Annotated in this window: 834 protein-coding genes, 19 tRNA genes, 2 rRNA genes, 1 other RNA gene, 6 pseudogenes and 1 CRISPR repeat array (1 of these 863 only partly in view); of the genes and pseudogenes, 359 read left to right on the forward strand and 503 right to left on the reverse strand. The window is 51.7% G+C overall.

Features of this window, described 5'->3' with window-relative positions; genetic code table 11:
- The 17 genes from ACWAU0_RS00005 to cutA all read right to left on the reverse strand — a co-directional run.
- A 23S ribosomal RNA gene (locus tag ACWAU0_RS00005) occupies positions 1 to 2209 on the reverse strand; the annotation flags it as partial.
- 322 nt (positions 2210 to 2531) lie between these two features.
- Positions 2532 to 2607, reverse strand: a tRNA-Ala gene (locus tag ACWAU0_RS00010).
- Between the two features lie 117 nt (positions 2608 to 2724).
- Positions 2725 to 2801, reverse strand: a tRNA-Ile gene (locus ACWAU0_RS00015).
- A 60-nt stretch (positions 2802 to 2861) separates the two neighbouring features.
- A 16S ribosomal RNA gene (locus ACWAU0_RS00020) occupies positions 2862 to 4395 on the reverse strand.
- A gap of 457 nt (positions 4396 to 4852) precedes the next feature.
- Complete coding sequence (gene fcl, locus ACWAU0_RS00025) at positions 4853 to 5827, reverse strand: GDP-L-fucose synthase (RefSeq protein ID WP_458137968.1); 975 nt, start codon at positions 5825 to 5827, stop codon at positions 4853 to 4855.
- A gap of 4 nt (positions 5828 to 5831) precedes the next feature.
- Positions 5832 to 6953 (reverse strand): GDP-mannose 4,6-dehydratase, encoded by a 1122-nt coding sequence (gene gmd, locus ACWAU0_RS00030; protein WP_458137969.1) that lies wholly within the window; start codon positions 6951 to 6953, stop codon positions 5832 to 5834.
- Positions 6954 to 7033: 80 nt separating this feature from the next.
- Entirely contained in the window at positions 7034 to 8635 is a 1602-nt protein-coding gene (gene xrtD, locus ACWAU0_RS00035; RefSeq protein ID WP_458137970.1) for a VPLPA-CTERM-specific exosortase XrtD, read from the reverse strand.
- 185 nt (positions 8636 to 8820) lie between these two features.
- Positions 8821 to 9348: a hypothetical protein gene (locus ACWAU0_RS00040; RefSeq protein WP_458137971.1), complete on the reverse strand. Its 528-nt coding sequence runs from the start codon at positions 9346 to 9348 to the stop codon at positions 8821 to 8823.
- Positions 9349 to 9527: 179 nt separating this feature from the next.
- The gene (locus ACWAU0_RS00045; protein ID WP_458137972.1) at positions 9528 to 10724 is read right to left on the reverse strand and encodes a class I SAM-dependent rRNA methyltransferase; all 1197 of its coding nucleotides are present in this window, start codon (positions 10722 to 10724) and stop codon (positions 9528 to 9530) included.
- A gap of 6 nt (positions 10725 to 10730) precedes the next feature.
- The gene (locus ACWAU0_RS00050; protein ID WP_458137973.1) at positions 10731 to 11375 is read right to left on the reverse strand and encodes a zinc-ribbon and DUF3426 domain-containing protein; all 645 of its coding nucleotides are present in this window, start codon (positions 11373 to 11375) and stop codon (positions 10731 to 10733) included.
- A gap of 4 nt (positions 11376 to 11379) precedes the next feature.
- A complete protein-coding gene (gene prmA, locus ACWAU0_RS00055) occupies positions 11380 to 12264 on the reverse strand; it encodes a 50S ribosomal protein L11 methyltransferase (RefSeq protein ID WP_458137974.1) in 885 nt (294 codons plus the stop codon).
- Between the two features lie 65 nt (positions 12265 to 12329).
- Positions 12330 to 13673, reverse strand: coding sequence for an acetyl-CoA carboxylase biotin carboxylase subunit (gene accC / locus ACWAU0_RS00060; protein WP_458137975.1), 1344 nt, complete (start codon positions 13671 to 13673; stop codon positions 12330 to 12332).
- A gap of 20 nt (positions 13674 to 13693) precedes the next feature.
- Positions 13694 to 14134, reverse strand: coding sequence for an acetyl-CoA carboxylase biotin carboxyl carrier protein (gene accB, locus ACWAU0_RS00065; protein WP_171694616.1), 441 nt, complete (start codon positions 14132 to 14134; stop codon positions 13694 to 13696).
- Positions 14124 to 14585: a type II 3-dehydroquinate dehydratase gene (gene aroQ, locus ACWAU0_RS00070; protein WP_101051646.1), complete on the reverse strand. Its 462-nt coding sequence runs from the start codon at positions 14583 to 14585 to the stop codon at positions 14124 to 14126. The genes accB and aroQ overlap by 11 nt, the downstream gene beginning before the upstream one ends.
- A gap of 114 nt (positions 14586 to 14699) precedes the next feature.
- Positions 14700 to 15227, reverse strand: a complete 528-nt coding sequence (locus ACWAU0_RS00075; protein ID WP_458137976.1) for a TlpA family protein disulfide reductase — start codon at positions 15225 to 15227, stop codon at positions 14700 to 14702.
- On the reverse strand, positions 15224 to 17443 hold the full coding sequence (locus tag ACWAU0_RS00080) for a protein-disulfide reductase DsbD (protein WP_458137977.1): 2220 nt from the start codon (positions 17441 to 17443) through the stop codon (positions 15224 to 15226). Before ACWAU0_RS00080 ends, ACWAU0_RS00075 begins: the two co-directional genes overlap by 4 nt.
- Entirely contained in the window at positions 17425 to 17742 is a 318-nt protein-coding gene (gene cutA / locus ACWAU0_RS00085; RefSeq protein ID WP_458137978.1) for a divalent-cation tolerance protein CutA, read from the reverse strand. The genes ACWAU0_RS00080 and cutA overlap by 19 nt, the downstream gene beginning before the upstream one ends.
- A 72-nt stretch (positions 17743 to 17814) precedes the next feature.
- Between cutA and ACWAU0_RS00090 the strand changes: the two genes are divergently transcribed.
- Positions 17815 to 18255, forward strand: a complete 441-nt coding sequence (locus ACWAU0_RS00090) for an FxsA family protein (RefSeq protein WP_033158959.1) — start codon at positions 17815 to 17817, stop codon at positions 18253 to 18255.
- Positions 18256 to 18316: 61 nt separating this feature from the next.
- Here ACWAU0_RS00090 and ACWAU0_RS00095 read toward each other — a convergent pair whose 3' ends face one another.
- The gene (locus ACWAU0_RS00095) at positions 18317 to 18553 is read right to left on the reverse strand and encodes a YgaP family membrane protein (protein ID WP_101051651.1); all 237 of its coding nucleotides are present in this window, start codon (positions 18551 to 18553) and stop codon (positions 18317 to 18319) included.
- A 101-nt stretch (positions 18554 to 18654) separates the two neighbouring features.
- On the opposite strand from ACWAU0_RS00095, the gene uvrD reads away from it, so the two are divergent.
- Positions 18655 to 20820 carry a DNA helicase II gene (gene uvrD, locus ACWAU0_RS00100; RefSeq protein ID WP_458137979.1) on the forward strand — a complete coding sequence of 722 codons (2166 nt, stop codon included), beginning with the start codon at positions 18655 to 18657 and terminating at the stop codon, positions 20818 to 20820.
- 66 nt (positions 20821 to 20886) lie between these two features.
- Here the strand turns inward: uvrD and pyk are convergent, their stop codons facing one another.
- Positions 20887 to 22320 (reverse strand): pyruvate kinase, encoded by a 1434-nt coding sequence (gene pyk / locus ACWAU0_RS00105; protein ID WP_033158956.1) that lies wholly within the window; start codon positions 22318 to 22320, stop codon positions 20887 to 20889.
- 8 nt (positions 22321 to 22328) lie between these two features.
- The gene (gene gap / locus ACWAU0_RS00110; protein WP_020482577.1) at positions 22329 to 23342 is read right to left on the reverse strand and encodes a type I glyceraldehyde-3-phosphate dehydrogenase; all 1014 of its coding nucleotides are present in this window, start codon (positions 23340 to 23342) and stop codon (positions 22329 to 22331) included.
- A 275-nt stretch (positions 23343 to 23617) separates the two neighbouring features.
- On the opposite strand from gap, the gene ylqF reads away from it, so the two are divergent.
- Positions 23618 to 24565 carry a ribosome biogenesis GTPase YlqF gene (ylqF, locus tag ACWAU0_RS00115; protein WP_458137980.1) on the forward strand — a complete coding sequence of 316 codons (948 nt, stop codon included), beginning with the start codon at positions 23618 to 23620 and terminating at the stop codon, positions 24563 to 24565.
- Between the two features lie 77 nt (positions 24566 to 24642).
- Here ylqF and ACWAU0_RS00120 read toward each other — a convergent pair whose 3' ends face one another.
- Together ACWAU0_RS00120 and ACWAU0_RS00125 are read right to left on the reverse strand one after the other, a co-directional pair.
- Positions 24643 to 25350, reverse strand: coding sequence for an endonuclease/exonuclease/phosphatase family protein (locus ACWAU0_RS00120; RefSeq protein WP_192394207.1), 708 nt, complete (start codon positions 25348 to 25350; stop codon positions 24643 to 24645).
- Positions 25351 to 25465: 115 nt separating this feature from the next.
- The gene (locus ACWAU0_RS00125) at positions 25466 to 26122 is read right to left on the reverse strand and encodes a methyltransferase (protein ID WP_458137981.1); all 657 of its coding nucleotides are present in this window, start codon (positions 26120 to 26122) and stop codon (positions 25466 to 25468) included.
- 345 nt (positions 26123 to 26467) lie between these two features.
- Between ACWAU0_RS00125 and ACWAU0_RS00130 the strand changes: the two genes are divergently transcribed.
- From ACWAU0_RS00130 to ACWAU0_RS00155, 6 genes are all read left to right on the forward strand, one after another.
- The gene (locus ACWAU0_RS00130) at positions 26468 to 26908 is read left to right on the forward strand and encodes a cupin domain-containing protein (RefSeq protein ID WP_458137982.1); all 441 of its coding nucleotides are present in this window, start codon (positions 26468 to 26470) and stop codon (positions 26906 to 26908) included.
- Positions 26909 to 27378: 470 nt separating this feature from the next.
- Positions 27379 to 27663 (forward strand): hypothetical protein, encoded by a 285-nt coding sequence (locus tag ACWAU0_RS00135; protein WP_458137983.1) that lies wholly within the window; start codon positions 27379 to 27381, stop codon positions 27661 to 27663.
- Between the two features lie 36 nt (positions 27664 to 27699).
- Complete coding sequence (locus ACWAU0_RS00140; protein WP_458137984.1) at positions 27700 to 27906, forward strand: hypothetical protein; 207 nt, start codon at positions 27700 to 27702, stop codon at positions 27904 to 27906.
- Between the two features lie 4 nt (positions 27907 to 27910).
- Positions 27911 to 28744, forward strand: coding sequence for a methyltransferase domain-containing protein (locus ACWAU0_RS00145; RefSeq protein ID WP_458137985.1), 834 nt, complete (start codon positions 27911 to 27913; stop codon positions 28742 to 28744).
- A gap of 60 nt (positions 28745 to 28804) precedes the next feature.
- Positions 28805 to 30400, forward strand: a complete 1596-nt coding sequence (locus ACWAU0_RS00150; protein ID WP_458137986.1) for an RHS repeat-associated core domain-containing protein — start codon at positions 28805 to 28807, stop codon at positions 30398 to 30400.
- 6 nt (positions 30401 to 30406) lie between these two features.
- Entirely contained in the window at positions 30407 to 30853 is a 447-nt protein-coding gene (locus tag ACWAU0_RS00155; RefSeq protein ID WP_458137987.1) for a hypothetical protein, read from the forward strand.
- Between the two features lie 186 nt (positions 30854 to 31039).
- Here ACWAU0_RS00155 and ACWAU0_RS00160 read toward each other — a convergent pair whose 3' ends face one another.
- Both ACWAU0_RS00160 and ACWAU0_RS00165 read right to left on the reverse strand, forming a co-directional pair.
- Positions 31040 to 31390 carry a type II toxin-antitoxin system PemK/MazF family toxin gene (locus tag ACWAU0_RS00160; RefSeq protein ID WP_458137988.1) on the reverse strand — a complete coding sequence of 117 codons (351 nt, stop codon included), beginning with the start codon at positions 31388 to 31390 and terminating at the stop codon, positions 31040 to 31042.
- On the reverse strand, positions 31368 to 31568 hold the full coding sequence (locus ACWAU0_RS00165; protein ID WP_458137989.1) for a toxin-antitoxin system, antitoxin component, Xre family protein: 201 nt from the start codon (positions 31566 to 31568) through the stop codon (positions 31368 to 31370). The genes ACWAU0_RS00160 and ACWAU0_RS00165 overlap by 23 nt, the downstream gene beginning before the upstream one ends.
- A gap of 124 nt (positions 31569 to 31692) precedes the next feature.
- Here ACWAU0_RS00165 and ACWAU0_RS00170 point away from each other — a divergent pair, with 124 nt between their 5' ends.
- Positions 31693 to 32787 (forward strand): hypothetical protein, encoded by a 1095-nt coding sequence (locus ACWAU0_RS00170; protein ID WP_458137990.1) that lies wholly within the window; start codon positions 31693 to 31695, stop codon positions 32785 to 32787.
- A 94-nt stretch (positions 32788 to 32881) separates the two neighbouring features.
- On the opposite strand, the gene ACWAU0_RS00175 is transcribed toward ACWAU0_RS00170, so the two are convergent.
- The 3 genes from ACWAU0_RS00175 to ACWAU0_RS00185 all read right to left on the reverse strand — a co-directional run bounded on the left by ACWAU0_RS00175 (position 32882) and on the right by ACWAU0_RS00185 (position 34336).
- Entirely contained in the window at positions 32882 to 33193 is a 312-nt protein-coding gene (locus tag ACWAU0_RS00175; protein ID WP_458137991.1) for a type II toxin-antitoxin system RelE/ParE family toxin, read from the reverse strand.
- Complete coding sequence (locus ACWAU0_RS00180; RefSeq protein ID WP_458137992.1) at positions 33180 to 33365, reverse strand: hypothetical protein; 186 nt, start codon at positions 33363 to 33365, stop codon at positions 33180 to 33182. Before ACWAU0_RS00180 ends, ACWAU0_RS00175 begins: the two co-directional genes overlap by 14 nt.
- Positions 33366 to 33724: 359 nt before the next feature.
- On the reverse strand, positions 33725 to 34336 hold the full coding sequence (locus ACWAU0_RS00185) for an oligopeptide:H+ symporter (protein ID WP_458137993.1): 612 nt from the start codon (positions 34334 to 34336) through the stop codon (positions 33725 to 33727).
- Between the two features lie 104 nt (positions 34337 to 34440).
- Between ACWAU0_RS00185 and ACWAU0_RS00190 the strand changes: the two genes are divergently transcribed.
- A complete protein-coding gene (locus ACWAU0_RS00190; RefSeq protein ID WP_458137750.1) occupies positions 34441 to 35538 on the forward strand; it encodes an IS5 family transposase in 1098 nt (365 codons plus the stop codon).
- 153 nt (positions 35539 to 35691) lie between these two features.
- On the opposite strand, the gene ACWAU0_RS00195 is transcribed toward ACWAU0_RS00190, so the two are convergent.
- Positions 35692 to 36429 carry a peptide MFS transporter gene (locus tag ACWAU0_RS00195; protein WP_458137994.1) on the reverse strand — a complete coding sequence of 246 codons (738 nt, stop codon included), beginning with the start codon at positions 36427 to 36429 and terminating at the stop codon, positions 35692 to 35694.
- Positions 36430 to 36698: 269 nt separating this feature from the next.
- Between ACWAU0_RS00195 and ACWAU0_RS00200 the strand changes: the two genes are divergently transcribed.
- Together ACWAU0_RS00200 and ACWAU0_RS00205 are read left to right on the forward strand one after the other, a co-directional pair.
- Entirely contained in the window at positions 36699 to 38441 is a 1743-nt protein-coding gene (locus ACWAU0_RS00200) for an NAD-dependent malic enzyme (RefSeq protein ID WP_458137995.1), read from the forward strand.
- A gap of 43 nt (positions 38442 to 38484) precedes the next feature.
- On the forward strand, positions 38485 to 38997 hold the full coding sequence (locus ACWAU0_RS00205; protein ID WP_445366491.1) for a YgjV family protein: 513 nt from the start codon (positions 38485 to 38487) through the stop codon (positions 38995 to 38997).
- Between the two features lie 57 nt (positions 38998 to 39054).
- Here the strand turns inward: ACWAU0_RS00205 and ACWAU0_RS00210 are convergent, their stop codons facing one another.
- From ACWAU0_RS00210 to ACWAU0_RS00235, 6 genes are all read right to left on the reverse strand, one after another.
- Complete coding sequence (locus ACWAU0_RS00210; RefSeq protein WP_458137996.1) at positions 39055 to 39672, reverse strand: hypothetical protein; 618 nt, start codon at positions 39670 to 39672, stop codon at positions 39055 to 39057.
- Positions 39673 to 39728: 56 nt separating this feature from the next.
- Positions 39729 to 40064, reverse strand: a complete 336-nt coding sequence (locus tag ACWAU0_RS00215; RefSeq protein ID WP_033158946.1) for a DUF1508 domain-containing protein — start codon at positions 40062 to 40064, stop codon at positions 39729 to 39731.
- 481 nt (positions 40065 to 40545) lie between these two features.
- A complete protein-coding gene (locus ACWAU0_RS00220; RefSeq protein WP_458137997.1) occupies positions 40546 to 41163 on the reverse strand; it encodes a TIGR04282 family arsenosugar biosynthesis glycosyltransferase in 618 nt (205 codons plus the stop codon).
- A gap of 3 nt (positions 41164 to 41166) precedes the next feature.
- Positions 41167 to 43317, reverse strand: coding sequence for a dihydrolipoyl dehydrogenase family protein (locus ACWAU0_RS00225; RefSeq protein WP_458137998.1), 2151 nt, complete (start codon positions 43315 to 43317; stop codon positions 41167 to 41169).
- Positions 43318 to 43350: 33 nt separating this feature from the next.
- Complete coding sequence (gene arsS / locus ACWAU0_RS00230; protein ID WP_458137999.1) at positions 43351 to 44313, reverse strand: arsenosugar biosynthesis radical SAM (seleno)protein ArsS; 963 nt, start codon at positions 44311 to 44313, stop codon at positions 43351 to 43353.
- Positions 44314 to 44315: 2 nt separating this feature from the next.
- Positions 44316 to 45011 carry a DUF3047 domain-containing protein gene (locus ACWAU0_RS00235; protein WP_458138000.1) on the reverse strand — a complete coding sequence of 232 codons (696 nt, stop codon included), beginning with the start codon at positions 45009 to 45011 and terminating at the stop codon, positions 44316 to 44318.
- Between the two features lie 157 nt (positions 45012 to 45168).
- Here ACWAU0_RS00235 and ACWAU0_RS00240 point away from each other — a divergent pair, with 157 nt between their 5' ends.
- The 3 genes from ACWAU0_RS00240 (at position 45169) to ACWAU0_RS00250 (ending at position 47936) form a co-directional block, all read left to right on the forward strand.
- Positions 45169 to 45918: an IS5 family transposase gene (locus ACWAU0_RS00240; RefSeq protein ID WP_129871393.1), complete on the forward strand. Its 750-nt coding sequence runs from the start codon at positions 45169 to 45171 to the stop codon at positions 45916 to 45918.
- Between the two features lie 183 nt (positions 45919 to 46101).
- A complete protein-coding gene (gene queG, locus ACWAU0_RS00245; protein WP_458138001.1) occupies positions 46102 to 47202 on the forward strand; it encodes a tRNA epoxyqueuosine(34) reductase QueG in 1101 nt (366 codons plus the stop codon).
- Between the two features lie 212 nt (positions 47203 to 47414).
- Positions 47415 to 47936 carry a putative metalloprotease CJM1_0395 family protein gene (locus ACWAU0_RS00250; RefSeq protein ID WP_458138002.1) on the forward strand — a complete coding sequence of 174 codons (522 nt, stop codon included), beginning with the start codon at positions 47415 to 47417 and terminating at the stop codon, positions 47934 to 47936.
- On the opposite strand, the gene ACWAU0_RS00255 is transcribed toward ACWAU0_RS00250, so the two are convergent.
- Entirely contained in the window at positions 47937 to 48206 is a 270-nt protein-coding gene (locus tag ACWAU0_RS00255; RefSeq protein ID WP_020482610.1) for a PilZ domain-containing protein, read from the reverse strand.
- 86 nt (positions 48207 to 48292) lie between these two features.
- Positions 48293 to 49582 (reverse strand): glutaredoxin family protein, encoded by a 1290-nt coding sequence (locus ACWAU0_RS00260; RefSeq protein WP_458138003.1) that lies wholly within the window; start codon positions 49580 to 49582, stop codon positions 48293 to 48295.
- Positions 49583 to 49693: 111 nt separating this feature from the next.
- Here ACWAU0_RS00260 and mrcB point away from each other — a divergent pair, with 111 nt between their 5' ends.
- Complete coding sequence (gene mrcB / locus ACWAU0_RS00265) at positions 49694 to 52021, forward strand: penicillin-binding protein 1B (protein ID WP_458138004.1); 2328 nt, start codon at positions 49694 to 49696, stop codon at positions 52019 to 52021.
- A gap of 2 nt (positions 52022 to 52023) precedes the next feature.
- On the forward strand, positions 52024 to 52650 hold the full coding sequence (lolA, locus tag ACWAU0_RS00270; RefSeq protein ID WP_458138005.1) for an outer membrane lipoprotein periplasmic chaperone LolA: 627 nt from the start codon (positions 52024 to 52026) through the stop codon (positions 52648 to 52650).
- Positions 52651 to 52656: 6 nt separating this feature from the next.
- Here the strand turns inward: lolA and ACWAU0_RS00275 are convergent, their stop codons facing one another.
- The 4 genes from ACWAU0_RS00275 to ACWAU0_RS00290 are packed head-to-tail and all read right to left on the reverse strand — an operon-like array spanning position 52657 to position 58606.
- Positions 52657 to 54444 (reverse strand): sigma 54-interacting transcriptional regulator, encoded by a 1788-nt coding sequence (locus ACWAU0_RS00275; protein ID WP_458138006.1) that lies wholly within the window; start codon positions 54442 to 54444, stop codon positions 52657 to 52659.
- A 42-nt stretch (positions 54445 to 54486) separates the two neighbouring features.
- A complete protein-coding gene (locus tag ACWAU0_RS00280; RefSeq protein WP_458138007.1) occupies positions 54487 to 57135 on the reverse strand; it encodes a response regulator in 2649 nt (882 codons plus the stop codon).
- Positions 57132 to 57590 (reverse strand): hypothetical protein, encoded by a 459-nt coding sequence (locus ACWAU0_RS00285; protein ID WP_458138008.1) that lies wholly within the window; start codon positions 57588 to 57590, stop codon positions 57132 to 57134. The genes ACWAU0_RS00280 and ACWAU0_RS00285 overlap by 4 nt, the downstream gene beginning before the upstream one ends.
- The gene (locus tag ACWAU0_RS00290) at positions 57587 to 58606 is read right to left on the reverse strand and encodes a hypothetical protein (protein WP_458138009.1); all 1020 of its coding nucleotides are present in this window, start codon (positions 58604 to 58606) and stop codon (positions 57587 to 57589) included. Before ACWAU0_RS00290 ends, ACWAU0_RS00285 begins: the two co-directional genes overlap by 4 nt.
- Positions 58607 to 59301: 695 nt before the next feature.
- Between ACWAU0_RS00290 and ACWAU0_RS00295 the strand changes: the two genes are divergently transcribed.
- The 8 genes from ACWAU0_RS00295 to ACWAU0_RS00330 all read left to right on the forward strand — a co-directional run bounded on the left by ACWAU0_RS00295 (position 59302) and on the right by ACWAU0_RS00330 (position 67340).
- On the forward strand, positions 59302 to 59490 hold the full coding sequence (locus ACWAU0_RS00295; protein WP_171694590.1) for a hypothetical protein: 189 nt from the start codon (positions 59302 to 59304) through the stop codon (positions 59488 to 59490).
- A 991-nt stretch (positions 59491 to 60481) separates the two neighbouring features.
- Positions 60482 to 61486, forward strand: coding sequence for a tRNA dihydrouridine(20/20a) synthase DusA (gene dusA, locus ACWAU0_RS00300; RefSeq protein ID WP_171694588.1), 1005 nt, complete (start codon positions 60482 to 60484; stop codon positions 61484 to 61486).
- A 39-nt stretch (positions 61487 to 61525) separates the two neighbouring features.
- The gene (gene folE, locus ACWAU0_RS00305) at positions 61526 to 62071 is read left to right on the forward strand and encodes a GTP cyclohydrolase I FolE (protein ID WP_033158934.1); all 546 of its coding nucleotides are present in this window, start codon (positions 61526 to 61528) and stop codon (positions 62069 to 62071) included.
- A 2-nt stretch (positions 62072 to 62073) separates the two neighbouring features.
- Positions 62074 to 63057, forward strand: a complete 984-nt coding sequence (gene hemH, locus ACWAU0_RS00310) for a ferrochelatase (RefSeq protein ID WP_458138010.1) — start codon at positions 62074 to 62076, stop codon at positions 63055 to 63057.
- 33 nt (positions 63058 to 63090) lie between these two features.
- Positions 63091 to 64683: a MutS-related protein gene (locus ACWAU0_RS00315; protein WP_458138011.1), complete on the forward strand. Its 1593-nt coding sequence runs from the start codon at positions 63091 to 63093 to the stop codon at positions 64681 to 64683.
- Positions 64680 to 65876 (forward strand): formate-dependent phosphoribosylglycinamide formyltransferase, encoded by a 1197-nt coding sequence (gene purT, locus ACWAU0_RS00320; RefSeq protein ID WP_033158931.1) that lies wholly within the window; start codon positions 64680 to 64682, stop codon positions 65874 to 65876. The genes ACWAU0_RS00315 and purT overlap by 4 nt, the downstream gene beginning before the upstream one ends.
- Positions 65877 to 65900: 24 nt before the next feature.
- A complete protein-coding gene (locus tag ACWAU0_RS00325) occupies positions 65901 to 66476 on the forward strand; it encodes a lytic transglycosylase domain-containing protein (protein ID WP_033158930.1) in 576 nt (191 codons plus the stop codon).
- Entirely contained in the window at positions 66477 to 67340 is an 864-nt protein-coding gene (locus tag ACWAU0_RS00330) for an HDOD domain-containing protein (protein WP_101051674.1), read from the forward strand.
- A gap of 43 nt (positions 67341 to 67383) precedes the next feature.
- On the opposite strand, the gene ACWAU0_RS00335 is transcribed toward ACWAU0_RS00330, so the two are convergent.
- Positions 67384 to 67962: a Maf family protein gene (locus ACWAU0_RS00335; protein ID WP_033158928.1), complete on the reverse strand. Its 579-nt coding sequence runs from the start codon at positions 67960 to 67962 to the stop codon at positions 67384 to 67386.
- Between the two features lie 69 nt (positions 67963 to 68031).
- On the opposite strand from ACWAU0_RS00335, the gene ACWAU0_RS00340 reads away from it, so the two are divergent.
- From ACWAU0_RS00340 to fabG, 6 genes are all read left to right on the forward strand, one after another.
- Positions 68032 to 68550, forward strand: coding sequence for a YceD family protein (locus ACWAU0_RS00340; protein WP_033158927.1), 519 nt, complete (start codon positions 68032 to 68034; stop codon positions 68548 to 68550).
- A gap of 1 nt (position 68551) precedes the next feature.
- Positions 68552 to 68734, forward strand: a complete 183-nt coding sequence (rpmF, locus tag ACWAU0_RS00345; protein ID WP_033158926.1) for a 50S ribosomal protein L32 — start codon at positions 68552 to 68554, stop codon at positions 68732 to 68734.
- A gap of 210 nt (positions 68735 to 68944) precedes the next feature.
- The gene (plsX, locus tag ACWAU0_RS00350) at positions 68945 to 69973 is read left to right on the forward strand and encodes a phosphate acyltransferase PlsX (protein WP_319962519.1); all 1029 of its coding nucleotides are present in this window, start codon (positions 68945 to 68947) and stop codon (positions 69971 to 69973) included.
- Positions 69970 to 70938 (forward strand): beta-ketoacyl-ACP synthase III, encoded by a 969-nt coding sequence (locus ACWAU0_RS00355; protein WP_458138012.1) that lies wholly within the window; start codon positions 69970 to 69972, stop codon positions 70936 to 70938. Before plsX ends, ACWAU0_RS00355 begins: the two co-directional genes overlap by 4 nt.
- 2 nt (positions 70939 to 70940) lie before the next feature.
- Positions 70941 to 71897, forward strand: coding sequence for an ACP S-malonyltransferase (gene fabD / locus ACWAU0_RS00360; RefSeq protein ID WP_458138013.1), 957 nt, complete (start codon positions 70941 to 70943; stop codon positions 71895 to 71897).
- Positions 71890 to 72618, forward strand: coding sequence for a 3-oxoacyl-ACP reductase FabG (gene fabG, locus ACWAU0_RS00365; RefSeq protein ID WP_458138014.1), 729 nt, complete (start codon positions 71890 to 71892; stop codon positions 72616 to 72618). The genes fabD and fabG overlap by 8 nt, the downstream gene beginning before the upstream one ends.
- A gap of 69 nt (positions 72619 to 72687) precedes the next feature.
- Here fabG and ACWAU0_RS00370 read toward each other — a convergent pair whose 3' ends face one another.
- From ACWAU0_RS00370 to ACWAU0_RS00380, 3 genes are all read right to left on the reverse strand, one after another.
- A complete protein-coding gene (locus tag ACWAU0_RS00370) occupies positions 72688 to 73617 on the reverse strand; it encodes a response regulator (protein ID WP_458138015.1) in 930 nt (309 codons plus the stop codon).
- A complete protein-coding gene (locus ACWAU0_RS00375; protein WP_458138016.1) occupies positions 73614 to 76991 on the reverse strand; it encodes a hybrid sensor histidine kinase/response regulator in 3378 nt (1125 codons plus the stop codon). The genes ACWAU0_RS00370 and ACWAU0_RS00375 overlap by 4 nt, the downstream gene beginning before the upstream one ends.
- Before the next feature lie 160 nt (positions 76992 to 77151).
- The gene (locus ACWAU0_RS00380) at positions 77152 to 77913 is read right to left on the reverse strand and encodes a hypothetical protein (RefSeq protein WP_319962513.1); all 762 of its coding nucleotides are present in this window, start codon (positions 77911 to 77913) and stop codon (positions 77152 to 77154) included.
- Between the two features lie 273 nt (positions 77914 to 78186).
- On the opposite strand from ACWAU0_RS00380, the gene fmdA reads away from it, so the two are divergent.
- The 16 genes from fmdA (at position 78187) to ACWAU0_RS00460 (ending at position 96279) form a co-directional block, all read left to right on the forward strand.
- Positions 78187 to 79410, forward strand: a complete 1224-nt coding sequence (gene fmdA / locus ACWAU0_RS00385; RefSeq protein WP_319962512.1) for a formamidase — start codon at positions 78187 to 78189, stop codon at positions 79408 to 79410.
- A 26-nt stretch (positions 79411 to 79436) separates the two neighbouring features.
- Positions 79437 to 79793 (forward strand): FmdB family zinc ribbon protein, encoded by a 357-nt coding sequence (locus ACWAU0_RS00390; protein WP_319962511.1) that lies wholly within the window; start codon positions 79437 to 79439, stop codon positions 79791 to 79793.
- 103 nt (positions 79794 to 79896) lie between these two features.
- Entirely contained in the window at positions 79897 to 81147 is a 1251-nt protein-coding gene (urtA, locus tag ACWAU0_RS00395; RefSeq protein WP_458138017.1) for an urea ABC transporter substrate-binding protein, read from the forward strand.
- 105 nt (positions 81148 to 81252) lie between these two features.
- Positions 81253 to 82170 carry an urea ABC transporter permease subunit UrtB gene (urtB, locus tag ACWAU0_RS00400; protein WP_319962509.1) on the forward strand — a complete coding sequence of 306 codons (918 nt, stop codon included), beginning with the start codon at positions 81253 to 81255 and terminating at the stop codon, positions 82168 to 82170.
- A gap of 11 nt (positions 82171 to 82181) precedes the next feature.
- Positions 82182 to 83336: an urea ABC transporter permease subunit UrtC gene (gene urtC / locus ACWAU0_RS00405; protein ID WP_458138018.1), complete on the forward strand. Its 1155-nt coding sequence runs from the start codon at positions 82182 to 82184 to the stop codon at positions 83334 to 83336.
- The gene (gene urtD, locus ACWAU0_RS00410) at positions 83333 to 84076 is read left to right on the forward strand and encodes an urea ABC transporter ATP-binding protein UrtD (protein ID WP_319962507.1); all 744 of its coding nucleotides are present in this window, start codon (positions 83333 to 83335) and stop codon (positions 84074 to 84076) included. Before urtC (ACWAU0_RS00405) ends, urtD (ACWAU0_RS00410) begins: the two co-directional genes overlap by 4 nt.
- Before the next feature lie 46 nt (positions 84077 to 84122).
- Positions 84123 to 84812, forward strand: coding sequence for an urea ABC transporter ATP-binding subunit UrtE (gene urtE / locus ACWAU0_RS00415; RefSeq protein ID WP_445366519.1), 690 nt, complete (start codon positions 84123 to 84125; stop codon positions 84810 to 84812).
- A gap of 448 nt (positions 84813 to 85260) precedes the next feature.
- Positions 85261 to 86511: a putative porin gene (locus ACWAU0_RS00420; protein ID WP_458138019.1), complete on the forward strand. Its 1251-nt coding sequence runs from the start codon at positions 85261 to 85263 to the stop codon at positions 86509 to 86511.
- 26 nt (positions 86512 to 86537) lie between these two features.
- On the forward strand, positions 86538 to 87836 hold the full coding sequence (urtA, locus tag ACWAU0_RS00425; protein WP_319962504.1) for an urea ABC transporter substrate-binding protein: 1299 nt from the start codon (positions 86538 to 86540) through the stop codon (positions 87834 to 87836).
- A 67-nt stretch (positions 87837 to 87903) separates the two neighbouring features.
- A complete protein-coding gene (urtB, locus tag ACWAU0_RS00430; RefSeq protein WP_503428538.1) occupies positions 87904 to 89655 on the forward strand; it encodes an urea ABC transporter permease subunit UrtB in 1752 nt (583 codons plus the stop codon).
- Positions 89656 to 90805: 1150 nt separating this feature from the next.
- Positions 90806 to 91930 carry an urea ABC transporter permease subunit UrtC gene (gene urtC, locus ACWAU0_RS00435; RefSeq protein ID WP_458138020.1) on the forward strand — a complete coding sequence of 375 codons (1125 nt, stop codon included), beginning with the start codon at positions 90806 to 90808 and terminating at the stop codon, positions 91928 to 91930.
- Positions 91927 to 92736, forward strand: coding sequence for an urea ABC transporter ATP-binding protein UrtD (gene urtD, locus ACWAU0_RS00440; RefSeq protein ID WP_458138021.1), 810 nt, complete (start codon positions 91927 to 91929; stop codon positions 92734 to 92736). Before urtC (ACWAU0_RS00435) ends, urtD (ACWAU0_RS00440) begins: the two co-directional genes overlap by 4 nt.
- The gene (locus tag ACWAU0_RS00445; protein WP_458138022.1) at positions 92736 to 93509 is read left to right on the forward strand and encodes an ABC transporter ATP-binding protein; all 774 of its coding nucleotides are present in this window, start codon (positions 92736 to 92738) and stop codon (positions 93507 to 93509) included. The genes urtD (ACWAU0_RS00440) and ACWAU0_RS00445 overlap by 1 nt, the downstream gene beginning before the upstream one ends.
- Positions 93510 to 93604: 95 nt before the next feature.
- Entirely contained in the window at positions 93605 to 93907 is a 303-nt protein-coding gene (locus ACWAU0_RS00450; protein ID WP_458138023.1) for a hypothetical protein, read from the forward strand.
- Between the two features lie 19 nt (positions 93908 to 93926).
- Positions 93927 to 94778, forward strand: a complete 852-nt coding sequence (locus ACWAU0_RS00455) for an urease accessory protein UreD (protein ID WP_458138024.1) — start codon at positions 93927 to 93929, stop codon at positions 94776 to 94778.
- Between the two features lie 472 nt (positions 94779 to 95250).
- Positions 95251 to 96279, forward strand: a complete 1029-nt coding sequence (locus ACWAU0_RS00460; protein ID WP_458138025.1) for a hypothetical protein — start codon at positions 95251 to 95253, stop codon at positions 96277 to 96279.
- 460 nt (positions 96280 to 96739) lie between these two features.
- On the opposite strand, the gene ACWAU0_RS00465 is transcribed toward ACWAU0_RS00460, so the two are convergent.
- Together ACWAU0_RS00465 and ACWAU0_RS00470 are read right to left on the reverse strand one after the other, a co-directional pair.
- Positions 96740 to 97000: a Txe/YoeB family addiction module toxin gene (locus ACWAU0_RS00465; protein ID WP_458138026.1), complete on the reverse strand. Its 261-nt coding sequence runs from the start codon at positions 96998 to 97000 to the stop codon at positions 96740 to 96742.
- Positions 96997 to 97248, reverse strand: coding sequence for a type II toxin-antitoxin system Phd/YefM family antitoxin (locus ACWAU0_RS00470; protein ID WP_071155240.1), 252 nt, complete (start codon positions 97246 to 97248; stop codon positions 96997 to 96999). The genes ACWAU0_RS00465 and ACWAU0_RS00470 overlap by 4 nt, the downstream gene beginning before the upstream one ends.
- Before the next feature lie 129 nt (positions 97249 to 97377).
- On the opposite strand from ACWAU0_RS00470, the gene ureA reads away from it, so the two are divergent.
- The 3 genes from ureA to ureC are packed head-to-tail and all read left to right on the forward strand — an operon-like array spanning position 97378 to position 99707.
- Positions 97378 to 97680: an urease subunit gamma gene (ureA, locus tag ACWAU0_RS00475; RefSeq protein WP_033158912.1), complete on the forward strand. Its 303-nt coding sequence runs from the start codon at positions 97378 to 97380 to the stop codon at positions 97678 to 97680.
- Positions 97681 to 97689: 9 nt separating this feature from the next.
- Positions 97690 to 98007, forward strand: coding sequence for an urease subunit beta (locus ACWAU0_RS00480; RefSeq protein WP_033158911.1), 318 nt, complete (start codon positions 97690 to 97692; stop codon positions 98005 to 98007).
- Positions 98004 to 99707: an urease subunit alpha gene (gene ureC, locus ACWAU0_RS00485; RefSeq protein ID WP_033158910.1), complete on the forward strand. Its 1704-nt coding sequence runs from the start codon at positions 98004 to 98006 to the stop codon at positions 99705 to 99707. Before ACWAU0_RS00480 ends, ureC begins: the two co-directional genes overlap by 4 nt.
- A gap of 94 nt (positions 99708 to 99801) precedes the next feature.
- Here ureC and ACWAU0_RS00490 read toward each other — a convergent pair whose 3' ends face one another.
- Positions 99802 to 100371, reverse strand: a complete 570-nt coding sequence (locus ACWAU0_RS00490) for a hypothetical protein (RefSeq protein ID WP_033158909.1) — start codon at positions 100369 to 100371, stop codon at positions 99802 to 99804.
- Positions 100372 to 100456: 85 nt separating this feature from the next.
- Complete coding sequence (locus ACWAU0_RS00495) at positions 100457 to 100813, reverse strand: hypothetical protein (protein ID WP_129871365.1); 357 nt, start codon at positions 100811 to 100813, stop codon at positions 100457 to 100459.
- A gap of 575 nt (positions 100814 to 101388) precedes the next feature.
- Here ACWAU0_RS00495 and ACWAU0_RS00500 point away from each other — a divergent pair.
- The 7 genes from ACWAU0_RS00500 (at position 101389) to ACWAU0_RS00530 (ending at position 108814) form a co-directional block, all read left to right on the forward strand.
- The gene (locus ACWAU0_RS00500) at positions 101389 to 102969 is read left to right on the forward strand and encodes a hypothetical protein (protein ID WP_458138027.1); all 1581 of its coding nucleotides are present in this window, start codon (positions 101389 to 101391) and stop codon (positions 102967 to 102969) included.
- An 81-nt stretch (positions 102970 to 103050) separates the two neighbouring features.
- On the forward strand, positions 103051 to 104148 hold the full coding sequence (locus tag ACWAU0_RS00505; protein WP_458138028.1) for an IS5 family transposase: 1098 nt from the start codon (positions 103051 to 103053) through the stop codon (positions 104146 to 104148).
- A gap of 674 nt (positions 104149 to 104822) precedes the next feature.
- On the forward strand, positions 104823 to 105254 hold the full coding sequence (ureE, locus tag ACWAU0_RS00510) for an urease accessory protein UreE (RefSeq protein WP_415878882.1): 432 nt from the start codon (positions 104823 to 104825) through the stop codon (positions 105252 to 105254).
- Positions 105244 to 105918, forward strand: coding sequence for an urease accessory protein UreF (locus ACWAU0_RS00515; protein WP_415878883.1), 675 nt, complete (start codon positions 105244 to 105246; stop codon positions 105916 to 105918). The genes ureE and ACWAU0_RS00515 overlap by 11 nt, the downstream gene beginning before the upstream one ends.
- A gap of 241 nt (positions 105919 to 106159) precedes the next feature.
- Positions 106160 to 106777, forward strand: a complete 618-nt coding sequence (gene ureG, locus ACWAU0_RS00520; RefSeq protein ID WP_205453674.1) for an urease accessory protein UreG — start codon at positions 106160 to 106162, stop codon at positions 106775 to 106777.
- Positions 106778 to 106848: 71 nt separating this feature from the next.
- Positions 106849 to 107394 (forward strand): glutathione peroxidase, encoded by a 546-nt coding sequence (locus tag ACWAU0_RS00525; protein WP_458138029.1) that lies wholly within the window; start codon positions 106849 to 106851, stop codon positions 107392 to 107394.
- 61 nt (positions 107395 to 107455) lie between these two features.
- On the forward strand, positions 107456 to 108814 hold the full coding sequence (locus tag ACWAU0_RS00530; protein WP_458138030.1) for a DASH family cryptochrome: 1359 nt from the start codon (positions 107456 to 107458) through the stop codon (positions 108812 to 108814).
- 24 nt (positions 108815 to 108838) lie between these two features.
- Here ACWAU0_RS00530 and ACWAU0_RS00535 read toward each other — a convergent pair whose 3' ends face one another.
- The gene (locus ACWAU0_RS00535; RefSeq protein ID WP_458138031.1) at positions 108839 to 109255 is read right to left on the reverse strand and encodes a DUF6691 family protein; all 417 of its coding nucleotides are present in this window, start codon (positions 109253 to 109255) and stop codon (positions 108839 to 108841) included.
- A 14-nt stretch (positions 109256 to 109269) separates the two neighbouring features.
- Complete coding sequence (locus ACWAU0_RS00540; RefSeq protein ID WP_458138032.1) at positions 109270 to 109686, reverse strand: YeeE/YedE family protein; 417 nt, start codon at positions 109684 to 109686, stop codon at positions 109270 to 109272.
- Positions 109687 to 109878: 192 nt separating this feature from the next.
- Between ACWAU0_RS00540 and ACWAU0_RS00545 the strand changes: the two genes are divergently transcribed.
- Entirely contained in the window at positions 109879 to 110628 is a 750-nt protein-coding gene (locus ACWAU0_RS00545; RefSeq protein ID WP_458137371.1) for an IS5 family transposase, read from the forward strand.
- 75 nt (positions 110629 to 110703) lie between these two features.
- Here the strand turns inward: ACWAU0_RS00545 and cysK are convergent, their stop codons facing one another.
- On the reverse strand, positions 110704 to 111639 hold the full coding sequence (cysK, locus tag ACWAU0_RS00550) for a cysteine synthase A (RefSeq protein ID WP_458138033.1): 936 nt from the start codon (positions 111637 to 111639) through the stop codon (positions 110704 to 110706).
- A 556-nt stretch (positions 111640 to 112195) separates the two neighbouring features.
- Here cysK and pepA point away from each other — a divergent pair.
- Positions 112196 to 113020 carry a flocculation-associated PEP-CTERM protein PepA gene (gene pepA, locus ACWAU0_RS00555; protein WP_319962486.1) on the forward strand — a complete coding sequence of 275 codons (825 nt, stop codon included), beginning with the start codon at positions 112196 to 112198 and terminating at the stop codon, positions 113018 to 113020.
- A gap of 22 nt (positions 113021 to 113042) precedes the next feature.
- Here the strand turns inward: pepA and holA are convergent, their stop codons facing one another.
- From holA to leuS, 3 genes are read right to left on the reverse strand one after another with little or no spacing between them, the layout of a single operon-like run.
- Positions 113043 to 114101, reverse strand: coding sequence for a DNA polymerase III subunit delta (holA, locus tag ACWAU0_RS00560; RefSeq protein ID WP_458138034.1), 1059 nt, complete (start codon positions 114099 to 114101; stop codon positions 113043 to 113045).
- A gap of 2 nt (positions 114102 to 114103) precedes the next feature.
- The gene (locus tag ACWAU0_RS00565; protein ID WP_033157977.1) at positions 114104 to 114607 is read right to left on the reverse strand and encodes an LPS-assembly lipoprotein LptE; all 504 of its coding nucleotides are present in this window, start codon (positions 114605 to 114607) and stop codon (positions 114104 to 114106) included.
- Positions 114608 to 114629: 22 nt separating this feature from the next.
- Complete coding sequence (gene leuS, locus ACWAU0_RS00570) at positions 114630 to 117218, reverse strand: leucine--tRNA ligase (protein WP_458138035.1); 2589 nt, start codon at positions 117216 to 117218, stop codon at positions 114630 to 114632.
- A gap of 91 nt (positions 117219 to 117309) precedes the next feature.
- On the opposite strand from leuS, the gene ACWAU0_RS00575 reads away from it, so the two are divergent.
- Positions 117310 to 117798 carry a zinc ribbon-containing protein gene (locus tag ACWAU0_RS00575; protein WP_033157891.1) on the forward strand — a complete coding sequence of 163 codons (489 nt, stop codon included), beginning with the start codon at positions 117310 to 117312 and terminating at the stop codon, positions 117796 to 117798.
- A gap of 58 nt (positions 117799 to 117856) precedes the next feature.
- Complete coding sequence (locus ACWAU0_RS00580; protein WP_033157892.1) at positions 117857 to 118630, forward strand: ParA family protein; 774 nt, start codon at positions 117857 to 117859, stop codon at positions 118628 to 118630.
- Positions 118631 to 118725: 95 nt separating this feature from the next.
- On the opposite strand, the gene phoU is transcribed toward ACWAU0_RS00580, so the two are convergent.
- Complete coding sequence (gene phoU, locus ACWAU0_RS00585; RefSeq protein ID WP_033157893.1) at positions 118726 to 119454, reverse strand: phosphate signaling complex protein PhoU; 729 nt, start codon at positions 119452 to 119454, stop codon at positions 118726 to 118728.
- A gap of 72 nt (positions 119455 to 119526) precedes the next feature.
- On the opposite strand from phoU, the gene ACWAU0_RS00590 reads away from it, so the two are divergent.
- From ACWAU0_RS00590 to ACWAU0_RS00605, 4 genes are all read left to right on the forward strand, one after another.
- The gene (locus ACWAU0_RS00590) at positions 119527 to 119748 is read left to right on the forward strand and encodes a hypothetical protein (RefSeq protein ID WP_165385932.1); all 222 of its coding nucleotides are present in this window, start codon (positions 119527 to 119529) and stop codon (positions 119746 to 119748) included.
- Positions 119745 to 120539 carry a UDP-2,3-diacylglucosamine diphosphatase gene (locus tag ACWAU0_RS00595; protein ID WP_033157894.1) on the forward strand — a complete coding sequence of 265 codons (795 nt, stop codon included), beginning with the start codon at positions 119745 to 119747 and terminating at the stop codon, positions 120537 to 120539. The genes ACWAU0_RS00590 and ACWAU0_RS00595 overlap by 4 nt, the downstream gene beginning before the upstream one ends.
- A gap of 255 nt (positions 120540 to 120794) precedes the next feature.
- Positions 120795 to 123320 (forward strand): ExeM/NucH family extracellular endonuclease, encoded by a 2526-nt coding sequence (locus ACWAU0_RS00600; RefSeq protein WP_033157895.1) that lies wholly within the window; start codon positions 120795 to 120797, stop codon positions 123318 to 123320.
- 344 nt (positions 123321 to 123664) lie between these two features.
- Positions 123665 to 124183: a hypothetical protein gene (locus ACWAU0_RS00605; RefSeq protein WP_101051707.1), complete on the forward strand. Its 519-nt coding sequence runs from the start codon at positions 123665 to 123667 to the stop codon at positions 124181 to 124183.
- 431 nt (positions 124184 to 124614) lie between these two features.
- Here ACWAU0_RS00605 and ACWAU0_RS00610 read toward each other — a convergent pair whose 3' ends face one another.
- Positions 124615 to 126999 (reverse strand): TonB-dependent siderophore receptor, encoded by a 2385-nt coding sequence (locus ACWAU0_RS00610; protein WP_033157897.1) that lies wholly within the window; start codon positions 126997 to 126999, stop codon positions 124615 to 124617.
- A gap of 73 nt (positions 127000 to 127072) precedes the next feature.
- On the opposite strand from ACWAU0_RS00610, the gene ACWAU0_RS00615 reads away from it, so the two are divergent.
- The 3 genes from ACWAU0_RS00615 to ACWAU0_RS00625 all read left to right on the forward strand — a co-directional run bounded on the left by ACWAU0_RS00615 (position 127073) and on the right by ACWAU0_RS00625 (position 129133).
- The gene (locus ACWAU0_RS00615) at positions 127073 to 127246 is read left to right on the forward strand and encodes a hypothetical protein (protein WP_165385931.1); all 174 of its coding nucleotides are present in this window, start codon (positions 127073 to 127075) and stop codon (positions 127244 to 127246) included.
- A 326-nt stretch (positions 127247 to 127572) separates the two neighbouring features.
- Positions 127573 to 128091: an RNA polymerase sigma factor gene (locus tag ACWAU0_RS00620; protein WP_458138036.1), complete on the forward strand. Its 519-nt coding sequence runs from the start codon at positions 127573 to 127575 to the stop codon at positions 128089 to 128091.
- On the forward strand, positions 128069 to 129133 hold the full coding sequence (locus ACWAU0_RS00625) for a FecR family protein (RefSeq protein ID WP_458138037.1): 1065 nt from the start codon (positions 128069 to 128071) through the stop codon (positions 129131 to 129133). Before ACWAU0_RS00620 ends, ACWAU0_RS00625 begins: the two co-directional genes overlap by 23 nt.
- Before the next feature lie 227 nt (positions 129134 to 129360).
- Here the strand turns inward: ACWAU0_RS00625 and ACWAU0_RS00630 are convergent, their stop codons facing one another.
- Complete coding sequence (locus tag ACWAU0_RS00630; protein ID WP_458138038.1) at positions 129361 to 129675, reverse strand: hypothetical protein; 315 nt, start codon at positions 129673 to 129675, stop codon at positions 129361 to 129363.
- A 49-nt stretch (positions 129676 to 129724) separates the two neighbouring features.
- Here ACWAU0_RS00630 and ACWAU0_RS00635 point away from each other — a divergent pair, with 49 nt between their 5' ends.
- The 5 genes from ACWAU0_RS00635 to ACWAU0_RS00655 all read left to right on the forward strand — a co-directional run bounded on the left by ACWAU0_RS00635 (position 129725) and on the right by ACWAU0_RS00655 (position 135272).
- A complete protein-coding gene (locus ACWAU0_RS00635) occupies positions 129725 to 130123 on the forward strand; it encodes an energy transducer TonB (protein ID WP_523070748.1) in 399 nt (132 codons plus the stop codon).
- A 384-nt stretch (positions 130124 to 130507) separates the two neighbouring features.
- Entirely contained in the window at positions 130508 to 131059 is a 552-nt protein-coding gene (locus tag ACWAU0_RS00640) for a hypothetical protein (protein ID WP_523070749.1), read from the forward strand.
- A gap of 740 nt (positions 131060 to 131799) precedes the next feature.
- Positions 131800 to 132549, forward strand: a complete 750-nt coding sequence (locus ACWAU0_RS00645; protein WP_129871393.1) for an IS5 family transposase — start codon at positions 131800 to 131802, stop codon at positions 132547 to 132549.
- A gap of 381 nt (positions 132550 to 132930) precedes the next feature.
- A complete protein-coding gene (locus ACWAU0_RS00650) occupies positions 132931 to 133485 on the forward strand; it encodes a hypothetical protein (protein WP_458138040.1) in 555 nt (184 codons plus the stop codon).
- A gap of 11 nt (positions 133486 to 133496) precedes the next feature.
- Positions 133497 to 135272 carry a bifunctional metallophosphatase/5'-nucleotidase gene (locus tag ACWAU0_RS00655; RefSeq protein ID WP_458138041.1) on the forward strand — a complete coding sequence of 592 codons (1776 nt, stop codon included), beginning with the start codon at positions 133497 to 133499 and terminating at the stop codon, positions 135270 to 135272.
- Between the two features lie 90 nt (positions 135273 to 135362).
- Here the strand turns inward: ACWAU0_RS00655 and ACWAU0_RS00660 are convergent, their stop codons facing one another.
- From ACWAU0_RS00660 to ACWAU0_RS00670, 3 genes are all read right to left on the reverse strand, one after another.
- Positions 135363 to 136106, reverse strand: a complete 744-nt coding sequence (locus tag ACWAU0_RS00660) for a hypothetical protein (protein ID WP_458138042.1) — start codon at positions 136104 to 136106, stop codon at positions 135363 to 135365.
- Between the two features lie 258 nt (positions 136107 to 136364).
- Positions 136365 to 137978: an alkaline phosphatase gene (locus ACWAU0_RS00665; protein ID WP_458138043.1), complete on the reverse strand. Its 1614-nt coding sequence runs from the start codon at positions 137976 to 137978 to the stop codon at positions 136365 to 136367.
- A gap of 128 nt (positions 137979 to 138106) precedes the next feature.
- Positions 138107 to 139747, reverse strand: coding sequence for a choice-of-anchor I family protein (locus tag ACWAU0_RS00670; protein ID WP_458138044.1), 1641 nt, complete (start codon positions 139745 to 139747; stop codon positions 138107 to 138109).
- Positions 139748 to 139936: 189 nt separating this feature from the next.
- Here ACWAU0_RS00670 and ACWAU0_RS00675 point away from each other — a divergent pair, with 189 nt between their 5' ends.
- The 13 genes from ACWAU0_RS00675 (at position 139937) to ACWAU0_RS00735 (ending at position 150784) form a co-directional block, all read left to right on the forward strand.
- Positions 139937 to 140296: an ArsR/SmtB family transcription factor gene (locus ACWAU0_RS00675; protein ID WP_458138045.1), complete on the forward strand. Its 360-nt coding sequence runs from the start codon at positions 139937 to 139939 to the stop codon at positions 140294 to 140296.
- Positions 140293 to 140772, forward strand: coding sequence for an arsenate reductase ArsC (locus ACWAU0_RS00680; protein WP_101051724.1), 480 nt, complete (start codon positions 140293 to 140295; stop codon positions 140770 to 140772). The genes ACWAU0_RS00675 and ACWAU0_RS00680 overlap by 4 nt, the downstream gene beginning before the upstream one ends.
- Positions 140773 to 140790: 18 nt before the next feature.
- Positions 140791 to 141147, forward strand: coding sequence for an arsenite efflux transporter metallochaperone ArsD (gene arsD / locus ACWAU0_RS00685; RefSeq protein ID WP_458138046.1), 357 nt, complete (start codon positions 140791 to 140793; stop codon positions 141145 to 141147).
- A 17-nt stretch (positions 141148 to 141164) separates the two neighbouring features.
- A complete protein-coding gene (gene arsA / locus ACWAU0_RS00690; RefSeq protein WP_458138047.1) occupies positions 141165 to 142982 on the forward strand; it encodes an arsenical pump-driving ATPase in 1818 nt (605 codons plus the stop codon).
- Between the two features lie 138 nt (positions 142983 to 143120).
- A complete protein-coding gene (locus ACWAU0_RS00695) occupies positions 143121 to 143567 on the forward strand; it encodes an ArsI/CadI family heavy metal resistance metalloenzyme (RefSeq protein WP_205453653.1) in 447 nt (148 codons plus the stop codon).
- 21 nt (positions 143568 to 143588) lie between these two features.
- Positions 143589 to 144641: an ACR3 family arsenite efflux transporter gene (gene arsB / locus ACWAU0_RS00700; protein WP_458138048.1), complete on the forward strand. Its 1053-nt coding sequence runs from the start codon at positions 143589 to 143591 to the stop codon at positions 144639 to 144641.
- 64 nt (positions 144642 to 144705) lie between these two features.
- Positions 144706 to 144912 carry a hypothetical protein gene (locus ACWAU0_RS00705; protein ID WP_033157910.1) on the forward strand — a complete coding sequence of 69 codons (207 nt, stop codon included), beginning with the start codon at positions 144706 to 144708 and terminating at the stop codon, positions 144910 to 144912.
- Between the two features lie 156 nt (positions 144913 to 145068).
- Complete coding sequence (locus ACWAU0_RS00710; protein WP_458138049.1) at positions 145069 to 145332, forward strand: hypothetical protein; 264 nt, start codon at positions 145069 to 145071, stop codon at positions 145330 to 145332.
- A 330-nt stretch (positions 145333 to 145662) separates the two neighbouring features.
- Positions 145663 to 147444, forward strand: coding sequence for an NAD(P)H-dependent oxidoreductase subunit E (locus ACWAU0_RS00715; RefSeq protein ID WP_458138050.1), 1782 nt, complete (start codon positions 145663 to 145665; stop codon positions 147442 to 147444).
- Between the two features lies 1 nt (position 147445).
- Complete coding sequence (locus ACWAU0_RS00720) at positions 147446 to 148285, forward strand: 2Fe-2S iron-sulfur cluster-binding protein (protein WP_458138051.1); 840 nt, start codon at positions 147446 to 147448, stop codon at positions 148283 to 148285.
- Positions 148275 to 148814 (forward strand): NADH-quinone oxidoreductase subunit B family protein, encoded by a 540-nt coding sequence (locus ACWAU0_RS00725; protein WP_171696189.1) that lies wholly within the window; start codon positions 148275 to 148277, stop codon positions 148812 to 148814. The genes ACWAU0_RS00720 and ACWAU0_RS00725 overlap by 11 nt, the downstream gene beginning before the upstream one ends.
- Before the next feature lie 12 nt (positions 148815 to 148826).
- On the forward strand, positions 148827 to 150338 hold the full coding sequence (locus tag ACWAU0_RS00730) for a Ni/Fe hydrogenase subunit alpha (RefSeq protein ID WP_458138052.1): 1512 nt from the start codon (positions 148827 to 148829) through the stop codon (positions 150336 to 150338).
- Positions 150335 to 150784, forward strand: a complete 450-nt coding sequence (locus ACWAU0_RS00735) for a hydrogenase maturation protease (protein WP_458138053.1) — start codon at positions 150335 to 150337, stop codon at positions 150782 to 150784. The genes ACWAU0_RS00730 and ACWAU0_RS00735 overlap by 4 nt, the downstream gene beginning before the upstream one ends.
- Before the next feature lie 57 nt (positions 150785 to 150841).
- Here the strand turns inward: ACWAU0_RS00735 and ACWAU0_RS00740 are convergent, their stop codons facing one another.
- The 3 genes from ACWAU0_RS00740 to ACWAU0_RS00750 all read right to left on the reverse strand — a co-directional run bounded on the left by ACWAU0_RS00740 (position 150842) and on the right by ACWAU0_RS00750 (position 155039).
- Positions 150842 to 152008, reverse strand: a complete 1167-nt coding sequence (locus ACWAU0_RS00740) for a hypothetical protein (RefSeq protein WP_319962903.1) — start codon at positions 152006 to 152008, stop codon at positions 150842 to 150844.
- A gap of 111 nt (positions 152009 to 152119) precedes the next feature.
- Positions 152120 to 153028, reverse strand: a complete 909-nt coding sequence (locus ACWAU0_RS00745) for a hypothetical protein (protein ID WP_319962902.1) — start codon at positions 153026 to 153028, stop codon at positions 152120 to 152122.
- 223 nt (positions 153029 to 153251) lie between these two features.
- Complete coding sequence (locus tag ACWAU0_RS00750) at positions 153252 to 155039, reverse strand: alkaline phosphatase D family protein (RefSeq protein WP_458138054.1); 1788 nt, start codon at positions 155037 to 155039, stop codon at positions 153252 to 153254.
- Between the two features lie 350 nt (positions 155040 to 155389).
- Here ACWAU0_RS00750 and ACWAU0_RS00755 point away from each other — a divergent pair, with 350 nt between their 5' ends.
- Positions 155390 to 156040, forward strand: coding sequence for a hypothetical protein (locus tag ACWAU0_RS00755; protein WP_319962900.1), 651 nt, complete (start codon positions 155390 to 155392; stop codon positions 156038 to 156040).
- Positions 156041 to 156354: 314 nt separating this feature from the next.
- Here ACWAU0_RS00755 and eutC read toward each other — a convergent pair whose 3' ends face one another.
- Positions 156355 to 157131: an ethanolamine ammonia-lyase subunit EutC gene (gene eutC / locus ACWAU0_RS00760; RefSeq protein WP_319962899.1), complete on the reverse strand. Its 777-nt coding sequence runs from the start codon at positions 157129 to 157131 to the stop codon at positions 156355 to 156357.
- A gap of 2 nt (positions 157132 to 157133) precedes the next feature.
- Complete coding sequence (locus ACWAU0_RS00765) at positions 157134 to 158516, reverse strand: ethanolamine ammonia-lyase subunit EutB (protein WP_458138055.1); 1383 nt, start codon at positions 158514 to 158516, stop codon at positions 157134 to 157136.
- 196 nt (positions 158517 to 158712) lie between these two features.
- Here ACWAU0_RS00765 and ACWAU0_RS00770 point away from each other — a divergent pair, with 196 nt between their 5' ends.
- The 4 genes from ACWAU0_RS00770 to ACWAU0_RS00785 all read left to right on the forward strand — a co-directional run bounded on the left by ACWAU0_RS00770 (position 158713) and on the right by ACWAU0_RS00785 (position 162338).
- The gene (locus tag ACWAU0_RS00770; RefSeq protein WP_458138056.1) at positions 158713 to 160158 is read left to right on the forward strand and encodes a flavin monoamine oxidase family protein; all 1446 of its coding nucleotides are present in this window, start codon (positions 158713 to 158715) and stop codon (positions 160156 to 160158) included.
- Positions 160159 to 160287: 129 nt separating this feature from the next.
- Entirely contained in the window at positions 160288 to 160917 is a 630-nt protein-coding gene (locus tag ACWAU0_RS00775) for a DUF47 domain-containing protein (protein WP_458138057.1), read from the forward strand.
- A 10-nt stretch (positions 160918 to 160927) separates the two neighbouring features.
- On the forward strand, positions 160928 to 162040 hold the full coding sequence (locus ACWAU0_RS00780; RefSeq protein WP_033157921.1) for an inorganic phosphate transporter: 1113 nt from the start codon (positions 160928 to 160930) through the stop codon (positions 162038 to 162040).
- A 169-nt stretch (positions 162041 to 162209) separates the two neighbouring features.
- Positions 162210 to 162338: a hypothetical protein gene (locus ACWAU0_RS00785; protein ID WP_306790002.1), complete on the forward strand. Its 129-nt coding sequence runs from the start codon at positions 162210 to 162212 to the stop codon at positions 162336 to 162338.
- 167 nt (positions 162339 to 162505) lie between these two features.
- On the opposite strand, the gene ACWAU0_RS00790 is transcribed toward ACWAU0_RS00785, so the two are convergent.
- The 9 genes from ACWAU0_RS00790 to ACWAU0_RS00830 all read right to left on the reverse strand — a co-directional run bounded on the left by ACWAU0_RS00790 (position 162506) and on the right by ACWAU0_RS00830 (position 171078).
- On the reverse strand, positions 162506 to 163063 hold the full coding sequence (locus ACWAU0_RS00790) for a DUF2799 domain-containing protein (protein WP_165385930.1): 558 nt from the start codon (positions 163061 to 163063) through the stop codon (positions 162506 to 162508).
- Between the two features lie 647 nt (positions 163064 to 163710).
- Entirely contained in the window at positions 163711 to 163899 is a 189-nt protein-coding gene (locus tag ACWAU0_RS00795; protein ID WP_033157922.1) for a hypothetical protein, read from the reverse strand.
- Between the two features lie 182 nt (positions 163900 to 164081).
- Positions 164082 to 165671, reverse strand: a complete 1590-nt coding sequence (locus ACWAU0_RS00800) for an HsdM family class I SAM-dependent methyltransferase (protein ID WP_458138058.1) — start codon at positions 165669 to 165671, stop codon at positions 164082 to 164084.
- A 22-nt stretch (positions 165672 to 165693) separates the two neighbouring features.
- Positions 165694 to 166011 (reverse strand): type I restriction-modification system subunit M N-terminal domain-containing protein, encoded by a 318-nt coding sequence (locus ACWAU0_RS00805; protein ID WP_458138059.1) that lies wholly within the window; start codon positions 166009 to 166011, stop codon positions 165694 to 165696.
- 8 nt (positions 166012 to 166019) lie between these two features.
- Positions 166020 to 166406 (reverse strand): type II toxin-antitoxin system VapC family toxin, encoded by a 387-nt coding sequence (locus ACWAU0_RS00810; RefSeq protein ID WP_319962893.1) that lies wholly within the window; start codon positions 166404 to 166406, stop codon positions 166020 to 166022.
- Positions 166407 to 166637, reverse strand: a complete 231-nt coding sequence (locus tag ACWAU0_RS00815) for a hypothetical protein (RefSeq protein WP_033157925.1) — start codon at positions 166635 to 166637, stop codon at positions 166407 to 166409.
- 24 nt (positions 166638 to 166661) lie between these two features.
- Complete coding sequence (gene dinD / locus ACWAU0_RS00820) at positions 166662 to 167519, reverse strand: DNA damage-inducible protein D (RefSeq protein WP_319962892.1); 858 nt, start codon at positions 167517 to 167519, stop codon at positions 166662 to 166664.
- Entirely contained in the window at positions 167516 to 168661 is a 1146-nt protein-coding gene (locus ACWAU0_RS00825) for a restriction endonuclease subunit S (RefSeq protein WP_458138060.1), read from the reverse strand. The genes dinD and ACWAU0_RS00825 overlap by 4 nt, the downstream gene beginning before the upstream one ends.
- Positions 168658 to 171078, reverse strand: coding sequence for a DEAD/DEAH box helicase family protein (locus tag ACWAU0_RS00830; RefSeq protein WP_458138061.1), 2421 nt, complete (start codon positions 171076 to 171078; stop codon positions 168658 to 168660). Before ACWAU0_RS00830 ends, ACWAU0_RS00825 begins: the two co-directional genes overlap by 4 nt.
- Before the next feature lie 464 nt (positions 171079 to 171542).
- Here ACWAU0_RS00830 and ACWAU0_RS00835 point away from each other — a divergent pair, with 464 nt between their 5' ends.
- The gene (locus ACWAU0_RS00835) at positions 171543 to 172739 is read left to right on the forward strand and encodes a tyrosine-type recombinase/integrase (protein ID WP_278211093.1); all 1197 of its coding nucleotides are present in this window, start codon (positions 171543 to 171545) and stop codon (positions 172737 to 172739) included.
- 50 nt (positions 172740 to 172789) lie between these two features.
- On the opposite strand, the gene ACWAU0_RS00840 is transcribed toward ACWAU0_RS00835, so the two are convergent.
- Positions 172790 to 174196, reverse strand: coding sequence for a Fic family protein (locus ACWAU0_RS00840; RefSeq protein WP_278211092.1), 1407 nt, complete (start codon positions 174194 to 174196; stop codon positions 172790 to 172792).
- A 267-nt stretch (positions 174197 to 174463) separates the two neighbouring features.
- Here ACWAU0_RS00840 and ACWAU0_RS00845 point away from each other — a divergent pair, with 267 nt between their 5' ends.
- The 5 genes from ACWAU0_RS00845 to ACWAU0_RS00865 all read left to right on the forward strand — a co-directional run bounded on the left by ACWAU0_RS00845 (position 174464) and on the right by ACWAU0_RS00865 (position 178470).
- Positions 174464 to 175111, forward strand: a complete 648-nt coding sequence (locus tag ACWAU0_RS00845; RefSeq protein WP_278211091.1) for a transglycosylase SLT domain-containing protein — start codon at positions 174464 to 174466, stop codon at positions 175109 to 175111.
- An 11-nt stretch (positions 175112 to 175122) separates the two neighbouring features.
- Positions 175123 to 175431, forward strand: coding sequence for a flagellar transcriptional regulator FlhD (locus ACWAU0_RS00850; protein WP_278211090.1), 309 nt, complete (start codon positions 175123 to 175125; stop codon positions 175429 to 175431).
- Positions 175428 to 175982 carry a FlhC family transcriptional regulator gene (locus ACWAU0_RS00855; protein ID WP_278211089.1) on the forward strand — a complete coding sequence of 185 codons (555 nt, stop codon included), beginning with the start codon at positions 175428 to 175430 and terminating at the stop codon, positions 175980 to 175982. The genes ACWAU0_RS00850 and ACWAU0_RS00855 overlap by 4 nt, the downstream gene beginning before the upstream one ends.
- Positions 175983 to 176063: 81 nt before the next feature.
- Positions 176064 to 176636, forward strand: a complete 573-nt coding sequence (locus ACWAU0_RS00860) for an IS110 family RNA-guided transposase (RefSeq protein ID WP_458139185.1) — start codon at positions 176064 to 176066, stop codon at positions 176634 to 176636.
- A gap of 361 nt (positions 176637 to 176997) precedes the next feature.
- The gene (locus tag ACWAU0_RS00865) at positions 176998 to 178470 is read left to right on the forward strand and encodes an IS1182 family transposase (RefSeq protein WP_278211086.1); all 1473 of its coding nucleotides are present in this window, start codon (positions 176998 to 177000) and stop codon (positions 178468 to 178470) included.
- A 289-nt stretch (positions 178471 to 178759) separates the two neighbouring features.
- Here the strand turns inward: ACWAU0_RS00865 and ACWAU0_RS00870 are convergent, their stop codons facing one another.
- Genes ACWAU0_RS00870 through ACWAU0_RS00890 form a run of 5 tightly spaced genes read right to left on the reverse strand, consistent with a single transcriptional unit; the run spans position 178760 to position 186209 of the window.
- Positions 178760 to 181825, reverse strand: coding sequence for an efflux RND transporter permease subunit (locus ACWAU0_RS00870; RefSeq protein ID WP_458138062.1), 3066 nt, complete (start codon positions 181823 to 181825; stop codon positions 178760 to 178762).
- Positions 181822 to 182868: an efflux RND transporter periplasmic adaptor subunit gene (locus ACWAU0_RS00875; RefSeq protein WP_278211084.1), complete on the reverse strand. Its 1047-nt coding sequence runs from the start codon at positions 182866 to 182868 to the stop codon at positions 181822 to 181824. The genes ACWAU0_RS00870 and ACWAU0_RS00875 overlap by 4 nt, the downstream gene beginning before the upstream one ends.
- 34 nt (positions 182869 to 182902) lie before the next feature.
- Positions 182903 to 184225, reverse strand: a complete 1323-nt coding sequence (locus ACWAU0_RS00880; protein WP_278211083.1) for a TolC family protein — start codon at positions 184223 to 184225, stop codon at positions 182903 to 182905.
- Positions 184222 to 185547 (reverse strand): ATP-binding protein, encoded by a 1326-nt coding sequence (locus tag ACWAU0_RS00885; RefSeq protein ID WP_458138063.1) that lies wholly within the window; start codon positions 185545 to 185547, stop codon positions 184222 to 184224. Before ACWAU0_RS00885 ends, ACWAU0_RS00880 begins: the two co-directional genes overlap by 4 nt.
- Positions 185544 to 186209 carry a response regulator transcription factor gene (locus ACWAU0_RS00890; RefSeq protein WP_278211079.1) on the reverse strand — a complete coding sequence of 222 codons (666 nt, stop codon included), beginning with the start codon at positions 186207 to 186209 and terminating at the stop codon, positions 185544 to 185546. Before ACWAU0_RS00890 ends, ACWAU0_RS00885 begins: the two co-directional genes overlap by 4 nt.
- A gap of 581 nt (positions 186210 to 186790) precedes the next feature.
- Here ACWAU0_RS00890 and ACWAU0_RS00895 point away from each other — a divergent pair.
- Positions 186791 to 187405 carry a hypothetical protein gene (locus tag ACWAU0_RS00895; RefSeq protein WP_278211078.1) on the forward strand — a complete coding sequence of 205 codons (615 nt, stop codon included), beginning with the start codon at positions 186791 to 186793 and terminating at the stop codon, positions 187403 to 187405.
- Here the strand turns inward: ACWAU0_RS00895 and ACWAU0_RS00900 are convergent.
- The 3 genes from ACWAU0_RS00900 to traF are packed head-to-tail and all read right to left on the reverse strand — an operon-like array spanning position 187395 to position 193075.
- The gene (locus ACWAU0_RS00900) at positions 187395 to 190592 is read right to left on the reverse strand and encodes a conjugal transfer protein TraG N-terminal domain-containing protein (RefSeq protein WP_458138064.1); all 3198 of its coding nucleotides are present in this window, start codon (positions 190590 to 190592) and stop codon (positions 187395 to 187397) included. The genes ACWAU0_RS00895 and ACWAU0_RS00900 overlap by 11 nt on opposite strands.
- 54 nt (positions 190593 to 190646) lie before the next feature.
- The gene (locus tag ACWAU0_RS00905) at positions 190647 to 192086 is read right to left on the reverse strand and encodes a conjugal transfer protein TraH (RefSeq protein ID WP_278211076.1); all 1440 of its coding nucleotides are present in this window, start codon (positions 192084 to 192086) and stop codon (positions 190647 to 190649) included.
- A complete protein-coding gene (gene traF, locus ACWAU0_RS00910) occupies positions 192083 to 193075 on the reverse strand; it encodes a conjugal transfer protein TraF (RefSeq protein ID WP_278211075.1) in 993 nt (330 codons plus the stop codon). Before traF ends, ACWAU0_RS00905 begins: the two co-directional genes overlap by 4 nt.
- Before the next feature lie 491 nt (positions 193076 to 193566).
- On the opposite strand from traF, the gene mobI reads away from it, so the two are divergent.
- Positions 193567 to 194037, forward strand: coding sequence for a conjugative transfer protein MobI(A/C) (gene mobI, locus ACWAU0_RS00915; RefSeq protein WP_278211074.1), 471 nt, complete (start codon positions 193567 to 193569; stop codon positions 194035 to 194037).
- Between the two features lie 408 nt (positions 194038 to 194445).
- Here the strand turns inward: mobI and trfA are convergent, their stop codons facing one another.
- Both trfA and ACWAU0_RS00925 read right to left on the reverse strand, forming a co-directional pair.
- Entirely contained in the window at positions 194446 to 195312 is an 867-nt protein-coding gene (trfA, locus tag ACWAU0_RS00920; RefSeq protein ID WP_278211073.1) for a plasmid replication initiator TrfA, read from the reverse strand.
- An 8-nt stretch (positions 195313 to 195320) separates the two neighbouring features.
- Positions 195321 to 195779, reverse strand: coding sequence for a hypothetical protein (locus ACWAU0_RS00925; RefSeq protein WP_278211072.1), 459 nt, complete (start codon positions 195777 to 195779; stop codon positions 195321 to 195323).
- Between the two features lie 130 nt (positions 195780 to 195909).
- On the opposite strand from ACWAU0_RS00925, the gene mobH reads away from it, so the two are divergent.
- Genes mobH through ACWAU0_RS00940 form a run of 3 tightly spaced genes read left to right on the forward strand, consistent with a single transcriptional unit; the run spans position 195910 to position 200626 of the window.
- Positions 195910 to 198168: a MobH family relaxase gene (mobH, locus tag ACWAU0_RS00930; RefSeq protein ID WP_278211070.1), complete on the forward strand. Its 2259-nt coding sequence runs from the start codon at positions 195910 to 195912 to the stop codon at positions 198166 to 198168.
- Positions 198165 to 199991, forward strand: a complete 1827-nt coding sequence (traD, locus tag ACWAU0_RS00935) for a conjugative transfer system coupling protein TraD (RefSeq protein WP_278211069.1) — start codon at positions 198165 to 198167, stop codon at positions 199989 to 199991. Before mobH ends, traD begins: the two co-directional genes overlap by 4 nt.
- A 2-nt stretch (positions 199992 to 199993) precedes the next feature.
- Complete coding sequence (locus ACWAU0_RS00940; RefSeq protein WP_278211068.1) at positions 199994 to 200626, forward strand: IncC plasmid conjugative DNA transfer DtrJ family protein; 633 nt, start codon at positions 199994 to 199996, stop codon at positions 200624 to 200626.
- A gap of 103 nt (positions 200627 to 200729) precedes the next feature.
- Here the strand turns inward: ACWAU0_RS00940 and ACWAU0_RS00945 are convergent, their stop codons facing one another.
- The 4 genes from ACWAU0_RS00945 to cadR all read right to left on the reverse strand — a co-directional run bounded on the left by ACWAU0_RS00945 (position 200730) and on the right by cadR (position 203015).
- On the reverse strand, positions 200730 to 201179 hold the full coding sequence (locus tag ACWAU0_RS00945; protein WP_278211067.1) for a putative iron-sulfur cluster-binding metallochaperone: 450 nt from the start codon (positions 201177 to 201179) through the stop codon (positions 200730 to 200732).
- Positions 201180 to 201196: 17 nt separating this feature from the next.
- Positions 201197 to 201904, reverse strand: a complete 708-nt coding sequence (locus tag ACWAU0_RS00950; protein WP_331725264.1) for a MerT/CopZ fusion-like heavy metal transport selenoprotein — start codon at positions 201902 to 201904, stop codon at positions 201197 to 201199.
- A gap of 97 nt (positions 201905 to 202001) precedes the next feature.
- Positions 202002 to 202409 carry a MerR family DNA-binding protein gene (locus ACWAU0_RS00955; protein WP_523070750.1) on the reverse strand — a complete coding sequence of 136 codons (408 nt, stop codon included), beginning with the start codon at positions 202407 to 202409 and terminating at the stop codon, positions 202002 to 202004.
- A 180-nt stretch (positions 202410 to 202589) separates the two neighbouring features.
- On the reverse strand, positions 202590 to 203015 hold the full coding sequence (gene cadR, locus ACWAU0_RS00960; RefSeq protein ID WP_278211063.1) for a Cd(II)/Pb(II)-responsive transcriptional regulator: 426 nt from the start codon (positions 203013 to 203015) through the stop codon (positions 202590 to 202592).
- A 158-nt stretch (positions 203016 to 203173) separates the two neighbouring features.
- On the opposite strand from cadR, the gene ACWAU0_RS00965 reads away from it, so the two are divergent.
- Entirely contained in the window at positions 203174 to 203755 is a 582-nt protein-coding gene (locus ACWAU0_RS00965; protein WP_278211062.1) for a cation diffusion facilitator family transporter, read from the forward strand.
- Between the two features lie 215 nt (positions 203756 to 203970).
- Here ACWAU0_RS00965 and ACWAU0_RS00970 read toward each other — a convergent pair whose 3' ends face one another.
- The 6 genes from ACWAU0_RS00970 to mgtA (ACWAU0_RS00995) form a co-directional block, all read right to left on the reverse strand.
- Positions 203971 to 205185, reverse strand: a complete 1215-nt coding sequence (locus ACWAU0_RS00970) for an MFS transporter (RefSeq protein ID WP_278211061.1) — start codon at positions 205183 to 205185, stop codon at positions 203971 to 203973.
- Positions 205186 to 205208: 23 nt separating this feature from the next.
- Complete coding sequence (locus ACWAU0_RS00975) at positions 205209 to 206174, reverse strand: magnesium and cobalt transport protein CorA (protein WP_458139186.1); 966 nt, start codon at positions 206172 to 206174, stop codon at positions 205209 to 205211.
- A gap of 408 nt (positions 206175 to 206582) precedes the next feature.
- The gene (locus ACWAU0_RS00980) at positions 206583 to 209699 is read right to left on the reverse strand and encodes an efflux RND transporter permease subunit (protein WP_278211059.1); all 3117 of its coding nucleotides are present in this window, start codon (positions 209697 to 209699) and stop codon (positions 206583 to 206585) included.
- Positions 209696 to 210868: an efflux RND transporter periplasmic adaptor subunit gene (locus ACWAU0_RS00985; RefSeq protein ID WP_278211057.1), complete on the reverse strand. Its 1173-nt coding sequence runs from the start codon at positions 210866 to 210868 to the stop codon at positions 209696 to 209698. Before ACWAU0_RS00985 ends, ACWAU0_RS00980 begins: the two co-directional genes overlap by 4 nt.
- Positions 210865 to 212223, reverse strand: coding sequence for a TolC family protein (locus tag ACWAU0_RS00990; protein ID WP_458138067.1), 1359 nt, complete (start codon positions 212221 to 212223; stop codon positions 210865 to 210867). Before ACWAU0_RS00990 ends, ACWAU0_RS00985 begins: the two co-directional genes overlap by 4 nt.
- Positions 212224 to 212372: 149 nt before the next feature.
- A complete protein-coding gene (gene mgtA / locus ACWAU0_RS00995; RefSeq protein ID WP_278211055.1) occupies positions 212373 to 215141 on the reverse strand; it encodes a magnesium-translocating P-type ATPase in 2769 nt (922 codons plus the stop codon).
- 195 nt (positions 215142 to 215336) lie between these two features.
- On the opposite strand from mgtA (ACWAU0_RS00995), the gene ACWAU0_RS01000 reads away from it, so the two are divergent.
- The 5 genes from ACWAU0_RS01000 to ACWAU0_RS01020 are packed head-to-tail and all read left to right on the forward strand — an operon-like array spanning position 215337 to position 220815.
- On the forward strand, positions 215337 to 216023 hold the full coding sequence (locus tag ACWAU0_RS01000; protein ID WP_278211054.1) for a response regulator transcription factor: 687 nt from the start codon (positions 215337 to 215339) through the stop codon (positions 216021 to 216023).
- A complete protein-coding gene (locus tag ACWAU0_RS01005; protein ID WP_458138068.1) occupies positions 216016 to 217434 on the forward strand; it encodes an ATP-binding protein in 1419 nt (472 codons plus the stop codon). Before ACWAU0_RS01000 ends, ACWAU0_RS01005 begins: the two co-directional genes overlap by 8 nt.
- 6 nt (positions 217435 to 217440) lie before the next feature.
- Positions 217441 to 218526 (forward strand): sodium:calcium antiporter, encoded by a 1086-nt coding sequence (locus tag ACWAU0_RS01010; protein WP_278211052.1) that lies wholly within the window; start codon positions 217441 to 217443, stop codon positions 218524 to 218526.
- A gap of 2 nt (positions 218527 to 218528) precedes the next feature.
- Positions 218529 to 219569 carry a DMT family transporter gene (locus ACWAU0_RS01015; RefSeq protein WP_278211051.1) on the forward strand — a complete coding sequence of 347 codons (1041 nt, stop codon included), beginning with the start codon at positions 218529 to 218531 and terminating at the stop codon, positions 219567 to 219569.
- Positions 219490 to 220815, forward strand: coding sequence for a hypothetical protein (locus tag ACWAU0_RS01020; protein WP_278211050.1), 1326 nt, complete (start codon positions 219490 to 219492; stop codon positions 220813 to 220815). Before ACWAU0_RS01015 ends, ACWAU0_RS01020 begins: the two co-directional genes overlap by 80 nt.
- Positions 220816 to 220910: 95 nt before the next feature.
- Here ACWAU0_RS01020 and ACWAU0_RS01025 read toward each other — a convergent pair whose 3' ends face one another.
- Together ACWAU0_RS01025 and ACWAU0_RS01030 are read right to left on the reverse strand one after the other, a co-directional pair.
- Complete coding sequence (locus ACWAU0_RS01025) at positions 220911 to 221231, reverse strand: cation efflux transmembrane domain-containing protein (RefSeq protein WP_458138069.1); 321 nt, start codon at positions 221229 to 221231, stop codon at positions 220911 to 220913.
- Positions 221146 to 221493 carry a hypothetical protein gene (locus ACWAU0_RS01030; protein WP_278211049.1) on the reverse strand — a complete coding sequence of 116 codons (348 nt, stop codon included), beginning with the start codon at positions 221491 to 221493 and terminating at the stop codon, positions 221146 to 221148. Before ACWAU0_RS01030 ends, ACWAU0_RS01025 begins: the two co-directional genes overlap by 86 nt.
- 89 nt (positions 221494 to 221582) lie before the next feature.
- Here ACWAU0_RS01030 and traL point away from each other — a divergent pair, with 89 nt between their 5' ends.
- The 14 genes from traL to traN all read left to right on the forward strand — a co-directional run bounded on the left by traL (position 221583) and on the right by traN (position 235127).
- Positions 221583 to 221864: a type IV conjugative transfer system protein TraL gene (gene traL / locus ACWAU0_RS01035; protein WP_278211048.1), complete on the forward strand. Its 282-nt coding sequence runs from the start codon at positions 221583 to 221585 to the stop codon at positions 221862 to 221864.
- On the forward strand, positions 221861 to 222472 hold the full coding sequence (locus tag ACWAU0_RS01040) for a TraE/TraK family type IV conjugative transfer system protein (RefSeq protein WP_278211047.1): 612 nt from the start codon (positions 221861 to 221863) through the stop codon (positions 222470 to 222472). The genes traL and ACWAU0_RS01040 overlap by 4 nt, the downstream gene beginning before the upstream one ends.
- Positions 222469 to 223422, forward strand: coding sequence for a type-F conjugative transfer system secretin TraK (locus ACWAU0_RS01045; protein WP_458138070.1), 954 nt, complete (start codon positions 222469 to 222471; stop codon positions 223420 to 223422). The genes ACWAU0_RS01040 and ACWAU0_RS01045 overlap by 4 nt, the downstream gene beginning before the upstream one ends.
- A complete protein-coding gene (locus ACWAU0_RS01050) occupies positions 223422 to 224777 on the forward strand; it encodes a TraB/VirB10 family protein (RefSeq protein ID WP_278211045.1) in 1356 nt (451 codons plus the stop codon). The genes ACWAU0_RS01045 and ACWAU0_RS01050 overlap by 1 nt, the downstream gene beginning before the upstream one ends.
- A gap of 28 nt (positions 224778 to 224805) precedes the next feature.
- Positions 224806 to 225612: a DsbC family protein gene (locus ACWAU0_RS01055; RefSeq protein WP_278211044.1), complete on the forward strand. Its 807-nt coding sequence runs from the start codon at positions 224806 to 224808 to the stop codon at positions 225610 to 225612.
- Positions 225609 to 226136, forward strand: coding sequence for a TraV family lipoprotein (locus ACWAU0_RS01060; RefSeq protein WP_278211043.1), 528 nt, complete (start codon positions 225609 to 225611; stop codon positions 226134 to 226136). Before ACWAU0_RS01055 ends, ACWAU0_RS01060 begins: the two co-directional genes overlap by 4 nt.
- Positions 226137 to 226262: 126 nt before the next feature.
- The gene (gene traA, locus ACWAU0_RS01065) at positions 226263 to 226562 is read left to right on the forward strand and encodes a TraA family conjugative transfer protein (RefSeq protein WP_278211042.1); all 300 of its coding nucleotides are present in this window, start codon (positions 226263 to 226265) and stop codon (positions 226560 to 226562) included.
- 7 nt (positions 226563 to 226569) lie between these two features.
- Positions 226570 to 226833 (forward strand): RRXRR domain-containing protein, encoded by a 264-nt coding sequence (locus ACWAU0_RS01070; RefSeq protein WP_278211041.1) that lies wholly within the window; start codon positions 226570 to 226572, stop codon positions 226831 to 226833.
- Positions 226830 to 229244 (forward strand): type IV secretion system protein TraC, encoded by a 2415-nt coding sequence (gene traC / locus ACWAU0_RS01075; RefSeq protein ID WP_281021160.1) that lies wholly within the window; start codon positions 226830 to 226832, stop codon positions 229242 to 229244. The genes ACWAU0_RS01070 and traC overlap by 4 nt, the downstream gene beginning before the upstream one ends.
- Entirely contained in the window at positions 229234 to 229551 is a 318-nt protein-coding gene (locus ACWAU0_RS01080) for a hypothetical protein (protein WP_281021161.1), read from the forward strand. The genes traC and ACWAU0_RS01080 overlap by 11 nt, the downstream gene beginning before the upstream one ends.
- A 3-nt stretch (positions 229552 to 229554) precedes the next feature.
- The gene (gene lepB, locus ACWAU0_RS01085; RefSeq protein ID WP_523070751.1) at positions 229555 to 230118 is read left to right on the forward strand and encodes a signal peptidase I; all 564 of its coding nucleotides are present in this window, start codon (positions 229555 to 229557) and stop codon (positions 230116 to 230118) included.
- 52 nt (positions 230119 to 230170) lie between these two features.
- Positions 230171 to 231316 carry a TrbC family F-type conjugative pilus assembly protein gene (locus ACWAU0_RS01090; protein WP_458138071.1) on the forward strand — a complete coding sequence of 382 codons (1146 nt, stop codon included), beginning with the start codon at positions 230171 to 230173 and terminating at the stop codon, positions 231314 to 231316.
- Positions 231313 to 232344: a TraU family protein gene (locus tag ACWAU0_RS01095; RefSeq protein WP_458138072.1), complete on the forward strand. Its 1032-nt coding sequence runs from the start codon at positions 231313 to 231315 to the stop codon at positions 232342 to 232344. The genes ACWAU0_RS01090 and ACWAU0_RS01095 overlap by 4 nt, the downstream gene beginning before the upstream one ends.
- On the forward strand, positions 232344 to 235127 hold the full coding sequence (traN, locus tag ACWAU0_RS01100) for a conjugal transfer mating pair stabilization protein TraN (protein WP_458138073.1): 2784 nt from the start codon (positions 232344 to 232346) through the stop codon (positions 235125 to 235127). Before ACWAU0_RS01095 ends, traN begins: the two co-directional genes overlap by 1 nt.
- A gap of 13 nt (positions 235128 to 235140) precedes the next feature.
- Here the strand turns inward: traN and ACWAU0_RS01105 are convergent, their stop codons facing one another.
- From ACWAU0_RS01105 to ACWAU0_RS01135, 7 genes are all read right to left on the reverse strand, one after another.
- Positions 235141 to 235413 carry an HU family DNA-binding protein gene (locus tag ACWAU0_RS01105; protein ID WP_281021170.1) on the reverse strand — a complete coding sequence of 91 codons (273 nt, stop codon included), beginning with the start codon at positions 235411 to 235413 and terminating at the stop codon, positions 235141 to 235143.
- A 67-nt stretch (positions 235414 to 235480) separates the two neighbouring features.
- On the reverse strand, positions 235481 to 238507 hold the full coding sequence (locus ACWAU0_RS01110; protein WP_458138074.1) for a type I restriction endonuclease subunit R: 3027 nt from the start codon (positions 238505 to 238507) through the stop codon (positions 235481 to 235483).
- Between the two features lie 6 nt (positions 238508 to 238513).
- A complete protein-coding gene (locus ACWAU0_RS01115; RefSeq protein ID WP_281021172.1) occupies positions 238514 to 239269 on the reverse strand; it encodes a Fic family protein in 756 nt (251 codons plus the stop codon).
- Positions 239266 to 240555, reverse strand: coding sequence for a restriction endonuclease subunit S (locus ACWAU0_RS01120; RefSeq protein ID WP_281021173.1), 1290 nt, complete (start codon positions 240553 to 240555; stop codon positions 239266 to 239268). Before ACWAU0_RS01120 ends, ACWAU0_RS01115 begins: the two co-directional genes overlap by 4 nt.
- On the reverse strand, positions 240548 to 241651 hold the full coding sequence (locus tag ACWAU0_RS01125) for a PDDEXK nuclease domain-containing protein (RefSeq protein ID WP_348637040.1): 1104 nt from the start codon (positions 241649 to 241651) through the stop codon (positions 240548 to 240550). The genes ACWAU0_RS01120 and ACWAU0_RS01125 overlap by 8 nt, the downstream gene beginning before the upstream one ends.
- Positions 241652 to 241657: 6 nt before the next feature.
- Positions 241658 to 244039, reverse strand: a complete 2382-nt coding sequence (locus ACWAU0_RS01130; protein ID WP_278211030.1) for a type I restriction-modification system subunit M — start codon at positions 244037 to 244039, stop codon at positions 241658 to 241660.
- Between the two features lie 78 nt (positions 244040 to 244117).
- Positions 244118 to 245023, reverse strand: coding sequence for a WYL domain-containing transcriptional regulator (locus ACWAU0_RS01135; RefSeq protein WP_278211029.1), 906 nt, complete (start codon positions 245021 to 245023; stop codon positions 244118 to 244120).
- Between the two features lie 116 nt (positions 245024 to 245139).
- On the opposite strand from ACWAU0_RS01135, the gene ACWAU0_RS01140 reads away from it, so the two are divergent.
- The 6 genes from ACWAU0_RS01140 (at position 245140) to ACWAU0_RS01165 (ending at position 251304) form a co-directional block, all read left to right on the forward strand.
- On the forward strand, positions 245140 to 245310 hold the full coding sequence (locus ACWAU0_RS01140) for a hypothetical protein (RefSeq protein ID WP_197484904.1): 171 nt from the start codon (positions 245140 to 245142) through the stop codon (positions 245308 to 245310).
- Positions 245311 to 245381: 71 nt separating this feature from the next.
- Positions 245382 to 245678, forward strand: coding sequence for a hypothetical protein (locus ACWAU0_RS01145; RefSeq protein WP_278211028.1), 297 nt, complete (start codon positions 245382 to 245384; stop codon positions 245676 to 245678).
- 161 nt (positions 245679 to 245839) lie between these two features.
- Positions 245840 to 247000, forward strand: coding sequence for an anti-phage 6A-MBL system MBL-fold protein (gene mblB / locus ACWAU0_RS01150; protein WP_064025901.1), 1161 nt, complete (start codon positions 245840 to 245842; stop codon positions 246998 to 247000).
- The gene (gene cap2-3, locus ACWAU0_RS01155; RefSeq protein WP_278211027.1) at positions 247000 to 249252 is read left to right on the forward strand and encodes an anti-phage 6A-MBL system cap2_3 protein; all 2253 of its coding nucleotides are present in this window, start codon (positions 247000 to 247002) and stop codon (positions 249250 to 249252) included. Before mblB ends, cap2-3 begins: the two co-directional genes overlap by 1 nt.
- Positions 249252 to 250349 (forward strand): patatin-like phospholipase family protein, encoded by a 1098-nt coding sequence (locus tag ACWAU0_RS01160; protein ID WP_064025905.1) that lies wholly within the window; start codon positions 249252 to 249254, stop codon positions 250347 to 250349. The genes cap2-3 and ACWAU0_RS01160 overlap by 1 nt, the downstream gene beginning before the upstream one ends.
- Before the next feature lie 103 nt (positions 250350 to 250452).
- Entirely contained in the window at positions 250453 to 251304 is an 852-nt protein-coding gene (locus ACWAU0_RS01165) for a ComEC/Rec2 family competence protein (protein WP_523070752.1), read from the forward strand.
- A gap of 53 nt (positions 251305 to 251357) precedes the next feature.
- Here ACWAU0_RS01165 and ACWAU0_RS01170 read toward each other — a convergent pair.
- Together ACWAU0_RS01170 and ACWAU0_RS01175 are read right to left on the reverse strand one after the other, a co-directional pair.
- Positions 251358 to 251557 (reverse strand): annotated as a pseudogene (locus ACWAU0_RS01170) (DUF7706 family protein).
- Complete coding sequence (locus ACWAU0_RS01175; RefSeq protein ID WP_278211025.1) at positions 251554 to 252228, reverse strand: hypothetical protein; 675 nt, start codon at positions 252226 to 252228, stop codon at positions 251554 to 251556. Before ACWAU0_RS01175 ends, ACWAU0_RS01170 begins: the two are co-directional and overlap by 4 nt.
- 333 nt (positions 252229 to 252561) lie before the next feature.
- On the opposite strand from ACWAU0_RS01175, the gene ssb reads away from it, so the two are divergent.
- From ssb to ACWAU0_RS01220, 9 genes are all read left to right on the forward strand, one after another.
- A complete protein-coding gene (gene ssb / locus ACWAU0_RS01180) occupies positions 252562 to 253107 on the forward strand; it encodes a single-stranded DNA-binding protein (protein ID WP_458138075.1) in 546 nt (181 codons plus the stop codon).
- A 144-nt stretch (positions 253108 to 253251) separates the two neighbouring features.
- Positions 253252 to 254304: a phage recombination protein Bet gene (bet, locus tag ACWAU0_RS01185; protein WP_278211024.1), complete on the forward strand. Its 1053-nt coding sequence runs from the start codon at positions 253252 to 253254 to the stop codon at positions 254302 to 254304.
- Positions 254305 to 254423: 119 nt separating this feature from the next.
- The gene (locus tag ACWAU0_RS01190; protein WP_278211023.1) at positions 254424 to 254756 is read left to right on the forward strand and encodes a hypothetical protein; all 333 of its coding nucleotides are present in this window, start codon (positions 254424 to 254426) and stop codon (positions 254754 to 254756) included.
- Positions 254756 to 255757 carry a YqaJ viral recombinase family nuclease gene (locus tag ACWAU0_RS01195; protein WP_278211022.1) on the forward strand — a complete coding sequence of 334 codons (1002 nt, stop codon included), beginning with the start codon at positions 254756 to 254758 and terminating at the stop codon, positions 255755 to 255757. The genes ACWAU0_RS01190 and ACWAU0_RS01195 overlap by 1 nt, the downstream gene beginning before the upstream one ends.
- A gap of 154 nt (positions 255758 to 255911) precedes the next feature.
- Positions 255912 to 256853, forward strand: coding sequence for an AAA family ATPase (locus ACWAU0_RS01200; protein ID WP_278211021.1), 942 nt, complete (start codon positions 255912 to 255914; stop codon positions 256851 to 256853).
- A 2-nt stretch (positions 256854 to 256855) separates the two neighbouring features.
- The gene (locus tag ACWAU0_RS01205) at positions 256856 to 257623 is read left to right on the forward strand and encodes a hypothetical protein (RefSeq protein WP_278211020.1); all 768 of its coding nucleotides are present in this window, start codon (positions 256856 to 256858) and stop codon (positions 257621 to 257623) included.
- Between the two features lie 83 nt (positions 257624 to 257706).
- Positions 257707 to 258912, forward strand: a complete 1206-nt coding sequence (locus ACWAU0_RS01210; RefSeq protein ID WP_278211019.1) for a DUF3150 domain-containing protein — start codon at positions 257707 to 257709, stop codon at positions 258910 to 258912.
- A gap of 88 nt (positions 258913 to 259000) precedes the next feature.
- Positions 259001 to 260821: a VWA domain-containing protein gene (locus tag ACWAU0_RS01215; protein ID WP_278211018.1), complete on the forward strand. Its 1821-nt coding sequence runs from the start codon at positions 259001 to 259003 to the stop codon at positions 260819 to 260821.
- 350 nt (positions 260822 to 261171) lie between these two features.
- Complete coding sequence (locus tag ACWAU0_RS01220; protein WP_278211017.1) at positions 261172 to 261705, forward strand: hypothetical protein; 534 nt, start codon at positions 261172 to 261174, stop codon at positions 261703 to 261705.
- On the opposite strand, the gene ACWAU0_RS01225 is transcribed toward ACWAU0_RS01220, so the two are convergent.
- Positions 261683 to 262057 carry a hypothetical protein gene (locus ACWAU0_RS01225; protein ID WP_278211016.1) on the reverse strand — a complete coding sequence of 125 codons (375 nt, stop codon included), beginning with the start codon at positions 262055 to 262057 and terminating at the stop codon, positions 261683 to 261685. The genes ACWAU0_RS01220 and ACWAU0_RS01225 overlap by 23 nt on opposite strands.
- A gap of 164 nt (positions 262058 to 262221) precedes the next feature.
- Between ACWAU0_RS01225 and ACWAU0_RS01230 the strand changes: the two genes are divergently transcribed.
- The 4 genes from ACWAU0_RS01230 to ACWAU0_RS01245 all read left to right on the forward strand — a co-directional run bounded on the left by ACWAU0_RS01230 (position 262222) and on the right by ACWAU0_RS01245 (position 267204).
- On the forward strand, positions 262222 to 262884 hold the full coding sequence (locus tag ACWAU0_RS01230; RefSeq protein ID WP_278211015.1) for a hypothetical protein: 663 nt from the start codon (positions 262222 to 262224) through the stop codon (positions 262882 to 262884).
- A 148-nt stretch (positions 262885 to 263032) separates the two neighbouring features.
- Entirely contained in the window at positions 263033 to 263530 is a 498-nt protein-coding gene (locus tag ACWAU0_RS01235) for a hypothetical protein (protein ID WP_278211014.1), read from the forward strand.
- A 113-nt stretch (positions 263531 to 263643) separates the two neighbouring features.
- Positions 263644 to 265407 (forward strand): DUF4942 domain-containing protein, encoded by a 1764-nt coding sequence (locus ACWAU0_RS01240; RefSeq protein ID WP_278211013.1) that lies wholly within the window; start codon positions 263644 to 263646, stop codon positions 265405 to 265407.
- Between the two features lie 141 nt (positions 265408 to 265548).
- Positions 265549 to 267204: an ATP-binding protein gene (locus ACWAU0_RS01245; RefSeq protein WP_278211012.1), complete on the forward strand. Its 1656-nt coding sequence runs from the start codon at positions 265549 to 265551 to the stop codon at positions 267202 to 267204.
- Between the two features lie 124 nt (positions 267205 to 267328).
- Here the strand turns inward: ACWAU0_RS01245 and ACWAU0_RS01250 are convergent, their stop codons facing one another.
- A complete protein-coding gene (locus tag ACWAU0_RS01250; RefSeq protein WP_278211011.1) occupies positions 267329 to 268315 on the reverse strand; it encodes a hypothetical protein in 987 nt (328 codons plus the stop codon).
- An 86-nt stretch (positions 268316 to 268401) separates the two neighbouring features.
- Between ACWAU0_RS01250 and ACWAU0_RS01255 the strand changes: the two genes are divergently transcribed.
- Genes ACWAU0_RS01255 through ACWAU0_RS01275 form a run of 5 tightly spaced genes read left to right on the forward strand, consistent with a single transcriptional unit; the run spans position 268402 to position 270985 of the window.
- Complete coding sequence (locus ACWAU0_RS01255; RefSeq protein ID WP_278211010.1) at positions 268402 to 269046, forward strand: flagellar transcriptional regulator FlhD; 645 nt, start codon at positions 268402 to 268404, stop codon at positions 269044 to 269046.
- 25 nt (positions 269047 to 269071) lie between these two features.
- The gene (locus ACWAU0_RS01260) at positions 269072 to 269644 is read left to right on the forward strand and encodes a FlhC family transcriptional regulator (protein ID WP_278211009.1); all 573 of its coding nucleotides are present in this window, start codon (positions 269072 to 269074) and stop codon (positions 269642 to 269644) included.
- 32 nt (positions 269645 to 269676) lie between these two features.
- The gene (locus ACWAU0_RS01265; protein WP_278211008.1) at positions 269677 to 270270 is read left to right on the forward strand and encodes an STAS-like domain-containing protein; all 594 of its coding nucleotides are present in this window, start codon (positions 269677 to 269679) and stop codon (positions 270268 to 270270) included.
- An 11-nt stretch (positions 270271 to 270281) separates the two neighbouring features.
- A complete protein-coding gene (locus ACWAU0_RS01270) occupies positions 270282 to 270764 on the forward strand; it encodes a FlhC family transcriptional regulator (protein WP_278211007.1) in 483 nt (160 codons plus the stop codon).
- On the forward strand, positions 270761 to 270985 hold the full coding sequence (locus ACWAU0_RS01275; RefSeq protein ID WP_278211006.1) for a helix-turn-helix transcriptional regulator: 225 nt from the start codon (positions 270761 to 270763) through the stop codon (positions 270983 to 270985). Before ACWAU0_RS01270 ends, ACWAU0_RS01275 begins: the two co-directional genes overlap by 4 nt.
- A gap of 162 nt (positions 270986 to 271147) precedes the next feature.
- Here ACWAU0_RS01275 and ACWAU0_RS01280 read toward each other — a convergent pair.
- From ACWAU0_RS01280 to ACWAU0_RS01300, 5 genes are all read right to left on the reverse strand, one after another.
- Positions 271148 to 271223: transfer RNA gene (locus ACWAU0_RS01280), tRNA-Asn, on the reverse strand.
- Between the two features lie 23 nt (positions 271224 to 271246).
- A tRNA-Arg gene (locus ACWAU0_RS01285) sits at positions 271247 to 271323 on the reverse strand.
- Positions 271324 to 271379: 56 nt separating this feature from the next.
- A tRNA-Ser gene (locus ACWAU0_RS01290) sits at positions 271380 to 271470 on the reverse strand.
- Positions 271471 to 271480: 10 nt separating this feature from the next.
- The gene (csrA, locus tag ACWAU0_RS01295) at positions 271481 to 271672 is read right to left on the reverse strand and encodes a carbon storage regulator CsrA (RefSeq protein WP_020482891.1); all 192 of its coding nucleotides are present in this window, start codon (positions 271670 to 271672) and stop codon (positions 271481 to 271483) included.
- 161 nt (positions 271673 to 271833) lie between these two features.
- Positions 271834 to 272025, reverse strand: coding sequence for a hypothetical protein (locus ACWAU0_RS01300; RefSeq protein ID WP_033157950.1), 192 nt, complete (start codon positions 272023 to 272025; stop codon positions 271834 to 271836).
- A gap of 859 nt (positions 272026 to 272884) precedes the next feature.
- Between ACWAU0_RS01300 and ACWAU0_RS01305 the strand changes: the two genes are divergently transcribed.
- The 5 genes from ACWAU0_RS01305 (at position 272885) to ACWAU0_RS01325 (ending at position 278152) form a co-directional block, all read left to right on the forward strand.
- Positions 272885 to 273226, forward strand: coding sequence for a zinc ribbon domain-containing protein YjdM (locus tag ACWAU0_RS01305; RefSeq protein ID WP_033157951.1), 342 nt, complete (start codon positions 272885 to 272887; stop codon positions 273224 to 273226).
- A gap of 602 nt (positions 273227 to 273828) precedes the next feature.
- A complete protein-coding gene (locus ACWAU0_RS01310; RefSeq protein WP_458138077.1) occupies positions 273829 to 275304 on the forward strand; it encodes a NarK family nitrate/nitrite MFS transporter in 1476 nt (491 codons plus the stop codon).
- 78 nt (positions 275305 to 275382) lie between these two features.
- Entirely contained in the window at positions 275383 to 275682 is a 300-nt protein-coding gene (locus tag ACWAU0_RS01315; RefSeq protein ID WP_458138078.1) for a hypothetical protein, read from the forward strand.
- 28 nt (positions 275683 to 275710) lie between these two features.
- Positions 275711 to 277438 carry a bifunctional protein-serine/threonine kinase/phosphatase gene (locus ACWAU0_RS01320; RefSeq protein WP_458138079.1) on the forward strand — a complete coding sequence of 576 codons (1728 nt, stop codon included), beginning with the start codon at positions 275711 to 275713 and terminating at the stop codon, positions 277436 to 277438.
- 246 nt (positions 277439 to 277684) lie between these two features.
- Positions 277685 to 278152 (forward strand): hypothetical protein, encoded by a 468-nt coding sequence (locus ACWAU0_RS01325; protein WP_205453599.1) that lies wholly within the window; start codon positions 277685 to 277687, stop codon positions 278150 to 278152.
- Between the two features lie 469 nt (positions 278153 to 278621).
- On the opposite strand, the gene ACWAU0_RS01330 is transcribed toward ACWAU0_RS01325, so the two are convergent.
- Positions 278622 to 280499: a proton-conducting transporter transmembrane domain-containing protein gene (locus ACWAU0_RS01330; RefSeq protein ID WP_458138080.1), complete on the reverse strand. Its 1878-nt coding sequence runs from the start codon at positions 280497 to 280499 to the stop codon at positions 278622 to 278624.
- Positions 280496 to 283069 carry a YbcC family protein gene (locus ACWAU0_RS01335; RefSeq protein ID WP_458138081.1) on the reverse strand — a complete coding sequence of 858 codons (2574 nt, stop codon included), beginning with the start codon at positions 283067 to 283069 and terminating at the stop codon, positions 280496 to 280498. Before ACWAU0_RS01335 ends, ACWAU0_RS01330 begins: the two co-directional genes overlap by 4 nt.
- Before the next feature lie 326 nt (positions 283070 to 283395).
- On the opposite strand from ACWAU0_RS01335, the gene ACWAU0_RS01340 reads away from it, so the two are divergent.
- The 5 genes from ACWAU0_RS01340 to ACWAU0_RS01360 all read left to right on the forward strand — a co-directional run bounded on the left by ACWAU0_RS01340 (position 283396) and on the right by ACWAU0_RS01360 (position 289663).
- A complete protein-coding gene (locus tag ACWAU0_RS01340; protein ID WP_033157957.1) occupies positions 283396 to 285042 on the forward strand; it encodes a SulP family inorganic anion transporter in 1647 nt (548 codons plus the stop codon).
- Positions 285043 to 285192: 150 nt separating this feature from the next.
- Positions 285193 to 285906, forward strand: a complete 714-nt coding sequence (locus ACWAU0_RS01345) for a DUF2490 domain-containing protein (RefSeq protein ID WP_101052929.1) — start codon at positions 285193 to 285195, stop codon at positions 285904 to 285906.
- A 50-nt stretch (positions 285907 to 285956) separates the two neighbouring features.
- Complete coding sequence (gene mgtA, locus ACWAU0_RS01350; protein WP_458138082.1) at positions 285957 to 288491, forward strand: magnesium-translocating P-type ATPase; 2535 nt, start codon at positions 285957 to 285959, stop codon at positions 288489 to 288491.
- A gap of 26 nt (positions 288492 to 288517) precedes the next feature.
- On the forward strand, positions 288518 to 288823 hold the full coding sequence (locus tag ACWAU0_RS01355) for a hypothetical protein (protein WP_033157960.1): 306 nt from the start codon (positions 288518 to 288520) through the stop codon (positions 288821 to 288823).
- A 138-nt stretch (positions 288824 to 288961) separates the two neighbouring features.
- Positions 288962 to 289663 (forward strand): hypothetical protein, encoded by a 702-nt coding sequence (locus tag ACWAU0_RS01360; protein ID WP_225893041.1) that lies wholly within the window; start codon positions 288962 to 288964, stop codon positions 289661 to 289663.
- A 438-nt stretch (positions 289664 to 290101) separates the two neighbouring features.
- Here the strand turns inward: ACWAU0_RS01360 and msrQ are convergent, their stop codons facing one another.
- The 7 genes from msrQ to ACWAU0_RS01395 form a co-directional block, all read right to left on the reverse strand.
- The gene (gene msrQ / locus ACWAU0_RS01365) at positions 290102 to 290731 is read right to left on the reverse strand and encodes a protein-methionine-sulfoxide reductase heme-binding subunit MsrQ (RefSeq protein ID WP_458138083.1); all 630 of its coding nucleotides are present in this window, start codon (positions 290729 to 290731) and stop codon (positions 290102 to 290104) included.
- 3 nt (positions 290732 to 290734) lie between these two features.
- Complete coding sequence (gene msrP, locus ACWAU0_RS01370; protein WP_458138084.1) at positions 290735 to 291667, reverse strand: protein-methionine-sulfoxide reductase catalytic subunit MsrP; 933 nt, start codon at positions 291665 to 291667, stop codon at positions 290735 to 290737.
- A gap of 46 nt (positions 291668 to 291713) precedes the next feature.
- Positions 291714 to 292436, reverse strand: a complete 723-nt coding sequence (locus ACWAU0_RS01375; RefSeq protein WP_458138085.1) for an SDR family NAD(P)-dependent oxidoreductase — start codon at positions 292434 to 292436, stop codon at positions 291714 to 291716.
- Positions 292433 to 292954: a DoxX family protein gene (locus ACWAU0_RS01380; protein ID WP_084153367.1), complete on the reverse strand. Its 522-nt coding sequence runs from the start codon at positions 292952 to 292954 to the stop codon at positions 292433 to 292435. The genes ACWAU0_RS01375 and ACWAU0_RS01380 overlap by 4 nt, the downstream gene beginning before the upstream one ends.
- 3 nt (positions 292955 to 292957) lie before the next feature.
- Positions 292958 to 293734 (reverse strand): HvfC/BufC N-terminal domain-containing protein, encoded by a 777-nt coding sequence (locus tag ACWAU0_RS01385; protein ID WP_458138086.1) that lies wholly within the window; start codon positions 293732 to 293734, stop codon positions 292958 to 292960.
- The gene (gene bufB, locus ACWAU0_RS01390; protein ID WP_051670217.1) at positions 293718 to 294599 is read right to left on the reverse strand and encodes an MNIO family bufferin maturase; all 882 of its coding nucleotides are present in this window, start codon (positions 294597 to 294599) and stop codon (positions 293718 to 293720) included. Before bufB ends, ACWAU0_RS01385 begins: the two co-directional genes overlap by 17 nt.
- A 134-nt stretch (positions 294600 to 294733) precedes the next feature.
- Positions 294734 to 295012 (reverse strand): BufA1 family periplasmic bufferin-type metallophore, encoded by a 279-nt coding sequence (locus ACWAU0_RS01395; RefSeq protein WP_033157967.1) that lies wholly within the window; start codon positions 295010 to 295012, stop codon positions 294734 to 294736.
- A 268-nt stretch (positions 295013 to 295280) separates the two neighbouring features.
- On the opposite strand from ACWAU0_RS01395, the gene ACWAU0_RS01400 reads away from it, so the two are divergent.
- The 11 genes from ACWAU0_RS01400 (at position 295281) to ACWAU0_RS01450 (ending at position 308729) form a co-directional block, all read left to right on the forward strand.
- Positions 295281 to 297149 carry a sigma-54-dependent Fis family transcriptional regulator gene (locus ACWAU0_RS01400; protein ID WP_033158010.1) on the forward strand — a complete coding sequence of 623 codons (1869 nt, stop codon included), beginning with the start codon at positions 295281 to 295283 and terminating at the stop codon, positions 297147 to 297149.
- Between the two features lie 403 nt (positions 297150 to 297552).
- Entirely contained in the window at positions 297553 to 298902 is a 1350-nt protein-coding gene (locus tag ACWAU0_RS01405) for a TolC family protein (protein ID WP_033157968.1), read from the forward strand.
- Between the two features lie 22 nt (positions 298903 to 298924).
- The gene (locus ACWAU0_RS01410; RefSeq protein ID WP_458138087.1) at positions 298925 to 300094 is read left to right on the forward strand and encodes an efflux RND transporter periplasmic adaptor subunit; all 1170 of its coding nucleotides are present in this window, start codon (positions 298925 to 298927) and stop codon (positions 300092 to 300094) included.
- 21 nt (positions 300095 to 300115) lie between these two features.
- Entirely contained in the window at positions 300116 to 303184 is a 3069-nt protein-coding gene (locus ACWAU0_RS01415) for an efflux RND transporter permease subunit (protein WP_458138088.1), read from the forward strand.
- 9 nt (positions 303185 to 303193) lie between these two features.
- Positions 303194 to 303520, forward strand: a complete 327-nt coding sequence (locus ACWAU0_RS01420) for a P-II family nitrogen regulator (protein ID WP_458138089.1) — start codon at positions 303194 to 303196, stop codon at positions 303518 to 303520.
- Positions 303521 to 303597: 77 nt separating this feature from the next.
- On the forward strand, positions 303598 to 303753 hold the full coding sequence (locus ACWAU0_RS01425; RefSeq protein WP_458139187.1) for a carbohydrate porin: 156 nt from the start codon (positions 303598 to 303600) through the stop codon (positions 303751 to 303753).
- Positions 303754 to 303773: 20 nt separating this feature from the next.
- Positions 303774 to 304796: a PIG-L deacetylase family protein gene (locus ACWAU0_RS01430; RefSeq protein WP_033157972.1), complete on the forward strand. Its 1023-nt coding sequence runs from the start codon at positions 303774 to 303776 to the stop codon at positions 304794 to 304796.
- 58 nt (positions 304797 to 304854) lie between these two features.
- Positions 304855 to 306279: a sensor histidine kinase gene (locus ACWAU0_RS01435; protein ID WP_033157973.1), complete on the forward strand. Its 1425-nt coding sequence runs from the start codon at positions 304855 to 304857 to the stop codon at positions 306277 to 306279.
- A gap of 91 nt (positions 306280 to 306370) precedes the next feature.
- The gene (locus ACWAU0_RS01440; protein WP_033158012.1) at positions 306371 to 307765 is read left to right on the forward strand and encodes a sigma-54-dependent transcriptional regulator; all 1395 of its coding nucleotides are present in this window, start codon (positions 306371 to 306373) and stop codon (positions 307763 to 307765) included.
- 196 nt (positions 307766 to 307961) lie between these two features.
- Positions 307962 to 308228 carry a hypothetical protein gene (locus ACWAU0_RS01445; RefSeq protein WP_458138090.1) on the forward strand — a complete coding sequence of 89 codons (267 nt, stop codon included), beginning with the start codon at positions 307962 to 307964 and terminating at the stop codon, positions 308226 to 308228.
- Between the two features lie 237 nt (positions 308229 to 308465).
- Positions 308466 to 308729, forward strand: coding sequence for a hypothetical protein (locus ACWAU0_RS01450; protein WP_205453579.1), 264 nt, complete (start codon positions 308466 to 308468; stop codon positions 308727 to 308729).
- 590 nt (positions 308730 to 309319) lie between these two features.
- Here ACWAU0_RS01450 and ACWAU0_RS01455 read toward each other — a convergent pair.
- The 15 genes from ACWAU0_RS01455 to ACWAU0_RS01525 all read right to left on the reverse strand — a co-directional run bounded on the left by ACWAU0_RS01455 (position 309320) and on the right by ACWAU0_RS01525 (position 326801).
- Entirely contained in the window at positions 309320 to 310414 is a 1095-nt protein-coding gene (locus ACWAU0_RS01455; protein WP_458138091.1) for a DUF8606 domain-containing protein, read from the reverse strand.
- Between the two features lie 55 nt (positions 310415 to 310469).
- Positions 310470 to 312233: an ABC transporter ATP-binding protein gene (locus ACWAU0_RS01460; RefSeq protein WP_458138092.1), complete on the reverse strand. Its 1764-nt coding sequence runs from the start codon at positions 312231 to 312233 to the stop codon at positions 310470 to 310472.
- Positions 312230 to 313411, reverse strand: coding sequence for an ABC transporter permease (locus ACWAU0_RS01465; protein ID WP_458138093.1), 1182 nt, complete (start codon positions 313409 to 313411; stop codon positions 312230 to 312232). Before ACWAU0_RS01465 ends, ACWAU0_RS01460 begins: the two co-directional genes overlap by 4 nt.
- The gene (locus ACWAU0_RS01470; RefSeq protein ID WP_458138094.1) at positions 313404 to 314480 is read right to left on the reverse strand and encodes an ABC transporter permease; all 1077 of its coding nucleotides are present in this window, start codon (positions 314478 to 314480) and stop codon (positions 313404 to 313406) included. Before ACWAU0_RS01470 ends, ACWAU0_RS01465 begins: the two co-directional genes overlap by 8 nt.
- Positions 314481 to 314495: 15 nt before the next feature.
- Entirely contained in the window at positions 314496 to 316346 is a 1851-nt protein-coding gene (locus tag ACWAU0_RS01475) for a peptide-binding protein (RefSeq protein ID WP_458138095.1), read from the reverse strand.
- Positions 316347 to 316521: 175 nt separating this feature from the next.
- A complete protein-coding gene (gene fabV / locus ACWAU0_RS01480; RefSeq protein ID WP_458138096.1) occupies positions 316522 to 317712 on the reverse strand; it encodes an enoyl-ACP reductase FabV in 1191 nt (396 codons plus the stop codon).
- A 359-nt stretch (positions 317713 to 318071) separates the two neighbouring features.
- On the reverse strand, positions 318072 to 319940 hold the full coding sequence (locus tag ACWAU0_RS01485) for a SurA N-terminal domain-containing protein (RefSeq protein ID WP_458138097.1): 1869 nt from the start codon (positions 319938 to 319940) through the stop codon (positions 318072 to 318074).
- Between the two features lie 98 nt (positions 319941 to 320038).
- Positions 320039 to 320115 (reverse strand) — tRNA-Asp (locus ACWAU0_RS01490).
- Between the two features lie 6 nt (positions 320116 to 320121).
- A tRNA-Val gene (locus ACWAU0_RS01495) sits at positions 320122 to 320197 on the reverse strand.
- Between the two features lie 13 nt (positions 320198 to 320210).
- Positions 320211 to 320483, reverse strand: a complete 273-nt coding sequence (hbs, locus tag ACWAU0_RS01500) for a non-specific DNA-binding protein Hbs (protein WP_020482925.1) — start codon at positions 320481 to 320483, stop codon at positions 320211 to 320213.
- A gap of 207 nt (positions 320484 to 320690) precedes the next feature.
- A complete protein-coding gene (lon, locus tag ACWAU0_RS01505) occupies positions 320691 to 323108 on the reverse strand; it encodes an endopeptidase La (protein ID WP_458138098.1) in 2418 nt (805 codons plus the stop codon).
- Positions 323109 to 323280: 172 nt separating this feature from the next.
- A complete protein-coding gene (gene clpX, locus ACWAU0_RS01510; RefSeq protein ID WP_020482927.1) occupies positions 323281 to 324558 on the reverse strand; it encodes an ATP-dependent Clp protease ATP-binding subunit ClpX in 1278 nt (425 codons plus the stop codon).
- A gap of 103 nt (positions 324559 to 324661) precedes the next feature.
- Positions 324662 to 325267, reverse strand: a complete 606-nt coding sequence (gene clpP / locus ACWAU0_RS01515; protein ID WP_171697797.1) for an ATP-dependent Clp endopeptidase proteolytic subunit ClpP — start codon at positions 325265 to 325267, stop codon at positions 324662 to 324664.
- A gap of 46 nt (positions 325268 to 325313) precedes the next feature.
- Positions 325314 to 326609, reverse strand: coding sequence for a trigger factor (tig, locus tag ACWAU0_RS01520; RefSeq protein WP_415880132.1), 1296 nt, complete (start codon positions 326607 to 326609; stop codon positions 325314 to 325316).
- Positions 326610 to 326717: 108 nt separating this feature from the next.
- Positions 326718 to 326801 (reverse strand) — tRNA-Leu (locus ACWAU0_RS01525).
- A 69-nt stretch (positions 326802 to 326870) separates the two neighbouring features.
- Between ACWAU0_RS01525 and ACWAU0_RS01530 the strand changes: the two genes are divergently transcribed.
- Positions 326871 to 327329, forward strand: a complete 459-nt coding sequence (locus tag ACWAU0_RS01530; RefSeq protein WP_458138099.1) for a DUF192 domain-containing protein — start codon at positions 326871 to 326873, stop codon at positions 327327 to 327329.
- A gap of 2 nt (positions 327330 to 327331) precedes the next feature.
- Here ACWAU0_RS01530 and topA read toward each other — a convergent pair whose 3' ends face one another.
- The 4 genes from topA to ACWAU0_RS01550 all read right to left on the reverse strand — a co-directional run bounded on the left by topA (position 327332) and on the right by ACWAU0_RS01550 (position 332343).
- Entirely contained in the window at positions 327332 to 329653 is a 2322-nt protein-coding gene (gene topA / locus ACWAU0_RS01535; protein ID WP_458138100.1) for a type I DNA topoisomerase, read from the reverse strand.
- A gap of 16 nt (positions 329654 to 329669) precedes the next feature.
- On the reverse strand, positions 329670 to 330137 hold the full coding sequence (locus tag ACWAU0_RS01540) for a Smg family protein (RefSeq protein ID WP_458138101.1): 468 nt from the start codon (positions 330135 to 330137) through the stop codon (positions 329670 to 329672).
- A gap of 8 nt (positions 330138 to 330145) precedes the next feature.
- Entirely contained in the window at positions 330146 to 331243 is a 1098-nt protein-coding gene (gene dprA, locus ACWAU0_RS01545) for a DNA-processing protein DprA (RefSeq protein ID WP_458138102.1), read from the reverse strand.
- Between the two features lie 68 nt (positions 331244 to 331311).
- A complete protein-coding gene (locus ACWAU0_RS01550; RefSeq protein ID WP_458138103.1) occupies positions 331312 to 332343 on the reverse strand; it encodes a LysM peptidoglycan-binding domain-containing protein in 1032 nt (343 codons plus the stop codon).
- Between the two features lie 280 nt (positions 332344 to 332623).
- On the opposite strand from ACWAU0_RS01550, the gene def reads away from it, so the two are divergent.
- The 8 genes from def (at position 332624) to rpsI (ending at position 340302) form a co-directional block, all read left to right on the forward strand.
- Positions 332624 to 333127, forward strand: coding sequence for a peptide deformylase (gene def / locus ACWAU0_RS01555; protein WP_458138104.1), 504 nt, complete (start codon positions 332624 to 332626; stop codon positions 333125 to 333127).
- A 12-nt stretch (positions 333128 to 333139) separates the two neighbouring features.
- Positions 333140 to 334066, forward strand: a complete 927-nt coding sequence (fmt, locus tag ACWAU0_RS01560) for a methionyl-tRNA formyltransferase (RefSeq protein WP_458138105.1) — start codon at positions 333140 to 333142, stop codon at positions 334064 to 334066.
- Entirely contained in the window at positions 334063 to 335358 is a 1296-nt protein-coding gene (gene rsmB / locus ACWAU0_RS01565) for a 16S rRNA (cytosine(967)-C(5))-methyltransferase RsmB (protein ID WP_458138106.1), read from the forward strand. Before fmt ends, rsmB begins: the two co-directional genes overlap by 4 nt.
- Positions 335333 to 335899 (forward strand): DUF4390 domain-containing protein, encoded by a 567-nt coding sequence (locus ACWAU0_RS01570; RefSeq protein ID WP_458138107.1) that lies wholly within the window; start codon positions 335333 to 335335, stop codon positions 335897 to 335899. The genes rsmB and ACWAU0_RS01570 overlap by 26 nt, the downstream gene beginning before the upstream one ends.
- The gene (locus tag ACWAU0_RS01575) at positions 335881 to 338037 is read left to right on the forward strand and encodes a sensor histidine kinase (protein ID WP_458138108.1); all 2157 of its coding nucleotides are present in this window, start codon (positions 335881 to 335883) and stop codon (positions 338035 to 338037) included. The genes ACWAU0_RS01570 and ACWAU0_RS01575 overlap by 19 nt, the downstream gene beginning before the upstream one ends.
- Positions 338034 to 339395, forward strand: a complete 1362-nt coding sequence (locus ACWAU0_RS01580; protein ID WP_033158871.1) for a sigma-54-dependent transcriptional regulator — start codon at positions 338034 to 338036, stop codon at positions 339393 to 339395. The genes ACWAU0_RS01575 and ACWAU0_RS01580 overlap by 4 nt, the downstream gene beginning before the upstream one ends.
- A gap of 73 nt (positions 339396 to 339468) precedes the next feature.
- Positions 339469 to 339897 carry a 50S ribosomal protein L13 gene (gene rplM / locus ACWAU0_RS01585; protein ID WP_020482941.1) on the forward strand — a complete coding sequence of 143 codons (429 nt, stop codon included), beginning with the start codon at positions 339469 to 339471 and terminating at the stop codon, positions 339895 to 339897.
- 15 nt (positions 339898 to 339912) lie between these two features.
- Positions 339913 to 340302 (forward strand): 30S ribosomal protein S9, encoded by a 390-nt coding sequence (gene rpsI / locus ACWAU0_RS01590; protein WP_033158870.1) that lies wholly within the window; start codon positions 339913 to 339915, stop codon positions 340300 to 340302.
- Positions 340303 to 340372: 70 nt separating this feature from the next.
- Here the strand turns inward: rpsI and ACWAU0_RS01595 are convergent, their stop codons facing one another.
- Positions 340373 to 340885 (reverse strand): DUF2380 domain-containing protein, encoded by a 513-nt coding sequence (locus ACWAU0_RS01595; protein WP_458138109.1) that lies wholly within the window; start codon positions 340883 to 340885, stop codon positions 340373 to 340375.
- Positions 340882 to 341034: a hypothetical protein gene (locus ACWAU0_RS01600; RefSeq protein ID WP_171696295.1), complete on the reverse strand. Its 153-nt coding sequence runs from the start codon at positions 341032 to 341034 to the stop codon at positions 340882 to 340884. Before ACWAU0_RS01600 ends, ACWAU0_RS01595 begins: the two co-directional genes overlap by 4 nt.
- 193 nt (positions 341035 to 341227) lie before the next feature.
- Here ACWAU0_RS01600 and ACWAU0_RS01605 point away from each other — a divergent pair, with 193 nt between their 5' ends.
- The gene (locus ACWAU0_RS01605) at positions 341228 to 342580 is read left to right on the forward strand and encodes a histidine kinase (protein WP_458138110.1); all 1353 of its coding nucleotides are present in this window, start codon (positions 341228 to 341230) and stop codon (positions 342578 to 342580) included.
- Positions 342577 to 343245 carry a response regulator gene (locus tag ACWAU0_RS01610; protein WP_458138111.1) on the forward strand — a complete coding sequence of 223 codons (669 nt, stop codon included), beginning with the start codon at positions 342577 to 342579 and terminating at the stop codon, positions 343243 to 343245. Before ACWAU0_RS01605 ends, ACWAU0_RS01610 begins: the two co-directional genes overlap by 4 nt.
- A 98-nt stretch (positions 343246 to 343343) precedes the next feature.
- On the opposite strand, the gene ACWAU0_RS01615 is transcribed toward ACWAU0_RS01610, so the two are convergent.
- The 8 genes from ACWAU0_RS01615 to ACWAU0_RS01650 form a co-directional block, all read right to left on the reverse strand.
- Positions 343344 to 343760, reverse strand: coding sequence for a hypothetical protein (locus ACWAU0_RS01615; protein ID WP_253734487.1), 417 nt, complete (start codon positions 343758 to 343760; stop codon positions 343344 to 343346).
- 270 nt (positions 343761 to 344030) lie between these two features.
- On the reverse strand, positions 344031 to 344831 hold the full coding sequence (locus ACWAU0_RS01620) for a 4'-phosphopantetheinyl transferase family protein (protein ID WP_458138112.1): 801 nt from the start codon (positions 344829 to 344831) through the stop codon (positions 344031 to 344033).
- A 2-nt stretch (positions 344832 to 344833) separates the two neighbouring features.
- Entirely contained in the window at positions 344834 to 346042 is a 1209-nt protein-coding gene (locus tag ACWAU0_RS01625; RefSeq protein WP_458138113.1) for a DUF3322 domain-containing protein, read from the reverse strand.
- Positions 346039 to 349416 carry an ATP-binding protein gene (locus tag ACWAU0_RS01630; protein ID WP_458138114.1) on the reverse strand — a complete coding sequence of 1126 codons (3378 nt, stop codon included), beginning with the start codon at positions 349414 to 349416 and terminating at the stop codon, positions 346039 to 346041. The genes ACWAU0_RS01625 and ACWAU0_RS01630 overlap by 4 nt, the downstream gene beginning before the upstream one ends.
- Positions 349417 to 349591: 175 nt before the next feature.
- Positions 349592 to 350224, reverse strand: a complete 633-nt coding sequence (locus ACWAU0_RS01635; protein WP_458138115.1) for a DUF4194 domain-containing protein — start codon at positions 350222 to 350224, stop codon at positions 349592 to 349594.
- A gap of 264 nt (positions 350225 to 350488) precedes the next feature.
- On the reverse strand, positions 350489 to 351085 hold the full coding sequence (locus ACWAU0_RS01640) for an SH3 domain-containing protein (protein WP_171696299.1): 597 nt from the start codon (positions 351083 to 351085) through the stop codon (positions 350489 to 350491).
- 2 nt (positions 351086 to 351087) lie between these two features.
- Positions 351088 to 352203 (reverse strand): N-acetylmuramidase family protein, encoded by a 1116-nt coding sequence (locus ACWAU0_RS01645; protein WP_458138116.1) that lies wholly within the window; start codon positions 352201 to 352203, stop codon positions 351088 to 351090.
- 720 nt (positions 352204 to 352923) lie between these two features.
- Positions 352924 to 354351, reverse strand: coding sequence for a DUF3375 domain-containing protein (locus ACWAU0_RS01650; RefSeq protein WP_458138117.1), 1428 nt, complete (start codon positions 354349 to 354351; stop codon positions 352924 to 352926).
- Positions 354352 to 354617: 266 nt separating this feature from the next.
- Between ACWAU0_RS01650 and ACWAU0_RS01655 the strand changes: the two genes are divergently transcribed.
- The 8 genes and pseudogenes from ACWAU0_RS01655 to ACWAU0_RS01690 all read left to right on the forward strand — a co-directional run.
- Positions 354618 to 356354 carry an acetolactate synthase 3 large subunit gene (locus tag ACWAU0_RS01655; RefSeq protein WP_033158862.1) on the forward strand — a complete coding sequence of 579 codons (1737 nt, stop codon included), beginning with the start codon at positions 354618 to 354620 and terminating at the stop codon, positions 356352 to 356354.
- Positions 356355 to 356846 (forward strand): acetolactate synthase small subunit, encoded by a 492-nt coding sequence (gene ilvN, locus ACWAU0_RS01660; RefSeq protein WP_101051816.1) that lies wholly within the window; start codon positions 356355 to 356357, stop codon positions 356844 to 356846. It abuts the gene before it with no gap.
- 32 nt (positions 356847 to 356878) lie between these two features.
- Positions 356879 to 357895, forward strand: coding sequence for a ketol-acid reductoisomerase (gene ilvC / locus ACWAU0_RS01665; RefSeq protein WP_458138118.1), 1017 nt, complete (start codon positions 356879 to 356881; stop codon positions 357893 to 357895).
- A 66-nt stretch (positions 357896 to 357961) separates the two neighbouring features.
- Positions 357962 to 358741: an outer membrane protein OmpK gene (locus tag ACWAU0_RS01670; protein ID WP_458138119.1), complete on the forward strand. Its 780-nt coding sequence runs from the start codon at positions 357962 to 357964 to the stop codon at positions 358739 to 358741.
- A gap of 122 nt (positions 358742 to 358863) precedes the next feature.
- Complete coding sequence (locus ACWAU0_RS01675) at positions 358864 to 359304, forward strand: DUF6678 family protein (protein ID WP_458138120.1); 441 nt, start codon at positions 358864 to 358866, stop codon at positions 359302 to 359304.
- Positions 359305 to 359546: 242 nt separating this feature from the next.
- A complete protein-coding gene (gene pssA / locus ACWAU0_RS01680; protein WP_033158857.1) occupies positions 359547 to 360287 on the forward strand; it encodes a CDP-diacylglycerol--serine O-phosphatidyltransferase in 741 nt (246 codons plus the stop codon).
- Positions 360288 to 360290: 3 nt separating this feature from the next.
- Positions 360291 to 361115: a CHAD domain-containing protein gene (locus tag ACWAU0_RS01685; RefSeq protein ID WP_458138121.1), complete on the forward strand. Its 825-nt coding sequence runs from the start codon at positions 360291 to 360293 to the stop codon at positions 361113 to 361115.
- A 129-nt stretch (positions 361116 to 361244) separates the two neighbouring features.
- Positions 361245 to 361746: pseudogene (locus ACWAU0_RS01690) on the forward strand (IS5 family transposase); the annotation flags it as partial.
- Between the two features lie 49 nt (positions 361747 to 361795).
- Here ACWAU0_RS01690 and ACWAU0_RS01695 read toward each other — a convergent pair.
- Positions 361796 to 362611: a capsular polysaccharide synthesis protein gene (locus tag ACWAU0_RS01695; protein WP_458138122.1), complete on the reverse strand. Its 816-nt coding sequence runs from the start codon at positions 362609 to 362611 to the stop codon at positions 361796 to 361798.
- A 417-nt stretch (positions 362612 to 363028) separates the two neighbouring features.
- Here ACWAU0_RS01695 and ACWAU0_RS01700 point away from each other — a divergent pair, with 417 nt between their 5' ends.
- From ACWAU0_RS01700 to ACWAU0_RS01715, 4 genes and pseudogenes are all read left to right on the forward strand, one after another.
- Positions 363029 to 364573 carry a 2-isopropylmalate synthase gene (locus ACWAU0_RS01700; protein WP_033158855.1) on the forward strand — a complete coding sequence of 515 codons (1545 nt, stop codon included), beginning with the start codon at positions 363029 to 363031 and terminating at the stop codon, positions 364571 to 364573.
- 13 nt (positions 364574 to 364586) lie between these two features.
- Positions 364587 to 365393, forward strand: coding sequence for a uracil-DNA glycosylase (locus ACWAU0_RS01705; protein WP_458138123.1), 807 nt, complete (start codon positions 364587 to 364589; stop codon positions 365391 to 365393).
- 4 nt (positions 365394 to 365397) lie between these two features.
- The gene (gene rimI / locus ACWAU0_RS01710; RefSeq protein ID WP_458138124.1) at positions 365398 to 365952 is read left to right on the forward strand and encodes a ribosomal protein S18-alanine N-acetyltransferase; all 555 of its coding nucleotides are present in this window, start codon (positions 365398 to 365400) and stop codon (positions 365950 to 365952) included.
- 136 nt (positions 365953 to 366088) lie between these two features.
- A pseudogene (locus ACWAU0_RS01715) lies at positions 366089 to 367130 on the forward strand (IS481 family transposase).
- Between the two features lie 134 nt (positions 367131 to 367264).
- Here the strand turns inward: ACWAU0_RS01715 and ACWAU0_RS01720 are convergent.
- Complete coding sequence (locus ACWAU0_RS01720) at positions 367265 to 367432, reverse strand: hypothetical protein (RefSeq protein ID WP_171696308.1); 168 nt, start codon at positions 367430 to 367432, stop codon at positions 367265 to 367267.
- A 556-nt stretch (positions 367433 to 367988) separates the two neighbouring features.
- On the opposite strand from ACWAU0_RS01720, the gene ACWAU0_RS01725 reads away from it, so the two are divergent.
- Positions 367989 to 368117, forward strand: coding sequence for a hypothetical protein (locus ACWAU0_RS01725; RefSeq protein WP_020482963.1), 129 nt, complete (start codon positions 367989 to 367991; stop codon positions 368115 to 368117).
- A 596-nt stretch (positions 368118 to 368713) separates the two neighbouring features.
- Here the strand turns inward: ACWAU0_RS01725 and ACWAU0_RS01730 are convergent.
- Both ACWAU0_RS01730 and lnt read right to left on the reverse strand, forming a co-directional pair.
- Entirely contained in the window at positions 368714 to 370213 is a 1500-nt protein-coding gene (locus tag ACWAU0_RS01730; protein ID WP_458138125.1) for an alkaline phosphatase family protein, read from the reverse strand.
- 51 nt (positions 370214 to 370264) lie between these two features.
- Complete coding sequence (lnt, locus tag ACWAU0_RS01735) at positions 370265 to 371821, reverse strand: apolipoprotein N-acyltransferase (RefSeq protein WP_458138126.1); 1557 nt, start codon at positions 371819 to 371821, stop codon at positions 370265 to 370267.
- Positions 371822 to 371923: 102 nt separating this feature from the next.
- Here lnt and ACWAU0_RS01740 point away from each other — a divergent pair, with 102 nt between their 5' ends.
- On the forward strand, positions 371924 to 373432 hold the full coding sequence (locus ACWAU0_RS01740; RefSeq protein ID WP_458138127.1) for a cyclic-di-GMP receptor FimW-related protein: 1509 nt from the start codon (positions 371924 to 371926) through the stop codon (positions 373430 to 373432).
- On the opposite strand, the gene ACWAU0_RS01745 is transcribed toward ACWAU0_RS01740, so the two are convergent.
- From ACWAU0_RS01745 to ACWAU0_RS01760, 4 genes are all read right to left on the reverse strand, one after another.
- Positions 373410 to 374309, reverse strand: coding sequence for a 5'-nucleotidase (locus ACWAU0_RS01745; protein WP_458138128.1), 900 nt, complete (start codon positions 374307 to 374309; stop codon positions 373410 to 373412). The genes ACWAU0_RS01740 and ACWAU0_RS01745 overlap by 23 nt on opposite strands.
- Positions 374310 to 374311: 2 nt before the next feature.
- On the reverse strand, positions 374312 to 376036 hold the full coding sequence (locus ACWAU0_RS01750; protein WP_458138129.1) for an SPOR domain-containing protein: 1725 nt from the start codon (positions 376034 to 376036) through the stop codon (positions 374312 to 374314).
- 62 nt (positions 376037 to 376098) lie between these two features.
- Positions 376099 to 376830: a class I SAM-dependent methyltransferase gene (locus tag ACWAU0_RS01755; RefSeq protein ID WP_458138130.1), complete on the reverse strand. Its 732-nt coding sequence runs from the start codon at positions 376828 to 376830 to the stop codon at positions 376099 to 376101.
- Complete coding sequence (locus ACWAU0_RS01760; RefSeq protein WP_458138131.1) at positions 376827 to 377132, reverse strand: DUF1244 domain-containing protein; 306 nt, start codon at positions 377130 to 377132, stop codon at positions 376827 to 376829. The genes ACWAU0_RS01755 and ACWAU0_RS01760 overlap by 4 nt, the downstream gene beginning before the upstream one ends.
- A 112-nt stretch (positions 377133 to 377244) precedes the next feature.
- Between ACWAU0_RS01760 and ACWAU0_RS01765 the strand changes: the two genes are divergently transcribed.
- The 5 genes from ACWAU0_RS01765 to ACWAU0_RS01785 are packed head-to-tail and all read left to right on the forward strand — an operon-like array spanning position 377245 to position 379701.
- A complete protein-coding gene (locus tag ACWAU0_RS01765; protein ID WP_155931108.1) occupies positions 377245 to 377574 on the forward strand; it encodes a hypothetical protein in 330 nt (109 codons plus the stop codon).
- 27 nt (positions 377575 to 377601) lie between these two features.
- Positions 377602 to 378144, forward strand: a complete 543-nt coding sequence (locus tag ACWAU0_RS01770) for a septation protein A (RefSeq protein ID WP_026601926.1) — start codon at positions 377602 to 377604, stop codon at positions 378142 to 378144.
- Positions 378144 to 378446, forward strand: coding sequence for a YciI family protein (locus tag ACWAU0_RS01775; RefSeq protein WP_458138132.1), 303 nt, complete (start codon positions 378144 to 378146; stop codon positions 378444 to 378446). The genes ACWAU0_RS01770 and ACWAU0_RS01775 overlap by 1 nt, the downstream gene beginning before the upstream one ends.
- A complete protein-coding gene (locus ACWAU0_RS01780) occupies positions 378443 to 378706 on the forward strand; it encodes a BolA family protein (RefSeq protein WP_020482975.1) in 264 nt (87 codons plus the stop codon). Before ACWAU0_RS01775 ends, ACWAU0_RS01780 begins: the two co-directional genes overlap by 4 nt.
- Positions 378707 to 378720: 14 nt before the next feature.
- A complete protein-coding gene (locus ACWAU0_RS01785) occupies positions 378721 to 379701 on the forward strand; it encodes a peptidylprolyl isomerase (RefSeq protein WP_458138133.1) in 981 nt (326 codons plus the stop codon).
- 125 nt (positions 379702 to 379826) lie between these two features.
- On the opposite strand, the gene ACWAU0_RS01790 is transcribed toward ACWAU0_RS01785, so the two are convergent.
- Positions 379827 to 380030, reverse strand: coding sequence for a (2Fe-2S)-binding protein (locus ACWAU0_RS01790; RefSeq protein ID WP_458138134.1), 204 nt, complete (start codon positions 380028 to 380030; stop codon positions 379827 to 379829).
- A gap of 238 nt (positions 380031 to 380268) precedes the next feature.
- Here ACWAU0_RS01790 and ACWAU0_RS01795 point away from each other — a divergent pair, with 238 nt between their 5' ends.
- The 5 genes from ACWAU0_RS01795 to ACWAU0_RS01815 are packed head-to-tail and all read left to right on the forward strand — an operon-like array spanning position 380269 to position 386232.
- Positions 380269 to 380745, forward strand: coding sequence for a formate dehydrogenase subunit gamma (locus tag ACWAU0_RS01795; protein ID WP_458139188.1), 477 nt, complete (start codon positions 380269 to 380271; stop codon positions 380743 to 380745).
- Complete coding sequence (locus tag ACWAU0_RS01800; protein WP_458138135.1) at positions 380745 to 382289, forward strand: formate dehydrogenase beta subunit; 1545 nt, start codon at positions 380745 to 380747, stop codon at positions 382287 to 382289. The genes ACWAU0_RS01795 and ACWAU0_RS01800 overlap by 1 nt, the downstream gene beginning before the upstream one ends.
- A 20-nt stretch (positions 382290 to 382309) precedes the next feature.
- Positions 382310 to 385162: a formate dehydrogenase subunit alpha gene (fdhF, locus tag ACWAU0_RS01805; RefSeq protein WP_458138136.1), complete on the forward strand. Its 2853-nt coding sequence runs from the start codon at positions 382310 to 382312 to the stop codon at positions 385160 to 385162.
- Between the two features lie 14 nt (positions 385163 to 385176).
- A complete protein-coding gene (fdhD, locus tag ACWAU0_RS01810) occupies positions 385177 to 386016 on the forward strand; it encodes a formate dehydrogenase accessory sulfurtransferase FdhD (protein WP_319961213.1) in 840 nt (279 codons plus the stop codon).
- 27 nt (positions 386017 to 386043) lie between these two features.
- Positions 386044 to 386232, forward strand: coding sequence for a formate dehydrogenase subunit delta (locus ACWAU0_RS01815; RefSeq protein WP_346015188.1), 189 nt, complete (start codon positions 386044 to 386046; stop codon positions 386230 to 386232).
- 128 nt (positions 386233 to 386360) lie between these two features.
- Here ACWAU0_RS01815 and ACWAU0_RS01820 read toward each other — a convergent pair whose 3' ends face one another.
- The 17 genes from ACWAU0_RS01820 to accA form a co-directional block, all read right to left on the reverse strand.
- Complete coding sequence (locus ACWAU0_RS01820) at positions 386361 to 387689, reverse strand: TolC family outer membrane protein (protein WP_051670413.1); 1329 nt, start codon at positions 387687 to 387689, stop codon at positions 386361 to 386363.
- Positions 387686 to 388333, reverse strand: a complete 648-nt coding sequence (locus tag ACWAU0_RS01825) for a response regulator transcription factor (protein WP_458138137.1) — start codon at positions 388331 to 388333, stop codon at positions 387686 to 387688. Before ACWAU0_RS01825 ends, ACWAU0_RS01820 begins: the two co-directional genes overlap by 4 nt.
- A gap of 21 nt (positions 388334 to 388354) precedes the next feature.
- The gene (locus ACWAU0_RS01830) at positions 388355 to 389713 is read right to left on the reverse strand and encodes an HlyD family type I secretion periplasmic adaptor subunit (protein WP_458138138.1); all 1359 of its coding nucleotides are present in this window, start codon (positions 389711 to 389713) and stop codon (positions 388355 to 388357) included.
- 1 nt (position 389714) lies between these two features.
- Positions 389715 to 391865, reverse strand: coding sequence for a type I secretion system permease/ATPase (locus ACWAU0_RS01835; protein ID WP_458138139.1), 2151 nt, complete (start codon positions 391863 to 391865; stop codon positions 389715 to 389717).
- Between the two features lie 111 nt (positions 391866 to 391976).
- Positions 391977 to 393014, reverse strand: coding sequence for a tRNA pseudouridine(13) synthase TruD (gene truD, locus ACWAU0_RS01840; RefSeq protein WP_458138140.1), 1038 nt, complete (start codon positions 393012 to 393014; stop codon positions 391977 to 391979).
- 206 nt (positions 393015 to 393220) lie between these two features.
- On the reverse strand, positions 393221 to 393508 hold the full coding sequence (locus ACWAU0_RS01845; RefSeq protein ID WP_101051828.1) for a hypothetical protein: 288 nt from the start codon (positions 393506 to 393508) through the stop codon (positions 393221 to 393223).
- A gap of 141 nt (positions 393509 to 393649) precedes the next feature.
- Positions 393650 to 394123 (reverse strand): 2-C-methyl-D-erythritol 2,4-cyclodiphosphate synthase, encoded by a 474-nt coding sequence (gene ispF, locus ACWAU0_RS01850; RefSeq protein ID WP_445366795.1) that lies wholly within the window; start codon positions 394121 to 394123, stop codon positions 393650 to 393652.
- Positions 394120 to 394815, reverse strand: a complete 696-nt coding sequence (gene ispD, locus ACWAU0_RS01855; RefSeq protein WP_458138141.1) for a 2-C-methyl-D-erythritol 4-phosphate cytidylyltransferase — start codon at positions 394813 to 394815, stop codon at positions 394120 to 394122. Before ispD ends, ispF begins: the two co-directional genes overlap by 4 nt.
- Positions 394816 to 394818: 3 nt before the next feature.
- On the reverse strand, positions 394819 to 395133 hold the full coding sequence (locus ACWAU0_RS01860; RefSeq protein WP_503428539.1) for a septum formation initiator family protein: 315 nt from the start codon (positions 395131 to 395133) through the stop codon (positions 394819 to 394821).
- A gap of 57 nt (positions 395134 to 395190) precedes the next feature.
- Positions 395191 to 396474 carry a phosphopyruvate hydratase gene (gene eno, locus ACWAU0_RS01865; protein WP_458138142.1) on the reverse strand — a complete coding sequence of 428 codons (1284 nt, stop codon included), beginning with the start codon at positions 396472 to 396474 and terminating at the stop codon, positions 395191 to 395193.
- Positions 396475 to 396483: 9 nt separating this feature from the next.
- The gene (kdsA, locus tag ACWAU0_RS01870; RefSeq protein ID WP_205453532.1) at positions 396484 to 397317 is read right to left on the reverse strand and encodes a 3-deoxy-8-phosphooctulonate synthase; all 834 of its coding nucleotides are present in this window, start codon (positions 397315 to 397317) and stop codon (positions 396484 to 396486) included.
- A 12-nt stretch (positions 397318 to 397329) separates the two neighbouring features.
- Positions 397330 to 398967, reverse strand: a complete 1638-nt coding sequence (gene pyrG / locus ACWAU0_RS01875; RefSeq protein ID WP_458138143.1) for a CTP synthase — start codon at positions 398965 to 398967, stop codon at positions 397330 to 397332.
- A gap of 128 nt (positions 398968 to 399095) precedes the next feature.
- Positions 399096 to 400568: a diguanylate cyclase domain-containing protein gene (locus ACWAU0_RS01880; RefSeq protein ID WP_205453531.1), complete on the reverse strand. Its 1473-nt coding sequence runs from the start codon at positions 400566 to 400568 to the stop codon at positions 399096 to 399098.
- A 13-nt stretch (positions 400569 to 400581) separates the two neighbouring features.
- Entirely contained in the window at positions 400582 to 400779 is a 198-nt protein-coding gene (locus tag ACWAU0_RS01885; RefSeq protein ID WP_458138144.1) for a hypothetical protein, read from the reverse strand.
- A gap of 2 nt (positions 400780 to 400781) precedes the next feature.
- Positions 400782 to 400976, reverse strand: a complete 195-nt coding sequence (locus ACWAU0_RS01890) for a hypothetical protein (protein WP_033158827.1) — start codon at positions 400974 to 400976, stop codon at positions 400782 to 400784.
- Positions 400977 to 401007: 31 nt separating this feature from the next.
- Positions 401008 to 402336, reverse strand: a complete 1329-nt coding sequence (gene tilS / locus ACWAU0_RS01895; protein WP_458138145.1) for a tRNA lysidine(34) synthetase TilS — start codon at positions 402334 to 402336, stop codon at positions 401008 to 401010.
- 66 nt (positions 402337 to 402402) lie between these two features.
- The gene (accA, locus tag ACWAU0_RS01900) at positions 402403 to 403377 is read right to left on the reverse strand and encodes an acetyl-CoA carboxylase carboxyl transferase subunit alpha (protein ID WP_033158825.1); all 975 of its coding nucleotides are present in this window, start codon (positions 403375 to 403377) and stop codon (positions 402403 to 402405) included.
- A gap of 88 nt (positions 403378 to 403465) precedes the next feature.
- On the opposite strand from accA, the gene ACWAU0_RS01905 reads away from it, so the two are divergent.
- Positions 403466 to 404776 (forward strand): replication-associated recombination protein A, encoded by a 1311-nt coding sequence (locus ACWAU0_RS01905; RefSeq protein ID WP_458138146.1) that lies wholly within the window; start codon positions 403466 to 403468, stop codon positions 404774 to 404776.
- A 231-nt stretch (positions 404777 to 405007) separates the two neighbouring features.
- On the opposite strand, the gene ACWAU0_RS01910 is transcribed toward ACWAU0_RS01905, so the two are convergent.
- Positions 405008 to 405169 (reverse strand): hypothetical protein, encoded by a 162-nt coding sequence (locus ACWAU0_RS01910; RefSeq protein WP_165385922.1) that lies wholly within the window; start codon positions 405167 to 405169, stop codon positions 405008 to 405010.
- Positions 405170 to 405542: 373 nt separating this feature from the next.
- Here ACWAU0_RS01910 and ACWAU0_RS01915 point away from each other — a divergent pair, with 373 nt between their 5' ends.
- Positions 405543 to 406190, forward strand: coding sequence for a DUF2959 domain-containing protein (locus tag ACWAU0_RS01915; RefSeq protein ID WP_458138147.1), 648 nt, complete (start codon positions 405543 to 405545; stop codon positions 406188 to 406190).
- 89 nt (positions 406191 to 406279) lie between these two features.
- On the opposite strand, the gene ACWAU0_RS01920 is transcribed toward ACWAU0_RS01915, so the two are convergent.
- From ACWAU0_RS01920 to modE, 4 genes are all read right to left on the reverse strand, one after another.
- Entirely contained in the window at positions 406280 to 406987 is a 708-nt protein-coding gene (locus tag ACWAU0_RS01920; protein ID WP_033157020.1) for a dinitrogenase iron-molybdenum cofactor biosynthesis protein, read from the reverse strand.
- A gap of 10 nt (positions 406988 to 406997) precedes the next feature.
- Positions 406998 to 407306, reverse strand: a complete 309-nt coding sequence (locus ACWAU0_RS01925) for a rhodanese-like domain-containing protein (protein WP_033157021.1) — start codon at positions 407304 to 407306, stop codon at positions 406998 to 407000.
- Positions 407307 to 407341: 35 nt separating this feature from the next.
- Positions 407342 to 407917: a hypothetical protein gene (locus ACWAU0_RS01930; RefSeq protein ID WP_171696337.1), complete on the reverse strand. Its 576-nt coding sequence runs from the start codon at positions 407915 to 407917 to the stop codon at positions 407342 to 407344.
- A gap of 254 nt (positions 407918 to 408171) precedes the next feature.
- Positions 408172 to 409011 (reverse strand): molybdenum-dependent transcriptional regulator ModE, encoded by an 840-nt coding sequence (gene modE, locus ACWAU0_RS01935; protein ID WP_171696338.1) that lies wholly within the window; start codon positions 409009 to 409011, stop codon positions 408172 to 408174.
- A gap of 218 nt (positions 409012 to 409229) precedes the next feature.
- Between modE and ACWAU0_RS01940 the strand changes: the two genes are divergently transcribed.
- Genes ACWAU0_RS01940 through ACWAU0_RS01955 form a run of 4 tightly spaced genes read left to right on the forward strand, consistent with a single transcriptional unit; the run spans position 409230 to position 413245 of the window.
- Positions 409230 to 410726: an alginate export family protein gene (locus ACWAU0_RS01940; protein WP_523070753.1), complete on the forward strand. Its 1497-nt coding sequence runs from the start codon at positions 409230 to 409232 to the stop codon at positions 410724 to 410726.
- A 26-nt stretch (positions 410727 to 410752) separates the two neighbouring features.
- A complete protein-coding gene (modA, locus tag ACWAU0_RS01945; protein ID WP_458138149.1) occupies positions 410753 to 411523 on the forward strand; it encodes a molybdate ABC transporter substrate-binding protein in 771 nt (256 codons plus the stop codon).
- A 56-nt stretch (positions 411524 to 411579) separates the two neighbouring features.
- Positions 411580 to 412008: a TOBE domain-containing protein gene (locus ACWAU0_RS01950; RefSeq protein ID WP_033157025.1), complete on the forward strand. Its 429-nt coding sequence runs from the start codon at positions 411580 to 411582 to the stop codon at positions 412006 to 412008.
- A gap of 55 nt (positions 412009 to 412063) precedes the next feature.
- Positions 412064 to 413245 (forward strand): molybdenum ABC transporter ATP-binding protein, encoded by a 1182-nt coding sequence (locus tag ACWAU0_RS01955; protein ID WP_051670044.1) that lies wholly within the window; start codon positions 412064 to 412066, stop codon positions 413243 to 413245.
- A 10-nt stretch (positions 413246 to 413255) separates the two neighbouring features.
- Here ACWAU0_RS01955 and ACWAU0_RS01960 read toward each other — a convergent pair whose 3' ends face one another.
- From ACWAU0_RS01960 to ACWAU0_RS01970, 3 genes are all read right to left on the reverse strand, one after another.
- The gene (locus ACWAU0_RS01960) at positions 413256 to 414023 is read right to left on the reverse strand and encodes an HAD family hydrolase (protein WP_458138150.1); all 768 of its coding nucleotides are present in this window, start codon (positions 414021 to 414023) and stop codon (positions 413256 to 413258) included.
- 351 nt (positions 414024 to 414374) lie between these two features.
- Entirely contained in the window at positions 414375 to 416192 is a 1818-nt protein-coding gene (locus ACWAU0_RS01965) for a S8 family serine peptidase (protein ID WP_240348218.1), read from the reverse strand.
- A 284-nt stretch (positions 416193 to 416476) separates the two neighbouring features.
- Positions 416477 to 417187 carry a PEP-CTERM sorting domain-containing protein gene (locus tag ACWAU0_RS01970; protein ID WP_171696344.1) on the reverse strand — a complete coding sequence of 237 codons (711 nt, stop codon included), beginning with the start codon at positions 417185 to 417187 and terminating at the stop codon, positions 416477 to 416479.
- 757 nt (positions 417188 to 417944) lie between these two features.
- Between ACWAU0_RS01970 and ACWAU0_RS01975 the strand changes: the two genes are divergently transcribed.
- Both ACWAU0_RS01975 and ACWAU0_RS01980 read left to right on the forward strand, forming a co-directional pair.
- A complete protein-coding gene (locus tag ACWAU0_RS01975; protein ID WP_458138151.1) occupies positions 417945 to 418640 on the forward strand; it encodes a hypothetical protein in 696 nt (231 codons plus the stop codon).
- A 294-nt stretch (positions 418641 to 418934) separates the two neighbouring features.
- A complete protein-coding gene (locus ACWAU0_RS01980) occupies positions 418935 to 419441 on the forward strand; it encodes a glutathione peroxidase (RefSeq protein WP_205453523.1) in 507 nt (168 codons plus the stop codon).
- Here the strand turns inward: ACWAU0_RS01980 and ACWAU0_RS01985 are convergent.
- From ACWAU0_RS01985 to ACWAU0_RS02005, 5 genes are all read right to left on the reverse strand, one after another.
- Positions 419431 to 420612, reverse strand: a complete 1182-nt coding sequence (locus tag ACWAU0_RS01985) for a flagella assembly protein FlgT middle domain-containing protein (protein ID WP_458138152.1) — start codon at positions 420610 to 420612, stop codon at positions 419431 to 419433. The two genes, ACWAU0_RS01980 and ACWAU0_RS01985, sit on opposite strands and share 11 nt — an antisense overlap.
- Complete coding sequence (locus ACWAU0_RS01990) at positions 420602 to 421294, reverse strand: hypothetical protein (RefSeq protein WP_458138153.1); 693 nt, start codon at positions 421292 to 421294, stop codon at positions 420602 to 420604. The genes ACWAU0_RS01985 and ACWAU0_RS01990 overlap by 11 nt, the downstream gene beginning before the upstream one ends.
- Positions 421295 to 421408: 114 nt before the next feature.
- Positions 421409 to 421750 carry a ribosome silencing factor gene (gene rsfS, locus ACWAU0_RS01995; RefSeq protein WP_033157031.1) on the reverse strand — a complete coding sequence of 114 codons (342 nt, stop codon included), beginning with the start codon at positions 421748 to 421750 and terminating at the stop codon, positions 421409 to 421411.
- Entirely contained in the window at positions 421751 to 422392 is a 642-nt protein-coding gene (gene nadD / locus ACWAU0_RS02000; protein WP_458138154.1) for a nicotinate-nucleotide adenylyltransferase, read from the reverse strand.
- On the reverse strand, positions 422392 to 423630 hold the full coding sequence (locus ACWAU0_RS02005; protein ID WP_346015197.1) for a glutamate-5-semialdehyde dehydrogenase: 1239 nt from the start codon (positions 423628 to 423630) through the stop codon (positions 422392 to 422394). The genes nadD and ACWAU0_RS02005 overlap by 1 nt, the downstream gene beginning before the upstream one ends.
- 215 nt (positions 423631 to 423845) lie before the next feature.
- Between ACWAU0_RS02005 and ACWAU0_RS02010 the strand changes: the two genes are divergently transcribed.
- The 3 genes from ACWAU0_RS02010 to pqqA all read left to right on the forward strand — a co-directional run bounded on the left by ACWAU0_RS02010 (position 423846) and on the right by pqqA (position 426869).
- Complete coding sequence (locus ACWAU0_RS02010) at positions 423846 to 424958, forward strand: NADH:flavin oxidoreductase/NADH oxidase (protein ID WP_458138155.1); 1113 nt, start codon at positions 423846 to 423848, stop codon at positions 424956 to 424958.
- Positions 424959 to 425046: 88 nt separating this feature from the next.
- Complete coding sequence (locus tag ACWAU0_RS02015; protein WP_458138156.1) at positions 425047 to 426264, forward strand: MFS transporter; 1218 nt, start codon at positions 425047 to 425049, stop codon at positions 426262 to 426264.
- A gap of 530 nt (positions 426265 to 426794) precedes the next feature.
- Complete coding sequence (gene pqqA / locus ACWAU0_RS02020) at positions 426795 to 426869, forward strand: pyrroloquinoline quinone precursor peptide PqqA (RefSeq protein WP_458139189.1); 75 nt, start codon at positions 426795 to 426797, stop codon at positions 426867 to 426869.
- Positions 426870 to 427070: 201 nt separating this feature from the next.
- Here the strand turns inward: pqqA and ACWAU0_RS02025 are convergent, their stop codons facing one another.
- Entirely contained in the window at positions 427071 to 428360 is a 1290-nt protein-coding gene (locus ACWAU0_RS02025) for an MFS transporter (RefSeq protein ID WP_458138157.1), read from the reverse strand.
- 406 nt (positions 428361 to 428766) lie between these two features.
- Here ACWAU0_RS02025 and ACWAU0_RS02030 point away from each other — a divergent pair, with 406 nt between their 5' ends.
- Both ACWAU0_RS02030 and ACWAU0_RS02035 read left to right on the forward strand, forming a co-directional pair.
- On the forward strand, positions 428767 to 429276 hold the full coding sequence (locus tag ACWAU0_RS02030) for a sigma-70 family RNA polymerase sigma factor (protein WP_205453512.1): 510 nt from the start codon (positions 428767 to 428769) through the stop codon (positions 429274 to 429276).
- A gap of 6 nt (positions 429277 to 429282) precedes the next feature.
- Positions 429283 to 430248, forward strand: a complete 966-nt coding sequence (locus ACWAU0_RS02035; RefSeq protein ID WP_458138158.1) for a FecR domain-containing protein — start codon at positions 429283 to 429285, stop codon at positions 430246 to 430248.
- A 58-nt stretch (positions 430249 to 430306) separates the two neighbouring features.
- Here the strand turns inward: ACWAU0_RS02035 and ACWAU0_RS02040 are convergent, their stop codons facing one another.
- Complete coding sequence (locus ACWAU0_RS02040) at positions 430307 to 430696, reverse strand: type II toxin-antitoxin system VapC family toxin (RefSeq protein WP_458138159.1); 390 nt, start codon at positions 430694 to 430696, stop codon at positions 430307 to 430309.
- Positions 430683 to 430946, reverse strand: a complete 264-nt coding sequence (locus ACWAU0_RS02045; RefSeq protein WP_458138160.1) for an AbrB/MazE/SpoVT family DNA-binding domain-containing protein — start codon at positions 430944 to 430946, stop codon at positions 430683 to 430685. Before ACWAU0_RS02045 ends, ACWAU0_RS02040 begins: the two co-directional genes overlap by 14 nt.
- A gap of 249 nt (positions 430947 to 431195) precedes the next feature.
- On the opposite strand from ACWAU0_RS02045, the gene ACWAU0_RS02050 reads away from it, so the two are divergent.
- A complete protein-coding gene (locus tag ACWAU0_RS02050) occupies positions 431196 to 433622 on the forward strand; it encodes a TonB-dependent siderophore receptor (RefSeq protein ID WP_458138161.1) in 2427 nt (808 codons plus the stop codon).
- A 156-nt stretch (positions 433623 to 433778) separates the two neighbouring features.
- Here ACWAU0_RS02050 and ACWAU0_RS02055 read toward each other — a convergent pair whose 3' ends face one another.
- Positions 433779 to 434318 carry an REP-associated tyrosine transposase gene (locus ACWAU0_RS02055; protein ID WP_458138162.1) on the reverse strand — a complete coding sequence of 180 codons (540 nt, stop codon included), beginning with the start codon at positions 434316 to 434318 and terminating at the stop codon, positions 433779 to 433781.
- Between the two features lie 407 nt (positions 434319 to 434725).
- Here ACWAU0_RS02055 and ACWAU0_RS02060 point away from each other — a divergent pair, with 407 nt between their 5' ends.
- The 3 genes from ACWAU0_RS02060 to ACWAU0_RS02070 all read left to right on the forward strand — a co-directional run bounded on the left by ACWAU0_RS02060 (position 434726) and on the right by ACWAU0_RS02070 (position 437151).
- Entirely contained in the window at positions 434726 to 435235 is a 510-nt protein-coding gene (locus ACWAU0_RS02060) for a sigma-70 family RNA polymerase sigma factor (protein WP_458138163.1), read from the forward strand.
- 287 nt (positions 435236 to 435522) lie between these two features.
- On the forward strand, positions 435523 to 436044 hold the full coding sequence (locus ACWAU0_RS02065) for an RNA polymerase sigma factor (RefSeq protein ID WP_458138164.1): 522 nt from the start codon (positions 435523 to 435525) through the stop codon (positions 436042 to 436044).
- Between the two features lie 48 nt (positions 436045 to 436092).
- Positions 436093 to 437151 carry a FecR family protein gene (locus tag ACWAU0_RS02070; protein WP_458138165.1) on the forward strand — a complete coding sequence of 353 codons (1059 nt, stop codon included), beginning with the start codon at positions 436093 to 436095 and terminating at the stop codon, positions 437149 to 437151.
- Positions 437152 to 437202: 51 nt separating this feature from the next.
- Here ACWAU0_RS02070 and ACWAU0_RS02075 read toward each other — a convergent pair whose 3' ends face one another.
- The 4 genes from ACWAU0_RS02075 to ACWAU0_RS02090 form a co-directional block, all read right to left on the reverse strand.
- Positions 437203 to 437610 (reverse strand): type II toxin-antitoxin system VapC family toxin, encoded by a 408-nt coding sequence (locus ACWAU0_RS02075; RefSeq protein WP_458139190.1) that lies wholly within the window; start codon positions 437608 to 437610, stop codon positions 437203 to 437205.
- 5 nt (positions 437611 to 437615) lie between these two features.
- Positions 437616 to 437861, reverse strand: a complete 246-nt coding sequence (locus ACWAU0_RS02080) for a type II toxin-antitoxin system Phd/YefM family antitoxin (protein ID WP_033157050.1) — start codon at positions 437859 to 437861, stop codon at positions 437616 to 437618.
- A gap of 102 nt (positions 437862 to 437963) precedes the next feature.
- A complete protein-coding gene (locus ACWAU0_RS02085) occupies positions 437964 to 438182 on the reverse strand; it encodes a ribbon-helix-helix protein, CopG family (protein ID WP_033157051.1) in 219 nt (72 codons plus the stop codon).
- Positions 438179 to 438604 (reverse strand): putative toxin-antitoxin system toxin component, PIN family, encoded by a 426-nt coding sequence (locus ACWAU0_RS02090; RefSeq protein ID WP_129871352.1) that lies wholly within the window; start codon positions 438602 to 438604, stop codon positions 438179 to 438181. The genes ACWAU0_RS02085 and ACWAU0_RS02090 overlap by 4 nt, the downstream gene beginning before the upstream one ends.
- A 182-nt stretch (positions 438605 to 438786) precedes the next feature.
- Here ACWAU0_RS02090 and ACWAU0_RS02095 point away from each other — a divergent pair, with 182 nt between their 5' ends.
- Together ACWAU0_RS02095 and ACWAU0_RS02100 are read left to right on the forward strand one after the other, a co-directional pair.
- Positions 438787 to 441189 (forward strand): TonB-dependent siderophore receptor, encoded by a 2403-nt coding sequence (locus tag ACWAU0_RS02095; RefSeq protein WP_458138166.1) that lies wholly within the window; start codon positions 438787 to 438789, stop codon positions 441187 to 441189.
- 662 nt (positions 441190 to 441851) lie between these two features.
- Positions 441852 to 442361, forward strand: a complete 510-nt coding sequence (locus ACWAU0_RS02100; protein WP_415880049.1) for an RNA polymerase sigma factor — start codon at positions 441852 to 441854, stop codon at positions 442359 to 442361.
- Positions 442362 to 442534: 173 nt separating this feature from the next.
- Here the strand turns inward: ACWAU0_RS02100 and ACWAU0_RS02105 are convergent, their stop codons facing one another.
- Entirely contained in the window at positions 442535 to 442762 is a 228-nt protein-coding gene (locus ACWAU0_RS02105) for a DUF2835 domain-containing protein (RefSeq protein WP_033157240.1), read from the reverse strand.
- 42 nt (positions 442763 to 442804) lie between these two features.
- Positions 442805 to 443680: a protease HtpX gene (gene htpX, locus ACWAU0_RS02110; RefSeq protein ID WP_458138167.1), complete on the reverse strand. Its 876-nt coding sequence runs from the start codon at positions 443678 to 443680 to the stop codon at positions 442805 to 442807.
- Between the two features lie 112 nt (positions 443681 to 443792).
- Between htpX and ACWAU0_RS02115 the strand changes: the two genes are divergently transcribed.
- Entirely contained in the window at positions 443793 to 444902 is a 1110-nt protein-coding gene (locus tag ACWAU0_RS02115) for a PQQ-dependent sugar dehydrogenase (protein WP_458138168.1), read from the forward strand.
- On the forward strand, positions 444899 to 445522 hold the full coding sequence (locus ACWAU0_RS02120; protein ID WP_458138169.1) for an NUDIX domain-containing protein: 624 nt from the start codon (positions 444899 to 444901) through the stop codon (positions 445520 to 445522). Before ACWAU0_RS02115 ends, ACWAU0_RS02120 begins: the two co-directional genes overlap by 4 nt.
- A 105-nt stretch (positions 445523 to 445627) precedes the next feature.
- Here the strand turns inward: ACWAU0_RS02120 and ACWAU0_RS02125 are convergent, their stop codons facing one another.
- Entirely contained in the window at positions 445628 to 446890 is a 1263-nt protein-coding gene (locus ACWAU0_RS02125; RefSeq protein ID WP_458138170.1) for an alpha/beta hydrolase, read from the reverse strand.
- On the opposite strand from ACWAU0_RS02125, the gene ACWAU0_RS02130 reads away from it, so the two are divergent.
- The gene (locus ACWAU0_RS02130) at positions 446889 to 447164 is read left to right on the forward strand and encodes a hypothetical protein (protein ID WP_033157059.1); all 276 of its coding nucleotides are present in this window, start codon (positions 446889 to 446891) and stop codon (positions 447162 to 447164) included. The genes ACWAU0_RS02125 and ACWAU0_RS02130 overlap by 2 nt on opposite strands.
- Before the next feature lie 32 nt (positions 447165 to 447196).
- Here ACWAU0_RS02130 and ACWAU0_RS02135 read toward each other — a convergent pair whose 3' ends face one another.
- From ACWAU0_RS02135 to ACWAU0_RS02150, 4 genes are all read right to left on the reverse strand, one after another.
- Entirely contained in the window at positions 447197 to 451093 is a 3897-nt protein-coding gene (locus tag ACWAU0_RS02135) for a PAS domain S-box protein (protein ID WP_319961259.1), read from the reverse strand.
- Between the two features lie 326 nt (positions 451094 to 451419).
- Positions 451420 to 454082: a CRISPR direct-repeat array (repeat unit 36 nt; unit sequence GCTTCAATGAGGCCCCGGCGGGAGGCCGGGGAATGC).
- A 209-nt stretch (positions 454083 to 454291) separates the two neighbouring features.
- Positions 454292 to 454588: a CRISPR-associated endonuclease Cas2 gene (gene cas2 / locus ACWAU0_RS02140; RefSeq protein WP_319961260.1), complete on the reverse strand. Its 297-nt coding sequence runs from the start codon at positions 454586 to 454588 to the stop codon at positions 454292 to 454294.
- Positions 454588 to 456309 (reverse strand): CRISPR-associated endonuclease Cas4g/Cas1g, encoded by a 1722-nt coding sequence (cas4g/cas1g, locus tag ACWAU0_RS02145; RefSeq protein ID WP_319961261.1) that lies wholly within the window; start codon positions 456307 to 456309, stop codon positions 454588 to 454590. Before cas4g/cas1g ends, cas2 begins: the two co-directional genes overlap by 1 nt.
- Before the next feature lie 24 nt (positions 456310 to 456333).
- Positions 456334 to 456537 (reverse strand): hypothetical protein, encoded by a 204-nt coding sequence (locus tag ACWAU0_RS02150; RefSeq protein ID WP_458138171.1) that lies wholly within the window; start codon positions 456535 to 456537, stop codon positions 456334 to 456336.
- Positions 456538 to 456610: 73 nt separating this feature from the next.
- Between ACWAU0_RS02150 and ACWAU0_RS02155 the strand changes: the two genes are divergently transcribed.
- Positions 456611 to 456919, forward strand: a complete 309-nt coding sequence (locus tag ACWAU0_RS02155; RefSeq protein WP_319961263.1) for a ribbon-helix-helix protein, CopG family — start codon at positions 456611 to 456613, stop codon at positions 456917 to 456919.
- Positions 456916 to 457260 carry a type II toxin-antitoxin system PemK/MazF family toxin gene (locus ACWAU0_RS02160; RefSeq protein WP_523070754.1) on the forward strand — a complete coding sequence of 115 codons (345 nt, stop codon included), beginning with the start codon at positions 456916 to 456918 and terminating at the stop codon, positions 457258 to 457260. The genes ACWAU0_RS02155 and ACWAU0_RS02160 overlap by 4 nt, the downstream gene beginning before the upstream one ends.
- A 4-nt stretch (positions 457261 to 457264) precedes the next feature.
- On the opposite strand, the gene csb2 is transcribed toward ACWAU0_RS02160, so the two are convergent.
- From csb2 to ACWAU0_RS02185, 5 genes are all read right to left on the reverse strand, one after another.
- Positions 457265 to 458782 carry a type I-G CRISPR-associated protein Csb2 gene (gene csb2, locus ACWAU0_RS02165; protein WP_458138173.1) on the reverse strand — a complete coding sequence of 506 codons (1518 nt, stop codon included), beginning with the start codon at positions 458780 to 458782 and terminating at the stop codon, positions 457265 to 457267.
- 3 nt (positions 458783 to 458785) lie between these two features.
- Positions 458786 to 459781, reverse strand: a complete 996-nt coding sequence (gene cas7g / locus ACWAU0_RS02170; protein ID WP_319961266.1) for a type I-G CRISPR-associated RAMP protein Csb1/Cas7g — start codon at positions 459779 to 459781, stop codon at positions 458786 to 458788.
- A 163-nt stretch (positions 459782 to 459944) separates the two neighbouring features.
- Positions 459945 to 462236 carry a type I-G CRISPR-associated protein Cas8g1/Csx17 gene (cas8g1, locus tag ACWAU0_RS02175; protein ID WP_319961267.1) on the reverse strand — a complete coding sequence of 764 codons (2292 nt, stop codon included), beginning with the start codon at positions 462234 to 462236 and terminating at the stop codon, positions 459945 to 459947.
- Positions 462233 to 464587 (reverse strand): type I-G CRISPR-associated helicase/endonuclease Cas3g, encoded by a 2355-nt coding sequence (cas3g, locus tag ACWAU0_RS02180; RefSeq protein ID WP_319961268.1) that lies wholly within the window; start codon positions 464585 to 464587, stop codon positions 462233 to 462235. Before cas3g ends, cas8g1 begins: the two co-directional genes overlap by 4 nt.
- Before the next feature lie 92 nt (positions 464588 to 464679).
- Positions 464680 to 465651, reverse strand: coding sequence for a helix-turn-helix transcriptional regulator (locus tag ACWAU0_RS02185; protein ID WP_458138174.1), 972 nt, complete (start codon positions 465649 to 465651; stop codon positions 464680 to 464682).
- Positions 465652 to 466022: 371 nt separating this feature from the next.
- On the opposite strand from ACWAU0_RS02185, the gene ACWAU0_RS02190 reads away from it, so the two are divergent.
- The 4 genes from ACWAU0_RS02190 (at position 466023) to ACWAU0_RS02205 (ending at position 469667) form a co-directional block, all read left to right on the forward strand.
- On the forward strand, positions 466023 to 467387 hold the full coding sequence (locus ACWAU0_RS02190) for a cytochrome P450 (protein ID WP_458138175.1): 1365 nt from the start codon (positions 466023 to 466025) through the stop codon (positions 467385 to 467387).
- Between the two features lie 82 nt (positions 467388 to 467469).
- Positions 467470 to 467895 carry a VOC family protein gene (locus ACWAU0_RS02195; protein WP_458138176.1) on the forward strand — a complete coding sequence of 142 codons (426 nt, stop codon included), beginning with the start codon at positions 467470 to 467472 and terminating at the stop codon, positions 467893 to 467895.
- Positions 467896 to 468015: 120 nt separating this feature from the next.
- Positions 468016 to 468465, forward strand: a complete 450-nt coding sequence (locus ACWAU0_RS02200; RefSeq protein ID WP_165786281.1) for a hypothetical protein — start codon at positions 468016 to 468018, stop codon at positions 468463 to 468465.
- Positions 468466 to 468734: 269 nt separating this feature from the next.
- Positions 468735 to 469667 carry a hypothetical protein gene (locus tag ACWAU0_RS02205; RefSeq protein ID WP_240617990.1) on the forward strand — a complete coding sequence of 311 codons (933 nt, stop codon included), beginning with the start codon at positions 468735 to 468737 and terminating at the stop codon, positions 469665 to 469667.
- Between the two features lie 48 nt (positions 469668 to 469715).
- Here ACWAU0_RS02205 and ACWAU0_RS02210 read toward each other — a convergent pair whose 3' ends face one another.
- The 4 genes from ACWAU0_RS02210 to ACWAU0_RS02225 all read right to left on the reverse strand — a co-directional run bounded on the left by ACWAU0_RS02210 (position 469716) and on the right by ACWAU0_RS02225 (position 473240).
- Positions 469716 to 471020 (reverse strand): glutamate-5-semialdehyde dehydrogenase, encoded by a 1305-nt coding sequence (locus ACWAU0_RS02210; RefSeq protein WP_523070755.1) that lies wholly within the window; start codon positions 471018 to 471020, stop codon positions 469716 to 469718.
- A 121-nt stretch (positions 471021 to 471141) separates the two neighbouring features.
- Positions 471142 to 471330, reverse strand: a complete 189-nt coding sequence (locus tag ACWAU0_RS02215) for a hypothetical protein (RefSeq protein WP_458138178.1) — start codon at positions 471328 to 471330, stop codon at positions 471142 to 471144.
- Positions 471331 to 471514: 184 nt separating this feature from the next.
- Positions 471515 to 472612 carry an IS5 family transposase gene (locus ACWAU0_RS02220; protein ID WP_458138028.1) on the reverse strand — a complete coding sequence of 366 codons (1098 nt, stop codon included), beginning with the start codon at positions 472610 to 472612 and terminating at the stop codon, positions 471515 to 471517.
- 55 nt (positions 472613 to 472667) lie between these two features.
- Positions 472668 to 473240: a hypothetical protein gene (locus ACWAU0_RS02225; RefSeq protein WP_458138179.1), complete on the reverse strand. Its 573-nt coding sequence runs from the start codon at positions 473238 to 473240 to the stop codon at positions 472668 to 472670.
- Positions 473241 to 473583: 343 nt separating this feature from the next.
- Here ACWAU0_RS02225 and ACWAU0_RS02230 point away from each other — a divergent pair, with 343 nt between their 5' ends.
- From ACWAU0_RS02230 to rpiA, 3 genes are all read left to right on the forward strand, one after another.
- On the forward strand, positions 473584 to 475812 hold the full coding sequence (locus ACWAU0_RS02230) for a spermidine synthase (RefSeq protein ID WP_458138180.1): 2229 nt from the start codon (positions 473584 to 473586) through the stop codon (positions 475810 to 475812).
- 8 nt (positions 475813 to 475820) lie between these two features.
- A complete protein-coding gene (gene lpxD, locus ACWAU0_RS02235) occupies positions 475821 to 476849 on the forward strand; it encodes a UDP-3-O-(3-hydroxymyristoyl)glucosamine N-acyltransferase (protein WP_033157076.1) in 1029 nt (342 codons plus the stop codon).
- Positions 476850 to 476941: 92 nt separating this feature from the next.
- On the forward strand, positions 476942 to 477619 hold the full coding sequence (rpiA, locus tag ACWAU0_RS02240; RefSeq protein ID WP_458138181.1) for a ribose-5-phosphate isomerase RpiA: 678 nt from the start codon (positions 476942 to 476944) through the stop codon (positions 477617 to 477619).
- A gap of 76 nt (positions 477620 to 477695) precedes the next feature.
- Here rpiA and ACWAU0_RS02245 read toward each other — a convergent pair whose 3' ends face one another.
- The 6 genes from ACWAU0_RS02245 to ACWAU0_RS02270 all read right to left on the reverse strand — a co-directional run bounded on the left by ACWAU0_RS02245 (position 477696) and on the right by ACWAU0_RS02270 (position 481913).
- Positions 477696 to 478121, reverse strand: a complete 426-nt coding sequence (locus tag ACWAU0_RS02245) for a hypothetical protein (protein ID WP_458138182.1) — start codon at positions 478119 to 478121, stop codon at positions 477696 to 477698.
- Positions 478122 to 478168: 47 nt separating this feature from the next.
- Complete coding sequence (locus tag ACWAU0_RS02250; protein ID WP_458138183.1) at positions 478169 to 478525, reverse strand: hypothetical protein; 357 nt, start codon at positions 478523 to 478525, stop codon at positions 478169 to 478171.
- 116 nt (positions 478526 to 478641) lie between these two features.
- A complete protein-coding gene (locus ACWAU0_RS02255) occupies positions 478642 to 478953 on the reverse strand; it encodes a hypothetical protein (RefSeq protein ID WP_458138184.1) in 312 nt (103 codons plus the stop codon).
- 169 nt (positions 478954 to 479122) lie between these two features.
- Entirely contained in the window at positions 479123 to 479749 is a 627-nt protein-coding gene (can, locus tag ACWAU0_RS02260) for a carbonate dehydratase (protein ID WP_458138185.1), read from the reverse strand.
- A 99-nt stretch (positions 479750 to 479848) separates the two neighbouring features.
- The gene (locus ACWAU0_RS02265) at positions 479849 to 481246 is read right to left on the reverse strand and encodes a sensor histidine kinase (protein ID WP_458138186.1); all 1398 of its coding nucleotides are present in this window, start codon (positions 481244 to 481246) and stop codon (positions 479849 to 479851) included.
- A complete protein-coding gene (locus ACWAU0_RS02270) occupies positions 481239 to 481913 on the reverse strand; it encodes a response regulator (RefSeq protein WP_458138187.1) in 675 nt (224 codons plus the stop codon). Before ACWAU0_RS02270 ends, ACWAU0_RS02265 begins: the two co-directional genes overlap by 8 nt.
- 562 nt (positions 481914 to 482475) lie before the next feature.
- On the opposite strand from ACWAU0_RS02270, the gene ACWAU0_RS02275 reads away from it, so the two are divergent.
- From ACWAU0_RS02275 to ACWAU0_RS02290, 4 genes are all read left to right on the forward strand, one after another.
- Positions 482476 to 483453 (forward strand): efflux RND transporter periplasmic adaptor subunit, encoded by a 978-nt coding sequence (locus ACWAU0_RS02275; protein WP_523070756.1) that lies wholly within the window; start codon positions 482476 to 482478, stop codon positions 483451 to 483453.
- A 21-nt stretch (positions 483454 to 483474) separates the two neighbouring features.
- Positions 483475 to 486648, forward strand: a complete 3174-nt coding sequence (locus ACWAU0_RS02280; RefSeq protein WP_458138189.1) for an efflux RND transporter permease subunit — start codon at positions 483475 to 483477, stop codon at positions 486646 to 486648.
- Positions 486638 to 488068 carry a TolC family protein gene (locus ACWAU0_RS02285; RefSeq protein WP_458138190.1) on the forward strand — a complete coding sequence of 477 codons (1431 nt, stop codon included), beginning with the start codon at positions 486638 to 486640 and terminating at the stop codon, positions 488066 to 488068. The genes ACWAU0_RS02280 and ACWAU0_RS02285 overlap by 11 nt, the downstream gene beginning before the upstream one ends.
- A 232-nt stretch (positions 488069 to 488300) precedes the next feature.
- Positions 488301 to 488789 (forward strand): peroxiredoxin, encoded by a 489-nt coding sequence (locus tag ACWAU0_RS02290; RefSeq protein ID WP_458138191.1) that lies wholly within the window; start codon positions 488301 to 488303, stop codon positions 488787 to 488789.
- A 306-nt stretch (positions 488790 to 489095) separates the two neighbouring features.
- On the opposite strand, the gene ACWAU0_RS02295 is transcribed toward ACWAU0_RS02290, so the two are convergent.
- The 6 genes from ACWAU0_RS02295 to ACWAU0_RS02320 all read right to left on the reverse strand — a co-directional run bounded on the left by ACWAU0_RS02295 (position 489096) and on the right by ACWAU0_RS02320 (position 495895).
- Complete coding sequence (locus ACWAU0_RS02295; RefSeq protein WP_205453473.1) at positions 489096 to 489605, reverse strand: GNAT family N-acetyltransferase; 510 nt, start codon at positions 489603 to 489605, stop codon at positions 489096 to 489098.
- 172 nt (positions 489606 to 489777) lie between these two features.
- Complete coding sequence (locus ACWAU0_RS02300) at positions 489778 to 490464, reverse strand: DUF5677 domain-containing protein (protein WP_458138192.1); 687 nt, start codon at positions 490462 to 490464, stop codon at positions 489778 to 489780.
- Positions 490465 to 490717: 253 nt separating this feature from the next.
- Positions 490718 to 491755: an IS110 family RNA-guided transposase gene (locus tag ACWAU0_RS02305; RefSeq protein WP_458138193.1), complete on the reverse strand. Its 1038-nt coding sequence runs from the start codon at positions 491753 to 491755 to the stop codon at positions 490718 to 490720.
- Between the two features lie 352 nt (positions 491756 to 492107).
- Positions 492108 to 493925, reverse strand: coding sequence for an ABC transporter ATP-binding protein (locus tag ACWAU0_RS02310; protein WP_458138194.1), 1818 nt, complete (start codon positions 493923 to 493925; stop codon positions 492108 to 492110).
- Between the two features lie 91 nt (positions 493926 to 494016).
- Entirely contained in the window at positions 494017 to 494775 is a 759-nt protein-coding gene (locus ACWAU0_RS02315) for a YdcF family protein (RefSeq protein ID WP_458138195.1), read from the reverse strand.
- A gap of 106 nt (positions 494776 to 494881) precedes the next feature.
- Positions 494882 to 495895, reverse strand: a complete 1014-nt coding sequence (locus tag ACWAU0_RS02320; RefSeq protein WP_458138196.1) for a tryptophan--tRNA ligase — start codon at positions 495893 to 495895, stop codon at positions 494882 to 494884.
- Between the two features lie 249 nt (positions 495896 to 496144).
- On the opposite strand from ACWAU0_RS02320, the gene ACWAU0_RS02325 reads away from it, so the two are divergent.
- The 3 genes from ACWAU0_RS02325 to ACWAU0_RS02335 are packed head-to-tail and all read left to right on the forward strand — an operon-like array spanning position 496145 to position 497352.
- Entirely contained in the window at positions 496145 to 496444 is a 300-nt protein-coding gene (locus ACWAU0_RS02325) for a PilZ domain-containing protein (RefSeq protein ID WP_033157090.1), read from the forward strand.
- Positions 496445 to 496480: 36 nt separating this feature from the next.
- Entirely contained in the window at positions 496481 to 496885 is a 405-nt protein-coding gene (locus tag ACWAU0_RS02330) for a 6-pyruvoyl trahydropterin synthase family protein (protein WP_458138197.1), read from the forward strand.
- A gap of 2 nt (positions 496886 to 496887) precedes the next feature.
- Positions 496888 to 497352, forward strand: a complete 465-nt coding sequence (locus ACWAU0_RS02335; RefSeq protein ID WP_192393243.1) for a DUF1249 domain-containing protein — start codon at positions 496888 to 496890, stop codon at positions 497350 to 497352.
- Here the strand turns inward: ACWAU0_RS02335 and recQ are convergent.
- Complete coding sequence (gene recQ / locus ACWAU0_RS02340; RefSeq protein ID WP_458138198.1) at positions 497321 to 499453, reverse strand: DNA helicase RecQ; 2133 nt, start codon at positions 499451 to 499453, stop codon at positions 497321 to 497323. The two genes, ACWAU0_RS02335 and recQ, sit on opposite strands and share 32 nt — an antisense overlap.
- A 240-nt stretch (positions 499454 to 499693) precedes the next feature.
- On the opposite strand from recQ, the gene gshA reads away from it, so the two are divergent.
- The 8 genes from gshA (at position 499694) to ACWAU0_RS02380 (ending at position 506240) form a co-directional block, all read left to right on the forward strand.
- On the forward strand, positions 499694 to 501280 hold the full coding sequence (gshA, locus tag ACWAU0_RS02345) for a glutamate--cysteine ligase (RefSeq protein ID WP_458138199.1): 1587 nt from the start codon (positions 499694 to 499696) through the stop codon (positions 501278 to 501280).
- A gap of 4 nt (positions 501281 to 501284) precedes the next feature.
- Complete coding sequence (locus ACWAU0_RS02350; protein WP_205453466.1) at positions 501285 to 502010, forward strand: phosphoadenylyl-sulfate reductase; 726 nt, start codon at positions 501285 to 501287, stop codon at positions 502008 to 502010.
- Positions 502011 to 502066: 56 nt separating this feature from the next.
- Positions 502067 to 502306, forward strand: a complete 240-nt coding sequence (locus tag ACWAU0_RS02355; protein WP_205453465.1) for a hypothetical protein — start codon at positions 502067 to 502069, stop codon at positions 502304 to 502306.
- A gap of 107 nt (positions 502307 to 502413) precedes the next feature.
- The gene (locus ACWAU0_RS02360; RefSeq protein ID WP_205453464.1) at positions 502414 to 502920 is read left to right on the forward strand and encodes a hypothetical protein; all 507 of its coding nucleotides are present in this window, start codon (positions 502414 to 502416) and stop codon (positions 502918 to 502920) included.
- A 524-nt stretch (positions 502921 to 503444) separates the two neighbouring features.
- Entirely contained in the window at positions 503445 to 504131 is a 687-nt protein-coding gene (locus tag ACWAU0_RS02365; protein ID WP_205453463.1) for a DUF4336 domain-containing protein, read from the forward strand.
- A gap of 129 nt (positions 504132 to 504260) precedes the next feature.
- Positions 504261 to 504917 (forward strand): pyridoxamine 5'-phosphate oxidase family protein, encoded by a 657-nt coding sequence (locus ACWAU0_RS02370; protein WP_033157099.1) that lies wholly within the window; start codon positions 504261 to 504263, stop codon positions 504915 to 504917.
- Between the two features lie 52 nt (positions 504918 to 504969).
- Positions 504970 to 505518: a formaldehyde-activating enzyme gene (gene fae, locus ACWAU0_RS02375; protein WP_205453462.1), complete on the forward strand. Its 549-nt coding sequence runs from the start codon at positions 504970 to 504972 to the stop codon at positions 505516 to 505518.
- Between the two features lie 239 nt (positions 505519 to 505757).
- The gene (locus ACWAU0_RS02380) at positions 505758 to 506240 is read left to right on the forward strand and encodes a cytochrome P460 family protein (protein WP_174843446.1); all 483 of its coding nucleotides are present in this window, start codon (positions 505758 to 505760) and stop codon (positions 506238 to 506240) included.
- Between the two features lie 62 nt (positions 506241 to 506302).
- Here the strand turns inward: ACWAU0_RS02380 and ACWAU0_RS02385 are convergent, their stop codons facing one another.
- Entirely contained in the window at positions 506303 to 507142 is an 840-nt protein-coding gene (locus ACWAU0_RS02385; protein WP_205453461.1) for a CvfB family protein, read from the reverse strand.
- A 242-nt stretch (positions 507143 to 507384) separates the two neighbouring features.
- On the opposite strand from ACWAU0_RS02385, the gene ACWAU0_RS02390 reads away from it, so the two are divergent.
- Entirely contained in the window at positions 507385 to 507897 is a 513-nt protein-coding gene (locus tag ACWAU0_RS02390; protein ID WP_240348211.1) for a hypothetical protein, read from the forward strand.
- 44 nt (positions 507898 to 507941) lie between these two features.
- Here ACWAU0_RS02390 and parE read toward each other — a convergent pair whose 3' ends face one another.
- A complete protein-coding gene (gene parE, locus ACWAU0_RS02395; RefSeq protein ID WP_205453460.1) occupies positions 507942 to 509831 on the reverse strand; it encodes a DNA topoisomerase IV subunit B in 1890 nt (629 codons plus the stop codon).
- 234 nt (positions 509832 to 510065) lie between these two features.
- Complete coding sequence (locus ACWAU0_RS02400; protein WP_205453459.1) at positions 510066 to 510563, reverse strand: phage tail protein; 498 nt, start codon at positions 510561 to 510563, stop codon at positions 510066 to 510068.
- A gap of 680 nt (positions 510564 to 511243) precedes the next feature.
- On the opposite strand from ACWAU0_RS02400, the gene ACWAU0_RS02405 reads away from it, so the two are divergent.
- The 4 genes from ACWAU0_RS02405 to ACWAU0_RS02420 all read left to right on the forward strand — a co-directional run bounded on the left by ACWAU0_RS02405 (position 511244) and on the right by ACWAU0_RS02420 (position 514872).
- Complete coding sequence (locus ACWAU0_RS02405) at positions 511244 to 511477, forward strand: exodeoxyribonuclease VII small subunit (protein ID WP_020484945.1); 234 nt, start codon at positions 511244 to 511246, stop codon at positions 511475 to 511477.
- The gene (gene ispA, locus ACWAU0_RS02410) at positions 511470 to 512363 is read left to right on the forward strand and encodes a (2E,6E)-farnesyl diphosphate synthase (protein WP_205453458.1); all 894 of its coding nucleotides are present in this window, start codon (positions 511470 to 511472) and stop codon (positions 512361 to 512363) included. The genes ACWAU0_RS02405 and ispA overlap by 8 nt, the downstream gene beginning before the upstream one ends.
- Before the next feature lie 118 nt (positions 512364 to 512481).
- Entirely contained in the window at positions 512482 to 514341 is a 1860-nt protein-coding gene (gene dxs / locus ACWAU0_RS02415) for a 1-deoxy-D-xylulose-5-phosphate synthase (protein ID WP_205453457.1), read from the forward strand.
- A 15-nt stretch (positions 514342 to 514356) separates the two neighbouring features.
- On the forward strand, positions 514357 to 514872 hold the full coding sequence (locus ACWAU0_RS02420; protein ID WP_458138200.1) for an adenine phosphoribosyltransferase: 516 nt from the start codon (positions 514357 to 514359) through the stop codon (positions 514870 to 514872).
- A 42-nt stretch (positions 514873 to 514914) separates the two neighbouring features.
- Here the strand turns inward: ACWAU0_RS02420 and ACWAU0_RS02425 are convergent, their stop codons facing one another.
- From ACWAU0_RS02425 to hpnH, 3 genes are read right to left on the reverse strand one after another with little or no spacing between them, the layout of a single operon-like run.
- On the reverse strand, positions 514915 to 515934 hold the full coding sequence (locus tag ACWAU0_RS02425; RefSeq protein WP_205453455.1) for an MlaA family lipoprotein: 1020 nt from the start codon (positions 515932 to 515934) through the stop codon (positions 514915 to 514917).
- 21 nt (positions 515935 to 515955) lie between these two features.
- Positions 515956 to 516561 carry a hopanoid biosynthesis-associated membrane protein HpnM gene (hpnM, locus tag ACWAU0_RS02430; protein WP_101053361.1) on the reverse strand — a complete coding sequence of 202 codons (606 nt, stop codon included), beginning with the start codon at positions 516559 to 516561 and terminating at the stop codon, positions 515956 to 515958.
- A gap of 46 nt (positions 516562 to 516607) precedes the next feature.
- The gene (gene hpnH, locus ACWAU0_RS02435) at positions 516608 to 517711 is read right to left on the reverse strand and encodes an adenosyl-hopene transferase HpnH (protein ID WP_458138201.1); all 1104 of its coding nucleotides are present in this window, start codon (positions 517709 to 517711) and stop codon (positions 516608 to 516610) included.
- A 439-nt stretch (positions 517712 to 518150) separates the two neighbouring features.
- Between hpnH and ACWAU0_RS02440 the strand changes: the two genes are divergently transcribed.
- From ACWAU0_RS02440 to ACWAU0_RS02480, 9 genes are all read left to right on the forward strand, one after another.
- Positions 518151 to 519242 carry a phytoene/squalene synthase family protein gene (locus tag ACWAU0_RS02440; RefSeq protein ID WP_458138202.1) on the forward strand — a complete coding sequence of 364 codons (1092 nt, stop codon included), beginning with the start codon at positions 518151 to 518153 and terminating at the stop codon, positions 519240 to 519242.
- A gap of 9 nt (positions 519243 to 519251) precedes the next feature.
- Positions 519252 to 521210, forward strand: a complete 1959-nt coding sequence (shc, locus tag ACWAU0_RS02445) for a squalene--hopene cyclase (protein ID WP_458138203.1) — start codon at positions 519252 to 519254, stop codon at positions 521208 to 521210.
- Positions 521207 to 521911, forward strand: a complete 705-nt coding sequence (locus ACWAU0_RS02450; RefSeq protein ID WP_033159607.1) for a phosphorylase family protein — start codon at positions 521207 to 521209, stop codon at positions 521909 to 521911. The genes shc and ACWAU0_RS02450 overlap by 4 nt, the downstream gene beginning before the upstream one ends.
- An 83-nt stretch (positions 521912 to 521994) precedes the next feature.
- On the forward strand, positions 521995 to 523380 hold the full coding sequence (locus ACWAU0_RS02455; RefSeq protein WP_064036956.1) for an aspartate aminotransferase family protein: 1386 nt from the start codon (positions 521995 to 521997) through the stop codon (positions 523378 to 523380).
- A gap of 10 nt (positions 523381 to 523390) precedes the next feature.
- Positions 523391 to 523750, forward strand: a complete 360-nt coding sequence (locus ACWAU0_RS02460; RefSeq protein ID WP_033159609.1) for a copper resistance CopC family protein — start codon at positions 523391 to 523393, stop codon at positions 523748 to 523750.
- A 5-nt stretch (positions 523751 to 523755) separates the two neighbouring features.
- Complete coding sequence (locus ACWAU0_RS02465) at positions 523756 to 525387, forward strand: CopD family protein (protein WP_458138204.1); 1632 nt, start codon at positions 523756 to 523758, stop codon at positions 525385 to 525387.
- Positions 525388 to 525389: 2 nt separating this feature from the next.
- Positions 525390 to 527252 (forward strand): 1-deoxy-D-xylulose-5-phosphate synthase, encoded by a 1863-nt coding sequence (gene dxs / locus ACWAU0_RS02470; RefSeq protein ID WP_458138205.1) that lies wholly within the window; start codon positions 525390 to 525392, stop codon positions 527250 to 527252.
- Between the two features lie 130 nt (positions 527253 to 527382).
- Complete coding sequence (gloB, locus tag ACWAU0_RS02475) at positions 527383 to 528150, forward strand: hydroxyacylglutathione hydrolase (protein WP_458138206.1); 768 nt, start codon at positions 527383 to 527385, stop codon at positions 528148 to 528150.
- An 85-nt stretch (positions 528151 to 528235) separates the two neighbouring features.
- Positions 528236 to 529099 carry a glycosyltransferase family 2 protein gene (locus ACWAU0_RS02480; protein WP_171696422.1) on the forward strand — a complete coding sequence of 288 codons (864 nt, stop codon included), beginning with the start codon at positions 528236 to 528238 and terminating at the stop codon, positions 529097 to 529099.
- Between the two features lies 1 nt (position 529100).
- On the opposite strand, the gene ACWAU0_RS02485 is transcribed toward ACWAU0_RS02480, so the two are convergent.
- The 12 genes from ACWAU0_RS02485 to ACWAU0_RS02540 all read right to left on the reverse strand — a co-directional run bounded on the left by ACWAU0_RS02485 (position 529101) and on the right by ACWAU0_RS02540 (position 539720).
- Positions 529101 to 530234: a methyltransferase gene (locus tag ACWAU0_RS02485; protein ID WP_458138207.1), complete on the reverse strand. Its 1134-nt coding sequence runs from the start codon at positions 530232 to 530234 to the stop codon at positions 529101 to 529103.
- Positions 530235 to 530484: 250 nt separating this feature from the next.
- A complete protein-coding gene (locus ACWAU0_RS02490; RefSeq protein WP_033157113.1) occupies positions 530485 to 531285 on the reverse strand; it encodes a TatD family hydrolase in 801 nt (266 codons plus the stop codon).
- Positions 531286 to 531333: 48 nt separating this feature from the next.
- Positions 531334 to 531687: a PilZ domain-containing protein gene (locus tag ACWAU0_RS02495; RefSeq protein WP_033157114.1), complete on the reverse strand. Its 354-nt coding sequence runs from the start codon at positions 531685 to 531687 to the stop codon at positions 531334 to 531336.
- 4 nt (positions 531688 to 531691) lie between these two features.
- Positions 531692 to 532693, reverse strand: coding sequence for a DNA polymerase III subunit delta' (locus tag ACWAU0_RS02500; RefSeq protein WP_458138208.1), 1002 nt, complete (start codon positions 532691 to 532693; stop codon positions 531692 to 531694).
- A complete protein-coding gene (gene tmk / locus ACWAU0_RS02505; RefSeq protein WP_033157116.1) occupies positions 532693 to 533319 on the reverse strand; it encodes a dTMP kinase in 627 nt (208 codons plus the stop codon). The genes ACWAU0_RS02500 and tmk overlap by 1 nt, the downstream gene beginning before the upstream one ends.
- Positions 533316 to 534305 (reverse strand): endolytic transglycosylase MltG, encoded by a 990-nt coding sequence (gene mltG, locus ACWAU0_RS02510; RefSeq protein ID WP_308441626.1) that lies wholly within the window; start codon positions 534303 to 534305, stop codon positions 533316 to 533318. Before mltG ends, tmk begins: the two co-directional genes overlap by 4 nt.
- A 2-nt stretch (positions 534306 to 534307) precedes the next feature.
- Positions 534308 to 535129 (reverse strand): aminodeoxychorismate lyase, encoded by an 822-nt coding sequence (pabC, locus tag ACWAU0_RS02515; RefSeq protein ID WP_458138209.1) that lies wholly within the window; start codon positions 535127 to 535129, stop codon positions 534308 to 534310.
- Between the two features lie 27 nt (positions 535130 to 535156).
- Positions 535157 to 536401, reverse strand: coding sequence for a beta-ketoacyl-ACP synthase II (fabF, locus tag ACWAU0_RS02520; protein ID WP_458138210.1), 1245 nt, complete (start codon positions 536399 to 536401; stop codon positions 535157 to 535159).
- Between the two features lie 90 nt (positions 536402 to 536491).
- Complete coding sequence (gene acpP / locus ACWAU0_RS02525) at positions 536492 to 536725, reverse strand: acyl carrier protein (protein WP_013820083.1); 234 nt, start codon at positions 536723 to 536725, stop codon at positions 536492 to 536494.
- Positions 536726 to 536902: 177 nt separating this feature from the next.
- Positions 536903 to 537835: a hypothetical protein gene (locus ACWAU0_RS02530; protein WP_171696428.1), complete on the reverse strand. Its 933-nt coding sequence runs from the start codon at positions 537833 to 537835 to the stop codon at positions 536903 to 536905.
- A 206-nt stretch (positions 537836 to 538041) separates the two neighbouring features.
- Positions 538042 to 538917 carry an ADP-ribosyl-[dinitrogen reductase] hydrolase gene (draG, locus tag ACWAU0_RS02535; protein ID WP_458138211.1) on the reverse strand — a complete coding sequence of 292 codons (876 nt, stop codon included), beginning with the start codon at positions 538915 to 538917 and terminating at the stop codon, positions 538042 to 538044.
- Entirely contained in the window at positions 538914 to 539720 is an 807-nt protein-coding gene (locus ACWAU0_RS02540) for an NAD(+)--dinitrogen-reductase ADP-D-ribosyltransferase (protein ID WP_458138212.1), read from the reverse strand. The genes draG and ACWAU0_RS02540 overlap by 4 nt, the downstream gene beginning before the upstream one ends.
- A 301-nt stretch (positions 539721 to 540021) precedes the next feature.
- Here ACWAU0_RS02540 and aqpZ point away from each other — a divergent pair, with 301 nt between their 5' ends.
- The 8 genes from aqpZ (at position 540022) to ACWAU0_RS02580 (ending at position 544105) form a co-directional block, all read left to right on the forward strand.
- On the forward strand, positions 540022 to 540711 hold the full coding sequence (gene aqpZ, locus ACWAU0_RS02545) for an aquaporin Z (RefSeq protein WP_458138213.1): 690 nt from the start codon (positions 540022 to 540024) through the stop codon (positions 540709 to 540711).
- Positions 540712 to 540887: 176 nt separating this feature from the next.
- A complete protein-coding gene (locus ACWAU0_RS02550; protein WP_458138214.1) occupies positions 540888 to 541142 on the forward strand; it encodes a hypothetical protein in 255 nt (84 codons plus the stop codon).
- A 223-nt stretch (positions 541143 to 541365) separates the two neighbouring features.
- Entirely contained in the window at positions 541366 to 542136 is a 771-nt protein-coding gene (locus ACWAU0_RS02555; RefSeq protein ID WP_458138215.1) for a hypothetical protein, read from the forward strand.
- 17 nt (positions 542137 to 542153) lie between these two features.
- Positions 542154 to 542756 carry a hypothetical protein gene (locus ACWAU0_RS02560; protein WP_458138216.1) on the forward strand — a complete coding sequence of 201 codons (603 nt, stop codon included), beginning with the start codon at positions 542154 to 542156 and terminating at the stop codon, positions 542754 to 542756.
- Between the two features lie 467 nt (positions 542757 to 543223).
- Entirely contained in the window at positions 543224 to 543769 is a 546-nt protein-coding gene (locus tag ACWAU0_RS02565; protein ID WP_033157127.1) for a hypothetical protein, read from the forward strand.
- A 50-nt stretch (positions 543770 to 543819) separates the two neighbouring features.
- Positions 543820 to 543895, forward strand: a tRNA-Gly gene (locus tag ACWAU0_RS02570).
- A 48-nt stretch (positions 543896 to 543943) separates the two neighbouring features.
- Positions 543944 to 544017: transfer RNA gene (locus ACWAU0_RS02575), tRNA-Cys, on the forward strand.
- A gap of 12 nt (positions 544018 to 544029) precedes the next feature.
- A tRNA-Gly gene (locus tag ACWAU0_RS02580) sits at positions 544030 to 544105 on the forward strand.
- A 143-nt stretch (positions 544106 to 544248) separates the two neighbouring features.
- Here the strand turns inward: ACWAU0_RS02580 and ACWAU0_RS02585 are convergent.
- Positions 544249 to 548175 carry a DUF3683 domain-containing protein gene (locus ACWAU0_RS02585; RefSeq protein WP_458138217.1) on the reverse strand — a complete coding sequence of 1309 codons (3927 nt, stop codon included), beginning with the start codon at positions 548173 to 548175 and terminating at the stop codon, positions 544249 to 544251.
- Positions 548176 to 548629: 454 nt separating this feature from the next.
- Between ACWAU0_RS02585 and ACWAU0_RS02590 the strand changes: the two genes are divergently transcribed.
- Positions 548630 to 549403, forward strand: a complete 774-nt coding sequence (locus ACWAU0_RS02590; protein WP_458138219.1) for a VWA domain-containing protein — start codon at positions 548630 to 548632, stop codon at positions 549401 to 549403.
- Between the two features lie 186 nt (positions 549404 to 549589).
- On the opposite strand, the gene ACWAU0_RS02595 is transcribed toward ACWAU0_RS02590, so the two are convergent.
- Complete coding sequence (locus ACWAU0_RS02595) at positions 549590 to 551257, reverse strand: serine/threonine-protein kinase (protein ID WP_205453431.1); 1668 nt, start codon at positions 551255 to 551257, stop codon at positions 549590 to 549592.
- Between the two features lie 315 nt (positions 551258 to 551572).
- Between ACWAU0_RS02595 and ACWAU0_RS02600 the strand changes: the two genes are divergently transcribed.
- The 5 genes from ACWAU0_RS02600 to ACWAU0_RS02620 all read left to right on the forward strand — a co-directional run bounded on the left by ACWAU0_RS02600 (position 551573) and on the right by ACWAU0_RS02620 (position 558122).
- Positions 551573 to 553321 (forward strand): DVUA0089 family protein, encoded by a 1749-nt coding sequence (locus ACWAU0_RS02600; protein WP_205453430.1) that lies wholly within the window; start codon positions 551573 to 551575, stop codon positions 553319 to 553321.
- A 100-nt stretch (positions 553322 to 553421) separates the two neighbouring features.
- Positions 553422 to 554237 (forward strand): alpha/beta fold hydrolase, encoded by an 816-nt coding sequence (locus tag ACWAU0_RS02605; RefSeq protein ID WP_458138220.1) that lies wholly within the window; start codon positions 553422 to 553424, stop codon positions 554235 to 554237.
- A 67-nt stretch (positions 554238 to 554304) separates the two neighbouring features.
- The gene (locus ACWAU0_RS02610) at positions 554305 to 556566 is read left to right on the forward strand and encodes a caspase family protein (RefSeq protein ID WP_101051765.1); all 2262 of its coding nucleotides are present in this window, start codon (positions 554305 to 554307) and stop codon (positions 556564 to 556566) included.
- 271 nt (positions 556567 to 556837) lie between these two features.
- A complete protein-coding gene (locus ACWAU0_RS02615; RefSeq protein WP_458138221.1) occupies positions 556838 to 557440 on the forward strand; it encodes a restriction endonuclease in 603 nt (200 codons plus the stop codon).
- Between the two features lie 61 nt (positions 557441 to 557501).
- The gene (locus tag ACWAU0_RS02620; RefSeq protein ID WP_458138222.1) at positions 557502 to 558122 is read left to right on the forward strand and encodes an ImmA/IrrE family metallo-endopeptidase; all 621 of its coding nucleotides are present in this window, start codon (positions 557502 to 557504) and stop codon (positions 558120 to 558122) included.
- Positions 558123 to 558630: 508 nt separating this feature from the next.
- Here ACWAU0_RS02620 and ACWAU0_RS02625 read toward each other — a convergent pair.
- The 26 genes from ACWAU0_RS02625 to nifE all read right to left on the reverse strand — a co-directional run bounded on the left by ACWAU0_RS02625 (position 558631) and on the right by nifE (position 588847).
- Positions 558631 to 560004, reverse strand: coding sequence for a hypothetical protein (locus ACWAU0_RS02625; protein ID WP_458138223.1), 1374 nt, complete (start codon positions 560002 to 560004; stop codon positions 558631 to 558633).
- Positions 560005 to 560671: 667 nt separating this feature from the next.
- The gene (locus ACWAU0_RS02630; protein ID WP_458138224.1) at positions 560672 to 561421 is read right to left on the reverse strand and encodes a PEP-CTERM/exosortase system-associated acyltransferase; all 750 of its coding nucleotides are present in this window, start codon (positions 561419 to 561421) and stop codon (positions 560672 to 560674) included.
- A 375-nt stretch (positions 561422 to 561796) separates the two neighbouring features.
- Positions 561797 to 562750, reverse strand: coding sequence for a glycosyltransferase family 2 protein (locus tag ACWAU0_RS02635; RefSeq protein WP_458138225.1), 954 nt, complete (start codon positions 562748 to 562750; stop codon positions 561797 to 561799).
- Positions 562743 to 563945 (reverse strand): glycosyltransferase family 4 protein, encoded by a 1203-nt coding sequence (locus ACWAU0_RS02640; protein WP_458138226.1) that lies wholly within the window; start codon positions 563943 to 563945, stop codon positions 562743 to 562745. Before ACWAU0_RS02640 ends, ACWAU0_RS02635 begins: the two co-directional genes overlap by 8 nt.
- Positions 563946 to 563967: 22 nt before the next feature.
- On the reverse strand, positions 563968 to 564837 hold the full coding sequence (locus ACWAU0_RS02645) for a glycosyltransferase family 2 protein (RefSeq protein ID WP_458138227.1): 870 nt from the start codon (positions 564835 to 564837) through the stop codon (positions 563968 to 563970).
- Entirely contained in the window at positions 564834 to 565625 is a 792-nt protein-coding gene (locus ACWAU0_RS02650; protein WP_458138228.1) for a glycosyltransferase family 2 protein, read from the reverse strand. The genes ACWAU0_RS02645 and ACWAU0_RS02650 overlap by 4 nt, the downstream gene beginning before the upstream one ends.
- Before the next feature lie 3 nt (positions 565626 to 565628).
- Positions 565629 to 566558, reverse strand: coding sequence for a class I SAM-dependent methyltransferase (locus ACWAU0_RS02655; protein WP_523070757.1), 930 nt, complete (start codon positions 566556 to 566558; stop codon positions 565629 to 565631).
- Between the two features lie 35 nt (positions 566559 to 566593).
- Positions 566594 to 567913 (reverse strand): lipopolysaccharide biosynthesis protein, encoded by a 1320-nt coding sequence (locus ACWAU0_RS02660; RefSeq protein ID WP_458138230.1) that lies wholly within the window; start codon positions 567911 to 567913, stop codon positions 566594 to 566596.
- Positions 567914 to 567923: 10 nt separating this feature from the next.
- Positions 567924 to 569168, reverse strand: coding sequence for an O-antigen ligase family protein (locus tag ACWAU0_RS02665; protein ID WP_458138231.1), 1245 nt, complete (start codon positions 569166 to 569168; stop codon positions 567924 to 567926).
- A 9-nt stretch (positions 569169 to 569177) separates the two neighbouring features.
- Positions 569178 to 571532, reverse strand: coding sequence for a polysaccharide biosynthesis tyrosine autokinase (locus ACWAU0_RS02670; protein ID WP_458138232.1), 2355 nt, complete (start codon positions 571530 to 571532; stop codon positions 569178 to 569180).
- 3 nt (positions 571533 to 571535) lie between these two features.
- Entirely contained in the window at positions 571536 to 572636 is a 1101-nt protein-coding gene (locus tag ACWAU0_RS02675; RefSeq protein WP_101051772.1) for a polysaccharide biosynthesis/export family protein, read from the reverse strand.
- A gap of 12 nt (positions 572637 to 572648) precedes the next feature.
- The gene (locus ACWAU0_RS02680; RefSeq protein ID WP_458138233.1) at positions 572649 to 574070 is read right to left on the reverse strand and encodes an undecaprenyl-phosphate glucose phosphotransferase; all 1422 of its coding nucleotides are present in this window, start codon (positions 574068 to 574070) and stop codon (positions 572649 to 572651) included.
- A 226-nt stretch (positions 574071 to 574296) separates the two neighbouring features.
- Positions 574297 to 577749 (reverse strand): translocation/assembly module TamB domain-containing protein, encoded by a 3453-nt coding sequence (locus ACWAU0_RS02685; protein WP_458138234.1) that lies wholly within the window; start codon positions 577747 to 577749, stop codon positions 574297 to 574299.
- Positions 577746 to 579476: an autotransporter assembly complex protein TamA gene (locus ACWAU0_RS02690; RefSeq protein WP_458138235.1), complete on the reverse strand. Its 1731-nt coding sequence runs from the start codon at positions 579474 to 579476 to the stop codon at positions 577746 to 577748. Before ACWAU0_RS02690 ends, ACWAU0_RS02685 begins: the two co-directional genes overlap by 4 nt.
- Positions 579477 to 579642: 166 nt before the next feature.
- Entirely contained in the window at positions 579643 to 580917 is a 1275-nt protein-coding gene (locus ACWAU0_RS02695) for a (Fe-S)-binding protein (protein ID WP_458138236.1), read from the reverse strand.
- A gap of 1 nt (position 580918) precedes the next feature.
- The gene (locus ACWAU0_RS02700) at positions 580919 to 581371 is read right to left on the reverse strand and encodes a hypothetical protein (protein ID WP_445366921.1); all 453 of its coding nucleotides are present in this window, start codon (positions 581369 to 581371) and stop codon (positions 580919 to 580921) included.
- A gap of 3 nt (positions 581372 to 581374) precedes the next feature.
- Positions 581375 to 582337, reverse strand: coding sequence for a Rossmann-like domain-containing protein (locus ACWAU0_RS02705; RefSeq protein ID WP_458138237.1), 963 nt, complete (start codon positions 582335 to 582337; stop codon positions 581375 to 581377).
- 9 nt (positions 582338 to 582346) lie between these two features.
- Positions 582347 to 582727, reverse strand: coding sequence for a hypothetical protein (locus tag ACWAU0_RS02710; protein WP_205453408.1), 381 nt, complete (start codon positions 582725 to 582727; stop codon positions 582347 to 582349).
- Entirely contained in the window at positions 582724 to 583230 is a 507-nt protein-coding gene (locus ACWAU0_RS02715; protein WP_205453407.1) for a hypothetical protein, read from the reverse strand. The genes ACWAU0_RS02710 and ACWAU0_RS02715 overlap by 4 nt, the downstream gene beginning before the upstream one ends.
- Positions 583231 to 583233: 3 nt before the next feature.
- Complete coding sequence (locus ACWAU0_RS02720; protein ID WP_020484886.1) at positions 583234 to 583557, reverse strand: (2Fe-2S) ferredoxin domain-containing protein; 324 nt, start codon at positions 583555 to 583557, stop codon at positions 583234 to 583236.
- A gap of 612 nt (positions 583558 to 584169) precedes the next feature.
- A complete protein-coding gene (gene fdxB, locus ACWAU0_RS02725) occupies positions 584170 to 584487 on the reverse strand; it encodes a ferredoxin III, nif-specific (RefSeq protein WP_171696455.1) in 318 nt (105 codons plus the stop codon).
- Between the two features lie 9 nt (positions 584488 to 584496).
- Positions 584497 to 584712: a CCE_0567 family metalloprotein gene (locus tag ACWAU0_RS02730; RefSeq protein ID WP_020484884.1), complete on the reverse strand. Its 216-nt coding sequence runs from the start codon at positions 584710 to 584712 to the stop codon at positions 584497 to 584499.
- A gap of 8 nt (positions 584713 to 584720) precedes the next feature.
- A complete protein-coding gene (locus ACWAU0_RS02735) occupies positions 584721 to 585194 on the reverse strand; it encodes a NifX-associated nitrogen fixation protein (protein WP_205453406.1) in 474 nt (157 codons plus the stop codon).
- Between the two features lie 335 nt (positions 585195 to 585529).
- Positions 585530 to 585961 carry a nitrogen fixation protein NifX gene (gene nifX / locus ACWAU0_RS02740; protein WP_458138238.1) on the reverse strand — a complete coding sequence of 144 codons (432 nt, stop codon included), beginning with the start codon at positions 585959 to 585961 and terminating at the stop codon, positions 585530 to 585532.
- Between the two features lie 44 nt (positions 585962 to 586005).
- On the reverse strand, positions 586006 to 587403 hold the full coding sequence (gene nifN, locus ACWAU0_RS02745; protein ID WP_033157158.1) for a nitrogenase iron-molybdenum cofactor biosynthesis protein NifN: 1398 nt from the start codon (positions 587401 to 587403) through the stop codon (positions 586006 to 586008).
- A gap of 1 nt (position 587404) precedes the next feature.
- A complete protein-coding gene (nifE, locus tag ACWAU0_RS02750; protein ID WP_033157159.1) occupies positions 587405 to 588847 on the reverse strand; it encodes a nitrogenase iron-molybdenum cofactor biosynthesis protein NifE in 1443 nt (480 codons plus the stop codon).
- Positions 588848 to 589063: 216 nt separating this feature from the next.
- Here nifE and ACWAU0_RS02755 point away from each other — a divergent pair, with 216 nt between their 5' ends.
- Together ACWAU0_RS02755 and ACWAU0_RS02760 are read left to right on the forward strand one after the other, a co-directional pair.
- Positions 589064 to 589921, forward strand: coding sequence for an ion transporter (locus tag ACWAU0_RS02755; RefSeq protein WP_205453405.1), 858 nt, complete (start codon positions 589064 to 589066; stop codon positions 589919 to 589921).
- Between the two features lie 43 nt (positions 589922 to 589964).
- A complete protein-coding gene (locus ACWAU0_RS02760; protein WP_458138239.1) occupies positions 589965 to 590762 on the forward strand; it encodes a hypothetical protein in 798 nt (265 codons plus the stop codon).
- 96 nt (positions 590763 to 590858) lie between these two features.
- Here the strand turns inward: ACWAU0_RS02760 and ACWAU0_RS02765 are convergent, their stop codons facing one another.
- Together ACWAU0_RS02765 and ACWAU0_RS02770 are read right to left on the reverse strand one after the other, a co-directional pair.
- Entirely contained in the window at positions 590859 to 591059 is a 201-nt protein-coding gene (locus tag ACWAU0_RS02765) for a YgaP family membrane protein (protein WP_458138240.1), read from the reverse strand.
- 8 nt (positions 591060 to 591067) lie between these two features.
- A complete protein-coding gene (locus ACWAU0_RS02770) occupies positions 591068 to 592345 on the reverse strand; it encodes an NAD(P)/FAD-dependent oxidoreductase (RefSeq protein ID WP_458138241.1) in 1278 nt (425 codons plus the stop codon).
- A gap of 205 nt (positions 592346 to 592550) precedes the next feature.
- Between ACWAU0_RS02770 and msrB the strand changes: the two genes are divergently transcribed.
- Genes msrB through ACWAU0_RS02795 form a run of 5 tightly spaced genes read left to right on the forward strand, consistent with a single transcriptional unit; the run spans position 592551 to position 599397 of the window.
- Positions 592551 to 592943, forward strand: coding sequence for a peptide-methionine (R)-S-oxide reductase MsrB (gene msrB, locus ACWAU0_RS02775; protein ID WP_171696461.1), 393 nt, complete (start codon positions 592551 to 592553; stop codon positions 592941 to 592943).
- Positions 592940 to 594247: a M18 family aminopeptidase gene (locus ACWAU0_RS02780; protein ID WP_458138242.1), complete on the forward strand. Its 1308-nt coding sequence runs from the start codon at positions 592940 to 592942 to the stop codon at positions 594245 to 594247. The genes msrB and ACWAU0_RS02780 overlap by 4 nt, the downstream gene beginning before the upstream one ends.
- A gap of 47 nt (positions 594248 to 594294) precedes the next feature.
- The gene (locus ACWAU0_RS02785) at positions 594295 to 594876 is read left to right on the forward strand and encodes a YfiR family protein (protein WP_458138243.1); all 582 of its coding nucleotides are present in this window, start codon (positions 594295 to 594297) and stop codon (positions 594874 to 594876) included.
- Positions 594869 to 597229, forward strand: a complete 2361-nt coding sequence (locus ACWAU0_RS02790; RefSeq protein ID WP_101051785.1) for an EAL domain-containing protein — start codon at positions 594869 to 594871, stop codon at positions 597227 to 597229. Before ACWAU0_RS02785 ends, ACWAU0_RS02790 begins: the two co-directional genes overlap by 8 nt.
- A gap of 8 nt (positions 597230 to 597237) precedes the next feature.
- Positions 597238 to 599397, forward strand: coding sequence for a TonB-dependent receptor plug domain-containing protein (locus ACWAU0_RS02795; protein WP_458138244.1), 2160 nt, complete (start codon positions 597238 to 597240; stop codon positions 599395 to 599397).
- Here ACWAU0_RS02795 and ACWAU0_RS02800 read toward each other — a convergent pair.
- The 9 genes from ACWAU0_RS02800 to ffh all read right to left on the reverse strand — a co-directional run bounded on the left by ACWAU0_RS02800 (position 599394) and on the right by ffh (position 605495).
- Positions 599394 to 599816: a transcriptional regulator gene (locus ACWAU0_RS02800; protein WP_205453398.1), complete on the reverse strand. Its 423-nt coding sequence runs from the start codon at positions 599814 to 599816 to the stop codon at positions 599394 to 599396. The two genes, ACWAU0_RS02795 and ACWAU0_RS02800, sit on opposite strands and share 4 nt — an antisense overlap.
- A gap of 95 nt (positions 599817 to 599911) precedes the next feature.
- Positions 599912 to 600685, reverse strand: coding sequence for an acyl-ACP--UDP-N-acetylglucosamine O-acyltransferase (lpxA, locus tag ACWAU0_RS02805; protein WP_205453397.1), 774 nt, complete (start codon positions 600683 to 600685; stop codon positions 599912 to 599914).
- A 2-nt stretch (positions 600686 to 600687) separates the two neighbouring features.
- A complete protein-coding gene (gene xerD, locus ACWAU0_RS02810; RefSeq protein ID WP_205453396.1) occupies positions 600688 to 601572 on the reverse strand; it encodes a site-specific tyrosine recombinase XerD in 885 nt (294 codons plus the stop codon).
- On the reverse strand, positions 601569 to 602075 hold the full coding sequence (locus ACWAU0_RS02815) for a methylated-DNA--[protein]-cysteine S-methyltransferase (RefSeq protein ID WP_205453395.1): 507 nt from the start codon (positions 602073 to 602075) through the stop codon (positions 601569 to 601571). The genes xerD and ACWAU0_RS02815 overlap by 4 nt, the downstream gene beginning before the upstream one ends.
- 97 nt (positions 602076 to 602172) lie before the next feature.
- On the reverse strand, positions 602173 to 602520 hold the full coding sequence (rplS, locus tag ACWAU0_RS02820; protein ID WP_020484866.1) for a 50S ribosomal protein L19: 348 nt from the start codon (positions 602518 to 602520) through the stop codon (positions 602173 to 602175).
- A 12-nt stretch (positions 602521 to 602532) separates the two neighbouring features.
- Entirely contained in the window at positions 602533 to 603273 is a 741-nt protein-coding gene (gene trmD / locus ACWAU0_RS02825) for a tRNA (guanosine(37)-N1)-methyltransferase TrmD (protein ID WP_458138245.1), read from the reverse strand.
- An 8-nt stretch (positions 603274 to 603281) separates the two neighbouring features.
- Complete coding sequence (rimM, locus tag ACWAU0_RS02830) at positions 603282 to 603773, reverse strand: ribosome maturation factor RimM (protein WP_253734497.1); 492 nt, start codon at positions 603771 to 603773, stop codon at positions 603282 to 603284.
- Positions 603774 to 603799: 26 nt separating this feature from the next.
- The gene (rpsP, locus tag ACWAU0_RS02835) at positions 603800 to 604051 is read right to left on the reverse strand and encodes a 30S ribosomal protein S16 (protein WP_033157173.1); all 252 of its coding nucleotides are present in this window, start codon (positions 604049 to 604051) and stop codon (positions 603800 to 603802) included.
- 88 nt (positions 604052 to 604139) lie between these two features.
- On the reverse strand, positions 604140 to 605495 hold the full coding sequence (gene ffh / locus ACWAU0_RS02840) for a signal recognition particle protein (protein WP_033157174.1): 1356 nt from the start codon (positions 605493 to 605495) through the stop codon (positions 604140 to 604142).
- A gap of 126 nt (positions 605496 to 605621) precedes the next feature.
- Between ffh and ACWAU0_RS02845 the strand changes: the two genes are divergently transcribed.
- Positions 605622 to 606419 carry a cytochrome C assembly family protein gene (locus ACWAU0_RS02845; RefSeq protein ID WP_458138246.1) on the forward strand — a complete coding sequence of 266 codons (798 nt, stop codon included), beginning with the start codon at positions 605622 to 605624 and terminating at the stop codon, positions 606417 to 606419.
- 43 nt (positions 606420 to 606462) lie between these two features.
- Here the strand turns inward: ACWAU0_RS02845 and ACWAU0_RS02850 are convergent, their stop codons facing one another.
- The 49 genes from ACWAU0_RS02850 to ACWAU0_RS03090 form a co-directional block, all read right to left on the reverse strand.
- Entirely contained in the window at positions 606463 to 608958 is a 2496-nt protein-coding gene (locus ACWAU0_RS02850) for a 6-hydroxymethylpterin diphosphokinase MptE-like protein (protein WP_458138247.1), read from the reverse strand.
- Positions 608959 to 609064: 106 nt separating this feature from the next.
- Positions 609065 to 609922, reverse strand: a complete 858-nt coding sequence (locus ACWAU0_RS02855) for a flagellin N-terminal helical domain-containing protein (RefSeq protein ID WP_192394772.1) — start codon at positions 609920 to 609922, stop codon at positions 609065 to 609067.
- Between the two features lie 545 nt (positions 609923 to 610467).
- On the reverse strand, positions 610468 to 610800 hold the full coding sequence (locus tag ACWAU0_RS02860; protein WP_319960454.1) for a hypothetical protein: 333 nt from the start codon (positions 610798 to 610800) through the stop codon (positions 610468 to 610470).
- Positions 610800 to 611186 (reverse strand): flagellar export chaperone FliS, encoded by a 387-nt coding sequence (gene fliS / locus ACWAU0_RS02865; protein WP_026602079.1) that lies wholly within the window; start codon positions 611184 to 611186, stop codon positions 610800 to 610802. The genes ACWAU0_RS02860 and fliS overlap by 1 nt, the downstream gene beginning before the upstream one ends.
- A gap of 15 nt (positions 611187 to 611201) precedes the next feature.
- Positions 611202 to 612599: a flagellar filament capping protein FliD gene (gene fliD, locus ACWAU0_RS02870; RefSeq protein WP_458138248.1), complete on the reverse strand. Its 1398-nt coding sequence runs from the start codon at positions 612597 to 612599 to the stop codon at positions 611202 to 611204.
- Positions 612600 to 612625: 26 nt separating this feature from the next.
- Entirely contained in the window at positions 612626 to 613063 is a 438-nt protein-coding gene (locus tag ACWAU0_RS02875; protein WP_458138249.1) for a flagellar protein FlaG, read from the reverse strand.
- Positions 613064 to 613126: 63 nt separating this feature from the next.
- A complete protein-coding gene (locus tag ACWAU0_RS02880; protein ID WP_458138250.1) occupies positions 613127 to 613978 on the reverse strand; it encodes a flagellin domain-containing protein in 852 nt (283 codons plus the stop codon).
- Between the two features lie 127 nt (positions 613979 to 614105).
- On the reverse strand, positions 614106 to 615158 hold the full coding sequence (locus ACWAU0_RS02885; RefSeq protein WP_458138251.1) for a nucleotidyltransferase family protein: 1053 nt from the start codon (positions 615156 to 615158) through the stop codon (positions 614106 to 614108).
- Positions 615159 to 615161: 3 nt separating this feature from the next.
- The gene (locus tag ACWAU0_RS02890; protein WP_458138252.1) at positions 615162 to 615809 is read right to left on the reverse strand and encodes an acetyltransferase; all 648 of its coding nucleotides are present in this window, start codon (positions 615807 to 615809) and stop codon (positions 615162 to 615164) included.
- A complete protein-coding gene (gene neuB / locus ACWAU0_RS02895) occupies positions 615806 to 616873 on the reverse strand; it encodes an N-acetylneuraminate synthase (RefSeq protein ID WP_458138253.1) in 1068 nt (355 codons plus the stop codon). Before neuB ends, ACWAU0_RS02890 begins: the two co-directional genes overlap by 4 nt.
- Complete coding sequence (gene neuC, locus ACWAU0_RS02900; protein ID WP_458138254.1) at positions 616870 to 618051, reverse strand: UDP-N-acetylglucosamine 2-epimerase; 1182 nt, start codon at positions 618049 to 618051, stop codon at positions 616870 to 616872. Before neuC ends, neuB begins: the two co-directional genes overlap by 4 nt.
- The gene (locus tag ACWAU0_RS02905; protein WP_458138255.1) at positions 618048 to 619187 is read right to left on the reverse strand and encodes a LegC family aminotransferase; all 1140 of its coding nucleotides are present in this window, start codon (positions 619185 to 619187) and stop codon (positions 618048 to 618050) included. The genes neuC and ACWAU0_RS02905 overlap by 4 nt, the downstream gene beginning before the upstream one ends.
- A complete protein-coding gene (locus ACWAU0_RS02910; protein WP_458138256.1) occupies positions 619180 to 620160 on the reverse strand; it encodes an NAD-dependent 4,6-dehydratase LegB in 981 nt (326 codons plus the stop codon). Before ACWAU0_RS02910 ends, ACWAU0_RS02905 begins: the two co-directional genes overlap by 8 nt.
- A 66-nt stretch (positions 620161 to 620226) precedes the next feature.
- Complete coding sequence (locus ACWAU0_RS02915; RefSeq protein ID WP_458138257.1) at positions 620227 to 620961, reverse strand: acylneuraminate cytidylyltransferase family protein; 735 nt, start codon at positions 620959 to 620961, stop codon at positions 620227 to 620229.
- A 129-nt stretch (positions 620962 to 621090) separates the two neighbouring features.
- The gene (locus ACWAU0_RS02920) at positions 621091 to 622155 is read right to left on the reverse strand and encodes a DUF354 domain-containing protein (protein ID WP_458138258.1); all 1065 of its coding nucleotides are present in this window, start codon (positions 622153 to 622155) and stop codon (positions 621091 to 621093) included.
- A gap of 28 nt (positions 622156 to 622183) precedes the next feature.
- Positions 622184 to 623941 carry an asparagine synthase (glutamine-hydrolyzing) gene (asnB, locus tag ACWAU0_RS02925; RefSeq protein WP_458138259.1) on the reverse strand — a complete coding sequence of 586 codons (1758 nt, stop codon included), beginning with the start codon at positions 623939 to 623941 and terminating at the stop codon, positions 622184 to 622186.
- Between the two features lie 97 nt (positions 623942 to 624038).
- Positions 624039 to 625163 (reverse strand): glycosyltransferase, encoded by a 1125-nt coding sequence (locus ACWAU0_RS02930; protein WP_458138260.1) that lies wholly within the window; start codon positions 625161 to 625163, stop codon positions 624039 to 624041.
- Between the two features lie 11 nt (positions 625164 to 625174).
- Positions 625175 to 625912: a methyltransferase domain-containing protein gene (locus ACWAU0_RS02935; RefSeq protein WP_458138261.1), complete on the reverse strand. Its 738-nt coding sequence runs from the start codon at positions 625910 to 625912 to the stop codon at positions 625175 to 625177.
- Entirely contained in the window at positions 625909 to 627015 is a 1107-nt protein-coding gene (locus tag ACWAU0_RS02940; protein ID WP_458138262.1) for a glycosyltransferase, read from the reverse strand. Before ACWAU0_RS02940 ends, ACWAU0_RS02935 begins: the two co-directional genes overlap by 4 nt.
- A gap of 26 nt (positions 627016 to 627041) precedes the next feature.
- Positions 627042 to 628172 carry a class I SAM-dependent methyltransferase gene (locus ACWAU0_RS02945; RefSeq protein ID WP_458138263.1) on the reverse strand — a complete coding sequence of 377 codons (1131 nt, stop codon included), beginning with the start codon at positions 628170 to 628172 and terminating at the stop codon, positions 627042 to 627044.
- 356 nt (positions 628173 to 628528) lie between these two features.
- A complete protein-coding gene (locus ACWAU0_RS02950) occupies positions 628529 to 629266 on the reverse strand; it encodes a phosphocholine cytidylyltransferase family protein (protein WP_458138264.1) in 738 nt (245 codons plus the stop codon).
- Positions 629263 to 629853, reverse strand: a complete 591-nt coding sequence (locus ACWAU0_RS02955; protein ID WP_458138265.1) for a gamma-glutamyl-gamma-aminobutyrate hydrolase family protein — start codon at positions 629851 to 629853, stop codon at positions 629263 to 629265. The genes ACWAU0_RS02950 and ACWAU0_RS02955 overlap by 4 nt, the downstream gene beginning before the upstream one ends.
- On the reverse strand, positions 629850 to 632171 hold the full coding sequence (locus ACWAU0_RS02960) for a PEP-utilizing enzyme (protein ID WP_458138266.1): 2322 nt from the start codon (positions 632169 to 632171) through the stop codon (positions 629850 to 629852). Before ACWAU0_RS02960 ends, ACWAU0_RS02955 begins: the two co-directional genes overlap by 4 nt.
- Entirely contained in the window at positions 632172 to 632918 is a 747-nt protein-coding gene (locus ACWAU0_RS02965) for a class I SAM-dependent methyltransferase (RefSeq protein ID WP_458138267.1), read from the reverse strand.
- A 53-nt stretch (positions 632919 to 632971) separates the two neighbouring features.
- Entirely contained in the window at positions 632972 to 633526 is a 555-nt protein-coding gene (locus tag ACWAU0_RS02970) for an adenylyl-sulfate kinase (protein ID WP_458138268.1), read from the reverse strand.
- A 120-nt stretch (positions 633527 to 633646) separates the two neighbouring features.
- The gene (locus ACWAU0_RS02975; protein WP_458138269.1) at positions 633647 to 634609 is read right to left on the reverse strand and encodes a hypothetical protein; all 963 of its coding nucleotides are present in this window, start codon (positions 634607 to 634609) and stop codon (positions 633647 to 633649) included.
- Between the two features lie 275 nt (positions 634610 to 634884).
- Positions 634885 to 636189, reverse strand: a complete 1305-nt coding sequence (locus ACWAU0_RS02980; protein WP_494522368.1) for a glycosyltransferase — start codon at positions 636187 to 636189, stop codon at positions 634885 to 634887.
- 494 nt (positions 636190 to 636683) lie between these two features.
- Positions 636684 to 637781 carry an IS5 family transposase gene (locus ACWAU0_RS02985; RefSeq protein WP_458137750.1) on the reverse strand — a complete coding sequence of 366 codons (1098 nt, stop codon included), beginning with the start codon at positions 637779 to 637781 and terminating at the stop codon, positions 636684 to 636686.
- Positions 637782 to 637836: 55 nt separating this feature from the next.
- The gene (locus tag ACWAU0_RS02990; protein ID WP_458138271.1) at positions 637837 to 638058 is read right to left on the reverse strand and encodes a hypothetical protein; all 222 of its coding nucleotides are present in this window, start codon (positions 638056 to 638058) and stop codon (positions 637837 to 637839) included.
- On the reverse strand, positions 638055 to 638375 hold the full coding sequence (locus ACWAU0_RS02995) for a hypothetical protein (protein ID WP_458138272.1): 321 nt from the start codon (positions 638373 to 638375) through the stop codon (positions 638055 to 638057). The genes ACWAU0_RS02990 and ACWAU0_RS02995 overlap by 4 nt, the downstream gene beginning before the upstream one ends.
- A gap of 100 nt (positions 638376 to 638475) precedes the next feature.
- Positions 638476 to 640302, reverse strand: a complete 1827-nt coding sequence (gene asnB, locus ACWAU0_RS03000; protein WP_458138273.1) for an asparagine synthase (glutamine-hydrolyzing) — start codon at positions 640300 to 640302, stop codon at positions 638476 to 638478.
- A gap of 280 nt (positions 640303 to 640582) precedes the next feature.
- A complete protein-coding gene (locus tag ACWAU0_RS03005; RefSeq protein WP_458138274.1) occupies positions 640583 to 641542 on the reverse strand; it encodes a class I SAM-dependent methyltransferase in 960 nt (319 codons plus the stop codon).
- Positions 641543 to 641568: 26 nt separating this feature from the next.
- Positions 641569 to 642648: a TylF/MycF/NovP-related O-methyltransferase gene (locus ACWAU0_RS03010; RefSeq protein ID WP_458138275.1), complete on the reverse strand. Its 1080-nt coding sequence runs from the start codon at positions 642646 to 642648 to the stop codon at positions 641569 to 641571.
- 79 nt (positions 642649 to 642727) lie between these two features.
- Positions 642728 to 645469 (reverse strand): glycosyltransferase family protein, encoded by a 2742-nt coding sequence (locus tag ACWAU0_RS03015; RefSeq protein ID WP_458138276.1) that lies wholly within the window; start codon positions 645467 to 645469, stop codon positions 642728 to 642730.
- 169 nt (positions 645470 to 645638) lie between these two features.
- The gene (locus tag ACWAU0_RS03020; protein ID WP_458138277.1) at positions 645639 to 646715 is read right to left on the reverse strand and encodes a glycosyltransferase family 2 protein; all 1077 of its coding nucleotides are present in this window, start codon (positions 646713 to 646715) and stop codon (positions 645639 to 645641) included.
- Positions 646716 to 646749: 34 nt separating this feature from the next.
- A complete protein-coding gene (locus ACWAU0_RS03025; protein WP_458138278.1) occupies positions 646750 to 648411 on the reverse strand; it encodes a radical SAM protein in 1662 nt (553 codons plus the stop codon).
- Positions 648412 to 648478: 67 nt separating this feature from the next.
- The gene (locus tag ACWAU0_RS03030) at positions 648479 to 649435 is read right to left on the reverse strand and encodes an FkbM family methyltransferase (protein WP_458138279.1); all 957 of its coding nucleotides are present in this window, start codon (positions 649433 to 649435) and stop codon (positions 648479 to 648481) included.
- 2 nt (positions 649436 to 649437) lie between these two features.
- Positions 649438 to 650481 (reverse strand): NAD-dependent epimerase/dehydratase family protein, encoded by a 1044-nt coding sequence (locus ACWAU0_RS03035; protein WP_458138280.1) that lies wholly within the window; start codon positions 650479 to 650481, stop codon positions 649438 to 649440.
- On the reverse strand, positions 650478 to 651410 hold the full coding sequence (locus ACWAU0_RS03040; protein WP_458138281.1) for an NAD-dependent epimerase/dehydratase family protein: 933 nt from the start codon (positions 651408 to 651410) through the stop codon (positions 650478 to 650480). Before ACWAU0_RS03040 ends, ACWAU0_RS03035 begins: the two co-directional genes overlap by 4 nt.
- A 56-nt stretch (positions 651411 to 651466) precedes the next feature.
- Complete coding sequence (locus tag ACWAU0_RS03045) at positions 651467 to 652453, reverse strand: class I SAM-dependent methyltransferase (RefSeq protein WP_458139191.1); 987 nt, start codon at positions 652451 to 652453, stop codon at positions 651467 to 651469.
- Between the two features lie 281 nt (positions 652454 to 652734).
- A complete protein-coding gene (locus ACWAU0_RS03050; protein WP_458138282.1) occupies positions 652735 to 654009 on the reverse strand; it encodes a radical SAM protein in 1275 nt (424 codons plus the stop codon).
- Positions 654002 to 654844 carry an NAD-dependent epimerase/dehydratase family protein gene (locus ACWAU0_RS03055; RefSeq protein ID WP_458138283.1) on the reverse strand — a complete coding sequence of 281 codons (843 nt, stop codon included), beginning with the start codon at positions 654842 to 654844 and terminating at the stop codon, positions 654002 to 654004. Before ACWAU0_RS03055 ends, ACWAU0_RS03050 begins: the two co-directional genes overlap by 8 nt.
- Before the next feature lie 3 nt (positions 654845 to 654847).
- Positions 654848 to 655930 carry a radical SAM/SPASM domain-containing protein gene (locus ACWAU0_RS03060; protein WP_458138284.1) on the reverse strand — a complete coding sequence of 361 codons (1083 nt, stop codon included), beginning with the start codon at positions 655928 to 655930 and terminating at the stop codon, positions 654848 to 654850.
- A gap of 12 nt (positions 655931 to 655942) precedes the next feature.
- A complete protein-coding gene (locus ACWAU0_RS03065) occupies positions 655943 to 656731 on the reverse strand; it encodes an aldolase/citrate lyase family protein (protein ID WP_458138285.1) in 789 nt (262 codons plus the stop codon).
- The gene (locus ACWAU0_RS03070; RefSeq protein WP_458138286.1) at positions 656724 to 657371 is read right to left on the reverse strand and encodes an HAD family hydrolase; all 648 of its coding nucleotides are present in this window, start codon (positions 657369 to 657371) and stop codon (positions 656724 to 656726) included. Before ACWAU0_RS03070 ends, ACWAU0_RS03065 begins: the two co-directional genes overlap by 8 nt.
- A gap of 4 nt (positions 657372 to 657375) precedes the next feature.
- A complete protein-coding gene (locus ACWAU0_RS03075; RefSeq protein ID WP_458138287.1) occupies positions 657376 to 659238 on the reverse strand; it encodes a thiamine pyrophosphate-binding protein in 1863 nt (620 codons plus the stop codon).
- On the reverse strand, positions 659235 to 661688 hold the full coding sequence (gene rfbH, locus ACWAU0_RS03080; RefSeq protein ID WP_458138288.1) for a lipopolysaccharide biosynthesis protein RfbH: 2454 nt from the start codon (positions 661686 to 661688) through the stop codon (positions 659235 to 659237). The genes ACWAU0_RS03075 and rfbH overlap by 4 nt, the downstream gene beginning before the upstream one ends.
- Positions 661689 to 661705: 17 nt before the next feature.
- Positions 661706 to 662413, reverse strand: coding sequence for a sugar phosphate nucleotidyltransferase (locus ACWAU0_RS03085; protein ID WP_458138289.1), 708 nt, complete (start codon positions 662411 to 662413; stop codon positions 661706 to 661708).
- A gap of 277 nt (positions 662414 to 662690) precedes the next feature.
- Complete coding sequence (locus tag ACWAU0_RS03090; RefSeq protein WP_458138290.1) at positions 662691 to 665459, reverse strand: Hsp70 family protein; 2769 nt, start codon at positions 665457 to 665459, stop codon at positions 662691 to 662693.
- 362 nt (positions 665460 to 665821) lie between these two features.
- Here ACWAU0_RS03090 and ACWAU0_RS03095 point away from each other — a divergent pair, with 362 nt between their 5' ends.
- The gene (locus ACWAU0_RS03095; protein ID WP_205453368.1) at positions 665822 to 666745 is read left to right on the forward strand and encodes a matrixin family metalloprotease; all 924 of its coding nucleotides are present in this window, start codon (positions 665822 to 665824) and stop codon (positions 666743 to 666745) included.
- A 69-nt stretch (positions 666746 to 666814) separates the two neighbouring features.
- Here the strand turns inward: ACWAU0_RS03095 and ACWAU0_RS03100 are convergent, their stop codons facing one another.
- Entirely contained in the window at positions 666815 to 667477 is a 663-nt protein-coding gene (locus ACWAU0_RS03100) for a protein-L-isoaspartate(D-aspartate) O-methyltransferase (RefSeq protein WP_205453367.1), read from the reverse strand.
- The gene (gene surE / locus ACWAU0_RS03105) at positions 667474 to 668229 is read right to left on the reverse strand and encodes a 5'/3'-nucleotidase SurE (protein WP_033157202.1); all 756 of its coding nucleotides are present in this window, start codon (positions 668227 to 668229) and stop codon (positions 667474 to 667476) included. Before surE ends, ACWAU0_RS03100 begins: the two co-directional genes overlap by 4 nt.
- A gap of 64 nt (positions 668230 to 668293) precedes the next feature.
- Between surE and ACWAU0_RS03110 the strand changes: the two genes are divergently transcribed.
- The gene (locus ACWAU0_RS03110; protein ID WP_458138291.1) at positions 668294 to 668863 is read left to right on the forward strand and encodes a Smr/MutS family protein; all 570 of its coding nucleotides are present in this window, start codon (positions 668294 to 668296) and stop codon (positions 668861 to 668863) included.
- Between the two features lie 7 nt (positions 668864 to 668870).
- Here the strand turns inward: ACWAU0_RS03110 and ACWAU0_RS03115 are convergent, their stop codons facing one another.
- On the reverse strand, positions 668871 to 669122 hold the full coding sequence (locus tag ACWAU0_RS03115; RefSeq protein WP_205453365.1) for a hypothetical protein: 252 nt from the start codon (positions 669120 to 669122) through the stop codon (positions 668871 to 668873).
- Between ACWAU0_RS03115 and ACWAU0_RS03120 the strand changes: the two genes are divergently transcribed.
- From ACWAU0_RS03120 to ACWAU0_RS03130, 3 genes are all read left to right on the forward strand, one after another.
- Complete coding sequence (locus tag ACWAU0_RS03120; protein WP_205453364.1) at positions 669109 to 670143, forward strand: type I glyceraldehyde-3-phosphate dehydrogenase; 1035 nt, start codon at positions 669109 to 669111, stop codon at positions 670141 to 670143. The two genes, ACWAU0_RS03115 and ACWAU0_RS03120, sit on opposite strands and share 14 nt — an antisense overlap.
- 92 nt (positions 670144 to 670235) lie before the next feature.
- Positions 670236 to 670985 (forward strand): IS5 family transposase, encoded by a 750-nt coding sequence (locus ACWAU0_RS03125; RefSeq protein ID WP_129871393.1) that lies wholly within the window; start codon positions 670236 to 670238, stop codon positions 670983 to 670985.
- Positions 670986 to 671054: 69 nt separating this feature from the next.
- Positions 671055 to 671633 (forward strand): DNA-deoxyinosine glycosylase, encoded by a 579-nt coding sequence (locus ACWAU0_RS03130; RefSeq protein WP_458138292.1) that lies wholly within the window; start codon positions 671055 to 671057, stop codon positions 671631 to 671633.
- A gap of 99 nt (positions 671634 to 671732) precedes the next feature.
- Here ACWAU0_RS03130 and rplQ read toward each other — a convergent pair whose 3' ends face one another.
- The 52 genes from rplQ to ACWAU0_RS03390 form a co-directional block, all read right to left on the reverse strand.
- A complete protein-coding gene (gene rplQ, locus ACWAU0_RS03135; protein ID WP_033157205.1) occupies positions 671733 to 672113 on the reverse strand; it encodes a 50S ribosomal protein L17 in 381 nt (126 codons plus the stop codon).
- A gap of 18 nt (positions 672114 to 672131) precedes the next feature.
- A complete protein-coding gene (locus tag ACWAU0_RS03140) occupies positions 672132 to 673142 on the reverse strand; it encodes a DNA-directed RNA polymerase subunit alpha (protein ID WP_458138293.1) in 1011 nt (336 codons plus the stop codon).
- 23 nt (positions 673143 to 673165) lie between these two features.
- Positions 673166 to 673786: a 30S ribosomal protein S4 gene (gene rpsD / locus ACWAU0_RS03145; RefSeq protein ID WP_458138294.1), complete on the reverse strand. Its 621-nt coding sequence runs from the start codon at positions 673784 to 673786 to the stop codon at positions 673166 to 673168.
- 18 nt (positions 673787 to 673804) lie between these two features.
- A complete protein-coding gene (gene rpsK / locus ACWAU0_RS03150) occupies positions 673805 to 674191 on the reverse strand; it encodes a 30S ribosomal protein S11 (RefSeq protein ID WP_020484822.1) in 387 nt (128 codons plus the stop codon).
- Positions 674192 to 674214: 23 nt separating this feature from the next.
- On the reverse strand, positions 674215 to 674571 hold the full coding sequence (gene rpsM, locus ACWAU0_RS03155; RefSeq protein WP_020484821.1) for a 30S ribosomal protein S13: 357 nt from the start codon (positions 674569 to 674571) through the stop codon (positions 674215 to 674217).
- Positions 674572 to 674647: 76 nt separating this feature from the next.
- Entirely contained in the window at positions 674648 to 674761 is a 114-nt protein-coding gene (gene rpmJ / locus ACWAU0_RS03160) for a 50S ribosomal protein L36 (RefSeq protein WP_081607976.1), read from the reverse strand.
- A gap of 18 nt (positions 674762 to 674779) precedes the next feature.
- Positions 674780 to 676105 (reverse strand): preprotein translocase subunit SecY, encoded by a 1326-nt coding sequence (gene secY / locus ACWAU0_RS03165; protein WP_033157208.1) that lies wholly within the window; start codon positions 676103 to 676105, stop codon positions 674780 to 674782.
- Entirely contained in the window at positions 676106 to 676540 is a 435-nt protein-coding gene (rplO, locus tag ACWAU0_RS03170; protein ID WP_458138295.1) for a 50S ribosomal protein L15, read from the reverse strand.
- Complete coding sequence (rpmD, locus tag ACWAU0_RS03175; protein ID WP_020484818.1) at positions 676540 to 676725, reverse strand: 50S ribosomal protein L30; 186 nt, start codon at positions 676723 to 676725, stop codon at positions 676540 to 676542. The genes rplO and rpmD overlap by 1 nt, the downstream gene beginning before the upstream one ends.
- A gap of 6 nt (positions 676726 to 676731) precedes the next feature.
- Positions 676732 to 677238 carry a 30S ribosomal protein S5 gene (gene rpsE / locus ACWAU0_RS03180; RefSeq protein WP_020484817.1) on the reverse strand — a complete coding sequence of 169 codons (507 nt, stop codon included), beginning with the start codon at positions 677236 to 677238 and terminating at the stop codon, positions 676732 to 676734.
- Between the two features lie 9 nt (positions 677239 to 677247).
- Positions 677248 to 677601, reverse strand: a complete 354-nt coding sequence (rplR, locus tag ACWAU0_RS03185) for a 50S ribosomal protein L18 (protein WP_458138296.1) — start codon at positions 677599 to 677601, stop codon at positions 677248 to 677250.
- An 8-nt stretch (positions 677602 to 677609) separates the two neighbouring features.
- Positions 677610 to 678143, reverse strand: coding sequence for a 50S ribosomal protein L6 (gene rplF / locus ACWAU0_RS03190; RefSeq protein WP_458138297.1), 534 nt, complete (start codon positions 678141 to 678143; stop codon positions 677610 to 677612).
- Positions 678144 to 678161: 18 nt separating this feature from the next.
- The gene (gene rpsH / locus ACWAU0_RS03195) at positions 678162 to 678557 is read right to left on the reverse strand and encodes a 30S ribosomal protein S8 (protein WP_319960430.1); all 396 of its coding nucleotides are present in this window, start codon (positions 678555 to 678557) and stop codon (positions 678162 to 678164) included.
- 28 nt (positions 678558 to 678585) lie between these two features.
- Positions 678586 to 678891 carry a 30S ribosomal protein S14 gene (rpsN, locus tag ACWAU0_RS03200; RefSeq protein WP_033157213.1) on the reverse strand — a complete coding sequence of 102 codons (306 nt, stop codon included), beginning with the start codon at positions 678889 to 678891 and terminating at the stop codon, positions 678586 to 678588.
- Between the two features lie 11 nt (positions 678892 to 678902).
- A complete protein-coding gene (gene rplE / locus ACWAU0_RS03205; protein ID WP_171696506.1) occupies positions 678903 to 679442 on the reverse strand; it encodes a 50S ribosomal protein L5 in 540 nt (179 codons plus the stop codon).
- Between the two features lie 12 nt (positions 679443 to 679454).
- Positions 679455 to 679772, reverse strand: a complete 318-nt coding sequence (gene rplX, locus ACWAU0_RS03210) for a 50S ribosomal protein L24 (protein ID WP_171696507.1) — start codon at positions 679770 to 679772, stop codon at positions 679455 to 679457.
- A 10-nt stretch (positions 679773 to 679782) separates the two neighbouring features.
- Positions 679783 to 680151, reverse strand: a complete 369-nt coding sequence (gene rplN / locus ACWAU0_RS03215; protein ID WP_013820378.1) for a 50S ribosomal protein L14 — start codon at positions 680149 to 680151, stop codon at positions 679783 to 679785.
- Positions 680152 to 680178: 27 nt separating this feature from the next.
- On the reverse strand, positions 680179 to 680442 hold the full coding sequence (gene rpsQ / locus ACWAU0_RS03220; protein ID WP_171696508.1) for a 30S ribosomal protein S17: 264 nt from the start codon (positions 680440 to 680442) through the stop codon (positions 680179 to 680181).
- Between the two features lie 2 nt (positions 680443 to 680444).
- Positions 680445 to 680636 (reverse strand): 50S ribosomal protein L29, encoded by a 192-nt coding sequence (rpmC, locus tag ACWAU0_RS03225; protein WP_458138298.1) that lies wholly within the window; start codon positions 680634 to 680636, stop codon positions 680445 to 680447.
- Positions 680636 to 681049 carry a 50S ribosomal protein L16 gene (gene rplP / locus ACWAU0_RS03230; RefSeq protein WP_033157218.1) on the reverse strand — a complete coding sequence of 138 codons (414 nt, stop codon included), beginning with the start codon at positions 681047 to 681049 and terminating at the stop codon, positions 680636 to 680638. Before rplP ends, rpmC begins: the two co-directional genes overlap by 1 nt.
- Positions 681050 to 681068: 19 nt before the next feature.
- Complete coding sequence (gene rpsC / locus ACWAU0_RS03235) at positions 681069 to 681740, reverse strand: 30S ribosomal protein S3 (protein ID WP_033157219.1); 672 nt, start codon at positions 681738 to 681740, stop codon at positions 681069 to 681071.
- 9 nt (positions 681741 to 681749) lie between these two features.
- Complete coding sequence (gene rplV / locus ACWAU0_RS03240) at positions 681750 to 682082, reverse strand: 50S ribosomal protein L22 (protein WP_033157220.1); 333 nt, start codon at positions 682080 to 682082, stop codon at positions 681750 to 681752.
- Between the two features lie 9 nt (positions 682083 to 682091).
- The gene (gene rpsS / locus ACWAU0_RS03245; RefSeq protein WP_081607975.1) at positions 682092 to 682364 is read right to left on the reverse strand and encodes a 30S ribosomal protein S19; all 273 of its coding nucleotides are present in this window, start codon (positions 682362 to 682364) and stop codon (positions 682092 to 682094) included.
- Between the two features lie 12 nt (positions 682365 to 682376).
- Positions 682377 to 683204: a 50S ribosomal protein L2 gene (gene rplB / locus ACWAU0_RS03250; protein ID WP_084153317.1), complete on the reverse strand. Its 828-nt coding sequence runs from the start codon at positions 683202 to 683204 to the stop codon at positions 682377 to 682379.
- A gap of 33 nt (positions 683205 to 683237) precedes the next feature.
- Positions 683238 to 683531, reverse strand: coding sequence for a 50S ribosomal protein L23 (rplW, locus tag ACWAU0_RS03255; protein WP_458139192.1), 294 nt, complete (start codon positions 683529 to 683531; stop codon positions 683238 to 683240).
- Positions 683532 to 683533: 2 nt separating this feature from the next.
- Positions 683534 to 684154 (reverse strand): 50S ribosomal protein L4, encoded by a 621-nt coding sequence (rplD, locus tag ACWAU0_RS03260; protein WP_205453360.1) that lies wholly within the window; start codon positions 684152 to 684154, stop codon positions 683534 to 683536.
- Positions 684155 to 684157: 3 nt separating this feature from the next.
- The gene (rplC, locus tag ACWAU0_RS03265; protein ID WP_205453359.1) at positions 684158 to 684808 is read right to left on the reverse strand and encodes a 50S ribosomal protein L3; all 651 of its coding nucleotides are present in this window, start codon (positions 684806 to 684808) and stop codon (positions 684158 to 684160) included.
- A 30-nt stretch (positions 684809 to 684838) separates the two neighbouring features.
- Complete coding sequence (rpsJ, locus tag ACWAU0_RS03270; protein WP_020484801.1) at positions 684839 to 685150, reverse strand: 30S ribosomal protein S10; 312 nt, start codon at positions 685148 to 685150, stop codon at positions 684839 to 684841.
- A 5-nt stretch (positions 685151 to 685155) separates the two neighbouring features.
- Positions 685156 to 686346 carry an elongation factor Tu gene (tuf, locus tag ACWAU0_RS03275; protein ID WP_020484790.1) on the reverse strand — a complete coding sequence of 397 codons (1191 nt, stop codon included), beginning with the start codon at positions 686344 to 686346 and terminating at the stop codon, positions 685156 to 685158.
- 26 nt (positions 686347 to 686372) lie between these two features.
- The gene (gene fusA, locus ACWAU0_RS03280; RefSeq protein WP_458138299.1) at positions 686373 to 688466 is read right to left on the reverse strand and encodes an elongation factor G; all 2094 of its coding nucleotides are present in this window, start codon (positions 688464 to 688466) and stop codon (positions 686373 to 686375) included.
- Positions 688467 to 688490: 24 nt separating this feature from the next.
- On the reverse strand, positions 688491 to 688961 hold the full coding sequence (gene rpsG / locus ACWAU0_RS03285; RefSeq protein WP_020484799.1) for a 30S ribosomal protein S7: 471 nt from the start codon (positions 688959 to 688961) through the stop codon (positions 688491 to 688493).
- Between the two features lie 13 nt (positions 688962 to 688974).
- Positions 688975 to 689349: a 30S ribosomal protein S12 gene (gene rpsL, locus ACWAU0_RS03290; protein WP_013820393.1), complete on the reverse strand. Its 375-nt coding sequence runs from the start codon at positions 689347 to 689349 to the stop codon at positions 688975 to 688977.
- A gap of 150 nt (positions 689350 to 689499) precedes the next feature.
- On the reverse strand, positions 689500 to 693711 hold the full coding sequence (rpoC, locus tag ACWAU0_RS03295) for a DNA-directed RNA polymerase subunit beta' (protein ID WP_301539351.1): 4212 nt from the start codon (positions 693709 to 693711) through the stop codon (positions 689500 to 689502).
- A gap of 61 nt (positions 693712 to 693772) precedes the next feature.
- Positions 693773 to 697849: a DNA-directed RNA polymerase subunit beta gene (gene rpoB, locus ACWAU0_RS03300; protein WP_033159597.1), complete on the reverse strand. Its 4077-nt coding sequence runs from the start codon at positions 697847 to 697849 to the stop codon at positions 693773 to 693775.
- A 122-nt stretch (positions 697850 to 697971) separates the two neighbouring features.
- Positions 697972 to 698340, reverse strand: coding sequence for a 50S ribosomal protein L7/L12 (gene rplL / locus ACWAU0_RS03305; protein ID WP_020484796.1), 369 nt, complete (start codon positions 698338 to 698340; stop codon positions 697972 to 697974).
- A gap of 46 nt (positions 698341 to 698386) precedes the next feature.
- Positions 698387 to 698881, reverse strand: a complete 495-nt coding sequence (gene rplJ / locus ACWAU0_RS03310) for a 50S ribosomal protein L10 (protein WP_026147170.1) — start codon at positions 698879 to 698881, stop codon at positions 698387 to 698389.
- A gap of 191 nt (positions 698882 to 699072) precedes the next feature.
- Positions 699073 to 699768 carry a 50S ribosomal protein L1 gene (rplA, locus tag ACWAU0_RS03315; protein ID WP_033159598.1) on the reverse strand — a complete coding sequence of 232 codons (696 nt, stop codon included), beginning with the start codon at positions 699766 to 699768 and terminating at the stop codon, positions 699073 to 699075.
- Positions 699768 to 700199 carry a 50S ribosomal protein L11 gene (gene rplK / locus ACWAU0_RS03320; protein WP_020484793.1) on the reverse strand — a complete coding sequence of 144 codons (432 nt, stop codon included), beginning with the start codon at positions 700197 to 700199 and terminating at the stop codon, positions 699768 to 699770. The genes rplA and rplK overlap by 1 nt, the downstream gene beginning before the upstream one ends.
- Before the next feature lie 99 nt (positions 700200 to 700298).
- Complete coding sequence (nusG, locus tag ACWAU0_RS03325; protein ID WP_033159599.1) at positions 700299 to 700832, reverse strand: transcription termination/antitermination protein NusG; 534 nt, start codon at positions 700830 to 700832, stop codon at positions 700299 to 700301.
- The gene (gene secE / locus ACWAU0_RS03330; RefSeq protein WP_033159600.1) at positions 700832 to 701212 is read right to left on the reverse strand and encodes a preprotein translocase subunit SecE; all 381 of its coding nucleotides are present in this window, start codon (positions 701210 to 701212) and stop codon (positions 700832 to 700834) included. The genes nusG and secE overlap by 1 nt, the downstream gene beginning before the upstream one ends.
- A gap of 37 nt (positions 701213 to 701249) precedes the next feature.
- A tRNA-Trp gene (locus ACWAU0_RS03335) sits at positions 701250 to 701325 on the reverse strand.
- 34 nt (positions 701326 to 701359) lie between these two features.
- Positions 701360 to 702550 (reverse strand): elongation factor Tu, encoded by a 1191-nt coding sequence (gene tuf, locus ACWAU0_RS03340; RefSeq protein WP_020484790.1) that lies wholly within the window; start codon positions 702548 to 702550, stop codon positions 701360 to 701362.
- A 39-nt stretch (positions 702551 to 702589) separates the two neighbouring features.
- A tRNA-Thr gene (locus ACWAU0_RS03345) sits at positions 702590 to 702665 on the reverse strand.
- 18 nt (positions 702666 to 702683) lie between these two features.
- Positions 702684 to 702757, reverse strand: a tRNA-Gly gene (locus tag ACWAU0_RS03350).
- 17 nt (positions 702758 to 702774) lie between these two features.
- Positions 702775 to 702859: transfer RNA gene (locus ACWAU0_RS03355), tRNA-Tyr, on the reverse strand.
- A 75-nt stretch (positions 702860 to 702934) separates the two neighbouring features.
- The gene (gene pth / locus ACWAU0_RS03360) at positions 702935 to 703489 is read right to left on the reverse strand and encodes an aminoacyl-tRNA hydrolase (protein ID WP_458138300.1); all 555 of its coding nucleotides are present in this window, start codon (positions 703487 to 703489) and stop codon (positions 702935 to 702937) included.
- 22 nt (positions 703490 to 703511) lie between these two features.
- Positions 703512 to 704108, reverse strand: coding sequence for a 50S ribosomal protein L25/general stress protein Ctc (locus tag ACWAU0_RS03365; RefSeq protein WP_033156110.1), 597 nt, complete (start codon positions 704106 to 704108; stop codon positions 703512 to 703514).
- Between the two features lie 45 nt (positions 704109 to 704153).
- A complete protein-coding gene (locus tag ACWAU0_RS03370; protein ID WP_033156109.1) occupies positions 704154 to 705107 on the reverse strand; it encodes a ribose-phosphate diphosphokinase in 954 nt (317 codons plus the stop codon).
- A gap of 35 nt (positions 705108 to 705142) precedes the next feature.
- Positions 705143 to 705217 (reverse strand) — tRNA-Gln (locus ACWAU0_RS03375).
- Positions 705218 to 705226: 9 nt separating this feature from the next.
- Positions 705227 to 706114, reverse strand: a complete 888-nt coding sequence (ispE, locus tag ACWAU0_RS03380) for a 4-(cytidine 5'-diphospho)-2-C-methyl-D-erythritol kinase (protein WP_458138301.1) — start codon at positions 706112 to 706114, stop codon at positions 705227 to 705229.
- On the reverse strand, positions 706099 to 706668 hold the full coding sequence (gene lolB, locus ACWAU0_RS03385; protein ID WP_458138302.1) for a lipoprotein insertase outer membrane protein LolB: 570 nt from the start codon (positions 706666 to 706668) through the stop codon (positions 706099 to 706101). Before lolB ends, ispE begins: the two co-directional genes overlap by 16 nt.
- On the reverse strand, positions 706665 to 708389 hold the full coding sequence (locus tag ACWAU0_RS03390; protein ID WP_458138303.1) for a tetratricopeptide repeat protein: 1725 nt from the start codon (positions 708387 to 708389) through the stop codon (positions 706665 to 706667). The genes lolB and ACWAU0_RS03390 overlap by 4 nt, the downstream gene beginning before the upstream one ends.
- Before the next feature lie 146 nt (positions 708390 to 708535).
- Between ACWAU0_RS03390 and hemA the strand changes: the two genes are divergently transcribed.
- Genes hemA through ACWAU0_RS03410 form a run of 4 tightly spaced genes read left to right on the forward strand, consistent with a single transcriptional unit; the run spans position 708536 to position 712167 of the window.
- Complete coding sequence (gene hemA / locus ACWAU0_RS03395) at positions 708536 to 709786, forward strand: glutamyl-tRNA reductase (RefSeq protein WP_458138304.1); 1251 nt, start codon at positions 708536 to 708538, stop codon at positions 709784 to 709786.
- Positions 709787 to 709794: 8 nt separating this feature from the next.
- Entirely contained in the window at positions 709795 to 710880 is a 1086-nt protein-coding gene (gene prfA, locus ACWAU0_RS03400) for a peptide chain release factor 1 (protein WP_458138305.1), read from the forward strand.
- Positions 710873 to 711748 (forward strand): peptide chain release factor N(5)-glutamine methyltransferase, encoded by an 876-nt coding sequence (gene prmC, locus ACWAU0_RS03405; protein ID WP_458138306.1) that lies wholly within the window; start codon positions 710873 to 710875, stop codon positions 711746 to 711748. The genes prfA and prmC overlap by 8 nt, the downstream gene beginning before the upstream one ends.
- On the forward strand, positions 711745 to 712167 hold the full coding sequence (locus tag ACWAU0_RS03410; protein ID WP_458138307.1) for a M67 family metallopeptidase: 423 nt from the start codon (positions 711745 to 711747) through the stop codon (positions 712165 to 712167). The genes prmC and ACWAU0_RS03410 overlap by 4 nt, the downstream gene beginning before the upstream one ends.
- Positions 712168 to 712196: 29 nt before the next feature.
- Here ACWAU0_RS03410 and ACWAU0_RS03415 read toward each other — a convergent pair whose 3' ends face one another.
- Complete coding sequence (locus ACWAU0_RS03415; RefSeq protein WP_458138308.1) at positions 712197 to 713138, reverse strand: cation diffusion facilitator family transporter; 942 nt, start codon at positions 713136 to 713138, stop codon at positions 712197 to 712199.
- Between the two features lie 270 nt (positions 713139 to 713408).
- On the opposite strand from ACWAU0_RS03415, the gene ACWAU0_RS03420 reads away from it, so the two are divergent.
- Positions 713409 to 714713, forward strand: a complete 1305-nt coding sequence (locus ACWAU0_RS03420; protein ID WP_458138309.1) for a lipopolysaccharide biosynthesis protein — start codon at positions 713409 to 713411, stop codon at positions 714711 to 714713.
- Here the strand turns inward: ACWAU0_RS03420 and ACWAU0_RS03425 are convergent.
- The 4 genes and pseudogenes from ACWAU0_RS03425 to ACWAU0_RS03440 all read right to left on the reverse strand — a co-directional run bounded on the left by ACWAU0_RS03425 (position 714697) and on the right by ACWAU0_RS03440 (position 720315).
- Positions 714697 to 716064, reverse strand: coding sequence for a choice-of-anchor I domain-containing protein (locus ACWAU0_RS03425; protein WP_503428540.1), 1368 nt, complete (start codon positions 716062 to 716064; stop codon positions 714697 to 714699). The two genes, ACWAU0_RS03420 and ACWAU0_RS03425, sit on opposite strands and share 17 nt — an antisense overlap.
- A gap of 279 nt (positions 716065 to 716343) precedes the next feature.
- A complete protein-coding gene (locus tag ACWAU0_RS03430) occupies positions 716344 to 717819 on the reverse strand; it encodes an OprO/OprP family phosphate-selective porin (protein WP_458138310.1) in 1476 nt (491 codons plus the stop codon).
- Between the two features lie 432 nt (positions 717820 to 718251).
- Positions 718252 to 719339 (reverse strand): annotated as a pseudogene (locus ACWAU0_RS03435) (IS5 family transposase).
- A gap of 124 nt (positions 719340 to 719463) precedes the next feature.
- Positions 719464 to 720315, reverse strand: a complete 852-nt coding sequence (locus ACWAU0_RS03440; protein ID WP_458138311.1) for an HDOD domain-containing protein — start codon at positions 720313 to 720315, stop codon at positions 719464 to 719466.
- Positions 720316 to 720495: 180 nt separating this feature from the next.
- Here ACWAU0_RS03440 and ACWAU0_RS03445 point away from each other — a divergent pair, with 180 nt between their 5' ends.
- Both ACWAU0_RS03445 and ACWAU0_RS03450 read left to right on the forward strand, forming a co-directional pair.
- Positions 720496 to 722331 carry a GGDEF and EAL domain-containing protein gene (locus ACWAU0_RS03445; RefSeq protein WP_033156100.1) on the forward strand — a complete coding sequence of 612 codons (1836 nt, stop codon included), beginning with the start codon at positions 720496 to 720498 and terminating at the stop codon, positions 722329 to 722331.
- A 151-nt stretch (positions 722332 to 722482) separates the two neighbouring features.
- Positions 722483 to 722971: a hypothetical protein gene (locus ACWAU0_RS03450; RefSeq protein WP_101052092.1), complete on the forward strand. Its 489-nt coding sequence runs from the start codon at positions 722483 to 722485 to the stop codon at positions 722969 to 722971.
- Between the two features lie 59 nt (positions 722972 to 723030).
- Here the strand turns inward: ACWAU0_RS03450 and ACWAU0_RS03455 are convergent, their stop codons facing one another.
- Positions 723031 to 724371 (reverse strand): sigma-54-dependent transcriptional regulator, encoded by a 1341-nt coding sequence (locus ACWAU0_RS03455; protein ID WP_458138312.1) that lies wholly within the window; start codon positions 724369 to 724371, stop codon positions 723031 to 723033.
- The gene (locus ACWAU0_RS03460) at positions 724368 to 725993 is read right to left on the reverse strand and encodes a sensor histidine kinase (RefSeq protein ID WP_458138313.1); all 1626 of its coding nucleotides are present in this window, start codon (positions 725991 to 725993) and stop codon (positions 724368 to 724370) included. Before ACWAU0_RS03460 ends, ACWAU0_RS03455 begins: the two co-directional genes overlap by 4 nt.
- 94 nt (positions 725994 to 726087) lie before the next feature.
- Between ACWAU0_RS03460 and sucC the strand changes: the two genes are divergently transcribed.
- From sucC to ACWAU0_RS03480, 4 genes are read left to right on the forward strand one after another with little or no spacing between them, the layout of a single operon-like run.
- A complete protein-coding gene (gene sucC, locus ACWAU0_RS03465) occupies positions 726088 to 727257 on the forward strand; it encodes an ADP-forming succinate--CoA ligase subunit beta (RefSeq protein ID WP_458138314.1) in 1170 nt (389 codons plus the stop codon).
- A complete protein-coding gene (gene sucD / locus ACWAU0_RS03470; protein WP_458138315.1) occupies positions 727257 to 728132 on the forward strand; it encodes a succinate--CoA ligase subunit alpha in 876 nt (291 codons plus the stop codon). Before sucC ends, sucD begins: the two co-directional genes overlap by 1 nt.
- On the forward strand, positions 728132 to 729778 hold the full coding sequence (locus ACWAU0_RS03475; protein ID WP_458138316.1) for an NAD+ synthase: 1647 nt from the start codon (positions 728132 to 728134) through the stop codon (positions 729776 to 729778). The genes sucD and ACWAU0_RS03475 overlap by 1 nt, the downstream gene beginning before the upstream one ends.
- 3 nt (positions 729779 to 729781) lie before the next feature.
- Complete coding sequence (locus ACWAU0_RS03480) at positions 729782 to 730903, forward strand: hypothetical protein (RefSeq protein ID WP_033156093.1); 1122 nt, start codon at positions 729782 to 729784, stop codon at positions 730901 to 730903.
- A gap of 80 nt (positions 730904 to 730983) precedes the next feature.
- Here the strand turns inward: ACWAU0_RS03480 and ACWAU0_RS03485 are convergent, their stop codons facing one another.
- The 3 genes from ACWAU0_RS03485 to ACWAU0_RS03495 all read right to left on the reverse strand — a co-directional run bounded on the left by ACWAU0_RS03485 (position 730984) and on the right by ACWAU0_RS03495 (position 737053).
- Complete coding sequence (locus ACWAU0_RS03485; RefSeq protein WP_458138317.1) at positions 730984 to 734460, reverse strand: PPi-type phosphoenolpyruvate carboxykinase family protein; 3477 nt, start codon at positions 734458 to 734460, stop codon at positions 730984 to 730986.
- 180 nt (positions 734461 to 734640) lie between these two features.
- Complete coding sequence (locus ACWAU0_RS03490) at positions 734641 to 735597, reverse strand: alpha-E domain-containing protein (RefSeq protein ID WP_205453333.1); 957 nt, start codon at positions 735595 to 735597, stop codon at positions 734641 to 734643.
- Between the two features lies 1 nt (position 735598).
- The gene (locus ACWAU0_RS03495) at positions 735599 to 737053 is read right to left on the reverse strand and encodes a circularly permuted type 2 ATP-grasp protein (RefSeq protein ID WP_458138318.1); all 1455 of its coding nucleotides are present in this window, start codon (positions 737051 to 737053) and stop codon (positions 735599 to 735601) included.
- Positions 737054 to 737510: 457 nt separating this feature from the next.
- Here ACWAU0_RS03495 and ACWAU0_RS03500 point away from each other — a divergent pair, with 457 nt between their 5' ends.
- The 11 genes and pseudogenes from ACWAU0_RS03500 (at position 737511) to ACWAU0_RS03550 (ending at position 750329) form a co-directional block, all read left to right on the forward strand.
- Positions 737511 to 740042, forward strand: coding sequence for a circularly permuted type 2 ATP-grasp protein (locus ACWAU0_RS03500; RefSeq protein ID WP_458138319.1), 2532 nt, complete (start codon positions 737511 to 737513; stop codon positions 740040 to 740042).
- Positions 740043 to 740052: 10 nt separating this feature from the next.
- Positions 740053 to 740934: a transglutaminase family protein gene (locus ACWAU0_RS03505; RefSeq protein WP_033156089.1), complete on the forward strand. Its 882-nt coding sequence runs from the start codon at positions 740053 to 740055 to the stop codon at positions 740932 to 740934.
- 167 nt (positions 740935 to 741101) lie between these two features.
- Entirely contained in the window at positions 741102 to 745232 is a 4131-nt protein-coding gene (locus tag ACWAU0_RS03510) for an EAL domain-containing protein (protein ID WP_458138320.1), read from the forward strand.
- A gap of 105 nt (positions 745233 to 745337) precedes the next feature.
- The gene (locus tag ACWAU0_RS03515) at positions 745338 to 746396 is read left to right on the forward strand and encodes a transglycosylase SLT domain-containing protein (protein WP_458138321.1); all 1059 of its coding nucleotides are present in this window, start codon (positions 745338 to 745340) and stop codon (positions 746394 to 746396) included.
- A gap of 134 nt (positions 746397 to 746530) precedes the next feature.
- Positions 746531 to 747154, forward strand: coding sequence for an inorganic pyrophosphatase (locus tag ACWAU0_RS03520; RefSeq protein ID WP_033156087.1), 624 nt, complete (start codon positions 746531 to 746533; stop codon positions 747152 to 747154).
- A 118-nt stretch (positions 747155 to 747272) separates the two neighbouring features.
- Positions 747273 to 747500, forward strand: coding sequence for a hypothetical protein (locus ACWAU0_RS03525; protein ID WP_458138322.1), 228 nt, complete (start codon positions 747273 to 747275; stop codon positions 747498 to 747500).
- A pseudogene (locus ACWAU0_RS03530) lies at positions 747482 to 747895 on the forward strand (type II toxin-antitoxin system VapC family toxin). Before ACWAU0_RS03525 ends, ACWAU0_RS03530 begins: the two are co-directional and overlap by 19 nt.
- Positions 747896 to 747921: 26 nt before the next feature.
- On the forward strand, positions 747922 to 748077 hold the full coding sequence (locus ACWAU0_RS03535) for a type II toxin-antitoxin system Phd/YefM family antitoxin (RefSeq protein ID WP_458138323.1): 156 nt from the start codon (positions 747922 to 747924) through the stop codon (positions 748075 to 748077).
- A gap of 163 nt (positions 748078 to 748240) precedes the next feature.
- A complete protein-coding gene (locus tag ACWAU0_RS03540; protein WP_458138324.1) occupies positions 748241 to 748936 on the forward strand; it encodes a hypothetical protein in 696 nt (231 codons plus the stop codon).
- A gap of 126 nt (positions 748937 to 749062) precedes the next feature.
- Entirely contained in the window at positions 749063 to 749764 is a 702-nt protein-coding gene (locus ACWAU0_RS03545) for a HupE/UreJ family protein (protein WP_458138325.1), read from the forward strand.
- A complete protein-coding gene (locus tag ACWAU0_RS03550; RefSeq protein ID WP_458138326.1) occupies positions 749757 to 750329 on the forward strand; it encodes a hypothetical protein in 573 nt (190 codons plus the stop codon). The genes ACWAU0_RS03545 and ACWAU0_RS03550 overlap by 8 nt, the downstream gene beginning before the upstream one ends.
- 71 nt (positions 750330 to 750400) lie before the next feature.
- Here ACWAU0_RS03550 and ACWAU0_RS03555 read toward each other — a convergent pair whose 3' ends face one another.
- The 11 genes from ACWAU0_RS03555 to ACWAU0_RS03605 all read right to left on the reverse strand — a co-directional run bounded on the left by ACWAU0_RS03555 (position 750401) and on the right by ACWAU0_RS03605 (position 760807).
- A complete protein-coding gene (locus tag ACWAU0_RS03555; protein WP_458138327.1) occupies positions 750401 to 751006 on the reverse strand; it encodes a nitrogen fixation protein NifQ in 606 nt (201 codons plus the stop codon).
- Positions 751007 to 751044: 38 nt separating this feature from the next.
- Complete coding sequence (locus ACWAU0_RS03560) at positions 751045 to 751395, reverse strand: 2Fe-2S iron-sulfur cluster-binding protein (protein ID WP_445366995.1); 351 nt, start codon at positions 751393 to 751395, stop codon at positions 751045 to 751047.
- A gap of 21 nt (positions 751396 to 751416) precedes the next feature.
- Positions 751417 to 751704 (reverse strand): 2Fe-2S iron-sulfur cluster-binding protein, encoded by a 288-nt coding sequence (locus ACWAU0_RS03565; protein WP_020484745.1) that lies wholly within the window; start codon positions 751702 to 751704, stop codon positions 751417 to 751419.
- 189 nt (positions 751705 to 751893) lie between these two features.
- Complete coding sequence (locus ACWAU0_RS03570) at positions 751894 to 753171, reverse strand: FprA family A-type flavoprotein (protein ID WP_033156079.1); 1278 nt, start codon at positions 753169 to 753171, stop codon at positions 751894 to 751896.
- Entirely contained in the window at positions 753168 to 753593 is a 426-nt protein-coding gene (locus tag ACWAU0_RS03575) for an ArsC/Spx/MgsR family protein (protein WP_458138328.1), read from the reverse strand. The genes ACWAU0_RS03570 and ACWAU0_RS03575 overlap by 4 nt, the downstream gene beginning before the upstream one ends.
- Before the next feature lie 5 nt (positions 753594 to 753598).
- Complete coding sequence (locus tag ACWAU0_RS03580; RefSeq protein ID WP_020484742.1) at positions 753599 to 753883, reverse strand: 4Fe-4S dicluster domain-containing protein; 285 nt, start codon at positions 753881 to 753883, stop codon at positions 753599 to 753601.
- A 144-nt stretch (positions 753884 to 754027) separates the two neighbouring features.
- Complete coding sequence (gene nifB, locus ACWAU0_RS03585) at positions 754028 to 755524, reverse strand: nitrogenase cofactor biosynthesis protein NifB (RefSeq protein WP_445366997.1); 1497 nt, start codon at positions 755522 to 755524, stop codon at positions 754028 to 754030.
- 240 nt (positions 755525 to 755764) lie between these two features.
- Entirely contained in the window at positions 755765 to 756877 is a 1113-nt protein-coding gene (locus tag ACWAU0_RS03590; RefSeq protein WP_458138329.1) for an ABC transporter permease, read from the reverse strand.
- 5 nt (positions 756878 to 756882) lie between these two features.
- Positions 756883 to 758004, reverse strand: coding sequence for an ABC transporter permease (locus ACWAU0_RS03595; RefSeq protein ID WP_458138330.1), 1122 nt, complete (start codon positions 758002 to 758004; stop codon positions 756883 to 756885).
- Positions 758001 to 759782: an ATP-binding cassette domain-containing protein gene (locus ACWAU0_RS03600; protein ID WP_201799015.1), complete on the reverse strand. Its 1782-nt coding sequence runs from the start codon at positions 759780 to 759782 to the stop codon at positions 758001 to 758003. The genes ACWAU0_RS03595 and ACWAU0_RS03600 overlap by 4 nt, the downstream gene beginning before the upstream one ends.
- Positions 759779 to 760807, reverse strand: coding sequence for an HlyD family secretion protein (locus tag ACWAU0_RS03605; protein ID WP_051669824.1), 1029 nt, complete (start codon positions 760805 to 760807; stop codon positions 759779 to 759781). Before ACWAU0_RS03605 ends, ACWAU0_RS03600 begins: the two co-directional genes overlap by 4 nt.
- A 166-nt stretch (positions 760808 to 760973) precedes the next feature.
- Here ACWAU0_RS03605 and ACWAU0_RS03610 point away from each other — a divergent pair, with 166 nt between their 5' ends.
- The 3 genes from ACWAU0_RS03610 (at position 760974) to apeE (ending at position 763067) form a co-directional block, all read left to right on the forward strand.
- Positions 760974 to 761726: a proteasome-type protease gene (locus ACWAU0_RS03610; RefSeq protein ID WP_033156074.1), complete on the forward strand. Its 753-nt coding sequence runs from the start codon at positions 760974 to 760976 to the stop codon at positions 761724 to 761726.
- Between the two features lie 308 nt (positions 761727 to 762034).
- Positions 762035 to 762829, forward strand: coding sequence for a lysophospholipid acyltransferase family protein (locus tag ACWAU0_RS03615; protein ID WP_458138331.1), 795 nt, complete (start codon positions 762035 to 762037; stop codon positions 762827 to 762829).
- Positions 762810 to 763067: an ApeE family acyl carrier protein gene (gene apeE / locus ACWAU0_RS03620; RefSeq protein WP_503428541.1), complete on the forward strand. Its 258-nt coding sequence runs from the start codon at positions 762810 to 762812 to the stop codon at positions 763065 to 763067. The genes ACWAU0_RS03615 and apeE overlap by 20 nt, the downstream gene beginning before the upstream one ends.
- A 26-nt stretch (positions 763068 to 763093) precedes the next feature.
- On the opposite strand, the gene ACWAU0_RS03625 is transcribed toward apeE, so the two are convergent.
- From ACWAU0_RS03625 to ACWAU0_RS03660, 8 genes and pseudogenes are all read right to left on the reverse strand, one after another.
- Positions 763094 to 764986 carry a diguanylate cyclase gene (locus ACWAU0_RS03625; protein ID WP_458138332.1) on the reverse strand — a complete coding sequence of 631 codons (1893 nt, stop codon included), beginning with the start codon at positions 764984 to 764986 and terminating at the stop codon, positions 763094 to 763096.
- Positions 764987 to 765475: 489 nt separating this feature from the next.
- Positions 765476 to 765877: a DUF2195 family protein gene (locus tag ACWAU0_RS03630; RefSeq protein ID WP_458138334.1), complete on the reverse strand. Its 402-nt coding sequence runs from the start codon at positions 765875 to 765877 to the stop codon at positions 765476 to 765478.
- A gap of 147 nt (positions 765878 to 766024) precedes the next feature.
- Positions 766025 to 766375, reverse strand: a complete 351-nt coding sequence (locus ACWAU0_RS03635) for a hypothetical protein (protein WP_129871340.1) — start codon at positions 766373 to 766375, stop codon at positions 766025 to 766027.
- A 64-nt stretch (positions 766376 to 766439) separates the two neighbouring features.
- Positions 766440 to 767189 (reverse strand): annotated as a pseudogene (locus tag ACWAU0_RS03640) (IS5 family transposase).
- A gap of 149 nt (positions 767190 to 767338) precedes the next feature.
- On the reverse strand, positions 767339 to 768736 hold the full coding sequence (locus tag ACWAU0_RS03645) for a 3'-5' exonuclease family protein (protein WP_458138335.1): 1398 nt from the start codon (positions 768734 to 768736) through the stop codon (positions 767339 to 767341).
- A complete protein-coding gene (gcvP, locus tag ACWAU0_RS03650) occupies positions 768720 to 771641 on the reverse strand; it encodes an aminomethyl-transferring glycine dehydrogenase (protein ID WP_458138336.1) in 2922 nt (973 codons plus the stop codon). Before gcvP ends, ACWAU0_RS03645 begins: the two co-directional genes overlap by 17 nt.
- Before the next feature lie 4 nt (positions 771642 to 771645).
- A complete protein-coding gene (gene gcvT / locus ACWAU0_RS03655; RefSeq protein WP_458138337.1) occupies positions 771646 to 772734 on the reverse strand; it encodes a glycine cleavage system aminomethyltransferase GcvT in 1089 nt (362 codons plus the stop codon).
- 152 nt (positions 772735 to 772886) lie between these two features.
- Positions 772887 to 776732 carry a hypothetical protein gene (locus ACWAU0_RS03660; protein ID WP_523070758.1) on the reverse strand — a complete coding sequence of 1282 codons (3846 nt, stop codon included), beginning with the start codon at positions 776730 to 776732 and terminating at the stop codon, positions 772887 to 772889.
- A 434-nt stretch (positions 776733 to 777166) separates the two neighbouring features.
- Between ACWAU0_RS03660 and ACWAU0_RS03665 the strand changes: the two genes are divergently transcribed.
- Positions 777167 to 781600: a tetratricopeptide repeat protein gene (locus ACWAU0_RS03665; RefSeq protein ID WP_458138339.1), complete on the forward strand. Its 4434-nt coding sequence runs from the start codon at positions 777167 to 777169 to the stop codon at positions 781598 to 781600.
- A 757-nt stretch (positions 781601 to 782357) separates the two neighbouring features.
- On the opposite strand, the gene ACWAU0_RS03670 is transcribed toward ACWAU0_RS03665, so the two are convergent.
- The 8 genes from ACWAU0_RS03670 to ACWAU0_RS03705 all read right to left on the reverse strand — a co-directional run bounded on the left by ACWAU0_RS03670 (position 782358) and on the right by ACWAU0_RS03705 (position 791582).
- Positions 782358 to 782777, reverse strand: coding sequence for a hypothetical protein (locus tag ACWAU0_RS03670; RefSeq protein ID WP_458138340.1), 420 nt, complete (start codon positions 782775 to 782777; stop codon positions 782358 to 782360).
- 397 nt (positions 782778 to 783174) lie between these two features.
- Positions 783175 to 784869 (reverse strand): FHA domain-containing protein, encoded by a 1695-nt coding sequence (locus ACWAU0_RS03675; RefSeq protein ID WP_458138341.1) that lies wholly within the window; start codon positions 784867 to 784869, stop codon positions 783175 to 783177.
- A gap of 138 nt (positions 784870 to 785007) precedes the next feature.
- The gene (mltB, locus tag ACWAU0_RS03680) at positions 785008 to 785988 is read right to left on the reverse strand and encodes a lytic murein transglycosylase B (RefSeq protein WP_458138342.1); all 981 of its coding nucleotides are present in this window, start codon (positions 785986 to 785988) and stop codon (positions 785008 to 785010) included.
- Between the two features lie 13 nt (positions 785989 to 786001).
- Positions 786002 to 787132, reverse strand: coding sequence for a rod shape-determining protein RodA (gene rodA, locus ACWAU0_RS03685; protein ID WP_033156057.1), 1131 nt, complete (start codon positions 787130 to 787132; stop codon positions 786002 to 786004).
- Positions 787129 to 788979 (reverse strand): penicillin-binding protein 2, encoded by a 1851-nt coding sequence (gene mrdA, locus ACWAU0_RS03690; protein ID WP_458138343.1) that lies wholly within the window; start codon positions 788977 to 788979, stop codon positions 787129 to 787131. Before mrdA ends, rodA begins: the two co-directional genes overlap by 4 nt.
- A gap of 6 nt (positions 788980 to 788985) precedes the next feature.
- Positions 788986 to 789474 carry a rod shape-determining protein MreD gene (gene mreD / locus ACWAU0_RS03695; RefSeq protein ID WP_101052072.1) on the reverse strand — a complete coding sequence of 163 codons (489 nt, stop codon included), beginning with the start codon at positions 789472 to 789474 and terminating at the stop codon, positions 788986 to 788988.
- Positions 789461 to 790357 carry a rod shape-determining protein MreC gene (mreC, locus tag ACWAU0_RS03700; RefSeq protein WP_101052071.1) on the reverse strand — a complete coding sequence of 299 codons (897 nt, stop codon included), beginning with the start codon at positions 790355 to 790357 and terminating at the stop codon, positions 789461 to 789463. Before mreC ends, mreD begins: the two co-directional genes overlap by 14 nt.
- Before the next feature lie 181 nt (positions 790358 to 790538).
- Positions 790539 to 791582 carry a rod shape-determining protein gene (locus ACWAU0_RS03705; RefSeq protein WP_020484718.1) on the reverse strand — a complete coding sequence of 348 codons (1044 nt, stop codon included), beginning with the start codon at positions 791580 to 791582 and terminating at the stop codon, positions 790539 to 790541.
- Between the two features lie 114 nt (positions 791583 to 791696).
- On the opposite strand from ACWAU0_RS03705, the gene gatC reads away from it, so the two are divergent.
- The 4 genes from gatC to gatB are packed head-to-tail and all read left to right on the forward strand — an operon-like array spanning position 791697 to position 795518.
- A complete protein-coding gene (gene gatC, locus ACWAU0_RS03710; protein WP_033156054.1) occupies positions 791697 to 791984 on the forward strand; it encodes an Asp-tRNA(Asn)/Glu-tRNA(Gln) amidotransferase subunit GatC in 288 nt (95 codons plus the stop codon).
- A gap of 8 nt (positions 791985 to 791992) precedes the next feature.
- Positions 791993 to 793444, forward strand: coding sequence for an Asp-tRNA(Asn)/Glu-tRNA(Gln) amidotransferase subunit GatA (gene gatA / locus ACWAU0_RS03715; protein ID WP_458138344.1), 1452 nt, complete (start codon positions 791993 to 791995; stop codon positions 793442 to 793444).
- Positions 793445 to 793457: 13 nt separating this feature from the next.
- The gene (locus ACWAU0_RS03720; RefSeq protein WP_458138345.1) at positions 793458 to 794060 is read left to right on the forward strand and encodes a Uma2 family endonuclease; all 603 of its coding nucleotides are present in this window, start codon (positions 793458 to 793460) and stop codon (positions 794058 to 794060) included.
- A gap of 18 nt (positions 794061 to 794078) precedes the next feature.
- Positions 794079 to 795518 (forward strand): Asp-tRNA(Asn)/Glu-tRNA(Gln) amidotransferase subunit GatB, encoded by a 1440-nt coding sequence (gene gatB, locus ACWAU0_RS03725; RefSeq protein ID WP_458138346.1) that lies wholly within the window; start codon positions 794079 to 794081, stop codon positions 795516 to 795518.
- A gap of 135 nt (positions 795519 to 795653) precedes the next feature.
- On the opposite strand, the gene ACWAU0_RS03730 is transcribed toward gatB, so the two are convergent.
- The 12 genes from ACWAU0_RS03730 to ssrA all read right to left on the reverse strand — a co-directional run bounded on the left by ACWAU0_RS03730 (position 795654) and on the right by ssrA (position 814223).
- Positions 795654 to 800816, reverse strand: coding sequence for a RecQ family ATP-dependent DNA helicase (locus ACWAU0_RS03730; RefSeq protein ID WP_458138347.1), 5163 nt, complete (start codon positions 800814 to 800816; stop codon positions 795654 to 795656).
- A gap of 376 nt (positions 800817 to 801192) precedes the next feature.
- The gene (locus ACWAU0_RS03735; RefSeq protein ID WP_458138348.1) at positions 801193 to 802173 is read right to left on the reverse strand and encodes a nitrate- and nitrite sensing domain-containing protein; all 981 of its coding nucleotides are present in this window, start codon (positions 802171 to 802173) and stop codon (positions 801193 to 801195) included.
- 21 nt (positions 802174 to 802194) lie between these two features.
- Positions 802195 to 803367 carry a methyl-accepting chemotaxis protein gene (locus tag ACWAU0_RS03740; protein ID WP_101052065.1) on the reverse strand — a complete coding sequence of 391 codons (1173 nt, stop codon included), beginning with the start codon at positions 803365 to 803367 and terminating at the stop codon, positions 802195 to 802197.
- A 338-nt stretch (positions 803368 to 803705) separates the two neighbouring features.
- A complete protein-coding gene (locus ACWAU0_RS03745; protein ID WP_458138349.1) occupies positions 803706 to 804422 on the reverse strand; it encodes a M48 family metallopeptidase in 717 nt (238 codons plus the stop codon).
- Positions 804422 to 807544 (reverse strand): type I restriction endonuclease subunit R, encoded by a 3123-nt coding sequence (locus ACWAU0_RS03750; RefSeq protein ID WP_458138350.1) that lies wholly within the window; start codon positions 807542 to 807544, stop codon positions 804422 to 804424. The genes ACWAU0_RS03745 and ACWAU0_RS03750 overlap by 1 nt, the downstream gene beginning before the upstream one ends.
- Complete coding sequence (locus tag ACWAU0_RS03755; protein WP_033156045.1) at positions 807544 to 808524, reverse strand: Fic family protein; 981 nt, start codon at positions 808522 to 808524, stop codon at positions 807544 to 807546. Before ACWAU0_RS03755 ends, ACWAU0_RS03750 begins: the two co-directional genes overlap by 1 nt.
- A 78-nt stretch (positions 808525 to 808602) precedes the next feature.
- Positions 808603 to 808839, reverse strand: a complete 237-nt coding sequence (locus ACWAU0_RS03760) for a hypothetical protein (RefSeq protein WP_033156044.1) — start codon at positions 808837 to 808839, stop codon at positions 808603 to 808605.
- 39 nt (positions 808840 to 808878) lie between these two features.
- Entirely contained in the window at positions 808879 to 810213 is a 1335-nt protein-coding gene (locus tag ACWAU0_RS03765; protein ID WP_101052062.1) for a restriction endonuclease subunit S, read from the reverse strand.
- Positions 810210 to 810416, reverse strand: coding sequence for a hypothetical protein (locus ACWAU0_RS03770; RefSeq protein WP_033156043.1), 207 nt, complete (start codon positions 810414 to 810416; stop codon positions 810210 to 810212). The genes ACWAU0_RS03765 and ACWAU0_RS03770 overlap by 4 nt, the downstream gene beginning before the upstream one ends.
- A 70-nt stretch (positions 810417 to 810486) precedes the next feature.
- A complete protein-coding gene (locus ACWAU0_RS03775; RefSeq protein WP_033156042.1) occupies positions 810487 to 811005 on the reverse strand; it encodes an REP-associated tyrosine transposase in 519 nt (172 codons plus the stop codon).
- 61 nt (positions 811006 to 811066) lie between these two features.
- Positions 811067 to 813616 (reverse strand): type I restriction-modification system subunit M, encoded by a 2550-nt coding sequence (locus ACWAU0_RS03780; RefSeq protein ID WP_033156041.1) that lies wholly within the window; start codon positions 813614 to 813616, stop codon positions 811067 to 811069.
- A 226-nt stretch (positions 813617 to 813842) separates the two neighbouring features.
- Positions 813843 to 814223, reverse strand: a transfer-messenger RNA (tmRNA) gene (gene ssrA / locus ACWAU0_RS03785).
- A 360-nt stretch (positions 814224 to 814583) separates the two neighbouring features.
- Between ssrA and ACWAU0_RS03790 the strand changes: the two genes are divergently transcribed.
- The 4 genes from ACWAU0_RS03790 to trxC are packed head-to-tail and all read left to right on the forward strand — an operon-like array spanning position 814584 to position 817288.
- Positions 814584 to 815528, forward strand: coding sequence for a DnaJ C-terminal domain-containing protein (locus ACWAU0_RS03790; protein WP_458138351.1), 945 nt, complete (start codon positions 814584 to 814586; stop codon positions 815526 to 815528).
- A 3-nt stretch (positions 815529 to 815531) separates the two neighbouring features.
- Positions 815532 to 815840, forward strand: coding sequence for a chaperone modulator CbpM (locus tag ACWAU0_RS03795; protein WP_171696580.1), 309 nt, complete (start codon positions 815532 to 815534; stop codon positions 815838 to 815840).
- 2 nt (positions 815841 to 815842) lie between these two features.
- On the forward strand, positions 815843 to 816796 hold the full coding sequence (locus ACWAU0_RS03800; RefSeq protein WP_458138352.1) for a zinc metalloprotease HtpX: 954 nt from the start codon (positions 815843 to 815845) through the stop codon (positions 816794 to 816796).
- Between the two features lie 57 nt (positions 816797 to 816853).
- Entirely contained in the window at positions 816854 to 817288 is a 435-nt protein-coding gene (trxC, locus tag ACWAU0_RS03805) for a thioredoxin TrxC (RefSeq protein WP_458138353.1), read from the forward strand.
- Here trxC and ACWAU0_RS03810 read toward each other — a convergent pair.
- Together ACWAU0_RS03810 and ACWAU0_RS03815 are read right to left on the reverse strand one after the other, a co-directional pair.
- Positions 817283 to 818653, reverse strand: a complete 1371-nt coding sequence (locus ACWAU0_RS03810) for an O-linked N-acetylglucosamine transferase, SPINDLY family protein (protein WP_458138354.1) — start codon at positions 818651 to 818653, stop codon at positions 817283 to 817285. The genes trxC and ACWAU0_RS03810 overlap by 6 nt on opposite strands.
- A 115-nt stretch (positions 818654 to 818768) precedes the next feature.
- Entirely contained in the window at positions 818769 to 819191 is a 423-nt protein-coding gene (locus ACWAU0_RS03815) for a hypothetical protein (RefSeq protein WP_458138355.1), read from the reverse strand.
- A gap of 90 nt (positions 819192 to 819281) precedes the next feature.
- Between ACWAU0_RS03815 and cysD (ACWAU0_RS03820) the strand changes: the two genes are divergently transcribed.
- The 5 genes from cysD (ACWAU0_RS03820) to cysN (ACWAU0_RS03840) are packed head-to-tail and all read left to right on the forward strand — an operon-like array spanning position 819282 to position 822929.
- Positions 819282 to 820190 (forward strand): sulfate adenylyltransferase subunit CysD, encoded by a 909-nt coding sequence (gene cysD / locus ACWAU0_RS03820; RefSeq protein WP_033156035.1) that lies wholly within the window; start codon positions 819282 to 819284, stop codon positions 820188 to 820190.
- A gap of 36 nt (positions 820191 to 820226) precedes the next feature.
- Positions 820227 to 820646 carry a DUF4124 domain-containing protein gene (locus tag ACWAU0_RS03825; RefSeq protein ID WP_051669815.1) on the forward strand — a complete coding sequence of 140 codons (420 nt, stop codon included), beginning with the start codon at positions 820227 to 820229 and terminating at the stop codon, positions 820644 to 820646.
- A gap of 19 nt (positions 820647 to 820665) precedes the next feature.
- The gene (locus tag ACWAU0_RS03830) at positions 820666 to 820869 is read left to right on the forward strand and encodes a hypothetical protein (RefSeq protein WP_033156033.1); all 204 of its coding nucleotides are present in this window, start codon (positions 820666 to 820668) and stop codon (positions 820867 to 820869) included.
- A gap of 4 nt (positions 820870 to 820873) precedes the next feature.
- Complete coding sequence (locus ACWAU0_RS03835) at positions 820874 to 821251, forward strand: type II toxin-antitoxin system death-on-curing family toxin (RefSeq protein WP_033156032.1); 378 nt, start codon at positions 820874 to 820876, stop codon at positions 821249 to 821251.
- A gap of 52 nt (positions 821252 to 821303) precedes the next feature.
- Positions 821304 to 822929 (forward strand): sulfate adenylyltransferase subunit CysN, encoded by a 1626-nt coding sequence (gene cysN / locus ACWAU0_RS03840; RefSeq protein WP_458138356.1) that lies wholly within the window; start codon positions 821304 to 821306, stop codon positions 822927 to 822929.
- 76 nt (positions 822930 to 823005) lie between these two features.
- Here cysN (ACWAU0_RS03840) and ACWAU0_RS03845 read toward each other — a convergent pair whose 3' ends face one another.
- The 5 genes from ACWAU0_RS03845 to ACWAU0_RS03865 form a co-directional block, all read right to left on the reverse strand.
- A complete protein-coding gene (locus ACWAU0_RS03845) occupies positions 823006 to 823452 on the reverse strand; it encodes a hypothetical protein (protein WP_458138357.1) in 447 nt (148 codons plus the stop codon).
- A 72-nt stretch (positions 823453 to 823524) separates the two neighbouring features.
- Complete coding sequence (locus ACWAU0_RS03850; protein WP_458138358.1) at positions 823525 to 824943, reverse strand: phosphomannomutase; 1419 nt, start codon at positions 824941 to 824943, stop codon at positions 823525 to 823527.
- Between the two features lie 119 nt (positions 824944 to 825062).
- Positions 825063 to 825749 (reverse strand): helix-turn-helix transcriptional regulator, encoded by a 687-nt coding sequence (locus tag ACWAU0_RS03855; protein ID WP_458138359.1) that lies wholly within the window; start codon positions 825747 to 825749, stop codon positions 825063 to 825065.
- A 51-nt stretch (positions 825750 to 825800) separates the two neighbouring features.
- A complete protein-coding gene (locus ACWAU0_RS03860; RefSeq protein ID WP_458138360.1) occupies positions 825801 to 826175 on the reverse strand; it encodes a VOC family protein in 375 nt (124 codons plus the stop codon).
- 81 nt (positions 826176 to 826256) lie between these two features.
- Positions 826257 to 827762, reverse strand: coding sequence for a helicase HerA-like domain-containing protein (locus ACWAU0_RS03865; protein ID WP_458138361.1), 1506 nt, complete (start codon positions 827760 to 827762; stop codon positions 826257 to 826259).
- Positions 827763 to 828250: 488 nt separating this feature from the next.
- Between ACWAU0_RS03865 and ACWAU0_RS03870 the strand changes: the two genes are divergently transcribed.
- Positions 828251 to 828991 (forward strand): hypothetical protein, encoded by a 741-nt coding sequence (locus ACWAU0_RS03870; RefSeq protein WP_033156025.1) that lies wholly within the window; start codon positions 828251 to 828253, stop codon positions 828989 to 828991.
- A 202-nt stretch (positions 828992 to 829193) separates the two neighbouring features.
- Here ACWAU0_RS03870 and ACWAU0_RS03875 read toward each other — a convergent pair whose 3' ends face one another.
- Both ACWAU0_RS03875 and ACWAU0_RS03880 read right to left on the reverse strand, forming a co-directional pair.
- Entirely contained in the window at positions 829194 to 829850 is a 657-nt protein-coding gene (locus tag ACWAU0_RS03875; RefSeq protein WP_319960356.1) for a thioredoxin domain-containing protein, read from the reverse strand.
- A gap of 192 nt (positions 829851 to 830042) precedes the next feature.
- Entirely contained in the window at positions 830043 to 830525 is a 483-nt protein-coding gene (locus ACWAU0_RS03880) for a YajQ family cyclic di-GMP-binding protein (RefSeq protein ID WP_033156023.1), read from the reverse strand.
- 159 nt (positions 830526 to 830684) lie between these two features.
- Between ACWAU0_RS03880 and ACWAU0_RS03885 the strand changes: the two genes are divergently transcribed.
- Complete coding sequence (locus ACWAU0_RS03885) at positions 830685 to 831227, forward strand: hypothetical protein (protein ID WP_458138362.1); 543 nt, start codon at positions 830685 to 830687, stop codon at positions 831225 to 831227.
- 194 nt (positions 831228 to 831421) lie between these two features.
- Positions 831422 to 832276 (forward strand): SIR2 family protein, encoded by an 855-nt coding sequence (locus tag ACWAU0_RS03890; RefSeq protein ID WP_033156019.1) that lies wholly within the window; start codon positions 831422 to 831424, stop codon positions 832274 to 832276.
- A gap of 39 nt (positions 832277 to 832315) precedes the next feature.
- Here ACWAU0_RS03890 and ACWAU0_RS03895 read toward each other — a convergent pair whose 3' ends face one another.
- The 9 genes from ACWAU0_RS03895 to ACWAU0_RS03935 form a co-directional block, all read right to left on the reverse strand.
- Positions 832316 to 833239: a diguanylate cyclase domain-containing protein gene (locus ACWAU0_RS03895; RefSeq protein WP_319960353.1), complete on the reverse strand. Its 924-nt coding sequence runs from the start codon at positions 833237 to 833239 to the stop codon at positions 832316 to 832318.
- Positions 833240 to 833241: 2 nt separating this feature from the next.
- Positions 833242 to 836274: a hybrid sensor histidine kinase/response regulator gene (locus tag ACWAU0_RS03900; protein ID WP_458138363.1), complete on the reverse strand. Its 3033-nt coding sequence runs from the start codon at positions 836272 to 836274 to the stop codon at positions 833242 to 833244.
- A 4-nt stretch (positions 836275 to 836278) separates the two neighbouring features.
- Complete coding sequence (locus ACWAU0_RS03905) at positions 836279 to 836944, reverse strand: YfiR family protein (protein ID WP_225893008.1); 666 nt, start codon at positions 836942 to 836944, stop codon at positions 836279 to 836281.
- A gap of 153 nt (positions 836945 to 837097) precedes the next feature.
- Positions 837098 to 838186: a lipocalin-like domain-containing protein gene (locus ACWAU0_RS03910; RefSeq protein ID WP_458138364.1), complete on the reverse strand. Its 1089-nt coding sequence runs from the start codon at positions 838184 to 838186 to the stop codon at positions 837098 to 837100.
- A gap of 27 nt (positions 838187 to 838213) precedes the next feature.
- On the reverse strand, positions 838214 to 840250 hold the full coding sequence (locus tag ACWAU0_RS03915) for a TonB-dependent receptor plug domain-containing protein (protein WP_458138365.1): 2037 nt from the start codon (positions 840248 to 840250) through the stop codon (positions 838214 to 838216).
- A gap of 273 nt (positions 840251 to 840523) precedes the next feature.
- Positions 840524 to 841600: a molybdenum ABC transporter ATP-binding protein gene (gene modC / locus ACWAU0_RS03920; RefSeq protein ID WP_458139195.1), complete on the reverse strand. Its 1077-nt coding sequence runs from the start codon at positions 841598 to 841600 to the stop codon at positions 840524 to 840526.
- 11 nt (positions 841601 to 841611) lie between these two features.
- A complete protein-coding gene (gene modB / locus ACWAU0_RS03925) occupies positions 841612 to 842298 on the reverse strand; it encodes a molybdate ABC transporter permease subunit (RefSeq protein WP_458138366.1) in 687 nt (228 codons plus the stop codon).
- Between the two features lie 296 nt (positions 842299 to 842594).
- Positions 842595 to 842909, reverse strand: a complete 315-nt coding sequence (locus tag ACWAU0_RS03930; RefSeq protein ID WP_033156012.1) for a hypothetical protein — start codon at positions 842907 to 842909, stop codon at positions 842595 to 842597.
- Between the two features lie 449 nt (positions 842910 to 843358).
- Entirely contained in the window at positions 843359 to 844240 is an 882-nt protein-coding gene (locus ACWAU0_RS03935; RefSeq protein ID WP_458138367.1) for a LysR family transcriptional regulator, read from the reverse strand.
- A gap of 188 nt (positions 844241 to 844428) precedes the next feature.
- On the opposite strand from ACWAU0_RS03935, the gene ACWAU0_RS03940 reads away from it, so the two are divergent.
- The 5 genes from ACWAU0_RS03940 to ACWAU0_RS03960 are packed head-to-tail and all read left to right on the forward strand — an operon-like array spanning position 844429 to position 851527.
- Positions 844429 to 846021: an NADH-quinone oxidoreductase subunit L gene (locus ACWAU0_RS03940; RefSeq protein ID WP_458138368.1), complete on the forward strand. Its 1593-nt coding sequence runs from the start codon at positions 844429 to 844431 to the stop codon at positions 846019 to 846021.
- On the forward strand, positions 846018 to 848600 hold the full coding sequence (locus ACWAU0_RS03945; RefSeq protein ID WP_458138369.1) for a YbcC family protein: 2583 nt from the start codon (positions 846018 to 846020) through the stop codon (positions 848598 to 848600). Before ACWAU0_RS03940 ends, ACWAU0_RS03945 begins: the two co-directional genes overlap by 4 nt.
- Position 848601: 1 nt before the next feature.
- A complete protein-coding gene (cysD, locus tag ACWAU0_RS03950) occupies positions 848602 to 849537 on the forward strand; it encodes a sulfate adenylyltransferase subunit CysD (RefSeq protein ID WP_458138370.1) in 936 nt (311 codons plus the stop codon).
- Positions 849537 to 850859 (forward strand): sulfate adenylyltransferase subunit CysN, encoded by a 1323-nt coding sequence (gene cysN, locus ACWAU0_RS03955; protein ID WP_458138371.1) that lies wholly within the window; start codon positions 849537 to 849539, stop codon positions 850857 to 850859. The genes cysD (ACWAU0_RS03950) and cysN (ACWAU0_RS03955) overlap by 1 nt, the downstream gene beginning before the upstream one ends.
- 32 nt (positions 850860 to 850891) lie before the next feature.
- A complete protein-coding gene (locus ACWAU0_RS03960; RefSeq protein WP_458138372.1) occupies positions 850892 to 851527 on the forward strand; it encodes a MarC family protein in 636 nt (211 codons plus the stop codon).
- 644 nt (positions 851528 to 852171) lie between these two features.
- Here ACWAU0_RS03960 and ACWAU0_RS03965 read toward each other — a convergent pair.
- From ACWAU0_RS03965 to groES, 8 genes are all read right to left on the reverse strand, one after another.
- A complete protein-coding gene (locus ACWAU0_RS03965; RefSeq protein WP_458138373.1) occupies positions 852172 to 853398 on the reverse strand; it encodes a PepSY-associated TM helix domain-containing protein in 1227 nt (408 codons plus the stop codon).
- 326 nt (positions 853399 to 853724) lie between these two features.
- Positions 853725 to 856184, reverse strand: coding sequence for a TonB-dependent siderophore receptor (locus tag ACWAU0_RS03970; RefSeq protein ID WP_458138374.1), 2460 nt, complete (start codon positions 856182 to 856184; stop codon positions 853725 to 853727).
- Positions 856185 to 856288: 104 nt separating this feature from the next.
- Positions 856289 to 857263 (reverse strand): FecR family protein, encoded by a 975-nt coding sequence (locus ACWAU0_RS03975; RefSeq protein ID WP_458138375.1) that lies wholly within the window; start codon positions 857261 to 857263, stop codon positions 856289 to 856291.
- Between the two features lie 58 nt (positions 857264 to 857321).
- Complete coding sequence (locus ACWAU0_RS03980) at positions 857322 to 857837, reverse strand: RNA polymerase sigma factor (protein ID WP_415879846.1); 516 nt, start codon at positions 857835 to 857837, stop codon at positions 857322 to 857324.
- Positions 857838 to 858121: 284 nt separating this feature from the next.
- The gene (gene zwf / locus ACWAU0_RS03985) at positions 858122 to 859612 is read right to left on the reverse strand and encodes a glucose-6-phosphate dehydrogenase (RefSeq protein ID WP_033156158.1); all 1491 of its coding nucleotides are present in this window, start codon (positions 859610 to 859612) and stop codon (positions 858122 to 858124) included.
- Between the two features lie 127 nt (positions 859613 to 859739).
- On the reverse strand, positions 859740 to 860486 hold the full coding sequence (locus ACWAU0_RS03990; protein ID WP_033156009.1) for a response regulator: 747 nt from the start codon (positions 860484 to 860486) through the stop codon (positions 859740 to 859742).
- 176 nt (positions 860487 to 860662) lie between these two features.
- Positions 860663 to 862303: a chaperonin GroEL gene (gene groL, locus ACWAU0_RS03995; protein ID WP_033156008.1), complete on the reverse strand. Its 1641-nt coding sequence runs from the start codon at positions 862301 to 862303 to the stop codon at positions 860663 to 860665.
- 56 nt (positions 862304 to 862359) lie between these two features.
- Positions 862360 to 862647 carry a co-chaperone GroES gene (gene groES, locus ACWAU0_RS04000; RefSeq protein ID WP_020484651.1) on the reverse strand — a complete coding sequence of 96 codons (288 nt, stop codon included), beginning with the start codon at positions 862645 to 862647 and terminating at the stop codon, positions 862360 to 862362.
- A 205-nt stretch (positions 862648 to 862852) separates the two neighbouring features.
- On the opposite strand from groES, the gene ACWAU0_RS04005 reads away from it, so the two are divergent.
- Entirely contained in the window at positions 862853 to 863599 is a 747-nt protein-coding gene (locus ACWAU0_RS04005) for a HesA/MoeB/ThiF family protein (protein ID WP_458138376.1), read from the forward strand.
- A gap of 62 nt (positions 863600 to 863661) precedes the next feature.
- Here the strand turns inward: ACWAU0_RS04005 and ACWAU0_RS04010 are convergent, their stop codons facing one another.
- Positions 863662 to 863868, reverse strand: a complete 207-nt coding sequence (locus ACWAU0_RS04010) for a hypothetical protein (protein WP_033156006.1) — start codon at positions 863866 to 863868, stop codon at positions 863662 to 863664.
- A gap of 189 nt (positions 863869 to 864057) precedes the next feature.
- Here ACWAU0_RS04010 and ACWAU0_RS04015 point away from each other — a divergent pair, with 189 nt between their 5' ends.
- Positions 864058 to 866751: a cation-transporting P-type ATPase gene (locus tag ACWAU0_RS04015; RefSeq protein ID WP_458138377.1), complete on the forward strand. Its 2694-nt coding sequence runs from the start codon at positions 864058 to 864060 to the stop codon at positions 866749 to 866751.
- Here the strand turns inward: ACWAU0_RS04015 and ACWAU0_RS04020 are convergent.
- On the reverse strand, positions 866719 to 867342 hold the full coding sequence (locus tag ACWAU0_RS04020; protein WP_458138378.1) for a TetR/AcrR family transcriptional regulator: 624 nt from the start codon (positions 867340 to 867342) through the stop codon (positions 866719 to 866721). The genes ACWAU0_RS04015 and ACWAU0_RS04020 overlap by 33 nt on opposite strands.
- 96 nt (positions 867343 to 867438) lie before the next feature.
- On the opposite strand from ACWAU0_RS04020, the gene ACWAU0_RS04025 reads away from it, so the two are divergent.
- A complete protein-coding gene (locus ACWAU0_RS04025; protein WP_458138379.1) occupies positions 867439 to 867906 on the forward strand; it encodes a nuclear transport factor 2 family protein in 468 nt (155 codons plus the stop codon).
- A gap of 86 nt (positions 867907 to 867992) precedes the next feature.
- Here the strand turns inward: ACWAU0_RS04025 and ACWAU0_RS04030 are convergent, their stop codons facing one another.
- The 4 genes from ACWAU0_RS04030 to ACWAU0_RS04045 all read right to left on the reverse strand — a co-directional run bounded on the left by ACWAU0_RS04030 (position 867993) and on the right by ACWAU0_RS04045 (position 871288).
- Positions 867993 to 869222: a pyrophosphate--fructose-6-phosphate 1-phosphotransferase gene (locus tag ACWAU0_RS04030; RefSeq protein WP_445367058.1), complete on the reverse strand. Its 1230-nt coding sequence runs from the start codon at positions 869220 to 869222 to the stop codon at positions 867993 to 867995.
- 71 nt (positions 869223 to 869293) lie between these two features.
- The gene (locus ACWAU0_RS04035; RefSeq protein WP_458138380.1) at positions 869294 to 869668 is read right to left on the reverse strand and encodes a hypothetical protein; all 375 of its coding nucleotides are present in this window, start codon (positions 869666 to 869668) and stop codon (positions 869294 to 869296) included.
- Between the two features lie 112 nt (positions 869669 to 869780).
- Positions 869781 to 870554, reverse strand: a complete 774-nt coding sequence (locus ACWAU0_RS04040; RefSeq protein WP_458138381.1) for an alpha/beta fold hydrolase — start codon at positions 870552 to 870554, stop codon at positions 869781 to 869783.
- 11 nt (positions 870555 to 870565) lie between these two features.
- The gene (locus ACWAU0_RS04045; RefSeq protein ID WP_458138382.1) at positions 870566 to 871288 is read right to left on the reverse strand and encodes a DUF445 domain-containing protein; all 723 of its coding nucleotides are present in this window, start codon (positions 871286 to 871288) and stop codon (positions 870566 to 870568) included.
- A gap of 78 nt (positions 871289 to 871366) precedes the next feature.
- Here ACWAU0_RS04045 and ACWAU0_RS04050 point away from each other — a divergent pair, with 78 nt between their 5' ends.
- Positions 871367 to 871930, forward strand: a complete 564-nt coding sequence (locus tag ACWAU0_RS04050) for a methylated-DNA--[protein]-cysteine S-methyltransferase (protein ID WP_458138383.1) — start codon at positions 871367 to 871369, stop codon at positions 871928 to 871930.
- Positions 871931 to 872094: 164 nt separating this feature from the next.
- Here ACWAU0_RS04050 and ACWAU0_RS04055 read toward each other — a convergent pair.
- The 5 genes from ACWAU0_RS04055 to parC all read right to left on the reverse strand — a co-directional run bounded on the left by ACWAU0_RS04055 (position 872095) and on the right by parC (position 875637).
- A tRNA-His gene (locus ACWAU0_RS04055) sits at positions 872095 to 872170 on the reverse strand.
- 23 nt (positions 872171 to 872193) lie between these two features.
- A tRNA-Arg gene (locus tag ACWAU0_RS04060) sits at positions 872194 to 872270 on the reverse strand.
- 6 nt (positions 872271 to 872276) lie between these two features.
- Positions 872277 to 872353: transfer RNA gene (locus tag ACWAU0_RS04065), tRNA-Pro, on the reverse strand.
- 142 nt (positions 872354 to 872495) lie between these two features.
- The gene (locus ACWAU0_RS04070) at positions 872496 to 873245 is read right to left on the reverse strand and encodes an IS5 family transposase (RefSeq protein WP_129871393.1); all 750 of its coding nucleotides are present in this window, start codon (positions 873243 to 873245) and stop codon (positions 872496 to 872498) included.
- A 154-nt stretch (positions 873246 to 873399) separates the two neighbouring features.
- Positions 873400 to 875637 carry a DNA topoisomerase IV subunit A gene (parC, locus tag ACWAU0_RS04075; RefSeq protein WP_458138384.1) on the reverse strand — a complete coding sequence of 746 codons (2238 nt, stop codon included), beginning with the start codon at positions 875635 to 875637 and terminating at the stop codon, positions 873400 to 873402.
- A 119-nt stretch (positions 875638 to 875756) separates the two neighbouring features.
- Between parC and ACWAU0_RS04080 the strand changes: the two genes are divergently transcribed.
- Positions 875757 to 875888 (forward strand): hypothetical protein, encoded by a 132-nt coding sequence (locus tag ACWAU0_RS04080; protein ID WP_494522523.1) that lies wholly within the window; start codon positions 875757 to 875759, stop codon positions 875886 to 875888.
- Positions 875889 to 876084: 196 nt separating this feature from the next.
- Here ACWAU0_RS04080 and ACWAU0_RS04085 read toward each other — a convergent pair whose 3' ends face one another.
- Both ACWAU0_RS04085 and ACWAU0_RS04090 read right to left on the reverse strand, forming a co-directional pair.
- Positions 876085 to 877320, reverse strand: coding sequence for a glycerophosphodiester phosphodiesterase (locus ACWAU0_RS04085; RefSeq protein WP_458138385.1), 1236 nt, complete (start codon positions 877318 to 877320; stop codon positions 876085 to 876087).
- Positions 877321 to 877404: 84 nt separating this feature from the next.
- Entirely contained in the window at positions 877405 to 879021 is a 1617-nt protein-coding gene (locus ACWAU0_RS04090; RefSeq protein ID WP_458138386.1) for an alkaline phosphatase D family protein, read from the reverse strand.
- A gap of 198 nt (positions 879022 to 879219) precedes the next feature.
- On the opposite strand from ACWAU0_RS04090, the gene ACWAU0_RS04095 reads away from it, so the two are divergent.
- Together ACWAU0_RS04095 and radC are read left to right on the forward strand one after the other, a co-directional pair.
- Positions 879220 to 879459: a hypothetical protein gene (locus tag ACWAU0_RS04095; protein WP_458138387.1), complete on the forward strand. Its 240-nt coding sequence runs from the start codon at positions 879220 to 879222 to the stop codon at positions 879457 to 879459.
- A 125-nt stretch (positions 879460 to 879584) separates the two neighbouring features.
- Positions 879585 to 880259 carry a RadC family protein gene (gene radC / locus ACWAU0_RS04100; protein ID WP_033155889.1) on the forward strand — a complete coding sequence of 225 codons (675 nt, stop codon included), beginning with the start codon at positions 879585 to 879587 and terminating at the stop codon, positions 880257 to 880259.
- Positions 880260 to 880272: 13 nt separating this feature from the next.
- Here the strand turns inward: radC and ACWAU0_RS04105 are convergent, their stop codons facing one another.
- From ACWAU0_RS04105 to ACWAU0_RS04130, 6 genes are all read right to left on the reverse strand, one after another.
- On the reverse strand, positions 880273 to 881007 hold the full coding sequence (locus ACWAU0_RS04105; protein WP_458138388.1) for a TIGR00266 family protein: 735 nt from the start codon (positions 881005 to 881007) through the stop codon (positions 880273 to 880275).
- Between the two features lie 49 nt (positions 881008 to 881056).
- The gene (locus ACWAU0_RS04110; RefSeq protein WP_458138389.1) at positions 881057 to 883378 is read right to left on the reverse strand and encodes a sensor domain-containing diguanylate cyclase; all 2322 of its coding nucleotides are present in this window, start codon (positions 883376 to 883378) and stop codon (positions 881057 to 881059) included.
- A 341-nt stretch (positions 883379 to 883719) separates the two neighbouring features.
- A complete protein-coding gene (gene dapE / locus ACWAU0_RS04115; RefSeq protein WP_458138390.1) occupies positions 883720 to 884850 on the reverse strand; it encodes a succinyl-diaminopimelate desuccinylase in 1131 nt (376 codons plus the stop codon).
- Complete coding sequence (locus ACWAU0_RS04120) at positions 884850 to 885188, reverse strand: ArsC family reductase (RefSeq protein WP_458138391.1); 339 nt, start codon at positions 885186 to 885188, stop codon at positions 884850 to 884852. Before ACWAU0_RS04120 ends, dapE begins: the two co-directional genes overlap by 1 nt.
- A gap of 6 nt (positions 885189 to 885194) precedes the next feature.
- Positions 885195 to 885440 carry a hypothetical protein gene (locus ACWAU0_RS04125; protein WP_033155885.1) on the reverse strand — a complete coding sequence of 82 codons (246 nt, stop codon included), beginning with the start codon at positions 885438 to 885440 and terminating at the stop codon, positions 885195 to 885197.
- A gap of 358 nt (positions 885441 to 885798) precedes the next feature.
- Positions 885799 to 886236: a hypothetical protein gene (locus tag ACWAU0_RS04130; RefSeq protein WP_458138392.1), complete on the reverse strand. Its 438-nt coding sequence runs from the start codon at positions 886234 to 886236 to the stop codon at positions 885799 to 885801.
- Positions 886237 to 886521: 285 nt separating this feature from the next.
- Between ACWAU0_RS04130 and ACWAU0_RS04135 the strand changes: the two genes are divergently transcribed.
- Positions 886522 to 887226: an aldose epimerase family protein gene (locus ACWAU0_RS04135; RefSeq protein WP_458138393.1), complete on the forward strand. Its 705-nt coding sequence runs from the start codon at positions 886522 to 886524 to the stop codon at positions 887224 to 887226.
- Here ACWAU0_RS04135 and ACWAU0_RS04140 read toward each other — a convergent pair.
- The 9 genes from ACWAU0_RS04140 to ACWAU0_RS04180 form a co-directional block, all read right to left on the reverse strand.
- Positions 887223 to 887774 carry a hypothetical protein gene (locus ACWAU0_RS04140; RefSeq protein WP_458138394.1) on the reverse strand — a complete coding sequence of 184 codons (552 nt, stop codon included), beginning with the start codon at positions 887772 to 887774 and terminating at the stop codon, positions 887223 to 887225. The genes ACWAU0_RS04135 and ACWAU0_RS04140 overlap by 4 nt on opposite strands.
- A gap of 122 nt (positions 887775 to 887896) precedes the next feature.
- A complete protein-coding gene (locus tag ACWAU0_RS04145; protein ID WP_171696648.1) occupies positions 887897 to 888271 on the reverse strand; it encodes a CCDC90 family protein in 375 nt (124 codons plus the stop codon).
- A gap of 82 nt (positions 888272 to 888353) precedes the next feature.
- Positions 888354 to 889172 carry a 2,3,4,5-tetrahydropyridine-2,6-dicarboxylate N-succinyltransferase gene (gene dapD, locus ACWAU0_RS04150; protein WP_458138395.1) on the reverse strand — a complete coding sequence of 273 codons (819 nt, stop codon included), beginning with the start codon at positions 889170 to 889172 and terminating at the stop codon, positions 888354 to 888356.
- Between the two features lie 124 nt (positions 889173 to 889296).
- Positions 889297 to 890499 carry a succinyldiaminopimelate transaminase gene (dapC, locus tag ACWAU0_RS04155; protein WP_458138396.1) on the reverse strand — a complete coding sequence of 401 codons (1203 nt, stop codon included), beginning with the start codon at positions 890497 to 890499 and terminating at the stop codon, positions 889297 to 889299.
- On the reverse strand, positions 890499 to 891194 hold the full coding sequence (locus ACWAU0_RS04160; protein WP_503428542.1) for a M48 family metallopeptidase: 696 nt from the start codon (positions 891192 to 891194) through the stop codon (positions 890499 to 890501). Before ACWAU0_RS04160 ends, dapC begins: the two co-directional genes overlap by 1 nt.
- Before the next feature lie 267 nt (positions 891195 to 891461).
- Complete coding sequence (locus tag ACWAU0_RS04165; protein WP_033155880.1) at positions 891462 to 891953, reverse strand: CinA family protein; 492 nt, start codon at positions 891951 to 891953, stop codon at positions 891462 to 891464.
- An 85-nt stretch (positions 891954 to 892038) separates the two neighbouring features.
- Positions 892039 to 892617 carry a DUF502 domain-containing protein gene (locus ACWAU0_RS04170; protein WP_205453023.1) on the reverse strand — a complete coding sequence of 193 codons (579 nt, stop codon included), beginning with the start codon at positions 892615 to 892617 and terminating at the stop codon, positions 892039 to 892041.
- Positions 892618 to 892729: 112 nt separating this feature from the next.
- Positions 892730 to 893821 carry a cytochrome d ubiquinol oxidase subunit II gene (gene cydB, locus ACWAU0_RS04175; RefSeq protein ID WP_458138397.1) on the reverse strand — a complete coding sequence of 364 codons (1092 nt, stop codon included), beginning with the start codon at positions 893819 to 893821 and terminating at the stop codon, positions 892730 to 892732.
- On the reverse strand, positions 893811 to 895217 hold the full coding sequence (locus ACWAU0_RS04180; RefSeq protein ID WP_458138398.1) for a cytochrome ubiquinol oxidase subunit I: 1407 nt from the start codon (positions 895215 to 895217) through the stop codon (positions 893811 to 893813). Before ACWAU0_RS04180 ends, cydB begins: the two co-directional genes overlap by 11 nt.
- Positions 895218 to 895382: 165 nt before the next feature.
- On the opposite strand from ACWAU0_RS04180, the gene ACWAU0_RS04185 reads away from it, so the two are divergent.
- Positions 895383 to 895886, forward strand: a complete 504-nt coding sequence (locus ACWAU0_RS04185) for an MASE1 domain-containing protein (RefSeq protein ID WP_458138399.1) — start codon at positions 895383 to 895385, stop codon at positions 895884 to 895886.
- On the forward strand, positions 895832 to 897523 hold the full coding sequence (locus ACWAU0_RS04190) for a diguanylate cyclase domain-containing protein (RefSeq protein WP_458138400.1): 1692 nt from the start codon (positions 895832 to 895834) through the stop codon (positions 897521 to 897523). The genes ACWAU0_RS04185 and ACWAU0_RS04190 overlap by 55 nt, the downstream gene beginning before the upstream one ends.
- Positions 897524 to 897541: 18 nt before the next feature.
- Here ACWAU0_RS04190 and phoR read toward each other — a convergent pair whose 3' ends face one another.
- From phoR to ACWAU0_RS04240, 10 genes are all read right to left on the reverse strand, one after another.
- Complete coding sequence (phoR, locus tag ACWAU0_RS04195) at positions 897542 to 898816, reverse strand: phosphate regulon sensor histidine kinase PhoR (RefSeq protein ID WP_033155877.1); 1275 nt, start codon at positions 898814 to 898816, stop codon at positions 897542 to 897544.
- A 6-nt stretch (positions 898817 to 898822) separates the two neighbouring features.
- Positions 898823 to 899515, reverse strand: coding sequence for a phosphate regulon transcriptional regulator PhoB (gene phoB / locus ACWAU0_RS04200; RefSeq protein WP_033155876.1), 693 nt, complete (start codon positions 899513 to 899515; stop codon positions 898823 to 898825).
- A 92-nt stretch (positions 899516 to 899607) separates the two neighbouring features.
- Complete coding sequence (locus ACWAU0_RS04205) at positions 899608 to 901611, reverse strand: cytochrome c peroxidase (RefSeq protein ID WP_458138401.1); 2004 nt, start codon at positions 901609 to 901611, stop codon at positions 899608 to 899610.
- 407 nt (positions 901612 to 902018) lie between these two features.
- Positions 902019 to 902501, reverse strand: coding sequence for a cupin domain-containing protein (locus tag ACWAU0_RS04210; protein WP_033155875.1), 483 nt, complete (start codon positions 902499 to 902501; stop codon positions 902019 to 902021).
- A 475-nt stretch (positions 902502 to 902976) separates the two neighbouring features.
- A complete protein-coding gene (gene mtoX, locus ACWAU0_RS04215) occupies positions 902977 to 904290 on the reverse strand; it encodes a methanethiol oxidase (protein WP_458138402.1) in 1314 nt (437 codons plus the stop codon).
- A 143-nt stretch (positions 904291 to 904433) separates the two neighbouring features.
- The gene (locus tag ACWAU0_RS04220) at positions 904434 to 904706 is read right to left on the reverse strand and encodes a DUF4242 domain-containing protein (protein ID WP_458138403.1); all 273 of its coding nucleotides are present in this window, start codon (positions 904704 to 904706) and stop codon (positions 904434 to 904436) included.
- A gap of 173 nt (positions 904707 to 904879) precedes the next feature.
- The gene (locus ACWAU0_RS04225) at positions 904880 to 905173 is read right to left on the reverse strand and encodes a type II toxin-antitoxin system RelE/ParE family toxin (protein WP_171696662.1); all 294 of its coding nucleotides are present in this window, start codon (positions 905171 to 905173) and stop codon (positions 904880 to 904882) included.
- Positions 905170 to 905394 carry an addiction module protein gene (locus tag ACWAU0_RS04230; protein ID WP_458138404.1) on the reverse strand — a complete coding sequence of 75 codons (225 nt, stop codon included), beginning with the start codon at positions 905392 to 905394 and terminating at the stop codon, positions 905170 to 905172. Before ACWAU0_RS04230 ends, ACWAU0_RS04225 begins: the two co-directional genes overlap by 4 nt.
- A 71-nt stretch (positions 905395 to 905465) precedes the next feature.
- Positions 905466 to 906215 carry an HNH endonuclease gene (locus ACWAU0_RS04235; protein ID WP_458138405.1) on the reverse strand — a complete coding sequence of 250 codons (750 nt, stop codon included), beginning with the start codon at positions 906213 to 906215 and terminating at the stop codon, positions 905466 to 905468.
- 100 nt (positions 906216 to 906315) lie between these two features.
- A complete protein-coding gene (locus tag ACWAU0_RS04240; RefSeq protein ID WP_458138406.1) occupies positions 906316 to 906912 on the reverse strand; it encodes a TetR/AcrR family transcriptional regulator in 597 nt (198 codons plus the stop codon).
- A gap of 299 nt (positions 906913 to 907211) precedes the next feature.
- On the opposite strand from ACWAU0_RS04240, the gene dcd reads away from it, so the two are divergent.
- The 4 genes from dcd (at position 907212) to ACWAU0_RS04260 (ending at position 914568) form a co-directional block, all read left to right on the forward strand.
- The gene (gene dcd, locus ACWAU0_RS04245; protein WP_205452990.1) at positions 907212 to 907778 is read left to right on the forward strand and encodes a dCTP deaminase; all 567 of its coding nucleotides are present in this window, start codon (positions 907212 to 907214) and stop codon (positions 907776 to 907778) included.
- A gap of 42 nt (positions 907779 to 907820) precedes the next feature.
- Positions 907821 to 911036: a phosphorylase b kinase regulatory subunit alpha/beta gene (locus ACWAU0_RS04250; RefSeq protein ID WP_523070759.1), complete on the forward strand. Its 3216-nt coding sequence runs from the start codon at positions 907821 to 907823 to the stop codon at positions 911034 to 911036.
- A gap of 8 nt (positions 911037 to 911044) precedes the next feature.
- Positions 911045 to 912028, forward strand: a complete 984-nt coding sequence (gene glk / locus ACWAU0_RS04255) for a glucokinase (protein WP_458139196.1) — start codon at positions 911045 to 911047, stop codon at positions 912026 to 912028.
- A 116-nt stretch (positions 912029 to 912144) separates the two neighbouring features.
- A complete protein-coding gene (locus ACWAU0_RS04260) occupies positions 912145 to 914568 on the forward strand; it encodes a sensor domain-containing protein (RefSeq protein ID WP_458138408.1) in 2424 nt (807 codons plus the stop codon).
- Positions 914569 to 914708: 140 nt separating this feature from the next.
- Here the strand turns inward: ACWAU0_RS04260 and ACWAU0_RS04265 are convergent, their stop codons facing one another.
- Positions 914709 to 915086, reverse strand: a complete 378-nt coding sequence (locus ACWAU0_RS04265; protein WP_033155869.1) for a hypothetical protein — start codon at positions 915084 to 915086, stop codon at positions 914709 to 914711.
- A 179-nt stretch (positions 915087 to 915265) separates the two neighbouring features.
- The gene (locus tag ACWAU0_RS04270) at positions 915266 to 916264 is read right to left on the reverse strand and encodes a hypothetical protein (RefSeq protein ID WP_458138409.1); all 999 of its coding nucleotides are present in this window, start codon (positions 916262 to 916264) and stop codon (positions 915266 to 915268) included.
- A gap of 362 nt (positions 916265 to 916626) precedes the next feature.
- Here ACWAU0_RS04270 and ACWAU0_RS04275 point away from each other — a divergent pair, with 362 nt between their 5' ends.
- The 8 genes from ACWAU0_RS04275 to ACWAU0_RS04310 all read left to right on the forward strand — a co-directional run.
- Positions 916627 to 917181 carry a flavodoxin gene (locus ACWAU0_RS04275; RefSeq protein ID WP_101051996.1) on the forward strand — a complete coding sequence of 185 codons (555 nt, stop codon included), beginning with the start codon at positions 916627 to 916629 and terminating at the stop codon, positions 917179 to 917181.
- Positions 917182 to 917964 (forward strand): 4Fe4S-binding leucine-rich repeat protein, encoded by a 783-nt coding sequence (locus ACWAU0_RS04280; RefSeq protein WP_101051995.1) that lies wholly within the window; start codon positions 917182 to 917184, stop codon positions 917962 to 917964.
- Positions 917951 to 918631 (forward strand): hypothetical protein, encoded by a 681-nt coding sequence (locus ACWAU0_RS04285; protein ID WP_458138410.1) that lies wholly within the window; start codon positions 917951 to 917953, stop codon positions 918629 to 918631. Before ACWAU0_RS04280 ends, ACWAU0_RS04285 begins: the two co-directional genes overlap by 14 nt.
- 5 nt (positions 918632 to 918636) lie before the next feature.
- Positions 918637 to 919083 carry an ankyrin repeat domain-containing protein gene (locus ACWAU0_RS04290; RefSeq protein ID WP_458138411.1) on the forward strand — a complete coding sequence of 149 codons (447 nt, stop codon included), beginning with the start codon at positions 918637 to 918639 and terminating at the stop codon, positions 919081 to 919083.
- Between the two features lie 257 nt (positions 919084 to 919340).
- A complete protein-coding gene (gene fae, locus ACWAU0_RS04295) occupies positions 919341 to 919892 on the forward strand; it encodes a formaldehyde-activating enzyme (protein WP_033155863.1) in 552 nt (183 codons plus the stop codon).
- Between the two features lie 349 nt (positions 919893 to 920241).
- Entirely contained in the window at positions 920242 to 921321 is a 1080-nt protein-coding gene (hisC, locus tag ACWAU0_RS04300; protein WP_458138412.1) for a histidinol-phosphate transaminase, read from the forward strand.
- Between the two features lie 148 nt (positions 921322 to 921469).
- A complete protein-coding gene (petA, locus tag ACWAU0_RS04305) occupies positions 921470 to 922069 on the forward strand; it encodes a ubiquinol-cytochrome c reductase iron-sulfur subunit (protein WP_033155861.1) in 600 nt (199 codons plus the stop codon).
- Positions 922066 to 922746: the 5' end (the start) of a cytochrome b gene (locus ACWAU0_RS04310; RefSeq protein ID WP_458138413.1), read on the forward strand. Its footprint extends 717 nt past the window's final position; 681 of the gene's 1398 nt are visible here — the first part of the coding sequence; its start codon is at positions 922066 to 922068; its stop codon lies beyond the right edge, outside the window. The genes petA and ACWAU0_RS04310 overlap by 4 nt, the downstream gene beginning before the upstream one ends.

A 922746-nucleotide genomic window follows, 5' to 3' on the forward strand; every position in this document is an offset into this window, starting at 1 on the left:
CCCGGATAACGGGTCGAGGTTAGAACTCCAAACATACCAGGGTGGTATTTCAAGGTTGGCTCCACGAGAACTGGCGTTCCCGCTTCAAAGCCTCCCACCTATCCTACACAAGTAGGTTCAAAGTCCAGTGTCAAGCTATAGTAAAGGTGCACGGGGTCTTTCCGTCTAGCCGCGGGTACACTGCATCTTCACAGCGATTTCAATTTCACTGAGTCCCAGGTGGAGACAGTGTGGCCATCGTTACGCCATTCGTGCAGGTCGGAACTTACCCGACAAGGAATTTCGCTACCTTAGGACCGTTATAGTTACGGCCGCCGTTTACTGGGGCTTCGATCAAGAGCTTCTCCGAAGATAACCCCATCAATTAACCTTCCAGCACCGGGCAGGCGTCACACCCTATACGTCCACTTTCGTGTTTGCAGAGTGCTATGTTTTTGCTAAACAGTCGCAGCCACCGATTTTTTGCAACCCCCTTCCGCTCCAGTCGCGAGGACCTTCACGTAATGAGGGCATACCTTCTCCCGAAGTTACGGTATCATTTTGCCTAGTTCCTTCACCTGGGTTCTCTCAAGCGCCTTAGAATTTTCATCCCACCCACCTGTGTCGGTTTAGGGTACGGCCACTAGTAACCTGAAGCTTAGAGGTTTTTCCTGGAAGCAGGGCATCTATCACTTCGCTGTTCTTTCGAACCGCTCGTCATCACGTCTCGGCATAAAGCACCCCGGATTTGCCTAAGATGCATGCCTACCTGCTTAAACGGCCACTTCCAACCGACCGCTGATATAGCCTTCTCCGTCACCCCATCGCAGTTACTACTGGTACAGGAATATTAACCTGTTTTCCATCGACTACGCTTTTCAGCCTCGCCTTAGGTGCCGACTAACCCTGCGTCGATTAACGTTGCGCAGGAAACCTTGGGTTTTCGGCGAGGGGGTTTTTCACCCCCTTTATCGTTACTTATGTCAGCATTCGCACTTCCGATACCTCCAGCCGACTTCTCAATCGACCTTCGCAGGCGTACGGAACGCTCCTCTACCACTCACACTTACGTGTAAATCCGTAGCTTCGGTACTATGCTTAGCCCCGGTAAATCTTCCGCGCAGACCGACTCGACCAGTGAGCTATTACGCTTTCTTTAAAGGATGGCTGCTTCTAAGCCAACCTCCTGGCTGTCTGTGCCTTTCCACATCGTTTCCCACTGAGCATAGATTTGGGGACCTTAGCTGACGGTCTGGGCTGTTTCCCTTTTCACGACGGACCTTATCACCCGCCGTGTGTCTCCCGTGCTGGCACTTGCTGGTATTCGGAGTTTGCATCGGGTTGGTAAGTCGGGATGACCCCCTAGCCGAAACAGTGCTCTACCCCCAGCAGTGATACACGAGGCGCTACCTAAATAGCTTTCGAGGAGAACCAGCTATCTCCGAGCTTGATTAGCCTTTCACTCCGATCCACAGCTCATCCCCGTCTTTTTCAACAGACGTGGGTTCGGCCCTCCAGTTAGTATTACCCAACCTTCAGCCTGGCCATGGATAGATCGCCCGGTTTCGGGTCTACACCTTGCGACTAAACGCCCTATTAAGACTCGCTTTCGCTACGCCTCCCCTATTCGGTTAAGCTTGCCACAAAATGTAAGTCGCTGACCCATTATACAAAAGGTACGCAGTCACCCCACGAAGGGGCTCCCACTGCTTGTACGCATACGGTTTCAGGTTCTATTTCACTCCGCTCTCCGCGGTTCTTTTCGCCTTTCCCTCACGGTACTAGTTCACTATCGGTCAGTAAGGAGTATTTAGCCTTGGAGGATGGTCCCCCCATATTCAGTCAAAGTTTCACGTGCTCCGACCTACTCGATTTCACTAGAAAAAGGTTTTCGTGTACGGGGCTATCACCCTGTATCGCCGGACTTTCCAGACCGTTCCACTAACCTTATCCTAGCTTAAGGGCTAGTCCCCGTTCGCTCGCCACTACTTAGGGAATCTCGGTTGATTTCTTTTCCTCCGGGTACTTAGATGTTTCAGTTCTCCGGGTTCGCTTCAGTGAGCTATGTATTCACTCAAAGATGACGCGCTTATGCGCGCCGGGTTTCCCCATTCGGACATCTCTGGATCACAGCCGGTTTGCAGGCTCCCCAAAGCTTTTCGCATGCTACAACGTCCTTCATCGCCTCTTACTGCCTAGGCATTCACCGTATGCGCTTATTCACTTGACCATATAACCCGAATACGTCTGTACTTTGGTTATACTGTCAGCTGACATTTTCGCTGATTTTTCTGCTTGAGAACGACATGCCGTTTGTTTTCTGCCTTTCCCTTTCGAGAACGACGTCATTCAAACCGCAACTCGTTTTAGTGTTGATCATTGCTGATCATTACTATAGTTACAGATTTCCATATTGTTAAAGAGCTATCGGTACGAATACCAATGCTATAAAGTCTTTATCCGCTGCCGCTGATAAAACTGTATAGCGTTGATGTTCACCCACTATTTTTCTTACGTTTGACGAACTGGTTGACCCTCAGCGTTCAGCATGATGGTGGAGCCAGGGAGGATCGAACTCCCGACCTCCTGCGTGCAAGGCAGGCGCTCTCCCAGCTGAGCTATGGCCCCTAAAGCAGACTAAAGACCAAGACTCAAGCCGAAACGTGACTAGACACAGCGCCAGTTATTCTAACCAGGCGTGTGGTCTGATTGTGTTTCGCCTTATTGCTTTCGCCTTTTATGCGTTGGTGGGTCTGGGAGGAGTTGAACCTCCGACCTCACCCTTATCAGGGGTGCGCTCTAACCAACTGAGCTACAGACCCAGGTGCGTCTTTCAATCGAAATAATTTGTTGTGAGTACGTGTAACGGTGTGCCGTCTTTGTAAGGAGGTGATCCAGCCCCAGGTTCCCCTAGGGCTACCTTGTTACGACTTCACCCCAGTCATGAATCACAAAGTGGTAAGCGCCCTCCCGAAGGTTAAACTACCTACTTCTTTTGCAACCCACTCCCATGGTGTGACGGGCGGTGTGTACAAGGCCCGGGAACGTATTCACCGCGGCATTCTGATCCGCGATTACTAGCGATTCCGACTTCACGCAGTCGAGTTGCAGACTGCGATCCGGACTGGGACCGGCTTTTTGGGATTCGCTTACTCTCGCGAGTTCGCAGCCCTCTGTACCGGCCATTGTAGCACGTGTGTAGCCCTACCCATAAGGGCCATGATGACTTGACGTCGTCCCCACCTTCCTCCGGTTTATCACCGGCAGTCTCCCTAGAGTTCCCGGCATGACCCGCTGGCAACTAAGGATAAGGGTTGCGCTCGTTACGGGACTTAACCCAACATTTCACAACACGAGCTGACGACAGCCATGCAGCACCTGTCTCAGAGTTCCCGAAGGCACTCCGCTATCTCTAACAGATTCTCTGGATGTCAAGGGTAGGTAAGGTTCTTCGCGTTGCATCGAATTAAACCACATGCTCCACCGCTTGTGCGGGCCCCCGTCAATTCATTTGAGTTTTAGCCTTGCGGCCGTACTCCCCAGGCGGTCAACTTAATACGTTAGCTCCACTACTAAGTTCTTTAAGAACCCAACAGTTAGTTGACATCGTTTACGGCGTGGACTACCAGGGTATCTAATCCTGTTTGCTACCCACGCTTTCGTACCTCAGCGTCAGTTTTAGTCCAGGGAGCCGCCTTCGCCACTGGTGTTCCTTCAGATCTCTACGCATTTCACCGCTACACCTGAAATTCCACTCCCCTCTACTAAACTCTAGTTGCCCAGTATCAAATGCAGTTCCCAGGTTAAGCCCAGGGCTTTCACATCTGACTTAAACAACCGCCTACGCACGCTTTACGCCCAGTAATTCCGATTAACGCTTGCACCCTCCGTATTACCGCGGCTGCTGGCACGGAGTTAGCCGGTGCTTCTTGTATAGGTAATGTCAGTCTACCGGGTATTAACCGATAGGTATTCCTTCCTATTGAAAGTGCTTTACAACCCTCAGGCCTTCTTCACACACGCGGTATTGCTGGATCAGGCTTTCGCCCATTGTCCAATATTCCCCACTGCTGCCTCCCGTAGGAGTCTGGGCCGTGTCTCAGTCCCAGTGTGGCTGATCATCCTCTCAGACCAGCTACGGATCGTCGCCTTGGTAGGCCTTTACCCCACCAACTAGCTAATCCGACATAGGCTCATCTATTAGCGCCAGGCCCGAAGGTCCCCAGCTTTCCCCCGTAGGGCGTATGCGGTATTAGCGTGAGTTTCCCCACGTTGTCCCCCACTAATAGGCAGATTCCTATGCATTACTCACCCGTCCGCCACTCGTCAGCGCCCGAAGGCCTGCTACCGTTCGACTTGCATGTGTTAAGCATACCGCCAGCGTTCAATCTGAGCCATGATCAAACTCTTCAGTTTAATTTTTAACTGTTACTAAATAAGATTAGCAACCAATCTTGGCTCGACTACAGAACATCTTTTCTTGCGAATTGACGTGGTTTCTGTGTCGACTATTTTTAAACAGCACATAGTCGCTACACATACCCACACAAATTATTTCGATTTCGTTTGTTAAAGAGCCAGAGCATTTCACCCTATTGAGCCGACATATTCTACAGCGTTTTCAGTGTTTGTCAAATTTATTTTTAAGTGGCTTCAAAAACAGAAACTAAAAAAACAAACCCGTCAATCAACAACTTCAAACCCGCCGAACTAAGTCGACCGCTTCACCGCTAAAACTTAAAAGCCAGAGCAGTGAAGAGCCGCTCATTCTAATCACCCAACATCCTCGCGTCAAGAAATTATTTCTATTCGCGCAAACTTTCTTTTCCCTACTTGATAAACATGCCTCGCAGGCGCACGGATTTTGGCAACACTATTCCGCCTTAAACTGGCCTTGATGTTCTAAAAACCAACGATAGGTAAGCTCCAGACCTGCTTTCAGCGGTATCTTTGGTTGCCAACCCAAAGACTTAAGCTTTGAGACATCCATCAGTTTTCGCGGAGTACCATCAGGCTTGGTACTATCCCAGTTAATTTGCCCTTGAAAACCAACGACGTCTTGGATGATTTCAGCCAATTCACACACCGTTACATCTTCACCAGTCCCAACATTTAAATGCGACAGCATGGGTTCAGTGCAAGATTGATATTGCTCTTTGTCCAAGGCCATCACATGCAGACAAGCAGCAGCCATATCCTCGACGTGCAAAAACTCGCGCATAGCCTTACCAGTTCCCCACACACTGACAGTCGGAGAATTACTAACCTTGGCATCATGAAACTTTCTAATTAATGCCGGGATAACATGGCTATTTTGCAAGTGAAAATTATCATTTTCGCCATACAAATTGGTCGGCATCACAGACCGATAATCTACGCCGTACTGCCGATTATAGGATTCGCACAACTTAATCCCGGCAATCTTGGAAATTGCGTAGGGTTCATTGGTCGACTCCAATACCCCGGTCAACAGCGCACTTTCTCGCATAGGCTGATCAGCGAATTTCGGATAGATACAAGAACTGCCCAAGAACAGCAGTTGCTTACACCCGACAAGCCAAGCTTGATGGACCACATTGGCTTCCATCATCAGATTTTGATAGATAAACTCAGCCGGATATTCGTTGTTTGCATGAATACCGCCAACCTTGGCCGCAGCGAGAATCACCTGATTCGGACACTCTTGCTGCATAAAGTTCCGTACCGCCGTTTGATCGGTCAAATCCAATTCAGCATGCGTACGCACTACAATGTTTTGATAACCAGCCTCAGTCAATTGCCGATAAATTGCCGAGCCGACCATACCTCTGTGACCCGCCAGATAAATCTTATCTTGCTTATCTACCATGCTGTTACTCCCGACTAACAGCCACGTTGTAACCTTGTTCTTTCAGCAGAGCATGTTTTTGCGCTTGCTCAAGATCATAAGCCACCATTTCGGCCACCATTTCCTGCAAGGTAATCTGCGGCACCCAACCCAATTTGTTCTTGGCATTACTTGGGTCACCCAACAGGGTTTCCACTTCGGCCGGTCTAAAATAGCGCGGATCGATAGCGACGATGTTTTGTCCAACCTCCATACCAGGCGCTTTATCTCCGGTAATAGCATCGATATAACCCTTTTCGTCCACTCCCACGCCTTCCCAACGAATAGACACACCCAATTCTTTAGCCGACATTTCGATAAATTGCCTTACCGAATACTGCACGCCAGTGGCTATCACAAAATCCTCGGGCTGTTCTTGCTGCAACATCATCCATTGCATCCGCACATAGTCCTTAGCATGCCCCCAATCTCGAAGAGAATCCATATTGCCCATGTATAGACATTTATCCAGACCAATTGCGATATTGCTTAGGCCGCGAGTAATTTTGCGCGTCACAAAAGTTTCGCCTCGGCGCGGCGATTCGTGGTTGAACAAAATACCGTTACAGGCATACATACCGTATGCTTCACGATAATTAACGGTGATCCAATAGGCATAAAGTTTAGCTACCGCATAAGGCGAGCGGGGATAAAACGGCGTAGTTTCTTTCTGCGGAATTTCTTGGACCAAGCCATACAACTCAGAAGTTGATGCCTGGTAAAAACGCGTAGTTTTCTCCATACCGAGAAAACGAATGGCTTCCAATAGCCGTAATGTCCCCATACCGTCCACATCGGCCGTATATTCAGGAGACTCAAACGATACAGCGACATGACTCATCGCGCCCAAGTTGTAGACTTCATCCGGACGAATTTCGCTAAGGATACGGGTAAGGTTCGAACTATCCGTCAAATCGCCGTAATGAAGAAAGAATTGGGGATCCTTAATATGCGGGTCTTGATAGATATGATCAACGCGTTCGGTATTAAATAATGACGAACGCCGTTTGATGCCATGCACTTCATAGCCTTTTTCCAACAGAAATTCGGCAAGATAAGATCCGTCTTGCCCGGTTATGCCAGTGATCAATGCTTTTTTTCTACTCATTTACAGCTCCTTTTCTTTTGAGTCAAATCGACGTAAAACCGCATAAATTCGTCAGGCAATGAAGCCGACGTCTTAATTGATTAACCCGGTAAAGCCGAATAAACAGGCTCAATAATCTTACCCGGCAAATAGGCGGGTAACTCAGGCAATAAATCTTTTAAAAATAGATGCAGCCGTTTGTCAGCTATGGCAATATCTTCCACCTTATCTACAGGGGTCACTAAGCGAATCAACGCCCCGTCGGTGCGATTCATAGTGATGGCATCGTAAAATAAATACCATTTGACCATATATTCATTCGTTATCATCCGACCGCGCTGCTGAAACCAAAAATACACTAATTGTCTGCTTTCGCCTTTTTGAATAATGGCCCGATTTACCTGCAATGCCTGACCGTCCAGTTGCAAATCTGTGAACTCGCGCTGTTCGAAACTGCTGATCTGCCAACCATCCCCAGGAATACAACTGCGCGGCGAATGCACAACGGCGCCCTTGCGTTGCGATTGGTAATACGCGCTGTAAAAATTAACGCTGTTCCGGGTTTCAGGCTGAACAAAATTGACGATAACATAATCCGTCAATTTCAACTCGTTTAGATAAAATTGCGTTAAATAGTCATTACGTCCCTGCCAATTTCCCAACGTCGTCGGAAATGTTAAAAACGCTTTTCGCGCTGGAATAATGTCTTCCCGCCCCTTAAAGACCTCTGAAGCGCCTGCACCTATACAAAGTAATAGCAACACCGCGAAAACCGATTTATTCAATATCGCGACAATATCTCGACGCGCCGTGTGGCTCCATTCTTCCGGAATCTGCACCAGTTCGCCCATTGCCAGTTTCCTACCACTAATTCGGCTAAAAACCCACATCTCGATAAATAGCAGAAACATGCACAGCAAAAATACCGCCCAGCCTTCAAAATCATGCAAAAAGCCTTCAGCCATCTCAGTCCCCCAGTTATCGACCAGGACCCCGATGACACCAATCCGAAAGCTGTTCATGAAAATGGTCAGGGGCATCGACGACAGAAAAATCAGCAACTTCTGCCAGAATGGACCTTTAAACAGATAAGCGCATAGGAAAGCCAGACTGGCCAAAGGGAACAAATAACGCAATCCGCTACAGGCATCAACCACTTGCAACTTATAGCTGCCTAGATCGATAACATTCCCTTCCAGGTAAACCATGATGTCGCAAGCTCGTATAAATTCCACGCCCAACCAGGAAGAAATCAATTGCAGCTTTGACGACAGGTTATTCAGTATGAAAGATGGAAACGGCACCATGAAGACTAAAAACAACAGAGGGACAGCCCCAACCCGCAACCCGCGCAGCCCGAAAGCACTGCCAAACATCCCAGTCAACACCACCAGAAAAGCATACTGCTCCATGGTTTTTATGGTTGCCAACCCGCCCAGAATAAAAAGAATCAACCCTAAGCAGATAATGATGATACCGGGCAGCGACGCTTTAAATCCTTGAACCAAGACTAGCTCGCCGCGCCGCACCCAAAGCAGGTAAATAGTGATGATAGGTATAAAAAACCCGTGACTGTATTCCTCGACATTCGTCCATGTCGTCGCCATTTCGATAAGGCTATCTCTGAACACCACGCACAGCAGCAATAAAGCCGCACCCCATAATGACCAGACAATGGCCGGTTTCGTATTCTCTGTATTCATTCCGTGTCGAAAATAAGAATTGATGTTTAAATTTCCCCCATACCGGCACTGTTTGTTATGCGGTATGGAAATTTTGTCCTACTTACTAACCCGATCAATCGCAATAGCCCTAACCGGTAAATCTAACCATTATCCCCGAGCTTTATTAAAGCCGAGTGACACATCATGACAGACAAATAACACTTTTAGACTTTGGGATCGGCAGTAAAAATCGGGTTTGTTTTGTCGTCTTCATGCAATTTAGCTTTTTCTTCAGGATAAATATGCCAAAAAGATTGATCGATAGCACCGTCGGTATAGCTGTTTTTACGATCATGGGTAAATGGACACCACCAGTTTTCCACCACTTTCACCATGTAAGCATGCCATTCGAATAAGCCCACACTCACCGGACAATACCAGGTGCAATTCAAAATCCAGAATAATTTCGATTGCGCCATGCTGAATTTGAATGACCCGTCCATCGTAATCTGATTTTTTAAATCATACCGATGGCTCGCCCTGGCCGGCAGAAAATCACTCCATTTTTTAACATTTTCCGCACCGACCAATTTCAGGCTGAAATAAGTCAAATAAGCGCTGGTAATCACAAACGGCAAGGTCAAAATCGGCAAATAGATAAACAGCAAACCAATAGCTCTGGATATAACCGGCATCTGTTTATGATGACAACCGATATTGACGCGGTCTGCACAAGATTCGCAGGCTTTCATGTTTATTTCTCCTCTGGAGTCGTTATTATTATTTGCTCGCTATGGAGCAGTTGAAAAATGCTGCGACAACCTTCGCAACAGAATTTTTTTTCGCCCAGCAAAGTGTTGAGCTCAAATCCGGGAATCAACACCCGCTGACCGCACAGACCGCATTGGGGCTTGGAATCCACCATAATTGACTATAGCCGGCTCGATACTGCACAAAAAAAGGTTTTCAAATAATCGGTCTCAGGCAAGGCCGGATGAATCGGATGATCCGGGCCTTGAGTGCCGGCACCGAAAAACACCAAGTGCCGGTCAATGTGCCGCGCCGAAGAACGCAATATTTCATGCAAATTATCTCTACTCAAATGATGCGAGCATGATGCCGAGACCAAAATACCATTATTCGACAAAACCTGTAGCGCCAAATGATTCAAGCGCCGATAGGCTTCGTACCCTGCTTTGAAATCTTTTTTACGTTTAATCAGCGCCGGCGGATCCAGGATGATCGCGTCGTAATGTTGTTGCTGTTCACGGGCTTGTTTCAAAAACTCGAACACGTCACTGCGCACGAATTGCATTTTGCCCTGCACCTGATTCAACTCGGCACTAGCGGAAGCTAAAGCTAACGCACTCTCGGAGCTATCCACACAACACACTTCCGCAGCGCCCGCCACTGCGGCAGGTATACCCCAAGCACCGGCATAGCTGAATAAATCAAGCACCCTTAAACCATGGCAAGCTTTAGAAAACTGCGCCCTGCTGTTGCGATGATCGTAAAACCAACCGGTTTTTTGACCCTCTGCCACATTAACGATAAAACGCACGTTGTTTTCTTCAATCAGCAATTGCTCAGGCAACTCTCCGTAAACCAGCTCAGGCTCCAAAGAGAGACTTTCCAACTGCCGCTGACTATTATCATTTTTCAGCAGAATAGCCGTTGGCGCCAGCAGCTCAAGTAGGATCTTGACCAGCACATCCTTATACCGCTCCATTCCGGCAGTGGTAATTTGCACGGAAAGCACAACCCCAAAGCGATCAATTACCAAGCCGGGTAGACCATCGCTTTCGCCGAACACCAAGCGATAATAGGGCTTATCGAACAAACGCTCACGCAACCCTAAAGCTTGGGCCAAGCGCGCTTTAAAAAAACTTTCATTGATTTTGATATTGGTTTTGCGTGTCAACAAGCGCGCGCAAATGAGTGCATGAGGATTCAGATACGCTATCCCCAAAGCTTTACCGCCAGAATCGTGAACAAGGACTACGTCGCCTGCCGCAAACTGCTCCAAAGGGCTGCGCTGGGTATCGACCTCGTTACTGAACACCCACAAATGCCCTTGCCGCAGGCGTTTGTCTTCGTTTTTTTTCAGAAACAGTTCCGGGTAGCTCATATTGCCCTAAAGTAAGGTAAAGGTGTAACCGCCAATTGACGCGGCAGGCGCCACGATAGCCAAACGGATTTCGACCGTTTGCTCTGGGGCTAGTGTTGTGGGTTTTAGAAGGTAATCCGCAGAACTAAACACCCGTTCCGCAATGGCCTGTCCATTAAAATTCAACACGCTTAGCTTCAAATCCGGCGCAGCTTGCGCAAAAAGCGCCTGATTGCTAAGTGCGGCGCTAAACAAATAACTGTTATCGCTTCGAACTCGCAAATCGCTATGCGAAACGCTCAATTCCTCAAGATTTTTATATGGCGGTAACCGACAAGATAATGTCGCACAAACTTTATCTAAATGTGCTCTGAGCTGAGGCTGCATAGTTAAACGATAACCTTCGAAATACAGTATTTGTGCCACCAATAACAATGCCACTAAGCTGGTGGCAACAAACCAAACCCGCCGAGTCTGCGGCCCCTGGTCTAAAGTTTGGTGGTCTGGATACGGCAAGTCGTCGTTCAGTCGCGAATCTTTATCTTCACTAAGGAAGCGCAACGCATCGAAAGATTTACCGCAAACCGAACAATCCAACAAGCCACGCGATTGCCGCAAATGCTCGACGGTAACTTCGTGTTGCTCAGCGCAATGCGGACACCGGCTAAACATCTATTCAGTCGGGTTTATGGGCATCCAATCGACACCAGTCTTCCTGGCTGACCGGCGGCGCCACAACAAACCCCTGCTCTCGATAAGCTGCCGCTACAGACTCGGCTTGTTCGTTCAAGATGCCTGACAAAATCAATTGCCCGCCCGGCCTGACCAATGCACCAATCGTTGGGGCTAGCTCAATCAGCGGTTTAGCGAGAATATTGGCGAGTACCAAATCAGCTGCAAACCCGGAAAACTGTTCGGGCAGATAATAATCGATCCGTTGCTGAACCTGATTTTTTTCGGCGTTGTAATGACTGGCGGTCAAGGCCTGCGGATCAATATCTACCGCATGCGCTCGCTTGGCGCCAAGTAACAACGCCGCCACGGCAAGAATCCCCGATCCGCAACCGTAGTCGATTAACACTTTATCCTTAATATCGTTACCGGCCAACCACTCCAAACACAATGCAGTCGTCGGATGAGTTCCGGTACCGAATGCCAAGCCGGGATCCAAAGTCATGCAAACCGTACCCGGCTCGTGCTGTTCCTGGCCGCTGGGGCAAATCCATAAACGATTGGCAAACTTCATCGCCTGGAAATGCTCCATCCACGCCCTCTCCCAGGCTTGATCTTGCAAAACCTCGGCTACCCATTCCTGCAAAGGCTGACCGATAAACTGATTGAACAACAAGTTGCGAACAATATCCGGATCGGTATCGAGCTCGAACAAAGCCGTGACCCGAGTACGAGTCCAGATTTTGGTTTGATCAATGGCCGGTTCGTAAACCGGCTCATCATCGGCATCGCTGTAAGTCACCGAGACCGCGCCCAATTCGCTGAAAAACTCCGATATGTCCGGAGCGGTGGTTTCGTCGGTGATAACGGAAAGCTGATGCCAGGCCATAGTTATATAAAACGTTTAGCAGGGAAAGGAGACACCATTTTCGTCATCTCCTCGCCCATACCGAATTAATGGATACCCAATTTCTTTTCGAGGTAATGGATATTTTGCCCACCCAGAGCGAACGCCGCGTCAGCCATAATGCTCTGTTGCAAGGGGATATTGGTTTTGATGCCGTCTATCACCATTTCACTCAGTGCGGTCTTCATCCGGGCAATCGCGCTAGCCCTATCGTCACCGTGTGCAATCAGCTTGCCGATCATGGAATCGTAGTACGGCGGCACTTTATAGCCATTATAGATATGCGTCTCGCAACGGATACCCGGGCCACCCGGCATGTGGAATTGATCGATTACACCAGGGCTTGGCATAAAGGTTTTCGGATCTTCCGCATTCAAACGGCATTCGATGGCATGGCCGGTAAATTTCACCTGGTCTTGCGTGATCGACAAAGGCTCGCCGGCAGCAATCCGCAACTGTTCCTTCACAATATCGAAGCCGGTAATCATCTCGGTGACCGGATGCTCGACCTGCACCCGCGTATTCATTTCTATGAAGTAAAACTGGCCTTTTTCATAGAGAAACTCGAAAGTACCGGCACCTAGATAACCGATTTCCCGGCAAGCCAGCGCGCAACGCTCGCCCATCTGTTTGCGTTGCTCTTCGGTAATACCCGGCGCAGGCGCTTCTTCCACCACTTTTTGATGACGGCGCTGCATGGAACAATCGCGTTCACCCAGATGTATCGCATTACCGTGGGAATCTGCCAACACCTGAAACTCGATATGCCGCGGATCTTCCAGAAACTTTTCCATATAGACGGTGCTATTGCCGAACGCGGTGCCGGCCTCGGCCTTGGTCATCGCAATGGCATTTAGCAGTGCGCTTTCGGTATGCACGGTGCGCATACCGCGACCGCCACCGCCGCCAGCAGCCTTAATGATCACGGGATAACCAATTTCCCGCGCCATTTTCAGATTGGTTTCCTCTTCATCCCCCAAAGGATCGCCGTTACCCGGGACGCAAGGGATACCGGCAGCCTGCATGGCTTTTTTTGCGGCGATTTTGTCGCCCATCATCCGAATGGTGTCAGGCCTTGGACCGATAAATACAAAGCCGCTTTGACTCACTTTCTCAGAAAAATCGGCATTTTCGGATAAGAAACCGTAACCGGGATGGATGGCTTCGGCATCGGTGACTTCGGCGGCGCTGATAATCGCCGGGATATTCAAATAGCTGGCGGCCGACGCAGCAGGACCGATACAGACTGCTTCATCGGCCAGTCTGACGTGTTTTAAGTCACGATCCGCTTCGGAATACACAGCCACGGTTTTAATGCCCAATTCGCGACAGGCCCGCAAAATGCGCAAAGCAATCTCGCCGCGATTGGCGATAACAATTTTCTCAAACATTAGTCCAGCCCCTTTGTCCGTTATTCAATGATGAACAAAGGTTGGCCATATTCGACCGGATGGCCGTTTTCAACCAGAATTTGCTTGATTTTGCCGCTTTTATCCGCTTCGATCTGATTCAAAATCTTCATCGCTTCGATGATGCACAAGGTTTGACCATTGCTAACCGACTGACCTACCTCGACAAATGCCGCTGAACCAGGCGATGCAGAGCGATAAAATGTCCCGACCATCGGCGACTTCACAACATGACCACTGACTTTCTCTTCCACTGGCGCGACCGCGGCGGAGGCTGCAGCAACCGCTACCGGTGCCGAAGCCACCGGGGCAGCATATTGCACCGGCGCAGCCGCCGAATAACGGCTGATTTTCACTGATTCTTCGCCTTCGCGAATCTCTATTTCAGCAATATCGGATTCCTCGATAAGATCAATCAGTTTTTTTATTTTTCTAATATCCATTGTTCTGAGTTCTCTCTAGTAATATCTGATGAGCGGCTTGCAAAGCCAATTCGTAACCGTTCGCCCCCAATCCGCAGATAACGCCGACGGCGATATCCGAAAAATACGAATGCTTCCTGAAAGGCTCACGGGCATGCACGTTCGATAAATGTACTTCTATGAATGCAATCTTGGTTGCCAGCAAGGCATCGCGAATAGCCACGCTGGTATGGGTAAATGCGGCGGGATTGATAATGATAAAATCGACGCCCTGCCGATAAGCCTGATGAATTTGTTCAACAATTTCATGCTCGGCGTTGCTTTGCAGGAAATTTAATTGATGCCCCAATGTTTGGGCCAACCGCTCCATCCCCTGCTGAATGCTTTGCAATGTTTTGCTACCGTAAAGCCCAGGTTCCCGGACGCCTAACAGATTTAAATTGGGTCCATTGAGAACCGTGAGGTTTGCCATTGCCGGTGTCGAACAAAAATTAGCTAAATAAGAACGAATTCTGCCTAATTTGTAGGTTTTTGTCCAGATAAACCGTTTTTCACTTCATTAGCCTGCGTTTTAGCGATTTTTCAGTCATTTTGCCGTCAACAACGGTGCAATCACTTCCAGCACTTTGTCTCGGGTCAATTCGCCTAATTGATGATGCACAATTTGCCCTTGTTGATTAATGATCACCGTGAATGGCACGGTGTTGATGACATTGCCCAGCTGTTGAGCCAACATCGTTGCACCTTCGCCGCCAATCAACACCGGATAATTGATCTTGATACGCTTAAGGTAGTCTTCTACCGGTTGCTTGTCTTCGATGGCAATACCGACAAACTGCACTCCTTTGTCTTTATACTCGTCCTGCAGCTTGATGAACTCGGGAATTTCCTTCAAACAGGGCGGACACCAGGTTGCCCAGAAGTTGATAATTAATATTTTGCCTTGCCATTGCGTGACCGATTGCGGCGTATCCGCCAGGTCAGGCAAGCTGAAATTGATTTGCGGAGTCGGCTTACCGGCTTCGGGGGCTGCGAAATATTGTCTGACAAACAGACCAGCCGCCAGCGCAACAAAGGCAATAGCGGTGACTATCAGTATGATTTTTTTATTCATAGTTGTTGCAAGGTTCTTAAAAAAGTAGCGGCATCCTGGTAGCCGATCACGCGCCGCGCCGCCTGTTCACGGCCATCGGCACCGAAAAATATGATGCCCGGCGGCCCAACTAGCTCGAAGCGTTTTAACAAGGCTTTATCTGCCTCATTGTTATCGGTCACGTCGGCCTGGAGCAGCACAAAATCAGCCAATTGTCGCTTAACCTGCGGATCGGTGAAGGTGTAAGCCTCCATCTCTTTACAGGAAATGCACCAATCGGCATAGAAATCCAGCATCACCAGCTTGCCGCTGGCCGTTGCCTGCTGGATGCGTTGCTCCAATTCCGCCACCGATGCCACCCGCTGAAAACTAAGCCCCTGAACCGGTTCCTGCGCTTGCGCATTGAAACCCATGCCTTGCAGGGGCTTTAGGGGATTGTCGTTTCCGGCGCTCAAGCCGATCAACTGCAGAACGCCAAATACGAGCATGATAATGCCCAAACCTTTCCACAGTTTACGCCAACCGGAAGCCGCTTCCGGCAAAGAATCGATTGCCCCGAGAAATATGGCCGGAATAACCAATAACAAAGCCCACAAAAACATCGTCACCGCAGCCGGCAGAATCCGCGATAACATCCACACCGCCACGGCCAGCATCGCCACGCCGAATACGGCTTTGGTGGCATTCAGCCAATCGCCGGCCTTGGGCAGCAGTTTTCCAGCTGATGCGCCCAACAGCAATAACGGTGCACCCATACCAAGGCCCATCATGAACAACGCCAAACCGCCCAACACCACATCACCGGTTTGACCGATGTAAATCAATGCCGCTGCCAGCGGGGCCGCCACGCAGGGCCCGACGATCAGCGACGACAGCGCCCCCATGATACCGGCGCCAAGGTAAGACCCATCGCGATGCTTATCGCTGGAGTGATGCAAGGCGGATTGCAGCGATTTAGGCAGCTCCAAATGGTAAAAACCAAACATCGACAGCGATAACAGCACGAATAATCCTGAAAACACGGCGATTACCCAAGGCTCTTGAAAAGTCGCTTGCAGGTTGCTGCCGAACAAAGCGGCCAAGATACCGAACAGCGTATACATCAACGCCGAAGCCAGTACATAACTCAAGGACAGCAAAAAGGCCTTGCGCGTACCGATTTGATCACCATGGCCGACGATGATCCCGGATAAAATCGGAATCATCGGAAACACGCAGGGGGTAAAGGCCAGCAACAAGCCGAACCCGAAGAAGCTGAATAAAGTCAGTGCCAAGCTATCATGCCGCAAAGCATTGACGATTTTGTCCTGCTCCGACAACTCGGCAACCGCGGCCGGTTTGGCTTGCGGCAATACATCAGTGGGCGGCAAGTCAAGGCTCACTTTAGTTTGCATGGGCGGATAGCACACACCGCGGTCGGCGCAACCTTGAAACTTTGCCAGCAACTCAATGGTTTCGGCGGCCTTGCTATCTCGTAACAGCGGTATATCGACGCTGATCTGGTTTCGGTAGATTTGCACCTGACCAAACTCAGCGTCGTGGTAAGCAGCCCCTTCCGGAAGTTGCAACGGCGTCAGCCGCGTTTGGGTGGAGCCTTCCGCTTTAACCGACAACTTATCCTTATAGAGGTAATAACCCTCGGCAATTTGCCAGGTTGCTTGCACAGTATGCGGATCTTTCAAAGTGGCGAAAAACTGAAAAGCTTGTTCCGCCGGCAATAACTCTTCGGAAAACAAACCGGGAGACCAGCCCTTTAGACCTTTGACAAACTGGTTAAGCGCTCCACTGTTTGCAGAAGGCGGAGCTGCAGGGAGCGCCACATCCAGCAGCACTTTTTGCGGCGGATAACAAACCCCGGCATCCGCACAACCTTGGTATTTAACCAGCAGCTTTAATTGGGTTTCACGGCCTTGCTTAATCAGCGGCAACACGACATCCAAGGTATTACGATACACCACCACGTCACCCAAACTTGGGTCATGCTCGGTAACGCCTTCCGGCATACTCGCCTGGCCCAGCTGAATCGATTCGGTTTGTGACTGGAACTTGGTCTTATCGCGATACAGGTGGTAGCCTTCGACTATCTGCCAATGCAATTCAACTTTATCGGCAGTTTCGGCCGTAGCAGTTAACTTGAATGCCTGCTCCGGGGGCAAAAAATCCTGGCTGTCCAGCGCCGCCGCAGTGCGCCAAAAAACAGCGAATAAACATAATAAAATCAGTCGATGCCAAGGCATGAGTCTATCCATTTCAAATAATCCAGCGAGCCGTTTTCTATCGCGACCGCAATAATTTCCGGGAGTTGGTAAGGGTGTAGGCTTTTCAGCGTCGCTTCAATGGCCGCATAGCGGTCTTGATGACTTTTGATGAGCAGCAAATGTTCCTGAGCGGTTTCAATTTCACCTTGCCATTCATAGACCGAGCGCACTCCTGGCAGGATATTCACGCAGGCCGCTAATTTTTGGGTTATCAGAGTGCCGGCCAGTTTGTCAGCAACCTCTAGGTCCGGGCAGGTACAAAGAATCAATTGATACATCGCGATATTATCCTGGAATTTGCACCAAGATGCTCTTAGTATTAGCGGCTTTTTACCGCAACCGGACTCACCATGAAAACCATGCAAATTCTGTTTATCGCTTTTTTGATCGTGCCGTTTGTGGAAATATACGTGCTATTGCAAGTCGGTGGCTTGATCGGCGCCTTTCCCACTATTTTACTGGTGGTTTTTACTGCGGTTTTGGGCGCTTGGCTACTACGTCGGCAAGGTTTCACCACCTGGCAGCGCTTCCAGTCCGGGTTGGCACAAGGGGAAATTCCTGCTTATGAAATGATCGAGGGCCCGATATTGCTGGTAGGCGGAGCGCTGTTATTGACGCCGGGATTTTTCACCGACCTGTTGGGTTTCGCTTGTCTGATTCCAACCTTACGCAGAAAGATTGCCCAGTACATCATCGAGCATCATTTGCTGCAAACTCAGATGGGCTCTGTGTTTAAACAGGCACGAGACTCGCAAACCATTATCGAAGGCGAGTACAACAAACAAGATTAATAAGGTTTTTTTGAATCCGAATCCGCGCCAAAGGCGCAGATTCGGAGCTGGCCACTAGCAGTTATTGACCGGTAGACCCTGCATCAGCACCCAAGGTATTTTTGTCCATACCGGAATATACCGGGCACCAGCCGGAATAACTGGTCGCAACCAAGACCAAGCCAACCAACAACATCAGGATGCTGGCGGTAAACAGCGATACGCTGAGCAACACCACGCCAGAAACCATGCGAACTTTCTTATCTTTCTCGCCGATGTTGTGCTCAAATTTGATCAAACGTTTATAATCGAAGCTCATTTCCAATCCTCTCTGTGTTGTAGTTATTAGTCCCGACGCACGGCTTTCCCTTAAAGGCAAGCAAATATACACAGCTCCTCAAAATCTGCAAGCTATAAAAAATGGACGTCTCTTCTATCATCACCTCCTTAAACGACGACCAGCGTCTGGCCGTTTCCGCTCCCATGCAAGCCATGCTGGTATTGGCCGGGGCCGGTAGCGGCAAAACCCGGGTATTGGTGCATCGCATCGCCTGGCATATTCAAGTCAACCACATTTCGCCCTATAACATCTTGGCGGTGACCTTTACCAACAAGGCCGCCAACGAAATGCGCAACCGTATCGAAGAGTTGCTCGAAACCCCAGCCCGCGCCATGTGGATAGGCACTTTCCACGGCCTGGCCCACCGCTTATTGAGGCAACACGCCAAGCAAGCCAAATTGCCCGACACCTTTCAAGTGATGGATAGCGACGACCAATTGCGCATCATCAAGCGGCTGATGAAAAACCTGAATCTGGACGACAGCAAATGGCCGCCCAAGCAGGCGCAATGGTTTATCAATGCCCAAAAAGACGAAGGCATCCGCGCCAAGCATATGCACGACAACGGCGATTTTTATAACCGGCAGATGAAGGATATTTACCTGGCATATGAAGACGTGTGCCAACGCTCCGGCTTGGTGGATTTTGCCGAGCTATTACTGAGAGCTCATGAACTGTTGCGCGATAACGAGGACTTATTGGCCTTTTACCGGCAGCGTTTCCAACAAGTCCATGTCGACGAATTTCAAGATACCAACACCATCCAATACGCCTGGCTGCGCCTGCTTACCGAAGGCAACAACAATCTGTTCGTGGTCGGCGACGACGATCAATCGATCTACGGCTGGCGCGGCGCCAAAATCGAGAATATTTTCAATTTCCAAAATCACTATCCCGAGCACGGCATCGTTCGCCTGGAGCAAAACTACCGCTCCACCGGCCACATACTGAAAGCCGCCAACACCCTGATCGCCAACAACGATAACCGGATGGGTAAGGAATTATGGACTGCTGCCGGCGAAGGTCAGGCCATTTCCTTGTATTCCGCATTTAACGAGCAAGACGAAGCCTATTTCGTGGTCGAGAAAATTCGGCAATGGGTGAAAGACGGCGGCCTACGCAGCGAAACGGCGATTTTGTATCGCTCCAACGCCCAATCGCGGCAGTTTGAAGAACGCTTGATGACCACCGCCACCCCTTACAGGGTATACGGCGGCCTGCGATTTTTCGAGCGTATGGAAATCAAAAATGCCCTCGCCTATTTACGACTGTCTACCAACCCGCACGATGACCCTTCGTTTGAACGGGTAGTGAATACGCCAACACGCGGTATTGGGGCCAAAACCCTGGACGATATGCGCATTTTGGCCCGCGAACAGCAACTATCACTGTGGCAAGCCGCGTTGGCGATGTTGGAACGCAATCAACTACCTGCCCGCGCCAGCAATGCCCTGCGTGGTTTTTTAAACCTGATTATCGCGCTCGGCGAAACAACTAAAGATTTGAGTCTGCATGAAACGGTCAAACAAGTCGTCGAAACCAGCGGCTTGATCGAGCTGTATAAAAAAGAAAAACAAGATAAAGGCGAAGCCAGAGTGGAAAACCTGGAGGAGTTAGTCAACGCCGCCAGACTATTTGATTACGACAGCGAAAACGCCGAAAACCTGGGCGAGTTGGACATGTTCTTAGCGCACGCCGCATTGGAAGCCGGCGAAATGCAAGGCGAAGTCGATGAAGATTGCGTACAGTTGATGACACTGCATTCCGCCAAGGGTTTGGAATTTAAACTGGTGTTTCTGGTGGGCCTGGAAGAAGGCCTATTCCCTTCACAACAAGCGCTGGACGATCCCGGGCGATTACAGGAAGAGCGCCGGTTGTGCTATGTCGGCATAACTCGGGCAATGCAACAGCTATATCTGACGCACGCCGAGTCGCGGCGGCTTTACGGCAAGGATAGTTATCCGCGCGCCTCTAGGTTTTTGCGCGAACTGCCGCCGGATTCGATTCAGGAAATCAGGTTGCGCGCCAATGTCAGCAGACCTTCTACCAATAGCGCATCGCAGTCCAAAGGCTTGGGCAGCAAGGGTACTTACAAACTCGGACAGCCTGTCAGGCACGAAAAATTCGGCGAAGGCGTGGTACTACAAATGGAAGGCGAAGGCGAACAAGAGCGGGTGCAAATCAATTTCCGCAACGCGGGCATCAAATGGCTGATGCTGGCTTACGCCAAACTGGATGCTGCTTAGAATATATTAAAAACGCGGCGTGCGGATAAACCGAACGCCGCGAAACAGGACAAGCCGACTAAAAAATTAGTCGGTGACAGTAATGACCTTCAGGGAGTTAGTCCCGCCGCTGGCGCCGGTCAAGTCGCCTTTGGTGCGGATCAGTGCATCGCCCGCTTTTACGACACCACGGACTTTCAAAGCCTTGATCAGGCTGTCGGTCACGCTGGCCGACTCCATTTTCTCCTTAGCAAACGGAATCGGAAACACACCTTTGTAAAGAGTCACACGCCCCAAAGTGCGCTCCTGACTGCTGAAGGCAAAGATAGGAATATCCGAGCTGATCCGCGACATCCAAAGCGGAGTAGAACCCGACTCGGTCAAAGACGCTATACCGGCAATTTTGGTATGGTTGGCCATATACATCGCAGACATCGCAATCGCTTCGTCCATCCGTTCGAACTTGTCGGTCATCCTGTGCATGGACTTGGTCACGCTCGGTTGCTTTTCAGTTTCCAAACAAATGCGAACCATGGCTTGCACGGTTTTCACCGGATGCTTGCCTGAGGCGGTTTCAGCGGACAACATGATCGCATCGGTACCATCGACAATGGCGTTGGCCACATCGAATACTTCTGCACGGGTCGGGATCGGATTCTCGATCATCGACTCCATCATTTGCGTAGCCGTGATCACCGCCCGGTTCAACTCGCGCGAACGGCTGATCAGCAGTTTTTGCGCAGCCGGCAAATTGGCGTCGCCGATTTCCACACCCAAGTCGCCACGCGCGACCATAATCGCGTCGGAGGCCAAGATGATTTCGTCGATGACCTCCATCGCTTCGGCACGCTCTACCTTGGCAACCAAACCGGCGTAGGAGCCAGCCGCTTGCAACAGCTCACGAGCTTCATTCATATCGGCTGCCGTACGCGGGAAGGAAATCGCCACGTAATCGGCTTGAATCACCGCAATGGTTTTGATGTCTTCCTTGTCTTTGTCAGTCAAAGCTGCCGCGGACAAACCGCCACCCAACAAATTGATGCCTTTGTTGTTGGACAAATCGCCGCCAACTACTACCGTGGTATTGACGCGGGTGTTGTTTTCAACATTGACCACGTCCAATACAACCCGCCCGTCGTCCAGCAACAACCGTGTACCCGGTTTCACTTCACGCGCCAACGGCTCGTAGCTGATGCCGACTTGGGTGTTGTCGCCATCCAGTTTGCCTAGATTAATGTCCAAAGCAAAAGCTTGACCTTCTTCCAACCAGACTTTGTTCTCTTTAAACCGCTCGATACGGATTTTCGGACCTTGCAAATCGGCCAGAATACCGACCCTGCGGCCGGTTTTCTTGCTTAATTCGCGAACTCGGTTGGCGCGATCAATATGATCCTGCGCCGAACCGTGCGAGAAATTAAGCCTTACAACATCGATTCCAGCCTCGAACAACTCTTCAAGTACACCGGGCTTGTCCGTAGCAGGTCCCAGCGTAGCCAGGATTTTCGTTCTTCGTAGCAGCATGTAAACCCTTATTTAGCGTTGAACAAAGCAACCGTGGTATCGAGCATACGGTTTGAAAAACCCCATTCGTTGTCGTACCAGGACAGGACTTTCACGAAATTGCCGCCGGTGACTTTGGTCAGACCTGCTTCGTAGATTGAAGAATGTGGGTTGTGGTTGAAGTCCATAGACACCAATGGCTCGTCGTTGATCGCCAAAATGCCTTTCAATGGACCGGCAGCCGCTTCGCGCAAAATGCCGTCGATTTCTTCTTTAGTAGTGTTACGTGAGGCTTGGAAGCACAAATCCACCACAGAAACGTTGATGGTGGGTACGCGCATCGCAAAACCGTCCAGCTTGCCTTTCATTTCCGGCAATACCAAACCAACCGCCGCAGCTGCACCGGTTTTGGTGGGGATCATGGATTGCGTAGCGGAGCGCGCGCGGTGCAAGTCGCTGTGGTATACATCGGTCAACACTTGGTCGTTAGTATACGAGTGGATGGTCGTCATCAAACCGTGATCAACACCGATGGTGTCCATCAACGGTTTAACCAAAGGCGCCAAGCAGTTGGTGGTGCAAGAGGCATTGGAGATAACGGTGTCGGATGCTTTCAGGGTTTGGTGGTTAACACCGTAAACAATGGTTGCATCGACATCATTGCCTCCAGGAGCAGAAATGATGACTTTTTTTGCGCCGGCAGTGATGTGCGCGGACGCTTTAGCTTTGCTGGTAAAGAAACCGGTACACTCGTGCACAACATCAATACCCAATTCCGCCCAAGGCAATTTAGCGGGATCTCTTTCAGCAAATACCCGGATTTTGTCGCCGTTGATCACAATGTAATCGCCGTCGACAGACACATCAAACGGGAATTTACCATGTACGGTGTCGTATTTGGTCAAGTGTGCGTTGGTTTTGGAATCGCCCAAATCGTTGATAGCGACCACTTGGATCTCGTTGGTGCGACCTGATTCGTACAAAGCGCGCATGACATTGCGACCGATACGACCATAACCGTTAATTGCAACTTTAATTGCCATAGAGTTTTCTCCGGGATGAGTGTGAAAGACTTGCGTCGAGATGTGCCAAAAGCACCAAAAATAGACTGGATTGTAGCAACAACCGGCCCTCTACGTCTACCGCCGCGGCGCGCTACGGCGCGCAGAAATCCCGCCTTAAACATATCAGGGCGCTGCCCCTGTTAAAGGGCGCTTACCATCCTGCACCTATAAGCCCTAAAGACAAACCAGTAATCAATAGCGCCGGCCGGATAAAAGGTACAATTCTATTTTTTCCACTTACCGCAGCACAACCCATGCAAATTCAATGGTATCCCGGCCACATGCACAAGGCCAGCAAGGAGATCAAGCACGCCTTGCCCGACATCGATTTGCTGATCGAAATACTCGACGCCCGCATTCCTTACAGTAGCCAAAACCCGATGCTGGCGAGTCTGCGCGGCGACAAACCCACCATCCGCGTCCTCAGCAAAACCGATTTAGCCGATCCGGAACTGACTAAAACATGGCAAACCTATCTGGAACGGGAACAGGCCGTGAAAACTCTGGCCGTCACTACCCAACAACCGGAAAAAATCAAACAGATTATCGACTTGTGCGCGAAGATGCTGCCGGAGAAAACCGCCGCCAACAAGGTCATCCGCACCATGATCATGGGCATCCCTAACGTCGGCAAATCCACCATTATTAATGTGCTGGCCGGCCGTACCATCGCCAAGACAGGCAACGAACCTGCCGTTACCAAACAGCAGCAACGCATCAATTTGGCCAATAACATCGTACTATCCGACACCCCTGGCGTACTCTGGCCCAATGTGGAAAACCGCCACAGCGGCTACCGACTGGCAGTAAGCGGCGCGATCAAGGATACCGCTTTCCAACACGACGACATCGCACTGTATGCCTTGGAATATCTGCGTACAGCCTACCCAGAGCAGTTAAGCCAGCGCTATCGTTTGGCACCTTTGCCAGAAGAACCGCTCGCGCTATTACAAGCCATCGGCGCAAAGCGCGGCTGTTTGCGAAGCGGCGGCATCGTCGAATTGGACAAAGCCGCCAAACTATTAATGAATGAATTGCGCGCCGGCACCTTGGGTCAAATCACCCTGGAAACCCCCGAGATGATAGAAGCGGAAATGCTGGAACTGGCCGCCATCCGCGAGCAAAAGGCCGCTAAACAAGCAGCCAGACGGCGCGGGGCCCCATCATTTAGCCCCACCGACATAGAATCACCGAAAAAATAGACCGCAAGATGTTCAACGCCGAAAACAGGAACTATCCATCTCGAATCTACAAGCCACATATTTTGGATACCGGCGCCTTAGAAGATAAGCTGGTCAGCAGAGGTTATATTGAAGAGCAACGGCCGATGATCGGGCGCCTCCATATCATAAACTCTCGGATCGAGCGGAATCGGCTCAATCCGCACCAAATTGCTGGCCAAAACCCAGTCTAAGGTGTTAACCAATCCGCTATTGGCTTTATGCGTACCTTGCCCCTGCCAGACATCGTGCGAATGAGATCCCTGAATGTCCAAATTCGCGTGGTTACCGATTTCCCAATTCAAATCCCCGGTGATCGCCCAGGTTGCATCCTGCATACTTGCGGCTGATTTCAATTGATACTTTGTCAATCCGGTTTGACCGGACTTGAAGTGACCAAAATGAAGGTAACCGTTATAGTGAGCGAATGCATGCGCGTGGACCGAAAACAACCCTCGGTTCAGGCCTAGAAAATCCCCCTGAAAACCAAAGTCCAGGCCAGGTTTACGGCGAATCGCCACGACATAGCTATTGCTATGCCCACCGTGTAAGCACTGTACACAATAACTAGGCCAATCGGTCTGGTTGTATACTTTATCGAGGAAATTAACATAAGCATCTTCACGAGCCCCGTGTACCTCGCATATAAAAAGCACATCCACTATGGCAGGTTTGAGCATATTGTCGATAAAACTTGAAACCAAAGCCTGCTTCTCTATGGCCGAGCCCTGCCCGTTTTTTTCGATGTTCCAGCTAGCGACAATCATTGCTCCACCATTAGTTAAAAAGACGTTAAGAGAATTCCTAAAAGCACCTAGCAAACCGTTATCGCTAAACGCAGGACCCGTGCCATCGAAAATGACATGACAGACGCCACAATAATTACGCTTTCATGACCTTATAAATATGATGCGCGCCGGCATGGTTAACGGTGCTTTCTTCCACGGTAACCGAAAAACCGAAATCCGGACCAATGTTTTTCGGATCGTGCTCCTCGCCGACGAAATCTGAGTAGGGAATATAAATCCGCGTGTGCTCGGTAATATAGTCTTTCACTTGATGGAAAAACCGTTTCAATATATCGCGCCCACCGTCTTCGTTCAGCCCGAAGGTGCCGTCGGAAGGATAATAATTGAAATTAAAAACGATCAGGTCGAACAGCGTGTGCGGCACATCGGCAAATAAATCGCTATGCAGAAAATCGATAGGTGCCAAGTCAGGATTCAAGCGCGAGTTTTCCAGGGTGCAATCTACCGCGTCCCGATTAAAATCGACACCCATGACGCTTTCGCAGCCTATTTTTTTTAACAAAAACGCGAAATAGCCGCTGCCGCAGCCCATATCCAAAGCCATTTCGGCGGGCGGTTGTTGCAGAATGAAATTCCCAAAAAATGAGCTGGTCAACCCAAAATCGGACGGAAACACATTTTTCGCAATCTTCAAAGTGATGCCATCCAACTCCGTCATATAGGGTTGTTTTTCCAAATAGTGGGCCAATTCCTGCTTGCGAGCATCGATGCTCATATCCGGCTGTTTCATAATTTACGATAGAGTTGAATGGCGCCACGCTTTTGGACGCGATTGTTTCAGGAGCCCGCCAACGGCTGGCCGGTTCATACTTGAATCCTACAACAAACAGCGGCGGGAAACCAAACCCTGTGCAGTTATTGCCCACCGTGCCAGGCCTGCATCAGTGACCAACTGCCTGCCTTTGATGTCGGCCACGCGGTTCGACCACCACGTAAGAGCGGGCAATTTGCCCGCCCTTTTCGGGCAAATATCAGCTTACCCAGGCCACCGCCTCACCTACACTGCAACTGTCCGCGATATTCAGAGCCCAAACACAGCCTGCATACCCAGCCACTATCAAGCAGAGAACACACCATGAACACATATCTTTTCGACGACCGCCGTATCGATTGGCAAACCCTGGAGGGCTTCGAGCATTTACGCTATTTCATTCTGAACATCGACACCGACGCCAACATTGCCGACGTCTTGTTCAAATTTGCCGCCGGCCAACAAATAGTGCTGCACCGTCACAAAGCCCCAAACCACATTTTCGTCATCCAAGGCGAACATAGAATCTACCACGCCGACGGCACTTTGAAGGAGATCAGACCTGTCGGCAGCTACACCCTCAGCCCAGCCAGCGAGGTGCCGCACCGGGAAGGCGGCGGCGACATTGCCGTCATCCTGTTGTTCAGCATCCGCAGCACCGGGGTGCTTTACGACATACTGGACAACGATGCCAACGTTATTGGTAGCCTGACGATGTCCGACTTCGTGGCATTACACCAAGCACAGTCCGGGCAAACGGGATAAAAATCACGCAATCCCGGTCATTCTGAACGGGTGCAATGAAAACCTCGCTCTCCGCTCCGTTACTGTTTGCTCAGAAATTGAGCTGTACCGGCACTATCCAGTAGCGCCAGACTTTACTACTATCATCTCAGCTCGGCCGTCTATTCATGGCTTGGGCTTTAACTATTTATTAACCCGAGCCTATTTACCGTGGGTATGCCGTTGGAGCTGAGATTCTATGATTATTTGTCAAGCAGTGCCTGAAAGAATCAGTCTTTCCGTTCACAGGGGCGTCATCATCAATAACATCAAATTTAAGCTCTTCCCCTTTTAAAAAGAGGATCGATGGGGCTTATACGGCATGAACAATGCCCAAGCTGAACTTAATGGCATTGCGTTTATCATCAGAACCAAGCAGCGATTTATCTGTTGTGGAATATTGTTGTAAGGATTAAGCCAACCCTTACAACTTAGAGCGTGTCACCGATCCGATGAAGGAAATTTCCGATGCTCCCCCTATTCTATTCAGCAGCAGTACCGCCAATTTCCCGGACGAGTTGATACGTACATTACCGTTCAGAATTGCCTTCACAGCTTATGCCGGAATGCCGGTGATTCTGACGCCCCGTCACAGCTTTCCGGACACACAAACCAATTCGGTATCGACTTGGCAGCGGCTAGGCCAATACTGGAGTGATTGCATCGATTGCCTTATCCTGGCTGCGGGCCCTACCCTGCGCGGCTATCTGTGCCGCAGCCATTTAAAACGCCCTTAGCACTTATCTTCAATAATAAAAAACACGAGGCTTTCCATGACTACCAGTATCGAAATCAGCGAATCGGTCCGCCATTATTATGGTCAGGTCTTGCAATCCAGCAACGATCTGAAAACCAGCGCCTGTTGCAGCATCGACGCCATGCCAAGCTATTTAAAAGCCTTGCTGACCAACCTGCATCCCGAAGTGTTGGAACGGTTTTACGGCTGCGGCTCCCCCTTCCCCCCCCGCATTAACGGGTAAAACCGTGCTGGATTTGGGCTGCGGCACCGGCCGCGATTGCTATCTGTTGTCGAAGCTGGTCGGCGCGTCAGGACGGGTAATCGGCGTAGACATGACTCCCGAGCAACTAGAAGTGGCCGTGCGTCATCGCAACTGGCACGCCGAACGCTTTGGGTTTGCCAATGTTGAGTTTTTGCACGGTCACATCGAAAACCTGCACACCGTAGGTATCGCCGACAACAGTGTCGACGTGGTGGTCTCCAATTGCGTGATCAACCTGTCGCCGGAAAAACCCAGCGTGCTGGCGGAAATATTCCGGGTGTTGAAGCCCGGCGGCGAGCTGTATTTTTCCGATGTTTTTGCCGATCGCCGCATCCCGTTCGAACTGCGCCAGGACCCGGTGCTATTAGGCGAATGTCTGGGCGGTGCTTTGTATTGGGAAGACTTCCGGCGCATATTGCAGGACCTAGACTGCCCCGATGTCCGCAAGGTCAAGCAAAACCCCATCAGCATCGACGACCCGGACGTGTTCGCCAAAATCGGCATGGTCAAGTTCGATTCGGTGACGGTGCGCGCCTTTAAAATGCCCCTGGAAGACCGTTGCGAGGACTTCGGCCAAGTCGCGACGTATTTGGGCACTATTGAACAACACCCGCACAGTTTTGATTTGGACGATCATCATCATTTCGAAACCGGCCGGCCGTTAAGAGTCTGCGGAAACACCGCCGACATGCTGGCAGGTAGCCGCTATGGCGAACACTTTCAAATATTGGGCGACAAAACCCGGCATTTCGGCCTATTCGACTGCTCACCCGGACCCGGCAGCGAATCAGCCAAGGCTGACAGCGCCTGCTGCTGAGATGAAATTATGCCGTCAGGCATGAGGTTGCCGGCCGGGTCTTATTGGTAGGCCAGGGTTTTGCCGCCGGCGGTGGTCAGGCGGCTTTATAACGACATACGTCCGAATACGCTTCGTTATTCGAACCTACTCGCGCTGCTGGACGGCACCGTCAGCCTGGCCAGCTACGCCTACGACGACCTGTCGCAGCGCACCACCGTCACCCTGGGTAACGGCACCACCACCGTCACCGGCTACGACAGCCAGTCGGCGCTGGCCAGCCTGACCCAAAACCTGGCCGGCACCGCCCAGGACAACACCTGGAGCTACACCCGCAACCAGGTGCAAGACATCAAAGCCGCCAGCTGGACCAACAACAGCTACCAATGGACCGGCTACACCAACGGCACCCGCAGCTACACCGCCAACGGCCTGAACCAATACGCCACAGCCGCCGGCAGCACCTTAAGCTACGACGCCAACGGCAACCTGGGTGGTGACGGCGTGTGGACTTACGCCTATTTATGCCCTTTAGGGTACAACCTCGACAACCAGCTGACCAGCGCCAACAAAACCGGCTCGGCCAACAGCCTGACCTACGACGGCGCCGGCCGCTTGAGCCAAACCACCCTGGCCGGCGTCGTCACCAACCTGAGCTACGACGGCAGCGACCTGGTGGCCGAATACAACAGCACCGGCACCCTGCTGAGACGCTACGTACACGGCCCTGGCGTTGACCAACCCTTAGTCTGGTACGAAGGCGCCGTCACCACCAACAAAACCTGGCTGTACAGCGACCACCAAGGCAGCATCGTCGCCACCGCCAACAGTGCCGGCACCAGTACCGCCACCTTAAGCTACGGCCCCTATGGCGAACCGAATGCCACCACCGGCGTCCGCTTCCGCTACACCGGCCAGCAGCTGCTGGGACCGCTCAACCTGTACTACTACAAAGCCAGAATGTACTCGCCCGCCATCGGCCGGTTCTTGCAGACCGATCCGATTGGCTATCAAGACGGCTTGAACCTGTATGCCTATGTGGGGAATAATCCGTTTAATCGTCGCGATCCAAGCGGTTTATTTCTCGAAACTGCCTGGGATGTTGCGAATATCGCTTTGGGGGCCACATCGCTTGCCGCGAATGTTAGCCAAGGCAATTGGGGATGGGCGACTTTGGATGCGGTAGGCCTTGTTTACGATAGCGTGGCAACGGCCATACCGTTTTTGCCGGCAGGCGTCAGTGCAGGCTTGAAATCCTTGGAAGCTGGGAATTCAATTCGAACATCCGCTCAAATCGGATACGATGTGTCTCAAGTTGCCGACGTAGCGCATCAAGTCACGCGGATGGCGCCAACAACGTCAAATGCGGCGGTGCAAGGATCGCGCTATCACGATATGGTCGGAAATATCCTGAACGACGGCAATATCTTGAGTTCCGGAGCGACCAATGCTTTTACAGGGGCAAATAGGGCTAGAGGGGGAGCTGATATCTCTTGGTCCGGTACTAATTTGTGGGCAGACCTTACTACCGCAGGTCAATGGGCGAAGCATGAAAGACAATATGGCGCAGGTTCTGGTATCCCTTTGATTTATGAACGCGGCCAGGGTTTGACCAATGCTTGGAAATTAGACGCCGGTCTAGGATTTGGCATAGCAGCAAACAAATTGATGAAGTAGCTTTTTATGAACGATAAGGATAAGGCCAAGACAGTAAGAAAAGGGCTTTATTGGATAATCGTTGGCCGAGAAACTCGCTATGCGCCGTGGTTTCTTGGTCGAAAAAAAAGCTACAGACTTTTGCCTCCAACCAGGGAACAATTTATTGATCTAGCCAAGGTTCGCAATGATCTGGAATTACGGCCAAGCGAAACTGGTTCCAAACAGGAAAAGGATACTCTGGTCGTTGATCCCAGTGGAAAAGCCAAAGGCAAACTCTATTTGAACAGTGGCGAATGTATGATCAAAAATCCTGACTCAACAACCTTGAGTTGGATGATCGAGTTGGCTCGCGAACTTAATGGCAGGGTGGTTGATTATGCTGGTAGAGCTTATACCTCTCCTACCGAATATTATCTTCATCCAGAAGATAAAGAAGTGCTAGAAAATAGGGGTTTAACACTTCCTAAGTAACTCCTATGCGCGTTTACCGGACTTAAAAAAAGGCCGTAAGCCGCAATCGTTAGGGCGTCAATAGGCAACGCCGTATTGCGCCGTATGTTTTAGTCCATTTCGTCAGGCACCCGCCACGCAGCCTGACGGAAGCCACTACGCTAAAACCCACTCGGCTGTTGCGAGCCTTACGCGGGCGTCATCGCATTACTCACCCAAAATCGTCTGAAGTACTTTGCCCAGCACTTCACGATCAGTTATTGACAAGCGCCCCATCGCCTTGACGATCTGAGTTTGCTCCAAGGTAACGAGCAACGGCTTGAGCACCGAAGGTTTGGCCAACCCCGCTGCCTGCCAGTCTTGCAGAATGGCTTCGCCGGTGGTCAGAGGTTGCCTGATCTGGCTGGTGATGGCCATCAAAATCACATCGGGCCGGTTCTGTTGATAGCTTTGGCGGCTGACGATCACGGCGGGACGCTTCTTGGTGGCTTGCAGATTGGTGAACGGAAAGGCTACCAAAACCACATCGCCGAAGTCATAGCTGGTCGTAGATAGCATCTTCGTCGTTGTTCCAGAGCTTTGCGAACGCGGTTTCGGAGAGGTGGGCGAAGTCCCGCCGTAAACGGTTGTCCTGATCGCGTTGTTGTAAAAAGTCAATAAAATCGTCCACTTCCGCCAAACGATCCGGCGAGAGGTGTTCCAGTTTCTCCACCATATGTTGAACTTGCGGTTGCATATTTAATCCTCGTTTAGTAGCTGACGACAGGCTTGTCTGGTATTGGTCAGAGCGCAACTGGTAGTGGGCATTAGCGTGCTTTTTGAGACATTATTCTACAAGCTTGACGTCGTGACTACCATCGTTGGGAAACTGGTCTTGTACCCACCACGCCACCAACAAATACGTGCCGCAAACCGTGGTTGCCGATGCCGATGCCGATGCCGATGCCGGTACCGGTACCGGTAAGCTCAACCTGACCAGCACTTATACTTATGATGCGGTCGGTAACCTGACCCAAGTCAACGGCCCACGCACCGACGTCACCGACACCGTAGCCACCGCTTACGACAACCAACGGCGGCCGACGCAGCTGACCAACGCCCTGGGCAAACTCACCAAGCAAGCTTACGACGCCGACGGCCGCCTGATCCGCAGCGCCGCGCAGATCGGTACCCAATGGCTGGTGTCCTGCAGCAGCTACACCCCGAGCGGCAAACTGCTGAAAGCCTGGGGCCCTGGCACCACCACGGCCGACACCACCTGTCCGGCTGCGGCCGCCCCGGTCACCGTCGCCGACTACGTCTACGACAACCTGGACCGTCTGAATACCCTGACCGAAAACCTGCCGGCGGCCGACGGTGGCAACCGTGTCACTCAGACCGTCTACAACAGCGACGACAGCGTGCAGATCCTCAAAAAAGCCGTGGGTAGCAGTATCGCGCAGAACTACGCGACCTACACCTACAGCAACAACGGCCTGCCGCTCACCGTCAAGGATGCCAAAAACCAGCTGACCACCTATCAATACGACGGTCACGACCGGAAACTGAAAACCCTGTATCCGGACAAAGTCACCGCCGGTGCCTCCTCGGCCACCGACTTCGAACAAGTGGCCTACGACGCCAACAGCAACGTCACCAGCTTGCGCAAACGTAACGGCCAAAGCATCACCCTGGCCTACGACAACCTCAACCGTTTGCTGAGCCGGACCTATCCGACTGCCGCCGACAACATCAGCTTCAGTTATTTATGCCCTTTAGGGTACGACCTGGTCGGCCGTAAAACCCTGGCCCACCAATACGACCCGGCCGGCAACCGCACCACCTGGCCGGAAGCGACCGCGTTCTACATCACGGCCAGCTACGACGCCCTCAACCGGCCGACCGCGCTGCTGGAGAATGGCACCGTCAGCCTGGCCAGCTATGCCTACGACGACCTGTCTCGGCGTAGGTTTTAACCAATCGCGGCCACTAATCTTCATACCGCGATGTTCTAAATCACAAAGATCACTTTCGGCTTTTGGGGATTAGGTTCAACCGCGAATACCCTTTTTAAGCGTCGTCCCATGGCTTTTCCTCGTGTCCAGCGACATCACGGCGGCCGTGCATGATGGCAAGAATCAACACGCGATTCGATTCCAAACGGTACATGACGCGATAGCTCTGCACAATAATTTCTCGTATAGATTTATCGTCAGCTTCTGGAATCAACCTACCGCTTTCTGGAAAATCCTTCAGTCGTCGCGTGGCAAGCACGATTTTTTGGCCGAAGCGACGGGCATAAAAGGACGAATCGCGACTAATGTAACGGACTAAATCGTCAAGATCGTCTCGAGCCAGATCAGACCATTCAACTCGCATCATGTAGATAGCGTTTTTCCATATCTTCCTGTGATGTGACTTTACCTTCCGCTGCTGCGTGTAACGATTGCTCAAGCTTCTGCCGCACATAGATGGCATACATGGCATCGTCAAAGGTAGCCTGTTCGGTCAGGTGGTCGGCAATATCGTGGACAATTTGTTTAACAGTTTGCATAGTGAGTTGTCCTCATGAGTCTGATCGGATCTCGGTGTTCTGCTCGTAAGCTGGCATTTAGACATTCTACCGGATGCCTTCGGTGTTGAGAAACTGGTCTCCTTGGTTCGGCAGACCGATATTGACCTCAACAGGTTTGACCAATCAGCTCTGTTTGAGCGAACGACTAGCGATTGGCATTCATATGGTGATGTGCTCGCATTGCCGCAATAAAGCCGCGCATCGCCATACCGACAACTGCAAAACCGATTGGATAAAGAATCCTGAGAAGAATCAAAAAATTGCCAGGTAGCGGCTAAACGCAGCCAGTCACCAAACCTGTCAATCGCAAGTGGTCGGTCTACACTGATACGTGATGGTTAATCCGACCCGACCGCCCTTTTTAATAGCGGTTTGAACGCCCATGTAGCTAAGCCAGTAGCGCCGCCGATCACTGCCAATAACAGAAAGAAATCCTGTCTGGGCATTTGCTCGTAAAAACTGCCGATGTAACCAGACAAATAATTGCCAAAAAACGTCGACAGAAACCACATGCCCATTAGCATGCCTACCAAGCGCGGCGGAGAGACTTTGCTGACCAGCGACAAGCCAACCGGTGACAGATAAAGTTCGCCGAGCGTGTAAATCAAGGTACATAACGCCAGCCACAGGAAACTGATTTTTTCGGTGGATTGCACACCGCTAATCGCGAAAATCAGCACCAGGAATGATGCGCCCAACAATATCGAGCCGAATGCCATTTTGGCGACGCTGGAAGTTTGCCGGCCTTGACTGGTGCGGTACCGGGATACGCGGTCAATCAAGGGTACCAACAAGAATATAAAGGCCGGATTCAGGGATTGAAACCAGGTGGAGGGCATTTCCCAACCGAGGATATGCCAATCGGTATTGTGCTCGGCGAACAGTTGCAAAGTATTACCTTGTTGCTCATAAACTGCCCAGAACAGGATATTCAGTACCGCTAAAGCCATTAATCCACCTAGCAGGCTGGTGAAAAACTCGAAAAGCCAAGTAAGCTAAGGCATAGATGAGCGGCTAACTGTTAAAATAGGCTACCTAAATTTGGAGCCTTTCAATGCGCGGACACGATGCCATTCAAAACAGCTGGTTCAGCTATGTTGGCCTGGAAGACCGTATTCCCAAACAGCATCCGTTGCGTCGTTTACGGCTACTGGTTGATGGCGTATTGGCCTCGATGGATGCCGTCTTTGCCGAGCGTTACTCGCACACAGGCCGTCCCTCGATTGCCCCTGAAAAACTGCTGCGCGCCTTGCTGTTACAAGTCCTGTATACGGTCCGTAGCGAGCGTCAGTTGATGGAACAACTGGACTACAACCTGTTGTTTCGCTGGTTTGTCGGTCTGGGCATCGACGACGCCGTGTGGGAACGCACAGTGTTCAGTGCCAACCGCGAACGCCTGCTGTCCGAAGCCCTGAGTCGCGAATTTTTTGAGCGGGTACTGGCCATAGCCGAATGGCAAAATCTGGTGTCCGACGAACACTTCAGTGTCGACGGTAGCCTCATTGAAGCCTGGGCCTCGCACAAAAGCTTCGTCAAAAAAGATGGTAGTGGTCCCGATAAACCCGCCGGCCGCAATCCCGAGATCGACTTCAGTGGCGAAAAGCGCAGCAACGCCACCCATCAAAGTACAACCGATCCCGAAGCCCGGCTTTACAAGAAAGGCGAATACACCGAGGCCAAACTGCGTTACATCACCCATGCCTTGTCCGAGAATCGCAACGGCCTGATTGTCGATGTCGAAACCACTCAAGCCACCGGCACCGCCGAAATCGAAGCCGCGCAAAAAATGATCAAACGCCGCGTGCCCCAAGGTGGCAGCGTCGGTGCCGACAAAGGCTATGACCAACCGGCGTTCGTCAACGGACTCGAGTCCCGTGATATCAAAGCCCATGTGGCCCGCAAAAAGATTGGCAGTGCCGTCGACGGCCGCACCGCGCGCGGCAAAGGTTACGCCCAAAGTCTCAAGCGCCGCAAAATCGTCGAAGAAGCCTTTGGCTGGGTCAAAACGGTCGGCGGCCTGCGCAAAACCCGTCACATCGGCTTAGCCAAAGTCGCGGGTCAGGCCTTGTTTTGCTTTGCCGCCTACAACCTGACGCGCATGCTCAACCTATTGGTGTTCACGCCGAAACCGGCGTGGAGTGCACCCGCCTAGGGTGGAGTTCGCCTGAAAACCGTCCACAGACGGCTTCAGGCGAATAAAAAGCCCTTGAAACCGGGGCAAAACGCTTGAAACTCGATGTCATGACCGATTTCAACTCGAAAAAATCACGAACATCGTGGGTAAGGGGAAATATCGGCGGGTTTTTCACCAGCCTGCTAGGGCCTGCCACTCCTTGATAGTCAGCGGCTCAGGCTTGATCACGTCAGCCGCCGGTTTAACAAATTGATTCGCACCCAGATATTTTTGCCCAAACAAATACACCAGCAAACCCAACAACATCCCAACGCCGGCGGCGCCGAAACCGTAATGCCAGCCGTAGCGTTGCCCCAAGGTGCCGCAGATCAACGGCGAGAAAAAGGCGCCTAAGTTGATTCCCATGTAGAAAATCGTAAACGCGCCGTCGCGGCGTGGGTCGCCGGGCGCATATAAACTGCCGACCTGCGTCGAAATATTGGGCTTGAAACAGCCGTTACCTAAAATCAAAAACAGCAGTGCCAACAGGAAAAACGCTTCGACAGCCATCAAAAAATGGCCGATAGCCATCAACACGCAGCCGATTATCACGCATTTGCGCGGCCCCAACACCCGGTCCGCCAAAATGCCGCCGAACAGCGGGGTGAAGTACACCAAGCCGGTATATAAACCGTAAATCTGCGAGGCCAGGGCTTGCGTGGATAAAGGCCCGAAAAAGGCTTCCAAACCAGTCCGTAGCATCGCAAATCCGAATACCAAGGTATCGGTTTGCGCGGCTCGAATTAAATGCTGGGTCATATACAACACCAGCAAAGCGCGCATGCCGTAATAGGAAAAGCGCTCCCACATTTCAGTGAAAAACAGCACGTACAAGCCGATGGGATGACCAAACAGAGTTTTTTGATTCACGTAGGAAAAGTGTTGTTAAGTTTCTTTGCTAAGCCTGCTGAACATCATCTCACAAGCGCCAATCTGGGGCATTTTTGCGGTAAACACTCAGTAATTGCACCGCCTTGAAACACGGCAACTATAAGCGACAAAAAAAGTGCCGATTCAGCGTGTTTTCGGCTACCGCATCGCCGATTAGGCTGTTATAAAGGGAACACGCGCCATCGTTTGTGCTATTCGAGCTCCTGGTTCGCCCTGGGATTTCGATTAAATATTTTCAAGGAAACTTAATGACAACGCTAAGCGATTATTTCGACTACCGGCTAGATGCCGACGGTAATAAATATGTAGAGGTTTCGATTCGGGGCGTGACCTTACTCAGGCTACCGGCCACCAATAAAGGCACGGCGTTTAGTGTGCAGGAACGTATCGAACTGGGCTTGGATGGCATGCTGCCGCCGCAAGTCACGGATATGGCTCAGCAACTAGACCGCTTGTATGTCAATTATCAAAAACAAGCGAACGATATTTCCAAGTATCAATTTCTCCGGGCTCTGCAGGACCGTAACGAGGTGCTGTTTTACGCGCTGTTGGAGCAGCATCTGGACGAAATGGTGCCTGTCGTCTACACCCCGACCATAGGCTTGGCGGTGCAACAATTCAGTTCCAACTTCACCAGCACGCGCGGTTTGACTTTTTCGGCAGCCAACATAGACCGGGCCGAAACCATTTTACAAAACTACCCGTTACACGATATTCGTATGATTGTGGTGACCGATTCTTCGTCGATTTTGGGTATCGGCGACCAAGGTATGGGCGGTTTGGCGATTTGCATCGGCAAACTGGGGCTGTATACCGTCGGCGGCGGCATGTGCCCGTTTCAAACCTTGCCGGTCAATCTGGATGTGGGCACCAACCGCAACGAATTGCTGAACGATCCGTTCTATTTGGGCGCGCATAGCAAGCGCTTGCACGACCAGCCTTATTTCGAATTGGTCGATAAATTTGTTAACGCGGTACAAACAGTCTGGCCCAAAGCCATTATCCAATGGGAAGATTTTGCGAAAAACATCGCCTTCGATTTGTTGGCCAAATACAAAGACCTGCTGCCCTGTTTTAACGACGACATCCAGGGCACCGGAGCGATGGCCTTGGCCGGCCTGCTCTCGGCTTGCCATAAAAAAGGCGAAACCCTCGCAGAACAAACCGTAGTGGTGGTGGGCGCCGGTGCCGGCGGATTCGGCGTGGCCAGTACCATTAAAAAAGGCATGCTGCGCGAAGGTTTAACCATGGAGCAAATTTTGCAGCGGATTTTCGTGGTCGACGCGCATGGTCTGGTGGTCAAGGAAGCTACGACCGAGGCCTACAAATTACCGCTATCGCATACTCAGGAAAGTTATCACGACTGGGATATTCCGGATGATAGAGTGCCCAACCTACTGGAGGTGGTCACTCACGCCAAACCGACCGTATTGCTCGGACTCACCGGTGTGCCGGGTTTGTTCACCGAGAGTGTGATTAAAACCATGGCGGCGAACCACGCTCAGCCGATTATTTTCCCTTTATCCAACCCCACCGCCAATTGCGAAGCCACGCCGGAAGACATCTTGGCGTGGACGCAAGGCTCGGCTATGGTCGCGACCGGCAGCCCATTCGCCGACGTAGAATATCAAGGCCGGCGTTATCCGATTGGGCAGGGCAATAATGCCTTTATTTTTCCGGGCTTGGGCTTTGCCGCGGTGCTAGGCGAGTGCAGCCGGATTAGCGACGCAATGGTCTTGGAGTCTGCCTATGCTTTGGCCGACTACATCGTGGAGAAATGTTCGGCTGCAGATCTGATTTTCCCGCCGGTGGGCGATCTGAAGCAAGTCAGTTTATTTGTGGCTAATCGGGTATTGGCTAAAGCACTGGAAGACGGCTCCGCGACCCGGCAGGATTTAGTGGGCATCGATCTGGAGGCTTACGTTAAAGCCAATCTCTGGAAAGCCGAGTATCTACCGTTCAAATATGCCGGGGCAACGGCAACGCATTAATCGAATTTCCCCGCTTACAAAGCTCAGCGGCAAGGCTTAGCGCTTGCAACTGGATTTGAATCTGCTGCATCTCGCCTACCTGATTGGCGGGATTGGTATTCTGGTGGAATGGCGGGCTTATTGTTTGCCGGATGGCTTAGCGTTTCGGCGTTGGTCCGCAGCCGGGGCCGTGCTGTGGGCCGCTCAATACCTGTTGCTGGATGCCTGGACCGCTGGTTTGACCATGGCCAGTACCGCCCTGCGCACCCTGCTGTCCAGCCGTTTGCAGAAAGGTGTGCACAAACACTGGACGGCGGCGAGCTTCGTGGCTTTGTTTAGCGGGCTTACGGCATGCTCTTGGCAAGGCCCTGTCTCTTTATTGCCGGCCTTTGCCGTGATCAACACCACACTGGCTCTGTTTTACCTGAACAATCGCCACATGCGCGTTGCGCTGTTGGCTTCCAGTCTTGCATGGATAAGCAACGATTACATCTGGCAGGCCTGGCCGGCATTGGTGGCCGAGACCGTGGCGATGGGCATTAATCTGCGGACGATACGCAAGCTGTTTGCCCAATAACAACGCACCCCTTAAATATGCCGTCCCCTACCCCATAACGGCGTTTCTGAAATGGCTTTATGCCGTTTCAGTCTGCCCAACGGGTTCTTCCAGGACTATCCAGTTATTTTCAAGCAAGGCGCAATACGGGCGTAGCGCGGCCATCAGCGTTTGATAAATAGTGAATGCATCGGTTGGGTCTTTTTGCTTAAGCTCGGCGACTTCGGTCAGAAATCGATACAGCATTTTTACCAAATTCTCGATGGACATCGCCAGCCAGGCATCATTGGTTATCCATTTATCGATAAACTCATCCAGGCGCGCAAAGGTCAGTTTTAGCAGCGGATAAGCGGTTTGAGTTTCCTTAAATTCCCGGAGCAGCATGTAATCTAGGTAAGCCCGCTCCGATGCCACCCGTGGCCGGTTGGTGATACTGAGGTAAGTGGCTTTGTGGTGGGCATAGGCAGCATCGAATTTTTCGCAAAATTCGGTTTCGGTGGTCATCGCCAGCCAAGTCTGCAAACTCGCGGTACTTACGCCGTAACACTCCTTGATGGAATTTGCCATTTTGTCGAATTGCTCGATGAATGCCGGCTTGGCCAGTTCGCCTTTAATCAGATTTTCAATCGCCACCAGTTCGCTTGCAGTAACGCATACCGTGGCCAATTCTCGAACAATTTTTAGCTCGACACCCATATTGTCTTTACCTATTTTCGCTATGTAAAAATTAAAGCCGCGCTTTCAGCCCAAGTTTACAGTGTCAGATCGACGATTTCGGCAACGCAGGCATTGTCTTTAACCGTGTGCAGCGCATTGTCGAATACCATGTTTGAATTAAATAAAACGCTTTTGACAATGATGGCACCGGCCGCATCTTTAATCACAAAAAAAGTATCGCCTTCAGGAACCTTGCTGGCGGCAATCTGGTTGCTCATTAAGGAGCCGGTTCGCACTTCTTTAATGCCCTGGAGAGCTTCTTCTTTGTTGTCGTAATCGCCGCTGATCAGAATCAGCTCGCCCTTACTGTTCACAAAAGAAAAGGAATACTGATTGTCATCGTTGGTTTTAAGTTGAAAAGTGGCTGGCATATTCTGTCCCGGAAGTTAACAGTTGAATGGAAGTTCATCGCCGATCAAATTTCAATCTCCCGACTACAGAAGAGCCAAAGCGTGACCGGCAGAGGCTATAAATCCAAAAGCAAGCGTTATGCCAATAAAAAATCCTTAAAAATCAGCCAGAAACAGCTCAGCAGGTGTTCAATTGTCGGTTTTGCTACACGACATTGGGCGATCTGATAGCCAGTGAACCGTTCTCATCAAGTAGCGGCCAATTCGCTTTGCAGCCTATGCCTGAATGCCGACAAATCCTGCTCGGCAATATTGCGAATCAAGTTGGGTTCCGCTCATAATTTTTCCTGATTTCAGCTGGCGCCCAAGAGATCGTCATTCCGGCAGGGATTGCCCGAATCCAGGCTTCAGGGATGATTCGAAGCCCACCATCCATGGCACTGGATACCCGCTTCCATGCGGGTATGACGCATAGCTGAAGATCTTGCTAGTCATGCAATTTTTACATAGCGGAATAGCGCAGCCAGTCGGAGTAAGTATCTACGTCCCATTGGCTATCCAGTTCGTAAAGGTTCAAACCGATGTCTTTTGCCCGGCTGCGCGTGGTGGCCATGACCTGGTCATGGCCCCAGCTCATGTCGCTGAACAGTCTCGGTTGTGTTTCGTTTAAGCCGATCATCACATAACCGCCGTCGTCGGCTGGTGCGATAACCGCATCATGACCTTCGCGTAACAACGCCAATGCGCGAAGCAGATCGTCAGAGGTCAAACTGGGGCAATCGCAACCCATCAGCAAGGCATGGCGGTATCGGCCCAACGCATCACCAAATGCGCGGTGCATGCGTTCACCCAAGTCGGCGCCGTGTTGCACCTTCAATGTCAGCGGAAAACGCCGCGCACAATCCTGAAAAAAATCATGGTTGGCGTCCGGCGCGCAGTGCAGTTCAACCGCACACAAAGGCTGCTGGAAGGCGCGATCCAGGGTCATATAAGTCAGTTGCCGGTGTGCTGCGGCAGCCTGTTCGGCATTTAAGGCTGGTTGCAATCGGGTTTTGACTTGGCCGGGGATCGGTGCTTTGCAAAAAATTAGCAGCACGCTGTCGGGGAAAAGTGTTTGCATGGCTTAAACCCGGCGCCGCCAGGCATGATAACGGCCCAGCCATTCCAACACTCGCTTGGGAGCATGATTGCGTTTCCAGACGCCCGCCACATATTTATTGGCTTCGGCCAGGGTTGGGTAGATATGAATGGTGCCGAGGATTTTATTCAAACCAATGTTGTGTTTCATCGCCAGCACGAACTCGGCCAGCAAATCCCCAGCATGCTCACCGACGATAGTGACGCCGAGAATCTTGTCCTTACCCGGTACAGTCAGCACTTTGACGAAGCCATGGGCTTCGCCGTCGGCAATCGCCCGGTCCAGATCGGCCATGGCGTAGGTCGAAACCTCGTACGCAATACCTTGGCTTTGCGCATCCTGCTCGTTCAAACCAACGCGCGCCACTTCCGGTTCGGTAAAGGTCGACCAGGGGATCACCGAATAATCGGTACGAAATTTCTTGAATTGGCCAAACAAGGCGTTGACCGCTGCATACCAGGCCTGATGCGCGGCGGTGTGGGTAAATTGATACGGCCCTGCCACGTCGCCGACGGCGAAGATATTAGGATAATTGGTTTGCTGAAAGGCGTTGGTTCCCAGGGTAAGGCGGGGCGACAAGGCAAGGCCCAGTTCCTCGACGCCATAGCCTGTCACGTTGGCGGTGCGGCCAATGGCGATCAACACTTTGTCGAACGGGATTCTGACGATTTGCCCTTCAGTTTCCGCCAGTAGAATGTGTTCGCCGTTTTCGACGATGAATTCCCTGGCGGTGTGATTGACGTTGACCACCACGCCTTCTGCCTGAAAACGGGCATGGACGATGTCTGATACCTCCGGATCTTCGCGTAGCATCAGGCGCGGGGCCATTTCCACCTGCGTGACTTGACTACCTAGACGATTAAAGGTTTGCGCCAGTTCACAGCCAAGCGGCCCGCCGCCCAGCACCAGCAAGCGCTTGGGTAATTCGCGCAAGTTCCAGATGTTATCCGAGGTTAGGTAATCGATATTTTTTAGTCCTGGGATCGGCGGCACAAACGGTCGGGCGCCGACGGCGATGACGATAGCGCGGCCGGATATGGTTTTGACGCCGTCGGCTGACGTGACTTCCACCGCCCAGGGCGAGACGATTTTGGCACTGCCTTCGATCACTTCCACACCCAGCGCGGTATAACGCTCCACAGAATCGTGCGGCGCTATCGTTTCGATCACCCGCTGCACCCGCGCCATCGCTTCAGCGAAATCGAACTCGGCTTCGGCTTTGGCAATGCCGAATTCCTTGGCGCGCTTGATTTGCGACAACAGCTTGGCCGAGCGAATCAGCGCCTTCGACGGCACGCAACCGGTGTTCAGGCAGTCGCCGCCCATTTTGTGCTTTTCGATCAACGTGACTTTGGCTTTGACGGCTGCGGCGATATAAGCCGATACCAAGCCGCCGGCACCCGCGCCGATCACCACCAGGTTGTTGTCGAAACGGTCGGGTTTAGTCCAGCCGGCGTAGACTTTGCGTTGTTGAACGACTTCGAGCATTTTTTTTGCTCCCAATGGAAACATGCCGAGTAAGACAAACGAACCGAGCAAGGCTGGAGACAGGATGCCGGAGAGTGAATCGATTTTCGCCAACTGGGTGCCGGCATTGACATAAACCAGTGTGCCGGCCAGCATCCCAACTTGGCTGACCCAGTAAAAGGTGCGGGTCTTGATCGGCGTCAACCCCATCGCCAAATTGATCATGAAAAACGGAAACAACGGCACCAGACGCAAGGTAAATAAATAGAATGCGCCATCACGGCTCAGGCCGTCGTCGATGGTTTGCAAGCGGTTGCCGAAGCGGGATTTGACCCAGTCGCGCAACAAAAAACGCGCAGCCAGAAACGCCAGCGTCGCGCCGATACTGGAAGCAAACGAGACGATCAGTGTCCCCCATAACAAACCAAACACCGCGCCGCCGGCCAACGTCAATATCGTCGCCCCTGGCAGCGACAATGCAGTGACCGCGATATACAACGCGGCATATAGAGCAAGTGCCATTAGCGGATTGCTTTGGCGATAGTCAGCTATCACTGCTTGCTGTAGTTTTAGGTTGTCCAGGCTCAGGTAATGCTCGAGATCAAAGCCGAAAAACAGCCCGAGCAATCCCGCGATTACCAGTAGCAAGGCGATTCTTGATGGGGTCATGCGGTAGTCGCATCGAGTGGCCATATCCTTGGATTAGCCTAAAGCCCCGCCGCAACTGCTGCCCTGGCCGGCCGTGCAACCGTAACAATGGGCGGCGGTGGCGATGGGGGCGGCTTGCAGTTGGTCCAGTCGCAACTCGCTGATATGGGTTTGGGGGTTGGCTGCAGCGCCCAAGGGCAAACCCAGCATCTGGTTGAAATCGCAATCGTAGACATAGCCTTGCCAGTCGATGCTGAGGGTATTCAGGCACATCAGGTTTTCAAGGTTGTCGGCCCGAAAACTGTCTTTCAGTAATGCCAGATAGGATTCGAAACAGCCGAGACTGACCAAGGTGCTGCCGAAGCGCTGAATCGGCATATTGGCGATGGCAAACAGGCGGTTGAAGAAGATGCCGTAATGTTGCTGCAAATGCTGTTTATAAGCCCGTTCCAGATTATGTTGATCGGGCGGCAATACTGCCTCTTGCGGGTTGAACACCAGATTCAATTCCAGTCCGCTGTCCGGCTGGCCATAACCCAGCCGATTCAAACGCTGCAAGGCCGCCAGGCTGTCTTTGAACACGCCTTTGCCGCGTTGTTTGTCGACATTTTCTTCCAGATAACACGGCAGAGAGGCGACGATCTTGACCTGCTGCGCGGCCAGAAACGCGGCGAGATCGGCGTATTCAGGTTCTTCCAGAATGGTCAGATTGCAACGGTCGATCACCGCTATGCCACGATCCAGCGCGGCTCGCACCAAATAGCGAAAATCCGGATGCATTTCCGGCGCGCCGCCTGTCAGATCCAGCGTGTGAATGTTAGCGGCGTCGGCCAGCGCCAATATTTCATCGATAGTCTCCCGACTCATCATTTCGGTACGTTTGGGGCCGGCGTTGACATGGCAATGCACACAACTCAAGTTGCACCGATAGCCCAGATTGATTTGCAAAATCTCCAACGGCTTGCGAAAAATGGCCGGAAAGTCGCTGTTGGCCAATAATGGTTTGGTGTCGTGCATGCTTAATCCTTGGAAAACCAGATGTCGCCATACACAGCAAGAACTTGGCCGCCGCTGTTGTCGGTATCGGTCATGATGGCGACGGCATCGATAGCGGTGATGTCTTCACCGAATAGTTGTTTGAAGTCGGCCCGCACATTTCGTTTTTCGTGTTCCCAGACATTCAACGGTGCCTCCTGATCGCGTAAAGCCATCATCATCGCATGATCGCCGGCAAAAGCATTCGGCCAGACGCTATCCCGTTTGCTGTTGCCGGCCCAGACATAATTAACAGCCTTAGTTTGCCAAAACGCCAGCCCGCCTTTGACCACCACATAAAGCCTCGCCGCGTAATCGTCGCCAGCCTTGCTTTGCTCGTTCAAGCCGGACAAACGATTGCCGATGCGCCACGACCAGTTCAGGAATGGCGTTTGGGTTAGATCGATGCGTTGTTCTTTGAATAGGCCGGAACCGGCGGCGTGGCTATCGGCCACCAGTGCCGTCACGCCGTCGATTGCTTGCAATCGGTATTGGGTTTCGCCTTTGAAGCTTTTATGTTCCCAACCGTCCAGACGATTCTGCCTAAACTCGCCGATAGGCAGTTTGTTATCAGCAAGCACTGGGTGATGCGGCAACCACATAGCCAGACACAGCAATAGTTTATGCTTCACTATTGTCCATGTGGCACTGGTATGCGCCGGATACAGGGGACTTGTCATAATCGGTCGTCCAAGTTTTGCTTGATAAGGATGTCGCACTTTTCCTGTCGATCATAAAACGCCCCGCTTAGGGGCTGTTGCCATTTTGTCATAATCCCTTTGAAAATCGATTGGCGAGCCATATTGATTGAGTTTTCAATCAAACGATAACTAGCGAATGCCACGCCAACTGCTTACAGATACCCACTGGGAAAAGCTAAAAACGATTATGTTGAGTTTCAGCATTTACGACAAACCCGGTCTTCGGCAAACGGTCGAAGGGATTTTTTATCGCTTGCGTGTTGGCTGCCCTTGGCGAGACTTGCCCGTCGCTTTTGGCAAGTGGAATGCCGTGTACAAGCGCTTCAATGCCTGGTCACTGCAAGAAAAGCTGAGGGGTATCTTTCAAGCGCTAGTGATTGAGCCTGATTTGGAATGGCTATTTATTGATGGCAGCATTATTAAAGCCCATCAACACAGTAGCGGCGGCGCCCATGAAAATCCAACAGCCATCGGGAAATCGGTCGCAGGCAACACGACCAAAATCCATATGGCGGTTGATGCCGGTGGACTTCCCATCCAGTTCTCGATTACGGGGGGCGAAGTACATGACTGCAAAGAAGCGCCGGAATTTGTGGCCAAGCTCCCCCAGGCGGGCTACATGATTGCAGACAAAGGGTATGACAGCGAGCCGTTACGGATTCAAATTCGAGACCAAGGCACAGTCCCCATCATCCCAAGAAAACAAAATTCAATAGTCGGGAATGAGGAAATGGACTGGTGTCTCTATAAATATCGCCACCTCGTTGAAAACGTATTTGCGCGACTGAAACATTTTAGAGCTATTGCCACCCGATATGACAAACTAAAACGCAATTTTGAAGGTGCTATCGCCCTGGCTTGTGCATTTATATGGTTACCGATGTGAAACGGCAACAGCCCCTAGCTTTTCTACGTAATCCTTCGTGACTGGCAGGGATTTCTTACCAGTAACTTGAACAGCTTAACGGTTGATCTTCATGGTTGATACGGTTAGCTTATCAAGCTATCCGCGAGCCATTCCTTACCAGGCCACGACAACCTCCCCTACTATTTCCCAAGGTTCCGTAAATTGCACACGCCTTTAACCACAGCCGAAGATCTTAACGCACTTGTCCAACGTATCAAGCACTGGGGCGAGGAGTTGGGCTTTCAGCAGATAGGCATCAGCGGCACGGACTTGAATACCGCCGAAAAGTATCTGCACAACTGGCTTGATAAAGGCTTTAACGGCGAGATGCAATACATGGCCGCACACGGTTTGAAACGCAGCCGGCCGGTATTATTGCAGGAAGGCACGCGCAGTATTATCTCGGCGCGGATGGATTATTTGCCGGAACCTGCGGCAACCAGCAAACAATTATTGGAAGACCCGGCCGCCGCCTTCGTATCGCGGTATGCCTTAGGACGCGATTATCACAAGCTGCTGCGGAATAGATTGCAAAAACTGGCGGACAAAATCGCCGAGGAGATTGGCCCGTTCGGTTATCGGGCTTTTGTGGATAGCGCGCCGGTGTTGGAAAAAGCTATCGCCGAGAAAGCCGGCTTGGGCTGGATAGGCAAGCACAGCAACCTGATCAATCGCCGGGCTGGCTCCTGGTTTTTTCTCGGGGAAATTTATACCGATCTGGCATTACCTAGCGATCAGCCCGTCAGCAACCACTGCGGACAATGCCGGGCTTGTCTGGACATTTGCCCGACGCAAGCCATCGTCGGCCCGTATCAGGTTGATGCGCGCCGTTGCGTGTCGTATTTAACTATCGAATTGCACGGCAGCATTCCAGTGGAATTGCGACCCTTGCTGGGTAATCGAATTTACGGTTGCGATGATTGCCAACTGGTGTGCCCGTGGAACCGCTTCGCCAAACTCAGCGCAGAAAGCGATTTTAAACCCCGCCATCGCTTGGACCAGGCGACTTTGCTTGAATTGTTTGCCTGGGCAGAAGCCGAATTTCTGCAAAAAACCGAAGGCTCGGCGATTCGCCGCATCGGCCATCAGCGTTGGCTGCGCAATATTGCCGTGGCACTGGGTAATGGCAAAGCCACTGATGCGGCTAAGACGGCATTGGCCGGCAGATTGAGTGATGAATCGGAGATGGTGCGCGAGCATACACAATGGGCTTTGCAGAAATTGGACAGTTTGCACATTGAACCGGAACTTCCGACAATTTAGAAGCGTCTTTCCCAGTGCAAGCCGGAGCGGAGTGCCATTAACAAACGGGATTGGTAGTTGCGGGAATCGCGAGTAAAAGGGATTTAATCAGCCAGACTGCGATAATCGCCCTACCGCGAAAACTCAGGCTAAAAATGCTTTGGTTACTTGAACTCGCATGAAGTCAAGGTGTATTCTTAGAGCCAGTTAACACAATCCGTTCGAGGCCCAACATGCTGGTCACCGCCTCTTCCCATCAAACTTCGCTATATCGGCTGACCGGTCGCAATCTAGCCGCGAGCGGCGAACAGGCGCCTGTCGAACCTATCGCCCAAACTGCGAAAAGCGCAAACGCCCAATCCGGCCAATACAGTCCGGAACAGCTAAGCCAAATTGCCGAGCTTAAAGCCCGCGACCAGGAAGTTCGGGCGCACGAGCAAGCTCATTTAAGTGCCGCCGGCGGTATCGCCGCGAGTGGTGCTCGTTTTACGTTTGTGACGGGGCCGGATGGTCAACGTTACGCCACCGGCGGTGAAGTGAATATTGATGTCTCAGAGGTTGCTGGCGATCCGGAAGCGACTCTGCGCAAAGCCGAGACTATCCGCCGTGCCGCATTAGCGCCAGCCAGTCCCTCAGGCCCGGATCAAAGCATCGCCGCCAAGGCAGCGGCAATGGCTAATAAAGCCCGCGGAGAATTGTTGAATTCGCAAAAGCAACCCAGCCGTAACGGCGAGCTCCTCGACCTGACCGCCTGATCAACGCGGCGCAAACTCCAGACCAAACCCCACGTCCGGCTCTACCCGCACTACAATCGCAGTTTGTATCGGCGCATCGTCGAATTCGGTAGTTTGCACTTCCACTAGCGCGCCTATTGGCGGGATTAATTCGTTGGCACAGAGTAAAAACAATCCAGTCTCGGAAAAGTCCCGCATATCCACCACGACCGCTTCAGCCGATGCCGGCACCGTCATCCTGATTTTGGCACGGTGCTTTAGGCGCGGGTGCCTGCGCTTGTTATCAATCACGAATTCTCCTATCTCGTTTCGGTTCTATCGCACGTGTAGTGATAAAGAAAAGTGCTGTTAATCAGCGACCCACGCCAACCGGCCATCTACTCGCCTAAACCGCGCAATATTAAATACAACCCTAAACTTACCATCGCCAAGCCGCTAAGCAATTTCAGCCAACGACCTTCTTTTTCCTGCAAACGACGCTGACTCAGGGTCACGACTCCCACACCCAGCACAACGACGTCATCCAGCATATAAGCCAGATTGTACAACATTAAATAACCGTAATAGTCCCAGCCGCTTAATTCCCGCAAGGTGAGTATGCGTGTGTAAAGGGCCGGGAATCCGGAGGTACACAACAATTCGACGATCTGGACCAGCAAAGCCAGTACCACGGCCCCCAACATGGCGCCCGCCAAATTCTCGGCTTGCAGGATGCGCCGGATCCGGTTGTAGATACCAGGTTTGGCGGCGGCGGGAATCGACAGGGAAATACCCCTGCCAAACGCCCAAAAATCTTTCAGGTTGATCGCGCCGGCCAACACCGCAATGCCGGCGATAGCCAATTCCGAAGCTCGCGATAAGCCTATCAGTAAAAACAGATTCAACCAGGCGGCCATAAACACGAAGTAAGCCATCCCTTCGACAACCACAAACGCGCCTGCCACCGCCAACATCCGGGGGCGATTATTCATGGGCGCCAGCATCGAAATCATCAGAATCAGCACCCACATCGAACAGGGATTGAAGCCATCCAGCAAGCCCATAGCTAGCGTAAAGGCCGGCAAACCGACCTCGTCAAGACCGATGCGCCTACCGAACCAATTCACGGCAAACACTTCCGGTTCGGGCGCTGCTGGCTGGCTAACCGGCACATCACAGGACTCGCTGACCTGTACTTCGCAGCTACCGGCCTCCGTATCGGCCGCTTCAGTCGGCTGCGCACCGGCAAGCAAGGCATTCCTAATCAAGCCGCTACTACCGGCTTCTTCGGAATACCCGACGACATATTCGCCACGCACAAGAAATGTCGGCAATCTGATTGGACCGGCTTGCCGGGATTCGGTAATCTGTTGCAATCGCTCCAACGCGCTTGGCTCTGCTGAGATATTGCGAATGACGATCCTTAAACCGGGTTGCTCGGCTTGCAGCACCGCCAAAAATTGTTCGGCTTGTTGGCAATGCGGACAACCATTACGTACGAAGGCTTCGATATCGATTCGGTTTTCAACCGCGCCCACAGTCGGCAGTTTTGCCAGCGCAAACATCAGCAGCAAACCGAAACGCATCAGTATCGACGGTAGCTGGACCCAGCATTCCGGAAACAGTTTCAGTATCAGCACTCGCCTATCCTCCCCAATCACGCCAGCAATCTGTGCGGAAGTACGCATTTTATTAGATAATAACAAGTTAAATGAACTGCGCCGAACCAGCAGGCGCCATTTTCGCCCCATTCACACAGCCGCCGCTAACTGCCGCTGGCGAGATCAGATACCGACTTAATGCCTAGACGACCCAGAAGCAGCAAATCGACCGTTAGACGCAGAAAATCGCAACCCCAAGCATCGTGGCTGAAACGCGCGCTGGTTTCACTACTGCTGATCGGTGCATTCGTATTGGCGGCGTATGTCAGCTACCTAGATTACACGGTACGCCAGCAATTCGAGGGCAAGCGTTGGTCCATTCCGGCCCGCGTCTATGCCAGCCCTGTAGAGCTTTACGCCGGCTACGAAATCTCTAGCAAAAATCTGGAAGACTTGCTGCTGGAACTGCATTACCGCCAGGATAATCAACTGGCCGGCGAAGGTTCCTATTCCATCAAGGGCGGCCAAATCAATATCCGCACGCGCGCCTTCAATTTCGGCAATACGCCTCAGGAAAGCCGCAAAATCAGCGTGAGTTTTACGAGCGGCGGCATCGCCGGCATTACTGACGCCGGCACGGGCGAGAGTTTGGCCATCGTCCGCATGGACCCGGTGCAAATCGGCAGCTTTTATCCCACCCGCAAGGAAGACCGGATTCTAATCAAGCTGGACGAAGCGCCGCCAACCCTGGTGCAAGGCTTGCTGTCTACCGAAGACAAAGACTTTTACAACCATTTCGGCATCTCGCCCAAGGGCATCGTTCGTGCCATGTGGTCCAACGTGAAAGCCGGCGGCATGGTGCAAGGCGGCAGCACCATCACCCAGCAGTTGGTGAAAAACTTTTTCCTGAATCCCAAACGCACGTTGCGCCGCAAGCTTAAAGAAGCCCTGATGTCCTTTATTCTGGAATATCGCTACAGCAAGGACGAAATTCTGGAAGCCTATTTGAACGAAATATTCCTGGGCCAAGACGGTGCCAGCGCGGTGCATGGCTTTGGTTTGGCCAGCGAATTTTATTTTGGCCAATCGTTAAAAACTCTGAATTTACATCAAGTCGCCACACTGGTTGCTTTGGTACGCGGGCCGTCCGAATATGATCCGCGCCGCAATCCTGAACACACTTTAGAGCGCCGCAACATCGTCCTGGATGCGATGCACACAGAAGGTTTTATCGACGCCCAACAACTGAACGAAGCCAAAAAACAACCGATAGGCGTGGCGACAGTGATTCATCGCTCCGCCAACCGCTATCCGGGTTTTATCGATCTGGTGAAACGCCAACTGAAACAGGAATATAAAGAAGACGATCTGACCTCCGAAGGCTTGCGCATCGTCACGACCTTGGATACCCGCATCCAGGACACGTTGGAAAAATCCATCGCCAGCAAGCTGAAACACCTCGAGAAAAGTCCGAAAAGTAACGATTTGGAAACCGCCGCCATCGTTACCCGCCGCGACAGCGGTGAAATTGTCGCCCTCGCCGGCGGCCGCGATGCCGAAGACACCGGCTTCAATCGCGCTTTGGACGCGGTGCGGCCGATAGGTTCGCTGATTAAGCCGGTAGTCTATTTGACCGCGCTGGAGTATCCAGACCGCTACACCATCGCCACACCGATCAGCGATACTCGGCTGGAAATTCCAGCCGAAAGAGGCAAAACCTGGTCGCCGGACAACTACGACAACCAGGAACACGGCGTTGTGCCACTACATAGCGCCCTGGCCCACTCCTACAATATGGCGACGGTGCGAATCGGTATGGACATCGGTCTGGCCAAAGTCGCCAACACTTTAAAAAGCATGGGTGTCAGCCGGCCGGTGGATTTGTTCCCATCCTTCCTGCTGGGTGCGCAACCTTTGACGCCGCTGGAAGTCACCCAGCTTTACCAAACCTTGGCCGGCGACGGTTTTGCCACACCGCTGCGTTCGATCCGCGCGGTCAATGCCGCCGACGGCAAGGCCCTGCAAAGTTATCCGTTTACCGTGCGTCAAGCAGTTGATCCTGCCGCCACCTTTATCACCAACACCATTTTGCAGGAAGTCATGTACGCCGGAACAGGACATTCCGCGTATAACTATCTGCCGCAGAACATGGCATTAGTCGGCAAAACCGGCACCACCAACCAGTTGCGCGATAGTTGGTTTGCCGGCTTTAGCGGCGATTTTCTATCGGTGGTGTGGGTGGGCCGTGACGACAACAAACCAACCGGTTTGACCGGAGGAACCGGCGCCTTGCAAATCTGGTCCGAGCTGATGCGGCAAGTGTCGAAGAAGCCGGTCAGCCTGGTACCTCCCGATAATGTACAGATGACCTGGATCGACACTGCCAGCGGTTTGCTCAGCAATGAAGGCTGCCCCGGCGCTAAATTGATGCCGTTCGTGGACGGCTCCGGCCCCAGCCAATTTGCCGACTGCGGAGCGAGCCCGGAATCCGGCGAAAGCTGGCTTAATAACCTGAACCCTTTTTAACTATGTTGCTTAAACACTTTTTTGCTCTGATTTTCCTGATCGCCACCACCTCGTCAGCCTGGGCCGACGAAACACCGATTGCCCGATTGAAAAGCTTTTTAGCCAGCAGCAGTTCCTTGACGGCGGATTTCAAGCAAACCAGCTTCGATAAAAGCGGCCGCCCCGCGCAAAACAGCACCGGTAAATTTTATCTGAGCCGGCCCGGCAAATTTCGTTGGAACTACCAAAAACCCTTTGTGCAAGAGATTGTGTCCAATACCGGCAAAGTCTGGTTTTACGATGCCGACCTGGAACAGGTGACGGTCAAACAGTTGGACGATTCGCTGGGTTCCACGCCGGCATTGTTATTGACCGGCGAAGTGGATATAGAGGAAAAATTCATCCTGCAGGAACAAGGCAAAGAAGACGATGGCATGAACTGGGTGAAACTATCGCCCAAGAATGAAGAAAGCGGGTTCAAGTACATTTTGATCGGCCTGAACGGCAACCAATTGGGCGGTATGGAGCTAAGCGACAATTTCGGCCAATTAACCCGAATTTATTTTTCCAACATCAAGCTCAATCCCAAGCTGGACGACGCCTTGTTTAATTTCAAAGCGCCGAAAGGCGTGGATGTGTTTGAAAATTAGCCGCCGTCAGCCCGGTTTACTAATCCCCAGCTTTTCCATCCGCGACCGCAAAGTCGTGGATGGCACCCCCAAAATCTTCGCAGCCCCCTGATTACCGGCAATTCGCCAGGACGTCGCTTCCAGCGCTTTCAGAATATGCGCGCGCTCGGCTTCGTCCAGCGTGACAATCGGTGCAGCGTTGGGCGCGCCACCGGCCCCCATCACATTCACGCAATCCACGGCGGCCAGTTGACTGCCTTTAGTTAAAATCACCGCACGTTCGATGATATGTTGCAGCTCGCGAATATTGCCGGGCCAGAAATAACTTTGCAGATCAGCCATCATCCGTTCCGGAATAGACTGGATTTTCTTGCCGAATTTAACGGCGTACTTATCGATGAAATGCTTCACCAAAAACGGCACGTCTTCCTTGCGTTCCCGCAGCGGCGGCAAATTGATGGGGAAAACATTCAGACGGTAATACAAGTCGGCACGGAATTTACCCTGCTGCGAAAACTGCGCCAAATCCCGGTGAGTGGCGGCGATGACCCGCACATCACAAGTCAGGGTTTGGGTGCCGCCCACCCGTTCGAATTCGCCTTCCTGTAGCACCCGCAACAATTTGGCCTGCATCTCCAACGGCAATTCGCCGATTTCATCCAGAAACAAGGTACCGCCGTTAGCCAGTTCAAAACGTCCCAATTTGCGAGCAATCGCCCCGGTAAACGAGCCCTTTTCGTGACCGAACAACTCGCTTTCGGCGAGATTTTCCGGGATCGTCGCGCAATTCAATTTCACCAGAGTCTTGTCTTTGCGGGCACTGAGATTGTGAATCGCTCGGGCGATCAATTCCTTGCCGGTACCGGTCTCTCCGGTAATCAACACTGTTGCGTCGGTATTAGCTACCTGCCTGACCAGATCCATGGCTTGATGCAATGCAGGGGAGTTACCGATCAATTCCTCGCCGTCCCGGCTGGCCAAGACCTCTTCTTGTAAATATAGATTGATGCCGCGCAAGGTATTGCATTCCGCTTCCGCCTGTTGCCGAGCTTTGCGTTCGTTGATGTCGCGCAAAATCAGGATATACAGTTTCTGGCCGATGGCTTCCACGCGGGAGATGGTCGCTTCGATAGGAAAAATACTCTCATCGGCGCGCACCGCGCTCATGCCTTCCGAGACCCAAATCGCCTGCTCCGCCGGCACGCCGTTGCGAAAATTAGTCAGGGTTTTGTAAAGCTCGGGCGACAGAAATCTATCCACAGCCCGGCCAATGCTGTCGGCGGCTTTGCAGCGAAACATCTGTTCGGCCGCCGCGTTGAATAAGGTAATCCGCCCGACGTCATCCAGCGTCAGAATCGCATCCATCGCGTTCTCGAAAATCCGCGACAGGCGTTGCTCTTTTTCTTGCAACTCCAACTTTAACTTTTGCAGCGTCAGGTGGGTTTGCACACGCGCAAGCACTTCTTCGTACTGAAACGGCTTGGTGATGTAATCGACCGCCCCGACTTGAAAACCTTTTAATTTATCGGCGGTATCCGCCAACGCGGTCATGAATAACACCGGAATATCGCGCGTCGTCGGAATGGTTTTCAGGGTCTGGCAAACGGTAAAGCCGTCCATGCCCGGCATCAGCACATCCAGCAAAATCAGGTCGGGCAATTGGGCCACGGCTTGGACCAGGGCAATTTCTCCCGTTTCCGCGCGCAACACGTCAAACCCGGCTTCATCGACCAAACCCGCCAACTCTTCCAAGTTGACCGGATTGTCGTCCAGCATCAAGATTAACGGTTTATCGCGCTGGCGCTTATGAGTCATGCCTATCTCCTTCTTAACCGATCCCAAATATTGGCGGCAGCATCATTCCTGAAACTCGTGCAAATATTCCTGAATAGCCGGCTCCAGCCGAATGCTGGCTTGTTGCAGTAACTCGTAACTGGCGGCCGCATCAGTGAACGCAGCCTCGTGGCCCATCGTCTCCAGCTGCTGGGCTATCTTGCCGAACGGGAAGGCGCCGATGCTGTTAGCCGAGCTTTTCAGGGTATGTGCGGATAGCCGTAACAATTCGGCATCCTGACGCTGTATCGCATCGGCCATGTCATTCAGCAGCGGTGCAGACTGTTCCTGAAATAAAGTCATCATTTTGCACAACATCTGCTGTCTACCGCGCACCCGGCTTAAGGCTTGTTGCCAATCCAGCGCCGGCTCCGCCAACAGCGCCGACGCCATGCTGTGCTTATCCGCTTGCTCTGTTCCCGCCATATTCCAACACTCCACCATTGCCAACAAATCCTGCTCCTGCACGGGTTTGGCGATGTAATCGTCCATACCAACGGCTAAACAGCGTTCCCTATCACCTTTCAGGGCGTGCGCGGTCATCGCGATAATCCGCATATGTTTACCGGTCTCGCGCTCGCTGGCCCGAATCGCATCGGTAGCCTGAAAACCATCCATTACCGGCATCTGCACGTCCATTAAGATCAGATCGAACAAAATATCGGTAGCCAATATATCCAGTACCTCCTGGCCGTTGTTGGCCACCTTCACGGTATGGCCGCGCTCTTCCAGCAACACCACAGCCATGTATTGGTTAACCGGATTATCTTCCGCCAACAAAATTCTTAACTTACGTGGCGGCTCGGCCAATACTGTCAGCGCGGCTTCTGCGGCTTTGGCGGATTTACCCAACGCCGATTGAATGGCATTCCACAATTCCGAATGTTTGACCGGTTTACGCACATACAAATTGATGCCCAAATCGTGGCAGCGTTCGCAATCGTCCGGCCGGTCGGCAGACGACAACATCATGATGGTTACCGGCTCGAAGCGTTGATCCTCTCTGATGGCTTGCGCCACCATAAAGCCGTCCATGATCGGCATCATCGCATCGAGTAAAATCAAAGCGTAGGCTTCGCCGGTTTCCGCCATACTCTTCAATGCGGTGATGGCCGCCTCGCCGCTATCCACCGTGGTGGGCCGCATGCCCCAATGGTTCAAGATTTCCGAGAACACCCGTAAATTGATGGCATTGTCGTCCACGATCAACACCGGTAGATTTTTCACGTCTATCAGTGGCTGAAATGGCGCGTCGGCCTCGCTTTTAGTGTGCCGGTCAAACACGGCGGTAAAGAAAAAAGTGCTGCCTTTATGTTCTTCGCTTTCCAATGACAAATGCCCGCCCATCAACTCGACCAAGCGCGAAGAAATCGACAAACCCAGGCCGGTGCCGCCGAATTTGCGCGTGGAGGATGCGTCTATCTGCGCGAAGGCTTCGAAAATAAGCTGTTGTTTATCGGGGGAAATACCGATACCGGTGTCGCTGACCGCAATCTGCAAACAAACCTTGTTTTCATCGACCGATTCCGGTTTGACTTGCACCACGATTTCGCCGTGCTGGGTAAATTTGATGGCATTGCCGACCAGATTAATGATGACTTGATTCAAACGGCCAACGTCGCCCAGCAAATCGTCCGGGGTTTCCGGGTCGATGCGCAACATCAACTCTAGATCTTTTTCATGGGCATGGCCGGCCAGCAGCTTTAAGGTGTCGCCGAGGCTTTCGCGGACTTTAAACGGTGCATGATCGAGTTCGAGCTTACGCGCCTCAATCTTGGAGAAATCCAGAATGTCATTGACGATGCGCAGCAAAGCATCCGCCGAGCTGTTCGCCATCCCCAGAAACTCGCGCTGCTGCGGGGTGAGTTCGGTGCGCAAGGCCAAGCCTATCATGCCGATGATGCCGTTCATCGGCGTGCGGATTTCATGGCTCATATTAGCCAGAAACTCGCTCTTCGCGCCGGCGGCCTGCAATGCCGCGTCGCGGGCGGACAGCAAGGCTTGGCGCATTTTTTCCAGATGCTCGGCCAACGCCGCTACTTCGGTAATTTTGGTGCCGGAATTAAATTGCCCGGTGTGATTGCCGGCGGCGATTTGTTCGGCTTCGTCGCGTAAACGTTCCAGCGGCATAACCAGTTTGCGCCCGAACAATCCCACCACCAGCAGCGTCAAGCCCATGTAAACCGCGACAAAATAGGCGCTACGCTGATAGATCGTGGCAATGTCGCGTTGAATCTGCCGCTCGTCGTAACCCAGTCTTAGCATCGCCAAAGAGCCGTCTTCAGGATTCAAAATCGGTACGGCCAAAAAATAAATATCGTCGTCGTGCTCGCCGAAGAAAAAATCTTCCTGAAATTGCTGCTGCGCATTCAGTTCGATGTCGGCGCGAATATTGCCGCGCTCAGTGGCGATTTCCGCAAACGCCAAACGGCCATTTAACAGAAATTCGCCTAACAAGCCTTGCAATTCGCCGGCCTTGCTATGCTCCAGCCTCGGCGTAACCAGATTACTGAACAGCAAGGCATCGGAGCGGACGTAATTGACAAACTGCGCTTCCAGACTGGGTTTGATTACCCGATAAATGCCGAACAACAACACCGGCACCAGCAGTAAATGAATGCCGACCACAGCCAGAATCATTCGGCCGTTAAAACTATGAAAAAATCGACTCATTCCAGGGCTCCCTGCCATAACACGTTAACCGCTTTAAGGCCTTGATTGGACCGAACCTGATCTTCCCACAAATAGGTCACCGTGCCCGGATTCTGTTGCAGCGTATCGACCAAGCTCTTCAGATCGTTAAAACTCTCCGGACGTTTACCGCCGAGGCGGAAAACCACCGATATGGTTTGGCTTTCATAGGCATTCGCCGACATGAAGGCCACTTTTTGCAGAAATACTTCGAAAATTAACGGATCGCTGATATTCAATAGGGGCACGGGATGTTCACCGCCCTTTTCCAGCGGTACGCCCAGAAATAATTTTCTGGCCTCTTGCACGGTTAAAGCCGGTATCGACGAGTTGGCGCTGGTGGCCAATACCAGAGAATGGCGAGTGATAGCCCATAGGCTCTGCGCTCCAAGCAGCAACAGCAAAGCAACGATGCAGAGACCGCGCAGCAGCTTCATGGGAACACCGCGCTCCATTGAAACATCACTTGCCCGAAATGATCGTCGCGCAAATGATCGCGGGAGGCTTCTAGCTTTAGGGCATTCGTGTGGTTGAGTTTGTAGCGTATGCCGCCGAGAAACCTGTCCTCGACATATTTAGGAAACATCGCCAGGTAGGGATCGTCCTTGCCGCCAAAAGTGCCTTCGACGCGCCCGACCAAAGTCCAGGCCGGATTGAGGTCCCATTCGACTTGCCCGTAAGTGCTGAGAAAATCATCGTGGGTTTTGCCGCCCAACGGACTTTCCAAGGTATTGTTCACATAGACAATTTCGCTTAGTAGCCGCACTGCTTGGATTTGTTTATTGGCGTAGGCACTGGCGACGAATTGACTGACGTTTCTAACGGCGGGCTCATCGGAGCGAATTTGGTTATAAGCCCCGGAAATACCAAATTCGTCCACGCCGAAGCTGATAGGTTGATAGCCCAGCCGAAATGACACACCGGGTCGACGTGATCCGCCCGGCTCCACCAGATTGAACGCTTCCAAACCTTTATTAATTTGCGGGCCCGCACCAGCGCCAACCGTGTAATACAAGCCGCCCTCACCCAGATCGTGGACGCCTTCCCATAAAAACCCGGTCAAATGATTGGGAATCACGCCTCCCGCCGTTTCGAAAGCCATAATACCTGGCCTGCTGATCGTGGTTTGCAGAAACGCGCCGTGGTGGAACTGCATGTTCCAATAGCCGATCGGGTTATGAAAGCGCCCCAACCACAGCGTGGCTTCGTCGCCGACATGCATGCCTAATTGAAAGCGTTCCAGATTATGGGTTTTGGTGCTGACCAGCCATTCGCCGAGAAAGCGGAAGCGCTGATAGTCGGTGGTGTAAAACACGTTAATCTCGGGGATAACGTCACCTGTACTGAGTTTTTTCTGCGGTTCTTGATCGAAACGTTCGATGCCGGTCACAGCCGGAAACAATAACAAATCACCCGGCAGTCCGGTGGTGCCATGGCTGGGCATATGTCCCATATGACCCCCGGCAACTACAGAGGCAGGCACTATGGCTGCGAGTGCGCAGACATAGGAAACGATAGCAGCGTTTAGCGTTTTGAATATGGCCGGATAGTATCGTTGCCGCATGCGGACTCTCAAGCATTTCATCGGTAGCACACTCATACTACCTAGTTAATTGGGAATATTCTCCCGATACGTTTAAAGCGAAATGTATCACATATTTTTGAATGGTTGACGATATTTCGTCAAAACTTAAGTGCAGATCAAACACCTGAGCAGCATCATTCAAGACAGAGGTAGATTTGATTAAACCCGCATTTGCCCGCCAATTACAAATCTTCAAGCCAGCGCTGGAGATACCCCTGTAGCGACAGCCATTAACCTAAAAATTCATACCAACTTTAAACCTGCAAAAGCGTCTAACGCCCCTGCATCATCGACTGGCGCTGACACCTTGTACGACATTTCGTAAGCGATACGATATTTAGTGCTGAAATCAACAATTTCTTGTGCATTTTTTCACTGTTTTCCAGCATTGCCAGCTCATAAAATAATGCATAAACAATTACTTAGAATAATTAAGGTGCACGCGGTTTTGTAGTGGCATTGGTTTTGCGCTACATAAAGTAGCTCTGCAATGACGAAGAGCGGAATACCCAACAAACCCATAGCGCATTATTTTCAGATATTCGGATTACGAGGTGATCACCATGAAAACACTCCAGCAGATTACTCGTTGCAAAAGGTGCGGCGACTTATTGTCAGCCCATGAAAAGTCACATACCGCCCACGAAGGCCTCTGTGCATTTTGCGCCCAGATGCGTAGTGAAGCACTGGAAATTCACCAAGAAATACATACAAAAAACCGCGTGGCAAAAATTCACTTCAGATTGGTTTAAGCATGGCTTTGTTATAAGGCTGGCCGCGCCACAATGAAAGTTTGCCGATAACCATCGTAGGCTTGAGGCCACGTTCAACCGGATCGCGAAATGGCGTCGTTATTCAGCGCCTTAGCTGCCCACAGCGAAACGATTGGCGCGAATACCTGAAACATGCGCATCAGCTCGCTAAGTTTTTATAACCCCAACATAAGGAGACAAACTATGAATTCCGAAGACATCCTGAAAACTTGTATACGCGAATTAAAGCGCTGCGGCATAAGCTTCGTACTGATCATAATCGGCGTATTTCTGGCCACCCAAAACGCCCCCGCCGCAACCATGCCAAAACCCAAGCAATGCATAGGGAGCATGGAAACGATTAACGCACTTGCCTCCCGCCCTCTAAAACCCGGCACTCGTGCGTTGGTCCAGCCGGTTAGCAATTCGCTCCATCAGTTTCATAACAAACAAACTTACAGTAAATGCGTTGGAAGCCTGGCCGAAAACAAAGCTAGCAAACAATACAAATGAGTGTTTTTCGGCAATCCGTATAATTTTGAATCGTCCGCGCGGACAACCCAGATAGCCATCCCGAATCCCAAGTCACTCGTCAAGGCGACGTCAACACGGCACCAAGGCTTTTTTTGATCTATCTGCAACATTTAGATGCAAGTTGTTAACTTTTAGCTTCATCTGATAGCAGCGGGCCAATACGCATCCGACAAGCCTGAGCAGAATCAACTGTGCGATTGTCTTTGTCGTGTTTATGCTGTTTAGTGTCAGCCCCATCCCGATTACCAGCAGCATCGGTTTATACCTAGTGATTTTCAGGCCGCGTTGGTTTAAAGAACTGACCAACTACGCCGATAAAGCAGACTGATATTCTCCTATCGCCTTCCTGCTTCAGCCTTCAGCACGGGCTGATTTCCTATTGCGGTTTTTATTCAGCCCGGCAAAGTATAATAAACTCACCAATTTGAATCCTGATTCCCAACCACCAGAACCACCCATGACCGCTGACCGCGACCATCCCCCCTCCCAAGCTGACAAACACCTAACCTACAGATTCTCAGTCGCCCCCATGCTGGATTGGACTGACCGACACTGTCGGTATTTCCACCGTACTTTATCCCACCATGCCTTGCTATACACGGAAATGGTCACCACCGGCGCCATCTTGCACGGCAACCGCGACCGGCATTTACAGTTCAGCTCAGAGGAACACCCACTGGCTTTACAGCTAGGCGGCAGCAATCCAGCCGATTTAGCGGAATGCGCCAAAATTGCCGCCGACTATGGTTACGACGAGATCAATTTAAACGTCGGCTGTCCCAGTGATCGCGTGCAAAATGGCCGCTTCGGCGCCTGCTTAATGGCAGAACCCGAACTGGTCGCCGAATGCGTAGCGGCAATGCGGGAAGCAGTATTGATGCCGGTGACGGTGAAATCGCGGATTGGTATCGATGATCGCGATTCTTACGCAGAACTGACACACTTCATAAGCACTGTAGCGGCGGCCGGTTGCGAGACCTTTATCGTGCACGCCCGCAAAGCTTGGCTATCAGGGCTTTCACCCAAGCAAAATCGCGACGTACCGCCGCTACGTTATGACGTGGTGTTGCAATTGAAACACGATTTTCCGATGCTCAATATTGTTATCAACGGCGGCATCGAATCCTTGGATAGCTCGCTCCATTTATTAGAGCAACTTGACGGCGTCATGCTAGGCCGGGAGGTTTATCACAATCCCTATCTACTAGCAGAAGTAGACCGGCGCTTGTTTAACGACGAGCATTCCATCCCGTCGCGGCAAGAAACGGTATTAGCCCTGTTGCCTTATATAGAGCAGCAATTACAACAAGGCGTGAGACTGCATTGCATCACCCGACACATGCTAGGGCTGTTTCATGGGGTCGATGGCGCGCGGGCCTGGCGCCGCCATCTCAGCGAAAACGCCACCCGTTTTGGCGCCGGTAGCCAGGTGGTTTTGGACGCCTTAGAATTTACAGTTTGATGCTGTATACTCACGACATTTTTTTACTCGAGGGCGGCAATGGAAGAATATTTCTCCAAAATCATTCAAGCAATAGGCGAAGATGTGAATCGGGAAGGTTTGCGGGACACGCCTAAACGTGCCGCTAAAGCCTTCAAATTCCTGAATAACGGTTACGAAAAAACCCTGGAAGAGGTATTGAACGGCGCGATATTTGAAGCCGATACCGAAGACATGGTGATCGTAAAAGACATCGAGCTTTACTCTTTGTGCGAGCATCATTTATTGCCCTTTATTGGCAAATGCCACATCGGTTATTTGCCTAAAGGCAAAGTCTTGGGCTTGTCCAAACTGGCCCGTATCGTTGATATGTACGGTCGGCGGCTGCAAATTCAAGAACAATTGACTCGGCAAATCGCCAAGGCTGTGGAAACCGCCATCGACGCCCGCGGCGTAGCGGTAGTCATCGAAGCCAAGCACTTATGCATGATGATGCGCGGCGTGGAAAAACAAAACTCGGTGATGACCACATCGGTCATGCTGGGTATCTTCAGAGAAGAAATAAGCACCCGTTCCGAATTCCTGAACCTGATCAATCGCAAGTAACCATGACTGAAACCGGCCAAAAAAAGATCGGGGTGTTACTGGTCAACCTGGGCTCGCCCGCCTCCCCAAAAACCGGCGACGTACGCCGCTTCCTGCGCGAATTTCTCGGCGACCCGCGGGTGGTCAATCTGCCCAGACCCTTGTGGTGGCTGATCCTGAATTTGTTCGTGCTGCCGTTTCGCCCTAAAAAATCGGCGCATGCCTATCAATCGATCTGGACCGAGCAAGGCTCGCCCTTGATCGTATTCACCGAAAAGCTGACCGCCAAATTGCAAGGTTTTACCGGTATAGACGGCGCCGATTTAATCATCGATTGCGCGATGCGCTACGGTAAGCCGGCGTTGCGGGAAAAATTGCAAAATTTTCAAAAACAAGGCGTCCACGAAATCGTTATCCTGCCACTCTATCCACAGTATTCCTCCACTACTACCGCCTCGATTTTCGACGTGGTGGCCGAGGAATTTGTCAGTTGGCGGCACATGCCCGGCCTGCACTTCATCAGCGACTTTCATGAACACCCCAGTTACATCGAAGCCCTGGCGCAATCAGTCCGCCAGCATTGGCAAGCCAACGGCCAAGCGGAATTGCTGTTGCTGTCATTTCACGGCTTACCGGCCAAACTGACCGAATGGGGCGACCCGTATTTCTATCAATGCCAAACCACCGGCCGCCTGCTCGCCGAGCAATTAGGCCTCAAAGACCAACAATGGAAATTGGTATTTCAATCGCGCTTCGGCAAAGCCGAATGGCTGAAACCGTACTGCGTGGAAGTGTTGCAAGAACTACCGCAGAAAGGCGTCAAAAATGTCGACGTGATTTGTCCGGGATTCTCGGTAGACTGTCTGGAAACGCTGGAAGAGATCGCTATCGCCAACCAAGAGATATTTCTGGAAGCCGGTGGCGAGACGTATCGTTATATTCCGTGTTTAAACGACAGCGACGCTCATGTCGAGGTGATGCTTGATTTAATTAAAACCGTGCACTAAATAAAGCGCGGCCACTAAAAAACCGGGGGTAATATGCAACAAAACATCTTACAAAGCTGGAACGACGAATGGCCGACAGTGCGCTCGAGCCACCCCTTGCCCACCGGTGAAGGCGTCATCGACCAAGGCGCGTTTAACACCATAGAAGTGGACGAATTGTTCGATTACGTCAACTACGCCAGCACCACCGCCGGTAAATCGGTGCTGTATCGTTCGCTAAGCCAACCCTTGGATAATCTGGAGGCGATAGCCGCCAAACAAGCCGCAGTGCGGGAAATTCAAGACAACCCCGATGTGCGCGCCAATGTGGAAAACATTATCGCCAATGCCGCCGCTTCGGAAAACCGGCTTTACTTGTTATTGTTCGGCGAGTTTCTCGGCGGTTTCGGCACGGCTCGAGAGGATAATCAAATCGAAGGTTACGGCTACAAACAATACGTGCGTGGTGTGCGCGTGGTCTTGAATCTGGTCGGTGCGATCTACAACTCCGGCAAACCGCAAAGCCCTTACCTGCAAAGCGTGTTCGAGAAAATCGGCAATTTTTCGCATAGCAACGAATACTCGCTGATGGTCGGCCCGGTTTACAACAGCGAAAAAGGCCTGCAAAGCAAAGAAGAGCGCAAAAACTCCTTCTCACCGGCGACAATCTTCCGCCCCACCCTGTTCAAACCGATGTTGATCGCTCTACTGATCGCCGCCATCTGGGGCTTGATGCAGATTTTCCCGACCGATATGTTCCAGGTCACCCGCGACGGCTTGTCGGTAGCTTCGGTGTTTTTCCTGCCCTTAGCCTTGGCTTATATTCCGGTCATTGGCGGCTACGATAGAGACAACTGCATCATACCCCTGCGTAACATTTATAAAAATTCGCAGGCGCTCGGCGACATGCTGGACGGTCTGGGTCAGTTGGATGAGTTATTGGCTTTTATTAAATACGCTGAAGACTTCGGCAGCGAGATGGTACTACCTGAACTGAATGCCAGCGAACGTCACAATATCAAATTAGTCGCCGCGAAAAACCCGGTACTGGGCCAGAAAAATCCCGCCTATGTCGGCAACGATTTCAGCATGGACGACGAACGTCTGGTGTGCGTGACCGGTCCGAACAGCGGCGGCAAAACCGCATTTTGCAAAACCATCACGCAAATTCAATTGTTGGCGCAGATCGGTTGTTTCGTGCCGGCTCAGGCTGCCAATTTAAGCGTGGCGGACCGCATTTTCTATCAATGCCCGGAGATCAGCCATCTCGATGACGGCGAAGGCCGTTTCGGTACGGAATTGAAACGTACCCGCGATATTTTCTTGGCCAGCAGCGCAAAAAGCTTGGTGGTGCTTGACGAAATGGCGGAAGGCACTACTTTTGAAGAGAAGATGCAGTCGTCTATCGACGTGCTGGACGGTTTTTACCGCAAAGGTAACAGTACTATTTTGATTACCCACAACCATCAATTGGTGGATGAGTTCGTGAAACGAAAAATCGCCGTGCCTAAACAAGTGGAATTTGCCGACGACTTGCCGACTTTTAAATTGATCGCCGGCATTTCCAGAGTCAGCCACGCCGACCGGGTCGCGAAGAAAATTGGTTTCTCCAAACAAGACATCGATAACTATTTAGCAAAATCATGAAAATCGGCACCCCTGACAGCGGCAGCGCCACCAAAGCTTTATTGCTGGGCAGCGGCGAATTAGGCAAAGAAATCGCCATTTCGCTGCAACGCTATGGCGTGGAAGTGATTGCGGTTGACCGCTATGCCGGTGCCCCGGCTATGCAGGTGGCGCATCACAGCCACGTGATTGATATGACCGACGCGACAGCAGTAAAAACCCTGATTGCCCGCGAACAGCCGCATTACATCATCCCCGAAATCGAAGCGATTGCCACCGAGGCCTTAGCGGAGATTGAAGCTCAAGGTGAAACCACTATTGTCCCTAATGCTAGGGCGATTCAATTGACTATGAATCGTGAAGGCATCCGCGAGCTGGCAGCCGCTGAACTAGGTCTACCGACATCGAAATACGCTTTTGCCGACACCTTCGAGCAATTGAGGAGCGCAATTGATAGCGGCATAGGCTACCCCTGCTTTATCAAGCCAACGATGTCGTCGTCCGGCAAAGGCCAGTCCATGGTGAAAAGCGCCGATCAGCTAAAAGCCGCCTGGGACTACGCCAAAGCCGGCGGTCGTGCCGACACCGGCAAAGTGATTGTCGAAGCGAAAATCGACTTTGATTTTGAAATTACGCTACTCACTGTCCGGGCGTTGGATAGCAACGGCCAAGTGCAAACCTATTTCTGCGAACCCATCGGCCACCGCCAGGAGAACGGCGACTACCGGGAAAGCTGGCAACCACAGGCGATGAGCAGCAAGGCCGTTGAGTTATCTCAGCAAATCGCCGACAAAGTGACTACCGCATTAGGCGGCTTGGGTTTGTTTGGTGTGGAATTATTCATCGCCGGCGATCAAGTCTGGTTTAGCGAAGTCAGCCCCAGACCGCACGACACCGGCATGGTGACGATGGCCAGCCAGCGGCAGAGCGAATTTGATTTGCATACCCGCGCCATTCTTGGCCTGCCGGTCAACACGGCGCTAGATAAAACCGCCGCCAGCGCGGTGATTTTAGGCGGCATAGACGCCAAAACCGTGAGCTATGCAGGCTTGGCACAAGCATTGGCGGTCGCAGACACCGACATTCGCCTGTTCGGCAAACCGGAGGCTTTCGTGTCAAGGCGCATGGGTGTGGCGCTCGCCACGGCCGACAACGTCAATGATGCTCGCGCTAAAGCGTTACAGGCCGCCAGCCTAATTCGTGTGACTGAATGAGTCCAATCGGTAAAAGGTGACGCGATGAAACCCCTGTTGATTGCCACACTATCGATAGCGCTCATCACCGATGCGGGGGCCGACATTTTTAAATACACCGATCCTAGCGGTCGGGTGTATTACACCGACGAACCGAAAAAGGGCTTTGATTACCGCTTGATCATTCGCACCCGACCGCGTACTTATAAACACGACCTAAAGTTCATGTCGGGCAACAAGCTCAAGTTCAACGACTTAGTCGCCAAGGCCGCGGCCAAACATCAAATGGACCCAAAACTGCTGCATGCGGTGATTCAAGCCGAATCGGCCTATAACCCCAATGCGGTGTCCTCGGCCGGCGCGGTGGGCTTGATGCAACTGATGCCGGATACCGCGCGCCGCTATGGCGTGACCGACCGGCGCGATGCCGAACAGAATGTCGATGGCGGCACCCGCTACTTGAAAGATTTACTGGCGATGTTCAACTCCAATCTGACCTTGGCGGTAGCCGGTTATAATGCCGGCGAAGGCGCGGTGATGAAATACAATAATAGCGTGCCGCCCTATCCCGAAACCCGCAATTATGTGCAGCACGTGATGGCGCTGTATCGGAAGAGTTAATTGAAAGCTGCTGCCCTCAAGCAATTGATTGCCGGCTCGACCGAACTGTTTTCCCTGCCCGATATTTATTTTCAACTCAGCGAAATGATTCGGGATTCGCGTTATTCTCTGGCTGACATCGGCAAGGTCATTGCCAAGGACCCTGCACTCAGTGCGCGTTTGTTACGGGTAGTAAATAGTCCTTTCTACGGTTTTCAAGCCAAAATCGACACCATTTCCCGCGCCGTTACCGTAATAGGCATCGACGACTTGAGTAACCTGGTATTGGCAACCACGGTCGTTGATCGCTTCGGAAAAATCCCCGGCGAACTGATCGACATGACCTCGTTTTGGATGCGCAGCATTCATTGCGCGGTGATAGCCCGACTGCTGGCAAAAGCCAGCGCCGTGCTGCATACCGAAAGACTTTTTCTGGCCGGCCTTTTACACGACATAGGCTCACTGATACTCAGTCAAAAAATGCCCGAGCAATATCTAAGCGTATTGCTTGCCGCAGACCACAACCGCGCTTTGTTGGCCGGTTTCGAACAAGAACTGATTGGTTTCACTCATGCTGAGGTCGGCGGGGAATTACTAAAAATCTGGGGCTTACCGGAATCCCTCTACGAAACCATAGGCTGTTATCTGAATCCTGCCGATGCCCAAATACACAAACTGGACGCTCATTTACTGCATATGGCGGCGCGCTTGGTCGATAGCGGCCAACAAGCCGATGGCTTGGAAATAGCCGTAGCTGAATTTTCTAACCAATCGTTAACGCTGGTGCGTCTGACACGAGAGCAAACCATTTCGATAATGGAGCAGGTGGAAGAGGAGTTTTTGCAGATGTTTGAATTACTCGGACCGAACAAAAAATTTCACTAAACGGTACTGGCAAGCATTTTCTGCTACCGTAAGTCGCGGTAAATCAGAGAATATTGACCCCAAACTTGTCGAGTAAAGCCACCAATTTTATCAAGGGCAATCCTACTAATGCATTGGGGTCCTCGCCGACAATTTTACTAAATAGCGCGATCCCCAAACCCTCGGATTTGAAGCTGCCGGCACAGTCGAAGGGCCGATCCAAATCAATGTATTTTTCAATCTGCGACGAGGTCAGCGTTTTGAATTGCACACTACAAACATCCATATCGCTCAGGTGCCGGCCCGATACGCTATTAAAAACGCAGACTCCAGTATAAAATTGCACGGTCCGGCCGGATTGCTTGGCAAGTTGTTGAATTGCCGCGTCGCGCCCGCCGGGTTTTCCCAATATCTCTTGGTCCAGCACGGCAACCTGATCGGAACCGATGATTAAATGATTAGGGTATATTTTGCCGACTTCTTCAGCCTTCGCCAGCGATAATCTGCGCACCAAAGCATAGGGCGATTCGCCGGCTTGCGGGCTCTCATCGACGTCACTGCTGCAACTTAAAAAAGCAAGACCCAGTTTTTCCAACAACTGGCAACGGTATTTCGAACTCGAAGCAAGGACTATGGCGGTCATCGGTTAGGTAGTGATTTGAGTCGGTGTGCGTTTGACGCAACAGTTAGTTATCTGTATCATTGTACAGTTATGTCAGACAAGTTTCCCGACCTTATCGATCCCTTATTATTCGCCGAAAGACGCGGCGCGTTTTCCGGGGATATAAAAATCGCTGCGCTCGAGCGCTTGTCTGGTAGCGTGATCGATCATGGTGGCAGTGTTAGCGCCAAGGTCGAATTTGGTAAGGAAGGTAAACGCATTGTCGTTGCCGGCCATATCGAGGGTGTTGTGGAATTGGCGTGTCAGTCTTGTTTACAAGCACTGGCTTGGCCGTTGGATATCGATTTTAAATTGGCTGTTGTTGCTTCGCTACAGGAAGCAAAGCAACTGGACGATTGCGAACCGCTATTGCTGGACGGCGACACCGTATCGTTGAACACGGTGATCGAAGACGAAATCCTGCTGGCTTTGCCCGACTACCCTCGGCATGAACACAATTGTCTCGCCCACAACCGTTCGGAAGATGCCGATTACAGCGCAACAGATAGTCAGACTAAGGCTAACAACCCTTTTTCTGTTTTAGCAAAACTTAAAAAAACTGGAGATTGAAATGGCAGTACAAAAGAGCAAAGTATCGCGTTCCAGACGCGGTCAACGTCGTTCACACGATGCATTAGTCGGTAAAACCCTGTCTCAGGATCCGTTGACCGGCGAAACCCATCTGCGTCACCACATGACGCCGGACGGTTTCTTCAAAGGCCGTCAAATCATTGCCGGCAACGACGAAGATTAATCGTTTTAAACTGCCATAGGCCGACTCGTAATTTATTCGCAAATCGAGTCGAGCAGCCCTTAGTCAAAGACGGGCCGCAAGCATCGCGTTTTCCCGCGCAATCGTCAGCACGACGGGCAGTAATATTTGATTTATTGATAGTCTCTGAGTAAGCCAACACGTCGCTGGACAGCTGTTGGCTCCTTTCAACTTCTGGAGTTAGTCCTAAGCGTGAGCTCAACTCTCTCAATTGATGCCATGGGCGGGGATTTCGGTCCTCAAGTGACCGTACCTGCTTCACTGGCCTGTTTACGAAAAAGTCCGGACTTAAATCTGATCATGGTGGGCGATGAGGCGGTTCTTGGTAACCTGCTATCCCAAGCGCTGGTCGAGTTCAAAGGTCGGATCAGTATTCAACACGCCTCGCAAGTCGTCGAGATGGACGAAGCGCCGCAAAAAGCCTTGAAGAACAAAAAAGATTCTTCCATGCGCGTGGCGATAAATCTGGTACAGGAAGGCAAGGCCGACGCCTGTGTCAGCGCAGGTAACACCGGCGCATTAATGGCAACAGCCCGTTTCGTACTGAAAATGATTCCCGGCATCGAACGCCCGGCGATTATTTCCACACTACCGTCTACTTTCGGCCACACCCACATGCTCGATTTAGGCGCCAATGTCGATTCCAGCGCCGAACAACTCTACCAATTTGCCGTCATGGGCGAAGAAGTGGTCAAGGCCGTGGAAAAAATCGAACGCCCTCGTATCGGTTTGTTGAACATCGGCGAAGAAGACATGAAAGGCAACGAACAAGTCAAAGCCGCCGCTAAATTGCTGGAAAGCTCCGGACTGAATTACATCGGTTACGTGGAAGGCAATTCGATTAACGCCGGCAGCGTCAAAGTCGATTTAATCGTCTCGGACGGTTTCGTCGGCAACATCGCCCTAAAATCTATCGAAGGCGCGGCGAAAATGATAGGCAGCAAACTGAAAGACAGTTTTTCGCAAAACTGGCTGACCAAATTAGCCGGATTGATCGCGTATCCTGTTCTGAAACGCTTCAAAGACAGTATAGACCCGCGCCTCTACAATGGCGCCAGTTTCATCGGCCTACGCGGCTTGGTGATCAAAAGCCACGGCGGCGCCGACGCTCTGGCTTTCGAAACCGCCATTCATCTGGCGGAAGTCGAAGTCGCACAGGGCCTTATTCGTAAAATCAGCGAAAAACTAGAACTCGCGCTGGCCCAAAAGGTTGATGAATGACACGCTGGACTCATGTTATCGGTACGGGCGGCTATCTGCCCGAAACCATCCGCACCAATGACGATATATCCGCCACGGTGGACACATCCGACAGCTGGATCTACGAAAGAACCGGTATCAAAAGCCGCCGCATAGCCGGTCCCGACGAAACCGCTTCCAGCATGGCGGAAATCGCCGCCAGACAAGCCATTGACGCAGCCGGAATTGCAGCTGACGAGATCGACATGATCATCGTCGCCACCGGCACACCGGATCGCGTCTATCCCAGTACGGCCTGCCTGTTGCAGGAACGCCTGGGCATCAAGCAATGCGTCGGTTTCGATATTCAGGCCGCCTGCTCGGGTTCCGTTTATGGGCTCAGCATCGCCGATCAATACTTGAAAACCGGTTTTGCCAAAAATGTGTTAGTGGTCGGAACGGAAATTTGCTCGCGTATCGTCGATTGGACCGACCGCGGCACTTGTATTCTGTTCGGCGACGGTGCCGGCGCGATTTTGCTGACCTCCAGCGATAAGCCGGGCATCTTGTCCACGCATATCCACTCCGACGGCGGCTACGAAGATTTATTATATTGCCCCAATCCTCAGGTTGCGGCAGTCGCCAAACAAAACGAAGCCGCCTACATCAGCATGCGCGGCAACGAAGTATTCAAGGTGGCAGTCAACACGCTGGGTCGCATCGTCGATGAAACCTTGGAAGCCAACGGCTTGCAGCAAAGCGACATCGATTGGCTGGTGCCGCATCAGGCCAATACGCGCATCATCGCCGCCACCGCCAAAAAGCTGGGCATGTCCATGGATCAAGTGATTCTGACCCTGGAGAACCAGGGTAACACCTCCTCCGCCTCCGTGTTACTGGCGTTTAACGAAGGCGTGCGCGACGGCCGTATTCAACGCGGACAAACCGTATTAATGGAAGCTTTTGGAGCCGGTTTTACCTGGGGTTCCGCATTAATCAGGTACTAAACATGACGACGATAGAACAAAGTTACAATCTGGCATTCGTATTTCCCGGACAAGGCTCACAAGCTGTCGGCATGCTGGGCACGCTGGCCGCCGCCAACCCATTGGTCAAGCAGACTTTCGAACAAGCTTCCGACGTGCTGGGTTTCGATCTGTGGAATATGGTCGCCAACGGCCCGGACACCGACTTAAATCAAACCCATAACACCCAGCCGGCGATGCTGGCGGCCGGCGTTGCGGTGTGGCGGGCGTGGTGCGAAAAAACCGACATCAAACCCGCCTGGATGGCCGGCCATAGCTTGGGTGAATACACCGCCCTGGTCTGTTCCGGTGCGCTGGGTTATGAAGACGCCATTCGCCTGGTCGCCGAGCGCGGCCGCCTGATGCAGGAAGCGGTACCAGCCGGAAAAGGCGCGATGGCGGCTATTCTGGGCCTGGAAGATCATCAAGTCGTTAACACCTGTGCCGAAGTCTCCAATGGCGAAATCGTTGCGGCCGCCAATTTCAATGCCCCAGGCCAAGTGGTGATTGCGGGCGAAACCGCCGCAGTGGAAAGAGCGATGGAAGCCTTAAAAGCGCTGGGCGCCAAACGTGCATTAAAACTACCGGTTAGCGTGCCGTCCCACTGCGCATTGATGGAAGCGGCTTCCGACAAATTAAACGAAATATTGCAAAGCCTTAACGTCGAGATGCCCAATAGCACGCTGATCCACAACGCCGACGTCAAATCGCACGGCTCGCCGGAAGTGATTCGCTACGCGCTAAAAGAACAATTGTTCAAACCAGTGCGGTGGGTGGAAAGCGTCAAATTCATGCACGAACAAGGCGTCACCGCTTTTGTTGAATGCGGGCCCGGCAAAGTATTAGTCGGTTTAAACAAACGCATAGCGCCTGATGCAACGCATTACACCATTTACGACCCCGAAACCATTGACAACGTTGTGGAGCAACTCCGTGGATAAAAAACTCGCCATTGTTACCGGCGCCAGCCGCGGCATAGGCCGGGCCATTGCCGAAAAATTAGTCGCCGACGGCTTTTTTGTGGTCGGCACCGCCACCTCCGATAGCGGCGCTGAGGCTATTTCCGCTTATCTGGGCGACAACGGCAAAGGCTACAAATTAAACGTCGCCGACGCTGCCGACATCGACAGCTTTATCAAAACCACCGGCGACGCTTACGGCACACCGGCAGTACTGGTCAACAACGCCGGCATCACTCGCGACAACCTGTTGATGCGGATGAAAGACGAGGAATGGGACGACATCATCAGCACCAATCTGACTTCGATCTTCCGGATGAGCAAAGCCGTCTTGCGCGGCATGATGAAAGTCCGTTACGGCCGCATCATCAATATTTCCTCGGTGGTCGGCTCCACCGGCAACGCCGGCCAAGCCAACTACGCGGCAGCCAAAGCCGGCATGATCGGCTTTGCCAAATCCATGGCCAAAGAAGCGGGTTCACGCGGCATTACCGTCAATACGGTCTCGCCGGGCTTTATCGATACCGACATGACCAAGGAACTGTCGGAAGACATCAAGAATGCACTGCTGGGTTCAATTGCGCTGGGCCGCTTGGGTCAGCCGGAAGAAATTGCCCATGCCGTATCGTTCCTGGCCTCCGAACAAGCTTCCTACATCACCGGCGAAACGCTGCATGTGAATGGCGGCATGTATATGCCGTAAAGCCCGGCACATTGCTTCAAACAAAAAAAGGCTAGCAACCCAAAGTTGCCGGCCTTTTTTATTGCCTAATCACCCCCGCTGCAACACCATCGCCACCGCCGCCGCCCGCGTGGAAACGCCGAGCTTTTCAAAGATATGCTCCAGATGTTTGTTCACGGTCCTGGGACTGGTGGTGAGGATGATGCCGATTTCCTTATTAGTCTTGCCGCGGGCAATCCACATCAAAATCTCGGCCTCGCGAAAGGTCAGCTTCAGCTTGTCGCGCAGGGTTTCCGGCGTCCATTGCGCGTCTTCGCGCTGCAATAACAACAGGTATTCGTCCGGGTTTTGACAGGCGCTGACTCGAAGCGTAAAACCCGGCGCAAGGCGGTACGGCTCTGCATCGGCTTCCATATCACTCTTACCACTTTGCCGCAGCCAGCGCTGAAACCAACCTTGCAAGGATTCCGGCAGCACATCGTCGGCTGTTTGCCCAACCCCCTGTAATTCGGCAAAATCTTCCAGCCATTCGCTGGCTGCCGGCGTCAACCAAACGATACGCCCCATCCCGTCGATGGCGACTGCCGCAAAATCATGATGATCCAACAAACTCTGGGCGCGCCGCAAATTGCGGGTTTGGGTTAAATGCACTTCAATCCGCGCTAACACCTCGGCTGGCCGAATCGGCTTGACGATGTAGTCCAGCGCACCCTCGCCAAAGCCGCGCAGCAAACTTTCCAACTCGCTTAACCCGGTCATGAACAGCACCGGGATAGGCGCGGTATCCGGATCCGCCTTCAAGCGGTTACAGGTTTCAAAGCCATCAATACCGGGCATCATCACGTCCAAGAGTATGATATCGGGCTTAATGTATTGAATCTGCTCAATCGCCGAACAGCCATCGGTTGCCACCAACACCCGATAGTTGGCTTCCGACAAGGTATCCGACAACAAGGCCAGATTGCCTGGCGTGTCATCGACAATCAATACCGTACCGTTTACGACAGATGCTGCCATCATCGGGACACCTCCTGTTTGTGCATATTCAATAGTTTTCTAATTTCGCCTATCCGAAATTGACTGGCCAACGCTATCAGTTTGGCAAAAAAAGCACCGTAACGCGGCTCGGTTTCGGCAAGCTGTTCCAAGACCTTTTTCAAACCTAATAAATCGCCAATCCGCACGCATTCCACACACCCAGTTAACAACTCAGGCGGCGGCATTATCAGCGGCTCGGCTGCTTTTTCCGTGGCAGCTGGCGCAACCTCGTTCTGATATAACCAAGCCAACGACAAATACAACTTCAATTTCTTCATTAACTGCGGCACTTGAATCGGCTTGGATAAAAAGTCGTTACAACCGGCATTCAAAGCCGCCAAGCGATCGCTGGGATAAGCGTTGGCGCTGAGTACCAGGATCGGCATGGTCCATGCCTGATCACGCAACTGCATCGCGGTTTCGATACCGCTGATTCCGGTCATCGAAATATCCAACAAAATGATGTCGGGTGGATTTTCCGGCACTTTGAACAAACACTCTTCGCCGGAACACGCCTCACTCAAATAAAAACCCAAAGGCTCCAGCATGGACAGCAATAACTCGCGGTGATCGCGTTGGTCATCTACCACCAAGATTTTTCGGCGCGGACCCTGGTAGCCAATAATCGCCGCTTTGGGATCGGCATCCGCCTCCGCCCCCAGACTGGGCAGCAACAAGCGCACCGTAAAGGTGGAACCCTGGCCGATTTGGCTTTTCACCGTCAACTCCCCACCCATGACCTCGGTGAGAATCTTGCTGATCGTCAAGCCCAAACCGCTACCGGCCACCGCGTTGCCGGTGGGATTATGCAAGCGGGTGAAGGGCTGAAAAATATCCTGCAACTGCTCTTCGTCGATACCGCTACCGGTATCGCTCACCTGAAAATTGGCCACGCCACCGCTGTAACCAATCCGAAACACGATGTCCCCAGCCGAGGTAAATTTCACCGCATTGCTAAGCAAATTGATCAAGATCTGCCCCACCCGCTTTTCGTCGCCCCGGATGCGCTGTGGCAAGGTATGAGAAATCTGACAGACAAAATTCAGACCCTTGTCTTCGGCCTGCAATTTATAGGTGTGTACCAAATGATCAATAAAATCCGGAAAATGAATAGGCTGGTACTTCAATTCAAATTTTCGGGCTTCGATCCGGGCAATATCCAGTATATCCTCAATCAGCGCGCATAAATGCTCACCGCTGCGTTTCAAGGTTTCCACAGCTTGCTGGCGGTGCGCCGGAATACTGGGATCTTGATGCAGGATATGCGCGTAGCCGATGATACTGTTCAAGGGCGAACGAATTTCATGGCTCATATTGCTCAGGAATCGACTCTTCGCTTGATTGGCGGTGTCCGCCATTTTCAAAGCCCGTTGCAGTTTGCCATCCGTCTGTTTATGCTCTTCGATTTCCATCAAAAGCAACTGGGTTTGCTTGGCCGTTTCCTCATGCGCGACGCGGCGACTTTCTGCATTCAGAATCAACCACCAGGTACACAGCCCGATAAACACCAGCAACGACGCATAAATCTTTAGAAAATTATTCAGCAGTAACTGAAACGCCCCCATGTCGTGTTCGACGCTCAGCAAATCCTGATAGTAAATAATGCTGACAAAAATGCCGCTCAACACCGACAAAAACAAAAACATCAAGGTAAAGCGCAGCAACCTCAGGCGGGCGTCCAAACTCATCGCCGCCGGCATGCAACATCGAGCGAGTTTTTCCAGATAGTCTTCAAAACGAAAACCTACTTTGCAGCCATCCAGACAGCGCGCATCCAAGGTGCAACACAAGGAACAGATGCTGCCGGCATAAGCCGGGCAATAGGCTATATCCTCGTGTTCAAACTCGTTCTCGCAGATCGAACATTTGTTGTGCGATTTACGATTATTCTCCTCCCGATTCCGCGCCAGATAATGTTTACCGTCCGATAAGTAAGCAATCGCCGGCACCAATACAAACGCCAATCCCAAGGCAATAAACGCCGAGAACGCCTGCGGATAGACCCCAAATACCCCGGCGTAGGCCAAGATAGACAGCAAGGACGCGCAAAACGTGGAAATGATGCCTACCGGATTTAAATCCGACAGATACGCGCGCTTGAACTCCACCACTTTGGGACTTAAGCCAAAAGGCTTGTTGATCATCAACTCGGCGGCGATGGAACTGATCCAGGCAATCGACATATGCGAAAACAAGCCCAGCACTTTTTCCAAGGCGCCAAACACGCCAAACTCCATCAGCAACAGCGCAATCAGCACATTGAAAAACAACCACACCACACGCCCCGGGTGACTATGGGTTAATCGCGAAAAGAAATTGGACCACGCCAAGGAGCCGGCGTAGGCATTGGTAACGTTGATCTTGATTTGACTGACAATCACAAATAGAGTGGTAGCCGCCAACGCCCATTTTGGATCGTCAAACAATTCGTTATACGCTACCAGATACATTTGCGTCGGTTCGTGGGCATGCGCGGGACTGATACCATGGCGGATCGCCAAATGCGCCAGCAACGCCCCCAACAGTTGCCTTAATGCGCCAAACACAATCCAGCCAGGCCCTGCAGCCACCATGGCCAGCCACCAGCGGGTTTTGTTTGCCTGGTTTTTTTGCGGCATGAACCTTAGAAAGTCTACCTGTTCGCCAATCTGCGCCACCATGGAAAACGCCACCGTCGCCGCTGTACCGAACAATAACCAATTGAAGCCTTGCCCACTGCCGGCGATCCAGAAATAAGTACTCAAGGTTTCTAGTGCTTCTGGCTCCCGCAAGGCCACCGCGATATAGGGTGCGACGAGCAACAACAACCAAAGCGGTTGCGTCCACAGCTGCATTCGGCTAATCGTGGTAATCCCAAACGTCACCAGCGGAATCACCACCACGGCGCTGACGATATAGGCAACCTCCAGCGGTATATTGAAATACAGCTCGATGGCCAACGACATGATTGAGGCTTCCAGTGCGAACAGCGTGAACGTATAGGACGCATAGATCAACGAGGTCACCGTCGAGCCGATGTAGCCAAAACCGGCGGCGCGAGTTAAAAGATCAATGTCGATATGGTAGCGGGCCGCGTAATAGCCGATGGGCAAACTGACGATAAAGATGACGACAGCAACGATGGCGATGGCCCAAACGGCATTGGTAAAACCATAATTGATGGACAGGAATCCGCCGATCGCCTCCAATACCAAAAACGACGTAGAACCGAAAGCCGTATTGGCAACCTCAAACTCCGACCATTTCCGGAACCGGCGCGGCGCAAAACGCAAGGCATAGTCTTCCAGTGTCTCGTTGGCGACCAGACCGTTATATTCCCGGCGGATTTTGGTGATGTTTTGATGAATGGTTTTCATGGCTCAGGAGTATCTAACGCGCCGGCGAATTTTAGATGTCGGCGCGAACCAGCATTAAACGCTACCATCGCAGCGCAACACCTTTTAACATCCTGGATGACTGCTGACCACACCCAGGATTAGGCAATCGCCCCCGACGGCGTATCAACAGCCACACGAATCACTTACGCTCGTAGCCAAACTCAAGGATTACCGGCGATCCTTGATTGTGAATAATGATCTGCTTCTTGGTCTCACCGCCGACCTCCTCGACCCGCGTGGCCGCCGGATCTTCAGGTTTAGATAGAGCCGGCACCTGTTTTACTTCCACTTGCACATCCGGCATCCAGCCCGGTTTGAAGGTGTGGGTATCCATACGGTGTCCCGTCGCAGGCAGCTTGAGTTCATCCAACAAATCAAAACACACGGTGCTGACATGATCGATGACTTTGTCAGTGACTTTGCTTTGGTTGGATTCATCGATGAGTTGATGGGCGCTGACGGTCGCCTTGTTTTCGATACTGGCTTCGTCACTGCCAATTTTTTTTAGATGGCAACTGATCGGCAGCACCTTGGCTTTTTGAAACCCCAGGCCACGCGGGTCCGAATCACCGCTAGTCCAGGAAAAACCGACCGGGGTATCGCCGGTGGCCGCTTTCCCCAAACTGATCAGCAGCGTATGCGAGCTATCCACACGGCTTGACTTGACCGGATACTGCCACTCCGCCAAATTCTTGCCGACCTGCTCGGCAATCAAGCTGGGCGACAGTTTGAAACCAAACTGCCCGAGGTTCTGATCAGCCACATCAATCACGATGCCGCTAATCGACGCCCGATCGATGGCCTCCACTCCGCTGGCGGCCACTGCCTGCCCCAGAAAACACCAGGGCAATACCCATAACCCGGCGCGGATATGTCTTAAAAACAGCTTATACCTACTCACAATACTCTCCTAACGGTTCAAGTTCACTCTACGGAAGCCCTGCGTTGCCTGCCATACGTCAAATGACTAATGAGTCATCTGACGAATTGTGGGAACGGTCGGCGAATTTAACAATGAACCCCGGCAGAACTGCTAACACGCCTTACAAAAGACTGCCTTTATTTCCATCGAGATTACGCAAAACAAGGGGATTTTATATGAATGGTGTTATCGCAAGGGCTTTAACCGCAGCATTAATTTCTTGTCATTGAAATTCACCGTTGAGGAGGCCGCATGAAAACGTTAATTAAGTTAGATTTAGACAAAAAGCCCTGGGAACAGGATGGTCTGATCCACAACCGCTGGCATCCGGACCTGCCGATGGTCGCCATGGTCAAACCCGGCGACGAATTTCGCGTCGAATGCATGGACTGGACCGGCGGCCAGATTGGCAACAACGACAGTGCCAACGACGTCCGCGATGTGGATTTGACCCAGGTACACTATTTAAGTGGCCCGATAGGCGTGGAAGGCGCGGAACCCGGCGACTTGATGGTCGTGGAAATTCTGGATGTCGGCACCCTGGACGACTATCAATGGGGCTTCAACGGCCTATTCGCCAAGGAAAACGGCGGCGGCTTCCTGACAGACCATTATCCGGAAGCGCGCAAATCCATCTGGGATTTTCACGGCATCTACACCACCTCCCGCCATATTCCCAATGTTAAGTTTGCCGGCATCATGCATCCCGGTTTGATTGGTTGCTTACCGTCCCGGGAATTGCTGGAAAACTGGAACGCCAGGGAAGCGGCGTTAATCGCGACCGACCCGGACCGGGTGCCGGCCTTGGCGCTGCCCCCCAACCCGCAATCAGCCGTCATGGGCCGCTTAACCGGCGAAGCTGCCGTCGCAGCCGCGGCGGAAGGCGCCAGAACCGTGCCGCCGCGCGACCACGGCGGTAACTGCGACATTAAAAACCTCACCAAAGGCTCCAAAGTATTCTTCCCGGTTTACGTCAAGGATGGCGGTCTGTCCATGGGCGACTTGCATTTCTCGCAAGGCGACGGCGAAATCACCTTCTGCGGCGCGATCGAAATGGCCGGCTATCTGGACATCAAGGTCAGCTTGATCAAAGAGGGCGTGAAAAAATACGGCATCAAAAACCCGATCTTCCAACCCAGCCCGCTGTCACCGGCGTATCGCGACTACCTGATTTTCGAAGGCATTTCGGTCGACGAGCAAGGCAAGCAACATTATCTGGACGTGCATGTGGCTTACCGCCAAGCCTGTCTGAATGCCATCGAGTATCTGAAAAAATTCGGCTACAGCGGCGCGCAGGCCTTGTCGATTCTCGGTACCGCGCCGGTCGAAGGCCATATCAGCGGCATCGTCGACATCCCCAACGCCTGCGCGACCTTGTGGTTACCGACCGAGATCTTCGATTTTGACCTAAAACCGAATGCCGATGGGCCGAGCAAAATTATCACCGGTACTACCGATATGGCATTCACCAGTTAGTTCGGCAATTGATAGGGAGTTTGGCTATGCCTTTGTACGAGTATCACTGTCACGACTGCGGGCCGTTTACCGCAATCCGGAAAATGAGTGAATCCGCCAGTCCCGCCATTTGCGCGCAGTGCGGAGCAGTCAGCGAGCGGGTGATTTCCGCGCCGCATTTTGCATTGTTGGGCAAGGCGCAACGCCAGGCTCACGAAACCAACGAACGATCGGCGCACGAACCTAAATCGGTACGCCGCTCCAGTTGCGGATGCAGCGGTGCGCATACCTGTAAGCCGAGTAAGGACACTACAAAGGCCAGTAGCAACGGTAACAAAGACCAAGCAAACGGCTTCCAGATGCAAACCAAGAAAACCGCAAGACCTTGGATGCTCGGCCACTAGCCGTTTTGTAATTGAAGAGAGATTTAACAACGTGTGACGCGGTAAATGGATTTGTCTATTCGGCAAATCCGGAGAGTTTGATTTATCAATGTGGAGAAACTAAATGAGTAATTCCGATAGACGACAATTTATGAAAAAGACCACGGCTTTAGTCGCCGTATCGCTAGCACTGGGCTTGCCGATTGGCATCAATGTCGCCAACGCCGCCGATTTTCCGACTGCGACGGTCAACACCACTGGCCTGGCCGTCACCGATACCACGGTAAAGGTGGGCATTTTGCATTCCGCCACCGGCACCATGGCCATCAGCGAAACTGGCTCCATCCAGGCGGAAAAATTGGCGATTGCCCAAATTAACGAAATGGGCGGCGTTTTGGGCAGAAAAATCGAGGTGATCCAGGAAGACGGCGCCAGCGACTGGCCCACCTTCGCGGAAAAATCCAAGAAGCTGCTGGAAAACGACAAAGTAGCCACCGTATTCGGCTGCTGGACCTCGGCGTCACGGAAAGCGGCATTACCGGTGTTTGAAAAAGATAACGGCCTGCTGTTCTATCCAACTTTCTACGAAGGTTTGGAGCAATCGAAAAACGTGTTTTACACCGGCCAGGAAGCTACTCAGCAAATTCTCGCGGGTCTGGATTGGATCGCCAAAGAGAAACAAGCCAAAACCTTTTATCTGATTGGTTCGGATTACATTTGGCCACGTACCTCCATGAAAATTGCCCGGAAACACATCGAGCAACACCTGGGCGGCACCGTGGTGGGTGAGGAATACATCGCCTTGGGCGACACCCAGTTCGGTTCTGTTATCAACAAAATCAAACTGAAAAAACCGGATGTGATTTACGCAGCGGTGGTGGGCGGCAGTAACGTGGCGTGGTTCAAGCAATTGAACGCAGCCGGTCTGAACGCCAAAAAGCAAAACATGCTGACCATCTCCGTGACCGAGGACGAGGTACTGGGTATCGGCGGCGAGAACCTGGAAGGCTTCTATTCCGCGATGAAATACTTCCAGTCCCTGAAAAATCCTAACAACGAGAAATTCGTGGCCGACTTCAAGAAAGCTTATGGCGACGCTGCCGTCATTGGCGACGTCACCCAAGCCGCCTATTTAGGCCCCTGGCTATGGAAAGCAGCGGTCGAACGCGCCGGTAGCTTTGATGTCGACAAAGCCGTGGCGGCCTTACCCGGTTACGAGTTGACAACCGCGCCGGAAGGCTACGTCAAAGTCGATCCTAACCACCACTTGCATAGTAAGTTGCGGATCGGTCAATGGCGGAAAGACGGTCAAGCCGATGTGGTGTACGAGTCTGATTTGATCGCGCCCGACCCATTCCCTAAAGGTTACCAATAAGCGCCAAGGCGCTAAGCGAGCCAACCGTGGCAACCCGCAATTTGGCGGTTGCCACGGTGTTTTAAACGCGAGTTGTTTCATGTCAGTAAGTTAGCGGGAGGCCTTATGTTTGGATATTCGATGGAAGAAGTGGGCAACATCGTGGTGATGCAGGGCTTCTCCGGATTGAGCCTGTTTAGCGTCCTACTGTTGATGGCGTTGGGCCTGGCCATTATTTTCGGGCAGATGGGTGTGATCAATATGGCCCACGGCGAATTCATGGCCGTCGGCGCTTACACCACGGTATTTATGTCAAAAATTGCGGTGTCATACGACATCGTCAATTCCTATTTTGTATTTGCGATCGTCGCGGCCTTCATCCTCGCCTTTTTGATCGGCTATCTCATTGAATATGTGTTGATACGCCATCTTTACAAACGGCCTTTGGATACGCTGTTGGCGACTTGGGGCTTAAGTCTGGTCATGCAACAGATTTTTCGCTCCACCTTTGGCGCCAAGGAAGTCAGCGCCGAATTACCGGAATGGCTGTTGGGTTCCTTCAAGCCCACCGAGGATATCGACATTCCGATTAACGGCGTGTTCGTGATGGGATTGGCTTTGATCGTCACCGTCGGCGTCTACCTGTTCATGTACCGCTCACGTTGGGGCCTGCGCGTCCGGGCGACCATGCAGAACCGGGTGATGGCGGGTGCGGTGGGTATCAATACCAAAAAAGTGGACCGCTTGACCTTTGCTTTGGGTTGCGGGATTGCCGGCGTCGCCGGTGCAGCCTTCACCACGATTGCATCCACCGGCCCTACGACCGGCTCTTTATACATCGTCGACAGTTTCATGGTGGTGGTATTCGGCGGCGCGGCCAGCCTGATGGGCACCATCGCTTCGGCCTTCGGCATCGCCCAGGCCCAATCGATATTGCAATTTTTTATGACCAGTTCAATGGGCAAAGTGGCGACCTTGATGACCATCGTCATCATCTTGATGATGCGTCCGGAAGGCTTGTTTGCATCCAAAGTACGTAAATAGAGGGATATATCATGAAGCTACTATCAGAGAAATTATTAGGCGGCAAACAGGGGGCGATTGGGCTGGCGATATTGTCTCTGCTGCTGTTTGTCATCTTCCCGCTGTGGTTGGACCTGTTCCGGCTGGGCTTGATCGGCAAATACGTCACCTACGCCTTTGTGGCCATCAGCTTGGTGCTACTCTGGGGTAACGGCGGCATCTTGAGTTTGGGCCAAGGCATGTTTTTTGGTTTGGGCGGCTATTGCATGGCGATGTTTTTGAAGCTGGAAGCCTCCGATCCGATCAGCACCAAAATCCAAACCACCCCCGGCATCCCCGATTTCATGGACTGGAATCAGCTCACCGCCCTACCCTGGTTTTGGGAACCGTTTAAAAGCCTGACGCTGACGATTCTGTTGGTTTTGATCGTGCCCACTTTACTGGCCTTCATCATCGGCTTTGCGATGTTCAAACGCCGGGTGGGCGGGGTTTACTTTGCCATCATCACCCAAGCCATCGCCCTTATCTTGAGCATTCTGATCGTCGGCCAGCAAGGCTATACCGGCGGGGTAAACGGCATCACCGACCTGAAAACCATGCTGGGTTGGGACATCAGAACCGATAGCGCCAAATATATTCTCTATTTTACCAACGCCGGGCTGTTGATCGCCTGCATGCTGCTGGCCCGTTACATTCTCACCTCGAAGTTTGGCATGCTGCTGCTAGCGATGCGCGACAAGGAAGAGCGGGTGCGCTTTTCCGGTTACGATGTTTCCAATTTCAAAATCTTCATTTTTTGCATCGCCGCGATGATTTCGGCAATCGGTGGAGCGATGTTTACGCTGCAAGTGGGTTTCATGTCACCCAGCTTTGTCGGCATTGTGCCTTCAATTGAGATGGTGATCTTTGCCGCGGTCGGCGGCCGAATGTCCCTGATCGGCGCGGTGTACGGCACCCTGTTGGTGAACTTTGGCAAAACCATGTTTTCCGAAACCTACCCGGAGTTGTGGCTGTTTTTGATGGGCGGTTTGTTCATTGCGGTGGTGATGTTCTTCCCCGACGGTTTGGCCGGCATCTACGAAAACTATGCAAGCAAGTTCAATCTGGCCGGCAAATTTTCCAAACTCACTGCTAAATTCACTAAATCAACCGCGGTAGCAGACGAATTAGTAGGAGAAAAACCATGAGCAATCCTGATTTCGTACTGGCAATTGAAGACCTGACCGTGTCTTTCGATGGCTTCAAAGCGGTTGACGCCCTGAATATGTACATCGACAGCAATGAACTGCGGGTGGTCATCGGCCCCAACGGCGCCGGCAAAACCACGGTGCTGGATCTCATCTGCGGCAAAACCAAATCCACTTCCGGCTCGATCAAGTTTAAGAACAAAGAACTGACCAAATTACCGGAGCACGAAATCGTCCGTGCCGGCGTGGGCAGAAAGTTTCAAACCCCGTCGATTTACGAAAACCTGACGGTTTATCAAAACCTGGAAGTGTCCTATCCGGTGGGCCGATCGGTGTGGGGCAGCCTGACTTTCAAACGCACTCCAGAAGTCGTCGAGCAAGTGCATAAAATCGCCGCTGAAGTGCTGTTGACCGAGCAATTGCAAATGGAAGCCGCCCTGCTCAGCCATGGTCAAAAACAATGGTTGGAAATCGGCATGCTGTTGATGCAAGACCCGGAGTTATTGATGCTCGACGAACCGGTAGCGGGCATGAGCGCCAAGGAACGCGATCAAACCGCCGACTTATTGAATCGAATTTGCAAAAACCGCTCGGTATTGGTGATCGAGCATGACATGGAATTCGTAAAAAAGATCGCGCATAAAGTGACGGTACTGCATCAGGGCAAAATCCTGGCGGAAGGATCGATGGAGAAAGTACAGGCCGACGAAAAAGTGATTGAGGTTTATTTGGGCCACTAAGCTAACGCCATCCGCACTGCCAGCACCTAACAAGAGGAAATAGACAATGTTTGAAATTTCGGATCTGCAAGTCAGTTACGGGCAAAGCCAAGTCATACACGGCTTGAGCTTTACCGCAGAAAAAAACGAGACCCTGGCGATCATGGGCCGTAATGGCATGGGCAAAACCACCCTGTTCAAATCCTTGATGGGCATCTTGCCCAGCAAAGCCGCCAAGGCCACCGTCGACGGGGAAAACCTGAACGGCGTGGACACCTATCAACGAGTCGCCAAAGGTTTGGCCTATGTGCCACAAGGTCGGATGATTTTCTCGACCATGACCGTGCAAGAAAATATCGAAACCGGCCTGGAAAGCTCCAAATTTCGGGAAATCCCGGACGACATCTATGCCCTATTTCCCGTGCTGTACGATATGCGCAAACGCAAAGGCGGCAATCTGTCCGGCGGCCAACAGCAACAGTTGGCGATTGCCCGGGCTTTGGTCACCAACCCCAAAGTGCTGCTACTGGATGAGCCCACCGAAGGCATTCAGCCCTCGATTATTAAAGACATAGCAAAAGTGCTGAATGAAATCCGCAAAATGCGCGAAATCACCATCATCGTTTCCGAACAAGTGCTGAGCTTTACCATGGAAGTGGCCGACCGCATCATTGTGATCGACAAAGGTAAATTTATTCATGAAGACAAACGCGGCGACGTCGACGCCGCCAAGATTAAAGGCTATTTATCGGTTTAGTAGCTAAACCCGCGCCGACTTCTCTCCCCAAACGCTCCCATCTGCCCTGATGGTTTTGTGAACACCAAAACTATCAGCGGCCATCCCGGCCTATTTTCTGATTCAAGCCGCTCACGCTGAAACAGAAATCCGCTCTGCTTTGACAAATTCAGGCTCAGCAAAACCGATTTTTTAGGCCCAATCTAGCCGTATCGGCGCCGTTTTCTGACAATTCCACCCACGGTATTTCACACGTAGCCATTCCGCCAAACCTAAGATTAACCATTTTTAATCAATAGCTTAATCAGATTAAAACTCGTTGTAGGCAGCCATACGTCAAATGACTGATGAGTCATCTGACGGATTGTTGAAAATCGCCACAAATTTAACAATCGTCCTCGCTAGATTCTGCCGCATCGCTCGTCCGGGCATGCTTAATCATTTGTGCTTTTAGACTAGGGGACTTTACATGAAAGCTTATATTGAACATCCTGCAAGCTCGCTGAACACGCGACTCTTCCTCAGCTCTGCGATCGCCGCACTGGCCATAGGCTACGCTGCGGAGAGCCAGGCAGGTGCCACGTTTAAAATCGACGACACCAAATGGATCAGCGTCGGTGCGGGTTTACGTTCCAGCTTCCGGGCCCAGGAAAGTGGAGCGGGCGCTAACGGCGACAAATGGAGCAACAACTTCAATCTGGACAACATTCGTTTGTATTTGAATGGTCAAATTCATAAATATCTAAAAGTCGAGTTCAACACCGAATGTCCGATGTGCGGCAGCGGCGGCGAGATACATGTGCTGGACGCGGTGGGTAAATTCGAAATCACCCCTTACGCCAACTTATGGGTAGGCCGGATGCTGGTACCCGCCGAACGCCGGGAGTTGAACGGTCCTTTCTACAGTGCGGTTTACAACATCTTCTCTGCTGGCACCCCTTTCCAACCGTCTGATTACAACCTGACTATCCAAAACAACGGTACTTCAGCCGGCTCTATTGGCCGTGACGACGGTGCCACTTTCTGGGGTGCGGTTCTGGACGGACGACTGCAATATTCTGTCGGTTTCTTCCGTGGTCTAAGAGGCGGCGCCAACGTCGACGACAACATTCTCTATGCGCAACGCGTGGCCTATAACTTTTGGGAAGTTGAGAAAAACCCCGGCTATTACACCTCGGGTACCTACCACGGCAAAGGCGGCGACATCCTGACCGTCGGTGTAGCTAACCAGTATCAAGAAGACGGTGCCGGCACAGCAGCCAACCCCGCCAATTTCCGCGGCACCACCGTAGACTTGTTAATGGAAAAAGTATTACCTGGCGGCGGCGTCGTGACATTTAACGGCGAGTACAAAAACTATGGTCTATCGAATGGTTTTGGCCAGGCCCAACGTGATGCGGTGGCGCCGTTTTCCAATGGCGTTTTTGCGATGTTTGAAGGCAATGCGTACGACGTTAGCGGCATGTATTTATTCCCGCAAAAAGTCGGTATCGGCCAATTCCAGCCTTACCTGCGTTATGTCAACGTCGAACCCAGCACCAGCGCCAGTCGTGAAGTCTACGAAGGCGGCGTCAACTACGTCATCGACGGCCATAATGCGAAAATTTTTGCGTCCTACCAATACGGTGATTTGTTGACCAAGGGCCTCCTGGATTACAGATCAAACGTCACCGGCGAGAACGCCAGCCAAGTTATGGTCGGCTTCCAATGGCAAATCTAAAATACTAATAACAGAGGGCTATCAAGATGAAATTAATGCGTAACACATTCCGTAAACTGGCACTGGGGGCGGCGCTTTCGTCGCTGCTGATCGGCGGCCAGGCAGCCAATGCCGAAGACACCATCAAAGTCGGCGTACTGCACTCGCTATCCGGCACGATGGCCATCAGCGAAACCACGCTGAAAGACACCATGTTGATGTTGATCGACGAGCAAAACAAAAAAGGTGGCCTGCTAGGCAAGAAGCTGGAAGCGGTGGTGGTCGACCCGGCATCCAACTGGCCGCTGTTCGCGGAAAAAGCCCGCGAGCTGATCACCAAGGACAAAGTGGCATCCATCTTCGGTTGCTGGACCTCGGTTTCCCGGAAATCGGTATTGCCGGTGATCGAAGAGTTGAACAGCATCCTGTTCTACCCGGTGCAGTATGAGGGCGAAGAATCGTCTAAAAACGTGTTTTACACCGGCGCGGCGCCTAACCAGCAAGCGATTCCGGCGGTCGATTACCTGATGAACGACCTGAAAGTACAACGTTGGGTGTTGGCCGGTACCGATTACGTCTATCCGCGCACCACCAACAAAATCCTGGAAGCGTATCTGAAATCCAAAGGGGTTAAACCGGCGGACATCATGATCAACTACACCCCATTCGGCCATTCCGATTGGCAAAGTATCGTCGCCGACATCAAAAAATTCGGCTCGGCCGGCAAGAAAACTGCCGTGGTTTCCACCATCAACGGCGACGCCAACATTCCGTTCTATAAAGAACTGGGCAACCAAGGCATTTCCGCCGAAAAAATCCCGGTCATCGCCTTCTCGGTGGGCGAAGAAGAACTCTCGGGCATGGACACCAAACCCTTGGTCGGTCACTTGGCAGCGTGGAACTACTTCATGAGCGTGGATACCACCAAAAATGCGGCCTTTATCCAACAGTGGAAGGACTACATCAAGAATCCTAAGCGCGTCACCAACGACCCGATGGAAGCGCACTACATCGGTTTCAACATGTGGGTGAAAGCAGTCGAGAAAGCCGGCACCACGGATTCCGACGCGGTACAAAAAGCGCTGATTGGCGTCGAGTACCCCAATCTGACCGGCGGCATGTCGAAAATGCTGCCTAACCATCACATCAGCAAACCGGTATTGATCGGCGAAATTCAAGACGACGGCCAATTCGTCACCGTCTGGCAAACCAACAAACTGGTGGATGGCGACGCCTGGTCGGACTTCCTGCCTGACAGCAAACCGATCATCGCCGACTGGACCGCGCCGATCAGCTGCGGCAACTACAACACTAAAACCAAAAAGTGTTCAGGACAGAACTATTAACAGCGGATGTTACCCGCGAGGTTCACGGCAGGATGCCGTGGGCCTCGCCCCCAAAAGAGGACAGACGATGCACACACTCCGTTTCAGAACCCGTTTAAAAACGCCGCCCGGCTCGCGCCCGGCCAACCGTTCCCCCAAGGACAGCTTCTTGAGCATGATGACTACAGCTTCTACTCAAGCCGGAATTAGAGCCGGCGGTGTTTTTAAACGGCTTCTAAAACTTGCCGGCTATTTGCTGGCGATGATATTCCTGGCCGCGCAACCCGCCATGGCCCAAGACGCCGACAGTGCCTTGGAGCAACTGCGCACCGGCAGCATGGCCGAGCGCGAACAAGCCATCGCAACCCTGGGCAGCGACAGCAATAACCTGAAACTACTGCAAGCCCTGCAAGACGGTAAACTGTTCGACTTCAAAGCCGAAGGCAAACTGGTCCTTGCCCAGGAAAGCACTGCCGGTTATCAACTCAGTGATCCGCTAAGCGGCGCGGCATTGGCAGAAGTCGAACGCGGCGCGGTAGGCAAAATCAATTTAAACAACAAACTGCGTGGCCTGCTGCGCAAAACCATCGCCCAATTGCAATTAAACGATACCGACCCGGTGCTGCGCCTGATCGCGGTACAAGCATTGGCCAATGATATAGACGACAAAGCGGTAATTTTGCTGCGCGATCATCTGGCAACCGAAACCGACGCCGAGATCAAAACCGCCATCAACAAGATGCTGCTATTGCAGGACATCAACAGCCCGGAAAAAGACCAACGCATCGCCGCTATCGGCGCGTTAAAAGATTTGGACAGCCAGGACGTGGTCAACAAGTTGCAAGCCATTATCGATAAGGATGCCGACGGCAATTTCCTGGAAGCCGACAGCGACGTGCGCAATCTGGCCGAAGCGGCCCTAATCAAAATCCGCGAACGCATGCAAGCCTACGCCGCCGCCGAAACCGTGTTCTTTGGCTTGAGCTTGGGTGCGGTGCTGGTGTTGTCCGCGATTGGTTTGGCGATTACCTTTGGCGTGATGGGCGTCATCAACATGGCCCACGGCGAGCTGATGATGCTGGGCGCTTACACCACTTACGTGATGCAACAAATCATGCCCAACAACCTGGGCACCGCCTTGATTCTATCGATACCGATGGCTTTCTTGGTTGCCGCCTTGGTCGGTATCGCCATCGAGCGCGGCATCATCCGCTTCCTGTACGGCCGGCCGTTGGAGACTTTGTTGGCGACTTTTGGTGTGAGTTTATTCCTGCAACAAGCCGTGCGCTCGATCTTCTCGCCGCTGAACCGCAGCGTCGCCACGCCGGATTGGATGAGCGGCTCCTGGCAAATCAACGACTTCCTGTCGCTGACCTGGAATCGTTTTTACATCCTGATCTTCTGCCTGCTGGTGTTTACCGCGCTGTTGCAAATTTTGAAACGCACCAAGCTTGGCCTGGAAGTCCGTGCCGTCGCGCAAAATCGTGGCATGGCAAGAGCGATGGGCATCCCGACTTCGCGAGTCGACGCCATGACCTTCGGTTTGGGCTCCGGCATCGCCGGTGTGGCCGGCGTGGCCTTGAGCCAGATCACCAATGTTGGGCCTAACTTGGGCCAAGCCTATATTGTGGATTCGTTCATGGTGGTGGTGTTCGGCGGGGTCGGAAATTTGTTCGGCACCTTGGTCGCTGGGTTTTCGTTAGGGATTGCGAATAAGGTGTTGGAGCCTTATGCCGGGGCGGTGTTGGCGAAGATTCTGGTGTTGGTGTTCATTATTTTGTTTATTCAGAAGAAGCCGCGGGGGTTGTTTCCGCAGAAAGGAAGGGCAGCGGAATCTTGATTTTTGTGTCACTGCCGACCGGGTTTGCTGGTTCCCATGCGCTGCGTGGGAACCCAAACCTGCCGCGCTGCGGCGATTGGGGCTTGGATTTGGTTGGTGTCGCTAACGCGACGGTGGTTTTTGAAGTCGGGTCTCGGCCCGACAGCCGAGATACTTTCTTTTGCTTGGCCAAAAGAAAGTATCCAAAGAAAAGGCCACCCCGCCGCCGCTTGCTTCCTGCGCTCCTCGGGTTTGAACGGGGTTGCCTGAAGGGGCTTCCCAGCCCCTGCATGCAACGCGCCGCATCCATGCGACGCCCCTATCGGGCTATTCCGTTCAAACCCTCCGGTGCTCGGCGCGGCAGAGGGGGACAAAAACGTCCCACCGTTACCGTCTGACGGAAATGGCAGGTTTGTACACTTACTGAAAATAAAGATTGTCATTTTGTTTAACCCATAAATGTATGGATAGCTTTCAACAATTCAGTAATTGCATGAATAACTGGTGGAGCCACTATTAACAATTTAAGTATGAAGTTTTTTGACATGATCAAATTCCTACAATTTTTCAAAGAATCCGTTGGCAGTTTGCGAGGCTAGGCGTTAACAAGCAATTTATCTCAGCGACCTCTCATGCGGGATTAAAGCCGTTTAATACCGATACAAAGAATGCTTTTAATTATCACGACAGCGTATGTGAAGAGCTTCGCATTGAATTTGTAAAAATTATGAAGGCAGTGACTAATACAAAACAGGCTGGAAATGTTTCCACCCTTGACTTTTTTACGTTTTATCTTTTCGGTAGTCGTAGGGTGGGCACGATTGAGTGCCCACGCGGAACCAACCGCCAACGGTGGGCAAAGTTGCCCACCCTACGCTATTTCTGGAGGCTGATGGTTTCAACCCCGTATGCCGCGCCGAGCACCGGAGTTTTTATCGAGAATTGCCCGAAGGGGTGCGGCATGGATGCCGCACGTCGGCGGAGGGGCTGGGAAGCCCCTTCTGCCGACCCTCGATAAAAACTTCGGCGCGCAGGATATAAGCGGCATCCGGGTGTCGTTTCTTTTGGATACTTTTCTTTGGACAAGCAAAGAAAAGTATCGCGGTCGCCGGTCCGCGAACCGGCATTAAAAAAACCGTCGCGATAGCGACACACTAAAACGGAAGACGGTATGAAACTAATCAACCTAAGCCAAGACAAAACCTACACCACCGTCCTAACCGCGTTAGCATCGGTAACCCTATTAATCCCCCTCTGCAACCTAATCTTCGCCGAAGACTCGGCCCTGCACTTTTCGGCCTACTCAGTCTCGCTAATCGGCAAATACCTAACCTTCGCCCTGCTCGGCTTATCGCTCGATATGGTCTGGGGCTACGCCGGGATTCTGGTCCTCGGCCAAGGCGCCTTCTTCGCCTTGGGTGGCTATGCAATGGGCATGTATCTGATGCGGCAGATCGGCACGCGAGGCGTGTACGGCAACGCTGAATTGCCCGATTTTATGGTGTTCCTGAACTGGACCGAGCTACCCTGGTACTGGTACGGCTTCGAGAACTTCGGTTTCGCGATCTTGATGGTATTCGTCGCGCCCGGCTTGCTGGCCTTCGTGTTCGGCTGGCTGGCGTTTCGCTCGCGGGTGACCGGCGTTTATTTGTCCATCATCACCCAGGCTTTGACCTACGCCTTGTTGCTGGCCTTCTTCCGCAACGAAATGGGCTTCGGCGGCAATAACGGCCTCACTGATTTCAAAGACATCCTCGGCTTTAACATTCAATCCGAGGCGGTCCGCTCCGTCTTATTACTGATGACCGGCCTCAGCCTGATCAGCGCCCTGCTACTGTGCCGCTGGATCGTCAACAGCAAACTGGGCCGGGTAGTCACGGCGGTTCGCGATCAGGAATCACGGGTACGCTTCCTGGGTTACCGGGTGGAACTGTTCAAACTCTGGGTGTTCGTGTTCGCGGCGATGCTTGCCGGCTTGGCCGGTGCGCTTTACGTGCCGCAGGTCGGCATCATCAACCCCAGCGAATTCTCGCCGCTCAATTCGTTGGAAATCGTCATCTGGGTCGCGGTCGGCGGACGCGGCACTTTGTACGGTGCCATCATCGGCGCGGTGCTGGTCAATTACGCCAAAACCGTGTTGACCGGCCTGATGCCGGACGCCTGGCTGTTCTGCCTGGGCGGCGCCTTCATTCTGGTGACCTTGTTAATGCCCGACGGCATCGTCGGCCTGCTGCGCCGCCGCGCCAAACCTAAACCCGAATCCACCCTTAACGCTACCGGAGGACAACCGGCATGATGATCTCGGCTGCAACAACCACCGAAGGCGGCGCCAGCCTGCCCTTGGACGGCGAGGTCGACGCCCGCCACGGCCCGATTCTGTACATGGAAGACGTCAGCGTCAGCTTTGACGGCTTCCGCGCGCTGAACCATTTGTCGTTGTACATCGACGACGGCGAACTACGTTGCCTGATCGGCCCCAACGGCGCCGGCAAGACCACGCTGATGGACGTCATCACCGGCAAAACCAAGCCAGACAGCGGCTCGGTGTTTTTCGGCCAGACCATCGATTTGCTGGAATTGGACGAACCGGCCATCGCCCAGGCCGGTATTTGTCGGAAGTTTCAAAAGCCCAGCGTGTTCGACGCCTTGACCGTGTTCGAAAACCTGGAACTAGCTTTAAAAACCGACAAGCGCACCTGGCCAACCTTGTTTCATAAACTCAACGGCGAGCAGCGCGACCGCATTGAGGACGTATTGCAAACCATCGCCTTGCCCGCCCAACAGCGGCAACTGGCCGGCGCCCTGTCGCACGGCCAAAAGCAATGGTTGGAAATCGGCATGCTGCTGATGCAAGACCCGAAAGTGATGCTGGTCGACGAACCCATCGCCGGCATGACCCATCAGGAAGTGGAACGCACCGCCGAACTATTGCTGTCCCTGCAAGGCAAACATTCCATCGTTGTCGTCGAGCACGACATGGAATTCGTCCGCAGCATTGCCCGTAAAGTCACGGTGCTGCATGAAGGCTCGGTACTCACCGAAGGCACCATGGACGAAGTCCAAAACGATACTCGCGTGATTCAAGTTTACTTGGGGGGATAATGTTAACTATCAGCGCACTGCAACAATATTACGGCGCCAGCCACACCTTATGGGACCTGGACTTAAGCGTACCGGCAGGTGCTTGCGTCTGCCTGATGGGCCGCAACGGCGTCGGCAAAACCACGCTACTGAAAGCCATCATGGGCCTACTGCCGGTGGCCGACGGCAGCATCCAATTCGACGGCGTAGAACTGGCCAAAGCCAAAGCCGAATCCCGCGCCGAACTGGGCATAGGTTACGTGCCGCAGGGCCGGGAAATCTTTCCACTTTTAACCGTGGAAGAAAACCTGAAAACCGGCCTGCGCGCCGCCCACAAACACGGCATTAAAAAAGTCCCAGACAGCATTTTCGAGATTTTTCCGGTGTTAAAACAAATGCTGAAACGCCGCGGCGGCGATCTATCCGGCGGCCAGCAGCAGCAATTGGCGATTGGCCGCGCCTTGGTGCTGAATCCGCGCTTGCTGATTTTGGACGAACCGACCGAAGGCATCCAGCCCAACATCGTCAGCGAAATCGGCGACGTAATTATCCGCTTAAATAAATCGCGCGGTGTGCCCACGCCAAGCCCCAAACCGGAAACCGGCGAGATTCACCAAGCCATCGACCGTATCCATAAAGAACTGGGCGTGACGGTGTTGCTGGTCGAACAAAAACTGCCGTTTGCTCGCAAGGTGGCCAATCAGTTTTGCATCATGGACCGGGGTAGGCATGTGGCGGTGGGGGCGATGAATGAATTGGCGGATGATATGGTGAAGCGATATTTGACGGTTTAGCAAGCCCGCAACGCATCACGAGGGCAGAATCGCAAATCGACAAGACGGGCATCGCCCATCATTCAAATTCACAGCAGGATGACGGAGATATAATCATGAAATCCGAACAATATTGGCTGGCTGTCGGGGCGTTGTTATTGGTTTGGTCAATGCGTAGCGAGGCGCATACGAGTTACGAAGCCATGATGGAAGGCGGCAACCTGATGCAATTGACCCACGCCGCCCTGCATCCCTTTTTCGAAATCCCCGATTTACCCGCTTTGCTGATCGGCGGATTAATTTTGGGATTTGTATTTGGTCCAGTTATATTGCACCTCACCCGGCAACGGCACGCCCAAAAATCTGAGCAAGTGCACTTGTCGGAGAAACCGGCGATCGTGCCAAAAACCAAAAACTGATAACCCCACCGCACAATCTATGTCCACATACTTGGCCCCTTCGGCCATTCCCCAGGCCACCAGTGACTTAGCGGCATGGGAGGCCGAGTTAAGACTGGGCTTTAGCCAACGCGGCGACAAAACTGTCTTGGCTAGAAGCGAGCATCGTGGACCCTTGACCGTGCAACGCCCCTTCTACCCGGAAGGCGGCGTCTGCCATGTGTACCTGCTGCATCCACCCGGCGGCGTCGTGGCCGGCGATCAATTAAGCATTGACGCCGATGTCGAAGCCGACGCCCAAGCCCTGATCACCACCCCCGCTGCCGGCAAGTTTTATCGTAGCGGCGGCGGCGAAGCGCGGCAAACCGTCAACCTAAAAGTTGCTGAAAACGCCAGCCTGGAATGGCTGCCGCAAGAAACCATCGTTTACGAAGGTGCGCGAATAAATTCCAGCATGAATATCGATCTGGCCGAACAGGCCCACTTCATCGGCTGGGAAATATTGGCCTTGGGCCGCCCAGCCGCCGGCGAAGGCTTTGAGAATGGCTCTGCGACATTGAACTGGCGTATCAGCCGCGCCGGGCACTTGCTTTACCTGGAACGCTTGCGGCTGGATGCTGCGGCGTTTCAAGCCCGCTGGGGTTTGTTCGGGCACTCGGCCTGCGGGACGCTGTTTGTTTATCCGGCTACGCCTTTGCAATTGGCGGCGGTGCAGGAAATGATTGGCGATGAGGCTAATCGCGGGGTGACTTTGATAGAGGGTTTGTTGATTTGTCGGGGGTTAGATCTTAGGGCGGATTTGTTGAAGGGGTTTTTTGAGAGGGTTTGGGGATTGGTGCGGGGGGAGGTTGTTGGGAAAGAGGTTTGTGCGCCGAGGATTTGGGCGACATGAGGTTTTGAATTTGCTCGGGGTTTAGCTCCCTCGCCCTCCGGGAGAGGGTTGGGGTGAGGGGGATTTGGTGTCGCTAGCGCGACGGATTTTATTTGAAGTCGGGTCTCGGCCCGACAGCCGAGATACTTTCTTTTGCGTGGCCAAAAGAAAGTATCCAAAGAAAAGGCCACCCCATGCCGCTTGTATCCTGCGCGCCGAAGGGTTTGAACGGGGTTTTCGGAAGGGCTATCCATAGCCCTCCGAAAACGAGCGGCATCCTTGCCGCTCCCCTGCGGGCTGATCCGTCCAAACCCTCCGGTGCTCGGCGCGACATAGGGAATTAACCCCGTCGCGCGAAGAAAAGTTATTGGATAAATTTGTATTTTGGGTTTCAAATTCTATTGTAGGATGCTGCCGACGATAGGAGGCGCATCTGTCGCGAACGATATACTTCAATCCATGAGCATATACTTTGAGCTGTATAAATAACAATATGAAATATATCCCCGAAATCCATTCTTTTTTAAATTCAAAAAATAGCGACAGACGTACTTTAGAATATATAGAAAGCATGAATAATTCTATTGGTATAGTATCCAGCCAATCCGGAGAAAACGAGAAAAATAACCAAATAATAAGCAGAAAACTTCAGCTTTGTGAAAACTCTAACTCTGATCGAAATCAATATCTTCAGCATGCATGCGAGTTATCAGTAGCAGCCTATTTCTGTCGATTAGATGGTGTAGCCTTTTCATATGAGTACCCAGGTATAAAAAACAAAAAGGACGTAGATGTTTCAATTGTTCACAATGGCACCAGATATAATATAGAAGTGAAGTGTCCAAACCCAAAGCAAGGCAACGGTTTTGTCTCAACCGAAAAGAGCCTCTCACTAAGGACTCACGGAAGATTTTCGCAGATAGAAAAAATTAATAAGGACTTTGAAAAATTAGCAAAGATTACTGGCTTTTCTAACTTTTCACTCATTAAGAATTCAGATCAAAATATTAAAGAAGCATTGCTTGATAGCGCCAGAAAGTTTAAGGCTTTAGATTCTAAAGACGACATAAACTGTGTCGTAATTTGCGGAGATGATGGAGATAGCTTACAGCATTATTGGCATACCCTATATGGCTCCCAAGGTTTATTTACTGAAGAATCGTTTTATCCAAACACTAAGGACTATTCAAACGTTGATGCGGTTGTTCTTACAAATATAAGGCATAGACATGATAATTTTTTTACTAATAATTATATAAGTGACCCTTGGAAATTTGAACTAGCATTTAATATTGTATTGGAAAATATTTTGTCTTTTGATTCGCGCCCAAAGCAACTCAATGATTTAGCCAATTTAATTGTTCATTATACAAAAGAATTGAACGCACATGAAGTTCCAGGTGATGTAGAAGGATATATCAAAGAAGATATTAAGGTTGAATATTTCATCAATCATGAGATGAACAAAATAGATCCTTCTTGTTTTGGTAGCCTAAAATCCTGCGTAGATCCGATTTGCTAAGCGTAATCGGACGAATGGAAATTTAAATTATTTAAAATTTGAAAATCATCAGAAGAGAAATAATTTTTGGCAGGAATTTGTAAGTTGATTGAAATGCTGAACATGCGTCCGATTACGCTTCGCTAATCGGACCTACTGAGTTTTATTTTTAAACTTTTAATTCCGGGATTGTTTTTCTCCCCTGATGCCGCGCCGAGCACCGGAGGGTTTGAACGGAATAGCCCGCAGGGGCGATGCAGGGATGCATCGCGTTTTCGGAGGGCTAGGGATAGCCCTTCCGAAAACCCCGTTCAAACCCGACGGCGCGCAGGATCAAAGCGGCATGGGGTGGCCTTTTCTTTGGATACTTTCTTTTGGCCACGCAAAAGAAAGTATCTCGGTTGTCGGTCCGCGAACCGACATTAAAACCAACCGTCGCGGCAGCGACACAAAATGAACAACCTGCGACAAAACCTAAAGGTCAATACTCATAGTGAAACCGCACCTGCGCAATCAACAAACTATCGCCGGTAACCTTATAAACGATCCGATGCTCGTCGTTTATCCGCCGCGACCAATACCCGGACAAACCGTGTTTCAGAGGTTCCGGTTTGCCGATGCCCTCGAACGGCTGGCGCTGGATTTCCTTGATCAATTGGTTGATGCGTTTAAGAATGGCCTTGTCGGTGGTTTGCCAGTACAGATAGCTATCCCAGGCGTCGGCGGAAAAAGTGATTTTCACTCGATTAATTCGCGCTCCGTGCCTTGGCCGGATTCCAGCTCGGCGATGGATTCCAGCAAGCGGCGGGCGTTGGCTGGCGAGCGTAATAAATAGGCGGTTTCCTCCATGGCTTGGTAGTCTTCCAGAGACAGCATCACCACAGGGGACTCGCTTTTTCGGGTGATGATGATGGGGGCATGGTCGGCGCAAACCTTGTCCATGGTTTTTGCTAAATTGGCGCGAGCGGCGCTGTAACTGATGGCGTCCATGGATGCTCCTATTGTACGAAAAAGTGTACGATAGCTTAACGCCGACGGTTGGCGACTGCAAATTGGAAAAACGCGTGGGTACGATAAAGCTCGCCCACCCTACGAAAACGTCACATTAAAGAAACGACTATGCAATTAACCCCAAGAGAAAAAGACAAACTCCTCCTCTTCACTGCCGCCCTCCTCGCCGAGCGCCGCAAAGCCAGAGGCTTGAAACTCAACTACCCGGAAGCCGTGGCCTATATCTCCGCAGCGATCATGGAAGGCGCCCGCGACGGCCAGACCGTGGCCGAGTTGATGGCTTATGGTCGAACGTTATTAAGCATCGACGATGTGATGGACGGCATCGCCGAGATTTTGACCGAGGTGCAGGTGGAGGCGACCTTCCCGGATGGCACCAAATTAGTCACCGTACACGACCCCATCGTATAGGAGCAAAGCATGATTCCTGGAGAAATCTTCCCTGCCGACGGCGACATCGAACTCAACGCCGGCCGCGCCACCGTCAAAGTCCTTGTCGCCAACAGCGGCGATCGGCCAATACAAGTTGGATCGCACTATCATTTTTACGAAACCAACCCGGCCTTGCATTTCGACCGAGAAGCGGCGCGCGGCTTTAGGTTGGACATCCCGGCCGGCACGGCGGTGCGGTTCGAGCCGGGCCAGCAGCGCGAGGTGCAATTGGTCGAGTTTGCCGGCAAGCGCGAGGTCTACGGCTTTCGCGGCGAGGTGATGGGCGCATTGGAGACAAACGCATGAGCAAAATCAGCAGATCCGCTTACGCCGACATGTTCGGCCCCACCACCGGCGACCGCTTACGGTTGGCCGATACCGATTTGATTTTAGAGGTGGAAGCCGATTACACCATCTACGGCGACGAGGTGAAATTCGGCGGCGGCAAGGTGATCCGCGACGGCATGGGCCAAAGCCAGTTCGGCAACGACCACGCGGTGGATTTGGTGATTACCAACGCATTGATCATCGATTATTGGGGCATCGTCAAGGCCGACGTCGGCGTCAAGGACGGCCGCATCTTCAAAATCGGCAAGGCCGGCAACCCGGATGTGCAGCCCGGCGTGGACATCATCGTCGGCCCCGGCACCGAAGTCATCGCCGGCGAAGGCCAGATTCTGACTGCCGGTGGCATCGACGCCCACATCCATTTCATTTGTCCGCAGCAGATCGAGGAAGCGCTGTGTTCCGGCGTTACCACCATGATCGGCGGCGGCACCGGCCCCGCCACCGGCACCAACGCCACCACCTGCACGCCGGGGCCGTGGCATATCCAGCAAATGCTGAAAGCGCTGGACGGTTTGCCGATGAACTTTGGCTTGCTCGGCAAGGGCAACGCCAGCCTGCCTAGCGCTTTGGCAGAACAAATCAAAGCAGGGGCCATGGGCCTGAAACTGCACGAAGACTGGGGCACCACGCCGGCATCGATTGATTGCTGCCTGGGCGTGGCCGAGGATTACGACGTGCAGGTCGCGATCCATACCGACACCTTGAACGAATCGGGCTTTGTCGAAGACACTTTCGCCGCCTTCAAGGGCCGCACTATCCATACCTACCACACCGAAGGTGCCGGCGGCGGCCATGCCCCGGACATCATCAAGGCTTGCGGCTTGGGCAATGTGCTGCCGTCGTCCACCAACCCGACTCGGCCGTACACGGTCAACACCGTCGACGAACATCTGGATATGTTGATGGTCTGCCATCATCTTGATCCGAGCATCCCGGAAGACGTGGCTTTCGCCGAATCGCGCATCCGCCGCGAAACCATTGCTGCCGAAGACATCCTGCACGACCTGGGCGCGTTTTCGATGATTTCCTCGGACTCGCAAGCCATGGGTCGAGTCGGCGAAGTGGTGATCCGCACCTGGCAGACCGCGCACAAAATGAAGGCACAACGCGGCGCACTGACCGGCGACCCGGCCAGCAGCGACAACCTGCGCATCAAACGCTACATTGCCAAATACACCATCAATCCGGCCATCAGCCACGGCATCAGCCACGAAGTGGGCTCCATCGAAGCCGGCAAACTGGCTGACCTGGTGTTGTGGCAACCGGCCTTCTTCGGCGTCAAACCCAGCCTGGTGATCAAAGGCGGCCTGATCGCCGCCGCGCCGATGGGCGACGCCAACGCCTCCATCCCCACCCCTCAGCCAGTGCATTACCGGCCGATGTTCGGCAGCTTCGGCCGCACCGCCGCCAACACCTCGATGATCTTTTTGCCGCAAGCGGCGGTATCGGCGGGTGTTGCCGGGCAATTGGGCTTGCAGAAACGGGTCGGCACGGTGCGCAATACTCGCAACATCGGTAAGGCGGATATGAAATTGAACGACTACAAGCCGGTGATGGAGGTGTGCCCGCAGACTTATCAGGTCAAGGCGGATGGGGTGTTGTTGACTTGCGAACCGGCGGTGGTGTTGCCGATGGCGCAGCGGTATTTCCTGTTTTGAGAAGGGTCAGGGTTTTCGGTAGAGCCATCCGTGGCCCTGCCGAAAACAAACTGTATGCAACTGAAGCGATGGCAGTGTTTGCCATCCGTTAAAACTAGGAACCTGGGATATGGTTTTTGTGCGGTAGAACCGGTTCGTCCGTGGTGGTTGCGCCGGCTTCGAGTGGCTGAGCCATGGCATTGATGATTTCCGGCGGAGCACCGGATTGCTTTAGGCTTTCGCGTAGCTCGGCGCTCAATTCCGCGTTGGTTCGTTCGGATACCGGCTCTTCAGGCTGAACGGGCGTGGCGGACTCTTGATCTTTCAGAGTCTGCTCCAATTGAGCGACCTGCTCTTCCGGTAAGTGGTTGGCTCGCATCGACGCAATCAAGTCGGCATTGGCTTCGCTACGCGCAACCTCATCTTCGGGAGACAAGCCATTAGCGAGCGCCTGCCGTTGCTGTTCGTGAGGGGGCAACCGAATTTCCTTAGAGACCGGGACGTTTGTCCGCGACATATCCAGCTTTCTGTTAGCGCCGACCGCGATAACTGGCGCGGAAACTGAAGCGGTATTCTCCGGCAGCGCCGCTGAATGGCTGTCGCCGCGACCGGGGAATTGCTGACCGGCAAAATATCCGCTCGCAAAAACGCTAGCCACACCCAGTATTGAGACAAGTTTGTTCATGATCTTGACCTAGGTTGATGTTACTCAGAGCGGAATCTCGGTCGGATGGGCCAGACCAAAGATTCCGCATGATCGGATGCCGCGATTAGTACTCGTACAGATAGGATAAAGTACCCAAGTAGCGATAAGAGCCGGAGGTTGGGCAGGCAGCAGTGCCTGAGTCACCATACAAATAGTAAGTTTGATGGTTTTGCAGCGCCATTTTGGCCTGAATCAAAGCCTCTTTGTTATAGGTGACGAAATAGTTGGTATAGGCTGGCAGTACGTTGTGTTCCGGCACGGTGTAGATATAACCGTATGTCGTACCGTTAACGTTATATTCGTAAACACCGGTGACATTCACCCAACCGGCGGAACAAGTCGCCGCATTGGCCGCACTGGCACCAAACATGGAAGCAGTAATGACAGACAGCATTAGAAACAGATTTTTGATAGTTTTCATGACCTTCACCTTTTGTAAATTAAACACGAGAGTGGATGAGTTAACGCTGTACTTGCTTCTCGGGTAAAAAATTGGCCTACCTGAAAATTCAAGGGCAGCGTGTCCTTAGGCATTTACGCTGTGGTTTTACTGGCGGCGTAATTAGCGGGGACGGTGATAATTTAGGGAAACTGAAGGGTTTTCTCTGTTAACTTTCTGGCTGAAGAAGTGTGAGGTTTTTCACAGTTTTATGAGGATATAGCTTTGCTGGGGTTTTGTGTCGCTGTCGCGACGGATGTTTTATATGTCGGTTCGCGGACCGACAACCGCGATACTTTCTTTTGCGTGGCCAAAAGAAAGTATCCAAAGAAAAGGCCACCCGACATTCCGCCTTAATCCTGCGCGTCTTGCTTTCGGCGAGGGTTTTCGGAAGGGGCTTCCCAGCCCCTCCGAAAACGAGCGGCATCCCTGCCGCTCCCCTACGGGCTAATCTCACCAAATACCCACGGGGCACAAGAGCTGCGATGCTCGGGGCGGAATAACGGGAGTAAACCCATCGTTGTATGAATGGTTATTGAATAATTTGTAGGATTTAAATGTTTGCTAAACCACCACTTCTTACTATTCAGCAAGGCTCGAAAGGTACGTTTGTATCCTGGTTAGAAGACCTAGGTCTTAAAGATTTTCTGAAAAACCATCCATTGTCAAAGCTAGAAGAGTGGGGATGGCTTGTACCCCAACACCGAGTTGTTTTTCCAGTTGGGTATTTTTTAGCTTGGCAAAATTTCCCTTTATGTCCTGCTGAAATAGATTCTACGAAACCTGCATTTGATACTGAAGATTGCTTGTGGGCTTCGGAATGGTGCGTTGAAAAAGATCAAAGCCCGCTTTGGTTTTTGCATCCTTTTTTCCAAGCTACCGCTTCGAGTTATGATTTGCTTCGTAAAAATAATTACCGAACCACACCAATACCAGACGCATTTGTTCATCCCTATCGTTCGATCTCAATAACTCCCTATGCTGACTATTTTTTTCATTGGCAAGCCTATGCACTGATTGACGTTGTATGTAGAGCCGATTATTTTCAGCCTATTCTCAATACACCAGATATTGAAGAACGTGCCGAATCCGTTATACGGTACGCTACACAACTTAAGCAAAACGATATAAAGCCTACTGATGTACTCAGTGAGTCTAATCACTGGGGTGGATTGGCTGAGCCGATGACATGGCTCTCTCATTACCGCGCGTTTCGCGACGCTTTGTGTGGCAATGACGATCAAAATCTACAAATAAAAGGTGCGAAACAATTAGCTGAGCATTTAGGTATCAATGCAGAAATACTTGAAGAAGCTATCGAAACAAAATTACTTAGGTTGGCACAACGTTGGTTGTGGGCTAACGAAAAGCACAGTAAATGGACTCTCCAAGCTTGGCCTTATCTTCAGAAAGACATTAGGCTTGCTTTGGAATGGCTTTACATTCTGAACGATAATGACCTCGCCTTCTATTTGGATAAATGGGCCTATTCGTCTTTTGGTGAACGAGAATGGGCAGAGTTAAGTAGAGTTTTACCCTATGAGTTTTTTGAAGATAAACGATATTTTTTACGTTATTTGCCTTTTTATAAAAAACATTATGAATATGTACTTCCAACAGATCAAATACTCAAGAATTTGGTAGATAGGTTGCAATCGGCTAATTATCTTTTTGGTAGTTTTTTAAATGCATTTCGTCAGCTTCACGAAAACTTAGAACGTAACCCAAAACAAAAAAGTAATTTGGAATTTAGAACATTACGTCCACTTGATTATTACTCGTTACTGGCGATACGAGCCGAAAGTTGTCTTCGTTACGCGCTGGGTTATGACCGAGAGGAAAATATTTCGGAAGAGAATGATAAAAAAGGGTTGACTGATTACATAAGAGAACTTGCTAGACAAAGAAATATATCTGATAGCGTCGTTGATTATTTCGAGCAGAAAATAAATGATAACCGGCGAAAATATACAAAAGCCGGCCAATATACTCAACCAAAAAAATCGAACGACCCTATCGGTGAAATCATGAACATTGAATGCGCCGATGAAAGGAGCAATTGTTTGTTGAAAGCATTCTTATCCTGTCTTTTAGCAAGAAACTATTTTGCTCACCATACCTATTTAGCAGGCTGGTGAAAAACTCGAAAAGCCAAGTAAGCTAAGGCATAGATGAGCGGCTAACTGTTAAAATAGGCTACCTAAATTTGGAGCCTTTCAATGCGCGGACACGATGCCATTCAAAACAGCTGGTTCAGCTATGTTGGCCTGGAAGACCGTATTCCCAAACAGCATCCGTTGCGTCGTTTACGGCTACTGGTTGATGGCGTATTGGCCTCGATGGATGCCGTCTTTGCCGAGCGTTACTCGCACACAGGCCGTCCCTCGATTGCCCCTGAAAAACTGCTGCGCGCCTTGCTGTTACAAGTCCTGTATACGGTCCGTAGCGAGCGTCAGTTGATGGAACAACTGGACTACAACCTGTTGTTTCGCTGGTTTGTCGGTCTGGGCATCGACGACGCCGTGTGGGAACGCACAGTGTTCAGTGCCAACCGCGAACGCCTGCTGTCCGAAGCCCTGAGTCGCGAATTTTTTGAGCGGGTACTGGCCATAGCCGAATGGCAAAATCTGGTGTCCGACGAACACTTCAGTGTCGACGGTAGCCTCATTGAAGCCTGGGCCTCGCACAAAAGCTTCGTCAAAAAAGATGGTAGTGGTCCCGATAAACCCGCCGGCCGCAATCCCGAGATCGACTTCAGTGGCGAAAAGCGCAGCAACGCCACCCATCAAAGTACAACCGATCCCGAAGCCCGGCTTTACAAGAAAGGCGAATACACCGAGGCCAAACTGCGTTACATCACCCATGCCTTGTCCGAGAATCGCAACGGCCTGATTGTCGATGTCGAAACCACTCAAGCCACCGGCACCGCCGAAATCGAAGCCGCGCAAAAAATGATCAAACGCCGCGTGCCCCAAGGTGGCAGCGTCGGTGCCGACAAAGGCTATGACCAAGCGGCGTTCGTCAACGGACTCGAGTCCCGTGATATCAAAGCCCATGTGGCCCGCAAAAAGATTGGCAGTGCCGTCGACGGCCGCACCGCGCGCGGCAAAGGTTACGCCCAAAGTCTCAAGCGCCGCAAAATCGTCGAAGAAGCCTTTGGCTGGGTCAAAACGGTCGGCGGCCTGCGCAAAACCCGTCACATCGGCTTAGCCAAAGTCGCGGGTCAGGCCTTGTTTTGCTTTGCCGCCTACAACCTGACGCGCATGCTCAACCTATTGGTGTTCACGCCGAAACCGGCGTGGAGTGCACCCGCCTAGGGTGAAGTTCGCCTGAAAACCGTCCACAGACGGCTTCAGGCGAATAAAAAGCCCTTGAAACCGGGGCAAAACGCTTGAAACTCGATGTCATGACCGATTTCAACTCGAAAAAATCACGAACATCGTGGGTAAGGGGAAATATCGGCGGGTTTTTCACCAGCCTGTTAGACAAGGAATTGATACGAACTGAAAAATCAGCTTTTATGTTAACCGGTATTTTAACTACGGTTTTAGTTCTGTTGGATGACTCGGTCGATTATAGTTAAGTCGATGCGAGTTCCGGCCTCTACGTTTTTACGATCTACTTATGAATTTGGGATGGTTTTGGTCCCGTTATTCCGCCCCGAGCATCGCAGCTTTTGGCGAGATCAGCCCGCAGGGGAGCGGCAAGGATGCCGCTCGTTTTCGGAGGGCCAGGGACGGCCCTTCCGAAAACCCTCGGCAAAAGCGAGAAGCGCAGGATTTAGGCGGAATGTCGGGTGGCCTTTCTTTTGGTGACTTTTCTTTGGCCAAGCAAAGAAAAGTCACTCGGCTGTCGGGCCGAGACCCGACTTTAGAATAACCGTCGCGACAGCGACACACATTATTTAACGAAAGCTAGAGCTTTCGAGACATCGTTCCCAAGCTGGAGCTTGGGAACCAGCGTGACAAGCAAAATCTAACCAAACCAAACAATGTTAAAACTCACCGAAACCACCCAAACCGAAGAAACCCCAGACGACACCCTCACCCTCCCCTTCGAGGCCCGGCAGAAATCCCGGCAACCCGCCACCACCCAAGGTGGTATTCAAGTCGGAGTGTTCCTGCCAAGGGGCCAAACCCTGAGACACGGCGCAATCCTCACCAACGGCCAGGGCTTCAAGGTGCGAATCAACGCCGCGCCGGAACCACTGTCGGTAGTGAAATGCACCGATCCGTTGCTGTTTGCCCGCGCTTGTTATCACTTGGGCAATCGTCACGTAGCCTTGCAAATCCTGCCCGGCGAATTGCGGTTTTTGACCGACTATGTACTGGATCAAATGCTGATCGGATTGGGTTTGACCGTCGAGCACGACACTCTGCCGTTCGAACCGGAAGCCGGCGCTTACCACAGCCATGGTCACTAATTTAAGCCTGCTGCGGCTGCTGCAACTGGTCAGCCCCAGTTTGCCGATTGGGATGTACAGCTATTCCCAGGGACTGGAGACTGCTGTGCACGACGGCTGGGTAACCAATGCCGAGCAAACCGGCGATTGGCTGCGTGGTTTATTGCACAACGGTTTAGGCAAGGTCGATGCACCGTTGTTGGCGCGACTGTACGACGCTTGGCAGATTAATAACATTGAGGCTGTCACGCATTGGAGTCAAACCCTGACCGCTTACCGCGAAACTGCCGAATTGCGCGCCGAAGACAGGCAAACCGGTCAGGCCCTGGCGCGCTTGTTGGTCAAGTTAGAGATGCCGGAAGCCCAGGTTTGGCAAAAACGGCCCGATGCTACGTTGGCGACCTTGTTTGCTTTGGCGGCGACACGCTGGCAAATCGATAAAGCCGATGCGATAGCCGGTTATTTATGGGGCTGGCTGGAAAATCAGGTGTTGGGCGCGATTAAATTGGTACCGCTGGGCCAGGTGGCGGGGCAGCAGTTGTTACAAGGTCTGGCCGGCGAGTTGCCGGGCTTGGTCGAGAGCGCATCACAATTGAAAGACGATGAAATCGGCGGCAGTTGTTTTGGTTTGGCCTTGGCCAGCAGCCGGCACGAAACGCAGTATTCGCGGCTGTTTCGGTCGTGATGCTATGAGGTTTCGCGTGGGCACTTATCGTGTCCACCCTACGCTCTTTATCGCAGGTATTCCGTTCGGGCCGAGCTTGTCAAAGCCCTAGGTGGCAGGCCCTTCGACAGGCTCAGGGCGAACGGTTTTTAAAGGCTGGAATAATTCGCACCAACCGATAAACGCTGCCTCAACACAGCGCAGTGGAATCGAGATTTGGCATTTTTAAATCCCGGATAGTGTCGGGGCAACTGGAGACAACATGAACGACAAACAAATTTTAAGAGTAGGCATCGGCGGCCCGGTGGGTTCCGGTAAGACAGCGCTGGTGGATGCCTTGTGCAAGAGGATGCGCGACGATTACGAAATCGGCGTGGTCACCAACGATATTTACACCCGCGAGGATCAGCAGTTTTTGATTCGCAGTCAGGCGCTGCCGGAGGAACGCATTCTGGGCGTAGAAACCGGCGGCTGTCCGCATACCGCCATCCGCGAGGATGCCTCGATGAATCTCGCCGCGGTTGACGATTTGATCGAACGCTGGCCGGAGCTGGATTTTGTGATGGTGGAAAGCGGCGGAGATAATCTCAGCGCGACCTTCAGCCCGGAATTGGCTGACCTGACGATTTACGTGATCGATGTCTCTGCCGGCGACAAGATACCGCGTAAAGGCGGCCCCGGCATCACCCGTTCGGATTTATTGGTCATCAATAAAATCGATCTGGCGCCTTATGTCGGCGCGTCGCTGGAAGTGATGGACCGGGATGCCAAAAAGATGCGCGGCGAACGACCATTTGTGTTTACCAATATCAAAACCGGCAATGGCTTGGAAGCGGTCGCTGACTTTATTGTCAAGCAAGGCATGCTGCAAACGCATTAATGGCGATAGTCAGCCAAGGTTGACTTTTAACCAGTACTGGTATGCTCAAGGATAAATAATCAGGAGGAACCATGATGAAAACCGCGTTTTTAGTCGCCAGCCTCTGGGCGTGCTCCGTGTCGGTAGCCGGCGCCGAGCCTTGCCCGGAATTGCTGAATTACAAGATGACCAAGCTTCGTTCCAGCGAGCAAATCGATTTTTGCCAGGCGTTTCAAGGCAAGGTGATCCTGGCCGTCAATACCGCGAGTAACTGCGGCTACACCCCGCAATTCAAGGGCCTAGAAGCCTTATATCAAAAATATAAGGATCAGGGTTTGGTGGTAGTTGGCTTTCCGTCCAATGATTTTAATCAGGAGTTCAGCGAAGCGGAAAAAACTGCAAATGTCTGTTACATCAATTACGGCGTCACGTTCCCCATGCTGGAAAAAAGTCAGGTGAAAGGCGCGGCAACGAACGGTTTCTTCCAAAAACTGATTAAAGCCACCGGTCAGGCGCCGGCCTGGAATTTTCACAAATATTTGATTGATCGCAGCGGCAACAGCGTGGCGGCCTTCCCCAGCGCTGTGACGCCGGAACAGCTGGATTCTAAGATCAGCGCCTTGTTATCAGCTAAATAGGGTTGTAAACCTCAGCTCTCGCCGGCGGCATGCCGGCATTTTTTATCAGGACGAGACGGCAATGCGCAGAATTGGACTTTACTGGTTTGGTAATGATTTGCGGGTGCATGACAACGCCAACCTGCAACAAGCCAGCGCGGTCGTCGACCAGTTGCTTTGCGTGTTTTGTCTGGACCCTGCCTGGTTGGCGCCCAACCCATACGGGATGGCTAATTTGTCGGCACAGCGTTGGCGATTTTTGAAAGAAGCCTTACAGGATCTGGATAGAAATCTTCAGCAAGTCGGACAACATCTGCTGGTTTGTTACGAAACACCGCTTGCGGCCATCGGTGGGCTAGTGGCTAAGCATGGCGTATCGGTGATTTATCGCAGCCGCCATGCTGGTTTTCAGGAGCGGCAACAATGGCTGGCACTGCAAAAACATTTGCCGGGTTTGCGTTTTGTCGAATCCGACACGCAAACCCTGTTCAACCTGCACGAATTGCCTTTTACCCAATTGCCGAAGTCCTTCACGCCGTTCAAGGATAACGTCGAGCGATTGCGGGTCGATCATCCTTTGCTGCCGCCCGATGCGCTCCCCCCCAGCCCTGAACCCAAATCGGATTGGCTATTGAATTTTCCGGTGTATTTGCCGGCCGTTTCAGCACTCGATGCTGAGTTGGCGTTTCATGGCGGCGAGACCGCCGGTAAAAAACAGTTTAAAGCGTATTTTCGCAGCAGCTACCCCAGCCGTTACAAAGACCTGCGCAACGAACTGGACGGTTGGGAAAATTCAACTAAGTTTTCGCCTTGGCTGGCCCATGGCAATCTGTCGGTAAGAAAAATTTATTCCAGTTTACGCCGCTACGAAGCAGAGAATGGCGCCAATGAATCCACTTATTGGCTGTATTTTGAATTACTCTGGCGGGAGTATTTTCAATGGTACGCCCACCAATACGGCAAGCATCTGTTTGCGTTTCGAGGCATCAAACAACGCAAACCTTTAACCTGCTTTTATCCGGAACGCTTTCAAAAATGGTGTAACGGTTACACACCCTATCCATTAGTAAATGCCTGCATGAAACAACTGAACGCCACCGGCTATATGTCCAATCGCGGCCGGCAAATCGTCGCCAGTTGTTTGGTCAATGAATTGGCGGTGGATTGGCGTTTCGGTGCTGCTTATTTCGAACAGCAGTTGCTGGATTATGATGTGGCCAGCAATTGGGGAAATTGGCAATATCTGGCCGGTGTGGGTGCGGACCCGCGCGGCCAGCGGCATTTTGATCTGGAAAAACAAACCCGACTGTATGATCCGGACGGCAAGTTTATCCGCAAGTGGCAGGCTGAACTCCGCAATTTGCCATTGGATTCAGTGGATGCGGCCGATTGGCCCGTGGACCCGGCTAACGCGAAATTGGCTTCGATCCTAAGGGCTTAATCCTTAACTGATAGGAGTGGCTTTTTAGCGTTGATGTAACAAGCGAAACCACCAAAACCCGACAAACATCGCAGCAACAAACGCATAATTACCCAACACGCCCGCAGTTAATCCTAGCAAAGCCGGCCCCGGACAAAAGCCGGATAAGCCCCAACCGACACCAAATATCGCCGCTCCAACAATCAGTTTGGCATCAACCCCGGCCAGCATAATAGCCGAAGGCTCTTGCTCGCGATCCGCCGTGTCGTTATTGCGATGCATCAAGTAGCGCGCCAGCCCCAGCGTCAATAAGGCACTTGCCATGACCAAGGCCAAACTGGGGTCCCACGCCCCGGCCACATCCAAAAACGCCAATACTTTGGCTGGGTTGCTCATACCTGCCACGATCAAGCCCAGCCCAAACAACAGCCCGTAGGCAAATAAATAAACGGTATTTTTCATCGAGAATTTCCGGTTTAGAGCAGGTGCCGAACAATAAACACAGTAATCCCGGCTGTCAGCATGAAGGTTAGCGTTGCAACGATGGATCGCGCGGACAAGCGAGCGATACCGCAAACGCCGTGCCCACTGGTGCAGCCGCCACCCAGCCGGGTGCCATACCCAACCAGCAGACCGGCAATTGCCAGCAAACCAGGCGAGGCTGCCAAATCCAACGTAATGTCTGCACCGCTTAAGCGATAAAGAGGCCCACTCGCCAGCAGGCCGGCCAGAAACCAGCCGCGCCAGACACTGCTCTCGTTCCAAGGCGGTAACATGCCTGCGGCGATGCCGGAAATCCCAGCGGTATGCTTATGAGTAAACAACAGCAAAGCGGCGGCCAGCCCAATCATGGCTCCCCCGGCCAGCGCGGATAAAATCGTCAAATAGTTCATGCGACATTCTTGCCAAAAATGGGCTATTGAAGCAGAAACCGCAACACCAAACCAGATTTACTAGCTTTAACGCCCGATTTAAGTAATCCAGCCCAGCCGCTTTTAGGGGCTGTTGCCATTTTGTCATAATCCCTTTGAAAATCGATTGGCGAGCCATATTGATTGAGTTTTCAATCAAACGATAACTAGCGAATGCCACGCCAACTGCTTACAGATACCCACTGGGAAAAGCTAAAAACGATTATGTTGAGTTTCAGCATTTACGACAAACCCGGTCTTCGGCAAACGGTCGAAGGGATTTTTTATCGCTTGCGTGTTGGCTGCCCTTGGCGAGACTTGCCCGTCGCTTTTGGCAAGTGGAATGCCGCGTACAAGCGCTTCAATGCCTGGTCACTGCAAGAAAAGCTGAGGGGTATCTTTCAAGCGCTAGTGATTGAGCCTGATTTGGAATGGCTATTTATTGATGGCAGCATTATTAAAGCCCATCAACACAGTAGCGGCGGCGCCCATGAAAACCCAACAGCCATCGGGAAATCGGTCGCAGGCAACACGACCAAAATCCATATGGCGGTTGATGCCGGTGGACTTCCCATCCAGTTCTCGATTACGGGGGGCGAAGTACATGACTGCAAAGAAGCGCCGGAATTTGTGGCCAAGCTCCCCCAGGCGGGCTACATGATTGCAGACAAAGGGTATGACAGCGAGCCGTTACGGATTCAAATTCGAGACCAAGGCACAGTCCCCATCATCCCAAGAAAACAAAATTCAATAGTCGGGAATGAGGAAATGGACTGGTGTCTCTATAAATATCGCCACCTCGTTGAAAACGTATTTGCGCGACTGAAACATTTTAGAGCTATTGCCACCCGATATGACAAACTAAAACGCAATTTTGAAGGTGCTATCGCCCTGGCTTGTGCATTTATATGGTTACCGATGTGAAACGGCAACAGCCCCTAGTAATTTGCTTGTTCGCATTAACAACCGGCTCTCGTTATTCACCAAACAATGACGAGCTCAAATAGCGCTCACCGGAATCCGGCAACACGGCGACACGGCGACGATGATTTTACCTGCCTGTTCCGAACGCTTGGCCAGCCGCACAGCAACCGCAAGCGCCGCACCACTCGAAATACCGGCCATAATCCCTTCCTCCTTGGCGAGGCGTCGTGTATAGGCGATGGCTTCAGCGTCTTCTACCGGCTCGATCAAGTCAATCAATGACAAATCCAAATTCTGCGGCACAAAGCCGGCACCTATACCTTGAATACCATGCGGCGCGGCTTGCAAAGGTAGCCCGGCGCGAGTCTGGCTTAATACGGGGCTGCCAGCCGGCTCGACTGCGACACTGAGTACCGGCCTGCCGCAATGCTTTTTCAGATAACGCGACACACCGGTAATCGTGCCACCGGTGCCGACGCCGGCTACGAAAATATCGACCTGACCGCCGCTATCGCGCCAAATTTCCGGGCCGGTGGTTTGTTCGTGTATCGCCGGATTGGCCGGGTTTTTAAACTGTTCCAGCAATACATAATGCTCAAGGTCGGCTGCGGCAATCGCCTCGGCCTGCTCCACCGCCACGCGCATGCCTAGCGCGCCATCGGTCAACCGCAGGTTCGCGCCATACGCCAACAACAACGTGCGGCGCTCCTGGCTCATGTTGTCCGGCATCGTCAATGTGATAGGGATGCCACGCGCTGCGGCCACCGCAGCCAAGGCTATACCGGAATTCCCGCTGGTGGCCTCCAGTAAAGTCTTGCCCGGCGTTAATAGGCCTTGACGCTCCGCAGCCCAGACCATCGCCGCACCGACCCGACATTTCACCGAATAAGATGGATTACGGCCTTCAATTTTCACCAACAAGGTCGCGTTCAATCCTTGGCTAATATGATTGATCCGTACTAAAGGTGTCCGGCCTATCGATTGGGAATTATCTGCGTACCAAGCAGGCATTGAGGGCTTCCTGTGGGATAAGGGGTTTACTTTGCATGAAAAAAATGATCCGGGCTATTGTGACGGATTCTAAGACGATTAACGGATAGTCTTTCAAACAAAATGGCTGCAGTTGCGTTGGTGTTTGTGTTTAGTAACGCCGCCAAATTTCCTGGCTTCGTCATTTTGGGCCCATTTAACAACAATACCAACAATCGTCGCCATCGACACCTTGGGAAATCATTAATTGCCCCAGAACACCCGGCGTAAAGATTCCGACGATTCAGTGTATCGTCGATCATTTGCTTTTTAGAACAACCGGCTTTTATCAAGCTTCCCACGACTTCTAGCGGGCATTTTCCAGAAAAATCTTGTACAAGCAGGACGCTGTTTTTATTGAACATTGCACACGAATTTGTAGTGAGCCCCGGCTCAGATGATTTACGCTTTCCATTGCGACTAAACTGAAAGCCCATTCGGGGAGTTTCAGTAATAGAACTGTAATTTGTGTTGGTTCACAAAATCAGCTATAACCGCATTTTGGGGGAATACAATCTAACTTTTATGAGGTACAGCAATGAGCAGTAAAACTTTAAGCAAGCATCTCAAGCGAAATGCAATTTTAACGGCAGGACTGGTTATTGCCGCCCCTGCTGCGATGGCGAGTACACAATGGGTTGGTACTGCAGATTATAAGTTAGCACCAAACGCTGCCGGCGATGAAGGACCCGCAGTTGGACCGTTTGACAGCTACGACTTTGCCCCTGGCGCCGCCATGATAAAATTCACACCCAATAGTGCCACATCTGGAACGGTAGAGGGTTGGTATCAATCCTATGTGAGGTCACACGACCTAGGCTTCGTTGGCGTCTCAAACGGTAATCTTGGATCAACTTATGAATTGACTGCGGTTGCTCATTTTTTTGGTAACTATTCCAACAGCATCGACGGTAATACCCAGTCGGTGGACAACATGACAGGCGACGTAGCACTGTATTTTGACACTACTCCTGATCACAGCTTCATCAACGACACCGGTTTTTCTGACGTTAACTCACAACGAATTCTTTGGGGGAGTATAAACTCCGGAAACGGCAGTTTGTTCAAAGGTACTGGAGGCCAAGAACTAACCCTGAATTTTGCTGGTGCTGCATCGGGTTCCGACCAGGCTGTGTATAGTCCAAATACAATCGGCGGTGCAGACGCATTCTTTTCCATTACCACTAAAGGACTGCAAAGTGTTAACTTTAACAGCGTTCAGGGACATGCAGACGGTCAAAAATTTGTATCCGACGGTTACATGCAACTGACAGCGGTACCCGTACCAACCGCCGTATGGTTATTTGGTAGCGGTTTGCTTGGTTTACTCAGTACCGGCAAACGTAAAAAAATCACTGGTTAAGGCATTCAATTCCATCTTAAAGCTACCGCTCAAATTTCTTTTGGACAGTAGCTTTAATATTCCACTGCGGGATACCTGAGCCCTTCGAAAACAACAAACAAATCCTAAACAAGCCCTCCCATTCGTCGCCGTTAATCTGGCCTTTGATTTGGCAATCCACATTAGCGCTTGCTTGCAAAATACCCTGTAGCTCCTTGCTCTTCAACCTCTGCAAGGCCTCATGCACCAACTGCTTGCGCTTGTCCCAGATCTGATATTTTTTGTAGAGAACGTCCGGGTTACCACCGCGTTTCAATTCAGTCTTGATACTGACCAGGGTTCGGGCTTCGCGGCTGATAGCCCACAACACCACCGGCGCTGCGACGCCTTCCGCTTTGAGCCCGGCAAGAATTTTAACGGATCGATTCACCTTGCCCGACAACAAAGCATCCATCAACTTAAACACGTCAAACCTAGCGCTGTCAGCCACATCGCCCTCAACCATGGCTTTGTTGATACGGTTAGCCCCGTGCAAGATATATAGTTTTTCAAGCTCCTGAGCCGCGGCCAGCAAGTTGCCTTCGACTCGCACGGCCAGGCTTTTCAACGCCTCCGCGTCAAGATGCATGCCCTTACGTTCCGCGCGGCGCTGCAACCATTGCAACAACTCCGGCCCTTGTAATGGCCAGACCTGCACGGTGATCGCAATTTTATCCAAGGTCTGAAACCATTGCGACTTCTGCGCCGCGCTATCCAGCTTGCCGGCGGTGATCAGCAAAACGGTATCTTCGGGGGGACGCTGACAATACGCGCTTAGGGCTTTGCCGCCTTCTAACCCAGGCTTGCCGGAAGGCAAGCGTAAATCGATGAGTTTTTTGTCGGAAAAGATGGAAAGGGATTCGGCTTCGAGCGTCAATTGCGGCCACTCGTTACCGGTATCGATGGCAATCACTTCGCGGGTGAGATAACCTGCAGTACGAGCCGCACGCCGAATGTCGTCCGCCGCTTCGCCAAGTTGTAGAGGCTCGTCACCGCTCACCAGATAAACCGGTGCCAGCTCTTTCTGCAAGGCAGCGGTCAACTGGTCAAGCTTTAAACGCATACTTATTTTTTCTGCGTATCGACGGCTATCCTGGCTCTAGCCAATATCATCCGCGCCACTTGTTTATAGATTTCGTTGCGAATCAATTGTTCTTCGTTGCCTTTCGCCAGTACCGCCGTTTGGTCGTTAAAAAACTCCCGGGAAATTTCGATCACTTGCTCGTCCATCAGCGCATTTTCCTTGCTGTCGAAAAACTGAAAGCGCAGATAATATTCCAGCTCGGACTCACTGGACTTACCGGTTGAACCGATGGTCAGTACCCGGTTACGCATGTCTTCCCTAAGCACCTTGACCACCACGCCGGCATCATTGGGAGAACCCACTATTTTGCCTTTCGAGGCTTTCATGATGGCTTGCAGTTCGCCTTGTAAAGGCACGGAAGCACCAAACACATACATGTTTTTCAGCACTTCCGGCATCTCTATCGAACCGCGCAGATGATATCCGCAGCCAAGCAGCAGCGCCAAAGTTCCAAACAAAACCATTCGGCTCAAGTGATTTATCATTTGCTTCTCGAAAACCCAGCGTTTAAACAACGATATTCACCAGTTTCTGCGGCACCACAATCAGCTTTTTCACCGGTTTACCTTCCAGATAACGCTGCACATTGTCGTCGGCCAGGGCCAAGGCTTCGACTTGCTCCTTGGACGCCGTTGCCGCAACGGATAATTTACCGCGCAGCTTACCGTTCACTTGCACGACCATTTCGATGGCGTCCTGTTGCAATGCGGATTCGTCGATCAGTGGCCAAGCGGCAAGCACGATGTCATCGTTATGCCCCAACTGATTCCACAATGCTTGAGCCGCATGCGGAATAATGGGCGCCAGCATCAAGACGATGGCTTCCAGCACTTCCTGACGGATTGCCCTGCCATTGGCACTATCGTCTTCAAATTTATTCAGCGCGTTGACCAGCTCCATGTTGGCCGCAATCGCGGTATTAAAGGTATGGCGACGGGCCATATCGTCGGTGACTTTTTGCAACGCCTGATGCAACTGGCGGCGCAACACTTTTTGATCATCGCTCAAGGCCGCCTTGTCCAGCGCTTGCTGAGGCAATCCGGCTTCGACATGCAAATAGACTTGCCGCCACAAACGTTTCAGGAAGCGGAATGCACCTTCCACACCGGCGTCATTCCATTCCAACGACTGGTCGGGCGGCGAAGTGAACATGGTGTAGAGACGCACCGTGTCCGCGCCGTATTTGTCGATCAACACCTGCGGATCGACACCGTTGTTTTTCGACTTCGACATTTTTTCGACCGCGCCCACCGTGACCGGTGATCCATCTTCGAGTAACTTGGCACCGATGATCTTGCCCTTGGCGTCACGTTCGACATCGATTTGGGTCAGATTGAAATAGCGTTTGTGGCCGTGATCGTCGATTTGATAGAAGGTTTCGGCGATCACCATGCCTTGCGTCAGCAAGTTTTTGAACGGCTCGTCGCACACCACCAAACCTTCATCGCGCAACAACTTGGTGAAAAAACGCGCATACAGCAAATGCAAAATCGCATGTTCGATGCCACCGATGTAATGATCGACCGGCAACCAGTAATTGGCGCGCTGATCCAGCATCGCAGTGTCGCAATCCTGGCTGGCATAACGTGCGAAATACCAGGACGATTCCATGAAGGTATCGAATGTATCGGTTTCGCGCCGCGCCGGCTTGCCACATTTCGGACAATCGGTGTGTGGAAAGGTCGGATGCGCGGCCAACGGCGATTGGGAGCCGTCCAGCACCACATCGCGCGGCAAGGTCACCGGCAATTGCTCGTCGGGCACCGGCACTGTGCCACAGTCGTCGCAATAGATCACCGGAATCGGCGCACCCCAGTAGCGTTGCCGCGAGACACCCCAGTCGCGCAATCTGAAATTGGTCTTGCGTTCGCCCTTGCCCAAGCCGGCCAGTTTGGTGGCGATGGCGTCGAAGGCTTGTTTAAAATTCAAGCCATCGAATTCTCCGGAGTTTTTCAACACACCTTTATCGGTAAAGGCTTTTTCGGCAACGCTGTCGTCAGAGCCATCCGCGGCGGCAATCACTTCCTTGATGGCAATGCCATATCGCTTAGCGAATTCGTAATCGCGCTGATCGTGCGCCGGCACCGACATCACAGCGCCCGTACCGTAGCTCATCAACACGAAATTGGCGATCCATACCGGTACGGATTCGCCGGTCAAAGGATGAATGGCGTGGAAACCGGAAGCGATGCCACGTTTTTCCATGGTTTCCATCGCCGCTTCGGAGGTTTCCATCTGCTTGCAGGATTCGATGAAGGCGGCGATGTCGGCGTTGGTTTCGGCGGCCTTCAAGGCCAAGGGATGTTCGGCGGCCACCGCCACATAAGTCACGCCCATCACGGTGTCCGGGCGGGTGGTATAGATGCGAATCGGCGAATCGAATCCCTCAACTGCGAAATCCATCTCCACGCCTTCGGAGCGGCCTATCCAATTGGCCTGCATGGTTCTAACCTGTTCCGGCCACCCCGGTAGTTTATCCAGCGAGGTCAGCAACTCGTCGGCATAAGCGGTGATTTTTAAAAACCACTGGGAAATTTCTTTTTTCTCGACTTGGGTATCGCAACGCCAGCAGCAGCCGTCGATGACTTGTTCGTTTGCCAGCACGGTTTGGTCGTGCGGACACCAATTGACTGGCGCGGTTTTTTTATAAACCAGACCTTTTTCCAGCAAGCGGATGAAAAACCATTGCTCCCAACGGTAATAACTCGGATCGCAGGTCGCCAGTTCGCGGCTCCAGTCGTAACCAAAACCCAGACGTTTCAACTGGTCACGCATGTAATCGATATTCGAATAGGTCCAGTCGGCCGGGTGCACCTTGTTTTGCATAGCCGCATTCTCGGCCGGCAAACCAAAGGCGTCCCACCCCATCGGTTGCAACACATGCTTGCCCTGCATCCTTTGAAAACGGCTGATCACGTCGCCAATAGTGTAGTTGCGGACGTGGCCCATGTGCAGCTTGCCGCTGGGATAAGGAAACATCGACAGGCAATAGTATTTTTCTTTGCCGGTGTCTTCAGAAGCGGTAAACACTCCGGATTTTTCCCAGTCGGCCTGTACTTTTTGCTCTATTTCCGACGGCTTGTAATGCTCTTCCATCCTATTCGTCTTTTGCTGTAAAAAGGCGCTAGAATACCTTAGAGACGCTTAAAGCTAAAGCGTGAAAATTAAAACAACACAAGGAGCAGCCATGGGCGAAAACAAACTGATCAAAGCGTATGACGATCTGATGGGCCATCTTTACGAAGCCCTGGACGATACCTTACACACCGTCGCCGACGCATTGGAAATAGCCAAGGAAAAAACCAGCGCGCTGGGCGGCCACACGCAAGAAGAAATCAATAAAATCGCCGACTATGTGATGCGCGATGTAGAACACGTCGCCACCGCGCCGTCGCAACAAAACGACAGCAATTCGTTGTCCGAATGGTTGAAGTTTGACATCGATTTGATCGAAAACTTTGCCCTGGATGCCTTCATGGACATCGCCGACAAAACCAAGGTCAAGCTGGCCGCGTTGGAGATGGAAGCCAAGCTCTATCATCCTTATAAAAGCGGTGAGGTAGCCGGCCCCGGCACTTTTGTCTGCGATGCCTGCGGTAAACAAATCGCCTTCAAATCCACCAGCGTGATACCGGCCTGCCCGGAATGCAAGGGCGGCAGTTTCTCGCGCGTTTGATATTGCAGGCTTTAACCTTATAATGCGGGCTTTTATTTTTTAGCAATCGAGGGCGATTATGCGCAGGGTGATCTTCAATCAGAAAGGCGGCGTGGGTAAATCTACCATTACCTGTAACCTAGCAGCCATCAGCGCCGTAGAGGGTAAAAAAACCCTGGTGATCGATCTCGATGTGCAAGGCAATTCCACCCAGTATTTGCTGGGCAATAAAGTCGCCGATTCCGACAAGACCATCGCCCATTTTTTCAAAGACAGCCTGGGATTGGGCTTATTCGGCGGCGGGAAGGAAGGCTTGGACGGTCTGATTCATGAAACCCCCTTCCCCAACCTTTTCGTATTGCCATCTCATAGCGATTTGGAAGGTTTGCAAAGCCGGTTGGAATCGCGGCATAAAATCTACAAATTAAAAGAAGCGTTGGAAAAACTGGAAGGCTTCGAGCAAATCTATATCGACACCCCGCCGATTTTAAATTTTTATAGCCTATCAGCGTTAATCGCCGCCGAAAAATGCCTGATTCCGTTCGACTGCGACACCTTCGCTCGTGAAGCCCTGTACACATTGATGCGCGCCATCGCCGAAGTCAAAGCCGATCATAACGACAGACTGGAAGTGGAAGGCGTCATCGTCAACCAATATCAAAAGCAGGCCAACCTGCCGCGGCAGTTGGTGGAAGACCTGATCGCCGAGGGTTTGCCGGTCCTGGAGACCAAAATCTCCACCTCGGTGAAAGTCCGCGAATCGCATAGCGACGCCCAGCCTTTGATCCACTACGCGCCAACCCACAAATTGACCGAAGAATACCGGGCCTTGCATTTGGAAATCCACAAATAACGGTTTGGCATTTACCCACATTAAAAAGCCGGCAATGCCGGCTTTTTTGTTTTTAACTGACGGCAAATACCGAAGAGGCAGCCGCGCGCAAATGCTTAACCAGCAAGACTCGCCTGAGTCGCCAGCCCACCATGCCGCACATCGATACCGTCCAACATAAAAATGGCGTGCTCGGCAATGTTCCGGCAATGCTCGCCGCAACGCTCCATGGCTTTCATCATTTGCATCACATCCAAGGCTCTGCGAATCATTCGGGCGTCGTGCAATACCAAAGTCAATTGGTGCTTGATACCCTCCTGCAATTCCGACTCGCAATCCCTATCGCATTCCAACAAGGCGTATGCCTGCTTGGTATCCCGGCTTTCGAAAACCACCATCAACTTGTCCAAAATCAGCTTGATTAAACCGCCGATTTTCACGATGTCAGCCAACAGCTTTTGATTGGGGTCGCTGGTGTTCGGGTCGAACAACACCGTAATCAGTTTGGCGAACTCGACAATCTCAACACCGATTTTTTCCAGCTCTACGGCGATTTTCGACGTCGATAACACATAGCGCAGATCGTTTGCCACCGGACTATGCCGGGCAATGATGTTCAATACCTCGCCGTCAATCTTGCTTTCGAAGCGCTTGACCTTCTTATGCCGTGATACGACTTTTTGCGCCAGTTCGGCATCGCCGTAGTCCAGCGCCTGCATCGCCTGTTCCAATTGGTAAACCAAAAGGTCCGTCATATCCAGCATCAAACTGTGCATATGCCCTAAATCGGTGTCATACGCATGCAAGGTATGCACATTATTGGGAGTGTCTGTTTGCTTCGTCATCGGCAGTTCTCTTGCTTGTTTGGCCAGGGTCTCGGTAATAAGCGAACCTTAGAACAAGCAGATTACAAGAATGTGACACAACCCGATAGACACGCAAAACCCGGCGCGTTAGCCATTGTTTTTAAACAACATATTTATAGAGCCGACGATCTAAAGTCTGCACAAAACGCCAAAAATAATCCGTTGCCCGCATTACTCGGCAAAGAAGCGACAAGCCTGCTCTGTCATGCTGCTGTCATAAATGCAGACAAAAATAGCCCTCGTCCGATACCAATATTTGGCGTTTGCTTATGAATACCTCTTTCTATCGCACCATCTGGATTTCCGACCTACACATTGGCTCGACCCAATGCCAGGCCGATGCCCTGCTGGATTTTTTAAAACATAACGACAGCGAAAAACTCTATCTGGTCGGCGACATCATTGACTTTTGGGCCTTGTCCAAAAAAATGTACTGGCCGCGTGATCACAACACCATCATTCAAAAAATCCTGCGTAAAGCCAGACACGGCACGCAAATTATCTACGTCCCCGGCAACCACGACGAAAACGTCCGCGATTACGACGATTACGTGTTCGGCGACATCGTCGTCAAAAACTCGGATATTCACACCACGGTAAACGGCAAACGCTTCCTGATCGTCCACGGCGACGAATACGATACCATCGCCAAACACCACCAATGGCTGGCAAAAATCGGCAGCCTGGGTTACGACTGGCTGATCGAAATCAACCGCTTCCTGCGCTTGTTCAGACGCCTATTCGGCAGGCAATCGCATTTCTCCTTGGCGGCGTTTGTGAAATTCAAAGTCAAGAATGTGGTGCAATTTATTTCCGATTACGAAGAAAGCATTGTCCGCACCCTGAAAAACGAAGGCCTGGACGGCGTGATTTGCGGGCACATTCATCATGCCGAAATCAAGGAAATAGAAGGCTTCTTATACGTCAATACCGGCGATTTCGTGGAGAGTTGCACGGCCATTGTCGAACATCAAGACGGCAGACTGGAGTTAATCCGCTGGCTGGCCCAGGAAGCGCCGCAATTGACGCAGCAGCACGATGGAGAATTGCCGCATCCTGGCTAACTCCAAAGCTTGCCGGAACCGGCCTACTTAGCTTTGTATTACATGTCACAAAAACTTCGCCAAACCGTCACGGTTTCTTAACCCTCCTCCAAGCGTAATCCCGGAAAATGTGAGCGGGCTTGCAGAATTTTGGGAAGTCACCCAATGACGCGCTCGTCGCCTATCCCCTTAGGCCGGCGAGTGCGTCTCTCTGCGAGTCAGCTCAGGCTCATCCAAGCCTGCTTACTGATTTTTAAGCACAGAGACCATCCGACCATGATCGCAAAGCACATCCGCAGCTACCCGCTGCTGGCCGCAGTGAGCGCCCTCAGCTGCTTCGGCAACGCCCAGGCAGCCACGCCGGTATTTATCAACGAAATTCACTACGACAATGCCGGCACCGATAGCGGCGAGGCCATCGAAATCGCCGGCCCGGCCGGCACCAACCTCAGCGGCTGGTCGTTGGTGCTTTATAACGGCAACGGTGGCGCCAGCTATAACAGCAAAGCCTTAAGCGGCGTAATAGCCGATCAAACCGGCACCGGCTTCGGCACGCTGAGCTTCAGCTATCCGGCAGACGGCATACAAAACGGTGGGCCAGACGGCATTGCCTTGGTCAACGGCAGCACGGTGGTGCAGTTTTTAAGTTACGAGCCCTCACCTTTTACAGCGGTAGGCGGCCCGGCCAACGGCATGACCAGCTTGGATATTGGCGTAGCGGAAACTAACTCAACTCCCGTCGGCCAATCCTTACAACTGAAAGGCACCGGCAACAGCTACGAAAACTTTACCTGGAACGCCCCAGCCACAAATTCATTTGGCGCGGTCAACAACAGCCAAAACTTCGGCGGCGTCACCCCGCCTCCCCCGGTATCCCAATGCGGCCAAGCGGCAACCCTAATCAGCGCCATCCAAGGCAGCAGCGGCGTCAGTCCGTTGAGCGGCAGCGTGCAACATGTTGAAGCCGTGGTCAGCGCCGACTTCCAAGGCAGCGGTAATTTGAACGGCTTTTTCGTGCAGCAAATCGATGGTGCCGACGCCAATCCGGCTACGTCCGAAGGCTTGTTCGTCGCCTCCAGCTTGCCGGTCAATGTCGGCGATAAAATCCACATCGTCGGCACCGTCACCGAAACCTTCAATATGACCCGCCTGGAAAGCGTCAGCTCAGTGGACATTTGCGCCACCGGTAACGCCTTACCGACAGCGGTTGAAGTAAATTTACCCTTCGACAACGCCGACAATAACGCTGAACGCTGGGAAGGCATGTTGATCCGTCTGCCGCAAACCCTGACGGTCAGCGAAAACTTCAATCTAGGCCGCTTCGGTGAATTTTTACTCTCGTCCGGCGGCCGCTTGATGACGCCTACCCAGGTCGCCATGCCCGGCCAAGCCGCTATCGATGCTGCCGCGCAAAATAGCTTGAATCAGCTCACCGTAGACGATGGCTCAAACATCCAAAACCCAGACCCGGTAATTTATCCGCAACCGACCGGTCTCAGCGCCGCCACGCCTTTACGTAGTGGCGATGCGGTGGTGGGCGCTACCGGCGTGTTGGCTTACGATTTTGGCGTGTACCGCCTGCAACCGACTCAGCCGCTAACCTTTGTCGCCGACAATTCCCGCGGCCCGGTTCCGGCCCTGTCCGCCTTGGGCTCGTTAAAAGTCGCCAGCTTCAACGTGTTGAATTACTTCAACGGTAACGGTGTCGGCGGCGGTTTCCCAACCGCTCGCGGCGCTAATACCCTGGTCGAATTCAACCGCCAGCGCGACAAAATCATTCCGGCCATCCATGCCTTAAATGCCGATGTGGTAGGTTTGATGGAAATCGAAAACGACGGCTACGGCAGCAGCAGCGCCATCGCCGATCTGGTGAATGGTTTGAATCAACTGGCCGGCGCCGGCACGTATGCCTATATCAATCCGGGCTTGAGCAAAGTCGGCACCGATGAGATCGCGGTTGGCATCATCTACAAACCGGCTAAAATCACGCCGGTTGGCGCGGTGGCAATATTGGATTCTTCGGTAAACCCCTTATTTATCGACACCAAAAACCGCCCTGCCCTGGCCCAAACTTTCTTGGATAAGGCTTCCAACAAGTTGCTGACCGTGGCAGTCAACCATCTTAAATCCAAAGGTTCGGCTTGCGACGATGTCAATGATCCCGACACCGGCGACGGCCAAGGCAATTGCAACCAAACCCGCACCAATGCTGCGCAAGCCCTGGCCACCTGGTTGGCTGGCGATCCTACCCACAACGGCGCCAACAATGCCCTGATCATCGGTGACCTGAACAGCTATGCCCAGGAAGACCCGATCACAGCCTTGAAAAACGCCGGTTACCAGAACCTGCTGGAAACTTTCGTCGGCAATCAGGCCGCTTACAGTTACGTATTCGATGGCGCGGCCGGTTATCTGGATCATGGCCTAGCGAATGCCGCACTCGCGCCGCAAGTTAAAAGTGCCGGCGAATGGCATATCAACGCCGACGAACCACGCTCTCTGGATTACAACACCGAGTTCAAAACAGCCAATCAAATCAGCAGCTTCTACGCGGCCGATGCTTATCGCTCATCCGACCACGACCCACTGTTAATCAAATTGTTCGTGCCGGGCGACCTGGATAACGACGGCGATGTCGATGGTAGCGACGCCAATTTGATCAAGGCTCAAGTTGGTAAATGCAGCGGCAAAATAGGTTTTAACCGGGAAGCGGATTATGACGCGACCGGCTGTGTCAGCATGGCTGACTACCGGACTTGGTACGGCTATTTCAATAACTACACGGCGAACAGCAAGCCGTAACGGCCGCGAACATCGCCGATTAATTTTTATTTGTTAAAGAAGGTTTTATGAAAAATATGATATGGCGTCATTGCCTGATACTTGCGTTGGCATTTTGGTCTGGTGTCAACCAAGCGAGTACGCTCAGCACATCCGGCGATATTCAAATTAATCCGGGCGGCAATATAGAACTCCAAACGGGTCAAACCCCAGGAAATCTGCAAGCTAAACAACCACCACTTATTACAGGGGGTGACATTCAAATTGTGCCTCGAGGTAGTATTGCAAGCCCAGCGGGACCAACGCCAACCAATTCGGGATCAATTTCACCGTTAACCCTTGTCTCTCCTACTGAACCCACATTTTTGGCGCTACAGCAGACCTCAGGCTTTACCCATATTGGCGATCATTTTGATGTTGAAGTGCTGGCTTTCGCGCCTTTGGCTAACGCCAGCCCGGACGAACTGGTGTTGGGCTTTGGTTTCAACACGCTATTAGGCGGCACGGGCGCTGCGCAGTTTTTGGGTAGCAGCATTAACCCGTTGTTCACCGACATTTCAACACAGGATGGCGTGAATTTAGCCGCTGCCGGCCTGGCCTTTCCGGGCTTGAGTGCAAATGACGTGGGCTCGTTCATTTCTCTGGCGGTTTTGCATTTTCAGGCCGTCGCGTCAGGTGACTTGAATATCGCGATCACCAGCGATTTGCATGATCTCAACCAAGGTTTGATCTTTTTGAATCAAGGGCCGCTGGCGATCAATGCCAGCGTCGGCTTCAACATCACGGCTGTGCCGTTACCGCCCTCTTTGTTGCTGTTTGGGAGTGGCTTGGTGGTAGGTTTTGGGGGGATTCGGAAGCGCGCGGCATATCTGCATCGCCCCTGACGGACTATTCTCGCCAAATACCCACGGGGCACAAGAGCTGCGATGCTCGGCGCGGAATAACGGGAGAAAACCACTACCAAAATCAAGAGAAAACAAAACGCAGGGTGAGCAACGGTTCTCTGCAAACCGATTATCGGTATAGGCTTATGCCAGGTAATGACAAAAACCGTGCCCGCCCGGCATATTGGCTATTGGTGCGGGCGGTTTTGTAGGTCGTTGCCGGCAGGATCGGAACGTTCTTTTGTTTTTGAGGTTCCGTGCAGCGAGTCGGAAAGAGCCACGTCCAAAGAAAACCGCGTAGGTGCGATTAGCGAAGCGTAATCGCACGTATTTGGGCACAAGTTTCAGGATTGCATGCGTCCGATTACGCTGCGCTAATCGGACGAGCTGTAACGCACAGGAACGAGCCCAAAGATATGCGGCCTCCTGGCTTAAAACTCCACCTTTACCGATCCCAGCAGCGTTCTTGGCGTACCGATATTAACCCGCGAGTTCGGCCCCAGACCCGGAATCACGTCTTGCAGATAATTTTTGTCCAACAGATTGTTTACATTCAGCTGGAAAGTGACTTTGGATTGGCTGACTTTCAAATTGTAGGCAGTCATTAAATCAACCGTAATAAACCCCGGCACATTATAGGTATTCGGCACATTGGTAGAGGCATCGCGCATTGTGATGCCGCCGCCGACTTTAAACCCTTTCAATGACTCCTGTTGAAAGTCGTAAGTATTCCAAAACGTGCCGACGTTTCTGGGGATCGCGAACATCCGCCGACCTTCTCGGCCGTCGTTGTCTTTGGTAACGCGGGTGTCCAGATTGGCGTAGGTGGCGATCATATTCCAGCCCGGTAGGATTTCGCCTTTAATGTCCAACTCCGGTCCGCGGCTACGCACCTCTCCGACCGCGATGGAATACAAGGGATTGTTGGGGTCGGTGGTGGCTACGTTTTGTTTGGTCAAATCGAAATAGGCCAGCGTGGCGCTGAGCCGGCCGTCGAAAAACTCGCTCTTGGCGCCCAATTCCCATTGCTGCGCGCTCTCGGGCGGCAGCGGCTTGCCGCCCTGGCCCAAACCATTGGTGGCGCCAAAGTTTTCGACATAATTGCCGTAAAGGCTCAACCAATCTTGGGCTTGCCACAATACCCCGACGCGCGGTGTCACCGCGTCCGCGGAAAGCTTGGATTGCGCCACTTTATCGGCCTGATCTACGACCTGGTAACGCAAACCGCCCATCACGTGAATCCCGTGCGGCAACTGAATCTGATCCTGGGCGTACAAGCCGTAGAACTCGGTGTCGGTGTCGTAGCGGTCAAATCCGGTCGGAAAGCTATAGCCGGTGTGGATAGGATTATAGATGTCGATGCCGGTCGCGGGATCGCCGTAATAATATTGGCCTGTCGAACGGTTGTTGTAATAATCGCCGCCGACCAGCAATGTGTGCTTTAGCCCAAAGGTATTGAAGTGGCCGGTTAAGTCCAGCGTGGTGTAATAGGTGTTAATGTCGGCCGGGTTAGCAACCACGATTCGATTGAGCTGGCTACCCGTCAGTCCATCTCCCAGCATCGCTACGCTGTTCGGCGTATCCCGGCGCTCGGTGGCGAAGCGATGGCTGATGCTCCAATTGTCGTTAAATTGATGCGACCAATTGAAGCCCAACAAAATGTCGTCGTGATTCTCTGGGGTCTTTTCCATTAAATTGCGCCCGCGCGGCATATCGATAAACCGGCCGTCTACGTAAGGCCAAACCATGGTGTCGTTGACCAAATTGTCGTGTTTGTATTCCATCTCGAAGGTAATTTGCGTTCGAGCGCTGATGTTCCACTTCAGCACCGGCGCCAGAAAGATGCGTTCGCTATCGACCAACTCGCGGTAAGAGCCGCTGTTTTCGTAAGACGCATTCATCCGGTACAACAAGGTATCGTCGTTCGTCAGCGGACCGGTGGCATCCATTGTGGTGCGGTAAAGATCGAACGAACCGAACTGCTGCTGTAAGGCGTAATAAGGGGTATTTAGCGGCTGCTTGGTCACCACGTTGACCATGCCGCCCGGCTCCATCCGCCCGTAAAGAATAGAGGCCGGGCCTTTTACTACCTCAACCCGTTCGACATTGGCCATCTGCCGCTTGCCCCAAGAACTGAACTCGGAGTCGTAGCGGAAGCCGTTGCGAAATAGCGCCGAACTGCGAAAGCCGCGCAGATAGAGATCTTCGGACAGGCCCCCGGAACCCGCGCCCAGGGTTACGCCGCTGACATTTTTTAACGCGGTTTCTATTGTAATCGCTTGCTGATCGTTCAATACTGCTTTCGGCACGATTTGAATATTCACCGGCGTTTCCATCAATGGCGTATCGGTTTTGGTGGCCGTCGCGGAATCGCGCAGCGCATAGTCCTTGTTATACGGATCGTTGGCGTCATAAGCCGCCCTCCCCAGCACCGTTACTGCCGGCATCGTAGCCGCCGACTGTGGCTCGCTGTTATTGACCACCGGCTTAGCTTCGATAATCGCCGTACCGTTGCCCACCAAGCGATAACCCAACCCGCTGTCCTTCAGTAATTTGCTCAGCCCTTGTTCGACGGTGACTGTTTCATGTAAGGCCGGCGCGCTAAGACCGCGGGTCAACTCGGCGTTGAATACCAGTTTTAGATTGGCCTGGTCGGCGAAAGCCGTCAGCGCTTCGGTCAAACCGCCGGCAGTAATGGCATAAGTCCGTGCTTCCTGTTGCATGGGCTCGGCGTAGGCCGTATAGCTGGCAATGCTCAGCGCCAGGGCTGTCACGGCGAATGGCGCACTTAAGGGCGCGAATGCGGGTGTCCTCATAAAATCTCCTGATTGCGTGAATGACTGCGCCGATAGCCGGCGTTACTCTTCACAACGTTTCAGGGAAGAAATCATGAACACTACCTTAAAAATTTTTCAACATATGGCCGGTATTGCCGAAGGGCACGCCAGCCTGAGTTTCGACGAGCTCAGCCTTTATGCCCCTGAGGGTACGAACGGAATACCGGTAATAAATAGGGCCGGGGAGATTTTCGGAATAAATGCTCGCCGATCCACTTTCCTCTGATGCTTTGAAAAACAACGAGGAGCGTCTTCAGTCCATTGGGTAGAGCAATATTGGACTGCTTGCAGTGTGTCATATCACGCCTTATGCGGCATTTCACACAGCCCAGTTGGTGCAAATGCAGGCCAACATAGGCATTTGACGTATCCCGGCGGCGGTCAAATGTTGGATTTTTGAAGACGCTAAAGCCGCATTAATAGCGCCTATCACGGGCCGTTGCTGCCCGGCCGCGTGCCTAAATTGATAGGGAATAAAGGCCATTGGCGCTGATTTTGCTTTGTCAAACGTCTTGATAGATAACCCACTTGTATCGCTTTCAAAAACGACTGATGACTGCTGTTTCGGACACACTGGATCATTTCTTTCGGGAAAATCGGGACGATTTAATCGGTTTTTTTCTGCGCCGCCTGCATTGTCCCGATACCGCCAAGGATTTGGCCCAAGAAACCTTTGTGCGGCTATTGTTCTCCGAACAGCGGACGCCGACTCAAGATAGGCGGGCGTTGGCGTTTTTTATCGCCGGTAATTTGGTGGTCGATCATATCCGCAAGGAATCGGTACGCGCCCGTTATGCTCCAAGCCATGAGATGCCGGCCGAACTACTGGAGGCGGTTGCCGGCAATGATCCGGACGCCGAAAAACAGTTAATGGCCTGGCAGGATCTGGATACGGTCAATACGGCCCTGAATGAATTGCCGGAAGAGTGCCGGGCGGCGTTTTACTTAAGCGCCATCGAAGGCCTGACTTACGCGCAAATTGGCGAATGTTTGGGCGTGTCCGAACGGGCCATCGCCAAACGCATTGCCAAAACTTTGAAGCATTGCCGTGACCGTCGCGAGCAACGCTGAATTGGCCTGCGGTTTATTTTCCGGCAACATTGTTTTATCGTTCGCCCACTCCTTCCTCGTTTCAGCGGCCTTGATGAACACCGATCCCGATAATTCCAACGAAAGCGTGGCCGACCAGGCGATAGACTGGCTGGTGCTGATGCGTTCCGGTTCGGTTACAGACGCCGCGCGCCACCAATTCGAGGCCTGGTATGGTCAAGACGACGCCAACCGGCAAGCCTACGCCGAGGCCGAAGCGCTGTGGGGTTCCGTCGCGCAAGCCGTTAAAACCACGCCGCCCGCCAATTTCCAGCCAAAGCAAATTCATGCCGTTCCGCGTTTGCCGCGGCGAGCCGGTTTGGCGCTGGCCGCTTCGCTGGTGCTGGGGTTGTTGCTAGGCCGGGATAGGCTCCACGATTGGTTGTTCAGCGATTATGCAACCGCCGTTGGCGAACAAAAGCAGATTCAATTGGCCGACGGCAGCAGCGTGTTGCTGAATACCGATACCGCGTTGGACATAGACTGGTCGGCGGATAAACGGCGCGTGGTATTGCTCAGAGGCCAGGCCGAGTTCAAGGTTACCAGCGATGCCAACAGACCCTTTGAAGTGGTGGCTGGCGATACGGCGGTACGGGCCTTGGGGACGGTGTTTGACGTGGCTCACCCCGACGCAGGTAAGGTCGAAGTCAATGTTACCGAGCATGCGGTAGCCGTGCGCTTGACCGATCAAGCCGATGTCGCCGCGATACGGGTGGAGGAAGGCCAGCGATTGACGTATTCCACTGGCGGTGGGTTGGATAAGCCGGCACCAGCCAATCTCAACCAGTTAAATGCCTGGAAACGCGGCAAGTTGATTTTTCACGATCAGGCACTGGCCGACGTGGTAGCAGAGTTAAACCGCTATTCCAAAGCCAAAATCATTCTGAACGGTGAGGATGTCAAACAATTGCGGGTTAGCGGGGTATTTCCGACCGACGGTCTGGCGATGCTGGATGCCTTGCAAAAATCCCTGGCACTGCGTCAGACCGCATTGGGACCGTGGCTGGTGATTTTGCATTCTTGATGCGAAAACAGAATCGGCCGGACTGTATTACCGAACCGCCGCTGCGGCAATTGGCCGCATTCCTGGCGGCAAGGCTTTTGTCATAATTAATTTTAAATCGTCTTAACTTGGCGAATTTAGTTGTTTGGAAGAATCACGCCAGCTCAGGGACGCCGCCGCATGTTTAACCGCCAATCCTAAAAACCCGTGCCATTTATTAGAGCGAATCGAATCGGACTTGTTATTGCTCAAAATCCGGCAGCATCTTTTCTTGATGCATCCGTCGGCGTCGAAGCCGGCCGCGCGGTGTTGCTAAAACCAACCCGCAACAAAGAAAGTTCGCGCAACATCGCCGTGCTATTTTTGATGTTAGTTACCGTTATGTTGCTGCACTTGGCCGGGGTCAGCTGCTTCTTGTGCCCCGACCTGCCGGAGGCAAAAGCCAGTCCGCTTAAAATGGAAGTGTCGACAATCACAGTTCCGGCCAGTGAGCCAAGCCTTGAGCGAACCCAACCGCCGCCGCCCAGCGTTGCCCAACCAAAACCTAAAAAGCCGCAACTCAAACCCCGGTTGAAAAAAGTGACGCCGCAGGCGCCGCCGTCCGATTTTTCGATGCAGGAACAAGTTTTTGATCAACAGCCTCGGCCGGTCGACGATGCCACTCAGCCGGCGATTGCCGAGAAAGTAAGCGCCGACAATCCAAGTCCGACGTTTACCGAGGCATATCTGAATGCCGCTTACCAACACAATCCCAAGCCGGAGTACCCCGGTATCGCCCGCAGCCGAGGCTGGCAGGGCAAAGTGGTTTTGCGCGTGGAAGTCAGCGAGGATGGTCAGGTAGTGGGCGTTGCCGTCGAACAAAGCTGTGGTCACGAAGCGCTGGACGAATCCGCGGTCGAAGCCGTCAAACAATGGCGCTTCGTACCGGCCAAACGCGCTGAAATCAATGTAGCCAGCGCGGTATTGGTGCCGATCATTTTTACGCTGCAAGACCAAGCGCCGGCTTTTTAGATTTTCCGCTCTTCTTGCCGCACGCTGGAAACAGCTGGGCGGTCGCGGGTTTTCCAGTCAAATTGATTAATGTTAAAGACAGCCGATTCAAACCCGAAGGAGTGGACCGCTTAGCAGCGTTTTATCTCAAATCAGGAAATTTTGTTTTACCCACACGTTTACCATTCATTTCGAGAACACACGTGTCATTCAAAAAAATATTTATCGCGTTCACCCTGCTTTTTAATGGGGGGAGAAATCCACTCCCGAAATCTAATGAAAAATCAAAAAACGTAGGGCGGGCAACGCTTTTCTGCCCACCGTCAGCGGTGTATATTTAATACCGCGTGGGCACAAAAACCGTGCCCACCCTACCCGACTCCAGCCTTTTTTAAATCAAATCAGATGGCATATACCCTTTTCTACATGTCGCGTTCATATAAAGACCATTTGATCGCTCGCCATCGTTTTTATATTAACCAAGCAAATGTTAGGCTGCTTGCACAATTCGACAACATGGAAGAAGAAGCAAAAGATTATGGCAATAAATATTTAAGCAGAATTAGCCATAACTTCGACCCCGACCGAGATAACCCTGATAGTTTTTATGAGAATGCTTTTGAGGAAAGTATTGAGTGGTATTCAATGCTAGACGACATGTTATCCAAAACCAGATTGAGTGTAATCGCTGGTATGTATCACGAGTGGGATAAGCAACTAAGAGAATGGATAACAATAGAAATAAATCAATGGCACCGAAGTGATGCAATCAAAAATAAAATTTGGAGTAAAAAATCATGCGAGTTATTTGATTTATTAGAAGGTTTAGGGTGGAAAATTAAATCAAAGGACTGTTATAGATCACTTGAAAGATGTCGATTGGTTGTAAATACTTTCAAGCATGGGGATGGTCTTTCCTTTACTGAAATAAAAGACAAACATAAAGACTTGCTATAGTGTTTACCTGAAGCATACCCAGATTTCATACAAAATTTTACTTACGATGATCTAAAAATTACCGATGATCATATAGAAGAATTTTCCAACGCCATTATAATGTTTTGGAACGATTTACCGGAGTCTATCTATAATGACGACTCGCTAAAACTACCCAGTTGGTTTTTAAACGAAATCAGTGATAATAAAAAAATCATAATGGCCGTCGACAAGGCCCTAAGGCGCAATTCGTAGGGCATCAATAGGCGTAGCCGTATTGGGCCGCATGTTGGCCTTAAAGCATTCGGCGCATTACGCTATCGCTAATGCGCCCTACAAAACTGCGCGAATATTAGCTGGGTTTCAAACTTCACGGCGGGGTTTTCTCCCGTATGCCGCGCCGAGCACCGGAGGGTTTGGACGGATGAGCCCGAAGGGGCGCCGCAGGGATGCGGCGCGTTGCATGCAGGGGCTGGGAAGCCCCTCCAGGCAACCCCGTTCAAATCCGAGGAGCGCAGGATCAAAGCTGCATCCGGGCCGCCTTTCTTTTGGATACTTTTCTTTGGCGCAGCAAAGAAAAGTATCTCGTCTGTCGGTGCGAGAACCGACTTTAAAACAATCGTCGCGATAGCGACACCAATCCTAATAACCCAGCTTCGATCCCGAGCAACCTAGGGGCTGTTGCCATTTTGTCATAATCCCTTTGAAAATCGATTGGCGAGCCATATTGATTGAGTTTTCAATCAAACGATAACTAGCGAATGCCACGCCAACTGCTTACAGATACCCACTGGGAAAAGCTAAAAACGATTATGTTGAGTTTCAGCATTTACGACAAACCCGGTCTTCGGCAAACGGTCGAAGGGATTTTTTATCGCTTGCGTGTTGGCTGCCCTTGGCGAGACTTGCCCGTCGCTTTTGGCAAGTGGAATGCCGTGTACAAGCGCTTCAATGCCTGGTCACTGCAAGAAAAGCTGAGGGGTATCTTTCAAGCGCTAGTGATTGAGCCTGATTTGGAATGGCTATTTATTGATGGCAGCATTATTAAAGCCCATCAACACAGTAGCGGCGGCGCCCATGAAAACCCAACAGCCATCGGGAAATCGGTCGCAGGCAACACGACCAAAATCCATATGGCGGTTGATGCCGGTGGACTTCCCATCCAGTTCTCGATTACGGGGGGCGAAGTACATGACTGCAAAGAAGCGCCGGAATTTGTGGCCAAGCTCCCCCAGGCGGGCTACATGATTGCAGACAAAGGGTATGACAGCGAGCCGTTACGGATTCAAATTCGAGACCAAGGCACAGTCCCCATCATCCCAAGAAAACAAAATTCAATAGTCGGGAATGAGGAAATGGACTGGTGTCTCTATAAATATCGCCACCTCGTTGAAAACGTATTTGCGCGACTGAAACATTTTAGAGCTATTGCCACCCGATATGACAAACTAAAACGCAATTTTGAAGGTGCTATCGCCCTGGCTTGTGCATTTATATGGTTACCGATGTGAAACGGCAACAGCCCCTAGAAGTTTTCTCCAACATTCATGCTCGGAACGACACGATTGGAATAATTTTGTCCAACAGCCAAGCTCTGTACTCAAACAGTCGAAAACCAAGCCGGACTAACGACATCCCGAAATACCTCATTCCGCGAATTTCATCGATTGCCTTCTAGCCACCCAAGCCAGAGTCAGCGCCCGAATAAAACCCGCAACACCCGTGTATTACATTTCACGAAATCTTCATTTAGCAATCACAAGTTCATCACAAAATTTCCTTAGGCTGTACTTGCTTTACCCATAGCGATGGAAATTTCTCAACCCCAAATGAACGAGCAGCCAGCGGCCTATAACAAAAACGCCCGCGCTGTCTTTATCGGAGCACTCTAAATGATCAAAAAATCTGTTATTGCCGCAGCATTGCTGTCGGCAATCTGCACGCAAGCCGAGGCGATTACCCTTAATGCCGACGGCGCTTGGCATGCGTTCGACGTAGACAATTCGGTGTCTAATTCCGGTGACTTGGAATGGATAGACCTGGATAACAATACTTTAAGCTTTGAATTCACCTTAACCGGATCGGCCATTTTGCGCGTAGTGGACGCCGGCTTCGCTGGTGATAGATTCAAGATTTTTAACACGGCCAGCGTAATTGGTGAGACCTCGGCGGCCGTTAACAATTATCCCACTTCTGTTTACAGCGATTTTGACTTGGCTTACTCCAGCTCAGACTACAGCCGCGGCGAATTTCTGCTGGGTGCCGGCAGCTATCAAATCAGCGGTCTGCTGATCCAATCCGCTTTGGATGATACCTCCACCGAGCTTAACGCCACCGTTGGCGCAGTCAGCCTGACCGCCGTGCCGCTGCCTGCCGCCGCAGGCTTATACGCGGCCGGCGCCGGCCTGCTGGGCTTGGTCTCTCGTCGCCGCCAATCCACTAAATAAGGGTTAATCCAATGAAATTAAACAAACTTGCCATCGGCATCGCCTTAGGTTTGGGCACACTGGGTGCAGCTCATGCCGTGACCAGCATCCCCTCCACTACCATTAAAATCGTCGCGTTCAACGACTTTCACGGCCAATTGGAGTCGCCCGGCACCTTCCGGCAAACGCCCAGCAGCGCGCCAGCCACCAATATCCCGGTCGGCGGCGTGGATTGGATGGCCGGCTATATTAACGATCTGAAAAACCAGAACCCCAGCACTGTCGTGGTCTCGGCCGGCGACATCATCGGTGCCACACCGTTGGTTTCCGCGTTGTTTCATGACGAACCGACTATCGAAACCATGAACCGCCTAGGCCTGGAATTTAACGCGGTCGGCAATCACGAGTTCGACGAAGGCAAGGATGAATTGAAACGCATGCAAAACGGCGGCTGTCATCCGACCGATCCAAATTCCTGCCAAGGTGCATCTGTCGGCACGCCGGTACCTTTTGAAGGCGCGGATTTCAAATTCCTGGCCGCCAATGTCGTGGAAACCGCCAGCGGCAAAACCCTGTTTCCGCAATACGCGATTAAAGTGGTGGGCGGCGTGCGGGTCGGCTTTATCGGCATGACCTTGAAAGAAACCCCCACCATCGTCACCCCCACCGGTGTGGCCGGCCTGGAGTTCAAAGACGAGGCGGCCACGGTGAACGCCTTGATCCCCAAATTGCGGGCGCGCGGCGTCGAAGCAGTGGTGGTATTGATTCATCAAGGCGGCACGATACCGGTCACGCAAAGTGCTTCGACCATCAACAACTGCGACAGCGGCTTGGATGGCTCGCCGATTAAAACCATCGTCAACCAATTGGACGACGAAGTGGATTTGGTGATTTCCGGCCACACGCATCAAGCCTATAACTGCCAAATCGCCAACAAGGCCGGCCGCTTGATTTCGGTGACCAGCGCCAATTCGCAAGGCCGGGTACTGACCGACATCGACGTGGCCATCAACACCGTGAACGGCGAAGTCAGCAGCGTCAGCGCCGAAAATATCGTCGTTGATCGAAGCAACACTGCCATCACGCCCAATGCAGCAATTAAAACCATCGTCGATAATTACAAAGCCCTGTCCACGCCCATCGCTAACCGGGTGATAGGCAGTATCAGCGCGGCGATTACCCGAACCGCCACCGCGGCCGGCGAATCGGCCCTAGGCGATGTGATTGCCGATGCGCAATTACTGGCGACGCAAAACGTCGGCTTTGGCGAAGCAGTGGTTTCATTCATGAACCCCGGCGGCATCCGCGCCGATTTGACCTTCCCATCCAGCGCGGCTAACGAAGGCGACGGCAAGGTGACTTACGCGGAAGCCTTTACCGTGCAGCCGTTCGGCAACACCTTGGTTACATTGACCTTGACCGGCGCGCAAATCCACACTTTGTTGGAGCAACAATTCACCGGCTGCACCGTGGGCTATCCAGCCGGCGCACCGGCTGCGGGCCAAGCGTTCAACCGCATCATGCAAGTTTCCAACGGCTTTAGTTACGAATGGAAAGAAAAAGGCACGCCTTGCGATAACGTCGACCCCGCCAGTATCAAGATCAATGGTGTAGTCGTCGATCCTGCCGCCAACTATCGGGTGACCGTAAACAATTTCATGGCCGACGGCGGCGATCAATACTATGTATTGACGCAAGGCACTAACCGTCTGGGCGGCGCGTTGGATCTGGATGCATTGGAAAACTACTTTACCGTCAACGGCATGGTAGCCCCCGGCCTGCAAAACCGGATTTTGCCGGCACCTTAAGTTTTAGGGATTAGTTGTAAGCTCTGTAGTGATACTCGGGCCCGCTGGTACGCGATACAGCGGGCTTTTTTTTGCCTGACGGGCTAGCGCTTAATGATGATGCTCATGCCCCATTTGCGCTTGCACCTTTATGACGAACGGGTCGGATTCCTTGTCGCCCAAATCGGCGAAATCGATCACGTCATAACCGTCGATTGGCGTCGGTTGCCAGGGCGCAGCGCTTAAATAATAAGCCTGCAACAGTTCGGTGCGCTCGGAAAATTCGCCATACCGACGTTCGATCAAAGCCGGTAAGGCCATGTCCAGGCGCATCACCACATGCCATTCGGTATCCGCGACTTTACCCTTATATTCGCGGGTCGGGATGCCATCGGTCCATTCGATTTCTTCGGCAGTCAGTTTATCGAGCAGTTGACTATCCAACAGCAAGGCTAATTTTTGCCAAGACGGCGTAATGTCCAGCATCCTTAGATCGCCGGCCTGAAATTCAATTGCCCGCCGGTCTTGATGATAGAGCTTACGGTGAATCAGCTCCTGGCCGTCACGCTGCCACAGTTCGCCCACGCCCAGTTGCGGCCGCTCTATCGTAATCTGCCGGCTATCGCGCCAGAATCGCCAGCTCACCTCGGCCGGCAATACCTGGTGCTCGTCGTGTTCGGGCTCTTCGCCGGTGCGGGTGGTGACAAACTCGGCGGCAACGGCAGGTAAGTTTGCCGAAGATAAATCGGTGATGTTAGCGGCATACTTGGCCGGCGCATGGCTGCAAGCCGCCAAAACGATCAATAAATTGAGACCAAGCAGTTTGGGTAAAAATTTGAAATGGGTGTTGAACATGGATCCTGCACTTTAGCGGTATTCAAAAAAATGTAATTACTCAGTGAATTGCAAAACTCTGACAATCGCCGAGAAATTGCTCCCTCTCCTGATGGAGAGGGTTGGGGAGAGGAGAATTAAACTAGCAAAATACTTTGTTTTCATCCCCTCACCCTACCCTCTCCCGCTGGAGAGGGATTCTTGTACTTCGCAGTGAATAATTCCAAAAAATCAGGGACGGCTAGCGTCCCTGATTCGGCTTTGGGAAAGGCCCCCGGACTATTTACGCATGCCTAGGGCATCCGCCATCACATGATAAATCACGTTTTGTTCCAGCGTACCGCGTACCAGGTAAGCGCCAGGGCCGTCAGCATAGATCGCCACGTCTTCGCCGGCGTGGGTTTCCGCGCTCATCGGTACGGTGGCTTCCTGCATGTAGTTTGGATTGGTGGTATCGACTGTTGTCAAATCCGGACGCAGTTTACTACCCTCGTAGGCAGCAGCCACGGTACCTTCGTTGGCGGGATTAAATTCCTTGCGTTGCAAACCGCCGGTCCAGCCTGGGCCGTTGGCGTAGGTCAAGGTGGTGTAAGGTAAGCCCAAGGCATCCTTTGTCGCAACGCCGTCTACCGCGGTTTTACCCAGGATAGGATTGCCGCGCGACGGATAACCGGCGATGGTGAACACATGGCTGTGGTCGGCGGTGACCAGGATCAAGGTGTCTTCGTCGCGGGTTAGTTGTTTGGCTTTTTTCACTGCATCAGACAATGCCACGGTATCGGTCAGCGCCCGGTAGGCATTGCCGGCGTGGTGCGCGTGGTCGATCCGGCCGGCTTCCACCATCAGATAATAACCTTTGCGGTTTTTTTCCAAAATTTTGATGGCTTTTTCGGTCATCTCGGTCAAGGACGGTTCGCCGGCGGCGTCTTGTGCGCGGTCAGCTTCATAGCGCATATGCGAACGCTCGAACAAGCCCAGCAAATGATCGGTAGACGCTGGATTTACCGCGTCGAACTGGGCTTTGTTCCAGACGTAGTCGGAATTATTGTATTGCGAAGTCCACTCCAAAGTTAGGTCGCGGCCATCGACGCGGCGGCCTTTTTGCGTAGGGTATTCAGGGTCGGCAATCGTATTGGGCATAAAGTAGCTACGACCACCGCCCAAAGCCACTTCCAGGCCGTCGCCGTAAGGAAACTCGAGCAACTGGCGAGCAATATCCTTCACGGTGGCGCCGGCAGGCAGGTTGCTGTCCGCTTCCCAATCGCGGTCGGCAATGTGGGCGTAATTCACGGCGGGCGTGGCGTGGGTAAAGCGCGCGGTTGTGACTACGCCGGTGGACATGCCGCGTTCTTCGGCGCGTTCCAGGATGGTTTTGACGGTGTGTGCCGCAGTGACTTCCGCGCTTTTTTCGGTGCGAAGAATACCTTGCTCGACCGAAATAGCCCCATCATTGGCTTTGATACCGGCGACCATCGCCGTGGCAGTAGGTGCGGAATCCGAGGTTTGTTGATTGGCGCTGGCCGTAACCGAATGAGCCATATTGTTAAATTTTTCAAATTGCAGACGGTTGAATTCGCCGTCGCGTCCGGCCATTTGGCCTTCCAAAATCCGCGCGGCGGTGACCGTCGATACGCCCATGCCATCACCGACGAACAAGATGACGTTTTTGGCTTTGCGCAGTTGTTCCACGTCTCTTTTGTTGACCAATACCGCAGCTTCACCGGCTTTAAACCATTCAACGCCCGATGTCGGTACTTGGCTAATTTGCGCAGGTTTATGAGAATCCTGATGATCGCGGTCGGCATGGTCGTGGGCGACTGCGGCTACCGACAAGGTAAAACCGAAGGCGCCGACAGCGACTGCCGCCAGTTTTTGTGGATGTGTTTTTTTCATGTGTTGCCCCGAGAGCAGTTTATGGAGCGGCAACATTAGCGATTGAATATGACAAGCGCGTTACGGGATAAAACGGGAAAGCCAGCTTAGCCGATATAGCTCGGCCAAGCTGGCTTCAAGTGCGGATATTAGTCTTTACGGCCGCGTTGCATTCCCATCAAGCCCACCAGCGCGGAACCGAACAGCCAAACCGCGCCCGGTACCGGCACGGCCGATACTTTGTACAGCGAAGTGGTTTCGCTTACCTCGTTGGCCACCGCCAGGTAACTGCCTTGGGCATTGCTGAAGAAACTCAACCCCTCGGGACCGATGTCGCCGCCGGTGAACAACATGTCCAAAAACGTCGGACTGTTCAGGTCGGTCAAATCCCAAACCATCACCGCATTGGAACGCTCCAAACCCAGGAACAACAAGTCACGGCCGTCCACTTTACCCACCACCGCAGTTTCCGGCTCAGGACCTTTGTTGTCGCTACGGCCATCGTCCCATAAGGCTGCGAAAGCCGCGTTACCAGGGTTCGCCGCAATCAACGCTTTGATGGTTTGTTCCAGTTTGTCGCCGGAATCAAACACCATGCTGCCATTGGCATCCAGAATCGAGAACGAACGGGCGCCGAAGACTTGCAGTTGATCCAGGTCACCGTCGTTGTCCAAATCCCCGCTCCTGGAAACCGTCAGTCGATTCAGCTTGTCATTGTTCGTGGCCCAATCCGGTCCGTGCAAGGCTGTCATAGTGGCATTCAAGGCGGGATCGATAGTCGCTGCGCCCACCCGCACTTCTTCTGCACCGCCCGGCCAATCCTCGCGAGAGTCGCCTTCATTGGCGGTCACGTAATATTGATTGCCGTCTTTGCTAAAACTGGCGATGCCGTCGGGCATGTACATACCCATCACATTCCAGTTCTGGATATTGCCTTTCAAAGCCGCAGTGCCGGCACCGTCGCGATCCGAGACATCCAGACCGTTGCCGGCTAAATTGTGATCCTTCAAACCCAGGGCTTTAATGTCGGTGACTGTGGCGCTGGCGATGTCGATGACCGCAACCGAATTGGCCTCTTGCAGCGTCGCAAAAGCTTTGCTGCCGTCTTGGCTAACCGCAATGTATTCCGGTTCCAGATCTTGCGCGACGCTGGCGTTCGGCCCGGTCAGACGCACGCCGCTGGCTTTCAAAGCCGCCGCCGTACCATTGAAAGCAGAAAAGCCGGCCGTTTGGACGGCAAAGGTGTTGGTGTTGATAATACTCACCGAGCCTTCCGGATCGCCGCTTGGCCCCACCAAATAGCTGCTGGGTTCGCCTTCATTCGCCACCAGCAAGCGGCTGCCGTCGGGCGTGTATGTCACTGCGTCAGGGTTGGCACCGACGGTTACGCTGTGTTGCAATGTGTAGTCAGCCGCATTGTAAAAACGCACCAAACCCGCATCGGTTTTCGTCAGCGCAGTCAAAGCAATAGCCGCTTGGCCGTTTTTCACCGCCACGCTGTTGATTCCGCCGAGCGCGCTCGTGGAAATGCTTTGCAGCAAATTGCCGTTCATATCCAGCACATCAATGCCGCCTTGGCCGATATTGGCCTGATTGGCATCGGTTCCCGCTACCCACAAGCGGTTGTTAACCGCATCGAAAGAGACGATTTCCGAACCCATGGCACTGGAACCATTCGCTGCAGTGTGATTGAAGGTCCATTGATGCGACCATTGAAAATCCCCCGCAGCGCTGGCATTGGCAGAGGCCAGCACAGCAGCGACGGCGGCGGCGATTGAAGTGAGTTTCATAAAAATGCTCCTGAGGCCCTATTCGTTTGGTGTTTGAAGAAAGGATGTGTAAGTACCAGCTCACCGACAGCGTCGGAACGGTAGTCTTGCGAATGGTAAATAGCCTTTATGACAGTAGCGTTACGCGACAGCCGCATCGCAAACGCCCGGAAAATTGACTTGTTTCCATATTTCAATTATTGTTGAAATATGGAAAATAAAACTGCTGTTATCGCACTGGCCGCATTGGCCCAAGAATCCCGTCTGGCAATTTACCGCGCGCTGGTGCAAGCCGGCCCGGCAGGTTTGGCCGCCGGAAAAATCAGTGAAGCCACCGGCATTGCCCCGTCTTCCCTGTCGTTTCATTTGAAGGAATTGACTTACGCCAACTTGGTCAGCTCGCGCAACGAAAGCCGCTTCGTGATTTATACGGCCAATTTTTCCGCGATGAACGATCTGTTGGCTTTCCTGACTGAGAACTGTTGCGACGGCCATCCCTGTCTATCGCTCTCAGCCTGTTCCACCAATAACGAATCTTTACCCTCAACCCCGACCGACACTCCATCATGAACGTATTGTTTTTGTGTACCGGCAACTCCTGCCGTTCCGTCCTTGGCGAAGCCACTTTCAATCATTTGGCACCGGCCGGCTGGCGTGGCCTGAGCGCCGGCAGCAAACCCACCGGTAAAATTCATCCGCGTTCGCTGGCTTTGCTGGCCAGAGAAGGCATATCCACCGAGGGTTATTACAGCAAGTCCTGGAATGATCTGCCGGTGACGCCGGACATCGTGCTGAGTGTGTGCGGCAATGCCGCCAACGAAACCTGCCCCGCCTACCTGGGCCCGGTCATGCGCAGCCATTGGGGCGTTGAAGATCCGGCTCACGTCGAGGGTACCGACGAGGAAATCGACGCGGCCTTCATGGTCGCGTATCGGATTCTGCGCCATCGCATCGAGCAGTTTTTTGCTTTACCGTTGGAAGAGTTAAAAAACGATCCCGAGCGTCTGAAAGCCGAGCTGGATCGCATCGGCACCTTGTTGCCTTAGTTGTTAAGGAGTTCTCCCATGACCAGTATTCAAATATTTGATCCTGCATTGTGTTGCAGCGCCGGCGTTTGCGGTGTGGAAGTCGATCAGCAGTTAGTGGGTTTTGCCGCCGATGTCGATTGGGCCAAGCAGAACGGCGCCGCCATTGAGCGCTTTAATCTGGCACAAACCCCGTTGGCGTTTGCCGAAAACCCGGTGGTTAAAGCGTTTTTGGAACGTTCCGGCGCCGATGCCCTACCGTTGATTTTGGTGGATGGAGAAGTCGCGTTGGCGGGCCGCTATCCGAATCGAACCGAATTGGCGCATTGGGCGGCCATTAGCGTAGCGGAACAGCCAAGCCCGTCCGGCTGTTGCAGCGGCAGCAGCTGTTGTTAACTTCTGCTGATAGCGCTGTGAGCGCTGTGAACAGCGATTGCAAATTCCTCAACCAAGCGCCACGCTTTCTATTTTTTACCGGCAAGGGCGGCGTGGGCAAGACCTCTATCGCTTGCGCCTCGGCCGTAAAATTGGCGGATACCGGCAGACAGGTATTGCTGGTGAGTACCGATCCGGCCTCGAATGTCGGCCAGGTATTTGGCATCAACATCGGCAATCGGATCACCGCCATTCCGGCCGTATCCGGCCTGGCGGCATTGGAGATCGATCCGCAAGCGGCGGCCCAGGCCTATCGCGACCGTATCGTCGGCCCGGTGCGCGGCGTGCTGCCGGACAGCATCGTCAAAGGTATAGAAGAACAGCTGTCCGGCGCCTGCACCACGGAAATTGCGGCATTCGACGAGTTTACCGCGCTGTTGACCGACTCGGTCTTGACCGCCGGCTACGACCATATCGTGTTCGACACCGCCCCGACCGGCCACACCATCCGCCTGTTGCAATTGCCGGGTGCCTGGAGCGGCTTTTTGGAACAAGGCAAAGGCGATGCCTCTTGCCTGGGTCCCTTGGCCGGTCTGGAAAAACAGCGCAGCCAATATAAAGCCGCCGTCGCCGCCTTGGCCGATCCGCAGCGCAGCCGTTTGATCCTGGTCGCCCGCGCCCAAGCATCGACCTTGCGCGAGGTGGCACGTACCCATGAAGAATTAAACGCCATCGGTTTGTCGCAACAATATCTGGTTGTCAACGGCATTTTACCGGAAAGCGAAATCGCGCAAGACCAGCTGGCCAGCGCGATCTATCAGCGTGAGCAAGACGCTTTAGCGCAAATGCCGGAAGCGCTAAACCGCTTAGCCATGGATCGCATTGAATTAAAGCCCTTCAATCTGGTTGGACTGATGGCTCTTAGGCAATTGTTGAGCAAATCCGCGCCGCTCTCGACATCTGGCAATGGAGTGATGCCGGCTATACCCGCAGCCAATCTATCAACACTAGTGGACGAGATTGCCGCCGACGGTTATGGTCTGGTGATGCTGATGGGCAAAGGCGGCGTTGGCAAAACCACCCTGGCCGCCGCGTTGGCAGTGGAACTGGCGCGACGCGGTTTGCCGGTGCATCTGACCACCTCCGACCCAGCCGCCAATTTAACGGACACGCTAAACGGCGCGTTGCCTGACCTGACAGTCAGCAAAATCGATCCGCATGCGGAAACCGAACGCTACCGTCAGCATGTGCTGTCCACAAAAGGCGCCAAACTAGATGAACAAGGCCGCGCCTTGCTGGAAGAAGACTTGCGCTCGCCGTGTACCGAAGAAATTGCCGTTTTCCAAGCCTTTTCCCGCATCATCCGCGAAGCCGGCAAGAAATTCGTGGTGATGGATACCGCCCCTACCGGCCATACCTTGCTGCTCTTGGACGCCACCGGCGCTTACCACCGCGAGGTGGCGCGGCAGATGGGCGACTCCAATCAGCATTTCACCACGCCGATGATGCAATTGCAGAACCCGCGCCAAACCAAAGTGCTGATCGTCACCTTAGCGGAAACCACACCGGTGCTGGAAGCCGCTCATTTGCAAGACGATCTGCGCCGGGCCGGCATCCAACCTTGGGCCTGGGTGATTAATAACAGCGTGGCGGCGACCACAGTGCATTCGGCGCTGTTACGCCAACGCGCGGCCAATGAATTGGCGGAAATTGCCGAGGTAGCGGATCGACACGCCCAACGTTACGCGCTCGTGCCCTTGTTGCGAGAAGAACCGACAGGTGTGGAACGCTTGCTGGCATTGGCCGGCGGCCAAACGCCTTCTCCTTTAGTACCGGATCATAAAGGAGAAGGTTGAGATGAGGGGATTAAAATCAGTTATTTACATCCCTCACCCTAGCCCTCTCCCTGCGGGAGAGGGAATTTTCAGAGGTCCCCACTAAACAATGCTAGCTAATCTCCAATCTCATTCACTCTTTACCCCGGAGCAAACGCGATGAAACGCCTGCATATCCATCTCGCCGTCGATGATCTGGCAAAAAATATCGACTTTTACAGTGCACTGTTTCAAAGCGCACCGAGCGTGCGCGAAGCCGATTACGCCAAGTGGCTATTGGACGATCCGCGCGTCAATTTCGCGATTTCCAGCCGCGGCCGCCAGCCGGGGTTGGATCATTTGGGCATACAAGTCGAATCGGGTGAGGAGTTGGAAGCAGTTCAGGAAAACCTGGCCGCCGCCGAATTGCCGGTCGCCGCGCAAAAACAAGCCAACTGCTGCTACGCCCAGTCCGATAAATACTGGACCGTCGATCCGCAAGGCATCGCCTGGGAAGCCTTCCACTCCTTGCAAACTATTCCCTTATTTGGCGACGATCAAGTGTTGCAACTTGAACCCGCCAGCAGTTGCTGCAAACCACCGGCAGCCGATAACGCTGCACAGTAAATAGCTGACTTGGAGATTTAAATGAGCACCCCGCATTGCCCCAACGCCCGTTTATCCTTTCTCGACCGTTTCCTGACCCTGTGGATTTTCATCGCCATGGCGATTGGGGTCGGCATCGGTTTTCTGTTTCCCACGGAAGTAACTGGCTTTAACACGGCGGTATCGGTCGGCACCACCAATATTCCCATCGCCATCGGCTTGATCGTGATGATGTATCCACCGCTGGCCAAAGTCCGTTACGAAGAACTCGGCGACGTATTCCGCAACTGGCGAATATTGGCGGTGTCCTTGCTGCAAAACTGGCTGCTCGGACCGCTGTTGATGTTTGTATTGGCTATCGTGTTTCTGCGCGATTATCCCGAATACATGGTGGGCCTGATCCTGATCGGCCTAGCGCGCTGTATCGCGATGGTCATCGTCTGGAACGAATTGGCCAACGGCGATAATGAATACGCGGCGGGCTTGGTGGCATTTAACAGCGTATTCCAGGTCTTGTTTTACAGCGTCTATGCCTGGTTGTTCATCACCGTACTGCCGCCCTTGTTCGGCATGCAAGGTAGTCTGGTTGATATTACGATTGGCGAAATCGCCAAGAGCGTATTCATCTATCTGGGCATTCCATTTATCGCCGGCTTTAGCACGCGCTTTCTATTGGTCAAAGCCAAAGGCAAGGATTGGTATCACCAGCATTTCGTCCCGAAAATCAGCCCACTGACCTTGATCGCCCTGCTGTTTACCATCGTGGTGATGTTCTCGCTGAAAGGCGACTTAATCGTGCAATTGCCGCTGAACGTGGTGCGGATTGCGATACCGCTGTTGATTTATTTTGTGGTGATGTTTTTACTCAGCTTTTGGCTGGGTAAAGCCATCGGCGCCGGTTACGGCAAAACCACCACACTGGCGTTTACCGCCGCCAGCAATAATTTTGAGTTGGCGATTGCGGTGGCGGTGGCGGTGTTTGGTATTAACAGCGGCGCGGCGTTTGCCGCGGTGATTGGACCCTTGATCGAAGTGCCGGTGATGATCGCCTTGGTCAATGTGGCTTTCTTTTTCCGTAAACAGGGGATGATTTAAAAATAGCAAAACGTTTACCCAACGACTGCATTACCCCTCTTTAACCTTACAAAGGAATACCCTCATGGCTACTGATAAATCGAAAAACGATAGAAAGAAAATTGCGGTGGAAGAACCCACTTACGACCAACTGAAAAACTTTTCCCGCTTTAACGGCTTAAAAACCCGTACGGTGGTGGCGTGTATGGTGAATATCATGCTGCAAGATGAAGTGTTAAGCCGCCGTGTCGTCGAGCAGTGCCTGGCTGCCGACTCAGAGGAAGCCAATTAGTGTCAGCCGGATCAAAATCGCCAACAATTTTAAGCGGCGTTGATTGAAGTCAAAGCTATCAGAACAAGCCTGTTTGATAATTCAGCCGGACATGTTCAATCGCACATGCCAACGCGGTTTTTTTGGATTCATCAGCGATTAAGTCAGGTTATGACTATGGACAATGACATTTTAATCGATCAAGCCCGACAGCTTTATGCGGCATTGCATGCCAGACAGATTGGGCTGTTGACTCCCAACCTTACGGCATTGGATCGCCTAGAGCGTTTGATTTTCAGTGCCTATGGCCGTTACCAGCGCCGCTTGAACCGTTGCGCGCTTTGTTACCAAACCCGCCAGCATGACTGTGAGCGGGAGCCCGGTAAAAAGCGTATTTCTTGCCAACGCCGCAACCCCTTCGCCGCTGTTGCCCGGTTTTAACCGGCAATATTTTGCTGTCCACACCCGGCTAATTTGTTTAGTATTGCGTCATGGATGGCGGCGAATTTGCGCAGCTTCCGCGGCGGTATCGATAGACATTGCAGCCGGGTTGTGTGCATTGACGCATAGAGAGACAAGGCAGGCACTTTCGCTTGGCAAGCGGGAAGTATCGACTTCCACAACTGATCTTGTGGATTCGGTCTTGCATTTACGCAGCCAGTGAACGATTTGAAAAATCTAGCGCCAAGTTAAGATGGTGTGTGGGTGGCTCATGATTTTTCAATTGCAATGGGACACGACGATTCAACCTAACTGCCCAGTAACTCGACGATGAATAGTTTTATTCGATCCGTACTTGCAGAGGCGGACTATAAACCAGAAAGGCTCTTGCAGATGCTAAGAGCCGTGCAGGCGCAGTACCTGCATATTCCCCAGACGGCTATCGAGCAATTGGCCGCAGCGCTGCATATTCCCCGCACGCAGATTATTGCCGTCGCGGAATTCTATAGTTTCTTGCACCTGACACCACAGGGCCGTTACGACATTCATATCAGCGATTCGATTACCGACCGGATGCTAGGCAAGGAAAAACTGCTGAATTACCTGGCGGAAAAGTTGCACGTCAAAGTGGGTGAAGTCCGCGCGGACGGGCTGGTCAGTTTGAATAATACCTCCTGCACCGGCATGTGCGACCAAGGCCCGGCCGGTTTGGTTAACGGCTATGCGTTGACCCGTCTGGACCCTGCCAGAATCGATGTCATCGCCAAACTAATCGAACAGCAAGCGCCGTTAAGCGATTGGCCGGCCGAGTTCTTCGCGGTTGAAGAACCGATCCGCAAACCCGGCCTATTGCTCAACCAGCCATTCGAAAACGGCGCGGCGATAGCAGCGACCTTTGCCCGCGGCCTGACGGAAACCCTGGCGGAAGTGGACAGTTCCAATCTGCGCGGCCGCGGCGGCGCCGGCTTTAAAACTGCATTGAAATGGCGAACCTGCGCGCAACAAACTGCCACACCACACTACGTAATTTGTAACGCCGACGAGGGCGAACCGGGTACATTTAAAGACCGGATGCTGCTCGATCTGTATGCCGACCAAGTCTTTGAAGGCATGACCTTGTGCGCGGCGATTATTGGTTCGGATCAGGGCTTGCTGTATCTGCGCGCCGAGTATTTATTCCTCTACGAGCAATTGCAGCGCGTGCTAAAGCGCCGCCGCGATAGCGGTTTGCTGGGGCGCAATATTCTCGGTCACAGCGGCTTTGATTTTGACATCGAAATCCGCATGGGTGCCGGTGCCTATATTTGCGGCGAAGCCTCGGCGCAAATCGAGTCCTTGGAAGGCAAGCCCGGCATACCCCGGGTCAAGCCGCCCAACTCGGTGATCTGCGGCTATCAACGCAAACCCACCGTGGTGGACAACGTCGAGACTTTTTTTGCTGCCACCCACATCGCCATACAAGGCGGGCAATGGTTTGCGGAAGTCGGCACCGCGCAATCCACCGGCAGCAAACTGCTCAGCATCAGCGGCGACTGCGCGCGACCAGGCATTTACGAATACCCGTTCGGCACATCAATTGGAGAGATTTTGCAAGACTGCGGTGCGGATGACGTGCTGGGTGTGCAAGTCGGCGGGCCGTCCGGCACCTTTATTTCCAATAAGGAATTGCAACGGCGCATAGCCTTCGAGGACCTGTCCACCGCCGGCTCGTTTATGGTGTTCAACAACGGCCGCAATATTTTCGACATCGTGCAAAACTTTACCGACTTCTTTGCCCATGAAAGCTGCGGCTTTTGCACGCCCTGTCGGGTCGGCACCACGCTGTTGAAAAATCAGCTTCGGAAAATTGTCGAAGGTAACGGCGCTGCGGTCGACCTGGAAGAACTCAACGAGATATGCCTGGTCGTCAAAAACAACAGCCATTGCGGTTTGGGGGATTCGGCCGCCAATCCGATTCTAAGTACCCTGGCCAGCTATCCCGAGCTGTATCTTAAGCAATTAAAGCAGAGCAGTTTTACCCCGGGTTTTGACTTGGACGCCACCCTGGCCGTGGCCCGCCGTATGGCGCAGCGCGACGACGACGCGGCGCATTTATCGCAAGTGGAGAACTGACATGAGCGGCACTCTTTGCATCGACGGCATCGCCGTGCCGTTCAGCGACGGCCAAACCATTATCGAGGCGGCGCGCACTGCCGGCGTGTACATTCCTTATCTGTGCCACCGGCCAGGTTACGCCCCGTACGGCAGTTGCAAACTGTGTACGGTCAAAGTCAACGGCCGCACCAATACCGCCTGCACGCTGCCGGCCGCCGACGGCCAGACCGTCATCAGCAACAGCCCCGATCTGCAACACGACCGCCAGCGCATCACACAGATGCTGTTCGTGGAAGGCAACCATTTCTGTCCTTCTTGCGAAAAATCCGGCAACTGTCAGTTGCAAGCCGTCGCCTACCATCAAAATATGCTGGATAACCACTACCCGCATTTTTATGCCCAACGGGAACTGGATGCGTCGCACCCGGATATTTTGATCGACCACGACCGCTGTATTTTTTGCAATCTGTGCGTGCGCGCCAGCAAGGAAAAAGACGGCAAGGAGGTGTTCGGCATCGCCGGGCGCGGCATCCACAAACGCCTAATCATCAACTCGCCTAGCGGCAAGCTGAAAGACAGCGAGATTAGTGTCGACGACGAGGCCGCCCATGTCTGCCCGACCGGCGCGATTCTGGTCAAACGCAGCGCCTATCTGGCACCGATTGGTGAACGCATCTACGACGGGCATCCCATCAGCGAAGTCGCCTGCGAAAAATCGGTTATCAAAGCCGGCGAGGCCCGCGGCTACCCAAGCTGCGACCCGACCAAACTGGCGGAGTCAGCTCAGCAGAACGGTGGCCCGGACTCCCACTACGCGGCGACCATGCCGCCAGCTCCGGACATCAAACATGGCCGCTAAGATTAAAATCGCCACCACCTCGCTGGCCGGCTGCTTTGGCTGCCATATGTCGTTTCTGGATATAGACGAGCGCCTCTTGAAATTGGCTGACAGCGTCGAATTCGACCGTTCGCCGCTCACCGACATCGAGCACTGCGGCCCGTGCGACATCGGCCTGATCGAAGGCGGGGTGTGCAATTCCGAAAACGTGCATGTGCTGCGCGAGTTTCGCGCTAACTGCAAAATTCTGATCGCCGTCGGCGCTTGCGCCATCAACGGCGGCTTGCCGGCGCTGCGCAATTTTTTCAAACTGGAAGACTGCCTGCTGGAAGCCTATCAGGACGGTATCGGCGTGGACAATCCGCAGATACCCAGCGACCCGGAATTGCCTTTGCTGCTGGACAAGGTACGACCGGTCCACGAGATCGTCAAAATCGATTATTTTATGCCCGGCTGTCCGCCGTCCGCCGATGTGTTTTGGCACTACCTCAGCGCATTGATCGAAGGCCGCGACCCGACTTTACCTTACGAATTAGTCCATTACGACTAACGGAGGAGCCCCGTGTACGAATATCTTGAAACCGCCGATCCGGCCTTGGTCGAGTCAGGCAAGTTAAAACGGGTCGCCGTCGATCCGGTATCCCGCGTGGAAGGCCACGGCAAAGTCACGCTGCTGCTCGACGAAAACAATCAAGTCCAGCAAGCCCGCCTGCACATCGTCGAATTTCGCGGCTTCGAAAAATTCATCCAAGGCCGTCCTTACTGGGAACTACCGGTGATGGTGCAACGCTTGTGCGGCATCTGCCCGGTCAGCCACCATCTGGCCGCAGCCAAAGCCATCGACCAGTTGGTCGGCGTCGATCCGGCCAATTTGCCGCCGGCGGCGGATAAGTTGCGGCGCTTGCTGCATTTCGGTCAGGTCTTGCAATCGCATGCCTTGCATTTTTTCCACCTGTCCAGCCCGGATTTGCTGTTCGGATTCGAAAGCGAGATCGGTAAGCGCAGCATTGTCGCCGTGTTGTCAGATTATCCGGATATTGGTTTGCAAGGCGTGAAACTGCGCAAATACGGCCAGGAAGTGATCCGCATGGTTTGCGGCAAGCGCATTCACGGTACCGGCGCGATTCCCGGCGGCATGAACAAAGCATTGAGTAAAGACGAACGCGATTATCTAAAACAAGACATTGGCCAAATCGTGAGCTGGGCGCAAGGTGCTTTGCAACTGGTCACAAAAGTCCATACTTCTAACCTGCCCTATTACGACGACTTCGCCACCATCCGCAGTAACTACCTGAGTTTGACCAAACCTGACGGTGCGTTGGAGCTTTATCACGGCGGGATTAGGGTGAAAAACCCGCTAGGCGAAACCCTGGTGGATCATTACGATTACTGCGACTATCCGGAGTTGATCCGCGAAGAAGTCCGTTCCTGGACGTATATGAAATTCCCCTACCTGACGGCGCTGGGCAAAGCCGATGGTTGGTATCGGGTGGGGCCGTTGGCGCGGGTCAACAATTGCGATTTTATCGACACACCACTGGCGGAAGCCGCGCGCGTCGAATTCAAACAGCACGGCGGCGCGGCGATGGTACACAGCACGCTGGCCTTTCATTGGGCGCGCATGATCGAATTGCTACATTGCGCGGAAAGCATCCAAATCTTGTTGGATGATCCGGACTTGCTGAGTAACGACTTGGTCGCCAAGGGCGAAAAACGCTACGAAGGCATAGGCGTCATCGAAGCGCCGCGCGGCACGCTGTTTCATCATTACCAAATAGACGAAAACGACATTGTCACCAAAGCCAATCTGATCGTCTCCACCACCAGCAACAACACGGCGATGAACGAATCGGTAAGACAAGTGGCAGCCGAATATCTGTCAGGCCGGGAACTGACCGAACCCTTGCTGAATAATCTGGAAGTGGCGATCCGCGCCTACGATCCGTGCCTGTCCTGCGCCACGCACGCGGTCGGCAAAATGCCCTTGCAGTTGGAATTAGTCGACGCGGACGGCAAACTGGTGGACAAACTGATTCGGCATAGCAACGGCGAATTTATTCACGGCAGAGAATGACTAAACCCATTTTGGTGTTTGGCTACGGCAACCCCAGCCGTGGCGACGACGCCGTTGGCCCCTTGGTATTGGATTATCTGGCCGAGCATCTGGACCTGAGCACTATCGAACTACTCAGCGACTTTCAGTTACAAATCGAGCACGCTTTGGATATACAAGACCGCGAATGGGTAGTGTTTGTCGATGCAGCCGTAGAGTGCCCGGACAGCTTTACCTTTACACCATTAACCCCAGCCCAAGACCACAGTTACTCCAGCCATGCGCTGAGCCCGGCCGCGCTGCTGTCGGTCTATGCAGCCGTCGGCAAACAGCCGCTACCACCCTGCTATTTATTAAGCGTCCAAGCTGAAGCCTTCGAACTGGGCAGCGGGTTAAGCGAACGCTGCGCGGCTAATTTGATAGAGGCTTGTCGGTTTATAACCGAGTTTCTAAAACAAAGGCCGTAAGGCGTTTTCCAAGTCCGGCGAAACGTCTTTCAGCCTTAAAGTTTGAAAGCTAAGCGGCTAGCGCGATGCCCGGAATTTTCGGCTTCCCAATAGCCCGAGTAGACCGCTGCCAAACAACCAGAACGCTGCAGGCAGCGGAACGGGGGCCGCTAAAGGCGTCATTTTGAAAGCACTACCACTTCCGGTAAACGTCAAACCGGTAACAAAACCCAGCGGATCGCTGGGATCGATCATGGCGGAAGTTTCGATGCCGGCTATGCGGAACTTGCCAACGCCGTTTTGAAAACCCAATTCGCCGAAATTAAACCAAACGCCCGCCAACAAGCGGATACCGCTGTCGACGTATTCACCGCTGGTCTCGTTCCAAATCAGCAGTTCGAATTTGCCATCGCCGTATTGGTTGGGAATCATCACATCGCCGAATAAGGTGTCGGCATTTAACGCTTCATAGGTGTAAGCCACCGCCACATCCGGGTCGTAAAACCCGCCTGGTTTTGGATTTCCGTTGCCATCCAAAACCGGCATGGGCGGTGTACTGAATGTAAATCCATCGTTGCTTGGTGTTGGTAAAACCGGTGCGGAAGGCAATGCAACCTGAGACGTTGGCGTGCTGACATTAAAGGTATCGATCAGGCCGCTAATACGAAAATCCAATAAACCGTTGGTGACTTTGTTGATGGAATAACCAAATTTAAGTGGCTGCGACTGGAATATGCTGTTTAAGTCTTCGGTTTGAAACGAAGCAATATTGAAGCGAGATGGATCGAATAATGCTGTAATGGAAAACTCGGTTCCAGTAACAGTTTGCTCGTTATTGCCAAGGTTAATCGCCTCGAAAGAGACTACGTCGTAATTTCCCGCACTCACATAGCCGTGATAACCGTTTACATCGATCTCGGTTTGAGTGATATTTTGATTGTCTTGAAATGCAGCCCCAATACCTTTATTGCTAACAAAAGAAAACTTATTTTGAATTGCCGTGGACAGATAAGTATTGTTCCAAAAACCACTTTCCCATTCGGTATAAGGCGGAGTGGCCGGATTAAAATGGCTACCATCCGGTTGATCGGGATTGAACAAAAACTGGCCCGAGAACGAATCGCCAATATTCGCCATATTGCCGTCGCTAAAAATAATATGGCCTTTATAGGAAATTTGCTGGGTGGCGTGAGCGTTAACCGAGGCAAGACACAACGAGAGTAAACCGAAGGTTTTTATTTTCATGATAATCTCCAGACTGACGTGGATTTATGAGTGTCAAAAAGCGGGTGGTTTGACCACTTTTCCACAGCCGTCCTGACTTGGCTTGAGTAAGTACGAGGCCAAACCGTCCAATTAAGCATTGAGAACCATCTCCATGATCTTTTCCGCCTGATTGTCCGGAAAACCCAACGCGATGATGTATTGCCGAAACACGGCTTTTTTGTTTCTACCTACTTTACCTTCCACCGACATCACGGTCGCAATCCCGGTTAGTAAAATGTTTCTTTGCTGATCGTTGAGATTGCCAGCGACCGCCTTGATATAAGCAATCAATAGCTTTCTTGATAATTTCCCTGCAGGCATATCCTCGGGGTTAAGCTTAGCGAGGTCGTTAACAGCAATCCCCAGCCGCTGCATAATAGCGAGTATGGCATGTAATTTATTAGCATCAAAATTCCGATCTATACGCGCAACATCGACTAACACCTCGCGCAATAACAGCACAAAACTACCATGCAAGACTTTATCAACTTTAGCGACGACACGTCGTTGCAGCTTGCCGGACAAAAAAGCTTCCAGGGCAACAATAACTACCAATCCAGCCAAGATAGCCAGGCCCCAAAGCCACTGGCCGCCAACAGTGTCATCCCACGGCACCTGCAGCGGCGGCATGGGGTTTGGCAGCACCCCAGATTTTTGCAATGATTGAATGGTAGTTTCGTCCAAAACCCAGTATTGGCTTGAATTTTTGGCATAGACGGCATAACCGACCACGTCTGTTTTAGTCGGAACAAGCAAACAGTGATCCTGTAAATGAATACCAAATAGATACCCATCGGAAGCCCATTCGGCCGGCATACCTGTTTTTTTAACCTGTTGATCCGAGGCTTTTAATTCACCCAAATCGTAAAAATGATCCTCAATACCAAAGCAAACGTGAACTCTTCTGGCTTCAGCCGGCGAACTAATCAATAACAACAAAAGAACACAGACCTTCAACAGCACTGGCGTGTTTGAGGAGTTTCTGATCAATTTATCCATGCTAAATTTCGAGTCTAATTACAAGGCTGAGCCCCAAATATATACAGACAAAACATTAAGACCATATCGCCGAGGCATCCGCGCCAGCAGTCAATCCACCACCGCATGTGCTTCGATACACTAGTCCCCAGCAAAACAGCTGATGTTCTGCGAAAAACCTCAATCCGCAGTTGCTGTTGCAGATAATGCGGCAACTGACAGACATCCCCTGCCGCCCACTTAACTAGGCTTTTTTGCGTTTGCCAAACGCCAGACCCAATAAAGAGCTACCAAACAACCAGGCCGCGCCGGGAACCGGTACGGGTTGTACAGAGCTTGGCGTGATTCTGAACTGGCTGACGATTTGTGGCGTGCGGTTGACGATGCCGCTCAAATCGTTGGCAATATCGCCGACGTTGTAGGCGGGAATGCCATAGGTGGTGACCAGCAGTTGTTGAGTGACCTGATCGATTTCAAACTCGGTCCAGCCAAAGGTGTGCGTGGCGACGTAATCGCCTTGCAGCAATTCGGCCTGGATTTTGCCGTCGGCGCTAGCCAGATTGGCATCCAAGCCCAGCGGGTCGTAACCCAGCGGCGTCAAAGCGCCATTGGTTACCGACTTGATGAAACTGTCCTTGGCGGCAATGCTGGGCAATGTGTCGTAGAAGGCTTTTTGTTGCGGCGTCAATAAACCTACCGCGGCCGCCAATTGCGCGACTGTTGGGCCAAACGGCGCGTCATAGGCTACGGAACCGGTGGTGATTTCGAAGGCGTTGGTGGCTTTTTGCTCACCGAACGGTGTGAGTTGATAAGTCAGGTTATTCACCAAAGTACCGTGAATGTCGGCCGACAGGAACACCACGTTATCGATTTTGTTGTCGTCGATAAACTTCAGGATTTCGGTACGTTCGGCGGCATAGCCTTCAAAGCGGTCGCCAGCACCAACCACCCCCAGGTTTTGCATTGGCTCAGTGACAGCGATAAATTTCCAGGTGACGTCATTTTGCTCAGCTGACAGCAGATCGGCTTTCAGGTCGGCGATTTGCTGCTTGCCCAGCATGGTCCGGCTCGGGTCGAACGAGTTGGCCAAAAAGCCGCCAACCGAAGCTTGGCTTAAAGGATTCGCATCGGCTAGTTCTTTGTCGCGAAACGAGCGCGCATCCAACACCATCAAGGCCGCGTCATTGCCGAAGGTTTGGTTGCGGTACAACTTGACTTCGCCGGCCGTGCGAATGTCGCCGGTGGCGCCGTAAGTCTCGTTGCGCAGCGGATTGTATTCCTGAAAAGCCTGGATACCATTGTTGTACAAGGTACTGTCATTGATCCGAGTGCCGGCCGGATCGGCATTGAAACGCGCGTCGGTGGCGACATCGGCGCCGCCGGCGAAGTCGTTGGTCACTTCGTGGTCGTCTATCGTGGCAAACACGGCGGTCGATTGGCGCAGATCGGCCAAGCCGTTCATGCCGCCCTTGGCGCTATACACTTCCGCGTGCTTGTTGCGGTAGTCGGCCAGGGATTGCGCTTGTTGTTGGCCGCCGTTGACGTTGGAGGCCACGTCGCCGTAAATGGTATCGCCCATCGCCACAAAAAAATCCAGGTTTCGCTGGCTGGCGTTTTTCACGGCCGGATACGGTAGTAATTCACCGCGCCAATCGCCGGATACACCAAAGCGCAGACCAGTGGTGTTACCCAATGCCGCAGCGGTTTTAAATTGGCCGCGGGCTATCGCACCAACGCTATCGATAGCACGATAGTAATAGGTAGTATCCGCGGACAAACCCGAGACATCCCATTTGACCGGCGCCAGCGGGTCATTCACGGTCTTAAAGCTGGAACCGACATTCTGCGTAAAAGCGCTATCGGTCGCGTACTGGAAATATAAATCACCGGCGGTATTGGACCTTCCCCACAGTACGGCGGAAGTTTGGCTGACGTCGCCCGCGGCCACGCCGTTGGGCAATGCCGCTTGCGCTTTACCGCCCAGAGCGACCAGCGTCGCGACGGCGGTTAATCGAACTACTTTGAATTTCATGAGGGTCTCCAAGGCTTTAAGACAAAAAACGTGAACGAGTCGGCAACGCCGGAGTCTAAAACCGCTCGGTGACAATTTGATGAATGGTGTGACGGCTCGATAACCTGGGGTGTTATCGATAACGGTAAACGAACTCGTGAAGGACGAATCAACGGTAAATCTGCCCGAACCGCTTACCAAAACAATCGTGGATTTTTAGAGACTCCCATAAACCATTCGGGTTTCAACTATACTTACGACACAACGCCGAGAACGCAATACCCGGCGTGAGGCCCGCCCGTTTGCCTACCGGGACAGCGGAAAGCGGGGCGCTTGCAATTGCCAAGAATCAAACTCTAGAGGGTACAACCATGCTGGTGGACGAAGGCGAAAAAATCAAGGTTCTAGTCAGAGAGTTCTTTAAAAAAGGCCATAAATCCAGTAACAAGCTTTACGACGTCGATCTTGCCGGTTCTGCCGTTTTGGCGAATATGAGCGCTAAAGGCATGACCCGATGGCTGGAAGCCGACGAGTCTGCCAAACACAGGCTGAATGGCGCCACGTCACACTTGGAGTTGGCCGAGAAATTGGTGAAGATGACTATTGCGGACCGCTCGGGCAACTGCGGAGAGATGGCAGCCTTGAGCGCTTACTACACTAAGAAAATCTACAATATCAAGCGCGACTTACTCTATATCGGCATCGTTTACGGCAAAGGCGACCACGCTTTTTGTTTGGTTTCGCAGGAAGCGATCCCGGATACAGCACGTAAGTATGCGTCTACAGCCGATTTCACCAGCCGCAAGATCGCGCAATCCTGGCTAATCATCGACCCTTGGCTAAATACCGTTTGTTACGCATCCGACTATCTGACCAAAAGCGGCGAGAAGCTCGATCAATGGGCGACGGACGGCAAGCGCGTGTCCTGGCATGGTGGCTCTCAAGGCCCCGGTTGGTACGTGCCAAACGGCGAATACAAAACCGAGTTCGGCAAAGCGCCGGTGTTTTTGGACCCTTTCTAGCCGCCCGTTCCAACTGCAATAGCGGCCAATTGCATTGCGACGAAAGCACAGGTTCAGCGAGCTATGACAGCCCAATCGGCCAATCATCTCTCCGGCCATCATTGATCAAGTCTCGTCAAGTCGCAGGCTTGCGCCGAAATCAACACATCGTGGAACTGCATCACCGGTCCTAAATCGGCTTAATCCGTCGGCATGCGACATGAAAGCGGCCATGAAATCTTCCGCCGATTCGAACAGAAAATGGCACATCGTGTCGACTGTCAGGATGCGGGAGCAGTTGCCGAGCCACATTTGCCTTGGCGTAATCAACTGGTTCAGAGTTTGTTTAACAACTCCGCGCTGCCAATCTCGGTAAGCCACTGCGCCGGCATATCGTCTTTCAACGCTACCCCCGAAAAACCCAGTTGCAGCGCCTGCTTGCTCAAATAAACCAGTTTGGCAGCCGCGGCGCTGTAGCTCAGGCCGGCGGGCGGGCGAATGTTGGAGATGCAGTTGCGTTCGGCGTCGGTGTTGCCGACTTGCGGGGCGTAGGTCAGGTAAATCCCCAGGCTGTCAGCGGCGCTTAGACCGGGCCGCTCGCCGACGATGATGACAGCCAGGCGCGCGTTCAATAATCCACCGATTTCGTCGGCCAAGGCCACCCGGCCATTGGGCACCAAACACACCGGCCCCAACCGCAGCTTGGCGGCCCGGTAAGCAGCAACGATGGCGCTGAGCAAGGGCAAGCCGTGCGTATCCAGGGCGGCGGACGACAAGCCATTGCTGACAATTAAGGCGACGTCGATTGAGGGTCGGCTGCGAGCCATCAGGTGTTCCCGGCTGGCCAGTGCCAGGCAACGCCCCCAATCGGGACGTTGCAGGTACTGGGCGCGGCTGGCGACCGGCGTGGCAAGTACCAGCGGCTCCAAATCCAAGCTTTCCAAGCCTTCGGCAAATGTCACCACATCCCAAACTTGATGCACAGCATCCCGCGCGGCCGCGTGGGCCAATTGAAATTCCAATAGCGCTGCCGTCGGCAGACTACAACCGGCGCGGCCTTGGGCAATTCTGGCCTGGGTAAATTGCCGTAAGCTAATCCACGGATCGTTCATCGTTAAGCCCGCGGCAAGCCATGAAAGTTGGCCAGCAATGGTGTGGCGTTACGCGCCGCGGCCAAGCGGTTTTGACCGTCGAAAATACCCATCCGCTCCAACCAAGCCTCGAACTCCGGCGCCGGCCGCAAGCCCAATACTTGTCGTAGATACAACGCATCGTGAAACGAAGTACTTTGATACGCCAGCATTACGTCGTCGGCACCGGGTATGCCCATTATAAAGTTGCAGCCGGCCACTCCCAGCAGCGTCAGCAGGGTATCCATATCGTTCTGATCGGCCTCGGCATGGTTGGTGTAACAAATATCGCAGCCCATCGGCACACCCAGCAACTTGCCGCAAAAATGATCCTCCAGACCGGCGCGGATGATTTGCTTGCCATCGTATAAATATTCCGGACCGATGAAGCCGACCACGGTGTTGACCAGCAACGGATCGAACGCCCTGGCGACCGCATAAGCCCGCGCCTCGCAGGTTTGCGCATCGATACCGTGATGCGCGTTGGCGGATAAGGCGCTGCCCTGCCCGGTTTCGAAATACATCAACTGTTGGCCTACACTCGCACGGCCCAAGTTTTCCGCCATGGCCTTCGCTTCGCGGAGCATTGCCAGGTCGACACCGAAACTACGATTAGCCGCTTCGGTGCCGGCGATGGATTGAAACAGCAAATCCAGCGGCGCACCGCGCCGCATCAATTCCATGCTGGTGGTCACGTGGGCTAGTACGCAAGACTGGGTGGGAATTTGATACTGAGCAATGATCTCGTCCAGCAAATTTAACAAGCTGTGGACGTTGTGCAGATTGTCGGTGGCGGGATTGATGCCGATCACCGCATCCCCGCTGCCGTAAAGCAAACCATCCAGAATGCTGGCGGCGATACCGCGCGGATCGTCGGTTGGATGATTGGGTTGCAGGCGGGTAGATAAGCGGCCCGGCAAGCCGATGGTGCTGCGAAAGCGGGTAACCACCCGGCAACGGCGCGCCACGGCAATCAAATCCTGGTTGCGCATGATTTTGCTGACCGCGGCCACCATTTCCGGCGTCAGCCCGGCCGAGATTGCCGCCAAATCGTTATCCTCGGTTAACAGCCAATCGCGAAATTCGCCCACGCTTAAATTCGCAATCGGCGCAAACCGCTGCGGATCATGGCGCTCCAGAATCAAGCGGGAAACTTCGTCTCGCTCCGGGGCCAGCAATGGCTCTTCGATAAATCGCCGCAAGGGTACCTCGGCCAAAACCTGCTGCGCGACCGCACGCTCGACTTCGGAATCCGCCGCCAAACCGGCCAATTCATCCGCTGCCCGGCGCGGCGTAGCCTTAGCCAACAAGACACGCAAATCGCGAAAATGAAAGCTTTTGCCGTGTGCGGTTGCGGAATATTTCATCAGTTGGGCAGCTTACGATGGGGTAAAACGCGAGAATACGACAAGTTTGTGACTATTATGTGACATAGCCGGTGGCGGACCTTTAGTTACCATCAAGTCATTTGCCTGCAATATTTGGCTCGTACCGTAGCGAGAATTCGCTGCCAATTCCAACGGCAAACGGCTGGCAACCCATAAACACGCAGAGGCGACGCCGATGACCACCCTATCCCTCAAGCAACTCAACCGTTCCATCTATTTCATTGCGTTGGCCCTGTCGCTAAGCCTGCGCTCCGTTACCTTAGCCGCCGAACCACTTAGCGCCGATGTGTTGATCGTCGGCGCCGGCCTGTCGGGTTTAAGTGCGGCCTATCATTTAAAGAAGGCCGGCAAAACTGCCGTGATTTTGGAAATGAGTCCGCGTGTTGGCGGCCGCATCCGCACCGCGGCTTACCCAGACGGCACGTATGCCGAAGTGGGTTTGGAAGAGTTTTGGGAAAATAACCCGGCTATCGAGATTTTCCGGGATTTGCATGTGCCGATGGAAACGGCTTACAGCAGTTTTTCCAGTTTTTATTACCAGGGCAAGCTGTATCCGTTTACGCAAAATACCAATCAGGAGTTTCTGGCATCGGTGTTGGATAGCGACGAATTGCAAGCCTATCAACGCTGGGACGCCAAAATGGCCGAGCTTTACCGGCAATTGGCTTTACGGCCTTTGCCCGAGGCGATGCTCGCGCTGCAAGAAATTTCCTTCGCCGACTGGATCGAAAGCACCAGCGGCCTGTCGCCCAAGGCCCAAGAGTTGGTGCGCATCGAAACCGAACCGGAATACGCCACCTCCTGGCGAAAAATCAGCGCGCTGGATGGCATTGCCGAATGGCATTATTTTTCCGGCGACGGTCTGGCGCCACGCCATGTAGTCGGCGGCAATCAACGCGCCGTGCGGGCGCTGGCCGATTTTATCGGCCGGGACCGCATCCTGCTCAACCAGCAAGTCACTCATATCACCGCCACCGATAAAAATGTGGAAGTGCTTACGTCCGACCAAAGCAGTCTGCGGCAAAAGCTATTCCGCGCCAAATACGTGATCACTGCCATTCCATTATTCCGGCTCAACGACATTCAGTTCGCTCCGCCGTTGAGCGCCGAGCGAAAACAGGCTATCCAAACCCAATCGGCTGGCGCCTACTTTACGGCGCACGTCACGGTGGATAAGGCCGCCAGCAGCTTCTGGACCCGCGACGGCGACAGCATACTGCCGATTATGACCGACAGTCCTTTGGGGGTAATTTATGCGGGTGGATCAAAATCCGGCGCCGATGCGCTGTTGAATTTATTGGTTAGCGGTGCGGACGCAGAACGGTTTAACTCGCGGATGAGCGATCCGGACCAGATTCGCGAAGCGTTGCTGGCGGCGTTTGACAAACAGTGGCCGGGCTTCCGGGAGTCGGTCAAACGGATGAATTTTTACCGTTACCATCCGCGCGCGATAGCATCATGGCCGGTCGGCCGGTCGCGCTTCGATAGCCTGTCTGAGTCGTTAAGAAAACCGCAGGGCCGCGTCTATTTTGCCGGAGACTTTACCGAGGACAGCCACTCCAACGGCGCCAGCCTATCGGCAATACGCGCGGTTAAGGACATTTTGCAAAAACGCGATTAACCCGCGCTTGGCAGTTTAGCGCCGGATGACATCCGCTACGCATGCGGCCGGCAAATTGCCGACAGTTTCTGCACATGCCGCCACGCTGTTATACAATATGCAACAAAACCGTCACAATTAAGGTACACCATGTTCTCTCTACAAACCATCTTTGGCAAAGGCGATAAATTTTATGGATTGCTTGAAGCTAGTGCGGAATCGGCACACGCCTCGGCCAAAGCCTTGATAGAACTACTAAGCACACCCACCACCCAACAGTCATTAGAAAAATTTAAACAGGCGCGGCGCCGGGAAAAGAATTTATTCGGCCAAATCAGCGAGGAATTAGTCAATACCTTCGTGACCGTCCTGGACCGCGAGGATATCGAAGCCTTAAACGGCGCGCTGTATAAGATTCCGAAAGTCGTCGAAAAATTTGCCGAGCGTTATACGCTGGCGTCGCAGCGAATCGGCGATGTCGATTTCAACAGCCGCGCTGTCATGCTGGAACAAGCCTGCCAAGTTTTGGAACAAATGGTTGGTCAACTGCGCAAAGGCATGGATTTGGACGAAGTCAAAAGACTCAACGATCAACTGCAGACGATTGAAGCGGAAGCCGACGAACAGATACTTGAGCTGTATCGCGACGTCTACGCCAACGAAACCGATCCGATCCGTTATCTGGTAAAAACCAATTTGTTCGAAATCCTGGAAAAAGCCATTGACCGCTGTCGCGATGCCGGCAACGTGGTTTACCACATCGTATTAAAAAATTCTTAGTGGCCCCGTCATGCTGACATTGCTTTTGCTGGTCATTCTGGCGGCACTGATATTCGAGTTCGTCAACGGTTTCCACGACACGGCCAACTCGATTGCCACGGTAGTCGCTACCAAAGTATTAACCCCCACCCAGGCGGTGATCCTGGCTGCCGTGACCAATCTGGTCGGCGCCTTATCCGGTACCGCGGTAGCCAAAACCATTTCCTCAGGGCTGGTCGATACCGGCATGGTGACGATTACCTCCGAAGTGTTGATTTGCGCACTGACCGGGGCGATTATCTGGAATTTGATCACCTGGGCCTTAGGCTTGCCCTCTTCTTCCAGCCACGCCTTGATCGGCGGCTTATGCGGCGCGGCCCTGGCGGCGGGGCACAATAATCCCGATGTGTTGATTTGGTCGAAAACCGCATTGGTGTGGACCGAAAACAAAGGCCTACTCTGGAAAGTGGTGATTCCGATGATCAGCTCGCCAATTGCCGGCTTTACCTTGGGCATTTTGATCATGGGTTTGTTGATGGCGATCATCAGCGGCATGAATTCCGCCGGCGGTGTCATGGCGCAAATCTCCCGGCCGAGATGGATCAATGCGCTGTTCGGAAAAGCACAATTGCTATCGGCCGGTTATATGGGCTTTGCCCACGGCAGTAACGATGCACAAAAAACCATGGGCATCATTGCACTGGCCATTTTTGCGGCCAATAACGCCGGCACGCTCGATCAGTTGCCCAGTTGGGCGGAGTTCCTACGTCCGGACGGCGGCGAAAAGGACATCGACACCTGGATCGTCTTCAGTTGCGCCTTGATCATGGCGCTCGGCACGTCGGTGGGCGGCTGGCGCATTATCAAAACCCTTGGCCACAAAATGGTCAAGCTGCACCCAATCAACGGCTTCGCGGCGGAAACCAGCTCCGCCACCATTCTATTGGCCGCCGCACATTTCGGCATGCCGGTTTCCACTACGCATAGTATCTCCACTGCGATCATGGGTGTCGGTTTTGCCAAAAATCCCTATACCCTGAAACTTTCCGTAATCGAACGAATTGTTTGGGCTTGGGTTCTGACGATTCCCGCCGCCGGCGGCATAGCCTGGGGCATGGTGAGTTTATTGCCGCTGTTGCAGTAAGCCGCTAATTTGACCATCAGGTTAATCATTGACTATGCAAATTCCCAGGGTAATCTGTCTGACGAGGGAAACTAATGTTGTAAAAACCTTATTCTTGTAGCCCGTCCAAAAAATCATTAGTCACCCCACTGAAGTAACAAGGCTTTTTCCTAAACGAAAGGTGGCTGAAATGATGAGAGAAATACTGGAAGTCGTAATGCTGTTGGGCTTGATGGGGGGCCTGTTTTTCGTGAAACACGAGTTTGAGAAAGACAAGCAGGAAAGACTAAGCAGCGGCAAACCCGAACCGAGAGAATGAGTTAAGTTAGGGCCAACTGGCAAATACGCTGCCAGGCAAGTTAAAGGCAGAGTTAATTCAAATTATCAATGCCTGTCTTGAGTTACAAATACCGCGTTTTGCTAACGAGTTATCTGTGCTTAATTCGGATACTTGCAACGAATCCTCCCGGAATCCAAAGTAGCCACTCAGCGATAAGACTGAGACTCATGGCGAAACTCGTTGAGTTGCCGTTCGTGGTAGTAAAGATCATCCCGAGCCCGATCTCGGTTACGCCGCAGTTGACTTATATCGTTACGAATTCTGGCCCGGTCTTTGTCGTTTAATTTGTTATCCCCCAAGCTGATTTCTTTGCTGGAAAGTTCGTTATCTATCCTATCCAGTTCGGCGCGTTCTCTATGTACAGCGTAAGCCGCTGCGTGGTAGCGGCTGAATACACCATCAATCGATGGCGGGCAAACATGGCGGTAATCATGGCCTTGCAACCCCACTTCAAAAGCGTTATCGATACGACAGTATTCTCTTATACCCTGTTCGCGGCCAGCAAAATACTGCGAATCATTAACCGCCACACCGTATTCGGAGCATGCCTTTCGGTGTTCGCTCAACCGCTCACTCGCCTCTCCAGAACGGCCGTCTTGAACCCCTAAACCAAACCAATCACCCCGCTTGCAGTCTTGTTGGCTAAGCGTTGCACAGCCGGTAAAAAACACAACACATAAATACCCCGTTAAGCGCTTCACCATGATTTTGTCTTCCCAATAAAGATTCGCCGCACCGCCAGAACAGCCGCAATGGCTTGAAGCCCCAGGTATCCTGAAACTGAACTGGAATCGCTGGAAATTATAGTCAACATTGAAAATTAGACGAACAGATGCCGGCCCACGGCAAAAATCGATTCAGGCCAAAAGCCAATGACTACTACCGGGAAAGTTGGGATGGCTAAGCCAGTCAAAACCATCAACTGAAAGCCCTAAATACCACGATTCAAGAACTGCAACACGCCATGGCCTCTACGAGATGTGCAGAAGCTGTCCAGCGTGCGATAAGAGATTACTTCCAACGGCGGTTGAATGTCCGACCATAAATAGATAAGCGCAATCGATAAAGCGTGATCATTACGACGCCGGATTCATCGCGATGGCAACCGAATCCAGGGTGCGTAAGATCTTCAAAAAAGACATGGTAACGTTTAAGTTGCAGCTCTGCCGTCATCGTATTTCTGAACCTATTGTGCTGTGAAGACGCAGCCACTATAGCCTTAAAAATAAAGGATTTTTTGATCTACAACAATCATTAGCGTAATCCTATACCTACGCGACAGCCACTCCAAAACCGGGCGCTTTACTTCTGGCGTGAGCATGGCCGATGACCGTAGAGCCTTGAGATCGTTCTAATGAGAAGCCCAGTGCTGCCGAATAGTGTCCGCATGTGCCATCAAATCATTAAACGCTTGAACACAATCTCGATGGTAAGGATGTCTTTTGTTATTCACCGGGTGGCTCAAGTCTTCCATCAATTCGTTAACCACTTGTTCAATCTCCAAAAGCTCCATCGGCTTCTTGTTGAAAAATTCGCTCATTTTCCTGACTCATATTTTTATTTATTTGAAGCTTTAGCTTACAAATACCTTATGACATCAATGTGACAAAAAGCGAGTTCAACAGCATTTACAAAAATTCCTAGCACTTGAGCAAAATGCACAAGTCCTTCGTTCGATGTTACAAACCCAGGTTATTACCATGCATTCGGAACGACACAGCGTTAGATCATGGCTGCTAAATTCGCCATAGCCCGCGCGACTATCTCACCTTGATGATTGATGTTGTCGATAATCTGCTGCACGGTACGGGTATCAATAACGGCTTTGGCGTGCGGATTCACAGCTTTCAGGTCGAAAACGGCGGCGTCGATGTCGCTGGCTTTGGCCTGGGCTTCGCGGATGGCTTTTTCCTTGGTTTTAATCGCATCTTCCGCAGCGGCGATTTTGTCCTTGCCGGCTTTGTCGCGTTTCAATGCCTTCAACATTTCCCGTAACGGCAAAAGTTCTTCGGTTAGCCGGTTGGCTTCGTCGATAAAGGGCTGTAGGTCTGCCCGGGCTTTGGCGCGGCGGGCGGCGAAATCGACCGTCCAGGAAAAATCGCTGTCGGCCTCCGGCGTGCCGTGTTTCGCCAGCAAACGGGCAAATGATGGAAACAGCTTGTCTTTATTTTCTTCCACCGCCAGCCAGTCGGCCGTCAGTGTGGACGGCAATTCGGCATCGCTCAATAGGCCGCCGTGTCGATCAAAACCGAAATGCGCCAACGTCATCGGCGACTTTTTACCGACTTTGACTTGCGACAAATCGTAATACCAAATGCGCTCGGTTTTGCTGCCTTTCCGGAAAAACAGCAGATTGGTTTTAACGCCCGCGCCGGCGGTGGAAAACACCCCACCCGGCAAACTAACGATGCACCACAAATCGCATTCATCCACCAATTTACGTTTGGTTTCCACGAAGGCGCTTTCGTTGGTGCGAAACAGCAAACCCTCGTCCAGCACGATACCGCAGCGCCCGCCCGGCTTACCGTCCAGCGGCGCTTTCAATTCGTCCAGAATATGCTGCACAAACAACACTTGCGTGGAGCCGGTTTCAAAATCGTAGTTTTTCTGCGCGTCCGAGCCTTCCTTGCCGCCAAACGGCGGATTGGTCAGGATCACATCAAAGGTTGCCGGCGCTTGCTCGAATAAACCGTCGTAGGTTTGCTTGCCGGTCAGCGTGTTGCCGTGCCAGAGATTGGGCTGGTCTATGCCGTGCAGAATCAGATTGGCTAAGGCGATGGGAAACACCAGATTTTCCTTTTCCCGACCGAAAAACGTATCGTGCTTCAGCGTTTCCAACACCGTCGAGGCCGGCGACTGCCCCAATTGATGGGCGATATGCTCATAAGCCACCGCCAAAAAGCCGCCGGTGCCGCAACAGGGGTCGTACACCGTTTCGCCCGGCTGCGGATCGAGCACATTCACCATCGCCCGAATCACTTCGCGCGGCGTGAAGAACTGGCCGCCGTCCGAGTTCTTTTCGCCCATTTTCAGCAGCAAGTCTTCATAGACCTGCGACAGGGTAAAGAAATGGGTGTCGTCGATATGATCGATGTGGATTTCATGCACCTTATCGAAAATATCGCACAGATTGGTTTCGCTATCCACGCGCACCTTTTCCACTGCCGTCATGATGCGGCCAATCACGCGCTGCTTCGGGCTGGCGCTGGCATTAGGCAGTTGAGTACGCGGATCGACATCCAGCCGATGCAGATGCGGCAGCAATTGGTTATTGATGAAATCGAACAAACTGCCTTCACCGGCTTCGAACAAGGCTTGCCGCTTCCAACCAAACCTAACCTTCCGGCGTTTTCGGCGCGTCCGGCTTATCGGAATACGGCGCGGCCCAATCCTGCCAGCGATACGGCGCACGCAAGGCCGGCGAATAGTCGTTGCCCAAGGCTTCGGCTTGTTCCAGGGCTTTTTGCTCCTGGGCATCGAGAATGCGCAAAAACAAAATCCAGGTCAGTTCCGGCACATATTGCAAAGCGCTGGCGCAATTGGAGCGGCGCATTACGTCGCAAATGGCTTTGACGAAAGACGACAGCGATTGCGTGGAGGCGATGGCTTTGGGGGATTTGGCGCGGCGTGCCGATTTAACTTTTTCAAGCATGTTTTTTCTCACCACAACGTCGCGACGGGATACTGGCTAATCAGACCATCGGCAGTCAAAATAACCAAATCATGCGCCATCGCTTGGCATATCAACATGCGATCAAAAGGATCGCGGTGCAAGGTTGGCAAGCGACTTAATTGGAAAACGGCCTTTTCATCCAGTGGCAGATAATCGATCAAATGGTCGCGGCATTGTTGGCGAACAAACGCTTCGGGTGCCAGAGGTAGTGGCAACTTTCCCAACTGATGCTTGACCAACACTTCCCAAATCGACACGCTACTTAACAACACCGTGTTATCAGGATCTTGAAACACGGTCTTGGCCTTTTCGCTCAATGCCGCGTCATCGCTGGCCAACCAGAGAAAAGCACAGGTATCCAATAAAACTTTCACTTAGCGCCCTTCAAATTCATCCAGCAAATCCGCTGGTAACGGTGCAAAAAAACTATCCGGCACTTTAAAACTGGCTTTAGCCAGGCCTATGGGACGTCGTTGTCCGGTAGCGGCAGGCTGCGATGCTTCTCGCTCCAAACCCAGGCGAAAGTAATGCACCAAATCGTAAATCTCGCCCAGCTTATCGCTGGGAATTTGTTTGATTTCTTCAATCAGCTGTTGTTGCAACATAATTTCTATCCTCATAGATTCAAATTACTCATTAGTATCGTCGGACTTGATCAGTTTCTTCCGCGCCGATTCAATTTGTTTAATACTTTTTCCCGGCGTAGGTAGTGATTCCGGCATTGTCCCGCCCAAATCCTTAATGGTCTGACGGACTTTTTTACCAACTTCCAAGTGCGTTTGGTTGGCCTGCCGTTTACCTTTGACTTGGTCGCGTTTCAGTTTTTCTTCGGTTTGGGTGGCGCGAAACAAGTTTGCGGCCAATTCGGTGCTACCCATGTGATCCAGAATTTTCTGGCTTTTTTTCAAACCTTTACGAGCGTGAATATCCTTGGCCGCCAACCCACCATACAAGCCGCGGTAGCCATGATCCTGAAAAATGGCGTAATCCAGCGATGTTTCCACCCCGGCATCCTTGGCCGCGGCGGCCAGATGTTTGTTATGTAAAGCCAGCTCATTACGAATGGCCAAACGTTTTTCATCTTCGGAAAGCCGGGCGAACTGTTCGTCATCCGCCAATTCCTGCCGCCGAGTCTGCATGGCAAAATAAGTTTGGCCATTGGCAATCACCGGCTTGCTGGGGTCGCCGTTTTGCACCACCAGATAGCAGGCATAGCGTGATAAGCGTACATCCGCTACTTCCCGTTTTGCGCCAGAGCCGATTTCGACCATTGTGAGGACATCCTCAATATGGTCGGCAACGTCTTGCCCGCTATTCCTACAAGCTTCCTTGGCGCGTTCTAAAACCGGCAAGAAATGACGATATTGTGAATATTCCAACACAACAGCCAGTTGACGAGCATGCCAATACTCATTACCGTCGTCATCCAAGTGACGAATGCTCTCGAAGGTTGCGTGGTGCTGTTCGGCGATATGTTTGGTGGTCACGACGATCTCCTTTCGTGATTAAAATCGAAGGCCTTAGCCAGCAACCGTTCCGGGATTTTATTCAAGTCGTCGAGCTGTTGTTTAATGGCCGCCTTGACCGGTTGCAATTGTTTCAGCGCAGCGGATATTCGGACTTGCTCGGAATACGGTGGCAGTTGAATGAAGCCTTCTGCAAGGCGATTAAACAACATCCGTTCGCGTACTGCACCGCGCGCCAGCGAATTGATGCACTGCACACCGTAAGGCGAACGTAGCCAGTAATAAAACCAGCGGGAGTCGACTATTCCCGGCTTGCCCTGCAACGCCACGTAATCCGGGCTGGTGATACCGGGCTGATCGTCGTCATCGACAAAGGCAATCGAGCCGATCAGGATACGCATTGGATTGTAAAACACGGTGCCGGAGAAAACCGGTTTATAGCGTTGCGGTTGTTTGCCCGGCGGCTCCTTGGCCGGTGCCAAGCCGTCACGGGTTGCACCCAATACCGGGTAATCGGCCCAACGTTGACCAATGCCTTTTTTCACTTCATCCAGAACATCACCTAACGGGCATTCGCTAACCTTGGAATGCTCGATGCTTTGGTGAATATAGGCATTGGCAAGTTTGACAATTTCTTGCTGTTGGATTTCTAAAGCCTGTCGCGCGGTTTCGACTTTGGCTAGTTGGGTTTTGAGATTTTTTATGACCTGATGCTGTTTCTCTATTTCGATAATAGGTACATCGAAGTTCTTTATTTGATCTGTGGTTAAATTTCGGAATATAGCGCCTGTTGCATGTTTATCAGTTTCAACCAGCTGAAATAGAAACCAAAAGTAGAGAAACTCAGTAATAATTTTTCGTTGGTCTAAATTTCTGAACCCCACAAACCCGTCATGGATGCAAGCATCAACATCTAAAATAGAAGGCAACCCCGGAGAACCGCTTACAACCATCGTCAAGTCTCCTTTTAGCATGGGTCTACTGAGCTTAGCACCTTCGTTGGTCAAAAAATCCACCTTTGGTACAACATACATCCCGTCGCGAGTAACGTCTTCAACCATCAATCTTGGTACATTTCCTCCGTAATATCGCTTGTCACCTTGGGGCCTCGGACTGCTACCTCTCACCAACTCGCAAAGAGTATCAACTTTCTGAAAATTCATACCCCAAACAACCTTCCCTTAGCCTGCAAAATCACCTCCGCCGACTTACCCAATTTTTTCAACGCCACCAAACCACCCGCCTGCTGAATATCCGGCACGTCCCACAGCGTCGGCGTTTCCAAAGCTTCGGTGCCACCCAACGCGAATTGCTGACCCAAGCCGCGCAACACCATGGCGCTGTCGCTTGGCATGGCGTCGAACCAGGCTTGATTGCTGTCGATATACGCCTGACCGCGTTGCGGTTGCTTCAAGGCTTGGGCGCGGTAGCCGTGGTGGGCGAAGATGTCGTAATAATCAAAATCCTGCATGTCTTCCAGTTCGCGCAGTACTTCCGGCGAGTAATGGTCCCCCAGCAGATGGTCGATCAATTGCCGACGTTTTTTGGCTTCTATCCACAATTGGCGAAACTGATTGAGATCGTGTGCCTCGCTGACCACACGTTGCAGGATTTCCCGACGATATTCGTCGCTGGGGATTTGCACGTCGCGGCCGTCGCGGCGGGTCAGAATGTAACGGCCTTGCGGGGTGACGCTAACGTATTGGCCTTTGATCTCTGCAACCGAGGACTGATGGCCTTGTCCGCCATCGCCCTCATCACCGCCGTCGTCATCCTCGTCATCTTCATCGCCGCCCGGCTTTTGCTTTTTGCCCGAGCTGTTCGCGGTGATGAAATCGGTGCCGAATAAGTCGGTGACGCCGGTGTAGTCGTAAAGCCAAAATTTGTATTTTTGGGTGTCTTCGTCGATGCGGGTGCCGCGTCCGACCATTTGGTAAAACAAGATGCTGGATTCCAGGTAGCGGAAGAACACCACGGCATTGAGGCGTTCGATATCGACGCCGGTTGCCAGCAGATCGACCGTGCAGGCGATGAAAGCCCGTTCGCCGGAGCCGCGCATGGGCTGGATCAGGTCGCGGCCGCCTTTGTTGGTGCATTTAAAGGCGTACAGGTCTTTCGGGGTTTTGCCGTGCTGTTTGCACCATTGGCTGTACAGGTTGTTCATCTGTTGCACGACGCGATCAGCATGAATGTCGCGGGTGCAGAAAATAATCACTTTTTGCTCGGGGCCGCCGTGGCGGCAGAGTTGCTCGAACAAGTCTGCGCACATGGTGGGGGTGCGCAGTTCGATAAAGATTTCGTCGTCAAAGTCTTTGGCGGTGTAGAGGTCTTTTTTTAAATCCGTCTCGCAAATGGCTTTGCCGGTGTGAAGGTCGGTGGGTTTGAGGTCGAGTATTTGTTGCTTGGTATAGCTGATGTTGTCGATACTGGCCTGGCGTTTGACGATTTCGCAGGCGGCGAGGTAGCCGTCTTCTTGCGCTTGGATCAGGGTGTATTCGTAGACCGGTTCGCCGAAGTATTTGAGATTGTTGGCGGTGATGGCCGCATCGTCGGCGGTTTGCTGTTTGGATTCGCGCAACTGGCGCGGCGTGGCGGTCAAGCCGATTTGCACCGCATTAGGATTACGCAGCAAGACTTCCGACCAACGGCCCCAGGCGGAGCGATGGCATTCGTCAATGATGATGACGCTGAAGGCATCGGGCGGATAGTGATCGGTTAAAAAACTGCTGGCGCCGGATTCTTCATCATCCAAACCCAAGGTTTGATAGGTGGCGATATGCACGCGGGCGTTTTTGGCGGCGTTTTGACCGTTGGCGGTTTGGACGATGCGGGCGCTATCGCCAAAGGCCGCTTTCAGTTTGTTATAGCCTTGGGTGCGCAGTTCGTCGCGGTCGCACAAAAATAATGCGGGTTTGGTCAGGCGTTGGGCTTGTTGCAGGCGCCACAGCAAGTTGGCGGCAATCACCGTTTTACCAGCGCCGGTGGCCAGTGCCAGCAAAACACGACACGGCTTTTGTGCCCGTTCGCAATGCAGGATCTTCTCGAACACGGCGCGAATCGCGGCATCCTGGTAATAGCGGCTCTTGGGATAGGCTTTGCTGTCGGCGGTGAATAACAGCGCCGCTTCCGGTTTATGCAGGTCGATGCCGGTGTCGTTGAGGTAGCGCTGGGTTAGCGCAGTGTGCGTTGGAAAGTGTTCTTTGAACGCATGCGGCCCGGTTTGTAGGCCGGTAGTTTTATCAAACTCACCATAACGATGGCCGTTGGTGGCAAATACGTATTGCACATGAAAGCGACTGCATTCCGCGTAGGCCTTGGCTTGCTGCATGCCTTGCAGCGGGTCGGCCTCTTCCTTTTTGGCTTCCAGCACACCGACGGGTAGCGGTTTGGTGGCATCGGGCGTTTGTACGCAAAGTAGATAATCAGTGCGACCGCCGCCGGGACGTCTGCGGCCTTTGTGGCCGATGGCTTCCACCGGTGCAGGTGTTTCCAATTTTAGCTTGCCGGCGTCGTCGTAGCCTTTATCGCGCAGAACGGGATCGATCAACCAATAACGGGTTTCAGCTTCGTTGTAGCTCATTTTTGGTGACTTTCCCTATCTTAGAATTAATTGGAAACGGCGTCCGATGGGTAATAGTCTATCAAACCCATTAAAAAATCCTTGCCCTGGATTTTATCAGTAGGTCGATTTCAAGTTGAATGGGTTGCTGATCTGATTCCAAACCGAATTTGGATATTCGAATCAGATAGACAGAACTGGATGAAGCTAGACGTCCCTCGGATCAGCGGAGGTCCGGAGCGGGCAAAAAAAAGCCCCACATTTACATGTGAGGCCTTAATTATTTGGCTCCCCCGGACGGGCTCGAACCGCCGACCTAGTGATTAACAGTCGCTAAAGACCATGTTTCCATGTATTTCTGCAGGTTGCAGAATATTCCTAAATGCCAGATTATATTGAACTTTATCACATCTTCCGTTCATGGTTGTTTCATTCTGTGACCTTATGTTGCGGAATTCAAGTGACCACAAAGTGACCACGAAATTATGTTTACTGACAAATCAATCAAAGGGCTCAAGGCAAAACCGTCGGCATATAGACTCTATGAAAAGGGGCCAGATAAAGGCTTTGGCGTCAAAGTGACGCCAGCTGGAAGCGTAACCTTTTTTATTCAATATGCAGGTCCAGATGGTAAACAAAAATTCGCAAGCCTAGGACGGTATCCATCGATTAGCCTATCTGAGGCAAGGGATAAGTGTCGTGAACTGAGACGGGAGATCGATCGCGGAATTGACCCACAATCCCGCATTGAGCTGAGACTTGGCAGCGTAGCCGATTTGTTTGATTATTACATCAAGCACATGGTTGATTCAGGAAAGCGAACTTTTGAAAAAGTCGAGGCAGATCTTAATTACAACTGTAAAGACATTTTGGACTTACAAGCCAAGGACGTAACGCCAGCCCATATAAGGAAAATACTTTACACTATTATTTCGCGAGGCTCTAATGTTCAGGCTAATCGGATTCGGTCTTACTTAAGAAGAGCATTTGAATTAGGAGTTTATCATGATAATGACCCCAAAAACCTATCAAATGAATTTACCTTTCAAATACAAACTAACCCAGTCGATGCAATTCCAAAAGATACCAGTGCAGAAGTTGCTGGAGAAAGGGCATTATCATTTGCCGAAATCAAAGTCCTTTGGAACGAAACATGCCTTCATGAGCAATTTCATCTAGCTACAAAACTACTACTCCTATATGGCTGCCGTTCTTGGGAACTCTGCGGCGCAATGAAACATGAGTTTGATTTTGAAGCCATGATTTGGAGCGCCCCGCCAGAACGCGTGAAAAACGAACGATGGTTGATATTGCCTATTACTCCGTTAGCTAAAAAATTACTTAATGAATTATGGCCATATTCTGGAAACTCTGACTATCTCTTTCCAAGCAGGTATAACGAAGAAAAACCGATACATAAAACATCTTTGGCGCACGCGATTACTCGAATAAGCAGCATCGATACTTTCACACCGAGAGATTTAAGGAGAACAGTAAAAACTCGTATGGGAGAAATTGGAATAGAAAAAAGCATCAGAGATAAGATACAAAATCATGCTCTAAATGATGTAAGCTCAAAACATTATGATAGATATGATTACTTACAGGAAAAACGAAGCGCCTTATTAAAATGGGAAAACTACTTAATCGAGTTGAATGCAGATAAAAACACCTTCTGTTGATTTTTATTAGATAAATAAAATTTGGACCTTAATTATTTTTTTGATTCAGTTCAATCACTGAATTTTATTCCTTTTTCCTGCCATACCGAAAACTCCAGAGGACGCAGACCGAAACGAATTGCATTTCCCGCATGCAAGGTTTTGAGTTCGTTTTGTATCAAAATAATGAATTTCTGCTTGTCTTCCTGAGACACAGAATCCGGAATGCCAGCCAAAATCGATGCTTCATCTGTCGCCAGTCCATCCCGGACAATAGCTCGTATTACTTCGGCCAGTTCGTTTCGATATCGTAATCGAACGATGTCCGGCGGCACGAGTTGCTGCTGGACGGCAACGTATTGCTGGCATGAGCGTTCGTAAACCCAGATATAAACGTCTCTCAACAATTCAATTCGATTCAGTTCATAGACGCCGAGGACCGCATCCACATAAGCCTGTTGCGGCACGTCGATAAAGGACAGTGGACAAAGATTGTGTTGAATTAGTGGGATATTGGCCGCCAACCGCGAAACCCGTTTGTTGACATCTTCGAAGGGCTGCAAGTAAGGCAAATGCACCATCAGGAAAAACGATTGTTCAAACGGATCTTTGATTTCCGCCGCCATCGTCATGACGATTCCGAACAACTCCTCAATCCGTTGCGGCATGGCAATCGGCAAATAAACGCTGCCGCCGATATCGACCGCCCGATTACGCAGGCGACCACAACTCATCGGGTCCGCCAACAAACCATCCGATAAAAAAGCATGTAAGGCAACAACGGTTTCGGCCGTAACGTCGGCATGCTCCGTATCGCGTACCAAATATTCGATGGCCGACTTGTGATTGAGGATCATCTGGGTTTCCATAACATCCTTCCCTTCAGCAGCCTGACCGAATTCAATCAAGCGTTCGGTATCCAGCCGACTGTAGGTATTGCCTTCCAAGCGGGAAGAAGCCCACGAAAGATCGATGAGCAAGCGATTCAGAATGTCTCGAGCAAAGGTGCCTGCCGGGGTTTGTTCGGCCGGCGACCGGCCCAAGGCATGTAATTGTTCGCGTAAACTGGCTGGTAAGTAATAGGTGTTGTTTGGATAGTACTGCCCCAGGAAATCAGGCCGATAGCTGACGGGAGAACGTTGAGTTCGTGGCTGACGAATAAAGGATTTGATCTCTTCGCCTTCTGGCGAAATGGGAATATATACTTCCTCTACGTCTTGCCGGCTTGAATCATCCACACAATCAACTGAGGCGATATTCCTGCCAGATCTTGCAATTTTATACTTCAGTGCTCGCCCATCACCTTCACAAACTATTCGCCGCTCGGCTACCAATGTGGCCAAACGACGTTGTAGGGTACGCCCCTTGATTTCAAAATCTAGCTGTTCCGCAATAGCTTTCGCACCAATACCTTCGCAATATTGAGCAATCAACTTCTCGATTCGATCCAACTCTTCTGATGGGACTATTTTTGGCATGATTTTATTTTTGGTGTCGCGATTAATTTTAATGCGCCATTTAATATGTCATTAAACCAAAAATCGCGCCACAAAAACATCTTAGTGACACATTTACACCTATTCCACCTTGTTGCCCGCTCCCTCACCACCTTCCTTCCGAGCGCAAGATCAAGCAAAGCCAAATTCAGAGAACCGGCTAAAAACCGCAAAAAAAGAGGTTTTTCGAGCATATAGAATTTTTGGCAACGTCGTAAACTCGCATCAAAATCATTACGGCTACTTGCGATGTTCATTAATACTTCAAAAAATCTTGAGCTTACGCTTCCATTTCAAAACACTGTTAAGCATCTTGGGATTGGCATGATCGGAAGCCTTTGCGTCATCAGCCAACCCATGGAATCAATGGCAGCTGAATCCATGCAAACGATCAGCAACGGCCAACAGACCCTAGTGTCAAAAACCAAATTACGGAACTCGCTGTGGGGGCAAGTTGCAAATAAGCACGAGCTTGATCCCTACATTTTATATGCCGTTGCTCTAGTCGAGTCGGCCAATAGTAATGGATATGCCAGCATAACGCCTTGGCCTTGGGCTATCAATAAATCGGGTAAGTCGATCGTTTCGACTTCAAAGCAAGAAGCACAACATATCCTTAATACCGCTATTGCTGAAGGGAATCGCCATATTGACGTTGGTATGATGCAAGTCAATCTTTATTGGCATGGTCACAACGTCGCAAAACCCGAGCAATTACTCAATCCTGTCACCAATCTTGAAATTGGTGCCAAGGTATTGGCTGAGGCTATACAGTCATCTCCAAATAATCTGGAATTGGGGATAGGTCGGTATCACAGCTGGCAAAATGCACATGCTGCAATTCAGTATGGACAGCGCGTCATTGCTCTGGCCAACCAAATCAGGACATTGATCTAAGGGCTAACGGGGTGGACGATAATCTGTACAACCTGAATCTGGATTATCTTATTGCGGCCAAAGAATTGATCTCAGCCGGCAATGAACACAAAGCCCTTTTTTCTCTGGGACTGACGCCCGAAGCCATTCCGTTAATCAGGGGGATGTCAATCAAGCAGTTCAAGCTGCTTGCCCGAAGCGATTACTTGAAATTTGCACCCCGCTTTAACCCAAACCAATGGGAAGAGTTTCTACAAATCGCCAATGCTGATGATGATTCAGCAGAAAGTCGTGCTAGCGAGTTATTAATGTTTCTACCCTGTCCCAGCGGCAAATCATGAGCCAGTTGAGTGCATATCAATCAGGATTGAAAGAACACAACCTGGCATACGAACTGTTAAAGCGAAAATTGCGAACGTCTATTGTCAGGCAGATCATCCAAATCCTGCGGCCTAAAGACCTTCGCTATATCTATTATTCCATCCATAAAGAGCGGCCAATTTCTGGCGTTATTCCCAGTATTGAAGCCATCGCACAAACACGGGAGTCATTCCTATACATGGCTGTGTTTGCTTCGATTTATCGCAGTGCCAGTCGCGTAGACATCAAAACCAATATGGATATAAACGCCATCGTGTTTGCCTGGGACTATTTCTGCAATATGTTTCCAGGCCATATTCGAGAACGTCGACCTTACGGCCGGATAAGACCTGCTAATTTTGATGAAGCTTGGGTGATTGCTCACGCCATAAAAAATGGCTCAGCCGACTTGCAGTTCTGCTCGGCCTGCCGCAGGAATTTCTTCATCATTTACTGCACCAATTACCCGCCGATTTGCCAAATTTGCACATTAAAAATTCTGAGTAGCAAAGGAACTCGACCGAATACATGAATATTTTTGCTAGGAATGGCATTGAGCATTCTTCTCAAAACCCTTCTCGGTGATTAACGGCTTGGTTCGACCCAGACTGTAATAGCGCAAGGTGTTAATCAAGTCAGGAAACAGTTGCCACTAATTTTGGAAGATGCCGAAAATAGTTTGCCCCCGTTAAGCCGCGAATTGTTTGCAGAAATGTATGAATGTCTCAGTAAGCTGGATAACGACATCCATGCGCAAGATAGACGAATAAACCGCTTATGTCAGCAAAACACCCTCAGTCGCCGATTCCTTGATGTCCCTGGCATCGGTCCGATAACCGCGACGATCATGGCATCCGATATCGGCGAAGGTAAGGGCTATGCGAAAAGCCGGGATTATGCCGCAAGCCTTGGCGTGGTGCCACGACAGCATAGTAGCGGCGATAAGCAGGTTTTGCTTGGAATCAGTAAGCGCGGCAATCGCTACCTTCGCACCTTGCTGATCCACGGAGCTAGGTCTGTGATCAAATGCTGCAGTGGCAAGACAGACCCACTCAGCCGATGGCTTCAGTCTTTGGTGGAACGACGCGGTTTTAACAAAGCCGCCGTAGCGTTGGCAAACAAAAATGCCCGTGTGCTATGGGCGATGGCTACCCAAGATAAAACATACCAAACAGTTACGGCTTAACCGATCGAAAACCAGAATAACTTTCATACCAAAAAATAGAGTTAAACCAGATTGCGGAGGCAAGAAAACCCATATTGATGGTGACAACAGGTCAGACCGGTGCTTTTAAAACCCGATTGACACAGTGGTTCATAGAAACCGACAGGCTGTTTTGGGAAAATGCGCGCGGATAGATTCATCAAGGCCCAGAGGTTTAGTAAATGCCCCTACCAAGAGGCCGAATATATGTTTGCAATCTCGATCTCTGTTGAAATCATCAATTAAGGTAAGCTTGGCTTGCAATTGGGGAGGAGTCCATATATGTGTCAAAACGCCAGCTTTGGTATAATTTGGCTCAGGGTTTACTGATTGGAGTCAGCCGATGAATCGATTTGTTAAAGGTGAATGTCGCACTCAAATTACCTTGCTACCTGAAAGTCTGGATGACTATGTGGTGGCAACCAATCCGGTTCGTGTCGTTGATGTCTTTGTGGATGAGTTGGATCTTAAGCCACTCGGTTTCGAAGGTGTTCAACCCGCTATTACTGGCAGACCCGCCTATCACCCTGCGGTTTTACTGAAGATTTATATCTACGGTTACCTTAATCGCATCCAATCCAGCCGTCGTTTGGAGAAAGAAACGCAGCGTAATATCGAGTTGATGTGGTTAACCGGACGCTTGATGCCGGATTTCAAAACCATCGCCACTTTCCGCAAAGAGAACGGTAAAGCCATCCGTAATGTCTGCCGCCAATTTGTCATGCTCTGTCAGCAGCTGGGTTTATTTTCAGAAGCCCTGGTGGCCATAGACGGCAGCAAGTTCAAAGCCGTTAATAACCGCGACCGCAACTTCACCAGCGCCAAATTACAACGGCGGATGGAAGAAATCGAATCCAGTATCAATCGATATTTGACTGAACTGGATAGCGCCGATCGGCAAGAACCCACCGTGGCAGAGGCGAAAACCGAGCGTTTGCAAGATAAAATTGCTGCCCTAAAAGCGCAGATGAAAGCCCTGAAAGACGTTGAAGTTCAGCTCAACCAAATACCCGACAAACAGATTTCCCTGACTGATCCCGATGCCCGTTCCATGAAAACGCGGGGTACGGGCATCGTGGGTTATAACGCTCAGACCGCTGTTGACACTAAGCATCATCTGATTGTGGCGCACGAGGTGATCAATGAGGGTGTGGACCGCAGCCAGCTTTCAAACATGGCGAAAAAAGCTCGCAGTGCGATGGGAGTTGACGATTTAACCGTCATTGCCGATCGCGGTTATTTCAAAAGCGAAGAAATCCTCGCCTGCCACGAAGCCGGCATTACCGCGATTGTGCCCAAGACCGTGACATCAATCGCCACAGCCGATGGCCGTTTTGGCAAAGCTGATTTCATTTTTGATGCCGAGAAAAACGAATACCGCTGCCCGGCTGGGGAGGCTTTGATTTGGCGCTTTTCCACTATTGAGAAAGGCTTGAAATTACATTGCTACTGGAGTTCGGCCTGTCAAAGCTGTGCGCTTAAGGAACAATGTACGCCGAGCCCACAACGGCGCGTCAGCCGCTGGGAGCACGAGGAGATTCTTGACGCCATGCAGACTCGTTTGGACCAAGCGCCTGACAGCATGCGCATTCGCCGACAAACCGTCGAACATCCTTTCGGCACGCTCAAAGCCTGGATGGGCGCCACTCATTTTTTGATGAAAACCTTGGCGCACGTTCGCACCGAAATGAGCCTGCATGTGCTGGCCTATAATTTGAAGCGAGTGATCAATATCATAGGTCTTAAAGCGCTGATTGAAGGTATAAAAGCCAAGATGGCATTGTGTCGTCCTAGTGAATTAGCCATAGCCGGTTAGTGGCTATTTGAAATCACTGTTTTGTATAGCCCATCTGTCAACAAGGCTTTCCAGGGTTCCATTTTGGAAATGGTAAGTTCTTGTCTGTCTCGAGCGAAGCTCTCTCCTACAGCCCGCGTCAGCTTTAGAGCGCCAAAATCCCTTATCCATGCTCGAACAATCTCAATTTGTGCGTTTTTACACGGTCTGGACCAAAAACAGTCACTCACAAGTCCTTAAACTCTCTTCTGCGAAGGTCCGCACCTCACCCATGTTCTGATACTGAATATCCTGTAACTTCCTTTAATTTTTATGCTGTAGCGTTGCCATACCTGCAATACAGGGAAGGCATCAAAAACAGATTCAACAACGTCGAGGTAATCAAGCCACCGAGTATCACCACCGCCATCGGGTATTCGATTTCGTGGCCGGGCACGTTGCCTTTCAGGATCAGCGGTAACAGGGCCAGACCGGCACAGGCAGCGGTCATTAGAATCGGTGCCAGACGTTCTTCCGCACCACGCATCGCCAATCCTGCCCCAAATACCTGGCTTTCTTGTTGTTCCAGATGTCGATAGTGGCTTAAAAGCATGATGCCGTTTCGGGCAGCAATCCCCAGTACGGTGATGAAACCGACCAGCGAGCCTAGCGATAGTACCCCGCCACTTAAAAATGCTCCAACAACGCCGCCGATCAACGCAAACGGCAAAGTTAACGCCACTAAAAGCACCAAGCGCAGCGAGCGAAAATCGACATGCAGTAACACCAGGATGCCCAGCAATGAAGCCAGACTCAACCACGCCAGCCGTTCGCTGGACGCTTGTCGTGCTGCGTATTCGCCCAGAAATTCCGGATGATAGCCTTGCGCAAACGTCAGGTTTTTCACGCGGTTTTCAATTTCCCTCGCCACGCCGCCTAAATCGTTGCCACTGACATTGCAGGTAACGTCGATTCGGCGCGAGGCGTTTTCTCGTTTGATTTCGTTCGACGTAGGTGCAATGTAGATGTCCGCCACATCGCCCAATGGCACGCGTGCCCCGGATGGCGTATCGATGGTAAGTTGCCTGAGTGCAGCGAGATCATGACGGACCCGCTCAGCCCCCCAAACTGTCACGTCAATGACTTTTTGGTCACGGTAAATTTCGCCGACCTTACTGCCTTTGATTAGCGTGGCCGCGGCCCGGCGCACTTGACCGGCTGTCAAGCCGAGGTTAGCCGCCACGTCAGGCTTAAGCCGTATCTGGATCTGCGGTACCAATATTTGCGGTTCCACTTTGAGATTGGCGATGCCGGGCACATCAGTGATGGTTTTACTGACTTCGGCCGCCTTATCTCGTAGCACGTCCAAATCCGGGCCATATAACCTTACCACTACTGTCGCACTGGCGCCGGTCAGAACTTCCTTGATCCGTTCGCGCAGATAGGTCAACACATCGCGGTACAGTCCCGGATAGCCATCGACCACTGCCTGGATTTTCGCCACAGTGCTGTCGTAATCGACCGCCGTATCCAAACTAATCCACAACTCAGTGAAGTTCGGCCCCACCACTTCGTCGGCGACTTCGGCCCGGCCAATGTGCGAACCGAAATTGCGCACACCGGGAATTGCGCGCAGTTCCTGACTGGCTTGTATCGTAATCCGGCGCATGGCTTCCAGCGACGTGCCAGGCTTTTCGACCCAGTGCATCAAAAAGTCGGTTTCTTTGAAGTTGGGCAGAAACGATTCGCCGAGTCGCGGTAACGCGATGGCCGTCGATATAAACGCCATTAGCAGAAAACCCACCGCCCAACGCGGACGGCTGACGATAGCCGGCAAGAGCTGCCGATAATGCCGCTTTAAAATCTGCGTCAGCGGCGCTTCGCTTTGGCGCGGCTTGGCATTCGGTAATAGCGTCAGGCACAAAGCCGGCGTCACGGTCAGCGCCACCACCAGCGAGGCCAAAATCGCTAACAAATAGGAAAGGGCCAGTGGCCTAAAAAAGGTGCCGGCCAAGCCGTCCAGGAAAAACACCGGCACGAATACCAGCGCTACGATCAAACTGGCAAACACCACCGCGCTACGCACTTCCAGTGAGGCCTTCAAGACCACCCGGAAAGTTGACAGCGGATGAACTGCCTCTCGGTTCAACCGCAACCTGCGCATGATGTTTTCGACGTCGATAATCGCATCATCCACCACTTCGCCGACCGCAATCACCAGGCCGGCCAGTACCATGGTGTTGAGCGTGCCGCCGCGCAAATAAAGCACCACCGCAGCCGTCAGCAGCGACAGCGGAATCGCCGACAGGCTGATCACGGCAGTTCTCCACTCGAACAAAAAAGCGATCAGAATTACCGCGACTAGCATGCAACCCAGTATCAGTGCATCACTTAAATTGTTTAACGAACGTTCGATGAAGGTTGCCGGACGAAAGATAGTCGGATCGATCTCGACTTCGTGCAGACCGGGTTGCAAAGCCGCCAATGTCGCTTCGACCTTGCGCGTTACATCCAAGGTATTGCCCCAGGGTTGTTTCTCGACAATCAGCAGTAAGCCCGGCCCATCGTTGATCACCGCATCGCCAATCGGCGGCGGATGACTTTCAACGATTTCAGCCACATCGCCCAAGCGCAACGGCACACCGCCTGTGAACTGCACCACAGTGCGCGCCATATCGTCCGGTGTTTGCAGCGAAGACACGTGTGTCACTGGCAGGCGTTGATTGGGTAGATCAACAAAGCCGCCAGCCGATACGGTGGCCGCATCGCCCGCCGCACGCACCACCGCATCCAGCGTCACGCCGTTGGCGGCCAGGCGATCAGGATCGACCAGTACCTGTAACTGCCGATCACGTTGCCCCCAAATGGCTACGTTGGCCACACCAGGCACCGCCATCAACCTTGGGCGAATGGTCCACAAAGCCAATTCGGACAATTCCATCTGCGATAGTTTTTTCGATGAAACGCCAATCTTCAGCGCCCGACTGGTGGACGATAACGGCGATAACATCACAGGTGCGCGAGCCACGGCCGGCAGGCGTGGTGTGATGGTGGCGACGCGCTCCTGCACCAACTGCCTGGCTCGCATCAAATCCGTGCCCTCCTGAAAGATACAGACCACTGACGACAGACCCAACACCGACTTGGAACGTAGGGTTTTGAGCCAGGCCGTGCCGTTGACCGCGTTTTCCAAGGGCACGGTGATCAGGCTTTCCACTTCCTCGGTGGACAATCCGGGTGCTTCAGTCTGGATTTCAACCAGCGGCGGCGCGAACTCCGGGAACACATCCAGCGGCATTTGTCGGGCGGCTTGCACACCCAATATCACCAACACCACAGCCAAGGCCAGCACTAATAGACGTTGGCGTAAGGCAACAGTAATCAACCAGCGCATCATTTGCCGACTCCAAATTCGGTGCCGAACAATTCGGCCACGCCAGTGGTGACTATTTTGATACCCGCCACGATGTCGCCCGTTACGGCGGCTTGATCGTCAACCACCCGCAGTATCTGTACCCGTCGGCGCATATACCTATTGGTTTCCAACACTTGATATATCCAGCTGCCACCACTCACGTCATGCACAATCGCCGACCAGGGTACGACGAGATTTTCGTCATCACTACGCAATGGGATTGAAACACCGACCCGCTGACCAGGGCGTAATGCGGTATCCGAATTTTTCACAGCATAGAACAGATCGACCGTGGCGGCAGCCAGATTAGCGGAAGGCGGCGCCGCGACCGGCACGGCAGGACGAGAAACATTTTCAGGCGAATCTTTCAGCCCGCCAACACGGGCTTGGGCGGTGGTGTTCAATCCCGATAAATCATCGACATAGACCGGCACCCGCACCCAAAACGTGCTGCGGTTGTTAACGTCCAACAGCGCGGGACCGAGCAAGTCGCGACGTGCATGTGCGGTTTTCAAAGCGGCCTCGGCCATGCCGACCTGCGCCTTGGCATCGTCAACAGAGCGTTCGGTGCCTACCTTGTCGCGACGCATTTGTTCGGTCCGATTCAAGACTTGTTGAGCGGCTTGCACCTGCACCTTGGCTTGATCGACCTGACCGTCGGCGTCGATTTGCGATTGCGCCAAACGCACCAGTTCCGCCGGAGCCAGCGATGGCAGGATGGTATAAACCGATTGACTGTTACTGTTTGCTGAACTGTTTAGCGCCGGCAGCGTGATCTCGCCGCCGAACAAGCGCGTGCGCGTTAGCGATCGCTTTTCAATCGTTGTGGTAACTATGCCTAGCCGGTTGACGGCTTCCGCTGTCAAGACAACTTTGGTCAGATCACTTTCCTTCACGGGATGTTCGATTTTGGCAGGCGGCGGCGATGTTGATTCGGCGGCCGGTAGGTTACCAGCCAATAGTAATAAAGCAGACAGCAGGAGCCGACAAGTCGAGGGCTTGTGGTTTGGATGCGCGGGGTTCATAAATATCCGACCTTGGAGTCCAGTAATGTGTAAGTTAAGCAGGCTTCAAACGTTGGCCGACGCTGCGTTCCAGTTCTGCGCGGGCGCGGCGTAAGTCGGCGGCGGCTTGCGCGGTTTTCAATTGCGCGTCCAGCCAACGGCGTTGGGTTTCGAGTACGAAGAGGTAGGTGACATTGCCTGCCGCGTAGGCGTTTTCAGCATCCTGTATGGCGGCTCGCAGCGGCGGCAGGATAGTCTGTTGCCACTGTTTCAGACTTTCACTGGCCTGCTGCAATCGGGCATGGGCTTCGCGGACATCCAAGGCAATCCGTTGTCGGGTAGCGACATATTGCCTGGCGGCCTTATCAAAGCGTGCCTGGGCTTGGGCGACGCCACCTTGATTTTGATTAACGATAGGCAATGTCACGTCTAAGCCTGGTCCTGCCAATAAAGGCCCGTTGACTTGCTTGGCGTTGAGACTGGCGGTGAAATTAAATACCTCGGCGCGCGCCAAGCCGATACGTTCGCCAGCGGCTTCTACATTAATTTCTGCGGCACGTAGATCGGGGCGAGCCAGTAACGCCTCCGCGACCAGTTTTTCCGACTCAAATTTTTCGCCATTAGCTGAGGTTTCCGTACTGATGGCAGTTGGCCACTGTTCCAGACTCAGGCCCGCCAGATGCCGTAAACGCTCACTCGCTATCTCGCAATCGTGTTGCAGGCGGCTTTGTTGTTCCCGGGCTTGCAGAGCATCGACTTGAGCATTGGTGACTTCCAGTTCGCTGGCGTCGCCGGCGCGCAAGCGCGCTTGCGTGAGTTCGGCAATATTGTGAATCAGAGTTACCGCAGACTGAGCCAGTTGCAAGCGTTCCTTGGCTAATGTTAGCTCGGCATGCGCCAACCTGACGTCACGAATCAAGTCCAATCCGTTTTGCACCAGGCGTTGCGCGGTTTGTTCAACATCCAATTTGGCCAACTCGACCCGTTGCGGGCGCAGCCAGAAAATTTCCAAGGGATAGCGTATCGTCAGTTCCAAAGGTTTTGCGCCCCATGGCACTAACATCGAAAAAGTGGGGTTGGGCAGCATCCCGGCTTGTACGAGATCGGCGCGAGACAGTCCTAAATCCGCCAAGGTCGCGCGAAAGGCCGCATTGTTCCAAAGCGCTAAACTGACCAACTCGTCATCGGACAAGCCGTCAGCTAAAGAGACATTCGCCGGCCATGTGGTTTCGTCGGCACCGGTTTCGGCAAAATGCTGACCTGTACGTTGTTCCAGATCGTTAGCGACGTCACTCAAACCCATGCCTTGCGGGGTACAGGCAGTCAACGACAAAGCGAGAAGCGTTATTGGGAAATGGCTGGAAATAAAAGGCGTCATGCGCTCGCCTCCGGGAGCGTCACAATCACCTTGAGGCCAACGCCGCCATCCCCATCGGTCAGTTTAATATCAGCCTGATGCTGCTCGGCAATTCGCCGCGCGATAGATAATCCAAGACCACTGCCGGATTCAGCGCTATTCAATACCCGGTAGAATCGGTCGAACACGCGATTGCGCTCATCGCAAGCAATGCCTGGGCCGGTGTCGTTGACTTCCAGACGAACCGCAGTGGCTTCGGCGGTGACACTGACGTCAATCCGTGCATCTGCTGGTGAATAGCGGATGGCGTTATCGAGCAGATTGCCGAGCAGAATGCGCAGCGCCTCTTCGGCACCGGCAACCCTGACATGATCCGCGCGCGACAGGCCGAGATCGATGTGGCGATGGGCGGCTTGCGGGGCAAAATCGGCTACCACGTTCCGCGCCAAATCATCCAAAAATAGCGGGGTGAGCGGATAATCGCCAGCCTCCGGATCGAGGCGAGCCAAAATCAGCAATTGCTGAACCAGATGACTGGCACGGGCTATACCTTGCCGTAAGGTTTGTATAGCTAGAGCACGCTGAGCGGGTTCAGTGGCACGCTCGGCCAGTTGTGCTTGCAAAGATAATGCAGTGAGCGGACTGCGCAGTTCATGCGCCGCATCAGCGGTAAACTGGCGCTGCGCCGCCAGCGCCTGATCCAATTGACTCAGCAGCGCGTTTATTGCGCTGACTAAGATGCTAACTTCTTCCGGTAAGTCGTTATTCGAGATCGGATCTAATGAATGAGGATTGCGACACGCCACAGCTTCAGCCACATGAGCCAATGGCGCTAAACCACGACCAATCGCCCAGCCAACCAATAACGCCAGTCCCGGCAGTAAAATCAGCCATGGCGTCAACAAATGCAAAGTGATTTCATTGGCCGTTTCTCGGCGTTCCTGCACTGTTTGAGCGATCTGGACAAATCCACTATCAGTTTTTAAATTAAATACCCGCCAGTCTTGGTTCTGCCAGTTAAGCGTGTCGTATCCCAGTTTTCCGCTTTGGGGTAATGGCGAAAACGAATGGGATCGAAACAGAATTCGACCGTCCGGGCCACGGATCTGACTGACTAAATCAATGCCATCACTGTATGGCGCAGGGCTGGTTGTGTTGGGTTTAACATCTTGCGAGACGTTTGAATGGGACAAGGAGTAAGCCGCTTCACGCAACACCTTGTCGAATAGTTCGTCAATTTCATCGTGAACATTCAGCCAAGTCGGCACGGCAAACGTGATACCTGCAAGCAGCAAGACGGGTATTAACAGATAGGTTAGCCGTTTGCGAATAGAGGTATTCATGGCTTCACCACTTTAAAACCAACGCCACGGACATTAAAAATAATGTCAGCACCGAGTTTGCGACGCAGATTATGCAGGTGGACATCAACCGCATTACTCGCCACTTCCTGGCCCCATCCATAGAGGCGCTCTTCCAATTGCGGACGGGACAGTACAGCGCCCGGTTGTTCCATCAGAGCATGCAGCAATGCAAACTCGCGGGCGGATAAGTCTATTAAAGTGTCGCGTAACCAGGCCTCGTGAGTCAGCGGGTTAATGCGCAAGGCGCCGTATTCAATGTCTGACGTGCCGCGTCCGGCACTTCTGCGTACCAGCGCATGAATACGAGCAACGAGTTCTTCCAAGGCAAACGGTTTGATTAGATAATCGTCGGCGCCGCTATTGAGACCGGCGACTCGATCACTTAGCCCATCGCGTGCTGTTAGGATTAACACGGGGATGGCGTTGCCGGATTTACGAAGTTCGACCAGTAGCTCCTGGCCGGATAGGCGCGGAAGCCCTAAATCAAGCAACAATAAAGCGTATTCGCTCGCCGCATGAGATAGGGCTTGTTTGGCTTGTTCCCCGTCTTGCACCCAATCGACCACGAAGCCATCCAACTGCAATCCCTCCCGGATCGACTGGCCGATCATCGGATCGTCTTCCGCTAATAACAAACGCATGTTGACCTTTAAATTTATTCATCCGGTCAACAGTGTAAATGATCAAGATTTAAGTAATAGTTAAGGCACTTCGAATGTTCGGGAAGGTATCGATAACGGTCGTTCGTTATTGGAGTTGATCAAGGGCGGCTTGGGGGTCGATTGTGATAATTCATACCCTCAAAAAAATCATCATTAACTGTTGGCGTAATATTTATTGAGTAAAAACCAAGACTCCGCCATGCGCCATCATCTCTTCGCTGGCGACTCGTGCCATCCAACTCGGTAATAAAGCACGCACACCACAAGGCCTCCCGAATAACTTTGCCCGAAGGCTCTGCAATACATCCGGAGCAGCCTCGGGGCCGGCCCATAGCAATACCTCTTATGTAAGAAATGCAAATTCGTTTCTGACAAATTGCTAATGAAGCATGCCGTTCTTGGAGCATTTAAGCAAAATAAATGGGCTATCAGTCTGACTCAGACTTAGGGTGAAACTTATGAACTTAAATGTGTAAAAATCTAATAATTTCAATGTCATGACTTGGCAATTGACCATTACCGACGTACGATAATAGCACCAAGATATTCGGGAGCTATTGATGTCATCTTCTCTGTCAAACCGCTTTAAAGCCGGCACCACGATTCAGCAATCCGAATCCGTCCAATCAATGTTTACCGGACATCACGCCACTGTGCATTGCCATGAATGTAATCGGATCATGGTGCCGAGAGTCGTCAGTTACTATGGCCAGCCACTGAAATCGGTTTGCCCGTTTTGCGGCGCTACGTTCACGAAATTCCAAAGTGGCTTTGGACGTTTATTTCGACTTTTTCAAACTCGAACCTTGTCCTTTTCTGTCTTTTTCGGTTTAGCGACTGCGATCCTTGGATTTGGCTTGATCGGATTGTTAAGCTCGAAAGGTGTTCTTTCAAACAACTCAGGGCACATTGCATTATTCGGTACCGTCATCTTCGGGTTGTTGGCTTTGCCGGAACTTGCCTTTCAATGCATTGAACAACTGGCAGCTAAACTTGACCATGAAAGCAATTATTACTGGGCCATCCTGGTAGTGTTGGCGATGATCCTGATTCATCAAATCCCTGAGTGGACTGGCTATGTAGTAATAGCGTTCACAGTCATGCTAATCCGAGGCTTGCTGTCTGGAGTATTACAACTGTTCAAAACCCGCGGCAAAGGTTTGGTTAGTAATTAACCCGCCCACGGGCTCGGTTGTAATTTGCGATCTGGTCAATTAGATCGTTTCTGTTCTGACCAGCGGCTTGTTTTAGCAACTGGGCAATGTTGCTGCCGTCATATTGTCCTTCTTCATCCAGTAAGTTCTGCCTCGCGGCACCCAAATCACCAGCGTTCTCACCGAAAACCGCGATACCTGCAAACGTATCAACCATCGCAGCGCGGTAATAGGCTTGTTGGCTTGGTGTCAGTCGGTCAGCAACGGCACTCACACGTTGGTCTGCCCAATGTTTGGTGGCTTCGGTAAATCCGGACTGTGATCGAGATGCGCCGTATTTAATCGCTTCCCATTCATCAGCCCCTTTTGAATACGCTTCATCGGCATGCGCAATGAATTCATTCACCGATCCCTTGGTTCCCGCGCCGACGGCTTCAATATTTTTCGCTGAATTGTAAAGACTACCCCCCAAGTAGTTATACGACGCCTCAGCCGCCGAAGGCGTATCGTTGGCCGCGGAAGCAATGGCCGCTTTAAAATGCTCCGCTTTGATATTGGCCACCTCGGCAAACCCGGATTTGGATGTTTGGTCTAGCCCTTCAAGGTTCCGATCATGGTCTGCCTCAATGACCCGCTGACCAGAACCGACCTTGTTAACAGTACGATTAATTTGTTGCTGCGCACGATGACCAATGCCAGCGACATCAGTTCGTGGATCAGCCAGGTTGGCTTGCTCGACATTCGACTGAACGCTTCCAATGTGAGGCGCCTGATTCTGTAACGACTCGTTTCTGACCGGGCTATGACTTTGATCGGCTTTCGGCGCGTTGAAGGCGTCGCCCAGTAATTGGTAACCGGCCACTTCGGCTTGCCTTGATTGCTGAGTATCGAGGGTGCGATAACTGGGCGACGAAAACCCTGTTAACAGCGACATGCCCGCTGCGGCATAGGCCTGTTCACTATTGCTTATCCAGCCTGCAGCTTTCCATTGTGAAGCTAACCGCTGCGTATCGCCACGAAGTCCATACTGATCCAGGGCGTGATCGAGGCGCTCCATCAGCGTAGTGTCATTGGCAATTTTGTAACCGGTTTCCGCCGCACCAAAGCTGGCCTGGCTGCTAAACCGTTGTTGTGCCGAGGCGGTTTGCTGATAGGTTTCATTAGCCGAAACCACATCGGTTGCACTGCGCTGCAATGAGGATAAGGATTGGCTTTGTAAGCCCATCGAAGCCACATTGCGGGTGCCGTCCTGAGCATCCATTGCCAGGTTTTTGGCCAGACCAACCTGATAACCCTGCGCATCATTAACGGTTTGGCTAATATCGGCGGCAATGGCATCGGACTTATCCTGGCCAACCTTGAAATCGTTCTGTAAGCGTCCAGAGAGTGTGGCACTCAATTGATCGTTACCCAGTTTGGCACCGGCATTGGCACTGCCAGCGACCAATGCCGAAAAACTGTCTGCCGAAATGCCGGTATCCGCATGTTTCTTGGCAAAGGCTTCACCAAACTGCCGGTTATAGGCGTCGGTATGACTGGAACTGCTGGCGATCTGTTGCCCAAGTGAGCGACTATCAAAAGCATCATGGGTAATGCTGCTGGATTTGGCTGCAGTGGATGACACGCTGTTCATGAAACTGCTGGTCGCTAGTTCCGACGCGCTATAAGCCGATGAAACGGCCGCACTCATATCCTTGCCCGCGGAGAATGTGGGTAGCACTTTGTCACTGCCGGTTTGCGTCACAGCCGAAAGCGGACTGTATTGATGCTGCGGCTGCGCATTTAAAATCGGTGCCGGACTGATCACATCCGGCGTGGCTATGCGTTCATTGGCATAGTCGCCGCCATCCATCCGCCCCAGAAAGTGCGTAGCGGTGACCGCACCGCGATAAATGAGCATCAAGGTGATGGCCGGTGTTGATGCGGCCAACATACCGCCGATGGATAACCATTGTTGCAACTCCATATCGAGCTGGTAAATGCCCATCATCGATGGCAGGTTGTAATTGGCTGACGTTAGCGCTGCCATTTTGCCGGCCGCCGACATCTGGATAAACAAGTTGATCACCGCCAGAATCGGCATCCATAACTGGATCCACAGCAGCATCGAGAAATAGCCGATATTCATGCGAATACCGACACTGCCAAACAACACCACAAATGCCATGATCGGGGCGATGGCATAACTCAGGCCTTCAATAAACGCCATCATCGGCCGGACGATTTTCGAGAACAAGGTCTGTTCAGCCGCCCACTGAGTATTGCGCTGCTGGATGGCTTGTTCGATCATCGAGGCCTTGGTCCAGTGCAAACCGTCTTCATGCCGGCCGACCACGCCTTGCTCAAACATCGGCATGATCGCCGACATCAACATGTACTGACTGGCATCCACCACACCCGGTCCCGCCAGGGCATCAAAGGCATCCTGGATTTTCGGCAGCGTGTCTGCGGCAGCCGGGACACCTAAAATTTGTTGTAACTGGGTTTCCAGTGCCGTGCTAAAGGCGCCATTGGCAAGATTACCCAGATTGGTCCAGGCATCAGTACAGGTTTGGGTTTGCGGCTGACCACCGATATAAATCTCGGTCATGTAAATGTCCGAGTCAAAGCGAATGGCATTAAGCGGGTCGGCATCGCGCAAAATCGCATCAACCGATTTCAGATGTAAATCTACACCGGTCAAGGTACATTCCTTGACGTAATTAGCAAACGAGGCTTCCATGTCGCTGCCCGCAACCGGCGTATTGGCTGCACCCAAGTGAATCCGCGAGAGCAGATTTTTGCGCACCGCCGTCAGCGTTTGCAAGCTATCGGCAAAGCCATTGCCGGTCATGGTCGGTGTACCAAAGGCTTGTTCGAACAATCGGGTGGTCCGATAACCCATGTTCGACATCACACTACCCACCACCGCCGGCCCCATCGGTACGTTATCGACCACCACCACGCTGCCGGTATACGCATCTTCGATACTGACTCGCACGGACGGCGCATACAGCATCAGCCAGAGCACATAGGCGATGAACAGATCCTGATAGCGAATGCCACGACCATCGAACTGAATCAAGGCGCGCAGCATGATGATAATCACGCCGATGATGCCACCGATGGCCGCAGCGGTTCGGTAATCGCCGGTACCGGCGATCATGGCGACTGCATTCAGTACCGCTTGTAGATAGGCTGAATCGCCCACGGAAAAGATTTCAAACATGGGCTACCTGCTTTTATCCAACTAGAAAATAAGACATAGCGGCATGAACCGGCATTACGGACTCGGCCACGCCGTGCCGCTGGCCGATACTTGGGTGACACTGCCGTACTGACGCGGTTTGACGGTATTCATCAACTGTTGATAAAACGCCATCAGGGTTTGCGGATTGCCATAGCGGCCGGCGATGGTGACGTATTCATCCTGAATCTGCTGACGAGCTACGCTCAACGAGTCCATCAGCAATTTGGCGTAGGCATGGTCATTGATTTGCGCGGCAACTTGCACGGCGTTCAACACATCGTTGACGATCAATTGCGCCAGTTCCAAGGCAATCACTGGTGCTGCTTCTTCGGCCCATAGCTTGGCGATGCCGGCATCCTCGCGGGCCAGGTTATGGATCATGCCACCGATGGCGTCGGGTACGGTTTGCATGAAGGCTTGTTCAGCGGCGGTAATTTGGCCGCTGTTGGTAGCGAATTTGTAAATCAGGCCATTTCCGTTATTGGCCGAGCCAAGCAGCATTTCCATCACCCGCTGTTTGAGTCCCACCAGATTGACGTTGCGGACGATAGGCTTTAAACACTGATCAGCGCCGGTGCCGTCTGAGCAAACATACAAATTCACCGTTTGATAGCTGTTACCGGCATCATTGCCGTACATCAAATCTTTGATGCGTAAAATCGGTGGTGGTGCGCTGATGGCGTTGTTTTCGCCTTTGCCGTCGGCGGCGACTTGCGGCGCGTCAACGATCACCGTGCCGGAAATACTCATCGCTGCCTGCAACAAGTCATTACCGCCAAAGCGAAACCAGGCACCGGCGTTTTGATTGACCAAGGCCCGCCACACCAAGTTGCCCTGGATTTTCTGCGTCATATCATTGGGGGCGTTTTGCTTCACTTGCTGCATGGGATCGCCCAAGGTGCTGGTGTTGGTCCAGCTGGAGAAGACATCGCTGATGCCTTGGGTAAACGAGGCGTTGGATAAATTGACCTTGCTCTGTAAATCGAAGGCTTTGACGGTATCGTTAACCAGGCCTTGCGATAACCGACAGGAGTTGCTGAACATCTGGTTCATTTCCTGGATCTTCTTCTGCAGGTCGGTCATAACTGAAGCACACCAGGGACACATCGCGCCAACAGCCAGTTGAAACGCATAGCCTGCGGCATTACCGGCGACATTACGCAGTAACTGCACGAACTGGTTAAAGTTGATAAAGCTGAAACTGCCGCCGAACAAATCGATGCCACCGCAACCGGCACTGAACGAGGGTGGCACAAACGACACCAGATTGGTGTTGGTAATGCCATTGCGGGCGACCAGACTGCCGCCAGTAATCACGCCACGGCGTTGGCCTAAATGGGCGGTCGGCGCGGTAAAGTTGGTCATGGTGCCAAACATGCCGTCCATCTCCTGCTGCAAGTCGGCATAGGCCGGCACGCTGGTCTCGATCAGTAACAGCAACACGACGAATCGCCGCAAGGGTAACGAAGTCATGGAGCACTCCCAATTTGCGCACCGGTTTGCAGTGCTTGAATCAGCGATAGCGGATTTTGAGCGGTTGATGGACTAATACTGCCCGCTGCCGGTAACAACATCGGCGTTGAGCGTATGCCCTGGGTGGTTTGATATTGCGAGGATTCCAGCCAACCGGCTTCCTTGGCCGCCAACAAGATGCGGCTGGACGCTTCTTCCAACGACAACACCCCTTGGGACAACGGCATAATTTGTTTCGGTGGTTTCATCAAAAACAGCGCTGGGGTTTGCTCAACCCCCAACAATGCGGCTTGACCCTGATCGATTTTGAACGGACTGAACAAGCCATTGGGCATCGGTAAACCATCCAGTGACACCGAATAAATTTTGAAACCATAACTGCGTTCCAACATCGCCAAGATCGGTGCCTGTACATGGCAATAGCGGCAATCGGAGCGAAAGAAAAACAAAATACCGGCTTTGGCGGCGATGGTTTTCAGGGCGTGATCGGCGGCGACACTGGCTTGGTGATTGGCTTCGTTGACCGCAAAGGTTGAAATCGGACGGCGGACGGATTCATCGAGTTGTGGATCTGACATCACCACATAACGGGCGGCATTGGTAAAGCGCTCGGCTTTATCCATCATCACCCGTTGCAGGTAGTAAAACGCCGCCACATTCTCCTGACTGGGCTCGTCGATGGCCTTGTTGAGATACTTTTCCAGGTTTTGTTTGAGCCACGCTGACGACAGCGGTTCAGGCTGATCAGGAACAGGTACAACCACCGACGCTTCTACCTTGGCCGTATCGGGCTGAGGATCGGGTTTGGGTGGTTCGATTTTGGGCTCGGGCTTAATCGGCTCCGGCAACACTTCATACCAAAACCAGCCGCGTTGCTTGTCTTCGAAATACGACGCCGCAGGTAACTCGCCCGTGTTCTCTGCCTTGACAGCAAAGACCGGCCAATAAAAACTCAACAGTATCAGGGATAGACGGACGATTCGGTTCATAACCGCATTGTCTATCTAACCCCATCCTCATCATCGTGCAGCAAATGTCGAATTTGGCATTTGCTGCAAGATCGACCTGTTTTTCATTTTCGAAATCATCCTACAGCTAGTGCCGTTTTCGGCATTTGCTGCAATCAACGCGTTGCGATCTGCTGCCTACAATGTTTTGCGCCGTGGCGTGGCTCGCTTGATTGTCTGGACAGGGTGAAGAGGGTCAGTATCCCTGACTATTCAGGGAAATTGGCGTGCTCGTTTTTGAAAATCTGGTCACTAAAAACGCTGAACAGGTAAACGAACAATGAGATTGCTCAGGGATTTTCAATCGACATCACACCAAAAATTCAACTTAAAATCCCTGATAGTACAGGGATAAGGCAAACAGCATTCCTGTTCAGACATAGGCTTCACGCCATGGCACACACCCCATTTTTAGCCCCTTTCCCATCAGGGATTTACACCCAAAATCCCTGAAGATAAGTAACAGGAATTTTATGCACACTGAACCATCAGACAATCAGCCTACTTCCACATTGGAAAACGTCATACCAATTTGGCTAGAAACACAATTCGAGCAACTCCATGACCAGGCCCGCATGCTGGTCGATGATTACTGGCGACAATTGCAAAACCGGCATAAACAAGGGGCAAGAAACGAACGCGGCCGAATTGGGGTTCGTATCCGGCGCCGGGACAGCAGTTTGTCATTCAGCATCGAATGGTACCGCATGGCTTCATTGCGTCAAAACGGCGCAACCAAACCGATTTGCCAATACCTCAAAAAAGGCCTGGGCTATCGCTATCCCTTACAGAAGATTTTGAAAGGTGAGCCGGATTGGGAACAAACCTTGGTGGAAGAACTGGAAAATGAATTTGTCGATATTCGTAAGCAACTGGCGTTACTGGGCAAGATCCGCGATGGCTACCACCAATTTCAACAGGCTACGCAAGAAGGCAATCGTTGATCATTGGCTCTTAGCAACGATCACTGAGAAATGAATTTGGAGTTTTGCATTGCGAAAAGGCTTAAAAGTTATCCACAGCTAGGCCTTGCCTATATTTAGATTAAATAAAGATTATAAATAGATTAGCAGCCTGTTTTTGGGTGGTTGAAGAATCGCTGCAGGTCATATCCTGCAGCGCCTGCAGCGATTTCTCCCATTCGGCCTAGCGTCGGTCGAATGCCGTGTCAAACGTCGGCCTAATGCCGTGCTTTTCGTCGGTCGAATGCCGTACCTGTCGGTCGAATGCCGTTACCCCGTCGGTCGAATGCCGTGCCACTGTCGGTCGAATGCCGTATCCGCGTCGGCCTAATGCCGTATCGAGAACAACAATCAGGCCAAAAACAGCGTCGGTCGAATGCCGTGCTTTTTTCAATGCGATTGCCCCGCCAAATAGCGCTGCTGACTGGGTGTCGGGCACTTTTTGATCTTGACAGCATCATTGCCAAGTTCATAATTTTCCAAGGCTCCAATGTCTATCAAGGCATTGAGGGCTTTACGCAAACGGTATTTAAAATCGCGTAAGGTGTGGGCGCCACTACCGCTCAAGCGATGAATGGTAGTGATTTTCAAGGGATACGGTGCCGCGTGCGAGGCCAAAAAGCCATGTAGCCACAGTGCCAAGGGTTGCTTACGCAATTTTTGCCGTTGTTCAAATTCGATGTAGGTGTAGCCTTCTTCAAACAGCCTTAACATCGATTCTGTCAGTTCCACCACATACCGCTGAGTCACTTCATCACGGTAATAACGCAAAAAGCCTTTCTCACCGAAGGTATCGCGGCCTTGAAAAGTGATCTCGACAAAAGCCCCGCCCAGCCGGGCCATCGACTCTTTGAGCCATTCGTGCTGACTTTTGCCACTGCTGCGGCCCAAGGCCGTCAACAGCCCATAGGCGGAAAAAGTGACGCTAAAACCCGGTAATTGCTGCCTGGACAAGTGAATGATTTGCATCCAGACATCAAGATCCGATTGATTGAGCTGCACGCCCAAGTAGCGGACTTCAATACCGTCTACCGACGCTAACAATGTCCGTTTTTTGTAAGCAATGCGTTCGTTGCCTTGCACACCGGCAAACAAGGCACTGCGTAAACAGGCATTGGGGGTGCCGCGAATGGTCGATGGCCACGTTGGAAGGGATTTCAGCGGTGCAACGATTTTCAGCTTTTCGGATTTATGGTCGATCAGTTTTTGGAAACGATCGCTGAGATTGTTCAGACTGTCATGATTATTCTTGCTCATAGCCTGGCCTACTTCTTAAGGCTATACGGCGTGCAGCCATGACTCAGTATTTGGCGTGGAATTTTAGTCACCAGAATTAAGGCGCGCTCTTCCGGCGTCATATCCAGCTGATGATGACAATATTTGCGCCAAGCTCGCTCGAGGAGTTCGGGATCTTCAATGTTTGTTTGGCTACTGACTTCGCCAACGGTCTGAACCACACTTTCCGTGTTCGGTTCAGTCGGTGTTAACGCGTGATCAACCTGCCTGACGACATGCTCCAGCGATGAGGCACGATAAACGGCACCACCAAGCGCACTAGCTTGCCAGGCACTATCAAGTCGCCAAGGTTGGTCTGGTTGAGACAACGGCAAAAGAGATTCGATGATCGTTTGACTAGTTGACGGGTCTGGCTGTACCAACGATTGACATGCGGTGCTGATCAGCAACGTCAGCAGGCAATATGCGGTTAGTGGATTGCGTTTCATGGAAGCTCCATAAGGTTTTGGGGAGCTCGTTACACTAAGCACTCTTTTTTCAAGCCTTCTTGCAGCAAATGCCGAATTTGAAATTAGCTGCAAGGTGGACCCCTGCGGTTTTCTGTCAGCATGGTTTGCTATGGAAAATCTGTATACCCACCTCATTCAACGCATCGGCAAACGGCTTTTCGGCGAAACGCCGGCTGTAACGATTGAGGTGCCAAAACACACTGAAGAAGAGATACCCCGTTATCCGCCGTTCATGAAGGGGCTGCCTGCCGCACCGGTGGAACGGATTTTGGTTAGCCAAGCGGAATTGATCCAAGCCATCGAACAGGCTTTAGCGTTACCCGATGAGTTATACCAATCGGTCGTACTTCCCGTGATTGCACGCTATGCGGCATTCAGCCATTTATTGCCGGCGTCCGAATCGCATCACCATCGCGGGGCGGGTGGCTTGTTCCGTCATGGCTTGGAAGTCGCCCATTGGGCTACCTTATCCTCACAAGGCTGCTTGTTTGCCACCCACGCCACGCCACGCGAGCGTAAAACCCTTGAGTTACGTTGGCGACTGGCCGTGTGTTTTGCGGGCCTATTACATGACATTGGCAAACCAGTATCGGATATTGCGGTCATCGACAGACAAGGCCAATACACCTGGAATCCCTGCGATGAAAACCTGACTGACTGGGCCGAGCGCTATCAAATCGACCGCTATTTTTTACGTTGGCGGGAGAATCGTCACAAGCGCCACGAACAGTTTTCGGCGCTGGTGATTGAACGAGTGCTGACCAAAGCGTCCCGTTCCTACATACTGGAACCGGGTCCCGATATTATGCAGGTCATGCTGGAAACCATTCATGGTTTGAATCGCGGCGCCAAATTATCCGAGTTGGTCATCGCCGCTGACTGCCAAAGCGTTGAGCGCGATCTCAAAGCCCATTACCACAGCCATGATTCGGCACTGGGCATGCCGGTGGAAAAATACTTGTTCGATGCCATGCGCCGTCTGGTTAAAAGTGGACAATGGCAGGTCAATGAAAAAGGTGCCCGGCTTTGGCGTTTTCAGGAAGGCATCCATATCGTTTGGCGAATGGGCGCACAGGATATCGTCGCCATCCTGACCAAAGACAAAGTACCGGGTATCCCCAGGGACGAAGATACCCTGGCGGATATTTTGATCGAACGTGGCTTTGCGATTGCCAAAGTGGCGAGCGATGGTCGCCAGTATCGCTATTGGCGCATGCAGCCAGACGGTTTTGATGTTGGCTTATACATGTTGCGCCTTGCTTCTCTGGAATTGATCTTCAGTAATGAACCACCCGTTGCTATCAATGCCATTGAACTGGCTGATTCCGCCGAAGCTGATACCACCATCGCGAGCGATGAGCTCCACCAAAATCCTACTGCAATTGACCATCCAAATGCTGAAGAATGGGATGTTAATCAGACTATAATCGATGACACTTTGACCGCTCAGTCATCCGTCATGACTATGGAGGAAACAGCCATCTCACCTAGCAATGCCGATGTGCAGGTAATCGCAGAAACTGATGAAACAAGTTCACAAAAACCATCTGGAAATAGCGAGACACTGATAGCCCATCATGAAACCATAAACATCGCCACCGATGACAGCAATAGTAGCCAAACCTTGACCATCGCCTGGTTGCGCGAACAAGGACAAGCCGGTGAATGGTTGATCCAGATCGCTGATAAGCTCAATCGCGGCGAATGGCAGATGGATGTGGAAGTCGTGGCCAGACAAACACAGTTTTTACTGGCATTCCCTGGCGTACCTGAAAACCTCCAGGTCGAACCGGCCGCATTCATTCAGGTCATTGAAGCCAAAGGTTGGCTGGTCATCGACGTGTTGTCGCCCATGCTTAAAGTACAACGGGTGGGCCAAATTCGCGGCCTGCTGTTGGCTGCAGAACCCAGCAATAGGCTGCAAATTCTGCTCACACCGATAAACACAACGAGTCAAGCAACTCAGGCTGCAAAGCCCAAGAAAACGAACAAAACCACACGGTCACAGACAAAACCAGAAAGTCCTAAACAGAAGCAGTCGAGCCAAGATAATTCGGCACCCCAGCAGCAATCAACCGATTCAATCTCTCCTGTCAATCATCCACCCAGCAAAGTCGATGCAAAACTCGCTTATCCAGAAGCCATATCGGCTTGGTTGCAACATGTACGGTCAGCAAATACCACAGTAAAACCGCAGCCAGGCCAGACAGACGAAACCTGGTATTTCGTTTCGGATGATGAACTATCGGCCTATTTAGAGCAGTATCCGCAATTAAAGCGCTATGACTTTCTGCGCGACATCGGTTCACTAAAAGAATGCCAAGTCATTGGTCGTGGCAAAGGCGTAAAAGTCAGAATCGAACCATGAAATCCGATTACGACTATCAGTTTCCCTGGCGACCGATTTACGAAGTCACAGCGATTGCCGGTTGGACAGGAGGTGCGGGTCTGGCGTATCTGACCAGTCGCTGGTCGGGATTACCTCGTGAGCCATTCGACTGGTTGATGATTGCCTGCGGTGTCATGGTCTGTTGGCGACTACCCATTACGGTCAGTCTCTGGTATCGAAAACGACGGCTACGCCAATTTCGTTTCCAATATCTGGATGCTGAAAAACTCAAAGCGTATGTCACAAGCCATCCCGACGACCTTTGGTTTGGTTGGGGATTCGACTGGGTGCAAAAACACGCGCAGTTGGCTTATGAAATTCTCAAGCGCGATGTCTCGACTCTAATTCCCACCGACCATCAACGCATGGGCTCGGCCTGGATCCATGGCCTGGAAATCTCGGAAAGCGATGTTCGCCAACCGATTCAGCATACCGCTGGTCACACCTTGCTGGTGGGCACTACCGGTGCAGGGAAAACCCGTGCCTTTGATGTCCTGGTCACGCAAGCCGTATTGCGCGGTGAAGCGGTGATCATTATCGATCCCAAAGGCGATAAGGATTTAATGGCGTCAGCCAAACGCGCCTGTCAGTTAGCCGGACGTCCAGAACGCTTTGTGTATTTCCATCCCGCCTTTCCGGAAGACAGTGTGCGATTGGATCCACTGCATAACTTCAATCGGCCCTCTGAAATTGCTAGCCGCATTACCGCCATTTCACCCGGTGAAACGACTTCCGATCCCTTCAAGGCCTTTGGCCAGAAGTCGCTAGATAACGTCATTCAAGGGCTGATGGTGATTGAGGAACGACCTACCTTGGCAAAGTTGCGTCGTTATCTGGAAGGTGGGCCATCCACGCTGGTGATTCAGGCGCTGGAACGGTATTATGATAATTGCTTGGGTAATTGGCATCAGGAAGCCAGGCCGTATTTAAGAGCCGCCAAAGACATCGATTCCAAAGCCGCAGGTTTAGTTCGCTTTTACCGGGAGTACGTGCAATACCAAGCGCCCAACCTGGATTTGGAAGGGCTTTTATCTTTGTTTGAACATGACCGCACCCACTTCAGCAAGATGGTCGCCTCGTTAATACCGATCATGAACATGCTGACTTCGGGACCACTGGGGCCGTTGCTATCACCCAACCCCCATGACGCCGATGATCTGCGGCCGATCACCAATACCGGTTTGATTATAGAAAAGGCTCAGGTGGCTTATATTGGCCTGGACTCGTTATCCGATGGTCTGGTCGGCAGTGCGATTGGATCTATTTTACTTGCCGATCTGGCTGCCGTTGCCGGTGACCGTTATAACTACGGTGTCTCCGACCGACCGGTGAATGTGTTTGTCGATGAAGCGGCCGAAGTCATCAACGATCCTTTTATCCAGGTATTGAACAAAGGCCGTGGTGCCAAAATTCGCTTGTTCATTGCCACCCAGACCTTTGCCGACTTTGCAGCCCGCACCGGTTCTCAGGACAAAGCCCGTCAGGTATTAGGCAACGTCAACAACCTGATTGCCCTGCGAATCATGGACAGCGAAACGCAGCAGTACATCACCGATAATCTACCCAAAACCCGCTTGAAATACATCATGCGAACCCAAGGCGTGGCCACCAGTGCGACCAATCCCTCCGTGTTTTCCGGAAATGTCGGTGAGCGCCTGATGGAGGAAGAAGGCGATTTGTTTGCACCGCAGTTACTCGGTCAGTTGCCTGATTTACATTACATCGCCAAGCTATCCGGCGGTCGCATCGTTAAGGGTCGCTTGCCGGTACTGCAATCAGCACTTGATATCCCACTAACCTGACCATGCAACGCAATTTACTATTCAGTCTGATGATCTGGTTGTTGGAAGTCATTTTAGTCGCCAGTTTTGTGTCGGATCGTTGGACGCGGGAAATCCAGGCAACCGAAGATCGGTTGCTGATTGCTTATTTCGGAGAAAAAAAGGAAGCGGAGATTCGGCATACGGCTCAGAATTGGTTTGATCAATTGTTTGTCCAAACAGGCATGAGAGAAAGCGTATACCGTTACTTCATTCCGACGGAGCGCGAACGACAAATGTCCAAAGGCTTTGAAGATGTCGGTCGCAATGATTTGTTTCCGTTCATTCAAAGCCGACTCGATGTGCTGTGGGATACCGTGTATCAGATGATCAAGCGCTTCGTCATGGCCTGCGCCTGGTTACCCTTTTTAGCAGTGGCCATACTGCCGTTTGTGGTTGATGGTTTGATTCGTCGCAAGGTCAGCCAGACCAATTTTGATTATCCCAGTCCCATGGCACATCGGTACAGCATCTATGTCATGCTGGGTGCTTTATACCTCTTGTTGATGGGACTGACGGTGCCATTTCCGGTACCACCGCAATCCATGCCGATTGGGATTTTTATCGTAGCCTGGGCAATGAACACGTTATTGGCTAATACTCAGAAGCGGGTTTGATGATTAATTTTGAGTGTAATTTGGTTTGAATGAGCAAGTTCGGGCAATAGCGGTCTGTGAAAAATATAAAAAATCAGTTCTCCGAACGGCTGGTTTATAGCGATCATTTGACATCCGGATTGTGTTCATTTTCTAAACGCTTGAAATTTGCTAAACAGCACTGGCCTGATGGGTTTCTAACTTCACAAGCACATTCCCCTGCTTGAGTACGTTGCATGACGAAAGCTTTGATCGGTTCTGCCCGGTGATCTTTTAACGCCGACAAATACTGCCTGGCGTCAATATCAAAACAGTAACAAAGTGCATTGTTTTGAATGGCTTGATAGCTTCGTAAATGCTGTTTTGGAATGGTGTTGCCCGCACTGGAAAAATACCCAACTGAGCATGTTTTGGCAGGGCAAAAATAATAGCTGTCGGTGATGATTGACTGATTCTCGGGAAACCTGACCTGATGATAAAGGGTAGACATACCGACACTTTTACAAGTGGAGCCGCATTCAGGACAATTCTGTTTGGTTTTGGTGGATGTACTTGGGCAGCAGCAATCAGACATAGACCGTATCCTCGGCTTTATCGGGTAATAGGTGTGACCAGGGAACCCGGATAACCAGCATCCGTCGTGGCTTTGATCAAGGCTGCACTATCGGTTTTCTTGCTATCAAAGGTTACTGTGGCTGTTTTTGAATCGTAATCGACAGTCACTTCTTGTACGCCTACGACTTTCTGTAAGGCTTTTTTAATGGTGACTGTACACAGAGCGCAGGTCATGTTTTCGATGTTCAGCGTCACCGTTTGCTGCCGGTTTGGCTGTTCAACAGTAGTTTCAGCATGTGCTGCCGGTATCCACAGAATGCTTGATAACAAGCTTATAACTAACAAACTGGATTTAATTGTCATATCGAAACCCTCTCAAGCCATGAAAAAAGGCGCTAACCAGGGAAAGGCCAGCAGTATCAAAATGAATGCGGAACCCAACCAAAACATCAGGCGTTGTCGGCGTTGGATGTCGGATATGGCACAGATTTCATCTACCTCACAGCGGTCAGGCGTTAGATAGAGTTTTCGATACCCAAGTCCTATAAAAAACAGAGTTAAGATGATGAAAAATGGACGAACCGGTTCCAGTCCTGTCAACGTGCTTATCCATGCGCCGCCAATACCTAAAGATAAAAGTAAAAAAGGCCCGACACAGCATGCCGAAGCGCCTATCGCGGCCAATATGGCACCGATACCTAGCCAAGACGGGGTGTTAATAGGTATTTCAGGGTCTGTTTTCATACGAATCTCCTAAACTCAACAATTTTCAATGTTGGCAAGAAGTCTAAACCCTGTTGTTTAGCACAGAGTCAAGTGGGCAGTGGGGTCTTACTTAAAATCAGGGTTGGGTTGCTGCATCATCGCTAAACGCATCGAGAATAGCGCAACGCGCGGATGAAGTTGTCTGCTGACAGTCGTTGACCAGCGTTCCCAATACCTGACGGAGGGTCGTTAAATCCTTGATTTGTTGATCGATCTGCTGGTATTTTTGCTCGGCAAATTGTCGAACATCAGCGCAGTGCGCCCCATCAAGGGCTAGTAAGGTGGCAATTTCTTTTAAGGTAAATCCGGCCTGTTGAGCGCGTTTGATGAACCGGATTCGAGTAATCGCATCATCTGAATAACATCGGTAGCCATCCTGGGGTTTCTCGGGTTCCGTCAGTAAACCAATACGTTGATAGTGGCGGATAGTCTCAATGGTGACTTCGGTTTGCCTGGCAAGTTTGCCGATGGTTAAAGGCGACATTTCATAGGGCCAAAAGTTGACGGGTGGTTTTATATTTTGCCCCCAATTTTCCCAATCATCAGCTGTTTGCAAATAACCCTGAAGATTATCTTGAATGACGGCTGGCTCAATCTGACACCAAAAATGGTTGTTCGGGCTCACTAGCATTCTGGGTGGAGCACTAAAAGCCAAGTCGTTACATCATCGTTGTGTTTGCCCGTCTGTTTCCGAAGACAGGCCCTGCAGAATCCTACAATCCTTGGCGGCTCGGGCACTACGGCATTGACCACGCAAGTTTCTCAACTGATTTTCCAGTGATTTGAGTTGCGCGATCCGGTCGACCACATCACAGATATGCTGATCAAGTAAAGCGTCAACTTCGCTGCAGTTTTCTTCTGGCGTGTCTCGGAATCTGAGTAACATCCGAATGTCCTCAAGCGTCATCTCCATCGATCGGCAATGGCGAATGAAATGAAGCTGCTCGAGGTGCTTGCTGGTGTACAGACGGTAGTTGCCGTCAGAGCGAGTCGGTTCCGGCAGCAAACCTTCCCGCTCATAGTAACGAATCGTTACCACCTGACAGCCTGCCATTTTAGCCAGCTCACCAATCTTAAATCTATTGAGCATTTGGATAGTGTCACCTCACCTATATTTAGCACTTGACCCTATAGTAACTATAGGGTCTCAAATTAGCAAGAATCAGGGCGGGTTGCTGCCTTACATGCTTATGCGAGGACGAAAAAATGACCAGTTGTTGTGAAAATAAAAGTTGCGAGTTAACCGCTATGCGCCAAAACCACAGTCGGGTACTGTGGATCGTGCTTGTCATCAATGCGGCCATGTTTTTTGTGGAAAGTGCAGCGGGACTCCAAGCGCACTCAACTTCGTTGCTTGCCGACGCGCTGGATATGCTGGGCGACTCACTGGTATACGGCTTCAGCCTTTTCGTGCTGGCCCGTTCGGAACGGTGGCAGGCGATGGCGGCCGTGTTGAAGGGCTCCTTCATGCTGGCCTTTGGTCTTGGCGTTCTCGGGGAAGCCGGTTACAAAGCATTGAACCCCATCATGCCAAGTACCGAAATGATGGGGATCGTTGGCACTTTAGCGTTGCTTGCCAATCTGGTCTGCTTTTTCCTACTCTACCGACACCGTAGCGATAACCTCAATATGAGATCGACCTGGCTGTGTTCACGCAATGACTTAATCGCCAATGTCGGGGTCCTGTTAGCTGCTGGTACAAGCTACCAGCTCTCTTCGCGTTGGCCAGACATCGTCGTTGGAACTCTAATCGCCGGATTGTTTCTTCATTCTGCGTTCGGCGTTTTACGACAATCAGCCCGAGAGCTGCGCAGCATTGACAAGTCTTAGCACGCGATTTTCCATTTTTTGCTTTCTCTAATAATCCCCCGACAGAGACCAGTTGGGGAGGATTTTTATTGCCAGGCGGCCCAGCAACGGATTTCCCGATTTTTCTTGAGCGCTCAAGCGGTCACATCCTTAAATTTCGTGCTCTTCAGGACTTTGGATAGTCATCTTCAAATGATATGCGAAAATATCGTAAACTCTATTTCACATCAATTCAGCTAATTTTTAGCCTCGAATTTTCTGAAAGCGCGCCACAACATCAGATCGTAGGCAATCTTCAAAACCCCGCACCCCACCAATGGAAGCGCAAAAAAACCAGTTGTAAATAAAGCCCCTCCTAGCGTTGGACTGAGCGAAGACGCCAAGCTCCGAGGTACCAATGTAAAACTAGCCGCCGCCGCTCTCTCTTCAGGGGTCACCGCCAGCATCACAAATGCGCTTCGAGCCGGCACATCCATCTGGGATAATAAGGATCGCAGCAACAACAAACCGAGTGCTGTTTCGATGTCAGGCGCAAATGCGGCCCCGATTAGACTGAGATTTGCAGGGATGTGCGTGAACACCATGGTATTGATCAGTCCAATCCGTTTTGCCAAGTGTGGTGCAACCAACTGGGATAAGGACGTCAGCAAACCGGCCCAAAAGAAAAACGAACCAGCTGCGGCTAATGACAAATCGAAACGCTTGAATAGCCAAAGCGCTAACAGCGAATTGACGACTAATCCGCCAGCGAAGGAATCCAGGGAAAACAAGGTCGCCAGTTTTATCACTACTGACTTGGATGGTCCTAATGGCTGCGCTGGCTTTCGCTGTTCAGTATGTGACTGTGGTAAGCGTCTATACAGTAGCCAAATAGTAAAGCCGATAAGACTATAAAGGACAAACATGAATCGAAAGCCATCAAGTCTGTTGATGTCAATAGTTTGGACAAGATAATCTGGCAGTCCCGCCGATAAAGCACCCAAAGCCGCGAACAATGCACCGATAAGGCTATAACGGGCAAACAGTGCTGTCCGAGCTTGATCGTGGGCCGCCTCTGCCAGTCGAGCATGTTCAAGTGGCAGAAACAAGCTGACGTCACCGGAGCTGGGATTGAGCGTACCAATGAAGGCAATCATCAACAATGGCCAGAATGACGTTTGACTGGCAAAGGCGAACCCAGTCGAGATCATCAATAGCGCAGCAACTAGCAGTAATTCGCGATCATGGACTTTATGCCCCCAAGTTCCCACCGCCAGTGTAGCCATGGCCGATCCTAACAGTGTCGATGTTGCTATCGCCCCCACTTGCCACGTGTCAAAACCCAAGGCCAATAAATATGCGGGCAATAACACCGCAACAAAGCCATCGGAAAAAGCCCGCAATGCCCGTCCAACAATGATGGGCAATATGGTCTTGTCTACGCTGGCGGGTAATAGCAGATGTTTAAGCAAAATTATTCTACGTAATCAGTTGGTCATAGCCAATGAGCTCTTCTCAAACGCCAATAAAGCAATGTGCTACCCAAAAACACGATGCCAATTACTATGGGGTAACTGAATTCCCAATCCAATTCAGGCATGTGCTTAAAATTCATTCCATACCAACTAAAGACCATGGTGGGTATTGCAAGTATTGCCCCCCAACCGGCCAGCTTTTTGACGACATCGTTCTGCCTGACAGTTTCAAAGGTCAAATGAACTTGCATGGCGGCAAGCAACATTTCCCGCATGCTGTGAATGCTTTGATGGATACGTTTGATATGGTCGGCAATATCACGGAAATACACCCGCACATCTTTAGGAATCATGTCATTATGAAAACGCATTAACTCGTTGCAGATGTCGATCACCGGTGTGATAGCGCCTTCTAATAAGAGTAATTCACGTTTTAGTTCGTATAGGCCTTCCATGGTTTGCCGGCTGGGTTTGTATTGAAAAATCGCCGATTCCAAAACATCGAAACGGGTCTGCAAGCCATCGATCACAGGCATGTGGTTATCGACGATGAAGTCCATGATCGAATACAGCGCAAATCCAGGTCCTTTGGCTAATTGCTGCGGCATAGCTTCACAACGCAATCTGACTTTGTTCAGGCTGTGCGAGGCACCATGTCTGACCGTGACTAAAAATCGAGGGCCGAGAAACACATGTGTTTCACCAAATTCCACACTATCGTCGCCAAGTTGAGCGGTATTTAGCACCATAAATACCGAGTTCTGATATTCCTCGATTTTAGGCCGCTGATGAGCGGAACAGGCATCCTCAATCGCCAGATCATGCAATCCGAATTCTTCCTGAATTTTTAACAGCAACTCTTTGTTCGCTTCCCGTAAACCCAACCATACAAACGTGTGTTCGCGTTTCAACACTTCGCTGATGTCTTCTAACGTAACATCACCGATGCTGATGCCATTTTCATAGGCCACGCACTTCATCACCATGCTGTGGTCGATATTATTTGTCACAAAATCCCTCCTAATTTGGAAATAGTTTGACGACTCAAACCTTGATTGTGCAGATTATCCGCGCCCCTAAAACTCCATTTTTTCAAAGCAGGCCGGCATTACTGATACTGCTGATCACTCTCGCCATTATGGCAGTTGCCCTCAATCTGCCATTCTCGCCTATCACCGTCGCTCTGGGTTTCGTCGCGCGACCAACTGAATACAAGGCTCGGATTGACTCTGTCGAGCTATTGCTCGCTGACTCAACTAGTTAAAACTTGGTTTGTAAGACGCTATGGGTATAACTACGAAATACGAATTTCCATTAATGCAAAAGCTTTTTGGAACATCCCGGCCTAAACAATCCACAAAATTTGCATGATCACCGCTATTCAAAGGCCTGTGCTAAACACCTGTCCACTCGTTTTTACCAACATCCGATACTGGTAACCGTGGGACAAAAAGCCGATAAAGAATAGGAACCAACAATAAGGTCATCACGGTTGCGCTAAACAAACCCCAAACAATGACCGTTGCTAATGGCCGTTGAACATCGGAACCCAGGCCGGTCGCTAAGGACGCAGGTACCAAACCAAGAATAGCCACCAGCGAGGCGATCAAAATTGGACGCAAACATCGGACTGAACCCTGCCGAATCGCCTCTTCGAGGGCTATTCCCTGCAGCCTTAAATCAGTGATGGTACGCACGATGAGTACACCGTTCATGATCGATACGCCAAATACGGCAGCGAAACCCACCCCCGATGAAACATTGATATTCATGCCCCGTAGGTACAAAGCGACCGCCCCACCAACAAAGGCAAACGGGATGGCCAACAGCAATATCAAAGCGGCTCGCTGGGATGCGAACATTGCTAACAACAAAAGATAAATCACCGCGATAGTGGCCGGTACCAGTAACTTGAAGTGCTCGCCCGCACGTTTGAGGTTTTCAAACATGCCTAACCAAGTCGCTCGGTAGCCTGGCGGCACCTGGATTTCTTGATCAAATAAGCGCTGAGCCTCGGCGACGAATCCACCTTGATCGCGACCCACAATATCGCTTCGTACGGTCAGTCGGCGACGACCATCGGCTCTGGCGATCATGGTTTGTCCATCAACGATGTTAATGCGAGCGACCTGAGCTAATGGAATCGGTACACCATCGGAATTGTAGACCGGCAAGCGACCCAAGGCTTGCGGCGAGTCCAGATGTTCAGGGGCAAAACGCGTGGCAATGTCAAAACGGCGTTCGCCTTCGTAAAGCGTACCAATTGGCGCACCGCCAATAGCGGTATCGATCAGCAAAGTGACATCTTCAATACTGACGTTATAACGGGCGCATAACGCTCGGTCGGGCTCGATCACTAACTGAGGCTGCGGCCCCTCTTGTTCTATGTTGACATCCATAGCGCCGGGTACCTTTTTGAGCAGGGTTTCAGCGCGACGGGCCAGACCTAGTAGCACATCGGAGTCCATCCCAGAAAATTCGATGGCCATATTGGCCGAGGTGCCATTGGCATCTTCGGTCACGCTATCAATAATCGGTTGGGTGAAGTTAAAACGGGTGGTCGGAAACTCGCTACGAAAACGTGTACCCAATGCGGCGACCAATTCCTGCTTGCGTGTAAATTGTGTCCATTGATCGCGGGATTTGGGGCCAACCATCATCTCAATCCGGCTAGGCGGATAAGGATCGGTACCGCTATCGTTACGTCCGGTTTGCACGGCGACGAATTCAATATCCGGGAATTCCAACGCGACTTGCCGGAGACGCTGACCAAACTGCGAGGTTTGCTGTAATGACGTGCCTTCCGGGAAATTGGCTCGCACCCAAACCACGCCTTCGTCCATGTAAGGCAAAAACTCGCTGCCCATGCGTGGTACGACTACTGCGAGTACAGCGAACAATGCCACCGTAGAACTAATGACCATGGGCCAGCGGTGATGCATCGCCCATGACAAAACCCTCGCATAGTGTTCCGATAACCAGATCAATACCGGGTTTTCCCATTCGCGATAGCCATTACGAAACAGCATGGTAGCCAAAACAGGCACAACCAACAAGGCAAACAGCGCGGCACCGAGCAGCGCGAACACGATGGTCATTGCCATGGGTCGAAACAGCAAACCTTCGATATGGGTCAAGGTTAACAGCGGTAAGAACGCACCAACGACCATCAAAATCGAGAAAAATACCGGACGTTCGACTTCCAATGCCGCAGCCAACACCGTTTGGCCAACACTACGGCGTTCGTCGGAAACCGCGTGTTCTCGCTCGTCCAAACGCCGAGCGATGTTTTCCGACATGATCACCGCACCATCAACAATAATCCCAAAGTCGATAGCACCAATCGATAACAAGCCTATTGGAATACCGGCACCGTACATCAGCACCAAAGCGAACAGCAATGAAAATGGAATGGTCAATGCGACCAGCATCGCCAAAGACGGACGCCCCAAGAAGGCCAGCAATACCAGTACCACCAAGCCTATGCCAAGTGTCACACTATGGCTAACGGTATGCAAGGTGCTATTGATCAGGTTGCTACGATCATAATAGGGTTCAACCCGTACACCTTCGGGCAAGCCTTCGTTATTGAGTTCGTCGACGGCGGCTTGGACGCGGCCCAAGACTTCGGACGGATTTTCGCCCTTGCGTAGCAGCACGATACCTTCGACCGCTTCATCGGTGGTGTTTTTACTGAAAATACCCGCTGGCACTTTGGAGTCCAGGCGCACATCGGCGACATCGCGAACATAGATAGGCGTTCCGCCAATTGACTTGATAAAGATTGAACCGATTTCCTGTTCACTTTGCAGCGCTCCACGGCCACGAATCACAAAGGACATGCTGCCGCGAGACAGCACGCTGCCGCCAGCACTAGCGTTATTGGTCTGAATGGCTTCCACCACATCATTGACCGACAGGCCGTAACGTAACAGTTGCGCAGGATTCAACAACACGCCGTGCTGTTTTTCGTAGCCACCGAAATTCGATACCTCGGCCACGCCCGCCGCTCTTAGAAAACGGGGAATTACCACCCAATCGTTGAGGGTGCGCAATTCCATCAAGTCATAACGGCCATCGGAAACCAGTTCATAGCGCAGCATCTCGCCATAGGCGGTGGCCAATGGTCCAAGTTCCGCTTCAGCACCATCCGGCAAGGCTAAACTAGACAGTTTTTCCTGAACCCGTTGTCTAGCCCAATAGCTCTCGGTGCCTTCCTCAAAGATCATTTGTACCACCGACAAGCCGAAGATGGTGCGGGAACGTATGGTCTCGACCTTGGGCACATTGCGCATGGCGATTTCGACCGGAATCGTCACTTGCCGTTCCACCTCTTCCGGCGCACGCCCAGGATAGGTAGTAATCACCTGCACCATCTGCGATGAAATGTCGGGATAAGCGTCAATCTTCATCTGGCTGAACGACCACAGCCCAAGTGTGACCAATGCCATCGCGCTAATCAGCACGATCCAGCGGTAGTGCAATGCGGTACGAATCAACGCGGCAATCATGGCTGACTGGCTCCGCTGGTTGCTGGACTTTGTTGTATTTTCAACAATGCCTGTACGACTAAAGGTTTCAACAGAATGGCACCATTGCCAATCATGCGTTCGCCGCCCGTCAAACCATCCAGAATTTCAACCCGGTCTCCAGCCCGCTCACCCACCTGAACTTCGGTGACTTTCCAGATGCCCGTTTGGGCTTCGGTCAACACATAATCGCCATCCGTGATATGCAGAATGCCATCTGCGGGTGCCAATATTGCTGTCCTAGGATCAGTGCCCAGGCCAATTTCAGCGTACATACCCGGCTTCAACTTGTTATCCGGGTCGTTCAACTCAAAGTACACCCTCAATGTGCGTCGTTCGGGCGACAGTGCGGGCGATAAGCTGCGTACCGTGCCTTTGAATACTTGGTTGTTTAAACCATAAAAGCGGGCTTCACAGCCTTGCCCGACAGCAACCAAGCCAATACGGACTTCGGGTACATCGGCCATGACCAGCGAAGCGCCGGTCGGGACTTTTTGCAACAACGCTGGATCAATCCCAGCTTGTAATAAATGCCGTTCGAAATCGGCATGGCTATGCGTGGCTTGGGTCAACGCGCTTTCGGCCTCGAAGACTGCTTTTTGTCCTTCTAACTGGGTTTGCAACAGGCTGGCTTCGGCGGCGCTTAAATCACGCGCAGCCTCGGTGCCGGTTGCCACCAATTTGCGCAAGCGATCCACGACCTTGGTTTGCGAAGTAAGTTGGGCTGCGGTCAATTCCCGCGTCTTGGTCAACTGCTTGGCCGCAAATTCCATTTCTGTCCCGGCTTTTTGCCAATCCGCATAGATGGCCGATAACTCGACGCTACTGAACTGCCAACGATCTTCAACCAGCCCGACACCTGAACGAAGACGTGCCATGACCGCCCCTGTCACCGACAACAAAGGCGAGCTGATGCGCTCCTGTTTCACCGTCGTCAGTTCCAGCTTTTTCTCCAGCGGGATACCCGGTTGCACAGCAATCAAACCTGGTCCGGCCAGTGACACCGCATCGACTTTTGGACTGGGTTTATCGGGCAGGTCTTGCCCTTGCCATCGCCACACGGCTACTGCGCCGATACCGACAGCCAATAGCCAAATGGCGGGTTTTAATTTTAAAAAAGTCAGTTTTTGATTTGAAAATGGGGTTGTCATTTTAGAACCTGTTTACCCAGAGCGGCGTTGAGTGCATAAAGTGAATGCCAGTAGTTGGAACGACCGGCGATATGAAGCCGATAGGTTTCACGATAGGTACGCTGTGCATCCAGGACTTCCATTAACGTCTTGCCACCCAATTCATAGGCGGTGCGAATTTTGTCGCGGACATTACGCGCCGCTTCGAGCTGACCCGGATCGTCACTGATGAGTACCTGGTAAGCGCTTTCATAGGCTTTAATCGCTTGGTCGATTTCAGCGCGAAGGTTAACGAGTTGGGCACTCAAATTGAGTTCTGATTGAACTTTGGCCGACCTTGCCTTGGCAATGTTGCCCTGATTGCGGTCAAACAACGGCACCGTCACGTCCACCCCAATACCCCAGGAGTTGGCATCGGGATAACCGATAGCCTTTTCCTGAAATTGGCGGGTATAACCGACTTTAGGCGTAATGGCCGGATAAGCGCTGACTTCCGCCAGCTCGATGTTGGCTTCGGCTTGGGTTATCTGGTGTTTCAGCGCCTGGATGTCTGGGCGATTGTCTTCGGCAATGGCAAAGATGGCTAAAGAATCGAGCGGAGTTATAGGTGACGGCACATCCAGGCTGCCGTCAATTTTTAAAGGAACCGCCTGTGTATAGCCCAAAAAGCTACGCAATCGGCTGAATGCACCTTCCAGCGCAACTTCACGCGCACGCACTTCACGACGACTGCTGAATATGGACAAACGCACACGATCCAGTTCAACGGTGCCGACACCCCCCAATTCAACGCGATTGGCGGTTATTTTCTCTACTTCGGATAAATTGCTGAAATCTTCGCGCGCCAATGCCAGCGCGGATTGGGCTTCCAATACGTCATAAAACGCGGCAATCGTACCGGCAATCCGCTGGCGAACCAGCTCGGAAAAATCAGCCGCTGCGACATCGACGCCTTTCTCGGCGGCCATCACCGCCGCTGCGCGTTTACCAAACAAAAACCAATCCACCGGAAACGACATGCCGATGTCGAACTGTGGCGGACCGCCTTGACGGTCCACGGTGAAGGGCCTATTCAATGGCATCAACGAGCCACTGGTCGACAGACTTGGATTGGGCGGCAAATCTGCTGTGACGACATCCGCTTCGGCTTGACGCACGGCTTCAACGCCTGCGCGAATCTGTGGGTCGGCTTCCAGCGCTAATTGGATGGCAGCATTCAGCGACAGTTCGTGTGCCTCGTCGGGTGTACTTTCGACCGGACTATTTTTTGACGCACGGCTGGCGACAGACTCACTGGTCGATTGGTCAGCGTCGTTTACGAATAACGGTAATGGAACCGCTTTAGTATCCTCGGCGATACATTCGAGTCCGCTCATCGTCAGTGCTGCAAAAAGCATCGTTCGCAAGGCAAAATGCTTTTGTGCCCGTTTTGAAGGCTGTCGAGAGCAGAAGTCGTTATGCCACGCCAACGTCGTAGTGTTTTTAGTTGTTTTCATATCTACTGTAAAAACCAAATAATGATCCATTACTGCCAACCATAGCGCCTAGCAAAAATGCCTTTCATGGATTGCGTCAGGATGGCGTAGCCCAGCAAGATCGCCAGAAGCCAAGGGAAATAATCCAAGGGCAAGGCTTGCAGTTTGACGTAATGTGCCAGGGACGACATGGGTAAAAGGACGCCCAAAACCATCACCAATGCTGTCATAGTTAACAACGGCCAACCTGGAAAACTCTGGATGAAAGGGATTTTCCGGGTGCGTATCATGTGGACGATCAGCGTCTGAGAAAGCAATCCTTCGATAAACCATCCCGATTGGAACAGAGCTTGCTGATCCAGGGTGTTATAGCCAAACACGAACCACAACAGACAATAGGTGCTGATATCGAATACCGAACTGATCGGCCCAAAGAAAATCATGAAATGGCTCAGTAGTTCAGGTTTCCAGCGCTGAGGTTTCTCCAGCAGTTCCTTGTCGGCATGGTCGAACGGAATGCCCACTTGCGAGATGTCATAGAACAGATTTTGTACCAAGAGATGCAAGGGCAGCATCGGTAGAAAAGGCAGAAAGGCGCTGGCCACCAGCACCGAAAAGACGTTGCCGAAATTGGAGCTAGCGGTCATTTTGATGTATTTCAGCATGTTGACGAAGGTTCTGCGTCCCTCTATCACGCCTTCTTCCAATACCAACAAGCTCTTTTCCAGCAAAATAATATCGGCGGCTTCCTTGGCGATATCGACAGCGGAATCCACGGAAATGCCAATATCGGCAGCGCGTAACGCCGGTGCGTCGTTGATGCCATCTCCCAGAAATCCGACCACATGGCCTTGATTTCGTAATATCCGCACGATACGTTCTTTATGGGCAGGGGTCAGGCGAGCGAAAATGGTGTTCGCCTCGACGACGCTGCCCAAGGTAGCATCATCCATGTCTTCGGTTTGTGGGCCTAGCACGGGCGTATTGATTGGCAAGCCAACTACTTTGCATACCTTGGCGGTCACCAATTCGTTGTCGCCAGTGAGAATTTTGACATCGATACCGTGGTCTTTGAGCGCTTGCAAGGCGGGTGCGGCGGTTTCCTTGGGGGGATCGAGGAAGGCAATGTAGCCAACCAATGTCAGCCCCGCTTCATCGGCGATGTTATAAATTTCGCGTAGTGGCTCGAATTCGCGAATGGCGACGGCAATGACCCGCATGCCATCGTCATTCAAATCGCTGGTGATGGCTCTTATAATGGCTAAACGGTCTTCGTCCAGCGCTTCGAACTGATCGCCATGCTTAATGTGGGAGCACACGGCCAGGATTTCCTCTACGGCGCCCTTGCAGATCAGCAAATGACGGTCCTGCTGTTCACTGACGACGACAGACATGCGGCGGCGATGAAAGTCGAATGGAATTTCATCGATCTTGCAAAAGTTTTTAGTGACTTCGAGTTCCCGATGAATCTCGCCATGCTCCAGTACCGCAACGTCCAACAGGTTTTTGAGGCCGGTTTGGTAATAGCTGTTCAGATAGGCATATTCCAGCACTTCATCCGATTCTTCGCCAAACAGGTCTGAATGTTGTTCCAGAAACACTCGGTCTTGGGTCAGGGTGCCGGTTTTATCGGTGCAGAGGATATTCATGGCTCCAAAGTTATGGATGGCATCCAGACTCTTCACCACCACTTTTTTATGCGACATGATCACAGCGCCTTTAGCCAAGGTAGCCGTAACGATCATGGGTAACATTTCCGGCGTTAAGCCGACCGCGACCGACAGTGTAAACAAGGCGGCTTCCAGCCAATCGCCCTTGGTAAAGCCGTTGATCAGCAACACAATGGGCGTCATCACTAACATGAAGCGGATCAATACCCAACTTACCTGATTGACACCGGTTTGGAAGGCGGTGGGAGCCCGATCCGTGCTGACCATGCGTTGAGCCAATGTGCCAAAATAGGTGCGCACTCCGGTCTCGACCACCACCGCATGCGCCGTGCCGCTGACGACATTGGTACCCATGAACAGAATGTTGTCGAGTTCAATGGCGGTATGGGCATTGGGGTTGCTGGGCTGCACGAATTTTTCCACCGGCATCGATTCGCCGGTGATGGCCGCTTGATTGATAAACAAGTCTTTGGCGGCCAGCAGACGCAGATCGGCGGGTATCATGTCACCCGCCGACAATACCACCACATCGCCAGGCACTAATTCGCGTATTGGAACTTCGATTGTCCGTGCTGGCTTGGGGTGCAAGGTGACACCGTAGAAGCGTTCCGTATCGACGGCAATACTCTCGGCGATATCTCGCCGCAGGACGGACGCGGTATTGCTGACCATAGTCTTGAGTTGCTCGGCGGCGCGATTCGAGCGGTTTTCCTGAACAAACCGCAGTACCGTTGACAACACGATCATCAAGGAAATGACGATGGCGGCTTTCATGTCCTCGGTAAAATAGGAAATCGCTGCCAAGACTGTTAGTAGTAGGCTGAAGGGATTGCTATAGCAATGCCAAAGATGTAACCACCAGGGGCGGGGTTTTTCGTGATCGACCTCATTGAAGCCCACTCGTTCACGTATTGCGGTCGCTGTCACCGAATCCAGTCCATGGGCGTGGCTATTTAATTCAATAAGCAATGCATCAGGCGTTTTGAGTGCTGCACTGGTTAACGACTGCGACAATGCAGCCGGTACCCCGCCTTTAGCCAATGGTGCGCCGTGAAACATTTCCAGTATCGCCAGACGCCGGAAATGCCGGGTAAAGTGTTTTTTGACCAGATGGCCGCTTAACATGGCTTTGAGCATTTCGAATTTCATGGTCTTCTCGCGGCAGCGTTAAAAATTAGACGATATAAATTGTCCTAGTAGGCGATGGTTATGATAGCGATTCAGGATCGGGCCATTCCTGAATTCCTCTTCAGGAACGGCATCGGCAATGCGGTGCAAGGTAAACTGGTAATTGATTTTTGAATTAAAGGCCAGCCAGTCAATCCGACTAAAACGACAGTTATCATGAGAATTTTATTGGTAGAAGACGATAGAAAAGCGTCTAGCCTGTTATTGCGAGGCTTGGTTGAAGAGGGTTTTGCCGTCGATGCCGCTTATTCGGCTGAAGAAGCAGCGAAATGCCTGAATGCGCAGGACTATCGATTGATCATTTTGGATTGGTTTTTGCCGGGCAAGCAAGGCGTCGCCTGGTGTGGAGAGCTTCGAGAAAATGGCGTTCGCGTGCCGATTTTGATGCTTACCGCTCGAGATGCATTGCAAGATCGCGTCGAAGGGCTCAACGCCGGTGCTGATGATTACCTGACCAAACCGTTTGCGTTCGCAGAACTGTTGGCTAGAACCCGCGCATTGCTGCGACGTTCAGAACTGATCCAACATCTCTCCCTCAAGGTAGATGACCTAACCTTAGATACACAAACGCATCGGGTGACGCGGGGAAAGCTAACCATTAACTTGACCCAAAAGGAATATGCCATTTTGGAGATATTGATGCGCCGCACGGGGGAAGTGGTGACCCGCCACGAGCTTGCAGAACAGCTATGGAAAAACGACCATATTGGCCTTGATAACCTGATCGATGCCCATGTCAGTAATCTGCGCAGGAAAATTGATTATCCAGGCATTCCACAACTCATTCACACCATACGCGGTCGGGGTTTCCGATTGGCAATCAGTGATGCCTACGATGCTTAAATTTCGAACACGACTTATTTTAAGTCACCTGACCGTTATCGTTGTTATCCTAACTTGCAGCGGTTTTGCCGCGTACTGGATGCTTTCCAGAGCGGTTCATCATCAGCTCGATGCCGCCTTGCTGGCTGTCGCCGAAACGGAAGCGGCGATGTTGAAATCCAACCAACAGCAACCCATCAAACTAAACGAAACAATGGCGGGGACCGATCAGCTGTCTTTTGCTCGTATCGACCGGCTGGTGCAGGTCATTAATTCCCATGGCGAAGTGCTGGCTCGTAGTGCCAACTTAGGTTCCTCACAATTACCTGCATCGTCAGCCATTTTGGCACGGCTTGCGGCTGGAGAAACCGTCTTCGAAACGCTCTCCACGTTTGGCGATGAACCCGTGCGTATGGTTTCAATGCCTATTAATCAACTGGATGCACCCATCATCATTCAGGTTGCAGGATCACTGGATGATGTGCGCAATGTACTGAATGCTGCCAGCCTGCTTTTCGTTGTTATGACGCTAGTTTTACTTGCCTCTGTTGGTGGCGTTGGGGCCTCGTTAACCCGTAAGGTATTTCAAGCCATAGACAATATTGTTCATCAAGCACACCGCATTAATGAAGCCAATTTGAGCGAACGCTTGCCACACCCCGGCACTCGCGACGAGATTGGCAAGCTGGTCGATACCTTGAATGAAATGCTTGACCGCATCGAGCGTAGTTTTGAAGTTCAACGTCGGTTCACCGCCGATGCATCTCATGAACTGCGTTCGCCGTTATCGCGATTACGAACGGAACTTGAAATCAGCTTACGCCGTCCCCGCGATACCACGGAATATCAGGAGACATTGCAATCCTGTCTGGACGAAGTTGCGCGATTGACCACGATTGTCGAGGAACTGCTTGTCCTAGCCCGCTTGGATGCTGGCCTGGAACGCAGTTCAGTAGAGGCGGTTCCGTTGAATTCGATCATCCAAACAGTGGTGGAACGTATCCAGCCGATGGCCGATAAACGGGATATTCTAATTATCGTTGAATCCCTGAAACCAATCATCGCAAAAATTGCCCGTGGTTCTTTAGACCTGATTCTGACCAATCTATTGGATAACGCTATAAAGTTTTCTCCGCCTGGCGGTCGCGTGACGATTCGATTGGATGTAGAAGAAACCGAAGCGGCGCTTAGCGTATCCGACACAGGGCCAGGGATTAAGCTCGATGAACAACAGCAACTATTTGAACGTTTTTACCGTGGATCGATTGCCAGAACAACTGATGTTGCAGGCGTCGGTCTCGGCTTAGCGCTTTCACAGGCTATTGCGCGTAGCCATGGTGGACATATTGATGTATCCAATATTGACGGTGGCGGAGCCATTTTTATCTTCAAATTTCCTTTGGCCCCATTCAGAGAACAACACTGCATCTAGCTGTTCATGAATGTTTTTTATTTGCAACAGAAATCAGTAACGCCACCAGCAACACAACAAAATGACAGGCTCAACTCAGTGACCATTTATCTCCTTACCCTCTTCATGATGCTCATTGTTATTTTAGTAGCATCGGAGCTGTTCACGAATGCGTTGGAACACCTTGGAGAGAAACTCAAAATTTCCGAAGGAGTGACAGGATCATTATTCGCAGCTGTCGGTACAGCTTTACCTGAAACTATGGTTCCCCTTCTAGCACTGTTGGCGGGCACATCCAATGTCAACATCAACGAGGAAATTGGTGTCGGCGCTATCCTTGGTGCGCCACTCATGTTGTCAACGTTATCGACCTGTTTGATGGCGCTCTCAGTTCTACGGCGAAGAGGGCTGTCAGGCCGCATTCATCCTGAACGGACTGGTTTCATTCGTGACCTTAACTTTTTTCTGCTCGCGTTCGTGCTGGCCGCAGCAGCGATGTATGTTCCCCAAGAGGAACGCTACATTCGAGGAGCATTAGGTATTACGCTGGTCTTAACCTACTTTATTTACATCATGCTGACCCTACGTGCTTCGGCACATTTGGTGCGAGATGGCCATGCTACTGAGACAGACACTAAAATGTACATAGCCCGATTGGGATTGCAAACCAATCTGTTGACGATTCTGCTGCAATTGTCGATAGGACTTGCGCTATTGGTTTATGGTGCGGAGGGCTTCATTTCTGGCGTTGAGGGGGCGGCGCATTTGCTTGGCATTTCCGCGCTCTTGTTATCACTACTGATTATTCCTATCGCCACTGAATTACCGGAGAAGGTCAACAGTATTCTCTGGATTCGACGCGGAAAGGATACCCTGGCTTTTGGCAATATTACCGGTGCTATGGTATTTCAGGGTACGCTGCTTCCGGCCATTGGTATCATGCTAACACCCTGGCAACCGCGTATCGAAGTATTGTCAGGAGTTTTAATCACAATGCTTGCCGCCATATGGCTGCGAATCAACTCTCGCACTCATGGAAAAGGACTACCGCTTTGGGCCCTACTCATTAATGGTGTCTTGTACATCGCCTTTCTACTGATTACGACGATGTAGCAATGAACCGTAATATCGTTTATGCACTGATGGCGGCCATCCTGTTTGGAGCCAGCACCCCTTTTGCCAAATTGCTAGTCGGCGAGGTTTCGCCGATTTTATTGGGGGGATTGCTCTATCTGGGTAGCGGCATTGGTCTTAGTATCATACGGCTGATTCGTGATTGGAGCTGGAAGCCCTCTGGGCTGATGCCTTCGGAATGGCCTTGGTTAGTCGGTGGCATCCTATTTGGCGGCGTGCTTGGTCCCGTTTTGTTGCTACTGGGTTTAACGGTTACCAGTGGGTCAATCGCATCACTGCTACTTAATCTTGAAGCCGTACTAACCGCCTTAATTGCCTGGATCGTTTTTCGAGAAAATGCTGATAGGCGCGTGGTGCTTGGTATGATAGCCATTGTTGCCGGTGGAATCGTACTGTCTTGGCCATTCGGCGAAGATTCCTCATCCAATTGGCTAGGGGCGGTGGCAATTTCTGCAGCCTGTTTCTGTTGGGCAATTGATAACAACTTAACCCGTAAAGTGTCTGCTACGGATGCCTTGTTTGTTGCCTCTAGCAAGGGGATGATTGCAGGAACGGTCAACACCCTGTTTGCATTAAGCCTTGGTGCAACTGCACCAAATATCGTAATGTTGATGAAGGCGCTGTCACTTGGGCTAGCTGGCTACGGCATGAGCTTGACCCTATTCGTATTGGCACTACGCGGTTTGGGTACGGCACGAACGGGAGCCTATTTCTCAACCGCACCATTTATTGGCGCCGCAGTTGCTCTGGTGGCGTTAAATGAAGCAACCAGCCCAGCGTTTTGGCTTGCATCGGGCTTAATGGGACTTGGCGTCTTGTTGCACCTGACAGAACACCATTTACATGAACATACCCATTTAGAGATAACGCATGCCCATCGTCATGTTCATGATGTGCATCATCAGCACGCGCATGACTTTGAATGGGATAGCAACAAACCCCATGTCCATTTTCATCGACATGCAGAAATCACGCATAAGCATCCACATTATCCTGATATTCACCATAGACATGATCATTGATAGGTTTTTTAGATTCACCACAGGAGGTAATTGGGCAATTAAAGGTCGTGGCTTTTTGGTTGCCCCCGTAACAAAGGCATTACGATGCGTAACTTTCGGTAGTCTTGTGGGGCTTCAAGCCTGTGTTTCACCGGCTGCGCTGGATCATGCGGTTATTGCCTACGACCAGTCGACCTCTGAGATTCTTTCCGAACTGTTGTTACTCAATATTGCTCGCGCTCATCAGCATCAACCCTTACATTTCACCGGTGTATCAAATATCGCCGCCACGTTTAACTTTCAATTTAATGCCGGGGCTACTCCAGCAATGACGGGGCCAACGGGTTCTTTAATAACGCCGATATTTGGCGGGACCGCTTCCGAAAATCCAACGATTAGTATCATTCCCATGGAAGGAGAGGAATTTACCAAACGTTTATTAACGCCTTTCCAAGAAAGCAAACTGACAATGTTATTGCGCCAAGGTACTGACGTTGACCTCATTCTTCGTTTACTGGCGGGTGAATTGCGTATCGAAAACGATCATCAAGATAAGGTTTACAACAACAAACCTTCCGATAAAGACGGTTACAAGTTGTTCCGGCAAGTCGTGTCTCACATATCCTCTATTCAAGATCGTAACGCTTTGTTCGTAGAACCATTGTTGTTTGATTCTAGCTGGGAATTAAACTCCGATTCTCTATCGCCGGAACGGTTGGTTGGGCTACTAAAGGAATTCAAAGTTGACTATAACACCGACAAGCATCAATTGAAGCTAAGTAAACGTGTTACCGGGCGTATTATCCTGACAAATTATGATCCACAGTTGTTGAGCAACGAGGAGCGTATCAAGCTCAACGAAGAAGCTGATAGTGGTGCGAGCAATGACGTAATGGTTGATATTCGTCCTGGCTATCCGGGTGGTGAAGTACCGTTACATGGTTTTTTCCGGTTGCGCAGTTTTTACAATATCGTCAATTTCATTGGCCGCGACATCAATGACGAACCTGAATTTAACGTAGATAAAGACCCGCGTTCCCCTTTCGTTAGTGAAAATCCGATTCATACCCTAGAAGTAATAGCATCAGAAAGTGTGCCAGACGATGTGGATATGAGCGTTAAGTACGGCGGATTACACTATGCCGTTAAACCCGAAGAGGGTTACCAGTGGAACCGTGAGAGTTTTCGCCTACTACATCAGATATTCCAGATGACCGTCACCGAGTTATCTCAAAAGGGGGCGCCAGAGATAACAATCTCAAAATAACCGCAATTGGGTAAAGCCAAAGCGGGCTTAGCCCATCCCAATTTGAAGTACCGTTGACTCAGAAAGGCAGATATCTACCCGAAACGGGGCAGTCGCTAATAGACAAAAAGTGGAGTGTTTGTCGCGTAGCTAAAAGCGAAGCCCCCCCCCGTAATGGCTTCGCGCAATACGAATAACGCTGAGCGTAAAAAAAGAGCTGCGAGTGCCACACCGATCAGAATATCTGGCCAAGCTGAATTGGTGAACCAAACTCCAACAGCGGCAAACAACACCGAGACATACGCAATAATATCGTTTCGTGAACACAACCAAACTGAACTCATGTTTGTATCATCGAATCGATGCCGCCAGAGCAAAACAAAACACACGCTGTTTGCCACAAGTGCCAACAAACCTATGGGTGCCGATGGCCTCATATACTGGAATCTGCGGAAAAATCATCTTATCAATGACTTGACCAAGAACGAAAAGACCAAAAGCCGCCATGATGCCGCCTTTGAATAGCGCCGCCTTGGCTTTCATTCGCGCACCGCGGGCAACAACGTAAATACTGAAGCCATATACCAAGGCATCACCGATGCATATCCAGCTAGTCTCCACCAACGAGACAGAACCGCCGATTAGCTCGCTGAACTGATCATTACTCCATATTGCATCACAACTAAAAAATTGCCTCATCTTGCAGCAAATGCCAAATTCGGCATTAGCTGCAAGATGCCTTGCTGAATATCACTTCACAATGATGACCATCCTAAACCGAGGTCATTATGGAACCCGTTGCCATCCCCCAAACCATCGACGATCCGATCCACATTCTGTTGTGGAGTGCCGATGAGATTGTGCCGTTCATGGTCTGCATGCTGACCGGCATGTTGATTGATCACTTCATTCCTGCACTGGTCATTGGATTAATCGCGGTTAAATTCTACCGCCGTTTTCGTGATAACCGGCCCGACGGTTATACCTTACATGCCTTGTATTGGTTAGGGTTGCTGCCCAGCCAGGCAATGACCATTCCCAATCCCTATATCCGTCGATTTCTGCCATGAAGTTATCGGATTTTCTGCAGACCTGGGACGGCCACGAGACCGAGAATCGCTTTAGCCGCGTGATCATCATCGGCTTGTTGGTGGTGTGCGTGATTACCTCGCTGGCCGCCTGGCGGACCGAGCGCAGCATCATCCTGGTGCCACCGACCTTAAACAAGGAGGTCGAAGTCACCCGCACATCGGCCTCCAGTGAATTCAAGGAATCGTGGGGCTTGTTTCTGGCGGAACTGTTGGGTAATACCACGCCCGCCAATGCCGATTTCCTGAAAACCGCGATTGAGCCATTACTGGCACCGGACATCTATCGAAGTGTCCTGGATGCCATGACCGATCAAATCAAAGCCATCAAGATGGATCGAGTGGCGATCAGCTTTACCCCGCGTCATGTGGATTACGAAGCCGAGACCAACAAGGTCTTCGTCAGCGGCGAACTCAAAAGCCAAGGCCCCAGTTCTAAGCCGGACATTAAACCGCGTACCTATGAATTCATCATCGCCATCAAAAACTACCGGCCGCGTCTGGAGTTTATCGATGTCTATCCCGATGCCCCTAGAACAGTGGAACGCTTAAAAGCCCTGCCACCTCAGCCAGGAGAACTCAAACCATGAATAAAGCCTGCCGCCATTGGGCATTGTTATTGATCATCAGTAGCGCTGCGTCCGCCGAGGAATTACCGATCACCGTGTTACCGCCGGTGACCACAGTGGGTGATCGCATACCCGAATCGACTGTGCCATCGAGCGATTCACAATCGCTGGGTATCGAACTCCCCCCCGTTGACGCCAGCGTCTTAAAAGCGGCCAATCAACAGGTCACGTCCTCGGTTGCACCACAAAATATTCAAGTCAAACCCGGTATCAACGAACTGATGCCAATTGCAGTGGGTCATCTCAATCGTTTGGTTACGCCGTTCGACAATCCGGTGGTCACAACCACCAGTCAGGCAACGACCAGCACCAAAGGCAAAATCGTTTATGTCGCAACCGCCGATGAGACGCCGGTGACCTTGTACATTACGCCGGGCGATAATCAGGACATCGCCTTGTCACTGACGCTGATTCCCAAACGTATCCCGGCCCGGGAGATTCATCTGAGCCTGGATAAAGACAGTTACAAGGTGCTGACCAAGCTGCAACAGCAGTCTGCCGCATCCGGTAGCAAGGCCAGCGATCAGGAACAGGCCTACATCACTCAGCTAAAAAAGTTATTCCGCGATCTTGGTTTGCAAAAGACACCAGCAGGCTATTCTCTGCGCGAGCCCAGTAAATCCGAACACATCCATTGCCTGCAAGATAAAGTGCAGATTCGGACCGGCCAAGTGTTGGAAGGTCAGGACATGCTGATTCTGGTCGGTCTGGCCCGCAATGCCGGCAGCGATCCGTTGGAATTTGATGAGCGCGCATGTGCGACCAACAAAGACGACGTGTTGGCGGTCGCCGCCTGGCCTAAAGTCGTGTTGGGACTGAATGAGTCCACCGAATTGTATGTCGCATTGAGACGGACACCTGAAACCGCCACCACGCTCAGACCCTCATTACTCACCGGAGGCCAACGCTAATGGTCGGTGTCGATTCATGGTGGTCGAGTTTAAGCCCCACGGCCAAACGTAATTTGGCGGTGGGTGGGATTGGCGGCGTCTTGCTGGCCACCATCATTGGTTTGGCTACCGTCACCCCGGAAGTCACCAAACCGCTTAGTAAACAGGCCACCATTCAACACATCCTCACCGATAGTGATCCGCGTTCGCTTGGCATTGATGGCATTTCGGCCCAGCTACGGGATTTACTGCAAAAAAACGAAGAGCAAAGCCGTCGACTGGCTGCGATTGAAGAACAGCAAAAACGCGAGCAGCAATCGGGTGAGCAACGCTTCAAACAATGGACTGAAGCCGAACGGGAAGCCTATGATCAAAAGTTAAAAGCCGTGTCCGGTGAAGTCGAGTCGCTTAAAAACAAACCGACGGCAGTCACTCAACTGTCGGGTGATGGCCCAACTACGCCGAGCACAGGATCCCCTACCCCCAGCCATCCCAATGACCGCCGACTTCCCGCACGCGCGTCACTAGATAACAACGACCTGAACAGCGCCTTCGAACAAGCTGCTATTCCGGCATCTAGCCACGGTAGTGCCGGAGTCTCGGGAGGACGATCCGCCAACGGTCAGCCAACCACCGCCTTGCAAATCCGGGTGATCAAAGACGAAAAGTCACCAACTGCAAATACCGAGGGTAAAACCGCAAGTGACCAACCCGCCAAGCACAGCGAAGTCTTTATCCCGGCCGGCAGCATTTTGACGGGTGTTTTGCTGAACGGCCTGGATGCACCGACCGGCAAGAAAGCCAAGAAAGAACCGATGCCGGTGCTATTTCGCATCAAAAAAGAAGCCATTCTGCCCAACCGTTTCCATGCTGATGTCCGTGAATGTTTCCTGTTAGCCGCAGGCTTTGGTGATTTGAGTGCCGAACGGGCTTACTTTCGCGGCGAGACCTTTTCCTGTGTTCGTCAGGACGGTGGCGTGATTGAAGTACCGATGAATGCCTATGCCACCGGCGAAGATGGCAAAAACGGTGTGCGCGGTCGCGTGGTGTCCAAACAAGGTGCGTTATTGGCACAATCGATGATGGCCGGCTTTTTACGCGGCTTTTCCGATGCCTTTGGGCGCAATCAAATCCCGGTGTTGATGACCGGCGGTTTGGGCAGTCTGGCCGGCAGCACGCCGTTCCAAAGCGCCTTTTCTTCACAGTCGATGGAAGGCGGTGCCTTGAAAGGTGCCGGTTATGCCATGGAGCGACTGTCGCATTTTTACATGGATATGGCCGAAGAGATTTACCCGGTCATCGAAGTCGATGCCACCCGCCAGGTCAATTTCATTGTGCAAAAAGGCACGGCGCTGAAGCTGAAGTCACCGAGCTAATTCATTCAATCCCAACTCAAAGGTCGTTATGACGCTACGCCACATTCTCTTATTACTGGCCACGCTATTCTGGGTATCGATTGCCCTGGCTGCCAACCCACAAAAACCTGCGATTTCCGAGATTGCCGCAGGCTTGCTATCGATCAAAATCGACGGCATGCAGGATTTACCGATCTCAGGTATGAAGATGGTCAAGTCCGGCGAGCAGACGGTGTTTATTTCCAGCAATGGCCGCTTTGCATTCTACGGCGGCAAATTGATGGACATCTGGACTCAACAGGAGATCAAGGATCTGCCGGACATCGACAAGATTGCTAACCGCATTGATCTGTCACGCATGAAACTCAATGTCGACGATTTAGGCCCGGTAACGATAGGTCACGGCAAGACTTCGGTTTTGGTGTTCATAGATCCGCGTTGTCCTTACTGCGGCAAGGTGATGAAAGAGCTGCAAGCCTTGCAGGACCAGTACACCTTCAAACTAGTAATGGTCCCTATCCTCGGCCCCGAGTCGCAAAACATCGTCGTGCAACTGGCCTGTCAGTTGGGATCCAGCGATACCAAACTCAAAGACAGTGTTCGCGACCGACTGTTGAAGCAAGACTACGTCGGAATACCGACCGAACCACCTGGCCAATGCAATAAAGAGCCGCTGCAAAAAGCCGTGGTCACCGCCAAGCTGTTTGGCTTGCAGGGTGTGCCGTTTTTGATTGCCCCGGATGGCCGTACCCACAGTGGCGCACCTGAAGTGTTAGCCGATTGGTTAGCCAATAAACCGCATGAGGTCGTCAAAGCAACCGCGTCTGAAACCCCTAAGCCTGAGAAAAAGCCATGAGCCGTAACCACCAATTTTCATTGTATGCCTTCAGCCTGATGGGGTTAGGCCTATTATCCGGCTGTGCCACCACCGAATATGGCTGTAAAGGCATGCCCGACGAACCGCAATGTTTGTCAACCACACAGGCGTATCAGGAAACCAATCGCGCCTTAGCGGATGTGACAGTCAATCCCGATCATCCAACGGAAACCGCACCTGCTAGTGACCTTAGTCCAGCAGTCCAGCAACCGGTGCCCAAGATCGATGACCCGACCCCTATTCGCACACCTTCGCAAGTGATGCGGATCTGGATTGCCCCTTGGGAAGATGCTGAAGGGGATTTGATGGTGTCGAACTACGTCTACACCGAACTGGAACCCCGGCGCTGGATGATTGGTAAGTCGGCACCGACGTTGAGTCCTTCGCTGATTCCATTGCAAGTCGAGCAACGCGCGCCGGAAAAGCGCCCCTTAGCGGATGCGGATGAGGGTGAACCGCGAAATATGCAGCCGACGCTGAACAACCCTGTCACCAAAAACTAAACCACACACCTTCACCGCCGAGCCTTCGGGTCTGGCGAGCCTTAGCGGGCGACCGCTTTATTGAGCCGGAAATTCCTTCCGAGACCAGACGGGCAACCGTCTTTACTTAAACAAGAGGTCGTTTCAATGAAGTCGTCTACTCGAAGCCAGGTGTTCGTGGCCCTGGCATCGCTTTTTTTCCTTTTGATGGCGTCCGACGCCATGGCCGGTACCGGCGGTACCGAGTTCAACAACGTCTGGACCTTGTTGACCGGCTGGGTTGAAGGCTTACTCGGTCGGATCATTGCCATCGTATTCGTGATCGTCGGTCTGGTCGCCGGTGTGGTGCGTGGCAGCATCATGGGCTTTGTCCTGGGTGTTGCCAGTGGCGTGGGTTTGTTCGCAGCGCCGACCATTATCACCAATATCGTCACGGCAACCCTGTAAGCACGTTATGACTCATCACACCGGACCACACACCCCTTCCGAGCTGGCGGCGGGTGACCGCCGTAACCCCGAACACACGACCGACCACACGGTTCGCGTTCAGGCCGCCGATGGCACACCGCTCAATCCCTGTCATCCGGCGCGCGCACGGGAACTGCTACGCCAAAAGCGGGCGATACGGGTCAGCCGCCATCCTTACACCATACGTTTGTTGCACGCGCATCAAGCAGTCGCCATGAGCGTGCTGTACAGCGAAGAGGTATCGAAGTGAAAGCCTCCCGAACCCATACGGCGGATAGCTTATTTTCAGCCTTAGCCTATGACAACGACCATCATTTATTTTTACTGGCCGACGCCAGCATCAGTTTTGGTTTTATCTGCCGACCACTAACTGGCGCCGATCAAAGCGTCGCGGCCCGCGTCAACGTGCTGCTGAACCAGGACTGGCCGACCGAGACCTTGCTGCAAGTGAGCTTATGGACCTCGCCAGACATCGAGGAATCGCTGGCGGTGATGCAAACTCGGCGGATTAAACAGCAAAAAAACACCTATAAAACCATGACCGGTGCCAGCATTGAGTTTTTGCGCCAAGGCACGACCAAACCGCCAGAAGCGATTTCAGGGGCCAGATTACGACGCAGTCATGTGATCGTCACGGTGAAATTACCCATCGCCAACCCCAGACCCAACGAAGCCGAAATTCGACGAGCGACTGAATTGCAACTCGCCACTCAGCAGTCCTTATCAACGATTGGTTTGTATCCCTCGATTTTGGATGCCGATCAGTATGTGCGGGTGTTAAATACTATCCTCAATTGGAATCCCGATGCCGGTTGGAAAGATCGTGTGGTACCGGAATGTGATCCGACCCAGCTGATTCGTGATCAGCTCTTGGATTACGACAATGCGGTTGAGACCGATGAAAAAGGTGTCTGGCTCGGCAATAAGCGCGTGAAGACCTTATCCGCCAAACGCACACCGGATCATTTTTACTTTGGCAGTGCCAAAAGCTATCTGGGCGATATTTTGTCCGGTACCCGCGGGATTCGCCAAAATGCCTTACTCAGTCTGACCCTGCATTACCCGGATGCCGAATCGACCCGTACCCGCCAAGAAGGTGTGCGGCAATTCATTACTAACCAGGTCAACACGCCGATTGCGCGGTTTTTGCCGGCATTGGTGCAGCGCAAACACAACTTCGACGTCTTGTTCGAGGCCTATGGCGACGGCGACCGGCCGATTCGTAGTTATTTTGGCGTACTGCTGTTTTGCGATGAGCACGAAGAATCGGCCGCCGTCTCCAATGCGCGGGTGTATTTTCGGGAGCTGGGTTTTCAGCTGTTGGAAGATAAGTATTTTTGCCTGCCGTTTTTCCTCAACTGTTTGCCATTTGGTCCCGAGCGGTCGGCGATTGCCGATCTCAAGCGTTACCGTACCCTGGCCACTCGCCATGCGATTCCGTTGTTACCGCTATTCGGTGACTGGGCGGGCACTGGCACACCGACCTTGAATTTCGTCTCGCGTAACGGCGAACACATGGCGGTGTCGCTGTTTGATACCACGGGCAATTACAACCTCTGCATTGCCGCCGAATCCGGTAAAGGTAAATCCTTCCTGACCAACGAGATCATCGTCAGCTACCTGACCGAAGGCGCGCAAATCTGGGCGATCGATGTCGGCCGCTCTTATGAAAATCTCTGCGAGGTGCTGGAAGGTGACTTTGTGAAATTCACCCACGGTTCGGGGATTTGCATGAACCCGTTTGAGATCGTGCAAAACTTCGAGGAAGAAGCCGATATGTTAGCCGGCTTGCTCAGCCAGATGGCGGCACCGACCGAGAAACTGACCGATTTTCAGACCGCAGGCCTCAAGCGGATATTGAAGCAACTCTGGACTGAAAAAGCCCAGTCCATGTCGGTCGATGACATTGCCAGTCAGCTCTGCGCCGAAACCGACCAACGCTTAAAAGATGTCGGCGAGCAGTTGTTTCCCTTCACCACTAAAGGCGAATACGGCCGTTACTTCAATGGCCGCAACAACGCCAAATTCGCTAGCGACTTCACCGTGCTGGAACTCGAAGAACTCAAGGGCCGCAAACACTTGCAACAGGTGGTGTTGTTGCAACTGATCTACCAAATCCAGCAGGAGATGTATCTGGGCGAACGTAACCGGCCCAAGATCGTCATCATCGACGAGGCTTGGGATTTGCTCACCGAAGGCGATGTCGCCAAGTTTATGGAACACGGCTACCGGCGCTTTCGGAAATACGGCGGTGCCGCCGTCACTATCACCCAGTCAGTGAACGATTTATACCGCAATGCAGCGGGCCGGGCCATTGTCGAGAACTCGGCGAATATGTATCTATTGGGCCAGAAAGCCGAAGTCATCGAAGGCATGAAGCAAGATCGGCGCTTGCCACTTTCCGATGGTGGCTACGAGTTACTCAAAACCGTGCATACCTTGCCCGGCGCCTATTCGGAAATCTTCTTCATCACCGAAATGGGATCCGGCATCGGCCGCCTGGTCGTCGACCCCTTCAAGCGCATTTTGTTTTCCACCAAACCGGAAGATGTGCAGGCACTCAAGCAGTTGCGTCGGCAAGGCTTGAGCTTAGGCGATGCCATTCAACAACTACTCGACAGTCGACAAACCAAACCTCGGGAGGTGAGCCATGGACGTTAAATCACAATGGCTGAGTGGGGTGTTGATCGCCGCCAGTTTAGGCTCCGTGGGCGGCTGGTTTGCTGCGCATCAGCAACTGCAGCAGCCGATTGCTCGACTCAATCTCGTGACACCGGTATTTATCCTCGACCGAGCGAAGCTGATTCAAGCGATACCGCCGAATTCTACGCAAGAGCAAATGGCCAAGATGGTTGACGACTGGCAAGGCCAAGCCAAAAAACTCAGTGATGCCGGTTATCTGGTGATCGATTCGACCGCCGTGGTCGCTGCGCCCAGTGATTTATACATTCAAGCGCAAGTTCGGTGAGTTATGAGCGGCACTCAATCTTCATCAATCTCTGCGCAATCTAAACCCGCCCGAGTAAGGCCTTACCAAACCAAAGCGGCTTTCGGAATGTTCTTGCTCAAAGCGCTGCCCATCCTGATATTGATGTTGGCGGTGGAACGCTACGTCGGTCAACGCTTTCTGATCGGCGGCGACGATCAAATGGATCGCTGTTTGCCGGACAAGTGGATCTATCTGATCGACACCTATAACAAAGACATCTGGCGAGGTGATCTGATGGCCTTTCGTGCTGAACGCATGGCGCCGTATTTCAAGGACGGGCAAATCATCGTCAAGATTGCCGCCGGTGTCACAGGTGATCGGATTCAGGTCGACAGCCATCAAACTACGGTCAACGGTTCATTGATCATCGAAGGTTTACCGTTAGCTGAAAAACTCAAAAAGCCCGCCAGCAGTTTTAAGCGCAATGAAACGATTCCGCCGGCAGCCTACTGGATGACCGGTCAAACGCCGAAGAGTTTTGACTCGCGCTATTGGGGTTATGTCTACGACCACCAGGTGATTGGGCGGGCTTATGCGTTGTTTTGATCATCCATACAAAAAGCGGCTTCTAAGGCTGATTAGCCCAATGGCGTGCTTGATGGGTTTATTGGTCACTGACTTGGTCTTTGCTGAAGAAGCCTGGCTGCAACGTTCTCAGACCATATTGCAAGCTTTGGAAGGCCAGCCTCGCACTGAATGGCTGAACGGTCAGACTGAACCGTTGGACCTGAAACGCCAGGCGATGCAAGTTTTAGAAACCGCGCAATCGATTCAAAATTCTGCGTTATCGATAGGAACCGAAAGCAGCCTTTCGACAAACCAATCGAACAAACCGCTCAAACTGTTATTTGTGTCATTTTCGCTCGGTGATGCGGCGCTAAAAGGCATTTTTGAAGAAGCTGCAGGGCGGGATGATGTGTTACTGGTGTTTCGTGGCCCTAAGCCTGGTCAAAAACTACCGGCGTTGATGGCAGACCTCAAGCGTTTACTCAAAGGCATTGATCCTCTGCCGAACATCGTCATTGATCCCACCCGCTTTCAACGCTGGTCGGTAGCCGCAGTACCGGACATTGTCGTCGAACAAGACGGACAATCTCGTTTACACGTTAGTGGTGTCAGCAGTTTGTCCTGGCTGGACGAGCAGATCAAAGCCGGCAAACAGGGTGATTTAGGCACCTTGGGCGATGTCAGCGAGATTGCCGAAATTGATTTACTGGAAGAGATCAAACGCCGGATGGCGGCCATCGACTGGAAAAAAAAGCAGCAACAAGCCATCGCTCGGTTCTGGGACCAGCAAAAATTTGAAGTGCTGCCAGCTGCTCAGAAGGATATCGATCGGCCTGTGGATCTGACCATCACCGCACCGCGCGATCTGGCAGCGCCCAACGGCCAATTAATTATCCGAGCCGGCCAAACCGTCAATCCATTGGACAAGATGCCGTTTGGCTTATGCCTGATGGTGTTCGATGCCACGGTACCGGCTCAGGTCGAACTGATTCGACGTCAATCCTGTCAGGACAAAAAAGCCCGTGTGCTGTATTTGGCCACGTCGCTGCCGCGCCAGTCCGGGTGGGACAGTTTAAAGCGTTTGGAAACTGCGTTACAGGCACCGGTGTACTTATTGACACCGGATGTGCGCAGTCGTTTTCAATTACAGCAGGTACCAGCGATTGTCGAACAGGCCGGCAACCATTTGGTGGTTCATGAACGCAAAGTACCATCTTTACAGGGAGCGCCATCATGAAGCGATGCGTTTTCCACTGGGTTTTTGGGGTGCTGCTGACTCTCGCAAGCCTGCTTTATGCCGATACCACGACTACCACCACTGATCCGTTGTGCGCCGATGCCCAACTGTGGTCAGGCAAACTCATCACCGATATTTGCTGGAGCTGTTTGTTTCCGATTCGCGCCGCCGGTGCTTCATTGGGTGGCGGCAATGTGCCGAGCATCGCTACCGATCAGAAGTTTTGTTTCTGTACCGATCCCATGGGCATACCAGAATTGGGGATGACCATGGGTTTATGGAATCCGGCTCGGTTGATTGAGATCGTCCGCAATCCCTGGTGCTCGCCGGCGCTGGGTGGGCATAAATTCAGTGCATCGAATGTGCGTCTGATCGCCACCACCGGCAAGGCTAACTTCGACGCCAGTGAAATGTCGTTTTTCAATTACCACTATTTTGCGTTTCCATTGACCATCATGCTCGATCTGTTCTGGGATGGTCGTTGCAACAGTGACGGCTACCGGGATTTTGATTTGCTGTATGTCTCGGAACTGGATCCGACCTGGAATAGCGATTTACTGGCGTTTTTTACCAGTCCGGAAACGGCGCTGTTTGCCAATCCGGTGGCTATTTCAGCGTGTGTGGCTGATGCGGCGGCAGCGGCTACCGGTAATCCTTTGGATGCTTTGTTCTGGTGTGCCGGTGCTTGGGGGCATATGTATCCACTTTCCGGCATTTCGCCGACCAGTTACGGCACTGATCCTCGAATTACCAGCTTGCTGGCGACACGGGCAACGGCAGCATTACATCGCCGCGGCCTAGCCTGGAAAACATCAGGTAATGAGTCTCTGTGCGGTGGCTCAATTTATCCCTTCATTCCCAAATCACAATACCGGCTGTCAATGTTCTATCCGGTCGCGGAAACTGAATCCAACCATGTCATTGGCGAGACGACGTTCAAATGGGGCGCGGGACGTACCTTTCCGGGGCCTGGTGAAGATCATCTTTACCTGCTGTGGCGCTGGCAGGACTGCTGTGTGGGGTTGTGATGGGTTACAGAACGCTATTCGATCCGCAGCGATCATTTGTGCAGACGCTGTCTGCACTATTGTGTGTGACTCTGGCTTGGACGCCGTTTGGGGTGTCCTGGGCGGATGCGATTCAAGCCGCAGGCCAACAGGGACAGCAGACCGGGCAACAAATTATAGGTGGGTTTCAATTTCCCCTGGATAACGGCAGTGGCGTAATGACGTTGAATCCGGGTTCGGCGCAGGAAAGCACGATCTCGATTAGCACGTTGTTTCCAGATGCCAATACCACCAACAGCACGACCGCCAATATCACCAGTCTGTATGGCAACAACCCCGGCACGATTGCCGCGGGTTTGGATGCGCAAACCTCGTTGAATACCGAAAGCAGTGCCACCGGCAATGCCTATCGCACCCTGGTCAACAATGCCCACCAGTCGCATCCGGATTTACAAAACGATGCGGTCTGGAATGCTGGCGATCAAGTGTTTGCCCATTTTACGCCTTGGGCGCAGTCGTTCTCGGACTGCACCACGGTGACGACCCAAACGGCGACCAGCCATGCGGTACAGGTGCCGGATTATCAACTGTGTCTGCGCCAACCGACCATACCGTCCAGTTGCACGGCGACGCATCAAGTCCAAGTCGAACCGCTACTGACCTATGTGTCCGGTAACGGCGGCATCTCAAGCTGCGGTCCGGGCTGTATGGATTTGTATGTGGGTGTGGTCGGCGATAATTACTGGTCAGCCGGTTGTGGGGTGTTTACCTGGCAAGTCACTTATAACGTCATCCACCCAGAAGCGATTACCAGTGCCACGTTGGAAATGGTGGAGTTTGATGACCATGCACGGGTGTATTACGGCGGTAATCTGATTTATACGGGCTCCTCGGGCTGGGGAGGATCTTGTGAGCTCAGCAAAAGCTGGGTGGATCATCCAAATACGGATGTGACCTATGCCTTCAACAGCACCGGCAATAAGGTGTTTCGACAGGACACGATGGTCGGTGGCAATGGTGAAGGCTATTCACGGATTCGCCTGCGCTACGATGTCTCGAAACTGATCAGTCAGGATCAATGGAGCTGGAGCGGACCGAACTGCCAAAACCTGGCCAACGCGATTACCGATGGTATTTGCCAGGCGGGCAGTCAACTCAGCTGTACCCATGATCCTGCCAATAACACTGGCTGCTATGTAGATCCGACGTCGCAGATTCTGATTTGTGGGTCGGATTTGAGTCAAGCACCGGTGGCCAGTTCAATTGGGATTCGCAATACCTGCATGAGTATTTCAGCATCTGGCCAATGCGACTTGAGTGCCACGGGGCAATGCTGGACCGACACCGCTGGCACGCATTGTCTGCAACCGCCGAGTGGTACTGCACCCACCACTAGCTGTTCTGCACTGGAAACTCGCGGCTGTTCGTTTATGAAAAGCCAGTGCTTAGACGTATTGGGCTCCGGTACCTGTTGGGATAGCGTCGATACCTATGACTGTGGCCAATCGGTGGCCATTCCCGGCATTCAAAGCAGCACCCAGCAACAATGTGCGGGCCCGATTCGCTGCATGGGTGAAGACTGCGTGACGCTGAACCGTACGCAAAGTCAGGATTTCAGCAAGGCGGTAGCGTTACTCAATACTGCCCAGCAAATGGCGATGGATTTGAGTTGTGATTATGCCAATGCTGATCTGCAGCAGAAAGATCCGACCTCCTGCCAGGTGTTCAAAGGCAAGGATGCCACTTGCAAAATGGTCGGCGGTGCCTTGAATCTGGTGGATTGCTGCGAAACGCCTTCGGGCAGCATGGGGCTTGGAAAATACATCGATTTACTGCTGACCACCAGTCAAATGGACAATGCGATTATGACCATGGACAGTACATCAGCGATTCGTGGTGCCTGGGAAACCCTGAGAACACCGTTCTCAATGGCAGGCGATGCCTGGAATGGCGTACAAAGTAGTTTTGCCTCCGGCGTCAATGACCTGGTTGGTTCCGATTTGCTCAGCGTATCCGATATTGCCGAACAGGGACTGTTGGATGCACTCAAAAGCGAACTGACCAATTCCGTAGCGGAATGGATCGGTAGTACCTTTGGCGAAGCGGCGGGTAATGCCTTGTTCAGTGCCGGTGGCCAGGCGGCCTTCGATTCGGCAGGCAATTTAACGCCTGCAGCGGAATCCGGCGGCGTTGAACTCGGCGGCGGTGCAGCCGTGGCCGGTGAAATGCTCAGCACCTTGATGGGGGCCTATACCGTGGTGATGATCATCATCATGATTATCCAGATGGTGTATTCCTGCGAGCAGTCTGAATACGAACTGGCGGCGAAAAAGCAGCTGAAAGTCTGCAAGGACTTAGGCACATTCTGCAAAAGCAAGGTGGCGGGTGTGTGCTGGGAGCGCGAGGAAAGTTATTGCTGCTATAACTCGCCATTGGCACGCATTCTCAACGAACAAATCAAGCCACAACTGGGAATGGATTTTGGTACGCCGGAAAATCCCAGCTGTACCGGTATCAAAGTATCGGACCTGGATCGCGTGGACTGGGCTCAGGTCAATCTGGATGAATGGTTAGGCATTCTGGCGCAGACCGGGCATTTGCCGACAGACGCCAACGCCGCAGCAATGTTGAATATCGATCAATTAACCGGCAGTGGCAGCCGACTCAATCCGCAGAAATACGGTGCCGCCTCCAGTGGTCGGCAGGATACCTTAACCCGCACCCAAGGCCGAATGACCGATCTGGTTGTGCCTACGGTCAAACGGCAATCGGAACTGGAAGGCTGGGGCATGGGGCCGCAATAATGCGGCCTAAACCTTACTGAACCGCGTCTTTCAGACCTTTGCCGGCTTTAAACGATGGCAGTTTAGCGGCGGCAATCGTAATCGCTTCACCGGTTTGCGGATTACGTCCAGCGCGTTCGGCGCGTTCTTTCACTTCAAAAGTACCAAAACCCACCAGTGCCACGGAATCGCCAGCTTTTAAAGCAGCTTGGATGGATTGAGTGATGCCATCCAATGCACGGCCGGCGTCGGTTTTGGTCAAATTGGCGTAGCTAGCGATGACGTCGATAAGTTCAGATTTGTTCATAATTAGAGTTAATGGTTAGTGAAGTTAATAAATTTAGTTAATTAAAGTAATACATTTCTCAGTACGATCAAGCCACCATTTGCCGCAAACTCTGCTGCATAGCGGCTTTAAATGCTGGATCGTTGGCAAGCAGCTTATATAGCTCTAGTTCATTACGGCGATTCTTGAGTATCACGTCTTCAAAGATTTTTTCGAACGCCAAGATTCGGGTATGCACGTCGGGGTTGTTTTGATATTTTTCCTGGAAATCAGGATGCGCTTTGATACCGTCGGCGATGTTGATGAACTTGATGCGTTGCTCTTCCGGCGTTGCGCCCCAACCCTGAAACCAGCGTTCGTTAAAACTGCGGATGATTTCATCCAGAGGATCGTGTTCCTCACCACTGCCATGCGTTCCCCGCAGATTGGGGTTTTGCGGCTCCAGCTCGGTTTCGCTGGCATCCAGACCAATACTGTGATTGAGTTTGACCCGTTCCAAACCATAAGATGACAAATCCACTGACTCCAGCAATTCATCAATCTGATCCGCATTAGGGTCTTTCACGATCAGTTTGGGGATTAGAAACTTCAGAAACCAGAACAGTTTTTCCCAAACAACAATTTCATACGGGATGATAGACGCCATTTGCCCATAAATTTTGACAAACTGCTTAGCTTTGATCTTGAAGTCGGCTTTAGCCAGTTCATCAAGCGCCAATTCCTGATTGAATCGGTCTGCCGCCGTATCGATCAGAGGGCTTAGCTGCTGGGCATCGGCATTACTAAAATACAGTTCGACAAATTGCTCAACCTCAAACCACTCATACACCGCCACCTCGTCCAGCGCATCTTTTAACTCATGCAATACATTAACATCCGTGGCTTCCGACAAGCGCGTGGCGGTATAAAACGGATCGAAGGCGGTTTTAATGTCGTCCACCGAATTAAAGAAATCCAGGATGAACAAATCTTCGGTTTTCTTGCCCCACTTGGGTGCTGCTCGATTCAAGCGCGACAAGGCTTGCACCGCCAGCACACCTTGCAGCTTCTTATCGACATACATCGCACTGAGCTTGGGCTGATCGAATCCGGTCAAGTATTTGTTAGCGACGATCAACAAGCGGTACTCGTCTTGATCGAAATAATCGCGGGTTTCATTTTCGGCAAAACCATTAATCTGCGCTTCGCTGTACTCGATGCCATCCACTTCTTTAGTGCCGGAGAAGGCAATGGCTACCTTGAACGGATTGCCGCGGTCCTTCAATAACTGGCTAATCGCCCGGTAATAACGAATGGCCGCTTCGATGTTCTGGGTAATCACCATGCCCTTGGCTTTGCCTTTGAGTTTTTTGCTGTTGACCACCTGCGGAATGAAATGGTCGAGCATGATTTCCGCTTTCACGGCAATGGTCTGCTGGTGGCGCTCGACATAGGCGCGCAGCTTTTTCTGTGCCTTGGCACTGTCGAACAGCGGATTATCCGTGATGGATTTCTGGATCTCGTAATAGCTTTTATACGTGGTGTAATTGGCCAGCACATCCAGGATAAAGCCTTCCTCGATCGCCTGTTTCATGGAATACAAATGAAACGGCTCGAAACTGCCATCCGCTTGTTTAACGCCGAACTTTTCCAAGGTGGTGTTTTTTGGCGTCGCGGTAAAGGCTAAATACGAGGCATTGCCACGCATTTTTCGCGATTGCATGGCTTGCAGAATTTTGTCCTGCACATCCAGCTCTTCATCAGCCTGCTCGCTTTTGCCCATCGCCCGGTTCATATTGTCATGCGCGGAACCACTCTGCGAGCTATGGGCCTCGTCGATGATCACCGCAAAGCGTTTGTCACTCAGATCGGCGATGCCGTCGATGATAAAAGGGAATTTCTGGATGGTGGTAATGATGATTTTCTTGCCTTGCTCCAAGGCGCTTTTCAGCTCGGAAGACTTGAACGCCGGGGCGACGATGTTTTTGACTTCGGAAAAATCCTTGATGTTTTCGCGCAGTTGCTTATCCAGTAAGCGGCGGTCGGTGACGACAATTACCGAATCGAACAATGGCTTTTCCAAGTCAACCGCACCCGGCGTATCCAGACTGGCCGGATAGGCTTCGATCAATTGATACGCCGCCCAGGTGATGGAATTGGATTTACCCGATCCCGCCGAGTGTTGTATCAAATAGGTTTGCCCCACGCCGTTTTGACTGGCATGCGCTACCAGTTTGCGCACCACATCCAGTTGGTGATAACGCGGAAAAAACAAGGTTCGCTTATCCAGCGGCTCCTTACTGCTGCCATCCAATCGCACGAAATGCTGAATGATATTGGCAACGCTCTCCTTGCTAAACACCTCCTGCCATAAATACGCACTTTTGTGGCCGTTTGGGTTGGGCGGATTGCCGGCGCCGTAGTTGTGGCCCTTGTTGAACGGCAAAAAGAAGGTGTGCGGCCCGGCCAGTTTGGTGGTCATGTAGACTTCATCGGTATCCACTGCCATGTGTACCAGGCAACGACCAAATTGCAGCAAAGGCTGATTGATGTCGCGATCTTCGCGGTATTGTTTCTGGCCGTGGTAACGGGCAGTTTGGCCAGTCCAGGGATTTTTCAGCTCCAGCGTGGCAAACGGCAAGCCGTTGATGAACAACACCAGATCAATTTCTTCCAGGGTATTGCTCAAGGAATAACGTACCTGGCGGGTACTGCTGAAAATGTTGTCGGCGAAGTTCTGCTTCACCTTTTCGGAACTGCTGGCCAACGGCGCCGGATACATCAAGTGCAAGGTGGCATCGTCGACGCTCAAACCCTTTTTCAGCAAATGCAGCAGGCCGTATTTTTTGATCAGCTTATCGAAGCGCTCCAACACTTTAAGCTGCAAATCGCCGCCGTGCTTTTGCAATTTTTCCAGCTCTTTAGGCTGGGTGTGCTCCAAAAACGCCCAAAAGCGTTTGCTGTCGATGGCGTAACGGGCGTTGAAATCCTGTGGCAAGCCGAGTTGGTAGCCGTGGTTGGGGCTGAACGGCAGATCGCCGACTTCGGCAACACCCTTTTGGGCTTCCAAACAGGTGCCGGTCAGCTGTTTTTCGATGGCAATTTCCAGTTCTTTCTCGGTGGTTTTGCTGACCATCCGTGATCACTCCTTTTGTTGAAGTAGCGCTAATCGGCGCTGCAAGGCTTCGATGACCTTCTCGGTAATCAAACCATGAAAAGACTGTTTATCCTGCCCCAAGTTACATTGCTCCAAGGCATCGTAATACGCCAGCCGGGATTCGGTGTCACCGTGAATAATGGCTATGGGGTAGCCGTGTTGCAGCAAAACCAGATTCATCACCAAGCGCGCGGTGCGGCCATTGCCATCCACAAACGGGTGAATGGTCACTAGCCGTTCATGCAGCTCGGCAGCCAGCACAATCGGATGCAGGCTTTGCCGGTTTTGCGCATAGAACTCAAAATATCCAGCCATCTGCTCTTCCAGTAGCCAGGATTGCGGCGGCGTATGCCGGCTACCACCGATCATCACCGGAATATCTCGAAACCGACCAGCATACTGTTTGTCGATTCCGCGCAAGACCAAGGCATGCAAGGTCAACAAGTCGTGCCGATTGAACTGGGCATCGTGGCAGGCCATCTCGCGGATCAGTTCCACCGCCTCGTAATGGTTGATTGCCTCCAAATGTTCGACCAGCGTCTTGCCGCCGATTGTAAGCCCCTTGTTGATCACCAGATCGGTTTCGCGCAAGGTCAGCGTGTTGCCTTCGATGCGGTTGCTGTCGTAGGTGTATTCGATGTCGGTGGCCTTGTCCACGCTGCGGCTATCCCAATCGCGGTATTGCTGCAATTGGCTCAGCAAGGCATCGGCTTGTTCGAGCAAGGTGTCGACAGCGTTCATGTGGCAACCTCAGGAACTCGGATTTTGCCGGTGACGGCGCTGTTGATCAGCGTGGCTTTGTATTCCTTGAGTTTATCGATTTGTTGTTGCTGGATGGCAATGGCTTGGTCGATTTTGGTGGACTGGGTTTCGATGTGGATGACGATGGCGGTTTGTTCCTCAATAGGCGGAACGACAGTCATTAATTGCTTAAACTCATTCCAATACAGTCTTTTCCGAAAATCGGTAATTCCTTTTGAATTTCTGTCCATTTGTTGAATAAATTCCGGGCAACGATATTGATACTCAAAATATGAAGAGGCTATTTTTTGACTCGGTGTAGCAATAATATAGGCAGGGCTGACCATACCTTTTACTGCTACTGCGCCAATTGCACCCTGCCAAGCTCGCATCATATTGAAAACTATATCCCCGGGATGAACCAAGTTATATTTGGTTTTATCTTCAATTTTGATTCGGCCGCGGATGTTTTCTTCATCCGATATTTCTTCTGAAGAAACTGCCGTATGAATTGAAACTGATAATAACGGTAAACCTTCTTCACCTGGTTCAATGCGTTGCCTGAACAAAGCACGGTTTGCGAGTATTTCCCAATGCGCTGGAATCTCGCCGATCCACTCAGCGCCGGAATCGCGCATCGGCACATTGGCGTCAAGACCACGGATGACGGCGTTTTGAATCAGGATTTGTTTGCGCTCTTTCAGCAAGGCGATTTGTTGTTCCTTGATCGCCACGGCTTGGTCAATCTGCGTGGTTTTACGATCCAGAAAAGCGGCGATAGCGGTTTGTTCAAGTAGAGGCGGTACTCCCAAAATGACCGACTTCATCTCGTCATAATGAGTAGTCCAAAGGTCGGCAACAATTCCATGTCCCATGCGATAAAACTCTTCAATAAACGCGTTACTTTTCAAAAGAAAGTTACAGTATTGGGGATAAATTCCGTTTGGCGTCAACACAATATTAATCAGAGAAACAGAGCCATCCCTATCGGAAACTCCACTAGATCCTTTTCGATCTGAGCGACTATTGATGACAAAGTCGCCTTTTTTTACCAATTTTCTATTGTCGCCATCATTAGTTTTTGCGGCAGTATCTAATTGCGGCAATATTCCATTTTTCGTGACTGACAAGGGAGGAAAGTTTTTATCAGAAACTTTTTGCCTGCGTTCTTCAAAACGTGTACCTAAACGAGTTAATGTCCAATGCTCAGGAATCTCCCCCAACCATTCCACGCCGGAATCCTTATAAGCCTCATATCTCGACATTTCCGTCAGTTGCTCAATCATCGTCCGCCTCGTCCGTTTTATTCAGCAATTCCGCCTGTACTTTAATGCGCTCCCGTTCCAACTCGCGTTTCAGCTCGGCTTCGGTCGGTAAAAACGGCAGGTATTTGGCGGCGAACAACTGTTCGCTGTCGGTCAACACCGAATACTTCACGACCGCCTCACTTTTCTGGCTGCACAGGATCAGGCCGATGGTCGGGTTGTCGTCCGCCGAGCGTTGCTGTTGGTCGTAGATGCGCACATAGCTGTCCATCTGGCCGACATCTTGATGGCTGAGCTTGCCCAGTTTCAGGTCAATCAGTAAAAAGCACTTCAGCTTGAAATGGTAAAACACCAGATCGATGTAAAAGTCCTGGTCTTCGGTGCGGATGCGCTGTTGCCGGGCGACAAAGGCAAAGCCTTTACCCAATTCCAGCAGGAAGGCTTGCAGGTTATCCAGCAGGCCTTGTTCCAGATCGGATTCCAACAAATGCTGGCTGGGTAGGTTCAAAAAATCGAGAATATAGGGGTCACGCAATACATCATGGGGCCGCAGTTGCTGTTGCCGCTGGTTTTCATGGGCGATATGCTGCTGCGCCTCGGCTTGAACCAGTGCTTTATCCTGACTGGACAACAGGCGTTCGTAGTAGAGTTTGTCGATCTGCCGTTCCAGTGCCCGCACGCTCCAGCATTGCTGAATGGCTTCCTGCTGATACCATGCGCGAGCTTGGTCGCTTTCGATGCTGGCCAATAGCTTGTAATGCGACCAACTCAATTCGAGAGACACTGTCTCTCGAATTGGAAAGCTTAAATAAAATCGTCGCATTTTACGTAAATTCGTGATGTCTAAGCCTTTACCAAATTCCGCAGTGAGTCGTTCAGAAAGCATTTGCAATTGTTGCTTACCGTAGGCGGCGCGCACCTGTCCCTGTTGTTCATGTTCGACAATCAAACAGCCAATCTGCCAGTAGCATTGCACCATCGCACTATTCACGGCCTGCTGCACTTGCTGACGTGACTGTTGAATAACCAGAGCAATGTTGCTGAAAAGCGGCGCTAGTCCATCGGATAGCGACGGATGTTCGCTTGCTGATTTCAATGGTTCGGCATCGTGCATCATCGTCGCCTATAGCAGGTTTACGTCAATGCCCAGAATATCGGCAATCAAGCCTTCGGCCTGCTTTTCCAGGGCGATGATGTCCTGAGCCACGTCATTCATAGTACGCAGCGGTTTGTGCCGATAGAAATATTTGTTAAAGCTGATTTCGTAACCGATTTTGACCGAATCCAGGTTAATCCAAGCTTCTGCGACGTGCGGTTTCACTTCGGCTCGGAAGTAGCGGTGAATCTGGTCGTTCAATGGCACCGATTCGCTGTCGCGCAAATCGGCGTTGGCTTCGTAGCTGAGGTATTCGCCTTTTTTGCCGGCGGGGTAAACGCCAAAATCGGGTAGCTCATCTTCGCTGCAATCCAGGCGTTGCAAGATTTTTTCAAGCATATCGCCATTGAGTTTGAAGGTTTGCGCGATGACTTTCTCGGCGGTTTCGTCATACCAACTGACGGCGTTGAGGATAGCGTTTTTGTCGCTGGCGGTCAGCTTGATCGCTTGCGCCTTGAGTATGGCGTCGACGGAAACCTTGAATTGGTTAAAATCGCTCGATTGGTCGGTACCGATAGCCGCCATCAAGGCTTGCGCTGTCTGCATCAGGTTTTGTTGTTTCAGCCAGGTATCCAGGCTGAGCAATTTGCTGCGATTTTTGGCGTTGAGACCCAGTTCGTTATCTTCGCACCAGGCCAGAATGGTTTTTTCGTGTTGTTCCAGGCAGCCGGGTTGATAGACGGCATCGCCCCATTGCTGGTAAATCCATTGCATCGGCTGATTTAACGCCTTGTCGAAACGTAAGGTTTCAATCCGTTCCTGGCTAAATTGAGCCTTGCGGCGGTCCGGGCGTTCGATATTGACCTTGTAGTAGCCGAAATCGCTGTTGTCGAAGACCCGAGCGGCGATACCCGCTTCATCAGTTTGACGCTCTTGAGTGGCCAAGTTTAAATAGGTTTCGGCGATGGTCTGGATATGTTCCGGAGCGAATTCGCAGTTTTTATTGCCAAGATTTTTGCGCAGTTTGCGGTAAAGCTGGCTGGCGTCAATCAGTTGTACTTTGCCTTTACGTTCGGGCGCCTTGTGATTGGATAGCAACCAGATATAAGTGGTGATGCCGGTGTTGTAAAACAGGTTGTTGGGCAATTGAATAATGGCTTCCAGCAAATCGTTTTCGATGATGTGGCGGCGAATATTGCTTTCGCCGCTACCGGCATCGCCAGTGAATAAGCTGGAGCCGTTATGCACGGAAGCGATGCGCGAACCACCTTTATTTGAACCAGCGCTTTTATCCAGCGGCTTCATTTTGCTGACCATTTCCATCAGAAACAGCAACTGGCCGTCGCTGGAACGCGGCGTGGCATCTAGCGCTTCCGGCCTGCCCCAATAGTCGTTTAACGTCACCCGAAACCGGGCATCGATCACATCGCCACCGTCTTTGATGTATTTCTGCTCGCTGGCCCAGCTTTTGCCATAAGGCGGATTGGAGAGCATGAAATCAAAGCGGGTGCCGGCAAATTCATCCGTGGACAGCGTGGAGCCGACGCGGATGTTGGCCGGGTTGTTGCCCTTGATCATCATGTCGGATTTGCAGATGGCGTAGGTTTCGTCGTTGATCTCCTTGCCGTACAAATAGACATCGCCAGTCGCGCGAATAGCGCCCTCTTCGTCCTTGATGAAGTTTTGCGACTCAGTGAGCATGCCGCCGGAACCGCAGGCCGGATCATAGATGGTCATGACTGGAGGGAGTTGATCTTTTACCGGATCGAAGATTAGATGGGTCATCAACTCGATCACTTCGCGGGGCGTGAAGTGTTCACCGGCCTCTTCGTTATTTTCTTCGTTGAATTTTCGGATCAGCTCTTCAAAGACATAACCCATGCCCAGATTGCTAAGGACTGGCAGCCGGTTGCCATCAGGATCTTCCTTATCGTACGGTGTGAGGTTGATGTAGGGCGAGGTAAACTTTTCCAGGACGCCGAGCAAAACATCCTTGCCGGCCATGTGCCGAACTTGGGTTTTGAGATTGAATTTGTCGATGATTTCCTTGACGTTGCTGCTGTAGCCGTTCAAGTAGTCTTCGACATTCGCCAGCAGGATTTGCTGATTGTTGGTGGCGGTCTTTAATAATTGGGTGAGCGTCCATTTGCTGGTGTTGTAAAACACATAGCCGGAGGCTTCTTTCAGGCCGTTATCGTCGAGTTCGGTCAGGCCCATCTCGTTTTTCTGGAACGCCAACTCTTCCATGACTTTGTCTTTACTGGGCTCTAACAGCGCATCCAGGCGGCGCAATACTACCATCGGCAGGATGACATCGCGGTATTTGCCGCGGACGTAGACATCGCGCAGACAATCGTCGGCGATCGACCAGATAAATGAAACGAGTTTATTGTGTGCTGCGTGATTCATGCGTGGGTTTTACTTGTCCAATTCGTAAAAAACGTGTCCCTATTTGACTTGTGCCCCACGGGTATTGCGTTTGGGCTTTCAAACCTCGGGAAATTCATAGCCAGGGGCAAACTTGGCACTGGAAACACCGTAGAGCGCCAGGTGATTCCTTAACCATAACCGATATTCATTGCCTTGCTGGCTATGCCCGGATGAGCAATCGACGATCCATTGCCGCAAAACATAGCCGGCAGCGGCGGCTCTCATTTTCAAATGCAATACGCCATCGGTCATCCCATAGTCGTTTTCGATGATCTCGGGGTGCTCCTGATTGGGGTGTGGCACCAAATCCAATTCCACGATCCTGTTCCATTGAATGTCTGCACTAGGCAGTTCGTGAGGTAACACCTGTCCCTCTTCGATTAACTGGCTTCTCGGTATCCGAGTGATGACGAAATCCAGAAAATCGGGTCTTTTACGATCATAGGCGCGGACGTGCCAACGCAAGCCATCATTGACCAAAGCAAACGGCGCGATTTCGCGTGTCGAAAATCCGCTGCTATGTGAGGTGTAGTCGATGCTGACGATCTTTCGTTGGTGGATCGCTCGAGCAATTGGTGCCAGGATTTCCATCGAAGGCTGATTAAGCACTTTCGGTAATTCGCATGTCAGCAACGGCTCGCTACTGCCTCCGATGCCATCGCCGAATCCGCGTGATAGCGCGGTTAATACACGTTCCGCAGAGTGTTGGAATGCCGGAGAGAATGTTCGTGCAATTACGTAGGATTTGGACTTGTTATCAAAATCGATGTTGTTCGGGAACAGCTCGCGGTACAGGGCAAAATCTCTTGTAGCAACCGCGGGCGCTATACCGAACCGCTGCATTAAGTCTTGGCGCCCAATGTCTCCAAGAAAATACAAACGAAATTCAATAAAGATGAGCCGTTCTCGTTGAGCTTGGCTCTGTGCTTCTAAGGTTGATGTTGGTTGCGTTTCGCTATTCATAGAGATGCATTCTAAAGACTTTAACGCATAAATCAACTTTTTGAATAATTGACATGATCAATTTGATTATATATTATTTCCATATAGATCATTTTTTATAACCTATAGGAGGTGATATGGCTACAAATCCACCCGCAGGCGATGGTCATCGCAATGGCGCCGTGCGTGAACGCTCGCAAACCCAAACGCCTTCAGGCCATTGGGTCAAGCGTGACACAAATACCGGTCGATTCATGGATGTTAAGTCCGACGGCAAGCCGTTCAAGGGCGTAACGAAGGAAAAGTAATTAACCCGCGGCTTTTGACGGTTGAGATGACTCGATAAAGCCGCATTCATAACTCAATAGTTGGAGGCCCCATGGGTCGCAGAAGAAGAAAATCTACATCGGAAGGCTTGTTTGATGTTCTGTCCGATTTAACCGATATGTATTGGCCGGTCGGTGGGGTTGTCGGCGCTGTTTTGACGTTTGCGTCATTTTGGACAGCGGACTGGGCCGTTGACCAATATATAAGAGCATCAACTTCGCCATATCTAGGGCAATCCGTTCACATCTTTGGCTGGATATATTTTCTGCTGCCACTGATGATCGCTGCTCTAGCAGTGCTTTTTGGCGTGAAGTCATATCAAGCTTTCGCTAGAGATCATCGCTATTGAATTAGTCCTCCCCCTCAATCTACCGCCTTAATAACCCACTCAAAACACAATATATATGATATTGACTTAGATTTTATCACTGTATATAGTATTTAGCACTCACCACAATAGAGCGCTAACAACGCTCAGCTCCCACGACCTCTCAACAAAGGAATAAGCTAATGACTACAACCCATAAAGTTTTCTTTTATCCGGTAGGCAATGGCGATACGAGTCAGATAGTTTTATCGAGTGGTCGGCGAGTGCTATTTGATTTTTGCCATCGCCGCAACGGTGAAGACCAAGACAGTCCATTGATAGATCTCAAGTCGCAACTTAAACAAGAGTTAGCTGCAGAAAATCGTGATTATTTCGATGTGGTTGCGTTTACACATGCTGACCTGGATCACATTTGTGGCAGTACGGATTTCTTTGAACTGCAATATGCAGCTAAATATCAGGGTAATGATCGTATCAAAATTAAGAAGTTATGGGTTCCAGCGGCAATACTGCTCGAAGAAGCTACTAATGACCAGCAGAGCGACGAATTTGTCATTCTCAGGCAAGAAGCAAGATATAGATTACTTGAGGGTAAGGATATCTTGGTTTTTTCCAAACCACCTGCTTTGATGGATTGGTTAATACCAAAACTTAAGGAAAGAGGTGAACTACCCTCTGCACGAGATCACTTGTTCGTAGACGCAGGAAAGCTGGTTCCAGGATTTTCGCTATATAGCGACGGAGTTGAGTTCTTCTGCCATTCGCCATTTATTAAACACTGTGAAGATGGCTCAGATGTCATTAGAAATCGTGCAGCCTTGATTCTTAATGTCCGCTTCCTTGCCGATGGTTTGACTTATGACTTCCTGCAAGTTGGTGATGCCGAGTGGGAGGTGCTTGAAGAGATCGTGACGATAACCCGTGCTCATAACAATCATGATCGACTTAAATGGAATCTCTACAATCTTCCTCATCATTGTAGCTATCTGGCAATGAGTGATGACAAAGGGGAAAAAGAAACGACACCTAAACCTTTAGTTAAGGAGTTGTTGCTTCAAGGCAAAAAGGACGCATACTTAGTAAGCTCCAGCAAACCTATTCTTGATAACAAGGATGGGTATGAGCAAATTCAACCTCCTCATATTCAAACTCGAAAAGCCTATAACCGCTATCTTCGAGAAGTTGGCGGGCGAACACTTTTGGTAACCATGGAAGAACCAAACTCTAACAAGCCGAAACCCTTGGAATTTACTATCTCGTTTTCTGGGGTCATATTTAACCGAAGCACAGCAAGTGTTGGGGCTGCAGCTATTATCACATCCAGACCACCCCGAGCTGGCTAATGAATACCCAGTACTTTTCGCTGGAAAATGTTGTCGAACTGGAAAATAGCTCGCAGCTTAAAAGCCTGCGAGCTCAGGCAATCTATGCAGCTACTAATCAGAATAATGATTTTCACATTCAACAATTATTCAAAAGTATTAATGACGCGCTTCCTGCCATTGAATACATCGTTCTTGATGTAGAGTGTCATAGCATCCCTCCGAACAATGTTTTCGGGATCAATTTCCGTGAACGGCTGGCTATTTGCATTCCAGAGAATTCAACAAAAATTGTTGAAGTGTTGGCGCTACGTAAAGATTTTCCGCTTTTAATGCATCTGAATAGCGTCAGGGAGAACACGCCTGCCAATTTATGTTTATATTTCGAGCCTCCTATTGCAGTTTTAAGAACATGGACTGCGGAAAACTTTCTCCGCCGTGTGCAATGGTGGCTTGAGAAATCCGCTACCGGAGAACTTCATCCAGCCGATCAGCCTGTCGAACAATTATTTTTTAACTCGCCATACGAACTGATTTTGCCATGGGATTTCGATACGCTTATCGAAGACCAGAGTCAAAATTTCTTGATTGCAACAGGGCCCCAAAGAGCAAATGAAAGTGTTACGTTTTTTATCTTGCCAGCTTCTCAAGCCGAATCCAATAAATTTAGTATTAAACCCATCACGCTTCGATTACCGCCAATTGTTCATGGTCATGTTGAGCATAACCCATCAACTTTAGGGGAATTGGCAGATCTGCTAAATCAGCGAAATGTCGATTTAAACTCAGATCTCCAACGTCAAATTGAACAATTAGTCGATGAAAAAGGTGTTCCGGTCAATTCAGACGGAACCCTGACTGTAATACTGTTATTTATCCCCATCTGTAGGAGCGAAAATACGACACCCGAAAAAATAGCTGTACGTGCTTTTTTAATGCAAACAGGCGCCTTAAATTTGGGTAAGGAACTGGGAACATTGATTGTTCACAACCAGTTGTTTTACAAAGATGGCCTCGGCAAACTTTCTGTCAGCCAAAACGCTTCTTGGCGCGAAAATTTGCTTTTCCCATTGGAGATTTTGCGGACTTTGGATTCCGCAACCGCTCGCGCGCAGTCTGGATTGACGGATATAGGTGAGCAAAGTGTCCTTATTGGAGCTGGTTCCCTCGGTAGCGCAATGCTGAATTTATGGGCGCGAAGTGGATGGGGTCAATGGACCGTAGTGGATAAGGATCATTTAAAGCCACACAATCTGGCTCGTCACATTGCCTTTGGCACACAACTGGGCCTTAATAAGTCAGAAGCCGTAGCAGATTTGCATGATGCGATGACAATGGGGGCAAGCTCGATTGTTGCAATTTGCGACGATGTAACAATTCCAAGTTCAAATACTAAAGAAGCCCTGTCTACAAACAAACTGGTTGTCGACGCATCGACGACTTTAGATTACCCCCGTTTTGCTAGCTTGCAGGATAATTTTGCGAGACATATATCAGTCTTTATAACCCCCGATGGTAATGCAGCAGTGCTTCTTGCTGAAGATAAAGCACGTGCAATTCGCCTTAGAACAATTGAAGCTCAATACTACCGTGCTGTAATCAATAGCCCTTGGGGTGAAAACCATCTTAAAGCCAACCTTGGAACGTTTTGGAGCGGTGCTAGTTGTCGTGATATTTCTACGGTCTTACCTTATTCCAGAATAATTGCACACGCAGCAACACTAGCTGAACAGGTTCAACAAATCTCCATCCATCCCGAAGCAGCTATTCGTATTTGGGAGCGAGACCCCGAATTGGGCAATGTTAATTCTTATCAACAGGCCGTTTATCAAGAAAGAAAACTAGATTTCGAAAATCTTGAAATTAGTATTGATTATGGATTAGAAGAAAAGCTTCGAAGTCTTCGGAATCTTGCTTTACCCTGCGAAACTGGAGGCGTATTGATTGGTTATATCGATTTCAATATCAAGTCTATAGTAATCGTTGACGCATTGGTAGCACCTCCAGACAGCGTGTCAACGATAAATTCATTTGAAAGAGGCACAGTAGGTCTTATGGAGAGGATCGCCGAAGCTTCTAAAAGAACAGCCGGTATTGTCCAATATATCGGTGAATGGCATAGCCATCCGAAAAACTATTCCGCTACGCCGAGCCAGAATGACATATCTCAATTAACCTATCTTAGTTTAAATATGGCTGACGATGGGCTACCTGCCATCTCGCTTATTGTCGGTGAACATGACATTCGAATATTGAAGGGGATTGTAGACTAATGAACACATCGATTTCGAAAAACAAACCAATTTCCTTAGCGCTTTCGGGTGGTGGCATACGCGCTATGGTGTTCCATTTGGGAGTACTTCGCGTTCTGGCTGAAAGAGGCTTGCTAGAGGAGGTTCACCGCATTTCTACGGTTTCTGGTGGAAGTTTATTGATCGGTCTGATGTTAAAAGAAGCAGAAATGCAATGGCCAACATCCACGCAATTTCTGAATGAAATATACCCTACGCTACGAGAAAAACTTTGTAGCCGCAGTTTGCAGTGGGGTGCAGTGCGTCAACTTCTGAAACCCCAAAATTGGCAATTTCTATTTTCCCGTGCAAATCTCCTTGCTTTGGCATTAAAACAGGAGTGGGAAATTATCGAACATCTTGACAATTTGCCTCAAACACCAGAGTGGTCAATTAACGGAACGACCGCTGAAAACGGAAAGCGATTTCGGTTCAAACGCAATAGCATTGGAGATTACACCATTGGATATGCTGCTCCCGGTAAATTTCCCTTGGCAAATGCGCTAGCTGTATCCGCAGCATTTCCCGGAGGGTTCGGACCACTCCAGATTGATACTACCGAATTTCAGTGGTTCAAACGATCATCATGGAATGCGCCAACTGGTGAAGAACAGAAGATTGACTTAAGTTTTAGACAACTTCATCTATATGATGGTGGTGTGTACGACAACCTCGGGCTTGAACCCTTATTTGACGGTGGAAATGGAAAGCCAAAACACCGAGGTGAACTTATAATCGTTTCTGACGCTGGAGCCCCCCTCAAGACTGGCTTTTCATATTTTGCTCTGAATCCTTTCCGGCTGGCCAGAGTCGCTGACATCATGTCTGACCAAACCCGTGCATTACGCGTTCGATCTTTTGCCAATTTTCTAAAACAAGAACCTTTTGGTGGTGCTTATTTATATATTAATTCTCCAGTTACTGAAGGTTTGGAATGTGAGTCTTCGAGGTTTGCAGCCGGATTTCCAACTACCCTTCGAAAACTTAAACACAATGAGTTTGACTTGCTGGCAGAACATGGATATCGCGTTACTCTTCAAGTAGAAACACAATATGGATTAACAAAACCAAATGTCTAATGCACTTAGGTCGGTAGTAACTCGTTTTCGGGCTTATCAGTTGGGTCAAGCAGGATCATCGTTCTCCTATTATGCAAATGATCATTTCACATTAATCGAAAGTGTGATTACTGATTTAAACAACCCTCAGCTTAAGGATGAACTCTTAATCTGTGGAAAAACTAAGATTGACACACTACATATAACAAGCTGGGACCAGGATCATTGCAGCACCTCTGGATTAAACTGGATATTAACCAACCTGCTACCGATTAAAATTGAATATCCAGGATATGAACCGCACACAGAAAACGGCAAAGCGTGTTTATCTAAAATTAGAGCATATCAGCGTGAATCTAAATCAAACGGATATTTGGTTAAAACACAATCTATAGATCCACCGTATATCGCCTCTTTGAATACTGCATCTGAATTAGGCTACAGAGACATTTTTTATCATCCCAAGCAGCTATATTCTTCAGCGAACAATAATTCGACGATTAAATTCTTCCGCCGTGGATCATTTAACGTACTGAGCCTAGGTGATGTTGAGGATCAAAATATCGCTGCAATGCTGCGTCGATGTAAAACACTCTGTCGCGAAGTGGATATTATGATTCTCGCACATCACGGAGCTGACAATGGCTTTACTAACAAGAAATTTCTTGAACATATTAGGCCTTCGGTTGCAATTTGTAGTAGCAACTTTGACAATCAGTATGACCACCCCAGTACTGAAGTTAGAAAGCTGCTATATGAACAAGATATTCAACTTGTTACAACTAAAACCGGCGATGTAGTAATCGAGTCAACGGGTAATCATAGCTCAAGCTATCAAGTAACAAATCTTTATAGCAATTCAGAGAAAATATCGTCATCCACTAAATACAAGCCACGAAAAGCACACTGGCTATCCATGAATTCTGATAGTTTTCGGAACTTACTTAGACCAGGTTTTAAGGGAATAAAACGGTAGTAAAAACTTCTGTAATAGCAAACAATGATGTCCGATTAGCCGAAATTATTCGGCTATCGTGGGCTATAGCCAATTGCCGCCAAGCCGCTTTTGATCTTTTCCGCAGCTGCTTGCATCCGGTAAGCCTCATCACCATCTACAGCATTAGTGCGAAATTCGGCAAACCGACACGCTTTAAAAACTGCGCCAGATCCCAAGCTTCCTGATCGGATAATGACACCATCAAGGTTATTTCATCCCGGTTCGTGATCATCTTGACCCCGCCTTACCGGTGTTTTGCGATGAATCGGATTCATCCATCACGGATTCGTCTTCGGTTACGGTTTCCGGCTCATCTTGAAGACCAGATTCTTGCCGAGCCAACCGCACCTCTTCACCATGCCCTTGTGCATACGCTTCCCGATGCGCCTGCCGTTCGATGGTGACAATTCGATTAGCCAAACGCTGTAACCGTTGCTGCCAATGGTACCGGGCATCCACACAATGCTTATTGTCGATGACCTGGCATAGCCACAAGGTATCCATGACCATCATCAGTTGATCGAGCAGTCGAATCAACTCTACAAACTGGGCAATTTGCGGCGAGGCAATCCGAGCCACGAATTCGCGGGGATGGGTGTAGGTGGGTATTTCAGCAATCCCGTTATCCGCTTTCAATTTCTCCAGACGGGCTTTTTCCTGCTGAAGTTGTTCGGCACATTCGGTAATCATCATACTGACAATAGCTTCAATTTCATCGACGGCTTGTTCCTGACCAACGATGCGCAAAATCACATCAATCGCATACAGCGATCGAATCAAGCGCTCATAACTATTGCGTATGACGCGAATGGCTTGCTCGCTGTTAATCTTGAAAGTTCGTTCAAACACCGGACGGCTAATCGCAAGTCGAGCGGGTTTAATCGTTGCGGAAATTTCTGCCATTTGCGTTCCTGGTTCACGATGAGGGATAGCACCCGATAGTAAGCCAAGATTTTTTAATGCCTTTTGCAGCTAATGACGAATACGACATTTGCTGCAAGATCCCTCCAAATGTTTTCTGCTTCAATGGCCTCGACAGTTGTTTGATGGCCAAACCGACAGTGCTTTTGCTGAAACGGTTTCCTGTCAGCAACTCCACCCAACCCTTCATGTTGTCTTTCAAGACGACTGAATCCGGCATTAGCCGGCGTTCCGTTGTTAAGCGGCGGCGATGGTGTTCATCGTCGTATCAGGTGCGTCAAGCCTGATGTGATTTTGTTTTTACCCTGTCCGGGAATGTATTTTCCCAACCGGGATGATGCCTCCAGGACGATCCCCATCACCGCGCAGATGGGTTTATTTTTAACTGTCGGGCGCGGCCGATTGGAGGATTTGATCATGGCAAACCGTGGTGTGAATAAAGTTATTTTATTGGGTCGTCTTGGCGCTGATCCGGATATTCGGTATCTACCCAATAACGGCGGCAAAGTGGTTGCAGTGCGTTTGGCGACCAGCGAAGTCTGGAAAGATACAAAAAACGCCAAACAAGAACGTACGGAATGGCATCGGGTGGTTTTTTTCAAAAAACTGGCCGACACCGCTGGCGAGTATTTGAAGAAAGGTTGCCAGATTTACGTGGAAGGCACGCTTCGCACTCAGCAATGGGACAAAAATGGCGAAAAGCGCTACCGCACGGAAGTCGTGGCTCATGAACTGCAAATGCTGGATCGCGCAGGCGATTCGTCTGGCACCAATGGCCATGCCCATCCGACTTCTTCACCATCCACTGCATCTGATGCTGCAGGTATGGATGAGGATTTCGATGATATCCCGTTTTTCTGATCAACCGCTTTAGTGACTTTCGGCCAACCGGCTTGAACTACTCACAATTTGCCGAATAGCGTTGCTATGTCGGTGTTTTTTACCCCATGGGGACGTCATTCCCCGACTGGGGCATTGCGTCCTCACTTTTTAAGGAGACACGCAATGAGCAATCAATCCCGTACCCATTACCCACCCAAAACCCGCAATCTGCTGATGCCGATTGACGCCAACCAGGTCTATGGCCTTTCCGAGCAATCCTGGAAAGTGCTTACCGAAGTGACTTTCCCAACGGCTAAAACGCCCGAAGCCATCTTAATGGCGCTGGATTACTGCAAAGCTCGCAAGCTGGATATTTTCAAAAAGCCGGTGCATGTGGTGCCGATGTGGAGTGCCGCCTTGGGCCGTAATGTCGAAACCGTTTGGCCGTCCATTATGGAAATCCAGACCACAGCCTCGCGCACCGGGGTTTGGGCTGGAATGGATCGCCCCGTATGGGGACCCGATATCACCAAAACCTTTAGCGGTCGCTATAAGGACGACAACGACCAATGGCAAGAATCCAGTGTCACCGTGACGTTTCCCGAATGGGTTGCGGTAACCGTGTACCGGATTGTCAGCGGCAAGCGCTGTGCCTTCACCGAAGAAGTGTATTGGCAAGAAGCGTATAGCACCGCTGGCGGTAAAAACTCGCAAGTACCCACCGCTATGTGGATCAAACGGCCAAAAGGTCAGTTGGCCAAGTGCGGTAAAGCGGCTTCACTGCGTGCGGCCTTTCCTGAGGAATGTGGCTATGCCGCAGAGGAAATGGATGGCAAAAGCATCGACGACATCAATGATGGCAGTGTGATTAATGGCACAGCCAGTCGCGTTGACGAAGCAGTGTTTCGCGATGATGCGAATGTCGGCACTGTTGAGCCACCGCGGGTGATTGATCTATCGATGATTTCACCCAAGGTGCAAAAAGCGGTTAGTGAACTGGTCCGACGTACCGCGTTGGCTGGGGCCTGGAAAGCGGCTTACGACTATGCCAACAACAAGTTTGTCGGACTGGATTTGACCTTTGCCATTGCGGAATTGGACAAAGCCTCGACAGCGGCCATGGCAACGTCAACTGATGCCCAGCATCCGATTGACAGCACGGCCATACCGCCGATGTCCGATCCTGCTTCTGAAGCGCTCACCCAAGCACGGGAAACGCTCGGCACGCATCGCTAATCGTTTGATGTTTTAACCTTTAACTGCCAGCCACTCGCTGGTCATTTTCAACCCTACCAGGGCGCCTTGTATCGCCCTTGGGGTGATTGTCATGGCGCCTTTTTACTGAAGGAGATGTCATGAATGCTATTGATCAATCATCAAACCGCCTACCGTGTCATACCGACTGGCATCGTTACGATTCACCAACGGTATTACGCCGACATGGACGCAGTTACTTGGAGCGCAGCATAAATCCAGGCCATTCGGTGCATGAAATTCCTGTGCCTAGTCCGACTGAATTGCAAAGTTTGGTCGAAAGCTATGGCGGGCTTTATCTTGCTAATGTCGATCAGATTTTGCTGGTCTTTGCGGATTATCACTGGGCCAGGCGCTGTAATCATCAACTCGTTAGGCGCGGGTTATCGACACTGCACCTCGGTTGTCATATTCGCTTGCAGGAGCAGTCGTGATGAACATCATCAATGTCTCGCAGCGATCGGACGAATGGTGTGCTTGGCGAGCCCAAGGCGTCAGTGCCAGTGAGGCGGCGATTATTATGAATCGTTCGCCACACAAAACCCCTTGGCGCTTGTGGGCCGAAAAGGTCGGCCTCGTGCTCAAAGCTAACCTAGATAACAATCCGTTGATTCGGATCGGTATCGCGCAAGAACCTGAAGCCTTACAACGCTTCGAGGAACAGCACGATGTCATGCTACTACCACTTTGTGCAGAGTCCGAGCAGTTTCCACTGATGCGGGCGTCGTTTGATGGCTTATCGGACACAAACGAGCCGGTAGAAATCAAATGTCCGCATGAATCGACCTTTCTGGATGTCGTGCTCAACCGCGAACAATCCGAAGCCTATCAGCTTTACTGGTGCCAAGTGCAACAGCAAATACTGGTAGCAGAGGCTCAACGCGGCTTTTTGTTTTTCTACCATCAAGGTCAGGACGTGACGTTTGAGATCCAACGGGATGAGGTATTTCTCAGTCAGTTGGTCGATACCGCCATGGAATTCTGGGCAAAGGTCAAAAACCGCAAGGAACCTGACAAGCAACCGGAGCGGGATTTGTATTTACCGCAAGGTCTGTCTGAACAGCAATGGCAGCAACTGGCGGCGAACTATCGCAGCCATGCCACGAAAATCGACGACTTGAAAGCCCAGCTTAAAGCTTTGGAAGCCCATCAATCCGACATCGAGCAAAACCTGGTGTCGTTAATGGGTGAGTATCTGCTGGCTGAACATTCCGGATTACGGGTCAGTCGTTTTCAGAGCCAAGGCGCGATTGATTACAAAGCGGTGATGAAGGCGTTATTGCCGGATGTCACCGACGCTGTACTCGACCGCTACCGTAAATTGCCCACTCCAAGGGTGCGCATTACCTGTCGTGATGACAGCGGTCGGCTCGCGGAAGTGCCTTTTGATGCGGAAGTCTTAAAAGACATCGCAGGCGTGGATTACTGGTTCTGAGCTACGGGTTCAGTCTCGGCATAAACGCTGTTAATTAGTTTGTCAAACACTCTGGTTCGCCAGATATTCATTCCTACCCGACGGGGATACTGTTCCCGTCCGGGGATCGGTGTGCCCCTGCTTCGGGTAATAACCTCAAGCAAAGGAGTTCACTATGTATCAATCTTATTCGATTGCCGATACCTTCGGCATTACAGCCCCTGCTTCCATGAAAGTGGAAGGTTTCAAACCAGGCCAAAATGCTTATGTACCGGCGCAAAAGCCGTACGTGTTTCGCAAGGATCACTTGCGCGACGTGCTGGCATTTTTAGGCGCTCACAATGGCGACGGTTTATACCTGACCGGCCCTACCGGTTCCGGAAAAACCTCGTTGTTGGAGCAAGTCGCGGCGCGTCTCCATTGGGGCGTGCATCCGGTCACCGGTCACGGTCGATTGGAACTTAATGATCTGCTCGGCCAGTACATGCTGGTCGACGGCGGCGCGATGAAGTGGATCGATGGTCCGTTGACTCTGGCGGTACGCTTGGGTCATGTGCTGTTGATCAACGAAATCGATGCCATCGATCCTGCCGAGCTGATTGGCTTGAATGAAATTGTTGAAGGGAAACCTCTAACAATTCCGCAGACTGGCGATGTGATTACGCCGCACCCTAAATTCCGTTTGGTCGCCACCGGCAATAGTGCTGGTAGTGGCGATCAGTCGGGCTTGTACCAAGGTGTATTACGTCAGAACCTAGCCTTCTTAGACAGGTTTCGACTGATGGAAGTCGGCTACCCCGAACCCGAAGACGAAATGAAACTGCTGGCCGATGTGGTGCCGAGTATGCCGGAAACGGTACGCGAAAGCATGATCAAAGTCGCCAATCAGATTCGTAAAGTCTTTGTCGGCGGTGCCGATGGCGGCGGCATGTTATCGGTGACCTTATCCACGCGCGGTTTAGTGCGCTGGGCATCGTTGGTGGCCACCTTCAAAAGTGCGCCTAATGCCTTGGCCTATTCCCTGGATCGGGCCTTGACCTTTCGAGCTGAACCTGCTGAACGCGAAGCGATTCATCGCATCGCCAAGGATGTGTTTGGTGATGACTGGCAGGTCTAGTCATGGCCGCCTGGAATCTCTATCGTCATCGTAACCCTGACGGCAGTTCCAAAGACTGGGCAATCAGGGGTAATTCGGATGGATCAATAACGACGCGTTGGGGGAAAACGGCAGATCGATTGCCGGGCGTTAGCAACCGATACGGCGTTGAGCAACTCGACATCGAACGACAAAAGCAAGCCAAAGGCTATGTCTTGGTCGGCGCAGTTGAAATTGATGTGAACGGTAATGTGGTGTTTCCGGGCAAGACTCCGGCAACCCAGCCACAAAGACCTGAACCTGATGCAAATCCCGACCCCGAGCTACCTCCACCCGTCGATGCGCTGTATTGGACCATCGAATGTCGAGCGAAACAGGCCATTCGAGTGGAATTGGGTATCGAGGTCAGGCGACTGATCGGCGTTATTCAAACCTTGTCGGATCAACATGCTACGCCTGCACAAGACTGGGATGGCTGGCAACAATTGATTAATGCCACCCTCAATGCCGAAACCTTTGAACTGAACGGCCAGATTAAATCAGCGCATGGCATTCTGCCTTGGTTGTTTTTACTGGCATTGAAAGCAAAAGGCTTCAAAGGCGTGGACATCGATATTGCCACCGAAACCGCCCGAGACCTCTCGGTCGATCTGAAAGCTGAACAGGACGTGCTGACATTGTTTGGCACTGATCTGGACAGCATTCGCGACACCGCAGAAGTGTTAGGTCTGCTCAAACCCCGATTAAATCTGGCAGCGGCCATGTCCGACACGGACGACTGCTGGTTTTAACCGGTTTGGTATTTTCATTTAACCCGATAGGGGCACATCGGCCCCGGCGGGGATGGGTGTGCCTCTCATTTTAGGAGGTTCCTATGTCTAATGAAACACAAGTAATTTTAGACCGCGTGGTCTTGGTAAAAGTGGATGCCAATATTTACGGCGCCCGCAAGAAACTGAAAAAAGAAGACCTGGTGCTGGCCGATGGTAGCAAATTGCCGCCGGAGGACTTAGCCAGCCTGGGATCAAAACGTTTGCTCGATCCCGATAAGCTGACGGTATTTAACCGCCTGAAGAAAGAAGCCGAACGCATTTGTTTGCGCGTCGGCACCCGCTTTCTGGGTGGCTTTGCCGTGCCGGTTGAGTCCGCTGCCGGTATTACCGCAGAACTCGAGCGCATTGCGCTGGATTTTGCAGCAGCTAAAACCGAGTTTATTGCCGGTTACGATGCGGCGGTGACGGACTGGGTGGTTCGCCATCCGGAATTTGCCGGCATCATCGAGCAAGCCGTGGATTCGGTGGAGTTTGTCTCAACGCGATTGTCGTTTGATTTTCTGGTGGTCAGTGTCGGGTTACCCGAAAGCTTGCCACCGGCGGATGTTGCACGACTGGACAGCAAAATCGGCTCGCTCAGTGAGCAGATGTTCTACGAAATTTCCGTGGAAGCCAATCAACTCATCGAACAATCGCTGCTAGGTAAGGAGCAAGTGACGCGGAATGCGTTACGGCCGATTCGCCGCATGCGGGATAAACTCGATGGATTGGGCTTCCTGGATCATCGGGTCGCGCCGGTCGTCAGCACCATTGACGATCTACTGGCAAGAATTCCCAACAAAGGCGCCATTGAAGGCCCCATTTTGCAGGAGATTCTGGCCACAGCCATGCTGTTGTCCGATCCGGATAAAACCCGGCGGCACGGTGAAGGGCTGTTGGTTAATCAAACACCCGTTGTTGAAGAGACGGACGTTGATGAAATCGTCGAACACGCGGAGTTAGAGCCACCAACGGTACCAACAGCAACATTAGTCGCAACCGAACCAACACCTGTCATTGTTGAAACCGTTCCAGACAGCCACGATTTTACCGATCTGTTTGACGGCATCTTCGACGATGAACTCGAACCGGAATCTTCGGCCGACGACTGGGCGCTTGAGATCTTGCTGGAGAAAAGCCAGGCCAAACTGGAAACCGGTAACTTTGCAGATGAATCCAACCCGTCAGAGCATTCAGCACAACCTGAAACGGTGACTGAGGGAAGCGATGACGAGGCGAACGATTCTGACCAGGACTACTGGTTCTGAATGCACTGACACCCTTTTACACTTCACCCACTGGGGCAAATTCATGTCCCGCTGGGGTCATGGTTTGCCCTGACTTTTGGAGCACACCATGAAAAATAGAACATTACACAACGCATTCCCCATTGTTGCGGCCGCTATTGGCAATCGCTTTGGCGTCAAAGTCAGTGTCGGTGGCAATCAAGCCTATACCGATGGTCGATCGATTCAACTGCCGGCCTATGAGGGTGACGATCCCGATTATCAGGATGTCGCTTGGGGGTTGTTGGCACATGAAGCGGCGCATATTCGCTATTCGGATTTTACGCTGCGTTATGGCAGTTCGGTATTACGTCGACGCTTATGCAATGCAATTGAAGATGTCCGCATCGAGCACGAACTGGCCAAGGACTTTCCGGGTACTAAGCTAACGATACGCACCGTGATTGAAAAGATGATTGCCAAAGGCGACTTTGTTGCCAGCAATATCAATGATCATCCGGCCAATATTCTGTACAGCTTTGTCTTGAAGAGCCTGCGAGCCAGGGTGTTGGGTCAAGCGGCGTTATTGCCATTGGTCGAGCAAACCGAAGCGGTACTGAAAGCGAAGTTTCCGAAAGGTGCGGTAACGCGCCTGAAAGGCTTGTTGTCCGAAGTGCCGGATGACTTGCAATCGGAGAGTGATTGTTTGCAATTGACTGATCGCATCCTGACCATGATTGAGCAGGAATTCGAGCAACAACAGCAGCAGAACCAAGCACAGCCATCGGCGGATGAGGAAACCACGCCTGAACCGGATGATCCGAATCAGAATGCTGAATCAACCGATTCGGACGATTCGAATGGCTCTGATTCCCAGGATGAAATGGAGCCCGATGAACAGTTACCCACCGACACTGATGACGAATTGTCGTCAGAATCAGCGGGTAATGATGCGTCTGATCCAGAAAATCCTGACGATGAACCGGCAATGCTATCCGGCAGTTCGACATCCACCCCGCAAGGTGAAGATGAAGAAAACGCGGAGATTGCCGATCCGATGGGCGTATTGCAAACCCTGTTGTCCGCTGGTGACAGTGATATCGACCAAGAACTTTTCGAGTCGTTGAAATCGGCATTGTCGCTGGCGTCAGAAAATGTATCGGAATTGCTGATGCCCAGTGGCCTAGAGCCACCTATGGACGATCAGTCTGGTGCGTTTTTACTGCGCAAGGTGCAAGGCGAATCGGGAAAAATCCGCGCCGCGTTGCAAGGCCTGGTGCAATCGCAAACCTTAAACCGGTCGCAACATGCGTGTCGTGGACGGCGGATGGATGGCAAGCGTCTACACCGTTTACCACTCGGCGAAACCAAGTTGTTTCAGCGTAAGCAGACCAAAGCGGCACCCAATACGGCGATCCATTTGTTACTCGATAAATCCGAAAGCATGGGTTATCAGGTAACCGATAGCCAAGGCCAACCCATCGGATCGCGTATGCCGATTGCGTTGGAAGCCAGCTTGGCGCTTGCGTTGGCCTTTGAAGGCATTCCTGGGGTTAATCCCGGCGTCACGGCGTTTCCAGGCCATCACGATGATTCGGTTTTTCGTCTTCTCGAGCATGGCCAACGCGTGAATAGCCGAACCGGAGCCTTTCCGGTAGCAGCTACTGGCAGTACACCGATGACCGAAGCGATTTGGTTTGGTGCGGCGTCACTGCTGCGATGCCGGGAACCGCGCAAGGTGTTGATGGTGATGACCGATGGCCAACCCAACGATACCCTGAGCACGCTGGAACTGTTGCAGCGTTGCCGCGATAGTGGCATTGAAACGGTCGGCATAGGTTTAGGCTTGGATGTCAGTCATCTATTCCCGATGGCCATCACCATTAATGACCTTTCAGAGCTGAGAGCACAATTGTTCGAACTCTCGAAAGCGGTGTTGTTGGCGGCGTAATTCTTAGCCAGTCAATTATCCGTAGCCCAATCCTTAGGTATTAACCTGGCGATTGTGGCTATGGGTAGCTGATTACAACACGCAGTTTGTCGAATGCACTCACTTCCTGGAGCCCATTCGACAAACAGACATTTCATGCGTTCTTTCCAGAATGCTGAATCCGACTTCAGTCGGCGTTCCGTCTTTAGGCGGCGAGCACGTTAAACCGTGATCGTGTCGGGTGCGTTAAGCCCGATGTAAATCGCAGTGGTACTACCCTCTGCAAATCCTAAACCCGCTTCGGGCGACCATCGCCCGGCCGGGTGCTGTTCATTCGAAGTGTTTTCGTAAATTTTTAAAGGAGAACTTCAATGAACTTTATTTTCGGCATCATCTTATTGGCGATGTTCATCCTTGCCTTGCGAGTGATTTGGGCAACGGCGTTGCAACTGCTAAGCGCATTGAAACACGCCGCTCAAACGTTTCACCGTTATCGCGCGCAGCGTTTGGCGCGAAACCGGCTACCGGTGATTATGCCTCGTAGCAGAGAAGACTTGGACTGGTTGGCGATTTCGGATTCGGTGCGCCAGGAAATTCAGACGCGCAATCACGGTGTCAATCGAGAGGCGGTCCGACTGGAAGCACAATTACAGGCCAAGTTAAAAACCATCGAGATCTATGAGGCGGATATTCAAATCGCCAAACTGGAACGGGATTTGTTGAAAATCAAACCAATGATCGAAAGTCCCGAGCCTGAAGTCAAAAAAACTCGGCGCTCTAAAAAGCAGTCGGTTGCGGTTGCTGGTGTTGAGGCTCAGAAAGTTCCTCATCAGGTATCCCAACTTCGGGCAGCACTGAAAGGGAATGGTTTATCGACGCCAGTCAGTGAGTCTGTCCGCCATTGAATACCGCAAGCGTCGCGCCGTTTTGTGTCATCACGGTGCGTACCGGCCTGACCAAGTCAATCGTGGGTTCGTCTAAACGAAAGCGGTCCGGTAACAGCGATTGGAGATCCTCAAAGGTTTCCCGTCGCAATTGTCGGATATTGCTCAACAACTCCCAAGCTCGCTTCGGATCGTTGATGTTTTGCAAAACATCGGCTTCCGCGGCATCCAACTTGGTCAAAATTATTTTGCAAAGATTTAACGCATTCAGTCTGGGATCGAGTGGTATTGCCATCGATTTTCGTACTGGTTGCGTGCTCTCAGTCTGCTTAGGACTGAGGAAATCAAAAATGCGCAAAATATCGTCAAACATGGTTATTTCTCTGTTTTTTAGTGCGTTTTAGCCACCATATACCGATTTTTGTGCAAATTCAACCCCGATGTGTAAGTCGAATTTCGGCTTTATTCAGCGATTTTTACCTGCAGGAACCTCATCCTGCCGGGTGGTCGTTCCTGCGTTTTTTGGAGGACATGACCATGAAAACAATCAACCAACCCAGCGTTGGTGCAACCCCTGCCGAAATCAGCGCGGTTCGCTATCTGAATCAGTACCGCTGCCCTTACTGCCAGACCGAATGGGAGGATGAATGGGATTGCGCCTGTAACGATCGCTGCTCGGATTGCAATAAAGAGATCGAGCCTTATGAAAGCGCATTGATCGAGGGTGAGTCGGCGGAAACCGGAACACCAGTCGAAAGACCCGCTTCAGCCAATGTCACGGTGGCGGGTGTGAATCGATTCTTCGTAGTGTCCTACGAGATCGACTTTGTGCACCGCGTGTCGGTCGGTATCACCGCAGACAGTCCCAAATCGGCACAACAGATTGCCGAGCAGGCATTCAATGATGGCACGATTTGGGATGACACCGCTGCCATGCCGTTATTGTCCGATGACTATCATGAAGTGGAGGGTGAAAGCCTAGTCTGGGAATGCGTTGCCGTTGCACAGTTGCCGGAACCGGATTATTCGGTACAGCAATTGAAGAAAGAGCAAGCGGCCATGCGGGTTTGTCGGGGATTGGTTGAAGCCTATCTACAAGGCGAAGCCAGCGGCGGCAGTATCGATTGGGACGATTTGGATCAGCTGATTCCTGTGGCATTACAAGCTTTGGGAAAACCTGCTCTGGACATCCAATCCTGAAAAACGCGCGCGGTATTTATGTGCGCAATTTGTAAAAGCCTGAGTTAGCCAAGTCATTCGATTCGGCGCTCATTTTATCCACCCACACGGGAATGTCCTATTCCCGCTGGGGATGCGTGATGTTTCCGTTTTAATTGAGGACAACATCATGAAACAACTCTTTGAACATGCCTTCAGCACGGGTCATTGCATCCAGTATCAGCGTTTGCCATCCGGCACCTGTTACCACGCCGACACCCCAGAACCGGTGGTCGAATTGTTGGAACAGCTTCGCCATAGCCGACGCAAAATCCGGCTGTATTACGGCGACCCAGTTACCGGTCAATCGTGGCTTGATGAGTACGATGTCATTGGATGGATCGGCCGCTCGACCGGCACGATTAAAGTGCCTCTGTTGATCGAACCGGGTGACATCGGTGGTCCGGCATTGTTGGATCATTGCATCGTCCGTATCGACAGTCCGCGCCAGGTGCTTTACCAACACGATGATTTTCGGGTTGGCGAGGTGGAACTGGTTAGAGGTGAGCTCAAACGCTTGCCCTGGGAAATCTGGATCGACGGCAGCGTGCATGCCCGGTTCAAAGCAAAAACCGAAGCCCGGCACTACCAGGACTTCATTCAAGGTATGCGGTTCGCGTTGATCTGACGCGCCGCTATTTTTGACACTCGGTTTAGCCGAGTTTTTTCACTATACCCCTGAGGGATGATTCTATCCCGCCAGGGATAAATCGGTCGTCAGGGGTCTCATCGGAGATCACCATGATAGACAATCATCAATATTATCCAACGCCTGAAGCTTTGAGCATCAAGGCTTGGGAAACCTTCAAGAACCGGCAGTTCGTTCGGATATTGGAGCCCTCTGCAGGCGAAGGACATTTATTAAAACCTCGACCTTACAACCGCTGGCAGCAAATTCCAGTCGATTGCATTGAAATCGATATCAGTAAACACCCGATCTTGCGTTCGCTTGGGTTTTCGGTGGTGGGTATGGATTTTATGCAGTTTAAAAGCGGCAGTCTGTATTCCCATGTGTTGATGAATCCCCCGTTCGCCGACGGCGCACAGCATGTGCTGAAGGCTTGGGAGATTTTATTCGACGGTGAGATCGTAGCCATACTCAATGCTGAAACCTTGAAAAATCCGTTTTCCAAGGAACGAAAGCATTTGCTCCGATTGATTGAGCAGTTTGGCGAAGTGGAATACTTGTCGGAAATGTTTGCCGGTCAGGGTGCCGAGCGCAAAACGGATGTGGAAATCGCGCTGATCTGGCTGAAGAAAACCTCAACGTTCGAAGAAGAGCTGTTAGGCAACATCCTCGATGACTTACGTCGCGATCAAGTGAGCGCTGAGAGTTTGGCCGGCGATGGCCAGCCCATCCATGAACTGGCGTTAGCCAATGCCTTTATCGACAATGCGGTGCTGATGTTCAATGCCGCCGTCGAAGCGGCCCGGCAATCGGCATTTAGTGAAGCGCGCGCCATGCGCTATCGCAAAATGCTGGGGCAAACGCTCGGTGAATTGAATAGCGATGCGGCGATCAAATCCACGCAGTCGACGCTGGATTGGGTGAAGAATCAGCTTTATACCGATTACAGCGACCTGAAAGATCGTGCCTGGTCTGGTATTTTGCGTTCCACGCAAGTCACCTCGCGGTTATCGTCGGCGGCGCAAAAACGGCTGGAGTCGGATTTCGAGACGATTAAGTCACTGGAATTCACCGTACCGAATATCTACGGTTTTTTACAAGGCATCATCGATCAGCAAGGCGATATTCAGCTAAGCATGGTCTGCGATGTGTTCGACCTGATCACCCGCTACCACAGTGACAACACGGTGTTTTATATGGGCTGGAAGTCCAACGATAAGCATCGCTCACTGGGCATGCGCATCAAAACCACCCGTTTTGTCATTCCGGGTCATGCCACCGAATCGTATCAAAACGATTTGTCGTGGGAGTCTCAACGGATGCTGGCGGATTTTGACAAAGTGTTTGCGATGCTGGATGGCAAGTATGAAGCGGCTGTAGGGCTGGAATCGGTTTTCCGAAATCACTTCCATGCCCTGCGAACCGGGCAAAGGATTAGCAGCAGCTATTTTGATGTTCGCTACTATCCGGGCGTTGGCACGATTCATTTCTTCCCCAGCAATAAAACGCTGATTGATCGGATGAATCTTCTGGTTGGCAATCATCGCCGTTGGCTACCGCCGGCGGAAACCAAAGCAGGAACCGGTTTTTGGCAGCAGTTCGACCAAGCGGAAAAACTTGATAAAGCATTCCGTACCGAAGTCAGTAAACACGGTAAACGGGATGGCCGGCATGTTCACTTTGATCCATTTTGGGCAGTCAAATACGGCGGTGAATCGGAACGTGAGCGTGGCAATGCCATGCTGACCCAAGCGATGAGCACTGTACTGGCAAATCATGGCATCGATCCCGACAGCTTGTTGGATAGCGATCAAGGCTGTGTCCGGCAATTGGATTGGGATAGCCTGCCTGATAGCCAGTTGGCTTTAGCTTCTTAGCCAACGCACAAAACCTAAGGTAAGACTTTTACCTAACCACTGGCCTAGCCAGTATCACCCGCCTCGGGGAGATGAACGACTGTCCCCAAGGGGTTAGTCTGTTTCATGTCCTCGAGGCTTTTTTATACCCGGAGATAACACATGAACACACAAACCAGCGAAGTCGCGATGAAAGTCAACCAAGCCAATTTGGTCAAAAGCCTGCGCTTCAGCTTCACCAACAAGACCACGGTGCTCGGCGAGCTCATTCAAAATGCGCGCCGGGCCAATGCGGCCATGGTAGTGATTAGCTTTTGTCCTGAAACCAAAACCCTTCAAATTTTGGATGATGGCTGCGGCATTGAATTGATGGCAACATTACTGACAGTAGCCGAATCCGGCTGGGATGCAGACGTGGTTGCCCATGAGCATCCGTTCGGAATAGGCTTCTTGTCGGCACTGTTTGCCTGTCGGCACATCAGCGTCACTAGCAAAAGTGGTTCGATTGACGTCGAAACCGACCACATTTTGGCATTTAAGCCGGTGACGATCACGCCAGTCCAAGACTGGAACGGCATCACTAGCATTACCTTGCAGGATGTGGAGTTGGAAATGGGTCAAATTGCCACCACGCTGAAACGCTTGGTGCGCGGTTTCCCGATTCCAGTGCTGTTCAACGATCAATTGCTTAAACGTTCATGCGCGCTGGATGGTGGATTAGGGTTTATTGACACCGAGATTGGTGCGATGTATCTGCATGGCATGGACCAACCCAATGGGGCGCAGTATGAGTTCGATGTTTATCTGCAAGGTTTGCCGATTTACACCTCGCACAGCTATACCTCGTATCGCCATATCATCCATCTGGATTCCTCCCGTTTTCACGCCCGCTTACCGGATCGTGACAAGCTGGTCGATGAAGCGGATGTCATCAAACGGGTTAAAGCCGTTCTGGCACAAACCATCGAACAACGGTTTATTCAGATGAAAGCCATTCTGTCTGCCGAAGCGTTTGTGGGCTTTTATGAAATGCTGAGGCATTGGGAGCTGTTGAGGTTACTCAACGACGTGCCTGTCGTGCCACCTGAAGCCTTACGCGAAATCATTGCCTATCCGGTTTGCGATACCGAAGTTTTTGATAACTTTGAGCAGCGACCGGAAAAAGCCATGTCCCGTGCAGAAATTATGGCCCGCGGCATCGTCTCGATTGATGATGACATCAAACAGGACGGTGCCGGGCGTTATTTGTTTGCCTGGAACCGTGATTATTTGCTGTACCAAGGCACGCTGGATAAAGACCATTGGCTTCATTCACTGGTTCGGCATCTCAATGATGAAGAGCTGGTGATTGAAACGGTCAATGAAAGCCATCAGGCCCAATTTCAAGGTGATTGGTGTTGGGTCTGCGTGCGTTTTTGCGATGCTTACCGAATCCGGCTTGGGCAGGATGTTATTGAAATCAGGGATGAGGCTTGCTACCAAGGCCAGGAAAACGCCGATGACATCATTGTGCCCAAAGGCGATTGCTCGGCTCAGGTATTGCAACAAATGGCCAGCTTCAGAAGCGAATACGATGAATTTCAGGAATCGACCTTTGAAAGCGATTCGGATGCCTTCCTCGCCTTTGTGGTGGCCAATACCGCTAGTGATCCAGCCAATGCTATGCAACGCTTGTTGCCGGATTTTTGCGGTTGTCCTGCGCTGTATGGTAAAGCCTTCGTGGTGGAGTTGGATCAGCAAGGCAAACCGGCATCGGTGATAGCGTATCCGGTTCAATCCGGTCAAACGCAAACACTCGAAGCAGGCATGGCTAGTTAAGTCTCTTTCAATACAAGAGCGCGTTATCCAGTCGGATAATTGCGCTCATTTTCATTACCGAAAATGAGAACAAGCTACTGGTTCTATGTCCACCCTAAAAGGGCTGATATGCACCTTCGAAATGCTATCTATCTACCAGTAACCGCCCGCAACGCGTGATTCGATCGAAACTAAACACATGTTCTCTCGGGCTTTCATAACATCGCCCCACCAATCTGCGCAGGTAATCCGGTTCGCCTTTTTCGAGATAAATAGTGGCGCCACAAATTGGGCATGCGGCCGAATAACGGACTAACCGAACCACTCTTAAATCCCCGTCTCGTAGCAGTTCGAACTGCGCAGACTGTTCATAAAAATTTGTGAAGAGTTCATGGGCTACGACAATTCGATCATCCAACAATAACACCCAAGGCTTGATGATAGAGACCCAGGAACCATAGGGAATCGCGAAAATACTAATCAGTAATGTCAAATCTTGCGTTGTCACCGGCCTGGGCACGGATAACGATAACCATCCAGCATAGGCAATTAACAACGCGAATCCAGCTATGATTGCGAGCCAGCCCAATATAACCCAGACATGCCATTGTCTTAATTCGATTTGTCCACGCCGAAATAACCAACTCGCGATCCAACTGGGCTTGACTTCACCTAGTTCAGTCATTTGATAGCAGGCTTTCAATTCGGCTGCATGGTTGCCGTCTATCCGATCGTTCTCAATCGCTTGGTCTTCTTCCGTAATTTCCGGGATCGGTTCCGCCTTGATATAGAACGTCGTGTGTCGTCCAGGGCCTCCCTTTGTGCTTTTGCGATCTGGCTTTGGATAGCGAGGCAATCCACGCTTACGGGCAAACTCGATGATTTGGGGCTCGCGGGTTTCGCAATATTTCTTCAATGAACCCGGCCAGTCTATCCATTTTTTAGGTTCGGCACTTTCTAAGGTTTCATCAACAGCGGCGACGATTTCTTCGGCAGTGAAACGTCGCTTCGACTCTTCGAATTCAGCTTTCTTTAACGATTCCTGGGCTAACGCGCGCAATATGCGGTGGCCTTTTTCATCGCTTGGCTCGCTACCCAACCAATCGATCAAGCATTGAATTACCTCGCGCATAAACCACCCCAAACCAGGTAACCGGCAGTTGCGGTCTGGTTAGCGAATAGCCGATTCATAACAATGTCCTCCATAACAAATTCGGGATGAGCGATATAAAAATGATTTTGGAATGCACTTATTCAGGTCAAACACCAATTGAGGCGCCACTTGTTGTATGCAAAGCCTCTGATAAGCAGAACGAGATTAGAAGAATTTCAGAATCATTCAATCCATCAGGGCGAACAAATAGCCTGGCGTTATCAAAGTGGCCATCCATCACACGCCGAAAGAGGCATCACCAACTCAATAGGACAATTATTTTCAACAAAGCCAAATCATATCTATCGGGGGTTCCGGAGCTTTGTGACCCAAAACAGGTCACTTTGCGGCCGGGACATTTGCGCGTTGCCTGCCTAGCATATCGACAACAGTCGTTAATCAACTCAGAGGCGTTTATGTCAACACTGGATGAAGATCTTGCCCGGTTAAATTTCGAATATCTCATGCTAGCCAGGGAATGCGCACGCAGTAATCCGGCGGAAACAGCCTGGCGCTTTGGCATTGATCGGGGAGGCATAGACCATCTTGCCGGCATGACACAGGAGCAACTTCGTGAACACGCCGATAGCAGTCGCGCTGTGATTCGGTTATTGCCGGTGTTTACCCCGAGCAACTTGCCGATGGTTGCCTATTTGGATCTTCTCCAACCTTGCATCAGTGACACATCAAATGAACCCAATACCATTTAACAACAGGTCTCGCATAGGCACAGACTTGCTGCTGGCGGAAAGACTAATCCAACTCGGCGCCCGTCCGCCAATTGTTAGCCAGCTCTGCCGTTTAACCAGAAAACAAAGCATCGCATTTTTTAAAGAAGTACAAGGGCAATCGCCCAAACAAGGCATGCTGCCCCATGATCACCAATGGGCCATCCGCTCGGCGTTCAACAACATTCATGCCTCGCTATTTTTAAGCATGATTGAAGACATTCGGCAGCGGCTTTCTACCCCGAGCCTGAATGCAACCTTACTGGTTACGGCCTATGAGATATACAGCAATGTCGCTTCCAGAATTTTAGCCAATCGGCAATATATCCAACCACGCTACAGCCAACATTATCCGTTAGATATAAACCGCGCTTGGTATTTATTCAGCCTGCTCTCGGCGGGTGATTTGGTATTCATTCTTTGCGAGCGTTGCCGCGCCCGTTATCTGGGCATGATTCACTCTGATGCCACATTTAGTCAATGTCCTATCTGCGATGTGTGGACTGATCGCTCAGGTCGGCGACGCTGGGTTTCCGCAAAATCAAACAAACTCACATTGAACAAATCAAGCGCTCGTTAGAAACGATCCATCAGCTACTAAGGAGAAGTCGCATGCATATTGCGGTCATTACAGCCACTGATTCCCAAATACCTCAGCCTATTCATGGCAAAAAACTCGCCCGACTCGCGCGTGAGTGCTTTGCCAATCAGCAAATATTGACCATTGATTTTAAGGATATCAAAGCTATTACCCAGGGTTTCTTTCAGGAATTATTTTTCCCTCTGATTACTGAGTTTGGCGCCGATTTTTTGAAATCGAAATTCATGGTCATTAACCTGAGTGACGTCAATGAAAAGCAGATGCAGTCTGCTTTCAAAAACTTGGACGACTATTTCGACAAACTTTCAGTGATCAATCATCAAGGGTGCGACGAAGAGATTTACACCATGAATCAAACTTGGCTGATCAAGGCCAGAGAAATCGCGCGAGAAAATCCAGTATTGACGGAATTAGTGTTGGGAATTACGGATGACGCCATGCGAACAGCTCTCGGTCATTTGTCTTTGGAGGACATTCAGTTCATCGCTCGATCCAATTGGCTTTGCTTTACTCCACGGTTTTCCAGTCAGTTCCTGATGAATATCAATAAAGAGCAGCCACCGATAGTGGAAGCCATGCTCGGTTTAACCTGCTCGATTTGCTGAGAGGGCGGTCTATGCTGAAAAAATATCAACAGCAAACGTTAGCAATTGAACTACTGAAGCGCCATGCCAAGGTAAAAATCGTGCATCAAGTGACAGGCATTCCGATCAAGCCATTACGACACACTTATCGACAATTGCATGGACGTTCGCCCAGCCGAGGTTCAATCAAGTTTTCAACGCGCGGGTTAACTGGAAGTAGACGTAAATATAAAGATGTGACGATATTTGCGGTTTGCTATCGGGTGGCCGTGAGCAAATCGGCCGATGACCAAATTCAAACATTGATAACCGCCTTTGATGCCTACAAATATTCCTACCCATTTGGAAATCTCGATTTTTCAGCGGCATGGGTCGTGTCTCAAGACATCAAGGATAAAAAAGTGCAGGTTTCAACGTGCCCACATTGTCGTGCCTGGGTACTGTTGAACGCAAGAGAAGACCTTACTGAACGCTGCGGCGTATGTAACAACACTTTGCAATCAGGTATCCAGTGAACATTGAATCCGACCAAAATACTACGGCAAAAGAAAAAGAATTCCTGAAAATTAACGACATGATCAAAAAATTAGGTGTGACTCGGACCCAATTTTGGCGAATGAGGAAAGCTGGTGATGTTCCTCCACCGGTAATTCGAAATCCACAAATGTGGCTTGCAAGCCAGATCAAAGAGTTTTATGAAAGGAGGGTAAAAAAAGAAGATGTCGGAACACTTTGATGCCTTACAACTGCATTCAAACCTTATTTGTCGTTTGGTGCCGTATATTTTTCGATCAAGCACGAAATTTTTTTCGGATTTGAGTGAAAAACAAAGTGACCATAAAAGTGACCACGCAATAAAAAAGGGCTTAGACATTTCTGCCTAAGCCCTTGATTTATTTGGCTCCCCCGGACGGGCTCGAACCGCCGACCTAGTGATTAACAGTCACCCGCTCTACCGACTGAGCTACAGGGGATTAATTTCGGTAATTTACTCAAATGGCGCGCCCGGAGAGATTCGAACTCCCGACCGCACGGTTCGTAGCCGTGTACTCTATCCAGCTGAGCTACGGGCGCTTATCTGAGCCGCTTATTATCTTATTTTTGTTATTCTTTGTCAAACTTAAATTTAGTGGCGGAGAGAGAGGGATTCGAACCCTCGATGCGCTTTTGGCACATACTCCCTTAGCAGGGGAGCGCCTTCGGCCTCTCGGCCATCTCTCCTATAACTTAATCAGCCTTCCGTACTCCCTGCTTCAGACTGCTCTTTCTTAATTCTCTCGTAGATTTCTTCCCTATGAACAGATATATCTTTTGGTGCGTTTACGCCAATTCTAACTTGATTTCCTTTTACCCCGAGAACTGTAACAGTCACATCGTCACCAATCATCAAGGTCTCTCCTACTCTACGAGTCAAGATAAGCATACTATCTCCCTACACTATTAATGCGCTTTGTTACTGCAACATACTCGAACCGACGATTATATCCGTTTTTGAGAAAAAATAAAGATATATTTGCTAGCCATAAAGAAAAGCATACGAACAGCTAGGACGTCAGAATAAACAAATCCGTGCGTTTTTCTGAACTATCCCTTAGACAACCACTCATGGCGCATTGCATCCAGACTCTGCATCAACTCATCTAATGCTTTAACCGATTCCTTGTGCAAAGGATGAGCATGATTGTGAACCGGGTGCTTGGTGTCGTTCATTAGTTCATCAATGAAACGCTCTGCCTCCATAATATCTTGTGGAAGCGAATCTGATTTTTCGGCCATCTGAAATAACAAACAGGTTTATGGTAATTGGCGCATAAAAAAGCCCACGATTAAGTGGGCTTCGTCCGGTGTTATTTTTATGTTTTTTGGACGCCTGATATCTGTGATAGCAGGTTAATAGCTTGCGCTTTTATTATTGTTGTACCGTTACACGGTCGCATTCCCTCCCCCAATAGATACGAAGCTTTTCGGCTCGTATTGACCTAAGTCAAGGTGGGCGCATTCTAGTGCACTTAAATCGCTTTGTCCAGAAAAAGTGCGACGATTTGTCGCAACCTTAAAACACCGACATGTCAAGACTTTCGGCAATGGGCCAAACAGATGCATTTTTACCGTTATCATTCTCCGCGCCGTCAGCTCCTGGCTGGTCGGCCATTCGCGTTTCGATGAGTTATGGTTCCGCCAAAAAAGCAACATAGCCTGCAACCGGCTTCCCAGCACTAAATCGACGCGAGATACCAATAATCCCTAAAGCCGGGTTATGATTTGCCGTCGAATCCCGGTATTAAGCACAGTACATATTCGACTACACAAAGCCAGCGGGTTCCGATACTGGACTGAAAGTCCGGATACTCGTCGCTTTAGCTTAAATACCCAGGATTCGTCATTCCAGAAAATGGCAGCCGCTAGACCGAGCAGCGAACTCGTTACAGTCGCTTGCTTTATAAATCAACCTTTCAGCCGGGTGCCGGAAAGGTTGATAGCCAAACCTAAAATAGCTCGAAAATAGTGATCACTGCCTGTCGATGCTCTTATTCCCGGCTGGCATGATGGAGTTTATGGTTTAAAGGATGCGGCTAATCTGGATTTTTTACATTAAACCTGCTGTCTCGCAGCTAATCAAAACAACGGAACAACCATGAACGATTTACCTAACTGTCCAAAATGCGGCTCTGAATACACTTATAACGACGGCACCATGAATATTTGCCCGGACTGCGCCCACGAATGGTCAGCCGATGCCGCTGGTGACAGCGAAGAGGAGACGAAAGTAGTCAAGGACGCCAACGGCAACCTGCTGCAAGACGGCGATACCATCACGGTGATTAAAGACCTGAAAGTGAAAGGCTCTTCACTCGTTGTCAAAGTCGGCACCCGAGTTAAAAACATCCGTCTGGTGGACGGCGACCACGACATCGACTGCAAAATCGACGGCATCGGCGCGATGAAGTTGAAATCTGAATTTGTGAAAAAAGTCTGATCCCAGCTAATAATCGCAAAACGTGTGCAGCTCATTCACCCGGCCCTAAATACCGTTCGCCTCAACGCCGTTGAAGATATAGAGTTTACCAAAGGCCGCACCAACCTCGGCTTCGACGAACTCGGCCCAAACGGAATATCCGTGGTAAAAAGGGTCGGATTACCAAGCTGATTGAACCCCTGCCACCCGCGACTCACAGACACCTGCCGAAGCGGCCTGAACCCGCTTCGGCATTTTAATATCCGGAGCCCCCCTCAACAATTAGGGGCTTCGAAACTGCTTCGCCGGCTCATTCCGCATTCCAGACAACAACCGGATTGAATACTTTCACATAATGGGTGCTATCATATAGCCCGTGCAACGCTGCACCTTCTGCTCCCTTCAACAACGACGTTGAAAATAGGCTGATCAACTTCAGCCAAGCTGTTTATTCGTCTGTTGTGCCTTGCCTTCGCTCGTTTCAGGACACCCACACTTCATGAGTAAATAAGCCCTTTTCAAGGGGAGCAATAGCTTGTACACACAAGCTACTTGATACGAATTTCCGACGCTCGATCCGGCCAGCGGAATTCATTTTATCCTCCACTTTTCAAAGGTAAGTTATGTCCTCGAGCAAACTCAATCTTTTTAGCTTTACCGGCAAAATGCAGATTTTGCACATGAGCTGGCTGGCGTTTTTCATCAGCTTTGTGGTGTGGTTCAACCATGCACCGCTGATGTTGGCGATTGCCGAGAGCCTTAAACTCAGCCAAGCCGAAATTAAAACCATCCTGATATTAAACGTGGCATTGACCATCCCGTCGCGGATTGCGATTGGGATTTTGGTGGATAAATTTGGCCCCAAACGCACCTACTCAAGCTTGTTGGCGATCAGCAGCATTCCCTGCTTCATGTTTGCCGTTGCCGACGACTTTCAGCAACTGGCGCTGGCGAGATTTTTAATGGGTTTCGTCGGTGCCGGCTTTGTCATCGGAATCCGGATGGTCGGCGAGTGGTTCCCGGCCAGACAACTGGGTGTTGCCGAAGGCATCTACGGCGGCTGGGGCAACTTCGGCTCAGCGGCAGCGGCCATCGCCTTACCGTCATTGGCCTTGGCATTCGGCGGCGAAAACGGCTGGCGCTATGCGATTGCCTGCACCGGCCTCGTGGCTTTGCTCTATTCGGTGATTTATTTTTTCAGCGTCAGCGATACGCCTAAAGGTTCGACGTATTTCAAACCCAAGAAAGCCGGCGCCATGGAAGTCACCAGCATCTGGGATCTGTTTTTCTACATCCTGATGACCATTCCCTTGTATGCAGCGTTAAGTTTGCTGACCTGGAAACTGTCGCCAACCGGCATGCAGCTGTTATCCGGTGACACTACCATCGGCCTTTACATCGGGATTTGGCTATTGTTTCTCTACAACTTGTACAAAATCGTGCACGTTAATCAGGAACATCTCACCCAACCCATTGAACCGATACACCAATACAAGTTTAAGCAGGTCGCCATTCTGGATCTAGCATACCTGGTGACCTTCGGCTCCGAACTCGCCGTCGTGTCGATGCTGCCGCTGTTTTTCCACGAAACCTTCAAGCACACCGGCATTACCCCGGTGCAAGCGGGCTTATTGGCATCCAGCTTCGCGTTCATGAACCTGGTCGCGCGGCCTGGCGGTGGCTGGCTGAGCGATAAGTACGGGCGAAAATTGTCGCTGAGCGTTTGTGTAATCGGTTGCGCGCTGGGCTATGCCGCTATGTCGCAAATCAATTCGGCATGGCCCATTGCCCTGGCGTTTGCCGTGACCTTTTTATGTTCCTTTTTCGTCCAAGCCGGATGCGGCGCCGTCTACGCGATGGTGCCCTTGATCAAGCGCCGTATGACCGGGCAAATTGCCGGCATGGTCGGCGCTTACGGCAATGTGGGCGGCGTTACCTTTCTAACAGTCTTGTCTTTTGTCACACCGGAAGCCTTTTTTCTGACCATCGCCGGTACGGCTGTCGTGGTTGCACTGGCGGTGCAATTTATCGAGGAACCCGCCGGTCACATGGCAGAAGTTATGGAAGACGGCACCGTGGCCATGATCGAAGTGGTTTAGCCGGCAAAGCATTCCGGCGTCATCTGCCGAAGTATTGTTATAGCAATTTTTAATATTGAGTTATTTAGAGGAATACCCATGATCGAAGCATTATTAGCCGTCCTAGCCTTGACTTTAATCGTTTGCTGGCGCGGCGTTTGCCAGGCATCCGGCGGCGAACGCCACGCGGATCAGCAGCTCGCCCAGGCCAAAATCAACCACTTCTTGCCTGAAGATGCCGTTCTGAGGCGGCATGTCATTTCCCTGGTCCACCACGAAATCGAAGCCACCCTGCCCCCGCGCCCCAGCGACTCGGTGTTACTGCGCCATCACCAAGCTTTGCTGATGACTAAACTGGAACAGCGCCTGGCGGAATTGCGCCATTACCGCGCCTGCTAAGCCGCGCAACATCCGTTATCCGCAGACTATGGGCAAAACCTTATCAGTCAAGCTCGGTTCGCACAGCGACAAAGGTGTGAAACCCGAAAACGAAGATTGCTGGGGGGCTGTCGTCCCCGAGGAACCGCAACTCACCCTAAAAGGCATCGTGGCGGGCATTGCGGACGGCATGAGCGGCAGTGAAGCCGGCAAGGAAGCCAGCCATTGCTGCATTACCGCGTTTTTGGAAGATTATTACAGCACGCCGGATTCCTGGTCGGTAGCCAAGGCCGGCCAAAAAATCCTCTCTGCCACCAACTCCTGGCTGCACAGCCAGGGACAAATCCGCTATGCCTCGGTTAAAGGCATGGTGAGCACACTCAGTGTGCTGGTACTTAAATCCAACACCGCCCATATTCTGCACGTTGGTGATTCGCGGATTTATTTATGGCGGCAACATGGCTTGGAGCAACTCACGCGCGACCACAGGCTTTGGGTGTCCAACGACAAAAGCTATCTGAATCGGGCGATGGGTATCGAGCCGCATTTGGAGGTCGATTACAAATCGCTGACCGTCGAAAAAAACGACTTGTTCATAATGACTTCGGACGGGCTCCACGATTTTATTAGCGAACACCACCTTAAAAATCTGCTCTCGCAGGGTTCCGATCTGCAAACCCTTGCCGAAATCTTAGTAACAACCGCCTTGGCTAACGGCAGCGACGATAATGTAACCTGCCAGCTTGTTCGTATCGACGACTTGCCGCAGCTGCGCGAAGACGAAATATTGCGGCACCATGGGCATTTGCCCTTCCCGCCGCCGCTGTCACCCGGCATGCTGCTGGATGGCTACCGAATCGAAGCGGAATTGCATGCCAGCAAACGCACGCAAATTTACCAAGCCTTCGATACGCTGCATGAGCGCCGGGTGATTTTGAAAACGCCATCGGTGCTGTATAACGACGACACCCATTATATCGAGCATTTTTTGCACGAAGAATGGGCCGGCAAACGCCTTAACCATCCCAACGTCTTGACGGTACTCGAATCCGACCGCGCCAAAAGCTGTCTTTACTATGTGACCGAATTTATCGAGGGGCAAACCTTAAGAGAATGGATCAGTCAGAACCCCAAGCCGGAGATCAAACGGGTTCGCGCCCTGATCGAACAAATCGCCAAAGGGCTACGCGCCTTTCATCGCATGGAAATGCTGCATCAGGATTTGAAGCCGGAAAACATCATGATCACCAACCAAGGCAGCGTTAAGATCATCGATTTCGGTTCGGTGAAAATCGCCGGTATCGCCGAGATCACCCCGCTTGACCGGCATCAGACCGAGAATATTCTCGGCACACTGAACTACACCGCGCCGGAATATCACCTGGGGCAAACCGGCACGGTGAAATCGGATTTGTTCTCGTTGGGCGTCATCTGTTACGAAATGCTCAACGGCAGCCTGCCATTCGCCAACATGCCGGAAAAACCCAATCGCCACAATCTCGAGCGCCTGGTTTACATCCCCAGCATCCGCCGCAACGAAATGGTGCCGATCTGGATAGACGGTGCCTTGAAAAAGGCCACGACCGTTTCGCCACGATCCCGCTACGACGAATTGTCCGAATTCCTGCACGACCTTTCCACCCCCAACCCGCAATTTCTGAAAACGGAGGACAAGATTCCGCTTATAGAACGCAATCCACTGTTGTTCTGGAAAAGTACGACAGTGCTGTTCTTCCTGATCAGCGTGGTTTTACTATTCTTGCTGAGCCGGAAATAATGGCCTGCATAAAAAGAATGAACGGCTGGCAATTGGTGTGCATGTCGTGGTCTGTTCCTGCTGGCATTCGAAATGTAGATACTGTTAGCTTGCGTAATCGCACATTTCAAAGCCATCGTCCTCCATGCGCATCGCCAATCGGAGCGGGCTTGACATAAAACCCCTACCTGATAAAGTCAGTGGCACATCAATAGGCAGGCAAAATTGCCTGATAATCAATAGTTAGCGTTCATCCATAAGACATTCATGGCATTCGTTTCAGAATCACTGGCATCGACTGTCAGCAGCTTCGTATCAGAGCACGAGCACGCTCGAGCCTTGATCACCGAGAAAGGAGAGCGAAATACGAGATGGGTCGATGCTCAGTCAAATTCGGTGTTGTATCTGCTATCGAAAGAGGACGTCGCACACGGTATCGCTTCCTTTGAATGGCTCTTTTTTGTCGACTCGGTTGCGCTGAGCTTACGGACATCAGGTCACGTTGGCCCTAGCTCAGCATCTTGGCAACTTCAGCGTGTTTCATCTACTCAGGCGATCCCAGAGTACCAAAGAACAAGGCTGCTTCATCTGATAAAGGACGCATCAAGGGCCTACATGAAGTGGTATGACAGACAGTTCTGGGAAGCTGAAGTTTGGCTTGATAGCAACCTGTCAATTGACAGCAAAAGCACCAAGTGGCTGGATATGAACGGAATGGGTGACGATAATCGCTAACCCGGCTCTCAAACTCGCTCCCTCTGGTCGCCCGCGCCGGTTAGCTCTAGGTTAGCGCGCAGTGGGTCTTTCCAAGTCAGTCAGTAGCCTCGATGAAATCGAGGGTTCGAAGGCCACCACCCTTAAAATTTGCCTATGTTAGTCTGATGATGGATGGCCGACACCCTCGATTCCGCTAACGCTGCATCAAGGCTACACAAAACCTACCCCGGACTTGCAATCTCAGAGGCTATCCATTCCACTGCGATCACTAAAGCCGAAGCCCGGTAGGGTACGCACCGCGTACCTTTTGGCTGCCAAAAAAGCCATTAAATGGTACGCAGTGCATACCCTACATCTGATATGCAATTAGCATTTGATCGAGCGTTATAGGCTCCGAACCGGACAGACAGAAAGGAAGGAAGCCCAACAGCCCAGTTCTGACCACTCTCGTCGGTCCACCTTCGTAAATGTTGAGAACCAACAAACCTCAAACCGCCCCTCTTAGCTCCACCGGCCGCCCCATGCAAAGCCTTAAATACACTCTGGCGATGGCGATACCGTTGATCACAAAGGACACGGTAATCGGCGCGGCAAACCAGGGATGTTGGCTGCTGGCATGCGACAAGAGTAAATCCTCGCCTAAAAATGCCGGCGTGATGGGAAAGCCCACCAGACCTAAGAAACTCAAAAATAGCATCAGCGACCAACCGGGACGGGTTTCGGCAAAGGCGCGAAATACAAAAGGTTCGTCGGCGAAATGGTAATGTCTCAGCAAAACGCTAAGCGTCACAATACCCAAAGCCCAGGAGGGAATGATGCCGCTGAAGAACAAGGCTACGTCGTACCAAGCGGCAGGCACCATCAGCCACACGGCCACACCCGCCAAGATGCTGCTCAAGGCCACACTGTGCCAAACCTGAAACGGGCTGCGTTTGTTACTGAATGCGCTTAAAGACACGACCGCCATCGCCAGGGAGATCGGCATGGACAAATAGATTCTGGCCACGCTGCTGACGCCGGAAGCGGCGATGCCAATGATCGCCAACAGCGCGAGGCCCGCCAAAATTTTGATCCACAGACTCACCCCGTTCAATTGCCGGCCCAGGTTTTTCAGCGGTTCCCACAAAATCTTCTTCACCAACAATTCCAACTGCCCTTCCTGCAAGGCAAAGACATACAAGGTATTTTGCAATACGTCAGGCAAGGAATCGCGAATCGACGCCGGCAAAAACATCAGTTGTTCATTGTTTTTAATATAAAAATCGCTATCCACATTACCTTCCACCCGCAGCAAGTGGGCCACGATGGACGGCGACACCAGCAGTTGATAACAGCGCAAAAACGCATTACCCATAAAGTGCAGCAACACCAAGTCTTCCAGACCCAATGCCAATTCGACGAACATAATCCCTACTTGCGCGATGGAGGCGTAAGCCACTTGGCCTTTGATATTGGACTGGGTTTTCTCCGCCAAGGTGGCAACAAACACCGTCAACGCGCCAATACTGAATACGATCAAGCGCGGCAGGTAGTGATAACTCCAGATCGGCATGGTCCGCAATAACAAAAACACACCCAGATGAATCGATAGCGCCCCATAGAAAATCGCGCTGGATGGCGTCGGCCCTTCCATGGCTCGGGGCAGCCAGAAACTGAAAGGAAACTGCGCTGACTTACCGGAAGCAGCCAAAATAATCAGCCAGGATAAAATGGCCAAGGAGGCATAGCCGGCGGGCGGAATATTGTTGGCATCGAACATGGTCAACAACTGGCTAAAATGCTGGCTTTCGTGAAACAGCAGATGGCTCATCCAGGTCCCTACCAGTAGCCCGACATCGCAAAACCGATAAATCGTGTAAGCGCGTAAGGCATTGCGCACGGGCTGCGGCCGATGCCGGTAAAAGGCAATCAGCAAGAATGAGGAGATGCCGACGATCTCCCAACCCGCAAACAGCATATCGATACTGCCGGACAGCACGATCAGGTTCAACCCAAAGGCAAACCCAAAAATGGCCTGAAAGAAGCGTTTGTAGCCCGCTTCGCGGTGCAAATAAACCCGGCAATATTTGACAATGGCCGAGAACACCGCCCACACCACAAATAAATACACGGCGCCGACTCGATCCAGAAAAAACAGCAAAGGGAATTGGTAATCGTCGTGTTGATACAACACCAGCCATTGATATTCAAAGTTGGCAAAGCCATGGGCGGCCCATGCAGCCAGTAAACCTAGCACAGCCACCCCTTTGATTCGGGTCATCCACAGACTAATCGCGGCAATTCGATGTTCGTTGTCCGGGCTGAAAAAAATCAGCAAAAATCCAAGCAATGGCAATAATACACACGCCAATAATAAAGCACTCACGCCTGTCTCCTTTCTAATGCGTGGACCGGAATAGTCCGGGTTTGTCCGACAATAATTTTTTCCGAATGGCTGGCAACCGGCAACGGTCTGCCAGCCGCGGGTTCGGCCACTTTCCAGCCATCGCTGCTGTGCAAATACAGGGCGCGGCTCACCGGATCGCAAGCCACCAGGCGTATCCACTCGTTGTCCAGCCATTCCCGCCAGCCGCCCAACATAGCAATGGCCTGATCGGCAATCGCGGTCGTTTGCTCCACGACCATTAACAAGCGCGCCGGCTCGTGGACCTCGACCATTTGCGACGGCAAGCCAGTGCGTAAATCCCCCTCGACACCATTCGCCACACCCAGCAAGCCGATCACGTTATGCGGCAGTTTGGTGCCGGCACCGTAGACGGAATTGTCGATGCGCGAAAACAGGTACTCCAGATTGATACCGCCGCACACGGGAATGACCGCTGACAACACTTTCACTAAGATTGAGCCGTCGCTATCGCTGTTGGGATCGTAGGATTGCAAAAACGCCCTTCTATCCAAGAATAGATGCCGGGTCAAATCGCGCCGCCCCACCACACAATACAGATTATTGGAATGATTCAATTCCGGACGCGGCTCGAAAATCGACGAGGCCCGCGCCACCACATGACTATGCGCTTCGGCGTTGCTATGAGATTTTGGCCCCAACTCAAACCAGCGACAGCGTTCGCGCGCGTTGCGCTGCAAGGCATGCTGCATGCTGTGTTGGAAACTGTGAAACTCGTGACGCGCGGCTTTATCCAGCTGTTGCTGATCGAAGTATGTGATCTCGTCACGGCTGGTGTTGTGCAAAGCAGGGACAAAATAAGTACGGGCAGGAATGTCTATCCCCCGCTCCCGCAAAATATCGCGAACCTGTGGATGATTAGCCATCCAGGCAAAGGCCCGCGCATTGGGCGCGCCGGGCTTACCGGAGCAAGCACCGCAATCGTAAGCGGCGAAATGCGGATTGTTGACGCTGCTGGAGCCGTGGGCCACCACCACAATCAAGGGCGCGAACTGCTTAGTCAGGCCGATATTGCGCAACAAACCGCTCACCCTATCCGCCATTTCCATCAACGAAAACCCCAGCAGGTAGCCGTCCTCATTCGGTTCGTCGCTCTCCCGCAATAGATGTAAATGACCATGCGCCTCCACTTCGCTCAAGCTTTGGATGCCCGGCAACTGGCCACCGGGGCGCAACACACTCCAGCCCAGTCTTAAGGCGTAGGCCAAGCCCAAGGTTTGCGTATACAGCCAACCACGCAACATGGAATGCGCGCCAAAATGCAGGGTCGACAGCGACTCGCCCTTCTCGGCTTTGTCGGCTTTTGGCGTATCGGTGGACTCCAAAATGAGATGCTTGGGTTTAATCACCACCGGACACTGGGCCACCGGATACGCATCGTCCAAGCCTTGGTAGAGAAAATCGATACCAAAAAATCCCGGTGCGCCGAAGGTTTCGATACCCGGATCCATTTCTTCCAGATAGCGGCGCAGCGAACATTCCCTATCGTCTATGCAAAATAGCGCCTGTACTTTGGGCGCTTGCTCCGCTGACGGGTTAATGGGCGCTTGCTCGCGCAAGGCTATGAGCAATTCAGAATGCAGGGACCATTCCATTGCCTCGTGCCACACCCGCATTTTCAGCGGTACCTGCGGCTGGGTGGCATCGCGCTCCAGTAACGGAATAGCGTGTAAATTCGGTAGCTGGGCGATCTGTAAAAACCGATGTCCGTGCTTTTTATCGATAAACGCCAACTCGCACGCCAGTTCCACCGCTAACAATTCTTTCAGCGAAATAGCCCGTGGCGCCAGCAACACATTCGGCTGGGTTTCGATAATCCGCACCATCCCCGACCAACCAGGATGGGCCAGCAATACTTCCAACAGATATTGGCCGTATAAGGTTTCGTCACCGACGATTTTGCTTAAACAATTCAAAATCACCTGGTCCGGCCCGGTGTCCAGCATTTGCCGCACCACCGGCTGATGAAACGGATACAGAGGTAACAGGCTGTTTTGCACCAAACGTAACACGCAATCCCAGAAGCGCTCGTCCGGTTTCGGCATGGCCCAACGGCTGATGCCCTGATCCAGAAAGTTACTTAACAATCTGAACATCACCGGATGCACCATCCCATTCAAGTCGATTTCCAGGTGATTGAGCCAAGCAGTGCGGATACCGTGGTTAGCCAACGACTGCGGCGGATAGTGGCTATGATCATCCGGCTCAAACAAAGATGCCCGCAACGACTGCTCTTGATAGACACTGCAATTGGCCTGAGCAATCGCCCATTCCAGCGCTTGATCGCTGATCCGGCCTTCGTCATAGCGTTTCAAGTAATCGGCCAAAGGCAAATAGCTTTTCGCGCCATATATCTGCGCCGCCACCGCCACCCCTTCGTGAAACGGATAATCCTGCACGGCATGCAAGGTGTTGTGGTGAATAAAATCCTTGATCGGCCCCTGGCTGGGCAGCCAATGGGCGATGTGGTCGATAGCCGCATTGAGATCGAACGCAGCTTTGTGAATATTGTGATGGGCGGAAGCAGACATCTGTAACTTAAACCTCGCTAGTCAAACAGAAGTTGAGGCCAACAGCCTCTTATGCTTCACACAGCATAGTGCGTGCCAAATCCCTAAACCCTGGCATATCAACGTTTCCAGCTTATTATTTAAACCCCAAGCTAAGCCCCATCGGTGCAAATAAACCACCCAATTGGTTGAAGCTGACGAATCAACCAGGCCAATCCATCAAATCGACAACCATTTTCCGGGCAAGCACGTCCACAACCCTTGATATATCTGCACTGACGCAGTTCATGCAAAACTGGCATGTTTCTCGCTGCACTTTGGTTTTCCTAGGCTACTTGAGAAAGACCATGACCACATCCTCTTCGGCCACCTTGCCTAAATCCGGGCTCCCCGGTTTAATCGAAAACTGGCGTAGCGATCTGCTATCCGGGTTTTTAGTATTTTTGATTGCCCTGCCTTTGTGCCTGGGTATCGCCATGGCGTCGGGCTTTCCGCCCATGTCCGGCATCATCACCGCGATTATCGGCGGCGTGGTGGTTTCCCGAATCAATGGCTCGTATGTCACGATCAACGGTCCGGCGGCCGGTTTGATCGTGGTGATCGTTGATGCCGTACAATCCTTGGGACAAGGCGATGCGATGGCCGGTTATCGTTACACTCTCGCCGCCATCGTTATCGCCAGCGTGTTGCAAGTGCTGCTGGGCGTGTTCAAGGCCGGTAAGCTCAGTGCCTTTTTCCCCTCATCCGTGGTACACGGCATGCTGGCCGCCATCGGCATCATCATCATGGCTAAGCAGATTCATACCTTGCTGGGGGTTAAACCGGAAGCGAAAAGCCTGTTGGGGACCATCGCCGAAATCCCGCACTCGCTGATGGACATGAATCCGGAAGTCTCGCTGATCGGCTTGCTCGGCTTGTTGCTGTTGATACTTTGGTCAGTGATCAAACATCCCACTTTAAAAATGATCCCCGCCCCGCTGCTGGTGGTATTACTCGGCTTAGCCTTGGGTCAGTATTTTGATTTGGACCATATCCACCAATACCTGTTTTTGCCGGATGCCGCGATTCTGCCGCACCATGAATTCAGCGTCGGCCCGTCATTTTTGGTAGCGGTACCGGAACATTTTCTGGCCGGCTTTTATCTGCCCGACTTTTCCAAAATCGCCACCGGCGAATTCTGGCTGGCGGTATTAACCATCTGGCTGGTGGGCAGTTTGGAAAGCCTGCTAAGCGCCTCGGCCGTGGACAAACTGGACCCGTATAAGCGCAGCTCCAACCTGAATCGCGATTTAACCGCAGTCGGTATCGGCAACGTGATTGCCGGCATGTGCGGCGGTTTACCGATGATCGCCGAGATTGTCCGTAGCTCCGCCAACATCAACAACGGTGCGAAAACCGGTTGGGCCAACTTCTTTCATGGATTATTTCTGCTGATCTTCGTGGCGCTGTTTCCCAAACTGATTCACGAAATCCCATTGTCGGCTCTGGCTGCCCTGTTAGTGTTCACCGGTTTTCGCTTGGCTTCACCCAAAGAATTTGCGAAAACCCTGGCCGTAGGTGTGGATAATTTTGCCGTCTTCGTCATCACGATTCTCGGTGTGTTGGCGACCGACTTGCTGGTTGGCGTGGCAATCGGCATCGGCGTGGAACTGGCGATTCATGTCAGCCGTGGCCTCAAGCTGCGCAACGCCTTTTCGATGGCTTTTCATGTGCGTCAAACCGATGCCGATACCCATCACATTGCGGTATCCGGCGCGGCGGTGTTTTCCAACTTCATCACCTTGAAAAGCTTGCTGGCCGATTTTCCGCAACGCAAAACCGTATTTTTTGATTTGACCGAAGCCAATTTAATCGACCATACGGTCATGGAATTCATCCACCATTTTGCCGAAGATTACAACCAAGCCGGCGGCCGTTGCCAAATTGTCGGCTTGGACGATCACGAAAGCTATTCCGACCACCATCTCGCGGCGCGGCGCAAAATTGCACTCTGACCCGGCTCAGGCGCACGCGACGGCAACAGCAGTCGCGTGACGCCCCAGCCGTCCTCGGCACCACACCTTAACAACCCCGCCAAAAGCCCGTTCCTCTCCCGATAACACCGGGAGATACAGACGCTTTTGCTTAAATTTTGGAGAATCGTCATGCACACACTATCGCGAACATTATGGTATTCCTGCTGCGTATGCTCGCTACTGGCTATTTCGACCGCTGTAAACGCTACTGAATTACTTGAAGACTCCGGTGCCTGGTTACAAGCCGTGGCCGAAGGCAGCATGAGCTTTATCGATCCGAGCTTGAAAAACGGCCGGGTCTGGGTAGAGGGCCAATCGCGCTTCGATGGCGATTGGGGCCATTGGTACCAAGGCATGGCCCGCACCGCTGTGGGTTATTCCCTGAGCGACCGCGCCACAATCTGGGCCGGTTACACTTGGCTACCGACTCAAAACATCGGTAAATCTTATGTCTCGCAACAGGATATTTGGCCGGCATTTCGGTATGTATTGCCCACGGAGATCGGCACTTTTACCTTCCGGACCATGTGGGAAACCAACTTTTTAAATGGCAGCCAATTACGCGAACGTCCCCGGCAAATGATCAAATTCATGCATCCGCTTGAGTTCGAACCGCGCTTTAGCCTGATTGCTTGGGATGAAGCCTTTTACCGGGTCAATTCCACCACCTTCGGCGGCAAGTCCGGATTTGATCAAAATCGGGCGTTTGCCGGCTTCGGCTGGAGCTTCAACAAAAACGTTAGAACCGAACTGGGCTATATGAACCAATATCTCGATAACGCCAATCACAGCGCGGCGACGATGCGGCATTTGGGGATGGCGTCGGTGTTTGTTAATTTTTAAGCAGCGGGCTTTAAACACCAGCGCCGCTCCAACAATTATCGAGGTCGCAGATGCCCATCAAAGCTATCCCCAAACAAGTAAAAGCATTTTGGCATCACCCGATCCAGGCACTATTCCAGCAGTTGCAAGCCGATGAACACGGTCTGACCCGGCAGGAATCCGTATCGCGGCTAAAACAGTATGGCGATAACCGTTTACAGAATCACAAACCGCCCAGCACTATCAGCTTATTTTTCGGGCAATTCAAAAGTTCGATTATTCTGATCCTGCTGTTTGCCACCGGCCTGTCCTTTTACCTACACGACAAACTCGATGCGCTGATCATCCTGAGCATTATTCTGATGAGCGCGCTGTTGGGCTTTTGGCAGGAAAAAGGCGCCGCCGACGCGGTCAGCAACTTACTGGCGATGGTGCAAATCCGGGTCGCCGTGTTGCGTGACGGCACTTTCCAAGAATTGCCCGCCGAACAAATCGTCCCCGGCGACATCGTGCAGTTGCGGGCTGGCGACGTGATTCCGGCCGATTGTCGGCTGCTAAGTTCCGACAACTTGTTCGTCGACGAAGCCATTCTCACCGGCGAAAGCTACCCCGCGGAAAAATACGTTACCGAATTACCGATCAACACCGGTCTCAGCCAACGCCAAAACTGCCTGTGGATGGGCTCGCACGTACAAAGCGGCAGCGCCACGGCCCTGGCGGTCGCGACCGGTTCCGGCAGCGAATTTGGCAAACTCTCCGAACGCATCAAACTGAAAGCGCCGGAAACCGAATTCGAGCACGGCGTGCGCCGCTTCGGCTATCTACTGATGGAAGTCACGTTGATCCTGGTCATCATGATCTTTGCAATCAACGTCTATCTGGACAAACCGATCATGGACTCGTTTCTGTTCGCGCTGGCCCTGGCGGTCGGCTTGACGCCGCAGCTGTTACCGGCGGTGATCAGCATCAATCTGGCGCACGGCGCCAAACGCATGGCCGAGCAAAAGGTCATCGTTAAACAACTGGCCGCCATTGAAAACTTCGGCAGCATGAACGTGTTGTGTTCCGACAAGACCGGCACGCTGACCGAGGGCACGGTGCAACTGAAAGACACACTGGATATTGGCGGCCAGACCAGTGATAAAGTGGCGCGCTACGCTTATCTTAATTCCATATTCGAAACCGGCTTCAACAATCCCATCGATCAGGCCATCCGCCAATTCAAAACTTATGCTGTCGCCGAAAACGGCAAACTCGACGAAATCCCTTACGACTTCCATCGCAAGCGGCTCAGCATGCTGGTACAAGATCAAGGCGAAACCTTGATGATCTGCAAAGGTGCGTTGAACAATATCCTGGAAATTTGCGACACGGTGGAAAACGCCAACGGCGAGCTGCAGGCAATCGACGGCGTTTACGATGCCATTCAGCAACGCTACCGGGAATATAGCGGCCAGGGTTTTAGGACCCTGGGCATCGCTTACAAACCAATGCCCGGTAAGACAAAATTTGCCAAGAACGACGAAACCGGCTTGCGCTTCCTGGGTTTTTTGACCTTCTTCGACCCGCCGAAAGCCGACTGCGTGGAAACGATAAGCCTGTTACGCGAACAGGGCGTGACTTTGAAAATCATCACCGGCGATAACCGTTTGGTGGCGGAAACCGTGGCAGTTCAGTTGGGCTTAAACTCCCCGGCCATTTTGACCGGTATCGATCTGGCCGGGATGAGTGAAACAGCCCTGATTCATCGGGTTGCGCAGGTCAATTTGTTCGCCGAAATCGAACCTAATCAGAAAGAGCGCATCATCGTTGCTTTAAAGAAAGCCGGCTTCGTGGTCGGTTACATGGGCGACGGCATTAACGATGTCTCGGCGCTGCATGCTGCGGATGTGGGGATTTCGGTGGACAGCGCCGCCGACGTCGCCAAGCAAACCGCGCAAATCGTGTTGCTGGAAAAAAATCTGCGGGTATTGCTGGCGGGGATACGCGAAGGCCGCACGACCTTTGCCAACACCCTTAAGTATGTGTTCATGGCCACCAGCGCCAACTTCGGCAATATGTTCAGCATGGCCGGCGCTTCGCTGTTTTTGCCCTTTCTGCCGCTACTCCCCAAGCAAATCTTGCTAACCAATCTGCTGACCGATTTTCCGGAAATGACCATCGCTTCCGACAACGTCGATCCGGAAATGCTCGGCAAACCGCACCGCTGGGATATAGGCTTTATCCGTAAATTCATGATTATTTTCGGCATTATCAGCTCGGTGTTCGATTACCTGACCTTCGGCGTGCTGTTATGGCTGCAAGTGCCGGTGGAGCAATTTCGCACCGGCTGGTTTTGCGAATCGGTGATTTCCGCTGCGCTGATCGTGTTCGTGGTGCGCAGCCAAAACAGCTTATTCAGCAATCGCCCGGGCAAGTATTTGATGATCACCACCGCCACCATCGTCGCACTGACATCGGCATTGCCTTATACGCCTTTGGCGCCGTTCATAGGCTTTCAACCGCTGCCGGCGGCGATTATCGGCTGGCTGAGTTTGATCGTATTGCTTTACATCCTGACTGCAGAATTGGCGAAACGGATTTTCTATCGCCACGTAAACCTATAGCCGCCATAGTCCTTAAAAAATATTCAATGAAACACGCTCTCAATAACGACCTTTCCCACCACATTTTGCCCAATTCGGCCACGATGGTAGGTGTTTGCATTATGGTCATCAGCATCGTCAAAAGTCAGCCTTCAGGCATGGTCGGTTACGTGATCGACAAGGCGTTGGCAATAGACAGTTTGCTATTCACCATCAGTGCGTTGCTATCGTTCTTATCGATTCGGCTGGAGCGCTCAACCATAGGTTTGGAACGCTGGGCGGAAGTGCTTTTTATCATTGGGCTGGTGTCGATGACTGTCATTGCCCTCATTTTTTCTTTCGAAATTGTATGATTGATTTTCGCTTTCCCTGCGAATGCGGCAGACTCGCTTCGAAGCGAAATTTAACTTAACCCTAATGTGGAATTAACATTCAATTCATCGCCAAATAGTAATTTAGACCGCTCTAATTAATCTAAAGGCATTTGGAATATGAAAACGATAAAAAGCTTGTCAATACAGCTATTGGCAATTCTCTCGGTCTTATCTGCAATCCCTAGGGTTCAGGCTGCAACGACTATTCAAATCGGCCCAAGCGGAAAAACCTTTGCCTCGTCTATGGTTCAGTGTGCGGTAAATCCAGCCACCGGCCTGCAAGCGGCAACCGTTCAAACCGGCCTCTTCAACCCAAGGTCAAAAGATAAGGCCACGATTACCCTCAATGGCGGAATTGTGACCAAAGTTACCGCGTCGCAACCCGATGTCGCTGTCTGGCTTGTTGATGGTAATAACTCTGTTGTGGTCACCCTGTCTAGTAGAACAGCTGATACCTACGCCTTCACCGTACAACCGGGCTTCTGCGATCTACCCGATACGTCAGCTAACACTTTCAGCGCTGACGGCGTTCTCGAATACGCTGCCAGTAGAAAATCTTATACCACCGTCACCCCAGGCTGTGCCTTAAACCCGGCTAGCGGTAATTCCCAGTACTTCGTCAACCTGTTCGATAATGGCAGCTACCTATTAAACGTATCTGTCAATGGCACGCCGTTAACCCAATTGAACGGAACCACCCGAAAATCAGTACCCGTGTTTTTGGGGGCGGGTTTGAACGTAATCTCGGCAGCCAATGGCACGGTTTCCACCGACTACTACATTAGAGACGGCGGCAACGGCACTTGCACCTTACCGTAAATCAGAATAAGCGCCATGCCCTTTAAATGTCCCGGCAGTAACAGCATGGCGTCACTATTAACCCGGTCCTATTTATCACCGATATTCCGTTCGGGCTGAGCTGGTCGAAGCCTGATTTGGCGCACCCTTCTATAAACTCAGGATAAAAGGTATTTAAGGGCCGGGTTAATAACATTGGACGGTGGCGCTTGCTATAGCGACGAGCGTTGCTTGATTCGTCGATATACCTAACAGCAAGTCATTTAAGGGTTTCCGTGCCAAGCTGGGTTTCATTATCATTCAATCCAGCTTATGTCCACAAACGCAGATTCAGCTTGTTATTCATTAAAGGTCATTTGGACGTTTAACCAACCGCCTTCTTCTGCGGGTCAATCCCAACGCTTCAAACCTGCAAATAGTGTCACTCATTACTGGTGTAACACATGCCTTCAAGACCCGCTAAACAGCCTTTTGATGTGCAGTCCGGTTACCGGCCAAGCGGTAAGCTACGCGCATACCCAGCAGCAAAGCCAGTACAAGCGCAAACATCATAGGTCTGCTTAGATCTTTTTTCACCAGCCAGCCGAAATGCACCACGCCGGCAATCGCGCACGGATAAGTTAAGCGATGTAATGCCCGCCAGCGTTTGCCGCCCAGGCGGCGGATAATGGCGTCATTTGAAGTCAATGCCAGCGGAATCAGCACCACAAATGCGCTAAAGCCGATAGTAATGTAAGGCCGTTTCAGGATGTCTTTAGCGATTGCCTGCCAATCGAAATATTGGTCCAAAACCAAATAGGTCGCAAAGTGCAACGACGCATAAAAAAACGCAAACAAACCCAACATGCGCCGCAAGCGCATCAGCCATAAGCAGCCCGACAGACGCCGCAGCGGGGTGACCGCCAAAGTGATCAGCAAAAAACTCAAAGCCCAAAACCCGGTAACGTGGGTCATTTTTTCAATGGGATTGGCGCCCAACTCATCCGCATAAGCGGCGACGGCCAATTTGGCGAACGGCAGCAAAGCCGTCAGAAATACGGCCGCTTTCACCCAAAGCAGCACACGGTTGTCGAGATTTTTGATCGTCATGGCTTAAAAATTCCGCTGCAAGTCCATGCCGGCGTACAGTGCCGCCACTTCGTCGGCGTAGCCGTTGAACATCAGGGTTTTGCGTTTCAGAAACTCGCCGATGCGCCGCTCCTTGGCTTGGCTCCAACGCGGATGATCGACCTCGGGATTAACGTTGGCGTAAAAGCCGTATTCACCCGGCCCGGCTTTCATCCAACTGGTCAGAGGTTGCTGCTCAACCAGCCGGATTTTGACGATGGATTTGGCACTTTTAAACCCGTATTTCCATGGCATGACGATGCGGACCGGCGCGCCGTTTTGCTTGGGCAACACTTCCCCGTACAAACCAAAGGTCAACAACGTCAAAGGATGCATGGCTTCGTCCATCCGCAAACCTTCGCGGTAGGGCCAATCCAGCACTGCGGCCTTTTGTCCCGGCATTTGGGCCGGATCGTGCAGGCTGACAAATTCGACAAACTTGGCATTGCCGGTCGGCTCCACCCGCTTGAGCAATTCCGCCAGCGAATAGCCGAGCCAAGGCACCACCATCGACCAGGCTTCCACGCAGCGCAGGCGATAAACCCGCTCTTCCAGCGCCGCCATTTTCAGTAACTCGTCAATATCAAACACCTTGGATTTTTTCACTTCGCCTTCTACCGTAATAGTCCAAGGCCGGGTTTGCAGGCTGCCGGCATTGATGGCCGGCTGATCTTTGCCGGTGCCGAACTCATAAAAGTTGTTGTATTCGGTAACAGCCTGCCGAGGTGTGAGTTCATCCGTCACGCTGTATTTAGATTTTCCAAGCCCGCCTAAATTATCCATCGCCCATAGTGTCTGCGGCCACACGGCCGCCAGCGCGGCACCGCCTGCCGTTTGTATAAATTTTCGCCGTACCTGGAACAGGGCTTGCGGCGTGATTTCCGAGGAAGGGATAGCGGGTGGTTTATAGGGTTTCATGTCGATGAGCCTCTGCTCTATTAATTACGGTAATTCGCCAGCGGACTTAAGCTGCGCGTACAGCCAAGCCGACGGCGGTTTTTGCTATTTGCTCTGGATCGGGTGACACCAGCGCTATCGAGTCCGGCGCCGACTGACCGTTCCAAATTTCAGTCAAGCGTTTTGCAGTGAGTGGACCGACAGGGCTGTCCGCATTTTCTTGACCACGCGCACTAACCCAAGCCTTGCATAATCCGGCCATGTCGGCCTTACAGACTGCATAGTAGGGTTGCGCGTTATCGCCTGGGCCGCCCAGGAAAGTGGATACGCAGATGATTTTGGTCGGTGCCAATGCTATAGCCGTTTGCCCGCCGCGTCCGGCAAACTCTTTCAGCGCCTGTCTGACGCATAAAAATTGCTCGACCAGATTTTGCCGCAAAATTTCCCGCCATTGCTCCGGATCTATACCACCAGTCGGCATAGCAAGCGCCAGATCGGCATTCGTCACTAATGTATTCAAGCCGCCCCAATAGACGGCGAGTACATCGAACATACTGTTAACTTGGCTTTCCCGGCTAAGATCGGCTTGAAATATCATGGCTTGTCCCTGCTTAGCCCGAATCCGCTGGGCAATGCGGTCCGCTGCCGCGCTTTCGTGCAGATAATTGATCAACACCTTGGCACCGGCAGCGGCATACGCCTCCGCCACCACCGCGCCGATACCACAATCGCCGCGAACCACCAACGCGGTTTGCCCCGATAGCGGCGCTCCGCCGTTCGGGACGTTCACGCATTCTCCCGTTTTAATGCCGACCTGACTGCGCCAACATTCACTGGGAACAAGTAGCGGCTTATCCAGACATCGAGCGACAGTCCGCCCGGCCCTTGCAAGCAACAAACCAACAACATGACGCCCCATTGTTTATGCTGCTCAATGCCGGCACTGCCCAAATCCGGGTAGGAAATCACCGCGACGATATTGAATAGAAACAGCACTATTGCCGCGGTGCGCCCGCAAAGACCCAGTGCCAGTAAGGCAGGACCGATAAGCTCGACTGCGGTGGCCAGCACCGCCGCCAGCCCGGCAGGCAATAGCGGCACGGCGTATTCGTTTTCGAAGAGATATAAGGTGCTGTCCCAGCTTTGGAGTTTCAGCAGTCCGGAAACCCAGAACGCATAAGCAACCCAGCAGCGCAGCAGCAAACTGCTCAACGGAGTCAAACTGCCCAGTAACAGGCCGTAGCGACGGCCCCAGCTTTGCGGCCGATAAAACGGCGCTAATAATTTGGCAATGATGTGTGTATGCATGTGTTAGGCATCCGCAAAATAAAAATCGGTTAACAGGCCTTTAAGCAAGCAGCGTTGCAACAGGGTGGGCACGTTCGCATCGGGGTGATCAGTAAGCACGGTCTCGACTGTTCCGCTTAGCGTCGTGCCAATAGCCAACAACCATAGAAATTGATATTCCGCTTGATCCAGACTATCGATTTCGACTTGCCGACCCGGACGGTACAGCAACAAGCAACAAGCCCCGTTACGCAAATCGATGTATTCCCGGCCGGCGTCATCGGCCTGGTTACTGGCCCAGATCCTGGCTATCGGATAGTCCGAGGCGATGAAGCGTGCGCTGGGATGCAGCCTGAAAACCAAGCGGCCGTAGGCAGCGGGATCGATCTGCGCCAACGCTGTAGCGGACAGTATCGGCGCATCGGCAGCGTGATAGGCTTCGTGCCACAGCCACTCCAGCTTGGCGACATCGGCTAAATAAGCCAAGCTTTGCGCGGCGGCAAACCCGCTTATCAGCTCGGAAAAATGCGCGCCAAATGTCAACAGGCAAGCCGATTGCGGCGGGTAGCTTTTGATGTAAGCAGCAGCCAGCCCGGCAAAAAAGCCCTCGCCGACCAGACGGTTCACGACCGGATAGCTGTTGCGCAAGGCCGCCGTTAAACCAAGCCGGGTATTGTTTCGATAAATGGCCAGCCGTTGCTCGGCACTCAGGCCCTTCGACTTAACGCCCGCCGGCAACTGTTGGGATTCTTGCAACACGAAGCGGGAAAAATCCCGTTGTAACTCACGCAGCCTGTGCATAAGCCTGCTCCATAAACCTGTCGGCTTTTGCGGCTTCCGCCACCAACACCGGCCAGGGCGGCAGATCGGCATCCCATTCGATCAAGGTCGGACGGCAACCGAAACGCTGTATGGCTGTTTGATAGAGTTGCCAGACCGCATCGCTGACCGGCGCGTTATGGGTGTCGATCAGAATGCTCTGCTCGCCGAATTGATTAACGGTATGCCCGGCCAAATGAATTTCCCCGACCTTGTCCGCTGCTATGGCACTTAAATAATCTGCCGCCTGCCAACCGTGATTTACGCAAGACACGTAAAGGTTGTTCACGTCCAACAAAATCCCGCAGCCGCAACGCCGGGCTAGTTCGTTGAGAAATTCGCTTTCCGTATAGCTGGAAAAGCCGTATTCCAAATAACTGGAAGGATTCTCGATCAACAGCGGTCTGCCTAAATAATCTTGTGCCTGCGAGATGCGCGCAACTAAATGGGCCAACGTCTCATCGGTATAGGGTAAAGGCAGCAGATCGTTCAAGTACCTGCCGCCAAAGGCACTCCAGCTTAAATGCTCGGACACCAGCCCCGGTTCGATCCGCTGAATCAGATCGCGCAGTTGCCGTAAGTGTTGCCGATTCAACGGGTCAACAGAACCCAGCGACATACCAACCCCATGCAAGCTGATCGGATAATCGACTCGGATGGCTTCCAAGTCGCGTAACGGAATACCGCCGTTGCCGAAGTAGTTTTCGCTATGGACTTCCAACCACGCAGGCCGAATGGGTTGGTTTAGGGCATCCCGGTGATGCTGGGAGCGAAGGCCGATTCCGGCTTGCGCCGGAATCGCCGAGCTCACTGATACCTGTTTAGCGAGTGGCTTCGTGAGAGTCATGTGGTACTCGATTTAATGGTGAAAGGGTGTCGTCTAAACAGCGCAGAACCTTGTGAGTGGGATGCCGGCAATCGCTGCCGGCATGACTGCGCTCTTTAACGGTTCGCGCGGCCTAGTAACCGGCGCCTGTGCCGTTATTTCATGTCCGCGGGCGCTTCCATACTGCCGCCGACGATGCGCTCGCAAGTGCCGGCAGGCACGGCGATAAAGGCATCTTTTTGATTATCGGCGGTGGAATGTCCGGCACAGGCATTAGACAGCGTTTTGCAGTCGTTTTTGCCGGCTTTGGCTACGCCGTAACATTTCTCCATATCTTTTTTGTCGGCGGCAAAGGCTAGCGATGGCAAGCCTGACACCCCTAATAAAATCAAAGAAGCCATGGCGGTCGATACAACAGTGTTTACGTTTTTCATCAGTCTTTTCCTAGTCGTTAAATGATTTAGTGGAGTCCACCGATTTCCCGGCAGACGCTTAACTAATGGCAAGCGGCATGCCAAAACGCTTTAAAATAAAACATGCAAATAAAAACAAACACTTATAAATTACCAAGCAAATTCAAGCCGTATCCCAATCGCCGAAAATCCACCAATAGTTGTGGCTGCCGCGAATAGTTGCGGCTTGGTGTTGTGGCGGCCGCTGGTTAGAATGCTATTCAATGCAAGCAACCGGACCATTTCACTCATGCAAACTGTCGACTCGTCGGAACTGGCCATACTGCGGGCGCTGGTGGAAGGCACCGTGCAAACCACCGGCAAGGATTTTTTAAGATCGCTGGTGCGTAGTCTGTGCACGGCCATTGGAGTAGCGAACGGCTTTATCGCCGAATTCACCAGCGACAAAACCCGGATACGATCCTTGGCCTTCTGGGAGCACGGTCAATTTATAGACAATCAGGAATGGGAACTGGCCGGCACCCCCTGCGTCGATGTGCTGGCCGGCAAGTTGTGCCATTACCCGTCGGACTTGGCGAAAATCTTCCCCAAGGAAGAAGGCATAGAAAGTTATCTCGGCGTGCCCTTGCAAGACGCCGACGGCCAGATCCTCGGCCACCTGGCGATATTCGACGAACGGGCAATGCCCGAAGAACCCCGCTTGCTCTACACCTTCAAGATTTTCGCGGCCAGGGCGGCGGCGGAGCTGAACCGGATTCGGGTAGAAGAACTGCGGCAACAGAGCGAACAGCGCTATAAGGATTTGTTCGACGAAGCGCCGATTGCTTATGTGCACGAGGACACCGATACCCGCTTCCAGGCCGCCAACCAGGCCGCCATGCGCATCCTGGGCATCACGCCGGAACAAGTGCCGGGTCTAATTGGTAGTTCCTTCGTACCCGACACGCCCGAAGCGCAACAACGCTTGCAGTTGGCGCTCAAGTCCATCGAAGACGGCACGAATAACGATGGTGTCGTGCTGGAATTGCGCCGCAGGGATAACGATCAGCCGATTTGGATACAGTGGTGGTCCAAACTCGACCCCAGCCGGCAATACATGCGCACCATGTTTATCGACATTACCGAACAGGTGTTGATGGAACGGGAACAGGCCAGGCTGCAAGCGCAAAACCTGTATTTACAGGAAGAAATTAAATCGACGCATAATTTCGACGACATCATCGGCCGCAGTCCGGCGCTGCAATCCTTACTAAACCAAGTCCAGCGCGTCGCGCAGACCGACGCCTCGGTATTGATCCAAGGCGAATCGGGCACCGGTAAAGAACTGATCGCCCGCGCCATTCACGCCGCCAGTCCCCGGAAAAACCGGCCGTTGATTAAAGTCAATTGCGCGGCATTGCCGTCCAGTTTGATTGAAAGCGAATTATTCGGTCACGAAAAAGGCGCATTCACCGGCGCTATCAACAAACGCATCGGCCGCTTTGAATTGGCCGAGGGCGGCACGCTATTCCTCGATGAAGTGGGCGAAATTCCGCTGGATGTGCAGGTCAAATTGTTGCGGGTGATTCAGGAACGCGAATTCGAGCGGGTGGGCGGGCAAGTACCCATCAAGATGGATGTGCGGGTGATTACCGCGACGAACCGGGATCTGCTGACGGAAGTAGCTGAAAAGAATTTCCGCGAAGACCTGTTTTACCGTCTGAATGTGTTTCCGCTGACCACGCCGCCGCTGCGAGAACGGCTGGAAGATATTCCGCTGTTGGTGAACTTTTTGATCGCTAAATTCGCGCCGAAAATCGGTAAAAAAATAACCGGGGTCAGTGGTCAATCTATGCAGCGTTTGCAGCGCTATCGTTGGCCGGGCAATATCCGCGAGCTGGAAAATATCATCGAACGGGCCGTGATTCTGACCGATACGCCGATATTGGACATCGGCCCGGAACAGTTGCCCGCGACGGCCGACGCCGGCCTAAAACTCGTGGCAGCAGGCGGCGACACCAGCCTGGATAGCGTAACCAAAGAGCATATCCTCAGCGTCCTGGGACAAACCCGCTGGGTCATTGAAGGCCCCAATGGTGCCGCGCAACGCCTCAATTTAAAACCGAGTACCCTGCGTTACCGCATGCAAAAATTGGGGATCGCCAAAACCAATCGCTAGCGATGGCCGTTTCGAGAATACGCTATCCCTCAGGCCTTTCGGGCTGAGCGGCGGCGTCGCCCCCCAATCAGCAGGAATGCTGAATAAGACTGATAAAAAACTTGCCCCAGGGTATCTCCGACATTTCACTATCCCCTGCTTGCCGGCAATCCGCAGCTTCAACTAGCGTGCCTCAGGACCGCGCAGGCATATCAGGCTTAGAATTTTTTCGGCCACGCGCCGACATTAATTGGTTTATATAAACCATTTCTAGTCAATAGAACCGCTAACATCCTAATTCCCGCCGACAAATAAGGTTGAAATAAGCCGAATTTCCTGGACTGCCGATCTCAAATTGGCTTTGGCAGACTACTTGCTTTGAGTGCTTACCAAGCAGACCAATTGCTCAACTCCGGGATAGACCATGCAAACTAAACGTATCATCTACAGTGCGGCACTCGGCTTGCTGGGTGCTATGCTGACTTTCCAGGTCCACGCCCAAAACGTCCCCATATCCCTGGACGAGGCGCTGACGCTGTTTTATCAGCGCAACCTGGATTTGATCGCCGCGCAATACAACATCGACCAATCCCGCGCCGATGCGGTGATTGCCGCGGCGATGCCCAATCCGACCCTGGGCGTGCAGATTTCCGAAATCAGCAACCGGCCCAATATGGGCTCCAATGCCAGCGGCTGCAATCACGATGTCAACGTGTCCTGCGGCCCTGCCGAATATTTTTCCTTCAGCCAACTAATTGAAGTAGCTGGCAAACGCGGCCTGCGCATCCAAAGCAGCGGCTTCGCCACTCAGGCGGCGGAAAGCGACTTCCGCGATGCGGTGCGCATCTTTTCCAACATGGTCGAAGACGCCTATTACGACCTGCTGCTGGCGCAAAAGAACCGCTGGTTGGCGCAGGAAATAGTCGATCATTACCAAACCATTGCCAAAGCCAACCAGCTCAGAATGAACAGCGGCGATATAGCCGAATCCGATTTTCTAAGGGTAAAAATGGAAGCGATGCGCGCGCAATCCGATCTGGATACTGCGCAAACCGCCGTAGAACAGGCGCAAGCCGGTTTGGCGGTGATCTTGCGCTGGCCGAACGACAGCCTGCATTTCGAAGCCAAGGAGCAATGGCCGGACATCAAGGACATCGGCCAAAACCTGTCCAAAGACGAGTTGATGAACAAAGCCCTACAACAACGCCCGGATTTACTGGCCGACAAACAACGGGCCGCCCAGGCCGAAAGAGAACTGGAATTGGCCAGGCGCCTGAAATACCCGGATGTCACCGTCAATGCCGGCTATGCGCGCGACCCCAGCAATAACGCACTCAATTCGTTTTTTGTCGGCGTCAGTGTGCCGGTCCCGGTATTCGATCAATATCAAGGCCAATCGGACAAGGCGGCGGTCGCATTAAACCAAAACCAACTGGCGGTCGAGCAAACCGAACTGAGCATTCGCAACGATGTCGCCAATGCTCTAGCCACCTGGAACAGCGCGGACAAAATCGTGCAGCGTTTTCAAAGCGGCTTACTCGACGATGCGCTGGCGGTGCGCAACAGCGCCGAGCTAGCCTATAGCAAGGGCGCTACCGGCGTACTGGATTTTATCGAAGCGCAACGCAGCTATAAAAATGTGATGCGCGATTACAGCCAGGCCATGATCAACCGGGCCAATGCTTATTACGATCTGGCCAAAGCCTTGGGCGAAGAAATTGCTAACGACAATGCCGCCAACAACAAGGCGCAGGCACCTACTCAATTACCATAGCAGGCTTGAACGAATAACGGATATGAATACTTCCATGCCAACTTTCACCCGAATCTCGTTGTGCTGCCACTTTGTACTGGCCGCTGCGCTACTGGCGGCTTGTTCCGACTCCGCCGAAAACAAACCCAAGGCACCGAAACCTCCCACCCCGGCCGGCGAAGTGGTGCTGGCACCCGACTCGCCGAAAAAGGCCTACGTCAAAACCGCGCATTTGACTTTGGCGCAACATCCTTTGCTGGAACCATTGGCCGGCAAAATCGTGTATGACGAAAGCCTGACCTCGCGCATCAGTTCGCCGGTCGCCGGCCGGGTTGTCGCCACGCCGATTGCCCTGGGCACGCCGGTGCAGACTGGTTCGACCTTATTGGAACTCGACAGTCCGGATGTCGCGGATGCCGAAGCCGATTTCGCCAAGGCACAAGCAGCAGCCACTCTCGCCAGCCACGCTTTCAATCGGCAACAGGAACTGTACGCCGGCAAAGCCATTTCTCGCAAGGAACTGGAACAGGCTCAGAGCGATTTGAGCAGCGCCCGCAGCGACCTGCAACGCGCTACCGACCGCTTGAAAAATCTGCACTTATCCGCTCGCCAAGCCGACGGCCGCTTCGCGCTGCGGGCGACACTGCCAGGCATCGTCGTGGAACGCAACGTCAATCCGGGCATGGAAGTACGCCCGGATTTGGATACGCCTTTGTTTGTGGTTTCCGATCTCAAACATTTGACCGTGCTGCTGGAGGTGTTTGAAGTCAACATCGGCAAAATCAAACTGGGGCAGCAAGTCGCGGTGTCGGTACCAGCCTACCCCGGCGAGACCTTTACGGCGACGGTGCAGTACATCGGTCAAGTGCTGGACGAAACCACCCGCACCGTGCAAGTCAGATGCAAATTAGACAATCCGGATGGCCGCCTGCTACCGGGTATGTATGCCACCATCAACGTGGAAAGCGCTGTGGACGACAAAGCATTCGTGATTCCATTGACAGCCGTCTTTACCGAAGGCGACGCCGATTATGTATTCACGGCTTTAGACGACAACCGCTACCGGCAGCGCCGGGTCGAGATCGGCTTGCGTTTGAAAGACAAAGCGGTCATCACGCAAGGACTGGACGCCAATGAACTGTTGGTAACCGAAGGAGCGCTGATGCTGCGCGCCGAAGAAGAAGTCGAAACCGAAAGTACTCACCAGCCCTAGCGCCATAACCGGGACAATCACATGATCGAGCGCCTTATCGCGTTTTGTTTGCAACAACGGCTGATGGTGATCGGCGCCACGCTGGCGATTGCCGTCTCCGGCATCATCGCCTTCGAAAATCTGCCGGTACAAGCCTTTCCGGACGTGCAAAACGTCTTTGTGCAGGTCGTCACCCAGTTTCCCGGCCAGGCCCCAGAAGAAGTGGAAAAGCAGATCTCCCTGCCTATCGAACGGGAGATGAATGGCTTACCGCATCTGCTGAATATGCGGTCGGTATCCATCTTCGGTCTGTCGGTGGTAACGCTGACTTTCGATGACACCGCTGAAGATTATTTCTCGCGCCAGCAAGTGCTGGAACGGCTGCAATATGCCGACATTCCCGACGAAGCCAAACCGCAACTGGGTCCGCTATCCACCGGTGTCGGTGAGATTTTGCGTTACGTGATCGATGCCAGAAATCTGCCACTGATTGAGCAACGGGCCTTGCAGGATTGGATCATCGAGCCGCGCTTGCGCTCGGTGCAAGGCGTCGCCGACGTGGTCGGATTCGGCGGCGGCGTGAAGGAATATAAAGTCGCCGCCAAGCCGGACCGCTTAAAAAATTACCGCGTCGACCTCAATCAAGTATTCCAGGCAATTGCCGCGAACAATACCAATACCGGCGGCGGCTATATCGAGCACGGCGACGAAGCCTTGGTGGTGCGCGGCACCGGCTTGCTGAAATCCGCGGAGGAAATAGGCGAAATCGTCGTCACTACCAACGACGGCGTGCCGGTGCGTATCAAGGACGTGGCCGAGATCAGCGTCGGACCGCAGCCGCGTAACGGTATGGTGGGCATGAACCAGCGCGACGATGTGGTGGAAGGCATTGTGTTGTTGATCAAAGGCCGCGACGCGGTCAACGTGCTGGATGGGGTGAAACAGAAAATCCAGGAACTCAACGAATTTGGTTTACCGCCGGGGGTAAAAATCACGCCGTTCTACGACAGGACCGAACTGGTGGGACATACCATCCATACCGTCGAACACAATATGATAGAAGGCGCGGTGTTGATCCTGATTATCCTACTGGTATTTTTGCGGCGCTTCGTCGCGGCGCTGCTGGTGACGCTGATTATCCCGCTCTCCTTGCTGTTCGCGTTCATTTTGGTCGATCTCGGCGGCATCTCCGCCAATCTAATTTCCTTGGGCGCCATCGACTTCGGCATCATCGTTGACGGCGCGGTGGTATTGGTGGAAGCAGTGATGGTGCAAGTCACCCTGGATTTGCAACGCAACGCCGATATTCGCCATCTGCGGCAATCGCTACTCACCACCGCCACTGAAATGGGCCGGCCCATCCTGTTTTCCAAAGCCATTATCATCATCGCCTTCTTGCCGATTTTTACCTTCCAGCGCGTGGAAGCCAAAATTTTTTCGCCGATGGCCTACACCCTGAGCTTTGCACTGGTGGCATCCATGCTGTTCAGCCTAACCTTCATGCCGGCCATGCTCACCTATTTACTGGGCCCTAAGTTGGCAGAACAACACAATCCGCTGGTGCATGCGATGGAACATCGTTACCGTCAAGTGCTGGAGTGGGTGTTACGGCATGCCCGGGCGGTATTTATTAGCGCGATCACCGCGCTGGTGCTGAGCTTCATGTCCGTAAAACTAATCGGCACCGAGTTTATGCCCAAACTCGACGAGGGCAATATCTGGCTGACCATTACACTGCCGACCCCGGTGTCGCTCACCACCGCCAAACAACTGGAACGGCAGGTCCGCGAGACACTGGAAACGTTTTCGGAAGCCAAAACCATCATCACCCAATTGGGCCGGCCGGAAGACGGCACCGACCCCAAAGGCTTTAACAACCTGGAAGTGCTGATCGACTTAAAACCCAAGGATACCTGGCGTTACAAACGTAAAGACGATCTGGTGCAAGCCATGGACAAGGCGCTGGCGATTTTTCCGGGCATACTTACAAACTTTTCCCAGGTGATTCAGGACAACGTCGAAGAAGCCATTTCCGGCGTGAAGGGCGAAATCGCCATCAAAATTTTCGGTAGCGATTTGCAAACCTTGCAGGACAGAGCCGATCAAGTCACGCATATCCTGGCCGGCATTCAAGGCGCCACCGATGTCGCGGCCGAGCAGCAGGCCGGCCTGGCGCAAGTGATCGTGGACATCGACCGCTCTAAGGTATCGCGTTACGGCATCAATGTCGCCGATGTGGAGCGGGTGATGGAAATCGGCATGGGTGGCAAGGCGGCTTCGCAGTTTCTGGAAGGCGAACGCCGGTTCGACATCACCTTGCGTTACGAGGACAGCGCCCGCAATTCGGTGGCCAATCTGGAAAGTTTGACCGTGCAAACCCCAACCGGCCAACGCATTCCGCTCTCCGAGCTGGCCACCATCAAAATCAACCAAGGTGCGTCCCGTATCAGCCGCGAAGACAATATGCGGCGAATTGCCATCAAATGTAACCTAATCGACCGCGATCAAGGCAGCTTCGTGGCCGAGGCACAGGAAAAAGTCGCGGCGCAAGTCGATTTGCCGCCCGGCTATCACATCGTCTGGAGCGGCCAGTTTGAAAACCAACAACGGGCTATGAAGCGTTTGGCCATCATCGTACCTATCAGTTTGGGACTCATTTTCGTGTTGCTGTTCTGGGCATTCATGTCGGTTAAAAATGCCTTGCTGATCGTGATGAACGTGCCGTTTGCGATGATAGGTGGCTTACTGATTTTATTAGCAACCGGCATTAACTTGAGCGTATCGGCCGCTGTCGGCTTTATTGCCTTGTTTGGGATTGCGGTGCAGAACGGCGTGATTTTGGTCTCGCAATTGAACAAATTGCGCCGGGACGGCCAGAAATTGCATGATGCCATCGTCAACGGCTCCGTGAGCCGCTTACGGCCGGTGGTGATGACGGCCTTGATGGCGATGCTGGGTTTATTTCCGGCTGCACTGTCCACCAGCGTCGGTTCGGAAACCGCCAAACCGTTTGCTATTGTCATCATCGGCGGCTTGATCACCGCCACGATTTTGACCTTAACCTTGCTACCCGCGTTGTATCGTTATTTTGCCGAGCCTGACGAGCTTTAGGGGACTACTATGAAAGAAATTCGCGCCTACGTGCAGCCGCACAAGCTCAGCCAGATCACGATGGCATTACTGGAAATACCGGGTTTTCCGGGAATGTCGATCATGGATTGCGAAGGCTTCGGCCGCGAGCGCACTGAGCACAGCCAAGATTACAAGCCGTTTCTGTTGAAAAAGCGTCTAGAGATTTTCGCGCCGGACGACTTGGTGGAGATTATTTTCGAAACCATCCTGCGCACGGCCCATAGCGGGCATCATGGCGACGGGAAGGTGTATATTCTGGACGTGCTGGAAGGCGGCCGCGTCAGCAGCGGCGAACGGGATAAGGATTTGGGCTGAAGCCGAGGAACACGAGCTCACTGCCACAGACGGCTATTTTCCTTGATACGGTTACTGGTCGATCACGGTTTGCACGAATCGACTCCGAACAAGTAGTGGACATTTATTACAAACTGCGCCTGCTGCCGTCCGCCTGGATGACCCTGGATTACCAGCACATTGCCAATCCGGCCTATAACGCGGACCGCGGACCGGTTGATGTCTATGGCGTCAGAGCGCATTTTGAGTTCTAGGCAACACTTTAGGAGTTCCCATGCCCCCCTCTTTAAAGCATCTAAGCATTTGTCTGCTGTTACTGCTTACTCCGCACATTAGCGTCGCGGAACAATCTTTGGCAATTGGCGAGGGTGAACGCCTGCTGGTGCTGGCGCCGCATCCGGACGACGAAAGTTTGAGTGCGGCCGGCCTGATTCAACAAGTATTGCAAAACGGCGGCACAGTGCGCAGCTCGGTCGTCACCGCCGGCGATGCTTACGTCGGCGCGGTGATGCTGGACAGCGGGAAGCGCAACCCGTCGGCAGCGGATTATCTGGACTTTGGCGAAAAGCGGCTGGAAGAGTCGCGGCGCGCGGCTCAGCTACTCGGCAATGGCTTTATCCATCTGGATTTACTCGGGTTCTCGGATGGCAGTATCTACTCAGCGTTAATCTCGCATTGGCGGCGCAACCAGCCGATGCGCTCCGAATATACCGGCTTTGACCACGTCCCCTACCGGGAAGCGGAAGACCGCGGACTGGCCCAAGACGGCCAAGATCTACTCAACGAGCTGGTAGCCATTCTGCGCGACACCAAGCCGACGATCATCGCCTTCCCGGATGTGATGGAAAACGATTCCGACCATGCCGGCTTGGGTATGTTTACGCTGCTGGCCGTCCATCAGTGGCTATTGGAAACCCCGACACCGCGCCCACAACCCAAATTACTGGCCTATCTGATTCATTGGCAACACGGCTGGCCGACCGGCTCTAATTGGGGCATTGCGCAGGACTGGAGCGATCAACCGCTGGTATTGCCCGCTGACTTGCCGCTGCGCGGCCATAGCCGGGCTTGCGTCAATCTATCGCCCGCGCAAATCAACTTAAAGCGGGCTGCGCTGGCCGAATACAAAACCCAGCAACGCATCATGGGCGATTTTTTGTCGGCCTTCGTGCGCAGCAGCGAGTGCTTTACCCTACTCAAGCCCAACGACGGCAACCGTATCGAACAGGTTTTGGCGCATTGGCGGCAGGTACGCAAGACATTTGATAATCATCCCTTGAGTCGGCGTAAAATTTGAAAGGATCTGCCCGCAAACTGGCGCTGCGCTTGGCCGTCAACAACCTGAGATCTCGAATATGCTAAAACTTTTGCTACGTCCGGTCATTTTCGTCACGATCGTGATGAGCATATTGGTGATAGGCGAACTGCTGGCCATTGGCCGCCTGACCTGGCGCAATCATCAACGCATCCAGACCATAGAAACCGACATCGGCAAAGGCCACCACCTGGAAGAAACAATCTTCGAGTTGCTGGAGCTGCAATCGCAATTGGCCTTGCATCGCAGCAACCCTGATCTGTCCGCCGAACACCTGAATGACATACAAGATCGACTGCTGGATTTACTGCAAGCCCACAACAACGGCACTGATTTCACGGTCTCGGTCGATTTGAACACCCTGCAAGCCAAATTCGCCGCCGCCAGCAACGGCGATCCGCAGGCGCTGATCGATTCCGTGAATATGATCCGGCAAGTCCTGGATCGGCAAACCAACGAAGAAGAGAAAATGCTGATCGGCGTTGAGGACGACAGCCAGTTGGAACTGCAACTAGCGGTCATTTTGCCGCTGCTGCTGTTTTGGATCGGCCATTATTTTTTTCGCAACAATGTGTTAGAGCCGCTGGATGCGCTACGCGATTTATTGTCCGGCCTGGCGGAAGGCGTGAAGCAGCCGATCACGCGCGAAACGGCTGATCCGATTTTGCGGGACTTGTTCGACCGCTACAATCACTTGGTCGAGCACTTGATCGAACTGGAACAGGAGCATCTGCATTACACCAATCGTCTGGAGCAGCAAGTGCGGCAGACCAGTCACGCTTTACTCGAACAAAGCCAGCGCCTAGCCAAAGCCGAGCGCTTGGCGGCCTTGACCGAAATGGCCGCCAGCACCGCCCACGAATTGCGCAATCCGCTGGCGATTATTCAATTTGCGCTGGAAAATTTGCTGTCCGAAGCCATCGACCCCGATCTGCGCCAGCGTATCGGTCTATTGCATAGCGAAGTGCAACGCTTGACCAACCACCTTAACGACCTGCTGAGCTCGGCGCGCCATGGCAATAAAATTGCCCAGCCTACCGATGTGAATGCAGTCGTCAACGACTTGATCACGCTATTCAAATACCAGGCCACCGATAAAATCCAATTTACGGTGCAGGGCAAAGCCGACAGTTCCTTGATGCTGCCGGAAATCGAATTCCGCCAAGCCCTGTTAAATTTGCTGCAAAACGCTGTGCAGGCCATCGGCACCCGCAACGGTAGCGTAGCGGTGCATATTGCCCAAGACGCCCAGCGCCTGTCGCTGACGGTAATTGATAGCGGCGACGGCTTCGATGAGGCCTTTTTGCGGCAAGGCATTCGTCCGTTTGTCAGCTTGAAGGAAAAAGGCAGTGGCTTGGGGCTGGTGATGGTGCAGCGCTTCGCCAAAGATCTGGGCGGCCAGCTCAAACTGGACAACGATGCTGCCGGCCACGGCCGGGTCAGCCTGAGCTTACCTTTGACTTGAAACGACACACCCGCACAAATTCCAGCAATGCGCCGGCGAATACCCGTCAATCGCATACAATGCCGTAACTCGCAAACCAGCCATAACCATGATGACCAATACCCTGTTAATTATTGAAGATGAAGCCCTGTTAGCCTCCGAATTGGCGCGTTACTTTAGCAAGGGTGGCTGGGAAGTCAGTATTGCCCATTCCCTGCAACAAGCCGAACAGTTTCTCAGCGGACAAGCGCTGGACCCGCTGGTGGTGTTATCGGACATGAACCTGCCGGACGGCAACGCCCTGGATTTGCTGGAGAAACTCAAACCGGAAATCGGCAGCAGCGAATGGGTGTTTCTGACCGGCTACGGCAGCGTCGCCGATTCGGTGCGCGCGGTGCGCCTGGGCGCTTACGACTTTATCGAAAAACCCTGCTCGCTGGACCGCTTGAATCTGTTAGTGGAAGGCGCCGCCCGCAGCGCCCGCGCCCAACGCCGCCTGGAGCAGCAAACCGCGTCGCAGAACCATCAATACAGCATCGACAGCTTGATCGGCTCCAGCCCGGCCATGAACCAGCTGCGGGCCATGCTGAAACAAATCGCCAACGTCCCGTTCTCCAGCCTGATCGTCAGCGGCGAAACCGGCACCGGCAAAGGCATGATCGCCCGAATTCTGCACTATTCCGGCAGCCGCGCCGCCGCGCCCTTGGTGGAAATCAACTGCGCCGCCCTGCCGCGGGAACTGCTGGAAGCCGAATTATTCGGCTACGAAGCCGGCGCTTTTACCGGCGCCAAAAAGCGCCATCGCGGCTTGTTCGAACAGGCGCACACCGGCACGCTATTTCTGGATGAAATCGGCGAAATGGATCTGGATTTGCAAAGCAAGCTGTTAAAAGCCGTGGAAGATCTACGCATCCGCCGGGTTGGCGGCGAAGCGGAGATCAGCATCGACGTACAAATCATCGCCGCCACCAACCTGGACCTGGTGGAAAAAGTGGCCGAAGGCTTGTTCCGCCGCGATTTGTATCATCGCTTAAACGTCATCAACATCCGCATGCCGGCCCTCCGCGAACATAAGCAGGACCTGGATCAATTGGTGCCGCAATTCATCGCCGAATGCAATCGCAAATCGGCCAAGTCGGTCAGCCACATTCCGGAGCAAGCCTGGCAGATGCTGAAAAGCTACGATTGGCCCGGCAATATCCGCGAGCTGCACAATGTGCTGGAGCGCTGCGTGTTGTTGTCCAACGATCATAATTTGCCGGTGGAATGGTTGCAGCTACAAGCCCCGCAAGCGACGACGGCCACACACAACGCCAAAGTCAATCAGGAAGGCGTGTTCATTCCGCTGGACGGCAGCATCAGTCTGCACGAAATGGAAAAATTCATCATCCAGGAAGCGCTAAACCGTAATGACGCCAACGTCACCGGCGCGGCGCGCATGCTCGGCACGACTCGGGAAACTCTGCGCTACCGGGTGCAGAAGTATCATTTGAAGTGTAAATTTTGAGCAGAGCTGGTGCGGGTTGGCTAATACGGGAGAGATTTTATCTCGGGCAAAAAAATGCGCCCTGCCTGTCCGAAGAACTTCGACCAAACAGAGCGCCACGTCCACACATGAGAACAGGTAGGAGTAACAACACAATCTAAGTAGAGCAAGGTTGATGCCAAATAGCCTATTCCTTGATTTTTATGGACTTATGCGAATGGCAGCCGATAAAACGCCGGGAGATTTGCACCAGATACAACCAAAATCCGGCTGTTTTGCACCAGGATGGCTCAATTGGCGTGTCCACACCGATGGCTGCGTTCACCAAGCTCAGCATTCGACAAATTTGTGGGGCGTTCTCGCTCAGAACTCAACGATTGCACAAAATTACGCCAATCAACGAGCCCCCGGCGAGAATGCTCGAGTTATTTTGGAGAACCGTGGAGCAAAAGACTCGACGCATTTAGAAGAAACCCCAGTATAACCAAGCGGGGTTTCCCGCCGACGAATTCAAACCACCAAGCGGCCAAAGCCGGATATCTGGCGCTCGAATGTTCAACCCGCGCAGCTACAAAAATCGAGTCCGGCCTACCGAATTCTTTTAGGGCGCATCAGCGATAGCGCCATGCGCCGAATGATTTAACACCAACAGACGGCCCATGACGGATACGTCTATTAACCCCTTACGGCCTTGTTCTGAAACTTACCCCGGAGTCCACCCATGAGAAAATTAATTTTTGGTACATTACTGGCCGCCATCACCCAACTTAGCTACGCCAAGCCTCCAGAAGCCCGCTCCCTGCCGCTGGAGCAGATCAGTATCGAACACATCGATCTTCAAGGCCAAGTCCGAACCTGGAAACTCAATAAAGTGTGTATCGACCAGCAAGCTTACCTGCTGCTGATGAAAGGTTTGACCGAACCGATCAGTATCTCGCCGTCCTTCAAAGACGGGAAACCGGAGCAATGCCGAGTCGCAGACTAAAGCCGGAAACGCTTACGATTATTCCTGCCTATGGTTTTATCGGGGTGGTTTTCTTCGCGTATGCCGTGCCGAGCATCGGAGCTTTTGAACGAGCAAATCAGCAAGATAGCCGACTTGCATGCGTAGGACCCGAAGTTTTGTAGGGCGCATTAGCGATAGCGTCATGCGCCGAATGATTGAAAGCCAACATACGGCGCAATACGGCTACGCCTATTGACGCCCTACGAATTGCGCCTTTCGGCCTTACCGTGAAACCGGGACGGTATTCATCCCGTATGCCGCGCCGAGCACCGGAGCTTTTGGACGGATCAGCCCGCTAGGGGCGCCGCAGGGATGCGGCGCGTTGCCGAAGGGGCAAGGAAGCCCCTTTCGGCAACCCCCGTTCAAAAGCGAGGAGCGCAGGGAATAAGCGGCATCCGGGTGTCTTTTCTTTTGGATACTTTTCTTTGGACAAGCAAAGAAAAGTATCTCGGCTGTCGGGCCGAGACCCGACATTAAAATAGGTCGTGGCAATTCAACACGATGTAAACGATCAAGCGACCGATGCGCTTCACTTTGTTCAGCACATCCTATAGCCCTACAAAGTGTTGTTAAGAATTTTCTCCCCCGTAAATCGGAAACCTTTGCTTTAGCCGCTCTACAGTTGATCTCCACTTCGTCGCAGTTGGTTTGCAAACGGTATTTTGATTTCCAAACATACCAACTTCTTGAATGGCGTTGCCCAAATCTTTGGTTTCTAACCATTGAACGGGGACGAAGTACTCACACTTTTCTTCGTCTTCAACGAACTCTCGGTGATAGCTACCTGCGACTAGAACCTCCAGAGCGGGCCTTTCACCCTCAGGAGTGATAAGCGAAAATTGTGATGCGGGAACCGCCTCGTTTAAAACGCGACCAACACCAACAAAACCAGCACCAGGCACTTTGACCCACACGCGATCCCCTGGGGACAAAAGTTGAAGCGTTCGGCTATACCAAGCACCTCCTCCGCCACAAATAAATCCGTATTTCCTGGCCTCGTTCCAAGACCGAACCTCTCCGTGCCCATACGAGCAATAAAACTCTCCGTTCCACGGCTCGGAGTCATTTGCGCTAGGTTTCGATGCAACCGACTGGGTTTCAACAGGGTCAAGCAGCCAAGTTCGGCTGATAATCTTCTCATCTCCGTGCGCAAAAACTTGGAAGAACAAAACGTTAATAGATATTGAACGATCATTTAGGTAGGCAACAATCCGTTCCGTGCTTGAATCAAGCTCTGCGGCTACGATGATAATTTGATGACTCTGATTCAGTTCATTTTCATCGAGCTTTCGTTGGAACTTTTTCTCGAAATCTTCAGCAAGATCACTTCCTGATGAAAATCTTCGATAAATTTCGACGATCTTTTCAGGCTCAAGCTTCTCGACCCATGATGCGTAATCCAGCGCTTGGGCTACGACCTCCCGGGGCGTTTTTTCTCGCTTTAGCTCAATGAGCACTAACGAGGCATCTGGCGCAATAGCAAGAAGGTCTAGAGGTTGGTTGTTGTAAGTTCGTTCCTGTTGCCCAATAAGCAACCACTCATCAGAAAGCATCCTGGGTTCCTGGACAATCATCTCCTCCAGTAGCTTCTCGGTGTCCAAACGCGCTTCATCCAAAATTTCTGGCTTTTTCCCGACCTTCCATAAATGTGTTTTAACCGGCATGAAGTATCACCCAACAAATGAATAAATGTTGCCGTATATCATTTTACTAAATTACTCACACCACCAACCTAGGCACCGCAGCCAACAACCTCTGCGTATAAGCATGCTCCGGCGCCCCACAAACCTTCGCAGTTAAACCTTCCTCAACAATCTTCCCCTTATACATCACCACCGTCCGATCACTCAGATACTCCACCACCCCAATGTTATGCGTGATAAACAACAAAGTCAGATTCCGCCGCCGGCGAATATCCAGCAGTAATTGCAGAATTTCCGCCTGCACCGACACGTCCAGCGCGCTGGTAATCTCGTCGCACACCACAAACTCCGGATTTAAAGCCAAAGCCCGCGCCAGACCGATGCGTTGCCGTTGGCCGCCGGAAAATTCGTGCGGGTAACGCCACAGCGATTCGCGGCTGAGTTGCATGTCTTCCAACAGTTGTCCGGCCAGTTCGATACGCTGTTCCTGATTGACACCGATGCCATGCACTTTCATCGGTTCGGTCAGTGTGGTTTCCACCAGCAAACGCGGGTTTAATGACGATTGCGGGTCTTGAAAGGCAATCTGCATCTTGCGCCGCAGCGGCCTGAGTTCCCGCGCAGACAAGCCGGTGAGTTCCTGGCCGTCGATTCGAATACTGCCGGCCGTCGGTAATTCCAGTTGCAACACCGCCCGGCCCAAGGTGGTTTTGCCGCAGCCAGACTCGCCGACCAAAGCAACGATTTCGCCGCGCGGAATATCCAGCGATACCTCGTCTACCGCCTTGACGTAATCGACGGTTTGCCGGAACAAACCTTTTTTGATGGGGAACCAGACTTTCAGGTCACGGATTTGCAGCAAGGGTTGTTCATCTGCACTTGGCGGCGCGCCGAGCGTATTGGCCAGCCAAACAGACTGCTTAGACTTTCCACGTAAACCGGCGCGCGTCAGTACCGACAGCAGTTTTTTATCGCTGTCACTCAGGCTTTCGTCGTCGACTGGGTCTGGGTCTTGATCTTGCGCAGGCTCGACAACCGGCTTGGCCAGATTTTCCGGCACCGCAGCCAGCAATTGTTGGGTGTAGGGATGCTGAGGGTTCCGTAGTACGGATTTACACGTGCCGACTTCCACCAGTTTGCCTTGCTGCATCACCCCCACCCAATGCGCCATTTGCGCCACAACGCCGAAATCGTGGGTGATGAACAGCATGCTCATGCCGGTGTCGTCCTGAAGTTTGCGCATCAGGCGCAAAATCTCAGCTTGCACCGTCACATCCAGCGCCGTGGTCGGCTCGTCGGCGATCAGCAATTGTGGCTGGCAGGCCAGCGCCATAGCGATCATCACTCGCTGGCGCTGGCCACCGGATAACTGATGCGGATAGTCGCGAAAGCGGCTGGCGGCGTTGGGAATTTGCACCTGCTCCAAGGCCTTGATAGTCCGCTCGGTGGCTTCGGCGTCGTCCATATCGGGATGATGCAATTGCAGAGCCTCGGTGATTTGCTCGCCGATGCTCATCACCGGGTTCAAGGAGGTCATCGGCTCCTGGAAAATCATGGCGATTTTTAAGCCGCGCACGGCGCGAATTCCCGGATCGTCCAGGGTTAACAAGTCCTGCCCGTTCAGCAAAATCTCGCCGCTGGGGTGCGAGGCCACACCGTCCGGCAATAAGCGAATCACCGACAAGGCGCTAACCGATTTGCCGCTGCCGGATTCACCGACCAAGCAAAAGGTTTCGCCTTTGGGGATGCTGAAACTGATGTCGTCCACCGCCCGCACTTCGCCGCCGCCAGACCTTAAATAAGTACGCAGATTGCGCACTTTCAACAAGGCTTGGTTCATGATTTGACCCCGGCCTTATCCGACAAACGCGGGTCAATCGCGTCCCGAAACGCTTCGCCGATCAGGTTGTAGGCAAACACCGTCATGAAGATAGAGCCACCGGGGAATACCGCCATCCACCAGTTAAACGTGGAGGATTTGACGGCCTGATCCAGCATCGCCCCCCAGGATGGCGCATCGACCACGCCCAAGCCCAGGAAGCTTAAAGTCGCTTCCGACAGAATCGCTCCGGCCACCCCAAAGCTGACCGCTACCAATAGCGGCGCGACGCCGTTAGGCAACATATGCCGGAACAAGATCGAGCTTAAGGGCAAACCACTGGCGACCGCCGCTTGCACGTAATCTTGTTTGCGCAGTTTCAAAAACTCCTGGCGCACATAGCGGGCATAGCCGGACCAGCCGGTGACGCCGATAATCACCATCATCATGTATAAACTGCGGCCAAAGAAGGCCACGAAAGTTAGCAATAAAAACAGCGTCGGAATGTCTTCGAAGATCTCCACCAGCCGCATGCCCAACATATCGACGATACCAGAAAAATAGCCCATCAAGCCGCCGACCACGATACCGATAGCCAAAGCAATGCCGGAGGCGATTAGGCCGATACTCAAGGAAATTCTGCAGGCATGAATCATCCGGCTTAACACGTCCGCGCCGTTTTCTTCCGTGCCCATTAAATGCGTATGGCCTTCAGTAGCGAACGGTGCTTCCAGGCCCTTGCTGCCCAAATCGCGTAAATAATCGACCGGCGCATAGGGGATGGGCGGCATGATTTTCCAGTCCACTTGCGTGTAAGCTGTGCTGCGGAAATCGTCGTAGATCACCAAGGCCGGTGGTTTGACGAACATATTCACCGCTAAGGCAGCTAAGGCGCTGCCCAGTAAAAATAGCAAAATCTGCTTGCCGCCAGCAAGGCTAAGCCGATAAACCGCCAAAGCGACAAAAAAGCTGGCCAAAATCCAGGCATCTTCGACGCTGAGGTACTCCAACACCGGCGCGGAAATCACGCCATCTTTACTCATCAGCAGCGGCATGGAGTTGGCCAGAAACGGCGCAAATACCGCACAAAACACTAACAGCGCCACCCAGCCCAAGCCAAATTTGACGCCTACGCCGGCCAGGGTTTTGCGCCAGATACGCGCAGAAAAAGATTCGCGACTGATCGCGGGCTTAGTCATAACTCACCCGTGGATCGGCCAGGGTGTAACAGAAATCGGCAATCAAATAACCAATCAGGGTCAGAAAACCACTGATCCAGGTAATCGAGAGCACTAACTCGCGGTCGCGGCCTTTCACCGCTTCCACCGCCAATTGACCCATACCGTTGATGCTGAATATATTTTCTACGATCAAGGAGCCGGCCAACAAACTGGGCAGCAAACCGGCAGAGACGGTGATCAAGGGCAACAAACTATTTCGGAACACGTGTTTCCAGAGTACGTCGTTCTCAGCTAGACCTTTGGCGCGCGCGGTGCGGGCGTAATCGGCATGTAGATTTTCCAGAATCGAGGTGCGGGTCAATTTGGTCAGCGCGGCAAAACCGCCGTAAGACAAACAGATCACCGGCAAAATCAAATGCCAGATTCTATCCAACAAGAAACCTCTGACAAAGCCGCCCGCCTCCCAATGCGGCAGAAACGGCATATCCTGCGCTTCCAGACTACTGATGCCGGCGGTGGGGAACCATTGAAAATGCTGGATGTTGGCAAAAAAACCTAGCAGCAACACCCCGGCCAGCATGGTCGGAATCGACCACAATGCCAGCATCGACATACCCGCGCCGACATCGAAGGCGCTGCCGCGCTGGGTAGCGGCCTTCATGCCCACCATGATGGCGATGATATAGGTAAGCGGCAACGTGACTAGATTTAACAGTAAGGTGATCGGAATCCGTTCGGCCAAAATGTCCGACACCGGCCGACCGTATTGAAAGCTGGTGCCCAGATCCATGCCCTTGCTAAACGAAAACTCGCCGCGCTGGCCCTGGGCGTCGGTAATAAAGCCGATTGGTGAGACATTATTCAGCCAACGCAGATATTGCACCGGTGCCGGTTTATCCAGGCCATAGCGTTTGTTGTAATAATCCAGCAGAGCCTGCTTTTCCTGCGGCTTCATGTCCATGCCGCCAATCAAGGTCTGCGCGCTGATGCCGCCCGGAGACATGGCCATCACGCTAAACACCAGTATGGTAATCCCCAACAAGGTGGGGATCATCAACAGCAAGCGCCGCAGGAGATAGGTCAGCATCGGCGAATCCTTGCCCTATTGGCTGTATTTTTGCTGCGCCAGCGGCACGTAGTTTTCCAGCGGCAAGGAGCCGAAGTTCAAGCCCAGTTTGGTCATTTGCAGATTATGGACACGCTTGTCGACAAACAACAGGCTCTTGCGGCGCATCAAAAAGGTATAGGGCTGGTCTTCGTAAAGAATGCGCTCGGCCTGCTGCCAAAGCGGCATGCGTTTGCTTTCATCGACAGTGCGGCGAGCATCGTCGATTAACTTATCCAAAGCCGGATTTTTATAATTGACGTAGTTATCGCCTTTGCTGACGGCTTGCGAGCTATGGAAGATTTGGTACAAATCGGTCTCGATGCCGCTGGTCCAACCCAGGGTAATCGCGTCGAAATCTTTTTTATCCAGATTTTCCAACATCACCGGCCATTCCTGCGGGGTTGGAATCAGCTTGACGCCGGCGCGGGCGTAGAGATCTTTCAATAAAAGTACCATGCGTTTGGTGTCTTCGTTGGCTTGAAAGTAGGTCAGTTTAAATTCAAAGGGTGCACCGGCCTTATCTTCCAATACGCCGTCGCCATTTTTATCCTGATAACCGGCATCGTTCAGCAAGGCTTTGGCTTTATCCAAATCGGCTTGATATGGCTGTAAGGCCACATCATGCTGTTTGCTGGTTTTACTGAACGGACTGACCGCAGGCTCGGCGTCCAGCATCACATCCTTTATTACCCGGCTGACGTCGGTCAGATAAGTCATGGCTTGGCGCACGCGCTTGTCGGCAAAACGGGTTGGCTTGCCGCCGCGTTCCTGGTTCCAGCCGATGTAGCTATAGCCGACGACCGGCGGCATGTACTCGAAGTTTTGGCTCTTGGCCTGGATTTGCGGGTCTTTTTTCAGCTCTTGGTATTCGACGGGCCGCGCTGAGTAAGAGTCGATATCGCCATTGCGAAAGGTGGTTAAGCGGGCACTATCGTTTTGGATAATTTTCCAGAGAATGCGATGGTAAGACGGTTGCACGTCGCCCCAATAACGCTCGTTGCGGACCAGTTCGATATTGCCCTTGTCCGGCGTCCAGTTTTTCGGATCGTTTAATCGATAAGGACCACTACCCAATAACAAACCTTTGGACTCGTTGAATTTTTGCGGCTCTTTTAAATACGGTTCGTAAAAATGCTTGGGCATGATGCCGATGCCACCGGCCAAGGACAGCGCTTCGAAGTACGGCTCTTTGAAGGTAAATACCACTTCGTACTTGCCGTTGGCTGTGACGCTTTTGATCTTTTCCAGATAGGCGCGTTCGCGCGGCGCCTGGATGGCGTCGGTCATGATGAAATTGAAACTGAAAACCACGTCGTCGGCGGTCAGCGGTTGGCCGTCCGAGAAATTCACGTCCTCCCGCATCCGGAAGGTAATCACCAGTCCGTCTTCGCTGATGGTCCAATCTTTTGCCACCAGCCCCGCCCACTCCAAAGTATCGGGGTTGCGGGTGATCAGGCTCTCCAGCACATAACTTTGTAAATTGGAGGCGTAGGCATCACTGGACACCAGCGGCGTGATGGTTTTTAGGTTGGTCCCAAAGGCTTCGACGCTCCAGTCGCCCTGGGCATAATCCGGCTGGCGACTGGCGGCATAAGCGCGTTGAAACGCTTGGGCAACTTCGCCGCTTGAAGTCGAATTTGCTGGGGCGTTTGCGGCAAGCGCGCCTGAGGCGATCGCCCCACGCAGTTCGCGCATATCCTTGGCCTGCTCAGACAGCGCGGTTTGCATCTCGCTCAATTTCAGCCATTGCCGGTCGATTTGATACATGGCCAACACGATCAGCACAATGGTCAAGCTGAGCAGCGAATAGAGAATCCAGTCTCGGGTAGTGGATGGTGTTTGCATGTGTCCAGTGTTTCGCAAAAATTAAACAGAAACTTGAGCGACGCTTTTGCTTGATGTCCAGAGCCATCTGAATCGCTTCTGGAGCTTATCGATAACACAGCCTTTGCAAAAACGCCAGGTGTCCTTACTTTTTAACCCGGTGGGTCGCCGCCGCGCTAGCCACCGGGATACATCTTTATAGCAAATTGGTGATTGGTGCCTCGGGGTTGACGTCGGCATCGTAATCCACGCCGTCCACCTCGAAACCAAACAACTTGAGAAACTCGTGTTTGTAACCGGCAAAATCGCTCAACTCGTTGATATTGTCATTATTGATTTGTTCCCACAAAGCGTTGACCTTGTCTTGCACTTGCGGTTGCAGTTCTTTTAAATCAGCGCGCAGGCGACCGGTATCGTCCAGAATGGGATTGGCGCCGTAAAGACTATCGCGGAACAAGCCATTGACCTGCTCGATGCAGCCTTCGTGAGTGCCCTCTGCCTTCATGGTTTTGAACAGCAAGGCCAAATACAAAGGCATGACCGGAATCGCCGCGCTGGCTTGAGTGACTACGGCTTTGAGTACCGACACCCTGGCGTCGCCACCCAATACTGCCAATTTATTGCGAATATCGATCACACGTTTGTCCAGATCTTTTTTGGCCGCACCGATGGTGCCGTCCCAATAAATATCCCAGGTGATTTTTTCACCCAAATAAGTGTATGCGGTGGTTTTAGCACCTTCCGCCAAGACGCCGGCGTCGGCTAGCGCATCGATCCACATTTGCCAGTCTTCACCGCCCATCACGGCCACTGTGTTGTCGATTTCTTCTTGAGTCGCAGCGGGCAAGGTGAAGGACTTTATGACTTCTTTATCGGTATCGATACCGTTTTGCACCAAATCCTTGCCTATCGGTTTCAACGTAGAATTATGCGTGACCCCGGTTTTTGGATGCGTACGGCGCGGGGCGGCCAAGCTGTATATCACCAGATCGACTTTACCCAAATCCTGTTTGATCGTCTCTATGGCTTTTTGTTTGATCTCGTCGGAAAAGGCGTCGCCATTTATGCTTTTGGCATATAGGCCTTCGGCTTCGGCGAATTTATGAAACGCCGCGGAATTGTACCAACCGGGAGTACCCGGCTTATCGGCCGTACCCTCGCGCTCAAAAAACACACCCAGGGTTTTCGCACCGGCACCGAAAGCCGAGACAATCCGAGATGCCAGACCGTAACCGGTAGAAGCGCCCAAAATCAGCACATTCTTTGGACCATTAGCGATTGCGCCGAAACTTTTGACGTAGTCGATCTGCTGTTTGACATTGGCTTCGCAGCCGACCGGATGGGTGGTGACGCACATAAAACCGCGTACGCGAGGTTTGATAATCATGTTGATCCTTAAATCAAGCTATTAAAAATTAAGACGAGTGTCGCTTTCGCAGCGATGTTTGTTACAAATTTTAAAGTTTATCCCATGATATGGCTGAACAGGAAAATAATATCGATGGTATCCGAAGCGAAAAATCGCCTTATTCGGCTATCCGCGACTATGTTAATAAACGTCAGCCTAAAAGCCAATGTGGGTTAAACGCTGCTAGCTATTCACGCACCGGGCAACGGTTATAGCGGGATGACCCGAAGTCTTTGCCTAGAATCCGCAACAACATCCTCTTTGCTAAGCAGCTAACCGCTTAATCAAGCAAAAAAAAGGGAGCGCTAAGCTCCCTTTTTGCAGGTCCACCTAACGGTTTACTGTTTTTGCGTATTCATAACGATCTCGGCTTTAGTCTGCAACGCATTCAATACGGCTTCCATCTGCGCCTTACCAAAGGCGGCCGAGATGTTTTTGGCAATCAAGGCTTGTTTGCTCTTGTCGCTATCCGACATGACACCCTCGTGTACATTGTTGACGCTAACCACCAATTTACCACCCTTGGCTTCGTCGATTACTGCCACGCTAGGCTGACCGGCCTTTGGTTTGGCTGTTCTAAAAATCTCTTGAGTAACAGCCGCCGGCAATTCGCTGGCAGTGCGTGTCAAGCCATTGATTTTTTTGGTCTGCAAATGCAGCGCTTCGGCGATTTGCGCGAGCGTTTTGCCGCCCGTCAATTCCTGCTTAACTTTATCGGCAGTAGCGACGGCCTGCTGTTTTGCTTTATCTTGCTGAATCGCGGCAATGACCTCAGCCTTAACTTCCTTGAGCTCTCTGCTGGCGGCAGGTTGATGCGATAACATACGCAACACCACGACTTTGTCGCCGCCAATTTCCAGCGGCTCGCTGTTGCTGCCTTTTAACACATCTTCGGAAAACGCAGCCGCCCGAACTTTTTCATCGGCAGCGATACCTTCACCCGCGGTGCGAGTAAACGCTTCGGTCTTGCTGGTCGCTCCACCCAACAGTTGAGCAACCGCAGCCAAACTATCAGGATTTTCATAACTGACTTCGGCAACTTTCTCGGCCAAGGTATTAAATTTGGCTTCGGCCTGCGCTTTTTGATAAGCCTTGCTGACTTCGGCTTTTACCGCTTCGTAAGGCTTTACGTCGCCCGGTATCAATTCGGTGACTTTAATTAAATGATAACCAAAAGCCGATTTAACGGGCTCGGAGACTTCGCCCAGTTTTAAGCTGCTTGCGGCATCTTCAAAGGCTTTCTCCATCACGCCAACATTAAATAAACCCAGGTCGCCGCCATTTTTAGCGGTTAATTTATCGTCGGACACTTCGGCGGCTAAGGCAGCGAAATCCTTGTTTTTCAAATCTTGTTTGGCTTTCAGGGCTTTTTGCAGCGCTAAATCGTCGGCCGTTTTATCCTTGTTGAACGCGAACAGAATATGGCTGATTTTTCTGCGCTCTTTCGTAGTGAATTGGACTTTTTGTTCTTCGTAGTAAGCCTTTAACTGCTCTTCGGTAGGGCTAATATCTGCGGCCAATTTATCCAATGATAATTCAACGTATTCGATAGCCACCTGCTCGGGAGTCTGATACGCATCCTGGTGCTGCTGATAATAAGCGGTAATTTCCTCTTCGCCGGGCTGTTGACTGACAGCCGTTAACGGCACGGTCAAATATTCCACATCGCGGGTTTGGTTCTGGATTTTAAAGAAGTTGTTGATTTCCGCCGGCGTGACAAAGCTGCTATCTACCACGGCTCTTTGGAATTGCTCCATCACCAAAGCTTTTTTGATGCGATTGACGAACTCGGCGGAAGACATGCCTTGCGAACCGAGCATGGTTTGGTATTGCGTCTTATCGAACTTTCCGTCTTTTTGAAAATACTCGAGAGTTTGTATGAAGTCCCTGGCCGTCTCATCGCTAACCAACAGGTTTTGATCCTGAACGTATTGCAACAACACCTCGTCGCGAACCAGCTTTTGCAAAGCCTGTTTTTTTATCGTCTCTTCGTCGAATTTCATGCCTGCCAGATTTTGCGCATATTGCTGATAGGCCTGACTGACATCCCGCTGAAAAAACTCCTTGTCTCCCACAGACACCACCGGGGCCTCTTTACCGCCGCCAAGGTAGTTTTGGATGCCCCACAATCCGAAAAGCACACAAATCAAAATCAATATGATTGATGCAAACAGACCGTGCACCTTTTCTCTAATCTCTAAAAGCATAAACGCTGTCCTTAAACAGTATTAAACCCGAATGCTTCAGGCCGTAAAATTAACAGGCAAAAAAAAACCTCGGACCATACGGCCCGAGGTTTCTGTTTTGGCGGAGCGGACGGGGCTCGAACCCGCGACCCCCGGCGTGACAGGCCGGTATTCTAACCAACTGAACTACCGCTCCAAAGTCTGGTGGGTGCTGAGGGGTTCGAACCCCCGACCCTCGCCTTGTAAGGGCGATGCTCTCCCAGCTGAGCTAAGCACCCGACTAAAGAGCGGCTAGTTTACAGCATCTTTTAAAGATTTGCCAGCTTTAAATGAAGGAATTTTCGCGGCTTTAATGGTGATCTCTTCACCGGTCTGCGGATTGCGGCCTTTACGCTCTGCTCTTTCTTTAACATCGAATGTGCCGAAGCCAACCAAGGCAACGGAATCGCCTTGTTTCAAAGCATCTTCTACTGCTTTGATAAAACCATCTAAAGCCCGCCCTGCATCAGCTTTAGTTAACTGGGACGCACTGGCGATTGCATCGATAAGTTCCGATTTATTCATTTATTTCCCCTTAGGATGTCGTTGTATTAATTATGCTCAGCAAACAAATGTTTCGATTTGTCCACTAACCGGTTTTCCACCAACCCGATTTACAGCCTCTCCTGGTGCGAGAGGTCGACATTTATATCAATCGCCTGCAAGCGATGTCAAGCACAGAAGTCCGCGGAAGCCACGACGCTGATGGTTTCCGCCGACCCGACTCAACTTTTAATGGGCAACAACACCCGGCTTTTTTACCTCTACTTTGCTGGTAGCTGTTTCAGTTATTTCTGCCACCGGGATTGCAGCAATGGGGGTGGGCATATGCTGTAGAGCCAACTCCAACACTTCATCTATCCAACGGACACACTTAATCGCCAAATTACGTTTGATATTTTCCGGGATCTCGGCGAGGTCCTTTTCGTTTTCCGCCGGAATCACCACTGTCGCAATGCCGCCGCGATGCGCAGCCAACAATTTCTCTTTCAGTCCGCCAATCGGCAGTACTTCGCCGCGCAGGGTAATCTCTCCGGTCATCGCCACATCAGCACGCACTGGGATTTTGGTCAAAGCGGAGATAATGGCGGTACACATGCCAATACCGGCACTAGGCCCGTCTTTTGGGGTCGCACCCTCCGGAACGTGAATGTGAATATCATTTTTTTGGAACACATCGCTGTCGATTCCCAAGATATTAGCTCGACTCCTGACCACCGTGACCGCCGCTTCAATCGACTCCTTCATCACATCGCCGAGCTTACCGGTCGTTTGCTGTTTGCCCTTACCCGGCATTACCGCAGTTTCAATCGTCAACAACTCACCGCCGACCTCAGTCCATGCCAAACCGGTTACTTGACCAATTTGATCGCTGTCTTCGGCCATGCCATAGCTAAAGCGTCTGACGCCGAGATACTTGTCCAGTGTTTTCTCGGTAACCGAGGTTCGACTTTTGCGGGATTTCAACAACAGGTCTTTCACGACTTTCCGGCAAATTTTCGAAATTTCCCGTTCCAGTCCGCGCACACCCGCTTCCCGCGTGTAGTACCTGATAATATCCTTGACCGCTGATTCGGAGATAGAAATTTCCGACTCTGCCAGACCGTTGTTTTTGATCTGCTTCGGAATCAAAAAGCGCATGGCGATGTTGATTTTTTCATCTTCCGTATAGCCGGCCAAACGGATTATTTCCATTCTGTCCATCAAGGCGGGCGGGATATTCATCGTATTCGCGGTAGCCACAAACATCACGTCGGATAGATCGAAATCGACTTCCAGATAATGATCCGAGAAAGTATGGTTTTGCTCCGGATCCAACACTTCCAACAACGCGGAAGCGGGATCACCGCGAAAATCTGCCGCCATCTTGTCGATCTCGTCCAGCAAGAACATGGGGTTACGGGTTTTGATTTTCGACAGATTTTGCAGAATCTTACCCGGCATCGAACCTATATAAGTACGTCTGTGCCCGCGAATTTCCGCTTCGTCTCTTACCCCGCCTAACGCCATCCGCACGTACTTGCGATTGGTGGCCCGTGCAATCGACTGGCCGAGAGAGGTTTTACCAACCCCCGGAGGACCGACCAAACACAGAATAGGCCCTTTTAACGCTTTAACACGTTGTTGCACAGCAAGGTATTCGAGTATCCGCTCTTTTACTTTATCCAGGCCGTAATGTTCGGCTTCCAACACCTCTTCGGCGACTTTTAAATCGTGCCGAACCTTGGTTTTCTTTTTCCAAGGCACGTTGACCATCCAATCGATGTAATTGCGCACAACCGTGGCTTCCGCGGACATCGGCGACATCATTTTCAGTTTATTCAACTCGGCCGTCGCCTTGGTTTTCGCTTCGGCGGACATGCCGGCCGCGGCAATTTTTCGCTCCAGTTCTTCGATCTCATTGCTGGCTTCGTCCATCTCGCCCAGCTCTTTTTGAATAGCCTTCATTTGCTCATTCAAATAATATTCGCGCTGATTTTTTTCCATCTGCTTTTTAACGCGGCCGCGAATTTTCTTTTCCATCTCCAAAATATCGACCTCACCTTCCATCAAGGTCATCAAATTTTCCAGACGTTTGGCGACATCGACCATTTCCAGCATCAGCTGTTTTTCTTCAACTTTTAAAGCCATATGCGCCGCCATCGTATCGGCCAGGCGGCTTGGGTCGTCGATACCCGCCAGCGAATTAAGCACTTCGGGCGGAATTTTATTGTTCAATTTCACATACTGATCGAATGAATTAATCGCCGTGCGCTGCAAAACCTCCGCTTCCTGTTCGGAAATATTTAATTCGTCACTCAACTCGACGACGCTGGCCGCGCAATAATTATCAACTTCTTGGTATTTTGTTACGGAGCAGCGCTGACTGCCTTCAACCAATACTTTCACCGTACCGTCCGGCAATTTCAACAGTTGTAGGATGTTGGCCAAGGTCCCGACCCTGTATAAGTCATCAAAACCCGGTTCATCGACATCGGCCTGTTTCTGGGCAATCAGCAACACTTGTTTGTCTTGTTTTATGGCGGCATCAAGGGCATCAATCGACATACCTCTACCGACAAACAATGGAATCACCATATGCGGATAGACCACCACGTCCCGTAACGGCAAGACAGGAATTAATTCATCTTTGGTTTTTAACTCGGTCATTTCATTTGCTCCCTTGAGCAGCTCAAAACATTAGATGTCATCCTATATGAGGATGAACTCCCAGAAAACAAGTATCTTTAATTTCAGGCAAAAAAAAGGGGGCTTTATTGAAAAAGCCCCCTTTTTTGGTTATTTCTTCGCGAGAGCGCGAGAAACGTTCAAAGCCCCTTATCTAAGAAGCGTCCGAAGCCACCAGCTTTTGCTCTGCTTCGTAAACCAAAATTGGCTCCGAATTACCCAAAATGACGTTTTCGTCGATGACAACTTTCGATATTTTGTCGTTGGAAGGCAGTTCGTACATCGTATCCAACAACACATTCTCGACAATTGTTCGCAAACCTCTGGCACCGGTTTTTCGTTCCATCGATTTGCGGGCAATTGCCGCTAACGAATCATCTCTAAACTCTAGCTCCGCACCTTCCATTTCAAACAAATGCTTGTACTGCTTGATCAAAGCATTTTTAGGTTGCGTCAGAATTTGAATCAGCGCGGCCTCATCCAACTCGTCCAGCGTAGCGATAACCGGCAGACGACCAACAAACTCCGGAATCAATCCGTACTTAATCAAATCCTCGGAGCGCACATCGGCAAAAATCTCGCCGACGTTGCGCTTATCGTCCTTGGTTTTAACTTCCGCCGAAAAACCGATGCCGCCCTTCTCGGTGCGATGTTTGATGACCTTATCCAAACCTGCAAAAGCCCCACCCACGATAAACAAGATATTGGCAGTATTAACTTGCAAAAAATCCTGCTGCGGGTGCTTGCGACCGCCTTGCGGCGGCACAGAAGCGACAGTGCCTTCGATAAGCTTCAGCAAGGCCTGCTGCACACCTTCCCCGGAAACGTCGCGAGTAATCGACGGATTATCGGATTTGCGAGAGATTTTATCGATTTCGTCGATATAGACGATCCCGGTCTCCGCTTTTTCCACGTCGTAATCGCATTTTTGCAAAATCTTTAAAATGATGTTTTCAACATCCTCACCGACATAACCGGCCTCGGTCAGTGTGGTGGCGTCTGCTATGGTGAAAGGCACATCCAGCAATCTGGCCAATGTTTCCGCTAACAAGGTTTTACCGGAGCCGGTAGGCCCGATCAGCAAAATATTGCTTTTCGCCAACTCAACTTCGTTCTTTTTGCTGTTGCTGCGCAAGCGCTTGTAATGATTGTAAACAGCAACGGCCAGAATTTTTTTTGCATTTTCCTGACCGATGACATAACCATCCAATTCTTGCTTGATTTCCTTCGGCTTAGGCAGCGCACCACCGGCCACGGACATTTCATCTTCCAGCAACTCATCTCTGATGATGTCGTTGCACAATTCCACACATTCGTCGCAAACATAAACGGATGGACCTGCAATCAGTTTCCTGACTTCATTTTGACTTTTACCGCAAAAAGAACAGTAAAGAAGTTTTTCATCGTCTTTACCTTTCTTGTCTCTACTCATAGACAGACTCCACCGTGATACATTACCTCGTCATGGCGATGAAATATATCAAAAACCAACATTCAAATCACGTCGCAGTCTTGACGAAGCGACGCGACACTTATCAGGCAATACGACTAGTCAATACTTTGTCGATCAAACCGTAATCAACCGCTTGCTGAGAACTCAGAAAATTATCTCGATCCGTATCTTGCTGAATTTTTTCCAACGGTTGCCCGGTATGATGGGCCAGGATTTTGTTCAAACGCTCACGAATAGCCAAAATCTCACGGGCATGAATATCAAAATCCGAGGCTTGGCCTTGAAACCCCCCCAAAGGCTGATGAATCATCACCCTGGAATGAGGCAAACAATAGCGCTTACCCTGCGCACCACCCGCTAACAGCAGCGCCCCCATACTGGCGGCCTGACCGATACACATGGTACTGACATCCGGCTTGATAAATTGCATGGTGTCGTAAATCGACATCCCTGCTGTCACTGAGCCACCGGGAGAGTTGATATACAAATGTATATCCTTATCCGGATTCTCGGACTCCAGGAACAGCAATTGCGCTACCACCAGATTAGCCGAGTAATCCTCCACTTGACCAACTAGAAAAATTACCCGCTCTTTCAGCAAACGGGAATAAATATCGAACGATCTTTCCCCACGGGCTGTTTGTTCAACCACTATAGGCACTAGACCGCCCGCCGCTTGCGGCGCCATCATTTCGCTCATCACATTTTGGTTAAACACGTTTAGCCCTCATTCGTTACTGTTTTTCCATGACATCATCAAAACCAACTGTTACGTCGGTGATTTTAGCCTGACTGACAATCCATGCAACAGCTTGGTCCTCTAAGACCATCTGCTGCACATCATTCAGCCTGGCCTTGTCGGCATAATACCAGTTCACAACGTCTTCGGGGCGCTCATAACTCTTCGCCATATCATCAATGACCGCACGAACTTTATCGGCATCGACCTTGATGTCATTCTTTTGGATGATTTCACCCAGAATCAAACCCAAGGCCACTCGACGCTTGGCCTGAGCTTCAAATGCATCCCTAGGCAAGTTCAGGTCTTCCAATTTCAAACGCATGTTTTTCGCGCGTTCGGCATAAGGCTTCATCAACGCTTGAATTTCTTGATCGATCAATGCGTTAGGCATCGCTATCACAATGTTCTCGTATAACGCATCCATCACCGCATTTTTCAACTTGTTTTTCAGACCTTGGTTCAGCTCTCTTTCCATGTTAGCCCGAACATCGCTACGGAAACTGGCCGCATCACCGTCTTCAACACCATAAGCCTTGATAAATTCCGCATCGACGACAGGTAAAACCGGCTCTTCTACTTTAACCAATTCGATCTCAAATTCGGCCACTTTGCCAGCTAATTTTTCACTGTTGTATTGCTCTGGGAAGGTCACAGAAAAGGTTTTGCTCGCACCGGCGACCAAGCCTTTCAATTCGTCTTCAAAACCGGGAATCATTTGTTTGCCGCCGATTTCCACCTGGTAATTTTCGACTTTACCATCGGTAAAATTCTCGCCGTCGGCCACGCCGGAGAAATGAATGGTTACGCGGTCAGCATCCTGCGAAGCGCGTTCGACCGTATTCCAGGTTTTCTTTTGCTGACGCAGTTTTTCGATCATGTTATCGACATCAGCCTCTTCCACAGTTGCTGAGGGGCGATCCACTTTCAATGCGCTAACGCCGTCCAGAACGATCTCCGGATAAACTTCGAACTCGGCGATATATTCAAAACCTTCGGCTTTCTCGGTAGGATGGATATGCGGATGACCGGCGGGGTTTAAATCCTGTTGTTGCAACGCTTCAAAATAAGTCGATTGAATCAAGTCACCGGTTACTTCGTTTCTCACTCTATCGGCGTACAACTTTTTTACCATACTCGCGGGCACCTTACCCGGACGGAATCCGTCCACTTTGACTTCGCGCGCGAGTTTTTTAAAGCGAGTTTCCATTTTCTCCTGAACCACGGCATCAGGAATGCTAACAGTCATTTTTCGGCTTAACTCTGATGTCTTCTCGACAGAAACTTGCATTGCATTACCTCAAAAAATTAAAAATACGGTTTTATATTTTGGGAGACCGGCCGGCGATGTTTAGATCTGGGGAACTTAAGGTCGTATCGTTACGAATAACGCAGGATATGGTGCGAGCGGGGAGACTCGAACTCCCACGGGGTTACCACTGGAACCTAAATCCAGCGCGTCTACCAATTTCGCCACGCTCGCTAAATAATTGAACGCGGCATTATAATCAGCCGCATCTTTAAAGACAACCTTATATTACTGACATCGCGCATGCACTCTTATCTTTCCAGCACCATTTTCGGCATCGCTTTTATTATGACGCTCAACAGCGCGCGGGCTTCAGCAAACGGGTTTACCGAGTTCAACCACCCCATCAGATTTGTAGATCAACAACGTATCGTCTACGCGGCTATCGCCGCTAACGAAAGCGAACGCGAGCACGGACTGATGTTTCGGCAGACACTTGCCGAGGACCAGGGCATGCTGTTTGTCTATCCGGATCAGACCCATCGCGCGGTATGGATGAAAAATACCCTACTGGCTTTGGATGTGGTGTTTTTAGCGGGTGGCGGCCAAATTGTAGGGCTGTTAAAAGATTTACAGCCCTGCGCAAAAGACCCGTGCCGAATTTATGATTCCAAAGTCCCGGCCAGATACATACTGGAACTACCAGCCGGCTTTATAGACAAACACGCAATTCAGGTCGGGCAAACAGTAGCACTACCCTAGGCTCAAGCCGGTCCGTTTGCGTCGTCCGGATCACCCTCGTACGGTGTTGCGTATTTGCACTCTTTCTGCGGACAGACTTTTTCGGTGCCACGACGCTTGGTGGTTTTCAAGGTCAAAATCGGCCAATTACAATCTGGGCAACTTTCCTTGATCGGTGCGTCCCACAAGGCATAATCGCATTTTGGATATTCCGAGCAAGAATAAAAAATCTTCCCGCTGCGCGCCTTGCGTTTTAGGATCGCCCCATTCTTGCACTGCGGACATTCAACCCCGGTATCTGAAGGCTTTTCCAAGGGCTCGATGTGTTTGCATTTAGGATACCCACTACAACCGACAAACTTGCCATACTTGCCAGTCTTTATAACCAGCGTCGACTCGCATTTCGGACACACCCGTCCTTCCACCACTTCCGGTTCCGCAGACGTAGCGCCGGCATTGTCATCCCCCAAATTTCGTGTATACGAACACGTCGGATAATTGGTACATCCAATAAAACGGCCATTCCGCCCCAAACGAATCGACAGCGAACTGCTGCACTCCGGACATTTTTCGTCGATACTTTCCTGAGTCACATCCTTGCGCTGCACACTCTCTTCTTTCTCGGTGATCAACTGCGTGAACGGCCGCCAGAAGTCGTTCATCAACGGAATCCAATCCTTCTCGCCACGTGACACGGCATCCAGATCGTCTTCGAGATTAGCGGTAAAACTGTAATCGACGTATTTCGTGAAATGCTCGGTCAAGAACTTATTCACGATACGCCCCACGTCGGTCGGATAAAACCGCTTGTTGTCGATCGTCACATATTCGCGGTTTTGCAAGGTCGAGATTATCGTCGCATAAGTGGACGGCCGGCCGATGCCATGTTCTTCCAAGGCTTTTACCAGACTCGCCTCGCTGTAACGCGGAGGTGGCTCGGTGAAGTGCTGGGTAGCTGCAATTTCATTCAATACAACAGGCCGCCCTTCTTCCATCGGCGGCAACAGGCTATCCTGATCGTCGGCTGCCTCCTTGCTGTCGTCCACGCCTTCCAGATACACCTTCATGAAGCCGGGATTGGTTACCGTAGAGCCGGTGGCACGAAATACGTTTTTATCGCTGCCGCAATTGAGATCGACAGCCACCTGATTCAAAGTGGCATGTATCATCTGGCAAGCAACGGTACGCTTCCAGATCAGATCGTAAAGTTTGAATTGCTCGGCGCTGAGCCGGTCTTTCACCAGTTCAGGCAAGCGCTGCACGGACGTTGGCCGAATCGCCTCATGAGCTTCCTGAGCATTTTTAGATTTGGTTTTGAATCGGCGCGGCTCTTTCGGCACATCATCGGCGCCATATTTTTCCGCGATCAGCGCCCGAATATCGGCAAGTGCCTCTTCGGCCAAATTGACCGAGTCGGTACGCATATAGGAAATCAAACCGACGGTTTCACCGCCCAAATCGATACCCTCGTAAAGCTGTTGCGCCACCATCATGGTCCGCTTGGTGGTAAAACCCAGCTTGCGAGCTGCTTCCTGCTGTAAGGTCGAAGTGATAAACGGCGGCGCCGGATTTTTACTGCGTTGCTTTTTTTCCAGCTTGGCGACGATCAGCTGACCATCGGCGGCTTCCAATAAGTTTTGCCTGACTTCAGTCGCTTGCGCTTCGTTGGTAAAACTGAATTGATTCAGTTTTTCGCCGTTGAAATGCGTTAATTTGGCTTTAAACGGCAACCCTTGCGCGCTGGCTTCGGCGGTATGCGACCAGTATTCACGAGTCTTGAACGCCTCGATTTCCATTTCGCGTTCGACGATCATCCGCAACGCCGGGCTTTGCACGCGACCAGCGGATAATCCGCGACGGATTTTTTTCCACAGCAACGGCGATAAATTAAAACCGACTAAATAGTCTAAAGCTCGCCGCGCCTGTTGCGCATTGACCAGATTATTAGATAACTCGGTGGGATGGGCGATAGCCTCAGTAACAGCCTTTTTGGTGATCTCATGAAACACCACCCGCAGCACTTCCTTATCTTTTAGCAGCTTTTTTTCCTTGAGATGCTCGAACACATGCCAGGAAATCGCCTCACCTTCCCTATCAGGGTCAGTCGCCAGATACAGTGTATCGACGTTTTTGATGGCTTTACCGATCTCTTGCAGATGGCGTTGGTTGCGATCAATCACCTGGTATTTCATCGCAAAACCGTTTTCCGGATCGACCGCCCCCTCTTTGGGAATCAAATCGCGGACATGGCCGTAAGAGGCCAGCACCTGGAAGTCCTTTCCCAGATACTTTTCTATGGTTTTACATTTTGCCGGTGACTCTACAATGACTAAACTTTTGCTCATGCTGTCCGTAGAAAAATCAATGTAAAGAAGTAGGTATCAAATCGTAAACGATGTCTTCCATTCGGGAGAAAGCGGCGCTATCGCCGGGTTGACTTAATAACACCATCAATACAATCCATTTCAATTTATCCAGCGTAATATTTTCGTCTTTCAAGGCCATCGCCCGATCAATCGCTATTTCGCGGTTCATCGGTGTCAAGATGCCGCTGTGCTCGAGATACATCAAGAAATTCCGGCACTCCATGTCGAATACGGAGATTTCCTGACCGCTAAAAATGCGGAACGATGAGGAAACCGCCGGTGTGATGCTCTCAATTTCGGCCAAAGACTCCAGCCAGTCAAACGCCTTATTCACATCAGGCTGCTGAAAACCCGCATCCAGCAACTCGCTGGCAATCACGGCAGTATCCGGATAGTTATCGCTGTCGCCATCCAGATAATTCTCAAACAGATAAATGAGCACATCGAAAATATCTTCTTTCATTAGAACCTTTATTTGACTCTGAGGTAGCCACCACCGGCAAGTGCGGCAATGTAGCCTTGTAACTCCAACACCAGTAGCGTCGAGGAAACTTCTTCCGCCGACCAAGCGCTATCTTGCACCAGAGTATCGACCGTTGTGGGACTGTACGGAATCAATTTCAATAGATTTTGCTGCTCCAGGTCAAGCGAAGTCTGCGCCAATTCTGACTCGGATCGCATATACCTTTGATTATAATGACCTAATTCCTCAAAAATATCTTGCGCGGTTTCAACTAATTTGGCTCCCTGGCGAATTAACGCATTACAACCGCGCGCCAAAGGGTTGTGAATCGAACCGGGAATCGCAAAAACTTCACGATTCTGCTCAAGCGCCAAGCGCGCGGTGATCAACGAACCGCTTTGCTGGGCGGCCTCGACCACCAATAATCCGACGCACAAACCGCTGATGATGCGGTTTCGCCTGGGAAAGTGATTGGCTTTGGCACCAGTACCGGGTGGAAACTCGGAGACCAGCGCACCATGCTCAACTATTTGGGTAGCCAATTGCTTATGGCAAGCCGGATAGACCCGATCCAAACCGGTGCCGGCCACGGCTATGGTTTGCCCATTTACGTTTAAAGCACCTTGGTGACTCGCGGCATCGATGCCCAAGGCCAAGCCACTGGTTACGACAAACCCGGCTGCAGCCAATGCCTCTGCAAATTGAATTGCCGTACTGACGCCGACGGGAGAAGGGTTACGGCTACCGACTATTGCCAATTGCGGCTCAAGCAACAATGCAGGATTGCCTTTGACAAATAAAACCGGGGGAGGATTTGCAATTTCTCTCAGTTGCGCCGGATAGTCGGCATCGTCCAAGGTCAACGCATAATTTCCGGCTTGCTCCAGCCAGCCAATATCGTCTTCGACCTTTTGCCAATCCGGTTTTTGCAGCGCATTGATGAGCTTTTCGCTGAAACCCAAGCCAGTTAAAGTGGTTCGCGACGCCGAGAATATCTGTTCTGGCTCAAAATGTGCCAGCAAGCGCTGAATGGCCTGACTGCCGACGCCGGGACTACGCAGCATCGCCAGCCAGTACTTGATTTGCGGATTGAGCGCGGCTTCCAAAACAGGTTAAAGAACAAACCGGAGCGGCTTAAACCAACCCGATTGAATATCGTTAGCTCGGGCATCCATTAGGGCGTCTGCACTCTATCCAACGTGTGCATCGCAGCGGTTGCCTGCATCACTAACGCATAGCTCACCCGTTCGAACGGCCGAAATACCATTAACACACCAGCCAGCTCATCCGGCATTTTCACCGCCACAGCTTCCTGGGATTGATACCTATCCACGATGACATGCCCTTTGCGATACACATCCAAGGTATGCCCCACTTCCAAACCGTCGGCAGTACCTTTATCTATGACCACCACATCGTGTTGACCGATCTGCGACACACCGCCCTTCACCTGGATGATGTTGCCCACTACCTGATGTTTGGGCGGTCTTGGAAAATAATTTAAGGCTAACTCACCCTCGGAAGTAGGCATCAAGCGGTCGCCTCGCTGGATTTCCATATCGGATTTATTAATCAGCAAGGTGGCCGGATCACCCGGTTCCTGTAGCGTGGTATCAGCGATATATTGCGCTTCGTAACCCAAAATTTCCTTGGTGACCGGACTGACATAGGCCTTGCCTGCCCGATAAATGGTATACCCCAAGCCCGACGGGTTTTCGATGGCCCGAACGTAAACACCGTCCCCTGCCCCGGCGATCAAATGTTCACCGACAAAGCCGATGACATAAGGCGCCTGCTGCAACTCCTCCGCTGTGACGACTTTCGGCGAATTCAAGAATTGCACGATGGCATCGCTGGGAATCATTTTAATGGCTTGATCAATATCGGACTCGCGCACGCGCGGCAACAGTTTTTCGTCATTACCATCCGGTGAGAAGCTCAAGCGCGGCACACCGTTCACGTAGGAAAAATATAAGGTGTCGCCCGGGTAGATCCAATGCGGATCCTTGATTTGCGGATTGTTATGCCAAAGCTGCGGCCACTCCCAGGGGTGCTGTAAAAACTTCCCGGAAATGTCCCACAAGGTATCACCTCTAACAACCGTGTACTGATCGGGATGATTGGGGTTTATTTTCAGCTCGTCGGCCCAAGCCACTGCGGCAAAAACCAGTGGTATCAATATTCCCAGTATCGCGCGAAAAAACATAATTTATCCTGCCAGAGCTTATAAAACCGTTCAAAATCCGCCGGACGAAGCGTCCAAATGCAAAATCGGCAAGCGCCGCTGCTTTGCATGCCGCCCAGTCCAATTTGAAACAAATGCGTAAAAAATCAACCATCGATTTGCCGCACAGTTTAGATTAATTCGGGCATTATGCCAGCACGAGCCGTTCCAGACTAAACCCGGCCCTATTTAGTCTTCACATTCAAACCCAAGGCAATTTCGGATAAAATCCCACTATTACAGTTCGCAAGTGGAGTGATGGGTGAGTATTCTTAAAATTCTGGAGTTTCCCGATAAACGGTTGCGCAACGTCGCGGCCGAGGTGGACACAGTCGATGACAGCATCAAAACCTTGGTCGATAACATGATCGAAACCATGTATGCCGCCAAGGGCGTGGGCTTGGCGGCTACCCAGGTAAACGTACATAAGCGCGTGATCGTGATGGATGTCAGCGAGAACAAGGACGAACCGATCTGCTTGATCAATCCGCAAATTATTGAACGCGACGGCGTTGAGGAATCCGAGGAAGGCTGCCTATCCGTGCCAGGTTTTTTCGAAAAAGTCAGCCGTGCCGAACATATCAGAGTCAAGGCGTTAAACCGCGACGGCGAAAGCTTTGAACTGGAAGCGCGTGACTTGCTGGCGGTTTGCATTCAACATGAAATGGATCATCTGGAAGGCAAGTTATTCGTTGATTATCTCTCGGCATTCAAGCGCAACCGTATCAAAGCCAAGTTGGATAAAATTCACAAGTCGCAAGGCTAATCAGGACATTTCATGAAAATCGTGTTCGCCGGTACGCCGGATTTTGCGGTTCCTACCTTGCAGGCCTTACTGGATTCGCCGCATCAAGTCTGCGCGGTTTATACTCAGCCCGACCGCCCCGCCGGACGCGGCCGCAAGCTGACCGCCAGCCCGGTCAAAGCCCTGGCCGTAGCCGCCAACATTCCGGTGTATCAACCGGAAAACTTCAAAAGCCCCGAATCTATCGCCCAATTAGCGGCACTGGATGCCGATTTAATGGTCGTCGTGGCTTACGGTCTGATTCTGCCGCAAGCGGTATTGGATATACCTAAACAAGGCTGTATCAATGTGCACGGTTCGCTGCTGCCGCGCTGGCGCGGCGCGGCACCGATTCACCGGGCCGTCATGGCGGGCGATGCTAAAACCGGCATCACCATTATGAAAGTCGTAAAAAAACTCGATGCCGGCGACATGCTATACAAAGCCGAATGCCCGATCAGCGCCGACGCCACATCCAGCAGCCTGCACGATCAATTGGCGCAAATGGGCGCCGAAGGGCTGGTTAAAGTGGTCGACCAGATAGCCAATGGCTCGTTGCAAGCCCAACCGCAAGACGAAGCGCTGGTTACTTACGCCCACAAACTGGAAAAACAGGAATCCAACTTGGATTGGCAAAACTCTGCTGTAGAACTGGATCGTAAAGTCCGCGGCCTGAATGCCTGGCCGGTGGCGCAAACCCTGTATCAAGGCCAAGTATTGCGGGTCTGGCGCAGCCAGGTGCTTAATCGACGGGCAGAACAAGCACCCGGCACCATCAGTTGCGCGGAACATGCACTTGATGTCGCCACCGGCGACGGTGTGCTGCGCCTGCTGGAAGTGCAACTCCCCGGTGGCAAACGCATAGCCGGCAAAGACTTTATGAATGCCCACCCCTCTGACCGCGTTATGCTTGGCTCATGAATCTGCGCGGCTGCTCGGCACAGATCCTCGCCCACGTTCTCAACGACGGCCAATCGCTGACCGCCGCCCTGGAGCATGGCCTGCCCAAAATCAAGGATGTCAAAGACCGGGCTTTCGTCCAAGCCTTGTGCTACGGCGTCATCCGCCATTACTACGCACTAGATTTTATGCTGGGCCGCTTGCTCAGCAAGCCGCTCAAACAAAAAGATGGCGACATTAAAGCCCTGCTGCTAATCGGCCTGTATCAACTGCAACACATGCGGGTTAAATCGCACGCCGCCGTGTCGGAAACGGTCGCCGCCACCAGCCATAAACCTTGGGCCAAGTCTTTGGTTAACGCGATACTCCGACAATATTTACGCGAGGCCGAAACCTTGCAGCAAGCCTGCGCTGCGGACACCCAAGCCCACTACAACCATCCGAACTGGATAGTGGATGTGCTCAAGCAAGACTGGCCGGAACATTACGAAAAAATCCTACACGCCAACGACCAGGCACCGCCGATGGCTTTGCGTGTCAACCTGTTGCAAGGCAACCGAGCCGCTTATCTGGACGAACTTGCCGCGCAAGGCATCGCCGCCCAACCGGTAGACTGCTGCGAGACGGCGATAAGACTAGACCAAGCCTTGGCCGTCGAGCAATTGCCCGCCTTTAGTCAAGGCCGAGTTTCAGTACAGGACACTGCCGCCCAACTGGCCGCAGAACTGCTTGATGCGCAACCCGGCCAACAGGTGCTGGATCTATGCGCCGCGCCGGGCGGCAAGACCGCGGCGATTCTGGAGCGCCAACCCGCTTTGGGCGGTCTATTGGCGGTCGATGTCGATCAACAACGCCTGCAGCGCGTGACCGATAATTTACAGCGCTTACACTTACAAGCCGAAACCTTAGCCGCCGATGCCAGTCAATCCGGATCATGGACTGGCGACCGCCAATTTGACCGGATACTGCTGGACGCGCCCTGCTCCGGCTTCGGCGTGATCCGCCGCCATCCCGACATCAAAATACTGCGCCGCGCCGACGATATTGCCGCCCTGCAAGCGCTGCAAACCAAGATTCTTGATAACGCCTGGCAATTACTAAAACCTGGCGGCATCTTGCTGTACGCCACCTGCTCGGTATTGAAGCAAGAAAACGAGGCGCAAATCGCCGCTTTCCTTGCCCGACACAGCAATGCCAGCGAAATTCATATCGAGGCGCACTGGGGCATGTCACGTCCGCACGGCCGGCAAATCATCACCGGTGACCGGCAAATGGACGGCTTTTATTATGCCAAGCTTTACAAAGCCCCTTAGTTACGCGGCATTGATGCTCTGCCTGCACATTGCGCCAGGCGTGGCTGAAGCCGGAGAATATGCCGCGCGCATCGAATATGCCGATTTGGATCGTGTCGATGACGGTTATGACGTGCAGGCTCATATCGACTACCGGCTCAGTCCGACTGCCAAAGAAGCGCTGCACAAAGGTGTGCGCTTAACCTGGGACGTCGCGATAGAACTGCGCCAACCCGGGGTGCTGTGGGATACGATAATCCATAAACACAAACTGACTTACAGCCTGCAATTCCATGCCTTGCTGAATCAATATGTGGTGCAAACCCCGTTCGACCGCAGCGAAATGTTTTTAACCTTGAGCGCGGCCATGAATTTCATGGCGGCCGTGCATGACAGCATGCCAATTCCCGCAGAACTTGTTGTGGGCGGCACGCCTTACCTGCTGGCGGTAAAAACTCAATTCAACCGCGAGCAGTTGCCAATACCGCTGCGTCCAGTCGCCTATCTGGACAACCAGTGGTTTCTTTCTAGCGCCTGGCACACATGGCCCATTCAAAAATAAAATTACCGGCCAGCGCCTCGATTATCCTGCTGTTCGGCTTCGTATTGCTGTCGCTGCAATTGATGAGCAGCGCCACCCAAGAATCATCGGAACTCGGCGAAATGTATTCCTGGCTGTTGGTCATCAACACGCTAGGATCGGTGATTTTGCTGGGCTTGGTGGCGTTCAACACCTATTCGCTGGTGCGGGAGTTAAAGAAAAAGGAGGCCGGCTCCCGGCTGACCACGCGCATGGTGTCCTTGTTCGTCTTGCTGGCTTTGGCGCCGGCGGCCATCGTGTTTTATTTCTCAGTGCAATTTCTGCATCAAGGCATAGACAGCTGGTTTAACGTGGAAATAGACCGGGCGATGGACGATGCACTGGAGTTGAGCCAGTCCTCGCTGAATCAACGCATGAACTGGCATATCAAGCAAACCAAGCAAATGGCCGATCAACTCCGCGACAAATCGGAGGCCCTGATCGCGATGGAAGTTGGCTCGCTGTGGGCGGAATCCGGGGCATTGGAGATTGCGGTATTTTCCAACCAAGGCCGGGTATTGGCCTCCAGCAGCGTCAACCCCAGCGATATTTTGCCGCACCTTCCCGATGAACAAATCTGGCTACAGCTGCGGCAGAATAAGGAATATTTTGCTTTCGATCCCGGCGATAACGATGAAATGCTGGTGCGTATCATCGTGGCTATCGAAGCGGATCAAAGCCGATTTTTGCAAGCCTTGTTTCCGATTCCGGTGCGGGTAACCGACTTGGCCGACTCGATTGAATTTGCCTTCATCCGTTACCAGGAAATGAATTTCCTGCGCGACTCACTGAAAACCAGCTTCTCGCTAATCCTGCTGCTGGTGTTGCTGCTCAGCCTACTCGCGGCTATTTGGGTGGCTTTTATCAGTATTCGCAACATCGTCGCGCCGGTTAAAGAACTGGTAAAAGGCACGCAAGCGGTCGCCGACGGCGATTATCAACAACAGCTGCCGGTTATGAATCAGGATGATTTGGGCTTTCTGGTGGAATCATTCAACCAGATGACCCGGCGCATCGCCCGCTCTCGCGACGAAACCCGTGTTGCTGGCCTGGAAGTAGAAAACCAGCGAGCCTATCTGGAAACCATCCTGGCCAATCTCACGGCCGGGGTGATCAGTTTTGACGCCGCCTTTTACATCCGTACCGCCAACCAGGCCGCCTACCGGATTTTACATATCCCGGTCAGCCATTTCGTCGGCGAGACTTTACCGACTTTGGCGACCCTGCACAACGAACTGGCCGATGTACTGAATGCAATCCAAAGCCTGCTGGAAAAAGCCGACGATATTTGGGAGCAGCGCATCGTGTTTCTCGGCCCCAACGGCCGTCAGGAACTGTTGTGCCGAGGTACGCCGCTGTTCTCGCAGCACGGCGCCCGCACCGGTGCGGTGGTAGTGTTCGACGATGTCACCGACCTGATTCAGGCACAGAAAAACGCAGCCTGGGGCGAAGTGGCGCGGCGTCTGGCGCATGAAATCAAAAATCCGTTGACGCCGATCCAGCTGTCCGCAGAGCGTTTGCAGCACAAGCTCTCCAAGGAATTACAGGATGGCTCCGCCGAATTTCTGCAACGCGGCACTCGCACCATCGTCCAACAGGTGGAAGCGATGAAACGCATGGTGGACGATTTTTCCGAATACGCCCGCCCGTCCAAGAAACAAGTGGAAAAAATCAATCTGGTTGACCTGATTCAGGAAGTCGTGGCTTTATACCTGCCCTCCGGCATTGTGTTCAGCACCAAGTTTGCAAGCGACCGAGTGCTGGTCGAAGCGGATCCGGTCAGCCTGCGTCAAGTACTGCACAACCTGATCAAAAACGCCCAAGAGGCCACTACGGCGCCCTGCCGCATCGAGATCAAAATCGCCAAAGTCAGCAGGAACAACACCGACTATGTCGAATTGGGCATCTACGACAATGGCAACGGCTTGAACGCGGAACAGCTTGAAACCATTTTCGACCCCTACGTAACCAGCAAGGCCAAAGGTACCGGCCTGGGCCTGGCTATTGTCAAAAAGATCGTGGAAGAACATGGCGGGGTGATTTGGGTGGATACGTCTTATAATGGCGGCGCGGGGTTTTTACTCCAGCTGCCGGTTTTTGAATTTGGGAACTTTAAATGAATAAGCAAGCACCGTATATTTTGGTGGTCGATGACGAGCAGGACATTCGTCAGTTGGTGTCGGAAATTCTTGAGGATGAAGGTTACGATGTCGCCATGGCGGAAAACGCCACGGAAGCTAAAGCCCTGAAAAATCAGCGCCCGCCTAATCTGATCCTGCTGGACATCTGGATGCCGGACAGCGACGGAATCACGCTGCTGCGGGAATGGGTCAGCGAAGACGACGCACTATGCCCGGTGGTTATGATGTCCGGACATGCCTCAGTGGAGTCAGCCGTGGAAGCGACTCGGCTTGGCGCGTATGACTTTTTGGAAAAGCCATTATCGCTGGCTAAGTTGCTGCTGATCGTCGAACGCGCACTGGAGACCAGCTCTTTGCAGCGCGAAAACGCCGGTTTGAAACAACAGCTGATGATAGGCGTGGACCCGGTCGGCAAAAGCGCGGTGGTGGAACGTACCAAGGATAAGTTAAAGCGCCTGGCGCAGCACGACGCCCGAGTGTTATTCGTCGGTGAAGCCGGGGTCGGTAAGGAAATGTTCGCCCGCTATTTGCACAACAATAGTTCGCGGCGCGACGGCTCGTTTGTTGATGTGTCGGTCGGCAGTATTTCGCCGGAAAACTCGGCGGTGGAATTTTTCGGCCGCGAAGATAATGGCCGGGTTTATCGCGGCTTGTTGGAACAAGCCCATCGCGGCACGCTATTTCTGGGTGAAATCGGCGGCATGGACCCGGAAACTCAAACTCGCTTGCTGAGTGCACTGGAATCCAGCTCGTTCCTGCGGGTTGGCGGCAGTCAGGCGGTGCGCGTTGACGTACGAGTCGTCGCGTCCACCCGTATGTCATTGGAAGAAGAAGTCAACAGCGGCCGCTTCCGTCAGGATCTTTACTATTTACTGAACGTCGTGACACTGGAGATTCCGCCGCTACGCGAACACAGTGAAGACGTACCCAGTCTGTTGAATTTTTATGTCGATCATTTCGTTACCCAGGAAAAGCTGCCGTTCCGGCGTTTCTCTATGGCAGCGCAAAATTATTTGCGTAATTACAGCTGGCCGGGTAATGTGCGCGAATTGCGTAATCTGGTACAGCGCCTGATGATACTCGGTGCCGGTGACGACATCGAGCTGGACGAAGTCAAAACCGCACTGGGTTCGATTGCAGAACAACCCAAATTGGGTTTGAATGTACCGGAGTTTTTCAATTTGCCGCTAAAGGAAGCCCGCGATCATTTCGAAAAATCCTACCTGGAGTATCATTTCGAAAAAACCGGCGGCAGCGTCGCCAAACTGGCATCGGCTATCGGCATGGAACGCACGCACTTATACCGAAAATTGCACTCCCTGAAAATTAAGCTTTAATTGGACTTGAAGTTAACGCCCCTATTAAGTACAATTCACGGTTTTTATAGCCTCAACAGACTAAAAAGCAAAGATGAAAACATTTAGTGCAAAGCCCGCAGAAGTTAAGCGCGATTGGTACGTGATTGATGCAGAAGGAAAGACATTAGGTCGCCTTGCTACTGAAATTGCACGACGTCTTCGCGGAAAACACAAACCCGAATTCACACCACACGTTGACACCGGCGATTACATTATCGTCATCAACGCCGAAAAAATCGGCGTGACCGGCAACAAAGAAAAAGACAAAATGTACTACCGCCATACCGGTTATGTCGGCAACATGAAGTCAGCTTCCTTGGGCAAGTTAAGACAAACTTTCCCGGACCGGATCATCACCACCGCCGTACAAGGCATGCTGCCCAAAAATCCATTGGGCCGCGCCATGTTCAAAAAATTGAAAGTTTACGCAGGTTCTGAGCATAATCATCAATCTCAGCAACCTAAAGTTTTAGAATTCTAAGCAGGTAGATAGTTTATGGCAGCTCAATACTACGGAACAGGTCGTCGCAAAAGCGCAATCGCTCGCGTCTACGCCACAGTCGGTTCAGGAAAATTCACCATCAACAAACTCCCTGTTGAACAATATTTCGGCCGCAAAACCGACGAAATGATTGCCAGACAACCGCTGGAGTTGTTGGGTAAAACCGGTGATTTCGACATCAACATCGTCGTTACCGGCGGCGGCCCTTCAGGCCAAGCTGGCGCCATTCGCCACGGTCTGACCCGTGCATTGATGGTTTTCGACGAAGCCTTGAGACCACCATTGAGAAAAGCCGGTTACGTTACTCGCGATGCTCGTGAAGTTGAACGTAAAAAAGTCGGCTTGCACAAAGCCAGAAAACGTCCTCAATACTCAAAACGTTAAACGTTTCTTATTGGGAACAAAGAAAAGCCGCTACTCAGCGGCTTTTTTTATGCCTATTGCAACCGTAAAACTAATTGATGCTGTACTCGGTGAGCGTAGCTCTGATCTTTCCAGCCAAGGTATCGATAGCGTGCTGAGTGACTTTCTGATGACTACCCTTCAACTCGATGTCATAACGCGCTACCGCCGCCCGCTTATTAACGTCGATCAAATATACCCACAGATACGAGAACAAAAAGCTCGGTTTGCTATGTTGACCAACCAGCACCCAATCCGCACCCCGCTGCTGCCCCAAGTCTGCTGCCAAATCGTGAAAGCGAAACAAGTAGCCAAAGCCACTGTTGGCGGTTTTCTGACTTTCCGCATCGACAGCAACGATTTGATAAGCACCCGACCGGCTTAAGGCTGCCATCAACAAAGGCGCCATACAGGAAGTGCGGCTAATTTCCGTCGACGTGTTCGGCAGCGACGTTATGTCGTTCAATTCAAAATCCAAAACCGCTATCCGCGGGGCGGCGTTGACCTCTGCGGTTGACATACCCACAACCAACGACACGCATTTAATCAAGCTGACAATATTCATAATAGCTCCGCACCCAAGCTTGACGCCTCCGAACCCAGATAACGACTCACCGGAAACCATCGCCCCAGACCCCCAATACCGGCCATCGCAGACCATACCGCTTCGCGCGGTATAGCCATAATATTTCTGACAGTCACTGTTTTAAGCATGTTGGGCCTCCCAATTGAGCCGATTTAGAGGATCTCAGCTTAAGTAAGCAACTGCCGCCCGTAAGCCGACATTCACCCGGCAAACTCGGGCAAATTGCCCGCATCTCGCTATCAAGCTATTCTGCACCCACTCAACTACCTAAAATGCCTTTTCAGCAACATCCACCGACTATCAGCGCGCCACGAATCGATCATGAATCTAAAACTGTATTTATTAACCCGCATTGCGGGGGTAGCCTTACTGTGTTTACTCGCGACGCTGACCTATGTGCTGCATCGCAGCGCTCAACAATCGGCAGCGCAAGCACAAAACACTTTAGCCGCGCTGGGCAAACAACTGGAGTTGCAGTTATTCAAAGCCAGCGCGGGCGAAAACCCGGCCAACCCCTTCCCGGATTTTGACTTATGGAAACAGACCGCTAGCGAACCGGGCATTTGCGCCAGCTATCTGGCTAATGACGGCGAAACGATGCGGAACTACTGCAAAGGCATCGACTTATCCACCCATCACTATCCTGAGTATTTTGCCGAATTATATCGACGAATTTTTGGACCGCACTTCGACTGGCAGCGGCCGATAACTTACAACGGCCAGGCTTACGGCGTATTAACTGTTTCGGTTAGCGCAGAGTTGTCGATAACCCGCGCTTGGGATGACGTCCGAGATTTACTGGCGTTGTCGGCGGTAACGATCACAGCGGTTTGCTTGCTGGTTTACTTGGTCACCAGCCGGGCCTTACTTCCCGCTCAGACTATTGTGGCGGGATTAAACCGGCTCAGTACAGGTGATTTGGCGTTCCGACTACCCGTGTTCGACTTAGTGGAATGGCAGCTTACCGCCACGGCAATCAACCAACTCGCCGACAATCAGCAACAACTCTTAACGGAACGGCAAAAACTGGCTGTGATGTTGATGAACTTGCAGGAAGAGGAACGCCGCTGCCTGGCACGGGAACTTCACGACGAATTAGGCCAATGTTTGACTGCAATCCAAGCCGTCACGACGGTCATCGCTCAAACGGCGCAGCAAAATTGTCCTGAGCTAGTCACAGAGGCCGAGCAAATATCCCGCTTTACCCAAGCCATGCAACAAAGTGTGCGGAACTTATTGACTCGCTTACGCCCGGCGGAGCTGGAAGAATTAGGCCTGGACGCCAGCCTGCGCGCCCTGATAGCAAACTGGAACCGTCTGGGCAAGACGCACTTTAGCCTGCGCATCATCGGCGATTGCAGAACGTTGACGGAATCGCTGGCAATCAGTCTGTTTCGCATCACCCAAGAGGCCGTCAGCAATATCGCCAAACATGCCTCTGCCAGCCGAGCCGATATTACACTAACAATCAACAGCACCGAGACATCGATCACCATACAAGACAACGGCAACGCCATCACTTTGCCGTTTGTGCCGGGCGACGGCATAGGCTTGCTGGGCATGCGCGAACGCATCCTTGCCTTAAACGGCAAATTCAATTTAAGCATAGCAAAGCCGCATGGCCTGATAATCGAAGCCCGCTTGCCAACAGCGCAGTCGGAGAGCGCCCAATGACCAAGCAAACCACTATCAGTATTTTGCTGGTAGACGATCACGCAATAGTCCGGGAGGGCTACCGCTCACTGATCAGCAAACAAACAGACTTAAAGGTCATTGCCGAAGCCGCGAACGGCGTAGACGCCTATTGCCTATACAAGGAATGCCAACCCGACGTGGTCGTAACCGATTTAACCCTGCCCGGCTCAAGCGGCCTGGAATTGATAGGCCGCCTCAAACAACGCGACCACAAAGCCAGGATACTGGTTTTCAGTATGCATCAAAACCCCAGCTTTGCCCGCCAAGCCTGCCGTGCCGGCGCTTTGGGTTATGTCACCAAAAGCAGCACACCGGATTTGCTGTTGCAGGCGATACGGCACGTCTATCTTGGCAAACACATTCTCAGCACCGACATCGCCCAAGCGTTGGCGTTGGAAAAACTCGGCAATGATTCGATAGCACTGAATAGTTTAACCGCCAGAGAATTCGAAATTCTGCGCCTACTGGTCGAAGCCAACACGCAAGACGACATTGCCAATACGCTGAACATTAGCCGGAAAACCGTCGGCAACTGCCATTACCTGATCAAAAACAAGCTGGGAGTGAACAGCGACATCGAGTTGACGCGGTTAGCGATCAAACTAAATGTGGTTAGCTTGCTGGACTTGACCGACCCGGCGTAAGCCTACCTTAACCCAGCCCTATTTATCATGGATATTCCGCTCGGGCTTACCTCGTCGAAACACAGGCTGGCGTTTCCTTCGATAAACTCAGTTATCGATTAATTGATCGCATAGTGTTCACGCACCACCAGTGCCTCCGCCAATGCCAAATGCCCGGCTGCATCAAACAATATGCGCTGCTCGGTGAAAAATTCGGCAGCGGCATCAATGGTGTCCATTATCACCGCGACCACAAAGCGCTCCGCGTGAGTGGATGCCACCATTTTTTCCGGTACGGCGCATTCTATCCGCAAAGTCTGCGAGGTTTTATCGAACGAATGCAAACGCAAGCCCTCGAAATCAGCCCTCTCCTGGCGGCTGGGTAATAGAAATATCAAGTCCAGGATCGGCGTCCGTTTTTGTATCGGCTCCTCACGAAATCTTGCCAAATCAACGGCAATTTTCGTAATAGCTTTGGCGATGACACTCTCGTCAAGCGCGCGGTCCGGCATCATGGATGCAATGTGTATAGTCATATCAACCTCACTAAATAGTCCGTTTTTTAGTCTACTCAGCAAATCCCGTTCCAAGTTACTAATTGACAGCAACAAAGCCGGCAAACCGCTTTTAGTGAGCAATCCGGCGCCCTGTGTGGCTCAACAAAGGCAATTATTCAGAGGGGCGCGTTAATAACAGGAAGAGACATTTGTTACAAAACCCACATAGCCGGCAAATGCACCCACATAGACGGGACAAACCACAAAGGGTTTTCGATCGCTGCAAGCCGATTGAGGCTTCAGTAAGCCTCAATCGGCTTGCAGCAACAACCGCCGTAAAGCATAGCATCGGGCCGGCGTAACCAATGCCGCGCAGTTGTTGCCGACTCGGTTCTGCAATACTCCAGAGCCGTCATCACCGCCAAATCCGGACTCTAATTCAGGAGCCAAACTCAAGCCACCGCCGGAACACGAAACGCTAAGGGCCGAATTAACAGCAGCAACACTCAATTCGTGAACCCGCCACCCACTGGCCGAACCATACTCGTCGGGAATAGTTCGCAACTGCCCACCTGCCTCCACTGCAAACTCGCATTGCTCCAAGCCCAAAGCAATTCCGCGACCGACTGCTTTGACAAAGGCCTCTTTCTTGGTCCATAACCGATAAAATGCGTCCGCCTGCCACTCCACCGGCAGTTCGCACCAATCTTGATACTCCCGCACGGAAAAGCAACGCTGCGCCAAATTTTCAAAATTGCGCCGCAGCTTAACCGTCTCCACATCAATTCCAATGTCAGCAAAATTAGCGACAGCAATTAACAATAAATCAGCAGTATGCGAGATATTGAATTGTAAAGGCTCATCAAGCAAAGCCGGCTTGCCGTAGGGGCCGGACACGAATTTTAACGTCGCCGGATCGACCGCCAAATAGCCGGCCAGCGTTTCTCTCAACATGCCGCGCGTGGCAACGTAGCGATCACGTAAGGTTGGAAGCTTGAACGCTTGCGCCTTCAACATTTCGTCGTCCGATAATCGCGACGCCAATCGCGCTAATGTGTCGGCAGATACGCTCAACCTGCCTTGCCAAACATCCACGAAATACGCACTCACCGCTACGTACCCTCGCCGCCAGCCGTTAGCAAATCCAGCGCCGCCAGCCGTTCCGACAGTAGTGCAAAGCTGACATACTCCTGTTCCAGACGCAGCCCACGGCCATATTGATGATCCCGCAACACGTCGTATAGCGCCGCCTCCTCCGCAGTTAAAAATGCCAATTCGGCGTTAATCGGGCTAGCTTCTTCGACCCATTGCGAGCGATGCGCGATTAAAGTGGCCTCGTCCATCAGCAAGGATTGGGCTTGCGGAAAATGCTGGCGGAACTGGCTCAAAATCGCGAAGCCGTGGGTGTCGATGTCGCCCCAGTAGTGAATTTCCTTATCCTTCAACCATTCGACTTGCGCCAAGGCATCGAAGCCGTAGCCTCTGCCGAAAATCACCATGCCGCCCTGAACGCTCGGAAATGCCAGGCCGTTGATGTCGTTTTCGGTGACGAATACCCGCTTGACCTGCAAATTTAAAGTCGCGAATTCGCCGGCGGTCACCGTCAGATCGCTCAAGCCGGCAATGTGCAGTCGGCTATCCAGCACGCGGAAGCGAATCGTCGCCGGCTTCGCCAAAAAGCCGTAGCGTGCTTCGAAGCCGGCGACCCCGGTTTGCGCAATATCGACCACCGCAGCCGGCAACAGCAAATCCAGCCATTCGCAGAGCAACTTTTTGCGGCTTTCGATGAATTTGCTATCGATGCCGGGCAGGCTGATTTGGCGTAGATAAATGCCTGGCCGCGGATGCTCGACGACCCAGCCGGCCACACTCAACAATTTTTGCCATTCGTCGGCGTGCTCCAAGGCGCGTAACGGATATTTCAATAACCAAGGCCGCAGAGCGGCGAAATCGTCAACCAGCGATGCCGCCAATTGCCCGAAAACCGCCAATTCCTTCGCTTTTTTCAAATACGCCGCCGCATCGTCCGGCTTGTCGAAAACCACCGCCGCCGGCAAACGGTTACGCCCCGAAAGCCGATGATTAATGTCGCGCCATTCGACGGCAAAATGCTTGGCCTCGACGGCCAACCAATGTTCCACCCAAGCCTGCACGGCAGAAAAATCGGCGGCCAGTTGCGCCGGACTGGGTGGCTTTAAAGGAATACGCAGCGGAAACAATCCGCTCGGCGCCAGGCTTTCCGTCAGGATTTGCCCGCGTTGCCAGCGTTTGTCCAGTTCGCCGAGCAACTCGGCCGGCGAGGTCCAGGCCGGCTTGCTCATCCGCCGCGTGCCGCGCGTTCGGCACGATACTCTTCGATGCTCAAATTGCGCAGCTTGGACGCACGTCCTTCCTCGTTATGCACGAAGCCGACCGCCGCGACGTAGGGCTCGATGATGTGAATTTTCTGCAGCGGCGTGACGATCAGCAATTGCAGATTGAGCTTTTCGAACAGCCGTAAGCCGTATTGCGCCGATTCGTCAGAGCCGCGGCCGAAGGCCTCGTCGATCACCACGAAGCGGAACGAACGCGAACGCACCGCGCCCCATTCCAAACCAAACTGATAAGCCAGACTGGCGGCCAGTATCGTGTAGGCCAGTTTTTCCTTCTGGCCGCCGGATTTACCGCCGGAGTCGGAATAATGCTCGTGCTCGCTGTTGTCCTCGCGCCAACGCTCGCTGGCGCCGAAGCTGAACCAATTGCGCACGTCGGTAACCTTGGCTGTCCAACGCCGGTCTTGCTCGGCCTGGCCCTCGCGGCCGCGAAAACGCTCGATGATTTTTTTGACTTCCAGAAACTTGTTTTCCGAATATTGCTCGTCGTCGGAACCGGTCAGCGCGCCCTCGGTGCAGGCGCGTAACTCGCTTTGAAAGTCGCGCACGTCGGCGTCCGGCGTCGGTTGCGCTTCCAGCACGATGAAGCGGTTGGTGTTGTAGTCGATCTGAGTCAAGGACTCGTTGATCAGGGCGATGCGCTCCTTGATGGTTTCCCGCTCGCGGGCCAGTTGCGACTGGAAGTTAGCGACCTCGCGGATGGTGTTTTCGTTGAGCAATTCCTTGAAGCGAGCCTCGAAGCGCGGCAAGTCGTCGCTTTGTAAACCTTCCAGCATGGTTTGATATTCGTGGGCAGCGGCGATGCCGACGTCGACTTCCTGGGTTTCCAACGGGAAGGCCGCGCAATAGCCGCGCATCGCGTCGATGATCTTGTCGCGCAGATAATTGAGCTTTTTGGTCTCGTTTTCGATTTTGGTCTGCAACCAATCACGCATCTCGCGTTCGCGGTTGTCGCAGGACTCCACCGTAACTTGCCGCTCGGCCAGCACTTCGCCGCGCAGCGCTTCCAGAGCCGGGTAATGTGCGGCGTGTGCGTCGCCGGCTTCGTTCAGGATGTCGGAAGTCTGCGTCAGCAACGCTTCGGCGGCCTGTTTGCGTTGCTCGGTGGCGCCGATTTCCTTGATTTTGTCGTTCAGCGCGTGCTCGGTATCGGCCAAAGCATGTTGCAGCGCTTCCAGCCGCTCCGTCAGTTGCTTGAGCAGATCGGACGCCGCTTCCAGCTCGCGCTTCTCGTGTTCCAGCCGAGCAATCTCCGCAGCCAAAGGCCGCCAGTCCAGTTCGCGGAAATCGCGGTATTCGCCCAGCTTGCTTAAGGTTTCCAATTGCGCCTTGACCGTGGCTTGTGCTTTGGCGATGTCGGCCAAGCGACCGGCCAGATCGGCTAGCTGATTTTCCAATAGCTTGGCCTTGGCTTCCAGCGCGGCTATCTTGGCGGCATTGGACCAGCCCAACACATAGCGGCTGCGGTCGTCCAGGCGGTGGCGGTCGTCTTTTTCGTGGCGTTCGCCGGGTGCCTTGATCTGGCCGGCGCGGGTGATGGCTTTTTGCTCGCGGCGGAATTGCTCCTGGGTCGCGCAGCAAGCTACGTCGAAGCGGTGACCGATCTCGCGCTCCAGCCAATCGTAAAACGCCGAATCGGGTTTAATCGCCAATTTGCGCGCCAACGAATCGCGGTGCGGCTCCGGCAGCTCGGCGCGCTGGCCGGGCCTGACCCGGAAGTAGACCAGCCGGCCGCGCAAATGGGTTTGATCCACCCAATCGGCTACCGCCGAATAATGCGCATCCGGCACCAGCAGCGATAGGCCGAAATTGCGCAACATACGTTCGGCGGCGCCTTCCCAATCCCTGTCTTCATCGCGCACCTGGATCAATTCGCCGGCGAACGGCATCCGGTCCTCGGCCAGATTCAGCGCTTCACAAAGCGCCTGGCGCATTTTGATTTGCGCATCGTCGATATTGCTACGCCGGGCCTTCAGACTGGTCAATTCGGCTTGCAGGAGTTGATGTTCGTTGCGGCCTTGCGCAAACGCCACGCCGATTTCGCTAGCCTGGTTTTGCAGATCGGCTTCGCGCGCGGACGCACTGTCCCGTAACTCCAGAAAACGGACTTGCTGCGCCAGAAAGGCTTCGGCGTCTACCGGTGCCGGCAAATCCAAGCTTTGCAGCAGTTTTTCGTAGCGGGCGGATTTATCGCGGCGGCGCGTCATATCATCTTGCAGACGCTCGATTTCCAATCCCAATTGAGCGATGCGGTCGCCGCCGTTGGCGGCAATATGGCGTTGCAGTTCGCCCGCCTGCATTTGCTGTTGTCGCTTGCGCTCGCTCAGCCGCTCCAGTTGGGCGTTCTGCTTGGCCAATTCCTCGTCCAAGCCGGCCAGCCGTTTTTCCAGCAAGCCGCGCTTCAGGCCTGCAAAAAACGGCCGCAAGGCTTCGCGGCAGGCGCGCAGGGTTTCGGTTTGCTCGTTGAGTTGAGTGTCACGCTGGCAATCGGCGACCAGAGGCGTTAACAGGCTCATCTGCCGCTTGGCCTTCAAAACCGCGTCGTGGGCGCGGTTCAGGTCGTCGAAATGGTTGATCAAAGCGGTGATGCGCGGCGCGACTTCCGAGGGTTCCAGCATGTGGCTGCGCACAAAATCGGTCAGATTGCCGACCGACTTCATCGACACGGTTTGATGGAACAATTCCAGCGCCTGCTCGTTGTCGATGCCGAAACGACGGCGGAACCAGGCGCCATAAGGCGGAAAGCTGTCATGCAACTCCGCGCCCAAGCCGCGCAGCTTCTTGCGCAGTTGACCGATGTCGCTACCGAAGTCGGAAAAATCGCGAGCTATGCTCAAGTCCCGTTCGGCGCCGACGAACAGCCGCGCCGGCTGGCCCTGGCGGTCGCTGATCCAGAACACTTGGGCCAGCGTCACGGTCTGGTCGTAGCCGGCGTTGTGGAAAACGCCCAAGATCACCGAATAACTGTTGTCGCCGCGCAAGGCCACTGGCTTGGCGCTGCCGCTGACCTCATTGCGTTCGGACTTGTAATGGCCCAGCACATAGGAACGCAGGCTGCGCTCCTTGGCATCGGCGCCGGCGGCTTTGTTGTAAGCGATGCGCTGGGCCGGCACCAATAAAGTGGTCACCGCATCGACCAAAGTGGATTTGCCGGAACCGATGTCGCCGGTCAACAAAGCGTTGCGGCCGTTCAAATTCAAGACCCAAACCCGGCCGTCGAAGGTTCCCCAGTTATAGACTTCCAGGCGTTGCAAGCGAAAGCCGGACAAGGCGTCATCGTCGACGAAGTCCAGGGAGAATTGCAGGTCGTTAGTGGCGGTCATGGCGCGGCGGAATTTTGGTCAAGACGCTGTAAAACGGAATGGACGTACTCCCTCCCTGCGCGAATGCCGCTTAGGTTAAGGAGCCTCCCTCTTTGCAAAAGAGGGGGACAAACCACGATATACCTAACGGTATTGTCCCGACGAGAAAGAGCGGCGGGGATCAATCTACGAACAATCACTCTCCGCCTTCCCCGCCGCTAACTAACTGCGTTTGATACTCCGCCAGCCGGGCGTCGAATTCCGACAGCCATTGAGCATCGACGAAAGCTTTCAATATCCGCCTGACTTCGTAATTGGCCGACTGCCCGGAAGCCGCCTTGAGTTTGCGCAAGAAACCCAGTTCGACCACCTTGTTGATATGAGTTTCGATCTGATCGATCAGCCGCGCCTCGTTGCTGCGTGGCGGCAAAAACACCCGGATCAACTCGACGATATCCTCGCGCGACAAGACCAACCGAGTCTCGCCGCCACCGCGGTCGAACTCGGCCAAACGCTTGCGCAGCAAGGCCAACAGCAGGCTGACTGGAAACGACAACGGCCGCCGCGCGATCAAACGCGGCAACTTGGCGACCGCTTCGTCGTCTTCGGCATCCGCCTGCCGCGAACGCAAAAACGCATAACTCTCGGCCTCATCCAACACCAACTCCAAACCCAACACCGCCACGTAATCCCGCACCCTGGCTTGCAGATTCAGCAAGGCATTCCAAAGGCCGCCGTCGGTTTCCTGGTAGATCACGCCTTTCAATAACGGAATGACCAAGGCCGACAGGTCGTATTGCGGCGCCATCTCTAGGTCGGTTTCCGTCATGTTTATCTCGTATTGATTGAGCAGGCGTTGAATTGCGCGTATTTTAGGGCAAAACTAAAACCAACAGAGATAATCTGCTGATGCCACTATCCATGACCAACTGGACTGGAAAAACGGAATTTTACGCGCTTAACAAACAAAACCCCATGAATCTTCAGACGGGTTTTTCAACCGGCTGTAAACGGGTATGGCTGCTTTGACCATATTTAAATGTTTATGGCCGGATAGCAAAACCCGCCTCGTAGAGGGGAATCTTGCCTACGACTATTGACCTGACTTAAATACGGCTAAATCACTGTTACTGATCCAGCCGCGGATCATTTTCTTTGTCCCTGGGTACTCAACCTGCAGCCAGTCTCCCTCGGCACCCACCACGCCAACAACATCCCCTTTCACCAAATAAGACTTGAGCTTGGCATCAGCCTTAGGTTCGGAATGGAAGTAAGTCTTGGGACTCGATATGACCCTCAACTCTGTCCATTGAGTTTCCGTCACCTTATCGTAATTCAGGCCTTGTTCGATGGCCGGTGGCAACAGCATTCCGCATCCTGGATGTTCGTTACCGTGCTCCACCTTCAAATTGACTCCGGCGGCTTGGATGCGGAGTTCGCCGGGAAAGTGATCGACATTCCATGTCGTCAGCGAGGCCGAATCTCCATTTGATTGTCCACGCAGGTAAAAGCTGCAGGTTTTGCTCACGCCTTCCCCTTGCTCTTCACGATAGTAACCGGTAATTTGGCCGTCCGGCGCCACCGCCAAGCGGAGTTGCTCATAAACACCCGAGTGAAATTGGTTGGTTTCGACGGCTCCGACTTCGGTCGCCATCAATATTGCCATGATGAAACCAAAACGATTAAACATGATCAGCTTCCCCCGTGGCGCTTGTAGGCTTGTTCAAGCAAAACATCATAATTTCCATAATCCTCTCCGTTATATAAGGTCGCAATGGTCGCGAATTTCTTGTCTTTAAGGGCTTGTAAGCGAGCAGGTTTGGCCTTGCACCAGCCAACGAAAGCATCGAGTTGCCCGCGTTCGCCCGCTTTCATGGATGTGACAAAGTCCTCAACTTTGCTAAAGCCGCAATCTTTGAAGTTGAAGCCCATTACTTGAAACATACCCCACGAACAAGCCTGCAACGCGGCGTCGGAATCCAAGGCGATGGCGTCGTTGAGGGTTTTCCAGGCGGTTTCCTGATCCTTATTATTGGCTTGCCACTCCGGCCCCGCTTTCTTGACATATTTGTAAGACAGCATGGGATGCGTTTGGTCGTATTTCTTATTCGTCAATTTCCTAAACCAATGCCCTTCGAAGGCAATGACCGGTAGGCCGGCGGGGCCGAATCCGCTTTTCCCGCCCGACTCCACTTCGGCAAAGGCCTTGACCATGGCCAGGGTAATGCCGTTACCCAGAGCCGCCAACGCGGCCTGAAAATCCGCATCGGTCAACTTGGAAAATGAACCGCCACTATTGACGGCCGCTTTGAGACGGTGAAGCTTTCCGGCCGCAGCGCGCTCCCGCAAGGACAAATAGCTATCAACAACCGCGCGGTGCGCTGTACCGGGCTCTTGCGTTTGCTGGCTGGCAGGCGGCCTTTTAAATTCCAAGAATTCCAATAATCCGGCGACCTCACCACTGGGACCGCACCAAGAACCTCCGGCCAGATAGGGGCGCGACGATTTGTTCAGATCGGTACGTTTAGGCCGTAGCGTCCGCGCCTTTTCGACCAAGGCGTGGAGAGTTCTACCCGCCGGATCGACGCGCCCGTCGGCATGAGGATATCTAAGCTCGTTGCGCTGAAAGCGGCGAATTTCCATGATCAAATCAGTGGAACAACGCCCGGCTTCCGGAAACGGCCGGCGAATGACGCTGTTGCAGATATTGAATAGATATTCGACGATTAGGACGTCCTTGGGATCGTTGGCTGCGCCTTCTCCCACAGATGCCTTCAAAAGGTTTTCTTTCGTACTTCTTCGCTTCATTATTTCTCCTTGCGAGTTAATGGGTGAACTATCGATCTTGTATTTAGATTGCCCGCCTTGATGCCCCCGTTCCAGCTAAATTTAAATTTACACGCTACCACTGCCCTTAATCAGTGTTTCACCGCCAAGACCAGCAATCCAGGTGTCCATGCGCCGGCTGCTCTGCGGAAGGATTCGTCACCGCGGCTGTTACTATTCAATCCAGCCAAGCTAGCGCGTGCACAACATAGTCCTTGCCGTGAGCATAACGCCCATGCACGTCAAACCGCACGAAGCAAGCCGGAGCACCATCGACAGCATGCTCCAAGTTAAACCCCAAACTCCTGCCGGTTTCATCGCGGCAGCGGTAAGCAAGGATTCGAGTTGGCCAAAATAGAGGAAGGTGTCGGCGGAAACACTGACATCGAACCTACCGGGATGGTTTTCCAGCTAGTGACAGAGTTCCGCTTCCGCCAGATCATCGTACAGAGTTCGCCGACTCGTTTCAGCATGCCTGCGGAGAGTTCGACGCGGACTAGATGACTGCAAACCGCCTTGGAGGCTGCGGCGAAGAACTTCTCAATTTGGCCCTTTACCGCCGCTCAAGCCGGCAACCAGGACATTTGTGTCTACAACCACTCTAATTGCCAGCATGTAGCACCCACCTATCCTAGCATAGGCCTAAATTTTGGAAAGATTTCCGCCCCCCGTATTCGATAAGAACATCCTGTGCCGCTCGCGTCACCTGACAAAAATCACCCTCGGCAAGCGCGCCTGTTTGCTCACTTCCCGCCCTTCACCGTCCGTCGTTTGCCAAACGATGACGTCTTCGGCGGTTTCGTCGACGGTGGTGTTGAAGCTGTCCCCGCCCAGTTGCAGATAGGCGACCAGTTCCGCCAGACCGTGTTGCAAGGGGCGGCTACGGCAGAGTTCGGCCAGGGTGATTTGCGTTTTGTCTTGCAGGACGTGGCGGATGTGGCGGGCCAGTTGCGCCTTGTCGATGACGATTTGCGAGAATAGCGCGGCGGCGTCCAGGTCGCCGTCGCCGGTTTCCGGGACGATGCTATCGATTCGCGGTTTGACGGCCGGGATGTGCAGCGGCCGCTCCATCGGCAATTCGATGTCGGCGGCGGCTTCGGCGATAGCCATCACTTCGCCGGCCGGTTGGCTTTCGCGAAGGCTTAGCGCTTTGGCCTCGATGCCGTGCAGGATTTCCATGATGCGGCGGTTTTCCAGCCAGACTTGGTCGTCGAGGAAACGGCGCAATTGCCGGCTGAGTTCCGCGACGGTGCGCTGGGTATGTTCGCCGGCTTCCAGCCAGTCGTAATGCACCCGACGCAAGCGGGCTTCGGGGCGCAGTTCTGCCACCGGTTGCAAGGCCAGCACTTTTTCCAGCAAGGCCGATAATTCTTCCTGGCGGCGGCTGGACATCAGAAAATCCCAAAAGGCGCGGAAACTGCGGCCTTGGTCGGAATCGGCGATGGCGTCGCGTTCGCCCATGATGTCTTGCAGCAATTCGCCCTTGCCGCCTTCCCACAAGGCGATGCGCTCGCGCACCCGCCGGTCCAGCCCGCGAAAGTTGTGCTCGACCTCGCGAAAGTCGCCGAGCAGTTCGCGGGCCAGCGCGGTGAATTGCAGAAAGCGGTCTTTCAATGCGGTGTCGTCCAGCAAGGTCAGTTCGCCGGCTTCGGCTCTGGCGATTTCGGCGTCAATGTCGGCGCGGCGCTTACGCAGATCGGCGATGCGGGTCTCGGGATCGGTCTCGCTGCCTGCGCTGATTTGCTTGAGCAGTTCGAACAAGGTTAATAAGCGCGACTCGGTGCCGACGAAGCTGCGTTCGGTCAAGCTACTCAACCAGGCGATGGCTCTTTCGGTGGGCGGAGTCAGGTCGAAATAGGGTTCGTCCGAGCCTTGGCGATAGAATTTGCGCAGCCAGCCCTTGTCGTTGCCGGCCCAATCATTGAGATAGTCCAGCGCCGATTTCGGAAAGATGTCGTTACCAAACTGTTCACGCAAACCGAATAATTCGTCTTCCAAGGCCTCGGCAAGATCGGCCTGGGCAATCAAGCGCTGGTTTGGGATGACAAACACCCGGTTCAAAAAGCCGGCAACTAGTGGCGCATGCGGCGAATTAAGTAGCCGCCATGCCGGATGATTTTGTTTGAGCAAATCGAGAGTACGGTAATCCAGTTTGAATATCCTTTATGTGCTCGCCACTCGTTGGCATGGCTTAAACTTTAAAACAACGCAGCTGTCCCGCTCCGGCAATTGTAAATTTGCGCGAATTTCCAACGGAAAAACCCATCTGTAGGCAAGAAAACCCAAGTGAAATCCTTGGTTTTCCTTGACGAAAAGGGTCAAAAACAGTAGCTTATCCAACCTTTTTTGTAAAATCTGCATTTCCCCCGATCGATTAGTTTTTTGAGGACGTAAAATTGGAACTCAGTGGCGGACATATTCTTGTCCAATGTCTTAAAGATGAAGGTGTCGAATTTGTATTTGGCTATCCGGGTGGCTCTGTTTTGCACATCTATGATGCCATTTTCCATCAAGACGAAGTGAAACATATCCTGGTCCGCCACGAACAAGCGGCGGCCCACGCGGCTGACGCCTATGCGCGCGCCACCGGCAAACCGGGCGTGGTGCTGGTCACCTCGGGCCCAGGCGCGACGAATGCCGTCACCGGCATTGCCACCGCGTATATGGATTCTATCCCGATGGTGATCATCTCGGGCCAAGTGCCGTCGCCGGTAATAGGCAGCGATGCGTTCCAGGAAGTCGATACGGTGGGCATTACTCGGCCCTGCGTTAAGCACAACTTCCTGGTCAAGGATGTCAACGATTTGGCCGAAACCATGAAGAAGGCCTTTTACGTGGCAACCACCGGCCGCCCCGGCCCGGTATTGGTCGACGTGCCGAAAGACATAACCGATCCAAACATCAAGGTGCCTTATAAGTACCCGAAAAAGATCAGCATGCGTTCTTATAACCCGGTGGTAAGCGGCCACAAGGGCCAGATCAAACGCGCGGTAGATATATTGTTAACCGCGCAGCGGCCGATGATTTATTCCGGCGGCGGCGTGATTCTTGGTGAAGCCCATAAAGAACTAACCGAACTGACCCAATTGCTGGGTTACCCGATCACCAACACCTTGATGGGTTTGGGCGGCTATCCGGCCACCGACAAACAGTTCGTCGGCATGCTGGGTATGCACGGTACTTACGAAGCCAATATGGCGATGCATGAGAGTGACGTCATTCTGGCGGTCGGCGCGCGCTTCGACGACCGAGTTACCGGCAAACTGGCTGAGTTTTGCCCGTACGCCAAGATTATCCATATCGACGTTGATCCCGCCTCGATTTCCAAAACCGTTAAAGTCGACGTGCCGATTGTCGGCGAAGTCAAACCGGTGTTGGAGCAAATGATAGAACTGATCAAAGACAGCAAAACCAAGCCGTCGAAGTCAGCGCTTGAATCCTGGTGGCAATTGATAGGCAGTTGGCGGGATGTGCATTGCCTGGATTATGACCGCACCAGCAACGTCATTAAGCCGCAATATGTCGTGGAGCAGCTGTATCAAGTCACTGGCGGCGAAGCATTCGTCACCTCCGACGTGGGCCAACATCAAATGTATGCGGCGCAGTACTACCACTTCGACAAACCTCGGCGCTGGATCAACTCTGGCGGCCTGGGCACGATGGGCTTTGGCTTGCCGGCTGCAATTGGCGTGAAACTGGCGTTTCCGGAAGCCAATGTCGCCTGTATCACCGGCGAAGCCAGCATCCAGATGTGTATCCAGGAGCTATCCACTGCCCTGCAATACAACGCGCCGGTGAAAATCATCAACCTGAACAACCGCTACATGGGCATGGTGAGGCAATGGCAGGAGTTCTCTTATCAAAGCCGGTATTCGCAGTCCTACATGGATACCATCCCCGACTTCGTTAAATTGGCAGAGGCTTACGGTCACGTCGGTATGTTGATCGAGAAACCTGAAGACGTGCGTGGCGCTCTGGAAGAAGCCTTCGCATTGAAGGATAGAACCGTATTCCTGGATTTCATCACTGATCGCACCGAAAACGTTTACCCCATGATAGAAGCAGGAAAAGGCCATCACGACATGAAATTGCGCGTCGCGCCCGGCACCCCGGTAGACAGGGAGTTGTCATAAATGAGACACATCATTTCAATCCTGATTGAAAACGAATCCGGTGCTTTGTCGCGCGTCGCGGGCTTATTTTCCGCGCGTGGCTACAACATCGAATCCTTGACCGTGGCCCCCACCGAGGATTCCAGCCTGTCGCGGATGACCTTGGTCACCAGCGGTAGTGACGAGATCATCGAGCAAATCACCAAACAGCTGAATAAACTGATCGACGTGGTGAAATTGATCGACTTGGCGGAATCAGCGCATATCGAACGCGAGTTGATGCTGGTAAAAATCAAAACCAGCCACGATACGCGCGAAGAAGTGAAACGCATGGTCGACATTTTCCGCGGCAAGATTATCGACGTCACCGCCAACAGCTATGTGGTGGAAATGACCGGCCAATCCAGCAAACTGGACGCCTTTATCCACGGCTTTGAGGAAGGCAGCATCATCGAAGTGGTGCGCTCCGGTCCGACCGGCATCTCCCGCGGCGAGAAAGGCTTACACCTGTAACATTTATTATTTACCCAGCAACGAGAAAACCTATGCAAGTTTATTACGATAAAGACGCCGACCTTTCTGTTATCAGAAGCAAAAAAGTAGCGATCATCGGCTACGGCTCACAAGGCCACGCGCACGCCAACAACCTGAAAGACTCAGGCGTTGACGTCGTCGTCGGCTTGCGTGCCAGTTCAGCGTCAGTCGCCAAAGCTCAAGCCAGCGGCCTGACCGTAAAAGACGTACCGGAAGCCATCGCTGGCGCCGACGTGGTGATGATCCTGACTCCAGACGAGTTTCAATCCAAACTGTATAAAGAAGAAATCGAGCCAAACATCAAACAAGGCGCGGCCCTGGCTTTCGCTCACGGCTTTGCGATTCTGTACAACCAAGTCGTGCCGCGCGCTGATCTGGACGTGATCATGATTGCCCCGAAAGCGCCTGGCCACACCGTACGTTCCGAGTTTGTAAAAGGCGGCGGTATTCCTGATTTGATCGCGATTCATCAAGACGCATCCGGCCAAGCCAAGGCCATTTGCTTGTCTTACGCTTCCGCGATCGGCGGCGGCCGTTCCGGCATCATCGAAACCACTTTCCGCGACGAAACCGAAACCGATTTGTTCGGCGAACAAGCGGTATTGTGCGGTGGCGCCGTGGAACTGGTTAAAGCCGGTTTCGAAACCTTGACCGAAGCGGGCTACCCACCTGAAATGGCCTATTTCGAGTGCTTGCACGAACTGAAATTGATCGTGGACTTGATGTACGAAGGAGGCATCGCCAACATGAACTACTCGATCTCTAACAACGCGGAATATGGCGAATACGTCACCGGCCCAAAAGTGATCAACGAAGAAAGCCGTTGGGCGATGAAACAAGCCCTGGAAGACATTCAACAAGGCAAATACGCCAAGCAATTCATCCTGGAAGGCCAAACCGGCTACCCTGAGATGACTGCTAGACGCCGCCTGAATGCCGAACATCCAATCGAAGTCGTTGGCGCCAAATTGCGGGGCATGATGCCTTGGATCAAAGCCAACCAAATCGTCGATAAAAGCAAAAACTAAGCTTATCGGCTAGGATTAAAGCCCATCTACACGATGGGCTTTTTTTTGCCCGCTGGATTTTGCCAAATGCCCGATCATACTCGCTTCAACCCGCTTTATCTCGGCATCATCACCGCAGCCTTGGCCCAGCCCTGCCCCGCTGAATTCTTGCAATGGAGTAACAGCGAGATCCAATATCTGCATGGCGGCAACTACCAGGAACCGTTCAACCCCAACAACGTCAGCCAGTCCATCATCACCGTCACGCATGCCCACGGCTGGGCTTACGGCCGCAATTTCTTCTTCATGGATACGCTGTTTACCGAATCCGGCCAAACCGCGCAAACCAATCTTTACGGCGAGGCATACAGCACCTTCAGCCTCGGTAAAGTCATCGGCTTGGATTTGTCTTACGGCATTTTCAAAGATTTCGGCGTAACCGCCGGCGTCAACCTCGGGGAAAACATGAACAGCTCGCGCAGCGGCTTTCGCGCGTGGCTTTATGGCGTGACCGTTGATTTTGACCTGCCGGGCTTCGACTATTTCAACATCGACTTTTTACGGCAGCGCGTCACCGAAACCGCCGACATCGGCACCTCCTGGCAGATTACCCCGGCGTGGAAACTGCCGTTCGAAATTGCCGGTACAAAATGGAGCTTTGAAGGCTTTGCCGACTTCATCGACCATAACCACACCGCCGCCCGCCAAGCTCTGGCGCAACCGCAACTTAGATTAGACCTCGGCGACTTATGGGGCCATAGCAACCATTTGTATATCGGCCTCGAATACCAGTATTGGCATAATAAATACGGGATTAAGGGCTTACTTGACAGGGTGCCGCAGGCGTTGGTGGTTTGGAAGTTTTGAGGTAAATGAAAATGAACAGCAGCCGTGGCAATTAATTATTTGGTTAGCATGCATATAGCACTTTATTCCACCGGACGCGGCAAACAGCGCCGCGCCGATTAACATTACGGTAGGCTAATTCGATGCGCGAACTTCCCGACGCCACGGCAACACCGCTTGGTTCTGACCGAGACAAGATCATTTTCCAAGCTAAATGCAAGTATTTTGGCGCACTTGCCAATGACACAAAGTGGAATGAATTAATCAATTACTTTCGGCAAAAGCCGGGCTGGCGGCCTTCGTATAGAAGTAAATGGATAAATGGTCATATCTCCGAATGGGATTCCGAGTGGCATTACCATCTGCCATTTCCATTTGTTGGCGTAGAGTGGTTTGATATTGGGCTGCATCAGCATAAATTCATGGGGCATTTAACGCCGCCCAGGATTATTGATCACAGCACTGAGATTGCTTCAAAACTTTCCAGCATTGGCTTTGATTATGAGGTAAAGGGGGATGTCGCACGAATCTGGGGCTATTTTCCAAAGTCATATGAAGACTTCCCGCCCCAAAAATTGGCCTAACCTTCCGGTCAACGTGACAGTCAGCGTAGCCTGGATGAAGCGCAGCGGAAATCCAGGTTGAAAATCAAACGTTATCAATAGTGGCAATACATCACCGATGTATATCGCTACGCGGCATACGGGCTACAATCTCAATAATCACAAGCCTTCTCTCATACCCACGAAACGGGCCACATTAGTTAAGCATCTGTCATATTCAGCATGTACAATGCCGCCAACTTTTCAACCTTTGTAGACACATTATGATCAAGAAGCAACCGCTTACTCGTCATCGTGGCATTTACTTATTGCCCAATCTGTTCACCACGGGCGCCATGTTTGCCGGGTTTTATGCAATCACCTCGGCAATTAACGGCCGTTTCGAAACAGCGGCGATTGCCATGTTCATTGCGATGGTACTGGATGGCTTGGACGGCCGAGTTGCCCGCCTGACTAACACCCAAAGCGAATTCGGCGTGCAGTACGACAGCTTGTCCGATATGGTTTCGTTTGGCGTTGCTCCGGCTATTGTCATGTATTTGTGGACTCTATCCACCATGGGCCAAGCAGGCTTGTTCGCCGCATTTGTGCATATGGCCGGTGGAGCGTTACGTTTGGCGCGTTTCAACACGCAAGTGGAAGTGGCCGACAAACGCTATTTTCAAGGCCTACCCAGCCCGGCAGCGGCGGCTATTTTGGCCGGTGGATTATGGTTCTGCGTGGAAAACGGTTATGACGTGGAAAACATCAAGTATCTGGTATTACTAACCACCATCACTACCGGTTTGCTAATGGTCAGCAACTTCCGTTACTCCAGCTTCAAAGAAATCGATTTTAAAAACAAGGTGCCATTCATCGTTGCCATTATCGCGATGCTGGTTATCAGCTTCATAATGGCGCAACCACAGCGAATGCTGTTCCTGCTATCGGTCGGTTATGCCATATCCGGCCCTATAGTTACCTTGGTTTTGCGCAAACGTAAGCTGCAAAGCCGTAAAAGTTAGCGGATGAAAAATACCGGCGGCAAACCGTTGCTCGACGCCTTGGAAAGACACTGGCGCCAATATCGCAAACACTTGAAAGCCTGCCGCCAAACCGCCAGCGAAGATAACGTCCACGAATTACGCATTAGCACCCGGCGCTTGCTGGCGCTGATAGAATTGCTACATGCCTTGGAGCCACAACCCACATTACTAAGCATTCGCAAAGTTTTGAAAAAGCAACTCGACGGTTTCGACGAATTGCGAGACACGCAAGTCATGCTGTTCGAGGCGGCCGGATCCATGGCGATATTGCCGGGATTAGAACCATTCCTGGCTTTTATACATCAGCGCGAGCAACATCTATTGATAAACAGCAGGGCGCATATCGTCGCTATCTATCGAACGAAGACGCGACGCAAAATCCAAAAAGCCGCCAAACGCTTTAAAACCGAGATCGCCGGTACGGATTTGAGAGTGGCGATCCAAAGCGTAGTCGACGCCATGTATGCTGAGGTTGTTGGCCGCTATCAAGCGCTTAATCCAGCTGATCTTGCCAGCTTCCATCACCTGCGTATCGCTGCCAAAAAATTCCGCTACACGTTGCTCGCCGTACCCGCTAAATTTCTTGACCTACCGATAGACTACTTGAAAAAACTGCAAAACTCTTGCACCGACATGGGGGATATTCAAAACTCCCTGGTACTACTAGATGCCTTAGACACTTTTTTTCAGCACAAGATACCGGAAGAAATTAAGCAGCATTACCAATGCAAACAGCAAGCCCTGATAGAGGCTTATACCGCCCACTTAGCTGATATTTTGGATTTCCAACGTCGCTATGCAGTTTGACGCTGTGCCAACTTCAGGAAATATCTAAAAATTTAGAAACTCTTCCTCCGAAACGGCAGTAGTCCTTAGATAGTGCCGTCACAAGATTATGAGATAATCGGACTATCTTAATAATTCTGAAGGAAAAAGATGCTAGAAGCAGCGCATCGCCGACACGATATATCGGATCGCGTTTGGCAATTATTGGAACCCCACTTGCCTGGACGCGAAGGCGCTTGGGGTGGCAAAGCGCGTGATAACCGCTTGTTTATCAATGCGGTTTTCTGGATTTTACGCACCGGCGCGACTTGCCGCCCGACTATGGCAATTGGAAAAACACCCATCGCCGTTTTTGTCGTTGGAGAGATAACAGCATTTGGGAAACGTTGTTAGAGCAACTGGTGACTGAGCCCAATTATGAATGGCTGATGATCGATGCCAGCCACATCAAGGTTCATCCGCATGCGGCGGGAGCCAAAGGCGGCAATCAGGACATGGGGCTCACAAAAGAGGGCTCAACAGTAAGAGACATTTGGCCGTAGATGCGCATGGTATGCCGGTCAGAATACTTGTTACGGCAGGTACCACAGCAGATTGTTCACAGGATTCAACCTTGATCGATGGGCTGGATGCTCTACATCTGTTGGCAGATACACATCCGCTGTGTCGCACTTTGGACGACTATCTTATGACGACACTATCTAGAAGACCTTACCTAGCAAGGATTTTGATTTTCGCATGATGTTCCTAATATTGAGCTGTTGCTTGAAGTTGTAATCCCGAAAAAACTCAATCAAATCGGGGCTTCTACTTGGCGCTTCAACAATCCCGAACGATTTTCTAAAGATTTTTGACACCAGCATATTTGAGGTCAACAACCGCGAATCTCTTAAATATTTTTTGAACAAAATACCCGAGTCTTCATTGCACAGATGAAATACCACCGCATTATGACTGACGTTATCTGCTATTTCTTCGTGCCTGGAAATTAACTTAATATTTTTACCACCGTAAATTTCGTCCAGAACCCATTCGTCCCATCTATAATATGGATAGTCTTTTCCGTGTTTTTTCAGCAAATTATTGCCGATGTCATTCCATTCAAAATAAATATTTTTTTCGTCAATTATCCGGTCCTGTTCCTGAATTATTTTCTCCAGAACTTTACATCCGGGCCTCCCTACAAAACAACCTATGCTGGAGCCGACATCCTGGCATGCATAATCATAATTCTCCGGAAAATCAATAAGCGGCTCAATTGCATCCAATGCCACCATATCGCAATCCAGCCAAATGCCACCGTATTGATAAACCAGCCGAGTCCTGATGTAATCAGCCTTATGCGCAGCTTTTCTTAATTTAAACCATTCTGGACGAAGATCGGGCAAATACTGTTGAACAGTGTTTTGGTCAAGCAGGTGCAACGTAAGATTTCCTTTCTTTTCCTTGACACTTTGAATACATAATCTTATGTATTCCGGCTGCTGGTTTTCCCAATACATCCAGATATTATTCATTTAGTCTCCTGCTGCGAAACAGTTCTTTTGGCAAACGCCTTAAATCTAGGCCCTATTCAAAATTTAAACACACCGCATACTACTTGGCAAACTTCATATATTTTAAAAAAACTGCTCCAGATTCGGCGTCAAAAGTCCGATTATCGCTAGCCAGACCGAGCCGCTTTGCCTCTGTGACACCAATGATAATATACCGAGCTTGAGCCTCAGTCGGCAATCAAGTATAGTTTCTAACCATGAACAATCAGAAAAACGAATTTCATAGTCACTTAGTGTTCATGCCAGCCATTGGCAGACAATTGTTCGGCCTGTCTTTAAGATTGCTGCCCTGAGGGGCGCACTCTATCCTCATTTAAACAATACCACCCTTTTCTGTTCCTCGGCCTCAGCGCCGAACATTTCATGAACGGAGTTCTCATGAAAGATAAATTAATTATATTCGACACAACTTTGCGCGATGGTGAGCAAAGCCCAGGCGCCTCAATGACCCGCGATGAAAAAGTCCGTATTGCCCGCGCACTGGAACGCATGAAAGTCGACGTCATCGAAGCCGGCTTTCCAGCCGCCAGCCAAGGCGATTTCGAAGCAGTACAAGCAGTCGCCGATGCGATTAAAGACAGCACAGTTTGCGGTTTGGCGCGGGCGCTGGACAAAGACATCGACCGGGCTGGCGAAGCCTTGAAAGGCGCAAACAGCTCGCGCATCCATACCTTTATCGCGACTTCGCCGATCCATATGCAAAAGAAGTTGAATATGCAGCCGGATCAGGTCATCGAATACGCAGTTCGGGCAGTAAAGCGCGCCCGCCAGTACACCGATAACGTCGAATTCTCCCCGGAAGATGCCGGCCGTTCGGAAGAAGATTTCTTGTGCCGAATCCTGGAAGCTGTGATCGATGCCGGAGCGACGACACTTAATATCCCGGACACGGTCGGCTATAGCATGCCTCAGCAGTTCGGTGCGACTATCGCCAATTTGATCAAGCGCATCCCCAATTCCGACAAGGCTATCTTCTCAGTACATTGCCACAATGATTTGGGCTTGGCGGTTGCCAACTCCTTGTCGGCGGTGATGAACGGCGCGCGGCAGGTAGAATGCACGATCAACGGTTTGGGCGAACGCGCGGGCAATGCCTCTTTGGAGGAAGTGGTGATGGCGGTGCGCACCCGCCAGGATTTCTTCGGCTGCGATACCGGCTTGGATGCACGCGAGATTGTCACATGCTCGAAACTGGTGTCATCCATCACCGGCTTTCCGGTGCAGCCTAACAAGGCCATCGTCGGCGCCAATGCTTTTGCCCACGAATCCGGCATTCATCAAGACGGCGTATTGAAAAACCGCGAGACTTACGAAATTATGCGCGCCGAGGATGTGGGCTGGACCACCAACCGCATGGTTTTAGGCAAACATTCCGGACGCAACGCCTTCAAAACCCGAATGGCAGAGCTGGGCGTGGACTTTGCCGGCGAAGCCGATTTAAACGATGCCTTTTTCCGCTTCAAACAATTGGCCGACAAAAAGCACGATATTTTCGACGAAGACTTGCAGGCCTTAATCTCCGAGCAAGGCTTCGAAGCTGAAGACGAACACATCAAGTTAGTCGCCTTGAAAGTCTGTTCCGAAACCGGCGAAGTCCCTAACGCCACCGTCACGATACGTGTCGATGGCAAGGAAGTCACCGGCAGCGGGCAAGGCGGTGGTGCAGTGGATGCCAGCTTGAAAGCGATAGAAAGCCTAGTGAAAACCGGCGCGACTTTGGCGTTGTACTCGGTTAACAACATCACCACCGGCACGGATGCTCAGGGTGAAGTCACCGTCCGACTGGAAAATGCCGGCCGTATCGTTAACGGCTCCGGCGCTGACACCGACATCGTGATCGCCTCGGCCAAGGCTTACATTAACGCGGTTAACAAACTGCAAACGCCCGACCAACGTCAGCATCCGCAAAAAGGCGATGTCTGATTTTTGAGCCACCATGGATAACGCGACCCGCTTGCAGTACTTGGAGGCGATGGGCATTGACGTCTGGACACCTAGGCGTCTACCCATCGCAGTTCCGCAAGCGGCCGTTGATTGCGAAAGTCCAATCGAACACGTAGTACCGGCTACCCCCTTTGCAGCCCACGAAGTTGAGCCTTCCGAGCAAACGGTATCAAGCGTCATCGAAACCGTTAATATCGAATTTCCGCGACATTCCGCTTCGTCGCCATCATCCCCCGCCAACGATCAAATATGGAGAGACTTGCAGCACGAGGTTTCTTTATGCCAAGCCTGCTCGCTGTGTAAAACCCGCACCCAAACCGTATTCGGTGTCGGCAACAAACAAGCAAGCTGGATGCTGATTGGTGAGGCGCCTGGGCAGAATGAAGATTTACAAGGCGAACCGTTCGTCGGCAAAGCCGGCCAATTATTAACCGAAATGTTGCGGGCGATAGGTTTAAAGCGGGAAGAAGTCTATATAGCCAATATATTGAAATGCCGGCCGCCGAATAACCGTGATCCGCAAGCCGAAGAAGTCTCCGCCTGCAATCGCTTTCTGCAGCAGCAAATCGAATTGATACAACCGAAAATAATTTTGGCGGTAGGCCGGATTGCTGCGCAAAGCTTGCTAACCACCCAACAATCTCTGGCAAAATTACGCGGCGTTCAACACCAATTACACGATATTCCGCTGATTGTCATTCATCACCCGGCTTACCTATTGCGCTCGCTACTGGAAAAGGCTAAAGCCTGGAGCGACTTGCAGTTTGCGTTGTCGGTCTATCAAAAACTAGAAAAATAAAACCATGTGGAAACTGTTACATAAACTGAAAGATGCAGTGATTTACGACGCGGACCGCGAGTTTTACGCCAAGGTGTTTCCAGACTCGGTAGATAGCAAAGACTTAATGCGGATACGCAAAATGGATCATGCTGATTTAACCAGCGTCTTGAAGATAGAAGAGTTAAATTACGAATTTCCGTGGTCGGAAGGGATATTTAAAGATTGTTTCCGCACCATGACTTACACCAGTTGGGTTTGCGAGGCGCCAGATGACAATATCGTAGGCTACTGCATCATCAATGTGGCTGCTGGCGAAGCTCACATTATGAACATCAGCGTCAACCCCACCTTTCAACGCCAGGGAGCCGGCCGCAAAATGTTGGAACACTTAATCGAATACGCCCGGCCCCGCGCTGAGAAAATATTCCTTGAGGTGCGCCCCAGTAATCCTGGCGCCATCAATTTGTATCGAAAAACCGGTTTTCGCGAAATCGGCACCCGTAAGAATTATTATCCAGCCAAAAACGGTCGCGAGGACGCGATTATGTTTGAGTTGGATCTGGTGCCTATGCTCTAGCAGGGTTATGTAGACTCACTGTCGGCCTAAATTGTATTAGTCACGACTTGATCTGACACATCGACTTGAAAAGATGAGAGTTACCGGTTTTGATAGGGGTGTCGAATCCTTACACAAAACACAAAAGGTAACTCTCATGATCCATACAAACAATCCGATCATTAAACACAAAGCGGGGCTGTTAAATTTAGCCCAAGAACTGAATAACGTCTCCAGAGCCTGCAAGGTGATGGGTGTCTCGCGCGATACGTTTTATCGTTATCAAGAGCTTGTGGCCGAAGGTGGCATTGATGCCTTAATCGACAAAAACCGCCGGTCTCCGAATCTGAAGAATCGCGTCGATGAAAGCATTGAGCTAGCAGTGAAAGCCTATGCGGTTGAGTGGCCAGCGCATGGACAGCATCGAACCAGTCATGAACTGCGTAAACAAGGGGTATTCGTATCCGGCAGCGGCGTTCGCTCCATCTGGTTACGGGCATGACCTGGAGAACTTTAAAAAGAGGCTTAAAGCACTGGAAGCCAAGGTAGCCGCCGAAGGGTTAATGCTGAGCGATGCGCAGATTGCGGCGTTGGAGAAAAAGCAGCAGGATGATCAAGCCTGCGGCGAAATCGAAACAGCCCATCCCGGTTACCTGGGTTCGCAGGATACCTTTTACGTTGGCAACCTCAAAGGGGTTGGGCGGATTTACCAGCAGACTTACGTGGACACCTACAGCAAAGTCGCTCACTGCAAACTGTACACCACCAAAACGCCGATTACTGCCGCGGACATCCTGAATGACAAAGTATTGCCGTTCTATGAAGCCAACGCATTACCCGTTCTACGCATTCTGACGGATCGCGGCACAGAATATTGTGGCAAGGTCGAACAGCATGATTATCAGCTATACCTGGCGATCAACGACATCGACCAGACCAAAACCAAGGCCATGTCGCCGCAAACCAATGGGATTTGCGAACGCTTCCACAAGACCATCTTGCAGGAGTTCTATCAGGTCACGTTCCGCAAAAAGCTCTATAGCGACCTGGATGAACTCCAAAAAGATCTGGACGAATGGCTGGTTTATTACAACAATGATCGAACTCATCAGGGCAAAATGTGCAACGGCAGAACGCCGATGGATACCTTGCTGGATGGAAAACAGATTTGGGCTCAAAAAAATCTGAACCAAATCTAATCTGACAGACACCCCGCAAAAACGGTAACTGTCAGATCAGGTCTGAGCTAATACACCTAAATTATCCCGCCAACACTATTCCTCGTAAACGGTAACCAATCCGATTAGGGCTGTACATTGGGCATTTAACAAAGTTATACAGCCGGATATTTTTTCAATCTATCTTTCAATTGCTGAGTCTCTTGCTTCAACCAATTTGCCGTTTGGACTCTGAGGTCAATTTCGTAAAGATATATTGGATTTGCTTGAAAACCAGCATCACGGGTTTTAAGCGAGTTGGATTTACCGAATTTAGTTTTCATCGTAATTCCCTTATTTGAAGCTTGTCTAATCCCCACAAGCAATTGAATTCGTTAACTTACAAATACTGCTCAGAAAAGTAACTAGTCGTACCGAAAATGTAGGTTGCTAACATTTGGCAAGAGGTACAAAGCAAATATCACACCATTTTCTGGCAACGGAATGGCCTTCGCCTGCTCGAACGATCTGCGTAAATAAGAAAATTTTTTCAGCGCAGTATTGCCATAAGTGACAGTTACCTGACATTTTTGGTCAGTAACGCAAAAGATCGCTTATCTTTGCCCCATACGTCGACGCGCCAAAGCCAAAAGCTAATCTGTTAGGCTGATGACGAGATCGTTTGATTGCACAAACATAGCGCCACCACCAAGCTATGGCAGTTCAAATGAATAAATTTGTAAAATTTAATTGACTTTAAGAAAGCGAACCAAGGGTTTGTTTTGGATGATTTTGTCCAATTTTTCGGAAGCACGCCATCTACGAGAGTGAGCAACACGCTGTTGAGTTTTAGCAAAATGGTGGCAGAATCGGTCCAGCCGATAGCTTTTGGGAGGTCTTATGAAAATACTTGCAGTACTGATACTCGCCGGACTTACTTATGGTCTTGCGTTATTCATACTTGGAATAATCAAAGAATTGGCGGAATTCGCCGTTGAGGCATGGCGTGACGTTGAGATAGGAAGATAATTTTATTTAATAGCAGTCAAACCGACATATTTAGTTTTCAAGAACGCATTAAATTGTCAACTAGACAATCATAGCCGGGAGCAATACCCGGCTTTTTTGTGTTCGTGGTTTTCTAGTGCACGTATCTAAACTATAAATACGGGTAATCTTGAAGGCGGCATGGTTTTTATTGGCACACTACTTGAGACAAATGCCGGCTGTCGGTGCGTCGATTTAGATAACAGTCGCCCGCATTCCTTACAGATAAAGTTCCCGGTTGGCGACCCGTAGGCGAATTCCATGGTCAAGTTAGAGTGGTCGCAATAATTGCCGTCTATATTGCTGGTTATTGGTATCGCTTTTAAATTGTCCATAATTTTTCCTTATAACCGTCTAAGCTAGATTTGTATGTCGGTACTTTATTCAGACTTCCTTAAATCTAGATTATGTGTAAATTAAGATTGCATTATTAGTGGCCCGAGCAAATCCGGCCACGCGCTAATTTGCCATGAATTTTTAAATTTGCCGGTATAGTTTGGCTCTTACGCTTAATGCAAGTACACGGTCTAATGCCTTATCTGTGCGCCGAAAACCCTGTGCTCACGATTGGTGAGATTTTACCGACCGGCTTTAAACTTCAAGGCATGCGCCATCACTTGATAGATGTAACTTTGCTCTTGTACGCCATGAAATAAATGCGCTTTGGGACCGAACGCGAAAATGGCCACATCTTCGGCGCCGTGCGTTTCGCTGCCTAGCGGTACAACGGCTTCCTGCAGAAAATCGGGATGCGTGGTTTCGACGGCGCTTAGATCGGGGCGGCCTTTTTGACCTCGATAACCCGGACCGTTGGCGTATCCCAACGTCGCGTAAGGCAATCCGTTACTGTCCTTGGCAAAACCTTTCTCGCCAGCTTGCTTGACCAAGCCCATGATCGGATTACCGCGTTGCGGATAGCCGGCGATGGTAAAGGTATGGCTATGGTCGGCGGTAACTATGATTAACGTATCCTGAGGATTGGTTTTTTCCAACGCCTTGCGTACCGCATTAGAGAGCTCGATGGTTTCCGTCAAAGCTCTATAAGCATTTCCGGCGTGATGGGCATGATCGATACGGCCCGCCTCCACCATCAGCACATAGCCTTTTTTATTTTTCGACAATATCTCTATGGCTTTTTCGGTCATCTCGGTCAAAGACGGCTCGCCACCTTTGTCACCAAACCGATCATGCTCGTATTCCATATGCGAACGCTCGAACAGCCCCAGCAAATGCTCAGTTTGCTTGGAGTCTATGGCGTCGAAGCCGGCTTTGTTATAAACGTAAGCCGATTGCGGATATTCGGCTAGCCAACGCCGGGTTAAATCCACACCATCTTTACGGCTACCAAACTTATCACTATCTTCCGGATCCGGCGTTGTTTCGGGCAAAAACATGCTGCGCCCGCCACCCAAAGCCACTTCCAGGCCGTTGCCGTAATCGAAATCCAGCAGTTGCTTGGCTATATCGCGAACGGTGGCACCCGCGGGAACTTGCGCATCGGACTCCCAATCGCGTTCGGAGGTGTGGGCGTAACAAGCAGCCGGCGTGGCATGCGTAACTCGGGCAGTAGAGACAACGCCAGTTGATAGGCCTTTTTCCTCGGCTTGCTCCAGCAAGGTTTTCACCTTATAGGTATTGACGACCTCTGCACTCTTTTCCTGGCGAGCCACCTGCATGCCTACCGACAATTCGCCATCATTGGTTTTCACACCGGTAATAATCGCTGACATGGTCGGCGCAGAATCCGGAGTTTGCTGATTGGCGCTATAGGTTTTCGATGGCGCCACATACGGCGCGGCTTCGAAACTCAGCGAATTCTCCTCGCCACCGCGATTGCCGGGTTTGCGCTGACCCTCCAGAATACGCGCGGCGGTAATAGTCGAAATGCCCATACCGTCACCAATGAACAGAATGACGTTTTTGGCGAATGCTCGATTAGCTTCCAGTTGCTCAGCCGCCTTGATACGGTTTTGCCCAGATTCCAACCAGAATGCCGGCGTTTCCAAAACCGGTTCAGCCTGCGATGTCCCGGCCGCCAAGCTCAGTGTTCTTATCAGAATTGCGGATTTATAGTGCATAGGAAGCATAAGTACCTTTGAGGGATGTTTTTTAAATCAATCGCCACAGTTCTAAACGACTTCAGCACCTAGCTTTAAAATGCCCGCATTGAACCGGCGATACCAGATATACGTCACTAGCAGCAACACCGCCAACACCCCGAAAAAACCTTTGTCACCCAAGATAACGTAAGGCGTAAGACCACGCATCGGCACTATATAATCGGTTAAAGTCGTGGTGGTAAACAAAGGCGCTTGATTACTTAATACGCCGTCCGGACCAACAAAACCGGTCACACCGGTATTGGTCGCTCGCACCAAGTAGCGGCCGGTTTCCAGCGCCCGCATTTGCGCCATTTGCATGTGTTGATGCGGCTGCGAGGAATCGCCGAACCAAGCGTCGTTAGTCATATTGACGATATACGCTGCATCCGCCACTTGCCTGGCAACCAATTCGCCGAAGGCATCTTCATAACAGATCGTGGTGACAAACGCATGACCGCCCGCCGTCAACAACGTTTGCCGGTCGCCACCGGCCGCGAAATCGCCCAGCGGTATTTGCAACTTATCCAATACCCAACCCGATAAAGGCTGAAGCGGTAAATATTCGCCAAATGGCAGTAAGTGATTTTTATGATACTGGGCTTGTTTTTCGCCCAGGGTCATGACGCTGTTGTAATAATCCTTACCCTGCCCGCTACTGGGTAGCCCAACCACCAAGTCAACCCCATGCGCTTGCGCGGCAGTTTGTAGCGGATCGATGTAGAATTCTTTCACTTGCGACAGAAAGGCCGGAATCGAAGTTTCCGGCCAGATAATCACATCAGAATCCCAATGCTGTTCAGTAAGTTCCTGATATAGCCTGAGTGTGTTGAGTTTCTGATTTTTCTGCCACTTCTGATCCTGGCCGATATTGCCTTGTACCAAGGTGACCTTGATCGGCGCGCCGGCGGCTTGAGTCCACGACACCGTTTGCAAATAGCCACCACCCGCCCAAATTACCCCTAAAACCAGCAGCCCCGGCAAAGCCGGCAATTTGCCACGCAATAATTCGACTAAGGAAAAAGCCGATACCGCCAACAAAAACCCGACCCCATAAACCCCGGCCAGTGGAGCGTAACCGGCCAACGGCGTAGATAGTTGGCTGTAAGCGATTTGCAGCCACGGAAAACCGTTCAACAACCAATAACCGCGGAAATACTCGACGGCTACCCAAGCAATAGCGGCAGCTATTATGCGTAGCCAAACCCCGGAAAAGATTGAGGCTTTGGCGATAAACCAGCCTGTCAAAGCCGGAAATAAGGCCCAAACCGCTACCAGCAAAGCCGTCAGCGCAATCGAGCTATACGGGTCGCCGCCGCCGAAATCATGAATACTGATATACGTCCACCAAATCCCCGATCCGAACAAACCCAAACCGAATAAATAACCAGTAAGAACAGCCCTGTTCGGCGCCTGCCGCTGCCAAATCCAGTAAATAAAAGCTAAAGCGCCGATTGCGGCGTAAGCATAATCGTATGGCGCAAAGGCCATGGTGAGCAATGCTCCAAAAACGGGGGCGGCAAGTTCCCATTTATAATTCAATATTCGCTTCATTACTCTGCTGTGTTTATTCGATGGAATCGGCATTTTATGCAGCTGCCGAGGTTTCGTAAAATCGGCAACTGCCTATAGCCGTCAATCTGAACTAAACTGAGTTTATGTTTTCAACACATCTTAACTCGCAAGTACATGACCAATAACGCATCACTGCCTTTTGAGCTGTCAACGGAATCCCTCGGCGGATGGATTAATTCACTAAGCGCGCTACCCGCGGCGAACGCGGCGAACCAGTTGAATCTGGTCCTTAAACAACTGAGTCGCTTTAACGGCACAGCCGCAAACGTATTGCCGATACTCGTAAACTTAACCCCGCTGACATTGCATTTATCCAATGGATTGACCAACGCGGCGCGTTCCGAAACAGACATTGCCACCAACAGCAAAGCGCTGAAAATTGCGAAACTGGCCACCCAGTTACTCAGACATTTGAGCCTGGCTTTTTGCCGCACGGTCGAGACCAAACAACTCGACACGTTGCCGACCCAACAAGCGATATTTTATGCCTTGCAGTTAGCGGGCTATTGTCTGCGCAGCACGGCGCTGTTTTACGAAATGCCGTCCACGACCTTGTGGAAAAAGAGCGGCCTGCTTTACAGCATAGCCGGCGAACTGCAACTGTTAAAAAAACCGGTCTCGTCCAAACCGCAGGAATTCAAGTTACAAAGCACCATTGAAGCAGTCATCAAGCGCAACGTATTGTTTGCACTCAGCAAACCTAACCAATACTCAACAACTGAAATCAATCAATTATTTCAGTTGGTCAGTCGGCATCAGGATCGCCTGGAGATCAGCAAAACACCCAATCCGGATTGCCGTTTTATTTGGAATCTGGGCAGTGAACCAGGCCCAATACCACGCATTAACAGCACATTGCCGCGCGGCTCGGTATACATCAACTGCCTAGGGCTCGGCCATGCCTTGCAACTTGGCGAAATCGAGACCGAACTGAATTCAAACATGCAAACCAAACTGGCCTTGCATTTGACGGGATACAGCAATATTTTCGCATCGGTGGCCATCGGCCCGTCGATGCCGGCACACTTACTCGAGGGCTTCGTTGCGGTTAGCGCCCATCTACAAGGTGAAGAAAAATTATCGAAAATCATGAACCTGAGCTCGCAGTTATCGCGCGGAAGATCCCTGGCTCGCGATATGTCTCTAGTGCCGTTGGAACATGAAAAAAGCTTCTACAAACCGTTAAATTCTTCGCTAATCAGTTTTCCCGAGCATGGCACCAGTCTGAGCCTGTTACGCAATGTCAGTAAACAATTTCTGGTAGCGGAAAGCCCCGCACCCAATTGTTCAACCGGCGATATTGGCTTACTTTGCCGGGAGCAACAACCCGCCAAACTGGTAATAGTTCGCCAGCAAACGCTCTTTGAAGATGTGACACTAATTTTGCTGGAACCCATAATCGGCAACATTACCATCCACGATATCGAAAATGCCGGTGAAAGTAACAGCCAGAAAGCGATAGTCATCGGGATGGAAACCGCTCAACCTGAAGTGTTGTTAGCCAACAGCAAATACGCGGTAGGCAGTAAAATCAAACTGCTATACGGCAACACCTTGTATTTGAAAGCTTGCGTGGACAGTACGCCCTGGTTAGTGCGCTTCAAGGCCGGTGTTGATTTGTGACGCCATGCGGGACGTGGGCTGCTGCAATTTGATGTGACTCCGCGGAATCGCAATGGCCTTTTTGATCATCGAAGAAAATATCGGCCCCGAACGCTTTTAAAAACGCCCCCTTGGGCATGCCGCCTAAAAACAAGGCTTCATCTATCCTGATTCCCCAAGCACGCAAGGTTCTGACGACCCGCTCGTGCGCGGGCGCGGCGCGTGCGGTGACCAATGCCGTGCGAATTGGCGACAAATCTTGATCGAAATGGGTTTGAATGCGGTGCAAAGCACTTAAAAACTCTTTCAATGGCCCGTCCGATAAAGGCTTATGCGCTTCGTTGCGCTCGTTGGCCGCAAAAGCCGCCAAACCGTGTTGCTGATAAATGCGCTCGGATTCGTCGGAAAACAGCACCGCATCACCATCGAAAGCGATCCGCAATTGCGGAGACGGATTGGCTACCGCGCCGGAGACAATGGTTGCGGCGGCATAGCCCGCAGCCAAGGCCTTTCTCACATCCTCGCCATTGGCGGATAGAAACAAATGCGCACCGAAGGCCGGGATATATTCGTAAGGGGATACGCCGCTGGTAAACGCCGCCCGGCTAATCGCCAAATCGTAGTGGTTGATTGAGTTAAAAATACGCAAGCCGGTATCCGCGCTATTTTGCGACAGCAGGATAATCTCCACCAGCGGCGCCCCGGGAAAGGCTTTGTTGATATCTAAAAATTTCTTGACCAAGGAAAAGCCGAAACCCGGCGGCAGAATTTCATTTTCGTGCTCAATCTGATAACGACAAAAGGCTTCCTTGCCCTGGGTTTCGAAAATCGCATGCGATTCATCGAGATTGAATAAGGCCCTGGAGGATACTGCAACTACCAGTTTCTGATTATCCATGGCTATTCTTTATTGCGGGTAACCCACACCGAATCGAGATTGAGGGTTTTCTTGATTTTCGCCGCGTACGCCGCCGCTTCATACTGTGTTTTAAAACCGTCCACAAACAGACGATACCAGTTCTCGCCCTTGGATTCGGTTTTGACTACTTTGGCAGGGACGCCCTTTCCCGCGAATTCTTGGGCTTTACTCTTGGCGTACCAATCCTGTTTAAACGCAATTAAATTGACCGCCCAATTTTCTTCCACCGGTTCCGGCTTTTTCTTCTCCGGTTTAGGAGCCGGCGCGGCAGCTTGCGCTCGACCTTTTTCCAAGGCACTCACCTTGTTTTGCAAGGCTTCTATGGTGGCGCCTATTTGCATGATCTGGCTGCTGATTTCGGCAGAAGGCTTGGCTTGATCGCCGTTGGCTTTTGCCGCACCCGGGTCAGCATGCCCCGCCTTACTTAATTCAGCGATCTGAGTGGCCATCACACCATTGCTGACCGTCAATTCATCCAGCTGTTTGCGCAACATTTCCTTGTCCGCGGCATCGCTGGTGGGCGCGGCATTCACTTGTTCCTGCAATTTCCCGATAATAGTCACCAACTCGCCGACTTGCGACTTGGCAATCATGCCTTGTATGCCTAACCCAGTGCCAATCAGCAGCGCCGCCACCGCGATGCCGTTCGCCACATAGGCAGCTACCGGTTTTTTCGCCGCCAAGGCCTCCACGGCCCGCTTGGTTTTCTTCTGTTCGGTCTGCACGCTTTCCAGACTATCCAGACAACCCAGCAGCTCATTTTTACCCGCCGCCTCGGTTAAATCGTGGCGCATCTGCTGCTGATGCTTCTTGAGGTCGACGATATTCCGATTCAAAGCGGCAATTTCGCTGCTATGATCGATGACTTGTACCTGCGGCACCGGGCTTGCCTCAACTTGCTCGACCGCAACGGCAATCGGCGCTGTTTCCGGCTCATTGCTCTGGACGACGACTAATTCTTCCTCGTTATTTTGCTCGCTGACCGCTGCCGCAAATATCTGATCCAAATCCGGCTCCGGTTCCGGCGCACTTGCTTGGACGCTGTTATCGGGTTCTTCCAAATCGGCAAAATCATCGACGATTGGCGGTGCCGACGGTGCATATTCGTCATCAGCCGAAATATCGAAATCGGCAATTAGAAAATCGGCATTACCGCCAGCCAATTCAGCGTCATCGGAAAACTCGTCTATTTCTGCCATATTCTCCAGCTCGTCCATCACGGTTTCCGGCAAACCCACTGCGGCGACCGGAGTGTCTTCGGCGAAATCGTCGATTTGACCGACCCGCTCTAACTCTGCTACTTCTTCAAATACATCATCAACCGGCAAATCTAAAGGGTTCCCCTGATTTTCGGCATCGACGATATCGGCAAACTCATCGTCGATAACTTGCTGCTCGCGTCCGGGATTAATGCCGATGTCGGCGTTGAAATCGTCGCCAAACTCATCAATATCGTCGGCTAAACTCGATACTGCCTTAGGCTCATTCGCACTCAGCAATTCATCGATATCCGCGAACTCGTCGATTTCCTGTTGCGCCTCAGGCTCGAATGTCTCGTCGCCCACCAGCAAACGGTCAATGGCTTCGTCATCATCTATTGTGCCAACCTGTTGTTCGGAGGGGTCGCCAATATTGAGCATGGCATCCAGATCGTCGGCGAACGCATCCAAGGTTTTTTTGTTTTTACTACCAGTCGATTCAGCCATGTTTTTTCTCGTTTAAGCCGCACATAGTTCAGCAAATGCTGATTTGCAAGCACCGTAAGGTGTCATTTAAGCGCAGTTACCAAGGCATTGACCTCCATGCGTTGCTGCAAATCAATGTCCCGAAAACCGGCCTTAGCCATCTGCTCCAACGCGACGGATTCGCGCATAACATGATTTTCCGACTCGTCGTTAAACAAATGGACTATCCAATGCTCGAGCAAATCCAATCGGTTGATTTCGGTCAACACCTTAAAATAGCCGCCGACTTCTCTCTGAATGCTGCGGGTATGCGCGCTAATATCATCTAAGGCATAACGGTCACCGTTGACGAATTTTCCACCCGGCTTTAACACCCGATATATTTCTGCCAACACTTGACGCCGGTAATCGCTATGGAAATTATGCAAAGTATATGCCGACGCCAAAATATCGACGCTGTCGCTCGCCAATGCTTGTAATGCCGCCAAGGCGTCCTCGCCGGAAAAACACAATCTGCCTGCTGCGACCCAGTCCCGCAAACTCTGCTTCGCCTGATTTTGCATAGTGGGTTCGTTATCGACACTTAATATACTTAGGTTATCCGCGGCAGACAGGATCGCCAACGTGGTGATACCCGTACCGCCACCAAGTTCAACCACTGTCTGGGGAGCGCTCTGCTTCTCACAGTAATCGCCAACCATTTCACCGACTAAGCGGCTCATTTCCGTCGCAAATGGGCATATCAAGTTGAGCATTTGATATTCTTTACCAATCACGCTGGAGAACATCGCATCGAAGGGTTTTTCTTCCGTCATGATTGCTCTTTCAGTTTTTGTTTTGCGTCGTACGCTGCCAGTTGCTCCGGAGTGGCTTCGCGTTGATATTTATCTTTCCATTCGCTGTAAGGCATGCCGTAGACAATCTGCCGTGCTTGCTCGTAATCAATGTCGATTGCGCGTTCTGCGGCGGCGGCTGCATACCATTTAGCCAGGCAATTCCGGCAAAAATCAGCGAGCACCATCAGTTCGATATTCTGCACTTCGGTATGCTGTTGTAAATGGGCTAGTAGTTGCCTGAAAGCCGCCGCTTCCAGTTCGACGTTATTGGACTGAATCATGAAATCCTCCTTTAAAACCGGCATTTTAGCAGCAAAGCCGTTAGGCTCATGTACAATTGCACCCAAAGATTCTACAATGAAGTAATTGATACTTGGGCTCTAATCGCGCTTTGTGAACACAATACACAGTTCATCCTTGGCTTTTTATCCGGTCGGCTATAACCAGCCGAGAGCCGTACGGCCGGATAATAATCTTGAACAAAAGCAAAAGCCTAATAGCGACGAGACCGGGATACCTCGGCAGAATCCTGATTTACCTAAAACCTCGTCAACCGCTCAAATCAAGGCTGCTTTGGCGGACAACGGGTTGACAGTAAGCAATAACGACCAACCAAGTAATTCGCGTACCTTGAAAGCATTGAACGCCTACACAGAAAACCGCAATCAACCCGCCCAAAACCGGGTTGCCGAGATCATTTCCGGTATCGATCTTTACGTCTAACCTCCCTCCCATCTTTAAACGTCAATCATGAAACCGCTTTTAGAGTTTTTCCCTATCGTTCTATTCTTTGTCGCGTACAAACTGTACGACATTTACATTGCCACTGCCGTCGTAATCGCCGCCACGGTTGTGCAGGTCATCAGCTATTGGCTGCTCTATCGCAAAGTGGAAACCATGCAGTGGATTACTCTGGGATTAATTTTGGTCATGGGTGGTGCGACACTATATTTACAGGACGAGCAATTCATTAAGTGGAAACTAACCATTATTGAGTGGCTGTTCGGCGGTGCATTTTTGGTCAGCCAATTCGTCGGCAAAAAAACTTTTATAGAACGTATGATGGGCGCAAACCTCGAATTGCCGGATCGTATCTGGAAACGCCTTAACCTGAGCTGGTCCATGTTTTTTATCGGGGTCGGCTGTTTAAATTTGTACGTAATGGCGAACTACAGCACCGACGACTGGGTCAGTTTTAAAACTTTCGGTGTTCCTGGCCTGATGCTTATTTTTATTGCCGTACAAATAGTGTTCTTGTATAAGTTTATTCCCGCACCAGAGGCTAAAGAGTAATGTTGTATGCCGTCATTGCCGAAGATGTCGCGGACAGCTTGAGTAAACGCCTGGCCGCCCGCCCACAGCATCTGGAACGATTAACCGCATTACAAAACCAAGGCCGCTTGGTTTTGGCCGGACCGCATCCTGCGATAGATAGTGATAACCCCGGCGATGCCGGATTTAGCGGCAGCCTGATTGTTGCCGAGTTTGCCAGTCAGCAGGATGCGCAAGACTGGGCCAATGCCGATCCATATATCTCCGCGGGCGTATATGCTCGTGTTACCGTTAAACCATTCAAACAAGTATTTCCCCAATGACAGCCGACCATATCAGACAGAAGCTGGAAGAAGCTTTTAAGCCAGAATTAATCGAAATCATCGACCATAGCGCCGCGCACGCCGGTCACGCCGGCAACAAAGGCGGCGGTCATTTTCATGTCACCCTCATATCCACTCAATTTGAAGGTAAATCCCTGGTACAAAGACATCAGCTGGTTTATCAAGCTTTGGGTGACATGATGAAGGATGAAATCCATGCCCTGGGCATTAACGCTTTAACCCCCTCTGAAAACAGCTAAAGGAAATTCTTAAGATGAAACTGAAACTTATTCCCCTGATACTAGCCAGTAGCGTATTGTTACCCGGTTGCTTCGAAGAAAAAGCTAAGGAAGCCGCCGCACCAGCAGCGCCGACTGTCAGCAAAGAGGACGCGGTTGCTTCTGTTAACGGCACCTATATCAGCAAGAAAACCTTGGAAACCTTGGAAAAGGAAATTGCGGAACGCAGCCAAGGCCAAACATTCCCAAAAGAACAGCTATTGGAAGAACTGATTCAACGCGAATTGTTGATTCAGCAAGCCGTACAAAAACAACTGGATAAATCGCCGGAAGTGATTGAACGCATGGCGACCGTTAGAAACTCCTTATTGTCGCAAGCGGCCCTGCAAGACTACCTGAAAGCCAACCCAGTTACTGACGAAGAAATCAAAGCGGAATACGACTCCAAAATGGCTAATATGGGCAGTGAATACAAAGCCCGCCACATTTTGGTTAAAACCGAAGACGAAGCGAAAAAACTGATCGCTGAACTGGAAAAAGGCGGCGATTTTACTGCGCTGGCTAAAAAACATTCCATCGATCCAATGGGCTCCGAAGGTGGCGATTTAGGTTGGTTTACCGCAGACCGTATGGTCCCGCCATTTTCTGAAGCAGTGGTTGCACTGGAGAACGGCAAATTCAGCAAAACACCGGTACAAACTCAATTTGGCTGGCACGTGATTCTGCGCGAAGAGTCCAGAGCTTTGACACCACCGCCATTTGATTCCGTCAAAGAACAAATTCGCCCAATGTTACAGCGCCAAAAAGCGCAAGCCATGATCGAAAATTTGCGTAAAAACGCCAAAGTTGAAGTCTTGCTGCCGCCGACACCGCCAAAGCAAGAAGAGGCTCAACCAGCAGCGCCAGCTGATCAGGCTGCACCAGCTCCTGCTGCAGAGGCCACTCCGGCCGAACCGGCCAGCGCCGCACCTAACGCAGACGTAAAACCCACCGAACCAGCGGCTACAGCTAAATAACGCACACCCAACAGGGCGGTCCAACCGCCCTGTCTTTTTATAGTACAAGTCCTAAATTGCTATAAGCTCAGCTTTCTAAATAACTATGCCGCTTGAACTATGCCGCTTGGACTATGCCGCTTGGACTATGCCGCTTGGACTTGAACTCGGGCGTGCATCTTCCGATTCTGCGTATTTTCATCCAGTAAAGCTTTAATACTGGCTGTGCATTTTCCACATACACCGCCCGCCCCCGTGCACTGCATTAGTTGCCTGCGATTGCACGCACCTTGGCTAATTGCCTGCCTGACCTGCCTATCGGTGACCGCTTTACACACACATACGTACATGACACCCTCTCTTAAATCATATGCACATTAATGATAACAATTATCATTTAAAAGTAAAGCATCCACCATCACTTTTTTTCCACGCGAACTTCCGGAACCAATCAGAGTCCGAAGATGCAATTACCTTGCTTTGCTTAGGAAATACGCGGGATTGAGGCATGAACCCGAATTGCAAACCCGGGTTTGTTCATGATTAAATAGGACGATAACCTTTTCGTCATTTATTACAGAGCCAATGATGCAAGACTATCAAACCCAAAAACCCACCGTGTTGGAAATACTGGACACTCATCAAGCGATGCCGGGTAATCTGCTGCCCATATTGCATGGTATTCAGGACACACTGGGCTACATCCCGCCGGCTGCCGTAGTAGACATTGCCAAATCACTCAACCTTTCCCAAGCGGAAGTCCACGGGGTTATTAGTTTTTATCATTACTTCCGGGAAACTCCGCCCGGAGAGCACACGATAAGGATTTGTCGGGCCGAATCATGCCAAGCCATGAACGGTAAAGCATTTGAAACCCATGCCAAACAACAGCTTGGCATCGACTTTCACGAAACAACAGCCGACGGAATTTTTTCATTAGAACCTGTTTATTGTTTGGGTAACTGCGCTTGCTCGCCATCAATCACGATAGACGACGAGGTGATTGGCCGCGTCACAACCGAAAAATTCGACCGATTGCTAGCCACTTATAAAGGTGCCAAATAATGACCCGCGTATTCATATCCCGCGACTCCACCGCGCTTTCCTTAGGTGCGGAGCAAGTTGCCAAGGCCTTAGCACAGCAAGCCTCCAGCAAAAACCTATCAGTAGAAATTGTCCGCAACGGCTCGCGCGGATTGTTCTGGCTGGAAACCCTCGTAGAAGTCGAAACCAGCCAGGGCAGAGTTGCCTATGGTCCAGTGCAAGCAGAAGATGTGGCATCTTTACTTGATGCCGGCTTGCTAGAAGGGAAGCAACACCCACTCTATTTAGGCAACATTGAAGAAATAGCTTATTTCAAAAATCAAAACCGTCTTACATTTGCCCGCGTTGGCTTAACCGATCCAGTCAACATCGACGACTATTTGGCTCACGATGGATACCGTGGCCTGAAAAACGCACTGGCTTTGCAAGCCACCGAGATCGTCAAGCAGGTCACTGACTCAGGCCTGCGTGGTCGTGGCGGCGCCGCGTTTCCGACAGGCATAAAATGGAACACAGTACTAAACGCCCCTGCAGACCAGAAATACATCGTCTGCAACGCCGACGAAGGCGACTCAGGTACCTTCTCCGACCGGATGATCATGGAAGGCGACCCCTTCGTATTGATCGAGGGTATGACTATCGCTGGCTTGGCGGTGGGCGCTACCCAAGGTTATATTTATCTGCGCGTCGAATATCCGCACGCCAAAATCGCACTGAATCAAGCCATCGAAGCCGCCTACAAAAACGGCTATCTGGGCGAAAACATTCAAGGTAGCGGCAAAACCTTCCACTTGGAAGTGCGTAGCGGGGCGGGCGCTTATATCTGCGGCGAAGAAACATCTTTATTGGAAAGCTTGGAAGGTAAACGCGGATTAGTGCGTTTTAAGCCACCGCTTCCCGCTATCGTCGGCCTGTTCGGCAAACCCACCATCGTCAACAACGTCATTTCGCTGGCCTCGATTCCGGTGATCCTGGACAAAGGCGGCGAATATTATAAAAACTACGGTATGGGCCGTTCGCGCGGTACCCTACCCCTACAACTGGCGGGCAACATCAAACATCCAGGGTTGTTTGAAGTGGCTTTCGGCATGACCTTGCGCGAGCTGCTTTACGATTACGGCGGCGGCTCCGCCAGCGGCAGGCCGATACGCGCGGTTCAGGTGGGTGGTCCATTGGGTGCCTATCTTCACGAAGGCCAGTTCGATACCCCGTTGGATTATGAAGCCTTCGCGGCTATATCGGCGGTATTAGGCCATGGCGGCATCGTGGTTCACGACGACACCGTCAATATGGCCGACATGGCCCGTTATGCAATGGAATTTTGCGTGGAAGAATCCTGCGGCAAATGCACACCTTGCCGAATCGGATCGACACGCGGCGTCGAAGTAATAGACCGCATTGTCGACGGCGTGCAAAAGGATAAAAACACCGTGTTGTTGCGCGATTTATGCGACACCATGACTTACGGATCTTTGTGTGCGATGGGCGGCATGACACCATTCCCGGTGTTGAGCGCGCTGAATCATTTCCCTGAAGACTTTGGCCTCGAAGCCGCCAAAGCCTGATCGATTACCAGGAGATAAATATGTCTGCCAATAACGAAATAGATTACGGAACTCCCGCGAGTTCGTCTGCAAATCAAGTCACTCTGGAAATCGACGGCCATAAGGTCACTGTCAATGCCGGCAGTTCCGTAATGCGCGCCGCCGCCGAAGCTGGGATCAGCATCCCTAAACTGTGTGCCACCGACAGCCTCGATCCCTTCGGCTCGTGCCGGATGTGTCTGGTACAAATCGAAGGCGCGCGCGGCTATCCAGCTTCCTGCACGACGCCAGTCGCGGACGGCATGAAGGTCTGTACCCAGAACGATAAGTTGGCCAGCATCAGACGCGGCATCGCCGAACTGTATATCTCCGACCATCCTTTAGACTGTCTGACCTGTGCCGCCAACGGCGACTGCGAACTGCAAGACACCGTCGGTCAAGTTGGCTTGCGTGAAGTCCGCTACGGCTTCGACGGCGAAAACCATCTGAATTCCGAAAAAGACACCAGCAATCCTTATTTCAGCTTTGATCCTTCGAAATGTATCGTTTGCTCGCGTTGCGTGCGCGCTTGCGAGGAAGTGCAAGGCACTTTCGCCCTAACTATCGACGGGCGAGGCTTCGACTCCAAAGTCTCTCCAGGCCAAAACCAGCCTTTCATGGAATCCGAATGCGTATCCTGCGGCGCTTGCGTACAAGCCTGCCCTACCGCGACGCTGATGGAAAAATCGGTGATCGACAACGGCGTCCCTGAGCACAGCACTATCACCACCTGCGCTTATTGCGGTGTTGGCTGCTCATTCAAAGCCGAAATGAAAGGCGAACAACTGGTGCGCATGGTGCCCGACAAAAACGGTCAGGCCAACCATGGTCACTCTTGCGTCAAAGGCCGTTTCGCGTTCGGTTATGCGACCCACAAAGACCGCATCACCACTCCCATGGTCCGGGAAAAAATTTCCGATCCTTGGCGCGAAGTCAGCTGGGAAGAAGCCATTAGCTTTGCTGCCAACAAATTGAAAGGTATCCAGGCCAAATACGGCAAAGACTCAATCGGCGGTATCACCTCGTCACGCTGCACCAACGAAGAAACCTATCTGGTGCAAAAATTAATCCGCGCCGGCTTCGGTAACAACAATGTCGACACCTGCGCCCGCGTTTGCCACTCACCGACCGGCTACGGATTGAAAAGCACATTTGGTGAGTCATCCGGCACCCAAACCTTTGACTCGGTCATGCAGTCCGATGTGATTATGGTAATCGGCGCCAACCCAACCGACGGCCACCCGGTATTCGGTTCGATGATGAAACGCCGCTTACGCCAAGGTGCGAAACTAATCGTGGTCGATCCACGCAGCATCGATTTGGTGAGCAATAGCCCGCATGTAAAAGCCGACTATCATCTGAAACTGCGCCCCGGCACCAACGTTGCGGTTGTCACTGCATTGGCTCACGTCATCGTCACCGAAGGCCTGGCGGACGAAAAATTTGCGTTGGAACGTTGCGATGTCGAGTCGTTTAACAAATGGAAAACCTTCGTTGCGCTGCCTCAGCATTCACCTGAAGCCGTTGCCGAATTGACCGGCGTGCCTGCCGAGAGCATGCGCGCGGCAGCCCGCTTGTACGCAACAGGCGGTAATGGTGCGATCTATTACGGCTTGGGCGTTACCGAACATAGCCAAGGCTCGACGACCGTCATAGGTATCGCCAATTTAGCGATGGCTACCGGCAATATCGGCCGCGACGGCGTCGGCGTCAATCCATTGCGCGGACAAAATAACGTGCAAGGCTCTTGCGATATGGGTTCGTTCCCGCACGAGTTCGTCGGCTACCGCCATGTTTCCGATTCGCAAACCCGCATTCAGTTCGAGACAGCTTGGAACGTAGCGCTGTCATCCGAACCCGGCTTACGCATCCCGAATATGTTTGCCGCCGCTATCGACGGCAGTTTCAAAGGCTTGTACGTACAAGGCGAAGACATCGCTCAGTCGGATCCAGACATAACGCACGTTCACCACGCGCTACGCGAACTGGAATGCTTAGTGGTACAAGACATTTTCCTGAACGAAACGGCCAAATTCGCCCACGTATTTTTACCGGGCTCCTCGTTCCTGGAAAAGAACGGCACGTTTACCAATGCCGAACGCCGGATTTCACCAGTTCGCAAAGTCATGACCCCACTGGGCGGTAAGGAAGACTGGGAAGTGACCCAGGACTTGTCCAACGCGCTGGGTTATCCGATGAATTACAGTCATCCTTCGGAAATCATGGATGAAATCGCGGCTCTAACACCGCAATTCGCCGGCGTCAGTTACGAAAAAATCGACGAAATGGGCAGCATCCAATGGCCTTGCAACGACGAAACCCCGGACGGCACGCCGATTATGCACGCCGATCACTTCGTCCGCGGCAAAGGTCGTTTCATGCTGACCGAATACGTTGCCACCGAAGAACGCACCAGCAGCAAGTATCCGTTGATCCTGACAACCGGCCGCATCTTGTCGCAATACAACGTTGGGGCGCAAACCCGCCGCACTGAAAACGTTGCTTGGCATGAAGAAGACCGTCTGGAATTGCACCCGCACGATGCCGAAGTCTTAGGCATCAGCGATGGCGATTGGTGCGGCGTGAAAAGTCGCTCCGGCGAAACGGTATTGCGCGCCAAGGTCACGAACCGCATGCAGCCGGGCGTGGTTTATACCACTTTCCATTTCCCGCATTCGGGCGCCAACGTTATCACCACGGATAACTCGGACTGGGCAACCAACTGTCCGGAATACAAGGTGACAGCGGTGCATGTCGCCAAAGTGGCGCAACCGTCGGCATGGCAACAGGAATACCAAGACTTTTCCGACAATCAGTTGTCTTTGCTGGAAAACCGCATCGCGGTCAACGAGTAAACCGCAACCGATTTATGGATGCAGTCTCAAGCGAACTGGGCTGGACCAGCTATCGAACCGGTACGTTCGATAGCTGGCGAGGGCCTATTCATACCGCGAAGGAAGATTATGTCGCCGAAGAAGTGCCAGTGGTGTTGGTCTACAACACCATCCCGCACGTGGTGATGTTGGCAACACCCCTTAATTTGGAAGATTTTGCGATGGGTTTCAGCCTGACCGAGGAAATCATCGGTCATCCATCCGAATTGCAATCCATACGTGTCGTACAACGCTCCAAAGGCGTTGAAGTCAGAATGACGATTCCGGAAGCCCGATTCGAGAAACTGCACGGCAAGGGCAAAAACATGACGGGCAGAACCGGTTGCGGTTTGTGCGGTGCCACTACGTTGGAACAAGCCATCCGCCACCCGCATCATGTCGGCCAAGGTTTAGCGCTTAGTGCACATCTATTGAGCAGCGGTTTCGCCGATATGGCCCAAAAACAATCTCTGAATTTATTGACCGGCGCGGTCCATGCGGCAGCGTGGCTGCATCCGGAACGCGGCATCGTTGCGGTTCGGGAAGATGTCGGCCGCCACAATGCGCTGGATAAACTGATCGGCTCATTAGCCAAAGCCAACTGCAATTTTGAAAATGGCTGGCTGCTAGTGACCAGCCGCGCCAGTTACGAAATGGTACAAAAAGCAGCCAGCGTTGGCATCACACTGCTGGCAGCCATCTCAGCACCTACCGCATTAGCGATTCAATTGGCGGAAGAGTGCGGACTGACTCTGGTCGGCTTCGCCCGTCACGAGAATCACATGATCTACACTCACCCTCATCGTTTACAACATTACCAAGAATCAGCCGCATAGAACATGGATAACCATAATCTCATTAAAATGGCCAATAACATTGGCGCTTTTTTTAAATCCGAACCCGACCGGGAATTGGCCATTAAAGGCGTTGAACAACATATCCGCAACTTTTGGGAACCGCGCATGCGTACGGCCATTATCGAATATGTGCAAAAAGGCGGTACGGAATTAATGGATATTGTGTCGGAAGCCGTATTGCATATTGCCAAATAATCTCTAGTTGGCTTGGCACTCAGCTGCAAATTACTTGAAATAAACGGTCAAGCTAATCACAGCTTTCCCCAAATAGGACCTATTTGGGGAAGTCTAGTCAGAAGTCCTTTGCTTAACGCGCGAACACCTTAGTCGGCGGCGCTAAGGGGCTGAACCTCAGCAGGCAAGGTCGTACCCAAATACTTATTCAATTGGCCTTTGCTCGCTAAAATCCGAAATTGCGAGAACAACTCGTCATATTTGGCATTGATATACGAACTTTTGGCGATATAGGCTTCGTTGAAGGTATCCAACAAGTCCAATAACGTCCGTTGCCCGATATTGAATTGCTGCTGATAAGCGCTGATAGTCTTCTCGCTGGAATCGACGTGCTGTTTAAAAAACTCCAGCTGACTTTTCACGGTTTGGTGAGCCACCCACGACAAACGCATGCTTTCAATCACCTGCCTATGCGTATTATCACGAATATCCTTGGCCTGATTGATCAACTGCGCGGTTTGCTCGCGGCGGGCCACATCCTTACCGCCGTTAAAAATGTTATAGCGCATGCGTAACATCGCGGTCATATCCGAGTTGGTACCGCGAATACCGTCCAGATTGTAGTTATGACTGACGCCGGTCTCAATATCAAAACGCGGAAAATAAGGCGCCATAGCCGTAGCATGTTGGGCAAATGCCGAATCGATATCGGAATTGGCCGATTTCAGAATAGGATGGTCGGCCAACGCTTCCTCTATAGCTTGATCAAGCGTCTGAGGTAATGCGGCTTCAGGGGACTGAATCGGCTGAATCCCTTCCGGCAGCATACCTATGACTCGCAAAAAACTGGTCTCGGCATCTTTCAAATTACCGATTTCGGACAACACATTCTTTTCCGCCAAAGCTACCCGGCCCATCGACTGGTCGACGTCAGCCCGCTTACCCACGCCGCGTTCACTACGCAGTTTGATTTGATCGTTGGTACCTTGATGACGTTGCAGATTTTCCTTAGCCAGATTCAACAACTCCTGACGTCGCAACACCTTGATATAGGCTTCAACACCATCAAGCGCGGTTATTTCCGACCGGCCAAATACGGTGTAGGCTCTTGAGTCGGTGCGAGCTTCTTGCCTCTCGACTTCATTCGGAGTGGCCAGACCATCAAACAACATTTGTCTGGCCAGAATCGCCCCTTCCTCCCTATGATAAAAAACCGAGCCGTCACCGCGGCCACGAGTGGTAGGGTTATTCGATTCTTCCCAGCCGATGCCGGCTGTGACATCCACCGTTGGGAAATAGCCGGCCTTGGCTTGGCCGATTTCCTCTTCAACCGCGCGGCGTTCTGATTTGGCAGCTTGGACTTGGGGATTTTCATCCAACACTTTCTGAATAGATTCTTGCAAACTCAACGCCTGGCTGCTGGATACACAGGCCAAATGCATGGCTATTCCTAAACTCAAACTCCTGCTGACTCTCATAACATTCCTCTCTGATATTGGTCGATTTCTTTTAACAATAGGGCTAATCTCAATCGGTCGTCGACATTCAATTTCCTAAAAATCGACGATAAATGCGCTTTTACAGTACGCTCGGAAATATTCATCGCAAAAGCAATACGCTTATTACTTTCGCCCTGCCGTATCATGTCCGCCACTTCCACTTCGCGCGCGGATAAACTAGCCAGTTGCTTTAGCTTTAGTTCGGTATCGATAGTATTAGGTGCAAGTTGTGGACGCCTGGCACTGGTCAACACACCAATGACCTTGGGCACCAAAGCCCGACGAATCCAAATATCGCCCGCCAAAATACAAGCTACCGCACGAGTTAAAAGCTCCGACGCTTCGGATTGTTCGCAATAGCCGGCGGCACCGTTAATCAGCACCTCGATCTGCTTATGTTCCGGCCAATCGCACCCCATCACCAGGAACCGGACTTTTTTGTTGGCAAAAACCGTTAACAAGCCGGCATCGTCATCCAGTTTTTTTGCATCGAAAATCACTGCATCGGCGGTATATTCACTGCGGATACTGTGCAGCATACTAACGTTATATTCCGCGATCAGCGCATGAGTCCACTGCGCCGTCAGCTGAGGATTATTGGAATAAATCAGTATGTTAGCCACAAATGTAATTGTTGTTATGAGTTATCGTTCTCTTAAAGCCCTATCCCTGGCTTTCAATATTGGCTTCAAGAGGTAATCAAGCACTGTTTTTTTTCCGGTTAAAATATCAACTTCCGCGGTCATCCCGGCAATAATTTCCAAACGTTCGCCGCCCTTTTCCAGGTAGTTTTTAGCGGTGCGCAAACGAATCAAGTAGTAACTGTCTTCATCTTTCTTTTCGCCGGGAATGCTGTCGGCACTGATATGTTCCAAAGAGGCCTCCAGGCCGCCGTAGATCGAAAAATCATAAGCGCTTAGTTTTACCACAGCTTTCTGCCCAGGGCGAAGAAAAGCAATGTCCGCCGGCCGAATTTTCGCTTCTATCAACAACTGATCTTCCAGCGGCACGATTTCCAGCAAATCCATGCCGGGTTGAATAACACCGCCCACCGTAGCCACCTTGATGCGTTTTACCGTGCCTTTTACCGGCGACAGCACTCTAGTACGGCTAACCCTATCTTCTAAAGCAACGGCAGATTCGGATGTACGATCCAGTTCCGCCTTCACCTCGTTCAACTCTTTCAAGGCTTCGGTTTTATAACGAATCTTGATCTCCGCTAATTTGTTACGCGCTTCGTCCAATGACGAACGTAGCCGCGGCATCGCCAGATTGGCAGAATTCAGCTCGCCCTTCAAATCGTTGGCAGCACGCTGCAAACGCAATAATTCAACTTGCGACATCGCCCCGTCAGCCACCAGCGGTTCAGACATCTTCACTTCGTCTTGCAATAATTTGTAGCTACGCGCCAACTGGTCACTTTTCGATTGAATTTCAATAATTTCCTGCTCTTTCTGCCGTACCTGCTCGGCGAAAATGTCGCTATTCGATCTTATTTCGCTCTGCTTGGAAACCAGCAATTGCCTGGCATTCTCGGCAATTTGCGGCGCGTTTTTCAAAACCTCTTCCGGAATCGCCAAGGGCGTGCCATTGACTTCGGCATTCAAGCGCGCGGTATTCGCCAGTAACTCGTAATACTTTAACTTGGCTTCCTTAAACGAGGAAGCAAAACGGACTTGATCGAGTTGCAGCAACACTTGATCCTTTTCCACCAATTGGCCTTCTTGAACCAATATTTCCGAAACGATACCACCCTCCAGATTCTGCACCACCTGGACCTGACTGGACGGTATGGTCTTGCCGTCACCACGTGTGACTTCGTCCAAGCTGGCAAATCCAGCCCAAACCAAGGCCACCACCACAAATGCCACCGAGGACCACAGGATTAAATGGCTTTGCAAGGGTAATTCGTAAAGATTGGCGGCGTTGACGTCGCTTAAAAAGCCCTGATCTTCGGCTCGATAGCGATGCTCAGCGCGCCACTCGGCTATTTTTTTCAACATATCAAATAGCCACCTTGATCTGTCCTTGGCGCAAGGCTTCCAGCACATGATCCTTGGGACCGTCGGCGACCATATGCCCGCCGTCCATTACGATCAATCTGTCCACCAAACTCAGCAACGACATGCGGTGCGTAACCAGTATCAGAGTCTGTTCGCCCAATTGCGCGGCAAACCGCTGTTTAAACGCCTCCTCGCTACTGTTGTCCATCGCGTTGGTCGGCTCATCCATAATAAATATGGATGGCGACAACAGCAAAGCTCTAGCCAGCGCAATACTCTGCCGCTGCCCACCGGACAGGGATGCACCGCGTTCGCCCACTTGCAAATCAAAACCCGCAGGATGTTTACTGACGAATTGATCCACACCGGCAATCGCCGCCGCTTTTAACACCGCAGCGTCATCGGCGTAGCGTGAACCCAAGACAATATTGTCCTTCACGCTGCCAAACATTAAGGCAATATCTTGCGGCACATAGCCGATTTGCCGGCGTAAATCGGAAGGATCGATTTGGCGAATATCGGTGCCGTCTATCAATATCGAACCCTCTTGCGCCTGATATAAACCCAGCATCAATTTTTCCAACGTACTCTTGCCGGAACCGATGCGGCCGATAAACCCCACGCGCTCACCAGCCTTGATCTTAAACGTTATGCCGTCCAGGGCCTTGACCGGTTGCTGCGGATAGCTGAAACGGACGTGCTTGAACTCTATCTCGCCCTTGAAACCCGGCCTATGCAAATAGTCCTTACCACTCTCGCGTTCCACCGGTAAGGCCATCATGCGGTTAAACGACCCCAAGGCGGTCACAGCTTGATGGTAACGGGTCAATAGTGCGGCGACCTGCCCCACCGGCGCCAAGGCCCGCGAGGTCAACATTGTGCAAGCCACCAAGCCGCCGGTCGTCAAATCGCCATCCGTAATCTGGTAGACACCGGCCACCACCACCAATACCGATGCCAATTGCTGTAGGAAAGCAGTCAAATTGACGGTTAAGCCGGCATAAAACCGCGACTTTAACCCCAGCCGGGCAATTTCGCCGACATTCTGTTCCCAACGGCGCTGCAATTGCCCTTCCGCACCGGCCGTTTTGATAGTTTCCAGATTGGACAGCGCTTCCACCAGTGTGGCATTTTTCTCGCCGCCGAATTTGAACATGGCGTTGATCGTGTTCTTTAACGGCGCCTGCAAGGCGATACCAATCAACATGGCCAACGGTAAAATCGCCAACGGAATCAAAGCCAAACTGCCGCCGACGCCATAAATAATCACTAAAAACAAAAACAAAAACGGCAAGTCGATCAATGTCACCAGCGTCGCCGAGGTCAAAAACTCGCGAAACGATTCGAATTCGCTCAGGTTGTTGGCAAATGCACCCACCGATGGCGGCCTGGCTTCCATGCGAATATTCATCAGTTTTTCAAAAATATTCGCCGACAAGATAATATCGGCGCGCTTACCGGCCGCATCGATAAAATAACTTCGCAGCAGCTTCATCGCCAATTCAAAGCCAAACACGATCAGCACGCCTACCGTCAGGACCCACAAGGTTTCCAGCGCGTGATTCGGCACCACGCGATCATACACATTCATGAAAAATAACGGCGCCGCCAAAGCGAACAGATTGATTAATACCGAGGCCGCCAACACTTCCGCATAAATCGGCCAAGATTTATACAGGACGTCCCAAAACCAATGTTTGACCTTAGGCACCGCCGATTCCGCGGTTCTGCCGTCAAAGCGATGCTGTAATTGCACAAAAAAAGCCGAACCGCTGTAACTGGCTTGCAGCTCCGCAAAGCTGACAGTCTTTTTGCCGCTCTCGGTTTCCGGCAACACTACCGTATAGCTGTCAGTATTCTTGGCGAGTAACACGCAGGCGTTGCCATCTTTAAGCAAAAGCACCGCCGGTAGCACCAAATTGGAAATTTTCTGCAAGGGCCTGCGCAACAAGCGGCTGGTCAAACCGGCGCGTTCAGCGGCTCGCGTAAACAAGGCCGGCGTTAATTTATTATCGACTAAGGGCAGCCCGGCCACCAAGGCCGTGGCGGTTTGCGGGATATGCAACAACTTGCAGACCGACAGCAAAGCCAACAATAAAGGATCGTCAAACGTGGAATCTGCTGGTCCGGATATCTGGCCGCTATCAGGCATGGAGGATGTGAGTAGAAGTTATAGTTCTTATAACGCTGAAACGCGCTACTGTACTTAAGTATTATAAAGCGCTGCCATTACAACTTAAAAAGCAATTTTATCAAAGCAAATTCAATCACCGGCACTAGGTGCATCACCGATAATTTCCCGTAACAAGGCGGTGGCATAGCTACCGGCGGGCAAATTGAAGCTCAACTTGAGTTGATTGTCCAACCACTGCCACTCCATATCTTGCGGCAATGAGCGCAAGGCCCGACGATCTGCTTCCAGATCAAACGCAAGCAATCTGTCGGCTACGGATGCGTTAGCGGCAATCACGGCACTTTCTATCGCACCGGCCTCAGCCGTAGCCGTCTTACAGCCACGACCCCACATGATCCCGGTGGGATGAATATCACCCTGTTCGACGCGAGCCGACAGACTGGCGTCGTTGGTATCGCCGGTAAAACAGCTATTACTACCGTCTAGCTTGAATACATCGCCACTTATCGCACGCTGCCAATTGGCTTGCTCGACGCGCCGGGCCAAGATCAAATTGAACAAATACGAACGCGCCGCTGATAAATATAGGGAACGCTGTTCCCGCTTGACCTTGGCACCAGCAAACATGGCCAGCGCGCGCTGGATATTTTGGCCATGATGCCCGAAACGCTGCGGGCCGAAGTAATTCGGATAACCCTGGGCTTTGACGTGTTGCAACTGCTTTTCGGCAAGTTCTTGATCGCCTGTCCAATTGCGGATCAGCAAGGTAAAGCGGTTGCCGGCCAATACGCCGCGCTTCAGTTTCCGGGCATGCCGGACCGTTTGCAAAACCTGCAACCGGTCGGTTTCGATAGCTGACCAATCCGGATCAGCCTTACCCGGCAACCACACGCTGAACCACTGACGGGTGCGACCGTGTCTATCCTTCAGACCAGCGTAGCTGACATCGTGCTGTCTGACACCGGCATGGCGAGCCAACTGCCGTGCCACATATTCGGTGTTTTCGCCGATTTTTTGGATATGCAGGAATATATGCTCGCCACTGCCTTCGGGCTCAAACGATAGAATTTCTTCGACGACGAAATCCTCAGGCTCGGTTTTGATGGCGCCGGTACCGGACGGGCCACCGTAGGCGTAAGGCCATTCGGGTAAACTAAATTCTGTCATGGGAGATTTGGTCAAGTTGTTGCAATACGAGTGCATGGATGCGGGAGGTATAGCGCCACAGGAGCTGTTGCCGAGACGGCACCCGACATATCAGGGTTGTTACCAATAAATTATCCGGAAACGCTACGCGCCCCCTGGCCGACCTAACCAAAATTTTCGTTGCCCTGCTTCAGCGTATCGCGCAACAAACCAAAATGTTCAGAAAATTAGCTTGGTTGAAAAAGTATAAAAAAAACACCTAACACAACAAAGAAGATTCCAACCTTAAAGGTAAGGTAGTGCGAGTGATAATACTCTTCCTCCGTAGTTGGCGGACGTGAGTCATTTTGCGCGTCTAAATACCCTTTAACTCCCCTTTTTTGCCTGCCGCTTAGCCAAGGAATCATCCCGGAGCTAATAAGGATAGTGATACCAAAAAGCACAATTCCGAAGCCGTCGCCATAGTGCTCGAAGCCATAAGCAATAAATTCGCTTATGGCGTCATTTCTACTCATAGTCGACTCCTTAATTTACAGAGCATCAACACCAAAAATCTGAGGGGACGCACCGCATACCGAACGAAGGCCGTAACGAAGACACTAGCCAGAAGGTGCGCGGTGAGTGCCTTCTGGCTAGATCAGCCACTAATAAGGTTTTTATTTCTCAATCAACACCACCACCTGCACCGCAATACCTTCCTTGCGCCCCTCGAAACCCAGTTTCTCGGTGGTAGTGGCTTTGACGTTGATGAAATCGACATCGACAGCCAAGTCGGCAGCGATGTTGGCGCGCATGGCCGGCACGTGCGGCAGCATTTTCGGTGCCTGGGCGATGATGGTCACATCGGCGTTGACTAATTTGTAGCCTTTTTCCTGAACGATTTTATAGACGTGGCGTAGCAATACGCGGCTGTCAGCGCCCTTGAATTCGGGGTCGGTGTCTGGAAAATGCTTGCCGATGTCGCCTAAAGCCGCCGCGCCGAGAATGGCGTCAGCTAGTGCATGCAGCACCACGTCGCCGTCGGAATGGGCTTCCAGGCCTTTTTCGTAGGGAATTTTTACGCCACCCAAAATGATGTGGTCGCCGTCGTTGAAACGGTGGACGTCGTAGCCTTGGCCGACTCGGATCATGCTTGTTGCTCCATATAAAATTGCGCCAGCGCCAGATCTTCCGGCCGGGTGATTTTGATGTTATCGGGACGGCCTTCGACAATTTTCGGCAGGAACCCCAACAATTCCAGCGCACTGGCTTCGTCGGTAATGGCCGGATTGCCTTCGGTTTGCTGCAAGGCGTCGCGCAACATGCCGTATTTGAACATTTGTGGGGTCAACGCCCGCCAGACATGTTTGCGATCTATCGTTGCAGTAATCGTGTCGCCGTCGACGTGCTTCAGCGTGTCGTGTGAAGACAGCGCCAGTATGCCGCCGACCGCATCGTCTTTTAGCGTGTCGATTTGCAGATGAATATCGGAGGCAGTCAGACAAGGCCGGGCGGCGTCATGCACCAACACCCAGTCGTCTTCGGCGGCCTGGCCTTGCAAAGACTTCAGCGCCGATAGTACCGAGTCGGCCCGCTCTTTCCCGCCAGGTGCGGTAATCACCTGCGGATGTTTAGACACATCCAACTCCGGCCAATACGGATCTTCAATGGATATTGCTACAGCCACGGCTTGAAAAGCGCCGGACTGCAATAATCGGTCTAAGGTATGTTCAATGACGGTTTTGCCGGCCAGCGGCAGATATTGTTTAGGGCGGTCGGCTTGCATGCGTTTGCCGACGCCGGCTGCCGGGACAACTGCCCAGCATTTAGGAGTTTGATTCATGCTCTACTCAAGCACTTGAAAGAAGGTTTCGTTTTCCTTGATCATGCCCAGCTCGTAGCGGGCGCGTTCTTCGATGGTTTCCAAGCCACGGCGCAAATCCAGTACCTCGGCATATAAGGAGTCGTTGCGTTCCTTTTTTTCCTGGGCTTCCTTGGTCAAGGTTTCCAGGCGTTCCCGATAATCGCTAATCTGCGAGACGCTGGCATCACCTAGCCACAACCGATACTGGAAGTGAACGATTAACAGGATGATGATGGCGATCAGGGTTTTAATGGCTACTCTCGATCTGTAAGATGGGTTGCGTCTAGAAGAACGCAACCCAACAATAAAGCAATTCGTTGGGTTACGGCTGCGCCTAACCCAACCTACGCTTCTTTATTTCAGCATTTTGAACGCGCTACGGCCGGCGTATTTAGCCTTTTCGCCCAACTCGTCTTCGATTTTCATCAAGCGGTTGTATTTGGCAACACGGTCGGAACGGCTCAATGAACCGGTTTTGATTTGGCCGGTGCCGGTCGCCACAACCAAGTCGGCAATGGTGGTGTCTTCGGTTTCACCTGAACGGTGAGAAACCACGGCGCTATAACCCGCAGCAGCAGCCATATCGATGGCCGCCAGGGTTTCGGTCAAGGTACCAATTTGGTTGACTTTGATCAGAATGGAGTTGGCGATGCCTTTCTCGATACCTTCTTTCAGGATGGCAGGGTTGGTCACGAACAAATCGTCGCCGACCAATTGAATTTTGCCGCCCAATTTTTCAGTTTCATATTTCCAGCCGTCCCAGTCGTTTTCATCCAAACCGTCTTCGATCGAAATGATGGGGTATTTATCTACCCAGGCAGCCAGGAAGTCGACCATTTCCGTGGAGTTAAAGCTGCGATTTTCCGCAGACAACACGTATTTGCCGTATTCGAAGTACTCGGAAGCCGCTGCATCCATACCCAAGTAGATGTCTTCACCCGCTTTATAGCCGGCTTTTTCGATCGCTTCCAGGATGACTTCGATAGCTTCTTCGTTAGAAGACAGGTTAGGCGCGAAACCGCCTTCATCGCCCACGGTGGTAGCCAAGCCGCGGCTTTTTAGTACCTTGGCCAGGTTATGAAATACTTCAGCGCCGTAACGGATCGCTTCGCGGAAAGTGGGGGCGCCAACAGGCAGAATCATGAACTCTTGCAAATCCACGCTGTTATCGGCGTGGGAGCCGCCGTTGATGATGTTCATCATCGGTACAGGCAGAATGAATTCGCCGGATTTGTTCAGGAATTTGTACAAGGGTACGCCGGCTTCTTGCGCAGCAGCACGGGCAGCAGCCATAGAAACGCCCAAAATGGCGTTAGCACCAATGCGGCTTTTGCTAGGAGTGCCGTCCAAGGCAATCATTTTTTCGTCCAATGCGGCTTGGTTGTTGGCATCCATACCCACCACAGCTTCACGGATTTCGGTGTTGACGAAGTTAACCGCTTTCAACACACCTTTGCCCAAATAACGGGCTTTATCACCGTCGCGCAACTCAATCGCTTCGCGTTCGCCGGTGGAGGCGCCGGATGGCACCATCGCAGTACCGACGATGCCGGATGCCAAATACACTTCCGCTTCTACAGTTGGGTTACCGCGTGAATCCAGAACTTCTCTTGCCTTTACGTCTACTATTCTTGCCATTATTTTGCCCTATAGTGTGGTTTCAATCAGGCTGGTGGATTTAACAGCCCGGTCTATCGTTACTAACATTTCCAATAATTCTTTCATGCGGTGCAAGGGCCAGGAATTGGGACCGTCGCTCAACGCTTCTTCGGGTTTGGGATGCGATTCCATGAACAGCCCGGCGATACCCACAGCGACTGCGGCGCGCGCCAACACGGGCACGTGCTCTCGCTGACCACCGGAGACATTGCCCTGCCCGCCCGGTAACTGCACGGAATGGGTGGCATCGAATACCACCGGGCAACCGGTGTCGCGCATTACGGCCAGCGAACGCATGTCCGAAACCAAATTATTATAGCCAAACGACACGCCGCGCTCGCAAACCATGATTTGCTGATTGCCGGTGGCTTTGGCTTTGGCGGCGACATTGGCCATATCCCAAGGCGCTAAAAACTGGCCTTTTTTGATATTCACCGGCTTGCCCAAAGCCGCGACGCTTTGAATGAAATTGGTCTGGCGGCACAGGAATGCCGGGGTTTGCAATACATCCACCACCGCCGCCACTTCCGCCAGTGGCGTGTCTTCATGCACGTCGGTCAATACTGGCACGCTTAATTGTTGCTTCACTTTTTCCAGGATCTGCAAACCTTTTTCCAGGCCCGGACCGCGAAAACTGCCCAATGAAGAACGGTTGGCTTTGTCGAACGAGGATTTGTAGATAAACGGAATAGCCAACTCGTCGGCTATTTCTTTCAATTTACCGGCGGTATCCATGGTCATTTGTTCGCTTTCGATCACACAAGTACCGGCGATCAGGAAAAACGGCTTATCCAGGCCAACTTCGAAATTACATAATTGCATGTTTAACCTTGTTTATGCCCCTAAAGGGTGTTTCTTGTGTTTGGCGGCCGCTTCGACGAAGCCGGAGAACAACGGATGACCGTTACGCGGTGTCGAGGTGAATTCAGGATGGAATTGGCAGGCCAAAAACCAGGGATGATCGGGCAGCTCAATAATTTCTACCAAGCGGCCATCCAGCGACTTACCGGAAAAACGCATGCCTGCGGCTTCCAATTGCTTCAAATACTGATTGTTAAATTCGTAACGGTGACGATGGCGCTCGGTAATCACATCTTTTTGGTACAACTCGAATGCCAATGAATCGGATTTTAAGCGGCATTTCTGCGCGCCCAAGCGCATGGTGCCACCGATGTCGGAGTCTTCGTCGCGCACGTTTAACTGCCCGGCTTCATCCATCCATTCGGTAATCAAGCCGATGATGGGGTGCGGGCTATTCGGCAAAAACTCGGTGCTATGCGCGCCTTCCAAACCGACCACATCGCGAGCAAACTCGATAACCGCGGACTGCATGCCCAAGCAAATACCCAGATATGGAATCTTATTTTCGCGGGCGAAGCGTACCGTAGAAATCTTACCTTCTACGCCGCGCTCACCAAAGCCGCCTGGCACCAGAATCGCATCGACATTTTTCAGCTTTGCGGTGCCTTCGGCTTCGATGGTTTCGGAATCGATATAAGTGATTTGCACCTTGTGACGGGTGTGGATCCCAGCGTGAATCAAAGCCTCATTCAAGGATTTGTAGGCATCGGTGTGATCGACATATTTACCGACAATGGCAATATTGACTTCATCGGTGGGGTGAGTCAGGCCATCGACCACTTTCTCCCAAGCCGACAAATCAGCCGGCGGCACGTCGAGGCGCAGTTGCGCTACCACGATGTCGTCCAATCCTTGTTCGCGTAGTAACAGTGGAATGCGGTAGATGGTATCGGCGTCAATCGCGGAAATAACCGCTTTCTCGTTAACATTGGTGAACAAGGCGATTTTTTTACGCTCACTGGCCGGAATCGGCTGCTCGGAACGGCAAATCAAAATGTCCGGCTGAATACCGATGGTGCGCAGCTCTTTTACGGAATGCTGAGTCGGTTTGGTTTTAATCTCGCCGGCCGACTTGATGTAAGGTACCAAAGTCAGGTGAATGAACACAGCCCGGTCTCGGCCCAATTCCACGCCCATTTGCCGGATGGATTCCAAAAACGGCAGAGATTCGATGTCACCAACCGTGCCGCCGACCTCGATCAGTGCCACATCGGTACCTTCTGCACTGGCATAAACGCGGCGTTTGATTTCGTCGGTGATATGCGGAATAACCTGTACGGTCGCGCCAAGATACTCGCCCTTGCGCTCGTTACGCAACACTTGCTCGTAAACCTGACCAGTGGTGAAATTGTTTTTCTTGGCCATCGTGGTTTTTAAAAACCGCTCGTAATGGCCTAAATCCAGATCGGTTTCCGCGCCATCCTCGGTAACAAACACCTCGCCGTGTTGAAACGGGCTCATGGTGCCGGGATCGACGTTGATATAAGGATCGAGTTTGGTGAGAGTAACTTTCAGGCCGCGATCTTCCAAGATGGCTGCCAACGATGAAGCGGCTATCCCTTTTCCCAAGGATGAAACCACTCCGCCGGTGATGAATATGAATTTTGTCATGAACGTTTGGCGCCCTGTTAAGCAATAGCAAGGGGGTCGAAAAGCGGCAAATTCTAACAGTTTTATGGTGCAATTGCCTTTTTAATTGCCAAAGCAAGCTGGGCAGGGATCTCGATTATTGAAAAACATCAACGACATTCGGCAGTAAACACCAACTGATTTTTGCCACGTTGCTTTGCCAGATACATTGCATCGTCAGCACATTTAATCAACAATTCGGCTTCGAAATGATCGGTGGGATACATGGCAATACCGATACTGGCACCAATTTTGACAGTCTTTCCATGAATTAAAAATGCTTGATTGATCGCTTTCAATACATTTAGCGCCACTTGCTTGGCCGCCAACACCGAGTGCAGCGACGTTAGCACGAATACGAACTCATCGCCGCCCAAACGCGCGACGGTATCGACTTCACGGCAACATTGTTCAAAACGCCGAGCCACGGCTTGCAATAACTCATCGCCGGCATCGTGCCCCATTTCATCGTTGACATCCTTGAAACCGTCCAAATCCAAAAACAGTACTGCCAAAAATGTCGAATCGCGCTTGGCCCGCAGCAAGTCTTGCCGCAAGCGCTCGATCAACAAACCACGATTCGGCAAACCGGTGAGTTGATCATGAAACGCCAAATGCATTAATTGTTTTTCCTTGCGCTCCTGCTCGCTGACATCGGTAATCGTGCACAAACTAATCTGATCGTTAAATTCAAACAGCGTTTGGGTGTTGATTTTGGCGACAAAGGTGGAATTGTCGCGCCGCAGCCCCAGCATTCGGGCATTGTCCGCAATAATCAATTCTTTTAAAGGCTTGCCGATCAAGACCTGATCGCCATATCCGAACAACTGATTGGCGGCCTTATTGACGGAAAGCACACTTTCGTCTCGGCCATACAAAACGATACCGGTCTCGATGGAATCGATAATATTGCGCAAGGCCTGCACATTGCCCTGCGATTGCTTGATTTGCGCCAGCAAACGTTTGCAGACCAGAGCAAAATTCAACAGCGCCAGTAATAACAGACTAGCTTGCAAGGTACGCAAGTAGAACACTTCCTTGGTAGCGTTCTGCTGCAATGCTGTAGTAAGTTCATTCATCAAACCCAGCAATTGCGAGTTATGCATCAACAATGTATTTAATGCCGGCCGCAAAACCTCGACATCAACCCCTGCACCACCTTGTTCAACCGGCAATAAGCGTTTATGAATCAAAGTCCAAAGCTGGGACGCCGAGACCGTAATCATTTGCGTATTGGGGGCTTCGGTGGCAGCCAGATAAACCGGTTTGCCATCACCGCTACTGGTCATGCTGCCCTGCAAAAATCCGTTTAAGGTTTTATCGAACAAATCGACGGCATCGGAAAATTCGCTAAAAGCGTTGTGCTTCTCCGCGTCGGTTTGCGCAACATGCAACATCAGCAAAGATTTGGTCATGCGCTGCGACAACATGCGCTGGCGGCCGGACAAATTAATAGCCAACGCACTCTTTTCCAGCTTTGCAGAAATCCAAAAATTAAGCCCCAGCGCCACCGCATCAAATACGATGAATAACACCACCGGAATGAAAATCGCCGGAAGCTTGCCGCGGGTCTTTTCGGTCATGTCAGGCGGCCGCTTATAAGCCCTGATCTACGCCACTTTGTAACTTGGGCCACGTACTGAATGCAAACACCCAAATCATGATGACGTTAAGTACCGGCACCAACAAAACCAGGACCCAGCTCCCATCAAATCCGGCTTTTTCCAAAATCCGATAGCCCAACCACAGGCAAAACAGCATGAATACCGGTAACAACACAAAAAATAGTTCCATGGCTAGCGCTCCTGTTTTGTGTTCGGCCACTCTTGGAAGGCCAATTGCAAAAACACGATCAATAATCCAAAGACCGGCAAAAACACTAGCGCCGCCCACGCTGGGTTTAGCCCGGCTTTTTTATAGATCAGGATCGCCGGAATCGCGACCATCATGCCCACAATCATGGCCTGAAGTATCTCGGGAAACATCAACATGACACCTCCTAACAGTTTTCGTTGCCTATCATTACACGCTTTCGGATGCGCGCCAATCCAATTGGTAACAAGCGTCCGCCGCGCTGAGCCAAGCCCATTCCGCTACCCATAAACCTGCTACCGCAGCCAAGCAACCATTTAAATAAATCAAAGGCCGAATTTCTCTTTCCCAAGGCGGAACCCCTGCCTCTTGGTAAAGCTTTTTTAGACAATGATGACCGGCTCGACCAGGTATTTTAAGGGTTTCGCCACCCCGCCTGGGCTCCACTGTCACTATCGCATTATTCCACAAGTTTTTAGATAGCCCGGCCGATGCAGTGCTTCTGGTCAATACATAGCCATTGCCTAAGGTTATCCGCTCCTGCTCTTGGTTCCACGGCTTTGCCTGAGTTTCTTTTTGTAAACGTTGCAGGGGGATGCAATACACTTTTTGCCGATATTTTCGGATCGAATGGCCTTGAATATTAATTTGCGGCAACGCATCGGCACGCCCACCAATCAACTGCTCAACCAGCGTTTGCAACACCGCCTGACTAGGCGGCTTTAAACCCATGCACCCCAACCATTGCCGTAAAAGACAATTCAGTTGCATTGCCGTGAAGGCTGATAAATCCGCGACATTGAAACTGCCATCGGTCGGATCTACAACCGCCTGCAAGGTCTGCGCCGCCCAAGCCTCTATCATCCGTGCCGCGTCGCCGCAATGCTCGGCCGAACGCGCAACCGTTTTATCCAGTGCAGGCCAGCGCTGTTTTAATAAGGGAAGAATGTCGTTACGCAGGTAATTGCGGTCGAAATCGCTGCTTTGATTACTGGGATCTTCCACCCATTGCAAACCTTGAGTTTGCGCATAGCGTTGTATCTCGGCCTTGGCCACATTCAATAGCGGCCGCAGCATTTGTCCCATCCCAAACGCACTGGTAATCGGCATGCCGGCCAAGCCTGACACGCCGGCGCCTCGGAACAATTGCAGCAACAACGTTTCCATCTGGTCCTCGCGATGCTGGGCCAGCAAAATAACATCGTCGACAGCCAATAATTCCCGTAGCGCCCGATAACGGGCCTCTCGTGCCGCCGCTTCCGGGCTTTCGCCGTTGTTGGCCCGCGCATCAACCGTTAACAATTCAAAATCTACACCTAAGCGCTCTGCTTGCCGACGACAATACTCACCCCATCCCGCCGACTCGGCTTGCAAGCCGTGATCGACATAAACGGCAATAATTTTGCCGGTGAGCGACGGCAAGCCAACGCATAAATCCAGCAGCACCGTCGAGTCCAAGCCGCCGCTATAAGCAACGAAAACTTTCCGGCACGTAACAGGTAATAAAGCGGCGATGACCTGAGAATTGAGATCGGGCATGGTTTACTCACAAAAAAGGCCGATTTCACTCGGCCTTTTAATGAACAACTAAATTAACTGACGGCTTTATTTGACCGGCTCTTCGATGTACGAACCAAAACGCATAATGCGTTGATAGCGTCTTTCCAACAGTAAATCCATATTATCCGCCTGTTGCTGCAGTTCGTTCAGATGTCTACATAATGCCTCTTGCAGATTGGCGGCAATTTTTTCGAAATTGCGATGACCGCCACCAACGGGTTCGCGAATCACTTCATCCAGAAAACCTTGTTCACGTACCCGGTCTGAAGTGATACCCATCGCTTCCGCAGCCAACTGGGCCTTATCGGCACTTTTCCATAAAATAGAAGCACAACCTTCCGGAGATATAACCGCATAGGTGCTGTATTCCAGCATCAATAATCTATCACCCACACCGATGGCCAATGCACCACCGGAACCGCCTTCGCCAATCACGGTGCAAATAATCGGGGTGCGCAATTTGGACATTTCGAACAGATTGCGGGCAATCGCCTCACTTTGACCACGTTCCTCGGCGCCGATACCCGGATAGGCGCCTGGGGTATCTATTAAACAGATGATGGGCAGTTTGAAGCGTTCGGCTAGCTTCATCACCCGTAGCGCCTTGCGATAACCTTCCGGACGCGGCATACCGAAGTTGCGATAAATTTTTTCTTTGGTATCGCGGCCTTTTTGATGACCGATCACCACCACCGGCTGACCTTCCAGGCGAGCCATGCCGCAGACGATGGCCGGATCGTCTGCGTAGGAGCGATCACCGTGCAGTTCGTGAAATTCGGTGAATATCAGATCGATATAATCCAGCGTATAAGGCCGGCCCGGATGTCTGGACAATTGCGAAATTTGCCAGTCCGACAAATCCGCGAAAATGCTTTCCGTCAAACTCTCGCATTTCTGCTCAAGCTGCTTCAAGGTTTCGGAAATGTCAAAATTGTTGTCGAGTTCGACCTTACGCAGCTCTTCTATTTTGGCCTGTAGTTCGGCAATCGGCTGTTCGAAATCTAAGAATTTTAAATCCATGTCAATCCGGCATTAGAATCAATAAAATGGTCGGCAATTCTAAAGAAAAATGCCGCCATTGCCTATTTGTTTTACCGAGTCCCCGCAAATGAAGAATGCTACCGCCTTTGACAATACCGCCTATGCGCCGCTTGCGGCCAGAATGCGGCCGACTACGCTGGACGATTTCATCGGCCAACAGCATCTACTGGGCAAGGGCAAATCGCTACGTGTGGCAATCGAACAAGGTGCGCCGCACTCGTTGGTATTTTGGGGGCCGCCCGGCGTCGGCAAAACCACTTTAGCCAAAATCATTGCCGCCAGCGCACATTGCCATTTCATCGAATTATCGGCAGTCATGGCCGGCGTGAAAGAAATCCGGGCCGCAGTGGCCGAGGCGGAAGAGGTCAAACAAAGCCGCAATCTGAATACCGTGGTATTTATCGACGAGATTCACCGTTTTTCCAAAAGCCAGCAGGATTCCTTGTTGGCCCCCATCGAAAGCGGCGCGATTATTTTATTCGGTGCCACCACCGAAAATCCTTCGTTCGAATTGAATAACGCTTTGTTGTCGCGCTTGCGGGTTTACGTGATGCGCAGTATCGAAGCCGAAGATTTGCAAGCCTTGTTGCACAACGCATTGACCGACAAAGTGCGCGGACTGGGCAGTCGGGATTTGCGGATCGCAGACGATATATTGGCCATGATCGCCAAAGCCGCCGATGGCGACGCCCGCCGCTGTCTGAACATCTTGCAAATCGCTGCCGATCTGGCGGAAAACCTCGACGGCCGGGAAACCGTCAATCGTGAAGTGCTGGACGAAGTGCTACTAGGCCACGCCAATCGCTTCGACAAAGGCGGCGATATTTTCTACGACCAGATTTCGGCCTTACACAAATCGGTACGCGGCACCGATCCGGACGCCGCTCTTTATTGGTTTGCCAGAATGCTGGACAGTGGTTGCGATCCTTTGTATATCGCCCGCCGAGTGATTCGCATGGCATCCGAAGACATAGGTAATGCCGACCCGCGCGGCCTGGAATTAGCGTTAAACGCCGCAAACGCTTACGAGCGCCTGGGTAGCCCGGAAGGCGAACTGTCGCTGGCACAAGCCATCGTTTACTTGGCCTGCGCGCCGAAAAGCAATGCGGTATACGTGGCCTATAAAGCGGCAATGGCGGACGCCCGCAATAGCGGTTCGCTGGAAGTCCCCATCCATTTGCGCAACGCGCCGACCAAATTAATGAAGGAACTGGGACATGGCGCCGAGTATCGCTACGCCCATGACGAGAAAAATGCTTATGCCGCCGGCGAAAACTACTTCCCTGAATCATTAAAAAACAGGCAGTATTATTTTCCGGTGGAGCGCGGTTTGGAGATAAAAATAAAAGAGAAACTGGGCTTTTTAAGGAAGTTATAAAAATTCAAACCCGCACGTAATCTACCGGCGTAGCTAAAATTGGCCAATGCGGAATAGATCATAAAAACGATGACAACTTTGATATTATCGACAGCGGCACTTTCTAACTCTTACCACTAATATCATCTAGGCAAAAAAAAACTCCCGTAGACCCATGAGACTACGGGAGTATGAACACAAGCGAATAATGAAAAATATCGCTTGCAAGTCTCTGACTATATTGAAAAACTTTCAATTCTTAACTGCTTGCACACGATTATTTAATAGAATCGTACTCCATAATGCCGCCACCCCAAACATCATTGTTGACAATATAAATTGCCCGGAAACAAAAGCGACTATACCTAAAAATGATACAGAACCGATAAATACATCTTTTTTTAATTCGTTCATTTGCGCCACCTAATATAAAAAATAATTAACAATTTAATAGTTTTTTAAATCATCCCAAATCTTCAATACCCTGTTCGAAAACGTGGCTTAAGTAAAACCTAAAATCGAATCATCCGCCACCGGCAATCGATAAATTTTGAATAGCTATCGCATTATTTTACTTTCAACAATATCCAGATCTACTGTAACCCTGATTAAATCTGGAGTTTGCTTATTGATGTTTATTGCGTTTTAAAACACCAAGTCAAATATGTGAATATATTCACAATCGAACGCCCACACTCAGTCTAGCTGCGTCAGAACCCGGTAAGCACCCGAAGTTGAAGTACACGAACACGGGCTTATAATGCATCCACCAACCCACGGAGCTTTTATGAAATTCAGTTCACGATTTAGTTTGTTTTTGTTGATGTTTGGCTTAGTCGCCTGCTCCAGCGCCTATTACAGCGGCCTGGAGAAAATCGGCATACCCAAACGCGAAGTGATGGTGCATCGCGTGGAAAAAGCCCGCGATACTCAAGAGGAAACCAAGCAACAATTTAAGTCGGCGCTCGAACAATTCACCGTGATGACCAATTTCAAAGGCGGCGATTTGGAAGCCACCTACAACAAACTGAACGGTGAATATGAGGCCAGCGTTAAGAAAGCGGCGGAAGTGAACAAGCGCATCGCTGATATAGAGGACGTCTCCAACGCACTATTCAGCGAATGGGAAACCGAACTAACCCAATACAGCAATGCTTCACTAAGACGGAACAGCCAGCAAAAGTTGACGGCCACCAAAGCGCACTATCAACAACTGCTAGCGGCAATGCGCAAAGCCGAAACCAAAATCGAGCCGGTACTCAGCGTATTTCGCGATCAGGTGCTGTATCTGAAACACAATCTGAATGCCCAGGCCATTGCTTCGCTAAAAGGTCAGCTGGACTCGGTTAAATCGGATGTATCGGCTTTGGTAGTGGAAATGGAAAAGTCGATTAACGAGGCAGATGCGTTTATCAAAACAATGGAAAAGCAATAACGCTCCGCGATTGAATTATTACGGCCAAAGCTAAGCGGAACAAAACTTACCCTCTCCACGGAAAGGGTAAGACACACAATTTCAGAACCTTATTCCTGATGCGCGAAACGCTTCCGCTCCTCGGCACTTTTACCGAGAGCCTTCGCCATCCAAGGCGGCGCAGCGTCAAACACTTTCTGAAACTCGGTGAGTTTCTCCACCGCATCGATCACATCGGGTTCCTTGATCGGATAAATATCGGCACGGATCACCTTGGCGGCCGCCGGCCCACCAATGGATTGCACAAACAATACGTGGCAATCCTTGATCATATTGGCCCGGAACAGATTTCTGTCGTCGGCGCTGTCGGCTTCCACTGTCGAGCGAATATCGATCAAGCGCATATCAGATCGGGACAATTGGTAGACCAAAAACCGAATACAGGAACCAAAATGACCGTTCAATAGCTGCCCGCTATTGGAGGCAATCGCCACCCGGATCGACTCCGGAATATCACCCTCTTTATAAGGCATGATTTCCGGCAGCCCCTCATCTTCGTCTTCCTCGCCCCACAAATACCGGACCGCCAGCTTGATGTTTTCCAGACCGATGCCAATATCTTCGCCGTCTTCCTCGCCATCCAGACTTCCGATGCCTGTCTTCAGATTGGTAACGGTAATCGATTTCAGTTTTTCGTCATCCAACGGCGAGCCGACTTTTTCGTGCAACACACCGATCAACTTCGGTACATCTACTCCCGGCAAAATCCGCGAAGCCAGTGCAATACGCAAAGCCAGATCTCGTGATAATTGTTCCATAGCGTCACCCTTAAAGTTTGTGCTGTTCTTTCCAGTCGGCATAGCCGCCGGCCATGCTGTAGACCTGTTGAAAACCAAAATCGCCGAACATTTCCGCCAAATGCTCGCTGGCATGGCCGTAATAGCAATAAATCAGCAAAGGTTTGGCCTTGTCGGCTTTTTTTAACAGCGAATCGCGCAATTGCTCGTGGACATGCATGGCATTGTCGATATGCCCGGCCCGATAATCCTTGAGATCGCGGCAATCCAATATCATCGGTTGCTGTTCAGCGATCAGCTTTTCGGAATCGACAGCGGAAATAGTTTTAAAATTTTTCATGGCGCATTCCCCAAAAAAGGTCCGCGGAACCCAACTTAAACCGGCCCAACGGCTAAATCTTTCTTAACCTCAATAGTTTGCGATAAAGCTGTCTCCAAACTGATAGGCTCGGCTTTGATTTTATAGCCCTTGGCTGCCTCATATGCAGTGATGACCTTGTCTTCGCCGGATTGGCCTTTCAGATCGGATTTTTCGATATAAAGCTCTTCCAGCATCAAATTCCAAACCATGCCTTCCTGATGCGGCAATAAATTGAAGACAACGCCGTCTAAAACGATTTGCGTTGGTTTGGCGATGTTTTGCACGTAAAACAGCGTGACGGTTTCAGGCGTCAAGGCATCCTTATATTTTTCAACGAATACCGGCAGATCCTCCAATTGGAAAAACAAGCCGTTGATAAACAGAATTTTGTCGCTGTCGGCTAATATCGCTGATTGATTGATCACCAGCTCCGGGGTTTTCCGGTCACGAATATTCGTCGACCCTTCACGCAACTCGCCTTCGACCAACACCAAGTCGCCGCGAAACGCCGAAATGCCGGCTTTGCTGGTTTTGCCAACTAAGGTAGTGATCCATAAAAGCCCTTGGCTGTCGTATTTTTCAAGTAGCATCTGCTTAAATCCCCAATGAAAGGTAATGAATGAAAAGTCGTTAACAGCATGCAAGCAAAACACTTGCCAGGACGACTAAAACCACACCAAACCCATGGTTGAGACGGTTTTTGCTTGGTTTTCTGATGGGAATCATTCGCGGAAACCGGCAGTTTGGCGGCGAAGCGACCCGACAATGTCGCAAACGCGACAATTATCGAATGATGATTATTTAAGATTTGTAGGATTTATAACGAATATCTTTATCGGCCTAGCTAACAGTCGCCGGTAGGCACCAATGCAGCCAAGATCACAGCATTACTCTTAAACACGGCTGTCGCATTGGCGCCCGGTTTGAGTGTAAGAGCCTCAGCGCTAATCTGGGTGATAGTAGCGGCAATGGTTTCGCCACTGGGTAATTGGATAATCACTTCAGAATCCACACCATCAAAATGGATGCGAATCACACGACCAGCCAGACGATTCCGCGCCGACAATCCATGAAACCCAAGATCATCATCACCCAACACCAAAATATCCGGCGCATTGACCAATAACACGGCGTCGCCGCCTACCTTCAATTGCAAATTTACACATGTTGCCAACGGCACACTGGCAACAACTTGCTCTCCCCCCTTCAATGACACAAATACTTCGACGTTTACTGCGCCAGAATGGATCTTGGCAATCGTTCCGAACAGCTGGTTTCCGGCACTGGTTTTAATCACCTGACGTTTCAACAAAAGCATTACATCCGGATCGTCGATCAAACTTTGATTGAGCTGCTGCAAAAGGGCGCGATGCTGATCCTCTAGGCGGGCAAATAGCTTGAGCAAGGACAAACCCGCCGCCGTTAGCTTGGTACCGCCTCCCTTGCTGCCGCCCGTCGCGGTGGCTACTAAAACCTTCGGAGCCAGATTATTTGCACGCTCTATCATCTGCCACGCACCTTTGTAGCTTAATCCAGCCTGTTTGGCGGCTTGATTGATAGATCCGCTTTGCTCTATTGCCCGTAGCAAGCTGATCATGCGCCGATCCAAAATGCCGGCTAGACGCAATTCACCTTCAAGCCAAGGGAGTTCTAGCGCCTTTGGATTTTTCTCTGGTGTAGACATTATTCAATTATTTATCTGATTTGAACAAAACGGATTGGCAACAAACACTATTTCCCACATTGAAATAAGTTATTTTTGTTTTTCGTTATTTACTTTTGTACATAACGAAAAGTAGACTGCCACCATTCCTTGGCCGTGATGAACTCCATAGCAAAGTCATACAAAAGCCAGGACATTATCATAAACCCAAGGCATTTAACCCGCTTAATAGGTAAACCATGGCCCCCAAAAACCGTTATCGCAAAGTCTGTTTTCTCACGGCAATGAGTGTGATCACAACGAACAGCCTCTATATTGACGTAAGTGAAGCGGCGGAAAATAAAACCTACAGCAAGCCGCCCATGGCCGCATTTTCCAGTCAGATGCAGGACGCCCTGCTGGGCAACGATAAATTCGAAAAGCCGGTCTGGAATCTGCACGACTCGCTAAATCTGCCAAAATGGCTGGATGCGTCTGTAGAGCAACGCACCCGTTACGAAACGATGGACGGCAACTTCAAGGCCAACGGCCGGGGCGGAGATCAGCAAATCGCCTTGCAAACTGCGCTATGGCTACAAGCGCACATCGCTAAATTCAGGATAGGTGCGGAATTTCTCGATGCACGCGCCTTGGGCGCCGATAGTGGTTCCAGCGTGAATAACACCCACGCGGATGCAGCGGACTTTATTCAAGGTTATCTGGCCTGGGCAGATCAAAACCTGTTTTACAGCGGCATTGGCGCTGATATTGTGGCGGGGCGGCAAACGCTGAACTTGGGCAGTCGCCGCTTAATTGCCCGCAATGCGATGCGCAACGACATCAACAGTTTTACCGGCGTAAAACTCCGGCTGCTGAATTACGATCAATGGCAATTTACCGGCTTTGTAACGATGCCGGTCAACCGCTACCCGACCGCTTCAGCTGATATTCTCAACGAGGTCCACGAGTTCGACGAAGAAGACACCCACACCTGGTTTTCCGGCGGCTTTTTGGAACTGTACAACTTGGCCTGGGGCGTCAACAGCGAAGTTTATCTATATCATCTCGACGAAGGCGACAGCATCCGCAACCCCACCCGCAATCGCCGCTATTTCACCCCCGGCGTACGATTTTTCCTGAAACCCAAAAAAGCCAATTTCGACTTTCAAACCGAAACCATCGGCCAGCTAGGCACCGTCCGTTCCAGTACTGCCGCCAGCAATGGCCGCGATTTGGAGCACGCGGCCTGGTACCAACATGCCGATGTCGGCTATACCTTCGATGCCCCTTGGTCACCGCGTTTTGCGTTGGAATACGACTATGCCAGCGGTGACGAAAACCCAAACGACAATCAAGACCAACGCTTCGACACCTTGTACGGCGCACGGCGCTTCGAGTTCGGCGCGACCGGTATGTATGGCGCATTCGCCCGCAGCAATATTAGTACGCCCGGCTACCGCATCACTGCGGCTCCGCGCAACGATGTACTGCTCGGCCTGAGCCATCGTTTCTATTGGCTGGCATCCAAAAAAGACAGCTGGACCACCGCCGGTTTGCAGGATACCAGCGGTCGCAGCGGCGATTTTGTCGGCCAGCAATTGGAATTGACCGCACGTTGGGATTTCAACAGCAGCCTAAATTTCGAAACCGGCTGGGCACATCTGTTCAAGGGCGAATTTGCCAAAAAAGCACCGTCGGCACCGACTGTTAAAGACGACGTCGATTACGTTTACGTGCAGAGCCAATTACGGTTTTAGCCGCTTTATCATTAAGGAGAAATAGCATGTCGTTTATCGCTTTAAACCGAATTCTTCTGGCCCTATCGCTGGCCGCGCTAAGCGCGATAGCGCAAGCCGAAACGACTTTAGTCGCGGTGGCGGCTAACTTTACCAAGCCAATGACGGAAATCGCCGAGGCGTTTGAAAAAGCCAGCGGCCACAGTGCCAAGCTTTCCTTCGGATCGTCCGGCAAATTCGTCGCCCAATTTGAGAACGGCGCGCCGTTTGAGGTGTTTCTATCGGCTGATGACAAAAGCCCGCTGAAACTGGAGCAATCCGGTTTGGCGGTAGCCAGCACCCGCTTTACTTATGCCATTGGTAAGTTGGTACTGTGGTCCAGCAACCCTAATTATGTGGACGAGCAAGGCCAAATTCTCAGCAAAGGTGACTTCAAACATCTGGCTCTGGCTGATCCGAAACTGGCACCTTACGGCGCAGCGGCAGTGGAAGTCCTGAAAAGCCAAGGTTTATTGGAAAAACTGCAACCCTTATTCGTGCAAGGCGAAAACATCGCCCAAACTCATCAATTTATCAGTACCGGCAACGCCGAGCTGGGCTTTGTGGCTTTATCGCAAGTGATAGAGAACGGCAAAATCGGTTCGGGCTCCGGCTGGACCGTCCCGAAACATCTGCATACTCCCATTCTGCAAGATGCGGTGCTGCTGAAAACCGGCGCGGAAAATCCAGCAGCGCAGGCTTTGCTGGCTTTTCTAAAATCACCGCCGGCATTAGCGATCATCGAGAAATACGGCTATGCCTTACCGGCGGTCAATTAATTTTCCACGCAATACCGTTATGAAACGGACTCCCCCACACTTCACGAGGAATTACTATGAAAACCAGCGCACGTAACCAATTTTCCGGCACCGTTAATCAAGTCATCATCGGTGCTGTCAACGCCGAGGTGCATGTTGGCTTAAAAGGTGGTGAAACCATCGTCGCCTCGATCACCAAAGAATCCGTTGAAAACTTGGCCATCGAAACCGGCAAGAAAGTCATCGCGTTGGTTAAAGCGCCGCAAGTGATCGTCGTCACCGATTTCGGCGGTTACCGGATTTCGGCGCGCAACCAGCTGGAAGGCACGATAACTGACGTCAAGCCCGGCGCGGTCAACACCGAAGTGGATATTGCCCTGCCCGGCGGCGACAAAATCGCGGCTACCGTCACCAACGATAGCGTGGAAACCCTGGGGCTGCGTAAAGGCCAAACGGCCACGGCAATATTCAAGGCCGGCGCGGTGATTCTTGGCGTGCAAGGCTAATAAAATGTGCGACCCGGCCACCAAGCCGGGTTGGCTTTAACCACCGGAGGTGGTCATGCTGCTGGAAATGAATGTCAAACTGCGTCGCGGTCATTTCGACCTCAGCACGCAATGTTCGGTGGGCGACATCAGCGTAGGCCTGTTCGGGCAATCCGGCGCCGGAAAAAGCACCTTACTGGGGTTGATCGCCGGCACTATCCAGCCGCAAAGCGGGCATATCACATTGGACGGCAAGATTTTGTTCGACAGCCGCAAAGGCATCGTAATGCCGCGCGAACAACGGCCGATAGGCGCTGTATTGCAAATCGATTGCGCCGACGCCAGTGAAACCGTGCGCGACAATTTAAGCGCCGCCTATTACCGAACCCTAAAACAGCGCCGGCTATTCAAACCGGACTATCTAATCAACTTACTGGAACTGGGCGCCAACCTGGACCAGCCTATCGAACGGCTCTCGGTTGGTGAGCGCCAGCGCGTGGCGCTAGCCCGTTCCCTGCTGAAATCGCCAAAACTATTACTGTTGGACGAAACCTTCGCCGCCATCGGCGATGGTTACCGCTCGCAACTGCTGCCGATTTTAAAACGCCTGCAAGACGAATTCGGCTTGCCGGTACTGTATGCCAGCCAGTCGCTGGGCGAGATTCTGGAATTGACCGACCAGTTGATCGTGCTGGAACATGGTCAGGTGCTGCGCAGCGGCTCCTTGCGCGAAGTGGCCAAACAACAAGGTATCTTGCGTTACCTTGGTATTCGCCAGATCGACAACATCTTGCCGATCAGTATTCGCAGTCACGATGTCCAGGCGGGTTGCAGTATGGCGGACAGTTTCGGTCTGCCGCTGGCATTGCCGCTACGCCCCCAGTTTGCAATCGGCAGCCACAGCCAGGTATCAATACGCGCCAACGACATCGCTCTGTCTCGGGCCTACATTGATGGCATCTCCATTCAGAATCAACTAAAAGGCCGGATCTGCGCGATCATTCCCAGCGGCGAAAGCCTGATCGTGCAAGTCGATTGCGGGGGGACTTTATTGGTGGAAATTACGCCGGGCGCCTGTCAGAGCATGGCGTTGCGGGAAGGCGACGTGGTGTATTGCCTGATTAAAACTCACGCCATCGTTTATCTGGCCGAGATGGACACCCTACCCTACCAACGCATTGTCAGCCACGGCGACGGCTACTATTATTTGAACAATGCCGGCGTCGACACCCACAGTGTTTTGGAATACCGCTACTGAATTCGGCGGTTTAAACGGCACCCAAACTGTCGCTGAGAAAAGTATCTAAGTGTTGTAGCGCGATTGCTTGCCCCGCTGCAACGGCATGGTCTGCAGCAAGGTTATAACCCCAGAGGGCGAGGAATAATTTCACATCCGCCAACTCCGGATGTTTTTGCACCCCATCGAGTGCCGGTAGGCGATCCTCAGTGAAATAAATCGGCTGGCCTGGATGCTGAGCTTTCAATCCTTTCAGAACCTCAGGTTTGCTGAGCTTGCGGTCCATCCCGAAAATCTTCTCGTCGGCCAATTCAATGTTGTTGGCTCTGAGGATTTCCTTGACGAAGCGTTCTTGCTTGGTCGTAATCACACACCACAAATGCCTCTGGCCCAAGCGCCGCAATTTTTCCGCAACCCCCGGATACAAAGGATTCTTGGCTATCCAATCGGCACGATCACTAGCAATCCAATTGTCGCGAGTATCACCGAACAGCTTTTTCAAATCGTCGATGCTTAAATGGATTTCATCCAGCATCCGTTGCACTTTAGCGGCGTAGTTGGCGTAAATAGCGGCAGTGCTTTTGCCCAAATACATGAGGCGGATGATCAGAATAGCTTCGTAACCCGTCTCGATAATCGGTCGCACTTCGCGAAACTGCTCAACGATAGCCTGAGGTACCGCGTCAGGCATGTCTTTCCAAATAGTAGTGCCGGCTTTCCAGCCGGTGATCGCGGTTTCAACTGCACTGTCGCAGACAACGCCATCAAAATCCAGTGCATAAATAATCGAATCGTTCATTGAAATTAGGGGTATCCGGAGTCACGGTAAGTGAGCGGTATTGTAACGGATGAAGCGGCGGATAATCTGGATTGCATCGCAAAACTTTCCAGTAATCGTGTCACCTTCAATCATTCTTAACCCTGCTCTTAAATACCCCTCGCCTTTTGTCCTTGAGGGCACAGAATTAATCGAAAGGTGATCCGACCTGGGCTTCGACGCGCTCAGCTCGCACGGAATACCCGTGATCAATAGGGCCGGGGTAAGCGCTACGAATCCCGCAAAAAAAAACAGGGGCGGAATACACCCCTGTTTTTAATCGCCTTTACAGTACCGCCAACAAAACAGTTGGCAGTTTTCCGAATACGAAGGCTACTTACTGACGAGAATACTGACGGTACCGGTTTTATTGGCGGTATCGGTGGCAACCGCTTTTATCGAATGGCTGCCGGCAGCCACTTTCTTGACATTCCAGCTATAGCTCAAGGTTTTGTTAGTCGTAGACGACACCAGCTTGTTATCGATATAAAGCTGCACTTTAGCGACGGCAACGTCGTCATTAGCAGCAGCAGAGATACTCACCACGCTACCACTCAGTTTCGCACCGTTAATCGGGTTAGAAATAGTCACGGTTGGCGCCGCTTGATCCGTGGTGCTTACCGTGGTTTGATTTTGTACGTTCACAGTCACGGCGCTTGATGAACCTTGGTTTCCGGAAGAGTCAGTCGCCACCGCCGTTAAATTGATATTGCCGTTTGCCACAGTCGTGGAATCCCAACTGAATGTGTAAGGCGCAGTGCCATCTGTTCCGACCAATTTACCGCCTGCGTAAAATGAAACCTGGCTTACGGCGACATTATCGTTAGCGTTAACGGCGACAGCGGCCAAACCACTTACCACAGAACCAGCAGTTGGAGATGAAATGGCAGCGGTCGGCGCGAGAGTATCTCTAGCCACTGTATTGAGCGCTAATTGCACAGCGGCGTTAGCATTGATACGTCCATAGCCATAGTTTGGATCAAAATTAACACCGGATACTTTATCCGCAGAATCTTTTAGTACCTTTTCGACATCCGCAGGCACCAAGTTGGGATTTGCGGCTTGAATCAACGCGACTACACCGGCTGTCACAGGGCTAGAAAACGAGGTCCCGTTCCAATTGGCATATCCGCCACCTCTCAGAAGCGTGGCAATAGAAGTGCCGGGAGCTGCGACATCAATAAAGGCGCCATAGTTGGACCAACTGGCCTTCACATCATTCCAATCGGTTGCTGAAACAGAAATCATGTAGGGGTTATCGGTATAACCGGGATCCACTCCGTCGTTGGCGCCTGCAACAACCACTATTCCGCCTTTGGAATTCATATACTGGGCCGCCGATGACACCGCCGAGCTACCACTCACCCCATAACTGATATTTGCGACATCGGCACCATTATCTGCCGCCCAACTCAAACCCCTAGCTATATCGCTCCAATAAGCGTATCCCGTAGAATCGTTAGTAATCCTCACCGGCATCACTTTAGCATTCCAGGCCACGCCGGCAACCCCAGTAGCGTTATCGGTGACAGCCGCCGCTGTACCGGCAACAGCCGTACCATGACCATTGATGTCAGAGGTATCAGAGCCGCCGTCCACGGCATTCCAGCCCGGAATCATATGATTAGCCAAATCCGGATGCGAACCATCAACGCCGCTATCCAATACAGCTATAGTAATGCCATCAGCTTTGGAAACATCCCAAGCCCCAGGCGTTTGTATTTTTGCTAAATGCCACGCACCGGCAAAATTCGGATCATTCGGGGTAGTCGTACTCATGGGCTGAACCATATCCAGCTCAGCGAACTCGATATGGGGATTTTTTGATAATGCCCGTACCACCGCTTCTTCCGCTTGTTCAGGAACGCTAACGATATGAACCGGCAAATTGCCGATCTTTTCGCTGCTTTTACCTTGATTGCCCCGCAGAATTTTTTCAAACTCCGCATCCGACAAACCCGCATTGGGTTTAACTAAAATTTGCCCTGGTTTCCAGGTTTTGGCGACGTTACCAGCTGACGCCGGCAACTGTTGCATATCCTGATTTATTTGCAAAATTTCCTGGTCTAGCAAGTATTTATCAAGATAAATGATTGCGGGCACTGCCAGTAGCGCGACACCTAAAGTGATGTATAAATTTTTTTTGTTCATGACTGTTCCCCTCGTTTTTGTTTTGAATATCCAAATCTTAAACACCTCATCCTTGGCTTCTTTGCCTTGAGGCTTTCTGAACGTAAGCTAATTTGAATGTTCTGAATTAGCTTTCTGCTTGGAAGGAAGTCTAAAAAAACTGGGCTGCCATTACTGTGACTTTGCTTTCAGAATCACCATAACAACAATGGGGTAACACATATTGCTAAAGCTACCAGACAATTTCTGGAAAAAAAAACGCCGGATTAACCGGCGTTTTTTAGGTGTGTAAACAAGTCGGACAATCAGACTTTGCTTTTACGTGACAAACCCATGCCCAACAAGCCCATGCCCAGCAAAGCTACAACGCTTGGCTCGGGCACGCTGCCTTGACCACCGCCACCGCCGTCGCGTGTATAGTTACCGATCAGGAAGCCACTATCCGAGCAACCTGCACAACCCGCCGTACTTAGTGATTGCAAATGCGCACCCAATTGACCGGCAGGTAACGTAGCTTCCGAGCTCTGTAGTGCCGCTGCGGAATAAAAGTCATCCAAAGTCCAATTGCGGTTTAAGGTTGCTGTAAATAACAAATTCACGGTATTTGTTACGTCCGCAGCATTGGGTTGGCCTGCCGGATCGAGTGCTTGAAATGAAAACGAAGGATTGAAACTCCCTCCACCTTGAACTGTTGCAGGAGATTGAATCTCCCAGCCAACTGGATTGTATCCCCCAAAAGTTACATCCGCGACGTTGACCAACGACCCCAAGTTGAAATAGAACTCGTCAAGCTTTGCATTCGGATGTAAAGGCGAAGCGATATCCACTGTCCAACTAGCGACTGTGTCTACGACATTAATGCCGACGTTGATGAACAGATTGTCCGGATTATTGGTTCTGGGATCGCCTGTTAGGCTACCCGCTACGCTAAATGAAGCCGCTTGAGCGCCGCCCCCGAAAATTGCCGTTGACGACAATAATCCCGCCAAAAGCATGTGTTTAATTTTGGTTTCCATGATGATCCCCCGCAAATAAATTTGTAAAACGTCGAACTATTTCTTTGACTATGATTTCGTGAAAAAGGCACAAAACCCTGAAAATACCTAAGCAAATAGTAGACCATAAAAAATTTATGCTATAAAACATATACTTAAAAACAAACACCCCCCAAAAAACAACACAGCCTGTAAATTTTTTCGTCAGAATTTGCTTACATTACCGTGCATTACAATTCAAACCTACCTGAGCATCAACTAAGAAAAACTGCGTCGTGGCATCAACTTAATCGGTTTTTCCCCAGGGATTTTCATTAAGTTTTTTTTTGCAAATTCAATGCCAGAACGCTTTTGCAAAGCAATTTCAGGAAAAAATCCCGACGCATTGTCATAAAAATTTAACACTACCCCGAACCACAATTTTCATTTGGAAATTCAGCATTTTTGCCTGTAAAAAAAACTGACAACACACTTACGCTGTTTAATGTTTTGCCAGTCATGATCAATTGACCCAATCGAAAAATTGAAACTTCGTTTTTTTAATACAGAAAACCTACCTGGGAGAATGCACCGTGGCTAGTGCTGCCCAAGCGCGCGCCTTGCGACTCGACAAATCAACTATTTCAACGATCTATGGTATAAAGCGCTGCGATTTAATCGTAGCGCTTCCATCATGCTTTGGAATACAAGCCGCGGAAGCTATGCCTAGAAAGCCAATCGGTAACGCTGTAGGTGTTAGTTAGTTTTGGATTAATAACAATATTGAGGGGGACAAATCATGATAGAACTTCTGGTAATCTTAGGGCTGGCAGTAGTCGGTTGGCTGGTCTGGAAAGGCAAACTAAAACTCAAGCCCATCGGCAAGACGCCGGAGAATAAACAGGCGACACCACCTCAACCTGCAGCTTCCCGTGCAGCCAATTCCCCTTCGCAACCGAATACCGCGTCGCCAACCACTCCAATAGCGCAAGAAATCGAGCCCCCGGTAGAGTCTCCCATCCAAGTGCCTGAACCAATTGCCGAACCCGCGCCACAGGCGCCAATCGTCACAGCAGTTACCGAAGAGCCGAGAACACCGACGAAAGAAGAGCCGGCAATCATAATGCCGGAAGATTCAGTATTAAAACGCCATTATCTGGCAGCATTGCAAGTGGAGAAAGAGGCCCTCAGCAATCCCTATCCCACCGACTCCGTGCTGCGCCGTCACTACGAAACGCTGCACAAAATCGCATCGCCTCAGCATTCACAAGCGGTGGACGAATCGGCGCCCTCCCAGCCGGAAGCTGCGGCGCAGCCAGCCAGCCCTGTAGAAGCGGTTCTGCCTGAAGATTCGTCAGTGCAGACGCAGGACCTTGAGCAATTACGCCGCGAAATTTTAGCCGAATTGCCAACACCGCCTACCGACTCGGTGTTGAAACGTCACTATGACAGCTTACTGCAAACCAAACTGCAACAACGGCTAGCCTCACAATAGGCACTGAGAAATCTCGGCAGGTTTCAACAGCCGCCCGTACGCCAGGACGCTATGGGCGGTCGTCCCGCGAAAGAGTTGCCTAGGCGCTATACCTTCAAAGCCCATTAAAATTCCTGGTAAGCTCCCATGGACATATGGGTATGTTGGCGCTACAGATTTTTGACAATCCGATGAATGACGGTATGCTGGGTAAATCTTTGTCTATGCATCTTGATGGGGATACATAGACTTTAAGAAGCGCCATCCCAACGTTTACGACAAGCACAAGTAATTCGATAACTGACCGGCATCAGCATGAATGACATATACCAATTCTCGGCGACTAACATTAACGGCGAAACTGTCGCTTTGGCAGATTACCGCGGAAAAGTACTGCTAATCGTCAACACCGCCAGTCGATGCGGCTTTACCCCGCAGTTCCGTGGCTTGGAAGCGCTTTACCAGACCTATAAAAGCCGCGGCTTAGTGATCCTGGGGTTTCCGTGCAATCAATTCGGCCAGCAGGAACCAGGCGATAGCCAAGAAATTGCCAGTTTTTGCGAACTGAACTATGGCGTTAGCTTCCCCATGTTCGAAAAAATCGACGTTAACGGTAACCACGCACATCCGCTGTTCGAGTATTTGAAAACCGCAGCCCCGGGAATCCTGGGTTTAAATGCCATTAAATGGAATTTCAGTAAATTTCTGGTCGGCCGAGATGGCAAGGTTTTTAAACGCTATGCGCCGATAGACACGCCGGCAGGTATCAGTAAAGACATAGAGCGCTTACTGAGTAAGAGCGACGCCCCCGTTAAGGCGTAGCAAAACTTTTCACCCAGTCGCCCGGCCTTACTGCACCGGCAACCGCCGTTGAATCCAGGGTACCCGCCGCCGTAGCAGCACTAACGTCGGTTATCGTCAAGATGCCTTGCGACTCGCCCAAACCCGCTCCCGCCGTACCGCCGGCGGACGCCGAATAAATCATCAGCTTATCACCGACTCTGATTTTATCCTGGGCGCCGGCGGCAATCACGATCCGGTTGTTGCCGGCTTGTATCACCCGGGTGGTAAAGGGATAGCAGCCGAATAATTTGTGAATATCTTCACTGGCCTGCTGAATGATCTCGCTGATGGCGTGACCGGCCGACGTGGAGTTGAAACGCTCGCTACCCACCGTATAGCCGCTCGGCAGCGAGACGTCGCCCAGGATGGAATCGGTATAACGATGTTGAAACAGCAAGGCACCGCTAAAACCGTCGTAAACAAATACGTCAATCCCAACACTACGGCGAGCGACAAAATCCCGGACCATGGATTTTAAATCCGCCAGTGCGCCGCTACCACGCACATATTCTGTAGACTCCACCCGAAAATCGCGAATCACGCCCGATAACACGAACTGCGCGTTCTGTTGCTTGGCAATATTCAGAATAACCGACTCACCACTACCCTCGGCAAAGCGAATCTCCGGCGCCATGTCGGGCCGGCTATATAAAGAGGTGTTGGTCAGATTACGGCCGATAAAATCGCCGGTTTCCATCAACTGGTTATTAATTTCTCGGGGAATGCCGCTGTATAAATCCTGGCTTTCGGTACCGCTGATTTGATCGGCATTCATGACCGGAAAACCGGTGGCGACTATTTTTTTCCGATACGGCGAGCCGCAGCGCTGCTTATCGGACAACACGGCCAGCACCTGCACATGATAAAGATCGGCATCCTGCCATTCGTCGACCACCTTAATATCACTAACCAGCATCGCCGAGTTATTGTTGCGTTTAAGCTGCATAGATGCCTGATGCACCGCATCGTCGATAGCCGCACGGCGGGCTGCTTCGATACCGCCGCCAACGATTGGCGCACTGCCTTGCACGCTGACCTGCTGACCAGACACGGCAACGCCATTCTCATCGCCGCCCCGCTTACTATTACCGCTGCTGCATGCAGCCAGCAAAGCGATCAGTAACACTGTTAGCAAGTTTTTATAAGGCACTATAAAATCCGTTGATCAACAAATACTGAAATATCGTCCGCAAGCCGGTGTTGGCTATCCATTCCACATCGTACAGACCGGCTTCCAGCAAAGTATCGTCCACGACATTGGGCTTTTTGGAAAAGCCAGACACATAATATTGATCGCTACAATCGCGTGCGCCGCAGGCCAGGTTGGCCGAAGTCACCGTTGCCGTTTTATAGCCCAGCCGGGTAAACGCCAGCTTGTTATCTTCCTGTAGACACTGGCCGACGACATAGGTATCGCCGGACATGCATTGGTAAAAACGCGGGCTAAGACGCAATTCCAGCGTCGTTTTTAAATTGTCTCTGACAGTCCGATAATCGGCGGCACGCGCTTCGCGTAAATAACTATCCAGATAAACCCGGTAAACCTCGTCGCGCATCACTTGAGCGCCGACCGTGGTTTGATTGCCCAATTTTTCTTGATACAGCAAATCCGCCAAGCCGCGATAGGCATCCAGTTTGGCAGCTTGTTGCGCCTGTAACCAGCGCTGATTAACCGCCAGCTTGCCGCTATCGTCGAAACGGCTATAACCGGTAGCGCGCAGGGCTTTACCGGCTGACGGCGACGGCGCCTCGGCACTTTTACCGCCCACGGACGCGCACCCCGTCGCGACTGCCATTACCAACAGCAAACAGATTGTCTGAAACGCTTTCATAACCCCTCCTCCTACTCGCCTAAGTCATCGACTACTTGGGCTTTTTCTTGAGGGCGGATGACAAATTATGCCCTTGAGCCGGTTGAAATTGCTTTCAGCAAATCGCGGCAAAAACTAACCGTGCGTCTTGTCGCCGGCCACTGACCAGAGTTTTTCCAGCTGATACAGTTCGCGGGCTTGACCGGTCATCACATGCACGATCACATCGCCCAAATCCAACAAGATCCAATCGGAACTTTGATCGCCTTCCAATCCTAGCGGCTGCTGCCCCTGCTCCTTGACCTTTTCCACTACATAATCACACAGCGATTTGGCGTGCCGAGACGAGGTACCGGTGGCAATGACCATATAATCGGTAATACTGGTTTTGCCACGCACATCGATAGTCTTGATGTTAAGGCCTTTACGGTCGTCGAGCTCGGTTTCGACCAGCTTAAGTAATGCTTCTGTTTGCATTCAATTTCCTGTGTGATGAATGAGGGGTTGATATAAATGATGCCGTCGAATCAATTCGATGACCCGCTCGGGCAGTAAAAATTGTGGATCGCGCCCGGCAGCCACCAGTTCGCGGATTGCGGTAGCAGAAATCGCCAGCGCGGTGACTTCCTGGAAGGTTAACAGTCCTGCATTCTGCCGGCTTAATTGGGCTCGGTCTTTGGCGATTCGTTGTTGTAAAAACGCCGATAGCGCCGATCCGGCATAGCCCGGTCGAGTCATCACCACGATGTGCGCATAATCGAATAAGCGTTGCCATTGATGCCAACGTTCCAAACCGGCAAAGGCATCGGCGCCGATAAACAACAGCAAAGGCGTATCGCCCATTTCGTTGCGTAAGGAATGCAGCGTATCCACCATATACGATGGCCCCGCCCTATCCAACTCGCGCCGATCAACGCTAAAGCCGTGAGTATCGGCGACGGCGACTTCCAGCATTTGCAAACGCAGGTGCGCCGGCACGTCGGGTTCGTCTCGGTGCGCCGGCAGACGGCAGGGAATCAAGCGCAGCTGCTCCAATTCAAACAGCTCTTTCACTTCCAGCGCGGTGCGCAAATGGCCGTAATGGACCGGATTGAACGTGCCGCCGTAAACCCCGATCATTATTGGCGGATATGCCCGTCGCCCAGCACGATAAATTTCAACGAGGTCAAGCCATGCAAGCCAACCGGGCCGCGCGCATGCAGCTTGTCGGTACTGATGCCAATCTCCGCACCCAAACCGTACTCAAAGCCGTCGGCAAACCGCGTGGAGGCATTGACCATCACCGAGCTGGAATCCACTTCGCGCAAAAAGCGCCGCGCCAAAGTGTAATCCTCGGTGACGATGGCCTCGGTATGAGCCGAGCTGTAGGTATTGATATGCGCTATCGCCTCGTCGATGTCCGCGACAATCTTGATGGACAAAATCGGCGCCAAATATTCGGTATGCCAATCTTCTTCAGTCGCGCGTACAGCGTTTTTGATCAAGGAACAGGTTTTCAAGCAACCGCGCAGTTCCACGTTTTTTGCCGCATATTGTTCGGCCAAAATCGGCAACACCGTCGCGGCGATACTTTCCGCCACCAGCAAGGTCTCCATCGCATTACAGACGCCGTAGCGATGGGTTTTCGCGTTCATCGCAATCGCCACTGCTTTATCCAAGTCGGCTTTGCCGTCGATATAGACATGGCAAATACCGTCCAGGTGCTTGATCACCGGGATAGTCGCTTCGCCGCTGATCCGTTCGATCAGGCTTTTGCCGCCACGCGGCACGATCACGTCAACATAATCCTGCATCGTAATCAGCTCACCGACTGCGGCCCTATCGGTGGTTTCCACCACTTGCACAGCCTGCTGCGGCAAACCGGCAGCGGCTAATCCGCTGGCAATGCACACCGCAATCGCTCGATTGGAATGAATCGACTCGGAACCGCCCCGCAAAATACAGGCGTTGCCCGACTTCAAGCACAAGGCCGCCGCATCGACAGTAACGTTAGGCCGCGATTCGTAAATAATGCCGATCACACCCAAGGGCACGCGCATTTGCCCCACCTGAATCCCGCTGGGCTGATAGTTAAGATTGGTAATTTCCCCAACCGGATCGGGCAGCGCGGCAACCTGCTTCAGGCCTTCTATCATGGCTTGGATGCGGGCTGGTGTCAGTTCCAGACGGTCCAGCGACGCCGGATCCATACCGTTCTGTTTGCCCGCCGCCAGGTCTTTGCGATTTTCGCTGGCTATCTCGGCGCTACCGGCGGCGATAGCCTCGGCAATTTTCAATAAAGCGCTATTTTTCCGCCCGCTCTCGGCCTTGCTGATCTCGCGGCCGGCCGCTCTGGCCTGTTGCCCCAATTGCTGCATGTACTGTTTAACGTCCACAATTATCGACCCGATGAATTGGAAAAGCCGGCATTATAGCAAGCCGGGCCAAGTTACAACGAATGCGGCAAACTCAACGCCCTTTCCTGCCGTAAATTCGGCACTGCACGACAGAGCCCTTCCCATTGCCAAGCCAGAACCGAGCTCGTAGACTGCAACATTGGATTAACACCCACTTTATTCAAAGGTACCCTGAAATGAGTCAGCTTTTTTCGCCTTATTCCCTCGGCACGGTTACGCTGCCCAACCGTATCGTCATCGCGCCGATGTGTCAGTACTCGGCAGTCAACGGCGAAGCCAGCGATTGGCATTTAATGCATCTAGGCAATTTGGCGATGTCCGGCGCCGGCTTGTTGATTATCGAAGCCACGGCCGTGGAGCCGGAAGGCCGCATCTCGCCGGCCGATCTCGGCCTCTGGTCGGACGACACCGAAGCCGCTTTGGCCCGGGTGTTAACTGCGGTGCGAAAATATTCGCAGATACCCATAGCGATTCAGCTGGCACACGCCGGCCGCAAGGCCTCCACCGCCGCGCCCTGGGACGGTGGCGGTCTGGTCAATATCGAACAAGGCGGCTGGCAGACCGTCGCACCGTCGGCACTGCCTTTTATGCCGGACGACCCCGCGCCGACTGCGCTCGATGCCAGCGGATTGCAACGCATCGTGCAGGCGTTTGTATCGGCCGCCAAGCGCACGCATAAATTGGGGCTGGACGCCATCGAGATACACGCCGCCCACGGTTATTTGCTGCACGAATTCCTCTCGCCCTTATCCAATCAGCGTGACGACGAATACGGCGGCTCGCTGGAAAACCGGATGCATTTCCCGTTGGCGGTATTCGACGCGATGCGGGCTGCCGTACCAATGCAAATACCCATCGGCGTGCGAATTTCCGCGACCGATTGGGTGGACGGCGGCTGGGACTTGGCGCAAAGCGTGATCTTTGCCAAAGCCTTGCAAGCACGCGGCTGCGCGTTTATCCACGTCTCCAGCGGTGGCCTGTCGCCACTACAAAAAATCCCGGTTGGCCCCCATTACCAAGTGCCGCTGGCGGCGAGCATCCGAGCAGCAACCGGCCTGCCCACCATTGCCGTCGGCCTGATCACAGAAGCGGAAGACGCCGAAGCCATCGTCGCCGACGGCCAAGCTGATATGGTGGGCTTAGCGCGCGGCATACTCTACGATCCACGCTGGCCCTGGCATGCCGCCGCCAAACTGGGCGCCCAAGTCGCAGCGCCGCCGCAATACTGGCGCTGTCAGCCGCGCGAACAAAAGGCTTTATTTGGCGACATTCGCTTTCGGCAACGCTAAGATTTTGACTGGCTTAACCACGTCAATCAGTCACATAATAAATTCGTCCATGTAGTTGTAACCGGCTGTATTTGAATATTGGAGATTCATGCGTTTTTTAGGCACTGCAAACCCCGCTTTTCTAAGACTGTTAACGTTTCGCGTACTGATCGTGCTGGCCTATCAAATCGTGGCGATTGTGGTGGGCTGGCATATCTACGAACTGACGCACGACCCGCTGGCCTTGGGCCTGATAGGCCTGGCCGAAGTGGTCCCGTATTTTTGCAGCGCGCTGTTCGCCGGTTACGCTGTCGATCATTACTCACGGCGCTGGTTCGCGATTTCAGCGTGTTTGCTGTTATGCCTCAACGCCTTGACCTTGACCGCCATCGCCGCACAATGGATTCCCGATAATCCGCTGGTATTGATGTACGGCTCCATAGCCGTCACCGGCGTGGCGCGGGCCTTTATCGGCCCATCTTACAGCGCACTGTTCGCCCTGGTTTTGCAACGTGAACAATATGCGCGCGCTGCCGGCCTAGGAAGTTCGGTATTTCAGTTTGCTTTAGTCGCTGGCCCGGCACTGGGCGGGATTCTGGTCGGCTGGGCCGGCAAGACTGTGGCTTACGGCATTTCCGGTGGTTTATGTGTGTTGGCCGCGCTGGCTTTGCTGTCCTTACGCATCAAGGAACCGCCGGCAGCGGAAAGCGCGCCGATTTTTACCAGCATCGCCGAAGGCCTGCGCTTTGTATTCAATAACCAGATCATCTTGGGCGCGCAGTCGCTGGATATGTTCGCGGTATTGTTTGGCGGCGCGGTAGCCATGCTGCCGGCCTTCATTCACGACATATTTCATTACGGCCCGGAAGGCCTGGGGATTTTACGTGCAGCGCCCGCCGTTGGCGCGGTGATGACCGGCTTGTTTCTAGCCCGGCATCCCCTCAACAAGCAAGCCGGACGCTGGTTGCTGATCGCCGTAGCCGGCTTTGGCTTGTGCATGATCGGCTTTGCGCTTTCGACCAGTTTTTGGGTAGCAGGCCTGGCCTTACTGTTGTCTGGCATTTGCGACGGGGTATCGGTGGTGATGCGCACCACCATCATGCAATTGGCCACGCCGGATAATATGCGCGGCAGAGTCGCGGCGATCAACGGCATATTCATCGGCTCATCTAACGAACTGGGTGCGTTCGAATCCGGGGTTGCCGCTCGGCTGCTGGGCTTGGTACCGTCAGTAGTGTTTGGCGGAGGCATGACGCTGTTGGTAGTGGCGGTTACGGCTAAATGCGCGCCTAAACTACGCAGGCTGGAGCTTAATCAGCTCCAGTAATCTTCGTGTCAATTGCCCAAAACAGCGGTTTTATTCAGACTTTTTTCCGCGCATCAATAAAAAACCCGCGCCAATCGTGGCTACCACTAAAACTAACATCAAGATCGGATGTTGATAAAACATGTCAAAAAATGCACCGGTGCTTTGCGATGTACCTCTGTAATACGGTCCCATGTCTCCCCCTGAATACCTGACTTAAACCCAATTTCGCCAAAACGGCGAAACAAATCTGGAATTTACCTTGGAAATTGGCGTTGTCCAATTTCGCTGAGACAGCATCGCTATCTCGCGGACGGGATTATCCGCTTTGCCCGGCGTCACGGGTTAAGGGTGAGATGATCCGGACCGATGCAGGAGGTTGAAGCCGCCCATCATGATGATGGGCGGCCTGATGGCTCAGTAGTCGCCCGTTAAACTCGCGTTGGTTACTGCTCTTTAAGAATTTAATGTCATAAGACTTCGCGAGAAACCGGATTTTCCGGCTATTTTTCGGACCCCGGCTATGACAATGCTTGCTTTAAGAGCAGTATATAAAACGGGAAACACCACGCTTTACCGATCTGCGTTTCGGCGTTGAAGTCACCGTGTACATCTACAACCGCTAAACAAATACAAGCGGAGTTAACATAACCAGTTACTCCGCTTTTTTCCCGCATAAATTGGCATTGAAGCGGCCTGAACTAACGAAAGTCCGTACCCGCGAGAACAGGCCGTAAAATTCGCAAGCTCTAAGGTCTGCAAAGTAGCGCAACCTGCCAGTACCTCAACATAGCGAACCACTCAGCAGCCAAGCCCCAAGCCGTTCATTAGTCCAGCCGCGACACCTTTATGGGTTCCGGCATCATCCAAGCCACCAGCATCGATAAAGCCGCGCATGCGCTAACGTAGTATGCAAACCATTCCGCGTGTCCCAGGCTTTTCAGCCACAGAGCCAGGTACTCGGCGGTGCCGCCGAATATCGCTACGGTCAAGGCGTAGGGAAAGCCAACCCCCAAGGCCCGAATATGCACCGGAAACAGCTCGGCTTTGACAATGGCGTTAACCGACGAATAGCCCGAGACAATCAACAATGCACAAACATACCATCCCAATGCCGACTCCAATGTTTGCGCGTGGCCCAATAGATCAAGCAATGGCACAGTAAACAGGGTTGCGCCAGCGCCAAAGGCAATCAGCATCTTGCGGCGGCCGAGGTAGTCAGAAATTAAACCGAACAGCGGCTGTAGCAACATGAATACGATCAAGGCTAGCGTGCAGATTGTGGTGGCATCGTCCTTACTAAAGCCGGTGGTGTTGACCAGATACTTTTGCATGTAGACGGTAAAGGTGTAATACGACAAGGTCCCGCCGGCGGTCAATGCCACCACGGTCATTAACGGTTTGGGGTAGTTCAACAGTTCCCGCAGCTGGGCGCGTTGGGAGGGATAAGTATGTTGTTCGACAAAAGCCGTGGTCTCGGCCATGTTACCGCGTAAGCCCATCGCCACCACCGCCAGTAAGCCGCCGACGATAAAGCCGATACGCCAACCCCAATCATGCAGCTCTGCGCTGCTCAGCAGGCATTTTTGCAGCAACATCAATAAACCCAAAGCCAGAATTTGCCCCAAGACGATGGTGACATATTGAAAACTGGAGTAATAGCCGCGCCGCTCGGGTGCGGCCATTTCGCTTAAATAAGTGGCGGAGCTGCCGTATTCGCCGCCGATACTAAAGCCCTGCAACATGCGGGCGAACAATAACAAGGCCGGCGCCCACATACCAATTACCGCATAGCCCGGCGTGCAAGCGATGATTAACGATCCTAAACACATCAAGCTGACCGAAAGCAACAAAGCGCTTTTCCGGCCTTTGCGGTCCGCCAGACTGCCGAGCAACCATCCGCCCAAAGGCCGAAAAATAAAGCCTACCGCAAATATCGCCGCATTATTCAGCAACTGGGCGGTTTGATCGGTTTCCGGGAAAAAAGCCGGAGCAAAGTACAAGGCAAACGCCGCGTAAATGGCCCAATCAAAATATTCCACCAGGTTGCCAACCGAGCCGCTGAAGATATTGAACAGCCGCCTTGTTTCCGAGTACGGGACATTGGAATGAGACATGTCGTTTAAGCCGATGAGTTTTTGCACATCTTAACTTACGCCCCCCGTTGAACCACACCCATTTCGATGGCGTTTAACAGGGCCGATCCATACCTCAACGGCGGGGCCAGGGGGATTTAGGTGATTTCACGCATTCCCAAACAAAATACGCCAAATCACGCATTTTAGACATCAGGTTTCGAAGCAGCGCACTCCCCGGCTCGACCATGCGCCTGAGCGTGAGCAACTGTAAGAAAATGATTTTATTTGTTTTTTTAAAGCCCTAAACAGGAAAACGCCTAAATCAACGACTTCGGAGCGGTTCTTGCTTACTTTTGAGTTTGCAAAAAAAGCGGGGCCGCTAGGCCGAAAGCATTAACGGCAATGCGTAAGACCTTTTGTAAACTGGGCATGTAAAACTAAATCGATGAGCACAGAGTGTATTGACGACGGCCAACAAGACCTCACCCGCCTGTATCAGGACCACCACCCCTGGCTGCTGCAATGGTTGGAAAAACGGGTGCAGGACCGCCTGCAGGCGGAAGATCATGCCCAAGATACATTTCTGCGCGTCATCGCCGCAAAAGACACACCAAGTCTCAACGAACCCCGTGCCTACCTGACCACCATCGCCAAACGCCTGCTGATCAATCACTGGAGGCGCAACAGTATCGAACAGGCTTATCTGGCGAGACTCGCGGCCTATCCCGAGGAGCGGGTCATTTCGGCGGAGGATAGCGCCATCGTGCTCGAAGTCTTGCGGGAAATCGACGAATTGCTCAATCAACTACCGGCAAAAGTGCGTAAGGCTTTTTTGTTGGCGCAACTCGACGACCTCACTTATGCCGAAATCGGTCGGCAATTAGGCGTCAGTGACCGCATGGTCAGAAAATACATGGCACAAGCCATGTTTCAGTGCCTGAGCGCCGGGTTTTAATCCCAGATGCAACAAAAACGCCCCCTGGAAATCGACCCGCGCATTCTGGCTGAAGCAGCCGAGTGGTTTGCGTTATTCCGATCCGGACGAGTGCAAGCCAATGAAACCGCGCAATGGCAAGCCTGGTTAGCCGCACATCCCGACCATCAAACCGCTTGGTCCAGAGTGGAATTTCATATTGATCGCTTCAAATCGCTGCCGCCCAAAACCGCGTTAGCCGCTTTAAGCGCGCCTGATTTGCAGCGCAGACGCGCCATTAAAAACTTGGCACTGCTGGGTGCCGTCGGCTTAACGAGCTGGCAATTTTCCCGTGCTCGCTACTGGCAAGTCTGGACCGCGGATTACCATGTCGCACAAGGCCAAATCCAAACGATCACTTTGGCGGACGGCTCGACAGTGGCGCTGGACAGCGGCAGCGCCTTGAACGTGGCATTCAGCGCTGATTTGCGGCGCTTGCAACTGATCTCCGGGGAAATTTATATCGAGACCGCCAAGGATAACGCGGGTTGGCAGCGACCCTTTGTGGTCGATACCCAGGATGGCCGGGTTCTGGCGCTGGGCACCCGTTTTAGCGTCAGCCAACAAGCCGACCGCAGCGAGGTCACGGTGTTTGCCGACAGCGTAGAGATTCAGCCAGCCCATCCTAACAGCCCTAAACAGCAGCTACATGCCGGACAAAATACCCAATTTGCAGCTGATCGCATCGAACCCATACAGCCAAGCAAACTCGACAAACCCGCCTGGACCCAGGGCGTCATCGTCGCTGACGACATCCCGCTCAGCGAGTTTCTGCTGCAACTGAATCGTTACCGGCAAGGTTACGTCACCTGCGCGCCGGAAATTGCCGACATGCGCATCATAGGCTCCTTCCCGCTCAAGGATACCGACAAAATCCTGGCCTCGCTGGCTACCAACTTGCCAGTCAAACTCTCCAATCCTCTACCTTTCTGGGTGAAAGTGTTGCCGCGCTGAGCGCGCGCCATCCATCTGTTGCCACTAGGGGTTTGGCTCTGAGACCGCAAACGGGCAATCAGGGGCTCAAAACTTCACGCCCAGTGATTCGTTTTGCGGATGCCTGAAATTTTTTGTCAAACGTGTAGAATTTTTTCACCTGCTGGCTACTCGCCAAGTGTAACGCATCAGCAAAATCCATTCCTTGTTGATGCCAGTCAATGGCCTGAGCAACGACCGTGGGCTGGCTAATATGCACGTTGACCAAGCCGAACAACCCTGAAAACGCCTGGGCAATTTCTGTTGGCGTGTAATCATAGGCAAACCGCAATACCCACTCGGTTTCGAGAATGACGGTATCACCTATAAAAACATCCTGCTTCTTGAACAATTTATAGGCTTTTGCATACTGATCGGCATCATCCCGCGTCAGTAAGCGCACCACAACATTGGTATCAATCGCAATCATCTAATTGCGCCTTCAGACCTTGGTTAATCGCGCGTTCCATATCATCCAGCGACTTGGCACCACCCTGATAAGCCAAACAGCCCGCCACATCATCCAGGCTCGTTTCGCTAAAAGGTGTTTTCGCCTTAAACAAAATACCGTCACCGGTATCGATCACCGACAGCTCTTGACCAGTGTGCCAGTGGTAAATCGAACGCAAATGCTTGGGGATAATCACTTGTCCCTTGCTGGAAAGCTTGGTTTTCTCCATAAAGACTCCAGTCACATGGTAAGAAAAACGTAAGATGTTAGTAACGGGCTCTTTCTCTGTCAACGTACTTCCTTAATCGATCTCCCTTACCATTAATACACCTGGTATGCGCCAAAAAATCAAATTTGTTTTTAAATAAAAACAGCCACTTAAAAATTATTTAAAAATATTTTCAATTTCCAGTTCCGCTTTTTCAGTCTCGATTGACATAGGTAATGACAACCGCATTTTTTAAAGGAGATAAAACCGATGTCATCGACCTTTCACATCAGCAAGCACGACTTACAGCCCTCTCGACTGCACCTGGCTATACAAGGCATTCTACTGGCCTCCGCATTAACCGTATCCGCTCCCGTCCATGCGGAAAGCAGTAACGACCACGCCAGCATTAAGCGCAGCTACCATATTGGCGGCGGCTCGTTGAGTCAGGCCTTAAGGCAGTTTGCGACTAGCTCCGGCTTACTATTTTCAGCGGAAGCCACGTTGACCGACGGCAAAACCACTAGCGGGCTGGATGGCGAGTACACCATCGAAGAAGGCTTTAGAAAACTGCTGGCGGGTAGCGGTTTGACGTACAGCTTTACCGGTGAGGACTCGGTGGCTATCAAGGTGGTGGATTCGGGGAGTAATGCGGCATCGACTTTGCCGGCGGTGACGGTTTTGGGGAAGGCGGTTTATGACTCGACCGATCCGTTTAACAAAGCGTATTCAATTCATGATGCTAGCACTGCCACAAAAACGGATACTCCCCTAATGGAAACGCCTGTAAATATTCAGGTCATACCTAAAGCGGTGCTTAATGACAAACAGGTTATTCAAATGTCTGAAGCTGTTAAATACGTTAGCGGAGTTGTTACTAGTTCAGGTTCTGGGGGGCTATCTGACGATATCTGGTTAAGAGGTTTTCGTTCTTCCACCTATTTCAGAAATGGCTTCAGGATCGACAATCAATATTCATCCATTGGAACCCGCCAAATGGCTAATATAGAACGAATTGAGATCATGAAAGGGCCCGCATCTATCCTGTATGGCCGGATGGAGCCAGGAGGCATGGTAAACGTCGTTACGAAACAACCTTTAGCAACACCCTATTATTCGTTGCAACAACAATTCGGATCTTGGGACTTATTTCGAACCACCGTTGATGCAACGGGCCCAATAAACGCGGATAAATCACTGCTATACCGATTTAATGCTTCCTTTGAAAGTAGCGGGTCGTATCGAGAACTGGTTAATAACGAGAGAACATTTCTAGCGCCTGTTATTACATGGCATTTAAGTCCGCGAACTCAAGCGACTTTAGAACTGGAATATCGCCACGATAATCTCAATTACGATCCGATGGTTTGGCCCTATGTCAACGGACAATTTATCAATATGCCGAAGAGCCGTAACCTGATGGAGCGTTCGCCAAATCCGGTTGAAGAAAAATTGGTTGGAATAAATTGGTCACATGAATTCAATGATAATTGGTCTATCCGTCATCGTTTTAATGCCAATCTGATGGATCGAACCGCTGCATCGGTTTTACCGAACAGTTCCACACTAACGAATGGCAATACGCTCGACCGAATTTTTTATACCGGACCTCAGCATCTAAATACTTATTACACGACGTTAGATTTAACCGGTAATTTTGACACCTATGGGCTCAATCACACCCTAATTGTCGGTGGCGACTACTATCGTATTGATGATTCCGGGGCTTTTCTAAACAGCACATCTTTCCCATCAGTGAATATTTACAATCCTGTTCACACTTCCACGTTAGCCTATGATCCTGCCACCTATTTTCCTTACGACAATAGCACTGACTATTTTGGTATTTATGGGCAAGATCAGATAACTTTGCCGTTTGGCGTCCACATCATGGGCGGACTTCGATATCAATATGTCAAACAAAAAGACAATATTTTGAATCAGGGTTTGACAGCTGATGATGCGGTTACTCCAAGGGTTGGTGTTTTATGGCAGCCGAAGGACTGGCTAAGCCTATACGGTAATTATGTGGAAAATTTTGGTGTATCAAATGCTCAATCTGTTTCACTTAAGCCGTTACCACCTGAGAGTGCTCAGCAATGGGAAGTGGGTGCCAAAACAGAGTTTTTCGGCGGTCGATTAAGCGCCACCTTAGCTTATTTTGATTTGACCAAGCAGAATGTTGCCACCACAGATCCGACTAACCCGCTCTTTTCTGTCGCCACCGGTGAAGTGCGATCACGAGGTCCGGAAATTGATATTCGTGGCGAAATTATGCCGGGAATGAACCTGATCGCGACTTACGCGAATCTTGACACACTCGTTATAAAAGATAATGGCGGTCGTCAAGGTATGCGTCCTTATGCCGTTCCTCGGAACATGGGTAGCCTTTGGGCCACATACGATTTTCAACAGGGGGCACTTGAAGGTTTGAAGTTAGGTGGAGGGGTCTCTCTAAGAGATTCTTCCGTTGATTTTACAAATGTCTACAGTAACGCGGGTTATGCCACTGTCGACTTACTGGCTGGATATAGCTGGAAAGTGGGGCGTTCAAAAATATCAGCTCAACTGAATATTAATAACCTGTTGGATAAGGAATACCTTCAAGACGTGTCTTTTACTCCTGCTGGCCCCGGAACACGTGTCACTATCGGTACGCCAAGGTCATTTCTTGGTTCATTGAAATTGGAGTTTTAACTCGGTAAGTTGGGCTTGCGTAGGTTGGGGTGAGGTAACGAACCCCAACATTTGACCGGTTTGAACTTTACAAATCATTAGCTGTTTTGTTGGCTGCAATGTCTCGTTTTCATGTTTGGCTGGTGGCTCAACGGTTGTCGTGTTGGGGTTCGTGCCTCACCCCAACCTACGCTCCCCAAACCGTTTGTCGTTTTCGGGGGAGGCGGCTCCCCACTCGGCGGGCAATGTGCCAGCGTTTATGTATTTATGGATGCTGGAATGTAACCAATCGGCTGGGCGGGTGACGTAACCGTGTTTGACAGGGTTGTAATGGATGTAATCGATGTGGTGGCGAAAATCGTCTTCGTCTTGGATGGTGTGATCCCAAAATCGGCGCTGCCAGATGCCGCGCTCGCCTTTGCTACGGCGGCTAGCGTTGATGCGTTCTGTTTTGGGGATTTGTCTGGAAAAACCGGACTTGATCAGCATCCAACGGGTCGGGTAATCGGAATCATTGGGCGGCAGGGTAAATATGGCGTGCAAATGATCGGGCATGACCACCATGGCGTCAATTTGAAATGGATGGCGGCTGCGCACAATGCGAATGGTTTCGCGGAGTGAGTCGATGTGTTCCACCAATAAGCACCGTTTTCTTTGCGCCAGATTAACGGTAAAAAAATAACTGCCGCCTTCGCTGAAATGACGTCGGTATAGCATGGTAGCCGTTGGGTTGGGGTTTGGGATGTTTGGAAATATAGCATGGGAGTCATGATGAAAATTCGCCCGTTTTGGGTTTTGCTGCATCGTTACACAGGCCTGATGATGACGGTATTTTTAATCGTCGTCGGTTCGGCCTTTGCTGCTTGCTGATGGCTTTATGGGGCGTGATGTCTCGCTTTCAGGTTTGGCTGGTGGCTCAACGGTTGTCGTGTTGGGGTTCCTATCGTCACCCCAACCTACGCTCTCGGCGATTTTCCGCCCGTTCTCAAATTGACCCCAAAACCCGGTCAAACCAAATGCCGCGCGCATTCCATACGCTGATGCAAAACACGAATTACTCAAAGTTGTTCGGAACTCATGGGCGCCGAGGCACAGCTTAAAAGCGGCAATCTTTTTGATATTAGATGACGAACGAACCACACCCACCCTTAACTGCCGCGTTTTTACAGCACCAAACCGAGCTACAGCAATTTCTGTGGCGGCAAGTCCAGTGCCGGGAAGCTGCAGCGGACTTGCTACAAGATACCTATCTGCACATCGCTGAATATCCGGCGCAAAAACAAATCACCAACCAACGGGCATTTTTATACCGGGTGGCCGGCAATCTGGCTTTGGATTATTTGCGTCGCCAAGCTCGGCAACAGGCGCGGGACGGCGGCGCTTTGGACGAAGACTGGCAGTGCCCCAAGCCGCTGCCGGAGCGCTTTGTACAGGGCGAGAAACGATGGTTGGTGATCGAAAGTTGGCTTTGTGGTTTACCCACACTCAACCGACAAATCTTGTGCTTGCATCGCTTGGACGGCAAACGTCACCCACAAATTGCCGCCGAATTAAAGCTCTCGACACGTCAGGTCGAACACATCTTGTACCGAACCGGAAAATTGCTGGCAGGAGCCCGCCTGGACGATTATTGATATCTATCGGATATGAGATTTCACTTACTCCGACAAGAAAATAAGTCATATGCCACGATTTTTCTTAAACAATTGCTTACCAGCACTGGGTGCGTTGTCAAAATATCGGCTTGACCAGAGCTTTAGACATAATCTAACCGCATGAATATATTGGGTTTTTATGAAAAATACATGCCATGAAAAAACCCGAAGCCAGTTAAATGGAATATTTTTTGCTGCTCTATCAGGTTTTCTGCCCAAAAAACCAACCCGATTGACCGCGTTAAGCCTGCCTCGATCAAAAATGCATGAATACATTACTGGACAAACTATTCCGCAGACACGGCAAGGAGCTTCTGGCATTCACTGAACGCCAAAGCAATGTCACAATCGCGGAAGATATTACCCAGGAAGCTTTTTTGCGATTAATGCAACATCCCAATCTGACGGCCATCGAAAACCACCGGGCCTATTTGTTCAAAACCGCCGCCAATCTCAGCAAAAACGCCTACGATCACGAACAGGTCAGGTTGCGGTATACGCCAGACGAACCGGTAGAGCTGGAGCACCTGGTTTGCCCGCTGCCTGCGCCGGAAACGACGGTCGCAATCCAGCAGCAACTGGAGCGTTTTCTATCGGTTTTGCTGCAACTGCCGGAAGTCATACAGCACGCCTTCATCTTGAGCAAACTGGATGGTTTAAGTTACCCAGAGGTTGCCGAAGCACTGGGCATTTCCAGCAAATCGGCGCAACGCTATGTGTTCAAAGCCTGGCAACATCTTATTCAGCATCTGGGGCATGATTTTTTGGGTGATAATCTGACCCGATAAGCAGTGTTCAACTGTCTTATTAGGTAAAGCGCAAACAAGACTGGCCAGATGAAATCCAAAACTTACAAACTCAGCGGTACGCCCCAGGAACAAGCCGGATTTTGGGTGTTCACGCAACATTCGGACGAGTGGACGACGGCTGCTGAACAGCAGCTACAGGATTGGCTGGCACAAAATGACAGCAACCGCCTGGCATACGAACGCGCGCTCCAGCTTTGGCAACAGCTGGATCAACTTAAACCAGCCAGCTTTCCGGCTCGGGAAGCCGCACAACAAATTCGGGCGAAGCGCATCCAGCGCAAACAACGCATCCGCAAAGCGCAAACAACCGGATTGATGGGCGTGCTGGTTTTGACCACGACTTTTGGTTTAAATGAGTATCGGCTAACTGATCGCTATGCCACCGCAGTCGGTGAACGCAAGTCGATTGATTTGGCCGACGGCTCGCAAATCACCCTGAATACCGATACCCAACTGTCGGTGAAAATGACCGGCAACCGCCGGGTGATTGGTCTGGAAAAAGGCGAAGTTTACGTGAGTGTGGCTCATGAAATAGACCGGCCTTTCGATGTGATAGCCGGCAATGGCCGTATTCATGACATTGGCACGCGCTTTAATGTCTATTCGGCCAACAACACAACGCAAGTCACCGTCACTGAAGGACAAGTACAGATCATTCCGGACAGCAAAATAACCGGAGCGCGTTGGCTGGATCATGTCATCAGCCGATCAGCATTTTGGCTGCACCTGAGCAGCACGCCGAAAAACCAGGAAAACCCTGCATTGCTAGCAGGCGAACAAATTAGCTACGACGACCAAGGCCAAGTCAATGCGCCGATTGCCACCAATGCTGCCAACATCATTGCCTGGCGCAGTGGCCGGCTGGTATTTGAGATGGCGCCTTTGGAAACCGTGTTAAGCCAAGTACAGCGTTATCACCAGGTCAGTTTTCAATATAGCGGTGATGCTATCAAACAGATCCGGGTATCGGCCAGCTTCGAAATCGACAACCTGCCCAAAATACTGAATACCCTGCAGGCGGCACTGCCGATCAAAACCGAGCAATTTCAAGATGGCAAGATTGTGGTTTCTGCGAACCGAGGTTGACAGGCATACAAACCAGCCCTTTGTCCCAAGAGGCTGATTAGCCCATCATGTTTACAGCCAAGGATTAAGCGCTTCAATACCTGCGTTGCTGAAGTCTCGAACATTACGAGTAACCAATCGACAGCCATGCGTTCGGGCAGTCGCGGCAATGATCGAGCAAAACGCAGCTAGGGATTTTCCTTGTGCCTCTGCCTCAACCGTCATTTGCGCCCACACCTTTGCAACCCTAGTGTCAAATACCAGAATTCGATCTTCAAAACCGATCTCCAACTCTTGTAGCCATAGCGTAAGCTCAGATCGGAGCTTTGATTCTGGCAACCGGTTTACACCACGCTGCAATTCAGCCAAAGTCATCGCACTGATGCAAAGCTCGTGCGCTTTGCTAGCTTCAAACCACTGTAGGACTTTGGCATCGGGCTTACTCTTGACTAGCTCAGAGAGCGCACAAGTATCCAACATATATTTCACAAAGCCAGATCCCGAATCACTTCTGTGGATCGTTCCAACACTAAGGCCTCACCGCGTGGCGCATTGAGCAGGCAGTCCTTCAAACGCGGCAATTGACCGCTTAAGCGCCGATAATCGTCAACGGCCAAGATGACAACAGCCTCTTCACCGCGTCGAGTCACCAGTTGTGGGCCTTCTTTCAGGCTGAGCTCCACCACCTCGCTGAATCGGCTCTTCGCCTCTTGTAATTGCCAAGTATGCATCTATCTCTCCTGTCCAGTCATACCAGTTATGAGTATGAGCTTTATAAAATGGTGTGTCAAAACGCTAAACAGCCTTCAAAACATGCTTAGACATAAGATCAATCAAAGCCCCATAGCATCCAATTCATCGAGCATTTTCAAAGCCTGTTTCGGATTGCCGCGCACCTGTGCAGCCATAAACCGTTGCCTGGCTTCATCTTCCGCCAGCGCTTGTGCGGAAAACTCAAACATTAATTTGTTAAGGCTAATGCCTCTAACTTTGGCAATATCTTTCAATCTTTCCGCCATGTCTTCAGGTAAACGAATGGATAAGGTAGTCATGATTCTAATAACCTCAATAGCTGTTGCGGTGTAACGACTTCAAAACCGATGTGCCTAAGTTCCGCATTGGCGAAGTCAGATAAATTGTTGGTAATAATGTAAGAAGCACGTGCGGCAATAGCCAATTCAATAAGGTGATTATCCGCTTCATCCTGCAAATTCGGCCGCCAAAGATAACGCGCGTCCACAGAGGTACAGACACTCGCAAAGCCATCAAGAAACGCCATCAAAGAAACCGATGTTTGATTGCATAATGCTTGGATATGTTCACGATTGAGTAAATCTTGGTATTCAAGATAAAGCGCGTTGCCAACAAAGGGCTGTAAATCCCCTTCAAGACAGCGCCGCAAGATTTCCCGATTCGGCCCTGTCTTTCCTATCAGCCCTGCTACCAATACATTGGTATCGATTACGACTCTCATGATTCGTTAAATTGCCATCACATATGCACACAAAATTATCTTAACACAGGCCTTAGAGAGCATCTATCGAAAAAAATTTGCAAAAACCTTCTCCCAAGCTGACCAGATTTTCGACGCTGAGCTGTCTTACTTTATGAGCCGGAATAAACGGCACAGACTTTTCAGCAATCAGAGGATCAAGAATGAAAAAATTCACATGGAAACCGCGTCGCAGCCTGCTGGCACTGGCAATCCTGTCTGCAACCGGCGCAGCGCTTGCCGAACAACAAACTCACCACCTGAGCATTGCCCCGCAAAGCATGAGTGATGCATTAAAAGCACTGGCAGCGGAAACCCACATCCAAATATTCAGCGATGGTGAAGCGCTGAAAGGCAAGCAAACCAGCGGCATTCAAGGTGACTTTACCGCGCGCGAAGCCTTGCAGAAATTACTGACCGGCACCGGCTTGACCTATATCTTTACGGCGGAGGATGCGGTGGCAGTTAAGGCTGCAGAAACGGGAAGCAATGCGACGACGACTTTGCCGGCGGTGACGGTTGCTGGGAAGGCGGTTTATGATTCGACTGATCCCTACAACCCTGACTACAACTTACCGAATGCATCCACCGCCACCAAAACCGATACGCCGATTATGGAAACACCGTTTTCGATACAGGTGGTGCCGAAACAGGTTTTGGAAGACACGCAAGCTGTCCGTCCGGGCGATGCGCTGAATTATGTCAGCGGTATCTATCAAGGTACTGCAAATTCGGGTGATTGGCTGGACTGGTCAAGACGACGAGGTTTTGATAATTACCCCGCAGGCGATTATCGCAATGGTGCGCCATTCCCGTTGGGAGGGGCTTGGGGCGGCCGGGATTTGGCGAATGTTGAACGTGTAGAAGCTTTGAAAGGCCCAGCTTCTCTACTCTATGGACTGACTGCGCCCGGCGGTGTGGTCAATTACGTCACCAAACAACCGTTGGCAACGCCGTATTATTCCTTACAACAACAATTCGGTTCTTACGACTTCTATCGCACCACTGTGGACGCCACCGGGCCGATTACCGACGACAAATCGTTACTGTACCGTATTAATCTGGCTTATAAGGATGCCAACTCGTTTCGTGACATGGTAAGCAGCGACCGTATTTTTATCGCACCGACTGTTACTTGGAACATTAGCCCTAAAACCCAGGTGAATTTTGAATTGGAATACGATTACGGTCATGTGGTATTTGACCGAGGCATACCTGCAATTGGCAATCGACCAGCCGATGTACCACGCAGTCGATTTTTAGGTGAAGCAGACCCGCGAAGTACGTTCGAACGGGTTCTGGTCGGCATGAATTGGTCTCATGCCTTTAATGACAATTGGACGCTCAGCCATCGTTTCACCGCGGTCTACAATGGTATAGAGACTTACGCAGCTAATCCGACAGGGTTAAATACTGACAACAGAATGTTAAATATATTTGGCGTGGTCGGACATCGCCCGCCGGAAGATGATGCCAGCTATTTTAATGCGATCAATTTGACGGGGCATTTCGATACATGGGGATTACAGCATACGTTACTATTAGGGGGTGACTATTTTCGTACCTTTAGGCAAGGTACTGAGCAATATTATTTCAATGCCGTCGATATTTATAATCCTACTTATCTCGGAGCTAATGCCATCCAAAATCAAATAGCTAATGCACCCGTTGTTAATAGCTCAGCATTGGAGCAATGGTTCGGGCTTTATCTACAAGATCAAATCAAATTGCCATTTAACTTTTCTATGCTGGCGGGTTTTCGTTATGACGGTGCGGAAAATGAATATGTCGATCTTGTCAGTGGGACGGTTACTGAAAATCCCATGCAGGATAGCTTGACACCTCGCGGCGGTTTGATCTGGCAACCTATTCCGGAATTTAGTGTGTACGGCAGTTACACTGAAAACTTTGTTGGTGTCCAATCTGGTAGATCAATTGGTGGTTCGTTATTAAGTCCTGAAACTGCACAGCAGTGGGAGTTTGGAGCCAAGACAGAACTCTTCGACAAAAAATTGATGGCTACGTTGGCTTGGTTCGATCTGACCAAGCAAAATATGGCAATTTATCAGCCACCGACTTTTATCGACGCAAGAGCGATAGGAGAGGCTAAAACAGCTGGCCTGGAATTCGATGTAAAAGGAGAAATCCTACCCGGATGGAACATAATCGGTGCTTATGCTTATACACCCGATGCGAAAGTTATTAAAGGTTATCCGGGTGAAAATGGTCAACGCTTGCCAGGAGTTCCCAAACATGGTGGTAGTTTGTTGACCACTTACGAGCTACAAGCTGGTAAGTTGCGAGGCTTGAAGTTCGGTGGTGGAGTACTTGTTCGCGGCTCTCAAACTACCGAAACAAGCAACACCGACGTCGTGCTGCCCGGATATGCGACGGTTAATCTGTTGACCAGTTATTCCTGGAAAATTGGGGGTAGCAAATTAACGACGCAATTCAACGTCAACAACCTGCTCGATAAGGAGTATTTCCCCAGCGCGGCATTCAGCCGTAATGCTATCGAAGTTGGTGCGCCGAGGACGTTTATGGGATCGGTGAGAGTGGAGTACTAGTCTCGATGACATATAAACTCGGTAAGTTGGGTTTTGGTAGGTTGGGGTGAGGTAACGAACCCCAACATTTTCGATCGGCTTGCCCGTTGCTCCTTACTGATAATTTTTTGGGTCGCGATGTCTCGCTTTGATGTTTGGCTGGTGGTTCAACGGTTGTCGTGTTGGGGTTCGTTACCTCACCCCAACGCCCCGCAAATAAGAAAATTATCCGGCAATCTTGGTGGATGCGCACGGCTTATCCACGCTACCGATCGCCCATCAGGAAAGGATCATTTTTAAATCACTGTTAACTCGGTAAGTTGGGTTTTGGTAGGTTGGGGTGAGGTAACGAACCCCAACATTTTCGACCGGTTTGCCCGTTGCTCCTTGCTGATAATTTTTTGGGTCGCGATGTCTCGCTTTGACGTTTGGCTGGTGGTTCAACGGTTGTCGTGTTGGGGTTCGTTACCTCACACCAACCTACGCCCTGGATAAGCGAAGCGCATCCGGCAATCTTGGTGGATGCGCACGGTTTATCCACCCTACTGATTGCCCATCAAAAAATGGCGCATTTTTAAATCACTGTTAGGTTGCCGGTGGCTTGCTCACCAACCGAATAGAGTCGCTCGGCGCTCACGAGCGTCAACGTATAGCTGTAACAGCAGCAAAATTAGGCATGCCCAATGTTGAACGATCATTACCCACCCTTAACCGCCGCGTATTTACGCCACCAAGCCGAGCTACAGCAATTTCTGCTGCGCCAGGTCAATTGCCGGGAGGCGGCAGCCGACTTGCTGCAAGATACCTTTTTGCATATTGCCGAGTATGCTGGGCAGGATGCCATCGCCAATTGCCGGGCATTTCTGTACCGGGTGGCCGGTAATCTGGCTTTGGATTATTTGCGCGCCCAAATCCGGCAACAAGCTCGGGACGGCGGGGCGTTGGACCAGGACTGGCAATGTCCCTGTCCTTTACCTGAGCGGTTGGTGCAAGGCGAGCAGCAATGGTTGGCGGCCGAAAGCTGGCTGCGCGGCTTACCCACACTCAATCGGCAAATCTGGTGCTTGCGTCGGCTAGACGGCAAGCGCCATCAGCACATTGCCGCCGAATTACAGATCTCGGAGCGCCAGGTCGAGCGGGTGCTGTACCAAACCGGACGCATGTTGGCCGGCGCGAACTTGGATGATGGTTAACTTGAGGGGATAGCGGAAAGATTTAAGCAATGTTTGCGTTAGCCATTGAAGAATCGTCAACGCCGTCATTGGCATGGATTGCCGAAATCCAGCGCACTCGGTGGTTTCCTGGTCCCGCCAGTCCGCCGGGACGACATCAACGATTAACGCGAACATGGCTAAGATTTAAGCCGTCACGCCAGCTTTTTGATGCCGACAAACTTATTGCCCGCCCCCAACTCCATTTCAAAATGGCCCTGGATGCCGGATTTGCTTAGATACCGCTGAATATTGCCCGCGGGAAAGACGATGCGCCGGCCGTCATCGGCAATCGTCACCACGGTTTTGGCGACGCCTTGATAAACCGCCAGATATTGGTCGTAACTGAGATCCAACTTGAAGCGAATGAATTGATTAGCCATAAAAAAGCCGCGCCGGTTTACCCGGCGCGGCAAGGGAGCGTTCTAACGCATGTTTTGCAAAGCGGCGATGCGCTCTTCCAAAGGCGGGTGGCTCATAAACAAGCGTTGTACGCCGCCACCATTGATACCGAATGCGGCCAGTTCGCCGGGCAGTTCGGCAGGCTCATGTGAACGCTGTAAAGCGCGCAATGCACCTATCATTTTTTGCCTGCCAGCCAAATTGGCACCGCCAGCATCGGCGCGGAATTCGCGGTAACGCGAGAACCACATCACCAGCATCGAAGCCAAAATCGACAACGCGATTTGCGCGACCATTTGCGTCACATAATACGCCGGACCGTAACCGCGTTCGGTTTTGAATACCACCCGGTCCACCACATAGCCGATGATGGTAGCGAAAAAATACACGAAGGTGTTAACTACGCCCTGCATCAAGGCCATTGTCACCATATCGCCGTTGGCGACATGGCTAATCTCGTGGCCGACCACCGCTTCCACTTCATCGGCACTCATGCTGCGCAGCAAACCGGTACTGACCGCCACCAAAGCATTGTTACGGTTGGCGCCGGTGGCAAAGGCGTTGGCTTCCGGAGCATCGAAGATACCCACTTCCGGCATACCGATTCCGGCTTGCCTGGCTTGGCGTTCGACCACGCTGATTAACCATTGTTCGGTTTGGTTTTCCGGCTGCTCGATAACGTGCACACCCATCGAACTTTTAGCCGACCATTTGGACATGAACAATGAAATCACCGAACCGGTCATGCCGATGACCGCCGACATGGCCAGCAGGCCTTCGATGTTCAAGTTGACGCCTTGAGCATCCAGTGCGCCTTGCAAGCCAAATATACTAAATATGATGCTGATCGCAATCATAATGGCCACGTTGGTGGCCAAAAACAGCAATATTCTCATCATGGCGTAACTTTCCTGTGTTGTTATAAAGTGGGTTTAATCTGGGGAGCCGAAAGATTAAATTCAAGACTATAGAGTGTTAACATCTGCCAAAGTTTACTTGAGGGACATAAAAATGAAAATTATAAAGTCGCTGTTGATGCTGTTTGCCGCTGTACCGGTTTGCTTGGCAGCCACCCCCGAACAAGAAGCCGTGCTAAAACAATTACGTCTGCCGCCGGGTTTTAATATCAGAATATTCGCCGACGACGTTCCCAATGCCCGGCAAATGGCGCTGGGCGACAATGGCGTGGTCTATGTCGGTTCCCGCCAAGGCAGCGTCTATGCGGTACAGGATAAGGATGGCGACGGTGTTGCCGAACAAAAATATCTGCTCATTCAACAGCTCAATCTACCCAATGGCGTGGCTTACAAAGACGGCACGTTGTATGTCGCTGAAATTCACCGCATCATTCGTTTCGACGAGGTTGGTCAGCGCTTGGCCAGCCCGCCCAAAGCGGTCACAGTATTCGACCAGTTTCCCTCCGACCGCCACCATGGCTGGAAATATCTGCGCTTCGGCCCCGACGGCAAGTTATACACCGCCATCGGCGCGCCTTGTAACGTCTGCGACCCGGACAAACCGATTTACGGCTCGCTAATTCGCATGGACCCGGACGGAAGCGACATGGAAATCCTGGCACGCGGCATCCGTAACACGGTGGGGTTCGATTGGGAAACCCGCAGCGGCCATCTGTTTTTCAATGACAACGGCCGCGACTATCTGGGCGATGACATGCCGCCTGACGAACTGAACGAATGGAACCTAAAAGGCGAGCATTTCGGCTTCCCATATTGCCATGCCGGAACCATTCCAGACCCGGAATATATTGGCGACAAGCAATGCTACAAATTCAAGGCCCCAGCCTGGAAATATAAAGCCCACATTGCCCCGCTCGGCATGCGTTTTTACACCGGCAAACAATTTCCGGACACTTATTTCCGGCAGTTGTTCGTCGCCCAACATGGTTCTTGGAATCGCACCGTGCCGCAAGGTTATCAGGTGAATGTGGTCAAATTCCGCGAAGGCCAAGCGTATAACGAACTACCCTTCATCAGCGGTTGGCTGACAGCGGAAGGCCAGGTACTCGGCCGTCCGAACGACATTATTCAAATGCCGGACGGCAGCTTGTTGATCAGCGACGACAGCTTGGGCGTCATCTACCGGGTAAGCTACGGCCGATGAACGACAAACAATTTCAAATATTGGATACGCAGGTTGTGTATGAAGGCTTTTTCCGGCTGGAGCAATACACCCTGAAACACACGCTGTTCAACGGCGGTTGGAGCCCCCCTTTAAAGCGGGAATTGTTCCGCCGCGGCAATTGCGTGGCCGTGCTGCTGTATGATCCGAACCGCGACGAAGTGGTGTTGATAGAGCAATTCCGCGTCGGCGCTGTGCTGCAACCAGAACGGGCGTGGCAGCTGGAAATTGTGGCCGGCGCCATTGAAGAAGGTGAAACCGCTGAAGAAGTCGCTTATCGCGAAGCCCGCGAGGAAGCGGGCTGCGAAATTGAAGAACTCATCGAAATAAAACAGTTCTTCACCACGCCCGGCGGCTCATCGGAATGGATTACCCTGTTCTGCGGCCGGGTCGATAGCAGCCGAGTCGGCGGCATTCATGGCCTTGACGAGGAAGATGAAGACATCCGCGTCACAGCCGTCAAATTCGACGAGGTATTTCAAATGCTGGAAGACGGCAAAATCGAATCCGGCATTCCCATCCTGGCGATTCAATGGCTGTATATCCATCGCGAGGGATTACGTGCCCGCTGGTTGACTGGAGTTAATTCGCCTGCGTGGTAACTGCCACAGTGGACCGGGCCTTAGCCCGCAAAACACAGCGGTCGGGCAAGCTTTCGCCCGCGTCCACTGGCAAGGCCAACAGGCGATACGCCTAGGTTTTGCAGGCTATCGCGTTTGTAAAGTACCTGCCCTATCCAGCCATTTGCCGGCTTTTTCATTCAGCCAGGCTTGGGCAAACTCGTCTTTTTTAATCAGCATATCCAAAAATGCGCTGGACACACTGGCGATGGCTGCCACTTGTTTATAACCCAAATTCGGATCGCGGCGCTCTGTTTTGCCAAATAAGCCGCCGCCTGCACCGCCAGCGCTCATGCCGCGCCGCCCGCCGCCATTATGTCCGCCCGGACCGCCGCCGGAATCCATGCCGAAGTCGCCGCGCCGCACCCCGCTCAATCCAAACCGCCCACCCAACTCATTGCCTGACAGCAAACGATGCCCGGCGCCGCGCAATAACAACAGATATTTGCCGCCGGCCGGAGCCTGTTCCCAAACCGCCGTACGCACGGCGGCGGAACTAATCGCGTAAGGATCGTTATCTTCGCTGCCGGTAATCGTCAGCATCGGCAGACGCAAAGCTTGAAACCGGCTGCGCACGTTGCCTTCCGCCAAATCCACCGACGGACTCAACACCATCGCCGCCACCGGCTTCAGCTGGTCTGCGCGCGGCAAACCGCTACCAAAATTCTCGCCCAAAGCTGCCGTCACGGTTTGCGCACCCAGGTCGTAGCCCGCCAGTATCACCTTGCTGAAATCGGCAGACGCATACAAAGGTTGCCGTAAGCCGGCGCGCGTTTGCAGTTGCGCATAGGCCCAAAATAGTTGTGCTAAGCGGGTTTTCAGATTCTCCATGCCAAAGTATTGATGACCGACATAACGCAATTCGCTTTCCCTAGCCGTCCGCGATTGCCGACGCGGCTTGTCACCAAACCAACCGCCATCAGCCGGCTCGGGTCGCAACGCCATATTTTCATCAGCCAGCTCCGCATTTTCGTCGTCCGGAATCTCCTCCGGGTCATCGAAGCGCCGCTCCGCCTCCAAGGCCTTCAAGGCTTGGCTGACCGGCATCGGCTGCATACTAAACACCAGGTAGCCGGCCTTGGCCCAGGTTTCCCGCCACAAACGCCCGGCTTTAGCATCTTCGCCCAAGCTGGGCAGATAAATAATCAACGGATAGCTTCCCGGCGCACTCGGCCCGACCAGCTCTACTTCCAGTTCCGTTTGCTGATAAATCCAGACGTCGTGCGTAACATCCACCGGAAAATTCCGCGCGGTTTTGTAGCCGCCATTGCTCAATATTTCACTCAATTTTTCTTGCTGATCTTCCTGACTGGGCAGCGGCGGCCTGGAGGAACAGGCGACCAACAGCATGAGCGCACAGGCCAACAGCAATCGGCACGCTTTATGGCTAACCCAGCCCTCAAATCCCGTTAGCCTTAATGCCCTTGAAGGTACGGAGTTTATCGAAGGACGCCGCCGCCTGGGCTTGGACGCATCCAGCCGGAACGGCATACCCGTGATAAACAGGGCCGGATTCATAAAAAATTTATTAGCTTGGGACATGACTTTGCAACTCCGGCAAAAAATCGGCGACAGGTTCGAGTGCGGCATTATCGCCGACAGCGGTATCAAGCGGCGCAGGTAAATTGTAAAAATGGGTAAACCCGTCTCAGCCGGCTAAAGGTGCGGATCGCGCTGCAAAACATCCAAGGCTTGGTCGAAAGCAAACACCTCGACATGCCGCAGCAACGATGCGACACCCTCGTGGCCAAAAGCTTGCCGTAATTGCTCCCGATGGTTTTGTACATAAACTTGCGATTGAATATTGCCCTCCTCCAGTAATATCCGCAGGCCTTCGACCACCGCACGCAGCGCTTCCTCGGAATAGATGGGCGGCGAAATGTCTTGAAGCGCAGGTTCAGCCGGCAACACATCGAGAATCTGCGCAATAAACCAGGCGAGTTGCTCCGTCAATTGTTTGAGCGGAATTTGCAAGGACTCGGCCGCTGCGGCCGCGCGCTGTTTTAACGTGATCTCAATACCCTCGGCGGTCTCCCGGATGTGGGTTATTCCCAAGGTTGCGGCACTGCTTTTTAAGGAATGCGCGGCTCTTTGTGCGGACTCCCCATCGCCCACCGCCAATAAATGCCGGATATTGTCGACTTCGGCCGCATGCCGCTGCGCGAAATGGCGTAACTGGCGCAAATAAAACGGCAGCTTGTGTTGCAGATTGTGTAAACCGGCCTGCAAATCCAGGCCCGGAATGTTCGCCAAACGCTCGAGCAGCGCCGCGTTGCCGTCGTTTTGCTCATCCGGGGTTTTATGACCGCGGGCAGGCGGGCTGGGCGGCAAAGGCGGCATCCAGCGTAACATCACGTCGTACAGCACCTCCGGATTCACCGGTTTGGGAATATGATCATTCATCCCAGCGCTCAGACAGGCGCGCCGATCTTCGTCAAAGGCGTTGGCGGTCATGGCCAATATCGGCGTCTTTTCCCGCCCCGGCATGCGCCTGATCGCCAGACTGGCGGCCATACCATCCATCTCCGGCATTTGCACGTCCAGCAGAATCAGGTCGTACAACTGTTTGGCGGCCATATCGCAAGCGATCCGGCCGTTTTCGGCCAAATCGACTACCAAACCGGCGTCTTGCAACAACTCCAACGCCACTTCCTGATTGATCAGATTGTCTTCGGCCAATAACACCCGTCGGCCTTTTAGGCGGGATAAATCCGGATGCCGCGCATCCGCGGGCGCTTTTTGCCGCCATCCCGACAGCACGCCGGCAATCGTATCGTGTAAGGCCGACAGCGTCACCGGTTTGGCAAGATGCCCCACAATCCCGACGCTGTACAAGTCCTCGGCGCTGCCGTCGTAACTATAGGCGGTCACCAAGACAATTTTCGGTAAGGCCTCGCCGAGGATTTCGCCCATCCGGCGCGCGGTTTGAATGCCGTCTACCCCCGGCATCATCCAGTCCATCAGCACCAGATCGAACGGTGCATCGGCTTGCCGGGCATCGACAACCTGTTGCACGGCCGCCAAACCGGAATCGGCGACGCTCACCCGCGCCTCGAACCGCGTCAGCATGTGGGCGATGGCTTCGCGGGCCTCGGCCACATCGTCTACCACCAATACTTTTAAACCTTTACGAATATCCGGCTTAGGCAATTGCAGCGCCGACCCCACCGCATACTCAAACGGCAATTCCAGCCAAAACGTACTGCCGTGCCCCAAGTTGCTCTGCACACCCACCGTGCCGCCCATCATTTCGATCAGACGCTTACTGATGGCTAGGCCTAAACCTGTGCCGCCGAAACGCCGCGACGTGGTGGAATCGGCTTGTTCGAAGGCTTGAAACAAACGGCTGCATTGCTCGGCATTCATGCCGATGCCGGTGTCGCTGATTTCGAATCGAGCCACAATCCCCACCGGATTTTTGGCTAGCAATTTAGCCCGAAACACGATGTGTCCGGCGTCGGTAAACTTGACGGCATTACTGGCAAAATTGAGCAAAATTTGTCCCAGCCGCAGCGCATCGCCGCGTAACACCGCCGGTAGCGCCGGGTCGATACGGTTAATCACTTCCAAACCTTTCTCGGCGGCGCGGTCGCAAATCAGGTCGTTCAAACTTTTGAAAACCTGGTCGAGATCGAAATCGCCGATGTCCAACACCAATTTGCCGGCTTCGATCTTGGAGAAATCCAGAATGTCGTTGATGATGCCCAGCAAATGCTGGGCAGCGACCGAAATTTTCGCCAGCTGTTCACGTTGCTTGGCATCCAGCGTGGTGTTTTGCAGCAAATGCGTCAAACCAATAATCGCGTTCATCGGCGTGCGGATTTCGTGGCTCATATTCGCCAAAAATGCACTTTTCGACACATTGGCCACTTCCGCTGCTTGCATCGCATCGGCCAATTGTTCGGTGCGTTCAACCACCAATTCTTCCAGATGCTCGCGATAGCTCTCCAACTCTAGGAGCATCTGCTTCTTCTCGCTGATGTCGTCCTTGATCGCCATGTAATGGCTAATCCGCCCGTCTTGCTGGCGAATTGGCGCCACGATAGCCGATTCCACAAACTCGCGGCCATCCTTGCGCTTATTGATAAACTCGCCCTGCCAGGACCGGCCGTGCGTCAAATTATCCCAAAGCACCGCAAAATACTCCGGCTTGGTTTTGCCCGATTTAAACAGACTGGCTTTTTGGCCCAACAGCTCGGAGCGCGTGTAGCCGGTGGTCTGGATCACGGCTTCGTTGACGTATTCGATGCGCGCATCCAGGTCGGTGATAACGATGCTCTCCGGGCTTTGCTCGACTACCAAGGATAATTTGCGCAGCGTCTCCTCCGCACGCTTACGCTCGGTGATGTCCATCAACGTTGCCAGTAAATTGTCGCCTATCGTCACCCCGGAGATGATGGCGGTGCGCACGTCGCCGTTTTTACAGGTCACTTGATATTCGTGAGATTCTATCGGTGCCTGCTGCTCGGCCGCGCGCTGCTGCAAATTCTGCCAGGTGTCGAAAACTGTTTGCCGGTAAACCGGATCGGGATACGCATGCTGCCACCAATCCTCGACGGTTGGGATGTCGGACAAGGTATAACCAAAGGTCCGGGCAATAGACTGGTTCAAAGCCAGCATAGTACCGTCGGCGGCGACCAGCGCCATCGGCACCGGCGCCACATCGAACAATTTACGGAAATTAGCTTCGCTTTCCCGCAGCGCCGCCTTGATACGCTTACGCTCAGTGATGTCGCGGACGATCTTCGACGCGCCGATGACCTTGCCGTCGCCATCTTTGATAGCCGAAATCGTCGAGGCGACCTCGATCCGGCTGCCGTCTTTACGCACCCGCTGGGTTTCGTAATTGCTGATCCGCTCGCCGTTTAAAATCCGCTGGAGCAAGTCGGCTTCCGTGATCACCAGTTCGGCGGGAAACAGCAGCGTGATCGGCTGACCAATAATTTCAACGGCGCTGTAACCGAAAATACGTTCGGCCGCGGGGTTCCAACTGGTAACGATTCCGTCCAAATTTTTGCCGATAATCGCATCGTCGGAAGAATTGACCAGCGCCGCCAACTGGGTACGTTCCGCCACCAAGCCCTGCTCAAGCAATACGTTCGCCGCCTTCAGAGCCTGCTCGACCCGCTCACGTTCGGCCACTTCCTGCTGCAACTGGGCGTTGGCCTCGCGTAACTGCGCCGGACTGGGCAATTGCAGCGCTTTGGGAATCAGCGGTATCAGCACCGCCACCGTTATCACCGAAACTATCGCCGTCACCACTTTGGCAAACGCATCCAGTCCGTAAAGTGGTTCCCAAATCACCACGACATCCATCAGATGCGTCGTACCGCAGGCCAGAATGAACACCACAAACAGCCACAACACCCGGACATACGGAAAATCCTGCCGATGCCGCGCGAAATAACCCAAGGCAACCGGCAGCAAAAAGTAGGACAGGAATATCAAGCCATCGCTAATCACGAAGGTCCACAACAAACCCGGCGACCAGCTCAGGCAATAGCCATGCGGCATAAAATTATTGTCGGTCAGGAACTTTAGAATGTCATTCATGGCAGGAAGATCGGTAATAGTGATTTGCACGATTTAGGGAACTTGAACGACATACCGTCGCCCCGTATCCGTTAGCTAACGCATAACCCGCATTTGGATTCTCTAAATCCGATACAACTAAACATAGCAGCTAGCCCAAACAGCGTAAGGTTTAGCCACTTTTTATGTGGAATTAAATGCTGGCAGCAGGTAGATGGTTGGGGGGAATACGCTTGGATTATTGACCCGGCCCTATTTATCACGGATGTGCCGTTCGGGCTGAGTGCTCCGGCGGGAGGCCGGGGAATGCCGAGGTCACATCATCAAGACTCATTTCCCGGATAACTGCTTCAATGAGGCCCCGGCGGGAGGCCGGGGAATGCGGTTAAGTTGGTCTGGTCGGTAATGTCGGGATGTTGCTTCAATGAGGCCCCGGCGGGAGGCCGGGGAATGCGTTGTTCAGCAAGTCGGTGATATTGATCAAACAACCGCTTCAATGAGGCCCCGGCGGGAGGCCGGGGAATGCCTCTCGATCATCACTCGGTCTCCTGCACTGTCACGGTGCTTCAATGAGGCCCCGGCGGGAGGCCGGGGAATGCGTTTTCGCCGTGCGTGACTTCAAGCGCGCGAATCGTTCGCTTCAATGAGGCCCCGGCGGGAGGCCGGGGAATGCGCTGGATAGTGCCGTGAACAAAACCCCCGAAAACATTGCTTCAATGAGGCCCCGGCGGGAGGCCGGGGAATGCGGTGATCGGGCTGGATAACACTGCCATAATCACTGCGCTTCAATGAGGCCCCGGCGGGAGGCCGGGGAATGCACAAACAGGACAAGCCCAGACAGACGCGCAAGTCTGGCTTCAATGAGGCCCCGGCGGGAGGCCGGGGAATGCCACCGCCGCAATCTATATCGGGACATCCCTGCAAAGGGCTTCAATGAGGCCCCGGCGGGAGGCCGGGGAATGCTTTGCCGAACGGTATCGACATAAGCGCCAACAATATGCTTCAATGAGGCCCCGGCGGGAGGCCGGGGAATGCGTAGCCCCGAGGGAAAACCCACCACTCCAAACACCAGCTTCAATGAGGCCCCGGCGGGAGGCCGGGGAATGCCTGAAACCATTACTATCGGTAGGCCAACAGGTCTACGCTTCAATGAGGCCCCGGCGGGAGGCCGGGGAATGCCGAGTTTTTATCATACAAGATGGCATAAGGTTGGCTTGCTTCAATGAGGCCCCGGCGGGAGGCCGGGGAATGCTCCCCTTTCTACCGGTAACGGTCCTTATTCTGCGGTTGCTTCAATGAGGCCCCGGCGGGAGGCCGGGGAATGCGCTGACCATCGGCGGCGTTAAGTCCAGCAAGGATTTGCTTCAATGAGGCCCCGGCGGGAGGCCGGGGAATGCCCTTTATAGCTCCAGATGCCGTATCGCCTGTACCTGTAGCTTCAATGAGGCCCCGGCGGGAGGCCGGGGAATGCAAGGTAGAAGCCGCTAGACAAGGGGTTTTAACCTATGCTTCAATGAGGCCCCGGCGGGAGGCCGGGGAATGCCCAAAACAGCCTGCACCTAGTTTCCATGGACTTTCTAGCTTCAATGAGGCCCCGGCGGGAGGCCGGGGAATGCCTCGCCCACAGACACGCCACCACGCCACCACGCACCCACTCAGCGCTTCAATGAGGCCCCGGCGGGAGGCCGGGGAATGCCGATACGGCATGTTTTCAGCTATCGAGTTTGCTATAGAAGCACAGTGGCTTCAATGAGGCCCCGGCGGGAGGCCGGGGAATGCAGCGGTCATTGCTGGTTTTTCGCATGGCCAATGTTGCTTCAATGAGGCCCCGGCGGGAGGCCGGGGAATGCCATGCTTACAGATGGGGAGCCAATGCAAAACGTACCAGCTTCAATGAGGCCCCGGCGGGAGGCCGGGGAATGCAGTACCGCGGTTCGAAGGTTATTGCCATATGCAACCAGCTTCAATGAGGCCCCGGCGGGAGGCCGGGGAATGCACAAGGCCGTTATTTTATTCAGTATCGGTCTATGGTTGCTTCAATGAGGCCCCGGCGGGAGGCCGGGGAATGCTGGCGGTCGGCGTCCAGGCAGCGATCGACAAACCAGGCTTCAATGAGGCCCCGGCGGGAGGCCGGGGAATGCGCTGCGGATCTATGAACTTTTACTGACCGCCACCCGCGCTTCAATGAGGCCCCGGCGGGAGGCCGGGGAATGCATTGACCACCTCGCGCGTATCTGGCCAGCCCATGCCACCGCTTCAATGAGGCCCCGGCGGGAGGCCGGGGAATGCGCCAATGCCGGCTATTTAGAAGTGCACGACGGCAACGCTTCAATGAGGCCCCGGCGGGAGGCCGGGGAATGCCCGCGCAAGACGGTGAGCAAGGTCTTGCTCTTTGGAAGCTTCAATGAGGCCCCGGCGGGAGGCCGGGGAATGCCAAACTGAATTTTGAATCACGATCCAGACCGTATGCGCTTCAATGAGGCCCCGGCGGGAGGCCGGGGAATGCTAACGATGATTGCGATTTAAAACGGAAGTCGTATGGCTTCAATGAGGCCCCGGCGGGAGGCCGGGGAATGCGTGGAAAGACCGCAACACCAACGAGCGCAAAGAGGGCTTCAATGAGGCCCCGGCGGGAGGCCGGGGAATGCGGCCAACAGCGACCCAGGCGCATATCGCCCCGCGCGCTTCAATGAGGCCCCGGCGGGAGGCCGGGGAATGCGATAATTTGTTTAATGCTTACTGCGTTGACGGTTCTCGCTTCAATGAGGCCCCGGCGGGAGGCCGGGGAATGCCTAACCGCCAATCATCAACAAAGCAATGAAACGGACGAGCTTCAATGAGGCCCCGGCGGGAGGCCGGGGAATGCGAAATCGTAAGGCGTACCATCTTCCAGCGCGCCTTTTGCTTCAATGAGGCCCCGGCGGGAGGCCGGGGAATGCTTCGCCTCCTCTCTTAGTGTTTCGATAAACTCTAAGCTTCAATGAGGCCCCGGCGGGAGGCCGGGGAATGCAGCGCGGGCTGGAGGCCATGATTGGCGGGGCCTGCGCGGGCCGTTTGCGAGGACTACGTAAAACGGCCGTTCAACTTTAGCGGAAAAGTTTGCGCCGCGCCAATCCAATTTGCTAAGTATTTGATTGTTAAAGAGCTGCCGGCTTGCGAGAGCTGACCGGTTTTTGCGCGCCACTACAGCGCTCGCAAAGCGGCGGCGGAAAATCCACATCAGACGATGACCGGCTGCCGTTCCACCACGTCGAAATCCTTGCCCAAACTGACCACCGAGGGCTTGACCGTTTCCGCCGGCCCAACATTTATAATCAGAACATGGTCGTCGCTATGATGGATGATGCCATCCAGCAACGAGACCAATTCCGCATGGCGTTTGCGGCTCAACCGGCATTGAAACACCGACAATTGCAGCCAATCGCCGTAACCTTTCATCAGCCGAAACACCCGCCGCCAGCGTTTGGTATCGCTGATGTCGTAAGTGACGATATACAGGTGTTCGTAGGCAGCCATCAGCGGGTGGTGAAGTTGGGATATTCCGGCAATTCACCGAGCAAATAGCGGCCGAACAAGCGCGCCTGAATCTCGAACACCTGCCGATAATTGGCCTTGTAGCCGAAGATGGGATGCGTTACTTCCTGGCTCAAGCGCCGTTCGAAAGCGGTGATGAAGCGCTTGCGGCCGCCCTCGTTCAGGGCCACGCTGCCGGCGGCACAGATAAAGTCGGTGGGCCGCACTTCGCCGTTATTTATGACTTGCAATACCGTGGAATCGGCGATGATGGGCCGAAACGGTTCCATCAAATCCAGCGCCAACGCCGGGCGGCCGTAACGCGGTTGGTGGTAAAAGCCGCGATACGGGTCCAGGCCAACCGCGCTCAGATTCATGGTCCAGGTGCGTACCAGCATGGCATACGCAAACGACAGCAAGGCGTTGACCGGATCGGTGGGCGGGCGGCGGTTGCGGGTGTTGAAGTCAAAACTCATCTGTTTGCTGTCGTCCGGCTTTTTGATCAATTTATCGAACGCGCCGAAATACAAGGCCGCCGCCGCGCCTTCGATACCCAACAATTGCGGTAAATCCAGCGCACGTTGCGATTTGTCGGCCAGGGACTTCAGCGGTTCCAGCAACATTTCCACCGGCTCGTCGGCGCGCCAATTGCGCCGGGCCTGGGTTCGGCAATTCTGGATTTTGGCGCGCACCAGATTGCGGGCAATTGCCAGACAGGTTTTGTCGTCGAAACTGGCTTTATATTGGGCGGTGCGCAACTCGACATTCTTATGGCCGGTGCCGATGGTGTGGCCGACAAACCAGCCGCCGTAGCTGTGCCAACTGACCGGAATCTCGCGCTTCATCAGGTCTTGCAAACACGGCGTGGTGATGTAGACGTTGCCCATGACCACCACTTGCGAAGTGTCCACCAGCCGCGCGGTTTGGACTTTTTCGTCGTCGATGCTGATTTCCAGCTCCTCGCCCTTCTTGCCGATCTTGGCCTTCCAGGCTTGCACGTAAACCGGCAAGGCTTCGTCGCGCATCACCGCCAGCGGCCGGGGTTCGAGATCGGCGTGGCGCAGGTAATTGACTTCGTCCGGCAGACAAATACCCACCAGCGAGCAACCGGAGCATTTAGGACTGTCCTGCAAGGGTTCCGGAATATGGCCGCCGGCGGCGATCAGGCGCAGACCGTTGATGGCATTGGCGGTGAGTTGCTTCAATTCTTCGTCGAAAGCCACCCGCACCCGCTCGCGGCTTTGCACGAAATACAACGCGCCTTCTTCGCAGACATAACCGTGTTCCTGCAACACCATGCCCTGCACGCAAAGCTGTACCCGCTCCGGATCGTAAGCACCGCGCGCCACGTGCGGACGCTTGCCGCGTTTGTAATCGATGGGCGTGACCACGCCGTCCTCGGCTTCGATCAAATCCAGCTTGGCGATCAGGCCTAAACGGTTGGAAGACAGGGTAATCGAGCGGCCATGCAGCTTCTCGGCGTCGTCCAACTCGTCGGCTTCCGGAAAGCTTTTGGACGGCTTGTCCACCCGGCGATGGGCGTGGTCGCCTTCCACGGTGTCCGCCGACGCCGCCCATTCGCCCTGCACCCATTCCAGATAAGCCAAGCGCGGGCAGTACTGGTATTCGTTAATCATCCGCGCCGGCAATAAAGGCATGTCGCCGGAGAGCTCCGGGAACGGTAGCGGTAGCTCTAGCTGGATGGGGACTTGGTCGTCGGACATGATTCGCTCGATTGCTCTTAAAATTTAGTCAAGCCAAAACGCTTCGATCAATCCGCCTTCGGTATCGAGCAGCCACCACTCCAAGCCTTGCTTGGTGACCATTCGATGCAAAACATACCCCGGTTGCCAATACTGTAAAACGGCTTCGAGGATTAACGGCGGAATCTCCGGATGATCTAAGGGCACAGGCGCTTCTTCGGGCCAATCGCTTGTCGTTACATCGCACATATTAAAAAACCAGGTTTGTTATACGTTTTGTCATACAATTTGTCTGTCATTTTGTCTTTTGAAGGAGTCCGCCATGCCCGCCATCAGCCTACGTTTACCCGACGATGTGGAAGCCAACCTCAAAGCCGAAGCCCAATTGGAAGGCAAAAGCCAATCGGAAATCGCCCGCCTGGCGATCACCGAATACCTGGCCCGCCACGAACGCGAGCGGTTTATGGCGGAAATGGTGGCCGCGGCGCACGCCTTGGCCAACGATCCGCAAGCCAGGGCGGAAGCGCTGCAAATTGCCGCGGATTTCGACGCAGCGGACGATGGCCTGGACCGAATAATTGCTGATGAACGCGCCGCCGGTATCGACCCCGACGAAAAATGGTGGGAATGATGAAACGCGGCGAGGTGTGGACCGCCAATCTGAACCCCAACAAGGGCGCCGAAATCGGCAAAATTAGACCGGTGCTGGTGTTGCAGGACGATACGCTGATTACCGGCGGCCTGCCCACGATCGTGGTGGTGCCGCTGACCAGCCAGTTTCGGCCTAATCTGGCGCCGTTGCGGATACCGATTGCCCCGCAAGGCCGGTTGAAAGCCGCCAGTTACGTCATGGCCGAACAACTGCGCGCCATCGACCGCTCCCGCTTCGGCGAAGGCCCCCTCGCCACCGTCACCGCCGAGGAACTGGCGGCGGTGGAGAAGAGTTTGCGGGCGGTGATGGGGTTGTGGTGAGCCATTATTCATTGGCTTTTACCGGAGCAAACAAACCCAAGCCAAAATGGCAGCCAAAACCCAATGCCAGCGGGCCGGTAACCGGTTCGGCGAACGTCAGTTGCCAGAACGAACCTCGGGTATCCGGTTGCACCAGCCCCCTTTTGCTTCGAAAGCGGTGAAAGTCAATCGGGCGGAGTTCGCGGCCGTTGGGCTTAATGTTCGGTAACAGCCGGATTTCGGTAGGTTCGGCCCATTGGCGTTCCCAACATTCCCGGCGAATCTGCGCCGATACGTCGAAGTCTTTTTTGCAATGCCAAGGGTGCAGATACGGCGTTTGCGACTGCCAAACACTGGCGGTCTGGACGATAGGCGAGACGCTTTCGAAATCTTCACGCTGGCCGATATGCTCCAGCATTAAGTGCCATTCCTGGCCGTCAAAGCCTTTGACCGTTTTTAACGCGCCGAAAACCCGGCGCATGTCACCGTCAATACCGGCCGGGACGTGAATTAGCACGTGATCGAGCAGGCCGTTGGAGTCGGCTTGCGGCAGGTAAAAGGCGTGACAGTGGCGGTTATCGGCATTCAAGCCATGCCCGGACAGCAACGGAGGAATCGCGGTTTCGCCCAATGTCCATTTGGCCTTACCCATCACCGCTCGGCGCACGTGCTCGGCAAATCTGATGGTATCCAATTCGCGCATCAACGGCTTGCCGTAAACGGCGTAACGCACCGTGTCGGCGGACGGGCTTGGTTTAGGTTTGGCGCGGCTGGCAACGCTGCTTTTCAATGCTTGAATCGGGCGCTGATAGAGAATTTTTTGCGCGGCTGGCGGCGCGCTCCAGCCGGCGTTTTGCAAGTCGGCGGTGTCCAGGCTGACCGCCTCCAACCAACTGATCGGCAGGGTTTTCTTGATGCTTTTCGATTCGGAGGTTTTCAACTTACGCAAGGCTAAGCCGGACTGCATTTGCTGCTGAAAATTGGCGTAGGCATCGGGCGTAAGCGGTGCGAACAACTGCACCGGTTCGGTCTGAATCTCGCCGGTTTCCTGATCGATTTGGCTGCTTCCCGGAAAACAGTTTGGTTCTCCGTTCCAATCGCCGAGGCGCTTTGCTTCCACCCAGGATTCAGCGCGTCCGACATAGCAGATGCAGTTTAAAAGCTCGTCCAGCAATTTGGTTTGCGCCTCGTTCAGTCGGCATTCGGGCCAATGCACGATCAGCGCTTCAGTTGGATCGACGCGGGCAAAGGCGTCAAAAATCAATGTGGATTTTTGGCGATTGGGCATGTAGTGCCGGGTATGGCTGTGTACCGCCGTCGGCAACCGGTAATGTGGCGGTTCGTCCGCCAACAATCCGAGCAAGCTTGTCAGCAAAGTCTCAGGGTAAAGCTGATGGTCGAGTTTACGGTACCAGGTGGCAATCAAGGCGCGGGTCAAGCGCCATGCGTCGGGCGGCCAAGCCACGTCCGCCTCGTTGACGTGCCTGCCCCACGGCGTGGCGTGGTAACGCCCGCCGGGAAAGCTGAGCGATAGCGTAAGCATGGCTTAGTCCTCGCTTTCCGTTTCGGCCTTGGGCTTTTTGGCTTTGCCTTTTTCCCAGGTGACCGTGGTAACCCGCGGCTCGGCAAAGCGGTTTTCGGCGGCAACGGCGGCAATCAACCCCGGTAACACGGCTTCCAGGGTATTACGCTCAGGCAGTTCCCAAGCGTCTGGACGGGTAACGGTCAGTTGTTTGACATCCAAATCGCAGGCGGTGCGTAAGCGCAAACCGAAGTCCAGAACCGCCCGGATTTTGTAGAGCGCCAAGGCGATCAGCAATTGCTCCACCGCAATGCCCAGGCCGAAACCGCGTATTTGAGCGAGGTCGATGTTGAAGTAAGCAGTGATTTTGGGTGCTGTGTAGTCGCTGCGCGAATAAGGAACGTTGCCGAAACCTTTGGCGGTATCGCCGGACGGATTAACGTGGTCGTTTTTGACGCCGCCGCTTTGCGCCAAATTCACGTCTTCCGCTTCGATGAACGACGACACGACGCGGGGCAAGCGTAAGCGACCGCCTGCCAATTCTTTTTTCGCAAGAAACAAGCCGTGGAGCAAGGCGTTTGCGTCGTATCTCAGTACGACCGCAGCGAGCTTTTTGAGATCTACTGCCCCCTCGTCCATGTCCGCCAATTCGGCTTTCAATTTATCAAAGACTGTTTGGTCTTTTCCCTCAAGGACGTATGCCGAGTTTAGGCGGTGGGCTTCCTGTACTGTGTTGGTTAAAGGTTTCCCTTGATTATCAATCACCTTAATCAAGGGTAAGCCTTTTAGCGGGGCCACCCAATCATCATTCGGCGCATCCCAGCAAACGGTCTCCATCCGGTTAGCCATACTCTGCGCCGATTCCACCAGCAGTAGTCGATTTCCGTTGGGTCCATCGTAAACGGCGGCGCCCAAGTCGGGAAATCCGGTGGGCTGAAAACGCGCGCCTTGCAGGGGTTGTAATTCGGCCTCGATCAACAGTCTTGGGGCGGCGTGTAGAGCGGAAAAGTCGATACTCATGGTTTATCTCCTGGTAACAAAATAAAAATATGCAATTCCCTGGTTACCACGCGCTGCGTGGTAACCCGAATGCACCGCGCTGCGGTGCCTAGGCTGACCGCCGCGCGTTCAAGCCCGGTATTCCAACGCGGCGCGTTGGAACAAGGAATATGTGAGGTAAATGTCATTGGGCCGATTCGGCTTGCTGTTCCGTTGCTTTTTCACCGGTGCCCAGCGTCAGCAACAGACTTTTCAGTTGGCCGGATGCGAGCGGAAAAGCTAACGCCGCCAACAGGCGAGGCCCATCGATTCCAACTGCTCTTGGCGCTTGCTGCGGGAAATGCGGCAAACCGACGCCGACTTGGCGCAGCTTGGCCCAAGCCCAATCGACGGTTTTTTGCGTTTGATTGGCGGCCAACCAGGACAGTAACTCGCCGCGTAGCGGTAGCTTGGCATCCGCCGCCAAGAGACCGATTCTGACCAATTCGCGATCCGGCACGAAAAACGGCTTAAGCAAGGCATAGGCGGCGGGCAATGCGGCATGCCGAATTGTGGGTGTTTGAAGTCCGGTTGAGTTGAAGTCCTTGAGCAATGCCAAGCCCTGCACCAAGTCGCTGATCCGCCGATCATCCACAGAGCCAGCCAAAAATGCGGCTATATCGGCTTGATTGGCGCCGACACCATAGGCAAAGGGTTTGTCCTTATGTGAAAGCCGTTGCGCCGCCAGCCAGCGGCAACGCAGGGTTTCATTCAGATTTTGCGTGAGAGAACCTTCGCCCCAAACGGCCAGCCGCGATTCGTTGTCCCAGACATAGCCTTTCTTGTCGAGTTTGATGCCGGCAAAATGTAAGCGCATAGGCAAACCGGCAGATGTGTCGAAAACCGATTCGGTAGGGCTTTCCTGTAATGCGGATTTTGTTGATCCGCCGCCAACGGCTTTTAAGCCGGCCAAAGCGCAGGCTAATCGAAACTCCGGGCTGGCATCGTCGCTGGCGACCAGCCACTGCGTGCTTAATAAGGGTATCGATTGGTGAATGTCTTCTTTTGCTTTCGGGCTGATACTGACAGTGCGTTGAATTTTGCCGAGTAACATCAAAATGTCTTGGCAAACCCGACGATCCGCGCCGCGCGTGAGGTCGAACAAACGGTTTTCCAGTTGATGCGCCAATGAGGCCAATCGCGCCGACGCTTTGTCACTGCGGGCAAAGCGGCGCAAACCGTCCAAAAAGCGGTTGCGTTCCAAATCGTTAATCAATTCTGCCGATGGGTTAGCGCGCGTTGCAATCCGGCTTATCGGTGTAGCCAGATACGATTTACCGGAACGCATCATGAACCCGTAGCGCTGAAATTCGGTAATGCCGCGATCCACGCCCAAGGACGCCACGGCACGCGCGAAGTCCAAGCCGTCTTTGGCTGGTCTTCTGCCCACGGTGGCCCGGCCTTCTTGAAACAAGCCGTTTAACTCGTTTAGACCTGTCGCTTGATACCACACAGGCAACCAGATTTCGTCATGCGAATCCGCTTCGTCGTTTTGGTTGCCCGCACCACTACCGCCACCGGCCATCCGAACGGTGAAGGGGTAACTCAAACTACTGTTTTTATCCTGCTGCAAGCGTCTGGTGGTATTGGCGGCAAACAACAACGCCCCTTCCAGCATCAGCACAAAGTCCCAAGGATTTATCAGCGATTTGGCCTCGAAGCCCACCGTTGCGTTCGGGCCACCCGCGTTACCGGGGAAAAATTGTCCAATGGCCGCGTCTTTGTGCATCTGTGGTGTGGCATCGGCAAATAGCGAGTTTGATAGCCAAGCTGCGCTCGATACTGTCGCTTGGCCGGTAAGAGGGTCGAACAACTGTAGTTGCCGCTGCATGAAATTGTTGGTGAAGTCCAAGTTGCCATCATTGCCGCCGGTTCCAAGCAATGGCGGAAAAAAGGTTTTATCGGTGCCGATCAGCAAAACGGCGTCCAACCAACTAAGGAAAACATCGGGAAAGGTATTGCGGAAAATTTGCAGCATCAGGTCTTTGGCCTCTGCTTTTGGCGCTTCCTGGCAATCGTGCTTGGTCAGCAATGAGCGTATTTGTATTAGTACATCCCGATAAACAGCAAAACGGTCGCATTCGCTATCGATAAAAGCTTTAACCGTGCGAGTGGCTTCTGTCTCCTGATCTCGTACGCCGGTTTTTAATTTTTTTCCGGTTTCAGGATCGACGTTACTGGTCTTGCCTTCCTGAAAGTAAAATCCGCTCCCGCCATTCCAAGGCGCGGTAATCGGCGTGGGTCGATACTCATCCAGAAAAAACCGCAACAGACTTTCTTTATCCAAACTGCTTTGCAACACAAAGGCCTCGTCCCGCCAGCAACCTTTCGCATTCGGGTCTTTCTGCTCCGCGACCAAACGCAGTATGCCCAGCGCCTTCAGGTAATAGGCCAGCGGTGTAGGTGCGCAGCCTTTTAATTCGATTTCGTGGCTCATAGCGGATTCTCCGTACCCTCTTGTTGTTCGGCTTCCGAGGCGCGCCAGTCGGCGATGCGGACCAGGGTTTCGTACCAGGCCAGTTCGAATGGGCCGTATTCGCGCAATAGGTTCTGCACGCGCGTGGTCCAAGACGGCCCCATCACTTCGGTTTCGCCCAGTTGCATCAATTCCAGCCGCAACTCGGTAGCCGGCATGATTTGGTCGAGGATGGCAACTTCCGGCAAACGGTCGCCTTGGTAAACGCCACGGGCAAACAGGATATGCGGCTTGTCCTTGGGAGGCTTTTCGTCCGGCATGGCTCTGATGCTTAAGCGCACTTTGCCGTGGTGGGCGACGATCAAATAGGCAATCAGGTCGCGTTGCGGATGTTCGGCGTTGTTGATTAGCCACGCCAGCATGGAGGCCAGTTCGTGGCGGAAATATCGGCGTTGGTGACCGGCGTTTGCCGCGGATTTGGCCCAAAGCTTTTCATCGCTCAGCCGTTCATCTTGCAGCATGGTGTGTTGAAATACTTTGTGCGATTTACCCACGTCATGCCAAGCAGCGGCTGTAACTACCGCGTGTTTTCCAATTGCTTGGGCCTGCACCTGTTCTACCAAGTGTTGGGCATGTTCGAAAACATGCCGCAAATGAGCGGGCAGTTCTATCGCCTTGGTTTTACGGCTATCTTGGTCGCCGGTAAAACTGTCATCGCTTTGCGCCGCTTCCGACAACACGACCGGCATCGCTGGTTTTTTGATGGGATCGAAGCCTGATTCCAGATCGTAACCGCCGTGTCGGGCCAGCAAGAGCAAGGTCATGCCCGGAAATGGCTGATCGATCTTTTTCCAAGTTTTTGCCAAGCCGTCCCAGACGAAAGCGGCTCGCTCCTTGTCTTTGAAATAGTCTTTGATTTGTCCCATCGACACCGGGCAAAGCTCGCTATGCAAAGGTTGCGGTTCGTCAGTCTGCGGCTTTTCGATGTCGCGCCAAAACACCCGTAGTTGCGCCGCGCCTTGGTCACGGATGAATGGGGAAATGTCGGTGTCGAAGCCGCTCAGGTCGGCGTCGGTGTTGAACAAATCCAGAAAATCTTTTTTGCGCAGGACGGGATGAATCGCCTGTTCAGTGGTCACTTTCGGCAGTTCGGACGGCGTGGCGCTCTCCAGACTCAGCAAATGGCTGCGGCTAAGTGCAAAATCCTCCGGCGCGTAGGGCAAGGTATCGTCTTCGATGTCGATCCAGAAAATATCCGCGCCGCCGGTTTGGTTATATTCGCCGTAACGGTTGCAGCGCCCGAAGCGTTGGACCAACGACGACCACGGCGCAATCTCGGTAAACAAGGTCTTGCTGGAAATATCCACCCCGGCTTCGATGGCTTGGGTGGCGATGATGATGCGGCCCGCTTCCGGTGCCACTTGCTGTAAACGCTGGTTGAGTTGCCGCCGCTCTTGCAGCCGGAATCGGGCATGAACCAACAATAATTCCGCCGCCGGCTTTTGCTTTTTCAGTTGAGCATATATCTGCTGCGCGCGTTCGACCCGATTGACGATCACCAAACTGTTCGTCCCTAGTTGATGCTGTTGGCTAACCAGTTCGGCGAGTTGCGCGACGTAGTTTTTTTTGGTTTCGGTGCTTAGCAGGCATGCCGCTTTGGAAAGGCGCTTTATCGCCTTAATGCGTCGTTGTACCTCTGGCAGGGCTTGTTCGGCGCTGCTCAATGGCAAACTGATTGCCTTTGGCAAATAATCGGCAAAGTCTACTGTATTCAACCAATCGCGATTTAAGGTGGCGGAAACCCAAAGGCTTTTTGTGACGACACTGGTTGTCAGCGTACGCCGGAAGGCTTCCACTTGCGCGCTGGTCGATAAGCCCGCCCCCATCAACTGCACTTCGTCGAACACCCACAGTGCCTCGTTATGCAGCAAGGCAAAATGCACAGGCCATTGGTAACGGCTAACGCCGTAGCCGCGCATTAAGGCGCGCGACAACAGCATGTCCTGAGTACCGATCAGAATAGCGTCTTTTTCCGGTTGCATCACCCAGGATTGGCCGTCTTCGCCGCCCATCAAAATGTGAACATTGACTTGATCTTGCAGATTCAAGCGTTCTAGCCAGGAATCGATGTTGGCTTGGGTTTGCTCGACCAAAACCCGCATCGGTAAGCAGTACACCAGTCGGCGCGGCGTGTCGGCATCATGCGCGACTTGGCGTTTATAAAGCCACGCCAATATGATTGCGGCGGTTTTGCCGAGGCCGGTTGGAATTTCCAGGAAATCCGGCCAAGCAGCTTGGGCAAGGGTTTGTTGATACGGAAAAGGTTCCGCTAACAATGTTGCTTGTCTGAAAAATGCGCTGTAGTCGCTCATGGCAAACCTTTTGAATCAGGGTAAACGTTTTCTAACATGGCTCGGTCTCAGAACCTGAGGCCGAGATTTTTTTCGTACAACTATTTTTCAAGTCATCGGTAAAGCGCCAGCAACTTCTCCGCTTCTTGCCTGACCAACTCCCGCAAAAACCCCGGCTCCACTACCTCCACCTCGGCGCCGTATTTCAAAATATCCATCAGTAGCTCTTCGTGACGGTTGAAGGGGATGCGTAGTTGGTAGCGGCCATCGGTTAGCCACTCGTGTTCTTGTTGGCTGTGCCAGGTTTCGTCGGCTACCCAGCGGCCGGCTTTGGCGGAGAAATTGAGGATGGCGGTGTGTTTGGGCATGCCGGCGAAGATGCCGTAGGAGGAGCCAAAATGTTGTTGCAGCGTGGCCGGGTCCAGCAGTTGCGCCGGTTCGCCGCTGGCGGTTGCCGATCTGATGCGGTCCAGCGCGAAGGTACGCGGTTCGTTGCGCTGGTGGCAGTAGGCATCGAGGTACCAGTTGTCTTTGTACAAAACCAGATTTTGCGGCGATACCGATCGCTCGCTGGTTTGGTCGTCGCTGCGGGCGTGATACTGGATAATTAGCCGGTGTTGATTGAACAGGGCTTGGACCAAGGTCAGAAACAAGTCGTCGTTGCGGCTGCGGTAGGCTTGGCTAAGGATTTTGATGCGGCCCAATTGCGGGGTCTTAACGCCCGGCGAGCGGTCCAGCAGTTTTTGCAGATGGTCGCGGAGTTGGCCGATTTCATTTTGCAATAAGCCCGGCGCCAGGTTGCCGAGCAGGTGTTGGCAGGCGATCAGGGCTTGCAGTTCTTCGGCGGTGAGCCAGATGCCGGGTAGTTCGAACGGGTGGCGCGGGTCGTCGCGGTCGTAGTAGTAACCGCCGGCGCTGCGGTCGCAGACCAGCGGCGCGTTCAAACGGTAGCGCAAGTCGTCCACCAAGCGCTGACGGGTGGCTTTTGAGCAAACCAGTTCTTTGTCTATTTCTGATCCGGAAATCGGCGTGCGCCGGTGCTTGAGTACTCTGTGAAGCTTGACGATCTTGTCGAGGTGTTGCATGGCGGAAATCTCTATCCCTGATGATTTGTCGCTAACAGCTTAGACCAGTTTTTCAAGCGTGACCGGGCCGACTTTTACGGGCCTAGCTGAGTTTGCCAAAACCTATAAAGCCAGCCTCATGATGACACTTTTACCCGCTAAACTTGGCAAAGTGATGCCTTGTCTTACCAGCCTTGCTTAAGACATGCAAAAACTGCCATTGCCCTTTGGAAGAAGCTAGTGATAATGGGCTCAACAAAGCTTTAACCTTACATTACGTTCCTGACTCCAGCCCGCTTGCATATGAGGTAGGCAATTCAACGGCGCCCGCCTAAGTTGCTGGCCGCGGGCTGAACGCTCGTTAAAACTGCAGTCTATGACCGATTGAAACCATGGAAAACTCGACTTTATTGAACCGTTCGAAAAAAACCTCACTGCCCGAGCATTCGGTGCTTTTACCGATGATGCAGTTGATCTGGCGGCCGCTGGCGACGCTGGCCCGGATTCATAAGCAATACGGCGAGCTGGTGTTGGGACGGCTATTGGGCAGAAAAATTCTGTTCGTCTGCGACCCGGAATATATAGAGCAGATTTTCAATCTGGAGGGCAAGGGCCAGTTGAACCGTAATTTTCTTTATGGCGCCAAGAAATCGCTGTTCGGTAACGGCTTGGTCAATAGCGAAAGCCAGGTTTGGAGTAAACAGCGCCGCTTGATGCAACCGTTGTTTACCAAGGACACGGTTAAAAACTATGAGTTGATCATGGTCGAAGAAGCGGCGGCGATGGCTGAAGAGTTGAAAAAGGCGGCGTCAGGCCAAGTTGATTTAAGCACTGCGATTAAGCGGCTGATTCAGCGGATTTTTATCCGTATCCTGCTGGGCAAGTCCGTGGATCAGTTGAGCAACGGCGCGGAGCTGATCAAGGTGATTGAAATCATCTGTCAGGAGTTGCCGGTACAGTTGGGCAGCGAAATTGTGCTTGGCCGCCGTTTGAAACGCTTCATCCCGCTAAAATCGAAGCGTTATCTGACCGCCGTGAACTATCTGCAAACCTTTATCGGTGCGGAAATTGCGCAGACGCGGACGAATCCGGGACAAAGTCTGATATCGCAGTTAATGCAAGCCAGCGACCGGAGCACCGGCTATACGATGCCCGACAATTTGCTGCAAGACGAAGCCGTCAATCTGTTCTTCGCCGGCCAGGAAACCACCATCAATACCTTGGTGTGGTTTTTTTATTTAACCGGCAGGCACCCGGAGGTACGCGACAAGATAGCCGCCGAAATCCGCAGCTTGCCGAACGAAACCTTAAGCTCCGCGCACTTAGGCCAGCTGAGTTATACCAAAGCCGCGTTGAACGAAACCCTGCGCCTGTATCCGCCCACATCGGCGCTGTCCACGCAAACCGTTCAGGACATAGAGCTGGGTGATTATGCGATTCCCGCCGGCACCATCGTGTTATTAAGCATGCACACCACGCACCACAGCGCCCGGCTTTGGGACGGCCCGGACGCTTTTAATCCCGACAGATTTCTGGAAACCGCGACGCCCGGCGGACACAAATACGCCTTTTTTCCGTTCGGCGGCGGTTTGCATAATTGTATAGGGCGTCATTTCGCGGAGCTGGAAATGCTGTTGGTTATAGCCAGTTTTTTCAAGGCATTTACCTTCGAAACCGACATTTCCGTCAAAGAAGCCTTCAGCGTTACGTTGAAACCGGACCGTCCGGTTGTTGGCAGAGTGGAACCAATTGGTTAAGCTTACGGTCTGCGCTGACGGTTATAGCTAGTCGGCGTCGCACGGGCCGACTAGACGGCCTTTTTACGTAACAGGGAGCGTCATGAAACAGACCATTAGTTTTGTCACACTAGGCGTAGCCGATTTGGCTAGAAGCCGGCGTTTTTATAAGGCGCTGGGTTGGCAAGAATCGTCCGGCAGCCAGCAGGAAGTGGCATTCTTTCAGGTGGGGAGCCTGGCATTTGCGTTGTATGGCCGCGAAGCATTAGCAGACGACGCAATGGTATCGGCCAATGGCTCAGGCTTTGCCGGATTTTCGCTGGCTCACAACGTCGCATCGGCAAAAGAAGTTGACGCAACCTTGCTTGAAGCGGTTTCGGCGGGAGGTAAGCTGGTTCGTCCTGGCGAAAAAGCGGCTTGGGGCGGCTTCAGGGGGTATTTTTCCGACCCCGACGGCTTTCTCTGGGAGGTTTGTTTCAATCCTTTTTTTCCAATCGACCAACACGGTTTTGTGCAACTGCCGAACTAAACCAAGATTCCAATAACCCGCCTTGCACTGGCGTTATATCAGTTGCTCGGGCGTTATTGAGCAAAAACTGCAACCATTAATATTCAATAGTGGCCGATAAGGCCGGATAATCACATCAAAATGAAATTTAGAGTTTTTCTGCAAAGACTATCTCATCCTCGCGTTAGAAGACGATTAAAAATCGGCCTGTCCGTTTGGGGCGTGGCTATTGTCATTAGCCTGATTGCCAAACTGGCTTACGATATTGGTTATTTTAAAGCGCAATCGTTAATAAACGATAAAAACTCGGCAACCCCTAATATCACCCAGATACTAACCATAGAATCGGCTCAGCGCATAGTATCCGGAGCTTTAAAAGAAGATCCTGATTATCCAAAGACCATTGTGACGCAGGTTATTGATAACAACCAAAAGCTGGCGACTATTATTGTCGAAAATAACAAGCAAAGAAAAATAGGCTGGATTATCGATATGCGCTTGTTTTTTACCGGCGATTTATTTAATGACAACGGCTATAACTTAACCGAATCTATTGAGCATCAGCATAATATCAGTAGAGGCGAAAACTGATTATTAATCCGCCCCTGGCCAATATCGTCGCTCCCGCGCAGGCGGGAGCACAGCGGCTATACCGAATCGCTGCGTGGTCCAAAGGCTCCGGACTGCAAAGTCCCGGTTAATCCATTTGCGCAAAGACCGGTTATCCAAGCCGCCAAACAGGCTGTTGAGAGCCGCCTGACAAACTGCTACCATCGGCGGACAATATCCTCATTGATCTATCTCAGCGCGATATTCTCTTTGCTTCCAAACAAAATCTCAGCGGATTTAAGGACCTAAACATGCCGATTATTGCGTACCAATCCCTTAACTCTAACTCCAGTTCCGAGCACGGTATCAGCGCCTCCAATTCTCAGTACTTCACGAGAATGACACATGAGCATATGGCGCAAAATTCGGCCCCCTGGAATCTGGTTCTGCCGACCGCGCCCGATATTTCGCCGGACATTCCGGTACAAGGACCAGCCGAACTGCGTTCGACAGCGTCGTCCGGATACATGGATAAAGGCCAACACAGCAACGACAGTTTTTCGAGTATGGTTGCCAATAAGGTCCGGCAAATTTACCAAAACCTGATACGCGCTTTCGGCGGCGCCGATTTACTGGTGTGCGGCGAACTGGACAGCAGCCATTCGGACTGGACATCCCTGCATAGCAACGCCGGGCAATTGATTCATACATCCTCGCCTGCCAAGGCTTGTAATTGCTTTAGCGTCCATTCCACTAAAGATGCGGCCAACAAATTTCTGGGCGAAGGCGACGGTTGGCTGGCGATAGCGTGTTACAACATCATCGTGGTATTCGTACACGTGCCAAATTCCATCGCCAAAGATGAAAATAGCCTGATGAGCTATTACCAAAAAATTAACAGCGTGGTGATTCAAGCCGGACTGGGGCCGATTGACGTGGTAATGGGCGATACGAATCAGCCGACCAACGATTTTACCGCCAGAGTGCTTAGTCGAGCGTTGGGCATCAAATTTAGCGACGCCCACCCCGGTGACAGCATAAATCCCTTCGACTCGCATCAACGCAGCTTTGAAGGCACTAACAGCACGGCCACCAAAAAATACGATGTAGCCGTTTTTAACACGACTAGCCTAAAACTGGCGGAAGTCGTCTACCTCTCACAATCGACGCCGGTGAGCGGCGGCGGCAGATATACAGCGGCTGTTACCGATCACATGGGTATTGGTTTAAGAATAGAAAAATAATCGGCATTTCCTGTATTTACATCGCGGACAGGTCTCTAGCGTTGCTACCTAGCCGCGCAAATGTCCATCCCCATACGCCACCCACTTGTAGGTGGTGAGTTCATCCGGCCCGACCGGGCCGCGGACGTGGAGTTTATCGGTGCTGATACCCACCACCGAACCCAAGCCGTAATCGCCACCGCCCGATAATCTGGTCGAGGCGTTAATCATCACCGACGCCGAATCCACCTGTTCCTCAAACTGCCGAGCCAGGCTTAGGCTTTGCGTGACGATACCGTCGGTATGGCCGGAACCGTAGCGGTTGATATGGTCTATTGCTTGTTGAATGCCGTCGACAATCTTCACCGAAAGTATCGGCGCCAGATATTCGCTATGCCAGTCTTCCTCTGTCGCTGGAACTACACCCGGTAACAGTTTTAGGGTTTGTTCGCAGCCGCGCAATTCGATATGGTTTTCAGCAAATGCGGTTTGAAGTAGTGGTAATAGCTGTGCGGCGCATGCACTGTCCACCAGTAAGGTTTCCAGCGAGTTACAGACTTGCACACTTTGGCATTTGGAATTCACGGCCAAGGCAACGGCTTGTTCCGGGTCGGCATCGGCAGCAAGATACAAATGACAAATGCCGTCGTAATGCTTGATAACCGGAATCCGCGTGCCTTCGGCGATGCGCTTGATCAAGCCTTTGCCGCCGCGCGGAATCAATACGTCGATGTATTCATCCATTTTCAACAGCTCGCCCACCGCTTCGTGGCCGGGCGTGCGGATGATCTGTATCGCATGTTCCGGCAGACCGGCCGCGACCGCGCCGGCAATCATCGCATCGGTGAGTATCGCGTTGGTTTGCAAGGCTTCCGAGCCGCCGCGCAGGATCACCGCATTGCCGCTTTTGATGCACACCCCGGCGGCGTCGGTGGTGACGTTGGGGCGCGACTCGTAAATAATGCCGATCACGCCGAGCGGCACCGATTTTTTGTACACCCGCAGTCCGGCCGGATTGGTATGGCCGGTCAGTATCCGGTTCAATGGGTCCGGCAATTGCGCCACTTTTTTCAGGCGCGACAACATGTAATTAAAGGTTTTATCGTCTATCGTCAGCCGCTTCACCATCGCCTCGGATTGTCCTTCGTCGCGGGCTTTGACAATTTCCTGGGCATTGACGTCCAACACCTGCTGCCTGACCGAGTCCAGCGCTTCGGCCATTTTCGCCAGTGCCAGATTGCGCGCAGATTCGGACGCTGATGCTAATTGGCGCGACGCGGCGCGGCTTTGTTGGGCGATGGTTTGGATGGTGTTGATAGTCATATGTCTTAAAAAATTGATTTTGAGGCTGCTGATACTGACCGGTTTTTTCACGTAAGGAATTAAAGGTCACCAGCGCTCGCACCTCGAAGAATAATCTACACCCAAATCTTACGTTGGGTATGGCGAGTTTACTACCTACCAATCACGTTCAAGACGCTGCACCTTGCATATCCTACTGGCTATCACTATAAAAACGCTCAAACTCCCTATAAGTAAGTGAAAGAGCGAAAACCTCAATGGCGATAACAAAAAAAGATATTATTGATAACAACACGTTTTCAACGTCGGTAGCATTTTCACGCCAGAGCGACGTAATAATAAAATCAAAAAACGCCGGAAACAAACCGACGATGGCAAACATGTTCAAACCATTACCTCTAGCAGGCTGGTGAAAAACCCGCCGATATTTCCCCTTACCCACGATGTTCGTGATTTTTTCGAGTTGAAATCGGTCATGACATCGAGTTTCAAGCGTTTTGCCCCGGTTTCAAGGGCTTTTTATTCGCCTGAAGCCGTCTGTGGACGGTTTTCAGGCGAACTTCACCCTAGGCGGGTGCACTCCACGCCGGTTTCGGCGTGAACACCAATAGGTTGAGCATGCGCGTCAGGTTGTAGGCGGCAAAGCAAAACAAGGCCTGACCCGCGACTTTGGCTAAGCCGATGTGACGGGTTTTGCGCAGGCCGCCGACCGTTTTGACCCAGCCAAAGGCTTCTTCGACGATTTTGCGGCGCTTGAGACTTTGGGCGTAACCTTTGCCGCGCGCGGTGCGGCCGTCGACGGCACTGCCAATCTTTTTGCGGGCCACATGGGCTTTGATATCACGGGACTCGAGTCCGTTGACGAACGCCGCTTGGTCATAGCCTTTGTCGGCACCGACGCTGCCACCTTGGGGCACGCGGCGTTTGATCATTTTTTGCGCGGCTTCGATTTCGGCGGTGCCGGTGGCTTGAGTGGTTTCGACATCGACAATCAGGCCGTTGCGATTCTCGGACAAGGCATGGGTGATGTAACGCAGTTTGGCCTCGGTGTATTCGCCTTTCTTGTAAAGCCGGGCTTCGGGATCGGTTGTACTTTGATGGGTGGCGTTGCTGCGCTTTTCGCCACTGAAGTCGATCTCGGGATTGCGGCCGGCGGGTTTATCGGGACCACTACCATCTTTTTTGACGAAGCTTTTGTGCGAGGCCCAGGCTTCAATGAGGCTACCGTCGACACTGAAGTGTTCGTCGGACACCAGATTTTGCCATTCGGCTATGGCCAGTACCCGCTCAAAAAATTCGCGACTCAGGGCTTCGGACAGCAGGCGTTCGCGGTTGGCACTGAACACTGTGCGTTCCCACACGGCGTCGTCGATGCCCAGACCGACAAACCAGCGAAACAACAGGTTGTAGTCCAGTTGTTCCATCAACTGACGCTCGCTACGGACCGTATACAGGACTTGTAACAGCAAGGCGCGCAGCAGTTTTTCAGGGGCAATCGAGGGACGGCCTGTGTGCGAGTAACGCTCGGCAAAGACGGCATCCATCGAGGCCAATACGCCATCAACCAGTAGCCGTAAACGACGCAACGGATGCTGTTTGGGAATACGGTCTTCCAGGCCAACATAGCTGAACCAGCTGTTTTGAATGGCATCGTGTCCGCGCATTGAAAGGCTCCAAATTTAGGTAGCCTATTTTAACAGTTAGCCGCTCATCTATGCCTTAGCTTACTTGGCTTTTCGAGTTTTTCACCAGCCTGCTAGTAACAACCCAAGACCACTTTAAACTTACTTTTTTGTCGATAGCAGTAGCGGGAAACACCAAACTGAGCCTAGCTAGTGCATATCCCCCTATAAATTGGGAGAATGATTTAATCCAATAGTTTATATCCTCTAGTCCATTGAAAGGCAAATACTTGTTAAACATAAACAACATACTCATAAAAACTACTCCTTCAACAAGCCACACGACTATAACTACTTGAAAAATCATCACTAAAAATTTAGCAGCCCGCACCCCCATTCTGAAGTCAAAACTGTTATAAGCTGTAAAATCGCTGACAAGAATAAGACGGTGACATACCACTGCAAGCCAGGACAAACCTATGCCTAATATTCCCATAAGTACCAACATTAACGGGATTCCAATGTTTTTAGCGTAGTTAAAGACCAGCGCACAATAAACTAATAAAATTAAAGCCGGCAGTGATATTACATTGAAGAATATTTTCTTAATTCTCCAAGCCGTTTTTAAGCTATTAAGAATAATTGCCCAGGCCTGAAGTTTAAATTCCAAGGTCATTTCCAGTCTTCCATAAATTTCAATAAATATTTTTAAGTAATTGGCTACGTCCCAGTTTCGAATGCTATATGACAATTTTGACCGAACGAATAGGCAAACAACGACAGTCAATCAGCAACGCCAGGATCAATAACCACGTCACATCTAAAACACTGCGATAGAAGCATAGACATCCCTGCTAGATTTAACAGTAACCGCAGCCGAAGGCTTATTCTCTCTGACAAACCTTCTCTTCCGACGCCTCAATACCGCCATCCCGCACCCTCATCCAAAACCACTTTAAAAGCCAAATGCTTTATCATTGGGCCAGGACACGTACGGAACTCGCATAATTACAATGAATAACACTCCGCAACCCACCGCCAAATCTTTGATTTCTCCCGTTATTTTATTCGCCGCCACCCTGTTCATCAGCGCCACGCTGATGTTCGTGCTGCAACCGATGTTCGGCAAGCTGTTGCTGCCATTGTTGGGCGGCACGCCGGCGGTGTGGAATACCTGCATGGTGTTTTACCAAACGCTGCTGTTTCTGGGTTATTTGTATGCGCATTGGCTGAGTTCGCGGCTGGGCAGCCAACGACAAATTCAGATTCATACCGCGTTGCTGGTTTTCAGCGCGATTGCGCTGCCGGTGGCGCTGCCTGAAAATGCCGCACCGCCCACCGACGGCGATCCGACTTTATGGCTGGTCTGGACGCTATTTCTGGCGATCGGCCTACCGTTCTTCGTGGTCTCCACTACCGCGCCACTGCTGCAAAAATGGTTTTCGCACAGCGGTCATCATAGTAGCGACGATCCTTACTATTTATATGCCGCCAGCAACGCCGGCAGCCTGTTGGCTTTATTAAGCTATCCCTTTCTGATCGAACCGAATCTGGGCTTGGCGAACCAAAGACTAATTTGGAGCGGCGGCTATATTGGCTTGTGCGCTTTAATTTTAGTCTGCGCGGTCAGCTTCTGGCGCAGCCAAACCGATAAAGAAGACGACAATGTGTTGATGGATGCCGGCATAGAACTGCCTTCGACATTGCAACAATTACGCTGGCTGGGGCTGGCTTTCGTACCCTCCAGCTTGTTGCTGGGCTTGACGCAGTTCATCAGCACCGACATCGCCGCCGTACCCTTGCTGTGGATCGTGCCGCTGACCCTGTATTTGTTGACCTTTATCCTGGTGTTCAGCACCTGGGCCGACCGCATCCGGCCGTGGATGTTGGCCGCGCAGCCGGCGGTATTGACGGTATTCATCGCTTATTCCTTCATCAATCCGGCTACCCTGCCCTATTGGCTGGATTTGATTCTGCACTTGCTGGCCTTCTTCCTGGCGGTCATGGTTTGCCATGGTGAACTCGCCAAAAGCCGCCCGCACCCGCAATATCTGACCCGCTTTTACTTAGTAATGTCGTTTGCCGGCATGTTGGGCGGTTTGTTCAATACCTTCGTCGCACCGTTCATCTTTAATGCGGTGTACGAATATCCGATCATGATCGTCGCCGCCTTGCTGTTGCGCCCCGGTTTTTTCAATGGCCGTTGGTTTTTGCAGCCGATTTTCCCGGTGTTGGTTTTAATCACCGGCCTGACGGTTTATTTCACTACCCAACAGTTGTTCGATTATCTGGACTTGATCGGCGGCGCGCTGATTTTGTTGGCCGGCCTGAGTTATTCGCTAAGGCATAGCCCTATCGGTTTGGGCGCGTTGACCGGGGTGATTTTGTTGTTCACGCTGGGCTTGCACAGCATGGCCTCTAACACTATTTATCAGGAACGCAGCTTTTTCGGGGTGATGTCGGTGCGCGACACCATTATCCCCGACGAAAACCAGCGGCCGGAAACAGTCCGCGAGTTGTACCACGGCACCACCAAACACGGCGCGCAACGCCTGACCGCAGCCAACGTCACCACACCATTAACCTATTACAGCCGCCCCGGCCCCATCGGCCAATTGTTTGCGGAATTTGACGGCGAAAATCAGCATTGGCATATCGGCGCGGTGGGCTTGGGGGCAGGCGCCCTAGCCTGTTATACCAAGGAAGGCCAATTGTGGAAATTCTATGAAATCGATCCACTGGTGGTGGAAGTCGCGCAAAACCCGGCCTGGTTTACCTACCTAAGCCGCTGCAACAAGCAGGCGGAAATGATCGTCGGCGATGCCCGGCAATCGCTACTGAAGGAAGCCGACGGCAGCTTCGATTTATTGATCATGGACGCCTTCAGCTCGGATGCCGTACCCACGCATCTGCTGACGCGCGAGGCTTTGCAGCTATACTTCAGCAAGCTGAAGGACAACGGTTTGCTGGCCTTTCATATCACCAACCGCCATCTGGCCTTGAAAAAAGTCATGGCCGATCATGTCAACCAATTGCATTTGGCGGCCTTGTTGCAGGAATTTAAACCGGAAACCGATGTCCCTCTGGTCATCGCTACCGACTGGGTAGTGATCGCGAAACAGCCCGAGCGCCTGCAACGCTTGCAGCAAAGCCGGCTCGGGCATTGGCAGAAACTGCCGCTGACGTTCGGTCTGCAGCCTTGGACCGACGACTTCACTCATATTATTGGCATTTGGAAATAGGATAGGACATGCTCATTACGGATCTTGCCCAACGTTGCGGCGCCACCGCCCAGGGCGGCGACTCGACCACTTTTATTAATTCTGCGGCCGACATCATGTCAGCCACCCCGCATCAAGTCACCGTGCTTAGCGACGGTAAATACAAAAAATATTTGAAAGACTCCAAGGCCTCGGCCTGCTTTATCGCCGAACAATTGCTAGATGGCGAGATTCCGGAAAATCTGACCTTGTTGGTCTGCAAAGACCCGGAAATCAGCTTTTTAAATGCGGTAAAACTGCTGCACCCGGAACCGGTGTTTAAACGCCAAGTGTCCGAGCATGCGGTGTTGGCTGAAACATCGACTTTGGGTTTTGACGTACATGTCGGGCCGTTCGCTACCGTGGGCCAACAAAGCAGCATCGGCGACAGCAGCACTATCGAAGCCGGCGCCCGCATCGGCAATCATGTGATGATAGGCAAGCACTGCCATATCCACCCCAATGCTGTCATCTATGACCACAGCATCATCGGTAACAACGTGATCATTCACGCCGGCGCGGTAATCGGTGCCGATGGCTTTGGCTATAAATTCCGAGACAACCAGCACGTGAAAGTACCGCACGTCGGTCATGTGGAAATTGCCGACAACGTCGAAATCGGCGCCAACACCTGTATCGACCGCGGTGCGCTGGGTGCCACTAAAATCGGCTGGGGCAGCAAGATCGACAACCTGGTACAGCTCGGTCACAACAATATCGTCGGCCGCAATGTGATTATCTGCGGCCAGTCCGGCATCTCCGGCTCTTGCACCATCGAAGACGGCGCGATTTTAGCCGGCAGCACCGGTGTGGCAGACCACGTCAAAATCGGTGCGCGGGCGGTAGTGATGGCCCGCAGCGGCATCTCCGGCGACATCGATCCCGGCGCGCAAGTGTTCGGCAGCCCGGCCAAGGATCGCAAAGTGGCCTGGAAAGAATTGGCCGCTTTGGCCAAATTGCCGGAGTTGCTGCAAAAATTTAAGGCGCTGGAAGCGCGGGTGCTCAAACTGGAAGAGTAAGCAGGTTTGTAGGGGCGCTTTAAATCGCCCAAAGCGCATCAATTCGCCCCTACAACTTGGCACATTTCTATACCACTCAACAGGACAGAATCATGAACGACAAACAGCGGGTCGCGGAACACGCGGTACAACATGTCAAACCGGGCATGATAGTGGGACTGGGCACCGGTTCCACCGCCAATTTTTTCATCGAAGCGCTGGCGCGTCGGCAAAATGAGGAAGGCCTGCAGTTCAAGGTGGTTTCCAGTTCAGTGGTTAGCGCCAATAAAGCCAAACAACTGGGCTTGTCCTTACTCGGCATGGAACATATCGACGGCTTGGATTTATATGTCGATGGCGCGGACGAGGTAAGCCCCGACCTGACTTTGCTGAAAGGCCGCGGTTACGACCTGGTGCGAGAAAAATTGTTGGCCAAGGCTGCGGATCAGTTTCTGGTGTTGATTGATGCCAGCAAAAAAGTCAAACGCATCGGCGAGAAATTCCCTATTCCGATAGAAGTCAGCCCATTTGCCTGGCGACTGGTGCAACGCAGTGTTGCGGCGATTGGCGGCCAAGGCTCGTTGCGGCAAACTGCCAATCAAGACGGATTGGTGGTTACCTCACACGGCAGTCTGGTATTGGACGTGGCGTTCGAATCCAATCCGGACGGCAAAACCCTGAACGAGCAGCTGAATGCCATTCCGGGCATTGTCGAACACGGCATTTTCTGCGGCCTGACCCGCGCAGTATTCTGCGGTCAAGACGGCCTGGTTGAAGAGCAGTGGGCTTAGTGCCAGCGAGCTGACAACTGCCTCCCCAAGCAATCCCGCCGAATAGGTAAGTTATCACCCATTCGGCGGTTTACCCTCACGTTACGAAATAAAACGTCAAACTAAAAACCCCGGTTGCCGTGGAAATCAGCTTCACTTTATTCAGCAAAGGCAGCGACAACCAGTAATAGTGGCATTCGGTTTTTCGGCGCTCCCAAGTCAACCGCAAACACTCTACACACTTCCGGCACAGGCGCGGCATAAGCCGCCATAAGCCGTACAACAACAAACTGGCGATCAATAACAGAATATAGAACGTGACGATCTGGCTACCGTGCCGGGAGGTATGAAATAGGTGTTCAACCGTGTGCTCTATACCTAGCTCGAACCATTCGTACAGAAAATGCAGTAGCTCGAAACACAGATGCAGCACATTCAGAAACAAATCAATCACCATGTCATACATGGCGATTGATAGCGCGATCAGCCCGACGATAACCAAGTCAAGATGCTCTTTAATCATCTCAATTCTCCAGGATTTAGATTCGAAGACACGTGAAAACAGGCTGGTTAGCGTTCTTCCGCGGCCATCTGCCTGTGGTATTCCGCCATTTGCCTGCTTTCTTTAGCTGCCATCTCCAAATCTCTGACCATCGCGTCAGCGCGCGCCTTCAAATCCTGAATGCGTTTTCCATACTTCCAGGGTTTGGCTATATATTGATCCAGCATTTCTCGCTCTTCCTGGGCGTCCGCATCCAGCGTTTTAGCCACATCTTCGTAATGATCTGCAAGACGTATATGTGCATCTCGGGTATCAGCGGTCTGTACCGCTTTTGCCCAACTTTGCGGCTTGGGGCCAGACTCTGTCGCACAAGCAGACAGCAATCCGACGGCAATCAGTAGCGATGCTAAGTGTTTAGTTTTCATTGATGGTCTCCTTTCTTATTATTTGTGATCACAATGTTTTCTAATGCAATGTGCTGTTTTTACAATCACTCTTCACCAACTCCCTGATTCGGCAAAGGTACGAGGGAGTAAAAAAGTTAGAAACTCCATTCGCCCTTTTGCGGATGCAATTGATCCATCTTCATCGACGCTCGCCCAAAGGATTGCAGCATATCGTCGGAATGCGGAGTAAGCGTTGCGGCAAGTGCGTTAACTTGCGGCGTCGAAGATGTGCTGTCAGCGGCCGTTGTGGATGACGCCACAGTGGATAAGACAGTCTTCACACCAACAGCATGGGGATACTCGGCATCTTCCCTAGTTGCACAAGCGGACATCAGCAAACTAACGCTGATTAAATACGCGGCACTTATCCGTGCAGCGCTTTTTCCCGAAGCTAATGGAATAAACATGAATTGCGGCTCCTGTTGTTATCTGGCCTGACCCAGTTTTGATTTTTGAAAATGCCCCTTCACACGTCATTAAGATAGCGAATCGCTATCTTAATAGCAACACCATTGCCTTTCTTCCTATCAGTTAGCCATTGCAAACGCTGGTTTTTTGTTTAAAAAGCAGCCGTAATCAAGCCGCGTAACGGTAAATGGAGTTGATCGGGGTGTTATGGTCAAGCTTGATCAGCTCTTCAATCAAGCCATCGTCAAGCCCATACACCCAGCCGCGCACGGTTGGTTTATGGCCCTGTTTCCAGGCCGATTGGATGATGGAGGTATGCGCCAGGCGATACACCTGTTCGATAATGTTCAACTCAACCATCCGGTCGAGCTGCTTCTCCGGATTGATATGATCCAACTCGTCCATATGCAGACGATAGACATCCTTGATATGCATCAGCCACTTATTGGTGATCGCCAAATCGACATTTTGCGCTTGCAATGCCGCTTTAACGCCGCCGCAACCGTAATGGCCGCAGACAATCACGTGTTTGACTTTCAGCACTTCAATCGCGTACTGCAACACACTGAGGCAATTAAAGTCGGTGGTAACGACTTGGTTAGCGATGTTGCGATGCACAAAAATTTCCCCCGGCTGAGCGTTGACCACGGTCTCCGCCGGCACCCGGCTATCGGCACAACCTATCCATAAAAACTCGGGACGTTGCTCCTTGGCCAAATTGAGGAAATAGTCCGGATTTCTGTTTACCAGTTGTTGAGACCAGGCTCTGTTTTCTAAAAGCAGTTTGTTGGGCATGGCACGCACATTCCTTACTGAGTTGATGGTGAGGCTAAATTAACGGCTTAACCTTTCATCAACCTTTCAAAGAACGGCTGGCTATCCCAAAAGCATCTGCTAACTATTTAATACACTTTCGTCAGCATTAAAAACAATCTCGAAGCGAGTACCCTGCCTACCCTGGCCGCCACTGACTACCGTGACCCGTGCCGCATGCAAATCGGCAATTTCTTTGACGATGGCCAGACCCAAACCGCAACCCTCCCCTTGGCTGCCCTGGATTCGATAAAAGCGTTCGAAAATCTTCTCCTGCTCGATAATCGAAATGCCGGGACCGTCGTCCTCGACAATCAGCGCCGCATGCGGCAAGGCCCGAACGCCAACATTGATATACCCGCCGCTGTTGCCGTAGCAAATCGCATTGTCCAACAGATTGCTGAGCAATTCGCGTAACAAGACCGCGTCGCCGGCGACCATCACGGCGGCATCCGGCGCGTCGAATCCCAGTTCAATATTCCGATCCAAAGCCCTAGTCACCCAATCCATGCACGATTCCCGTGCCAGCTTGACCAAATCGACCGGTTTGAATTCCGGAGCGCTTTGCGACACCGATTCCGAACGGGCGAGAACCAGCAATTGCGTACTGAGGTGAGCAACCCGATCAGCAGCATTCTTGATATGGCCCAGTGCCGCTTTCATCGCCTCCGGATTGTCGGCGCTCCGCGCGCGTTCAGCCTGTAGTTTCAGACCAGCCAGCGGCGTGCGCAGTTGATGCGCGGCATTTTCGATGAAGCGCTGCTGGGTGACTAATGTCGAACCCAGCCGTTGCAACAGATCGTTAATCGTATGCGTCAGTGAACGCACTTCCAAAGGCACGTCGGCATCTAGGATAGGATTAAAATCTCGCGCCGAGCGTTGCGCAAGGTGCGCCGCAAGATCGTTCAACGGCCTGAGCCCACGATTAACGCCGGTCCAGACATGAAAACCGACGATGAACAGCAGCAAAAATTGTGGCGGCACCACGGCCAGTAAAATCTCGGTCATCATGCTGCGACGCTTGTTCAGGGTTTCCGCCACCGACACCAACACGTGCTCCGAGCTTGGCGTCGGCGTGGTCAGCACCGAAACAATCCGCACTTCGTGGCCGGCTATCTCGCCGTTCGAAAAAAAAGGCTCGTTACTCGCCAGCGTCGCTATCGCCGGACTAGGCAAATCGGCGTCGCCGGCCATGAAGCCCTCGGCTTGTGACTCCACTTTAAAAAAGGTTTTATCGACGTCGTCCCAACGAAATACTTCGACAGCGATGGGCGGTAATTCGAAAGTGACGTGGTTTTGTTGGGCATGCACCTCTTGCGTCAACGACTTCACCGAATCCAGCAACCAGCGGTCGTACGCCAGATCGGTATAGTGCATCGCCACGAAATAAGAGGCGGCGGCATCCAGCAATACCACGAAAAGCAGGGGCAAAGTCAGCTTGGAAAGCAGCTGGGCCCGAAGGCTTTGCGGTTTATTCATCCTGACTTTTCTCCAAAAGATAACCCAGCCCGCGTAGGGTTCTAATGTTGATCCCCAGGGGCTCCAAGCGCTTGCGCAGCCTATGCACATAAACTTCGATGGCATTGTCGGCCAATTCCTCGGCATGGGCTGCCAGCCGTTGCGCAATATTATCCTTGCTGACCACCCGGCCGCTGTTTAACAACAAGGCTTCCAACACGCCGTATTCCCGTGGCGGCAGCGCCATCGGCATGTCGTTGGCGCTGATCTGCTGATTGCGGGTATCCAAAGTCAATGCCCCGAAACGAATGTCATGATTAAAGCCGCCGTGACTGCGGCGCAACAACGCCCTAACCCGGGCTTCCAATTCCCGTAGTTCAAAGGGTTTGGTCATGTAATCGTCCGCGCCGAGCTCCAGACCGCTAACCCTATCATTCAACGCATCGCGGGCGGTCAATATCAACACCGGAATGGCCGACTTCCGGGCCCGCAACTGCCGTAACACCTCACGGCCGTCGATGTCGGGCAGGCCCAAATCCATAATCACCAGATCGTAGGGTTGCGTCATCAGCGCGCTACCGGCGTAACTCCCGGTCTTGGCCAGCGTAGTGTCGAAGCCCCAATCGCTCAGGGTACGCGACAAGCCGTCCCCCAATGCGGCGTCATCCTCCACCAATAAAATTCGCATGCTTTGTTTCCTATCTTGAAAGGTTAATGACTGTGGGTATCAACAGGGTGAGCCGCGCGCCAGGCGTCGCTCCATGGTGTCCAAGAACACAGTCATGTTTGAAAACCTTATCACGAAACCCCCAACCTGCCGGACTGCAAACCTTTGGCCGGTGGATTTGAACCAGACAACCAATCTCGGAACTTAAAGCTTGTCGAAAATCAAATGCCCTTAAATCGGAGTATTTGCGCCTCTAACCCACGCAATATCTAAGACTAAAGGTAAATCCCCTATTCGTTTATGGAATTTATTCACTGTTCAATATCGCAAAAAAATATTGGCATCAAATTTGCTGAAATACAGTTTATTTCAAAAGCATACTTTACGTCTATTTCAGTCGCAGACTTAATTCGCTCTATTAAATTAAAGATTAATAATAGATATTTTATATATATTGTAAATTAGGCAGTTTAAAATGAAATATAAAGCAACTATATTTATAGGTTTATTAGGCGCTTTAATAAGCGGATGCAATCACTCCGATACTGAGCATCGAGAGGAAGTACCCAAACTGGAAGCAACCATGCCGCTACGCGAAGATGCTGCGGTAACCAAGGAGTATGTCGCCCAGATTCACGCATTTCGACATATTGAAATTCGCGCATTGGAACGGGGCTATGTGCAGAATATATTTGTCGATGAAGGGCAATTGGTGCATCAAGGCCAACCGATGTTCAAAATCATGCCCAATATTTACCAGGCCGAATTATTAAAAGCCCAGGCCGAAGCCAATTCGATGAATATCGAATACCTAAACACCAAGGGCTTGGCCGATCAAAAAATCGTCTCGCCCAATGAGCTAGCCTTGGCTAAAGCCAAGCTGGACAAGGCTAACGCGGAAGTGAAGCTGGCGGAAACCCATTTGGGTTTTACCAATATTAATGCGCCATTCGAAGGCATCATGGACCATCTGGATGTGCGTACCGGCAGTTTGTTGGAAGATGGCGCCTTATTAACCACCTTATCCGACATCAGTAAATTGTGGGTGTACTTTAATGTGCCGGAAGCGGAATATCTGGATTATAAATTGCACAAAAACGAAGAAGCCAGAACCAAGGTGCAACTAAAACTCGCTAACGGCCAAGTTTACAATCAGACCGGTATTATAGAAACCATAGAAGCTGATTTTGACAACACCGCCGGCAATATAGAATTTCGGGCCACGTTTGCCAATCCTGACAAACTGCTCAGACACGGGGAAACGGGCACCATATTAATGACAAAGCCTTATAAAAATGCGTTATTGATTCCGCAAAAAGCCACCTTCTATATTCTCGATAAAACCTATGTTTATGTCGTTAACTCAGAGGGAAAACTGGAGCAACGGTTAGTAAAAATCGAAGCCGAATTGCCACATCTATTTATTATAAAAGAGGGTTTGAAAGACGACGACAAGGTGTTATTAGATGGTTTACGAAAGATCCATGCCGGTGAAAAAGTGGAGATTAACTTAATCCCGCCGGAAAAAATCCGTTCCGAATTGGAATTATATACCGAGTAATTAGCCAGTCAGGAATTAACCATGTTTAATATCTTTATCAAACGCCCGGTGATGGCGATCGTGTTATCGCTGTTGTTTCTATTCATGGGTACACTATCGATCAAATCCTTACCCATTTCGCAATTCCCGGATATTGCACCCCCGCGAGTCATTGTCTCGTTGGCGTTTCCCGGCGCCAGCGCTGACGTGTTAGTCCAATCGTCGCTGATCACCATTGAGCGGGCGATCAACGGCGTGCCGGGTATGAAGTACATTGTCTCGGACGCGACTAGCGCCGGCGAAGCGACGATTCAAGTCATTTTTGGCCTGGGTGTCGATCCCAACCTGGCGATGGTCAACGTCAAGACTCGCCTGGATCAGGTGATGAGCCGGTTGCCGAAGCTGGTGCAACTGGAAGGCGTCGTTGTCGAGCGGGTGCAACCCAGCATGTTGATGTACGTCAATTTGTACAGCAAGGACAAAAACGCTGACGAAAAATTTCTATTCAATTACGCCAACGTCAACGTCATTCCGGAAATTCAGCGCGTGTTCGGCATCGCCCAGGCCAAAATCCTCGGCAGCCGGCAATACGCGATGCGGATTTGGCTGAATCCGGACCGGATGCGAGCTTACAAGGTTTCGATTGACGAGGTGATGGACGCGATCAGCAAGCAAAGCATCATCGGCCGGCCGGGCCGGATTGGGCAAAGTACCGGTATCGCCGCGCAATCCAAGGAGTATGTGCTGGTTTACCAGGGGCGTTACAACAAACCAGAGCAGTACGAGGACATCATCATACGCGCCAATTCGGAAGGCGAAATCCTGCATTTAAAAGACATTGCCAAAGTCGATCTGAGCAGCGAGTTCTACGATATTTATTCCAACAAGGACTCTTTCCCGTCGGCGGCGATTGTGCTCAAGCAAAACTACGGTAGCAACGCCAGCCAGGTGATTGAGGACGTCAAAGCCAAAATGGAGGAATTGAAAGCCTCGTTTCCAGAAGGCATGGATTACGAAATCGACTACGATGTGTCCCGCTTTCTCGATGCCTCGATAGAGAAAGTCCTGCATACCTTGGGCGAGGCATTCGTGCTGGTGGCCTTGGTGGTGTTCATCTTCCTCGGCGACTGGCGTTCGACTTTGATTCCGATTTTGGCGGTACCGGTATCGTTGATCGGCTCGTTCGCGGTGATGTCGGCTTTTGGCTTGTCGATTAACCTGATCACGCTGTTTGCCTTGGTCCTGGCGATAGGTATCGTCGTCGATGACGCCATCGTGGTCGTGGAAGCGGTGCATGCCAAGATGGAAGCGGAACACGTCACACCTTACGTCGCCTCGCAAAAGGTGTTAGGCGAAATCGGCGGCGCGATTATCGCGATCACCTTGGTGATGACCTCAGTATTCGTGCCGATTGCCTTCATGCCGGGCCCGGTTGGCGTTTTTTACCGGCAGTTTTCGATTGCGATGGCATCGTCCATCGTGATTTCCGCGATTGTCGCCTTATCGTTGGCGCCAGTTTTGTGCGCGATGATTTTGAAAAACACCCACGGCCAGCCGAAGCGCAGAACCCCGATTGGCCTTTTCATCGACGGTTTTAACTATCTGTTCGAAAAAGTCACCGGCCGCTACGTTAAAGTGCTGAACGTCGTGGTGGCTCGGCGCATTGTCACTTTGCTGGCTTTGGGTGGATTCTCGTTCGGCATTTTTCTCGTCAATCAAACCTTGCCGGCCGGTTTCATTCCCGGTGAGGACCAAGGCATGATTTACGCCATTATCCAGACCCCACCCGGTTCAACGCTAGAAGTGACCAACCAGGTTGCGCGCCAGCTGCAAAGCGTGGCAACGACGATAGACGGTGTGCAATCGGTATCGTCGCTGGCCGGCTACGAAGTATTGACCGAAGGCCGCGGTTCCAATGCCGGCACCTGCATCATCAATCTCAAGGATTGGTCGCAACGTAAAATGTCGGTGCACGACGTGATTCGAGAACTGGAGGAAAAAACCAAGGATTTTGGTGCCTTGATCGAGTTTTTCGAGCCGCCGCCGGTGCCGGGTTACGGCGCGGCGTCCGGTCTGGCCTTGCGCCTGTTGGATAAGTCCGAAGATGTGGACTACCAAAAGTTCGACAAGATTAACCAGGACTTTATGGCCGCGCTGGGCAAGCGCAAAGAATTGACCGGCCTGTTCACGTTTTACGCCGCCAATTATCCACAGTACGAACTGATCATCGATAACCAACTGGCGATGCAGAAAGGCGTGTCTATCGACAAGGCGATGGAAAACCTGGACATCATGATCGGCAGTACTTACGAGCAGGGTTTTATCCGCTTCAACAACTTCTTCAAGGTGTATGCCCAAGCCTCACCGGAGTTTCGCCGGTTTCCGTCTGACATTTTGAAGTTTTTTGTCAAAAACGATGCCGGTGAAATGGTCCCATATTCGTCGTTCATGACCATCAAACAGCGCCAGGGGCCGAACGAGATTACCCGCTATAACCTGTACAACTCGGCAGCGATTCGTGCTGAACCGGTAGCTGGTTACACCACCGGTGAGGCGATTGACGCGGTGCGGGACGTGGCGGCCAAAACCTTGCCGCGCGGTTATGACATTGCCTGGGAAGGCCTGTCGTTTGACGAAGCGGCGCGCGGCAACGAAGCGTTGATCATCTTTGGCGTGGTATTGATGTTCGTTTATCTGGTATTGGCGGCGCAGTACGAAAGCTTCGTGTTGCCGCTGGCGGTGTTGTGTTCGTTGCCGGCCGGCATCTTTGGTTCGTTCTTTCTGTTGAAAGCGTTGGGGCTAGCCAACGACATTTATGCCCAAGTCGGCTTAGTGATGTTGATCGGCTTGCTGGGTAAAAACGCGGTATTGATCGTCGAATTCGCGGTGCAAAAGCACGGCCAGGGCATGTCGGTCAGAGACGCGGCCATCGAGGGCGCGAGGGCGCGGTTCCGGCCGATTTTGATGACCTCGTTCGCCTTCATCGCCGGCTTGATCCCGCTAGTGGTGGCTACCGGCGCCGGCGCGGTCGGTAACCGTACCATCGGCAGCTCGGCCCTGGGCGGCATGTTGTTCGGTACCGTGTTCGGCGTGGTGCTGATCCCTGGGCTTTATTACTTGTTTGCCAACTTAATCGAAGGAAAATCATTGGTCAAAAACGAAGACGTCGAACCGTTGACCGAGCGTTATCACTATGGAGACGACGATGAGTATTAAATGTTTAGCCGCAGCGGTGGCAGCCGGCTTGCTGTTGCAAGCCTGCGGCATTCCGGAGATGACTACCAGGACAGCGGATACGCAACTACCCGACCAATTCAAGCCTGGAGTCATTGAGCAGGCCAGTTCTGCTTCGGTGAAATGGCAAGAATTTTTCGACGATCCGCATCTGCTAAGTTTGATCGATACCGCCGTTGCCAATAACAAGGAAATCAACATCGCGCTGCAACGCATCAGCATCGCCGAAAACGAAATCCAGTCCCGCAAAGGGGAATATTTGCCCTTCGTCAAACTTGGCGCGGCGGCAAGCGGCGAGAAAACCGCAAAGTACACCCGCAACGGCGCATTCGAAGAAAATTTGGAGATTGCCGAAGGCCAGACCTTCCCGGCTTTCCTCGGCGACTACCAATTCGGTTTGTTCTCGACTTGGGAAATCGACGTCTGGAAGAAGCTCAGGAACGCCACCCAGGTAGCGGTCTACGAATATATGGCTTCGGGTGAAGGCCGTAATTTCCTGTTGACTCATCTGGTAGCGGAAGTGGCGCATGCCTATTACGAACTGCTGGCCCTGGATAACCAGTTGGAAAATTTGCGGCAAAACATTGCGATTCAGCAAAACGGCTTGCTGGTAGTCAGGCAATTGCAGATTTATGCGCGCACCAATACGTTGGCAGTGAAGCGTTACGAAGCCGAGGTGGCGAAAAACCAGGCCCGACAATATGAAATCGAGCAGCAGATTACCGTTGTAGAAAACCGTATCAACACCTTGCTGGGGCGAACCCCGCAGCCTATCGAACGTTCGTCGGCCGGTTTCATGAGCATCAAGCCCAAGGCGTTGAGCGCCGGCTTGCCGTCGGAGCTGTTGCAAAACCGGCCGGACATCCGCAAAGCCGAACTGGAATTGAAGGCTGCCGACCTGAATATCGACGTTGCCAGGGCTAATTTCTACCCGTCGTTCGGCATCAAGGCCGGCGTCGGCTTTCAAGCCTTTGCCTTGAAATATCTGATCAACACGCCGGAATCATTGGCGGCGATGGTCGCCGGCGAACTGGTGGCACCGCTGGTCAACAAAAACGCGATTACCGCCGAATATAAAAACGCCAACGCCAAGCAGGTGCAGGCGGCCTATGAATACGAGCAAAGTATCATTAATGCCTATGCTGAAGTCGCCAATCAACTGTCCAACATCGATAACCTGGACAAAAACTACCAGCTCAAACGCCAGCAAGTCGATTCTTTGGTGAAATCAATCGACGTTGCCAACCAGTTGTTCATCTCGGCCCGCGCCGATTATCTGGAAGTATTGCTGACGCAACGCGACGCCTTGGAAGCCAAAAAAGAACTGATCGAAACCAAGCAAAAGCAGATTAGCGCCATGGTAGAACTTTACAAAGCGCTGGGCGGCGGTTGGCAGTCATAATGCATTTTGTTGAGATAGACTCAAGTTACCCCGGCACTGCAGTCAACCTTAATCTCACCATATTTGTGGTAGATGCCGCCGGAAACCTGGTTCATAATCGCCGAGAGCAGCCTTTTACGGCAGAGCCTTTCGGTTTCAACGACGCCGGTCGTAAAAACCTGGCGCCGCTTTAAATCGATGCCAACAGCCCGCGTGCTGGAACTTATCCGGCCAAAAACAAGAGGAGAATCGCATGTCACAATTACAAAAAAACCAGGAAGCGCCTTTTTTTAGATCCGCCAATCAAGACAATAAATTGATTTATCTTTCCGATTACAAAGATGAAAAAAATGTGGTGTTGTACTTCTATCCCAAAGACGACACCCCCGGCTGCACCATTGAAGCCAACGACTTTACCGCGCTAGCCGGCGAATTCGACGCCCAGGACACCGTGATCATCGGCGTCAGCAAAGACGATTGCCAAAGCCACCGCGACTTCATCGCCAAATACGGCCTAAACGTACAATTGCTGGCCGACACCTCCGGCGACCTCTGCGAAGCTTACGGCGTTTGGCAGGAAGTGGAAAAAGACGGCGTGAAAAAATGGAAAATCGTCCGCTCGACCTTCATCATCGGCAAAGACGGCAAACTGATCGAAGCCATGTATGGTGTTAACCATGAAGGACATGCGCAGGCGGTGTTGGATATTATCAAAGGACTGAACGCGCCGGCTGAGGCATAAAAGATGACTAGGTCGGGTTGCGGCTTATGCCTATCCCGACCTACCGGAATGAATCCTACCAGCCAAGACGACCAGAAATATCGCTTAGCTCATACCGAATTTCCAACCCTGAGCAATCACGAACGATGCGCTGCACGCTGTTCAACACATCCACAGCCCTGAAAGAGGGCGTCGGCTTACCGACCGCCAAACTCTTGTTCGCAATTGGGAGGAAATAACCTTCGAAACCTGGATTTCATTGAGGCTACTTGTTTTAGATAGCAGCCTGGACGGTTACTTTACTGTCACATCCATTTCGAAGTGATCTTAGAGTATCTTTGAGTAAAGAACTTCGTGCAATGGATGTCCCGTCAATGCCGACGAGGTGCGCTCTTTATCGGTGAGTGTAAAACCACAACCCGCATACGCAGCTTCGGCTGGGGAATTGCCTTTGATGCACCACAGCTCGATGCCGGCAAAACCTAAATTGAATGATTCCGCCACTGAACGATCAATGAGTTTTCTCCCTAATCCTTGGCGCCAATGGGCAGGCGACACATTGAGCGCCCAAAGTTCAACAGTCAGTTCCTGTGTCGGATAACGAGGTGCGCCGATAATTGAAAAGCCAACCGTATTGCCTTCGTCCTCCGCAACAAACACCATGAACTCTCTGGTTGGATTAGTTAACCGTTCTGTTAGTGCGTCCAGGTTTGCGGAAGGATCTAATGACGCCAAGAACTCCGATGGCATGAACGGCTGGTAAGCAGAGCGCCAAGCCGCCACGCGAATTTGACCAATGGCTTTTGCATCGGCCGGAATAGCAAGACGTATCGACATGGGCGGAATCACGGATAAGGTTTTTGTTGTTTGTCAGATTAGCTTTTCGTAACGATGAGACATTGTAGCCTCGATGCAGCGTCAGCGGAATCGAGGGCGTAGGCTTACCGACCACCAAACATATATTGACAATTGCAGGATATTTGCCTTCGAAACCTCGATTCCATCGAGGCTACTTGCTATTGAGCCCCAAAACATCACGTATGGATTCATTGTCTGGCCCGCTCCGATGCAAAAGCCACCAAACGCAGGCCTGCCCAATTGCTCGGCTGATAGCACCAATGCTTTGGAGATGCATTTCGCATAGAGAGATTGGATCTGAGACTTCCGTAGACACGTCATGATGGCCATGCGTCTCTAGTGACATGAACCGATAGAAGACCGTGTACAAATCCGAAACCTCAGCTTCCCTGGCTAACTCTTCTAAGCTCCTCCGTTTGGGAATGTTTTTCATTTGCTCGGTTTCTAGAAACTCTGCGGTAGCTTCTTCTCCTGTATGCCTGTTCTTGATTTTTGCCGTTCCGGCCTTCAAGTTGATCTTGAGCGCTTTGGCGAGTTCTGCAGTTGCCGAGCTCTGATGTTCTTGAGCATTTTCAATCGAACGGATAGCCCAGAGGACTGTGATCAGTTGCTCAAGTAGATAGCGCCCCATAATGCCTAAGCAAGCAGCATTATGGTTAGCACCCAATGCAGCAGCTCCGCGCACTAGTTCTGCTGTGCGGCTTAGTTGCTGGCGGGCAATTTCATCCCTCAGGTCCAATTGCCCCACAGCATCAATTTCAGATGCAGCAATGAGTCGCGCAACCTGCTCATTCAAGAAGCTAACCAATTCGTCCAGTGCTGTTGTGGCAGTTGTCATGATGTATGAACGTGATCACTAACGTAAGCTATGACATCAGTTGTCAAATAAACGGGCGCATTTAACGCATAACTCTTACTGTTTGCGCTCAAATGATTGATTTTTAGTGTGAGTGGAAATTTAACATTACAAGTGGCGGTGAAAAATACGACACCCATAAACTTAGAGAAAACTATACCATCCCTGGCACTTGGCTTCTAGGCGCTAAAGCCTTGTAGATACTCTGTTCAAAAGCAACAAATTTCATCATCTTTTACTCGGCGATGATGGATTCAGGGATGGCATAAAACCGCGTGTTATCGAACGGCTGATCGTGCTTCAACATGCCATGGATCGCATGCAGTAATTTACGCATGACGGCGCAGACGGCTTGCAAAGGTTTCTTGCCGTTGTCGATCAAATCCTGGAAATACGCTCGCACATGCGGATCGTGCTGTTTGGCACTCAAGGCCGGCATATACAACGCCGAACGAATATGCCGGTTACCGGCCTTGGATAGCCGCATTTTCTTGTGTACGCTTTTGCCCGACTCAAAGGCCTTGGGATCGAGTCCGGCAAACTTGGCCCATTCGCGATGCGACAGGTTGGGCGGCAATAGCAGTAGTTCGCCCATCAAGGCAATGGCGCTGGTTTGGGCCATGCCTTTGATGCCGGTCAACAGGTCGAATATTCGTTGCAGTTCCGGATGCTGGTCGATCAACGCCAGCGCCTCGCCAGCCAACGTATCGATGCGTTTTTCCAGCTGACTAATCGCCAATTTGGCATCGCGTAGTAGGGCCTTCGGCGTTTCCTCGGTCGCACTCAGCGCATGTAGATGATTTTTCGCGGCGGCCTTCTGACCGGTTAGCGCGTCGATACGGCGAGCATAGCCGCGCAAAGTCAGCGCTTGATTCGAAGGACGAGTCCAGGCGACGAAATCCATGCGCTCGACATATTCGGCCAAGGTGTTGGCATCGACGGCGTCGGTTTTACTGTTTTTCATCAATACCTTAGCGAAGTGATGCGAAGCCTTGGGATTGACCACCATCACAGGTACACCGGCGTCGTGTAGCGCAATAGCGAGATCGAAATGGTAAATACCGGTGGCTTCCAGACAGACCTTGATGCCGGATAATTTGATCAGCTTATTGACCAACCGGGTACGGTCGCTACGAGTGTTAGCATATTTTTGCGAATCGAACGGCTTGCCGTTCTTGCGGATCACCAGCACCAATTCATCGGCGCCCACATCCACGCCGGCAAACAGGCGAGGGATAGATTCAGCGGTGGTGTTGAGCGGGTGGTTCGTCATAATCGTTTTTGAATACAGTTAAAGGGAAGTACACTATTCACCGGTTCCCGACCCTGCACATGCACCTACCTTCCTTGTGTATGCAGGCTCTAAGCCTCGGATACTCCACGGTATGGGTGAATAGGGCGGGGGCCAATCTACACGACAGGCTCTGGTAAACTACCAGTCCTCAGGGTGGGACGGCCTCCCAATGAACAATCACAGCTTAATCGGTTTTTCTGGGCTATCGGTTGTTAAAATTCATCATACAAGGTTGGGCACGCCTTTTGTGCCTACGCGGAACTAACCTTGCACCGATGAAACGGTGGGCACAACAGCATAGCCCACCCTTTTGATTTCCAATTTCAATCAACTAAACCACCTCATCCGGCAAAAAACCACCGGCCTGCATGGTCCACAGCCGGTAATAAAAGCCCTGCTTGTCCAGCAACTCCTGATGACTACCGTCCTCGACTATCCGGCCTTGATCGAACACCAACACCCGGTCCAGATGGGCGATGGTGGAGAGGCGGTGGGCGATGGCGATGACGGTTTTGCGGCCCATGACCCGCTCCAGGTTTTCCTGGATGGTTTTTTCGGTAACGGAATCCAGGCTGGAGGTGGCTTCGTCCAGGATCAGGATGGGCGCGTCTTTCAACATCACCCGGGCGATGGCGATGCGCTGGCGTTGGCCGCCGGACAGTTTCACGCCGCGTTCGCCTACCAGCGATTCGTAGCCTTCCGGCATCGCCGCGATAAACTCTTCGGCATGTGCCAGTTTGGCGGCGAAGCTGATTTGCGCGTCGTCGGCATCCAGTTGGCCGTAACCGATATTTTCCTTCAGGCTGCGGTGAAACAGGCTGGGATCTTGCGGAATTAGGCTGATTTGCGCGTGCAAGGAATCCTGGGTCGCCAACAAAATATCCTGGCCGTCGACCAGAATCTGCCCGGCTTGCGGCTCAAAGTTGCGCAGAATCAAGTTCACAAAGGTGGATTTACCGGAACCCGAGAAGCCGACCAATCCTACCCGCTGCCCCGGCTCGATTACCACATTTAATTGATCGAACACCTGCCGGCCCGGCTCGTAGCTAAAGCAGACGTTTTTAAACTCGATGCGGCCTTGGCTGATGTGCAGAGGTTTGGCGTCCGGCAGGTCGATGATTTCGTGGCTTTGGATGATGGTGTCCACACCGTTGGCGACGTTGCCGACGTATTCAAAAAACTCCAGAAAGCGCCGGCTCAGATTGCGGGCGTCGCCGATCACCAAAATCGCCAAGCCGGTACTCATGGCAAACGCGCCGACGCTGATTTCCCCGGCCTGCCAAAGTTGCAAGGCGTAGCCGATGGTGCCGATCTTTAAAATGGCCGCAGCGGTAAATTGAAACCAACGCACCCGCTCCATGTACCAAAAGGTGCGGCGGGCGCTTTTTAATTCGGTATCCAAAAAGCCGTCCAGGTATTCGCGTTCGTGCTGCAAGCGGGCGAACAATTTGGCGTTGAGAATATTCGTCACCGCATCAACGATCTTGCCGTTGACCATGCTGCGGGTAGCGGCGAAATCCTGTGCGTAAGGTTGGCAGCGGGTTGCCAGCCAATACGAAATCAACACATACATCAAAACCCAGCCGGCCACGAACAAGCCCAAGCCCTGATGCACACCCAGCAATAGCGTGACCGACACCGTAAACGTCACGGCTATCGGCCAGAAATCGCAGATGATGGACCAGGTGGTGTGATTGACGCTCATCGCGGTTTCGCTGATGCGATGCGCCAGCGCGCCGGCGAAATGGTTGCCAAAGTAGCGCGGCGCGTGGTTTTGCAGATAGGCAAATAAAGAACGTGCGGTGCCTTGCCGCAAGCGCGGCCCCATGATGATCAGCACCGCGCCGCTGCTGCGGCTGAAAATAATCTCGGCCAGATTCAGGCCGGCGAGCAGCAGCAAGGGTTGCTTGAAAGTCTCCAGCCAATCGCCCACTGGCACGGGCTGGTTGGCAACCGCGTCCATCAAGGCTTTGATCGCATACGGCACCAGAATGCTGCCGGCGGCCTGACCGGTTTCCAGTATCAGCATCAACAGCAGCAGCCAGCGGAACGGCTTCAAGCAAAACAGGATAAAACGCCAAGGGTTGGCGGGTAACGGCGGCGCTTCCGCGGCGCGGCGGAGACCTTCCTTGGTGGGCGATTTGGACATGATGGCGTCAGGTAAGAAAGCTGGCGGCCATTATAGCCAATTGCCCGGCGGCCGCGCCGTTGATGAAAGGACCAGGTGGAGCAGCGTTATCTCAGTAACGAATTCGATACCACCACATACCGACCATTTCGTGCGCAAGCAGAAAACTGTTGGACCAGGCTGTTGCAGACGGCAACCAATCCAGCCAGCGGGATTCGCCGGCGTGGCCGATAAAGGCCGTCGGCGCGGGCAATACCTCAAAACCGGCTTTGCGAAACTCCAAAGCAGCGCGCGGCATATGGTAGGCCTGGGTGACCAGAACAATCTTATTGATGCCAAACTCTTTTAACAGCTCGCGGCTGAAACGGGCATTTTCGGCGGTATTCCTGCTACGCGGCTCCCGCCAGGCCACGGGAATTTTAAACTCGCTCTGCAAGGTTTGCGCCATCAAATCCGCTTCGGGAATGTCATCCGGTTCCAGCATACCGCCCCCGGACGCCAAAATCGGCAGATCCAGTTGCCCGGCCAACTTGGCAGCATAGCGCACACGCAGCAAGGTTCTGACATGTAAAGTGACCTGCCCTGGATATTCCGGTGCAGACGTTTCAATGCCGCCGCCTATCACCACCAAAGCCTGAGGTTTGAATTGCTGCACGGCTTCGGTAGAAAGAGGCGGAACCCGTTCCCAGAGCATGGCCCAGTGCTTAACCACAATCGGCAAACTCAATAACCACAACAGTGCCAGACAGACTATCGCCATGTTCTTCCCCCATTTACGCTTGCGCAGAAGCAAGCCAACCAGCGCCAGCATCGCCAAAGAGGTTGGCGGCAACAACAGCAGCTTGATAAAGTAGATAGCGATGATGGACATGGGACACGATCATCCTTGAGCAAGTATCAGTCAATATGGCTATAGACAAACCACATTGGGAGTGAGTTAGAGACGCAAGATTTTGCGTCTCTAAGGCTTAGCGCCGTTATATCGCCAATCTGGAAATACCCACCGCTTCCCGCAAGGTATTGATAAACGGCCGAGTGATGGCGCGGGCTTTCTCGGCGCCTTCCTGCAATTGCTGCTCGATATGCTCCGGCGCTTCCATTAAGGCTTCGTAACGCTCGCGAGCCGGGGCGATTTCATCGTTGATTTTCTCGAACAACACCTGCTTCATCTCGCCCCAGCCTATGCCTTCCGCATAGCGCTGACGGATCGCATCGAGTTCATGTTGATTCGCAAATGCCTGGTAGATACCGAATAGCGTGCAGCCTTCCGGATCTTTCGGTTCGCCGGGTTCCAGGGAATTGGTTTTGATCTTGTTGATCAGCTTGCGCAGCTTCTTTTCCGGCTCAAATAGTGGAATGGTGTTGTTGTAGCTTTTGCTCATCTTGCGGCCATCCAGGCCCAGTAAGGTCGCCGCGTTGTCGTCCAACACCGCTTCCGGCAACACGAAATGCTCGCCATAGATATGGTTAAAGCGGCTGGCGATGTCACGGGCCATTTCGATGTGCTGGATTTGATCTTTGCCCACCGGCACCTTATTGGCGTTGAACATCAAAATATCGGCGGCCATCAGGATGGGATAACTGAACAAGCCCATGGTGATGCCTTTGTCCGGATCATTACCTTCGGTTTCTTCGTTTTCGGCGACGGCGGCTTTATAGGCGTGCGCGCGGTTCATCAAGCCCTTGGCAGTCACGCAAGTCAGCATCCAAGTCAGTTCCAGAATTTCCGGCACATCGGACTGGCGGTAAAACACCGCGTTGGAGGTATCCAATCCCAGCGCCAGCCAGGTGGCGGCGATTTCCAGGCTGGATTGCTTGACCCTGGCAGGCTCGTTGCATTTGATCAGGGCATGGTAATCGGCCAGGAAATAAAACGGTCTGACCTGCTCGTCTTTGCTGGCATTGATCGCCGGCCGGATCGCCCCGGCGTAATTGCCAAGATGCGGCGTGCCGGTGGTGGTGATACCGGTAAGGACAATGGATTTACTCATGCTGCTGCCTACGCTGTCTGTAATGAAAAAGTGGCGGAATTTTACACAAATCGCCTGGCTTAGTCAGGCAATAAAACCGCCGAACCTGGCAATTGCCTGCATGCCAACTGCATCACAGCTCGCCCAAAAAATCCGCTGATTCCGGCAATATGAGCCACTATTTCCTACCCAGAGCGGCGGATTTTTATAGTAAACTCCCTGCGACTGATTTTTTACCCAACCACTGCCAATCCGAATCGGGGGAAGCCAATGCTGAATCATGATGAAAAACGCGATTACATCCGTATGGATGTGGACTGTGACATTACCTATAAGCTGGCCGATTCCAGCGAGGTCAGTACCGGCAAATGCACAACGCTCAGCGGCGCCGGCGTCTCGTTTATTGCCAACCGGCCGTTCGATGTCGGTTTAGCCATGGAAGTCAGCATCATGCCGAAAACCCAAATCACCCCGCCGATGACGGCCTTCATCGAAGTGGTGCGCAGCGTCAAACAAGGCGACGGCAGCTTTGAAATAGCCGCCTCAATCAAAAGCATCAAAGGCAATTAAGGACAGCATCCATTCCTGACAAGGACGTAGCACGCTATGTATATCATTACCAAAGAAGTTTATTTTTGCTACGGCCACCGCCTGATGAACCATCCGGGCAAGTGCCGCAACCTGCACGGCCACAGCGTCAAAGCCAGCATCTCCATCAAACAAAACAGCCTCAACGAACAGGGCATGGTCTGCGATTTTTCCGACGTGAAAGACTGTGTGGATAGATTTATCAATAAGGTGCTGGATCACAACTTTTTGCTGCATAAAGACGACCCTATCATTCCGGCCCTGGTCGCCAACAACGAGCAGTTTTTGGCTATCGACGAACATCCCACCGCCGAAGTGTTGAGCAAGATGATTTACCAGCACGTCAAACAACAAGGCTTTAATGTCGATCAAGTGGTGTTGTGGGAAACCGCCAGCGCCAATGCTTGTTATCGGGAAGACTAAGCATGAGCTTGGTACAACCGGTCAATACCGCGCTGTGTCTGGAAAAGATCTGCGAATCCAACTATCAGAAGTTGTTCAGGCTGATTCCGAATCTGCGCTCTTTTGATAAAACCGCCGTGGGCCTGACCCAAAACAAACCGGCTCTATATCTGCAAGTGCTGGAGCGCAATCCCTACACCTTGACCATCGAACTTAGCCATTGCTTCGACCAGCAGCTGTCGGAGCACATCGTGCCGGCGGTGAAAATTCGGATTTATCTGGATGCGCAATTGGCGGAAGTGCTGCGCGACATCGACCGGCCGACAGTCGATAAGGTTTACCAAGACCCCGGCAATCTGGTGGAAATCCGTAATTACAAATGGCGCTTAAACTATTTCCTGCAGAAGTGGCTGGATCATTGCCTGAAAACCGATTACCGCTTCACGCACGACAAACTCAACCAAGCTGCTGCTGTAAAGCCGCTCTGACGCAGCGCAACACGCCGTAACTGTAAGCGCCGCCCAATTGTTCGTAGACCGGCTTCAAGGCGTTGCGTTGTTCTTCCGGCAAGCTTAACAACAACGCCTCGATTTCACTGACTTCCGCCGGCGACAAACTCAACACATCGCCCAGCGCCACTAGGCCCAATTCCAGGCTTTTGGCCATGTGGTTGTAAATGGTGTCCTCGCTCAGACTGCGGTGTTTCGCCACTTGCTCGACGCTGTAACCCAATCTGAATAAATCCAGACTTTCCGCCACGGTATCGGTGGCCGACGCCGGCGGCTCGTCGTCGAACTCGGCCAGCACCGCCAAAAACTCATCGCCGTACAACTCCAACTTGCGCTGACCTATGCCGGACAGCATGCTCAGTTGCTGATGATTGCGCGGCCGAGCATCGACCATCGCCATCAAGGTCGCATCGTGAAAAATCACATACGGCGGCACGTCCTGCTCGTCGGCCAATTCCTTGCGTTTGGCGCGCAAGGCATTCCACAAAGCACTGTCCGCCGCGCCGCCCGGCTGGCGTTTTTCGGCTTTTTCACGGCGGGTTTTGGCGATTTGCGCATCTTTACGCAGCATCAAGGTTTGCTCACCCCGCAACACCGGCCGGCAGGCATCGGTCAGTTTCAAACTACCGTGGCCTTCGAAATCAATTTCCACCAAAGATTTGGCGACCAATTGCCGAAATACCGAGCGCCATTGTTTTTCGTCCAGGGCTTTACCTATCCCAAAGGTCGACTGCTTATCATGGCCGAACTGGCGCATCCGGTCGTCACTCTTGCCCAGTAACACATCAATCAAATAGGTCACACCAAAGCGCTGGCCGGTGCGATAGATACAAGACAAGGCTTGCTGCGCGGCGACGCTGCCGTCCCAGGTTTCCACCGGCTCCAGACAGGTGTCGCAATTGCCGCAGCCTTGCTCCAGTTCGTCGCCAAAGTAGCCCAGCAGCGCCTGCCGCCGGCAACTGACCATTTCGCACAAGGCCAGCATCGCGTCCAGCTTATGCAATTCAATCCGCTTGTGCGCCTCGTCGGCATTCGAGGTACTGAGCATTTGCCGCAACGTCAACACGTCCTGCAAACCATACGCCATCCAGGCGTTGGCCGGCAGACCATCGCGCCCCGCCCTGCCCGTCTCTTGATAATAGGCTTCCACGCTTTTCGGCAAGTCCAGATGGGCCACGAAGCGCACGTTGGGCTTGTCTATGCCCATGCCAAACGCGATGGTAGCGACAATGATCAGGCCGTCTTCCATCAAAAACTGATGCTGATTTTTCTGCCGCTCTCTATGCTCCATGCCGGCATGGTAAGGCAGCGCTTTCAGGCCTTTTTGATTCAACCATTCGGCAGTTTCTTCGACTTTTTTACGCGACAAGCAATAGACGATGCCGGTGTCGCCGGGGTGTTCGGTGCGGATAAAATTCAACAATTGTTGGCGGGCATTGTCCTTTTGAATAATTCGATAACGAATATTCGGTCGGTCGAAACCACTGACAAACACCTGCGCTTGTTCCAGCGCCAGCCGGGTAATGATTTCCTGGCGGGTGCGTTCGTCGGCGGTTGCGGTTAAAGCAATGCGCGGTACTTGCGGAAACTGCTCGTGCAACACCGACAGCAGCAAATAATCGGCGCGAAAATCATGCCCCCATTGCGACACGCAATGCGCTTCGTCAATAGCAAACAAAGCAATCTTGCAACGGGCAAACAGGGCTTGGGTTCTGGCGTTGGATAAGCGCTCCGGAGCGATGTAAAGCAAATCCAGCTCGCCGCTCTGCAATTGCTGTTCGATCTCGCGAACCTGCTCCAGCGCCAGCGTCGAATTCAAATAAGCCGCTCTCACACCCAGTTGATGCAAGGCACTGACTTGATCCTGCATCAGCGCGATCAGCGGCGAAATCACGATGCCCACGCCGTCCATCACTAAAGCCGGAATCTGGTAGCACAAGGACTTGCCGCCGCCGGTCGGCATCAATACCAACACATCCCGGCCGCCGATCAATTGCTCGATAATCTGTTGCTGCTGGCCGCGAAAACTGTCGTAGCCGAACACGCTATGCAGGGTTTGCAGGGCGGCGTTATTGGTCATAAATCATTACTTGCTAAATCTAAACCGGCAAAAAATCGTTGCGGTATTAGACCATAGATCAGGCCATCATCCGCAAACGCCCGAGCCATGCGAAATCCGCTACGGCCTTCTACGCCTTGAAATAGTCACGCAGATCCCCAATCTCCTTGATTCACTTTACAGCACGCCGATTTCAATAAATCAAAATCCACCCTATATAATGCCGCGCTTACCCCAGCCGCGGAAGGCGCCTAATTTTCTATGCTCATTACTTACTGCCGTTTACCCGACCGTCTTAAATATTTGATCGATAACGATCAACAATACCTGTTAAAACAAGGCCTGAAAGGCATCGAGAAAGAAAGCCTGCGCATCACCGAGCATGGCGAGATCGCCCAAACCCCGCACCCCAAGGCGCTCGGTTCGGCGTTGACCCACCCTTACATCACCACCGATTATTCGGAAGCGCTGATGGAATTCATCACTCCGCCGTTTGCCGACATCCGCCAAACCCTGGACTACATGCATCAACTCCACCAGTTTGTCTACCCGCATCTAGGCGAGGAAATGCTGCTGGCCACCAGCATGCCCTGCGGTATCGACGGCGACTTGAGCATCCCCATCGCCGAGTACGGCAAATCCAATATCGGCAAGATGAAGCACGTTTACCGTAAAGGTTTGTGGCACCGTTACGGTCGCACCATGCAAGCCATTGCCGGCATCCATTTTAATTATTCGGTGCCGGAGGCGCTGTGGCCGGCGCTGTACCAGCAAAGCGGCTGCACGACCGGCCTGGAAGACTTTATCTCCAACGCTTATTTCGGTTTGATCCGTAACTTCCACCGCCAAGGCTGGCTGATTCTGTATTTGTTCGGCGCCTCGCCGGCCATTTGCAAAACCTTTTTCAAAAGCCGCCCGCAATTGATGGAGCAATTCAAGGAGTTTGACGAGCACACCGTGTTCCACCCCTATGCGACCTCGCTGCGCATGAGCGACATCGGTTACAAGAGCAAGAACCAGGCGGGCTTGAAGATCGATTACAACTCGCTGGACGGCTACGTGGACAGTCTGAGCGCAGCCATCAACACCCCGTATCCGGACTACGAAGCCATCGGCGTGAAAGTGGATGGTGAGTATCAGCAGCTGAACGCCAACATCCTGCAAATCGAAAACGAGTTTTACAGCACCATGCGCCCCAAGCAGATCGCCAAATCCGGCGAAAAGCCGACGCTAGCCCTCAAACGCCGCGGCGTGCTGTATGTGGAAATGCGCTCGCTGGACTTGAATCTGCTGAATCCGATCGGCATAGACGAAAGCACCGCCCGCTTTGTCGAAGCGTTTTTGTTGTACTGCCTATTGCAGGACAGCCCCCCGCAAGGCCCGGACGAATTCCAGGTTAACAACAGCAACCAATTGCTGGTCGCCAATCAAGGCCGCCGCCCCGGTTTGCAATTAAACCGGGGCGGCGACACCGTCACCTTACAGCAGTGGGCGCACAGCATCCTGTATGCCATGCAACCCATCTGCGCGGTGCTGGATAGAGGCAGCCTGGACCGCCCGTATCAATTGGCCTTGCAACACCAGTTGGCGGTCGTAGACAACCCGGCCTTGACGCCGTCTGCCCGCATTCTGGCTTGCATGCGCGAAAACGGCCAAGAGTTTGGCTGTTTTGCCAGCAACACCTCGGCCTTGCATAAGCATTATTTCAATGCCGAACCCTTGGACGAGGACACGCAACGCCAATTCGAAGACATGGCTGCCGCGTCCCTGCAAAAACAAGCCGACATCGAAGCTAACGACAAGTTGGACTTTGATGAGTATTTATCCCGTTACTTTGCCCAGAGCTAAATCCATGACTGAATTCGACTTAAGCACCGCCCAAACCGAGTTGCAAGGCAAAAATCCGCGCACCATCTTAAAAGCCGCGCTAGCCCATTTCGATAACATCGCCATCTCCTTCAGTGGTGCGGAAGACGTGGTGCTGATCGACATGGCTTTGCAAATCCGCAAGGATATTCAAGTGTTCTCTCTGGACACCGGCCGCCTGCATCCGGAGACTTACCGTTTCATGGAACAAGTGCGTAAGCATTACGGAATCGCCATCGACATCTTGAACCCGGATCGCGAGCATTTGGATGCCTTTGTCAAAGAAAAAGGCCTGTTCAGCTTTTACGAAGACGGCCACCAACAATGCTGCGGCATCCGCAAGGTAGAGCCGTTGAAGCGCAAACTGGCAACCTTGGACGCCTGGATCACCGGCCAACGCAAAGACCAAAGCCTGGACACCCGCGGCGACATCCCGGAAGTACAACTGGACGCCGGCTTCTCGGCCCCCGGCAAACAGCTGATCAAATTCAACCCGCTGCTGAACTGGTCATCCGCGCAGGTGTGGGATTACATCGAAGCCTATCAGGTACCGTTCAACGAACTCCACCAACACGGCTATATCAGCATCGGCTGCGAGCCTTGCACCCGGCCGGTGTTACCAAATCAACACGAACGCGCGGGACGTTGGTGGTGGGAAGATGCGGCTAAGAAGGAATGTGGGTTGCATGGGGGGAATGTTAAATCGGCTTGAAATATCGAGCTGATGAAACTTGGTATACTTTGGTAGCCCGTTAGTGGAGGAACAACATGACCTCAAAGATCGCAGAAGTTTACCAAGCACTGAAAGAAGCCGGCGTCAGCGAGCCCAAGGCAATCAAGGCAGCGGAAGCCATCCAGCAACTCAGTAAAGAAGATCATCTGCATTTTGTCCAAGAGCAAATGCTGAAGTATCAGATGTATGCCGAGGGTGAGTTTAAGCTGTTGAAATGGATGATTGGGTTTAATTTGGCGTTTACGATGGCGATGCTTTGGAAGGTGTTTGCTTGAATAGATTAGAATTGATTTAACTCGAACTATTTTTCCCGCCAAAGTTTTATTTGTCCACAAATAGCCAGAAGAATTTGATCGAGATTCCTATCTCTACCTGTTTTCCGATGCTGAAACGTATTCTATTGGCTTTACTTATGTGTGTCTCTATTGGGACTTCCGCAGACGAAACGGTGCTCCCCTCCAAACAAATTGCAGCAACAATATCGGCATACGCAAACTCTGTTGGATGCTTGATTCATATGGATGAGCAAAATATCATTCGATTTCAAATTGACGACAAACCCGATACGGAATATGTCGTAGCGCTATACGATATTGACAGAGAATGTAGTGGAGGCACAGCGATGAGTAGGCCTGCATTTGCTGCTCTCAGACGGGACTACAGTCAAAACTTTCATATAGTCCCAGAATACTCGATGCCTTCTACAACCTCGGAAAACTTTCCACGGTTTATCAATAAACTTTATGTTAAGGACAATCAGCTTTGGTACTCCGCTAAGGAATTTGATTTTAAACATGACTCTCTTTGCTGCCCTTCAATACCAGTCGAAGCCCAAGTCATTTTTAAGAATGGCTTTTGGATCGATTCTCGAAAGACTGAAGCCCAATGACTTGTCAAATCTAGAAAAAATTTCGTAGGGTGGGCACGGTTTTTTGTGCCCACGCGGGATTTAGGTTTTGTGTCGCTATCGCGACGAGTTTTAAATGTCGGTTCTCGGACCGACAGCCGAGATACTTTTCTTTGCTTGTCCAAAGAAAAGTATCCAAAAGAAAAGACACCCGGATGCCGCTTATCTCCTGCGTTGCTACGAAAACCATCCATGGTTTTCGCCCTTCGGGCCAGCCGTTGGCTGTTCAAATTTGCTCCTGGCAAATTTGTCGCTTTCGCCGGGGGTTGCCGAAAGGGGCTTCCTGCCCCTTCGTCAACGCGATGCATCCCTGCATCGCCCCTTCGGGCTGGTCCCGGCGAAAGCTCCGGTACTCGGCGCGGCATACGGGAGAAAAACGACCGCATTTGCGTAGGGTGGGCACGGCTTTTGTGCCCACGCGGACTAACTCTTCTTGTCCATTCAAGGCTTTGACACCGTACTTTTCGTCTTTTAGCATATCCAGTTTTACTTAGCCCCAAGACCAAGTGCTCCTAAAAACTCTCGTTCCCGGCCAAATCTGGTATGCACAGCAAGCTATTAAATTCGGTCCGTTAAATCTAAGCACCAGAGCCACTTTCGTCAAACTGCGGGACGGATCGATTTGGGTGCATTCGCCGATCGAGCCGTCAGCCCAACTGGTGACTGAAATTGCCGAAATCGGCCCAGTGCGTTATGTGCTGGCACCGAACAAGAGCCACCACCTGTTTTTTACGCCATTCATGAAGGCGTTCCCGAATGCCGAAGGCTATATCGCGCCAGGGTTAGCGGAAAAGCGGCCGGACCTTAGCGCTTACCCGGTGCTGTCACCATTGGAAAAGCCGGCCTGGACGACCGAATTAATCCCCGTATTTGTGGAAGGCCTACCCATCATTAACGAGACGGCTTGGTTTCACAGCACAACGGGTACTTTGATTCTTACCGACCTGCTATTTTGCTTCGGCGCTGAACACATCGGATTAGCGCGCGTTGTAGCGAGACTGCTCGGCGTCTACGATCAACTGGCAATGTCGCGAACCATGAAACTGTTGGTTAAAGATAAAACCGCATTGGCGCGCTCGGTCGATGCGCTGCTGGCGTTGGATGTTGAGCGGATTGTGCTGGCTCATGACCGAATCATCGAAAACGACGCCAAACGCAAATTAAGCGCGGCGTTCAATTGGCTGAGAAAATAAGGCGTTTTTTATTGTTCCCACGCTCCTCGTAGCAATCCGACCAGGCGTTCCGTTTCTTGCAACCGCAAAACCTGACTAACCAGCATTCCTGTTAGAATCGCCGCACCATCCCATCAAGGAGCATCGCCCATGAGCGACTTTTACAGCCCGCAGCACCGCCAATTGCAATCTCAACACGACACCGTCAAGCTCGCGGATCGTTTGGAACAAATGATCGTTGAACAGCAAGTCAGCGAGCAGCATCAGCCGTTTATTGAGAGCCGGGATTTTTTCTTTCTGACTACGATAGACCAGCGCGGTTACCCGACTTGCTCTTACAAGGGCGGCAATCCCGGCTTGGTGAAGGTGGTTAATCCCCAGGAACTGGCGTTCCCCAGTTACGACGGCAATGGCATGTTTTTGTCGATGGGCAATATCAACGGCAACTCGAAAATCGGCATGCTGTTCATCGACTTCGAAACCCCGCACCGGATTCGGGTGCATGGCGACGCCCGCATTGAAGCCAACGATCCGCTGCTGGCCGAATACCCTGGCGCCGAGCTGATGGTGCGGGTGGCGATTAGCGAGATATTCATCAACTGTCCGCGTTATATCCACCGCATGAGCCGGCTTGCCAGCTCGAAATACGTGCCGCAAGCCCATCAAGACACGCCGTTGCCGCAATGGAAGCGTATTGATGCGGTGCAGGATGTGTTGCCGGCTTGCGATAGTCACGCTGCAGAAAGTCTGGGCGGCATAATCACACCGGAAGAATACGGGGCGATGGTGTTGAGCCGTGACGCCTAGCTCCCCCTCCCTCCGGAAAATTACTAACCTCAACATACATTTGGAGACCCACATGAGCAAAAGAATCATTATGCGCACCGGCGAAGCCTTGGTAGCGGGCGGCCCAGCCGGTACGGCGGCAGAACCGGAAATCATCATCGGCGAACTGGACGGACCGGTCGGCACCGCGATTGCCACTTTAACCGGCGATCAAGTTCAGGGCCACACCCGGGTATTCGCGATTTTAAATACCGATATTCAGGTGCGCCCGGTCACGCTGATGGTCAGCAAGGTCACTGTCAAGAACAGCCGTTATACCAATATTTTAATGGGCACCGTGCAGGCAGCGATTGCTAACGGCGTATTGGATGCCGTGCGCGCGGGTGATATTCCCAAAGAAAAAGCCAACGACTTGGGGATTATTTGCTCGGTATGGTTGAATCCCAGCGTGATCAAAGATGACAAGCTGGATCATCAAATTTTGTTCAACATCCACCGCGAGGCCATGGCCAAAGCCATTCATAAAGCCATGACCAACACGCCGGATATTGATTGGCTGCTGGAAAACCAAGAAAAAATCACCCATAAATATTTTCAGATGGGGTTGGACGGTAAGATTTAATTAGCTGGTCACTTGGGTTGCAAGCCTTTGCAGCCCAACGCCACGCCATCTTTCCCTCCCCTGCTTTCGTCTTAACCGCCATTCCCGCTTAACACCGCACCTACTATTCAGCCGCGCTTCGCCAAGCAAACTAATAGCGCATCACTATTTGTTTGACAAAATCCGCAAACCCGCTTAAAAAGACCCTATAGTTTCGATTCGAAATTATAGGGTCTTTACTTTTTATGGGGGATACGATCATGAAAAAAAGCATTTCGTTGTTGATGGCGGGCCTGCTAGGCACAGTTGCCTTTACCGCGTTTGCGGCCGATCAGGCCGTACCGTTTCCGGAGGGCTATCGCAACTGGCTGCACGCTAAAAGCATGCTGATTCAACCCGGCCACGCCCTGGAGAATCCGTTTCAAGGCTTGCACCATGTCTACGCCAATAAACAAGCGGAAGCGGGTTTGAAAACCGGTAAGTACGCAGACGGCTCGGTGTTGGTGTTCGACTTGTTGCAATATCAGGAAAAGGATAAAACCATCCAGGAAGGCGAACGCAAGCTGGTGGGCGTGATGCTGAAAGACGCGAAAAAATTTGCCGCGACCGGCGGCTGGGGCTTTGAAGGTTTTGCCGGCAACAGCAAAACCGAACGGCTGGTGAAAGACGGCGGCACATCGTGCTTTGCCTGTCATGCCTCCGAGCAAAAAACCGATTATGTGTTCTCGCAATATCGGCCTTAGGCGCTCTAGGCTGACTCGATAGAGACGCACAATATTGCGTCTCTACCTTAGCCAAAGATAATTTAAGCCTGATCGACCAGGCGGATGCCAGATTCTTCGATCACTATCCGTCGTTGTTTATACAAGCCACCTATCGCTTGCTTAAAGACTTTTTTGCTGACGCCAAAGGTATAGTAAATAATTTCCGGCGCACTTTTGTCGGTTAGCGCCACATAGCCGCCGCGCTTTGTGAGTATCGCCAGAATCTTTTCGGACGTGGCATCGACTTTCTGACCGTATTTTTCCTGGCTCAGGACCAAATCCAGCTTATTGTCGGGGCGGACTTTTTTAATATAGCCAGTCAATGACTGGCCTTTTTGCAAGGGCTGAAAAGTTTCGCTTTTATACAACACGCCCCAATATTGATTATCCACCACCGCTTTAAAGCCCAAGTCGGTTTCGTCGGCGATAATGAGTTGCACCGCCTGGCCGTCTTTGTAATAAAACGCCTGATCCTGAATAAAATCGTCCAGCATCATTGTGGCGGCGATGCGGTTGTTTTCGTCTAAAAACAGGCGCACCAGATATGATCGGCCTTCGACGACTTTCCCCTTTTGCTCGCTGAACGGCAGCAACAAATCCTTGGGCAAGCCCCATCCCAAAAACGCACCGGCATGGCTGAGTGATATACATTTTAACCAGGCCACCTGATCGACTTGCGCAAGCGGCGTTTGCAGGGTAGCGATAGTTTGATTCTTACCGTCAATGAAGACAAAGGCGTTTACGGTATCGCCGACCTTTAGATTGTCCGGTGCATCTTTATCCGCCAGCGCGATCTCGCCAAGCTCCCCACCATCCAGACCATACTGATTATCGCGCTGGCTAACGACGGTTAAAGTGTTGAATTTGCCTAGTTCGATCATGAAGGTTCCGGAGTTTGATTGGGCATGAGCGTTGGCACTTGCTGGCCACACGCGGAGAAATGAAGGGCTATTATACAAACGAATCGGTAAAACCGCAGGCTGCATCGCCTTAAACGGCGGCACCATATACTCCAAATACGCACCTAAAACGAAGTCAAAACCCCGTTATGCTGCCGCCCGTCTATAATGGACGGTTTTTTCAATTCGATAAAACCTGCTTTTATCGAATATAAGTGTCGATTATGAATTTACTCCTGAAGTATCTATCCTCTTGCTGGTTTCTGAACAACCCGTCCGAGTTAGTCCCGCCTAACTCGTTTATGTGGAAAAACGTGGCGTTCTATCTGATTTCCGGGATGATCGTTGAAGGCTTAATCTCCGATCCGGCGGACGGCACCTTGGAAGTTTTAGGTCGCACCACCATGGCCTTCGGCTCGGTGGCGATCTTATTGCTGATGGAAAAAAAATGGGGCTGCTTCAACCAATTGTATACCTCGATTTTCGTCTGCGAGAATTTCATCATGACCTTGGCTGTCGCTGCCGAAGCGCTCGACTATTGGCTGGTATTGCAACACCATATCTACCGCGAAGAAATCGGCATAGGCATCGCGGTGTTTTTGGTTGTATGGTATATCTCCATCGTCAGCTATATCTTTCGCGCTTTCTTCAGTTACCCAACCAGCGTCAGCGTAGTTTACGCATTTAGTTACTTCATACTGACCTACGGCATTCCAATGCTGTTGATGGATATTTGACGGTCAAGCCAGCCGGAGCCCTCTAACTCCGGCCAGAGTGTCGCTTATATTTGCGCTAAGTTGCCCCGATCTTCCAGCCAACTTTTCCTATCGCCGGCACGCTTCTTCGCCAATAACAGATCCATCTGTTCGCGGGTATCGTCGTTTTCGGCTACCGTTAACTGCACCAGGCGGCGGGTGTCGGGATTCATCGTGGTTTCCCGCAATTGCGAGGGATTCATCTCGCCCAAACCTTTAAAGCGCTGGATGTTGATCTTGCCGGTGAGCTTTTCGGCTTCGATGCGCGCCAATACGCCCAGTCGTTCCGATTCGTCCAGCGCGTAAAATACCTTCTTGCCGACATCGATACGATACAACGGCGGCATCGCCACGAACACATGCCCGGCCCTGACCAAGGCATTGAAATGCTGGTAAAACAACGCGCAAATCAAGGTGGCAATATGATTGCCATCGGAGTCGGCGTCGGCCAGGATGCAGATCTTGCCGTAGCGCAAATTTTGCAGGTCGTTGCTGTCGGGTTCGATGCCCAGCGCCACCGCGATGTCGTGTACCTCCTGAGAGGCCATCACCTCGCCGGAATCGACTTCCCAGGTGTTCAGAATTTTACCGCGCAACGGCATGATGGCCTGAAATTCGCGATCCCGCGCCTGTTTGGCCGAGCCGCCGGCCGAGTCGCCCTCGACCAAAAACAGTTCGGTGCGACTCAAGTCCTGTCCGGAACAATCCGCCAGTTTGCCAGGCAAAGCCGGGCCGCTGGTGATTTTCTTGCGGACGATTTTTTTGCCTGCTCTAAGGCGTTTCTGGGCGCTAGCCAGGATGATTTCGGCGATCTTTTCGCCTTCCTGCGGATGCTGATTCAGCCACAGGCTGAACGTATCCTTGGCGACGCCGGATACAAAGGTCACGCATTCGCGCGAACTCAGCCTTTCCTTGGTTTGCCCGGAAAACTGCGGGTCTTCCAGTTTTACCGACAATACAAAATGGCAGCTTTCCCAAACGTCTTCCGGGGCAATTTTCACGCCGCGCGGCAAGAGGTTACGAAAATCCAGAAACTCGCGCATCGCTTCGGTCAAGCCGGCGCGTAAGCCGTTGACATGAGTACCGCCTTGGGCAGTCGGCACCAGATTCACATAACTCTCGGCGATGGTTTCCGGCAAACTGTCCGGCGTCCAGACGATGCCCCACTCCACCGCTTCGTTGCTGGCCGCCATGTTGGCCATGAACGGCGGTTGCGGAAAAATTTCGGCATCGCCCACCCTATCCAGCAGATATTCCTGCAAGCCGTTTTGATAACACCATTCGAATTGCTCGTCGCTGAGTTCGGAATTTAAAGTAATTTTCAAGCCCGGACACAATACCGCTTTGGCACGCAACACATGTTTGAGTTTGCTGACCGATACCCGATTGGAGTCGAAATATTTACCGTCCGGCCAAAAATGCACGCTAGTACCGGTGTTGTTTTTCCCAACCGTACCGCTTTGCTGTAATTCGCCAACCTTGTCGCCGCCGGCAAATGCCATTTGATACACACCACCGCCACGCTTGATTTCAACCAGCAGTTTTTCCGACAGGGCATTCACTACCGACACACCGACACCGTGCAGACCACCGGAAAATTGATAGTTTTTGTTGGAGAATTTACCGCCGGCATGCAGTTGGGTCAGGATCACTTCCACGCCGGGAATGCCCTGCTCGGGATGTATGTCCACCGGCATGCCCCGGCCGTTATCATCCACCCGCACCGAGCCGTCTTTATAAAGTACAACATTGATGGTATCGGCGTGGCCGGCCAAGGCTTCGTCCACGCTGTTGTCCACCACTTCCTGCACCAAATGGTTGGGGCGGGTGGTATCGGTATACATACCGGGGCGCTTGCGCACCGGGTCCAGGCCGCTCAGTACTTCTATGGCGGCCGCGTTATATTCTTGGGTCATGATGTCTCGTAATAGGTAATAACAGAGTGTCGGCTGACCATTATATGTCAGCAACGTGCGCCAGGGCGGCTCCGGAAAGCCGGCCATCATCACCCGACTCCCCATGCCCCAACTTCCGCAAGCACTATCTGAAATTACCTAAGCGCTGGAAAAGCCGGACCCATGGCGTTTTCCAGGGCGCCGCCACCGATTTTTGACGACAAACCAACTGTTTGGCGCCAGCCCCGGTTTCGATCAGCGCATACGTAGAACTTGGTCGACGGCGAACACAATGGTTTCTTTGCCGGGCGTTGTTTCGTTGAAATCGATAGCAGCAGGCCACAAGCCATTGAAGCTCCACTCCGCGATGGGCGTCATCGTCTGGTCATAGGCAATCAGCGTCGCATCGACCCGCGACCTGCCCGACCTACCGCTGACAAACTGTTGTCGCCAAGTCCAGAGATCCATCGACTTGGTCAAACCTTTGCTGCAGGTAATATTTTTAGCCGATAAGCGTCCGGGTATCTTAACTGTAAGGTTCTCTCCCCGCGCACTAACCCTGGTTTGCTCCACTTCGTTCTGCGAACCCATGCCTTTGCAATCGGTGAAATAAGTGGTGACTCCTCCGGCGCTGAATTCGTAATAGACCAACGGGGCGGAATTGTCTATGACATTCTCAACGGCGCCGCCGCTGGCTGACGAGACCACGACTGCACCGAATAAAACGCTGATAAAACGGCTGGTTGTTTTCATGATATATCCTCAAAAAGTTTGATTCGGTGCGCCTAAACGGCGGCCGAACGGTTCGATAATTTGGTTTAGAAGAAAGCCACCGATCCGATGTTTAAACAATCTGTCGTAAAAATCGATGAACTTCGACTTGTAATGGCAAATGGAATGCCACTTTCCAAAAACCCAAGTAACAACAAAATAAATCATTGAATAAAAACAATTATTTTTAAACCGCCATCGATAAACAGGACCGCCGATACAACCTATCGCCCACGGCATATCGTTTTTTGCACGAAATATCGTAAAACTTCGAAAGGTTAATTGGTCTGGCTTGCGAACGGTTCGTACCGAGCGGCGTAATAGCTATCGCATAATGGCTTGAGCGGAGAGCGGTTCCGGCGGAAACGGGATAGGGATAATTGCAACGTGACATTTCGGATGCCCCCCCCCCGCTGAGTGTTTAGGTTCGGAGCACGTGAATGGCTCGGGAAGCTGGAGCCTTGGAATCCAGGCAAACCTGGGCAACCTCAAAAATGTCACCGTAACTGCAGCCGCTGACGCCTCAGTGTTAGCGAACAACTGAGCGAACCGAATTGCTGCCACTAAATCGAAAACAACAGATGCAATCCAAACTCAATGGCAGAGCAATTCATACTATAATGCTTGGTCATTTTTTGAGCACCGCGAGCCACATTTATAATATGTCGAGACGTAAAAGCGCATCCCAATTTGAGGAAGCGATGGAAGAACTGGAGAAATTGGTCGAGCAAATGGAACGCGGCGATATTTCTCTGGAAGAGTCCTTAAAATCCTTCGAACGCGGCATCAGATTAACCCGCACCTGCCAGCAAGCGCTGCAAGACGCCGAGCAGAAAGTCCAAATTTTATTAGAAAAAAACGGCCAGCAAACTTTGGAGCCATTCACCGATGAGTAACTTAAAAGCCTACCTTACCGCCTGCCAGAACCGCGTCGAACGGGCGTTGGACGCCCGGCTGCCCGGCGAGAACATTCTGCCGCAAACCTTGCATCAAGCCATGCGTTACAGCGTACTGGACGGCGGCAAACGCACTCGCCCGTTACTGACTTATGCCACCGGCCAAGCCTTGGGCTTGAGTGAAGACCTGTTGGACGCTCAGGCTTGCGCGGTGGAATTTATCCATGTTTACTCCTTAATTCATGACGATTTGCCGGCGATGGACAATGACGATTTGCGTCGCGGCAAACCGACTTGTCACAAGGCATACGACGAGGCTACCGCCATTCTGGCGGGCGATGCGCTGCAAGCATTGGCTTTTGACATATTAGCCAACGACTCAGCCATTCAGGCCGGCGCGGAAGCCCGAGTCAAAATGATCGCGGCATTGACCCGCGCCAGCGGCTCGCAAGGCATGGTTGGCGGCCAAGCCATCGACTTGGGTTCTGTCGGCCGCAAGCTGACTCTGCCGGAACTGGAAAACATGCACATCCACAAAACCGGCGCGTTGATTCGCGCCAGCGTCAATCTGGCGGCTTTATCCAAACCAGACCTGGATGTGGATGTAGCTAAAAAGCTGGATCACTACGCCAAATGCATAGGCCTGTCCTTCCAAGTCAAAGACGACATTCTGGATGTAGAAAGCGATACCGCTACACTGGGTAAAACTCAGGGGAAAGATGTCGATAACGACAAACCAACTTACCCGGCACTACTGGGAATGGCCGGCGCCAAGGAAAAAGCTCAGGAGCTGCATGAACAAGCCGTCGCCAGCCTAGCCGGCTTTGGCAGCGAAGCGGATTTGTTACGCGATTTGTCGCTGTATATCATCGAACGTACGCACTAAGCGTAGCGAACTGCACGATTTATACTTCTTGCGCCACAATCCTTCCGGTTTTCAGCTTGCGTCTACTGGGCTGGCGCGGAATATTGTGGCGCAAACATATAAAGGAATTTTTTAACCCATGACAGCCTCTGATTTCCCGCTCCTCAATACCATCCAGACCCCCGCCGACGTTCGGGCCCTGAAGCCTGAACAACTCGAACCCCTGGCCGATGAGTTGCGTCGCTATCTGACCCATACCGTCAGTATCTCCGGCGGCCATTTCTCGGCTGGCCTGGGCACGGTGGAACTGACGGTGGCCTTGCATTATGTGTTCGATACGCCGTCTGATCAGTTGGTGTGGGATGTGGGCCATCAGGCTTATCCGCATAAGATTTTGACGGGGCGGAAAGAGCGGATGCCGACGATTCGCACCTTGGGCGGGGTGTCGGCGTTTCCGTGCCGGACGGAGAGCGAGTACGATGCGTTTGGGGTCGGTCATTCGTCAACGTCGATCAGCGCGGCGCTGGGCATGGCGATTGCCTCGCAGTTGCGCGGCGAGGACAAGAAGATGGTCGCCATTATCGGCGACGGTTCGATCACCGGCGGCATGGCCTATGAGGCGATGAATCATGCCGGCGATGTCAATGCCAATCTGTTGGTGATTTTGAACGATAACGATATGTCGATTTCGCCGCCGGTAGGCGCGATGAATAATTATCTGACCAAGGTGTTGTCGAGCAAGTTTTATTCGTCGGTACGGGAAGAAAGCAAGAAGGCTTTAGCCAGTATGCCGTCGGTCTGGGAGTTGGCCCGTAAGACGGAAGAGCATGTGAAGGGCATGATTGTGCCGGGTACTTTGTTCGAGGAGTTGGGCTTTAATTATTTCGGGCCGATCGACGGCCACGATGTGGAGATGCTGGTTTCGACTTTAGAGAAGTTGAAGGATTTGTCCGGGCCGGTGTTTTTGCATGTGGTCACGAAAAAAGGCAAAGGCTATGCCCCGGCCGAGAAGGATCCCTTGGCCTATCACGGGGTACCGGCTTTCGATCCGAGCAAGGATTATTTACCCAAAGCCGCACCGTCGCCGCATCCGACCTATACAGAAGTATTCGGGACTTGGCTGTGCGATATGGCCAAACAGGATGAGCGGCTGCTGGGGATTACCCCGGCGATGCGCGAAGGCTCGGGCTTGGTGGCGTTTTCCCAGCAGTTTCCCAAGCGTTATTTCGATGTGGCGATTGCCGAACAGCATGCCGTCACGTTGGCGGCCGGACAAGCCTGTCAGGGGGCAAAGCCGGTGGTGGCGATTTATTCGACCTTTTTGCAACGGGCTTACGATCAGTTAATCCACGATGTGGCCTTGCAGAATCTGGATGTGTTGTTTGCCCTAGATAGAGCGGGTTTGGTGGGGCCGGACGGTCCAACCCACGCGGGTGCGTTTGATTATAGTTATATGCGCTGTATTCCGAATATGCTGGTGATGGCGCCGGCCGATGAGAACGAGTGCCGGCAGATGCTGACCACCGGTTTCAAACACCATGGTCCGGCCTCAGTGCGCTATCCGCGCGGCAAGGGTCCGGGGGCCACGGTTGACAAGGCCTTGACCGAACTGGCTATCGGCAAGGGCGAAATCCGCCATCAAGGCAGCCGCATTGCAATTCTGGCCTGGGGCAGCATGGTGACACCGTCAGTGGAAGCCGGCAAACAACTGAGCGCGACGGTGGTGAATATGCGCTTTGTGAAACCGTTGGATGAAGCCTTGATTCTAGAGCTGGCGAAAAGTCATGATGTGATCGTCACGGTCGAAGAGAACGTGATTGCCGGCGGTGCCGGCAGTGCGGTGAACGAGTTCTTGCACGCCCAAAACATTCTGATGCCGGTGTTGAACATCGGCCTGCCGGATCGCTTCGTCGAGCAAGGCAGCCGCGAGGAGTTGCTGGCATTATGCGGCCTGGATACTAAGGGTATCTTGGCTAAGATTCAGGCGGTTTGTGCGTAAATCTGGAGGTTAGAAATGGAGAGATTGAGAAACAAGATTCGGGATATTCCGGATTTTCCAAAACCCGGCATTATCTTCAAAGATATAACACCACTGGTCAAAGACCCAGCCACATTACGTCTAGCGGTCCATCAACTGCTACATCCTTTCTTAGGCCGCGACATCACCGCAGTGGCCGGCATGGAAGCACGTGGCTTTATTTTCGGTTCGCTGGTGGCCTGGGAACTGGGTATTCCGTTTATCCCACTCCGCAAACCCGGCAAACTACCTTATGATGTACAAAGCGTTTCTTACGACCTGGAATACGGCTCGGCTGAACTGGAAGTGCATATCGATGCAGTGGACAGTAACGACAAGGTGTTGTTGATCGACGATCTATTGGCCACTGGCGGCACCGCCAAGGCTAGTTGCGAACTGATCGAAAAGCTGGGCGCTACCGTGGTAGCCTGTGCTTTTGTGGTGGAACTGGACTTCTTACAAGGGCGGGAAAAACTGGGTAACTACGAAGTGCATACCTTGCTACATTACTGAGAAATACTACAGAGACGCCTCCCTGCGTCTCTTCAAACAAATTTAACGGCGATTAAGCGGTCTTTTTTTTTTACTCATTTGGTCCATTTTGTCGGAGGCTTTTTCAAATTCTAAAGCAGCATTATCGAACGATTTGGACATGCTATCAAACGCCGCACCACTGGGCTTTACATTGCCAGGAACTACCTCAATGCCATTTTGCACGTGACCAGGTAGTTTTTTGGCCGTATCGGCTTTTGGTTTTTGCGTCGCACTAGTTTCTTTAGGCTTTGCTGAAGAAATTTCACCAACATCGACATCCGCATCTATATCGAGATCGTAGTCAGTCGAATTACTCTTGCCGTCATTAATCAGGTTCTTGCGATATTGCAAAAATGACTCACGGGTAAACACATAAGGATCCAACGCTGCTTCGTCGATAAAATTCAACGCGCCTTCGGCATTCGCCCTATCGTTAATCCCTTCTACAATGCCGGTACCCGGCACGTAAGTTCCTGGATTGGCGGCTTTATCCACCACAATTGCCGCGCCATCACGCACAGTAGTCGGCCCCAAAACTGGCAGCACCAAATAAGGGCCCTGATCGACTCCCCAGACCGCGAGCGTTTGCCCAAAATCCTCAACATTATTTTGCAAGCCTAGATCGCTGGCCACATCAAACAAGCCGAGCAGACCCACCGTGGAATTGGTCAGGAACCGCCCAGTATCGGAAGCCCCTTGTTCAAACTTACCTTGCAGAACATCGTTCAAAACAACATTGATACCTTTAAGATTGGTAAAAAAATTGCTAACTCCAGTTTGCATGAAATTGGGCGTTACAGTCTTATACCCATTAGCGATGGGCTTCAGCAAATGCTTATCCAAGCCCATGTTAAAACCGTACATGGAGCGATTGAAACCCTCGTAAGGATCCGCTGCGTCTGACTTAGCTTTAGACGCTCTGTTAGCATCGACCGGATGCTTATCCGTGGTAGCACACCCGGTTACCGATAATGCGCTTGAAAATAACACCACCCAAAACAGGGATGCCTGGCTGCTGCCTTGATAACGAGGGCTATACATTACTGACGATTCCTAACAAACTTATTGCTTTGCGTAACTTTCAATTTTCTCAGTGATTTTAACGATCAAGGCATCAAAGCCATCACGGCTTAATACACTAGTGTAATCCGATCTTTTCAATGCCAAATCACTGACGCCATCGGCTATTATATTGATAATTTGCCAGCCATCGTCTTTTTTCTTCATCATATAATCGAACTTGACATCCTTTTCGCCGGGAATATGCAAGTTGGTATGAATCACCACACCTCCCCTACCGGTTTCCTCTTCAGAAGCAAAGGTAAACGATTCGCCCGAATAGTCTTTAAAGTTATGAGCATATGCCGACACACTAAGCTTGCTGAATACGCTTTCCAGTTTATTCTGCTGCTCCGTTGTCAACTCTTCCCATTGCTTGCCCACCACGATTCTGGCGATTTTAGGCAAATCATGGCTCTTTTTTACCGCCACATCCAGTTTGTCGTAGCGCCCTTGAAAGCCAAGCTCTTTGCCGGCTTTCATTACGCTCAGCAGCTGATTTTGAAACTCTTCGACAACCTGACGAGCAGAAATCTCTTCAGCATTAGCCAAGGACGACAGGCAGACAAGCATTAGCAAACTAAGACTGAAATACAATTTTTTAAACATAATCGTTATAAAAACCTGTTAATGAGGATGACTTCCAGGGTTAGTCTTAAGACTCTACTTTTACCGGAATCTCGGAAATTGCCGACTTTTTGAAAGAAGCAACAAACTCAGGCTGCTTTTCAGCAACCATTTCGCCGGAGGTTTTGGGACCACGCACCGCTGCCCACAAAGCTTTCAATGGATGCGCCAAGGTATCCTCAACCGCTGTTGCTTCGTAGCCGCAATGCGCCATGCAATTAGCGCATTTAGGATTTTTCACCGTACCATATTTGTCCCAAGGCGTGTCATCCAGCAACTCTTGAAAGGAATTAGCATTACCTTCGTCAGCCAACAAATAGCAAGGTTTTTGCCAGCCGAATACGTTGCGCGTTGGATTACCCCATGGCGTACAGTCGTAATTCTGATTGCCGGCCAGATAATCCAAATACAGCGACGAATGGTTCAATTTCCACTTACGGTTCTTGCCGATTTTGAAAATACCGCGAAACAGGTTTTTAACGTCAAGGCCTTTAATAAACACGTCCTGCTTAGGCGCGCGCTCATAGCTGAATCCAGGCGCAATAGTGACGCCTTCTACACCCAACTCCATCGCGTAATCCAAAAACTCCGCCACTTCTTGCGGGGTTTCGCCTTGGAACAGGGTGCAATTAACGGTGACCCTAAAGCCTTTACCCAAGGCCAATTTGATCGCTTCGACAGCAATATCGAAAACCCCTTCCTGGCAAACAGAAGTATCATGCCGCTCTTTTAAACCGTCCAGATGCACGGAAAAGGTTAGATAAGGCGAGGGCGTATAATCGTTAATTCGTTTTCTTAACAGCAAGGCGTTGGTGCACAGATAAACAAACTTCTTTCTAGCAACGATACCGGCCACAATCTGCGGCATTTCTTTATGAATCAAGGGTTCGCCGCCTGGAATGGACACCATCGGCGCACCACATTCATCAACCGCAGCCAAACATTCCTCAACAGAAAGCCGCTTGTCGAGAATTTCATCGGGATAATCGATTTTACCGCAGCCCGCGCATGCTAAATTGCATCTGAACAGGGGCTCCAGCATCAAAACCAAAGGATATTTTTTTACACCTTTGATCTTTTGCTTGATCAGATAACTACCTACAGCCAATTGCTGACGTAAAGGAACACTCACAGCATTATTCTCCAAAATCTATCACGACATCCAGCGACCACGGCTGTTACAAAAAAACAACAGCCGCAAACCGATAACCATCCTAGAAGTGACACCTGCTGCGGCCAATTTAGACCATCAATTAGGCTCGAGGCGCACAATTAGATGTGGTCAGAATACCACTTTCCAACAACATACTCCAGATAAAATACGCAAAAAACAACAAGAACATGCGCACATTTCCTGAAAGCCACACAAAGCCGCTTAGCAACCACAAAAAAGCCTAACCCCTAAAAAACCATAATTATTTTTCTAAAACAACAACAAAGATCAGAAACACCAACTCATATATTGCTTTTGCCAGCACCATTTCGACAAATTTGCCATAAAGCAACATCACTTTGCAAAACACCAACAAACAGTCTATCATTTGGGCAACTAATAGTTAGCCTTGATACAGATGAACGGATCTCAAACACTAATCAATAATCCGGAGTTGCTCAGACAACTAGCCGACGCCGAACTGCAAGCCACCTTGCTTGAAGGCGTGTCGCGCACGTTTGCGCTAACTATCCCGCAACTCCCGGATGAACTGTATCCGGCTGTGGCGAATGCTTATTTGCTATGCCGGATTGTCGACACCATAGAAGACGAAATATCCCTTAGCGCCGAACAAAAGAAATACTTTTGCAGCGCTTTTATAGACATAGTCAAGACCGGCAATAACGCAGATGTATTCAGCGCCGAGCTGGCTCCACTGCTCTCGGAGCAAACCATTCCGGCCGAACATAGCCTGATCCAGCTGGTGCCTCGCGTGATTGCCATAACCCGCTCACTGGACGCTCCGCAAATAGAAGCCCTGGCGTGTTGCGTGGAAACGATGGCGAACGGCATGCCGGTCTATCAGGCGTTGGATTTACATGCCGGCTTGAAAACCCTGAAAGACATGGACGACTACTGCTACTACGTAGCCGGCTGCGTCGGTGAGATGCTGGCAAAGTTGTTCTGCCATTATTCCCCGGAAATCGCCGCACATCGCGAAGAACTATTAAGACTCTCAGTCTCCTTTGGTCAAGGCCTGCAAATGACCAATATCCTGAAAGACATTTGGGATGACGCTAAACGCGGCGTGTGCTGGTTACCGCAAGACATTTTCACCGAAACCGGCTTCAATCTGACCGAACTGACGCCGGAAACCGACGACGAGCGTTTCCGCCTCGGCCTGAGCCATCTGGTGGCTATCGCTCACGGGCACTTGCAAAATGCATTAACTTACACCCAGCTCCTGCCCAGCCACGAAACCGGCATCCGCAACTTTTGCCTTTGGGCGCTGGGCATGGCCGTACTGACCTTGAAGAAAATCAAGGCAAACCTTAATTTCAACGAATCGAATCAGGTCAAAATCAGCCGCAATAGTGTGAAAGCCACTATTGTCGCGACCAAATTGACCGTGCGCAGCAATTTGCTGCTATCCCTACTGTTTAACCTGACCAGCCGTAATTTGAAATCGCCGGATTGGCACTATTCACCTATATCGCACACTGGACAATAAGGAATCACTATGTTTACTGAAGCCCATATAGATACCAGCAGCCAAGACATCAGCAATGCCAATACCGGCAAAACGGCCGGCCTTGGCTTACTGCATGCCGCCATCGAACGCGCCCAAGCCAAACTACTCAGCTTGCAAAGCCCGGAAGGTTATTGGGTATTTGAGCTGGAAGCCGACTGCACTATCCCGTCCGAATACATCATGATGATGCACTATCTGGACGACATCGACGAAGAATTGCAGCGCAAAATGGCCGTTTACCTGCGCAGCCGCCAGGCCGAAGACGGCAGCTATCCGCTATTTACCGGCGGCCCTGGCGACATCAGCGGTAGCGTCAAAGCTTATTACGCCTTAAAAATGGCCGGCGACGCCATCGATGCGCCGCATATGGTCAAATTACGCGACTGGATACTCAGCCAAGGCGGTGCAGCGCGCGCCAACGTCTTCACCCGAATCGCACTGGCGATATTCGAACAATTACCTTGGCGCGGGGTGCCGTATATTCCTGTGGAAATTATGCTGCTGCCCAGCTGGTTTCCGTTTCATCTGGACAAAGTATCCTATTGGTCGCGCACCGTGATGGTACCGCTGTTCATCATGTGCACCCTAAAGGCTAAAGCCAAAAATCCGCACAAGGTCAACGTCTTGGAATTGTTTGTCGTTCATCCGGACGAGGAAAAACATTACTTTCCGGAACGGACTCTGCTGAATAAATTCTTCCTGGGCCTGGATAAACTGGGCCGCGTCACCGAGCCGTTGATTCCACAACGCATGCGCGAACACGCCATTCAAAAAGCCGTTGATTGGTTTACCGAACGCCTGAATGGCGAGGATGGTTTGGGCGGCATATTCCCCGCCATGGTTAACGCCTACCAAGCCATGTTGTTACTGGGCTTTCCAGCCGATCACCCTAACGTGGTGATCGCTCGCCAATCAATCGATAAACTGCTGGTTATCAAAGATGACTACGCCTATTGCCAACCCTGCTTATCGCCAGTTTGGGATACGGCACTGGCGGCATTGGCTCTGCAGGAATCCGACAAAACCGCTAACGCTCCGCAACTAAGCAAAGCTTACGAATGGCTCAAGAGCGTACAACTGTCTGACGAACCGGGTGATTGGCGCGTTCGCCGCCCTAATCTGGCCGGTGGCGGCTGGGCGTTTCAATTCGCCAATCCGCATTACCCCGATGTCGACGATACAGCGGTTGTTGGCTTTGCGATGGCAGACTCCAATCTGCCTGAATTGGACGAGTCCATTCACAGAGCGACACGCTGGATTGTCGGTATGCAATCGCAAAACGGCGGCTACGGCGCTTTCGATGTCGACAACACCTATTACTATCTGAACGAAATTCCATTCGCCGACCACGGCGCCCTGCTCGACCCACCGACTGTAGACGTCAGCGCCCGCTGCGCGATGTTGATGGCCCGAGTGGCGAAGGATCACGACGAATATTTACCAGCCCTGAAACGCACTATCGAATACATCCGCGGCGATCAGGAAGCCGACGGTTCGTGGTTCGGCCGCTGGGGTACCAATTATATTTACGGCACCTGGTCTGCCTTGCTGGGCCTGGAGCAAACCGATGTTCCGAAAACCGACCCGATGTACACTAAAGCTGCGGCCTGGCTAAAAAGCGTCCAACGCAAAGACGGCGGCTGGGGCGAAGACAACCTGAGTTATCACGACGATAAGAAATTTCGCGGCCGCTACCATTTCAGCACCGCCTTCCAAACCGCTTGGGCCGTGTTGGGCTTGATCGCCGCCGGCGAAGTCCACAGCCAGGAAGTCAAAGCCGGCATCGACTTCTTGCTGCGCAGCCAGCAGGCGGACGGGGTTTGGAATGACCCCTGCTTTACCGCACCAGGCTTTCCAAAGGTGTTTTATTTGAAGTATCACGGCTATGACAAGTTCTTCCCATTATGGGCATTGGCTAGATACCGTAACGAATTAGCCAAACAGTGACCATAGGAATTCTTGTTGCCTTACCGGAAGAGCTCTCCACCCTGACCCGCCTAAAATTGGTCCAGGGTGATTGCGTCAGAATCGCCGACAACATTCTCCTGGCATTTGCCGGTGCCGGACCGGTCAATGCGGAGCGGGCCACGCGCCTGTTAATCGCCAAAGGCGCTAAAAAACTGATCAGTTGGGGCTGCGCAGCCGCATTGTCGCCGCAATTGAAACCGGGCGATCTGATGCTGGCCGAGCAGTTGTTATCGGAGCAACAACAGGTGTTCGATACTGATCCCCGCTGGCGTAAGCGTCTGCATGAGTTGCTGGATAAGCAGTTTCCGATTTCCAATGGTAAGTTGGCTGAAAGCAGCCATATCGTCAGCAACAGTAGCGATAAGCACAAACTATACCGACAAACCGGTGCGATTGCCTTGGACATGGAAAGCTGCGCCATGGCCAAAATTGCCGAGCAATCAAACTTACCTTGCTTAGCAATTCGTACGATTGCCGATCCGGTAAGCATGAGCCTACCCCAAGCGGTTACTCAAGCCTTAAATGGCCAGGGGCAGGTAGAAACCAGCAAACTCTTGCGTTTTTTGGCAACCCACCCATGGGAAGCGCCCAGCCTCATCAAGTTGGGCTTACATTTTCATGCCGCGCAAAAAACCTTGAAAATCATTGCCAAACAACTAAACGAAATCATCGTTTTTTAGCAGAAAACCGTGAATTATTGAAGGGTTAAGCAGCGGGAACATAGCGTAATCCGGAAATAGACCAAGCACTTACGAGGTATTACATGTCTTTTAGCATTGCCGATCTTTTTACTCAGCATTTCGACGAGAAATTCGACCTGCATGAGCATTATCTTAACAACCAGATGGTGCGCGTCTTACGTACCATTGGTTACGACAGAAACTATAAAAAAGCGATCGGCCAATATCTTTACGACGAAGACGGTAACGAATACCTGGACTTGCTGAGCGGTTTCGGCGTGTTTGCGATGGGACGCAACCATCCGACCATCATCAAAGCTCTGCAAGAAACCCTGACGCTGGAATTACCCAGCCTGGTACAGATGGATGTATCCTTGCTCAGCGGTCTGCTGGCCAAAGAAATTCTGGCGACCTGCCCGGACAATCTGGAAAAAATGTTTTTCTGCAATTCCGGTACCGAAGCCGTCGAAGCGGCGATCAAATTCGCCCGCTACACCACCAAACGCTCGCGCATCGTCCATTGCGACCACGGCTACCACGGCCTGACGATGGGCTCATTGTCACTGACCGGCGAACACATCTTCCGCGAAGGTTTCGGCCCACTGTTACCGGAATGCACTTCGGTGCCGTTCAATGACTTGGCCGCATTGGAACAAGCCTTGAGCAGCAAAGATGTGGCGGCCTTCATTGTCGAACCGATACAAGGTAAAGGCGTCAACATTCCGGACGATAACTACCTGCCGGAAGTCGAGCGCTTGTGCAAAAAATACGGCACCTTGTTCGTGGCCGACGAAATCCAGACCGGCATAGGCCGCACCGGCAAGTTCTGGGCCATCGAGCACTGGGGCGTTAAACCGGACATGATTTTGATGGCAAAAGCCTTGTCCGGCGGCTTCATCCCTGTCGGCGGCGTCGCCATGACCACCCATATCATGGACACCGTGTTCAACCGCATGGACCGAGCCGTCGTGCATGGTTCAACCTTCTCGAAAAACAATATGGCAATGGCGGCCGGCTTGTCTGCCTTGCATGTGGTTCACGAAGAAAAACTGGTGGAAAACAGCGCTAAAGTCGGTGAAGACATCATAGCCACCATCAACGCGATGGCGCCGAAATACGAATTTCTGAAAGAAGCGCGCGGCAAAGGTTCAATGATTGCCATCGAATTCCATGCCCCGAAAAGCTTGGGATTGAAAGCCGCTTGGGCCATGCTGGAAGCAGCCAACAAAGGCCTATTCTGCCAGATGATCCTGATCCCGCTGTTCAAGGAACACCGAGTACTGGCACAAGTGGCCGGCCACGGCATGAACGTGGTCAAATTTTTACCGCCGCTGACGCTGACTCAAAAAGACCGCGATTGGATCGTCAATTCCGTGGAAAAAACCATCGCCGATACGCATAACGTCACCGGTTCGATCTGGACGCTGGGTAAAAACCTGGCCGGCCATGCCCTGAAAAACAAAAAATAAGGTGCCCTACATGAATTTTTTCAAACCCGCTTTGTTCGCCTTGGCACTGGTCGCCAGTAACAGCGCTTTCGGCCACGCCGTTGTCACGCACAATTCTTTAAAACTCAAACCCGTGCCGGTCAATCTGGCCAGTGACGTGGAATTATCGTTCAATTCCAAAGTGGAATTGGATTTATCGGAAGTATTCCTGGTCAGTGCCGGGGATAAAATGCAAACCATTACGGCCACGCCGGGCGAAAAACCCGGCCAAGTCTTGCTGCATCTGCCAGCCTTGGAACCCGGCGAATATGCCATCAAATTAAAAATCTTCGCCGCCGACGGCCATCTCAGCGAAGACCTGCTGCGTTTTTTTGTCAAACAGGCTAAGTGATCCGCATGGAAGGCATTGCAAATTATTTAGACTCACTGATAGGCGGCGTCGATCTCACGTTTTATTCCATCACCATCGGTGGCTTGCTGTGGGGACTGTTAGTCCTGCGCCCCTGGCATGAAGAAGCGCTGTATAACTCGGCCTTACTGAGCAAAACCGTCAACCTGATTCATTTCGGCAGTAAAGCCCTGGTCATCACCCAATTGTCGAAAATCGGCCTGAAAATATGGCTGATGGCCGTGACCTTGGGCAAATCGCCGTTCCCGGCGTTTTTCCAAACCGTGCAATTCCAGGCCGGTTTAGCGCGCGCTACCTGCGCTTTTATTTTGGCGGTGTTCATCCGGCAAGCGTTAAAAAGCAATCCACGCTCCAAACAATTCTGGGTGCTGTCCACGGCGATTATTGTGCCGCTGGTCATTTCCGCAGCTTGGCTGGTACACGGCGCGAGTCGTTTGGAGGATCGCGGCCTGTTAATGACGTTAACTGTCACGCATCAGATCGCTGCGGCCACTTGGGTGGGCGGCATATTTCAAATTCTGACGTTATGGGGCTTGAAAAAACGTAATGCCATAGCCGTTGAAGTTTGGCCTTTATTGCTGAAACGCTTCTCGGCAGTGGGCATTGGCGCAGTCGTCATATTGCTGGTCACCGGCACACCGCTAGCCTGGTATTACATCCGCACTTTCCAAGGCTTCATCGGCGCAGGCTACGGCAATCTGTTATTGGTAAAAATCATCATGCTGGGCCTGGCATTGGGCTTTGCCTGGTTGAACCGGCAAGCCGTAAATGCCTATTTCACCAGCCGCAGCCTGTATTCTCTTACCGCGCGCGTACCCTATTATATCGAAGCGGAAACCCTGATACTGCTGACTATCCTGTTCACTGCCGCCAGTTTGGCCTCGCAACCGCCCGCAGTCGACATTCCGCATTTAACGGCAAGTTTCGAAGAAGTCTTGAACATGTTCCATCCGCGCGTACCGCGTTGGGAATCACCGACTCACGAAGCCTTGATTGCCGGCGAAGCCGGACGGGTGGCCATCGTCGGCCAAATCCCGTCGGAAGCCGCTACCGCCTGGTCCGATTACAACCACAACATTTCCGGCATCTTCCTGGCGACCATGAGCTTCTTCGCGATGCTGTCGTTTTCTGATCGCTTCCACCGTTGGGCCCGTTTCTGGCCGGTGGGTTTCATGGCATTGGGCGTGTTCCTGTTTTTCCGCAGCGACGCCGAAAGCTGGCCGCTCGGTCCTATCGGTTTCTGGGAAAGTACCTTTAACAACGGCGAGATTCTGCAACATCGTATCGCCACTTTACTGGTATTCGTATTGGGCTTGATCGAAGTGCGCGCCCGCCTCAACAATAACAGCGGCTTCATGCCTTACATGTTTCCGTTGCTGGCGGCATTTGGCGGCATGATGCTGTTGGCGCATTCGCATGTCGGTTTCGAGGCAAAAACCGCCTTCCTGATTCAGGTCGGCCATACCATGATGGGCGTATTCTCGCTGATCCTGGCTTGCGGCCGCTGGCTGGAACTCAAATTAGATTCGCCCGGTAAAAACGTAGCCGGATTTATTTCAGTGTTCGCTTTATTCCAGATAGGCGTCATCCTGATGTTCTATCGTGAACCCCTGTACTGATCATGAAACAGACTAACGAATTTCCGTTACTAGACACCATCCAGACCCCCGCCGACGTTCGGGCCCTGAAGCCTGAACAACTGGAGCCGCTGGCCGATGAGTTGCGTCGCTATCTGACCCATACCGTCAGTATCTCCGGCGGCCATTTCTCGGCAGGCCTGGGCACGGTGGAACTGACGGTGGCGCTGCATTATGTGTTCGATACGCCTTCGGATCAGTTGGTCTGGGATGTGGGACATCAGGCTTATCCGCATAAGATTTTGACGGGGCGGAAAGAACGGATGCCGACGATTCGCACCTTGGGTGGAGTGTCGGCGTTTCCGTGTCGGACGGAGAGCGAGTACGATGCGTTTGGGGTCGGTCATTCGTCAACGTCGATCAGCGCGGCGCTGGGCATGGCGATTGCCTCGCAGTTGCGCGGGGAAGATAAGAAGATGGTGGCGATCATCGGTGACGGTTCGATCACCGGCGGGATGGCTTATGAGGCGATGAATCATGCCGGCGATGTGAATGCCAATCTGTTGGTGATTCTGAACGATAACGATATGTCGATTTCGCCCCCAGTAGGCGCGATGAATAATTATCTGACCAAGGTGTTGTCGAGCAAGTTTTATTCCTCTGTACGAGAGGAAAGTAAGAAGGCTTTGGCCAGTATGCCGTCAGTGTGGGAATTAGCCCGGAAGACGGAAGAGCATGTTAAGGGCATGATTGTGCCGGGCACGCTGTTCGAGGAGTTGGGCTTTAATTATTTCGGGCCGATCGACGGCCACGATGTGGCGATGTTGGTTTCGACTTTAGAGAAGTTGAAGGATTTATCCGGGCCGGTGTTTTTGCATGTGGTCACCAAGAAAGGCAAAGGCTATGCACCGGCGGAGAAAGATCCCTTGGCCTATCATGGGGTACCGGCTTTCGATCCGAGCAAGGATTATTTACCCAAAGCCGCACCGTCGCCGCATCCGACCTATACAGAAGTATTCGGGACTTGGCTGTGCGATATGGCCAAACAGGATGAGCGGCTGCTGGGGATTACCCCGGCGATGCGCGAAGGCTCAGGTCTGGTAGCATTTTCCCAGCAGTTTCCGAAACGCTATTTCGATGTGGCGATTGCCGAGCAGCACGCGGTGACCTTGGCGGCCGGTCAAGCCTGTCAGGGCGCGAAGCCGGTGGTGGCGATTTATTCGACCTTCTTGCAACGGGCTTACGATCAGTTGATCCACGATGTCGCTTTACAGAATCTGGATGTGTTGTTTGCTCTAGATCGAGCGGGCCTGGTGGGACCGGACGGTCCGACCCATGCCGGGGCGTTTGATTATAGTTATATGCGCTGTATTCCGAATATGCTGGTGATGGCGCCGGCCGATGAGAACGAGTGTCGGCAGATGCTGACCACCGGTTTCAAGCACCATGGCCCGGCTTCGGTGCGCTATCCGCGCGGCAAGGGGCCGGGGGCCACGGTCGATAAGGCCTTGACCGAACTCCCCATCGGCAAGGGCGAAATCCGCCATCAAGGCAGCCGCATTGCGATTCTGGCCTGGGGCAGCATGGTGACACCGTCAGTGGAAGCCGGCAAGCAGCTGGGCGCGACGGTGGTGAATATGCGCTTTGTGAAACCGTTGGATGAAGCCTTGATTTTAGAGATGGCGAAAAGTCACGATGTGATCGTCACGGTCGAAGAGAACGTGATTGCCGGCGGTGCCGGCAGTGCGGTGAACGAGTTCTTGCAGGCACAGAACATTCTGATGCCGGTGTTGAACATCGGCCTGCCGGATCGCTTCGTCGAGCAAGGCAGCCGCGAGGAATTGCTGGCATTATGCGGCCTGGATACGAAGGGTATCTTGGCTAAGATTCAGGCGGTTTGTGCGTAAATATCGGATATGGACGTATCAGCTTCTAGCACTGATGCGTCTTGCCGGTTAAGAATCCCACACTGCAAATTGAAAACAGGTGCGGATAAGTTGTTAGACTTCGTTATTGAGCGAGGCTAGGCTTCATACCATGTTGAGTATTCTTATCGTCCCAGCCCTAACCGATAATTATATTTACCTGCTGCACGAATCAAACAGCGGCAAAACAGCTGTGGTCGATCCAGCTGTTCCCGAGCAGGTGCTGGATACACTTCAGCAACAAGGCTGGCAACTTGATTACATTTTTAATACCCATCATCACAGCGACCATACAGGCGCCAATTTACAACTCAAGCAGCAAACCGGCTGCAAGATCGTTGGCTCGGCAGCCGACCAGGCGCGTATCCCCGGCATTGACATACTGCTCGGCGACGGGGATGTAGTTAAACTCGGCAATCAGTGCTTTCAGGTCATCGACACACCCGGCCATACCGTAGGGCATATCGTTTATTACAGCGCCGATAGCCAGGCTTTGTTTTGCGGCGACACTTTGTTTTCGCTGGGTTGCGGCCGATTGTTCGAAGGCAGCGCCGAACAGATGTGGTATTCGTTGGAAAACCTGAAAGCCTTGCCGGCCGAAACCCGCGTCTACTGCGCGCACGAATATACCGCCGCGAATGGCCGCTTTGCGCTGTCAGTCGATGCCGATAATCCGCAGCTACGGCAGCGGATCGATCAAGTCGCCGAACTTCGTCAACAAAACCGCCCCACCCTTCCTTCGACTATCGGCCTGGAACTAGCAACTAACCCTTTTTTTAGGGCAGATGATCTAGGTATTCGCAATAATATCGGCATGACAGACCAATCCGACTTGGCGGTTTTCAGGCAATTACGCCTATTGAAAGACCAGTTTCGATAAATCGACCCCAGCTGTCGATACCCTTTAATTCTGCTAGACTGTTGTCCACATTTCGGCATGTTTCCTTGCCAACCTTTGGATTTTCATGAATAACATCCCCTCGATCAGCATCGTCATCCCCGCGAAAAACGAGTCTAGAAATCTGCCGTCCTTTTTACCGATGTTACATCTGCTGTACCCTGATGCGGAGATTCTGCTGATAAACGATGGCTCGACGGACGATACTGCCGCCATCGCTCGCGCGGCCGGTGTCACAGTGATTGATCATCCTTACAGCATGGGCAACGGTGCGGCGATTAAAACCGGAGCCAGACATGCAAAAAACGATATTTTGGTGTTTATGGATGCCGATGGCCAACACGACCCCGGCGACATTCCGGCGTTGCTTAACAAACTGAACGACGGCTACGATATGGTGGTCGGTGCCCGAAACGCCGGTAGCCATGCCTCATTATTCCGACGTCTGGCGAATAAGTTCTACAATAAGCTGGCATCAGTGATGACCGGGCACAAAATAGAAGATCTTACGTCCGGATTTCGTGCGGCCCGAGCCAACAAATTCCGCAAATTTCTTTACCTCTTACCCAACGGTTTTTCTTATCCGACCACCAGCACAATGGCGTTTTTTCGTTCCGGCTTCCCGGTAGCCTACATTCCTATCCACGCCGGCAAACGCAGCGGCAAAAGCCATATCCGGCTGATGCATGACGGTTTTCGATTTTTTATTATTATCTTACGGATTGGGGTGCTGTTCTCACCCATGCGGCTGTTTTTACCCATCAGCAGCATAGTATTTAGCTTGGGCGCCGGCTATTACGGCTACACTTATTTTACCGAAAACCGATTTACCAATATGAGCGCGGTACTGTTTTTGTCGTCCTTGTTTATCTTTCTGATCGGCATCGTTTCCGAACAGATTTCATCCTTACATTATAAAAATATCGAATAACTCAAACCTTCACGCTGCTGAAAATCACGAACTTGGCATTTGCAGCCACCTGCCGGCAATTGCCGAATAATTTCTTTAGCGCCAGATGATAGTTCAAATGGCGATTACCGATTACCCGTAACTCACCGCCCTTACGCAAGACCTTATGTGCCTGCCGGAACATCTGCCAGGCAATATGATCGCCTATGGTGTGCTGTTGATGGAACGGCGGGTTACAGACTATGCAGTCTGCACTGTTCTCCGGGTAATCGCTCAAACAGTCGGCAACTAAAAAATCGGCCTGCCGACTATCGGCAAAAGCCGCCGCAAAATTTTCTTTGGCCGAGGCGATAGCCATAAACGATTCGTCGATAAACCCTATTCGCGCATTTGGGTTTTGTTTTGCCAACATCACGCCGACGATGCCGTTACCACAACCCAAATCGATAAAATCTCGGTACTCGGAGTTTTGCGGCAGATGCTCCAATAAAAAACGGGTGCCTATATCCAGGCTATCGCGAGAAAATACGTTGGCGTGATTGCAGACCGAAAGATCGCTATTCTCCAACTGATAGCGCGTGGGATAAGGGTTTTCCGGCAGTTGCAGATTTTGATCCACACTGGCAAAAATCAGTCTAGCTTTTTTCACCGCCAAAGAGGGCTGCGTGGGCCCGACCAAGCGCTCCAGCAATTTCCAGGTGTTTGGCGGTAAGGTCTTTACCATACCGGCAGCGATTACCCGACAATCAGCCTTCAACAACGGTTTAAGCCTATGCAATTGATACTCCAGCAAAGCCATGGTTTTGGGGATTTTAATCAGTAGGTAATCAATGTCCGCTTCCGGTAGCGACAGGCTATCCAACAAGCGCACTCGCTCGTGGTCTATGCGATTCAATGCCAGATTAATACGTGTCGCCTGCTGCGAAAGCCAGGAATCGGACATAGCGGTTGGCCGGTAAGCGCTTAGCGAAACTGCCAACGCACCGAAGCTGTCATTGAGGATGACGATACTGCCATGCTCGGCAATGCCTGCGGCAGCCAGGTGATTTAACAGATATTCGTCAGCAGCATCCCAAGCCCGCAGCAGTTCATTTTTGCGAAAAGGTAAGCGCTGGAGTTGAAAAACTCCTAGCGGACTAGCTAATTCCAGATCCATATTCCGAGAAAAATAAAGTTGCTATACCCCAGGGCATAAAAGGTAGATAGATGTCATGACGGCACTTCAAGGAATTAGGTTAACCGCCAGGGCAGCGACAATTTGCCACGCGGCAAAATGCCACATTTTCAGGACAGTGTCGCTTCAGTAAACTGCAAGCAACTCTTGTATGCGCCCCTATGGGGAATGAGAGTTATACCCCACCTCTCCGAACGGCCGGTCCATCGCAACATGGACCCGGTCGTTTTTTTTAGCTAGCCCGACGTAGCTTATCGGCCGAAGATCCGGCAAACAGGCGATAAAAGTTCTCGGTCGATTGCTCGGCAATGGCTTCGACAGAGGTTCCGCGCAAATCCGCAATATGTTCCGCCACGTAGCGCACATAGGTCGGATAATTCGGTTTACCGCGATACGGCACCGGCGCCAGATACGGTGAGTCGGTTTCAATCAGAAAACGGTCGGCTGGTATTTTACGCGCCACATCTTTGATGGCTTCCGCGTTCTTGAAGGTCACGATGCCCGAAAAAGAGATATAGAAATTCAAATCCAATGCTTTTTCCGCATAAGCCCAATCCTCGGTAAAACAGTGGATAATCCCGCCCACTTGGTCCGCGCCTTCTTGCCGCAACACATCCAAGGAATCCTGCCCAGCTTCGCGAGTATGGATAATTAAAGGCTTGTTGAGTGTCTTGGCGGCGGCGATATGGGTGCGAAACCGTTGAAACTGCCATTCCAAATCGCCCTCGCTACGAAAATAGTCCAGCCCCGTCTCACCAATGGCGATCACTTTTTCGTTATCGGCCAACTGCAGCAAGTCATCCAGCGTGGGCTCACGCCCATCATGAACATTTGGATGCACGCCCACCGACAAGGAGATGTCCGAATACGGCATGACTTGCTCCAGCATAGCCGGATAGGCTTCCATATCGATAGCAATACACAGCATATGGCTGATCTGGGCCGCGCGTGCCGCTTGCATGAAGGTATTGAAATCATTAGCGTAGGGCGCCAAGTCGATACGATCAAGATGGCAGTGGGAGTCGATGAACATGAGTTTAGAAAAGTAAAGACAAGCGGCAAAGTCCGCCCGCAAAAGTGTTTACATGGTGTGCGTGGAGCGATCAGATTCTAATGCACCGGCCAGATAGGTTTCGATTTTATTGCGCGCAGCACCACCATCCTGATCACTGAATTGCACGCCAATACCGGCGGCGCGATAGCCTTCCGCGCCGGACGGCGTTTTCCAGATAATTTTACCGGCAATCGGCAAGCGTTCAGTTTCGTCCATTAAATTCAGCAACATGAACACTTCCTCACCCATCTCGTACTCGCGTTTGGTCGGGATGAACAAGCCGCCATTTTTCACGAAGGGCATGTACGCCGCATACAGCGCGTTTTTATCCTTGATCGATAAGGACAGGATACCTTGTCTGGGTGCTGCTGATTCTGCCATACGCTTAGTGTCTATTCAGTTGCGACCAGCTAATCAATAGCTGCTCGACCATCAATTGTTTATTAAGTTGCGTGTTCAATTGCGACTTGGTGGTAAGCACATTATCGTAAAACCGATAGAGGCGTTTCAATTCTAGCCGCTGGGCGAGGGCTTGCAAGGCATTTTTCAGATCCGGATTGGCAAGTTCCAGCGATTCCGCCCGGTAAGCGCATTTAACAATATCAGCGACCCAGCTTGCCATCCAGCGTAACACCACGGCCAAATCAATCTTTTCCTGCTTTTGCCAGAATTCGGCGACGGTTAACAGATTCTCTTTGCCTTGTGCCACTTGCAACCAGGCGTCGAAATACTGCTGCCGGAGCTGAATCATATTGAGTTCGGCGTATTGCTGAGCCAATAGCGGCGAGCCTTGGGCCAGAGTTAAGAGCAGATCGGCCTGCTCTCCGACACGCTGCTGCCGCAACCAAGTGATTGCCAGTTCGTGGGCGGGGGTTAGGCAATCGACTTTCTGGCAACGACTGCGAATCGTCGCCGGCAAACGGCTCGGTTGCTCGCTGATCAACAACAAACACGTGCGTTCGGTCGGCTCTTCCAGACATTTCAAAAACGCATTCGCCGAAGCCGTATTCAAGGCGTCGGCCGGCTGAATAATCACCACGCGGTAGGCATCGTCATATTGCGGCTTCAACGCCAGCTTGACGATTAACTGCCTGATTTTGTCGATACCGATGGCCTTGCCCGGTTCGTCAGGTTCTATCGTCAGAAAGTCGGGATGGGTTTGTGCATCGAATAATTTACAAGCAACGCAATGACCACACGCACTCGCATCGGTTAGCGGCGCATGGCACAACAAAGTTCGGGCGTAGTATCCGGCCAGATCCCGCTTGCCTTGACCGATCGCACCTGAAAATAACAAGGCTTGCGGGATGCGTTGTTGCTCGATATAACCGTGCAACTGCCGCCAATTATCCTGTTGCCAGGGGTAAACCTGCATTTGGGTAGACATCAATCGGCCCACAAGCCTGCCAACTCAAGGCGCAACTGCTGTTGCACCTCGCTGAGCGGCAAACTGGCATCGATAATTTTGTAACGACGCAAATCCGTCGCGGCACGTTGCAAATATGCTTGCCGGACTCGGTCGAAAAACGCTAACTGTTCGGTTTCAAACCGGTCCAGTTCGCCCCGATGCTTGGCGCGCTGCATGCCGATTTCTATCGGCGCATCGAGGACAAAGGTCAAATCCGGCCGAAGCGTGCCCTGCACGGTGTTTTCCAGCCAGGCTATGGTGTGTAGATCCATATGGCGGCCTCCGCCCTGGTACGCATAAGTAGCGTCAGTGAAACGGTCGCACACCACCCACTGCCCTTGCTGCAACGCCGGCAAGATCACTTGTTGAATATGTTGAGCGCGAGCCGCGAACACCAACAACAACTCGGCTTGCTCGGTCAAACTTTCCGCTTGCCGTTCCAACAAAATCCCGCGAATCTTTTCGGCAATGCCGGTACCACCCGGCTCGCGGGTCAGTACCAACGGGATGCCTCGTTCTTCCAGCAGCTGTTTGATAAATTGCAGATTGGTGGACTTGCCAACGCCTTCTCCACCTTCCAGCGTAATAAATCGTCCGTGTGTCATCGTTGATATTGATCGACGTATTTTTCGTGTTCAGCCAAGGTCGAAGAAAACGCATGGCGGCCATTGCCGCGGGCGACAAAAAACAAAGCATCACTATTATCCGGGTGCAAGGCGGCTACTATCGCCTGCTTGCCCGGCATTGCAATCGGTGTGGGCGGCAGGCCTTCGATGATATAGGTGTTGTAGGGTGTGGGTTCGCGCAAATCTTTATGCCGGATATCGCCATGGTAATCGTCGCCCATGCCATAAATGACGGTAGGATCGGTTTGCAACAACATGCCTTTCTTTAAACGCCGCGCAAATACCCCGGCGATCTTTCTGCGCTCTTCGCCGGCGCCGGTCTCTTTTTCGACAATAGACGCCAAAATCAACGCCTCGTAAGGGTTTTCCAAGGGCACGCCGTCATCGCGTTTTTGCCATTCTTCGTTCAACACCGCTTGCATGCGATCATGCGCACGCTTAAGCAAATCGACATCGGAGGTATTTTTTTCAAAGAAATAGGTGTCGGGAAAAAACAAACCCTCCGGATGATTCTTATCCGAACCGATTTGCGCCATCAGGTCTTCCAATTGGTTATCGGTCAGCGTGTGTTGCAGGTTGGGGTTGTTTTTGATGGTATTGAACATTTGCTTAAAGGACCAACCCTCCGGAAACGTAATCGAATACTTGCGGGTTTTACCATCGGTCAATTGTTGCAGAATGTCGGCGGCGGTAGAACCTTTCGCTAACACATACTCACCCACCTTCAACAAATGGTCGAGATTTTTCCGATAGGCAAACAACCGAAACCATAAGCGATTCACCGTCACCTGCTGGGCACGCAGATTTTTCACCACCGATTCCAGCGTATCGCCTTTTTTAATTTCAATCACGGTTTCGGTCATGACGACCGGCTTTTTTAGAATCAGTTGATAGTGCATGCCGGCCCAAATCGACACCAAACCCAATACCATCAATAATGTAAATGCGATAATGCTTCTAAACACTGCTATACCTCTGCCATGCGGGCTGCGTTGAGCAAGTCTTGCAAGCGCCGGGTGATGGCGCCGACACTAAAAACTTGCGCTTCCAGCCGTTTAATCGGCCAGATACCGATTACCGAGTTGCTGACAAATAGCTCGTCAGCCTGCAAAACGGCAGTTTGATCGATTGCTTGCTCAAACAACGGTAGCTTGCTGCACTGCGCGAACGCCATAATCAACTGCCGCACAATACCCGCAACACCACATTGCCCTAGCGGCGGCGTGTATAAACTGCCTGACTTGACGATGAATAGATTACTCATCGTGCCTTCCACGACCCGGTCTTGAGTATCCAACATCAAACCCTCTTGAATTGAATCATCTTGCCATTCCGCTCTGGCTAAAATTTGCTCGAGTCGATTCATGTGTTTGATACCGGCCAAGCTCGGATTCAAAGACAAACGCTGCTCGCAAAAACGCGCGGCGATGCCATCTGTTTGGAACTGAAGGGGATAATCGGGGTAAGGATGTAGGCTGAACAGCCTGGTAGGGATAACTTGCTCTGGCTGCCGGTAACCGCGACCACCGCTGCCGCGCGTCACGATCAACTTCAGCACGGCCCGCTCGCTGGATTTGCTCAATTGCCGGGCTTCAGCATCAAGCAAGGCGCTATCCGGCATCGGGATCAGCAATCGCCGACAGCCTTCGGCCAAGCGTTTTAGGTGCCGGTCAAAAAACAGCGGCTTGCCCTGCAAGACTTCGATGGTCTCAAACAGACCGTCGCCGTATTGAAAACCTCGGTCAGAAACATCGACACAGTGTCTGTGCTCGCCGTTTAATAAAAACATAGCCAGACACTGCGGAAGCGGAAGCGCTTATTGGTAACGTTTGAAAACCAGAGAGCCATTGGTACCGCCAAAGCCAAACGAGTTGGAAATAGCGACATCGATCTGCATGTTTCTGGCGATATTCGGGACGTAATCCAGATCGCACTCAGGATCGGGATTTTCCAAATTGATGGTGGGTGGTGCGATTTGGTGCTGGATAGCCAATGCCGTCAATACCGCTTCGATGCCACCCGCCGCGCCTAGCAAATGACCGATCATCGACTTGGTGGAACTGACGGCCAATTTATAAGCGTGATCGCCTAGCGCCAACTTCATGGCATGCGTTTCACCAATATCCCCAGCCGGCGTCGAGGTGCCGTGGGCATTAATGTAGTGCACGTCTTCAGGATTAACTTTAGCATCACGCATCGCGTTGCGCATACAACGCGCAGCGCCTTCGCCACCTTCAGACGGCGAGGTAATATGGTATGCGTCGCCACTCATGCCGTAGCCAACCAGCTCCGCGTAAATTTTCGCCCCGCGCGCCTTGGCATGCTCCAGTTCTTCCAGGACTACTACACCGGCGCCGTCGCTGAGTACGAAACCGTCACGGTCACGGTCCCAGGGTCGGCTAGCAGTGGTAGGGCTGTCATTACGGCGCGACAAGGCTTTTGCCGAAGCAAATCCTCCCATCGCGGTCGGCGAGGTCGTGCAGCGCTCTGCACCGCCGGCCACCATCACATCGGCATCGCCGTATTTGATCAGCCTTGCCGCGTCGCCAATATTATGCGTACCCGTCGAACAGGCGGTGACGATGGCAAAGTTGGGGCCTTTCAAACCATATTTGATCGACAGATTACCGGAAATCATATTAATGATGTTGCCCGGCACAAAGAAAGGCGAAATCCGTCTTGGTCCGCCGGCCACGTAGGTGGCATAACATTCTTCAATACCGGTAATGCCGCCGATGCCGGCGCCGATAGCCACACCGATCCGCTCGGCATTTTCTTCGGTGACTTCAAAACCGGAATCCTCAATCGCCTGGCAGCCCGCTGCAATGCCGTAATGCACGAAACCGTCCATGCGCTTGGCATCCTTCTCGGCAATATAGTCGCCGATATTGAAATTTCTGATGACACCGCCGAACGTCGTTGCAAAAGGGGATATGTCAAATGAATCGATCGGACTAATGCCGCTCTTCCCGTTGACAATGCCATCCCAGGTATCGGCAACATTATTGGCTAACGGCGTAATGGCGCCTAAGCCCGTTATAACAACTCGACGTGTGCTCACAGTAAACTACCGGTAAAAAAAGAAGACAACCAGAGAAGGGAGATAAACCGGCTAGTGGATGGCAAGCACCCACTAACTTTTGGAAACAACTTACTGCAGATTGGCGTTGATGTAATCGATAGCCAATTGGACTGTGGTGATTTTTTCAGCTTCTTCGTCTGGAATTTCGCATTCGAATTCTTCTTCCAGAGCCATGACGAGTTCAACTGTGTCTAAAGAATCAGCACCAAGATCGTCAACAAAAGACGCATCGTTCGCGATTTCTTCTTTTACGCCTAATTGTTCTGCGACAATCTTTTTTACTCGTTCTTCGATATTACTCATATTTTTTTCCTCGAACAATGCAAATGCCTGACTGCGAGCACTTACCTTATCTTTAGTGTTGTATTAATTGAATTTGCAATCTCGTCACTGGCCTTGCCTAACGACAGCGCGGATTATACTTTATGTTCCAAAAAATTCACAACATTCGCCCGCGACTAGGCGATTCGCGGCCTGAGGCTATGTTTTCCCGCTCAAATTTTTAATAATTTCTTCCAACGGCACCAAATTCAGTTTGATCCGGAACAAAACCGCCTGGTTCTCCAACACGCCAAAACATTCGTAGGTACGCAGCATGATACTGGTGTGATTCAGGGTTTTATCCGGGGACTCCGGCAGTTGCTTGACCAGAATATGCAGCTTGTCGTTGTTTTTCAAAGTCGCCAGATGCACGCGATCCACTGAAATGTCGTGAGAGGTGTATACCATCGGATTGCGTTTGAAGTCGTGGTTTTCCAACTGCGCCTTCTCCAACAACGCGCCGGACGTCAAACTGCAGGGAAACACTTCCGGATACTGCGCCACCTGCAACAACTCGTCGAAATAATCCGACTGTTCCGCAAACGAACCCGACAGAAAGTTCTTGACGTTGCCGTTATTCATCCACTTGCGCTTTAAAAAAAACTCGGTGCCGGGCACCACAGTTTTATCGGGTAACGCATTCAAATCCGGCAGGCCGCTTAAATCAGTATCCGCTAAAAACAAAGGCTGTTTGGTTTCTTTTTTATACCCCAGCAAAATGGTTTTGCCTTGCGACTTGATCGCTATGCGATTGGTCAAAGTCAGCTCGGGTATTGTCGCAATCAAGGTCTTTTTAATATCCAGCGTCATCTCTTGCCGCGGCCGCAAGGCATTAACAAAGATGATCTGATAATTACTAAAACGCAGCTGATTGTCGGCGATAATCTGGTCTTCGTGATGCGCCTCCCGGTATAAGCGCATCTGATATTCGATCAAAGTATTTAACTGAAAGCCCAGCACGATCGGGCCTTTAAACGGATTGTGCGTGACCTGCAGCCATTTATGCTTGTCGTGAAACAAGTTGAAATCGTCAGATGCATTGCGGGCGACTTCGATATGAATTTGTTCGAAAGTAAACGATTTATCTTTCATCGATGACCAATGACAGTAGATATGAACCGGCTATTCTAGGCCGATTGCCGCGAATCAGGAAATAACGCACCCAACCAGCTTGTTCTGAGCCGACAACAATCCCCGGCCTGGACCGGAAATCAGCTTACTATCCACATAACCTTACTAACTTGGTTAACGACAAGCCATCTGCATATCTAATGACACAAAAATCGCTGGCGTGCTTATCAGTTATTTATCTTGATAAGTGCCGCTACCTGCCCGCGTATTTCTGCACCCACCCGACTATCCAATTGGCCCAACCACCGTCCCGGAATCTGCGCCAATCCATATTTGGCCCCTGCCAACATCCCGGCCAAGGCCCCCGTCGTATCCGCATCGCCGCCCTGATTCACGGTAGCAATCAGGCAGGATTCGAAATTATCGGTATTGAAGAAATAATGCAGCACCGTCTGTGTGGTATCGACGATGTAGGCCGAGGCTTTACTCGGATAAGGGTGGTAGGCAAATTCGCTGTATTGGTTGATCAAGCGTTTGGCCTCCAGTAAACAGGCTTCAACAGGTTGTCCATGAATCAACCGGTTAGTCATTCGACCCAATGCCAGCGTAGCAGCGTCGGACAATGGATTATGGTGGGTGATGTGGCTCTGCTCCAGACTCCATAATTCAAAATCACCCGGCCGATTTAGCGTCGCCAACACCACCGGCAAATTACGCATACAGGCGCCGTTACCGGCGCCATCTTCACGCGGCAACCCCATCAATACACCTTCATCACGATACCGCACGATGCCGCGTCGGCAAGTATTGCCCACATCCGGCGGATCGCTTTCCAGCCAGGCGAGAAAATTGTCGGCCACAGACTTCAAATTCCAACCTTGATGCTCAATGATGGCTCGCCCCAAGGCCAGCGACATTTGCGTATCGTCTGTCACCTGCCCCGGCTCCAAACCCAGCCAGCCGCCGCCTATCATTTCGGTGTGCACGCCGTAACGCCGTTGAATTTGCCTGGGCGACATGAACTCCACCGTCGCCCCCAATGCGTCACCGCAAGCAAAACCCAGGTAAGCACCCAGGGCCCGATTCATTAACTGCTCGTTCATCGCAATACCTTGACGCGGTAGTCGCCGCCTATCACCAAATACTCGGCTTCACCGCGCAAGGCGTGGTGCGGCAGCAAGTCGTTAAAAAACACCAGTTTCACCATCGGCACCGCCACTTCCAATACATACCCGCCAAATTCGCTGGCGATGGTGCTGCGGTCGGTAAACGAGACGATACTATTGAAGCGGACGATCTTGTGCTGCTTATCTTGCTCGGTAACGACCCAATCGTCCAAGGCATTGACGCCGCGATACAGTATTTTGTGAGTGGCAGCCGGCACCTGGAAACGCTCGATCACCCACTGGCAAAACTCGTACAGCAAATCCAGCTGCATGTAGATGCAATTGTTGTGATAGCGGCTGTTCATCTTTTCTTCGATGTAGGTTATCCAGTCCTTGCTGACAAAACTATTGAGCTGGTGCTTGTGATAATTGGGAAACAAACCGAAGCGGCTCTCCACCCAGCCCTTCAGCACCGCCCCCTGCGCATTGTTGGAATCCAAGCCCCAATCCTGAATCAAGCGTAAATAGCTATTGCGATAACGCCGCCTACCCTCGGCATCGTCGCGCAAACGCTGCTCGGTTTCGAAGCCGAATACCACGCACATATAGTCTTGAAATATGCGCCCACATTCGGCCAAGGTAGTTTGGCCGGCCAACTGCTCGAACAACCCCGGCGCCGACTCGCGGGTGCCAGCGATGTGCAGAGGTTTGGGATAGTCGTTAAACAGATGGCTAGCCACGCAAGCCGTCGCCATGCCGATCAAATTGGTGCTGTGGCTGTATTGGGAAATATCGGGCACGAGGTGGAAGAATGTCGAGCAATCAGATAAGCCCTAATTCTCACATCGAATAGGGAAATTAGCCATACGAAATAAACTTTCCCGAACTATTCTTCCGGAATTGCCGGTGCCACAAAACACTCGCGATTCCACGCAACCGGGTAGCTAGCTGAAAATAGCAAGCGCCAAGCAAGAATCTAGCCGTTTTTTGTGATTGACATCACACAAAGACCCGGAATACAGTGCGCTAGCCGATTGATTATTAAACAAAAAATAAGTGGTCAATAACAGGCAAAACTATAACAACACACGGGAGAGTCATATGAAAAAGTATGTAGCCGAGTCCTTCGGGACATTTTGGTTGGTTCTTGGTGGCTGCGGTAGTGCGGTATTAGCCGCCGCATTTCCGAATGTGGGCATCGGCTTGCTTGGCGTTTCGCTGGCGTTCGGCTTGACGGTGCTGACCATGGCCTATGCCATCGGCCATATATCGGGTTGCCACCTCAATCCGGCCGTATCGGTTGGTTTGTGGATGGGCGGCCGCTTTCCGGCCAATCAATTGTTGCCTTACATCGTTTCGCAAGTGATCGGCGCGATTGCCGCCGGCGGCGTGTTGTATTTAATCGCCAGCGGCAAGGCCGGTTTCGATGTGTCCGCAGGTTTTGCCTCCAACGGTTACGGCGAACATTCGCCGGGCGGCTATTCCCTGCTCTCCGCGTTGATTACCGAAGTGGTCATGACGATGATGTTTTTACTGATCATCCTCGGCGCCACCGATACCCGAGCCCCGGCCGGCCTGGCACCTATCGCGATTGGTTTGGGCCTGACCTTAATTCACTTGATCAGCATTCCGGTCACCAACACTTCGGTCAATCCGGCCCGCAGTCTGGGTGTGGCGGTTTATGTCGGCGATTGGGCCTTGGCACAACTTTGGCTGTTCTGGCTGGCGCCGATTATTGGCGCGGTTTTGGGCGCATTGATTTATCGCTTTATCAGCAGCCCGGACGAGTAACCCCCGAGCTTACTTCAGCGCGGTTCAGCAAGCCTTCGTCATTCCCGCGAAAGCGGGAATCCATTTTGGCAACAGGGCTACCTGCTGCGCGTCAGTGACAATATTAGGGCCGGATTAATCAGGCATCGCCAGCCGGCCAGCTATCTTGAAATCAACATTTCGCCAGCGATTCTGATATGGATACAAAAATCTACAAAGGCCGATCAAATGTATCCGGCGCAATTGCGCTAAATGACGGCTACTTCATCACTGCGGACGACGAAGACAACGAACTAAGCGTGCTCGACCATCTGACGCGAAATCCCGCCGATCTCGAAGAGCTGAATATCCAAGCCGCGTTCTTTTTTCCGAATAATGAAAACCAGATCATACTGCTAAGCGACGGGAGCGAGGACAAGAAAAGCTTTCAATGCGTTTCTGTGGCGCTTTAAGGGAAATACCCGGTTTTTAGATTCGAATTAAATAAGGTAAAAAACGCCCCGCTTTGAATATTTCTACTTCCACCCGGAAGAGCTTCAATAACAAAGCGTATTTGAGCAGGCGACTCGAACCTGCCTTGTATATCACCCTGGTTAGGGCGATGCACAGACACTGCATCATTACTTGCTACATACACTGCACAAAATAACACTCAAATAATATTGGAAAAGTAAAATGGAAAACTTTGTTATATTGATTGGCGGCCCAGGTTTATTTATGGGTTGTGATAAAGCTCATGACCAGCGTTGGTCAAATTATATTGTGCCATTACAGTTGGCTGCGATGAAGAACTTGTACAATAAACAACCCAAGGAGTTGATTCATTGGGTATTATACGAGCCGCCTTATAAAAAAAGATGGGAAGCTGACTCAGTTATCACCAAAGCCGAAGAAAAGGAGGATGACGGATATAACTTACACAGTATCCGAAAAATGGCAACAGATAAATTAATAGCAGCGGGCGGCACCAGCTATATAAATAAAATTCAAACTATTGCTAAAACCTACAGCATTCAATACAAAGGAATTAATCAACCAGAAGACTTTTGGAGCTATCTGCTATCACTGAGCGATAACTCTATTAGCCGGGTTTGGTATAGCGGACATGCTAGCGGGGATGGATTAATGCTAGCGCTTACTCATAATTCGGCATGTCAAGCGGCTGCCTTTGCTACTGATATGATATATAAAGCAGATATTTTAAAAAATAGCGCCCTAGTTAAGAAGTTCATCAAAAAACCCAAGCAGGTTTCAAAATTTTATGGATGCTATACCGAAGGCTTCGCAAAAACCTGGAATGGAGTTTTCGGCGTAGCTAGCGCGGGGGCAAAAAATAAAATCGATTTTGGCGTTGTCGATACTCCATCTAACATAACAAATATAATGGAACGAATTGAAAAAACACCCACTTCACTCGGTAACCCAGACTGGACGGAATACAAATAATGTATATAACAGTCCTTGTGAAAACCATCATTTTCGCGCTGCTTTTAATACTTAGCTTCAGCTGCGATGCTGTAAATACCGAACAAAAAAATCTTGAACTTCTTTTACCAAAATCCTTTGAGCAAATATATCTCGCCAAATTTGGCCTGGACTTTCCTAAAACATTAGACATTTTAAATAGATGCATTCAATATAATGACACGCAATGTTTGAAAGCTTATAACGAGGTTACAGAAGGAAAAAAAACACTCCAATCCATTTCTTCCTCTCATGCCTTAGAAACAACACTAAATATTATTGAAAAATCCTGTCTTTCCAAAGATGAAAACCTGGCAAATTTTACTTGCTATGGCGGCATTATATCCTTGTATTTTTATAACTCTCCGGAACAGGACACCAAAATTCTTCAGCGAATTAAAATCTATCCAAAGAAGATTAAAAACATGATCTTTGATAATGAATTCTATTGGTTTTACAACAGACCAAATAAGGATGTATGGATAAGCGCGGTATCAACGATGGATGTGGATTGGAAAAACGACACTTACAAACAATATATTTTGAGCCTTTTTAGAAAAAGCATTGAAGAAGCAAAAGGTGAAACTTGGGTATCGAAATAGGACCGCAGATTGGTTTGGAGGAAAACCAGTTTTCCTCCGAGATTGATGGATTAACCAGTCCATCGTAATCTTCCGCCTCCACAACCTTAGCCAACTCCCGATTAGTCAAAAAACACACCCTCGAGATAGCCTCCAAAAAAACAAGTCAAAGCAAAAATCGCATTCATGATCGGACCAAAAAAGATCTGACTCCTATCATCACAACCCCGAGTACCACAACAAGCACTGTCAAAGAATGCAGATATAAACCGGTAACTCCGAACAGGACAATCACATCGACCAACCCCATGCAAAGACAGCAAACCAGCGATCCAATTAGCTTTTTTATCCCAGCCTGTTCATTTTTGCTACAGTTCCCCTTAAGATACGACCAAATGACTAAAAAAATGAATGCTTGAAATGTTCGAACGGCGTGGTAACTTTAACCACTTAACCATAATAATAACTAGCTTAAGAGGAAACATCGCATGAGCCTTGACGAAAACAACAACGAGACTGAAGCCCAAAATCAAGCTGAAGAGCCTAAGCAACCGGAAACAAGTTCAGCCGCTGATTCCGCCGTAGCGGCAAAAGATGCGGCCGGGAATATTGTCGCCAACCTGTTGGCACTGAAAGAATCCAATCCTAAAGTATTTTTTGGCGGCGTGGGCGCTGCGGCGCTGGTCTTGGTCGCCTTGATTTTTGGTGGTGGCTCCGATGCCAAATTGCCTGTTCACCAAGCCAAAGCCATGGTTCCCGGTCAGAACTACGTGTTGAAAAGCCCCAACACTTATGACCCAAATGCAACTGTAAGATTGGTCTCCGTTCCCGGCTCCATGGCCGCTTACGATGATACCGAAGAAAATGACCGCGACGGCGCTTGCAAACACATGCCGCTTAACACTCCTGTAAAACTGATTCAATCTCAAGCTGACACCACCGACAAAAATGTTCTGTGGGCGGAAGTTGAGATCACTGAATCCGGCGAATGCCAAGGCCGAAAAGCCTGGACTTCGGCAATAAACCTGCAATAACTGTTGACACAAAAAAATATCTTTTTATAATACTCAGGATAGTAAGCCAAGCGGGAATAGCTCAGTTGGTAGAGCACGACCTTGCCAAGGTCGGGGTCGCGAGTTCGAGTCTCGTTTCCCGCTCCAAATTTGAAAAGCCGCGGCAAATCGCGGCTTTTTTATTGTCCTTATAAAGGCTGCGTAGCAAAATGGTTATGCAGCGGCCTGCAAAGCCGTATATACCGGTTCGATTCCGGTCGCAGCCTCCATTACTATATTTTGCGGGAATAGCTCAGTTGGTAGAGCACGACCTTGCCAAGGTCGGGGTCGCGAGTTCGAGTCTCGTTTCCCGCTCCAAATTTAAAAGCCGCGATTTATCGCGGCTTTTTATTGCCTGAAGATAAGCAAACCACAGCTTGAGGACTGGTGTAAAAGCCAGTTTTTACGACGTACAAAGGGCAAAGCCGGCTGAAGAATCGCCGGCTAACCAATTCTTTAACTCACACTAAAACCCGCTCAACACCGCCCTTGCTCACCCGATCCAAATACCCGGTCATCCAGTTTTCACCCAATACATGCTTGGCGATTTCCACGACGATGTAATCGACTTCCATTTGCTCGACTTCGTCTTCGAACCGCTGTAAACCTTGCATGCACGAGGGACAAGAGGTCAACATCTTCACCGCGCCGTCGTAGCCGTCCGACCGTAATTTAGCCGTGTCTTTCTGCAATTCTTCCGCCTTACGAAAACGAATCTGCGTGGAAATATCCGGCCGCGCCACGGCCAAAGTGCCCGACTCGCCGCAACAACGCTCAGATTTCGCAACCGGCGCACCAACCAACTGATTGACCACTTTGATAGGGTCTTGCTGCTTGAACGGACTATGACACGGATCGTGATATAGATAACGCGCACCGTTTACACCCTCCAACCGCACGCCTTTTTCCAGCAGATATTCGTGAATATCGATCAAGCGGCAACCGGGAAATATTTTCTCGAATTCATAATCCTGCAATTGATCCTGGCAAGTACCGCAGCTGACCACTACGGTCTTAATATCCAGGTAATTCAAGGTATTGGCTACCCGGTGGAACAACACCCGGTTGTCAGTGGTAATTTTCTGCGCCTTATCAAACTGCCCACCAGCACGCTGCGGATAGCCGCAACACAAATAACCGGGCGGCAATACGGTTTGCACGCCAATCTCATACAACATCGCTTGTGTTGCCAATCCGACCTGCGAAAACAAGCGCTCGGAACCGCAGCCGGGGAAATAAAACACCGCCTCGGAATCGGTGCGGGTTTTAGCGTGATCGCGAATGATGGGCACAATCTGCCCGTCTTCGATATCCAGCAACGCCCGCGCGGTTTTGGTCGGTAAATCGCCAGGCATTTTCCGATTCATGAAGTGAATTACCTGCTCGCGCACCGGCGGCTTGCCGACCGTGGCCGGCGGCTGCGCGATCTGCGCTTTGCTCCAAGGTTTTAACAGCGTATTGCCGATGCGTTGCGCCTTGTAGGTCCAATCAATCATCGCCGTGCGCATCGCCTTGACCGTGTTCGGGCTGGACGCGGTCAGAAAAGCAATCGCCATGGTCTTGGCCGGGTTGAAACTTTGCTTGCCCATCTTGCGCAGCAGATTGCGCATATTCATCGACACATCGCCGAAATCGATGTCCACCGGACATGGATTGAAGCATTTGTGGCAGACCGTGCAATGGTCGGCAACGTCTTCGAACTCCTTCCAATGGGTAATCGAAATCCCGCGCCGGGTTTGTTCTTCGTACAAAAACGCTTCGATCAATAATGAAGTCGCCAAAATCTTATTGCGCGGCGAATACAACAAATTGGCCGGCGGCACATGCGTGGCGCAGACCGGTTTACACTTGCCGCAACGCAGACAGTCTTTCACCGAATCGGAAATCGCGCCAATATCGCTTTGCTGCATGATCAAGGACTCAAAACCCATCAAACTAAACGACGTGGTATAAGCCGAACGCAAGTCGGCACCCGGCATCAACTTGCCGCGATTAAAACGCCCTTCCGGATCGATACGGTTTTTATACGCATGAAAATCCGCCAACTCATCTTCGGTCAAGAACTCGTATTTGGTGATGCCGATACCATGTTCGCCGGAAATCGCCCCGCCCAACGAACGCGCCAAAGCCATAATCCGCGCTACGGCCGCATTGGCTTCTTGCAGCATTTCGTAATGATCGGAGTTGACCGGCAAATTCGTATGCACGTTGCCGTCGCCGGCGTGCATGTGCAGAGCCACGAATACGCGACCGCGCAGCACCTCTTTATGCAAAGCCTCGATGCGCTCGACGATGGGCCGGAAATTATCGCCTTCGAAAATTTCCCGCAACCGGGGCAGCAATTCCTGCTTCCACGACACCCGTAACGAATAATCCTGCAAGCGATGAAACAAAATCGGCTCGACGGCACGATTGCTCAGTTCGCCGGCCTGGATACCTTGTGACGCGAAGGCTTTTTCGGCTTCGGCCAACGGCAAATCCAAATTATCGTAAATCCATTGCCAGCGCTGCTTTACTGTGTCTACCGCATCCAACGCCAAGGCCCGACGCTCGTCTAACAATTCGGCTTTATTCACGCCTTCTTCGTAGGCTCTAAGCGGCAAGTCGCCGCCCAGCAGTTCAGTTAAGGCACTGCATAAGCGCAATTTATTATTCAGCGACAATTCGATGTTGATGCGCTCGATGCCGTCGCAATAATCGCCCATCCTCGGCAGCGGAATCACCACGTCTTCGTTGATTTTGAAGGCATTGGTATGCCGGGCAATCGCCGCGGTGCGACCGCGATCCAGCCAGAATTTCTTGCGGGTTTCCGGGTTCACGGCGATAAAGCCCTCGGCACCGCGCGCATTACATATGCGCACCACTTCGGACGCCGCCATCGCGACTTGGTTTTCATCGTCGCCGACGATGTCACCGATTAAAACCATTTTCGGCCGGCCATGGCGCTTGGCTTTAGTGGCATAACCGACTGCTTTCACGTAGCGTTCGTCCAGATGTTCCAGACCGGCCAGCATCACCCGGCTAGCGCCCTCTTTCGGCAAATCCGCCAGATAATCGCGTATTTCGACGATAGAAGGCACCGCCTCGCGTACCTGCCCGAAAAACTCCAGGCAAAACGTTCGGCTGACAGGCGGCATTTCGTGCAGAATCCAGCGTGCGGAGGTGATAATGCCGTCGCAACCTTCTTTTTGAATCCCCGGCAGACCGCCGAGAAACTTGTCGGTGACATCCTTGCCCAGCCCCGTCTTGCGGAAAAAGCTGCCGGAAATTTCCAGCGTTTCCTCACCCAGCAATTGCTTACCGCTGGCATCGAAACGTTTCAGCAAAAACCCGGCTTTGTCTTGTTCGTGGATCTTGCCTAGATTGTGATTCAGCCGCTCGACTTCCAACCAATTGCCGTCCGGCGTCACCATCCGCCAGGAGACCAGATTGTCCAACGCGGTTCCCCATAGCACGGCTTTCTTACCGCCGGCGTTCATCGCGATATTGCCGCCGATGCAGGACGCATCCGCAGACGTTGGATCGCAGGCGAACACCAAACCGGCCTGTTCGGCGGTTTCCATCACCCGTCGGGTCACTACGCCGGCGCCGGTGTGAATCGTCGCATACGAACCATCCACGCCAGGCAATAACGTATGTCGCTCGACCGCCCCCATCACCAACAGCTTTTCGGTGTTGATCACCGCAGAATAAGCATTGAGCGGCACCGCACCACCCGTGTAACCGGTACCACCGCCGCGTGGGATGATGGTCAAGCCCAGTTCGATACAGCCGCGCACCAAATGCCCGACTTCATCTTCCGATGTGGGATACAGCACCACGAACGGATATTCCACCCGCCAGTCGGTGGCATCGGTCACGTGGCTAACCCGCGCGAAACCATCGAAGCTGATATTGTCTTTGCGGGTGTATTGCGACAACAGTGTCAACACGCTACGGCGCAGTTGCGCGGTACGTTCGAAATGGGCTTCGAATTCATTTACAGCCTGATGGGCAGCAGCAATCAATTGCCCCACCCGCTCGGCCCGCCCGGTGTGCTGATTCTCCAGTTCGGCTTGCCGGCCCTCCATTTGCCCCAAACGATGCCGCAAGGCTTGCAGCAAGGCGCGCCGCCGCTTGGCGTTATCGAGCAAATCGTCTTCGAGATAAGGGTTACGCTGTACCGCCCAAATGTCGCCCAATACTTCATACAACATCCGCGCGGAGCGCCCGGTAATTCTCTCACCGCGTAACGACTCAAGCACCCACCACATGTCTTCGCCGAGCAGCCGTATGACGATTTCACGATCAGAAAACGAGGTGTAGTTATAAGGAATTTCCCGCAGTCGCGCGGGCGTTGCATCATCGGATACTGGGAATAATTGAGAAGCCACTGGCAATCGGCGCATAGGAAGTCATAATGCGCCGAATTTTAGCATGTCATCCGCGCCGCCAACCCCTTAAATATCCACCTGCACCAGGAGGCCACCGATCATCAAAAAACCACCTGTTTGCCAATTTACTAATTTGCCTTGCAACCGGCACGGCAAGTCTTTTATTTATTTCAAAACAACAAATTGAAAACCATCGAACTTCCGGTCTTGAAATCTAAAACCAATCGATAGTCCGCCGCCTAAAATAGTGTCGATTTTTTTTACAAAAAAAATACGTCGAACAATCCGTTCAAGTGCAAATTATTGAAAATAATAAGGTGGCCCAATACTTGCTTTTTATGAATTGCTTTCCCCCAACTAAGAGACACTACCTAGCAATCGGGACTCGTCCAACGAAAACGCTTTGCCAGGTAAAAACGCTCCGAACTGCTGGGGAGTTAACTTGAATGGAACACTTTTTGGAGATCACATGAGAAAAATCCGCAAACTCACCTTGGCTGCGTCAATGGCGGCTACCTTCGCACTAAGCGCATTTGCGTCCAGCGCAGCCAATGCCGGCACCATCCAACTTGGCTTTATTCTCGACGAATCAGGCAGCATTGGCTCATCTAACTGGAATATCATCAAAGCTGGATTATCCAACGCTGTTAATAATTTGATTCCGCTGAACAGCAACTATGAAATCTCTGTCGTGACATTTAGCAGCTCTGCGACCGCGGACATTCAAAACTTCCTCGTCACAGACGCGGCCAGCCGCACATCACTGGCCACGAGTATCGCCAACCTAGGTTATAGTGGTGGCGGCACAAACTTTACAGCGGCATTCGACACCATGCGAACCACCCTGGCGGCGTCTACTTTGAATATCGATTTTTCTTACGTAAATTTTGCAACAGACGGAGTCACAAGCAACGAAGCAACCGCAATTACCGCGCGCAATAATTTGATTGCTGCCGGCGTGGATAACATCAGTATCGAAGGCATTGGTAGCGGGGTGGATACTGCCTATCTGCAAAACAGCATTTGCTACCCGGGTCCTTGCGACACAACCTCACCTTACAATTTCCCAACTCAAGGCTTTTACATTGGCGTTGCTAACGCGACTGCTTACGCAGCCGCGATTGAAAACAAAATTCGCGTTGTGACCCAACCAAATAATACTGTACCCGAACCAGCAAGCTTGGCCTTGACCGGGCTGGGCTTGTTCGGCATCGCCATGTCTCGCCGCCGTAAAGCTGCATAATCAACACTAAACTGCGCTTTCATCCTGCTAAACTCGGTCACAGACCGGCTTTAGCAGGCTTAGCCGCGACAAATAGCCCAATCAGAATTACTTGCAGAATTATCTGCTGATAATCTACGCAAACACGCCTCATCCGCCAGGTTCACCGCTCTTTGAAAATCCCTCCGCAAAGATCGGAAAACTAAATCAATTAAACCTGAGCTTATCTCGCAAACTCTGTAAGCCCTTGTGCACAGGGTTGACTTCCAAACCTTCCTGTACTTTTTTCAAAGCCTCCGAGCGGTCGTTCTTTTCGTAAAACTCCCACGCCTGCTGTTCCAGCGTATCGGCAATTTTATTGATGCCATCCATGGCCGCTTTGTTGTATGGATCAATTTTCAAAACTTCCTGATAAGCCCAGAACGCATTGCTGCCGGTCGGCGCGGTGAGGTAACCGACATCAAAATGAATATCCGCCAATTCCAGCAAATCCTTAATTTTTTGGTTTTGCTCCGGATTGAGCTCAACAGCGACCTTTACCACTTCGGTAGCGGTTTGCTTTTCATTGAGAGTCCAATAGACGTTCAACCCGATCAAACAAGCCAGCAACACACCCGTTGACCACAGTCCGTAATAGACAGACGTATGCGGTCCGATAGCCGCTAAAAATTCGTCGATAGTGGCACAGCGATCCTCCTGTCTAAAAGCCAGAGCCTTTTGCAATCCTTTCCATTGCCGACGTTTAAGCTGCGCAATGGGTTTGGGCTGTAGATTGACTTCCGTGGCCTTTTCCGCCGATAACCGGCCAAACGGATGCTTGCCGCTCAACAGTTCGTAAGTGATGCAAGCCAAGGCATAAATATCGTCGCGCGGATCGGGATCGCTATTTTGCAGTTGCTCCAAACTGGCATAGGCTGGAGTCATAGCGCCCAGCGACCGCGCATTAAAAATCGTCGCGTCGTGGCCATCTGTTTCGCTGCGGCCAATGGCGCAAGCAATCCCGAAATCCAGCACTCTGATTTCGCCGTCGTCGCCGACAAACACATTCCCCGGTTTAAAGTCGGAATGCACGATATTTTTCTTATGCGCATGTGCCAAGGCTTCAGCCATCGCACTGATGATAGGCCAGGCTTTTTTGAAGGGTAATCCGCTGTCGACATGCTCGCGTATCAGATGACTGAGCGGCCTACCCTGCAGGTATTCCATCGACATAAACACGTGCGTGCCGTCCCGATCAAAATCGTAGACTTTAATAATATTGGGGTGAGACAGGGTTTGCGCGCGCTTGGTCTCCCGCTGCAAAGCCACCAGCGCCATCGGATTGAATTGAAAATCCTGGTTTAACACCTTTAAAGCGACGAAAGGCTCTTTATCCGAGGCCTCTACTTTGCGCAAGTCGGTGGCTTTAAACACCATACCCATGCCGCCCACCCCGAGCAACTCTTCGAGCACAAAACGACCTTTCAAGGTACTCCCGACTGTCAGCTCGGCGCGCGGCTGCGAGGGATCCAAGCCTTGCAGCAAGGATTCGGTCGTCAGGGTAGGTGTTTGCGTAGCGGGTGAAACCGGCAGTATCGTCGTCGCCGTAGCCGGCGCCGAAACTATGCTGGTTGCATCGTCTGGAGCGGAGACCTGTGAAGGCGCCATTTGGGTTTGGTCACCGATAAACCGGGTTTCGTCTTGCATGACCGATTGCAAACCGCGATAAACATCCGCGCCAATGTTTCCGCTCCGATATTCGTTTTCCAAAAATTGCCGAGCCGCATCTAAAACTGGTTCGGGTTCCGCGCTTAACGCGGCCGCTACGGCCAATAAATCTTCATAGGCTAGTTGAGCCTGCTGAAAGGCTTTCAATGCGAGCTCAAATCTGGACATGGCAAACGACAGTCAGGGAAAGTGTAAGGATTTTAGCCGAAGAGCTTGTTCGTGTCGCTGCAATTGCCCTTGATGGTCTAAAAACCGCCAAGCCCCAAAATCGACCGGGATAAATCCCGTCCAGGTCCGGCAAATTCTCGCCACCGCTGCATTTGAGCTCTCCCAAGCCCGACGGTCATCAGAAATTTACTGACCACGATTCAATAAGAAAAAGCGCGAGTGGCCGGCACCGAATCTCCAGAAAAATTTAATTACTATTGAAAACATCAACATGCATCTATAATAAGTTGCAAAAATTATTTGGAATAAATGCTCATGAAATCACTGTTTTTTTTTGAACTATTCTGCTCTAAAACCGCTGTTGCGCGATTAAGCAAACGGCAATCCCTAACCGCAGGCTCGTTAGTGACGTTGCTGCTGGCGTCGCCACTCGCGGCAGGCGTGGAATTCGCGAGCGGCACATTCAATCTAACCGGCTCCGGGGCCGGATCGGTGGGCTACCTGCCCTTCTCGCTATCACAAACCACACTGGTCGATATTGCCACCAGCGGCCCCACAACGGACCCCTATATTTTCCTGCTGAGCGGCACCGGCAATTTTACCAGCCTCTCCGTACTCACTCAGAACGACGACGGTTGCAACCAGATAGACTGCGGCGCGGCGGGCGTTTCTCCGAATTTTAACTCGCTGATTAACGACTACCCCTTGAGCCCCGGCAGCTATACTGTCGCGTTGGCAAACTACCCGTTTGCATCAACCGACGCTATCGCGGGTTCCAATATAAACAGCGACACGGGCAATGTGTTACTGATAGTCGGCGACTCGGGACTGATCATTCCCGGCACCGGCACCGGCTCGGGCAGTGCGAGATTGATTAGCTATGCCGGCAGCGGCGGTGCTGTCATTTCCCAATCGCAAATTATCGAATCTACATCCAACGCCAGCGCTACCTCTCTGGCAATCAACAGCTTGTGCGCATCACCCACCAGCAGCGCTGTTATCAGCGACTGCGCCAGAATCGCCGGCCTGGGCGCGGCTGCCAAAGCCGATGTTATCGATCAAATTACCCCTGAAGAGATCAATACGATTGCAGCCACCACGGTTGCCACTTCGCGAGCAAATTTCAGCAGCGTAATGGACCGCATTGCCACCTTGCGCGCCGGTAATGCGGGCGGCATCAACCTGGGCGGCACCAAAATCGGCGGCGGCAGCGGCGACGAACTACCGGAAATATTTCAACGCCTGGGCCTATACGGCAATATCGACGGCAGTTTTGGTAGCCGGAACCGCACTGCCAACGAACAGGGTTACAGCTTCGACAATCAAGGTGTCACGGTCGGTGCGGATTATGCTTTCACCGATAATTTTTTTGTGGGGGTGGCCTTTAATAACGCTCACAACAAAGCCGATTTCAACAACCGCGCCGGCCAGCTTTATACCGCAGCCTATACCGGCTCGCTATACAGCACTTTGAATATTCAGGATTTCTATATCGACGCGCTGGCCAGTGTCGGCGGCATCGATTACGAATCCGAGCGGGCAATGAGCTTTTTCAACACCTCGGCAAAAGGCAGCACCTCGGGCATGCAGTATGCCTCCAGCTTGGGCGCGGGTTATAACTACCACATCGACAAGGTAGTGGTCGGACCTTATATCGGTTTCGACTACGCCAAAACCGAAGTGGACGGCTACCGCGAAACAGGCGGCTCCAGCTTCGGCACCAGCTACGGCAAACAAAACATAGAATCCATGCTAACCAAAGCCGGCGCCAGGGCTTCGTATGCGTGGAGCTTGCCTTGGGGCGTCATCGTGCCGCAAGTCAATGCCGAATGGGTACATGAATCCAGCTATAACGCCCAAGTCAGCGTCGTGCGCTTCGTGCAAAACAATGCCGGCTTTAATATCCGTTCCGACAATCCGGACCGCGATTTCATGCAACTGGGATTTAACGTGGCCGGCCAATTTGCCGACGGCATGTCCGCTTTCGTGGCCTACAACACCATCATCGACCGGGCAAACGTGTCAAACCACGCCTTTTCCAGCGGCTTGCGGCTGTCGTTTTAAAACAATCCAATAAACAAAGTCGATTACTGATCGACCGCGCATACTGACCACGCTGCAAGCCTCACAAGCAGCGTGGTCTATTCCAAATCGCCAGTACCTCATGCCTGTCAAACAGCTACAGTTGCTGATTAAACTAAGTCTGCTGCTTTTCCTGGCAGCTTGCAGTACCCCGGCCATGCGCCTACATGAGCAAGCCACGGCATTCGGCTTTCAGGCCTTGGAGTCGGAAGCCGCCGGATTCAAACTGACATCGTTTACCCGCTTACCACCATCCGCCGGTAAACGCCTGCATGTTTATCTCGAAGGTGACGGCTACCCTTGGGAACGCGGACTATTTCCGGCCTCTGACCCCACTACCCGCACAGCTACCGTCCTGTCATTAATGTCTTCCGACCCGAAGCCCGCTTTGTACCTGGGACGGCCATGCTACAACGGCCACGCCGGCGACCCCGGCTGCTCGCAAAGCTTGTGGACCGGCGCCCGCTATAGCGAGCGCGTGGTAACGTCGATGACCCAAGCATTAACAGAGTTCTGCACGCTAAACGGTTACAGTGAAGTGGTGTTGATCGGCCACAGCGGCGGCGGCACGTTGGCGCTATTGATCGCCGAGCGCTTGCCGCAAGCAGTCGCCGTGGTGACGCTGGCGGGGAATTACGACATCGATATCTGGGCCGATCATCACGGCTACCAGCGTTTGCATGACTCTCTAAACCCGGCTACCCGTTCCGCCGGCAAACCTGGCATTGTGGAATGGCATCTGCTGGGTCAACGCGATAACAACATTCCGCCGGCATTATTCCAACAAGCCCTGGAGCAACGCCCCAACAGCCACGTACAAATCGTTGATGCCGATCACGGCCATGGCTGGCAAGACATTTGGCCGCATATGCTAAAACGCCTGGACCACCAGCCCTAGCCATTTGCGGGGTAGCGGATTTCTGCTATGGTTGCCAGATAAAATCAATCATTCGAGGCGGCACACCATGGCGACACAAAGAGTATTGAACCGTACGCTGGCATTGGCAATTGGCGGCATTTTAATGTCCGCCTGCGCCCGCGACGTCAGCCAGGAAGAAATGGCCAAAGCCACCGAAGGCTATATCGTGGCCGACACCAGCAAACTGTTTGTCGTCGATTGCCTGCTGCCCGGACAGGTACGCAAGCTAGGCTCGCAGATGACTTATCTCAGCGCCCGCCGCCCCATCCGCACCACCGCCGCCGATTGTGAAGTCCGCGGCGGCGAATATGTCGCTTACGACCGCGCCAACTACGCCAGCGCCTTAAATATCTGGCTACCCAAAGCCCAGGAAGGCGATGCCGCTGCCCAGTTGTACGTCGGCGAAATTTTCGAAAAAGGCCTGGGTACGCCAGCCGACTACAAAGCCGCCGCGCAGTGGTACGAAAAAGCCGCCAATCAAGGTAACTCGCAAGCACAATTGAACTTGGGACATCTTTACGAAAAAGGTCTGGGCGTTACAGAAGACAAGGAAACCGCGCTGCGCTGGTATCGCAAATCGGCCGGCCTGGAAGACGCCGGTATCCAGTTCGCGCCCGCCGTCAATGCTCAAGCCATCGCCAACAGCGAAGAATTGGCCACCTTGCGCAGCGAAGTAGCCGAGTCCCGCCGTGAAGCGGAGCAACTGCGCGAGCAACTGCAAAGCACCCGCCAGCAAACCCTGGATCAACAAGAGAGTTTGCGTAAGGCTCAAGACGAGTTGGAAGCCTTGCGTAACAAACTGCAACAACAAAAATCCACCACGCCCGGCGGCTCCAGCGACATCGAATCGCTGGAAAAACAGTTGCGCGAAAAGGAAAGCCAATTAAAAGACCAACAAGCCAAACTGGGCAGCTTGACGCAATCTCTCAGCCAAGAAAGACAACGCATGAAACGCGAACTGGAAGCGGCGCGCCAGCAAAGCCCCAGTGCTAAAGCCGTTGAAAGCAAAACCAACGACATCGAAAACAAGCTCAACGAAAAAATCGAAACTTACCAAAAACAATCGGCGGAACTAACCGGCTGGCTGACCTCACAGGACAAACTGGACAGGAATCAAATAGATTTGCGCAAGCAGGCCTTGCAACAGCAAGCCAAGGAAATTGCCGCACTGAAAGAAAAATTACAGCAACAAGCATCCAACGTGGTGGCTTCGGGCAACGGTCCGAATATCGAATTACTGGAACCCGCCGTCACCGTCACCCGGGGTATTCCCAGCATTCAATTTGGCTTGGGCGAAAGCAGCAAACGCATCGTCGGCAAAATCGACGCGGCGACCGGCCTGAGCCGCTTGCTGTTGAACGACAAAGCGATAAAAGTCGATGCCAACGGCCGTTTTGAAACCGACGTGAGTTTGAAAGGCGACGAAACCTTGGTGCGCATCGTCGCTACCGACAAACGCAATCAAAGCAGCGATTTAAGCCTGCGCTTGCTGGCTTCCGGCAATGCGGCCGAGGCAGTGTTTCCGAGCAGCAACGGCAGCGAATTGAAACGCTCCGGCGATATTCAATTCGGCAAATTCTACGCCATCATCATCGGCAATAACGAGTACGGCGCTTATCCGTCACTAAAAACACCCATCGCCGACGCGAAAAGCCTGGAACTGTTGTTACGTGAGCGCTACGGGTTTAAAACCAAATTGCTGATCAATGCCAATCGCCACACGATCATGTCGGCGTTTAACGAACTGAATCAAAAACTCACCGAACAGGATAATTTGCTGGTTTATTACGCCGGCCACGGCGAGATCGACAAGAAAAGTCAGACCGCCTATTGGCTCCCGGTCGATTCGGAAACCGGCAATAGCGCCAATTGGATTTCCAGCCAAAGCATCACGGAATTTTTGAGCATCATGCCGGCCAAGCACATTATGGTGGTAGCCGATTCCTGCTATTCCGGCGCGTTGACCGGTTCGGCAGTGGCCAAATTGCCGGAGGGCATGGACGACGCCAAGCGCGAACGCTGGTTAAAAGCCATGAACAGCCGCAAAGCCCGCACCGTGCTGACTTCAGGTGGCGTGAAGCCGGTGATGGACCAGGGCGGCGGCGACCATTCGGTGTTCGCCAATGCGTTTTTGAAAGTATTGCGCGGCAACAAACGCATCATTGAAGATTACGACATCTTCCGGGATGTCGCCAATCAAGTACGTGCATCGGCGGCTCGCGGCGGTTTCGAACAAATGCCACAATACGCCCCCTTACAGCACGCAGGCCACGAAGGCAGCCCGTTCTTTTTTGTGCCGGAAGTTTAGGCGGATTGGCTATTCAGACTGGAAACCACCATCTATTCCGATGAATGGTCGGCCACTAAACTCGATAGGATTATGCGGGTAGTGATTTAGGTTTTTGGAAGTCACGAACTGTCACAGCCGACCCGTTGCGGCCTATCATTTCTCCGTCGAGTAATATACAAAAGGAAGATCATATGCAGATCAATAAATTATCGTGCCGGAGAGCGTTTTTCGGTAGCTATACGGAAACTATCTAATTCCTTGTTGGGCTGGCAAGGGAAACTGAGAACTCATGGATACAACGAAGAAGGGCGATAAACTCGAAGATCAGGTTTTCGAAGTATTTGAAAGCCAGATTGCCGAGGACTGCTTTTTTTCGAAACGCGAATTTTGTAAGATTTTTCGGAAGAAAGGGTATTACTCGAAAGATCGAGAGAAGAACATAATCTTTGACGTTTCTATCGAAGTAACACTTCCGGGACAAGAATGTTATTCATTGTTGTTTCTTATCGAATGTAAAAACTATGGTCACAGCGTACCCGTTGACGACGCAGAGGAGTTTTTTACTAAAATACAACAAATATCGGGTGCGGGTGCTAAAGGAATTATTGTATCTACAAATTCTTTTCAAGATGGAGCCTTCAAATTCTCTAGGTCAAAAGGGATTGGCCTGCTTAGGTATTTTAGTAAAGAGCGGCTGGAATGGGTGCTTACCCGTTCTCCGTCAAGTATGGCGTCAAGTTCGATTGCTTCATCGGAACGGTCCAATAGTTATCAAGCTCTCCATGATGAGACTTTCGGTAGCAGGTATTTTGATTTTTATGGTTGTGTAAACGATACATATACAGTTTCATCAAACCAATTTTTTTTCCTCTTTAGCTCGAACCGACGCTGATCCAGATTTCCTCAAAGCGCTTGCAGCAGTTGAGCAATCAACGAAGGAATCTCGCTTGTGCGTGCCATATCTGGAGAGGGAAGAGGTAGAAAGTCGGGCTGTTGCCATTCTTTCTGAAATAGAGTACGTGTCAGGCGTTGTCTCAATTAACTCTATTTGTGATTACCTAAAAGTAAATTCGACGCTTGTTGTGAAGACAAACGCAAACCTACCCAGCGGAGTCCTCGGCCAGATTGCGTTTGGACCAGACATTATTTCCATCGACAATGATCAGGCGTCAACAAACGAACGAACTCGGTTTACACTAGCTCATGAGCTAGGTCACTATCTGTTGGAGCATGGCAAGTTTATGGCGCGAGAAAGTTGCCATGAAGAAGATATAGCCATTGATGATTTCGATGCCATCGACTTAAAAGATATTCGCCGTTTGGAGTGGCAAGCAAATTACTTTGCCTCATGCTTGTTATTGCCAAAAGAACAATTTGAGAAAGAGGTATTTTGGCAAGCACAGAGATATGAGCTCTCTGATCGCGGGTTCGGGTTGCTGTATTTAGATGACCAGCGATGCAATATCGATACATTTCATAAAGTAACAGCTCCTCTGATGAAAATGTTCCAGGTTTCGCGAACCGTAGTAAAGCTGCGGCTAATCAAGCTTGGGTTTCTCAATGAAGCCAGATAGATACCGTTTTAACCCCGTTCATGCAAGCGAAAAATCAGGATCAAAAGGTTTCCCGGATTTCAAGATAGCGAAAGCCAGGTGAATGAGCTTACGCATGGCGGCGCAGCAAGTAGCCTCGATGGAATCGAGGAGTCGAAGGCCAACACCCTTAAAATTTGGCGAGGTTAGTCTGATGACGGATGGTCAACACTCTCGATTCCGCTAACGCTGCATCAACGCTACGCAAGACCTGGGTCATAGGATGTGCTGAACAGTGTGAAGCGTATCGTTCGCGATTAGTGCGGTTCGTAACTCACCCTACACCCGCTTTTGCTGGACATTTACCATTGAAAGTTTCGTTCCTTGAGGCAAGGTGAGTTTTGGCCGATCACTGCCAACGGTGGGCTTCGATTTGGAGTACCTGCAGTTTAGAATCAGGAATCGTTGGCGGATTTATTGGAATACGCAGACAGATTGATCAGCCGGACAAACAACGCTCACCCGGCTGATGTTTAAACAGCGGAAACTATCATTTCCACTTTTTAAGCAGCCCTTTTAACCCGGCAGGCTTGGCGGGCTCGACTGCGGCAACTGCTTCGGGAATCGGCTCGGGTTCCGATGCTACCGGCTCAGGCGCAACGGCAGGCTCTGCCGATTTTTTACCGAATAAACCTTTCAGCTTACCGCCAACGCCGGCGGCCGGTTCTTTGATCGCTTCCGCGGCAGTTTCCGCGATTTCCACCACATTTTCCTTAAGTTCAGCGGCCGCCTCCACGACAGGTGCGGCGACCTCTTCCAACTCTTCCCGGATAGCCTCGGCAGCAACTTCTGTCTGTGTTCCCAGCTTTTGATCCAACTTGGCCATTTGCTGCATGGTGTTGTTCAACATTTGCTTGAACTTGCCGAAACCGCCGCTTTTTTCGGCCAATTTATCAACGGACGACTGTTTCGCCGGTGCCGGCTCGGCAACTACAGGTTTCGGATTATCTACAACCTGCGCAATTTCACGCTCCACTGGCTTTTGCGGCTCTAAAGGCGCCTGAATCACAACAGGTTCAGCAACAACAGCCGGCGAGGGATGGATAACGGCGGGAGCTTCGTTGATAACAACTTTGGGCTCCGGCTGAGATGCCGGCTGCGAGTAAACAGGCGCAGGAATCGCCGAATGTTTGGCCGAGTCTGCGTAACGCGCCAGTTCAGCTTGATGTTTGGCTTGAGCCTCGGCCAGCAGTTTTTCCGCGTTGGCTTGTTCGCGCTCGCGCAGAATTTTTTGCTCTTCCACCGCCAATTCCAGTTTATTCAACTGTTCGGTTTGCGATTCCAAACGTAATTGGAGCGGCCCCAATAGCGCATCTTTTTCAGCAACTTTGGAAGTTTCCGCCCACAGCGCCAGTTGCAGCTCGGTTTTGCCTTGTTGTTCGGCTTTAAAGCGCTCGGTAATTTGCGCGGTGAGCGCGAAATATCGTGACCACAGATCAGTCGATTGCAGATCGTTGGCGGCCGGTAAGGCCGGCTCGGTCAATTCAAAACCACTGGCCAAGGTTTTGACGCTGTCGATCACCTGCCGATTTGCCTGTACCAGTTTTTCTTCCAGACCGGCTGCACGTTGCGTTTCGTTATCAGCAACGGCTTTGGCAGCTTCCAACTGCTCGGTATTGGCAGTCAATTGCTCTTGCAAGGCTTGCTGTTGCTGTTGCGCCGCCTCCAAATCAGCTTGTAAGGCAAGGCGCGCTTTTAAATTGATGGCATTGGTTTTTTTTAAAAAATAAATCCTGATGCTGTAAAACATCGCCGTCAGCAACCACACGGCAAGCGCTAAAGCGCCGGCATATTCCTGGTTTTCCAGCGTAAATCGATACCAATCCGACAGTATGCTTTGAATCATGGGCAAATAAGCTTCCATAAATAATCCTGGCTAATATAGTTTTTATAATAATGACGTAGGCTTCCGACCCGGAACAGCAGATAGCTAAGCTGAGACAGGCGAAAGCCAGTATATCAGTTTGACTCTGCAACTTTACCGTAAGCTGCTGGAATAGGACAGAAAAACGCCCACCCAAAAACGGCTGCACACCGTCTGCAACGGGTGGCCGGCAGCCTCGGCAAATTCAAAATGGATTGTTTACGTGCGGGCTGTATGTTATGGAGATTCCCGGTACGGCTTGCCCTGAGGCATCAAGCTTTCGGTTTGAGGCGCGTGGTTCTTTTGGGCTGGCGCTAATTAAACAGCTCAAGCCTGCTCGGTCTGGCGTTAGGACCTGAGAGCGTAAAGGCTTAACGACGAGCCGCGACGTAATGGTTTTCAGAAGAAGGAAGTTTTCGGGAATGAGCTGCGCGGGGGTTTAAACAATGCCGACACGCCCGCACTGCGTCTGCCGCATGACTTAGGGCTGTTTTCACGCTATGGTCTGGCATCAGTACCGACACTAGCGGCTTACTCCAATCCGGCAGCCGCACCGCCCAGATTTAATAGATCGCCAGCGCAAACCGGGCTTTTTTTGGATGCGATAAAGTTGCCCTGCAAACCGCTCCTTAGTATCTGAAACTGGGCATGATCGCGCGCAGATACTTTAAGCTCTTTGCCGCTTAGCCACCGATTGCTCTAACAGTTCTGAATATTTGCGGTAATCCAACTGATAGTCTTTTTGCCACAAAGGATTGGCAAGAATATGCTCAACATCCAATGCATAAGGAATACGCTGACCGCGATGGTCGCAGGCGCCGCCTACCTGTTGCATTTCAAACCCCTCTTTCTTAACCGCGTAAGCCAAAGACGGCGTTACCAATATGTACCACTGTTTAATATCGTTCCGCGCCGAGTAGACAACCGCCGCCCGATACAAACCCCACATTATGCTGCGAGTCTGATTTTTAATGGTATGCAGATAACGAATGTTACCGCTGTCCTTGGCAACTTGCTCAGCGTCTTGCTCCTGTTGCGGGAAAGCCCTCGGGGCAAAGCGTCTGGCTTCTCTCAATACGCAGAGGCGGGATATTTCTATGGATTGTTGGTATTGCTGATCGGTTATAGGCTGATCGGGAACGCACTTGGCTTCGAAAGGGAAAACGGCTTGGTTCTGATAAACCAAGCGTAACGCGCCCAGCCACTGCCCGGTGTATCGGTGCCGAACCATGAAATGCACGGAATGGCGGTCCCATTCATCGAACTCCATTTGTTCCGGAAAATTTTCTTTGTCCTCATACCCCATTTCGTCGCAATAAACTTGGTATCTGAGGTTGTAATGAATGCGTTTGCTTTCAGGCGTGTCAGCTAAAAAAACCTCAAAACAACTATCAAATGAATGCTTTTCAGAAATCAAGATGAAACTCCATAACGTAATTAATCAAATTCCCTAAACATCCGGGCACTACTCTTCAAACTCAAAGAATTGATAACAACTGTTGCTGTTATCCCCGCTCTATCGGTGAAAGACCCTATCGGCCTTTTGCACATCCAACCTTGTATTTTTTTCCGAATTTTTGCTGAACCATACCGGCGCGACGCCTACGTACAATTAACAAAAAAAACCGGTTCTGACCGGAAAAACACAATGTTGGTTAGGAATCTACAGAGTCAAGATGAAGAAAAACTGTAATTTAGATTAGGATAAGATGAAGATTGGATTAATTTTAGAACCAGTTTTGCCGTTATTCCGCGGAAATACTGGCTTAGTCGTCATGAGGAAATCATCGATTTACGATCTGCCGTTAAGGCTATTTTCAGAAATAGCGCCCGCCCAATAAGCTTTATGCAAACTAAAGCGTCTGTTCAAGCTCTGCGGCATTCTAGCGTGCATCCCCCCGCCCATTTTATAGCCCAGCCATTTCAGACCGGTGCGCAAACACGCCGAAGGCAGCAGCCAGGGCGCATTTTTCAATAGATACTTCAACTCCGACACGACAAAACGCCGGCCTTCGCCGGAAGCACCGCCAAAGGTCTGCTGCAACCAAGGCGTATGGGCGTGAAAAACGCCAATATCGAAATAGCGCTTAAATTCGTCGGCAAATCCGTAATCGTGGGAATGAAACACAGCGGCATCGCCGCAATAAGCCACCTTCCAGCCGTTTAGCAACATCTTGCCGACCACAAAAGTATCTTCGTTCATGATGGTATTCAACGGAAACCCGCCAACGCCCATCAACGCGCTGCGCCGGTACGCGGCAAACGAATTGGAAATAAACGCCGTCTTGATGCCGAATTGCGCCTTATCTTGCAAACTGCGCAACTGACTTTGCGGCGGATAATTGAATAAACGGGCATGCGCGCCGATTGGCGCGGCGTTGCAATGGGGCAATTGCCGGCCGTAAGCTGCGCCGACACTGTCGTCTGTAAACGCTGCCAGTAAGTTTTCGATGGCATCGGGGGCCGCCAGCAAGGCATCCTGAGTCAAAAACACCAGAATATCGGCATCCGCCAGCCGGTTCACGCCAAATTGCCGGGTGCCGCCATGATTAAACTCGGACTTGGCTATCACTTGCACCTCAAAACCCGCGTCGCGAGCCAAAGCCACCGTATGGTCGGCGGATGAGGAATCTATCAGCAGCAAATAATCCGGCTTCACGGTTTGTGCGGCAAAGGCTTGTAACCACGATTCCCAAAGTTCGCCGGCATTCAGAGTCGGCACGATCAGACCCACTTTTTTATTCATAAGACGAACCTTCTATTAAGGACTGCGGCAATTTAACGTGATCGGCTTTTGTCATCACTTTCCAGACTTTATCGCCTAATTTAACCGGGTCCAGCTGCTGTTCGACATATTCGCGGCTACGCAGCGCCATGTCTTGCCAAGTCGCTTGAGTCACCACTTGCGTTTGCCGTAGCACCGCACAAACCGAAGCCTCATTGCGCTCGAACACCAAACCTGCGCCATAGATTGCCAAGTGATCCCAAGCCAAACCTTTCGCGACCAACACCGGCCGGCCGGCTGCCATGGCCTCCGCAACCACATTGCCAAAATTTTCGCGCATACCGCCGGTTTCCTCCAGACCGGACGGCAACACCAGGAAATGACTGTCGGCCAACAACTGCTTCACTTCGGCAACCGGCAAATAGCCTTTATAACTGATAGCACCGCCAGCCTTCGCCAGCAAAGCCTGAAATTCTTCAAAATAAGCCCCATCGACACTGCGGCCGGCGACCACCAAACGGTCATTTGGCCGGCGCGTTTTTAACCAGGCCCGGATAAACGCATTGATGCCTTTTTCTTGCTGCACGTGCCCCAGAAAACACAATTGGGTGCCCTCGCCTTGCGGATAGCCGGCGACTTGAAACTCGCGACTGTCGATGCCGTTCGGCACCAATAAAACCTTGGCGTCCGGCCCCAACACGTCGGTGACGCCCGCCGCTTCGGTATCACTGGTGCAATGCACCGCAATGGCCCGGCGCAGGGTCGGAAAAGTCAACCACTTGTAAAACAACCATTTATGCGGCTTTTGCCGACGAATCAGCGCCACATGTTCCGGCATCAAGCCGCCGTGTACCGCCACCATAAACGGCCGGCGCAGCAATACGCAAAACATTGCCGCCAGCGTGGAAGGCCACGTAGCAATGCCGTGGATATAGATCCGGGGTGCCTGCCAACAGAGCTTGAAAATCTTTGCAACGGCGCCCAAACCAAAGCCCCAGCGTCGAAAGCCGTAACACCGGTACAGCCTGACATCGACTTGCTTGCCCAGCTTGACATCCTCGGCGCGCAAGCGACCGTCTATCGACTCGTCGGCGGCGACCAGCGCCATGTTGTGGCCGCGCTCCACCCAGGCCTTGGTCAACACGCCACAGGTCACCGATACCCCACCATAGCCTTTGGCCGGAGGCACATGGGTCGTGACAATACCTACATCCATTTCATTTCTCCCGAAACAGTCTTTAAATACATTTTTCCGATTTGCCGTAGGTCAAAAACCCACGCCAGATCCCGACCAAGTTGTAAAACGAATACGCCAGTTTTTGCGGATTGAAGGTGAGCAGCGCCAAGGCCATTTTCAACACCGGCGCGACCATCATCTTGCGCACGATGTAATACCAAATGAACGCATCGTGCTGATTGGTAAACTTGCGGATATACGCGCCGATGCCGGTGGAATACATCAACATCCTGGCCGTACCAAGTGTGTAATGGTCCTTGTTGGCGTGAAAAATCTTGATCTCGGGCGTGTAAAACGCATTGCCGCCGGCGCGCAGCAAGCGGTACAGCAGCTCAAAACCTTCCGCCCCCGAATATTTGGAACCGATGCCAAAATCGTGATCCAGATGAAACTGCTGCCTATCGACCCGTTGCAGATCAAAAAACTGAGTAAACTCCACGCCCATCATCCGAAAGCGATTGAAATAGCCGGCTTTGTGGCTATTCACGCCGATGCTGAACCGGGTCGCGGAAAAGTCGTAGGAACCGGCCACCAGAATGGCCATATCTGCGCGCTGCTTAAATTCCGCGACCACTTTTTCCAACACATCCTGGTCATAGGCACAATCGTCGTCGGGAAAGGCGACGATGCGGCCTTGCGCCAAACCGATACCGTAATCCCTGGCCCGGGCGTTGCCGGTGAATTGCACTTTGACATGCTTGATGTCCATCAACGCTCGGTAAGAGTCCAAAATGGCGTCAATCTTGCCGTCGCGATTTTGATCGATAACAATCAGCTCGAAGTTTTTATAGGTCTGAAACAGCAGCGATTTCAAAAAGTCCAAGACTTCCGCGTCCCTGCCCAAAGTTGCCAACACCAACGAAATTTTCATACCGCACTCCTTGCCCAGTTACCGGCTTTTGCTTGCAAATAAATCGTGGCTTCGTACCAAGTAAACATCAGCGCAAACTCCAACCCTGCCGCACCGTCCAAAAAACCGCCACGCAGCAGGTAGTGATAACAAAACCGCGCCAGTATTCGCAGCCAGGAGCGTCCCAGCAATACGCTCAAGCGGCCGCGCGTGGTCATCACCGCGCCGGCGGTGGGTTGCAATTGCACTTCCTGCGCAGCCTTACCGACGTGCTTGTGCATCCACTCGATAATTTCGCCGTGGTAAAAATAATGCTCGTAAGGAATATCGGAATAGCCTATCCGGCAGCTATCCAACACCGCTTCGCCATGCCCGGTGTGGTTGCGTACAAACCGGGTAGTCTCGCGGCGCACCAGTCGGGGGTGATAAATGGGATAACCGGGCGCATGGTTCAAGCGTTTGCCACGCAGATACAACACCGAAGGCACCATCAACACGTCGATAATGTGAGTTTCGGACAATTTGGCCTCAAACCAGTCGTAAAAGGCCTGCGGATAAATTTCGTCGGCATCGACGAACAAAATCCACGGCGTGTCTATGCCGCATTGACGAATCGCGAAATTGCGTTGCTCTGCAAAACCCGGCCAGGGATTACGATGAATCGCACAGCCCCGCTCTTGGGCAATTGTTAGCGTGTTATCGGTACTGCCGGAGTCGACAATCGCGATGGGGTAGCGTTCGGGGATACCGGCCAAACAGCGCGGCAGATTGGCTTCCTCGTTTTGGGTCAGAATAACGACGGTCAACATGGCTTATTGCTTCACCGCGTACACGTTCAGGTAAATGCCCAAACCCAAGGTATCCATTAACGCCGCAAACGGTATCTGCGCATACTTCACCAAGGTGTCGGCCAGCTTGGCCAGGCTGCCGGTCAGGCCCAAGCGCCTGGATAGCGCGTTGTACTGAATCCGGGTGACTTGCTCGGTTTTAACCACCCGCAAGCCGTGACGCTCCAACAAACTTTTCAGACCTTTTTCGGTAAAGTAATTGACGTGTTCCGGCACCCACAAGCAGGCGTTCTCCTTGGTACCCAGCAGTTTGACCAAAAACGACGCATAGTTAGGCACCGCACAGGCCAGCACGCCGCCGCTCTCCAGCAGATCGGCCACTTTAGAAATAGTGCGGTCCGGTTCGAGTATGTGCTCCAACACTTGCGACATCACTACCACGCCAAATGCCTGTTCCGGCTGATACTGCTCGAACATGATCGGCAAGGGCTCGTCGCCGTTTAAATCCTGGAACACCCGATTTTCATACTGGCCGGGATTGATGCTGACGGTGCGATAACCCAGCAAGCGCAAGGCGCGGGTATAAAAGCCAAACCCGGAACCAATGTCCAAAGCCCGGTGGTTGCCGGATTTGTTCAACTGATCGGCTTGCAGCACCATGCGCTTGGCATCCACGATGCAGTTAGGAAACGCCGCCTCGCGACCCATCACTTCATCCAACGTAATCGCTTGCGTCAACGCCTGCCCGGAATATTGATAGATGGCTTGCAACCATTGCCGATGCGGCGGTTGATTCAAAAAGCCGGTGCCGCAGCAGGCGCAGCGGTAAATCCGAAAGGCTTTTCTGCTGGCACTATCGGTATACAGATAGTCCTTTTCCCGCCAAAAACCGATTTTTTCCGCGCCGCAAGCTACGCAGGCGCGCAGCACTTCGCCATAGATTTCTGTTGTCATTGTTGCGTATGTCATCGTGTTCACCGTTGTCACTTTTAAGCATCCGCCGCGAGCGGTTGTTGTCTCAATGTTTGAATCGTTCCGGACTTGGCGCGGCGGTCGGCTTGCCAAGGTTTTGCCAAGATTGCCAATACCACGGCTTCGATCCCGAAATAAACCGGATTGGCCCATGCCGCGCCGAGCAAACCGTATTGGCTGACCAAAACCGGAATAGTAATCGCCGCCGCTACCGCGCCGCACAAGCGGCCTTTCAGCAAGGTTTTGGTACGCTTATGCGCCAGCAGCGGTTGCGCCAGCGCCGTGCCCAAGGCATGCAAAGCACAGCCCAGCGCCATGGCCGGCATTAAATCCACCGCGGCGTGATAGGATTTTGCCAAGAACAATGAAGCCACCCAATCCTTAGTCAGCAGTAACAGCAACAAACCGAGCGCGCCCAATGCCGCGACACTGGTTATCCAGACCCATAAAATCGAAAAGGCCTTTTGCAAGCGCTGTGCGGAGAAAGCTTGAAAATAGGCGGGCTGAAAGGTGCGCAGCAGCACCATCGCGCTGCGGTTAAAGGCTTCGTTGACGATCATGTACGTTGCGGCATACAAACCTACGTCCGCAGCAGTCAGCAAATAACCGATCACATAGCGATCACCCAGACCATTGATCCAGAAAATCAATTCCATTGGAATCAAGGGTAAGGCGTAGACCCAGACTTCGCGGCGGAACGCCCGACTGGTGGTCGCTGGCGTCCGCACCGTGTTGCGGCGCTTCACCACGATCCAAACCAGATTGGATAGCAAACTGGCCAGGATATAACCCAGCAACACCCATTGCGGATTGCCGCCCAGCCACCAGACCAGCGCTATCGCCAAAGCGGGCCTGAGCACGCTGTCGCTGGTTTGCCAAAGACTAGCCAGGCGCTGTTTGCGCTCACCTATCGCCAACTGTATGCCCAGTTCGCGTTGTACCGTAATGGCCAACAACACGCCGGTCAGCAAAAACAACACGTTACTGGCATCGGCAAAATAGCCGTAGGCAAAACCGCCCAGCACCAGTAAGCCAATGGCCAACAGGGTGGCTTGCAGCGTCAAGCGGGCGACGGCAGCATGCAGACCAGTGCGCTGGCCGGCGGTTTCGCATTCCGGCACGATACGCATGCCGGCGCAGATAAACGGATAGGAAAACACCGCCACACCCAGCGCGACAAAGCCGTTCAATAAGGCCACTTGGCCGTAAACCGCCGGGCTAACCAGTTCGGTTAATAAGCGCGTACCCACTAGTAAGGCTAAGGCCGAGGCCGCCTGGCCGAACAAGGCCCAAAAGGCATCGCCAAATAATTTGCTCTGTTTCAATGTACCGAACATCACAGACTGCCTAAGGTAAACGCGGTGAGTAATCAGTTCTGGCCGGCATGGGCTGAACCATTGCCCCGGCTTTAGCCGTGCAGCCCAGCACCATGCCCCACAGCATCATTAACAAGGCGTTCTGCGGAAAATACTCCCACATATTAAAAGTCAGGCCGGCGGCGAAGATGAACATCGCCACCAAGCCTTTGTTTGGGTGGATAGACGTCCGTGTCGTGATCCATAAAAATGTCAGATAAGCCAGCAAGCCAATCACACCGTAGCCGTTCAACAAGAATAAATACAGGCTGTCGGAATCGAACTGACCTGGAAAATACTCGGCACCGAACAGCAGATTGACGGTGTTGGAACTCAAACCCAAGCCCCAACCAAACAGCACATCCATCGGATCGTGTACATGATTGGCAAACACCCGTTGCCATAAGTCAATCCGGCCATCTTGCGTGGGATCGGCATCGTCGCGGCCGCTCAATAAGGGGCTGGAAGCCAAAATCAACGCACCCACTGCCAAAATCGGCGCGGGCATCACTAAAGCCCAGCGATCACGTGGTCGCAGTGCGGCATAAACTTGAAAAAACACCACCAGCAAGGAACTGATAAACGCCGTACGCGAGCCGCTCAACAACGCTAAAAATACGCTCAGCGCTAACCAACGGCGCATGCCCGGCACCAAGGCAAACACCAGCGCGCAAGTCGCCATCGTCGCCCCGAATAAATTAGGACTGACGAAGGTGCCGAACGGCCGACCGCCACCCAACATCGATACACCAAACAGCGGCGGCGCCCACAAAGCCTGGGCTAGAGCCAAACCGGTTTGCAACACCAGGTAATAGCGCAAATAGTTGGCGAACTTGTAAAGCACGTAATCGCCGGCACCCAAACGACTGGTGACGAAACCGATCAAAGCTACCGGCAGATATTCGAACACCCGCAAGCCGGTCAGCGGCACGACCAGCGGCAAATCCAGATAAAGGGCGTAGCCCACTTCAAACAGGACATAGCTACAAATCACCCCCAGAAACGCCAACACCGAGCTGGTGAAAATCCCGTTGCGCAAACGCGGTTCCAGCCAGGCGTAAACGATTAGCACACCCAACAAAGCCTCGCGCAGAATCCGCAAACCCATTTCCTGTTCGCCGTAGACTTCCTTGATACCGGCCCAAGCCGATTCGACTTGCGGCAGCGAGGCCACCGTTGACGCGCCGACCAACGCAATCAACAATACGGGCAGATCTTTTTCCAGGCGGACTCTCATCGTTGCTGGTTAAACTCGCTCGTCGGTTTCGGCGGGAACCGGCAACAGCTCCCTATCCAACTGCTTACCCAACCAATCGCCCACTGCCTGATACTTATCGCTCCAGCTGGACTCGTCCTTCGGCTCCTGATCGGCACGTTGGTAGGCGTAGCCGTAATACGGATAGTAAGACGAGCCTTCCTTCATATCGTTGATGATGAAACCGTTAGGCTTGATACCCACTTGCTGGAAGCGGCGGGCGCTGACCTCCAATTCCTGCGCGGTATAGCGACCTTCTTTCACCACCAGGAAAGTAGCATCGGCATGCTTACCCAGAATCGCCGCGTCGGTGGCGCCCAGAATTGGTGGCGAATCAATGACGATGTGGTTGTAAAAGCTTTTCAGTTGTTCCAGGGTTTCCGACAATTCGCCCAGCACCAACAATTCCGCCGGATTCAGCACCATATTACCGCGCGGGATCAAATCGATACCCACATCCGGCAAGCTGACGATCACTTCGCCCAGCGTAGCGCGGCCTGACAATAAATCGGACAAACCCGGTTGCTTGCCGATCGAAAAGGTATCGTGCAAGCGGCCGTTGCGCATGTCGGCGTCGATCACCAGCACCCGTTTCTTGATGCTGGCCAGCAAAGCGGCCAAGTTAGAGCTAACAAAAGACTTGCCCATGCCTGGAGCGGGACTGCTGACCATGATCACCTTGCTTTCGTGCTGCGCTAGAGTGGCTTCCAGCGTCGTGCGCAGACCGCGCAGCGACTCGACGGAAATATCCAACGGATCCTGAGAGACCAGAATACCGTTGTCTTTATCCTTGCCCAGCAAGCGTCCTAATTTATGCTGCTTTTTGCTGTGCGGAATCGCGGCAAACAAGGGTAAGCCCACTTGATATTCCAGCAAGGCCGGATAGTTGTCATGGCGTTGCAAGGAATGTCTCAGGAAAATCAAGGCCGAGCCCAAGCTCAAACCCAGCAAGCTGGCTATCGCCAACAACAAACCAGGCTTAGGCCAGTAAGGTTTTTCCGGCGTGACCGCGAAGTCGACGATGCGCGAATTACCCAAGGAGCCGGCGGCAGCGATGCGTTGTTCCTGGGCGCTGTTCAACAGCGAGGTATACAGCTCGGTATTAACCTGCACGTCGCGCGACAAACTCACCATGTTTTGCTGGGTTTTCGGTAAATCCTTGATGCGTTTTTCCAGCGCCGCCAATTTGTTATTCACGCGCTTGATCTGGGCATTGGTGGAGATCATGTCCGGATGCTCGGCTTCCAAACGCTGGCTTTGTTCGTCGTATTTTTGCTTGAGCTGAATCCCCAGGGTTTCCATATCGGACGCCTGTTTCAACAGAATCTCGGCTTCGGCGGAAATATCCACCGCGCCGTGTTGCTGGCGATAGGCGCTCAAACCTTGCTCGGCTTTTTCCAGCCGTTCCTTGACGATAGGCAACTGGCTTTCCAGGAAACCCAGTTTTTGCGAGGCTTCCGCCGATTCCCAATTCACCGTGGCATTCACGTAAATAGCGGCGATGTCATTCACCGACTTGGCCAATTGTTCCGGATCGCGGCCTTTCAATTCCACGCTCAGAATATCGGTGTCCTTCGACACTTCTTTGACCGCAAAGGCTTTTTGCAGGGTTTCGATGGCCGACAGCGCGGTGCGGCGGGTTAATTCAAAATGCGTACCCGGATGCGCTTCCAGGGTTTCGACTTTAATCGTCACCGGGGTTTTCTCGCCAATCTCGGCAGTCAACACTTCGCCCACCTGACCGGCCAACAATTCGTCGCCGCGCGGGTCGAGCAGTTGAAAACGCCCGTCTTCCAACGCGATCAACGTAAATTCTTTTTCCAGATAACGGTCGGGTACGCTAAAGGCGGCGATTTTCAATTTCTCGCCGCCCCAAGCCCAACGGCTAAAGCCCCACCAGGCATCTGATATGCCGTCGTGCGCATCGTGCCGGCGCGCCAGCGTTTCGCCGATCAACGGAAAAAAGTACGGCTCGGTTTCGATGGTCAAATTCAGGTTATCCACGACTTTGCCCAGCACCGAACGCGAGCGCAAAATCTCCACTTCCCGTTGCGCGCGCGGACTTTCCGCTTCCGCCGGCGCTTGGTTGTTTTCGCTGCGTAGCGTCGCGGACAGCAATGCCTTGTTTTTATCGATGCGCAACAAGGCATCGGCCTTGTAAGTACGCGGCGCCAAAACCAAATAAACGCTGGTAATCAGCAACACCGAGCACAGCGCGATGAAAATGGTTTTGCGGCCTTCGATCAGCAGATCGACGTAATCGCGAATGCTGACACTGGATTCGACCATCCGCGACGGATGCAACGGTTGCAATACCGGCGTGGCTTCGTTTTGTGAATAAATCATTGCTTACATCCCCATCATCGCGGCTTGCGACATGATTGCGGTAAATGAGCCGGGTAAAATTTGGTTCAGCACCCTAGACCATTGCGTGACCCCGGCGGTACCGATGAACAGCGTGTCGTGAGCTTGCAGCGGAAACTGATCGGCCAGAATCATCGCATCGGGCGATTCGGCATCGAGTTGGAATATTTCCGGCTGCATGTCACCGGCACGAATCACATAGATGTCGCCGGGCCGCGAGGTATTGAAATCAACTCCGGACGCTTCGGCCAAGGCTTGCGACAAACTCATCCGGCCTTTGTTGATTTGGATGGCTTGCTGGCGATTGGCCTCGCCCATCACAAAGACCTTGCTGTCTTTTTGATCGCCGACATTCAACACATCGCCGTCTTTCAACAGCAGGTTCTGGGTGGTCAGGCCTTTTTCGTACATCGATTGCACATCCAGTTTGTAGAGTTTGCCGTCGCGGGCCAACGCCACATTGGCAAAATCAGAATCTTTGGTCGAGCCGCCGGCGCGGGTGATCGCTTCAGCGACCGTCAATGGCGTTTCGTTCATGGTTTGCACGCCGGGACGCACGACTTCACCGACCACCGCGACTCGGTGCGCCTGGAAGGACAGCACGCGAATGTCGAGTTTGACCTTTTTGAAATATTTGGACAGCTCGCGCGTCAAATCCGCGCGGGCTTCGCTGACGGTTTTACCGGCCACGTGGATACTGCCGACGTAGGGGTAATACAAGTCGCCGTTCTCATCCACCACTTTACCGGCCAGCTCCGGCATGATTTTCTCGCCGCCGGGATCGTTCAGTTCCGGATGTTCCCAGACGGTGATTTGTAATCTATCTTGCGGGCCAATGCGATAGCTGGTTTTGTTGGGGTCCACCGGCGGCAAATTGTTAATGGCCTGGCGACGGTTAGCCTCGCGTTCGATAATCAGATCGGCGGTAATCGGCACGATGCGGACTTTCTCCTTGACCAATTGCCCGTCTTTTTTCATCGGCATCTCAATTTCGGTCAAACCATTATCGGTGTTCATATCCATGCCCGGCGCCAGGAAACAACCGGGCAAGGTTAAGATCAGCATGATGGGAATCAATCTAAACATGTAAGCGTGTCCTTAATAGGCGTTTTTATTGATAAAACCGGTCAGCACGGTGCGGAAGGCGATCTCCAAATCAAACCACAGCGACCAATGCTGGATGTAATACAAATCGTGTTCGATGCGGCGGTTGAGGTCGGTGTCGCCGCGCCAGCCGTTGACTTGCGCCCAACCGGTGATGCCGGCTTTGACCATGTGTTTTTTCATGTAGTTGGGGACTTGGTCCTTAAACACTTCGACGAAGTCCGGACGCTCGGGGCGTGGACCGACCAGCGACATATCGCCACGCAACACATTGATCAATTGCGGCAGTTCGTCCAGGCTGGTTTTGCGCAGGAAAGCGCCGAACGGGGTGGCGCGATTTTCGCCGGGCTTGGCCCACACCGCGCCGGTTTTGGCTTCGGCATCGACCGGCATCGAGCGGAACTTCAACATCGTGAACGAACGATTATTCCAACCCACCCGTTCCTGGCGATAGAACACCGGGCCGCGCGAACTCAGCTTCACGCCCATTGCCAGGAACAACATCAAGGGGCTGATCAACAGCAACAAAATCAAAGCCAAAAGTCGATCTTCGATTTCTTTGATGTAGCGATTGATGCCATGCAACGGCGATACTGAGAAATCCAGGGTCGGAATACCAGCCACAGTGTTCAAGCTCAGAAATTTGCTTTGTTTGAAGGCAAAGCAGTCGATCACCAAGCGAATACTGACCGGCAGATGGCGGAGTTGGTATTGGGCGCGTTCGGTCAACGATTCGCCTTGGTAGGCTACCCACACTTCATCAATCGCTTGAGCCGAGATGATGCCCGGCAGGTCTTCCAACTTACCGAGACGCGGCAGTGCGAAATCGTTAATCGAGTTTCTATCATCGCCCCTGTCGTCAACATAACCGACCACTTGCAGGCCAGCCCAGGACGAATGATTCAACTGCCGCGCCACCGCCACCGCCATTTGATTCAATCCGACCATGACGATGCGACCCTGCGACCATCCGCGGGCCCGCAAGAAACGCAACACTTGCGACAGCACGCCCCGCGCCACCAGCACAAAAGTCAAACCCAGCACGCCCCAGGAGGCAATCCAGCGATAACTGGAACCGAACCAAAAATGCAATCTGATTAAGGCGACGATAGACACCACCGCCACTAACGCCGAAATCCAGGCTCTGACGATACGGGCAATTTCGCCGCGCATCGCATCGTTACGCCAGGGCCGATAGACCTGGCCTATTTCAAAGAAGATGATGGCGCCCAGGATGCCCAGCGCGATGACGATCCGGTAATCCTGATCGACAACGTACTCGCGCAACCAAAAATAGTGAGTCACCCAAGCGGCAGCAAACAACATGGCGACGTCGATGACGCGCAGCAACAAAATCACCGTGTGACCGTACTGTTTAAAAAGCCCGTTGAAAATATTTCCCAAACCGAGTGGCATGATGGCTTAACCCCTATATCGTCTTTATCCAATGACTAAGGGTCACCGTCCCTGGAAACCCAACCTGATGCGAACGGGTTGTTAATCCCTATTCGCTTGAGTAGTAGATTACCGAGACAAGATGAGAGAAAGCCTGAGGGTTTAATTAAGAATGTATTAGGAAAGGCTTAACTTTGGATGAAAGGGATTTTAAGCGAATGAATTATGGCCAATGACGCAGCGAGCTTTAGTCAGTGTCAAACTCATAATTGACTTTGACGCGCTGCGATGTGCCGGTTTGGGTTTCCAGATTGATGCTGTCGGTGAGCTTGTATTTCAAAACCAGCAGCGCCTGCTTGCTGAACAGGCCCAGTTTGGTGCCCACATAGGTATTAGCCGTCAGATACTGTCCTGCAGTGACCAGCGTATCGGCAAACGACTTGCCTTGCTGCACTTCAAACTCGTCTATACCCAGTTTCTCGGTCAGCCACGACAGCCGCCCTGCGCCATAGGATAAAGCGGCGCTCGCGATCATATTGCCTTCATCCTTACCGGCTTGGTTCAGCGAAGCCCCGGTAATCAAATACGCCAGCGCATCGGACTCGGGCAGGCTGGGCTCGGTATAAATCTTGGTCTGCGGCGCAGTGGCCGAACCGCTCACCTGCAACACGGCCGTCACCTTCTGATCCTTGGAAACCCGATAGGCTTCGACGTCCAGCCACGGGCGATCAATCGGGCCGTTGAATAAAAACCGGCCCTTACGCAACTTCAGATCTTGTCCGTAACTTCGGTAACGGCCGTCAGCCATATCGATGGCACCATGCAAGGCAAGACGTCTATCAAGTTTCAGAAATTGCAGTTGCCCGGTCAGTTTTGTATCCAAGCCAAGCCCGGAAAAACTGGCTTGCTGCCCCAACTGAATCGCCACGTCAGCGTCGATACCCGGTGGCGCTTCGATAGCCTGATCCGAGTCCGTTTTGCCGACGATCACCTCATCGCGACTGACCGCCACCGCGCTGGCCGGCAGTTCTTTGATTTTAACCATGGCTTTGTCAATTCCCAACGCCCCGGTCACTTTGGCATCACCACGGGCCGAGCGGCCCAGCTTAAGATGCGGCGCGATGGTCACTTCGGCTTCTGGCAACTTAGCTACCTCAAAGTCATTACCCAGCACATCAAGATCGGCAGTGCCATCCAGGCCCAACAAACCATCAATGGCAAGCCGACCGCCGCCGGAACGAAGGCTGCCGTGTACTTGAAGCGGCTGATCATCATTCACAGCATCGGCATGCAGCTGAATATCGGACAAAACAATACCCAGCTCATCAATTTGTAAGCGACCATCCTCCAAACTCAGACGCCCCTGTGCAACTGGCTGAGGCAACGAGCCCCCCAGTTTTAGATCGGCGCCGAATCGCCCCTTAAGCCCGGACATATTAGGCACCAGCCCCTGAAACAAACCAAGATCGTTGATTTTTGCCGCCAGGTTTCCGGCCAAGCCCTGTCCGGCACCTTGATCCAGTTGCAACTGAGCGCGGATAAAGTCGCTACCGTCAGTCGCCAAATCAAGATCGGCAGTCAAGCGCTCGCCAGCGAGATTGCCGAACAGAATGGCCTTGCGAAACGGCACCACCAACCCATTCCGGCCGACCGGCAGCGACACGCCGGCTTCTGCCAGCGCCAATCGATAATCACCCTGCAAACCGCTCCCGCGTTTGCGAACCTCGGCAGTCGCGGCCAAGCTGCCAAAAAGTTGCCAATGCGCCGGCAGATAAGCGCTTAGCAAATCCAACGGATAGTCGCTGACCCGCCCCTGACCGCTCAGATCGCCATTTGCCAGATAATCGCCCTGCAAACAGATTAACGCATTCGCTTGCGTCAGACAGGTATCGGCCAAGCGCACATCGGCACCGGCAGGCCGCTGGTCTATCGTCAAGGCGGCCGCTTGCCGCAATTCCCAGGCACCTAGTTGAGGGACTTGCAAGGATAAAGCCTGCAACGCCCCTTGCCAGCGCGGCGCTTGCCGGCGGCCGGCCAGCGCCAGCGCCAATTGCCCCTGCGGCGCCCGGACATCCAGGCTAACGCTGTGTTTTGCTGTAGTACCGCTGGCAGCTATCGCCACGCTGTCGATGGTGTCGTGACCGCTAAGCACATGTTGGGCATGCATTTGTAGCCGGCTATGGGCGTTTGGCTGAAAATCCAAGGTCAGATCAAATGCGCCGACTTGCTGTTGCGCATAGCCAAGCCCCGCCGCCTGCGCCGTCAACTCAATATCCGGCAAATGCCAATCACCGCGCAGAAGACCGTTAACATGCGCTTTACCACGCAGACCGGGCCACAAACCGGCTAAAGCCGGCGTATGCAAATCAAAGCGAAGCGCGGATTCAGCCGGACCCAAACGACCATCAGCGTGTAACCGATTGCTACCTGATGACAGTTGTAACTGATCGACCGCCACGACCTGCCCGTCCAGCGCAAATTTTCCCCCACCGCTCAACGGCTGGCCGAGCAATTGCCCATCCAGCCTATGCAGTTGCGCCTTAAGCTGCGGTGCGCCCGTGTTCAAACGTCCCTCGACATCCCCATCAAGCGACAAGCGCCCCGGCAAATCCGGCAGCAATACCGCCGGGTTAAAATCTCTGGCTTGCGCATGCAAAGCAAATTGGACAGCGTCCTGCCAGGCAATCGTACCGTCGACAGCCAAGCTGCCCGCCTTGGATGCCACCAGGAATCGCTGGAGTTTGGCAGACGTCGGCGTGCCCTCCATTGCCAGATCCACGTGAGCATCCGGCAACTCGGCTCGCCGCACATCGGCGGTCAGCTTGGCCTGAAAGGCTGAGGCACTACCCTGCACCGTCAGCGAACCCTGCGGACTTGTCAATTGCGGAAGATTGCCGACCAAGGGCCAGCGCGCATCGACCCAATCGCCTTGCAATGCAAAACCCGGGGTTTGTAACAGCTCATCAATCTGGCCGTGCAAGGTTGCAGCGAACGGGCCTGAGGCACTGATGTCCAGTATCAAGCGCTTCAGATCGCCGCTGAATTTGCTGGCTGTCTGCCAGTCGCCATATTCGGCCGAACGCAACTGACACTTCGCGTTCAGCGCCAGTGGATAGCCGCCACCTAAGCCCAACCATCCATTTAGATCAAGCTGATAGTCCGCAGCCTCAGCGACCATATGGGTTAAATGCAAGCGGCCGCCTTCGGTGTTGGCAGACAAAGTGAGATTTGGGAGATCGTGACGTTGCCCGGACTGGATGAATGTAGCATCGTTAACCGTCAAACGATCCAAGCGCAGCGCCAGCGGCACGGGTAGCGAGGCTTCCGGGTCAAAATGGCTGCTGGCATCCGCCTGCTGAGTGTCCGATTCCAGGGTCAATTCCAGACCCTGGATGGCGATTTCATCGATCTGCAGCGCGCCTTTCAGTAAATCGAGCGGGGACCAAGCCAGCGAGAGGTAGCGGAGTTTGAGCTGGGTGCCATCGGCATGATACTGCACCCCTGCCAACTGCAAACGATGCAGCAGGGTGCCGTCGATGTCGGTAATGCTGGCCTCGGTCGGCAGTACTTGCTGAATCAGCCAGCGACTTCCCGACTGGCTGTTGGCCATAGCCAGCACGACCGCCAACAGCAGCAACGGCAACGGCAGTACCAGGAGTAGCCCCCGCAGACACCTCATCGACCAGCGCCACAGGCTCACAAACGTGTCCCTGCGGCAAAATGGATTTGAAACGAGGAGTCGGCGGGTTGCAGGGGCACCGCAAAATCCAGGCGTACCAAACCAATCGGCGAGTACCAACGCACCCCTAATCCCACGCCTGTCTTCACTTGAATGCCGTCCAAATTATAGGCATTGCCGGCATCGATAAAGGCGGCCGCCCCCCAATTGTCGAGTACCGAATGTTCATATTCAACGCTGACCACACTCAAAAAGCGCCCGCCCACCACCGCGCCCGTAGCGTCCTTAGGTCCCAGTTCTTTGTAACTGTAACCACGTATGCTGTTCATACCGCCGGCAAAATAACGATAAGTAGTGGGTAGCTTGTCGAAATTATCCACCAACGTGGCGCCTTGCTCGCCACGCAGCACAATGCGTCCCACGTCGCCAACGGGGTGCATCCACACGCCCGCCACTGACCCTTGCAGCATACTGATATTGGACAGCGGGCTTTTGTAGCTGCCATCCACTGAGAACTCCAACCGATAACCGCGTGTCGGTCGAAGCGGATTGTCCGATACCGAACGCAACCAACTGCCGCCGGGTAACAGCAATAGCGTCGTGTCGGTCGTATTCGCCGCCGTATACTTCTCGTAACTGTAGTCGATAAACAATGTCTGCTTCCAGCCACTGGTGAATGCGTGCTTCAAGCGCGCCGATAATTTCCCTGCCCACGAGGTATAACTGGTCGTGTCTTCGCGTTTCACACCCGCACCAAAGCTCAAGGAGTCGTTGAACGGATCATCCAGCGGTACGGTGTATTCAGCACCGGCTGTAGCCAAGACCGGCGATAGATCCAGTTCGGCGTTGAAATAATGGCCCTGCGGATTGATTAGACGATTGAGATAGGTCCCACTGACCAAAGGACCCTTATCGGTGTCGTAGCCCAAACCCATCCCGTAATGATGGCGCTTGTTCGGATACAGACTCAGCATGACGGGTACCTGCCTATCGGCTATGCCGGCTAAATCCGGATGAATATCCACCGATTTGAAATAGCCGCTGTTGGACAGCGCATTGTGCGTATCGGCTAGCTTATGACTATCGTAATGCTCGCCGGTTTTGACCTTGACCAACTTGGCAACAAACGCGGGATCAAGAACAGCCTTGTCAATCTTGACTTCGCCAAAATAAAGACGCGGTCCCGCATCGTAATGCAGCACAATATCGGCCCGATCTTGAGAAGGATCGACGCGCAATTGACTCGTGGCAAAGCGCCCTTGCAAGTAACCACGCTCTAAGGCCAATGCCTCGATTTGTTTTTTTAAGGCTTCATAATGCCCGTGATGCAGCGGGCTGCCTACTTTGGCGGATAACTTTTCCCGTAAGCTTGCGAATGCCGGATCATCGACTGCTTCACCGAGAAATTGCAGGTCAATCGCAGTCACGCGCATCGGCTCGCCAGGTTTAATGACAAAGCGCGCTTGCCAACAGTCGGGTTTAATATCCAGATTTTTTTCTAGGCTGACGTGGTAGTGACCTAACGCGCGTAACGCATCGTCGATCTCCTGATCGGCCTTGAGGAACAGACTATTGACTTTCCAATCAGGCGCCTTGCAGTCCTGTTCACGCAAAGACAAGCTGATTTCAACATTCCTTAATAACTCACCGTCTATGCCCTGAATCAGGACATCGGCGGAGGCCTCTAACGTCTGAAAAAGGCTGACCAAAACCACCGCGTACAAGTGGAATCGATAGTTACCGGTCATCTTGGGTCATCGAAACAGGTCATAGGGAGCGCTGAAGAGGTAGCGCAACCACTTTACCAGTGATCCAGCCCGCCTAGCAAACTGCAACCTGAGTAGTCTCGGCTAAGCGCTTGGCTACTCTACGGTGCCAAGATTGGCTATGAAGCCAAGGTATGAAGTGGTAAACCTACACCCTGTCCGCCAACAAGCGTATCGGATGCACTAGCTTGCGCGCGGTCTCGGCGCGTTCGGCATTCAGGTAAAACGCGCAGCTGAAATTACTGCTAACCACCACATCCGCACCGGAGCCTTCGATGGCCTGGCGCTTGGCGTTGCGCAGTTGCTGGGCGTTTTCCGGGTGGCTGAGCATGTAACTGCCGCCGGCACCGCAACAGAGTTGATTGTCCGGCAAGGCTTCGATGTTCAAACCGGGGATTTTCCGCAGCAGATCGTGAACGGCACGGCCGTTTTTCAACACATTACGCTGGCTGCACGGCTCGTGCACCGCCACATTCATATTGGACGCGGCAGGCTCCAAGTTCTTCGACCAATGTTCCAATAAAAATTCGTTGATGTCCTGCAGGCGCTTGGCAAACCAACCGGCAGTTTCGCTATTATCGCCTTCGTACTCGCTCAACATCGCGCCGCAGCCACTGGCCACGTAGATCACCGCGTCCACTTCCAATTGGTAAAACGCTTCGATATTTTTCTCTTTCAAGGCTTGCGCGGAACAGCCGTTGTGCTGATGAATGGCGCCGCAGCAGCCCTGGCCTTCCGGCACCACCACTTCATAGCCTATGGCATTGAGCAATTTGATCGCGGCCCGTTGGGTGGCGCGGTCGAAATGCTCGGCCAGACAGCCGGTAAACAAGGCCACCCGCCCGCGCTGCCGCTGCCGCCTGCCGACCGGATAAATCCCGGCCAAACTGCCCAAGGCCGGCTCGTTCAGCAAACTTTCGGCGGTATCTAATTTTAATTTGCGCAGCAAGCCGCTGGCTCTCAGGGGTTTTCGCAGGCCGGAACGTAAATACAAAGACAGCAAGGGTAATAACATCCGCCGCCGGCGTTTGTGTTCAATAAAGTACATCGCCAACTTGGCTAACCAAGGGCGGACCGCCGCTTTCTGCAATTTCGCTCGGGCTTGATCGAACAAGGCGCCGTAACTCATCCGGCTGGGACAGGCAGTTTCGCAAGCGCGGCATTGCAGGCAATTATCCAAATGGGCGCGCTCTTCAGCGCTGATGGGTACATCCTCCACCAAGATTTTGCTGATGGTGCGGATACGTTGCCGGGGCGTTTCGGCGTCAACTTCGAACAAACGAAAAGTCGGGCAGCTGCTGACACACATGCCGCAGCGCATACATTCGCTGGCTTCCGGGATATACGGACCGTTGGGCGCAGGCGACCCCGAGCCGTCATCGCCCGTAAATTCGCCCATGCCAAAATCCATCATATCGAACATGTTAGCCCTCCATCATTTTGGTGTAAGCCCGACGCAACAACTCCATTTCAGCTGGCGGCCGACCGCGCAACTCCGGCAAGGTGCGCATGTGGCAACCCAAGGACTGCATCAAGCGGTGCGGCGGATCCAGCAGTTTGAAACGCGCCATGTATACGGTGACGGTACCTTTTGGGGTATCGACATGCTCTTTAAAACCCGCTTCGGCATAGAGTAAATCGTTATCAAACCCCAGCAGACGATTGATGGCATTAACCAGCGTTGCCGGGTGCACGGTGATTTTTCCGTCGTTTACCGTCGCATCTTCATCAAAAGCGACCGACAGCGGCGGCAAGGATTGCGGAAAGCACACGCTGCCGCCGGCCTGCTGGGCAAACAAGGTCAAGGCGCTAATATCGCCTTTGTACATCAATAACAATCGGTGGCTATCGAACGCCTCCGGCACTGCGTTGTTCATTGCTTAGCCAGGCGCACAATTGTCCCACAGCGATTTAAAGCTGCTATCCAAGCGCGACAGCCGGCTGTTGATTTGGTTCAACAATGAGTAATGCGGGAAGCGCGCCTTATTGCCGTCGCGATACCATTGCTCCATCGCTTCGGTCAGTTGGGTTCTTTCGTTAAAACAATCGGCGATTTGCTGCTTCAACCAGCTGATACTGCTTTGCGGGGCCAGTTCCGCCACGCGGTAGCGTAAGCCGTTATTAAAGATCCGCACGCCGCCGCCCTGCGCGGCGGTGTGATACAAGGCCGCTTGATCGACAATTTCCACCCCGGCCAGATAATCGATACCAAACTCATGCAACTGCGGCAGCCACGGTACGGTGGGGCCCATCAACACGGTTTTGGCATGACAGGATAGCTCCACCAAGCGCGGAAAGGTTTTATTCGGAATACTGCTGGCGGTCAAAAACACCCAGTCGGCTTGCGGCAATAAAAACTCGCACGCGGAATCCGGCAGATCGGCGGCAGACGGTTGTCGCTCCAAAATGGTTAAATGCATTTTGTCTTGATAGCGTTCGATGCCCGGATAACGACCGATCACCACCACGTTTTTGCCATTCAGCTGCGGCAAGAAATGTTCGAACACCGCCAGATTGGCGTGTTCGTCGTGACTGTCCAACACCAGCGAATCCGGTAAAGGCCGAGCGTTGATGCAACTGTTGATAGCTGCCATGGCAACCGTGGCTTTATACGGTTCCCATTCGGTAATCCAGGCGGCCAAATCCGTCACCGGTTTGCCCACCAAGGTGCCCGACCACGGCAAGGTGCGCGTGTTCTGCCCCGGACTCATCGCCAAGCCGGCAGTGGCCCGGCCCTGACTTTGGCACACAGTCCAGACCAAACCGATCATCAGATTGTCCACCACGGCATCGCTACTGCAATAGTCCAGCAGCAGTTCGTACAAACGTTTTGGGTTAGCCATTGCCCCCCCTTATTGCGGGATGTCTAGCAATTTTGCTTCGGTTTTGATGTTGTCTTGCTGGCCCCAAGCATTAATGGCCTCGACGAACCATTGTTTTTTGGTCGGGTGCGGCTGCACAACATCGTATTCGGCATAAAAACTGCCGTCGCCATGAAATTTAATCTGACCGATGCGCTGCTTACCGGCATTGTACCAATAACCCACCAGATCCTGGGTTTGGGTAAACGGGTCGGTGACTAAACTGAACTCGGCACTATCGAATTTCGGCAAACTGAGTTCGGTTTGTAACGGAAAGCCCAACTTGACGATATTTTCTATAATGCGTTGACAGACTGTCTCGCCGAAAGCCCGCCGCGCCGAGACCTGCTCGGCAACCCGTTCGCTGGTCATGCGGCATCCTCCAGCACGGCGTCGGCCAAATCCATAATCACCGAGGCGCCGGAACGGTCTTCCGGATCAAGCGCGCGCATCAACACCAGTATGGACTGGGCTTCCGCATCCAATTGCCGCCGCAGTTTGATAAAGGCTAGCGCTTTTAAACTGTAGAGATAAAACAGCGCGACTTCGCTGGCGTACATATCCCACTGCGCCAATTCCCGGCCCAGTTGCCGATAGTCGGCTGGAAAACCGCCCTGCCGAGCCGCTTCGTTTAGTGCCGCCATCACTTCAAGCTCGGCTTCCAGCAGACGGCCTTGATAAAAATAGAATTTATACAAAGCAAAATAAGTTTGCAGACAAGTAGCATCCAAGGCTTGCGCCTGTCTGAAATACTTTTCCGCCAAGGGCTTGTCCGCATGACTGGCCGCTACCGCCATCTGCAACAGTTTATTCACCTCTTCCGGCACATCCGGACTGAATAACACCCGTTCTTCAAAAAAGCCGAGCTGACTCATGGATTACCAGACCTCGGCGGGCGCAACCAACGCGGCGACCGGCTCGCCACCCAACAGATGCTGATCGATGATGGTTTTGACATCATCTTTGGTAACTTTGCCGTACATCACACCTTCCGGATAGACCAACACGCTGGGTCCCAGCATGCAAGGGCCCATGCAACCGGTGTTGGTCAGGCCGATTTTCTCGAACAGGTTGCGAGCCTGAATTTGATTCATGAACTCGTTCATCACCTCGGCACAACCACTGGCGGTACAGGAGCCGCGCGGATGGCCTTGCGGACGGGCTTGAGTGCAGACGAATACGTGTTTATCGGGACGAGGCATAATGAGTATCCTTATTTAGTTCGCTTTAGAGGTGTCGCTATCGCGACGAAGTATTTAATGTCGGTTCCCGCACCGACAAGCGGGATACTTTTCTTTGCTTGTCCAAAGAAAAGTATCCAAAAGAAAAGACACCCGGATTTCGCCCTGATCCTGTGCTTCTCGTTTTTTTACGGGGGTTGGCGAAAGGGGCTTCCTGCCCCTTCGCCAACGAGCGGCATCCCTGCCGCTCCCCTCCGGGCTAATCCCGCAAAAAACTGCGATGCTCGGGGTCGAAATACGGGACCACACCCTTCCCCTGGAAAACAATCTTTCAATTCGAGAACAGCAATCCAATCCAGCTACACAGAGACGGTGTTCCCCCCCTATGCCGCGCCGAGCACCGGAGCGTTTATCGAGAATTGCCCGAAGGGGCACCGCAGGGATGCGGTGCGTCGGCGGAGGGGCTGGGAAGCCCCTTCTGCCGACCCTCGATAAACGCTGCGGCGCGCAGGATCAAAGCGGCATCGGGGTGGCCTTTCTTTTGGTGACTTTTCTTTGGCCAAGCAAAGAAAAGTCACTCGGTTGTCGGTCCGAGAACCGACATTAAAAAGGCCGTCGCGCCAGCGACACAAACTAAGCCGCCGCCTTATGCTGATGCGTAAAACAATCCTTAGGACAAACCTTGGAGCACGCCTCGCAACCAATGCAGTCGGCAGCATTTTTCAGGCTCATCACCATGCTGTTATCGTCATCGTCCTCAAAGTCGCCGTAATCGTCGCCAAAATCTTCGGCTGATAAGGCTTCGTCTTTTTCGACCAAATCAAATACGTCGCGCGGACAAACCTTGAAACAACGGCCGCACCCGATACAAGTACGCTGATTAATGTCGGTAACATAGGACGGTGTCCAGACGGTGCCGCCAAAGGTCACGCCGGTTACAAATTCGCTCATGATCGTCTCCTAGGCCGTTTCTTTGCTGGCAGCCAAGAACTTCTTGTTGGCATCATCCCAGGCTTTGCAGGCGTCGTAAGTGGCTTGCGCAATACCCATCAGCTCACCATAGGCATCCGGCAATCTGTCTTCGATCAAATCGTGCAATACCGAGGCCGCCTCGCTAGCAATACGCTTGGCTTTCTTCACGTCTTTTTCCAATACTTTCAGTTCTTCGTCGCTCATCGCACACCTCAAGCTTCGGCTACTTCTCTATAGGTTGTGATCAAACCCAGCGCTTTCTCAATGGTTGCATCGGTTTTGGCCGCCAAATCTTCCAGGCTGGGGAAACCGAAACGGTGCACATCGCGCAAGACTTTATCCACCACGATCAATTTACCGACCAATACCAAAGCCCGGCCGAAACCTTCGTGGGTGATGTTGATCACCGGCACGGCCATCAAGCCGCCTTTCTTTTCGATCAACGACGCAATGGAGTTGTAATAGGCTTTGACGCGCGCCAAGGTAATTTCATCCGGGTCGCCGATAATCGGTATCTCGCGCTTGCGTTCTTTGGTCATTACCAAGGGATCAATAATCTTTTCCTCCGACCAGCCCTCATAGGTATCGTAGGTATCGAGAGCGCGCAGTTGTTTGACCATTTCGACGACGATTTCCGAGGTCATATAGGGGTCGCCAGCTTCGACGACTAATGCGGGTTGGGCCATGGTGGTTCTCCTAATTTAGTGTTTAATCAATTTGAATACTTTTAATCGCGCTAGGCGCTAAACCCCGTATGCCGCGCCGAGCACCGAAGCGTTTATCGAGAATTGCCCGAAGGGGTGCGGCAAGGATGCCGCACGTCGGCGGAGGGGCTGGGAAGCCCCTTCTGCCGACCCTCGATAAACGCTTCGGCGCGCAGGGCCAAAGCGGCATTTCGGGTGTCGTTTCTTTTGGATACTTTTCTTTGGACAAGCAAAGAAAAGTATCGCGGTTGTCGGTCCGCGAACCGACATACAAAACAGCCGTCGCGCCAGCGACACAACTTGCTGGCACTAAAAAACTACTCCTCCCACCCCTCCTCTTCCATCGCGTTAAACCGCTCCGGATTGGGGCCTTTGTGTAGGTTGATGGCTTTGGCCAGCCAACTGGATGGGCCGGCTTTCATTTCGGCTTGTAAATCCGCGATCAGATCCTTGACGGTGCTGCCTTCGTGGACTTTGACCGGCTGAATGCCTTGCGCGACGATTTGTTTCACTGCAGAAGCACCAATCGCCAGGCAATACACGGCCGCGCAGCCTTCCAGCAACTGAATCTTCACCGACAACTTGTCTTCGTTACCATCCTGTGCGAGTTCGCCAAATTGCGCGGCTTCCATGAATTCGGACTGCTCCGGATCCACTGCGTAGACAGCAAACGATTTGGCGGAGCCAAAATGCTGATCAACGTGCACCATGTCGGTAGTGGCAAAAGCGACTTTAATAGCGGTTTCCATAGGCATCCTCTGTTCGTGGGTATGCAAAACGTGCATGCGGCGGGCTAATGACATGACGGCGAGCACGCTTGACGTTCGGATTCGGGTTTTTGCGCATACGGCGAGTAGTAAGGCTCGATCTCCTCGTGGGCAAAGTTGATCACCAAATTGGCTAAGTCAAACAAGGTTTGCCGAGTGCCGCGATAGCCTATCCAGGTTTTCTGATAACCGCCGATGATGTCGTACAACGGAAAACCGATACGCAGAATCGGTATGCCCAGCCGTTCGGCACTAGCCACAGCGTGCGAGTTACCGATCAGCAATTGCGCCTTGCGCTCTTTCGCCATGACTTCCAAATCTTCCAGGTCGCCGATCTTGATGCTGTCCACCGGTGCCGTTGCCAGCACCGGGGTATTTCCGGCGCAGATGGCCGTGACCACTTCCGCACCCATGCCTTGTACCAGATGAATCAAGGCATTGAGTTGATCCGGATCAGCTGCGATAGCGACCCGCAGTTGGCCGAGCATGAAATGGGTATCCAACATCGCGTCCTGCAATTGCGCGCGCTGCCGTTCAATCTTTTGCGGCACCGGCATTTCGCTGATGTCGGCCAAGGTTGTAATCAAGGCGTCGTTAGCCTGAAGACCGTAAAGATGATCGAAATAGAAACTGGGTACACCGGTTTTTTCCTGCAACAGCTCCCCGGACTTGCGTAAGGAGGCGCCAATTATCAAGCTGGCTTTAGCTTCACCCAAGGTCGCCAACTCGGATACTGGCGTACCGCCGATGGTCACCGGGGAAAAATCGTCGTCGGTCAAGCTGCCATCCAGCGAATCGGACAAGTCCGGCACCAGCACGGGGCGTAAATTGAACTGTTCGATCAAATCGCGCAAAGCTTCCAAATCGCCGGGCGTCAACATGGGGCTAACCAGACAATTGACCTGACGCTGACGATTGCCCGGCTTGGTCCCTGCGGTTTCCGCGTCCGGCACCAGAGCTTTGATAATTTCGTAAATCGTCGCCGCATAGCCGGTTTCCACACAGCCGGTGAAATCGGGCGTATTTACTGCGACCACCGCCACGTGGGCATATTCCGGATAACGGTCGCGAAACTCGCGAACATTACGGTGCACGTCACAGCCTTGAGTTTCCGCCAAACCGGTGGTCAGTACCGCAATCAGAGCCGGGTTGGATTTTTCGGCAATCGCTTTGATGCCTTCGATGACGTTCTCGTCCGCACCCAATACCGAACTGGCTTGATCCATCGCGGTGGTTTGCAGCGGAATCGGCTCGCGGAAATGTCGGACAAAGAACACCTTGGCAAACGCCGTGCAACCTTGCGAGCCGTGCAGCATCGGAATCGCCCGGTCAAAACCCAGGCAAGCCAAGGAACCGCCGGTAGGTTGACTGGCCTTTAGCGGATTGACCGACAGGGCTTTATTGCGTTTGACGATGTCGGCCATGCTATGCCGCCTGAGCCGCTAAAGGCTCTGCTGGCGCCTCGATAGTGGCCGATTTTTTCAGGCCTCCGGTGCGCCAGGGTGGTGTCGCCCGCACGGCTTCCCAAACCGGGCTTTCCAAAGTCAAAGCCAATTGCCGGACCAGTTCCAGCATGCCTTGATAACCTTCGTAACCGAACTCGCGCTCTTGATTGATGTCCAGGAACGGAATACGCGCTTTCAACGCGGTGTACATATTCCGGCCGCCGGCGATCAGGATGTCGGCTTTGTAATCGGCAACCACTTTCAACAAGGCTTTCGGGCTGCCGTCTTCGATCATCAGCGTGTCTTCGCCCATCAGTTCGCGAATCCGCGCTTTGTCTTCTTCAGTAGATTTCTTGGTGCCGGTAGCCACCACCACCATACCCAAATCTTGCAGGGCCGAGATCACCGACCAGCTTTTCACGCCGCCGGTAAACAACAATACCCGCTTGCCTTTTAGCCTTTCTCGCCAGGGCGCTAGTGCTTCGCGGATGCGGTTTTCCTCGCGGGCAATGATGGCTTCGGTGCGTTCGATTAAATCAGGATCGTTAATCACTCGGGCGAAGTCGCGCAAAGCCTGGCTGGTGTCAGTAATGCCATAAAAACTGCCTTCGAACCACGGCGTGCCGTAGCTTTGTTGCAACTTGCGAGCGACGTTGACCATGGCCTTAGAGCACACCATCATGTTGACTTCGGCTTTATGCATGGTTTGCACTTCCCGGAAACGCGCGTCGCCGGACAAGGTACACAATACCCGCAAGCCCATTTCGTCCAGCAGCGGTAGCACGTGCCAAAACTCGCCGGCGATGTTGTATTCGCCCACCAGATTCACGTCATGTACCTTGATACCGGGGCGCTCGGTGCCGGGCGGCAACGGATCAGGATCGCGGGTGCCGATCACGTGATTGACCATTGCGTCGCCGGCGATGCGGTTACCCAGGTTTTTGGTGCCGTAGAAGCCGGCGCAATCAATAGGTACGACCGGCACGCCCCAGCGTTCGGCGGCGGATTTGCAGGTGGCATTGATATCGTCGCCCACCAGAGCCGGTACGCAAGTGTTGTAGATAAACACCGCCGGCGGATTGTAGGTTTCGATGGCTTGTTTAATCGCATGAAACAGGCGTTTTTCGCTACGCCCCATCACCACGTCTTGCTCGGTCAGATCGGTAGTCATACCGATTCGGTAGAGTTCCGAACCGGAAGAACGGGTACCGCGGTTGTCCCAGGAGCTGCCGGCACAGGCGATAGGACCGTGAACAATATGGGCGACGTCGGCGATCGGTAATAGTGCAATCTGTGCACCATCGAAGGCACAACCGCCCGCCGCCGAACCGGGTTTGGGTTTGGCGCAGCCGGACTTTTCCTTCTTGTTATGCTCGCAAGCCGGTTCGTCCAGCAGTTCCGCAATATCTTTGGTCGATTTCATAACACAACCTCACGTTTTTAATAATGCTTTTGCAACGGTTGTGCCAACTTATAAACGCTTGAATTTTCTATGCTTTGAGCCAAGCTCATTTGTAGCAAACCCGACAATCGACCGCTGGCGCCAAACAAAATATTGTCTGAGTTAGCCCGACCGCCGGGACCGGATTTATACTTTGCCCGCCAAGCAGCACTCCCCTACCGTTCACCATCGAGAACCATGACCGCTAAGCCCAAACGCCAGCACCGCTACAATCAAGGCACGACACTTTCCGCGTGGCGCGAGGCGCTGAACCAAATTGTGTTTGGTTCGGAAACCGCCGCCGGGCGGCGCTTCGATATCGCCTTGATCGTGGCGATTTTGCTGAGCATCGTGGTAGTGATGCTGGACAGCGTGGCCGATTTTCAACAACGTTACGCGACGGCGCTGTTCTGGGCGGAATGGCTGTTTACCGGTTTGTTTACGTTGGAATACGCGCTGCGTTTGATATGCGTACGTCGCCCTTGGCTGTATGCCCGCAGCTTTTTCGGGATTGTTGATTTGTTGTCGATACTGCCGGCTTATCTGGGTTTGCTGCTACCCGGCGCGGAATACATGCTGACTTTGCGGATTTTGCGGCTATTACGGATTTTCCGGGTGCTAAAACTTTCCGAATATCTGGAAGAAGCCGACATTCTGGTGGTGGCTTTGGTTAATAGCGTACGAAAAATCACCGTGTTCTTATACGCGGTGCTGACCCTGGTCGTGGTGTTCGGCACCTTGATGTATGTCGTCGAAGGTCCGACCGCTGGCTTTACCAGTATTCCCAAAGCCGTGTACTGGGCCATTGTCACCATCACCACGGTCGGGTATGGTGACATCGCGCCGAAAACACCGTTCGGGCAGATGATCGCTTCTACCATTATGATCATGGGCTACGGCATTATCGCCGTGCCGACCGGCATCTATAGCGCCGAATTGCTCAACACCCGCAAAAACCAAAATCTGGATAACCGCGCTTGCCGAAATTGCGGCGCCGCCAGCCACGATTTCGACGCAGCGCATTGCAAGTATTGCGGGCATCGCTTGGACGAATAGTGGCTGCGCAAACCGTTAAACTACCCGTAACGCAACACAGCTAATGCTGGAAGAGTTTTGGCATTATTTGGGCGTGCGCACCGCCAGCCGCCAAGCGCGCTTATTGGGTTACGCTCGGGAAATGGCTGCGTTGCAAGTCAGGCACCGCCGCTGTCGCCAGGCTTGGCGACCGCATATCCAAGCCACTCAGCAGGCTTTGCTGAGTGCCGCACAATTGCTAGGCGATACGGGTGGCGCCGCCCTGATTATCGGCGGTGGCAGCGCACACGATCTACCCATCGCCGAGTTATTGCAGCATTTCGATCAGTTAGTGTTGTTGGACATCGCCTTTAGTTACCCAAGCCGACGCCTTACCAAATGTTGGCCAAACCGAGTGTTTTGTCGTCCGCATGACGCCACCGGCATCGTGAACTGGCTGGCTCAGCATCGGCAAATCCCGCCAGCAGCGTTGGTGCGGAATCCTATAGCGCCCGAGTTAGCGGTTAAACCGCGTTGGGTCGCGTCGGTCAATTGCCTGACACAATTGCCTCTGCTTCCGCTGGACTGGTTGGCAAATACCGCCGCCGAGCCACGACAATTGGAAGCTTTCGGTCGGGCCGTGATGCTAGCCCATCTAAATGGGTTGGATAGCTGGCAAACGCCGGTTTGTCTGATCACGGAAATTGCGGATCAACGCCATGGCCGCGCCGGCTTCCTTGATCGAACGGATTACCGGCCCGTTTTGAGTGACTATCTTCAAAATGCCGATCAATTGGCCTGTTGGGATTGGCTGGTCAATCCACCCGGCGAATTGCCGGAAGGGGGTTGGGAGTCGAGAACAGTGGCGGCCTATTTAAAGTAGACCGCTATGCCCTGTGCGAGAACTAAGCTTGATTAGGCCGAACAGAAAACAGCCGAATCGCCGTCTGGCAACGATCCGGCACTTTGACTTAATCCATCAAAACGCGCAACCCGATTTAACCCCAAGCTTTTTCAGAATAATCGCCAGCGGACAAAAACCGCCGAACGACACTTGCACTAAATTAGCCCCCACAAACGCGGTAAACCACAGCCCATTCGGCGAATGCCAGTGCGCCAGCGCCAGACTGATCAGAACGAACGAGCCGGCAAACGCCATTACCAGACGATAAATAGACATATAGCCTGCTATTTCAAACGCACCACGCCGAGGAATTTCAATATCATGCGTTCATAAAATGGTTCGCTGATGCCGTTTTTAATCTTGCGCATGAAGTATTTCTCAAAACCGATTTTGGCCAGATGCACCCATTTGCCATGGTTGGACCAAGTGGTATTTCGGGGCGGGATTTGCGGCACGGCCAAGAACGCCACGCCGGTGTCGCCCAAGTCCGCGAGGCACAAAGCGCTTAAACTCGGCATGTCCGACGGCTGTTTGCCGGCCAGTTCGTCGCGGATGTTGTGGGCGGTAGCCGTCACCATGGATTCGATCATGTAACCGGTTTTAGGGGTACCGGTCGGCACTGGGGTTTTCTCCACCGGCGGCAAGGCGATGCAGACCCCGACCGAGTAAATGTTTTTGTAGGTGGGATTACGTTGATATTGATCGACAATCACGAAACCGCGGGGATTGGTCAAACCTTCCGCGCCGCAATGGCGCACCGCATCTACGCCGGTAAACGCCGGCAGCATCATCGAATGCTTGAACGGCACTTCATATTTTTTCTTGTCGTTACCGTCTTCATCCACTTCGGTGACGTACATCATGCCGGCTTCGATGCGATCCACTTTGGCGTTGGTAATCCATTTGATGGTCTTGTCGCGCAGCGCGCTTTCCAGCAAGCCTTTGGTGTCGCCGACCCCGCCGAGGCCCAGGTGGCCGATATATGGCTCGGAGGTGACAAAAGTCATCGGCACTTTGTCGCGGATTTTGCGTTTACGCAGTTCGGTTTCCAGAATCATCAGATATTCGTAAGCCGGGCCGAAACAGGACGCTCCTTGCACCGCGCCAACCACAATTGGACCGGGATCGGCCATAAATTTGTCCCAATCCTCGGCAGCCAATGCAGCATGATCGACATGGCAGACCGATGAGGTATGCCCACCGTGCGGCCCCAAACCCGGTACTTCATCGAAGGCCAGGCGTGGACCAGTGGCGATAATCAAATAGTCGTATTCAACCGAAGAGCCATCCGCCAGATCAATTTTGTTGTTGGCCGGATCGACTTTGGTCGCGGCCTTTTGAATGAAGTTGATGCCTTTTTTCGCCATCACCGGCGCCAGCTCGATTTTCAAATCCTCCGGTTTGCGCCATTTCGGCGGCACCCAGGGATTGGACGGCACAAAGTGGAAAGTCGGCGAATCGGAAATCACCACGACTTCATGCGCATTCCCCACTGTTTCCTTCATTTCGTAAGCCATCGGCACGCCGCCGATCCCCGCACCCAACACTACAATTCTTGCCATGACCTTCTCCTCGCTGCTGTTTAGATGAACACACTCTGCGTATTAATTATTTTTATAGTGGTGTTATATGCTTCAAAACCTTACGGCTCAAGAACATTAGGACCTCCTGATGCAATGAACTGAAATATTCCCAGCTTTTGATTGCTTTTGATGCCGAGGTAGACTGGGTACAATGCCCACTAATTACAGCATGCGGAACACTACCATGACCGAGAAACACGATACTGAACAAGCCTGGCGCGAGAAGCTAACTCCCGAGCAATATCATGTCTGCCGGGAAAAAGGTACCGAGCCGCCCTTTACCGGCAAATATACCGATTGCGACGAAGCCGGCGTGTACCGCTGTGTCTGCTGCGGTCACGCCCTGTTTACTTCTGAACATAAATTCCATTCCGGCTGCGGCTGGCCCAGTTTTTGGAATCCGCTGAGCTCGGAAAGCCTGGATCAGCACCCCGATAACAGCCACGGCATGCGGCGGACTGAAGTGACCTGCCAGTCCTGTGGCGCTCACCTTGGTCACGTATTCGAAGACGGACCGCAACCAACAGGCCTGCGCTATTGCATTAATTCCGTGGCGCTGACACTGGAAAAATCATGATCTCCGCTCAGCAACAAGTGCAAGATTTGCTGGACTTCATCGACGCCAGCCCCAGCCCTTGGCATGCGGTTGCCAGCATAGAAGAACGCTTGCAGGCGCATCAGTTCCAACGCATCCAAGAAAGCAACACATGGTCATTGGTTAGCGGTGGTCGCTATTATGTGATCAGAGACGATTCTTCCATCGCCGCATTCGTCATCGGCAAACAAGCCTTGGCAGAAACCGGCTTCAAAATACTCGGCGCCCATACCGATTCGCCGGGGCTGCGCGTCAAACCGCAGCCGCTGATCGACTCGGACAAATTGTTGCGGCTGGCCGTGGAAGTATACGGCGGGCCAATTCTCGCTACGTTTACTGACCGTGATCTGAGTCTGGCAGGCCGTATTGCCTACCTGGATAAAAACGGCAACATCGCCAGCCGGCTACTGCGATTTGAAGAACCGTTGCTGCGTCTGCCGAATCTGGCGATTCATATGAACCGCGGCGTCAACGAAGACGGCCTGAAGCTAAAAAAACAAAGTGAGTTGCCACTCATTTTCTCGGCCAGTGTCGAGCAACAATTACCTGCCGACCGGTTTCGGCAATTGCTGGAACAAGCCGGCAACATTGCCGCCGAGCGAATTTTAAGTTGGGAGCTCAATACCTACGACACCCAGAAAGGCAATCTGTGGGGTGACGGGCAACTGTTTTATGCCGATAGCCAATTGGATAATTTGGCGTCTTGCCATGCAGGACTGACCGCTTTGCTGGATGCGCCGACACTAGATACCGACAGCACGTTGGTCTGTGCGTTTTTCGATCACGAGGAAATAGGCAGCGAAAGCTGCAAAGGCGCGGCCGGCAGTTTCCTGCCGGATGTGCTTGAGCGTATCGCCAATGCGGTAGGCAGTACCCCGGACGACTACCGGCGTTCGCTAGCTAATAGTTTTATGGTTAGCGCGGATATGGCGCATGCCTATCAACCCAACTTTCCCGGCGCCTACGAACCCGGCCACAAAGTTATCGTCAACCACGGGCCGGTCATCAAGGTAAATGTTAACCATCGTTATGCCTCCGAATGCATTTCAGAGGCTACTTTCATCCGCATTTGCCAGCAAGCCGGCGTGCCTTATCAAAAATACGCACATCACGGCGACCTACCTTGCGGCAGTACGATAGGCCCGATAGCGTCGGCGAAATTAGGCATCCGCAGTGTCGATGTCGGCTCCCCTATGTGGGCCATGCACAGCATTCGCGAGAGTGCCGGCGTACTCGACCATGCCTATATGATTCGGGCCTTGCGGGGATTTTTCAGCAACCGATAATTTTTCAACTATCCTTGCCTGATGATTTTATCCGGTAGGGAATAACCTTGGTTTCCGTCTTTTCCACTGATGACGCATTGTTGTTGCGGCGCGCTTTTGAGCTCGTAAAGTGGGTAATCCTATGTTGCGTTGTCAGTCAACCGTCGTCGGCAGACGAACTGAACCTGGAATATAAGGTCAAGGCTGCCTATCTCTATAACTTCACCAAATTCATCACTTGGCCGGAAAAAGCCAGCCCCACCTTTAATATCTGTATCATCGGCCACGACCCTTTCGGCAGTCTGCTGAGCCCGCTGGAGAGCAAGACCGTTCAGGAAAAACCCATTCGCTTGTTCAAATTCGATACGCCCAAACAGGCGAAAGATTGCGACATCGTCTATTTCGACAATCCCGAACAGCGGGCGGACCTTGCTTTACCCGGTGTATTACTGGTCGGATCGCTGAAAAAATCACTGACGGTCAGTAGTGAGCCGTTTTTTGCCGAATCCGGCGGCATGATCGGCTTTGCACTCGACGACGGCAAAGTCAAACTGCACCTCAACCTCAAAGCATTGAAGCAAAGCGGTTTTAACGTCAGCGCCAAACTCATCGAAGTTGCCACGCTGGTGGAGGGGGGTGAGCATGAGTAGATTCTTCTCGCGGCTATCCATCAAAGGCAAATTGTTCAGCATCGCCATCACCTCCAGCCTATTTTCCATGCTGTTGGCCTTGGTGATTTTGGTAACGGTGAACGTCACCGAAGTAAAGCGCAAGGCCCAAAGCGATTTAATAGCCGTAGCCAGCCTGATCGCCAACCGAAGTGTGGCCGCAGTGATGTTCGACGACGCCAATTTGGCCAAGGAAAACTTGGTGTCCTTGAATAATCTCCCCGATTTGCGCAGCGCTTGCGTCTACACCAAAAGAGGTCAGTTATTCACCTCGCTGGACAAGCAATCCGCCACCTGCCCGATCGTATCGCATGGCTTGCGTAATTATTTCGATAAACTCAACCTTTATGTTTATCAGCCCATGCGCCTGGACGACGAAATTGTCGGCGGAATCTTTCTGTCGTCGGACCTCAGTGCGGCCTTCTGGCGAGAACTGCAATTTATCGGTGTGGTGCTGATTGTATTGTTTGTGGCGTTATCGATTACCTTTTTGCTGACTGCCCCCTTATTAAACCGGGTGGCGAAACCCATCGCACAACTGGCTAAAACCGCGCAGAAAGTCAGCCAGGAACACGACTATTCCTTGCGCGCAGCCAAGCACAGCAATGATGAAATGGGCATTTTGGTCGATGCGTTCAACGGTATGCTGGATACCGTGGAGATTCAAAACAAAGCCTTGATTAGTGTCAAAAATAACTTCCAGGCCTTGTACGACAACAACCCGACCATGGTGTTTAACCTGGATATGCAAGGGCAAATCATCTCGGTAAACCGCTTCGGCGCCCGCCAGCTGGGTTTGAGCGTTGAAGAACTGCAAGGCTGCTCTATTTTCAACTTCGCCCATCCCGAAGATATAGGCAACTGCAACCAGTTCTTCCAAATCTGCCGTAATCATCCCGAACAAGTACATAAGCTGGAAAGCCGCATCATCTGCCGCAACGGCAACATCATCTGGGCCAGGGAAACCGCGCGTCTGGTGAAAGACGAAAACAATCGTTCGCACCTGTTGCTGGTTTGCGAAGACATTACCGAAACCCGACGCCTCTCGGAAAAAATCGCTTATCAGGCCAGCCACGACGAATTGACCGGCCTAGTCAACCGCCGCCAATTCGACATCCATATTCAAAACTTGGTGTTGGAGGCGCAAGCCAACGACAGCCATCACGTTTTGTGTTATTTGGATCTAGATCAATTCAAAATCGTCAACGATACCTGCGGCCATCTGGCGGGCGACGAGCTACTACGGCAACTCGGCGAAGTACTGCGTCAACAAGTACGCAGAATGGACATATTGGCTAGACTGGGCGGCGACGAGTTTGGCATCCTGATGTCGTATTGCTCCCTCGAACAAGCCATCATCACCGGCGAAAAACTGCGCAATGCGGTATGCGACTTCCAATTCGCCTGGGAAAACCGTAGTTTCAACATCGGGGTGAGTATCGGCATCGCCCCAATCAATCGCGCCTGCGGCAATGCCGTGGATGTATTGAAAGAAGCCGATGCCGCCTGTTACGCCGCCAAGGAAAAAGGCCGCAACCGGGTACATATATTCAGCCCGGACGATGAAGAACTCACGCTGCGCCAAGGCGAAATGCAATGGGTGGAAAAAATCCGCCTGGGAATCGAGCGAGACCGCTTCCAGTTGTTCGGTCAATTGATCGTACCCATAGCCGCTAATCGTGGTGGTCTGCATTTCGAGACCTTAATCCGCTACCGAGACGATCAAGATAAGGTGATTCCGCCCGGCGCCTTTCTACCTGCTGCGGAACGCTACAATATGGCTTCGCCTTTAGATCGTTGGGTGATCTCCCGATTGTTCGAGCACTTGGCAACGACGCCAGGCTTTCTGGACCGTCTGGAAATGTGTTCGGTCAATCTGTCCGGTTTGTCGCTGTCGGACCAAGCCATGCTGGGCTTTATCGACGAGCAATTCCGCAAATGGCAGATACCCACCCACAAGATTTGTTTCGAAATCACCGAAACGGCCGCCATTAGCAATCTTTCCTATGCCCGGCAATTTATCGATTCGCTGCGCCAAAAAGGCTGCTCGTTCTCCCTGGATGATTTTGGCAGTGGCCTATCGTCTTTCGCTTACCTAAAGAACCTACCGGTCGATTATTTAAAGATAGACGGGCTGTTTGTAAAAGACATACTGGATGATCGGGTGGATTTGACTATGGTTAAAGCGATCAATGAGGTCGCCCATGTAATGGGCAAAAAAACCATCGCCGAATTTGTGGAAAACCAGAGTATTTTCGATCTACTACAAACCTTGGGAGTGAATTACGCACAAGGCTACGGCATTGCCAAACCGGCACCACTGCGGGAATTATGAGAAATCCTATGCTGAAAACAGTGAAGAAACGGCTTTTCAAACACTCTCTAGTCCTCAGCCTCATCGGTCAGCAGGCCTATGCCGACCAAACCGTCAACGATTTTCTGGATTTATCGCCAGCGGAATTAGCTAATATTTCAGTGAGTATTGCCTCGGGTACCGCCAAATCGGTATCGCAATCGGCAGCAGTGACCACCGTTATCACCGCTGAGCAAATTGCCACGATGGGCGCTACCGATCTGCACGAGGTGCTGGAAACCGTACCTGGCATGCATGTTACGATCCAACCGGTGACTAACGACTATAGTTACACGATGCGCGGCATGCGCAATGAAACCAATGCCGAAGTCTTGCTCATGCTCAACGGCACACGTTTCTCCGTGCCCTATCAGGGTACGCATATGGCGGGAATGATTATTCCCGTCGAAAATATTCAACGTGTCGAGGTGATTCGCGGGCCGGGCTCCGCGCTTTACGGTGCCGACGCCTTCGCGGGGGTGATTAATATTGTCACCAAAAAGGCCGCGGATATTGATGGCGTCACGGTCGGCGCACGCGGCGGCAATGCCGATACTAAAAGCGCTTGGGGCCAATACGGCGGTAAATGGCAAGGCTGGGATGTAGCGGGTAGCCTGCAATATAGCCATAACGGGGTCGATCCCGAGCGAATCATCGCTGCCGACGCGCAAACCCAAGTCGACCAAGCGTTGGGAACGAATATATCCCTCGCTCCCGGCCCCATGCAAACCCAAAACGAACGCTGGAACAGTCATCTGAGTTTACAGCGCAAACATTGGGACTTGGGATTTTGGGCTTTTAACGAAAGCGACTACGGGTTTCGTTCCGGCGCTTATGGCGCGCTGGATAACAAGGGCAAGGGCAATGGCAGCAATTACTTGGCGGATGTGCGTTATTCCACTGAGGATGATCTGGAGAACTGGGAACTACAAGCACACGCCAGCTTTTTACATAGCGATGTATCCGCCAATATTTACGGATTTCCGGCCGGCTCAATTTTACCGATTGGCGCGGACAGCAACGTCACCGATCAACTGGCGGCGACCCGAGGCTTGGTGCTATTTCCGGAGGGGCTGCGCTTTGTCGCCGGTTTTAAAAATACTGTACCCAGTTTTGAGTTAACCAGTATTTACAAAGGCTTTTCCGATCATTTAATCCGCATGATCGCCGGCTTCCGGTATGAGGAGATGAACACCCAGGAAGCGCGCAATTACGGCGTAGGTGTTATTAACGGGTCCGGGCTATCGGCATTTCCCGCCATCAATGTTGCTGGCGGTTTACAAGACTTAACTGGAACCCCTCTCACATTCATTGACGACCATCATCGCGACATCTGGTCCGCGGCGATACAAGACGAATGGCAATTTGCCAAGGACTGGCACCTGACCACCGGTTTGCGCTTTGACCACTATTCCGACTTTGGCGGCACATTGAACCCCCGCGCTGCGTTGGTCTGGAACATCAATTCTGAATTGACTGCTAAATTGCTCTATGGACAAGCTTACAGAGCGCCAAGCTTCGTAGAACAATATCAGCAAAACAGTCCGCTTTTCCTTGGCAACCCGTCTTTGAGCCCGGAAACCATCTCAACTACCGAGCTGGCATTCGATTATCGTCCAACGAAAAATCTGAGAACCGCGTTGAATTTGTACCATTATGAGATCCGCGATTTGATTAGCGGCCCGATTTCCGGAGCCGGCACGCTAACCGAGCGTAACACGTCAGGTCAAGACGGCTATGGCAGCGAGTTTGAATGGGATTGGAAGTTTCACGCAGATTGGAATCTACGCGGTAACTACGCTTGGCAATTTGCCCGCAACGAAGCGACACACACCCGGGTTAGCAATGTCCCCGAGCATCATGTTTACACCGCACTCGCCTGGAATTTTATGCCGAAATGGCAGATTCAAACCCAAATTAACTGGATAGGTCACCGCCTTAGCAGCCCGGAAGATACGCGAGTTTTAAAAGATTATGAAACGGTCGACCTAACTTTAAATGCTAAAAAACTGATGGGATATCTGGATCTGACGGCATCGGCTAGGAACCTGTTCGATAGCCACGGCAAAGAACCGGCTACATCCAGTTATCCTTATAATTTGCCCATCGCCGGACAAACTTTTTATTTCGAGGCTGGTTTACACTTTTAGCTGCTTGCTTGCAGCGAATAATTCCGGTGGATGGCATCCAAAAGGTAAGCAACGATCTTACGGCTCAACCAAGCCTCGCCGGTAGCGACTGCGTGGATCATTCTGTTGATATAGGCCGCCAGCGACTGACTATTCTGATAGCCCTTGGCGCCGGCCAACACGCAGTGCAGAATTTGCTCTTCATGCAAGTCATCGCCGATGATCACGATATTACTGGTCGGACTGGCCGCCAATAACAAGTTGGTATAGTCGGGCGTTTGGCTACCGCGCAACGCAAAATTCAGCAAAATGATGTTGGGTTGGAGCTGTTCAGCAGCATTAAGAGCTTGGATCTCATCCGAATAAAACGCAACATCCGCTTCCGCCATCAACATCAGTGGCTGGATTTGGTCGATGTTATCGATTACTTGTATTTTCATGATAAATCTTGCTGTCTGTTAGCTGACTGGCTTGCCACTTTGACCTCCGGAACTAATTTGTTAAATTCCTACGGCATTGCCCCTGACTATTGAATTCAGTTGGTAACATCGATAAATCCGTGTAATCCACGCTTGGAATCGACCGCCAGCCAACGCCTTAAGTATTGCAGCTCTTCGGTAGATTGCAATTCTTCGAGGCTTTTTTTATTTTTCAACAATCTGAACGCGGCGGAAAGCACTTTGTAATTCTCACCCACTATACCGGCTCGCCGTAAGCCCACTATGTTGAGCCGATAATGTTTCGCGGGCCGGCCGCCTATCAGCATAAACGGAATCACATCCATGTTAATCCCCGTTGTGCCTTGCACGATGGCGTAAGCGCCGATCCGGCAAAATTGATGCACAACTACCGCCCCGCCCATAAACACGTTATGCCCCACCTCTACATGACCGCCAATCGCCACATTATTGGCAAAAATCGTTTTGTCACCAACCGCGCAATCATGGGCAACGTGGCTGTTGTTCATGAAATAGCAACCTGAACCGATCCTGGTAGCACTGCCAGCTACTGTAGCCCTATGGGCGGTAAATCCTTCTCGAAACACGTTATTGTCCCCAATCTCTAGCCACGACTCGGTTTGCGCATCAAACCCCAAATCTTGAGGTAAGCCGCCTAGCACAGCGTGCGGGTGTAACACATTACCGTCGCCCATTTTGACATGCGCATGCACTACGGCATGCGCACCTATTCGACTATTCGCGCCAATTACCGCACCCGCCTCTATCACCGCAAACGGCCCAACGCTGACGTTTTCTCCAAGCATGGCGCCGGTTTCGATAAAAGCGGTGGGATGAATCGATGCAGTCATGGTTAGCCTCTTGGATGATGTTGGGTATGTAATACTTTCAAACGCTGTTGGGCAATATGCGTATAAATTTGGGTAGTGGATAAATCCGAGTGGCCGAGCAGTAGCTGAACCACTCTAAGGTCAGCGCCATGATTCAATAAATGCGTGGCAAACGCATGACGTAGCGTATGCGGCGACAAATGTTTATCGATACCTGCCCGCACAGCATAGCGTTTGATAATGTGCCAAAAAGCCTGTCTGGTCATAGAAGTGCCCCGGGTGGTAACAAACAAATAGTCGCTTTGCCTATTCCCCAGGATTGCTTGTCTGGCAGTATTCAGATAACGTTCGGCCCAATCCATGGCTTCTTCACCAACCGGCACCAGGCGTTCCTTGTCGCCTTTGCCGACGATGCGCACACAACCTTGCCGAAAATTAATTTGGCTAAACTTCAGTTCGACTAACTCGGACACCCTCAGCCCTGTGGCGTAAAGCATTTCAAGCATCGTTCTATCCCTAAAACCCAACTTGTCGGTAACTTCCGGAGCATTTAACAACAATTCGACGTCGGTTTCTGACAATGAATCCGGCAACGTGCGGCCAAGCTGTGGCGAGTCTATTAATTGGGTAGGATCGATATTAATCTTACCTTCGCGCAGCAAATAACCGTAAAAGCGCCGCAAACAAGAGACAATTCTGGCCGACGAACGGCTGGTTATACCTTGTTGCTGTCTGTTAGCCAAAAAACTTTTGATCGTCGTGTCGTCAACAGCGGTTATATCCTTATCCTTCAGCCACTTCGCAAACAATTTAAGATCGCTGCCGTAAGCCGATAGCGTATTGTCGCTTAATCCAAATTCCAACCACAATGCGTTTAAGAATGCCTCTATGGTCTGCGCCGAATTCATTCCCTGTCCAATCCCAAACCACGCTCGTACTCGAGTAAACGGTGTTTAAGCGCCACAAACTCGCCGTCGCCCTGCCCCATAAAACCGCCGATGCCACGCTTTGCCACCACCCGATGACACGGGATAATCCCGGCATAAGGGTTATTTCGGCAAGCCCCCGCTATTGCTCTAGGTCCTGAACCCAGCGTTTCCGCCAACCCCGAGTATGTTTCCACTTGCCCGACAGGAATAGCCAATAACGCACTCCAAACCGTATTAGCGTACACGCTACCCTGGCTTAGCAAGGTAACATGCAGTTCGGTTTGCATCGGGTTTAACAGATAACTTTGCACACTAACAGCCTGTGGTGACAAAGTCTTAGTTAACTCTCCGCCAACGTGCCAAGATGCATCCGTAATGATTTCACCGGCCATGGTTAATATCAATTCCGCATTGAGTAGTGGCACGGCGAGCAGGGACTCTTCACCATCCGCAACATTTTGCCAAACGATATGTAAAGGCATCACACCTCTCTTTTGCTATCGGCAAAAAAAAAGGCAGCTGATCAGGCCGCCTTTTCTCATTACCTGATTCGCTATAAACGAACCAGATTGCAGCGTATTAAGAAAGTTTCTCTTTGATACGTGCGGCTTTACCAGCCAAATCGCGCAGATAATAAAGTTTAGCGCGACGAACGTCACCGCGACGTTTTACTTCGATACTGCCAACTGATGGACTGTGAGTTTGGAAAACCCGCTCAACACCCACGCCATGCGAAATTTTTCTGACAGTAAATGCTGAATTCAAACCGCGATTACGTTTTGCAATCACAATGCCTTCAAAAGCCTGTAACCTTTCCCGCGTGCCTTCAGTTACTCTAACTTGCACCACGACAGTGTCGCCAGGTCCGAATTCCGGTACATCTTTTTTCAGCTGTTCAGCTTCCAATTCTTCAATAATTTTACTCATAACCACACCCTATTAAACAACTTCAGTTCTAAATTCTTTCAACAAAGCATCCTGCTCTGCGCTTAATGTTACTTTTTCAAGCATATCCGGCCGCCTCGACCAAGTCCGTCCCAACGCTTGTTTCATCCTCCACCGCTTGATGTCGGCGTGATTTCCGCCGAGCAACACATCAGGGACGTCGCCAATATCGCTATGCTCGGGTCGCGTGTAATGCGGGCAATCCAACAGTCCATCAAAATGCGAATCTTGTTTAGCAGATTCATCGTCACCAAGTACGCCAGGAATTAACCTGGTAACCGCGTCGATTACTATCAAGGCTGCCAGCTCGCCACCGCTGATGACATAATCGCCCAGCGACCATTCTTCGTCGCAAGCATGCTGGATAAAACGCTCGTCTATGCCTTCATAGCGACCGGATACGAGGATCAATCGATCATAGCGACTCGCATCCAACAACAACTCTTGACTGAGCAAACGCCCCTGCGGACTCAAGCAAATTACTTTGCTGTTAGCCAAGACATAATGCTGCTTGGCTGCATTCACTGCGTCGAGCAAAGGTTGGCATTTCATGACCATTCCCGGCCCGCCACCATAAGGTCTATCATCGACGGTCCGGTGTTTATCGAGCGTGTAATCGCGGGGATTCCAAACCGACAAACCGACCAAGCCTCGTTCAATCGCCCTACCGGTTACTCCGTAACTAGCAGCATCGGATACCATCTCAGGGAAGAGACTGATAACGTCAAAACGCATGCCTTTAGTTAAAAGTCCGGATCCCAATCGACGAGAATCAAGCCTTCGTCAAGATCAATTTTTAAAACAGTACTCTGCTGCAAAAACGGAATCAGACGCTCTAACTCCCCGTCAACTACGACCAGAACATCGTTAGCGCCGGTTTCCAATAAATGATCAACTTTGCCTAATTGGCAACCCTCTAGATTGCGTACTTCCAGCCCAATCAGATCCGCCCAATAATATTCGCCATCGCTCGCTTTGGGTAATTGTTGCTTGCGAATCAAAATATCCGCGCCCATCAACCCTGCTGCAACATCTCTGTCAGTAATATCTTGCAACTCTGCGACGACCAAACTGCCTTGCCGCCGACCTCCAAGCAATTTAACTTCGTGGAAGTGGCTATTTTTTCGCAGAATCCATGGGGAATACTGCAATATGTTTTCACGGGGATCGGTGAAGGAATAGACTTTTACCCATCCTTTTACACCAAAAACGCCGGACACTTGGCCGACGTTCAAAAAATCCCCTTCTGACAAAGCTAAAATTAAGCGGCTGCTTTATCGGCGTCTTTAATCAATCTAGCGACGCGGTCAGTTGGTTGGGCGCCATTGGCTTTCCAATATTGGACGCGTTCGCTATCCAAAACCAATCTTTGCTCACCACCGCGAGCCAACGGATTAAAGAAACCTACGCGCTCGATATAACGACCATCGCGACTGCTTCTGCTGTCGGTAACAACAACATGATAGAAAGGACGATTCTTAGCGCCGCCTCTGGACAAACGAATGCTTACCATTTGGATACCTTAAATAACATTGAATCAAAAAACTTAATCAAACTATTCTACGCGATTTTTACAATAAGTGAAGGACAAATTACGACAATCACATTCTCATGCCGCGCATATTGCTCTTCAAACCGCGCATCATGTTAGCGATATTCCCTTTGCTGAATTTTTTCATCATCTTTTCCATCATTTGATGCTGCTTCAACACACGATTTACAGCTTGCAAATCCAAGCCGCAACCATCGGCGATACGCTGTTTCCGACCGCCTTTAATCAGATCGGGAAAACGCCGCTCTTGTTTGGTCATTGAGTTGATTACGGCAATCTGATGCGCCAGATCTTTGTCGTTGACTTTATCCTTAATATCTTTGGGCACTCCACCCATACCCGGCAGCTTATCCATCATCGCGCCAAGCCCGCCCATATTCTGCATTTGTTCAAGCTGCTCCTTCAGATCGTTCAAATCGAAGCTTTTGCCTTTTTGCAGCTTTTTGGCTAATTGCTCGGCCTTTTTTTTGTCGACATTTTGCTCGATATTCTCAATCAGCGACAACATATCGCCCATACCGAGAATACGCGAAGCCAACCGATCAGGATAGAAAGGCTCTAAGGCATCGGTTTTTTCGCCGACACCGATAAACTTAATCGGCTTGCCTGTTATATGCCGAATGGAAAGCGCCGCTCCGCCACGCGCGTCGCCGTCGGCCTTGGTCAGAATGACACCGGTCAATGGCAAGGCATCATGAAAAGCCTTGGCAGTGTTTGCAGCATCTTGACCGGTCATACTATCAACCACAAATAAGGTCTCAATCGGCTTGATTGCGGCGTGCAAAGCTTTGATCTCTGCCATCATCTCGTCATCGACATGCAAACGTCCGGCGGTGTCGACAATTACCACATCTAAAAATTGGCGCTTTGCTGCATCTATAGCCCTGTTGACAATATCAACAGGATTTTCGCTGACATCGCTTTCGAAAAATTTTAATCCAACATCGGCGGCCAACGTCTCCAATTGCTTAATCGCGGCAGGACGATAAACGTCAACACTCACCACGCCTACCTTTTTCTTTTTCTTTTCTTTAAGGTGACGACCCAACTTCGCCACTGTAGTCGTTTTACCCGCACCCTGAAGACCTGCCATCAATACGATTGCCGGCGGGTTGATCCGTAGATTCAGCTCTTCGTTAGCCGAACCCATCACCTTGACCAGCTCGGACTGCACCACTTTGATCATTGCCTGTCCTGGCGTCAAACTGGTTTGCACTTCCTGACCCAACGCGCGCTGAGTAACTTGATCGATAAAATCGGTCACTACCGGCAAAGCAACATCGGCTTCCAGCAAAGCCATTCTTACTTCGCGCATGGTGTCCTGGATATTGCTCTCGGTCAGACGACCTTGGCCTTTAATTTTTTTTAGTGTGCCACTGAGGCGATCAGATAAATTATCAAACATAGCTGCGTCTTTATTTTTCTAGGGTTCCGGCGGATGTCTGCCAACACAAACGGATTACAACAATTGGTCTGCTTAGTTTAACATAACCGAATCGCAACACCTTTTGATTATTCCCTAGCCATCGCCATGTACACCACACCCGTCGGCCTATTTTCGATATTAAGCTACGCGATTGCCGCAACATTGATCGTTAAAGAAATCTTTGGCGCCAAACCGCACCGGCTATCCATGCAACTGGCTTGGCTTGGCGCAGGCTCACATAGCGCCTACACCGTCCTGAACGTACAAAACCATGATGGATTCAACTTCAGTTTTTTCAGTACCGCATCGCTGGCAGGCCTGGTTATTTGCCTTCTGCTGCTAATTGCCTCGCTGGACAAACCTGTGGCAAAACTGGGCGTGTTGATTTTTCCAGTCGCTGCTGCCATGCTGGCTTTAGATATTCATTACCCAGCTACGCCACGCCTAATTGTGAACCACAATTGGCAGATGAGCACTCACATACTGACATCGATATTGGCATTCAGCCTATTAAATATCGCCGCCTTACAAGCCATTTTATTGGCCGTTCAGGATCAACAATTGCGCCATCGCCACCCCAAACGCTTTATGTTGGCTTTACCACCCTTGCAAGCCATGGAATCACTGTTGTTTCAAATGATTGCAACGGGATTACTGTTTTTGACCGCATCCTTAGTCACCGGCTTCTTTTTCGTAGAGGATTTATTTGCGCAGCATTTGGTTCATAAAACCGTACTATCGATACTGGCCTGGATAATTTTTTCCGCACTACTGTTCGGCAGGATTCGCTATGGCTGGCGTGGGCAAAGCGCAATTCAGTGGACCCTCATAGGCTTTACTTCATTACTATTAGCCTATTTCGGCAGTAAATTGGTTTTGGAATTGATATTGAAAAAAGTTTGACCCTTTAAAAATAGCCCGAGGCCACGCAGCACCACATCCGCAGTTAAAATCCAGCGGAAACCAACGCAGCCTTCATGGTGAGAGCAACTTCCAGATCAGGTTTTTGAGCCAAAATATAATCCAGCATCATGATAGCCGCATCATAGATTCCTTGCTCCGTATACAAGTTAGCCAATTTTATTTGCGCCAACGTATCGCTGGGGAATTGGCCGATGTAATTATTGTAGGCGTCTATAGCGACCATCACATCGCCATGCAGCCTTTGCATTTCCGCATATAAGGGTAAGTAGACGGGATTCAATTGCGACAAACACTGTAACGCTAAATTGGCGGTATGAGCGTCATCGCCATCGATACCGATATCCGCAATTCTTATCAGAGCCTGCTCTACCAACACACCACCACCGTCAACAATTTGTCGATATGCATCCAGCGCCTGGGCCGATGCGTGTTGCAATTCGGCCAAGTAACCAGTAATCAAATGGCGATACGGCTCAACCGCCTGCCGATCCTGATGCTTACTCAGACTAATCAGCAAATCACTCAATTCTTCGATTTTTTTATGCTTGAATAACAAGCCAGCCCTTTGCTTCAGACTTGAAAGATTTCCCTGGCTTTTGGCCTTGGCAAAATGCCGAGTATGTTTATCATGAACAATATCTAAGAAGCGTTTTTCAAAATCGGCAAATTGAGCCCGAACATCTACCGGCACCTCAGCGGCAGTAGCTTTCCACAATCTTGCGCGCCCAAAACTTCTGTCTTTTCGATATTGCTCCATTATCAAACCAAAATCCGGCACATCCGCATATTCCTGTTGCCTGGCCTTAACTCTTTCAACAGCATCATCCAACAAACACATCAATTTCGCTGCACCTTCCCGATAGGCGTCATAGAAAACATTGCCAAGTTGCTTGGCTTCTTCAGCACTCCACGCCTCATCGTTAAATGCCTTAGTCAACTTGATAAAACTTCTGATACCAAAGCTTTTTACCAACTTGCTGTAATGCCTATGTTCTCGCTTAAACTTCTTCTCGATCTGATCCAGTCTTTTTTTATCCTTATAGTTTCCAATGACCCCATCGGCACTATACATCTCATCGTTGACACGGCGCGCATTCTCCGCCAGACGGGCAATTCCTTTGATCTGAAATTGGGCACGCCCCAACTCATCAAGAACTTGTTTGTAATATTTACTATGCTCAGCGGCTTCGCTAACGCGCTCGGCTACGATTTCAGCCACATTAATGGAGCCATCCCCAAATTCAATTTCGGATATGGGTAAATACTCGATATTTTCGACTTTGGCAGAACCGCCGGAAATATTGAAAATCCGACATCCCATGCCAGACAACTGTTTCGCCTGAAAACCCAGCGAGAGAATAGCCTGTGAAAAGTCGCAACTAGTAGGTGCCATAAATCCGGCATTTGTCTCTACTTGCAACGATGTCAAATTAAAGCGTGGCCCGGCCAGTTGCTCGTCGCTACCGCTGGCATGCGTGAAGCCTTCTTTGGTGAAGCATAAGTCTACGCCGGCGAGCACTATTCTTTTGAAGCCAAAATGATACGCCACGCTCAGCGCAGTATTGGTCACCGTCGGACCCGCACTGCCAATATTCGCTACATTCAGTGGCGACGGCCAAGGTAGTCGCGGACCAAGATAGAACCCAAGACCGTGCCATTGGTTAACTAAAGTGGGGACAGTGTGGTAGGAATAGACAAAAATCGGTTTGCTGCTGAACTCGAGCATTTCCTTGCTGATATCAAAGCTCAGATCAGTCGGATCCACCGAAAACACAAAATCCGGCTCGATATTGGCTTGTAATAACTGGCGAGAAATTCTGGAAACCGCAAAAACCACAACGTCGTTCCGATGCGATCTGAGCCATGGTAAAACCTCATCAAGCGAGGGACCACCCGCCAAAATTAATACCGTCTTATCGACAAAGGCCTTTTCCAGCACTTTTGCCGGCCGTTGGTTATCGGCTAGGTTAATAATCTGTCTAGCAATAAACGCCTCGCTACCCAGCTCGACGCTAATTTGCCAATGCAGTTGCGATAGAACTTCCGTGATATGCCAACTTAGCTCTGCATACTCCTCTATATAATCGTCTTGCGCACAAATTGCATTGTAGGAGCGTACTGCGTTGATATACAAATAGTCGTTTATTTTGAAATTTTTAATAGCCTCCGGCCATTGCTCCAAACCAACACACAGAATCTTCTCATCCAAGCCATCAAGCAATTGGTTTTGTTTTAAAGCCTGCAAAACACCTTCCGGCTCAATGAAGAGGTAGCGCGTACCCTTTGGTAAAAACTTGCTTTGCAGGTATTTTGGCAATAACCCTGAATCCGTGCCGATAACCACATTAAGCGTATCTTCGGCAAACAGATCCTTACCAAACTTCGCGTCAAACAACACTCCAGCACTCACTCTATCGAAGCTGTTTCTATTCAGGTTGAAAAAATATTTTTCACCAAAATCATTTACGCCTATTGGCCCTAAGTCATATTGTCTCACCTGATCAAGTTCATCATCCATTTGCTACTTCTTGATTAAAGTTTACGGAATCTCACTAGCTACGCATCAGCTTAGCATTCCTATATTCAAATGCACCGTGAATTCAGGTTAAATAATGCTGGTGCTTTTATTTCAATAGCTGTAATACACCCTGGGTTACTTGATTAGCCTGAGCCAACATTGCCGTACCGGCCTGCTGCAGAATTTGACTGCGGCTTAAATTCGCAGTTTCGGCAGCGAAATCGGCGTCCATGATCCGCGAACGTGCAGAGCTTTGATTTTCAATAGAAGATTGCAAGTTAGAGATAGTGGTCATAAATCGATTTTGTATCGCACCTAAATTCGAGCGGAACGTATCTATGCGCTTTATAGCGGTATCAATAGCAGATATTGCTGACCGTACTTTAGCAGAAGCTGCTCCAGATCCAATAGAGTAACCAGCCGCACCAAAAAGTGCGCTTAGACTCGTGACTTTTATCAAGTCTGAAACCGTAACAGAAACTTGGTTGTCTGCTGCAGTATTCGCACCCACTTGAAAATTCGCACCTATTAACGAGCCGTTTAAGATTTTTTTTCCGTTGAATTCGGTATTTTGAATAATCCTTTTCACTTCAGACCCCAATTGCCTGAATTCAGTCTGTAGTTTATCTCTGTCACTACCACTTACAGCAGCCCTGTTAGCGGCTTGCACAGCCAAGTCACGCATCCGTTGCAATGTCTCAGTTATTGTGCCCATCCCAGCTTCCGCAGTTTGCGCCATGGAGATACCGTCGTTGGCATTGCGCATAGCAACAGTCATACCGCGAATTTGCGATGTCATCCGGTCGGCAATCGCCAAACCGGCGGCATCGTCTTTAGCACTGTTGACTCTGAGACCTGATGATAAGCGCTCCATAGACATTTGCAGGCTATCGTTAGTCCGCGTCAGAAACTTCTGACTATTCAATGACGCGATGTTTGTATTGATGACCATTGATGATGGCATGATCGTTCTCCCGGTTGATACTAAATGGAATAGGCATTATTGCCGCCACTAAACATCAATCACTTTTCATGCCAATGTATAAAAATCCCTTTTAAATTCAATAATTAAAAAATAATACGCTATTAGCATCATCAAGAACGGCTAAAACACACCCGATCAAAGGCGGTTTCGCCAATTAAACAGCCTTAAGCCAATTAGAACGACATTTTTTTGACTCGCCCCTCCGAAATACCTTACCTAGAAGAACCACATACCAAATACCTCCAATAAAAACAAAAAAATTAAATTAAATCAACAATATACACAAGAATCACATAACTTGAGGATCGCTATTTCAATATACGAAAGGATTACAAAAACGTCGAAGAGTGCTTCAAGCTGAAATCAGGCAAACAATTGAGAACCTTAGAAGAACACACAGAGGAGCGGCATTTCATTGCCGCCAGAACAACAATCAAGAAATTAAGGGGTATATCGATACGCTGAACAGCGTGTTGGAACGGGATGACCCGGGGAAAAACGGGGATAAGTCTGAATCAGATAACTTAGTAACTGTTATAAGCCTGCATTGCCTTGCGGCCGCGATCCAAGACTGATTGCTGAGCAGCCGAGAGCGACTTTTGCTCTTCGATATAAGAAATAAAAACCGCATCCTGCTCAAGCATCGACTGAGCTACTTGCTTGACAAGTAGTTTTTTATGCTCTGGCAAGCACGCTACGCCCGCAAAAAACTGTTCTAAACAAACTTGCCTTTTATCCAAAATATCAGCCAGCCCCTCCCATTCCGCTTTTAGTATGCACTCTTGGATATTGTCAGCAAAACCTTGTAATTGTTGCTGCCACTCCAAGAAATTAGGATCCGGGAAATCAAGAGACATCAGGCAATCGCATCCCAGGCTTCTTTGACGTCTTTCATCAATACAGTTACCTCGTTTAATATGTCCTCGCTGTTTTCACTGCTTGCCTGTAACAGCCGAAAGTTGATGTAATCGTATAATTGGCGAAGATTGACGGCAATTTCGCCACCCTGCTCTAGGTCAAGCACCTCATTCAGACCACCAACTATGCCAATTGCCTTGGATATATAGATACTTTTCGCTTCCATATCCCCGTGAGTAATTGCACCTTTAGCAGAATTGATTCGAGCCAAGAACCCTTCCATCAACATTTGAATCAGCCGATGGGGAGATTCCTCGCCAAAATTGCTTGAGGTATGGACCTCTGCGTATTGTCTAGCGCCTTTTCTATGAGCATCAACGTACATGGGAAAACCTCTTCATTACAATTTGCTGATCCAGTTACTTAGAAAAGAACCGGTTGATTTAAATTTACCTACATTGACGTCCATGGCTGTGAATTGTTTTTGCAAAGTCTTTTGCAAATTATCCAGCCTAACCTGCACGTCGGCTTTACGACTATCCAAGGCTGACAATTGTTTTTTCAGCGATGTTTGCTGACTATCCAACGGCCCACCCGATTGCAATACGTTATCCAATTTTGAATAAAGCCGGGTCGCTACGCCATCAGACGACGAAAACACGTCACTTACAGATTGTAAACTGGCACTCAATGCGGTGTTAAGCTGCGTGCTATCCAATGACATCACGCCATCTTTATCTATTTTTATGCCGATCATGGCTAGCGAGTTATAGCTGCCCGTTGCTGAAGAAACCGGATTTGCCGAATCCTGCCTGACTTGAGAAGTCACGTAACGCAGGGTAGCATCGCCGATTAACGCACCATTTCCGGAACTGCTACCGCCAGTACCTCCACCATATTTGCCCAAATCTTTGGAAGTGGTATGTAACTTGTTGTACGCAGTGACGAAACTTGTCAGCGTTTTATTGACAGCCTCATTGTCCAAACTAACATCGACGTTTACTTTGGTACCCACTTGAGCAGATTTCAAATCTAAGGTCAGACCTTGGATGACATCGGTTATGGAATTGGTGCTTCGTGTCGCGGTTTGACCATCGACTTTGATAATAGCGTCGGTAGCCGTTGTCTGAGCGCTCAAGTTAGAAGAAAAAATTTGTGACAATCCTGACGTATCGGCGTTGTTACCATCGTCATCGGTACCCGTCACAGTAAATGAGTTGGCGAGTCCTGAATTTTTGGCTGTGAGGACTAACTTGGAAATCGTGCCGGTGCCGGTCGAGTTGTCGACGTTAACGATACTTGCGGTAACGGAGGTATTGCCGGAAGCGTTGTTGATAGCGTCCCTGATTCCCAACAACGTGTTATTGCCCGAAGCAACCGTCACATTGAACGAAGCTCCGGCGGTGGTTGCGATAGTCAAAGATCCAGTCCCAACGGTGGCAGCCGAGTTGGCAAACTCCCCCGAAATAGATTTTTGCGCCTTCGCCAACTGAGTAACTTCGACGGCATAAGACCCGGCCACGGATCCTGCACCCGCCGCGACTTTTAGGATAGATTCGTCGGCAGACGCGGCTTTATGCGTTTTAAACAGATTCCCATCTTTAAGTTTGCTTACGACCGTCTGGAAATCGGACAACGCGCTTTTCAAGGTCCCCAACCCACTCAAGCGCGTATTCGTTGTGTCTTGTTGCCGCTGTATCGCATTCAGTGCCGGCTGACCTTCAGCTGTCACCAATTGCGACACGAGGGTGCCAATATCGATACCGCTACCAATACCCGTCGACGAAACTATGCTCATGACACTCTCCTCATCCGACTAACTTACTAAGCACGATCCTGAATCATAGAGCCTTGTTGGCCATCTAACTCCTGCATTCTTCTGATAAACGCCAGCATTTCTTCGGACGGAATTTGCCGCACGACATCACCCGTTTCACTATCAACGACTTTCACCACTAATTCCTTGGTTGAATCATCTACTTTGAATTGGAGATTACGGTTAACCGATTGAAGCAGCGAATTTCCTTTATCTGCCGCTTTTTTTACCGAATCGAAAGAAGGCTTGGCTTCGTTCTGTTTGTCCTGTTCCTGATTCGAGACTAAAGAGGACACAGTCGAGTCATTTTGCAACGCGGAAATACCAGGGCTACGCTTTTCGGCATCGGCCTTGGGGCCCGCAAATGATTTTTCATCCGTTTGCTTATCGGCTTTAGCAACAGTCACGGGAGATAGCTTTAATACATTTGAAATCTCACTGTTCATGACATTCACCTTATGCTTTTCGTATTAAACGGGAGGTTACGATAAGCAACCTCCCTATCAAAGCTACCTTAGCAAACTCAACACGGATTGACCGGACTGATTAGCCTGCGCCAGCATCGCTGTACCCGCCTGTTGCAAAATTTGCGTTTTACTCAAATTGGATGTCTCAGTTGCAAAATCGGTATCAAGGATACGCGATCTTGCGGCGCTTTGATTTTCAATTGAAGATTGCAGATTAGCAATTGTGGTCGTAAACCGGTTTTGAATCGCACCCAAAGTAGATCTGAAAGTATCGATCTTCTTGATGGCACTATCAATAGCGGATATTGCTGACCGAACTTTGGTTGATGCTGCACCAGATCCAATTGAATAGCCAGCCGCACCGAACAGCGCACTCAAACTGGTTACTTTTTCTAGATTGGATACAGTAACCGAAACTTGGTTGTCGACTGTGGTATTCGCGCCGACCTGAAAGTTAGCACCTGCCAAAGAGCCATTGAGGATCTTCTTACCGTTGAATTCTGTGTTTTGAATGATCCTTTTGATCTCTGCACCCAGTTGTTTAAATTCAGTTTGCAGTTTGTCTCTATCTGTGCCACTCACTGCCGCCCGGTTGGCAGCTTGAACAGCTAAATCACGCATCCGTTGTAAAGTATCAGTGATTGCCCCCATACCAGATTCAGCTGTTTGCGCCATCGAAATACCGTCGTTGGCGTTTCTCACTGCTACGGTCATACCGCGAATTTGCGATGTCATTTTATCGCTGATGGCTAAACCTGCCGCGTCGTCTTTTGCAGAATTAATCCGCAAACCAGAAGACAACCGCTCCATTGAGGTAGCTAGCGAGTCATTAGTTTTATTAAGGAAACGTTGACTATTCAACGATCCGACGTTTGTGTTGATTACCATTGCCATGATGTTACCCTCCAAATTTCGAAAACATTCAACGCTTCGAAGATTTTGTGTTGTGTTGAATTAAAAGGATTTGTTTCAAACTCGAATGTTGTATCGGCCCGGGCTTGGAGAACTTTAACCCTCTAATTCAGAAATATTGGGCGAATTCGCCCTGTGCTCTTAGAAAATCGGCTTCACGACCAATATCCAACCAGTAGTCATTGACCGGAAACATAGAGACTATCTCGCCTGCAGCCACTTGCTGGTTTAATAAGGTCGGCATATCCAGCTTTTGCTGGGCTGCGATGCTGTTGATCAAACTGTGATCCAGCACATAAATTCCCGCGTTGGCCAAGCAGCTTTGCAAGGGTTTTTCTTCAATCCCCACCACTCTTTGCTGCTCCAATCTCACTACCCCGTAGGGAATTTGGTACTCGTATTGGCGTACGCACAAGGTGGCAATCGCTTGCTGTTCGTTGTGATAAGCCAGTAACCTGGAAAAATCGATCTGGGTCAGAATATCCCCATTCATCACAATCAATGGCACGTCCGGCAAATTATCCGGCATCAAGCCGATAGCGCCAGCCGTACCCATGGGTTCGGTCTCATCGATATAGTCGATCTTAATTCCCCAACGCCCACCATCACCAAAGTAGTCTTTGATTTGCTGCGCTCGGTAATGCACGGCTATATAAAACTGTCTAAACCCTGACTTAACGAAATTCTCGATGATGGTTTCCAAAATGGGCTTGCCGCCGATTTCTAACAGCGGCTTGGGGCATTCGTCCGTATAGGGCCGCAAACGGGTACCAAATCCACCCGCCATCAAAAACACCGGATTGGGGAATGCCGGCTGCTTATATAGCGCCTGCAACGACTCCAGCCGCACTACTCTGCCTTGTTCATCGACAACCGGTAATTGGTAGAGATGATGACCCTCCATCATGGCAATCAACTGGGTCTTGCTGTCATTTAAAGCGGCAACTTTCGGCCGCTTATTCATCACCTCGAAAACCGGATGTTCCAGAGATAAGCCGCGAATCAAGGCCCGACGAATATCGCCATCTGTGACCACACCCAGCAATTTTTCTTGCTCATCCACGACCAACGCAATCTGCAAGGCCGCGCGATCAATCACCTCGATGGTTGCTCGCAACGTCGCTTCCGGGCGAATCAATACCTGCTGCCAATGCTGTTTCATTTATCAATCCTGTTGCAAATTCTGTATGTGCGAACGCGGCGGATAGACGATCTGCTTGCAACCGACATCGCGCGTCACCACGCTGCCCGCGCCCACTACGCTGCCGGAACCGATACGTAGGCCTTGAATGATGGTAGCGCCGGTGCCGATGTGCACCTTGTCGCCCAATTCCACCCCGCCACTCAGCACCGCACCGGGTGCAATATGCGCATCGCGACCAATACGGCAATCGTGCTCGACAATCGCTCCGCTATTAATTATGCAGTTTTCAGCAATTTGCGTGCCTGTCTGAATAATGGCGCCCGCCATGACCTGCACGCCGTTGGCCAGTTGTACGTCGCTTGCTGTAAACGCGCGAGGGTCGACCACGGCTTTAAACCTGTAACCTTGCGCCAGAAAGCGCTGGTACAAGTTCGCGCGCAAGCCGCCATCGCCCGGCAGAGAACCAATGCCGTTGACTAACGCGATACCATCCGCTGCATAAGCCCGTATTGCCGAGTCGTCGCCCAATACCCTGACTCCGAAGTGCTCGCTGCCGGGCAGTCGGTGAGGATCGGCTATGCCCAGTATCTCAATCTCCAACCGCCGTAACATGTCGAGCAGCACCCGCGCATGTCCGCCGCTTCCCAGCAAAATGACCGGCTTACTCATTCGATCAAGTCATCCACGTCATAACAACGATGACTGGTTTGACCAAGCAATCGCCAATATTCCATCGGACTCAGGCCGGTTCCAGGCCGCTTGGTCGTCAAATTTTCGGCGCTAAAAGTTTCACCCACTGCTATCAAACTATTCGCCACCAAACTTTTGCGGGCGACCGTGCGATTTTGCAATTCCACCGCTTGCGGCATCTTGCCGGGACGGCCAAGTGCCTGTTCGACGGCGCGAATATCGCGCACCATTTGCTTTAATTCAGCGGGTTCCAGTGACACTTGGTGATCAGGGCCTTTTTGACTTCGGTCCAAGGTGAAATGTTTTTCTATCAATACCGCGCCCCGCGCCACGGCGGCAATCGGCACGACCAGTCCTTCGGTGTGATCCGAATAGCCGACCGGCAGACAAAAAGCCTGCTGCAACACGTCCATCGCCCGCAAATTTACATCCTTCATCGGTGTCGGATATTCGCTGGTGCAATGCAGCAAGGTGATTTTTTCATGTAAAACCGCTTGCCCAGCTTCCGAACTGTAGGCTTGTTGAAATGCCGCCAAAGACGGTTGCTTCCCACCCAACAAGCCAAACGCCAAAACCCCCAGCGCGGTTTCCACCTCACCTAGCGTAGCCATGCCGGTGGAGACAATGATGTCCTTGCCGGTTTGGGCGTGGGCCAGCAAAAACGGACCATTGGTAATCTCACCCGACGGGATTTTCAGTTTGCATAGACCAAGCTCGTCCACCAAAAACGCCAAACTATCGAAATCGAATGCGGTCGACAAAAACTCAATACCTTGGCTTTGGCAATAATCACGCAACTGAAAATGAAATTCATATTTCAACTCCAGCTTGCGCAGCATATCCAACTGGCTCTCGGCCGCGCCTGTCGTGTGTTTTTGATATTCCGCCTTGCTCGCGGACTGGGTGACCAGTTTTTCGGCTTTAAAGGTCTGGAACTTCACGGCATCGGCACCCGCCGCCACAGCGGCATCGACCAGTTGCATAGCGGTTTGCAAACTACCGTTATGGTTGACGCCCGCTTCGGCAATAATGAACACACTCATTCAAGCACCTCTAAATCGAAAAAACGCTTCTTCAGCAGCCCATTCACCGGCGTCTGCTTCAGTAATTCTTTGATCTTCAACGATGCGCCGCCTCGCCCGTAAGGATTTTCAACCTGCGCCAAGGTGTCGGTAAATGCCCCGGAAAATACCGTGTGCAAAGCAGCCCGGATCGCATCAGCCTGCGGCTGGCAATGCAATACGCTATCCGCACAAATTCGTCCCCGCTGGCGATCACCGATATTGACAGTAGCGATACGAAAAGCCGGCGCTTCTATGATACCGCTGGACGAATTGCCGACTACCGCATCGACCAACTTCAGGGTCGACAAATAACGCAGAGAACCCAGGGAAACATAGCTACTTACTCGGCGGGAATGGCGTCGTCGATACTCCTCTATCATGCTGGCGATCACCCGGCCGTCGGCATCGGCATTGGCATGAGTAAATATGATATGCACATCGTCAAACTCATCCAAAGCCTGCAGCAGCTGGGCAAACTGCTCGGCCGCCGTCGCCGCTTCCAAAGTCACCGGGTGAAAGGTGACCAACAGGTTGCGTGTCCCAAACTTGAAATCCAGCGCTTGTTCCAGCTCAGCTTTGTCCAGCAATGGCAACTTATAAACGCTATCCAACCCCGGTGCGCCAACGTTGAACACGCGATCAGGCTGCTCACCGAGCTGCATCACCCGCCGCCGGTAGACCTCGGTTGACGTGAAATGCAGATGAGCCATCTTGCTGATCGCATGGCGAATCGCATCGTCGACCGCGCCTTCGGTGAGTTCACCGCCATGAATATGGGCAATTGGGATGCGTAAATTCATTGCCGCTTGCGCCGCCGCGAATATCTCGAATCGATCGCCGAGCACCACAACGATATCCGGTCGTAATTCGTGCAAGGCATCGGCGAAACCGATCAAACCCAAGCCCATGGCCTTGCTGATGCCGACCGGCGTATCCGACGACAACAACATTTCCACCTTGCGGTTGATCGTAAAACCATCGGCAGCAATTTGCTGCCAGGTCAAACCGAACTCCGGCGACAAATGCATGCCGGTCACGACTAACTGTAAGTCTAGGTCCGGGTCCGCTTGAATTTCCTGCAGTAGCCAATACAGCAAACCGTATTCCGCTCGGGAACCGGTCACGACACAGATTTTACGTGGCGCGCCAGTCGTCATACGACCACGCTACTGGGCACGTTGACCAGCCGTTCGGCCAACCGGCGCGATTGCAGCAGGTTATCGCGTTGGCAATGTTGGTACATCGGCAAATCAGGCATCAGCTCCCACAGCGGCCGAGTCATCACCCCGCGAGCATTACTAAATTCCAGAAAGGCGTCGCGCTGCGTAATGTCATCAAGCAACAAGGCGTTGAGCCAGTAATTGGCATCAGTTCCGGCCGGTTCTTCGACGATTTGCGCACCTTTGGCTTGCGCCCAATCCAGATAACGTTGCGCCAATGCACGTTTACGCCGAACAAAATCAGGCAATTGTTCGAGCTGCGCCAACCCCAGGGCGGCATTCAAATTCGGCATGCGGTAGTTGTAACCGATTTGGTCGTGTTCGAATTTCCATGCATGCGGTAATTTAGCCGTGGTCGTCAGGTGTTTGGCCCGACGCGCCAGTTCCTCGTTGTCGGTCAAAATCATCCCGCCGCCGCCCGTGGTGATGATCTTGTTACCGTTGAAGCTAAGCACCCCAAGTTTGCCGAAAGTGCCGCAATGCTGGCCATTGAGTCGGCTACCCAACGCTTCCGCGGCATCTTCCACCAACGGCATGCCGAAGTCGTCGCATACTCGAATCAACCCAGCCAGATCGCAAGGATGGCCGAAGGTATGCATCGGCAAACAGGCGGCGATGCGCTTGCCGCTGGTTTTGTTGTAAACGCCATCATCGCAGCGTTCGCCGAATCGATCCAAAAACTCCGCCAAGGCCAGCGGCGACAAACCTAGCGTCGCCGCATCAATATCAATAAACACCGGCTCGGCACCGCAGTAATGAATCGCATTGCAGGTGGCGACAAAAGTCACCGCTTGAGTAATCACTTCTTCGCCGGGCTGAACGCCGGCCAGCAACAGGGCAACGTGCAGCGCGGCGGTGCCGTTGACGGTGGCTATCGCGTGCTTGGCACCGGTGTATGCAGCGATTTTGCTTTCGAACTCGGTGACATACGGGCCGACACTAGACACGAAGGTACTGTCGATCACATCCAGCAGATACTGTTTTTCGTTACCGGCGAAGCGCGGTTCGTGCAAAGGGATGAATTGTTCGGTTTGATAAATCTCCCGGACCAAGCGGATAAAGCTGTCAAACATTGTAAATATCCGCTTTGTATCGTTTCAGATTATCCGGCTCGGTAAACCAGGCTACGGTGCGGCGCAAACCCTCCTCCAAAGTCACTTGCGGGGCAAAACCGGTCAGTTGTTTGATCTTGCTGTTGTCGCACCACAAGCGGTTCACTTCGGACTTCTCCGGCCGCAACCTTTGCTCGTCCACCAAAAATTCGACATCGCTGGCCATGATGCTTTTGATCAGATTCAGCGTTTCGCCGACAGAAATTTCGAAATTGGAGCCGATATTCACCGTTTCGCCTATGGTTTGCGCTGACTCGGCCAAGGCGATAAAGCCCCGGCAGGTATCTTCCACATAATTAAAATCACGGGTCGGTGAGACATCGCCGAGTTGGATCTGTTTTTTACCGGCGGCAATCTGGGTAATGATGGTCGGAATCACCGCCCGCGCCGATTGCCTGGGGCCGTAAGTGTTAAACGGCCTGGCGATGGTAACAGGCAGATTAAAGGCATTGAAAAAACTCATCGCCATCGCATCGGCGGCGATTTTGGAAGCGCTGTAGGGCGATTGCGGTTGCAACGGATGTTTCTCGTCGATCGGCACATATTGCGCGGTGCCGTAGACTTCGCTGGTCGAAGTATGAATCACCCGGCTAACGCCTGCATCGCGGGCCGCCTGGCAGATGTTCAAGGTGCCGCGGATATTGGTATCGACATAGCTATCCGGCGCGACATAGGAATAGGGAATCGCTATCAACGCAGCCAGATGAAATACGGTGTCGACGCCGCTACAAATACTGCGGCAAAAAGCCGGATCGCGTAAGTCGCCGCAGACCACTTCAATGTCGTATTTACAGGCGACATCATCCAGCCAGCCCCACGAGTTAAACGAATTGTATTGCGCCAAGGCTCGCACCTGTAAACCGCGCGCCACCGCCATTTCGGTTAGATGCGAGCCGATGAAACCGTCAGCGCCGGTGATCAATACGTTATTCATAATTAATGTTCTGTAAATTGAATGCGGCGCCAAGATTACCAACTCGCCCGGCCGCTATTAAATCGATCACGAAACCAAGCCGTGCAGGATAAATGCCTCCGCCATAGCCCAATCTTCTTCAGAATCGATGTCCAAGCTCTGAATCGCATTCATAACCAACGGCACAGTTTTAGGAGGATAAAAAGACTTGTGTTCTAACAAATAATCCGCCTTACACAAATACATTGCACCGTTAGGTGTCAACAATGGCTGCTGCTGTCGACTGGTTTGCGTCACCCGTTCGCTGTCCAATGCTCTCAAAAGCCCGTCCTCGCATCGAAATAGCGTGGTTAAATCACGATAAATTTCCTTACATCCAATTACTGCATCCGCGCGCTGATCGTTTACAAGCGATACAGCTTTTTGAATTGTAGACGCAGGTCGAAATGGCGATGTCGGCTGCAACCACATCACAAATGCGGGCAAATAGCGGTATTGTTGTTTAAACCAACCAAGCGCATGTTCGATTACCTGTAAAGCAGACGCGTTATCGCTTGCGCAATCCGCCGGGCGCAAAAACGGCACCACCAGCCCCATATCCCGCCCCAGTTCAGCATAAACCGAGCTATCAGTGGAAAGAAGAATTACCGAATCGACGAGTTTAGCGTCATTTACCGCATCAACAGTCCACTGAATGAGTGGTTTACCAAGAAGAGACCTGATATTTTTATCGACGACACCCTTGGAACCGGAACGCGCCGGGATGATTACCAGTATCTTAACGTCGTTATTGTTTTCCACTTGATCGGATTTGCTAGGCATGGCTTGACAATTTTTTGTCCTACTGAGCTCTCCAGATTAACGATAACCCCAACTACCATGTTACATGCATTAAGTGGCATACAACAGGCCTCCCTATTAATACCTGACAATTTTAATATAAACATCAAATTAGCTTAGAATCTCATCAACCAAGCCTTTTATATCCAGGCTCATATTTGCAAGAATCCGACCGGATTTGCCGTCTATTCTTTTTGAAAACATGGTTTTCACGGCATACAGAAGATCCGCTTTATTGCTGACCCATACCATCAGATCGGAATCAATTTGAAATTTATCATAGTGACAAATAAAGCTCCTAGTAGATATGGTTGGGGTACCTAGAAAACACGCTTCAGTATTCAACGTTCCCCCACCACCTATAAACAATCCCGCAAAAGCTAATAAATGTTGAATTACTACTTTTTCTTTCAAAACTGTTGCAAACGGAAATTCGGATTCCAAGTATTCCGATTCGTAACGAGGCACAATTACAATATTTGCACCGGTAATATCGAATATATCACGCATCGCATCATAGAGCAGTGGATGTCTATCGTTGACATAACTGGCCTTATACTCCTCCTCCCTAACAACGATAAAAGGCTGATCCACATCTAACCCATATTTATCAAAAACAGATGCAATATAGTTACGATCTGCCACAAAATCCTTCAACCAGATATAGGGATCAATAAACTCATACTGTCTAACCTGGTGCGACTCAAGTGAAAAACGGGTAAATATTTCATCAGGAACTACGAATGGCTTAAAAGCCTTAGTAGACAACGGCAATGTCAATCTAGCCTGAGGAAGAGCCTTCATGAAATCGGTACTGAAATCCGACAAGGGAATATCGTAAAAATTAATTATAGGAATTCCAAGACCAAACGCAACCCTATTTGCGTCGACACTGCACAAACAGACAAGACGATTGATGTTATAAGCAGAGACAAATTCAATTAATGACAATTGGCGATCAATAGACGCTTTTAATTTATCCCTTAACTGACTCCCGCCAAAAGATCCGCGATTTACATAGTCAATATCGTATAATTCTAAAAGATCTGTAACTTCCTCGTAACCCTCACTTGAACGTGCCGTAACTAAAACATCTAGTCCTCGCATTTTAATCGCCTCTATCATCGGCCTGAAGAAAAGCACGGACTTGGGCGTCACAATATCAAACCAGATCATGACAATATACTAAAAATAACTATTGTCGTTACATGTATAAGCTTTGATACCATCTACAAAACAAATAGAGAGAGTAAATATGCTGCTTAAAACCCTGCGCTTTTCCCTCTTCATAGAGAAACCTAATAAAGTCATCTGAAAATATACCCAAGTCCGCATTCACGCGAAGCATCGTCATCAAAATGTTATCTTTGTAATGAAGATACAACCATTCTATGAATGGAGAGCTAAAACCTTTTTTTCGCCTATTTACTATACCGGGTGACAAATATTTTTGAGCAACTTTTTTCAGTAAATATTTGTTAGTGTTTCCCAGCTTAATATCATCAGAGACTCCCATTAAATACTCTACTAACCGATAATCCAAAAATGGCGTCCTTATTTCCAGAGAGTGCGCCATAGACATCCTGTCAAGCTTCGTCATCAGGACTTCTGCTATCCAGATCTTAAAATCGACGTACGTCAACCAGCGCGCCTTTGAATCGTAGGGCGACTTAAAACTCGATACTTGAGGAACAGAAATTCCATTAAAAAGCATCCTTTGCTGATCAGCGGTAAATGTTTCTCCGCTTGAAAAAAATACTTCCTTTCCACGAATTCTTCTATTTTTTATCTCCCACTCCCTTGTTAAATTAAAATCACCCGGATCGCATCCAATACCGGAGTAGGCATTGAGCATAGTAAAATAATTGTCATAACCTAAAAATATTTCATCGCTTCCTTCGCCGCCAATGGCTACTTTTATATTGTTCTGGTGAATATATTTGGAAAGCAGAAATAAAGGTATACATGCCGAATCCGCCATAGGCTCATCAAGATAATCGAGAATTTCTTCAAAGCTACCGATGTACTCATTTACATCGACACGTAATTCATGATGATCCGTAGATATTTCTATTGCGGTTTGTCTAGCCGGTGAAAGTTCGCAATAGCGATCGAAGTTTTCATATCCGATACTAAAACTGTTGATCCTGCGTTCGCTATGTAATGCGTAAAGTTTAGCTACCATTGCCGAATCCAGGCCACCGGAAAGAAGAACCGCCACTTCTTCATCACCCACTAGACGATCCTGTACAGCTTGATTGAGCAACTTATCAATATTTGTTACCACTTCACCCTCACTATCGCTGAGATAGGGGATTGAGGCAATGTCATAATAACAGGCTACTTCAAATGAATCGGCGACGACGACTAGTGAATGCCCAGGTGGTAATTTATAGATACCCTGAAAAAAGGTTTGATTAGCAATAGGAGCTTGAAACGCCAAATACTGATGTAAAGCCATGACGTTAAGATCAGGTAAAAAGTTCAACTGAGCCAAAACCGCTTTTAGCTCACTACCAAAAATAAAATTCCCTGAGTTTCTATAATAATAAAACGGCTTTTTTCCGAAGCGGTCCCGCGCACAGAAAAACAGATTTTTTCGAGCGTCATAAATACAAAATGAAAACATCCCATTCAAAGAATTCAGAAACTTAATCCCGTACTTCAAATAGAGTAATAGTATTACTTCGGTATCACCCTCGGTCTGAGTGACTAAATTTTCTTGCGCGATTAATTGTTTATAATTGTAAATCTCACCATTGAAAACAATAGTAACATCATCTAATCGCATAGGCTGATTGGAAACATCACGCGAATCAATAATAGCAAGCCGGGCATGTCCTAAAAAAACATTTTCTTGCATAAAATAGCCTTGATGGTCCGGCCCTCGATGCTTAATCAAATTCAGTAAGTCCTCAACACGCTTAGTTGGCAGACAATTGGCGCCGATTATGCCGCACATCAAAAGCCTCCCGAGCGCTGACCAAATACCGGAAATGCACAACCAATCTCCTGAAATTGCCGTTTTAACCGGCTTACCCGAATAATCACCTTAAATATCATAGTTCATCAAAAACTTTTTGATACCACATACAAGTCATATCAACATCAAAATTCGATGCGTCTAATTTTTGAGAATCTTTCAATTTTTTTAATAAGCATTTATTTTGCAAAAAAATCATCATTAACTTAGCGAGCTGCTCACTGTCACCGACATCACAGATATTTCCGTAGTCTTTAAGAATCTCATCGTACCCAGAATAAGCGCTAGCTATCACGCCCGCTCCACAATACATAGCTTCAAGAACGGAATTAGAAAAACCTTCGTTAATAGATGGAAAAACAAACAAATCTGCGTTGAACATATAGGCATAAGGCTCTCTGATAAATCCAAGAATATGCACTCTGTTATCTATCGTTAAATCAGATGACAATTTTTCCAATTCGCTTCGGATCGGCCCATCACCAATAAGAACCAAATCCTGTGTTACCGACTTTGCGATCAAAGCGTAGGCTTGTATAAGAACTTTTAAACCTTTTTGATCATGCAGCCGACTTACATTCAAGATGAACGATCGAGGGAAATTGATACCATGAGATTGATAGGAGTTTATCATGGAAAAATCCAGCCCACTGTAAATAACTCTTATTCGGCTTGCATCCACTATTTTACGGGCTTCAGTTAAGACCCAATTACTTACACATACAATTGCATCAGCATTTTTATATAACTCTGAAATATTCCTAAAATAAAAATCCGGCGGCAGCAGATGAGTTCGAGGAAAAAAGCGATAATGATCAAAAGAAACACGACATGAGAGAACTCGCCTTCCTTTAAAATCTGACTTCATCAGCAAGATATTGCTGTAATCCTCAAAACCGATAGCTATATCTGCCTGATATCGACTAAAGAAATCATTCAATTTCGACAGTCTGTAATAAAAAATGTCTTCTCCGGCAAGCTTATCATATTTATTGACTACTAAAGTCGATATAAAAACTATCTCTATTCTTGGATCGATAACATATCGTATTTCTTTATTATCCTCGAGCAGCACAACAATGACTTTTCTATGATTTGCTTGATGATTTGCTAAAATGGCAACATTCTTTTGCACACCACCGATATCTAGGTTATGCGTGATTACGACAAGAGAGTTAGCGTTTGCTATTGCATTTGACATATACGTCTGATTCAATTTTTCCTATAACAGCAAGCATATATTTCTGCACAATATTCATTGAAATGAACCGACAATTTATTCAGCGCGTCTTGGAACTGCTCGGAAAATGTGCTTAATTGCACATCCGTCATTGGTTTAAACTGAACACCCTCCAACGTGAGAAGCTCTAGGCCAGCCAGCTTAATATCATGTTTAAGAGCGTTTGTGTCGTATACACGTTGGTGTCCAGAATCTATATCATTGGAATTCAGTTCAAAAGGCGTAGAGATCAGCCCCATTTCAACGCCTAATAATCGGTGCACGCTTCGTGCATTCGGTACGATAACATGTAGTCGCCCATCATCCGCTAACCAACGCGATACAATATTTAGCAGGAGACGCGGCTCCTCAACGTGCTCGAGACTGTCGGTTAACAAGATATCCGAATATAGTTCGTTAGGAACAAATTCCTCCCATTTTGCTTGAATAAAACACGCGGATTTCAGCGCCCTATCCTTTTCAACTTGCCTGGAAAACTTATTTTGTACATCGACAATAGTCAGTTTTTCCGACCATCTTACTAAAATAGACGAGGTAGAGGATTCGTCACTGCCCAATTCAAGTACGTTACGCCCATCGAAAAACTTATTTATTTTTTCATACCCATATTGCTTGGTTTTTAGGTAAGACTTATATCTAAGTTCGACAGCTTCATTTATGCGAGCACCAATAACATCTACAAGAATATTATTTCGTTCCCAAAAATTCATAAATAATTACAAATTGTGCTATTAATACATTCAACAAGCACATTACTCGCAATACTTATATCATGTGCTCGAACTGTATATCTTGCATTATTTACCATGTTCATTACTTTATCCTTGTTCGAAAATATCAACTCTATTTGTTCGGCTGCGTCTTTTTCATCATCGGCTTGATAAAGAACTCCGTTATAACCAGACGTAATCAACTCGCTAAACGCCGGCAGCTGCGGCGCCACAACGATGGTTCCGGCCGCCATGGCTTCTAATACGACGTTCGGCTGCCCCTCATAAAGAGAGCCCGTTAACAACATTGACGAATGCTGAAGCAATGCCGGAATGTCATCCCGCTGACCTAAGAAAAATACTTTTTTTTCTATAGCTAAATTACTGGCGTACTCAAGTAATTTTTCATATTCCTGCCCGGTGCCAACTATGCACAATTTTGCTACCGGCTGTATTTTTGCAAAGACCCTAAAAATGAAAGGATAGTTTTTTTGCTCTACCAATCTGCCGATGGCTAGAATTATTGGTGAATCCGAAAAGATACTTTCTAGTCCCCGCGGCTTTGCCACCTTGAGCGAAAAACGTTGAATATTGACTGGATTTCTTAATACTTTGACTTTCTCTTCACCAACAGCAAATGTATCAATAAAATCATTTTTACAGGCTTCCGAAACACACAAAATCTTGTCGGCCTGATTGTACGAGAGGCTAACCAAGTCTCGATTTATTTCTTTGAACTCGAATCGACTTAGCTCCTGGCTTAGGAGGTTACGAACGCAGACAATTACCGGTTTATCTACTAATTTTGCCGCCAAGATAGCAACATAATTTACAAAAAAATCGCTAAAGCCTATCACCAAATCCACTTGTTTCGCACGCTCTGACAAAAAGTGCAGAATAAGAAAAAAATTATCTATTAGTTTCTGTTCGGCTTCCAATAGAAAATGGATCTTAAAACTATTCGGTAATACATGTTCATTTATTTTTTTTAACGCGATAACGGTAACATCGTACCGATCTACCAAGCTATCAGCAAATTGAAGCAGTACATTTTCTGCCCCGCCTTTTGGCAACGCATCGATAACAAACAACACGCTTAGCATCGCGTCACCAAAATTACATCAAGCGTTTAAACAAAGTTCACTCTAAAGCTGTATGCTTTTTCAGTGGAATTGGGATCAGAGTTATCTGTTGCAGAAAATATCAACATATTTCCGTCGACTTTATAACGACCTTTGCCCCAGCGGGTTATCGCGTAATCCGGTGCATTCGGCCATCCTACCGGACTGCCATTTTCATAAAGCATAAATTTTTCAGGCTCTCCCAACGCAATATCGGACTCCAAATTTGCACGCCAGGAATTTCCCCCAAGCGCTTCGAAAGGCTTATTTAATTCAAACAAGGCTTGCTCGCTCAACACATCGTCCCAATAATTTTTCGTATTTATGAACCTCAATAGATACTCAGTATTTCCATCTCCAGCTTTAATATTTATTAATTCAAGGCCTAATATTTCACGTGCGAATGACTCGACTTCTTTATTTGCCGCGAAATCCATAGGATAACCGCCTAACCAATCGCGCACATCATGCCAATAAGACATACCACGCGACTTCTTGTATTCGGCGATATACTTGAATGGATTTTTGCCCTTTCGCAATGAACGCTTAATTGTTTCGCTCCATGCGTAGCACCAGACCATCCATTTTTTTTTAATCGGACCCGCGAGGTTATATTCGCGCTTTACAGCCAGCCAATATTCTGCCGGCGGGTCAACATAGACATCCTTCGAATACAAAGCAATGTAAAACACACCATCTTGCTTTAAACGACTCGCAGCATTTGCAATTGCTAGCCACATATCGCCAGTATGATGCAAAACACCCCAACTGTATAAAACATCAACTTTTGGCAATGTTTCCAAGAAGGTTTTATCCAGCACTGAACCAGAAAGTATCTGCCAATTCGCCGGACTTCCTGAGAATTCATGTAATCTTCGTGTTGTCAGAACCGAAGCTTCATCAATATCAAAACTTATGACATGTTCGGCACCCGCGCGCCAGGCCGCTAGCGAATGCAGACCACTACCGCAGCCGATATCAAGAAATATCTTCCCGAGCAGGTTCTCTATTTTTAAAAACTTCAAAAGGTGTTTCTGAGAAATATCAACCCTTTCATCTGAAAAGTTTTTCTCGATGTAATCTGCCCAGTTTTCGCCAAATTCAAATCGTATGTTTTCTTTATTCAAATTTTTATTCATACCAATGAGTAGTTTTATTTCGTTCCTAATAGTCGCTCAATATTTAACAGATTCCTGTCGTTTACTGTAGTATCCAATCCATGCCAAAGTATGTAGCTATTAAATGGGAGCCGCTTTCATCCGTAATACGGTTCGAGCTTGCATTCTTCGCATCCGCTTTCAACACTTTGAAAAAATCAATTGCTCAACGATAAGATCCAAGCTGATTTGGATTAGTTAGCATCGATTGGCCTGCATTAAAAGCCCCCTACGGGATATTGAGCGAAGCGGACGACACCATGAGAATATCAAATGAATAGGGGGCGCAAGCACTGACAGACATTATTAGCAGGCGAAGAAGTCTTTCTTCCATCATATCATTGTGAATTCCTGAATAGATTGTTCTCGTATAGCATGAGATCCTCCGAAGTATCCACTTCGCCCCAATTCTGCTGGTATGGAATCGCAGCTACGGCCAGCTGTCCACACTCAATAACCCTCTGCAGCATGGTCGTCATATGAATACTATCCCGAATTTGCTCCGGCAAATTATTCATAACAAGCAACACCTGCCTCCATGCTACCGGAGTAAAACGCAGCAAACCCATATATTGGCCCTCGATCTCTTCGACGCACCTCGGCTTATTGCCAATTTCCGCCAATGACCCATCCGGATTCAAGCGAAATGATTCAGCATCAATCAGAGGATCACTGAAGCGCTTCGACCATTGAAACAACCAATTCGGATCGTATAAGACTGCCAGAGCCTCGCTGCTTTCCATTAGCGACTTCACAGCCAGGTAGTCATAAAATATATCCGAATAACTCACGATGCATGGCTCCTGTAGCAGCCACTCTCCCGCGTAACAAAGCGATTCGACCATCTGCGTTTCAGACCAGCGAGGGTTGTGGAACTCGGTAAGCCCTATGTCGGCCAACATTTCCCGCTTATAGCCCGTCACAATGGCAATTTCGCTAATGCCCGCCCTGCGCAGAGCTTCGAGCTGCCATTCCAACAATGTCCGACCATTCAACTGAATCAAGCATTTCGGTCGATCATCGGTCAGATTATTCATCCGGCGACCGCGGCCTGCGGCGAGTATGATTGCTTTCAATATACTAGACTCCTCAACCGTTCCACGTCACGAGTAACAAAATCATCCTCACGTTCTGGGTGCCACATCCATCCTTCCCAGGGCAAATAAACGTGGCGAATCGCCTCAAGTTCGCCATCCTCGCTTTCAGCCAAAACCTTGAATTCGTTGGGACATTCGGCCAATGCAAATTTGTGATAGCTGTTGACCACGCCCGATATTTCCCCTTTCAAGCGATGTCTACAGCGCACATGACCACTGACGGGTTTGAGTAGTGCGCCAGACCAATGTCCAATCATCTGCATGCCACGGCAAATGCCCAATACCGGAAGCTTCCACGACTCCGCGTAGGTCAGGAGCGCGAGTTCCGTCAAATCCCGATCCCCCGATTCGCCAATATCGTTACCACCACCAAGCACGACTGCGTCCGGCCGAATCTGATTGAGCCAGATGATCAGTCCATCAGATACCGACAAGACATTGGGAACGGGAAAAGCAAGCCCACCGGCTGCCTCAATAAACTTGACTAGGCGTTGATCGAGGGCGTCACGAACCTCTTCCCGCTCAGGAAAGATCTCAACCCGCTGACTTACCGCAATTCGCTTCACACCAATACCTCTACCCGACGACCGGCGCAATCCAAAAACAGGCGCTGCGAAGTTGACCAACGCCGGTACAACACCTCGCCTGCGCCGATGACGGCAGGGAGGCCGAGTTCGCCCGCTCGGATGGCCATGTGGGAATTCGCGCCTCCCCAAGCTGTAATCAAGCCGGCAATGGGGTAAGCGAACAGCCAGTCATAACCTGGATCTGCGTTGGGAATGCAGATAATGGTTCCAGTCAACTCTTCCAGATGTCCGCAACCGGCGACAGGTGCCGTAACCTGCTTTTGCGTGATGAAGTTGGGCTGAGTCTCGGGCCATTCAAACGACCATACATCCTCAGGCTTGGCAATCAGCGGGGGCAGCGAAATGCGGAGCCCCGCCGCATGCCGAGCCTTGCCCTGTTCGATATTGCATAGGAGTTCCTCTTTGGGATCGGCTGCGGCCACATACAGTTCCTTGAATAGGTTAATGTCGCTGTAAGAAATATCCTCCCGGGCAATACCCAGCCGCTCCCCCATTTCTCCGATTAGAGCCAGGATATCCGAAAGATTGCGAGTAAAGTGGAATTTCGACAGTTCTCGCAATTCAATCCCGGCCTGAATGAAGTCGAACAATCCAACCGGATCAGGCTGTAGACCATGTGCCTCCAGCAACTTCACAATTTCCCGCATCTGCGGCAAAGTTAGAGAGAAAGGTTTGACCGGCTCTATGTCGGGAGACCACTTGCTCCAGTCAGAATAGAGTTCCGGGGCTTCATCGTAGCGCGGTGACAGAATATCGTACGTCCCCGGACGCAGATGACCGTAGCGTGATAGAAACGTCGTTTTGTCGAGAGTCGCACGATCTCGAGCCATGTTTCTACCGACGGTTGAAACCGATCCCAAAAAGGCATCGTAGTCCGCTTGCGACAACACCCCCACCGACATGAGAGACTTGAGCATCTGAACAGCGATGAAACCCGCGCGTGCCAGACCCGCAAAGGGAAGCGTTCCATAGCGCTTCGCATCCTCCAGAAGCCAGTAAATTCGTTCCAGGGGATCGGCATTAGAAGCCAGCAATGCATCCCGCCGGTTCTTCAGCACGTCGAGCCTCGCCGCGTCCCCCCTCCATAGCCCTTCTTTGGGATGCACGATACGATTGGTGAGTTTGCGCAGACTCTGTGCGATGACGTCACGTTCATGCTTCGAAAACCCTGCCTCGGCGAGTCTTTCCAAACGCTGTGGCAAGTCGAGCGTGTAACAGGAAAACACGATTTCGAACTCCACTTTGTCGTGCAAGGTGGGTTCACGCAACAAGCGGTCAATGTAATGATCAACCAGGCGCCCCGCCAAGCCCTCATCCAAATCGGCGGGGATGAAAGAATTGAAGGACACCCGCACATCGATATAGGGCAAGCCGAAGAAGTGCGGCATTAACGGAAAACTGCGCAGATTGCGATATCCGTAGTTGTGACGTTGATAGGCCCATATCGAGTCGGTAATAAGTTCACGGTAGAGCGAGAGCGCCAGCGGCTTGGGCCGGATACCCACAATTTCAGCCGGGTTCCAATCCGGCATGACGCCATAGACGGTACGGCTCCCTATCAGGAAAGGGTGGGGCTGCATCCCCCGAAAAATCTTCTGCTGAATGCGCATCAAGCGGTCGGTCTGCTTTTCCGGAGACTCCGCCGCAGCCGGCAATATCAGCGGACGCGCCTGTAACAGCCAAAGCACATCACCTTCCGGTTCGCGAGTGACTGCGAATTCGCAGTCCACAGGCAAATTGCCGAACAAAGCCAGCAGCTCTTCCAGCAGAGAGACCAGACTTGCCAAGAACGGTTCAGAAGCCTCGGCGGCGCGGGCTGCGCACTGCCAGGTGCGCCCGCCCAAACCACCTGTTACCGCTGCGGTATCGCTGCCATCCGCCCAGTTGATTGTCCGATAAGGACTTGACGTGTTGGGGTCGTGCGAGAAGGCCACGCCAGATCGCACGACGTTACTCAGCATCGGTTGAATCAGCACCTCGTCACCTGGGTTCCATGCACCGTAGGCGGCGATGACCTGTTCGATCGCCACCGCCAGGGATTCCTGCTCCACATCGGATACGGAGAGGAAAGCTCCTGCGTTCGAAATCGCCGCGCCATCTTCGGCGACGCAGCTTGAACGCACAATCCAGGGGCCTTGCCCTAACGCGGACTGGACACCGTTCAGACATGCGAGTTGCTCAGCCCGCCAGGTCTCGATAGTGAACGAAACCAACGGCGCAATCCTTGCCGTCGTCAGTACAGCCTGCAATGCCCTGAGAGTGCCGGCCTTTGTCGAAAAACTGAGCGGCATCGACATCTAGTTCTTGCGTCGCGCCGTCCAGGCTCGCGTCAGATAGGTGGCTTCGATCAACTCGACCCCTGCGATTTGCTGTTCAACAAAGCTCAGGAAGGCATCGAACTTGTCCGGACCCAGCTGAACACGCAGATCGCTCACCGAACGCCACGCGCCAAGATAGCGCTCAGGAGTCATCGCAATGACGTGTTGCCCCTCAACGTAAACTACATCCTCAAAGAACGAAGAGGAGTTCAATCTCTCGGCAAGCGTTTCGGTTATTCCCGAACGCCCCGAAGAGATTCGTTTAAGGTTGGGCGATAGTGACTCGATATGGGCTTCAATCTCGACCAGAAGTGGATTGACTTCGATCAGCCTCGGATTCCAGAGCGCAGTGAAATACCCACCCGGGCGCAGAACACGGCAAAACTCCCTCGTCGCCACTTCATAGTCCGCCCAATGGAAACTCGACGCCATCGTCAGCCAGTCCGCTGACGATGGTTGCAGGCCGGTTTGTTCAGCGCTGCCAGGTAACCAGCGTATGCCCATCCCTTTGCTATCAGAAATACCGTTTGCCCGCATGCTGTCATTAGGCTCCACGGCTATTGCCGATTTGACCCCCGTCTCCGTGACCATGCGAGTCCAGATCCCAGTACCCGCGCCAACATCCACAAAATCGACCACCCCAATGGGTTTGTCTAAAAGACCGAGTAGCGCTTTCAGGACAGCCGGGCTGTAACCGGGGCGGTACCTCGAATAATCCTCGGCCAACCCAGTAAAATCACCAGCCGTACCCGTAAAGTTGCTGGCCGATTCCCCAACCTCTACCACAGCCCCCTCTCACACATGTATTTCAACATATCATCAACCAAAATTTGGACACCCTTTCCTTCTTCAAAAGCTGCCGTCCAATCCGCGGCTTCCGGTTCATCAACCTCCAGATCCAGCCCCACTACATTTTTCAGTATCCCGGCATCGAATCGCTTGTAGATGCCCTTTGAGTCCCTACGACGCAATTCCTCCAAAGGCACATTCAAGTACACTTCGAAATAGCCTGGCAGGTTTGCCCGATTCCACGAGTGCAACTCACGGAACAAGGAAATAGTGGCAATGACAACGATTAAACCCTGAGCAGAAATTATGCGACAGAGATGGGCATACTTCATCCCCAGAGCCAAACGTCTTTGCCTACCGAAGTTGAGCTCATTATCGTCTACCGCACCAAATACCTCCCGCAGGTCATCGCCATCAAGCAGAACGACAGACTCACCTTGATTTCGCAACCGCTCGACCAACGCGCGCGCAAACGAAGACTTTCCAGCGCCGGATAGACCGGTAACCCAAAACACCGATGGTAGTTGCTTCAGTTCACCTGACACGCCGTATCCACCGTCCCAGGACAATAACGATGCCGGAGGCTGGCTCGCCGGCAAATATCGGCAACGTCTTGTCACTCGCATCATCTTCCGCTTCAACATCCGAAACCGGCCCCTGCTCTGTTAACCCGAGCACAGGGAATCCCAGGTACTGACGATTTCCGGATACCTTTCATCATAAAAGGCTCTGATTTCAGCCAGGAGTTGCCTGTGCCCAAAATCGGGGATGTCATCAAGAGTATTTATCTTCACCGTTTCGTAACTGGTCATACACGCCTTGAAGTCATCGGATATCTTCCTGCACTCGTCATACAGTCTCTCTTTTATCCAAGTCTTGACCAAATCAACAACGAAGCCAAACTTACCCATCGGAGTGGAATAATTGTTGAAGTCACTGGTCAACTGGAGATAGGCAGTAATCTGCCTGTCTTGAGGCATAAATTCAGCCCACAAGTCTGGCGACGGAAATTCAAAAAGCCTGACCATATACGGATTGTCGACGATATCACCATAGCCTGAGAACTTTACTTCCAATTTTCCGTGCAAGACATCAACGGGTATCACCTGCTCATACAAGAACCTTGAAAAATAGGAATTTTCCTTCTCCATGATTGAGCCATATATATTCCTTATGCCGAACAAATCGCAGATCAGGGCTTGCGTTTTTTCGATCTGTGGCATATTGAAGGCTGATACATCCAACACCAATTGCCTGCTGGCCTTGTCTGCAATCCGTGCAGACCTTATCAGATGTCTATATGGACCGATATCCATCAATTTTTGAATGAACGCACAAAGGTCAGCCGGGGGAGAATTGGACCTGACCATCTCATGAAAAAGGCTCGCGTTTATCCACGAAACAAGACCGTCATGCGGCTCTCTAATCAATGTGATGCATGCGGTATTTTCCTTCTCTGAGAGAATCCTATCGACAAGATCCAAGTCGTTAATGGAATGTACCTGGAGCACAAGGCGGTTGGCGGCCATGTGCCATAAATTGTCATAGTTTCTCAGCCAATAAGGCGTCTCCGGATATGGTGGCAAAAAAATATCGTCGTTCTTCGATATTAAGTTGTAGGCGGCCATGGTGCCAACCGAACCTAATGAAATAATTAGTCGATGCATCATCAAATCTCTTGTCCCGCTCAATACCCATTCATGATTGGTTACGAATTTCCAGCCAACATTTAGTAATGTGCAAAATGTCAGTTTGAGTTGAGTGGCGAATATTAAGTCACAGCTTCTGGCCAGCGTTGGAAGGTTTTAATTGAAAGTCTCCAACTGATTATTAAGCGGCCTATTCAAATTTTCGGGGCACTTCCAAACTACGAGCGGCTTGTTTCGTTTTTCTATTAGTCGCCTCAGTTGTTATAAATCGCTATCGTCTCCTTGACCATCCTATCCATCCTGAAATGTTGTTTTATAAAATTGGCGCCAGCTTCCACCATATTATTTCTCAGACTCACATTTTCAAGCAAATCAATTACAGCATCCTCAAGTCCGTCAACATCACCAACATTGACGAGAAACCCGGTCTCGCCATCGATTACAGCATCAACAGCCCCGCCCGCTTTTGTAGACACCACGGGGCAGCCAAGCCACTGAGCTTCAAGCAAAACATTCGGAGTACCTTCTTGGCGAGAACACAATAACGCTACTTTTGCCGCCGAAAAAATTGTCGCCACATCATTTCGGCGTCCTAAAAGAAACACTTGCTTGTCCAGTTGATTTGCCGAAATATATTCACGGATTTTCTGTTCCAGAGGCCCAATACCTGCTATCACGGCAACCACGGTCGAACGTCGCCTGATAATCCGCCGCACCACCTCCAAAAAAATAAGCGGCTGTTTCTCTTCCGACAAACGAAATACACCGGCAATAATTTCCTTATCGGAGGAAATGCCTAATTCGTCCCGAAAATGGGATACTTGTTGATTGGAAGCACGACATATTCCATCAAGCTCAACGCCGTTAAGGATGACCGCAAATCGTTCTTTTGGTATATCAAGCCATTTTGCATAATCTTCGGCGCCGGCATAAGAATTATTAATGAAGCGAATATTGGGACTACGTGCCAACTGAGAATACATCGCATACAAATAAGGGTCTGCCAAATAGGGGAAATGTGTTGGGTTTACGTTTCTGGTACTCAACACAATGAGCGGGATTTTTGCGAGCAGCGCTGCGACACCTCCCCATATGTTTGGATGATCCAGCCAAGAATGAAAGATATCCGGGGGCTCACAAATCAGTTCACCCAGTATATCGATAGTAAAAGAGCGGAACTTTTCCGGGATATTTATTAAATAATCTTCACCCTCAGGGAGAGATTTTATTGCCGACTCGAATTTAGGATCAAAGCATTCACCGGCGACACGTACCGAAATCCCCTCTTTATGCAGCAAATCAATATAGTGACCGTGTTCATCAGTTGGTTTATATATCAGCATAACCGACACATTAAAACCCAATCTGCGCATACCAATAACGCAATTGCACAGTTGTCGTTCAGCCCCTCCGGACTGGAGACTTCCAATCATATGAGTCACTTTAGGCGTGCGGGGTATCGACGCAACTGGCTTCGACGCTTCAGATTGAAGCCAGTTTTCCAAGAAAAGCGAACGAGCATGCCATTCCCTATTTTCTTCTTCGGCTGTTAATTTCACCCGAACCTCACCGCTACGTAGCAAATTTAATTTGCGCAGGATTTTACGAAACTGGTATTTAATAGGCGATTTTTTCCGTCTCCTTTCAAAAAACCATGACGAGTACTGTCCCATTTCTTAAGATACAACCTTATTAAAATTTAAAAACACATTTCAAAAATTACTAGGTTGATTACCTAACTATTCCAACCCATGTCCCCCAGCCGTATACGCCTAGACATTCCACTTCATGGTTCTTCTCCATCCTGTCCAGCGCGATCTTTGTGGGCAAGGCTTTTTCATTGCCTATACTGAAGTAATCATCCACAACCAAATATGTACCCGACCTAACAGGCTGGTGAAAAACCCGCCGATATTTCCCCTTACCCACGATGTTCGTGATTTTTTCGAGTTGAAATCGGTCATGACATCGAGTTTCAAGCGTTTTGCCCCGGTTTCAAGGGCTTTTTATTCGCCTGAAGCCGTCTGTGGACGGTTTTCAGGCGAACTCCACCCTAGGCGGGTGCACTCCACGCCGGTTTCGGCGTGAACACCAATAGGTTGAGCATGCGCGTCAGGTTGTAGGCGGCAAAGCAAAACAAGGCCTGACCCGCGACTTTGGCTAAGCCGATGTGACGGGTTTTGCGCAGGCCGCCGACCGTTTTGACCCAGCCAAAGGCTTCTTCGACGATTTTGCGGCGCTTGAGACTTTGGGCGTAACCTTTGCCGCGCGCGGTGCGGCCGTCGACGGCACTGCCAATCTTTTTGCGGGCCACATGGGCTTTGATATCACGGGACTCGAGTCCGTTGACGAACGCCGGTTGGTCATAGCCTTTGTCGGCACCGACGCTGCCACCTTGGGGCACGCGGCGTTTGATCATTTTTTGCGCGGCTTCGATTTCGGCGGTGCCGGTGGCTTGAGTGGTTTCGACATCGACAATCAGGCCGTTGCGATTCTCGGACAAGGCATGGGTGATGTAACGCAGTTTGGCCTCGGTGTATTCGCCTTTCTTGTAAAGCCGGGCTTCGGGATCGGTTGTACTTTGATGGGTGGCGTTGCTGCGCTTTTCGCCACTGAAGTCGATCTCGGGATTGCGGCCGGCGGGTTTATCGGGACCACTACCATCTTTTTTGACGAAGCTTTTGTGCGAGGCCCAGGCTTCAATGAGGCTACCGTCGACACTGAAGTGTTCGTCGGACACCAGATTTTGCCATTCGGCTATGGCCAGTACCCGCTCAAAAAATTCGCGACTCAGGGCTTCGGACAGCAGGCGTTCGCGGTTGGCACTGAACACTGTGCGTTCCCACACGGCGTCGTCGATGCCCAGACCGACAAACCAGCGAAACAACAGGTTGTAGTCCAGTTGTTCCATCAACTGACGCTCGCTACGGACCGTATACAGGACTTGTAACAGCAAGGCGCGCAGCAGTTTTTCAGGGGCAATCGAGGGACGGCCTGTGTGCGAGTAACGCTCGGCAAAGACGGCATCCATCGAGGCCAATACGCCATCAACCAGTAGCCGTAAACGACGCAACGGATGCTGTTTGGGAATACGGTCTTCCAGGCCAACATAGCTGAACCAGCTGTTTTGAATGGCATCGTGTCCGCGCATTGAAAGGCTCCAAATTTAGGTAGCCTATTTTAACAGTTAGCCGCTCATCTATGCCTTAGCTTACTTGGCTTTTCGAGTTTTTCACCAGCCTGCTAAGCAGGCTTCCAAAAACCTCAAAATCCTGATCAATCTGTCCATCGGCATCAATACAAATCAAGCCAGCTTCGCCTTCTCCAATTTCATTTTTGATTATATTGGCTACCTTAGGATCTCTGCTGATTCCAGTAATTAGTTGCACATATCCGTCCAAACGCCATTCTTGTAGATTATGCTTCAAGTCCGAAATAATATCTTTTGTCGGACAATGGGGATGATCAATATAAGCACCTCCCATTTCCACACTAATGGTATCCCGCTGTCTTTGATACCCATACCGATGGCTATCGTCGAACCACCAATATATGGACCAATCTCGATAATGGCGCCCGTTGAGTATTTTGCAAGATGATAAAGAATCGATAACGCATCGGAATGGAGCATTGAGATTTTTCTATTCAGCCCCACAAATTCAGAATAAAGCATCGAACTGCGATAATATGGCAGCAGATAGCTCATCTCGACAGGAGTATCCGGAAGTTCATTAAAATCGACCATATTTATTTAATTTCTCTAAAATCCATATAGTTTCACCCCTAACGCCATTAATTTTCGAATGCCGTTAAACCACAACTCTCAAGATGGCAAACGAATATTGTCATGAATTTTTTCTTAACCATGATTCAAGAATAAGTAACGGCCAGACTTGATAGATAGAAAAATATCCGCTTTCTTGTTTTGCCACCAACATCTCAATCTCTTTAGGATCGAGATGTTCCTTCAATTTGCTACTTTCACATAACAACATTTCCCTGGCTAACAACAATACCTCATCCTTAGACCAAGCATTTGCAGGCAAGCCAAAACCCTGTTTACGCCTATTCATCCAATCTTCCGGCAAGTATCTTGAGGCCAACTGCTTTAATATCCGCTTCGTCTCATCCGGCGCCTTCCAGCACGAATCAGAGCGAACTTTCCTGGCAAATTGTGCCACACTCAAATCAAGCAAGGGACAACGAACCTCAAGAGATACTTGCATACTCATGCGGTCGACTTTTGCCAGCACCGCACCCGGTAAATAGGTTTGCGCATCCAGATGACGCATACGATGCATCAAGGGCATTTTTGTAGAATCAAGCATCTCCGCCCATTCTAATAACAATTTATTTACCGACTCCGAAATTCCTCCCATTAGCTTGCTGACCTGGACTGGCTGAAATATTAACCAGCGCGGCGAGAGGTAGGCTGATGACGCACTCCAGCTACTTTCAGATACCGTTCCTTTCAACGATTGCCCGGCCCAGTTTTCTTCTTCATTCAGAGTGTCCCGGTAACGACCATATCCGCCAAACATCTCGTCACCACCATCACCCGAGAGCGCCACAGTGACATGTTCACGGGCATGATGGCACAACAGTAAAGTGGGTAAGCAGCTGGTATCCCCATTCGGCTCATCAAGGCGAGATGCTATCTCGTGCACCAGCGCAATGGCATCGGGCTTAAGAAGTCTCTCGTAGTGGTCGGTACCTAAATACTCGGCAATTTCACGCGCCGCACCATGCTCACTCTCAGCAGAACCTTCAAAACCAATCGTAAACGTTTTGAGCTTTCGCCCCAGCTCCTTGGTTGCAATCGCAGCAACCAAAGATGAATCGACCCCACCCGATAAAAACGCCCCCAGGGGGACATCTGAAACCAGCCGCTTTTCTACAGCCTGAATGACAGCCTCGCCTAATTGGTCAATTTCACTTGTTTGATCTGGCTCGGTCTTTGGTTCTGTCGGGCAAAAATCCGCATATTGATTTATCCGGATTATTGGTACACCGCCTCGAGAAAAGTCTGCTTCAAGATAGTGTCCCGGAGGCAATTTTCTAGCTCCGGAGAAAATAGTGTGGGGAGCGGGAACGTATTGCGTCATTAAATAGAGCGACAAAGCATCCTTATCTATCGACGCATCAAACAATGGTATAGCACGTAGCGACTTCAACTCTGAAGCAAAAGCGAAATAATTTGAACCTTGACTGTAATAAAGTGGTTTTTTTCCGAACGGATCCCTCGCAAGCAGAAGACGTTTTGTTCTTTCGTTCCAAACGGCAAATGCAAACATACCGTCCAATTTCTTCAGTGACTCCACTTCCAAGTTTTCGAACAGAAAGGGCAACACCTCGCTATCAGTGTTTGAGCGAAAGCAATACCCTTTTTCGATGAGTCGGCTACGCAACTGCTGAAAATTGTAAATTTCTCCGTTAAAAGTTACCCATACCGAACCGTCACCGTTTCCCATGGGTTGTCGCCCGTCGGCACTAAGATCGATGACCGATAAACGCCTGTGAGCCAATGCGCAATTACCCGATTCATTTACCCAAATCCCCGCATCATCAGGCCCACGATGCGTCATTGAATCTCTTATCGAGCGAGTGATTGAAGCAATCCGTTCCTTACCGAATCCAGCCCCCCAATCGATTAAACCTGCTATTCCACACATAAACCGTTAGTTACGTTAGCTCTTGGCCTTTTGCAATTAGTCGCCATTTTTTTTTCGCATACGATGATTCGTTGCGCATCGAATGGTAAAGACACCTAAAATTCCGCAGTCGTCTGCGCGATAAAGCCGACTTCAATTAGACATAGCGGCAACGTTTGTTTTAGCTTGATTATCAACTTTAGGTAACTTTTAATAATTACAGACCGTATAATTAAGAGATTATTTAGAATTTAGTCTTAACAAATAAGCCAGAAAATTACTATTCATCGCCACGAAAATATCATCCCGATTTTCGACCTAATATATGCCATGCGCAGTTATGGGGCTCCCCCCTATTTAAGGTGACAATATCTTCAAATCCCGCGTCTCCATACCAGTTGTAAACAATGTCTTCCGGAATAGTCCAGTTATAGAAGGTATTCAGCATATCCATGTAATTGATGGCATTGTCGGGGTCTTCGGCAATTCGAAAAACAAAGTCCTGCTTTTCTTGCATGGTTTGGCATTCACGGTGAAACTGTTTCCTTAACTCACGCACCCCATCCGATGCATGATAGGTTGGCGCATAAACCATTATGTATAAACTCCCGCCTGGTTTCACTGTGGATGCTACGTTCTGAAAAGCTTTTTGAGGATCATGTGTGCACATGACGACTCCCCAACACAGCACAAAGTCGAAGGCTTCATGCAAATCGGGTCGACTAGGAATATCAAAAATATCGAGTCGCTCTGTATTCGGATTAAACCTTCTCGTCGAATTCAAAGCATGCTCCGACACATCGACCGATTTAACATCCCCTTCCAGCGCCAACAGCGTTCTAGTCCATCGACCGGCGCCACATCCAATATCCAAGCACCTCTGTCCACGAAAAAAATCCAAAGGGAATTTGGGCTCGAGATACAGCTTTCCGCCTACTGCGCGGCGTTCGTCATTGCCGCTAGGCCTTAGAATCTTCGATACCAGCGGATAAATTCTGCCAAAACGCCGCCGCTTAATTACATCTGAAACACCAGTCAACTCATAAATTCGGTCATCAATGTACTGATTTGATGTTTCGACGCCAGTGTGGTCGCAAAACCCGCGTTGCCGCTCAAGAAATAAACGCCACTGATCGTCAAACTGCTCCGAATAAGTCACAGGTTGATAACGCCCCGAATAGCTATCATCCCAAATCACCAAACCGTCATCAAAATCAGGATTACGACCAACGACCGGAGCATTCAATACTGAATCCAACATTTCTCTTTGCCCAATCTAAAACTTCATTACAGCTTAATTATAAATGCACCACCGGAAGCCAAATTGACCAATGGCTCCGGTTTGTCATTCATGAAGGCATCCACCACCTGGGTGACACCGGGACAAGATTCGTGACCATAATCATCAAACAAAATGAGTGCCCCGCTGTTTAATCTGGGATAAAAAAACATTAATGAATCCAATGTAGGCTGCGCAAGATCGACATCAATATGCAAAAAACAAAAACGACGATTTGCAACTTCCGTGAACCGTTGCGGGATCCAGCCCTGATAAATTGTTACTACGGATGGATCATCGAAAGGGGCCAAAGTGTCCCAGACATCACTTACGGAGCCATGCAAATCACCAGCCTTCCACCAGTCACCGTCAATCGCGACAGGGGACGACAAGCCCTCGAACGAATCGAAAAGAAAAAGCTGCTTTTTCAAATTGCCGCGAACAATATGACGAGCCAAGAAAAACGCGGACCCTCCTTGGTAAGTACCGCATTCCGCAACATCTCCTTCAACATTTACCACCAGCTTGAAAAGTTGTTCAAGATTGAATTTCCTTTCATAGCTGTAATCGGCATCGGGACTTACATGCGCAAAATCAGCCGCAAACTCCTGATCAATATCAACACGCCGCCCAATATCCGGAAGCCTGCTGTACGGCCATATCTGCCTGTATGCTTCACGGGCAAGACGAAAACGATAGAACGGTGGCAAATTCGAATAGCCTCCTGTTTCGTTTCCAATTATCTGGTCGGGACTATTTACAGCATACATGCTACTCGGCAGCACAGCTTCATATCGACGACCATTATCAATCGGCGAACTGTTATCGCTAGATGAAAACCAAATATAATTTCCGTAATGAGAATATAGTCCGCATCCTATGGCACGAATATCATCATGGATGGCATGCGGCGGCCATAACTCCACACCATCTTCAAACAGAATTATTTTCGATGAATAAGGACTGCTCTCGGTATCACCAATAGGCGACTCGTTTGGCATTTTGATTACAAATGCATGCCCCTTATCAAACCGGATATTTTCTCTAGGAAACAAGAACATCCTAGAGCAAAAATTCAATGAATTCATATCAGCCTAAAATGCATAAACTTAAAATATCGACTCAAAACCGCTTTATCAATTAATTTAAAAAACACTACGTAAACGCTTATTTATAACACCAAGCATCTATTAATTCAAAAAACGACCTCGACACTGATTTTCCGAAACCCAACTGCAACTCCTTATTGTACTTGTAGTATAAGGAGTTAGATTTTTTCAATAATTCAATATAACCACCGCATTCCAACGAAAAATCACAGATAATTTTTGCCATATCAATATTTTTCATTGGAATCCCCCATAAACCATCAAATTGTTCTTTTTTCAAACCTAGACTTTCATACATCAAGGAAAAAGCTTTATATCGCCCATCGGATGTATTAAAAAAGCTTTTGTCGCAGCCAGATATATCAGCCACAACGTAGGCAACAACACTATTCTCGTCGCACCCGGCCCACAGATCTCTTATGCACACATCAACCTGTGAATACGAACAAACATTAACAAAAGGAATTTCATTTTTAATCAGAAAAACATCTCTGAGAGCATTATTATAAAATAACAAATACAAATCCGATAATATAGAGTACTCAAAAATATTCTCCACATCAACCCATAAAATCTGTTCATCAACCCGTTTATCCAAAAACAAACTTTCAAAATCCTTATCGTTTTTTGGTATAGCATAGAGTACGTTCGCATACTCTCTTAGCAACCCAACAATAAAATCTACTTCTATTACGTTAGATGGCATATCTGAGCAAATAACAAACTTATTGTACCGCAATACATTTACTGATTTATAAGAACTTCTCATGTAATCAATATATTCGATATAAGTCAAAGCCTGCATAAAATATCTATCAGCACCTTCCTTGCCTTCATTCATTTGATTGCCACCAATAGATACAATAAAGTTATTCTCACTCCTCGATCTGAATTCCTCAAGACTTTCCCCGCCTCCACTCGGGAAAGGATCAAGATAAATATCTATCACAAATGCATAAACTTTAGGATCAATGTACCCTTCAAAGAAAACTTTATCCGAGACACCAAAACTTTCTATAACTGCCAGAATTCGGCTATTGTCGCCATTTCCACAAACCAAGAAAACTAAATCCTTACCAGACAACAATAACCTAGCAATCACATTTAGATATTCTCTATCTTCCATTTTTGCAAGTCTACCAATCGCACCGAGTACGATTGTATTGCCAGACCATCTTTGTCTAATGAAGTTGGCTTTCTGCTGGCAATCGTGTTTATCAGTTACAGAATAGTCAGTCAATATATTAAATTCTGAAAACTCATAACCATAGAGCTTATAGTCATCGGTAGAATAATGAAGTATTCTTTTATCGATACCCTGCACGTCAAAAACATAATTTCCATGACTCCAAAATATCTGAATCGGCGCGACTCTAGAGGCAAACAAAAAGTTTATTTCCGGACGACCATTGACAGCAATTAGAATATCGACATTGTCTTGAACCAGCCTCTCTCTAACAAGAGTTACCTTCTTAAATATAGAATAAAAGTGTTCATTACTTCCAACATACTCGCCATGAAGATCGATATACTCAAATCCCAAACCAGTTATTTTTTTAACTAGACTTGAATCGGAACCACCTAACTCACTAGAATTTAGATCATAAATCAAAAAATAATAATAAGAGCTTGCATCGCCTTTTTTTAAGTTAATCAACAATGAATAGAGAACATTAAAAATAGAATAGTCAACCAGCCTGTCGAGTAAAAAAACAACTTTTCTAATAGCACCATCCTCTCCCAACCGCCGAGGGTTAGGCAAGATGTTTAGAGTGGGAATAACCTCATTTCGAAGATAAGCCTCCAAAGGCTTATCAACCTCATCGTTGAATCGCCTAAAATCATCCTGAGATAGTAACACCCCGTTGTGACAGTAAAGCAGGGGAGGATATAACCAAAGAACCAACTCTGTTAGCCCGCTCGAAATGGCTTTCAAGTATATCGGATAAATAGCTTTATATATATCTAAAAAAACAACGCTTCTTTCATAAAACAATATTGTAAAATAAACCAGCTTACATATTAACTTCTTTTGAGCCTCTATACTCAAAACGAAAAAATTCTCTCTAAATAAATTCTTTGAGTATAGACTTATATAAACACCCAAATATTGGCTTGGGAAAACCAAGCAAATAAGCCCGTAATTATTATAAATATCCATCAAATCATCTGAATCCGCCAAGATATTGAAATATTTATCCTGCAATTCAGCAATTATTAATGGGTTAACGATAACTGACAGCGCATACCAAATTTGCAAACTCTTCGTATCATTTCGAAGCTCTTCTCCCTCAAAGCAACGCAAACAATTAGCCGCAACTTGTTTCGACTTTGCGTCAAGCAGAAACATATTGTTTTGTAGAAAACCATGCATCAAATTAATCAGTTTTTCGATTTCACTATAACCATTTGCTTGGTTATCAGACAACTTTCTCATCAATACCGTCAATGTCAACCGTAAAATGAAATTTACGGTTTCCGCACTCAATTCGGTCTCATGTATAACCTTTAAAAACTCTGCCTCCAAGTGTTGAATCACATTCATTATCGAACCAGATATCTGGTTTTTTACTACCTCGCTTAAGTCTTTGTTTGTAAAATCAACCCTTATCGGCAATAAATCAATATTTGATAAAAAATAATCAACAAAACAATCCGCTTTAACGTTTATACAATTATTAGGCGCATCATATATTACCGGACCGTCATAGTAATTCATTATCAACCCACTATCATGTAACTTAGAATCTGATAATGCTGCTGCCCCGTCTAAATAATATACAACCGAATACTTCTTCATCGTAGGATAAGATCCGAAACTTACTAAACACGACTATTGGTGGATAAACAAAAGTTGAACTATGGGCACTAATTAAATCTCACCCAGCATAAAAACGCACCTTAACCAACAATAAACTTCACAATTTATTCCAATGGAAATATAAAAAATCAAACCATAAAAAACCAAACTATACAGAACTATAGCGAGAACAAATTTCCTGAATGCGTGCGTACACTTCCGTGTCATATTCCTGAATCTCTGGAAACATCGAAATTCCAGCTCCCGCAATATACAAAAATCCTTGAGCCAATAAACCGGCATGAATAGAATTGTTAATATACATTGGAGCATTAACTTTCGTTATCAAATAAAAATATTTTTCACATAGTCTCAGATATATTTTTACAAACAACTTATCATCAAAGCAGTCATTAACCAAAAAAACCGCTTGTCGAACAGCATCTCTTAGCACAATAAATTGATCAACCCGACTGCCAAATGAGTATGGCGCAGCATATTCCCTTGGTCCTTTTGTTTTACCAAACATCGGATCGCCACTATCTTCAATCGGTTGCTCATGCCCTTCAAAACAGGAAACCTCTGATGTAGAAATCACGTCGCACTTTGCACACACCAATAGCTCCAAAAACAAATGCGGATATACTCGGTTCCGCTCCAATCCAATTTTGAAAATATCCAATATTCCATATTTTTTGATAAGCCCAACGTTGTAGATGGTTCCAGAAAAATAGTTATTTGCAAATGAAAATCCAGTCAACGCCTCCTCTCCGGAGAAAAATGATTTGTCCGGTCTTGTGTGGGAGTTTCGTGGATTCATCCCTGTAACCGGCTCAATGCTTCCTCGAATAATCCCCAAATTAGGTAAAGATAACGCGGGTAGAATTTGCCGAATCATTTCTGGATTCGCGTAATCCTCGTCGCTTAGTATCATCACAAAATCGGTTTTACACAACTCTAGAGCCTTCAGAAAATTACCCTGAGCAAATGTATTAGTTTTGTGGCGAATATAGTTCAATCGATGATCGGCTTTGGCGAGTGTATTTAGCTCAGCGTAACTATCAGTTTCTTCAACTGAGGCATTATCCAAGATCATTAGCTCCCAGTTTTCATCTAATTGAGGCAATAACATTTTTGCCATTTCTAGCACTCGCCGCCCTCTGTTGTAGGACATGACCGCAATAGTAAATACTAAGTTGGCTGAACTTTTCAATGAGCTATTTTCAAAAGTAATAGATTCTTGCATAGATTAAATATATGTTTCGATGATTTGTGGTTGCTCAAGAAAGAAAAACCTGCTCTTTTATCCCAAAGATATCAGCATATTCCTGCCATACTGATGATTCCTCGAGATAGGATTTTGCTTTGTCGAAATGATTCCGAGCCATCGCGTTTTGGCCCATTTGTTCGTAACATAATCCGGAAAAGTAGTGGGCGAATACGTGATCATTCTTGGCTTTAATTGCTCCGTGAAGCCCTATAATCGCTTGTTGATAATTGCCTAAACGATAGTCTGGATTATTAATAAAGTTTAGCTCCAGATTCATAAAGTAAGCAGTTTTATATATTTCGGAGGTCGAGAATTCCGGGGTAGCGACAATCGCTTTTTTGTAGTCGGTATCGATATAGCTGCCTTGGAGGTAATCGTTTTCAATGCAAACTTCCAGCATCTCGCTGCCCACAAGGGGCGTCGCGAAAACGATGACAAACCAGTTGCAATTCAGTTTTGTCAGAAATTTCCTAGCTTCGTCGATATCTTCACGGGTTTCTCCAGGCATGCCAACCAGGATGTTGACGTTGGTATAGATATTGAGTTCACGGCAGTCGTTGACTACTCTAACCGCAATGTCGAGATTTAGCGGCTTTTTCATTAACTTTTTCAGCACGTGGTGGCTGCCGGATTCTACGGGCAGAGTTAGCTGTACCACGCCAGAACGTTTCAAAGCCTCAAGCATCTTTTTATCCAGCGCATAAAGCGCCAAACCATTTTGAAAGACCGGTGTGGCGTCGCCCATTTCTTCGAGTATTTGTAATATTTCGAAAACTCGGTCGGTATCGCCCATCAGATGGTCGTCTTGGAAAATGAACTGTTTGGCTCCGTATTGATTTCGCAAATGCCAAAAATCCTCACGAATGCGCTCGACACTGTAATAGCGCATTTTGCGGCCATGCACGGTATGTGAAGCGCAGAATGTGCACTTAAAAGGACAGCCGCGGGAAGTCATTACATGAAAGTTCGCTGTAGGGATGCCGAGGGAGGCATACGAGGTAATGGCTGGATTTTTAGAGTATTCCTTGACGTCGCAAAGGTCGTAATCATAAAAGGGTATCTCATCGAGATTTTCGATAAAGTCATGCGAAAATACTACGCCCTGGGTTTTGCGGAGAGTAATCCACGAACTGCTTTGTTCAAGGTAGGTTTTTCTGCAAGCAGCCTGTAAAAAATTAAGGAAAGGTCTTTCGCCTTCACCATAACAGATCCCGTCAATACCCTGAAAAGTCGCATATATTTCCTTATAGGTATTTTGCGGGACGCCTCCGCCAGCCAATAAATAGGCATCCGGAAAAATTCTTCGGCATGACCTGGCGATATCGATCAAGTTTTGATACGAAGGAGTAAACAAAGCCGAGATAGCGATTACCGTAGGATTGAAATTCGATACCGGGGGTTGCGAAAGAAAATGATAAAAAAAACTGTCAAAACTATCAAAATCGAAACTATTAAGCTTATTTAGCTCAATGGAAAAATCGATTAATTTACAAATGACAGGGACATGCGCTTTGACATAGGCGCTTAATGCCAAACAACCGAGAGGCATGTCGGTCACGACGTTGCCAAATATGCCGTCATTTTTTTGATGAGATTTTGTATTGTACGCCGGGTTTATATAATCAACATACCGTATAGGAGGTGGAACAACAAACAAAATACGATCGTTCATAACTTATATCCTCGGCAATGAGTCCAGAATTTACAGGAAAATAATGTTAACAATCACTGATAAGCATTTACATAACCAAACGTCCATGCAAAATATCTTCAATCATGTCCAGGTGTTTTTGCCCGTGTAAAAAGAAATAATTGGTGGGCTGGGTTGCATCGGTAATAGTATCGATTTCGACAAAATCAGTTTCCACGTAGGCAAAGCAGCGATAACCGACCGATGATAATAACTCGATAATGTCGTTGGGATGGTAACCGAATTTGGCCGACCATTTTCTAAGCATTTCGGTAAATATAAACGGTTTATCCCTACTTATAACCTCCATACCGCCTTTGAATACGAATAACTCGGAGCCTTCTACATCACACTTAATCATATCCAGTTTTATGCCGTTTCGTTTGGCGTAAATATCCAGGGTGGTTGCTAGACACTTGGTTTCATGTACCAATTCCCTGTCCTGTATATTTCTCATCGACGAACTACCTGTTTCCGTTTCCGACCAATAAAAAATCACATCTCCTTCAGTATCGGTCAACGCTAAATTATTGGGCGCAATTTTTGAACAACTATTGAAATCAATATTTTTGATTAAATAGTCGTAGGTATAAGGTACTGGTTCAAAGGCGTAAATTCGCTCTACAGCATCTAGTCTGTCGAAATTCAGTGAATACCAACCCACATTGGCACCAATATCAAAAATAACTCGACTTCTGCTAGCCAGAAAATAAATCAGGTTGCTCTCGATCGGATCGAAAAAACCGAAGTTTAATATTTCGATAGGAATAAAGCGACTATCGGTTTTATCCAAATATAATTTGATACCGGCTTGCTTAGTAGTTAAATAGATTTTTTCACTTTCGATTAGTATCGATTGCACATCTGCATCTTTTATGTAGTCCGCATAATCGAACAACGCCTTGTGTTTGGTGTGCATAAGGCGAATATAACTGTGTTTATCTATCTGTCCGGCGCGGTACAGAATGCGCAGTTCGCTCAATGTCATATCGATTGTCGGTTCCATTTTTATTCCTCGAAGCTTTGGACAGTCCGCTTAAACCCTTCCGCTATAGAAAATGACAGGCGCCAACCCAGCGATTTTGCCTTGCTGATATCCACCGTAGTTCTAGCGAAATTTGTTCTTAAAAAATTTTTGGAATGATCGACACTTACGGTGACGTTTAGCTTCCTTTCCGAGAAAACCTCGGTAACCAAATATTCAGCTAATTCCCGCACCCCAATATCAATATCGGAGGCGACGTTGTAAGCTTGGCCGTTCTCGCCCTTTAGCCACACCGTAAAAAAGCCTAGCACCGCATCCGCTATGTAGCAGTAATTCCGCAGTACTTTACCGTCGCTATAGAGTTTGATGTCTTCGCCTTTAACGATGCAGGCGATAAAGTCTGCAAAAGAGCGGCCGTCATCTAATCCGACTCCGGGACCATAAGTAATCGCTGGCCGCACTATTTTTACCGGCACACCGTGTTGACTATGCCAAGCAATACACATGTTTTCACCCATGCGTTTGCTCTCCAAATAGCACGCCGACAATTGAGTTGGATCCAGACGACCAAAACAGTCTTCCGTAATCGGATATTCGTCATCATCGACATGACCGTATACGCCGCTGGTGCTGAAAAACAGAAAGTTCTCAACATGGTTTTGTACCGCAATTTCTAACAAGTTTTTGGTACCGATGACGTTAGGCAACAGTGTGCCCACAGGGTCGCTTTCGAATACTTTCGGCGTGGCCTGGCTGGCCGCATGAATGATCAAATCAATTTTTTCGTTAATGGCGAAGTGTTCGCATATATTCTGTTCGACCAACTGCAAAAATTCCGAGCCAATATGGGCGAAGCGTTTTTGAGCCCGCGGTAAATCCCTGACTAAACCGATCGTTTTGATGTTGAGGTTCAGCGTTTCGTTCAAAAACATCAAAGCGTCGACCATATATGAAGGCAAAAACCCAGCGGCGCCGGAAATCAAAACGGTCTTGTCTTGTAACACATGCCAGGGCAAGTTTGCCTTTGCGATAAATTCCAGATCGGATTCGATGATCTTATTTCTCATGCCGACTCAAAATATTTGGCTTTTAACTGCTTGGCGTAATTCAAATAGTCGTCGTCGCGGACAGCTTGTACATCTAAAGAATCCAAGTTTTCTTTATAGTAAACATAAAGCTCATTGACAGCGTCCGGGTAACCAAGCATTTGCAGATTATTTATTTCTTCTAACAGGCGATCATTATTGCCGGAATAATCTACACCAATACCATCATTCAGCACCAGAATATCACTTTGGTAATCGCTTATTTTATTTATTACCTTCACCAAAGACACCAGATCTATTGGTTCAACCGGCGTTACGTTATAGGACCTGTATTTACCATTATTGAAGACAAAGTGTTTTATGACCGTATAAAAATCGCCTATATAAATGTAGTCGTAGTTGACGTTCTGGTTTATAGTAATAGGCATATTTAAAATATTCTTGACGATTGCATTCGATATAAACTTATATCGGTAGTCCTCGTACTTTCCAAAGATCCCGAATATTCTCAGGGTTATCATGTTCAGCTCACGGCAATCTTCGATATATTTGGAAATAATGTATTTTGAATAGCTGTGACTGTCTGTCGGAACATAACTATCGAAAAAGGTTTCCGGCATTTTTTTGTGCCAATATTCCCTACAGTATTCTGATCCACTCCCAAGGTTTATAAGTTTCATTTGCGGGGTCATCCGCCGCGCCAAATTGAAAAACATACGCAGATTGTTTTCACAGACGTCAACGGGATAATCGGTTTTTTCCCGTAAAGTGGTAGCAGAATGGATAATGGTCTCCACTGGGTTGGCGTTTAAATACGCTGACACAGATTCCGCACAAGTCAAATCGAGCTCCGCAACAGATGGATGTAATACGTCGATATTATCACCCTTAAAATACTCAACTAGGTTTCTGCCTACAAAACCTTCGCCACCTGTAACCAAAATTCTCACAACCTAATCTCCAAATACATGTGCGCTAAGCGCTTTGGCCTGCCATAAATATGGTATTAATCATGATTCATCAACATAAAACAGTTGTTGACAAATTGATATACGATAACGCCGTTATTTAACAGCTTAAGCGATTTAACAGCTTCCGCAGGAAAAACACCCGGTAGCATCACGATAACCACATCTATTATGTTTTCCGGACAGTTTAGAATATTCGGCGACAAAATTGGCAGGTGGGTGACCGGGGCATATTTACCTTGTTTGAATTCAGCCGAGTCCAGTATGCAGGTCAACAAATCCGAGCTAACCAAGGAAAGCAGTGCCAGAGTACGGTGGCCAGCACCCCAAACCGCAATTTTATGGCCTTTGTTCGTCAGATCAGTCAGTAAGTCGTTAAAAACATTGACCAGTTTAGCCAGCTTCAAGCGGGAGATGTCTAAATCAGTTCGGGCTACTTTTTTTACCAGCAGGAAAATATCGTTTTCATTGTTTATTAAACGACATTCGATGATCGAGAAACCGAATTTGGCAAATGCTCCGACCAATGTATTGGCGGTGTAATAAACCAAATGGTCGGCAACGAATTCGTACAGGCAATGAGTCTGTAGTAAGTAATCTAAATTAGGCACGGTAATCAAAACGTAACCGTCGGGCTTGGTAATTGCCCAAAGTTTTTTCAAGAACTCATGTTGGTTAGGTTGATGCTCTAGATAATTAAAACTCACTACAAAGTCATATTTACTAGCATGCGAGCCATCCAATTCTTCAATATAACAATCGATAATGTTGCGGCGGCTAATCTGGTTTTTTAACAAATGGTGCGGCCTGTATTCTATGCCGATGCCGTCAAAACCGGTTTCGGTTAACAATTCGAGGTTTTCACCGCTGGCGCAGCCAATTTCAATAGCTGTGGGTTTGGGTGACGACAATTTGGTGAAGATGTCTCCGAAATAACTAAGCCTGTTTTGTTTCAAGTTTGGCGATAACGTGGCGGCTGTGATAACAGTTTTGTAATAATCTACAGGCGCATTGGCTAACTGCACCAACCCACATTCCTGGCATCTGTAAAGGTGCAATACCACACCATGGTCGCCGGTGAATTCGTCCGGCTCTGGGTAATATTGGGCGGCTTTGGGAAACGGCCCAATATCGTCCAGATGGGTAAGCAAATCCGATTTGCACAATCGGCAGAAAAACTCGGCTACTGGCATGATGGTATGAATACGGTCGTCTGTCATGAGCAGTGTTAATCTCTTTTAAACCCTTTGCTTAATCGCATTGCCTGAGCCTTGGTTGCTTTATTGCATTACGACCGGATTGTTGATCAGCGGTTATCATCGCTCTCTTTACCTTGGGCGATCACGTCCCATCCTTTCCGGTTAAAGCCCATATTGTAAGCCGGCAAGCCGTATGACATGCATTGCGAGCACAACGCTATGTTTTTTTTGTTCTCTTCGATTTGCTGCCGAGGCGTTTCCAGAAAATTGCTTGTTAGTAATTGGTTGTCGCGTTCAAATACCGTGCAGCAAACCGGAACCGATAAGTCCCATGAAATGTTGGTTTGATTATCGCGAAAAGGGCAGCCGATTAATTGGATTTGATTGGAAGCCCGGATGCCTTCATCTATGCCAACCAATAAATAGTCGTGCAAGGCCAGCGTGTCTTTTTCCGGCCTGCCTTGGCAGTACTTTATAACCCGTTCCAGCGGCATCACCAAAGCGTAGGTAGTCGACAGAATGAAGCCGAGTTCGTCGCACAACTCACGGTACTTTTGCAGATTGTTGCCGTTGTTATTGTTGTAGAGATGGTAGTTCACATCCACCACGGTGGATGCATTGTATTTATCCAGGTAGTAGCGCAGCTTGTATAAATTGGATTTAACCAAATTGGTATCGCCGCCGGTATGGGTACTGTTATAGGCGTCGGGGTAATAACCGGAAGTCGATACTTTTAAATAGTCCGGCGACTTCCGGATGACGTCCCTGATCCGGTTCGAATCCGGCAGCGAAAGATTGCTGGAAAGGGCAACGGCTATATTTTTGCCGTGAAGGTACTCTACGATGTCCGGTAGCTGCGGATGCAGAAAAGGCTCGCCCCAGCTGTATAAACTGACGTGGGTCGTTATGGCGTTTTCGGCCAGTATTTTGTCGGTAACCGCTTTGAAGTCGGCAAACGGCATGGTCCCGCGCGATATCGCAATGTCTTCCATGCTGTGCGCGCAGGAGGGACATTTTAAATTGCAGGTGCCGACCACATCTATCGTGTAAAAAACCGAACAATAGTCTGAATAACACAGCAGATTTTCGTCGCTGAAGCCCATGCCTTTGGCACATTGGACGATTTCGGCTTCCTTGATCGAAACGGCGATGACAATACAGCAACCGGATTTGTCGATAGTTGCGATATTCTCTAGCGTAAGCACATCCACGCCTGAAATTGTACTGCCGACAAATGCCGGATCGGAATCGACAAAACCGGCTACAGAGATGCCATGACCATCGCAAAACCGCTTGAATCCCAAGCCCGTCATGCGCGCTCCCCAGATGTAAACGCGTCTTTGGCCAATGGTTGTCAGCAATTTCTGTTTGGCTTCAAGCATCGATAAGGCCGTTTTTGAATTGGTCCAGGTACCAGTGGTAAAGGCTGGCAATCGATGCAGGGAAATCCGTGAACGTAATGGCGCCGAGCTCACTTACAAGGCGACCGTTATCTCCTAGATAAGTAGCCTTGATCGCCGGATTGACAACATTGATGTCACCCGACGTTTGCGTAACGTTCTTGATGTATTCAGCCAGTTGAGTCAATTCGACGGGTCGCGAGGTGCACAGATTATACGATTTGAATTTCAACTCGCGACCAATAACGGCATCGATGATTTTTACGAAATCGTTGACATACAAATAATCGAAAACCGAGTTTTGATTGACGGTAATTTTCTGTCCGCGGATGACATTGACCAAATTATTTGAAATAAATCGCCTGCTATGGTCTTCGTATTTGCCGAATATAGCGAACACCCTTAGGTTGTAAATCGGTTTGTCCGATGTTTCGATTATTTTTCCTATGCAGTATTTGGATAAGCCGTAGATATCGGATGGCACGTATTTTCCGAAATAATCTTCGGCCATATAGGGAATATAATGCTTGCCGTCATATTCTGCACCGGAACCGATGTGCAGCATTTTTCCGTAATATTGGTTGTTGGCTTCTAAATTACAGAAAACCTGCATGTTTTCATGAACCGAATTGATATTAACCGTGCAATTGATGACCACATCCGGCTTGGTTTCGCTCAGATAGTTTTGCACGTTCTCGAAGTCCAATAAGTTCAGCTGCTGGCGCTTGGGCGTTAACAACTGGTATTTGCCGGCATCCAGTTGCTCGGACAGGTTTCTGCCGATAAATCCGGTTGAGCCCAATATCAATACTTTCATTTTTTAGGATACCAGCCAGGGGTTATGCAAAAGATCGTTTGCGTCGGAGGCTATGGCTTTGAGAATTTTTTCTTTGTAAGGATCCAGGTCTTCCTCGACGCACACCACCGGAGCGGAGCAATGGTTACAAAAGTTTATGCAGGATCTTTTGCCATAGAGCATGGCATTTCGCAGATACTTTAACTGCATGCCGTTCCAAATCTCCAAGGCCGATTCCTGTTGCACATTGCCTATGACGACTTTTTTTGGCCAGTCCAGCGTGCAAGGGCTGGTGGTACCGTCCCAGTTAAAGTGCAAATACATGAATATAAACGGGCAGACGTCTTTGTCGAATTTGGTGTTTTGGTTGTACATGCCGGTGTCGGACACGGTATTTTGCTTGCCGAGCTGCACTTCGGCCCACTGCGGCACGATTTTTTCTATATAAATTTCGTCACAGATATCGCCGAAGGTTCGATAAAAATAGTCTCGCTCTTCCTGGCTTAGTACAAATACTTGGTCGCTATTTTCATCAAGCGCGCTGGTTTGGTCAGCCACTTTGACATATATGCGGCATTCGCCCCGTATCGAATAGAGGTGGCGCAGGCCTTCGATGATGGCATTAAAATCCTGCTTAACCCCCGTCACCTGTTTATAGCGATCATCCGACAAGCCCTCCAGAGAGATATTGATACGTTGCAAGCCGGCGTCTACGAGTTGCCGGTTGAGTGCCGGTTCCAGCTTGGAGCCGTTGGTAAATAATTCGACGATTTCCGCCTTGTTCGATTTTCTGGCGTAATCGATCATTTTCGGCAAATCGGGATGCAGCGTGGGTTCGCCGTGATTGCCGATTTTTATTTTTTTGATACGCTCCGGAAACTCCTGTAGGTCGTTGATGATTTTGGCAAATAACTCATAAGGCATCATGCCGCGTTTTAGGCTGGCCTCTTTCATTGCCTTGTTATCGGCCTGAAAACAGAAACTGCATTTGTAATTGCAGACGCTGGAAACGTCTATATGTACCGAGAACGGGGTCGCTAACGGAATTTTATCTTCTAGCTTGGATTTGGGCGCAGAATGGATTCTCGGTTGTATTTTAGCTTTCATAATTCGGGTCCGTTATAGTATGTTCCATCTGCTGTTTAACATATCGATTCTTTTAGCGTCTTCCGACTGAATAAATCCGTGGTAATCCCGTTTATTCAGCAGCCACAATAACTCAAAGTGCACAGCGCTCAACAAAGCTTTGTCAATCTCAGCATTATCCAAGGCCAGGGAACTGAAAATAATCTTTCTAGTTTCAAATCGGTCGAGCTTCAATTGCTTAATTTCCCGCAAAGCAGGCAACGCATCCAGTGATACGCCGCCGCCAACTACGATGTCCAAGCTTTTTTGCCTGCACTCAGCAGCAACGTCCAGGCAGTAATTGGTCATAGCCGCCGAGTTCACATCCTCTCGGGACCAGCCGTGCGATTCGACGAAGTCGACTCTGCCGACGACGATGCCATCCACACCGTGCTCAGAAGCGGCCACCGCGATCATTTGCTCAAGATGCTGATAGGTGGTCAGGGTTTCCACATTGAACAAGAACTTGGTGTCTTCCTGCTCATCCTGACTGAAGACCTTGTTTTTGGCGGCGATGAATTTGGCAAGGGCATAGGGCGTTTCCACCATAGGGGCGATGATATATTCCACCCCGAACTGTTTGGCTTCTATCAGATCGCGGATAGCCTCGCAGCCACCAATTTTGAGGGCTACGCCCAGATCTGCCTTCCTGGCAATTTCCAACAACCGCAACAATTCGTCGACACGGGTGCCTTCCGCTTCAAATTCCGCTTTAACGGCAACACAACCAATTGCTTTCAGCTGTTTCAATATGTCGAGCATTTGTCGTTCGCGGTTATTCATAGCTCACTATTTCCGTCAATAACTCGTGGTAATGATCGAAGGCATAATGAGCGTCGCCGGCTCTCACGCCATCGTCGTAGCCGTTTCGATAAAAATAAAACGGCATATTCAAACGTGCCGCCATGGTTTGATCTACCGTGCTGTCGCCCACCACGATACCGTTCTCAGGCGTCAATCCGAAACATTCCAGGCAGGCTCTCAAATTATCTGCGTGGGGTTTACGAGTCGGCAAATCGTCGCCGGCACAGATGTAAGAAAAATGATCCCTGATGCCCGTTTCAGTTAAGACCTTTTCCGCAAGCCGCCGCGGTTTATTGGTACAAATGCTCAGCCGATGATCTCGGCCGGATAGTGCCGCCAACATGTCGGCGACGCCAGGGTACAGCGAATCGACAGGCGTTGGCCGGTCGAAATATTGCCGACGAAAATAGTTCAGATTGGTTTGCACATCCGCGCCATCAATTGCCAACCCATGCATTATCAGTTGCTCGCCACCCTGGCTAAGCCAAGGCAAGAAGTCAGCCATGGACAGTGCCGGCTTGCCCAGCTCTGCTCGCATGACATTCAGAATGGCGGCGACCATTCTGCCGCTGTCCACCAACGTGCCGTCCAGGTCGAAGACGATAGTTTTTATCTTCATGGCATTAACCGACAATATTCCGGGCCAGCTCGTCCCGATCCAGAAAGGGCGCCATGTCTTCCAGAGCCGGCGACACCATGCTGCCGTCTTCCCGCTTTCGGGACGCAAGCTTGGGTGAAAAAGGCTGTTCCGGGTCCAGCATGACTTCGATCAATGCCGGCTCATTGCTCTGCATCAATTCTTTCACCTCTGCCCGAGACCAATCGCCAATGGATGAGACTTTAGCGGCTCGGATATTGAAGGCTTTAGCCACGGCAACGAAATCAGGCAGGCTAACGCCATTGTCGGCATCGATGCCGAACAGATTGTCGGCAAAGTAAGCCTGTTGGGTTTGCCGTATCGAGTGGTAGCCGCGGTTGTTAAGCACAATCACTTTAACCGGATAACCGTACCCCACCGCGGTTTGCAACTCTTGCAGATTCATCATCAGGCTGCCATCGCCGGCCAAACACACGATACGCTTGCCGTCGAGAGCAATGCTAGCACCGAGTGCGGCCGGCAAATCGTAACCCATCGATGCATCGCCGGAATTGGTATACAGCCGTTGGCCCGGCTTCAAATTTGCGGCCTGGAAACCAATGACACAGGCAGAGCCGTTACCGGCCACCACCACCTCGTCGGCAGCCAGTCCGGCAAATAGGGTTTCTATGAAAAAGTAGGGATTGATGGGCGTTTTTTGTTGCTGCCGGTAATCGGGCAGTACGGTCGGGTATTTTTTCACCCGTTCCAAACACCAATGCAAATAGGCCGTGTGTTGGCTTGAGGGGCCGTGCCCCGCCAAGGCCGCCTTGAAGGCAGGAATAAAGTCTTTCAGATCGGCATGCACTTTCAGATCAATATCCAGGGTTGGTTTGTTCAGTTCCGCACTGTCGACGTCAACCATAGCCTTCCATGCCCTTGAGGCAAAACTACACCAGTTATAACTGATTTGCCTGATATTCAATCGGCAGCCCAAAACCAATAAAAAATCTGCATTTTGTACTGTAAAATTGCCAGCCCGATCACCGACAGTTCCCGGCCTACCCGCAAAAAAAGGATTATCGTTAGGCACCAGGTCATGGGCATTCCAGCCTGTGACTACAGGTATTTTCAACTTTTCTAACAATTCCAAAAATTCATCGGACATAGCTGCACAACGAACGCCTGTACCCGCCAGAATCACCGGTCTTTGTGCATTTTTCAGCTGCCCCAGAATTTGCTTCATTATTGACCCAATATCTTGTTTACCGAGTTCTGCTAATTCCGCTTTGGTGTTTTCGCTTACGTCATTGTCGGCCAGCAAAGTTTGGGTATCCCTGATGTCCCATCCTGCCAGCTCATCTGGAGCAATCAGCGTACTTTGCACATCAACCGGCACATCGATCCAAACCGGCCCAGGCCTACCATGGGTTGCAAGGAAAATCGCCTTATCCAATACCTCTTTGGTTTTTTGCGGATCTTGTAAAACCGTCGCATATTTGACGACAGTTCTAGCCATGGTAACGATGTCGACTTCCTGGTCGCCAAGTTGGCGCAATGGCAATGGATAATTCATGGCCAGGGTTTCACGCTTAACTTGGCCGGATACTACTAACATACCGATTGAATCAACATAGGCGCCAAACACCCCGTTCAAAGCGTTGATGCCGCCCGGCCCGGTTGTAACGTTGACGACGGCTAGCCGGTTGCTGACCCGGTAGTAGCTTTCCGCCGCGATGGCCGCGCCCTGCTCGTGGTGAAAGCAAATTGGTGTGAGCAACTTGTTTCTGGCAAATGCGTCATTCAAATGCATGGCTCCCCCGCCGGTTACCAGGAATACATGCTTTGCCCCAGCCTCCACACATCGAGACGCGATATAGTCAGCTACACGTTGATTTTTTTGAGTCATTGTGGATTCACCCGCAAGAAGCACAGGATAGTCGCCGCTATATAAGCAAGCACCTCCCGGTTCAAGGAAGGTTGCACCCCCACCCAAAATGTATTTCTCATTACCTTGTTGGTGTTCAACAGCTCACCAACAACACGAAAGTGACGTCCCATCATGTAAGGTTGGCAAGTCAAATTGCCGCCGAATAACAAACGCGTTCCGATTTTGTGTTGTTCCAGATAGCGTATTAGGTTGGCACGTTGCACAGCTGATGGGTCTTTGATGGTAATGGGGAATCCAAACCAAGCCGGCGAAGCAAAAAACGCTGGCTCAGGCAACAGCAAATACGCTTCGCAGTTAGCGAGCCCGGCTTTCAAAAATGTGAAGTTTTCCTGACGACTCGCCACAAAGCCAGGCAATCCGCTTAATTGGGCCAAACCGCACGCCGCCTGCATATCAGTAATCTTCATGTTATAGCCTGCGTGAGAATACGTATATTTATGGTCGAACCCGAAAGGCAGTTCGCCTAACTGATATTCAAAACGTTTGCGGCAAGTATTGTCGCGCCCCGGCTCGCAAAAGCAATCCCGGCCCCAATCGCGAAACAACTCCAGAATTCGCTTCAACACGCCGTTGCTGGTAAACACCGCACCGCCCTCGCCCATGGTGATTTGGTGGGCCGGATAAAAACTCAGGGTACCGATGTCGCCAAACGTGCCGACATGGTGAGTTTCACCGGCTTGGATGGTTTTGCCCTGGGCATCGACAATCGGTTCGAAGGGCGTGTAAGTCGAGCCCAAGGCGTCGCAACAACCCTCGATCAGCCACAGGCCATATCGCCGCGCCAATTTTATGATCGCCGTCAAATCGAACGGATTACCCAAGGTATGAGCCAACATGATGGCCTTGGTTTTTGGCGAAATCGCGGCTTCGATTTGATCGACGTCGATGTTATAGGTCGGAAGCACAATATCGACAAACACCGGCACCAAGCCATAGTGAAGCAACGGATTGACCGCGGTCGGAAATCCGGCGGCTACGGTAATCACTTCGTCGCCGGCCTGCAAGGCTCGTCCGCCCAATTGCGGTGAGGTAAGTGCGGCTACCGCCAACAAGTTGGCGGATGAGCCAGAATTGACGGTTAGCAGATGCTTGGCGCCGATAAAGGCGGCCAATTGTGATTCGAAGTCGCAATTGAAACGCCCGGTTGTCAACCAACCGTCCAACGATGATTCAACCAGATGTTGCAACTCTGGCACGCCAACCACCTTACCCGACGGCGCTATCGGCGTGACACCCGGCAAAAACTCCCGGGCGGCAAACGCCAGTTCGGCATAGCGCCCGACCAAGCCGGGAATTTCCGCGCGTAGAGCATCCAATTCGGTCGACTGGCTCATACGGACCCGCCCGATTGGTTGTAACAGTCGATTTGGGTCCAACACCGGCTTTTCATATCGCGTCCCGCTTGATGATTTTCGTACCTGTCCAGGTTTTTTTTCCAAGGCCCGATACAAATTCCAGTAACCATGCCAGCCCAACCTGGCTCTAGCTTTGCTGGAATCCGGGGTCAACAGATACGCCTCATGCTGTTGCTCATTGGCATCGATTTGCTTGCTCAACTTCGGCCAACGCTCCACTACGCAATCAACAATCCAGCCCACGCTCTGATGTGCATAGTGCCCTGGGCCAAAACTCCACGCCTCGGCATAGCCTTTTCTTTCCCGGTACAGGCATTCAGCCAATAATAGATGACCAGCCAGCGGCTCCAGCACATGCGGCCAAGACCTGCTCGCCAGCGGATTTCTGAGTACAATAGCCCGGTTGCCGTCCAAAGCTCGCACCAAATCCGGCACTAACCTATCCTGAGCCCAATCACCACCGCCAATCAGTTTACCTGCTCGGGCGGTAACAATTGCAACAACGCCTTGGTAGAAATAACTATTGCGATAAGCAGCCACCAAAATCTCCATGCACGCCTTTCTGCTACTGTAAGGATCATAACCACCCAATCCGTCACTTTCCCGATACGACCACAGCCACTCGCGATTGTCGTGACATTTATCGGTCGTTACCATCACCGTCGGTTTCACACTGGAGCAGGAACGGATAGCCTCCAACACGCGTAAGGTACCCATGACATTCGCTTGGTAAGTAGCAAGCGGATCGGCGTAAGATCGCCTGACCAAGGGCTGTGCTGCCAGATGCATCATAATCTCCAGCTGAGCTTGTTGAACGACCTGGAGTACCGCCGGCAAATCGTTGACATCTCCGATTTGCGCATGCATACCGTCCGCCACCTGTGCTATTCCGTATAGGTAGGGTCGGGGTTCCGGCGTTAGTGCCAAACCCGACACCTTGTCACCCAATCGTTGCAACCATAACGCCAGCCACACGCCTTTAAAGCCGGTATGTCCGGTCAAAAATACCGATTTACCCCACGAGAACGCGGAATCGACTACCAGACTTTCCACAGTGCCAATCCACTGTCCTACAGTTTTTCCAGCTGCAACTTGTCACGCACGTAAGGCGTCCATCGGTTGCCAGAAATCGTCATGTCGATATACCGCCAGCTGTCTCTGTTCAGCCAAGCTTTCCAGCGACCGCCCTTCCCAGCTAGTTTTGTCGTTGTCAATGTAATCAATGACTTTCGGCAATAGTACAAAGAACCCGCATTCACCATATTGTTGTCACCCTCCGGTTCTTCTTGAAAGGAATTAACCCGCTCACTGTCAATATCCAAATCCCCGAACTTGGCCGGCGGAACAGTTTTAGTCACTGTTGCCAGGGTTTTTTGGCATTTGTGAAACTCGATCATTGCGCCAATATTCACGTTGCTGACACCGTCACCATCAGTAAAACAAAAATACTCTTCATCCTTGATATATCCCCTGACCCGTGTCAAACACCCGCCCGTGGCGGTATAGTCACCGGTGTCTACAAAGGTGGCGCGCCATGGCTCGGCATTGTTTTCGTGAACATGCATCCGATTGTTGGCCATATCGAAGGTAATATTGGACATGTGCAAAAAATAGTTGGCGAAATATTCCTTAATCAGGTATCCCTTATAACCACAGCAGATAATGAATTCGTTTATACCGTGGTAGGAATAAATTTTCATGCTATGCCACAGCATAGGTCGCCCGCCAATCTCAACCATCGGTTTGGGTTTAATAAAGGTTTTCGCATAAGCGCGCACCCATACCACCCGCCAAAACAATCGCTTTCATGCTTCACACTCCCTCTGAATCTAAATAGGGTAGCCAAATTTTTGACATCTGATCATCTTACGGATCTAAAACTTCTAACAAAGCAAAAGACGAGCCAGAAAATCAAAGCATTCGACAAATGTTTGTAGCGAGGCACCCTTGATCAATCGCGGTATTGTATAGGTCAACAGCTATCTCGTTGTTCGTTAATAGCTCTGTAAGCTATTTTCAAGCCCGTCTACGCTAGCTATTATGAATACAAGTACACTAAAATATCAGCTTCAAACCCGGCGGCAACGCCTCACCGAAGACTTGTTTTTCCTGTTGTTCGTCCAGTTGTTTGAATTCGGCGACCATGTCTATCCAGGAAGATGGGGATTTAGTTTGTTTGAGCTTGTCGATCACCTGCGTGCGCAGCTGATCGTCGATGTCCCTGGCCCGATCGTCGCAGCGCCTGGCCAGCAAGGTGGCGGCAAAGCCGGCCTGGGTTAGCTTTTTCCAGTCAGCTTTCAGTAGCTGTTGCAGCCAACTCTCTACCGTGGCGGCTGGAATAACCTGATGATTGCTGCCGTGAAATAAAATCCGTCCGCCGATACGGCCGACCGCCCACCAACTTTGCTCGGGTTCCCCGGCTTTTTCCAGACGCTTTAGCAGCCATTCGCCCAGTTGAATTTTATCGGTAATTGTCAGTCTTTCCAGCGCCGCCGCCAAACGCACCATATCTTCGTAACCGCGTGTCGCCAGTTGCTTAGAGACGCCGGGCTGGCGCGCGGCAGCCGGGTTGATGTATTTAGCGATGTCGTTAAAGATGCGTTGCTGGGCATCCGCACTCAAGCCGCCGGCAACGCGCCGCCATAAGGTCCACCATTCGGCCCAGTTTTGCTTTTCGTTGACGAATTGCAAGCCTTCCGCATATAGCTTCCAAAGCTGCTCTACCCGCCAATCGTCAAGCGGGTAGCCAAAACCTGGCCGCAGGCAAAAGCCGGCCAGACTTAACCAGAGGCGTTCGTGCTGTTCGCTCCTCCGCCGATATTTACTGCCTTCCAACAAGGCCGTAAACAACTCGCGCAGCAACGGGGTTTGCCAGTCGCCGCGCGGTGCAGCGAGAACTTTTTCCAGCTCGGCGCGCAAAATTTTTACAGCCTGCGGATCGACTTGTTTGGATTTGGCGCCGAATACGGCCTGAATTTTTTCCAGCGCTTGCGGTAATTGACTAGGTAATTCGGCATTGACGGTTGTTTGGGCTTTTTTGCGAATTTGAAACTCTACATCCCAACGCTGGTTGGAGTCTGCCACCGCTACGCACTGCAATTGCAAAGTACCGACTTCGGTATATGTCGCCAGTAATTGCACCGCCACTTCGGTTTTCAGTTGGCCTTCGAACGCCACTGCCAACGGCGGCAGACTGTGGAAGCGCTCGTCATCCAGCTCGACTATTGCGCCGGGCTGGTAAGTTCCGTCTCCGCTGCTCGACAACAAATGAAAACGTACCGGTTGGCCCACCCGGAGAGCGAATTGCCGATCACTTAACAAAATCTCATGACCTTCCTCGCTTCCTTTCGGCAGGATACAAACGCCATGCCCCCCAGGCTTACCATCACCACTTTTGGCCGCGGCATCAACCAGCAGAAAATAACTACGGGCGGCGCCACCGCCGATTTTCAACTTCTTGTCTCGGCGGGCAACCGCATAACTGACCGCGCCGTAAGCCACCGCCAATTCCGGATGGCTGTTATCCAGCAATAAGGGGGGGTGCCCGCCGCGCCAACCGGCTAATAAATCGATTAAGCGTTGCACCATGGCCGGACTGCGAAACACGCCGCCGTTCAGTAATAAGGCGTCGGGGACTATTTGATGCTCTGTGCCCGTTCCACTGAACGCCATTTGCGCAGCCTGGGCATGCATTTGCAAAAAGGCGGCAATATGCTTACTGATAGCCGGCTCCGCCGCGTAAGGCAAGCCAAACTCCACTACGCCGCTACGCTTCCTATCCGGTAGGTCTTGCAAACCGGACATGGGTAAAAAGCCATCCAATGCAATTTGCTTAACCTCTTCTTTGCTCAGCGACGTACTTTTTGTGCCGCCAATCAACCTGGAGCCGCCACCCAACAAGGTTATGGCAACCTGCTCGGGCGCGTCGTCGGCTAATAGCTGTTCCTTGGCGATCCGGCATTGCTCCAGCAATTGCGATAAATCGGCAGTCGAGAGTTTTTTATCGCCGGTTCGCAAGCGGCTTTCCGCTAGATGCGCCAGAGCCAGGTCAATATTGTCGCCCCCCAACATCAGGTGGTCGCCGACACCTATGCGCGTCAGCTTAGGCTCGTCAGCCCCCTGCTCAATCTTGATCAAGGTCAAATCGGTAGTACCACCACCGACATCGCAAACCAGCAATAAGCGCCTATCGGCCAGACTGGATTTGATGGTACCGGCATGCCGGCGCAGCCAGTCGTAACAGACTGCTTGCGGCTCTTCCAGCAATCTTACACCGCTCAAGCCGGCCATCTTGGCCGCCTCCAATGTTAAGGATCGCGCGGACTCGTCAAAGGACGCTGGCACCGTAATCACCACTTCCTGAAGAGCAAGTGGTGCTTTGGGAAAACGGTGCTCCCAAACGGCGCAGACATGTCTCAAATAACTAGCACTGGCTTCCAGCGGCGAGACTTTAAATACCGAGTCGTCACTGCCCCAGGGCAAAATGGCCGCGCTGTGATCGACTGAGGTGTGCGACAACCAGCTTTTAGCGCTAGTAACCAATCGACCTTGCGACTTTGCCCCCAACAAGCGCGCCGCTTCACCAAGCACAGCGCCTTTTTCCTGAGTCAAAAATCCGGCTTCTTCCGTTATTTCGCCTGGCGCGGGATGGTATCGCACCGACGGCAATAGTGGCTTGGCGCTCACTTCGCCTGGCGCGATCAACTGAGAAATTTCGAACAAGTGAATAGCTTTAGCAGGGTCGCCTATATCGGAGTACGCGACCACCGTATGGGTGGTACCTAGATCGATTCCGACCGAATAAGTAGCAGTGTAGTTTTTCAAAAGGACTTAGTATGTTTATTCTAATTATGTAGGGCAGCCTGACAAGTATTCAAGCAGGCGCGCGCGAGCGCCTATTTTAGTCGGCTTTCTGATCGAACACTCTCGTTTTTCTAGATAGCACTATCCAAACCGTGGTTGCCAAGTGAAATAAATTTCCACCAAGAACAATCTTTCGATGTGTTTCGAATAAAATGCTTGCGCGCCTAATGTTTGCGATGTTACTTTCCGCCTACGGCAACCATCAGTGCATTGCATTACTGAATGCGCCCACCGAGAACAAGATCTAGCGCTGTAAAGTAGTCGAGTCTGAATCAAGACCAGGCACCGCAGCAATTATTAACCAACTTGAGCGAGTTAAATTCATGCTTATTAAACCATCCGCACTAGCCGGCGTCGTGTTGCTGGCCGCCAGCCAATCAACAGAGGCAGTCGTCATCAATTTCGACTACACCTACGACGGCGGATTTTTCTCCGGCAGCAACGCAAGTAGACGAGACATCCTGGATGCCGCAGGCGGGTTTTTGGGAGGTATCTTAACCGACAGCTTGACTGCGATTACATCCGGCGGCATCAATAATTTCAGCGCGGTATTTCAACGTCCTGATACCGGCGCCAGCACGACTCTGAGCAATTTCAGCGTGGCAGCCGACACACTCACGGTGTTTGTGGGTGGACAGACCATGGGCGCCGGCAACCTGGGCTATGGCGGCTATGGCGGTTACAGCGTCAGCGGCACCCAAGATTTTTTGACCAATGCAGCACAACGTGGACAGTCAAATACGACCGGCCCGTCAGCAACTGATTTTGCGCCATGGGGTGGTCAATTGACCTTCAGCAGTTCGGCAAACTGGTATTTCGACCCGGATCTTTCTACCTCCGAGACATTTAGCGGTAATGATTTTTATTCGGTGGCACTGCATGAGTTGGGCCACTTATTGGGCCTAGGCAGTTCGGACTCGTGGGATAATCAAGCCTCAGGCTCCGGCTTTACCGGTGCTAATGCGGTAGCGGCTTATGGCGGCAATGTACCACTGGAGGGCGATAAGGTTCATTGGTTAGAGGGCACCAAAAGCACGGTAAACGGGATTGAGCAAGAAGCCGCCATGGACCCTACTTTGCGCGTCGGCACGCGCAAAGTATTTACGCAACTCGACCTCGCCGCGCTGAAAGATGTGGGCTGGCAAGTTTCGGTAACCGCTGTGCCGGTTCCTTCCGCCGTTTGGCTATTTGGCTCTGCTTTATTGGGTTTTATTGCCAGCAAACGTAAGCAGCATTTGAATTTCTAGCCAATTCATCACTGTCGCGCCGGACACGCCAATTGGCTAATAAAACCGGCGCGATAAAGCGATTAAAACTTATTGACTGACACCTGATAAAAACGGCACAAAACTGACCCGCTCTATTACTTCATCCTCAAAGCCCTGCTCGGTGCGGGTTACCCGATGTAATTCCTGCATCCCTTCCAGCCCGACCGGAATCACCATTACACCGCCCACAGCCATTTGCTCAAGTAAGGCTTCCGGAATTTCCGCCGGTGCGGCGGCAGCTAATATCCCATCATATGGCGCGTGCTCCGGCCAGCCCCAGCCACCATCGCTATGCTTAAAACCCACAGTCTTGATACCCAACTCCCATAGGGTATCCCGGGCTTTTTTCATCAACGGCGCAATCCGTTCCACCGAATAAACTTGCGCTACCAGCTTCGACAATATTGCGGTTTGGTAGCCGCAACCCGTACCAATTTCCAGTACTTTGAGCAGCGGACCTTTCTCCAATAGCAATTCCGTCATTTTGGCAACGATATACGGCTGCGATATAGTTTGATTGTGGCCGATAGGTAAGGCAGTATCCTCATAAGCGCGACTCTCCAAAGCTTCGTCGACAAAAATATGCCTAGGTGTGTCAGACATTACCGCCAGGACTTTACTGTTATAGATGCCTTGCTCGCGCAGCCTAGAAATCATCCGTTCCCTGGTCCGCCGAGAAGTCATGCCTATACCCTGGATGCGTCTACTCATACGAGCGCCTCCATTGCCAGCCATTCGCTCAATCCCTCCAATCGTTCATATCGCGTTAAATCCAACTGTAACGGCGTTACGGACACGTATCCGTTTCTTATCGCATCAAAATCAGTACCTGGCCCCGCGTCTTGTTCGCTGCCGGGCGGTCCCACCCAGTAAATAACCTGCCCCCGCGGATCATGGGAACGTATTACTGGTTCCGCTTTGTGCCGCTGCCCGAGTCGGGTAGATTGATAACCTTTTAATTCAGCAATCGGTAAATCAGGCACGTTGACGTTTAACAAAGTGTCTTCCGGCAAGGGATGAGCGAGGATTTTTTGCATTATTGTCACAGCCACATGTGCCGCCGTATCGAAATGTTTAGGGTCGCTGGATGCTAAAGAGATAGCCACCGCAGGCAGCCCAAGAAAACGCCCTTCGGTAGCCGCAGCCACGGTGCCCGAATAAAGCACATCGTCGCCAAGATTGGCGCCATGATTGATACCGGCGAATACCATATCCGGTTCGTTCGCTAATAGTCCTGTAATCGCCAGATGAACGCAATCCGTCGGCGTACCATCCACCCTGACAAAACCGTTTTCACATTGAGTGGCGCGCAAAGGCATATCCAGGGTTAAAGAATTGCTTGCGGCACTCCGGTTTTTATCTGGCGCCACTACTGATACGTTGGCGTGTTGACGCAGAGCTTCGGCCAATGTGTTGATGCCTTGCGCTAAATAACCGTCGTCGTTGCTGATTAGTATGTGCATACTGCCGTAAAACGCTTTAAAATTCCCGCATAGTAGCAAAAAAAGCGCAAAACCAGCAGCTTACGTGACAAAAAAAACCACTTCCGCAGACGATGTCCTCTTGTTTCGAAACTCGATCGGCAAAGTCCAAACCATAGACACCAATACCGTTATTCTTAAGCCTGATAAGAAACCGCGGCCAATGCCTTCATTTAAGCCGCTCGAGCAGGTTGATCCGTTACAAAAAGATGTTGAGGGTAGCTTGGAGACCCTGTTCCAAGAAGACAAGATCGCCTTCCTGGTGCCAGGCATGCAAAAAAGCGTCATCAAAAAGCTTCGTAAGGGGTATTACGGTCTGGATGCCGACATCGATCTACATGGCTTAAGCAGCCGCGATGCACAACAGCAATTATTGCGCTTTTTACACTATTGCGTTGAAGACGGTTATCGCTGCGTGCAAATCATTCACGGCAAGGGCTACAACTCTACGGACAATCAGCCAGTCTTAAAAAATGATATTAATCTCTGGCTACGCCAACATAAAGATGTCCTGGCGTTTTGCTCCGCTCCCCCCAAGGCTGGCGGTACAGGTGCATTGTTCGTACTGTTACGCTTATCAGAAAAATTTGTGACATCCGAAGACGAGCCTCAATAACGCCCGTTTAGGCTACTCCAAAATCTCCCGCCTCTACCCAAACAAACGCAACTCCGTTCGCTATATTTTGCTTTGCCTTGACTTGTCCGGCTTGTTGCTCTAGTTTTTCAGCATTGCTGCTCCTTATCATGAAAATAATAACGAAACCAACGCCATGACCACAAATCAACACCAGCGACCTCTCCAAACCACAGGAGAAATTGGCGTTTCTACGCAAAGCACTATCGAAGCGGGGATTTTCAACAATGAGCCTTAACATTGGGATCGTGGGTTTAGGCAGAATTGGTCGCGGGGTATTAAGAGGAAATTTCGCACAAGAAAAAGGCGGCAGATTCGATATACGTGTAGTCTGTGACGTAATGGCTATCGATCACGTTGCTTACCTGTTAGCAAACGATAGCACCTATGGCCGCCCCCCATTTAATGTAGATTGCGATGGCGACGATTTAATCATAGACGGCAAAAGAGTTCGCTATCAGAAGGTAGACCGGCGCCGTAGTTCGCCCGAGGACGGCAGCTGGGAAGTATTGCGCCAATTTGATCTCGATGTATTATTTGACGCCACGGGCACCGCCACAATCCATGATTTCCGCTCATTGATAACGCAGGAAGTCGCTAAAAAAATCCTTTGCACTTGGAATGTCAGCGGTTGCGATATCAGTGTGGTATTCGGAGTAAATCATTCGGCGTACGATCCATTACACCATGACGTCATCTCGGCCAGTACCTGCACGGGTAACGCTCTGGTTCCTATCTGTCATGTACTTGATAAGCACATTGGCATCAATTTCGCCCGAGCCATCACTATCCATCCGCAACTTTCAGATCAACGTGTATTGGATGGTTATCACGCATCATCCCAACTTGGCCGCGGGTGCGCGTCTTCCATTATCCCAACCAGCACGAACGTAGGTAAATCCACGACATTGGTATTACCAAGACTGGAAGGCAAATTGGACGCTATGTCCTACAGAGTGCCAACTGCAATTGTCTCAGTTATTGATTTAACAGCCACTCTTTCTAGGAAAACGTCACTAGAAGAATGTGTAGAACTGTTTGAAGACTACGCCAACAAACAATTAGCAGGAATTATTCATTGTGACTATGGCGCATGGGGCCATCAAAAGGCTAGCATCGACTATATGGAAACCCAATATTCCGCAATATTGTTGATGCATCATCTGACTGTCAGCCAAGGCCACCATCTCGGCCTATCTTTAATGCACGACAATGAGCACGCATACTGCTGCCGAGTATTAGACGTATTGGGCATTTTATAAAACTAGGGGCTGTTGCCATTTTGTCATAATCCCTTTGAAAATCGATTGGCGAGCCATATTGATTGAGTTTTCAATCAAACGATAGCTAGCGAATGCCACGCCAACTGCTTACAGATACCCACTGGGAAAAGCTAAAAACGATTATGTTGAGTTTCAGCATTTACGACAAACCCGGTCTTCGGCAAACGGTCGAAGGGATTTTTTATCGCTTGCGTGTTGGCTGCCCTTGGCGAGACTTGCCCGTCGCTTTTGGCAAGTGGAATGCCGTGTACAAGCGCTTCAATGCCTGGTCACTGCAAGAAAAGCTGAGGGGTATCTTTCAAGCGCTAGTGATTGAGCCTGATTTGGAATGGCTATTTATTGATGGCAGCATTATTAAAGCCCATCAACACAGTAGCGGCGGCGCCCATGAAAATCCAACAGCCATCGGGAAATCGGTCGCAGGCAACACGACCAAAATCCATATGGCGGTTGATGCCGGTGGACTTCCCATCCAGTTCTCGATTACGGGGGGCGAAGTACATGACTGCAAAGAAGCGCCGGAATTTGTGGCCAAGCTCCCCCAGGCGGGCTACATGATTGCAGACAAAGGGTATGACAGCGAGCCGTTACGGATTCAAATTCGAGACCAAGGCACAGTCCCCATCATCCCAAGAAAACAAAATTCAATAGTCGGGAATGAGGAAATGGACTGGTGTCTCTATAAATATCGCCACCTCGTTGAAAACGTATTTGCGCGACTGAAACATTTTAGAGCTATTGCCACCCGATATGACAAACTAAAACGCAATTTTGAAGGTGCTATCGCCCTGGCTTGTGCATTTATATGGTTACCGATGTGAAACGGCAACAGCCCCTAGTGCCCGCAAGTTTACCGAACACTCAATGAAACCCGATCACATTCTGGCAGAATGAACCGAATAACAAGCTTCTCAGCGGCCTCTTCACCGGATGCAACAGTTTTGATTCTGGGCAGCATCCCTGGAAAAGCATCCCTGGAGGCTAATCGATATTACGCGCATCCACAGAATCAATTTTGGCCTATCATAACCGAACTTCTGGAACTCAATCCTAGTAGCTCATACTTAGCGAGAATGGAATCAATCAAATTAGCCGGCATTGCACTATGGGATGTAGTTAAGTCATGCCATCGGCACAACAGTAGTCTCGATGCAAAAATAGACAAAAACAGTATTGTTACGAATGATTTTCCAGGATTTTTCCTAAACCACCCCTATATTACGCATATATTCTTTAATGGCTTAACTGCAGAAAAAACCTTTCAAAAGCATGTTCAACCTTATATATGCACAGATCGGTTTACGTACCACCGATTACCCTCTACAAGCCCGGCGCATGCAACGATGGCTTTTCAACAAAAGCTGGATAGTTGGCGCATATTAACAACAGCAATAGCAGAAGCCACTTACAGCGAAACAATAGAGACTTCAAAAACAAACCAAACAAGCAGACCAAGAAATATATTCTAGGAATATAAATTAACGCTGAACAGTACACAAACAAAAACGGCAGAGAAGCCGTATAGCTAATCTGCCGCTACAAGCCCAATATTAAATACCCAATGGCATTTATTCTTCAGTTTGTACAGGCTCTGGCCTATCTACCAACTCGACGTAAGCCATAGGTGCGTCATCACCAGGCCGAAATCCGCACTTAATAATCCTCAAATACCCACCGTTTCTGGACTGATACCTTGGACCAAGCTCGTTAAATAATTTCGTTACAACATCTCTATCACGCAACTTAGAGAACGCCTGGCGACGTTTCGCGACAGAGTCGTTTTTAGATAATGTAATCAAAGGCTCAGCGATCACACGCAACTCCTTTGCTTTTGGTAACGTTGTCTTGATTAACTCGTGTCTAAACAAAGAGCAAGCCATGTTGCTAAATAGCGCTTTTCTGTGGCTACTATTTTTATTTAACTGTCTTCCAGATTTACGGTGTCTCATTTTTCAAATGCCTTATATTCAAATTCCAGCTTGCGATTGATCAGCCAGATTTTCAGGTGGCCAGTTTTCCAAGCGCATACCCAATGACAGACCTTTAATTGCAAGAATATCTTTAATTTCCGTTAACGACTTCTTACCCAGATTAGGTGTCCTCAACAACTCCACTTCGGTCCGCTGAATCAGATCGCCGATATAGAAAATGTTTTCCGCTTTTAGGCAGTTGGCAGAACGAACCGTCAACTCCAAATCGTCTACAGGGCGTAGCAAGACTGGATCGAACGACTCTTCCTCAATTGCCACCTCCTCATGTATCTGTTCGTTAACTTTTTCAAAATCTACGAAAACAGATAACTGGTCATGAAGAATCGAAGCGGCCAATTTGATCGCCTGCTCAGGATCAACCGTACCATTTGTCTCCAATTCTATAACGAGCCTATCCAGATTGGTGCGTTGCTCGACACGAGTGCTTTCTACATGATAAGCGACCTTTACTATAGGACTAAACGCCGCATCAACCATTAAAACACCGACCGGCGCGTCGTCATTCATCTCTTTCCTCAGACTGGCAGGAACATAACCCCGACCTCTCTCAACCTTAATCTTGATGTTGAGTGAGCAGTCTTGATTGTTGATGTTTGCGATTATCAGATCCGGGTTTACTAACTCCACATTATGGGGTAGTTCAATATCCCGAGCAGTTACGACACCAACACCCGATTTAGCCAGCGTGAGAGTCACTTCATCCTTAGAATGAACGACGACAGCAAGTTTCTTAAGGTTCAGTATGATATCTATGACATCTTCTTGAATACCTTCTATCGTGGTGAATTCATGCAACACGCCTTCGATAGAAATTTCTGTAACTGCGCAACCTGGAATTGAAGACAGCATGACCCGCCTCAAAGCATTGCCTAAAGAATGCCCGAAGCCGCGCTCCAGAGGCTCGATAACGATTCTCGAGTGGTTGGCCGAGTCGTTAATCACCTCGACAAGTCTAGGCTTAAGTAGGCCAACAATAGAACTCTGCATAATTTAAATCCTGGACTTATTTATTACTTAGAATAAAGCTCAACAACCAGCTGCTCGTTGATGTCAGAGCCTAAATCCACGCGATCAGGCACAGACTTGAATGTTCCACTCATCTCTTTGGAATTAACTTCTACCCAAACTGGAAAGCCATACTGCTCGGCAACAATCAGCGAGTCTTTAATACGTTGTTGGCTCTTAGCTTTTTCTCTAACCTTAATTACATCGCCGGCAGCGACTTGGTATGAAGGTATATTAATTAATCTATCGTTTACCAAAATCGCTTTGTGAGACACCAACTGCCTTGCTTCCGCTCGGGTAGCAGCGTAGCCCATACGGTAAACAACGTTGTCCAATCGAGACTCTAAAAAATCAAGTAAATTTTGACCAGTAGCGCCTTTTTGTAGGTCAGCAGCTTTGTAATAGTTCCGGAATTGCTTTTCCAAAACCCCGTATATGCGGCGCAAGCGCTGTTTGGCGCGGAGCTGCATAGCATAATCAGAATTCCTTGTACGCTTAGCACCATGTTGACCAGGTCTTTGTTCTAATTTACATTTGCTTTCCAGAGATTTACCTCTGCTTTTCAAAAATAAATCAGTACCTTCCCTACGACTCAGCTTGCAAGCAGGACCAAGATATCTTGCCATTAAATTTACTCCACTATCCTAAACACGACGTTTTTTGGGTGGACGGCAACCATTATGAGGTATGGGAGTAACGTCCACGATATTTGAAATTTTGAACCCCATACTGTTCAAAGAGCGAACAGCAGATTCCCTACCAGGGCCGGGACCCTTAATCATAACATCCAGATTTTTCATACCGTATTCCTGAGCTACCGCTCCTGCTTTCTCAGCAGCCACCTGCGCTGCGAAAGGTGTGCTTTTGCGTGAGCCACGGAAACCGGATCCACCAGATGTAGCCCAAGATAACGCGTTACCTTTTCTGTCTGTAATAGTAACGATTGTATTGTTAAAGGAAGCGTGGACATGAACGATACCGTCCGCTACTTCTTTCTTAATACGCTTTTTAACTCGATTCTGGGTTGCCATCAAAAATGCCTATCTAGATGTATTTATTTAGTAACTGACTTGCGCGGACCTTTACGAGTCCGAGCATTTGTTCTGGTTCTTTGTCCTCTCAATGGCAAACCACGGCGATGCCTGATACCACGATAACAACCCAGATCCATTAATCTTTTAATATTCATTGAGACTTCTCTGCGAAGATCACCTTCAACAGTCATCGCAGAAATAACCTTACGTATAGATTCAACTTGATCCTCAGAAAGGTCTCGAATCTTGACGGTTGGCTGAACCCCAACTTCATCGCAGATATTTCTAGCAGTTTGCCTGCCAATTCCATAGATAGCAGTCAACGCTATCTCCGCATGCTTATGGTCAGCCACGTTTATACCGGCAATACGAGCCATTCAGATACTCCAAAAACAGTACTATAAGGTTAAACAGGGGATTATATCACCCTGCAAAATAAATCACAAAAACAAGTTAGCCTTGACGCTGTTTGTGTCTGCCATCTTTACAGATAACTCGCACAACGCCGTTTCTTTTAATTACTTTACAACTTTTGCATATGGCTTTTATTGAAGCTCGTACTTTCACGGCAAACTCCTGGAAATTTTAAGATTTTTTCAAATTGGCTTTTTTCATCAAGCCTTCGTATTGCTGCGACATTAAATGCGTCTGCATTTGCGAAATAAAGTCCATCACAACAACCACAATGATAAGCAAAGAGGTGCCACCAAAAGAAAAAGGCACATTCCAATAGACGATCAGAAACTCAGGCAACAAACATATCAATGTGATGTAAACAGCACCTATCAAAGTGAGCCGCGTCATTACCTTATCAATATAACTGGTAGTATGAGCCCCCGGCCTAATTCCAGGCAAATAAGCGCCTGATTTCTTAAGGTTTTCCGCGGTTTCCTTTGAATTGAAAACCAGAGCGGTATAAAAGAAACAAAAGAACACAATAGCCAACGCATAGCATAGAACATACACAGGCTGACCGGGAGAAAGCACTGACGAAATATCCTGAAGCCAAGAAAAGCCATCAACATTCCCGAACCATCCTGCTATTGTCGCGGGAAATAAAATAATGCTTGATGCAAAAATCGGCGGTATCACACCTGCCATATTCAACTTTAGCGGCAAAAACGAACTCTGCCCAGAATAGACCTTGTTGCCTTGCTGCCTTTTTGGATAATTAATAGTTATCCGTCTTTGTCCTCTTTCAACAAAAACAACAACACCCGTTACAACTATCGACAAAGCGAACAACACAACAATAAACGCCCCATTCATTTCACCAGTACGCGCAAGCTCAAGGGTTCCGCCAATTGCGGAAGGCAATCCAGATACGATACCGGCAAATATAATTAGCGATATACCATTGCCTATCCCCCTTTCCGTAACCTGCTCCCCAAGCCACATTAAGAATATCGTACCGGTGACTAAAGTAATAGTTGTTATAAGTACGAAACTGATACCAGGCTGGATAACAACTGCTAGACCACCCGCAGTTTGGTTTTGCAAGGCTACCGAGATGCCTATCGATTGAAACATCGCCAAAACGACGGTGCCATAGCGAGTGTACTGAGAAATTTTTCTACGCCCGGACTCACCTTCTTTTTTTAGCTGTTCCATAGCAGGTATAACAATAGTCATAAGCTGCATAATAATAGACGCTGAGATGTATGGCATTATACCCAGCGCAAACAGGCTCAAACGCATCAACGCACCACCGGAAAACATGTTAAACATGTTTAATATAGAACCCGACTGCTGCTCAAACATTATTGATAATGCTTTTGGATCTATCCCCGGAACAGGGATATGAGCGCCGATTCTGTATACGACAAATGCGCCTAAAACAAACAACAATCTTGACTTGAGCTCACCAAACCGAAATGTGCCCGCAGCAACATCAACTCCTTTAGCACTCACTTAAGCCTCGACTTTGCCACCAGCAGCTTCAATAGTTAACTTTGCACCAGCCGTAACGCCAAGTCCTTTTAAAACCAAAGACCGAGTAACTGTTCCAGTATTCACTACTTTAACTTGTTTTGAAAACACCGGGATAATGTTCTCACTGATCAGTAATTGAATATCTACAATATCAGCCTGAAGAGCATCAATTTCAGCCAAACGAACCTCGGCAGTAAATTTCTTTGTTCTGGACGTAAAGCCAACCTTTGGAAGTCTACGCTGCAAAGGCATCTGACCACCCTCAAAGCCCACTTTATGAAACCCCCCGGAACGGGCCTTTTGACCTTTATGACCTCTACCGCAGGTTTTACCATCAGTAGATCCTATACCACGCCCGACGCGCTTTGCCTTTTTTCTGGCGCCGCATGCAGATTGTATTGTGTTCAGATACATTAAACTTCCTCAACCTTTAGCATATATGCTATTTTATTGATCATCCCGCGGTTTTCGGGGGTGTCGATAACCTCAACGACCTGCCGGATTCTGCTCAAACCCAATCCTTTTAAACACTGCTGATGACTCTTTAAGCGACCATTTTTACTTTTTGTCATCATTACGCTTAATTTTTTGCCACTCATATCGTTTTACCCTGTTATTTGATCAACAGATAAACCGCGCTTTGCTGCGATTTTCTTAGCGTCATGCATTGCGGTCAAACCGTTAATTGTCGCCCGCACAACATTGATCGGGTTACTCGTACCGATACATTTAGCCAGTACATTATGCACACCGACGACCTCGAATACGGCGCGCATAGCACCGCCGGCAATGATTCCGGTACCTTCTGAAGCCGGTTGCATGTAAACCTTAGCCGCACCAGTGTTAGACATAATTGAATATTGTAACGTACCTTCTTTCAACGCCACTTTGCGCATGTTCTTTCTAGCCTGCTCAAGAGACTTTTGAATCGCTACAGGCACTTCTCTTGCTTTTGAAACGCCATAACCAACACGCCCGTCGCCGTCACCGACGACCGTAAGCGCCGCAAAACCAAAAACTCGACCGCCTTTAACTACTTTTGCAACACGTCTTACCGAAACCAATTTTTCCTGTAATCCGTCTGTACTACCTTGAGATGGTGCTGTTGCCATGCTATTCCCCTAAAACTTCAAGCCAGCTTCACGCGCAGCGTCTGCTAACGCCTTTACGCGGCCATGATATTTAAAACCAGAGCGATCAAATGCGACTTCAGTTACACCAGCCGCAATCGCTCTTTCAGCAACGATACGCCCTACCTCAGTAGCGGCTTTAATATTACTCGTGTTACTCAAACCCGCCTTTACATCAAGTTGTAATGTAGACGCTGCCGCGAGCGTAGCTGTACCATCGACACTGAGAACCTGCGCGTAAATATGCTGGGAAGTCCTATGTATGGTCAGTCTATTTACATTTAACTTTTTGATTTTGCAGCGTAATCTCAACGCTCTTTTTAATCTCGATGACTTCTTATCCATCACTTCACCTATTTCTTTTTGGCTTCTTTTCTAGCCACGTATTCGTCAGCTATCCTCACACCCTTCCCTTTGTAAGGCTCGGGCGGGCGAAAAGCTCTGATCTCAGATGCGACTTGGCCGACCTTCTGCTTATCACTGCTCTTCACATGCAACTCAGTTTGCGTTGGTGCTTCAACGGTAACGCCTTCGGGAATTAAATATTCGACAGGGTTTGAATAACCCAAGGATAGAGTTAAAAGATTGTCTTTAACTTGCGCCCTATAGCCGACCCCAACCAACAACATCTTTTTGACGAAGCCTTCGGAGACGCCTTTTACCATATTGTTAATTGACGCCCTAGCCGTACCTGCGTGGGCCTTAGCACCTTTTACACTATCGTCCCATTTGATTCTGATTACGTTAGATTCAATTTCAAGATCAACTGCATCGCACAGATCAAACGTAAGCCGACCAAGTTTACCGTTAACTACCATTTGCTTGCCGTCAACTTTTACATCAACGCCTGATGGCAAAGTTATAGGCGCATTAGCTACTCTAGACATGATATACCTCTTTTTTATTTAACAGACAGTGCAAATGACTTCGCCGCCATGCCCTATAGCACGCGCAGCGCGATCAGTCATCACACCATTAGAGGTTGAAACTATGGCTATGCCTAGACCACCTAGCACTTTCGGCAACTCATCTTTAGACTTGTATATTCTAAGCCCGGGACGGCTAACTCGCTTAACGCTCTCTATAACAGGAAGCCCGTTGTAATACTTTAGCTCAACGGTCATTTCTGTATGACACCCGGTAATTTCGGTTTTAAAATCAGTAATATATCCCTCATCTTTCAATACCTTAGCGATAGCCAGCTTTAACTTCGATGAAGGGATTTTTACACTCTTTTTGCCAGCAGATTGACCATTTCTAATTCTGGTTAGCATATCTGCTATTGGATCTGTCATACTCATTTTTCAATTCTCCAAAACTTAAACAGAACTACCAGCTAGCCTTTGATAAACCGGGAACGTCGCCACGCATCGTGGCCTCCCTCAATTTATTTCTACTAAGACCAAATTTTCTGTAGTATCCATGAGGACGCCCCGTCAGATTGCATCTATTACGCAATCTGGACTGACTGGAGTCTCTAGGTAGTTTTTGAAGTTGAACTTGAGCGCTCTCTTTCTCTTCAAAGGAGCTATTTGGAGACCTAATTATTTCTTTTAATTCGCTTCTTTTTGCCTGATATTTTTTTATCAAGCCCTCACGCTTTACTTCGCGCGCAATCATTGATTTTTTAGCCATGCCGATACGCCTTAGTTTTTAAATGGAAAATTGAATAATTTCAACAGCGCCAAACCTTCTTCATCTGTTTTAGCCGTTGTTGTGATACAAATATCCATACCACGGAGCGCATCAATCTTGTCATAATCTATTTCCGGGAAAATAATTTGCTCCTTAATTCCCATAGAATAGTTACCACGACCGTCGAAGCTCTTAGAACTCATGCCTCTAAAATCACGTATTCTAGGTATTGAGATCGTAATTAATCTATCCAGAAATTCATACATTTTATCGGCGCGTAAAGTAACCTTACAACCGATTGGCATGTCGTCGCGAATCTTAAACCCAGCAATAGATTTTCTAGCCAATGTAATCACTGCCTTTTGTCCTGATATTTTTTCCATATCAGAAACAGCGGACTGCAGAACTTTTTTGTCTGCAATAGCCCCGCCGACGCCCATATTAAGCGTTATTTTGGTGAGCTTCGGGACTTGCATTATTGTTTTGTAGCCAAATTGCTCCTGCAGAGCAGGAACAATTTCGGTTTTATATTTATTTTGTAGTCTAGCCATAGCCTTATTACCTTAGAGACCAACGTTTTCGTTCGTAGATTTAAAAAATCTGACTTTTTTCCCATCATCAAGAATTCTAAAACCCACTCTGTCGCCTTTTTTTGTTTTTGGATTAAATAAAGCAACATTTGAAATGTCAATTGGCATGTTTTTATCAACAATACCACCAGAAACACCGAGATTTGGGTTACCTCGCTGATGCTTCTTAACTAAGTTAATACCTTCGACTAATATCTTGTGGCCTTCAAGCACCTTACTAACTTTCCCTAGCTTGCCTTTATCTTTTCCAACTATTACGATGACTTCATCGCCTTGCTTAATCTTTTGCATCTTTGGACCTCTACAATACTTCTGGCGCTAGAGAGATAATCTTCATGAATTTATCGCCTCTTAATTCACGAGTAACCGGCCCAAAGATACGAGTACCAATTGGTTGTAGTTGGTTATTTAAAATTACCGCGGCATTACCGTCAAAGCGTATAACCGAACCATCGGCCCTACGAACACCTTTACGAGTTCTTACAACCAAGGCATTATATACATCGCCTTTTTTAACCCTAGTGCGCGGCATTGCGTCTTTGACGCTCACCTTGATGATGTCGCCGATGCCAGCGTAGCGGCGGTGCGAACCTCCAAGGACCTTGATACACATGACCTTTTTTGCGCCACTGTTATCGGCGACGTCAAGGCTAGTTTGCATCTGAATCATTTTTAAAATCCCAACTAAAATTATTGATTATCTATTGGCAGCTTCTAAGACTTCCAACAGCTTGAATGCCTTATTCTTAGAAATAGGACGACACGAGGTAATAGAAACCACATCGCCTTCTTGGCATATATTGTTTTCGTCGTGAACGAGAAGCTTAGTGGATCGTTTTATATACTTTCCGTACACAGGGTGCTTTACCAGCCGCTCAACCAAAACCGAAGCAGTCTTATCCATTTTGTTGCTAACAACACGACCAGTTACCTTACGTACAGTATCTAGATTTTCGCTCATATCTATACTCTTGCCATTTCACTTAGAATAGTACTAATGCGGGCAATGTCTCGCCTCACCTGCTTAATTTGACTCGACTTGCTAAGCTGTCCAGTTCCCTTTTGCATTCTCAAATTGAACTGCTCGCGAGACAACTCCAAAAGACTGGAATTCAACTCTTCTTTTGTTTTGCTTCTTAAATCTTTCGCTTTCATTACATTATTGTCCGTGTAGAGAACGTAGTTTTCACAGGCAGCTTAGCAGCGGCCAGCTCAAAAGCCTCTCGCGCTAATTCCTCGGAAACACCTTCAATTTCAAACAGCATTGTGCCGGGCTTGATCTGAGCAACCCAGTATTCTACACTACCTTTACCTTTACCCATACGAACTTCTAATGGTTTTTTCGTAATAGGTTTATCTGGGAAAATTCTGATCCAAATTTTCCCACCCCGTTTCACGTGACGACTAATCGCTCTCCTCGCGGCTTCAATTTGCCGGGCGGTCATTCTACCACGGCTAACTGACTTCAAACCATACTCCCCGAAGCTCACTGACGAACCACGCAATGCCGTACCGTTATTTCTACCGGTATGTTGTTTGCGAAATTTTGTTCTTTTTGGCTGAAGCATCTCTTATATACCCCTTCAACTATTTTTTTGAGTCGGCGTTCAATGACGCTGCATGAGCATCCATATCAAAAACCTCACCCTTAAATATCCAAACCTTAATACCGATAATTCCGTAAGTGGTTTTCGCTTCAGCCGTTCCGTAATCAATATCAGCCCGCAACGTATGAAGCGGCACACGACCTTCGCGATACCATTCCGTTCTGGCAATTTCAGCTCCATTTAGCCTGCCAGCAACAGTGATTTTTATACCTTCAGCGCCTAAACGCATGGTGTTCGTCACAGCTCGCTTCATCGCTCGGCGGTACATGATCCGCTTTTCTAACTGTTGAGCTATGCTTTCTGCGACTAAATACGCATCAAGCTCTGGCTTACGAATCTCTTCGACGTTTAATTGGACAGGAACCCCCATCATCGCGGATATGCTCTGCCTTAACACATCGATATCTTCGCCTTTTTTACCTATCACAATCCCAGGACGAGCGGTGTGTACAGTAATATTGGCATTATTCGCAGGGCGATTTATTTGCACCCTGCTAACAGATGCATGAGCTAACTTTTGTTTGATATATTCTCTAACCTTCAAATCCTGCAATAGAAATACAGGGTAATTCTGGCTATTTGCATACCATCTCGAAGTCCAGTCTTTTACTATCCCGAGACGAATCCCAGTGGGATGTACCTTTTGTCCCATTTGCTACCTCTATTTCTCTGCTACTTTAATTGTTATATGACAAGTTCTTTTTAGGATGTGATTTGCACGTCCTTTCGCCCTTGCGCTAACTCTCTTTAACGTTCTGCCTTCATTAACGAATACAGTCGAAACCTTTAATTCGTCAACGTCCGCACTTTCGTTATGTTCCGCGTTAGCTATTGCCGACTCTAGAACTTTTTTGATTATCGCAGCAGCTTTCTTAGAGCTGAAACTAAGCAAATTCAATGCTTTTTCAACAGGTAACCCGCGTATTTGATCCCCCACAAGCCGTGCTTTTTGCGCAGAAAGAGGAGCATTACTTAATTTAGCCGAAACTTCCACATTCACTCCTTATCTTGATTTCTTGTCTGCTATATGGCCTTTATAAGTCCTTGTAGGTGAAAACTCACCCAGCTTATGCCCGACCATATTTTCTGAAATCAATACCGGCACATGCTGCTTCCCATTATGTACCGCAATAGTCAATCCCAGCATATCAGGGCTGATCATTGACCTTCTAGACCAGGTTTTAATCGGTTTCCTATTATTCGCTCTCACCGCTTCTTCGACTTTTTTAAGCAAGTGATGATCTATAAATGGACCTTTTTTAATTGAACGTGGCACGTCAAATACCTCTTATTTTTGCTTACGGCGTCTGACAATCATATTATCAGTACGTTTGTTTTTTCGAGTTTTATAGCCTTTTGTTGGCGTCCCCCAAGGAGAAACAGGATGTCTACCACCCGAGGTTCTGCCTTCACCACCACCATGAGGATGATCTACGGGGTTCATCGCCACACCTCTAACAGTAGGTCTAACACCGCGCCATCTTTTCGCACCTGCTTTTCCTAATGAAATAAGATTGTGCTCAGAGTTTGAGACCTCACCAACTACGCCTTTGCAATCTGAAGGAACTTTTCTCATCTCTCCAGAGCGTAGCCGGATAGTGACGTATGCGCCGTCTTTAGCAACCAATTGAACAGAGGTTCCTGCGCTTCTAGCTATTTGCGCGCCTTTTCCTGGCTTTAGCTCGATACAATGAATTGTGGTGCCCAAAGGCATATTTCGCAGAGGCATACAGTTGCCAGGTTTAACCGGCGTTGTTTCCCCGCTCAATATCTCTTGACCAACCTCTATCCCTTTTGGAGCGATTATGTATTTGCGCTCACCATCTTTAAAAAGAATCAGCGCAATATTCGCAGTTCGGTTGGGATCGTACTCAATACGCTCCACCAATGCTGGGATATCAGTTTTGTCGCGCTTAAAGTCTACTATCCGGTAGAATTTTTTGTGTCCACCACCAATATGCCGAGTGGTTATCCTACCAAGATTATTACGACCGCCAGTATTGCTTTTTTTGTCAAGTAGTTGCGCAAATGGCTTACCCTTATGCAAATCATTATTTTGTACACGCACTACAAACCGAGAACCCGGAGATGTCGGTTTTGATTTTAGAATAGCCATGCTCTTCTACCGCTCCTTATTTGCTTTAAAGTATTATGCTGTCGCTAATTCAATGTTATGACCAGGCTGAAGCTTAACATAAGCTTTTTTCCAGTCGGATCGCTTACCCAATGTTCGTCCGAATCGTTTTACTTTTCCTTTAACATTCAGAACACGAACGGCAGCTACTTCAACACCAAACATCAGTTCAACAGCATTTTTAATCTGCAATTTTGTTGCAGATTTTTTAACTTTGAATACAAACTGATTACTTTGGTCCGCAGCGTTGGAACTTTTCTCCGACACAATTGGCGCATACAAAACACTTGCTAATTTGATCTGCTCAATACTCATGCCAAACGCTCCTCAATCTGTTTCAGCGCTGTTGCCGTAGCAATCACCTTATCCGCTGAAACCAAAGACACCGGATCCACACTACTTGGAGTGACTACCGCTATATAAGGAATATTTCTCGCTGCCAAAATTAAATTTTCATTTAGGTCGTCCGCAACCACCAGCAGTCTTTTTGCATCGATACCCTTTATCTTGCTTAAAAAGTCTTTTGTTTTTGGTGTTGCCGGCGTTATGTCGTTGCACACAGCCAATCTACCCTGCCTCAACAACTCAGAAAAAATAGATCTAATACCAACCTTGTACATTTTTTTGTTCAATTTCTGATCAAAAGATCTTGGTTGAGCAGCAAATGCTACACCACCTGTCCGCCACACCGGGCTTCTGGTTGTTCCAGCTCGCGCACGACCTGTACCTTTTTGGCGGAATGGCTTAGCGCCGCCGCCACTCACAGCAGCACGATTCTTCTGGCCTTTAGTACCCGCCCTTGCTGCTGAAAGATATTTGGTTACCAGTTGATGCACCAGGGTTTCGTTAAAATCCTGTCCGAACACTAATTCGGAGACATCTAGCGCCTGTACAGACTCTTGATTATTGATTGCAGGTATTTGCAAAGTCATAAATTAACCTTTATTTAACATTTTTACTGCAGGCGTGATAACTACATCACCACCCTTGGCACCAGGCACAGCGCCTCTGACTAAAATCAGGTTCCGCTCAGCATCTACAGCATGGATAGTCAAATTCTGTATCGTAGTTTTAACCGCTCCCATATGCCCGCACATTTTTTTACCCTTAAACACGCGGCCCGGAGTTTGGTTCATACCACTAGATCCAGGCACCCGATGGGAGCGTGAATTACCGTGCGTCGCGTCTTGCGTTCTGAAGTTATGGCGCTTAACAGTACCTGCAAAGCCTTTACCGATACTTGTACCGGACACATCCACTACCTGCCCAGCCTCAAACACGTTAACTTTTAACTCTGCACCTGCCGAAAACTCGGCGGCTTCGCTCTCGCTAAGTCTAAATTCCCACAAACCACGTCCAGCGGTCACATTGGCAGATGCGTAATGCCCAGCCATTGCTTTGTTGACTTTTGAAGACTTCACATCACCCGCCGCTACCTGAATAGCGCGATAACCATCAGTTTCAACGCTCTTCACCTGTATGACTCTATTGGAGTCTACATGAAGTACGGTAACTGGTACCGAAGAGCCATCTTCGCAAAATATTCTGGTCATACCACATTTACGACCAATAAGACCTATTGACATCTGCCAATCCCTCTAAATTATTACTTGCTGCTATTTAAGCTTAATTTGAACATCAACCCCAGCCGCCAGATCCAACTTCATCAGGGCGTCAACGGTCTTATCGGTTGGCTCAACGATATCAAGCAACCTCTTGTAAGTTCTCAGTTCATATTGATCACGAGCATCTTTGTTAACATGCGGTGAAATCAATACAGTAAAACGTTCTTTTCTAGTAGGCAAAGGAATGGGGCCCTTTACTTGGGCGCCCGTTCTCTTTGCTGTTTCTACTATCTCACCCGCCGACTGATCAATCAATTTATGATCAAAGGCTTTTAATTGGATTCTGATAGTTTGATTAGCCATCTTGATTACTCGATAATAGAAGCAACAACACCCGCACCCACGGTGCGACCACCTTCGCGAATCGCAAAACGCAAGCCGTCTTCCATCGCAATCGGTGAGATAAGTTTTACGGTAACGGCGATGTTATCGCCAGGCATAACCATTTCCACGCCTTCTGGCAAATCTACCGCACCGGTTACGTCGGTCGTTCTGAAGTAGAACTGCGGACGATAGCCATTAAAGAATGGAGTATGACGACCGCCCTCTTCTTTAGACAGGACGTAGATTTCCGCCTTGAAATGAGCGTGCGGCTTAATGGAGTTAACGTGCGCCAATACTTGACCACGCTCCACGTCTTCTCTTTTAGTACCACGCAACAGCACACCGACGTTATCGCCCGCTTGACCTTGATCAAGCAGTTTGCGGAACATTTCCACACCTGTGCAGGTCGTTTGAACGGTATCTTTGATGCCGACGATCTCGACGGCTTCGCCTACTTTGATGATACCCCGCTCAACACGTCCGGTTACTACGGTACCGCGACCTGAAATTGAGAACACGTCTTCGATAGGCATCAAGAATTTGCCGTCGATCGCGCGCTCTGGCTCAGGAATGTAACTGTCCAACGCTTCAACCAAGCGAACTACGGATTGTACACCAATTTCGCTTTGCTCGCCTTCTAAAGCTTTCAATGCGGAACCAACGATAATGGGAGTGTCGTCTCCTGGGAATTCGTATTGATTCAACAGCTCGCGAATTTCCATTTCAACCAGCTCAATCAACTCAGCGTCATCTACCATATCGGCCTTGTTCAAGAACACAACAATGTAAGGCACACCGACTTGACGTGATAACAGAATGTGCTCGCGCGTTTGCGGCATAGGACCGTCCGCAGCAGAGCAAACCAAAATCGCGCCGTCCATTTGGGCAGCACCGGTAATCATGTTTTTAACGTAGTCAGCGTGACCAGGGCAGTCAACGTGGGCATAGTGACGGTTGGCTGATTCGTACTCTACGTGTGACGTAGAAATGGTTATACCGCGCGCACGTTCTTCCGGGGCGTTGTCGATTTGATCAAAAGCCTTAACTTCGCCGCCTTGCAGCTCCGCCATGACTTTTGTTAATGCCGCTGTCAATGTGGTTTTACCGTGGTCAACGTGACCAATGGTGCCTACGTTTACGTGCGGTTTCTTTCTTTCAAATTTTTCTTTAGCCATGATTCAATACCTGATATGTAAAAAATTTAAGATACTTTTCTAATAATCGCTTCCGCAATGCTTGCAGGTGCTTCGTTATATCTTTCAAACTGCATACTGTACGTTGCTCTGCCCTGAGTCGCCGACCTAAGATCCGTGGCATAACCGAACATTTCGGCAAGAGGGACTTCGCACTCTATTACCTTTCCGGCCGGAACATCTTCCATTCCGTGAATGACACCTCTCCGTCGATTAATGTCACCCACTACCTCACCCATATAATCCTCGGGTGTTACCACCTCGACTTTCATAATGGGTTCAAGCAACGCAGGATTTGCAGTCTTAGCCCCATCCCTGAAACACATAGATCCTGCTATCTTGAAAGCCATTTCATTCGAATCGACATCATGATATGAACCATCGAATAAACTAACCTTTACATCAACAACCGGAAAACCTGCCAAAACGCCATTTTCCATTTGCTCTTGCACACCCTTGTCTATGGCCGGGATATACTCCTTGGGAATAGCACCGCCAACCAACTCACTCACAAATTCATAACCAGTGCCCGGCTCTTTTGGCTCCAACCGGAGCCAAACATGCCCGTATTGACCCTTGCCCCCAGATTGCCTGATGAATTTTCCTTCGCATTCCACAGCACGCCTTATAGTTTCCCTATAAGCAACTTGGGGCGCCCCAACATTTGCGGCAACATTAAACTCTCTTCTCATCCGGTCAACGATAATTTCAAGATGCAATTCGCCCATTCCTGAAATTATTGTCTGACCCGACTCAGGGTCGCTACCAACTCTAAAGGAGGGATCTTCTTGCGCAAGCTTAGCCAGCGCAGCACCCATTTTATCTTGATCAGCTTTTGTCCTAGGCTCAACAGCCACAGCAATTACAGGCTCTGGAAACTCCATTTTCTCAAGCAGAATTGGCTTTTCAATATCACAAAGAGTATCACCAGTGGTGACGTCTTTCAGCCCGATCAGCGCAGCGATCTCGCCAGCCCTCACTTCGTTGATTTCGACGCGACTATTGGCGTGCATCTGAACAATGCGTCCTATTCTTTCTTTTTTACCTTTACCGGCATTCAAAACCGCATCTCCAGACTTTACCAAACCGGAGTAAACCCTAAAAAATGTCAAGGTTCCAACAAATGGGTCAGTGGCTATTTTAAATGCTAACGCTGAGAAGGACTCATCATCAGAAGCATTACGAGTCGAACTAATGCCAGCATCTGACAGACCTTCTACGGGCTTTATATCGAGAGGGGATGGCAAAAAATCAATCACACCATCAAGAACACACTGCACACCTTTGTTCTTAAAGGCCGACCCACAATAAGCCGGAACCAACTTATTCCGCAGAACCTGCGCCCTTATACCCAGCTTTATTTCTTCGTTTGTCAAAACACCTTTTTCAAGATATTTATCCATTAATTCTTCGGACGCATCTGCAGCGGCTTCAATTATTCGCTCGCGCCAATTTACAGCAGATTCTTCCATTTCTACTGGAATTTCCGTTTCCGTAAAACTCACACCCATGTTGGCATCTTCCCAATAGATTGCCTTCATTTTCAGCAAATCTACAACGCCTTTAAAGCTCTCTTCCGCCCCGATCGGCAACTGCATTGGGATTACATTGCTACCAAGCCGAGATTTAATTTGCTCAACAACGCGCAAAAAATTTGCGCCGGAACGATCCATCTTGTTTACAAATGCCAGCCTTGGCACATGGTATTTGTTTGCCTGGCGCCAGACCGTTTCCGACTGAGGCTCCACCCCGCCCACAGCACAAAAAACAGCGCACGCACCATCCAAAACACGCAAAGACCGTTCCACTTCTATAGTGAAATCGACATGCCCAGGCGTATCTATAATATTGATTCGATGCTCCGGGTATTGTTTTTCCATCCCCAACCAGAAACACGTAGTCGCAGCAGAAGTAATTGTTATACCCCTCTCCTGCTCTTGCTCCATCCAATCCATTGTCGCAGCACCATCGTGGACCTCGCCCATCTTGTGCGAAACCCCGGTGTAAAACAGTATCCGCTCGGTCGTGGTTGTTTTTCCGGCATCTATATGCGCCATAATGCCTATATTACGATAACGCTCTATAGGCGTCTTACGAGCCACAACAACTACCCTGCTTAACTTTTCTTACCAGCGATAATGAGCAAACGCTTTATTAGCTTCAGCCATTCTATGCGTGTCTTCGCGTTTCTTTGCAGCCGCTCCTCGACCCTCAGAGGCATCCAACAACTCACCCGCCAACTTAGCCGCCATGGTTCTTTCGTTACGCTTACGCGCCGCATCAATCAACCAGCGCATAGACAGCGCCAACCTTCTGGCAGGACGCACTTCGACAGGCACCTGATAAGTAGCACCGCCAACCCGGCGAGACTTAACCTCAACGCGCGGCTGAACGTTTTCCAATGCTTTTGCAACCAAATCTAAAGATTCTTTATGACCTTTACCTTCGATAACATCCAAAGCACCGTAAACAATTTTCTCAGCGACAGACTTCTTACCATCCTCCATAATCATATTCATGAATTTTGACAGCATATCGCTACCAAAACGCGGATCTGGATTGATGACTCTTTTTGCAGCAACTCTTCTTCTTGACATCTGTTATCAACCTTTATTTCTTAGGTCTTTTCGCGCCATATTTGGAGCGACCACATTTTCTATCCTTAACACCAGAAGTATCGAGACTCCCCCGAACCACGTGATAACGCACACCAGGTAAATCTTTCACACGACCACCCCGAATCAGCACCACAGAGTGCTCCTGAAGATTGTGCCCTTCACCACCGATATAGCTACTTACTTCGGCCCCATTGGTCAGCCGCACCCTAGCAACCTTACGCAAAGCCGAGTTCGGCTTTTTCGGGGTTGTGGTGTAAACCCTGGTACAAACCCCGCGCCTTTGCGGACAAGCCTCCAACGCTGGAACGTTAGTCTTTTCTATTTTTTTAGCACGAGGCTTACGGACCAATTGATTGATCGTGGCCATTCTTAACTACTCCGAATATGCAATGTTTAATAAGCAATAAAGGAATCTGCGCGATCACAGATCAATACAGCTCCGCCCAAACCTATTGGCTGATGTGAGCAGAGCATGATACCTTTACAATAGACCTAGGTCAAGTGTTTTTAAGGTTCTCTACTCTACATTCAAAGCTTGTTTCAACGCTTCCTCCACATCGACCGCTTCAATGGTCTGGGTAGAAGCTTCTGAACCGGAACCAGAGTCCGCCGCTCTTCTCTTACGTCGTTGTTCATGGTAGGCCAAACCAGTACCCGCCGGTATGAGACGACCAACAATGACGTTCTCTTTTAAGCCATTCAAGCTATCGCTGATACCTCTTACCGCCGCATCTGTCAACACCCGAGTCGTCTCTTGGAACGACGCCGCCGAAATAAATGACTCGGTAGCCAACGATGCTTTCGTGATACCCAGCAACAAAGAATCGTAACTAGCCGGAATCTTACCTTCACGTTCAACTTGGTCGTTCACTAAGTTAATCATGGTACGTTCTACCTGTTCTCCTTTGACGAAATCCGTGTCTCCAGAGGCGGTAATCTCGACTTTTCTGAGCATTTGGCGGATGATTGCCTCAATATGCTTGTCGTTGATTTTTACACCTTGCAGACGATATACATCTTGAATTTCTTTTACCAGGTAGTCGGCCAATTCTTCGATACCGCGCAGTCTTAAAATATCATGCGGGGTCAGCTCACCTTCAGCGATGGTTTCGCCTTTATCAACAAACTCACCCTCGAATACGGTGATATGCCGCCACTTTGGAATTAGGGTTTCGTATTGCTCGCCTTCCGAATCCGTGATGATGACGCGCTGCTTACCCTTAGTTTCTTTACCAAAGGAGACCATACCGGTTGCCTCCGCCAAAATAGCAGGGTCTTTGGTTTTTCGTGCTTCAAACAGATCAGCAACCCTTGGCAAACCACCGGTAATATCCCTCGTTTTACTGGATTCTTGCGGAATTCTCGCTAAAACGTCACCAACCTTTACTTCCCCACCGTCCTTAACCCCAACGATAGCGCCTGCTGGTAAAAAGTATTGAGCTGGAATATCAGTACCCGGCAAATTGATTTGCCCACCTTGCTCATCAAGAAGACGAACCATAGGCCGCAACTCTTTACCGGCTGAGCTTCTTTGTTTAGGATCCGTAACCACTCGCGAGGTTAAGCCAGTGACATCATCTGACTGCTCTTGAACGGTGATCCCGTCCATAAAATCAATCAGCTGAATAAAACCGTCTACCTCGGTGATAACCGGGTGAGTATGCGGATCCCAGTTCACGATAATATCCCCAGCACTGACCGGGCTACCATCACCCACCGACAATACGGCACCGTAGGGAATTTTGTAACGCTCACGCTCACGACCGTAATCATCCATAACCCCAACCTCGCCAGACCGAGATACCGCAACAAGATTGCTCTCTCTGTTCTTAACGGTTTTTAGGTTATTGAGCTTTGCAGTACCGCTGGATTTAACTTGCACGTTGCTAACCGCAGCAGACCGCGAAGCAGCACCACCGATGTGGAAGGTCCGCATCGTCAGCTGAGTACCAGGTTCACCAATTGACTGTGCCGCCACAACGCCCACGGCTTCACCAATGTTAACCAAATGACCGCGCCCTAAATCACGCCCGTAACATTTGGCACAAACACCTTGCCGCGATTCGCAAGTAATCACAGAGCGCACCAACATCTTGTCAACGCCGTTATCTTCCAGAACCGTGACCAAATTTTCGTCAATCATGGTGCCGGCAGGAATCAAAATATTATTGCCGGCGGGATCGGTTACGTCTATCGCCGCGACTCTTCCCAACACCCGATCTGCCAACGGCTCAACCACGTCCCCGCCTTCAATAATCGGCATCATGGTCAGACCGTTTTGTGTACCACAATCAGATTCAGCAATCACCAAATCCTGTGCGACGTCGACCAAACGTCGAGTCAAATAACCCGAGTTAGCGGTTTTCAGCGCGGTATCCGCCAAGCCTTTGCGAGCACCGTGGGTTGAAATAAAGTACTGTAATACGTCCAAGCCTTCACGGAAGTTCGCAGTAATCGGCGTCTCAATAATGGAGCCATCCGGTTTAGCCATCAAACCCCGCATACCCGCCAACTGGCGAATCTGTGCGGCGGAACCCCGCGCACCGGACTCGGCCATCATAAAGATGGAGTTGAACGATTTTTGTTTTACATTCTCGCCTTTTGAGTTGACAACTTCGTCTTCACCCAAACCTTCCATCATTACTTTCGCGACCTGATCATTGGCGCGAGACCAAATATCAACGACCTTATTGTAGCGCTCACCGTCCGTAACCAAACCGGAGGCGTACTGGTTTTGAATTTCATTAACCTCGGCGTCGGCGGAACGAATGATGTCAGCTTTCTTGACGGGAATTTCCATGTCTTCGATACCGAAAGACACCCCGGAGCGCGTGGCATATTTAAATCCCAGGTACATGATCTTATCTGCCAACATCACGGTTTCTTTGATACCGAGATAGCGGTAGCTATAGTTGATCAGCCGGGAAATATTCTTCTTGGTCATGTCGACGTTGACCAATTCGTAAGGCATACCGTCTGGCACAATACCCCAAACGATTGCGCGCCCTACCGTAGTTTTCTTTCTACTGACAATGGTTTCGAAGTCGCCTTCCGGAGTTTTCAATTTCTCGGTGACGCGCACTTCTATTTTACTTTGCAATTCAACAGCTTTAGCGTCAAGCGCTAACATTACCTCTGACAAATCGCCAAATACACTACCCTCGCCTACCGCATTAATTTTCTCACGTGTAATGTAATACAAACCCAAAACCACGTCCTGGGAAGGATTGATTACTGGCTCACCGTTGGCGGGCGATAAAATATTGTTAGTTGCCATCATCAAGGTACGCGCTTCCAACTGCGCCTCAATAGACAACGGAATATGCACGGCCATTTGGTCGCCGTCGAAGTCGGCGTTGAACGCACTACAGACCAAGGGATGCAACTGAATGGCTTTACCTTCGATCAAAATCGGCTCAAATGCTTGAATACCTAATCTATGCAACGTCGGAGCACGGTTTAGTAATACCGGATGCTCACGAATTACTTCTTCAAGAATATCCCATACTTCCGCACCTTCACGCTCCACCATTTTCTTGGCTGCTTTGATCGTCGTCGCTAAGCCACGCAACTGCAATTTGCTGAATATGAAAGGTTTAAACAACTCCAAAGCCATTTTTTTCGGCAAACCGCACTGATGGAGCCTTAATGTCGGCCCCACCACGATAACCGACCGTCCGGAATAATCGACGCGCTTGCCCAACAAGTTCTGCCGGAAACGACCTTGCTTACCTTTGATCATATCGGCCAAAGATTTCAAAGGACGTCTGTTGCTACCGGTGATAGCACGACCGCGGCGACCATTATCCAACAACGCATCGACCGCCTCTTGCAGCATGCGTTTTTCGTTGCGAACGATGATGTCAGGCGCGTTCAAATCCAGCAAACGTGTTAAGCGATTATTTCTGTTGATTACCCGACGATATAAATCATTCAAATCGGAGGTTGCGAAACGACCGCCATCCAATGGCACCAATGGGCGCAACTCGGGTGGCAATACTGGCAACACTGTCATAATCATCCATTCCGGACGATTATTAGAAGCCAGCAAAGAATCGATAACTTTCAGACGTTTCGAATATTTTTTGATTTTGGTATCGGAATTCGTTGCGTTGATTTCTTCACGTAGCGTGTTAATTTCCTCTTTCAAATCAATTGATTTGAGCAAATCATAGATCGCCTCGGCACCCATTTTTGCAACGAAATCGTCGCCGTGTTCTTCAACAGCGTTCAAATATTCTTCGTCGGTCAGAAGCTGGCCTTTCTCCAACGGAGACATGCCCGGATCAATCACGACGAATGTTTCAAAATACAATACCCGTTCGATCGAACGCAATGTCATATCCAATAGCAAAGCAATCCGGGAAGGCAGTGATTTCAGAAACCAAATATGCGCCACCGGGCTGGCCAAATCGATATGGCCCATTCGCTCCCGGCGTACCTTAGATAGGGTAACTTCGACACCGCATTTTTCACAGATAACGCCGCGATGTTTTAGACGCTTGTATTTACCGCACAAGCACTCGTAATCGCTGATGGGTCCAAAAATCTTGGCGCAAAACAAGCCGTCACGTTCCGGTTTAAAGGTGCGGTAATTGATTGTCTCAGGCTTTTTCACTTCACCATAAGACCATGAACGAATCATGTCCGGCGAAGCCAATCCAATCCGGATATTGTCAAAATCATCTGTGCGACCTTGACGTTTTAAGAAATTCATTAAATCTTTCAAGAGCTTATCCCCTTTAAATGTTATCCGATATTGTCCAGAATCTATCTCGCAAAGAACAGAATTAGTCTTGTTCCATTTCGATATTCACTGCCAGCGAACGAATCTCTTTCACTAAGACATTGAATGATTCCGGCATGCCGGCTTCCATTGAATGGTTGCCATCAACAATGTTTTTATACATTCTGGTTCTGCCTGTCACGTCATCGGATTTGACAGTCAACATTTCTTGCAATGTGTACGCGGCGCCATAAGCTTCCAGAGCCCAGACCTCCATCTCACCAAAACGCTGACCACCGAATTGCGCTTTACCGCCCAACGGTTGCTGCGTTACCAAACTGTAAGGGCCGGTCGAACGCGCATGCATTTTGTCGTCCACCAAGTGATTCAGTTTCAGCATATACATGTAACCCACAGTAACTTCACGCTCAAACGGTTCGCCTGTTAAGCCATCGTACAGTACGGTTTGCCCGTGCTCCGGTAAATCGGCCAAACGCAACATGGTACGAATATCTTCTTCCGAAGCCCCGTCGAAGACCGGGGTCGCCATCGGTACACCGGCAACCAAGTTGACCGCCATCTCTAGAATTTCTTTATCGGTAAACGAATTCAGATCTTCCTTTCGGCCGCTGCAATTGTAAATTTTCTCCATGAAACCACGTATTTCCGCGACTTTTGCTTGAGCTTCCAGCATCTTACCGATCTTGATACCCAAGCCTTTAGATGCCCAACCCAAATGCGTTTCCAACACCTGACCAACGTTCATCCGCGATGGTACGCCAAGAGGATTTAACAAAATGTCGACGGGGTTACCGTCAGCGGTATACGGCATGTCTTCAATCGGCACGATTTGGGAGATAACACCCTTGTTACCGTGACGACCAGCCATCTTATCGCCCGGCTGAATACGTTTTTTAACAGCCAAATAAACTTTGACCATCTTCAACACACCCGGCGCCAAGTCGTCGCCCATGGTGATTTTTTTCTTTTTCTGCTCGAAACGCTCGTCGAACTCTTTACGTTGCTGCTCTACATGCTCGGCAACGGTCTCCAATTGCACGTTGACATCTTCGTCTTGTGTGCGGATTTTCAACAACTCGGAAGGCACCAAGCCATCCAGATAATCAGCGGTAATTTCTTCGCCTTTTTTCAAGCCATTCGGACCCTTTTCGGCTTTTTTACCCGCTAACAAGGTTTTTACCCGAGCGAAAATATCGTGCTCGACGATTTTCAGCTGGTCATCCAAGTCCTTCCGGTAACGCTTGATTTCCGCGTCTTCAATTTCCAGAGCTCGCTTGTCTTTTTTCACACCATCACGAGTGAAAACCTGAACATCTATCACAGTACCGCGGACGTTGCCCGGCACTCGTAGCGACGTGTCTTTCACATCGGCTGCTTTTTCGCCGAAGATGGCTCTCAGCAATTTCTCTTCTGGCGTTAATTGCGTTTCACCTTTCGGCGTCACTTTACCCACCAGAATGTCGCCACCTTTCACTTCCGCGCCGACGTATACAATGCCGGATTCATCCAATTTGGATAAGGCTTCTTCGCTGACGTTTGGAATGTCCGCGGTAATCTCTTCCGGACTGTGCTTGGTTTCGCGAGCGACACAAGTTTTTTCTTCGATATGAATAGTGGTAAAACGATCTTCTTTTACCACACGCTCGGACACCAAAATCGAGTCTTCAAAGTTATAGCCATTCCAGGGCATGAATGCTATCAGCATGTTTTGACCCAAGGCCAATTCGCCGATGTCGGTCGAGGGACCGTCCGCCAGAATATCACCGGCTCTGACGATGTCGCCGAGTTTAACCAGTGGTTTTTGGTTGATACAGGTGTTTTGGTTAGAACGGGTATATTTAATCAAGTTGTAAATATCCACGCCTGGCACACCCGCAACGGTCTCTTCGTCATTCGCACGTACTACGATACGCCCCGCATCAACCGCTTCGATACGACCACCACGAGTTGCTACCACGGTTACACCCGAGTCTTTCGCGACGACACGCTCCATACCGGTGCCAACCAAAGGCTTCTCTGCACGTAAAGTGGGAACCGCTTGACGTTGCATGTTCGAACCCATCAACGCCCGGTTCGCGTCGTCATGTTCCAAGAACGGGATGATGGATGCCGCCACGGATACGATCTGCTTGGACGAAACGTCCATATATTGCACGGTTTCGGACGAAGCCAAGGTGAATTCGTCTTTGTAACGACAAGACACCAAGCCTTCAACCAATTTGCCGTTTTCGTCAACCGCCACGCTGGACTGCGCGATAACGTATTCGCCTTCTTCGATTGCGGAAATGTAATCGACCTGATCGGTTACTTTACCGTCGACCACTTTCCGGTACGGAGTTTCCAAGAAGCCGTATTCGTTGGTTCTGGCGTAGACAGACAATGAGTTAATCAAACCAATGTTCGGGCCCTCTGGTGTTTCAATAGGGCAAACTCGACCATAGTGAGTGGTGTGAACGTCACGAACCTCGAACCCGGCACGTTCTCTGGCTAAACCGCCAGGACCCAGTGCCGAAACCCGGCGTTTGTGGGTAACTTGCGATAACGGATTGTTTTGGTCCATAAACTGCGATAACTGGCTGGAACCAAAGAATTCCTTGACAGCCGCAGACACAGGTTTAGCGTTGATGATCTCCTGTGGCATATAGCCCTCGGAATCCGCCAATGTCAAACGCTCTCTGACAGCTCGTTCGACTCGAACCAAACCGATGCGGAACTGGTTTTCGATCATTTCTCCAACAGAACGTACACGTCTGTTTCCCAAATGGTCGATGTCGTCCACGGTACCGTTACCGTTCCTAATTTTGATCAGTTCTTTCAAAACATCGATGATGTCTTCTTTGCTTAGCGTGCCCGGGCCTTCGGTTTCTTCACGCCCCAATCGACGGTTGAATTTCATCCGGCCAACGGCGGATAAGTCGTAACGTTCGTCAGTAAAGAACAGGTTTTCGAATAAGTTTTCCGCAGACTCTACTGTAGGCGGCTCGCCAGGACGCATCATTCTGTAGATTTCCACCAATGCCTCCAGGCGATTTGTGGTGGTATCCAAACGCATCGAATTGGAGATGTAAGGACCTCTATCCAAATCGTTAACATACAGTGTATCGATCTCGCGAACACCCGCATCGATCAACTTCTGCAATAAATTGTCGGTGATTTCGTCATTAACACTGGCCAACAGCTCGCCGGTAGATGTATCGACAACATTATGGCCTAGAATTTTTCCGTACAGATAGTCCCTAGGCACTTCGATTTCAGTGACACCGGATTTTTCCAGTTGGCGAACATGTTTGGCAGTAATTCTGCGACCCTCTTCGATAACAACGTTACCGTCGTGCTTAATATCGAAAACAGCCATTTCACCACGCAACCTATCCGGGATCACGTGAAACATTAATTTTTCGGCGCTCAATGAGAACTTGTTGGTTTCGAAGAAAATTTTGATCATTTCTTCATTTTCATATCCCAAAGCCCGTAACAAAATAGTCGCCGGAATTTTTCTACGTCTGTCTATACGCACGTAAACGGCGTCTTTATGATCAAATTCGAAATCCAACCATGAGCCGCGATAAGGAATGACTCGGGCATTAAACAACAACTTGCCGGACGAATGGGTTTTACCTTTGTCGTGGTCGTAAAATACACCGGGCGATCTGTGCAACTGCGACACAATGACCCGTTCAGTGCCGTTAATCACGAATGTACCGTTGTCGGTCATCAGAGGCAGTTCACCCATGTAAACTTCCTGCTCTCTAATATCCTTAACGACTTTGGTATTAGCAGGCGCGTCTTTATCATAAATAACTAGACGCACTAAAACACGCAAAGGCGCTGAAAATGTAGCGCCGCGCTGTTGACACTCTCTTACATCGAATGCGGGTTCCCCCAAGCGATATTTAACATACTCCAATACGGCATAGCCGGAATGACTTACTACCGGAAAGACACTGGAGAATGCGGCATGCAGCCCTTGATTACGCCGTTTATCCGGCTCTATGCCGGACTGCAAAAAATTTGCATACGAATCAATTTGTGTTGCCAAAAGATAGGGAACTTCCAATACTTCGGAACCCTTCCCAAAATTATTACGGATACGCTTTTTTTCGGTAAAAGAATAGGCCATATTGCTTCTATACCTTCGTCGTCAGAGATTATTTACTACTGTTTTAGAAACAGTAAAAGGCCGACGGCAAAATGCCGTCAGCCCGGTTTGATAGGCTTATGCCTGGTATGCAGCCAAGATGCTTATTTGATTTCGGCAGTTGCGCCAGCTTCTTCAAGCTCTTTTTTCGCCGCTTCGGCTTCGGCTTTGTTAACACCTTCTTTAACAGTAGTAGGTGCGCCTTCAACAGCGTCTTTCGCTTCTTTCAAGCCCAAGCCTGTCAAACCGCGAACCGCTTTAATAACCGCTACTTTGTTTTCGCCGAAACCGGTCAAGATAACATCGAACTCGGTTTGCTCTTCAACAACAGCCGCCGCTACAGGAGCTGCAACCGCTACTGCCGCAGCAGCAGAAACGCCAAACTTTTCTTCCATCGCTGAAATCAGATCAACGATTTCCATCACAGTCATGTTAGAGACTGCTTCCAAGATGTCTTGTTGTGAAATTGCCATTGTATATTCCTCTAAAATTAATGAGTTTTAACTGGTTAACGCGAGATTATGCCGCTTCTTTCTCGTCTCTGATTGCAGCCAGAGTACGTGCGAGTTTCTCAACCGGTGCTTTCATGACCGACATCAGCATACTGATACCTTGATCACGGGTTGGCAATCTTGCCAATCTATCTAGCTCCGATCCATCAAAAGCCTGACCACCGATTGCCACTACTTTCGCGATCAGTTTGTTATGGCCTTTGGAGAATTCGCTGATGAGCCGTGCAGCGCAGCCTGGATCTTCCATGGAAAATGCCAGTATTAAAGGACCGACCAGCCCTTCCTGCATACATTCAAACTCAGTCCCAGCGACAGCACGTTTAGCCAGTGTATTTTTGACTACGCGCAAATAAACGCCCGTTTCTCTCGCGGTTTTACGCAGTTCCGTCAATTCGGTAACTGTCAGACCCCGATATTCCGCAGCGATCGCGGAATGGGCTTTAGCGGCGAATTCAGCAACTTCCTCTACGACAACTTTTTTGCTATCTAAATTGAGTGCCACATCTACCTCCGGTACTTTCCGATTATCCATCGGATCTATGAAACGCATCTTTCGATGCCCCTTTCACGGTCCCTTTCACCAACTTTGCGGCTCCAGCTCCCGTCTGCGTAGGAAAATTAAGCTTTCGCACCTACGGTCTTTGACGGTTGCCGATAACTCGGCAACCCAAAGCCTTACAACTTGTTAAATTCTTAAATGTCGATACTGCCTTGATCGATCCACAAGCCAGGACCCATGGTCGAGGACAATGCAATCTTTTTCAAATAGACGCCTTTGGCAGCCGTCGGTTTAGCTTTTTTAAGATCTGAAATCAAAAACTCCAAATTTTGTTTGAGCGCAGTTTCATCGAAAGATACTTTACCGATAGAGCAATGAATAATGCCTGATTTATCTGTGCGGTATCTGACCTGCCCTGATTTGGCATTTTTAACTGCTGTTACAACGTCAGGCGTTACGGTACCTACTTTCGGGTTTGGCATCAGGCCTCTTGGGCCTAAGATTTGACCTAATTGACCCACTACACGCATTGCATCAGGTGAGGCAATTACCACATCAAAGTTCATTTCGCCGCGTTTTACTTGCTCAGCTAAATCGTCCATACCAACGATGTCCGCGCCCGCTTCGCGAGCCGCATCCGCATTTGGGCCTTGCGTAAATACAGCAACTCTTACTGTTTTACCGGTACCGTTCGGTAACACGGAAGCGCCACGAACGTTCTGATCAGATTTACGAGGATCAACACCCAAGTTAACACTCACATCCACAGACTCATCAAACTTGCTATTGGCAAACTCTTTTAATAGTGCTACAGCTTCGGCAACCGAATATTGTTTGCTTCTAACTACCTTTTCTTTGATAGCCTTTGCTTTTTTAGTTACTTTTGCCATTACACGCCCTCCACGTTCAAGCCCATGCTGCGAGCACTTCCCGCAATAATTCTTATGGCCGCTTCCAAATTAGCTGCGTTCAAATCTTCCATTTTGGTTTTAGCGATTTCTTCCAACTGCGCACGTGAAACTGTGCCAACTTTATTAGAATTGGGCTTGCTGCTTCCGCTTTTAATACCCACTGCTTTTTTCAACAATACTGACGCTGGCGGAGTCTTGGTAATGAAAGTGAAGCTTTTATCGCTATAAACCGTGATAACAACTGGCAAAGGCAGACCTTTTTCGACTTCCTGAGTTCTTGCATTAAATGCCTTGCAGAACTCCATAATATTGACACCACGCTGACCCAATGCAGGACCAATTGGTGGACTAGGATTAGCCTCACCCGCTTTAACTTGCAGCTTGATGTACGAATCAATTTTTTTTGCCATTTTATACTCCTAACGGGTGCAAACGCTTTTCAGCTCCCCAACAAACAAAAATCCCGGCCATGCAAATGACAGGGATTCGTAAAAATCTCAAATTGTAGGCTAGACTTTTTCAACCTGTCCAAATTCTAATTCAACCGGTGTAGATCGACCAAAAATAAGAACCGATACGCGCAACCGGCTTTTCTCGTAATTGACTTCTTCTATATTGCCGTTAAAGTCTTTAAATGGGCCATCAGTAATCCGAACAACTTCCCCAACTTCAAACAATACTTTGGGCCGTGGCTTATTCACACCCTCTTCGACACGATTTAATATTGCCATTGCTTCCTTTTCTGAGATTGGTGACGGCCTATCTGATGCCCCGCCTATAAAGCCCAACACCCTAGGAACATTTCTTACTAAATGCCATGTTTCGTCATTCAATTCCATTTGCACAAGCACGTATCCGGGAAAGAATTTCCTTTCACTTTTACGCTGCTGACCCATGCGCATTTCAACAACTTCTTCAGTAGGGACCAGAATTTTTCCAAAAAACTCTTCCAGACCTTCGCGTTTTATACGCTCTTCAAGAGCCTGCTTGACTTTATTTTCAAAATTGGAATACGCATGAACGACATACCAGCGAAGCGACATTATTTAATCCCCTGGCTCATCAAAAGCTGAACACCCCAAAACAAAAACATATCTAGCAACCACAGTATTAAGCCGACTATGAATACCATCAAAAAAACCATCAGCGTAGTACGAACCGCCTCGTCTTTAGTGGGCCACACTATCCTTTTGAATTCTTGCTTGGACTCCAGCATAAAGCCCCATAGACCGCGACCCTTAGCAGTAGTAAAAGCAACAGCTATAGCAGCCGCTAAAACAGCCACCAAAACTAAAACGCGGTAAAGAAGCTGCAAATCAGAAAAATAATAGAACGCTGATATGCCAACAACAACAAAAACCAAAGATAAAGCCAACTTTACGATGTCCACCACTGAGGAGACTTCTTCTGCCTGTGCGTTCATTTAGTCAACTTGAATTAAATTATGAAGATTTTCTGAATGGCAGGCCAGGAGGGACTCGAACCCCCAACTTGCGGTTTTGGAGACCGCTGCTCTACCAATTGAACTACTGACCTATTCAGAAAATATTTTTTGAATCAAAAACGGCTATTATTCGATAATAGAAGCAACAACACCCGCACCCACGGTGCGACCACCTTCGCGAATCGCAAAACGCAAGCCGTCTTCCATCGCAATCGGTGAGATAAGTTTTACGGTAACGGCGATGTTATCGCCAGGCATAACCATTTCCACGCCTTCTGGCAAATCTACCGCACCGGTTACGTCGGTCGTTCTGAAGTAGAACTGCGGACGATAGCCATTAAAGAATGGAGTATGACGACCGCCCTCTTCTTTAGACAGGACGTAGATTTCCGCCTTGAAATGAGCGTGCGGTTTAATGGAGTTAACGTGCGCCAATACTTGACCACGTTCCACGTCTTCTCTTTTAGTACCACGCAACAGCACACCGACGTTATCGCCCGCTTGACCTTGATCAAGCAGTTTGCGGAACATCTCCACACCCGTGCAGGTCGTTTGAACGGTATCTTTGATGCCGACGATCTCGACGGCTTCGCCAACTTTGATGATACCCCGCTCAACACGTCCGGTTACTACGGTACCGCGACCTGAAATTGAGAACACGTCTTCGATAGGCATCAAGAATTTGCCGTCGATCGCGCGTTCTGGCTCGGGAATGTAACTGTCCAACGCTTCAACCAAGCGCACTACTGATTGTACACCAATTTCGCTTTGCTCGCCTTCTAAAGCTTTCAATGCGGAACCAACGATAATGGGAGTGTCGTCACCTGGAAATTCGTATTGATTCAATAACTCGCGAATTTCCATTTCAACCAGCTCAATCAACTCAGCGTCATCTACCATATCGGCCTTGTTCAAGAACACAACAATGTAAGGCACACCGACTTGACGTGATAACAGAATGTGCTCGCGCGTTTGCGGCATAGGACCGTCCGCAGCAGAGCAAACCAAAATCGCGCCGTCCATTTGGGCAGCACCGGTAATCATGTTTTTAACGTAGTCAGCGTGACCAGGGCAGTCAACGTGGGCATAGTGACGGTTGGCTGATTCGTACTCTACGTGTGACGTAGAAATGGTTATACCGCGCGCACGTTCTTCCGGGGCGTTGTCGATTTGATCAAAAGCCTTAACTTCGCCGCCTTGCAGCTCCGCCATGACTTTTGTTAATGCCGCTGTCAATGTGGTTTTACCGTGGTCAACGTGACCAATGGTGCCTACGTTTACGTGCGGTTTCTTTCTTTCAAATTTTTCTTTAGCCATTTTGGAACACCCTAACTACGACAAAAACAAACCTAAATCTGGAGCTCATAACCGGATTTGAACCGGTGACCTCTTCCTTACCAAGGAAGTGCTCTACCTACTGAGCTATATGAGCGAGTAATTTACCCCGAAATGGAGCGGGTGATGGGAATCGAACCCACGCAATCAGCTTGGAAGGCTGGAGTTCTACCATTGAACTACACCCGCAGATCCCATAAATTTGGTGGTGGAGGGGGGAGGATTCGAACCTCCGAAGGTAGAACCGGCAGATTTACAGTCTGATCCCTTTGGCCGCTCGGGAACCCCTCCATTACTTATTCGATCAATTATCCTTGTTTCAAAAACCCCAGTCAAGTGTTTTTTTTAATTCAGCTGAAGTAACAATCAAACTCCAATTGAATTCAAATCACCCAAAACCAACGCATCCATGCTTTTCGCTAACTCGCCAAACAAACCCAGCATTCGAGCCTGACCATCACAAGACAAACTGGACAACACATAGTCCGCCACACCCACCCCCGCGACAGGACGACCTATACCAATTCTCAACCTGTAGAAATCACGGGTGTCGATATGAGCAATAATGTCACGCAACCCGTTATGCCCACCGTGCCCCCCGTCTTTTTTCATCTTGACAACGCCCTCGGGAAGCTCAAGCTCATCATGAACCACAAGCATTTCTTCGGACTTAAACTTGTAATATCGCAAAAACTTACCGACAGACAAGCCGCTTTTATTCATAAAAGTCATCGGCTTTAGCAATACAAGCCCGTATCCGCCAATATTGCATTCAGCCACCTCTCCGGAAAACTGACTACTGCTCGACCAACCAGCACCAGCAAGCCCCGCCAGATACTCCACAAACAAAAACCCGGCATTGTGCCGGGTTTTTTCGTACTGCCGCCCAGGATTACCCAGACCAACAATCAACTTAATCATTCAAACAAGACTTCAAACACTATTAGTCAGCAGATTCCACAGATCTTGGCTTGACTATTTGAGCAACCGGATGATCATGCTCAGCACCATGCTGCAACGCTGCAATCTCAACACCAGCCGGCAAAATCAAATCAGACAAATGTATTGTCGAACCAACATCTACACTAGCCAAATCTACTTCAATGAATTCCGGCAAAGCAGAAGGCATACACAACACCTCCACATCAACCATTGCATGATTGACCAAACCACCTTTTTTAACGCCTACCGAAATAGCTTCATTGATAAAATGCAAAGGAACATGAACTTTCAATTTATGCGTATCATCAACCCGCATAAAGTCCATATGCAGCACTATCGGCTTTGCAGGGTGCCTTTGTATATGCTTAAGAACAGCTTTTTCTGTTTTGCCGTCGATTTTAAGATCAAGCACATGGGAATAAACCGCCTCATGCACCAAATGCTTAACCACTTCATTATGATCCAGCAATAACATCTCAGGAGCACCGCTACCACCATATACTACTGCCGGGACCTTACCCTGACGACGAACAACTTTGGCCGCGCTACTGCCCGAGGCACTGCGAGCTTCTGCAACAAATTCAAACACGTTAGCCATTTTTTTCTCCAAAAGCTTGTTCCACAAGCACTACTTTAATTCTTATCAGTCAACATAAAGCGAGCTTACAGACTCGCCCACCGCTATTCGACGTATTGTTTCTGCCAACATTTCCGCAACGCTTAGCTGCCTAATCTTATCAATCCCGGACAATTCTGTAGTTAACGGTATCGTATCTGTAACTACCAATTCATCAAGAACGGAATTTTTAACATTTTCCGCGGCCGCACCAGACAACACCGGATGAGTACAGTATGCAACAACCTTTTTGGCACCATTTTTCTTGAGCGCCCCTGCCGCGTGACACAAAGTACCCGCCGTATCAACCAAGTCATCCACCATGACACAGGTACGACCCTCTACATCGCCGATGATATGCATTATCTCCGACACATTCGGACGCGGCCTTCGCTTGTCGATTATCGCCAAATCAGCATCACCCAGACGCTTTGCGATGGCTCTAGCCCTCACAACACCACCAACATCCGGTGAAACCACAATCAAATCTTCGTATTCTTGCCGCCAAATATCACCTAGCAAAATTGGCGAAGCATACACATTATCAACCGGAATCCCAAAGAATCCCATGATTTGATCTGCATGCAAGTCAACAGTCAACGCCCTGTCAGCCCCAGCATTACCTATCATATCCGCAACCAATCTTGCAGTAATGGGCACCCTAGCCGACCTTGAGCGCCTATCTTGCCGCGCGTAACCATAATACGGCATAACGGCTGTTATTCTCGCCGCAGACGCTCGCCTCATAGCATCGATCATTACCAACAATTCCATTAGATTTTCGTTGGTAGGCGCGCAGGTAGGCTGTATGACAAATACATCCCTACCCCTAACATTTTCTTCTATCTCAACAAAAATCTCGCCATCACTGAAACGACCAACCGTGGCCATGCCGAGGCGCATATTGAGCTTCTTCACAATACCTTCAGACAACGCCTTATTGGCATTCCCGGAAAATACCATTACCGAGGCCTCACGCATTCAAGCACTCCTAAGGAACTATTGTGTGGAGATTATGGCTGGGCTGCAAGGATTCGAACCTTGGTATGCGAGGATCAAAACCTCGTGCCTTACCGCTTGGCGACAGCCCATTAAATTGATTAAACAGATCCTTGTCTTAATTTTTCATGCAGAGGCGAAACATTAAGTCCTCGAGCCAAATAAACTAACCAACTCTGACTCAACTCAGAAAATGCCTCACGCGCCGACTCTTCCGAATCGAACTGAGCAAACACACAAGCCCCAGTCCCCGTCAATCTTGCTTCTGCATATTGAGATAATGCATCCAATGCATTACTCACCGGCTTATATAATTTGCTAACAACCGGAAGACAATCATTCCGCCAATCGCCTGCAATGAAGTCGCGCATTGTGATGGATTTGCTATCTCTTGTCAACTCTTCCGTCAAAAAAATCTGTTTCGTGTTCACATGACAATCCGGCTTGATTACCACGACCCATTGTTCCGGAATCGTTATGGGCTTTAATTCCTCACCAACCCCCTCACCCCAAGCGGTGTATCCATAGACAAAAACAGGCACATCGGCACCAAGCTGCAAGCCCAACTCCATCAACGCTTCTAATGGTAAATGCAGATTCCACAACCTATTCAGCACCACCAGCGTAGTAGCAGCATCGGAACTACCACCACCCAAGCCACCACCCATAGGCAGATTCTTTTCGACATCAATACACACCCCGGATGCATACCCAGTATATTGTCTCAATAAGTTGGCGGCGCGAACGGTTAAGTCTTCGTGTTCCGGGACACCAGGAATTGGATGACGTAAATAAACCCGGCCATTTTCCGCAGGATAAAATGTTATCCAGTCACACAAATCAATAATCTGAAATACTGTTTGCAGTAAATGATAGCCATCTGGGCGACGCCCGGTGATTCTCAGCATTAGATTCAACTTAGCCGGCGCAGGCCATTTCTCACCCCAACCCACCACCTGTTCTTGCATTCCCGTCACGACAAATCCCATTGATCCACTATTAATTTGATTCTTGTCTTATCTTTTTCCGCATTGATTTTTCTCGGCAGTACTAAGGCGTTAACATGCTGAATTTCTCTGAAACCAACCCGCCACCCAGACTGAAAAAATCCATCAACCTGCTCGACAAACGACTGCTCCGGATCAGGCAAGCCAAGCACCCAATACCTCAAAGCGCTCACAGGAATCGCGACACCTAACTGCTCCGCCAGCACCTCTTCTGCAGGCCCGCGAAATTCTTTGTGATTGTCGCCGTCATCCACCGCTACGAAATCAGCTTCGACAGTGATCATCAGCTTACCCTGAGCCAATGGCCCCGAAAGCTCAATATCATCTCTCCCAGAGCGATGCCGCCAACTCACCGACGCAGAAAACGAATCCTTCTCATCAACCAGAGCCAATCGCCCCTCAAAATACCATTGCTGTTGCTGTTGCAACACCCTCATATCTTGCAAACGGTAGGCGTCGCTCGGCTTTTCTGACAATAAAGAACAGCCGGACAAGAACGCCACAGCCAACAAGAACACACCGCCCTTAAAAATCATTGCCCGTTTTGCAAAAAGCGTTTTTTAAACTCCAACAAATATTCGTCATCAGGAGATTTTTTATAAACACTGTCGAAAAGCTCTTTTGCTTCCTTTTTCTCACCCAAAGACCAAAGCACTTCGGCAATATGCGCGGCAATTTCATTTTCCGGCTGCTTCTCGTAGGCTCTACGCAAAAATTCCAGCGCCCGCTCAGGCTTTCCGAGCTTAAACTGCAACCATCCGTAGCTGTCTATTACTACCGCCTCATCGGGCTGCAAACTGAGAGCGCGCTCCAAATATTTGGCCGCCTCCTCATAGCGCTGTGTCCTATCGGTCAACGTATAACCCAACGCATTCAGCGCCCCCACATCGTCCGGCTTTTGCTCTAAAATTTTCTGCAGGTCGGATTCAAGCACATCCAGCTTATCCAAGCGTTCGGCAACCAATGCCCGTGCATATAGTACTTCGCGATTATCGGGCATGTCTTTTAAAGCCAGTGTCAGAACATCAAAAGCTTCCTGGTATTTACCCAATTGATTGTAGAGCTCTGCCTTAACCATCAAGACCCGCAAATGCTGCTCAGGATATTTGTTATCCATGCGCTTGATGCGGGCCTCGATCTCGTCGAAGCGTTTTTGATTCATCAACAAAGACACCGCTGCCATATCCGCGTCGAATGCGTAATTGCCGTCGCTCACCCGATCAAACCAAGTTAATGCCTTATCGGGGTGCTGTTGATCAACTTCAATCTTGCCCAAGTAAAAACTAGCCTGCCCTTCCCACTCGGGATTATTCAGCAACTTCTCAAGTACGTTTTCAGCCTTATCGATCTGGCTTTGCTGCATATATACCAAAGCCAAGGTAAACAGCGTTTCAGCATCATCCGGCTTGTCTTCCAGCACACTCTGGCAAAGCTTTATCGCATCGTCGTAGTCGTGACCGTTAACCAACACTTCCAACAACATCTTTCTCAGCATCCTATCTTCCGGCGCCGCCTTAAGCGCCTTTTCCAAAGAGGCGCGCGCCTTAGACAAGTCGCCGGAGCGTCCGGCCAGCTGTGCCTGCAAGATCACAGCCTTATTCCAATCAGGCTGGATTAACAATGCTTGATTAACTTTCTGCTGGGCCAACTCGTTATTTTGCAGAACCGACGCCAAAACTGCCTGCAAGAAAAACACACTGGCTTGATTAGGATGCTCAACAGCCAACTCTTCCAACACGTCATAGGTAAATTGTGTGCGACCTTCTTTTTCCATCAACTTGGTCATTTCCAGCACACCAGCCTCAAAACCGGCCGGATCATCTGCCAGCATGGCATTGAGATTTTCGACAGCCGCCTTTTGATCTGAATTTTTAATCGCCAGTAACACGGCAAACTTTCTCGCCGCTAAATTCTTACCGTCCTTAGACAACCAAACCGTCAAGGCCTCACGGGTACGCTGCTCGTCTTTTAAAAACAAACCGATTTTGACTGCCCGCTCCGCAATCCGCGGATCATCCACTCGCTTAGCGGCCTGCAAATAAGCATCCATGGCCAAATGGTACTGATTACGCTGCCCTGCCAATTCCGCGGCCATCAGCAAATACAGCACCTCTTCGTCGATCACTGTGTTGCGATTAACTCTGCTTTCCAAACCCTCAGGCTTGACTGGCAAACCTTCTGCCTCAGGCTCTTTCTCAGGAGAAACCGCACATCCTGACATCGATAAAAACATTGCGATGGCTATCCATTTTTTCATGCAATCAATTGACCCACTTTTGAAAAACTATTGTCGATAGATTACCAGAAAAAGCCCCTGAATCAGACTGTCGTTTCATTGTATTTGGACAAAAACAGCGCATTCCTTAAAATAGTGCACTTTTCTTGTGCTATTGTTCGCAACCGATGACTCTTCTTGCCGTAGGGATAAATTACAATACAGCGCCGGTCGCCATCCGCGAACGCTTGGCGTTCCCGACGGACATGCTCGATAACACGCTGAAAAACTTGTGGAATCTTCGCGAAATCAGCGAGGCGGCCATTCTATCCACTTGCAATCGCACCGAATTTTACTATCAGGCCGACAGCGACAACCAATCCTCGTTGGTAAATTGGATAGCCGACACCAAACAGATCAAACCCGCCGACTTCACTCCTTATCTTTACAGCTACAAAGATAGCCAATCGATAAGACATATGTTCCGCGTGGCCTGCGGACTGGATTCGATGATCCTGGGCGAGCCGCAAATTCTCGGCCAAATGAAAACCGCCTACCATGCCGCTTCACAAGCCGGCACCTTGGGTCGAAATCTCAGCAAATTATTTCAACACACGTTTTCCGCTGCTAAAAAGGTCCGCACCGACACCGCCATCGGCTCCAGCCCGGTGTCTGTCGCATTTGCCGCCGTGCAACTGGCACAACAAATTTTCGACAAACTCAGCGAACAAACCGCTTTATTGATAGGTGCCGGCGAAACGATAGAACTCACCGCCCGCCATCTATACCAACACGGCATCGGCCGCATCATCATTGCCAATCGCACTTACGACAAAGCCCATGCCTTGGCGATGCAGTTCAACGGCTACGCGATCAACCTCGCCGAGTTGCCGAATCACTTGGCGGAAGCAGACATTGTCGTATCGTCCACCGCCAGCCAATTGCCGATCCTTGGTAAAGGCCGCGTAGAAAGCGCGATCAAAATCCGCAAGCACAAACCGATGTTCATGGTCGATTTGGCCGTGCCGCGCGACATCGAAGCCGAAGTTGCGCAGCTACGCGATGTTTATCTGTATACGGTTGACGACCTGCAAAACACCGTCAATCAAAACATGGACTCGCGCCGCCGCGCCGCCGAGCAGGCTGAGGAAATCATCGACACTCAAGTCGAACACTTTATGGCCTGGCTACGCTCTCAAGGCGCGCAGGAAACTATCCGCGATTTCCGCACTCAGGCCGAGCAGACCCGCGACGAAGCCTTGCAAAAGGCTTTAGCCCAACTCAACAGCGGCGCAGCCGCCGACGTAGTATTGCAGCGCCTAGCGCACACCTTGACCAATAAACTGATTCACACCCCCTGCGCACAACTACGCGAAGCCGGCGCCAATGAACGCCACGACCTGATCGCGGCTTCCCGCGAAATTTTCAAATTACGATAAGCCACTGAATGAAACCCTCGATACAAACCAAACTGGAAAACCTCGGCGAACGCTTCGAAGAAATCACCGCCCTGCTGTCGCAACCGGAAGTACAAAGCAATCAAAACCAATTCCGTAGCCTGAGCCAGGAATACGCGCAAATCGAGCCGCTGGTAGCCTGCTACAAAACCTACCAGGACAACGAAGCCAATCTGGCATCGGCTCAGGAGATGGCAAAGGACATCGACCCGGAACTGCGCGAAATGGCCAAAGAAGAAATCCAGGCCGCCGAAGCCCAACGCGAGGAATTGACGCAACAACTGCAAATCCTGCTGTTACCAAAAGACCCGAACGACAACCGCAACGTATTTTTGGAAGTACGCGCCGGTACCGGCGGCGACGAAGCGGCGATCTTCTCCGGCGACCTTGCACGGATGTACCAACGCTATGCAGAACGACAAGGCTGGAGCACCGAGATCATCAACGAGAACCGCGGCGAACACGGCGGCTTTAAAGAAGTCATCATGCGCGTGGCCGGCCAAAACGTGTATTCGCAATTAAAATTCGAATCCGGCACCCACCGCGTGCAACGGGTACCGGAAACCGAGTCGCAAGGCCGCGTGCATACTTCGGCCTGCACCGTGGCGATCATGCCGGAAGTCGATGCTGTAGACGAAATCGACATCAATCCGGCGGACCTGCGCATCGACACCTACCGCGCCTCCGGCGCCGGCGGCCAACACGTCAACCGCACCGAATCGGCGATCCGTATTACCCACATCCCGTCCGGTGTGGTCGTCGAATGCCAGGACGAACGCTCGCAGCATAAAAACCGCGCCCGCGCCATGTCGGTATTGCAAGCCCGTTTGATGTCGGCGGCCCAGGAAAAGCAACACGCGGAACAATCGGAAAGCCGCAAATTACAAGTGGGCAGCGGCGACCGATCCGAGCGTATCCGCACCTATAACTACCCGCAAGGCCGACTCACCGACCACCGCATCAACCTGACGCTTTATAAGCTGGAAGAAATCATGGAAGGCGGATTGGAGCATGTGATTCAACCGCTGATTCATGAACATCAGGCAGAATTGTTGACTCAGCTGGGTAATGTCTAAGCAACCTATATGGACAGATACCAGCAATACGATTCATAGCCTGGTAGCCACTGCAAGCGCAAAGCTAAGCGCCACATCCGAAACCGCAATGCTGGACGCGGAAGTTCTGCTTTGCCACTGCCTAAACAAAACCCGCTCGTTTCTCAGAGCTTGGCCGGAACATCAGCCCAGCGCGGAACAAAACGCTCAGTTTCAAATATTGGTAGAGCAGCGCTCGCAGGGCACGCCGGTTGCCTACTTAACCGGCCAACGCGAATTCTGGTCGCGCAATTTCAAAGTCAGCCCGAATGTCTTGATCCCCAGACCCGACACCGAATTGCTTATAGAGCTCAGCCTGTCGCTATTACCTGCCGACCAGCCCTGTAAAATCATCGATCTCGGCACCGGCTCCGGGATAATTGCCGTCACCTTGGCCGCCGAACGACCATTAGCCCAGGTATTTGCCAGCGATCTAAGCTCGGCGGCTTTAGAGCTGGCCCAATGCAATGCGCAGCAACTCAAGACCGGCAATGTGCGTTTTGTGCAATCGAACTGGTTCGAAAACATCGAAGAAACAGACTTTGATTTAGTCGTTAGCAATCCACCCTACATCGTCGATAACGACCCGCATCTAACCATCGGCGACGTGCGCTTTGAGCCTGACAGCGCGTTGATCAGCCCCAACAACGGCCTGCAAGACATTCATCAGCTTGCCGAGCAGGCGCGTCTGCATTTAAAAGACAATGGCCAATTATTGGTCGAACACGGCTACAATCAGCAATCCGAGGTACAAGCCATTTTTCACGAATTTGGCTACCAGCAGGTCAACACCCATGCTGATTTATCCGGCAATCCACGAGTGACATCGGGAATATGGAAACCACTATGAACCACAAAGAAATTTCTCTACCGCGCAAGCTCACCAACCAGTTACTGCACTTGGCGCAACTATCCCCGGATACCGAGGTTTGCGGTCTAATCGGCGCGGACAGTACCGGTATGCCGGCGAGTTGTTATCCGGTGGAAAATAGCGCCGCCACGCCGCAGACCCGATTTTTATTAGACGCCAGCCAGCAAATCGAGGCGATGCGCCAAATCCGCGAAAAAGGCGAAACGCTATTTGCCATCTACCACTCGCACCCACACACGCCGGCCCAGCCTTCACCGACCGACATCCAGGAAGCTAGCTATCCAGATGCACTGCATTTGATCATTTCCTTAAATACCAAGGGCGTATTGGAAATGCGCGGCTTTATAATTGCCGGAGACAGCGCGGAAGAAGTGGAATTAAATCTGATTGAAGCTTAATCCAAGCCGTTGCAGCCCAAACAGCGTGCTCAATGCTCCCAAGACGCGGCATCTTCGATAGGTTCTAGATGCGTGTCGATGTCGATGTTGTCGAACCTGTCCTTGATTCGCCGCTCGATGGCTTCCAGCAAATCATGACCCTGCTGCACTGTCCAACTCCCAGGCACCAACACATGCACCGACATGAAACGTCTGGCGCCGGCGTAACGAGTCCGTAACGCATGATAAGCAATACGGTGGCCGGCCACATATTCATCCAATACAGCAACGATTTCCGCAATTTCCTCCGGCGATAAGGCCGCATCCAATAAACCGGATACTGTCCGGCGAATCAATTGCAAGCCGGCCCAGACGATATTTATCGCCACGCCGATGGCAATAATCGGGTCGAGTATTTCCCAGCCGTTCAGGCCTAATTGCCTAGCAAACGCCAGACTCGGCTCGAAACGGTTTGCCACCGAGATAATGGCGATGCCGACCAAAATCCCGACTGTCGTCCAGACATCGGTCATCAAATGCTTACCGTCGGCTTCCAGCGTAATCGACTGCCGACGGCGGCCGACACCAATCAAAACTCGGGCAACCGCCAAATTGATCAGAGAAGCAAACACCGAAACCGCAATACCCAGATCAAGTTGATGTAACGGCAGCGGATTCCACAAGCGTTCCCAGGCCGCGTAGCCAATACTAAAAGCCGCCAGCAAAATCATGATGCCTTCCGCGCCGCTGGAAAAATATTCAACTTTTTCGTGACCGTAGGCGTGGGTATCGTCCGGCGGCCGCGCCGAAATAGTCAGCACTACCAGCATGATGATCGCCGCCACCAAATTGATCAGCGACTCCAGTGCATCGGACAGTAAGCCCACGGAACCGGTCAGCCAATAGGCATAGCTTTTTAGCGCGATAGTGCTGACTGCCGCAGCAATCGATAGCCAACCGTATAACGCGAGGGATTTTTGTGGGTTACTCATAAGGCTTTGCTAGCTCTTTAACGGGGGCCATAGCTTAACAGACTCGGCAGTCGATAGTCCGTCGCACCGCGATTTGAACCTCGGTTCAGGCAAACGAAATATTGCGAAAATATTATCTCCGAATGCATGCGTCTTTTTCGCTTAATATAGTGGCAAAATCCGATAGCGAGCTAAGACGCTTAAATAGTTACAGTCTCCAGACAACCCAAAACAGCCCCTTGCGACAAGGCATAACGCCACTTCTGCATGGCTTAATTCCACGGGATAAACTTGAATTCCAATTTCTCCATCCATCCAAACAATTTCAGTTCTCTGATGCTGTTTGGATTGAGCCTAGTCAATTATGCATTGCTGTATTGGGCCAATATTTTACTGGCACGTCATTTGCCGATTGATGCGTTTGACGATTACAGCGTCGCGACTTCCGTAGTCGCATTGCTTTCTACTCTCGCAACTTTAGGACTCGAAAAATATGCCTTGCGTCAGATTGCGTTGTGTATTGAACGCGAAAATTGGCCCAGGCTGCGCGGTTTTTGGAAATTTTCACAGCGCACCATCCTGTTGTTCAGCATATTGTTAGTCGGCTTACTCAGCGTGGGACTAGAAGCCCTACTAGTCTGGAAGAATACCGATCTTCATATTGCCATTGTTATTTATGCCGGTTTTCTACCGGTAATTGCGTTGTGCATGTTTTTAATTGAAGTCATCACGGTATTCGGCGCGCAGATTCTTTCGCTGGTTTTGTATCGTTTTTTTCTGCCTGCGATGTTTTTACTTCTATTGCTCAGCTTGGACGATTTGCGAATCGAGCTTACAGCTATTTCGGCAGTACTATGTTTTGGCGCTGCCTGGTGCCTGACACTATTATTGATGACCGTTACAGCGAGGGCCGCCAGCCCAAGAGGCCTGCATCGAATTAAAGCTGATATGAAACGCCGAAGTCGGTGGCTAAAAAAATCCCTGCCTTTAATGATGAGCAGTCTGATGATGACCATGCTAACCAGTGGCGGGACGATTATTCTGGAAATTCTCCATCCGTCCGAAGCGGTGGTTGGCATTTACGCAATCGCCATGCAAACCAATGCGCTTATTTCGCTAATCGGCACCTCCACCAACCGTTATTATCTGCCAATGCTGGTGGTTCTACTCGAGCGCCGTGATCAAGCCGGCATCAAAAACTTACAAGCAAAACGCATGCGCTTAATTGCCGCCTTTATCCTGGTTTTTTTGAGCATTATCGGTTTCTGGGGCAAGGAAATACTCGATCTTTTTGGCGCTAATTTTGCGGGAGGTTACCTGGCTTTAGGGATTAGCTCGATTGGCGCGGCATTTTGCACACTGTTTTCAGATTCGCCTTACTATTTGCAATTCATGGGGCGAAATCGATTGGTGGTTGGTTTGATCACGCTGGCAGCTGCCAGCATGATCTTCCTGAGTTTTATTTTGGGTTTTTTTTACGGGGCCAGCGGTGTAGCAATTGCTTACACATTGCCAACTATATTGTTGTTTTCCCTGCTTAAATGGTTAGCATACCGGCACATGCAAGTACTCTTCGCCATCAATGCTCGACCGTGACCGCTCCCCGCACCAATTTAAAACAGGCTACTGTACCTATCATTTCGTTAGCGGTTAGCAAGTAATGCTCGCCGTTATTTTCGAAATGGGCGACACCTTCAGGCGAACGGCTTTCTTCTCCGGGAATCTTGCCCAGAGCAATTGCCATGGGGTGCTTTGGGTCGGCTAACGAAATTAACACCAGAGCATCAGCCCGCTCCATCCCCACCACCGCCCAGGGCTGACCCTCCATTTCAAAAGTCACCACCCCTTCCGGTTCTGCACCTTTCTTGTTACTACGTCGATCAGGATAAACTCCATGTGCAAAAGTGATTTCATCGAGCTGATTACCAGTATCGGCCACGAAATCGCCGGTCTTGGCGTCGAACACGCTGACGGTTCGACCGCCGCTTTGTAACGGTTCTTCACCATCCTGAGCCTCGGTATCGGTATCGCCTTCATCAGCAGTCACGAAATAACGACCATCCGGTGTCAAGGCAATCCCATCCGGTTCGCGCAAAGCCATCATGGACTGATTAAATTCGACCCAGCCATTAGCCTTGCGGTCCGCGCCGTGTTCGGCAATCCCCATATTGAAATAGCCTAAAACCTTGGCGTTAAAGACATCCACTTCGGCAACCTCATTGGTTTCCTGTAAGGTCACATAAGCTCTCGATGCGTCGGGCGACAGTGCAATATATTCAGGCTCCAATAAAGTCTTGGAGTCGCTATCCACGGGAATCCGAATTCTGGCTTCACCTTTGGTTTCATTGGCGTAAACGTCTTGGTTTTCGAAGCGGCCGACTTTGACTTTTTTATTTTCAATTACACCATTACCGTCGAAATCAGTTTTTTTGCTTATCTTGCCATCCCCGTCCCAGTCGATTTCCCGCTCCAAAAAATGGCCCTTTTCCGCGACGACAAAGCCTTCCCGGTGTGTGACATCCGCCAGCTCGATGTTGGCGTTAGCCTTCACTTTCCCGTTTTGATCCAAATGGACGATAGAAATACTACCCTCGGCGGAAAAAAACTCACCGGTTGATTTATCGAAAGAAAACTCCTCGCCTTCGTTGGCAACTAGCGCGACTGAGCCGTCCTGGGAGAACACCACCGCATCCGGTCCGAAACCAACTTCCACGCGGTCCACTAGCGCGCCACTGCTGGCGGAACGAAATTCCAGGCGACCTCGGTTATTGCCGGCATCGATAACAGCCGCGAATACATCGAGCGACGGATGAAACGCTACCGAGGTAAATTCCTCTCCTTTTCGCAACCCCAGACTAAAGCGGCTGACGCGCGTGATTTTTCCTGGCTGGCTAATATCTAAAACATCAGCTTCGCCAGTGCTGAAATTACTTAAAACGGCTCGCATTGACTTTTGTTGCACGCTTATGATTTCGGTACCCTTGTCAGTGCCTGAGTAATAAAGGCAGTGTGGCTGCAATTGCCACTGGCTGGATAACGGCTTTGCTGTTTGCTGACCAGCACAGCCCGACAGTAACCAAATCCAAAATAAGTAATAGTGTTTTTTCAAGAAAGCCCCCAAAATCGATCAACTTCAGATTGTTAATCTTAACGCAAACATTAAAGACAAAAAAAGCCGCGCCCGTTTCCACGTGCGCGGCTTTAGCCCGATAGGTAAATCAGCTTGTTAGAACGCTAATTGACCGCGCAACATGAACGTATCAATGTTCGGCTCATTGCGATCCCTGGTAATTACTGGAGAGTTATTCATATCCAGTGTTTTGTTGTAATCTGCCATGAACCGGATGTTGTTATTGATGTACCAGTTGAGAGCTACGGTCAGTAAAGACATTTGTCCGCCGCGGACATTGCCACTATTCAAATCCGCTTCCGAATATCTAGCGGCAACTTCCCACGCTCCCCAAGTACCGTTTTTCAAACTGAAGTTTTTGTTAGGTTCAACTTTATAAAACTTACCTTTTTTATATTTACGTGACTCGCCGGTAATCGTATAAGAGGCTTCGGTATACCAGCCGTTGAACTCGTTGTCGGCTTGCCCGCCTTCACGATCCAACCACATTTGAGTGTATTCGCCGCCTAGGGAGAAAGGGCCGTATAGTGCGTTTGCTTCCAAACCCACCATCTGAATGGCATTCACATTTGTGATATTTCCTGTATCGATCAAATGTAAGTTAGACATATGGGAGGTTTCTGAACGCAATCTCAAACTACTTGCTGGATTTAAAACTCCATTACTCGCATTCGGATCGCGGTAGTTACCAGCAATACCCAAATGAATCAACTTGGTTTTTTCGTTGAGCGGAGCCCAGGTCCAGCGGGTATTGATTGCCCAACCTTCGTCTGCGTTATTGTTTTGGGTATTTGCGGTAATGGTTTCGCCGTAAATACCCACTTGGCCGGTCCAATCCTTATGAAAGCTACCGACATTCAAACCGATCGCCCGGTCCACGGTCGGCTCATTAAGTGCGTTCATCAATGAACGCTCCATGAACATCATGTCGTTAGAGCTCTCTTGCAACTCGCGGCTGAAGGCTTGTTTTTGTTGACCGGCGACAATCTCGAAATCTTTTAGACCCGTGTATTCAATAAACAAATCTTTGGTCCTGACGTTGTCGTCCGCAAAATCCCACTGACTTTTGAAATCCCAATCCTTATAGAAAGTTCCTAACATCTCGATACGCGCTCGGCGAATCTCAGTGCCATCGTTAGCCTCGACGTGCGCGTTGTTTTCCACCAAGTTGTCGTCACCGCTCGAGTAAGAAGCGTCCGCGTGAATCCGGCCACCCAATCTAAATTGGAAATCTTTGTTAGCGGATTCAAATTCTACACCCTTGCTGCCCATCTTAACCTTAACCTCTTCGGCCACTTTCATGTGCTCGTCCAACGATTTTAGCTCATTGTCTTTCAACGCCAAATCTTGCTTAATTTGGGCAATTTCGGCCTTAGTGGCTTGAGCGTCAGCTTTTTGAGCCGCTGTGTCTTCTACTTTTTCAAAAGAACCCAACTTAACGCGCCCCGGACCCGGCTCGGCAAAAATCTGCTTGGTTTTGGAATCAACATACAAATCCAGCGCCATCGCCTCGGCGCAGATACCCGAGCCAATAATGGCGGCCACTGCCAGGCTCAGCTTAGAAAGTCTCATCAAATTTCTCCAATAATTATATAAATCAATGCGTTAACTCAATGATCACGATGACCAAAAAGCTTGAGCGCATTGTATGGAGGCAATATGACAACTTTATGACAAAACGAATTTAGTTGGCCTATCCGTTGTTTTTTTGCGACAAAAACCGCATTCGATACAAGTCGTTAGCGTATCGGCAACTTGATGATGGGATAGTCGAGCTCGGCCCCTGTCACCTTTAAGCAACAGATATTCCGATAATGATAAGAACCCAAGCGGGCTTAGCAGGCTGTTGAAATTTGCCGATATACCTTCGGTTTCGACGCCATTTTTCGAAGCGCCGGGCGGTCTGGAAGCCTGATTAGGCCTTAAAAACCGGTTTTGGCCGGTTATATTCGCCCCGAAGGGGGTTAAATTCCGCCTTTTGGCGGATTTCAGGCGCACGTCCGCCTAGGCAGTGCTGTAACGCCAACCGAAAATGGCGCCCATTCGCGTCAGGTTATAGGCGGCAAAGGTAAAAAACGTTTGTGCGGCGACTTTCTTCAAGCCTCGGAACTTGGTTTGCCGTAGCGGACCGACGGTCTTGGCCCAGCCGAAGACTTCTTCGATCCGCTTGCGGGTTTTGAGGCTTTTGCGGTAACCGTCGTGCCTCGTGGTACGGCCGTCAATGGCCGAGCCTTTGTCCTTGCTGGCAACATGCGGGGTGACTTTGCGTCCGCGTAGCTTGCCCACGAAATCCGCTGTATCGTAGTTTTTGTCGGCGCCCAAGGTTGCGCCTGGTTTGCTGATCGTGCGCTTGACCATGGTTTCGGCCGCCTCACGCTCCGCAGTGCCGGTGGCCAGGGTAACTTCGACGTCGACGACCAAACCATTGCGATTCTCCATCAAGGCATGACCGAGGAAAGCCAACTGCGATTTGTCCCCTTCGCTCTTTTTGTACAGCCGGGCATCGGGATCGGTGGTCGAGGCATGGGTTTCGTTGCTGCGTTTCTCGCCTTTGAAATTGACCGTGGGATTGCGACCGCCGTCTTCCGGTGGCGGGGTCGAGCCGTCCTTTTTGACGAAACTCTTGTGCGAAGCCCAGGCCTGAATCAGCGTACCGTCCACGGAGAAATGTTCGTCGGAGAGTAGCTTTTTCCACTCCGCCAAGGCCAGTACCCGTTCGAAAAACAAACGGCTGATGCGCTCGTTCAGCAAGCGGTCGCGGTTGGCGCTGAAGGTGGAGTGATCCCATACGGCGTCGTCCATGGTCAAGCCGACGAACCAGCGGTACAGCAGGTTGAAATCGATAGCTCCACCAACTGCCGCTCCGAGCGAATGGAGAACAGCACTTGCAGCAGACTGGCGCGGAGCAGGCGCTCCGGCGGAATAGAATCCCGGCCGCGACGGGCGTAAAGCGTATCGAACTCGTCGTTCAACGTGGCGAGCAACAGATCGACCACTTTGCGCAGTTGGCGTAGCGGATGCTTTTTCGGAATCCGTTCTTCCAGGGTTCGGTAACTGAATAGTTCTTCTTGGGTGATGTCTGCGCCGCGCATGAGAGCAATGCAATATATTGGAGATGGTACTATTTTATCATGCAGAACAATGTCTTATGAATTACTCTCGCATCTGGTTCAACCAATCAATGCGGCTTGCGGGAGCGATAAAATCAACAGCCTGTTAGACAGTGGGATAGAACAATTTAAAAATGACTTCGAATTCGTCGCTGATTTTATCGAGGATGAAACTGATTTGTTCGGGCGTCAGATTCAAAGCATTGACAGCGTGGGCATCGTAGGGATTTTCGATTCGACTCAAGCAGTTCGCCAACCTGACCATGGCGGCCAAATCGGCGTAAGGCCCGATCAAATCAGGAAAGCAATGCAAGCGAATACTTTCCACAATAACGTCGGGTAACATCCATTGTTTGCACAACTCGGCGCCGGCTTGAAAATGGTCGAAGCCGATCACGTTCTGCTCTACCGTGACCTCTTCGTCCACCGCGAGCGGGGTTTGCGATTGCAGTAATAAGTCGACTTCCCGGGCCAATACCGGAATCCGCCGATAAAACACCAATTGTCCGATGTTGTGGACCAAACCGCACAGAAATGCGGTGTCGGCATAGTGCTTGCCGAAATGAATATCCAATTCGCGTGCAATCAACGCGCAACGCAAATTTCTGGCCCAAAAATCGTGAATGGAGAAATGTTGTCCGGGTAAATCGGAAAAACGTTCGACAATCAAGGTACCCAGCACCAGATTCTGCAACTCACGGGTACCAATCATGGTGATGGCTTTGGTAATCGAACTGATTTGGGACGGAAAACCATAAAAAGCACTATTCACTATCTTCAGTAGCTTTACCGCCAATGCCGCATCGGCTTCGATCACCACAGCCGCGTCTTTCGCAGTCTTATTCGGGTCTTCGACTATTTTTTTCAACAAAAAATAGGCATTCGGCGGCGAGGCGAGTTGCAAATCACCTCTCAGCAAATCGGCAACAGTTAATGTGGACGGTGAGTAAGCTATCATCAATAATTCTAAAAAATTAAATTTACACCTATACTGAAAACCAATAGCATAGAAATAGCATTAAAGGCTGCGCTTAAACCTAGACCAATTATATGAAAATACAAGCTTATTAAATGCTGCCCTCCTCCTGACCTTATGCCGACTGCTCCCGATTTTATGCCAATACCTGGATGGTATTAGATGATTGCCAATGACGCGCTCAAAGAAAAACTGATTGTCGTTGCGGAGCATAATGAAGTCTCCGCTCAAAAAATCGTTTCCACATTGAAAACGAAGGGTTTTACCGATATTCGTGTAGCTGAAAATGGCGAACAAATTTACGAGATATTAAAGCCTTACGCCGATCAACCCGACAGGATCGGTCTGATCGTGCTGAACGCAAGGCTGCCGCTTTGCCAAGCTCGGGAAATGTGCCAGAGTTTATCCAGCGCCAATTCGGTATCGGTCATTCCGGTAGTAATTCTGAACGACGACAGCTTTGCCTGTGAGCTCGACAGTTGTCAACCGCAACAGGACAATTGTCTAACTTACAAAATCAACACCCCCGTCAATACCCAGGAATTGATACTGGCAGTAAAATTTTTGCTGAGCCTGAAACAGGAACGCCAACTGCGCCACCGTCAGGAAGAACAATTGATCAATGAATTGGCCGCCAAAAACGTTATTGATGCCAAACTCAAGTTTCTGGTTGCCCACGACGAATTAACCGGCTTATTCAATCGCAGCAGTTTCGAACGTCAGCTGAGATTGGTATTAAATCACAGCAATAAAACGCAAAAAGACGGGTCTCTATTATTCATTGATGTGGACCGCTTCAGCCTGATTAACGAACTGGAAGGCTTTGAAGTAGGTGATCGTTTACTGGTCGAAATGGCCATTCTGGTCCGAAAGCTATTACCAGCCGGCAGTTTATTCGCCCGTATCGGCGCCGACGAGTTTTGTTTATTCCTGGAAAACAAAACCAAAAAGCAAGCACAGATTCTCGCGGAAACCATCAAAACCACCGTGGACAATTTTCGGTTCTTCACCGGCGAAGTGTCTTACAGCGCCTCGGTTTCCATCGGCATTGCCGCGCTGGACAATACCGTTTCCGCGTTTCATCCGGGCGAAATGATTTTACATGCCCGCCAAGCCTGCAACTTTGCAAAAAGCACCGGCAGAGACAAAATCTGCGTCTACAACAGCGATGATCTCATCGTCAAGGAAAGACGCCGCGACATTTACTGGGTGCCGCTTATTCGCAAGGCCTTGCGGGATAACCAGCTATTTCTGGTGTTCCAGCCGGTGGTACAGCTGTCTGATGGCAATGTTTCGCACTATGAAGTGTTATTGCGCATGCGCGGCGAAGGCAATGAAGTCATCACGCCGGATCAGTTTATTCCGGTAGCCGAAAGAACCGGCTTGATTCACGCGATAGACCTGTGGGTCGTTGAAAATGCCATCGACTTTCTGGCGGCACTGCCCACTTACATGTCTTATATTTCCCTGGCTGTGAACCTTTCAAGTACCGCGTTTCAGTATCCGGATTTACTATCCACTATTAAGGATAAACTGGAAATGACCTGGATAGACGCCAACCGTTTGACCTTCGAAATCACCGAAACAGCCGCCGTGGACAATTTTGAAAAAACCCGGCACATGATTAACAAAATCAGAGCCTTAGGCTGCAAATTCGCGCTAGACGATTTCGGCGCTGGCTTTTGTTCGTTCAACTATCTCAAAACCTTTCCGGTCGATTACGTGAAAATCGACGGTCAATTCATCAGAAACCTGCTCGACAACGAAACCGATCAAATACTTGTCAAATCCATGGTGGAAATTGCCTCAAAACTCGGCAAGAAAACCATCGCCGAATTCGTCGAATCGGCAGGTACGGCGGTAAAGCTGAAGGAAATCGGCGTAAACTTCGGCCAGGGCTACGCATTCGGCAAACCCGAGCAGAATCTACTGGATGGTCAGAAGGTTTCGCTTAACCTTTTGCTGGGCAGCAATCAGGTGGCCAGTCCAATCAGTTGAAACGGATTAAACGTAATTCGCGAACTTTTTAGCAATTGGGGTATTAGTTTACCGACTTGATTAGCTCTGGTATATTCGCTCGCGGTGTTTAAAACGTGTCATCACATTGTTCTGAATCTTAATAAATAAAACAAACAAAAGGGGAAGGGTTATGGCTGAATTGCTTTTTATAGCGACAACTATTTTTGTAGCTTACGTAGTATTTGTGGTCATGGGTGGCAAAAAGGAAAAACCGGAAACTAGTAAACCCGAGCCCGCCAAGCCGGAAGCGACTAAACCGGCCATCCAAACCGAACTGACACCGCCTCCTCCCGCAGCTGTAAAAACCGCCGAAAAACCCGCTCCAGCCAAAGCCGCCACACCCAAACCCGCCGCACCCAAAGCCAGTAAATCCGCCCCGGCCAAAAAAGCCGCCGCCCCTGCGCCAGCAGCGCCAGTCGATAGTCTGAAAAATCCAAAAACAGGTGAAGTCGCCAAAATCCCAGCGAGTTATGCCTTTGCCAAACGTTGGATCAAAGACGCGCTGGTAGAAGAAGGCCTGTTGGACAAAGTGTATAAAAACAACGAACTAGACGATGCCGCAAACGCCAAAATTCAAGCCGCGCTGCAACAATTGAAAGGCATGAGTAAGTATCAATAAGCATGCCTGTGGATATTTAGGCGAGTAGCACGCCCCTACTCGCTTACAGTTATTTTCTGTTATTCAAGACCCAACTTTTTCAAACGATACCGCAGCGAACGGAAGCTTAGACCCAAGTATTTAGCGGTAGCGGTTTTGTTCCAACGATTTTCCTCCAGCGCCGCACTCAAGGCTTTTTTCTCTATGTCTTCGAGATAGGCTTCCAGCGACATTTTCTCGGCGTCGAAATCTTCGACCGCAGCCAATTCCATCCCCAACGGCAAGTTCAGATCGTCGGCTTCAATCACGCCGCCATCGTGCAAGGCCAGCGCCCGCTCCAATATATTTTCCAGCTCCCGAACATTGCCGGGAAAATAGTAGTGCTTTAACGCATTTAGCGCAGAGTCGCTGAGTTTGGGCAAATCCATACCGTTGGCATTAGCCAGGCCCGCCAATAAGTGCTCGGTAAGCTGAGGAATATCGGCGGACCGGGCGCGCAGGGGTGGCAAACTCAGCTCGATGACATTGATCCGGTAGTACAAATCCTGCCTAAAACTGCCTTCTTGGACCATCTTGGTCAAATCCTTGTGGGTTGCACTCAATAAGCGCACATCGACAGGCACTTCCCGCTGTTCGCCGACCGGGCGGACTTTTTTCTCCTGAATCGCCCGCAACAATTTAACTTGCAAGGGCAAAGGCAAATCAGCCACTTCATCCAAAAACAAGGTACCGCCATCGGCCGCCTGAAACAAGCCTTGCTTGTCGGCTACCGCGCCGGTGAAACTGCCTTTTTTATGCCCGAAGAATTCGCTTTCCATCAATTCAGGCGGAATCGCTCCGCAGTTAATCGCAATAAACGGTTTCTCGCCGCGCGGGCTTTGCTGGTGTATCAATCTGGCCACCAACTCCTTGCCCGAACCGGACTCTCCGCTGATATAAACCGGCGCCTGGTTGCGCGCCACCTTGTCGATCTTCGAGCGAATAGCGCACATTAATGCAGACTCACCCAACAAGATGTCGCGGGTACGTCGCTCCTTGTCGGAAACCCTAGTTAGCGAGGCTTGCAGCGCATGACTGACCAGCTGCCGCAATATCCCCAAATCGACCGGCTTGGACAGGAAGTCAAAAGCTCCCTTTTTCATGGCTTTGATCGCAATATCCATGCTGCCATGCGCAGTAATCACCGCCACCGGCAACTGCAAACCGGCTAATTGAATGTGCTCGACCAAATCCAGCCCATCGCCGTCCGGCAGCTTCATATCGGTAAGACACAAATCAAACACCTCAACGGCCAGTAGCTGTTTGGCCTCGGCCAAATTGGCCGCGCAACGGGTTTGAATGTGCATGCGGTTCAGGGTTATTTCGAGTAATTCTCGGATGTCGGGTTCGTCGTCGACAACCAGGGTGACAGGCATATTCATATTTCAATGACGGCGTGATCGGCATTAGCCAGCAACAAAGTGAAACAAGGTTTTCCGGAATGGGCGGCGTAACTTAACTCCGCTTGATTCAGTTCGGCCAATTCCCTGGAAATATACAACCCTAACCCGGTACCTTGGTGGGAAGTGGTAAAAAACGGTTCGAACAAATGCTGCCGGTGCTCTGCGGCAATTCCGGCGCCATTATCGATAATTTTAATGCACGGCGCCTCCTGCATCTGCGACACTTCAAGCACGATGGCCCCTAGCTCAGGCTTACCGTATTGCAAAGCATTGGCGCAGAGATTGTCGAGAATTTGCTTCAAGTGGCCACTATCAATACAGGCATTCAAGCCTTGCGCTTTAAAAATCAATTTAAAACACTCCGCCCGCTCGCCCAGATTCAATTTCTGCTCGTCAAGGTAGGCCGGCAACCACTGGTCCAAAGCGATTTTTTGTTTTTGCGACGGGTTGCGCCGAGACAACTTGAGAATGTCCTCGATTATGCTGTTTACCCGCTGACAATGGTGCTGGATGATTTCCGTCAAACGCAGCTCTTGCAGATCCAAATCCGGTGCTTCGGATAGCAATTGTCCGGCATGACTAATGGCGCTGAGCGGATTGCGAATTTCATGGGCAATACTGGCGGTCAACCGGCCCAGAGACGCCAGCTTGCTCTGTTGTAGGCGTTGGTTATACAAGGCAATGTCCTCGAAAATCAGCATGTACAACGCTTCGTCATCCATACTTAATTCGGAAAATCGCACTTGCACTTCGTTGCGATTGGCTAATTGGATAATGGCAAAATCCTGATCCCGATTGGCGCGCCACAACTCGAAAGCTTGCCTCAGTTCCGGCGCCACCTCGGCCAGTTCCTCCGGATGCAAGACCAAACCCAGCAAACGCAACGCCGATTGATTGGACAGTTGAGTCACCTGCCGCTCATCGACGATCATGATGCCCGATTGCAAATGCTGGATGATATAGCGGTTAAGACTCTCCAGCCTGGCGATAGTATGCTCGTGCCGTCTGGCCAACACCGCTGATTGTTCGGCACGCTGTGCCAGGATTACCGATAAAAACGCTATCGAAAAAAAAGCCACTCCCAGCATGCCGGCATAAGTCAAGGTAGTATTTTCGAAGGCATGCGTTTCTATCGCATACACCTCTTCAGCAAGAATTGCCAGACTAGCCAAAGCCGCAAACAACATCGCGCAGCGCCCACCAATCAGCAAACCACCCGCCGCTATCGAGATAGCCAGCAAGATGCCAATGCCGCTGCCAATCCCACCGCTGGCGTGCATCAGCAAGGTAATGAAGACTATATCGGTAAAAATAAATAACTGTGCCAGACTGGCATAAGCCCAACGCGGTCTAAATGCGACCGGCGCGGCAATCAGCGAAATCCCCAGATAGGCAACACTGGTGAACTGGTACAATGATGCGTCGTAGGAACCCAATAACGACGGCCCAAAGCGCAAATAAAACAGCATTACAAACAGGCAGGCGGTAACAAACCGATAGAGGGCGAAAATCTTCAACATCAACCATGCTTGCCGAACGGGAATGCCGTACCCCTTGGAAAAAGGGCAGGGATAAATAGTATCGACCGATGAAGAAAGCATTGCCCGAGTTTTTATGCAGAGTTAGTTAGAATGTTTGTCAGTTCAATCATAGCACCAACTTGAGACGCGATTTAAGCCATCCATGGAGCACTAAATGAATATTCACGAATACCAGGCGAAACAACTCTTTAAAGCGTTTTCGATCCCCGCGCCACAAGGCGCCGTGGCGACCACAGCCGAACAAGCGCAGCAAGCCGCACAGTCCTTAAGCAGCTCTGCCTGGGTGGTAAAGGCGCAAATTCATGCCGGCGCCAGAGGTAAAGCCGGCGGCGTGAAAGTTGCCCGGACCTTGGAGGAAGTAAAGGATTACAGCGCGGCAATGCTGGGCACACGTTTAGTAACGCATCAAACCGATGCTGCGGGTCTGCCGGTCAATAGCGTTTGGGTGGAAGAAGCTTCGGCAATCAATCAAGAATATTATTTGAGCCTGTTGCTGGACCGGGAAAGCGAACGACTGATATTTATTGCCTCGGCCTCAGGCGGCATGGACATCGAAGCGGTGGCTGCTGAAACACCTGAAAAAATAGTCAAGGTGCCGGTGCACCCCGCAGCGGGTTTACAACCTTATCAATGCCGCCAAATAGCCGCTGCACTAGGCTTGGGCAAGGAACAGCAAAGCCAGCTGCAAACCATTATAAGCGGCCTGTATCAACTGTTTTTGGCCAAGGATGCCAGCCAAATCGAAATCAACCCGCTGATCCAAACCGATGACGGCAAACTGGTGGCACTGGACGGCAAGATCAATTTCGACGACAACGCCATCGCCTTACATCCTGACATAGCCGCGATGCGCGATGCCTCGCAAGAAGACGCTAAGGAAGCGGAAGCCAAACAGTTCGATCTTAACTACATCACGCTGGACGGCAATATCGGCTGCATGGTCAATGGCGCCGGCCTGGCCATGGCGACGATGGACATGGTGAAGTTGAAAGGCGGTGCGCCGGCCAATTTTCTGGATGTGGGCGGCGGCACCAATAAAGACAAAGTCAAAGCCGCGTTTAAATTGATTTTGTCCGACGGCACCACCAAAGCAGTGCTGGTGAATATTTTCGGCGGCATCGTCAAATGCGATGTAATCGCCGCCGGCATCCTGGCGGCCGTCGAGGAAATGCACTTAACAATCCCGGTCGTGGTGCGCCTGGAAGGGACTAACGTCGAACAGGGCAAAGCCATGCTGAGCCAATCGGGACTGGGCTTGGTAGCTGCGGATAATTTAAATCATGCTGCCGAATTGGCGGTAAAACTGGCGCAAGAGGTAGCTTAATGTCTATTTTGATCGACAAACAGACTAAAGTCATTTGCCAAGGCTTCACCGGCAAACAGGGTACATTTCACTCCGAACAAGCGCTCGCTTACGGCACGCAATTAGTTGGCGGCGTCACTCCGGGACGCGGCGGCTCCAAGCATCTGGATTTACCGGTATTCGACACCGTCGAACAAGCCGTTAAAACCACCGGCGCCACGGCAACGATGATCTACGTACCGCCGTTTTTTGCCGCCGACGCGATTTTGGAAGCGGTCGACGCCGGCATCGAGCTGATCGTCTGCATCACAGAAGGCATCCCGGTGCTGCAAATGTTAAAGGTCAAAGCCGCAATGCAAGGCACGAGTTCATTACTGGTCGGCCCCAACTGCCCTGGCGTGATCACGCCGGGGCAGTGCAAGATCGGCATCATGCCCGGCCATATTCATCTACCCGGCAAAATCGGCATTGTTTCCCGTTCCGGCACCCTGACCTACGAAGCCGTGCATCAAACCACCCGCGAAGGCTTGGGGCAAAGCACCTGCGTCGGCATCGGCGGCGACCCGATCCACGGCATGAACTTTATCGACGTTCTGAGCCGCTTCCAAGATGACCCGGACACTCACGGCATCGTCATGGTCGGCGAAATCGGCGGCAGCGACGAGGAACAGGCTGCGGACTTTATCAAAGCCCACGTTACCAAACCTGTGGTCGGCTACATCGCCGGCCAAACCGCACCGCCAGGTAAACGCATGGGCCATGCGGGTGCGATTGTCACCGGCGGCGCGGGTACTGCGGCGGGTAAGATTGCGGCGATGCAAGCGGCCGGCGTGAGTATGGTCAGCTCGCCTTCGGATATAGGCGTCGCGATGCGGGATTGTTTTTCCAAAACATAATGTCGATAAAAATAGCGCTAGCCCAACTGAACTTAACAGTTGCCGACATTCAAACCAACACCGGCAAAATTCTGGCCGCCGCTGAACAAGCCAAACAGCGGCAGGCCGATTTGGTGGTGTTTCCGGAGCTATGTGTCACCGGTTACCCACCTGAAGACCTACTGTTTCGACCGGATTTTATTCATCAGGCGCAACAAGCGGTTGCCGAAATTGCCAAGAAGATTGCCGGCATCACGCTTGTGATCGGTTACCCGATGCAACAGGATGGCCGGCTATATAACACGGCCATGGCATTACGCGACGGCGAAACCCTTGCCGTTTACCGTAAACAGGCCTTACCCAACTATGGCGTATTCGATGAACAGCGTTACTTCAGCGCCGGCGACCAAACCTGTCTGTTTACGGTTAAAGACAGCCAGTTGGCGCTGACGATTTGCGAAGACATCTGGCAGCCAGGCATCATTGCCAAAAACCGCGCTGCCGGGGCAGACATTATCCTGACCCTGAACGCCTCGCCGTTTCATGCCGGTAAGATGCAGCAGCGCGAGGACATCATCTGTTCGCAAATTAAAGCCGAGCAGATACCGTTGGTTTATGTCAATCAAATCGGCGGCCAGGACGAGTTAGTGTTCGACGGTGCTTCGTTTGTCGCTGATCGTAACGGCGACGTTGTATTTCGTGCGGCCGAATTTGCCGAGCAACTCAGCATAGTTGAGTTTATCAACCATGAGCCGCAAATATCCACCATCGCCGACTTGTATCAACCCGTGGTCAGCGAATACAAAGCGCTGGTCTTGGGTATTCAAGACTACGTGCGCAAAAACGGCTTTCAAGGCGCGATTCTGGGTTTGTCCGGCGGTATCGACTCCGCACTGGTATTGGCGTTGGCGGTGGATGCGCTGGGCGCCGATCATGTCGAAGCCGTGTTGATGCCATCGCGCTATACCCAAGACATGAGCAACCAGGACGCGATCCTGGAAGCCGAAGCGCTGGGTGTCAAATATCACGTGCTGCCCATCGAACCGGCGGTAACTGCCTTCAACGGCATGCTGGCCCCGCTGTTTACCGGCAGCCAAAAAGACACCACCGAAGAAAACATCCAAGCCCGCTGCCGTGGCGTGTTACTGATGGCTATTTCCAATAAACAAGGCAAACTGCTGCTGACAACTGGCAACAAAAGCGAAATGAGTGTGGGTTATGCCACGCTGTACGGCGATATGGCCGGCGGCTTTGCGCCTTTAAAAGACGTATCCAAATTACTGGTCTACCAACTCGCCGAATACCGCAACACCTTGTCGCCGGTCATTCCGCAACGGGTCATCACCCGCGCACCGTCTGCGGAATTGGCGCCGGACCAAAAAGACGAAGATTCGCTGCCACCTTATTCTGTGTTGGATCCTATACTTACTTTGTATGTGGAACAGGACAAATCCGCCGCCGAAATCGTGGCACAAGGCTTCGCGGTTGCCGATGTGCACAGAGCGATTTCACTGGTGGATAGAAACGAATACAAACGCCGGCAATCGCCGCCCGGCATTCGCATCACGCCCAGAGCGTTTGGCCGTGACCGCCGCTACCCTATTTCATCCGCTTATCGCGGCACGGCCGCGCTTAATCAACCAGCGCCCGACAACGTTAAGGAGTAAATCATGTCAAAAATGCGTACCCTGTTACTTACCACCGGCCTGCTGCTGACTGCACAGACCGGTATGGCCCGCGAAATTAATATTCCGGTGCCCATGGAGTACGGTTTAATCAAAAGTGTGCTGGTCAGCGAACTCTACGACGGCCCGAATGAATCGGTAAGAGCCTGGAAAGACGGCAAGCAATGCAGCTTTTTGGATCTGGACCACCCGCAAATCAGCGGCGAGCAAGGTCAGGTCAAAATCCAGAACAATGTACAAGCCCGCGTGGGTACCGCGCTGGGCGGCAAATGCATGACCTTGATCGAATGGTCCGGCATTTTGCAAACCCTGCAACAGCCGACATTGGACGCCTCCGGCAATGTGCTGAGCTTCCCGGTCACCCAACTGAATGCGTTTGATCGCAACGGCCAACCATTGAACATTGCCCAATTGCAATCGCTGATCAAAAAAGCCGCCGAGCCCAAACTGGCCGCCCTGAAAATCGACTTAAACCAATCCCGCCCGGACATTACGAAAACCCTGCTCCCCTTCATCGCCGCCGACGATAGCGAGGAGTTGCACGACACCATCAACAGCCTGCGCTTCAATCAGGTCAAAGCCGATGAGAAAGGTATTTTAATCAACGTGGGCTACACCGCTACCAACCAAAATGCCGGCGGCTTAAAAGCGGCCCCGGTATTGAACGAAGCGGAATTGAACCAATGGCGCAAGCTCTGGCAAGGTTGGCAGATGTCTTTGGAAAAGAATATTGAGAAAGCCCCTATCGCCACCAACGCTGACGCCAGCCGGGCAAGCTTGCGCGATGTCCTGCAAAAAGCCGGCGTCGCCTTTGAACAAGGTCTGACGGCGGAATATGTGGCGGAAAACGATCCTGTGCGTAAGTTCTTCAACAGTTCCTGGGACGTGCTAGCCCCGCTACTACGTGACGCTTCAACCCAGTTACCGGGTAATAGCAGCCTGCGCTATGTGACGTTGATTGCCGCGACGGACTTGATGTACGAGTTGGAATCGATAGGCTCGCCACTTGGGCTGGAAGTATCCTCCAACGGCTTGCGGAAGCTGGCCCGTTCGCTGATCGCCCACGAAAATCCCAAAGGCAAGACCAAAACCAAACGCAAAGGTTAAATCAAGCGGGCTTGCCCCATATAAAAACAGGGATACCGGCCACAAGACCGGTATCCCTGTTTTTTTAGGTATAGCCGAATCTAAACTGCGCCCGCCGAGTATGGCCCTAAAGGGTCGGCGCCCAAAGTACCCACCAAAGACTGCAAATATTCCGGCGAGGCCAGTTCCACCAGTTTCTGTTGCGCCTGCCTATGCCGTTCGACCAACTTCAGCTCGTCGATCAAAGTCTGGTGACTGCTTTCGTGCAAGAACCTGCCCAAATAATCGACATGCCGTTGCCATAACGCGATGTCGCGCTGCTGCTTGATCCGCAGCCGTTCCTGATACCAATCCGAAGCCAACAAGTAATCGCGGGTAAACATCGCCCGTATCTCCGGATGATGCGCATCCTTACCCTGATAATGACCATCGGCCATAATATGCAGCAAAGCATACAGCGGCGGACAGGCATCTTCTATGCTGCCGTCATCAAGATATTGCTGGGCCACGCGCTGCTGGGTTTCGACGATATTATTGATGCCGTCGACAAACACCTCCAGATCCTGGCGCTCGGGCTGCAAAATCTCGTCGGTAAAAACCGCATACGGGTTATCGAAGATCTTACCCATCAAGCCGTGCACGAAATGACTGGTGATGCGATAACCCAAACGGCTGGCCAAGACAATTTGGCCCTTGTGTTCAAAATCGGTTAACGGTTCCAGATAGCCATGTTCCAACAAAAATGCCGGGTGGCGCTCTTCGCGCGACAGCCGCGCCCAAATCTCCGGAATCAACAAACTAATATCGTGATCGACGCGGGTATCCGGACCGATAAAACCAGCCGAACTGGAAAAACCGGGATAGCCGGTCAAAATGAACGAGACCAGGGCATTGTTCAAATCGGCGGTACCGCGCAAGGCATTGAACGGCCCTTTAGTCAGCGCCCCCTCACTACCCGCTCCGGTAGTAGACGGCGACTTGCCGGTCAAGGAACAGACAAAATCCATGAACAGTTCCGGCAACTCTTGATAATGAATCGGATTGTAAACCGCCAGCGCGCGGATGCCCGGTTCGGGCGGATTGTTGCGGCGACCGGTCAATACCGCGTCCACCGGATGACAGAGCGGTTGATTGAGCGGAATCTTGCGATGTAAACGCGCACCGATTTCCGCCACGTATTTCCGTAAGGGTTTCACCACGTCCACGCGAGTTTCCAGGTAGCGCGGATTTTTCGACGGTTTGCCGTTCACCAAACGCGGATGCGCGGAACACACCACATAGCCTTTCCCGTCCTGGTAAGCATCGCTCAATAGCTTTTGCATGGGCGCGGTGAATTTGGAAAAAGTCATCACATCTTCGACCACCGCCGATAACTGCTCGTGATCCAAAGGCTCGAAATTGGCCATGAAGTTACCCGGCCCGGACATGTTCAGCTCGGTTTGTTTGTCGTAACCAGGAATAATCGCATCGTCCGGACGTTGAAACAGCCGGTATTCGCAGTTGCTGACCAGCTTCAGACTCGTTTCGTAGCCATCGTCCGGCAGCCATGCGCGTACCGCAGCGGTCGGCACCACCACCGAGGCACTGATGTCGTCTTCCATCTGCACTTTCTCGCAAGCGATATAGTCTTGCCGCACTTTGAAAGTGCGCCAGCCGCCGTCTAGGTCAAAACCTACCCGTAAATAAGTGGCGACGATCTTGCGCTGGTTCAGTTTCAACTCGTGACCGGGCGCGCCGTCGATAATATCCACCGACAAATTGTCGCGCCAATTGTTGCCCCATTCCGGCCGGTAAAAGCGCTTGATCAAAAACACCAAAGCCAGAATGCTGGGCGGAATGGACCGCAGCCAATCGTTAAATTCCGGCACATGGTTGGGAGAAGGCGTCAATAACTTGATCACGGAACCCAGACTGCGCTCCGAACTGAGCACGGTCCGGCTAGGCCCGCGATCATCGCGCTCGAAGCCCGGCAAGAAGCGGCCGGTATAGTCTTTATCGAAAATCGCCTGCACCCGATCCAGATCGTGCTGTAGATCGTCCACGAACAACGGGCCGTAGATTGCCGCGTCCTCTATGGATTTGGAAATTTCCGATTTGCCGCCGCCGGACACCGTACAGGGCTTATGACAAAACGTGCCTTCCGCGACGGTGCCGATCAAGCGCCAGGACGGCGCACCGGGATGCTTGCACATCTCGATTTTATAACCGTTGGGCTGCACGTAAATTTTGCCCGGTTGCAAGCGAATGCTATGGCTTTGGCCGTTTCTGATCCAGGTAATTTTCTGCGTCGCCAGACTCATCCGCAAATCCTGCGGCACATAAATAATCTCCGGAAAATGCCTGTCCACCGCATAACCTTCCGGATGCACATCCATAATCGCGCCGTAGTGATAGGTCATCTCGTCGAAATCGTAGCCCGGCTCGCGGGTCAGACTGCCAATGCCAAATTCATCACCGTGATTGACACGACGAAATGCCAACGCGCCGCCGGCATGCTCCTCTTCTGCCAAACCGAACAAATTGGCGGCATAGCTGATCTGGGTTTTGACTTCCTTTTTGCAATAACCGTAATAGTTATCGGCCAGCAAAGTAACGATCACGCCGCTGCGATCACGCGCAGTTAATTTAAACGCCTGACCGTCGTTATACAGTTCTTCGGGATCTTGCCAGCACATGCCATCGGCGCGCTGGCGTTCGGTGGCCTCGTCCCAATGCGGGAGCCCCAACTGTTTTTTAGTGAGCTTGGTTAAATGCGGGGCCAGAATCACGCAACCGCTGTGGCCGGACCAATGTTCGACATCCAGGGCCGCATCGCATTCCGGCAAGGCAGGATTGCCGCCGTTGCCGAAGATGCTCTCAACAAAATCCAGATTGCTGACCAGATTGCCCGGCGCAAAAAAGCGGATTTCCATGGATTTTTCGGCTGCAACACCCGGGATTTCCGGACAGACTACCGGCCGCATCAATAATGATGCAAACATGCGTGCCGGCTTGGGTTGGTGGGCGGTAAACGGTAGGACCATCAAATCATCAGGCGGATTTAACGCCTCACCCAGCATCAAAGCAAACGTCAGCTTGGGGACCTGCTTCTTGTCGCCGGGCACCGGCAATCCACCCTCGGCCACATGAAACGAGCCTTGTGTGGTCCGCCGGTCGCTGGCCGGGTTATGCAAAATGCCTTGTTTGACTCGGAAGCTGGAGACGATTTCGGAACGAAATTCATCCTCGCCCAAAGGCAACGATAATTCACGCGCCACGCCGTGCTTATCCAACTCGAAAGTCATCGTCGGCAAGCTGGGGATTTTGGCAAAGCCCAGATCCGCGCAATAGCGCTCCAGGAAATCTTGAATCCGTCTATCGGCGGGATAAAGGGAGGAACTGGCCAACAAGCGGCTTTTTTCCAGATAGCTATTCAGCAAGTCCTGGGCGGTATCCATAAACTGCGCCGACTCGGTATCGATACACGTCGGCTGCCCGCATGAAGCCAGTTTCAGATTGATATAAAGATGCAACTGTTGCTTAACAGCTTGCTCGTCTTGCCCCACCGACCCCAGACCCAGCGCCCTTAGCTTATCCATAATCCTCCCCCTTTTAGTTTTAGAAAACGATGCTTCCATGATATAGCAAACTTGGGGGTTTGGGTCAGTAGCAATCCAAGCAGAGCGCCCTCGACCCAGAGCGATTGCGCTCAACCAAGCGGGTGCTAAGCGCTGCAGAGGCCCGGCTGACTAGTGAAAATCATCCTGTCGGCAATAGTGTCAATTTTTCTCGGCTTCGGCCTCGCCAAGATTGTTTAAAAACCACATGGCCGCGATTTGCTGGTGTAAATGGTCGAACTTCGCTTGCAAGCCGTCCAGCACTTGATGCAATTGCTCCGGGGTAGTCTGCTTAATCTCAATGGCGAGTACCTGCTGTTCCAATTGTTCCAGCTGTGGGAATAGTTCGACAGCATGCGGCAAGCGTTTGATGCAATGCGTAATCTCCTCAATGCAATGCAGCACGGCCCTGGGAAAATCCGGGTTTTTTAACAGATAGTTCAAAACATCCTCACCTCTAATTCGGTTACGCACATGCTTGCGATACATCAAGACCGCACTCAACGACTTCAAAACGTTGATCCACAGGATGGTCTCGTACTCGCGCATTTTGGTGCTGCGATTCTCCGCCAACAGCACGGTACCGAAATCCATGATCCGGCTGGTCATGTCAGCGCGTTCCAGGTTGCGGCCAATACAAATAAACCGGGCACTGTCGCTGCGGCTCATAGACCCGGCCATAAAGCCGGTAAAGCGCTGGCACCCAGCCATGATTTCCTGCAAAAACAGCGCCCGCCCCCGCCGATTGGACAAGCTATCCAGATTGTTATTAGCGTACAGATACATTTCGTTGACCTGCTGCCAGGCCTCATCGGGCATCAGCTCGCGGCTGGTACGGATATTCTCGCGAGCAAACGACAACGACGCCAATAAGGAGCCGGGATTGCTCATATCGGCTAATAAAAACCGGGTGGTGTTCTGCTCGCTGGGATTTTTAAAGCGTTGATAAAACGCCTCTTCGACGCCGCAAATATTTAATAAATTGCGCCAGCCTAATTCCACACCATACGGCAAGTCGTAGATCAAATGCATCGTGGCGCTGATCAGGCGGGCGGTGTTTTCGGTTCGCTCCAGGTAACGGGCCATCCAGTACAAACGTTCGGCGGATCGCGATAACATCTTATTGCTCCCTGTTGATAATCCAAGTGTCTTTACTGCCGCCGCCCTGCGATGAATTCACCACCAGCGAACCGGCCCTGAGCGCCACCCGCGTCAGACCGCCGGCAGTAACGAAACTATTTCCACCTTGCAGGATAAAAGGCCGTAAATCGATGTGCCGCGGCTCCAGTTTGTCGTTGCATAAGGTCGGGCAGGTGGATAAGGCCAAGGTCGGCTGGGCAATGTAATTGCGCGGGTTATCCTGAATCAGTTTATGAAACTGCTTGATTTCTTTTTGCGTCGCATGCGGTCCGACCAACATGCCATAGCCGCCGGATTCGTTCGCCGGCTTGACCACCAATTCCGGCAAATGCGCCAGCACATAGGCGCACTGCTCCGGGTCGCTGCACAGATACGTAGGCACGTTGGGCAGAATCGGCTCTTCGTTTAAATAATAACGAATCATCTCCGGCACATAGGCATAGACCACCTTGTCGTCGGCCACGCCGGCACCGGGCGCATTGGCCAGGGCCACATTTCCGGCCTTCCAGGCCCGCATCAGGCCTTTTACACCCAGCACCGAATCCTTATGAAACACCTCAGGGTCGAGAAACAAGTCGTCGATGCGCCGATAAATCACATCGACTTTTTCCAGACCTTTAATGGTACGCATATAGACGCAATCGTCGTCCTTGACCAACAAATCGCCGCCTTCCACCAGTTCCGCACCCATCTGCTGCGCCAGGAACGCGTGTTCGAAATAGGCCGAGTTGTAAATGCCAGGGGTCAGTACCGCGATTTGCGGCGTGTCGTCGGCATCCGGCGCCAACGAGGCCAGCATTTCGAACAACTGCGTCGGGTAATCGTCCACCGGCAGGATATTCAGATTTTCCAGCAACTCCGGAAATATCCGCTTGGTAATGACCCGATTTTCGATCATGTACGAGACGCCGGACGGTACGCGCAGATTGTCTTCCAAGACATACAGCTTGCCGTCGCCGGCTCGCACCAAGTCACTGCCGCAGATATTGGCCCAACTGCCGAATTTGGGCTGCATGCCTAAACATTCCTTGCGAAAATTGCTGGAACTGTTGATCAAATCAGCTGGAACCAAGCCGTCCTTGATAATCTGCTGCTGGTTATAGACATCATTGATAAAGCAATTCAAGGCTTTCAGACGCTGTTTCAGGCCGGTTTCCACCATTTGCCATTCCTGAAAATCGATCAGGCGCGGAATGATGTCGAAAGGCCAAGCCCGGTCGATATTGCCCTCGTCGCTGTAGACGGTAAAGGTGATGCCCATCTCCATGATGGCCGCTTCCGCCGCCGACAGCCGGCCTTTAATGGCGTCCATGCCCAAAGATTGTAAGTATTGACTCAAACTGGCGCAGGCATCGCGTGGCTTGCCGCCTGCGGCTATCATCTCGTCGTAAGCCTTATCGGCGCTGTAATCCGCCCAAATTGTTGGTGTAATCATGCTGTATGCATCCGTGAACGTTGCTTTTATGGTGCAAGTCCGCGCGGAATTGGTGCAAAAACTACCGCACCATTTCAACGCAAACCGGTTCTGATCAGTTACCTGAAACAAAGCAATAGCAATGCCAAGTCGCGCGCCTAAGGCTATCAATTACTCGGCCCCAACCGACTTATCTTGCTTTAACGCGGGGAAATACCCTTTAGTTCAGAAGCTTGAATCAAACCGATGCTTTATATTGGACTACTCTAGGCAGAGCGACCGAACCCACGCGGTCAATCATGCGCGCGGCCATTCCTGATCGTAACGGCATGCTTCTTGCGGGTTTATTGGACTACGCATTCATCCAAAGTCTCGTCAGAATCGGCATCGGCGCTAAAAAACCGGCTTAGAAAATATAAATAAACGAGATCGGCTTTGATAAATTGCGCTATACCCGGTAAACCGGCAAACTAAACCTATGAAAACCTTAAGCACACCAGAAGCTTTCGCGCCGGGATACCGCCTCGATAAAGGCATCCACGACGAAATGCTGGACGAGACGGGCCGGGTTAGACCGCATTGGGCCCACCTAATGCAGGCATTGCAACAGCTCGGCCCCCGCGAAGTGGGTGAACGCCACCAGGAAGCGCTAAGGCTGCTGCGCGAAAACGGCGTCACCTACAACGTCTACGGCGACCCGGACGGTATTAACCGCCCTTGGCAACTCGACCCGATACCGCTATTGCTGTCCGGCGACGAGTGGTTCGACATTGAGGCCGGACTACTGCAACGCGCCGAACTGTTGAACCTGATTTTGGCCGACCTGTACGGCCCGCGCCAGCTCATCAAGAAAAACCTGCTGCCGCTCGAGCTGATCTACAACCACGGTGGCTTCCTGCGCGTTTGCGATCAAGTAAGCTTGCCCGGCCAACATCAGTTAGTGCTGTGCGCCGCCGACCTGGCGCGCGGCCCGGATAAAAAGATGTGGGTACTCGGCGACCGTACTCAAGCGCCATCCGGCGCCGGCTACGCATTGGAAAACCGCTTGGCCATGTCACGGGTGTTGCCCAGCTTGTTCCGCGACACTCATGTCCATCGTTTGGCGCGTTTCTTTCAATCCCTGCGCGCTGGCCTGAATGCCGTCGCCCCCGGCGACGCCGATACCCCGCGCGTGGTGGTACTGACGCCCGGCCCTTTGAACGAAACTTTCTTCGAACACGCCTATCTGGCCTCCTATCTGGGTTATCCGCTGGTACAGGGCGACGACCTGACGATTCGCGACGGCTATGTCTGGCTGAAATCGCTGGTCGGCTTGCAGCGGGTGGATGTGATCTTGCGTCGGGTGGACGACAATTACTGCGACCCGCTGGAACTGCGCGAAGACTCGCGGCTAGGCGTCCCCGGCCTGTTGGAAGTGGTCAGGCGCGGCAATGTGGCGATTGCCAACCCGCTAGGAAGCGGCATATTGGAAAATCCCGGCATCATGCCGTTCCTGCCGGGCATCGCCAAATACTTCCTGGGCCAAACCCTAAAGTTAAATTCGATCGCCACCTGGTGGTGCGGCCAAGCCCGCGAGTTAAATTACGTCCTCGCCAATCTGGAACGCCTGGTCATCAAACCGATCTACCGCAAACCCGGCGAACGTTCGGTGTTCGGCCATCAGCTGAGCCGTGCACAACTCGCTGATTGGCGCGCGCGCATCAAGGCCCGCCCGGCGCTTTACGTCGGCCAGGAATACGAGAGCTTTTCCACCGTGCCGGCGCTGGTGGCAGGCGGCTACGAACCGCGCCAAACCGTGCTGCGCTGCTTCATGGTGGCGCGGGCGGACGGTTATACGCTGATGCCTGGCGGTTTGAGTCGTAGCGCACCGCAATACGGCAATATGATGATCAGCAATCAAACCGGTGGCATCAGTAAAGATACCTGGGTGGTCGCTACCGAGCCCCAACATCCGGCCATTCCGGCCAAGCGCAGCGCCAGTTTGGCAGGCCACGGCAATGCCCTTCCCAGCCGCGCGGCAGACAATATTTTTTGGGTGGGCCGCAACGCGGAACGCGCGGAAGGCGGCGTGCGGTTGTTGCGCGCCACGATCAAGAAGCTGTTCAGCAACCCTGACCGCGATAGCCCGGACTATCAGCTCAGCCTGGAAACCCTACTGCGTTGCGTCACCAGCATGACCGGCACCTACCCCGGTTTTTTTGCCGAGGATAACGAAAGTTTGTTGCAGTCGCCGGAAGCCGAATTACTGGCAGTGGTCGCCGACGAAAGCCGGGCAGGCAGCCTGGCCAACACGGTAAATAGGATGACCCAATCCGGTTATGCGGTACGCGATTTATGGTCGTCGGATACCTGGCGGGTCATTGACGAAATCGAGGAACAGGTTTCCGAAGCGCGCCGCCTGGGCAAAATCGGTTTGTGGTCGATGCAGGAGCAAATGGATCAGCTGATCACCACGCTCTCCGCCTTCAGCGGTCTGGTGATGGAGAGCATGACGCGCGGCAACGGCTGGCTGTTTCTGGACATCGGCCGGCGCCTGGAGCGCGGCTTGCAGTTGGTATCGGTATTGAGAACCGCGTTTGCGATGCCGCAAAGCGAAGCGGCGGAAACCCGCTTGCTGGAATCCCTGCTGGACACCAGCGACAACCTGATTTGCTACCGCCAACATTATCGTAGCAACCTGGAGTTAGCCTCGTTTTTGGAACTGCTGCTGATGGACCCCAACAATCCCCGCTCACTGGCCTATCAAATCGCCCGTTTGCAGGAGCATGTCGGCAAACTGCCGCGCGAACCCAGCACCCGCCGGATTAGCGCCGAAGAGCGCTTGCTATTAGAGGCTAGTTGTCTGTTGAATATCGCCAATATCGACGACTTATTGAACGTCTCGGAATCCGGGATTCGCGAAGCGCTGGACCAACAGCTCAGCAAGATTTACGCCCTATTGGCCGCGTTGTCCGATACTTTGACCGCCAATTATTTCCGCCACGGGGACGCGCCGCAATCGCTGTCCTAAGGGAGTCACCATGCGTTATCGGGTTACCCATACCACTACCTACCGCTACCAACAACCGGTGGGATTGTCTTACAACGAAGTGCGGATGCAGCCGCGCCCCTGCCCGAATCAGCAACTGCTCAGCTCGCAACTAAAAATTACCCCCTTGCCCTGCGACTATCGGACCCGTACCGATTTTTTCGGCAATCAAGTGGCCTGGTTTTCGATTAGGGAGCCGCATCGGGAGTTTGTGGTCACCGCCAGCAGCGAAGTACAGATTTTTCCGCAACCGGTGCAGTTGGATTTCAGCCACGGCATGAGCTGGGAATTGGTGAAGGAAGCGCTCTGGAACGACAGAAGCGAACCACTACTGGAGGCACGGCAATTTGCCTTGGATTCGCCGTTCATCGCCGCCGACGCCGAGCTGGCCGCTTACGCGCAAGCCTCATTCACACCCGGCAAGGCGCTGATTGAAGCAATACACGATCTGATGCAACGCATTCACCGCGATTTTACCTTCGACCCGGAATTCACCAACCTGGCCACCCCGCTGACCACCGTACTGGAACATCGGCGCGGCGTCTGCCAGGATTTCGCCCATCTGGCCATAGGCTGCATCCGCTCGCAAGGCCTGGCGGCCCGCTACGTCAGCGGTTATATCGAAACCCTGCCGCCGCCCGGCAAGAAAAAACTGGTGGGCGCCGACGCCTCGCACGCCTGGTTCTCGGTGTATTTACCGGATCTGGGCTGGATGGACTTTGACCCTACCAACAACCAATTGCCGGGGGACAGGCACATCATCGTCGCCTGGGGTCGGGACTATAGCGATGTTACGCCATTGAAAGGGGTGATTTTCGGCGGCCAGAACCACGAATTGAAAGTGGCGGTGGAAGTGGAAAACCTGGGCGCATAACCCTAACCGGATACCGAAGAAAATCACCCGCATAAAACCACGTTTCATCCGTTAGGAATACCCGGAAATCCCCGTACTTAGCCCGTGACAAAACCTTGCATTTCGTGAGATAAACCAAGATATTGGGCTTGTCCCTTCACCTGCTTTCAATACATCAAGGTAATCTCTTGCGCCGTTTTTCGACCTTTTCCACCGCAGCACTAGCCCACCTTTTCGGCTTGGCTGTCGCCTACGCGCTGGTTGCCAAACTGGTGTTGATGTTTTTCACCGCCAATCACGTAATATCCGTCATCTGGCCGCCTGGCGGCATCGCACTGGCAGCGTTGCTGCTCGGCGGTAAAAAACTGTGGCCCGGCGTGTTCCTGGGCGCATTACTTGGCAGTTTGTGGGCAGGCAACCCGCTGGAGCAAGCCTTGCCTATCGCTTGCGGCAATACCGTGGAAGCACTTGTCGGCTGCTATCTGCTGGGCGAGATTCGCAAACTGCAACAGCCGCAAGACTACTTACGCATCCTGTTTGCCGGCGCCTTGGCTTCGGTCATTGCGGCCATAGTGGGTTCCTTAGCTCTGTTACATTTCAACGCAATAACGGCGCAGCAATGGCCGATCAGTCTAGCGCATTGGTGGATGGGCGACGTCTTGGGTATTGCGATTGTCACGCCGCTTATTTTGGTCTGGCGGCAGCCGCCAAGTTTTGACTGGAACCCGTATCAAGTTTGGCGCGCGTTGCTTTATGTCACAACGGCGTTTCTGGCGGGACAAATGATTTTCCTGGAGTGGCCGTGGCATCTTGGCCACTACGGCAAAGCATTTTATATGTTCGCTTTTCTGGTTTACGGCGCACTCTACTTTGGCTTGCATGGCACCTTGTTACTAATCAGCATGGTCATGCTGCAAAGCATATTCGGTGCAATTTTTCAGGTAGGCTTTTTTGCAGCCGACAGCAGTGAGACCGGGCTATTGCTGCAATGGTCTTTTTTGCTGGTACTGTCCAGCGTCGGCATTTCCCTGGCGCTGGCTATCGAGCGCTACCAGCGCTCAGAACAATTCAGCAAAGCCCTAGGCGATTTCAACAAACACATTCTGCGTTCAGTTCAGGAAGGCGTGATTGTTTACGATCTGCAGGGCCGTATCGAACTCTGGAACCGTTATATGGAAACCCTGACGGGATGGCCGCAAGCCGCTTGCCTGGGAAAATACCCTGTTGAAATATTTCCCTGGCTGGCGCAAACGCCAATTCCTGACGGCATTCAAAAGGCGTTGCAAGGCGAAACGGTCTATCAAACCCCGTTTACTGCAGGCGACGGCCGCTGGATCAGTTCGATGCAAATGCCCATACGCGACGACCAGGAACGGATTGTCGGCGTTATCGAACTGGTCAAAGACGAATCCTTAAACGTCGAGTTCGGCAAATCCCTGTCGGTCAGCGAATTGCGGTTTCAAAGCATCCTGGACAATACCCCCACGGTGATTTACAGCAAAGATCTGCAAGGCCAATACCTGCTGATCAACCGCCAATTTGAAAAACTGTTCGCGGTTGACAATAAGACTGTCAGAGGCAAACGGGATATCGACTTATTTCCGGGCGACGACACCGAACTCCTGTGGAAAAACGATTTAGAGGTCGCTAATAGCGGCCAGGCACAGATTTTTGAAGAAAAGATCACCCATCATGACGGTAATATTCATACGTATTTGTCGCATAAGTTTCCGCTACGTAATGGGCAAGGCGAAATCTACGCGGTGTGCGGCATTTCCACGGACATCAGCGAGCGCAAGCTATCGGAAAAATTATTGCAGGAAAGCGAATTGCGCTGGAAATTTGCGCTGGAAAGTGGCGGTGATGGCGTCTGGGATTGGGATTTGACCAACGGTAAAGTGTTTCTGTCGCCACGCTGCATGGAGATTCTGAATTTCAGCGAACAAGACCGAGACAACGATTACCGTAATTGGGAAGCCACGATACACCCGGAAGACAGCGCCCGGATGATGGCCGACTTGCAAACGCATCTGGAAAATCGCAGCTCACGCTTCAGCAACGAACACCGCGTAAAGCACGGCGACAACCAATGGCGCTGGATTTTAACGCGCGGTCTGGTGATCAGCCGCGATGCCCAGGGCAAGGCTTTGCGCATGATCGGCACCCAAACCGACATTACCGAACGCAAACAGCTGCAATGGCTGCAATTGTCCAAGATTGTCGATGGTTCGCCGGAAGCCACGTTTTTAGTTGGCGAAAACGGCCTCATCAAACTCGCCAACCCGCCCGCCGCGAAAGCATTTATCTACACGCTGGATGAGTTGATAGGTCTGAGTGTCGAAGCGCTGGTACCGGAACGGGCCCGCGCCAAACACCCGGAACAGCGCGCGCGATTTTTACAAGAGAATAAAGCCCGGCCTATGAGCGCCAGCCGCTCCCTAACCGCAATACGCGGCGACGGCACGGAATTTCCGGTCGAAATCAGTTTGACACCTATCGATATAGACAACCGGCGTTACATACTCGTATCCGTTTTGGACATCAGTGAACGGAAGCGGCTAGAACATGAAATGCAGTTGATGGCGATGATTTACCAAGCCATCGGCGAAGCGGTGATGGTCGCGGACACCGACAACCGCATCATCGCGATTAACGAAGCGTTTACCCGCCTGACCGGCTATACCGCGGAAGACGCGATAGGGAAGTCCACAGACATTCTGAAATCGGGCCGCCACGATCCGGATTTTTATCAGACCATGTGGCACTCGCTGTTACAAACCGGCCACTGGCAAGGCGAAATTTGGAATAAACGCAAAAACGGCGATATTTACCAAGAATGGCTAGTGATCAACACCATCTACGGCGAACACGGCGAAGTAGAGCGCCGGGTGGCGATGTTCTCGGAAATTACCGAGCAAAAACATGTCGAACAAACCATCTGGCGCCAAGCCAATTTCGACCCGCTTACCGATTTGGCCAACCGGCGCATGTTCCAGGATCGATTGAACCAGGAAATCAAAAAAGCCCAGCGCGACAAAAACAGTCTGGCGGTCATGCTGCTGGATCTGGACCGTTTCAAGGAAATTAACGACACCCTGGGCCACGGCATGGGCGACATTTTGCTGCAGGAAACGGCGCGGCGCATACTGGCTTGCGTGCGCAATGTGGATACGGTGGCTCGGCTCGGTGGCGACGAGTTCACCATCATCCTGGGCGAGTTGGACTCGGAAACCAATATAGACCGGGTCGCGCAAGCCATCCTGCACCAGCTTGCCGAACCATTTCGCTTGGGCGATGAATTAGCCTACATTTCGGTCAGCATCGGCATCACCTTCTATCCGCAAGACGCACAGGAAGCCGAACAATTAATCAAAAACGCCGATCAGGCCATGTATTCCGCCAAGCAACAAGGCCGCAACCGCTACAATTTCTTCACCAGCGAGATGGAGCAAACCGCGCAAAACCGGATGCGCCTGACCAGCGACCTGCGCCAAGCGCTGACCAATCAAGAGTTTTGCCTGTTCTATCAACCTATAATCGAACTGAGCAGCCGCAAAATGCATAAAGCCGAAGCCCTGATCCGCTGGCAACATCCCACGCGCGGCATGATCAGCCCGGCGGAATTTATTCCGTTGGCGGAAGAGACCGGCCTGATAGTGGAGATTGGCGACTGGGTATTTCGGATGGCGGCAAAACAGGTTGCCGAATGGCGTGCCCAATTTCTCCCAGATTTGCAACTGGGTATTAACAAGTCGCCGGTGCAATTTACCCGCAGCAATCTGGGCGACAGCAAATGGATAGACTATTTGCATGAGCTGGGCTTATCCGGCCAATGTGTCGTCATCGAAATTACTGAAAGCCTATTGCTGGATGTCGACAATATTGTCCGCGACCATTTATTTGCTTACCGAGATGCCGGCATCCAGGTGGCTATTGACGATTTCGGCACCGGCTATTCGTCACTGTCTTATCTAAAAAAATTCGACATCGATTATCTGAAGATAGACCAGAGTTTCGTACGCAATCTGGAAGCCGATTCCAGCGACCTGGCGCTGTGCGAAGCGATTATTGTGATGGCGCATAAACTGGGCTTGAAAGTGATAGCCGAAGGCATCGAAACCGCGCAGCAACTGGAATTGCTGACTGCCGCCGGCTGTGACTACGGCCAAGGCTATCTGTTTTCCAAACCACTGCCTGCTGCTGAGTTTGTGCGGCTGTTCGATACGAAAAATCAGCAGCCGGCGTCCGCCTCAAGGGCAACAAAACCAGCCGGACGCGGCGATTCCAGTATTTCTAAATTGTTCGGTTCGGACAAATAAACGGCAGGCGGCGATGCGCACACGTTTTTAGAATGAACGCTTTCGGCAATCTGCAGCCGAAAGCCTCATACTTTTATCAGAATACCTATTTGAAACGGAGCTTTTATGTTGATCCACAAACTGTCTTTTCCGATTATTTTACTGAGCGCCGCTGCGCTAATTCAGCAACCGGCATGCGCTCAAGACGCCCCCAGCCCACAGCAAGCGCTACAGAACTTCGGCATCAGCGCCGCGCAAATCCCGCCATTGGAACGCGGCGAAATCGTCGGTTACGACGTCAGCGAAACCAGCCAAAAAGAACTCGCTATTGGCGTAGCGATGATCATACCGGTAGGCTTGCCACAACTGGCCGATTACATCAAAAAGGGCAAACTCAATGCCGGCGAGAGCGACATCGTCGCCACCGGTATGCTGGGCGATAACGCCAGCGTCGATAGTTTTAAGAAGTTTGCGTTTACCGAAAAGCAACTGGACGAAGCCAAGGCCTTTCTGGAAGCGGAGCCGGGCGACGAATTCAACCTCTCCAAAGCCGAACTGGACAGCTTGAAAAGCCTGCAAGCCGGGCTGGAAGATGCCGACAACAAAACCTTGCTGAAAACCGCCAATCAAAAATACCGCGAATTTTTACTGCAACGCCTGCAAGCCTATAAAAAAAGCGGCTTGGCCGGCATTGCACCCTATAGCCGCGATGGCGGCACAGCCGACCCGGCCGCGGAACTGCGCAACGATGCCGTGAACAGCAAAGCCTGGGCGCGTTACTTTCCGGAATTGCAACAAGCCTGGTTAAACTATCCTGCCGCATTGCCGGCCAATACCAGCGAACAGTTTTTATGGTTGAATCGGCGCGTGGAAGACCGCCCCACCGCCATACTTAATCATCGCGTCATCGCCATCAGCGAAGGCGGCGGCCTTATCGTTTCCCGGCAATTTTACGTCGGCCACTCCTACAACTCCAGCCACGTGGTCGCCGGCGGCCTACCTTATAAAGACGGCACGCTGGTGTTTTACTCAATCCGCAGCTCCACCGATCAAGTTGCGGGCATGGGCAGTAGCCTGAAGCACTCGATAGGCCGCGAACAGATGAAAAAAGAAATGATCAAGCGCCTGCAACGGCTGAATAAAGACATGAAACTCAAACCTGCGGCAGTGGCCAGCGAAGAGTAATGTCGATAACCACATGCAACGGCGTGTAGCGCAAGCCCAATCAGATACTAGTATTAAGCTTGATTGTCTTGCGGATTGCCCCCATCCTGGTAAATATCCCTATAACCTTATTCCCCAAAGCTACTGAATCTTAGATGAATATAAAACACAAAGCCCACCCCTGGCATGGTATCTCGCCCGGCGACAACACCCCGGACATCGTGACCGCCTTCATAGAAATCGTACCGTCCGACACGGTGAAATACGAAATCGACAAAGACAGCGGCTATTTGAAAATCGACCGGCCGCAAAAATTCTCCAACATGATCCCCACCCTTTACGGCTTTATTCCGCGCAGTTATTGCGCAGAAAAAATCGCCGAATACGCTGCCGCGCGATCCGGCAAACCGGTCAGCAAGGGCGACGGCGACCCATTGGATATTTGTGTATTAAGCGAACGCAGCGTCACCCACGGCGACATCCTGTTACAAGCCATTCCCATCGGCGGCTTCCGTTTACTGGACGGTGGCGAGGCCGACGACAAGATCATCGCAGTGATGAAAGGCGACGAATTCTACCGGCAATGGCGCGACGTCTCCGACTGCCCGGAGTCGTATATCAACCGTTTGAAGCACTACTTCCTGACTTACAAACACCTACCCAGCGAAAAAAGTGTCTGCGAAATTACCCACGTCTACGGCCGCGAAGAAGCACATGAAGTCATCAAACGTGCAATCGCGGATTATCAATACCATTTTGGCTGCCAGGACGACGAGTAGGTTTGTTTGGGAATGGATGCGCTGAGCTACAATCGGCGTATCCTTAGTTCCGGCGAACAAGGTGAAAAATAAGGCTGCTCGGCGTAAGCTAAGGCTTTAGCAATCCGGAATTAAATCCATGCATGCCGAGAAAATCATTTTAGAAACCGATCAACAAGGCAACTTGCTGCAAATACCAAAATTGCCGCCCAATGCTCAATTGGAGGCCATCTTCCTGGTATTGAATCAGTTGCCACCACCACCCAAAAGACGCAAACCTTCTACGCTTATAGCCGAGAAAGGCAAAATCGTTGGCGATATCATTTCATCCGCCGTACCTGAGAGTGAATGGGACGCTCTAAATTGATTCTGCTGGATACGCATATTTGGGTACGCTGGCTCGTTGGCAACGATCCGCTACCGGAACGCATCATCGAAATGATTGAAACCAACGATGCTATAGCTGTTTCGGCCATTTCTGTTTGGGAAGTCGTCTTATTGCAAAAACGCCAACGTATTGAATTGCCGGTTCCGCTCGATCAATGGCTCGACGCAGCTTTACTTGGCTCGGATGTCCAGGTGTTGCCGATTACCCTCTAAATCGCCCACTTGGCAGGTAACCTCCCCGAACATCACAAAGATCCGGCTGACCGGCTCATCATTGCCACCAGCATTGTCAATCAAAGTAAATTGATCAGCTTTGACTCGGTATTTCCGTCTTATACCGAATTAAATAATTTGCTGATAACCGCTGATTACTAAATCAACTTGGTTTACATGGCGTCATCGTGCAAACAGTCAATATACGTAAAGCAAAAACTCACTTATCTCGGTTGGTCGAACAAGCCGCGAAAGGCGAACCGTTCCTGATTGCCAAGGCAGGCAAACCACTAGTGCCGCCACAATATTCGACACGTTGGCCTCATTACCCTCCGACTTTATGAATGATGGCCGTGAAGATACCGTGCCCCAGGAACGCAAGCCCCTGTAATGAAACATTGCTATTTGCCCTATGCCAATAGCTGTATTTACATTGCTGCAAACATCACTAATCAAGCGTCCCTTCAACGCCGACAATTCAGCATATGTAGACTCAGGAAAACCCCTATGAAACATCTATCAATGACGATTATTTTGTTGTCCACCCTTGCAGGCTGCACAACAAGCTCTCCATATACCCAGCCCTTAGCCGTAGCCGACTCAGCGCCAAAATCTATATCAACCGCCTCTCTCTACCCGCGGGCCGCCACCGAAAAAATCGGTCCCGTGAATGTCTACCTGATTCCGCTAAACGATTTCTCGGAAGATGTTGCGGCGCAAATGGGCAGGGATTTGAGTAAGGAATTCGGGCTGAGGGTCAAGGGCACTGTAGCAATGGGCACGCAAGGCCTGGTGCCGATGCTTGGCAGTCAACAATTCGCAGCGGAAGACTTCTTCGAGCAAGCGAAAACCGTGATACAGCGTTTGCCTGAAGCGGACAGCAACACCTATTTCATATTTCTGACCAACCGCGACATCAACAGCCGGGCCAGAAATTTTCGATTCCAGTTTTCTTATCACGACAAAGCCTGCCGCTGCTCGGTGATTTCCGCAGCGCGTATGCACCCGGAGCCGCAAAATTCGCCAGGCAGCCACCAACAGCTTGAATCGCGCTTCATCAAAATGACCAAACGCGCCATCGGCCAGATGGTTTTGGGGTGGGAGCGCTCCAGCGATATCAACGATCTGATGTATTCGCCGATTATGAGCTTGGACGACATCGATCACTTGGGCAATCGGCATCCGGCCATACCCAAGAAGTAACCGTATCGGAAGTTAATCTTAGAGGCCGCCCCTTTCCACGAGCGGCTTAATCGGGGTATTCTGCCGCCTTCGCGCTGGTATCTATCAGCTCACAATCATTGCCACATTAAACCCAACCCTTTAAACATGTTTTCCGCAATATCACGTAATGCCTGTGTTATCGGCTTTTTATCGTTATTGACGCTGCTCAGCCCCGCCGCCTTCGCTCACGGCGTCGACACCAACACAGAACGGTTTTTGCTGGCCAACCAAGGCGTCGCCATCGGCCCGTTTTTGTATATCGGCGCCAAACATATGGTCACCGGCTACGATCATTTGTTGTTTTTGGTGGGGGTGATTTTCTTTTTATTCCGCACTCGCGACGTGCTGGTCTATGTCAGCCTGTTTACCTTGGGACATAGCTTGACGCTGCTGTTCGGCGTGTTAAGCAACATCTCGGTCAATCCGTTTCTGATCGACGCCATTATCGGCCTGTCGATTGTGTATAAAGGCTTCGATAACCTGGGCGGTTTTCAGCGCCTATTGGGGTTTCAACCTAATACGAAATGGGCGGTGATGATTTTTGGCTTGTTTCACGGCTTTGGCCTGGCGACCAAATTACAGGATTTTTCGCTGCCCGCAGCCGGGCTCTGGAAAAACTTATTGGCGTTTAATGTGGGTGTGGAGATCGGCCAGTTTCTGGCTCTGCTGTTTATCCTGATCGCGTTGGACTTCTGGCGCCGCCACCGCAGTTATTACGCCTTTTCAGCAACCACCAACACCCTGTTAATGTCCGGAGGCTTGATTCTGTTCGGCTACCAAATCACGGGCTACATCATCCATGGATAACTCGATGCAAGACAGCAATCCGCCAGTTCAATCAATTAAATCGCTGACCATTGCCAGCCTGTCGGCAACGCTATTGGCTGGCGTTGTGCTGATTACTGCGGTGTTGCCCGCTGAATACGGCATAGATCCGACCGGGTTTGGGCAAATGACCGGTTTAACTAGCTTGGCGTCGCCAAGTGAAACAGGTAGCGCTTGCTCGGAGCCGGTGCAGACTGTGAGCGCCGCGCAACCGGCAGCGGTTTCGCAGTGGCAGGATACGGTAAAAATCGTGGTGCCGGCCGGCGAAGGACTGGAATACAAATTTCATCTCGCCAAAGGCGCAAACCTGGAATATTCGTGGTCCACTAACGGCGCGGCGCTGTATTTTGATTTTCACGGCGAGCCGCAAGGCGATAAAACCGGCTATTTCAAAAGTTACAAAGAAACGACCGATAGCCAATCCAGCGGCTCGTTAAGCGCGCCCTTTGAAGGCTCGCACGGCTGGTATTGGGAAAACAAATCCAACGCGCCGGTTACTGTGGTTTTAAATACGAAAGGGGCTTATCGGATTTTGGGCTTGATGTGATCTAAAACCATCGGCTCAAGGAAACCAAGCTGACTGACATCAAAACGGGGGATGCCAACAAACGAAAACGTTTAGTCTTCCGGCCCAAAGCACTGCTGGTAATCCTTACAAACCTCGCAGGACGGCGCCCGGCAAACGTATAAGCCTTCCGCTTCGCAGAGTTGTTTGTACAAAAACTTTTTCCATTTCATGTCTTTGCTGTTGCGCACCAGCAATTCCGGAAAGTTGTAGCCCAGCATGGCCGACAAATCGCTGCGCGACCATAAGCCCAAATCCTGCCACAAATGATCGCTACCCAAACAGGCGGCGACGATCAGCGCGATCAGCCATTCGGTTTCCGCGCCGGGATTCGCAGCAAATTGCCCCAGCAGGATTTCCAAATCCTGTTTTTCCAACATGCGGCTGTAATCCAGACTGCTACCGGAAAAGGCTTTCGGCGCCAAGGAATAGCCGGGAAAGTAGCGGTCGATAAGCTGTTCAAATTGTACTGGGCTCAAGCCCAATCTATCGGGAAGCACACCATCACCGACACACCAACTGGCGATAATTTGCGCCAACCAGACGCTATTGGGCGACTGGTCGGCACAGGCCAGCAGATCCTCGTAAATGTGTTGCCGCGACTTCATAACCGAGGGCTCTACCCTGTCATTCGATGCCATGCTAAGTGTGCAACTCATACTCGATTCTCCGGCCTTATTAACGATGACGCAGACGCTTAATATTCGACGCGAATATCTTCATCCCTAACGATCATCTGACAAGCCAGACGCCATTCCGGCGGCAGATCGTCGACGATCATTTGCTCCAACTGTTCGGTAGTGACCTTGCCTAATTGCTTCAGCAGGGCTTTTTCCTTCTCGGTCATCGTGCCACCCATGCGCTCCAGCTTTTTATCGATGCTGGTGACGCGGACCACGCAAGTGCCGCATTCGCCATCTTCGCATTCGAAATTGATGGGGATCTTGTTTTCCAGAGCCAGCTTCAAAATAGTCTGGGTGTGACTGCCGGCAACGGCGTAAACGGTTTTATCCCGGTATTCGGGACTGGTAAATGTGACTAATGCCATGTGTTACTCCTTTTGCGTTTTTTAAACTGGTTTAAGGGAAATTTCGCCGCCCAATACTTGCGCTTGGCAAGCCAGACGGTTGTGTTTGCCGGCCATGTTTTCCCGCAAAATTTTGTCTTCCAGTACGGACGGCTCGGTCAAGTTGTTCCAACCGGCAGTCACTTTCATGATGCAGGTTCCGCAATCGCCTTCCCGGCAACCGTAAGTAATGCCGGAACCTACTTTCTCGGACACCTCAATCACCCGGGTGCCGGCGGGGACGGTAACCGTCACGTTTATATCTTCAAATGTAATGGTCGCTTTGGCCATTGTAAAAACTCCATAAGGTATTAAAAGTCATCTCGGCAGCCTCTAATCTGAGGACCAACCGGTTTGGAATCGAAACGATTCCTGATTTTCACCGGCCTTACAGCCGATGAGGTCACCGATCCGTCCGTGAATCGGTTTAGCCTACGAATACCGCTGTAGACTCAATAGCAAGCGTCTGTTTAATCCGGTTTACAGGTCCGCAAAATTAATCACCCGTGATTCTCTGGCCCCGGTCAGCTCCTGGGCCAGCTCCAAGCCAAAGGCCTTGCACTCATGTATCTCGTCGTCGGTAGGAATCAGCTTGACGCGCAGGCCTTGAATCGGTACCCGCAATTTCAAGCCGCGTAAGCGGTCTTCCACCAGGCGCACGCCTTCGCCGGTCCAGCCGTAAGAACCGAACACGCCGCCGAGTTTGTTTTTCAGATTGACCACCGCGAGCGACGAGAGCAGATCCCATATCGGCTTGACCGCATCGCCGTTAATGGTCGGCGTACCCAACACCAATCCGTCGGCCTCTTCGATCAAATCGACAAACGGCGCCACCTCGCCACCCTCCAGGTCGTAAAGCGATACGCGCACATCCTCGACTTGCATCGCGCCTTGATATATCGCTTCCGCCATGCGCCGGGTATTGCCGTAAGAGCTAATGTAAAAAATCAGCAGGGTTTTTTGATTGGGCCGCAGTTCGTTATGCAAAGCAGGGCTGGATAACTGCCGATAACGCTGGATGTAATGCTGCGGGCGGTCGCGCAAAATTGGCCCGTGGGTCGGTGCAATCAATTTCAACGGCAAGGGTTCGATCAACTCCAAGGCCCTAACCACGTATTCCTTGAACGGCCGCATGATGTGGGCGTAGTAGTATTCGAAGGAAAAGCGGAAATCGCCGACTTTGTCGTTGTACAAGCGGTTATCGCAAAAATGGCAGCCAAACACGTCGCCGGAAAACAGCATCGCTTCTTCCGGCGCGTAGGTGCATTGCGTGTCCGGCCAATGCAAATACGGGGTGTGCAAAAACTCCAGGCTGCGGTCACCCAAAGAGACCTTGTCGCCGGTCAGCACTGGGGTAAAGCTCAACTCGTCCTGCTTCAGCAGGCCTTTGAGCATGGACTGAGCTTTTTGGGAAATGAACAGCTGCGCGTGCGGCGCCCGTTTCATCAACTCCGGCAAGGCGCCGGTATGATCGGGTTCCAAATGATTGAGGACGATGACTTTGATTTCCGAATAGTCTGCGACGCTTTCCAGGCGGGCGAAAAAGGCGTTGGCAAAGCCTTCCTTGACGGTATCGATCACCGCCACGCCTTCGCTGCCGCGAATCACGTAAGCGTTGTAGCTAGTGCCGTTGGCGGTCTTCAGGATGATGTCGAAAGTGCGCAAATTCGGATCCAGCGCACCGACCCAATGCACGCGCTCCGACAAGGCCACCGCCAGCGGTACGCCGTCTTCACTCTCCAATCTGACGCTGTTCATGGCTTGCAGGCCTCAGAGCGCGACTGCTTGGGACAGGTTTCCAAATCCTTTTGCGAAGCTAAGGCAGCCAAGCCCAACCAGGCATCGACCTGTTGTTGGTCGAAACCGCAGACGCGCTGTTCGTTGACCTCCATCAAAGGCCTACGGATCAACAACGGCTGCGCGACCATCAGCGCTATAGCTTCGTCTTCGCTGACAGTGTTTGGATCGACCAACCCTTGTTTGACAGCCGGTGCGCTGCGGTTAAACCAATCCGCCACCGGCATGTCGCCGAAAAACGAGCGCAACTTGCCCGGTTCCCTGCCCCACGGCTGCTGCAATAGATCGTAAACCACCAGCAAATGGCCGGCGGCACTCAGCAATTGCTTTTGCCGGGTATTGTTCAAGCAGCCCGGCTTTTCATAGAAATGCACGGTGGCCATAGCCGTTAATGGGCTTGTAGTTCCGCCATCGCCTCGGCCATTTTTTCGGGCGGGATACCGGTCAGCGAGCCGGGCGGGTTGATAGGAACACCCAGTGCGTCGAGAATCGCGCCTTCAATCGGGCAAATGCTGGCGCATTGCGTGTCTTTATAATCGCCCTCGCATTCGGTGCATTTTTTCGGGTTAATCCTGAAATGCCCGGCTTTTTCCGACATGTAGATGGCTTTGCTGGGGCACAACGGCTCGCAGGCATAACAGTTGACGCAGGATTCGATGATTTGTAAGGCCATGACGTTACCTTTGTATTCGATGGTTAATCAGTTCTAACAATCTCCCTCGCCTGATGGAGAGGGCTGGGGTGAGGAGAATTGAATAAGCAAAAGCTTTTTGATTCACCTCACCCTACCCTCTCCGACCGGAGAGGAAATATTGGGCTATGCCGTCGCTCGCTCTTCTTGCGGCGCAGCCTCGTCCAACTTGCCGGCGGCAGCCATTTCCTTGTAAACCGCCATCACGGCTTCTTCGATAGGCTCCATCGCATGCTCGCCGTTGGGTACGATGCCGGCTTTTTCCAGCAAGTCCCAAGGCTCATAGCCGATTTTGGAGCACAACACCGCTTCACAGCCGGCCAGGGAACGAATGGTTTGTTGCAACACGCTCTCGCCGTCGCCGCAGGTATCGTCGCCGCCGCAATACAAGTCTGTCTTGCGATGACTCATGAAACGCACGCCGTTCGGGGAGGCTTCGTAGATCAGGAATTCCTTAGCATGTCCGAAGTGCATATTGATCACGCCTTGACCGCTGGTGGCGATGGCCATCAACACGGGACGGGTATTCAGCTTGGGCTCGTCGGCGTGGCCGGCAGCTTTTTCCGCTTTCGCGGCGCGCTTGCTGTGCATTTCCTCGGCGATCGCTTCGTGGATCACTTTGCGTTTTTCCATTGCCGATTGGTAATCGATTTCCATCGCCTCGATTTTGTCCATGGTGAACTCGTCGCCACGATCTTCGCCCAATAGGCCAACCGCGTCGGCCCGGCATTGCCGGCAGTGGCGCATCATGTTCATGTCGCCGGAGCAAGAATCCTGCAGGTCCATCAACTCGTCCTGAGTCGGACCGCGTTGACCCATCACGCCGTAGAAGGTGCCGTGCTCGGCTTCGGCGATCAGCGGCATCACGTTGTGCAGGAAAGCGCCTTTGGCTTTGACGATTTTGCTGACTTCCGCCAAGTGCTTGTCGTTGACGCCTGGGATCATTACCGAATTGACTTTGACCAAAATGCCTCTGGCGGTCAGCATTTCCAGGCCTTTTTGTTGCTGCTCGATCAGGATCTTCGCGCCTTTCACGCCTTTGATGCGTTTGTTTTCCCAGAAAATCCACGGATAAATTTGCGCACCGATTTCCGGATCAACACAATTGATCGTGATCGTGACGTGATCGATGTTGTGCTTAGCCAGTTCCTCGACCGATTCCGGCAAAGCCAGGCCATTGGTGGAAACGCAAAGCTTGATGTCGGGCGCTTCAGCGCTCAAACGGCGGAAGGTTTCGAAGGTGCGCTCAGGGTTAGCCAGCGGGTCGCCGGGGCCGGCGATACCCAGCACGGTCATTTGCGGGATGTTGGCCGCCACCGCCATGGTTTTTTTCACGGCTTGATCAGGCGTCAGCAACTCGGACACCACACCGGGACGCGACTCGTTGGAGCAATCGTATTTGCGGTTGCAATAGTGGCATTGGATGTTACAAGCCGGCGCTACTGCCACGTGCATGCGGGCAAAATAGTGGTGCGCGTCTTCCGAGTAACAAGGATGATTTTCGACCTTGGAGCGAATCTCGTCGGACAAATGCCCGAGTTGATCATCACTTGTACCGCAAGAATGGGAGGAGCAGCCGCCTGCGCTGGCTGCTGGAGTTTCGTTTAATACTGGCAGTTCCATATTCTTCACCTCACTTGATTGGTTATGCAGTGAGAAAGCACAGGCCATGCCAGTTATGAAATCAATTTAACTTACTGATATATAAATTCTTTTTTAAGATAAACTACCAAACACCCCAATATACGGCCGCCTAATGTTTGTAACGGCACAATCCCCGCCAGCCGATTGTCAGGATTTGGACAAAGCGCCAAAGGCCTGAAAGCAGGCAATTTCAGAGACAACTCTGACGCCAGGCATCGTTCAGTACATACGCTTGCGAAATAGCCAGCCGGCGCAACTCAAACAGCACAAACCGATCAGCGCCAGCGGCCAATATTGGTCGGTTAAATCGGCGATCCCCAAGCCTTCCAGAAATACCCCGCGGATAATGATCAAAAAATAACGTAGCGGATTGACGAACGTCAGCTGCTGCACCAGTTCCGGCATGTTCTCGATGGGCGTGGCGTAGCCGGACAGGATTACACCCGGCACGATGACCAGAAATCCACCCAGCAAGCCCTGTTGTTGGGTGACCGATAGCGAGGAAATCATCAAACCGGCACCGATTACCGAAAACACGTACAACACGATGCCGATGTACAGCGCGGCCAGGCTGCCCAACAACGGCACCTGAAACCAGAAGACCACCATGAAGATACTGAACAACGCTTCGGCTACGCCGATGATCAGGCCGGGAATGGCTTTGCCGATCAGAATTTCCGCCGGAGTGAATGGTGTCACCAGCAGTTGGTCGAACGTGCCCTGTTCGCGTTCGCGCGCCACAGACAATGCGGCCACCGTCATCGTCACCACCAAGGTCAGCAAGCCGACGATACCGGGCACGATAAACCAACTGCTTTCCAGATTGGGATTAAACCAGGCTCTGACGCGCAATTCAGCCGGCGGCCCGGTTTGGTTGTGCTGGCGCGCCCAATCGCTGTTGAACTGGCTGATCACGTTACGGGCATAGCCCAAGGCAATCTGGGCCGTATTGGAATCGCGGCCGTCCAGTAATATCTGCACCGGTGCCGATTGCCGGCCACCCAGCAAATCGCGACTGAATGTTTGGCCGATATGCAACACCATCAACACCTGCTTGCTGTCCAGCGCTGCGGCGATTTGCGCCTGGCGCTCGATGCGCAACACTTCCCGAAACGCTGGCGCGCCGTTGAAGCGGGCAATCAAATCGCGGGCGGCGCTGCCGCGGTCTTCGTTGTATATCGCGATCGGCAGTTGGTTTAGATCGTAAGTAGCGGCATAGCTGAGCAAAAATAACTGCACCAGCGGCGGCACGATCAAGACAAAGCGGCTTTTTTTATCCTTCAGCAGGCTGAGGAATTCCTTGATCAATAAAGCCTGAATGCGCCACCACATACTCGTCACTCCAGGCGGCGCGGCGCCCGCCACAGGGCCAATACCAGAAACGCCGCCGCCATCAATAACAAGGCCAATGCGTTGGGCAATATGACTTCCCAAATATCGCCAGCCAGGAATACGGTCTGCAAAATCGCCACGAAATAACGAGCCGCCACCAAATGGGTAAACAGCTGCACCGCCCACGGCATGCTATCAATATTGAAAATAAATCCGGACAGGATAAAGGCCGGCAGAAAAGTCACCACAATGGCAATCTGCCCTGCGACAAACTGATTTTTGGCAGCTATGGAAATCAGCAAACCCATGCCTAGCGCCGCCAGCAAGAACAGGGTGCCGGCCAACAACAACACCCACAAAGAACCGACCAAGGGCACCTGAAACAAAAACACCGCCATGCCTATCGACAGCAACATGCCGCCCATGCCCAGCAAGTAATACGGAATCAATTTGCCGAGCAGCACTTCGCGGACGCTGACCGGCGTCGAAATCAAGGCCTCCATCGTGCCGCGCTCCCATTCGCGGGCCATCACCAAAGCGGTTAATAAGGCGCCGATCAAAGTCATAATCACCGCGATCAAGCCCGGCACCAGAAAATTACGGCTACGCAAGGCGCTGTTGTACCAAACCCGGGCGGCCAATTGCACCGGCTGCGGCGCTTCCTGTCCCTGCCAAGCGGCACGAGCGTTGAGCCAGGTTTCAAAAACGCCTTGCACATAACCGCTGGTCAGACGAGCGGTATTAGCATCGACGCCATTGACGATAACCTGAATCGGCGCCGGTTCGCTGCCGGTCAAGCGCTTATCGAAATCGGCCTGCAAATGCACGATGGCGTTGATTTTTCGAGTCAGCAAGGCCTGCTGAGCCTCACGCAGGTCGCGGAAATAATGCGCTTGAAAATAATCGGAATAATCGAAACCGGCGCTAAAACTGCGCGACGCCGGTGAAACATGCTCGACGACCAGGCCTATCGGCACGCGGCGAGCGTCCAGTGACACTCCATAACCGAACAACAACAGCAAGAACACCGGCATCGCAAACGCAATCGCCAGGCTGCTGGGATCGCGCAGCACTTGTAAAAACTCCTTACGAATCAAGCCTAGCAGGCGTTGGCTGGCGGCAGTCATCCGGACGACGCTCCTTTGAGTTCCAGCAAGCGAATGAAAGCCTCTTCCATGGTCTCGGCCGGCGCTTGCCCGACGGTTTGACTGCGGCGGCGAATCTCGGCCGGTGTGCCGGCGGCCAGGATGTCGCCCTCGCGCATGATCAACAGCCGGTCGCAATATTCGGCTTCTTCCATGAAATGCGTAGTGACCAATATCGTTACCCCTTGCGCCGCCAGGCTGTTGATGCGATTCCAAAACTCGCGGCGCGCCAGCGGATCGATGCCGGAAGTCGGTTCGTCGAGAAACAGAATCTCGGGCTCGTGCATCAGCGCGCAAGCCAGCGCCAGCCGTTGTTTGTAACCCAGCGGCAGATCGACGCTATTGGTGTCGGCAAACTCAGTGAGGTCAAACTCTTGAAGCGCCCAGGCTATACGCTCTGTTCGCCGCTTATGGCGTAAACCGTAGGCATGGCTGAAAAACTGTAGATTTTGCCTGACCGACAATTGTCCATATAGGGAAAACTTCTGTGACATATAACCAAGTCTGGCCCTGGCCTGGGCGGCTGCCGTGCGCAAATCCAGGCCGGCCACCCGCAAGCGGCCGTTGCTGGCCGGCAGCAAGCCGCATAACATTCTGAATGTCGTGGTCTTGCCGGCACCGTTGGCACCGAGCAAGCCGAAAATCTCGCCTTGCCGCACCTCGAAAGACAGTTTCTTAACCGCCTGAAAATTGCCGAACCAGCGGTCAACTTGCTCGACTTCAATCACTGCTGCGTGCTCCGTCGCCAAAAACCGCGAACCATTGCCGGGTACAAAACAGACGGTTTCCACTGGCGACTTTTCGTCGTGCCGGGCCAGCAGCAACATGATAAAAGCATCTTCCAAACGCGGCGGCACCGGCGTAATTCGCACTTGCTCGGCAGTATCGAATATCGCCGTCCAATCCGGCTGGCAATTGGCGCGCGCCACAGCCCGCACTGTGTCACCTTGTACCACCGAGTCGATTAAATCGGCATGCATCTGCAAACGTTGTTGCAGCAGGCGTTTACCCAGTACCGGACTGGACAACTGGTAACTGCAAGCCTCCGCCAGACGATGAAAGCCGGACGGTGCATCCTGATGCAGAATTTCGCCACTATCCAGCAATACCACCTGCTGGCAACGCTCGGCCTCGTCCATATAAGCGGTACTGAGTAAGACGGTGGTGCCGAACTCCGCCACCAAGGACTCGATAATTTGCCAGAGCTCACGGCGTGACAAGGGATCGACGCCGACCGACGGTTCATCCAGCAGCAATAATTTCGGCCGATTCAGCAAGGTGCAGGCCAAACCCAGTTTTTGTTTCATACCGCCGGATAGCTGACCGGCCAGACGCTGATTGAATTTTTGCAGATTGGTCATGCGCATCAACTCAGCGAAGCGCTGCTGCCTGTCCTGCAGCGATATGCCGTAAAGATCGGCGTAAAGATTGAGGTTTTCCAGCACGCTCAAGTCCTCATAAAGACCAAAACGCTGGGGCATATAGCCGATTAATTGGTGCAATTGGGCACCGGCGGCGGCCGTATCCAAACCAAAACTGCTTATGCTGCCGCTATCGGGCAACAACAAACCGGCCGCCAAGCGTAGCAAGGTGGTTTTGCCGGCACCGTCCGGACCCACCAAGGCCGTAACTTGGCCGAGCGACAGACTCAGGGAAATATCCCGCAAGGCCGGTACGACCCGGTCACCGGCGGTAAAGTGCTTGCTTACCGACCTGAAGGTCAATGGCGCCGGTGCGGCATCGGCCTCTATGGCAATCACAGCGCGGGTTCGCAGCTCGGTTGTGCCATCGGTGCTTGCTGGGTGTCTATCCTCACGGTGACCGGCATCCCCAGCCGCAATTGATCGTCCGGGTCGCAGGCGTAGATCCGTACTTGATAGACCAGGCTGGTGCGCAGCTCGGTGGTTTCCACCGTTTTAGGCGTAAATTCGGCAGTCGGCGACATGTACCCTACCCAACCTCTATAGCTTTTATCCGGAAAGCTGTCGCTGGCCAAACTAGCCGGCAGACCATAACGCAGTCGTCCCAAATCAGCTTCCGCCACATAGGTTCTCGCCCACAAAGGCTCGCGCAAGGCCAACGTCAATACCGGCTTTTGCGCGCTGGCCATGTCGCCGGGCTCCAGGATGCGGTTCTGGACCACCCCATCCTGCGGCGCATACAAGCGCGCATCGGCTAAGACTTTATCAGCCAGCTGTAAGGCGGCCTGATCGGCTTTCAGTTGTGCTTGCGCCGCTTGAATATCTTCCCGGCGTGGACCGATTTCGGTCAGCGCATATTGCTGTTTCAAGGCTTGCAGACTCTGCTGGGCCGCGTCGTATTGGGCTTGCGCCCGATCCAGGGACTCGGCGGAGCTTAGTTTGCGTTTGACCAACGCCTGAAAACGGACCAACTCTTTCTTAGCCAGTACCACCGCCGCTTCCGCCGCTTTGACATCATTGCCAGCCTTACCGATTTCCTGCGGCCGCGAACCGTGCAGCAGCTTATCCAGCTGATGTTGTTGCACATCCACTTTGGCTGCGGCCTGATCGCGGCTATATTGAAAGCGCTCCAACGCTTGCGCCGCCAACAATTGGCCGCGTTTGACCCGCTCGCCTTCCTGAACCAGGATCTGCTCGACGCGCTCCGGATCGTGAAAACTCAGTTCGACTTGGCGAATATCCATGTTGCCGTACAGGATCAAGGCATCGGTATGCCGATTTCCCTCCTTCAGATAAAAACCGCTGGCGACCAGCACAACGGCAGCTACTCCCCCAACGAGATACAGGCCTGGTTTACTAATCATCTATGAATTACCCGCCGCTGATTTAAACGTGTCGGCTCAGTATACTGAAAGCCGAGCCTGAGATGCATCTAACAACTTACCCCGCCAGTTAATCGATACTGTCCTTGGCCTTTACGCAGCTTCTTTAGTACACTGCGGGCAACCTTATTTTTCAGGCGCAGAGCGTATGACTTATTGTATTGCTGTCTCTCTAAAAGACGGACTGGTATTAACGTCGGATTCCAGAACCAACGCCGGCATCGACAATGTCAGCATTTACGGCAAAATGCACCCATTTTGTACGGCATCTGATCGGAAAATCGTACTGCTCAGCGCCGGCAATCTGGCGACCACGCAGGCCGTGATCGACCAGTTGAAGCGCGATATGAAAGAAGAGACCGAAGTGAATCTGGACACGGTCAACTATCTGTCGGAAGCCGCCGCCTATTTGGGGCGGATCAGCGTCGAAAAGCAGCGCCGCCATGTGGATGCCGGACAAAGCAGCTTCAATCCGTCCGCCACTTTTATTTTGGCGGGACAAATAGGCCAGGAGCCGCACGGCGCTTATTTGATTTATCCGGAAGGCAATTGCATCACTACCTCGCGGCAGACCCCTTATCTGCAAATCGGCGAAAACAAATACGGCAAACCGGTGCTGGACCGGTTTTTAAAAATCGATACCGCACTGCACGAAGCCGGGCGTTGCTGCTTGATTTCGATGGACTCAACGATGCGCAGTAATGCCAGCGTCGGCGCGCCGGTGGAGCTGTTGATTTATCACCGAGATACGCTGACACTGGACGAGTACTATTGCTTCCAGGAAGACAACGAATACTTAAGCAAAATCCGCAAGATGTGGCACGAAAAGCTGAAAGAAGCCTTCGCCACCCTGCCGCAGTTCAGTAAAGAGGATTCCCGGCCGTTGCCGGGCTGCATATAACGTCCACGCTTCATCCTAACTTGGGGCTATGGCACACAGATCATAGTTCCAAGCGGTTTCATTTATGCTGGGCATAGCCAATCCCGTTCGCCCTGAGGCAGGGTGGGTGGTGTTCTGCTCAGCAACTACGCCTGTGTGCTCTACTTATTGCATCCATGCACGGTTTACAACCGCCGCAACTGATTTTCAGGTTTATCGTCGATAACTCGTCACAATAGCCAGTAACCGCTACAATTGCCGACCCTAATCCAATTCCTGCCCGCCGACCCAGCCATGTTGCAGTTCGGCGATCAGAACCGCAGCTGGCGATGGCACAAACTCTAATTCAAAAAATTGATTACGGCTGGCGTTTACTGGCCACTGCGATCAGCTTTACCAGCTTCGGGATCGGTGGCGTGATGCTGTGGCTGCTGGTGTTTCCGCTCTTGGCAATATGGCCGGGCAGCCGCGCCGAAAAAGCCGGCCGCGGCCAATACACGGTGCATCTGAGTTTTTATATGTTTATAGGCTTGATGCACAGACTGGGCGTCATGAGCTATGAAGTGATAGGACTGGAAAAACTCAACCGTCCCCGCCAGCTGATTGTCGCCAACCACCCGACGCTGGTGGATGTGGTGTTTTTAATCAGCCGAATCAAACAAGCCAACTGCATCGTCAAGGCCAGCCTGTGGCACAACCCGGCGATGCGCGGCCCAATCTTGAATGCCGGCTATATCAGCAACGCCGATTCTGAAACGATGGTCAACGATTGCGCCGCTTGGCTGCAAAACGGCGGCACCATGATCATTTTTCCGGAAGGCACCCGCTCGGCGCCGGGCCGGCCTTATCGTTTTCAACGCGGCGCGGCAGCCATTGCTTTACAAGCCGATAGTATAATCACGCCGGTAACGCTGACCTGTAAACCCAGCACCCTCACCAAAACTCAAGCCTGGTACCAAATCCCGCACCGGCGTTTTCATTTGCAAATGATCGTCGGCGAGGATATCGAATTGCAGCCTTTCCGGGAGTTGCAACCACGCTCGATAGCGGTGCGGCGTTTAACGCAGTATTTACAGGATTATTTTACTCAACAACGAGAACGCCATGAGCGAGATGGAAACTGAATTAAAGCACCTGATTATCGACACGCTGGCACTGGAAGATGTCGATGCGGCGGACATCGACAGCCACGCCGCGCTGTTCAATGATGGCTTGGGCCTGGATTCCATAGACGCGCTGGAACTGGGCTTGGCGATACGTAAAAAGTATCAGGTAAAAATTGATGCCGAACGCGACGATGTGGTGAAAATCTTCAGTTCCGTGGCGGCCTTGGCGCAGTTTATCGAAGCAGCGCGGAGTTGAGAGAGTTTTGACGAGCCGATGCAATCCTAATCTTGCGGCGAAAAACGACAGACCTTATTCCGACCGCTGTGTTTGGCTTGATACAAACCCTTATCGGCCAAGTTCAGCAAATCGCCGATGCTGCTGTTTTTATCCGTCAGGGTAGCCACGCCAATGGATACGGTAAATTGCAATTCCAACCCCGATTCAACCGGAATCACGCTGTCGGCCACTACACTTCGGAGTCGTTCCGCCACCTCAAGTGCTTTAAGCAAGCCGGTTTCCGGCAATAAAATCGCAAATTCCTCGCCGCCCATGCGCCCGGGGATGTCGATTTCCCGCAAAACCTCCACCAAAATGCAGCCCAGTTTTTGCAGAGCCTGATCGCCGGCAGCATGGCCGTAGTTGTCGTTGACGGCTTTAAAATAGTCGATATCCAGCATCAGTACCGACAATGGATTGCCGTAACGATCACTGCGCGCCAACTCCGCTTCGCCCTGCTCCATGAAATAGCGGCGATTGGCGATGCCGGTCAGATAATCGATGCGCGCCTGACGCTCCAACTCCGCTTGCAGGGCTTTGCGCTCACTGATGTCGCGCACGAACGCACAGTTATATTCCAAACCCTCAAAAACCAGATAATTCGCGGCCACTTCCACCGGAATTTCCCGACCGTCTTTACAGCGATGGATGGCTTCCATTTTTAACGCGCCTTTTTGTTTGACTTCCTGCCAATGCGCGGGCCAATTTTCCGCCGTTAAATCCTTGTCTATATCCATTACCGAAAATGTCAACAACTCCTCGCGGCTATAGCCCAATACTTCGCAGGCTGTGTTGTTTACAAATTGGAATCTGGCATCAGCGGTTATCCAGTACAAACATTCAGTGGCTCTATCCACCGAAAACTGCGTCAGATGCAAAGCCTTTTCCGCCAGCTTGCGTTCGGTCACATCGTTGTAAATCGAGACAATTTCACCACCAGGCAATTTATACACATAATTTTCCCGCCAACCCTGAATCCGCTCATCACGGTAATATGAGGGCGGAAAAGCCTCCGGCGTCCCGGTTTTGGCGACCCGCCGCAATACATCCAACAGCCCGAATTCGAATACCCCCGGAAACATCTCGGTCAGTTTTTTACCGATCAATTCTTTGCGGGTGATTTTTTCGATCTGCTCGGCAGCCTTGTTAAAGCCGATGATAATGAAATCCCGGCCGTCCTCGCTGGCCCGGTATACCGCCACGCCGCTACTCATGTGTTTGAATAATGCCGATAAGCGTGCTTCGCTGGCGGCCAGGGCGCGTTTTTCCAGCAGCAACTGCTGATTGTTTTGAAACAGTTGCTCGGTTCTTTCTTCGACGCGCCGATTCAGTTCGTTATTAAGCTCCGCCAGTTCCGCCGCCGCCAGTTTTTGCTGCAACCGGTCCGCACCGTGTTTGGCAAAGGCTTGCGCGAGTTGCGCGTACATTTCCGTGATAGTTTCCAGCCGCTGCCTGGCAATGACCGGGACCTTGCTGATGCTTTGCAGATAACTAGCTTCCTCGAACCCATATCGCCTGGCCTGACTGCGGAAGAATTCCAGATCCGGAGGATCAATAAAACATTGACCGGTAAAAATATTGGCGACGTGCTGGCCCTCGACGATAATCGGCATAGCCGAATCTACCAACCCGTTCAGACATTTGTAGATTGCAAACCGCTCTCCCTTCAACATGCTTTCAACCAATGCCGTATCGCTTTCTATGCAGTTACTGCAGGTGTTGTGGTTGACCCGATGAAATTTTACACAGGCATCTTGCCAGCCGGCGTTGGTGATAACAACGCCGTCGGTATCGATAATGGCGTTAGGTATGCCGATCACCCGGTACAAATCGTCCATCAGCGTTTGCAGACTGGCAAGATCGACAAGTTGGGCGTATTTGATGGTGTTTTCGGACATCAGCTGGTGTGGAATCGAGCATTGAAGTTAACAGTCTGTCGTGTGAGCTTGATAATAGCAGCATTCCCGTGAAGCGGAACTGAAAAACACTGGATTTTGGCTAGCGATAAATACCCGGCAAGCTTTACAGGCATGGCATTGACGCGAAAGAATGCTTAGCAAGCATGCTATGGCGCCCAAGCTTGGTCGTTCGCCAACGGGCAAAGCCCTATCCTCCGTTCAACGGACAAACGGCCTCCCGATGAACGGTTACAGCTTAGTCAATTTTTCTTGGCTCCCCATTGACGCGATAGGGTGCGCTAAATCTGATGTGCTGATGTTAGAAGGTGCACCTGTTGAGTTACTCAATGCGGTCAATATCTGGTTTTTCATTGTTATCGGGTTCCCACGCGCTGCGTGGGAACCAAAATATTCCGCGCTGCGGTCACGCATGCCGCAGCGCGGCCAAGCCCGACATCCCCACGCAGCGCGTGGGAACGAGAAAAATATTTAGTCTGGTTGAGCACAGGATAAGACAATCTCCAATTTTCTTTTGTCAATCAAACCTTGCTCCGCCGACAATGGCCAATACTTATGTTCGGATTTTGTAAAAGCCACCTTTCCAACGATTATATACGATTGATATTCTGCCATTTTGGCCATTACCGAATACGATCCCAGAGCTGATTTACAGCCGCACTCAGCAATTGATTTAATTATTTTGGCATCAAACGAGAGGACAGGAATCCCATTCTCGATGGACGTTTGTATGTCATTAACAGCGATGCAGGCAGACAACTGATTATTAAGTTGTATGGATTCTGGTTCATTGGCTGTCGCACACGAAACGATAAAAAAAACGCCTAAAACACTAATCTTTCGTGCCACCATTAGTAGGTCTCCCATCAACATAAGACACCTTGATAATCAATGCGCTCTTTTGGGTTGTTTTATAATAAGTTGTAGTACCATCAAAATGCTATCGTGATAGCAAAAGCCAGGGAGGTACGCGGTGCGTACCCTACCGGGCTTTTAGAACATTCCTCTTAGAGGTTGCAATTACAGTTTTAACGACAATGGTTTCCCAAGTCGGGCGCTTTGGAATACACGCCAGCCAAACAAAATAAAACAGCTAGGCAGAGCAATTGAAAAAGGGGCCAACAGCAAATACAACACTGGGGCTTCGCTTTGAAGCAAAGTTACACTCTGCGTTCGAGTGCCGAACGAGATTACACCTTCAATTAAACAGAGATATGTCAATCCGATTGTGGTTACTAAAGAAAGACCAGAGATGTATAAACCAATATACATCGTTTGAAGTCTCCTTCTGGCATCCTTTGTTTTAACCATGAAGACTGGTACAGCAATACAAATAAGCAATCCAGATATAACAAAAATTGCGATCATCATAGAAACCGGCTCCTTGCAAAGGGCTAACCAGGTGCAGCCTAGAAAGCTAGGGGCTGTTGCCGTTTCACATCGGTAACCATATAAATGCACAAGCCAGGGCGATAGCACCTTCAAAATTGCGTTTTAGTTTGTCATATCGGGTGGCAATAGCTCTAAAATGTTTCAGTCGCGCAAATACGTTTTCAACGAGGTGGCGATATTTATAGAGACACCAGTCCATTTCCTCATTCCCGACTATTGAATTTTGTTTTCTTGGGATGATGGGGACTGTGCCTTGGTCTCGAATTTGAATCCGTAACGGCTCGCTGTCATACCCTTTGTCTGCAATCATGTAGCCCGCCTGGGGGAGCTTGGCCACAAATTCCGGCGCTTCTTTGCAGTCATGTACTTCGCCCCCCGTAATCGAGAACTGGATGGGAAGTCCACCGGCATCAACCGCCATATGGATTTTGGTCGTGTTGCCTGCGACCGATTTCCCGATGGCTGTTGGGTTTTCATGGGCGCCGCCGCTACTGTGTTGATGGGCTTTAATAATGCTGCCATCAATAAATAGCCATTCCAAATCAGGCTCAATCACTAGCGCTTGAAAGATACCCCTCAGCTTTTCTTGCAGTGACCAGGCATTGAAGCGCTTGTACACGGCATTCCACTTGCCAAAAGCGACGGGCAAGTCTCGCCAAGGTCAGCCAACACGCAAGCGATAAAAAATCCCTTCGACCGTTTGCCGAAGACCGGGTTTGTCGTAAATGCTGAAACTCAACATAATCGTTTTTAGCTTTTCCCAGTGGGTATCTGTAAGCAGTTGGCGTGGCATTCGCTAGTTATCGTTTGATTGAAAACTCAATCAATATGGCTCGCCAATCGATTTTCAAAGGGATTATGACAAAATGGCAACAGCCCCTAGAATAAAATATAAAAAGGTCGTAGATACCAATTAGAAAGGGGTAACCGGACAAACGCGGTTCAACCAACCACTCTAAACGCCTTTGACAACCCAACAACCTCCGCCTTTTTCAACGACTTACTCAGCAACATATAAGTATCCCGATCAAAGGCCGGAACACCGGCCTGCAATAGCTCGGCTATCTCCGCTTCGTTTTTCGCTGTACCCAGATAACACCAGCGATCGATCACATGCAATTCCTCGCCTTCGCGCACACCAATCGCGCCCGGATAAGGCCAGACGGCGAGTTTGAGTTTTTGCATGGCGATCAACAGCCGCGCCGCGTGGGCCAGCGGGGCTTCCAAACCGACGCAGGCGCCGCGGCATTTTTTGATCTGGTGACCAAAGCAAGGCCGGCCGGCGGCGGTTTTTTCCAGGCCCAACACGCTGAGGCACAGGCCGTGCTGTTCGGCAACGCCGCGCAAGGCTTTCTGGGCGTCGCGCTGGCTGTGGTAAAGGCCGTACAAATTGTCCTGGGCGCCAAAATCGAGCTCGCCGGCCCAACTCAACACCGGCTTGAGCTGTTCGCCGTGTTGTTGCAATTGCCAGGCGCACAAGGCGTTTTTGCGGCGCAGGCGCTGGTTGTGCACCGGGGTTTTTTCCTTGATCAAGCGTGCTTCCAGCAATAGCGCGCCCAGCTCGCCGGCGGTTTCGATCCAGTCGATGCGGCGCAGTTGCTGGGCCAGACTCATCTCCTTGCTGTTCTTATGGTCGGCGCCGAAATGCGCCAGCACCCGGTTGCGGATGTTGACGCTTTTACCGATGTACAGCGGCAGGTCGTTCTCGCCGTAAAACAGGTAAACGCCGGGCGTTTCCGGCAAATCGTGGATTAAGTTTGGGTCGATGTTGGACGGCAGACTGGAGCGGCCGACCAAACGCTGGGCAGCTTGATCGACCACCGCCTCCGAGAACTGCTCGCAGGCTTGATTCCAGAATTGGTGAATCAATTGGGCATCGGCCAAGGCCCGGTGCCGGTCTTTGGCCTGCAAACCATGCCGTTCGATCAGGCTGTCCAGATTATGCCTGTGGTACTGCGGATACAAAGCCCGCGACAGTTTGACGGTACATAACACTTGCGGCCGAAAGCTCATGTCCAACCGGCTGAATTCGTTCTTCAAAAACCCGTAGTCAAAACGGGCGTTGTGAGCAATGAACAAGCGCCCTTCCAACAATTCCGCCACTTCACAGGCCACTTGGGCAAAGCTGGGCATCTGCGCTACCATCTCGTTGCTGATGCCGGTCATTTGTTCGATGAACAACGGAATCCGGGTTTGCGGGTTGAGCAGTTGATTCCATTCCCGCACGCCGTCTTCATCGACCAGCACGATGCCGATTTCGGTGATGCGGTCTTTGGTGGCGGTGGCGCCGGTGGTTTCCAGGTCGACGAAGGCCAGCGGCTGGTTAACGTGCTTCAGCATCGCACTCCGCGGCGGCTTGCGCCCAGTCCAGCGGACAACTGCAAAACACATGGCGGTCGCCGTAGACGCTGTCGATGCGCCCGACCGGCGGCCAATATTTGTCGTCGTGCTGGTGGCTATCCGGGAAGAAGGCTTTTTGCCGGGAATACGGCAAATGCCAGTCCTCCAGCAACAGGCGATGGGTATGCGGGGCGTTGTGCAGCACGTTATTGTCCGGGTCGGCGCTGCCGGTTTCGATCTCACGAATTTCGTCGCGAATCGCGATCATCGCTGCGCAGAAACGGTCGATTTCGGTTTTGTTCTCGCTTTCGGTGGGTTCGATCATCAAGGTATCCGGCACCGGAAACGACACGGTCGGCGCATGGAAACCGTAATCGATCAGGCGTTTGGCGATGTCCTCGACCGTGACGTTGGCGGTTTTTTTGAAGGCGTGGCAATCGATGATGCATTCGTGCGCCACCCAGCCGTTAGCGTCGGTGTAAAGAATCGGGTAATGCGGCGCCAGCCGGCGGGCGATGTAATTGGCATTCATGATCGCGGTTAGCGTGGCCCGGCGCAGGCCGGTAGCGCCCATCATCGCGATGTAGGCCCAGGAAATCGTCAAAATACTCGCCGAGCCCCACGGTGCCGCCGATACGGTACCGACCGTGCCGTGCTCGCCCTTGGCGGGATTGACGCCTTCCACGAGTGGGTGATCCGGCAAGTACGGCGCCAGATGCGCACCCACGCCGATAGGCCCTACGCCGGGACCGCCGCCGCCGTGCGGGATGCAAAACGTCTTGTGCAAATTCAAATGCGCCACGTCCGCGCCAATCTTGCCGGGCCGACATAGACCGACCAAGGCGTTGAAATTAGCGCCATCCATATACACTTGGCCACCGTGTTGATGAACGATGTCGCAGATTTCCCGAAACGCTTGTTCGTAAACGCCGTGGGTGGACGGATAGGTAATCATCAACGCCGCCAAGGTGTCGCGGTACTGCTCGGCCTTGGCGCGCAGATCGGCGACATCGACGTTGCCGTGGTCGTCGCAGGCCACCACCACAACCTGCAACCCGGCCAAGGTCGCGCTGGCCGGGTTGGTGCCATGCGCCGAGGCCGGAATCAGGCAGATGTTGCGTTGACCCTGGCCGTTGACCTGGTGGTATTTGCGGATAACCAGCAGGCCGGTGTATTCGCCTTGCGAGCCGGCATTGGGTTGCAGGGAAAAGGCATCGAAGCCGGTCAAATCGCAGAGCATGTCCTCCAGCTCGGCGAATAATTGCTGATACCCTTGGGCTTGATACAGCGGCGCAAACGGATGCATGGCATTGAATTCGTAGAACGAAATCGCCTGCATTTCGGTAGCGGCATTGAGTTTCATCGTGCACGAACCCAGCGGGATCATCGCCCGGTCCAAGGCAATATCGCGGCGCGCCAGCCGGCGCATGTAGCGCATCATCTCGGTTTCCGAATGGTACAGACTGAACACTGGATGGCTCAGAACTGCGTCGTCGCGCAATAGCGTATCCGGGATGCATTCGCCCAGTGTCGCATCCAACACGGCAATGTCCGGCAACTCGGCAATCGGCGAAGCGAACACCTGCCACAAGGTCCGTAAATGCTCGCGGTTGGTGGTTTCGTCCAGGGCAACCCCCAGCGTATCGGCATCGATAACCCGCAGATTGATATTCACATCAGCCGCCTGCGCGGCGATGCGGCGGGCGCGATTCGGCACGCTGACCACCACGGTATCGAAATAACATTGGCTCAGCACTTGATGGCCGCCTTGCACCAAACCCGCTGCCAGAATCTGCGCATAGCGATGCACCCGGCCGGCGATTAGGCGCAGCCCTTCCGCGCCGTGATAGACCGCATAAAAACCGGCAATCACCGCCAGCAGAACCTGCGATGTACAGATATTGCTGGTGGCCTTGTCGCGGCGAATGTGTTGCTCGCGGGTTTGCAGGGCCATTCGCAAAGCGATCTGGCCGTGACTGTCTTTGGACACACCAATCAAGCGCCCGGGCATCGAGCGCTTGAATTCGTCGCGGGTGGCAAAAAACGCCGCGTGCGGACCGCCGTAACCCATAGGCACACCAAACCTCTGAGCGCTGCCTACCGCGATGTCCACATCGAAGGCCACTGGCGGTTTAAGCAAAACCAAACTTAGTAAATCAGCCGCTACCGTGACCAATGCTTGTTTGCCATGAGCAATCGTGGTCGCTTCGGTCAAATCGCGGATTTCGCCACTGGAGCCCGGATATTGCAGAATCAAGGCAAAAAAATCGTGTTGCGCCAGATTGTCGAACGGATCGGCGACCACCACTTCGTAGCCCAAGGAGCCGGCCCGAGTCTGCACCACCGCGATAGTTTGCGGATGGCAATCTTTATCGATCAACACGGTGTTGGACGGGCTTTTTGCTAGCCGCCGCGACATGGTCATTGCTTCCGCCGCCGCAGTCGCTTCGTCCAGCAGCGAGGCGTTGGCGATATCCATACCGGTCAAATCGATGATCATTTGCTGAAAATTCAATAAAGCTTCCAGCCGGCCCTGCCCGACTTCGGCTTGATACGGCGTGTAGGCGGTGTACCAGCCGGGGTTTTCCAGGACGTTGCGCTTGATCACCGCCGGCATGATGGTGTCGTAGTAACCCATGCCTATCATCGATACCAACACCTTGTTGCGCTCGCGCATTTTGCGCAAGTATTTGATCACCGCGCGTTCGCTGATGGTATTGGTGAGTTTCAGCGGTTCGTGATTCAAAATATTGGCCGGAATCACTTGGCCGACAATCTGTTCCAGATCGCTCAAGCCCAGCTCGGCCAGCATCTCCTGGGTCTGTTGAGCATTGGGACCAATGTGGCGTTGAATGAAATTACCGCGCATTTCCAGTTGGTCGAGACGGACGTTTTTTGCAGACATGGGCTTACCTTCTTAAGTAGCGGTGCGGAACGAAAGGTAGCGAAGTGACCGTCACCGAAATAGCAGAGTTCCGCACCAGCGCGGTTAATCCGGTACTCGGCTCGGCAAATCGGCGATCCAGCAGCGCCATCGCCACCGGCCGATTTAGACTCGGCGAGAAACTGCCGCTGGTCACCGTGCCGATTGGCCGGTCTTGATGCACAATCTCACAGCCGTCCCGCACTGGAATACGGCCATCCACCAGTAAGCCGACGCGCACTCGCTCCACGCCATCCTGCCGTTGCTGCAGAATTTTTTCCGCGCCGGGAAAATCGCTGTGGCCTTTTTTGAATATCCACTGCAAACCCGCTTCGATAGGCGTAATCGATTCGTTAAGCTCGTGACCATACAGGCACAAACCGGCTTCCAAGCGCAGCGTATCGCGAGCCCCCAGGCCAATCGGTTCAACGCCCTCTTCCGCCAACAGCAAACGCGCAATGCGCTCCGCGTCGGCTTGCGGCAAGGATATTTCAAAGCCGTCTTCGCCAGTGTAGCCGCTACGGCTGATGTGGCATAGGGTTCCGGCAATCTCGGTGGCGCACGCTTGCATAAATTTCAGCTCGCCGACCTCCGCCGTAAACTTGACCAGCACCGCTGCCGCAGCCGGCCCTTGTAAGGCAAACAAGGCTAGCTCAGCTAACGCTTCGAACAAGCAATCGGCCGTTAATTGGCTGCGCAGATAAGCAAAATCCTTGTCCTTGCAACCGGCATTGACGATGAGGGATAAGCCGGATTCGATGCGGGTGACGATGATGTCGTCGATAACGCCGCCGTCGGCGTTGGTGAGAACCGTATATTTCTGCGCGCCGCAATTTAAATCGACGATGCCGCCGGGCGTGAGTTTTTCCAACACCTCCGCCGCGCTCTCGCCCAATATTCGGCACTGCCCCATATGGGAAATATCGAAGAAACCGGCCTGGCTGCGGCAGTGCAAATGCTCGTGAATGATGCCGTTTTTGTATTGCACCGGCATCTGGTAACCGGCAAACGTGGTCATCTTGGCACCTAGTTGCCGATGTAAATCGTATAAGGGGGTTTGCTTTGAACTATTCACCTGGCCATCCCGTGTGGATTAGTAATGGTGCAAGTCTAGCCGCGCAGTGCGGCCAAACCAAGGTATTTAGCATTAATGCCGCACGCAATATTGTTTGGCAATTTGTGAAAAAGCAGTTTTGCGTTCCACCAACACGGCCATTCCGCAATCCGTCAATCGGCAATCGCCTGGAGATAATGCGCCCGCAATAATACATACGTGGGGCTGGAGGAAATTGAGACGATGGCCTGGCCCACATTGTCGACGGCCAGCTCCCGCACTTGCCCGACAACATCCACCCCCACCCAGGCTTTGCTCGGATCCAGCCGTATTGGCCAGTCACTGCGGGCGTCATCTGTTCGCCAGATCATCAAAGTCTCGCCGAAATAGGCAGCCTGGACCTTATAGTCGTGGGTATCGACGGCTCGATAAGGCCAACCGTCGATCAGCGCGCCGGCGGTATACATGGCCGCTTCGCCGGGCTTATGGCCTAAGGAATAGTCCCAGATTCGGCCGTAAGCCAGGTCATATTCGTGGGCAATACAAAACGCTACACCCAGATAATCCTGACGGCTGTTGACCCAGGCGATGATTTTCGCCACCTGCTCGGCCTGCCAGCGCCGGCCGCTGAAACCGTGCATGGCCTTGGCACCGGTTTCGCCAAGCCAGAACGGCAATTTGTTGCTGCGGCCCAGGCTGGCATAGCTTGCCAGCACGCCCCGCTCATCTTCGTTGGAACCATTACCAATCGGCCCGCCAAAACGCGGCGGCTGCTGCGGATAGGCGTGCACGTCCCAAGCGTCGTGGTAGTTGTCCAAACCCAATTGCAATACCTGTTTAAACCAATCGCCCTCGCCCGGCCTGACCAAACTGCCGCCGACAACATGCGCATCGCTGCGGGCTTGATGGGCTTGTTGATATTCCCATTTCGCTCGTTCGACCCAATGCGCCGGCTCGCGCAGCGCTTGCCAATCGGCTTCATGGCGGATGTCTATTTCGTTTGTGGCTTTGAAATAGCGAGTGTAAGCCGCCGCCGAATGGATAAAGTTTTGGCCGTCGTTAGGCTTGTCGTTCAACCAATTGCTGTCGCCTGAGGAATCGGCAAATACCTGCAAGCCGCGCTGTTTGGCTTGTTCCCACAGCGGCTTATAGTCGGGAGCAAAACCCGGATAGGTGCCGTAGCTTCTGAAAATCCCCATCCGTTCCAGCCAAGCAAAATAGCCGCCAGACTGCCTGAAACTTTTGTCCCCGTCGGCCAGCGCGTAATAATCGTTGTTCCAGAGCTTCTTTTGCGCCAGCCGTTGCTTTTGGGCGGCATTACCGCCGACCACACTAAAACCGTCGGCCGGATAATGCATGATCAAGCGACCGTCGGTCGTATACAAGGACGGATAGACTGCGTAATAGCCCGGCTCAAGAAGCTTGCCAAAATCGGCTTTGACCTGACCGGGAAAGGTATCGCTGACTTCACTTTCGGCAATTTGTTTGCCGCTGTAATCCACCAGGCGCAGACGACATTTTGCCGGAAAGCGCAGTAGCGGCGCCGCTAAAGTCGTTTCTTCCAAAATCGGCTGCCAGCGTAAATCCACTTTTAACTTCACCGCATCCCCTGGATGCAGCAGGTTGGCAGGTGCATCAACGAACACGATAGGCCGTAACTTTGTGGCAATCCTTTGTAAAGCCAGATCGGCATCGGGATCGCTAACTTGGGTTGTCAAGCCTGCCGATGTCTGTCCGGCTGGATCGGTGAATACCCCGGAGAAATAAAAGCGCTGTCCTTGCTCATGTTGCATTACCAGTTTCAGCAGCAGGCTATGCCAGCCAGGAGTCAGGTTTAGCGTCGCCACTTGCGGCGATTGCATGCGCTCGGCGCTGGCGGTGGCCAGCAAGCCTTCGGTGGTCAAGCCATGCAATAGCGTTTTGGCTTGAGCACCCATAGATTTGGTAAAGCCGGCGGGTGGGCTTGGATCATCAGTAAACGTAATAGATTGACCATCCAGCCAGCCGGCGGATTTGATACCGGATTGCCTGAGATGCAACAGCGTTGGCGTTGCTTGCTGGGCATGAATGTAAAGCTGCGCATAGCCGGTGCCGCGCGACCAACCATAGGCATGTGCCGTGCTGGCTTCAATGTCGGCCTCATCGTTGGCCTGGGTTGGCGCGATGCGCCAATCGCGCATTTTGCCCCCCATCATTTCCAGGCTCAGATAGGCTTGCTGAGGGTTGGGCCGTAAGATAGTTTCCGTATCCAGGCCAAACACCGATACGCCGGCTTGGCCGTCCTGCAAACCGCCGACCAGCCAAGCCATTGGCACACCGTTTTGCAACGGTGTCGGCGGCAGGGGATTCACTTGGGCGGGTATCGGCATAGTGCCGAATTTGCCTGGTTCAGCCAGAAACTTGAGCACCTCCGCTGCTGCGGCCGGTTGAGTCAAGACGCCGAGCACGGTGAAATGGTCGTCGGCGATTACTGCGGCGGGCAGAGTCTTAATATTTAACTGCCCGGCCATCGCTTCGGCTGCGGGGCCGAGCAAATAAGTGACCGGCAAATTTTCATAGACCGGTCGCGCCGCATCCGCAGCCAAGCCGCCAAACAACATCTCGGCATGCTCGCCCTTGCCATCCAACAGATACAGGCGTCGCGGGCCGGCAGCAGGTTTGGTCAACGCCAGGAAGCGATTTCTGACCTGCGCCTGATCGGCGGACATCCACTCGCCAAGCGGCTTACTAAGTATCAATAAAAATGCGTCGAAAACCTTGGCCCCGTCAGCCTTGCCGCTATTTTCGATGTCCAGCCAGCGGTCGCCAGGCAACAATGTCACGCCGGCAGATGCCGGCAACCATTGGTATTCCCATGGGGTGTTGTTAGTCAGGGCAAACTCGCTGCGAGTCGCCAGTTCTTCAGGTTTTGCACCGGCCTTGACGATAAAGTGTTGTTTGACCTGAGACACTTCGCCGCCGCTTTTATAGCGGGCTAGCAATCGATATTCCCCGGGCTTAAGGGCTGCCGGCAATGCAAAACGAAAACTACCGCCCCAATCGCCAAACCCTTGATGAAACAATAATGCTTCATCCTGCTCGATGGCCAGTGCGCCGGTATTGCGGCCCGCCGTGGCGCTGCCAGTCACAACGTCGAGATAGCGCGGCTTGGGCAACGCCGCCAAGATTGGCGCCTTGCCTAATTCCAACAACACTGCCGGTTGATCCGCACGACCCTCCCAGGGCAACGCCGCCCACGGCGGAGCCAACAAAAACGCATCGAACACTTTGGCATCGTGACCATTGCCGCTGTTGCGAATTTCGATCACGGTATCACCGGCTTTCAGTGGCACCGGCTTATCACCGGTCATCCAGGCGTATTCCCAGCCGCCGGGTTTCAGCGCAAAGCTGCCGCGCAACGCCAACCGGCGGGCATCAGGTCCCGCCCAGACTTCAAAAGTCTGTACGCAAACATTTGGATCGCCGCCCTGCCGCCAGCGCGCCCAAAATTTAAAATCACCCGCCACAGGCTGGGTTAAGTTGAAACGAAAAGCAGCGAGCCATGCGCCAAATCCGGCATGCAGTACGTTGACGGCATCAGGCTCGACTTGCCAACTGACGCCGGCTTGCGGTTCCGGCAGCGCTTGGCCTTGCACGATCTGGACACCGGGCAGGGTATGAGATAGTGCAGAAGGCGCACTGCCCAACTCAAGCAAGAAGGCCGGGTGCTGCGGCGTGGGATTAATGGGGAGATTATGAGTTGCGTCATTTAATCCGGCCTGGCTCGCACCAGGAACGGCTATTGCCAGCAGACAGGGAAAAATGAAACAAGTAGAGGCCGAAAACAGCCGAATGAATACAGCGCAGGGAGGCATCGCAAATCCTTGTCGGTCAAAAACACCCGAGACCAGCTCGGGAGCGAACACATCCTTGTCGGCACCATGATAAAACAGCACGACAAAAATTTCCGCTTTAGCTTGACCGGCACCGCCGATAGATATTGGCTGACGCAAATTCTTTAGCCCGAGGACTAATGACAAGGTGTTGTGCCGAAACAGTAAAGCCTAATAGGGTATCGCCTAATGGAATTACAGATTAGGCCTTAACCTTTTAATGTTGGCTTACGAGGGAAGACAGACTTCGGCCAGTAGCGGACTGCTGCGTTTCGACCATCAGTGACCGAAGTTGGATGGTTTGCTGCCTGAGAGTTTAGCTATATCTGCTTGATTGCAAGACCTCACCCGGACTCCGCCGACTTCCGAATCGTGGCTTCACCGAAAGCCTCAATGCCGGACGGGGCGTTTTCATCGTCCGAAACGTTTGGGAGTGCTTTAATTGAAGCGAATCATTTGATTCAGGAGGCAAAGTAGCGGCGAGGCGCCGTGAAACGTTTGGTATGGACTTGCAAAGCCCTTCCCGCCGAGAAAGTCTAGCGTTGTATACTAGGCAGACTAAGGAATGTCATGAGAACACAATGCACTCACTAATTGCTTTTGCCACTCAATGGGGCAGTAAATTCGGTGGAATCAACGCCTTTAACACCGACTTTTTAAGTGCCTTCGGCGTCGCCTATCCCACACAGCTTCAGGTCATTTGCATTGTTTCCAGTACCACAGAGGCTGAAATTGCCGATGCCAAAAATGCCAATGTCACCCTAGTAACACTTCCTTACCCACCGAGTGACAAGCTATTCACAGACCAGCAAGCCAACACCGCCATCGACGAACTCGCCAAACAAGGCATCCCGCTAACCCCAGAATTAACCATCTGGCTCGGTCATGACCGAATCAGTGGTCGCGCAGCACTCCAAGCGGCCAAGCAATTCGGTGGTCGCTCTGCGCTGATTCACCACATGAGCTATGCAGCCTACGAAGCTTACGCCGAAGACTCACACTCAGCGCACAGCAAATCAACTGACCAAGGAGCGATATTTAAGCAAGCCGACTTGTGTTTAGCGGTTGGCCCAAGCTTGCACACTGCGCTTTGCGACTTGGTTGACGTCAAACCCGAACAAGTTCATCAAATCATTCCAGGCTTGGCTGAAATTGACCCGCGCAACAACACCCCACAAAAATTCAGCGCCTTTATTAGTGGCCGTTTGAGTGATGATGCTGCCCGTATCAAACAAGCGCACCTCGGAATTGCCGCATTTGCTAAAGCAATAAAACAAGCGCAAAACAACCAAGCCCCAGAAAAACTGATTAATCAGCCAAAGCTGGTTTTACGCGGCGTCGATTTTGAATCACGCCTTGATTACAACCAAAGCCAATCTACCAACCCGGAACAAGAGTTACTGCAATTTGCTGAAAGCTACGCTGATCAAGTCATCACCTTACACGCACTACCCTATACCCAAGATCGAGCAGAGCTATACAACGACTTAAAGTCTGCCTGCGTGGCCATGATGCCCTCCTGGCACGAAGGTTTTGGTTTGGTGGCGTGGGAAGCGATTGCCGCGTGCGTGCCGTTGATTATCAGTACGCAAAGCGGTGTCTACCAACTGCTTAAACAACGAGGGCTTGACGGATTTGTCTATCCCACACAGGTTCGCGGCAAAACCGAAACCCCGTTTTTCCACGATGACGACCTAGCCAACGTCGCAACAGCGTTAATCAAAATTGCGGTGGACGTTGACGCCGCCAAACAAAAAGCCCACAAGCTGAAAACCGATTTAGCAGCCTACACCTGGTCGGCCTGTGTGGAAGAAATTGCAAAAGCATGTTTTAAGTGGCACATCGAAAAAGGCAGCCCCAAGCTAGAGACAGCGACTGCGCAACCGCCACAACTCAGTAGCCCACAACAACCATTTAGCGATTCGCCACTGACGCTACCCGTCAAACAATGGCGCGCCGATTTAGGCTATGCCGAAAGCCAGATGCTCCGCGCCGATTTTGCGTTGGTTCCGTTTGATCCGGGCCGCCAAACCGAGTTGGATACGCTCAACGCATGGCTGGATAACCAAGATGGCAACGATTACCCCATCAAAACTCGCTTGCTGACGGGCGCCGGTGGCTTGGGCAAAACCCGCTTGGCGATTGAATTGTGCCAACAACGCATGAACAGCGGCTGGCATTGCGGCTTTCTCAGTCGTGAAGATTCGGCACAAACCTGGGCCAAGTTGCAAACCGCACAAAAACCGCTGCTTATCGTGATTGATTACGCGGAAACCCGTCAGGAAACCTTATTAAACCTGCTTAAAGCCCGGCTCAAAGCGGAATACCCACATCCGGTTCGCTTGTTATTACTGGCGCGTGGTGGTGGCGAGTGGTGGGATCAACTGCCCAGCAAAGACGCCGAATGCGAAGCACTATTAAACGGTTATGCCACCTCCGGACCATACGTGTTGCCAGAGCTCTATCTGGATCAAAACAGCCGCCAACAAGCCTATAAAAATGCGTTAGTGGCCTACGCAACCGCCACCGGCCGGCAAATCCCGGCGGGCATCCCTGATCTAAGCGGCGAACATTTTGCCAAACCGCTGTATCTACAAATGGCAGCGCTGTTGGCGCTATACGGTGAACGCCCCTCCACCGCAATCGGCTTAACCCAATCGTTGCTGAATCACGAACGGCGTTATTGGCTGGAAACGCTCAAGGCGTTGGACTTAATCAATCCACAACAACACGCCCTGGACTTGCTGGCACTAACCACATTAAGCAACGGCTTCAAAACCCCGAAACAGGCTTACGAGTATTACGCCAAAGCCAAACCGGGCTTGATCTCCCAGCCCGTTTTTAGTCATCTATTCAAGCAATTAGAGCCACTGTATCCCGGTACGCAAGGCTTACAAAGCATCCAGCCCGACATATTCGGCGAAGCGCTGGTTGCGCAAAGCCTGCAACCAACAACCTGCCTGGATTTGCTCAACGTGGTTTTAGGTAACTCCGCCGAAAAGACGGTTCAACAGCATGCGCTGACAATTTTGGCGCGATTGAGTCTGCATGCGCCGGAATTGGATGGCGTGTTGATTCAAGCCATGCAAAGCAATTTCGTCGCCTGCTGTTTGGAACTGGTAGATGTTGCCGTGCAAACGCAAAGTCGTTTGCCTAATCTGGCGCAGCAAGCTTTCCAACAATTAACGCTACAACAAAAAAGCCAAGCGGCGGGGTTATTGGAAAACCGCTTCGAACACGAATCACTTTGTTTAGCGGAATTAGCCTATGAAGTGGCTTTTTTCATCAAAGAAAAATCAGCGCATAAACTACAAAAAAAACCAACTGATATTCAGTTATTGTCTAAGCATGCTGCTGATTTGCGTAGTCTAGCTGTGGATGCCTCTCGGTTAGGTAAAGCCATTGATGCTGTTAATTTTGGAGGCCAAGCTTTACAAGTCTTCAAACAACTTATACAGCGCGACCAAGTCCAATTTGAGCCTGATTACGCCCTTTCGCTCAACAACTATGCTAGTCACCTGAGTGATTTAGGCCAGAACATTGAAGTGGTAGGCTATGCCCAGCAGGCGCTGGTAATCCACGAACGCTTGGCGCAACAAAGACCGGATCGATTTGAGCCAGATTACGCTATGTCGCTCAGCAACTATGCGAGTCACCTGATGAATTTAGACCGGAACGATGAGGCGACAGGCTATGCCCTGCAGGCGCTCACAATCCGTGAACGCTTGGCGCAACAAAGACCGGATCTATTTGAGCCAGATTACGCTGTATCGCTCAGCAACTATGCGAGTCATCTGAGTGATTTAGGCCGGAACGACGAGGCGGCAGACTATGCCCAGCAGGCGCTGGCAATCCGTGAACGCTTGGCGCAACAAAGACCGGATCGATTTGAGCCAGATTACGCTGTATCGCTCAGCAACTATGCGAGTCATCTGAGTGATTTAGGCCGGAACGATGAGGCCGCAGGCTATGCCCAGCAGGCGCTGGCAATCCGTGAACGCTTGGTGCAACAAAGACCGGATCGATTTGAGCCGGGTTACGCCAACTCGCTGAACAATTATGCGAATTGCCTGGGTGATTTAGGCCGGAACGATGAGGCCGCAGGCTATGCCCAGCAGGCGCTGGCAATCCGTGAACGCTTGGCACAACAAAGACCGGATCGATTTGAGCCGGGTTACTCCAACTCGCTGAACAATTATGCGAATCGCCTGAGTGATTTAGGCCGGAACGACGAGGCGGCAGACTATGCCCAGCAGGCGCTGGAAATCCACGAACGCTTGGCGCAACAGAGACCGGATCGGTTTGAGCCGGATTACGCCCTGTCGCTCAGCAACTATGCGAATCGTCTCGGTGATTTAGGCCGGAACGATGAGGCGACAGACTATGCCCAGCAGGCGCTGGCAATCTATGAACGCTTGGTGCAACAAAGACCGGATCGGTTTGAGCCGGATTACGCTATGTCGCTCAGCAATTATGCGAATCGCCTCGGTGATTTAGGCCGGAACGACGAGGCGGTAGACTATGCCCGGCAGGCGCTGACAATTCTTGAACGCTTGGCGCTGAAAACCCCGCAACGATTTAACATCGACCACTTTAATGTTCAATGTTATTGGTTATTTGCTGAATGGCTGAGCTTATCGACTGCTTCGGTTAGCCTAGAATTTGAGCAAATTGATCAATTACCGGATTTTATTGCCATACACAAACAACCCGTCTGTCTGTTTTATGGGCGTTTTGTGCAAGGCTGTTTAAGCCAAAATGCCGCTCAGCAGTTTCAGCGAGCCATCGCCCTCTGGTCGCAACTGACCAAGTCAGATCAGCAAAATAATCGCGCCGAGTTTTTATGTGTTTGTGCTTGGTTAGCTCAATACGACGCCGAGGCACTGCCTGAGCAAAACTGGCTGGATGTCTGGCAACAGTTTACCCGGCAACGCCAAGACCGCTTACCAAAATGGCTGGAAACCGTGGCGGCACGATTGGGCTTTTCATGGCCCCAGTCAACCAATTTGGCCTAACTTGCCGCCGTGAGCGAGACGGGTTTTGTAAATCCGTCCCCAACGTTTTAAGTCGGCAATCCACGCGAGTAAACCGTTACGAACGGAATAAATATTCCGTTCGGCAAGGACAATGCCGTTAAGTTAAGATGATGATCGGCACGGGATGACGGGCATTGCGCCGGTCACCTCTACCACACCACCGGACTTGAGGTTTTCCGAATCCGGCGGTTGAACCCAATGACTTATTGAGCACCGTGTTCAGCATTGGGCTTCTTGCCATCCGCCACGCGCGGACCGATATGCTGGTTTGGCGCAGATGATACGGTTTGGCTTTTAGTTGTTTTAATGCGTTCTCTCGGCCTCGCTTGTTATGCCAGCCCACGCAGGACTTAATAGGCGGTAGCCGTATTACGCCGAATTTTGGCCTTCGAGCATTTGGCGCAACGCTTTGGTTATTTGCGCTTTACGGCCTTGCATGGTGTCTGACTTGAATAATAATTGAAGGCATCTTATCGGTCTGTTCTTGTCTGTTCAAATTCATGGTCATTGGCTACTTCGAGTCGAATTTGATCAGTCAGCATCTACTTTGTTCTTGATCGATTGTAAATCGCCCGAGCCCAGCCCGGGAGCCGCCACATCCTTACAGGTACCATGGTGTCAAACAGCGGCACAAATTTCCGCTTTAGTCGGCCATTCGGACGCCTTTGGATCGACCTTAGAAATAACGGATCTGCACTTTTTTTTGCGCAGGTCCGTTTGATTACCAGGCTAGGCGTCACATGACGATACATAGATGGACCATGCTTGACTGCGCTGCGACACGCTCAAGCTCAGACCTAAAATCGGTAAGCTCGTCAATGGCATCGTCTTGCTTCCAGCCGTCCGCGGTCGTTAGCGCGTTAGGATTGGTTTGCAGGTGGTCCAATATCACGGATACCGAAGACAATACGGCTGCGGCCGGAAACCAATTGGCGACTGATGCCGACCAGCCTTCTTCGCAGTCTTCAAACTCGCCGGTTTCGTCCATGTTATAGCGAACGTCAGTATCATCATAAAAGGCGCTAAGCGGGGTGACATTGAGTTTGTCAGCCAACGCATCCAGTGGCTCTTGCAGGTAGAAGACAGCGGAATGATCTTCGCCGTTGCTCTCGTAAGTTTCGCCGTTACGGATATTCAACCAAAGCGTCATACTCATCTTTGTTTCCTTGTGGTGGTGGGTAGAGAATTGAATGGGGTCTACCAATAAGCGCTGTATTGCCGAAGTAATGGCTCGCTTTGATAGCCATAACAAAGGTATTTCTGGACTTCAAGGATTAACCGGTCCAGCGCCAGCCCAGTATCCGAAGTTCTTGGGGGCGGCAAACGGATAGACATCGATTGCGGAAACGTTGGAAAGCTTTCCGTCTCCGTCAAGCGTTCCGAAGGCTCCGATGAACCACCCCGCATTGCCACTGACCAGTACAAAGTGTCTGTATGACGCCGGAAGTTTACGGCCGGCGTTCCGCATCGGAATATGCCGCTAGGTTCAAGCCCAAGCTTGTGTGCTGCAACATACCCAGTGTTATCGAAGCTACCGAATTAAATCAGACCTATCAATTAACGGCCTGAGATATTTGTAACAGTGGAGGGCTGAAGTCGAAACCGAAATGCTTAGGGTCTTCGCCTATCACCGCCGCCGAGACGATGTAAAACACGTAATCATAGGTTTCTACTGGAATTTCGTATTGCTGGATGAATTTCCAGAAGTTGCGGTCGCGCGGGTTATCCGGCATTTTTTCCACCATCCCGCGTACCTTATTGTGGCCGTAGTTATAACTGGCCATCACCAACAAGCCCGATGCCTGCGCCTGCTTGCTGTAGATGTATTTCAGGTATTTGGCGCCAGCTTGGGTGGCCTGCGCAAAATCAAAACGCGCATCCTGCTCGTCGTATTCTCTGACATTTGCTAGCGGTCCGGGCAGTAAACCGTATTCCTGGCCGGTGGTGGCTAAGAATTGCCAGGCACCCTTGGCAATGCCAAAGCGCGTTTCCGGCCCTATCGCTTTCGTGTCGTAATTGCTTTCCTGCAGCGGCAAATAGATAAAATAAGCGGGCAGACCTTCCTTATCCAAGGCTTCCAGCACCATCGGGCCGTATTGGTTGTCTTGCATGTTTTTAATAGCCAGGCGCAATCTGCCGGTATCCTGCCAATTTTTGATGTATTGCCGCACTTGCGTGACAAATTCTTCAGGCAGTTCCAATTCGCTTTCGCCAAAGCCTCTGACCACACGAGTGATTAACTCACGTTCGTATTGTTCGTCGGTCGGAAAGCTCAGGCGTAGAAAATCGATTTCTTTCAGGTATTCCTGATACTTGGCTTTCATCAGCTTCAGCTTCTGCCGTTCCTCGGCCAGGCGTTTTTTTTCTTCCAGAATTTTCGCCTGCTCGGCTCTGATGCGCTCCTGCGAGACCTTTAGTTTTTCGTCCTTTAACTCCTCCAGAGCCTTACCCAGAGATTCGATATTTTCCGCCAAGCGAATATCGGCTTGCGACAAATTGACTTCTAGGGTTTTGACGTCATAAAACATATTGATCGCCAGCTTACGGGCATTGTCCAGCGCCAGGTATTGGTAAGTGACCAAGCCGGCGGCTATTACAAACAAGATTCCCAAAAACCAAATCAGTTTTTTATAGTTTTTGGTTCTGACGGTTCTATCCTCGCGGATCACCCGCCGCACCATGCGCGTGTAATCGCCCATATCCGCCGATTCTTCTTCGGACAACAGGCGATTTTTGATGGCGTCGGCAGATAAATTCTGTTGCGGCTTGGGTAGTGGGGCTATGGGCTGATTTAAAACCGGCGTTTGCGCGGCGGCAAATAAAGTGGCGTCGTCTTTAGGCGTGGGCAAAACGGGTCTTGCATTTGCCGAGGCGATTTTTAGTTCAAACGGTGAAACGCCCAGACCCAACAACACCGGCAAATGCAACTTGGTTTTGGCGGCCAATCTTTGCTTATCCAGATACACGCCGTGCGTACTGTTTAAATCATAAAGCCACCAGCCGTCCGCTTCGCGCTTGATTTGCAAATGATGCCGGCTGATGGATTGATCGTTGACGACCACCGAGTTATCTTGGGCCCGCCCGACGCTGAAACTGTTTTCAAAAGCATAGTTGGCGATCACTTGTCCGCTGATATTCAGCAACTCCACCAGAAGCGTTTCCGGCCTGGCCAATACGGTGTGATCGGCATCTACTTCCGGTGCTTTAAACGGACTGACTCCCATGAAAACGGTTTTATCGTCTTCCATCAACTTGCCTCATCGCTGCAGCGCTGGCGCCAGGCCTGCTTATCAGTCTGTAATCAAAAATGGCACCACCGCCGTCAACCCCGGCAAGTTTAGTTTCGCCAATGCCGAGCAAGCATAGCCCAACAATGCGTGTCGTGCTTATGAGGCCTTGCGGGCGGCAATGGCCTGGCTGAGTTGATACACCGCCATAGCGTAAAGCGGGCTGTGGTTATAGCGGGTGATAACATAAAAGTTATGCAGGCCCACCCATAAATCTTCGCCAACCTGTTGCTGGTAAGCCAACAGTTTGACGGTTTCGCTGGCGGCTAATTGCGTAGGAATATCCACGCCTAAGCGGCGCAATTCGCCGACATTCGTATCCGGCTTGACGCCCTTGCTCAATGCTTGCCGATAGGCTTCGCCGCGGGCACTGACCGGGTAGGCAACAGCCCCGCCCGGTCGCCACTGGTTGCGTACAAAATAATTTGCCACGCTGGCAATCGCATCGGCGCTGTTGGTCCAGATATTCCGTTTGCCGTCCAGGTCAAAATCCTTGGCGTAGCCGCGAAAACTGCTGGGCATGAATTGCGGCAAACCCATCGCCCCGGCGTAAGACCCCATGGGTTGCAGAGGGTCCATATGCTCTTCGCGGGCCAGCACCAGAAATTGCTCCAGTTCCTTCAGGAAGAATTCGCTGCGCGGCGGATAGGCAAAACCCAAGGTAGCCAGCGCATCGATCACCCGATATTTGCCGGTATGCGCGCCGTATTTGGTTTCCACGCCGATGATGGCGATGATGATTTCCGCCGGTACGCCGTATTGGCTTTCCACGGCTTTCAACGCGGCCTCGTTGTCTTTCCAGAACTGCACGCCACCGGCGATCCGCGCCTCGGTCATGAATATCTCACGATACTGAAACCAGGGCTTGCCTTCCGCCGGCTTGGACATCGCATCCAAAATCGGCTGCTGGATTTGCGCAGCCTTGAACAAAGTCCGCAATTCAGCTTCGTTGAAATGCTGCTGCTTGACCATGTTGTGGATGAATTGCTTGAAGCTGTCGGTTTCGGCGATTTCAGCCGATGCCGAACCAGCAGCGAATAAGGTGGCGGCCAACAGCCAGGCTGATAGGTTTTTATTCATTTTCATAAGCCAATTAAACAGGTAGTAATTTACGATGGGTATGGATGGACATCAGAATACCGAAGCCGGCCATCAAGGTCACCATCGAGGTGCCGCCGTAGCTAATCAATGGTAGCGGCACGCCGACCACCGGCAACACGCCGATCACCATGCCGATATTCACAAAAACGTAGACAAAAAAAGTAAAGGCCAAACTGCCGGCTAACAAGCGCGAGTAGGTATCCTGGGCTTGCACGGCAATGTAGAAACACCGGCTGATGACCAGCAGATACAAAACCAGCAGACCGACGCAGCCGAACAAGCCAAACTCCTCGGCAAACACCGCAAAGATAAAGTCCGTGGAGCTTTCCGGTAAAAAATCCAGTTCCGCCTGACTACTGCCCAGCCAGCCCTTGCCGTTGATGCCACCGGAACCGATGGCAATCTTGGATTGAATGATATGGTAACCGGCGCCCATGGGGTCCGCTTCCGGGTTCATAAACGTCAATACGCGGTTGCGCTGATAGTCGCGCATGAAATGCCACAACACCGGGGTCAAGGACGCCAGTAAAGCCACAATGCCTAGCATGAACCACCACGACAAGCCGGCGAAGAACAACACCGCCGCCCCGGAGCTGGCTACCAGCAAGGAGGTTCCCAAATCCGGCTGCTTCGCGATCAGCAAAACCGGCACTATCAAAAGCGTCGCCGCGCCTAATACATGCTTGGGCTTGGGCGGCAAGGCCCGTTCCGAGAGATACCAGGCCACCATCATCGGCGCACTGATTTTGGTAAATTCGGACGGTTGAAAACGAAAGAAACCCAGATCCAACCAACGCTGCGCCCCCATACTGATCTGTCCCATCACCGCCACTGCCAGTAACAACAACACGCAAATCGAGAACAAGGCCACCGAAAAACTTTGGAAACGTCGCGGGTTGATATGCGCCAACACGATCATCAATAAAATGGCGAAACCCATGCGGGTGGCATGCCGAATCAACAAGGGCACTTCTTGCCCGCCGGCGCTGTATAAGATCACAAAACTGGTCGCGCAAATCAGCAACAAACCGATAAACAATGGGATGTCGATATGCAGCTTTCTGAGTAAATTACCCAGCAGCGATGGCGGCTGAAACTGCTCATTGCGCATTTCGGTTCTCATGGCTGCGGCTCCTTTTTTTGATTCAGATAGGCATCGATAATTTCGCCGGCAATCGGCGCCGCTACCGAGCCGCCGTGGCCGCCGTGCTCGGCGATAATCGCCACCGCAATTTGCGGGTCGTGGACTGGCGCAAAGGCTATGAACAAAGCATGGTCGCGCATTTTAAAATCGATGGCGTCCTCGTTGTATTTCTCCTCCTGCTTGATGGTAAACACCTGCGCGGTACCGGTCTTGCCGGCAATTTGATAGGTAATGGCCTTAGCCAAGCTGCCGGCTGTCCCTCTAGCTCCGTGTACCACATTGGTCATGCCTTTGATGATGTTATCGACGTTTTGGGTTTTCAGCGGAATTAGCGCATCGGCTTTACCGCCTATCATGTCCGCGTAATCAGCGCTGATGATACTGTGCACCAAATGCGGTGTGATCACTTTGCCGTAGTTAGCCAGCGTAGCAGTAGCGTGAGCCAACTGCAGCGGCGTGGCTTGCGTGTAACCCTGACCAATCCCGGTAATCAGCGTTTCGCCCGGAAACCAGGCCTGGCTACGGTAATGTTTTTTCCATTCTTTGGACGGCATCAAACCATCGACTTCGCCAACCAAATCGATCCCAGTTTTTCGGCCGAAACTGAATTTGTCCATAAAGTCGTGCATCTTATCGATACCCAATGCTAAGGCCAGGTCGTAAAAATACACGTCGCAAGACTGGGTAATCGCCTCGTTCATATCCACCATGCCGTGCCCCCACTTTTTCCAGTCGCGATACTTGTGATCGACATTCGGCAGCTTGTAATAACCCGGACAGAACAAACGGTGGTTAAAATCGGTGACGCCATATTCCAGACCGGCCAAGCCTAGAAACGGCTTGACGGTGGAACCCGGCGGATACTGGCCGCGCAAGGCTCGGTTGTATAAAGGTTGATCCGGCGAGTCCTGCAAAGCCTTGTATTCCTTGCCGGAAATCCCGGAAACAAACGGATTGGGATCGAAACCGGGCCGGCTGGCGAACACCAGCACCCCGCCGGTTTTGATTTCAATCGCCACCGCCGCGCCGTTGTATTCCGACAAGGCATCGTAGGCGATTTTTTGCAAATCGATGTCCAGCGTCAGGTAGATATTGGACCCGGCCACCGGCTCCACCGTCGCTACAGTATTGACGGCCCTGGCCTGCGCATTGGTTTCTATTTCCTCGTAACCGGCGGTGCCCAGCAAATGCTCTTCATAGGTTTTTTCGATGCCGGTTTTGCCGATGTGGTTGGTACCGCGATATTTGGCCAGTGGTAAGGTTTGCATTTCCTTCTCGTTAATCCGACCGACATAGCCGACCACATGAGAAGCCAAGTCGCCGTAAGGATAATGGCGCACCAAGCGGGCGTAGACATCGACACCAGGGAAATACGGCCTGACCACGGCAAATTTAGCGACTTCCTCGTCGCTCAGATTCTGCAGTAACGGCGTACTGGTGAAGGATTTGTTGCGCTTACGCTGCTTTTGAAACAGATCGATTTTTTCTTCGGAAATGTCCAGCAGCTTCTGTAGCCTGACTAGGGTGTCGTCAAGATTTTCGATCTGCTCCGGGATCAGTTCCAAACTGTAGGTGGGCACGTTTTCTGCGAGCATCCGGCCCTTGCGGTCGTAAATCACGCCACGGGTGGGTGGCAGCGGCGAAATCTTGATGCGGTTGTCCTTGGATAAGGTTGCGTAGTGCTCGTGGCCAACCACCTGCAAATACACCAAACGGGTAACCAAACCGGCGATCAAAAACAGGATCAAGATAAACGCCGCGACGATGCGGCTTAAAAATAAGCGACTTTCGGCGAGCGGATCTTTAATGGCGAATTTTCTATCCATGCTCCGTTAGACGATGCGTGCCATTACCCGGATATAACGCAGCACCACAAACACCAGCGGCCACACCAAGGTGCCGGATAACACCGGATACCAAAACGCCAGGGATAGGCGATTGCCGGCTTGCATGCTTTCGGTGCCGAAAATAATGCTCTGCGATGCAAACAAGCACAAAAACACAAACAAGCATTGCTGCACCATCGGAAATTGCCGCAAACGCCGATGCTCGTTGATACTGAAATAGCAAATCAGCGCATAAATCAAGGCGTACTGCCCCAGCAAACGGCCGGTTAATACGTCAGTCAACAAACCTATCGACCAAGCGCTGAATACGCCAAACCGTTCCGGCAAGGCAATGGACCAATAAATTAACACCAATACAATCCAGTCCGGATTGAATACATCCATACTGGGAAACAGTGACATTACCCGCAGCACCATCGCCGCGCCTATGGTAACGATGAAGTAAATGGTAGCGGCAAAATCAAGGCGCGACATGCTCGGCTTCCTTGGCTTCCGGCTCGGCTGGCGCTTTACCCTGCTCGCCTAACACCACCGGCGTGGAATGACTCCAGACGATCAAAAACTCGCGGCTTTTATCCAATTCCGCCTTGGGCGTGGCGTAAATATTGGCAAAGGATTTGTCTGGCCTGGCTTCGAATTTATCCACTACCGCGACCGGATAACCGGCCGGAAATACGCCGCCAAGTCCGGAGGTAACCAGCAAATCCCCCGGCACGATGTCCGCGTTATTGGCAAGAAACGGCAAATGCAGACGATTGGGCTGGCCGGTACCGAAAGCGATGGTACGTAAACCGTTGCGGTTAACCTGTACCGGGACGGCATGGTCGGGATCGGTGATCAGCATCACTTCCGAGCTGGACGGCAAGGCCCGCACCACCTGGCCGACGATGCCGTTGGCATCCAAAACAGGCTGTTCCGGATGCACGCCAAAACGCGAGCCTTTGTTGACCACCACGGTGTGTTCGTAAGGCGCCAGTTTTACCGACACCAGTTCCGCTACCAGCACCTGTTCGCCCAGCTGAAAGGAGTTTTCCAGCAACATTCGCAGCCGGGTGTTTTCCTTTTCCAAGGCTGCGAATTTCAACAATTTCGCATCGTTGACGAACTGAGCCTCTTTCAAGCGGCGGTTTTCCTTTTGCAGCTCCACAAAAGAAATCACCGTTCCGGACACGGTCTGATAAAAATCGACAGGTAGACTGGCCAGCGATTGTAAGGGATAGGTGAACACCGATAACAAGGAGCGCAACCGGTCCAGGCGTTCACTGCGATAATCAATCACTAACATCGAAATTGATACCAGCAATGCCACCAGTAAGCGGGTATTAAGTGAAGGGCCTTTGGCAAATAAGAGTTTTATGGCAAACCTCTAACAATCAAAACGCGACGGGCAAGACCGGCACCCATCGACGCGACAGCAAGAACAATCAAGCTCCGCTCATGGGCAGTTCATGTGCCGAGCGGCATAAATTCGTAGAAAAGGCCGCTGTAGCCGCTTTACGCGGTCACAGCGGCCTTTCAGAGATATTTCGGTACAGCGTTTATTCCAAAGAAAACGCTGAAGCACCTTTAGAGTCCAACATTTCCAACACCATGCCGCCGCCGCGGGCTACGCAAGTCAAAGGATCGTCGGCGATATACACCGGCAGGCCGGTTTCCTCGGAAATCAAGCGGTCGATGTCTTTCAACAATGCGCCACCTCCGGTCAACACGATACCGCGACTGGCCACGTCCGCGCCTAGTTCTGGTGGAGTTTGTTCCAAGGCCACTTTAACAGCGCTAACGATGCCCGATAAGGGTTCTTGCAAGGCTTCCAGAATTTCATTGCTGTTCAATGAAAAGCTGCGCGGCACGCCCTCGGCCAAATTGCGGCCGGTAACCTGCATCTCCCGCACTTCGCTGCCAGGATAGGCCGCGCCGATTTGATGTTTGATTTTCTCGGCGGTCGCTTCGCCAATCAAAGTGCCGTAATTACGGCGCACATAGCTGATGATGGCGTCGTCGAAGCGGTCGCCGCCGATTCGGACCGACGCCGAATAAACGATACCATTCAAGGAAATCACCGCCACCTCTGAAGTGCCGCCGCCAATATCCAGCACCATCGAACCGTGTGCAGTATCCACCGGCAATCCGGCACCGACTGCAGCCGACATCGGCTCTTCAATCAAATATACTTCTCTAGCACCCGCCATGGCCGCCGATTCACGAATTGCCCGCCGTTCCACTTGCGTAGAGCCGCAAGGCACGCAGATCAAAATGCGCGGGCTTGGCCGCAATAATTTATTTTCATGCACTTTTTTGATAAAAAACCGCAGCATGCGTTCGGTCACGGCGAAGTCGGCAATCACGCCGTCTTTCAACGGCCGAATAGCGGTGATATTGCCGGGCGTACGGCCCAGCATGCTTTTGGCGTCGGCGCCGATGGCGGCGATGGTTTTTTGGCCGCGAATTTTGTCTTCTTTAATCGCCACCACGGAAGGCTCGTTGAGTACGATTCCCTGGCCCGGAACATAAATCAGCGTATTTGCCGTACCCAAATCGATAGACAAATCATTGGAAAACAGGCCACGAATTCTTTTAAACATTTTATGCAGTACCCTAAGCGCACACGGAAAATCCCGCTACTTTAACAATCAAGCAGGTATTTGAGCAAGATATAAAGTATCATAGTTTTACTAAGAAAACCTGGAGTTACAAGAATGTCGTTAACGGCGAATGACGTTAAAAAAATCGCTCACCTGGCAAGGCTGGGCATTGCTGAACAAGATGTCGAACACTATGCAAAAGACCTATCGGGCGTACTGGAATTAATGACGCAAATGGGCCAATTAGACACGACCGGCGTGACGCCCATGGCGCATCCGCTGGATCAAATGCAGCGCCTGCGCGATGACGCCGTCACCGAGACCGATCAGCGCGACCATTTCCAAACCATCGCCCCGCAAACCGAAGCCGGATTGTACCTGGTCCCCAAAGTCATCGATTAAGGACGATTATGCACAAACTTACCCTCACCGAGCTGGCAGCCGGGCTGCGCAGCAAAGCATTCTCCAGCATAGAACTGACTCAACATTTTCTGGACCGCACCCACCAGCACCAGAACCTGAACGCATTTATCACTGTAAACGCCCACAGCGCCTTGCAACAGGCCCAGGCGGCCGATCAGTTGCTGGCTACCGGCAACGCCGGACCATTGGCCGGCATCCCCATCGCCCAAAAAGACATTTTCTGCACGCTAGGCACTAAAACCAGCTGCGGCTCGAAAATGCTGGATAACTTCATCGCCCCTTACGATGCCACGGTGGTTGAACGCTTCAACAGGGCCGGCGCGGTGATGCTAGGCAAATTGAACATGGACGAGTTTGCGATGGGTTCGTCCAACGAAAACAGTTTCTACGGCCCGGTGCGCAACCCTTGGACGACCGATTGCGTCCCCGGTGGCTCGTCCGGCGGCTCGGCGGCGGCAGTCGCGGCGCGTCTGGCGCCTGCGGTGACCGGCACAGACACCGGCGGCTCGATTCGCCAGCCGGCAGCGCTGTGCGGTATCACCGGATTGAAACCGACTTACGGCCGCGTGTCGCGTTATGGCATGATCGCCTACGCTTCCAGCCTGGATCAAGGCGGCCCGATGGCGCGTAGCGCCGAAGACGCGGCTTTACTTTTGCAGGTGATGGCCGGCTTCGATCCCAAAGATTCGACCAGCGTCGATCAACCCGTACCTGACTATAGCGCCAGCCTGAACGATAGTTTACAAGGCCTGAAAATCGGTCTGCCGAAACAGTTTTTCAGCACAGGGCTGAATAGCCAAATGGCCGCCACCATCCACGCCGCGGTTGCCGAATATCAAAAACTGGGCGCGGAAGTCAAAGAAGTGGACATGCCGAATCTGCAGTTGGCAATCCCTGCTTATTACGTGATCGCTTCCGCCGAATGCTCGTCCAACCTATCGCGCTACGACGGCGTGCGCTTCGGTTACCGTTGCCAAAATCCCGCAGACTTGACCGACCTTTACACCCGCTCGCGCGGCGAAGCCTTCGGCGCGGAAGTGAAGCGGCGGATTTTGATGGGCACTTATGCGCTGTCAGCTGGCTACTATGACGCATATTATTTAAAAGCCCAGCAAGTGCGCCGCCTGATCAGCGACGACTTCAAACGCGCTTTGAGCGAAGTCGACGTACTAATGGGCCCGGTCACGCCAAGCACGGCATTCAAAATCGGCGAAAAAACCAGCGATCCGATTCAGATGTATCTGGAAGATATTTACACCATTGCCATCAACTTGGCGGGTTTGCCGGCGATGTCGATTCCGGCCGGATTCATGGACGGCAAACCTGTGGGCTTACACGTGATAGGCAATTATTTCAGCGAAGCCAAGTTGCTGAATGTCGGCCACCGCTACCAGCAAGCGACCGATTGGCATTTGCAAATACCGAAAGGTTTCGAATAACACGGGAGGCAAGATGGCGCCGATCACGCAATTGTCGCAACTCGACCCCAACGGCACCTATAGCTACGCCGATTATCTGACCTGGCGGCTGGAAGAAAGTGTAGAGTTGATCAAGGGAAAGATCATAGCGATGTCGCCGGCGCCTAGTAGGAAACACCAAAGTGTGTCGCTAAATTTATCCGTCAGTTTGGGCAATCATTTCAAGCACAAGCATTGCAATGTGTACGTTGCCCCTTTCGACGTCAAACTCTATGATCGGCGTAAACCCCTGCTGCAAGACCGCGAAGTGTTCAGCGTCGTGCAGCCGGATTTGTGCGTCATCTGCGACAAGGAAAAATTGACCGAACAGGGCTGTGACGGCGCGCCGGATTGGATCATCGAGATTTTGTCGCCTGGCAACAGCCAGAGGGAATTAAGGTTGAAATTCCAGTTGTATCAGGAAAGCGCAGTCACTGAATACTGGATCGTGCACCCCTATGAACAAACCCTGTATCAGTTCGTGCTCGACCAAAATCAAAAGTATCAGTTGCACGCCATGCACCCCGGCGACGAAATCGCTACACCCTATTTATTCCCCGACCTGCAAATCGACCTGAACGACGTTTTTGCCGAATAAGCTTTAAAGGAACCACGAATGAACTCACAATGGGAAGCCGTCATCGGCCTGGAAATCCACACCCAACTGTCTACAAAATCGAAAATCTTCTCCGGTGCCGCCACCGCTTACGGCGCGGAACCCAATACCCAAGCTTGCGCTGTCGACTTGGGCTTGCCGGGGGTTTTGCCCATATTGAATAAAGACGCGGTGCGCAAGGCCGTCACCTTTGGCTTGGCGATTGACGCCGAGATTGCCCCGCATTCGGTGTTCGCCCGCAAAAACTATTTTTATCCGGACTTACCGAAAGGCTACCAAATCAGCCAGTTCGAACTGCCTATCGTCGGCAATGGCCATCTGGACATCGAAGTCGATGGTGTCAGCAAACGCATCGGCATCACCCGCGCCCATCTTGAAGAAGACGCCGGCAAATCCTTGCACGAAGACTTCCACGGCCTGACCGGCATCGACTTGAACCGCGCCGGCACACCCCTGCTGGAAATCGTTTCCGAACCGGATATGCGTTCGGCTAAGGAAGCGGTCGCTTACATGCGCAAGCTGCACGAACTGGTGCGCTACCTGGAAATCTGCGACGGCAATATGCAGGAAGGTTCGTTCCGCTGCGACGCCAACGTCTCGGTGCGCCCGAAAGGCCAAGCTGAATTCGGCACCCGCGCCGAAATCAAGAACATCAACTCCTTCAAATTCGTCGAAAAAGCCATCAATCACGAAATCGAGCGGCAAATCGATGTCATCGAAGGCGGCGGCAAAGTGGTTCAGGAAACTCGCCTGTACGACGCCAACAAAGACGAAACCCGCTCCATGCGCAGCAAGGAAGAAGCCAACGACTACCGCTACTTCCCCGATCCCGACCTGTTGCCGGTATTGATTGAAGAATCGTTGAAAAACGAAATTCGTGCCACGCTACCGGAACTGCCGGATGCCAAGAAACAGCGTTTCATCGAGCAGTACGCCCTGGATAACGAAAGCGCAACCACCTTGACGTCGTCGCGCGAATTAGCCGACTTTTACGAAACAGTCGTCAAAGCCTCGGGCGGCGAAGCGAAGCTGGCGGGCAACTGGCTGACCGGCGACGTGTTGGGCGCATTGAACAAAGCCGGATTGGAAATCGGCGATTGCCCGGTCAATGCCGAGCGCCTGGCCGGCCTGCTCAAACGCATTGCCGACAACACCATCTCAGGTAAAACCGCCAAACAGGTATTCGATAAGCTCTGGAACAGCACCGACAGTGCCGACGAGATCATCGAAAAAGAAGGCTTGAAGCAGATCACCGACAGCGGTGCGATAGAAGCCATCGTCGATAAAGTGATAGCCGCCAACCCGGTGCCAGTCGAGCAATATCGGGCCGGCAAGGACAAAGCGTTGATGGCTTTGGTCGGGCAGATCATGAAAGAAACCCAAGGCAAAGCCAATCCGGGCGAAGTGAACAAGATGTTGATTGCCAAGCTGAAAAGCTAAGGACTCAAGGGTGGCCGGAAAAATTTCGGTCTCCCGCGTTCAAGCCGATCATGCTTCGACAGACTCAGCACGAACGGCTTGACGACAGAAGGCAGGGCTTCCGGAACAGCCTACCGGACAGCCGAAATTGTTAAATCACGACCTTGGATCCCTATCGGCGGGCAGATACAAAATTTCCGGCAATACCAATTCCCAATGCTCGCAACGCAGACTTTCGGTATCGCCGGCGGTTTTATGCCTTACCGAAATGGCGACAACCCGCACCGCCACTATCCTACCTGCTGGCGGCATAAAAGCCTTGGCCATCCGCGTGACTGCCATGCCGTTTAAATCCGCCAGTTCCCAACCGCTTTGCCCATCGCTTCTGGCGCGCAATATCAACTCGCTGCCGACCTCCAATGCCGCAATCGCCCGATGAATAGGCTTATCCGCCGCGAAATATCCTGGCCATGACAGGACAACTTGCTCCAAATCGGCCACCCAAGTACGTTGACCCAGCGCTGGCAATTCTCGACTGAATTGCGGCTGGGTCTTAACGCAAAGCGCTTCGCAGTCTCGGATAAAAGCATGCCGCCCACCCTGTTTGGCGCACAAAGTCAGGGTTTTGCGAGCGCGGGTCATTGCCACATAAAACAGCCGCCGCTCGTCATCGCTGCTCTGCTGCCAACCGCCGCCGTCCAGAATCAGCACATGGTCAAACTCCAAACCCTTGGCTCGATGCGCGGTCAACAGTAGCAGCGGGGCGTGCCGGCTGTCGTTTGCCCCGGACTGGCTACCGGAACCGAATTCGTAAAGCGCTTCGACGACGTTGCTAACCACATGCTGACAACCCGGCGCGACCGCCTCGGAGGCAATGATGAATTGCGCCAGCATGGCGCGATAAGGATGTTCGATCAGCTCATCGACAGATTGCCGGTAGCGGCGCTTAAACCAGCGCGACAAGGTTCCGTAGCGCAGCAATACTCTGGATTTACCGGACTTGCTCCGCAGCTTGTTCAACAAAGCCAGTAAGCTGTGGCCTTCCCTTGTGCCGTGCAAATTCAGCAAAGCACTGTCACGCAGCAGCCTCACCGGGATCCCTTGTAGACGACATAATTCGGCCAGAGGCTCCAATGTTTCCCAATGTCTGGCAATCACCGCAAACCGGCCCCAATGGCTGACTTGGCCCGCGTTTGCCAAATGATTCAACCGCACCAGCTCGGCCAACGCCACTTCGACTTCACCGTGGAGTGGTGATGGCGTTTCCAGGATATGTACCCGGCCTTGCGTCAAACTATCCAGTTCGGCAAATTCGCCGCCGTCCGCCGCATCCCGACGCGCGTAATTGATTTGGATGGCGTGCTGCGTTTTCATCCGCTCCCGCGCCGGCGTAATTACCCGGTTTGCACAATGGATGATCTGCGCGGTGGAGCGATAATTTTCAATCAGATAGTAGGTCTTGGCCTGATAGTCCGTGGCAAACTGCTTAATGAAGCGCACGTTGGCGCCGTCAAACGCATAAATATTTTGGTCATCGTCGCCCACCGCCAACAACGACAATTTGTCTTCCTCGCTGTTGATCGCCCGGCCGGCCAACGCGCTGATCAACGCATAATGCTCGGCGTTGATGTCCTGATATTCGTCCACCAGCAAATAGCGCAAGCCGGACAACAAGCGGTCGCGTTGGATGCCCGGCCCGAGCTCGTCGCCCTGCTCCGCTTGCTGCAATAATGCCGTGGCGGATTTAAACACCGCCTTAAAGTCGACTTGTTCGCCATGCTCGGCGGCCACCGCGTAACTGGTGCCGGTTAGCCGCATCGCCAGGCTGTGCAAGGTTTGCACGGTCACCCCGGCGGCATCGGCGCCGATCAAGGCCCACAAACGCTTGCGGATTTCGACGGCCGCCGAGCGGTTATAACTCAACACCATAATGTCTTCCGGCAACACCATGCATTCGCGCAGCAGCCAGGCCACCCGATGCACAATCACCTTGGTCTTGCCGGAGCCGGGGCCGGCCAATACCAATTGACTGCCTTCCGGCGGCGCGGCGACGATGGCCTGTTGCTCTGGATTTTGCAAGTCGGTGAGGATGCGCCTATGCGCGGCTTCGGTGGTGGCCATTTCCAGAAGATCCTGTCGGCCGGCGAAATAGCGGCGCACGAATTCGTGTCTGTCCATACCAAAGTAATCGACGATAAAGGCCATCGCCGCCTGAATCTTGCCCAGCGCCAGCCGGGCGTATTCCGCCATCACATGCACCTGGATAATCTTGTCCTTGTAATGCAAAGCCAGCTCGGCGTAATCGGATTTTTTAAATTGCCGGCGCCGGGCCTCGGCATTGAGCTGAATACTCATCGCCGCGCGGAACACCGCCTTACCACGGGCCAGATGCAATACTTCGTTGCTGTCCAGATAAATCAGCGCCGCCGCCAAGGCCAGTTGCCAATCGCGCACATCCAGATCCTGCAAGGTCAGATCGGCTTGCAAAGCCGCTTCCAAATCCCCTTGCTTACAGGTAACCAGCAGATTATTGCCTTGGCGTTTTGCTAGAAAGTAATTTAACAAAGCCTGAGCCAACCGCATGCGCTTATGGCGGATGGTGTCGATATCCTGCCAACTGCGCAGCAATTTCAAATAGCGATTATCCTGACCGGCCGGACGCAACGCGAAAAAACCGCGCAGGCCGGTGCCATCGCCAAAGGCTTCGGCGAACGATTTCATCAAACGGGTCAATTTGTCCGGCGTCAATTCCACGCCAGCCTCGCGGCGTAAGCTGTCGCATAGCCGGCGCACGTTCAGGATCTGCCACTGCTCGCGATCCGCATCCGGCGCGGCCTCGCGCAGGCTGGCAATCAAGGCGTCTTCCAACTTACGCAAGTCTTCCAGCCTGTCGGCGGTATCGGGGTCGCGGTACAAGGTCACGCCGATTTCGGTATCGTTGGATACCAGTTTAAAACGATCCAAGTCCCGCAACATGCTCTGCACTTCGTGGGAATTGCGACCGGTCGCCAGCATCAAATCGTCGGTGCTGATGCCTTCGTCGTCTTCGCTATAAAACAATTGCGACAACAGCGCGATGTAAGGCTCGATGTCGGCGTTCGGCCCCAGTTTTTTCTGCAGCAAGACTCGGGCTTCATCGATACTGGCCACCTGCAAGCTGCCCGGAAACACCCGGGTATGATTTTCCTGACGCTCGAGCAAACGCGCTTCCTCCAGCCAGGCCACCGCGATGCGGACCTTGGTGTCGGCATCGGCGGCGTCGGGATCGATGCCGTGCTTATCCGGGATTTCCAACAAAATTTCGCCGCTGGTGACTACCACCGAACCTTCGCTGCGGTCTTTGCGCTCGATGCTGCGTAAAGCTTTTAAAATCGCTGAAATATCATGTTGCGTCAGCCGCGAATTACGCAACAAGCGAAACTGCACATCCAGATCGGCATCGTCGTACAACAACACACAGCGCGCTAAGTCTTGATCGCGGCCCGCCCGGCCCGCTTCCTGGAGATAATTTTCCAAGGAGCCCGGCGTATCCAAATGAATCACCAGCCGCACATCGGCCTTATCCACACCCATGCCAAAGGCATTGGTGGCGGCGATGACGCGCAGTTCGCCGGCGATAAAAGCTTCCTGCACCTGGCGCTTTTGCTCCGGCTGCATGCCGCCGTGAAAGTAGCCGCAATCCAGGCCGGCCTGTTTTAAAAATTCGGCCATTTCCTCCACGGTCTTCTGCCGGGCGCAAAACACGATGGCGCCGCCCTCATCGCGCAAGCTTTGCTCCAGCAAACGTAGCACTTCCGGATATTTGGCTTGGGCCGGCACCGCATGCACTTCGTACAACAGGTTTTCCCGACTGACGCCGCCGCTCAAGCACGCCAATGTGATCCCCAGGCGCTTGCGAAAATGCTCGACAATGTCTTGCACCACATCCGGCTTGGCGGTGGCGGTAAAACAAAACACCGGCGACGGCTTGTCCTTTTGCCGAGTCTTGATAAAGCGCGACACGTACAAATAATCCGGGCGAAAATCATGGCCCCATTTGGACAAACAATGCGCCTCGTCGAACACCCAGGCACCGACTTCGCGATGCTGCAAAGCCTTGGCAAACGCCGTACTTCTGAATTGTTCCGGCGCCACAAAGATCAAACCCAAATCGCCCAAGCGTAACTTATCCAACATCACTTGTCGTTCCAGCGGATTCAGCAAACTGTTGATGTAACCGGCGCAAGTGATGCCGCGCGCTTCCAGGTTATCGACCTGATCCTTCATCAAGGATTGCAGCGGTGAAATGATCACCGTCAGGCTGCCGTTGCGGTAAAACCGCGCCAGGGCCGGCAATTGGTAACATAGCGATTTACCGCCGCCGGTCGGCAGAATCGCCAGGGTCGGCGCGCCAGCAAAACCGTGTTCAACGATGACTTGTTGCAAGGACCGACCATCCTCGGTAGTCGGCGTCGGCCGGAATTGCGTAATGCCCGGAAAATAGCGCGGCAACAATTGCGACAGATCATGCTGTTCCCGGCACCAGTCGCACCCAGCATCGCCGCATGGTACATCGCGCAAGGTCGCGATCAACTCGCGGGTTTTCGGGAACGACAAACTCACCCAAGGCGGCAGTACGGAATTGCCACCCGACACCCGCAGCCAGGCCAACACATACGCCAACGGCTTGTGCCAATCCGGCTCCGGCAAATAGTCGTTGACGATGTGTTGCTGCCCGGCCCGGCACACCTTGCCGTCGGTAGCGCGCCGCCAAGCCGCTTGCGCATCGATTAACGACGGCCTTAGCGCCGCGCGCAAGGTCGCGAAGAAATTCGCTACGCCCTTGCCGTTTTCCGGCGCCAATAAAAAATGCAGGCACAACGCCTCGTCAGGATGTTCAGCCACCCGCTGGCGCAAGGCGTCGGCCTGATCCAAAAACAGCTCATAAGCCAGTTCCGCGTCGCGGACCGGGTCGTTGCGGGTGGTGGTGCAGAGTTTGTAGTCCTTCACCAGGCGGTGATAAGGATTCTGCGGAAAGGCCACCGGCGACAGCTCCAGCGTATCGACCAAAGGCAAGCGGTGCAAAGCAAGATCGGGATGCAACACGGATAAAGCCGGCTGATCGAAGGCAATCACGTTATGCCCCAACACAAACGCCGCGCCTTCGCTGATGTGATCCAGCTTTTGTGTCAGATCGGCAGCCTTGCCGGATAAACGCAAACGGGCATCGGTGTCCGGTCGATACGCGCCAATCTCCCGCAGCTTTAGGCTATCCTGCCGGGCGGTTTCAATGTCGATGCACAGGCATTTGGCTCGGATTCTGTCGGGTAGTTGAGCCATTTTGCCTGGGAGTGGAGATGGACTTGGATGTTTAGGTTAGCGGCGACTGAAATGACCTTGCGCTATTCGGCCAACCCGCTAGACCAAGCTAGTGAGACCGGAGGCAGCGGGACTTAACCATAGCGCAACAAACGGGTCTTGCCTAGGTTAGCTTAGCGAAGCACGCTGGCATTCTGCCTTTTCCGGGATTTTTGCCTAAAAAAGTGGCATGGACTGTTTAATTTATTACCCCGACCCTTAAGCCGTCATTCACGCGGAAGCGGGAGCGACGATATTCAAGCATCAAACAATTTCGAAATGACACCTCTTATTTTGTACTACAGCCTCCCTAAAGGTAAATTGCCTCTATCGAAGGCGTGGTTCTTAGTCTCGCCGGTTAGGCAACCCCGTGCTTCAAAACCAGCGAAGCCATTAAAAATACCAAGCTCACCAACACGATGGCGAAAGACTGATTGCTACTGCGTCTGGCACTTGCAAGCTGGTTTTGCAGGGCATGGTTTGTAATCACTTCCCCCTGATCGTAAAGCGCAAAAATACTGTTCAATGTCCCCGTTGCGGTGTCAAAGAAAGCCGCCGGATCAATCGCCGGCTTATCCACGCTCAACAATTTTTGCTCGATATGACTAATAAAACCGGTGATGTGCACATGAACCGCTGCCGAAGCCTGTTGAAAGCTGCTATCGGCAACCATGGACATGTTAGCGTTACCCATGCCGGCTTCAACCCGCTCGATGGCCTGACGGATACGGGTAATCAGAAAACCCAGCTTGATCCTATCGGTGATCCGGCAGCGCCCGGCCGCCGCCATGCCGGTACCGATAGCCCGCGCTTGACCTATCGCCTCCGCGGTATCCGGCAATAGATGCCATAGAATTTCTATAAAGCTGAACGGACAAATACTTTCCTGATGTAATTGGCTATGCTCCGCTATATCTCTAATTAAATTGAGAATAGTGCCGGCCAATAAACAGTGTCGTTCAAAACTTGCTTCCCTGGTCAGATGCAGTACGGAAGGGTGTAGTTGTTTCCAGGCTTCGCGGATACCAACGAACGACTGCAACGATTCCGGCGACTGCTTAAACTGCCCGGAGAGTTGCTCGAGCTGCCGATCAATGTCGGATTGCAAGACCGTGATTTTGTATTTAAAGCTCAGATCGCCGTTCAAATAAGCGCTCACCATGCCGCGATGTTGTTGTATCTGCGTCAACAGGTTTTTCAAGGCGCCGGTCATTTCCAGGTAATGCAGCTGCCCACGTAGATGCTCAAGGCGCGTCCGGCGATTTTTGTAGCACATAAATGCAGCAGCACTGGTGATCACCGCCGCCAATAAAAACAATACACAAACATAATCGGGCACGTCTAATTCCCCTTTTATTGGTTAATGAGCAACGATTTGCGCCAATTTAGCCAAATGCCTGGCTATTTCAGCTGATTCCTGGGCCGCATTGCTGTTTTGTTCAACACTGTGCGCAATCGTCTCGATGTTACGGCCGATTTCCTGGCTTACCTGGGTTTGCTGTTCGGCGCTGGTTGCTATCATCGTGACGTTATTCAAGGCTTGATCCGCATACTGCCGAATCTCGGCCAGCGATTGCTCAACTTGGAAAGCTTTGTTAATGCCTTGTTCCGTTTGATCCCGAGTGGCGGCGATGGATTGAACGGCTAGATGAATTTTTTCCCGGACGGCTTCAGTGGTACCGGTTATTTCCTCAGCAGACTGTCGCACCCGTTTTGCCAGAGAGCGTACTTCGTCGGCTACCACGGCAAAGCCGCGACCGTATTCTCCGGCTCGCGCCGCTTCTATCGCCGCATTTAGCGCCAGGAGATTGGTCTGATCGGAAATGGCCTTAATTACTTCCGAGATACTGGCAACCTGTTGGGAATGTAACTCCAGATTTTGCATCAATTGAGCCAGGTCCTGAATCTCGCCAAACAGCGCGTTCATATCGGCGATAAAGCTTTCGATGGCCCGATGGCCTTGCTGGGAAAGCTGCTGCGTGGTCGACGATATTTTTTCGGCATCCCGGCATTGCCCCGCCACGCCCATGATACTGGCCGACATTTGTTCGATGGCCGCCGCCATCATCGTGGTTCTTTCGCGTTGGTTATCGAGTTTTTCGGCGACGAAACCGGCTCCCTGGTTGAGTTGGTCGGCGGCATAGGTCACTTCTTGAATAGACGCATGCACATCGCCTATGCGCCGGCCCAGGGCTTTGGCGGCTTCGTTAAAACCGCTATATAACTGTGACAGCTCGTCCTGACCGGTAAGCTGTAGACGCATATTAAAGTTGCCAAGCTCTAACTGCCTATGTGCGCCGATCAATGCCGCAATCGCACCCGATAGGGACGAATATAATGCTGACAACACCAGTATCCAAGCCAGATTAGCGGATACAATCACCAACCATTGCGGCCCGGAAATTGACACGCCCGCATCGACGAACATAGCCAAGGGCAGCACACTGGCCAATACAATTAGCGTCAATATCAGCGCAAATTTATTTTTTAGCTTGAAGCGACCGAGAAACGAGTTAACCAGCAATACGGACATTTTGATGCGCCTTCAGTTTAGACATGCCGATCTACCAGCAATTTTCTCGCCAGCAATATTGTCCGATACCTCCTAAGCCAAATAAGGGTGCGACGCACCAAAAGGACGAACTTCCCGTTGGATTTCACAAAAATACGCACCAAGTTGACTCAAACCCAAGAGCGCATTAATTAGAACCCGATGTCGAAACCAACAGGCAATAAAAAAGCCCAACTGAAACCAGTTGGGCTTTGATAATTTGGTGGGTGGGGACTATTGTATTAAGCTCTGCAGGCATTGTTTTACATAAAAATTATAAGAACCGCATTTCTTCATGCCCCCAATATTGAAGATTACTATTACTCTTTCCAATTTTCAGCAGACAACGGTAATTCATTCAACTCGGCTCGCGCTTCCTGCCAATTAGGGTAATAACCACTCAAAATGGTTAGGAAGCGCTCATTATGGGTAGGCTCCAATAAATGCACCATTTCGTGCAAAACGACATAATCTAACAAGTGCTTAGGCTTTTTGACCAATTCGGTGTTTAAACGGATATTACGCGCTCGCGGATTGCAACTGCCCCATTTAGTTTTCATACGTTGCAAAAAATAGTGCGCCACTTCGACCCCCAGCTTTACTTGCCATTTGGCAATCAATGGTGGGATGGCTTGATGCAACAATACCTTGTGCCATTCGTGAATCAGCTCTGCACGATTTTCTAATGCACTGTCTGCCGGTAGGTACAGCGTAATACGCCGATGATCGACCTTCACAAACGGCTTGCCGCCGCGCTCGATGATGGTCAACAAATGCCGCCGTCCCCAAAGATAGTGGGTCTCGCGCTCGACAAACTGCCTGGGGGTCTCTCTGGCCTGATTACGCAGTTTGGCCTGTTGATCGCGTATCCATCCCAACTTTGAAATCGCGTAAGCCCTGGCCACTTCCAAACGGGTTTCCAGCGGCGCGGCCAAGGTGACGCGGCCTTCCGGCGGATGCACCGACAAATGCACGTTCTTGATGGCCTTGCGGGTAACAGCGATGCTTATGTCGCCAAGCTCGATTGTTTCCGACATCAATATCCCGGCTGGTTCTTGATGATCTCGAATAGGGCCAGCGTGGCATTCGGGTTCTTGTTCAGCATTGGGTACAAGAAATTCTGAACGACGCGCTCTTTGGTTTCATCACCCTTCCAGCCCGCCGGCGCTTGCTCCCTCATGGCATGATCAATTTTTAGCGCCAGTTGCGCACGCTCATCGCTATAGTCGGTCGTGGGTTCCTGCACCTGTGACGTCGGCGTGGCTTCGGGCATCAGGTCTGCGAGATTATTGTAGATGACGATGGCCTCGTGCTTGCCATGCAAAATGGCGGGAATGCCGGCCTCGGGTTGTTTGGCCGCCAAGCGCTTGACCAACTCCTCAGCCTTGCGCAAAAACGCCTCATAAGCGGCAGTATCCGCTCGGCTTTGCTTGATCAGATCGTCTAGCAGCTTGGACATCTGCGCGTAGAACCTGGGGTCGGTGAGCTGGTCGCGAATGATGGTCTTGCGAACGTTGTTGATAATCCCCTCGGCGATAGCATTCTTCGACAGCTTGCCTTTCTGGTTCAGTTTCTTGGCGATGGCGTCGTGGATACCGGTCTCGATGATCAGCTCGGTCAGCGACATTTCACCCAGTTCCCCTAATTCCGCCGCCGGGTCGGCCTGGATGTAAGTGTTGATGAGGTGGCGCATGTCAGCCTCGTAAGGCTTAATGTCCAGTTCTTCACCCGAGTGTTTCTTGATGGCGGCCCGAATCTCGGCGTAGAACTCTACTGCCTTTTTCAATGCCTCGGCCTCAGCCTCGGAATAACCCGCCTCAATCAGTTCCTGGGCGATGTCGGCGTAGGCACGGGCAAAGATCGCCACTGCCTTGTAGAAGGTCACCCGCAATGCCTCGGTTTCGGTTAGCGCGTCGGGGTTGGCGGCATCGCCGCAGAAATAATGCAGGTACTGTTCGACTTCTCGCGGCGGCAGTACCGGTTCGCACAGGTAGTGCAGTGCTTGACGGGCATCGTCCAGTTGCCTCTTGCCTTCTTCCAGCCAGTTTTTCAGGCGCACGTTGTTTTCGCCGCCGTTGCCCTGGTCGATGTCCAGTTCGTCGGAACTGTAGACCGCGATGGCTTGTTGCACGTCGCCAAAGAGCTTTTTGAAGTCGACGATATGGCCGTAGTCCTTTTCGTCTCCATCCAGCCGGTTGGTACGGCAGATCGCCTGAAACAGATTATGGTCGCGCAGCTCGTTGTCGAGATAGATGTAGGTGCAGCTGGGCGCGTCGAAGCCGGTCAGCAGCTTGCTCACCACGATCAGCAATTTCAGGTTAGCCGGCTCGTCGATGAAGCGGCGTTTCATTTCCGTTTCGTATTTCTCGGTCGTCGGAAAATCCTTCAATACCAACTGACTATAGGTATCAAACTTATAGCGTTCATCGCTGTTGGCGGGTTCTTTCGAGATGGCATTGGCATTCGGTTCGTACGACGTAATGATGCCGCAGTAGGGGCCAAAGTGGGTATTTCCGAACAGCCGGAAATAATGACAGGCATCGTAGATGGAGGCGGCCACCAAAATGGCCGTGCCGCGGTCGTTGTTCAAACGCGGCTTGAGGGCGAAATCGGAGATGATCTCGGCAACCACCTCGCGTTTACGGCCCTCGGCGCTCATCAACTCTTCCATCGTCGCCCAGCGTTTACGCAACGCCGCCTTCTGAAAGTTGTTGAGATTTTGGGTTTTCCGCTCGAACCACTCGTCGATTTTTTTCTGCGAGGTCAGCCGTTCGGGCACGTCGCGGGCCTCGTATTTCAAATCCAGCACCACTTTATCGGCCACCGCCTGATGAAACTTGTAGGTATGGATATAGGTGCCGAACACGTCCCGCGTCATTTGCTTGTCCTTGCGCAGCAGCGGCGTGCCGGTAAAACCGATGAAGATCGCGCTCTCCAGCCAGCGCTTCATCTGCTTGTTCATGTCGCCGCCTTGGGTGCGGTGGCATTCGTCGACGAACACATAAAAGCGCCCTGCCACCTTCGGCGGCGCGCCTTTGAGATCGGACACGTCGAACTTATGAATCAACGCGCACAGCAAGCGCGGCGTAGTCGCGGCCAGCTTAGCAACAAAATCCGCCCGCGAGGTGATGCGCGGCGAAGCCGAATTTTCGCCAATCACTCCGGCATTGCGCATCACGCCGACAATCTGCTTGTCCAGCTCGTCGCGATCGGTGACCACCAATATCCGCGCCTCGGGATCGTGCTCCAGCAACCACTTGGCGATCAGCACCATCAAGATGCTCTTGCCGCTACCCTGGGTATGCCAGATGACGCCGCCCTCGCGCTTGGCGATGCGCTCCTGCGCTGCCTTGACGCCGAAAAACTGGTGCTGGCGCGGCACCTTTTTTTGGCCGGCGTCGAAGATGATGAAGTTGCGAAGCAAATCCAGCAGCCTGGCCTTGCCGCACAACTGCGCCAGAGGTCGATCCAGCAATGCGCCGGCAAGCGGCGCGGTGCCCGCTTCGGCAGGCGTTTGATCCTTCCACTCCACGAAGAATTGTTCGGGTGTGCCGGTGGTGCCATAACGCAGCCCTTGCGCATCGCTGCCGGCCAAGACTATCTGCACCGTGCTGAAAAAGCCTTGATTGAAAATGGCATCCTGATTGGTGATGAGCTGGCGTATGCCGTCCGCCACATCCACCGAACTGCGCTTTAACTCGATCACCGCGATGGCGATACCGTTGATATACAGCACAATGTCCGGCCGCCGCTCATAACCGCCTTTCAGCGTCACTTCCTCGGCCAGCGCAAAGTCGTTTCGCTCGGGACGCTCCCAATCGATCAAATGCACCGTCTCGTGCGCCTGACCGGCGGCGATTTGCACCGGAATGCCGTAGCGCAATAACTGATAGGTGCGAAGATTGGCTTGATAAAGCGTGATGCCGCTGACGTCGGCAGCAGTGTCCAGTTTTTGCAAAGCAGCACTGATGTGGGCGGCGGAATAGCCGCGTGCCATCAGGTTATCGCGAAGCAGTGCGGTTTCGATAGGGCGATTGTTCTGGCGTTTACTCCATTCGCCAAGATAGCGGTAACCCAGGCAATTGAGCGGTGACGGATCGGTGAACAGACTGACGATTCGGTTTTGAGTGTTACGTTCGGAGCGGGTGTTTTGATCCATTATTCCTTTATCTCCCAATGCCCACCTTTTTGCGGGCCCACATAGCGCAAACGCTCTTGCTCTCGAAGTTTGCGAGCGGCGCGTTCCACAGCGCTGGTCGATTTACCCAAACGAACAGCAACCTCCGCCAGGGTTAAAGTCGGCTGCTCCCGCAGCAGGGCTAAAATCTGTTCTGGAGTTTTCACCGGCGTTTTAACCAGCGTTTTAACCGGCGTTTCGCTGGTGATCGCTTGTTGCAGAGCTTCGCCGATCGCATCAAGCATAAACAGGATGAAAGCACTGCAATCGGTGGCTTGATCGGCCTCGCCCAGCACACGGTAGTAATCATCCTGCCGGCTTTTAATCACCGTCTCGACCGGCAAATAAGCCAAAATCGATTGCCAACGGCTCAGTATCAGCGTTTGCCACAAGCGGCCCATGCGTCCATTACCGTCGCTAAAAGGATGAATAAATTCCAGTTCATAATGCAAAGCGGACGAAGCAATCAGCGGATGGGCATCGCTGTGAGCCAGCCAATCCAGTAGATCATTCATCAGGCGGGTTAACTGACTGGGTGGCGGCGCCATATGCACCAGTCGCTGACCTTGATAAATGCCGACTCCACCTTCACGCAAACAGCCTGCGTCGTCGGCCAAGCCTCGCAACAACAAGCCATGGGCGGCTAACAGATCATCCAGCCTATCCGGGCGCCAATCGGGAAGCGCCTCATAGGCGGCAAAGGCATTCTTCACCTCCTGAATTTCTCGCGGCAATCCCAGCACGGCTTTACCGGCCAGCACGGCCGTCACCTGTTCCACCGACAGTGTGTTCTGTTCTATAGCCAGCGATGCTTGAATGGTGCGAATACGGTTCCCCCGCCGCAGTTGCGGCGCCAACGTGTCCCGGCCTGCCTGTTTCCAGCGCCCCAGTAACTCGGCGATCTCCGCCACTTTGGCAAGCATGGTATGACTGAGCTGGAACGGAGGCTGATAGCTACTCATACTAACGGTAGTATATCGGCCTGCGGCTACCTGACCCATTCGGCCCGGCGAACATCCTTAGCCGCGGCGTTGCCGAAGTCATTTTTGCAGACGCCGCAAGCGCTGGCCGGGCTTGACGGGAATGGGCTTGGGCAATGACTTCACTACCCGGCGCGAGCCATCCGGCGAGGATTCGATCAATTGTCCATCCACCGCTTCCAGCACCGAACAACCGGCGGCCAGTGTCTGGTAATAAGCCTGTTTGATGGCGCCCTCGGCCAATTCCGGAATAAAGACTTCCTGAAACCGCAAGCTGTCTTCGTCAAGTACGTTCATCGAGAGCTCCATGGGTAAAAAAGGATTTAGCAGGCATGATCATAGCAGCCTGGTCTTGCCGGTGAGCAGTTCCTGCATCATGCCCTGTTTGAGGGCGCGGGTTTTGTCGCGGCGGGCTTCCAATGCGGCGAGTTCGGCGTCCATGTCGGAGAGTACGGCGGCGATGGCGGTTTGTTCTTCCGTGTCCGGAGCAAGAAACTCGAATCCGACAAAGTCCTTCTGGTAAAGATGGACGATGGTGGAACCCGCCGTAATCATCGCAAGAAAGTCATCAAATATTTGGGAAGCCAGAACATAGAAAAGAAACAATGGCACGAACGCCTCTTGCACTGGCCTGATTACAAAAACACCACTATTCAAGGTAGCAGGCCCAGGTAGGCCATCAACATAGCCAACTTTTCCTATCGTGCCGTCCTTGGTTAAAAGAACATCACAATTCTTCAATTGAATATTACGGTCTTGGTTATAACGCCATTCATCAACATAATGACAAGTAGCCCAGTTTACACGTCCATCAACGAAATCAGTCCCAGTAACCAAGAAATGAGTGCCATTTTTAAGATACTCCTCAGTAGTAAGCGCTTGCCATCCAATACGTGCATTCAACTTTGCATGCTTCGCCACATTAATCTTTGACCACTCCCCACTAAACCCCGGCAAGCGGGTTTGGCCGGTGAGGAGTTGTTGCATGGCGGCATGTTTGAGGTCGCGCTTCTTGGCGATCAGCCGCTCTAGCCCGTCCAGCAGCGCATCCACATCGCTCAACGCCGCCGCGATGGCGCGTTGTTCGGGGAGAGGTGGAAACGCGACAGATGTTCCTTTGACGATGTTCCCGTTTAAATTTTCTTGGCCGCCGGTATTGCTGGAATTACGGATGGCCTCATACCGGCTTGTTAAGAAATGGAGCACAAACTCCGGCAAAACACCAGCATGAAGCGCGATTGAGGCACATGCTTGGTTTGTCGCTGCCGGAATACCTAGAACACCAACTTTTCCACGAGTTTTGCCTTGACCGTAAAGAGCCATCAACAATGTACCGGTGGGAAGCAACTTCGCAGCCGAGTTCTTGAGGCCTTCTTCAGTAATGAATTGATCGGCCTCTGTGATGACGCCGAAATCGATTTGAGATGTGGTGACCCATGGAATTGAGCCACCCCAATACGCTGGTTTCTCGCGACTGGGTGTTCCACCGGAACCAACATCCGCGAAATCACCGACATGCTTGATATCCCAATCCACCGGAATAACCCCCACCTCCGTCATCTTGTAACCCGGCTTAATCAAAGCCGCCTTACCAGCTTGCAAGCGATATGCCGCGCTGGCTTCGTTGACCGCCGATTGCGAGTTATCGGAACAACCATGTTGTTTACTCATCGGCTTCCGCCTCCCGCAAGCTCAGTAGTAGGGTGGATAAGCGAACGCGCATCCACCGGAGGCTTCAATGACTCGGTGGATGCGCTTTGCTTATCCACCCTACGGGAGGATTCGTCATACCGCGCTTCCTTGTCGATCCGCAAGCCATAAGCCGCGCTAGCTTCGTTGACCGCCTCGGCATGGTTTGTTGGTTGATTACTCATTGGGTTGCATTTTCCACGGCATCGTTGAACCGTTGAACCTTGGGCAAGTAGTAGTAGGGTGCTTTTGCGGTCATTCGTGCTCCATGTCGCTGATGTGGTTTGGCGGCGTGGCACCCCAATCGGCATCGTACCAACCTTTTTTGACGGCACCGGCAAACGATGACCACGGCCAATCGCTGGGGCGCTGCGCTAATCCGTGTTTGACCGGGTTGTAATGAATGTAATCCACGTGGCGCCGCCAATCGTCCGCATCGCGAATCGTATGCTCCCAAAACCGCCGTTGCCAGACCAATCGCTCGTTTCTGGCATTGGTGGTGGTATCGATTTGGCGGGAAAAGGCTTTTTTGATTTCGCGCCAACGACCGGAATAATCCGCGTCGTCATCCGGCAACCGCCAAATACAATGCAGGTGATCCGGTAAAATGACCATTGCGTCGATTTGAAACGGGCGGCTTGCCTTGACTTTACGCAAGGCCTCTCGAAACAGCGAAACCCGCGCATCATCGATAAAAACCGGCTTGCGCCGCCAAGTGACGACGGTAAAGAAATAACAAGCGCCCGGAATCCGGATGCGTTGGTAATCGCTCATGTTGCCGGTGTAGGAATATCGGCGGATGCGCTAGCGCTTATCCACCCTACGGCATGCTCATTCATGGCCATACCACGCCCATTTTTTTGAGGTGTTCTGCCACGCGAACGGCCAGGGCCGCCGCCTCGTCTTCCAGTTGAGGCAGCGGTGTGGCGTAGCGTTCGGCCAATTGCCGGATGCGGCCGGTCAAGGTTTGCGAGACTCTATCCAGTTCGCCCTGCACGGCTGCGGACAGGTGCGCCATCCACTTGTCGTCGATCACCAGCGTTTTGATTTCGGCTTCGCTCAGCGTCGGGTATTTTTCATAGGCCTTTTGGTCGAGCGCGGCTTCGGCTTCCTTGAGCTGCTTTTTTAACCCGCTGATCTGGTTGCTGAGTTCCAGCCACTGTTTTAATACTTTCAACTCGTCGGCCCCATCCGGGTCTTTGCCTAGCTCTTTGATCCGATCTTTAACGGCGGCGGCATTGATGTTGTCGTAACCGGAAAAGATGGCGTCTTCGCCGTTGTGCTCTTCTTCCAATTCGGTTTGGCTGGCGGTCGCCGCTTCCAGTTCGGCCTGTTTGGCTTCGATGCCAGCCTGTTCGTCGGCAAAATAGCGGGCGACGATATACGGCTTGGGGATCAGATCGCAGGCCCAACCCTTGTCTCTGCTTTTGCCCTTTTTATCGGTTTCGACGATGCGGGTCGGTTGGGCGACCCAGCCATCGGCGGAAATCAGGTAGCAATCGTCCTGCATGGTGTCGGCCCAATAGTCCATCAGGTGCTGGTAAATGTCGTAGGCATCCAGTAACGGCGCGGGCTTGAAGGTGTTCAGCAAGTCTTCGGCGATGGTTTCGATCAAGGCCTTGGGGTGGCCGTCTTTGCCAAAGCCGGTCAGTAGCGGCGTGGTGGCGTCGCGCCAATGTTGAAAGCGTTCAGTCGCCTGGGTGTTGAAGGCGGTGAATTCGGCGTGGCCGAAGATGGCGGGTTTGACCTCGGCCAGCGGCAGCGTTAATTGCGCGTAACCGGGTCGCTCCCTCTCCTGCTGGAGAGGGTTGGGGTGAGGAGAATCAGAATAAAGTAAGACATTGATTTCTGTCCCCTCACCCTGCCCTCTCCCGGAGGGAGAGGGTTGGTTACTTTGTTTGGCGGCGCTTTCCTCAAGGCGAGGGGAGAAAAGAGCGGCGCGCACGCCGGGCAGCACTTGCCAGTAGTCGGCCAGCGCATCCAGGTCGCGTTCTGGGATGCCGCCGTTGAGGTGGCCGTTGATGTCTTGAATATCTTCCGGCTCGCTGCTGTCGATGTAGCGCGGCAAGTTCAGGTTGAAGTCGTTTTTGGGGTCGGCGATTTCATCGAACGCCACCATGCGAGCATAGCGCGGCACGTCGGCTTGCTTGCCGAAGGTGTCGACGATTTTGTGGATGTCCTGTTCGCGCAAGCGGTTTTTGTTGCCGTCCTTGATAAAGCCCTTGCTGGCGTCGATCATGAACACGCCCTTGCGGGCGGTGGCGTTTTCCTTGTCGATCACCAGGATGCAGGCCGGAATGCCGGTGCCGTAAAACAAGTTGGCGGGCAGACCGATGATGCCTTTCAAATAGCCGGAGCGGACCAGTTGCTGACGGATCACCGCTTCGGCATTGCCGCGAAACAGCACGCCGTGCGGCAGAATGCAGGCGGCTTTGCCGTTGGCTTTCAGGCTGCGAATGATGTGCAGCAGATAGGCGTAGTCGCCTTGTTTGGCCGGCGGCTCGCCCCAAACAAAGCGCTGGTAAGCATCGTCGCCCGGCGTCAGGCCGGTGCTCCAGGTCTTGTCGGAAAACGGCGGATTGGCGACCACGTAATCGTAAGTGCGCAGGTTTTCGCCGTCTTTGAACTTGGGCGAGGCCAGCGTGTTGCCGGACAGGATGGTGGCGGTCGGGAAGTCGTGCAGGATCATGTTCATCCGCGCCAAACCGGCAGTGGTGACGTCTTTTTCCTGGCCTTCGAGGGTAATATGTTTGCCGGCTTCGGCGGCGACTTTTAGCAGCAAGGAGCCGGAGCCGCAAGTCGGGTCGTAAGCCGTCGTCGAGCCTTTGGCGTTTTCCGGCGAAATGCCGATCACCTTAGCGATGATACGGCTGACTTCCGACGGCGTATAAAACTGGCCTTTGCTCTTGCCGCTTTCGGTGGCGAAGTGGCGCATCAGGTATTCGTAAGCGTCGCCGAGAATGTCGTCGTGCTCGGCGCGGTTTTTGGAGAAATCCAGCTCGGGCTTTTGGAAGATACTGATCAGGTTGGAGAGCTTCTCCACCATGTCCTTGCCTTCGCCGAGTTTGTTGGGATCGTTGAAGTCGGGAAAGTCGCTTTTCGACAAGCGGGCGTTGGCGTTGACCAAGGGGCCGATAATCTGGGTGTTGATCTTGTCGCCGATGTCACTCTTGCCTTTGAGGGCGATCATGTCCTTGAAGCTGGCGCCGGGCGGAATCACCACCGGCGGCGCGAAGTCGTCGCTGTCGGCGTATTTGTCGGTGATGTATTTGATGAACAGCATGAACAGCACGTAGTCCTTGTACTGACTGGCGTCCATGCCGCCACGCAATTGGTCGCACGAGGCCCATAGGGAGGAATAGAGGTCGGATTTTTTGATGGCCATTGATGAGTATTTATAACTACTATGGTTTGCTCATTAGCTTTAAAGCAAAGCACCAAGATTTAGGAAGCACGATTGTTTTTCCATAAATAAGCTACTTGTCTCAAGCTTGCTTGCCCGATCATGTGGCTCTGTTAGTGACCTCAATATTGGATTAGAAAAATCCAGCAAGATAAAAATTTCTTTAACCCATAAAAAACGGGGCCTTAGCCCCGTTCTTAATCTTAGGTGGTGGAGGTGGGGGGAATTGAACCCCCGTCCGCAAGCACTCCGCCACAAGCTCTACATGCTTATCCCGCGCTTTTAATTTAACTGTTGACTACCCGTCGGGCCAAGAGGATCAACAGCGATTTCGATTGGATTTAGCGATTCAGGCTCCGAACTAAGCCCTGGCGCGATCTTATGTAATATGATCCCTGAGCGCCTCTCGAAAGAGACTCCAGACGCATAAGTACATCTGGTCAGAGAAGTGGTGCAGGTTTTAAGCTGCTAAGGCCACTGAGTAGTTTTCGTCGTTTGCGAATACTTGTTTTCAGTAGGTTTTACGAGCTGTACTGTGCTCGGCATGCACCTGAGGTTTTGCTACCCACGTCGAAGCCATGTCACCCCCAAGAAGTTATATCTTATCAAATCGATAAAATAATTGTCATTAAGATGGGTTTGAAATCAACGATTTCAAGTTCTTCCGAAAAATAACCGCAGGGCAAAGCCTCTTGTTTTTAGACCAGCGCACCTCCATTTTTTCAGGCATCTTCGATTGATAGGTTTTATTTAAGATTGTCGCTCTCCAGGCAATCCGCTATAAAACCGTTATTAACCTGGGCCTTGAGCAGCGTTCGCCTGGAGTTCGTCGGAAGGCACCCCAACCGTGGGCTTCGACAAGTTCTGCCAGAACAATATGTCTGCGGTAAATTAGGGCCGGGCAACAATTAGATTTAGCTTGGTCAACGTCGGTCATAGGAGGCATGGCGTGCAATACAAAGACTATTATCAAATTCTCGGCGTCAATCGCGACGCGGTGCTTGCGGACATCAAAAAAGCTTACCGCAAGCTGGCGCGCAAATATCACCCGGACATTTCAAAGGAAGCGAATGCCGAGGCGCACATGAAAGAAATCAACGAAGCCTACGCGGTACTGTCGGACACTGAAAAACGCGCAGCTTACGATCAATTGGGACGTGGCTATCGGCCCGGCCAGGAGTTCCATCCCCCGCCCAATTGGGATGCCGGCTTCGAGTTTTCCAGCACCGATACGGCCGATTTCGGCGACTTTTTCAGTCAATTATTCGGCAAAATGGGTGCTGGCCGTGCGCGCGGCGGGCCATTCGAAGGCCAAGCCGACTTCCATACCCAAGGCGAGGACCATCACGCCAAAGTGCTGCTGGATATAGCCGACGCTTTTAACGGCGCGGCCCGGCAAATCAGCTTGCGCGTGCCGCGCATGGATGCCGGCGGCCATGTGATTTTGGACACCCGCACCTTGAACGTAAAAATCCCCAAGGGTGTGTACGAGGGCCAGATTATCCGCCTGGCCGGCCAGGGCGCACCAGGCATGGGTAACGGCAAATCGGGCGACTTGCTGCTGGAGGTGCATTTCAATCCGCATCCGCGTTTGCGGGTGGACGGCAGCAATCTGCATATGAGCTTGCCGGTCACGCCTTGGGAAGCGGCATTGGGGGCGATGGTGCCGGTGAATTTATTCGATACCGGCCTGAAAGTGCGTATCCCGGAAGGCACGCAAAGCGGCCAGCAACTGCGGCTGCGCGGCAAGGGCATACCCAGCGCGACACCCGGCGATTTGCTGTTGGATATTCAGGTGGTATTGCCGCCGGCCAACACGGCCAAAGCTAAAGCACTTTACGAAACCATGGCGCGCGAGCTGGCTTTCGACCCGCGCACAAACCACAGGAGCTAAAGCATGTCATCAGCCGAGAACTTGATCGACGCCGTTCTGGAAGACAGCGGCCTGACTTTGCAGCAACTGGCGGCCATCTGCGCAGTAGAACCGGAATGGATTACCCGGCATATAGAAGAAGGCTGGCTCAATCCGCTGCCGCAACAGCAAAGCGAATGGCGTTTTTCCAGCGCCCACTTGGTGCGGGTGCGGCGTATCGTTAGCCTGGAACGCAATTTCGAAGCCTTGCCTGAGCTAGCGGCACTGGTCGCGGACATGCAAGAAGAAATTGACGACTTACGCCGCCGATTACGCCGGGCAGGCCTGGAGTAACCATGCAAACTATCGAATGGCATCGCCACAGTTGGCTCAACCGCCTGCAGACATTACTTTTAATGTTGGCGCTACTGGTAATCTGCACCTTGGCCGGCAGCCTGTTGTTCGGCGAAGAAGGTATCTGGATTGCGTTGGCTACCGGCGCGATTGCGCTGATCTTCGAACCGGCGGCAGCCTGGCGCTTGACGCTAAGTCTTTACCGGGCGAGGCCTATCCATCCGCAAGAAGCGCCGGCGCTGTGGCAAATGCTGCAGGTACTGACCGAACGCGCCGAACTGCCGAGCGTTCCGGCGCCGTATTACATTCCCAGCCCGCTTATCAATGCCTTTGCGGTCGGCAGCCGCCAACAATCGGCCATTGCGTTGACCGACGGTTTATTCAAACAACTTAACTCGCGGGAACTGGCCGGCGTGTTGGCGCACGAAATGGCGCATATTGCCAATAACGATTTGCGGGTGATGGGCTTGGCCGATGCGATTAGCCGGATTACCGCTTTATTCGCCGCCACCGGACAGTTGTTTTTGTTGCTGTCCATCCCTTTGCTGCTGTTCGGTGAGATCAGTTTTCAAATCAATTGGCCGGGTTTGTTGCTGCTGTTGTTTTCGCCGCATCTGGCCTTATTGATGCAGCTGGGCTTATCACGCATCCGCGAATACGATGCCGACCTGAATGCGGCGGCGCTGACCGGCGACCCCTTGGGTTTGGCGACAGCCTTGGCGCATATCGAACGAGTCAGTGGCGGCTGGAAGTCGATACTGCTACCGGGCTGGGGCAATCCGGAGCCTTCTTGGCTGCGCACTCATCCGCCCACCGCTGAACGGGTACTCCGCCTGCAAGCCTTAAGCCCCAGCCGGCCGCAAACGCTTTGGCACGAACCGTTCATCGCTCCGAGTTTCGGTAACCGGGTGGTTGTTCGGCCAGTTCGTTGGCGCATCGGCGGTTTGTGGCGATAGTTGGTTAATTTTTAGTGGCGAATAGATTCGCCGAAACCTATATTTCGAGAACACCATATGAGTGAATCCCTACATTTAGTCTGCCCAGATTGCCTAGCTGTCAACCGCTTACCGGCAAACCGTTTGTCGCAAAATCCAAAATGTGGGCAATGCCATCAAGCCTTGTTCAGCGGTCATCCGTTGGCGCTGACTACGAAAAGCTTTGAAACCCATCTTGCGCGAAACGACATTCCGATGCTGGTGGATTTTTGGGCGGATTGGTGCGGACCTTGCAAAATGATGGCGCCAGCTTTTGGGCAAGCCGCGCAAGTTTTGGAACCGCGCGTGCGTTTGGGCAAAGTCGACACCGAAGCCGAGCAGCAGCTCAGCGCCCGATACAATATTCGCAGCATTCCGACGCTGATTCTATTCAAGGGAGGAAAAGAACTGACCAGACAAGCCGGCGCGCTAAGCGCGCAAGACATCGTTCGCTGGGTCAATAGCCAGCTATAAGCGCGGCTCGGTTTGGCCGATCGCTATCGGCAAATCGCCCGCGACATGCCGCTGCCACATGGTTTTATACAAGGCTTCCAAATGCCGAGTGTAGGCCTTGATATCAAACAGCGGCGTGCTCAGGCGATTATCGGCCAACTTCTGCCGGACCTCACTTAAGCGCGCGGGATTGCTGGCTAACTCCAGAGCCAAATCGTAATAGCCTTCCAAATCCGCGGCAATCAACTCCGGCAAGCCGATCGCATGCAGCAAGCTGCCGGCAACCCGCGACGCAAAGGTATCGCCGACGCACGTGACTATCGGCACTCCCACCCATAAGGCATCGCTAGCGGTGGTATGCGCGTTGTAGGGCTGAGTATCCAGCACCAGATCGGCCAAGGCCAGGCGGCCCAAGTGTTCGACCTGCGGTAAATCGTCGGCAAATATCAATCTATCCGGCGCTATGCCGCGTTGATACGCTTCATTTCTAAGCCGGCCTTTGGCTTTGGAGTTCTTTAACAACCACAACACACTGCCCGGCACGCTATACAACAGTCGACACCAGATATCGAACACTTCCGGGGTAATTTTATAGGCCTGGTTAAAACAGCAAAACACAAAACTGTGCTCTTCCAAACCATGCTGAGCGCGTTTGGTCGGCTTGCCAATTTCGGCATGCCGGCCGTGCGGTTGATAACTATCCGGCAGGTAGGCAAAGGCTTCGCTGTAATCAGCTGCGCTGGCTGCCGGCGTCAGGTAGGGATCGGTGATGATGTAATCACAGAAATCGCCGCCCAAGGTACCGGGATACCCCAGGTAGTTGACCTGAATCGGCGCTGGTCGGTAGCTAAGAATCTCGGTGCGGGTGCCGCGGGTGTAACCTTTTAAATCGATCAGAATGTCGATGTTATCGTGGTGGATGGCTTGGGCGGCTTCAGATAAAGACAGGGCTTGCAGATCGACAAAACTGTCGAAAAATTCACACAGGCGTTGGCGCATGCCCAGGCCGTCGTCCGGGCCATAAGAATAGGCATACACTTCAAACTGCTCTCGATCATGGGCTTCGAACAACTCGGCCAGCAAAAATGCCGTGGCATGCTCATGAAAATCGCAAGACAAATAGCCCAAACGAATTTTAGGTCTGTTGCTCGTAGGGTAGTTAAAAGCCAGATCGGCTCGTTCCAGCGCACTAGCATCGATACGATCTTTCAACCAGAGATCAGCACACAAGCGTTGTTCCGCGGCCGACACCCCCGTCATCGATAACAAATGAAACGGCGAGACTTTATTGCTTTCCTGAGCCGCCAAGCTTAGACGCATCTTCTCGCGCCATTCCTCGAAACGCTCCCATTCGCAAAGGCTGCGACTGCGATCATAGAATTTCATCTGCCTGACTCCGTCGCCATCTTGCCTAATGGCCCGCGAAGATACGCGGGACTTGAACCTCATGGTACCCCAAATCCGACGCAGTGCCTGATTTATCGGGGTAAGGACTAAAGCGCTACAGCATTTGTAACAGTGGTTTGAGCGGAATGGAGAACTTTTGCCTGGCGACATCGCCAATCACACCGGTATAACTGCGCTGTAGATACAAATCCACACCGCACACCCGAGCGATCATTGAGCAGCGGCCGCTAAGCGCAAACTGCTCGCCCTGCAGCCGATAAATTAATGGTACACAGTCGTTGCGCAGTATCGGCCCCGCGACGATGAAATCAATGCGCTGATCGAACATTTCGTATTCAAGGCTTTCCGGCAACAGCGCCAGCTCCGCCAACAACACCTTGTCGTCATCGCCGATAGTGCCGTAAATACTGCAACGGCATTGACGCAAATCCATCAGTAACAGGTCTGCCAGTTTTGGCGCATTGAGCCGACCGGGCTGCTGCCCGGCCAGTTTTTCCAGTCCGTGTATCTGTCTCATAAGCTTTGCCGATGGCGTCGATGGGGCTTTGCCTTTAAAATAGCGGGCTTACACTCCACAGCAAACATGGCCGTGCGCCCCGGATAATTGATGACCGATTATAAATTAACCCATCTGAAACAGCTCGAAGCAGAAAGCATCCATATCATTCGCGAAGTGGCGGCGGAATTTGAAAAGCCTGTCATGCTGTATTCGATAGGCAAGGATTCCGCTGTGATGCTGCATCTGACTCGCAAGGCATTCTTCCCCGGCAAACCGCCGTTTCCGTTGTTGCACGTCGATACCACCTGGAAATTTCGGGAAATGATCGAGTTTCGTAACAACATGGCGAAAGATCTGGGTTGGGATTTAATCGTGCATATCAACGAAGAAGGCGTCGCCCAGGGCATAGGCCCGTTCACGCACGGCAGTAAAAAACATACCGACGTGATGAAAACCGATGCGCTGAAACAAGCCTTGAACAAATACCAGTTCGACGCGGCCTTCGGCGGTGCGCGCCGCGACGAGGAAAAATCCCGCGCCAAGGAACGGGTGTATTCATTCCGCGACAAAAACCACCGTTGGGACCCGAAAAACCAACGCCCGGAACTCTGGAACATTTATAACGGCAAAGTCGATAAAGGCGAGTCCATCCGCGTGTTCCCGCTATCCAACTGGACCGAGCTGGACATCTGGCAATACATTCACTTGGAAAACATCCCCATCGTGCCGCTGTATTTTGCCAAAGAACGGCCAGTGGTCGAAAAAGACGGCATGCTGATCATGGTCGACGACGAGCGCATGCCTATCGGCCCCAACGACAAAGTGGAAATGAAAATGGTGCGCTTCCGCACCCTGGGTTGCTATCCCTTGACCGGCGCTGTGGAATCCACAGCCACCACCTTGCCGGAAATCATCCAGGAAATGCTGCTGACCACCACTTCCGAACGCCAGGGCCGTTTGATCGACCATGATCAGGCTGGGTCTATGGAACAGAAGAAACGGGAAGGTTACTTCTAAACGCTTGTACCATTAGCGAATGAGGAAACACGAATAGTGAAGAAATTCTTGTGCTTGTTTATCCTGTTTTACTCCGCGGATAGCTTGGCCGGTGTTTACAAATGTACCGACGCTAAAGGTCATGTAGTCTATTCGGATACCGCTTGCGATCACAAAGCGGATCGCAAGACACCGGATTTAAAACCGCTCGCGGAAGTGAAAGCAGAACAGCCGCTTTCCTCAAAACTAACCGACAAAGTTAAAGGCCTTTTCGAAAGCGCCCCAAAACCAGAGCCTAACAATCCAACAACCGGCGCCACAGAGCGCAATGCACAAAACTTCGTTTGCGACGGCCGCGTCTATTGCTCGCAAATGAGATCGTGTGAAGAGGCGACGTATTTCATCAATAACTGCCCGGACACCAAAATGGACGGCAACAATGACGGTGTTCCCTGCGAAAAGCAGTGGTGCCGATAAATCATTTGAGGGGTGACCTATGCAATTACACGAAGAAATACAAGAACACCTCGCAAGACTGGAGCCCCGTCTGCAAGCCGAGGTATTGGATTTCGTCTTGTTTTTGGAACAAAAACAACAGCAAGCCTTGCCCGATAGCGTAATTAACGATGAAGACGCTTTAAAGATTCACGAGCAATTGATGAATCAATATGCCGACGCCTTTGCTAAATTAGCGCAGTAACAGCATGCCCGAGTTGTTTTTTATCTCGAAAACTTTGGCATTGACGATACATCGGCAACAGATAGAACGCTTCGGCGGCACGCAGGGCATCAGGGATGAAGCCTTGCTGGAATCGGCGCTCGGCGCAGCCCGGCAAACTTGGCACTACAACGGCGACATTTTTCAAACCGCCGCTCAATACTGCTATTCGCTGGCCAATAACCATCCGTTTCTGGACGGTAACAATCGAGCCGCTGCGGCCTGTATGCTGGTTTTTCTAGCTGCCAACCATAAACAACCGGCCATGGATAACACCCAGCTCTACGAATGGGTGATTAATGTAGCAACCCGGCAATTGAGTCGTGACGAACTAGCCGAATTATTAAAACAACATTGCAAGTAAGCGCTTTAACAGCGCGGCACCTTTTATTACAAATAAGGCATTTAGGAACCCCATGTCCCACCAATCCGACCTCATCAGCACCGACATCAACGCCTATCTGGCGCAACACGAACGTAAAGAGCTATTGCGCTTTTTAACCTGCGGCAACGTCGACGACGGCAAGAGTACTTTGATCGGCCGCTTGCTGCACGACTCGAAAATGATTTACGAAGACCAACTGGCCGCCGTGCAGGCCGACAGCGTCAAGTCCGGCACCACCGGCGCCGGCAAGATTGACTTGGCCTTGCTGGTCGACGGCTTGCAGGCCGAGCGCGAACAAGGCATCACCATCGACGTCGCCTACCGCTATTTCTCCACTTCGACGCGCAAATTCATCATCGCCGACACCCCAGGCCACGAGCAATACACCCGCAACATGGCCACCGGCGCCTCGACCTGCGACTTGGCAGTAATCTTGATCGACGCCCGTTACGGCGTGCAAACCCAAACCAAGCGCCACAGCTTCATCGCCTCCTTGCTCGGCATCAAGCACATCATCGTCGCCATCAATAAAATGGATTTGGTCGGTTACAGCGAAGAAACCTTCCACAAGATTCAAGACGACTATCTGACCTTTATCAAATCACTGGATTTGCACGACGTGCATTTCATTCCGATGTCTGCATTGGACGGCGATAACGTAGTCAACCCCAGCGCCAACATGCCCTGGTTCACCGGCATGCCGATGATGGAGTTGCTGAATAGCATCGAAATCGCCAGCGACCATAACTTCGACGACGCCCGCTTCCCGGTGCAATACGTCAATCGCCCCAACCTGGATTTTCGCGGCTTCTGCGGCACCGTCGCCTCCGGCGTATTTCACAAAGGCGACGCGATTACCGCGTTACCGTCCGGCAAAACCAGCAAGATCAAGTCTATCGTCACGTTCGATGGCGAGTTGGACGAAGCGTTTGCGGCCATGGCGGTCACGTTGACACTTGAAGATGAAATAGACGTCAGCCGCGGCGACATCATCCTGGGCCAGCAACAAGCCGCGCCCAGCATCGCCGACAAATTCAAAGCCACTATCGTCTGGATGACCGAGCAAGCCATGGTGCCTGGACGGCAGTATGTGATTAAGCTGGCGACGCGCAGCGTGTCCGGCTCAGTGTCGATGATTCACCACCGTATCGACGTCAACACGCTGGAACACCACGATGCCAATGAGTTGAAACTGAACGAAATCGGTTCTTGCACCGTGGCAGTCAATGCGCCGGTGGTATTCGACCCATACAAACGCAACAAAACCACCGGCTCCTTCATCGTCATAGACCGCCTGACCAACGTCACGGTCGGCGCCGGCATGATTACGGGCGACGCCAGCGCGGAAGACTGGTCACCGGTGTCCGCGGCAGAGCGGGCGATACGCTTCAGCCAAACCGCCAGCATCATCGCCTTGAGCGGCGCCAATGCCCAACAAGTGGCTTACCAATTGGAACGCAAACTGTTCGATACCGGCCATGCCACGACGGTATTGGAACAAGCCAACGATGCGCTGGCTACCGCGATCAAAAACGCTGGTTTATTGTGCCTGTGCCTTGATGGAAAACCGGCCGCAGCCGATTTGAGCTTTGATTGCGATCAATACAGCGTCGATGACATCTACGTTGCATTGAAAAATCGGGAAGTGATTCGTTAATGATGTATTCGCCAAGCACTGGTCTTGTGCGATATTTAGGAAGGGCGGCGAACCTCGCCGCCCTTTTTCCAGCAGATTAGTTCAACAAATCCAGCGCTTTTGCCGCCGCTTTTTGCTTGGCTTTGCCTTTCACGGCTTTGACCGCTTCGCCGGTTGATTTCGGCGCCGCGTCGACTTTACCTTTCAACTGTTTTGCCGTTTCCTTACCAGCCTTCAGGGTTTCGGCCCCTTGCTTCACTTCGGCCGGCACGGCTTGTTCCAGTTTTTGTTGGGCAGCGTCTTTAACGGCTTCTTGGGCCTGGCTTTTCAACTGGCCCGGTGCATTTTCCACGCCTTGCTTGACTTCCTGGGCACGCTGCAATGCTTCGTTAGCTTGTTCGGCGCGCTGCACAGCGCCTGGGGCAACGGCTGTCGCGGTATCTTTCGCCGCTTGTTTGGCCACGCCTTCCAATACCGCCGACTGCGCAAACGCGGCACCGGAAACCAAGACTAAAGAACTGAATAAAATCGCTTTATGTTGCATGGTGTTACCCTCGTACTTAGTTGTTATCGAGATTAGACAATACTACAAGGAAACTTAACGGCGGATTAACCGCTAGCCGGCAATCCGTTTTAACGTCGAAGCCACCAACTCTTCCGCGCGCGCCATAGCGTCGGCCTCGGCGTAGCAACGCAATTCCGGCGCATTGCCGGAGGGACGCAGATGCACGATCTCGCCGTTGGCGAAGGTCAAGCGCAGGCCGTCTGTTGTATCGCGATTAACCGGAGCCCCAAGCGTGTCGCCCCATAGCCCGCGATAAGCGGTCTCATCGGCTTGCAATCGTTCCAGCAAGGCCCGGCTATTGGCGACCGGAAACGCCTGGATGCGGTCGCTGGCGGTGTAACGTTGCGGCAAGCCTTGCAGCAGCCCCGATAACTTCACCCCTTGGGTGCTCGCCATCGCCAATAAAGCCAAGGCCGGCAGCAATGAATCGCGTGTCGGCAACGGCGCCAAAACCTTGCCGTTTACCGACAAACCGCTCCCGGCCAAAAAGCCGCCGTTGGCTTCGAAGCCGGCCACGCTACCGCTATGCACATCCTCCATGCCGGCGATCACGTATGGCGAGCCAATCCGCGTGCGAACCACTTGCTTGAACCAGCCGGAGGCTTCGATGGCAGTATTGCAGCTCACCGGCGTCACCACGGTGTCGGCACCTAGGAATTTCGCGCACAGCAAACCAACAATGTCGCCGCGCAGCCATTCGCCGGTTTCGTCGCCGATCAAGGGACGGTCGCCGTCGCCGTCGGTGGAGATCAAAGCATCCAATTTGTATTCGGCGGCCCAGTTGCGGCCGCGTTGCCGATCCGCCTCGCCGACGGCTTCGGTGTCGATGGGCACGAAAGTATCAGTGCGCACCAAGCCAATCACCTCAGCGCCCAGCTCGGCCAAAATTTCCTTCAACACATCGCGGGCGGCGCTGGAATGTTCGTAGACGCCAACCCGCCAACCGTTTAACAAATCCTTTCCAAACAAGCGAGTGTAACGTTGCTGAAATTGCGTCAACGCGGCTGGATTTACGGTGGGCAATTCGGCGGAAACGTTTTGCACATCCACCGTCGCATCGGTCATCGCCGCTTCGTCGGCTTTGCTGATCTCGCCGTCAGCCCGATAAAACTTGATACCGTTGCGGTCGAAAGGAATATGACTGCCGGTGACCATGATCGCCGGCAGACTGTTCGCCAACGCATACAAAGCCAGCGCCGGCGTCGGCAACACCCCACAAAAATCTACTTCGCAGCCGGCCTGCCGAATGCCGGCTATGCAAGCTTGGGCGATTTCCGGGCTGGACGGACGTAAATCCATGCCCAAGGCGATTTTTTGGCCGGGCTGCGCCAGATTTAAACCTTGGATAAACGCCAGTGTATACGCCGCACAGACTTCGCCGGTCATTTGCCTAACCAGACCGCGCGCGCCGCTGGTACCGAACGCCACGCCGCTGTCGGCCATCATTTGTTGGATGTTGATTGTTGTCATGAGCAGGATCAGTTGAGAGTCGATAAAATGAAAACACCGGTAAGAATGCCGGTTTAAACAGACATGATAGAGAAAACCTGGCGTTCGGCAACCCGAATCTTCACCTTAACCGGACAAGCTCACTGCGGCAAGCAATGCATCCGCCGAATAAAATCCTGCAAGGTTTGGCCGGCGTCGTCGGTAAACACTTCCTCCAGTACTAGCGCGCGCAGGATCCGGTCCAAGCGAAAGTTGCGAAAATCGCCACGCAGTTCGCACCAGCCCACCAAGGTCCAGACATTGCCCCAAAAATACAGGCCCAGCGGCCTGATCCGCCGCTGGCTGAACGTGCCGTCGGCACGTCGGTAATCCATGGACAGCAAACGCTTGCCATCCAGCGCCTTACGGCAAATATCCATGGTCACATCCAAATCTTCGCGTTGTGAAAAACGTAGCGCGAATAATTTGCTGCGCTCCAGTTGCTCGCGTAATTCCGCTGGCACTACCGCCGTCACCTTATCCAGTACCGACTGCGCGGAATGCCCCAACTCCTTACCGGCCCAGGTTTTCACCATGCGCGCGCCGATGACCAAAGCTTCCAGTTCGGCGGCACTGAACATGATGGGAGGGATATCCAGACTATGGCGCAGCATGTAACCGACGCCGGCCTCGCCTTCGATAGGAATGCCGGACAGGCTTAACACCTGGATGTCTCTGTAGATGGTGCGTTCGGAAACTTCCAGACGCTCGGCGAGCGCCTTGGCGGTAACCATTCGCCGGTTACGCAGGATTTGGACGATTTGAAACAGACGATCGGCGCGGCGCATTTGCAGAACGGGCAGTCAAGATTTTGAGACTGCCCGCTGTTTTAATTGCCGTTAAGCTTGGGAATAAAGGCCAACCCGATTACCTTCGCTGTCTAGCAACATCGCAAAGTAACCGCATTCGCCGTCGCGGATGGGGGTTTTCGGCATCAACACGCTGCCGCCGTTTGCCTCCACCTTGGCCAACGGCTCGTTCAAATCGGCACCGCCGTTGAAATACACCACCGCGCCGGTTGCGCTAGGTTGATAGTGCTCGCCCAATATCAACATACCGCTGACCGCGCCTTCTTCAGCGTCGAAAATCGCCATTTGATAGCCGCTCATTTCCTCTTCCTTGAAAGACGCATTCAAAATGTTGCGATAAAAACCCTGCGCGCGCGGCATATCGATGACGGGTAATTCAAACCAGGTTGCGACGTTGTTGATCATGATGTTCTCCTCGTTGTGGTTAAAAGAGCCGTCATCCTAAAACAGCCCTCCTGACAGCGTTATGTCAGCAATGTTTTCTGGTTAGCGCCGGCCACCCAACAGCGAGCCCAACACCCCGCGAATAATTTGCTTGCCCACTTCCTGACCGATACTGCGGGCGGCGCTTTTCGCGGCGGCTTCCAGCACGCTTTGTCCGCTGCTGCGGCCGCGCCGGGATTTGGTAGCGGCCCCGACGCCGCCCAATAACACTTCGCCCCAATTGAAACCGGATCCGGAATCGCCGCTTTCGCTAGCAGATTCGAGCGGCACGACTTTTTCGGCGCGGCCTTTGAGAATTTCGTAGGCCGATTCGCGATCAACCTGTTTTTCGTAATGGCCGGCGATGACGGAAGTATTGATCGATTCCTGCCGCTCAGCGTCGCTGACCGCGCCGACATGAGAGCTTGGCGGCTTGATCATGGCCCGCTGTACCGGCAAGGGCGTGCCTTTTTCATCCAGAAAAGATACCAAAGCTTCGCCGACACCGAGCTCGGTGATTGCAGTTTCGACATCCACACCCGGATTGGCTCTAAAGGTTTCCGCCGCCGCTTTCACGGCTTTTTGATCGCGCGGGGTAAACGCCCGCAAGGCGTGCTGCACCCGATTGCCGAGCTGGCCCAAGATCACGTCCGGAATATCCAACGGATTTTGACTGACAAAATACACGCCCACGCCTTTGGAACGAATCAAACGCACTACTTGCTCGATTTTTTGCAGCAGCGCGGACGGCGCGTCGTTAAACAGCAAATGCGCTTCGTCGAAGAAAAATACCAATTTAGGCTTGTCCAGATCGCCGGCTTCCGGCAGATTTTCGAATAACTCGGACAACAACCACAACAGCAAAGTGGCGTAGACACGCGGCGAGTTGTAGAGCGTGTCGGCCGCCAGAATATTGATCACACCCAGGCCGCCGTCGGTTTGTAGAAAGTCGTTAAAGTCCAACGCAGGCTCGCCAAACAGATTCTCGCCGCCTTCGTGCTCCAGTTGCAACAAGCCGCGCTGGATCGCGCCGACGCTGGCCGCCGAGATGCTGCCGTATTCACCGGACAACTCGGAGGCATTTTCGGATGCGTATTGCAGTAAGGCCCGCAGATCCTTCAAGTCCAGTAGCAACCAGCCGTTGTCGTCGGCGATTTTGAAAGCCGCGGTGAGGACGCCGCTTTGCACCTCGTTCAAATCCAACATCCGCGCCAGCAACAGCGGCCCCATTTCCGACACCGTCGAGCGCAAGGGATGGCCTTTTTTACCCAACACATCCCAAAACAGCGTCGGCATCGCCGCGTAGTCGGCGGCTAACCCCAACTCAGCCAGCCGCGCCTCGACTTTGGCATTGCCGCCCCCCGTCCTGCTGATGCCGGATAAATCGCCCTTCACATCGGCCATGAATACCGGCACGCCGATTTGCGAAAAAGCCTCGGCCAAGGTTTGCAAGGTGATGGTTTTGCCGGTACCGGTCGCGCCGGCTATCAAGCCGTGGCGGTTAGCCATGCTCGGCAGCAGACACAGTTCGGCAGTCTGGGATTTGGCAATCAGCAAGGGTTCGGTCATGGGCGTTTCCTGAAAAAAGCGACAAGGATAAAAAGGTCGCGCCACCATACCATGACCTGAATTGTTAGGTATAGGTTGGCATTATGTTCCGCCGCTGAAGCAGTTTGGTATCCGTAAAACAGAGGCCAGCCCCAGGCTTTCAGTATCGCCATCTATCAATGGGCAGAATACCTTTGTAATACATTTCTTCAAACCTTCACGGACCGGTAACTGTTTTGACTTAGACAATTCGTACGATTGCGCACCGACCAGAACTCTGCTAGGTCGCTGAGACAGAACTCACAGGAAGAAGCCTATAACTTTGTTTTTATTCGAGCTTATCTCGACCAAAGACGGGTAGCAGGTAGCTGGCAATGGACGCGGCAACGCATTAGACAAACCCCAAACATAATGCGGCCAGCAAACTTTAACCCGCTTCGATAAGCCGATAGGTAAAGCTATTGTGGCGGCTCGTTACCTTGTCTATTCATGAATTATTTAGAGATCCTATGAAAATCAAGACTTTGTTCCTGGCAAGCGCCGGGGTTATTTCAATGTTAAGCGGACATGCCTCGGCGGCATTAATTTCGTTGGACGGCAACGGCTTTACGGCCATCTATGACGATACGAATCTGGGCTTGTTTGGCGCGCCGACTTTATCGGGCGACGGCAAGAGCGTTTTATTCTCGCCGTTAAATTTTAAAGCCCAAGCAACCGGTACTCAGGGCACGGTCTTCGCCAACAGCAATGTGCAGTTCGATATTAGACCCGATGCGGATCTAAGTTTAAGCAGCGTAAGCCTGGTGGAAAACGGTGATTACCGCCTGGTCAATCGCTCCGGTAGCGTCACCCTGGCACCTTCGGTCGATGCTTCCGGTCAATTGCGTTTAACCAATCTGTGGAATGGCGTGGATCATATCGCGACCAATTTTTCCGCCGGTCCGTTGACAGACTCATGCGCCACATCGTCCGGCTGCCCGCTAAGCACTTGGTCGGCTGCCGCAACACTGGATACGCCTGTCGCATGGGGTAACGCGGATGTGCGTGTCAGGATTCAAAACGACTTGACCGCCGAAGCTTTCAATGTGGGTGATTCTGCATTGATCGAGAAAAAACAGTCATCACAAAGCCTGGTATTTACACCGTTTATTGAAGGCGGAACTACCGCAGTGCCTGTTCCCGGTGCGGTTTGGTTATTTGGCTCGGCATTGGCTGGCCTGATGGGTTTGCGTCGCAAAACAATCGCTTAATACAGTATTGCTACACCCCAGCTTAACGCTGCCTAAAACGGCGTGTCGGGCCAGCTAAAAAAACGTTAACAATAGACACGGATGTCGCCTTAAGATTTCTCCACAAGCAGCCGCCAGCCTTGTAACTGCTTCGTCTAAAGCCCCTTGCGAAAGCGGGCGCGGCATTCGCCGGTAGCACGGTCCTACGGAGCAGGAAAGGGAACTACAATAGCTTGAGAATATCTGTTTCCAGATCGGGATACGCGCCAAACCTGCATTGAACCAGCAAGCCTGCTCTATCAACCAGAATATAAGACGGGGTACCCTGTAACTGGAAAAACTCGAAGGTTTCGGCATGATAATCCAGGGTTTGTAAATATTGTTTTACCTGCGCTCGCACATGCGGTTGGCGTAAGCCGATGTCTTGTTCCAAATCGCTCAAGCGTTGGCTGATAAAAGCGTCAATTTCGCTTTCGATACTGCCGAATTCGCGCTTGGTCAATCTATCCATGGCTACCGGAAAATCAATACGATACGGCAACTTGCCGTCCTGTAGCAGTCCTCGCTCCGTTAAAACCCTCAAGGTTTCGCCGATCACCTCACCGGTCTCAACCAAACGTTTTAGATTTTGCAGATTATTTTTATCGAAGTCTTCAAAGGCGGTGGCCAGCCCCAGTACGGTCAAACCGCGCTCGGCATAACGTTGTTTTAACGCCAACACCTGCGGCAGACATGACAAGAAACAGCCTGGGCAGTTGACTTGAAACACCGCCACCAACACGACTTGTCCAAGCAATTGTTCGAAATTGACAGGCTGTCCCTGCACCCAGTCGGAAACCGATAGGGGCGGTACTTTTTGACCAATCATTACCGTTTTCATATCGCGCGCCCCCGATAGCTTTAACCAAGTCCCGACCAAATTTATGTTGCTCAGCGTCCGTCAACCAACATCATTAGCTTACCGGACGCCTTGTGCCAACCGAGAGAATTTAACTGAAAACTCCCTGAGGAATCCACACCCGCGGCACCATAGCTGCAACGCCGGATAAGCTCGTCGGCGTAATGGTGAGGACTAATCCCGAAAGTTATTGAATTGCAAAGGCTGCTCCAAATCTTCCGTGCGCAACATTTGAATGACTTCCTGCAAATCGTCGCGCTTTTTACCGGTCACGCGCACCTTATCGCCATTGATCGCGGCCTGCACTTTGAGCTTTTTATCCTTGATCAGCTTGACGATTTTTTTCGCCAGATCGCTACCCACACCCTGCTTCAAGGTGATGGATTGCTGAGCGGTTTTGCCGGTATCCTGAATCTTGCCGCTTTCCAAACTGGAAATATCAATGCCGCGTTTACCCATTTTGGCATACAAAATCGGCAACATTTGTTGCAGTTGAAAGGTCGATTCGGCTTTCATCAGGATGCTGTCTTCCTGCTGCTCGAAACAGGCATTGGAGCCTTTGAAATCAAACCGGGTGGAGACTTCTTTATTGGCTTGGTCCACTGCGTTGGTTACTTCGTGGCTGTCGAGTTCTGAAACGATGTCGAATGATGGCATAGCATTGATTTACAAGTATAAAAGTGGGGCAACTATAACGGCCTTAGCGGCTTTATTCAACTGCTATATGAGCGCCCAATGTCGATTGATGGCGCGTAAAGCCCACTTGTCGGTGGCCGGTTTAGCGGGTATCTTTAACTAACGCCGACGGAGATACCGATGAAAAACCCGACCACATTCACACTTACCCTGATCGCCTGCCTCAGCCTGCCGATAATGTCCGGTTGCGGCCAGGACCAAGCAAAATCAAGTACTCCAGGCAAAGCCGCGGTCAAACAAACCCTGCGAACCACATCATTGCTCGGTGCAGTCAGCGACAACGCCGGACCGCTCAAAACCGGCACCGTCAGCTTACTGTCCGAAAGCGGAAAAACGCTTGCCAGTACCGAGCTCAACAATAGCCAGCGCTATGAAATTCAAGTACCCGCCGGCACCGAGCTTCCGGTCGTTCTCAGTTACACGCCCGCCCCCAACGCGCCGAAAGACGCGCAATTAATCAGCGTGGTGATCCATCCCGACGCCAGCAAATACGACATCAACCCCACGACCACAGCCATTGCCAAACACGCCAAGGCCATGGGCGGTTATACCCATAACAATATGGTGCAAGCCGCGGAAAGTACCGCCCATGTACCGGATGCCAACAAAACCACAGCCGGTTTTCGCGGCGATCCTACCACTCAGTATGGCGGCTGGCATTAACGCACTACCCCGGTAATAGCGGCAATTGTCGGGCTTACGACAAATCACCGCCAATTCGTACGGTTGTTACCGAAATCTCCTGCAGCCCGCTCCGGCCACATCTCAGCCACATCGGGGCTTGGTGGCCCATCCTGCTAAAGTGGATTGAATTTTGCTTCGGCTAAGCATTACTTTTCATTTAGCTGGGGCCAACCATGTCAAATACGGTATTTTCCGAAATTCTAAGCGGTTTGTACGATAACCAAGTCATTCCCTATCTGGGGCCGGGAGCGGTGTTCGACGCCAAAAGCAAACTGACGCAAGAGCCGATGCCTGCCGACAGCGACAGCCTGATTTTGGCGATGAACGGCGGCAAACCGATGGCGCCGAAACTGATGTACGAGTTTCCGCGCGCAGCGATGAACCAAGAACTGAAGCGCGGCCGCAACTATGTATCGCAGTTTCTTGACAAAACCTACGGACAAATTCAATACACCCGCGCATCGATGCACGACTGGCTGAAAGAATGGCGGCCCAAGTATGTGATCGACATTAATCGGGATACCCAATTGCAAGACAGTTATGCCGACGAAGAACACACCTTGATTGTCGGCGTAGCCCGCATCGTCGCTACCGCCTTTCGCTTCAAAATTTATCATTACGACGGCAGCCAATATTTCGAGATTCCGCAGGAACAAGTCGATAGAAATCTGCCGATTTTGTTTAAACCGATGGGCACGCCAAAACCCGAAGCCAATTACATCGCCTCCGATGCCGACTATGTGGATTACATCACCGAGCTGATGGGCGGTTTCGCGATTCCGGACTTTTTAAAGGAGTACCGCAAAGGCAAAAAATACCTGTTGTTGGGTTTGCCGCTCAATCGCGATTCCGAGCGGATGGTGATGAGCGACATCACCTATGGCGCCGACGAACATAGAGGCTGGTTTTTAAGAAAAAACCCTACCGACAAGGAAAAACGCTTTAGCGCGAAAATGGGCTTTGAACTGATTAACGCCGACTGCCAGGATTTCCTGCAATCGGTGCAAGCTTCGGCTGTGGCCGCTTAAAACAAATCCCGCAGCTCGGCCAGCGAACAAGCGGCCGAGCTAAACGGTCGAATAGCTTCCGCGGGCGCCGTTTCGACCGTTTTCTTTAGCCAAATACAACTGCCGATCAGCCTCGTCCAGTAATTCGGACGGCAATTGTTGCAGCGCCGGCACCACCACCGCAAAACCGGCGCTAATCGTCACCCAAGGCGAAACGCTGGAGCGGGTATGTGAAATGTGCTGCGCTTCAACACGCCGGCACAGCAATTCGGATACGCGCTGCGCGCCTTCAATGTCGGTTTCCGGCATCAGCATCACAAACTCCTCCCCGCCGTAACGCGCCACCAAATCGCCGGAGCGACTCACCGAAGCCGCCAATATGGTGGCCACCTGCCGCAGACAAATGTCGCCCGCGCCGTGGCCGTGGCAATCATTATAGGCTTTAAAATAATCGACATCCACCATCACTAAAGCCAAGGGCAACTGATTGCGCTGCGCGCGCTTCCATTCGTTTTCCAAGACCTGATCGAAGCGCCGGCGATTGGGGATACCGGTGAGGCCATCCATCCAGGCCATCGCTTCCAACATGTCCGTCATCCGTTTCAGGCGGATATGATTGCGGATCCGCGCCTTAACCACGGGCAAATAAAACGGCTTGGTAATGTAGTCCATCGCCCCCAAATTCAGCCCGTATTCTTCGTTGGTCGCCGCGTTCATAGCCGTCACAAATATCACCGGGATTGCCGCAGTTTGCGGGTCGCTTTTCAGACGCCGGCAGACTTCATAACCGTCCATGCCCGGTATCATCACATCCAACAGGATCAAATCGGGCGGACCTTGCCGGTCGATGGCCTCCAGGGCTGCCTCGCCGCTGACCGCCACCTTGATGCGATACTCGTCGATCAAATTTTCCGCCAACACCTGAATGTTGGTCGGTGTATCGTCTACGATCAAAATCAAGGGTTTGGAGATTTCGGCAGTCATGACTATCCTCTGTTTTGTCGCTGTGACGCTATCAAGGCCAGCAACTCCGCCAAGGTCACTTTAGCCTGACCGTAATCGATATTGCCGACCTGTTTTTCTATTTTTTTTATCAGTAACCGGGTTTCCGGACAAGGTAGCGCGGCTTTCAATTGCTCGATCAAGTCATTGGGGACAAAATCGCTACCTTCCAACAAGTCGCGCAACTGGCCGGCCAACTCGTCTGCCGCCGACCAATCGGCGGCTTGATTCTGTAGCTCGGCAACGGCGCCCATAGCGGTGAAATCGGCAATCGTATTCAGGGTGGCCGTCAGACTGGCCTCGCATGCGGCGAGGCAAGCGTCAAACGGCATACCGACATGCAAAGCTTCCTCCAGATTCGCCGCGGCCCGGCTCAGTTCTACAGCGCCAAGCACGCCGGCTGCGCCCTTCAAATTGTGCAGCAAATCAACCGCCTGCTCGGTTTTTCCGGCGCCATGCAACGCTCTGAGGCGTTGCATGGTATCGGCAAATTTATCTCGAAAGCACTCGAACAAAAGTTGCAATTTATGGCTGTCCTCGCCAATCATAATCCGAATATACCCCATATCGAATCCAGGCAGTTCCCTGGATAAGCCGGAGACTATAGACTCCGGTTTCGGCAGCACCGGCTCGACCGACACACTGCGTTCGGACGGCTTTATCCAGCGCAACAGGGCCGCCATCAAAGTCTGCGGCAACACCGGCTTGCCGATATGATCGTTCATGCCGGCGGCGTAGCAATCGTTGCGCTCACGCTCCTGCACCGCTGCCGTCATGGCGATGATGGGCAAATCGGCAAACCGCGCATCCTGGCGGATCAGCCGGGTCGCTTCGATACCGCTCATCTCCGGCATTTGTAAGTCCATCAGCACCGCGTCGTAACGATTTTTCCTGACCGCCTCCACCCCTTCCCGGCCGTTGTTAACTACAGTGACGCGCAAGCCGGAGCTTTCCAGATATTCCCTGGCTACCATTTGGTTAACCTCGTTATCCTCCACCAACAAAATGCGCGCCCCGCGTATCGAAGCGGCCATACCCGCCAACAGCGGCCGGCTTTGTTCATTGCCTTGCTCGGGATTGCCGCCCTGCAAGCGCGTCAAGGCTTCCAGCAAGGTGGATGGCATCACCGGCTTGACCAAAATATCATCGGGTACCGCATCGCCGGCCGCACTTAACAATTTCTCACGACTGAAGGCAGTCACCATAATCACCACCGGGGCGTTGCGGATTTCGGTGCGGCGCACCATCTCCCGAATCTCCCTGGTGACCTGCACACCATCCAGACCGGGCATTTTCCAATCCAGCAACACCAATTCGAAGTCCCGATCAGCGTCGTTGGCGGCGCGCAGTGCTTCCAAGGCTTGCGCGCCGGATGCCGCTTCCTCGACCTGAAAGCCCCAGGCCAGCAAAATATCGCGCAACATCTGCCGGGAAATGTCCAAATCGTCGACGATCAACACCCGCATGCTTTGCAGATGGCCGGGAATTTGTCGGGCTTTCTGCTCGGACGGAAACGGCAGCAGCAGTGTAAACTCGAATAGACTGCCTTCGCCAAGCTGGCTCTGCACGGCTAAATTACCGCCCATCATTTCCACCAACCGCTTGCTGATGGTCAATCCCAGCCCGGTGCCGCCGAAACGGCGGGTAATCGAACCGTCGGCCTGGGTAAAGGCATGAAACAAATGCTCGAGCTGCTCCGCAGACATGCCGATACCGGTATCACGTACCGAAAAACTCAAAGTGGAGTAGCCGTGGGTTTTTGCCAACTGGGAAACCTTGATATGAATTTCCCCGGCCTCGGTAAATTTCACCGCATTGCCAACCAGATTGTTCAATATTTGCCCCAAGCGCAACGCATCGCCAATCAAGCGCGGCGGCAAAGCCGAATCCAGTTCCAGCACCAGTTCCAGGCCTTTTTCCTCGGCGCGGACGATGAACAGATTCAGCACATTCTCCAGCACATCCTCCAAACTAAACGCTTCGGCCTGCAATTCCATGCGGCCGGCTTCGACCTTGGAATAATCGAGAATGTCGTTGGTAATCCCCAGCAAGGCCAGCGATGAGGTGTGAATTTTCCGCAGATAATCGCGCAGCTTGGGCGACAGATCGCTGTTCAAGGCCAAATCCGACAAGCCGATGATCGCGTTCATCGGTGTGCGGATTTCATGACTCATATTTGCCAGGAACATACCTTTGGAGCGCGAGGCGGCTTCGGCTTCGTCTTTGGCTTGCAATAATTCTTCGGTACGCTGCGCCACTTCGGCTTCCAGGCGGTCGCGATGCCCGGTAAGGGTTTCATCGCGCAATTGGATCTCGCCCAACATGGTATTAAAGGCCTGCACTAAATCGCCAATCTCGTCTCGGTCGCGCTGCGCCACCCGCAAAGTGTAATTTTTATCCTCGGCGATAAGCCGCGCGGCCGTCGCCAACTCCTCTATCGGTCTGGAAATGATGCGCTGCAAGCGGATTGCCAACAGATAAACCAATATCAGCGCCAGCCCCGCCGCCCCCAAACTCTTCCCTAAATCGACCAGTTGATCGTTCCATTGCGCGGTGAAATCGGCTTGCAACAACACATAACCGACCAACTCGGTATTTTTGATCACCGGTGTGAATAGCTCGGCGCGCCGGCTCCAGAAGTTGGTGCGCAGTTCACGGAACGGCCGGCGAAAGTCGCTGGGTATGCCGATATCCGCCGTTCCCCGGCTCCATGACGCGAGTACACCGCCATCGGCCGACACCATCCAGGCCGCATACAGCTCCGGCCGGTCTTTCAAGGACTCGAGCAACCGGCTGGCTTCGGCTTTATCGGCAAACACCAGCGCGGCTTGGCCGTTTTCGGCTAACACGTCCGCCAAACTGGACAATTCGTGCAACACGCTGCGATAGCGGCTCACCACCGAGCTAACTACCATCACCGATAGACTGACAAACAGGCATACCGCACAACTGAACATGATGATGGACACCAGTTTGCGCCGCAGAGACCAGTCGGCAAAATTGGGCAAAACGCGCATCACACTATCTCCCGTAAACAATGGCGGCAATATTCAACAGTTGGCCGGGCAAATGCAGCCGGGCGTTACGAATCGGTTCCAGATTCACTTCAAATACCACCTTGTTTTCGCGAAACAGCAAGCTGATACCGCCGCCTTTTTCGGCAAAGTCGTCGATGTCGGATAGGGTCAGCACCGGCGCATCGCCTAGTGCTTTTAAGGTCACCACAAAGTGAGATTTCTCGGAGCTGCCGAGAAACAACAGATGGCAAGTAGTCAAGTCGGGATCGGTATTGCTATGTTGGACAAACCGCAAAATGCGTTCGCCAGCCTTGCGCCCGTCCAGGGCTTGCAACTCGCTGTCCAGCGCGCTATTGCCGACCACACACAACAAAATGTCCGCACCAGGCGGCAATACGTCGGCGGGCCATTCCACGAATTTGGCAAAATTGTAGAGATAGGCGGCTTTGATCTGCGCCTCCGACAGGCTGGCGGCCGGCAATACCTGCCAGCCTGGCACCACTAGGCAAAGACAGGCGAAAACCCATTGGCGCGCCAGATAGCGTCTGGATTGCGGCGCGAAAAAACGCGGGCGCAGATAGTTTTTGACAATACCCCGCATCACGCCCATCGCGTCAGCTAAACGTTTCTGTCCGGCCATTTCGGAATGTATGCGAGATCCTTTTTGCATCGGGTTTTGGTTAAGAACCGTCCGGGTAGCTTTACGACGATGTGGTTTGGCGGAAGCCGGCAATCAAGTTTGTGAAAGTAGAAACGCAAACCCCAGTAGTCTTGTCAGGGACCGGCTAGCGTTTCTACGCTTGATGTCGAATGATTGAATAGTTTAACCGCCTCTGCCGGGGCAACGGCAAAAACCGTTCAATTCTACGTAGGCATTTCCGGCGGCGGCACCGGCTACGCTACACGCACCTTCCCAGTATGTAGGCCCCACCCAAAAAGTATGCTGCGCGCGTAATTCCTGGTCCAGCACCAAGGGCTGCACGGTAAATTTTTCGCCGCGCACCTCGACTTCCCAACCGGAAGGATAGGTACAGCCGGTATTCGGACTGACCCATTCGCCCAGCACGGTAACCGTAAATTCGTGTGCCGCCAGCGTGACGGTTTGCCCTTGGGCATCGGTAATCGAGCCGGATTTTTCGACCGACGTGTCGCTGCCCTTGAAGTCGAACAACATGATTTGCCGGTTGTCATCGAGTTCAATCGCAAACCATTGCCAACCCTGCAGAATGGCTTGATAGAGTTCGCCGTATTGCCTGTCGAACCAACTATTGCCTGTAACCTGAAAAGTCTGGCCGCCGATACTGATAGTGCCGGTAGTCGCCATTTTCGGCCGCGAGTAATAGTAAGTGTAACCGCCGAAACGGTAAGGGTGGGGATCGCCGCCGTAATGCAGCGCGGGAGGCTGGCTAGCATTGAGCTCCAGATCCAGCACATAGTCGCCGACTTGCGCGTGCAAGCGGTCATGGCCGTCGCCGCCAACCGCCGTCACTTTATTGTCGGTGCCGGAAGTCAGGTTAAAGCCGTTGGGAATACGCTTGGGCAGATGGAATTCGACGAACTCTTCAAACGAGAAACGTTGACCATTCACATCGGTCACCGCCGCCTGCACCAGCTGATCGCGAAAAATCACCAAACTGTCGAACGAGAAAAACACGATTTCGAAGCCGAAGCGGCGGCCGTCGTCGGTGAATAAATGCCCGGTCCAATACCACCACTGCACTTGTTCGCTGGGTAAAAACGCATCGTCGGCCGGTAATTCGACCGGGCCGATCAGCCCGCGGCGTGGCAGAAATAAACACGCGAGCACGGTTAATACTAACAACAGCCAAGGCAATAAAGGCGGCTTCAGCAGGCCGACAATCAACACAATCCCGGCAATAATCCAGGGCAATTTTTTCCAGAGTTTACGCATGGTCGATACTCTTTAGGGGTTGAAAAATCAAAAGCGCCAGCTGAGTTTGCCGTAGATCGAGCGCGGGACTTCCACCGCGCTACTCGGCAAGGACAGTGCGGATGAATCCTTATATTCGGGATGGCTGGGCGAGAACAGGTTTTGGGCGATAACGGCAAACTCCACACCGTTATAGGGTTCGTAAGCCAGTCTGGCGTCGAAGGTGGTGTAGGCCGGTACGGCCTGGCTGTTGGAATGCAAGCGGCCGACATGCCTGAGGGTAAAGTCCAACTTGATTTTTTCCGGCAAATCCATCTGCCAGCGTAAGGAGCCGCGATGGCGTGGGCTCAATCCGGCAATATCCGGATTGAGCGGGTCCTGGGGAATTTCCATTTTCAGATGGCTGTAATTGCCGCTGAAGCGCATCCAATCCAACACATGCCATTCGCTGGCGATCTCGATGCCGCGCGTGGTGAAATCTTGCTGGGCGTTACTCCAGATCAACGACTGGGTGAGCCCTACCAACTCCCCACGGCGGAATAGCACCAAATCGCTGTAATGGTTGCTGAAGGCGGTAATATCGGTGGAGAATTTTTCGGTCCACTGAGTGCGGTAACCGATTTCGGCGGCGAAGATTTTTTCGGCGCGGAGATTGGGGTTGGGTTGAGCGATGACTTGAATCTGATCGAAAGGCGCCGGCAAACCGGTCGGCACGCCGCCCAGCCCCACATTGGCCTGGGCTTCGCCGCGCGCCGGCGTCCGCGACGCCCTGGAAACCGAAGCCCATACCGAATGCACTTGGTCCGGCGTCCACATTAAACGGGCGTTGGGCTGCACTTGAGTATTACCAAAGTGGCTTTCTTCCAACTTGGTACCCAGCGTCAAGCGCAGGGTGTTGTCTATCAACGTGATGTCGTCCTGCACGAAGACGCTGCCGTTGTGGTAACCCAAGCTGTTGGGCGTAAAGGCGATGGCCGAGGTATTGACCGTGGTACTGTGAATAAACCGGTAACTGGCGCCCCACATCAAATCGTGGTCGGCATTGGGGTGCAGGCGATGCTGAAAATCGATGTCCACCATGTCCTGACTGTCGGACAACGCTGCGGCACTGAAAGCGACCCGGTCATAATAGCCTTGCAGCATGAATTCCGAACCGTCGCTGAAATTGCCTTCCCAACGCGCCAGCAGGTTGGCGCCGTCGGCATGGTCGTCGAAATTGAACTCGCGGTTAAACGGCGGCAGCACGGTTTGCGGTACCACGGTGTTGCCTATGGTCTTGCGGTAAACATCGCCTTGCACGGTGTAGCGGCTGTCATTGGATATCCGGTCATCGATACGAAAACCGCCCTGCACCGAGCGCCAGTCGTCGTGCAGCCGGTCTCCGGCCGCATTAACAAAAGTATCGCGTTCAAAGGTTTTGGCGTACACCCGATAACTGCCGTCGTCGCCGATACGGCCACCGTGCCGGTAACCGGCGAAGCCGCGTTCCTGGTTGCCGCCGCCCGCCACAAACAGATTGCCTTGGGTGTCCTTGGCCTTCTTCGTAATGATATTGATCACGCCGTTTACCGCGTTGGCGCCCCACATCACCGCACCCGGCCCACGGATTACTTCGATACGCTCGATGTCTTCCATCAGCGTATCCTGTAAATCCCAGAATACCCCGGAAAACAGCGGCGTATAAACGCTACGACCATCCATCAGTACCAGCAATTTATTGGCATAACGGCTATTGAAGCCGCGCGCGGTAACCGCCCAGACACTGGCGTTGATTTGCGCGACCTCAAGACCGGGCGCCAAACGCAGTGCGTCGGGAATACTGGTGGCCCCGGAACGGCGAATGTCTTCCTGACTGATCACGAACGCCGCCGCCGCGGTATCGGATACGGTCTGCGACTTTCTGGACGCCGAGGACACTTCCATTTGCATCAGTTCGTTGATGGAAAAAGCTTCGATATCCGGCGCGTTATCGGCTACCGCGCTACCGAAGATATTGATGTTAAGCGCCACACCGAACAGGAACAGGTTTAATCGATTCGTCGCTTGTGTTTGATACCGGCCAGTCAGCCATATCGTTGATTTCATTTTTTTTATTATTTTGAGGTGACAACTATTTTGACGAGGAGGGCCGTCGGCTATCCATCCAGCGATACCTTCTCCGGCAAACCGTTTATCAAGATAGTCGCTAAATGCCGATAAGGCGTCCGCAACGCGCCAACATCGACAAATTCATTGCGTTTTTTGAGGGCTATCACATTTCATGCGGCGGAATTGCGCACCAGCGACAAGTAATCGGCTCGGCGCTAAGGCAGCGGGCAGCGCAATTTGCAGCCGATCCGTAAAAGTGAGTGGTAATCCTTACCGAACTATGGAAGTACCCTTGATTTGTACGTAGACGGCCATACCTGGCTGCACATCTAACAACATCGCCGATTTTTGGGTGATATGCGCCAATAAAACCTCGTCGCCGACCGCCAGTTGCACGACGGTTTGGCCTTGCCCCATTTCGCTGAGCGCCAGCACCCTGGCCGGCAGAATATTCAGGATGCTGGAGGCTTCCGGCGGTTGCAGGGTAATACTGACGTCGCGGGCGTAAATTCTGATTCTCACCGGGCTACCGACCGGCATGTCCAAATACGGCAAACTCAAGCTGCCGCCGGCGAATTCGGCATGGCTGAGATGATATTCGGCTTCGTGGCTGATCAACTTGCCCTGCCAAACGCTGGCCGCTTGCCGGTCCAAAGCCATGGGGCCGTCCAGCCGAGTCAAGGTTTCTGCCAACGGCCCGCACGCTACTGCTTTGCCGGCAGCCATCACCAATAGATGGTCTGCGAGTTGATTGACCTCTTGCAAGGAGTGGGTGACGTACAGAATCGGGATTTGCAGATTCTGATGCAAGCCGGTCAGGTAAGGCAGGATGTCCTGCTTGCGTTGCTCATCCAGCGCGGCCAGCGGCTCATCCATCAACAACACATCCGGACTGGCGGCCAAGGCCCTGGCTATCGCTACCCGTTGCCGTTCGCCGCCGGATAAGCGGTCCGGCAAACGCTCCAGCAACGGTCCTATCGCCAGTAATTCAATCGCTTGCCCCAGGGAAAACAGCCTATCTTTAGTTCGCAAACGCCGCACGGCATAATCCAAATTACCCCGTACCGAAAGATGCGGAAACAGGTTGGCTTCTTGAAACACATAGGCCAAATTACGGCGATGGGTGGGCAGGAAAAAATCGTGTTCACTGTCTTGCCAAAGCGTTGCGCCGATTTTCAAAAAGCCCTGCGTCGGCCGTTCCAAGCCGGCGATGCACCGCAACAAGGTGGTCTTACCGGAACCGGAATGACCGAACAGCACCGTCACGCCGCTGGCGGGCAGGTTTAAATCGACATCCAAAGCAAATTGGTCATACGCCAAGCGCAGGCGCGCCTGAATGCTGGGCACTGGGGACATAATCATTTCAAGGATTGCGTCAGCGTTTGGGTTTGTTGGCTGCTGTACAACAGCAGTAACACCAAGAAAGAAAAGATCAGCAAGCCGCCGGCCAGCCAATGTGCCTGGCCGTATTCCAAGGCTTCGACATGATTGTAAATTTGCACGGATACCACGCGGGTCTTGTCGGGAATATTGCCGCCGACCATCAATACCACGCCGAATTCGCCGACGGTATGGGTAAAACCCAGCACCCCGGCAGTTAAAAATCCCGGCTTCGCCAATGGCAGCGCCACGCTGAAAAACCGATCCAGCGGTCCGGCTCCCAAAGTTGCGGCGGCTTCCAATGGCGCATCGCCCATTGCCACGAAGGCGTTCTGCAAAGGCTGCACCACAAACGGCAACGAATACAACACCGACGCCACCACCAAACCACCAAAGCTGAACGGTAAAGTGCCGATACCCAGCGATTGGGTAAATTTTCCCACCAGCCCGGCCGGCCCCATCAACACCAATAAGTAAAAACCCAATACCGTCGGCGGCAATACCAGCGGCAATGCCACCACGCTATTGATGACGCCTTTCCAGCGCGAGCGGCTGCGCGCCAACTTCCAGGCCAGCGGCGTGCCCAATAATAGCAAGAGTAAGGTAGCCAGACTGGCCACGCGAAAGGTCAAAAACAAGGTATCGAGATCGGCGGCGTTTAGCATGCAGGCTTGGTCTGAGTGACGGAAAAATCGCTACTAGGCGACACATCTGCCGTCTATTTTCGCTAATCGGACGGGTAGAACGCCAGCAAAATACGCATTGGCTTTTAGAAAAACTGCTGGTATGACGGGTATCGGCAACATAGGCGCTGCTTGGTCAGCGCCTGGCCTGATTCTCAATCAAGCCCTATTGATCAAGGCTATGCCGTTTGGGCTGAGCTTGTCGAAGTCCAGGCTGGTGCGTCCTTCGACAGGCTCAGTACCCTCAGGAACATCAAGGCGACCTTAACAACCAGGGCTTACTTTCCAATAATCTGCAAACGGTTTTCCAGCTTGGCCGCCACCAAGGCATCGTAATGCCGTTGCAGCATCGAATCGGTTGGCCGCGGAAACAAGGTTGCCTCAATCTCGCTTTGCAATTGCGTCAAAAAATGCCGCTTGAGGACCGAATCCTCGGGCAGTCCCGGCGCTGAACCACTGACATCGCCCGCTGCTTTGCTAGCGCCGCTGGATTTAACGGACTTTGCATAAGCCGACAGCATGCAACCCAAGGGCGCGAATGCGCAGGCCGCCACAATCAACATAATCAAACCGACCCATATCACTTCACTCATCTCATCACCTTAATGACATTGCCAAAAAATCGGCGACAGGCTTTGGCACGCACCTGACGCCCTCTTGAAAATCCCAATGGTTTTCAATTGACCCGCAGCAATATCAATGCCATGGAACACCACGCCCGCAAGCCTTGAAACTCAAGGACTTTCAGGGATGTGTCACAGTTTGCATGTATTGTTTTGAGACAGTGATACGACAAGATTGCAACATTCGGAAAACAATGTCAGCGATACAAATGCAGACGTCTTCATGGGAGCGATGCCTTTGCCAGTCACTAGACTTAGTACCCAGGCAAAACATTCCGCTAATAGATTGATGGTTTGCTTCCGGACTTCATGCATTGCCAAAATGCCTCGGCAAATTGGCATGCAAACCCGCTACGCATGTCCATTCTGCATCATGCCTTGCTGCTTGTTGTTGAAACCTGATCAACCTCCGAAACCCTTCATTCAGATGCGTTGGCCAGTAAATCCTTGACTAAAGCATTCGGGAAACGCCGGCTCGGCGTGATGGCATAAAAACGCTCGCGAATATCCGCGATACGGTAGCGCTCCACCAACAGGCCTTGGCGTAATTCATCCAGCACAACCACCGGCGGTACCAGAGTCAAATGTCCCGATTCGCGCGCCAGCAAGCGCAGCATCGCCATGTCATCGACTTCGGCCACCACAATTGGCCTCACGCCGGCTTGTTCCAGCAAGAAGTCGAACGCGGCCCTGATTTCGCTTTCAATGCTCGGTAACAGCAGTGGTCTGCCATGCAGATCCTGCGGAAATTGAAACGGCAGATTGTCGACGCAGGGTTTACCGATCAGGCTGACCGGCTGTTCGTCCAATAGATGGCAATGCCAATTGGTTTGCGCATCGCGTGGTACCGGCCGGTTGGATAACACCAGATCGATGGTATGGGTGTGCATTTGCGCCAGTAATTCGCGCAGGCTGCCGGAATGCAACACCAGTTCGACATCGCTGCGCTGGACCAAGGAGCGGACCAACTCCAGTTGAAAATTACGCGACAGCGTAGACACCGCACCAATCCGCAATAACTGCCGTTCGCCCGCCGAACGGCCATGCATCAAGCTGATCAATTCATCCCCAGCTCGAAAAATGGCGTTGGCATAATCCAAGGCAATCCGCCCGGCTTCGGTTAATTGCAGGCGTTTGCCCTCACGCTCGAACAACTTTTGCCCAAATGACTCTTCGAGCTGACGCAATTGAATACTCAGCGCCGACTGCGACACATGAAGCCTTTCAGCCGCCCGCGTCAGATTGTTTTCGTTGGCGATCATCCAGAAATAGCGCAGATGGTGATAGTTCAGCGCGGCCATTTATACATTAATAAAAAAGAACGTTTAGATTAAATACATATATTGGATGAATTAATAGCCGATTGCTAGCATGACCTTACTCTTAACACTTCGGAGATTCTCATGAACCTCACTATCCGCGGGGCAATCTTAGGTATCGAACAACGTGACAGCAACGCTACATTGTTAATTAGACAGGAGTTGCTGCCATGACATGGTTGATCAGTTACTTGGCGATTTCGACTCCGCTGCTGTTGTTTCTATCCGGCACTCCGTCCTCCGCCTGGGCTACGCGCCACCCGCAGCAAATGGGCAAACTGTGCGGCGCTTTATCTATCGTGGCGGTACTGACAGCCGGGCTTTCCTGCATCGGCATATTTTCTCAGGCCTCATTGCCGGCTAGTGTCGCAGATAACGGCTTATACATCGACAGACTCTCGGCCATGATGCTGATGCTGGTGGCTTTCATCGGGGCCGTGGTCATCCGCTATTCACGTCGTTACCTGGATGGCGATCCCAGCCAGGGCAGGTTTTTCAAGTGGCTCGCCTGGACTATCGCGGCAGTGATGACCTTAGTAATCGCCGGCCATTTCATACTCTTTGTGCTGGCCTGGATTCTCACCAGTCTGTGTTTGCACAAATTGTTATTGTTTTATCCGGAACGCCAGGGCGCTCGTATCGCCGCGCGCAAGAAGTTTATCTTCAGCCGCCTAGGCGATGGCGCGCTGATTTTGGCAGGGGTTTGGCTGTATCAAGTCTTCGGTACGCTTGAATTCAAGGAATTGTTCGCCCTTGCAGACAAACCGGTTGCGGACACCGGCTTATTGAACGCCGCAGCCTTCGCGCTGGTGATTGGCGCTGTCATCAAATCGGCGCAATTTCCATTTCACAGTTGGCTACCGGAGGTGATGGAAACGCCAACGCCGGTATCAGCGCTGATGCACGCCGGCATCATCAACGCCGGCGGGTTTCTGGTGATCCGTATGAGCCACATACTGGTTCAGGCTCCGGCCGCGCTGCACTTGTTGGCAGTCATCGGCACCATTACCGCGCTTTTTGGCTCATTGGTGATGCTGACCCAAACCAGTATCAAAAAATCGCTGGCCTTTTCAACCGTCGGCCAGATGGGTTTCATGATTTTGCAATGTGGGCTCGGCGCATTTTCTTCTGCGATGCTGCATATCGTCGCCCACGCCTTGTACAAAGCACACGCCTTTTTATCCAGCGGCAGCGTGGTGGACATTGCTCGCGCGGCCTGGGCTCCGCCGATTCGCGACAGTCGCCATCCAGGCGAACTGTTGCTGGCGTTCATCGCGGCCTTGGGCTTGACCGTTGGCAGTGCCGGCTTGTTCGATCTGACATTTAGGGAAGAGCCGGGCATTGTAATGTTGGGTGCCATCTTGCAAATGGCCTTGACCTACTTGTTGTGGAATGCCGTGGCCCATCAAACCGGTCCAGCGCAAATCGGCAAAGCCCTGCTGATTGCCGCCGGGGTTAGCCTTTTGTATTTCGCCCTGCAAACCGGCTTCTTGCATTTACTGCGCGCAGACATTGCTGACCAGATGCCGATAGACAGCCTGTTCGATAGTGTTTTGCTGATCATCGTACTGGCGGGCTTTTTCACGATTTTGATGTTACAGATTCAGTACCCCGGCCCGGCGGCTGCCCAGGTTTGGCAAGCAGCCTACGTGCATATCTACAACGGCTTTTACATCAGTGCTCTGGCCAACCGCATGATCCATCGGTATGGGTCCAAGCTCGTCAGTCTTAGCCATCGTCACTCTGGAGGAATGCCGCAATGAACTCAGCCGTATTGTCATTTAAAACCACCCACCCATTCGACGGCACCGAGACAGGCGTCCGCGCTGATAGCCGGGATACCTGGCAGACCCCAGGCATACTGGCAGCCATAGAGCGTGCCTGCGACCGCATCGCTCCGGTATGGCCGTTGCAACAATTCGTGGCGGTCAACCCCTTTCTTGGCCTGAGCGAGCGGTCTTTTGGCGACGCTTGCACCTTTAGCGCGCGGATGGGTCAAGGCGAGATGCTGATGCCGGCGAGTTTCTATGCCGAACACTATCGTTCGGGCCGCATTGAAGAGTCCGATGTCAGGCAGGCACTACAACTTGCCGGCAGCAGTATGTCGCTAGAACAATGCCTGTCCCTATTGCATGAAGCGTCGGGCCAGGATTTCGGGTTGACCGGCAAGCGCTGGCAGACCTTGGCGGAGCATCTGGACGCCATGCGTGGTAGCCAGTGGTCGGTATTGATTACCGAGGAAATATCCAAATGGTGCGCGGCCTACTTCGATCAAGGACAATCCGCATGGCGCATGCCCTGGCGGGGGCTGCCGCTGTATGCGGCCTGGCGCCGCGCTGCGGCCTTTGATCGCACGCCGGAATTAGCCGGCCTGTCGGCGTTTCGTCAGACGATAAACGCCTTGCCTGAAGAGCCCATTGAGGCGATTACGCAGATACTCACTGAAATGGGTTTGCCCAGCGCCCGACTCGATGATGCCTGTCATCGGCAGTTGCTAACGGTGGCCGGCTGGAGTTCTTGGGTGTGTTACAAACATTGGCAAACCAGCCCCGAGAAAAACCAGGATGCCTTGCGGCAACTACTGGCCATACGGCTCAGCTATGACTATGCGCTCATTTCGGCGGTGGCAAGCCGGCAAGATGTCGAGACATGGCGAGGCCATTGGCAAGACGCGCCGTTGACAGATACCGATACCGGCGTAGCGCTTGAAGTACGGCATATTATGCAGTCGGCCTACGAATTGGCAACGCAACGCCCCTTGTTCGAAAAACTCGCGTCGGCGCTGGCCTCAACAGGCCCTTGGCAAGCCCAGCGTAAAAACCTGCAGGCAGTGTTTTGTATCGACGTGCGTTCCGAAATTTATCGGCGCGCTCTGGAAATGCAATCTCATACTATCGAAACCCTTGGTTTTGCCGGTTTCTTCGGTTTCCCCATCGAATACATCGCTCTTGGGCACCATCATGGTCAGCCGCAATGTCCGGTTTTGCTGAAGCCTAGATTCCGGATTCGGGAAAGTGTAACCGATGCCGATGTCGGCGAACTGCGCGGCATCCTGGAAAAGCGCTGGCTGCGCAAGCGCTTGAATAGACTTTGGAAGGGCTTTAAAAATTCCGCGGTGTCGTGTTTCTCTTACGTGGAAATTTCCGGTCTGAGCTTCGCCGGCAAATTGCTAAGCGACAGCCTGGGTTTGACCCGGCCGGTAGTGAAACCGGGTATCGCCGGTCTGGACAAAGCCATCGTCCACCGCATCGGCCCGGTCATTACCCGCCAGCGCGGCCGTCTGATTGCCAAGGGGTCAGTAGTCGAAACCGGTATCGCCCTTGGCGATCGCATCGAACTGGCGCGCAAAGCGCTGCAGGGCATGAGCCTGACAGGCGGTTTTGCCCGGCTGGTGTTGTTATGCGGCCACGGCAGCACCACCGTCAACAATCCTTACGCTGCCGGCCTGGATTGCGGCGCATGCGGAGGACACAGCGGCGAAGCCAACGCCAGGGTGGCGGCGGCGGTGTTGAATGATCGCGAGGTCCGCGCCGGCTTGGCTGCGCAGGGACTGACTATCCCGAAAGACACCTGGTTTGTCGCCGGTTTGCACGATACGACCACGGATGAGGTGCGGCTGTTCGACCTTGAGCAAATCCCGCATTGCTTCGGCGAAGACCTGTTGCTATTACAGCGCTGGCTGAATCAGGCTTCACAACTCACTCGCCAGGAGCGCGCGCCGGGTTTGGGATTACCCCGCCACGATGCCGCTGCGCTAATGAAAGCCGTGACTCAACGCAGCCGCGATTGGTCGCAGATTCGTCCGGAATGGGGTCTGGCGGGGAATATGGCTTTTATTGCCGCACCCAGACAACGCACGTATCACTTTGAATTCGACGGTCGGGTATTTCTACACAACTACGATTACCGGCAAGACTCGGATACTGCGATTTTGAGTCTGATCATGAGCGCGCCAATGGTGGTGGCCAGCTGGATTAATCTGCAGTACTACGCTTCGACCGTGGATAACTGCCGCTTCGGCAGCGGTAACAAGGCTTTGCATAACGTGGTCGGCACCATCGGCATTCTCGAAGGCAACGGCGGCGATTTGCGCACCGGCTTGCCTTGGCAATCGCTACATGACGGCAAAACCCTGCGCCACGAGCCGGTGCGTTTGACCGTGGTCATCGAGGCACCCGCCGAGATGATCGAGCAAGTATTGGCAAACCACGCCGAGGTTCGGCAATTGGTAGACAACCACTGGTTACACCTGACGCGCATCGATCCGTTGGACAACCGCTGCTATCGCTATCTACAGCCGCAGCACTGGCTAGCCGTCACCGATTCTGGCAAGGAGAGCTAATATGAACGAGCAAGTAAACACACCCGTCAACCAGACACACGTAGCGGCGGACCACCTGGACTTACTGGAAGCCGAGGCGCTGTTCATCCTCCGCGAGGTGATTGCTGAATGTCGCCATCCGGTGTTGTTGTTTTCCGGCGGCAAGGATTCGGCGGTGTTGTTACATCTGGCCTACAAGGCGTTTCATCCCGAGCGCATTGGCTGCGCGCTGCTGCACATCGATACCGGTCATAACTATGACGAAGTAATTGCCTATCGCGACCGGATGGCGGAACGCTACGCTTGCCAGTTGCACGTGCGCAGCGTCGAAGACTCGATCCGCAAAGGCTCCGTGCGTTTGCGGCATGCGTTGGAATCGCGCAATGCCTATCAATCGGTGACTTTGATGGAAGCAATCGCCGAATTTGGTTTCGATGCCTGTCTGGGCGGAGCCCGACGTGACGAAGAGAAAGCGCGGGCCAAGGAGCGTATCGTCAGCGTGCGCGACGAGTTCGGTCAATGGGAACCCAAAAATCAGCGCCCTGAGCTCTGGTCTTTGTACAACACCCGCGTCGCACTGGGCGACCATCTAAGGGTATTCCCGATTTCAAATTGGACCGAACTCGATGTCTGGCAATACATCCAGCGCGAAGACATCGAACTGCCGGCGCTTTACTTCGCCCATCCGCGTGAAGTGGTGAGACGCGGCGACATTCTGGTGCCGGTAACGCATCTGACACCGGCCCAGGCCGGCGATACCGTGGAAACCATCAGCTGCCGTTTCCGCACGGTCGGCGATATTTCCTGCACCGCGCCGGTGGCATCGTCAGCCGGTAACGTAGCCGACATCATCGCCGAAACCGCCCAATGCCTGCTGACCGAACGCGGCGCGACCCGCCTGGACGACCGCGCTTCCGAAGCGGCCATGGAACAACGTAAAAAAGAGGGGTATTTCTGATGAACGCACCTAGCTATGTGACACTTGAAAGCCAATTTGACGAGACCGAGCAACCCGCTAATTCCGGCCTGCTGCGCTTTATCACCGCCGGCAGCGTCGATGATGGCAAGAGCACGCTGATTGGTCGCTTGTTGTACGACACCGGCAACGTCGCCGCGGATCAATTGGCGGCGATTCAAGCCACTTCGCAAAAGCGCGGGCTGGCGGCCATCGATTGGTCGCTGTTGACCGATGGTCTGATCGCTGAGCGGGAACAAGGCATTACGATTGATGTGGCCTACCGCTATTTCGCCACATCGCGGCGTAAATTCATCATCGGCGATGCACCCGGCCACGAGCAATATACCCGCAACATGGTCACAGCCGCCTCCAGCGCCGACTCGGCGATTTTGTTGGTCGACGCCAGGAAAGGCGTCACCACCCAGACCCGCCGCCACGCCTATCTGGCACATTTACTCGGTATCCGCGAGTTAGTGCTGGCAGTGAACAAAATGGATTTGGTGGATTGGCAACCTGCGGTATATCAAGGCATCGTGGATGCGTTCAACGCCTTCGTCAGCGCCTTGGGTCGTCATCACGTGCAAGCCATTCCGCTATCGGCATTAAACGGTACCAATGTGGCGACGCGCGCGGAGGCGATTCCTTGGTATAACGGCTCCAGTTTGCTGGAATATTTGGAAGCCGTCCCGGCCCGACGCGATGCCGAACAGGACCCGCTAAGACTGCCGGTGCAGCGGGTGGTGCGGGTAATGCTGGGCAATGCCGCCAACGGTGCGAGCGACACGGAGTTTCGCGGTTATCAAGGCACACTGGCTTCTGGACAGCTGCAAATGGGCGATGAAGTGGCGGTGTGGCCGAGCGGCCAGCGGGCGCGTGTCACACGTTTGAATGTGGCCGAACAGGCATTGGCCGTGGCCAGCGCAGACCGTGCAGTGGTGGTGTCGCTGGATAGTGAAATTGATATTTCGCGCGGCGATATGCTGTCCAGCCCCGTGCAGCGGCCGCAGGTCGTCAAGACACTTACCGCCGATATTTGCTGGTTGTCCGAGCAACCCCTGCAAGCACGCGGTAAGTACCTGATTAAACATACCACCCGCACCGTGAATGCGTTTTTCGAGGAGCTGAGTTACCGGGTTGACGTCAACACACTGCAGCACCAGGCCACGCCGGAAACGGCAGTCATGAACGACATCCTGCGGGTCAAACTGAAATTGCAACAGCCACTGTTAGTCGATGCGTATGTCGATAACCGCACCACCGGCAGTTTCATCGTAATCGATCCGCTGTCTTTGCACACGGTAGCGGCTGGCGTGATTATTTAACGCGATAGGGTCTGCGAACAGGAATCGCCCGAATGAATTGGAACGAATATATGCAATTGCTGGCCGGCTTGATTTCGGTAGTCAATCCGATCAGTGCCATGCCGATTTTTCTGTCGTTGACGGCGACCAAATCAGGGGGGCAACGCCGGCAGACAGCCATGACCACCGCATTTGCCGTGGCGATGGTGTTGTTCACTTCGCTGTTGGCCGGCGAACCTATCCTGAATTTCTTTGGCATCGGCTTGCCGGCCTTTCGAGTCGCGGGGGGACTGTTGCTGCTGTTGATGGGCATATCGATGTTGCGGGTCAGCGATGATCGTTCTCGGCACACGCCGGAAGAAGACGCCGAATCGCACGAAAAATCCTCGGTCGCGGTGGTGCCCTTGGCGATTCCGTTGTTGGCGGGGCCTGGCGCCATCAGCACCACCATCGTCTACGCCCATCGCGATTTGTCCTTGGCGCATTATTTGTTGTTCAGCGGCGTGATTGTATCGGTCAGTGTCATCGTGCTGCTAATACTGCTGCTGGCACCACGCATCATCGCCGTGATGGGCCAAACCGGCATGAACGTGGTGACGCGAGTGATGGGCTTGTTACTGACCTCGACCGCCGTCGAATTTATCGCCGACGGCTTGACTGAGCTATTTCCTGTTTTGGCGGGAGGCTAAGGATGCCGCTAAAAATAAGGTCCCGAAGCGTCTTACCCGCCAAACCGTTCCTGCTCGACTTGCATGGATACAAGCGCAATTGCCGAAAGCTCAGGCTAAGCGTGAACGGTTGGGGCGAAGGATGGCCGGATTTTCCCTCACATCCTTCGACAGGCTATCTCAGGGCGAACAGTTTTTAAGGGCCGGGTAGAGAGCGTAGGTTAGGGTGTACCCTTCGGGCATGAAACCATAGCCCACCACACGACAAGCGCAAAACCACCCTCCAACTGTCGGCAACGGAACATCAAAGTTACCGACAATTTGAAGGCCAAAAATGTTGGGGTTCGTTACCTCACCCTAACCTACGCGGGCTGGCAAGTAAATCGAAATCGGTGATTGCACGCATGCAAACAAAGCCGGAAATGAAACGTCTTATGCCAAGGCAATTTTTAAGCCTCTAACTTCGTAAAACAGTGGCATTAAGGGATTGCGATCAGTTGACGGCAAAAATCCTGGACGCATAGCGGCAAAGTGCGGCATATGACACACCTTTAAACTCGTGCTTCCAGCTTCAATTCACGACTCACACAGCAGAAAATTCATATACCAAGCATCGGTCCGCCATTACGCCCTAGTGGTTATCAGCAGCTAAAAACCAGTCGGTTTCAACACTTGCGTCTTTGCTGGGCGGTGGCTTTTTGCAGCCAGCGAATCACCCCGGTCACGAACAACACAGGGCAAGCCAAGCCGGTGATAAACACCAAAATCCGTCCGGTCATGCCGAAGGCCTGGCCGGAATGCAGCGGCCACTGCCAATGAGTAAAGATTTCGCCGGCTGTGGCGGTCGGCAGGCTGGGGTCGTCCAGATCCAGAATCTTGCCGGTGTAACGGTCGATCACCGTGCAACGGCGTTGCAAAATACTGCCGGGCGCATCGACGCCGTCCTGGCACACCGTATAGGTTTTAGTGGGTTCGCTGGCGCCGTAAATCCAATGCGGCCGGCCTTGCGGATACTGCTTAAAGGCAATCGCCACCGCCTGATCCATACCGATGGCCGGAGCATTTGGATAAGGCGGTTGGGATTGAAACCAGTAGCGGTAAGTCACCGGTGAGAACAGTTCCAGCACCGGCACCACGTTGTGCGGCAGCACCATGTAAATCCCCGAAAACAATACCGGCAGCATGACCAACAAGGTGTAAAAGCCGCTGGTTTTATGCAGGTCGTAATTGAAGCGTACTTTGCCGGCCTTGGCCTTGAAGGTTAATGCGTTGCGCCAATGTCCGGTCAACGGCCACCAGACGATTATTCCGGTTAAAGTAGATATGATCAGCAAGGCTCCCGAGACACCGACGATGACGGCGCTGATGTCCTCGGACGGAATCAACAAGGCGTAGTGCAACTCGAACACGCAATCGATGAAGGTTGCCGGCAACCAATCGCCGGAGCGGGTCAGCAACATTTTTCCGGTGACTTGCGCCGTATACGGGTTGACGCCAACGATCCAGCGTTCGTTTTCGGTATCGGTGGTTGGAAATTGGTAACGCAGTTTGAAAGCGGCGTTACCGTTGCGCGGGTACACCGAAAATACATGTTTGGCGTCAGGCGGCATGACGGTTTTGCCGGCGGCGAAGATGTCCGCCAGCGGCCGGTATTGTTCATCCTGCGGACGTTCAACTGTCAGTAAGCCCGGATGCAGCCATTCGTCTATCTCGGCGTAGAACACCAAAAAACTACCGGTGATGCCGTAAATCGACAGCAACAAGCCCAAGCTCAAACCCAGCCACAAATGCACGTCCAGCCAGCGTTTTCGGCGGGCTTTCAGACGGGACAAAGCCGAATTTTGCGGAGTCGCCGGAATGGTCGAGCGCGATGGTTGAGGGACGGCAGTCATGGCGATAGTAAAACGGTCAGGTAAAGGGTGCGAAAAATATGCGAGGTAAAAACCGCCGCCTTATGAAAAATCCGATTGAGTCCATCGGCTTAGTCCGATGCATGCGGAAACCGGAAAAATCAAAAAGCGGCGATTCCCAAATATGACGTTTTGGCCCCGGAAAGCCCCAGTTACTTTTCGCTGGGAAGAATTTGGAAGCCATGCCGTAAAGTGCTATTTCTGGGCGTGGGCCGGGGCAGCGCGATAGCGCTTAAACCGGCAACCTCAAGCCAACATGTCGGGTTACGGCTAACGCCTAACCCGACCTACGTGACCCTTAGAACGGTCTAATACTCCAGCTTGATTGAGCCCATGACCGCCAACGGCTCGGCGGGCAGATTGGTCCGCCGTGAGCGCAGCACATAATACTCGGCATCGTTGACGTTGTTGATGTTGACCTGGGTGGTCAAATTCATGCCGCCCAGTTTGCGCTTGTAGGCCGCCATCAGATCCAAACGCGCGTAGGATCTGTCGAAATAGCTGTTTGCCGCATCGCCGTAACGGCGTCCGGAAACGTAGACCCCGGCACCGACACTAAAACCTTTCAGCATGTCGCCGTCGAAGTCATACTTCAACCAAGCGCTGCCTTGATGGTTGGGCGCAAAGGGCATACGGTTGCCGATGTTGGCTGGTGTCCCCGTGTCGTCGATGACCTTGGCGTTGGTGTAAGCGTAGGTGCCGATGACACTCAAGCCCTCGTACAGCTGACCTTGTACGTCCAGTTCGACGCCTTTACTGCTGCCCTTAACCGGCACTTGCGCATAGATCACATCGCTGTTGGGATCTTGGAAAAATTGGGTTCTTTCCAGGTCGAAGTAAGCTACGCTGGCGTTGAATTTGCCGTCGAAAAATTGAGTTTTCACGCCGCCCTCGAACTGGGTGGCATCGAATAGATCGTACAACTTGGCGCCGCCGTTGTCGTAATCGTTAGCCGGACCGAACGATTCGGTGAAACTGCCAAACAACGACAGCCAGTTGACCGGCTGGTAAACGATGCCGACCCTGGGGCTGACCACATCGTCGTTACGCGCGTCCTTGCCGTCCGGCGCCCACCTGCTCAGGTCTTGCATCCTATCCACCCAGTCATAGCGGAAGCCGCCCATAATGTGCAGCTTGTCCCAAAGCGTCATTTGATCCTGAAAGTAAATGGCCTTTGAGGTGTTCTCGGTAGCGATGACGTCGTTGTAAGACGCACTCCGGATTCGGCTTACCTGAGCGTCGGTAACGGCCGCAATATTCGGGTTAAAGATGTTGATCGTGTCGACGCCGCCGCTGGCAACCTCGTATTTCAATTGACTGTTGTAGTACTCGCCGCCGAGCAACAGTTTATGCTTGATGCCGTAGGTTTCGAAGTCGAACGTGCCGTTTACCCAGGCGGTCAGTGACTCGGCGTTTTCCGGGCTAAACCAGTAATTGCGCGACACGTTGCCGAAGGCGTTGCCGGGGGTTTCGTTGACGCGGCCGGTATAGAAACCCTGCCAATACTTTTGATACTGCGACGACACCACGCCGGCGTTTAGCTTAATCCGGTCGTTGACGCGGTGGTCGATTCTGAAATCGACCAAATTGTTGGTCGTGGAATTTCTTAAATCCGAACGGCCGACGAAGGTTCTGGAAATGGGAATTCTGGCCAATTGGTTGCCGACCGCGGGCACACCGTAGTCATAGGCGTTGTTCTCGTCGAAATACTCGTAAGACAAGGTGAACTTGGTGTCCGCCGTGGCTTCCCAACTCAGGGTGGGCGCGAAAAAGATCCGGTCATTACCCATGTATTGGCGGAACGAACCGGTATCCAGGTACGACATGTCCAACCGGTAATTCAGGCCGGCTTCCTTGCTGACCGGTCCGGTAGCGCTTGCTTCGGTACGGTAGAAATCGTAGGAGCCGAAGCGTTGTTCCAGCGAATAGTAGGGCGTCGAGCTGGGCTGCTTGGTCACGGTACTGATCAAGCCGCCGGGATCGCCGAAGCCGAACAGCATGGCCGATGCGCCTTTAATCACTTCCACGCGCTCGACGTTGGCCAGATCGAATTTAGTAAACGGTATGCGGATGCCGTTGCGATAGTTGACGGTGCTTTGCAGAAAACCACGCATCACAAATTGTTCGTGGTCGCCGCCATACGAATGGTAAGACTGCACACCGCTGACGTTCTTGATCGCATCCTGTAAGCGATAGGACTGTTGGTCGTGCAGCACCGCCTTGTTGACGACTTGAATGGAGGCGGGCGTCTCCATGATGGGTGTGTCGGTTTTGGTCGCCAGCGCCGTGTTGGTGCGGGTATAACTCAAGTTGTAGGGATCATCGGAGTTGAGATCGGTTTTGCCAACGACCGTCACAGCCGGCATCGTTGCAGCCGATTGCGGCTCCAACTCGGCCGTATTTTGCAGCGTGACGGTGTTACCGCTACTGAATCGATAACTAATCCCCGACCCGGACAGTAAGCGTTTCAACGCGCCTTCCAGCGAATACTGTCCGCTGACGCCTTGCGAGTCGATACCCTTGACCAACTCCGAGTTGTAAACAAACTGCACGCCGGACTGTTCGGCCAGCGCACTGAGTGCGGAATACAAAGGCTGCGCAACAATGTTGTAGGTGCGACTTTCGCTAGTGGCGCTGGGGCTTTCGGCCTGAGCCGTCGGCAGCGTCGCAGCACTTATCAAGCTCAGACAAAGCGGCAATGCACCGATGGTCGATGAGCCTTTAGTTTGAGCTGTTCGCGTCCGGCTTGGGTTTCCGGTTTTTCTCATGATGTGTCCTCAGTTTGAGTGGGTTTTAGCTGAGAACGATTGGCGGCTGGCTGAGCCGTACTAAAGGATGTGTGACAAATTGTCGCAGGCAGCAAAGCGGGCCATCAGGACTGCAAAAACACCAGCGGCCCGGCATGGATGACTTTAACCGGCAAGGTCTGTTGCAGGGCTTCCAGCCAGGCATCGATTTGCTGGATGTCGACGGCGATGTTGACTTCCCGCTCCGCCAGCCTGTCGTCCAATAAACGGATTTGGCTGCGCCGGTAGCGGTTGATTTCGGCGATAACCTGTTTTAACGGTACGAAATTCATCAACAAGCGGCCACGGCGCCAGGCGTCGGCGTTGCTTAATTCGACTGCTTGCGGCACGCCCAACATCTTGGTATTGAAGCTTAGTTGTTGGCCGGGTTGCAGCGTGGCGCTATCGGCTTGCGCACCGTGCGCGGACGGCCGGCTACTGCGGACTTTGCCTTGCAATAGCGTAACCGCGCCGGCTTGGCCGTCGTAACGGACGATGAAGCGGGTGCCCAACGCTTCTGTGGACGTAGCACCGGATACGACCCGAAACGGCTTGTGCTCGTCATGCGCCACGTCAAATTCAGCCTCGCCGCGCAGCAATTCAATGCGCCGCTCATTGGCATTGATTGACACATCGATAGCGGTATCGGTATTCAGATGGGCGATGCTACCGTCGGCCAGCGTAATTGAGGTCCGCTCGCCGATCCGGGTACGGTAGTCTGCCAGCGGATGTTGCAAGTAATCCGGATAAAAACTACTCATCACGCTCAGCAGCAGCGAAGCGGCCGCAGCCAAACCCAATCCGCGCTTTAGCCTGCGCCCTTGCCGCTGCCTGGTCGCCAGCGCGCGACGGCGTTGTCGATCAGCGAGCAGCGGCCGCGGCAGGTGTTGCCAAAGGGTCTCGACATCACGATAGGCTTGCTCGTGTTCGGGGGTTTGCGACCGCCAGTTTTCGAACTCAGCCAATACCGTGTCATCGGCAGCACCGGACTTTAGGCGCACGAGCCAGGCAACGGCTTGTTGCCGCAGGACTTCTCGGTGAGTTGAAGAAGTTTCGTTCATTACGGTGTTGTTTGAAGCGGGATATTTACTATAACGATCCAAGGCGCTTAAATCCACACTAAGCGCATTGGCTATCAACAGCCTGCCGGCAGTGTAGCAACGCTTTTGCCAGCTGTTTTTCCACCCAACTGGTCGAGATTTTCAGTTGCTTGGCAATCTCAATATGGCTTAAGCCCTCGATACGGCTTAAATATAAAATCTCGGCGCATTGATCAGGCAAATCGGCCAATGCCAGCTGAATGTGCTGCAATTGATCTTGCGCTTCCGCCGTTCGTTCCGGCGCTGCCGAAGCGTCGATGTCGGTTTCGTCGCCCAGATATTGATCAAGCAGTTCACAACGGCGTTTTTGCGTGCGCAGATGATCGAGAGATAGATTGGATGCCACTTTAAACAGCCAGGCCTGGACTTCGATCTCACTGGCGGGAGGTGGCTTCAGCAGCGTCAATCTCAAAAAAATGTCTTGAATCAGATCGGCCGCAGTGTCGTCGCACCGAATGCGCTGCTGCAAAAAACGCTGGATTTGCGGGCGGGTACTTAAAAAAATTCGGTAAATATCGTGGTCTGAAAATGCCATGCGCGAAGCCAGGCCATGCTGGAGTTAATCGTGGCATTTGGTCCAGCAAAGTTTACGCCATGACGGAACTCAAAGACTTAACCGCCTGAAAATATGAGATTTTCGTTCGTTCGAAAAAATCAGAGCTTTGTTAGCATTCATAAAACTGTGTGAAATGCCGCAGCTATCTCGGCATTTCACACAGCTTTGTTTTCCGTTAGCCCGAAACACTTAATCCGAAAACGGAATAAGTTTGGCGCTACCGCATCATGACACATTGTTAACAGAAACCGAGGGAGTCGCAGTTATGACTGACACTCCGGCATCAAGGAACTGCGCCAGTACTGGTCTTCCTTCTCGAACAAGCGGCGGCTTTCTTCCGGCCCCCAGGAACCAGCCGGATAGGTGGCGATGTAGTCCCGCTCGGTGACCCAATTTTGCAAAATCGGATCGACGATGCGCCAGGCGTATTCCACTTCGTCGAAACGCAAAAATAATGAACGGTCGCCTTTCATCACATCCAACAACAAATCTTCGTAGGCATCCACGCGGCGTTCGTCGGGATTGCGAAAGCTGGCGTCCAGGCTGGTGGTGCGGGTACGCATTTCTAAGCCCGGCTCCTTGACGGTCATTTCGATGCGGATGCATTCTTCCGGCTGAATCCCCAGCAATATCCAGTTCGGCGTCATGCACTGCACATGGGTATCCCGGAAAAACTGAAACGGCGGGTGGCGAAAGCAGATCGAAATCGAGGATTGGCCCTTGGCCATACGCTTGCCGGTGCGCAGATAAAACGGCACGCCGCGCCAGCGCCAGTTATCGATCAACAATTTCATTGCCGCATAGGTTTCGGTACTGCTGTCAGCGGGAATATTGGCTTCCTCCAGGTAACCGCCCACTTTTTGACCTTCGATATTGCCGCGGGCATATTGGCCGCGAAAGGCATGCGCATGCACAGCCGATTTCGGGATCGGCCGAATGGACTTCAGCACTTTGACTTTTTCGTCGCGCAGCGATTCGGCATCCATGGACACCGGCGGCTCCATCGCCACCAAGGTCAAAAGCTGTAACAGGTGACTTTGCAGCATGTCGCGCATGGCCCCGGCGCTGTCGTAATACTCGCCGCGGCTGCCAATGCCCAGCTCTTCGGAGTGGGTGATCTGCACATGGTCGATGTAATTGCGATTCCACAAGGGCTCCAGCATGACGTTGGCGAAACGAAACACCAAGACGTTCTGCACCATGCCCTTACCCAGATAATGGTCGATGCGGTAAATCTGGTCTTCGCTTAAATAGCGGCTCAGACGTTTTTGCAAGGCCTGTGCACTCTCCAGATCGTAACCAAATGGCTTTTCGATCACGACTCGTCGCCAGCCGTATTCTTCGTTCAGCAGCTCCACTTGGCTCAAAGACTCGATGACGTTGCCGAAATCGCTGGGACCGATGGCCAGATAGAAGGCCATATTGCGGGAAAATCGCGGCTGAGCGTTTAGCGTTTCCGCCAGAGTTTTATAGCATTCCGGTTGATCGAGATCGCCGCGATGATAATCCAGCCGTTCGCTAAACCGATTGAATACGGCCTCGTCCAGCGGCGTATTGGCCTGCTCAAGTAGCAAGGCCTTCACTTCGGCCAGCCAGGTTGCTCTATCCCAGGGACGGCGGCCCACCGCCAGGATACGTGTGCCTTCCGGCAGTTTTTTTTCCAATTCCAGATGATAGAAGCCCGGCATGAGCTTCAAGCGCGCCAAATTGCCGGTAGCACCGAAAATGACGTAAGTGCAGGGGTCTGTATTCATAAAAGCCACCTTGTCTTTACTTTGCAATATAGGGTGCAGTTTGCATCATTTGCGCGGGCGCGTCGAACGCCAAAGCGCCGCAGCCGATAAAAGCGGCCAAATTAGAGCCACGCGAGTGTCACCTTGGTCATAATATGGCGTCATCGTCACCGAGACATTTCAGAACTTGATCCTGGTTATCCAACAGCCGAATCAGCTTAATTTTCATTTTATTAAAGCGCTGTTGCGCCAACTCTGCGTCGGCTTGTGCCAACGCTTTTTGCAAGTTCTCGACGACCGCCAGGCAGTCGGCAAAATCGTAAAAACAAAAGGTACCATGCAGTTTATGGTTCAACTCCCAAGCCTGTTGCAGCAAGCGATTGTCCACAGCCCGCTCGATCTCAAGTATCAACCCCGGCAACTGGTCAAATAATTTGGCCATTAGGATTTGGCTCAACTGCCTGTTATCCTGGGCTTTACGCAAAAGTTGCCCGGCATAATACTCGGCATTCACTGGCTCGTGTTGCCGCCAACGCACCAATAGTTGTTCCAATTGATAAAGGCGGACCGGCTTGACCAGACATTCGTTAAACCCGGCTGCAATTGCCCGTTCCTGCTGCTGATTTTGCGCGTGAGCCGTGACGGCGACTGCCGGCGTTTGCCGATTGTAGTTTTCGGTGCCGCGCAAATTGGCGGCGACATCGAAACCACTCAAAAACGGCATGTTCACATCCAGAAAGATGAAGTCGTAGCGGCGTTCTTGCAACAATTGCCAGGCCTCCCGCCCGTCTTTTGCCGAGGTGATATTGGTCGTCCAGTATTCCAACTGTTCGCGTAACAACCATAGATTGATTTCATTGTCGTCGGCGATCAGAATCGAAAAATCGTTGGTCATGGTTAATAGCTTCGAGCTGTGAATAATTTGCTGATGCCGTTATCGAATGTTTCGCGGCAAAAATCAATCTATAGTGCGGCAAACCATCGTAAACCGTTCCACACCCAAAGCGCCAGGCAATAAAAAACCCCGGCACCTTGCGGCAACCGGGGTTTTCAGGCCAAGGCCGAAGGCGATTACATCATGCCGCCCATACCGCCCATGCCGCCCATATCAGGCATTGCAGGGGCTTTGCTGTCGGATGGTGCATCGGCAATCATCACTTCGGTGGTGATCATCAGGCCAGCAACCGATGCGGCGTTTTGCAAGGCAGAACGGGTCACTTTCGCAGGGTCCAAAATACCCATGGCGATCATGTCGCCGTATTCGCCGGTAGCAGCGTTGTAACCGAAGTTACCGGTGCCTTTTTTCACTTCATTCAGAACCACAGACGCTTCATCACCGGCGTTGCTGACGATTTGACGCAAAGGCTCTTCCATAGCACGGCGCAGGATGCTGATACCTACATCTTGGTCGTGGTTGATGCCTTTCAGGCCGTCCAGGGCAGACAGTGCACGGATCAGCGCGGTACCGCCACCGGCAACCACACCCTCTTCAACCGCGGCGCGAGTTGAATGCAGCGCGTCTTCAACGCGGGCTTTCTTCTCTTTCATTTCCACTTCGGTCGCAGCGCCGACTTTGATCACCGCGACACCGCCAGCCAGTTTGGCCAGACGCTCTTGCAATTTCTCACGGTCGTAATCGGAAGTCGCATCATCAGCTTGAGCGCGAATTTGCGCGACGCGGCCTTTGATTTGATCTTCGTTGCCGGCACCGTCGATGATGGTGGTGTTTTCTTTGTTGATTTGGACACGTTTGGCAGTACCCAATTGGCTGATGTCGGCTTTTTCCAAAGACAGACCTACTTCTTCAGAAATGACTACACCGCCGGTCAACACCGCGATGTCTTCCAGCATGGCTTTACGACGGTCACCAAAACCAGGCGCTTTAACGGCAGCCACTTTAACGATACCGCGCATGTTGTTGACAACCAGCGTTGCCAAGGCTTCGCCTTCAACGTCTTCCGCGATGATCAACAAAGAACGGCCGGATTTAGCCACGCCTTCCAAAATAGGCAACATTTCGCGAATGTTGGAGATTTTTTTGTCATACAACAGCACGAAAGGATCGTCCAATTCGACGCTCATGCTTTCTTGTTTGTTGATGAAGTATGGAGACAAATAGCCGCGGTCGAATTGCATACCTTCTACAACGTCCAGCTCGTTGTTCAGGCCGGTGCCTTCTTCAACGGTGATGACGCCTTCTTTACCGACTTTTTCCATCGCTTCGGCAATGATCGCACCGACTGATTCGTCGGAGTTAGCCGAGATGGTACCTACTTGCGCGATCGCTTTGCTGTCGCTGCAAGGCGTAGCCGCTTTTTCGATCGCCGCAACCGCTGTGGTGACTGCCAAATCAATGCCGCGTTTCAGGTCCATTGGGTTCATGCCCGCTGCGACTGATTTCAAACCTTCGTTAACGATGGCTTGCGCCAGAACGGTCGCAGTCGTAGTACCGTCGCCAGCTACGTCAGAAGTTTTTGAAGCCACTTCTTTGACCATTTGCGCGCCCATGTTTTCGAATTTGTCTTTCAATTCGATTTCTTTGGCTACCGATACACCGTCTTTGGTGATGGTTGGAGCGCCGAAGCTTTTATCCAATACAGCGTTGCGGCCTTTTGGACCCAAAGTCACTTTTACTGCATTTGCCAGAACGTTAACGCCTGCCACCATCAGTGCACGCGCGTCGCCACCAAATTTTACGTCTTTTGCTGCCATTTCTTATTCCTGAGATATTGGTTAAATTGAAAAAGAGTGTGTCGAACGAGTTGGGCTTAACCCAAAACACCCATGATGTCTTCTTCGCGCATGACGATGTATTGCTCGCCATCGACTTTAACTTCGGTGCCGGAATATTTGCCGAACAACACGCGGTCGCCAACTTTAACTTCCAGGGCACGTACTTGGCCGTTGTCTAACGGTTTACCTGAACCTACTGCCAACACTTCGCCTTCGCTAGGTTTTTCAGCAGCTGAACCCGGCAACACGATGCCGCCTGCGGTTTTGGTTTCTTCCTCAACACGTTTTACGACAATACGGTCATGTAACGGACGAATTTTCATCAATGTCTCCTTAATGTAGATAAAGTTAAAGGTTAAAAACTGTGTAAAGCGATTTAAAAAACAGCTACCCCTTACGGAGGAAGCGAGCTTTTAAGCGGCCTCAGTTTTATTAGCACTCTCTAGCAACGAGTGCTAATAATATCCGGCTTTTGCACTCTGTCAAGCTCTTTGGCATCATCTGCGCCTTACCCAAGCCATACACACTATGAACGACGAACAATTACTCCGTTACAGCCGGCAAATCATGCTGCCGCAAATCGATATTGCCGGTCAGCAAAAATTGCTCGATGCCAAAGTATTAATCGTCGGTGCCGGCGGTTTGGGCTCGCCTGCCTCAATGTACCTGGCTTCGGCCGGTGTCGGCCAGATCACCGTCTACGACGACGACCAAGTCGATTTGACCAATTTGCAACGCCAGATTGCTCACTACACCAGCGATATAGGGTTGGATAAAGTTATTTCAACCCAACAGACTTTGGAAAAAATTAATCCGGGCGTAAAAGTATTGGCTCGCAAACAGCGATTAGCCGGCGAACAGCTACTTGCAGAAGTGGCTGACGCCGACGTAGTGCTGGACTGTAGCGATAATTTCACCACCCGCTTTGCCATCAATAAGGCTTGCGTAGACCAACAAACCCCATTGGTATCCGGCGCGGCGATCCGCTTTGAGGGTCAAGTCAGCGTATTTACCCCAGGGTTAAACGATAGCCCGTGCTATAACTGTCTTTATCAAAGCGATGGCGAGGAATTGCAAAATTGCGCCCGCAACGGCGTGATTGCGCCGATCACCGGCATCGTCGGCAGCATACAGGCCTTGGAAACGATAAAGCTGATAGTCAACACCGGCAGCACATTAACGGGCCGCTTACTGTTGCTGGATGGACTGAGTATGGAATGGCACAGCATGCGCTTGAAGAAAAACCCACATTGCCCGAGCTGTGGCGAGAAATAAGCCAATCCGCATAAAAAAGCCGGGCTAATCCCGGCTTTCTATTGCTGGCAAATAAGACGTAATTAATTTTTTCCCAGTTTGCCTTTAACCATCAGAATGGCTTTGCTGACATTTCTCAATAGCGCCGAATCGCTATCGCCGTGCGGCTCGATGTCGCCGAACGGTTCGCCATTCTTCATGGTGTACATGTAAATGAAATACCCCAACGGTGCGAAAGCGAAGATGGCAATAATCAACATCAACACCACTAATTCGATAACTCCGCCCATATATACCTCCAACTATTTGTTTTTATTTTAATTTAGAATGAGGCCATAGACCTCGGGCATGGACTATAACCCCATCCCTTTTAGGGAACAAGCACAAAGTATTCTTTGTCAACTTATGGTTTTAACCTCAGGCTAATTTAGCCTTGGGGCAACTACGCCAACGCCATTTTCAACTATCAATCTGAGCATATGGACCATTACCCTAAAGCCAACTGGCACAGCCAAACGCCGGAAACCGTATTAACGCATTTCGGCGTAGAGCTGGGTCAAGGCCTGAGCAGCGAGGAAGCGCAAAAACGCCGAGCGACTAGCGGCGCCAACCGCCTGACCGCTCGCCGCGGCAAAGGCCCTTTGCTTTTGCTATTGGCGCAATTTCATCAGCCCTTGATCTACATCCTGCTGTTTTCCGCGGCCACCACCGCTTTTTTAGAGGAATGGACCGACAGTAGCGTCATCTTCGGTGTGGTCATTATCAATGCGGTGATCGGCTTCGTTCAGGAAGCGAACGCGCTGAAAGCCATTAACGCCCTGGCTCAGACCTTGAATATCAGCAGCAACGTCCTGCGTGACGGCCAGCGCCGAAGTATTGCTGCTGCCGAGTTAGTTCCCGGCGATTTGGTATTCCTGCAATCCGGCGACAAGGTGCCTGCCGATCTGCGCCTCTTGCAAAGCCGCGAACTGAAAATCGACGAATCCGCGCTAACCGGCGAATCAGTGCCGGTGGAAAAACAGGCACAAACGCTGCCAGCAGGCACTTTATTGGCTGATCGCGCCAATATGGCGTATTCCTCGACGCTGGTCAGTTACGGCAGCGCACTGGCCGTAGTGGTCAGTACCGGCGATAACACCGAGATTGGCCGCATCAACAAGCTGATCGGCAGCGCCGAACCGCTGGAAACGCCGCTAACGCTAAAAATGAGCCAATTCAGTCAATTGTTGCTCTGGGTGATCGTCGGCTGCGCGGCCATTACCTTTGCGGTCGGCGTCTGGCGCGGTGAAACCATGCTGGACATGTTCATGGCCTCCGTGGCACTGGCAGTCGGCGCCATCCCGGAAGGTCTGCCCGCGGCGCTGACGATTACGCTGGCTATCGGCGTCTCGCGTATGGCCAAACGCAACGCCATCATCCGCAAACTGCCGGCGGTGGAAACCCTGGGCAGCACCACGGTGATTTGCTCCGACAAAACCGGCACCTTGACGCAAAACCAAATGACCGTGCAATTCGTGCAGGCAGGCGGTGAAATATTCGAAGTAAGCGGCAGCGGCTACACGCCGGACGGTGAATTTACCAGCCATAACCAAGCGGTCGACCCGTCCCTTAAACCAGCACTATTGGAATGTTTAAAAGCCGGCCTGCTGTGCAACGACGCCCGATTAATCGCCGACACCGACAACTGGCGTATCGAAGGCGACCCTACCGAGGCCGCCTTGCTGGTAGCCGCCCACAAAGCCGGTCTGCATCAAGCCAGCGTCAGCGGCGACCATCCGCGCCTGGACGCCATTCCGTTCGAATCCGCGTACCAATTCATGGCCACTCTGCATCACAACCTGGCCGAAGACGCCCGGCATATTTATTTAAAAGGCTCGCTGGAAAGCCTGCTACAGCGCTGCGACAAGGCCTTTGCCGCCGACATGCAACTTGTACCACTGGATAGAGACCGCCTGAACCAACAAGCCGAAGCGTTTGCCTCACAAGGCCTTAGGGTCCTGGCTTTTGCGCGCCTCGAGCATGATGACGATGCGGTTGAACACCGCGAAGTGGGGGGCGGCCTGACCTTTTTGGGCTTGCAAGCCATGATCGATCCACCCCGCCCCGAAGCTGCCCGAGCCATTGCCGCCTGTTATAAGGCCGGCATCTCGGTGAAGATGATCACTGGCGACCATCCCGTCACCGCGCTGGCCATCGCTAAGCAGCTCAACATGCGCTATACCGAACATGTGATCAGCGGCGCCGACTTGCAACACTACAGCGAAGCCGACTATCGCAAACACGTCAAAGACTGCGATGTCTTTGCCCGCATCGCGCCGGAGCAAAAGTTGCAATTGGTGCAAGCCTTGCAGGCCAATGGTCACGTGGTAGCCATGACCGGCGACGGCGTCAACGATGCCCCGGCACTACGGCAAGCCAACATCGGCGTGGCGATGGGCATGGGCGGCACCGAAGTCGCCAAAGAAGCGGCGGCCATGGTGCTGACTGACGATCATTTCGCCACCATCGAAGCCGCCGTCGAAGAAGGCCGCGGCGTGTTCGACAATCTGGTCAAATTCATCGCCTGGACCTTACCGACCAATCTCGGTGAGGGCCTGGTGATTACCGCCGCGGTGTTCGCCAATGTGGCGTTGCCGATTACCCCCCTGCAAATTCTCTGGATCAATATGACCACCGCAGTACTGCTGGGTTTAATGTTGGCTTTCGAACCCAAGGAACCGGGTCTGATGTTCCATAAGCCACGCAATCCCAAGCAAGCTATCCTGACCAAACGCCTAATGTTTCGTATCTGTCTGGTCGGCCTATTGTTGCTGGCCGGCGCGTTCGGCTTGTTTGAATGGGAACTATCGCAAAACGCAACCCTAGCTAAGGCCCGCACAGTCGCCGTCAATATGTTTGTGTTTGGCGAATTGTTTTACCTATTCAACTGTCGCTCGCTAAATTACTCGATGTTCCGAGTCGGCGTTTTTTCCAATTTATGGCTGATTTTTGGTGTCTTCAGCATGATTTTGCTGCAACTGCTGTTTACCTATTGGCCAACGATGCAGGCCTTATTCGGCAGCGAGGCAATCGGTCGGGAGGAGTGGCTGTTGATTTTGGGGGTTAGCTCGGTTATTTACGTAGCGATAGGCCTGGAAAAACTAGTCGTCCGGCGCTTTAACCGCCGGCGTTGATTGCGCGAAGGCATTCAGTGCAACTAATAGCGTCTCCAAGCTTTTTAGGGACTGCTTTTCCGCGACCTCTGGCGCTTCCATCTGCGCTTTAACAATCGCGCCGTCTATCGCCACCGCAGCCGCATTCGCCAACTGCTGCCGGTTTAGGCCGTCCGGCAACAGTTCGGCAATTACCCGCACCATATCTTGTTTATGCTGGTAGCAAATTTCCAGCACATCAGGCAACACGCCGCCCAATTCGGCGACGGTATTGATAAACGCGCAGCCGCGATAAATAGGCTTGCGAAACCATTCCTCCAGCGTGGCTACCAGCGGGATTAAGCCACCACTCGGCCGGCCACCGTGCCGCTGTAAAGCGTCGCCAAACCAGGCCATCCACAGGTCGTGCCGATAAGCCAAAAACGCCCGGATCAAATCATTCTTGCTGGGAAAATAACGATAGAACGTCACTTTCGTTACCCCAGATTCGGCAATTACTTTGTCGATGCCGGTGGCACGGATGCCGTCGCGATAAAACAAATCATGCGCGGCCAGTAATATCCGCTCGCGAGGCGGGCGGTCCGACAGCAGTGTGGTGGAATCAGAGATCATGTTTCGATTGTAGACAAGTCTGTCTACAATTGCTACCATCGCCACAAGTAGACAAACCTGTCTACTTACTTTCTCACCCCAGTCAGGAGCTTAACGATGGACAGCAAACCGCCTCTACCGCCCTTTACCGCCGACACTGCCACGCAAAAAGTCCGCATGGCAGAAGATGCCTGGAATAGCCGCGATCCGGACCGCGTCGTGCAGGTGTATACCGAAGACAGCCGCTGGCGCAATCGCGCCGAGTTTCCGGTAGGTCGCGGGCAAATTCGTGAGTTTTTACAGCGCAAATGGGCCAAGGAATTGGATTATCGACTAATCAAAGAATTATGGGCTTTTACCGACAACCGTATCGCGGTGCGTTTCGCTTACGAGTGGCATGACGATGCCGGCAACTGGTTTCGCAGCTACGGTAACGAGAATTGGGAGTTTAACGAGTATGGATTCATGCAGCGTCGCTTTGCCAGCATCAACGATTTGCCGATTAAGGCCGATGACCGCTTATTCCATTGGCCGTTGGGCCGGCGACCAGACGATCATGCCGGTTTAAGTGAATTGGGCTTGTGAAACTTGGCGGTAGAGGCGAATTTATTCGCTTCCAGTAAATAAAAAAGGGCGGATAAATCCGCCCCTATGATCAAGCCAAAAACTTGTTAATGGCTAACTTCGACTTTGCCGCCTTTTTTCTGACCAATTTCCGCCAGCGTTTGGGTGAACCAATCAGTATCGATATTGAACGGCTTGCCGCCTTTGATGCGTGGAAACTCGATAGCGCGCAATACGTTGCCGTTATCTTCGTCATGCCCCATCACGCCGGATTCGCGGCGAAACGCGCATTCCACGGCCAGATCAGCGCAAGATTTGATCAGACGCATATCATCAACATTAGCAGCAGCAGCGCGGGCGAAATAACCGGATTTCTGCACCAGGGTTTTTTCCGCCCCGATCATTTGCGCGAATTGCTCGCCAAACCATTTGCCTGGATTGACTGCATCCAGCTTGATGTGGCCGAACGCATCACGCGGCACTTCTTGGCCTTTAGCTTGCAGTTCGGCAACGATAGCTTCCACACCGGCGCCTTCGGACACGAAGATATTCACGCAATCGACTTTATCCATCACCGCGCGTAAACGCGCCGCTTCGGCTTCCAGATCGATAGCCATTTCCGGAACGAATACCGCATGCACTTCATACGATTCACGAGACAAGCCCAGCTCAGGCAGCCACTCGGCGCGGTCCAACAATTTACGGTATTCCTGTGCAGTCGCAGCGGTCAACCAACCACAGTTACGGCCCATGACTTCGTGGACGATCAGCATGCGTGGGTTGGAATTGTTCTCGGCCACCACGTTCATGAAGTAACGTGCACCTTGTTCGGCGGCAGTCCAGGCACCCAGGGATTGTTTGATCGGGAATACGTCGTTATCAACGGTTTTTGGCAAACCGATCACGGTCAGACCGTAGTTGTTTTTGGCCAGAAATGCCGCCAAATCGGCCGCCGCAGTATTGGTATCGTCACCGCCGATAGTGTGCAGAATATCGACGCCGTCTTTAATTAACTGGTCGGCAGCGACTTTTTGCGGGTCTTCGCCTTCTTTCACCAAACCGCGTTTCACGCAGTCCTTGATATTGGTCAGCTTGACGCGGCTGTTGCCGATTACTGAACCGCCGAAACGTTGCAGCAAGCCGGCTTTTTTGCGGACTTCATCGGTCACGACATAGGAGTCACCCAGCAGCAGGCCTTTGTAGCCGCCACGGTAGCAAATAATTTCGATGCTAGGATCAATTTCTGTGTAGCGTTCAATCAGGCTGCCGATAGCGGAGTTCAGGCAAGGCGCCAAACCGCCGGCCGTGAGGATTGCAACTTTTTTGGGTTTGTTCATGGGCGTTTCAAATAAAAAGTTAAGAAAAAGTGTGATGGCTCGGCGTACCAACCATCAGCTATCGCCGCGTCTCAGCGCCGGCGTTGCGATCCCTTTTGCCGCAACACTCGCCAAAACGGTGCAAGCCGCGCGATTCTAACACAAGCTTTTCTTTTATCAGGCAACGTTCGATGATCGCTCAGTTCACCCAGCTTAACCGGCTGCGCCACAAACACTACCGCAGCAAAATCCAGTGGCGCGGAGGCCCGAATAAAAGCGGAGTAGGTTAGCGGCTCGACATCGGTCGTAGTGATACTAACTTTGGTTAATTCACCGCAATGGCTTAGCGAAAGCGACAAATAATCGCTGAGCCCGTGTTCGGCCTGTGTGAGCAACAAATCCTCAAGCGGCACCGCAAGTTTGCCTCGTTTGATACCTTGAATGTGTTGATATGAATTATCTGTCATCTGTTACCGCTCCGCACTGAACTAGCTAAATTGCGGTAGCAAGCTTATCGTCCTTGCGATTTATCGCCAGTGTACCAAGGTTCTAAACCAGCCTAGATCAAGCACTTAAACGCTAAGCGGCCAGCAACCAATCTTCCACCAAGCGACAAAACGCATCCGGCGCCTCAACGTATAACCAATGGCCGGTATCTGGAATTTTCGCGATCTTTGCTTGCGGAAACACTGCATAAATCGCTTCTTCATCCAGATATTTGGAATTGCCGCCACCGATGAATAACACCGACCGGACAAACCGGCGTTCGCCGACTTCCGGAAAGCCGACTATGTGATGGGCATTTTTTTGAATAATATCCAGATTGATCCGCCAGTAGTAATTGCCGTCTTTCAGCAGCAGATTTTGCAGCAAAAACTGTCGGTAGGCTAAATCCGGAACCGCTTCGGCTAGCGCCTCTTCGGCCTGCTTTCGGTTGCCGATGCTATTGACTGGCAAACGGCTCAGAGCGTCTACAAGATCGTCGAAGCTATGCTGATAACTGACCGGCGCGATGTCCGCAACGATTAAACCAGCCACCCGTTGCGGATGATGCAAGGCAAACCACATCACCGCCTTGCCACCCATGCTGTGCCCGAGCAGATGCGCGCTGGGAATAGCGTGGCTATCCATAAAAGCCAACAAGTCAGCGGCCATACTGGGATAATCCAGCACCTCGGCATGCGGCGAACTGCCGTGATTGCGCATATCCAACACATAAACGTGCCGCTGCTCAGCCAGGCGTTTGGCCACCGAACGCCAGTTACGCGAGGCGGCCAGAAAACCATGCACAATCAGTAATGGCGTGTCGCCGGGTTCGCCGAAACTATCGTAAGCCAGTTCGATGGTCGTCATCGTCACTGCGCTCAAGCAAAACCGAAGATTGCGCCCAATATCCCACCGAATACGCCGCCCCACACCACCAGCCAACCCAAATGTTGCTTGATGATGGATTGCACCATTTCCTTGACCAATTGCGGCGTTAATTCGCTCAAACGCCTGTCGATCACCATTTCGATTTTGCCGGTCAAATCCTCGCCAATCTTGTGCGCATTCAATCCTTGCTGTAAAGCGTGTTTAAACCGTTCTGACTCCACCATTTCCGAGAGGGTGTGCTGCATTTTCTCGGTGAAGGGTTGTTTTAGCGGCAATAGCGCCTCTTCGCCGCCCATCATCAACAACATGCCACCAAACGAAGAAGCCATAATGGACGATACCAAGCCTTCGTAAACCTTGTCGTAATCGACAGCGTTTAACAAGGGCTGCAAATTCAACACCTTGCCGCCCTGCTGCTCCTCTCGTTCGATGAACTGTTCGATATTTTCCACCGTGAAAAATTGCTGCATCATCAAGGCCTTGATCGATGCTTTAAACTCTTCGAAACGCGCCGGGATAATCCCCGAGCCATACAAAAACGGCACCTTTTCGAACAGCATATGAATAGCCAACCAATTGGTAATTGCCCCGGAAAATGCAAAAAAACCAATTGCTTTCAGCGTTTCCGGATAAAACGGGCTGACATAGCCGGCAGCGATAATCAGCAGGGAGATAAAGTTAGTTAAAAAGCTTTGATTCAGTAATTTTTTCATTATTTTGTTAAGTAACATGCGAACAGCAAATTTTGCCAAACACTGTTGCCGTAGGCCAGCATAAATATGGGACTAAATATGAACAATACTATTTCTCCGAACCATAACGGTGAACCCGGCAACCAAATTCTATTTGCAACCGGGATGTGTCCGTTGGGCTGGCTGCTAGTGGCGGTTAAACCAACCGGCGTTTGCGCAATCGCCTTGGGCGATGCTCCGGACAATTTAACCACAGCCTTCCAGGATAAATATCCTGAAGCGGAGTTTATAGACGGCTCACTCGAATTCGAACGCATTTTCGCCGCATTGCGAAAATTTATCGACGTACCGAAACAAGGACTGGAGCTGACATTGGATACAGGCGGAACGCCGTTCCAACAGCGCGTTTGGCAGGCATTACGGGAAATCCCTGTCGGTGCCACCGCTAGTTACAGCGAGATTGCCCGGCGCATAGGTTCGCCGAATTCGGCGCGTGCGGTGGCAAGCGCTTGCGCCGCCAATCCTTTGGCCATAGCCATACCATGCCACCGGGTATTAAGGATTGACGGAAAATTATCGGGTTATCGCTGGGGCCTGGAACGCAAAGCTGCGTTATTACGCAGGGAAGAAATGCAACACCAATCGCAAACGTTGCAGCGGTAGCTTTCTAAGCTGAACGCTGTACTTTGCGTAGGAAAAAATCGTAAATTTTGAATTATTTATGAGGCTATTCGCCAGAACGACGAAATCTCTGATGGCCTAGTCGTTATCCAGGAAAGCTAACACTTTCGTTTACAACCACAAAACGGCTAAACATCTGATCTTGATGGGGTGAACGATGGGGCTCGAACCCACGACAACCGGAATCACAATCCGGGACTCTACCAACTGAGCTACGCTCACCATAACGATGATTTTTTTTGCGATGGCACGCTTGGCAGGACTCGAACCTGCGACCCTCGGCTTAGAAGGCCGATGCTCTATCCAGCTGAGCTACAAGCGCAAATCTTGGTCGGGGTAGAGAGATTCGAACTCCCGACATTCTGCTCCCAAAGCAGACGCGCTACCAGACTGCGCTATACCCCGAATTGACCTTCTTATTATCCCGAAGAGCAGAAGCGCTCCAGAAAGATGCTCATGATAAAGACATTAATTACTTACGTCAACAGATTTTTTCACACTGATCTGATAAACCGATTTTGGGCCTCAAATAGGGGCTGTTGCCGTTTCACATCGGTAACCATATAAATGCACAAGCCAGGGCGATAGCACCTTCAAAATTGCGTTTTAGTTTGTCATATCGGGTGGCAATAGCTCTAAAATGTTTCAGTCGCGCAAATACGTTTTCAACGAGGTGGCGATATTTATAGAGACACCAGTCCATTTCCTCATTCCCGACTATTGAATTTTGTTTTCTTGGGATGATGGGGACTGTGCCTTGGTCTCGAATTTGAATCCGTAACGGCTCGCTGTCATACCCTTTGTCTGCAATCATGTAGCCCGCCTGGGGGAGCTTGGCCACAAATTCCGGCGCTTCTTTGCAGTCATGTACTTCGCCCCCCGTAATCGAGAACTGGATGGGAAGTCCACCGGCATCAACCGCCATATGGATTTTGGTCGTGTTGCCTGCGACCGATTTCCCGATGGCTGTTGGGTTTTCATGGGCGCCGCCGCTACTGTGTTGATGGGCTTTAATAATGCTGCCATCAATAAATAGCCATTCCAAATCAGGCTCAATCACTAGCGCTTGAAAGATACCCCTCAGCTTTTCTTGCAGTGACCAGGCATTGAAGCGCTTGTACACGGCATTCCACTTGCCAAAAGCGACGGGCAAGTCTCGCCAAGGGCAGCCAACACGCAAACGATAAAAAATCCCTTCGACCGTTTGCCGAAGACCGGGTTTGTCGTAAATGCTGAAACTCAACATAATCGTTTTTAGCTTTTCCCAGTGGGTATCTGTAAGCAGTTGGCGTGGCATTCGCTAGTTATCGTTTGATTGAAAACTCAATCAATATGGCTCGCCAATCGATTTTCAAAGGGATTATGACAAAATGGCAACAGCCCCTAGTTGGTACAAAAAATCCCAAAAAAGCTTTTAAACTCCCAATAATATGTCCAGCACCGGCAAAGTATTAAGCAACAATACACTCCAACCCATCCACTTTTTGGAAACCACGCGGCAATGCTGTGCCACGATTCGCACGATTGCCAGTGTATTGGGCAATATCCATGGCTTTCAGGGTGACATGCCGCTTGCCTGAGACGATTTTCAATTCGCTGCTCGCCGACAACGCCGTTACCGCGACCACAGCATCCTTACCGGAAACCAAGTCTCCGCCAGGAATCTGAATTAGTTTATTACCCTTGCCTTTCGCCAACTCGGGCAGATCCAACGCTGGAAATATCAACAATCTACCCTGCAAGGTCGCAACCGCCAGCAAGTCGTGACCAGTTGGAATCGGCGCCGGCGTTAAAACTTTGGCGCCAGTTGGCAAGCTCAACAACGCCTTCCCAGCTTTATTTTTACTTTGCAGCTCTTTTAGCTGCACTCGAAAACCGTAACCGGCATTACTGGCAATCAATAGCCAATCGTCGGCTTGCCCAGTAAATACATCGGTAAACAAACTACCTGGCGGAGGATTAAGCCGACCGGTCAGCGGCTCACCCTGACTTCGCGCAGAGGGCAAATCATGAGTCGTAATGGTATAGACTCGGCCCGTGGAGTCCAATACATACGCCGATTGCGTGGTCCGGCCTTTCGCTGACGATAAATACGCATCGCCGGCGCGATAGCTCAAACTTTCGACTTCTATGTCATAGCCTTTGGCCGCCCTGATCCAGCCTTTTTGCGACAAGATAATCGTCACCGGTTCATTCGCGATAAGCTCAGTGGTATCCAGGGCCTGAGCCGCATCCCGCGCAACGATGGGTGAACGCCGATCATCGCCGTATTTTTCCGCATCGCGTTCGATTTCCTTGCGGATCAGTCGATTCAACAAGCGTTCAGAGCCCAAGGTTTTTTCCAAAGCCTGGCGTTCCTGCTCCAATTCGTCCTGTTCGCCCCGAATCTTCATTTCCTCGAGCTTGGCCAAGTGCCGCAATTTCAGCTCAAGGATTGCTTCCGCCTGCAAATCGCTCAGACCAAACCGCTCCATCAAAACCGGTTTGGGGTGATCTTCTTTACGGATGATGGCGATCACTTCGTCGATATTCAGATAAGCGATCAGCAAACCTTCCAGAATATGCAAACGTGCCAGCACTTTATCCAAGCGATATTGCAGACGCCGGCGCACAGTTTCGGTTCTGAAGCTGATCCATTCAGACAAAATCATCCTTAGATTTTTGACCTGCGGCTTCCCGTTCAAGCCGATCATATTCATATTGACCCGATAATTCTTTTCCAGGTCAGTCGTGGCGAATAAATGCGACATTACCGCATCGACATCGATGCGCTTGGTTTTGGGAATCACTAATAGGCGCGTGGGATTTTCGTGGTCGGATTCGTCGCGTAAATCCTCGATCATTGGCAACTTTTTCGCCAGCATTTGCGCAGCAATCTGTTCCAGCAACTTGGCACCGGAGACCTGATGCGGCAAAGCCGTGATAACGATATTGCCGTCTTCCAGCTCATATTTGGCGCGCATCTTTATCGAGCCGTTACCGGTCGCATACATTTTTTGAATATCGACACTAGCCGTCACAATCTCGGCATCCGTTGGATAATCCGGTCCTTTGATATGCGTCAGCAAATTTTCGAGTGGCGTTTCCGGATCGTCCAGTAATTGCAGACAAGCATTGGCGACTTCGCGCAGATTGTGCGGCGGAATATCGGTTGCCATACCCACTGCGATACCCATCGTGCCGTTCAGCAGCACATTCGGCAAGCGGGCCGGCATGAGACTGGGCTCTTTTAAGGTGCCGTCGAAATTGTCGGTCCAGTCCACCGTGCCCTGCCCCAATTCGCTAAGCAAGGTTTGCGCGTAAGCGGTCAGCCGTGACTCGGTGTACCGCATGGCGGCAAAAGATTTTGGATCATCCGGCGACCCCCAGTTGCCCTGGCCATCAATCAAGGGATAACGGTAAGAAAAGTCCTGAGCCATCAACACCATGGCTTCGTAACAAGCCGAATCGCCATGCGGATGGTATTTACCCAGCACGTCACCGACGGTACGGGCCGATTTTTTGTATTTGGCCAACGCCGTTAGGCCCAACTCGGACATCGCGTACACGATACGGCGCTGTACTGGCTTTAGGCCGTCACCGATGTGCGGTAAAGCCCGATCCAAAATTACATACATGGAATAATCCAGATAAGCTTTTTCGGTGAATTCTTTTAGCGGGAGTTGTTCGAAGTTTTCCTGTACACCCATGGTTTTGCGAGTAATCCTGTGTTGAAAGCCGCCGAACCGCGACGAAGTAGAGGGCGGCTAAAATACCACAGTCGTAGCATGATGGGGTGCTGGACATTGGCCTTCTCTGGGTGGATTCAATGAATCAACCCAAACAAAGCCAAATTCGTTGCGTGCTGATCAAGAATTTTAGCCACTCCAAGCCGGCATCACGTGACACCGACAAACTTGCCAGCTATCCAAATCATATACGCTTTGCCATGCGTAGTTAACCTTTCGGGGAAGAGGTTATGCCCGGGCACGGCACGCTAGGCCAACTAATGACTACCACCATCCGCTGGAACAAGCTCGCCGCTAACGTATCAATAGTTAAAGTACAACTCGTTCCGGCGCTTGTTCGCCTAACACCAAGGCGATGCTCCGCAAGCCATGGAGCTTGCAGAACATAATGACAATCATCGACTAGCGCTAACGATGACGCCCTAGGTGACTCCACTCCAATCCGCAACATTCTCCAGCCTGCGTGCCATCCCCGTGCACCGAGGCGTTACGGGCCGCAACTCCGGTGTCGGCAAAGTCGGTAAACAAGCCATCCACACCTAAATCATAGTAATAGGTCATTTCCTGTTGCGGATCAGCAAAGCCGTAACCACTGGCGTCGTTGCGGAACGTCCAGGTGTGCACCAGCAAACCTTTATCGTGGGCCATTTCCACGACACCGGTGCTGCCTTCTAACCGACGGTCGTTGATAGTGATATTGCCGTCGCCGTCACGATCCACACCGTCGGCCACCGTTTTTACTAAATACGGCTTCCAAGGACCAATCGCATCCGCATAGGATTTAACAAAATCCAGACCGTCGCTACTCAGCAAATCGGCAAATGTACGTTGATCGCCTTTTATTACAAAGTCATAAGGCTGCTTGTATGGCGCTACCAAGGAAATTGAGCCGTCCGCATTGACGTCGTCCGCATCAATCAGCTGTACCAATTTAATGTCCGTCTTGCGGCTTAAATATTGCAGATTGCTGACTTCGAAAGACTGGATAAACACTGGCGCACAGGCGCTGTTGCCGTATTCCTTATGCAGTTTTTTCAGCAGTTTGTCTTCGAAGAAATGCTTGCCAAATAGCGGCTTACCCTTAGCATTCTGCAGTTCGGCGTGATAAGTCGAATGTTTGATTTCAGGGTAGATACCAATGCGGCGGCCGGTCTTTTCGCTTTGCTGCTTGGCCAGTGCAATCACTTCGTTTAAGGTCGGGATTTCAAACTCGCCGTCATATGAATTATCCCGACCGCGGGTTTGGATGGCGCGCAGGGTTTTGATTTCTTTCAAGCTAAAGTCGCTGGCAAACCAATCGGTCACTGCAAAGCCATCGACCATACGGGTGGTTTTGCGATCAGCAAACTCCGGATGATTGGCCACATCGGTGGTGCCGCCTATCATCGGTTCGTGGCGGGCAATCATTTGGCCGTCCTTGGTCAGCACCAGGTCGGGTTCGATAAAATCCGCACCCAATTCAATCGCCAGTGCATAGCCTGCCAGCGTATGTTCGGGACGATAGCCGGACGCGCCGCGATGGCCGATGACCAGCGGGCCGGCACTGGCGTGTTCGTGATGTTCACTGTGCGGCTGCGCCTGAGCACTGTTTTGGATACCGATAGCAGCCAGCATGGCCATAGTCAATAACGTGGGTTTCAACATGAATAGAGTCCTTATTTTGCTTGAAGTTAAATGGCTTAACCAGAGAAATGGCCGGGCGGCACATACCGTCTTGACCACTTGGCTTTAGTCGTGATCGCGGTCGTGATGATCGTGCTCGCGTTCACGCTCGGCTTCCGCCGCCAGGGTTTTACTGAAGACCACGGCGCCGTCGATGTCCTTAAAATCCACCGTCATGGCGCGGCTTTTCTTGTCGATATTCACTTCGCCAAAAAATTGCAAGCCGGCGTAAGGCGACAGATTGGCTTGACCGGCTGGCGGCGCTTTCGAGAAAACCACTTGCGGACCGAAGGTGCCGTCAGTGCTGTTGGGTCCGAAGGAGCCGGCATTTAACGGACCGGCGACGAACTCCCAGAACGGCGCGAAGTCTTTGGATGCCGCTTTGGCGGGATCGTAATAATGCGCGGCGGCATAATGGACATCGGCAGTCAGCCAAACCAGATTGTTGATTTGCTCATGCTTGATAAAACTCAACAGACGAGCCATTTCCAGTTCCCGCCCGGCAGCCGGCCCATCGTTGCCGTTTGCTACAGCTTCCCAACGCGCTTGGCCTTGGGCCGTGTTACCGTCGCCGATATTCAAACCAATCGGCATGTCGGCGGAGATGACTTTCCAGGTGGCTTTAGAGTGCTTCAACTCGTCCTGCAGCCAAGCCATTTGCTCGGCACCGAGGAAAGCGGTTTCGGCATTTTCTTGAGTTTGCAGATTGGCGGTGTTAGGGCCGCGATAGCTGCGCATATCCAGTACGAACACGTCCAATAGTTTGCCGTAGGAAATTTTGCGATAAATCCGCTCGGATTCTTCGGCGTCGTGCGGACGCAACGGCGCATACTCCAAGAAGGCTTTAGTGGCGTGGGCAATCAACGTCGGTACATTTTTTTCGGTGTAGCGCGGATCGGCGCTCAGGTCTTTGGAATCTGACCAGTTATTCACCACTTCATGATCGTCCCACTGCCAGATTTGCGGCACTTCGGCGTTGAAGCGGCGGACGTTTTCGTCTAACAGATTGTATTTGTAGCGGCCACGGAACTCGTCCAAGGTTTCAGCGACTTTGCTTACTTCCGGCGTGACCACATTAGTCCAAATCTGGCCGTTCTCGGCCAGTTTGCTCTCCGGAATAGGCCCGTCCGAATACACGTTGTCGCCGCTTTGAATGAAAAACTGCGGCTGGACTTGGCGCATCGCTTCGTAAATCTTCATACCGCCAAAGCTCTCGTTGATACCCCAGCCTTGACCAGCGGTGTCGCCGCCCCAAACAAAACGAATATCGTCGCGCTTACCGATAGTATGGAAATGGCCAACCTCCGCTGCGCTTTTGCCGCGAGCGTTGGTTAAATCTTCAAACCAGACTTTCACATACACGTCTTTGCCATCCGCTAATCCAGTCAAGTCCTGGCGGGCGGTAAAGTCGGTTTCTGCCAATGCATACGGGCCACGGACACTAATCGCGTCCTTGAACTGCGGGTTATAAGCATATTGCAGCATCATCCGCGCCGGCCGATCCGCGCGGCTCCACACGATAGCGCGTCCAGGCGCTAAATCGCCGATCTGAATGCCTTGCTCCATTTGCGGTACATCAACGGTTTCCGCAAATACCGGCGCGTTCAGCGCTGACAAGCCGGCTAATGCCAATGCCAGTTTGGCGGGTTTTAAGAATGGCGGCCTGGGTTTTAGTAATTGCATTGCGACTGCTCCTAAGCGTTATGAAGAGGCCGGGATTATAGGCAGCGGCAAATGACAATCTGATTAAGGCGCTAAGAGAAAGAACCGGAAAGGTTTATCGACGATTCCGGTATCCCATATCAGCGAGTTAGTGCGCTGGATGCTCGATTACCGCGGGGTACCGTATCGGGAAGAAGTCAGTGTGCCGATGCCAAGACTATGCCGGTGCTGATCACCAGCGAAGCAACCTTATATACCATGCACGAATCGCTGCAATCCATCGACGCCCGTTTGCCTGCCGAACTGCAGCTGTATCCGCGCGACGAGAAAGGCATGGCGGAAACCGAACGATTGCTGGCCTTGCTGGCGGACAAATTAGGCTTCGCAACAGGAGCCAGCCCCCTTCGCCAAGCTGCGGCAAGCATGCCAACGCCTTGCAAACATTCCCTTCATCGCTAACTTTGCGTGCAGCGCACCTAAAGTCTCGGCGCAATTAGCCATTTAATCTTTTCAGTTTGCTTCATGGCAAACTCCTTCTGCTTCTTCTATGCTTAAAATCAATTATTAACGGCCGGGAGGAGTTGATGAGCATCAAGAATTGGCCCACAGACGAGCGACCCCGTGAAAAACTCTTGCAGCGTGGCGCTACCGCGCTGACGGACGCCGAGCTACTGGCGATTTTTCTGCGCACCGGCACGCCCGGCAAGTCGGCGGTGGATATGGCCCGGGATTTGTTGAGCGAATACGGCTCCTTGCAGGCGCTGCTTGGTGCCGATCAACAACGCTTTTGCCGGAGCAACGGTTTAGGCGATGCAAAGTACGCCCAATTACAAGCCGTACTGGAAATGGCCCGCCGCCATTTCGCCGAGATATTGCAACGCGGCAGCGCCTTGACCAGCCCGGACATCACTCGCGCTTATCTCAGCGCCCAATTGCGTAGCTACAGTTTCGAAGTGTTCGCCTGCCTGTTTCTGGACAACCAGCATCGGGTGATTCAATGGGAAGAGCTGTTTCGCGGCACCATCGACGGTGCCAGCGTCTATCCGCGCGAAGTGGCAAAAAGGGCCTTATTTCATCATGCGGCGGCGGTCATATTTGCTCACAATCATCCGTCCGGCATCAACGAACCCAGCCAAGCCGACCGGCAAATTACCGACAAACTCAAACAGGCCTTGGGCCTGTTCGACATCCGCGTACTGGATCATTTCATCGTCGGCGACGGCCAACCCTTTTCGTTTGCCGAACATGGCTTGCTTTAGCGCTTGACCGCCGCTACTGGCTATCTTGACCGATAGTTGGCTTATATTGGCTTAACACCCGCTCCGCCAAGCGTGAAAACGGCATGCTCTGGATCCACACCGAACCGGTGCCTGTCAGCGTCGCCAGAAACAAGCCCTCACCGCCGAACAGCATGCTTTTCAAGCCGCCACTCATGCCAATGTTGTAATCGATGTCGCCGCTGAACGCCACCAGACAGCCGGTATCCAGACGCAAGGTTTCGTTACGCAATTCCTTACGGATCACCGTGCCGCCGGCGTGGATAAAGGCCATGCCGTCACCGCGCAGACGTTGCAGAATAAAACCTTCGCCACCGAAAAAGCCGCTACCCAAGCGTTTGTTGAAAGCGATATCCACTTGGGTGCCGTAAGCCGCCGCTAAAAACGCCGATTTCTGGCAAATCACTTCTTCACCCAATTCAGCCATATTCAATGCCGCGATTGAGCCCGGAAACGGCGCGGCAAAGGCCACCCGGCATTTTTGCGCACCGTGATTGGTGAAATGGGTCAAAAATACCGACTCGCCGGTTAGCATGCGTTTGCCGATACCAAACAGCTTATCCATCACCCCACCGGAACCGTCGCCCATCTTGGCTTCGAAGTCTATATCCTGCTCCAGATACGTCATCGCCCCCGCTTCGGCGATCACGGTTTCTTTGGGGTCGAGCTCGACTTCGACCATTTGAATGTCATGACCGATAATCTGATAATCGACTTGATGGCAACGCATAGGTATATCCTCTTATTGAGTTGAAAAATTAAACGCTTGCTAAGCAGACTCAACCGGGCTGAAAAAATTCATAGCTGCCTCGGCCCTGCTGTTTGGCAAGATACATGGCCTGATCGGCGTGACTGAGTAAGCAATCCGGCGTCCCCACATCCAGGGGACATAAGGTAATACCGCTACTGACGCCAATTTTCGCGGTTTGCCCGCCGATATAGTAGGGCTGGGAAATCGCCTGATGAACACGCAGCAAAGCCTGCTCACACTGCGGCTTGGATTCCAGACCGCCCATCAATAAGGCAAATTCGTCACCGCCTAATCGGCACACCGTGTCGTCCTCGCGCAAATTGGCTTTTATCCGCTTAGCCACCTCGATCAGCAATGTATCGCCAGCCTCGTGGCCGAACTGGTCGTTGACCTGTTTGAACCCGTCCAGATCCATATACACAACGCCCAATAAGGTACTGTCGCGTTTACAGCGCGCCAAGGCCTGACAAAATCTATCGTTGAACAAGATGCGGTTAGGCAATTGCGTCAACGGATCGTGATGGGCCAAGCGCTCCAGCTCCTGCTGCTGAAGTTTGGCTTGGGTGATGTCCGAAAACAAACCGACATAATTCAGAATTTCGCCGGTGCGGTTGCGCATGGCCGAGATCGTCAGCAATTCGACATATAACTCGCCGCTTTTCTTGCGATTCCATATCTCGCCTTGCCAGCAACCCTCGGTTTGCAGGGTTTGCCACAAGTCTTTATAGAATTGCGCATCGTGTTTTCCCGACTGCAAAATACTATGATTGCGGCCGATCACTTCCTCGCGGGCATAGCCGGTTATCGCGCAAAAAGTCGGGTTGGCATCGATAATATTGCCGGCCGCATCGGTGATGGTGATGCCTTCATGCGCATCGCTAAACACCCGGGCCGCCAATTGCAATTTATCTTCGGCGCGCTTGCGCTCAGTAATATTGGTCAAAATGCAATGAATAACGGCAGGTCGGGCCTTATCGCCCTGCAAGCGGCCGTCCAGAATCACGGTCAACATATGACCCAATTTTGTCAGCAGCGACAATTCGCATTCCAGCAAACCGTAGTGATTCAGCAGGTGCAGTTTTAGCCGAAAATCCTGTCCGGTTTCCGGCGAAATGAACTCAAACAGTTTGCGGCCTATCAGTTCATCAATGTCGTAGTCCAGCAGCGCACACAATTGCGGATTGACATCCAACAAATTACCTTGTCTATCCATTGCCAGATAGGCCACCGGCGAGTTTTCGAACAAGCTGCGGAACCGGCTTTCGCTTTGCCGTAACGACTCGGTCAATTGCAGCGCAATCTCCGCGTTTCGGCGTGCATTGATATAGGCCCAGGTAATAAAAAACAGCAAAAAGCTGATCAGCACCAACGCCAATACTTCAACCCAGGGCGGCTCGAATCTGGCGGTCTTGCTGAAGGCTGGCATGGCACTGTAACGCAAGGTCCAAAAATGCCCGCCCAAATCCAGGCGCTGTATGCGAGTCATGGCACCGGCATCGGTTTTAAACGCTGCCGGCACCAAGCTGGCCTGACTATCGAAAAGCAGGCCCTCGGCACTGAGATCGTCCTGATCGAAAATTTCCAGGCGCAAGGCCAATAAATCCTGTCCCAGGATAGCTTTCAGCAAGTCATTCATGCGATAAGGAATGTATACCCAGCCCAGCAGCGCAGAACGGCGCTGCTCTAAGGTTTGTGGGATGCTGCCGTTGCGATACACCGGAAAATACGCCAACATCCCGGCTTGTAAATCGGCCTTGGTTTCCTGGATTAGAACCAACTTACCGGTATAGGCCAACTCGCCGTTGTCCCGCGCGCGCTCCATCGCTTTGCGCCGAATCGGTTCAGAGTACATATCGTAGCCAAAGGCGCGGAGATTGCGGCCGCCGAACGGCTCCAAGTAGATAATGCTGGAATATTCGCTGCGCGGTTCTAACGGATTAACTACATAGTCAGGAAAGCCCTGGCGGCGAATATCGGCAATATGCTGTTCAAGCTGTCCGGCGGGAATCCAGACCGTATAGCCCACGCCTTGCACCCCCGGATGGCTGCGATCCAACTCCAGCATTTCAACAAAAGCACGCCAGTCCTCGCGGGTAACCTCATAGCTTGCGGCAAACAAGCCGGCGGCGCTACGTAGTGTTTGGCCATGTAAAGCCATACGTTTGCTGATGTCGCTGGTAAGGCGTTGGGTTTCAAAATCGAAATATTCCTGTAAACGCTGCTGATAACGCCAATTCAGATCTTGCCAAGCCACAAACAAGGCAGACAGCGAAATCAGCAAAATCAGGAGAGCCGGATAGTAATGCCGGTAGCGCGCCAATAACTTTTGTGGAGCAGGGCTAGTAGTCATGCTTTCCCCTGTTGATATCGGAATATTCCGTTTCAGACCGTCGGCCAAGCTTGCGCCACAATCTAGGCTTAAAAGTATAGCGTGGTCGTTGCGATTAGTATCCGGCGAAATTTCCGGATCAAACCTTCGGTAATCACTGCTTGAAGATAATCCCTTGAGCGCTTCGGCATAGCTCAATCATGGGCTGGCTTTTCTCTAACTTGCCAGCGGTTTGGGCAGAGTATTAGAGGCCGAGGGGTGACGACTGGGAGAAGACAATTGTTTACACGGGCCCGGTGAGAACCCTGTTTAGGCAGTTGAGCTCCCGCAGAAGCAGGAGTGCCTATATTTTAAGAACCCGTTTAATGCGCCAGTAAATTGACCAAAATCTGTTGGTAAATTCGGCTTAAAACTTCCAGCTCGTCCAGGCCAATGTGCTCGTTGACTTTATGAATACTGGCATTCAAAGGCCCCAACTCAATTACTTGTGCGCCAGTCGGGGCGATGAAACGGCCGTCGGAGGTGCCGCCGCCGGTATCGTCCAAAGTTTGAAAGCCACAGACGCTTTCAATCGCGGCATGCGTGGCGTCGATTAATTCGCCTTGCGAGGTCAGGAATGGGTTGCCGGACAAGCGCCATTGCAGATCGTATTTAAAGCCGTGTTTGTCCAAAATTGCCTGGGTACGGGCCTTGATGGTCGCTTCGTCCAGCTCCGTGCAAAACCGCAGATTGAACTGCACTTCCACCTGGCCGGGAATGATGTTTTCCGCGCCGGTACCGCCGTTGATGTTGGAAACTTGCAAACGGGTAGGCGGGAAAAATTGGTTACCGTGGTCCCACACTTCCTCGGTCAACTCTTTCAGCGCCGGCGCGAACGTGTGAATCGGATTTTCCGCCAGTTCCGGATACGCCACATGGCCTTGGATACCCAATACAGTCAGCTTGGCGCATAAGGAGCCGCGCCGACCGACCCGAATCACATCACCGATTTTTTTATCGCTGGACGGTTCGCCGACCAGACACCAATCGATTTTTTCGCCGCGTTGCTCCAGCACTTCGACCACTTTGACGACACCGTTGGTGGCTACGCCCTCCTCGTCGCTAGTCATCATGATGGCGATTGAGCCTTTATGTTCTGGATATTCCGCCACAAAACGCTCGACGGCCGTGACAAACGCGGCAATGCCGCCTTTCATATCCGCCGCACCACGGCCGTAAAGCTTGCCATCGCGGATGGTTGGTTCGAACGGCGGGGAATCCCACGCCGCCAAAGGCCCGGTCGGCACCACGTCGGTATGCCCTAAGAACACAAACAGCGGCGCCTGTTGCCCTTTTCGCAACCAGAGGTTTTGGGTATCGGCAAAATTCAGGCGTTCGTCAGTAAAGCCAAGCTTGGTCAAGCGCTGCGCCAGCAAATCCTGGCAACCGGCGTCGTGGGGGGTCACTGATTCGCGACGAATCAACGCTTCTAGCAAAGAAAGGGTTTCGCTCATTATTCGGTAGGGTACTGATCGGGATTGAAGCCGACGATCAGTTGCTCTCCATCATCCAGAATCGGGCGCTTGATCAGGGTCGGCACAGCCAGCATGAGTTGCACGGCTTTGTCGGGAGTTAAATCGGTTTTTTGGGCGTCGTCCAATTGGCGCCAGCTGGTACTGCGCTGGTTAAGCACGGCATCCACGCCCAGCGTATCGACAAAGCGCTGCAGCAAAGCCGCATCCAGGCCATCGATTCGATAGTCGTGGAAGCGGTAGGCAATCTGCCGCGCTTCCAGCCAAGTGCGCGCCTTTTTAACGCTATCGCAGTTCTTGATGCCGTACATTACCAACATGGATTATTAGCCTTCTTCGCCGGCCAACAATTCTTCCAGGCTAGGCAAGGTTTTATCGGCGTGGGCACGCGCTTTGTAAACGTCCACAAACTCCATGAAAGCCTGCTCCAAATCGTCCAGCACTTCTTCCTCATCGGCTACCTCGTCTTCCGGAATTTCATCGGATTCCAGGTAGTCTTTTTGAATAGCGATCTCGCCGTTCAGAGATAACAGGGCGAGGATTAGGGCATTATTGGAAATATTTTCTGGCATGATGTGCTCGCAGGTTAGGATTGAAGAGAAAAACGGGGCCGGCAACTGGCGGCAATTAAATCAACTGCGCGTAGGCAGCGTATCGAAAGGGTTCGCATTCATGCTGTGTTGCCTCCTTGGAACTTATGCCCGCATTGTAACGCATAGCCGCTCATCCTTGCCATGCGTTAAAACTCCCTCGCGCGCCGTCTACTTTCCCTGACCGGCTATTTTCCGCCGGGCATACTCCCGTTTCGATTCTCAGGACAAGCTTACCAGCTACATTTGCAATTACATCGGTTGGTTCGGAAAATTCCTACCTAGGGCTGCATAGCCGCACAAACCCGAGCGGCAGACCGCGTCCGGTCGATCTATCCGCTTAAAGCCGTTTTAACTGTATCCGCGATCGAAACACCGGTAGCCAACTTCTGCTTGAAAAATGCAGGCAAGGGACGTTTTGCGGCGTGATAGTCACTTGCCAATCCTCATCTCGAAAAAACCTAAGCTTGAGGTTGGCATCGTCCAACACCCACACCTCGTCCAGCCAGAAAGAGCCGTAGGGCACGCCAAACGAACGCACCGCCAGCACGTTGAACTGGCTATCCAGCAAGATTATCTCTGTGGCTTCTTCAAAGGGGCAATCCCAATCGCAAATTAACAGGTATTCATGCGCGGGAGTTTGAAATTGATGCAAAAGCCGATAGCCGGGCACATAAGACGAGCTCGGCAAACCATTTATCAGCAATTGGGTCTGCAATGGCCAATCTTGATATTCGCCGGCGTGACTTTTCAAGGAAAAAATATCGGTTGTTTGCATCGTCTCGACCTGGATAAAACAAGGTTACCGCTTAATTTTATTACAGTCGAAAATTCGACAATCCTGAGTCTATCAGCAGCGCCCGGTTACAGAAACATCATCAAGCCAACCTGAAATCCCCATATTCCCTGCCCCGTTGTTTACAATAGCCCTCAAGGCACTTATTTTTGAGACCCATGACCGCAGACTGGCAACTTATGCCACATCGCGCGCCCTAAAAACTCACTCAATTATCGCCATACCCAATACCGTAAAACCATTCCAGCACAGGATACATTTTCCCTCATGAAATTCACCGACACAGGCACCCTAGTCAATTGGCAGTTAGACGACATTCATATTATCCAACCTTTACACGATAAAGCCGACGGCGGTTCGCGCGGCGGTGTGTATCTGTGCATACCTAATTTTGAGGAATTGTCGCCGCCTTTCGCGCTTAAACACGGCGAATACCGCATAACCCCTTGTGACAGCGATCTGCCGCACCAAAAAAACCTCACGGCGCCTGACGAAACTAACTGGGGCAGCGTCGAGGTAATTACCGATTGGCAGGAGCAGACGGAAGCAAACAGCAAAACCCTGACAGTCAGCACCCGCATTCGCGCGCTGTCGGAAACCGCCTTGGTACGCCCCGGCTTTCACCCCTATTTTTCGATTTCGCCCAACAGTTTTATCGATATTGCGGACACGCATATTGAGGTCTCGGCTCTCCCGCACGATAGCTTGAGAGTACATCACGCCAACTCGCCAGCGGCACCGATCAAGTTAAGCACAGCAGATTACGCGGTCACAATGGCTTGCGACATCTCGCCATTGTCGGCAGGACTTTCGTTGGCTTTTGGCATTTGGAGCGACAAAAAAGCCGAGTATGTCTGCATCGAGCCGATTATCGGCAAGCAACCAGGCCCGGACGGCCTGCCGACGCCGTTGACCTTACAACAGGATGAGGAGTTGGTAATGGTGTTTACCATCAGGGCGAATAAAATTTAACTTTGCCGACAATCCTTATATTTAAACAAAGCACGGAGCATCGATTCGCGGGTATTTTCGGGATTGCCGAGCGATCCACTGTGGTACCAAAGACTTGGAGCGAGAGCTGCTGGAAACAGGTACATTGGTGCAGCCAAACCCGGCCGAGCGGACTCTGGAGGAAAAAACACCAGATTTTCGTCGATCAAGAATATCGGTTGAAACTCGGTCAACTCGTGCTGCGTCGTTGACGCGTCACGGAGCAGTATAGACTCCGAACCGGGCTTGGGCTGCTCCAAAGGCGTCATGGACAGTATTGAGTAACCGTTTCCCGAATTCAATCTGAACCAGTAGGTGTATTGACTGGCTAACGACGACACAAATATCACAAGCTCTCCGGCCGGATTAACTCGCGTAGGCTTAATGTCAAAACCGGCGGAGAACTTTTCGTCCCCCATCAATTCATAACGGGCACGTTCTATGGGGCAGTTTTCGATGGCTCTGACGCCCGAGCTCAGCAGGCACACAGCATATAAGCTCCAAAACCTCACTTTGTTTGCTTTGGACATCGCACTCCCTCATGGCGTTTTGTTAAGCAGCTTGGAGTATACAGGCCAACCAGAACCACTATGCCGGGACTGGAGTAACAAGGAAAAAATCTTGGCCGGTTAACAACTGTCTCCGTGAAGAATCAAACCAAATGCGCTATTTTCAGCAACACCGCCACAATGACTGTAGTTTGCAAGAACCCGGCGGCGACAATCCAGCGAGTTAAATCGGCTTTGGTTTCCGCTTGATCGCGTCGAGTGTCGGCTCGGAGTAATTCGATTTTGTGGCTTAACTCGGATTCCAACGCTTTGATTTCGGTACGCAATACGACTTCCAAGTCCTTTAAATCGCGTTTGGTGGAGACATCGTCGAGATGAAAATCGTGCCTGGCTTGTTCCAGCGTGTTGTCGACGACTTCCTTTTGCATTTCGGTGATTACTTCGGCTTGCGCCTCGGTAAAACCCGCCGCCTTTAAACGCAGCGCAAATTTTAAGGTATCGAATGGAATTGCGTTCATGCCCTACGCCCTCAAGGAAAAAGCCGTGCCAACATTGTAACGCATGGCGCCAAACCAGCGCCATGCATCAGAAAGCGAGCGATTAATCCCGCAACAACTCATTAATCCCGGTTTTGCTGCGAGTTTTCTCGTCCACCTGCTTAATGATCACCGCGCAATACAAGCTGTGGCTGCCGTCTTTGGAAGGCAGGTTGCCGGAGACGACTACCGATCCGGCCGGGATACGGCCATAAGTCACTTCGCCGGTCATGCGGTTGAAGATCTTGGTGCTTTGGCCGATGTAGACGCCCATCGATACCACGCAATTGTCTTCGACGATCACGCCTTCGACGATCTCGGAACGAGCACCGATAAAGCAGTTGTCGCCGATGATGGTGGGGTTGGCTTGCAACGGTTCCAGTACGCCGCCGATACCGACGCCGCCGGACAAATGCACGTTTTTACCGATTTGCGCGCAGGAACCGACCGTTACCCAGGTGTCGACCATGGTGCCGCTATCGACGTAAGCGCCGATGTTGACGTATGACGGCATCAGGATCGCGCCCGGCGCTATGTAAGAACCGTAACGGGCTACTGCGTTGGGCACCACGCGGACGCCGGCTTGAGCAAAGTCGGCTTCGCTGTACTGGCCGAATTTGGTCGGCACCTTGTCGTAATAGCGCACGTCGCCGCTTTCGATGACTTTGTTTTCATTGATGCGAAACGACAGCAGCACCGCTTTTTTCAGCCATTGATTGGTGACCCAATCGCCGTCTTTTTTCTCGGCGACGCGAGCTTCGCCTTTATCAAGCATATTCAAGGCTTCGGCAACCGCGTTACGCACTTCGGTTGAGACGGTGGACGAGCTGATTTCGGCGCGGTTTTCAAAGGCGTCGTTGATGATGTTTTCCAGGTTTGACATGGCTTCACTTCTTGGAATGGTTTTAAAAAAGGGTCTGGGTTTCTTCCCCCTTTGTAAAAGGGGGATCGAGGGGGATTTATCTAAAAATCTCCCCTAGCCCCTCTTTTTCAAAGAGGGGAAATTCCTACGGCTTGTTTTCATTGAGAAATGCTTTAATCCGTTGCGCGGCTTCTACACACTCTTCAATAGGCGCGACCAGGGCTATCCGCACATGATTGGCGCCGGGATTGATGCCGCCGCTCTCGCGAGAAAGGTAACTACCAGGCAACACCGTAATGTTTTGCTGGGCAAACAGCTTTTGCGCAAATTCGGTATCGGAGATTGGCGTCTTCAGCCAGATGTAAAAGCTGGCTGGTGGCCGGCTGATCTCGCACACATCCTGCAAAATTTCGATAAATGCGCTGAATTTGTCTCGGTACAACTGGCGGTTATGCTTGACGTGCTCTTCGTCGTTCCAGGCGGCGATGCTGGCGTGCTGGGTCGGCACCGGCATCGGGCAGCCGTGGTAGGTGCGGTATTTAAAATACTGTTTCAACACCTCGGCGTCGCCGGCGACAAAGCCGGAACGCAAACCCGGCGCATTGGAACGCTTGGACAGACTTTGGAAAATCACGCAGCGTTTGAAATCGGTAATGCCGGCCTGATAAGCGCTTTGCAGCAAGCCTTGCGGCGGATGGGCCTCGTCGTCGTACAGTTCGGTGTAGCATTCGTCCGAGGCAATCACAAAATCGTACTTTTCGGCAAAAGCCAATAATTTCAGATGATCGGCTGGTGTCAGCACCGTGCCGGTTGGATTGCCCGGCGAGCAAATAAACATCAGTTGGCAGCGTTGCCAAATCGCCTCCGGCACGCTGTCGAAATCCGGCAAATAACCATCGGCTTCCACGGTATTCAGATAATACGGCTCGGCGCCAGCCAACAAGGCCGCGCCTTCGTAGATCTGATAAAACGGATTGGGCATGATTACCACCGGCTTCTCTGCCGGATCAATCACCGCCTGCACCAAGGAGAACAAAGCCTCGCGAGTGCCGTTGACCGGCAATACCTGGGTTTCGGCATCCACACCGCCGGTCGGAATCCCAAACCTGCGGCAGGTCCAGTCGGCAATGGCCTGGCGCAACTCAGGCAAACCTTTGGTGGTGGGATATTGGGTCAAACCGTGCAAGTGCCTTAGCAAGGCCTCCTGGATAAAATGCGGGGTGGCGTGTTTCGGTTCGCCAATCGACAAAGCAATATGCGCTTTGTCGGCCGGCGGCGTAATGCCTTGTTTCAGCGTAGCCAGTTTTTCAAACGGATACGGATGTAATTGCGATAAATGCGGATTCATTATTTGCTGCAATGCGGTTGTCTGCCATTGTTTCGGGCTTGTTGCTGCATCTGCAACGCTTGATTCATATGCTGATTCAAGTTCTCGATGCGGCTACCGTGCGATGGATGGGTGGACATAAATTCGATAGGTTGGCCGCCCTGCGCAGCCTTATCCATTTTCAACCACAAATTCACGCTCTGCCGCGGATCAAATCCCGCTTTGGCCATTAAATCCAAACCGATGGTATCGGCTTCGGTTTCATGCACCCGGCTGAACGGCAGAATGACACCGTATTGGGCACCAACGCCTAATAAGCCCAGCGCAGTTTGCCCCAATGCGGTTTGCGGCTGCGACACGGCTTGCACCATCGATAATCCGGTGCTGACCGCGGTTTCCTGCGACAAACGCTCATTACTGTGGCGCGCCAGGACGTGGCCTACCTCGTGACCTATCACCGCCGCCAGTTGATCTTGATTGTCGACCAGATTGATCAGACCGGTATGTACACCAATTTTGTTGCCAGGCAATGCAAACGCATTCAGGGTTTCATCTTCAAACACCACCACTTCCCATTGCCCGCCGGTTTGTTGGGTAATGGCTTGCGCCACACAGCTAGCAAATTGACTGTAGCGTGGGTTTTGCGTAATAGGGTTTTTGCTTTTCATGTCGCTGAAGGATTGCAAGCCCATTTGATCGACCTGATTATCGGACATGTAGATAAACTGGGAGCGGCCGGTAGGGCTAGTAGCGCAAGCAGTTAGCGCTAAGAAAACAGCCGTGGAAAGCAGGAATTTTTTCAACATGGCGACAACATCCGCAAGCAAAAGAAGCGACATTTTAACGTAACTTGTGAGCCGGAGTTAAAAGCTTTTTGGCCGATCAAGCCTTATTCCGACTCCGGATTGAACCCAGGCTATTTACAGAACAGCTCTTGAAAATACCTGGATCAGACGCTGTCGAAGAAATAAAAATCGCCGGGATTAGGCGTTTTCCAGCATGTGTAAAAGTTGCTGCAAGCAAAACAGCGTTGCCTGCTGGCGTATCGACTGCCGGTCGCCGCTGAATTGTTTCTGCAAACAAGCGCCTTTAGCGCCGCGCATTTGCCAGGCGATAAATACGGTTCCGACCGGCTTTACCGGCGTGCCGCCGTCCGGCCCGGCAATACCGGTGACGGCCAAAGCCAGATCGGCCAGGCTATTGGTCAAAGTGCCCGCCACCATTTCCAAAGCAGTCTCCTCGCTAACCGCCCCCACTCTCGCCAAAGTCTCCGGTTTGACACCCAGCATATCGATCTTGGCATCGTTGCTGTAGGTGACAAAACCCCGATCAAACCATCCGGAACTGCCCGGCACATCGGTAATTGCCTTGGCAATACCGCCTCCGGTGCAGGATTCCGCCAAAGCCAGACGTAGACTCAGGGTGTTTAGTCGATTGCCGAGCGCTTCGGCGAGTAAATAGCTTGGATCGTGCATGGCAGTCCGGTTAGCTGATACGGCATCAAGCCGAAAAGGGATTTTGTTGCAGCGAAAAGGTCATCGCTGCAACAGACGGGCGAATTTACTTAGGCAATTTGGCGATTTCCGAGACTTTTTCGAAATCGGCGCCGACGCTGATGATAAAGCTGGTCACTTGCTCGATGCTCATGTCCGATTTAACCACTTTCGATTCGTGAACAATCACCGCAAACCCTGAAGTAGGATTAGGCGAAGTCGGCACAAACAACACATAACGGTCGTCGGTCTTGTTGGTTACGTAGGCAGGTACCCAAATGCCCTCCTTTGGATATTCGATGTACACCACTTCGCGCGGCTCTTGCAATTGATGGCCGGCAATCATGTTCACCAGTTTCTTGGTCACCCGGTAAATCGTACTTAACAGCGGGATGCGCTCGATCAGGTGTTCGAACATCGCGATGATGGAAAACCGGCCCAGGCTGACCCGACTCCCCACATAGGTAATGGTCGCGAAACTGGCGGCAAACAACAGAAATGTCACCAGATAATTATCGGAATAACCGTAAACGAATTGAAACAAATCGGTAAGTCGGTCTTTCACGAACAACACGATTTGTACAATCACCATAATCGGTATAAACGCCAGAATGCCGATCAGGGTGTGGTTAAGGATTTTCTTCATGATGCGCCTACCTTTATTAATTATAGTTGTTAGGAAACTAGGTTTTAGCAGAGTTACGCCGGTTAAGGAAGTCTCGATGCATGCATTGCCTCCGAAACACCCCTAGCCGCACTCAAGGTAACATTTTATAAAGGCCGCGCGTGGCAATTGCCATCAGCGGCAGCATGACCCCGGTCAAGCACAGCAGGGCGCTCAAGGTCGTCAGACTGGCGCTGGCATCCCAAATAGTCAGCGAACTATTCAAGGATATATTGGACGGCGCCAAGAACGGAAACAAGGACACTCCCATGGTTAAAATCACCATCACCACCATCACGGCACTAGCCAGCAACGCCCAATACGCTCTATCCAGACGGGACAGCACCAACGCGGCTATCCCGCAGACAAAGGCCAAAGCAGGCAAGGCCCATAAGGCCGGTTCGTGCTCGTAATTGTCCAGCCACAAACCGTCGCCGCGTTTCACAAATTTGGTCAATGGGTTGGAAACCCCATTCGGCATAATCTCGGTGCTGACGTGATAACCCTCCAAATGAGTAATCCAACCGCCGGCCAACGCAAACAACACCAAAAACGCCAAACCGCTGGACATGACCAGCGCCTTGCTGCGCTGGTATAGCTCGTCTTGGCTATGCGTTTGCAGATAAATCGCGCCATGCACTGCCAATAAGGCTACGCAGGTAGCGCCGACCAAGGACGCAAACGGACTGAACAGCCCGGAAAAACTGCCCAGAAAAGCAATGTGCATATCACTGGCTAAATGAAACGGCACGCCTTTCAACAGATTGCCGGCCATCACCCCCAACAGCGCCGCCGGCAACAAGCCACTAATAAACAAGGCCTTATCCCATTTTTTCAGACTATCCTCGCGCGTCACGCTAGCTCTGAAATACCAGCCCAAAGGCCGCACGAATAGCGATAACACCATCAACAATAGCAAAGGTTGAAAGCTGGCAAACGTCGCCGCATACACTGTCGGCCAACCGACAAACAATACACCGATGGTTACCAGTAGCCAGACCTGATTCCCGGCGCTGGTTGGTGCCAACCTGGCGACCAGCTCGGCGCGCTGCGCCTCGGAGGCATGCAAAAAGGGCAACAACAGGCTGACGCCGATCTCGATACCGCTGCTCAGCACAAAACCGATCACGAACAAGCCCAACACGCCCCAACAGATCAAGCGCAGCATTTCATAATCAAGCAACATAATTCGGCTCCTGGTTAATCGGCAACGCGGTGGCGCTGCCCTGCCCGATAAACTTTAAAGTTAACATGACGGCCAACGCCAGCAGGCCGGCATAGGTCAAACCGTAAGCCGCCAGACTGACTGCCAGATCGGCGACAGCCAATGTGGATACCCCGTGCCAGATGGGCAGCATATCGGCCACCAGCCAAGGCTGCCGGCCGAACTCCGAGATAAACCAGCCGCTGGCACTCGCCAACCACGGCAACGGCAAGGCATAAACACTGGCCTTGAACAACCAGGCATGCCGCCAACCGACGATATTGACCGCGTTTGCCGCTACAAACAGCAGCGCCAGCAAGGCACCGGCCGCAATCATCAGTCTATATCCCCAATACAAACGCCCGCTAGCCGGCACGCTGGCGCTAACGGCTTGTTCTATCTGCGCCGGACTGGCATCGGTCACGCTTTCCCGCCAACGCTTCAGCAATAAGCCGTAACCCAAATCCACTTTGGCGGCGGCAAACGCCGCCAGCAGTTCCGGCTCTGTTTTGTCGTCGCGCAATTCTTGCAAGATTGTGTAAGCTTTTATGCCATTGCCGATGCGCTGGCGATTTTGTGCCAAAGTCGCATCATTGGGCAGACCGTTAATGGCCGCCAATTTGTTATGCTGCATCGCGCCGGCACCATAAACACTGGCATCGCCTATCGCCATCGTAGCGATCACACTCGCCAAACCCAAAGCAGCAGCCATCCGGTAAGAACGTTGCGCCAATTCGGTTTCGCGCTGCTTCAGTAAATAGTAAGCACTGATAGCCAACACAAAACCAGCCGCCACCACATAACCGGCCAGCAAACTATGCGCAAATTTCGCCCAAGCCAGCGGATTGCTCAGCACCAACGATACATCGAGCAACTCCAGGCGCAGCGTTTGGGTGTTCAATTCCGCACCCACGGGATTTTGCATCCAGCCGCTGGCGATCAGAAAGCCGAAAAAACTCAAGTGACAGCCAATCGCGATTAGCCAAGTTACCGCCAAATGTGTGCCTTTACCCAGGCGCTGCCAGCCAAATAAAAACCAGCCCAGGCCGTTGGCAGCTATAAACAAACCGGCAAAGCCCAACAATAAAGGCAAGGCAAACACATCGCCGACATAATGCGCAAAATACGACCAATGGGTACCGAATTGACTCGCCATCACCAGAGAAGAAGCCATATTCAAGCCAAAACCAATCGCGAACAACTTACCCCAGAACTGGGTGATACGTTGGTAAACGCCCTGCCCGCTGAGTACAAACCAGGATTCCATAGCCGCCAACAAGAGCGATAAACCCAGCGTCAAAGGTACGAATAGAAAATATTGCACTGCATGCAGCGCAAACTGCGCCCGCGATAACTCAACAACCGTTTCGGAAATCATCCCCACTCCTCGGTCAAGCTCAAAAATGCGGGCAATTATAGAGTTATCCACTTGTTTGTCTGCGATTTTTCTCGACCGATTCGCATTAAAACCCGCGTGAAAAACTGGAGAATACAGACGACTGATATACACTTTTCAACTTACAAGCACACATTCCAAAACCTCATGGGCTTTACTCCGCGCCACATCGTTGGACTGAAAATAGTCGCTATAGCCCTGCTCTACGCCATGCTGGCCAAACTGGTATTGGCTTTTTTTTCCGACAACGGCAATGTCACGCTGGTTTGGTTTCCAGCCGGCCTGGGGATGGCCACTTTTCTGTTGGGCGGCAAGCGCTATTGGCCGGGCGTATTCATCGGCGCGTTTCTGGCCGGCATGCTGGTCGGCGACTCCTGGTTAATCTCCGCCTGCATCGCTACCGGCAATATCCTGGAATCCTGGCTTGGCGCCTGGCTACTGCTCGGCAACCCAGGCTTTTCGCTATCGCTACGGCACCCGCGGGATTTTGCCTGGCTGACTTTGACAGGCATCATCGCCGCCTGTTTCAGCGCACTGATCGGCCCCATGACCTTGTTTTTAAGCATGTATCGCCTGCCGAAGCCCTGCTGCCCAGTATGCGGCACTGGTGGATGGCCGATGTATTGGGAATCGCCTTGGTCACGCCTTTAATTCTGATCTGGCGACACTGGCCGAAAGACTGGTTCGCCCCCAAACGCTTACTGGAAACGCTGGCCTTCATAGCAACGAGTTTTTTGAGCGGCCAGGCGGTGTTTTTAAGCTGGTTTCCCAACCTGCTGAACGCTTACGGCGAAACTTATTGGGCCTTCCTGTTTGTGGTTTGGGCGGCTGTCAGATTCGGCCGTCACGGCGTCCTGCTTTTGGTGACCATGACCGCCATTCAATCCCTGTGGGGATTGCAACATCAGTTGGGCGCATTCGCCACCATACACCTGCAAAGCGGCCTGTTAAACATCTGGTTTTACTTGTTCATCCTGGCCAGCGTGGGTATACCGTTGGCCCTGACTTTATTCCATCAACAACAAATCAACCAGGCCTTGCAACAAAGTGAAGCCCGCTTGAGTTTTGCATTGGAAACCATCGATACCGGCGCCTGGGATCTGGATTTGCAAGATTATTCGGTACAACGCACGGCCATACACGATCAAATTTTTGGCTACAGCCAGCTGCTGCCGCATTGGACTTACCATACTTTTCTCGGCCATGTCACACCGGAACATCGAGATATGGTCAACGCCGGTTTCCAAACTGCCTGCACCCAACACAGCAATTGGAATTTCGAATGCCGCATTCGCCGCATCGACGGCGCAATCCGCTGGATTCGCGGCTCCGGTTGCCACCAACTCGGCAATAGCCCGCGCATGACCGGTATTCTGCAAGACATCACGGCACACAAATTGGCTGAAGAAGATCGGCAACTAGGGATGTTGTTTTACCAAAATTGCAGCGAAGCGATGATGATCACCGAAGCGGATGCCACCATCGTCTCGATTAACCCGGCATTCAGTCGCATTACCGGTTACTCCGCCGAAGAAATAATCGGCAAGAACGCCCGGATTCTGGGCTCCGGTCGGCATGACGATAGTTTTTTTCAAGCCATGTGGCAAATCATCAATAGCAAAGGGAAATGGCAAGGCGAAATCTGGAATCGACGTAAAAACGGCGAACTCTATGTCGAGCAACTCAACATCAACACCATCTTCGACCGCAACGGACTACCGTTAAAGCGTATTGGCCTGTTTTTCGACATCACCCAGCGTAAGCTCGGTGAAGAACAACTGTGGAAACAGGTTAATTTAGATCCGCTCACGGGTGTTGGCAATCGCCGCCTGTTTTACGACAGACTGGAGCAAGACATTAAAAAAGCGCAGCGCGGCGGCTGGTTTTTGGCATTGCTGGTGGTGGACATCGAGCACTTCAAAGACATTAACGAGCGCTTTGGTTATGCGCAAGGCGACAGCATTTTGCAGGAAGCCGCGCAGCGCGTGCTGGCGAATGCTCGGGAAACCGATTTGGTGGCGCGAATGGATGGTGCGGAATTTGCGGTCATCCTTGCCGAGCTGGAAAAAACCGACAGCACGGAGCGCATCGCCCAATTAATTATCGAAAAACTCGCCGAACCGTTTACGCTGGAACACGACACAGCCCAACTCAATTGCCGTATCGGTATCGCCATCTGCCCTGACCATGCCGACAATACCGAAGCGCTGAAACAAGCCGCTATGAATGCCGCCAAAAAAGCCGCCTCACAAACTTACCGATTCGCCAATCCGCCGACCGTGTTTTAACCGCGATTCAGCCAAGCCTCAACACAGGCGCTGCCGCGGAAACACGCAGCGGAATTTACTGCCTCTGCCCAGTTGGCTTTCAATGTCCAGCTTGGCATCGTGCCTGACCAACACATGCTTGACGATGGCCAGCCCCAAACCGGTGCCGGGGATTTTTTGATTACGTTTCACTTCGGCGCGGTAAAAGCGTTCGGTAATCCGGGGAATATCCACACTGGAGATGCCGTCGCCAAAATCTTCCACTTCAAAATAAACGCTGCCGTCGGGCTTGCCCCGCCAACTCACTTTAACCGGCGAGCTAGGCTGCGAATATTTCATGGCATTGACCAACAGATTGCTGAAAGCGCTACGCAACTCCTCCATATCGCCACGCACATTGGCTCGGCTATCCAACACCAGCTCGACCCGGCGCTCGTCCTTTTCCAACAAATCGCTTTCCTGGCAAACCTGCACCAGCAAATCAGGAATATTCACGCATTCGAATTTCTTGGTTTTACTCTCCAGGCGCGCCAGTAGCAGTAAATCATCGATCAAGGCTTGCATGCGCTCGGTCTGTGCCGCCATGTTTTGGAATGAGCGCGTGTAAGGACTGCTACCGTCGTCAAGTTCCTGCAAGGTCTCCAGATAACCACGCAACACGGTAATCGGCGTGCGTAATTCGTGCGAGACATTGGCCACAAAGTCGGTACGCATCCGTTCGATATTCTTTAGATGGGTGACATCCTGCGCCATCAACAAACGTAAGCCGGCACCGTAAGGGAAAATGCCGATTTGCAAAATCATGTTTTCGTTGATAGGCGAGGGAATACAAACCTTGTTGTGGTAATCCTGATCCTTCAGGTACTGAATAAACAGCGGGTGCCGCACCAAGTTAGGAATCCGCTGCCCGTTATCGGAACGCTTCAGGCCCAGATAGTCATAGGCCACCTTGTTGCTCCACTCGATTTCGCCGTAGCTGCCTAGTACCACAATGGCGTCAGGCAAGGCGCTGGTCGATTTGCGAAACCCATCCAGCATTTTGCCCAACTTCTTCTTCTGGCGTTTTTGGCTTTTGCGAATTTTATAAAAGTGGTAGTAGATATCGCCCCAGATCCCTTTAAAATCGGGGCGCTCTCCGCGGCCGCCCTGGCTTAACCAACGCTCAAGGCGGCTCACGTTGATCGATTGCTTAATGTAGAGAAAAAGGGTGATTGCCAATAAGAAATAGCTGAGGTGCCCGACAAAAAAACTCAGCAGTAAAGCCGGTATCAGTAAAGCAATAGCAATATTTATTTCCCGCTGCCAACGCTGCATGAATAATCAGTCTGCCATCGAAAAGCGGTAACCGAATCCGCGTACGGTCTGGATCAGTTCCTCGCGGCCATATTCGGCCAGAATTTTGCGCAAGCGGCGAATATGCACATCCACGGTACGCTCCTCTATGTACACGCTACGCCCCCAGACCTGATCCAGCAAATGGGTTCGGCTGTAGACCTTGTCGGGATTGGTCATAAAAAACTGCATCAATCTAAACTCGGTAGGACTGACTTCCAGACTGCGGCCGGCGATAGTCAGTTTGTGTTGCTCGGCATCCAAAGTGAGATCGCCGACGCTGAGCTGTCCGGATTCCGACAACTTCCCGCTGCGACGCATCACGGCCTTGATCCGGGCGATCAGTTCTTTCGGTGAAAAAGGCTTGGTCACATAATCGTCCGCACCAATTTCCAAGCCGCGAATTTTGTCTTCTTCCTCGCCGCGCGCAGTGAGCAAAATAATAGGCAATTCCTTGTAACCCGGCTCGTTTTTCAAGCGTCTGGCCAATTCCACGCCGCTGATGCCCGGCAGCATCCAGTCCAGAATAATCAAATCCACCATATTATCGGCCAAACTCTCCCGGGCCTGCTCGGCACTGCCAACGGCGATCACCGTCAAATTGGCCTGTTCCAGCACCATGACCAGCATCTCCCTGATCGCTTCTTCGTCTTCCACGACCAGGATTTTCAAGTTCGACATAAGCATGTTTAGTCTAAAGGGTCCAAGGATTAGGCTAATTTAGCAGCGCTATATTACCGTTTTGTGACAAAAAAAGCCGACCAATCCCCGAGCTATCGTCCCTTACCAGGGTCCGGCATCGGCCCCGCCGTCACGCCACTATCGCCAACCGGCGCGGCAAAGGCGTCCGACACTAAAGTACTTATATTGCCGCCGCTCAGCGCTTCCAGAAACGCTACAAGATCAGCGATTTCCCGATCAGACAAGCCCAGCGGCTTGAGCAAGGGCGACAAATTTTCGTTGGCTACGCCGCCTTGATTATAAAACTTCACCACCTCGGCCAAGTTCGGCAAGGAACCGTTATGCATATAAGGCGCGCTGAGCGCGACGTTGCGCAGCGACGGGGTTTTGTAAGCCCAGCGGTCGGCGGGATTCTGGCTGATTTCGTAATAGCCCAAGTCGCCGGGTTTCTCGGTATTTACACCTTTCAGATGCTCGCTATCCACATCCACAAACACGCCCGGCGCCACTTGCACCCGTTGTTTTTCCGGCGACTTTTGCATGGATTCGGCATAGCCAACGCCAGTGTTATGGCGTTTTTGATCGGTAAACAAGGCAGACTTGTCGCCAATCACGTGACAACTGCTGCAAGCGGCTTTACCGGTAAACAAAGCAAACCCCCTTTGCGCCGCCTCGCTAATCGCCGTTTTTTGTTTCCCAAAATACCAGCGGTCGAATGGCGAATCGGCGGCATTTAACGTGCGCTGATAACTAGCCAAGGCCTGACCGATGGTTTCCATGGTCGGCCCTTTGTTAAAGGCTTTTTCAAACAGCCCGCGATAATCGGCGCTGGCTTTTAGTTTATCCACCACATAGCCAATCGACGGATTCGCCATCTCGTTATGCGCCAGCAATGGGCCCCAAGCTTGTTGTTCCAGACTGTTTTCCCGGCCGTCGTGAAATAGCAATTGCGCATAGCCGACGTTATACAAAGACGGGCTATTGCGCCTAACGCTACGCCCTTCAATACCCACCGCCGTGGTCATTTCGTTATTACTAAAGCCTTGTTCCGGGATGTGGCAGATGGCACAGGAAAAGGTATTGTTCAGGGAGAGCCGCCGGTCGAAGAACAGCTTGCGACCCAATTCGATTTTGGCGTTGGTCAGCTGATTGTCTTTCGGCACCGGAAACTTCGGCAAGCCGAGTGGCGGCTTTAGAGCAAAGTCGATCAACTTTGCCGGCTGCCCCCGGCGCTGTGCCAGTGCCAGTGAACGGGTTTGGTAATCGGCTTGCTGATAATTTTGCTTATTGTCACCGGGCTGGAACAACATTTCGGGCTTGACTGCTTGCACTGCGGCGACTTGCGGCTTGGCATCAGCCAGTAAGGTCTTTACATCGTTGATCAGCGTGTCGGCATGCAGAAAATCCACGCTATAAATATTGCGAACGTTCTTGTCTTTATCGATCAAATACACCCGCAACAAATGCGAAAACGTGCCGGTAAACTGGCCTTTGTCGTCATAAATCTTTTGCACGTTTTGCTGGTAACCGTCGAGGATGGGCTGCAATTTGGCTTCGTCTTTAGTAGTCAGAAATTGCCAATCGAAATTACCGGTTTTAAATCCCTCGCCGTAATGGCGCATCATTTCCGGGGTGTCTTGCGTGGGGTTGAAACTGAGCGTTATTAATCTGAGTTTGTCGGCCAATTCCGGTTGTTTCTGTAATTGCCGGCTGATTTTGTGCAACACCTGGGTCGCCAGCGGGCAGCCGTTGACGTCGCTGCAGGCGGCGTAGATGAAACTTAGCAGTACCAGTTTGTCGCCCATTAAGTCGTGGAGTTTTTTGGGTTGGTTGTTGGTGGTTAGGACTTCGCCGTTGGTGGCTTGGGTGATTACTGGTAGGGTGTAGGTGCCGGGTTTTGCGGGTTCAAAAGGGAGTGCTGTGTGGCCGGGGGCTAAGGGCTTTTGATTTTGTTCTTCGGCGAGAACGATTGCGTTTGCCAGTAAACAGAGAGCAGCGAATCCTATCGTTCCCATGCTCCAGCGCGGGAATGCCGCGGCGGACGCTCCAGCGTCGGCTTTCAGAAAAAGTATACTGGGGCGGTCAAGGAGTTTCATGGTTGCTGCTTGCTCTTGGGATTTGGTGTCGCTGACGCGACAGCTTGATTCAATGTCGGGTCTCGGCCCGACAACCGAGGTACTTTCTTTTGCATCGCCAAAAGAAAGTACCCAAAGAAAAGGCGACCCGGATGCCGCTTTGATCCTGCGCACCGAAGCTTTTGAACGGGGTTGCCGAAAGGGGCCTCCTGCCCCTTCGGCAACGCGATGCATCCATGCATCGCCCCTGCGGGCTGGTCCGTCCAAAAGCTCCGGTGCTCGGCGCGGCATACGGGAGGAAAACCATCCCGGCATTTGAAAGAAACTTTGTTTTTATAAAAAATGTAGCCGCGATGCAGTGAAACGGAATCGAGGAGAAGATAACTTCGATTATCCTCGATTCCACTACGTTTCATCGAGGCTACTTGCTACTTATTCTTGCGCGGATCATCGGCCGAATTCGTATAAGTAATACCCCATGGCCCAGTAGCGATTAATTCGACGATTGTTTCCTCATCAGTGGTCCACACATAATGAGTGTGTCCGGCCGGCAATACAAAGCCTGAACCTACATTCAGAATCTCACCTTTTTTGGTGTCAAATGTTTCACCCATGCCATTGCCTAATTTGCCACGGAGAACGGTAATTACCTCTGTGAACGGGTGTATGTGCGGTGGGATTGGATAATTGGCTGGAAATTTCAGCAGAGCGATAAAAACTCCCGCTTTGTTTGGGTCCCCTAATACAATGGCGCTTTTGGCACCTTTAGGGAGTATCGGTTCGTCATTCCACTTAACTGTATCCGGAACAAAAGATTCCGTGGTAACGGCGCTCATCCGTTCAATTTTGTCCTGAGCTAGTGCGAAATCCGCGAAAGAAATAAGTATTAAAGCTATCAAATAAAATCTCATCTGGTTTCTCCATTTTCTATATTGTTAAGCTCATAGCTCTGATTAGGGCGAATGTAGGGCGTCAATAGGCGTAGCCGTATTGCGCCGTATGTTGGCTTTAAATCATTCGGCGCATTACGCTATCGCTAATGCGCCCTACAAAACACTTCGTAAATAATAAGCCGTCGGATTTGGCATGGGGTTCCCCCCGTATGCCGCGCCGAGCACCGAAGCTTTTATCGAGATCAGCCCGAAGGGGCAGCGCATGGATGCGCTGCGTCGGCGGAGGGGCTGGGAAGCCCCTTCTGCCGACCCTCGATAAAAGCTTCGGCGCGCAGGGAATAAGCGGCATCCGGGTGGCGTTTCTTTTGGTGACTTTTCTTTGGCCAAACAAAGAAAAGTTACTCGGCTGTCGGGCCGAGACCCGACATCCAAACACCCCGTCGCGACAGCGACACAAATACGACACATCCGGAAGCTATCCTGAACAACAAATCTATTTAGGCGAACCACCATACAAAGCATACGCCCCAAACCGCATTTGATGCGCCCTACCCAATTTCTCTTTTGTAAAATCAATCGAGAACTGCTCGGTCAACTTGCTACCATCCCAGCCATAGGCCTTGAAGAATTGCTCGTTATCCGCGCCCTTCTTGTCCCAGTTCGCCAACAGCGACGAAGTGTAATACAAGCGCTTGCCGTCCCAGCTGGAGGACACCATATTCACTTGCGCGCCGATTTTTTGCTCGAACACTTGTTTGGGGTGGAAAGGATCGCTGATGTCGAAGCGGCGGGTCATGCCGTCCATGAAGGTGTTAACCCACAGGGTTTTGTCGTCGCTGGAGATCGAGATGTCCACCGGCAGCGGGATTTTGGCCGGTTCGCCGATGTCGGCAACATCCTTGGCTTGCCATTCGCCTTTGTCGTCTTGATGAATCAGCCAGATTTTTGAAGTCAACGCGGTGCTGGTGAAGCAGTAGTTATGCTCTTCCGCCCAGGCGCAACGAATTTCCAAGGGCGCACCGGGAACGTCGAAGACTTTCTTGGGTTGACGGCTATGTAAATCCCATTGCACCACCGTATTGCCGAAGCGTTTCATAGCTTCCGGGTCGGCCAGCATTTTGCCGAAGTCCATCATGTAGTTCGACCAGCCGGTGAATGACGAGGTCAGCATCAGGTTCTTGCGCGGCAATACCCGCACGTCGTAGTTGTAGCCGTCGGCGTATTTGCCGGATTTGATCGCACCTTCCAGGTTGCTGTCGGTCGGCAGCCAGTAGGTGGCGATGTAATCGCCGGCGTTGCTGTATTCCACAATCGCGGTGCGGCCGCCGTGGTCTTTGTTATTGGACAGGCCGGTGATGATCATCCGCCCCGGCAAGGCGTACAAGCTATGCGGACCGACAACACCGCCACTTTTGGCGACGAAATCGGTGATGGTTTTGCTCAGCTTAGGCTTGGCCGGATCGGTCGCGACGTCGAAGATGAAAATCTTGTTGGTATCCAAACCACCGGCCCACAGAAATTTCCGGTCGTCGGTAAAGTCGGAATGGTGGGCTTCGTTGCGACCACCGACCGACAGGCTGCCGATCACCTTGCCGTATTGTTTGGATTTCGGATTGACGTCGACGGTGACCAGCTTGTCCTGCTCGTCGCCGACGCCTTCTGCGCCCAAGGTCCAGATGTAGACAAAATCTTCCTGGCCGGTGATTTTCGCCATATACGGCGATGCGCAGGTTTCGTCGGCGCTGGCCGACAGGCTGGCGGTGCCGAGCATTAGTGCGGCGGTAAAAGTGCTTAGTTTGAATGTCATGATGTTCTCTCCCCTGGTTGTTGTTATCGTTCCCACGCTCCAGCGTTGGAATGCATGTTGAACCGCTCTAGCGGTTCGGGACGCCGGAGCGTCCCTGGCTCGGTTCCAACGCCGGAGCGTGGGAACCATAAATTGGTGGTGTATCAATCGCCCGTGGTCGGGTCGATAATGGTGGTAATTTGTTCGAGGCGATTGGCCGGAAACCCGCCTTGCTCGGCGTGTTCGCGTATTGCTTGTTCGCTGTCGGCAATATACACGCAATACACTTTGTCGCCGGTCACGTAGCTGTGCAGCCATTGGATGCGCGGCCCCATGTCGCGCAAAACACCGCAGGATTTTTGGGAAATGCCTTGCAACTCGGCTGGTGTCAGTTGGCCGGCACCGGGAATGTCGCGTTCGATGATGTATTTGGGCATGATGACCTCCTAATAAATGACCGGTCGTCTAATTTTCCGGCGTTAAAAAATGCTGCCTACTTGGGCAGCGGATTGCTTAGTCAATAATGAATGCGCCTGCGTCTGATCGAACTTCTGACGAAAACGATGCGCTCACATCCTTGGGCTAAGTTATGGCTGTGATTTGGTGCAATTTAAACCCTCCCCAACCAATAAAGCGGACGACGGCGATGATGCGCAACAGCAAGAATCTGAATGCCGTCTTCAACTTCACGAAAAATAACATTGTAAGGAAATCCCTGAACTCTTCCTTTGTGTATGGTTGGCGGGAGCTCTAACCGGTAGCGTGCCGGCAATTCACAAGCGCTAGCAATAACCGATTTAATTGCCTTATCGAAGCGCATACCTAGTTCCGTACGCAAGGATTTATAGTAGGCAACGGTTTCCGCATATTCATCCGCAGCTTCAGGGTGAAAAGCATATTTCATTGCAAGATGGCTTGGACTCTTTGTTCCATTTCTTCAGCGGAAATAAGCTGGACAGTTCCGTTATCAATCTCTGCTGCCCGACGTTGCGCTTCTAAAAGCCAGAGCTTTTCAATTTCTTGTTCTGACAAATCATCCAAGCTTGAAAGCAATTTCTCGGCAAGCCGAGCCCTTTCTTCAACAGGTAGATGCAAAACTTCTTGTTCAATCGATTGAATATTCATAATTAAAAACCAAAAAGTTACTTTTACTTTGAAACCGCTAAAGGCACGGTGCGTTCCTTTGAGCAACCGCGTTATGTGCAATTTTTATTGTTGTTTATGATTTGTTTTAATTGCCCTACACTCAACGCAGGACGTGTAATATGGTTCATCGCATGACAATTTGGACATATTGGAATTAAATCTTTTACTGGGTTGAGCTCATATTCTCTCCCAATTTCTGAAATTGTAGTAATATGATGGACATGAATATATTGTTTTCCGATTTCACCGTACAAACTTTCAAAATCGAATGAACAAACAGCACATTTATACCCATGATGCTCTAAACACTTCGCTCTAGCCAACGCACTACGCTCATATTGATTTACAGTTACAGTTTTAGACGCACCTTCTTTAAAAACCTCTTTTGGGTCTACTTCTTCAGGTAATCGCGCCCCATACGACTGGTCAGAGGCATACCAACTGTTTTCAATTCGAATTAACTTTTTATCACTGAGCTTCGGAGTGAAGCCTTTAATTTTAGCGGGCGCTCCTTCATCGTTTTCATCTGCCGCCATGTACTCCATTGGAAAAGTTTTAAGCTGATAACCTTCTTCTTCAATAAGCCGTATATGCTCTCGTGATTGGGAATATCCAGATTGTCCTTTCCCTTTCCGACTTATTGACCAATCATCACTAAAAATGAGTGTTAAGTTCCCATCATCAAAGACATCCCAAGCGCCAAATATTATGAATTTCTCGGATTCGTTTTTGAATGACCAACTCCAGGTCCAATTGTCACATGTTGCTCCTTGAGATTCTATAAATCGCTTGCGAGTCATATTCCTGTCAATCCTTATAATATCACCTGAGGTCTCTTAGGCCGGCTTAGGCATTCGTCACAACCCGACAAATAACTTTGCCCCAAGCAACAAGCTAGCATCAAACCCTAAAATAATCATCCAACAAATCCCTACAAACCGCCTGTAAAGGCTCCACCGATTGTTCGACCTTCATCCGCAACAACGCGCCCTGCCAACCGTTAAGCATCAAATCCGCCATGCTTTTCGCCGAGCGATCCAGCCGCACCGAACCTTGCTTTTGTCCGCGTTCCAATGCCGCTTGCTGCAAGGCACTGTATCGACCGACGGCATCCAATAAAGCATCGCGGCATAAGGGACTGGTGTCGCCAATCTCGCCCATCAGATTGCCCAGCAAGCAACCGCCTTTGAAACCACTTATAGCGACTTCGCCGATCAAGCCAGTGTAATAGGCTTTCAAGGCGGCCAAGCCGTCCGTTTCCGGGTTTTGCAAATGCCCGGACAAGCGCAGGATAAACGGCTCGATGTAGTGGTGTATCGCCTCGGCGGCAAACTGTTCCTTGCTACCGAAATAACTGTAAAACGAGCCTTTCGGGATTTGTACCGTGTCCAGAATCTCTTTTAGACCGGTGGCGTGGTAGCCTTTTTCCAACAGCAAGCTGACGCCCTGCTCCAGGAGTTTGTCTTTTTTGATCTGTTTGGGTGCCAATTTCGCCATGGGCCGCATTATGCGACCGGTCGTCTTATTTTGTAAATAAGTTTTTTCTAATTTAGAAAAATAACCGTTCGATCCTTACAAGTCGAGGTGGGAGACGGTGCTCTCTGACAATTTAAGCCTGTCAATTAACCGCTTTCGCGGCAACCTGACCTAGCTGATACGGCTTCTTACCCCATAACCCAGCACAGCAACCGCCAAACCTCAACAAATTAGCGCCTTTCGGCAAGGCAACTAGCGATTTTTCCCGCCTAATATGCTATTTTGAAGCCTCTGTTATTTTTCCCTACCCAACCAGCAACATGAGCATAAAATCAGACAAATGGATACGCCGCATGTCCGAGCAACACGGCATGATAGAGCCCTTCCAGGCCGGGCAAGTCCGTGAATCCGCGCAAGGCCGCATCATTTCTTACGGCACCTCCAGTTACGGCTACGACGTACGTTGCTCCAACGAATTTAAAATTTTCACCAACATCAATTCCACCATCGTCGACCCGAAAGACTTTGATGAAGGCAGCTTCGTGGATGTGAAATCCGATGTCTGCATTATTCCGCCCAACTCGTTTGCGCTGGCTCGCACCGTGGAGTTTTTCCGGATTCCGCGCGATGTACTGGTGATCTGCTTAGGGAAATCGACCTACGCCCGCTGCGGCATTATCGTTAATGTCACCCCGCTGGAACCGGAATGGGAAGGCCATGTGACGCTGGAGTTTTCCAACACCACCCCGCTACCAGCCAAAATCTACGCCAACGAAGGCGTCGCCCAGATGCTGTTTTTCGGCGGTGACGAAGTCTGCGAAACCTCATACAAGGATCGCGGCGGCAAGTATCAAGGCCAAACCGGAGTTACCTTGCCCAAGGCTTGAGTGCCCGATTCTTTAAACGCCACCTCACAATCCATTAAATACATGATGCCGACCAGTCAAACCGAGACGCTCGACCAGTATTATCAACAAGTTCAAGACATCATCCTCAAGCGCCAGGATTGGATTAGCGGCTTGCTACCGGCCAGTACCGCCGTCACCACCCACGGCAATTACACCGATGCCTGGGTACGGGACAATGTCTACAGCATATTGGCGGCCTGGGGCCTGGGCTTGGCATACCGCAAGGTAGACGGCCAGCAGGAACGCACCTATTTATTGGAGCAAAGCGTCGTCAAACTGATGCGCGGCCTGTTGACGGCGATGATGCGTCAAGCGGCGAAAGTGGAAAAATTTAAGCACAGCCAGGACCCGCTGGACGCACTGCACGCCAAATACAAAACCACCAGCGGTGAAGTGGTAGTGGGCGACAGCGAATGGGGCCACTTGCAACTGGACGCCACCTCCTTATTCTTGCTGATGCTGGCGCAAATGACCGCCTCGGGCTTGCGGATTGTGTTCAGCATCGACGAAGTCAATTTCGTGCAAAACCTGGTGCATTACGTCAGCCGGGCTTATCGCACGCCGGACTACGGCATCTGGGAACGCGGCAATAAAATGAATCACGGTCTGGCGGAATTGAACGCCAGCTCGATAGGTATGGCCAAAGCCGCACTGGAAGCGATGTCCGGCTGCAATTTGTTTGGTAAGGACGGCGGCCAAACCGCGATTATTCACGTCATCAGCGACGACATTGCCCGCACCCGAATTACTTTGGAAGCCTTGCTGCCGCGCGAATCTATCTCCAAGGAAGTCGATTCAGCGGTGCTCAGCGTCACTGGTTTTCCGGCCTTCGCGGTGGACAATAAAGCGCTACGCGAACGCACAGAAGGCTTGATAGTCGACAAGCTGCAAGGCCGCTACGGCTGTAAACGCTTCTTGCTGGACGGCCATCAAACCGTTCTCGAAGATCATCAGCGCCTGCATTACGAACCGAACGAATTGAAGCAATTCATGGACATCGAATGCGAATGGCCGCTGTTTTTCTGCTACTTATTACTGAATAAACTGTTTGCCGGTGATACTGAAGGGGTTGGTGATTATCGCCGCCGCCTGGAAGACTTGCTGGTGGAGCAGAACGGTCAATGGCTGTTGCCGGAACTTTACATCGTGCCGGAAAACGCCATCGCCGCCGAAAAACGCCATCCGCACAGCCAAACGCGCGTTCCCAATGAAAATGTCCCGCTGGTTTGGGCGCAAAGCTTGTATATTTTGGGCGGACTGTTGCAAGACGGTTTGATTGACCTGGATGACATTGACCCGCTGGGCCGTTACAAGGCCACCCGTCTGTACCCGAACTCCACATTGCAGATTGCCCTGCTGGCCGAAGACGAACAGGTGCAAGACGAATTGCGCGGGCGCGGCATCCCCTCGCAAACTTTAACTGAAATCGCGCCGATCCAAGTGCGAGACGCCAGCGAATTAGCCGTTGCTTACACCCAAGTAGGGCGCAACGACCGCATCGGACTCACTGGCCGACCCCTAAGACAATTACGCACGCTAGCCACTTCCAAGCTTTACGTGCTGGCGGGCGAGCCTTTATTGTTTTTACCGCAATTCATGAACCAAAAAGGTTTTTATATTGCCATGGACAACCAGTTGCTGATTCAACGGCTGCGTACTGAACTGGCCTACATTATCCGCCACTGGGACAATCCCGCTCAGCCCTTGTTGGTCATCAACATCAAGCACAACATGCTCGGCAACGAAGACCGCCAAGTATTGTTGGGTTTTATCGAGCAACTCAGCCAAGGCAATGTGCAAGGCACACCGGTGAAACTGGGACGATTGACTGATTTTGTGCAAACGGCCAGCCACGAAAAAATCGGCTACCTGCACGACTTCAGCTTTTCCGAAGCCAGTTGGGAAGAAGTGGAACGCCCCTTCGCTAATTTGCTGGCCCACGACGACCAAGCGCCGCAAGCGCTGGATAGCTTCGTATTGACCGAGTGGGAAATTGGTGACGACGGCCAATTAGTTAAGCAGTTGCGAGATAATCCCAACCTCTATGCCCAGCTGGAAGCCCTCACCTTACTCTGCCAACGTCACGGGCTTGATTACGACACCGGCTTACGCAACGATGATAACCAGCCGGGACGGGTGCGCGACTTGCTGGAAGAAGTCTATGTCCGCGCCGGCGACCGCCACGCCTGGAATGTGGTACGTCGCTGCGCCAGCTTACTGGGCAAATACGATATTAACCTGGAGCAAGCCGCCACGGAAATTTTGGTGCGCCAACACGGTCTGACCGTGGGCCGCGCTTACAGCGGCAAAGCCACCTTGCGCCGCCCCACCGACTCCTGGCAAATCCTGGACACTATCCGCACCTTTAACCCCAACGATAGTAGCCAGCAGATCATCGTGCAGGAACTGATTATCTACCTGGGTATGCTGATCAAGTTAAAGCCGGAATTGTTCGCCGACATGCACACCATTCGCGTCGGCCACATTCTGCAATTGATCATTGCCAGACAAAAACGCCTGAGCAGCACCTCTCTGGACCAGGCGTTTAGCGATATTTTGTCGCTGCCGCCACATCAGGTGGCGGACCTATTGCAGGAAACCCTGGAAGATTACAACAACAGCGAAAACCAGCTGGGGCAAGTCGAAACCTTGCATTGCGAAGGCCCGCAGCGTGATCTGACCGCCGCGCGCTTTCCGGAATCCATGAATCCGAAAGACCGCGGCGACGCCGACGACTGGTATGCCTGGCGTGAACAGCAAGGCAGCGTCGGCCGGGAAAACGAAGCCTTCTTCGCTGGCGTATGGGACTTGCTGCATCACTGCAAGGGTTTGATGGTCGGCGAAAAATACAACAGCAAGCGCCGGATCGACAGCGAAATCATGCTGGCACAAATGACCGCCGGCGAACAAAGCTTTAGATTACATATCAACCATATTCTGAATAAAATTCAGGCGCCGGTGTATCGGCAATTGAGCGTGGAAGCCCTGCGCGCGCTGGCCTCCATTGTCCGCGATTATCCCGACCTGTACATTGACGACACCTTGGTCACGGATATTTTGATCGGCCATGCGGTCAGAATTAGCTGGCTGCAACAACACCCGCACTACCGCGACCACTACGAAGAATGCGTGTCGCTGGCTTGGCAAGCGTTTTACCAACTGCCGCCGCATGCGCTGGCCAACGCGATACTCGATGCCTTGATCCACTTGCTCAACAACGCCACCCCAACCTCATGAGGACGCATATGATTCTAGCCGGCGACATCGGCGGAACCAAAACGGTTCTGGCCTTACTCGACAGACAAGCCGACGGCACGCTGAGCTGTTTGCAGGAACAAACTTTTGCCAGCGGCGAGTTTCAGACTTTTGAGGAAATTCTGGATCTATTTCTGAGCGACACCCCAACGGTGACATCGGCTTGTTTCGGCATCGCCGGCCCGGTCGTCAATCAACGCTGCCAAACCACCAACCTGCCCTGGCTATTGGATGGCGAACAACTCAAAGCTCGACTGGGCACCGAGCGGGTGAAATTGCTGAACGATTTGGAAGCCATGGCAATCGGCATGCTGCACCTACAGGAACAGGACTTCGTCGAACTAAATCCCAACGCCGAGCCGCAAACCGGCAATATTGCGGTGATCGCCGCCGGCACCGGTTTGGGCGAAGCGATGCTGCATTGGGATGGCGAACAGTATCACCCCATCGCCACAGAGGGCGGTCATTGCGATTTTGCCCCGCAAAACCCGCAACAAGATCAACTGCTGACTTTCCTGCGCGGCCGTTATCCTGCGCATGTCAGCTGCGAACGGATATTGTCCGGTATCGGCTTCAGTAATATCTACGACTTTCTGGTCCAAGCCCGCTTCGCCCCGCCCTGCCCGGCGGTGCCTGCACCCGCCAATGCCAGCGGCGTTGATCGCAATGCGCTGATTTCGCGCTTGGGCGTGGACGATGAAGATCCCTTGTGCCGCGAAACCGTGCGCTTGTTTGCGGAACTTTACGGCGCCGAAGCGGGTAACTTGGCCTTAAAAGCCTTCGCTACCGGCGGCGTATTCATCGGCGGCGGCATCGGCCCCAAAATCAGATCGGTGCTGGAATCCGGGGAATTTATCCAGGCTTTTGTCGCCAAAGGCCGGTTTCAGCCCATGCTCGCCAAGCTATCGGTCAAACTGGCTTTGAATCCGCGCACACCTTTGCTGGGAGCAATGCACTACTTTGCCGCGCAATAAGCATTTCGTATCAAGCTATAGAAAAAGGTACGGCAGCGTCGGAATCGGCTAGGCTTATAAATCAACCTTTTAAATAAGCCTTTGCTAGATTTACTTGCTAGCAGTGTAGCCGAGTCATGGTCCAACCCAAGCAGAAACAAGCCAGTTTGCAAAAATCGCTATCAATCCTTCAAGCCGCGCTCGACTCCAGCACCGACGCTATATTGGTAGTCGATCTGTTCGGCAAGATCGCCACTTTCAACCCGCAATTCATGCGGATTTGGGGCATCCCGCCAGGTTCTTTGAAGATCGGCGACGATGAGAAATCCCTGAGCTACGCCCTGAAACTGCTAAAAGACCGAACCTCCTTCCTAAACCGAATCGAAGAGATTTATAAATACCCTAAGCAACGTTACGCCAGCGAACTGGAGTTTAAAGACGGCCGCTTTATCGAAAGCTATTGCCAACCACAATATCTGGACGGGCAACCGGCGGGCCGGGTTTGGAGTTTTCGGGACATCACCGAGCAAAAAACCTCGCGCAGGCGCTTAGCCCAATTAAGCTTTGGTATGGATCAAATGCATGACAGCGCTTATTTGATTACCGAGAATGCCAGCTTCATTTATATCAACAACCAATCCTGCAAGGCTTTAGGCTATAGCCATCAAGAGCTGTTGCGCTTGAGCGTATTCGATGTAGACCCTTGCTTTCCGCGCCAAGTCTGGGCCGCGCACTGGGCGGAGCTGAAAATTAAGCGCTCGAACAAGTTGGAAACCATCCACAAAACCAAGGATGGCAGGTTGTTTCCGGTGGAAGTCGTGGCCAATTATTTTGAATACGCCAATGTCGGTTATAACTTGGCTATCGCTCGGGACATTAGCGAACGTAAGCGTATCGAAGAAGCCCTGCAACAGGCCGCACTGATTTATCAAAACAGCAGCGAAGCCATGCTGTTGGCAGACTCGGATGATCGCATCCTGACAGTCAACGCCGCCTTCACCACCATTACCGGCTACCAATCCGATGAAGTAGTCGGTAAGCACATTGGCATTTTAAACAGCAGCATTCACAGCGAAGCTATGTGGCAAGCCATTCAAAGCAAGGGTAGCTGGCAGGGCGAAATCTGGGACAAACGTAAGAACGGCGAGTTATACGCCAAGTGGTTAACCGTCAACACCATCTTTGATGCTCAACAGACCATGCAGCGGCGGGTGGCTTTGTTTTCTGATATTACCGAAAAGAAAAAAACCGAAGGCGTGATCTGGCAACAAGCCAATTTCGACCCATTAACCCAATTGCCGAATCGGCGCATGTTTTACGACCGGCTGAGTCAGGAAATCAAAAAAGCCCACCGGGAACACAAGCGTCTGGCGCTGTTGTTTATCGACCTGGACTTATTCAAGGAAGTGAACGACACCCTGGGACACGACATGGGCGACGAGCTGCTGCAAATTGCCGCCCAACGGATTTTGACCAGCGTGCGGGAAACCGACACGGTAGCCCGCCTGGGCGGCGACGAGTTTACTGTGATCCTGAGCGATGTCGGCGACCCCGACAACGCCGAGCGTATAGCCGGCAAGCTGTTGCACAAAATGACGGAATGTTTTCAGTTGGGTAACGAAATTGCTTATATTTCCACCAGTATCGGCATCGCTTTTTTCCCGGATGACGCCGACAACCTGAAATCGCTGCTAAAGCATGCGGACCAGGCGATGTATGCCGCCAAGCGCCAGGGCCGGAACCAATATTGTTTTTTCATCCCCACCATGCAGGAATCCGCACAAGCGCGGCTGCGGCTCAGTAACGACCTAAGACAGGCTCTGGCCGGGCAGCAGTTTTATTTGTGCTACCAACCCATCGTCGAACTGGCTACTAATACTGTACGCAAAGCGGAAGCACTAATCCGCTGGCAACATCCAACACGCGGCCTGATCAACCCGGCGGACTTTATTCCGATTGCCGAAGAAACAGGTTTGATCAGCAGCATCGGGAATTGGATTTTTCAGGAAGCCGCCGAGCAAACCAGTCGCTGGCGGCAATCGATACACGAAAAATTCCAGATCAGTATCAATAAATCGCCGGTCCAGTTTCGGAATGAACGCGACAGTCATCGCGATTGGCTGGACACACTGGAGGCGCTGAGTCTTTCCGGGCAAAGTGTCGTCATCGAAATTACCGAAGGCCTGTTACTGGATGCCAATAGCAGCGTGGCCGAGCAACTGTTGTCGTTCCGCGACGCCGGCATTCAGGTGTCGCTGGATGATTTCGGCACCGGCTATTCATCGCTGTCTTATCTGAAAAAATTCGACATCGATTATCTGAAAATAGATCAGAGCTTCGTCCGCAATCTGGCAGTTGGCTCCGACGACATGGCCTTATGCGAAGCGATCATCGTGATGGCTCACAAATTGGGCATAAAAGTGATTGCCGAAGGTATAGAAACCTCAAGCCAACGGGATTTGCTTACTGCGGCAGGTTGCGATTTCGGACAGGGTTATTTGTTCGCAAAGCCATTACAAGCTCAGGAATTCGAAAGATTGTTTGCCGATTGCAAGCTTTGAAAGATCGGCAGCGGAGGGAGTAAGGGAAGTATGCCAAGCAGGCATGAACATCGGAAACAGTTTAGTTGGGAGCCACCGAGAAAACACGTCTTCCGGTGGCAGCCGTTAATCAATCCGGATTGGATTGATTCGATGCGTCCTTAGTGAGCGGCGCTGTAAACTTTCATCATTTCTTTGTAAAGGTCCAGAGTCGCTTTCAAGCTGGCTACGGCGTTGGCATCACCTTTTTCGATCTCATCGCGGGCAACTTTCAGTTTGTCGCCAGCTCTTTGACGCAAACGCTCGGTTTGCTCATAACGGAACTCTTTTTGCGACTGGCGAACGTCGCCCAGTGCTTTCAAAGTACCTTCTTTGTCGCCTTTTTCCAACAAGCTTACAGCTTCTTCTACTTTGGCAACGGTAGCTTCACCGGCTGCACGTACTTTGGCGTCGCCAGCGCTGTTTGCATTAGCGGATGTGGAAACCAATGCTGCGGCGATCACCAAAAATGAAGCCAAGGTTTTTTTTACTGTGTTCATACAAATCCTATCAATTGATAACTAAGTGTTTTTTTAAACCACATTAAAATTACAAATTTATGACTGTATATTTTAATCCGGTTGCTTGCTCAAAGCCTTTTCATCCTACCATAGATTCTGAAAATATCAGCAAAACCGGGAAAAATAGCCTAATTACCACAAATATTAAGAGGTATAATTTATTGCGACGCCAAACCGGCAATATGTTTGATAAAGCCGGCTTCATTGACGAAGGTAATATCGTACATTCTAGTCAACCCCAACACCTGCTCATCACTAACACCCAAGACCAGTAACAGAAAGTTTTCCTTGGCAATATCCAGCCTGCGCCGCATTTTGCAGTACTTGTCGATAAACGAACGAAATTCTCCGGATTTACATTCTATAAATACCGGTATACGCCCATTAATTAGAAAAAACACATCCACTTCATATTTATCTTCATTGGCAAACTGAATATTAAAGCTTCTTAAGCAAGAGAAAAGCCCTTTGCTTTCGTAGAAATGTTTCAGCAATTTCATAAACACATACCACTCCAACCATTCACCATTAAAAAATCCGACAATGGCCGACATACTCTGTAACGTCAGATGGACTCTCTTTTCATTTTTATTATAAAAATACTTGGCGACAAACGAGAATTCGTAAAGGTTTTTACAAAAGCCGGTAATGGTTTTAATTTGATTTTGACTGTAATCGCTTAAATTCAAAACAACCGATGCGTAGTTATTTCTTTGGGCTTTCCTAATTCTATCCAGTACATCCTGCAAAACCGGAAAGTTATCGCCCAATTCAACCGCCACTTCATCATAAAAACCTTGCGTATCCAAGGCGTTATGATTTACTTCGACCTGGATATTTTTACGTTCGAACCAGCTGATGATGGGTTTGTACTGCATACTGTTAGTCATCACAGCAGTGTTGTGCAAATCCACCTCTTCGTCTTTAGGCAAGCGAATATCGGATGGCGCCATTTCCGTTACAGGATTACTCGCCTGTTCCAACTCCCGGTATTTAGCCAGTAGCACCCCGTATTTATCGATCAGTTTCTTCAAAAAAACCACGGTATCGTGAATTGCCGATGCTTGCCCGCAAACCGGACACTTAACCGTTTTGCCCACATGCTCGTTCGGCACTTCACGTAAATAGGCACAATTGTTACAGCGCAGAATTGCCATATGGCGTCCTTGAATATTTATTACGGTAATGACTGTACTTGGCTGAATTCAAAATAACCACGCAATCAGCTTGCACTAAAAACAGGCGTTAGCTCACTGAAGAGCCGCATCTTGACGCTAACAATCCACCCTGAATCTAACGGATAACGCCGGCCGCTGTGTCACAAATCACCCCATCGGTCTGGCAATTGTAGACATGCCTGCACAGACCTCAACCTGAAAATACGGCAAAAAACCCTATCTAACTGATATAAAACAAAAAACCAGATGCACGGGTTATTTTTGAATCTGGATCAAAATTTGCTGAGAAGTTTAAAACGGCTGCACAAGCCTTATCCCGCACTCTCGATCACAGGTGATTTATGAGCAAAATCGGCATTTTTTTCGGAACGGATACCGGCAGCACCCGGCTAGTGGCAAAAAAAATTTTCAGTCTGTTAGGCGATGAGCTGGCCGACAAGCCCAAAAATATCAATCGAGTAAAACCCGAAGAATTATTGCAGTACGACGCGCTGATTTTGGGCACGCCCAGTTATGGCATAGGCGACTTGCCGGGCCTGGGAGCCGGATGCCAGGAACGCAGCTGGCAAGAGTTCGTGCCTTCCCTGGACGGCGCCGATCTCTCCGGCAAACGCATCGCACTATTCGGCTTGGGCCATCAAGAACGCTACGCTTCGCGTTTCGCCAGCTCGCTGATCCAGCTTTACCGGGTGTTTTACGACTACGGTGCCGAAATGATCGGCCGCTGGAGTACCGAAGGCTACACTTTCGAACATTCCGACTCGATAATCGACAACCAATTCGTCGGCCTAGTGCTGGATCAACGCGGTCAACCGCATTTGACCGACGAGCGCATTCGAATCTGGCTGGCGCAAATCACGCCACAGCTACTGCCGGTCTTAGCGGAGGCCGCCTAAATGGTGGCCTCATCCCTAGCAGAGCACGATTCCGTGGATCTAACCCCGTTAGCCGACTGCTCGACTTGTACTTACCGGGATAGCTTATTGGCTGCCGGCACTTGCAAACCGGGCGACCGCTGTGTGGTCGCCGAAAGCGGCCGGCAAATCGACCGTTTTTTTAAAGTTCATCCGGGCTTCGCGCCGAATTACGCCAATGATCCGTTCTGGGAACGCCGGGCAATCGCCGCCCGCTATCTCCCCACCAATCATTTACGCCCGCTACTAACCGATCCCGACGAAGCGGTGCGCCGGGTATTGGCCTACCGCATCCCCGTTGACTGGCTACTGGAGCTGAGTCAGGACAGCGACAGAGAAGTCCGGGTCACCGTAGCTGATCGTCTGCCCGAAACGCAACTTGAACTGATGGCCAACGACCCGGATTATTTGGTGCGAACCTACGTGGCCAAGCGCTTGCCCGCCGGGCGGCTGTTCCGCCTGGTCGCCGACCCGGACAATGAGGTGCGCCGCACCGTCGCCGAACGCATACCCAGTGTCAGTTTGGGCTTGATGGCCGAAGATCACGAAGTCAACATCCGCCGCATCGTCGCGCAGCGCATGGACGTCGACGATCTGGTCATGATGAGTAAAGACGAAGACTGGACCGTACGTTACGAGGTGGCCTTGCGCGCCGAGCCGGAACTGCTGAAACAGATGCTCGATGATGCCGACGAAGAAGTCAGCTTTACCGCCCGCGAGCGCTGGGAAGCCCTAACCATGGAGACGGCGCATGCAGCAAACTGAACACATCGTCGGCCTGACTTATGCGGATCGATTGCGCATGGCGACCGAATCTCGCCATCAAGCGCTGCAGGAACAACTGGGTTCTGAATTGGCGGCCCTGACCTCGCTGATGGGGCCGATGAGCGACGGGCCGGAATGGCCGGCCGGCGCAGCCTGGCTGGCGGCACGGCATGGCCAGAACGCCTGCGTGATCTCGGATGGTTTATCCGATCCCTGGGTAGAGCGCGACCGCCCGGAAACCGGCCTGGGCCTGGAAGTGTTTATCGCAAGCCCGGATTCCGGCACCGCCACCGATGCGCCGCTCAGCAAACTCGCCGACACCTGGTTATTTCCTTTAACCGCCGAAGTCAGCCACACCCTGGCCGGCTTTCCGCGTTTGAGCGAACGGCTGTTGAACGGCGAGCTATTATCGATGGAATTCGCAATCGACCATATCAAGGACGGCCGTGGGCAAATCGGCGCACTGCTGGGCGCTAACAGCGAACCCGGCAAAACCCTAACGCTAGCGGGCGGCGAGATAAAACTGGTTGCCATCACCTTGCTGACCGGCAGCGAATTGAAGTATCTGCGCGGCAAAGGCGAACTAGCCCGACACGAATTAGCCGACAAACTGAAAACCGCCGGTGTCGGCCATCTGTCCTTACTCCACCGCCCTTCTCTGGTCTGATCTGTATGCCTCTTACGCCCGAAATAGACGCCTGGCTACTGGAAAATGGCTTTCAATTAGGCCTCAACCCACACGGCAAACACCCATTGATTCTGTCCGCCCAACAAGGCCGGAGCGACGTGCTGGCCTTTCTGTTGGAGCAAGGTGCAGATCTTACGGCGCTGGACGCTTACGGCAACAACGCGCTGTGGGCCGCATGTTTCGCCGAAGCCGGCGATTGCATCGGCTTGTTACTGGAAGCCGGCATCGATATTAACTATCAAAACCCGAGCGGCGCCAGCGCGCTGACTTATGCATCATCCAGTGGCAAGCACGCGGTGGTCAAGCAATTACTGGAAGCCGGCGCCGATCCGCTACTGACTACTCAGGACGATTTCAGCGCGCTGGATCTAGCCGCCAATCGCCAATGTTTGCAGTTGTTACGCAGTGCGATGAAAGCCGAGCAGGCATAGCGGAACCGGACATTATTCACTTTTACCCTAAATAGTGGCACTCTCGCGAAGGCGGGAGACCAGCAGCTACGCTGGAGTGGTTGTGCCGTCTCACAACCTTCCAGCATTACCTGCGCGTATCGGGATCGCATGCGCTAACAGCGCTACACCCGCATGCTTAGCCACCAATCTAAACCCTAAGCCGGAGTCCGCCTATTGCCGCGATCCCAGCGCGGGCATAGAATGCGGCCTTTCTCAACATACTCCGAGGACGCACCATGTCAGACTCTTATTGGTTTAGAACCGGCGAAGCCACCGTATTTTCCAGCGAAGGGCAAGGTACCGACGCCATGCCGGAAATTCTGATTGGCGACGTCAAAGGCCCGGCCGGCCATGCTTTTGCCAATCTGATGGGCCAAACCGCCGGCCACACGCGCATGTTTGCGATCCGCGCCACCAACCAACAAGTGCGTCCGGCCACCATCATGGTGCCGAAAGTCACAATCAAATCCTCGGCTTATGTCAATTTATTGGGCGGTCCGGTACAGTCGGCGGTCGCCGACGCCGTCATCGATAGCGTCGCCGACGGCGTCATTCCGCGCCTGCAAGCCAACGAATTGTGCATCATCGCCATGATCTGGATAGATCCCTCCTGCGCGGAAAACCCGGATTTGGACCGTAAGGATTTGTACCGCACCAATTACGAAGCCATGAAACTGGCAATTTCCCGAGCGATGAGCAACTCGCCGAGCATCGACGAATTGATCGCCAACCGCCACAAAATCTTCCACGAAATGTACGACCCGGAAACTGGCGAATCACAGTGGTAAGCTTGTAAAGCAAATCGTCAGGGAGCCGCGATAGCGGCAACCTGACTGACTGCTTGATCCATCATAGAAGCGTATTGTCCAAGCATCATCGCATTCACAGGCAAATCCGCCCGCTCTGCAGCCTAATCCCTTTGCCACCTCCAGCAAGCAGTGTTATTATCCCGCGCCGTATCCGCCCGCACCGCAGCGAGCGATTCGCGTCAACGGAGACGCAAGAGGCTGGTTTTCAAGGTTATACGTTCGCCCTCCGCTTTGTTAAAATCCGCCGATTTTTTGCCCTCGCGGCCAGCCCAGTTTGCTAGGGTGTAATATCCATGCCGCTCGTTCCAATTCCGCAGAGTTTGACCACATGCCAACCCAACCGCTCGAAACGCTGTTCCGCTCAGAAGTTCTCTCCATGTCGGCCTACCATGTCGCCGATGCCAGTAACTTCATCAAACTCGATGCCATGGAAAATCCTTATAGCTGGCCGGAAGACATTCAAACACGCTGGTTGGAATCACTGAAAACCTGCCCGATCAACCGCTACCCGGACCCGGAAGCCAAGGCCCTGGCGGCCGCATTACGCCGAGCGAACGGCATACCGGAGCAAGCGGCCTTGCTGCTCGGCAACGGCTCGGACGAGATCATTCAAATATTGCTGATGGCTCTGAGCGCCGATGCCGCGGTGTTGGCACCGGAACCCGGATTTGTGATGTACAAGCAAGTGGCGCAAAGCCTGGGCCTGCGTTACCTTGGCGTGCCGTTGCAGGCAAACAGTTTTGAACTGGACATGCCGGCTATGCGCGCAGCGATTGCCGAATCGCGACCTTCCCTGATTTTTATCGCCTATCCCAACAACCCCACCGGCAACTTATTCGATGCCGACGCCATCAAGGAAATACTCAGCCTTGCACCGGGCTTGGTCGTGGTCGACGAAGCGTATGCGCCGTTTGCCGACGCCAGTTTTATCGGCGAGCTAGGACATTATCCTAATTTACTGGTGATGCGTACCGTTTCCAAACTGGGGCTGGCCGGCTTACGCCTGGGGTTTCTGGCCGGCGATGCGGCCATTGTGGAGCAGCTGCATAAAGTCCGCTTACCATACAATATCAATAGTCTGACCCAAATCACGGTGGGCTTTGCGTTGGATCATGGCGAGTTTCTGTTAGAACAAACCCAAACGCTGCGAGCGGAGCGCGCTTTAGTTCTTCAAGCCTTAGACGAGACACCCGGCGTATGCGCCTACCCCAGCGCCGCTAACTTCATTTTGTTCCGCACCCTCAACAAAGCCGCAGACGATGTATTTGCTTCATTGAAGTCGCAAGGCGTGTTGATCAAGAATCTGTCCCCGCAAGGCGGGCTGTTACACAATTGCCTGCGCGTCACCATCGGGAAACCGGAAGAAAATCAAGCCTTTCTAAACGCGCTGGCAGTTGCTTTAAAGTGATAATTCTCAGCATCCGCAAACGCCTGAAACCCTTGAATAGCGCTGTCGCAAGAACAATTTCAATAATCACGGACAGTAGGGTATATTTGCTGAAAATTATAATAATCGATGTATCGCGATATACATCACATCATCAGGAGTGTTACTTATGAACCACGAAGGCGTCGATCATTCCAAACGCCAGTTTCTGACCTCGGCACTGTCGGTGGTTGGTGCAGTGGGTGCCGGCTATTTGGCCGTCCCTTTTCTCTCGCAAATGCAGCCCAGCGCCAAGGCCATGGCAGCAGGAGCCCCCGTCGATGTCGATATCAGCAAGATGGAACCCGGCCAGCTAATTCGTGTAGCTTGGCGAGGGAAGCCGGTGTGGGTCTTGAACCGGACGCCGGAGGTTATATCCACTCTGGCGACGTTGGACAGCAAACTGGCTGACCCGGTATCCAACGAATCCATGCAGCCGGAGAACAGCAAAAATCCGCTGCGCTCCATTAAACCGGAAATTTTTGTCGCGGTCGGCCTATGCACGCACTTAGGCTGCTCGCCTACGTTTCGCCCGGAAATTGCCCCTAATGATTTAGGCCCGGACTGGAAAGGTGGTTTCTTTTGCCCGTGTCACGGCTCCTGGTTCGATCTGGCCGGTCGTGTGTATCGCGGCGTTCCCGCCCCTACCAATCTTGAAATACCGCCTTATCGATATGAAACAGACAATCTGATTGTCGTGGGCGAAGACAGCGAGGCAGACAAAGCATGAAGCGTAAAATGAATCAATGCAGCGAATGGCTGCTGGAGCGCTTTCCACTCTCCGATTTGTGGAATGAACACATGGCGCACTACTACGCGCCCAAAAACTTTAACATCTGGTATTTCTTTGGGTCTCTGGCCCTGTTTGTGCTCGTCAATCAGTTCATCACCGGCATTTTGCTGACCATGAACTACAAGCCGGACGCCAAACTGGCTTTCGATTCGGTCGAATACATCATGCGCGACGTCAACTGGGGTTGGCTGGTGCGTTATATGCATTCCACCGGCGCCTCGGCGTTCTTCATCGTCGTCTATCTGCACATGTTCCGCGGCCTGATTTACGGCTCGTTCAAGCAACCGCGCGAACTGATCTGGATTTTCGGCATGCTGATCTTCGTCTGCTTGATGGCCGAAGCGTTTATGGGTTACCTGCTGCCTTGGGGCCAAATGTCTTACTGGGGCGCGCAGGTAATTATCTCCTTATTTAGCGCGATTCCAGTGATCGGCGACGAGTTATCGCTGTGGGTACGTGGCGACTATGTGGTCTCCGACGCCACCTTGAACCGCTTTTTTGCGTTTCACGTCATCGCTGTGCCGCTGGTATTGCTGATCCTGGTATTCCTGCACATCGTGGCTTTGCACGAAGTGGGTTCCAACAACCCCGACGGCGTTGAAATCAAGCAATCA

The sequence above is a fragment of the Methylomonas sp. Uni0009 genome, assembly GCF_054188105.3.

Coding starts and splice junctions, on each gene's coding strand:
- fcl (WP_458137968.1), bottom strand. CDS start 5,827: ATGGTAGATAAGCAAGATAAGATTTATCTGGCGGGTCACAGAGGTATG.
- gmd (WP_458137969.1), bottom strand. CDS start 6,953: ATGAGTAGAAAAAAAGCATTGATCACTGGCATAACCGGGCAAGACGGA.
- xrtD (WP_458137970.1), bottom strand. CDS start 8,635: ATGAATACAGAGAATACGAAACCGGCCATTGTCTGGTCATTATGGGGT.
- ACWAU0_RS00040 (WP_458137971.1), bottom strand. CDS start 9,348: ATGAAAGCCTGCGAATCTTGTGCAGACCGCGTCAATATCGGTTGTCAT.
- ACWAU0_RS00045 (WP_458137972.1), bottom strand. CDS start 10,724: ATGAGCTACCCGGAACTGTTTCTGAAAAAAAACGAAGACAAACGCCTG.
- ACWAU0_RS00050 (WP_458137973.1), bottom strand. CDS start 11,375: ATGTTTAGCCGGTGTCCGCATTGCGCTGAGCAACACGAAGTTACCGTC.
- prmA (WP_458137974.1), bottom strand. CDS start 12,264: ATGGCCTGGCATCAGCTTTCCGTTATCACCGACGAAACCACCGCTCCG.
- accC (WP_458137975.1), bottom strand. CDS start 13,673: ATGTTTGAGAAAATTGTTATCGCCAATCGCGGCGAGATTGCTTTGCGC.
- accB (WP_171694616.1), bottom strand. CDS start 14,134: ATGGATATTAGAAAAATAAAAAAACTGATTGATCTTATCGAGGAATCC.
- aroQ (WP_101051646.1), bottom strand. CDS start 14,585: ATGGCAAACCTCACGGTTCTCAATGGACCCAATTTAAATCTGTTAGGC.
- ACWAU0_RS00075 (WP_458137976.1), bottom strand. CDS start 15,227: ATGAATAAAAAAATCATACTGATAGTCACCGCTATTGCCTTTGTTGCG.
- ACWAU0_RS00080 (WP_458137977.1), bottom strand. CDS start 17,443: ATGCCTTGGCATCGACTGATTTTATTATGTTTATTCGCTGTTTTTTGG.
- cutA (WP_458137978.1), bottom strand. CDS start 17,742: ATGTATCAATTGATTCTTTGTACCTGCCCGGACCTAGAGGTTGCTGAC.
- ACWAU0_RS00090 (WP_033158959.1), top strand. CDS start 17,815: ATGAAAACCATGCAAATTCTGTTTATCGCTTTTTTGATCGTGCCGTTT.
- ACWAU0_RS00095 (WP_101051651.1), bottom strand. CDS start 18,553: ATGAGCTTCGATTATAAACGTTTGATCAAATTTGAGCACAACATCGGC.
- uvrD (WP_458137979.1), top strand. CDS start 18,655: ATGGACGTCTCTTCTATCATCACCTCCTTAAACGACGACCAGCGTCTG.
- pyk (WP_033158956.1), bottom strand. CDS start 22,320: ATGCTGCTACGAAGAACGAAAATCCTGGCTACGCTGGGACCTGCTACG.
- gap (WP_020482577.1), bottom strand. CDS start 23,342: ATGGCAATTAAAGTTGCAATTAACGGTTATGGTCGTATCGGTCGCAAT.
- ylqF (WP_458137980.1), top strand. CDS start 23,618: ATGCAAATTCAATGGTATCCCGGCCACATGCACAAGGCCAGCAAGGAG.
- ACWAU0_RS00120 (WP_192394207.1), bottom strand. CDS start 25,350: ATGATTGTCGCTAGCTGGAACATCGAAAAAAACGGGCAGGGCTCGGCC.
- ACWAU0_RS00125 (WP_458137981.1), bottom strand. CDS start 26,122: ATGAAACAGCCGGATATGAGCATCGATGCTCGCAAGCAGGAATTGGCC.
- ACWAU0_RS00130 (WP_458137982.1), top strand. CDS start 26,468: ATGAACACATATCTTTTCGACGACCGCCGTATCGATTGGCAAACCCTG.
- ACWAU0_RS00135 (WP_458137983.1), top strand. CDS start 27,379: ATGAAGGAAATTTCCGATGCTCCCCCTATTCTATTCAGCAGCAGTACC.
- ACWAU0_RS00140 (WP_458137984.1), top strand. CDS start 27,700: ATGACTACCAGTATCGAAATCAGCGAATCGGTCCGCCATTATTATGGT.
- ACWAU0_RS00155 (WP_458137987.1), top strand. CDS start 30,407: ATGAACGATAAGGATAAGGCCAAGACAGTAAGAAAAGGGCTTTATTGG.
- ACWAU0_RS00160 (WP_458137988.1), bottom strand. CDS start 31,390: ATGCTATCTACGACCAGCTATGACTTCGGCGATGTGGTTTTGGTAGCC.
- ACWAU0_RS00165 (WP_458137989.1), bottom strand. CDS start 31,568: ATGCAACCGCAAGTTCAACATATGGTGGAGAAACTGGAACACCTCTCG.
- ACWAU0_RS00175 (WP_458137991.1), bottom strand. CDS start 33,193: ATGATGCGAGTTGAATGGTCTGATCTGGCTCGAGACGATCTTGACGAT.
- ACWAU0_RS00180 (WP_458137992.1), bottom strand. CDS start 33,365: ATGCAAACTGTTAAACAAATTGTCCACGATATTGCCGACCACCTGACC.
- ACWAU0_RS00185 (WP_458137993.1), bottom strand. CDS start 34,336: ATGGCTTTAGCGGTACTGAATATCCTGTTCTGGGCAGTTTATGAGCAA.
- ACWAU0_RS00190 (WP_458137750.1), top strand. CDS start 34,441: ATGCGCGGACACGATGCCATTCAAAACAGCTGGTTCAGCTATGTTGGC.
- ACWAU0_RS00200 (WP_458137995.1), top strand. CDS start 36,699: ATGACAACGCTAAGCGATTATTTCGACTACCGGCTAGATGCCGACGGT.
- ACWAU0_RS00210 (WP_458137996.1), bottom strand. CDS start 39,672: ATGGGTGTCGAGCTAAAAATTGTTCGAGAATTGGCCACGGTATGCGTT.
- ACWAU0_RS00215 (WP_033158946.1), bottom strand. CDS start 40,064: ATGCCAGCCACTTTTCAACTTAAAACCAACGATGACAATCAGTATTCC.
- ACWAU0_RS00220 (WP_458137997.1), bottom strand. CDS start 41,163: ATGCAAACACTTTTCCCCGACAGCGTGCTGCTAATTTTTTGCAAAGCA.
- ACWAU0_RS00225 (WP_458137998.1), bottom strand. CDS start 43,317: ATGACCCCATCAAGAATCGCCTTGCTACTGGTAATCGCGGGATTGCTC.
- arsS (WP_458137999.1), bottom strand. CDS start 44,313: ATGCACGACACCAAACCATTATTGGCCAACAGCGACTTTCCGGCCATT.
- ACWAU0_RS00235 (WP_458138000.1), bottom strand. CDS start 45,011: ATGACAAGTCCCCTGTATCCGGCGCATACCAGTGCCACATGGACAATA.
- ACWAU0_RS00240 (WP_129871393.1), top strand. CDS start 45,169: ATGCCACGCCAACTGCTTACAGATACCCACTGGGAAAAGCTAAAAACG.
- ACWAU0_RS00250 (WP_458138002.1), top strand. CDS start 47,415: ATGCTGGTCACCGCCTCTTCCCATCAAACTTCGCTATATCGGCTGACC.
- ACWAU0_RS00260 (WP_458138003.1), bottom strand. CDS start 49,582: ATGCGTACTTCCGCACAGATTGCTGGCGTGATTGGGGAGGATAGGCGA.
- mrcB (WP_458138004.1), top strand. CDS start 49,694: ATGCCTAGACGACCCAGAAGCAGCAAATCGACCGTTAGACGCAGAAAA.
- lolA (WP_458138005.1), top strand. CDS start 52,024: ATGTTGCTTAAACACTTTTTTGCTCTGATTTTCCTGATCGCCACCACC.
- ACWAU0_RS00275 (WP_458138006.1), bottom strand. CDS start 54,444: ATGACTCATAAGCGCCAGCGCGATAAACCGTTAATCTTGATGCTGGAC.
- ACWAU0_RS00280 (WP_458138007.1), bottom strand. CDS start 57,135: ATGAGTCGATTTTTTCATAGTTTTAACGGCCGAATGATTCTGGCTGTG.
- ACWAU0_RS00285 (WP_458138008.1), bottom strand. CDS start 57,590: ATGAAGCTGCTGCGCGGTCTCTGCATCGTTGCTTTGCTGTTGCTGCTT.
- ACWAU0_RS00290 (WP_458138009.1), bottom strand. CDS start 58,606: ATGGGACATATGCCCAGCCATGGCACCACCGGACTGCCGGGTGATTTG.
- ACWAU0_RS00295 (WP_171694590.1), top strand. CDS start 59,302: ATGAAAACACTCCAGCAGATTACTCGTTGCAAAAGGTGCGGCGACTTA.
- dusA (WP_171694588.1), top strand. CDS start 60,482: ATGACCGCTGACCGCGACCATCCCCCCTCCCAAGCTGACAAACACCTA.
- folE (WP_033158934.1), top strand. CDS start 61,526: ATGGAAGAATATTTCTCCAAAATCATTCAAGCAATAGGCGAAGATGTG.
- hemH (WP_458138010.1), top strand. CDS start 62,074: ATGACTGAAACCGGCCAAAAAAAGATCGGGGTGTTACTGGTCAACCTG.
- ACWAU0_RS00315 (WP_458138011.1), top strand. CDS start 63,091: ATGCAACAAAACATCTTACAAAGCTGGAACGACGAATGGCCGACAGTG.
- purT (WP_033158931.1), top strand. CDS start 64,680: ATGAAAATCGGCACCCCTGACAGCGGCAGCGCCACCAAAGCTTTATTG.
- ACWAU0_RS00325 (WP_033158930.1), top strand. CDS start 65,901: ATGAAACCCCTGTTGATTGCCACACTATCGATAGCGCTCATCACCGAT.
- ACWAU0_RS00335 (WP_033158928.1), bottom strand. CDS start 67,962: ATGACCGCCATAGTCCTTGCTTCGAGTTCGAAATACCGTTGCCAGTTG.
- ACWAU0_RS00340 (WP_033158927.1), top strand. CDS start 68,032: ATGTCAGACAAGTTTCCCGACCTTATCGATCCCTTATTATTCGCCGAA.
- rpmF (WP_033158926.1), top strand. CDS start 68,552: ATGGCAGTACAAAAGAGCAAAGTATCGCGTTCCAGACGCGGTCAACGT.
- ACWAU0_RS00355 (WP_458138012.1), top strand. CDS start 69,970: ATGACACGCTGGACTCATGTTATCGGTACGGGCGGCTATCTGCCCGAA.
- fabD (WP_458138013.1), top strand. CDS start 70,941: ATGACGACGATAGAACAAAGTTACAATCTGGCATTCGTATTTCCCGGA.
- ACWAU0_RS00370 (WP_458138015.1), bottom strand. CDS start 73,617: ATGATGGCAGCATCTGTCGTAAACGGTACGGTATTGATTGTCGATGAC.
- ACWAU0_RS00375 (WP_458138016.1), bottom strand. CDS start 76,991: ATGAAAACCATTCATCAAAACATCACCAAAATCCGCCGGGAATATAAC.
- fmdA (WP_319962512.1), top strand. CDS start 78,187: ATGAAAACGTTAATTAAGTTAGATTTAGACAAAAAGCCCTGGGAACAG.
- ACWAU0_RS00390 (WP_319962511.1), top strand. CDS start 79,437: ATGCCTTTGTACGAGTATCACTGTCACGACTGCGGGCCGTTTACCGCA.
- urtA (WP_458138017.1), top strand. CDS start 79,897: ATGAGTAATTCCGATAGACGACAATTTATGAAAAAGACCACGGCTTTA.
- urtB (WP_319962509.1), top strand. CDS start 81,253: ATGTTTGGATATTCGATGGAAGAAGTGGGCAACATCGTGGTGATGCAG.
- urtC (WP_458138018.1), top strand. CDS start 82,182: ATGAAGCTACTATCAGAGAAATTATTAGGCGGCAAACAGGGGGCGATT.
- urtD (WP_319962507.1), top strand. CDS start 83,333: ATGAGCAATCCTGATTTCGTACTGGCAATTGAAGACCTGACCGTGTCT.
- urtE (WP_445366519.1), top strand. CDS start 84,123: ATGTTTGAAATTTCGGATCTGCAAGTCAGTTACGGGCAAAGCCAAGTC.
- ACWAU0_RS00420 (WP_458138019.1), top strand. CDS start 85,261: ATGAAAGCTTATATTGAACATCCTGCAAGCTCGCTGAACACGCGACTC.
- urtA (WP_319962504.1), top strand. CDS start 86,538: ATGAAATTAATGCGTAACACATTCCGTAAACTGGCACTGGGGGCGGCG.
- urtB (WP_503428538.1), top strand. CDS start 87,904: ATGCACACACTCCGTTTCAGAACCCGTTTAAAAACGCCGCCCGGCTCG.
- urtC (WP_458138020.1), top strand. CDS start 90,806: ATGAAACTAATCAACCTAAGCCAAGACAAAACCTACACCACCGTCCTA.
- urtD (WP_458138021.1), top strand. CDS start 91,927: ATGATGATCTCGGCTGCAACAACCACCGAAGGCGGCGCCAGCCTGCCC.
- ACWAU0_RS00445 (WP_458138022.1), top strand. CDS start 92,736: ATGTTAACTATCAGCGCACTGCAACAATATTACGGCGCCAGCCACACC.
- ACWAU0_RS00450 (WP_458138023.1), top strand. CDS start 93,605: ATGAAATCCGAACAATATTGGCTGGCTGTCGGGGCGTTGTTATTGGTT.
- ACWAU0_RS00455 (WP_458138024.1), top strand. CDS start 93,927: ATGTCCACATACTTGGCCCCTTCGGCCATTCCCCAGGCCACCAGTGAC.
- ACWAU0_RS00460 (WP_458138025.1), top strand. CDS start 95,251: ATGAAATATATCCCCGAAATCCATTCTTTTTTAAATTCAAAAAATAGC.
- ACWAU0_RS00470 (WP_071155240.1), bottom strand. CDS start 97,248: ATGGACGCCATCAGTTACAGCGCCGCTCGCGCCAATTTAGCAAAAACC.
- ureA (WP_033158912.1), top strand. CDS start 97,378: ATGCAATTAACCCCAAGAGAAAAAGACAAACTCCTCCTCTTCACTGCC.
- ACWAU0_RS00480 (WP_033158911.1), top strand. CDS start 97,690: ATGATTCCTGGAGAAATCTTCCCTGCCGACGGCGACATCGAACTCAAC.
- ureC (WP_033158910.1), top strand. CDS start 98,004: ATGAGCAAAATCAGCAGATCCGCTTACGCCGACATGTTCGGCCCCACC.
- ACWAU0_RS00490 (WP_033158909.1), bottom strand. CDS start 100,371: ATGAACAAACTTGTCTCAATACTGGGTGTGGCTAGCGTTTTTGCGAGC.
- ACWAU0_RS00495 (WP_129871365.1), bottom strand. CDS start 100,813: ATGAAAACTATCAAAAATCTGTTTCTAATGCTGTCTGTCATTACTGCT.
- ACWAU0_RS00500 (WP_458138027.1), top strand. CDS start 101,389: ATGTTTGCTAAACCACCACTTCTTACTATTCAGCAAGGCTCGAAAGGT.
- ACWAU0_RS00505 (WP_458138028.1), top strand. CDS start 103,051: ATGCGCGGACACGATGCCATTCAAAACAGCTGGTTCAGCTATGTTGGC.
- ureE (WP_415878882.1), top strand. CDS start 104,823: ATGTTAAAACTCACCGAAACCACCCAAACCGAAGAAACCCCAGACGAC.
- ACWAU0_RS00515 (WP_415878883.1), top strand. CDS start 105,244: ATGGTCACTAATTTAAGCCTGCTGCGGCTGCTGCAACTGGTCAGCCCC.
- ureG (WP_205453674.1), top strand. CDS start 106,160: ATGAACGACAAACAAATTTTAAGAGTAGGCATCGGCGGCCCGGTGGGT.
- ACWAU0_RS00525 (WP_458138029.1), top strand. CDS start 106,849: ATGATGAAAACCGCGTTTTTAGTCGCCAGCCTCTGGGCGTGCTCCGTG.
- ACWAU0_RS00530 (WP_458138030.1), top strand. CDS start 107,456: ATGCGCAGAATTGGACTTTACTGGTTTGGTAATGATTTGCGGGTGCAT.
- ACWAU0_RS00535 (WP_458138031.1), bottom strand. CDS start 109,255: ATGAAAAATACCGTTTATTTATTTGCCTACGGGCTGTTGTTTGGGCTG.
- ACWAU0_RS00540 (WP_458138032.1), bottom strand. CDS start 109,686: ATGAACTATTTGACGATTTTATCCGCGCTGGCCGGGGGAGCCATGATT.
- ACWAU0_RS00545 (WP_458137371.1), top strand. CDS start 109,879: ATGCCACGCCAACTGCTTACAGATACCCACTGGGAAAAGCTAAAAACG.
- cysK (WP_458138033.1), bottom strand. CDS start 111,639: ATGCCTGCTTGGTACGCAGATAATTCCCAATCGATAGGCCGGACACCT.
- pepA (WP_319962486.1), top strand. CDS start 112,196: ATGAGCAGTAAAACTTTAAGCAAGCATCTCAAGCGAAATGCAATTTTA.
- holA (WP_458138034.1), bottom strand. CDS start 114,101: ATGCGTTTAAAGCTTGACCAGTTGACCGCTGCCTTGCAGAAAGAGCTG.
- ACWAU0_RS00565 (WP_033157977.1), bottom strand. CDS start 114,607: ATGATAAATCACTTGAGCCGAATGGTTTTGTTTGGAACTTTGGCGCTG.
- leuS (WP_458138035.1), bottom strand. CDS start 117,218: ATGGAAGAGCATTACAAGCCGTCGGAAATAGAGCAAAAAGTACAGGCC.
- ACWAU0_RS00575 (WP_033157891.1), top strand. CDS start 117,310: ATGGGCGAAAACAAACTGATCAAAGCGTATGACGATCTGATGGGCCAT.
- ACWAU0_RS00580 (WP_033157892.1), top strand. CDS start 117,857: ATGCGCAGGGTGATCTTCAATCAGAAAGGCGGCGTGGGTAAATCTACC.
- phoU (WP_033157893.1), bottom strand. CDS start 119,454: ATGACGAAGCAAACAGACACTCCCAATAATGTGCATACCTTGCATGCG.
- ACWAU0_RS00595 (WP_033157894.1), top strand. CDS start 119,745: ATGAATACCTCTTTCTATCGCACCATCTGGATTTCCGACCTACACATT.
- ACWAU0_RS00600 (WP_033157895.1), top strand. CDS start 120,795: ATGATCGCAAAGCACATCCGCAGCTACCCGCTGCTGGCCGCAGTGAGC.
- ACWAU0_RS00610 (WP_033157897.1), bottom strand. CDS start 126,999: ATGAGGACACCCGCATTCGCGCCCTTAAGTGCGCCATTCGCCGTGACA.
- ACWAU0_RS00615 (WP_165385931.1), top strand. CDS start 127,073: ATGAACACTACCTTAAAAATTTTTCAACATATGGCCGGTATTGCCGAA.
- ACWAU0_RS00620 (WP_458138036.1), top strand. CDS start 127,573: ATGACTGCTGTTTCGGACACACTGGATCATTTCTTTCGGGAAAATCGG.
- ACWAU0_RS00635 (WP_523070748.1), top strand. CDS start 129,725: ATGCAGGAACAAGTTTTTGATCAACAGCCTCGGCCGGTCGACGATGCC.
- ACWAU0_RS00640 (WP_523070749.1), top strand. CDS start 130,508: ATGGCATATACCCTTTTCTACATGTCGCGTTCATATAAAGACCATTTG.
- ACWAU0_RS00645 (WP_129871393.1), top strand. CDS start 131,800: ATGCCACGCCAACTGCTTACAGATACCCACTGGGAAAAGCTAAAAACG.
- ACWAU0_RS00650 (WP_458138040.1), top strand. CDS start 132,931: ATGATCAAAAAATCTGTTATTGCCGCAGCATTGCTGTCGGCAATCTGC.
- ACWAU0_RS00655 (WP_458138041.1), top strand. CDS start 133,497: ATGAAATTAAACAAACTTGCCATCGGCATCGCCTTAGGTTTGGGCACA.
- ACWAU0_RS00660 (WP_458138042.1), bottom strand. CDS start 136,106: ATGTTCAACACCCATTTCAAATTTTTACCCAAACTGCTTGGTCTCAAT.
- ACWAU0_RS00665 (WP_458138043.1), bottom strand. CDS start 137,978: ATGAAAAAAACACATCCACAAAAACTGGCGGCAGTCGCTGTCGGCGCC.
- ACWAU0_RS00670 (WP_458138044.1), bottom strand. CDS start 139,747: ATGAAACTCACTTCAATCGCCGCCGCCGTCGCTGCTGTGCTGGCCTCT.
- ACWAU0_RS00675 (WP_458138045.1), top strand. CDS start 139,937: ATGGAAAATAAAACTGCTGTTATCGCACTGGCCGCATTGGCCCAAGAA.
- ACWAU0_RS00680 (WP_101051724.1), top strand. CDS start 140,293: ATGAACGTATTGTTTTTGTGTACCGGCAACTCCTGCCGTTCCGTCCTT.
- arsD (WP_458138046.1), top strand. CDS start 140,791: ATGACCAGTATTCAAATATTTGATCCTGCATTGTGTTGCAGCGCCGGC.
- ACWAU0_RS00695 (WP_205453653.1), top strand. CDS start 143,121: ATGAAACGCCTGCATATCCATCTCGCCGTCGATGATCTGGCAAAAAAT.
- arsB (WP_458138048.1), top strand. CDS start 143,589: ATGAGCACCCCGCATTGCCCCAACGCCCGTTTATCCTTTCTCGACCGT.
- ACWAU0_RS00705 (WP_033157910.1), top strand. CDS start 144,706: ATGGCTACTGATAAATCGAAAAACGATAGAAAGAAAATTGCGGTGGAA.
- ACWAU0_RS00710 (WP_458138049.1), top strand. CDS start 145,069: ATGGACAATGACATTTTAATCGATCAAGCCCGACAGCTTTATGCGGCA.
- ACWAU0_RS00715 (WP_458138050.1), top strand. CDS start 145,663: ATGAATAGTTTTATTCGATCCGTACTTGCAGAGGCGGACTATAAACCA.
- ACWAU0_RS00720 (WP_458138051.1), top strand. CDS start 147,446: ATGAGCGGCACTCTTTGCATCGACGGCATCGCCGTGCCGTTCAGCGAC.
- ACWAU0_RS00725 (WP_171696189.1), top strand. CDS start 148,275: ATGGCCGCTAAGATTAAAATCGCCACCACCTCGCTGGCCGGCTGCTTT.
- ACWAU0_RS00735 (WP_458138053.1), top strand. CDS start 150,335: ATGACTAAACCCATTTTGGTGTTTGGCTACGGCAACCCCAGCCGTGGC.
- ACWAU0_RS00740 (WP_319962903.1), bottom strand. CDS start 152,008: ATGAAAATAAAAACCTTCGGTTTACTCTCGTTGTGTCTTGCCTCGGTT.
- ACWAU0_RS00745 (WP_319962902.1), bottom strand. CDS start 153,028: ATGGATAAATTGATCAGAAACTCCTCAAACACGCCAGTGCTGTTGAAG.
- ACWAU0_RS00750 (WP_458138054.1), bottom strand. CDS start 155,039: ATGAAATTCAAAGTAGTTCGATTAACCGCCGTCGCGACGCTGGTCGCT.
- ACWAU0_RS00755 (WP_319962900.1), top strand. CDS start 155,390: ATGCTGGTGGACGAAGGCGAAAAAATCAAGGTTCTAGTCAGAGAGTTC.
- eutC (WP_319962899.1), bottom strand. CDS start 157,131: ATGAACGATCCGTGGATTAGCTTACGGCAATTTACCCAGGCCAGAATT.
- ACWAU0_RS00765 (WP_458138055.1), bottom strand. CDS start 158,516: ATGAAATATTCCGCAACCGCACACGGCAAAAGCTTTCATTTTCGCGAT.
- ACWAU0_RS00770 (WP_458138056.1), top strand. CDS start 158,713: ATGACCACCCTATCCCTCAAGCAACTCAACCGTTCCATCTATTTCATT.
- ACWAU0_RS00775 (WP_458138057.1), top strand. CDS start 160,288: ATGTTCTCTCTACAAACCATCTTTGGCAAAGGCGATAAATTTTATGGA.
- ACWAU0_RS00780 (WP_033157921.1), top strand. CDS start 160,928: ATGCTGACATTGCTTTTGCTGGTCATTCTGGCGGCACTGATATTCGAG.
- ACWAU0_RS00785 (WP_306790002.1), top strand. CDS start 162,210: ATGATGAGAGAAATACTGGAAGTCGTAATGCTGTTGGGCTTGATGGGG.
- ACWAU0_RS00790 (WP_165385930.1), bottom strand. CDS start 163,063: ATGGTGAAGCGCTTAACGGGGTATTTATGTGTTGTGTTTTTTACCGGC.
- ACWAU0_RS00795 (WP_033157922.1), bottom strand. CDS start 163,899: ATGAGCGAATTTTTCAACAAGAAGCCGATGGAGCTTTTGGAGATTGAA.
- ACWAU0_RS00805 (WP_458138059.1), bottom strand. CDS start 166,011: ATGCTTGAAAAAGTTAAATCGGCACGCCGCGCCAAATCCCCCAAAGCC.
- ACWAU0_RS00815 (WP_033157925.1), bottom strand. CDS start 166,637: ATGTTGCAACAACAGCTGATTGAAGAAATCAAACAAATTCCCAGCGAT.
- ACWAU0_RS00825 (WP_458138060.1), bottom strand. CDS start 168,661: ATGAATTTTCAGAAAGTTGATACTCTTTGCGAGTTGGTGAGAGGTAGC.
- ACWAU0_RS00830 (WP_458138061.1), bottom strand. CDS start 171,078: ATGAGCTACAACGAAGCTGAAACCCGTTATTGGTTGATCGATCCCGTT.
- ACWAU0_RS00835 (WP_278211093.1), top strand. CDS start 171,543: ATGTTTACTGACAAATCAATCAAAGGGCTCAAGGCAAAACCGTCGGCA.
- ACWAU0_RS00840 (WP_278211092.1), bottom strand. CDS start 174,196: ATGCCAAAAATAGTCCCATCAGAAGAGTTGGATCGAATCGAGAAGTTG.
- ACWAU0_RS00845 (WP_278211091.1), top strand. CDS start 174,464: ATGTTCATTAATACTTCAAAAAATCTTGAGCTTACGCTTCCATTTCAA.
- ACWAU0_RS00855 (WP_278211089.1), top strand. CDS start 175,428: ATGAGCCAGTTGAGTGCATATCAATCAGGATTGAAAGAACACAACCTG.
- ACWAU0_RS00865 (WP_278211086.1), top strand. CDS start 176,998: ATGAATCGATTTGTTAAAGGTGAATGTCGCACTCAAATTACCTTGCTA.
- ACWAU0_RS00870 (WP_458138062.1), bottom strand. CDS start 181,825: ATGATGCGCTGGTTGATTACTGTTGCCTTACGCCAACGTCTATTAGTG.
- ACWAU0_RS00875 (WP_278211084.1), bottom strand. CDS start 182,868: ATGAACCCCGCGCATCCAAACCACAAGCCCTCGACTTGTCGGCTCCTG.
- ACWAU0_RS00880 (WP_278211083.1), bottom strand. CDS start 184,225: ATGACGCCTTTTATTTCCAGCCATTTCCCAATAACGCTTCTCGCTTTG.
- ACWAU0_RS00885 (WP_458138063.1), bottom strand. CDS start 185,547: ATGAATACCTCTATTCGCAAACGGCTAACCTATCTGTTAATACCCGTC.
- ACWAU0_RS00890 (WP_278211079.1), bottom strand. CDS start 186,209: ATGCGTTTGTTATTAGCGGAAGACGATCCGATGATCGGCCAGTCGATC.
- ACWAU0_RS00895 (WP_278211078.1), top strand. CDS start 186,791: ATGTCATCTTCTCTGTCAAACCGCTTTAAAGCCGGCACCACGATTCAG.
- ACWAU0_RS00900 (WP_458138064.1), bottom strand. CDS start 190,592: ATGTTTGAAATCTTTTCCGTGGGCGATTCAGCCTATCTACAAGCGGTA.
- ACWAU0_RS00905 (WP_278211076.1), bottom strand. CDS start 192,086: ATGACTTCGTTACCCTTGCGGCGATTCGTCGTGTTGCTGTTACTGATC.
- traF (WP_278211075.1), bottom strand. CDS start 193,075: ATGAACCGAATCGTCCGTCTATCCCTGATACTGTTGAGTTTTTATTGG.
- mobI (WP_278211074.1), top strand. CDS start 193,567: ATGCACACTGAACCATCAGACAATCAGCCTACTTCCACATTGGAAAAC.
- trfA (WP_278211073.1), bottom strand. CDS start 195,312: ATGAGCAAGAATAATCATGACAGTCTGAACAATCTCAGCGATCGTTTC.
- ACWAU0_RS00925 (WP_278211072.1), bottom strand. CDS start 195,779: ATGAAACGCAATCCACTAACCGCATATTGCCTGCTGACGTTGCTGATC.
- mobH (WP_278211070.1), top strand. CDS start 195,910: ATGGAAAATCTGTATACCCACCTCATTCAACGCATCGGCAAACGGCTT.
- traD (WP_278211069.1), top strand. CDS start 198,165: ATGAAATCCGATTACGACTATCAGTTTCCCTGGCGACCGATTTACGAA.
- ACWAU0_RS00940 (WP_278211068.1), top strand. CDS start 199,994: ATGCAACGCAATTTACTATTCAGTCTGATGATCTGGTTGTTGGAAGTC.
- ACWAU0_RS00945 (WP_278211067.1), bottom strand. CDS start 201,179: ATGTCTGATTGCTGCTGCCCAAGTACATCCACCAAAACCAAACAGAAT.
- ACWAU0_RS00955 (WP_523070750.1), bottom strand. CDS start 202,409: ATGTCGCCTTTAACCATCGGCAAACTTGCCAGGCAAACCGAAGTCACC.
- cadR (WP_278211063.1), bottom strand. CDS start 203,015: ATGCTCAATAGATTTAAGATTGGTGAGCTGGCTAAAATGGCAGGCTGT.
- ACWAU0_RS00965 (WP_278211062.1), top strand. CDS start 203,174: ATGCGCCAAAACCACAGTCGGGTACTGTGGATCGTGCTTGTCATCAAT.
- ACWAU0_RS00975 (WP_458139186.1), bottom strand. CDS start 206,174: ATGGTGATGAAGTGCGTGGCCTATGAAAATGGCATCAGCATCGGTGAT.
- ACWAU0_RS00980 (WP_278211059.1), bottom strand. CDS start 209,699: ATGATTGCCGCGTTGATTCGTACCGCATTGCACTACCGCTGGATCGTG.
- ACWAU0_RS00985 (WP_278211057.1), bottom strand. CDS start 210,868: ATGACAACCCCATTTTCAAATCAAAAACTGACTTTTTTAAAATTAAAA.
- ACWAU0_RS00990 (WP_458138067.1), bottom strand. CDS start 212,223: ATGAGCGGACTCGAATGTATCGCCGAGGATACTAAAGCGGTTCCATTA.
- mgtA (WP_278211055.1), bottom strand. CDS start 215,141: ATGAAATTCGAAATGCTCAAAGCCATGTTAAGCGGCCATCTGGTCAAA.
- ACWAU0_RS01000 (WP_278211054.1), top strand. CDS start 215,337: ATGAGAATTTTATTGGTAGAAGACGATAGAAAAGCGTCTAGCCTGTTA.
- ACWAU0_RS01005 (WP_458138068.1), top strand. CDS start 216,016: ATGCTTAAATTTCGAACACGACTTATTTTAAGTCACCTGACCGTTATC.
- ACWAU0_RS01010 (WP_278211052.1), top strand. CDS start 217,441: ATGAATGTTTTTTATTTGCAACAGAAATCAGTAACGCCACCAGCAACA.
- ACWAU0_RS01015 (WP_278211051.1), top strand. CDS start 218,529: ATGAACCGTAATATCGTTTATGCACTGATGGCGGCCATCCTGTTTGGA.
- ACWAU0_RS01020 (WP_278211050.1), top strand. CDS start 219,490: ATGTCCATTTTCATCGACATGCAGAAATCACGCATAAGCATCCACATT.
- ACWAU0_RS01025 (WP_458138069.1), bottom strand. CDS start 221,231: ATGAGGCCATCGGCACCCATAGGTTTGTTGGCACTTGTGGCAAACAGC.
- ACWAU0_RS01030 (WP_278211049.1), bottom strand. CDS start 221,493: ATGAGGCAATTTTTTAGTTGTGATGCAATATGGAGTAATGATCAGTTC.
- traL (WP_278211048.1), top strand. CDS start 221,583: ATGGAACCCGTTGCCATCCCCCAAACCATCGACGATCCGATCCACATT.
- ACWAU0_RS01040 (WP_278211047.1), top strand. CDS start 221,861: ATGAAGTTATCGGATTTTCTGCAGACCTGGGACGGCCACGAGACCGAG.
- ACWAU0_RS01045 (WP_458138070.1), top strand. CDS start 222,469: ATGAATAAAGCCTGCCGCCATTGGGCATTGTTATTGATCATCAGTAGC.
- ACWAU0_RS01050 (WP_278211045.1), top strand. CDS start 223,422: ATGGTCGGTGTCGATTCATGGTGGTCGAGTTTAAGCCCCACGGCCAAA.
- ACWAU0_RS01055 (WP_278211044.1), top strand. CDS start 224,806: ATGACGCTACGCCACATTCTCTTATTACTGGCCACGCTATTCTGGGTA.
- ACWAU0_RS01060 (WP_278211043.1), top strand. CDS start 225,609: ATGAGCCGTAACCACCAATTTTCATTGTATGCCTTCAGCCTGATGGGG.
- traA (WP_278211042.1), top strand. CDS start 226,263: ATGAAGTCGTCTACTCGAAGCCAGGTGTTCGTGGCCCTGGCATCGCTT.
- ACWAU0_RS01070 (WP_278211041.1), top strand. CDS start 226,570: ATGACTCATCACACCGGACCACACACCCCTTCCGAGCTGGCGGCGGGT.
- ACWAU0_RS01080 (WP_281021161.1), top strand. CDS start 229,234: ATGGACGTTAAATCACAATGGCTGAGTGGGGTGTTGATCGCCGCCAGT.
- lepB (WP_523070751.1), top strand. CDS start 229,555: ATGAGCGGCACTCAATCTTCATCAATCTCTGCGCAATCTAAACCCGCC.
- ACWAU0_RS01090 (WP_458138071.1), top strand. CDS start 230,171: ATGGGTTTATTGGTCACTGACTTGGTCTTTGCTGAAGAAGCCTGGCTG.
- ACWAU0_RS01095 (WP_458138072.1), top strand. CDS start 231,313: ATGAAGCGATGCGTTTTCCACTGGGTTTTTGGGGTGCTGCTGACTCTC.
- traN (WP_458138073.1), top strand. CDS start 232,344: ATGGGTTACAGAACGCTATTCGATCCGCAGCGATCATTTGTGCAGACG.
- ACWAU0_RS01105 (WP_281021170.1), bottom strand. CDS start 235,413: ATGAACAAATCTGAACTTATCGACGTCATCGCTAGCTACGCCAATTTG.
- ACWAU0_RS01110 (WP_458138074.1), bottom strand. CDS start 238,507: ATGGTCAGCAAAACCACCGAGAAAGAACTGGAAATTGCCATCGAAAAA.
- ACWAU0_RS01115 (WP_281021172.1), bottom strand. CDS start 239,269: ATGAACGCTGTCGACACCTTGCTCGAACAAGCCGATGCCTTGCTGAGC.
- ACWAU0_RS01120 (WP_281021173.1), bottom strand. CDS start 240,555: ATGATTGAGCAACTGACGGAAATGTCGAGATATGAGGCTTATAAGGAT.
- ACWAU0_RS01125 (WP_348637040.1), bottom strand. CDS start 241,651: ATGATGCACGATGCCGAACCATTGAAATCAGCAAGCGAACATCCGTCG.
- ACWAU0_RS01130 (WP_278211030.1), bottom strand. CDS start 244,039: ATGAATCACGCAGCACACAATAAACTCGTTTCATTTATCTGGTCGATC.
- ACWAU0_RS01135 (WP_278211029.1), bottom strand. CDS start 245,023: ATGAATAGCGAAACGCAACCAACATCAACCTTAGAAGCACAGAGCCAA.
- ACWAU0_RS01140 (WP_197484904.1), top strand. CDS start 245,140: ATGGCTACAAATCCACCCGCAGGCGATGGTCATCGCAATGGCGCCGTG.
- ACWAU0_RS01145 (WP_278211028.1), top strand. CDS start 245,382: ATGGGTCGCAGAAGAAGAAAATCTACATCGGAAGGCTTGTTTGATGTT.
- mblB (WP_064025901.1), top strand. CDS start 245,840: ATGACTACAACCCATAAAGTTTTCTTTTATCCGGTAGGCAATGGCGAT.
- cap2-3 (WP_278211027.1), top strand. CDS start 247,000: ATGAATACCCAGTACTTTTCGCTGGAAAATGTTGTCGAACTGGAAAAT.
- ACWAU0_RS01160 (WP_064025905.1), top strand. CDS start 249,252: ATGAACACATCGATTTCGAAAAACAAACCAATTTCCTTAGCGCTTTCG.
- ACWAU0_RS01175 (WP_278211025.1), bottom strand. CDS start 252,228: ATGGCAGAAATTTCCGCAACGATTAAACCCGCTCGACTTGCGATTAGC.
- ssb (WP_458138075.1), top strand. CDS start 252,562: ATGTATTTTCCCAACCGGGATGATGCCTCCAGGACGATCCCCATCACC.
- bet (WP_278211024.1), top strand. CDS start 253,252: ATGAGCAATCAATCCCGTACCCATTACCCACCCAAAACCCGCAATCTG.
- ACWAU0_RS01190 (WP_278211023.1), top strand. CDS start 254,424: ATGAATGCTATTGATCAATCATCAAACCGCCTACCGTGTCATACCGAC.
- ACWAU0_RS01195 (WP_278211022.1), top strand. CDS start 254,756: ATGAACATCATCAATGTCTCGCAGCGATCGGACGAATGGTGTGCTTGG.
- ACWAU0_RS01200 (WP_278211021.1), top strand. CDS start 255,912: ATGTATCAATCTTATTCGATTGCCGATACCTTCGGCATTACAGCCCCT.
- ACWAU0_RS01205 (WP_278211020.1), top strand. CDS start 256,856: ATGGCCGCCTGGAATCTCTATCGTCATCGTAACCCTGACGGCAGTTCC.
- ACWAU0_RS01210 (WP_278211019.1), top strand. CDS start 257,707: ATGTCTAATGAAACACAAGTAATTTTAGACCGCGTGGTCTTGGTAAAA.
- ACWAU0_RS01215 (WP_278211018.1), top strand. CDS start 259,001: ATGAAAAATAGAACATTACACAACGCATTCCCCATTGTTGCGGCCGCT.
- ACWAU0_RS01220 (WP_278211017.1), top strand. CDS start 261,172: ATGAACTTTATTTTCGGCATCATCTTATTGGCGATGTTCATCCTTGCC.
- ACWAU0_RS01225 (WP_278211016.1), bottom strand. CDS start 262,057: ATGTTTGACGATATTTTGCGCATTTTTGATTTCCTCAGTCCTAAGCAG.
- ACWAU0_RS01230 (WP_278211015.1), top strand. CDS start 262,222: ATGAAAACAATCAACCAACCCAGCGTTGGTGCAACCCCTGCCGAAATC.
- ACWAU0_RS01235 (WP_278211014.1), top strand. CDS start 263,033: ATGAAACAACTCTTTGAACATGCCTTCAGCACGGGTCATTGCATCCAG.
- ACWAU0_RS01240 (WP_278211013.1), top strand. CDS start 263,644: ATGATAGACAATCATCAATATTATCCAACGCCTGAAGCTTTGAGCATC.
- ACWAU0_RS01245 (WP_278211012.1), top strand. CDS start 265,549: ATGAACACACAAACCAGCGAAGTCGCGATGAAAGTCAACCAAGCCAAT.
- ACWAU0_RS01250 (WP_278211011.1), bottom strand. CDS start 268,315: ATGCGCGAGGTAATTCAATGCTTGATCGATTGGTTGGGTAGCGAGCCA.
- ACWAU0_RS01255 (WP_278211010.1), top strand. CDS start 268,402: ATGAGCGATATAAAAATGATTTTGGAATGCACTTATTCAGGTCAAACA.
- ACWAU0_RS01265 (WP_278211008.1), top strand. CDS start 269,677: ATGCATATTGCGGTCATTACAGCCACTGATTCCCAAATACCTCAGCCT.
- ACWAU0_RS01270 (WP_278211007.1), top strand. CDS start 270,282: ATGCTGAAAAAATATCAACAGCAAACGTTAGCAATTGAACTACTGAAG.
- csrA (WP_020482891.1), bottom strand. CDS start 271,672: ATGCTTATCTTGACTCGTAGAGTAGGAGAGACCTTGATGATTGGTGAC.
- ACWAU0_RS01300 (WP_033157950.1), bottom strand. CDS start 272,025: ATGGCCGAAAAATCAGATTCGCTTCCACAAGATATTATGGAGGCAGAG.
- ACWAU0_RS01305 (WP_033157951.1), top strand. CDS start 272,885: ATGAACGATTTACCTAACTGTCCAAAATGCGGCTCTGAATACACTTAT.
- ACWAU0_RS01310 (WP_458138077.1), top strand. CDS start 273,829: ATGTCCTCGAGCAAACTCAATCTTTTTAGCTTTACCGGCAAAATGCAG.
- ACWAU0_RS01315 (WP_458138078.1), top strand. CDS start 275,383: ATGATCGAAGCATTATTAGCCGTCCTAGCCTTGACTTTAATCGTTTGC.
- ACWAU0_RS01320 (WP_458138079.1), top strand. CDS start 275,711: ATGGGCAAAACCTTATCAGTCAAGCTCGGTTCGCACAGCGACAAAGGT.
- ACWAU0_RS01325 (WP_205453599.1), top strand. CDS start 277,685: ATGGCATTCGTTTCAGAATCACTGGCATCGACTGTCAGCAGCTTCGTA.
- ACWAU0_RS01335 (WP_458138081.1), bottom strand. CDS start 283,069: ATGTCTGCTTCCGCCCATCACAATATTCACAAAGCTGCGTTCGATCTC.
- ACWAU0_RS01340 (WP_033157957.1), top strand. CDS start 283,396: ATGACCACATCCTCTTCGGCCACCTTGCCTAAATCCGGGCTCCCCGGT.
- ACWAU0_RS01345 (WP_101052929.1), top strand. CDS start 285,193: ATGCACACACTATCGCGAACATTATGGTATTCCTGCTGCGTATGCTCG.
- mgtA (WP_458138082.1), top strand. CDS start 285,957: ATGCCCATCAAAGCTATCCCCAAACAAGTAAAAGCATTTTGGCATCAC.
- ACWAU0_RS01355 (WP_033157960.1), top strand. CDS start 288,518: ATGAAACACGCTCTCAATAACGACCTTTCCCACCACATTTTGCCCAAT.
- ACWAU0_RS01360 (WP_225893041.1), top strand. CDS start 288,962: ATGAAAACGATAAAAAGCTTGTCAATACAGCTATTGGCAATTCTCTCG.
- msrQ (WP_458138083.1), bottom strand. CDS start 290,731: ATGACGATCAAAAATCTCGACAACCGTGTGCTGCTTTGGGTGAAAGCG.
- msrP (WP_458138084.1), bottom strand. CDS start 291,667: ATGAAACCCTATAAACCACCCGCTATCCCTTCCTCGGAAATCACGCCG.
- ACWAU0_RS01380 (WP_084153367.1), bottom strand. CDS start 292,954: ATGCATACACACATCATTGCCAAATTATTAGCGCCGTTTTATCGGCCG.
- ACWAU0_RS01385 (WP_458138086.1), bottom strand. CDS start 293,734: ATGCACAGGCTGCGTGAGTTACAACGGGATTTTTCCCGCTTCGTGTTG.
- bufB (WP_051670217.1), bottom strand. CDS start 294,599: ATGACTCTCACGAAGCCACTCGCTAAACAGGTATCAGTGAGCTCGGCG.
- ACWAU0_RS01395 (WP_033157967.1), bottom strand. CDS start 295,012: ATGAAAAACGTAAACACTGTTGTATCGACCGCCATGGCTTCTTTGATT.
- ACWAU0_RS01400 (WP_033158010.1), top strand. CDS start 295,281: ATGCAAACTGTCGACTCGTCGGAACTGGCCATACTGCGGGCGCTGGTG.
- ACWAU0_RS01405 (WP_033157968.1), top strand. CDS start 297,553: ATGCAAACTAAACGTATCATCTACAGTGCGGCACTCGGCTTGCTGGGT.
- ACWAU0_RS01410 (WP_458138087.1), top strand. CDS start 298,925: ATGAATACTTCCATGCCAACTTTCACCCGAATCTCGTTGTGCTGCCAC.
- ACWAU0_RS01415 (WP_458138088.1), top strand. CDS start 300,116: ATGATCGAGCGCCTTATCGCGTTTTGTTTGCAACAACGGCTGATGGTG.
- ACWAU0_RS01420 (WP_458138089.1), top strand. CDS start 303,194: ATGAAAGAAATTCGCGCCTACGTGCAGCCGCACAAGCTCAGCCAGATC.
- ACWAU0_RS01430 (WP_033157972.1), top strand. CDS start 303,774: ATGCCCCCCTCTTTAAAGCATCTAAGCATTTGTCTGCTGTTACTGCTT.
- ACWAU0_RS01435 (WP_033157973.1), top strand. CDS start 304,855: ATGCTAAAACTTTTGCTACGTCCGGTCATTTTCGTCACGATCGTGATG.
- ACWAU0_RS01440 (WP_033158012.1), top strand. CDS start 306,371: ATGACCAATACCCTGTTAATTATTGAAGATGAAGCCCTGTTAGCCTCC.
- ACWAU0_RS01445 (WP_458138090.1), top strand. CDS start 307,962: ATGGCAGCCGATAAAACGCCGGGAGATTTGCACCAGATACAACCAAAA.
- ACWAU0_RS01450 (WP_205453579.1), top strand. CDS start 308,466: ATGAGAAAATTAATTTTTGGTACATTACTGGCCGCCATCACCCAACTT.
- ACWAU0_RS01455 (WP_458138091.1), bottom strand. CDS start 310,414: ATGCCGGTTAAAACACATTTATGGAAGGTCGGGAAAAAGCCAGAAATT.
- ACWAU0_RS01460 (WP_458138092.1), bottom strand. CDS start 312,233: ATGAACCAAGCCTTGTTGAAAGTGCGCAATCTGCGTACTTATTTAAGG.
- ACWAU0_RS01465 (WP_458138093.1), bottom strand. CDS start 313,411: ATGACTAAGCCCGCGATCAGTCGCGAATCTTTTTCTGCGCGTATCTGG.
- ACWAU0_RS01470 (WP_458138094.1), bottom strand. CDS start 314,480: ATGCTGACCTATCTCCTGCGGCGCTTGCTGTTGATGATCCCCACCTTG.
- ACWAU0_RS01475 (WP_458138095.1), bottom strand. CDS start 316,346: ATGCAAACACCATCCACTACCCGAGACTGGATTCTCTATTCGCTGCTC.
- fabV (WP_458138096.1), bottom strand. CDS start 317,712: ATGATTATCAAACCTCGCGTACGCGGTTTTATGTGCGTCACCACCCAT.
- ACWAU0_RS01485 (WP_458138097.1), bottom strand. CDS start 319,940: ATGCTTTTAGAGATTAGAGAAAAGGTGCACGGTCTGTTTGCATCAATC.
- hbs (WP_020482925.1), bottom strand. CDS start 320,483: ATGAATAAATCGGAACTTATCGATGCAATCGCCAGTGCGTCCCAGTTA.
- lon (WP_458138098.1), bottom strand. CDS start 323,108: ATGACCGAGTTAAAAACCAAAGATGAATTAATTCCTGTCTTGCCGTTA.
- clpX (WP_020482927.1), bottom strand. CDS start 324,558: ATGAGTAGAGACAAGAAAGGTAAAGACGATGAAAAACTTCTTTACTGT.
- clpP (WP_171697797.1), bottom strand. CDS start 325,267: ATGGCGCCGCAAGCGGCGGGCGGTCTAGTGCCTATAGTGGTTGAACAA.
- tig (WP_415880132.1), bottom strand. CDS start 326,609: ATGCAAGTTTCTGTCGAGAAGACATCAGAGTTAAGCCGAAAAATGACT.
- ACWAU0_RS01530 (WP_458138099.1), top strand. CDS start 326,871: ATGCACTCTTATCTTTCCAGCACCATTTTCGGCATCGCTTTTATTATG.
- topA (WP_458138100.1), bottom strand. CDS start 329,653: ATGAGCAAAAGTTTAGTCATTGTAGAGTCACCGGCAAAATGTAAAACC.
- ACWAU0_RS01540 (WP_458138101.1), bottom strand. CDS start 330,137: ATGAAAGAAGATATTTTCGATGTGCTCATTTATCTGTTTGAGAATTAT.
- ACWAU0_RS01550 (WP_458138103.1), bottom strand. CDS start 332,343: ATGTTTTTTCGCGCGATACTGGGAATATTGATACCACTGGTTTTTGCC.
- fmt (WP_458138105.1), top strand. CDS start 333,140: ATGAAAATCGTGTTCGCCGGTACGCCGGATTTTGCGGTTCCTACCTTG.
- rsmB (WP_458138106.1), top strand. CDS start 334,063: ATGAATCTGCGCGGCTGCTCGGCACAGATCCTCGCCCACGTTCTCAAC.
- ACWAU0_RS01570 (WP_458138107.1), top strand. CDS start 335,333: ATGCCAAGCTTTACAAAGCCCCTTAGTTACGCGGCATTGATGCTCTGC.
- ACWAU0_RS01575 (WP_458138108.1), top strand. CDS start 335,881: ATGGCCCATTCAAAAATAAAATTACCGGCCAGCGCCTCGATTATCCTG.
- ACWAU0_RS01580 (WP_033158871.1), top strand. CDS start 338,034: ATGAATAAGCAAGCACCGTATATTTTGGTGGTCGATGACGAGCAGGAC.
- rplM (WP_020482941.1), top strand. CDS start 339,469: ATGAAAACATTTAGTGCAAAGCCCGCAGAAGTTAAGCGCGATTGGTAC.
- rpsI (WP_033158870.1), top strand. CDS start 339,913: ATGGCAGCTCAATACTACGGAACAGGTCGTCGCAAAAGCGCAATCGCT.
- ACWAU0_RS01595 (WP_458138109.1), bottom strand. CDS start 340,885: ATGAATATTGTCAGCTTGATTAAATGCGTGTCGTTGGTTGTGGGTATG.
- ACWAU0_RS01600 (WP_171696295.1), bottom strand. CDS start 341,034: ATGCTTAAAACAGTGACTGTCAGAAATATTATGGCTATACCGCGCGAA.
- ACWAU0_RS01605 (WP_458138110.1), top strand. CDS start 341,228: ATGAATCTAAAACTGTATTTATTAACCCGCATTGCGGGGGTAGCCTTA.
- ACWAU0_RS01610 (WP_458138111.1), top strand. CDS start 342,577: ATGACCAAGCAAACCACTATCAGTATTTTGCTGGTAGACGATCACGCA.
- ACWAU0_RS01615 (WP_253734487.1), bottom strand. CDS start 343,760: ATGACTATACACATTGCATCCATGATGCCGGACCGCGCGCTTGACGAG.
- ACWAU0_RS01625 (WP_458138113.1), bottom strand. CDS start 346,042: ATGAGCAAGCCGGCCTGGACCTCGCCGGCCGAGTTGCTCGGCGAACTG.
- ACWAU0_RS01630 (WP_458138114.1), bottom strand. CDS start 349,416: ATGACCGCCACTAACGACCTGCAATTCTCCCTGGACTTCGTCGACGAT.
- ACWAU0_RS01635 (WP_458138115.1), bottom strand. CDS start 350,224: ATGACGGAAACCGACCTAGAGATGGCGCCGCAATACGACCTGTCGGCC.
- ACWAU0_RS01640 (WP_171696299.1), bottom strand. CDS start 351,085: ATGTTTAATCGTTTTGGTTTCATCATGGCAATATTGATGGCGACCGAA.
- ACWAU0_RS01645 (WP_458138116.1), bottom strand. CDS start 352,203: ATGAAGCGAAGAAGTACGAAAGAAAACCTTTTGAAGGCATCTGTGGGA.
- ilvN (WP_101051816.1), top strand. CDS start 356,355: ATGAGACACATCATTTCAATCCTGATTGAAAACGAATCCGGTGCTTTG.
- ilvC (WP_458138118.1), top strand. CDS start 356,879: ATGCAAGTTTATTACGATAAAGACGCCGACCTTTCTGTTATCAGAAGC.
- ACWAU0_RS01670 (WP_458138119.1), top strand. CDS start 357,962: ATGCCCGATCATACTCGCTTCAACCCGCTTTATCTCGGCATCATCACC.
- ACWAU0_RS01675 (WP_458138120.1), top strand. CDS start 358,864: ATGCGCGAACTTCCCGACGCCACGGCAACACCGCTTGGTTCTGACCGA.
- pssA (WP_033158857.1), top strand. CDS start 359,547: ATGATCAAGAAGCAACCGCTTACTCGTCATCGTGGCATTTACTTATTG.
- ACWAU0_RS01685 (WP_458138121.1), top strand. CDS start 360,291: ATGAAAAATACCGGCGGCAAACCGTTGCTCGACGCCTTGGAAAGACAC.
- ACWAU0_RS01695 (WP_458138122.1), bottom strand. CDS start 362,611: ATGAATAATATCTGGATGTATTGGGAAAACCAGCAGCCGGAATACATA.
- ACWAU0_RS01700 (WP_033158855.1), top strand. CDS start 363,029: ATGAAAGATAAATTAATTATATTCGACACAACTTTGCGCGATGGTGAG.
- ACWAU0_RS01705 (WP_458138123.1), top strand. CDS start 364,587: ATGGATAACGCGACCCGCTTGCAGTACTTGGAGGCGATGGGCATTGAC.
- rimI (WP_458138124.1), top strand. CDS start 365,398: ATGTGGAAACTGTTACATAAACTGAAAGATGCAGTGATTTACGACGCG.
- ACWAU0_RS01720 (WP_171696308.1), bottom strand. CDS start 367,432: ATGAAAACTAAATTCGGTAAATCCAACTCGCTTAAAACCCGTGATGCT.
- ACWAU0_RS01725 (WP_020482963.1), top strand. CDS start 367,989: ATGAAAATACTTGCAGTACTGATACTCGCCGGACTTACTTATGGTCTT.
- ACWAU0_RS01730 (WP_458138125.1), bottom strand. CDS start 370,213: ATGCACTATAAATCCGCAATTCTGATAAGAACACTGAGCTTGGCGGCC.
- lnt (WP_458138126.1), bottom strand. CDS start 371,821: ATGCCGATTCCATCGAATAAACACAGCAGAGTAATGAAGCGAATATTG.
- ACWAU0_RS01740 (WP_458138127.1), top strand. CDS start 371,924: ATGACCAATAACGCATCACTGCCTTTTGAGCTGTCAACGGAATCCCTC.
- ACWAU0_RS01745 (WP_458138128.1), bottom strand. CDS start 374,309: ATGGATAATCAGAAACTGGTAGTTGCAGTATCCTCCAGGGCCTTATTC.
- ACWAU0_RS01750 (WP_458138129.1), bottom strand. CDS start 376,036: ATGGCTGAATCGACTGGTAGTAAAAACAAAAAAACCTTGGATGCGTTC.
- ACWAU0_RS01755 (WP_458138130.1), bottom strand. CDS start 376,830: ATGACGGAAGAAAAACCCTTCGATGCGATGTTCTCCAGCGTGATTGGT.
- ACWAU0_RS01760 (WP_458138131.1), bottom strand. CDS start 377,132: ATGATTCAGTCCAATAACGTCGAACTGGAAGCGGCGGCTTTCAGGCAA.
- ACWAU0_RS01770 (WP_026601926.1), top strand. CDS start 377,602: ATGAAACCGCTTTTAGAGTTTTTCCCTATCGTTCTATTCTTTGTCGCG.
- ACWAU0_RS01775 (WP_458138132.1), top strand. CDS start 378,144: ATGTTGTATGCCGTCATTGCCGAAGATGTCGCGGACAGCTTGAGTAAA.
- ACWAU0_RS01780 (WP_020482975.1), top strand. CDS start 378,443: ATGACAGCCGACCATATCAGACAGAAGCTGGAAGAAGCTTTTAAGCCA.
- ACWAU0_RS01785 (WP_458138133.1), top strand. CDS start 378,721: ATGAAACTGAAACTTATTCCCCTGATACTAGCCAGTAGCGTATTGTTA.
- ACWAU0_RS01790 (WP_458138134.1), bottom strand. CDS start 380,030: ATGTACGTATGTGTGTGTAAAGCGGTCACCGATAGGCAGGTCAGGCAG.
- ACWAU0_RS01795 (WP_458139188.1), top strand. CDS start 380,269: ATGCAAGACTATCAAACCCAAAAACCCACCGTGTTGGAAATACTGGAC.
- ACWAU0_RS01800 (WP_458138135.1), top strand. CDS start 380,745: ATGACCCGCGTATTCATATCCCGCGACTCCACCGCGCTTTCCTTAGGT.
- fdhF (WP_458138136.1), top strand. CDS start 382,310: ATGTCTGCCAATAACGAAATAGATTACGGAACTCCCGCGAGTTCGTCT.
- fdhD (WP_319961213.1), top strand. CDS start 385,177: ATGGATGCAGTCTCAAGCGAACTGGGCTGGACCAGCTATCGAACCGGT.
- ACWAU0_RS01815 (WP_346015188.1), top strand. CDS start 386,044: ATGGCCAATAACATTGGCGCTTTTTTTAAATCCGAACCCGACCGGGAA.
- ACWAU0_RS01820 (WP_051670413.1), bottom strand. CDS start 387,689: ATGAGAGTCAGCAGGAGTTTGAGTTTAGGAATAGCCATGCATTTGGCC.
- ACWAU0_RS01830 (WP_458138138.1), bottom strand. CDS start 389,713: ATGTTGAAAAAAATAGCCGAGTGGCGCGCTGAGCATCGCTATCGAGCC.
- ACWAU0_RS01835 (WP_458138139.1), bottom strand. CDS start 391,865: ATGCCTGATAGCGGCCAGATATCCGGACCAGCAGATTCCACGTTTGAC.
- truD (WP_458138140.1), bottom strand. CDS start 393,014: ATGACAGAATTTAGTTTACCCGAATGGCCTTACGCCTACGGTGGCCCG.
- ACWAU0_RS01845 (WP_101051828.1), bottom strand. CDS start 393,508: ATGAGTAGAAATGACGCCATAAGCGAATTTATTGCTTATGGCTTCGAG.
- ispF (WP_445366795.1), bottom strand. CDS start 394,123: ATGATCCGAGTCGGCCAAGGCTACGACGTCCACCGTTTCAACGACGGC.
- ispD (WP_458138141.1), bottom strand. CDS start 394,815: ATGAATCAAACTCCTAAATGCTGGGCAGTTGTCCCGGCAGCCGGCGTC.
- eno (WP_458138142.1), bottom strand. CDS start 396,474: ATGGCAAGAATAGTAGACGTAAAGGCAAGAGAAGTTCTGGATTCACGC.
- kdsA (WP_205453532.1), bottom strand. CDS start 397,317: ATGCAATTATGTAATTTCGAAGTTGGCCTGGATAAGCCGTTTTTCCTG.
- pyrG (WP_458138143.1), bottom strand. CDS start 398,967: ATGACAAAATTCATATTCATCACCGGCGGAGTGGTTTCATCCTTGGGA.
- ACWAU0_RS01880 (WP_205453531.1), bottom strand. CDS start 400,568: ATGACCGAAAAGACCCGCGGCAAGCTTCCGGCGATTTTCATTCCGGTG.
- ACWAU0_RS01885 (WP_458138144.1), bottom strand. CDS start 400,779: ATGGAACTATTTTTTGTGTTGTTACCGGTATTCATGCTGTTTTGCCTG.
- ACWAU0_RS01890 (WP_033158827.1), bottom strand. CDS start 400,976: ATGTTGATGTTTCCCGAGATACTTCAGGCCATGATTGTGGGCATGATG.
- tilS (WP_458138145.1), bottom strand. CDS start 402,336: ATGCCCGATCTCAATTCTCAGGTCATCGCCGCTTTATTACCTGTTACG.
- accA (WP_033158825.1), bottom strand. CDS start 403,377: ATGGATTTAAAATTCTTAGATTTCGAACAGCCGATTGCCGAACTACAG.
- ACWAU0_RS01905 (WP_458138146.1), top strand. CDS start 403,466: ATGAAGAATGCTACCGCCTTTGACAATACCGCCTATGCGCCGCTTGCG.
- ACWAU0_RS01910 (WP_165385922.1), bottom strand. CDS start 405,169: ATGAACGAATTAAAAAAAGATGTATTTATCGGTTCTGTATCATTTTTA.
- ACWAU0_RS01915 (WP_458138147.1), top strand. CDS start 405,543: ATGAAATTCAGTTCACGATTTAGTTTGTTTTTGTTGATGTTTGGCTTA.
- ACWAU0_RS01920 (WP_033157020.1), bottom strand. CDS start 406,987: ATGGAACAATTATCACGAGATCTGGCTTTGCGTATTGCACTGGCTTCG.
- ACWAU0_RS01925 (WP_033157021.1), bottom strand. CDS start 407,306: ATGAAAAATTTTAAAACTATTTCCGCTGTCGATTCCGAAAAGCTGATC.
- ACWAU0_RS01930 (WP_171696337.1), bottom strand. CDS start 407,917: ATGCTACTTGAAAAATACGACAGCCAAGGGCTTTTATGGATCACTACC.
- modE (WP_171696338.1), bottom strand. CDS start 409,011: ATGTCTACACCAGAGAAAAATCCAAAGGCGCTAGAACTCCCTTGGCTT.
- ACWAU0_RS01940 (WP_523070753.1), top strand. CDS start 409,230: ATGGCCCCCAAAAACCGTTATCGCAAAGTCTGTTTTCTCACGGCAATG.
- modA (WP_458138149.1), top strand. CDS start 410,753: ATGTCGTTTATCGCTTTAAACCGAATTCTTCTGGCCCTATCGCTGGCC.
- ACWAU0_RS01950 (WP_033157025.1), top strand. CDS start 411,580: ATGAAAACCAGCGCACGTAACCAATTTTCCGGCACCGTTAATCAAGTC.
- ACWAU0_RS01955 (WP_051670044.1), top strand. CDS start 412,064: ATGCTGCTGGAAATGAATGTCAAACTGCGTCGCGGTCATTTCGACCTC.
- ACWAU0_RS01960 (WP_458138150.1), bottom strand. CDS start 414,023: ATGAACGATTCGATTATTTATGCACTGGATTTTGATGGCGTTGTCTGC.
- ACWAU0_RS01965 (WP_240348218.1), bottom strand. CDS start 416,192: ATGAACAAAAAAAATTTATACATCACTTTAGGTGTCGCGCTACTGGCA.
- ACWAU0_RS01970 (WP_171696344.1), bottom strand. CDS start 417,187: ATGGAAACCAAAATTAAACACATGCTTTTGGCGGGATTATTGTCGTCA.
- ACWAU0_RS01975 (WP_458138151.1), top strand. CDS start 417,945: ATGATAGAACTTCTGGTAATCTTAGGGCTGGCAGTAGTCGGTTGGCTG.
- ACWAU0_RS01980 (WP_205453523.1), top strand. CDS start 418,935: ATGAATGACATATACCAATTCTCGGCGACTAACATTAACGGCGAAACT.
- ACWAU0_RS01990 (WP_458138153.1), bottom strand. CDS start 421,294: ATGAAAGCGTTTCAGACAATCTGTTTGCTGTTGGTAATGGCAGTCGCG.
- rsfS (WP_033157031.1), bottom strand. CDS start 421,750: ATGCAAACAGAAGCATTACTTAAGCTGGTCGAAACCGAGCTCGACGAC.
- nadD (WP_458138154.1), bottom strand. CDS start 422,392: ATGATCGGGGTTTACGGCGGCACGTTCAATCCGGTCCATTACGGCCAT.
- ACWAU0_RS02005 (WP_346015197.1), bottom strand. CDS start 423,630: ATGCAGCAATTGGGGCAACAGGCCAGAGCGGCCGGCCGCGAGATCAGC.
- ACWAU0_RS02010 (WP_458138155.1), top strand. CDS start 423,846: ATGAGTCAGCTTTTTTCGCCTTATTCCCTCGGCACGGTTACGCTGCCC.
- ACWAU0_RS02015 (WP_458138156.1), top strand. CDS start 425,047: ATGCGTTTTTTAGGCACTGCAAACCCCGCTTTTCTAAGACTGTTAACG.
- ACWAU0_RS02025 (WP_458138157.1), bottom strand. CDS start 428,360: ATGTCTCATTCCAATGTCCCGTACTCGGAAACAAGGCGGCTGTTCAAT.
- ACWAU0_RS02030 (WP_205453512.1), top strand. CDS start 428,767: ATGAGCACAGAGTGTATTGACGACGGCCAACAAGACCTCACCCGCCTG.
- ACWAU0_RS02035 (WP_458138158.1), top strand. CDS start 429,283: ATGCAACAAAAACGCCCCCTGGAAATCGACCCGCGCATTCTGGCTGAA.
- ACWAU0_RS02040 (WP_458138159.1), bottom strand. CDS start 430,696: ATGATTGCGATTGATACCAATGTTGTGGTGCGCTTACTGACGCGGGAT.
- ACWAU0_RS02045 (WP_458138160.1), bottom strand. CDS start 430,946: ATGGAGAAAACCAAGCTTTCCAGCAAGGGACAAGTGATTATCCCCAAG.
- ACWAU0_RS02050 (WP_458138161.1), top strand. CDS start 431,196: ATGTCATCGACCTTTCACATCAGCAAGCACGACTTACAGCCCTCTCGA.
- ACWAU0_RS02055 (WP_458138162.1), bottom strand. CDS start 434,318: ATGCTATACCGACGTCATTTCAGCGAAGGCGGCAGTTATTTTTTTACC.
- ACWAU0_RS02060 (WP_458138163.1), top strand. CDS start 434,726: ATGACGAACGAACCACACCCACCCTTAACTGCCGCGTTTTTACAGCAC.
- ACWAU0_RS02065 (WP_458138164.1), top strand. CDS start 435,523: ATGAATACATTACTGGACAAACTATTCCGCAGACACGGCAAGGAGCTT.
- ACWAU0_RS02070 (WP_458138165.1), top strand. CDS start 436,093: ATGAAATCCAAAACTTACAAACTCAGCGGTACGCCCCAGGAACAAGCC.
- ACWAU0_RS02075 (WP_458139190.1), bottom strand. CDS start 437,610: ATGTTGGATACTTGTGCGCTCTCTGAGCTAGTCAAGAGTAAGCCCGAT.
- ACWAU0_RS02080 (WP_033157050.1), bottom strand. CDS start 437,861: ATGCATACTTGGCAATTACAAGAGGCGAAGAGCCGATTCAGCGAGGTG.
- ACWAU0_RS02085 (WP_033157051.1), bottom strand. CDS start 438,182: ATGACTACCTTATCCATTCGTTTACCTGAAGACATGGCGGAAAGATTG.
- ACWAU0_RS02090 (WP_129871352.1), bottom strand. CDS start 438,604: ATGAGAGTCGTAATCGATACCAATGTATTGGTAGCAGGGCTGATAGGA.
- ACWAU0_RS02095 (WP_458138166.1), top strand. CDS start 438,787: ATGAAAAAATTCACATGGAAACCGCGTCGCAGCCTGCTGGCACTGGCA.
- ACWAU0_RS02100 (WP_415880049.1), top strand. CDS start 441,852: ATGTTGAACGATCATTACCCACCCTTAACCGCCGCGTATTTACGCCAC.
- ACWAU0_RS02105 (WP_033157240.1), bottom strand. CDS start 442,762: ATGGCTAATCAATTCATTCGCTTCAAGTTGGATCTCAGTTACGACCAA.
- htpX (WP_458138167.1), bottom strand. CDS start 443,680: ATGATGAGAATATTGCTGTTTTTGGCCACCAACGTGGCCATTATGATT.
- ACWAU0_RS02115 (WP_458138168.1), top strand. CDS start 443,793: ATGAAAATTATAAAGTCGCTGTTGATGCTGTTTGCCGCTGTACCGGTT.
- ACWAU0_RS02120 (WP_458138169.1), top strand. CDS start 444,899: ATGAACGACAAACAATTTCAAATATTGGATACGCAGGTTGTGTATGAA.
- ACWAU0_RS02130 (WP_033157059.1), top strand. CDS start 446,889: ATGAGCGCACAGGCCAACAGCAATCGGCACGCTTTATGGCTAACCCAG.
- ACWAU0_RS02125 (WP_458138170.1), bottom strand. CDS start 446,890: ATGCTGTTGGTCGCCTGTTCCTCCAGGCCGCCGCTGCCCAGTCAGGAA.
- ACWAU0_RS02135 (WP_319961259.1), bottom strand. CDS start 451,093: ATGAATGACATTCTAAAGTTCCTGACCGACAATAATTTTATGCCGCAT.
- cas2 (WP_319961260.1), bottom strand. CDS start 454,588: ATGGCTGCCTACGAACACCTGTATATCGTCACTTACGACATCAGCGAT.
- cas4g/cas1g (WP_319961261.1), bottom strand. CDS start 456,309: ATGTCCGACGACCAAGTCCCCATCCAGCTAGAGCTACCGCTACCGTTC.
- ACWAU0_RS02150 (WP_458138171.1), bottom strand. CDS start 456,537: ATGTGCGATGTAACGACAAGCGATTGGCCCGAAGAAGCGCCTGTGCCC.
- ACWAU0_RS02155 (WP_319961263.1), top strand. CDS start 456,611: ATGCCCGCCATCAGCCTACGTTTACCCGACGATGTGGAAGCCAACCTC.
- ACWAU0_RS02160 (WP_523070754.1), top strand. CDS start 456,916: ATGATGAAACGCGGCGAGGTGTGGACCGCCAATCTGAACCCCAACAAG.
- csb2 (WP_458138173.1), bottom strand. CDS start 458,782: ATGCTTACGCTATCGCTCAGCTTTCCCGGCGGGCGTTACCACGCCACG.
- cas7g (WP_319961266.1), bottom strand. CDS start 459,781: ATGAGTATCGACTTTTCCGCTCTACACGCCGCCCCAAGACTGTTGATC.
- cas8g1 (WP_319961267.1), bottom strand. CDS start 462,236: ATGAGCCACGAAATCGAATTAAAAGGCTGCGCACCTACACCGCTGGCC.
- cas3g (WP_319961268.1), bottom strand. CDS start 464,587: ATGAGCGACTACAGCGCATTTTTCAGACAAGCAACATTGTTAGCGGAA.
- ACWAU0_RS02185 (WP_458138174.1), bottom strand. CDS start 465,651: ATGCAACACCTCGACAAGATCGTCAAGCTTCACAGAGTACTCAAGCAC.
- ACWAU0_RS02190 (WP_458138175.1), top strand. CDS start 466,023: ATGGAAAACTCGACTTTATTGAACCGTTCGAAAAAAACCTCACTGCCC.
- ACWAU0_RS02195 (WP_458138176.1), top strand. CDS start 467,470: ATGAAACAGACCATTAGTTTTGTCACACTAGGCGTAGCCGATTTGGCT.
- ACWAU0_RS02200 (WP_165786281.1), top strand. CDS start 468,016: ATGAAATTTAGAGTTTTTCTGCAAAGACTATCTCATCCTCGCGTTAGA.
- ACWAU0_RS02205 (WP_240617990.1), top strand. CDS start 468,735: ATGCCGATTATTGCGTACCAATCCCTTAACTCTAACTCCAGTTCCGAG.
- ACWAU0_RS02215 (WP_458138178.1), bottom strand. CDS start 471,330: ATGTTTGCCATCGTCGGTTTGTTTCCGGCGTTTTTTGATTTTATTATT.
- ACWAU0_RS02220 (WP_458138028.1), bottom strand. CDS start 472,612: ATGCGCGGACACGATGCCATTCAAAACAGCTGGTTCAGCTATGTTGGC.
- ACWAU0_RS02230 (WP_458138180.1), top strand. CDS start 473,584: ATGAATAACACTCCGCAACCCACCGCCAAATCTTTGATTTCTCCCGTT.
- lpxD (WP_033157076.1), top strand. CDS start 475,821: ATGCTCATTACGGATCTTGCCCAACGTTGCGGCGCCACCGCCCAGGGC.
- rpiA (WP_458138181.1), top strand. CDS start 476,942: ATGAACGACAAACAGCGGGTCGCGGAACACGCGGTACAACATGTCAAA.
- ACWAU0_RS02245 (WP_458138182.1), bottom strand. CDS start 478,121: ATGATTAAAGAGCATCTTGACTTGGTTATCGTCGGGCTGATCGCGCTA.
- ACWAU0_RS02250 (WP_458138183.1), bottom strand. CDS start 478,525: ATGAAAACTAAACACTTAGCATCGCTACTGATTGCCGTCGGATTGCTG.
- ACWAU0_RS02255 (WP_458138184.1), bottom strand. CDS start 478,953: ATGTTTATTCCATTAGCTTCGGGAAAAAGCGCTGCACGGATAAGTGCC.
- can (WP_458138185.1), bottom strand. CDS start 479,749: ATGCCCAACAAACTGCTTTTAGAAAACAGAGCCTGGTCTCAACAACTG.
- ACWAU0_RS02265 (WP_458138186.1), bottom strand. CDS start 481,246: ATGAATAAACCGCAAAGCCTTCGGGCCCAGCTGCTTTCCAAGCTGACT.
- ACWAU0_RS02270 (WP_458138187.1), bottom strand. CDS start 481,913: ATGCGAATTTTATTGGTGGAGGATGACGCCGCATTGGGGGACGGCTTG.
- ACWAU0_RS02275 (WP_523070756.1), top strand. CDS start 482,476: ATGCCGCTACGCGAAGATGCTGCGGTAACCAAGGAGTATGTCGCCCAG.
- ACWAU0_RS02280 (WP_458138189.1), top strand. CDS start 483,475: ATGTTTAATATCTTTATCAAACGCCCGGTGATGGCGATCGTGTTATCG.
- ACWAU0_RS02285 (WP_458138190.1), top strand. CDS start 486,638: ATGAGTATTAAATGTTTAGCCGCAGCGGTGGCAGCCGGCTTGCTGTTG.
- ACWAU0_RS02290 (WP_458138191.1), top strand. CDS start 488,301: ATGTCACAATTACAAAAAAACCAGGAAGCGCCTTTTTTTAGATCCGCC.
- ACWAU0_RS02295 (WP_205453473.1), bottom strand. CDS start 489,605: ATGTCGATACGTCTTGCTATTCCGGCCGATGCAAAAGCCATTGGTCAA.
- ACWAU0_RS02300 (WP_458138192.1), bottom strand. CDS start 490,464: ATGACAACTGCCACAACAGCACTGGACGAATTGGTTAGCTTCTTGAAT.
- ACWAU0_RS02305 (WP_458138193.1), bottom strand. CDS start 491,755: ATGACGAACCACCCGCTCAACACCACCGCTGAATCTATCCCTCGCCTG.
- ACWAU0_RS02310 (WP_458138194.1), bottom strand. CDS start 493,925: ATGTCCAAATCGCCCACCAAGGAAGGTCTCCGCCGCGCCGCGGAAGCG.
- ACWAU0_RS02315 (WP_458138195.1), bottom strand. CDS start 494,775: ATGTCCATCATCGCTATCTACTTTATCAAGCTGCTGTTGTTGCCGCCA.
- ACWAU0_RS02320 (WP_458138196.1), bottom strand. CDS start 495,895: ATGAGTAAATCCATTGTCCTTACCGGTATCACCACCACCGGCACGCCG.
- ACWAU0_RS02325 (WP_033157090.1), top strand. CDS start 496,145: ATGCTGAATCATGATGAAAAACGCGATTACATCCGTATGGATGTGGAC.
- ACWAU0_RS02330 (WP_458138197.1), top strand. CDS start 496,481: ATGTATATCATTACCAAAGAAGTTTATTTTTGCTACGGCCACCGCCTG.
- ACWAU0_RS02335 (WP_192393243.1), top strand. CDS start 496,888: ATGAGCTTGGTACAACCGGTCAATACCGCGCTGTGTCTGGAAAAGATC.
- recQ (WP_458138198.1), bottom strand. CDS start 499,453: ATGACCAATAACGCCGCCCTGCAAACCCTGCATAGCGTGTTCGGCTAC.
- gshA (WP_458138199.1), top strand. CDS start 499,694: ATGCTCATTACTTACTGCCGTTTACCCGACCGTCTTAAATATTTGATC.
- ACWAU0_RS02350 (WP_205453466.1), top strand. CDS start 501,285: ATGACTGAATTCGACTTAAGCACCGCCCAAACCGAGTTGCAAGGCAAA.
- ACWAU0_RS02355 (WP_205453465.1), top strand. CDS start 502,067: ATGACCTCAAAGATCGCAGAAGTTTACCAAGCACTGAAAGAAGCCGGC.
- ACWAU0_RS02360 (WP_205453464.1), top strand. CDS start 502,414: ATGCTGAAACGTATTCTATTGGCTTTACTTATGTGTGTCTCTATTGGG.
- ACWAU0_RS02370 (WP_033157099.1), top strand. CDS start 504,261: ATGAGCGACTTTTACAGCCCGCAGCACCGCCAATTGCAATCTCAACAC.
- fae (WP_205453462.1), top strand. CDS start 504,970: ATGAGCAAAAGAATCATTATGCGCACCGGCGAAGCCTTGGTAGCGGGC.
- ACWAU0_RS02380 (WP_174843446.1), top strand. CDS start 505,758: ATGAAAAAAAGCATTTCGTTGTTGATGGCGGGCCTGCTAGGCACAGTT.
- ACWAU0_RS02385 (WP_205453461.1), bottom strand. CDS start 507,142: ATGATCGAACTAGGCAAATTCAACACTTTAACCGTCGTTAGCCAGCGC.
- ACWAU0_RS02390 (WP_240348211.1), top strand. CDS start 507,385: ATGAATTTACTCCTGAAGTATCTATCCTCTTGCTGGTTTCTGAACAAC.
- parE (WP_205453460.1), bottom strand. CDS start 509,831: ATGACCCAAGAATATAACGCGGCCGCCATAGAAGTACTGAGCGGCCTG.
- ACWAU0_RS02400 (WP_205453459.1), bottom strand. CDS start 510,563: ATGAAAACAACCAGCCGTTTTATCAGCGTTTTATTCGGTGCAGTCGTG.
- ACWAU0_RS02405 (WP_020484945.1), top strand. CDS start 511,244: ATGTCGAGACGTAAAAGCGCATCCCAATTTGAGGAAGCGATGGAAGAA.
- ispA (WP_205453458.1), top strand. CDS start 511,470: ATGAGTAACTTAAAAGCCTACCTTACCGCCTGCCAGAACCGCGTCGAA.
- dxs (WP_205453457.1), top strand. CDS start 512,482: ATGACAGCCTCTGATTTCCCGCTCCTCAATACCATCCAGACCCCCGCC.
- ACWAU0_RS02420 (WP_458138200.1), top strand. CDS start 514,357: ATGGAGAGATTGAGAAACAAGATTCGGGATATTCCGGATTTTCCAAAA.
- ACWAU0_RS02425 (WP_205453455.1), bottom strand. CDS start 515,934: ATGTATAGCCCTCGTTATCAAGGCAGCAGCCAGGCATCCCTGTTTTGG.
- hpnM (WP_101053361.1), bottom strand. CDS start 516,561: ATGTTTAAAAAATTGTATTTCAGTCTTAGTTTGCTAATGCTTGTCTGC.
- ACWAU0_RS02440 (WP_458138202.1), top strand. CDS start 518,151: ATGAACGGATCTCAAACACTAATCAATAATCCGGAGTTGCTCAGACAA.
- shc (WP_458138203.1), top strand. CDS start 519,252: ATGTTTACTGAAGCCCATATAGATACCAGCAGCCAAGACATCAGCAAT.
- ACWAU0_RS02455 (WP_064036956.1), top strand. CDS start 521,995: ATGTCTTTTAGCATTGCCGATCTTTTTACTCAGCATTTCGACGAGAAA.
- ACWAU0_RS02460 (WP_033159609.1), top strand. CDS start 523,391: ATGAATTTTTTCAAACCCGCTTTGTTCGCCTTGGCACTGGTCGCCAGT.
- ACWAU0_RS02465 (WP_458138204.1), top strand. CDS start 523,756: ATGGAAGGCATTGCAAATTATTTAGACTCACTGATAGGCGGCGTCGAT.
- dxs (WP_458138205.1), top strand. CDS start 525,390: ATGAAACAGACTAACGAATTTCCGTTACTAGACACCATCCAGACCCCC.
- gloB (WP_458138206.1), top strand. CDS start 527,383: ATGTTGAGTATTCTTATCGTCCCAGCCCTAACCGATAATTATATTTAC.
- ACWAU0_RS02480 (WP_171696422.1), top strand. CDS start 528,236: ATGAATAACATCCCCTCGATCAGCATCGTCATCCCCGCGAAAAACGAG.
- ACWAU0_RS02485 (WP_458138207.1), bottom strand. CDS start 530,234: ATGGATCTGGAATTAGCTAGTCCGCTAGGAGTTTTTCAACTCCAGCGC.
- ACWAU0_RS02490 (WP_033157113.1), bottom strand. CDS start 531,285: ATGTTCATCGACTCCCACTGCCATCTTGATCGTATCGACTTGGCGCCC.
- ACWAU0_RS02495 (WP_033157114.1), bottom strand. CDS start 531,687: ATGGCAGAATCAGCAGCACCCAGACAAGGTATCCTGTCCTTATCGATC.
- ACWAU0_RS02500 (WP_458138208.1), bottom strand. CDS start 532,693: ATGTCTACCCAAATGCAGGTTTACCCCTGGCAACAGGATAATTGGCGG.
- tmk (WP_033157116.1), bottom strand. CDS start 533,319: ATGACACACGGACGATTTATTACGCTGGAAGGTGGAGAAGGCGTTGGC.
- pabC (WP_458138209.1), bottom strand. CDS start 535,129: ATGTTTTTATTAAACGGCGAGCACAGACACTGTGTCGATGTTTCTGAC.
- acpP (WP_013820083.1), bottom strand. CDS start 536,725: ATGAGTAATATCGAAGAACGAGTAAAAAAGATTGTCGCAGAACAATTA.
- ACWAU0_RS02530 (WP_171696428.1), bottom strand. CDS start 537,835: ATGAAAGATAAATCGTTTACTTTCGAACAAATTCATATCGAAGTCGCC.
- draG (WP_458138211.1), bottom strand. CDS start 538,917: ATGAACGAGCAGTTAATGAATCGGGCCCTGGGTGCTTACCTGGGTTTT.
- aqpZ (WP_458138213.1), top strand. CDS start 540,022: ATGAAAAAGTATGTAGCCGAGTCCTTCGGGACATTTTGGTTGGTTCTT.
- ACWAU0_RS02550 (WP_458138214.1), top strand. CDS start 540,888: ATGGATACAAAAATCTACAAAGGCCGATCAAATGTATCCGGCGCAATT.
- ACWAU0_RS02555 (WP_458138215.1), top strand. CDS start 541,366: ATGGAAAACTTTGTTATATTGATTGGCGGCCCAGGTTTATTTATGGGT.
- ACWAU0_RS02565 (WP_033157127.1), top strand. CDS start 543,224: ATGAGCCTTGACGAAAACAACAACGAGACTGAAGCCCAAAATCAAGCT.
- ACWAU0_RS02585 (WP_458138217.1), bottom strand. CDS start 548,175: ATGCGCCGATTGCCAGTGGCTTCTCAATTATTCCCAGTATCCGATGAT.
- ACWAU0_RS02590 (WP_458138219.1), top strand. CDS start 548,630: ATGAGAAAAATCCGCAAACTCACCTTGGCTGCGTCAATGGCGGCTACC.
- ACWAU0_RS02595 (WP_205453431.1), bottom strand. CDS start 551,257: ATGTCCAGATTTGAGCTCGCATTGAAAGCCTTTCAGCAGGCTCAACTA.
- ACWAU0_RS02600 (WP_205453430.1), top strand. CDS start 551,573: ATGAAATCACTGTTTTTTTTTGAACTATTCTGCTCTAAAACCGCTGTT.
- ACWAU0_RS02605 (WP_458138220.1), top strand. CDS start 553,422: ATGCCTGTCAAACAGCTACAGTTGCTGATTAAACTAAGTCTGCTGCTT.
- ACWAU0_RS02610 (WP_101051765.1), top strand. CDS start 554,305: ATGGCGACACAAAGAGTATTGAACCGTACGCTGGCATTGGCAATTGGC.
- ACWAU0_RS02615 (WP_458138221.1), top strand. CDS start 556,838: ATGGATACAACGAAGAAGGGCGATAAACTCGAAGATCAGGTTTTCGAA.
- ACWAU0_RS02625 (WP_458138223.1), bottom strand. CDS start 560,004: ATGGAAGCTTATTTGCCCATGATTCAAAGCATACTGTCGGATTGGTAT.
- ACWAU0_RS02635 (WP_458138225.1), bottom strand. CDS start 562,750: ATGAATAAAAAAGTGGGTCTGATCGTGCCGACTCTGAATGCCGGCGAA.
- ACWAU0_RS02640 (WP_458138226.1), bottom strand. CDS start 563,945: ATGGATGTAGGTATTGTCACGACCCATGTGCCTCCGGCCAAAGGCTAT.
- ACWAU0_RS02645 (WP_458138227.1), bottom strand. CDS start 564,837: ATGAAAATTTCGTTGGTGTTGGCAACTTTGGGCAGGGACGCGGAAGTC.
- ACWAU0_RS02650 (WP_458138228.1), bottom strand. CDS start 565,625: ATGTTGACCGTCGTTATTCTGACCCAAAACGAGGAAGCCAATCTGCCG.
- ACWAU0_RS02655 (WP_523070757.1), bottom strand. CDS start 566,558: ATGACAACAGAAATCTATGGCGAAGTGCTGCGCGCCTGCGTAGCTTGC.
- ACWAU0_RS02660 (WP_458138230.1), bottom strand. CDS start 567,913: ATGTTCGGTACATTGAAACAGAGCAAATTATTTGGCGATGCCTTTTGG.
- ACWAU0_RS02665 (WP_458138231.1), bottom strand. CDS start 569,168: ATGAGAGTCCGCCTGGAAAAAGATCTGCCCGTATTGTTGATTGCGTTG.
- ACWAU0_RS02670 (WP_458138232.1), bottom strand. CDS start 571,532: ATGATTTATTCACAAAACGAAGCCACGCCGGTATTGCAACCGTTGCAT.
- ACWAU0_RS02675 (WP_101051772.1), bottom strand. CDS start 572,636: ATGTTTAGATTGATTCCCATCATGCTGATCTTAACCTTGCCCGGTTGT.
- ACWAU0_RS02680 (WP_458138233.1), bottom strand. CDS start 574,070: ATGCCACTCGGTTTGGGAAATATTTTCAACGGGCTTTTTAAACAGTAC.
- ACWAU0_RS02690 (WP_458138235.1), bottom strand. CDS start 579,476: ATGACCGGTAACTATCGATTCCACTTGTACGCGGTGGTTTTGGTCAGC.
- ACWAU0_RS02695 (WP_458138236.1), bottom strand. CDS start 580,917: ATGTTCGATATGATGGATTTTGGCATGGGCGAATTTACGGGCGATGAC.
- ACWAU0_RS02700 (WP_445366921.1), bottom strand. CDS start 581,371: ATGAACAACGCAGTGCCGGAGGCGTTCGATAGCCACCGATTGTTATTG.
- ACWAU0_RS02705 (WP_458138237.1), bottom strand. CDS start 582,337: ATGGCTAACCCAAAACGTTTGTACGAACTGCTGCTGGACTATTGCAGT.
- ACWAU0_RS02710 (WP_205453408.1), bottom strand. CDS start 582,727: ATGACCAGCGAACGGGTTGCCGAGCAGGTCTCGGCGCGGCGGGCTTTC.
- ACWAU0_RS02715 (WP_205453407.1), bottom strand. CDS start 583,230: ATGAGTCAGCTCGGCTTTTTTGAAGAACGGGTGTTATTCAGTCCGGAT.
- ACWAU0_RS02720 (WP_020484886.1), bottom strand. CDS start 583,557: ATGCCTCGTCCCGATAAACACGTATTCGTCTGCACTCAAGCCCGTCCG.
- fdxB (WP_171696455.1), bottom strand. CDS start 584,487: ATGAGCGAATTTGTAACCGGCGTGACCTTTGGCGGCACCGTCTGGACA.
- ACWAU0_RS02730 (WP_020484884.1), bottom strand. CDS start 584,712: ATGAGCGACGAAGAACTGAAAGTATTGGAAAAAGACGTGAAGAAAGCC.
- ACWAU0_RS02735 (WP_205453406.1), bottom strand. CDS start 585,194: ATGGCCCAACCCGCATTAGTCGTCGAAGCTGGCGACCCCTATATGACC.
- nifX (WP_458138238.1), bottom strand. CDS start 585,961: ATGGAAACCGCTATTAAAGTCGCTTTTGCCACTACCGACATGGTGCAC.
- nifN (WP_033157158.1), bottom strand. CDS start 587,403: ATGGCCGACATCGTCAAACGCAATAAAGCCCTGTCGGTCAATCCGCTA.
- nifE (WP_033157159.1), bottom strand. CDS start 588,847: ATGAAATCGACCAAAGATATTGCGGAACTGCTGGACGAACCGGCTTGC.
- ACWAU0_RS02755 (WP_205453405.1), top strand. CDS start 589,064: ATGACCGCTAAGCCCAAACGCCAGCACCGCTACAATCAAGGCACGACA.
- ACWAU0_RS02760 (WP_458138239.1), top strand. CDS start 589,965: ATGCTGGAAGAGTTTTGGCATTATTTGGGCGTGCGCACCGCCAGCCGC.
- ACWAU0_RS02765 (WP_458138240.1), bottom strand. CDS start 591,059: ATGTCTATTTATCGTCTGGTAATGGCGTTTGCCGGCTCGTTCGTTCTG.
- ACWAU0_RS02770 (WP_458138241.1), bottom strand. CDS start 592,345: ATGGCAAGAATTGTAGTGTTGGGTGCGGGGATCGGCGGCGTGCCGATG.
- msrB (WP_171696461.1), top strand. CDS start 592,551: ATGACCGAGAAACACGATACTGAACAAGCCTGGCGCGAGAAGCTAACT.
- ACWAU0_RS02780 (WP_458138242.1), top strand. CDS start 592,940: ATGATCTCCGCTCAGCAACAAGTGCAAGATTTGCTGGACTTCATCGAC.
- ACWAU0_RS02790 (WP_101051785.1), top strand. CDS start 594,869: ATGAGTAGATTCTTCTCGCGGCTATCCATCAAAGGCAAATTGTTCAGC.
- ACWAU0_RS02795 (WP_458138244.1), top strand. CDS start 597,238: ATGCTGAAAACAGTGAAGAAACGGCTTTTCAAACACTCTCTAGTCCTC.
- ACWAU0_RS02800 (WP_205453398.1), bottom strand. CDS start 599,816: ATGAAAATACAAGTAATCGATAACATCGACCAAATCCAGCCACTGATG.
- lpxA (WP_205453397.1), bottom strand. CDS start 600,685: ATGACTGCATCGATTCATCCCACCGCTTTTATCGAAACCGGCGCCATG.
- xerD (WP_205453396.1), bottom strand. CDS start 601,572: ATGAATTCGGCGCAGACCATAGAGGCATTCTTAAACGCATTGTGGTTG.
- ACWAU0_RS02815 (WP_205453395.1), bottom strand. CDS start 602,075: ATGCCTTTACATATCGTTTGGCAAAATGTTGCGGATGGTGAAGAGTCC.
- rplS (WP_020484866.1), bottom strand. CDS start 602,520: ATGAGTAAAATTATTGAAGAATTGGAAGCTGAACAGCTGAAAAAAGAT.
- trmD (WP_458138245.1), bottom strand. CDS start 603,273: ATGCGTTTTGACGTTATCAGTCTCTTCCCTGAGATGGTATCCGATGCT.
- rpsP (WP_033157173.1), bottom strand. CDS start 604,051: ATGGTAAGCATTCGTTTGTCCAGAGGCGGCGCTAAGAATCGTCCTTTC.
- ffh (WP_033157174.1), bottom strand. CDS start 605,495: ATGTTTGATAATTTATCTGATCGCCTCAGTGGCACACTAAAAAAAATT.
- ACWAU0_RS02845 (WP_458138246.1), top strand. CDS start 605,622: ATGTACACCACACCCGTCGGCCTATTTTCGATATTAAGCTACGCGATT.
- ACWAU0_RS02850 (WP_458138247.1), bottom strand. CDS start 608,958: ATGGATGATGAACTTGATCAGGTGAGACAATATGACTTAGGGCCAATA.
- ACWAU0_RS02855 (WP_192394772.1), bottom strand. CDS start 609,922: ATGCCATCATCAATGGTCATCAATACAAACATCGCGTCATTGAATAGT.
- ACWAU0_RS02860 (WP_319960454.1), bottom strand. CDS start 610,800: ATGTCTCTTGATTTCCCGGATCCTAATTTCTTGGAGTGGCAGCAACAA.
- fliS (WP_026602079.1), bottom strand. CDS start 611,186: ATGTACGTTGATGCTCATAGAAAAGGCGCTAGACAATACGCAGAGGTC.
- fliD (WP_458138248.1), bottom strand. CDS start 612,599: ATGAGCATAGTTTCGTCGACGGGTATTGGTAGCGGTATCGATATTGGC.
- ACWAU0_RS02875 (WP_458138249.1), bottom strand. CDS start 613,063: ATGAACAGTGAGATTTCAAATGTATTAAAGCTATCTCCCGTGACTGTT.
- ACWAU0_RS02880 (WP_458138250.1), bottom strand. CDS start 613,978: ATGGCAATGGTAATCAACACAAACGTCGGATCGTTGAATAGTCAACGT.
- ACWAU0_RS02885 (WP_458138251.1), bottom strand. CDS start 615,158: ATGAAACAGCATTGGCAGCAGGTATTGATTCGCCCGGAAGCGACGTTG.
- ACWAU0_RS02890 (WP_458138252.1), bottom strand. CDS start 615,809: ATGAGTAAGCCGGTCATTTTGCTGGGAAGCGGCGGACATGCGCGGGTG.
- neuB (WP_458138253.1), bottom strand. CDS start 616,873: ATGAGTGTGTTCATTATTGCCGAAGCGGGCGTCAACCATAACGGTAGT.
- neuC (WP_458138254.1), bottom strand. CDS start 618,051: ATGACGACTGGCGCGCCACGTAAAATCTGTGTCGTGACCGGTTCCCGA.
- ACWAU0_RS02905 (WP_458138255.1), bottom strand. CDS start 619,187: ATGTTTGACAGCTTTATCCGCTTGGTCCGGGAGATTTATCAAACCGAA.
- ACWAU0_RS02910 (WP_458138256.1), bottom strand. CDS start 620,160: ATGAATAACGTATTGATCACCGGCGCTGACGGTTTCATCGGCTCGCAT.
- ACWAU0_RS02915 (WP_458138257.1), bottom strand. CDS start 620,961: ATGCCTAGCAAATCCGATCAAGTGGAAAACAATAACGACGTTAAGATA.
- ACWAU0_RS02920 (WP_458138258.1), bottom strand. CDS start 622,155: ATGATCTGGTTTGATATTGTGACGCCCAAGTCCGTGCTTTTCTTCAGG.
- asnB (WP_458138259.1), bottom strand. CDS start 623,941: ATGTGCGGCATAATCGGCGCCAATTGTCTGCCAACTAAGCGTGTTGAG.
- ACWAU0_RS02930 (WP_458138260.1), bottom strand. CDS start 625,163: ATGTCAAATGCAATAGCAAACGCTAACTCTCTTGTCGTAATCACGCAT.
- ACWAU0_RS02935 (WP_458138261.1), bottom strand. CDS start 625,912: ATGAATTTTTGGGAACGAAATAATATTCTTGTAGATGTTATTGGTGCT.
- ACWAU0_RS02940 (WP_458138262.1), bottom strand. CDS start 627,015: ATGCTAAGCGTGTTGTTTGTTATCGATGCGTTGCCAAAAGGCGGGGCA.
- ACWAU0_RS02945 (WP_458138263.1), bottom strand. CDS start 628,172: ATGAATAAAAATTTGAATAAAGAAAACATACGATTTGAATTTGGCGAA.
- ACWAU0_RS02960 (WP_458138266.1), bottom strand. CDS start 632,171: ATGTCGATGCCGCTCAGTTTTTCGACAAAGGCCGGCACTCTCAGGGCA.
- ACWAU0_RS02975 (WP_458138269.1), bottom strand. CDS start 634,609: ATGGCCGCCTACAACTTAATATCGAAGAACGACGATATTTTTTTGCCA.
- ACWAU0_RS02985 (WP_458137750.1), bottom strand. CDS start 637,781: ATGCGCGGACACGATGCCATTCAAAACAGCTGGTTCAGCTATGTTGGC.
- ACWAU0_RS02995 (WP_458138272.1), bottom strand. CDS start 638,375: ATGGTCGATTTTAATGAACTTCCGGATACTCCTGTCGAGATGAGCTAT.
- asnB (WP_458138273.1), bottom strand. CDS start 640,302: ATGTGTGGAATAGCAGGTTTAATCGATTGGGGGGCTGGATTCGGTAAG.
- ACWAU0_RS03005 (WP_458138274.1), bottom strand. CDS start 641,542: ATGTTGGATTCAGTATTGAATGCTCCGGTCGTTGGTCGTAATCCTGAT.
- ACWAU0_RS03010 (WP_458138275.1), bottom strand. CDS start 642,648: ATGAATTCATTGAATTTTTGCTCTAGGATGTTCTTGTTTCCTAGAGAA.
- ACWAU0_RS03015 (WP_458138276.1), bottom strand. CDS start 645,469: ATGAAGAAGTATTCGGTTGTATATTATTTAGACGGGGCAGCAGCATTA.
- ACWAU0_RS03020 (WP_458138277.1), bottom strand. CDS start 646,715: ATGCAAGAATCTATTACTTTTGAAAATAGCTCATTGAAAAGTTCAGCC.
- ACWAU0_RS03025 (WP_458138278.1), bottom strand. CDS start 648,411: ATGAACGATCGTATTTTGTTTGTTGTTCCACCTCCTATACGGTATGTT.
- ACWAU0_RS03030 (WP_458138279.1), bottom strand. CDS start 649,435: ATGGAACCGACAATCGATATGACATTGAGCGAACTGCGCATTCTGTAC.
- ACWAU0_RS03035 (WP_458138280.1), bottom strand. CDS start 650,481: ATGAGAAATAAGATCATCGAATCCGATCTGGAATTTATCGCAAAGGCA.
- ACWAU0_RS03050 (WP_458138282.1), bottom strand. CDS start 654,009: ATGCTTGAAGCCAAACAGAAATTGCTGACAACCATTGGCCAAAGACGC.
- ACWAU0_RS03055 (WP_458138283.1), bottom strand. CDS start 654,844: ATGAAAGTATTGATATTGGGCTCAACCGGATTTATCGGCAGAAACCTG.
- ACWAU0_RS03060 (WP_458138284.1), bottom strand. CDS start 655,930: ATGAAAGCTAAAATACAACCGAGAATCCATTCTGCGCCCAAATCCAAG.
- ACWAU0_RS03065 (WP_458138285.1), bottom strand. CDS start 656,731: ATGAATAACCGCGAACGACAAATGCTCGACATATTGAAACAGCTGAAA.
- ACWAU0_RS03070 (WP_458138286.1), bottom strand. CDS start 657,371: ATGAAGATAAAAACTATCGTCTTCGACCTGGACGGCACGTTGGTGGAC.
- ACWAU0_RS03075 (WP_458138287.1), bottom strand. CDS start 659,238: ATGACTCAAAAAAATCAACGTGTAGCTGACTATATCGCGTCTCGATGT.
- ACWAU0_RS03095 (WP_205453368.1), top strand. CDS start 665,822: ATGCTTATTAAACCATCCGCACTAGCCGGCGTCGTGTTGCTGGCCGCC.
- ACWAU0_RS03100 (WP_205453367.1), bottom strand. CDS start 667,477: ATGAGTAGACGCATCCAGGGTATAGGCATGACTTCTCGGCGGACCAGG.
- surE (WP_033157202.1), bottom strand. CDS start 668,229: ATGCACATACTAATCAGCAACGACGACGGTTATTTAGCGCAAGGCATC.
- ACWAU0_RS03120 (WP_205453364.1), top strand. CDS start 669,109: ATGAGCCTTAACATTGGGATCGTGGGTTTAGGCAGAATTGGTCGCGGG.
- ACWAU0_RS03115 (WP_205453365.1), bottom strand. CDS start 669,122: ATGTTAAGGCTCATTGTTGAAAATCCCCGCTTCGATAGTGCTTTGCGT.
- ACWAU0_RS03125 (WP_129871393.1), top strand. CDS start 670,236: ATGCCACGCCAACTGCTTACAGATACCCACTGGGAAAAGCTAAAAACG.
- ACWAU0_RS03130 (WP_458138292.1), top strand. CDS start 671,055: ATGAACCGAATAACAAGCTTCTCAGCGGCCTCTTCACCGGATGCAACA.
- rplQ (WP_033157205.1), bottom strand. CDS start 672,113: ATGAGACACCGTAAATCTGGAAGACAGTTAAATAAAAATAGTAGCCAC.
- ACWAU0_RS03140 (WP_458138293.1), bottom strand. CDS start 673,142: ATGCAGAGTTCTATTGTTGGCCTACTTAAGCCTAGACTTGTCGAGGTG.
- rpsD (WP_458138294.1), bottom strand. CDS start 673,786: ATGGCAAGATATCTTGGTCCTGCTTGCAAGCTGAGTCGTAGGGAAGGT.
- rpsK (WP_020484822.1), bottom strand. CDS start 674,191: ATGGCAACCCAGAATCGAGTTAAAAAGCGTATTAAGAAAGAAGTAGCG.
- rpsM (WP_020484821.1), bottom strand. CDS start 674,571: ATGGCTCGTATTGCCGGTATAAACGTGGCTGACCATAAGCATGCGGAG.
- rplO (WP_458138295.1), bottom strand. CDS start 676,540: ATGTATCTGAACACAATACAATCTGCATGCGGCGCCAGAAAAAAGGCA.
- rpmD (WP_020484818.1), bottom strand. CDS start 676,725: ATGAGTGGCAAAAAATTAAGCGTAATGATGACAAAAAGTAAAAATGGT.
- rpsE (WP_020484817.1), bottom strand. CDS start 677,238: ATGGCAACAGCACCATCTCAAGGTAGTACAGACGGATTACAGGAAAAA.
- rplR (WP_458138296.1), bottom strand. CDS start 677,601: ATGGATAAGAAGTCATCGAGATTAAAAAGAGCGTTGAGATTACGCTGC.
- rplF (WP_458138297.1), bottom strand. CDS start 678,143: ATGTCTAGAGTAGCTAATGCGCCTATAACTTTGCCATCAGGCGTTGAT.
- rpsH (WP_319960430.1), bottom strand. CDS start 678,557: ATGAGTATGACAGATCCAATAGCAGATATGCTAACCAGAATTAGAAAT.
- rpsN (WP_033157213.1), bottom strand. CDS start 678,891: ATGGCTAAAAAATCAATGATTGCGCGCGAAGTAAAGCGTGAGGGCTTG.
- rplE (WP_171696506.1), bottom strand. CDS start 679,442: ATGGCTAGACTACAAAATAAATATAAAACCGAAATTGTTCCTGCTCTG.
- rplX (WP_171696507.1), bottom strand. CDS start 679,772: ATGCAAAAGATTAAGCAAGGCGATGAAGTCATCGTAATAGTTGGAAAA.
- rplN (WP_013820378.1), bottom strand. CDS start 680,151: ATGATTCAGATGCAAACTAGCCTTGACGTCGCCGATAACAGTGGCGCA.
- rpsQ (WP_171696508.1), bottom strand. CDS start 680,442: ATGAGCGAAAATCTAGATACTGTACGTAAGGTAACTGGTCGTGTTGTT.
- rpmC (WP_458138298.1), bottom strand. CDS start 680,636: ATGAAAGCGAAAGATTTAAGAAGCAAAACAAAAGAAGAGTTGAATTCC.
- rplP (WP_033157218.1), bottom strand. CDS start 681,049: ATGCTTCAGCCAAAAAGAACAAAATTTCGCAAACAACATACCGGTAGA.
- rpsC (WP_033157219.1), bottom strand. CDS start 681,740: ATGGGACAAAAGGTACATCCCACTGGGATTCGTCTCGGGATAGTAAAA.
- rplB (WP_084153317.1), bottom strand. CDS start 683,204: ATGGCTATTCTAAAATCAAAACCGACATCTCCGGGTTCTCGGTTTGTA.
- rplD (WP_205453360.1), bottom strand. CDS start 684,154: ATGACTTTGCAAATACCTGCAATCAATAATCAAGAGTCTGTACAGGCG.
- rplC (WP_205453359.1), bottom strand. CDS start 684,808: ATGTCAATAGGTCTTATTGGTCGTAAATGTGGTATGACCAGAATATTT.
- rpsJ (WP_020484801.1), bottom strand. CDS start 685,150: ATGGCTAATCAAACTATCAGAATCCAATTAAAAGCCTTTGATCATAAA.
- tuf (WP_020484790.1), bottom strand. CDS start 686,346: ATGGCTAAAGAAAAATTTGAAAGAAAGAAACCGCACGTAAACGTAGGC.
- rpsG (WP_020484799.1), bottom strand. CDS start 688,961: ATGTCAAGAAGAAGAGTTGCTGCAAAAAGAGTCATCAATCCAGATCCG.
- rpsL (WP_013820393.1), bottom strand. CDS start 689,349: ATGGCCACGATCAATCAATTGGTCCGTAAGCCTCGTGCTAAAAAAATA.
- rpoB (WP_033159597.1), bottom strand. CDS start 697,849: ATGGCCTATTCTTTTACCGAAAAAAAGCGTATCCGTAATAATTTTGGG.
- rplL (WP_020484796.1), bottom strand. CDS start 698,340: ATGGCAATTTCACAACAAGACATCTTGGAAGCAGTCTCTAACATGACT.
- rplA (WP_033159598.1), bottom strand. CDS start 699,768: ATGGCAAAAGTAACTAAAAAAGCAAAGGCTATCAAAGAAAAGGTAGTT.
- rplK (WP_020484793.1), bottom strand. CDS start 700,199: ATGGCAAAAAAAATTGATTCGTACATCAAGCTGCAAGTTAAAGCGGGT.
- nusG (WP_033159599.1), bottom strand. CDS start 700,832: ATGTCGCTTCGCTGGTATGTCGTTCATGCGTATTCCAATTTTGAAAAT.
- secE (WP_033159600.1), bottom strand. CDS start 701,212: ATGAACGCACAGGCAGAAGAAGTCTCCTCAGTGGTGGACATCGTAAAG.
- tuf (WP_020484790.1), bottom strand. CDS start 702,550: ATGGCTAAAGAAAAATTTGAAAGAAAGAAACCGCACGTAAACGTAGGC.
- pth (WP_458138300.1), bottom strand. CDS start 703,489: ATGATTAAGTTGATTGTTGGTCTGGGTAATCCTGGGCGGCAGTACGAA.
- ACWAU0_RS03365 (WP_033156110.1), bottom strand. CDS start 704,108: ATGGCTAACGTGTTTGAATTTGTTGCAGAAGCTCGCAGTGCCTCGGGC.
- ACWAU0_RS03370 (WP_033156109.1), bottom strand. CDS start 705,107: ATGCGTGAGGCCTCGGTAATGGTATTTTCCGGGAATGCCAATAAGGCG.
- ispE (WP_458138301.1), bottom strand. CDS start 706,114: ATGGGATTTGTCGTGACGGGAATGCAAGAACAGGTGGTGGGTTGGGGT.
- lolB (WP_458138302.1), bottom strand. CDS start 706,668: ATGATTTTTAAGGGCGGTGTGTTCTTGTTGGCTGTGGCGTTCTTGTCC.
- ACWAU0_RS03390 (WP_458138303.1), bottom strand. CDS start 708,389: ATGAAAAAATGGATAGCCATCGCAATGTTTTTATCGATGTCAGGATGT.
- hemA (WP_458138304.1), top strand. CDS start 708,536: ATGACTCTTCTTGCCGTAGGGATAAATTACAATACAGCGCCGGTCGCC.
- prfA (WP_458138305.1), top strand. CDS start 709,795: ATGAAACCCTCGATACAAACCAAACTGGAAAACCTCGGCGAACGCTTC.
- prmC (WP_458138306.1), top strand. CDS start 710,873: ATGTCTAAGCAACCTATATGGACAGATACCAGCAATACGATTCATAGC.
- ACWAU0_RS03410 (WP_458138307.1), top strand. CDS start 711,745: ATGAACCACAAAGAAATTTCTCTACCGCGCAAGCTCACCAACCAGTTA.
- ACWAU0_RS03415 (WP_458138308.1), bottom strand. CDS start 713,138: ATGAGTAACCCACAAAAATCCCTCGCGTTATACGGTTGGCTATCGATT.
- ACWAU0_RS03425 (WP_503428540.1), bottom strand. CDS start 716,064: ATGCGAGCCGTTTTAAGTAATTTCAGCACTGGCGAAGCTGATGTTTTA.
- ACWAU0_RS03430 (WP_458138310.1), bottom strand. CDS start 717,819: ATGAGACTTTCTAAGCTGAGCCTGGCAGTGGCCGCCATTATTGGCTCG.
- ACWAU0_RS03440 (WP_458138311.1), bottom strand. CDS start 720,315: ATGATAGCTTACTCACCGTCCACATTAACTGTTGCCGATTTGCTGAGA.
- ACWAU0_RS03445 (WP_033156100.1), top strand. CDS start 720,496: ATGATTGCCAATGACGCGCTCAAAGAAAAACTGATTGTCGTTGCGGAG.
- ACWAU0_RS03450 (WP_101052092.1), top strand. CDS start 722,483: ATGGCTGAATTGCTTTTTATAGCGACAACTATTTTTGTAGCTTACGTA.
- ACWAU0_RS03455 (WP_458138312.1), bottom strand. CDS start 724,371: ATGAATATGCCTGTCACCCTGGTTGTCGACGACGAACCCGACATCCGA.
- ACWAU0_RS03460 (WP_458138313.1), bottom strand. CDS start 725,993: ATGCTTTCTTCATCGGTCGATACTATTTATCCCTGCCCTTTTTCCAAG.
- sucC (WP_458138314.1), top strand. CDS start 726,088: ATGAATATTCACGAATACCAGGCGAAACAACTCTTTAAAGCGTTTTCG.
- sucD (WP_458138315.1), top strand. CDS start 727,257: ATGTCTATTTTGATCGACAAACAGACTAAAGTCATTTGCCAAGGCTTC.
- ACWAU0_RS03475 (WP_458138316.1), top strand. CDS start 728,132: ATGTCGATAAAAATAGCGCTAGCCCAACTGAACTTAACAGTTGCCGAC.
- ACWAU0_RS03480 (WP_033156093.1), top strand. CDS start 729,782: ATGTCAAAAATGCGTACCCTGTTACTTACCACCGGCCTGCTGCTGACT.
- ACWAU0_RS03485 (WP_458138317.1), bottom strand. CDS start 734,460: ATGGATAAGCTAAGGGCGCTGGGTCTGGGGTCGGTGGGGCAAGACGAG.
- ACWAU0_RS03490 (WP_205453333.1), bottom strand. CDS start 735,597: ATGTTATCGCGATCCGCCGAACGTTTGTACTGGATGGCCCGTTACCTG.
- ACWAU0_RS03495 (WP_458138318.1), bottom strand. CDS start 737,053: ATGATTACACCAACAATTTGGGCGGATTACAGCGCCGATAAGGCTTAC.
- ACWAU0_RS03500 (WP_458138319.1), top strand. CDS start 737,511: ATGAAAACCTTAAGCACACCAGAAGCTTTCGCGCCGGGATACCGCCTC.
- ACWAU0_RS03505 (WP_033156089.1), top strand. CDS start 740,053: ATGCGTTATCGGGTTACCCATACCACTACCTACCGCTACCAACAACCG.
- ACWAU0_RS03515 (WP_458138321.1), top strand. CDS start 745,338: ATGTTGATCCACAAACTGTCTTTTCCGATTATTTTACTGAGCGCCGCT.
- ACWAU0_RS03520 (WP_033156087.1), top strand. CDS start 746,531: ATGAATATAAAACACAAAGCCCACCCCTGGCATGGTATCTCGCCCGGC.
- ACWAU0_RS03525 (WP_458138322.1), top strand. CDS start 747,273: ATGCATGCCGAGAAAATCATTTTAGAAACCGATCAACAAGGCAACTTG.
- ACWAU0_RS03540 (WP_458138324.1), top strand. CDS start 748,241: ATGAAACATCTATCAATGACGATTATTTTGTTGTCCACCCTTGCAGGC.
- ACWAU0_RS03545 (WP_458138325.1), top strand. CDS start 749,063: ATGTTTTCCGCAATATCACGTAATGCCTGTGTTATCGGCTTTTTATCG.
- ACWAU0_RS03550 (WP_458138326.1), top strand. CDS start 749,757: ATGGATAACTCGATGCAAGACAGCAATCCGCCAGTTCAATCAATTAAA.
- ACWAU0_RS03555 (WP_458138327.1), bottom strand. CDS start 751,006: ATGAGTTGCACACTTAGCATGGCATCGAATGACAGGGTAGAGCCCTCG.
- ACWAU0_RS03560 (WP_445366995.1), bottom strand. CDS start 751,395: ATGGCATTAGTCACATTTACCAGTCCCGAATACCGGGATAAAACCGTT.
- ACWAU0_RS03565 (WP_020484745.1), bottom strand. CDS start 751,704: ATGGCCAAAGCGACCATTACATTTGAAGATATAAACGTGACGGTTACC.
- ACWAU0_RS03570 (WP_033156079.1), bottom strand. CDS start 753,171: ATGAACAGCGTCAGATTGGAGAGTGAAGACGGCGTACCGCTGGCGGTG.
- ACWAU0_RS03575 (WP_458138328.1), bottom strand. CDS start 753,593: ATGGCCACCGTGCATTTCTATGAAAAGCCGGGCTGCTTGAACAATACC.
- ACWAU0_RS03580 (WP_020484742.1), bottom strand. CDS start 753,883: ATGGCCTTACAAATCATCGAATCCTGCGTCAACTGTTATGCCTGCGAG.
- nifB (WP_445366997.1), bottom strand. CDS start 755,524: ATGGAACTGCCAGTATTAAACGAAACTCCAGCAGCCAGCGCAGGCGGC.
- ACWAU0_RS03590 (WP_458138329.1), bottom strand. CDS start 756,877: ATGTGGTGGCGCATTCAGGCTTTATTGATCAAGGAATTCCTCAGCCTG.
- ACWAU0_RS03595 (WP_458138330.1), bottom strand. CDS start 758,004: ATGACTGCCGCCAGCCAACGCCTGCTAGGCTTGATTCGTAAGGAGTTT.
- ACWAU0_RS03605 (WP_051669824.1), bottom strand. CDS start 760,807: ATGATTAGTAAACCAGGCCTGTATCTCGTTGGGGGAGTAGCTGCCGTT.
- ACWAU0_RS03610 (WP_033156074.1), top strand. CDS start 760,974: ATGACTTATTGTATTGCTGTCTCTCTAAAAGACGGACTGGTATTAACG.
- ACWAU0_RS03615 (WP_458138331.1), top strand. CDS start 762,035: ATGGCACAAACTCTAATTCAAAAAATTGATTACGGCTGGCGTTTACTG.
- apeE (WP_503428541.1), top strand. CDS start 762,810: ATGAGCGAGATGGAAACTGAATTAAAGCACCTGATTATCGACACGCTG.
- ACWAU0_RS03625 (WP_458138332.1), bottom strand. CDS start 764,986: ATGTCCGAAAACACCATCAAATACGCCCAACTTGTCGATCTTGCCAGT.
- ACWAU0_RS03630 (WP_458138334.1), bottom strand. CDS start 765,877: ATGTTGATGGGAGACCTACTAATGGTGGCACGAAAGATTAGTGTTTTA.
- ACWAU0_RS03635 (WP_129871340.1), bottom strand. CDS start 766,375: ATGATGATCGCAATTTTTGTTATATCTGGATTGCTTATTTGTATTGCT.
- ACWAU0_RS03645 (WP_458138335.1), bottom strand. CDS start 768,736: ATGCTGAAGCACGTTAACCAGCCGCTGGCCTTCGTCGACCTGGAAACC.
- gcvP (WP_458138336.1), bottom strand. CDS start 771,641: ATGTCTGCAAAAAACGTCCGTCTCGACCAACTGGAAATGCGCGGTAAT.
- ACWAU0_RS03665 (WP_458138339.1), top strand. CDS start 777,167: ATGCACTCACTAATTGCTTTTGCCACTCAATGGGGCAGTAAATTCGGT.
- ACWAU0_RS03670 (WP_458138340.1), bottom strand. CDS start 782,777: ATGAGTATGACGCTTTGGTTGAATATCCGTAACGGCGAAACTTACGAG.
- ACWAU0_RS03675 (WP_458138341.1), bottom strand. CDS start 784,869: ATGGAAGACGATAAAACCGTTTTCATGGGAGTCAGTCCGTTTAAAGCA.
- mltB (WP_458138342.1), bottom strand. CDS start 785,988: ATGAATAAAAACCTATCAGCCTGGCTGTTGGCCGCCACCTTATTCGCT.
- rodA (WP_033156057.1), bottom strand. CDS start 787,132: ATGAGAACCGAAATGCGCAATGAGCAGTTTCAGCCGCCATCGCTGCTG.
- mrdA (WP_458138343.1), bottom strand. CDS start 788,979: ATGGATAGAAAATTCGCCATTAAAGATCCGCTCGCCGAAAGTCGCTTA.
- mreD (WP_101052072.1), bottom strand. CDS start 789,474: ATGTCGCGCCTTGATTTTGCCGCTACCATTTACTTCATCGTTACCATA.
- ACWAU0_RS03705 (WP_020484718.1), bottom strand. CDS start 791,582: ATGTTTAAAAGAATTCGTGGCCTGTTTTCCAATGATTTGTCTATCGAT.
- gatC (WP_033156054.1), top strand. CDS start 791,697: ATGTCGTTAACGGCGAATGACGTTAAAAAAATCGCTCACCTGGCAAGG.
- gatA (WP_458138344.1), top strand. CDS start 791,993: ATGCACAAACTTACCCTCACCGAGCTGGCAGCCGGGCTGCGCAGCAAA.
- ACWAU0_RS03720 (WP_458138345.1), top strand. CDS start 793,458: ATGGCGCCGATCACGCAATTGTCGCAACTCGACCCCAACGGCACCTAT.
- gatB (WP_458138346.1), top strand. CDS start 794,079: ATGAACTCACAATGGGAAGCCGTCATCGGCCTGGAAATCCACACCCAA.
- ACWAU0_RS03730 (WP_458138347.1), bottom strand. CDS start 800,816: ATGGCTCAACTACCCGACAGAATCCGAGCCAAATGCCTGTGCATCGAC.
- ACWAU0_RS03740 (WP_101052065.1), bottom strand. CDS start 803,367: ATGTCCGTATTGCTGGTTAACTCGTTTCTCGGTCGCTTCAAGCTAAAA.
- ACWAU0_RS03745 (WP_458138349.1), bottom strand. CDS start 804,422: ATGTCGGAAACAATCGAGCTTGGCGACATAAGCATCGCTGTTACCCGC.
- ACWAU0_RS03750 (WP_458138350.1), bottom strand. CDS start 807,544: ATGGATCAAAACACCCGCTCCGAACGTAACACTCAAAACCGAATCGTC.
- ACWAU0_RS03755 (WP_033156045.1), bottom strand. CDS start 808,524: ATGAGTAGCTATCAGCCTCCGTTCCAGCTCAGTCATACCATGCTTGCC.
- ACWAU0_RS03760 (WP_033156044.1), bottom strand. CDS start 808,839: ATGAACGTACTTGACGAAGACAGCTTGCGGTTTCAGGAAGTCTTTATT.
- ACWAU0_RS03765 (WP_101052062.1), bottom strand. CDS start 810,213: ATGAGTAAACAACATGGTTGTTCCGATAACTCGCAATCGGCGGTCAAC.
- ACWAU0_RS03770 (WP_033156043.1), bottom strand. CDS start 810,416: ATGAGTAATCAACCAACAAACCATGCCGAGGCGGTCAACGAAGCTAGC.
- ACWAU0_RS03775 (WP_033156042.1), bottom strand. CDS start 811,005: ATGAGCGATTACCAACGCATCCGGATTCCGGGCGCTTGTTATTTCTTT.
- ACWAU0_RS03780 (WP_033156041.1), bottom strand. CDS start 813,616: ATGGCCATCAAAAAATCCGACCTCTATTCCTCCCTATGGGCCTCGTGC.
- ACWAU0_RS03795 (WP_171696580.1), top strand. CDS start 815,532: ATGTCATCAGCCGAGAACTTGATCGACGCCGTTCTGGAAGACAGCGGC.
- ACWAU0_RS03800 (WP_458138352.1), top strand. CDS start 815,843: ATGCAAACTATCGAATGGCATCGCCACAGTTGGCTCAACCGCCTGCAG.
- trxC (WP_458138353.1), top strand. CDS start 816,854: ATGAGTGAATCCCTACATTTAGTCTGCCCAGATTGCCTAGCTGTCAAC.
- ACWAU0_RS03810 (WP_458138354.1), bottom strand. CDS start 818,653: ATGAAATTCTATGATCGCAGTCGCAGCCTTTGCGAATGGGAGCGTTTC.
- ACWAU0_RS03815 (WP_458138355.1), bottom strand. CDS start 819,191: ATGAGACAGATACACGGACTGGAAAAACTGGCCGGGCAGCAGCCCGGT.
- cysD (WP_033156035.1), top strand. CDS start 819,282: ATGACCGATTATAAATTAACCCATCTGAAACAGCTCGAAGCAGAAAGC.
- ACWAU0_RS03830 (WP_033156033.1), top strand. CDS start 820,666: ATGCAATTACACGAAGAAATACAAGAACACCTCGCAAGACTGGAGCCC.
- ACWAU0_RS03835 (WP_033156032.1), top strand. CDS start 820,874: ATGCCCGAGTTGTTTTTTATCTCGAAAACTTTGGCATTGACGATACAT.
- cysN (WP_458138356.1), top strand. CDS start 821,304: ATGTCCCACCAATCCGACCTCATCAGCACCGACATCAACGCCTATCTG.
- ACWAU0_RS03845 (WP_458138357.1), bottom strand. CDS start 823,452: ATGCAACATAAAGCGATTTTATTCAGTTCTTTAGTCTTGGTTTCCGGT.
- ACWAU0_RS03850 (WP_458138358.1), bottom strand. CDS start 824,943: ATGACAACAATCAACATCCAACAAATGATGGCCGACAGCGGCGTGGCG.
- ACWAU0_RS03855 (WP_458138359.1), bottom strand. CDS start 825,749: ATGCGCCGCGCCGATCGTCTGTTTCAAATCGTCCAAATCCTGCGTAAC.
- ACWAU0_RS03860 (WP_458138360.1), bottom strand. CDS start 826,175: ATGATCAACAACGTCGCAACCTGGTTTGAATTACCCGTCATCGATATG.
- ACWAU0_RS03865 (WP_458138361.1), bottom strand. CDS start 827,762: ATGACCGAACCCTTGCTGATTGCCAAATCCCAGACTGCCGAACTGTGT.
- ACWAU0_RS03870 (WP_033156025.1), top strand. CDS start 828,251: ATGAAAATCAAGACTTTGTTCCTGGCAAGCGCCGGGGTTATTTCAATG.
- ACWAU0_RS03875 (WP_319960356.1), bottom strand. CDS start 829,850: ATGAAAACGGTAATGATTGGTCAAAAAGTACCGCCCCTATCGGTTTCC.
- ACWAU0_RS03880 (WP_033156023.1), bottom strand. CDS start 830,525: ATGCCATCATTCGACATCGTTTCAGAACTCGACAGCCACGAAGTAACC.
- ACWAU0_RS03885 (WP_458138362.1), top strand. CDS start 830,685: ATGAAAAACCCGACCACATTCACACTTACCCTGATCGCCTGCCTCAGC.
- ACWAU0_RS03890 (WP_033156019.1), top strand. CDS start 831,422: ATGTCAAATACGGTATTTTCCGAAATTCTAAGCGGTTTGTACGATAAC.
- ACWAU0_RS03895 (WP_319960353.1), bottom strand. CDS start 833,239: ATGACTGCCGAAATCTCCAAACCCTTGATTTTGATCGTAGACGATACA.
- ACWAU0_RS03900 (WP_458138363.1), bottom strand. CDS start 836,274: ATGCGCGTTTTGCCCAATTTTGCCGACTGGTCTCTGCGGCGCAAACTG.
- ACWAU0_RS03905 (WP_225893008.1), bottom strand. CDS start 836,944: ATGCAAAAAGGATCTCGCATACATTCCGAAATGGCCGGACAGAAACGT.
- ACWAU0_RS03910 (WP_458138364.1), bottom strand. CDS start 838,186: ATGCGTAAACTCTGGAAAAAATTGCCCTGGATTATTGCCGGGATTGTG.
- ACWAU0_RS03915 (WP_458138365.1), bottom strand. CDS start 840,250: ATGAAATCAACGATATGGCTGACTGGCCGGTATCAAACACAAGCGACG.
- modB (WP_458138366.1), bottom strand. CDS start 842,298: ATGCTAAACGCCGCCGATCTCGATACCTTGTTTTTGACCTTTCGCGTG.
- ACWAU0_RS03930 (WP_033156012.1), bottom strand. CDS start 842,909: ATGAGTGAAGTGATATGGGTCGGTTTGATTATGTTGATTGTGGCGGCC.
- ACWAU0_RS03935 (WP_458138367.1), bottom strand. CDS start 844,240: ATGGCCGCGCTGAACTATCACCATCTGCGCTATTTCTGGATGATCGCC.
- ACWAU0_RS03940 (WP_458138368.1), top strand. CDS start 844,429: ATGACATGGTTGATCAGTTACTTGGCGATTTCGACTCCGCTGCTGTTG.
- ACWAU0_RS03945 (WP_458138369.1), top strand. CDS start 846,018: ATGAACTCAGCCGTATTGTCATTTAAAACCACCCACCCATTCGACGGC.
- cysD (WP_458138370.1), top strand. CDS start 848,602: ATGAACGAGCAAGTAAACACACCCGTCAACCAGACACACGTAGCGGCG.
- cysN (WP_458138371.1), top strand. CDS start 849,537: ATGAACGCACCTAGCTATGTGACACTTGAAAGCCAATTTGACGAGACC.
- ACWAU0_RS03960 (WP_458138372.1), top strand. CDS start 850,892: ATGAATTGGAACGAATATATGCAATTGCTGGCCGGCTTGATTTCGGTA.
- ACWAU0_RS03965 (WP_458138373.1), bottom strand. CDS start 853,398: ATGACTGCCGTCCCTCAACCATCGCGCTCGACCATTCCGGCGACTCCG.
- ACWAU0_RS03970 (WP_458138374.1), bottom strand. CDS start 856,184: ATGAGAAAAACCGGAAACCCAAGCCGGACGCGAACAGCTCAAACTAAA.
- ACWAU0_RS03975 (WP_458138375.1), bottom strand. CDS start 857,263: ATGAACGAAACTTCTTCAACTCACCGAGAAGTCCTGCGGCAACAAGCC.
- ACWAU0_RS03980 (WP_415879846.1), bottom strand. CDS start 857,837: ATGGCATTTTCAGACCACGATATTTACCGAATTTTTTTAAGTACCCGC.
- zwf (WP_033156158.1), bottom strand. CDS start 859,612: ATGAATACAGACCCCTGCACTTACGTCATTTTCGGTGCTACCGGCAAT.
- ACWAU0_RS03990 (WP_033156009.1), bottom strand. CDS start 860,486: ATGACCAACGATTTTTCGATTCTGATCGCCGACGACAATGAAATCAAT.
- groL (WP_033156008.1), bottom strand. CDS start 862,303: ATGGCAGCAAAAGACGTAAAATTTGGTGGCGACGCGCGTGCACTGATG.
- groES (WP_020484651.1), bottom strand. CDS start 862,647: ATGAAAATTCGTCCGTTACATGACCGTATTGTCGTAAAACGTGTTGAG.
- ACWAU0_RS04005 (WP_458138376.1), top strand. CDS start 862,853: ATGAACGACGAACAATTACTCCGTTACAGCCGGCAAATCATGCTGCCG.
- ACWAU0_RS04010 (WP_033156006.1), bottom strand. CDS start 863,868: ATGGGCGGAGTTATCGAATTAGTGGTGTTGATGTTGATTATTGCCATC.
- ACWAU0_RS04015 (WP_458138377.1), top strand. CDS start 864,058: ATGGACCATTACCCTAAAGCCAACTGGCACAGCCAAACGCCGGAAACC.
- ACWAU0_RS04020 (WP_458138378.1), bottom strand. CDS start 867,342: ATGATCTCTGATTCCACCACACTGCTGTCGGACCGCCCGCCTCGCGAG.
- ACWAU0_RS04025 (WP_458138379.1), top strand. CDS start 867,439: ATGGACAGCAAACCGCCTCTACCGCCCTTTACCGCCGACACTGCCACG.
- ACWAU0_RS04030 (WP_445367058.1), bottom strand. CDS start 869,222: ATGAACAAACCCAAAAAAGTTGCAATCCTCACGGCCGGCGGTTTGGCG.
- ACWAU0_RS04035 (WP_458138380.1), bottom strand. CDS start 869,668: ATGACAGATAATTCATATCAACACATTCAAGGTATCAAACGAGGCAAA.
- ACWAU0_RS04040 (WP_458138381.1), bottom strand. CDS start 870,554: ATGACGACCATCGAACTGGCTTACGATAGTTTCGGCGAACCCGGCGAC.
- ACWAU0_RS04045 (WP_458138382.1), bottom strand. CDS start 871,288: ATGAAAAAATTACTGAATCAAAGCTTTTTAACTAACTTTATCTCCCTG.
- ACWAU0_RS04050 (WP_458138383.1), top strand. CDS start 871,367: ATGAACAATACTATTTCTCCGAACCATAACGGTGAACCCGGCAACCAA.
- ACWAU0_RS04070 (WP_129871393.1), bottom strand. CDS start 873,245: ATGCCACGCCAACTGCTTACAGATACCCACTGGGAAAAGCTAAAAACG.
- parC (WP_458138384.1), bottom strand. CDS start 875,637: ATGGGTGTACAGGAAAACTTCGAACAACTCCCGCTAAAAGAATTCACC.
- ACWAU0_RS04080 (WP_494522523.1), top strand. CDS start 875,757: ATGAATCAACCCAAACAAAGCCAAATTCGTTGCGTGCTGATCAAGAAT.
- ACWAU0_RS04085 (WP_458138385.1), bottom strand. CDS start 877,320: ATGTTGAAACCCACGTTATTGACTATGGCCATGCTGGCTGCTATCGGT.
- ACWAU0_RS04090 (WP_458138386.1), bottom strand. CDS start 879,021: ATGCAATTACTAAAACCCAGGCCGCCATTCTTAAAACCCGCCAAACTG.
- ACWAU0_RS04095 (WP_458138387.1), top strand. CDS start 879,220: ATGCCGGTGCTGATCACCAGCGAAGCAACCTTATATACCATGCACGAA.
- radC (WP_033155889.1), top strand. CDS start 879,585: ATGAGCATCAAGAATTGGCCCACAGACGAGCGACCCCGTGAAAAACTC.
- ACWAU0_RS04105 (WP_458138388.1), bottom strand. CDS start 881,007: ATGCGTTGCCATCAAGTCGATTATCAGATTATCGGTCATGACATTCAA.
- ACWAU0_RS04110 (WP_458138389.1), bottom strand. CDS start 883,378: ATGACTACTAGCCCTGCTCCACAAAAGTTATTGGCGCGCTACCGGCAT.
- dapE (WP_458138390.1), bottom strand. CDS start 884,850: ATGAGCGAAACCCTTTCTTTGCTAGAAGCGTTGATTCGTCGCGAATCA.
- ACWAU0_RS04120 (WP_458138391.1), bottom strand. CDS start 885,188: ATGTTGGTAATGTACGGCATCAAGAACTGCGATAGCGTTAAAAAGGCG.
- ACWAU0_RS04125 (WP_033155885.1), bottom strand. CDS start 885,440: ATGCCAGAAAATATTTCCAATAATGCCCTAATCCTCGCCCTGTTATCT.
- ACWAU0_RS04130 (WP_458138392.1), bottom strand. CDS start 886,236: ATGCAAACAACCGATATTTTTTCCTTGAAAAGTCACGCCGGCGAATAT.
- ACWAU0_RS04135 (WP_458138393.1), top strand. CDS start 886,522: ATGAAATTCACCGACACAGGCACCCTAGTCAATTGGCAGTTAGACGAC.
- ACWAU0_RS04140 (WP_458138394.1), bottom strand. CDS start 887,774: ATGTCCAAAGCAAACAAAGTGAGGTTTTGGAGCTTATATGCTGTGTGC.
- ACWAU0_RS04145 (WP_171696648.1), bottom strand. CDS start 888,271: ATGAACGCAATTCCATTCGATACCTTAAAATTTGCGCTGCGTTTAAAG.
- dapD (WP_458138395.1), bottom strand. CDS start 889,172: ATGTCAAACCTGGAAAACATCATCAACGACGCCTTTGAAAACCGCGCC.
- dapC (WP_458138396.1), bottom strand. CDS start 890,499: ATGAATCCGCATTTATCGCAATTACATCCGTATCCGTTTGAAAAACTG.
- ACWAU0_RS04160 (WP_503428542.1), bottom strand. CDS start 891,194: ATGTCCGATAATCAGGTCGATCAAATGGGCTTGCAATCCTTCAGCGAC.
- ACWAU0_RS04165 (WP_033155880.1), bottom strand. CDS start 891,953: ATGCACGATCCAAGCTATTTACTCGCCGAAGCGCTCGGCAATCGACTA.
- ACWAU0_RS04170 (WP_205453023.1), bottom strand. CDS start 892,617: ATGAAGAAAATCCTTAACCACACCCTGATCGGCATTCTGGCGTTTATA.
- cydB (WP_458138397.1), bottom strand. CDS start 893,821: ATGTTGCTTGATTATGAAATGCTGCGCTTGATCTGTTGGGGCGTGTTG.
- ACWAU0_RS04180 (WP_458138398.1), bottom strand. CDS start 895,217: ATGATTTCCGAAACGGTTGTTGAGTTATCGCGGGCGCAGTTTGCGCTG.
- ACWAU0_RS04185 (WP_458138399.1), top strand. CDS start 895,383: ATGGGCTTTACTCCGCGCCACATCGTTGGACTGAAAATAGTCGCTATA.
- ACWAU0_RS04190 (WP_458138400.1), top strand. CDS start 895,832: ATGCGGCACTGGTGGATGGCCGATGTATTGGGAATCGCCTTGGTCACG.
- phoR (WP_033155877.1), bottom strand. CDS start 898,816: ATGCAGCGTTGGCAGCGGGAAATAAATATTGCTATTGCTTTACTGATA.
- phoB (WP_033155876.1), bottom strand. CDS start 899,515: ATGTCGAACTTGAAAATCCTGGTCGTGGAAGACGAAGAAGCGATCAGG.
- ACWAU0_RS04205 (WP_458138401.1), bottom strand. CDS start 901,611: ATGAAACTCCTTGACCGCCCCAGTATACTTTTTCTGAAAGCCGACGCT.
- ACWAU0_RS04210 (WP_033155875.1), bottom strand. CDS start 902,501: ATGAGATTTTATTTGATAGCTTTAATACTTATTTCTTTCGCGGATTTC.
- mtoX (WP_458138402.1), bottom strand. CDS start 904,290: ATGACATTCAAACTAAGCACTTTTACCGCCGCACTAATGCTCGGCACC.
- ACWAU0_RS04220 (WP_458138403.1), bottom strand. CDS start 904,706: ATGCCCAAATACATCATCGAACGCGACATTCCCGGTGCCGGCCAACTG.
- ACWAU0_RS04225 (WP_171696662.1), bottom strand. CDS start 905,173: ATGAAATATGCTTTTCACCCTGAAGCTGCGGATGAATATGCGGAAACC.
- ACWAU0_RS04230 (WP_458138404.1), bottom strand. CDS start 905,394: ATGAATATTCAATCGATTGAACAAGAAGTTTTGCATCTACCTGTTGAA.
- ACWAU0_RS04235 (WP_458138405.1), bottom strand. CDS start 906,215: ATGACTCGCAAGCGATTTATAGAATCTCAAGGAGCAACATGTGACAAT.
- ACWAU0_RS04240 (WP_458138406.1), bottom strand. CDS start 906,912: ATGGCGAAATTGGCACCCAAACAGATCAAAAAAGACAAACTCCTGGAG.
- dcd (WP_205452990.1), top strand. CDS start 907,212: ATGAGCATAAAATCAGACAAATGGATACGCCGCATGTCCGAGCAACAC.
- ACWAU0_RS04250 (WP_523070759.1), top strand. CDS start 907,821: ATGATGCCGACCAGTCAAACCGAGACGCTCGACCAGTATTATCAACAA.
- glk (WP_458139196.1), top strand. CDS start 911,045: ATGATTCTAGCCGGCGACATCGGCGGAACCAAAACGGTTCTGGCCTTA.
- ACWAU0_RS04260 (WP_458138408.1), top strand. CDS start 912,145: ATGGTCCAACCCAAGCAGAAACAAGCCAGTTTGCAAAAATCGCTATCA.
- ACWAU0_RS04265 (WP_033155869.1), bottom strand. CDS start 915,086: ATGAACACAGTAAAAAAAACCTTGGCTTCATTTTTGGTGATCGCCGCA.
- ACWAU0_RS04270 (WP_458138409.1), bottom strand. CDS start 916,264: ATGGCAATTCTGCGCTGTAACAATTGTGCCTATTTACGTGAAGTGCCG.
- ACWAU0_RS04275 (WP_101051996.1), top strand. CDS start 916,627: ATGAGCAAAATCGGCATTTTTTTCGGAACGGATACCGGCAGCACCCGG.
- ACWAU0_RS04280 (WP_101051995.1), top strand. CDS start 917,182: ATGGTGGCCTCATCCCTAGCAGAGCACGATTCCGTGGATCTAACCCCG.
- ACWAU0_RS04285 (WP_458138410.1), top strand. CDS start 917,951: ATGCAGCAAACTGAACACATCGTCGGCCTGACTTATGCGGATCGATTG.
- ACWAU0_RS04290 (WP_458138411.1), top strand. CDS start 918,637: ATGCCTCTTACGCCCGAAATAGACGCCTGGCTACTGGAAAATGGCTTT.
- fae (WP_033155863.1), top strand. CDS start 919,341: ATGTCAGACTCTTATTGGTTTAGAACCGGCGAAGCCACCGTATTTTCC.
- hisC (WP_458138412.1), top strand. CDS start 920,242: ATGCCAACCCAACCGCTCGAAACGCTGTTCCGCTCAGAAGTTCTCTCC.
- petA (WP_033155861.1), top strand. CDS start 921,470: ATGAACCACGAAGGCGTCGATCATTCCAAACGCCAGTTTCTGACCTCG.